The following is a 922,746-nucleotide window of genomic DNA, read 5'->3' on the forward strand; positions in this document are numbered from 1 at the left end:
CGTTCCTGCTCCACTGTACTCCACTGCTCTGGATGCATGTTTCCCTTAGAATCAGCAAGATTTACCGCCATTTGCCCCATTTGTTTCAGCAGGTTCATATATTGAACAAATTCTTCTTCACTGAAATGCGCCTTGGCCGTCTGTAATTTCGCTTCCAACCTCATATAATTCTCAGCTGTTCCGCCCATAGCAGCGATATTTTCCTGTGAACCATATAATTCGTCTGCGAGATAGGTGTACCCTGCATAGGCTCCGGTGGGAATAATGAGTACAACAGCCAATAGCCCAGTGACCAGCCATCTTTTTCGATATCTTCTAATGTGAGAATCACTTCGAATACCATCCAACATTTTATGTTTAATTCTCGCAGGAACGGACCACTCTTTAGTCTCTTCCTGGTAGGCTGTTCGCAACTCTTCATCGATTCTCATGCAGATTCTCCACCTTTCCCCGTAACCTTGGATTCATCTTCTCTTTTTGTCTCAACTTCGCCAGCGCCGCATGTATGCGCGATTTCACGGTTCCAAGCGGAATCTCCAATATGCCAGCAATCTCCTCTTGCGTGTATTCATTTAAATAATGAAGTGTGATCACCTGCTGCAGCTTGTACGGCAAACGACGTACCTGTTCCAGCAGAGGACGATTTGCCAGTTTGTTGACCAGATCAGTGGAAAAATCATATTCCAATCCCACGTCAGATTTTTCGATTCGCTTGCCAAACCGAAACTGCATCAACCTTTTGCGTCGATAACTCTGGACATGTCGCATCGTCACACCCATTAACCAGGGACGAAACGCACGCTCCGCATCATATCGCGCCAATGATCGATACGCCTGAATGTAGATCTCTTGGACCACATCCTCCGCGTCAGACTCGTCCTTGATGAGAAATCGTACAGTCCGATATACACCCGTCACTGTTTTCTCATATAATTCTCCGTATGCTTCTTCATGCCCCGCACGTATTAACGTTACAAGTTGTATGTACTCATCTTGCTCACTCATTATCCATCCCCTTCCTCCTTACACTATATATTGGCATGCCCGCATCATATCGTTCGATTTATTTTATGGAATGAGTAGACAAGGTTATGGTTGAGGTTGATACAAAAAGTCCTCTGGTGTTCATCATGATATAATATACCTAATATTGATATAACTGGAGTTTTTGCATCTGAATTTTACAATCACCTTTAGGATTTTGGTTATCTTTGTTTTCCTTCTTTTTCTTTTCGAAAGCGAACATAGGAGTAAATTAGCAGGGGTGGTCACAACTGTAATGAAATTTTTTAGCAAATTGTACTCAGAATATCTACTGATTCCACGATCTCTACGTTTATTGTTTCTGTGAGCATGGATTGTTTTGTTTTTTGTTGCTGGTGCCAAATTCAGATAGTTTTACTTCCTACAATAATCTGCCGAACAGTCTGTTCTCATCGGAAATAAAAAAAGAGCTGAGTCGTCATCATGACGTCTCGGCTCTTCTGATATTCAGAATTTCTTTAGAAAATCCCTCACAAGTTCTTCAGAGTTTATCTCTACTATGGTTGCATTGATAAATCCGTATAGGAGTTGAGCATTTGAAGCTTTCCAGTCCTTCATCTACCAAATCAGCTTGGATTTCCCTACTTTGGCTTGCAGCCGTCCCGGTCTTAAATATTTTCTACGGTGTACTAAATCGCCCCGGGGCTCATGTCTATAGTCTTGCAACGCCCCTCGATTCCATGATCCCTTTTGTCCCGATATTTATCATCCCTTATGTATTATGGTACCCGTTCATTACTGGTGCATTAATAGCACTTGCTTTTAAGGAAAAGCGCACCTATTTTCAAACGCTCATTGCACTTTGCAGCGGTCTGGTGATCTCATACCTCTTCTTTGCTCTGTTCCAGACAGCGATTGAGCGCCCGAATATCCGGGGTGAGAAAGGAATTCTTTTCACGATGGTTGATTATATCTACCGTAACGATCAACCCTACAACTGTTTTCCAAGTATTCACGTACTCACGAGTTACCTGATCCTTAGAGGAACGGGTGTATTTGGACGAGCGATATGGGCGATGACTTCCACCTTCTCGATTCTTATCATCGTGTCTACCGTACTGGTAAAACAACATGTCATCGTAGATATTGCAGGTGGCATCCTGGTTGGAGAACTTTGTTTCCGATTGGTTGGATCAACCCTCCATTCTTCCTCATCCCATGTTAAATCGACTCGATTGGAGTGAATTGGAGTGAGATGAATATTGACAGCTGGCTCTTATCTTTCGTCAAAAAATTGAAATGCACTCCACAACCTATTATTTCGTGTGCTCAAACACTCCATCCAGATGAACACAGCACACCTATGGATCAAGTCTTGCCAATTAAGTTGGCAAGGCTTTTTTCTCTTGCACGTCATTGTTTGACTTTACTTATGTATTCTTTAGATTTTCTTCAGATTTATACTCATTAATTCCTTAGTTTTTTTCATTATGCTTGCAATATCAACAAGAGAGGAGGCAAAACAATGATCAGTAATACGATCTTAGAGCTGCTTCATCAGTATGGATATCTGATTTTTTATTTTGCCTTCTCATTAGGGCCTTTCGGTATTCCCATTCCGAATGAGATCACGATTATCAGCGGTGCCATTTTAGGCCACACTGGAGTTATCAATTCATGGATCACATACTTGTGTATTTTATCAGGACTACTAACGGCCATTACCTTTGCTTATTTTGCAGGGAGATTATTTGGAACCAAGATAAAACCCAAATTTCAACATCATAAACACTTCGTCAAAGCCGAACTGATTCTGAATAAGAGTGGCCAATGGGCGATGTGCATCGGTTTGTTCATTCCAATTGTGCGATATGTTCTCCCTTTACTTATTGGAATGAGCGGCGTTCAGTATCGGAAATTCGCTCTCATCTCATATTCCAGCGCTCTGTTATGGACCATAACGTATTTTACAGCGGGAATCTACTTTGGCGGTCCTATTTTATCCACACTTCAATTATTACATTTCTAACTGGTTTTGCTAAAAACACACCATCACATATACGGAGGAACCACACACATGAATTCCAATCAACCACTATTATTTCTGAAAAGCTTTCTTCAAAGCCCCAAACATGTTGGCAGCATCATTCCCAGTTCCCGGTTTCTCGCCAACAAAATGGTGAATCAAGCCTCTTGGCTGGAGGCAAAAGCAGTTGCCGAACTCGGATCGGGTACAGGGCCTATCACTCGTTATATTCAACAACAGGTGCAGGATTCCACCAAAGTCCTATTGTTTGAGATGAACGATACAATGAGGAATAATCTTCAGACAGCATACCCGGAGTTCTCCTGTTATCCAGACGCCACTCGATTGGTAGAATCCATAATTCAAGAGGGCGTTCAGCAATTGGATTACATTTTTAGCGGGTTGCCCTTCTTCAACTTTGAGCCTGAATTAAGAAATACGTTGGTAGAGCAGATCCATAAGGCACTCAAACCCGGAGGATTATTCATCGCCTTTCAATATTCACTTCAAATGAAAAAATTATTATCCGAACTCTTTATCATCGAAAAAATAGAATTAGTGCCTTTGAATATCCCACCTGCGTTCGTTTATGTCTGTCGCAAAAAGGAAACAATTTAAACATTCCTGACTATCGTTTACACTGATGTTATCCTATTTATAAGAATTATATATAATTTAAAACAGGTCATAAAAGGAGTGTCGAATCATGAGTACGATTCTTGTTGTTGATGATGAACCCGATATCCGTGATGTCATTCATGTCTATTTACGTAACGAAGGATATAAGGTCATTGAAGCAGCCAATGGTGAAGAAGCACTAAATATTATCAATACAACATCGGTCCAACTCGTCATATTGGACGTCATGATGCCCATTATGGACGGAATCAAAGCCTGCTTCAAAATAAGAGAAGTATCAACCACTCCGATTATTATGTTATCTGCCAAGGAAGAAGACATTGATAAAATTACAGGCCTGACTACCGGGGCCGACGATTACATGGTCAAACCGTTTAACCCGTTAGAATTACTGGCTCGCGTTAAAGCTCAGTTACGACGTCAAACATTGATCGGGAAACCGGAATCGAGTTCACTGATCCTCATTAAGGACCTTGTCATTGATACAAGCAAACATTCAGTAAAGTTAAAAGAGAATGACATTTCACTAACCCCTCTGGAGTTCTCCATTCTGGTGTTACTTGCGAGTCATCCCGGACAAGTATTTAGCTCTGAGAAGATTTACGAGACGGTATGGAAAGAACCTTATGGTTATTCCGATAATACGGTGATGGTTCATATTCGTAATCTGCGAGAAAAGCTGGAATTGACTCCACGAGAACCTCAGTATATTAAAACGGTATGGGGGGTAGGTTATAAAATTGATTAAACGATTACAGCAATCCAAGCAAACGAAAAAGATACAGATCCATATCCTCAATCGAATGGTGATCAGTTTTGTAATTTCTATTGTCGGATCAGTGATTATCAATAATATCCTTATTACAATTGTGGCAAAAATCAGTGAAGGTTTGGAATGGAACTGGATTCTCAACTACTTCCCTTATATTCTGACACCTATATTTATCTTAATCTTTACGTTTACTTTTTTGGGTTCCACACGAAAAATTGTAAGAGACATCATTTCACTGGAGCAAGGGCTTCAAATCATATCTGAAGGTAATTTAAACTACAGGGTACCCGTAGTTCGACAAGATGAACTGGGCCGGGTTGCTTCCAACATTAATCATATGACTGAACAGTTGCAGATACAGATGAGCAAGGAACGCGAGTTGGAAAAATCCAAGATGGACATGATCACGGGCATCTCACATGACCTGCGTACTCCGCTTACCAGCATAATTGGATATATTGAACTTCTCAAATCAGAATCATTTCAAGACAAAGCTGAGTATGACCGCTTCATCCAGAATACCTACAACAAAGCAACGCATTTGAAGAAGTTACTTGATGATTTATTTGAATACACACGTCTTAACGCAGTGAACACCCAATTGGATTTGAAAAAGGTTGACCTATGTCAGCTATTGGATCAATTGTTGTTTGAATTCGAGCCTTTAGCTCAGGAGAATGGGGTTCATATTGAGAAAAAACTCGGTGATGCTCCAATCATGGTTTCCTTGGATAGTGATAAAATTGCACGAGCCATCGACAATCTTCTCATGAATGCACTGAAGTATTCCTTTAAACCGGGTACGATTCATGTTCGAATGAGTGTACGGCATAATCACGTTACCATTGAAGTAGAGAATAAAGGCATGCCACTAACAATAGAACAAAAAAACAGACTGTTTGATCGCTTTTATAAGGTGGATTATTCGAGGAATAGCGAGGGCATTCAATCAGGATCTGGTCTGGGTCTTTCTATTGCAAGGAACATTGCTGAGTTACACCAGGGGACTTTAACACTACAACATACACTTAACGTATTTATCTTCCAACTAAACTTGCCTTCCAACATCAAGTGAACCATCAATGCATTTAACCATGGAGGATACCAAGATGAAAACACCCGAACCATTTCTTTTCCTGCAAGGATTTCTGAGGAATCCCAAACGAGTAGGCAGTGTCCTGCCCAGTTCCAAATTTCTAGCTCGTAAAATCGTGCAATCTGTACGATGGGATGAGGTTAGAAGCATTGCTGAGCTGGGGCCAGGAACAGGCGCTGTTACACGTCTCATGAGAGCACATTTACCGCAATCTGCAACTGTGTTTTTATTTGAAAGAGACCCCAAAATGAGAAGTAATCTAAAGAGAACATATCCTGAATTCATGTTTCATTCGAATGCATCCTATCTATTGAAAAGAATTCATCAAGAACATGTGCAACAGCTGGATAGTATCATTTGCGGACTGCCCTTCTTTAATTTTTCCAGAGAAATGAGACAAAATATCCTGTCACAGATCCATACAGCGCTTCGACCTGGAGGCACATTAGTTTTGTACCAGTACTCACTTCATATGAAGAAACGTTTAGCTGAGTTATTTGAGATCGAGAAAATTCAATTTGAACCCCTCAGCTTCCCGCCTGCTTTTGTGTATGTTTGTCGTAAAAGACAAGATGAAAGAGCCAGTAAAACAAGCGAATTGGAGGAAAGCTGATTTATCCTCGCTATAGTAACTAGTAACCGTATTAAATTATGCAAATGATGTTTTGCTATCTTCTCATTTTACGGTTGCCAGCCAATGATATGCCTCATCTATGTCATGAAACTCTTGAGATGGATTGGATATGTCCATTCCTGAGAGCATTCGGTTTGCACTCGATTTAGCTATCGCTTTATGGGGAACAAGTAGTGCTGAATACTTTAGTCCTGCTTCGAGTGATCTCAGATACCACTCTTGTGCAACCCACTCTTGGTCATCTGGCGAAATAACAGCCAAGTGGCGGCTATCGTATAACGCCTTATTCGAGTGTTTTTGCACCGCTAACTCCAACAATTGATTTAGCGGTGTACGATAATGTTCACCTTGTGCAAAGCTCTTCCATTGCAAAACAGCTACCTTATTTTCCTCATTCCATGAAACGGTTGCTTGGGGGGAATCATAAAAGATCAAATCGACCAGCTCCTTTTTAAATATTTAATGTCCTGTCTTATCCTGTGAGAATCTAATCATGCGAGTCATCATCTTACGCGGCAACAACCGCGGCATAAACGCGATGAATCGGTTCCGAGCACCAGGCATAATTAACGTCTTGCCACGCAAGAAACCTTGGTACCCTTCTTCAGCCACCTGCCCCGCTTCCATGATAGGGCCCTGCAGCATCTTCGAGACACCCATACCCGAACGATCAACAAAGCCGGTGGATGTCAGGCCTGGACACAGTGCCGTTACCATAACACCCGTTCCGCTTACTTCATTCTCCAAAGCTTCGGTGAACGATAACACGTATGCCTTTGTTGCATAATATACCGACATCATCGGTCCAGGGAAAAAGCCTACCAACGAAGCCACATTCATCACGCCACCTTGCCCACGTTGGATCATATCCGGTAAGAACAGCTTGGTCATGATGGTTAAAGCCTTGATATTCACGTCAATCATATTGACTTCCTGTTCCAGTTCCGTTTCCATAAACGTCCCGAACAGACCGAAGCCTGCATTATTGACAAGATAGTCAACAACAATGCCCTTTTCCTTCAGCTCATGATAAATCTCCTGTGGTACCCCAGGTGCCGCTACATCTTTGGCAATAACCGTCGTCTGAATGCCATACTTTTTCTGATACTCCTGAGCTAGATCCTGTATCTTACCCTCGCTTCGTGCTACCAGCACAATATGATGTCCACCTTTGGCAAATCGATCAGCTAACTCTTTACCGATCCCACCTGAGACCCCTGTGATGAGAACTGTCTTTCTCATGTCGTTACCTGCCTCTCTTTTCTTTTCTTTTCTATAACATATGTTCATCTGAAACACCCATATTAGAACGAACATTCTTTAAAAGGTAAAAAAAAGACTACCTTAGTATGAGATTCATAGATAGCGTCCCTATACGAAGAAGTTTTTCCTCGGTTATTGAAGTCTTGGCCATCACCCTTAGCCCAACGCCTACATTATGCAAATATTCCGCCAATAGCTCGGCGTTGTACTCCATTGTGAATTCACCTTCTTGCTGTCCCCACACAATCATGTCCTTGATGAGTTTCTCCGTATTTGCAAACATCTCCATCGATCGGTTGTTCATGTCGTCATCGCGTGCCGCTAATTCTACCGTCGAATTGACAATCAAGCAGCCTGATGAAGGATGCTCCTCTTCATGAATTAAAGAGGAAAATATAAACTGAAGTGCTTCCGTTGCCGTTGTAGAACGCTTTACACCTGCCGCAAGAGCTGAGCTGATTTTGTGATCATACAGATCTACTGCCTTCAGAAACAAGGTATGTTTATCACCAAATGTGTCATACAAGCTTTTACGATGAATTCCCATATGATGGACCAGATCCGTCATAGACGTCTTCTCATAACCTTGTTCCCAAAAAAGTCTCATTGCTTTATCCAAAACAACAGACTCTTCGAACTCTTTGCTTCTCGCCATTGGCTTCCCTCCTGTTCAGAAGACGAGCATTGAATAGCATGAGCATCATCTTACGATCCTTTAAAAGGTAACAATGACTTTGCCCTGAGAGTGACCCGTGGATACTTTAATCAATGCCTTTTCAATATCATCAAACGAATAAGCGGAATCGATCGAAGGCTTAATGTCTTCTTTTTCTACAAGAGCTGTAATCTCTTGCAATTGAACCCCGCTGGAGTGCACGAATAAAAACCGATATTCATTTTGGTTCTTACGTGCTAACGAATCCAGGCGTGCACCTACCAGACCAAATAGTGCTCTCTTCCACAATGGGAATTGACTGTCCACTGCAAAGCGATAATTGGGTCCAGCCTTCAAAGAAACTAACTTGCCCTGTGGTTTCAAAATGCTAAGTTCGGCTTTGATCTCATCCGCACCCAAGGTGTCGATCACATAATCGATGTCGGACAGAATGTCAGCATAATGTTGAGTTTTATAATCAATGAATTGATCTGCTCCAATAGATAGTGCACGTGCTCTGCCTCTTTCGCTTCCACTTGTAATCACTGTTAGCCCCATGGACTTGGCAATCGGGATAGCCATCGCACCGAAACCACCAGTTCCTCCGGGTATAAACAGCTTTTTATTCGGTTCAGCTCGGAGTACATCATGCAATGCTTGATAAGCCGTCAAGGCTGTAAGAGGTACCGCAGCAGCTTCAATAAAAGACAGATTTTCAGGCATAACGGATAAAGCATCCTCATGTACAGCTGCATATTCAGCAAAAGCACCAATTTTGTTCAGAGGTAACCTTGTGTAGACCGAATCGCCCACTTTAAAATTCAAAACATCATCACCAACAGCTTCAATGACACCTGATAATTCATTACCTAAAGTTAAAGGTAAGTTATAGTCGGCAATCATCCGAATACTGCCATTCATGTTCAAGATATCCAGCGGATTTACACCCGCAGCTTTTACTTTGACAAGGACCTCATGTCTCTGAATCTGAGGTATCTCGATATTATTGATTTTCACTTGGATTTTTTTGGAGTACTTCTGAATCTGAGCTGCTCTCATCAGTTATCCTCTTCCTTTGCTTATAGACTATAGAAGTTGAACTAAAGATTATTTACACTGACACTACGATGACAGAACAACCCTCCAATCGCTGTTATCCCCAGATTTTTTTGATTCCCTTTCTATAGGGAAAATCCGGTGATAAAGGCGAGGTGTATGCTTCCGAAGAGCTTTCTTTCAGAAAGCTTGTAGCTTCGCTTTTTCAGGTTCTTTCTGTCCTCTACGTTATCGTGTAAATGATTCGTTCAACTGATGTAGGAACATGGCGAACAAGGTTCAGTTGTACGCCATGCTCCATGGTTGGTGCTAGTGTTGCCCCTCTTGTGACTTCAATTCATCCAACGTAGGATAATCCGTGTACCCTTTACTTCCTGAACCAAAGAAGGTTGCAGGATCTGCTTCATTCAGTGGTGCACCTTGTTGAAGACGTTCCACCAAATCCGGATTGGCCAAAGACCATACACCAACCGGTACCAGATCAGCCAGACCTCGATCTAGATCTGCACTGAGATCTTCTAACGTTCTTCCGGCCCGGTTGACCAACAATGGATTTTGCCAAATTGAACGAATGTCCTGGAGCAGTTCTTCATTTCCAAGATGCATAACATGAAGGTACACCAAGTCCAATTGGGCTAATTCTTTGGCAAGATAACGATAAAGTTCAGGACCTTGTTCCCCATCCTGAATTCCGCCAAGAGGTGTTCCTGGAGAGATTCGGAAGGCGGTACGTTCTGCTCCAATTTCTTCGACAACAGCTTTCGCTACTTCAATTGCAAACCGAGCACGATTTTCTATAGATCCCCCATACTCATCTGTCCGTATATTCGAATTTTCACCAAGGAACTGATTGATCAAATATCCATTGGCTCCATGAATTTCAACGCCATCCGCCCCTGCTTTAATTGCAGCAGCAGCTGCTTTTCGGAAATCGGCGATGGTCGTTTGAATATCCTCCCGACTCAATTCCCGGGGTACAGGGATATCCTGCATCCCTGTAGCCGTGAACATTTCTACTCCCGGTGCGATGGCTGATGGAGCAACCGGTTGACGATGGTGCGGGGTATTGTCCGGATGTGACATGCGACCCGCATGCATTAATTGGATGTATACATACCCGCCAGCTTCATGCACCGCATCCGTTATCTTTTTCCATCCATCAATATGCTTGTCGGTATAGATACCAGGTGACCACAAGTACCCCTGTCCATCATCAGATGGTTGTGTACCTTCCGTAATCAGGAGTCCCATGGTCGCACGCTGAGCATAATAAAGTGCAGCCAACTCTCCAGGTGTACCATCTTCTTGCGCCCGACTGCGTGTCATGGGTGCCATCGCTAGTCTATGAGGCAATTCCATGTTGCCAATCTTTGTTTTACTCCATATCTTTTCCAATGGGATGTACTCCTCTTCTTATTTGAGATTTGGTAAAAAGATGTATGCGTGGATGCTTCTGAATTAACTTAGTTCTGAGATCACTGGGTACATCGGAGCCGTCAGTTGGAAATCATAGTTCTGGTCTACAATCCCCACAACCACATCGTTGCGATCATACAGATCTAGCATGAAGCCCGCCATTTCTTTAGCTGTATGGTATTTGGACATATTGGCTTTGTAATCAAATCCTTCAGCATCGATTGATTTTTGTACAAACTCTGTTTCCGTGATCGCTGGTGCAAGCACCTTCGCTTTCAGTTTTGCACCTTTCAGTTCCAGTTCTTTGGCAAGACCTTCGGTGAAGGCACTAACGTAGTATTTCGATGCAGAGTAAGCAACACTGCCTACAGCAATGGCATATCCAAGTGCGGATGAGACGTTAATCAATTGAGTACCTTCGACATTCGCATAATCTCGTACATACAGTGTAGATAGGATGGTCAACGATTCGATGTTAACACGCAGCATGGTTTCTACTTTATCCAGATTCTGTTCAGCAACGAACGAACCTTCTCCAAGCCCAGCATTATTAATCCAAGTCTCGATTTCATATTCCTTCAAATCGTTATACAGTGCGTAAGCCTCTGCCGTAACAGACAGGTCACTTGTGTGAACAATAACACTCACTTTAGGATTGATACTCTGAATGGTGGATTTAAGCTCTTCCAACTTATCCAATCTTCTAGCTACCAAAATCAAGTTTTTCCCTCGTGCTGCAAATGCCAATGCCGTCTCATATCCAATCCCTGAACTTGCTCCTGTAATTACAGTGTATTTCATCTTATTTCTCTCCCTCATATTCTTTAGTTTAGTGCGATTTCAATTTCGAGAACGATCGTTCTTAAATGTGTAAAAAAAATGATTTCAACTCTGGATTCTTCGCTTGTTTGCTTGTAGCCAATCCGGTGTCCAGCCTTTTTCCAGAGCATCCAGGGTTACACCTGGCGGAACGATCGCATCGATCGCATCCAAGATATCGGCGCTCAAACGGATGTCGCTGCCTTTTAGAGTTTCACGCAATTGCTCAATGGTTCTTGCCCCAACTATCGCGGAAGTAATTGCTGAGTGAGCTTGTGTAAATGCCATCGCAAGATGCGGCAACGTTAATCCTGATTCATTTGCAAGGGCTTGGAGCTTATCCACCGCTTCAAACTTGGTACGGTTTTCCTCTCGATTTGGGTCCACAACAGTAGAAAGTTTCCCAAGTGATGCCGCTGCTCTGGAACCTTTGGCAGCCACTTCGCCGGAGCGGTATTTTCCTGTTAGCAAGCCGCCAGAAAGTGGGCTCCATACCAATACACCCATTCCATATTTTGAGGTTGCAGCGAGCAAATCAAATTCAATACTCCGATTCACAATGGAATAAGGTGCTTGTTCGGATACAAAACGTGCTGTTTTGTTACGTTCGCTATTCCATTGTGCTTCGGTTACTTGCCAAGCTTGAAAATTAGATGTACCAATATAACGAATTTTTCCTTCTCGAACCAAATCTGTCAGTGCATCAAGACTTTCCTCAATATCGGTTTGAAGATCTGGCTGATGTAGTTGATACAGGTCAATATAGTCCGTTTTTAACCTCCTCAAGCTATCCTCTACTGCACGTTTAATCCAAAATTTTGAGTTACCGGATTGATTAAGTCCACTGCCCATAGCCATTCCGCCTTTTGTGGCGAGAACAATATTTTGTCTACGTTCTTTCAAAAGGTTGCCGAGAATCTCTTCAGATTGACCAAGGGAATATACATCCGCCGTATCGATGAAATTAATACCGCCTGCCAACGCTTCATCTAAAAGAACAGCTGCTTCACTTTCCGTGACTTTCCCCATAAAGCCCCACGTACCTGTACCTAATGCAAAACTGCTTACTTTGAGACCCGTATTTCCTAATACACGATACTCCATGTTTCATTCACCCTTTCTTCATTTGATAAATCAAGAACGACCGTTCTAAAATAATTTCAAAAAAAGTAGCTAGATTTCATATCACGTCCCATAACTTTCTGCTACCTCAACAATATAACATATATAGAACGATCGGTAAAGAATATTAAAAAAATTTATTTTAATAAGAAAGACACCTCAAACACCCTTATTGATGTTTGTGATGTCTTTTTGCATGGTTACAATTCTATTTACTACCTACACCATCCGCTGCCTCATCGCCTCAAACAACAAAATCGTTGCCGCCATTGCCGCGTTAAGCGACTCTGCCTGCCCCTGCATCGGAATCGTAATCGCATCATCCACCAAGCGTGCCGTAGCATCCGAGATGCCTTTGCCTTCGTTGCCAATCACAAGCCATACCGATTGCGTAAAATCATAACTGTAGCATGAATGCTCTGCCTGCAAAGAAGTACTTACCAGCTTCACACCCGCAGCCTTCGCTTCGGGAAGCAAGGACTCCAACTGGCCCTCCACAATAGGCAAATGAAACAATGATCCCATCGTCGAACGAATCGTCTTCGGGTTATATACATCCGCACAGCCCGCACCAAGTATGACTCCCGCCGCTCCAGCTGCATCCGCACTACGGATGATCGTCCCCACATTTCCTGGGTCCTGCACCCCATCCAACACCACAACAAGCCCGCGCGCTCCATCAATGAGGCTTTCCAGTGGCTCACTGCCTTTACGCACAATGGCGAATACAGGCTGTGGTGTCATCGTATCCGTACATTTGGCGATAACCGCAGGAGATACACTAACCCATTCTACACGCTGTAGCGGGTTCTCAAGCCCGGCCAGTTCGCTAGGTACGCCTTGCTCTCCGTCGTACACAATACACTCCAGATCTGCTCCGGCGCGCAACGCTTCCTGTACCAGATGAATGCCTTCAATGATATATTTATGTTGACGGGTACGATGCTTTTTCTCCAGCAGCTGTGCCCATTCTTTTACACGTGTATTTTGCGGTGATACAATATCCATCTTTCCATCCTTCCCATCTGCATCCATCACTTCGGATATGCAAGTTCCATTTTCGTCAAATGATCCTTGTGACCCACAATGACCAGCACATCTCCAGCTTCGATCCGGTCCTCCGCGTACGGAGAGATGTTCATCGAGTTCCCACTACGAATCGCCATGACGTTGCATCCAAAACGTGCACGGATGTTTAATTCCATCAGGTTTTTGCCGATCATTTGCTCGGAAGCTCTCATCTCCAGAATGCTGTAATCCTCAGATAACTCAATGTAATCCAGTATGTTAGGCGAGGTCAGATGATGGGCCACACGTAATCCCATATCCCGCTCAGGATAGATGACTTTGTCTGCTCCAATCTTCTGCAGCACCTTACCATGAAGCTCATTTTGAGCTTTTACGATCAGGACCGGTACACCCATATCTTTCAATATCAGGGTTGTCAGAATACTCGCCTGAATATCTTCACCAATTGCCACAACGACAACGTCGAAATTCCGTATGCCCAGCGCACGCAGCGCTTCTTCATCTGTTGAATCTGCCGATACCGCATGGGTCACCACATTGGACATCTCCTGTGTCCGCTGCTCGTCCGCATCAATTGCCAGCACGTCGAATCCCATACCACTCAGTGCATTGGCAACACTTGATCCGAACCGTCCCATGCCAATTACGGCATACTGTTTCTTGGCCATTAGGGTCTTAACCTCCCGCTGCACTTCAGCATGACGCATCATTACGGATACCCATGCTAACGTAAATAATCCTTCGTAGTATACCACAAAGCCCGATAAACTTGAATGCGCTCGCGCTTCCCAGGGAACAGTATTAGAGCAGCCGAATATACGAGGAGGGAATTGCGATGCCCATTACATTAAGCCTGCGTGAAGCGATTGTTCATAAAGTTCATGACAAGAGTGATGATCAGCTCCGGGAGATGATTGAAGGTTCAGTAGATGGACCGGAAGCTGCATTACCTGGACTTGGCGCCATTTTCGAGATGATCTGGAAGAACACAGAACCTGCCAAGCAGGAAGAACTCATTCAAATCGCGCAGGAGCATCTGCACACCATTCCCGTTCAACCGCTTCGCTAATCGAAGCATTGAAGGGCAAGGTAACCATCAAACCGTTTGTTCAGTCTGCAAAAGAAAGCTTTCCCTTATTCGGCTGGATCATACCCGCCTCGAAGTAAGGTGTATAGCAATAGATCCCTCCGCCAATCGGCGGAGGGATCTTATTTTGTACGAGCGTTACCTCATGATGGCAGCTTGTTATTCCAACCAACCCTTCAATGATTAGCCGGATTACGTCTGTCTGCTTGCACTTAAGGTGCAGTCTCCAAGAACTTGGCTGTAGGATTTTTATCCATAGCCGTTCTCATGGCGTACTCATTTTCGAAGAGCACGACATAATTTCCTTTTTTATCTTTTACAAGCGCAGAGTTAATCCGGAATTTGCTTGCGTCCAGATTCTCGTCCACGATCCAGCGAGCGAACTGATAAGGCATGCGCTGCAATTGCACGTCTACCCCATACTCGCCTTTCATCCGGTATTCAAATACCTCGAACTGCAGTTGACCAATTACGCCGAGAATCGTCTCGTCGAAACTTGCCGTCTGGAACACCTGAATGGTTCCTTCCTCCGTCAACTGGTCAATCCCTTTTTGGTACTGTTTATGTTTCAATGCATTTTTCACAGTAACTTTGGCGAAAATCTCCGGTGAGAAAGTTGGCAACTCCTCAAAAACAACTTCGCTACCTTGGCTCAATGAATCGCCAATCCGGAAGATACCCGGATCGAACAAACCGATAATATCACCGGCATATGCCTCTTCAACAATATCCCGATCCTGTGCCAGGAATTGCTGTGGCTGTGACAGCTTGATCTCTTTTCCTACACGAGTATGCTTCACACTCATTCCACGTTGGAACTTGCCTGATACAATACGCAGGAACGCAATACGATCCCGATGTGCCGGGTTCATGTTCGCTTGAATCTTGAATACATACCCGCTGAATTTCTCATTCGTTGGCTGGATTTCTCCTGCCGTACTGCGACGTGGTTCAGGCTTCGGTGCCAGTTCCAGGAAGTTCTCCAGGAAGGTCTGCACACCGAAATTATTGATCGCACTACCGAAGAAAATAGGTGTCAATTCGCCGCGTTGAACTTTCTCCATATCAAACGGATCTCCCGCAACATCCAAAAGCTCCAGATCCTGAATTAATTGATCATGCAGATATTCCCCTGCCATCTCACGGATAATTGGATCTGTATAACCGTTTACTTTCTGAACTTTAATCGTCGAGTGATCGTCCCCTTGAAACAACTCCACCTGATTTTTCATCCGGTCATATACACCGCATAGTTCGCGACCTGTACCAATTGGCCAGTTCATTGGAACGGAACGAATACCCAGTACATTTTCAAGTTCTTCCATCAAATCAAATGGGCTTTTACCCTCACGGTCGAGTTTGTTGATAAACGTAAAGATTGGAATGCCACGCTTTGCACACACCTGAAACAACTTGATTGTTTGTGCCTCGACACCCTTCGCTACGTCAATCAACATGACCGCACTGTCAGCAGCCGTCAGTGTACGATACGTATCTTCACTGAAATCCTGGTGACCCGGTGTATCCAGAATGTTAACGCGATGGTTCAGGTAATCAAATTGCATTACGGAAGAAGTAACCGAGATCCCCCGTTGTTTCTCAATTTCCATCCAGTCACTTGTTGCGTGTTTGCTGGCTTTCCGAGCTTTTACCGTTCCCGCAAGGCGAATCGCGCCCCCGAACAGCAACAGTTTCTCGGTTAATGTCGTTTTACCCGCATCCGGGTGAGAGATAATGGCAAACGTCCGGCGTTTGTCCACTTCCTGTTGAAGAATATCATTTGCAGCTTTGCTCATAGGTTTAATCCCTTTCGTCCGTTCATTCACGTTAATCCGGCATGGCCGGTCGATCATTCAATCTTTATGCAATCCGGCGAGGCCGGTTGATTGTACACTGGTCATTTTGCATATGAGGTATTCATACACTAGATTAATTTTACACATTTACAATGGAGTTCATCCTCCTCAAAATCTGTGCTTTCATCGTTACCGTGAACTGCTTCTTAACCCAACTCTCCTATTGTACCATAATCTGTACCGAAAATAACCGATTACTACCGCAGATTCTTCTCTTTTCAATTGCAAAAAAAAGCACCCTTCAGCCATAATCATGGCATCCAGGCACTCCTCATTTATTTCATGTTATTGTGTTTTAGAAAATTAATGCATCCAGCGCGTATTGTCCGCCACCTGTCAGGGCCAGCGCTACACCAATCACCAGAATTGCGAGATTATATTCGAATCCGTTCTGCGTAGACCAGTAACCGTTCGCACCATGGACTTTCACAATCGCAATGACCATCGTCAATGCAATCAGAATGCCGCCTACCGGTGTAAGCAGACCCAGAGCCAGCAGCAAACCGCCACCGAATTCCGCGAGTCCAGCCAGTAAAGCCACCAATGCACCTGGCTTCATGCCCATCGACTCAAACCAGCCGCCTGTACCCTTGATTCCGTAACCTCCGAACCAACCAAACAGCTTTTGAGCCCCGTGCGCCATGAACGACAATCCAATCACCAAACGAATCAACAACAACCCTACATCCAACATCATTTTCTTTTTCCTCCATTCGATATATACAAAATAGTATTCTCAGATTAAAGATATTATGCACATTTTTTTCATGATTCTCTGTGACGCAAACCCCTTCAACTGGTTTACATTTTATCTCATGAATGATCACTTATCCGAAACGTTGGCCCGGATGAAGTTTGTCATTGGCGTAACTCTTTAACTCATGTGTTGAGTATAAGTTACATACTTACTTTTTGTCAACAACTTAATTTATATTACTTATTTCCTTTTGATGGATGCCTTCCTTTTCCCCGCTAAAAAGCCTGAGTACACCGCAAAATTTGCGATGTCCCAGGCTCAGTCATGTTCTGTATGTTCTTATTACCAGTGTTAATGCCCTTACCCTAACCGTTCACTTGCCAGATTACGCTGTCCTCGTCCTGACCATTCACCGGCCACCAGTGGAATCCGTCCTGCTCCAGCAGCTTGTCTGTCGCTTCTGGCCCCCATGTTCCAGCAGGGTACGTATGAAGTTCTCCCTGATTCTTGCCCCAGGCTGCAGCGATCCGATCTACGAAAGACCAGGCTGTCGCCACTTCATCCCAGCGGGTAAAGTACGTAGAATCCCCCTCCGCTGCATCGTGCAGCAGACGTTCATACGCTTCAGGCGAGTTGATTCCAATCATGCAGCTCTGACAGAAATCCATCGCGAGCGGCTGAATCTCGGAATCCGAGCCTGGTTTCTTGGCATTGATCTTGATATATATGCCTTCCATTGGATTCACCCGAATGACCAGCAGATTCGGTTCCAATTTATATTTTTTCCCAAGGTACACATTGTTCGGCATCGACTTGAACTCCACTACGATCTCGGTCGTTTTCACCGGTAGACGCTTGCCTGTCCGAATGTAAAATGGAACACCCGCCCAGCGGAAATTATCCACGAATACACGTGCTGCAAAATAAGTCTCCGTATTCGACTGCGGATCAACCTTGTCTTCCTGACGATACCCCGGAAGCTGCTTGCCACGGTACTCACCTTCGGCATACTGTGCTCGCACAACATTGTTGCTGACTTCCTCATCCGAAGTAAAGGCACGCAATGAGCGCAATACCTTCACCTTCTCATCCCGAATGTCTTCCGGGAATAGGCGACTCGGCGGTTCCATCGCAATCATCGTCAACATCTGAAGCATATGATTCTGTCCCATATCACGCAGTGCGCCAGAGTGATCATAATAACCGCCACGTTCTTCCACGCCTACTGTCTCACCGAGCGTAATCTGAACGTTGGCAATATGTTTGTTATTCCAGAGCGGTTCAAAAAAAGCATTTCCGAACCGAATGACTTCGATATTTTGCACCATTTCCTTGCCCAGATAATGATCAATCCGGTAGATTTCCTCTTCACGGAATACCTCACGAATCTGCTCATTCAGATGTTCAGCCGATTGCAGATCATAACCAAATGGTTTTTCGATCACCAAACGGTTCCACCCCCGACTTTCCAGCATACCGCCGTCCCGCAAACTGTACGAGACACTGCCAAACAGCTCAGGTGCCAGTGCCAGATAGAACAGCCGGTTCCCCGGCGTGTTAAACTTCGATTCCAGATGCTCCGTTTGCGCACGCAGCTCTTTGAATCCGTCCACATTATTGATATCCAGTGCTTTGTATTCAAAATGATCGACAAAAGCGTTCCACTCATCAGGTTCCCCCGCCGGATATCGGCAGAACTCTTTAATGGATTCATAGATGTCTTCCCGGAATTCTTCTGGGGACCTCGGACGACGTGCTACGCCAATAACCGCAAAGTCATCGGCAAGCTTGCCTTCACGGTAAAGACTGTAGATAGCCGGAAACAGCTTCCGGCGGGCCAAATCACCCGTTGCTCCAAAAATGAAAAATACTGCACCTGGTGTCTGTACTTCATCTTGCGATTGTTTTTCAACCATAGGCTCCTCTTTCTTCCGGGAAGATAACCTATATGCTCTCCCCGAGCTATGTAATGGTGTTATATATGCACGACATACAACCGTCAATTACCAGCAAGTTCCTTCTTGGATGTGATGCCATTTTAGCATATCAACTGAACGGATGCACTATTTCCAACTGATTTTTCTAGTAAAGATTCTCACTTCACTGTCTGAATAACCGGAAAATTCCAGCCTCAATACTCAATCGTAATCACCGGAAACCCCACTGTAATTCGATTGTGCATCTCATCACCAATCTGGTGAACTGCGAGCTGCATATTCAACATATGCAATCCACTCCTAATTGACAATGGCAGATCAGCCGCCTCATAAGAGACACTTGCGCTGGCTACATCCGTATAACGTTCAACGGAAACGAGATCCACATTTTTGGACAGGTCTTTCTCGATCAGTGCCAACTGTTGATTCGCATCTCGTTGAATAACAGTAGCTGCCGTACCTTGTACAGAAATATTCCAGCTTGCCTTCATCCCTGAGTCTACAAGCAGCTGACCGATCTGTTCATGTGCTGTCATGAATGTGTTCCGATCCGTGTGCGCATCCCCTGACAGTTGTACGATGGCGTAATAACCGTTGTCTCCTGACTCAACGACATTGACCAGTACACCTGCTTCTCCAGTAGCTTCATTGACAACCCCCTCACTGCGATACACACTATGGCCCGTCTGGCGAACCCGTACTGGTTGTTCCAGCCCCAAGTGATTAGCCAATAATACAGCCTGCGCTTGTGCATCTCCCCGGCCTTCTCCTTGCCATTTAATAACCAGACGATCCACATTATCAATCACGCTGTCAGCAGTATAGATTAACTGTTCCAGTTGGGCTGCTTGGGATTCGTTCTTCTCTGCATATACCTGTGTCACACTGATAAGAATAATGATAGCCATTGCCAATATACCTGCTGTCATCCAACGATTTAACATTTGAATCCCCCGTTCCTTCTTGCATTCTATGAATCTATCAACAGCATGCCCCTTTCCCACATCAGCTATACTTCGTTCAAAGACATCAAAAAAAAGCCCCACCCACCACTTACATGGCAGATCAGAGCTTTCCATTCAAACTTTTCTATCTAAATTGAACTCATCAATATTTACACTAGCCACTCCGATGACAGAACACCCTTCCAATCGCTGTTATCCCCAGATTTTTTGATTTCATTTATAAATATTAAATCCGGGGATAAAGGCAAGTGTATGCTTTCGAAGTAGCTTTCTTTCAGAAAGCTTTTGCTTCGCTTCTTCAGGTTCTTTCTGTCCTCTTATCTATTACTTCCGTACATTAATGCACGGTTCTTTGGCTTAATTATGTGATTGCATATATTCTTGTTATTACTCTGCAAGTCCGTTTTTATAAGCATAGATCGCTGCCTGTGTACGGTCGTCTACGCCCAATTTGGCCAGTAAATTCGTGACGTGAAACTTGACTGTCTTAATGCCGATGATCAGGTCATCAGCGATGTCCTGATTCGACTTGCCTTTGGCCAGCAACCGGAGCACATCCATCTCACGGTCCGTCAATTCATCATGCAAAGGAGCTGCTGCCTGTGGCTGTCGGAATCGATTCATCATTTTGGAAGCCACCTGTGACTCCAGAACGGATTGCCCGCGTGCTGCTGCGCGAATCGCATCTGCCACTTCATTGGCTCTTGATGTTTTTAACAGATAACTGAATGCGCCTGCTTCAATGACAGGATACATTTTTTCATCATCCAGGTAACTCGTCAAGACGATGACTTTGCACTCCGGATACATTTTAAGTACCTGACGTGTAGCCTCGATGCCATCCATACCTTCCATCACCAGGTCCATCAGAACAACATCAGGCTTATATTCCTGCGCAAGCCGAATACCTTCTTCTCCACTGCCTGCTTCACCAACAACTTCAATTCCATCTTCGGTATCCAGTACCGCTGCCAGACCAATACGTACCATCTCATGATCATCCACGAGCAATACTTTGATCGACGTTTCCGTCTCCGTTTCGACTTCCGGTTCCATTGACATGTTCTTCCTCGCTTTCATCGTTCATCAAAGGTATCGTAATTTCAATCCGCGTTCCCTTACCAGGCGCTGTTACAAATTGTATGGCTCCACCAATCTCCGTAACACGTTCACGCATGTTAGCCAGACCGTAGGAGGCTTGTTTATTCTCATCCAGATCAAAGCCTTGCCCATCATCACGAATCAGTACCCGAATCGCATCTGTGCGGCGCTGGAGCCGTATCTCCATTTTTTCCGCTTTTGCATGCCGTAACGTATTGGACATAGCCTCTTGAACGATCCGAAACAGATGATTCTCGATGCCTTTGATGAGATCGATGTCTTCATCTATTTCGAGCACAATATCCATGGGGACTTTCGTTTTCAGTTCCATCACCAGATCACGCAGACCTTGTTCGAGTTGTTTGCCCTCCAGATAGACTGGCCGCAGATGTAACAATAACGCACGCATCTCGGATTGTGCTACCGAAGCCATCTCTTCAATCAAAGCCACCTGGCGCTGAGCACGTTCAAAATCCTTCTCCATCTTCCGTCCAACGGCCGTTGCTGTCATAGATATCGCGAACAATTGCTGCGATACCGCATCATGCAGTTCCCGTGCCAGTCGCTGCCGCTCTTCCACAATAGCCGTAATTCTGGCTTGTTCAGCAAGCTGTGCATTATGAGTAGACAATCGCTGGAGCGAAGATACCTGATCTTCCCACTTTTTTCCGATTCGTCCGAGTTGCTCACTTAAACGGCCCACATCATCATCGCCCAGATCAGGTACAGTGCGTGATAGAGAGCCCTTCTCCCACAGTAGAAGAGTTTCCCGCAGTAGTTCTAGCCGGCGTTTAACCCGATAACTCTGATAGAACCCAAAGACCGCTCCAATCCCAATCAGAAGCAGCAATAAGGCAAGACCCGATTGAATCAGATGACTCCAGCCTTTAAACGGAGCAAGATAACCATATGTATACAATACATACAAAATAACAGCAAGGACAATGAAAACCAGGAGGATCCCTTCACCCATACTTCGGGTTACCATGTCGGTATGTCGTTTTGTCTTCATCGGGGTCTCCTCCTTCTCTTCATCTATTTTACTACGGATTACTTATGCTTAGGTCGCCAACAATATAAGAAATGACAAATTTTGCTTTATGTTCACTGGATTCATAACCAGGAGTTCTCCATACTAATTTGTTCATCATGCCGCTATCTTGTTCACCATGAAGATTAATTCGGCCGAAAAGAACCGATGCTTCAATCTCCACACCATAATCTTCTGGCAGCGTAAGGCGAACATTCCCCATAACGCCTTGCAGCAGCACAATTGTTTGTTTCTCCTCCGGAATCGAAAGAGACAGATCGGCGTTAACTTCACCCATGGCATGCCACAGACTCATACTCCGTAACGTCCAGGATGATTGATCCCAGTAGTACCGGGCCATGAAATTCTGTTTTTTCATAACTGCTTCGTCCAGATGAATCTTTTTGTTTTTTGAATAAAAATAAGCTAAAGAAGCCAGTACAATCAAGAATACAATCATTAAATTATCCAGCAATAACAGTGCCGCACCAATGCCAAGATACCGATAACCTTTCCGAGTATCTCCTTTGCGGACCTGAAGCATTCCAACCGTTAACAGAATTAGTGCGGCAGCGGTCAGCAAGTTAATATTCTGATTCAATAACATCATTGTGCCAATAATAATAATGACAACTGCTAGCCATTTACTCTTCTTATTCATCCCCGCCGCACCTCCTCTGTAAGTTTATCTTTCTTTATTCAACGGAAAAGCCATACCAGGCAATGAAGTCCTGTATGGCTTAACTTTTGTTCTACCAACCGTACATTATACACGATTTATAGAATATCATATTGTCCACGGGGCGAACAGTTATTCTTTTGAAGTTCCGTTCGCTTCATTCTTGGAACCACTGCCCATTTTGTTTTTGAGGGCTTGTAATTGCTGATCCACTTTGAACTGTTTTTCCACATCTACAGGGTTCGTGTACGTGGATGATGTGTTGCGATATGGTGCACGAGCTACGTCCGCTTCAGCTTCCAGCTGCATGATTTTCTCTTCCATGCGGTGGAATCCTAGTGATGCGCCACCACTTTCAATGGAATGCAGGCTGTTAATGGAAGACATTTGTTTTTTGGCTTTTGCCATTTGTGCACGGGATACAAGTTCATTACGTTTGTTACGCATTTTGTAGAACTCATCTTTCATATCATGCAACTGTTGCAACAGGTCTTTTGCTTGTGCTTCGGACTGTGCATGCAGTTCATTATACTCCGTAATTTTTTGATCAAAGTAGATTTTCTCTTCCAGCAATTTGCGTGCCACTTCTTCCTGACCGTTGGCCAGAGCAGCTTCTGCTTGGGACTCACGTTGTACCGAAGTACGCTCCGCTTCGTCCAGACGTTGTTTCATGCGACGCTCATTCGCCATTTGTTTGGCAACTGTTACCTCTGCCTCATGAATCTCAGCCTCCATATCACGCAAGTACTGGTTCAACATTACAATCGGGTCCTCTACCTTATCCAACATATCATTTACCGATGCTTTCGTCATATCCTTAATCCGTTTAAATACTCCCATTTTACTTTTCTCCCTTCTCGTAACGAGATAATTTTTGGCGAAGCTCTTCAACTTCTTTTTTCAGTGCTTTTTTCTCGATATCTTTCATCATGGAATCAAGTTCACTTTCTTGTGGTGCACCTGCTCCGTAGGCATTGTTGTCATAAGAACGCGGACCGGATTGAGGTCTGCTGTTGTATCCAGGGCCGGGACCGAAGTTACCAGGACCTTGTTGATTGTGATTATTTTGAAAAGGACCTCTTGGCGGCTGATGATCATAGTTGTTGTATCCTCTGCCAGGACCAGGGCCCGGGCCGTAACCATACGGATCATAAGGCGGATACGGTTCCTTTGGCACCACCAGTGCTGCAATAAAGTATATTAACAACGACGTGCCGCCAGTTACGAAGATACTGATGACGAAGATGATACGCAGCAGGGTGGAATCCATTCCAATACTTTCGGAAATTCCGCCGCACAAGCCGGTTAACATCCGGTCACGCGTTGAGCGGTATAATTTGCTCATTTTCTTGCTCCTTTCGTTTACTTGTATCCTCTTACGTTGGGATCATAAGCATATGGATCAACGTGGTTGGATTCCTTTGGTACCACCAATGCAGCGATGAAGTAGATCAACAATGAAGTACCTCCCGTAGCAAAAATACTGATGAAGAAAATGATACGCAGCAGCGTGGTGCTCAATCCGAGATTTTCAGAAATGCCGCCGATCAAACCTGTTAGCATTCGATTACGCGCCGAGCGGTATAATTTATTCATGTGACTACTCCTTTCTGTCATTGTTCAATTTCTGTCTTAGGCGCTCCAGTTCCTTATCCAGTGTGGAGGATGACATGCTGCCAGTTACTCCTGAACCATCTTGGCCCATTCGCCGGATATCCCGGAGACTTTGTGCTTCATATTCGAGATCAGAGACTTGGTCATCCAGTCGGTTAAACATACGGGGTACACTCTGACCGTTGTGATTGCCTCTCTGGTTCATACGTTGTTGTAACTGAATCGTCTGCATACGAGCGTAGTAATATTGGCGTTTGCTGTATACATTCTGATATTCAACTTTGAGCTGGTCGATCTGTTCATCTAGCTCCTGTAATGCCGCATAACTTTGTGCATACAATTCATTGTACTGTTCCATTTTTTCCTCGTGGAGAATTTTCTCCTGCAAGGCCAGCTTAGCGAGATGCTCTTCTCCTGCTTTTAGAGCCATGGACGCTTGTTCTTCCCGTTTGTTCACCATACCTGCTGCCTGATCGGCTTGTTGTTTCATTTGTCTGGTATGACTTGCATATTGATGACGAAGTTTCTCGGCTTCACCGATGTCTTGGCGGGTCGAGACCAGGAACTGATCAATCAGTTTGACTGGATCCTGACTTTGCTCCAAATGTTCGTTTAGATTGGCTACGGTAATATCCCGCATTCGACGAAATACACTCATTATGTTCTGTCCCTCCTTTTCATAATCGTGAAAGCTTAGTACCGGCGATGACGACCGCGGTTATTGCTTAGCATTGAGATACCAAAGATGATTAACCCGATCGCGATGATCGGTCCGATCAACCATGCCAGTTTTCCCATCAGTGAGATGATACCGATGATAAGAACGATCCATCCGAGCATCACATTTCCTCGCTTGACTCCGTAGTACCCCAGTGCAATCATCAGGACCGGAATCAGATAACCCATTAAGTGTCCAAGAAGTGGAGTTAACTTTCCGAAGAGGAGTAGTGCACCCAATGCAATCAATACAATCGCCCAGCCATTTCCCTTATTCAATCTCATAATTGTTGTTCACCGCCCTTTCCATTCATTCATTTTAATGTGTTAAGTCATTTGTTCGTTTGTTTCTTGTTTTTTTGTTTCCGTGTTTCTTGTTTAACCTTATGTCCTTATTCTAGGGGAATTTGAGACTTTTCAAAACAGACCGTGGACGGTTTTTCATCCTAGACTCAGGTCGGGGATCTAGTTGGACCTTTGACTGTCCCTATATAAGACCAACGTTCCGCCCATGCTGAACAGCACTCAGGATACCTTCTATATCTCCGTATTCAGGCTACCTTTTACCCGAAATGAACCTGTAGAGAGAATGATGTCCATGTTTCTATTTACGTTCTCACTGCTATTACGTTTCTTATGATTCCGTTTAGAAGAGTCGGACCAAGCCGTTACTATAGTCTTTTCTGCAAGATCATCCGTCAGCAATCCCTTAACTCTGTTTCTATGCCCCTTTAAAAAATTACTTTTTTATCCAAATAAACAAATTTTAGATTGTTCTATATGTAAGCGTTTACTAAAATAGAAAGTGTTACTATTACTTATGTCAGGAGTGGAACTGGAACTGTGCGACCAATCAGCTATCTCCACAAAATGATTATCTTCGGAATCCTGTTAAGCACCCTGCCCATTTTATTAACGGGAATTGCTGCATTTATCTATTCATCGAACCAATCTGAACTGCATCGTACGCAGGCCAACAGACAGTTGCTGGAACAAATGCAAGCCAACGTAGAGCACAAACTCGCTACAGTCAGTTATATGCTTGATCAGGCCGTCCGCTCTCCAGTAACTCTCAGGTCCCTGTCTGCTTCTTCTTCACTACAAGGGAAAGGACCTTTACTTGCCGACAAGCTGCAGAGCGAGTTTCAACATATGAGGTCATGGGAACCTCTGCTGGATATTAGCCTGGTGAACCAATCTCAGAATTGGCTTATTGATCACGCCGGATTATATCGTAATACGGGTTTTCCACTCGCTCTTCCCATGAAGGAATTGATATCGGATACGCTCACCTCTGGGTGGCAGCTCTCCCCGTCATCGGTGTTCAGTAATGACGAGCGTTCACCCGGTACAGGCTGTATTTATCATATTGCCCTTGCGAGAACTATTCCGAATCTGAATACGTCTTCCGATGCTGCCCTCATAGCGGGAATTCCTGCATGCTCTTTGCAAAATACATTTGGAGAAGTCTCCTTAGGCAATACTGCCTCAGGACTGATCATTTTGAATCGGGAACAACGTATCTTGGTCCATCCCGATCCTGTATACATTGGACAACCGTTGTCTGCCATTGGATTACAGGATCGAGATACCGAAGCCAACATAGCCAAACTATCACCCATTCCATTTTCAACAGGCTTTGAAAAACGTGAAGTTAAGATCGCGGGTACACCTTATTCCCTGACGTATAGCCCTACTACCTTAAAAGGATGGACTTATGTCCTAATCTCACCTACGAACGTGCTGACACAAGAATATATCGATATTGGATTACACACTTTGTATATCAGTCTCTTCCTGCTTTTACTTTCATTATTGCTTGCCTGGCTCGGTTCCAAACGAATGCTTGTACCGATTCGGAAGCTCTTAACCCAACTTGGTGACAACAGGCTGTCCAAAGACGGAGGCACCTTCACTCAGCAACCAACTGAGCTGTCTGATGAGTTCGAACAGATTAGAGCAGGTGTGTCACAATTATCTGCATCTCGCTCCCAACTGGAGAACACACTCAATAAGCATCTTTTACAGATTCGCACTCATCTTATGATGAATCTGTTCCAGGGTAAAATCTCTGTTCATACTCTTCATGACACCCTGCATGAATATGGCTTCACGCGTCAGCTTCGGGAATGGCAACAAATTGCTGTTATCACACTACAGGCCGATCTCGTTAATCATACAAAATATAGTGCGAATGATCGTGACCTCCTGTTATTCGCTATTCAAAATATATTAGAGGAAACGGTGGTGCATGACCAACAATTGCTTCCCATTGTTATGGAACAAACGGTAGTCACGGTGATTGGCACTGTTGAAGAGGATCAATTTGTTTTTTCACAGCAGCTATATGTATTAACAGACCAGTTACAACAACAAATTAATAAAATTCTAGCTCTTCAAGTTAGCATAGGCTTCAGCCAGCCGCATAACTCCTTATACCACATTCCTCAGGCTTATTTAGAGGCAATGGAGGCACTGAAGCATCGGATGAAGCTGGGCCCAGGTATTATCTTTCAGTATGAGAACATTGATCATTATGCTCCCACTTGCTCCATGACCTACCCAGAATCATTGGAATATTCGTTGATCCAAGCTATTCAAAGTGCGGATGAAGTCCAGGCACCTACTCTTCTGCAACAACTTCTTGAAGTGATCTTTGGTATGGAGTGTTCCCCAGAAGAATATCAGGTGGCTCTTACGAGGCTGCTCACACATATTTTGCAGATGACTCAGGATTCCGGCATACGTCTCGGGCAGATCTCACAAGGCCGTGGATCGATGTTTCATGAACTTCATCGTTTGCAGTACGCTGCTGAAGTTGAGGAATGGTTTAACCATCAAGTCATCTTGCCCGTCATTCAGATTTTTAAAGCGAGACAGGTTGCCCAATATCAGCATATATCAGAGAAAATGATTGCCATGATTCATCAAGATTATGATAAGGATCTGACGCTTGAGCAGTGTGCCTTGAAGCTTCACTACAATGCCAACTACTTAAGTAGTGTTTTTCGTAAAGAGACAGGCTGTTCATTTAGTGAATATTTAACCAAGTACCGATTTAACATCGCTAAAAAATGGCTGGACGAAAGTGATCTAACCGTTAAAGATATCGCAGCACGACTTAGGTACAACAATCCGCAAAATTTCATTCGGTCATTTCGTAAATATGAAGGAATTACCCCCGGTCAGTATCGTGAGCGTAAGCAGAATGCAGAAGTATGCAGCAGGAAGTAAACTACGTGTTTCGTTTCGTGTCTCGTGTCGAGTTTCAGGCTTAGTTTTTACCGTGGTCTCGATATTGGATTTAAGTATTCCTTTAGCCCATATGTAGTTCATTGATTAAGCTTTATAGGCTCAAGGAATCGAGGACTTGGATCAATGCACTTTAATTTTTAATTAAAAAAAAGAGGGAGCAACGATCCTGCTCTCTCTTGTAATAACTTATAACTTACCTTCAAACTTCATCTGTTTCACATATACATCTTCTTGTGTGCCAGCGTGAGGCTTCCTAGCGTCATCTCAGACGTTAGACCACGTTGTTTCTCCCGATTGCTGGTTCTCCTTGAACACATAACAAGCCTATACGATTTATCGCTTATCCTTAATATGAACTGTTTTCATGTTTGGCTGTTCAAGTTGGATCAGAATCTTCCCGAACCTTGCTCCACGTGAGAAGGTCACCGTACGATCCTTGTATGTATCTTGGATGTATTTCTCAGCCAGACTAAGAGAATCTTCATCCGATGGTAACTCATACGTATTAAGCAATTCTGGCAGCTTGTCGATAATCTCTTCCACTGGTACTTCAAATGAGTTAACTTCTCTCGTAATGATCATAGTGTATGAATAACCCTTTAAATACAGTAACTGTTGAATATATCCCATATCACCGGCCTTGTATGTAGAAGTTACCCCCAGTACATCCTTAAGTTCATCCATTAATGTGTGTTCCTTCTGTCCAGCCATAGTGCTTATATACACATACTTCCGGGCACAGTTGATCGCCTGCTCGATCGTTTCCCAATCTGACATTGCCGGACACATGGATGCAAATGCAAAGTCATATTTCTTCTCCCAGCCCTTATCTTCAATGGCGATTTCCTCATACCGTTCTTTAACGATTTCGATATTAGATTCAAGAGCTGTAGGTATCGTCTCTTTCATCAGGGAGACAAGCAACTCAGATGGTTCAACTGCAGTCACAATTGCTCCCTTCTCTGCAAAAGGAATGGTGAATATGCCCGAAGCAGCTCCAATGTCCAAAATGGATAATCCCTCGAACTCCACACCTTGGTTCTCAATCCAATTCATAATACGCTCGGAACGTTGCTTCCCTTCTTCAGAGAACGACTGTACATGATAATCCCTAGCCCATCGTTCAAATGCTTCTTCTGTATTAAATGGGGCGCTTTTCTTTTTATATTTTGGACTTCTCGGACGATTTTTCCATGCCTCTTCCCATACAGAAAGATTAAATAACAGATCGGTATCCGATACATTTTTTTCATTATTCACTTTGCTTCACTCCCTCTAAATTAAAGACTTTACTTATCTACAATATACTGAATATAATCATACGTCAATGTTTATTAAAGTCCAATATTCTTTACTGTACAAAAATCTGTATAAAATAAAATAGCCCTACACATTGCATAAGCAACATGTAGGGCTATTCAATATACCGGCGAGAGGACTCGAACCTCCACGGTTTCCCACTCGATTTTGAGTCGAGCGCGTCTGCCATTCCGCCACGCCGGCACATACTGGAGGCGCCACCCAGATTCGAACTGGGGATAAAGCTTTTGCAGAGCTGTGCCTTACCACTTGGCTATGGCGCCATATTTTGGAGCGGACGACGGGAATCGAACCCGCGACCCTCGCCTTGGCAAGGCGATGCTCTACCGCTGAGCCACGTCCGCATAATGGCTGGGGATATAGGATTTGAACCTATGCATGACGGAGTCAAAGTCCGTTGCCTTACCGCTTGGCTAATCCCCAATAAAAAATGAAAAAACAAAGGGGCGATCGAGGGGAATTGAACCCCCGAATGCCGGATCCACAAACCGGTGCGTTAACCACTTCGCCACGATCGCCACAAAAGGTTAAATTTCTTAAAAGTTAATTGGCAGGGGCAGCAGGAATTGAACCCACACCAACGGTTTTGGAGACCGTTGTTCTACCTTTAAACTATGCCCCTAAAAACTGGTGGAGGATGATGGATTCGAACCACCGAACCCGTACGGGAGCAGATTTACAGTCTGATGCGTTTGGCCACTTCGCTAATCCTCCAGGATTACATGGTGCCGGCGAGAGGACTTGAACCCCCAACCTACTGATTACAAGTCAGTTGCTCTACCAGTTGAGCTACACCGGCATATTAAATTGTTTTAAAAATGGTGGCTCGGGACGGAATCGAACCGCCGACACGAGGATTTTCAGTCCTCTGCTCTACCGACTGAGCTACCGAGCCATAATAAAGTCTAATCTTAATTCCTTACACTTTATATAGGGCATCAGTGCCATACAGCAGATGTAGTGAACAGTTTGCCTCATGTAAAGATTAAATGGCGGAACCGACGGGATTCGAACCCGCGATCTCCTGCGTGACAGGCAGGCATGTTAGGCCAACTACACCACGGTTCCATAGTACTTTCACAAGGAAAGTTAATTGCGGGGGCAGGATTTGAACCTGCGGCCTTCGGGTTATGAGCCCGACGAGCTACCGGGCTGCTCCACCCCGCGTCGTTAAAAAAAATATTATGGTGGAGGCTGAGGGGATCGAACCCCCGACCCTCTGCTTGTAAGGCAGATGCTCTCCCAGCTGAGCTAAGCCTCCGAACAACACATTTATGATCATATCATAATCTTGTTGTAAAAATCAACTTCTTTTTTTGAAGTTAATATGACCCGTAGGGGATTCGAACCCCTGTTACCTCCGTGAAAGGGAGGTGTCTTAACCCCTTGACCAACGGGCCTTGTTATTATGGCGGAGAGAGAGGGATTCGAACCCTCGAGACGCTTGTGACGCCTACACGATTTCCAATCGTGCTCCTTCGGCCAGCTCGGACACCTCTCCATATGGCTCCCCGAACAGGGCTCGAACCTGTGACAACTCGATTAACAGTCGAGTGCTCTACCAACTGAGCTATCAGGGAATATGCTTCAGAGTTGGTTCTCTGAAAACTAGATTCGAAACGAAACATGCGAACTATCACTTGCTATTGGATAAGCCCTCGACCGATTAGTACTGGTCAGCTCCATGCATTGCTGCACTTCCACCCCCAGCCTATCTACCTCGTCGTCTTCAAGGGGTCTTACATACTGGGAAATCTCATCTTGAGGGGGGCTTCACGCTTAGATGCTTTCAGCGTTTATCCCGTCCGTACATAGCTACCCAGCGGTGCTCCTGGCGGAACAACTGGTACACCAGCGGTACGTCCATCCCGGTCCTCTCGTACTAAGGACAGCTCCTCTCAAATTTCCTACGCCCACGACAGATAGGGACCGAACTGTCTCACGACGTTCTGAACCCAGCTCGCGTACCGCTTTAATGGGCGAACAGCCCAACCCTTGGGACCTACTTCAGCCCCAGGATGCGATGAGCCGACATCGAGGTGCCAAACCTCCCCGTCGATGTGGACTCTTGGGGGAGATAAGCCTGTTATCCCCAGGGTAGCTTTTATCCGTTGAGCGATGGCCCTTCCATGCGGTACCACCGGATCACTAAGCCCGACTTTCGTCCCTGCTCGACTTGTAGGTCTCGCAGTCAAGCTCCCTTATGCCTTTGCACTCTTCGAATGATTTCCAACCATTCTGAGGGAACCTTTGGGCGCCTCCGTTACTCTTTAGGAGGCGACCGCCCCAGTCAAACTGCCCACCTGACACTGTCCCCGCACCGGATTACGGTACCAGGTTAGAACCTAGATACGATCAGGGTGGTATCCCAACGTTGCCTCCATGGAAGCTTGCGCTCCCACTTCAAAGGCTCCCACCTATCCTGTACAGATCGTACCCAAATTCAATATCAAGCTGCAGTAAAGCTCCATGGGGTCTTTCCGTCTTGTCGCGGGTAACCTGCATCTTCACAGGTATTAAAATTTCACCGGATCTCTCGTTGAGACAGCGCCCAAGTCGTTACGCCATTCGTGCGGGTCAGAATTTACCTGACAAGGAATTTCGCTACCTTAGGACCGTTATAGTTACGGCCGCCGTTTACTGGGGCTTCGGTTCACAGCTTCGGATTGCTCCTAACCACTCCCCTTAACCTTCCAGCACCGGGCAGGCGTCAGCCCGTATACTTCGCCTTACGGCTTCGCACAGACCTGTGTTTTTGCTAAACAGTCGCTTGGGCCTTTTCACTGCGGCCCCCTCGTGCTATTCACACTACCGGGGCACCCCTTCTCCCGAAGTTACGGGGTCATTTTGCCGAGTTCCTTAACGAGAGTTCTTCCGCGCGCCTTAGAATACTCTTCTCGCCTACCTGTGTCGGTTTGCGGTACGGGCACCTTCACCTGGCTAGAGGCTTTTCTTGGCAGTGTGAGATCATGACCTTCGCTACTACAATTTTCGCTCCCCATCACAGCTCAGCCTTACAATGTGCGGATTTGCCTACACATCAGCCTCACTGCTTAGACGGACATCCATCAGTCCGCGTCACTACCCTACTGCGTCCCCCCATTGCTCATAACGGCTTACGGTGGTACAGGAATTTCGACCTGTTGTCCTTCGACTACGCCTTTCGGCCTCGCCTTAGGTCCCGACTTACCCTGAGCGGACGAGCCTTCCTCAGGAACCCTTAGGCTTTCGGCGGATCAGATTCTCACTGATCTTTTCGTTACTCATACCGGCATTCTCACTTGTATAATGTCCAGCGCTCCTTACGGTACACCTTCAACCCTTATACAACGCTCCCCTACCCCTGATGCAAGCATCAAGCCATAGCTTCGGTGGTGTGTTTAGCCCCGTTACATTTTCGGCGCAGAGTCACTCGACCAGTGAGCTATTACGCACTCTTTCAATGGTGGCTGCTTCTAAGCCAACATCCTGGTTGTCTGTGCAACTCCACATCCTTTCCCACTTAACACACACTTGGGGACCTTAGCTGATGGTCTGGGCTGTTTCCCTTTTGACAATGGATCTTAGCACTCACTGTCTGACTCCCGGAAGTAAGTCTATGGCATTCGGAGTTTGACTGAGCTTGGTAACCCTTGCGGGCCCCGCACCCAATCAGTGCTCTACCTCCACGACTCTGTTTTCCGAGGCTAGCCCTAAAGCTATTTCGGGGAGAACCAGCTATCTCCGAGTTCGATTGGAATTTCTCCGCTACCCCCACCTCATCCCCGCACTTTTCAACGTGCGTGGGTTCGGGCCTCCAGTGCGTGTTACCGCACCTTCACCCTGGACAGGGGTAGATCACCCGGTTTCGGGTCTACGTCCACGTACTATGTCGCCCTATTCAGACTCGCTTTCGCTGCGGCTCCGGCTCTTCACCTTAACCTTGCACGGGAACGTAACTCGCCGGTTCATTCTACAAAAGGCACGCCATCACCCCTAAAACGGGCTCTGACTTTTTGTAAGCACACGGTTTCAGGTTCTATTTCACTCCCCTTCCGGGGTGCTTTTCACCTTTCCCTCACGGTACTGCTTCACTATCGGTCGCTAGGAAGTATTTAGCCTTGGCAGATGGTCCTGCCGGATTCATACGGGGTTTCACGTGCCCCGCACTACTCGGGATCCGTCTCGGAGGGAACAGACTTTCAACTACAGGGCTTTTACCTTCTTTGGCGGGCCTTTCCAGACCTCTTCGCTTAACCGGTTCCTTTGTAACTCCATGTGAGACGTCCCACAACCCCAAAGAGCAAGCTCTTTGGTTTGGGCTTCTCCGCGTTCGCTCGCCGCTACTGACGGAATCACTATTGTTTTCTCTTCCTCAGGGTACTTAGATGTTTCAGTTCCCCTGGTATGCCTCTACACAACCTATGTATTCAGTTGTGAGTAACTGGAAATTACCCCAGCTGGGTTTCCCCATTCGGACACCCCCGGATCAAAGCTTGCTTACAGCTCCCCGAGGCAGTTTCGTTGTTCGCCACGTCCTTCATCGGCTCCTAGCGCCTAGGCATCCTCCGTGTGCTCTTAGTAGCTTAACCATATCGCTCGTGTTCGAGCTGTCACTCCGCTTGTTTTGGACTGCGTCCAAAGCCAAAAGTCGTTCCATTTCGATCACTCGCTCATGCAATCTACCGTTTTTATTGAAACTTGTTTACACAAGTTCAGCTAAAAAGGAATGTTCTAATTCGCATTTACTTTCGTTTCGATATCTAGTTTTCAAAGAACAAGCTCCATGCAAAAGCAAGCTGTTTGAGAGTTTGAGCTCTCAAAACTGAGCAACGAGTGAGTAACTAGCCGACCTGGCTAGTTTGTGCAGATCTAGTCTGCTATTTGAATGTTTCCGTTACAGGAAACGATTCTCCATAGAAAGGAGGTGATCCAGCCGCACCTTCCGATACGGCTACCTTGTTACGACTTCACCCCAATCATCTATCCCACCTTCGGCGGCTGGCTCCTTGCGGTTACCCCACCGACTTCGGGTGTTATAAACTCTCGTGGTGTGACGGGCGGTGTGTACAAGACCCGGGAACGTATTCACCGCGGCATGCTGATCCGCGATTACTAGCAATTCCGACTTCATGCAGGCGAGTTGCAGCCTGCAATCCGAACTGAGACCGGCTTTTTAGGATTCGTTCCACCTCGCGGCTTCACAGCCCGTTGTACCGGCCATTGTAGTACGTGTGTAGCCCAGGTCATAAGGGGCATGATGATTTGACGTCATCCCCACCTTCCTCCGGTTTGTCACCGGCAGTCACCTTAGAGTGCCCACCCGAAGTGCTGGCAACTAAGATCAAGGGTTGCGCTCGTTGCGGGACTTAACCCAACATCTCACGACACGAGCTGACGACAACCATGCACCACCTGTCTCCTCTGTCCCGAAGGAAAGATACATCTCTGCATCGATCAGAGGGATGTCAAGACCTGGTAAGGTTCTTCGCGTTGCTTCGAATTAAACCACATACTCCACTGCTTGTGCGGGTCCCCGTCAATTCCTTTGAGTTTCAGTCTTGCGACCGTACTCCCCAGGCGGAGTGCTTAATGTGTTAACTTCGGCACCAAGGGTATCGAAACCCCTAACACCTAGCACTCATCGTTTACGGCGTGGACTACCAGGGTATCTAATCCTGTTTGCTCCCCACGCTTTCGCGCCTCAGCGTCAGTTACAGCCCAGAGAGTCGCCTTCGCCACTGGTGTTCCTCCACATATCTACGCATTTCACCGCTACACGTGGAATTCCACTCTCCTCTTCTGCACTCAAGTCACCCAGTTTCCAGTGCGATCCGGGGTTGAGCCCCGGGATTAAACACCAGACTTAAATGACCGCCTGCGCGCGCTTTACGCCCAATAATTCCGGACAACGCTTGCCCCCTACGTATTACCGCGGCTGCTGGCACGTAGTTAGCCGGGGCTTTCTTCTCAGGTACCGTCACCTTGAGAGCAGTTACTCTCCCAAGCGTTCTTCCCTGGCAACAGAGCTTTACGATCCGAAAACCTTCATCACTCACGCGGCATTGCTCCGTCAGGCTTTCGCCCATTGCGGAAGATTCCCTACTGCTGCCTCCCGTAGGAGTCTGGGCCGTGTCTCAGTCCCAGTGTGGCCGATCACCCTCTCAGGTCGGCTACGCATCGTCGCCTTGGTGAGCCGTTACCCCACCAACTAGCTAATGCGCCGCAGGCCCATCCCCAAGTGACAGATTGCTCCGTCTTTCCAGTTTCCTTCAGGCGAAGAAAACAATTATTCGGTATTAGCTACCGTTTCCGGTAGTTGTCCCAAACTTGAGGGCAGGTTGCCTACGTGTTACTCACCCGTCCGCCGCTAAGTCTCAAAGAAGCAAGCTTCTTATCAACTCCGCTCGACTTGCATGTATTAGGCATGCCGCCAGCGTTCGTCCTGAGCCAGGATCAAACTCTCCAATAAAGTATTGAAAAGAGCGATAAGCTCATTTTGAATCTGACGAGATTAAAATCTCAATTGTGCTCCAGTCGATCCAAGCCAAGGCTCGTCTCCAACTTTCGCGTTCACTCTGCAAGCAGAATATTTACTCACTCGTTGTTCAGTTTTCAAAGATCAAACACGATTTGTTTCACTTCTTTTTCGTCTCAACCAAGTTTCGGCGGCGACTTAAATAATGTATCACATTTCGTTTGTTTTCGTCAAGAACTTTTTTTAATTTCTTTTTTTGATGCGTTAGTTCTTCACTTTTCCTCTGAAGAATTTATCGTTTGTTGGCGATAATCTCGTTTGAGGAACGAAATATAATGTATCATATATCGTGAATCAGAGTCAACATTTTTTTATAAATTATTAAACAAACAAAAAAGGAAGGTTTCCCCTCCCTTATGCGATCAATTATTGCCAGACTTTTGAAGAAGATTATGTTTCTATCCAATACCGAATTTCCCGACCCTCTCCTTCGATCGATGGCCACCCTGGCGATTCTTTTACTATAGAACGAAAGACCAACTTGCGTATAACCAGAGGTAGATCTTCTCGAACGAATCTTAACTGCGGATGATGAACAAGTTCATTGATGCTCCAAGGCTCCTTGCGACTCCTTAACACACGTAGCAGCAGCTCTGAGCATTCACTCATTTTGGACATTACCGAAAACTCACAGGCAAGCAGTACAAGCTCTACTCTCTGCTCCAGTGTCTCCGAGCTTACCGTAAGCTCTTGGTATAGTTTCCACAAAGCACGATCCAGATTCTGCACATGTGTCCAGACGGCATGATCTGGGTATATCCCCTGTTCAATCAATACAATTCTTGCCCAGTTGCCCAGAGCTTCTAATACATTGTAGTAGGCATCTACAACATGACCTTCCTGGATATGACGTTTCGCCTCCACATACATCCTCAAGAAACTGGTGAATTCATGCAGGAGCTTCTGCTCACGTAATTCTGTACCAAAGGCAGACAGTTCTTGTCGCAAATCGCTTAAGGCACTGTCCTCTTCCCATATAATCTCACCTTCAATCAGACACTCGGTGAGATTATTGTGATTCCCGGTAACTATACTACTCTTTAATTCATGACGGCTTGCATAGATCATTTGATAACGAAGATCACCATATCTGTAATGTCCCACCGCCGATTTTAATTGATCATCATTATGAACAACAAGTACCAATAATTCGAAATCTTGAATTAGGGAGCCGTGGAATCGCTCTCCCGGGTGGGAATAAGCGATAGCCCCAACTGCCCCTGTCTCTTCCGACTGTTCGGACAAAAAAGCAAGGTTCTTTAATTCCACGATTCCCTCCATACATTTCATGGCAGATAAGCGCCAAGTCAGTTATAATGTAATTCTACATCCAGACTAAAGTTTCCTTCTTTTCCAGGTCCGATACTACTCATACGATAGGAGCATTTTTCATGATTTTTAAATCAGCAAAAATTAATGCTTTTCGCACTTGGGGATTACTACTGACCATGCTAGGGATGGGCCTAATGATACTGGGAACAGCAGGAATTGTTTTCTGGGGACATGCTGGCAAGGTATTCGCAGCTGTAGGACTTGTCATCGGATTAATCGCCATGATGGCCAGTCTAGCCATTTATTTCTGGGCGGGTATGCTCTCCACCAGCGCAGTACAAGTCGACTGTCCGGAATGCGGGAAGTTAACCAAAATGCTGGGCAAAACGGATCGATGTATGTTCTGTCATACCATCCTCACCCTGGATCCTAATAAGGCCAATATGACCAGTCAACAACTGAAAGCGCCTTCCACAACAGTTCCCCCCACTGATGGTTAGCACGAAATGATCTCCAACCGCTAAATGTCTTTGCCCTAATTTCATTGAAGAACAAAAAAGGCCCGGTATGTCTACCGGACCTTTTTGGACTTGGCTTATCAGTAAGTCCTTGTTGCTGTTTAATAGTCGAGATATGAAATTAAGTTATGATTCCTATAGCTAATAAAATGATAGATTACATATAAGGTGGTATCGAGCGGGAGCGCCTTCTGGCTTGGCAGAGAAGAACAGAGAAGCCATTCGTCGAACACCGAGCATGAGCCTATTATTTCTGGTAACCGGCCTGCTTCAATACCTCCCATGCAGAGGCGTTAGCAAAACTCCGATTCCATGCCGCTACTCCGCCCAGCTTCAAGGAAGCGATCAAATCCACGCGCGCCTGAAGGGACACGGCATCTTCGATCCATATTTTCTTGGTAGCTCCTTCTTCCTCATATTCCACATAGTTTTGTCCACTTGCCTGATCCAGTTCGGGTTTGAGTTTCTTTTCTTGGATCAGTTCCACGATGGTATTCATGCCTACCGCTTTGGAAGACACTTTAACCTCCCCTTGATCATTCTTCTCTTCCGTCCAGATTCTTGTATAGAGCGGAACCGCCATGATCAATTTGTTAGAAGGTACTTCATCCTCCTCAAGTATGCGTCTCATGGAAGCCTCAGTCCATGGGAGAGACGCTACCGACCCAGCCTTGGGACTGGCCGCCCAATGTTCATCATAAGCCATCACAATGACATAGTCTGCAAAAGAACCTAATGCACGGCGATCCAGAAAGGCGGACCACATTTCACTGTTCGATTTTGGTGTTACATCGATCGATAACATCAATCCATGTATGCGTGCCATCGCCTTGATCTCGCGCACAAACTGCGTAATATTCTGCCCGTCATCGGTATACACGTTCTCAAAGTCGATATTGATCCCATCCAATTGATACGTCTGTGCATACTCCAACATCTGCTCAATAATATGAGTACGTGTCTCGTAAGAAGCGACAGCTTCTTTGGTAACGTCCGGGTCAAAGCTGTTATCCATAAGTCCCCATACTTCCATACCCGAACGGTGAGCCCAGTTCACATAAGCTTGGTTTCCCTTGCTTTTCACCGTGCCCTGTCCATCCGTAATGTGAAACCATGTGGGGCTGACCACATTCACACCAGGCATTTTACCGATAGAGCCCACATCAGGCTGACGGTTGTACACGGCTTCCCAAACCAGATTTACCGGTTTATTCTGCCACTTCTTCTCTGCTGCAGTCAGCGTATACTTGGGCGTGTCCACCCTCTTTTTCTCCGTGAGTGCAATATGATCATTATCTACATATCCGGCATATCCATTATCGAGTTGGACAAAACTCTGTTCATCACCCGTCTGCCATACACGTACCCGTGCATCCTTTTCCATATCGGCAATGATTGGTGAGGATTCTCCCCCACGTTTATATAACGGCACCGTCTTATCTGCTTTGGATGACAGCGTATCAATCTCTGCATATTGTATCGTGTCTCCTCCGCGCATCAGCAGTACAGCACCTGTTACCGAATCTTCCTGTATGGCGATGCCGTACACTTCCTTCAATGGTTTGAGCGGAATGTATGCTTCTCCATCCTTCACCTCAGGTTTTACCGTCATAGGATAATCTTTGTGATTAAGTTCTGCTTGTGTGCTGTCCTCTTTCATATGAAGAACTCGCTGAGGGGAGGCAATAATGATATCGCCTGACTCTGGTTCGTAACGTATGCCCGCATCAACTGCTTCTTGCAGCACCTTTACAGGCAACTTGAGTTGATCTCCTGTACCCAAGGCGTCTCCATCCATCAGTTGCCCATCTACAAAAATAGGCTGGCTTCTCCCTACCCAATCGGGGTCTTCATGGATCTGGTTCAACCATACATTTGTTATAAGCCAGTAAGCCCCTCCAGCGATCAGACAAGCCCCGAGAAAACCGGGCCAAAATGAACGTCGCTTCTGACGTGTATATCTGCTTTTTCTACCCAAACGTCTACCTCCGTTAATTATGCTGAATCATAAGGATGTGCGCATAAGTTGTTTTAAAAATGAATGTTTTGCATAAATGCTAAAAAAAAACGTGAAGAATCCATACTGAATTCTGCACGTTAATATTGTAATTCAACTCTCTTAATCCCTGCAACTTTTGCAAACGCCATACACTTCCAATCGGTGGCCGTGTACTTCAAATCCTGTACTAGACTCCGCCTGAAGCTCTACACTTTTCAGTGAAGGATAGCTAAAGTCTTCAATCTTGCCGCATTGATCACAGATAACATGATAATGATCCGTCACATTGGCATCGAAGCGGCTTGAATTATCTCCGTATGTCAATTCCCGGACCATGCCAGCTTCCAGAAACATCTTCAAATTGTTATATACCGTTGCCACGCTCATACTGGGAAATTGGGGTTCAAGGGCTCGGTAAATTTCATCGGCTGTCGGATGCCCCATGGATTCCATCAGATAGTTCAATATGGCATGACGCTGGGGTGTAATACGGACACCGGTCGTTTTCAGATGCTCCAACGCATGTTGGACACGTGTTGCCATAAAACCCACCGCCTTACCTTTCATTCTCTGGTGAAGAGTGATTAACTGTCTCCTCGCACAGAGTTGATTCCCGGCCATGAAGAACGACAATCCATCTTTCATGCCGTGTAATCTTGCCAGTGTATATTTATTGTACGGCGATTACAAGTTTATTGTCAACGCGGCAGTCAAGGAACCTCTGTAGAATCATCCTGGGAATTTGGTCCGTCCTCGGTAGTCTGTTCCAGATTTTCAGCCGTATCTTCAGAATCAGGTAGGACTGTTTCAGGCGTAGATACAGCCGGGTTCCGCTGAATGGTAAGATCGCTATTTCCTTCGATTTTCACCCTATACTCACCTTCGCCCAGCTGGCCTTCTATGGTTTTGTTCTGTACTTTGAAAGGCAGATCGGTACTTAGATCCCCATAACTGCTGGAACCCGCAAGACTGTAGTCTCCGCGATCAGGAAGTAATACGTTAATGGCTCCCACAGCACTGTACACATCCCAGTCTCCCCCGACTTTGGAAGATACAATGTTAATACTGCCATTAAGCGATTGAGCTTTAATACCCAGATTGGCTCCATCCAGCGTAATATTACCGTTACGTGTCTCTGCGGTGAATTCGCCTACGGAGTCTGCAATACTGATACTTCCCACTTGTGTGGTTAGATCGACATCACCGGATACCCCTCGAGCCTTCATGTCTCCACGGTTACTGTCCAGATCTACATTACCAATGGCGTTGGCTACAATGACATCTCCGTTCAAGGTTTTCCCTGAGATATCTCCAACAGCATTGGTAATCCGGATACGTCCGTTACCCGTTTCGGCCAGTATAGTACTAATCGCTTCCGGACGGTTTAATAATATGGCTCCATTGGAAGTTCGAATATCCAGATTAAAACGACGATCATCTGGGATTGTGATAGTAAGATTCATACGCGGCTGCGTTTTTTCATTATCTCCATACGTCTTGCCTGTAGCCTTGATATGAATGACTTTTGTACCATCGGTCTCTACAAAAGAGGCTGCTGCAACCGCCTTTGCCTGTACTTCCGTCGTCTGATCTACCCAGACAACCGTTCGTACCTCAATCTCCTCCGTATCACCCCGTTGCACCGAGATATCTCCGTTGACACCTTCGACTACAAGATCTGACGTATCCATGCGAACAGGTACACGAATCGTGCCCTTATCCTCCATATATCCTGCCGCTTGACTGTAGTCCATGGATGCCGCTCCGAGATTTAGACTTACTCTATTCCATAAGTGCATGTAGTGATCCTGCTCGGTGACGATAAATACGGAAGCCGCCAAAATCAGTGAGGCTAGAATGCCTTTGGCATCGGGTCTGAAACGTACTTTGACTTGTTCATCAGGATTGCTCGGCTTATCCGATTGCACTTTTTTCCTTCTGCGCGTCCAGAGGAACAGCACAATATATTCAACACCTAGAACAACGAGCAAAAATGGCCACCAGTCCACCATCTCATATACATAGTCAGTTCCCCACCGTTTATCCATAATCAACAGCACACCGACCGCTACGATTAAGGCGGCAGCCGTATAGCGGCCAACCCGGACTTTACGGTTCATCACGTTCCCTCCTTGTATCGCTTCGACTACAATTTTTTCTTGTTCAACATGACCCAGAACTCACGCCCAAACAGAAGCAAACCTCCTGCGATCATGAGAACCGCAAACGAATATCCGCCGTACATGGCAAGGATCTCTTGGAACCAGCGCGGTTTGCGGAAAAACAGCACCATCAATGATCCTCCCACAATTAAAAGTAATCCAAACGATATTCCTCTCTCCCAGACCATCATTGCATCTCGTATAGAACGTTCGTTGGATAATGGCTTGTCCGCGGTTGCCTGGGTTACGGCTCTACGTCTGCGCATCATGACCCAATCCGCAGATTGCAGTACATCATATACATTGTAAAAGTAAATAACCGGGATACACAAAGCCAGCAGGATAAGCAGTGGCACATTGATCTGTATACCAATGGATGAGAAGTAAAGCACTGCTGACAAGTCAAGCAAAACAAGCAGCATAAAGGTCAAACCTCTCATGTACAATCTCAGATAAATATGACCCAAGCCAGGTATAATGGCACTCAGTAATCCCGCAATAAACTTGTGAGTCCGATTCCTGATCGGTTTGCTCTGACCCGTGCTGTTATTTCTGTTTGATTGACGTCTCCGTTTCATAACATACTCCTCTCTTCTGAACTGACCTTCCGCTCTTCATGCATTTGGTTAGATAGTACCCTAAAGAGCAAGGAGAGTAACTGGAAGAAATATGGATATGACCAAAAACCCTCCGGCACTACTGGCCTGGGGAGGGTTGTAATTCATTTATTCGACCGATACCTTGGTAACGTGTTCCCACTGTCTTAACTTGGATACCAAGCCTACCGTTTTGAAATCATGTGGTACCTGAACATGTAACACAATCTCGATTTTACGTTCAACTGACAACATCTCGGCATATGCCAGGTCTTGTTCATTCACGGTAATTTTACGAATTTTGATCTTCTCCTGTTCCATGCATGAGGACAGTTGCTCTAGAAAACCGGGTTCTGACAAAGTATGAAGTGTAACCACATGCAGTTTGTTCCCTCGTAAATACCTCAACTCTAACTTATTGAAGACCCATAGATTAAGCAATACCAGGACCGTTGATACGATGGAGGCAAAAAAGAATCCCGCACCTGCTGCAAGCCCAATGGCTGCAACAACCCAGATTGAAGCAGCTGTCGTCAGTCCGGTAATGGATTTACCAGTGAAGAGAATTGTTCCTGCTCCCAGGAATCCAACACCCGTAATTACAGCAGTGGCCAGACGTGCTGGATCGATCCTTACATTTAATTCATTAGCAAAATCTTTAAAACCATAAACAGACAACATCATAATTAATGCAGAACCAAGACATACCAGAATATGGGTACGCAAACCGGCCGCATGATTGGACCGTTCCCGCTCCAGGCCTACGAGCCCTCCAAGCAGCATAGCCAGCAATAATCGTAATAAAATGTGCCACTCATCAATGAACCAGGGATCGCCCAAAGTCGGTATTCCTCCTCAAGTTGTTCATATTATTAAAGTTTATTCTTGTGAAAAGTCGTTAATTCCACTCCAGGTGCAATCTGTGTGACTTCCACGGGATGAAAACCAAATCTGGTGTACAGATTGACAGCGGGTTGATTCAGCGTTCCTGTGGAGACGATATAACGCGGTAGATCCGCATGCTGTTCCAACACGTACGTCATCAAAGATGCTGCGATTCCCTTGCGAAAGTGATCCGGGTGCACCATCATACGTGTAATGGTCAGTGTATTCTCCTCTTCTTCCGCTACAGCGACAGCCCCGATAAGCTCTCCGTCATCATGGATACAGCCGTAAAAGCTCTCTCCACAATCCCGAAGTGTCTCCATCGTATCCATCAAAGGAGGAATCTCTTGAAATCCGATGATTTCGGCTTCCAATCGATAGGCCACATGTTGTAGTCTCCATAACTGCCCCAACATCTCCACATCACTCAATGACAATGGTTGAATGTTCATATCCGATCCCCCGTCCGAAATACATTTGTATCTATTAATACCAAAAAGAGGCTGTCACAGGGACGAGCCTCTTTCTGTCCGGCCTCACCGGAAGGATTAGCGGTTCAGTACATCTGCAAGCAGTTGGTTGGCTAAAGCAGGATTCGCCTTGCCTTTACTTTCTTTCATAACCTGACCAACAAGGAAGCCAATGGCTTTTTGTTTACCGGCTTTATAGTCTTCTACGGATTGAGGGTTATTCGCTACAACCTGCTCAACGATGGCAAGAATGGCGCCTTCATCACTAATCTGCACAAGACCTTTCTCTTCAACGATCTGCTGTGGAAGCTTACCGCTCTCCAGCATTTCCTTGAATACGGTTTTGGCGATTTTGCTGTTAATGGTGCCCTTCTCCAGCAGTCCGATCATCTCGCCCAAACCTTGACCTGTCAGTGGAACCTGAGTCACCTCAAGATTGCTCGTATTCAGGTAACCCAGCAAGTCACCCATAATCCAGTTGGATACGGATTTGGCATCCTGAGTGAATTTCAAACTATCTTCGAAAAGATCAGCGATAGCCTTGGAAGAAGTAATCACCTCTGCATCATAGCTAGGCAATCCGTAATCAGCTGTGTAACGAGCTTTACGTTCGTCTGGAAGCTCAGGTATGGTAGCCTTGATGCGCTCTTTCCAGGCTGCATCAATATGCAGCTTCACGAGATCCGGGTCCGGGAAATAACGGTAGTCATGCGCCTGTTCCTTACCACGCATCGACAGTGTTTTTCCTTGAGCTTCGTCCCAACGACGCGTCTCCTGAACCACTTCACCGCCATCGTCCAGAATTTCAGCCTGACGATATTGTTCATATTCGAGACCACGTTGAACACCACGGAAGGAGTTCATGTTTTTCAGCTCGGCTCTTGTTCCCAGCTTCTCCTGTCCATGTGGGCGCAAACTGATGTTGGCGTCACAACGCAGTGAACCTTCTTCCATCTTCACGTCCGATACATCACAGTACTGCATGATTGCGCGCAATTTTTCAAGATATGCACGTGCTTCTTCCGGAGAAGAAATCTCAGGTTCGGATACAATCTCCACCAGTGGAGTACCAACACGGTTGAAGTCTACCAATGACGCGTATCCGCCATCGACATGTGTAAGCTTCCCTGCATCTTCCTCCAAGTGAAGACGCGTGATGCCGATTCGTTTCGTCTCGCCGTTCACTTCGATATCAATCCAGCCGTTCTCACCGATCGGCTGATCAAATTGAGAGATTTGATAGGCTTTTGGTGAGTCAGGGTAAAAGTAGTTTTTACGGTCAAACTTGCTGACATCAGCAATCGTACAATTAAGAGCCATCGCTGCCTTCATGGCGTAGTCTACCGCCTGACGATTCAGTACAGGCAGTACGCCTGGATGTCCGAGACAGACCGGGCAGGTATGGGTGTTCGGCGGAGCTCCAAATGCTGTGGAGCAGCCACAGAAAATTTTGGAGTTCGTATGCAACTCCACGTGGACTTCAAGTCCAACGACCGTTTCATATTTAGATGCGGACATTTCTATATTCCTCCGTTCCGGGCAGTCTACAGCTGCGGACGCTGCTTGTGGAATTCTGTATTTTGTTCAAACGCATGCGCTACACGCAATACGGTTGTTTCATCAAAGGCTTTACCGATAATTTGCAGGCCGACAGGCAATCCATCCGAGAATCCACATGGAATACTAACGGCAGGTACACCAGCCAAGTTGACCGGAATCGTCAAAATATCGTTCAGATACATCGTAAGCGGATCATCCACCTGTGAACCGAGTTTGAACGCCGGAGTTGGCGCAGTTGGTCCGATAATCACATCATATTTGGCAAATACATTGTCGAAATCCTGTTTGATCAATGTACGTACTTTCTGTGCTTTCAGATAATAGGCATCATAGTAACCCGAGCTGAGTGCATACGTTCCAAGCATAATACGTCGTTTCACTTCGGGACCAAAGCCTTGACTGCGGGACTGATGATACAGATCCAGCAGGTTATCCGGATTGTCTGCACGCACGCCATAACGCACGCCATCAAATCGAGCCAGGTTCGAAGAAGCCTCCGAAGATGCGAGCAGGTAATACGTAGCGACCGCATATTCGGTATGCGGAAGGGATACTTCTTCCCATGTTGCCCCAAGTCCTTCGAGAACTTTCAATGCAGACAGAACGGTCTCTTTCACTTGTGGATCGACGCCTTCACCGATGTATTCCTTCGGAACAGCAATACGAAGTCCTTTAACATCACCTGTCAGTCCGCTCAAATAATCCGGAATCTCTACTTTTGCAGATGTCGAATCTTTCGCGTCATAACCGGCAATGGCTTGCAATACATAAGCAGAATCTTCAACATTTTTCGTCAAAGGTCCAATCTGATCCAAGGATGAGGCAAATGCAACTAAACCAAAGCGGGAAACAAGTCCGTATGTCGGCTTCAATCCAACAACACCACAATACGAAGCAGGCTGTCTGATGGAGCCGCCTGTGTCTGATCCGAGCGTGAAGTATGCTTCTCCCGCAGCCACAGCTGCTGCAGAACCACCGCTGGAGCCTCCTGGAACACGATCAAGTGCCCATGGATTACGTACAGGGGAGAAACTTGAGTTCTCATTGGAGCCACCCATGGCGAATTCATCCATGTTGAGTTTACCAATAGTCACGGTGTCCGCAGCTTTCAATTTTTCGACAACTGTTGCATCATACACCGGGTCGAAATTACGTAGAAATTGGCTGCCGCACGTCGTACGCAGTCCGTTCGTCACGATGTTATCCTTAATTCCTACAGGCAGGCCGAAAAGCAACCCCTTCTCCTCACCGCTAACCAGACGGTCATCCAGTTGACGTGCACGAGTGCGTGCTTGTTCTTCATCCAGTGCCAAATACGCCTTAACCTTATCGTCATGCGCACCAATATTCTGATATGCCTGATCCACCAGATCGCTGACCGACAGCTCTTTGGCATGCAGCTTGTTATGTAACTCAGGCAACGATTGTTCAAATAAACTCACAGTGTTTGTCCTCCTTCCGGTTGTCCGTTATTCCATTACAGCAGGCACTTTAAACTGCCCGTCTTCTTCTTCCGGTGCATTGCGCATCACCTGTTCAATCGACAGGCTTTCTTTGGTCTCATCTTCACGCATGACATTGCTTACGTGCAGAACGTGAGTGGTGGGCTCGATGTCTTCCGTATCCAGCTCATTCAGCTTTTCTGCATATTTTAAAATCGCGTTCAGCTGACCTGTCAGGGTCTGTTCTTCTTCAGCAGTCAAGTTGAGTCGGGCCAGCTTGGCCACATGCTGAACGTCATTATTCGAAATACTCATTAGCGGATGCCTCCTTCATTCGTTCTGATTCCCGAAACGACCTGAAACGAATCGCTCGTTTAACGGGCTAAAGTCTCAAGATAACTTTTTTCATTATAGGTGAGATAGTTCGACAATTCAATGCAAATGACCTGTCCTCCATACTATCCAATATTCGTTCTTGTTCATGACTGCCAAAAAGGCAGCGCTAAACGCACTGCCCTTGGTTACCAAACTGATTAGAATTAATACTAGTGCGTGTTCAAAAAAAGGGTGGACTTTTGGAATTACTTTATTAAATTAGACCTGATAACTGCAATAGCCGTCGAACAAGCACAGCCGTCTCTGCCCGAGTAATCATAAATTTCGGAGATATGTTCTCGTTACTTCGACCAGATACAACTCCAGCTTGCAGACTGATGTTCACCGCTTCTTTGGCCCAATCGGATACTTGATTCATATCGGTAAACCGTGAAAGATCTTGGCTCGCATTTATATCCAGCTTACGATCCAAGCCAGTGATTTTCATCGTCCGATGAATTATCATCATCGCTTCCTCACGAGTAATATCCTGTGCAGGATGGAACGCACCGTCTGTATAACCATCGATGAGACCATAATCAGTCGCAGCGCTAACTACACCTGCATACCAATCATTTGGACTCACATCGCTAAACTGGTTATTAGCTGTATTGCTTTGCAGCCCCAACGCTCTTACCATAACAGCCGTGAATTCAGCACGTGTAATACGCTCATCTGGGTTAAATATTGTATCTGTTACTCCACGAACAACCATACGTGAGCCCATATCGTTTACTTCTGCTTCTGCCCAGTGCCCCGAAACATCCGTGAAAGTTCGTGGATTCCAGACCAGGCCATATACACTATTGGTCAAACTATTGATCTTCGCATAGTTCACACCGTTAATATTCGAAATCTTGGTCGGTACATGACGCATGCTGCCATCCTTCTCAACAACTACTCCTGTCGTCACCTTCATGGAATCACTCTCATTAGGCAGTATTATTGCTCGTTCCACATACTCGTTAAATCGGTCTACACTCACAGATTTACCCTCATATGTGGCTGTGATATTGAATTCTAACAGCGAACCAATCAAGCTAAAGCCGTTTACACGGCCTGCTTCCTCCACTTCGGATACGCGATCTGCAGAAGCAGGAGAAATTTGCAAATGAAGAATCATATCTTCAAGGTGGTTATTCGCGCCAAGTTGTTGGGCTAGCATACTAACATCCACCAAGCGGGAAGGCAAGGAATACGTAGCCGCATCTGTCTGCAGCACAAGTACAGCTTCTTGATCTGCCATGAACTTCACTAATCTTCCGGTCAATTCACCATTAACCCGGGCCTTATCGCCGCTTTGCACAGGAAGGGTCACTACGGCACTCTTGCCTTCAACCTGCAATTTTTGCATGACAGCCTGCTCGTCGACGGTCAAAGTCAACACATTCTGCCCATTCAATTGAGTTTTACTCAAGGTTCCAACTGTTTCTGGCTTTCCATTCACCAAGATCGTGACACCCGAGTTGGTTGTTCCTCCGCCTGATGGTGATGCACCTGTCGCTCCACCTCCCGAACTTCCAGAACCTCCAGATCCACCTGAACCCCCAGATCCATCAGAACCTCCGGAACCTCCTGACCCATCAGATCCACCATGATTTGAAGCAGTCCACTTCGCATACAAGGTTACATTAGATTTTCCTACGAGCAGAACATCCCCTGCACCATAGCTATGTCCACTACCATCCGCAGCCGTATTCCATCCTGCAAAAGCATATCCTGTCTTCACTAGATCACCTGTGTTACCGAGAATGGTAACCTGCGATTGTGACTTATACATCTGGTCATCTAAAGGTACATTTCCTGATGAAGCCCCGTTACTGTCATATCGAATTTGATAACTCTTAGATGGAACATAGGACATCACTGTAGATTTGGGTGCACTAATTCCATCTCTAAAAGAAAGGTAAAGGGCCCCATCTTTGTTAATCGCCAGTCTGGTATCCATTGCAATTCCTTCTGATACTCCAGCTCCCCCTAATGGTTCCCAGCCATTCACCTCGTCATATTTCATAACGGTTGCTTTATTACCAGTGGCAAAGTCCATATACGCCACATACGGACTTCCTTCTTGGTCAACCACCATGGAAAGAAAAGTGGCTTGGTTTTCAGAGAAATGGGGCTCTCCAACCGCTGTCCATGCTCCCGAGCCCGTGTATTTTACTACGGTTGGCTTAAGTCCATCGTAGCCACCTGTATATGTAGCATACACCGTTTCGTTCTGATCCACAGCGAGTGCAATTTCAGCCACATTTTGTTCAGTAAACGCACGATCGCCAACCAATGACCAAGAATCATCCGCTTCGTTATATCGAGTAACAGATAATTTGAAGCCTGCATTAGTGTCACTGTATGCAGCATACAGAATACCGTTTGGACTCATTGCCAGTACGCCGCCCGCCGCGCCTGCCAGATTGTAACCCGTGTTACCGATGTAGTCCCATTGATCTGACTCGCCATTATACTTCATCACCTTAAGTTCATAACCCGTATTAGGTGCAACATAAGGCTCACCGTTAAGATCGAGTTTCAAATCAAGACTCCTTAAACTATTTTGAGTGAAACCTGGCGAGCCTACAATATTCCAGCCCTCCTGCTCCGTGTACTTCATAACGGTGGCACTGCCAATATGATTTCCATCACTAAAGGCAACATATATTGTTCCATTCTGGTCAATTGCTATTTTATTTTTGGATGCAGGACTCTGGGTAAAGCCAGGTTGTCCTACAGGCACCCATCCACTATCTTTGCTATATTTCATTACAGTCGCTCTAAAGCTATTAGCACTATCCGTAAATACAACATATGGCGTCCCATTCGCATCTACTGTAATATCCTGATCAAAAGCCATTTCCTCCGAGAAGCCTGCTTGACCAAGAATATTCCATTTGTCTTCATCTAGTTCCGGGTCTGTACCTCCAGAAGAAGAAGGTGTCCAAACCGCATATAGTGTTACGTTAGAAGAACCCATTATTAACGTATCGCCAGCACCATAGCTCGTTCCGCTTCCATCACTTGCTGTGTTCCAACCAGCAAATAGATAACCCGCTTTTCCCAAAGCCCCTAAGTTATCTTGAACGGTTACGTCTGCTTGTTTATTGTATTGCTGATTATCAATTGGTGCACTACCTGCCTGAGCTCCATTCCCATCGTACGTGACTGTGTACGCAGGTTTCGATCCAAATTTCATTACGGTCGCTTTGGATTGGTTAGATGCATCCTGATAAACCACATAGGTTTTTCCATATTGAGGATCTAGTGCCAGGGCAGGCGTAGATACTACTCCCGCTGAGAAACCCGCTTGTCCCACATACTGCCAACCTTCTTGCAAACTATAACTCATAACGGTTGCTTTATAACCGTTTGCATTATCCTTAAAGGCAACATAAATTACACCCATTTGATCCACAACAATTGACGGTGAAGAAATCAAATCTGGAGAGAACCCCCGGTCACCAACGGTTTCCCAGCTTTCTGTCTCACTCTTGAATGTCATTACAGTCAATTTAGATGTTTCGTCACTAAATGCGATAAACGGCCTGCCTGAGGGGCTTAGTGCGAGCACGGGAGAGGATGTAGATCCGGGCGATATCCCTGCTTGTCCTAGCACTTCCCACGTATCAGAGCTATATCTCATCACTGTCGTATTGGATGAACTGTCCTGAAAAGCTACATATGGTATACCTGCTTGATCAAGAACTAACGATACCGCGTTTTCAACTTCCGGGGAATCATCGTTAATTCCTACCAAACCCCATCCTGTTGATTCGTTGTATGCCATTACTGTTGCCTTACCACTGGCTCCGTCCTTAAAAGCAACATACGGATTGCCTGCCTGGTCTAACGCTAGTGAAGGGTAGTTTGCCCTGTCTGAGGTGAATCCTGCTTGTCCAACCAATTCCCAACCATTTGTTGCACCATATTTCATGACTGTCGCTTTACCATCAGCACCGTTGTCCTGATAACCGATATATGGAGTACCCTGTTGGTCCAGCACGAGTGTAATTCCACTTGCTGATCCGATCGATAAACCTCTCTCACCAACAAGCTGCCAGCCATCGGAGACACTATACTTCATCACCGTCGCTTTGTAATCTGCACCTATATCCGTATAAGCAATATATGTATTACCTGATTGATCAACCGCCAACTTGGGAGCAGAGGCTTCTCCTTCAGAAAAACCAGCATTTCCAAGCGCTGCCCATTCTTCATCAACAGAAGCATAGGCCTGATCTGCAACCCATGTCGGAAAGATTGGAACCCCTCCCAACATGACTAAACAGGCTAACAACATCACAATAAATTTTTTCCCATTTTGATGAATCCTTTTCATTTTAATATCTACCTTCCTCTCCTAAGTATGATTGATAGGGATTCCCCCTCTGCAATACAAGATATTCTAGCAATTGTCTCTGAACCGATTCTGAACATCATGTAAACGGCCTTAATAATATTGATTTTTCTCTGTTATCGTATTATGTAAGTAAAGAACCTTAGTGATTTACCTATTATTGTAGAAATAAAAAAGAGCCGGCATCAGCCGACTCCTCAAAATTCTAAATCCATGCACGCAGATTAACCTGCTTTATAAAATCCGCCTGAGACATAACATCGTTCGCGGTTTCCTCTTCCTCTTCCACAGCTTGAAAATCTCCGTTCATCAAATGATGAAACAGCTTCTCATTGTGTGTCGCAAGGGCGTAATCTATCAACGCTTCTCGCTCGACCCGCTCAGCTTCCTGCTTCAGCAGAACCTCTTCCAGATCGACGTCGCCGGATGGAACAAAAAAGTTCCGATTCACCTGCGGCACTCGAAGCACGTAATCGAACGCATTGTCCGGATTCCGGTCATAAGCGATGATGAAACCATATTCCCCCACAGGAAGATTCTGCTCAAACGCATCCGCGACGATGACAACCTTCTCTCCTAATCGCAGCATCGTCTAACCTCCTGGTAGTCTATCTTAATATTTATTTGTATAGTCTACTAGAAAAGAATAACGATGTCTAGGAATACTAGAATTAAACAACATATTTGTGCAAAATCTTTTTCCTCTCTATTAATACGTGTTCAAAAAGAACAGTACACAGTACCGAAAAGATGGATAAAGCTAGAAATGGAGTAGCGATTTTTTCTAAATAACCTCTATTAAAACAATCATGTTTTCTTTGTGGATCCACCTGGCTTGCGTTGTGATCGAATCACGACAAACCAATATATGATGAGCGGTGTGGGAAATCCAGTGATCCCCCATAATCCCCATAACCAAGGGAAACGTCCACGTCTACGTGCGTCCTGAAAGATCCATGTGCCTTGAACCAAGAGAAAAATGCCAAGCAGTATAAGCCACAATGGAGAAATTTCATCCAATGAATAATGCATTTTATTCATGACGAACCTCCTTCCGGCGCCGTCCTGCCCAGATCACAACTAAAATCACGGCAACAACTGTACCAAAAGCTTGAATACCCAAATATAGAGCTGGAGCAGATACGAGGAATAATGCCCCGAACGTAATGGCTAGCAATCCCACCAACCAGAAACAGATCATCTCGATCCAATGGGCTCGGCGTCTGATCTGTCTTCGTTCTCTGACTTGGGCTTCAAGTGAACCTAATGAAGGTATGTTTGCCGGCTCAAACGCATCATCAAGTACTCTCATGTGTTGCTGCAATCGCTCTACAACCTCTTGTTCCTGTTCATCATCTGATCTGCTCATCCTTATTCCAGCTCCTTTCTTAACTGACGGAGACCGTAGGCTGTTCGTGACTTCACCGTTCCGGAGGGAATACCCAACATTTCGCCAATTTCGTCATATCCGTATCCATAATAATGCTTCAACAGTACTGCCACACGATGTTCAGGTGTCAGCCTTGTCATCGCATCCATGACATCTGTCCATTCTTCATTCCGACTCTCGAGCTGCCAGCGGAATCGACGTACAGCCTGATCACGGATAAGACTAAGCCAGCTCTGCTCTCTCTTCCTGCGTCTTGTCTTGTCGATATAGATTCGGGTCGCAATGGTAATCATCCATGATGAAAAGGCAGACGTGCCATCATATCGATGGATATTCTCCATACAACGAACCATCGTATCCTGCACAGTCTCTTCCGCAAGATTCGCGTCCATTGTAACTTTGACAAGATACTTATACACAAACGTGTAGTTACTTTGTAACAAAGCTGCGAGTGCACTATCATCTCCCGATACCGCTCTGCGTACTTCTTCAAGTTCTGCTGCCTTGATCATGGTCATCACCTGCTTCCCGTTCAATCTGGAGTTAATACGACAGGCTCTGTGGAAACGTTCAATGAAATTAAAAAAAATCAAACCCGACAATTTCCCGGGCAATCAGACTTGATTCCGGTAATCTTGCAGCTTGTCGAACCACGGTTGCTTGTGGGCTCCATTTCTTAACACACGGCTTGTCCATATATTCTGCTCAGACTTCATCACTTCACCGGTCACGCTAGGGTTATGTATTAAAGTTCGCTTGGTACTAGTTTCTCTTTTCACACTTTCCAATATGCGACGGTTTTCATCCATAATCGAATGCTCGACACGCTGTCCCAACGAGATAACTCTTATTTTCTCCACTTTGATATTCCCCACTCTCTCATGATCTATATAAGTTGAACTAAAGATTATTTACACTGACACTACGATGACAGAATTACCTTCCAATCGCTGTTATCCCCAGATTTTTTCTGTCCTCTCCGTTATCTTGTAAATGATTAGTTCAACTTATATACTGTTTTTTTAATTTGTATTTCTAAATCAATCTGTACTTGCTATTGGTCTCAAACTGGCTTGATGAAGCGCATCTTACATCTCTGTGTAGCGTAAAAAAGGCTAATTCTGTGATAAAAAAGGTCTGAAAACAAAAAAAGAACGCAAACCGGGTATAGACCACAGTCTGCGTGCTTCGCGAGGTTGGGTGTTTCTTGGTAATGCTTCAGTTAGATGATGCCTTAACGCTTGTAACAACTAATTGCTATTCTAATGAAAAAGTTGTCACTTGTCCAGACTTTCTTCACATATCATGTCGGATTATCTTGCGGACACGTAAGGATTGTTCTGTTTCTCATAACCAATGGTCGTTTTGGGGCCATGGCCTGGATACACTTTAACCTCATCAGCAAAGGTATACAGCTTGTTCTGAATCGAATCAATCAGATCCCGTTCACGTCCTCCTGTGAGGTCCGTTCTGCCTACACCCATGCGGAACAGTACATCACCGGCAAAGAGATCGTTATCACAAAGCAAACTTACACTGCCTGGTGAATGTCCAGGTGTATGGAACACTTTAAACGTATGTCCAATCAGATTCAGCTTCTGCCCTTCATCCATGGCATATTCAGCAAGATCTGTCGAAAGTGGTGGTGTCGCCTGTGGCCAATTCAAAGATCCATTTAATTTGGGGGTCGTGAGCCACTCACTCTCCAGGTCATGAAGATAAACGGGACAGCCCTTCAATTTACGGATCTCATCTACCCCGCCCATATGATCAAAGTGAGCATGTGTCAAGAGAATAGCTTCGATCTCCAAATCTTGAATCGCCTTAAGTAGCGGCCCTGGATTCATGCCCGGATCGATAATGACGGCTTTGCCCGGATCATCTCCTTGTAAGAGATACGCATTGGTCTGAAGCGGGCCGAGTGTAAACGTGCGAATGTTAAGCATATCGGCTTAGTAACCCGAAATCAGTTCACGCAGCTCACGGATAATGGCCGCATGTGACTCCGTTCCTTCCCCATAACGTTTACCAATCTCTTGACGCGCTACAGCCAAATTCTCTTGATAATCTGCTGCTTCACGATCTGGATTAAGGCGTTTGAATTCAACCATGACTTCCTGTACATGCTGCGGACGAGGTCCCCACTGACCAAGCACATGACCACCTGTATCTGCAAAAATAACGACTGGCACGGAACGGCCACCCATCGTCAGGAACTCATCCATCACTTCAGGATGGTGCTCCATAATCAGAACTTCAGTTGGGATTCCTGAGATTTCAAGCGCCTGGAATACAACCGGAATATTACGCACAACATCCCCGCACCAGTCAGCAGCCAGAATTAACACACGCAGGTCGTCGCGGTGGTTCAGGCTTTCAAAGAACTCACGATCCTCTTCGTTCGACCAAGTAAAGCTATCATAGTTGGCCTGGAATTCACTTTGGTTCTTGGTCATACTCTCGATAAATTCCTTCGGTGGCAGACCTTTACCGAATTTGTGAGACAAGTTGGGTTTACCCATAACTAGACACTTCCTTTCTTTTTGCGAGCATTCATCCATTTAATAAGTACATAAACGATCATAAGGGCGAGAGCGACAAGCAAAATAGGCATAACATATGGCGCCGCTTTCTCATCAATATGCTTCCATTGATCTCCAAGGATCATCCCTAAATATATAAACAATGCAGTCCAAGGTATAACAGCGAGTGTAGTAAGCAAAATGAATTTACCTACGTGCATTTTTGTGATGCCAGCCGGGATGGAGATGGCATGCCTTACCACCGGAACAAAACGCGCCGTGAAAATGACACCTGCACCATACTTGCGAAACCACTCCTCGGAATGGTCGATGTGTTTTTTCTGGATGAGTATGTATTTACCGAAGCGTTCCAGTACAGGTCTGCCGCCATAACGGCCAATCCAGTAAATAAATAACTGGGCAACCACACCGCCCACCGTACCAAAAATCATAGCACCGAAGAAGTTGATATTACCTTGTGAAACGAGAAACCCTCCATACGCCAGCACAATTTCGCTCGGAATAACTTCTAACATTAATCCAAGCATGATTCCAAAGTACCCGAGACTTTGAATCCAATCGAACAATTGGCCGACAAGGTTATGAATAAAGTCCATCTCAACCCTCTTTCTCCATCCTGATTGGCGGTGCCCCTCCGCACCATGGATGTTCGTCCCTATTTTATCACAGGCCTGTATACGTTGCTACTTCAAGAGGTTGGGATAGTGTCCCGTTCGCAGCACTCCGCATATGGTATGGGGAGAGGAGCGTGAGAAGATGTCACACAAGTCAATACCCGGTACTCCGCCGGTCAAACATACGCAATCGGGTCAAAATCTTCCTTCCGCCAGGGGAATTCGCAGGGCATGCAGCAAGGAATTGTACCGGACAGCCAAAAGGCTAAAGGTATATGTCTCTCCCGAACGGATGAAGCAGGCGGAAGAATATTATTACGGCAAGGTGATTGCGAATCTGATCTGGATTGGGGAAAATCGCGACAACCGCAAGAAATTATGTGAGTGGTGGAACTCGGATGTCAGTGCAGAAATTGCCGCGCTGTGGGAAGTAGAGGTCGAACCATTAAAAGATGCGTTTCAGCATGCATTTGGCGGATATCGCCTGTAGAAATGCAGGAATAAAAAACTTCTCTTATAAGTGGAGTCAGGAGATGTCTACTGGTTTAGGGGTACGGTTACGGTTGGAACGGAGCATGGAGCCAATGAACAGCACAGGGAGTGTGAACAACGCTTGGAGTATGAGCCTTAACAGGGAGTGCAACAAAGCTGAGAATATGAGCCTAATAGAGAGTGCGAACATAAATAGTGGGTTTGAACAACGCTGGGAGTTTGAACAACGCTTAGTGCATGAACAGGAACAGCGAGTGTGAACATAAACGATACTGTGAAAAAAGCTGGCAGTATCTTTACATGTTCATGCTCATGCTTATGCTCAAGCCCACGAGCGATAACGAAGCTGAGGCGACTTATTCAAGGATTTGAAACACTCTCAGAAATTTAAGGAATCTGAAACATGTTATATCGGAATTTTCGGCCTATTATAGGGTATCTGTCAGGAGATTTGTGGAAATAGCGTGTCTGAAGTTCCTTACAAATTAAAAGGAGCAGCTAAAGGCCAAATAAGACATCCTGTGTTCCTTAGAAAAACGTATACCATCCCCGCGAGGCAGCCAGTTTAGATTTCAAAATTTACTGATTTTAGAGACTTTAGAGACGCTGACATCCATTGTTATATCGCTCGGGTCAGCGTCACTATTCACCAGTGAGTCAAGGGCTACGCTTGGTCAACTCTGGAGAAAATGGAGGAGAAGAAGCCCCCGCAAGCCTGCGCAGGTTCTCTCCATAGCCTGGAGCATGTTCTTCCAGTACAAAATGGCGATCATTGCGATCCCCCCCTGCTTTCACTTCCTCAGCCAGCAGTTGATACCGTTCATACATCTGTACACCAGCGGCGGCAGTCTCTCGGGCTCGTTCTCTATATCCTGCCTTCCATTCCCGCCACGCTGCCTGTTCCATCCAATACAAAGCGACGGATTGACCATTGCCATCATACCGGTTCAATGCGATCGCTTGTTCAAAATATGTTCCAGCCTGCTGCCCTTTGCCGAATTGGGCAGCCAATCGTCCCAATTCGATGTAACTCTGAGGCTGCATCGGGGAAAGGGACAAGCTGTTCAGAAGTAGTGATGTTGCTTCTTGCCCCGGGAGAGATCGTGCAAGCGTTATTATGATGTCGGTTCGATTCGGATTTGATTGAAAAGCAGCCATAAGATGCATCTTGTGTGCTGAAGTTCCCTCCGGTTCAGTCATCGCCTGACGGTACTGCAATTCTGCTACGGAGAAGCGGGAGGTCAGCCACATTGTTCCACCAAGCCAGAAAAGGATGATCATCACTGCGGATGCCCTTATTAACCGAGCAGTCACTCGCTGAAGTATATGAAAGAAGGTACGCATCGGGATAGTTGATGTGCTGAATTGAGTTGATAAATATCGGATAAGACGAGCTCTGGCTCTGGCTCTGAATTTGAATTTGGATCTGGATCTGGATTCGGATATGGATTCAGATCTGAAAGGTGTGTATTCCGCAGTTCCACCCAATTGCTTGCCTTCCACTGCTTCGGTCTTCAATGCGGATGCCCATGAACCAAGCCAAATAAAGAGCATCCAGAATAAGGTGAAGCTCCAGTCGAAGTCCATCGCCCCATGCAGGCCAAAAACAAGCACGGCTGGCATAAGCTGCGGTGCAAAATAAAAGGTGCTTCGCAGGGTGAGGAGAAACCACCCTGCGACAAGCAGGATGCCGATCATGCCCGTGTCCAGGGCGAGATCAAGCAAGCCGTTGTGGACCTCGCCTCCGACATAAGGCGAGGATTGAATGGCGCGGAACATGTTGCGCCATGTGTCCCCCCCGTGGCCAAGCCATGCGGCCTCGGTCCACAACTGAAGGGCATCCCGCCACATCTGCAGGCGGGATACCCCCGTGCCGACACCTGCCGCTAGGCGATCGGCGGTGGAGGCCACGGCCATCAGGGCGGCGGTGGCTTCCGCCAGCACGATGGCCGTCAGGGCAGCGGCGCGCGGAGCCTTGGCGGCGCCGCTGTGCCATAGGCGGCACAGCAGCAGCGTGCCGAGCAGCGCAGCTGCCCATGCCCCGGCCAGTGCCAGCAGGCCGGGCACGGGTGCAGGCGCCAGCTGGGCAGCAGCCAGCTGGCGGTACAGCCAGGCCGCGCACGCTAGTGGCGCGGCCATGGCCAGCAGCAGCGGCAGGCGGGCACCGCGCCGCTGCACAGCAAAGGCGGCGACCGCGGCGCAGCCGGTCGCCAGCCAAGCGCCGCGCGACTCGCTCAGCAGGAGCGCGGCTTGCGCGGGCATGAGCGGCAGCACTGCCGCGATGAGTCGCCCGGCCGGCACAGGCCGGGCCAAGACTCGCGCGGCGGCCGACAGCCGCTCCAATGCGTACATGCCAACAAGGGCACCGTACGCATTAGGGTACTGCAATAATCCGCCGAGCCGTGCTCCGGCGGAGCTGATCTCGGGGTCAGCAGTCCGCATTACCCCGAAGGGCAGCGGCAATACTCCGCACACGGCAAGAATGCCGCTTAGCACAAGCAAGCCGCCGGCCATCTGCCAACCGCAAGCCAACCAACGCGCACCATCCGTGCGCGCAGCCAGTATTGCGGTGAGCAGCGTGAACAGCGCAAGCAGGCTCCAACGCAGCATTTCATCCATACTGCCCTGTCTACTCACCGAGCCTGTCCATGCGTGTAGCCCAAAACATGTCATCATCGCTAGCGGCAACAATACCCGCCAAATCTCCGGCAATCGAAATATTTTCTCAACCATTGGTTCCATGTTCCCCTGCCGCTGTACCAATGACATGGGTATCCGTTCACTCGCCTTCTGCGGACGAAAGACTGTAAGAAATAGCACTATCACAATCATAATCAAAGTGCTTCCTGCTGCGATCAGATTAACAGGGTACAGATCCACTGAATAATACAGTCCCCGACTCAGACATCCTGCGAGCAGCAAGACAATGGAGAGTATGCCCACTGACCAAGTCCATCCCGACCCTGAATAATGTTCACATCTCAAACTTCGAGAAGAACTGCCTGACCCCTCCGTTTGCATAACTCTATTTGTATGATATGTAGCATCTTTTTTATACATATCATCTTCGTTGTATGTATCTTCCCTATTATATGTACTGTCTCTACAGATCCTACTGCCTCTACCGTCCCTACTGCCCCCATTATCTATATCCCTGTTATCTACATATTCTTTATCATTTGCGTGGTGAATCCCCTCAAACGCCCGTTCCATAAGTTCCTCTCTCGCCGCATACCCTCGTTTATACCTTACAATTCCCTTATCTATCGCCCTATTCTTCATCCTTATCCACCCTCCTTCCTTCCAGCGCTCGATACGCATAACAAAAAGACAGAAGATCCCGATAAGGGGTCCTTCTGTCTGATACATAACTGACAGTTATGGTGTTGCCTGCTACAACGTATGTGCATAATATTGAAATTTACATTCAAGGACCCTAATTGCAGTATGTCCCTGGATTGGCATCGGCACACTTAGCAAATGTCACAATTCGTGGAATCCTGGACGGTTTCTTTGTTCGATTTTGATTTCCCAATAACCTGCTTGCCATCATCAGGGAGCAAATCCGAACAAGCCCGCTCCAAATATGGATCGGCATGAATGAAATCACGGAAAGCCGTATATTCGTTCCACATCTCTGACACTTCACCCGCCTGACCGCGAACAGCACGTATCAATATGTTTTTAGGTGTATTCTCCATATCGATGAATTCAAGTAATTGTGTCTTGTATCCCATTAGATCAAGCAATTTGGCACGAATTCCATCCGTAGCCAGTGCGGAGAAACGTTCCTTGAGGATGCCATGGGACAACAATGGATTCATCACGGAAGCCTCTACTTGGTCGAACAGTTCATGCTGACAGCAAGGAACAGACAGAATAACAGAAGCCCCCCATCGAACCGCTTTCTCCAAAGCAGCATCGGTAGCTGTATCACAGGCATGCAGTGTTACAACCATATCCACTTCATTCAATTCATCGTAGTCCGCGATGTCTCCAACCAGAAACTTCAGATCACCATAGTGCAATCGATTAGCTAGATCATTACAGTGTTCAATGACATCTGCCTTCAAGTCCAACCCAATAATTTGTAGTGAACGCCGTTGTTGTACAGACAGATAGTGATATAACGCAAAAGTCAGATAAGACTTGCCACAACCAAAATCAACAATGGTAAGTGGACGTCCCTCCGGCAGATGTGGAATGACATCCTGCACCATTTCGAGGAAACGGTTAATCTGTCTGAACTTGTCATACTTGCGGGCCAACACACGACCTTCTTCGTTCATAATGCCAAGTTCAACAAGGAACGATACGGGTACTCCCTCTTCCAATACATATTGCTTCTTGCGATTATGCGACAGATCCACCGCAGTTTTGGAAGCCGATTTAGTCAGAATCGATACTTTATATTTTTTGCTGATCAAAATTTGATAGTCTGCCTCAGTCGTACAGAGCAGGCCTTGACGAAACGTCTCTTCGCATAGCAAAGTCATACGCTCTGCCGCTTCAGCCGGAGTCAAATTCTCGTGCAGCACTTTGTTGTTATAATGAAATGCAAATTGATAATGCAGCTGATTCTTCAGTGTCACCGGCTTGACTTGCACTTTGGTATACGAGACATTGTCCCGTCTGCGCAGCTGGCTCCAGGTCGCTGTAATCAGCGAATTCTGTTCAAAGATGTCTTGTATAAGCTTTCGCAATGAATCCACGGGGTACATCTCACTTTCGGTTTGGTTTGGTCAACCGTTACCATACCACACTTCCGTTCCCTCTCCAAGTGAAGGCAGGTAACAAGCCTTGATGCACAATTCATATTTATGAGTTCATCTCTTGACGATTTAGTTCGGCTAACCCCTCTTCAACTTCGTTGCGCGGCAAACCGCCTTGCTCCAATTGTTCATCCGTGAGTTGGCTCAACCTTTTATAGAACGACTGTGCATCATCTTGGTAGCTTACAGGGAATTCCGGACCAAGCTGGAGCAACCTGTACCAACTGTTCTCTGCCTGGTCGTAATGTCCCTGTTGCTCACGATACAGGGCAAGCTGTCTTTCGGTCCGGGCAGGGAGCTCATATTCTTTGGTAAGTCCCAATACACCCTCCACCCGTTGCGGTGCATCTAATAACTGGGGATTAGCGCCATGATTCAATGCATACAGGTAAAAATGAAGTGATCTCATCAATCGGATGACAGCCTCATCCTCTGCGTCCATTCTCTCCTGATCCTCTATCCCTTCCACTTTGGCCTTCTCTTGATATATATAGGCTTCTTCTTCAATCAGCCTGGCGGCGTGCTGCAGATTGTCCACTTCAATCATCCCGCGAAAACGGAACATTTCAATAACATCCTCAGCTGGTAACGAGTTCAGCAAAGACAAGTTTAGCCCAAACTGCCTGCGCATCAGCTCATCCAGTTCAGACAATGCCTCGGTGTGCTTACGTTGCTGTTTGAGCGTGAACACTTTACCTATTGCTTCAGTCATTTCCTCCATCATGCGGAGCAGATAATCTTTTCTGAACATGCTGTATGCCCCCTCATCATTCGACCTTATCCATTCAATCGCTCTCCTAACGTCCTATTGTAGTTATTTTAATTCATGCCATGACAAAAAGCCAAAAACAAGACGCATGTCTTTACTCTGGCCATGGAAGTGACAAAAACCCCTGCTTATCCCAAAAAGGACGTTGCAGGGGTTCAAATGATATGGGAACCGATAATTCTCCAAAAGGAATCAACACTATTCAGGAACCCAACTATATTTTAATGAAATCAACATAAATCACTTCATTGATTACTTCGATAATCCAGACATAAATTGCTTAATGACCTGAATTAATTCTTCAGGAGCTTCATACATGCTCATATGACCCGCACCCGGGATAACAGCTTGCACGATATACGGCTTGTCACTTGTAAATGTACGTTCTGGCGGAATAACAGCATCCTTCTCTCCTGCTACCAGCAATACAGGTAAAGGAGTGGCGGATAGTACATCGCGGCGATCCGGGCGTTCACGCATAGCAAGAGCAGCACCAACAGCACCTTGAGGCGCGGTCTGGTAACCAATTTCCTTCACGCGTGTTACGTGCGTGGATAACGACTCAACATGTTCCGGTGCAAATAAGCCAGGAACCAGTCCATCTACAAAATTCACGATACCTTCCGTTTGGATGGTGGAGACGGCACGAAGGCGTTTCTCTTTGGCTTCTTCACTGTCCGGGTAGGCTGTGGAATGAATCAGGCCAAATGCATTCAAACGCTCAGGGTGACGTTGTGCGATCGAGAGCGCAATATATCCCCCCATCGAGTGTCCCAGAAGGACAGCCTTTTCCACGTTCAACTCGTCCATCAACTGTAATACATCGTTGCCCATCTGTTCGATGGTATAACTTCCTACAGGTGCATCTGTTTTCCCGTGTCCACGCAGATCAGGTACGATACAGCGATAGCTGCGTGCCAGTTCAGGTACGACCTCATCCCAATACGATGAACTGCCACAGTATCCGTGGAGCAAAATGAGTGCTTCTCCCTTACCTTGTTCGGCATAACAAATCGTCGTTCCATCACACATCACTTTTTCCATATGAATCCCTCTCTCTGCGCGAATTAAATAATTCAGGTTGTATATTATTAAGCCTACATCTCATGAATGAAACGTTTGTCTCCATTTCCATGCTTCAATTGCGGCGTCTGCAATCGTTCGGGACATCTCCATGACCGAGTGAAGCGAGGTCATCTGCAATATGGAATAAGGCCTTGGTCCATTGGCATTAACCACAGCTGCCAGACTGTATTGTCCGACAGGAGGGAGCTTCCCTCCAACCGATTGAGCTGGAATGAGTGGGTTGTTCGAGAGATAATATGTACCTACGGCATGCTTGGGACCCAGACACGCATCGATCGCTATGATGGCATGGTGTGCAGGAATGAGTGCTAATTTCCTCTCCAGCGTGTCTGCATCACAAGGGGAAGACAGCGTGCCTATCACGTTACCTATTCCATTCTCTTGCAGGATACTCCCTGTCAGCGGGCCCAGGGCATCCCCGGTGGAACGATCGGTTCCGATGCAGACAAACGTGATTTCATCTAGAGCGTGAAGTTTGAGGATATTTTCGAAAAATAAAATCAGATTCTCTGCAGGCACGCCTTTGCGGACTTCCCTTCCTTGATGGCGAACCACTTCTCGCTTATACGCTGCCAAGCTGTATTCCCTCCAGTACACTCTGTTTTCCATGAAAACCGGTTGTTGTATCCATCATTGTAACCGATGCTTGGTTTCCCCGCAAAAGCATTGGCCTGAGCACTTCCAATCATGATACAATAACAAGAGTTTCCGATACGGAAGGGATGAATTTAACGATGGATTTAACACAAGCAACAGCAGCCAATATGGAATATATGATTGAAGCGATCAAAACCAAACTGCGTATGGCAAGCGGTGCTGCCATGCAAGCTTCGTCATTCCCACTTGAGAAATATGAAGATCTGTTTGACCTGTATGAAATGATTTTGGGCAAGGAACATCTCAGTATCTCCGAAGTGGAAGCTGTCGCTTCTGAACTGGGTAAGCTTCGTAAATCCTAGTCCAAGCAAGCAAAAAAAAGGACCTGTCTTCCACATCAACGTGGCAACAGGTCCTTTTCGCCTATTTTTGTTTCAAGACTATCGTTATTAGGAAGTACATCTGATCCTTAAGGCAGATCGACCAGAACAAATTCGGCAGGTTCACTGTCTGTACTCGTAATTTGCAGATCGCAGCTTTTACGAATTCGTGCAGCATCCCCCGGCTTCAGGCTAAAGTTACCGTCCGAGCAAAGAATCTCCACATGTCCACTGATCAGGAAAAGATGTGTCCGTCGCTCTTCATGTTGCGGGTACATCAACTTCTTCCCAGACTCCAAATGGGACAGGTAACAGGTTACATCCTGGGAAATAGGCAATGCGCCTTCGGTTCCCTCGCCCCCTTGCCCGGATACAATCGGACATAAACGATTCAAAGGCTCCTGTGGCTCTATTTTCCGATTCGTATAGGATGGTTTCAGCATACGCTCCGATGGCAAAAACCACATCTGAAGAAATCGTACCGGTTCATCCGCTAACGGATTGGTCTCGGAATGTTCCACTCCTGTACCTGCACTCATCACCTGGACTGTACCCGGTTCAAGCAATTGTTCTGTTCCCATACTATCCGTATGTTTGAGTGTACCTGATATGACATAACTGACAAGCTCAAGATCATGATGTGGATGTTTCTTAAAGCCTTCTTGCGGCATCAGCGTGTTTTCATTATGAGCCAGCAGACAGCCAAAATGGGCGTTGCTCGGATCATCATAATCCGCAAAGGAAAAGCTGAATTCACTGTGTATCCAACCTCGATCCGACGTGTGCCTTTCTTCCGATGTCACCACTTTAATCATGTTCATCCACCTCCAAGGGTTTAGAGCTGCCACATTACTGCGGCAGTCCATGCGTGTATATGAATTGTTTAGATAAATACCAGTTGGTATGTCATCTTTACCCGGGGTCCGGCAACTCTAATCACGCCCCTTCTTAAGGTTATACGCTATCTTCAAGTGAGTGGAGAATGAACTCGCTATCTGCATGACCTACAAGGGTACCCTCATCATTACGGATGTCGGAAGGGAACACTTCAGCCAATCGTGCAAGGGTTCTCTCATTGGAATAACCGATCTGTTTCAGGATGGATTGGGTAATGAAGGCCCACTCTTCCTCGGAACCATCAAGTACCTTGAAGGTGATTCCCAATCGTTCTTTTTTCAGACCAAAACCGAATACCCCTTTGAATCCACCTTTTGCGACAATGTTATCGTCTTCCAGCAGTACTGAATCTACACGCTCTGTGCCCCCTACCATTAACGGATGTTCATTCATGGCTGATGTAATCGTCTCTACAGCTGTTCTTGTAGAAGGATCGGCGATAAGATCCGGACAAGCGAGCTTCAGATAGGCGTTTGACAATGCTGATAACGGCAAAGAAAATACCGGAAAGCCGCAGCCATCCGTCCCAAGCTTAATCTCTTTTTCCTCAATACCTGCCAGATCGGCAAACGTTTCGAGAATTTCACGTTGTACGGGGTGATCCGGTTCAGCGTAACTGCCCAAATCAACCTGCTTCATCTGACTGTACCCCAGAATTCCCAGATGTTTTCCGGAGCAGTTATGCAAGATGCGGCGTTTCTCTCCTTGTCCACGTATCCATTGATTACGGCTTTCTTCATTAAGCGGGTAGCTTGGTGCACAGATCAGGCACTCTTCACCCAATCCGATTTTACCGGATAACTGCTCCAGCACCCGAATGTGTTCCGGCTCCGAACGATGCGAAGAGGACATAATGGCAATCTCCTGTGCAGATAGGCCATAGTGACTGACGATCCCTGCCCGGATTCCTGGAATAGCTTGAAAAGGTTTGGCAGATGAGCGAGTGAACGCTCTAAAATGAGGGTCGCCAGCCGAGTATACGATTCGGCCATTCTCATCCGTAATACTTATGTGTCCGTAATGGGCGCATTCCATGACGCCTGCACGGTATTCTTTAATTAACAAGGCACTCTCCATGCGAGTTCTCTCCTTTGTGCTCCCAATTTCATCTCTGCTTTGCGTCACGACGCCGCATGGGATATCTTAAATAGTATAGTACAAAAGCGACGTTTTTACAGTTTTTTCGACATGCATTTCGGGTATAGCTTTATCATCTATGTTCATGACTACCATAATGAAGGAGAAACTCACTATGCCACGCAAAATGTCTACACCATTCTCATCAGGTTCGACCTCTGGCATGTCGTTACGCCCCCTCTTCAACTGGAGTTTGGCTGGTATGGCTATCAGTGCTTCGGTCGTATTCATCATGGCAGGTCTGGGTGCCTGGTTGGGCGATGATTCTATTATTCGTCTGGATGCTGAAATTCAGCAATTATTTTATCTGAATTCGGATTCACGTCTGTATCTATTTCCTTACACTGCATTTATAACCGCGCTGGGCTCATTCAAAATCTCTGCTGTAGCCGCAGGAGGTTTCGCCCTTCTTTTCTTCATACAACGCAGCCCAAGGTTTGTTATATATGGATATGCGATCACGGGAAGTTTTGCCATGATGTGGATCCTGAACACGTTATTGAAAGAATTTTTCAGACGAAGCAGACCTGAACTGGATCATCTGCTGGTCGTTCACGGGTACAGCTTTCCCAGCGGACATGCCATGATCTCCATGGGCTTCTACGGCATGCTCTTTGTAATCTGGGCCATTGAGCAACAGCGACACAACTCTTCTAGTATGTGGCTTCCTGTTCTATGCGGCATCATTTTTATTTTCTTGATTGGCCTGAGCCGCATCATGCTCGGCGTACATTATCCTACGGATGTATTTACGGGATTTGGCGCTGGATTGGCATGGATCCTCTGTATGATTAAAGGTATTAAACAAAGTCACTAAAGAAGGAATTCCTCTGATTTCCAGTTCATTCATCCTCATCTTTATTGTTTCACAGGGTTGCACGGCGTTTATATACGAAGTAAGCAAACGCGAACAGACAACATCCTACATCAAGTTTAAAGGAGGCGGTTGTTATGTGGGGCATCATTATCAGCATTGTGATGGCTGTCATCATCGGTTTGATCGGAGATGCACTTGCCGGTCACAACATGCCTGGAGGCATAATCGGTGCAATGATTGCCGGATTTGCCGGAGCCTGGCTGGGAGCACTTTTGCTTGGTAACTGGGGACCCGTTATCGGTAACTTTGCCATCATCCCTGCCATCATTGGTACAGCGCTCTTTGTTTTCTTGCTGGGGCTTGTGTCCAGACTGCTAAGACAGGCTGCCTGATTCGGGCAACAAGGTGTTCGTTGTTTCGTATTTGTTTCTTAATTTGAAGAAGGAGTGATTAGACATGAATAAAGCAGAAGAGCAATATCCTGTACAGACGGGTTCGACTTTCGCCAAAGGGATTTTCATCGGAGGTTTGCTGGGAGCGGCTGCGGCCCTACTCTTTGCGCCTAAACCAGGACGAGAATTGCGTGGTGACCTTTCCGAGAAAGTAGGCATGGTTACTGACCGCACGAAAGAAGTTGCAACGGTTGTAGGTGATAGAGCATCCGAACTGGCTAAAACGGTCTCATCCAAAACTTCCGACATTGCAAAAACAGTAAACCAAGGACGCAATGATGTCATGGAATCTGTGAGAAAAGCATCCGCGGATGTGGCTAACGAAGCATCCCGTGCATCTGAAGAAGTGGCTGCCGCTTCCGTAGAAGCGAAGGAAGATGCACGTAAAGAACTTAACTCGACTAGCCTGTAAGGTGATATAGATCGAGTGACCAATAGCCAGCTGCACTCCAGCTGGCTATTTTTTATCCAATGCGAGTTGAGGGGGAATAATTATGAGTAAAGTTACAATTAACGGTAATACTCCAATTACGGGGGGAACACCGGCACAGCAGTACGATACAAGCGATCATCCTTTTGAATTGCGACACGAGGTAAAGCGATTGAACACACGTCTGGACCAGATTGCGGACAGTCTGGAGAGAGCACAGATCAAAGATATTATTGAGAATTACAGTAGTCCCAAAAAGCGGATTATTACCAACTTCACAGCAGGTATGGCACGAGGGCTCGGTCTGACCGTAGGTACCTTTGTTGTTCTGGGTCTGCTCGCATTCATTCTCAGCCAATTCGTCAATATGCCGATTGTCGGTCAATATATTGCTGACTTACTTGGCTATATTGAAGATTACAAGAAATAAGGAGACTAACCGACCGCAAGCTATCCCTTACGTTTTTCCGTTTCTCCTTTTTTCTCAATCTCTTCAGCTGAAGGCTGTGAGGATTTCACTTTGAGCAGATCCCCTGTCCATCCTTTCATCATCAGCCATACGTACATGCCAATCATGCTTAGGATAATGGCAACAAGGACCAGAACAACTCCCCATGATTTATCGATAAAGGGCAGGTTCTCAAAGTTCATTCCCCATATCGCGCCGGCAGCCGTGGCGGGTATGAACACAGCGGTGACAATGGTCAGTGTTTTCATGATCTCATTCCCACGCACACCGGAGATCGCATTATCAATAGAGATTAATGTATCGATCTCTTTCTCGTAGTGTCTAAACAATCGTTCCATTCGCTCTACGCGATGTTGGAGCTGTTGGAAGTATCGATTTTCATTGATTTCATCAAGGTAAGCCTCATGTGAAGCGGCCATCAGTTCCGAGTAAGGGATGAACAGATTACTCCAATACAATAATTCAAATCGAGCGGCGAGAATCTGGTCCATCAAGGTGCGAGCATTGCGGGATTCCATCTTCCGTTCCAGATCACGCAGGTTCATCTCAAAATGATCCATTCCCACATGGTAGTAATGCAGTATAGCTCGAAAAAGTACAAACATCCCATCCCTGGCCTCGCTACATTGCTGTAACATATGAGCACGTTCATCCGTCTTCATAATCCCTCGTGTATTGTCATCCATATTCAAAGTAACCAGATGATTGCGATCGACGTAGAAAAACATCTGATTATCTTGACGTTGGTCATCTCTCTCATTCTTGATCGCATATAACAAGGAACCAAATATGACTGGCTCTGTACCGTTCACAAAACGGACGGACAAATAATTCGATTCCACTTCCGGAATTTTGTGAAGCCAATACTGCATGTCCGGAAATGCCTCTGTCAGTTCCTCCAATGCATCGTTCATGCTGTTGTTGTCGGGTGCAACCCAATCCCACCATTGCCAATGGTCCGAACAAGATAACTTGTCACGGCGACGTTCCAACTTGATTTGGTTCACAATCACTTTATCCACTCCTGCACTTATGTTCGTTCATTGCATACTTATCTTTTTTGATCCCAAAAAGGACACGTATGCATTCCAGTGCAATGACGTGTCCTTATTTATGCCGTACTCAACAACATTAGGGTTCCATTTTTCATAACATTGAAGCATTAGACATGATCTGTTTCAATTTCTCTGTAGCTCGCTTCTGAATACGAGATACGCTCATCTGTGAAACACCAAGCTTCTGGGCAATTGCCCGCTGAGATTGGCCATCCTGAAAGGCTAGAATAAGTACCTGCTGCTCTTGTTCCTTCAATTGTCCCAATGCCTGTTGCAAGTCCATCCGTTTTTCGACCGAATCATAGTCATTAACATCCGCACTGATCAGTTCACCTAATGTTGCTGCACTGTCATCCTGAGATAGAGGAGAATCCAGTGACACATAGTGATAACATTCCCGACCAGCCAGAACTTCAATCGTCTCTTCTGCAGTCAAATCAAGGTATTCAGCAATTTCGTTCACACCGGGTGAGCGCTCCAGCTTCACGGTTAACTCATCAATGGCATGTTGCACAAGTGCTCCCTTTTCCTTAATTCTCCGGGGCACCTGAATATACCATGATTTGTCTCGCAAATAGTTCTTCATATGACCAATCATGCTTTTCATGGCATATGGTTCAAACGGAATACCCAGGTTGATATCGTATTGCTTAAGCAAACGAATCAAGGCCATCTGCCCGGTCTGATACAGATCTTCGTATAGATCGGGGCGATTCCGAGCAATTTTACCTGCTGCCATCTTAACCATCGGTTCATATTTACGGATGAGAACTGTTGCAATTTCATTATCTTGAGTCTGCTGGTATTCCCAGATCAAACCAATAGCTTCAGACATGGACTCTGGGGGAGTCACTTTTTCATTCATACTTTCTCCTCACTTCTTGCAAGACGTTTTACGAGTACTACTTTCGTACCTTTGCCCGTCTCACTTTCCACACTGACATCGTCCATCAAGGCTTGCATCAGGTAGAACCCGAGTCCGCCAATCTGTGCTTCTGTCAATTCTTTGTCGTGAAGACCAGCACGTGACACAGCAGGGTTCATGTTCTCGAAGCTTGCACCTTCGTCCTTGACAGTAATGGACAATGTATCGCCATCCACTTCGAATACAACTTCAACCATGCCGCCTTCGTGTGAGTAGGCATACAGTACAGAGTTGTTACAGGCCTCGGATACAGCAACTTTCATATCCTCAATGTCTTCATAAGAAAATCCCATTTTTGATGCTACTCCATAGAGATTGAGTCTAACAATATCAACGTAATCAGCTGTCGCCGGTAAATTAAGGGTGACTCTTTGAACTTCTGCATTCATTCCTTTTTCGATCCTTTCCTATTGGGAATTCTTCTGAGTGACAAAGAATTTGGCGATGCCCGTCATGTCAAAAAGTTTCTGAATTTGCGCAGGAACTTCCTGTACTTCGAAGCGAGCTTCCATTCCATGTCTTGCCTTCAAAACAGATAACAGGATACCAATCCCTGTACTATCGATATACTTCAGTTCTTTCATGTTGATCACGAGATCCTGTTCCTTGTTATCCACCAGCGGCTCCATTACCAAGCGGAAGTCAGGAGCAACCGACAAATCCAGTTCGCCAGTCAGATACACCGTGCACACGCCGTCCTGTGTTTCAGTTCTTGCATTGAATTTTTCATTTTTGTTTGTATTCATTAGACATCTCTCTCCTGATCAATGGTTTCCTTACCTAATAACCCAACTTCAGCACGAGTGAAACAAAAAGGAGTTTGGAAATTGTTTCAATTGGCCTGATTCATAGCAGAAGGGCCTGAATTTAGCCTTTTTCGTTGTTTCTGAAACTGGGCTATTTTCTGTTTTACATTGCCCATTTTGACTGGTTTACTAATATAATCATCCATACCTGCAGCCATACAGCGTTGCTGAATACCTTCCATCACGTTCGCAGTCATAGCTATAATGACCGGCTGATCGGACGGGGACAGACTTTCTCGAATCCGCCGTGTACATTCCAAACCGTCCATAACAGGCATCTGCAGATCCATGAACACATAGTCATAGGGAGACGGGCTACCCTTCACCATATCGAGTGCGCTCTGCCCATCTTCAGCAATGTCTGAGAGCAACCCAAGTTTACCGAGCATAATCGACATCAACTTCTGGTTAATCGGATGATCATCCACAATTAATACCGTTGGGTGTTTGTTCTCATTTTTCACATCCGTCAGCTTCTCTTCCCCATTCATCTGGACCAGTTCAGTTTCGACATAGCGTTTTGCCTGAATGGTAAATACAAACGTCGCTCCCCGTTGCTCTGTTGTATCCAGATAGATCTGTCCACCCATCATTTCAACCAGAGTCTTGCAGATTGCCAATCCCAAGCCAGTTCCACCGTATTTACGTGTCATTGATGTATCCAGCTGGGAAAACGGCTGAAACAGGCGGTCAACTTTGTCTGAAGCGATACCTATCCCGGTGTCTTTAACAGCAAACTCCAATGCCAGGTGTCCATCCTTTTCTTCCTTAACAGACACGATCAGATACACTCCACCGTGATCAGTAAATTTAATCGCATTGGCAATAAGATTCAACAGAACCTGACGCAACCTCGCCATGTCTCCGTAAATTAATTCAGGAACAGAATCTTCCAGGAAATAATCCAGTTCCAGATTCTTTTTGCCTGTTTCAGCAGCGAATAATCCCAGCACTTCACGGATACAGGAGACGATTTCAAAAGGATGCTCTTCCAGTTCCATTTTGCCGGATTCCATTTTGGTGAAGTCGAGAATGTCGTTGATGACCGTGACGAGTGCATCCGCACTGCGACGAACGATGTCTGCGTATTCTTTCTGATCGTCCTTCAGTTCCGTCTCCATCAGCAGATCCACCATACCGATGACACCGTTCATCGGGGTACGAATCTCATGGCTCATCATCGCCAGGAATTCGGTCTTCGCATTCGCTGCAATCTCCGCTTCTTCCTTGGCCTGAATGAGTTGTTGATTCATCTTCTCCAATTCCTGTGTCTTCTGGTGAAGCAGCATCGTCTGAGTCTTCAGTCGTTTATTGGTGATAAACATCTCCACAAATCCCTCGATTTTGGATTTCAAAATCTGAGGAATAAATGGTTTAACCATGTAATCAATGGCCCCGGCTGAATATCCGGCAAACAAATGCTCCGCTTCTCTGCTATTCGCAGAGATGAATATAATCGGCACATCCTTGGACTTGTCCCGTGCCTTAATTAATTTTGCTGTCTCAATTCCGTCCATTCCAGGCATCTGCACATCGAGAACGATAACCGCAAATTCGTCTTTTAGCAGACAGCGGAGTGCCTCTTCTCCAGAAGTTGCCTTAACGAGTTTATATTGTTCCGATTCCAGAACTGCTTCAAGAGCAAGCAAGTTCTCAGGGCGGTCATCTACCAATAATATGTGGATTGGTTCATTGAGCCCCATGGCTAACCCTAACCCCCTATTTGATCTTCCGGTATATTTTTTCGGTCCGGTCTAACGGCTCATAGGTATCACTGAACTCTGTAAAATGTATCGATTCTTTCGACCCCAGAACCAGAATACCAAAGTGGCTCAAGCTCTCATGAAACAGCCCATGCACATGGTTCCGCAGTTCATCATTAAAATAAATCATAACATTTCGGCAAAAGATAACATTAAACTCGTTAAATGACCGGTCTGTTGCCAGATTATGCTCGGCGAAAATGATGTTCTTCCTTAAAAAAGGATGAAATATCACCGAATTGTATTTCGCTGTATAGTACTCGGAGAAGGCTCTGGTACCCCCTGCCTCCAAATAATTTGTAGTAAATAGTTTCATCTTCTCAATACCGTATACGCCTTCTTTGGCCTGTTGCAGAGAGCGATCATTCATATCCGTTGCGTAGATTCTCGCCTTGTCATACAGTCCTTCCTCATGCAACATGATGGCCATGGAATAGACTTCCTCTCCGGTAGAGCAACCCGCATGCCATATTCGGATATACGGGTAGGTTCTCAGGATAGGAATAATCTTTTCCCGAAACATTCGGAAAAGCGAAGGATCTCGAAACATTTCCGTTACAGGGATGGATAAGTTCTGTACAAAACGGTCAAACGCGGAACGGTCATGAAGAACGCGCTCCTGCAAGCCGGATATGCTCTTAACACCTTCAGCATGTGCATGATGCCAGATTCTTCGTTTCAGGGACGGCAGTGCATAGTTTCTAAAATCATATCCATATAAACGGTGCATGCCTTCCAACAGCAACTCAATCTCGATCAGCTCGCGCTCTTCATCTTGCGGCATACGGACCAAATCTGCCCCCGTCTCGGTAGGTTCCCACGGTGTCATAAATTCTCTCCACTTCTTCATTTGTTACTTGCGTATTCGTCGTATTGTCTTTCATTACCCAAACAATGAACATACGAATAATGAACTTACGAATACAGCCATACGCGCATTAAGGATAACAATTGATCTGTCTGGATCGGTTTTTTCACATAATCAGATGCTCCGGCCTCAATACATTTGCCGCGATCCTCTTTCATGGCTTTCGCCGTGAGCGCAATAATAGGCAACTTTTCAAACTGCGGGATCTGTCTGATTCGTGTCATCGCTTCATAACCGTCCATTTCTGGCATCATCATATCCATCAGTACCAGATCAAATTCCGGATTTTTCTCTAAAATCTCCAGAGCCTCACGGCCATTTTCTGCAAATGTTACATCCATTCGATAGCCTTCAAGGACACTTGAAAGAGCAAATACATTACGGATATCGTCATCTACAAGCAATATCTTTTTGCCTTCAAACAACGTTTCCTTGTTGTGTAACTTCTGCAAGATGCGACGCTTGTCTTCCGGCAGATTGGCTTCTACCCGGTGCAGGAACAATGTGGTTTCGTCCAGCAGACGTTCCGGTGACTTCACATCCTTGATAATGATGGATTCCGCATATTTGCGCAGCTTCATTTCTTCCTTGGAATCCAGTTCTTTGCCTGTATAAATTATAATCGGCAGATCGTTCAGATATTCATCATCCCGAATCTGGTCGAGCAACTCAAAACCGGTCATATCCGTTAACATCAGATCCAGTACCATGCAGTCATAACGCTGGCTGTGTAATTCATTCAATGCCTCGCTACCTGTGGATACTGCTGTAATTGCAACATCGTCATGACCAATCAATTCAATAATGGCTTTACGCTGAATTTCATCATCTTCCACAATCAACAGTCGTTTCAACTGATTCTCGGTATAGGATTTGATATGCGAGAAAGCCTTATCCAGTGAATCCTTGCTTGAAGGTTTTTTCAGATACGCAATGGCGCCCATCATCAAACCTTGCTTCATATCATCAATGACTGAGATGACATGTACCGGGATGTGACGTGTTGCCGAACTGCTCTTCAGTTCACCCAAAATGGTCCAACCGTCCATAACAGGCAGTTGAATATCAAGGATGATGGCATCCGGCAGATACTGACGGGCCATGTCCAGACCTTTATCCCCTTGAAGGGCAACAAGTGCTTTGAATCCTCTTCCTCTCGCCATATCCATCAAAATATGTGCAAAGTTCACATCATCCTCAATGATAAGAAGGATTTTGTCACCTTCCATGAGATTCTCCCGATCATCTTCGATCTGCGTGACATCCGGAGTATGGCTAGGAGACAGATCTGTACCCACGCTTCGCTCCGGATCAGGAGATAGGATGGACTGATGACTTGAGAGCATGGTCCGTGTTTCGAAGGATTGTTCATAAAGCTCCTCTGAGGATACAGCTGCTTCTTTTGAAGCCCCTTCCTCCGCCAGTGCTTCCTCTTCATGATTATCCGGCAGGTACAAGGTAAAGCAGCTACCCTCGCCTTCGGAAGATTCCACCTGTATTGCGCCACCAAGCAAACGTGCCAGCTCCCTGCTAATGGACAATCCCAGGCCAGTTCCACCGTATTTGCGACTTGTGGTCCCATCTACCTGCTGGAATGCTTCAAAGATCAGATCCGTCTTGTCCGAAGGAATGCCAATGCCCGTATCTTTCACACTGAATCCGAGATATTCCTGATTGGTGTTCATATATCCCGGGAGTTCTTCCGGTTTCATCCGTCGTCCAATCAGACTAACCGAACCACGATTGGTAAACTTAAATGCGTTCGATAACAAGTTCCGCAAAATCTGTTTGACACGATGACTGTCTGTGTACACCCATTCCGGTAAGTCGCTGTCGAATTCGATGTTCAAGTTCAGCTCTTTTTTATTTGCCATCGGTCCAAAGTTTTGCTGAACAAAGCTGGTCAGCTCTTCCATTCGAACCGTCTCATAATTGATATCCATCTTACCAGCATCCACTTTGGACAGGTCCAGAATCTCATCAATCATCTTCAGCAGATCCGCACCCGACATGTAGATGGTTTGGGCATATTCCTGCTGTTTATCAGTCAGGTTTCCACCCTTGTTCTCCGACAATAGCTGAGACAAAATGAGCAGACTATTCAGTGGTGTACGAAGTTCATGTGACATATTCGCCAAAAATTCGGACTTATACTTGCTTGTCATCGACAGTTGCGTAGCTTGTTGTTCCAACTGTGTCTTCGTTTTCTCAATTTCGTCATTTTTCTCTTCAACTTCACGTACCTGCTCTTCAAGTGCCCGCGTTTTGGCAATAAGCTCCGTGTTGTAATGCTCCAGTTCTTCTTGCTGACGCTGCAACAATTCCTCCGAGCGTTTAAGTGCTTCTGTCTGCTCCTCCAGATTCTCATTGGAGCGACGCAGTTCTTCCTGTTGTGTCTGCAGTTCTTCCGATTGAACTTGTAGTTCCTCTGTAAGTGCCTGGGATTCACGAAGCAGTTCCTCAACACGCAAACGACGACGAACGTTGTTCAAAATAACACCCAAGTTCATGATCAGTTGGGCAAACAATTGTCTATGCTGTTCATTGAACCCTTCAAAGGAAGCCAGTTCAACAACACCAATCAGTTCATCTTCAAACACGACAGGATAGATCATGATACCTGCAGCACGTGTTGAACCTGAAGCTGATCCAATATGCACATAATCCTCTGGCGTATTCTCCAGAATAATAGGCGTCATATCCAGTGCGGCCTGACCAATCAGGCCTTCACCGATTCGGTACATTTCCTTTCCAACGTCTTCGTTCTCTTCGAATGCATATGCACCGTAACGTCTCAATTCGTCGGGATGTTTCTCCTCATCAATCAGATAGACGACCCCCAATTGAGCACCAAGGACCGGTGTGAACTCGCTGATAAACATTTGTGAGATTTGACGAATGGAGCCAATTCCACGAAGTAGCTCAGGAACTCTTGCGATGTTGGAGTTCATCCAGTTTTGATCCTGCTGAGCCTGTACGTAAGCCTTCTCGACTTCCAGTTTTTCTTCTAGATCACTGGACACATCTTTGAAAACACTGGCGATCTGACCAATTTCATCAGTGGATTTGACCTGAATACGCCGAATGGTACGGTAACGACCTTTACCGAAACTGGTAATCATCATGGATACCGTATTCAACCCTCGGGTGATGCTTGGCAGCACCCACATGATCACTCCCAGAGCAAGCAACAATCCCGCAATCATGATGCTTATCGTAATCTGCACTGCTCTTGTATACGCTGCGTTAGCGTTCTTGATCTCGGCATCAATCTCTTGATCCTGATATCGGGAGAGGGCATTCAAACTATCTACGGCTTCTTTCTGCACCGCGAGCCCTGTTGAATTGCGGTAGTTATTTGCATCTTCCGCCCTTCCTTGAGACATCAGGCTAATCTGTTTCGTGGCATAGTCTGTATACGCGCCCCATGCAGTATTCACACGATCCACCAACTGATGTTCAGGTGCACTGTCCGCACGGTTTCTTACCTCTGCGAGGTAACCATCTCCCCGATCTTTCATGTCTTTCAGGTCACCGTCCGCAGCAGCAGTCGAATTATTGGGATTCAACAACAAGTTAGCCAGCACTTTAGCAATGTCATTAACCTCTCCGCGCGCTGCTGAAGTGAACCGTACTTTGAGATAACGTTCCTGATACATCTGATCAATCTGTTGATTACTGCTGTTTAGCCGTTCATAACTCACAAACGTGAGCACGATCAAAATAGCCATCAGAGCGGTAAATCCAACCAGCAGTTTATTTCTGATCTTCATTCAGTATCCGCTCCTTTTTCCAGCGTAATCCAGACCAGACACTTGTCATCATCACGTTCCTGTGATATCTCGTCGTCAAAAAACAGTGCCTGCATGGCATCTTCATTCCATTGATGTGAACCGCTCAGTTTTTCGACCAGGAATTCATGTTGTTCCTCCTGCCCACCCTGAACAGTTTCCAATAAGCCATCTGTATAAAGCGCAATATGTCCATCGCCCTCGTAATGGATCGTTTGTGGCTCAATATCCATTTTGTCAAATAAACCAACAGGACAGCAGACGCTGTCAAAAGTAGTGACACTGCCGTCATCTCGGAAGAATAATGCAGGCGGATGCCCTGCGTTGACATAATCAATACGCTTCATCCGTGTATCCACAACCAGGTAAATTGCGGTGAAATAGTACTGTACCAATTGTTTCCCTAAATGGAGCTGATTGAAGCGACGGTTCAACTCCTGAATAACCTTCTCTGGATCGACGTAGGTGGTCACTGTATCTTTCAAGACAGAAGCGATAAACATCGTAAACAGGGATGAAGATATTCCATGTCCCATCATGTCGAGCAACAATACACCATAACGCCCTTCCCCGAGCGGATACCATGAATACAGGTCACCTGCAAGCTCAAAAGAAGGTTTATAGATGGCATGCACTTGGAACAACGGGTCCCTAATTGCCGGACTTAATACAGCATTTTGAACCATTGCTGCCAACTTGAGTTCATCCTGAATACGTTGATCTCGCTCTTTATGCCAATCCTTCTCCTGTTTCAAACGAAGTGCGAGTCGAATTCTGGCCATCAGTTCGACTTTATTAATCGGTTTGGTCACATAGTCAGATGCACCTGCATCCAATGCTTCGGCAAGTTTCTTGGAGTCCCCGATGGCAGTCACCATAATAATCGGTATATCCTTCAAATTTTCAAATTTTTGCACAATACTGCAGGCTTCGATACCGTCCATCTCGGGCATCATCATATCTAGCAAAATCAGGTCAATATCCGACGGTCTTGGACGAAGTTCGTTGCTTTCCTCCCCAATTCCCAACACTTCAAACATTTCCATGGCGGAACTCGCCGTTACAATGTCACGATAGTTCTCTTTTTTCAGAATTTCTCGAATGATAATGACATTCGTCGGATTGTCGTCAACAATAAGTATTCTCATTGATATCTCCTTATCTGTGGCGTCCGGGTTTGTCGATTCTTATTAGGTAAAAACGAACGTTAATTATACAAATTTTTCATACAAAACGGCAGTAGACATAATAATTCCTAGTATAACTATAATCGTAAAAACAAAAAAACTCTATCAGTAAATGGCACCATCACGGGTAATCTTCACCGCTTTTCGCCCTGTTTTTGCAGCGTCCTGATCCCGCTTCCAAACTTGCAAAAACATAGATAAGGAATGGGGAAAGCCCCATTCCTTATCTATGTTTTTGATTAAGCATTTTACCTAAGTGATTCAGAAGTTTGTCCATGTTCAGCAAACTTCAACTTGTACCGCTATATGGATCAATCTTTCTTTTTAGCAATGACGAGTACTTTACCTTTATCCAACTCACTCTCGTAAAAGTCAGCTTCGGCTTCAGTAAAGCCCATCGAAACAATTTTGGCCCGGAGTTCATCACCGCGTGAGCGGAACAGATTCGCCATGGAATCAAATACGCCTTCTTCCTTTATGCCAATTTCTTTGGCATCTGCTGTATCGGCAATTCGATCTGTACGATCCTTCTCATGGGCGAGAACAAAGATATGATCAGCAAGGTATCCGGTAATCTGCAATTCTTTCACCGCTTCTACCGCTTGGACTCCGTTTTCTACCACTTTAGCATAAGCTTGCTCATTGGTTGAATTCATCGTTTACACTCTCCTCTGATTTAATCTTCTGTATCGAGCTACTTAGTATATAACCATACAATTTGGGATTGAAACGATTTGGTATGAACCAATATCAGGATACGGTATCATCAAAAAGATCAATGCCATCAATCTGGCTAGAGCCTGACTTCATATATACCTTTAGCGCCTGATCTCCACGGAGAAATACTTCTCCGTCCTCGGCCACATAGTATGGTTTCCCAAGAGCATGATGGATCGCTTCAATCTTCATCTCGATCCTCTCTCCGTTTAACATGATGTGATCTTCAGATGCATCGATATGCACATATTGAATGACATCTGTATCTTCACACAAGCCAACTTTCACATCACGAAAGTGATATTCAGGACATCCCAGATAAGGATCTTCCTGTTTATACACCGCCTGGCCCTTCTTGGCCGACAAGTCATCTATGGTGTCATCCAAAGAAATGCCATTCAGAGTCCGAAAATGCTGGAAAGTCTCGGATCGATCAACAGCCAGAGTTACCTCTGACGCCTTCTCCTCCATTGCCGTCCATTGCATATCGTGAGCAGCGGGTACCGCTGCCGGTTGAACGGAAAAGGGAGAAATTACGCTAAACATCACAAGCAGTAGTTTCATCATGATTCTCACCCTTTCATCAGGTTCATCACCGCTCTGAAGGTTTCTTCATGGATTACAAAGCGATCATGTTATTTACGCATTCGTTGCCATACATTCGCGGCAACATCGACATACTTCATCCAGTTCTTCCCGCCCTTAGCATCACCATTATATGTAGCTTCATAGGATTGCAAGGTACGATCCGTTGATGTAGCAGGTGGTGCCGTTACATGAGACGGTTCAGCGTGCGTTTTATCTTCGGCATGGTTTCGTTTCGTCTGAAATCTGGCCATCAGCGTCGTGGAGACTTGTTTGGCTGCCGCCGTCACTTCATTCAACACTTCACCAAGATTCTCAACAGATTCCATCACAGGATCAATTTTTTTCATTTTGTGCTGGACATCCACCGTAATATCATTGGCGTGTCTTACCGTTTGCTTCACTTCATAACTAAGTTCATCAATGGTCTTCTGTACCTCCTGCAATGTCTGTGAGACATTGTCCAAGGAACCCTGAGCGGATTTCAAGGTACGAATTAAAAAGAAAACAAGGACTGCAAATGCCACTGCAATCAGGGCCACGCTAATTTGATAGATCATAGAAGAACCTCACTTTCCATATGTGCATCAGTTTGTTATTGCTATAGTTACCCGGCGTTTTCCCGGACGAAACAAAATTTCATGTTACTTCAAATATGCTCACGCTTGGAAAAAAAACCAATGTTTCAACTGGATAGCCCTCGGTTAAAGTTAGACTACACAGGGCGGTGAGGTGAACACAACTCACTCCACAATCAAGTAACGAAAGGATGAAACCTTATGTTGAAATGGTCTGTATTATTTCTAATTATTGCACTGGTCGCAGGTATTTTTGGATTCTTCGGTATTGTTGAAGCAGCTGCTTCAATCGCGAAAGTACTCTTCTTCATCTTTGTTGTACTGTTCGTCATCTCCCTCATTACGGGACGCAGCCGAATGCGATAAACTCAGCTCTAATTGGACTGAGTCATATTAACGAATACATACAAAAGCCGATCGTGCTACCAAGCCGATTGGCTTTTGTGCGTTTTTTAGACATAGGTCAACTTTTCTATATTATGTATTGCACTCCCTCCTGCTTTATTCCGAACTGCACTCCCATGAATTCCATAAAATTAGGACTTATTTGAGATAGCCAACCCGGTTTTATCCCACCGAAGTATGATATTTACAGGCTTGCTATATACCCACATATGCGCCAGTTGACACTGGAGAATGCAAGAAAATATTGTTATAATTTGTGATTCATAAGGTAGCTCGCTTGGTTACTTTTAACACAGGACAACAAATTACATACCTAACCGAGGAGGAAAAACAAATGAAAAAAATCGTAAGTTTTGCCGCTGCTTTAACGTTGATGGGTTCGATGGCTGCCGCTGCTGGTGCTGAGGAAGCGGTTACCGGAACGGTGACTCCCGAAAATGGAACAGAAGCTACAACAACGACAACAACTCCGGCTGTTGAAGTGAACAAACCTGCTGTAGACACCGTAGAAGGTACTGCTGAGACAGTAACCGGTACAACAACAGACACTACAGGTGCAACAGGTACTTCGACAACAACTGAAACTCCAGCTACAACTACAGATGATAAAATGTTTGAAGAGCCACTTGTAAAACCAGGCGATGAAGTTCTGGCACCTACAATGTTGCTGAACCTTCTGGAGCGCACTTGGTTCTATGATGCACCTAACGGTAAACCAATCGGTGCATTGAGCTCCCAAGTCATCGATACAACAGGTGAAGTGGTTGACGGATTCGACGGTGGCGAGTGGGTGCAAGTGTACACTTGGAAAGGCAAAGCGTGGATTCACGTTGCCATCCAGTAACATCGTATAATCGTTCTAACGATAAGTAAAGAGGACAGCCCGCACAATCGCGGCTGTCCTCTTTTGATTTTCCAGGATGTTCACTCCCTGTTCAAGGGTTCCCTGTGACTTCTTCAGTCTTTGGTTCAACATGTACATGTACATGCATGATGTTATGCGATCGCTTCAGACGCTCTTCCACTCTGTCACAGATTTGATGGCCTTCAATCAAGGTTAGGCCTCCATCCACTTCGATAACCACATCCACAAGTACATGACTTCCATGCACACGTGCCTTGACATCCTTGATTTTCTCAACACCGGGAACACGAGCTACGGAGGATCTGAGATCCGTCAGCTCTTTTTGATCAAATCCATCGGTAAGACGATGGGTAGAATCCCGAAAAATCTCCCAAGCCGTCTTGCAGATTAACAGACCTACAGCAATGGCAGCTACTTTATCCAACCACGGGAGTCCGAACTGCGCACCTATAATTCCCACGGCAGCGCCTATGCTGACCCAGGCATCCGAACGATTATCTTTTGCCGCGGCCATCAGGGCCTGACTATTAATCTGTTTAGCCAGACGGTGATTGTAACGATACACGCCTAACATCACCACAGCACAGACTACAGCCACAGCTGCCGCCCAGAGGTTTGGAGCAACAAAGGCTCCCTCATACCAGGAGCGAACCGCTTCAACCAATACTTGCAGCCCAACCATAGCCATAATAAATGAAGCCACCAAAGCAGCAACAGTCTCCGCTCTAAAATGACCATAGGCATGATCCGAATCAGGTGGTTTCTGGGAGATCCGAAGCCCGATCAATACAGCAACAGATGCCACAATATCCGTAAGGTTATTAAAACCATCGGCCAACAAGGCGCTGGAAGCAAATACATATCCACAGATCAGCTTAAAGGCGGACAAGACGAGATAGGCTACAATACTAACCCAAGCCCCTCGCTCCCCTTTTCGAATTTCTTCATAAGCGTTCAACCGGGCGACACTCCTTTAACATTTCGTATTACGGTTTTTTCATGTTACCAAATGCGGAGCGTGTGGGTCTACAGAAACAGTGTTGCCAGGCTGCATTGCTGTAGGCAAGCCGAAACAAAGTTGCCAGACGGCAGGGCTGTAGTTAATGAGAAAGAATGTTGGCCTGGGTAAAACCAAAGGTTTTGAGCATTTTATCAGGTTGCCCTTGTGGGGCTTTTATAAAACGTATAAAATAGGTACATCCCGTCCAATCTGGACGGCTTACTGTAAGACCGGGAGGGAAATAACGATGAGCGAAAATAACGAACCGAAAAAGGTCAGTTTGCAGGATGCTATACGCCAAAAGCTGGCGCAAAAGAAAGAACAAGCAAATTCCGGTAACCAATCCAGCGCCTACTTTGAAGGCGGACCCAAAGCGATGAAGAGTCAAAACAACAAGAAGCCTAACAACCAACGTCGCCGTACTGGTGGATCTTAGGTCTTAAGGCCGCAGAGAAACCCATTAGCTTACAAAAAGAACCGCAAGCCCTCTTCACAGAGGCTTGCGGTTCTTTCGTGTTCCTATGAAAATGCGCCGTAGTTGATGCTTCGTTTAAGCTTCTACCGGATACATTTTATTGCGCAGTTCTTTGATTTCATCACTTTCCAGATACTCGTCATAGCTCATTTGGCGATCAATGATGCCATTCGGCGTAATTTCGATAATCCGGTTAGCAATGGTTTGAATGAACTGATGGTCATGGGATGTGAACAGCATAGTGCCGTCAAAATCAATCATACCATTGTTCAGCGCTGTGATGGATTCGAGATCCAAGTGGTTCGTAGGCTCATCCAGAATCAATGCGTTAGCACCCGTCTGCATCATTTTCGCCAGCATACAGCGAACTTTCTCTCCCCCGGAGAGTACACTTGCCTTTTTCAGGGATTCCTCACCAGAGAACAGCATACGTCCCAAGAATCCACGCAGATACGTTTCATCCTGATCTTTGGAATATTGACGGAGCCAATCCACGAGCGTCATGTCTACACCATCAAAATATTTGGAGTTGTCTTTCGGGAAATAAGCTTGAGTTGTGGTTACACCCCAAGTGTATTCGCCGCTATCCAATTCCGTTTCACCCATCAGAATGTCAAACAGTAGTGACTTGGCATTCCCGTTTGGTCCAACAAATGCAATTTTATCCCCTTTGTTCACGACAAAGCTGATATCATTCAGCATTTTTACACCATCAATGGATTTGCTGATGCGATCTACGGTCAACAATTGTTTACCGGCTTCACGCTCAGGCTTGAAGTTGATAAACGGATATTTACGGTTCGAAGGACGAAGGTCATCCAGCGTGATTTTGTCGAGTTGTTTCTTCCGGGAAGTTGCCTGTTTCGATTTCGAAGCATTCGCGGAGAAACGTTGAATAAAGGCTTGAAGCTCTTTAATCTTCTCTTCTTTTTTCTTGTTGGCATCACGTTGCAACGCAAGTGCCAATTGGCTGGACTCGTACCAGAAGTCATAGTTACCTACGTACAGCTGGATTTTACCAAAGTCGATATCCGCAATGTGCGTACATACTTTGTTCAGGAAGTGACGGTCATGGGATACCACAATAACAGTACCTTCATAGTCCATCAAGAAGTTCTCAAGCCATTGAATGGATTCGAGATCCAAGTGGTTGGTAGGCTCATCGAGCAACAGGTTGTTTGGACGACCAAACAATGCTTGTGCAAGCAGGACACGAACTTTTTCGTTACCACTTAGTTCATTCATTTTCTTATCGTGCATGTCACGGTCGATACCCAGACCGATCAGGAGTGCCGCTGCATCCGGCTCAGCATCCCAGCCATTAAGCTCTGCAAATTCACCTTCAAGCTCACCTGCACGCAGTCCGTCTTCTTCTGTGAAGTCTGCTTTGGCATACAGTGTATCTTTTTCTTTCATAATGGCATAGAGGCGACTATGGCCCATAATTACCGTTTCGAGAACCGGATACTCATCATATTCAAAGTGGTTTTGCTTCAAAACGGCCATACGTTCGCCCGGGGTGATGTGCACCTCTCCCGAGTTTGACTCAATTTCACCGGACAAAATTTTCAAAAATGTTGATTTGCCGGCTCCATTGGCGCCGATGAGGCCGTAACAGTTTCCTGGTGTGAATTTGATATTTACATCTTCAAAAAGTGCACGTTTTCCGTAGCGGAGCGTGATGCCGCTTGTACTGATCATTAAGCATACCATCCTTTATTGGTTAATCTGCATACTGCATGAATAGCAAGTTGCGTAAATCCTGGATTCAATATCCCGATGCCTATTCTGGCACCATATTATAACACAAAAAAGCGGCAAATTCGAAAATTGGCCGCTTTTTACTGATTAAAGACTTGGTAAAAATACTGTTCATGCGGGTATACCCCTACATTAACATATTTGGCTCCCTTTTGTTAGTCCTGTTTACCTTCTTCATGCCGAATGCGAAGCGTTTCGCCATGACCAAGCACCCGAATCCGCTCTTTACCAATGCCTAGCCGTTCACGTTCAACTTCCAGACGATCCAGTGCTTCCTTAGGCGTATCATCTGCCAGCTTGAATGTGCCGTAGTGCATGGGCACCATAAGCTGAGAGCCGGTTTCAACGAACCCCTGTAGTGCTTCTTCAGGTGTCACATGCTGAGAAGTCATGAACCATTCTGGATCGTAAGCACCGATGGGCATCAGGGTAATACCAATGTCAAAGCGCTCTCCAATCGTCTTAAACCCCTGGAAGTAACCTGTATCCCCTACAAAATACAACACAGGCGGGCCACCCGAATCTTTGGGTGATTTGTTCTTCCCTGATTCCGCCGTGGATGAATGATCCTGATCGCTCTTTGTTGCAGCACTTTCCGCTGCAGAGGTCGTCGCTAGATGATGCTGTTCCAACACATAACCGCCCCAGTGGGACGTATTGGTATCGAACAGCGTCCGGCGCGTCCAGTGCTGTGCAGGGACAAAGGTTATTTTGACTCCGCCGAGTGTAATATGTTCCCACCACTTCATCTCATGGCACCGATGGAAACCTTTGCGAATCATCTTGCGCTTCAGACCATCAGGTACGATCAGCAATGTCTTGGCGGTAATCAGCTTCCGTAGGGAAGCCAGATGCAGATGATCATAGTGGGAATGGGATATCAGAATGACATCCAATGGTGGAATATCCTGAATCGGAATCCCCGGGGCACCGAGTCTTCGTTGAAATCCCATTTTTTCGGCCCACACCGGGTCAGTCACGATGTTCAATCCATAATATTGAATGAAAAACGTGGAGTGACCAATCCAGGTAATACTCGTGTCCTCCCGATTGGCATGCAGATAATCCAGTTCAGGCGGGTGTTTGGGCACGGTGTAGGAGTAGTCCTTCACTTTATTGCGCCGCTGCTCCCTCCATTGCTTGAATTCCTTCAGCGTTTTGTCCGTACTTACATTATCAATGTTGTTATAACGGATTTTAGGCATGAAAGGGTCATCCTCCCTTCCTGATTTCTTAACAACAGATTACCCCAAACGGGAATGCACGTACCAGTTAATCAATCCTTCGGATTTTTGCATACGGCTAGATATATGAACAGAAAGACAATCGCAGCCATAATGATAAGTGGCGGGGCATACATAATCGTGAATGTCTCAAAAAAACTCAACCCGGTTATACCGGGTATCCCCGTGACACCCTCAGAAGATAGTGGATACAGCAAGGGAGTCATAAGTAGGAACATGTTCAGCAGCATGAACAGACTCATCCTTTCTTTTTACCAGAATTACCACGTACATAATTGGCATCGAACAGGAACAGCTTCATAATCAGCACAAGCGACGGAATCAGCACGAGCAGCCCCAGGCTGAACGCCGTAATCAGTGCAATCCCCATCGTACGATTAGTAAAGCTGTCATAGATATTAATGTAGGGATACAGGATATACGGAAGGTGGGATCGCCCGTAACCATACCAGGCAAAGGCAAACTGAAGCATGACAGCGATAAAACACCAGCCCAGATATTTGCGTTTCCACACCAGCGACACCGCAATGACAAAGCAGATAAACGAAGCAATGAACATCCATGAGATATTCACCATCTGCTCAAAATGTGCGGGATTCTGTTTGTTAATCTGCAGAAATGCCAGAAAACTCGCAAAAATGGTGGGCAAGCTCCACAGCAATGCATACTCTCGAAGCACCTCAAATGCCGGCTCATCCCCTGCCCGTTTTGCATAATAGGAAAGAAACATCGCCGAGATGTACAGCACACTGACCAGTGCAAGCAAAACAACCGACCAGGTATAGGGATTCGTCAAAAATTCACGCCAGCGAAAAAACACCTCTTCGCCCACCTGCTCAATGATTCCACCCTCGGATATCGCCAAAATGGTGGAGAATACCGCCGGAATAAGCAAGCCCGTCGCTCCGTACAATGCCATGTAGATCCGGCTGTTCTGCCCATGGTTGCCATAAGTATTGTAGGCGTAATACACCCCCCGGATGGCAAGCAGTACAATGGCCAAAGAACCCGGCACCAGCAAGGCAGTCCCATAGTAGAAGGCGCTGTCCGGATAAAACCCGACCAATCCGACCACAAAAAAGATCAGAAACACATTCGTCACTTCCCACACGGGAGACAGGTAGCGCTGAATGATGTTATGAATTTTGTTCTCGTGCCCGGTCAAAATGCTGTAAAAGCTGAAGAACCCAGCACCAAAATCAATTGAAGCGACAATCAGGTAACCGAACAAAAACGTCCACAATATCGCAATGCCTGCAATTTCGAAACTCAATGCACGATCCCTCCTTCAAGCCCCAGAGACTCCAGTTCCTTCTCTGCTTCCTTGTTGCGGAACAGCTTGCTGAGCACTCGAATGCACGAGAAACATAGAATCAGATACAGTAAAATAAACAACACCAGCATCCATCCTACCGAAGTCGACGTCGTGGCTGCTTCCGACACCTTCATATACCCGCGTAAAATCCAAGGCTGTCTGCCAACTTCAGCGAACATCCACCCTAGCTCGATAGCAATCATGGCCAGAGGACCCAGCAAGACAATGCCGAGCAACAGCCATTTCGGATATGGCTTGCGCCCTGGCAACCACCGACGCAGTACATATAACACAGGAATCATCAGGATGATCACTCCGGTTGTGACCTTCAGGTCGAACATATAATGAATGGACAGTGGTGGCCTCAGATCCGCTGGATATTCTTCGAGACCTTTCACTTCCGTATCAGGACGATTCCCCGCCAAAATGCTAAGTGCATAAGGAATCTCAATGGCGTATTTTACTTCATTGTTCTCATCCAAAATGCCCCCATAGACAAGCGGTGCCTCTTTCATCGTCTTGAAATGCCATTCTGCGGCAGCCAGCTTCTCCGGCTGATATTTCGCCAGGAATTTACCGGAAGAGTCCCCGATCATGACGGTGCTGATGGCAAAGACAAGCGCAGATACCGTCGTGAGTTTTAGTGCTTTTTTGTAATACACATGATCCCGTCCCCGAAGCAAACTGAAGGCGGCTATCCCCGCCAGGATACCTGCACTCAGAGTGTAAGATGAGGCGAGTACATGGGACACCTTGGTTGGTGTTGCCGGATTCAACATGGCAGCAATCGGATGAATGTCCTTCATGATGCCATTAATCAGGGTGAACCCCTGAGGCTGATTCATGAAGGAGTTCACCGTCGTAATGAAAATCGCAGAGGCAGATGAACCAAGAGCTACCGGAATCAACAACAGCATATGCGTGTATTTTTTTTTGAAACGATCCCATGTATAGAGGTAAATTCCCAGAAAGATCGCCTCGATAAAAAAGGCAAACGTCTCCATAAACAGTGGCAGGGCAATGGCCTGACCCGCTACCCGCATAAACATCGGCCACAGCAGACTAAGCTGTAATCCGATCGAGGTGCCTGTAACGACACCAACGGCAACGGTGATGACAAAACCTCGTGCCCACCGACGTGCCAGCAAGGTGTAATGCATATCATTGGTTCGTAGTCCTCGCCACTCGGCCAAAGCAATCATAAGGGGAACGCCTACACCGATAGAGGCAAAAATAATGTGTACGAACAGGGTCAGGCCGGTTAGTATCCGGCTGAGCAAAACAGGGTCCAGGGATGACATGGTTACACTCCTCTTTCACATAATCGTTATGTACGACAGCAGTTACTCTGCTTGAACGTGTATCTCAATAACTCATGATTCGGATGATGCTTTTCACAACGGCATACAGCACAACCACAGCGGCAACCAGACAGACGATGATGAGTGTTTTCTCTTGTTTACGGAACATATTCCTGCCGTCCTCCTTTTGCATGGGATGCAAATTATGGCTCTATAGACAGTTTGCAAAAGAAGTTGTTTTTTTATCCGGGAAAATTGAAAAACAAAAAAAGCCTTTCCCTTTATCACGCTTGCGCGCTCAAGGGCAAAGGCTCTATTCCTAGGAATCATACTTAAATATGGATCATTAAGAAGTGAGACACATCTCTTCATCCATCATTGCATTCAAACCAATACATCCTGCTTGGGCAGTCGTACCTTGAACGTACTTCCCTTGCCCGGTGCAGATATAAAGGTCAGTGTTCCTTTGTGATCCTCTACAATTTTACGGGAAATGTACAACCCGATTCCTGTTCCACCAATCTGCCGATGATCCGAATTATCCACTCGATAAAATTTGTTGAATAACATGTCCTTCTCTTGCTCCGCAATCCCTATTCCATAATCACGGACATCAAGACATAGCCACTCCTCTTCTTCCCATAACGTAACATCGATGCGATCGGCTCCTGGAGAATACTTGACTGCGTTGCCCACCAGATTATGCAGAACCTGAACCATCCTGTTCTGGTCCGCGTAAGCAAAAAAGTCTCCATTAAACGTATGCACGTAGATTCGTTGGGCAGACTTCATATTCCACTGTTCAGCAACCCCTTCTACCAACTCAACCAGCGGTACATACGTCATATGGTAAGTCATGCCCTCATTATCGAGGCGCTGAATATCGAGTACATCATCGAGCAGACTGCTGAGCCGCTTGCCCTCGGAAGCGATCGTCTGCATGAATTCCTGCTGCTGAGCTGCTGGAAGGTCGTACATCATCATGAGTTCCACATACCCCATAATGGTGGCTACAGGCGTTCGAAGCTCATGAGATACCACGCTGATCAGTTCATTCTTCATCCGATCCAGCCGTTCTTCTCCCGTCCGGTCCCGGAAGACCAGCAGAAAGCCATGGTTTTTCCCCGGTACATCCATCTGCTTCATATATAACGAGAATACACTTTTCTCCGCATTGTTAAATATAAATTCAGTCTCAATAAATGCTGTTTCACCATCCAGAAATGCTTTGGTCTGTTCTAGCAGATTGAAATTATCCGTTAATACCATCGTATCAATCGCCTGCGCCAAATCTTCAATAGATCTGCCCAGAAAATCACCCAAACCAAACATCTCTTCGATCCTGCGGTTGACGATGGTTATGGTCCCTGATCGATCTGACATCACGAGCCCTTCCCGTACGGATTCAATAAATTGCTCACTGATATCTCGCTGTTCCTGAATGGCAATCTTTTCATTGAACAACTCCAGGTTCAGCTTCTCCAGCGCAAGAGCATGACGCACACGATCTTCTTCTGCTCTGGTCCGCTCCGTAATATCCTTGATAAACAAATTATATAACGTCTCATTCTTGCCAAGCTGAATTTCTACAATTTTATACTCAATCGGAAAGACCGAACCATCCCGGCGAATCCCTGAAATTTCATCTACGATCGTATATCTCTTACCTTCAACATAATCGAATCGCTCCAACAATTTCTTGATCTCGATGCAGCTTGCCCCCTGGAAAAGAGACGGTGCTTCCTTCTGTTGGATCACTTCTTCCCGACGTAACCCAAACATTCTTTCAGCCTCTGGATTAAACTCAACGATCTGTCCATTGGAGTCCACAGCGATAATGGCATCAATAGAGGATTCAATGATTGCACGTTTGACCTCTTCACTATTCTTGAGTTCCTTGGTGCGTTCTACGACCCTGTCCTCCAGCGTTAACTTGTCATGACGAATCTGTTCGAATTGTTCCAGCAGCACATCGGCCATTTTACGCAAATTACCAATCAGGATCTGTACTTCGGTTACATGGCTGGTAGGCCACTCCAGCTTCCCGTTTCGAAACAATATTCTGGGCAGAGAACCCGTCATTCTGGTCAGTCTTAACAGTGGGCTAACGACTTTTCTACTGAGAGGAGCCGCTACAATCATAGAAGCCACAATGATGATGAACAGGGATTGCAGCGTAGTCAGATATATCGATTCAATTCGGGGGTAATACTTGGACGAGTCAGTCACAATAAATACCCGATAAGGTGTTATATTTTTCATTTTTGCTTCGTAGATAAAGATGGCTTGTCTCCAATGATTCAATACATCGCTGTAATGGATATTAGCAGAACTTTTCAGCATGAGGTTATCCTTCGACTTCAGAATATTGAACCTGTCCATGTCCAGGTACCCACCAGGCTGAAGTGTATCTAAACCAGAAGCGATGACTGTATCATTCCGATCAAGCAGTATCACATTCACACCCAATAGATGATGATAACGCGCCATATTTTGTTCCATATTCTCGGATGTAACATACTCTTCATCAAGATCCTGTACAACCGCACTCGATGCGTATTTCATCTCACGTAATATGGCATCATTCATTTGACTCAACTGTCTTTGGCTATCGGCGGATAACAATACGAGAGAAACAAATACCACGAAGGCGACTACGTATTTAAACGCAATCCTTGTGAGTGGAATGGTTCCCGTGCGTTTTAATCTTTGCTCACCCATAGTGATCCAGAAATCCACCACAATACCTGCAATTAGAGCATTTACCATGCCAATCACGGCAATATACATATACTCATACTTCAAATCTTCTATACCCAAGCCCAACACATAATGTCCGCAATAGATAACCGGAAGTAACATCACTACCCAGAAGACAGCATTCGCCTTGATTAGGCTTCCGTTCTTCCAACGAATCTGCCAACCTAGCATCCAGAGCAATTCAATGAAATGCGCCATCATTACGGTTAAATTCCGTGGCTCGAAGCCGGCAATGATGTTATTCAACAGATGGATGACTGTAAAGGTGACCAATCCATAGATAGCCCCATGCAAACGAAGAGCAATGAGTACTGCTGCGCTGCCCACCATAATTTGCACACCATAGAATAACGTCAGTGGAAAAATAGTGCTTAGTGAGCCTAGCATAATTAGTATGTAGGTCCCAATCCAGGGAATCTGCAGCTTCGAGATCACCCAATCCAGCATCTGTATCTTCTTTATATGATCCATTAGCAGTTAACCTCATGAATCATTTTTTCTTCTGTTTTCAACAACAACGTTGGTTCCCCCTATAAACTTAAGCGGATACAATCTACATTTTTTCCCCTTAACTCGTTCTGATCTATTATACTGTAATTAGTAGTTGGTGTAGATTTGGGAAATTCTGAGTCATCGGCAACCTAATTGCATTCATGCTAAGATATTGAAGCTCAATAAAGAAAGTTTATTCCTTCTCTACATATACATCCTATATTTTGGAATACAAACATTAAAAAATTTGCGGCATTTATTCGCAATTCACCTTGTTTTTTTAGTAGTTTCTTAACATATTATTTTCACCAGGAGTGTGACCCTATGACGATCAAAGTACTTCTTATAGAGGATGAGAAAAATCTGGCCGACATGATTGCTTTCTTTCTGGAGGAGGAAGGATACATCACTGAACGGGTTCAACATGCCCGCGAGGCTCTTCAACTGTTTCCACAATTCCAGCCGGATATTGTTGTAACGGATCTCATGCTTCCTGAAATGGATGGAAATGATCTCGTAGAAGCCTTTCGCCAGCACTCCACTGTGCCTATTCTGATGATCTCGGCAAGCACCATGCTGAACGATCGACTGCGCGCATTACATAATGGTGCGGATGACTTTCTGTGCAAACCATTTAGTTTGAAAGAGTTGGATGCACGGATTAAAGCACTGCTGCGAAGATCAATCATTTCCTATCAGGATAAACCGGCAAAGGAAGACAAGCAGGCAGAGGTTACTGGGCATGTGAATGTGAATGAGTACAGAAGAACCCTGTTCGTGGATGGTGTTGAAATCGAGGTCACTCATATTGAGTTTGAGATTATGAAGGAATTGTACCGAAATCCGGGTAAAGTGTTCACCCGCAATGAACTGATGGATCGAATCAAAGGCTCCGAACGCGCCTATCTGGATCGTACCATCGATGTTCATATCTCAAGTCTGCGTAAAAAAATTGAGCCTGACCCCAAGAACCCACGTTATATTAAGACGGTTTGGGGAACAGGCTATAAATATGTGATCTAATCACGATCGTAACAATTGAAGTTAAAAACTATAGCCACATCCCTCTTTTATCTCATGGATAAGATGGGCGGTATGGCTATTTCTGATTTGTGGACAGACGATGAATGAAACCAATTCTCCATTTCCTTGATGAGATGATCCGGGTCTTGCTCGTTCCAGAGAAACATCTTCATCTCACCCGTGCCTGTAATCTGTTGCAGGTGTCGCTTCCGAATGAGGGATTTGAAATCAGTAATGACCAGTAACGGAAGTTGTGGCATAAAAGCTCGAATGGCATTTGCTGCTGACACCGCTTCTTCGGCAATCTGATAATCAACAATACAATACCGGGCATTTTCCCAACTTCCCCGATGTGTTTCTATCGCAGAACCAGATGTTGAGTCCTCCATCCAGTTCCTGAACAATTGAATAATATTCTCATATGCAATACGACGTTTACCATCCGAGAGCACGGTAATGGGTTCCATAAGTATAACCTCCAGTTGTTTCTTCCTATTATTGTGCCAATTTTCGTTTAAAAATGTTTGTGAGTGAACATGAAAGAAGTGTTAACAAATTTCGCACTTCTTCACACTAAGTGTCAGATATGTCCATATCGCTTCTGGTTAATTTCGCAGATTCCACACATTGATGTAAAATAGAGAAATACCCGTGTGATTTAATTAACGGGAGGTTAAGGATGAATTTGGTATTATAGGAGGTTACACTGATGAATATTGTTTCCATTGAACCAACACCGAGTCCAAATACGATGATGCTGCATCTCGATGAACGTCTGGAGGACGGAATTCGCAGAACATATACACTGGACAACGAACGATCCGCCCCGGCGTTCATTCGCCAGATGCTTCATATTCCCGGCGTGAAGAGTGTATTTCACACGACCGACTTCGTGGCGCTTGATCGCAAAGGAAACGCAGACTGGTCTGTGATTCTGGGCGAAGTCCAGAATCGTCTCGGACAGGAAGGCATCAACCTGGACTGGATTGAGTCTGAGGACGGATCTGGCGAACACTTCGGAGAAGCACAGGTATTCGTTCAGTTCTTTAGAGGGGTACCCATGCAAATCAGGGTTAAGGCCGGAGCCAAAGAAGAACGAATCTCGCTGTCAGATCGTTTTGTCAAAGCCGTTACCGAAGTTGCCAGTGCAACCATGATCAAAGAACGTAAACTGAGTGATTACGGCGTTCGTTACGGCGAATTGCCGGACATCGCACGCGAAGTTGAGCAAGAGCTGGAAGCGGCCTATCCGCCAGAACGACTGGAGCAGGTCATCCAACAGGCGATTGAACATGGTACCAACTCCGAAGAATTTATTGAGCGTCGTCGCGAACTGGATGGTGCCGAACTCGAAGAGGCCTTGCGTAACAGTGACTGGAATGTTCGCTATGCTGCCTTGGACGGCATGGAGCCTACAGCAGAAAGATTGCCGCTTGTAGCTCAAGCTCTGCATGATGACAAAATGCAGATCCGGCGTTTGGCCGTGGTATACCTGGGTGACATTCGTACACCGGAAGCAATGGAACTGCTGTATGAAGCGCTCCAGGACAGTTCACCTGCGGTACGCCGTACGGCCGGGGATACCTTGTCTGATATCGGCGATCCTGCCGCCACACCAGCCATGACAGCAACATTATCGGATAAAAGTAAACTTGTCCGCTGGCGTGCTGCACGTTTTCTATATGAGGTCGGTACAGAAGAAGCAGAGCAAGCGTTGCGAGTTGCAGCCGATGATCCCGAATTCGAAGTCAGCCTGCAAGCCAAGATGGCTCTGGAACGAATCGAATCCGGCGAACAAGCTGCCGGAACGGTATGGCAACAGATGGCCGGCCGCAACAAAAAAGAGGAATAGTCGTCCCTCAAACCTCACATCCAACAATTGTTATTGCACTGGAAAAGCACGCGCGTTATACTGGTTGTCTGTTTACTAAACTGAACACACCGTGTTAAGTTGTGTTGTTCATAATTTCATAGACAATAGATACACCTCATCCATGAATGGTGAGGTAGAGGTCGCGGGTGCGATCAGTACGCTGAAGGAGGCGCTAAGGAGCCGCTTATGAGATCAGCCGAAAGGTGCACCCGCCGAAGCTTACTGGACGTTCCTTATACGGTCCGGTGGGCTGGGGCTGCTGTCGAAAGGCGCAGAACTGTCACGGAAGTACATTTCCTTTGTATAAAGGTATGAATTCTTCTGTGTTGAGCTATCTTAATCATCTGGGACATGGTGCGGACATTGAAATATTAAAGACCGCAGGCTGATGCCTGTGGTCTTTTTGTTTAGGAAGCAATTATCTCAAACATCAGTATATCGAATGAAGGAGTGTTTCCATGCAAGACCGCAGTAACCCAACAACAACTAGACCTTCCCTGAAAAAAGGATTACGCGCACGCCATATGACGATGATCGCTCTCGGTGGCTCAATTGGGACCGGGCTGTTTCTCGCAAGTGGTACCGCCATCTCAACCGCAGGCCCTGGCGGGGCATTAATTGCCTACGCGGCCGTTGGCATCATGGTCTATTTCCTCATGACCAGCCTTGGTGAGCTTGCTACCTTTATGCCGGACTCCGGTTCATTTAATACGTATGCCGCACGTTTTGTCGATCCCGCCCTCGGGTTCGCCATGGGCTGGAACTTCTGGTATAACTGGGCGGTAACCATCGCAGCAGAGCTTGCTGCCGCAACAGTGCTCATTAAATACTGGTTCCCCGACAGTTCGTCCATGTTATGGAGCTTACTGTTCCTCGTGCTGATCTTTGCCTTGAATGTCCTGTCCGTCAAAGGATACGGGGAGTCCGAGTACTGGTTCGCCATTATCAAGGTAGCTACCGTTATCATCTTCCTGGCCGTTGGTGTGCTTATGATCTTTGGTATTATGGGCGGAGAAGCCGTTGGTTTCAGTAACTTCACCATCGGTGATGCGCCCATTCATGGCGGATTCTTCGCCGTGTTAGGCGTATTCATGGCTGCGGGATTCTCATTCCAGGGTACCGAGCTTATCGGAGTAGCCGCCGGGGAAAGTGAGAATCCGCGCGAAAATGTACCTCGTGCCATTCGGCAGGTATTCTGGCGCATTCTGATTTTTTACATTTTGGCGATTACCGTGATCAGTCTGATCATCCCGTATACTCATCCGAATCTGCTCAAAGGAGATCTGGAAAATATCGGGGTCAGCCCGTTCACACTGGTGTTTGAAAAAGCAGGACTCGCCATTGCGGCTTCCGTCATGAATGCCGTTATTCTAACTTCCGTACTCTCTGCCGGAAACTCAGGCATGTATGCTTCAAGCCGGGTTCTCTATGCCCTTGCCCGAGACGGTAAAGCGCCTCGGTTCCTCGGTAAGCTGAACAAAAAAGGCATTCCCATGAATGCCTTGCTGCTTACCACAGCCGTTGGCATGTTGGCATTTCTTGCCTCCCTGTTCGGCGATGGCATAGTGTATACCTGGTTGCTGAATGCATCCGGTATGTGTGGTTTTATTACTTGGCTAGGTATCGCTATCAGTCATTATCGCTTCCGTCGTGCATACGTTGCACAAGGCAGGGACCTAAGCGATCTGCCTTACCGGGCACGTTGGTTCCCGTTTGGGCCGATCTTTGCCTTTGTCCTGTGTATTATCGTGATTATTGGACAGAACTATCAGGCATTTACGGGTGACGAGATCGACTGGAGTGGAGCCATCGTTGCCTATCTGAGTGTCCCCCTGTTCCTCGTGTTGTGGCTTGGTTACAAATGGATCAAAAAAACTAAAGTGGTGCCGCTGAAGGAATGTGATTTCACACCTACCGATGCACCAAGTAACAAATAGTAGCTCCAACTTACTATCATCTACAGATAAAATTGACTTTATATCATAAAACCTCCCCGTGGCGTTGCAGTTTTCATTCTGTAGCGATACGGGGAGGTTTTTTGGTGACGGCCCCTTCGAACATTCCTGTACCTCTTCGTCCTTTCGTCTCCTGTCCATATTTTGTATAGGTCTGTAAGTAAAAATAGATAAAGGTATACTATTTTTCTTGAACAACGGGAGTTGATGCATAATGAAAAAATTCTCTATCCTGCTCATTCTGCTGGGCATGCTGATCATCAGCTTTCCTTTCCTACGGGACACGTATTATGACTGGCAGCAAACCCGTGTGATGAACGATCTGGAGCAACTGCAAGACGGCTTGTCCAAGCTGAATCACGCCTTCGAACAAGGCATACAGGATGCAGCTTCCGCCGAGCCGACTACTGAAAATACAGATCCAGTGCAAGAGACATCGTCGAATACGTTGGGTGTACTATCGATTGACAAGATTGATGTCCACTTACCGATTCTGGAAGGTGCCACGGAAGCAAACATGAAGGTAGCTGCAACCCACCTTGTCGAAACCAATAGAATCGGTAACAAAGGTAATGCCGCCATTGCCGCTCATCGCGCCCACAAAAAAGGACGACTGTTCAATCGCTTGGGAGAACTCCAGATTGGCGATTCAATGGAAGTCACCCTGGCAGATCGAACGATCATCCATTATAAGATAGATCGGATATCCGTTGTGAAGCCTAATGACTTGTCCGTGCTGGAAGACCCCGGACTTGGACAGGTCCTTACCTTGATTACCTGTGATCCACTCGTCAATCCAACACATCGGTTAATTGTAAGAGCCATTAAAGTAAATCCTGACGTTGCTGGATTTGATCTTCCTTAAGGTTCAACCGAAATAAAATATAACACCCTCTAGTATATTCACACCGTGACTCTGGGTCACTTGTGAAGCTAGAGGGTGTTTTTATCTGTTTTATCTGAAAATGATCTATTCCTGCATTACGTGCTGCGTGCGATCTAACGCTGAAGCAGTTGTCTACGTCGGAAGTAAACGTATCCCACACTACCCAATGCCATCAGCATCATGCCTGCCACAGTGAAAGCCCATGTGCTCTCTTCGCCTGTCTTCGGCAGCATTCCCTGTGATGCAGAGTTTCCGGTCTGCTGTGATGCAGAATTCCCAGTCCCCTGCGATCCATCTGTATCCGTTCCCGCAGAAGGTGCCAATGCGCTATCCCCATCCGCTGTATCTGTATCCCCCACTGGAGGTGCAGTGTCGTCACCGTTGGAGACGCCAGGTGAAGGAGGAGTTACTCCGTTATCTTCATCTGTTGGAAGCTCGGTTCCGTCTCCAGGTTCAGTAGGTCCAGTAACCACTGTACCTGGGACAGACGTTCCTGGTTTTTCTGGTCCCGGTGTTACTGGTTTCTCCGGATCTGGTGTTACACCCGTAGTAGGTGTCCCCGGATTATAAGGTCCACTCGATCCACCGCCCGATACCGGGATAGCCTGATTTGTTTTTTCTACAACTATGGCTTCGGTTTGTATGTTCGTAATTTCAAATGGTACAGGTGTTGTGTCCAAGATATATCCGTTAGGTGCTTTTATTTCGACCAACTGATATTTATTGACATCCAGGTCTTTAAGTACAATTTCACCTTGCTGATTGGTTGTCAGTGTGGCTTCATCCAGACCTGTTACCTTGTGGAACTCCCAATTCCCATTTGCATCCATCAATGCAGTTTGAGCCCGTAATTCAAACACTGCACCTTGTAGATGCTGAGTTCGACCCGCATTGGTTTTAATCAATTTCACGGAACGATTATTTTCTTTATTTTCAATAGTCAATTGCGTTTCCGGTTTGATAATAGATACAAGCGTCTCCGGCTGTTCAATGACAAAACCTTCTGCCTTGGTCTCTACCAATGTATATGAACCATAGGTTAATCCATCGAATTCAATGACCCCGTTCAGATCCGTTACTTTCGTATCGATGATCGCATTGGAGTGATCACGCAATTCGAATTCAATTCCACTTAATACGGACTGATCCTTCGCATTGACTTTGGTAACGACAAGTTTGCCACCTGCCCCTATGGCATTCGACTTCGTCAGTGTAATAATCTGAGTCTGATTCTCTACGATGGTGAAGGGAATCGGGGTAGCATCCAACTGATAAAACTCGGGTGCCACAACCTCTACCAATTCATAATCCCCAGGTAAGAGATCACCTTTGGCGATTTTCCCATCTTCCCCTGTCGTCAACTCGTCTATTTTCTCTCGGGTTGCGCCATTGTTCAAGTACAATTCAAAGGTTGCACCCTGGAGCTTCTTGGATGATTCAATGGCATCTACCTTAGTTAATTCGAAGCCTTGTCGAATCTTTTTATTTTCAATGTCAAAGGCAATATCCGCATCCTTGAATTCAATCGTTTTACCTGAGGCAGAGCCATACTCTGGATCAACCATGTATCCTGCCGGTGCAGATAATTCTTTTAACTTATAAGGTATACCGTTGGTTAGATTGTTTAATCGATAGTTTCTGGAGCTTTCAACCACACCATTCTCGTCCGTTGGTTTCAATGTTTCCAGGAGCGTAGTTCCAGACGCATTATAGATTGCGAATATGGCTCCTTCCAGTGGAAGCCCAGTATCACTGACTTTGTGGATTCTAATCTTGCCCAGACCAGTAGAGGCTCCTCCACCCGCTCCAGCCAATGAAACTTTGATACCCACCTGATTGCCTTCTCCCACCACTGAGGAGGACTGACCTGCAAATTCAACTTTATTCTCAATTCGGGCGCCATGATCGGCATTAATATAGGACTGATATTCTAGAATGAATGCCGTATGGATATCTTTATTGAAGGTGAGGGTAAATGTATTACCTTCAACGGTCAATTCATAATCTGCCGGATCAACCAGTCCAGCTTTGTTGGATACATTGCCTGAATTGTTGGCAGGCAGGTTCGTTGCATATAATTTTAAGGAGTCCGCCAATAAAATTTGATTCTCCGACAAGGTATCTGTTAATGGCGTACCCGCTGGAACATAAGATTGACTTGGATTGATATTTACCGTCCATGATGCTTTATCCGTTGTACCGATCTGTTGACCTGTTTTTTGAACATACACACCCCCATGAACTGGCGTGATGCTCGCTGATCTGTTAAAGCGCTCTTCACCGCCCTCACCATCGGTTAGTACGGCCTGGTTGGCATACGTACCTTCCACGGAATAAGGTCCATCCAGGCTCGTTTGATACTGAATGCGATAAGCTGCTTTGCCGATGTTCCCCAGGTCCAATGTAAAACCTTTACCGTCCGGGTTCAGCTGGAATTGACCAGGTGTGAGCGCAACCTCGCTACCTACAGCAGTAACATTATTGGCTCCCTGTAACTCTAACTCATGAACTTTTAATGAACCGTCTACAAAAGATTGGTTACCCGTGTAGGCATCCTTAAGGATAGCCTCCTGAATATCAAACAAGTTGTAGTTTACATCAATTGTCCACGTGATCGTTTTGTCTTTGGCGCTGTATTCGCCCTTTTTGTTACCATTTTGAATGGTGTACTCTTGCGGTTTGACCATAGCCGACTTGGTAATCGCAGTCTGTGCTACATTGGACTCTTTCCAATCGACCTTGGCCGAGTTGCGATATTCATTATCCGTTGGCATACCTGCCGTCGGATCAAAGCTTGTCGTATAGGTAATGACATGTTCCGTGTTAATGGTAACGCCGTCCTTTAGGCGAACGGAGAATCCTTTTTCATACGTAGGATCAGCCGGGTCTGGAGTCAATTCAAAGTCGTCTTTGTTAACCCCAGTCACTTGAAGACTACCCGGAATTAGCTTCATGTGTCTGCCTTCATAATTGTCGGTAATGACGATATCCGTCATGTCCTGCAAATCACGGTTCAACACCATCTGCCATTCAATTTCTTTGGTGTTGAAGTTTTCACTTTTTACGCTTTTGGCAAAAATGACTTCCCGAATGTCTTTCCGGCCTGTTTTGGAAGTACCATCATACATGTTCACTGTGTTCGTAATAGTATCGTTTGTATAGACACGATGAATGGATTGTGTATCATATTCGATCTCATAGGCCTTGGTAATGTCGTTCTTAAAATGTAATCTGAAGCCGTCATCAAAACCTGTATTTATCGTTTCAAGTGTGTATTCATTCGGATTCACCAGCGTTCTGTTCGAAGCCGCTCCGCTCGCATTAATATCAACTTGGTATACGTTGACGGAATTGTTGATCAGTTGCTGTTTGGCCGTATCAAAACGGTCTTCAATCCATGCATTCGCTTGCATGATTTCTTGCTGATTGTAGTTATATTGCACTTTCCATGTGATTGTCTGTGTCACCGGATCATACGCACTATCTTGGCCGGACTTGTTCAAAGGCTCGTTAAAACTCACACGAACTCGGCCAATATCCGTTTCGTTATGCTCGCTCTGATCCGTTGTAAGCGCAACCTGGTTTTGAAACTCCACATTGGTGAACGGAGCAGTGGTTGGTGCTTTAACACTTGTCGTATAGGTTACACGATAGGCCTTATCCGTGTCTCCCAATACAATTGGAAACTGTGGTTCCGTTTGAACTATTGGACCTTCTTTTACAGATCCATTCAATTGCACTTCCAATTCACGAATTTCGATATTGCCCTTGAGTTCAAGGTTTGTTGGCAATGTATCTGTAAGAAACGCATTTTTCAAAGCCTTCTCGCCTTGGTTAAAATCTACAGTCCATTTAATTTCATCCGAGTTGAAATTGTCTTTGTTTGCGCTTCCCGATTTCTTCAATTTATCTATGGCTGTGTTGGCAAAATGCACATTAATGCTGCCTTGCCCTACAGAGCTAAAGTCTATCTGTTGTTTCAATCCATCTTCCATCTTGCTCTCATCAAACTTAATCCACACGTAGAAGTTGCCTTCCAACTGCGCATGCTCGATCAGTTCGTTAAAGGTAAAGATGATTGTGCCATCTGGATTCACCACATACTCCCCAACACCGCCATCCAGATCGCCCTTAAGCTGTGATCCAATGATGAATTTATCCGGCAAGTTGAAGGTAAACGTGGAACCATCGCTGTAGTTGTGGGTGTCATTTGCAAGCCCCCATGTAAAGACGACAGCCACCTCATCCTGAATGGATGGACGAATATCCTCAATCTTATCGCCTTTGATATCAATCGTTCCATTTCCATTATCTTGCGGTGCCTGATTGTACATCTGCACACTCGTAATTAATTGCTCTGTAATTACCGGACCTGCAGCTGCACCAAGCAGATGCATCGTATTATCCTCCTGATCTTCCGGAGTACTGACATCCTTATCTTCTTCCGGAATGGCAGGATCTTCTTTCACTTCTCCCGAACCTGCCGAACCGTCTTCTACCGCTGTATCACTGATTGCACTGGCTGGCAAATTAGTTAATTCATCCTGAGCATGCATCGTTGGTGTTAATATCCAACCCTGCATCATTTGTGTGACCAGCAACAGAGCAATGATCACTATGCTCACTTTTTTCCTCATTTTTTGCATATCCTCCTCGTACGTAATGTTGGCATGCGCCGAAGAATAGAATAGCAAAGCGACATATACAAAAAATAGACAACACTAAAACCCTCGTCGTTGAACACAAATTGAACGCAAAAAAGGACACTCCTCAAGCGGAGCATCCTGTTCAAAACAATTATAACGTCCAGTTAATTTTGACGCGCAGATCCGTAGTACCTTCCATTTTGGACACATAATAAGATATCGATTTCATGCCAAGCTGGTACAAATCCTGTAAATCTTCGATCAGTCCAGCCTCCGTACCCTTGTACCTGAACGTGAGCGAGGTTCCGCCTTCCTTCAGTGTACCTTGAACCTTGGTCTTCAGCGCAGCATGACCTTTAACGGCATCCTGTTCATCATACAGGGAATAGTCCAGAGCATGGTACAGCTTCTGATAAGCGGCCTTTTTGCTATCTCCGGCCTTCACGAGCTTTAATAAAGCTTCTCGATATGGGGCTGGCGCAGCGGGGTACTTGCTTTTGCCTGTCCAGATATGGTCACGTGCCATCTCATCATCACTCAGCAAATAATAGCTGTGGCTTACCTTACCTTTCCGGTCAGGAGTAGGATCATCCCAGGTGGTGTCCATGTGATACCACTTGCCGTCCAGGTTCACGATATTCCAGGCATGAAGCTGCCCGCCTGCTGTACCTTCCACAATCCGGTTATCGATGCCTACTCGCTCCAGCATTCGATAAGCCAGCAATGAGTATCCCTGACAGACGGTACTGCCTGTAACAAGCCCGTCGTAGGCCGTATATTTCTTGAGCGAAGTATCGTAGGACAGGTTAAGTACAATCCAGTCATGGATGACCTTGACCTTCTCATGATCCGTCATGCCTGGTTTGATGATTTCTTTCAACACATTCGTAACTTTACGATTCACATAATCGGTCTGTTCCTTGGTCTCCCGGTAGGAAAGCGTCACATGTACTTCGGCCGATACATTGGAGCCTTTATAATTAAATGCGTAACTTTTAACGGTATATTGGATATAGGGGTCACTCTTCATTGCCTCATCGATGGAGGTTTGTAATTGTTTTTTGAGGCCTTTCACATTGCCTTTGTATGTAAAAACAAGTTCCTCCGTCCGCTGTGACATTGCGGTAAGCAAGGTCTGGCGCAAATCCGTTGCCGTGGATATATCCGATGTTCCTGATGCAGCGTACAGTTGATCCAGATCAACCGTACGTGGTAACGCTACAGCAATCAGACAGCCTGCCAGCAGTACGGTGATAATTCGTTTCCCGTTCTTACCCATGAAAGGAACCCACCCTTCTTTGCAAAGTTCTCACGCCTTATTGTATCACAAAAGGCTCTGGCGTCATTCTAGTTTTGTAAAAGCAAATCAAAAGAGACCTTCTATGGAAGGTCCCTTTGATCTTCAATTCGTTGAATCACGAGTACCCGTTATCTTCATCCTATGATTCGGACGGGCGTAATATGTGTGATTCCTCGTCTAATACAGACGATTGCCACTCATAAACGTATCGGTCTTGCCTTGAAGTTTGGCAAGTCGTTCCAGTACCTGTGAAGCTTCAGCTACCGTCACTTTGCGTGCAGGCATGAAACGTCCCTCAATTGAAGGAAGTAATCCCAGCTTCAAACTCAGGGAAACCGCCCCTTTACTCGAAATGGCACTGGCATCTGCGATATTGGGAAGATCCGATGGCAATGTGTAGAATCCGGCCAGCTTCTCATAGCGCAGTATGCGTACAAGCAGCACCGCCAATTCTTCACGGGTCATCTCTTCTTGCGGGTTCAGATTCTGTTCTGGGTCCGCTCCGGCAAGCCAGCGTTGATCGATTAACACCTTGATTGCCTTATAATAAGGGCTGTCAGGGGTTACATCAGCGTATAGCTTGTCATCTCCGTCCCCACTATAATACAGATCCATATTCGGGTTAATCGCTCTTGCCAAATAGTTAAACCAGTCTCCTCGGGTGATCACCCGATCCGGGAATACACGTCCCTGCTCATCCGCTAGCAACACGCCATGCTGTGTCATATTGCGAAGCGCATCTTCGGCCACATGGCCTGAGATATCCGTAGGTTCTGTCTTGCTTGCAGCACCTGTCTCCCCGTATTGAAGCTTCCACTCTCCCGTGTTAGCATCCAGTACTTCATAAGTGCCATAGATGGAATTCTCATCACGGGTTGGCATATAAGCAAGGTTAACTCCCACCGGAATAACTTGACCATTATTCAGACCATACCCGCCATAACGGGAATATGCGAGGATCAGCTTGAACTCCTCCAGATAGAGCGCCTTGGCCTCTTCATAACTGATGGCTGGCTTATCATCTGCTGGCAATTGTTCAGGCGTTGCTGCAATGCGTGTATAGAACTCGTTCACGGTTCCATCGTTCAACACCTGCACTTGTGCTGTATCATCTTTCACCGGAATTCCATTCAGATAGCGTTGGAACATAAACGTACGAGCATCGTCTACCTCAATAACGTTAGCCAATCTAAATTGCTCCGTTGCATCTGGAACTAACGCAATCACCGTGTTCATCGCCAGTTTCTCAGCTTGCTTTCGGGTAATTAATTTGCCTGTTTTCTCTTCAGTCTGCTTTTCCTGCTCTGGTCCAATGCGTTGCATCATCGTATAGCTGTAGATCTGCCCAGTCACTGCATCCACCTGTGCTGAAATATCCCGCATGAACATATAGGACGTATTGGCACTTCGATCACTCCAGCTCAGACTCCATACCTGATTGTTCGGACTTGCAAAAAAACCTTTGCTTAACTGGCTATGCTCCAGCTTGTAACCTTTGGGAATATCAAAGTTCGTTACCACCCGATTGGCGGCCTGCTGTACATTTAATCTTGTACCATTGCTTGGAACAAAAGGCGTCACGTCCCCTTGCAACTTCGTATCCTGCTGTAAAGAATCCTCGTCCACTGCTTTGCCTGTTAATGTATTAATCCGTTCCAACGTATTGGCTTCAATCGGAACAATACTGATATTCTTCGGTGTATATCCAAGGTAATACTGCTGACCCTGTTTGGAAGACGAGCGATCTTTGGAGATATAAGCCAGCTCTACATCAAACTGTTCTTCAAACTGCTGTCTGGCCTTCTCTTCCGAAGCTGTCGGTTTCGATGAAGGATATTTAGCAGATGTAGTACCTCGTGAGTAACCTGTCACCAAACCACTTTCATCCACATTGATGTGGACTGTCTCTGCGTCAGATAACAATCCGTCATGTTTTAACTGGTAAGCATATCGGTATTCTGTTCTGCCAAACAAAGACTCTTGTTCGATGGAAGAATACAGATCTCCTAGCGGAGCATACTCCGTATCCTTCAAGCCTGGAATCGCTTGATACAACAGTGCCACGGCCTTCTCTTCAGCTTCAGCTTTCGTTAGCTTAACATCCGATCCCGAGACATGTTTATCCAGAATATCCGATGGTAGATGTACACTTAACACTTCCCCTGTGCCTGCATGTACAGTCCCACTGAATCCCGATGTATGATTGCCTTGTGTAATCTGGAATCCAATCTCCCATGCCTTGTAGTCTGGCGGTGGATAGGAATTAGGTGAATCGAATCGTGCAGATGAGATCGTTGCTTTTTTTAACAATGGAAATAATCTAAGTATATTTTCACTGGCTTGCCTGGATGAGATTTTCGCTCCCTCTGGCACGTCATTGCTGGTTGCGTCTAGTTGTTCATTTTCCCCCGTTGTTGCTTCGTTCACCTGCTCTGCTTGCGCGGCTGATGCGCTGCCTGCAAAACCTGGTGTTTGCGAAGCAAGCAGCAGTGTTGCCATCGCTGCAGTTGTTGCTTTGGTTGCGAACATTTTGATACGTACATTGAACTTCCAATTCAAACTCAAATCTGGACCTCTCCCTTCAATTTCATACAAAGAAGCATAACAAATAACCTCGCATGAATATTGCCAGTCTACTCTATGATACCATAAGCTTCCTTTTTAATCGTCTTTTCCCGTCAATTTTACAATTGTGAATTTCTGCATATTGCTCATAAAAGCAAAAAAAACGCCAACCACGTTGGCGTTTTCTCTGTTAGCCTGCACGCTTATGTAGGCTGTTCTATCCTGTTAACTACTCGCTATAGACGAATCATTCAACTTCGCCTGACCATGAACATGGGTTTTCAGAAATGGAATAACGGTATCCCAGAAGGCAGGATCTTCCTCGGAACAACTGTGACCTCCGCTATTAACCCATAGATGTTCCACAGGCGGATCGGCTTTGGACATAAAATATTCAAGCTCACTCGGAGGAATAAAATTATCTCCCTTGGAGTGCACCATGAGCAACGGGAGTTGCATCCCCCTGCGCCGTTCATTCAGCATCATCACCGGATCGCGCTGACGATAGGATTTCAGAGATTCACCCAGTCGCCAGAACCAGATTCTCGGAATTAACTGGGCCAGGGGAAACAGAGGCAGACGTCGGCGTCTCAGCTCCGAACTGACAATAACCTCAAATTGCGATGGCATGGAATCCGTAATTACTGCTGATACCGGAATGCCTTCAGTCACTGCAAGAATCGTACCCAGTCCACCCAGTGAATGTCCAAGCACTCCGATAGCAGATGAATCAATCTCTGGCCGTGCAGACGTATACTGCAATGCCGCCAGCAGATCATCCCGGAACAGATAGGCAGATGCAGCACGAACTGGATCACTGGCCCCATGACTGCGGACATCATACATAAACAGGGCATATCCTGCTTCCCAGATCGGCCTCGCATAACGTAGAACACGAGAGCGATTGGAGCCCCAGCCATGTGCAATAATCACGAGCGGCCATGGTTTCGGAATATCAGCTCTGGCCGGGATGAACCACCCATGCACCCGACCTCCCCCACTGTCAAAGGTCACATCCTCAAATGGCATTGGAGGTGTCAGTGTGATCGGAATCTTCTTGGGTGTCTGGCTCTTTACCGCCGCCTTCCATAATCCACCTGCCGTTACTGCAGCAACGGCCAGCATGCCGCCAATCATTGTTTTAGCTTTCACAGGGCATCTCTCCTCTCCGAATTCTGGCATACATCCATCATACGACACTAGAATGAACGGCACGTTAAACGACATCGGTTCTTATGATAACGAATAATCCAGCAATTGATCTAAAGCTACCTTAATATATACCCAAATGGACATATCCCTCATCTTTCGCTGAAGTCTAAACTTCAGCTGCTTCCACAAATCTCCGTGCACATGCTGCAATCTGCTCATGATCTCCTGCTACAAGGGCTTCACGTGGTAAAAGTGCACTTCCCAGACCTACGGCAGCAGCACCTGCTGCATAATAGTCAGCAATATTCTCCAGTGTAGCGCCGCCTGTTGCCAACAGTGGGATATGGTTCAGCGGAGCTTTAATCTCCCGCAGATACGGTATGCCCAGGCTCGCCATCGGAAACAGCTTCACAACACGTGCTCCCGCCTCATGGGCTGCGACAATCTCCGTTGGTGTCATGGCTCCAGGCCAGATCTCGACACCATGTTCTACAGCATATTCAATGACAGACAGATCGACATTGGGGGACACCAGAAACTGTGCTCCTGCAGCGACCGCTTCCTTCGCCATCTGCACATTCAGTACCGTACCAGCTCCGACATAAGCCTTTCCTTCATGCCGCTCACGCCAGTCTGCAATAATATCATGTGCTCCAGGTGTGTTCAGCGTGACTTCCATCAGTCGAATTCCACCACTCGTCATGCCTTGTCCAGCTGTTACTGCCGCTTCACGGCTAATACCGCGCACAATCGCGACCAGCCTCGACTCCAATAGTACTTCCGTCAGATTCATATCCAGTTCCCCTTATTTCATCAATTCGGCAGCCGAAGACAGGTAATCATGTTCACTGCTTTTCCGTTATTCATTATTGTAAAGCATATCCTCCCCTGGATGAAATACATTAATCCATTTCCAAACTGAATCCGTCTTTTGATCAGTACTAAGAAGTCATTGCATTGCAACGTAAAAAAACCTCTCCATGGACATGGGGATGATTCACCCATTCAATTCCACGAAAGAGGCATCATTGAGACCTTCATGCTAAGCCTTTTCCAATACGTTATCCTTCTCCAGATCTTTAAAGTAACGATCGTTATATAACATGCTCGGATGTGTTGGATGATAGGCGAGTGCGATATCATTATGTTCCCGGGCCTTGGCACGGTTACCCATCCGGTCATAACAGACACATAGTTGCAGATGCGGCATCCAGGTCCAGGCTGCTTCATTTAGCACCACCATAGGATCATCAGGACGTACAGCACGAGTCGCTTGTTCATACCAGAACAGGGCTTTGCGATAATCTTCACGGTCGGCAAAATAACCACCCAATCGACAGCAAATCTCGGCTCTTGGCAGATCATAGGCGAATGATCGGAACAATGCTGTTACTTCCTGTTCTGATCGTTTAAGTGCAGCTTCACAATCCGCAATTTTCTGGCAAGCCGCAATCTGGTCTTCCACCCAACCCAGCCCGGTGTCCAGAAACTTTTCATAGTACTTCACCGCATCCTCATGCTGTCCATGGTCCTTCAGTTCATTGCCAAAATAGTATAAGTCACGCGGTGAGAATTCCTCTCCGGTCTGTTCCCTCTTGCGATAGATCCGCAGATTCCGATCGGTATACTCCTTATCTTTCTTGTGGGTAACCGCTATGTCACTATGCAGCAGATTGCCTGCTACAGCCAGATATTCATGCACCGCGCCAATCCAGCGAAATTGCCGATCTCGACGCACCAGGCGATTCCGGCGCAGACTGTAGGATACTTTGCCTTCTGCCGTAAATGACAGATTGTAATCCATTGTGACACTATCAACAGCCGGGTCCAGCGAACGTTTCAAGGCAATAAGCTTCGCCCGATCTTCCGCTTCAAATACATCGTCGGCATCCAGCCACAGAATATATTCGCTCTTCGCCTGATCGAAGGCAAAGTTGCGTGCTGCTGCAAAGTCATCCACCCATTCAAAATCAACGATACGATCCGTATATCTGGAAGCGATCTGACGGGTACGATCCGTTGAACCGGTATCAACGATCACAATCTCATCGGTAATGCCGTTGACCGAGTCCAGACATCTGGCGAGGGATGCTTCTTCATTTTTCACAATCATACAGAGCGTAATGCTGATCGTCTCTTCCCCACGTCTGGCTCTGCGGTTAAAGGCAGCTACCCCCGGCAGTTCGGACAAACGGTAGATGTGGTACGCAGGGAGATGCGTATCAACGAAAAGGCGAAAACCAAGTGCCTGCGCACGGATACAGAAATGACGATCTTCTCCCCAGAAGGATACATTCGGAATCTGGTCATAGGAAACCCCGGCGGCCAGAACATTTTTGCGAATGAGCGTACATGCCCCCAACCCTCCAACTTCGTAACAACCTGGTATCCGCAGTTGATTCAGAAAAGCAGTCGTTTGCGCGCCCTCGTCTTCCGCTTCATTTCCGGCTGAAGATTTGCCGCCTCGACGATACAAAGCATACTCATCTTGCAGCCATACCTGAGGCATTTCCCTGGCCCCCGGCTGCCACCGGGTCCAAAAGATATTGGACACGATGTCTTTGCCACTCGATACGAGTTGTTCCAATGTCCGCGGATGCAGCACCAGATCAGAGTCTATCAAGAAAACAGCATCGTACTCGTTGTCGCGTGCATAATTCAAAATGCGGTTTTTTAGACCAGCTACACGCCAAATCTGTTCATCCTGCCAATAGTGGCCTCCCTCATCCTTGGTGTACAACCCTTTGTTGTCAGGACTATCGCTGCTATGTTCATCTGCCTGAATAACCGTCCCTTCATGCTGGAGCACAAATTCACGTAATATATTCGACGCAGCTTCTTCCTCGTTATCGTCAACAAACAGATAATCCGTCTTCACTGTTGTTCGTTCTAGTGCATGCAGAGAATCCAAAAATTCACGCAGCACCGGAGTTGTCTGACGAACCGGGCTGGCAATCAGTATTCTTTCCTGGACAAGCGTTTCAAGATTCTCCGGTTGGCGGGTTTCCTTCGATATAACAGAACGCCTGGACGGTCGATGATTACTCTGGCTCTTTACTTGGCTCTCTACATGGCTTTCATGTTGGTTTTGATGTTGCTTCTCTTTCTGTTCCCCATTTATTTGGGAATTCGGCTCTATTGGAGGTTGGGATTCCTCTTGCGATTGCGATTGGTGTAACGGGTCTTTCTTGCTCAACGTGCTCACTCCCCCTCTCCTTATTCGACCCATGCCAACAGTCGTGGCTCTTGATCCAATATCGATTCGTACTGTTCCTTCCAACCGTATCTTGCTTCAGGGTCCAATGCTTGATAGCGCTCATATTTGCGGATGCGGTCTTCTTCCCGCGCCCATCCATAATGCTTCACCCGGGGAGCATGACATCCATAACTCCAATGCTGGATCGTTAACGGAAAACGCCCACAATGCTGGGGTGTTTCCTTCCATTCATAGCTCATCCCCGGATGATAACGAATCAGAAACGGCCGATAGTAGGCATGGGCTTGCCAGAACTCATCTTCCCGGTAATGCGTATCACTCCACATATCAAACAATCTGAAATAAATCGCATCCTCGTTGCCACGAAGCAGCAGATCGCGTACAGCCCCAAAGTCACTGGTTAGAATCTCATCCGCATCCAGATTCAAAATCCATTCCGGATCGGTCGCCACTGTTTCTTCCCATTGTTGTTTCCTCAAGCTTACTTCGTCTGCAAAACGTGAAGAAGCGTTCTCCACCAATACAAGTGGAATACCGTCCAGAAGTTCCCGGCACATCGCCACCGTTCCATCCGTGCTTCCATCATCAATGATTACTGCACGATCAATCCAGGCACGATGTGTCTCCAAAGCCTGCTTGAGATAACGATTCTCCTCATTACGAACGATCATCGACAAGGTAATATGTGGTCTTCCATGTACCTCATGTTCATCCAAAGCTTCACCCCCATGCTCAAGCTTCTTCCTATTAAAATCGCCGGACACCCGATGTCTGGACAGATCACAATCCTCTATTCTCAATCTATGCAGAGCCGGAATGCGGATATGCAGGACAAGGAAACCTTTCACGGGGTTAATCTTGTTGAACGACAAAAAAAAGCACCCGCCTGTGCGGATGCTTCTGCATGTATGATATACATGTTTCATGTGATGAATTAACGGTATTCAGCCAAACGATCATTGAGACTACGTGTCTGTCCATAGACTTCCTGGTACAGTGCGAACAATCCATCATAGACAGCAACCGTTTCCGGGTTCGGCTCATAGGACTTCGCCGGACGAATAAACGCCGTTGCACATTCCTGCAAAGACGAGAACCAGCCACATCCATAGGCAGCCAGCATTGCTGCCCCCATAGCCGGACCCTGTTCGCTCTCCAACTTCACAATTGTGGCGTTGAAGACATCTGCCTGCATTTGCAACCAGGCTTCATTTTTGGCACCACCCCCAATAGAGATGACTTCATTAACGGTTTTACCTGCGCCGCGCAAAATATCAATGGATTCACGCAGCGAGAAGGTGATGCCCTCCATCACCGCACGTCCAAAGTGCTCCAGCTTGTGCCCGGCATCCATACCGATGAAGCTGCCCCGGATATTCGCATCTGGATGAGGTGTACGCTCCCCAACGATATAAGGTGTGAACAATAATCCGTTGCTGCCGGCCGGAATCTGATCAATGCCCTGTAAGAGCACATCAAAGGATTTGTCCGCTGCAAACGTATCCTTGAACCAGGACAAGCTATATCCTGCGGCAAGTGTTACCCCCATAATATAGAAGGCATCTTTCTCCCCATGATTGAAAAAGTGTACTTTGCCTTCGAAATCGAGATCTTTACGCTCTTCGTAGGAAAGCACCACCCCGGACGTTCCGATGCTGCACATCGTCTGACCTTCACTCAGAATGCCTGCGCCAATGGCACCGCATGCATTGTCCGCGCCACCTGCGTATACTTTCGTCGCAGCTGCCAGACCTGTTTGATCCGCAATCTCCGGCAACAGGGTACCCACTTCCTCAAACGATTCCACTAGACGTGGACATAGGGAGATCGGCAGCTTGAATGCTTCTGCAATCTCATTGCTCCACTGCTTGCCCGCAACGTCCAGCAGCAAGGTACCTGCTGCATCGGAATAATCCATGGCATAATCCCCTGTCAGGCGATAACGCACATAGTCTTTGGGTAACAGGAATAAGGATGCTTGCTGTAACAATTCAGGCTCGTTCTCCTGAACCCACAGAATTTTTGGCAAGGTAAAACCTTCAAGGGCGCGGTTCCGGGCAATGCTTAACAGCTTGCCATCCAGCACTTTTTCAATCCGGCGGCACTGAGCCGTTGTGCGTGTATCATTCCACAAGATTGCATTCCGCAGTGGTTTACCTTCGGCATCCACCAAAACCAGTCCATGCATCTGTCCGGAGAAGCTCAAACCTTCAATTTCCGAAGGCTGCACGCCAGATACTTCGAGCAATTTGCGCAGGGAAACAATCGTCTGCTCTACCCAATCTTCGGGATTTTGTTCACTGTATCCAGCCTTGGGCTGGTACAACGGGTATGCCTCCGATGCTTCAAATGCCACTTTTCCTTCACGATTGACCAACACGGTTTTAACCGCACTGGTTCCCAGATCGACACCAATTACGTAACTCATAGGTTAACTCCTCTCGTTTGTAACAGGATTGTATAAATGAAACCCTTGATGCTCATGTGATCACTTCGTGATCAGAAAACCCTTGGATCGCCGTTACCCCCGGATTTCCTTTATCCCCTTTAGCAAGGGAGAAATCCGGGGATAAATGCGACCGCTTCGCTTCCTCGGGTCCTTTCTGCTCACTCCGTTCTGCATGTAGCATCTTAGAAGAACATTTATATCAAAACAGTAAAAACATACTCGTTTTGGTAGCGAAAAGATGATCCAATGACCTTGATTCGTCATTGGTTATAAATGAAACCCTGATGCTCATCTGGCCACTCCGTGATCAGAAAACCCTCGGATCGCCGTTACCCCCGGATTTCCTTTAACCCCTTTAGCAAGGGTGAAATCCGGGGATAAATGCGAACGCTTTGCTTCCTCGGGTCCTTTCTGCTCACTCCGTTCTGCATGCATGATCCTGGATACACATGGATATCAAACGAGTAAAACGTACTCGTTTCTGTAGCAGAAAGATTCATCCAATGACCTTGATTCGTCATTTGTTATAAATGAAACCCTTGATGCTCATGTGATCACTTCGTGATCAGAAAACCCTCGGATCGCCGTTACCCCCGGATTTCCTTTAACCCCTTTATCAAGGGAGAAATCCGGGGATAAATGCGAACGCTTTGCTTCCTCGGGTACTTTCTGCTCACTCCGTTCTGCATGTACCATTTTAGAAGAACATTTATATCAAAACAGTAAAAACATACTCGTTTTTGTAGCGAAAAGATGATCCAATGACCTTGATTCGTCATTGGTTATAAATGAAACCCTTGATGCTCATGTGGCCACTCCGTGATCAGAAAACCCTCGGATCGCCGTTACCCCCGGATTTCCTTTATCCCCTTTAGCAAGGGAGAAATCCGGGGATAAATGCGACCGCTTTGCTTCCTCGGGTACTTTCTGCTCACTCCGTTTTGCATGTACCAATTTTAGAAGAACATTTATATCGGCAATTTAAAAACCACGTTGTATGTTTCATCAAAAAACCGCCCCCGTCTTCCCAAGGGAAAGTCGGGGACGGTCCGAATGTCATGCTTGTTCAGGCGTTCCATGGTACAAGCTAATCTTGTGCATAGGCTAGTTTGGACACTGATGTCCAACACATATGAGTTGAATAACCATCGGTGGTCGACGTGACCAACCCTGCCTAATCCACTATTAATCAGCCAGAATGTACTGGTTCAGTTGTGCTCTCAGCAATTCCTGACGTCCGGATTGGTTTTTGCGTGGGCTTTCATTGTTGAGTGCATACTCAGCAAGGGAAGCAAGTGTTGCTTTACCTGCAACCACATCTGCACCAATGCCTTCGCTGAAGCTGCTGTAACGTTTTTCGATGAAGTCATCGAATACACGATCTTCGATCAGTTTTGCAGCTACTTTCAGACCTTTGGCATACGTATCCATACCTGCGATGTGTGCCAGGAACAGATCGTCTGCTTCGAAGGAACCACGACGTACTTTCGCGTCAAAGTTCACACCGCCGCGGCCAATACCACCGTTTTTCAATACTTCATACATTGTCAGTGTCGCATCGTACATATCAACTGGGAACTCATCTGTATCCCAACCGATCAGCATATCACCTTGGTTCGCATCAAGAGAACCGAGCATACCGTTGGTACGAGCAACGCGGATTTCGTGATCAAATGTGTGACCAGCCAGCGTAGCATGGTTCGCTTCCAGGTTGAGTTTGAAGTGTTTGTCCAAACCGTATTTTTGCAAGAAAGCAATGGAAGTTGCTGCATCATAGTCATATTGGTGTTTCGTTGGCTCTTTCGGTTTAGGCTCGATCAGGAATTGTGCGTCAAAACCAATTTCCTTCGCGTAGTCTACAGCCATGTGGAACATGCGAGCAATGTTGTCTTGCTCCAGTTGCATGTCTGTGTTCAGCAATGTGTCGTAACCTTCACGTCCGCCCCAGAATACATAGTTTTCAGCGCCCAGACGTTTACCCACTTCCAGACCTTTCTTGATCTGTGCCGCAGCATGAGCATACACGTCTGCGTTACAAGTCGAAGCTGCACCAAACATGAAGCGTGGGTTCGAGAACATGTTCGCCGTGTTCCAGAGCAGTTTTTTGCCGCTGGATTTCATATGATCTTCAATCAGATCAACGATTGTATCAATGTTGCTGTAGAACTCGCGCAGGTTGTTGCCTTCTGGTGCAATGTCCACATCGTGGAAACAGAAGAACGGGAGATTCATTTTTTCCAAAAATTCAAATGCCGCTTCCACGCGTACTTTAGCGAGGTCCAGACCCGAGTATTTATCCCACGAACGAACAGCTGTCTCTGCACCAAACGGGTCACTTCCGCCTGCAGTTAATGTATGCCAATAAGCCATACCGAAACGGAAATGTTCTTCCATCAATTTGCCGGCTACCACTTCTTCTGGATTATAATGTTTAAAAGCAAAAGGATTCTTGGAATCTTTACCTTCGAATGAAATTTTATTAACGGATTCAAAATAGGCCATGTGTAAAATGCCTCCTCAATAGTTTTAAGAAATCGTTTACACCGTTATCCTAACACATCGAATTTACTTTGTCTATTGGTTAAACAAAGTAAAATAAAATTGTTTTTTACACGCTTGTTTACGCTATAATAGTCGAATAACTTGTTTCGGATGTGGGTCAGAACCCTTTGATCAGAAGAATAGGAGTGCCTTAACGATATGAAAATAACCGGAGACCAGATGCTGGTCAAAAAAATAAACAAATCGATCGTTCTGGATACGATCCGGCGCCATGCCCCTCTTTCTCGCGCGCGAGTGTCCGAGGTTACGGGGCTGAACAAAGCAACGGTATCCAACCTCGTTGCTGATCTGATTAGTGATGATCTGGTGCAGGAGATTGGCCCTGGGGAATCCAGTGGCGGACGCAAACCACTTATGTTGCTGTTTCGGGGGACATCCGGCTATGCAGTCGGCCTGGAACTCAGTGTGACCCATTTAAAAGGCGTGCTCACAGATCTGGAAGGACACATCATTACAGAATACGCAGTGACATTGGAACATCATGACGTGTCCTCTGTATTGGAGCAATTGAAATTGGCAGCAAAACAGCTCATTGAAGCAGCTCCTGCTTCTCCTCACGGTGTCATAGGCATCGGTATCGGAGTGCCCGGCATGGTCGATGAGGCAGGAACAGTCCTGTTTGCACCCAACTTGGGGTGGGAGAAGGTAGCGCTGCGCTCCATGCTTGAAGAAGAATTTGAACTGCCTGTCACCATCGACAATGAAGCCAATGCTGGCGCTCATGGAGAGTTGAATTTTGGTGCAGGCATCGGTGTCCGTCACATGATCTATATCAGTGCAGGCATGGGGATTGGTTCAGGCATCATGGTAGATGGTGAATTATACAAAGGCGCGTGGGGTTACGCAGGGGAAACAGGCCACATGTCCATTGAAGCGGAAGGTCTGCCTTGTTCCTGTGGAAATCGTGGTTGTTGGGAGTTATACGCTTCGGAAAAAGCCTATGAACACCCGGATCATCAGCTGAAATTACCTGCTCATACCACACGTGAGCTGATCCATTATGCGGAGCAAGGCCACAAAACTGTTCAGAAATTATACGACACGATTGGACGCAAATTGGGGATTGGCATTACCAATATTGTCAACAGTTTCAACCCGGAACGTATTATCATTGGTGGTCCGCTCTCTGAAGCAGGTCCCTGGATAGAAACCGCGTTAAAACAGGTTGTGGAGGAACGTACATTACCTTATCACCGTCGCAGTTTGCAGATTGAATGGGCAGCTCTGGGCAGCCGTTCCACCCGTGTTGGTGCCGCTTACTCTGCAATATCCCAATTTTTAGGTAAAATAAGAGTTTCAGTCTAATAACAGATGAAAATTGACATCATTTCGCCCCATTTCCTCCCTTTTTGTTAAAGAAATCCAGATGTATAATGGGGTTATGTGATTTTTGTCATGGCTGTGTCGATATAGCTGTGTTAATTCCGATAACGAAACGGAGTGAAAAGAAGCGTGACCTACGTGGATACTTCAGATATCTCGGCGCCAGTATTTGTCACCGTCCTCCTGTTCCTGATTGTGCTTGCGCCCCTGTTCAGCCTTGGCATACTCCGATTGTTCCAGAGCAAAAGGAAGGCTGGTTTCATGTACATGCTGTCAGGAGTGCTGGTATATGTTGTGTTTCAGACTTTCATGAGTATTTTTTTCTAGAGTAATCATTTGATTTTATGCAAAATTCCTTTCGCAGTAATTCAATCGTACACGTGATCATGTACTCTGAATTACGGGCGCAAGGTTTTTTTTGCTTCTATTTTCCCATTCTTAACATAGATGCTGGATTATGACAAATCGAGAAATCTTTCTTCCATCATATAAAGGAATATCCTGGATTTTCCCATTACGAAAAGAGGATTTCCTAAGTTAAGGATACATAAATGATATATAAAACAACCATATGTTCAAAACATATGGTTGCCAATGCTCAAAGCATATCAAATTGTTTTTCCTTAATAGTAGGTATCATGAATTGTACAGTCTAAACAATCATTCATTGAATTCTCTTACTCTTTAGTCATAGTTATCGGTACAAAAGTAGTCAAACCAGTATCTTTAACTTTAACTGAAGCACTAACTTGATAATAAGCCATATTAGCTAGATAAGAATCAGTATCAAGATATTTATTGTAGTTAGCATTATTTAAAGTATTTGTATAAGTTCTATCTAATGTTAGACCTATACCATCGCTTCCTACTACTCCATAAGCAGCAATTTTAACTTCGTTAGTAAACGTACTATGATAGATTTTATTTACATCGTTAGAAGTCATACTAAAGTTCATATTTCCACTTACTAAACCTAACTGAACTTCAATAAATCCAACAGTCTTTACATAACTGTTTTGGCCTACTTTACCATAACCAGCTAGAGTGAACTTAGTATTACCATCCCAAAAACTATTTATAGATACTTCAGATTGTGAAGATTGTGAAGGCTGAGCTGGTATAGCGTACTTTTTAACAAACTCCGCATCTTCCTCACTGAATTTCTCATTAAGTTCATATTTTGAATTTATTTCATCAAACCTTTCAGCGATTGCCTGACTATCTAATTCCTGAGCGTTAGATTCGGCACTCACAGATAATACAGGTAATATTGTTAATACTAATGTTAATAATAATATAATAGCTTTTTTCATTAATTTGATCCTCCAAATTTATAATTTTTACGTCGACGTCCTAATATTATACAATAAAAAACCATATAGTGGAAGCTTATTTGATTTTTTTTACCTTTTTACTATAAAATGATTGTTAGTTGGAAATTAATATTGTATTTACCACTAGATAAGAGAGGAGCTTTAATATGCTTAAAAAGACATTTGGTTTCCTGTTTGATTTTATACTTTGTTCTATTCTTTATTTTGTTGGTATAACCTTACTATGGGGTATAGAACTGCAAGTTTATCCTAGGATGGGTGTTAATCCAAAAGACTATATTTTGATATTCTTTGTAATTAATTGTTTGATAACTTTTCTTATTCATTCTAGATTTTATAATTTTGGAGAATGGTATACTTCGCGAAAATTAATGATCAAATCCCGAACAAAAAAAATAGTAATATCGGTTATAATAATACTGGCCTTAATTCCAGTTGTTTTAACTAGTATGTGAGCGTGGATATCTCTAACTCGACTGTTACCAGAATCGAAAATGCTGCTCTTAATCTTATAATCATGCTGCTTGTTCACCTCAATTATGCTCTGCGTCTTAGAAAAATGATTTCGTACTTCTGTATATTGGACAATTCTGAATGATGTTTACGACCATCCGATCCATTCAAAGAAAACGCACAAAAAACCGTACCCTTCGGGGTACGGTTCTTTCTATATCCTAACGGCTCGCGAAAACCGGAATTTCATATGAATTGAAACGTTCTTCAACACATCATGTTCCAGATGATCAGCGTAATTTAAGCGTCCAATACTTTGGCAAATTGCGTTTTGTTCATACCCAGAATGCGGTGTTCACCAATGACAGTCAATGGCACGGCACGTACACCCATGTCCCACACTTGTTGTGCAAATTCATCGCTAGTTTCGATGTTGCGCTCTTCATAAGAGATCCCTTTGTCAGCCAGGAATGTTTTTACGGATTTGCAGTTCGGGCAGTTCGTTGATGTATATACAATTACGTTTTCCATGTTTAATTCACCTCATATGGTTTATATTATTCTATCGTTTGGTTGAAATCAGTGGAATCAGCTCATTCTATTACAGAACAACTGCGCTGTGCTCCAAGCTTTCAATGTATTTCTCGGTGTCCATAGCAGCCATACATCCGCTACCTGCAGCTGTGATTGCTTGTTTGTAACGTGTATCCTGCACGTCACCACATGCGAATACGCCTGGGATGTTTGTCTCGGATGTACCTGGTGTAGTCAGGATATATCCATGTTCGTCCGTAGTGATCTGTCCGCCAAGGAAACCAGTGTTTGGTGTGTGACCGATAGCTACGAATACGCCGCTTGCCGGAATCACTTCTTCTACACCTGTTTCGTTGTTCAATACTTTCAGACCTGTTACGCCGTTGTCACCAGCAAGGACTTCAAGTGGTGTACGATTCAAAGCCATTTCTACTTTTTCGTTGCTGCGTGCACGATCCTGCATGATTTTGGAGCCACGCAGTTCTTCACGACGGTGTACCAGCGTTACTTTGGAACCGAAACGGGACAGGAAGCTTGCTTCCTCAAGAGCAGAGTCACCACCGCCGATAACGATGATCTCTTTGTTACGGAAGAAGAATCCATCACATGTTGCACATGTGCTGACACCGCGGCCCACATTCGTTTCTTCACCAGGGATACCCAGGTATTTAGCAGATGCGCCTGTAGACAGGATCAATGTTTCGGATACGAGTTCCCCCATACCTTCAACTTGAATCTTGAATGGACGCTCGCTCATGTCGATGTTGTTCACCCAGCCTGTGCGGAATTCTGCACCGAAACGCTCAGCTTGTTTACGCATGTTGTCCATCAGTTCAGGACCCATGATGCCATCAGGGAAACCTGGGAAGTTCTCCACTTCCGTCGTTGTTGTCAGTTGGCCACCAGGTTGTGGACCTTCAATAACGAGCGGGTTCAAGTTGGCACGTGCCAGATAGATTGCTGCTGTCAGCCCTGCAGGGCCTGTTCCAATAATAATTGATTTATACATGTATAGTTCCTCCCCCGGGTTCTGCAAAAAGGTTAGTCCCTCCGGCATCAAAAGCTGTTGCTTTTGCATACACTAGAACGAAAAGCCTAGATCATGTCCACAAGACCTGCCTGCGTAATGACAATAATCCTATGCAGAAACGGAATTCTAATTTATAATCATTCTAATCTGTTGTTCATTATGATCTCTTTTATGTACGGTGTCAATGCTCGGCAGCGATTATGAAGAAGTCTTCATCAGGAGGGAAAATGGAAGCATGAACGATGCACTCATTGGCAGTATTATATCAGCCATGTCTACCGGCCTAGGGGCCGTACCGATTCTATTTATGCGCAAAATATCGCACCGTCTGCGTGATATCTTGCTGGCATACGCTGCAGGTATTATGACCTCAGCCTCGGTTTATAATCTCATTCCGGAAGCGCTCGGCCAATCGAATCTCTTTGTACTCGCATTTGGTATTATGCTTGGTAGCCTGGTGCTACTGGTGCTCGAGATGAAGATTCCACACGTCGATCTGGAGAATCCCGAGAAAATGCCTTTCAAAATTGAAGCCAAAGCTTTTATGATTATTGCGGCTATTACCATGCATAACCTGCCAGAGGGGTTATCAGTTGGTGTCAGCTACGCAAGCTCGGATGAGAACCTGGGCAATCTTATTGCCTTCTCCATCGGATTGCAGAATGCGCCGGAGGGATTCCTGGTCGCCCTCTTTCTAGTGAACCAGAATATTGGCCGCTTCAAAGCACTGGGCATTGCCACCCTCACCGGAGCAGTAGAGATTATTACAGCGATGATTGGTTATACATTAAGCAGTCTCGTATCCGGCCTTGTCCCTTATGGTCTGGCATTTGCAGCCGGTGCGATGATGTTCATTGTGTATAAAGAGCTCATTCCCGAAAGTCACGGCGACGGCAATGCACGAGTGGCAACTATCTCGTTTTTACTCGGACTCATCACGATGATCGGTCTGACCGAACTGTTTTAATTGAAGAATGTATACTTACTATGCACGTTAAACCTTGTTTAAGACTCTTACAGTACAGAAAAAAGAACCCGAGCGAACAGCGCCTAAAGCTGTCGACCGGGTTCTTTTTTTTAGCCACAAATGAAGATTCCATGAAATTAATGGGATAGGTTGTAAGGAGCATGATGCCCTCTTCTGATCAGGATTGAATGAAACGAATCAATTCCGAATTGAATTTTTCCAATTCATCATAGAAAGCACCATGACCACTCTCTTCAAAAGCAATCAATTGAGACGAAGCGATGCCTTTATGCATCTGCTCTGCGAATTCGAACGGACAGATCTCATCCTTTTTCCCGTGCAAAATGGCCGTCGGCACCTGAATTGAACTCAGGTCACCTCGTAGATCCTCATCCCGCAGGGCAATTGCACTGCGAATGGTACCATAAGATGAAGCCTCCATACCAAGCGCGTGGAACCAATCCATGAATGGCTGGCTGTGTTCTTTCGCGAAGAACATGCCGCCAAATGTCTCCAGCAACTTCGGACGATCTGCAAAAATCGGCTCAATGATCTGCTCGTTCAGCTGCTCTGGAGTCAATCCATACGGATAACCTTCGCGCTGTGTGAACACAGGAGCTGCCGCAGATAACAAGGCCAGCTTGGAGACACCATGTCCCTTATGTCTGGCCATGTAATGTACTGCAATCGCTCCACCCATGGAGAACCCTGCGAGTACCGCGTCTTTCAGCTCCAAATCATCGATAACAGCACGAACATCGTCTGCCATCCGATCATAATCATATCCGGTGGAAGGCTTATCTGATAAGCCGTATCCTCTAAAATCTATCGCAATGGCACGAATGCCATGGTTCGGAAGTACGTTCAATTGATATTCAAACATTTTATAATTAACAGGCCAGCCGTGCAAAAAGACAACCGGAGTGCCTTCACCGATATCTTCAACATATACTTTTACATTCGGTTCCACTTGTACATAACGTCCCATATTTCACAGCTCCCTTTGTCCTCGAATGATTGCAACTTTCTCTTCGAATCATTACCCGTTGACCCAAGGTTCAAACGTGAGCCGTTCAACCAGTCGTATACAACCAGCAAAACCAATGAATCATTTTCATCTCCAAATCCGATTAACGTAGCAGCCTAAGTCCATTCAGGATAACCAGAATTGTACTGCCTTCATGACCTACCACACCGAGAGGCAATGCGACGTCTTGGAGGAAGTTACCTGCAATTAAGGCCAGAATAACGGTGATGGCAAAAAACATATTCTGCTTTACCGTACGCTGTGCTCGGCGCGCCTGCCCAATCACCCAAGCGATCTCTTCGATATTGTCGTTCATCAGCACCGCATCAGCAACCTCCAATGCAGTTCCACTGCCGGACAATCCCATTCCCATACCCACAGTCGCTGCTGCAAGTGCCGGAGCATCATTGACACCATCTCCCACCATTAGCACTGGACCATACTGTTTGCGGAGCATTTGGACCTGCTTCACTTTATCTTCTGGCAGTAAGTCTGCATAGACCATGCTTACCCCCGTTTCACGTGCAATTACAGAGGCTGATTTGGCTCGATCGCCTGTTAACATCGCAACTTTAACCCCCATCGCTTCAAGCCTTCTCACTGCAGCTGCTGCCTGAGGGCGTACCGTATCCCGCATGGCGATCAGCCCAGCCATTTCACCATCAGCCATAACAACGGATACCGTTTTTCCCTCCCCCTCAAGACGGGAGCGTACTTCGTTCCACGCTGTAGATACCTTCACACGGTTAACACCTTGTTTATCTGAACCATCAACGTTATCATCCTTCATCTTCTCTGACTGCATCGATTCCATTACATTTGTTTTGCCAATACGCCAGAGCACATCGTTTACCGTTCCTTCGATACCCCAACCCGTTAGGGACTGTACATGCTCCGCTTCCTGAAGTGTAAGGTTCTCCTTGTTCGCCTGATCTACGATCGCACGAGCCAGGGGGTGCATGGAGATGTTCTCAATCGCTGCTACCGCAGCTAACAGCTGGGCGCGATCTATCTTTTCAGCAGTAATAATATCTGTAACTTGCGGGGTGCCCATGGTCAATGTACCTGTTTTGTCAAAAGCAACGACCTGCGTGCGTGCCATATTCTCCATATGGGCACCACCCTTGAAGAGAATGCCACGGCGCGCACTGCTGGACATCGCGGACAACATGACAGGCATGATCGAAGACACCAATGCACAAGGTGATGCAACAACCAGAAATACCATCGCTTTATAAAATGCCTCGTTCCATGTCCAGCCAAGCAGCAGTGGAGTTCCTGCAATCACAAGTAAAGTCACCCCTACAACAATGCGTGCGTATATCCCTTCAAACCGCTCCATAAAACGCTGGGAATCCGGCACTTCTGCCTGCGCTTCTTCCACCATTTTAATGATTTTTCCGAACAGTGACCCTTCAGCCGATTTGGTGACCTCTACGTATAAGGCGCCCTCCCCGTTTACCGTACCTGCATAGACCTCATCCCCCGCAACTTTGTCCACAGGTAGGGATTCTCCGGTGATGGACGATTGATTGATAAAAGAACTCCCCCGGTACACGACCCCATCTGCTGGTATGAGTTCTCCCGGTTTCACCAACAGCAGATCACCTGGCTGGAGATCATCAATAGCCACAAGGTTCATCTGTCCATCCTCAATACGCAGTGCTGTCTCCGGCTTCAGCGCGAGCAACGATGAGATATCCTTATGACTGCGCTCTGTCGCATAACTTTCCAACGCACCACTGAGTGCAAAAATAAAGATCAGCATCGCGCCTTCATTCCAGTAACCAATAGCTGCTGCCCCAAGAGATGCGGCAATCATCAGCAGATTTACATCTAGATCACGGTCCTTGACCAGTGTCTCGATGCCTTCCTTCGCCTTGGTCCACCCCCCCACGGCATACGCCACAATGTAGAGCATGATGGATAAGGTACCAAAATACGGTGCAGTTCCCCAGGCAATCAGCATTAAAAGCCCGCTGCCCAATGCAGATTGCATCTCTTTATTCTGTACCATGGCTCGAAAATCAGGCTTTTTGCCGCGATTGGGGCCAGGTGTTTGGGACGAGCGTTGTTCTGTTGGTTTCTGTCTGTGTAGAGGTTGATGTATCGCTTGCATATAAATCACAATCCTTTCGAATGTTAGATTTGCGGATGACGAGTCTGCCTATTCCGCTCCCAGAAATGAAGTTGTATTGAGAATGAGAGCCATTGTTAATGCCCTAAAAATGACACATGCTGCTGCGGGAATCCCGCAGCAGCATGGTTTTGTGAATGGTTTTGCAATCATCTCGAATGAGAATGATAATCATTTTTGTACATATGCAATTATTTTTACCCAATACAACTTTTAATCAGTATATGCCTGTAATCCTCATTTGTAAATGGGTATTTTTCGGACGGTTACTTTTACTCCTACATGCATATTCAAAAAGACAAAAAACCGCTCTCCATAAAGACAGCGGCTTAAAGCATCTATTGATAGGCGTTTGACCAATTTTATAGTATATCGCTTTAAGTGAATGTTTCACATCCACCCCATACCATTTATGCGCCTACACCTGCTCCCTGACTTGCTTTGATCGCTTGCTCCAGATCATGAATAATGTCTTGAATGTTCTCTGTGCCAATAGACAGACGAATCAACTCCGGATTAACCCCTGCGGCAGTTTGTTCATCTTCAGTCAACTGCGCGTGAGTCGTACTTGCCGGGTGAATGATCAGTGACTTGGAATCGCCCACGTTTGCAAGGTGAGAGAACAGTTTAACATTTTCAATCAATTTACGACCCGCTTCCGCACCACCTTTGATTCCAAAGGTCAGAATGGCGCCCTGCCCTCTTGGCAGATACTTCTGGGCAAGCTCGTAAGAATCGTGGCTTGGCAGACCCGCATAACTTACCCAGGACACATCCTCATGTTTCTCGAGGAATTCCGCAACCGCAAGGGCGTTGCTACTATGGCGCTCTACGCGCAGATGTAATGTCTCCAGTCCCTGCAGCAACAACCAGGAGTTAAATGGAGAGATCGTTGCACCCAAGTCACGGAGAAGTTGTACACGAGCTTTAATAATATAAGCAATCGGTCCAACTGCTTCCGTATATACAACACCGTTATAACTGGCGTCCGGCTCCGTCAAACCAGGGAACTTGCCGCTTGCTTTCCAGTCATATTTTCCGCTATCCACGATAACGCCACCAATGGATGTACCATGACCGCCAATGAATTTCGTTGCAGAGTGAACGACAATATCTGCTCCATGTTCGATTGGACGAAGAAGGTACGGGCTCGGGAACGTATTATCCACGATCAATGGAATGCCATGTTCATGAGCGATCGCTGCCACCGCTTCAATATCCAGTACATTCCCCTTTGGATTACCGATCGTTTCGGCATACAGTGCTTTCGTTTTCTCCGTAATCGCTGCCCGGAAATTCTCAGGATCACTGGAATCCACAAATTTCACGTCCAGACCCAGTTTCGGCAAAGTTGTCGAGAACAGATTGTATGTACCTCCATACAAACTCGCCGAAGACACGATCTCATCGCCTGCACCGGCAATATTCAGAAGCGAAAACGTAATGGCTGCTTGACCAGAAGCAGTAGCCAGCGCCCCAGCTCCGCCTTCCAACGCAGCAATCCGTTGCTCAAATACGTCAGTGGTTGGATTCATCAGACGGGTATAGATGTTGCCAAACTCTTTCAAACCAAACAGATTAGCTGCATGCTCAGTGTCCTTGAAGCCATAGGATGTTGTCTGATACAAGGGAACTGCTCGTGCGTTGGTAGTTGGATCAATCTCCTGACCTGCATGAATTGCCAATGTTTCAAATGAAAGCTCACGTTCGTTTGACATAAATCTGAATCCTCCCTTGATATATACGTTCTATAAGTTCATGATGTCTTGACATGGTGGTGTATGTTTTCCATATTCTCTCACAAGATGTCGCATTTGAAAAGACTTATTTCCGATTTTTCCGATGAGAAATATTAAATATGTATATTATCATTTCTATACCAAAAAAACCTTTGCCCTCGCAAAGGTTTTTCGGCTGCTGATGAAGATGCGCTGCATCACTTTTCAAACCGACTGTCTTTTAGACTCGAACTGCATCCCATACTTCACGCAAATGTTTGGCCGCAGGCACAGCTTGCTCCGCAGTTACACCTTCAAGTGAAATATCGATATGCGGCTTATACGTTTTTAGCAATTCAAAAAATAACGGGTAATCCAGTATGCCTGCCCCAGGTACCGGATTAAACTTCTCTCCCTGTGCATCGAAGGCGACATCCTTGGCATGGATCACAATCATGCGCTGATATAGCGATTCCATCACCTCGCGCAAGAAAGCTCCTTGATCTGCTGCATGTGGTTGTTTGATCAGATTACACGGGTCGAACAGCATTCCCAGATTGGATGAAGGAATCTCTTCAAACAAACGTGTCATATGTTCATGAGTATGAAGGGTATGTGTGGACACAGGCTCAATCGCTGCATGCACGCCCCATTTCTCCGCTTCCTCGGCCAACTCCTCAACCGTTTCTTTCAGCACACTCCACGCCTTCTCTTCATATCCATCCGGATGCGTATCCTGATAGGTGTCCAAGCTTCCGGTCTCCGTTGCGACCATGCTGCAACCGAAATCCCGGGCATAACGCAGATGTTCCTTGAATCGATCAATATCCGCACGGCGGCTTACCGGATCAGGGTCAATCGGATTAATATAACAGCCCAGTACCGCAATCTTCACTCCGCGCTGTGCAAATTGATCTCCAATCTCATTCGCCAGACCGGGGCTCAGCTTGCCATTCGATGAGTCCACATCGGATAATGCTTTGGCAAGTGCCAGCTGTACAGAGTTGAATCCGTTATCTGCAATGGTCTGCGCGAGCTGTGCTGTAGGCTGTTTACCAAATGTATGTGCCAGAATACCAAGTTTCATCTCACTGCCTCCTTATGCTAATCCGATGATCAAGCGATTAACGTGCCATCCAGCCACCATCGACATTCAGCACATGACCATTCAGATAATCCGAAGCGGCAGATGCCAGAAAGACAACCGGGCCTTTTAGATCTTCCGGTGTTCCCCAACGCCCCGCAGGAATACGGGCTGTAATATCCCGGTAACGATTCTCGTCCGCACGGATCTGAGTAGTATTATCGGTTTCCATATAACCAGGTGCGATACCGTTAATCTGGATTCCCTTCCCTGCCCATTCGTTGGCGAGTGCTTTGGTTAAACCGGCAACACCATGTTTGCTGGCTGTGTACCCTGGCACGTTAATCCCACCTTGATAGGACAACATGGATGCAATATTAATGATTTTGCCGCTTCCGCGTTCAATCATATGTCTGCCAGCCAATTGGCTTAGGAAAAATACCGTGTTCAGGTTCAGACCAATGACATCATGCCAGTCCTTCCCTGCATGATCAGCCGCAGGTGTGCGGCGAATGATTCCCGCATTGTTGACGAGAATATCAATTCTGCCTTGGAACGCAAGCGCCTGTTCGAACACAGCCGCCAACTCATCTTCACGACTTAAATCCGCTTCAATCACATAAGCTTTGCGTCCGAGTGCTTCAATGGCACTTGCCGTTTCGGCAGGTTTGGAATAAGAGACCAGCACCACATCAGCGCCTGCTTCCGCCAAACCAATGGCCATCCCTTGTCCAAGTCCTCCCGAAGTACCTGTTACCATTGCAACTTGTCCGCTTAAATCAAATGGGTTCATGAATGATTCCTCCGCATGGTTTTGATATGCAATCCATAGATCCTTCGTTCTTTAATCCCATGAATCATGAATGAGGTTAACTTTGATAATCCACTGTGACACCGCTCTGCTCGTATAAGGCAACTGTCTCTTCATCCAAACGATGATCACTGATAATATATTCCAGTTCCGAACACTGGGCGAAAGTTCGCAGTGCAAATTGTCCGAATTTATAATGATCCACAACACCATATACCTGCTGGGAGGCAGATATCATTGCTTTTTTCAAGGGAACCAGATCTCCCGTGTATATGGATAAACCAAATTCCGGATGAAGTGCTGTCGTGGATATAAAGGCTTTATGAATGTTAAGACCGGAGATAAATGCAGCCGTGTCATCCCCCACGAGCATATTCCGTACACGAGCCCCGCCAGGCACAACCAGTCGTACTTGCTCCTTCTTGGTAAGCTCCGCAATAATGAACAAGTCGTTGGTCACCACCGTCAGCGGCTGATTGTCGAGACGTTTAGCCATCTCCAACGTGGTGCTTCCGCCATCGAGAGCAACGATATCGCCAGGTCGAATGTAAGCAAGGGCCCGTTCAGCAATCTCCGTTTTCTCCGATTGATGTTTCTCGGTAACTCCCCGGCTGTTCAAGATGCCATACTGGTCATTCTGAGCCAGCATAGCACCTCCATGAACACGTACGAGCAGACCCATACTTTCCAACTTGTCGAGATCCTCTCGCACTGTTTTCCCAGTCACCTGCAACAGCTCACTCAGATCACTGACGGTTACTTCCTGGCGCTCCAGCAGAGCCTCCATAATTTTTTCATGTCTTTTCAATGGATTCATCCTGATCAACTTCCTATACCACCTGAGTCAAATGGCAGTTTCACACTTACACTTCGGGTACAGAAAACCTTCCGATCACTCTTATCCCCATATTTCCTTTGATCCCTTATTTAAAGGGAGAAATCTGGTGATAAAGGCGCACGCTTCGCTTCTTCTGGTCCTTTCTGTCCCCTCCGTTATAGTGTCTACCCTGTCAATTTAACTCAGACATCTGTAATTTATTATTTCAGGTCTTTCATCGCTACGCCGTCCATATCTTCGAACGTCTGGTTCTCACCAGCCATCGCCCAACAGAAGGTGTAATTGCTCGTACCCACACCACTGTGAATGGACCAGCTTGGGGAGATGATCGCCTGACGGTCGCGTACAACCAGATGCCGCGTTTCGTTTGGCTCACCCATCATGTGGAATACAACGCCATCCTCAGGCAGATTCCAGTACAAGTATACTTCGGAACGGCGGTTATGGGTATGTGCAGGCATGGTATTCCACATGTTACCCTTGTCGAGTTCAGTAATACCCATTACCAGCTGACAACTCTGAATTCCACCTTCTCCTTGGTGAATGTAACGATAGATCGTACGCTCATTGGAAGTTTCGATGCTGCCCAGATGATTCGGCTGAGCCTGCTCTTGTGTTGCTTTTACTGTTGGATAGGTATGGTGAGCCGGTGTGGATACAAAATAGAATTGTGCAGGTTGAGCCTTGTCACTGCTCGTGAACACAACTTCTTTCACACCTCTACCGATATAGAGACATTCCTTTGCTCCAATCTCATAACCTTGGCCATCCGCTGTTACTGTTCCATGACCACCTACATTAATGATACCGATTTCACGACGCTCCAGGAAAAAGTTCGTTCCGATATCCTTCAGGTTCACTTCAAGGGTAATGTCTTTGCTCTCAGGTACAGCCGTTCCCACAATATAACGATCCACATGAGAATATACTGTTACCAATTCATCGGTTGCAAACAGTTGCTCCATCAAAAATTCCTCACGCAGGCGAGATGTATCATACGTTTTCACTTCATTGGGATGTGCAGCATAACGATTTTCCATTATTAATCCATTCCTTTCGTCATTTAAATTAGTTGGAATTGAGTTTGAACATGTTCATATAAGTTCATTTTAGTTCATTATGTATCTTTTGTGTACCTTTATTTTTAAAATGATTTATTTCATTAATAATTAACGATGTTTATTTCTTAATAAGAACAAAAAAAGATCTCCCCAGTCTGTATCACAGACCGGGAGATCTTCTTTGATTCACATATTAATGTGCAACAGCGTTGTTAAGCATGATCCAGATCGAACCAATTACGATGGTCATCATAATCAGCAATCCGAATATAAGTGCCATTACATTCCAGCGTGGTTTTTCTGTTTCACGAATATGCATGAAGAAGAAGAGTTGAACCACAAACTGAAGTGCTGCTGTACCCAGAATCACAATAAGTGTTCCTGTTTTGCCCATCATGTCGTTCAGAACCACCACAAGTGGAATGATTGTCAGTACGACGGACAGAATGAAGCCGATGACATAAGACTTCAGTGAGCCATGTTGTTCATGGCCGTGGGAATCATGTGAGTTGTGCTCTGCCATCTACATCACCCCCATGAGATAGACGATCGACAGGAGGAAGATCCATACGACGTCCAAGAAGTGCCAGTACAAGCTGATAACGTTGATCTTACCACGAGTAACGTCGGTAATCCCACGTTTTTTCAGTTGGAACATGAGTCCGATCATCCAGATCAGACCAAGCGATACGTGAAGTCCGTGAGTACCCACGAGGGTGAAGAATGCACCCGAAGCTGCACTCGTCGTGTAGCTGAATCCTTCGTGAACCATCTCAATAAACTCATAAACCTCCAGGGCGATAAAGCTTGCACCCAGAACAGCTGTAACAATCAGCCAGTTAATCAATTGTTTCACTTTACCCTGGTTCATTGCCAGAACGGCAAGTCCGCTCGTAAATGAACTCGTGAGCAAGATAAATGTCTCGGCGATAACGCCAGGCATTTTGATCAGTTCGGACAAAATCGGTCCGCCCGCCGAATTGTCACGCAACACAATGAAGGTTGCGAACAATACGGAGAACAAGATAACGTCGGAAATCAGGAAGAACCAGAAACCGAGAATTTTCATTTCCTGTGGATCATGGTGGCCATGGTCATGACCATGCGCATGATTCTCACCGTGCTTAGCGGCTGCTTGAGCCATCTATACCGACCCCCTTAACGACGCTTCGGTACGCTTAATTTCGTCGACCGGAATGTAATAATCCGTATCGTAAGAGAATGAACGGGCGATCATACAGATGCCTACGCCAGCAAGTCCGAGAATCGCCATCCACAGCCATCCGAATACGAAGCCAAAGCCGGCTACAAACCAGAAGACAGACATAATGAACGGAATCGAAGAATTCTTCGGCATATGAATTGGTTCATATACAGGCTCAGGCGGATGAATGCCTTTCGCACGACGTTCTTTCTCTTCCCACCACTCATCAATATCATCTCCGCGCGGTGTAACAGCGAAGTTGTACTCTGGAGCTGGTGAAGGAATCGACCACTCGAGCGTACGACCATCCCATGGATCGCCGGAAGCTTTAAGTGTTTTGTATTTGCGAATACCGTCTGCAATTTGTGCAACTTGGAACAAGAATCCGACACCCATCAGGAATGCCCCGATTGTGGATACGAAGTTCAATTCCCACCAGCCAGTGTCCCAGCCGTATGTGCTCAGACGACGTGTCATACCCATCAGACCGACAGCGTACTGCGGCATGAAGCAGACATAGAAACCAATATTCCAAGTCCAGAATGCCCATTTGCCCAGTTTCTCTTCGAGTTGGAAACCGAACATTTTAGGCCACCAGTAATACAGACCAGCGAAGTATCCGAAGACAACGCCACCGATCAATACTTGGTGGAAGTGGGCAATCAGGAAGTAACTGTTATGGAACTGGAAGTCAGCAGGAGCAACGGATAACAGAACGCCTGTCATACCCCCGACAATAAAGCACGGGATAAAGGCAAGTGTCCACATCATCGGAGTCGCCATGCGAATCCTTCCTCGATACATGGTAAACAGCCAGTTAAATATCTTAACCCCTGTTGGAATAGCAATCAACATCGTAGTTACGGCGAAGAATGCATTCACGTCCGCTCCTGAACCCATCGTGAAGAAGTGATGCGCCCATGTGAAGAAGGACAGGAAGCTGATGATTAACATTGCAAATACCATTGACTTGTAACCAAACAGTTTTTTCCGCGAGAAGGTACTTACAATCTCGGAGAACACACCGAATGCCGGCAAGACGACAATGTATACCTCAGGGTGACCCCACATCCAGATCAAGTTGATATACATCATTGGGTTACCGCCCAGATCAAGTGTGAAGAAATGCGCCCCGGCAAACCTGTCGAGGAATAGCAATGCAAGTGTCACAGTCAAGATCGGGAAAGCAAACAAGATAATGATACATGTGGAGAATACCGACCATGTGAACATCGGCATTTTCATCCATCTCATACCTGGCGCACGCATTTTAATGATGGTAACCAGGAAGTTGATACCGGTAGCCAGGGAACCGATACCCGATATCTGTATACCCCATATATAGAAGTTCTGTCCGACCCCCGGACTGTGTGACAGCTCCGATAGAGGTGGATAACTCAGCCATCCTGCATCCGGTGAACCACCGATAACGAAGGACAGGTTAAACAGCATTGCTCCCAGGAAGAATAACCAGAAGCTTAATGCATTCAGAAACGGGAAGGCAACGTCCCTTGCTCCGATCTGTAATGGCACGATAACGTTAAATAAACCAAACATGAATGGCATCGCCATGAACAGGATCATGATCGTGCCGTGAGTTGTAAAGACCTGATTATAATGTTCAGGATGTAAGAAATCCATGTTAGGCATAGCCAGCTGCAGACGCATCATCAATGCATCCACACCACCACGGAACAACATGATAATGGAAGCAATGATATACATAATACCGATCTTTTTATGATCGACGGTAGTTAACCAGTTACGCCAGAGCCAGCCCCATTTTTTGAAATAAGTCAGCACCGTTACGATAGTTATCATCGTAATACCGATGGCCACGTCTGCTCCATAGATCAGCGGGTCGCCAGTTACGAAAAACTCCGATGCGAACTCTTTAAGTCTCTCTAACATTGGGGGCCTCCTTTCGAATCTTTAGTTAGCACTCTTGTCCTCATCTTGATTGGACACATCTGTTTGACTTTGAATGGCTCCAGAAGCTTCACTTGAACTTCCATGCTTACTGTGAGCACTTTGACCATCGACAACATACTTGGTCACAATATTTTGGAACAATCCTTCTGGGAAGGCAGAATAATAAGCTACATTGCTTGTTCCTGGTTCAGCCAGTGCAGCGTAACCCTCTGTAGTCAATTCCTGAGAATTCTGTTTCACTTCAGCGACCCACTTGTCAAAATCTTCGTCCGATGTAGCATTCACATCAAAACGCATTTCTCCAAAATGCTCACCTGTGAAGTTAGCGCCTGAACCCCAGTACTTGCCTTCATGATCTGCTTGCAGATACAAGGTCATCGCCATACCCGACATCGTATAAATCTGTCCTCCAAGTTGCGGAATCCAGAATGAGTTCATCGGTGAATCCGCAGTGAGTTCAAATTTCACGGGCCGGTCTGCCGGAATATTCAGCGTGTTGACCGTTGCAATCCCTTGCTCAGGATACATAAACAACCATTTCCAATCCAGTGAAGACACTTGGATGGTAATTGGTGCTTTCTCGTGAGCCAACGGCTTCGAAGGCTCCAGATCATACGTGTAACGAATAGTAACAATGGCAAGCAGTCCAATAATAATAATTGGAACCGTCCACCAGATTGCCTCCGCCTTCGTACTATGAGACCAGTTAGGCTCATAAGCAGCTTTGTTATCCGGCTTGTCGCGGTAACGCCATACGATTACGGCAGACAAAATGAGTACTGGCACAATGATGACAGCACACAAAATTGTCGAGATGACAATCAAATCTCTCTGCGAAGCGCCAATTGGCCCCTTCGGATCCAGAACAACGTATTGTCCGCCTGCCAGCATTGGCCAGACAATCAATGCAATTGTAACCAACGTCAGGACAACCGGAATGATAATCCGGATTAGCGACCTAGGTTTCTTGTTCATTTTGATCCCCTCTCCTTAAATTCGCTCATACTGAAAAATCAGTATACTACTCTCTTCCTACTAAAGATATCAGAAATGAACAACTTTTTTGTTCTTGTTAACAAATTTGTCGATTTTACACCTTAAATGTGTGAATTTTTTCTCACAAATCGCTTGCACGGTTGATATTTGTACATTGTAATCTTTACACATCAAGTCACAAAATAAAACCCTTTGCAGTCCCGTTGATCAGTGTCAACGAATCCGCAAAGGGCTTTATTGACTGGATTCCGGGTACTTATCCAGTCTTATTATGAACGAATTAACGCAGGATTATAATCAATCGGCGCCTTCGTCTTCCCGGCGTGTATGAACAAGGCCAATTGCTTTGGCAATTACGTAAATAAACACACTACCTACAAGGAATCCAATACCGACCATCAAGCCAAGATTACGATCATTAAAATCATTCAAATTGATCAGACACATGACCACTCCCGTAATGAGTGCGACCCATGCCAGAACTGTCATCGTCAAGACGGCGCGCCGCATATTTTTGTCTTTGCGCTCCAATTGGCTGACCATTGCTGTCTTCGATGCCATAGTAAACACTTCCTTTTCCCTTTTTGTAAGTGCTTTCCTTATACCAATATACCACATCAGTATGAATTTTAGTCAACAAATGTTCAAATTTTATTCGCAATTTGGACACTTTATTTTATTTTCAACTGTTGACAAAACATTATTCAATTTACTCATACTTCTTATAACCCAAAAATCGTCTTTTCATAACAGGAACTCTACTTGACCTTATGAAACCTTTATGAACTACTCTTTGATAACTGTAAAAATACAAAAAAGACGGTGCATTGGAATACTCCAATGTTACCGTCTTTTTCTTCATTAATAAGGTATCCATGTATAATGCGAACCTGATTTCCCCTTAAAAATACTTTTACATTTATTGGGGACCCCCTTAGTTCCTTGTCTCCAGCCAATTATTCTTAATGACATTCTGATACCAGTAATAACTCTCCTTCGGTGTTCTTACAAGTGAACGATAATCGACATGAACGAGACCGAAGCGCATCCGGTAGCCTTCTGCCCATTCGAAATTGTCCATTAATGACCATGCCATGTACCCTTTCAGGTTAATACCGTCATTAATGATGCGGTGGATTTGGGCCAAATGCTGCTCATAATATGAAATCCGGCGATCATCGTTAATTTTGCCATTCTCCAAATCATCATTAATACAAGCACCATTCTCCGTGATATATACATCCACATTGCCGTACTTTTGCAAGTAATGCATGAATTCATACAAACCGCGTGATTCCACCGGCCAGCCGATATCTGTCTTGGTCAAGCCCATATCAACTTCTTCCGATTGAAGAACACCCGCTTCCGGATTGAAGCGATTAATTCCCATCGTGTAATAGTTAATGCCGAGCAGATCGATTGGTTGCGAGATAATCTCCATATCGCCTTCCTGGATTGGCACCGTAGCTCCTGCTTCTGCGAACCAGTCCACCATAAATTGCGGATACGTGCCTTTGTAGATCGGGTCTAGGAACCAATCGGTATTAAGCGCAATGGATCGATCACACGCTGCCTGGTCTTCAGGAGATTTGCTGTACGGCTCAGCCCAGCACACGTTCGGAGCGATACCAATCTGACCGGTTGTTCCCAGGCGACGGAACGATTGAACGGCTTTACCATGAGCAACCAGCAATCCATGTGCTACATTAATTGATGTTTGCAGGTCTTTGTTTCCTGGCGCATGAATCCCAAGAAGGTTCGACAGGAATGCGATACACCAGGGTTCATTAAACGTTAGCCAAAAGTTGATCTTGCCCGAGAATTCCTTGAAAATCACCTCGGCATATTTCACAAAAGCGTCTACAGTTCTGCGGTTGCCCCAGCCACCGTCATCCTCCAGCGTTTGTGGAAGGTCCCAGTGATACAGGGTGAGGAACGGTTCAATACCCGCCTCTATCAATGCATCCACGAAGCGATGGTAGAAGTCCAGTCCTTCCCGATTGATCTCTCCATCTCCGTCAGGAATAATGCGCGGCCATGCAATGGAGAACCGGTACGTATTAATCCCGAGTTTCTTCATCAGTTCGATGTCTTCCTCATACCGGTGGTAACTGTCACATGCGACATCCCCATTGTCTCCGTTAAATACTTTGCCAGGTGTGCGAGCAAATGTATCCCAGATGGATACCCCGCGTCCACCTTCCTGTGCAGCTCCTTCTATTTGATAGGAAGCTGTTGCTGTCCCCCATCGAAAATCTTGTGGAAATTGAAAAATGGTCATGGTTAGCTCCTCCGTCTCATGATGACACGCGGATCGTCTGTCCTGCGGTCATTGTTAAAATAGTTACATAATCGCCCTGGGGCGTAAGCTCTGCCTTCGCTTGTTCATTTCCTTCCACACGTAGCGGATAAGTACTGCGAAGGGTTAGTGAATCACTTCGATCTGCTTTGATAACCGCTGACGCAAGCTTGTTGTCCGTCCACGTAATTGCTACCGTATAACCACCTCTAGCACGAAGCCCTTCAACACGACCTTGAGTCCAGAGTTCAGGCAGTGCCGGTAGCAAATGTAACTCGTTCAAGTGGCTCTGTAATAACATCTCGGCGATTCCAGCCGTACCTCCAAAGTTACCATCGATCTGGAATGGTGGATGGTCATCGAACAGATTCGGATGTGTGGATCGGGCCAGTAACGTGCGCACAAACTGATGTGCATGGCTGCTATCCAGCAGTCGTGCATACAGATTGATCAACCATGCACAGCTCCATCCTGTATGCCCACCACCTTGTGAGATACGACGTTCCAGCGATATTCGTGCTGCTTCCACCAGTTCTGGTGAATGCACTCGATTGATCTGCTCCCCGGGATACAGTCCATACAGGTGAGAGACGTGACGATGCCCTGGCTCGGATTCGGCAAAATCCTTAAACCACTCCAGCAATTGTCCTTCACTTCCGATACGGAATGGATAGAGTTTGTCCAGCGCCTCACTCCACTCGCTTGCCAACGATTCATCTATATTTAGCTGCTTCGAGGCTTCAATACAACGGCTAAACAATTCACGAATCAAAGTCATATCCATCGTTGAAGCCATGGATATACTGCGTGCCTCTCCAGCTTCTGTCAGAAACTTGTTCTCTGGTGAAGTGGATGGAATTGTAACCAGATATCCCTCAGGTCCTTCCACCAGCCAGTCGAGACAGAACAACGCCGCTTCCTTCATGATGGGGTAGGCACGTTCCTCAAGAAAACGTTGATTACCGGTAAATTGATAGTGCTCCCATAGATGCGAGGTAAGCCACACACCGCCCATCGGCCAAAAAGCCCAGCTTGCATCTCCACCTGTCGGCGTAGAGGTTCTCCAGATATCTACATTATGATGAGCAGCCCATCCACGGGCTCCATACAGAATACGCGCCGTTCTGCGTCCTGTATCACTGAGATCGGTCAACATATCAAACAGCGGCTCATGACATTCACTCAGATTGCAGGCTTCTGCCGGCCAGTAATTCATCTCCGTGTTGATGTTGATGGTATAGTCACTATGCCACGGCGGTTCTACCTGATGGTTCCAGATTCCCTGCAGATTGGCAGGCTGGCTGCCCGGCCGCGAACTAGCCATTAACAGATATCTTCCATATTGGAAATAAAGTGCTTCTAACCCGGGGTCTTGTTCCCCTGCCTGATAGGCCTGTAGCCGCTCATCCGTAGGCAATTCTGCGTTAACCGATGCACCTAAATCAATAGAGACTCTGTTAAACAATGCGCGATGATCTTGTACATGTCTTTCCCGAAGCACTTCCGCACCATGTGTGATCGCTTTGGAGATCATATCCACGCATTCCTTTTCGAGCAACCGGTTATCCTTCACAGGCAACACATCGTAACTTTCAAAGGACGTAGCCGCTGCCAGATAGAAAACAACCTGATCAGCACCCTGAATGTGCAACTTGCCTTCCAGGTTGGAGACCTTTGCGTGCTCCCCTGTTGCCGTAACTGCTACACGTACTGCATATGCGGTTCCCCGATCTTCTTCATACAGGACGGATTCCGGGTGATCTCTAAAATAATTGGATTCCACGTGACTCGGGCAACGGCTAAACATCGTGAGTGCATCTCCTGAGGTCTCAACGCAATAAGGGTGGGGACTGTCTAGCGTAACGCTGGCATTCAAAGCAGCCTTTCGATCCGTAGTCCATGTGCAAACCATCAGATTATCCGAAGCACTGGAATACACTTCACGTACATAACGAATTCCTTCCCGTGAATACGTCGTGGTAGCAATACCCGACTCCAGATCAAGTTCACGCTCAAATGCTTCATACGAAAGATCGTCCAGACCCTCATGGTGTAACAGAAAATGCCCCATTGGCTGGTAAGCCTCCACGTCACGGCCGAGCATCTCTCGGTTCAACAAATCCTCAGCTTCACCATACTGTCCAGACATGATTAACTCACGCGTCTGCTTCAAATACCGCTGACTGCTGTATTGAATCGTATCCCGCGGAAATCCTGACCATAATGTATCTTCATTGAGCTGAATTCGTTCATCCGCTGCGCCGCCATACACCATGCCTCCAAGACGGCCATTTCCGATGGGTAGTGCTTCTTCCCAGCGTTTTGCCGGTTGTCGATACCATAAACGGTTGATTTTAGTTAGGTTATTGTGTAGGGACATCATTAACTCCTTTTCCTCAATTAGCTATCGAAGTATTTATGTCATAAAACGTTTTCGGTAAGTGCTTACATTAAGGAGATTATATGTGATTTCCAAATTTGCGTCAATGTAAATCATCACACCTCATCCACATAAAAAAAGGCCCTTTTAAAGGGGCCTTTTTTTGTTTCAGCATGGGTTGAGGACAATGCATGTTATTTTATATCTTTTCCTGTCCAAAGGGAGACACGGTCTTTCACCCAAACGGTATATTGTTTCTCCATCTCCACTGCACCTGCTTTGTCCAATTCATCCAGGAAAGCATCATAGGTTGCGTCAAAGTTTGCTGGTGAAGTCAGAACAGCCTCCGGAATACGTTTACGAACGATATCCTGTGTTTTTCGGAACGTTACTTCATAATCTGTACCTGAAGGTACAGACATGTTGTATGCTGCTCCCCATTCCTTGAGCTTCAGATCATCTTCGGAAGGATAGAAATCTTTCCATGTTGTAATACCGTAGGCTTTCAACGTTTCCTTCTCGGCTGCAGTATAACCCGCTTGAATCTGCTCAGGGAAGTTCGTTGTATAATAGTTATCCGTAGAATCTTTCACACCATCGCCGTATCTTGCACTAAAGGCACTATACATCCCGATACCTGTTTCTTTGCTGAAATTCGAGTTGTCATTGGTTTTGCGATCCTGAATCTCGTCAGGAATCACACGTTTGCCATTTTCGACGTTATAGTGTTGACCTTCAATACCCCAGTTTCTCAACACTTGTCCTTCATCAGAAGCAAGCCAATCCAAGAATTTGATGATACGTACCGGATCTTTGGCCGAAGTTGTGATCCCGATGCCGTAACCGTCAAATCCGGTTGGTTGGAACGTATGATCTACAATATCCTTGTTCAAAGACACGGAGAAGTGAGCATATGTGGCATCGTCCTTGCCTGCTGATTTGAGTGCATTTTCAGCTTCTTGATAGTTCCACTCTTGATCGATCAGACCGAGTACACGGCCACTGGCAATTTTGGACTTATATTGATCATCCTTTTGAACAAATGTATCCTTGTCCAACAGTCCTTCATTATACATTTTGTTCAACCAACGGAAGTACTCTTTCTCTTCTGGACGCTTGTAGTGAAGCATCGCTTCATACGTTTCAGGGTTAATGTAGTATTCACCATCATCAGGGGCACCTGTTGCCTGGAAGGCCGGGTTCGTTACCGTGATCATGATCTTCCAGTCATCTGCATTCAATGTCAACGGAATGGTTGGTTGACCATCAATGGTTGGATGTTTTTCATAATAAGCTTTTAGTACATTCTCATAATCCTCAAGTGTCTTCACTTCAGGGTATCCAAGCTCTTTCAATACTCTTTGTTGAATTTCGAATCCGCCACCTGCATCAAATACAACATTATCTACACCCATGTTTGTTGGGATCGTATATATCGACTGATCTTCCGTGTTATATTTCAGACGGTTCATCTGGTCGCCATAGATTTTTTTCAGGTTCGGAGCATGCTCTTCAATCAGATCGGTCAAATCCAGCATTGCACCTGCATCCACAAGCTTAGACAAGTTACCTTTAGGGAAGATGAGGTCAGGGTAATCACCGCTGGCCGCCATAAGTGCAATCTTCTGATCGCCACCGTTGTTCACATCATACTCAGCTTCAATCGTAACGCCTGTTTGTTTAGTAATCTCTTTACCGACTGCATCTTGCATCTTGTTCCAGGTCGGGCTTGGATCTGCACCGAAGAACGTCACTGTAATTGGTTCAGTTCCACTGGACTCCGTAGTTTCTTTTGTTCCCGAATTCCCGCATCCAGCTGTGACCAGCATTGCACTTGCGAGCATCAACATTGCAAACGTCTTGGGTGTATTACCTTTCATCTTGCCTCTCATTGTCTAGTTCCCCCTATTATTTATGAAGGTTTTATCTGTATAACAGGCTTTATGCCTGAGGATACCACTTTTTTTGAATGCGCTTACGACTTATGCTGTAAAAGCCTGATTTTCAAAGATAATTGTCAGCAGCAACTATTTTACAACAATGTTCTTATAACACACATAAAACGTTTTCGAAACATACTGTAAAACGCTTACTGAAAGTGCTTACATGATAGATTATAGGCTATCCATCCGCTTACGTCAACAATAAAAAAAGCCCTTTCTCAAGGGCTTTTTTCGCTATGAAAATCCTTCACTTTAATGCTTGGTTTTCAACCTTATTTCACGTCTTTACCAGTCCAGAGGGATACCCGATTTTTAATCCATACCGTATATTGTTTTTCCATCTCCACTGCACCTGCTTTATCCAGTTCAGCCAAGAGACCATCGTATACGCTGTCGAAGTTTTCAGGTTTGGCAAGGATCGCCTCTGGAATACGTTTGCGTACGATATCCTGTGTTTTTTGGAACGTTACGTTGTAATCTGTGTCAGAAGGTACAGGCATGTTATATGCTGCGCCCCAATCTTTCAATTTCAGATCATCTTCGGAAGGGTAGAAATCTTTCCAAGTTGTAATACCATAAGCTTTCAATGTCTCTTTCTCTGCTGCAGTGTATCCAGCCTGAATCTGCTCAGGGAAGTTGGTTGTGTAATAGTTATCCGTAGCATCTTTCACGCCATCTCCGTATCTCGCACTGAATATATTGTACATACCCACGCCAGACTCTTTCGTGAAGGCAGAGTTATCATTGGTTTTGCGATCTTGTACTTCTGCCGGGATAACGCGTTTGCCATTCTCTACTTGGTAGTGCTTGCCTTCAACGCCCCAGTTTCTCAGGACTTGACCTTCATCAGATGCAAGCCAATCCATGAATTTGATAATGCGCACCGGATCTTTGGCTGAAGTTGTAATTCCAATGCCGTAACCGTCAAAACCTGTCGGCTGGAATGTATGGTCCACAATGTCCTTGTTCAGGGACACGGAGAAGTGAGCATATGTTTTATCGCCACCGTTGGACGATTTCAAAGCATTTTCCGCCTCACCATAGTTCCATTCCTGGTCGATCAGACCAAGTACGCGGCCACTGGCAATTTTGGATTTATATTGGTCATCTTTTTGAACAAATGTGTCTTTGTCCAGCAGACCTTCATTGTACATTTTGTTCAACCAACGGAAATATTCCTTTTCCTCAGGACGTTTGTAGTGGAGAACGGCTTCATAGGTCTCAGGATTGATATAATACTCACCATCATCCGGTCCACCCGTAGCTTGGAATGCAGGGTTCGTTACCGTGATCATGATCTTCCAGTCATCTGCGTTTAATGTCAACGGAATAGTCGGTTGACCATCAATCGTTGGATGTTTTTCATAATACGTTCTCAGTACGTTTTCATAATCCTCAAGCGTTTTCACTTCAGGGTAGCCAAGCTCTTTTAATACTCTTTGTTGAATCTCGAATCCGCCCGTAGCGTCAAATGCAACGTTATCTACACCCATATTGGTCGGAATCGTATAGATCGCTTGATCCTCCAAGCTATATTTCAGACGGTTCATCTGATCACCATAGATTTTTTTCAAATTGGGAGCATGCTCCTCAATCAGATCGGTCAGGTCCAGCATCGCGCCTGCATCCACAAGCTTCGACAAGTTGCCTTTAGGATAGATAATATCAGGGTAATCACCACTCGCAGCCATCAAAGGAATCTTTTGATCTCCACCATTATTCACATCATACTCAGCCTCAATTGTAACTCCCGTTGCCTTGGTAATCTCTTGACCGACAGCATCCTTCATGTTGTTCCAGTTCGGACTTGCATCTGCACCAAAGAATGTAAAGGTTACTGGACTGGTTGTGTCTCCGGAATCAACCGGCTTTTCTGAAGCGTTACTTCCTCCTCCATTGCTGCTGCATCCTGCTGTAATTGCAAGAGCACTGGCTAACAGAAGCATTGCGAATGTTTTTGGTGTTTTGCCCTTCATGTGTAATCCCCCTTATGGATATAATGAAGCTGTATATTTGTATAACAGGCTGACCTGCACATACCGTGACCAGATGAAACGAATGTAATTTTCTTGTTCTTATAACATTAGAAGCGTTTTCTGAAAAATGAAAAACTGCCCTACACTACCTTACTTCCTTCCCCTTAGGGAATTTTCACCCTGCAATCAGGCTACATATCACATGATGCACAAGCAAATGTAAGTGCTTTCATAATTGAATAATAATGCCTCTTAAAGTCCTTGTCAATAGTGAATTTATAAAATTGAAAACGTTTTTTAGAAAACGTTTTAGATAAAAAAAGAACCCATATAATACGGGTTCTTTCTCTTTTTAAATCTGTCTTGCTTATTGTTTATTTAGCCTCTTCACCGCTCCACAACTGAACACGGTTTTGAACGAGTTCTGTATATTGTTTTTCCATGTCCTCTGCTCCTGCTTGGTTCACTTCTGTAATCATGCCATCATAGATGGCATCGAACTGCTCAGGAGTACTCAAAATGGCTTCCGGAATACGTTTCCGGATGATATCCTGGGTTTTCTTAAAGATGACGTTGTAGTTGGAGTCCCCTGGTGTTGGCAGATTGTATGCTGCTCCCCATGGTTTGATTGGGAACTCGTCTTCACTAGGGAACATATCTTTCCAAGTTGTAGCTCCGTAAGCTTTAAGTGTTTCTTTCTCAGCATCGGAATATGCCGCCACGATCTGTTCAGGGAAATTCGTAGTGTAGTAATTGTCCGTTGAATCCTTCACACCATCTCCATAGTGCCCAGAGATATTGGTGTACAGTCCTATACCCGTCTCTTTCTGGAACACAGCTGCATTATTCGTTTTTTGGTCCTGAATGTCGGCAGGAATGACACGTTTGCCGTCCTTCACTTCATACTGTTTACCTTCAATTCCCCAGTTCATCAATACTTGCCCTTCTTCAGAAGCCAGATAATCGAAGAATTTGATCGTACGAACCGGATCCGGATTGGTCGTTGTAATCCCTACACCCCAACCGGATACAAAACCAGGGTCTTGGAAGGTTTGATCCTTGATATCCTCGGAGAGGGTAACCGGGAAGTGTGAATACGTCGCTTCAGACTTGCCCGCGGATTTCAAAGCATTCTCTGCATCGGAATATCCCCAATCCTGGTCAATAACACCAAGAACACGCCCACTTGCAATTTTGGATTTGTATTGGTCTGTTTTCTGGATGAAGCTGTCCTGATCCAGCAATCCAGTGTTATACATATGGTTCAACCAGCGGAAGTACTCTTTTTCCTCAGGACGTTTGTAATGCAGCATTGCTTCGTACGTTTCTGGATCGATGTAATATTCACCATCATCCGGTGCACCCGTTGCCTGGAATGCCGGGTTCGTTACGGTAATCATGATTCTCCAATCATCCGCATCCAGTGTTAACGGGATGGTTGGCTGACCATCAATCGTAGGGTGTTTCTCTTTGTACGCCTTCAAAACATTCTCGTAATCCTGAAGTGTACGCACTTCCGGATATCCGAGTTCTTTCAGTACACGGTGCTGAATTCCAAATCCACCACCTGCATCAAAGTATTTCTGGTCTACCGCATAATACGTCGGCAGCACATAAATAGCCTGATCCTCATTACTGTATTTCAACCGGTCCATGTAATTACCATACAGCTTCTTGAGATTGGGAGCATATTGGTCGATCAGATCTGTCAGATCAAGCATTGCTCCGGCATCCACCAGTTTGCTAAGTTCTCCTTTGGGTGACACGATATCCGGATAGTCTCCGCTCGCTGCCATTAAGGAGATCTTATCCTGACCACCACTAACGGCAAATTCACCGTTAAGCGTTACCCCTGTTTTTTCTGTAAGGACTTTACCCACTTCATCCTTCATGCCATTCCAGTTCGGACTGGGATCAACACTGAAGAAATCGAAAGTAAGTGGAGTTGTCTCTGCGCTGGTATCCTTGAACGACGTATCACCGCCGCTTCCTCCACCACAACCTGCGAGTAAAGACATTGCAAGCACTGGTGCCAGTGCAATCTTCATTTTGGAACTTGCCATAATGGTAATCCTCCCTGTTTCATATGTCTGTTTTGTCCGGGACTTTTTTGTCCCTGTCTATAGCTTCATGAATACCACACCGCAGCCCTATACGGTGAAGCGCAGACCAAATGGCTGCGCTTCGGGTATCCTGATGCTTCATTTGTAGATGTACGGCCACTCTATGTGGCAGCCTATACAAGCTTGCTTATGCTTTTACTGCGCCCAATGTCATACCGCCAACAAAGTACTTCTGTAGGAACGGATATACAATCAGGATTGGAACCGTTACAACGATCGTAATCGCCATCTTGATTGATTCAGGTGAAATCTGTGTCATCTGTTGTGCCATGTCATTGGCATTCCGTCCAGCACCTGAGCCTTGCTGCGTACTTTGCAGTACTTTCATCAGCTCATATTGGAGCGTGGTCAGATGTGCCTTCGAACCATTATACAGGTACGTATCGAACCATGCATTCCATTGACCTACAGCCAGGAACAATGCGATGGTTGCAAGTACCGGTTTACACAGTGGAAGGATGATTCTGTAATAGATCGTAAAGTCATTCGCACCGTCCAGCTTCGCGGATTCCTGCAATGCATACGGCAGACCATCAATGAATGAACGGATAATGAAGACGTTAAATGCACTGATCATGCCTGGCAATACATATACCCAGAATGTACCGATCAGGTTCAGGTCACGCATCAGGATGTATACCGGAATTAGACCACCGGAGAAATACATCGTGAGTGCAAGTGTTGTAGAAACAAACTTACGAAGTCCAAAGTCAGGTCTGCTCAGTGTAAAAGCGATCATGGAGGAACTGATCAATCCGAGCACAGTACCTACAAGTGTACGCAGGATGGAGATCTGCAAACCTTGTAACAATCCATCATATTGGAAGATCGTTTTGTAGTTCTGTAATGTGAATTCGCGAGGCCACAAGTAAATCCCGCCACGTACTGTATCTGTCGAGTTATTGAGTGAGATGGCTAGTACGTTAAGGAATGGATATAGTGTTACGATCAGCACCATGGTCATCGCGAGGATGTTGAATATATCGAACAGTTTATCGCCCCGAGTAGCATTGAATGCTTTGTTCGCCATAATGTCGTCCCCTCCCTACATGATGCTTTCTTTGGTGAATTTTTTGAACAAGCCGTTCGCAGTAAACAGAAGGATGATACTGACAACGGAGTTGAATATACCTATGGCTGTACCATATGAGAATCGTCCCATATTCAAACCATAATTGAGCGCGTATAGATCAAGGACTTCCGAGTAGTCTGTGACCAGACTGTTGCCGAGCAAGAACTGCTTCTCGAAACCGATACTGATAAGATGTCCAATCGACATGATGAAAAGTACGGAAATCGTGGTCCGAATGCCAGGCAGCGTGATGTGCCACATTTGTCTCCAGCGGTTCGCTCCATCTACACGGGAAGCTTCATACAACTCTTGGTCAATACCGGTAATTGCCGCAAGATAGATGATGGCATTCCAACCGGTTTCTTTCCACATATCTGAAGCGGTTACAATGTACCAGAACAAGTTCCCCTTGGCCATGAATTGGATCGGCTGGTCAATAATGTTCAGGCCTACCAAAATGTCATTGATAATCCCTCCATCGGTGGAGAGCATTTTGGTAATGATCCCGGCTACAACGACCCAGGATACAAAGTGAGGCAGATAGGATACTGTCTGCACGGCACGTTTGAAGAACATACCTCTCATTTCATTCAGGAGAATAGCGAAGAAGATCGGTACGATAAAACCGACAACTAGTCCCATCAAGCTCATTGCAAGCGTATTCCGAAGTACCAGATAGAAACGTTCATCACTGAACAGCTCTACAAAGTGTTTAAAACCAACCCACTCTTGATCACCAAACGATCTGGCAGGTTTATAATTTTGGAAAGCCATCGTCCATCCCCATAGTGGCAGATAGTTAAATACGAAAACCCAAGCTACGAATGGCAATGACATGAGATAGAGATATTTCTGCTGTTTCATTCTGTCCCAAATTCCGTTCCGCCGATTCTTTAAAGGCGGTTTGGGGTCACTGCTTCTGTTCGCGGAAGCGGATTTTTTTGTTAGCGTTTCCATCTCCGTTCCCCCTCCTCTGTTTTATAGAATAATCATACTCGATAGAGCGTTTTCAAAATACCATCTGGATTTTAGAGAAAATCATATAAAAATTAGATATAGGCATATATAATCAGACATTATTTCGTTAAAATCAGTGATAAATTCTACTTTCAAATGCATTAAAAGCAATATAAAGGTAAAATTAAGTTTTATATGTAATATTCGAAAACGTTTTATAGTAATCGTTTACTTCAACATTAAGGCACGCAAAAGGGACCCTTGAAGGTCCCCGTGTCTACAATGTAAATTGAATGGTCTGCAGTTTGGCGATCCCGAGCAATTGTGCAACCGATATGGAGCTTTCCGGCTGAAAGTGATCTCCATGCAGATACGCAAGTATTTCCTGAAATAAATAGGAGGCTTCCGGACGCTTCATTAACGACAGGTTAGTAAAAGGAAGTGAGGACACCAGAATCTTGCCCTTCCCTATAGTTGCCTCAAATGCATAAGCAAGTCGTTTGGCCCGATGGAAGTGGTCCACCACCTCGATCAGCGGCTCCACTCCTGGCAAAGTATCCAAACATATCGCTGGTGTACCATTTACAAGATGATACCAATGCCAGTCGGAAGCTCCATCATGAGGGAAAGAGCCCAGCAGTGGTACCTGATCTCTCAAATACATGCCCATCGTTGCACCAGGCTGTGTAGCGAACATAAGGTAATTCCAGAATACAGGCAAATATTTGGTCTCCACTGAATCATATAGCCCTTCTGCGATTGGCTGTAGCCAAACAGTTCCACCGTTGACTACATAATCAACAACATTGGGTGTTAAGGACTGAGCGATAACCAAGTCGATCTTTCCATGTTTCAACAACCGGAATCCATCGATGTGATCTACGCGATCATTATGCGCTTCACCTAGGAATGGCTGCAACTCTACAACTGTATTCCAGATCCGATTCGAACCCGGATGGGACTGATACAAAGGAAACGACCAGCCATGCCATACATTGGTTGCATGAATGTCCGAATCACCTGACCGCAGCTCTGCTTCAATCCGAAACGCTGCCGCCCCCTCACGAGGCGCAGTAGCAACAATGCTTCCCATTGAAATGACGGACCCACATTGAATATCTCCGGTTCTCCATTCCCCTTCGGTATGTACCACTTCATCGCTAATCAACTTCCAATGTATGGATACATTTTCAAGTGGAACTTTACCATAGTGAGATATGCGAACATCCACATCAATGGATTCTCCAGCGTAAAATGTACGCTCCTTGCAGCTTAGCAACACGACCACATCGGAGTTGAATTGCATGAATTCTTCAGGTGTTGTAATGCCTTTGTCGTCCCAGAATACATCCAGAATACCCGTCGTAGCATGTCCCTGACCCGGAAAATCACGGATATCCAGCAATTGCACGCCCGCAGCATCCGGTGTTCGTCTGATCCGCTCCATGGCTTCTTTTAAGGATCGTACCAGATGTGTACCGCTGGCTTGTTGAAAATGTTCCAGATCTGCCATCATTCCTTTGCGAGTAAGCGATTCCTCAATGGGTAGCAACCAGGAGGGACGCAGAACGCCCGTATATTTGGCTCTTTCCTGAGGCCGCACATACATGGTGTACTGTGCATGTTCATGTCCAATTACGGGATGCTCTGCAAGTCTGGTAACGGCATGATAGTCCAGTGTTGTATCCGGTACAGCAGAATACGCAGACTCCAGCGGGGGATGCCAGTTCAACGACTGAATATAATAATCCCCTTCCCGCCCTTGCGCTGGAAGCTGTCCAAAACCTGTATTGTCCGTATATAAACGGGTTGGGTCCATCTCTTTTGCCCTGGAGACCCATGCATTAAGTTCCGGATGGCCATTCGCACCGATAAGTTCATTCCCCATGGAGAACATGACAAATGAAGGATGTCTGTGCAATGACAGGAGCAACCCATCCAGTTCCTGTGTCAGATAGGTCAACACTTCAGCCGGCGCTGACTGATCTGACTTTTCAAAGAATCGAGACCAATGGGGCAGCTCTGCCTGCACCAGCATGCCCTCTTCATCAGCCGCATCCCAGAAAGGCTCCGGCGCGCTCCACCCATGCAGCCGGACATGATTGAAGCCATACGATCTGGCGACTCGAAACTGGCGAATGTAATGTGCCTTGTCCCAGACGGGATAACCTGTGAGTGGAAAGATGCAGCAATCCACATAGCCGCGTAAATAGACAGGCGTTCCATTCAATTTGAGCTGCTTACCATCTGCAACCAGAGAACGTACACCAAATGTTTGCTCTACCTGATCCAGTTCCCGTTCACCATCAAACAGACGGACCACGGCTCTATACATTTTGGGAGATTCATCCGACCATCTGGCGACAGACTTCTCTGCCCCAAGTTCCAATCGCCAATGATCAATTACAGCTTGGCACTCAGTTGAACCTACTGAGCTTGGATCAGTTGGCGGTCGAGCTTCCAGCTTCACATGAGAACTATATCGATCAAGCCACGTGCCATCAGGATGCTGGATATCCACATGTAATTGAACAGCTCTATCCGCTTTACTTGCGGGAGCGCTTACAGTACAGCCCACCAGAATGGTCCCATGTTCAGCATCGGGTTGAATGCGTAACGTCTCTAGTCGACATGGAGGCAGACAGTCCAGATAAACCCCACCGGTAATTCCACCCCAGGCTGTAGCTGTATGCAATGAATGTATATGGCTTCCGGCCAGCGGAAGTTTCATCGTATTATCCACGCGCATCTCCACCCGATTCACTTCTCCCTGCTTCACCAGAGAGGTGACATTCCACTTTTGTTGATTCACCAGACTATCCTGCTGCCCGGCATAATGCCCATTCATCCAGAGATTCGTTGTCCAGCGAACCCCTTCCAGTCGAAATACATACTGGCAGCCAGGGTCATCTGAAGGAATATGAACATCTTGAGCATACCAGGCCGAGCCTTCATACTCACGTATTTTGGTCCAGGTATCGAGCCTTTCGTATTCAGGCTCTTCTCCGTATCCTTGCTCTTCCCATGAACCGGGAATCTGAATGGTCTCCCATGATGTATTTTCACACTGTGAAGGCAGTAGTATCTTTTGTGCAATATGCTCATCGGGCTCCAGATCCAATCGAAACTGCCATGTTCCATTGAAGTTCAATGTATGACGTGCCTTAGCTATATCAGACAAATTCATATCGTATAACCATCCCTTCACCTGAGTTCTTGTAAACTCAGTCTATGATGTAGTGCCCTCCGTGACCATTGCTTATCATGGGAAGTGCATGGACAATATGATGAAGCTGGAACATGTCAGTGATGTCGAAAACGTTTTATTTTATAAGCAGGGGCAAGGCCCATTACTTCGTACTCATTCCTCGTTTAGGTCAGCCATTGATGCTTTGGACGAAGATTGGGTTCTCGCCTGTTTGTAAGCAGAAGGAGATTCCCCAACATATTTCTTGAATTTACTGTGGAAGTAGTCCACATTCGCATACCCGACTCTCGCCGCGACCTGATGGACCTTCAATCCTTCATCCAGCAATTCCTTGGCCTTTTCCATACGAACCTTGTCCAGGAATGCATTGAAATACTCTCCAGTATGATTCTTGAACAACTTCCCCAAGTAACTGCTGTTATAGTTAAACACTTCAGCAAGGACCTCCAGCTTGAGATTTTCGCCAGGGTTACGTTGGATAAATTCAATCATCTGTTTCAATACAGTATCCTTGCTCCCCCCACCCATACGTTGAATAAGGCGATTAAAATGTTCCAATGCCATGACTTTGAGATCCGACATCGTAAATTGATGATAGACTTCATTAATCAGAACCGAATGTTCCTGCATAATGGAGTGCATATGTTGATTCGTAGCTGCAAGCTTGTTGAACGCTAGGGAGAACACTTGTGAGAAGGCCGTTTTGATCGCTTGCTCTGTTCGGTGATACGGGACCAAGCGCTCTTCCATCTCAGCCAGTACCCGCATAACGGACTCACTGCTACGGATGTCTAACGCATAATACAGCTTGTCACCGAGTTCGTCCTCAACGGGCTCATGTGTTCCATCCACAGCTTCAGCTCCTGGCTTAGCAACGCCTTTGCCTTCGCTACCTTCAGTCCACAGCATGATGCGCTTCTCTGTGAACAAGAAGCGTTCACCGAGTGTACGATTCGCCTGCGTGAATGAACGCGCAATTTCAGAAGTGAAATGTACGGGTTCACCCGCAGCACCATACATGTGGACCTCCCATTCTCCCAGAAGTCCTTCCAGCTCATCATAAAGAATTCCTGCAGATGACTCGGATGTGATTGTTTCCTTGCTTAACAACCCCAGACCGGAATGGAACGAGAATACGATGCCCCGGTCTTTCTGGTCAAATGCTTCAATCAGTTTGCGTTTCATAACACTTCCTCGTTGCAGATCGGGGGCCGCATGCATCTCAAGCAGAATAATCTGATAATGAGGCCAGTGCAGCCCCAGGCTATCTTCTTCCATGCTGCCCGCACCTTCCAAACTGTCAAAGAGCAACGCCTCAATCTGGTGCTCCAGATAGACAGTATCTTCACCAGCTTGACGTGCCATTGTCTCCCGTTCACGGGTCAGGATCGTAGCAATCCGCTCCAGTTCACTGATGATCTCATCTTCATCCACCGGTTTGAGCAGATAGCCATCCACACCAAAACTGATGGCTTTCTTGGCATAATCAAAATCGGCATAACCGCTCAATATCAAAAAGTGCGAATCCGGATGATTCCGGCGCACTTCTTCAATCACATCCAGCCCGGTCATACCGGGCATGCGAATATCAATAATCGTCAGATCAGGCTCCAATTCCTCAAACCGGGAGATAGCCTCACGCCCGCTGGCAGCTGTCGCGATGACCTGGAATCCGTATTTTTCCCAATCGATAATGGTTGTCAGTCCCTCACGTATGCTCGGTTCGTCATCCACCAAAAACACTTTATACATGTTGGTCCCCTCCTGCTGGCAAGGTGAAAGAAACCTCTGTTCCTTCCCCATATACACTCTTCATCTGCAATCCATATGGCTCCCCGTACGTCAATGTTAAGCGTTGATGTACATTACGCATGCCGATCCGACTCTTCTCCTGTTCCTCCGGTCCACAGATAAACTGCATCACCTCAGCCAGTCGTTCTGGCGTTATGCCTGCACCATTGTCATCCACACGGATCTGCACAATGTTCTCTACTAAACGAATACTTATATGAACACGGACTGTGCCCTCTTTGTTCTCCAGACCATGGACAATCGCATTCTCAACCAAAGGTTGAATAATGAGAGGCGGAATGTACATCTTCTCCACCTCGGGATCAATATCGATCTGGAATGCAAGACGGTCGCCGTAACGGAATTTCTGAATTTCCAAATAGGAACGTACCATTTCAAGTTCAGCCCGGAAGGTTGTTTTTCCACTGCCAATCTCCAGACTCTTGCGCATCAGCTTGCCCAGCAGTCTGACGATGTTGGCAATCTCCGCTTCTCCCTTAATATGCGCTTTCATCCGAATGGACTCCAGTGCATTAAACAAGAAATGTGGATTGATCTGGCTCGCCATCATTTTCAGTTTAATCTCTTTTTGGGCGATTTCCAATTGATTGTTCTGTTCCGTCGCTTCTACCACCTGTGTCATGAGTTCATTGATACTTTTCACCATATAGTTGAACTGTCGTGACAATTGTCCAATCTCATCGTTTCCATCAATCCGCGAAGTCACGTTCAGATCACCTAATGCCAGCTTGTTGAGGTGTTTACTCAGCCGGAGCAATCGGTTGGAAGTGAGGAACGAGATGATATATACGAACAATAGGGCGATAACGAGCACAAGTATAATGAAAATCATGCCAATCATGCTGACGGTGTTCGCGTCTTTGACGATATTTTTGGTGGCAAAAACCGAAATAACCTTCAGGCTGTTCATACTCGATCCAGGGCCCAACTCATCAATAACAATGTTGGAGGGCTCCCCCCGAAAATCAGCTTCAATGGTTCCCTTTGCCTGATTCTGCAAATCAACGCCAAAATCAAGCTCGTCCAGCGTTTTCCCTACCAGTTCGGTATTCTTGGCTGCAACCACATACCCCTGCTCGTCCGTAATCATCGTCTCAAACTGTTCCTGACGGAGCAATCCATTCAGTTCATCCTGATTGATGACAATCATCAATACGCCCTCGGTCCGATATTCGGCAAAAGGTACTTTGCGTACCAAGCTGAGCTTGTGTACAGGATTATCTTCCTTGTCTGGAATGTAGAACCACCCGATGCTGGTTGTTTTCAATGCCTGTTGGTACCAGTAGCTCTCTTCCGTCTGCTTGTCTACCGGGATGAATTCGAGGTTGTTGATCAATGTTGGGTTAGTTGAGTAAAAACGAATGCCGGCGATCTCACGGTACAAACGCCTGTACTCCTGAAAGTCTTTGTACGCAAGATAAGCCGAGGTTAGCTCCACAACGCTCTTGTACCGTTTATTCACGATCTCCTTGAGATCCGCATTAAACATTAAAAGATTGGATATATCCGTTGGTACACGCAGCATCGTCGCCGTCTGGCTCTTGATCTTGTCCACATTGATGATTGTCTGCCCTATCGCATTGTCCAGGGCCTGCTGGCGAAAATAACTTGTCACAGCAAGGCCAACAATCAATACCGGAATCATGACAACCAGTACATAGGAAATGAGCAATTTATGCTTTAATTTGAGATTATTGGTGGTTCGTATTAGCCTTTTAAACATGTCTGCACCTTCCGTCATCTGTATAAGCGCTTACATATAAAGAGCAGGATCAGGATGTTCTGTCCTCTAAATTAATCATACCACATAACCGCCAGAATTCGGATTGTCATCACAATGGATATATCTGTTGTCGGGTAACAAGCCAGCATAGTCTCTAAAAATAGTCTTTAAAAAAAGAAGCCGCCATTAACATGGCGGCCGAATTTACCGAATTATTTCTGCTGCCAGAAGTTTAGTGACTCCTAGATGGGCGAAATCCATATCTTTTCGCACGCCATGCAACAACCAAAGCCACCAATGTTAAAGCCAAGATGGCCCAGTTAAATGACGAAGCTCCCCATTGATTCAGAAGAACACCTCCCGCCATTCCCCCAAGGGCAATAGCCAGATTCCAAACGGTTGTATTAATCGGCATGACGAGATCCACACCTTGTTCGCCCGTAGCTTGAGCAAGTCCGGTCTGCAACAGGGTAGCCGCACCTCCAAATGTCAGACCCCACAGTGCAATAGAACCGAAGATGACGACCACATGCTCACTCCAAAGACCTAATACAAGGGAAATCAAAGCAAAACCCGCAAGGCTCAGAAGAACCAGCATACGCAACCACCGATCAATGAAAATACCTGTAATCCAGATGCCCACCAATGCCATCAGACCAAATACAAGTAAAATGAGTCCAACCTTGGATTCCAAACCGACATCGGTAAGAAAAGGAGCAATATACGTGTATAAAATATTATGAGCCAACATCCAGGCTAAAACGACAGTTAAAATGGGAATTACACCGGGGGTAAACAGAACTTGCATGACAGAGATACGCTTATCCTCTGACTGTCCCGGATAGTCGGGTACTTTCCAAAGCACCCAGAAAATCAGTATAAACGCCAGCAATGACATCAGCCAGAACACCGAGCGCCAACCCATTAATGAACCCAGCAGCGTACCTGCCGGAACACCAAATGATAAGGCAATCGGCGTGCCAATCATAGCCACAGCCATCCCCCTTCCCTTGAGATGCTCAGGTACCATCCGTAATGCATAACCACCAATCAGGCCCCAGGAGACACCGGCTGCAACACCGGCCAAGGAACGAGCGAATAGTGTCAGCACATAGTTTGACGAAAGGGCAGTAATGGTGTTGAAGACAAGAAAACCGATAAAAAAGCGGACGACGACGCCAGCCCTTTGTCAGCACCGCCACAGGTATGGCAGCAACCAGCGACCCAACAGCATAAAAGGTGACAAGCTGCCCCGCCCCTGCCTCAGAGATCTGCAGCCCTTCTTTAATTTGCGGCAGCAAACCCGCAGGAAGTGTTTCGGTCATAATGGCTATGAAACCCGCCATAGCCAGGGCCAACAGCCCCAACCATGGAAAACGATGAGAAGATATATCCGACATTTGTGCAGCTCCTTTTAAGGTAGTATGGAACAAATAATTGAATTGTGGATCGATCATTCCTTATATTATTCACACTGTCTCACCTTGTCAATGACTTTTGGATCGATTAGTATATAATTAAGAAAAAGGGGGAATATTTTATGGCGAGAACGGGACGTCCACGCATTTTCGATCGGGATGAAGCCCTATTACAGGCGATGATGCTCTTTTGGGAGCAAGGATTCGAGGCCACTTCCTTACTTCAGCTTCGAGCAGCCATGGGGGATATTTCAGCAGCCAGCTTTTATGCAGCCTTTGATTCCAAAGAAGCGCTGTATAAAGAAGCAGTAGAACGATATATGGTTACGTTTGGACGTGTGACGGAAAGCTTCTCGGATCTCACACTCTCACCAAGAGAAGCGATTGAAACAACACTAAGAAGTACCGCAAAAATGCAAACAGACAGCGCGCATCCATCTGGCTGTTTAATTGTGCTGTCAGCTAGCACATGTTCTTCCAAAAACAATCATATTCGTGACATTGCCGCTGAGAAAAGAAAGCTGACTCGTAACCGCCTGCAGGATTGCATCCAGCGTGCTGTGGATGTCGGTGAAATTCCTGCTTCCACGAATGTAGCCATGCTAACCACCGTATTTGATACCTTTATGCAAGGCATATCTACACAAGCCCGCGATGGCGTTCCTTTTGCAACGATCGATGAGGCTATCACGGAATTCATGGGCATCTGGAACCTTGTTCAACATTCAGCCTGACTTTATCTACGAACTATGGATCGGTTAAAAAAGCCAAAAAAGGCACTCCCACAATTGGAAGTGCCTGCTAAGTATAAATTTTATGCGCGTGCTGTTAAGGACGAGGTGTGCTTACGCCGTTCAGGATCAGCTTCGGATGAATGTCGGCGTTCAGTGAAGCGGAAACTGCACAATATTTTTCCTCAGCCATTTGGATGGCTTTCCAGATACGGTAATCTGGGATATCCCCATCGACTTTGAAGATCAGATCAATGGATGTGAAGCCTTTCGGCATCTCTTCGCTGCGTGTCCCCTGCGCTTCAATCTCAATCGACTCAATTTTGTCCAGGAATGCGTCCAGAATCATCGTAATATCGATTCCCATACAGCCGCCGAGACCCGCTAGTAACAATTCCATCGGGGTTGCACCCTTGCTGTCACCACCATAAGCAGCAGTGGCATCCATGCCAACCGCGTAGCCAGACGGTCCTTCGGAAGTAAATGCGCGTTTGCCTTTCCATACGGTTGTTACATTCATGATGTTATCCTTCTTTCTTAAAATAGGTTAAGTTCAAGCGAAAAAGGTTTGCACTTTCCACTCCGATGACAGAATAACCTTCCGATCGCTGTTATCCCCAGATTTTTTTGATTCCCTTCTTCAAGGAGAAAATCAGGGGATAAAGGCGCACGCTCCGCTTCTCCAGGTTTCTTCTGTCCTCTCCGTTCTTGTGCAAAAAGTTTAGTTGAACTGATATCGTTCACGACCTTAAATACCCGCTTAGGATACGTTCGTTCTTCCGATCGCTGTTATCTTCATCAAAATTCAGTAATTTGCTGCAAGAAACGGCGGGTGCGCTCTTGCTTCGGATGTTCAAAGAATGCTTGTGGACTTGCTTCTTCCACGATCGATCCATCCGCCATAAAGACGATTTTGTTCGCCACATTACGGGCAAACTTCAATTCATGCGTCACGACCAGCATCGTCATGCCTTCCTCTGCCAGCTCCTTCATAACGGAAAGTACCTCTCCGACAAGTTCGGGATCAAGGGCAGAAGTTGGCTCATCAAACAGCATCACTTCAGGCTCCATCGCAAGTGCACGTGCGATGGCGACCCGCTGCTGTTGTCCACCGGACAATCGGGATGGATATGCATCCTGCTTGTCCGACAGGCCCACGCGATCCAGAAGAATCCGGCCACGTTCGGCCGCTTCGTCACGCTTGATTTTTTTCACCGTCACAAGACCTTCCATGACATTGCCCAGCACCGTCTTGTGCGGATACAAATTGAACTGCTGGAATACCATGCCGGTCTGGCGGCGAATCTCCAATACCCGGGCACGCTGTACACGCAGCGAATCAGCACTGTTGACCACAACACCGTTCACTTCAATCTGTCCTCCAGACAGTTCTTCCAGTCCGTTCAGGCAGCGCAGCAAGGTACTTTTGCCTGAACCACTCGGACCGAGCAATACAACAATATCTTTGGCATCGACATGAAGATCGATGTTCGTGAGCACTTCATTTTGTCCAAAACGTTTGGTAAGTCCGGTTGTTGTAATCATCGGTTCTCTCCTCCCATCAGTAAGCGCGGGCTAACCGGCGCTCCACTTGTTCCAGAATGGCCGAGAAGCCGATACTCATAATCCAGTAGATCACACCGATCGCCAGATAAAACGGCATATTCACCGCATATTGTGATACCAGCAGTTGTGCCGAGCGCAGCAACTCAGTAACACCAATCGCAGCCACAAGTGATGTTTCCTTCAACATGCCAATAAACGTGTTCCCCATCGGCGGGATGGCGATGCGCACAGCTTGCGGGAAGATAATGCGTCTCATTGCTTGAGCCGGGGTCATTCCGGTTGCGTATGCAGCTTCCATCTGTCCTTTCGGTACAGCCTGAATCGCTCCACGGAACGTCTCCGACAGAAACGCCCCTGCATTCAGACTTAGTCCCAGACAGGCAGCTGTAAGGGACCCCAGGGTCACTCCATAATCGACCAATCCGTAATAAATGACGAATAATTGCACCAGCAGCGGGGTTCCCCGCATGATGGATACATAAAACCTTGCGATCAGCCTAAGCCACATCGGTCCCTTTAGACGAGCAATAGCAACAAGTAATCCGATGATGAATGCAAAAAACATCGAGATCACCGTTACGTATAACGTATAGTAAGCCCCCTTCAGAAAGAAGGGGATATTCTCAAATACCAGTTCCATGGGTTAAATCTCCCCTTCGCCTTGCCAGTTCATTATTGCGCAGGCTCTTCACCAAACCATTTTTTGAAGATGGTGTTATATGTGCCATCATCTTTCATTCCTTTGAGCGCGTCATTCAATGCTGCAACGAGTTCCGGATTGTCTTTGCGAACAGCGATACCTGCTTGGTCACTCTTGATTGCTTCGCCTACAGCTTTGATCTTTAATCCGTTGGCATCAACAATCGGTTTCAGTGCGTACATGTTGTTGATTGTGGCGTCAATCCGTCCAGCATTCAGGTCTTTCAGTGAAGAGATGACATCGTCATAGGTTTTAATCGTGAAGTCTCCCACTTTAGGCAACACTTCATTACGCAGATACGTCTCATCATTTGTACCCAGACCTACGCCAATTGTTTTTCCTTTGAAATCTTCCAGCTTGGTAATATCATTATTGTCTTCTTTTACAATGATTTTCACTTGGTTCGTAATATACGGATCACTGAAATCGAGAACTTTCTTACGATCATCGGTAATGGTCATCTGGCTGATAATGGCATCCAGCTTCTTCGCTTGCAGACTTGGTGTCAGACCAGAGAACTCCTGGGATACAAATTCAACCTTAACCCCAAGACGCTTCGCAACCTCACGTGCGATATCTGCATCATAACCGTCCATTTCTTTCTTATCGTTCAGGAAGTTGTATGGTGCGTATGTGCCCATCATGCCCACTTTAATCACGCCAGCAGACTTGATCTGCTCCAGTTCATTGCTTGCCTGTGCACCATTCGTGCCCCCATTGTCTGTTGCCTTACTTCCACAAGCACTAAGTACCAGCACAGTCATCAGCAGAATCGCTGTCAAAGACCAGCCTTTACGCGTTTTCGATCCATATGTTTTGTTCATTACGTTAACTTCCTCTCATTCGTGTATTGATCTGGGTGTACATTTGGTTACGCTATTGTGATCAAACAGCAGTTGTACCCATTATTCCCTGCTAGTTGTGTAATCATGTGAATCTCTGGTCTCTCGTTGAAAAATAAAGCTGCGGACTTTGCACATGTTTATGTACCCAATAGTCCGTAAAATTCAAAGCTTGCTGCCTCAGCTGCCAACGAAGAAGCTGTCATGGCGGAGAACTTGCTGTGCAAATCAGCCGAACCGAACAACCAGCGCGATATCATACCTTCGATCATGCTTACCAACAGCGCTGCTCGAAGCGGTACATCCATGCCTTGGGGCAACATGCCAAGTTCGATGGCACGTTCCATATTGTGGCGGAACGCAGTCTCGACGGCATTACGTGTCTCCTCGACCAGACGTTGTACGGATTCTTCGGTCACGATGCCTTTAAGCAACAGTTCCATAAAATATCGATTCTGTGCGGCGAAGATGAACAGGTCAGTGAATAGCCTCTCCGATGCTTTCACCATATCTTCTACCGATCCGGCATCCTTGCGGTACCCTTGTCCAATCGCCTCAAGCAATTCCTCCTTGCCCGTTAATATAATTTCTGAAGCAATGGCTTCTTTGCTTTTGAAATGCCAGTAAAACGTCCCTTGCGCCACACCAGCCTCACGGACGATATCGGAAATTTTCGTCTGATGGTAACCTTGGGTTGCAAAACGCTCCATTGCTATGCGTATTATTTGGTCCCGCCGTTCTTCACCGGGTTCCAAACCGTTGATTTTGGTCATTGCTGTAACCCTCCCGATTGATGAGTCAGTCAGTTAATGTATATCCTATGGGATAACTAGGTTTTTGTCAATATAGTTTTAAACAAATGATTACGAGCATAAGTTGAAGTTGAGTGCATTTGTGATCATAATAGGTGATAGCCTTGTTCAAATGAACAGGCATGGTCAAGCAGGACAGCCTGTGCTGTCACCTGCATTTCAAGGAGGAAGAGAATTGGACATTATATCATCCATTATTATGGGCATCATCGAAGGTTTGACTGAGTTTTTGCCCGTGTCCTCGACTGGACACATGATTCTGACTGCCCACTTGCTGGGTTTATCGGAGGACAACGAGTCAGTCAAAACGTTTGAGGTGGTTGTTCAACTCGGAGCTGTACTTGCTGTTGTTGTACTGTATTGGAACAAATTCATTGATATGTTCCGCTTCACCGGAGGCAGCAGACCTTACTCCCGCCGCCTCAATCTGGGACATATCTTCCTGGCGATGGTTCCTGCCGTAGTCATTGGACTTGTATTCCGCGACTGGATCAAGGCACATTTGTTTGGTCCGGAGACAGTGCTGTACAGCCTCGTTATAGGTGGTATATTGATGATCGTGGCCGAACGCTGGAGCCGTAAGAGTGAACGAATTACTACCCATGATGTCGATGATATTTCTTACAAACAGGCATTCGCAGTGGGTATATTTCAGATCTTGGCATTGTGGCCAGGCTTCTCCCGTTCCGGATCAACGATCTCAGGCGGTCTCTTTGCAGGGGTAAGCCGCGTAGCCGCTGCGGAGTTCACATTCCTCGTGTCTGTGCCAATTATGATTGGTGCTACGGGATATGACCTGTACAAAAGTATTGATCACCTGAACGGCAGTGATTTCCCGATCTTTGCGATAGGATTCATCGCTGCTTTCATCGTCGCCATGCTTGCGATCAAGACGTTCCTGTCCATTTTGAAAAAATTGAGCCTGACCGTCTTTGCTGTGTATCGCTTCGTCTTGGCAGCCGTGTTCTTTATTATTTTAATGTAACCTTACATTGCAATGAATTAAGACAGGCAAAATCAATGGCGGCCTCACATTCCATTTGGAACGAGGCCGCCATATTTATGCTCAATGTTATGCTTCTGTTCATTCACGATTCCGTTGATCTATGATTTTTGGGCTGCTTAGAAACAGGAATAGCTGTACTTAGATGAAGTCTTGCTCTTCGTGACTTCCTTTTTGGTTGGGTGGGACCATTGGTGATGCCGACTAGGTTCACTATGTATCGTGGACATTCAGATTCATGTTCACTTCTCCAAAAACAGTCTGGTTTAGGACCACTCTTTCACTTGAATGCTCCGGTGTTTCTTCCAATATTTTAATCTTTCACGCAGATTATATCTATTCTCCTTTTGTTGCTGCAGCAATTGCTTGACTCCGATCATCAACAATCGGTATCTTCGGTCATCATTGTGGCTTAATTGGTGCATTTCCTCAAAAATTTCATTTTTCATACGGATCTTGTTCACTCCAAATATTCAGTTTGTTCTCACAGTATACATGGGAGCACTGAACAAATTCTAAACAAGCGCTAGTCCTCAACTTCACTTATTCGAATAAACATTTTGCGTGCTGGAATGAAGCAGAAAAACCCCTTCCTGTCGTCGGACAAGAAGAGGTCTCCGTAGTTAAGTTAATTAACAAGCTGCTTTTGCCTTCATACGCTTAAACTTTGGATTCAAGCGTCTCCAGATACTCGGAGATTTGAGCAGGTGTTTTAGCCCATTTGCTATGCAGATGTGCGATTTTCTTGCCGTTTTGGAAGACAAGCAGGCTTGGAATACCGCGTACACCATTTTCTTCAGCAAACGGCTGGAACTTTTCTGCATCTAGGGCATAGAAGGTTTTGTCCGTATGTTGGTCGATAACATCCCCGATAAAACGATCCAGGTTTTTGCAGTCTGGACACCAGGTTGTATCAAATTTAATGACGGTAAAACCATCAGAGTTGATTGTATCCAAATATTGCTGTTCACTTTGAATTCTTTCCATATGTCTTCTCTCCCTTATATGTTGCTTTTAATGGCTGATCTTCATTGTACCTTGTATAGTTACAATTGAAAATAGGCTTAATGGCGTTAGCGATGCTGCTTGTATAGATTAGCGGGACTAAGCTCACGTATTTGCTGAATTTCTACGGTGGTAAGTGCAGGCGAATTCGAAGCGGCAATATTGTGCAGCAACTGGTCTCTCGAGCTAGCACCAGGGACAACGGCTGCAACCGCAGGATGGGATAACGCATACCGAATAGCCGTCTGAGCCATGCTGCGTTGGTCCGTAACAAGACGACTTAACCCTTGCCGAATGGTATATAGTTGCTCTGGCGTATAGTCCAGATAACCTTTGTCTGCCTTGGCAGATCCGGAATCGGCGAGCACACCGCTAGCTACGGGCCCACGGGCAATTACACTGATTCCCTTTTGTTCCAATAAAGGCAGCACCTCTTCTTCCGCTCTGCGGTCAGCAACACTGTACTGGTTCATCACACTGACGATTGATGCCCTCTTTACATACTCCCGAATCACATTAGGACGAATGGAGGAAATTCCGTAATATCGGATAAGTCCTTCCTTCTTCAGTTCCTCAAACGCTTCGATTGTCTCTTCGATGGGATCGTCCAATGTGCCGCCATGCAGCTGGTACAAATCAATGTAATCGGTCTGCAACCGCTTCAAGCTTTCATGTACAGCCTGCTTAATGTAGGCTTTGGATGGGTCCCAAGACCAACCCTCTTTGCCGGGCAGACGACGATTTCCTACTTTGGTCGCCACAACGACTTGGTCCCGGCGCCCCTTAATAGCTTGTCCTACAATCTCTTCATTACGTCCTGCGTCGTAAAGATCGGCTGTATCCAACAGGTTGACCCCATGATCCAAAGCCTCATGAATCAGGCCCATTGCGGGTTCCATTTCGGTTCCAAGTGACATACATCCCAGCCCAATCTCCGACACCATCAGTTCGGATGTACCCAGACGATTTTTCTTCATACGTGCATCTCCCTCCATACGTTCTGCAAGTATCCATTGTATCATTCTTGCTGGTAAAAATCGCATTATAGATGAAAGCAAGGGGTTGCTCTCAGATTGCACAAAAAAACCTGGAAGGACTTCATCTCCAGGTTTCTCATGATCATCATGTTCATTCAAACGAAAAACGAACGATCAAAATCTATTTCACTTCCACGCGTGGTCTGGATTGACTTGTTCCATTGGACGAATTGGAGCTTTTCATCATACCCGAGACCGTGCTGAACAGCTTATCTCTTGCTTGTTTGTTCCTCATCAGATAAGTCACACCTGCGCCGATCGCCGTCATAAGTATTCCTCTTCTTTTAGACATGTGCTTCTCCTCCTTCAGGATAAATGTACATCGTGTCTTGTTTGACAATTACCCTTTGGGAGCAAAACGAAACGAAGTACAGGCTTGATCACACAAAAAAAGATGACCTCCGAATCGTTCAGAGGTCATCTTTCAAGCCACATTTGCCGTCCGCTTAATCGGACGGTGTTGCCATATGGGTCATTTCTTCATGTTTGTAGGTTGAACCATCCGCGGTCAGATAAAAGTGTCCGAGGGGATGCAGGTTTTCGTCCAACTCATAGACAAGCGGGATGCCTGTCGGGATATTGAGCGCCACCACGTCTGCCTCGGACAATTGGTCCAGATGCATGACGAGTGAACGAAGCGTGTTACCATGCGCAGAGATCAGCACTCTTTTGCCCGCAGATACCATCGGTTTAATCTCCGCATTCCAGTACTCCAGCACACGCTTGGATGTATCCATCAGGTTCTCTGTAACGGGGATGGTGCACCCGAGCCGCTTGTACTTGTCCAGATCCTGTACATATCGTTCATCGGTCTCATCCAATGCAGGGGGAGATACGTTAACGGAGCGTCTCCATTCCTTCACTTGGTCTTCCCCATACTTCAGCGCAGTCTGCTGTTTATTCAGTCCTTGCAGCGCACCATAATGACGTTCATTCAGCTTCCAGGTCTTCGTAATGGGAATCCACATGAGGTCCATCTCATCGAGCGCAATATCCAGTGTACGGATGGAACGTTTCAAGACGGAGGCATAGGCATAATCAAAATCAAACCCTTGCTCCTTCATGATCTTCCCAGCTTTACGAGCTTCTCCGTAACCATCTGTTGTGAGATCGACATCCGTCCAACCCGTAAAACGATTCTCTACATTCCACATGCTCTGTCCATGACGAATCAAAACAACTCTGTACATAACCGTGAACCCTCCTTCCATGGAAACATTACCCTCAAGATGAGCAAGATATGCTTAATTACATTAATAATACGGTGCCATCATCAAGTATACGACGACACCTGTGGAACTGACATACAGCCAGATTGGCATCGTCCAACGTGCAATTTTGCGGTGTTTCTTCAATTGATTCGTCCAGCCCCACACAAGTGTGAACAACGCCAACGGAACGATCAGGGCTGCCAGTATACTATGGGTAATCAGAATGAAGAAATAGATGGAACGAATGATGCCCTCGCCGCCATATTTGGACGTCTCTGGTGAGAGGTAGTGAAACGTCAGATAGGTCACGAGGAATAAAAGTGTTGTTGAGAATGCAGCAAGAATAAATCGTTTGTGCAACTTCACATTCCGCTTGATAATAGCAATAAGCGCTGCGAGCAGGAAGATGAAGGTAAAGCTGTTAAACACGGCATTAAACCGTGGCAACACCGTAATATCAAAGGTCACATCACCTTTGTATCCAATGGACGGTGCGAAGAACAATAATAAAATAATGACATTAGCGAGAATGGAAATCGTAATAATGATGCCTGCGAAATTTTTATTGCTCGTCGGGGATGGAATGTTCGGCTCCCCTTTGTTATTTTTGCCCAATGCAAAATCCTCCTCATATCCTAACTTCTATGTTCTATATCATTATATCTCGGCAATTCCGGGCTGTTAAGTGACAACACTCTGAACAAAAACCGTTGCACTCCCCTATAAAATGCCCCTTTGCGGCTGTTTTCAATCAAATCCACCGCAGCTCCCATTTACCCAAGTCTTTATTTGTGGTATAATTAATGCAATTAATCACATACGCGTTGAAACCGGAGGAGCCTGTCACCAAGGGCCCCTCTTTGTCTTTTTCAGGCACAGAACGGCACTTTTCTTAATGCCTTTCTGTGTCTTTTTGTTTTTTGAAGCTGAGAATGGATAGCCCTTGGGCTGGTAATCCTATAAAACGCAACTGCTGGAGAGGAGCACACTTATGGAATTTGTTTTGGTTCTTGCACTTATTTTGATCTTCACCAAACTTGCGGGTGATTTGTCCGTTAGACTCGGTCAACCTTCTGTTTTAGGGAAACTGATCGTCGGTGTCATCCTCGGACCTGCGCTGCTTGGTTGGGTTCAACAGAGTGATTTCGTCCATTATATGGCCGAGATCGGGGTACTTCTTCTGATGTTTATTGCCGGACTTGAAACTGATCTGGAACAATTGAAGAAAAACTGGAAAGCAGCGTTTGCTGTTGCTGTAGGTGGTATCATTTTACCCTTCATTGGAGGTTATGGTTCCGCCATTGCTTTCGGAATGTCGCAAACGCATGCTCTGTTCTTTGGACTGTTGTTCTGTGCAACGTCTGTAAGCATTTCGGTTCAGACACTAAAAGACATGGATCAACTCAGCTCACGTGAGGGGACAACAATCCTTGGTGCAGCTGTCGTCGATGATGTCCTGGTCGTTGTCATTCTCGCTGTTATGATGAGCTTGCTAGGTACAGGCGGTGGAGATACTTCGATCTCTCTACTCATTGGTAAGAAGTTATTATTCTTTGTTATCATTATCGCTGCCAGCTGGTTCCTTGTTCCACGCATCATGAAGTGGATGGCACCATTGAAGGTAACAGAAACCGTTATTACTGCGGGACTGATCATTTGTTTCGGATTTTCCTACTTTGCGGAGTGGATGGGTGTTGCAGGAATTATTGGTGCTTTTGCAGCAGGTATTGCGATCTCTCAAACCAACTTCAAACATGAAGTTGAAACCAAACTTGAACCAATCGCCTACGGAATTTTTGTTCCGGTGTTCTTTGTCAGTATCGGCTTAAATGTGACCTTTGACGGGGTGGGTTCACAGATTTGGTTTATTGTTGTCATCAGTATAATTGCCATATTAACCAAACTTCTTGGTGGAGGAGCCGGTGCACGTCTTACCGGATTTGATCGTACGTCATCCTTGGCTATTGGATCAGGAATGATCTCTAGAGGAGAGGTTGCACTCATTATCGCGTCAACGGGCCTTGCTTCCGGATTGCTTGATTCGGAGTACTTTACCAGCGTCGTGATCATGGTTATCGTGACCACATTGGTCACGCCTCCTCTGCTCAAAATTACCTTTGCACGCAAAAAGGGTGAAAAGCGAGTCGAAAAAGGAATTGAAGAATCATATTTGAATGGGTAAGGGGACGTCGCAGGCCAAAACTTAACCTTAAAAATTTAAAGTTCGCTCGTACATTAAGACACGTTCTTACACGTTCAAAGTGTAGCACTTATCAGATCCGAATACGCCAGTCTCGATTTGGCTTTCAGACTAAGGGCTGAGATACGGTCTAGTTGAAAGGTATTGAAATCATTCCGTATTTGAAGCTATACTTGATTTAGAAAAGCAATATATCGGTCGTGAAGCACACGCCGCTTTGATCTATTCTTCCCCTTCGACATGAAGGTTGGAGAGGGTCAGAGCGGCTTTTTGTATTTTCACATAACGACTTGAAGCACTATTCACGTTCGTTTTAATTTATTTTATTTTTAGAGGAGATGAAAGACGATGAGCATTGATTTTGACGAGGCTTATGAAGTTTGGATGCACTCCCTTTTGGAGAAGGAGACGAACCCCCGAGTGCTTTCCAGAATAGAAAATGGACTGGAACATAGCACATTGGAATTTTTGCGTTCCGTTTGGTTTCCAGTGATGAAAAACTTTAACCATCTGCAACCCGAATGGGAGGTTCGTGATTTTCATAACGGCTATCGGTATCTGGATCTTGCTTACCTGCCAGGAAACGGTATCAAAGGGGGGATTGAGATTCAAGGTTACGGGCCACATGCTCGTGATCTGGATGTACGGCGTTTCAAAGATTTATGCTGGCGACATTGTCTGCTGACGTTGGATGATTGGATTTTTCTGCCGATCGCGTATCTCTCCATTAAGGATGAACCGAAACGGTGCCAGCAGCTAGTGCTGTCTTTTATGGGAAAATTCATGGCCACAGATGTGCCACCGTCCCTTAATTGGCTGGAAGCCGAGACTGTTCGTTATGCCAGACGCATTATCCGTCCCTTTGCCCCGTCGGAACTTGCTACGCATCTGCGAATCACAGATCAGCACGCTCGAAGAGTTCTTCACAGTCTAATTGTTCAAGAGGTATTACATGTCGCAAGTGGCACACAACGATATCGAACCTACATCTTACGAACATGAGACACGCTATTTCACCCGTACGGCACATGTTCATTTTTTAACGAACTCAGGACACCTTATTATGATGATATGGAGTAAATCAGGGCAATTGGAGGGGCATTTTCGTGAAATAAGGTTTACCGGATTCGTTAGAATTCCAACATGCCTCATATCTCGATAATAAGCTCACCTGAGTTCGTCAGCATTTTTGGATATGCCCTTTGAAACGTTTTGAAACGCTCAGAGTTACTAGACTACTCTTAAAGCTCAAAAGCTCAATGCGAACCACTGGAGTTACTGGGGTTTCAGATCCATGAGTCACTAACGAGTTACATGGGGAGTTAAACGGAAATTTACACGAAGAGTTACATGGAGAGTTACATAATAGAGTTACTTGGAGTGTTATATGGAGAGTTACTTGGATTGTTATATGAATTGTTATACGAAGAATTAATCAGAGAAATAGCTGGATTAGCTCTGAACTTGAACTGCCTGCAATAGCTTATGGGATAGTCTACAGTTCCGAGAAGTAAGTTACTTGAAGTTGATTAAATTACTTAGAAGAGGCCTCCCATCCTACAGAAAAAACAAAAAAAGACCACCTTACACTCAAGAGGTCTTCCATCTATGCCCGTTCTGACAGCAGGCTGTCCCATTTTAAGTTAACACGCCAACATAAAAACCAATTGAAATAAAGACAGCACACCATACAAATGCGCCGATGCTGGATACCACTACATATCTGCCAATCGCCATACGGCTAATCCCGGAGAAACAGCACATCAGATGACGAATGCCTGGAATGAAATAACCCAGGATGATGGACCAATACCCATATTTGAGAAACCATGACTCCACCCTGCCAAATCGTTTGGCATTCACGCCGACCCACTTGCCGTATTTTTCAATCAGTGGTCGGCCGGCCTTCTTACCAATCGTATAGCTGAGCAGCCCTCCGGTAAATGCGCCACCGAAACTGACGGCGATGGATACGGAGTAATTCAATACCGAGATGGAGGCGAGATAACCGACAAACGTCATCATCACCTCATCCGGAATCGGCATCCCGATAACGCCAAGAGCCAGTAGTCCGTATATTGCGAAATAACCATATTGACCAATAAATTCTTTTGCAAATTCCATACTGACTCGCTCCTTATTTCGGTTCCACAATATCCTTCTCATGTGAGGCTAGCACTTGTTTTAGAGACGGGAATCGGATTTGGCTCACCATGAGACCGGATAATACAATAATGACAAGATAGGCTACACCGTGTGTAAAATAAGGACTCCAGAGGGCGAAAAAGGACATCAGACCTCCGGCAAATGTAATCGGCATCCCGACAAAACCGCTGCTTGCTGTCTTCTGACAGTTATAACGGGCCAGGCGCAATGCACCGCAAACCGGAAACAATGCGGTCAGTGCCATTCCCAGCACACTCACTTCATTCATGGAGTTCAGGTACAGAATCAGCACAGGGGCTGTTCCGAATGAAACTACATCCGCAAGCGAGTCCAGGGCTTTCCCGAACTCACCCTCACAGTGCAATTTGCGGGCTGCATAGCCGTCAAACAGATCAAAAAACATCGCTACCCATATCATCATCACAGCCAGGGCAAATTCACCATGAATAGCCATAATGACTGCCAACATGCCTGAACTCAGATTCCCCAAGGTTAAAATCGATGGTAAAGACTTCATAAGAGTTGACTCCCTTTCGTACTAGGCTTTAGGAAAAATAATATAAAAACGGACTCCATCCGGTGTATTCTCCACTCCATAATTGCACCCATGCAGATCGAGAATCTGCTTCGCAATGGCCAGACCGAGCCCGGTTCCCCCCATTTTGCGATTACGTGAGCGCTCGACCCGATAGAACCTCTCCCATATATACTGCCGCTCAGCTTCAGCAATGTGCTCGCCCTTGTTCTCAATGGAAATATGGACAAAACCTTCACGCCTGCTGATCTCAATAGTTATATCGGTATGTGGTATTGCATGACGTATAGCATTCATCATGATATTGAAAATAACTTGCTCCAGCTTGCTGCGGTCACCTTCAACCGTCTGTTCTGTTGTGGATACAAGCACCACATCCAACCCTTTGTCCTTCAGTTGCGGACCCAGACGGCCGGCGATATCTTCAATCATGTCAGCTAGTGCAACAGCATCCGTATTCAATTGAACCGCTGAGGATTCCAGTCGCACCAGATCCAGCATCTCCTCAACCATCGTTTCCATCTTGATCGCCTCATCGGCAATGATCTCAATGTAGCGCTCCCGCTTGCTCTCACTCACGCCGTCCTTCAGCCCTTCGGAATATCCCTTAATAATGCTGATTGGTGTCTTGAGTTCATGGGATGCATCGGCAAAAAACTTTCGCTGTCGCTGTTCAATCTGCTGCTTCATTTCCATATCTGTACGCATCTGTGTGTTGGCCTGCCTCAGCTCTTCGAGTGTCTGACCCAATGTCCCCGATAAAGCATTAAGGCTGTTAGACAGACTGCCGATTTCATCATTACGCCGGATGGGTGATTTCACCGTGAAATCCAGCGTAGACATTTTCTTGGCAACATGGTTCAAGGCCAAGAGCGGCTTCGTTACAATTCGGGACAGGAGCAACGCCAGCAACAGAATCAATATAAATGCCCCAATGCCAAAATATGCATAGAACAAACGTGTTGCCTCATTTGCTTCCCTCATCTCCTGTAGAGAGGTGAGTGAGAAAATCAGTTGCTGCTCAGGTCCGGAACGATGCACTGGAGCAATAGTGATCACATTGCGAACACCACTCCAGCTATCCATCCATTCTTCGTTGAGCATTTTGCCGTTGGCCAACGCAAGTTGGTCTTCTGTGGACAAAGGGAACCGACTATCCAGTGCCTGCACCAGCAATCCCTGCCTCTGGCTCCACGTTGCCAGATTGGGAAGAACTACCTCGGTCAGTACGCCTGACCATTCCTTTACCGGTTCAATGGATTCCTGAAAGCTTTCTGTTCCCCATGCAGCAGAAGTAGCATCCTGGATTTTGTATGGATAGACCATGGACCCGCTGGCCGGGCCTTTCACCGTGAGTTCCTGCCCATATTTCAGATGAGATGTAATCCAGCCAGCATTCTCACTATTGATAAACAAGGACAAGGACACCTTCACGTGACTCCCATCCTGCTGTAACAACGTAATATGGAACGGGTCATTAACCAGTCTTCCGGTATTGGTCAGAATCACCAGATGTGACTGATTCTGACGCATGAACTTACCGGTTTCCTTGGCTAGCTGCAGATCACTCCAATGGCCATTAGAGTATTGCTGTTCGAACTTGGACAGCTTTTTCTTCATACTGCTGACCTTCTGATGCTGATAGAAGTCCGGGAACCAGACCAACTGGGCAAATACCGTTGTTCCATATAGAAGAACCAGACATCCTGCCATGACCAGGAAAAGCTTCATCGTTACGCCATTTCTTCTCATGCTTCTGCCTCGAAACGATATCCGGTGCCAATCACCGTCCGAATACACTTGGCTTCATCACCTAATTTGCCGCGCAGCTTCTTGATATGAGTATCCACAACACGTGAGTCTCCTTCAAAATCAAATCCCCAGATCCGATTCAAAATGGCATCTCGGGACAACACAATTCCTGCATTTCGCACCAAATAAAGCAACAGCTCATATTCTTTTGGCGCAAGCTCGACTTCAATTCCGTCCTTCTCCAGCCGCCGAGCCCATGGATCAAGCGTTACCTGTCCGAAGCGAATGACACCTTGCTCTCGTCCAACTGCGCCTTCAACACGCTTCATTAATGTCTCTGCACGTGCAACCAGCACACGTGGGCTAAACGGCTTGGTGACGTAATCGTCTACGCCCAGCTGAAATCCATGAATTTTATCGTCATCCTCGGACCGTGCAGTCAGCATGATAATAGGTACGGTGGATTGGGATCGAATATGCTCACATAACGTCCATCCATCCATTTCCGGCATCAAAACATCCAAAATGACCAGATCCACCTCATGCAGAGCCAACAGTTCCAATGCGTGTACTCCATGTTCTGCTTCTATAACGTTCCATTGTTCTTTTATGAAATAATCGGCCACAATCTCACGAATGCGGCTTTCATCTTCCACCAGAAGCACTGTTCTGATCATGGCCGACTCTCCTTTTTAGATTTCTGATGATAACATACCTATTCCATGTGTCGTTCATGTGTCCAGACATGTTTTGGAATGAACTCCATGATATATACGATTAATATAAGCCAAAAGTTACTAATTTTTATCAAAATTCGCACAAAAAAGAAGCCGTCAACGAGCAAGCTCTTGCTCATTGACAGCTACTTGGATGAAATCGACGTGTGTTATCCAGAATTGAAGCGCTACTGCGCGCTCACAGGTAACACTTAGCGTTGTTGCTCCAGACGGTGTGCCACATGCAGTGTAGGACCAACAAAACGATTCAACGGGAATCCGCCGGCAATCGCTTTAGTCACGAAGGCTTTACCTTCACGAACAGCCTCTTTCACTGAAAGACCACGAGCCAAGCCTGCGGTAATCGCCGCAGACGTAGTGCAGCCCGCACCATGCGTATATCCAGAGCCGACAACATCGGCTTCAAACCATTCGTAGTTGGTTCCATCATAGAGTAGATCCATTGCTTTACCCGGGCTAATTACACCTCTGTCCTTGATCAGAACATGTTTCGAACCATGGGCATGAATGGTTGCTGCTGCTGCTTCCATCTGTTCCTTGGAACGAATCGGTCCACTTTTCGCCAGTTGAGATGCTTCGAACAGATTAGGTGTAACCAGATCCGCACCTGGCAACAGGAATTCGATCATCGCTTCCGTATTTTCAGGTTGCAGCACTTCATCTGTACCTTTGCAGACCATCACGGGATCAATAACGATCTGTGGCAGGCCACTGCGGCGAATATGTTTTGCCACCAATTCAATAATATCTACAGAACCGAGCATGCCTGTCTTCATGGCATCAAAACCGATGCCGTCCAGAACCGTGCGAAGCTGGGCTTCAACCACATTTAATTCCACAGGAAAGACCTGGTGATCCCATGTATCGGGCTCCATCGCCACAACTGTAGTCAGTACGGTCATACCATACACACCCAGCTCCTGGAAAGTTTTCAAATCAGCTTGAATCCCTGCACCGCCGCTCGTGTCCGAACCAGCTATTGTTAATGTTTTTGGAATCGTCATGATCGTTGCATTCTCCTTCGTGTCTCAGTTGACATTATCCTATCCCTTGTACGAGCGGATGTCAATGGCATCTGAAGCCATACGGAGCATGGTTTTCAGGATGATTCAGTTCACATCTTTGGTCTCCAGACGAAACATGGACAACGAAGCAATCCATATCCCTACAGCTCCAAGGGTCAGAGGGATAATAATCAGTGAATGAATGGAATACTCCGACCCGTTAAATCCGGAGCAGACAATCAACACTAGCAGAAGAGAAGAGGTCATTGTAGTTGTAACTGAATGCTTACGCATACCAAAGAATAAGGGAATGAGTGCCATGCTTGCTGCCGATAAGGAACTAATACCATACTTCAACAGAAATCCCAACATATCCTGATATGTCAACGAGCCAGGAATGAAAGGGTAGAATTGATTAGCAATCAACAGCAGTGAGCCCATCAACAGGTCGGTAACCATAATCATCACAAAGGTGAAAAGAAACACGATAATCAATTTGGCTGCAATGATTTTATGACGCTGGATTGGATAGGTGAACATCACGTTCATCGTTTTATTTCGATACTCACTGATCACCAGCTTGGATAATAAAGCTCCTGCGAACACGATAAAGGTTGCCCTCACAAACGTATCAATAATCATAAAGGCCATCTGATAATCGGCATAGGCATAATCGTCTGCTCCAATATCCACAAATCCTATCATAATCAGAAAAAGAAGAATGCCCACATTGGCAATACCTGCAGCTGCAAAATTCCGCGAAAAGCGGTGCTTCCGCATCTCAAGCCTGATCAGTTTAAGCAACGTCATCATCCCCTTTCACAAGCTTCATGAAGTGTTCCTCAAGGGAATGAGCCCGTTTGGATAAGGATTCGATCTCAATATCATACTGGATCAGCTTGGTGTTTAGTTCCGAAGGAATGATTCCCGGATCATAAATGCGTACCGTGTGGTCATCGACCAATTTATAATTACTCAAACCAAGTTGATGTTCAATGACATAGGTCGCTTTGCGGATATCTACCGCCTGTAGCTCAATGTACTCATTTTGACTTCCCCGAATGCTCTCCATCGATACTTCTTCGACCAAGCGACCACCGCGAATGACACCAACCGTGTCGGCAATCTGCTCTATCTCGCCAAGGATGTGACTTGAGACCAACAGGGTGATGCGATACTCGTTGCTAAGGCGCTTGAACAAATCTCGCATTTCCCGGATCCCTACAGGGTCCAATCCGTTGATCGGTTCATCCAGAATGAGCAGTTCAGGTGTGGTTATGAGTGCACGAGCCAGTCCGAGCCTCTGCTTCATGCCCAGGGAGAAGTCCTTGACCGATTTCTTGCCCGTATCCTTTAACCCTACCATCTCCATCGTGTTGTCGATGATCTTTTTGTTGTAGAATCCCATGTATTCACAGTGAAGCTCCAGATTCTCGCGAGCAGACAGTCTATCATAGAAAAAAGGATATTCAATAATGCTGCCCATTCGCTTCAGCACTTCATAGGAGGTCGGCGTAAGCTTCTCCCCAAACAATTCAATCTCCCCTGAGGTGGGTTTGACGAGATTGGTCAGCATCTTCATGATGGTTGTTTTACCTGCACCGTTCGGACCAAGAAACCCATAGATCTCACCTTGCTTAATACTCATATTGACGTTGGATACAACCTCTGCCCCTTCATATACTTTGGTCACATCTATCGTTCGTGCGATATAATTCATCGTCTTGTTCTCCTTTACGTCCCCTGTCCGGGTTCCTATATCTGTATTGTAAAGAGAAAAGTCTGCTTTTTTATTAATCAAATCTTACAAAAACCTTAAGCTTGCCCGATAACACCAAAACAGCTCTACCAAGCCTTGAAGGTCACTGAAAATACCGTCCGTTGATGTGGCACACTATGTAAATGAATGCTTCCACCCATCCGCTCAACTAACCGCTTCGTGATCGTTAGACCAAGACCGCTGCCCTGATAGAGTCGATTACGGGAATCCTCCAGCGTATACATGCGTTCGAACACACGATTATGCTCACTTTCCGGAATCCCCTTGCCTTGATCCCAGATCTGCAGCGTAACATGTCCATCTGTCGATCGTTCAATTGATAGACCCAACACCTTACCCTCTGCTCCATATTTCATCCCATTGGTAATCAGATTATCCAACACTCGGTCCAGAGCTTCTTCATTCGCTTGTACGAAGATATCCCCCTCAGGTATCTCCAACTGAACGTGCAACCCGAGCTTCGTCAACATTTCATAAAAGGAGAGCATCTTCACGCGGCTTAATTCGCTTATATTCACCCGACTAAGCACCAGCTCCGTGTCTCCGGATTCCAGCTTCGCCAAGTCAAAAAAGGAATGGATCAAACGCAAAACTTCCTGCGCCTTATCCTGGATTTTCTCCGTCATAATCTTCCGTTCCTGATCGGTCAGTGATGAACTGTGCAGCAAGGTCTCACTGTAACCCAGCACAACTGTGAGCGGCGTTTTCAGGTCATGTGAAATGTTGGAAAGCATATTGCGCATTTCCTTCTCCTGATTCGTATAACCGGCCTTAGCGCGATGCGCATGGTCCAACAGCTGGTTCATGTCTTTCAGAAGCTGGCTAACCTGCTCATCACTGTTGAATACAAGCAAACGCTCAAAGGTGCCTTGATCCAGAATTGCGGATATTTTCTGATGAATATAGGACAGGTGTTGGCTGCGTTTCCGCAATCTCATCCACAATCCAATGACCAGAATGGCTAGAATACCTGTTGTAATAGCAAAAATCAGTGTCATGTCTGCTCCGCCTCCAGCTTATATCCGATGCCCCAGAGTGTCTTGATATACTGGGGATCTGAAGGATCAGCCTCCAGTTTCTCACGCAGACGACGCATATGTACGTTAATGATATTTTCGTCCCCATAGTAATGATCATCCCAGACCGAGGCGTAGATCTGGGCCTTGGTGAACACTTTGCCCGGATGGGTGACCAATAGCTTCAGAATGCCAAACTCCTTGGAGGTTAGCTTGACGGGTGTACCTTCACGCTCCACCTCGTACGTCTCCATGTCGACAACAAGTCCTCCAATGTGAATACGCTGATCTTTAGCCACTTCTGCCGCAGGCTGAGCGGTATAATTGGCGCGACGAATGGCAGCTTTAATGCGGGCGGTCAGTTCGATTAACGAGAAAGGTTTGCTCAAGTAATCATCTGCGCCGAAGCCCAGACCGAGCGCTTTATCCACCTCCCCATCCTTCGCAGACAGAATGAGCACAGGCACCAAACTCACTGCCCGAATGGTTTGCAGTACATCCATCCCACTCTTGCGAGGGAGCATCAGGTCCAGAATAACCAGATCATATCCCGGTTGTGACTGGCTGAACTGGCGTTCTGCTTCTAAGCCGTCATATGCATACGTGACGTCGTAGCCCTCTTTTTCCAGATAAGGTCCGACCATTTCACTAATTGAACGATCATCTTCAACAAACAACAAGCGGTGACTTGACACGTGTTTCCCTCCAACATGAACATTTTTCCTATATTACCTCACAGTTTGGTTGAATTGGCAATGACATACGAAAAAACCTGACAGGAAGTACACTTGGGTATAAAGTGTGTTTTCCTGCCAGGTCTATGAGCGTTTATAGATGATTGCTTGTTCGTTTAATCTCAATATCCGTTCTGGCTGTGTATCCAGCATAGTCCAATGGTTCCTGCACCTGCATGGATACTCACCACAGGGATGAACGGCATGATTTCGGTCTTTAGTTTGGGGAGCAGATTGGCAATCTGCTTCTTGATCGTGACGGCTTCTTCCTGATTGTTCGCATGCATAATGCATACATGCTTTACTTTCTCCATATCCAGCTTAAGCATATCCAACATGCGATCTTTCGTTCTCTTGAATGTGCGAATCTTCTCATTCACAACCACTTTGCCCTCTTCAAATCGGAGCAGCAGATGGATCTTGAGCAGTTGACTGATGATCAGCTGTGTGCCGGACACCCGGCCACTGCGATGAAGATGCTGAAGGCTCGCTGGTATGAGGTAAAAGGACATGTTATCAATCATTTGTTCAATATTTACTTTGATCTCGGAAGCCGAACATCCCTGCTTCTGCCATTCCAATCCTTGCATAACCATCTCACGAAGAGGATAGGCACCTGCCTTTGAATCAATTGCGGTCACCGTCACTCCTGCAATCTCTGCAGCCTGCATGGACGTATGCAGCGTTCCGCTAAGCGCTGTAGAGCAATGAATCGTAATAATCTCATCGTACTTGTCTTTGAGCGATTCATACAGTTCAATGAACTCGCCAATAGGTGGCTGCGAACTGCTCGCACGTGAAGCCTCCGCAAGTTTCTCATAGAACATTTCAGATGTAATGTCATCGGTTTCCCGGTAACATTCCTCTCCAAATACGATGCGCAGCGGTACGATGTAGATATGATTTTGCTCCGCAAAAACGGGATCCAGTGTACTGGTACTATCGGTGACCCATGCAATTTTCTTCATGACATCCTTCTCTCTTGCCGGATTGTTCGTTCTGTATCCTCAATCGTCAGGCACAAGCCCGGCGGTTTATTTAAAATTTGAATATTTTACATTGTAAACGTTTGCGATACTGCCCCTCAATTATAAATGACTGGACAGACCGTTGTCTTGTGGCGCAATCATGAACGCCCCTATTAATCCCATTATTAGCTAAAAAAATGTCTTGCCTGTGAAGGAATAAATTGGTATGCTGTTGTCCTTCTCTCTTTTTCGCCTTGACTGAAGTGAACGGAAACGCCGTTCAATCCACTTATCGGAGGTGTCACATGCTTTATTTCACTCTGGCTTCCAAAGCCTACTCCCGGAATCTGCAATACCGCGGGGCACACATGGTACATAACTTGGCAAGCGCCATGTTTGGTTACATGTATGCCTGCCTCTGGATCGGCATCGGGGCCGACCATACGCTCGGGGAATACGGGACACAGGGGATGATCAGTTACATTGCATTCACGCAATCCTCTCTCTGGATCTCGGGTTTTCTCACGAATGGATTGGGGATTCCCCTATCCGTCAGGACAGGGCAGATTGCACTGGATCTGATGAGGCCTGTTCATCTGTTCACCCACCTGATGGCACGCGAATGGGGGCAGATTGCCTACCAGTTCGTGTACAAAAGTATTCCAATCTACCTGCTCTTCTCCATTGTCTTTTCCCTGCATTGGCCCTCAGACGTTTCAACACTTGGTTATGCTGCACTTGGTCTTGCCGGCGCCGCATACTTGTCCATCTGTATGAACTACATCATTGGTGTCACGTCGATGTGGACCACAGAGTCCTCCTGGCTTCACTGGGGCAATCACGCGATGATGAATCTGCTGGCTGGTTTTTTCATTCCGCTGGAATGGCTGCCGAACTGGCTTGAACAACTTGCCTGGATATCCCCCTACCCATTCCTTCTCTATGTACCTACCCGAATCTATCTTGGTTTCGAAGATGGCTCCTTGTTATGGGGAACCTTGCTTTGGTGCGTCTTTATGACGTTGATTTGTCTTGTGATCACCCAAGTGTTACGTCGTAAAGTGGAGGTGCAGGGCGGATGAAGCGAACTTCCTGGTTCCATTTATATAAAATGCTCATTCGAACAAGCATCCGCAGCCGGATGCAATACAAGTTCAATTTCATCATGGCGTCCGTACTGGCCGCTTTAATTCAGATCTCCGAGTTCCTGATGGTTGCTCTTGTACTGCACCGATTCGGAGCAATTAAGGGCTGGTCCCTCCATGAGATCGGTTATCTCTTTGCGATCATGACGTTATCCAAAACACTGTATCGGACATTCGGCAATGAGGTGCATCATCTGGAAAAATATCTGGTTAATGGTGAGCTTGATCAACTGTTAACACGTCCCATGCCCATATTGCTGGCACTGCTGCCGCAAAACTTCCGCATCATGGCTGGAGAAGTCCTACAAGGCGGATTCATTCTCTGCTGGTCTTTGACAGGCATGATGCACAGCGGACAGATCGGCTGGATCGCCATTCCCTTCTCCCTGCTCATTATTCTGACGGGAGCAGTCATTCTCTTTTCTATCGGACTCGCGACTGCCACACTCGGATTCTGGACCACACGCATCGAGGAATTACAGACGATTACTGAAGATGCAGCACGAACGGCTGCCCAATATCCGCTAACGTTATATCCCAAATGGATGTCTGGCATTCTGCTAACGGTGATTCCCGTAGGGTTCGTCAACTATATCCCATCACTCTATCTACTGCGGGGTGAAGGAGGAGCGTGGATTCTTATTGTTGTTGCGGCGGTTGCCGTACTGAGCTTGGCTGCAAGTCTGCGTTTCTGGCAATTCGGCTTGACCAAATATCAAAGTACAGGTAGCTAAGGAGGCGAAAAGAATTATGAACATGATCACAGCACGACATCTGCAAAAGGAATTCAAAACTCCTGTTATTCGCGAAGGACGTTTCTCCGGATTACGTACATTATTTTCACGTGAGTATGTGTCCAAGGAAGCGGTACGCGATATCAGTTTTGATATCGGCCCAGGTGAGTTTGTAGGCTACATCGGTCCAAACGGGGCCGGCAAATCTACAACGATCAAAATGCTGACAGGTATCCTGCACCCCACCTCGGGCGAGGTACGGCTTGACGGTATGAACCCGCATCTGGACAGGCGCAGAACCGTTGGTCGACTCGGCGTCGTGTTTGGACAGCGCAGCCAGCTCTGGTGGGATCTGCCCGTGAAAGATTCATATGATATTCTGGCCGAGATGTACGGCGTCCGGACCGAGGACAAAAAGAAACGGCTGTCCCAGTTCGCCGAGCTGCTGGACCTTGAATCGTTCTGGGCCACGCCTGTCCGCAAGCTCTCGCTTGGACAACGCATGCGTGCGGATCTCGCAGCTTCCATGCTGCATGATCCCGAACTGCTTTTTCTCGATGAACCCACGATTGGACTGGATGTGAACGCCAAACGGAACATACGCCAATTTCTACGTACATTAAATGAGGAGTTTGGCAAAACGATTTTGTTGACCACCCATGACATGGACGACATCGAACAGTTATGCAGCCGGGTCATGGTGATCAACCATGGTCAGCTTACATATGACGGCTCGATCCCTTCTCTGCGTGACACTATCGGTCTGCCGACACTTATCCGAGTTACGTATCGGGGTTCATTTCTTATGCCTGATATCATACCGTCCCCCATTCAGATCACAGCAGTGGAAGGGCAGATTGTCACTGTGGAAGTTAACCGGAAGGAATGGAGAACGATGGACATTCTGAAGCAACTTGAACAATGGGGTGAGATTGAAGATGTGGAGATGAAGGAACCCGACTTCGAAGATATCATCCACCGGGTGTATTAGTTTGCCCATTTTGTGAGGAAATAGGATGAAGACCTGTTCTTACGCCGTTACATGAGAGAGGGACATGGCGTACTGTACTAATGGAGGTGAAGCGTCATGCTTGTGACCAAACATGTCCTTGCAGCATCCAGTGTACACGCCACTCCCTATTTCATCGTACGTGGCATGATGCCGGGACCGGTAATGTTTATTACATCCGGGGTTCACGGGAACGAAACGGCGAGCATGGCTGCTGCGCAAAAACTCGCAGATGATTGTGCGACTGGTCGCCACAGCATTCGGCGAGGGCTGTTAATTATCGTGCCACGTGTGAACCAGCAAGCCTACGCCAAGAAAATCAGAGGCAAGCCAGATCTGAATCGTACGTTTCCACGCCGTATGTCAGGCAAGGCCAAGCATCCGCTCGCTGCGGCAGTTTTTCGGTTGGCGCGTGAACATCGGGCCGATTGGTGGCTTGATCTGCATGAAGCCAATGGCCTGTCTCAACTGAGTTCCCGAGTGCTTGGACAGACGTTGATCACCAATCCCGGCAGTCGCACCATTCCAGCTTGCAGGAAAGTTATTGAACGGATGAATCGGTCGATTGCCATTCGTGATCGTCATTTTAACCTGAAGCAGCATGAATTGCCGGGATCTGCCCGTACAGCGGCTTCAAGAGTACTACAAGCCCGTTCTGTTACCGTGGAGACCTGCTGGAGTCTGAAGCGCGCGACCCGTATCAAGTATCAAACGGAGATTGTGCACCATTTTCTGCGTGAAGCGGGCATGTCATGATTAAGACCATTAAGATAGAGATAAAATAAACCTCGAACAGAGCGTGCCCGAAGTACATCTTAAGGCGCTCTTTGTCCGAGGTTTTACAGTTTATAACTCTTTCTTTTGCACCCTGAACGATTGAATATAATTGTCGATATCGTCCTCTGGTGTATGCAACAGTCTAGCCAGATGAATCTGCATCTCTTCCAGATGCTCAATATGCTTCTGAATATCAGCGATTCGGTCACGGACGAGTGTTTTTAACGTATCCTTTTCCATGTCTTCCTGGCTAAGCAGTTGCAGGGTCTCTTGTATCTCCTTTAAGGAGTAACCCAGCAACTGGGCATCCTTAATGAACTTAATTTTGACCAGATAATCCTCGGTATACACCCGGTATCCGTTGGAGGAACGACGGGGAGCAGGCAGAATACCACTATCCTCGTAGTAACGGAGGGTTGCCATACTCACACCGGTACGCTTGGCCAACATTCCTCTTGTCATGGTTTCCATGCCTACCCCTCCACCCTTCTGCAGACTTATTGTGCTTGTTCGTTACGTATCTTGGTATATTTGGCATCGTAAGTGACCTCAGGAAATTGAGATGCAGGGCCTTGCAATAACGGCTGCTCCTCCCCTTTGAGATACCGGTCAAAGAATGCGAGCGCATAGGATCTTGTTATATCCACATTATGTTCTGGCGTCATGCCTCTGGCAAACATTTTCGGTGAAATCAATGAAATATCCGTAAAGCTTTGATGAAAGAAATTCTCCACCGTCAGATAATAGGTATCATTCAGACTGCTTGTCATCACATGGTCCAAATCTGGCTCAAACTCAGGGTAGAACACGTTATCTTTGGATGTAGCATTCGGATCGAAGCTTTTAGCCGTTTCGCCAGACATGATGTACATAAAGGGTTGTTTTAATGCCGTCTTGGAGACGCTGCCCCAGAAGCCGCCTTCCAAACTGAGTCCTGCACGTAAACGTTCATCCTGTGCGAGTGCTTCGGCTGTTGTAGCCCCGCCATAAGAGTGCCCCATAATGCCTGTATGATTCAGGTCAAGCTTGCCTTCCAACACCTGATTGGGATCATTCAGATTCCACTGTTCAAGCGTGTCGAGTACAAATCGTGCATCCGCTGCACGAATGCCTACTCCCTCCACATTATATTGATACAGTTCTTCTGACGTTGCAAATTCAGGTCCGGCTTCATAAGACACTTTACGCCCATCGGGGAAGGTAACGCGAGCTGAGGTATACGGATGATCCATACCAACAACAATATAGCCATGGCTGACCAGTTCCTCGACAGCAGTCATGCTCTGGAAACGGGCAGAACGGACACCGGGAGAGAACAGCACCACCGGATAAGAAGGGCTTGCGTCTGATATGGCTGCGCCTTTAACCACATGTGTCGGAATGGTATCAAGGTAGCTGAACACCTTGGGCGGGATCCCAAATACCAGACTGATGGCTTCTCCAAGTTCAGACGGGTAAGATTCAGGAGTTATTCCCTTTGCATCCTCCGGGTTCACTGGATACCACACGTTAATCATCAGTTCCCGTTTGTCCCCACTTTCGGGTGTAAACGTCTCTTCACGGGTTTCATCCACCAATTGTTGCGAAAAAGTACCGATCGCAAACTTCCCCGTAGGATCAGGTATCTTAAATGCTGGAAAATACCAAGTGAGCAGTCCTGAGCCAGCGCCGGAGACCAGCGCCAGCATCGCAACCAGCGTGAGTTGAAGCCAAGAACGCCATCTCGGTTTCTGCTTCTCTGCAAAATATCCAGTGACTCTGTTACGATACTCTCTCACTACCTTAATGATTAATACGATGAAGATTATGCCTGCAACAAGATACGTTGGCAGCAGCATCACGCGAAACGAATCTAATATACCGTGAAGCAGCAATGCTAATATCAAGGCAGCCGACATTCCTGCCGCAAGTTTCCGACGCTTTGAGTACATAGGTATACACAACGCTGCGCCAATCGTTACAAGTACCAGTATCCATTCCATTAGTTTCATCATTCATCCTCCAAACATTGTTGATGAAACCAGAATAAACCTTGAAGTATACTTCAAGGTCAAGGCTGAATTTTAGAAACAATTTATCGAGGAATTCGTATATCCCATTTGCGAAGTTCGGTCAATGTACACGTTCCGGACGCGAAAGCCTTAATACCTGTTGAGTTCGGCCCAGGATATATCCGCCCTGTCATTACCTGCTCTCCCTGCTGAATGAACACCTCAATGGAGCTGACATCCATAAAAATATGAAGCTCCAGTTTCCCGTCAAGCAGTTCCACGGTCGCAGCACGTTCTCCCCCCGGCCCTTGTCCGGCTCGCTCGCGATTTAAGCATAGACGACGCTGCTGCACATCATAGGAAATCACGGTTTCTTCATCCTCACCCGTGCGCAGCTTCAATCCGAATTGTCGTGCCTGTTCCGCTTCGAATACAGCATACATTTCGTAACGGTCTCCGCTGATTCCAAGATCAAGATCATGTTCATCACCATTTAGATGTATACCGTACTGTTCGTTGCCATCCAACCTGTACTGTATAAGTTCGGGAAGCGGCTGGAATATCAGTCGGTCTCCTCTACGAATTAGCTGTCTCGGCAGAGTCATCGCTCCAGCCCAGGCATGAGACTTTTGTGTCGGAATTTCCGTTTCCCACGTATCCATCCAAGCCACCATGATTCGTCGTCCCTGTGCATCCTCCATCGTCTGAGGTGCGTAAAAGTCGAAGCCACGGTCCAGCGGAACGTACTCCTCGTATTTCAGTACACCTTGGTCTTCATCCAGCGTTCCCATCATATAAACGGTTGAATGCAAGTTGCGATAGTTATCTCCCTGAGCAGGCATACGCTGCGGAGACATGATCAGCACATCTCGGCCATCCAGTGTGAACAGATCGGGACATTCCCAATTGTCGCCAAGCGTCCCGTCACTCTGGGCCATAATGTTAACATAACTCCAATCCAGCAAGTCCACTGAACGGTATAACAGAATGACACCTTTGCCCGCAGCATCATTCGATCCAAGGACGCAATAGTACACACCGTTTCGTTCAAACACTTTCGGATCACGGAAGTCCTTCGGACTGGTATGCTCTGGGATTTGATCCAGCCGAATGACCGGGTTCATTGCGCTTTTGACAAAATCAATTCCATTCTCCGAGACAGCGATATTCTGTGTCTGCAAGTAATCGTTATCCTTGTCGGGTCCAGTCACCACATGCCCCGTGTACATCAGCACCAACTTGCCATCCTGCACGATTGCACTTCCAGAGAAACAGCCTCCACTGTCGTAGCTCTGATCGGGTGCCAGTGCAACAGGTAGATAAGACCACGTAACCAAATCACGGCTCACCGCATGGCCCCAGTGCATCGGCCCCCATACCGGTTCGTAGGGATAATGCTGATAGAACATATGATACATCCCACCGAAGTATATGAAGCCGTTGGGATCATTCATCCAGCCCACTTCTGGCATCAAATGATAGGCCATTCGATAGGTTGGATCAACCTGGTGCCGATGTTCCTTGATATATGCGTTGGCCCGGGCGAGTGTATAACTCTCCTTCGTGTGAGCCGAAGCACTCGTCAGTCCAAGGTCTGTCTCTTGCCTTGTGTCTATTTCCTGTTTCTCGTGTCGTTCCTGGTTCATATGTCCTTCACTCCTGTCTCTCTCTATATCACCCAACTGAACTTATTTGATAGCCCCTTGCATGACCCCCTGAATAATGTACTTCTGCGCAAACAGATACACGATCAGTACTGGCAGCAGGGTCAAGACCAGACCAGCCATCAATGGACCGTAATCAACTGTGTATGTCCCATAAAAATAAAACGTGGACAGCGGCAGCGTACGCTGCTCGGATGAAGTCAGCACCAGGGAAGGCAGCAGAAAATCATTCCATATCCACAATACATTCAGCACGCTAATCGTTACGGTTGTTGGCAGTAACACCGGCAGTACAATGCGAAAAAAGGTTTGCACCCTGCCGCAGCCATCCATTAGAGCCGCCTCTTCAAGCTCCAGGGGAATACTTTTGATAAAGCCATGATAGATAAATACGGCGAGCGGACTGCCAAAGCCAATATACATGTAGATCAGCGACCACTTGTTATCCAGCAGGCTGAGCGAGCCGTATATTTTAACCAACGGAATCATAATAGCCTGAAACGGAATAATCATCGCAGCTACCATCAGGAAAAAGAGATACTGGTTCACCTTGCTATTGTGACGAACAAAGTAATGAGCTGTCATCGCCGCAAAAAGAGCAATCAGTAATACACCTGCAATGGTTATGAGCAACGAATTGCTGAAGGCGGATACATATCCCATTTTGTCAAACGCATTGACATAATTATCGAATTGAAAGGAGCTTGGTAACCCTAGCGGATCGGAAGTAATTGCCTGGTTAGCCTTGAACGAATTGACGATGAGAAGTACAAACGGAAATACAAACAAAATCATTACAACGATTAATGCACTAAACTTGATCCAGTTAAGAATGCGCGATTGTCCAGCCATCATGCCTCGACCTCCAGTTTTTTGCTGAAATAAACCTGGAGCAGTGTAATGGCGGCTACAAGGATAAACAGCACAAAGGCTTCTGCCTGCCCCAATCCGTAGTCACGAGCAAGAAAGGCCTGCTCATAGACATGCATGGATACCATCTCGGTGCTCTTGAAGGGCCCGCCACTGGTCAGGGAGACGTTCAGATCATACACCATGAAACCCCGTTGCAGTGACAAAAAGATGCAGACAATAAACGAAGGAACCATCAGCGGCAATACAATGCGCGCCAACATTTTGCGATTACTTGCCCCATCTATGCTGGCTGCTTCCATAACATCCTTCGGCACATTCATCAGTCCTGCAATGTAGATAACCATCATATAGCCGGCATACTGCCAAACAGTCACCACAATGAGTGCCCAGAAAGCTTTGTCCGGGTCAGCCAGCCAGGAGGTGGAAAACAGAGTGAGGTTCATTTTTTGTCCTGCAAAGACGAGTACCTGATTAAAAATAAACTGCCAGATGAAACCAAGCACGATTCCACCCACCAGATTCGGCAGGAAAAATCCGGCCCGAAACCAGCCCTGCGCCTTCATTCCCCGGGTTACCGCGTAAGCGAGCAGGAAAGCAACCGCATTGGTGAGCACAACGGTAATAAATACGTACTCCAGCGTCATCCCGAATGATTTCCAGAACACGGTGTCCTTGAACACACCAATATAATTATCCCAGCCAACAAAGTTTTGATCGATGGCAATGCCATCCCAGTTCGTAAACGTCAAATAAATACCATACAGAAATGGAATAATCATCACTGTAGCAAACGCAAATAATGTCGGGCCAGTAAAGATCAGGCGGGTTCGCAGACGTGTCCATAATCCTTTTTCGGTCAGCATTGTCAACCTCCACTCTATCCAAATAATTAGCCTAACGGTTATACCGGAAACAACGAACAGACCTCGTGTGCAAGTTGTACATTCATCATCTCCGGCTTACCGCAAGTCTCTCTCTATGTGCTGCTCAGGGCTAAAATTAATTCCTTTATCCTTTATTTCACGTTGCTCCAGTATGCCTGAATTTCGTTGGCAAGTCCGGCACGGTCAATGACGTCAGCCAAGTATTTCTGCATGGACGCACCCAGTTTGGACCAGTGATCCGCAGGGAGTGTACTCATTGATTCCTCGATTTTGCCTGCCTTGATGTATTCACTAATGGACTTGCCAAGCGGATCGGTCGGCTCCAGTGTAATGTTGCTGAATGCCGGAATAATACTGGCTTGATTCACCAGGAAATCCTGACCCTTTTCGTTATAAACAATCCACTCCAAAAATTTCTTCGCAGCTTCCTGTTGTGCTGGTGTGCTCTTTTCCTTATCCAACAATATTCGTTTGGATACGGCAGCAGAGATTTGCGTATTACCGAAATCATCTGCATTATTGCTCACAGGTACTGGCAGGAAGCCGTATTTTCCATCTGCTGTATCAAAGCTTGAAATTTGCGGCCATGCCCAGTTGCCCTGGAACCAGATGCCAACCTCACCCTTGCCAAGCACCTCAGGTCCACGTTCATAAGTTCCGGACAGGGGAGAAGCCTTGTCAATATTGTAGGTTTTCATCAGATCAAATGTATCTAACAAGCCATTAAACACGGCGTTGGAAGCAAGGTCCACTTGACCTGCCTTCAGATCAGTTATGAATTGATCCACCTTCGCACGGTCCGGCGACTGCCCACCATATGCAAGCCCCAGATAATGCGCACCAAGCGACCAATCCATCGGAGATACAATCAAAGGTGATTTTCCAGTAGCAGCGATCTTTTGGAACAGCTCATCAAGCTGTGCAGTGGTCTGTACAGACTTTGGATCAAATGTTCCACCTACCGCCTGATCCAAAACATTCTGGTTGTAGATGAATCCATATCCTTCAATAGAGAACGGGAAGGCATAATTTTTGCCATCAAACGTCGTAGCCGCTGTGCTATTCTCCACAGCGTCCTTCATCCAAGACTCGGATGTGAGATCCAGAACACGATCCTTGAATTTCTCGACATCCCCTGTATCCAGCATCATCATCGTTGTAGGACTGCCGGAAGCATACAAAGCAGACGCTTTTTCAAACGGAGACTGTCCACTGCCTACAGGTACAATTTCTAGTGTGACATTTGGATTTTCGGCATGGAAGTCTTTAGCCGCTTGCTCCAGCTGACTGTTAATTTCCGACTTGGAATTGAGCAAGGTGATTTTGACACTCTCACTGCTGCTCCCCTCTGAGGAGGTGTTGGACTCCGTCGCTGCTTTACTTCCACATGCTGACAATACAAGCATCATAATCAAAGACAATACCGATAATTTCATCATCCATCTCTGTTCTCTTTTCATCTTGTTATGGCCCCCGATCAGTAGTTTAAAAGGAAACGCTTACAAATCGAATTATAATGTCAAAGGTTTGACATGTCAATCCTTTGACATACCATTTAAAAAAAATATTGCGCCTTGATTTTTTCGAGGCAAAAGGACAAACAGGAAAAAACGACCTGTATCAGGTCGTCTCTCTCTCCACTAAGGTAACTGGCAAAATATGCTCCATTCCGATCTTCTCTTCCGCGATCTGACGCCGAATCAGATCAATCGCCAGCTTAGCCATAGCCTCCACCGGCTGCCTAATCGTTGTTATGCCAGGCACCGTATACCCTGCCGCACGACTGTCATCATAACCTACAATAGCGATCTCATCAGGTACCTTGCGCCCACCTAACACGATCTGCTTCAGCGCATGCACCGCCATCAGATCACTCGTTACAAACAGCCCATCCACCTCCGGGTGTTGTGCAAGCAGCTTATCCACCAATTCCGTATACTGATGCTGATCAAACACATTCAGATCGGTTTCATGAATCATGACCGGCTTGACTCCATGAGCCTGCAATGTATCAACGAAACCTGTCGTCCTGCGATTGGAGAGCATTTGCAATTCCAAATTACCGCAAATATGTGCCAAATGCCGTCTGTTCTTCGAGAGTAGCAATTCAGCAGCCATAACCCCTCCCTGATAATTATCAGATGAGATAAAAGGGATGTCTTCACCGATCTTACGATCAAAGGTCACAATTGGGGAATGCAGGTTCATATACTCATCGACTTCCAATGTATGACTTCCCATAATAATGCCATCCACGCGATTCCCCTTGAGCATTTCCACATATTCACGCTCTTTGGAAGGGTCCATGTGGGAGTTGCATAACATAATTTTAAATCCATTCTGGTATGCATGGTACTCAACATAGTTAGCCAGTTCTCCAAAAAACGGATGAGATACATCGGGAATAATCAAGCCTATCACATTGGATTGCTTACGCAGAAGAGAACGAGCAATTTCGTTGGGTCGATAGTTCAGTTCGTCCATGGTTTGATACACTTTGTCCCGAGTCTTCTGACTGATATATCCCCGGTTGTTTAATACACGCGAGACGGTAGTTACAGAAACTCCTGCCCTGAGTGCAACATCATGAATAGTTGCCATAACAGCCTCTTTTCCTACAACATTCTTCATACCTTTAACATTATAAACCTATTGCTAAACTTGAACCAAACCCTTGATACCCGCCTGCTGCTTCATTCCGCTACAATTCTCGCTCTCGGCATGCTATGCATTGCTCCGTGCGTAACATGGACCTGTACCACATACGTACCTGGTTCTTCAAAGGTATGCTGGATTTCATACAGCCCTTCCTCTGTCTCATTGGCAGTAATAGCCCCCTGATTCTCCAGTTCTTCAGCTGTCATCATACCTTGCTCCGGAGATACAGAAGGCGAATCATCAAGCTCATTCCAGATCTGGAATTGCACATTGTCGGCATGACTTAACGGTGCATCTCCCTGTGTAAGCTTCACCTGCAACCGTGTTGGTTTATGAAGAGTAGCCTTCTCCGGAACGTCGAGTTTCACCCGGACCATCTCTGGCATCTCCCCGGAAGCAGCCTGTTCCTCATAGGAGCAGCCAGCGACCAAAAACATTAGCACCAAAAAGGGCATGAACCAACTAGCTTGTCCGCTCATCACCATCTATCCTTTCTTATCAAGAAGATTTGGGTGTTTTGCCGATACCCCACAGCATCACAATGATGATAATAAAGGCGATCAGTGCCAGTAGTGGAATGGTGATGAAACCAAACCAGTTCAGATAGTCGGTATAACATGGAACCTTGCCACACGCTACGGCATTACCTGTAGCCGAAAAAATACGCTGGATCGTTACATGATATAACGAAATGCCGCCACCGACGAAACTAAGTGGGAGTACGTATTTCGTGATGCCCACGTCATCCTTAAAGTAGGCAATGCCCAGCAAGATGGTTAGTGGATACATGAATATACGCTGATACCAACACAGATCACATGGAAGATAGCCCTTGATCTCACTAAAATAGAGACTCCCCCCTGTTGCAATAACCGATACCGCCCAAGCAACAAATAACCGGGTATCCACATTTTTCGCTGGACGCTCCGATTTTGATGATGTACTCATTCCTCTGTCCCCCTCTTCATTTTGCTTATGCCAAATTATCATACCTCATTCTGGACTTCATCGGCTATTCCAGCTGTTATGTATTTCATTCTCGATGATTATACCAAATATTTGAACTTATGGGTGAAACCAAAAAAGCTGCCGTATGGGGCAGCTCTTTTTGGTTGATTCTGTTATAAAAAACGTTGTATTACATGGATTTAGTCAGTGTAATAGAACCATCTTTTTGTGCCCATTTTACATCCCAGTTCAGAAGTTCAGCAATGAAACGCAGAGGTACTTGCGTACGTCCATCTTTGTTTACGAATACCGTTGCACCCACGTTTTTCTTCACGCCGTTCACTTCCATAACGTTGTTGTTCACCCAGAATTCAAGGGTATCATCGCCAGCCATTACCGTTACTTGTTGTGCTTTTTTGTCCCATTTCACTGTTGCGCCAATACCTTCACTCAAGAAACGCAATGGAATGTAGGTTGTGTTTTTCCAAAGCACTGGTGTGGTATCCATGTTGGTTGTTTTGTCGTTAATTTTCAGCATTTTGCTGTTCAGTTGCATCCACACCGTTGTCATTTCTGGTGCTGGTGCAGGTGTTGCTGGCTCTTGGAATTTGTCGTTAAATTGAGTCACAATTGCGTTACCCAAGGCTTGACCTACACCAAACATCACTTTGAAGCCTTCACGATTGGTTGTATAAGAAGCATCATAATTGCCTGCTGCATATTGATTCAATACGTTTTGCACTTGATTTTCATGTGTTGTCAGCGCTTGTTGTCCTGCTGCTTTTGGCAGATTACCAGCTGTTGCGGAATCCAAGAATGCTGCGAATTCTGTTGTAAATCCGTCAATACGTTTCTCTACTGCTGCACGAGCCGCAGCATCGTTGTTTTTCACAGCTTTTACATAATCGCTTTGCGCATTAACGTGATTGGTTACCCAAATTTTCTCGAAAGCATTGGCACCATCGTTACCGTAAACGGAAGCAATCGCTGCTTTGAAGTCAGCTGTGTTTCCAGCTTCAGCTGTAATCAGTGCGTTGGAAGCGGCTGTACGTCCATCATATTCCTCTTGCATTTGCAGAGCCGAAAGCGCAAAGTGCTCGGAAGCCAAATGGTTGAGTGCAGATCTCAGATCAGCTGCTTTTGTATCTGCTTTGCTATTTTCGAATTTCTCAGGCATTTGTGTAGTAATTGCTGTGGAAAGTGCCTTACTTACGTCAAACATTTCTTTGAACCCTTCACGGTAAGCCTTGTATGCATCAGCGTAATCTCCAGCTACATACTCATCAAATACTTTTTGCACGAGATCTTCATGTACTTGCAGAGCTTGTTTGGCTGCTGCTTTTGGCAATTTACCTTCGGTAGCTGTGCTCAGGAACGTGGAGAACTCATCCACGAAACCGTTGATGTTTGCCTGTGCTTGTTTGATCCCAGCCTGGTTGCCCATTTTGGTTGCTTTCACCAAATCATCGGTGTATTTGTTATGAGCACGGAAGATACGTTCGAATTCTTTGGCACCTGCCTCACCATATAGGGAAGCGATTGCTGGCTGCATATCCAGTGCATTCTGGTCGAGTGCTTTGTAGGCTGCATCTGCATCTTTTGCTCCGTCATATGCTTTGGCCATTGCCGTTACTGCGAGTGCAAAGTGCTCGGACAGCAGGTGGTCCAGGTTTGCTCTCAAGTCAGCCGCAGGTGTATTCACGGAAGCTTTCATCATTGTCATTGGTGTCTGTGGAGCGGATGCTGCTCCAGCGATCCCCGGCATCAACAGTGTCAAGCTAAGTACAGGTGCGATAAACTTCTTCATCTTCATTTTCATTACGTGTTCACTCCTCGATTATGTTTTGTGTATAATTTCTTTCCTCGTCGTCGTCTTCATAGGGTGTAACGCAGGGTTTTCTATTCTGGATCACTCTGTGGGCAAAAAAAATTACAGCCTTCAGTGAAGAAAGCTGTAGATGCCTGATGTATCAAGGTTTTTTTGAATTAAAAAAAACTAAAATTATAGTGATCTTTCCGTTCCAAGACTACCTACATACTGTAAGACAGATACTTTATTTCCCTATATTTCTCAATTAAAGCTTACATCAAAGGTTATCCTGAAGTACAATGAAGACATATCAACTTATTCGCGAAGGAGGTCCATTCATGACCTGGTTGCCTTATGTTTTAATTGTCGGTATCGCCTTGTTTGGGGGTATTGCTACCCTGATTATCGGTAATTCCAAAGCCAATCAGACCAGCAACCCCGAATATGATCGACGCACAAAGCAAAACCTCAGTAAACTTTCCTATGTATACGTTGGTGCGATTGTACTTGGTTTTGGCGGACTAGTCCTCTATCTCTTCAACTAGAATGTTTCAATTCAGCAAAGAATACGTTCAAACATGCCTAGCAGCTTCCGTTTTCGTTCTACATCCTCCGTCTCTACACACATGTTTACAAGTTGGAGATAATTCAGAATTATTCTGGATATGTTCGGGGTTTAATATAAAGCCATAAGGGACAGCGAGCCCATTAAATTAAACCAAACCCCAACTTGAAGGAGAGATATATGATGAAAAAAAACATGAAGAAATCCGTAGCAACGATGATGGTACTGGGCATGACATTAACAGGAGCAACGGGCGTATTTGCCGGAACGCAGCTGGAGAAGATCTCGGCATACCTTAACCATGGAATCAGCTTCAATGTAGATGGCGCGGCTTACTCACCAACCGATGGCAATGGCAAAAAACTGGCTCCAATTACCTATAACAACTCTACTTATCTGCCTGTACGTGCGCTTGCCGATGCGCTGCATGTGCCTGTATCCTATGACGGCAAAAAAGGTCAGGTCATTATCGGCCAAGCCACGAGCAATCCTTCGGCCTTGACGAATGTAACGTATAGCGCAGCACAAAAAGAGGCAATTCAAAAGGCTTTTGCACAATTCGATGGGTTCGAGACAGCTTATGCTCCTCAGCAGATGATTGCAGGTGACACGTTTAAAAGTGTAGGGGCAGGTGGCGACGGCGTCAGCTTTGTTTTCAACCATATGAAAGTGGATGTATCTCCAAGAGATTATTCGGACGGTTATACGAGCAAAGACGTGAAACTGTCCAATGGCGTTATCGCCAAATGGTACACACCAGACCAAACGGGCATGCTCACGTTCCAACTGGATGATCGCTACGTTACCCTTAGCTCGCCGGATCATAAGTTGAGTCAAGCTCAGTTGCAACAAGTCGCTGTCTCTGTTCAAAAATCTAACAGCAACAATGATCAAGGGATCACTGCATTCGCAGATGTGAACTACAGCAAGCAACAATTGGATAACATTCGCAAAGCATTTGCGAAGTTTGACGGGTTTACAACAGCTTATGCCCCACAACATATGGTTGCCGGAGACACGTTCAAAAGCGTAGGTGCAGGCGGCGATGGTGTAAACTTTGTTTTTAATCGCATGAATGTCACGGTATCTCCTAAAGACTACTCGTTCAGCTATGATGGCAAAACGGTTAAACTGCCTAATGGCATATCCGCCAAATGGTATACACCAGACCAAACGGATATGCTCACGTTCAAGCTGGATGATCGTTATGTAACCCTCAGCTCACCGAATAACCAATTGACTCACACTCAACTGGAGCAAATGGCGGTATCCGTACAAAAAGTGAAATAATTGATGCGCGATCCTTAGATCGAAATAGGGAATATAAACACACATCATTTTGGTCCCACTCTATGAGCTGGGGCTGATTTGATGTGTATTTTATCCTTGCCCTTTATGTGTCGCAATGTATGTGAGGAAATATCTTTTAAACATCGTGCTCTCCTTTCTCCAAATGCTTTCTCCCTAGTCTCCAATTCATGAACATATTGATATCTTCGATGGCGTCTAGGATAGTTCCCCTAAATGCACTATTCTCCCTAAGTTCCTTCAGCACAACAGGCTTTACTAGCCGTTTTTCTAATTTTCCTTTGGTACGTGCCGTATGAGCCAAACCCATGACTGCACTGGCTCTGACATTGGCATTCGGATGATCTGCCACCCGAAGACATATATTCTGTGCGACCCTCCAGTCCTGATGAAACATGCCAACGGATAAGGGCAGATATAATAACTCTTCCAACAACTGCCGCTCCATGATGATCTGAATTTCCTCATCCGTATATGGAGCAACAGCTTGATAGATACGTTTCATCATAATTAAAGTACCAACTCCGTTAAACGAACAACCCTGCGATACACCATCGCATCCATGAGATCCTCCCAGTCGAGTTCACTGGCATTAACGTCTCGATAATAGACCGCAGCAGCAGGCAAGAAACCAACCAGAGGCCCTGTACCACCACATATCAGACTCCCGCCGTCTCCGCCTTTGGGCATCACATCCCCAGCCGAATCGAGCGTAAGCTCATATTTGTAGGGATCACCAGCAAACTTTATGCCAAAGAAATTCGGCAGTTCCAGATCATAAGCACGATCATCCTTTTCTTCAACTCGTGAAGAGGCCGTCTCTGCCGATCCATCCACAGTTTCATCCATGCCTTCCACACTTCCAAAATGCCTCAATCTCATCGTATAGTCGAAGCTGTCTCCCCAAGGGAATAACGTGCGACAACCGCCACCATAGATATACTCCCATTCGTCTTCAGTCAGCAGACCAAAGCCCGCCGCTGCTTCCTCTCTCACGACGTCTTCCAGTTCTATTCCCTCGTTGAACCACAGGATTCGCACTTCATCTTCACTTTGGCGAATCAGACGGAATTGTTGATGCAATTCATATTCACGGATCTCCGACTGTTTAAACTGCTCCAGTGCTGCCGGAAAATCAGAATCTTCCTGCGCGAAGGCTTCCTCCTCGGACACTTCAATCCAGCCCAGCGAAATGTTCTCACATTCCACGAGCATGGGCGCAATGTTAACCGTTCTGACAGGTGACATCTGACTCGCCAGAAACGAATCCACGTCCTCCACACCATACTCACTGACCGTTTCATGCAGGTCGGCTGAGGTCTCTTCGTTCATTCCATATTGCCAACGATCCCAGCCGAGGGTTATGCGGTTCCCAGGCACAAATACAAACCTCTCCTCTTCATGCGTAAACACACCTGTCTGGATTCGCTGACCGAAACGTTCAAATGTCTCGAGACCCTCATATACCATACCTTCCGGTAACTGATGAATCAGCTTACGCATCCAAGCCTCTTTGTCCTGTGCATTCAACTCCTGCCACATGTCTCGACTCAAAGCTTCCACAACTTCCCCCGCCTCTCCTAATGCACTTTCAATTCGCTAAAATGCTCCACTGTCTGGCCCAGTACAATCTTCCTTGCCCTGTTTACATTTTTATTTGCCTGCGGCCTGCAACAGTTTCAGCAATAATTCCTTCCGTCTTCCTTCCGCTTTGCGAGCGAGCGTTGTGAGCTTCTCCACCTTGCCGAAGATTGGGTAAAGTACACGTTCCACTTCGTAATGCTCAAGTCCTTGAATCTGCCTAACCAACCGTTCGAGTATTTCATCATTCTCCAGCTCAGGCTGAATCTTCAGCTTCAGACTATCCGTTGAACGACGCAAGCTGGCGACTAACGCAGGTATGGACTGAGCCGTTACACCCTGTTGTTCCACAAATGCCGCAATGAACTTATCCTGAATTAACTGATGCTCATCATCCACTTCGCCCATGTAATATTCAATCAGCGGGAAATACCGCTCATCCACAAGACCAAGTCCAAAGGTTGCATAACTGCCTGGCATACCATTTTTCTCTCCCTCGGTATCCTCGTAAAACTCAAACTCCTGGATAGCCTCACGCGCATACTCTTCCAGGAGTGGATATAGCCCCGGGTACTTCAATGCATTGGCAAAGAATCGGTGCGTATCCGACTTGGCGAGTCCTTTGATCGGCAAATATTGTTTTACACTGGACTTGAGCTTGATCTTATAACTTTTTGGAAAGCCCTGCTTCAACAAATGAGTGATAAAGGTAAGTGCCTGCTGATAGGCACCAGGCTCTTCCTTCCGAATGTGAATGGTCATCAGAGCGAATACATCATTTGCTTTGCATTCCACTTCTTCCGTTTTCACATGAATATCCTCTTTCGCATACGTCCCGCTGCCTTCCGTCATCATCAGTGCCGCACGTCTGCTGCCGAGTTGCTTCGCGAGTTCCAGGTAAGTCTGACCTTCGGCTTTGCTATAATTCGGCTCAAATCGTAGAATCATCACCGCCGCGTATAACAGTAGATCTATCGGTTGAGTCCCGGCTACTTGCGCCTTCTGCTTCTTATCCGACGATTGGTCTGCCTGTGATTCAACATCCCATTCCAACGTCGCTCCTGGCTTAAGCGAATATTCATTGGTACGATATGCAGAAGACTGCACATCATAATACTGTGGCAAGAACTGACTCTCCGCCCATGCCTTCAACGCACGAGTAATATCACCCCGATGTTCGACAAGCGCCTCCGGGCGACCCTGATTCAACTCTTGAATCCGGTCATACTGCCTGAGAATCCATGCCACATCCAGTTCAGGAAACAGTTTAGGGTCAAGCAGATGACGCGTCAAAAAAAAGGATTCTAACGGCTTTGTTGGATATGCACCATTCTCCAGCTTCTGATCAATGTATGTATGAATACGCTCAAGCAACTGCTGCTTTTTCTCTTCATTGATATATTCCAGCAAAGTCAGTTGCAGCTTTCCTTCTGTTGTAGGGAATTTACCACGGAAGGTAAATCGATAGTCAATCAACGGGGAATCGGCCAGCTTGTCCAGTCTTCCCTGAACAACCTCTACTAGCCTAGGTCCAATCTCGTTACGAACCTGTTCCTCGGTAAAGGCTCCTGCCTGCTTCGATTTCAGACCATCATCCAAACCCAGATCTACACTGTCTACTGTAGTCCGTCCAGGTCTATAATCCAGCAAAATATCATTGAAAATGCCCATTTGCAGCGTAGTTCGCTTCACAACACTTTCCAAGTCATCCCGCTGTTCCTGTTCATCAAACCATTCATGAATTGTCGTCATCATCTCTTCCATTGCCTGGTCATAAAGTGTACTCATCGAATCTCCTGCCTTCCCATGCATCTAATGATGTTCATCAACCAAACTTGAACCTCTATGAATCCCGGACCAATCCGGGGCATCTCTGTTATAAATACGTATTGATGTTCGTATACTACCTATTATTTTACTCTCTCAAGTACATGGGGAACAATAAGGCAGCAGGGGGAGAAAAGGTGGTGAAAGATAACCATAAGTGGTATTTAAGACATGCCCTAGTCAAAGAGATCTACGGATGCCTTTCACATCTATGTAGGCTCTCGGTATGCCCTCGCTATCATCATGCCCACGTTGTATAATCATGATATTCCTTTTCAGGAGGTCAGACGAAATGAGCTACAGCAAATACTTCCCTTTGGAAAACTATTTGAATCAGGTTGCAATCACCCTTACATATGCAGAGCTTGAGGAAATTCTCGGATTTAAGTTACCCCCGACAGCCTATAATCGCGAGCAATGGTGGGTGAATAATGCCATGAATCATACACAGGCGCTATCCTGGTTAAATGCCGGATGGAAGGTGGATAATGTGATTTTAGGCAAAAACGTTACCTTTGTCCGCTGCGAGTCATAATATATCTGAGACATACCAAAAAGCAGGTTAGACTGATGAATTCATCAGTTCTAACCTGCTTTGAATATTAATTAACTGTCTTATACCACTCATTCACTTCGGCGGTAATATCATCGCCGCCCATGGATTTCCACTTCGTCACAAACGCATCAAATTCCTCAATGCCCACCTGGCCATAGATGATCTTGCTGAACGTATCCTTCTCCAGCTTGTCGATTGCGTCCTTCTTCATTTTCATCGTCTCGGTTGGAGCTCCCGTGAATTTGTTCTTGATCGCATTATCTTTATTCGCAACGACCACTTCAGCGGCCGCAAATACTTCAGGTTTGTTGGCAATCTTCGTATTTTTCTCAAAAGGAGTCTCTGGCTCTTTGCCCTTCGCAAGTTCCGCCAGCGTATCCATCATCAGATTCGGAATTCGGGCACCATCATACGTAATCGTATATTTGAGTGGTGATACGCCATCCTTCACTTCAGCTTCACCAACGACTTTGCCATCCACGATGTCATAGTCATATCCTTGCGCGAAGCCATGCTCGAACTCGCTGCCTACTTCCGGGTTGGCAAAATTGTCGAACAGATAATTCTGATATGTGAAGAAAATCTCCGGGTTCGCCATGTCTTTGTTAATCAACACAACGCCATTGCTTGCACCAGATCCATGTTGGTGGCTCTCACCTGTTGGCCCAGTAGGTAATGCAATGGCTTTGTACGTGGCACCATCCACATTTTTCCTCACATCATCAATCGGCCAGTTTGGCATCCAGTGTGGTCCAACGATAATGCCTGCTTTACCTGCGGTAAACAGTTCTGCTGCCTTGATCTCGTCATACACGCCAGCTTCTTTGGGTAGGTAACCTTTGGACAACCAATCCTTCATTGTCGCGAGGCCTTCCTTCACGCCTGGCTGAATGGAGCCATATTGCAGTGTTCCGTCTCCAGCATCATTCCACTGTCCGGGCATCGTGTTGTACATGCCGAAGATCCAGCCGGATTCCGTCATCCAGGTATTCAGCGCATTTTTCATGCCCACCGTCAGACCATACGTATCTTTCTTGCCGTTCCCATCCGGGTCCTGATTCGTAAAAGCATCCATGACCGTAACCAGCTCATCGATCGTTTTCGGTTCTTCCAGTCCCAGCTTCTTCAGCCAGTCTTCCCGGATAAACATGACCGAATCACCATTGTAGGCATAATCGAAGATTGGAATACCGTAACGCTCGCCCTCATACATGTACGGATACCATTCTTCCGGTGCCGATTCGGATGCCTGTTTCCATGTGTCCGAAGCATACTTGTCAAACAACTCGCCTGCATTCGCAAATTTGCCGGACTCAATTAATTCCCGCACCAGATTGTAGTCTCCCCGAATGGATACAATATCCGGCAGTTCTTCGTTAGCCGACAGGGACAGGCGCAATTTCGTGTAAAATGCATCATTCGTTACCGATACAGCCCACGGTGTGGTCAGATCGATGCCGAGTCGTTCCTTGGCCCATTTCGTATGCACATTGTTCTGTGCGGTTTCCCCATTCTTGAATTTCGTATCATCATTCCAGGCTCGTAGATAACTCATCTGTACCGCAGGTTCATACTTCCCGTCTTGCAGAGCAAGTGGTGCAGCAGCTTCCTTGGCCGGTTCTTCCTTGGCCCCCGAACTACATGCCGTTACAGCAACCATCGTTATTGCGAGTAATGCCGTCATCATTTTTCTATACATGAACTAACCCCTCCTCAGGTAACTTGGATACCCTTATGTGCCAAATGCACCTTACATGAAAAGGATAGTGCAGCCGGGGAGGCAAACATATATCACAATTTCAATGTTCATATCGATTTGTTAACCGTTCCGAAAATCCTGCGGGGTCAGTCCATAATGTTTGCGGAACACCTGAATGAAATAAGGCGTGTTGTTGTACCCCACTTCCTGACCGACTTCATAGATCTTCATCGCCGTATGCTTAAGCAAATGAACCGCACGTTCCATTCTGGAACGGATAATGTAATCACTAATGCCTTCGCCTGTGGATTGTTTGTACATTTTGGACAGATATACCGGGTGCAGATGCACCTCTCCGGCAATGACCTGCAACGACAGATCCTCGCCCAGATGATGATCAATCCATTGCTGCACCTGCCGAATCAGCGTTGATCCGGCATCCTGACCCGCATCGCTAGTGCTCTCAGCCCACTGCTGCATCACAGACCGAGTCCACGTTTCCAGACTACGCAGTGAGATGCCATAACCATCCTTGAGCAACTGCTGGTACTGCTCGCCAAGCACTTCGGCTAACTGCCTTCCTTCCCGATGAGCCATATAGGAGAAAGCCGCCGCCAGATAATGAAAAGCCACATACACATGTTCCGGGAACACACTGTTCGACAGTTCAGCAAAGATCTGATCGATCTTGCGGTGTGCATCCTCCATGCGCCCCGCTTCCAGCAGCGCCGTCAGACCTGGCGGTTCATACAGCGCCGCAAGTGACTTCAACGTGGCTCCATTGGTTCCCGTTGCCGGATTCAGATGTAATCCTTTGCCCACATCGGCTTGCTTGCGAAGTGCACTGACGGCTTGATGATATAGCTGAGGCACCTGATCTGGAAAACGTCCCATACGACTAACGGACAGAGAAATGGTCGCATTCAGATACTGCCTCACACTGTGAAGCAACCGTTCTCCAAGTCGGCCCATTAGCATTTCCGGTTCGGCTTGGATTTGTTTGGGACTGGCCATAAAGACCAGATCATCATAGGCGTCATCCGTATGGCAGAGATGATAGGTACTGCCGTAGATCTCTTCCACCACATTGGAGATGGCGTACTTCATCAGTCGAAATGCTCTATGTGTGGGTTGATGGTCATCATACCGGATGAGCAGCAGTTGCATTTTATCCTGTGGCCGGAACCCGATCTCCAATTGCCTCAGCTTGCCTTCGAGTTCAGCATCCGCAAATTTATGCCCTAACAGTACATCCTTCATCAGCTCCGCCCGCTTCTCGGGCAGATGCTCCCTTACCGAATACATGGCCCGCTGATGCAGCATTTGTTTCTCACCTTCCAGGCGAATCTGCACTGCGGCCTGCTGCACGGATTCGATCAGTTCCTCATCACGGACCGGTTTGAGCAAGTAACTGACTGTCCCATGTTTGAGCGCCTGCTTCGCATAATCGAAGGAAGCATGCCCCGATAAAATAATACATTTGGTCTGTTCCCACTTTTGCCGAATGTGACTGACCAGATCCAGACCGGACATACCCGGCATGCGGATATCCGTGATAATAATATGGACCTGATGTGTTGCCATATGTTCCAGTGCCTCTTTGACTGAATAAGCTTTGAATACCTGGCCAATCCCGTGTTCTCTCCACGGTATGGAGACAGCGATCGACTCTACTGCGGAATGTTCATCATCCACGACCATCAGATTCATCATGCGGTTGTTCCTCCTCAAACCATCGAATTTCTACACTAAGTCCACCGTAGGGAATCGCTCCAAAATGAAGACCAGACGACAGCCCATAACGCGTAACGAGACGCTGGTGCACATTCCACGTGCCTGTTCCAATCTCCTCGCCCATCGGTTCATTGATCTCCCGTTCCAATTCCGCAATCTCTTCCGCTGTCAGCGTGACACCGTCATTGTCTACAAACAGGCTATATCTTGTATATTTCCGCCCCTCAATATGTTCGGGTACCGCCATCCCCGTTACGACGACATGCCCACTGCCCTCCATCGGCTCAATGCCGTGGATCACCGCATTTTCTACGATGGGTTGAATGAGCAGCCGCGGAATATGGAGCTGCATCAAGTGCTGTGGTACGGCAATCTCGTAGGTCAGCCGGTTGGTCCGCATCTGCTGGATGGACAGATAATGGTCTAATAGCCGGATCTCTTCCTCCACTGTCGTCATGTCATTCTCGCCCCGCGTAATGTAGCGATAGTAATCTCCCAGACTTAGCGACATGGCAATCACCGCTTCCCGGTTGCCAAGCTGGGTCATATTTTTGATATAAAACAGGCAGTTGTACAGGAAATGGGGATTGATCTGTGATTGCAGATGTTTCAGTGTGGCTTCCCGTGACCGGATACGTTCCTCATATACTTTCTCGATCAATTCCTGAATCTGCTCCGCCATATGGTTGAAGCTCTGGGTCAGGTACGCGAATTCATCACGGGAGTGATCGACTGGAATCCGCGTGGACAACTGGCCTTTGCGAATCTGTTGCAGCCCTCTCATCAAGCGATGGATGGGCACCTGAACTTTTCGATACAAAAGTAATGCAGCCCCGATACTCAGCACGAGCAATAACAGAATGGAGGTAATAAACATATTTCGGCTCTTATCCATCGGGTTCAGCAGATCATCCAATACCACCGGGTTCACGTACACTGCTTGCAGTTGTTTGGAGTGCACGTAACTGACCAGATACTGTTTGTCGCCCACCTCCAGCTGATGATTACCTTCCCTCTCCGGTCCGTTAAAGGGGATATCTCGCATGATCGCTTCGACCAGTTCGGGGTCTGCCGTACGGTTCAGCAACGGATCGTTACCTGGTACGAGCAAGAAAGGATCTCCGCCCTGCGTTTCTTTAAAATCATCCAACATGGCAACGATGTTCATCGGGTCAAAATCAATCTCCATCACCGTTCGCACGCCTGCGTTCACCGGTTTTTCATTCCACTCGTAGTTATCCGTGAAAAAGTAGGTGAAACTCCCCTTCTCCAGCTGCCATTGGCCAGGTTGCGGGAACGTCAACATCTTCTCATCGTAAACCGTCCGGCTGGACATGGTGGACAACACAAGTTCCGCTTGCGGCAGCACAATGGTAATATCGTTCTTCCAGCGGCTGGTGGACTGGTACAACGATAATTTGTCGAGAATATCCAGATAGATGCTGTTTTTCTCATATTGGCTGGTTGAGTCCGTCATGTAGCGGTAATGCAGAATACTCGGATCTCGCAGCAACGTCAGGCCATACAGCGAAAGCTGCTCGATATTTTTATCTACCTGAGAACTGAAATAATTGAACTGGTTCAGACTCGATTGCTGTTTCTCTTCGACGACCATATCCACATTTGCCTGGTTCGCGTACGTATAGAGCAGCAGAATGGGTACGAGCAGGCAGATTAAGAGAATGACCGTCTTCGCAAATACTGTGAATTTCATCGTTTCACCCTGTCCCTGAATTTAAAGTCCTTCTATACCGAAGTCCTATTTTATATTGAAAACCCTTACATTTCTAGTTGATTTTATATTCGCACGCTTTCCTGCAACTTGTAATCCCCTGTTTCCATTAACAAGTTAATATTTCAACATCCGCATTGAAATGTTGTTCTATAGTCCGCCCTTTTCCGTTGCTATAATTCAGTTGCTCCACTCTGTGCAGAGGCTTGCTCGCCTAATGTTTTCAGGGTTGGACGAGATAAAGGAGGGACCCTGATGGCTATCGAACAACCGTTAACAACCCATACGCCGGGACGAAAAATGACACCTCATCCACGCAAACGTACCCGCTGGAATTTCAAACGCACGTGGCCGCTGCATCTGATGCTGCTGCCTGCTGTACTGCTCACATTGCTGTTCGCCTATGTGCCCATGGGCGGCATTATTATTGCTTTTCAGGATTTTAAACCCTGGCTGGGGTTCACTGGCTCCAAATGGGTGGGCTGGGACAACTTCCGGTTCATGTTCGAATATCCCGACAGCGTTCAGGTCATCTGGAACACGGTACTGATCGCTTCAATGAAAATTGTGGCCGGACTTATCGCCCCTGTTGTATTTGCCATTTTACTGAATGAGGTTCGGAACTCCACGTTCAAACGTTTCTCACAGACCTTGGTGTATCTGCCCCATTTCCTATCCTGGGTAGTCCTGGGCGGCATTCTGCTCGATATGTTATCACCGGAAGGTGGACTGGTAAACCAGGTGCTGGCGGCGGCTGGTGTTGAACCAATTTTCTTTCTGGGGGATGGCGACTGGTTCCGTGTAACGGTGGTGGTCAGTGATGTATGGAAGGAATTTGGATTCGGCACGATTGTATTTCTGGCAGCACTTGCAGGCATTAATCCCGCATTGTATGAGGCTTCTGAGGTAGATGGAGCAACGCGGCTCAGACAGACATTACATATTACCCTGCCTGCACTTGTGCCGATGATTATCGTGGTAGGTACGTTATCACTGGGCAATATCCTGAATGCAGGTTTTGACCAGATCTTTAACCTGTACAATCCGCTGGTGTATGAGAAAGGCGATATTATTGATACCTTTGTCTACCGGATGGGGATTCTGAATGGCAAAATGAGCTTTGCGACCGCTGTTGGACTATTCAAATCATTTGTCGCGATGTTCCTGGTCATCTCCGCGTACCGAATGGCGTACAAAATCGCCAATTATCGTATTTTCTAAAAGGGTTAGCATAATGCATTAAGGGGGAATCAAGGTGTATCACAAAACAACCGGGTACCGTATATTCAATGGTTTTAACCTGATATTCATCGCGGCCGTCTCGATCCTGTGCATCCTGCCGCTGGTCCATATTCTGGCCGTTTCCTTCAGTGGTAAGGCGGCAGCATCCGCCAATCTGGTAACACTTTGGCCGATTGATTTTACGGTGGACGCGTACACCAAAACATTTGGTAACAGTAACTTTCTCAGTGCACTCTGGATCTCAGTCCAGCGTACGGTTCTGGGCACACTGCTCAGTATGACACTTGTCTTCCTGACGGCTTATCCATTATCCAAGGAGAGTCTGCACTTCAAGGGGCGCTCGTTATATGCATGGTTTTTCATCTTCACGATGCTGTTCAGCGGGGGATTAATTCCGTCCTATATTTTGATTCAGAAGCTTGGACTGATTAATACGATGTGGGCTCTCATTTTGCCGGGAGCGGTCGCTGTTTGGAACCTGATTCTGATGATGAACTTTTTCCGCAACGTACCGAAAGAACTGGAAGAAGCTGCATTCATCGATGGGGCCAATCATATCACGACCCTGTTCAAAATCTATCTGCCAGTCTCCATGCCCGCGATTGCGACGATCTCTTTATTCACCATGGTAGGTCAGTGGAATTCCTGGTTCGACGGGCTGATCTATATGAATGATGCTTCCAAATATCCACTCGCCACGTTAATGCAGACCATAATCGTACAGCAGGATTTCTCCAACATGAACGTGGATGCAACACAGCTTCAGAACATGTCTCAGCGTACGGTGAATGCGGCTCAGATCTTTATTGGCGCTCTGCCGATTCTGCTCGTGTATCCGTTCTTGCAGCGTTTCTTCGTTAAGGGAATTGTGCTCGGGGCGGTAAAAGAGTAAGGCAAACACATGGAATCCCGTCATGGGATTCTTCTTCGTTGTATAAGTGCACTCCATAAGCTCATTATTTCAGTTGTTTTGGGATTTTTCTGCCGCGAATAGCGTTGTTATATTCATTAATTAATTCATCCAGCACCATGGATTGGCGAATAACCTCCGGATGCCACAGTTCCGCATATTGCTCAGCAATCTGGTAGAGCCTTTGCCGTGCATGTTCGATACATTCCTGAATGGTTTCCGGATTATGTACCATACTCCCGCCCCCTGTTATCCTTGAATATCATCATCCAAAAAAGACCATCTAATATAATATTCGGAACAATAGGGGGTTTGGATTACCCCAAAATTAAAATTTTGGTTATTTTTTCTTGTGAAATTGATTATTGCGGGGTTCACATGAACTGATGTTACACATCTGTTCAAATCAAATAAACCGGATCGGCTGTCGCCTCTCCGGTTTTATTCAGCTGAGCTTTTCAATATGTTAGCTATCATGCTTCATTCATCTTAAACCTACGTCATCAAAGCGATTGTGTATCGTCTCTGGAAAGGCACGTTTAATGGCATCAATGGCACGTTGTTCGGTCACTCCTGCCTCTCGGATAAGCTCAATCACGTTTTGCACACATTTCGGTTCCTTCGTATTCCATGAGATTGAATCATTAACTACATCAACAATTTCCGAATACAGTTCTGCGAGCAATGCATACTCATGCATGACATGAACCATCCGATCTGATAGGTACGCCAGCCCTGCAACATAAGAGGCAATGTCCAGTCTTGATCTGGCATAATAGCGCAGTACAGTCGCCGCTTGTTCTGTATCATATGCTCCAGCCTGCAAAGTAGCAGCCATAACCGTATACGCAGCCGCTCCACAGGCATAATCCTGGGAGGGCAGCATGTAGTCATGGGTTTCCCATTTGTATACGGCCTGAATTAATGATTCCTTGCAAACTTCCCATAGATCCACAGATTCATGAGATTCCAGCACCTGATAGTACCAGTATGGCGTAATGTTCCTGCCAAATGAATCATAAGAAAGACGAATGATTTCATTGCCTTTACTTTCACAGATGAATAGCACCTGCTCCGCATCATCATATCCGGCTGCAATGACAAATTGATCATGCCAGAGAATCGCACCTACGCCCCGGTCAATGGACGCCTTGATGTCCAGCACGGCCTGCTTCTGATAGAGCGGAAAAGTCGGTTCAAATGAAAATCCACCATGCTGTCCCGTAGTTACGCCAAGAAAATCAGCCGCCACAAAGTTCTCTGCCATCCAGTTGTATGCCGAGATTGATTCTGCGGTCAGACGCCGATCCACCACTAATCGGAATGCACTTGCCGTCATACCTGCAATCATGTGGTGAGGGAAATCCATCCACTGTGTGTGCAATAAAATACGGTACATCGCATCTGTATACGAACCCACACCATTCCATGATAGGTGTGCATCAGCAGAGGTTGGGGCTTGCGGGAAGCGAATCCAGTCCTGCAATACTACTTTTGTCGCCATCATCCTTCACTCCCTTCCTCTCTCATCCTATCGTGCTGAATGTGCTCCCCACCGTGGTATAGTAGACCTTTTACGGTCAGGATACTTCCTGGATATCAATCGAAAATAATCAATAGCCTGCTCTTCCAGTGCTTTCGCCTTCACTAGTAACTGTGCTAGATCTTCTGTGATATCTGGTCTCAAGACACGTCTATTCTCCTGCTGAACCATATATCCTTTCATTTGGTCAATTAACGTCCCAAGCTGTTCATAACATGTATAAGCCTGATCCAGTTCGTTCCATATCCCTCGAACATCCTGCAGATACATTCTTATTTCGGTTCGCGAATGGCAGAAAGATTCCAAAATATAACCCGCACCCGACTCATCAAAATCCCCACTCCGTAAAGCCAGCACCCACTCATCATATGCCTTTCTACCTGAAGCAATATTCTGATCAGGTAACAGACGATAGGGAATATCCCAATCCTCTATCGCCAGTCGCAGGGATTCCAGCAGCATCTGTTGTTCAGAAATGCGGACCTGACCACCAAATACCTGACAATACCAAAATCCGGTAAAGTTTAAACCGAAATTGTCATACAACAAAATCTGCGGTTCCTTGCTCCATCCGTCTTGCACATAAAAGATGCGGTCACGGTCATCATATCCAGAAATAACACCGAACTCAGGAATCCAGTAGATCACACCAGTACCTTCATCAATACTGCGTCTCACCCAATTCACTGCATCCTGCTGGTAATAACCAAACGTGGAATGACGTGTACGTCCCCCATCCCAGATCGTGAATATCCCCAGGTTATCAACTCCGGGACGATGTGCTTCCCCCCATTGTCCATACGCTGTAACCGACATGGGAAGTAGTCGGCGATGCACCGCCAGCTTGAAAGCCATGCCTGTATATCCGGCAAGTACATATTTGGAACCTTGAAACTGGCCCGTATGGGTTAGTATCGCATGCAGACTATCCACGTATGATTTGGACTCCCGCTTCATGATGAGGTTATTTAACACGACTTCAGCCAAAGAAAAAGCTCCTCTCCATGGTGGTTTGCCTGATGTATTTACGAGAAACAGCAGCTTGCTCTGCATCTGCTCGTTTGTTGCCTGTTTACAGACTCACTCTATGTTCCAAGCCTGTGGATCAACACTTCTGCGCTTTGCTGAAGCTTGCGTCTAAGCCACCCAGGAGACAAAAGCTCTTCCCATTCGCTAATAAACAAATGCTGCAAGAAAGCGTCCGTGTCATAAAATTCAACCGAATAAATCCGATCGTGGCTTGCCCGAATACGATACCCCTGCCACATCTCCATTTGCTGCACTTCCTTCAAACGAATCTCAGCTACAAACGGTTTTCGCACAGGCAATGATTCTTCCCATCCACCTAGCAAGGCGTCTGATCTATACTCAAATCTCTCATCCGATATTGATACATGGACAACACCCTCCAATCGAATGGCCACTTGCTGCACGGGGTCTGCTTCATAACCCACCACGTAATCGGCGTTAAACTGGGATATCATCTTTAATGGGCACAAGGAAAACTGCCGTTCTCCATCATGATCCCTGTAATGAATATGTACTCTGCGCAAGTCAGTTATGGCATGGGACAATAATTCAAAGAATTGCAGTTGCTTCGGTTGCGCCGAAAACACCGGAAGCTCGCTACTTCCCATCTGTTGTTCCTCCAACGTAAAACGCTCCAGCAAATGTGCTACACGTTTCACCGCGTCTGCTTGATCATAATCGTAATGTCGATATCGATGCGCCAGATATTTCAACACACGTTGCTCTTCTTCTGTCATATACAAATGGGGCAATCGAAAAGTCTGATCCTCATAACAATAGCCCCGATATTTTGCCATATACACCAAAGGGGCTCGCAAGGAACTTGCCATATATTCAATATCACGCTGAGCCTGACGACGGGAGATTTCAAATTCACGGGCAAGCCAGCTGCTATTCGGAAAACGTCCACCCCGAATCTGTTCGTCAAACCAGTGAATCCGATGCATATTACTCATCTTCCCGCCCCCGATCTTTTCCGATCCTATTTCACTTATTATATCAAAAGACATGGCCTGTTCCGAAGAACAGGCCTGATATGTCAGACGTGTGCCTTATCCACTCTGGATTGCACTGCTTTGGAGCATTTCTTGCATACTTTCAGACTTGTACCGTCTGTTTTTGTTTGCGTATACAACAATTTTATTCGGGTACTGCTACATACCGGGCATGTTCCCCGGCCCCTGGAAGGAAGACTCCACAAGACGCGTCCTCTTTTGGTTTTTGCCAATGGTTGTGAACCTCTTTTCAATATGGTTTGTGTGTTCACCGTTATTATATAGGGCATGGTACGACACAGAATGTCGCAGCAGTATTAGAGGTGTTTCAGAAAATAAAAATGTCCTCTCTTCGACCTGAAGAAAGGACAACATTTAGGAAAGATCTGTGCTCGACTGAGCTGCGGCCTGCAATAATGGTTGCAGGAGTCCTGGAAAGCGCAGTTCCAAATCATCGGACCGCAGGGTGAGAAAATGCTGGGTGCCTTGCACTCTGACTCGAATAACTCCTGCTTCCCGCAGAGTTCGAATGTGGTGTGACATCGTTGACTTCACAACAGGTGCATGAAAATGGCTACACGGCTGCTCCCCGCTTCTGGCTGCTTCCGCAACAATCCCAAGGCGAGTCGGGTCACTCAGCGCATACAGTACGGAGGAAAGCTCAATATCCGACACCTGTGGATGATGTAAAATTTTCATACGGTAGTCTCCTTTTTTCAGACTATGCATTGTATTCTAACACAGATCCATGATATATTTCTAATGTTCGACACCAATCGAACTTTAATGATTTCGTTATGTAACCCCTGCTGTTAGGCACGGGATTGACATCATACTACATTTTGCAAATGTTACACACCGTTTCTGAAATGTTGCGAAATACACATCACTTTAGGAGGTTTTTATGAACAACACCGCAACCGCATCATCAGGGGAACGGACCGGAATACAGGAAAGATTAATTGTAGGCTTGCTTGGCTTCACCGTTGTACTCGTTGTTATGAATACAATGATGTTTAATCTGGCGCTACCCAAAATTGCAGCCGAATTCATGCTTACTTCCGTCGCTTCCTCATGGATTGTTACAGGGTATTCCATTGTATTTGCCATCTCCTCGATTACGTTCTCACGTCTATCGGATTTCATACCCATTCGTACATTATTCACAACCGGGCTTACGTTACTTGGTGCAGCATCCGTTCTCGGGTTCTTCAGTAATCATTTCATCATTTTGCTTATTGCACGTCTGATTCAGGCTGCGGGTGCTGCTTCTGTTCCGGGTCTCGCCATTGTACTGATTACACGATACATTCCCAATGATCGCCGGGGTAAATCGATGGCTGTCATCATGTCCGCCAGTTCACTGGGTCTTGGACTCGGTCCCGTCATTGGAGGAAGCATTACTCAATTTCTGGGATGGCATGATCTGTTTATCGTTACGGGACTAACATTATTCTTGATTCCTGTATTTTTTAAACTGCTTCCTCGGGAAACCCCGCAAAAAGGTTCATTCGACCTGCTGGGTGCCGTGCTTCTTGCGATCGGTACTACCGGTGTATTGTTATTCCTGACTTCACGTCAGTGGTTCACGCTTGTTATCGGTGTAGCGGCACTGCTTCTGTTCTGGCTCCGAATTCGGCGCGCGGCAGATCCATTTGTTCAGCCTGCTTTGTTCAAAAACAAAAAATATATGATGCTCAGCTCGCTGGGGATTGTATCGTATATCAATAACTTCTCAACGCTGTTCCTGCTGCCGCAAATTTTGGCGCATCTATATGGACTGACCCCTGCTCAATCCGGACTTGTCATCTTCCCGGGCGCAGTCGTGTCCATGCTGTTGTCCAATCGAATCGGTCGAATGATTGACCGCCACGGCAATACATTATTACTGAAGTTTGCACCATGGTTGCTCCTGGCCGCTGCCAGCTTGTTCGCCTTATTTGCAGACAATAACATCTACGCCATTATGGCTGTGTATGTCCTGCTCAGCGTTGGTTTCTCATCCCTGACCACCAGCGTGTCCAATGAATTGTCTGGTAACCTGACCATGGATCAGGTGGGCGCAGGTATGGGACTGTTCCAACTCAGTCAGTTCTTCAGCGGTGCTTTCAGCGTTGCAGTTACTGGTGTAGCATTAACAGCTATGCAGAACTTGCCACTCTCCTCGGCTTACACCAATATTTTCTGGGGTATGACCGTAGTAGCACTGGCATCCGTTATTTTCTCTCAGGTGTATCTTAGAATGCAGTCACGGAAAGTCACAGAATCAACTAGTCGGATCTAAAGTCAGCTACTCTACTCCAATAACCAAAAAAACAGCCCCAAGGGCGCATTCATTGCGCTACTCGGGGCTGTTTTTGGGTTGATCGACTTCTCTATTCTTCTACACTGATTATCCTATTCAAACAGGTCCAGACGAAGACGTTTCAGACTTGTATGTTTGATGTACCACTGACCGTCGATTTTGACAAAAGTTTCGTGGTAGTGCCCAAATCCGTGGAAGGATTTGTTCTCATTGCCCTCCGGGAACGTCACCCAATCTTCCATTGGGGAGATAACCTTCGCTTCATTCTCGGATACAAATTCAACTTCCGCGCTATGAACATGATGTACGGTTACGGCAACATCCACCAGATCACGGAATACTTGTACGATGGTGTCGCGACCTGTTAATACCGGAATTGGATTGCCTTCTGTGCTGAAATCGGCCACTGCATCGGGGGCAAACACATCACCCAAGATGTCCCATTGTTTCGTATCAATATAGCGGCAATAACGCGCCTTGGTGTTCCGAATGTTTTCCAGCGCAAGCAATTGTTCCAGTCCTGTGATCGTTGATTGGCTCATGTGTTGTCCCTCCAGAGATGTAAAATGTGATATAAGATCGGATCAATTATGTATGCACCTATACCTTCCTTATTGTACCATTCGACTTCTATTAGGCACAACGATACAAAAAAATCTTCCCTTACCTCTTGTGAGGTTGAGGAAAGATCTGGATATACCTATGGTAGACGAGTTAATCCCATCAATTCAAGCCTCACTTCCAGCCCCAAGCTACTGCTGTGCACTCCAACTTTTCATCTGGGAAGCGAGTTCTGACATTTTCTTATTGTTCAGGAAACTCTCCATCTCTTCTTCCGCCTGAACCATTACCTGCTGGATCAAACAGCCTGCGTTATGATTCTGGGAACATTCGAACAGGGATGCCTGACCTTCAATCGCATGAATGATCTCCAGGAAAGAAGGATCAGGATTTTTACGACTAAGCCGATAACCACCATTGGCACCGGATGTGGATTCGATCATACCCGCCTTAACCAATTTGGTCAAAATTTTAGACAGGTAGGTTGGTGATACCTTCTGCAATTCTGCAAGTTGGTGAACACTAACCAGTTGCTCAGGGGCAGTGCTTACAAGATGAAGCATGGTATGCAAAGCATAATTTGTTGCTTTTGAATATTTCATGAGGGCACCTCATTATACACGGATTTAATTTATCCATAATAGACTTGATTGGGCTCTCTGTCAAACTACTACACTTCAAGCGCTGACAACATCGAAAGGGTAAGAGTTAATTGTGATACAATCCGCGATAATCCGTAGGTGTCATCCCCTCATGAGCCATAAACTGGCGGTTAAAATAACTGGCATTGGGATATCCCGCTTCCTCTGCAATCTGTCCAATGTTGGCCGAAGGTCGTTCCAGTAACCATTGCTTCGCCATCTGTAGTCGTGAACGAGTGATAAACTCCATAGGCGTCATCTCTACAGCACTCTTGAACATCTTGCAAAAGTAATACGAACTCACACCTGCAAGATCTGCCCAGTCCTGTAACAGGAAAGGTTGACAGGCCTCTTGCTGCATCTGTGGAAGAAGCGCAAGTACCCGACTCTCCGCCTTACTTGTGGTACGTGTGTTCTTTAAAGGTACCGCATGCTGCACGAATTCGGCGAGTACGGAATAGGTCAATGTGGATAGCTGAGCCGGACGCAGCATGGTATTCTGTTCCGCTTCAGTCAGCAAGGCCAGATGAGCCTCTTCCCAAGAGCTGCGCTGCCGCAATGTCCATAACAGATTACGATGTAACCCCCGTTCAATCATATAATCATGCAGACGTTCACCGTAAAAATGAACCCATCGTACATCCCATGGATCATCTTCACTACTATAATAATGTTGTCGCTGCTGCGGGAAATAAAGTACGGCCTGACCTGCACGAAGTTCATGCTCTACCCCGTCCACTTCCACATATCCCTTGCCCGAAGCAACATAGTGAATATTAAAATTGTTTAGCACACCTGCCTCCCGTAATACGGAATGCTGGGGATGATCCATATAGTGTCCAACGGATTCGGGATAACAAAAATATGGAATATCCTGCAGGGTAAGCAATACGGTTTGTCTCATCATAGCCGGTTCTCCTTGATCAACAATATTGTGTTAACTAAATTCAATATATTATCATTTTAATTCATTGGTCTATTCATTATAATCACAATATACATTTATACACAGGAGGATACAACACATGAATTCAGTTCAAAAATTGCGTTGGGGCATTCTTGGTAGCGCTAGCATTGCTGTGGAATCCGTCATTCCTGGATTGCAGCAATCCGAGTTGAATGAAGTAACCGCGATTGCCAGTCGAGACGAACATAAAGCCAAACAAACGGCCGAACAACTTGGGATCGACAAGGCTTATGGCAGTTATGAAGCTTTGCTCGCTGACGATTCCATTGATGCCGTATATATCCCACTGCCGAATCATCTGCATCGGGAATGGACGATCCGGGCTGCAGAAGCAGGCAAACATATTTTGTGCGAAAAACCACTGGCTCTGACAGAGCAGGAAGCTCAGGAGATGGTTCAAGCTTGTGCAGATGCAGGTGTGCATCTCGCGGAAGCATTCATGTACCGTCATCATCCACGTTATGAGCAGATCAGGGATATCATCGCCAGCGGTGAGATCGGTGAGATCCGTGGTATTCACAGCACATTTTCATTTAATAACTCCAATGCATCCGGCAATGTCCGCTTTCGGAAAGAGTGGGGCGGAGGTGCACTGTATGATATCGGATGTTATTCCATCAGCGTAGCACGTCTACTACTTGGTCAGGAACCAAACGCAGTTACCGTTATTGGCATGTTCTCCCCACAGCATGATCAGGTCGATATGATGGCTTCCGGATTGCTGGAATTCGATAATCACGTTGGTGTGACGTTTGACAGCAGCATGTGGGCAGCCTTCCGCAACACGCTCGAAGTTCTAGGCTCTGATGGCATCATTGAGGTACCATCGGCCTTTATCGGTCGTCAGGATCGCAGTTCCAACTTCTATGTAACGGCTGGCGGTGAACGCAAAGAGATTGAAGTTCCGCAAGTGAACCACTACTCTCTGCAGGGAGATGATATGGCACGTGCCGTACTTCAAGGCAAGGATCTGCGCTTCGCCCCTTCCGATGCAGTAGCTAATATGAAAGTGCTGGAAGCTTGCCTTCGTTCAGCGGAAGAACGTACACGAATTACACTATAATTGAGAGGATGAACTGACTTATGGAATATATCGAAATTGCTGGTGCAGGTAAACGCGTCTCCAGATTGATTAAAGGAACCGATTATTTCGTGCATAGTGCTTACGATAAAGCAGCTACGAACATGGATGCTTTTCTGTCGATTGGCGGTAACACTGTCGATACAGCGCATATCTATTGTGGTGGACAGAGTGAAGAAGTCCTTGGTCGTTATATGAAGGAACGCGGTAACCGTGACCAGATCGTCATTCTTACCAAAGGCGCACATCATGACCAGAATGGACCACGCGTGAACGCTGATGCCATCCGCAGTGACTTGATGGAAAGTCTGGAGCGTCTTCAGACAGATCATGTAGAGATGTATGCGTTGCACCGGGATGATCCAAACACTCCTGTCAGTGTTATTCTTGAAGCATTAAACGAACATATTGATTCCGGCAAAATCGGCGCAATTGGCGCCTCCAACTGGACCTGGCAACGTCTCGAGGAAGCCAATGCGTACGCTGCGGCAAATGGCTTGAAGGGCTTCACATTCAGCAGTCCGAACCTCAGTCTCGCCAAAGCAAACGAACCTTTCTGGGCAGGCTGTGTGTCGGCAGATGCAGAGACACTAGCATGGCATGAGCAAACCAAGCTGCCATTGCTATCCTGGTCCTCCCAAGCGCGTGGTTTCTTCACGGGAAGATTCACACCTGAAGTTCGCGATAACGAAGATCTGGTGCGTGTATTCTACAGTGATGGCAACTGGGAACGGTTACGCCGGGCTGAACAATTGGCTAATTCGAAGCAAACATCACCCATTCAGATTGCACTCGCTTATGTATTGAATCAGGCGTTCCCAACCTGTGCCCTGATCGGTGCTCAGAATCAGGCGGAACTGCTCTCCTGTGACGAAGGGTCCCGCATCACGCTGACTCCTGCTGAAATCGCATGGCTGGATCTGGGAAGTGATGTACCTGCTGGCATCTAAAGAGAGCTAGACATTCTATCATTTTTAAAATAATGACTCTAAGAGGCTCATTATCCGCGATAGCGCGGATAATCAGCCTTTTCTGTTGTGTAAAAAAAACGATCCAATATTGTAAACCCTATTGCACAATTACTGTATACTGTTCTCTTTCACTCTCTCGGTTGGAGACAAATATAGAAGGACTTACCTCAGAACAGATCTCTGAAGGTAAGTCCCTTATATCATGGATTAAGACATATAGAATGTTAGAAATTGCACTGTCATTCGTATGGATTAAAGTTTAACGATCTGACCTGTTTTCTCGGATTCAAATGCTGCCAGGATCACTTGCAGGGAACGTAAGCCCTCTTCCCCGGAAATCGCTGGAGGTGTTTTCGTTACAATGGACTCTACAAATGCGTCAATTACACCACTCGGCACTTGTTTCTCGTTGGTAGCCATGGCACCAACTTTGTACGTCTCAACTGTACCATTGGTCAGCTCAACGATAACTTCATCGCCTTCCACTGTTCCGATCTTCATAACGCCATTCTCGCACCACAGCACTGTACTGTTATCTCCAGCTCTGTATTGTGTCCAGCTTGCTACAAGTGTTCCGATCGCTCCGCTCTTCATACGAAGCAAACAAGTTGCGTTATCGTCAACTTGAGTACCTTCCTTGTGCAGTGTGCTGATGAAACCAGCCACTTCAGATACTTCATCATTCAGCAAGTAACGGATGAAGTCTGATTTGTGCACGCCCAGGTCACCCATCGCGCCCATGATAGCTTCTTCTTTACGGAAGAACCAGCTATCCGCTCCGTCCACACTCCATCCTTCCGGACCCGGGTGACCAAATGATGTACGGAAATTCAGGACTTTACCAAGTTTGCCGGAGTCGAGAATTTCTTTTGCTTTGACATGAGGAGGCATCAGACGCTGGTTGTGTCCAACCATCAGATACACGCCATTTTTCTTGGCAGCTTCAATCATTTGCTCGCCTTCTTCAGTGGATACTGCCATTGGTTTCTCAACCAATACATGCTTGCCTGCATTGGCAGCAGCAATCGCCATTGGCGCATGCAGATAGTTCGGCGTACACACACTGACTGCATCCACCGTTTCATTAGCAAGCAATTCTTCGTAACTGGAGTAAGCTTTACCTCCGTAAGTTTCGGCCATTTCTTCCGCACGCTCCACGATCGGATCGGCAAAAGCGACAAGTTCTACGTTCTCATTGGCAGCGTACTCCGGAATATGTCTACGCTGGGCAATGGCTCCACAGCCGAATACAGCAACTTTAATTTTACTCATGTATATAAGTCTCCTTTGACAAATAAGATTCAGCATTTTTCATAATTCGATTCAATTCGCTCTTGGATTAAGCATAAATCTTAGATTAAAATTGGTTCAGATAGTTCTGTTTCAGCCAGTTGTAGCTATTGGATACGCTCTCAAGCGGCGGATTCTGACATACGTCTTGTTCCACGATCAGCCATTCCACGCCTGCATTCGTAGCGCCTTCAATAACAGCTGGCAGGTCAACCGAACCTTGTCCCAGTTCCAGCGTTTTCATCTGGCCCTGTTCATCTTTGCTGAAGTCCTTCAGATGCAGCAGCGGCAAGCGACCCGCATATTTATTAATATACTCGATCGGATTTTGTCCCGCAAATTGTACCCAACATACGTCCATTTCCACTTTTACCGCTTCCGGTGATGTTTGAGCGAACATGGCGTCAAAGGCATTGGCATCGCCAACCTGACCATGGAATTCAAAATCATGGTTATGGTATCCGAAGATCAATCCTTGCTTCGCTGCTTCAGCTCCATATTGTTGCAATTCGGCGAACAGCTTGGTCCAGCCTTCTGCATTCTCAGGACGATCCTCTGGCATCAGGTAAGGACAAATGATATATTGTGCACCAATTGTTTTCAGGTAATCGATTTGTTTTTGCAAGTCTTCGCGCATCGCATGTAGTGAAACGTGACTGCTGAAGCCTTTCAGCCCAAGTTCATCTAGTAGCGCTTTCATTTCCTCAGCTGGAATATCACCATATCCGGCAAACTCCACACCTTCATATCCAAGGGCCGCTACCTTACGCAACGTACCACGAAAATCTGCTGCAGTTTCATCACGGAGTGTAAACAATTGCAAACCAATATTAAGTTTTTTCATGTAGGATACACCTCTGTTCTCAAATTTGCTTTCATTGCTCTATCTGGTATCATCCTAACGCAAAACAGGCTAGAATGAACATATACAATATAGTCAGAACATGAACTATCTGGTCAAATTTTATTTCCATCATTTTGCATCTATTTTAATGTACCCATTTGAATGCATGCAGGATGTACATATTGGGGGATTTTATCTTTGGATACGTTAGCGACATCTGTGCTGATCTGTGACTACTCATACCACTATAAAGCGTTCACTCATAATATGAAGGGCGAGCTGCAAACCTATCTGTTCCGTCTGCAGACCGAAGGTTCGTGTAAAGTTTATGTACAGGATGAAGAATTCAGGATGACCAGCGGGGATCTGCTGCTGCTCAAACCTGGCGACGACTATCATCTCGTGGTGGATGAACCACATAAGGAAGGACGCTTGTCCAGCGGAGATTATTATCTGTTCTGCGAGGGCAGTTGGATCGAGAACTGGTGGAAAAGGCAGCAACGTTCTACTGTGAGCCGGATTGGACTTGATGATAAGCTCATCAGCCTGTGGAGAAATATGTTGCTTGAGAAACGTCGCGGACCTCTTGAGGAAAATGCGGAGCTAAAGGATGCGTTACTGCGCGGATTATGTCTATATATTGACCGGGCAATCAAAGAGAATATTCAGACCGATCGGGCAGTTTCCTCTGCGCTGAAGTTAAAACGTTATATTGAGGAGCATGCCACGGTTACGTTCAAGCTTGAGGAAGCGGCACGTTATGCCGGACTCAGCCTGTCCCGTGCAGTCCGTTTATTCAAGGAACATTACAATCAGACCATGATTCAATACGCGATTGAGATCCGTCTGAATGCGGCGCTGGAACGCATGAAATACAGTGAAATGACCCTGGAGCATATTGCCGAATCCTGCGGATTTGCGAGCTACTCCTATTTCCACCGGGTATTCCGGGCACACTTCGGTGTGTCTCCGGCCGAGTATCGGGACAAAGAGCATATCATTGTTCAGGATGAGGCATTACAACAGCGAACGTGACCTTGGAATCATATATGAACGTTTTATATGATATATTATAGTAGAATATACCTAATTAAAAGGAGTTGTTTATTCTTTGAGAATGAAAATTTTAAATTGCTTGCTGATCGCAAGTATGATTAGTTCAATGTTGGCACTGAGTAGTTTCGCCAATTTTAAAAGTCTGCCTGCACCACAATGGACAAGCACGATTCCCGATCGCGGATGGAGCACGGGTCAGTACACATCGCCAACAATTACAACAGATGCAGAAGGAAATCAGCATATCATTGGCTTAAAGGAAAAAGGAAATCAAGGTTTTCTAGAAAATATGGATGGAAAAACAGGTGAAATAAAGTGGTCCATACCACTGAATGGAACTTACAATGTATCCAATGATGGTTATCTATTTATGTTTGAGAATAATCAGATCACCGTAATGAATCTGGCAACAGGTTACACGATTTGGACTAGAGAACTGCCGCCTGAATTTAAAGATTATAACTATTATGGCGAGAAATATCCAAGCAAGAATGGCACGTTATATGCAACTATTGCATCACGCGATGGGAAAAGTAGTACAATCTATCATTATAATTCAGAAGGTCGAAAAACTAAAAAGTACACCCTGCCATACTCGGAAATTCAGATTGATGGAGATTATCTCTTCGCTAAAACTTATAGTGATGATCCCAATACCTACGTAATAAACTTGGATACTGGCAAAAAAATAAGAACTTTCCCGAATGGAAAAAATTTTGTCCCTGTTTCTGTTATGGGAGATGGTACACTTCTCTATCAGAATATCGTCAAAAACACGCTGCACGTCAAAGCTTATAGCCCTAAGGGAACATTGAAATGGAATAAAAAATTTTCGTATGAACATTCCAAAACTGACCTTGTAATTATTCAAAGCAACTTCTTGTTATTTGACAGAAAGAAAAACAAACTCACTCTTTATAATTCCAAAGGTGCTCTATTAGCAAGTAAACCATTTGATTATAAGTATGATTACATAAGAGATTTTATAGAAGTCTTTAAAATTGCCAGCGATCAGAAGAGTTTTATGTACACTGTTAAGAAAGGAAATAATTATGAACACCAACTAATTGATTCTAGTAATTTAAAGATTATATCCCGAATTCCTTTTAATATGAATGATAGAGACCACATGGGAGACAGATACTCCTTCATTTTAAATAACAGAACTCAAATTTACTTATTAGATAACATTGAAAAGAATATTTCCAAGTATAATTTGAAATAATGTTGTCTTTCCCTTAACTTATGATTAGACAGAAACCCGCTCTTTTGAAGAGGCGGGTTTTTATGAATTCAAAGAATCACATTTTATTTTTCATATTTCCCTCATGACGCATCCCAATCTAACCTGTATAGTTAAAACCAAAGGCTTCTTACAGTTTCAAACAATCACACAATTATAATAGATTACCCTAGTACTGGAGCGATACATATGCTAACCCACCCGCGCAAAGTCCTCATCATCGAGGATGAACCGGATATCTCACGTATTTTGCGAGATTATTTGACCAAAAATCAATATGAAGCTGTTGTTGCAGCCACTGGACAAGATGGGCTTCAGATTATGGAGCTTATTCAACCAGATTACATCATTCTGGACATTATGCTTCCGGACATGGACGGGATCGAGGTGTGCCGCGAGATTCGACGGCGCAATAATATCCCCATCCTCATTCTAAGTGCCCGAGGCAGTGATACGGATAAGGTACTTGGTCTTGGATTTGGCGCAGATGACTATATGACTAAGCCCTTCTCGCTGAGTGAACTTTTAGCACGGATTAATGCCCACTTTAGACGTTACGACAGCATGACCTCAGACATGGACAGAACTGATCTACTGCGCCTTGGAAATCTTGTGATCGATAAAAAAGCCTACAAAGTTACATTGAACGGATTGGAAGTGTCTCTGTCTGCCAAGGAATTCGAGTTACTTCATTATCTGGCAAGCCATAAAAATCAGGTATTCTCCAAAGCCCAGTTGCTTGACGCCATCTGGGGATATGCAACCTATGGTGATGAAAACACCGTAACCGTGTACATTCGCAGACTGCGGGAAAAAATCGAGGAAGACCCCTCACATCCAATTGTTCTAAAGACAGTGTGGGGTGTCGGTTACAAATTCATTTATGAATAATCGAGATTGGAGACATCCACATGTCATTAAACACCTGGTTCAGACGCTGGCTGTTAACAACACTTAGCCTTCTGATTATTATAAGTATCCTCGCACTGGCGTTAATACTATTCCAAAACCGAAATTCGGAACAATCCAATCCGTCCATAAATCAGGTTCGGCTCAAGATTAATCCAACTCTGTTCGCTCTGGAGCAAAATCATCAACACCTGGACAAACAAACTACCCGAGAAGACATACGTTCCATTGCCAGAGAAAGCGGGATTCTACTTACCTATGTGAACCTGGATGGAACCGTAGCTCTGTCCTCCGATCCCACCTCTGAAGGAACCCAGGTTAATCTGCGTTCTTCCCTTCATTATGATCTGCCTCATGCCGCGCAGACTGTGGACGATAGTGAATCACTTGATATTGCGTTTCCCGTGATGGACGGTCCCGTGGGAAGTCAGATCGGCAATGCTATCTTTTCCATCCCCCAAGCTATGGTTACTGTTCAGAAACCGATGACTTTTACGGTTATATGGATTAGCGTACTACTACTCCTGTCAATGATCCTGGGCTTATTTTTATTTTGGATGAAAAGAATTCTGGACAAGCTGCTCCTCTCTCCCATTCATCATTTGAAGCTCCATGCGGAATCCATCATCAAAGGGAATTATGATGATCAGATCCAGTACAACAGGACAGACGAAATGGGCGGCCTTTACGCCATGTTGGATTTGATGCGCACAGAAATCAAACATATGAACGAGTTGCGCATCCAGCAGGAACAAGCACAAAAGGAACTCATCACTAATATATCTCATGATATTAAAACACCGATTACCACGATAAAAGCATACATAGAAGCTATTGAGGAAGGGCTGTGTAACGATCAGGAAACGCTGATGGAATATATGAGAGTGATGCGGACACATACGGATAAAACGGCCCGACTTGTGGAAGACCTACTGGTTCATGCACTTCAGGAACTAGGGCAGATCTCTGTGGAACCTCGTGAAATGTACATTGGTCCTGTCCTTGAAGCTATGTTGAAGCCTATTAAACATGTTGTTGTTACGAAAGGTCTGATCTACGACGGACCTCATTCCAACCATATCCCCAATGTGTTGGTCGCAATCGACCCTATCCGAATTGAACAGGTGATCTCCAATCTTGTCGCCAATGCTCTCAAGCATACAGCTCCCGGAGACACGATACGTATAGCCACGGAACTGGAATCCGGGTACTTGAAAGTGACCATCGCCGATTCGGGTCAGGGCATACGTGTGCAGGATATGCCGTTTGTTTTCCAGCGTTATTTCAGAGGACAAGCGAGTCATGCAGACCAACGTGTGCAGGAAGGTACGGGACTGGGACTTTCCATCTGCCAAAGCATTATTGATGCACACGGAGGCCATATTTCCTTCACTAGCAAAGAAGGAGAAGGTACGACCTTCCGATTCTATCTGCCGATCTGCTGAGCCACACTGGCGTGGCTATTTTACCAAATGCCTTTAATTTCAGCTTCAACTTGGAAGTCAGTAATACTTTATTCATAATTTGATAAGGCTTCCTCAATATCCCTCCGCTAGAATGAATCCTATACTGCACTCGGGAGTGATTCGACTTGCCTAAGAAAGCGATTATCCGTGCACAGAATCTGTGCAAGACGTACAACAGCGGAAGTGAGCAACATCATGCCATCCGTAATGTCGATCTCGATATCTATGAAGGGGAATTCACGGTCATCATGGGTAACTCTGGCTCTGGCAAATCAACCCTCTTATATCTGCTTAGCGGACTGGATCAGATTACAGCTGGTGAGGTTTATTTTCGTGACCAGCGGATCGACGCTTATGGTGAACGAGAAATGTCAGACTTCCGCACGCGCCGAATCGGTTATATTTATCAAAGTATAAACTTGATCCCGGACCTTTCCATCAAAGAGAACATTGCTTTACCGGGATATATCGCTGGAAACAAAAAGAAAGACATCCAATCCAGGGCTACTGAGCTGATGAATGTCATGGATATTGATGGACAGCGTAACCGCCTCCCCTCCCAGACGTCTGGAGGACAGCAGCAACGAGCAGCCATTGCACGAGCTTTGATCAATTCGCCGGATATCATCTTTGCGGATGAACCGACCGGAAGTTTGAACCTGGAACACGGCACCGCCGTTCTGGATATCCTTACGGATATTCATCGAAAAGGACAGTCCGTAGTTATGGTTACGCATGATATTAAGGCAGCCTGCCGGGCAGATCGTCTGATCTATATTCAGGACGGCAAGATAGGCGGAATCCTTGAGTTTGACACCTATGACGAACATCAAATTCAGGATCGTGAAGCGATCATCTTCGCTTTGGTTACGGGGAAGGAGTAACCTATGGCAGTCATGTTTAAACTTAGTTTGTCGTATCTGAGTAAAAATAAAATACAAAATACGTTAATTGCGCTGCTCCTGCTACTCTCGACACTTCTTGTATCTACAGCTATTGTCATACTGGCGAATACGGGCAATCAGTTTCAGGAAATGCATACCCGTACCCATGGATCTCATCAGATCCTGACGTTTGAGAAAGGACTGAATGACCCAGAAATTGTGCACGCCTGGTGGGCTTCCCAAGATGGGGTTGAGGTATCCCCATTGCTAACGTATCGCACATTATCAGGCATCGTTTTTAATGAAACGGACATTCCCAACCTGTATCTATATATGTTTAATACGCCTTTACCGCCATGGGATGTGGATGAGCTTATGTTCTCAAGTGGGATGCCTACTACACTTCCCGAGCAAGGCTCCGTCTGGATACCAACGTCCATGGCGAATGCCTACCAAATCTCGGTAGGCGATACCATTGGTTTCAAAACCGGCTCAAGTACACTGAATCTGAAGGTGTCCGGAATTGTAATCGATGTACCATACGGAGCCCCTTTCTCCAATACAGCACGGGTCTGGATGAATCCTACCGACTATCAACATGATTTCGCGACACTCGCAGGCAACGAACATCACATGATCGGCATCCATTTTAACGATTACAGCATGAATTCGGAGTATTGGGAACGATACAATCGTGAGACAGGAACTCCGTTTCTGGAATCCAAAATGGAGTTCGAAGCGATCTCCTCTTTCTATCTGATTATTAACCAGGTTATTGGCTTCATTATGATCTTCATGGGCGTTGTCATGCTCTCCATCGCTTTGATGACTATCGGGTTCACAATTTCGGATGCCATACTGGCCAATTACAGAACGATAGGTATTCTCAAATCACTCGGGCTAACTGCCCGGAGAACGATAGGCACCTATGTTATTCAATATGCGATGCTATCTATCGCAGCCATTATCCCAGGACTTGCACTCAGCGTATGGATCTCCAAGTGGATCATTAATATATCCGCGTCCTCTCTTCGAGTGAACAATCAGAACATTCCAGTCCAAGGGTTGGACGCGGCCATACTGGCTGGTGTGCTTCTATTTGCTTTAGTGATTTTGTTTACTGTGTTATACGCCAAAAAAGCACGCAGCATCCAACCCGTTCAGGCGATTCGTTATGGTATGTCGGAAACAGATCACAGCCGGATGGCCAGTAGAATGAATTCGCCATGGGCACAACACTGGGTCGGGTTCACACGAATGCCTGTGACCGCGGTCCTCGGACTTCGACATGTTTTCAAAAACACCAAAAGTTCTGTTCTTACACTTTTACTGACCACCATGGCTTCCTCTGTACTGGTCTTAGGATATGTGCTGCTGACCAGTATAATCGGAATTGAACAGACAGCAGCTAAATGGGGGTATGACAATGCCAACATCGCAGCAGTAGTGGTAAACAGAAGTACATTCCCGAAGGCTGAGCTGAAGCAAGCGTTAGAAGAGGATTCAAGGATAAGCAATGTAGGCTGGCAAGGGAACATCACTGGTGTAATTAGCCCGGAGTCTTCGGCAACAGTAAAGGGTCAATCCATTAGTCTTAACTTGAGTGTACTAGACGGGAGTTATCAGGAGCTTGGATTCGAAACGTTGAGAGGGAATAACCCACAGCACGTGAACGAAATTGCCATTGGAGTAAGTATCGCCAAAACATCGAACAAAGATATAGGTGATCTCATCGACATCTATATTGAAGGAGAAAAGCGGACATTCCTCATTACAGGCATCTATCAGGCCATCGCCAACATGTCTGTTTCAGGTCGAATCACCATTGATGCCATGAGAAGTGTGAACCCGGGTTATGGTGAATTTGATGCTATCTTCATTAATGTTAATAATATGGCACAAGCGGATAAGGTTGTCGGGGAGTTGAATGAGCAATTTAAGGACTTCGCTTCGGTAATCACCCAGAAGACATTGCTTGATTCGGTTTACGCGGAAGCTGCAAACATCCTGATCTATCCGATGAGCCTGATTGGATTGATGTTTATCCTTGTGACGTTCATCATTATTTTCAGTACCTGCCGGATCAATATCCGCAAAGAGAGCAGAACGTACGGGATATACAAATCGCTAGGAATGACATCCCGTCAAATTCGGTTATCAGTCACCATGGGGATGGTCCTGCTATCCGCTATGGGAGCCATACTAGGCATGTTTCTTGGCGTATATGTACTGCCTCTTCTGCTCGAAATGGTCCTTTCCGGTTATGGTATCGTGCAACTTCCACTGATCCTGCATTGGGGTGGAATGATACTGTTCGCCTGCCTAAGCATCGTTGCAGCAGGTCTTGGCTCATGGTTCTCTTCCCAGATCATTCGGGAAACATCGCCACGTATGCTGGTTATCGAATAATCTAATAAGGATTCTCTAACATTATAAAAAAGCCCTTCCACACCTCTATAGGATGTGAAAGGGCTTCTCATAATGATATGATTTATTTTCGCCACTTCTTCGCAAGCTCGTCAATCTGATGCGGTGTTGTACGGCAGCAGCCGCCAATAATCCGTGCACCCGCAGCAACCCACTGTTCCGAAGCATCACTCATACTGCCACAGGAACCCTGCCCACTCCACGTCTTCGTTGCTGCATCGTATACTTCCCCCGAGTTCGGATACACAATAACAGGTTTATCGCTGGCACGGCTCAAAATACTCACGGCTTCCGTCACCACTTCCATAGGAGCACAGTTCAGGCCAATCGCAGTGATCTGCGGCTCGGAGCCAAACGTCTGTGCACATGTCTTAAGCGGCGTACCTTCGCTGATGCTTGTCCCATCTTTTAATGAAAAGGATAGCCAGGCATAGGCATGAGGAAACTCCTTCAGCAAATCAACCAGCACCTGTGCTTCCTGCAAGGATGGTATGGTCTCAAAAGCCAGAATATCAGCACCCGCTTCAAGCAACGCGGCCATCCGCGGACGATGGAATGCAGCCAGCGTTTCATCTGATACACCGTAGTGACCGATGTACTCCGATCCATCAGCTAGATAAGCGCCGTAGGGTCCAACGGATGCAGCAACCAACGGTCGTGGCCGAGCCAAGAATCCTGTCACCGAGATATCAGAGGTTTGCACTTCTGCCCATACGTCATCTCTCGCCTGTGCAGCCAGTTCCACCGTCTTGCGAATCAGGTCCAACGCTGCTTGCTCGCCGATGCCTCTCTTGCGGAAGCCATCCACTGTCGCCTGATAACTGGATGTAATCGCACAGTCGGCTCCTGCTCGAAAATAATCCGTATGGACCTGAACAATAACATCCGGATTCTCAAGCAACACACGAGCAGACCATAATGGATCATCCAGATCACATCCATGCTGTTCAAGTTCTGTTGCCAGCGCTCCATCCAGAATCATGACCGGATGTTCACGAAGGATCTGTTCTATGGGGTTAGTCGGTTGTGTTTGTGTCATGTACTTGTCCTCTTTTCTTATTCACACGTTCTGTCAAATAATAAGCTGCGTAACATACTGCGATAAATGGAATCCCACAATACAGCGCAATTCGCTGTGTCGGGTCGAAAGCAATACCTATACATGAAGCCAGGCATAATATAAATGAAACAATCGGTACCACCGGATACAGTGGTGTACGGTAGACCAGATCTTTGACCGCATGTCCTTCCCGGATATACTGTCTGCGGAACATGTACTGGGAAGCGCTGATGCTCATCCATACGGCAACGACAGCCAGACCTGATATGGAGACCAGCGTAATATACACCGTACCTGGCGCAATAATGCTGGACAGCAGAGCCAGTGCACCACCCACCATACTGATCAGAAGTGCATTCAGCGGTACCCCGCGCTTGGTCAATTTGGCAAACCACGGAGAGATCGTTCTTTTGTCAGCCAGAGACCAGAGCATCCGTGAAGATGCATAGAGGCCCGAATTGGCAGCAGAGAGAATCGCCGTCAGAATAACAAAGTTCATAATATCTGCAGCGTAGGGTACACCCACCCGCTCCATTACCGCTACAAAAGGACTTTCCAATACACTGGCGTCCGACATGGGCAGCAAGGCCGACAAGATAACAATCGTTCCGATGAAGAAAATAACCAAACGCCACAGTGTGGTATAAATAGCTTTGGGAATCGTCTTTTCTGGATTCTCCGTCTCCCCGGCGGCAATACCGATTAACTCAGTGCCTGAGAATGCAAAGTTAACAGCAAGCATAGTCATCAATATCGCTGTAGCCCCATGAGGGAACCACCCGGATGCGGTAATATTTGATAGAAATGGAGCCGGTTCAGCATCCGCCATGGGAATGAACCCAAACATGGCTGCACCACCGATAATAATGAAGATTACGATGGTAACTACTTTGACAGATGAGAACCAGAACTCGGATTCCGCAAAAAGTTTTACCGTTAAAGCATTGAACAAAAAGATCATCAGTGCAAAAAGTGCGCTCCATATCCATACATTTACCGATGGGAACCAACGCTGCATCAGCAGACCGGCGGCTGTGAATTCAGAGCCAAGCGCAACAGTCCAGGTTAACCAGTACAACCAAGCTACCGTATAGCCTGTTGCTGGTCCAATATATCTTGCCGCATAACTATGAAATGCTCCCGTCTCTGGCATATGAACAGTCAGTTCACCAAGACAGAGCATCACCAGATATACTACGATCGCTCCAATCAAGTAGGAAAGAATAGTTCCCAGTGGTCCCGCCTGCTGAATCGTATAACCCGAGCTCAGGAATAATCCCGTTCCAATGACGCCACCCAGAGAGAGCATGACCACATGCCGTGCCTGCATTTTCCGCTGAAAATGCCCTTTGTCGTTGTTGTTCTCCATACCTGCTGCTCCCTACTTCTTCATCCAGAAAAAACAAAAAAGACCCACTCTTCCTAAAGAGTGCGCCGTTACTGACAAATAAAAACAAACGCTCCTATCTATCAGGCTGTTCACCCGCTGGAATTAGCACAGTATCCTTCAGATCTGCTGCTGAGGTTTCTAAGGGCCAGTCCCTCCACCTCTCTGGATAAGAAAATGATTTTTTATAAATATAGCGATTGTTCATGAGTGTGTCAACATTTAAATAATACGTGGATACTTCGCTATTCTGTGGAAGACCCCGGATTGGTGATGGATATCTTGACATCATACGTAATTGGCACGGTGCTGAAGATTTGGTCCCAATCGTTCTTGACCTTCTTCCATGTTTTTGGATGTTTAATACGCAAGCTATCCCGAAAGTCCGCAACATCGACTTTATAGGTATGCTGAAGTTTGTACAATACCTGACGAATCTGTTGTTCGGCCAGTTCAGCAAAATCCTTTTCCAATTCTCTGAGATATTCACCCTTTTCCTCTTCCTCGGGAGCGCGCCAATCCTCCATCAGCCAGCCTTCGGATTCAGTCTTCACATGGAATGAAATATCATTGCCAACTACCTTCGGCGTAATTTTAACCTTTTTCTTCTTCATTTCGAACAACACGGTGAATCCTTCTTTATTGTGAGTCTTCAAGACGCCTCCCTTTTTTTTGGAATTGAGCCATGACAACCCTTCCAGATCTGTTTGACTAAGTTCTCCGATGAACTTGGTCGTTTTCCCATCAAAGATGCTCCCTCCGGAGAACTTATCTTCTCCATCGGAGTTTAATACATTCTGGAGCAGGAAGCTCGATCCGGATTGCATTTGTGCGTCTAACTTGGACAGCAGAACCGGATCAAGTATTTTATTGGATATATAAGAGTTGTTCGTAATGCCTGTGAGATAGAATGCTGGTATTCGAGACGGATCTTGTGAAGTCAACACATCTAATGCAGAATGATGACTGATCAGCACCAGGCAGTTCGGTCGAATATCATTATCCCGTAGTACAAAATCAAGTAATTGGTCCAAACCATATTTTTTGGCGATATCCTTGGAGACAACGATAACTTTCAGATGATGTCCAATAAGTGGCCGATCCCGCCTTAACGCAAACTGACGGAAGATTTGCAACATGGAATCTCCACTGAGCTGTTCATTGGAATAGGATGTTTTGCCGGAAGAAGGAGAACCGGATTGCTGGCTCGATTGACTGTTGGAGAAGCCCGGAGCGATCTGCACCGTGGCAGTTACATAGTTCTTCTTAGGATATGAGCCTCCTTGAGCAGCAATGTCTCTCTCGAATTCCGTCTCTTTGCCTACATCGATTCCAAGACCAACATAGAGACTTAGATCCTCTATTTCTCGACTGCTCCAGCATCCGGACAGCGTCAACAGAATACAAAAGGCAGAAGCTAAACGTAAGAGCATACGAAATGGCATCATGCATGTTTGCCTCCTTTTTTGCGAATCAGACTTATCAACAGTAACACCATAGGAAGAATGCCAAATAAAAACACAGATGCATTACCCAGCATATCTCCAAGTGCAAAAGTATCATCAACCGTTTTGGGCATCATGGCTGTCACATAAATGAATGGAAGCAGACCATACATAATCCCCTTCATTTTTTTGGAACGGAACAAATCACGAATACCCACCGAAGCACAGTAATGTGTGATCGCGGTAGTCGAAAAAATCTGCATAATCCAGATGACCAGCAATAAGGATTCAAATCGTTCGAATATTAATCCCTGTATCTCGAAGCTTCTCACCAAATCCAGCGTTGGCCAGGTTCGAGTTTTGATTCCATCCAGGGACAGGCTACCTACAACCATGACAACCGTAATCAAATATATAATGGTGGATATAAGTATGCCCCAGCTCATCGCCTTATTGCTTTTCTTCGGATTTTTCATATAAGCAGTCATAATTAGCATCACCTCATACCCCGTATATGATAATAGAGAAGGCTTAAGTCCTTTGAAAACAGGCATAAGACCTTCGCCGAGCACTGGTCTAAGATTTCCAATCTCAAATAGCTGATTACTCAGCAGAATTTCAATGACAAATATAATGATTGTAATCGGTAGAATAATCTCGAACACCCGTATTATGACACCAAGTCCGCCTGAGATCATATATATACCGATCCACATGAAGACCATAACAATCGCCCATGTGGGCGTACGTTCAAGCAGATACATCCCTGTTACTTCAGCCATGACTCTAATTTCGAATGCGGCAATCACCATAAAATACATAATCATGGCAAATCCCAATATGTAAGCAATCCAGCTCCCCGTAATTTCACGGGTGAACTGGAATACCGTTTTCCCCGGAAATCTGCGACACAAGGTAACCAGAACAATGCCGACACCTGCAATAATCAGTCCCGACAGAATAATGGATATCCAGACATCCGGTGTTCCGACGGCCTTACTGGTCGTTCGAGGTAACGTCAGGATCCCGGCACCAAGCATGTAATTCACAATAATTATAACGGCCTGTGTCGTGGTTATCTTTTGTGGAGAGCCATTCACTTTAGTTCACCTCCAGAGCTTCTGTAGATGGAAAATTTGATTACTTTTTACGATCCTCATCGATCGGATTTGTCATTTTGGGACGCATTCTCATCATGTTCAACGGAGCACGAATAACGAAATCCTTCCATTCATTGATGTGATAAGGGACGGCCGGAGCTACGTAAGGTACGCCAAAGCTTGAGAGCCGTGCCAGATGCGTGCACACAAGCAGGAAGAACATAACCACGCCATACAAACCAAGAACTGCGGCACTAAACATTGCGGCAAATCTCAGAATTCGCAGAGTTAGCCCTGCACTATAGACAGGAATGGTAAAGGAAGAGATCGCCGTAACCGCAACGACAATAACCAGGAATTGGCTTATGATTCCTGCTTGTACTGCTGCTTGTCCAATAATCAGACCTCCCACGATACCCATCGCTGGCGCAATCGGTTTAGGCAGCCGTATCCCTGCCTCTCTCAGAATTTCAATGGAAATTTCCATGATCAGTACTTCAATGATCGAAGGAAACGGTACCCCTGTCCGCGTTTCAATAATCGTCAGAACCAGCTTGGTCGGGATAAGACCAGGGTGGAACGAAATAAACGATATATAGAGTGCAGGAGCGAGCAATGCCAGCATCGCAGCTACAAAACGCAGCATACGTAAAAAGGTTCCTGGAATCCAACGTTCATAATAATCTTCGGGAGATTGAAGCAGCATGCTAAAGGTCACGGGTACAACGAGTACAAATGGCGTTCCATCCAACAAAATAGCCACCCTACCTTCCAGCAAAGCACCCATTACCCGGTCAGGCCTCTCCGTATTTAGTACCTGTTGAAAAGGACTCAGGGTACTGTCTTCGATGAGTTGCTCCACATAACCTGATTCCAGCATCGAATCCATATCCATCTCTTCGATTCGCTTACAGACTTCAGTAACGAGATTGGGATCGGCAATATCCTGAATATAGGCTATCGCCAATTCTTTTTTGATCCGTGAACCCACTTCAAACTTTTGAATAAAGAGACTCTGATCACTTCCGTAACGACGTAAAATGCCTGTGTTATCGCTTAATTGCTCTGTAAAACCAATCCGGGGCCCACGAATCAATCCCTCTGACAGAGGCTCATTCACACCTCGACTTTTGATCTTGTGGCCTCCAATTAATAAAGCACCTGGCAACCCATCAACCAACAGTGCATTTTTTCCGAAAAGCACGCCAATTGAGAGCTCTTGGAGAGACGAAGTCTCCTCAACCAGGCTGACAGGAAGTAATTGATCCTTCAGGTATGCCGACAACAGATGTGCATTGTCTGGATGAAGAAACCCCTCCTGCTTAAGTAGGGGAACGCCCTCTAACATTAACGGGGAAATCAAGTGATCATCTACCAAGTCCTGATCTACCAGACCTTCGGTATAGATGACTGCAGCCCGTGTATTCGTTCCCCTAATCGTAAATTCCCGAATATGAACATCTGCATTTTGTCCGAAGCTTTCTTTCACGCTAATCAGATTGGTACTATACTTCTCCGTTAACTTAATATTGGCATAATGGCCTGTCTCGGTTCCTTGACCCTGTCCTTTGGCTGCTGGAGAGATATCCTTCGAGGATATCGAGGGTTTCTTAGAACGAGAGAAGCTTCCGCGCTTAATGGCGGCATTGATCCAGCGCGTAGTCATGGTAATGCCAATTGGAATAATGAAAACCAGGAATGCCTGAATCCATATGGGCCCTTCTGGCACGTAGGATAGAATTGTTGACCACATGTTCCCACCCCAACATTTCTCTGCATGCGAAGCTGCAGGTATTCCCAAGTATTGTGTCCCTGTTTGATCACAATAATTCCCGTTTTTTTGCGGACCATCTAACCTAAAATGCGTCAAAGACAAACCCGTAATCTCATTGTGTGTGTAGTAATCTACCCAAAGACAAAAAACGGTTCCTCTGTGAGGAACCGCTAACAATTAATAATATTATATTCTTATACGATTCTGGTTACATGCTCTGCCTTGGCATCTAACAAGTGAGCCGATGCAGCGATTGCCATGAAGTCATTCAAAGCAATTTCAATCTGCTGCTGGCTCCGCTCGACGTATTCCTCTACTTTTTTGGTGCCACCTGTAATATTACCAATTTCCTTGGTTATTCCAGTCACACTATCACGGATCTCATTGATCGAACTCTCCACCATTGCGGATAGTTTCTTGACTTCCTTTGCCACAATATCGAATCCTCGTCCGTATTCCCCGGCATGTGCAGCCTCAATGGCGGCATTTAATGCAAGCAACTGTGTCTGTGATGAAATCTCGCGTATGGTTCGCACCACGCCCTGAATCGATCCCGCTTGTTCCTGAAGATGAGTCAGGGTCGCACGGTTAGTGGCCGACACCTCTGAGATATAGGAGATACTGGACATTAATTCCTGGCTCCGTTCAATGCCTACATCTGCCTGCCCATTCAGCTCATGTGACATCGTTTTCAGCTCATTCACTACGACTGAGATGTTTTTCTGACGGTTGGTGATGTTGGTAGCGATTTTGGAGACACCCAGTATCTTCTGATTCGTCTCATCGTACACCGGCATATACGTCGCCTCAAGCCATACGGGATTCCCCTTTGCATCTTTGCGTTTCACCTTATCTTGAAAGCTTACTCCACTATATATGCTCTTCCAGAAAGCCTCATATTCCAAACTTTTCGCTAACTCCCCGAAGCAAAAATGTTCATGTTTCATTCCGTACATTTCATCTACCGTATATCCCATGGTCTGGGCAAAAACTTCATTCACATAAGTTACCCGTCTATCCAGATCGAATCGAATAATAGCCAGACTTTTCTCCATCGCCTTGATGACCAGTGCATCGGTTACAACATCTTTCTTTTCCATAGCTAATATAGGCACTTGATAACCCCCACAGTTCATTCCATAATAGATAGCCTTTAACTAGCAAAACAACAATCACAACAACATATGTATCCATCAGGTTCTAATGACTCTACTATTGATACCCAATTTGCAGCATTTTGGATCACCTGTTGTCATTTATTTTTTTATAAGAGAAACTGCTGCACTATATCCGCTGACAACCACTTATTCCATCCGTAAAATGTCTCTGTATCTACTTTTACGTATCGTAACATAAAGCAAAGCAGCATACACTTCTGTATTTCTAACATTTTTTCTGTTTTTTAGTAACCGCTATTACCCTTAGATACTGTATGTCCGCAGGGTAGGAGATCAGTTCGATCAGCATGCCCCTCGGCGCCATTCCATACACAAACTAACTGCCATCACTCATTCCCCTCCCATGTGCCATCAAGGGAACATTACATCTCGGGGTTCAAGTCTCCAGATCAACACGTTCCACCTTTTCATTCTTCTTATATTGGGTGGGTGACTCGCCCATCGTCTTCGTGAACAAAATAGTGAAATAATTAGCATTCTGGTAACCCAAAATATGTGCAATTTCACTTACCTTCATGTCCGATGAGGTTAGCAGCCGCTTCGCTTCTCCCATTCTTCGATAGACAATATAACGAATTGGAGAATCATTATATTTGTCCTTGAACACATGAGATAAGTAATAAGGATTCATATGAAAGTACGCAGCGATGTCCTGAAGCTTCAGGTGCTGAAGATAGTTATCATCGAGAAATTCCTTGATCCGTACGGCGAGATGATCCGAATCTTGTTTTTGTGAGGCATTGGGTTGAGCTAACCGCTGAACTATGGCAAGCATTACGCCAAGCAGTCCTTCACAGATTTTGTCATAGCCCGTCTTTTGATTGGAGGATTCCTCATACATGAACTCGAACAGATCGCCAATCCTTCTAGCGTATTCCTTCGTTTCGATATACGGAGACGCGTGTTCAGGAATGATATGCTCTGTTTGCGTTCCATCCGAATAGATATTCGCTATTCCACAATAATAAAGACTGAGTGGACATTTGGGAGAGGTGCATTGTTCATGAATTACACCTTGGTTGTAGATTAACAGATCGCCTTTTTTGACCGTATATGGATATCCGTTAATTTTAATAACACCTTCTCCATCGGACACATACACCATTTCACTGATATCCTCATGCATGTGACTTGGAAAATTCCAATTGGGATTGCCCTGCACTTTTCCTATATATAACAATCTGGAGGATTCTTCTTTGCTTGTATCGATCATTCCTGTCTCCTCCTGCATTCGTGTCTGAATTATTTTCTAGATGTATTAATATACCCCTTTTACCACAGCAAGATCTATAATTTCTCAGAAAAATAAAGCAAGATCTTTTATTGTCTTCCCTTCCCCATTTTCTTATGATGAGTCATGCACCTTTTTATCCATACCATGTCAAGGAGTCGAGGTAGATTGAAAAAACTGATTTTTTATATCATCGCTATTGCAACAGGAGCTCTTCTAAGCTTTGAAGGGGCACTGTATGGCAAACTTGGAGAACAAGTCGGCACACTCGAAGCTGATTTCTATAACTTCTTCATGGGGGCAATTATTTCACTGATTCTGCTGATTTTCTTCGGTAGAGGAAACCTCGCTGCCATCACCAAATTTCCAAAGTGGAACCTGCTTGGTGGTTTGCTTGGGGTCACCTATCTGCTTACATTAGTCATTGGTGTTCCCATTGTGGGTGTAGGGATCTCCATGATTGCCATTGTTGTCGGGCAGATGGTGACCAGTATTCTGATCGATCATTACGGATGGCTGGGGAGCAATCGCAAAGCAGTAGGAAGCAAACGAATTGCCGCCTTGGTACTTATGCTGGGTGCGCTAGCTCTTACTTTATTCTAGAGGAGGATTACGATGGGTATTGGTTTATTGATTGTTGTTGTCACCTTGGTGGGTGGAGCTGTACTTAGTGCGCAGTCCTCGATCAATGGTACGATTAGCCGAAATATCGGTCTGCTGGAGACGGTTTTCTTCACGTTTGCGTCAGGTACACTGATTCTGGCTGTACTCATTAATTTTTTTGGCAGTGGACATGTACTCGACTTACTTCATGCGCCCAAATTACAGCTTTCTGCGGTTTTCCTTGGTTTCGGATATTTATTCCTGTCCACATTGGCTGTAAATAAACTGGGCGTGACCCCTGCTAATCTTACGGCGATTGTAGGTCAGATTGTTGCCGGTTTTATCATCGACGCCCTGGGGCTTTTCGGTGGTGAATTCATTGCATTCTCTTGGCAGCGAGCTGTCTCACTTATCCTGATGCTCGCTGCATTAGCTCTGATTTTCAGTGAAAAGAATGACCAAGCTCAAGCGGTAACGCTTAGCAAATAAATGATCGGTAATTCTCGATATTTGATATCCAGTGACATTTGGATTTCCCAAACTTTTGGTTGCTCAAACGACATTGTATAGATATAGAAGAAAGAAGAGCATATGATGTCATGGCTCTTCTTTCTTGATGTTTTTTAAGTTAAAAATCATGTACCGTCACACATAGCTGAATCGCAATGCCAAACGGGTCCCGTACAATGCCATAACCTGGGCTAAATTCATTTTGCTCATAAGGTACCAGTACCTTCACGCCCTCATGTTGCATCAGAGAATGATACAGTTGATCAATCGTATGTTTATCCTTGGATTGGATACATAATGAAGTGTTGTTCCCTAGCTGCCATGCTCTCTCCGTGTCCATTGCTTCTTCCGCAATCATGACTTTGTTAACCCCAATCTCAAGTACCGAGTGTGTAATATACTCATCTTGACCGGCAGGGTACTCGAAGCCCGGGTTCATCTCCTTCATCTCTTGATAACTTTTTTTGAATATGACTTTAGCGCCCAGAAACTCCTCATAAAAAGCAATGGCTGCCGCCGCATCCCCGTTCATCGACAAAAATGGTACCACTTCAAAGTTCATGTTATTGCCTCCTTGTTCCTATTGAATTACACTTATCACTATAACAACGAAAGGTGCCATACCATGGCACCATTAAGAGGGTTAGATATGAAAAAATCAGAACGCATGAACCAGATGCTGCGCTATATTAATCAAAAACAACAGTTCACCCTGCAAGATCTTATGCAGGAGTTTCAGATTTCCAAACGAACCGCGATTAGAGATATCGCTTCATTGGAAGAGTTGGGTGCGCCCATCTATGTCGAATATGGACGCTACGGCGGATATCGACTGCTGCAACAGATGCAGCTGCCTCCCATTTCGTTCAATACGGGTGAGCTTCATGCCCTTTATTTTGCGATGCAGGCTCTCCGAAGCTTCTCCAGCTTACCCTTTGAGGTCTCTTTCCGTACCATTCATGAGAAATTTATGAGTGCGTTATCCGACAAGCAACGACAAAATATTGAGAATATCCAACACCGGGTTTCCTTCCGACATACGGAGCAGATCCGAGATAGTGCACATTTGGAGTTTCTGTTGATGGCTGCTGTGCAGAATATAGTGATCCAGGTTACTTACGCTAATCAGCGGATATCCCCTGATCATAGGCCATCCCCTGCGAATCTTGCAGAGTCTGAACAATCAGATCCATCATCCCGCACGTCCAACACCAGTATTCGCACCATCCAACCCATAGCACTCTATGCGAGGAAAGGCTACTGGTATTGCCAGGCTTATGATCTGCAAAAAGAAGCGTACCGGGTGTTCCGTTGTGACCGGATCATATCAGCCGAAGTGTCCGACATTGAACCTTTGGCTCACGTGATTGAGCTTCATGCACAGGATACCCATTTGTTATGGGAACCATCACCAGATGCTATTCCATTTCAATGTCGGATTGACGAAGCCGGGGTTGAACTTTTCCGGCAAGAACATTTTCCCTCCATGCAGATCATACACGTCAACGAATCGGGCAGTGAACAGGCACACATGCTTCTTGCAGGTTCGTATGAGCCTCATGAACTTAATTTCATATTGAGATACCTCGCAGGATTCGGTAAATCCATTCGAATTATGGAACCCGACACGTTAAAAGAATCATTGCGACAGTATTATATGGACTTGTTAGATCATGTATAAAGACTATATTTCTATACCCATTTTACTTCACATGACTTTTAGCTCCGCTTCTGGCCAACAACTCCCGTGCTCTTCTTATTGCCAATAGCTATTTGCACGATGATCTGTAGCACAATGATGATAGCCAAACCATAGAATGCTTGCACAAATCTGCCTGTCAGGTCGTGAAGCCAACCAATTGCCAGCGGCCCAAGTGCGCCAAGAATATAACCACCAGATTGCGTCATGGCAGACCAGCTGCTGGCTTCCTGAGCATTGCTTGTCTCATCAATCGGCAGCATCAGTGCAATCGGGAATAACCCACCTGCACCAATCCCAAGCGGAATCGCCGCGAGCCACGGACTGACAGAGAGATTCAGCATCAGGACCCCTATCAATTCCAACAACGCACATCCAACAAGCCAGAACACACGTCTTTGGTACCGGTGTACAAGCATGGGAATGAATAACGTTGAGGGCAGTGATATTAACGTAAATAACGTTTGGACGTTGCCAGCAGTCTCTTGGCTATATCCCAGACCCTGAATCGCTGGTGCAAGCCAAGCGGTTAATGAATAGAAGATCGCTGCCATCAGTCCGAAGAATAAGGTCAGCACCCATGCACGCCTGTTCTTCACTGGTAGTGGCGCATGAATGACAGACGAAGTTTGTCCGGATTGTCGATCTGTACGCGCAGACCAGGCTAACTTTAACCAGATCGGCAATGCAATGACTGCAAGTAATGTCCATGTGGCCAAAGACCCTCTCCAAGATCCACCCAGCATATGCTGAAGCGGAACGGATAATCCTACACTAATGCTGGCCCCCATCACCATCGCAGTAGAGTAGATGCCGACCATGGCTGCTACTCGGTTAGGAAAATATTGCTTAATGAAGCTGGACAACAGCGGCCCTGCCAATGCAATCCCTACACCGGACAAAAAAGAAGTAAACATCATCAACGGAGTTGCACCCACGAACAATCGTAATCCTGTACCTATCCCAATAAAAATTAAAGCCAGTACAATAGCACCCTCGTTCCCCCACCTTCGACTTAATCTTACGGAGAACGGAGCGAATATGCCCATACATAATACCGGTAGTGTTGTTAACAGACTGGCCGTCATGCCACTCAAACCCAGATCATTCTGTATGGTACTCATCAGAGGAGATATCGAGGTAATGGATGGTCTTAAGTTTAGTGAAGCCAGAATCAGTGCCAATACAATATAAAGTAGTTTCATTATGAATCACCTCATGGTAGTAATATCCTTACCCTCATCCAAAATCCAATTCATTAATGACATGATCTTCGAGTGGTATAAGATTAAGTATAGAATCATTAGAATGATTGAACAATACTATTATTTCTATTAAAATGATTACTAAAACCAATGATACGAGGTGATTCCCCATCGAAATTCGTCAGATGGAAAACTTTATTACCGTGTGCGAGGAGCTTCATTTTACTCGGGCGGCTGAGAAACTTGGCATATCTCAACCTACGTTGAGTCAACAAATACGTGGGTTGGAGGATGAACTTGGTGTTCCTTTGTTTGACCGTGTCGGCAAAAAAATTGTGATGACCCAGGCAGGTACCCTATTTCTGGAGCACTGTGTACAGATGATTCGGCATTTACAGAATACCCAGGATGCGCTAGCAGAATTCCGCAATGATCAGCGGGGACGATTGGTTATCGGTGTTCTTCCATCCGATTTGGATTACCGTATCACTCCATTGCTCGTTGATTTTCATGCCCGGTTCCCCAAGGTGCAATTGAAGGTTATTTCTTCGATCTATGTCGTGAATCAAGTGTTGGAGAATGAAGTCGACATCGGTATAGAGATCACATCTGCCCCTGATGATCGGCTTGTACGCATTCCTTTGTGCAGTGAAGAATATGTACTTGTCGTTTCCGAGAATCACGATTGGGCTGACCGCAGCACGATTAAAATTCAGGAGTTACGTGATATTCAAACGGTGATGTTCCCCGAAGGATTTACCGGCAGGGAATTAGTCGATGACTATTGTCGTAAATATGGTTTTAGCCTTAATACCATCATGGAGACCAGTTCGGCAACCTCCATCATTAGTCTGGTCAAAGCCAACGTTGGAGGAACACTGCTGCCTTATCCTCTGATCCAAGCCATGAATGAACCCACGCTAAGATGCATTCGAATTACAGATGATCCACCATACCGACACTTTGAGATCATCCATCGGTCCGACCGTTACCTGACGCAATCGGCTAAGGCATTTATTGAGAAAACGATCGAGTATTTCAATCAATGATGAGTTTAGAAGGAGAGGTATTGAATTGAAAATAAGAGAAGTTAGTTTGTTGACACATCAGATCGAGGCCATGAGAGAGTTTTACGGTAGACTACTTGAGTTGGAGCTTGTGGAGGATGATACAACATTCGTTTCATTCCGTGCAGGAGACTCGGTCCTTGCATTCAAGAAGGCACCGGAGGAAGAGAATCCATACTATCATATAGCGTTTACGATTCCAACGAATACACTCGCTGATGCAAAAAAGTGGGCCCAAAACCGTAACATTCCGTTGCTTTCCAAGAATGGACAAGATCAATTTTATTTCCCCTACTGGGATGCAACAGCCTTCTATTTCTATGACCCAAACGGCAACTTGATGGAATTCATCGCTCACCACTCACTCGATAATGCAGTCGATGAAGCTTTCGAAGCGAAGCATCTGATATGTATTAGTGAAATCGGTCTGCCTGTGGATGATGTTCCTGAGACGATGAGCACATTGAATGAGCATTATCACCTTAATCCCTTTGCGGGAGATGGGAAGAAATTCTCCCCCACGGGTGATGCAGAAGGTATGTTTATTGTGATTGATAAAAAGATGCCCTGGTTCCCAGACGGGCGGATGCCCGGTGTATTTGCCACTGAGGTGAAGGTGGAAGCTGGCAAGCCCGGTAATCTACATTTACAAAAGGGTCGGTACTCTATTGTTTCAATATGATGTAAAAATATACTGACTGAGAAGCTCAAGAGGTACGTCCCGCTCAGTACTTACCAAATCCATCCTCACACGTGATATCCGATTTAAGAAGCTCGTACAGAGTATGTTTGGAATTCTCTAATTTTTTTTGCACCTCTTCAATTTCTGATATTCTCGCTTGGATGATGCTTGCCTGATCTTTACTTGAAAACCCATTTTTAGAGATCATCGATTGGATCTCATGAATCGTAAAGCCTACAGCCACACATTGTTTCACCACATCCAGATGCTGAATAATGCTCTGCGCATATTTCCGATAGTTATTTTGATCTCTAAGCACATGTTCATCCGTGATAATACCTATTTTCTCATAGTACCGAATCGTGGAAATCGGAAGGTTTACACTGTTCGCTACTTCACTAATCTTCATCTAAATCGCCCCGTTTCTTCTTCTTGCTATAAAGTATACTTCATAGTTTACAATCCTCATAGTGAGACGGATGCAGATATAACCACCGATATCCTAATCTCACCAATATAGATATGAGGAGAGATCGATATGAATACAATTACCGGCCAATTCAACAAAACCAATGATTTTGATACCATCGTCTTGGAGCGCCATTCCGTTAAAGCTTACGACCCTGAAGTGAAAATCAGCCGCGAGGAGATGACCGAAATATTGGCGAAAGCTTCACGTGCCCCCTCGGCGATTAACATGCAACCGTGGCGTTTTCTTGTCATCGACAGTGCTGAAGGCAAAGAAAAACTTGCACCACTGGCCTCTTTTAACCAGACACAGGCACTAACGTCTTCCGCTGTCATTGCCGTATTTTACGACGCTAACAATGTGGAGTACATGGAGGAGATTTTCAGCAAATCGGTGGAACTTGGATATATGCCACAAGACATCATGGATATGCAGATGCAGCAGGTACAACCTTATTATGCAAACATAACTCCAGCCGAACTGCGTGATATGAACCTCATTGACTCAGGCCTCATATCCATGCAACTCATGCTCGTTGCCCGTGCTCATGGCTATGATACGAATCCTATGGCCGGTTATGATAAAGCCCAGATTGCTGAGGCCTTCGGCCTGGATAAAGAGCGTTTCCAGCCCGTGATGTTGATTTCCATAGGTAAAGCAGCCAAAGATGGCTATCCTTCCTATCGTCTCCCGGTTGAAACGACTACGAGTTGGGCGTAACCCATAGCTTTACACATTCCTTCTTATCTAGACCACTGTTAATATAGAAAACGCGTACTTGTATTTAAATAAAAAAGAGGTCCTATGACCATATTCAATGTCATTAGGACCTCTTCTATATGCCTTCAATTTTATGTTAGTGATACAGAGATTTGGTCTTATTTAGAGATTTTATGTGGCGAGTTTTGTACGATCCGTTGTTCTACGATCCACCATCTATCCATTTCAAGAATCTATGGTTCCATATGTTTTCATAAAAAGAAATGGTTTCTTTTCCAGACATCCATGGATTATCCAAAGTGGAAGTGCCATTCTGTATCATATAGTTGTCGTATCCCAATCCATGAGCATATTTTATTGTAGCATCCATACAGTATTCTGTTTGGGCGCCACAGAACTCAATACGACTTACAGCTAATTGGTCCAATAGACTTTTCAAATTTGTTTCATAGAACGAATTCGCATGCATTTTCTGCACAAAAAAATCTTGCTCTTGAACATCAAGATCGGCATGTATCGCCCATGGTTCTTCTCCTGGCACTAATGTTTCATCACAGTGTTGAACGAATATAATCGGTTTATGTATTTCTCTATACAAAGCAATTCTTCTATTCACTCTATTCAGTAAGTTATTCAAATCATCCAAATGATTTCCATCATAACAAACGCCATTTTGTAGATCGACAACAATCAACACATCCGCATATATCTCCATCATTTTAACCTCTCTTCGTTTGCAATATGTTCATTCAACTTAGATCTATTGATGATGAAAATTCCTATGATCAGTATACTGGATAACAAAAAAAGATGATATGACCAAGTCATATCATCTTTTTGAATATCTATTTACTTGTTAAAAAATAATCCAGAATCAACCTTACTCAACCGTTACGCTTTTCGCCAGGTTACGTGGTTTATCCACATCGTGACCCAGTGCGAGTGAAGCATAGTATGCCAGCAATTGCAGCGCAACTACAGACAGAGCCGGGCTCAAGAGTGGTAGCGTCTTAGGAATGGCAAACGCTTGGTCTACGGATTTCAGCAATGGTGCTACGTGCTCTTCGTACGTAATTGCCAATACATCTGCGCCACGTGCTTTTACTTCCTTAATGTTGCTCACTGTTTTCTCAAGTACGTTCTCCTGCGTTGCCAGGGCAATAACAGGAATACCGTCTTCAATCAGTGCAAGCGTACCGTGTTTCAACTCACCCGCAGCATAAGCTTCGGAGTGAATATAAGAGATCTCTTTCAACTTCAAAGACCCTTCTTGAGCTACTGCATAGTCAAGACCACGGCCGATGAAGAAGAGATGTTCATGTTTGGAGATTTGCTCTGCATATCCTTTGATTGCATCGGCTTGCTCCAACATGGACTCTACTTGCTCAGGCAATGCTTGCATCGCTGCCAGCGTGTGTGCAATCTCTTCAGCAGTTTGAGTACCACGAACTTGGGCAAGGTACAGACCAAGCAAGTTGAACGCGATCAACTGTGAAGTATACGCTTTGGTAGAAGCTACAGCAATTTCAGGACCTGCCAATGTTGCGATAACGTCATCTGCATCACGTGCAATCGAGCTGCCCACGACGTTTGTGATTGCAAGTACATGTGCACCATTCGATTGTGCTTCACGCAATGCAGCAAGCGTATCGGCAGTTTCACCAGATTGGCTAACTACGATGACGAGAGTATCTTTGTGCACGATTGGAGAACGGTAACGGTACTCGGAAGCCACATCTGTTTCAACCGGAATACGCACCAATTGCTCAATCACTGTACGTCCAACCAGACCTGCATGGTACGCTGTACCACATGCAATGATTTGAACGTTACGGATATTTTTAATTTGTTCTTCAGTCATTTTCAACTCAGGAAGTTGAACTTTTTTGCCTTCATTATCGATGCGACCCAGCATAGTATCACGATATGCTTTTGGTTGCTCATGAATTTCTTTCAGCATGAAGTGCTCGAATCCGCCTTTTTCTGCGGTTACAGCATCCCAATCGACACGAATCATTTCCCGAGAAATAAAGTTGCCTTCAATCGTCATCAATTCGACAGCATCATGTGTCAATACAGCCATTTCACCATCATTAAGAATGTACACGTTACGTGTATGTTCCAGAATTGCCGGGATGTCGGAACCAATGAAGTTCTCGCCTTCACCAATACCGATAATCAATGGACTTGCTTGACGCACAGCTACGAGTTTCTCAGGCTCATGCTCAGTCAACACACCCAGTGCAAATGCGCCACGCAACAACGTGATCACTTTTTGTACTGTTTTAACGATATCACCATTGTATTCACGTGCGATCAGGTGAGAGATAACCTCAGTATCTGTCTCGGAAGTGAACGTATGACCTTGAGCCATCAATTCGTCCTTCAGATCCAGGTAGTTCTCAATAATACCGTTATGCACAACAGAGAACTTCTGACTTCCATCTGTGTGTGGATGAGAGTTCTCATCCGATGGTTTACCATGAGTAGCCCAACGTGTGTGTCCGATTCCGGCATTACCTACCAGTGGTGCACCATCCAGCTTGGCTTCAAGGTTCGCAAGGCGACCCAGAGCTTTCGTGATTTGCAGACCTTCTGGTGTGAATACCGCAATACCTGCAGAATCATAACCACGATACTCGAGTTTCTTCAATCCTTCGACCAATACCGATTGAGTGTTCTTATTACCAATATATCCAACAATACCGCACATAGTTTATTTCCTCCGTTTGTATATGAATACTGTGTCACGAAGAGAAACAGGCAGAGGCGGCATATCGGAAAAATGAGTGATTGCCTAGCGTTTCATGAATACTTGGTACTTATTCAATTATCAATGATCAGAGCGACCTCGTGTCGCCCCGCTGTCATCATAAGCTGTTATGAATGCAATCATGAATGTACATCATTTTCCCGTCCGCGTACTGTTTACGCTCTTCACGCACATTCATTTGAATTTTAGTATGACTCTTGCACCTGCACCGGCGCGTTGTGTGGACAGTCACCTATCCATTTTCCGCAATCCGGTTTACGGCTCTGGTGCTTCACCGGGAGGTCCCCGCCGAACAATCCGAACACCTCCACCTCGTCAGCTTGATTGCCGTTGATGTTAATCAGCCGTTCTTCAACCTAGAAGAAATCCTGATCAACATCATCCCGCGCAACTCCAAGCTCTGGCGCTTGTGTAACTGTAACCTTACGTTCCTCACTTTCTGTGTCTGAATGACGACTCCACTCATTATATGCACGTCAGGTCCATTTTGCAATGGAGCAAAGTACCTGTGACAATTTCAGCATATTTACCCACAATCCCGACCGGATAATCGGACCTATGGTCTCATCAGGCCGGGACGCAGGAATATTCATGAATAGAGGAAATTCAAAAAGTCCGCTTTTGATTACGAATCATGCCTAATGGCATTATCAGCATCGAATATGAAATTCAGCCGAAATAAGCGGGAGCTTACGAAGTATGTTTCCTATTGAAACATTGTAGTTGCTCACGTAGTTTGCCTACGCTCCGCTACTCCATTTCTATCTTCATTCCATCTTCTCGGTACTGAAAACCAGACTTTTTGAACACGTACCAATCCCCAATCCTATACCAATTCTTTTTGAACTACATCTGCGATTTGAGACACAAATTGTTCAAGTTCGTCTTTGTCTGGTCCTTCCGCCATAACACGGATCAGAGATTCTGTCCCAGAAGCACGAACGAGCACACGTCCATTATCGCCAAGTTGTTGTTCTACTGTAGCAATAGCTTGCTCAATTGCAGAATTGCCCTCATATTTGCTCTTATCTTCAACACGCACATTCACCAATACTTGTGGGTACTGGGTCATTAGCGCTTTGAGCTCACTCAGTTTTTTACCGGAAGCCTTGAGCGTATCCACGAGTTGAATCGCAGTCAGCATACCATCTCCCGTTGTATTGTAATCCAGGAAAATAACATGGCCAGATTGCTCTCCGCCTAGGTTGTAACCGCCGCGACGCATTTCCTCCATCACATAACGGTCACCTACTGCAGTTTTAGCTGTTTTCAGTGCAAGTTTCTCTGTTGCTTTGTAGAATCCGATGTTACTCATAACCGTTGATACAACGGTGCTGTCCTTCAACTTGCCTGCACGATTCATGGCATCACCACAGATACACAGAATGAAGTCTCCATCCACCTCAGCGCCAGTCTCATCAATAGCAATCAGACGATCTGCATCCCCGTCAAAAGCAAGACCCAGATCCGCTTTATGTTTGAGCACTTCCTGTTTCAGGTTCTCTGGATGCGTTGAGCCACATTGCTCATTAATATTCAGGCCGTTTGGCTCAGCGCCAATGGCAATGACTTCTGCACCAAGTTCACTGAATAATTTCGGTGCCAGCTCATAAGCTGCTCCGTTCGCACAGTCCAAAACAATTTTAAGACCAGAGAACGACTCATTAACCGTCGTTTTCAGGAAGTCGAGGTAACGATAACGGGATTCCTCATCCATCGTTACTGTACCTAGACCGCCACCCACTGGTCGTGGCAATTGATCTGTCTCCGCATCCATCAGCTCTTCAATCCGGTTCTCTGTCTCATCGGACAGCTTGAAGCCATCTCCCCCAAAGAACTTGATACCGTTATCCTCTACAGGATTGTGGGAAGCCGAGATCATCACACCTGCGTCAGCTTTCAGCAAACGTGCAATATATGCTACTCCCGGAGTGGATACAACGCCCAGACGAATTACATCAGCGCCAATGGACAACAGACCTGCAACCAGTGCGGATTCCAACATCAATCCCGAGATACGAGTATCCATGCCAATAACCACTTTTGGTCTTTCCACACCACCTGCAAGCACGTAACCACCACAACGTCCAATGCTGTAAGCAAGCTCTGCCGTTAACTCTTTATTGGCAACTCCTCTTACACCGTCTGTACCAAAATATTTCCCCATGATTTAACTCCTTCTATTCGCATCATATACGAGCACTAATATTATTTTTTGAGAATTTTAAAATTAGAACGTTTACGGATTCGTGCCACTTTTACTGCCAGTACCGCTGTTATTATTATTTAAATTACCTCGACTGTTTGTGTTCCCCTGTTGGCCCTGATCCTGAGTATCCGTATTCGATTCCGTTTCTTCTTCATCAGGAACAGGCTCAGTTCCCCCATTTTCGACCTCGGCTGGTGAAGGGTCAGGTGCTACCGTTCCCTCGTCAGTCGGCTCTTCGCTAGGAGTAGTCGTTGTGTCTTCAGCCTTTTCGCTAATTTTGACCGTTGCACTCAGAGCATTGGATGATTCATCCAGTTTGGCAAAACGGGGCAGGTCGGCTTCAAGCTCGATCTCATGCGTTCCAACCGCAAGTCCAGCAAGATCACCTGTCAACTTGATATCCTCACTACTCAGACCCTCGAGCATGCTTGGTGAGCCTGTGAGTGTAAGGTTCAGACCGCCGCTTCGAGGCGTAACCAGCGTCCCTTCCAGTCCATTTCCCGCACCGGTAAGTGTGATGGGGACGTTCGGAAAGACTTTCGTTGTCTCCTCTGCCTCGTCAAATGGTGATATGGTTACCTTGAGCTGAATCGAACTAGGCTCGATTTTCTCAAAACCGGAAGGCGGCGTCAAGTCCACGTTAACTGTCGATGTACCCGACTGATCAAACTGGGTAAGATCAAGGGTTACTTGGTCGTAGGACTGTATACCCGCAAGCGCATCCTCAGATCCATAAACCGAGACTTCTTTCACGCTAGGCTCTACTGTGGAGAGAACCAGGCCTTCTGGTAGCTGTCCCGAGTATTTGATTCTTAAGGGTATAGATGTATAGGGCTGACTGACCGGAACTCGGACTTCAACCGTTTGAGGCGTTATAATCGCGTTTTCAAGGACCTTACCTTCAGCATCATATGCTTGAAGTTTCACTTTTTTCTGTATGACATCTTCCTTGGCATCTTTTACGCTCAGACTGCCCTGGACCTTCGCTACTGCCTCGAGTTGCCCTTCGGGCAGAGTTACCTTGACCGGCGTCGAAGGTTCAATCACGGGCGTCCCAGCGCTGTATCCGGCGGATGGTTCCCCTTCGGGTACAATATTCACATTGAAGGATTTGGTGCCCAATTTTTCTACATTCACGGTAACCATGGAAGGCTCCATACTGACTACTTCCACCCCGGAAGGCAAATCAGGTACAAGCGGCAGTGTATTCGACCCATCTTTCACTTGGCTCAGATCCACCAGTACCTTGTAATCGTCATTGGTAAAGATCGATGTGAGCATCGAGCGCTGTCCTTTAATCTCCAACCGGACCTCATCCGTACTTAATGAAGTAAGCACATAGCTGTTGCTGTCTAATCCATAAGGTTGAACAGGCACCGTACGTTCCACAACCTTGTTGGTTGTGCCTGTTGTAATCGTAGGGGTGGTTGGTACTTCATCCAGATGAATCATGAACCAGAGCAGCAGACTCACCGCAAGCGCAAGTATTTTGGCAAAGTTATTATTGTTAAACCACTTATCCATTGTTACGTCCTCCCTTCCGTTTCCAGAAGGTTGTCCAACCATTCTTTTTCAGATTGGATGTAGGGCGCAACTCCTCATACAGTTTGGCAATCAGCGATTCTTCCTTAATATCACGAACGACCTGTCCGTTCATCGCCAGTGATACTTGTCCGGTCTCCTCGGAGACAACCAAACAGATCGCATCTGCAACTTCGGTGATCCCGATGGCTGCACGATGGCGTGTCCCCAATTCTTTACTGATAAACGGATTCTCTGATAATGGCAAATAACAAGCTGCCGCCGAAATCTGTTTCCCTTGTATAATGACGGCTCCATCATGGAGCGGTGTATTTGGAATAAAGATGTTAATCATCAGCTCCGAGCTGACCAGAGAGTGCATCTTAATACCCGATTCTGTGTAATCGTTCAGACCCGTTTCACGTTCAAATACGACCAATGCGCCGATTTTACGCCGTGACAGATAATTAACAGACTTAATAATCTCACCAATTAACACCGTTAACTCTTCATCACTCGCTGCCGCTGAACGACCAAATAGCTTACCGCGTCCCAATTGCTCCAGACCACGACGCAGTTCCGGCTGAAAGATAATGAACACCGCAACGACACCAAACGTAAACATTTGGTTCATTAACCATTTGAGCGTATACAGGTTTAGCCACGTACTTAATGCCCAGATCAGCACAAGGAACAGAATTCCTTTCAGGAGCTGAACAGCACGTGTACCCCGCACAAGCAAAATCAGTTTGTACATAATATAGGTAACGATCAATATATCGATAACGTCCTTAATGGACTCTGTCCACGTTAAGTCAGCAAAATAATTCATAAGCCAGCCCCCGCTATCCCCATTGATGAGTAAACCCTGATCTCATATTAACCCATTAGGATTTTATATAATCCTTTGTCTACGCATTTTTGCATCATTCGATATATACAAAATGCTTATCTATATGTAGTAGTATGTTCTCTTTAGTATCTAGGTTATAACGTTAACGTTCAGGTTGCAAGTTACGGCAGTCTCAAACTGCACATAAACATCACATTTACCATGAATTACAAAGTTTACGTATAAAAAAAGAGTACCCCATGCAATCTGGAGGTACCCTGCTTGGTATATACCATTGAAGATTTTACCCTGTTCTAGCGATAAGCCACTTCATTTACCATATTGGTTATTTTGTACCAGACCCAGTCCAGCGCTTGATCAATACTTTTCACCTGACCCGAAATATGCGCCGTTGAAGCCTGAAACAGTTGTCCGTCGATAACCGTCAGATTGCCGTTCACATCACCATATACTTGTGCGGTTCCATTTTCTATCGTAAGATCGCCAGCAATTGACTTACCTTCAGGAACAATAACCGTGTTACCCTGAATCACGATCTGGTCCAGATTATTTCCCTTAACAACCATTTCGTTATTCTGATTCCAGAAATTCAAGGCGCTAAAGAGCATCACGACCAAAAAGAAGGCTGCCGCCGTCAGCGCGGGATGTCCTTTGACCCATTTGAGCCATATTTGCTGTCTCTTGGGCTGGGGCAGAGCATTCATAATTCGATTGGTCAGCTCATCAGAGGCAGACGGTGAATAGTGTTTCATGGCAAAGAGTAGCATTTCCGTCTGTTCCAACTCTTTAAAGCGCATGCGACAATCCGGACAGATCACCAGGTGACTTTTTAATTCAACCTTCTGGGCCGGGGACAACGACTCATCCAAACATTCATGCATTAAAGAGACGGCCGAGTTGCAATCCATATGAGAGCCAATCCTTTCTTAAATCACTTAGTCCATGAGCCATTAAAAAGCACGCATAAGACTTGCATACATTACATACGCATCCGTTTCGGATATGTTTCAAATAATTTTGCCCATATTTCAAGGCGTATAACATTTATAACTTGTATTCCAATTTTTTACGTAGAAAATCACGGCCCCGATGAACGCGTGTCTTGATCGTTGTTACGGGCATACCTGTCACGTCACTGATTTCCTGTAACGACAAGTCCTGTAAATACCTTAGAATCATAACGGACTTATACTTGGCTGGCAAACTGTCAATGGCTTCACGAATGAGCGTTTGCGTCTCTGACAGCAGTGCCTCACTCTCTGGTGTACGATCATCACTCGGAAGCATCGCATAACCATCCGATCCTTCCTGATCATTCAGTTCAGCATCCAAAGAGTATGAAGGTTTCTTTCTGCGCAGTCGGTCAATACACAGATTGGTCGCGATCCGGTAGATCCAGGTTGAGAACTTCTGGTTCGGATCATACTTCTCCATATTGCGAAACACACGCAAAAACGTCTCCTGCACAACGTCCTCAGCTTCATGACGATTGTTCAGCATCCGATATGCCAAATGAAACAGCTTGTCCTTATATAGTTCAACGATTTCTGCGAAGGCTCTCTGGTCGCCTTTAAGCACCAGTCTCACAAGCCTATTCTCCAAATTGTCCACCCTTATTCCCCCAGACATGCTGATGGGTCTTCCGTCTTCTGATACCCGTCCACACTTGTAATTCACCAATCAAATCGTAAATCAACTTTGGTCAAAAATCAAGACTGTATGACAAATATCCGCCAAAAACAGTAAAAACGGGAACTCCCTCAGGAGTCCCGTTTCATCTCTCACTCCGTAGAGTAGAGAATGGAGCTATTATTCAACAACATAATGGGTACTTTGTTACATATAATTTTTCAGATGCAGCAGTTAAATCCTCAACCTGTATTACGCAGCCCTGCAGCGATGCCATTGATTGTCAGCAACACTTCTCTGAGCAGTTCCGTATCGTCCTCACCACGTTCACGCATATCTCTGAGCTCACTCAGAAGCTGGACCTGCATGTAGGACAACGGATCAACATAAGGGTTACGAAGACGAATGGATTCTTGAATAACTGGTACATCATCCAGAATTTCAGCTTCTCCGGTAATTTTCAGAATAAGCTCTTTTGTAAGCTTGAATTCAGATTCGATTTGTCCATATATGCGATCCCGTGCTTCCTTGTTGGAAGTCATAGCTGAGTACTCTTTGGCAATTACCAGATCTGCCTTCGCTACAGCCATCTGAACCGTATCAATCAGCGTGCGGAAGAATGGGAAGCTTGCATACATTTCTTTTAGGACAACCAGATTTTCCTCTTTATCCTGATAGAAACTTTGTAGCCCTGTTCCTGCCGCATACCATGCTGGAAGCAGATAACGACTTTGCGTCCAAGCAAATACCCAAGGAATTGCTCTCAGATCTTCGAACTTGTCGCTACCTTTCCGTTTGGACGGACGCGAACCAATATTCAGTTCACCCACCTCTGGAAGCGGTGTGGATTCCTTGAAGAAGGTAAAGAAGTCCGGATCACGGAAAATCAAATCCTGATATTTCGTCAAAGATACTTGTGAAATCTCTTTGATGATGCTGTCCCAATGACGCTCGGATTCTGATTCTTGCGGCTCAAGACCATTCAGTGCTGCTGTAATCAGTGCAGAAGTTGCCTGCTCCAGACTACGGTATGCAATTCCCTGAAGGGAGTAACGAGAAGAAATAACCTCTCCCTGCTCTGTAATCTTGATGCCTCCACCAATGGTATGTGGTGGTTGAGCAAGAATACTGCGATTGAGTGGCATGCCGCCACGTCCAAGAGCTCCGCCACGTCCATGGAAGAACTTCAACTTAACGCCGTGTTCATTACCTACAGCCGTGATCGCATTCATTGCTACACGCAGTTCCCAGTTGGCTGTAACCACTCCACCATCCTTGTTACTGTCGGAATAACCTAGCATGATTTCATGTAGTTCATTCCGTCCTTTTACGCTTGCACGGTATACAGGAAGGTTAAATAGCTTCTGCATAATGTCCGAAGCCGCATGAAGGTCATCAATCGTTTCAAACAGCGGTACCGCTTGAAGTGTAGATACAACCTCACCATTGTTTCCTTTGGTGAATAAGCCTACTTCCTTGGCAAATACCATAACCTCCAGCAAGTCACTTGCGCCCTGTGTCATACTGATCAGGTAACTTGTGATACAGCCGGTCCCAAATTCGTTCTGGGCACGCTTAATGGTACGGAAAACATCCAGACACTCTTTGGTTCCCTCCGTGTATTGGTGATAAGGAGAAGTAAGCGGACGCGGATCATCAAGCAAACGAGCAAGCAGATCGATTTTACCGTCCTCAGTCAGACGCGCATAATCTTCTACAATGTTCATTTTCGCCAAAATCTCCGACATCGCATTTTCATGTTCCTGACTGTGCTGACGCACATCCAATGCTGCGGTATGGAAACCAAACAACTCAACTTGACGAATCATTTTGCGAATAGTTGTATCCGCTACGTAATCGGCAAAATGATGGCGCAGACTTCGATCAATAATCATCAGATCATCAATCAAATCCTGAGCGCTATGATAACGGTCAGCCTGACCTAATTTGTTCTCATCCAATACATTGTTCAACTTGGCAATCATATAGGCCAATTTGATGCGGTATGGCTCTTTTTCATTCCGCCACATATCCACTTTTTTCAACGTTACACAACTACGGTCCTGCTCAATCGACTGCACCAGCTCATCCGATACGTGGATGATGTTCGTGCTGAAGCTGAGATGGCCCATAAGTTCAATCATAATCCGTTGGTATTCACGCAAAGCGAGCTTGCGCTGCATCAACAACGTCTGCCATGTTACATCTGAAGTTACCGAAGGATTTCCATCCCGGTCTCCACCGATCCAGGAACCGAACCGCAAATACGTCGGCACATGCCAGTCATGGTCAGGGTAAAATTTGTTCAGGCAGCGTTCCAGCTCCTGATATACATCCGGAAGTACGTGGAACAACGTTTCATGAAAGTAGTACATCCCGTTCCGCACTTCATCGAGTACAGTCGGTTTGCGGTCGCGAAGTTCATCTGTCTGCCAGAGAGTAATAACCTCATTCAGCAGTTTCTCACGCAACTGTTCACGTTCACGCAACGTCAGCGTAGGATTATCAAGTAGCATGACATCTTCGGATATCCGTTTGTGGATGTCCAGAATAACCCGGCGCATGGCTTCGGTTGGGTGAGCTGTCATAACGAGTTCCAGCGACAAATCGTCGAGAATCTCTTCCACCTCTGTATGAGACAATCCACGTTCCTTAAGATCCTGTACTGCTTTCTCAATCGATCCTGGCTGCACAGCGTCCCCTGCAGAACGTTCATAATCCCGTTTACGCCGGATCCGATGGTTTTGTTCAGCAATATTAACTAATTGAAAATAAATAGCGAATGCCCGAATAACCTGATGACGATTGTCCGAGTCTAATTCCTGGATCATCGTTTTGAACTCTGCATAGAGTTCTGGCAGAAATTCTGCACGCAACGATTTGCTCGTTTCCCGAATCTTCTCAACGATATCTAGAAGCTCCGTGCCGCCTTGATGGACAAGAACTTCTCCGAGTATATTGCCCAGGAACCGCACGTCTCGCCGAAGCAGGTTGTTGGATTGGCTTTTGCTGGCGGTTACCATAGTTTCAGTCATGCTTATCCTCCCATCTGATCGTTCCATTCGTACACGCAAATTTGACACCTTCATAACATCATACAATAAAATGGTACGAAAATCTTCATTTTTCTACTAGAAAAAATGGGGATTATCCCCGATTTACAGCACAAAAACACGCTTTTTTATTCATTTTCTTGTTCTGCTTCAATTAATGGTCATATGCTGTCGCATGATACCTTTTTCACATACTTTAGATAAACCTAAAGTCTCATACCTATACCTAAAAACTCATAAATATACAATTAATTTAGATATGAGTAACCGTACATGTTTATAAGGTAAAACTGCATAATTTCATTATTTGTAACCAGGTTCATACAAAGAAACATGACCGGCAAAGCAAGCTTTTGTATACTTTACCACAGTGACGCAATAAATTAAAGATGTAAATATAATTTTCTTCATAGTACAGTCTGCTTTTTAGAAAAGTTTCTTATGTATTTCGCCCTAACATACTGTAATTAAGGGATAACTTTACAGATCATTCCTACATAGTTTTCTTGTCCTCTTGGGCAGATTAATCTGTAGCTCTAAAAAAAAGGAGGACTCAACTTAATGAAAAAAGCTACAACGATTATTGCTTCTGTGCTTCTCGTCGCCTCTTTAGCTGGTCCTGCTGCTGCTGATAATCATATGACCAAAGGAATGGACACCAACGGTTCACGTGTCCAGTCTTATCAGGACAGCAACTACATGAATCGCACAAATACCAACATGAACATGAACATGGATGGGAACTACCGCAACAATGGTGACTATCGTACGAACAGTGTTCGTGCTAACGCCGCAACAACCAATCGGGATAATGGCATGGATTGGGGCTGGCTCGGTCTGCTGGGACTCCTCGGTTTAGCAGGCATGCGTAGAAGAGTAACCGATCACAACGAGCGCTAATTGGCCCAGTTCCCAGTACTATAACTGATGCTCTAAAAGCATCTTCTTCCCAAATAGTAAACAAAAGAGCCAAGCGACCCTATTTTGCATACCGAGGTCGTTTTGGCTCTTTATAATAAACCTGTAAAGCTAAATAATATAACTGCTTCTTCGCGCATAAAAAAATAAAAAACCCTCCACATATGCGGAGAGTTTTTTATAAATAATGTAAGCGGGTGATGGGAATCGAACCCACGCTATTAGCTTGGAAGGCTAAAGTTCTACCATTGAACTACACCCGCATAATAACAATCGGGATGACACGATTTGAACATGCGACCCCCTGGTCCCAAACCAGGTGCTCTACCAAGCTGAGCTACATCCCGATATTAATGAAAATAATGGCGCGCCCTGAGAGATTCGAACTCCCGGCCTTTTGATTCGTAGTCAAACGCTCTATCCAGCTGAGCTAAGGGCGCAAATATTGGAGCGGAAGACGGGAATCGAACCCGCGACCCTCGCCTTGGCAAGGCGATGCTCTACCGCTGAGCCACTTCCGCAAATAAAGGATGCGCGTGGAGGGACTTGAACCCCCACGTCAAAGACGCTAGATCCTAAGTCTAGTGCGTCTGCCAATTCCGCCACACGCGCATATAATGGTGAGTCATGAAGGGCTCGAACCTTCGACACCCTGATTAAAAGTCAGGTGCTCTACCAACTGAGCTAATGACTCATAAAATGGCTGGGGATATAGGATTTGAACCTATGCATGACGGAGTCAAAGTCCGTTGCCTTACCGCTTGGCTAATCCCCAATAATTAGATGGTGGAGGCTGAGGGGATCGAACCCCCGACCCTCTGCTTGTAAGGCAGATGCTCTCCCAGCTGAGCTAAGCCTCCATCTATATGACCCGTAGGGGATTCGAACCCCTGTTACCTCCGTGAAAGGGAGGTGTCTTAACCCCTTGACCAACGGGCCCCATTTCCAAAGCTCTCAACCGGGATCGAACCGGTGACCTCATCCTTACCATGGATGCACTCTACCTACTGAGCTATGAGAGCAAATGGCTCCCCGAACAGGGCTCGAACCTGTGACAACTCGATTAACAGTCGAGTGCTCTACCAACTGAGCTATCAGGGAATAATATGCATTTGCAGGGCAAATGCAATTCATCGTACAACGTCCACATGCAGAGCCTGTTTTCTATGTATGATGAAAGAGTTCGCTTGGCGGCGTCCTACTCTCCCAGGACCCTGCGGTCCAAGTACCATCGGCGCTAGAGGGCTTAACGGTCGTGTTCGGGATGGGTACGTGTGGAACCCCTCCGCCATCGCCACCAAACGCATAGCTTACATTTCAGAGATCGTTCTCTGAAAACTAGATTCGAAACGAAACATGCGAATTACAACTTGCATATTTGGATAAGCCCTCGACCGATTAGTACTGGTCAGCTCCATGCATTGCTGCACTTCCACCCCCAGCCTATCTACCTCGTCGTCTTCAAGGGGTCTTACATACTGGGAAATCTCATCTTGAGGGGGGCTTCACGCTTAGATGCTTTCAGCGTTTATCCCGTCCGTACATAGCTACCCAGCGGTGCTCCTGGCGGAACAACTGGTACACCAGCGGTACGTCCATCCCGGTCCTCTCGTACTAAGGACAGCTCCTCTCAAATTTCCTACGCCCACGACAGATAGGGACCGAACTGTCTCACGACGTTCTGAACCCAGCTCGCGTACCGCTTTAATGGGCGAACAGCCCAACCCTTGGGACCTACTTCAGCCCCAGGATGCGATGAGCCGACATCGAGGTGCCAAACCTCCCCGTCGATGTGGACTCTTGGGGGAGATAAGCCTGTTATCCCCAGGGTAGCTTTTATCCGTTGAGCGATGGCCCTTCCATGCGGTACCACCGGATCACTAAGCCCGACTTTCGTCCCTGCTCGACTTGTAGGTCTCGCAGTCAAGCTCCCTTATGCCTTTGCACTCTTCGAATGATTTCCAACCATTCTGAGGGAACCTTTGGGCGCCTCCGTTACTCTTTAGGAGGCGACCGCCCCAGTCAAACTGCCCACCTGACACTGTCCCCGCACCGGATTACGGTACCAGGTTAGAACCTAGATACGATCAGGGTGGTATCCCAACGTTGCCTCCATGGAAGCTTGCGCTCCCACTTCAAAGGCTCCCACCTATCCTGTACAGATCGTACCCAAATTCAATATCAAGCTGCAGTAAAGCTCCATGGGGTCTTTCCGTCTTGTCGCGGGTAACCTGCATCTTCACAGGTATTAAAATTTCACCGGATCTCTCGTTGAGACAGCGCCCAAGTCGTTACGCCATTCGTGCGGGTCAGAATTTACCTGACAAGGAATTTCGCTACCTTAGGACCGTTATAGTTACGGCCGCCGTTTACTGGGGCTTCGGTTCACAGCTTCGGATTGCTCCTAACCACTCCCCTTAACCTTCCAGCACCGGGCAGGCGTCAGCCCGTATACTTCGCCTTACGGCTTCGCACAGACCTGTGTTTTTGCTAAACAGTCGCTTGGGCCTTTTCACTGCGGCCCCCTCGTGCTATTCACACTACCGGGGCACCCCTTCTCCCGAAGTTACGGGGTCATTTTGCCGAGTTCCTTAACGAGAGTTCTTCCGCGCGCCTTAGAATACTCTTCTCGCCTACCTGTGTCGGTTTGCGGTACGGGCACCTTCACCTGGCTAGAGGCTTTTCTTGGCAGTGTGAGATCATGACCTTCGCTACTACAATTTTCGCTCCCCATCACAGCTCAGCCTTATGATGTGCGGATTTGCCTACACATCAGCCTCACTGCTTAGACGGACATCCATCAGTCCGCGTCACTACCCTACTGCGTCCCCCCATTGCTCATAACGGCTTACGGTGGTACAGGAATTTCGACCTGTTGTCCTTCGACTACGCCTTTCGGCCTCGCCTTAGGTCCCGACTTACCCTGAGCGGACGAGCCTTCCTCAGGAACCCTTAGGCTTTCGGCGGATCAGATTCTCACTGATCTTTTCGTTACTCATACCGGCATTCTCACTTGTATAATGTCCAGCGCTCCTTACGGTACACCTTCAACCCTTATACAACGCTCCCCTACCCCTGATGCAAGCATCAAGCCATAGCTTCGGTGGTGTGTTTAGCCCCGTTACATTTTCGGCGCAGAGTCACTCGACCAGTGAGCTATTACGCACTCTTTCAATGGTGGCTGCTTCTAAGCCAACATCCTGGTTGTCTGTGCAACTCCACATCCTTTCCCACTTAACACACACTTGGGGACCTTAGCTGATGGTCTGGGCTGTTTCCCTTTTGACAATGGATCTTAGCACTCACTGTCTGACTCCCGGAAGTAAGTCTATGGCATTCGGAGTTTGACTGAGCTTGGTAACCCTTGCGGGCCCCGCACCCAATCAGTGCTCTACCTCCACGACTCTGTTTTCCGAGGCTAGCCCTAAAGCTATTTCGGGGAGAACCAGCTATCTCCGAGTTCGATTGGAATTTCTCCGCTACCCCCACCTCATCCCCGCACTTTTCAACGTGCGTGGGTTCGGGCCTCCAGTGCGTGTTACCGCACCTTCACCCTGGACAGGGGTAGATCACCCGGTTTCGGGTCTACGTCCACGTACTACATCGCCCTATTCAGACTCGCTTTCGCTGCGGCTCCGGCTCTTCACCTTAACCTTGCACGGGAACGTAACTCGCCGGTTCATTCTACAAAAGGCACGCCATCACCCCTAAAACGGGCTCTGACTTTTTGTAAGCACACGGTTTCAGGTTCTATTTCACTCCCCTTCCGGGGTGCTTTTCACCTTTCCCTCACGGTACTGCTTCACTATCGGTCGCTAGGAAGTATTTAGCCTTGGCAGATGGTCCTGCCGGATTCATACGGGGTTTCACGTGCCCCGCACTACTCGGGATCCGTCTCGGAGGGAACAGACTTTCAATTACAGGGCTTTTACCTTCTTTGGCGGGCCTTTCCAGACCTCTTCGCTTAACCGGTTCCTTTGTAACTCCATGTGAGACGTCCCACAACCCCAAAGAGCAAGCTCTCTGGTTTGGGCTTCTCCGCGTTCGCTCGCCGCTACTGACGGAATCACTATTGTTTTCTCTTCCTCAGGGTACTTAGATGTTTCAGTTCCCCTGGTATGCCTCTACATAACCTATGTATTCAGTTATGAGTAACTGGAAATTACCCCAGCTGGGTTTCCCCATTCGGACACCCCCGGATCAAAGCTTGCTTACAGCTCCCCGAGGCAGTTTCGTTGTTCGCCACGTCCTTCATCGGCTCCTAGCGCCTAGGCATCCTCCGTGTGCTCTTAGTAGCTTAACCAAATTGCTCCGGTTTCGATCGCTCGCTTCCCTTGTTTTGGACTGCGTCCAAAGCCAAAAGTCGCTCCCACTCGATACCATCGCAACAGCAATTAACTACCGTTTTTATTGAAACTTGTTATACACAAGTTCAGCTAAAAAGGAATGTTCTAATTCGCATTTACTTTCGTTTCGATATCTAGTTTTCAAAGAACAAACTTGTAAAACATTTTTGGTGGAGCCAAGCGGGATCGAACCGCTGACCTCCTGCTTGCAAGGCAGGCGCTCTCCCAGCTGAGCTATGGCCCCATATAAAGTTTTAAAGGTATAGATGGTGGGCCCTGGTGGACTCGAACCACCGGCCTCACCCTTATCAGAGGTGCGCTCTAACCAACTGAGCTAAGGGCCCACATTATATATACTTTTTTTGAACCCAGAATGGGTTACGCTTGGCGGCGTTCTACTCTCCCAGGACCCTGCGGTCCAAGTACCATTGACGCTGAAGGGCTTAACGGTCGTGTTCGGGATGGGAACGTGTGGAACCCCTTCGCTATCGCCACCAAACGTTTGAGAGTTTGAGCTCTCAAAACTGAGCAACGAGTGAGTGTTTTGCAGCTAAGCTGCATATTTGAATGTTTCCACGCGGGAAACGATTCTCCATAGAAAGGAGGTGATCCAGCCGCACCTTCCGATACGGCTACCTTGTTACGACTTCACCCCAATCATCTATCCCACCTTCGGCGGCTGGCTCCTTGCGGTTACCCCACCGACTTCGGGTGTTATAAACTCTCGTGGTGTGACGGGCGGTGTGTACAAGACCCGGGAACGTATTCACCGCGGCATGCTGATCCGCGATTACTAGCAATTCCGACTTCATGCAGGCGAGTTGCAGCCTGCAATCCGAACTGAGACCGGCTTTTTAGGATTCGTTCCACCTCGCGGCTTCACAGCCCGTTGTACCGGCCATTGTAGTACGTGTGTAGCCCAGGTCATAAGGGGCATGATGATTTGACGTCATCCCCACCTTCCTCCGGTTTGTCACCGGCAGTCACCTTAGAGTGCCCATCCGAAATGCTGGCAACTAAGATCAAGGGTTGCGCTCGTTGCGGGACTTAACCCAACATCTCACGACACGAGCTGACGACAACCATGCACCACCTGTCTAGCATGTCCCGAAGGAAAGGACTATCTCTAGCCCGGTCATGCTGATGTCAAGACCTGGTAAGGTTCTTCGCGTTGCTTCGAATTAAACCACATACTCCACTGCTTGTGCGGGTCCCCGTCAATTCCTTTGAGTTTCAGTCTTGCGACCGTACTCCCCAGGCGGAGTGCTTAATGTGTTAACTTCGGCACCAAGGGTATCGAAACCCCTAACACCTAGCACTCATCGTTTACGGCGTGGACTACCAGGGTATCTAATCCTGTTTGCTCCCCACGCTTTCGCGCCTCAGCGTCAGTTACAGCCCAGAGAGTCGCCTTCGCCACTGGTGTTCCTCCACATATCTACGCATTTCACCGCTACACGTGGAATTCCACTCTCCTCTTCTGCACTCAAGTCACCCAGTTTCCAGTGCGATCCGGGGTTGAGCCCCGGGATTAAACACCAGACTTAAATGACCGCCTGCGCGCGCTTTACGCCCAATAATTCCGGACAACGCTTGCCCCCTACGTATTACCGCGGCTGCTGGCACGTAGTTAGCCGGGGCTTTCTTCTCAGGTACCGTCACCTTGAGAGCAGTTACTCTCCCAAGCGTTCTTCCCTGGCAACAGAGCTTTACGATCCGAAAACCTTCATCACTCACGCGGCATTGCTCCGTCAGGCTTTCGCCCATTGCGGAAGATTCCCTACTGCTGCCTCCCGTAGGAGTCTGGGCCGTGTCTCAGTCCCAGTGTGGCCGATCACCCTCTCAGGTCGGCTACGCATCGTCGCCTTGGTGAGCCGTTACCCCACCAACTAGCTAATGCGCCGCAGGCCCATCCCCAAGTGACAGATTGCTCCGTCTTTCCAGTTTCCTTCAGGCGAAGAAAACAATTATTCGGTATTAGCTACCGTTTCCGGTAGTTGTCCCAAACTTGAGGGCAGGTTGCCTACGTGTTACTCACCCGTCCGCCGCTAAGTCTCAAAGAAGCAAGCTTCTTATCAACTCCGCTCGACTTGCATGTATTAGGCATGCCGCCAGCGTTCGTCCTGAGCCAGGATCAAACTCTCCAATAAAGTATTGAAAAGAGCGATAAGCTCATTTTGAATCTGACGAGATTAAACATCTCATTTGTGCTCCAGTCGATCCAAGCCAAGGCTTGTTTCAAACTTTCGCATTCATTCTGCAAGCAGAATGTTTACTCACTCGTTGTTCAGTTTTCAAAGATCAAACATCCAATTCAGTGCTGTTTTTCATGTTGTCGTCGTTTCAGCGGCGACTTTTATAATATATCATGTTCAAGTTCTCTTTGCAAGCATTATTTTTCGATTATTTTCAATCGTTTCATTTTCATGCTTGTTTTGGCGAACCGCTCCTAAAAAAGGAACGAAAATTAATTTACCATATGAATTTAGAAAGGTCAACCCTTTTTCGACAAAAAGTATGATCCCCTCAACAATTTCACACTTTCACGGTTCAGAGGTACAGCCCCCGCTATCAAGAGCCGCACCTCACTTCAACTACTGTGAATCGAATATATGACTAGCTGCAGCATTAAGGCTTCGACTTTTTCAGCTTCCCACCTCTTGCATACTTGGACAACTCTTTTGGCGGGGCAAATCGCGCATACATGCGGAACACAGTCTTATATCGGCTCGCAATGGCGTATTTAATCTCTTGGTCAAGACGATTATCACTCAGATCAAAAAGCATCTCATCTAATTCTTTACGCAGCACATAGTCTAGTTCCTTGCATTCCTTCTCGTTAAACAGCATACCCAGCATTAGAGTTCTCCTTTTTGTGCATAGCCTCTTTATCACACACCTTCACAAGTTCCATGCAGCACCCCGTGCATTCGCTTTTGTGAGTGCTGCTGGAACCCGTTTTATTGTTATGGTCAACTTTCTGAAAATTTATGAATGCCAACCATCACAAAATTTTAACCCCTCACCAGAGTATAGGTAAGTGTGCTTTCAATGATTGCTGCAACAAGAAGCAAGATAACAACCCAGAAGGATGCCGTTAACGTCCTATTCATGAATGCTCTCCACCGGGTACCCAACGTATTTCGTTTGTCACTTCCAAGTTCTACAAGACTTTTAATAACCAGACCACCAAACTTCAGTCCGAATGCGCAAGCAATAATAATGACGGGAATCTCAATAATGCCATGCGGAAGCAGGCCTTTAACCACAATATCATAGAAAGTTGCTCCATAATTCATGGTGGTGTGCACTACAAATCCAAGGACCATCCCATTGATTAGCAGGAAGATGACCGGCAGAATACCGAAAAATATACCAGCGTAGATGACGAGCACACTTTTGATTGCATTATTAAAAAAGATAAACAGGAAGAAGTTCCACTGCACATTCCCCCCCTGCTCCAGCCGCTCACTAACTTCACGTAATCCTCCGATTTGATTCAACAACAGTTCTTCCAGTGGCCCTGTGCTCACCCATCCTGTTCCTATTCCAACAGCAAACAATACCACGGACCAGATTAATGCACTGCGGATGGAACCAAGATCTCTAAGAAATGTACTGAATTTTAACATAATAACCTCCTGTAGAATCTAAAATGTTGGACAAACAAGGTGCCGTTACGAATAACTGGGGAGTACGAGCATACATTGGAGAGTAAACAAGCATTTCTTATGGGAGAGGGGCGCTTATTGAAATGAACTCGTTCTATGTATTTAGCGGCAAAAAGATTAAACGGTACCTGATTGTCCTCGTTGCTGCCATCTTTGCGATCGGTATTATTTATCTGGAGAGAGGCAATGTCTCCGTATTCTCGGAGGAAGCACCATCAGCCGTCTACAGCGTTCCAACCGAGAAGAAGGTAATTGCACTTACCTTTGACATTAGCTGGGGAGATAAACGGACAGAGCCGATTCTGAAAGTTCTTCAGGAGAATAAAGTGCAGAAGGCAACCTTTTTCCTTTCCTCCCCCTGGAGCAAGACACACCCCGAAATTGTTACTGCCATCAAAGAGGCAGGATATGAAATTGGCAGCCATGGTCACAGACATGAGAACTACAGCAGCCTGACCGAGGACGAAATTCGCAAAGAAATTTCGACAGCTCATAGCATTTTAACCGATTTAACGGGAAAAGAACCGAAATTACTGCGTCTGCCCAACGGGGACTTTGACAAGCGGGTGCTTCAGGTAGCCAATAGTCTGAATTATCAGGTTGTTCAGTGGGATACCGACTCTTTGGATTGGAAAAACCCCGGCGTACAGACCATTGTTGATCGCGTAGTAAGCAAAGCACATCCAGGGGACATCGTACTGCTGCATGCAAGCGATTCTTCTAAACAGACTCATGAGGCACTTCCTGTCATTATCGACAAATTAAAAAATCAGGGCTATGAATTCGTAACTGTATCTGAATTGCTTAACCATTCCAGTGTGGAAGGTAAGGAAGTTCGTGATCAAGCCAGTGGTCAGTAATTGGCAGATTGCCGGATCTACAGACTCTAAACGAGTTTAAAAGTTGAAAAGAGCTAACCAGGTTAGCTCTTTTTGGTATGTTTTATACTAAACGAAATTTATGCTCGACTTTCATTCAACTGTTCTGCCTTTCCACTTACGCTGGGCTTCGCTGCTACATCCACAAGCCTATGCAATATCAGCATTTGGTATGCATTACATAAGAGCAAGGGTACCACAATAAATATGGTTGCCGCATTCACATCAATACGCAATACGCCAATCGTCTCCACTATGGTGACCGCAATCATGAAGAACAGTGTAGGTACAAGCGCGGAGAGATGAGTCAGCTTCACTTTAACGTAAGCGGTAACAATTGCAGCCGCCAAAATAATGATACCCAACACAATATCCGACATGCGCTCCCGGTCTCCGCCAACAAACAGGCGTAAAAACATTACGTCAAGCAGCGCTAGAACCGTTAGTACAATCTGCACGATCTGCCAACTACGCTTAGGAAATACACCTTTACCCATGTAATTCAATATCAGATATGCAAAGAAACCCATTTGTGAATACACGCTGATCATAACCCCTGATCCAAATAGGATCAAAAGATACAGAAGAAAATCATTTAATCCATTTGTTTTCTCCCCGTTCACCAGCATCATAATCAATCCTGTACCTAATGCTCCCGCTGCCCCAATAAGCAAGGCTGTCCAAAACAGGAAAAACCATTTACGTAAATTCAAATGTTTTCCACCCCCGAGTGTTTATTTTACCAACCTTCTCAGCAAAAAACCATCATAGCTCAACATATTTCGCCCTTTCCCATCACATACTACATCCAGTATCTAATCAAGGAGGGATTGTACACATGAAACGGCCTTTGTGGCAGCTATGCTGTGTCGTACTGGGGCTATCCGTCATGCTTGCCGGCTGCGGTTCAGATCAGAGTTCTTCGCCTCCTCAGGGCAGTTATAAAGAGATGAAAACAATGGTTGTAGATATTTTGAAAAGTGACGAAGGCAAGAAAGCAGTGGAGGAAGCTCTTACAGGTCAGAGCTCATCCAGCGGAAACAGCAGTTCGGAAGAAGGTGGCGGTTCGGGTGGTGCTTCGGGATCCATTGGTATGAAAATGTTAATGCCTGTGCAATCTTCGGAACAAATACGTATTGCAGTAAAAGATACCATCACAGCTCCCGAATATAAGAAGGAATTCGAAAAGATTATGACTGATCCGCAGTTTGCGGGGGAATTTGCCAAGGTGATCAACGCACAAAGTAAACAACTTCATATGCAATTGATTAAAGATCCCACATATCAAAAGTCTGTTGAAGACATCATGAAGTCACCTGAGGTATCCAAAATGTTCATGGATATGACAAAGACTCCAGATTACCGTAAACAGACGATGACTGTCATGCAGGAAGTGATGCAAAACCCATTGTTCCGCATGGAAGTACTCACTTTGCTCAAGAAAGTTGTACAGGAAGAGTTGCAACCGAAAGTGGAAAGTGGCGGAAAACAGGGGGAAGAGCAAGGCGGACAGCAAGACGGTCAGGGCCAAGGTGGTAGTGATGGCGGAGATGGTGGAAGCAGTGGAGATTCGGGCAGCGGAGGTTCTTAAACAGTAGGTGTTTAATTGCGCACCACAGATACTGAAAAGCCTGCATCCAAGTGGACGCAGGCTTTACTTGTATTTATAACACCCAGCCCTTAAAACTGGGATTCAATGGACCGGGCCACTTCATCGTAGATAACCCCTATACGAGAATCTGCTTTGTAAACGGAAGGTGAGAAATCAGGCTCAGAAGGATGATTATCCGGCGTGCCTAGTGGAATCTGGGCAAGCAAGCTTGTGTGCAGACTTTCCGCAAGTCTTCCCCCGCCTCCACGTCCAAAGACATAATCCTTCTCGCCGCAACGGCCACATTCATAATAAGCCATGTTCTCAACCACACCAAGCAACTCATGATCGGTCTGAATGGCCATTGCACCCGCACGTGCAGCGACAAAAGCTGCTGTTGCATGTGGCGTGGTCACAATAATTTCCTTGCTCTGTGGCAACAACTGATGCACATCCAAAGCAACATCTCCCGTACCTGGTGGCAAATCCAGTAACATATAATCCAACTCGCCCCACTGGACATCAGTAAAGAATTGACGCAACATCCGGCCGAGCATGGGTCCTCGCCAGATCACTGGATTGTTCTCCCGAATAAAGAAGCCCATGGACATCACTTTGACTCCGAAACGTTCAACCGGTTGGATAACGCCATCTTCAACGACCGGATATTCTTCAATCCCCATCATGTCAGGTACACTGAAGCCGTAGATATCCGCATCAATCAAGCCTACTTTCTTGCCTTGACGTGCCAAGGCTGCAGCGAGATTAACGGTCACCGTTGATTTACCAACGCCACCTTTACCACTGGCCACTGCAATAAAACGAACCCCTGATTCAGGACTTAACAACTCATGTCCATCCAGACCCGCTGCGTGACCTTTTACGAGCACTTCGTCCCGATCCGGCTCTTTATCAGGTTGTCCCATATTCAGGCTCTCACGATCATGCTCAGAAGCTGCACGTACGCGAATATGTACATCCCTCAGTCCGTGCTGGGACAACAAATTACGTGCTGCATCACTCAAGGCTGTTGAATCCTCAGGTCGATTTTCCAGTGTCACTATGGTCAGAGCCACATGATTTTCTTTCACCATAATATCTCGAACCCATTCCAGTTCGGTCAGACTTACTCCCAATTGTGGTTCTTGTAATGGCTGTAATAGTTCAAGTATCTGTTCTTTTGATAACATCAGACAGCACCTCAGCTTTATCTATTGGCATGTAATTAGGTATGCTGATCCAATTATATCATTACCTTTCTTATTCTGACTAACTTTTAGGCCGTTCTCCTGAGGAATATCTGAGAATCCCATTATAGATCGATGCAGCTACCTTGCGTTGATAAGCTTCATCAGCAAGCATACGTGCCTCTTCCGGATGAGAAAGGAAGCCCACTTCTACCAGTGCTGAAGGAATCTTCAGAGCCTGTAACAGGTAAATCGTGTTTACCGTTTTGGCGATTCGATCTGTATTCTCCAGATTACGAACCATCTCTTGTTGAAGCAGATTAGCCAAACCTTCGTTATCCGGATGGTTAGGTGTATAGAAAACCTGCGCTCCACTCCATCGGTTGGATGGGACACTGTTCATGTGAATGCTAATAAAGAGATCTGCTTGCTTATCCTCTATGCGCCGTACTCTTTGTTTCAGATCTTCCGTCTTGCGTTTGGAGTACCCCTTGGTGTCCGCTTCTGCCAAATCCGTGTCTATCTCTCGTGTCATAACCACCAAGGCCCCTGCCTGCTGCAAATAATCTCTCACATACAAGGCGATAGACAGGTTAATATCTTTTTCAATAACCCCCTGCTTACTTACCGCTCCTCCATCTGGACCTCCGTGCCCTGCATCAATAGCAATGACTTTTCCTGCCATCGGTAAACTCCAGTAGCCTGACGTCTTGGCAGAAGGCAGCTCATAAGACATCACCGCCACTAACATGGCCAGCAGACAGAGGCTCAGCATGGCCCTTTTGATTGTTTTTAACCTAATCCAGACTACAAAGTGTTTCCCCATATTTTTACGCATAAAAAACCACCTCGTCCCTATAAATGACTCTAATCATCTATATGGGACAAGATGGACAATTATACCGCTAGGACGGGACTTGCTCCGCCATTCCTTCAATCAGCACCTCAGCTACCTCAGGACGTGTAAATTCAGGAGGAGGGCACTGACCGTCTCGGAGCAACCCACGTACTTCGGTGCCGGAAAGCGCCATATGGTGTTTCTTATCATGTGGACAAGTTTTGCTGGATGCCTAGTGCGTCTACAATCTCCATAGCGCTCTTTTGAATGTACTCATGAGTCCCGCTGGACCGGATTACGTGTCTGAAAGCCGACTACTGTCTTCCAACAATTGCTCCCGTTCTTTTCCTTGTACGACACGCTGAACCAGCGTACCTCCATGTGACAGAATTGATGTCATCTCGTCAGTTCCTTGTGTATCTATTATTTATGAAGGCCACATTCCGTTTTATCATTACCAGACCAACGTCCAGCACGAGGGTCCTCACCAGGCATAACCTGACGTGTGCAATGCTCACAGCCAATACTCGGGTAGTTCTGATCATGAAGAGGATTATACACAACGTTATTATCACGAATATATTGCCATACATCCTCTGTGGTCCAATGCGCAATCGGATTAAACTTCATCAGGCCAAATTTAGTATCATATTCAACCTTCTTGGAGTTTGCACGAGTTGGTGCTTGATCTCTACGAATACCTGTAATCCATGCATCATACTGAGAAAGAATTCGTGTTAACGGTTCGACTTTGCGAATGTTACAGCACGCATTTGGATCAGACTTCCACAATTCTTCACCGTGTTGAGCTGCCTGTTCTTCCGGAGTAATCTTAGGAGACACGCGTACAAATTCAAGGTTGTAGTTCTCTTGCATCTTATCCCGTGTTTCGTATGTTTCTTTGAAGTGGAAATCAGTATCCAAATAAAAAATATCTGTCGATGGGCTGATCTTCTGCAACATATCTACAAGTACAACATCTTCCGCACCAAAGCTACATGCAAAAGTGATATTAGGAAATGTTTCAATAGCATACCGAATAATATCCTCTGGACTCGCAAGCTCCAGTTCCTCTGCCTTCGTGCGCGCCAATTCTTCTTTCTCCAATAAGTTCATCTGCGTATTTTCCCCCATTCTGCATTTCAATACACGTTAAAGCCGACTAATCTAATATGAATTATGTTTAGTATAAATCTTTCATTGCGGATGTCAATGCCTGCCATATGGTAAAATAGATCATTTTTTTCTCTTTTTGATCGTTGCTATCGCAAATAATTTGGTTCAATTTATCCTTTTCTCTGTTCATGAGATAAAAAATGAACTTGGCCCAAGTCATTGGGCTGGGTAGAATACATTTCATAGCCTAGAAATGCTTTGCTGGTGCTGAGTTTGAACAGTTTATATCGCCAGGAAAAGCATCAGATTATCAATCATCGATTAACATGAAATAAAGAGAAGAAGAAGTTATAAGGAGTTCAGCGTGACAACATATATCATATGATATGTGAGAGACTTTTATGGTTTCCATAAGAAAAACTGATGAAATTTAAAGTGAAGAATAAATTTTGAAGAGCAAACCGAATACATTCAATAAAGCAGGCTTGAGCCCTAATAGATGATTTTATAAAGAGCTGTTTTAGAACGTGTGGGAAACGATGGGAATGAGCATAGCGTATCATCATAAACGATTTATGAGGTGTAGTGAGGTTTAATAAGAAGTATTAACTCAGATATGAAAAAACTGTATTAAGGAACATTAATGAAGATATTTAACACATATGATGCGACAATGAACAGTCATGCGGACACATATGAGTGTTATGGCATAAGCGGATATATATATTATATGCAAAATCTTCATGAAGATATAAAAAAGCCTTTGGCCGAGGCCAAAGGCTTTTAATATTAACGTTTGGAGAACTGAGGTGCGCGACGAGCCGCTTTAAGACCGTATTTTTTACGCTCTTTCATACGTGGGTCACGAGTCAGGAATCCTGCTTTTTTCAGGGATGCACGGTATTCCGGATCTGCTTTGAGCAGAGCGCGGGAGATACCATGACGGATTGCGCCGGCTTGACCGGAGATTCCGCCACCATGAGCAATAACAAGAACGTCATAGTTGTTGAGCGTTTCTGTCAAGTTCAGTGGTTGTTTTACGATCAGTTTGAGTGTTTCCAAACCGAAGTATTCATTAATATCACGTTTATTGATGACAATGCGTCCTTCACCCGGTACAAGGCGAACACGTGCTACCGAATGTTTACGACGACCTGTCCCATAGTATTGTACTTGTGCCATGAAACTGTCCTCCTTTTAATTAACCGCGAAGTTCGTAAACTTCTGGTTTTTGTGCTGCATGTGGATGCTCAGTGCCTCTGTACGCTTTAAGTCTCAACTTCATTTTCTCGCCCATGCGAGTTTTAGGAAGCATACCGCGAACAGCCAATTCCAACATACGCTCAGGTTTGTTTTTAACCATCTCTTCAGCAGTAGTTACTTTCAAACCACCTGGGTGCATCGAGTGACGGTAGTATTTTTTACCTTGCATTTTCTTACCAGTCAATACGATTTTCTCAGCATTGATGATAACAACGAAATCGCCAGTGTCCACATGTGGAGTGAATTGTGGCTTGTGTTTGCCGCGAATCAAAGCAGCTGCTTCGCTCGCCAAACGTCCGAGGGTTTTGCCTTCAGCATCAATGATGTGCCATTGGCGCTCAACTTCGTTAGGCTTCGCCATGTACGTAGTACGCATGAAAAGTTCCTCCTTAAAATGTTCAAAATCATCATTTTCATTTATCTTCGTTCGTTAAGTTATTACTTTAGGTGTTGATGGATTGTAAATTTGATGTGAACCTCTTAATTGGGGCTGTGGGAAAGCCATTAAGAAAACACAACTTTTATATTACATGATAGGCGATTAAATCGCAAGTGTTAATTAAGCTTTTCACTCACCAATTTTAATCCTTTGTATATTCAAGATCCCAGAGCATTAAACCGCAGCTAACTGCAGTAGGTCCTGCAGCAGATCGATTACATGCAGCAATCATATTCGGTACATCAGAGGCTTTCCGTTTGCCCTCTCCGATTTCCAGCAGTGTGCCTACAATGATTCGAACCATATGCTGCAAAAAACCGTTACCACTCACATAAATGTGAATGACACCCTGATCACGCGGATGGTCTCTGCACATTGATCGGTCCACTTCAATCCATGCTTCGTATACCGAACGGACATGATTCTCTTTCTGAGACTTGCGTGAAGCAAAAGAGGTATAATCATAGGTCCCTATGAAATGTCGTAAGGCCTCCTGCATTGCCGTAATATCAAGCTTCGCATGATGATGATACTGCAGTCTTCTGTTGAATACATCCGGAAACTGATTCGCATTGACTGTGTAACGATATGTTTTCTTTTTCGCTGCATAGCGAGAATGAAAATCAGCCGAAACTTCAATCGCATCAATAACGACAATATCGGAGGGTAATCTGGAGTTGAGTGCAATACACCAACGTTCAATCGGGATCTGGGATTCCGTAGGAAAATTGAAGATCTGTCTGCGAGCGTGAACGCCTGCATCTGTTCGGCCTGAACCTGTAATTTTAACCTTCTCACCGGTTAAAGCACGAATCGCATCTTCAAGATGATCCTGAATGGTATTCCCACCCGGCTGTACTTGGAAGCCGTAATAGGCAGTGCCATCATAAGTTAACGTCATACATAAGTTCCGCATTAATACCACACCTTTGTTCCATACTATACATATCCCTATCCCGAACAGCAAAAGAAGCCCCTTACGGAGCTTCTATTACAGCACGAATTCCGAAATGAAGAGAAAAAAAGGGTTAATCCAGAATCGTTGATTCTGTCCCCTTTCCTCATCTCATCTGTTTTACGCGCGGTCTACCAGTTCCAAGTAAACCATTGGCGCTGCGTCACCACGACGAGGTCCCAGTTTCAAGATACGAGTGTATCCACCTGGACGCTCAGCGTAACGACCGGACAATTCGCTAAACAGTTTTTGGATTGCATCTTGCTCACCATCGATAGTTTCGCGGCGAACATAAGCTGCCACTTGGCGACGGGCATGAAGATCTCCCTTTTTCGCTTTAGTGATCAGTTTTTCAGCAATAGAGCGAACCTCTTTTGCTTTCGCTTCAGTTGTCTGAATGCGTTCGTATAAGAACAGGTCGGTTACCAGGTCACGGAACAAAGCTTTACGTGCGCTGGAATTACGGCCCAACTTTTGGTATGCCATTGTTTTCCCTCCTTCACTTCAAGCACTCGGCTGTCTATTCTTCTGTACGGAGTCCCAAACCAAGTTCCTCAAGCTTCTCTTGAACTTCTTCCAAAGACTTGCGTCCGAGGTTACGGACTTTCATCATGTCTTCTTCCGTTTTCGTAGTCAGCTCTTGCACGGTATTAATACCGGCACGTTTGAGGCAGTTGTAGGAACGAACAGAGAGATCCAGCTCTTCGATCGTCATTTCGAGTACTTTTTCTTTTTTGTCTTCTTCTTTTTCGACCATGATCTCTGCATCTTTCGCCTCGTCTGTAAGACCCACGAAGAGCATCAAATGCTCAGTCAAAATTTTAGCGCCAAGGCTTACAGCCTCTTCAGGACGAATACTTCCATCAGTCCAAACTTCCAACGTGAGCTTGTCATAGTTGGTCACTTGACCGACACGCGTATTTTCCACAGCGTAGTTAACGCGACTGATCGGGGTGAAGATGGAATCGACTGGGATGACGCCGATCGGCTGGTCATCGCGTTTATTCCGATCTGCCTGGACGTAGCCGCGACCGCGATTGGCAAAAATACGCATGTGAAGTCTCGAACCTGGTCCGAGCGTAGCGATGTGCAGATCCGGGTTAAGGATTTCCACATCGGAGTCAGCACGGATATCTCCAGCCGTAATTGCTCCTTCGCCTTCAGCATCAATCTCGAGCACTTTCTCCTCATCCGAATGAATCTTAAGCGACAAAGCTTTCAGGTTAAGAATAACCTCCGTAACATCTTCCATTACGCCAGGAACTGTAGCAAATTCATGCAGAACGCCATCGATTTGAACCGAAGACACTGCCGCACCCGGCAGTGACGAGAGCAAGATTCGGCGAAGCGAGTTTCCAAGCGTCGTACCGTATCCGCGCTCAAGCGGTTCTACTACGAATTTCCCATAGGTGCCATCATCGTTGACGTCTACCGTCTCAATTTTCGGCTTTTCGATTTCAATCACTGCAATACCCCTCCTTCAAAACGTCGGTCCTCTATGAAACATTTACCTTCTCTTGCGAAAACATGTAGTAGTATGCCTAAACAACCATTATTAGCAGATTGTGCCGGAAATATACCACACGCAGGGGCAAATCTCATTAGACACGACGACGTTTTGGAGGACGGCATCCGTTATGCGGGACTGGAGTTACGTCTTTGATCAGGTTAACTTCAAGACCAGCAGCTTGCAAAGAGCGGATCGCTGCTTCACGGCCTGCGCCTGGTCCTTTAACCATAACCTCAACGGCTTTCATCCCATGTTCCATTGCAGCTTTGGCAGCAGTCTCAGCAGCCATTTGTGCAGCAAACGGAGTCGATTTACGGGAACCTCTGAATCCGAGACCGCCGGAGCTTGCCCACGAAATTGCATTTCCGTGAGGATCCGTAATAGTAACGATAGTGTTATTGAAAGTGGAACGGATATGTGCCACGCCAGATTCAATATTCTTACGGTCACGACGTTTAGTACGTACGACTTTTTTCGGTTTAGCCATTTTCTCTTATCCCCCCTTATTATTTCTTCTTGTTCGCTACTGTACGACGAGGACCTTTACGAGTACGAGCATTCGTTTTCGTACGTTGTCCACGAACAGGCAGACCACGACGATGACGAACTCCACGGTAACAACCGATCTCCGTCAAACGTTTAATATTCAAAGAGATTTCTCGACGCAGGTCACCTTCTACTTTGACCTCTTTATCGATACTTTCACGCAATTTGCTGACTTCATCTTCCGTCAAATCACGAACACGAGTGTCCGGATTGATGCCTGTTGTGCTCAGAATTTTCTGGGAAGTCGTTTTACCGATTCCGAAAATATAAGTCAAGGCGATCTCAACGCGCTTATCACGTGGCAAATCCACACCAGCTATACGTGCCATTTTACGCTACACCCCCTTCTTTAACCTTGTTTTTGTTTGTGTTTCGGATTTTCACAGATAACCATAACATTCCCTTTGCGGCGAATGACTTTGCATTTTTCGCAAATCGGCTTGACCGAAGGTCTTACCTTCATGTGAATTACCTCCTCAAAGTTTTGCTAAGCAAAACCCTCTTCGTAAGCATTGACCTTGTTCTACTATTGTAAAACCGGCTTCGAAGCTTTCGCAAGTTTTGCCGGGCAAAACCCGCTTCATAAGCTTCACAGTTCATTGCAACTGTCTACTACTATTTACGGTAAGTTATACGACCTTTTGTTAAATCATAAGGCGACAACTGAACAACTACTTTGTCTCCAGTCAGGATACGAATAAAGTGCATCCGTAGTTTTCCGGAAACGTGAGCGAGAATTTGATGACCGTTCTCAAGCTCAACCTTGAATGTTGCATTCGGTAGCGGTTCAAGAACCGTACCTTCCACTTCAATGACATCTTCCTTGGCCATTAGTCAGTCTCCTTTCTCTTCAGCTTGAATGTTGGTGGATTCCAGAAATGAATGGACCGCATAGCGGAGCTTTCCATTTGTCACCCGACCACTCTCGTTTAAACTGTTCACAACCTCGCTGCTAATCATGGGCTGGAGTTCAAGATGAAGAAGATTCTTCTTCTTGGGTTGATCAAACTTACGTTTGTCTCCATCCGCGATATATACGAACTTACTGTCCGCTATAGCAACAATTACTGCGGCTTGGTCCGCATTGCGGCCTTTACGGATCTTCACAAGTTGACCGAGCTGCGGATTAGACTGACTGTTCATGCCTCATCACCTACGCATTCAGTTTCGTGAAAATTTCCATACCATCTGGTGTAACTGCTACGGTGTGTTCAAAGTGGGCACATAACTTTCCATCAACCGTGACGACAGTCCAGTTATCTTCCAACGTTTTCACATACCGTCTTCCTACGTTAACCATCGGCTCTATGGCCAGCACCATGCCCGCTTTGAGCCGTGGTCCCCGATCGGGAAGACCATAGTTCGGAATCTGTGGTTCTTCGTGCAGATCTGCGCCTATGCCGTGACCGACATATTCACGAACAACTGAGAACCCTTCATCTTCAATATATTTCTGAATCGCATGAGATATTGTAAACAAGCGAACGTCCGGTTTTACCAGCGCCAGACCTGCGTATAACGAAGCCTCGGTAACGTCCAGAAGACGACGGGCTTCTTCGGAAATACGGCCGACCGGATAAGTCCAGGCGGAATCTCCATGATACCCCTGGTACTGCGCGCCAATGTCAAACGTAACGATATCGCCCTCGTTCAACTTGCGTTTGCCGGGAAATCCATGTACCAACTCTTCATTTACTGAAGCGCACACACTGGCAGGGAAACCGTTATAACCTTTGAAAGACGGCACAGCTCCTTGACTGCGGATATATTGATCAGCCATATGGTCAAGTTCACCAGTCGTAATACCGGGAGCGATATGCTCTGCCAAGAGACGATGCGTTTCCGCAACAATTCTCCCTGCTTCCCTCATCAAGCCCAGTTCCGTTTCGGACTTACCAATGATCATCAATTAACCTCTCAGTAAGGACACGATTTCTTGAGAAACTTGATCGATATCCTGTTCTCCGTTCACTTGACGAAGAAGACCTTTAGTCTCATAGAACGTGAGGAGTGGTGCTGTTTTGTTGATATACTCGTCCAGTCGTGTACCTACACTCTCTTCATTATCATCAGAGCGTTGATACAACTCACCAGCGCATTTATCACAAATACCTTCCTGCTTAGGCGGATTGAATACCACATGATAAGTGGAACCACAGTTTTTACAAATCCGACGACCCGTTAAACGAGCGAGTAATTTGTTGCGATCCACTTTCAGGTTGATTACATGATCGAGACCTGAGTTCAATCGGTCCAGAATGCCATCGAGCGCTTCTGCTTGTGACAGGGTTCTTGGAAATCCGTCCAAGAGGAAACCTTCTCTGCAGTCAGGCTGCTGCAAACGTTCTTCAACGATGCCAATGGTTACATCATCTGGTACAAGCAATCCTTGATCCATATATTCCTTGGCTTTCAGGCCAATGGGAGTTCCCTGTTTGATCGCTAGACGAAATGCATCGCCTGTTGAAATATGGGGAATACCGAACTCTTTCACGATGACGTCTGCTTGTGTTCCTTTTCCTGCCCCAGGAGGGCCCATGAATAGGATGTTCACGTTATGTCACTCCCTCCAAGACTACCCTACATCAACAAACAGCACAATAGGTGCCGGCAAGTAAATCTTCACTCGACCGGTACCTATTGCCTATTTATTGATAAAACCTTTGTAGTGGCGTTTGATCAATTGGCTTTCGATTTGCTTCATCGTATCCAGCGCAACACCGATAACGATCAGGAGGGATGTTCCTCCAATTTGCGCAGATTGAGGCAAACCAGAAAGTGCCCCTAAGAATACAGGCAGAACGGAAATGACTGCCAAGAAGATGGCTCCGGCCATTGTCAAACGAGTCATGACACGGGTCAGATATTTCTCGGTTGCTTTACCCGGGCGAATGCCTGGGATGTAACCGCCGTTCTTTTTCATATTATCAGCCATCTGCTGTGGATTCATCTGTACAAAAGTATAGAAGAATGTGAAACCGAAGATCATCACAACATACAGTAACATACCCAGAGGTTTGTGTGTAGTCAGATTCTGTCCGATCCACTGTGCCCAGATGCGATCTGCCCAGAAGTTGGCGATGATCGTTGGGAACATCAACAGCGATGAAGCAAAGATGACAGGGATAACACCTGCTGCATTAATTTTCAGCGGGATATGTGTATTCTGTCCACCGTACATTTTGTTACCTACGACACGTTTAGCGTACTGTACAGGAATTTTCCGAATCGCCTGCTGAATGTAAATGACCCCTATGATGATCAGCACAATAACAATTGCGATGATTACACCTTTAAGAATATTCATAAACAGTTGGTCAGGTTGGATGAAGTCAGATTCGATCGTTTGTTTGATAATATTAGGCACCGTAGATAGGATACCTGCAAAGATCAAGATCGAAATTCCGTTTCCTATGCCCTTCTCGGTGATTTGCTCACCAAGCCACATCAGGAATGAAGTACCGGCCGTAAGTACAATCGCGATCAAGATATAATCTGCAAATGTAGCGTTAGGCACCATCTCTGTATTGTACAAGCGGTTGAATCCGATCGACGTACCAAACGCTTGAATCAATGCCAGCCCGATGGTTAAATAACGGGTCAACTGTGCAGATTTCTTCTTACCTTGTTCACCTTGCTTTGCCCACTCCGCTAATTTAGGAATAACGTCCATGGAAAGCAACTGTACTATGATAGACGCAGTGATGTAAGGCACGATCCCGAGCGCAAATATCGAGAACTGGAAGAGCGCTCCACCCGAGAACGTATTGAGAAGTCCAAAAACTTCTTTACCCGCAGAATTTGTCGCTTCGAACACATCTTTGTTAACTCCCGGCACGGGGACAAAGGAGCCGATGCGGTAAATGATCAGTACAAAAAGGGTAAATAATACCCTTTTGCGCAGATCTTCAACCCGCCAGATATTCTTTAGGGTCTTGAACATTAAATCACCTCAGTTGTACCGCCAGCAGCTTCAATTTTCTCAATAGCAGATTGAGAAAACTTGTTAGCTTTAACAGTCAGCTTCACAGTGACATCACCGTTACCCAGAATTTTGATTCCGGATTTAGCGTTTTTAACTACGCCATTCGTCATCAAGAATTCTGGAGTTACTTCAGTACCCGCTGCAAAACTGTTCAGGTCTTCAGTATTCACAACTGCATATTCTTTGCGAGTTGGGTTTACAAAACCACGTTTTGGCAAGCGACGATACAATGGATTTTGTCCACCTTCGAAGCCTGGACGAACTCCACCGCCAGAACGAGAATTTTGTCCTTTGTGACCGCGACCTGATGTTTTACCTGTACCACTACTTGGACCGCGACCAACACGTTTACGTTCTTTGCGGGATCCAGGAGATGGTGAAAGCTCATGTAACTTCATCGTTCGTTGCACCTCCTTAAAGATTTGTGGGATTAACCCGTTTTTAAGCTTCTACTTCTTTAACAGCAACCAAGTGGCTTACTTTGTTAATCATACCACGGATGGCAGGATTATCGTTTTGAACCACTTTGCTATTGATTTTGCGCAAACCCAATGTTTTCACAGTTGTTCTTTGCGTCTCCGGACGTCCGATCAAACTGCGGACGAGGGTAATTTCTAATTTAGCCATGAGAATTCCCTCCTTAACCCAGAAGCTCTTCGACGGATTTTCCGCGCAGTTTAGCCACGTCTTCAGCACGCTTCAAACGGGACAAACCTTCCAAAGTCGCATTGACCATGTTCATGGAATTCGAAGAACCCAGAGATTTTGTCAAAATGTCACCTACACCAGCAAGTTCGAGAACCGCACGTACAGGACCACCAGCGATAACACCAGTACCTTCAGATGCTGGTTTCAACAGCACGCGTCCTGCGCCGAACTTACCTGTTACCAAGTGAGGAATCGATGTTCCTACGAGTGGAACGTGTACAAGGTTTTTCTTAGCGTCTTCAATACCTTTGCGAATTGCATCAGGTACTTCGCCCGCTTTACCGATACCAGCTCCAACCCAGCCGTTGCCGTCGCCGACTACAACCAGTGCGCTAAAGCTGAAACGGCGTCCGCCTTTTACTACTTTAGCTACGCGATTAATATTTACAACTCTTTCAGTCAGTTCCAAAGTATTCGGATCTACACGCAAGTCGTTAACCTCCTTTTGAAAAATATCTTAAAACTCAAGTCCTGCTTCACGAGCCGCTTCAGCCAAAGCTGCGATACGACCATGGTACAGATATCCGCTACGGTCAAATACGATGTTGGAAACACCTTTGTCTTTCGCACGTTTAGCAACGAGTTCGCCAACTTTACGAGCTGATTCAACAGATGCACCATTTTTGATGTCAGTGCTCAATTCTTTGTCTACGGTAGACGCGGAAGCGATTGTTACACCAGCAACATCATCGATGATTTGAGCATACATATGTTTACCAGAACGGAATACGTTCAAACGAGGACGTGCTGCCGTTCCTTGGATTTTCTTACGAACACGAAGGTGTCTTTTCAGACGAGCCTTATTTTTATCTGGTTTCGTAATCATCTCAAAGATTCACTCCTTTCAGGTTACCTCGCTGGCTTCAAAGCAGAAGCCACGGGGTATATTAGAAACACACGAAGCAAGCAAGCCGAAAGCCGCGCAAAGGCGGTAAGAGAAATCTTATTTCTTCTTACCGGCTTTACCTTCCTTACGGATGATACGCTCGCCTTCATATTTAATACCTTTACCTTTGTATGGCTCAGGTTCACGTACGGAACGGATTTTAGCAGCGTAAGCACCTACACGCTCTTTGTCGATTCCGCGAACGATGATTTTTGTATTCGAAGGTACTTCGAATTCAATTCCCGCTTCCGGTGTAATTTCAACCGGGTGAGAGTAACCAACGTTCAGAACGATTTTATCTCCGGATTTGCTTGCACGATATCCGACCCCAACCAATTCCAGAGATTTCGCGAATCCTTCAGTAACGCCGCTCACCATATTGTTTACAACGCTGCGCGTTGTGCCGTGCAAAGAACGGTGAGTTTTGTTATCGGAAGGACGCACAACTGTGATTTCGTTATTTTCAACTGTAACCTTCATGTCTTTATGAAGCTCACGAGTCAAAGTTCCTTTTGGTCCTTTTACCGTAATAACGGTGTTGTCCAGGGTGATGTCTACACCACTTGGTACTGTGATTGGTTTGCGACCAATACGAGACATATGTTGCACCTCCTATCTTGTGACGTTATATTACCAAACGTAGCAAACGACTTCTCCGCCGGATTTCGATTGACGAGCTTCTTTGTCCGTCATGATACCTTTGGATGTCGAGATGATCGCGATTCCCAGGCCACCAAGTACACGAGGTACTTCATTGCTTTTCGTGTAAACACGAAGACCAGGTTTACTGATTCTTTTCAGACCAGTGATAACGCGCTCGTTATTTTGACCGTATTTCAGGAAAACACGGATAATCCCTTGTTTGTTATCATCGATAACTTCAGCGTCACGGATGAAACCTTCACGCTTCAGGATATCGGCGATTTGTTTTTTCATTGTCGAAGCAGGCATTTCTACCGTTTCGTGACGAACAGTGTTCGCGTTACGAATACGAGTAAGCATATCTGCAATTGGATCAGACATAGTCATTGTGAGTTAACCTCCTTCCCGTTCAGGACTTTTTACCAGCTTGCTTTTTTCACGCCAGGGATCTGGCCTTTATAAGCTAATTCACGGAAGCAAATTCTGCAAATTTTGAACTTTTGCAGGACCGAATGTGGACGTCCGCAACGCTCACAGCGTGTATATGCACGTACTTTAAACTTTGGTGTACGTTGTTGTTTAACTTTCATCGAAGTTTTTGCCACTTAGCCTGACACCTCCTAAATAATTTCGGAGAAAAGGGAGTCTTTCCAGACACCCGGAAACGTTATGCCAACATTACTTAACGAAAGGCATTCCCATTTGCGTGAGCAATTCGCGGGACTCTTCGTCTGTTTTCGCCGTTGTTACGATGACTATATCCATACCGCGGACTTTATCAACTTTATCATACTCGATCTCTGGGAAGATCAATTGCTCTTTCAGACCCAGTGTGTAGTTACCACGTCCGTCGAAAGCTTTGCTCGATACACCGCGGAAGTCGCGGACACGAGGAAGCGTAACGTTGAACAGTTTATCGAGGAAGAAGTACATACGCTCGCCGCGCAATGTTACTTTCACACCGATAGGCATATTCTCACGCAGTTTGAATCCTGCGATTGATTTTTTTGCACGAGTGATTACAGGTTTTTGACCTGCGATCAGTTGCAAATCGTTTACTGCGGAATCCAACACTTTGGAGTTTTGGACAGCGTCGCCCACACCCATGTTGATAACGATTTTCTCGATTTTCGGCACTTGCATTACCGTTGTATAGTTAAACTTCTGCATCAAAGCAGGAGCGATTTCTTGCAGGTAACGTTCTTTCATTCTTGATGCCATGAATCATAGCCCTCCTTTCTCATTCGGTTCAATTAGTCGATAATTTCTCCGGAACGTTTAGCAACGCGCACTTTCTTTCCGTTATCCAAAACTTTGTAACCTACACGGGTTACTTTTCCGCTCTTCGGATCGATGTGCATTACGTTGGAAACGTGAATCGGAGCTTCCTTCTCGATAATGCCGCCTTGCGGGTTTTGCTGGTTAGGCTTCTGGTGTTTTTTCACCATGTTAACACCTTCCACAAGGACGCGGTTCTCACGAGGATAAGCAGCGATGACACGGCCTTTTTTACCTTTGTCTTTACCGCTGATCACCATAACCGTATCTTCCTTTTTAACGTGAAGTTTGTTGTTATGGGATTCCAGAACTTTTTTCACTCTTGGCATTTCGTACACCTCCTGTTTCTAACATCACGAGATTAAAGCTTTAGATTACTTCTGGAGCCAAGGAAACGATTTTCATGAAGTCTTTATCGCGAAGTTCGCGAGCAACTGGTCCGAAAATACGTGTTCCACGTGGGCTTCTGTCGTCTTTTACAACAACCGCTGCATTTTCATCAAAACCGATGTAGGAACCGTCTTTACGACGTACAGAACGTTTCGTACGAACGACAACCGCTCTAACTACATCACCTTTTTTGACAACGCCGCCTGGTGTTGCTTGTTTAACAGAACAAACGATCAGATCACCGATTTGAGCTGTACGACGTCCCGTACCGCCGAGTACGCGGATACACATCAGTTCCTTCGCACCGGAGTTGTCAGCCACAGTCAAACGTGTAAATGGTTGAATCATTTAGTATTCCTCCTTTCAGCAGTGCTGCTGAGCATTAGATGATAACCGCTTTTTCTACGATTTCAGTAAGTCTCCAGCGTTTATCTTTCGAAAGCGGACGAGTCTCCATGATTTTCACCGTGTCACCGATTTTCGCAGTGTTTTCTTCGTCATGTGCTTTGAATTTTTTAGTAACCTTAATGCGCTTATGGTACAAGTTGTGTTTTTTGTAAGTTTCTACAGCAACAACAATTGTTTTGTCCATTTTATCGCTGACCACTTTACCAGTTTGCACTTTACGTGCGTTACGTTCTTCGCTCATTGTTGGCCTCCTTCCTGATTACGGACGGATTGTCCATCCTATCCCTAATTAACCGATTCCCAATTCTCTCTCACGGATAATGGTTTTAGCACGAGCTATTTCTTTCCGCACATCACGGATGCGAGTCGGGTTATCCAGCTGACCGGTAGCTAATTGAAAGCGGAGGTTAAAGAGTTCTTCTTTAAATCCGGCAATCTTTTGCTCGATTTCAGCAGAGGTTAGGTTGCGAAATTCACTAGCTTTCATTTGCTTCACCACCCAATTCTTCACGTTTCACGAACTTCGTTTTGATTGGCAGTTTGTGAGCGGCAAGACGCATTGCTTCGCGTGCAATTTCCTCCGGTACACCAGCAAGTTCAAACATGATCTTACCTGGTTTCACTACTGCAACCCATTTTTCTACGTTACCTTTACCGCTACCCATCCGAACCTCGAGAGGCTTTTGAGTGATTGGTTTGTCTGGGAAGATTTTGATCCAAACTTTACCACCACGTTTGATGTAACGAGTCATTGCAATACGAGCAGCTTCGATCTGACGGTTCGTAATCCAAGCCGGTTCCGTAGCTTGCAGACCGTATTCGCCAAAGTTCAGAGTTGTTCCGCCTTTAGCTTGGCCTTTCATATGTCCACGTTGTTGCTTACGGTGTTTTACGCGTTTTGGTACCAACATGATTAGTTGCCTCCTTCCTTAGCAGCTTGTTTCTTAGCCGTAGGAAGAACCTCTCCACGATAGATCCATACTTTTACGCCAATACGTCCGTAAGTAGTATGAGCCTCTGCTGTACCATAGTCAATGTCAGCACGCAGTGTGTGCAGTGGAACAGTTCCTTCGCTGTAGCCTTCAGAACGTGCGATCTCAGCACCGCCAAGACGTCCGCCTACTTGAGTTTTGATACCTTTAGCACCGGAGCGCATAGTTCTTTGAATCGCTTGTTTCAGAGCACGACGGAAAGAAACGCGACGTTCCAATTGTTGTGCAATGCTTTCAGCTACAAGAATAGCGTCCAAGTCTTGGTTTTTAATTTCAGAAATGTTGATGTGTACTTTTTTACCGCCAGCAATTTTCGTAATTTGATTACGAAGATTTTCAACTTCCGAACCACCTTTACCAATTACCATACCTGGTTTAGCAGTGTGAATCGTTACGTTTACGCGGTTAGCCGCTCTCTCAATTTCTACACGAGATAAAGCGGAGTCTTTCAATTTATTTTTCAGGAATTCACGAATTTTCACGTCTTCCATCAAAAGATCACCGAAGTCTTTGCCTGCATACCACTTAGATTCCCAGTCACGGATAATTCCGACACGGAGTCCGACTGGATTTACCTTTTGGCCCACACATTTCCCCTCCTTCTACTTCTCAGATACCACCAAAGTAATGTGGCTAGTACGTTTGTTAATACGACTTGCACGTCCCATTGCACGAGGGCGGAAACGTTTCATTGTCGGTCCTTGGTTCACGTAAGCTTGCGAGATAACCAAGTTGTTAACATCCAAAGAATAGTTATGTTCCGCATTCGCAATAGCGGAGTTAAGCAACTTCTCAACGATTGGAGAAGCGGATTTCGGAGTGTGACGGAGAATGGCAACCGCCTCACCTACTTGCTTGCCGCGAATCAAGTCAACAACGAGTTGAACTTTACGAGGAGCAATCCGGATAAACTTAGCATGTGCTTTTGCTTCCATTGTGTAACCTCCTCTCAAACATTAAAGATGTTCATTTATCTTCTTGTTTTCTTATCATCATCAGTATGGCCTTTGTACGTACGGGTTGGAGCGAACTCACCCAGTTTGTGTCCAACCATGTCCTCAGTTACATACACTGGCACGTGTTTACGACCGTCGTAAACGCCAAATGTGTGTCCGATGAATTGTGGGAAAATTGTAGAACGACGGGACCAGGTTTTGATAACGTTCTTCTTACCTGAAGCTTCCATCTCTTCTACCTTTTTGAGCATGTAGCCATCAATGAATGGCCCTTTTTTCAAACTGCGACCCATGTGGAGATCCTCCCTTCAAACGTAGCTATTATGCATCCGCAGATGCCTCACGAAGTTATGCACAGTGTGTATTACTTCGTGCGGCGGCGAATGATGTATTTATCAGAAGCTTTATTTTTCTTACGCGTTTTGTAACCAAGAGTAGGTTTACCCCATGGTGACATTGGCGATTTACGTCCGATTGGAGCACGACCTTCACCACCACCGTGTGGGTGATCGTTAGGGTTCATTACTACACCACGAACCTCAGGACGTTTACCCAACCAACGGCTACGACCGGCTTTACCGATTTTGATGAGCTCGTGGTCTTGGTTACCAACAGATCCGATTGTCGCGCGGCAAACTTTCAAAATACGACGAACTTCTCCGGAAGAGAGACGAACGGATACGTATTTTTCTTCTTTACCAAGCAATTGAGCTTCTGTACCAGCAGCACGAACCAATTGTCCGCCTTTACCTGGTTTCAACTCGATGTTGTGGATAACGGTACCTACTGGAATGTTTTCGAGTGGCAGTGCGTTACCAATTTTAATGTCTGATTCAGGTCCGGAGAATACTTGATCTCCAACTTTCAAACCTTTAGGAGCGATGATATAACGCTTTTCACCATCAGCATAATGAATCAGAGCGATGTTAGATGTACGGTTCGGGTCATACTCAATCGTAGCAACGCGGCCCGGTATTCCATCTTTAGTACGTTTGAAGTCAATGATACGGTATTTACGTTTGTGTCCACCACCATGGTGACGAACTGTAATTTTACCTTGGTTGTTGCGGCCTGCTTGTTTGCTCAACGGGGCCAACAACGATTTCTCCGGCTGATTTGTGGTGATTTCCTCAAATGTAGAAACGGACATGTTCCGTCTTGCCGGGGATGTTGGTTTATACTTTTTGATTGGCACTGGGTTTCCCTCCTTACTTCAAAAATTCAATTATACAGTTTCAAAGAACTCAAGCGTTTTGCTGTCTTTTGTCAGCGTTACAAACGCTTTTTTCCATTCGCTTGTATATCCGGAATAACGTCCGTACCGTTTTGGCTTAGCTGGAACACGAAGCGTGTTCACGTTTTTCACTTTTACGTTGAAAATAGCTTCTACTGCCTTTTTGATCTCGGTTTTGTTTGCACGGATATCGACTTCAAATACATATTTCAAGTCATTCATCATGTCAGCAGTACGTTCCGTAATAATCGGACGTTTTACAATATCACGAGGATCCTTCATTACGCGAGCACCTCCTCTACCTTCTGAACTGCTTCTTTCGTAATGATCAATTTGTCGTGCGAAAGCACGTCAAGAACATTAATGCCGTCAGCAGCTACGAATTTCACGCCTGGAATATTCCGTGCGGAAAGAGCTACATTATCATCATAGCTAGGAGCTACGATCAAAGCCTTACGTCCCACTTTGAGGTTACTCAAGATGGCTGCAAATTCTTTAGTTTTAGGCGTGCTCAACGCGAGAGCGTCCAAAACGATAATGTCATTGTCAAGCACTTTGGATGAAAGGGCTGATTTGATCGCCAAACGACGAACTTTCTTAGGCAGTTTATACGCATAGCTCCGTGGTGTTGGACCAAATACGATACCGCCGCCTTTCCATTGTGGTGAACGAATTGAACCTTGACGAGCGCGACCTGTACCTTTTTGTTTCCAAGGCTTACGTCCGCCGCCACGTACTTCAGAACGTCCTTTTACTTTGTGGGTACCTTGACGAAGGGAAGCGCGTTGCATAAGAACTGCATCGTACAGAACGTGTTGGTTCGGTTCAATTCCGAAAACCGCATCATTCAATTCTACTTCGCCTACTTGGCTACCATCTACATTGTAAACTGATACTTTTGGCATTTTGTGTTCCTCCTTTCTTCAGTGGTTATTTTTTCACCGTTTCTTTAACTTTGATGAGACTGTTTTTCGGTCCAGGAATGGAACCTTTCACGAGCAACACGTTACGCTCAGCGTCTACTTTAACTACTTCAAGACGTTGAATTGTAACTGTATCATGTCCCATGTGTCCTGGCAGGCGTTTGCCTTTAGGAACGCGGTTAGCTTGGATCGAACCCATCGAACCCGGGCCACGGTGATAACGAGAACCGTGAGACATAGGTCCAGTGCTTTGTCCCCAACGCTTGATTACGCCGGCAAAACCTTTACCTTTAGAAACACCCGTTACGTCAACGAATTCGCCTTCAGCGAAAATGTCAGCTTTCAGTTCTTGGCCAACTTCATATTCAGCGATGTTGATACCGCGAACTTCACGAACGTAGCGCTTAGGGGCAGTGTTCGCTTTTTTAGCGTGACCTGCTTCTGGCTTGTTAGCATTTTTCTCTTTCTTATCGGAGTAACCGATTTGAATTGCTTCGTAGCCATCGTTCTCAATGTCTTTCTTTTGCAAAACAACACAAGGGCCTGCTTCGATAACCGTTACTGGAACAACGTTACCTTCAGGAGTAAATACTTGAGTCATTCCGAGTTTTTTTCCTAAGATTGCTTTCATGTTGACACCTCTTTTCCTCTATACATGGTCTTTGTTGTAGCTTGTATTACAATTTAATTTCGATATCTACACCGGACGGCAGATCCAAGCGCATCAAGGCATCCACAGTTTGTGGAGTCGGGTTAACGATGTCGATCAAACGCTTATGTGTGCGTTGTTCGAATTGTTCCCGAGAATCCTTGTACTTGTGCACCGCACGAAGAATAGTAATGATTTGTTTTTCAGTAGGAAGCGGAATCGGACCGGATACACCTGCACCCGAACGTTTTGCTGTTTCAACAATTTTCTCCGCGGATTGATCAAGAATTCTGTGGTCGTAAGCTTTCAAACGAATACGAATTTTTTGCTTTGCCATTTTAGTCCCTCCTTCTATCGCCCAATTTTTTATCGGACATACTCCGTGAAAATTTTCTAGCCACTGTCCCATGGCAAAGGGGCCGGGTGTGCCAGTAACCTCTCACATCATCGCAACGTCACAGAACAACATTCATTATTATATAGAAAAGATAGGCGTATTGCAAGCATATTTAAGAAAAACATTTAAACTTATCTTTTCTGATGAAATGACTTCGTTTATTGTAGTGTTTATCTTCAATATCCAGGCTGCCTTGCCAATCCTTCTAAACTCGTAAATGATGTTCATTTTATATGACGCAGGTTCCGAAACTTTACACATAATAAAAGAGTTCTTTATCCGATGTCGGATAAAGAACTCTTCCGAAGCTTCGTTACAATACAATGTTACTCGTTCCAGTACACTGTTGCATATGCTTTATTCAGCGTTAAGCCGAATTATTTTTGGATCGATGCTACGGAACCGGCACCTACTGTACGTCCACCTTCACGAATGGAGAACTTAGTTCCTTCTTCAATCGCAATTGGGGAGATCAGGGAAACAGTAACTGTGATGTTATCACCAGGCATTACCATTTCAGTACCTTCAGGCAAGTTGATGATGCCTGTTACGTCAGTTGTACGGAAGTAGAACTGTGGACGGTAACCAGTGAAGAATGGTTTGTGACGTCCGCCCTCTTCTTTAGTCAAAACGTAGATTTGAGCTGTGAATTCTGTGTGAGGCTTAACAGAACCCGGTTTAGCCAAAACTTGGCCACGCTCGATGTTGTTACGGTCAACACCACGAAGAAGTGCTCCGATGTTGTCACCTGCTTGAGCGGAATCCAGCAATTTGCGGAACATCTCAACGCCAGTTACAACAGATTTTTTAGTTTCTTCAGTGATACCAACGATTTCGATCTCTTCGCCGACTTTAACAGTACCACGCTCTACACGGCCAGTAGCAACAGTACCACGACCAGTGATAGAGAATACGTCCTCGACAGGCATCAAGAAAGGCTTGTCAGTTTGACGCTCAGGCAGTGGGATGTAAGTGTCGATTTCTTTGAACATCTCAACGATTTTTTGAGCCCATTCGCCATCTGGGTTAGCCAGTGCTTCACGAGCAGATCCACGAGTGATTGGAGTATCGTCACCTGGGAACTCATATTCGTTAAGAAGGTCGCGAACTTCCATCTCAACCAATTCCAACAACTCTTCGTCTTCGACCATGTCACATTTGTTCAAGAATACAACAATGTAAGGTACGCCTACTTGACGGGAGAGCAAGATGTGCTCACGAGTTTGTGGCATTGGGCCGTCAGCTGCGGATACTACCAAGATAGCTCCGTCCATTTGTGCCGCGCCAGTGATCATGTTTTTAACATAGTCGGCGTGACCTGGGCAGTCTACGTGAGCGTAGTGACGAGTGTCAGTTTCGTACTCAACGTGTGCTGTGGAGATAGTGATACCGCGCTCGCGCTCTTCTGGAGCTTTGTCGATTTGGTCGAATGCTACAGCAGCACCACCGTAAGTTTTGGACAATACAGTTGTGATTGCAGCAGTCAGAGTTGTTTTACCGTGATCGACGTGACCGATAGTACCGATGTTAACGTGGGGTTTATTACGTTCGTATTTAGCCTTTGCCATTTGAACGTGGCCTCCTTAAAATTATAATTTTATGTTTTCACTGAATGAAGTGCTCCGAAATGAATTCTTATGCACTTACATCCAGTGTGAGAAAACTACTCGGTGCCTTTTGTTTTGGCAACGATTTCTTCAGCGATGCTCTTAGGAACTTCTTCATAGTGAGAGAGTTCCATGGAGAACACGCCGCGTCCTTGAGTACCGGAACGAAGAGTTGTAGAGTAACCAAACATTTCAGACAAAGGTACCTTAGCACGGATGATTTGAGCTCCACTACGGGAATCCATACCTTCGATGCGGCCACGACGGGAGTTCAACATACCCATTACGTCACCCATGTACTCTTCTGGAACTGTTACTTCTACTTTCATGATAGGCTCAAGCAGAACTGGTTTACACTTGTCTTTAGCCGCTTTAAGCGCCATTGATCCGGCAATTTTAAATGCCATCTCATTGGAATCGACATCATGGTAAGATCCGTCTACGATTGTAGCCTTAACGTCAACAAGCGGGAAGCCTGCGATAACGCCGTTTTTCATTTGCTCTTCAATCCCTGACAGTGCAGGTTGAATGTATTCTCTAGGAACGGAACCACCGACAACCTTACTTTCGAACTGGCTGCCTGTACCCGGCTCGAGAGGTTCGAATTCAACCCATACGTGACCGTATTGACCACGACCACCGGATTGACGTACGAATTTACCTTCAACGCGCGCTGGAGCACGGAATGTTTCACGGTAAGCTACTTGTGGTTTACCCACAGTAGTTTCAACCTTGAACTCACGACGCATACGGTCGATGATGATATCAAGGTGAAGCTCACCCATACCTGCCAAGATAGTTTGACCTGTTTCTTCATCAGTATGAGCACGAAGAGTTGGATCCTCTTCAGTCAACTTACCGAGAGCAACACCCATTTTGTCTTGGTCAGCTTTGGTTTTAGGTTCAACGGCGATTTCGATAACCGGATCAGGGAAGTTCATTGACTCCAAGATAACCGGATTTTTCTCATCACATAGTGTATCACCTGTACCGGTATCTTTCAAACCTACGGCAGCTGCAATATCACCGGAGTAAACTTCAGTGATCTCTTGACGGCTGTTCGCATGCATTTGAAGGATACGACCGATACGCTCACGTTTGTTTTTAGTTGCATTCAATACATATGAACCGGATTGAAGAATACCGGAATACACGCGGAAGAATGTCAATTTACCAACGTAAGGGTCAGTCATGATTTTGAATGCCAATGCGGAGAATGGCTCTTCATCAGAGGACTTACGAACTGCTTCAGTTCCATCTTCAAGATGACCAGTGATTGAAGGTACATCTGTTGGAGCTGGCAAGTAGTCGATAACAGCATCCAACATCAGTTGAACACCTTTGTTACGATATGAGGATCCACAGATAACAGGGAAGATCTTAACATCTACAACACCTTTACGGAGAGCGCCTTTGATCTCTTCAATAGAGATTTCTTCGCCTTCCAGGTACTTCATTGTCAATTCTTCATCCAGTTCTGCAACACGCTCAATCAATTCATTACGGAGTTCTTCAACTTGCTCTTTGAATTCCGCAGGAATTTCTGTTTCTTCGATATTTTGACCAAGGTCATCTTTGTACATATGAGCCTTTTGTTCAACAATATCGATAATACCGATGAAATCATTTTCAGCGCCAATTGGAAGCTGAATCGCAACAGCGTTCGCTTGAAGGCGATCACGCATGTCGGATACAACGTTCAAGAAGTCAGCACCGATGATATCCATTTTGTTTACATATGCGATACGAGGTACGCCGTACTTGTCAGCCTGTCTCCATACAGTTTCAGACTGAGGCTCAACGCCTTCTTTCGCACTGAATACACCAACTGCTCCGTCCAATACACGAAGGGAACGTTCAACTTCAACAGTGAAGTCAACGTGTCCCGGGGTATCAATAATATTAACGCGGTGGCCTTTCCAAGCAGCGGTAGTCGCAGCGGAAGTAATCGTAATTCCGCGCTCCTGTTCCTGTTCCATCCAGTCCATTGTCGCAGCGCCTTCGTGTACTTCACCGATTTTGTGCGTACGTCCTGTGTAGAACAAGATCCGCTCAGTTGTCGTGGTTTTACCCGCATCAATATGAGCCATGATCCCGATATTACGTGTATTTTTTAAGGAGAACTCTCTAGCCATGAAATGGGTCTCCCTTCAAAATAGAAGTTTTTTATTGTGAACTGAATCCTACCAACGGTAGTGAGCAAACGCTTTGTTCGCTTCAGCCATTTTGTGCGTATCTTCACGTTTTTTAACGGAAGCGCCTGTGTTGTTGGAAGCGTCGATGATCTCAGCCGCCAAACGCTCTTCCATTGTTTTCTCACCGCGGTTGCGGGAGTAGTTCACGAGCCAACGTAGTCCCAGAGCAGTACGTCTCTCTGGTTTTACCTCGATTGGTACTTGGTAGTTGGCACCGCCGACACGGCGAGCTTTAACTTCCAGGACTGGCATGATATTCTTGATTGCTGCTTCAAATACTTCCATCGGGTCATTACCCGTACGTTCTTGAATCAACTTGAACGCATTATACAGAATGCTTTGAGCAACACCGCGTTTTCCGTCGAGCATGATGCGATTGATCAAACGAGTAACCAACTTGGAGTTGTATACCGGATCTGGCAACACGTCTCTTTTCGTAACTGGACCTTTGCGTGGCATGGATATCCCCCTTTCTTTCTTGTTCAGCAGACCCTGTACCTTCCAGACCTAAGCCAGAAGGCTTTCAGGTTCTCTGCTTATAATGGTTTAGGCTTTTTTAGCTTTTGGACGTTTTGCACCGTATTTCGAACGAGCTTGCATACGGTTGTTTACGCCTGCAGTATCGAGAGCTCCACGAACGATGTGATAACGAACCCCTGCAAGGTCTTTAACTTTACCTCCGCGGATCAATACCACACTGTGCTCTTGAAGGTTATGTCCGATTCCCGGGATATAAGCAGTTACCTCGAGACGGTTCGTCAAACGAACACGGGCATACTTACGAAGTGCAGAGTTTGGTTTACGTGGAGTCATTGTACCTACACGAGTGCAGACACCACGTTTTTGTGGGGCACTGATGTTAGTAGATTCACGTTTCAAAGCGTTGAATCCTTTTTGCAAAGCTGGAGATTTTGACTTCTCAACTTTTGCTTGACGTCCTTTACGAACCAGTTGGTTAATAGTTGGCATGTGATTGCCACCCCCTTCCTCAAATATTCATGTTTCTTTATAAACCTCTTTTCGCTAAGTCCACAGACCCAGGCGGTTCATAAAAAGACAAATGAAAAGTTTTTGCCTTGGAGAATCCCTAAAAGTTCTCGGACAAAAACGTTCCTTACACTATCATTTTACGACAGCAGCCATAGCTGCTCCCACTCCAATCCCGCAAGCTTTGCCGAGATTTTTCATTGTATCCACTTTCGTGTACTTTACATTGTGTTGTTCACACAAGGCAATGATTTTGGAAGTGAGCTGCGGATCACTATCTTCTGCGACATAGACTTCAGAAGCCATACCTGTCTGCACCATCCGCATGGTCTGTTTGGTACCTATTTTGACATGAGCATCTTGCAAGGCTTTTTCATTAGACATTGTGCATTCCTCCGAATAGAACCATGTACAATCAGCTGCCCACGCACCTTTGATATATTAGCATCTAGCGCAAGCATTGTCAATGCTAATCCTAAAAGATTTTATAAAAGTTTACGTACATCAGGATTCGTCCGCCTGCACTATACAAGCGTCCACCTCCTGACGTACAAAACTTTCATCCTCTCTAAATGAGAAGAAATCTATTTAATCAACCGAAACTGGCTCGAGTTCTTCTACTGAAGATTGGCCATCTTCTGGCTCAGCAAACTTGATGCTGCGGTAACGGTGCATACCTGTACCTGCAGGGATCAATTTACCGATGATTACATTTTCCTTCAGACCGAGCAACTGATCGACTTTACCTTTGATCGCTGCATCTGTCAGTACACGTGTAGTTTCTTGGAACGAAGCCGCTGAGAGGAACGAGTCTGTTTCCAGGGATGCTTTCGTAATACCGAGCAGGATTGGTTTAGCAACCGCTGGCTCTTTATCACTAAGAATCGCAATTTTGTTAGCTCTTTCGTACTCATGCGTATCTACGAACGACCCTGGCAACAGCGTTGTATCCCCTGCATCTACGATGCGGATTTTACGCAGCATTTGACGGATCATAACTTCAACGTGTTTGTCATTGATTTCTACGCCTTGGTTACGGTATACGCGCTGTACTTCCTGCAAAATGTAGTTTTGTACGCCACGTACGCCTTTAATGCGCAGCATTTCTTTTGGATCGATGGAACCGTCTGTCAACTCATCACCAGCTTCAATTTCCATGCCTTCGCTTACGCGCACACGGGAACCGTAGGTAACAGAGTATACTTTGGACTCCGCTTCACCTTGAATTTCGATTTCACGACGATCTTTCGCTTCGCGAATCTCTTTAACTACACCATCAATTTCACTGATCGTTGCTTGACCTTTAGGATTACGAGCTTCAAACAACTCCTGGATACGCGGCAAACCTTGCGTAATATCGTCTCCGGCTACACCGCCGGTGTGGAACGTACGCATTGTCAACTGTGTTCCTGGTTCACCAATGGATTGTGCTGCAATAATACCAACTGCTTCACCGATCTCCACATGTTTACCTGTCGCAAGGTTACGACCGTAACACTTCTTGCAGACACCATGACTTGCACGGCAGCTGAGTACGGAACGGATTTGCAATTTGGTTACGCCCGCTTTGATGATTGCCTCTGCTTTGTCGGAGTCAATCAATTCATTACGACCTGCAATGATTTCTTTCGTTTCCGGATGACGAACTGTCTCGAAGCAGTATCTGCCTTCAATACGGTCATAGAGATCTTCAATAACCTCTTTACCATCCTGAATACGACTTACCGTAAAGCCTTTATCTGTACCACAATCATCATCACGCACGATTACGTCTTGGGCTACGTCTACGAGACGACGAGTCAGGTAACCTGAATCGGCTGTACGTAGGGCTGTATCCGCCAAACCTTTACGCGCTCCGTGAGTGGAGATAAAGTACTCGAGTACTGTCAGACCTTCACGGAAGTTCGATTTGATTGGGAGTTCGATGATTCGACCAGACGGGTTGGCCATCAGACCACGCATACCGCCCAATTGGGTGATTTGCGATTTGTTACCCCGTGCTTTGGAGTCTACCATCATCATGATCGAGTTGTAACGGTCCATGGACTTCATCAGAATCTCAGTGATGTCATCTTTGGATTTTGACCAGATATCAATGATACGGTCATAGCGCTCTTCATTCGTAATCAGACCACGACGGTACTGATTCGTAACGATTTGTGCTTTATCCTCAGACTGTCTAAGAATTTCAAACTTCTCAGGCGGAACGATAACATCAGATACCGCAACCGTGATACCGGCACGGGTAGAGTATGTGAATCCAAGTTGTTTGATTTTATCCAAAATAACGGCTGTTTCCGTTGTGTGATAAATTTCGAAACAACGTGCAATGATGGAACCGAGATATTCTTTGCCGACACCGCCAGCCAGAGGAGCATTCATAATAGCCTCTCTGAGGTCAGCACCTTTTTCATATACAAATGAGTGATCTGCAGTACCTTGGTACAGGTTCGCACGAGTCGCATCATTGATATACGGGAAGCTTGCCGGGAAAATTTCATTGAAGATAATTTTACCGATAGTAGTCAGCAACATTCCTTCTTGTTGCTCTTCCGTGAAGCTTGTTTTACCAAGCGCCTTAACCGGAATAGCTACACGAGCGTGCAGACCAGCAGTACCACGTTGGTATGCCGATACAGCTTCGTTCACTGTACGCAGGATCATACCTGTGCCCTTTTCTTCCTTGTTGTCCATAGTGAGGTAATAAGAACCAAGCACCATATCCTGGGAAGGAGTAACAACCGGTTTACCGTCTTTCGGGTTCAAAATGTTTCCTGATGCAAGCATCAGAATACGTGCTTCCGCTTGAGCTTCAGCGGACAACGGAACGTGCACGGCCATTTGGTCACCGTCAAAGTCGGCATTGTATGCCGTACATACGAGTGGGTGAAGACGAATTGCTTTCCCTTCAACGAGAATCGGTTCAAACGCTTGAATACCGAGTCTGTGAAGCGTAGGGGCACGGTTCAACAGAACCGGATGCTCCTTGATTACTTCTTCAAGAACATCCCATACTTCAGGACTTACACGCTCAACTTTACGTTTCGCGCTCTTGATGTTGTGGGCAAGCCCTTTATTTACAAGCTCTTTCATAACGAAAGGCTTGAACAATTCAAGTGCCATATCTTTTGGCAGACCACACTGATACATTTTCAGATAAGGTCCGACAACGATAACGGAACGACCAGAATAGTCAACCCGTTTACCGAGCAAGTTCTGACGGAAACGTCCTTGTTTACCTTTCAGCATGTGGCTGAGGGATTTCAATGGACGGTTACCAGGACCCGTTACCGGGCGACCGCGACGACCATTATCGATCAATGCGTCAACAGCTTCCTGCAACATCCGTTTTTCATTTTGCACGATAATATCTGGCGCGCCCAGATCAAGCAGACGTTTCAGACGGTTATTCCGGTTAATTACACGCCGATACAAGTCATTCAGGTCAGACGTTGCAAAACGTCCACCGTCCAACTGTACCATTGGACGAAGTTCCGGCGGGATAACAGGAAGTACATCCATGATCATCCACTCTGGCTTGTTGCCAGAATTACGGAAAGCTTCGATAACTTCCAGACGTTTGATTGCACGATTACGACGTTGTCCTTGCGCAGTCCGGAGCTCTTCTTTCAGGAACTCGAGCTCTTTGTCTATGTCAAGATCTTGAAGCAGTTTTTTAACCGCTTCTGCACCCATGCCAGCCTGGAAACCATAACCGTATTTTTCACGGTAGCTGCGGTATTCTTTCTCGGACAACAGTTGTTTTTTCTCCAGTGGAGTTTCTCCTGGATCCGTTACAACATATGATGCAAAGTAGATAATCTCTTCAAGAGATCTTGGAGACATATCCAGAGCAAGACCCATACGGCTCGGAATACCTTTGAAGTACCAGATATGCGATACCGGAGCAGCGAGCTCAATATGGCCCATCCGTTCGCGACGTACTTTCGCACGTGTTACTTCAACGCCACAACGATCACAGACAACGCCTTTATAACGAACGCGTTTGTATTTACCGCAATGACATTCCCAGTCTTTTGTAGGGCCAAAAATCTTTTCGCAGAACAGCCCTTCTTTTTCCGGTTTCAACGTACGATAGTTGATCGTTTCCGGTTTTTTCACTTCTCCGCGGGACCAAGAACGAATTTTCTCTGGGGAAGCAAGCCCGATCTTCATGTATTCGAAATTGTTGACGTCCAACAAGGAGCAACCCTCCTTAACCAATTCCTGTAATCTAGGTTACGCCCTCTCCGGCCGAAGCCGGAGCAAGACGCGAACCTGATGAAAAACGCCGGTCATCATGCGCTCGAAGCGAATTATTCCGCTCCGACCTCTGTACCCTCAAGGTTGAGGCTGAGCTTATCGCTCGCAGCGTCATCTTCATCGTCCATTTCTCTCATTTCAATCTCTTGCTCATCTTCACTCAAAATCTTAACGTCCATACCCAAGCTTTGCAGCTCTTTGATCAATACTTTGAATGATTCAGGAACACCTGGTTCAGGAACATTCTCGCCTTTGACAATGGATTCATATGTTTTAACCCGACCAACAACATCATCGGATTTAACAGTCAAGATTTCTTGCAGTGTATAAGCAGCACCGTACGCCTCAAGCGCCCATACTTCCATCTCCCCGAAACGCTGTCCACCAAATTGGGCTTTACCACCCAATGGCTGTTGCGTAACAAGTGAGTAAGGACCCGTGGAACGGGCATGGATTTTATCATCAACCATGTGTGCCAATTTGATCATGTGCATGACACCAACGGTAACTTCACGTTCAAACTCTTCACCTGTACGACCATCATACAGGACGGTTTTACCATTACGTTGCATTCCTGCTTCTTCCATCGTATCGAAGACATCATACTCCTTCGCTCCGTCGAATACAGGAGTTGCTACGTGAATACCCAGTTGCATTGCGGCCATACCCAAGTGAACCTCAAGTACTTGACCGATATTCATCCGGGACGGTACGCCCAGTGGGTTAAGAACGATCTGAACCGGTGTACCGTCTGGCAGGAAAGGCATATCTTCTTCCGGCAAGATGCGGGCCACGACCCCTTTGTTACCATGACGTCCGGCCATTTTATCACCCTCGGAAATTTTCCGTTTTTGAGCGATATATACACGAACGAGTTGGTTAACACCTGGAGGCAGTTCATCACCGTTTTCACGGGTAAATACTTTCACGTCTACTACGATACCGTCGGTACCATGTGGTACACGCAAGGAAGTATCACGTACTTCACGTGCTTTCTCACCAAAGATCGCATGCAGGAGACGTTCTTCTGCTGTCAGCTCTGTTACACCTTTAGGTGTTACTTTACCAACCAGAATGTCGCCAGCACTGATCTCAGCACCGATGCGGATAATACCGCGCTCATCCAAGTTACGCAACGCTTCTTCCCCAACGTTAGGGATGTCACGTGTGATCTCTTCAGGTCCGAGCTTGGTATCACGTGCTTCAGACTCATACTCCTCGATATGGATGGATGTGTATACATCTTCCTTAACGAGTTTTTCACTGAGCAAGATCGCATCCTCGTAGTTGTAACCTTCCCAAGTCATGAAGGCAACAACAACGTTACGTCCCAGAGCCAATTCACCCATTTCCGTTGAAGGACCGTCAGCGAGGATATCGCCAGCTTTGACAGCAGCACCTCTTTTGACAATCGGACGCTGGTTAATGCATGTTCCTTGGTTCGAACGCATAAATTTGTGTAATTTATATTTAACGATATCGCCTTTAACTTCCTGACCGTCCACTTCTTCAACACGACGGAGCCAAATCTCGTTCGCAGAAGAACGTTCAATAATTCCGTCATAATCGGAGACAATACATACACCAGAGTCTTTTGCAGCTTTGTGCTCCATACCTGTTCCTACAAGTGGTGCTTTAGGAATCAAGAGTGGAACCGCCTGCCGCTGCATGTTAGATCCCATGAGTGCACGGTTGGAGTCATCGTTCTCAAGGAACGGGATAAGCGCTGTAGCGACGGATACAACCTGTTTAGGAGATACGTCCATGTAGTCAACTCGCTCACTCGGCATCGTAAGGATGTTATCCGACTGTTTGTTGTAACGTACAATGATCGCTTCTTCTTCAAATGTACCGTCTTCGTTCAACTTCGCATTCGCTTGCGCGATGACATAGTTGTCCTCTTCATCCGCTGTCAGGTAATCAATTTGCTCGGTCACAATACCTGTCTTCGGATCAACCCAACGATATGGAGCTTCAATGAAGCCATATTCATTCACACGGGCGAACGTTGACAAGGAGTTGATCAAACCGATGTTCGGTCCCTCTGGAGTCTCGATAGGACACATACGGCCATAGTGGGATGGATGGACGTCACGCACTTCCATACCTGCGCGCTCACGCGTCAAACCACCGGGTCCGAGTGCGGACAAACGACGTTTATGTGTCAACTCACCCAGCGGGTTCGTTTGATCCATAAACTGTGACAATTGAGAGCTACCAAAGAACTCTTTAATGGATGCAATAACAGGACGTATGTTGATCAATGCCTGTGGTGTAATGACGTTGGCATCCTGAATGGACATTCTCTCACGAACCACACGCTCCATACGGGACAAACCGATACGGAACTGGTTCTGCAGGAGTTCACCCACTGAACGCAAACGACGGTTACCCAGATGATCGATATCATCCGTGCTACCAATTCCCTGCAGAAGGTTAAGGAAATAACTGATGGACGAAATAATATCCGCCGGAGTCACGTTTTTAACGGACTTGTCAATGTTTGCATTGGCAATCAGTTTAACAACTTTGCCATCTTCAGTTGGTGAGAATACATCAATCGTTTGCATAGGGATATCATTGGCATCCAAAACGCCGTTACCCACGTGATACGTGCGGAATCCAACGCTTTTCTCCAGATACGGCATGATTTCATCCAACAAACGACGATCAACCATTTGGCCTGCTTCAGCAATGATTTCACCTGTTTCAGCGTCAACAAGTGATTCAGCCAAGCGTTGGTTAAACAAACGGTTTTTGATGTGAAGTTTTTTATTCATTTTGTAACGACCTACATTAGCAAGGTCATAACGTTTTGGATCAAAGAAACGTGCTACGAGCAAGCTTTTCGCATTATCCAATGTTGGCGGCTCGCCCGGACGAAGACGCTCGTAGATCTCAATGAGTGCTTTCTCCGTGGAATCCGTGTTGTCTTTGTCCAGTGTGTTGCGGATATATTCGTCATTACCGAGCAGATCCAGAATCTCAGCATCTGTGCCAAAACCAAGTGAACGCAGGAGAACCGTAACCGGTATTTTACGTGTACGGTCGATCCGGACGTAAACAACATCCTTCGCGTCCATCTCCAGTTCGAGCCAAGCGCCGCGGTTAGGAATAACTGTAGCGGTATACGTTTTTTTGGCGTTTTTATCTACTTTGGTACTGAAGTAAACGCTAGGAGAGCGAACCAACTGGCTGACAATAACCCGTTCCGCACCATTAATAATAAATGTGCCCGTGTTGGTCATCAGCGGGAAATCTCCCATGAATACTTCCTGCTCTTTGACTTCGCCGGTTTCCTTATTAATGAGCCGGACTTTGACCCGAAGCGGTGCTGCATAAGTAACGTCACGCTCTTTCGCGTCATCTACTGTATACTTCGGTTCACCGAGACTGTAATCGATAAATTCCAAAATCAAGTTGCCTGTGAAATCCTGGATCGGCGAGATATCCTGGAACATTTCGCGCAACCCTTCCTCCAAAAACCAATCATATGATTTTTGTTGAATTTCAATCAGGTTAGGAACTTCGAGTATCTCGTTAATTCGTGCATAACTGCGCCGAGTGCGTCGACCATATTGAACAAGATGTCCTGCCAACTTAAACTCACCCCTCAATGTCTACTCACTTTAAAAATTTCGTTGCGAACCTCTGTTTGTAACCTTATAATGGTACACATACAGAGCAAAGCAATGCATCCACAAATAAAGAAAAGCCCTTACTCGAAATGTCGTTCGAAAAAAGAGCAACTTTGATCGGCGGATGTCTTTCCAAAACATTCTTATCCCCAGTTTGCCCAAAATGTACATATTATACGCCAAACGTAGGCATAATAAGCCCGTTCGGCGTAAAAAAAGGTTGACATTTTTAGTTAGCTAAAGCCAAGTAGGGCATCTTAATACTGACATTTTACAATAATACCACGACCTGAATTTCAAGTCAATAGTCCTATTGCAAAAAAAATGATCCCCTGCTTACTTTACAAACTCGGATTCAGCTTTTAGTAGAATCCTCTTCCGATTTCATCGCTTTGAAAATCCGGTAGCCTTTATCCTTCGTCACTTCTTCCACTCTTCCAAACAAAGATTCCAACTTTGCTTTTGCTGATGGAGCCCCTTGTTTCTTCTGAATGACAATCCACAACGAACCACCTACCTTCAGATGACGATGTGCCTGTTCGAAAATAGTATGAACCGTCTCTTTCCCAGCCCGTATAGGCGGATTGGTTAAGATAACGTCAAAATCTTGCTTTTTTACTTCAGCCAGTAGATTACTTTGCAATACGGTAACATTGTTAATCCCGTTCGCTTTTGCATTTTCCCTGGAAAGTTCAACGGCTCTCTCGTTGATATCGATCATGGTGACATGTCCGTCCGGTACAAGTTTGGCTGCTGTAAGACCCATCGGTCCATATCCACAACCCACATCGAGAACATGAGCCCCTGATGGCAACTCTATCGCATCAATCAATACTCTGCTGCCATAATCGATTCCGTTTTTGGAAAACACACCGGCGTCCGTCACGAATCGCAGACTGAATCCGCGAAGAATCGCTTCAGTTGCTCTGCGATCATGCGCTACTTGCGGTTTGTCCGAATAATAATGATTGGACATGTCCTCACTCACTTTCCATTTACAATTACAGCAACAAACCCCTTGATATAAGTCAAGGGGTTTGTTGTTTTGTTCATCTAGCTTATAAAAGCTAAATTATTTAACTTCGATTGTAGCGCCAGCTTCTTCAAGCTTAGCTTTAACCGCTTCTGCTTCTTCTTTAGCAACTTTTTCTTTCAATGCTTTTGGAGCGTTGTCAACCAGTTCTTTTGCTTCTTTCAGGCCAAGACCTGTGATTTCGCGAACTGCTTTGATAACGTTGATTTTGGAAGCACCAGCGTTAGTCAAGATTACGTCGAACTCGGATTGCTCAGCTTCAGCAGAAGCAGCGCCTGCACCTGCAGCAGCTACTGGAGCTGCAGCAGTTACGCCGAATTCTTCTTCGATTGCTTTAACAAGATCGTTCAATTCCAGTACAGTCATGCCTTTGATTGCTTCCAAGATTTGCTCTTTACTCATGAGTGAACCTCCATATATAATATTATTTTTTTTAATTCATTTGCCGCCTAAGCAGCGTTCAGATCAAGTTGCTTACGCGCCTTGCTCTTCTTTTTCTGCAACTGCTTTAACCGCAAGCGCGAAGTTGCGCACTGGCGCTTGAAGCACGCTGAGGAGCATGGAAAGGAGTCCATCGCGGGATGGCAATTCTGCCAACGCCTTAACTTCTTGTACTCCGATTACGCGACCTTCTACGATAGCACCTTTCAATTCCAGTGCATCGTTCTTTTTCGCGAAGTCGTTCAGAATTTTAGCGGGAGCCACAACGTCGTCTGCGCTGAATGCAATTGCAGTAGGACCTGTAAGAACACTATCGAGTTCTGTCAGTTCTGCTGCTGCAGCTGCACGGCGAAGCAACGAGTTTTTCAGCACTTGGAATTCGATCCCTGCTTCACGAAGTTGCTTACGCAACTCAGTTACTTGGGCAACGTTCAATCCGCGATAGTCAACAACAACAGTTGTAACGCTCTCGCGCAATTTTGCTGTTACTGCATCAACGGACTCTTGTTTTGCTTGAATCACTTTTGCGTTTGCCAATCTGTACACCTCCTGGTCAAATTTATCCCATTAAGAAAAGCCTCCGTAGAATCACGAAGGCTTGATATATACTCATCATCGATTTGCATCGTTCTAAGTTCTATAATCACACCTCGGCAGGAAATTAAGCCTAATGGCACCTACTGTCTACGGCAAGCATATTCAAATGTCAACGGTCAGTCACTCGGACTCACAACTTTTATATCTTATCAAAAACAGGACAAGCCTGTCAAGAGATATTATCTAAAAGCTGCTGCGTTCACGCGTGCTCCAGGGCCCATCGTGGAAGAAAGACTAACATTCTTCAGATAAACACCTTTTGCTGCCGCTGGTTTAGCACGATTCAGAGCTTCCATGAGAGCTTTGAAGTTCTCATTAAGTTGCTCAGAAGAGAAAGAAGCTTTACCAATCGGTGCATGAATTTGACCTGCACGATCCAGACGATATTCGATTTTACCGGCTTTAATTTCTTGAACAGCCTTAGTTACATCGAAAGTTACCGTTCCGGCTTTAGGGTTAGGCATCAGACCTTTACCGCCGAGCAGTCGGCCCAATTTACCTACTTCACTCATCATATCTGGTGTCGCTACGCAGACGTCGAATTCGAACCAGCCTTGTTGGATTTTGTTGATCATGTCTGCATCACCAACATAGTCCGCGCCAGCCGCTTCCGCTTCTTTCGCTTTGTCACCTTTTGCAAATACCAATACGCGTTGTGTTTTACCTGTGCCGTGTGGCAAGACAACAACACCACGTACAGCCTGGTCTTGCTTACGAGGGTCTACACCCAAACGAACTGCCGCTTCGATTGTTTCATCGAATTTTGCAGTAGCTGCCTTTTTCACAAGCTCTACAGCTTCTGAAGGCTCGTAAGTTGCTTCGCTGTCAATCAGCTTAGCAGCTTCCAGGTATTTTTTACCGTGTTTAGCCATGTTTTATTCCTCCTTTGTGGTGTTAGCGGATATACCTCCCACATCAACCGGTCGCGAATCGACCGGTTTTACGAAGCCATGTTTCTTATGAAAATTAGTCTTCGATGGTGATACCCATGCTGCGGGCAGTACCTTCGACCATACGCATAGCGGACTCAACGTCTGCTGCATTCAGGTCAGGCATTTTTGTTTCTGCGATTTGACGAACCGCATCACGTTTAACAGTAGCAACTTTTTTCTTGTTCGGTTCTCCGGATCCTTTTTCAACTTTAGCTGCCACTTTCAACAGAACTGCTGCTGGTGGAGTTTTAGTGATGAAAGTAAAGGAACGGTCTTCGAATACAGAAATTTCAACTGGAATAATCAATCCTGCTTGATCAGCTGTACGAGCGTTGAATTCTTTACAGAATGCCATGATGTTGACACCTGCTTGACCCAAAGCTGGACCTACTGGTGGCGCTGGATTTGCTTTACCTGCTGGAATCTGCAGTTTTACCATTTTGATTACCTTTTTTGCCATGATTGACACCTCCTTGCAAAATAGTGGTTAACGGGCCTTGCAGCCCTCCCACAAGAAACTTGAAGAAACTATATCTTCTCCACTTGCGTATATTCCAACTCAAGCGGTGTTTCCCGTCCAAACATGTTCACGTGCACTTTCAACTTGCTTTTGTCTACCAAAATTTCTTCCACGGAGCCTACGAAATTCGCAAAAGGACCGACTTTAATACGCACGGATTCCTTAATATCGAACTCAATTTTCGGCTTAGGTTCAACCATGCCCATGTGCTTCAGAATTTGTTCCACTTCTTCAGGCAACAAAGCAGTTGGTTTGGACCCAGAACCTGTCGAACCGACAAATCCTGTAACACCTGGTGTGTTGCGAACAACATACCAAGAATCATCCGTCTGTACCATTTCCACCAAGACATAACCCGGGTAAACTTTACGCATAACGGTTTTTTTCTTACCGTCCTTGTTTACCACTTCTTCTTCCATAGGAACAAGAACGCGGAATATCTTGTCTTCCATGCCCATAGACTCGACGCGTTTTTCCAAATTGGCCTTGACCTTGTTCTCATACCCTGAATAGGTATGAACGACGTACCATCTTTTTTCCATATCAAGCCACCGGAACCCTTCTTAAATAATCGCTTCGATCACAAAGGAGATGCCAATGTCAATGACCCAAAAAAACAGCGTCATAACCACAACAGTACCAAGTACGATCAATGTGTAGTTGGTCAGCTCTTTACGATTAGGCCAGCGAACTTTTTTAAGTTCAGCCCAGCTTTCTGAGAAAAAGGAAATCAGAGATTTGAAACTTCGTTTCACGCCGACACCTCCAAAAACTATCTGGTTTCGCGATGAGAAGTCTGCTCGTTACAAAACTTGCAAAATTTCTTCATCTCCATGCGGTCGGGGTGATTACGCTTGTTTTTTGTCGTAGTGTAATTTCTTTGTTTGCAGTTAGTACAAGCCAAAGTAATAATTACCCGCATGATGTACACCTCCCGAAGACTTCCACATTCAAGCAGAGTCTCTAAATTGATCCTGAAAAAAAGCCATAAATTTAGGCCTACCTAAAACACTTTATCACAAGGGTATAACCATGTCAATGAAAGAATAGCCTTTCATTCATTGGGTATTACTTCCGTACAACGTACATTCGTTTCGCATCTCTGTTTTTCTCTTCTCCTATACGGACCGAGCGATTACTAGTATAAACATTCTTTGATTTTATAAACTTGAGACAGTAAAAAAAGACTCAAACACCGAGCCTTTTCCATCAACGACAACATGTGTTCAATTATCTCGAACTTCCAGGTACTTTTCAAGTTTGCGCTTGACGCGCTGAAGTGCATTATCAATGGACTTCACATGTCTGTCCAAATCTACTGCAATCTCTTGATAAGATCTCCCGTCCAGATACAACATCAATACTTTACGTTCCAGATCACTTAGAATCTCGGACATTTTATCTTCCAGGCCCACAAACTCTTCCTGATTGATGATTAATTCTTCCGGATCACTGACCTGGGTTCCACAAATCACATCGAGTAACGTACGATCAGACTCTTCGTCATAAATGGGCTTGTCCAGAGATACATAAGAATTAAGCGGAATATGCTTCTGACGTGTTGCTGTCTTAATCGCCGTGATAATCTGTCTTGTAATACACAGTTCAGCAAAAGCCTTGAATGAAGCCAGCTTGTCCCCTTTAAAATCTCGAATGGATTTATAGAGGCCAATCATTCCTTCTTGAATAATATCTTCCCGGTCTGCCCCAATCAGAAAATAAGATCTAGCCTTGGCGCGTACAAAGTTACGATACTTGTTAATCAAAAACTCTAACGCTTCGCTTTCGCCTTCACGGAAAGCTTCGACAATGTCTTCGTCACTTTGGTAATCATACTTAGATAACATGATATCTTTGAGGTCGACACTCACAGACAATCCCTCCGGCTGCAACGCAAGGTACCCCGTTACTCTACTCTATGAAATATAGGATCAGTATATATGATGGTACCTCACACCGTCAACCACGCTCTGCCTAAAAAAGAACATCAATAACATAAATGTCAAGAGTTTCAATATTCTAATTTTTGTAAAAACGAACTGTTATTCCCGGCGCCACCGTTCAAACTCTTTCAATACATCCGGACTCAACTTGCCCCCGAGTGTGTTACGCGTGGTCTTCGCCTGATCTTCTTCCAGTCGTTTTTTTAATTCTTTTTCGTTCTGCTCAACCTCAATGAGCAGTTCCCTTGCAGATACGCGTAGCGCTCCCTGTCCGAAAATGACATGTTGCTCTACCATATCGCTCGTAGCCACATAGATTTGGCGTCTTCGCATGCTTAGTTCCCGAACGAGTCTCTCAATGCATTCGTCTGCCGTCTCTTTTTCCTTTGTAAAATATATCTGCACTTTGCTCTGTGTAAAGGATTTACCGAGTCCAGGCACGAGGTAGGCGTCAAACACAACAATGACTCGCCGGCCGGAGAAAGCCTGATAGTCGGCAAGACGAAAGAGAAGCCTGTTGCGCGCCTCTTCTAGCCCACTTTCTGCCAGTTTGGTTAACTCCGGCCAGTCGCCAATCATGTTGTACCCGTCTACAAGAAGCACATCACGGGAATCAGCCATACCTTCTATTCCTGCGCTTGACGCGAGCGGAGCACTTCATACATGACAATACCCGCTGCCACGGAAGCATTCAAGGAGTTAATCTGACCTTGCATCGGTAATTTGATCAGTACGTCGCATTTCTCACGAATAAGTCGTCCCATTCCCTTGTTTTCATTCCCGATTACCAGTGCAACAGGGCCAGTAAAGACTCCATTACCAAAGACACCTTCATGAGCCGTGACATCTGTCCCTACAACCCATACACCTTCCTCTTTGAGGCGATCAATGGTCTGACCAAGATTACTTACACGAGCCACTGGCACGTACTCCACAGCGCCTGCTGACGTTTTGGATACCGTTGCTGTTACTGCTGCCGAGCGACGTTTGGGTACAATAACGCCATGTGCACCCGTGCAGTCCGCTGTCCGCAAAATCGACCCCAGGTTATGAGGATCTTCGATCTCATCCAGCAGAATCAGGAAAGGATGCTCATTCTTCGCTTTCGCTGCGGCAAGAATGTCTTCTACCTCCACATAAGCGTATGGTGCAGCTTGTGCAACTACCCCCTGATGCTGAATGCCTGGTACCGTTTGATCCAGCTTACGCTTGTCCACATGTTGAATGACAATACCTAGTTTTTTGGCTTCCGAGATAATAGGTTGAGTCAGATGTTTCTGTGCTGTATCGGCAATCCATATTTTATTAATGGTCCGGCCTGAACGCAGCGCCTCCGTCACGGAGTGTTTACCCGCGATCCATTCTTCTTCCATCGTTGTTCGTTCCTCTCTGTAATGCGTTGTTTTGTTGAAATTTCTATTTTTTTGTCGGCGAAGACGATTGTTGTTCCGCGTGTTCAATGCCAAGCCTAATCAGTTCAATCATGCGATCATGATGACCACTGCTGTAGAGATAACCAATGAGACATTCAAAAGCCGTGGCATGTCTATACTCCAACACATCTGCATTTTTGGGTACACTACCCGACTTGGCATTCCGCCCTTGCCGGACAATATCGCGTTCTTCCTCTGTCAGTTCAGCCTCAATCATTGCAAGAATGCGGCTCTGTGCCTTCGCTGATACCAATCCGGTTGCACTACGGTGCAGATGATTGGGACGCATGTTGGCTTTCGACAATAGATATTGACGAACAGCTACCTCATATACCGCGTCACCAATATAGGCCAGTGCAATAGGTGGAATCAACTTCGCAGGTCTGGACGGAGAATACGGGAACCATCCTCCCTCCGTGACCTGCTCCTGTTGTTTTGGTGTATTTGGATGTCCTTCGCTCATTTGCGCCGCCATCTCATACCCTGCGCCGTATCCTCAAGCAGAATGCCCCGTGCAGACAACTCATCACGAATTTCATCCGCTCTTGCCCAGTTTTTGGACTTGCGCGCTTCTACACGTTCTTCAATCAGCTGTTCTACTTCCTCATCTAGAAGTTCTGCCTCTCCATCTGTATAGATGCGAAGCACAGCATTCAATTCACTGAACAATTCAAGGAGCGCACGTATGTCTGCCGCATTGACAACTTCCTGCTGTAACAGTTGATTGGCTTCCCCTGCCCACTCAAACATAGCAGTGATCGCATCAGGAGTATTGAAATCATCCTGCATCTTCTCATGATATTGCTGACGGATTTGGTCGAGTCTTGCCGCAAACTCTGCTGTGATATCCTGATCTACGGTTACCGCGCTCAGACGATGGTTCAGGTTACCTACAGCATTCGCAATCCGGTCCACACTATTCTGTGCCTGCTCCATCGTATCATCCGTGAAATTCAACGGGTTACGATAGTGGGTAGACAACATAAAGTAACGAATCGCTTCGCGTTTATATTGATTCCGCAAATCTTTAACAAGAACACCGTTACCGAGTGATTTCGACATCTTCTCGTTATCAATCCGGATGAAACCATTATGCATCCAGTAGTTCGCAAGTGGTTTACCTGTTAACACCTCGGATTGGGCGCATTCGCACTCATGGTGCGGGAACTGCAGATCCTGTCCACCCCCGTGAATGTCCAGTGTGTCCCCAAGGTACTCCCTAGCCATGGCGGAGCACTCAATATGCCAACCTGGTCGACCATCGCCCCAAGGACTGGACCAATAGATCTCACCTGGTTTTGCAGCCTTCCAGAGCACGAAATCTTCGGGATGCTCTTTGCGCTCGTCCACACCTACACGGATTCCAAATTGCAGCTCCTGTAAATTTTGCTTCGATAGCTTACCATACTCGCTGAATTTGCCTGTACGGTAATAGACGTCACCGCCATTTTCGTATGCGAAACCTTTTTCAACCAACTCACGGATAAAATCAATAATGAGCGGCATGTTTTCCGTTACTCTCGGGTTGCTACTTGCCTTGGGAATACCCAATCCCTCAAGGTCTTCATAGTAGGCTGCAATAAACTTCTCCGCGACGTGAGGAACGTCTGTTCCAAGTTGTTCGGCTTTGCGAATCAGCTTATCGTCCACATCCGTGAAGTTCACCACATAGTTTACATCATGTCCTGTCTGTTCCAGGTATCCACGAACCGTGTCGAAAAAGATAACCGGGCGTGCATTTCCAATATGAATATAGTCATATACCGTTGGTCCGCAGACATACATTTTTACTTTCCCTGGCTCTTGGGGAACAAATTCTTCTTTTGTACGACTCATCGTATTATAAATCTGAAGCGTCATGGTCACTTATCCTTTCATCCTATACTGCCTTTATTTATTGTATCACGTATCATGCACAGTCTCATTTGCACGGGCATTCTGCAGTGTACGTACTTCTTCCTGCAATCGTTCGAGTTCTTTTTGCATACCACGCAAGGAGTCAACGACCGGATCGGGCAATTGTTGACTGAGGCGGTCTACCCGTCGGCCATCCTGTTTAACAATTCTGCCCGGTATACCTACCACGGTACTATTGGAAGGGACCTCCTTAAGCACAACAGAGTTCGCCCCAATGTTGCTTTGATCCCCCACGCTAAATGAACCCAGCACCTTTGCTCCAGATGAGATAACCACATTATTACCAATGGTCGGATGTCTCTTTCCTTTTTCTTTCCCTGTTCCGCCAAGCGTAACCCCCTGATAGATAACAACATCATCGCCAATCTCACATGTTTCTCCAATAACGACGCCCATTCCATGGTCAATAAACAACCGATTCCCGATCGTAGCTCCAGGATGTATCTCAATCCCTGTCATAAAACGGCTAACCTGCGAAATGAACCTGGCAACCGAGAACCATCTTCGCTTGTATAAAAAATGAGCCATCCGGTGTGCCCATATCGCATGCAGCCCTGAGTAGGTTAGTACCACTTCAAACCAACCTCGGGCCGCCGGATCGTTTTCAAACACCGCCTGGATATCTGATCTGATCTTCTTGAACATGCTCGTTCCCCTCTTGTTCAGGTTCCCGTCCTCCGGCTTACCGGACGGCGCGTTCCTTTGGTAGTGTACTGCACACTCGCCTAAACAAAAAACGCCCCTGCAGCATTTAGCTGCAGAGGCGTTTATCGCGGTCCCACTCTGCTCGGTCCATTCTTAAATAGAATGAGCCCTCAAGCGGTTTGGTAACGGAAACCAATCGTCACAACCTATCCTAACGTTTTCCCATGTCATGATCGACAAAGGCGGGGCTGGATTCGGCTGTGCAGCTCACGGGCGCATTTCGACTGATGGACAGTGGATGGTTCACAGCCACCGCAATCAAAGAAATCTTTCTTTGCTGCGGGACCATCCTCTCTGAATCTGCCCGGGTCAGTCTACTCCTCCCGATCTTTGCTGTTCTATTAGATAAATCATATCAATTATTCGTTGTGTTGTTATTATAGCGAAAAGGCCTCAGACTGACAACAGTCTCCTACGTAATCCATACCTGAACAGACTGTGCAGATTCCGATTAAACGGAATGCCCCTCGGATAATCTTATTTTACTTGTGCGAGCAATCGTTCGATCACTGTATCACGACCCAGAAGCACGATCGTTTGATTCAGATCCCGTCCATGCGTCTGTCCGGTCAAGGCTACACGAATTGGCATAAAGAGCTGTTTGCCCTTAAAGCCGGTTTCTTTCTGTACTTCCTTGATCAATGCAGCCATTTTGCTTGGCGTGAACTCTTCACTTGCCTGCACTTTATCGGCAAATGCCTTCAGCACAGTCGGCACCTGCTCTTCAGCGAGAACTGCGGCACCTTCAATTTCCAGCTCAATCTCTAAACGGAAGAACACTTCCGACAATTCTACGATATCGGATGCGGCATTCATCTGTTCCTGATAGAGATGTACGAGGGTATGCGCCCACTCTTTTTGCTCAGCGGATAGATCCCCAGGAAGACGTCCTGCTTTTTGCAGATGAGGAATGGCCATTTCGGCAATCCGTTCCGGGTCAGCATGTTTGATATAGTGGTTGTTCAAGTGAGCCAGCTTGTGTGTATCAAATACGGCCGGGCTCTTGGACAGGCGTTTCGTATCAAAAATGGAGATCAGTTGTTCTTGCGAGAAAATCTCTTCCTCCCCTTCCGGCGACCAGCCGAGCAGGGAAATGAAGTTAAACATCGCTTCAGGCAAATAGCCGAGTTGATCATACTGCTCAATAAACTGAATCACGGACTCATCCCGTTTACTCAGCTTCTTGTGATTTTCATTCACGATCAGCGTCATATGACCGAATTGCGGTGGCTCCCAGCCCAGCGCTTCATAGATCATCAGTTGACGCGGCGTGTTTGAGATGTGATCTTCCCCACGCAGGACGTGGGAGATCTTCATCAAGTGATCATCCACAGCAACAGCATAGTTGTACGTGGGAATGCCGTCTTTTTTCACAATGACAAAGTCGCCGGATTCCTTGCTGTTGAATGAAATTGTACCTTTAACCATGTCATCAAACGTATATACGCGCTCTTCGGGCACACGGAAACGAATACTCGCTACGCGGCCTTCCGCTTTAAATGCACTAATCTGCTCTGGAGTCAGATCACGGTGTTTGCCTGAATAACGCGGTGTTTCTCCACGTGCTGACTGCTCCTCACGCTCTTGCTCCAATTCCTCTTCCGTGCAGAAGCAAGGGTAAGCCAGACCTTTATCCAGCAATTCCTGTGTATATTTACGATAGAGGTCCAGACGTTCCGTTTGACGGTATGGTCCGTATTCTCCGCCCACATCAATACTTTCATCCCACTCGATTCCGAGCCATTTCAGGTATTTCAGCTGGCTTTCTTCACCACCGGCAATATTCCGTTTTACGTCCGTATCTTCAATACGAATAATGAATTTACCGTTATTATGTTTGGCATATAGATAGTTAAACAGCGCCGTACGGGCATTTCCGATATGCAGATGTCCTGTTGGGCTCGGCGCGTAACGCACACGAATTTCCGTGCTCATATGATCCCCTCCGTCATGAATTAATTGATGATATCACACACGAACCAGGCAAACAACGGATTGAGCAGCAATGCCCTCTCCCCGTCCCGGGAATCCCAGTTGCTCTGTCGTTGTTGCTTTCACGTTCACCAGTGTTACATCCGCTTCCAATGCCTTGGCAATAACCTCAGCCATCTGCGGGATGTAAGGAGCCATCTTCGGCTTCTGGGCAATAATCGTTGAATCGATATTGCCTAACCGATATCCGCGATCCTTCACAAGCTGCCATACATGCTCCAGCAATTTCAGGCTGTCGGCATCCTTGAATTCCGGATCGGTATCCGGGAAGTGCTTGCCGATATCCCCAAGTGCCAGCGCACCCAAAATGGCATCACTTATCGCGTGCAACAGCACGTCTGCGTCCGAGTGACCCAGCAGTCCTTTTTCATAAGGAATCATTACTCCGCCAATAATACACGGGCGTCCCTCTACCAGCTGATGTACATCAAATCCCTGTCCTACACGTATCATCGCTTCTTCTCTCCCCCCAGCAAAAACGCAGCGTATTGCAAATCTTCCGGCGTTGTTAATTTGATATTTGTATAATTGCCTTCCACAACCTTGACCGACATACCCTGACGTTCAGCCAGCATGGCGTCATCTGTTCCCAGAAATCCGTCCTGCTCGGCTGATTCGTAGGCGGAGAGCAGGGAAGAAAGACGAAAAGCCTGCGGGGTTTGAATGCTCCACAGACTGCTGCGATCTGGTGTCGCCGTAACGACTCCCTCCGCATTCACTTGTTTGATCGTATCCTTCACGGGAACCGCCAGTACAGCTGCTCCACCACCGGCTATGGCAGCCGCCATACATCCCTTGATCTGCTCATGGTTCACAAAAGGACGTACCCCGTCGTGAACGAGAACCCAATCCGTCCCAAGTGCCTCAAGGCCTTTATGGACAGAATGTTGTCTCTCTTTCCCTCCGGGGATAACATGGACACGTGAATCCAGTTGGTATTTTTTTACCCAATCCTGGCAGCGTTCAACATCTGCAGCTCCTGTGACCAGCACCATCTCGCGGATCTCGTCCAGCGCAGCAAATACCTCAAGCGTATGTATGAAAACGGGCTTGTCCTGCAGCAACAGAAACTGTTTGCTCTCGGTCGTCCCCATCCGGGTTCCGCGACCTGCTGCCACAATGACAACGCCCCACCCTTTATCCATGCCGCAATCCCTGCCTTGTCTGTCAGTTTATCGTTCAAAGATACACAATATCATTCAACGATACACTACCCATCATACCGCTTTATTGGGCTTTTTCCAACAGTTTCGGCTTGGCAAAAATCATTCGTCCCGCTGAAGTCTGCAACACACTGGTCACGAGCACTTCCATCATCATGCCAATATACTCGCGTCCGCCCTCCACAACGATCATTGTACCATCATCCAGATAGGCTACACCTTGACCATGCTCCTTGCCATCCTTGATGATCTGCACCATGATCTCCTCACCTGGCAGAACAACCGGCTTCACCGCATTGGCAAGATCATTAATGTTCAACACAGATACACCTTGGAGTTCGCACACTTTGTTCAGGTTAAAGTCATTGGTGACCACTTTGCCCTGAAGCACTTTAGCCAGTTTGACCAGTTTGCTGTCCACCTCGGAGATTTCCTCGAAATCCCCTTCGTAGATCAGGACTTTTACATCAAGTTCCTTCTGGATTTTGTTCAAAATGTCCAGTCCTCGCCGTCCTCTGTTCCGCTTGAGCAGATCCGATGAATCGGCAATATGCTGCAGCTCCTCCAGAACGAATTCCGGAATGACGATCGTGCCTTCAATAAATCCGGTTTTGCATATATCCGCGATACGCCCATCAATAATAACACTGGTATCCAGAATTTTATGTTCTTCCATTCGTCTATCCTCATCCACCTCGGGATGACCCCATCGCCCAGACATCCAGAATGCCCCCAGATCGTCTTTCTTCGCCATGGCAAGGGTGTAGCCGGAATAAGCACCAATCACCGTCAGTGCCACTTGTAGCACTTCTCCTGCCGTTCCCATCCATCCCACAACAGGGTATAACAACAAAGCCACCAGCAAGCCAGCAACGGTACCTGCGGCACCTGCCGCCAGTTCATTCATAGGTACTTTTGCCAATGATTCGATTCCACTATGCAGTCTGTCTGCCATCAATGTTCCACCAATATTACATACAGCCATAAACATTACAGCTCCCAGCAGCGTCGATATACCAGCTCCCAGTAATCCTGCGGACTGAATCCATTCCGCCATCCATGGGACTGATTTTCCTGCCAGATGATATGCCGTGTAGCCGAACCATGCACCGCACAATCCTGTAAAAGTTAAAATGCCTTTTTTCCACATTAGTCCCTGCACCTCCTTCAATGTATCTTGATCTTGATATCCAGTATGATCCAATTCCTAATTTGCTAATCCCTTCCGGAAGAACTTTTTGGAAATGTTGCAATCGTCAGTTGAAAGTAGGTAAATTATTGGCATATAATGAATTCAATTCATATCCCGAGGTGATTGGCAAAAATGAGTACGCTAAGTTTACAGGCTTTCCAGGATCAAGTTTCTGAACTGTTGTTGCGTCATCGCAGCCTGATTGATGTACTGTCCAAAACGGGACAAGCCGGAGCGTCTGTTAACCGTGCCGTGTCCAAAGCCATTACCGAATGCGGCTGCATCGAGCTGCACGCCACCAAGCAGAAATATGCCCCGGAGAGCGATATCGCTCAAACCAAGGGCCTGCTGGAAACGCATGTGGAAGGTGAATTGTGTGAGAATTGCCGAGAGGTCATCAGCTCTGAACTAGGGCGGAATCTGTTCTACATGTCGGCTCTCTGCAATCTACTGGACATTAACATGGAAGAGGTCGTAAATCACGAATCACAGAAGTGTTCAACGCTAGGGATGTTTAATCTGTCGTAAGAAGATATGTAGGTCGTTCGCAAGGGTTTCTTTTACCGTAAATAGATTGAATAAACAAAAAGCACGCATTCTCCAATGCAGGAGAGTACGTGCTTTCTTTGTCTAGTGTCTGTTACCAAGGTTACTTAACGATCGGAAGGACGGGATGATTTCTCATCCTTGCGCTTTTTCGCCCGACTACGCGAGGCCGCTGTTCGCAGGTTATGCTTCATTCCATACAAGGCGTATAACACCAACGGAATAAAGATCAATTTGGATAGCTGCTCCGGGAAAATCACGGCTACGGCTATGGCAAATAACACAACCCATGGGGCAATCCAGATTGCCTTGCGTGGCAACCCGACCTTTTTGAAATTGGGATATTTAAGCGAACTGACCATCAGATACGATAACAGCAAAGTAGCAATCATCATGCTGATGGGACCGATATCCTTGTTAAACAAGGACAATGTGGCTAGCACTCCGCCAGCTGCCGGAATCGGCAAACCTGTGAAGTACCCGGGGATCCCCGGACGAACATTAAACCGGGCAAGACGAATCGCCCCACAGATCGGAAAAGCCGCTGTTGCAATCCAGGCGAGGATCGGCATCGAATCTTGAAACGACACCATAAATATGATCAGGGCTGGTGCTGCACCAAAGGAAACCATGTCAGACAAGGAATCAAGTTCCTTGCCGAATTCGCTCTGGGCATTGAGTGCACGTGCCACTCGGCCATCCAGACCATCTAGCAGCATCGCTACAATGACCATAATGGCAGCCAAACTGTAATTTCCATCAATCGCAAGCAAAATTGCCATCATTCCAAGAAACAGATTACCCAGGGTAAAGAGATTCGGAATGAATCTGGTTAGCATCGTTGTTTCACCTCATCCATTTCAAGCCTTTATATAGGCAAAACCTTACATCTGTCTGTCGATAAACATCTGCTCCTGCAAACGTTTGAGGCCTTCCTTAATGGTCCGGGCTCGAACTTCACCAATACCGTCCACTTCGTCCAGTTCTTCAATTGTAGCCATAATAACATGAGGTAGTTGTTCAAATTGATCCACCAGGTTATGGATAATGACATTGGGCAGACGGGGGATCTTATTTAATACCCGGAATCCGCGAGGTGCAACCGAATCCTCTGACGTGGCCGCTGATGAAGGATAACCGAGCAGACGGACAATATGGTGTGCATCCAGTAATTCATCGTCCGACAATCTTTTCAGTCCTACTATAATTTCACGGATTTTGTCATCACTGTCGTCACGAGCATAGTCTTTATACAACAACCAGGCTTCTTCTTCCGTTGTACCCACAAGCTCTTCCATTTGCATGGAGATGAGTCGTCCCTCATTCCCGAGTTCATGAATGTATCGTTTGATCTCCGTTTTGATCCGCATCACCATCTCGGTACGCTGAATCACATTGACCACTTCAGGAATCGTCACCAATTCCTCAAATTCAGAGGCACTCAGATTCGTAAGGGACTGTGTTAATACCGCTTTGTATTTCTCCAGGGTTTGAATCGCTTGATTCGCTTTGGTCAAAATAACCCCGATTTCCTTGAGGGAATAACGAAGTGTTCCCTGATACAAGGTAATGATATTCCGGCGCTGTGATATGGATACGACCAATTTACCCGTTTGCTTCGCTACACGCTCCGCCGTCCGGTGACGAATGCCCGTCTCTGATGAAGAGATTGAGGAATCGGGAATTAACTGGGTATTGGCGTAAAGAATACGCTTCAAATCTTCGCTAAGAATAATGGCTCCATCCATCTTAGCGAGTTCGTACAGATAGTTGGGGGAGAAGTCACAGTTAATTGAGAATCCCCCATCCACCACTTCCATGACTTCAGGGCTGTATCCTACAACAAGCAGTGCGCCCGTCTTGGCGCGTAGCACATTTTCCAGACCTTCGCGGAAAGGTGTACCTGGTGCGATCAGCCTTAATAATTCATTCATATTATCCAATTGGCTCGAATCTTTCATCTTGTTATGCCCCCTAATCTAAAGCAACCGCTAGTGCATCTGCCACGGTATTCACACCGATCAGTTGTATCCCGCGAGGATGTTTCCAGCCCTTTAAGCTTTTTTCTGGTAAAATAACACGCTTGAAGCCCAGCTTCGCGGCTTCCTTCACTCGTTGTTCTGCTCGTGATACGGCTCGAACTTCACCTGTGAGACCAATCTCGCCAAAGATGACGTCATCCGGCTTGGTCGGTACATCTCTCAAACTGGAGGCAATGCTGACCGCAACCGCCAAATCTACCGCGGGCTCATCCAGCCTTACTCCACCAGCCACGTTAAGATATGCATCCTGGGTTTGTAAAAACATGCCCATCCGTTTCTCCAGCACGGCAATGATCAGATTTAATCGATGCAAGTCTACTCCTGTTGCCATACGGCGGGGAGAAGGGAAATGGGTGGTCGAGATCAAAGCCTGCAATTCCACGAGCAAAGGACGTGTGCCCTCCATGCTGGCAACTACCGTAGAACCCGCTACACCCAGTGGCCGTTCCGACAAAAAGAGTTCTGACGGGTTGCCCACCTCACGAAGTCCATCCTCGCCCATCTCAAAAATGCCAATCTCATTGGTTGAACCAAAACGGTTCTTCACCGCACGCAACAGTCGATACGTATGATGCCGTTCTCCTTCAAAATAAAGCACGCAATCCACCATATGTTCTAACATACGTGGACCGGCAATGGCACCTTCTTTGGTAACATGCCCCACAAGAACCGTTGCAATGCCTCTGCCTTTGGCAATCCGCATGAACCTAGACGTACATTCCCTTACCTGGGCTACACTACCCGGCGCACTGGTAACTTCGGGAAGATACACCGTCTGAATGGAGTCGATGACAAGAAAATGCGGCTGGATCTGATCCACCGCTTCCTCTACACGTTCCATATTGGTTTCACACAGCACATACAACTCGGCAGAGAGTGCCCCGAGACGATCCGCCCGCAATTTGGTTTGCTTGACTGATTCCTCACCAGAAACATATAACACACGTAGACCCGAATGCGTCAAAGCATGAGACGTCTGCAACATCAACGTTGATTTACCGATACCTGGGTCTCCACCCACCAGAACGAGTGAACCTGGAACGATTCCGCCACCCAATACCCGGTTCAACTCGCCGATTCCAGTCTGTACACGCGGTTCCTGACCGCTATCTATATCTATGATAGGAAGCGGTTTATCTTTACTGTCAAACAGAGGAGAATTTCTCCCTTGTGTTTTGACCACCGTCTCTGTTTCTTCCACCATTGAATTCCATGACTGACAACCCGGACACTTCCCGTACCACTTGGGGGCTTCATAGCCGCATTCCGTACATTGAAACTTGGTTTTAACTTTGGCCACTTCAGCACTCCTATAATTTAGTTTTATAACAGCATTTTGCATTATTCGACGAATTTTGCCCAAACTCCCTGACGTGCAGGGTCACTAAAAGTTTACCATTGTTTGAGATTTTTCGTAAAGGATTATCGCAAACTTTACACATGTTCCTAACATAATCATGTCCGTCTTCTGTCCAAAATGCAAAAAATCCTCCCCGGCCGAAGCCGAGAAGGATTAACAATCAATACAAGCTTGAGTTCATTCTCCATAGCTTGTTACATATTATTTGGTTTCGATTTCCTCGTTAGAAGGAACAATCACGTCTTTTTTCGTTACTGACAGTGCACCGTTCTCTTCGTCAATGAGTAGTGAATCCCCTTTGGTTACGTTGCCTGTAAGCAACTCTTCAGACAATTTGTCCTCGATATGCTTCTGGATTGCCCGACGAAGCGGACGCGCACCGTAGGCTGGATCGAAGCCTGCTTTGGCAAGGAATTCCTTGGCATTGTCGGTAAGTTCGAAGTCAACCTCATATTCACGCAGCCGTTTGCGAAGCTCCTCACTCATGAGCGTAACAATCTCTGCAATGTGTTTCTGTTCCAGAGAGTGGAATACGATAATTTCATCAATCCGGTTAAGGAACTCTGGACGGAAGGATTTCTTCAGCTCATCCATGACTTTACCCTTCATGTTATCATAATCCGCACCTGCATCCACAACTGCTGTGAAACCAAGTGTCGAGTTACGTTTGATCGCTTCAGCACCCACGTTGGATGTCAGGATAATCAGCGTATTCCGGAAGTCAACAACGCGACCTTTGGAATCGGTCAGACGACCATCCTCAAGCACTTGCAGCAAGATATTGAATACTTCCGGATGTGCTTTCTCGATTTCATCGAGCAGGACAACGGAATATGGTTTGCGACGAACTTTCTCTGTCAGCTGGCCACCTTCTTCATATCCAACATATCCTGGAGGCGCACCGACGAGTCGGGAAGTCGAATGCTTCTCACCATACTCGGACATATCAATACGGATTACTGCATTTTCATCACCAAACATCGCTTCAGCCAGAGCACGAGCAAGTTCTGTTTTACCTACCCCTGTAGGACCGAGGAAGATAAATGAACCCATCGGACGTTTTGGATCTTTAAGTCCTGCACGCGCACGACGAACCGCACGACTGACCGACTTCACAGCCTCATCCTGGCCGATGACACGTTCATGCAGAATGGATTCCAGATTCATCAGGCGCTGTGTCTCTTCTTCTTTCAGCTTGTTCACCGGAATTCCTGTCCAGTTGGCTACCACTTGTGCGATATCCTCAGGTGTTACTTCGGAATCCGTGCGACCTTGTTTTTCTTTCCATTGGTTCTTCGTTACATCCAGCTCTTCACGGATTTTTTGTTCCGTATCACGCAGAGCGGCTGCTTTTTCGAACTCCTGGCTTTGAACTGCAGCGTCTTTTTCCTTGCGGATATCTTCCAGACGGCTCTCCAGCTGTTTCAGGTTTGGTGGGATCGTGTAAGAGTTCAATCTTACTTTGGAACCCGCCTCGTCAATCAGGTCAATCGCTTTGTCTGGCAGGAAACGGTCTGTGATGTAACGGTCAGACAGCTTAACCGCCTGCACAATCGCTTCGTCCGTAATTTTCACGCGGTGATGCGCCTCATAACGGTCACGCAAGCCGTGCAAGATCTGAATCGCTTCTTCCGGAGAAGGCTGATCTACAGTAATCGGTTGGAAACGACGCTCAAGCGCTGCATCCTTCTCGATGTATTTGCGATATTCATCCAGTGTTGTTGCACCGATACATTGCAATTCTCCACGGGCCAGAGCCGGTTTCAAAATATTAGAAGCATCGATGGCACCTTCAGCTCCGCCTGCGCCAATCAAGGTATGCAATTCGTCGATAAACAGGACAATGTTACCTGCTTGGCGAATCTCATCCATGATTTTTTTCAGACGATCTTCGAACTCACCACGATATTTGGTTCCAGCAACTACTGAACCCATATCCAGGGTCATTACACGTTTGTCGCGCAATGTTTCGGGAATCTCATTGGCAATGATTTTTTGTGCAAGGCCTTCAGCAATCGCTGTTTTACCTACACCTGGCTCACCGATCAATACCGGGTTGTTCTTCGTACGACGGCTGAGTACCTGGATGACACGTTCAATTTCTTTGCTACGTCCAATAACCGGGTCAAGGTTATTCTCTCTGGCGTATGCCGTGAGGTCACGTGCCAGACTGTCCAGCGTTGGTGTGCTGACATTGGCAGGTGTTCCATTATGGCTGGATACAGCTTCACTGCTGCCAAGCAACTGTAACACTTGTTGACGTGCTTTGTTCAGGCTGATACCCAGGTTATTGAGCACACGTGCTGCAACACCCTCGCCTTCACGAATCAATCCGAGCAGGATATGCTCTGTGCCTACATAGGTATGGCCCAATTTACGAGCTTCATCCATAGACAACTCAATTACTTTTTTCGCACGTGGCGTATATGCAATGTTGGTAGGCTGCTCTTGGCCACGGCCAATCAGCGTTTCTACTTCATCCTGAATTTTTTCCAATCCGAGTCCCAGGCCGATCAGTGCTTTGGCTGCGATGCCTTCGCCTTCACGAATGAGGCCGAGCAAAATATGCTCAGTACCGATGTTATTATGACCGAGACGGACAGCTTCTTCCTGCGCGAGTGCGAGCACCTTTTGGGCCCGTTCCGTAAATCTTCCAAACATCATATCTCCTGCACCTCCATGGTTTTGGATAAAACGAGGGGTTTCAAAACATCCCCATCGTATTCTTCATATCATTTTTGTTTGCAGCCGTGCTGCGAATAAAGTCATTCGGCATCGTACATGCCTTATTATATAAAAGCCGCAATGCGGCATGAAACCATAATTCAATACAATATCAGAGTAAGCTAGGACTGCTTCGCTGCATTGATCGTATCACGAATCAACTGAGCTCGATAGATGTCACGCTCATCTGTGCGCATATCTTCCCCGAATGTTTTCTGCAAAAATCCCGGCTGTGTCATCACATTCAACTCATTCATGACCGTGATCGACAGTCCATCCAACAAGCCGAGATCCACGCCAAGGCGTACATCCGATAAGCGCTGTGCTGCTTCCTTGGAATCAACAATAGCTGCATGAGACAATATGCCGTAAGAACGCATGACACGATCCGTAATTCGAAGTCTGGAGTCGGTAATTAACCGTTCTCTGGCTGTACGTTCATGACCAATCATCTGTAACACAACACCATGCAGGTTCTCGATGACTTCCTGTTCGGTCTGTCCCAGTGTAATCTGATTCGAGATCTGGAACAGGTTACCCATAGCTTCGCTGCCTTCACCGTATATGCCTCTTACAGTCAATCCCACTTGGGAAACTGCGGTTAATATACGGCCAATCTGCTGCGTCATCACCAGGGCAGGCAGGTGCATCATGACAGATGCTCTGACACCTGTACCTACATTCGTAGGACAACTGGTTAAGTATCCTCTGCGATCATCAAAAGCATAATCCACGTGCGCTTCAAAAGCATCATCTATTGCGGAAGCTTTCTCCCAGGCTTCTTTCACCTGGAACCCCGGATAGAGGCACTGGATACGAAGATGATCCTCTTCATTAATCATAATACTGACAGACTCATCCTCACTGAGAATAACCGCACCATGTCTGGATTCATTCGCAAGACTTGGACTGATGAGATGTTTCTCCACCAGCACCCGTTTGTCGAGTTCGTCAATATCGATTAGATCCAAAGTATGAAAATCCCCAAAGGCATGAACGTCATCGTATTGAAGTACTTCGCTCAGCTTATTCAGCACCTCTTCCGATTGCTCATTGGAAGCCAGCATCGGAAACGGAACATGCTGAAGGTTGCGCGCAATCCGGACACGGCTGCTTATGACGATTTCGGAATCAGCCGCATCACTGCGCATCCAGTCGCTGAGCGCCTTCTCTGTAAAGCGCAGATTAGGCATTACGCATCCCTCCTACTCATGACAAACTTTACTCCTGAGCTATTCCTTTTTCAAGTTCTCGAATCTGGTCACGGATCTGAGCCGCCTCTTCAAATTCCTCTTGGGCGATGCTCTCTTGGAGCTCACGCTTCAAATCAGCAATTTGACGTTTCACCTTGATGCGACCACCAGCTCGTGCAGGTACTTTACCTACATGGGACGTACTACCATGAACCCGCTTGAACAAAGGGTCCAGACGGCTGTCAAAATATTTATAACATGAACTGCAGCCAAATCGGCCTATCTTGCTGAATTGTGCGTACGTCATACCGCACTCTTCACACTGAAGTGCTTTTGCAGGTGGTGTTCCTGCCGATCCACTTTTGCCGGCTGGATCAAAATCAAGTAACCCGGACAACAAGTTGTGAATGGAAAATCCACCTGCTGTTCCAGGAATCATTTCCCCTTTTTCACGGGCACATGACTCACAAATATGGAATTCCGTCTTCTCTCCATTTACGATCTTCGTAAAATGCAGTGTCGCCGGACGTTTATTGCATTCTTGGCACAGCATAATGATGTACCTCCTTTGACCCCGATAGTTTTCATTTACCGAGCAAAGATATTAGCATCGCCTTTAACATTCTGGCACGAATTTGATCCCGGTAAGGAAGTTTGACCAATATAACCTCTCTAGATACAGCAGCTCGCATCAACCCAGCTTCACGCTTGCTCAAGAAACGTGCTTCTTCCAATTGATAAATCAAACCTTCGGCAGCTGTCTGCCCGATCTCATCACCAATACTATGGTGCAAATGGTTATGCAGAGCTGATTGGGCTGGTAATTCAATGCGCTGTATGCGAACATAACCACCACCGCCGCGTTTACTCTCTACCAGGTATCCCTTCTCGAGTGTAAAACGTGTGCTGATGACATAATTGATCTGGGAAGGTACACATGAGAATTGATCTGCCAGATCATTACGCTGAATTTCAACCATTCCTTCGGGACTTTCATGCAAAATACTCTTCAGATATCGTTCGATAATATCAGAGATATTACGCATCCAATCATCCTCCACTGTCTGAAACGTTAAGTCAATAAGGACCCACACGCCCCCACAGAGTACACCTTCTCTACCCATTTAACCAATCAGGGAAACAGCGAATCTTGCTTCCACAGGAGTCAACAGGAGAGCGAAGGAAGCACGAAGGTCCTTTAATATTCCCTTGATCCTCCGATGAGATGAATCACGTATAGTGGCGATCATGCATCAGATTGTAGAAAGAAAGCTACTTAAGTATTAAACCTTTAGTTGACTTTGACTTTCTTTGACTTTATATACATTATAGCATATTTTGTGGGTTTGCCAAGTGGGGTCACTATTCATTTTTTACGATTTTACACGAAATATTCCCCAGACACAAAAAAACCTCTCCAAAATTGCTGGAGAAGTCCTTTTGTCTTTCAATTACGCCTTATTTCTACATAAGCTAATCCAGTTAAATCGAGTAGTGGAAGTAGTCATCAGAAGAAATCGAGTAAATAGGTTTCTCGTTCAGGAATCGCTTGTTCCAAAGCCTTGATAGCTGTGTTCGGTCCGTGAATTCTTCCCATTCGTGCCATTTCTGTTGGTCTGCGATATCCCATCAGCACCGCAGTAAGGGATTGAATATCTACCTTAATAGTCTGATCATCAGTAACTGGCTCCGAAGTTTTCCATATGGATGCTGTTCCATTCATTGCTACGTTCAATTGCCATACTCCTTCATTCCACGGAGCGTGGGAATCCTCTACCTGTAGAACAATCTGAACTGGTGAGTCCTGACTTGCAAATGGATATTGAGATATAAACTGTTCCACACTAACGATACGCGCCATAAAATAAGGTACGATCTCCTGCTGAATCCGTGGGTTATCCAATTGGAAGGCAAGCGTATCACTGGCAGGTGCCTGTAACGTAACTTCCTGGATCATGGAATCATGGTTAGCAATAAAGGTCCATAGTCCTTGCCTAGCCTCTTCATTTAGATAGATAATCTCTTTAATGGTAAACTTATTTTCCTTAACCTCATATAAAAGATAACCTTGTGCTGCATTAGCTTCATCGTAATATACAGCCTTCTGGCTGCTTCCATTAACCAGAACTGAATTCTCCCACCTTGCATCGTCCCGAACCAGCGTTCCGTTATAGCGTTCAGCATAAGCACTGTATACTTCCTTTAATACACTGAGGCCCGGATCCCCACGCCGAATTGTTCCAGGTGTCGCTTTTTTCAGAGGCAAATGAGCTGTAGGTACTTTATACCGTTTAAATTCAACATACGTCTCCCATCCATACTTTCGATAGAAACCAAAAGAGAATGGATGCAAGAACGATATACTTTGTTTGTTTCGATTCATTTCTTCCAACGCATGCTTGAGCAGACCCGCTACCCAGCCTTTGCGTCTATACTCTGGCCAGGTGGCTACACCCGCAATACCGCCCATCTCGAACGATCTACCATGAATATAGGTTTGAAAAGGAATAATGTGAAGTTTGGCTCCTAACTGCCCGTCCTCATATACACCCCATATATCCTGTGACGAAAATTGACTCCGCCGTTTTTCTTTTTGTTCTTCACTCATTACTACTTGAAAAGCGTATTCGGAGAGTGCCATCGCCGGTTCAAAATCATCTACCGTCAATTTTTGAATTTCCATGTCTTCCTACACCTCATTCACTAGAGTTGTTATCAATCCATGATGGCCTGATATCTGATATATGTACCCCTTTGAGTGTGTCAGAGGATTCCTATAAAGTCAAATAAGAGATGCTTGCGCATCCCTTAAAATAAACAAATAAAAACCACCACCGAATAACATCGGCAGTGGTTCTTCGCTTGGCGGCGTCCTACTCTCCCAGGACCCTGCGGTCCAAGTACCATCGGCGCTAGAGGGCTTAACGGTCGTGTTCGGGATGGGTACGTGTGGAACCCCTCCGCCATCGCCACCAAACGCATAGCTTACATTTCAGAGATCGTTCTCTGAAAACTAGATTCGAAACGAAAGATGCGAATTATCACTTGCATATTTGGATAAGCCCTCGACCGATTAGTACTGGTCAGCTCCATGCATTGCTGCACTTCCACCCCCAGCCTATCTACCTCGTCGTCTTCAAGGGGTCTTACATACTGGGAAATCTCATCTTGAGGGGGGCTTCACGCTTAGATGCTTTCAGCGTTTATCCCGTCCGTACATAGCTACCCAGCGGTGCTCCTGGCGGAACAACTGGTACACCAGCGGTACGTCCATCCCGGTCCTCTCGTACTAAGGACAGCTCCTCTCAAATTTCCTACGCCCACGACAGATAGGGACCGAACTGTCTCACGACGTTCTGAACCCAGCTCGCGTACCGCTTTAATGGGCGAACAGCCCAACCCTTGGGACCTACTTCAGCCCCAGGATGCGATGAGCCGACATCGAGGTGCCAAACCTCCCCGTCGATGTGGACTCTTGGGGGAGATAAGCCTGTTATCCCCAGGGTAGCTTTTATCCGTTGAGCGATGGCCCTTCCATGCGGTACCACCGGATCACTAAGCCCGACTTTCGTCCCTGCTCGACTTGTAGGTCTCGCAGTCAAGCTCCCTTATGCCTTTGCACTCTTCGAATGATTTCCAACCATTCTGAGGGAACCTTTGGGCGCCTCCGTTACTCTTTAGGAGGCGACCGCCCCAGTCAAACTGCCCACCTGACACTGTCCCCGCACCGGATTACGGTACCAGGTTAGAACCTAGATACGATCAGGGTGGTATCCCAACGTTGCCTCCACGCAAGCTGGCGCTCACGCTTCAAAGGCTCCCACCTATCCTGTACAGATCGTACCCAAATTCAATATCAAGCTGCAGTAAAGCTCCATGGGGTCTTTCCGTCTTGTCGCGGGTAACCTGCATCTTCACAGGTATTAAAATTTCACCGGATCTCTCGTTGAGACAGCGCCCAAGTCGTTACGCCATTCGTGCGGGTCAGAATTTACCTGACAAGGAATTTCGCTACCTTAGGACCGTTATAGTTACGGCCGCCGTTTACTGGGGCTTCGGTTCACAGCTTCGGATTGCTCCTAACCACTCCCCTTAACCTTCCAGCACCGGGCAGGCGTCAGCCCGTATACTTCGCCTTACGGCTTCGCACAGACCTGTGTTTTTGCTAAACAGTCGCTTGGGCCTTTTCACTGCGGCCCCCTCGTGCTATTCACACTACCGGGGCACCCCTTCTCCCGAAGTTACGGGGTCATTTTGCCGAGTTCCTTAACGAGAGTTCTTCCGCGCGCCTTAGAATACTCTTCTCGCCTACCTGTGTCGGTTTGCGGTACGGGCACCTTCACCTGGCTAGAGGCTTTTCTTGGCAGTGTGAGATCATGACCTTCGCTACTACAATTTTCGCTCCCCATCACAGCTCAGCCTTATGATGTGCGGATTTGCCTACACATCAGCCTCACTGCTTAGACGGACATCCATCAGTCCGCGTCACTACCCTACTGCGTCCCCCCATTGCTCATAACGGCTTACGGTGGTACAGGAATTTCGACCTGTTGTCCTTCGACTACGCCTTTCGGCCTCGCCTTAGGTCCCGACTTACCCTGAGCGGACGAGCCTTCCTCAGGAACCCTTAGGCTTTCGGCGGATCAGATTCTCACTGATCTTTTCGTTACTCATACCGGCATTCTCACTTGTATAATGTCCAGCGCTCCTTACGGTACACCTTCAACCCTTATACAACGCTCCCCTACCCCTGATGCAAGCATCAAGCCATAGCTTCGGTGGTGTGTTTAGCCCCGTTACATTTTCGGCGCAGAGTCACTCGACCAGTGAGCTATTACGCACTCTTTCAATGGTGGCTGCTTCTAAGCCAACATCCTGGTTGTCTGTGCAACTCCACATCCTTTCCCACTTAACACACACTTGGGGACCTTAGCTGATGGTCTGGGCTGTTTCCCTTTTGACAATGGATCTTAGCACTCACTGTCTGACTCCCGGAAGTAAGTCTATGGCATTCGGAGTTTGACTGAGCTTGGTAACCCTTGCGGGCCCCGCACCCAATCAGTGCTCTACCTCCACGACTCTGTTTTCCGAGGCTAGCCCTAAAGCTATTTCGGGGAGAACCAGCTATCTCCGAGTTCGATTGGAATTTCTCCGCTACCCCCACCTCATCCCCGCACTTTTCAACGTGCGTGGGTTCGGGCCTCCAGTGCGTGTTACCGCACCTTCACCCTGGACAGGGGTAGATCACCCGGTTTCGGGTCTACGTCCACGTACTATGTCGCCCTATTCAGACTCGCTTTCGCTGCGGCTCCGGCTCTTCACCTTAACCTTGCACGGGAACGTAACTCGCCGGTTCATTCTACAAAAGGCACGCCATCACCCCTAAAACGGGCTCTGACTTTTTGTAAGCACACGGTTTCAGGTTCTATTTCACTCCCCTTCCGGGGTGCTTTTCACCTTTCCCTCACGGTACTGCTTCACTATCGGTCGCTAGGAAGTATTTAGCCTTGGCAGATGGTCCTGCCGGATTCATACGGGGTTTCACGTGCCCCGCACTACTCGGGATCCGTCTCGGAGGGAACAGACTTTCAACTACAGGGCTTTTACCTTCTTTGGCGGGCCTTTCCAGACCTCTTCGCTTAACCGGTTCCTTTGTAACTCCATGTGAGACGTCCCACAACCCCAAAGAGCAAGCTCTCTGGTTTGGGCTTCTCCGCGTTCGCTCGCCGCTACTGACGGAATCACTATTGTTTTCTCTTCCTCAGGGTACTTAGATGTTTCAGTTCCCCTGGTATGCCTCTACATAACCTATGTATTCAGTTATGAGTAACTGGAAATTACCCCAGCTGGGTTTCCCCATTCGGACACCCCCGGATCAAAGCTTGCTTACAGCTCCCCGAGGCAGTTTCGTTGTTCGCCACGTCCTTCATCGGCTCCTAGCGCCTAGGCATCCTCCGTGTGCTCTTAGTAGCTTAACCAAATTGCTCCGGTTTCGATCGCTCGCTTCCCTTGTTTTGGACTGCGTCCAAAGCCAAAAGTCGCTCCCACTCGATACCATCGCAACAGCAATTAACTACCGTTTTTATTGAAACTTGTTATACACAAGTTCAGCTAAAAAAGGAATGTTCTAATTCGCATTTACTTTCGTTTCGATATCTAGTTTTCAAAGAACAAGCCAAATAGATGAAATTGTTTGGTGGAGCCAAGCGGGATCGAACCGCTGACCTCCTGCTTGCAAGGCAGGCGCTCTCCCAGCTGAGCTATGGCCCCTCAAATTCCATCAAAACTGAACAAATGGATAAGTAACTATGTTGCTGTTGCAGGTTCTAAGAACCTGCATATTTGAATGTTTCCGCTCGGGAAACGATTCTCCATAGAAAGGAGGTGATCCAGCCGCACCTTCCGATACGGCTACCTTGTTACGACTTCACCCCAATCATCTATCCCACCTTCGGCGGCTGGCTCCTTGCGGTTACCCCACCGACTTCGGGTGTTATAAACTCTCGTGGTGTGACGGGCGGTGTGTACAAGACCCGGGAACGTATTCACCGCGGCATGCTGATCCGCGATTACTAGCAATTCCGACTTCATGCAGGCGAGTTGCAGCCTGCAATCCGAACTGAGACCGGCTTTTTAGGATTCGTTCCACCTCGCGGCTTCACAGCCCGTTGTACCGGCCATTGTAGTACGTGTGTAGCCCAGGTCATAAGGGGCATGATGATTTGACGTCATCCCCACCTTCCTCCGGTTTGTCACCGGCAGTCACCTTAGAGTGCCCACCCGAAGTGCTGGCAACTAAGATCAAGGGTTGCGCTCGTTGCGGGACTTAACCCAACATCTCACGACACGAGCTGACGACAACCATGCACCACCTGTCTCCTCTGTCCCGAAGGAAAGATACATCTCTGCATCGATCAGAGGGATGTCAAGACCTGGTAAGGTTCTTCGCGTTGCTTCGAATTAAACCACATACTCCACTGCTTGTGCGGGTCCCCGTCAATTCCTTTGAGTTTCAGTCTTGCGACCGTACTCCCCAGGCGGAGTGCTTAATGTGTTAACTTCGGCACCAAGGGTATCGAAACCCCTAACACCTAGCACTCATCGTTTACGGCGTGGACTACCAGGGTATCTAATCCTGTTTGCTCCCCACGCTTTCGCGCCTCAGCGTCAGTTACAGCCCAGAGAGTCGCCTTCGCCACTGGTGTTCCTCCACATATCTACGCATTTCACCGCTACACGTGGAATTCCACTCTCCTCTTCTGCACTCAAGTCACCCAGTTTCCAGTGCGATCCGGGGTTGAGCCCCGGGATTAAACACCAGACTTAAATGACCGCCTGCGCGCGCTTTACGCCCAATAATTCCGGACAACGCTTGCCCCCTACGTATTACCGCGGCTGCTGGCACGTAGTTAGCCGGGGCTTTCTTCTCAGGTACCGTCACCTTGAGAGCAGTTACTCTCCCAAGCGTTCTTCCCTGGCAACAGAGCTTTACGATCCGAAAACCTTCATCACTCACGCGGCATTGCTCCGTCAGGCTTTCGCCCATTGCGGAAGATTCCCTACTGCTGCCTCCCGTAGGAGTCTGGGCCGTGTCTCAGTCCCAGTGTGGCCGATCACCCTCTCAGGTCGGCTACGCATCGTCGCCTTGGTGAGCCGTTACCCCACCAACTAGCTAATGCGCCGCAGGCCCATCCCCAAGTGACAGATTGCTCCGTCTTTCCAGTTTCCTTCAGGCGAAGAAAACAATTATTCGGTATTAGCTACCGTTTCCGGTAGTTGTCCCAAACTTGAGGGCAGGTTGCCTACGTGTTACTCACCCGTCCGCCGCTAAGTCTCAAAGAAGCAAGCTTCTTATCAACTCCGCTCGACTTGCATGTATTAGGCATGCCGCCAGCGTTCGTCCTGAGCCAGGATCAAACTCTCCAATAAAGTATTGAAAAGAGCGATAAGCTCATTTTGAATCTGACGATTCATTGTGAATCAAAAGTTACTATCCATTTGTTCAGTTTTCAAGGAACTTGTATGTCCGTTTTTGTTGATGTTTGTCAACCGGACAGGAATCTTATCATATCATGTTAACTAACTTACTGTCAACACTTTGTTTTTGTCACCTTTCAAGTGATTATGACAATCATTCGTTTGAAGCGACAAGAAATAATATATCATGTCATGATTTATTTAGCAAGCATTATTTAGCAAGCATTTTTTATCAACCATCTATTATCATAAAATCTTCTTAAACGGCACCGTGCTTCCAACCTATATGCGACACATTAACACAATATCTGAAACAAAGATGGAGATTTTAGAAAGGCTGCTCTATATCTAAGGAAACGATCATTTCTATATACATTGTATACTTCTATAACCACGAATAATAAGGATCTAAATAAAGATTAGCTAGAGCCCCGATCGGTATAACACCCTTGCCCTCCTGTTGGTTTGAAGAAAGTGATCCAAAAACTCTATAATAAGGTATATAGATATAGGGATAGGATAGGTAAGCAATTAAATATAACTCTTCATGTGGTGTGGTTAATTCCTAAACATACGTTAACTGTCTCATACGAACTTTTAACTCAGATATCGCACTCCATTCACAACCGGCTATTACATAACCAATTTCTGAATAAACGCATTACTAAATCTATATGGGGTGATCACACTTGAAACAATGGCTGAAGAATAGACGCAAAGGTTACGGCAAAAAGTTGGTTTCCATTCATGCTTGGAATGCCTGGATTGTTGTAATCCTTGCTATATCAGGTCTTATGTTAGTTGGAGGCTTTTGGCGTGAGATCCTTGGAATCGGGCGTGTATGGTTAAAATGGCTGCATATCATCGTTGGGCTGGCTATGCTGGCACCCGTCGTATATTACTTGATTTTGGCCGGAAAGCACTGGAAACAGCTTCGTAATAGACCTTGGCAAAGGGTGAACACCCTCTTTGTTCTTGCGCTGCTGTTAGGATGGCTACTCTCAGGTATAGTATTATGGCAGTTCAAGCTGGCTGGACCCCGATGGTCGAATGCTGCACTCTTGATCCATGACCTGCTGACTTGGGTGGGCTTACCTTATATTATCTATCACTCAATAACTCGGACCAAATGGTTAAAGGACCCTGCACGTCGTGCGGTTAAAACCACTACAACTTCAACACGAGCTCAAAATGCAGCTGATCCAGCCGATTCAATATTAGATGAAAAAGAAACTCCAGCTGTTATATCTTCTTCCCAGTTTGATCGTAATCCCGAAAGAGGTCCTCTCAAACCAGAGCAGCGACCTCAACCTGTGTATACACGCCGAGCTTTCATCCGTTCTGCCGTGGGGGTTGGTCTTGCCGTCACACTCGGACCTACTTTTATATCCTGGGTAGGACGCAATCTCAAAATTGATAACAGTATCGACAGTATGCTGGAGAACGATCCTAACCGTATGGTTCCTTTGCCACAACCGCTGTCTGCATCTTCACCTCCCATTGGAGGCGGAGCTGAAGGTCATTTCCGCGTATATACGGTTACGCCCATACCGTCCTTCTCCAATGCTAACTGGTCTTTCCGTATTGATGGATTGGTTGAACGGGCACAGGTCTGGAACTGGGAACAGTTCGTGAAGCTCGCGCGTACCGTACAGGTTAGTGATTTCCACTGTGTAACAGGATGGTCTGTGTATAAAAATACCTGGGAAGGGATTTCACTTGCACAGCTTTTGAAGCAAGCCGGGGTCAAACCCGAGGCTCATAGTGTGAAGTTTTATTCCGGTGATGGTGTGTATACAGATGCGATTACAATGGATCAAGCACAAATGGAGGATATTATGGTGGCTGTCATGCATGATGGCAAACCCATCCCAGCTGATCTTGGCGGTCCGGTACGGCTCGTCATCCCTCAAATGTATGCATACAAATCAGTAAAATGGTTGAATCGCATTGAACTCATCGACAGTGAACATATTGGTTACTGGGAAGAGCGAGGATATGACAAGGATGCATGGCTTACAGGCGCATCTCAGCGCATCCCTAATAATATAACTGGATCATGATCGGTTCAGTTAAAATTGATTGATTGTTCATTCGTTGTATTAATCATTTCAATAACAGCAAAAGCCCCCGACCACGTATCCGTGTCTTCGGGGGCTTTCTTATAGAAACTCTTTTGTTCGTTTATCCTCTAACCCTGTGGGTTCAAAAGGCGTACAAGTTCGTCCTCATCCTCTATCGTTGGAATACCGAGATCATGGGCTTTGGTTAGTTTACTACCTGCCTTCTCTCCGGCAATAACCAAATCTGTCTTTTTCGATACACTGCCAGTCACCTTCGCTCCGAGCGCTTCCAGTCTCTGCGTCGCCTCTTCCCGCGTCAATTGGTGCAGCGTTCCGGTCAGGACGACCGTTTTACCACTGAAGAAGGAATCTTCCACAACAACAACTTCTGACACCTCAGGTGCCTGGGCTTTCACACCCAAGTTGAGCATCTTCTCAATCGCAGCCTGTGTAAACGGATCTGCAAAGAAAGTTACGATACTCTCCGCCACAATACCACCAACGTCAGGTAGTTCAACCAATTCTTCTACAGTTGCATTCATAATGGCGTGCAGATCTCGGTAATGATCCGCAAGCATACGTGTGGTAGATTTACCTGTGTTCGGAATACCCAGTGAGTATAGGAACGAAGCCAGATCACGATCCTTACTGAGCTCTAGCGCAGCGAGAAGGTTGTTCGCTTTCTTTTCGCCAAACCGTTCCAGCTTCACCAGATCATCAAACTGTAACGTATACAGGTCAGCAGGCTCACGCACGTTCAATTCATCGTACAGCTGAATCGCTGTTTTCTCACTGAATGTCTCAATGTCCATGGCATCACGGGAAGCAAAATGGGAAATACGCGCCACCGTCTGTGGTTTACATGCCAGTCTGTTGTTACAGAACAGGTGCGCTCCACGTTGCTCGAGCGGGAATCCACATGCTGGGCACTGCTCAGGGAAGACGATCTCCTCGCCATCACTTTCCTCAGTCACTTTACCCAAAATTTCTGGAATGACATCATTGGAGCGGCGAATAAAGACCCGAGTGCCCAGAGCGAACTTCAGATTTTTGCGCTCAATATCGCCAACATTGTTCAGGGTACAGTTCTGTACCGTTACCCCGGCAAGTTCAACCGGTTCTACGCGTGCCAGCGGAGTTACTTTGCCAGTACGTCCCACATTCCATACCACAGCATTAAGAACTGTCGTGGTCTCTTCTGCCTCGAATTTATATGCCACTGCCCAGCGAGGGAATTTATCGGTATAACCCAATACCTCGCGGGTACGCATGTCTGTAATTTTGATAACAGCTCCATCGATCAGATAGTCTAACTGACCCCGGTTCTCCTGAATCGCAGCCAATTGTTCCATCACATCATCAAACTCATGGAAATAAGTAATCGATGGATTCACCTTGAAACGGTTCTCACGCAAAAAATCCATCATCTGCTGATGATTGGCGAACTGAATGTCATCCGAATAACCTACGTTATAGAAATAAGCATTCAGTCTACGCTCAGCCGTCGCCTTTGGATTCAGGTTACGCAGTGCTCCCGCTGCTGCATTCCGCGCATTCTTGAGCGGTTCTGCCGCTGTCTCGTTGTATCGCTCCAGGACAGACAGGTTCATGATACCTTCACCCTGTACTTCAATTGTGCCGCTTGTGTAAGGGATTTTGAGCGGAACCGATCTGATCGTTCTTACTTGAGCCAAAATACCTTCGCCTACTGTACCGTTCCCTCGTGTAGAGGCTTGCACCAACTCACCGTTGGTGTACGTCAGGTTCAGCGTCAATCCGTCAAACTTCAACTCAATGACATAACCTGGTTCCGGTAAAGGCGTATCGGGATTTTTACTGTTATAATCATTAATCAGTTTCAGTACACGGGTATTCCAGCTGCGCAGCTGCTCAATATTTTGCGCTTTGTCCAGACTCCATAATGGGGATAAATGGCGATGTGGGGTAAATCCCTTGAGCAGTTCACCACCCACACGCTGTGTTGGAGAATCAGGCAGAACCATGCCGCTTTCCTGTTCCAGCGTAACCAGTTCGTCGTACAGAAGATCATACTCCTTATCGCTGATCTGTGGCTGATCCATCGTGTAGTACTGATAATTATGCTGGTTCAGCTCGGTAACGAGTTGCTCCATCCGGTGCATCGGGTCCATACAGGGCCATCCCTCCGTTAATTTGATCTATATATGTAGAACGAACACTCCTATTGCACTTGAACAACGATAACAGAATAACTTTTCAATCACTGGTGTCACTATATAATTTCAATTCATGATTACCCACACTGACACTCCGATAACAGAACAACTTTCCGATCGCTGTTATCCCCAGATTTCTTTTAATTCATGTTAAAAGGTAGAAATCAGGGGATAAAGGCGAACGCGTAGCTTCTACAAGTTATTTCTGTTCTCTCCGTTACCGTGCCGATGTTACATTGAATTTATACAGATTTCTAATCATATCAGTCAAGTCAAGCTTAGAAATGACATGACAAAAACGATGAAGATGCTTAAGAAGCAGTTTTCCTTAGAAAAGTTATTTCTGTTCTCTCCGTTTTCGTGCAAAAGGAGGTTTCGTTCTTATTCTACTTTGGTAATCGGGGCAAAACCGGCAAGCAAACGTTTCACGCCAACCGGAGCCGGGAATGCAATCTGCAGTTCGGTGTCATTCCCTGTCCCTTTGACTGCAACAATCGTGCCTGTCCCCCATTTGCCATGCTGCACTTTGTCTCCTGCCTTAAACCCAGCTTCACCATTCGAAGCTGCCGGCTTGGAAGCAGATGATGGCGTAGAGTATGTCGGGCGGGAAGTACTTGTAGTCACACGCGAAGTTGGCGTGGATGAGGTAGCAGATGAACCACTCTTGCTTTGGTGATCAAAGAGCTTGGTACCACCACCGAAGTTACTTCCTCCACTAGAACCTAGTCCACGTCCACCATATGAGCCGCCTCCGCTACTGCCACGACGGTAACGATCACGAGCCATGGAGGTGTCTTCCTTCAGCTCATCCGGAATTTCGTCCAGGAAGCGGGAAGGTGGATTTGCGGTGGTGCGTCCAAACAAGGTACGCATCTGGGCACACGACAGGAAAAGTTGCTCTTCCGCACGGGTGATCCCTACATATGCAAGTCGGCGTTCTTCTTCCAGCTCTTCATTATCCATAAAAGCACGGCTGTGCGGGAAGACTCCTTCCTCCATACCCACGATAAAGACAACCGGGAACTCCAGACCTTTGGCACTGTGCATGGTCATCAGGGTAACCGCATCGCTCTGATCCTCTTCATCATCGTTCATGCTGTCGATGTCCGCAATCAATGCAAGATCGGTGAGGAACGATACGAGCGTTTTGTCTTCATTATTTTTCTCAAATTCCATGGTTACCGACAGGAACTCATCAATGTTCTCGAGCCGTGCACGAGATTCGAGTGTATTTTCATTTTGCATCTCAAGACGATATTGACTCATCTCAAGGATCTTCTCGGTTAATTCAGTTACAGACAGATATTCTACCATCTGATGCAACGCAGCAATCATGTCATAGAACTCCACCAACGCATTACGCGTACGTCCAGCAAAACCAAGATCATCCACAACCTGTAGCACGCGGAAAATGGAAATTCCACGCTCTCCTGCCGCAGCCGCCAGCTTCGCAACTGTTGTATCCCCGATGCTACGCTTCGGTACATTAATGATCCGGGTAAGGCTGATATCATCGTCGGGGTTGGATAACAGGCGCAGATACGCCAGAATGTCCTTGATCTCTTTACGATCATAGAACTTGATGCCGCCGACAATCTGATACGGAATATCAGACTTGATCAGAATTTCCTCTATAACCCGGGACTGGGCATTGGTACGGTATAAAATCGCATGGTTCTGATAGGATTTGCCGTTCTTCACATTTTTACTAATCTCGGAGGTTACAAAGTACCCCTCATCATGTTCGGAATCCGCACGGTACACCTTGATCTTCGAACCGCCCTCTTTGTCCGTCCACAGTTTCTTCGGTTTACGCCCTGTATTCAGGCCGATCACTTCATTCGCTGCATTCAGGATATTGGACGTAGAACGATAGTTCTGTTCCAGCAAAATCGTATTTGCTTCTGGATAGTCTTTCTCAAAGTTCAGGATATTGCTGATATCGGCCCCGCGCCAGCGATAGATCGACTGGTCACTATCCCCTACAACACAGATGCGGTGGTGACTGTCAGCAAGCATGCGGCACAGCATGTACTGTGCACGGTTCGTATCCTGATACTCGTCCACGTGAATATACTGGAATTTCTTTTGATAAAAGTCGAGGACTTCCGGTACTTCCTTGAACAGTTGAATCGTCTGCATAATAAGATCATCGAAATCGAGTGAGTTGTTGGCTCTTAACCGTTTCTGATACATCTTATATATTTTGGCTACAATACCCTCGAAATAGTCTCCTGCCTGCTTCTCATATTGCTCCGGACTGATCAGTTCATTCTTGGCCGTACTCATCATCGATTGAACTGCTTTGGGTTCAAATTTCTTGGTATCAATATTCTGGTCTTTCATACAGCTGCGAATAACAGATAATTGGTCCGATGAGTCCAGAATACTGAAGTTGGAGGTGAAGCCAATACGTTCAATATCTCGGCGCAAAATACGCACGCACATGGAGTGGAACGTGGATACCCAAATGTCGCGGCCCTGGGAGCCACCTACGAGTTGGGAAACCCGATCCTGCATCTCACGAGCGGCTTTGTTCGTAAAGGTAATCGCTAAAATGCCCCACGGAGGTGCTTTCCGTGTTGCAATGAGATAGGCAATCCGGTGTGTCAGCACCCGGGTCTTGCCGGAGCCCGCTCCGGCCATAATCAGCAGCGGGCCATCCGTCGCCTCGACGGCTTGCCGTTGAGGGGTGTTAAGCCGTGCAACGGCATCATGTATATTTACAGGTTGCATGCATGCATGCTCCTTTCGTTGGTTGGTCTATAAAGCAAAATTAATAGGTTACACTCGTCACTCCGATGACAGAATAATCTTCCGATCGCTGTTATTCCCGGATTTTTCGATCTACTTTTTCAAAGGTGAAAATCCGGTAATAAAGGCGAACGCTCCGCTTCTCCAGCTTATTTCTGTCCTCTTCGTTCTCGTGTAAAAATTAGTTTAGCTTATATTTAAGGGTAGTAAAAAAAAAGAGAAAACTTCGTTTTTGTGTAAACATAGTTCCTTTATACGAATTTCCTACTCGTGTAAACGACATTACGCTCATATAACTTCTTAAACTTAGTAAGGGCAAAGTTCTATTTTAACAGATCATAAGGGGAAAATGGGGGAATGGTAAACTAAACCGATTAAATGGTTCCTTTTACAGCCAGCACCGTCTCAAGTGCCTTATTCAAATCGCTGTACACAATGTTGCCTACCACGATGGTATCTGCAACCTGAGCAGCTTGCGCGGCTTTCTCCGGATCATCAATTCCGCCGCCGTAGATGAGATGTGCCCGCTCCAATTGTCCGTGTGTCTCACCAACAAGCTCCATATCTCCGAACGTTCCGCTGTACTCCATGTATACAATAGGAAGATGGAGCAGACGTTCCGCAGCCTGGGCATATGCCACCGCAGCTCCTGTCGTCAAATCCGTATCCGCACCCGTCAACCGCGCTACCGTGGAGTTTGCATTAAGCACAATATAACCCTCGGCAATCAACAGATCCCATGGGATCAGATAACCGTAACGCTCTATAGCCTTCTGGTGGTGCCCAATCATCCATTTGCTGTCCGTTGCATTCAGCACCATCGGGATCAGATATCCGTCAAACCCGGGAACAACAGCCTCCAGATCGGATACTTCAAGCACACAGGGCAGCTCATAGCGACGCACACGGGACATCAGGTCTACCGTGTTATCATAAGTAATTCCTGAAGATCCACCGACGATAATTGCATCGGTCCCCGACATGCAGACCTGATCAAGTTCTTCGTCCGTAATCTCCCGGTCCGGGTCAAGCTTAAATACATGTCTCCACTGCTTAATCATGTCTATCAACGAACATTCCTCCAGAGGTTCTTCTGCATCCTAGAAAGCTTGTAAACTAAGTCTAAGTCAGCAGACAGTGAGTGTCAATGTTCGTATAAAAAGGGGAACAGAAAATCACAGACATTTCCCTGTTCTGGTATGGAAAAGCCTGTGATTTGGATTTTGTAATGATTGTAATTACGACATTTTACGGTTTCCAGGCAAACCGTGTATTCATCTCATCCAGTTCCTGCTCCGTCAGCACGTCCGAGTAAACCCCATACACACCCCACTTCTCATAGTTAGCCACCTGTTCAGTGTCATTGATGGTGTGCACGTAAGTAACTGAGCCTGCACTATTAAGCTTGGCGACAAAATTCTGGTTTACTTTATATTCCGGCATGGTCACGGCATCAATATCATTTTTTTGCACAAAATCAACAACCTGATCTTCTGTATCCTGTGTGGCGTATAACGTATAGATAATGGAAGGGAATGCATAGACTTCTTTCACCGTTTCAAGCATGGGTTCGTTGTAGATCTGTACAACCACGCGATCAAGCACGGAGGGATCATGTTCTTTGGCAGCATCCACGAGGGATCTTAACACCTGCTGTATATCTTCATCCTTCTGTTCTTTGGTATCGGTTACGATATACATATCCGGGTATTTAGCCAGTACATCTATAATGCCGTCGGCATCCATGGGTTGGTACATACCCAGAATAGGCGTATTCATGAACTCATCATGTGTCAGCGCCCCGGCTTGTTTTTCCTCGGGAAGCTCTTGGTCCTGTCCTAGCATTTTGCTCATATTAGCGGTCCACTCATGTCTGGCTACGGCTTTGCGATCCGAGGTCAGCATAAAGTCGATCTCAAAAACACGTGTGCCTTTCTCGTAATTGGCAATCATCGCTTCATAGGCGTTGGTATATGGTTGATCCCGAATGCTGCCCATCGCATGGGCAATTAATCTATAAGCGGTAAATCCGTCCCGTTGTTCCTCACTCTCGCTTTCATAGGCGAAAAAGAGTGTTCCTACGGTAACGATCAGTAGTATTAACACGGCGGCAATGCGTTTCATATCACATTCACATCCTCAGTACCTTTTTGTTAGCTAACTACCCGAATTGAGGAGATGTAAAACAAAATAGCCGCTTGAAGGCGGCTGTTAAATAGAGGATATATTTTAGATAAATAGCGGACCATCAACATGCTCAGTCCTTTTGCTGTACACTCAACTCATTCAAAAATGCAATCAGCGCCTCACGCCAGTGTCTCAGAGGTTGCAGACCGTTCGTTCGAATCGCCAAATGATCCATGACCGAGTATGCAGGACGAGGGGCAGGACGCGGAAACTGTTCAGTTGCGCATGGTGTAAGTTCGGCTGTAGGCTCGAATACACTCTGCTTACTGGCTTCTTCTCTTATTACCTTTGCAAACTCGTACCATGTGCAAGTTCCTGAATTGGAAGCATGATAGATGCCATACTTTTCACTTACGGAAAGGAGATGGATGAATCGGGCAAGATCCACCGTATAGGTAGGTGAACCTTGTTGGTCATGAACCACTTGAAGTTGTGGACGCTTCACCATAAGTTCCAGCATGGTTTTGACAAAATTACTGCCATGCACGCCAAACACCCATGATGTTCGAATGATAAACCATTGCGTACACAAACTTTGAACCAGCCGTTCCCCGGCAAGCTTCGACTTGCCATAAACACTCTGTGGATTCGTTACATCGTACTCCTGGTATGGTGTGCTCCCGCTCCCATCGAATACATAATCGGTACTGATATATACCAGCTTTGCTTTCACACTCTCGGCGGCAACTGCAATATTTCTAGTACCTGATGCATTGATTGCGAATGCTGTATCCTCATCTGCCTCAGCCTGATCGACAGCCGTAAAAGCAGCGCAATGAATAATGATGTGCGGTCGGAACGTTGTAATTATATCTGTGCACTGCTGTTGATCGGTAATATCCATCTGCTTCTTGTCACAGGCCAATACCTGATGACCCTCTGCTTCGAAGGTCTTCACCACATCATAACCCAGCTGTCCGGCTGCGCCAGTCACCATAACTCTATAATTCATTTGGATGAATCACCCATCCGTTTACCGTACTGAAGCTGAACATAGTCCTGATATGTGCCTGATTGAATTCTCGTCCACCAGTCTTGATGCTTCAGATACCATTGGATCGTCTCCTTGATCCCTGTCTCAAAATTGTGGGCGGGTTGCCAGCCAAGCTCTGTACGTATCTTGGTAGGATCTATACCGTAACGTCGGTCATGTCCCAACCGATCTTGTACATATTGTATCAAACTCGCTGGCTTACCCAGTTGCTCCAATACGCTCTCCACAATGTATATATTAGTACGTTCATTATTACCACCAATGTTGTACACTTCTCCAGATTGTCCATTATGAATTACCAGATCAATCGCGCTACAGTGATCCTCGACATAAAGCCAGTCACGAATATTGAGCCCGTCACCATATACCGGAATGGCTTCATCATTCAATGCCCGGGATATAATCAGCGGAATCAGTTTCTCCGGGAATTGAAAAGGCCCATAGTTATTGGAGCAACGTGTAATATTTACGGGAAGTCCAAATGTTTCATGATAGGCTCTTACAAGCAGGTCCCCGCCAGCTTTACTTGCAGAGTAAGGACTGTTTGGCATCAAAGGTGTATTTTCAGTAAATAAACCCGTTGGACCTAGTGATCCATATACCTCATCCGTCGATACCTGAACAAATTTGGTGACTTGATACTTCTTGGCCGCATCCAGCAGAACCTGAGTACCCATCACATTGGTACGTACAAAGATATCCGGGGACAGAATACTTCGATCCACATGAGACTCGGCAGCGAAATTCACAACCACATCGATGCCTTGGGAAAAAACAGTTTCCATCTGCTGTACATCTGCAATATCTGCTTGGATGAAGGTATATCGGGGATTGGACTCTACCGTATGCAAGTTCTCCAAGTTCCCCGCATACGTTAATGCATCCACATTGATAATCTCATAACTCGGATGTTCACGAAGCATATATAGCACAAAGTTGCTGCCGATAAATCCGGCCCCACCCGTAACCAGTAGTTTCATGCTGTCACTCTCCCTCTGCCTCCAGATACAGAAGTATCTGAATAGTCTGATTAATTAGTCGAAATTCAGTTCAGCATCTTTCAGTAAAGGATGCTTCTGATCCTTCTCCGATAATATAGGTTGCGTCACAGGCCAATCAATGGCGAGTGCCGGATCGTTCCACAGAATTCCACGGTCATGTTCAGGAGAATAATAGGCGTCTACCTTATAAGTTACCTGGGAATGAGGCACCAAGGTACAGAATCCATGAGCAAAGCCTTGAGGAACAAGCAGCTGCCGCTGGTTGTACTCACTTAAAATGACACTTTTCCATTGGCCAAAAGTGGGGGATGAAGTGCGGACATCCACGATCACATCATATATAGCCCCAGATATAACCCTCACCAATTTAGTTTGCGCTTTGGGCTGAAGCTGGTAATGAAGCCCACGTAAAACACCTGCTTCAGCCGACAAGGATTGATTGTCCTGAATAAAGACGTGCTGTATCCCCTGTTCATGCAGAACCTGCTCATTATAACTCTCCATAAAATATCCACGGTGATCACCATAAATCTTGGGTTCCAAGATGGCAGCGCCATCCATAAACAGCGGAAGTACCTTCATGACATCCCTCCGTTTTGCTGTTGACATCATTTCTTCATATTGACTATGTATATGTAAAGTGTAAGGTAAGTGTTTGTTCATTGGCCTGTATAATCCTCATATTTCCCCTTCCATAAAATAAATTAAAGCCCAGCCGCGATATCATTCTTCGGCTGGACTTCAAGGACATGCAGTAACCAATTATTGACCCTTTACAACCTGTTCCAAATACTTCAAAAGATCTTTCCGCAGATCCGGGCGCTGCAATGCGTAGTGAATCGACGTTTCGATAAAACCCAACTTCTCACCAACATCATGACGCAGTCCATCAAAATGATACGCGATAATCTGCCGCTGTTCATTCAATCGGGACAAGGCATCCGTGAGCTGAATTTCGCCCCCAACGCCAGCAGATTGTTGACCTAGTATTTCAAAAATATCCGGTGTAAGAATGTAACGTCCCATAATAGCCAGGTTGGATGGAGAATCTTCAGTTTTTGGTTTCTCAATTAGGCGGCGAGCACGAAAGACACGATCATCGGTAGGGGTCAACAACTCTCCGTCCACAATCCCGTAGCGAGATACCTCATTCCAATCAACTGGCTGTACACCAACAATCGGAGATTGCAATTCATCGTAGACCTCGATCATCTGCTTCAGACAGGGATGGTCCGATTCCACGATGTCGTCCCCTAGCAGGACGGCAAAAGGCTCGTTGCCGATAAACTTGCGGGCGCACCAGATGGCGTGACCAAGTCCCTTCGGTTCCTTTTGACGGATATAATGGATATCTGCCATCTCGGAGGGTTTACGTACTTCGTTAAGCAAGTCCCACTTCTGTTTGTCCGCCAGGTTCTGCTCCAGCTCAAACGAATAGTCGAAGTGATCTTCGATGGCCCGCTTTCCTTTACCTGTCACAATAATGATATCTTCAATACCTGAAGCAACGGCTTCTTCAATAATGTACTGGATCGTTGGCTTGTCCACGATGGGCAGCATTTCCTTAGGCATCGCCTTGGTGGCAGGCAGAAACCGGGTACCCAGCCCTGCGGCTGGAATAATCGCTTTGCGAATACGCACACGAACCCACTCCTTTTGCTAAACAAGTTGAACTAAAAGTTATTTACACTGACACTACGATAACAGAACAACCTTCCGATCGCTGTTATCCCCCGATTTTTTAATTCACTTTTACAAAGGTTAAAATCTGGTGATAACATATGCTTCCGATGCAGCTTTCTTTCAGAAAGCTTTTAGGCGAAGTCTACGCTTTCGAAGTAGCTTTCTTGCAGAAAGCTTGTAGCTCCGCTTCTCCAGTTTTTTCTGTCCTCTACGTTTCTCGTGTAAATCATTAGTCCATCTTGTATAGTTTCATATATTTAATGATTCTTATTGCTACGATGCTTGGACTTCATTATACCATCAACAATTCGCGAATATCCTGTTCGGATAAGGTTGTTGATCCGCCGTCTCCCGGCTCAATCACTTCGGCAATCAAGTCCTTCTTCCGTTGCTGGAGTTCCAGAATCTTCTCTTCGATTGTACCTTCGGTAACCAAGCGGATGACTTGCACCACCTGTTTTTGTCCCATACGATGGGCACGACCAATCGCCTGCTCTTCCACCGCGGGATTCCACCACAGATCATATAATATAACGGTATCTGCACCTGTTAAGTTTAATCCGGTACCGCCAGCTTTCAGGGAGATTAAGAACAGTTCAGCTTCACCCTCATTAAATCTGTGACACATCTCGACACGGCTCTGCGCAGGGGTCTGACCATCGAGGTAAAACAGGTTTTTTCCCTGTGCCGCGAGTGTCTGACGAATCAGGTTCAACATGCTCGCGAATTGGGAGAAAATAAGAATACGTTTGCCTGCGGCCAAACAATCCTCGACCGTTTCAAGCAACTGCTCCATTTTCCCAGAATCGCCTTGATAGCCTTCGACAAAGAGGGCCGGATGGCAGCACAACTGACGCAAACGGGTGATGCCTGCTAGAATTTTGATACGATTCTTCTGGAATCCATTATCCTCCATGTCCTTCGATGCTTCATCCTGAAGCTGGGAAAGGTATGCAGCGTACAGTTTCTTCTGTTCAACCGTAAGCTCCGACCGCTGTACCGTTTCAATCCGATCAGGCAATTCTTCCAGCACATCCTTTTTCAGACGGCGCAAAATAAACGGACGTACCATCCGCGAGATCCGTTCCGGTGGAAGGTCGCGGAATCTTCTGTAGCTTGGAAACAGTCCAGGGAATACCGCTTCGAAAATGGACCACAATTCATCCAGCGAGTTCTCCACAGGTGTGCCTGTGAGTGCAAAACGGCGCGGTGCCTGAATTTGTTTCACTGCCTGTGCAGTCTGGGAAGAAGCATTTTTAATCGCCTGAGCTTCATCCAGAATGAGTGTATGAAATGTTCGGCCAAGGTAGGTGTCCAGATCCCGACGTAACAAAGGATACGATGTAACAATCACATCTACCTCATCCATGCCTGAAAGCATATTGGCTCGTTCTTCTTTCTGCCCGGCTGCGATCAAGACGTTCAGATGCGGGGCAAACCTCGCAAACTCATTCGCCCAGTTATAGGTCAGCGAAGCAGGGGCCACGACAAGTACCGGAGGATGAATAACCTTCGTTCGGACCGTCAATCCATCCTGCTGCATCGTGGACCATGAGCCATCCGTATTCTCTGAAGTCATCTTATCCAAAGGGAGCCCAGTTTCGGGATCAATGCCGGCAGTCGCCAACGTTTCACCGCCCCATAATGAGCCACTCTCCCGGTATTTATCAACGTCCGCATTGTCCGTATTGTACTCGGGCTTCTCTTGAAGTACCGCTGTGATATAGGCGATACTTTGCAACGTTTTGCCAAGTCCCATATCATCCGCGAGAATGCCGCCAAACCGATAATAAGCGAGGGTACGCAGCCACTGGTATCCGCTGTTCTGATAATCCCGTAGGATGGGGGTCAATGCTTTTGGTAATGCAAAATCCATCCGCTCGGGATCTCGGAGATCATCGAGGAAACGTTTCAGGGAGCCTCCCCACTTCACATGACCAGAAACCTCATCCCTGCCTGGCAATTGCAACGCCCGAACAGCTGGCAGCCGGATATGGCTGCTCTTGATGTCATCTGCTCCAAGTCCAAGCGAATCAGCCATGTGAGCGAAGCTGTCTGCACCTTCATTTTCAAGCGAGAGAAAGACACCGCTCTTGAGACGGAAATATGGTTTCTTTTCCACAATGCGGCGCATGAGTTCCTGAAGTTCCTCTTCGTCCACACCTTCCATCTCGAATGAAATCTCCAGCCAGTCCAATCCTCTTCCCAAATCTGCTCGTACTTTCGGCGGTGTTGGATAGGATTGCACCATCGCCTTCACGGCATTTGGCATATAGATCTCGACCTGTTTCTCAAGCTCAGGCAACAGATGATACATGACATCATAGATCGCATCTTCGCGTTCGCTCGCCCAGACACTACCCTCCCTTTCGAGAAAGGATCGATCAAGCCGTTCAATCAAGTTTCGCTCTTTGTATCGATCACGCACCAAAATAACCTTTTTCTCTTCTTCATCTATCAAGTACTCTGCCAGCGGATTAATAACCATGACCTCATAGTCGAATTCCAGACGCGCTGTAATACGTTCACGGTAGAAGTCGATGTATAACTTCGGTCTAAGTTCCGGTTCCGCGATCTGTTCACGCACCTGCGAATCAATGGACAGATGTCCAAGCGTACGCAGTTCAGGCACAACATGCTGCACAAATTCATCCACCTGTTGGGTCGAAATATCAATGCTCTCCTTAATCCCATATGAAGTGAGTGCCGCACTCAAGTCCTCCAGACTTCGCATCTGCATCGGCTCCAACATGTGCAACTGTCCTTCCACCACAGCAGCATCATAAGCAGGGAGAAGAATCAGCTCACGCAGTCCGGAAATCTCAAGCTGATACCCTTCATTCGTTCCCTGGGCAATCCGGTAAAATAAAGGCAATACACCCTCACCGAGTGTGAGTGGTCCATTGGCAAATCCTGTACCCTCCATCCGACTGTCGGCCTGTAGTAGCAATTCCAGCAATGGCTTCCATACGAGCGGAGCAATCAGTATATCCCGTCCGTCCGACGCTCCCAAATAACCGGAAATGGATTGGCGATATGCTTCTTCACTCTGCCTCATTCGAATGAGCATTGAGAGAATGGCCTGATCCTGCGGAGTGAACACATGCATCAATGGATCATAGTGGAACAGCTTGGTAAATGCCATCGGCTCGCCCTTTTCGATGCAATTCAGGAACTGCTTTACTTTCTGCACCACATACAGACGTTTGTTACCCACTTTCAATTCAAGAGCAAGTTTCCCACCACCCTTGTGAACCTGTGTCAGCTTGCATATAAACTGGACCTGCAATTCTTCCCGCAGGGAGGAACGGCTGACAGGAGCCGTGTACTTACGATCATTTCCATGCAGTGGTCTCCGATCCTTGGCAAACATGGACAGAATCTGATCTGCCGTACGGTACGAAGGTTTATCTGCCGAGCGGCCCCACCCCGAAGCTGAACTTGGACGACCTGCTTGGGCAAAGTGAACGGGCGGATGCTCTGAAGGATCATCCAGTTGCTCTCGTTGTGAATAAGACTGGGGGCGCTCCCACTTGCTCTCTTCGACCAGCGTCCCAACCCTGGACTTGGAACCTATGCTAGAACCGGTATTGACGCCTTGACCTGTAGCAGATTGAGCAGGCTTCCCAGATTCAATTGTGATATTACGCTCCTGTTGCTCACCCCATTCGTGAATAGCCAACAGGACAGCAGCCACATGTTTACAATAGTCATAATGCCTGCCGTCACCCGGACAACTGCAGCCTGCCACAACCTCTCCCGTTTCATCTATATCCACCGTCACCTGATAGCGCTCCGATCCACGTACCTGTGCTTCATAATGAAGCTGATCCTTACTGACCACCAGATTGGTCACCCTGCCAGATTGGTTATAATCTTCTCCGCGCTTGAATGCCGTGACCCCGCACAGCAATTTGATATCCATAATTGTGAATGGCGCCACGCTTCTTCGCCTCCTGTGTCATGATGTAAAAAAACCCCAAGAGCTCCTTGAAGCAGAGATTGGGGTTCCTTCATGCTGTAACTGTTGTTGTACCATACAATCTAATTATTTCACCAATTGACCACGTGTAACGCCCAGTTGGTTCGTTGCTTTGAGTGTTTTCCACACTTGTGTACCACTGATCTCACCGCGCAATGCACGGTTGTACAGATCAATGACTTCGCGCACCTGATCCGGTGTCTCTTCCAGGAACTCCACACGGTAACGCGATACACCCAGATCCATAAAGTTAGTCAGGTACTCTGCACCTGACTGCTCCACTGCATTGTATACCGTATTGCGGCAACCTTCATCCACACGTACCGGGTGGGACATACCAATTCGGTCTTGCAGAGATGCACGTTGTTCCTCACAAGGACGACCACAGTTCGTATAGTCCGTTCCTTCACTCATAAACGTACAATACACACAGTGCTCGGTATGGAACATCGGTAGATGCTGATGGATAACCACTTCGGTCTGACTTGTACGGGAGTGACCCAGCAAATCAACCATTTGTTGAATGTTCAGGTCATAGGATGGCGTAATCCAGTCACATCCGGCTTCCAGGAACAATTCAACGGCTTTGTGATTGGCGATGTTCAATGAGAAGTCGCCGATCAGTTCCGGGTGCGTTGCGTCCGGGTTTTCCATACGGTGGCGCAGGTAGAAGTACAGTGCACCTGTATTACGTACCAATACCGCATCCGGCTTCAGACGCAAGATATTGTTGTGATAGCCGTTCTCCCCAGGCATGTGAATACGCGGTGTTGCCAGCGCGATCTTGCGACCAGCGGCATGCACAGCTTCCACAGCTGCCGGGAACTGCTTGATAAACTCGAAGTCGGCATAGATCATGCTGATTCCGGCTTCAATCGCTGCCTCCACTTGTGGCAGGCTGCGACAGAGCGCGGTCAACTCGGCTTGACCGCGAGCGACTGGCGATGCCGGTTTAACCGAATCGCCGTACACATCGACCGCCCGTTTCACGTAGACAGGTGGTTTAGGACGTTCACCCGCAAGTTGTTCTACAGCCTGACGGCGAATGTTATTCAACTCGCGCATCGGGATGATGACATCACCGTGCAAGTTGACGTCCATTCCCTCCAACTGGAACACGGTGCCTCCCAGACGTCCGAACTGCTCTTCGAGCAATTCATGTGTCATTGGACGCTTCTGTGCAATGTCCAGTTCCATCTCGGAATCAATCCGGACAGTCGTACCTTTCTGCACGTCTGTCCACCACGTGCTAAGCGGCTGGCCTGGGCTGCCGATGACCTTCACCTTCACGGGGAATACACGGAACGGTTTCTCGGTCTCAAAGCTTTGACGCAGACGTTTGTCCAGCGCCGGGTCATTCGTTTTCCACACTTTGTCGCCAACTTTCACGCGCCGCAGATCCACGTCACTGCGGCCTGGCACAACGTCAACGATCCAGCCCTCTTCGGCTTCGCCTTCGAGTTTTACACCTTTGCGACGCACATCGTATACCCGTCCGCCTTCTTCCTTCTTCGTTGGGTCTCCAGCGTCAAATACGATCCCGTCTCCACGTTTCACGGGTGCATCCAGCTTCAGGACCACACCATCGCGCAACACTTGATCTACACGACCAAGGTAGACGCCACGGCTTTTCGGGAATGTTCCATCCACCAGTTCTTTGTTATTCGTACCGCTCAGGAAACCATGCGTGAATCCACGGGAGAAGCTTTGCTGCAATTCGCGAACTTCTTCCTTGCTTGGCGGTGTGTTATCTCCATCAAAATAACGGTCAATCGCTTTACGATATTTGCTTACCACGTTCGCTACGTATTCCGGCGTTTTGAGACGTCCTTCAATTTTGAAAGAAGTCACTCCTGCTTCGATCAGTTCCGGCATCAGGTCAATCGCTGCCAGATCCTTCGGAGACAACAGATAGGCTACATCACCCATCGGCTTGTGCACTCCATCCACCATTAGATCGTATGGAAGACGACAAGCTTGTGCGCACTCCCCGCGGTTCGCCGAACGTCCTCCCCACATTTCGGAAGTCAGACATTGCCCCGAGTATGAGACACACAGCGCACCGTGAACAAATACTTCCATGGGAAGCTTCGCCTGTTCGCCGATTTTCTGAATCTGCTTCAGATTGTTCTCCCGTCCCAGAACGACACGTTCCATATCAAACGGCTTCGTAAACTCGACCGCTTCCGGTGACGTAATCGTCATCTGTGTTGAACCGTGAATCGGGAAATCCGGCGAGATCTCGCGGATCATCTTCACCAGACCCAAATCCTGAACAATTACAGCGTCTACACCTGCATCGACACATGCATCAATCAGTTCTTTGGCATCCGTCAATTCATTTTCAAAAATCAATATATTAAAGGTCAAGAAACCTTTTACGCCATAACTGTGCAAAAACGCCATAATCTCCGGCAGCTCGTCCATGCGGAAATTGTTCGCCCGTGCCCGTGCATTAAACTTTTCGACTCCGAAGAAAATTGCATCTGCGCCATTGGCTACCGCCGAACGCATACAATCCCAGTCACCAGCAGGTGCCAGAAGTTCAACGTCTTCTCTTCGTATTGTTGCTGTTTTCATGTAGATCCTCCCCATAGCCGGCTATCCGCCGGATTTCATCCCTATATCCTTAAGCGCCTGAACATACTAATCTTGAGACTGCACCTTATCGGGTACACCTGCATTGTCAAAGTATTACCATATCTATCTATTATGTCTGTATTGCCTGAACTCCAAGCTTACAGTCATTCATATTTACCAGATCAGCAGTCATAACTCCTGAACTAGTATAGTGTACCACTTCTGCACCGACTCTTCTACGTTTTCCTGAAAAAACCGTTTACCATTTTCATTTCCAGCACGACGAAAAACCGAAAGGTCATTAGACCCTCCGGCTTCACTACAATTTTATTTAATAAAAGTAAATGAGTTCACTGCTTTTTCCAAGGCTGCCGCCTGAACTTCTGTCTTGTTGGCATCATTCAGACCACTTGTGATCGTATAGGTCGTTCCGTCCTTTTCAAACACGATCTGGCGACCCGCATATGGCACGCCTTTGTCTAGCTCATGATACGTGAAGGAAAATGCAGGCACACCTGCAAACGTCAGTTCCTCACTACGAAGCAGCTGAAAGTTTTTCCGCGTTTTGGTGGCTTCAGCGTAAGCTTCTCTCAGTTGACTGACCGTCATCTCGATCGACTTGTCCTCGCTCGCCGCAATGGAGAATTCTCCGCCCGTGAAGGTGTATACCACAGGTGAATACTCGAATCGATCACTGTAAGGCGTCCAGTAACGGGGGATATCCACACTGTATTTATAACGTTTGGACGTACGTGTAAGTGTCTTCGTTTTGTCTGTCAAATACGGATCTTCATCCAGCTGACCGAAATTATCGGCAACCGTATCAAAATCAATCTCGACACTCTTCATAATCCGTTCAAACCATGCCCGATCAGCATTTTGCTCTTCCGGGAATGTATACTCTGCATAATATCGATACCCATTCTTCTGCAAAAGAACATCGAACTCGGTCTGCCAGCCGCCGCCAAAGTTATAACGGAATTCATTCACCTCGGCAGTCTCTCCCGAGATATCCATCGTATATGAGCCAATTGGCTCATAACTCTCTGGTGTAAATGTCTCGCGCATCCACTTATCCAGTTGGCCGCTCCAGTCTTTGACCGTTGTACCTGCCTTCGCCGAAGTGACACGCCATTGCAGATATGCACCATCTTTGGCTTCATAGGTCATCTGATTGTTGTCCATCGACCAGCCGGCAGGAATCTTCAATTCAATACCATAGTCATCATTCCATGCGGAGCGCATGCCGTTATCTACAGTGGAGAGATCCTTGATCGTTCGATCCGATTCCGCATAGGTTGGCTGGAATGAATTGAGCAGCCCTGCACGTTTGCCCAGATCCTTATAATTCAGGGCTTCGTAATCTGCGAGGTACACATCATATTGACGGCCCTCGTTCAGATACTGACGCATCTCCCACAACATGCCATCTACATCTTTCACAATGATGCGTGCATAAGGCGTTTTACCTTTCGACACCGCTTCACGATCCAGCACCGTATCTCCCGATTGTTTGGCCTCCTGGACAAGTTGCTGCAACAAATCATCCGCATCCAGAGCCACGTCCTGATCGCTGACGTACACCTCAAGATAATAACTGTTGTCCGCAGCGCCAAAAGTCATCATGCGCTCCTGCTCACCGGTCTGGAAAACCATAAGGTCTGCCGGATAGTTAATGGACCAGCCGTAAAAGCTGTTGCCAATTCTGGTTTTGCCTTCATCAGGATGAAGGCCGTCCTCATCGTCTACCGAATCATCGGTTTGCAACAGACGAATCACCATTTCTCCGGAACTGTTCGGAGCTAGCGTTGCTCCAATCCCGGCGGCAACCGGACGAAGTGGAACCATAAGTACGCCATTCACCATCTTCGGAGCGGCACCCATCTCATGCTTTACACCATCTACCCAGGCAATTGAACTGCCAATCGTTAGGGTAACCGTGTGCGGACCTTCCTTGATTTTGACAATATCATTTTTCTCCAGCCGGATTTCACTGCCAAATGCTTTTTTGAATACACCGACAGGTACCATCGTCACACCCTTGATCTTGTAAGGTTTGGCTATGGCCTGCTTATCACCGTTAATATAAGCGCTCGTGCTGCCCGCTTTGACCCGTAATTCACTTGTCGTCAGATCAGATGCCCATACAGGTAATGCCGCTCCAATGGTCAGCATCCCGGTTAATACACCTGTGCTTAGCACACGTATCCATGACTTTTTCATTCCGTTCTTTCGTCCTCTCTCCATCCGGGCTGATCGCCGGGCTTTATTGTTCTTCATCTGCAAGGAACGCTTCATCTTCCTCGTCTACGATGTCTGCGCGATCAGCAAGTACCAACGTGCGGGTGACGATATCGCCATCCGATTGCATCAATAGCTTTACCTTTTGCCCAGGCAGATACGTTTTGAGCAGCTCATTGATATCTACTACAGAGGAGACACGCGTACCTGCCACACTATAGATGAAGTCTCCCTCTTTGATTTTGGCTTTCTTCGCTTCAGGAGACAGTACACCCGTGATCGTTAAAGGATCCTCTGTAGGAAGGCCCACAATCGCAGACCAGCTTTCTTCCAGCTGTAATCCCAGACTTGCACGTTTTATTTTGCCATATTTAAAAAACTGATCGATGATGTATTGAACGGTATCCACCGGAATCGAAAATCCCAAACTCTCTACGCCGACCGCAGAAAATTTCATGGAATTGATACCGACGACTTCACCCTTCAGGTTGACCAACGGTCCTCCGCTATTTCCTGGGTTAATGGCCGTGTCGGTCTGAATTAACCGATAGGTCGCCTCAACACCACGATTCAAGCCGCTAATGACCCCTACCGTTGCCGAGTTGCGCAAAGAAAAGGAAATCGGCGTACCTAAGGCAATCACCGTTTCACCAACAGAGGTTTGTGAAGCTTTGGCGAAACTTGCCGGTTTGAGTGATTTGGCATTGATTTTGATTAGTGCCAGATCACTGAGTGCATCACTGTATGTTTTCGTAATTTTGTATGTATTGCCATCCGTCGTTACGACCACAGGGTTTGTTAATCCATCCACCACATGGGCATTCGTTACGATCCATCCGTTGGACCGGATAATAACACCTGTGCCATGTGCAAGATTATATCGGTTGTCTGATGATGCACCTTCCTGCACTTCGGTAGATTTCCCAATAATGCCTACAACCGAAGGGGATACCTTTTCGATCACTTTGGGAATGGCTTCACTTCCCTTGTACGTGTACGTTCCGGATTTGGCATCATATTGTCCACTTCCACCAACTGCCTTGAGCAGATCCTTGGTGTTCACGTAGACTTGACCGTCCACCACTTTCGCTTGCATTGCCGCTTTGGATTCAGCCGCACCGGCCGTTGCCGCTACACTAATCGAGAGTACAGCAGCCATCAGTATGGCTATTCCCTTTTTACCCAACACGCTCATATTCTCACCTGACCCTCTCTATACATCCTTCTTGCGCGACTCGACATCGGATTCATCGCTGAATCTATTTTCTCTTTCTCTCATCTGCAATTCCGGTATCCTTCAATGTATCATACAAAATCTGGATATACAATTGTTTTAAGTCCTATTTTAGTAGAGAAGATAGAATCTTGATTAACAGCTCAGTATAAACGAAAAAAAACACCCTCCATGTCTCCCGTGGAAAGTGTTTCTTCATACCTCTTTTAGAGGTTGTTCAATAAGTTCGCTTTTGATTACGAAGGATGCCTAGTGGCATCATCAGCATCGAAGTTGAAATTCAGCCGAAATGTCCGTTGCTCACGTAGTTTGCCTACGCTCCGCTACTCCATTTCTAGCTTCATTCCATCTTCTCGGCACTGAAAACCGATCTTTTTGAACATGCACTAATCGCTTATATATCCTTCACTTCAGTGGCCTTTCTACTGAGCAAACCAACCGGTTATCATTGCATAATCCGTCATCAAAAATACAAGCAGACTGACTACTGCAAATCCGATCGCAAACAGATTCTTCTTCGGTGCCCGAAGAAGCCGAACGACTCCGATGAAAATCAGGATCGTAAATAAGATGACAAAAATATCAAATGCATTAAAATTCGATGTACTCGCCGTGGCAGCTTCTGCAAACAGCATGGATAGACAGACCTCCTTACCATAGTTGAACAGCTAACGCATACCCTAATATCTTCCTCTATGTTATCTGTACCCTGCTTGTAATGCAAGCCCTATCATCCATAAAAATGAAAAAAATCCAAATTGGCCGAATATTCCTGTAACGCTCGTCATAATGCATATGTAAACACTTTCACGCGATAACCTCAGACCGATCAAAACTGTGCATCATTCAAACTTAAAAAAGCCCTTCTTCCCGGAAGCAGAGCACGTTAGATCGTAATCCAACGTCTCAACCATTTCGAAAAGAAGGGCCAATACTGTCATTCATATGGTTCTAACTACTGGTTAGAGAATCTTAGTCCACCAATTGCAGTGCTTTGCTCCGCTCGGTATCCCGTTCCAGAACTGGCTTCAAGTACTTGCCCGTATACGAAGCCTCCACTTTGATGATGTCCTCAGGGGTTCCCGTTGCAACAATGGTTCCTCCACCGCTACCGCCTTCCGGACCCAGATCAACAACATAGTCTGCTGTTTTGATTACATCTAGGTTATGCTCAATCACCAAGACTGATTCACCTGAATCAACGAGACGGTGCAATACGTTGAGCAAACGGTCGATATCATCGACATGCAAACCGGTCGTCGGTTCATCGAGGATGTAGATGGTTTTCCCTGTACTGCGGCGATACAGCTCGGAAGCGAGCTTCACCCGCTGGGCTTCACCACCAGACAAGGTCGTTGCAGGTTGTCCCAGGTTGATATAACCGAGGCCCACATCCATCAGAGTCTGCATTTTACGATGGATCTTCGGAATGTTCTCGAAGAATTGGGTTGCATCTTCCACCGTCATTTCCAGCACATCGGAAATATTTCTGTTTTTGTATTTCACTTCAAGCGTTTCCCGATTGTATCGTTTGCCCTTGCAGACTTCACAAGGCACATAAACGTCCGGCAAGAAGTGCATCTCGATTTTGATAATACCGTCTCCACGGCAGGCTTCACAACGTCCACCTTTGATATTAAAGCTGAATCGGCCTTTCTTGTATCCACGTACCTTGGCTTCGTTCGTCTGGGCAAACAGATCCCGGATATCATCAAAGACGCCTGTATACGTAGCTGGGTTGGAACGTGGTGTCCGCCCGATTGGCGACTGGTCAATATCGATAACTTTATCAATATGTTCGAGACCACGAATTTCTTTATGCTGACCCGGACGTACCCGGGCACGGTTCAGATCACGTGCCAACGTTTTGTACAAAATCTCATTAATCAATGTGGATTTACCTGAGCCAGACACACCTGTTACCGCCGTAAATACACCTACCGGAATCTTCACGTTCAGATTCTTGAGGTTATTCTCTTTGGCTCCGCGCACTTCCAACCAACGGTCTCCTACACTACGGCGCTCTGTACGTACAGGAATGAACTTGCGACCACTCAGATATTGACCGGTTAAGGAGTTCTCATCGTTCATGATCTCCTCCGGTGTACCCTGTGACATAATGGTGCCTCCGTGGATACCTGCACCCGGCCCAATATCAATAATATAGTCCGCAGCCATCATCGTATCCTCATCATGTTCAACCACGATCAACGTGTTACCAATATCACGCATATGCGCAAGCGTTGAGATCAGACGGTCATTATCCCGTTGATGCAGACCAATACTCGGCTCATCCAGAATATACAGTACACCCATCAGGCTGGAACCGATCTGTGTAGCCAGTCTGATCCGCTGGGCTTCTCCACCAGACAAGGTTCCGGCAGCACGACTCAGTGTAAGGTAATCCAGACCAACATTCACCAGGAAGCCGAGACGGCTGTTGATTTCTTTTAAAATAAGCTTGGCAATCGTCCGCTCCTTCTCCGTCAAATCCAATGTTTCGAAGAATCGGCCGGCTTCACCAATGGACAAACTAGTCACATAGGCCATGTTGTGATCATTGATTGTAACTGCAAGGCTCTCGCGTTTCAGACGCTGACCTTTACACGTACCACAAGGCTTTGCACTCATGTAACCCTCAATGAATTCACGGATACCTTCCGATGCTGTATCACGGTAACGACGCTCCAGATTGTTCACGATACCTTCAAAGGTAACCAGTGCTTCCTTGCGTTGTCCAAAATCGTTCTCATATCGGAAACGGATTTTCTCCGAACCCGTACCCTGCAGCAACTTGTTCATCTGCTCAGCGGGTAGATCTTCGACAGGTACATTTTGCGGAATGTTAAAGTGCTCACATACCGACTTCAAAAACTGCGGATAATAAGTAGATGTGCCACCTGTCCAGGCATCAAAAGCACCGTCTTCAATCGTCTTGCTGCGATCCGGTACGAGCAGATCAGGGTCAACGATCATTTTGACACCTAACCCATCACAATCCGGGCAAGCGCCGAAGGGACTGTTAAATGAGAACATCCGTGGTGCAAGCTCTTCAATACTGAATCCACACACCGGGCAGGCAAAGTTGGAACTGAAGCGCAACTCTTCTTCACCCATAATGTCCACCAGGAGTTGTCCACCGGACAAATTAAGTGCTGTTTCAATAGAGTCGGCCAGACGCGCCTGTACATCATCCTTAACAACGATCCGGTCAACAACGACTTCAATCGTATGCTTTTTATTTTTCTCCAATTGGATATCTTCTGACAGGTCACGAAGTTCCCCGTTCACCCGTACACGGACAAAGCCCTGCTTGGACACATCGGCAAATACACTTTTGTGCTCACCCTTACGTCCCGAGATAATGGGTGCCAGTATTTGTAGCCGGGTACGCTCCGGGTATTGCATGATACGGTCAACCATTTGTTCTACGGTCTGGGAGCTGATTTCCACGCCATGGTCCGGACAGTGTGGATGGCCCACACGTGCAAATAACAGACGCAGGTAATCATAAATTTCCGTCACGGTTCCTACCGTGGAACGCGGGTTACGACTTGTTGTTTTTTGATCTATTGAAATCGCAGGAGACAATCCTTCGATGGAATCCACATCCGGTTTCTCCATCTGTCCCAGAAACTGCCGTGCGTAAGCTGACAATGATTCGACATACCGTCGCTGTCCTTCTGCGTATATGGTGTCAAAAGCCAGCGAGGACTTGCCTGAGCCACTCAGGCCGGTCAATACAACAAAGCGGTCACGCGGGATGGTAATGTCGATATTTTTCAGGTTATGCGCTCGTGCGCCTTTAATGACAATGTTATCGCTCGCCAATAGTATTCATCCTCTCAAATTTACTATCCAAACCTTTTAAAAGGCTTTTCGATCCCTCCCAAACCCTCCCTTCCAAGGGAGGGCCCCAGAGGGCGCAGCCCTCTGGACACCCGAAACAAGCGGTGCAGCGGTGAGAGGTCGGGTCTTGCTATGTGAAGGGTTGCCGTGTGCCCGCGGTTTCTGATAAGGTTCCGGCCTATTGCCGGAACCTTATCAGACCGCTCTACTGCGAGGGGACGCTCTCGGCTTCGCCTTGGTCGCGACAAGTCGCCATTGCCTTTGGCTCGGCTCCAAGGTCAAGAGCGGGACGCTCTCGGCTCCGCCTTGGTCGCGACAGGTCGCCATTGCCTTTGGCTCGGCTCCAAGGTCAAGAGCGGGACGCTCTCGGCTTCGCCACGTTCGCGACGGGTCGCCATTGCCTCTGGCTCGGCTCCAAGGTCAAGAGCGGGACGCTCTCGGCTTCGCCACGTTCGCTACAGGTCGCCATTGCCTTTGGCTCGGCTCCAAGGTCAACACCGGGGCGCTCTCAGCTTCGCCACGTTCGCGACAAGGTCGCCATTGCCTCTGGCTCGGCTCCAAGGTCAAGAGCGGGACGCTCTCGGCTCCGCCTTGGTCGCGACAGGTCGCCATTGCCTTTGGCTCGGCTCCGAGGTCAAGAGCGGGGCGCTCTCGACTTTCAGGGGGGACACAACTCCCAATTGCTTTCCTATAAACCTTTTAACCAATTTCAACATTTCTATCAGTATAGACCCGAATTCAAGATTTCAACATCTCTTATTATCGGTACATATCAACGATTTCCTTACTCAACAAGAGAACGGCCAATTGGCCGTTCTCTTGTTACAGATCCATCTTTACTGGAGCATATGAATGAGCTATGTCTTATTCAGCGCGAAGTTCCAGCAACGCATCACGAAGCTCGGCAGCACGCTCAAACTGCAGGTTTTTGGCTGCATCTTTCATCTCTACCTCTAGGCGCTGAATAAGCGCCTGACGGTCTTTCTTCGACATCTTCTCGGCAGCGCCGGTGAGATAGTCTTTCTTGGATTCGGCAACTTTGGTTGCCTCAATCACATCACGCACTTTTTTGCGAATCGTCTGTGGTGTGATTCCATGCTTCTCGTTGTACTCGATTTGGATTGCACGACGACGTTCGGTCTCCTTTATCGCCTTATCCATCGAATCGGTCACTTTGTCACCGTATAGAATAACGCGACCGTCGCTGTTCCGTGCCGCCCGCCCAATCGTTTGGATCAGTGAGCGTTCGGAACGCAAGAATCCTTCCTTATCCGCATCCAAGATGGCTACCAGGGATACTTCGGGCAGATCGAGACCTTCCCGTAACAAGTTGATCCCGATCAGGACATGGAAAACACCCAACCTTAAATCACGTAAAATGGCCATCCGTTCCAACGTCTTAATCTCGGAGTGCAAGTAACGTACCTTAATTCCAATTTCCTTCAGATAATCCGTCAGGTCCTCAGACATCTTCTTCGTTAATGTTGTAATCAACACACGCTCGTCTTTGGCAATCCGGTCATTAATCTCACCAATCAAATCATCAATCTGTCCCTTTGTTGGACGCAGTTCAATAATTGGATCAAGCAATCCGGTTGGACGGATAATCTGTTGAACCATCGTATCGGTATGCTCAATCTCATACGGGCCCGGTGTTGCTGATACATAGATAATCTGATCCATTTTGCCTTCAAACTCTTCGAATTTGAGCGGACGATTATCCAGCGCTGACGGCAGGCGGAAACCATGTTCAACCAATACCGTCTTCCGCGCTTGGTCACCATTATACATTGCACGGATCTGTGGCAGAGTCACGTGAGACTCATCGACCACGATCAACATGTCATCCGGGAAATAGTCCATCAATGTATATGGAGTATCGCCGCGTTCACGGAAAGTCAATGGACCGGAATAGTTCTCAATCCCCGAGCAGAATCCGACTTCCTTCATCATCTCGATATCATACCTTGTGCGCTGCTCCAGTCGCTGAGCCTCCAGCAGTTTCCCCTGTTCACGCAACACTTCAAGACGTTCCTCCAGTTCACGCTCAATGTTCACCAGCGCAACCTTCATCGTCTCTTCTTGCGTTACGAAGTGAGACGCCGGGAAGATGGCAATATGTTCACGTTCGCCAATCAGCTCTCCGGTCAACACATCAATCTCCGTAATTTTCTCGATCTCATCACCAAACAATTCAACACGAATTGCATGTTCACCCTTGGAAGCAGGGAAAATCTCAACAACATCCCCGCGAACACGGAACGTACCCCGCACAAAGTTAATATCGTTCCGCTGATACTGAATCTCTACCAGACGGGACAAAATCTGATTGCGAGGTTTCTCCATGCCTACCCGAAGTGACAGCAACATGCTTGAATACGAGTGCGGTGAACCCAAACCATAGATGCAAGAAACACTCGCTACAATGATGACGTCCCTACGCTCAAACAACGAACTTGTCGCTGCATGCCGCAGTTTGTCGATCTCTTCATTAATACTTGAATCCTTCTCGATATACGTATCGGAGGACGGAATATATGCTTCTGGCTGAAAATAATCGTAATAACTGACGAAATACTCAACCATGTTATTAGGAAAAAAGTCTTTGAACTCACTTGCAAGCTGCGCTGCCAACGTCTTGTTGTGTGCAATAATCAGCGTAGGACGTTGCAGTTGGGCTATCGTCTGGGCGATCGTAAACGTCTTACCCGTACCGGTTGCACCCAGCAGTGTCTGGTATCTCTTCCCCTCCTGAACACCCTTCACCAATTCTTTAATGGCAGCAGGTTGATCACCTTGGGGAGAAAACTCTGACTCGATTTCGAACGTTTTGTCGCTCATTATAATATCGCTCATTGCCGTATCTCACCCTATCGTCTAAAATAATAGTCACTATATATTGTCGAAGTTCCCCGAATTTTCATATGGGAAAACTTATAGTAATAGGAATATTTGTTCCCTTTTAATTATACCTCGTTCGTTTTAGTGATGCAAACGTGAAATGAAGATAGGAGTGGGTTAATTTATGGATATTGCGACACTTATCGGTATTATTGCCGGAATTGCCGCAGTCATTAGCGGTTTTTTGTGGGAAGGTGGCCAGTTGTCCGGTCTTCTGCAAAAAACGGCTGCTTTAATTGTATTCGGTGGAACGATTGCTGCTGTGGTTGCCAGTTTCCCAGCGCATCGTCTTCGTACGATTCCAGCTGCCCTGCGTATGGCTTTTGGACGTCACAATAATGATTCAGGCTTGTGGGTTGAAGAATTGGTCGAGATGTCTTCGATCGCACGCCGCTCAGGTGTGCTTGCATTGGAACGCAAGGTTATGGATCATCCGCATCCATTTTTGCAAGACGGTATTCAGATGGTTGTCGATGGTACGGATCAGGATGTGGTTCGCCAGATCCTTGAGATGGAGATTGACTCTATTGAACAAAAACATGAGGGCTACGCCAAAATTTTCGAATCTGCTGGCGGTTATGCCCCAACCATGGGAATCATCGGAACCGTGATGGGACTTATTCAGGTCCTTGGCAGTTTGACCGATCCCACCGGACTCGGACCTGCTATTGCTGTTGCCTTTACCGCAACCCTGTATGGGGTCGCCAGTGCCAATCTTATCTTTTTGCCCATTGCCTCCAAAATCAAATCCAGAGGTGCTGACGAAGTGCAGACCATGGAAATGCTCCTTGAGGGTGTACTTGCCATTCAGAACGGTGAGAATCCCCAGCTTGTACGCAAAAGACTGGAGTCTTTCACCCTTACGCATCGTCAGCCTATACGCCCCCTAGCAAAGGAGGGATTGGATGAGTCGGCGCAGTAAACGGCGCGGAAAACGTGAAACAGTTGATCATCGGGATCGCTGGATGATTACTTATGCCGATCTCATAACGCTGCTTCTGATCTTTTTTGTCATCATGTACGCCATGAGCAATCTGGATTCCGGTAAATATGACGTCGTTACGCAATCGTTACAAAATACATTCAATGCGTCTGACTCTGTCCTTGAGCTTGGTGAGGGACTCGGTGAGAAACCCGGACAGACAATTACAGAGACTCCACCATCCGGAATTCAAGGGGAAGATTCTTCAAAAGGTGAAGGAAACCCTTCCGACTCCGGGACTGTAACGCCAGATGATGATGACAAGCCCCTCACAGAACGGGAAGAACAATTCAGATCACAGGAGCAGGAACTGCAAAATCTGTTCAATGTGATTACCCAATATATCGAGGATAATAAACTGGAAAATCAGATTTTTGTTGCGGACAAGCCACAGGGCCTATCCATTACACTTAGTGACCGCTTCCTGTTTGATCAGGGACAAGCCGCTCTGAAGGACGGTGCAGCACCAACGCTCAGTAAGCTTGCCAGCCTGTTCCGGGATCTAAATACCGTTGTCAGCATTGAAGGTCATACCGATAACGTTCCTGTCGGAGCAAACTCCGCTTATACCGATAACTGGCAGCTTTCCGGGGAACGCGCACTGTCTGTATTACGCTTTTTTCTGGATACAGAGAAACTTAACCCGGACGGATTCCAGTATGCCGGATATGCGGATACTCGCCCAACGGGTGACAACACCACAGCGGCCGGAAGACAAAAGAACCGTCGGGTCGAAATCACTGTCTTGCGTCAACTCCAACCTTAATCATCTATATCTCGTTTAATGCATCATTAACATTCTTCAATCTTCATTCTTATTTAAAACAAAAAACAAAAAGCACGTTCTGCTGAATCAAGTTCAGGCAGAACGTGCTTTTTGTTTGATATCTTTTTCGGTTGACATTAGCTCTCCAAAACTCGTCTTGATCTTGATCTACACCTTATGCCTATGCCTCTACTCCTGGCTGGCTAGGACGCAGAATAGCCGAGCCTACAGTCAGCAAAATGGCAGCCATGCCAAACAAAATCAATAGTGGCAGTGTAATATCCGACAGTGTACCACCAGCAGAGATCGTCTCCACCGCCTGAATCGCCCATTTCTGCGGAACAAAGTTGGCGAGCTTTTGCATATAGTCAGGCATGAACGAGATGGGCCAGAAACAACCGCCTATCATACAGGTAGGCATAATGACAAGTGAATTCAGCATATTCGCATTTTTGGGATTACGGATTAATCCTGCCACGGTACTTGCGAGCCCCATGGAGACCAACATGAATGCTGCCAAGATCAGGAAATGAATGCCAAAAGGAATACCGGCATCATAATGAATCAGCCACCTGCTGACTCCCAAAACGATTACAATCTGAATCATACCAATGACAAAGCTACCCAGGAAATTGCCAAGCGCAATCTCATATGCACGAACGGGTGCCGTATATACTCTCGCCATCGTACGTTTCCTGCGATCTTCCATGATCACAGCCACTGCACTGGTCAGCAGCCCCATCATAAACATGATTGTAAATCCAGTCACATTGTTCAGGCCTGGCTTGGGATAGATCTGCAGAGCGGTAACTTCACCAGCAACCTGATGCTTTCCTATCTCCTGTAAAAGCTGTTCAAATCGCTTCTGTATACTCGATAGTTTATCAGTCTCACTTGAGACAGGACCTGCGGCCAACGTAATAGCTGAAGCAGATTGTTGCAATCCACTCGCCAAACCTTCAACAGCTGCTCGCAGTGTGTAGGAAGCTTCGCTTATCCGCAGCTCCACCAGTTGAATTTCAGTTGCCTTGCCTTGTAAGAGATCTTCCGTATATCGCTTTGGAATAATGATGCCAGAACTTCCTTTTTGCTGAGCCATGGCTTCCTTCACTTCTGCTTCGTTAGTCATCGGCTTGAGCAGGTACTCCTCTTTGCCAGCAAGTTCTTGAATCATCCACGCTCCTGCTGCCCCTCCATCCTCATTGACATAGGGGATAACAGTACGTGCACTCTGCTCGTTTCCAAAAAGAGCAACCGCCCCTGTAACCACCAGGCAAGGCAGAAGTAGAAACGTAATGAAGCCCATTTTACGACCTAGTGTACGTCTAATCATCAACCAGGCGATGTGCAGACTATTCATATCGGTATCCTGCCTTTCTATAGATTAATCCTGAGATCAACAGTAATACAGCGCATACCACGCCTAACATCAGAATGCTATATACAATCTCGCCTACTGGTGCATCCAGCATCATTCTCAGAAAACTCTGGAGCGCCCAGTGGTTAACCGTGAATTCGCTAAGCCGTTGTACAAAATCAATCGGAATGGGTCTAAACCCGCCACTAATGAATGTCATAGCTATGATGATACCTTGGATGGTTGCGCTGGCCGATGCCGTGGTTTTGCATATTAATGCCACGATCACGCCAAGGGTCATGGATGCCAATGTGATTCCTACACAAGTCAGCACAATATACCAGGGATGGGTTCCCCAATCTACACCGTAGAACCAAGACGTCATAAGGATAATCGTCGTTGCCTGCAAGAAAGCGAGCAGACTATTGCCTGCAATTTTGCCAGCGAAAATAACTCCGTTACCAATCGGCGCAGCCTGAAGGCGAATCAACGTTCGGTTATCCCGCTCTCCAAAAAGGCTGGTACTTGTCGTCATACCCGAGTACAGCATGAACATGGCCAGCATGGATGCGGCATAGTATTGAGAAGCGCTGTAGGCTGTGCCTGTTTTTCCGGGATTGACGACAGTTATGGACGTGGAACTCTCCGCACCAGACTTCGAAGAAGAGGACATGGCAGCAATCACTTCCGGACCAAGCACTCTGGTCATCGCCATCTGTCGGTTCCATTCATCCGTAAATCGCGTGAACAAAGTTTCACCCAATGTGTTAAGCGTGTTGTCCTTTCCTCGTATCCACTGTAACCTGGCCTCTTTCCCCCTCATCACGTTTTCCTCAAAATCCGAAGGAATCATTACAGCAAAGTCCAGCTTGCCGGTACGCAGCGAATGGACAGCCTCTTCTTCTGTCTTGAAGTCCTGCACTTTGACCATCTCAGCTACCGCTGGGGAATGAACGAATGTATCCAACGCTTGATTAAGCGAATCTGATCCTCCACCAGATTCAGTACTCAAATGGATAATTCCCACACGTACACTATCTGGAATAACATCATCCGCGGTACCCATCGTACTGGAAAGAGCCGTGCCCAATATAAAAATCAGTAACAACGGCAGGATGAACAGGTTCAATACCACAGATCGAATCTTAAGAATACGTCTTAACTCAAAGATGCAAATATGCCATATATTCATCTCTTGCTCCCCCTAGTCCCGCAGCGTACGCCCGGTCAGATTGAGGAACAATGTTTCCAGATCCGGCTCTTCGACCTTGAGTGACTGAATGGATATTTCATGTTTGCTGCAAATGAAGAGCAGATCCTGGAGATCCTGCTGTGCCGAAGGCAGCGTAATGGTCAGTGTATTCTCTGAAACGTCTACCGATCGCACGCGAGGGTGGAGTTTCAATTCTTCCACGACGCCCGGACCGATACCGGAAGTGGAGAGCACTACTTTTTCCTCCGATGCCACCCGTTCTCTCAGCTCTGCTTCCGTGCCACAGGCAATGATTCGCCCTTGATCCATAATCGCAACCCGGTGACTAATCGCCGCCACTTCCTCCATGTAATGACTTGTATATATAATCGTTGAACCCATCTTGTTGAGTGTGCGCACCGATTCAAGGATATGATTCCGAGATTGTGGATCAATGCCAACGGTCGGCTCATCCATAATAATGAGATCCGGGCGATGTGTAATCGCACATGCGATGTTTAACCTGCGTTTCATCCCGCCGGAGAAGGTCGAGGGAGCATCCTTTGCTTTATCCTGTAACCCTACAAATTCAAGGGACTCCTGCACTCTTTCCTTGAGCAATTTGCCACGTAATCCATACAGGCGGGCGAAAAAGGTTACATTCTCGGCAGCCGTCATCGTTTCGTACAAAGCCAGATCCTGCGGAACCAGTCCAATTTTGCGCTTTACCTCAAGTGGCTGCTCCTTAACCGATATACCATCTAATCTGATCTCCCCCTGATCCATGTTCAGGAGCCCGGCTATCATGCTGATGGTGGTACTTTTTCCTGCTCCATTGGGACCGAGTAATCCAAAAATTTCGCCTTTGCCAACACTAAGGTTCAAATGATCCACGGACAACCTGCTGCCGTATCGTTTCACAACATGATGTACTTCAAGTATACCCATCCCTTTTACGCCCCTCTTCCGTTTCGGCCTCTGCCGCTGGATTTCATATTTGTATTGTAACGGATCGCACTCTTTAGCGAAGGTACGAAAAGTCATGAATCGAAGGTGACTTAAGTCATCTCCTGCTTCGAATGCTGCTTATGGTATAATCAAGGGCGCATTACCGAGAGATTTTCTACTCCACTTTTTATATAAAGGATGTCACAACCCTATGCCGATGCGGTTTCTGCAATACGGATTAATTATCATTCCAGCCGTACTATACATGTTGATGCTGCCCTTGGAAAACGAAGCTGTCTACACCCTATATATCATCATCGCGCTCGGACTCTCCGTGTGGAAAGATTTCAACCGTTCAAGTACACAGCAGTGGCTGTTGCTTTTGGCCGAAATACTCTGGAGCTGTTGGCTGATTGCTTCGTATGGACCCATCCTGCTATTCCTCTCTCTATCCGTGCTCTACGTGTATATATACAGACTCGAGGGAAACCGGAGATGGTTGATGTTTGCCATTCAGCTTGCCGCAAGCAATGTTGCTTTGGGATGGTATTATTCTGTGCCACGGGTAACGCAGCCAGGGTTAACCACACTAAATACAATCACCACCACATTATTCTCCGCAGAGGCAACAACGATGGTCCTTGGCAACCTGCTTCTGCTCATCACAGCGGCTCTCTCCTGGCAGGGATCAAGAACAGCGAGCAGCCGCGGACAACTGGAACAAGTCTATGACGAGCTCCGCAGTAAACATTACGAGCTTCAAGAAGCACGTGCACAGCTGCTGTTATTTACAAAGCAACTTGAAGGAGTAGCTCAGGCAGAGGAACGCACACGTATCTCCAGACAGCTTCATGATGATATCGGACATCGACTGATTCGCACCAAAATGATGTCGGAAGCCGCTCTGATGACTCTCCCCCGAGATCGGGAAAAAGGAACGGAAATGGTGAGACAGATTCGTGATCAATTGGCCACCAGTATGGATGATATGCGAAGTACACTTCACAAACTGCGACCGGATTCCTATGGTTCCAATGCCTATGCACTGGATCGTCTTCTGGAGGAAGTGGGCAGAGATACCGGGGTGAAGACACATTTTGAAGTTCAAGGCGCATCCCATGTGCTGTACCCCAGCATACAAATCGTTTTATACAAAAATGCCAAAGAAGCCGTAACGAATGCACTACGACATGGAAATGCCTCTTCTATCACATTGGAGTTGGTATTCAGGGATCAGGAAATCTGTATGAGCGTAAGTAATGATGGCAAAATTAATCCGCATTCGTCTAAAACAAGTGGCATAGGACAGGAAAGCATGTGTCTACGTACACAAATGGTGGGAGGAACCTTGGAGATTCAATCAGCTTATCCGTATACCGTGATTACACGCATTCCAATAACGAACCAGATGGATCTACTCTGAAAAAAGGAAGTGAATGTGCTCATGTCCGAACGGAATGATGTGAACAACAAAAAGGATTCAGCCCAGCACCCACTTATTCGGCTGCTTCTCGCCGATGATGACTACTTCATCCGTGAGAGCCTGAAAGTGTTGCTTGGACTCGACTCTGGCATTTGCGTTACAGGTACGGCCTCAAATGGACAGGAAGCGTTGGAATTACTTGAAGCAGGCACACCTGCGGATGTGGTGTTGATGGATATTCGGATGCCGGAATGTGACGGAGTTGAAGGTACTGGGCTGATCAAGGCACGCTTTCCTGAAATTCAGGTGCTCATGCTGACTACGTTTGACGACGATGAGTATATCATTCAGGCATTACAGAATGGAGCAAGCGGTTATTTGCTTAAAAATGTGCCGCCTGAACGGATTATTCAAGGCATCAAAACCGTACATAACGGCGATATGTTAATCCATCCGGATATTGCCCGCAAGCTAACAGGCCTTCTTCGTCCTTCTCCAACTTCCCAGACACATCACCCAATCGAAGCCTATGGACTGACCCGTATGGAGCTGGCGGTTGCCGAGGCCATATCGGAGGGGTTGTCCAACAAGGAAATTGCCGCCAAACTGTTCCTCAGTGAAGGCACGGTCAAGAACTACGTCACCGATATTCTGGGCAAGCTGAACTTGCGTGATCGGACCCAAATCGCTATCTTCATGTTAAAAAAATAACAAAAAGGTATTTCCCTTGCCTGCGACGGCGCTCGGAAATACCTTTTTCATTGCTTGATGTATGCAACATACTTCATCACGTATGTTAGTTACATCTCAACGGACCCTTTATCACTGGCCACAGGAGCTGGCGGTAATGCCAAGGGAGCTTCGTCCCTGTGTGGTTTTTTCAGACGGGCAAGCAACTTGAGGTTGATGATATGGAACAGCGTCAGTGGACGCAACCGAATCGCCCAGACCTCGTGATTGTCAGGTGCCATAATGACCCCAAGCTGATGATGTTCCCCTTCATAGATTGCTCGCTGCATGAATTTGCTTTCTCCCTGGTGATTTCGTACCTCGAGCTTGCAAAAAGCCGGGTTCATCCGCAGGGCACGATGCAACTCTTCCGGTGAATGAACCAACTTGCCATTCACCTTGTACAATGTCTCTCCTGCTTCAATCCCCAAATCTGCAGCAGGACTCTCCGGTATAACAGCCAATACCTTCAACCCATGCTGCGGATGGACAAATACCGGACTGCGGTTTTGCTCTTCAAATGCACTGTACCATATCAGAAATTCATGTCCAATAAATGCAATCAGCGCCGCAACCACCATGAGTGGAGACCACCATGCAGCAAGTAAACTGAACACGAGCAAAGTTGCCCCATACATCATCAATCGCTTGGATGAGATCTGCACCTTTTGTCCCGGAAGCATACTCTGCGTTATCTCACCAAATCCGAGCATGATGGGCAACGTAAACAGCATATAGCTCTGGCCGGCATTCATGAGTGGATTCCAAGCCAGTTCCGCGCCATTACCTGTGACTGGTACAAGAATCAGTAGGGGAATAGCCCAGAACTGTTGCAGTTGATATCCACCAACCAGTTTCCCGCGTTTTCCCTCGAAGAGAAGCGGTGATGCCATGGATACTCCCTGCATGCGTACCAACAGGGCTTCACCCATATGTAGAAGGGCCGCCAGGACAAGCAGTGCAGGCATATCCAAGGTACGTAACGTTTCCGTTATACTCCCTATCCAACCTGAAGGTTGCCAGCCTGAAGCCAGATTCAAACCAAATTGCAGCACACCCAGTAACCCGGCCGCGTAGGCAAAACACAGATACCGGATACGAAACAAGGATAGAATTAACGTTGCAGCCCATATGCATATCAGGCTTCCCAGTGTAAGATGTGCACCGAGGAATAGGGATACAATCGAGACGATGGTACCAATGAGTATGCCTCCCAGTACGGCACGAATCGTCTGTGTAATTGAGCTTTGCAAACGAACATGAAACAATTTACGCTCCTGCAGTAATTGACGATGATAGATGAGCGCAATCAGGATCACCGCAATATAATAAAACGGCTGAATAAACAACTGCAACACTGCTTCGCCTAATGTAGTTAACCACGGCCATACCCATTCCATCGTGGTTCTTCACCCCTCTCTTTCAGCCGGTTCAGAAAAAAAGAAGGCTGAAAATCAGCCTTCTTTATGGCTTCGACACAGCGGACGAAATATCCTTTGAGACATTTTCGATCGCGCGTTTCAGCTGTGCATCATATTGAGGATTGGCAATACGTTCAATCAGAGCCGCTTCCAGTGATTCAGCGGTTTTCTCGTCAATCTGGCCTGTGGCCTGAATGCCTTTTTGCTTCTGGAATGCCTTGACCGCTTCTTCCGTCTTCTGGTCGTAGTATCCATCCACACGATCCGGTTTGAAATCGAGTCCTCTCAGCATCGTCTGCGCACTTTTCACATCCGTGCTATTGCTGTCATATTTCAGTGGTAACTTCTCTTTATTAATCGGTGCCACCGAGAAATAATCCGGCTGGTCTACCGCAATATCCGGTTTGATTCCTTTTTCATGAATCCAGTCCCCGTTCGGCGTGAGCCATTTGGCAATGGTAATCTTCAGCAAGCTGCCGTCACCCATTTGCTTGTCATAACTCGTCTGCACGGTTCCTTTACCAAAGGAATTTTCACCAATCAACTTCGCACCTGCTGACTGTTGTAATGCACCGGCCAAAATCTCCGACGCACTGGCACTGCCTTTGTTCATCAGGACTGTGACTGGATAAGCTTTGGCTGATCCATTGGATTTGCTTTGTTCCTTTTTGCCGTTCTTGTCTTCGACTTGCACAATAACCTTGCCTTTAGGAACAAACTGTTCAGCAATATCAATCACGACTTGCAATACACCGCCTGGGTCATTCCGTACGTCGATGACCAGACCTTTCATGTTCTGCTTCTCAAGCTTCGCCAACTCTTCCTTGAAGCGATCGCCTGTATTCAAAGAGAATTGAGTAATGGCAATGACGCCAATTCCGCCATCCTCCATGTGAGCATATACGGTCTCCAGATCAATGTCATCCCGCACAATAACAAACTCAATCAGTTCGGTAGATCCGGCACGTTTGACCTGTACCTTCGCTTCACTACCCTTAGGACCTCTGATTTTATTGACAGCCTTGTTCAGTTCCAACCCTTGCAGAGATTCGCCGTTGACTGACATAATCATGTCTTTCGCACGAATACCCGCTTTTTCGGCAGGTGATCCTTTGATTGGGGAAACAACAACGACATTTCCATCCTGTGAGGATACCTCTGCGCCAATACCGGTAAATGAACCTTCGATCGACTCTTCAAACTGAGCAGCCGTTTCCTGCCCCATATAGTTGGAGTACGGATCACCAAGGGATTCCATCATGCCGTTGATCGCACCGTCAATCAATTTGGTCTGATCCACGTCTTTATAATAGTTGCTTGAGATCAAATCCATCGCGGTTTCAATCTTCTTCAAATCGTTCTTCTGCTGCGTACTGCCGGTTACACTGGCTAGCAAACCCTCGCCAGCTGTGGTCTGGTTCGCTATTCCCGGGTAAGTCATAAGTACCAGGGTTAGCAAACTACCACCCAGAAGACCCAAAATGACAAGCAGTAGCGCCGATCTTTTTTTCATCATCCGTTTGTCACCGCCTTTCGTTTTAAAGCGTGTCCGATTCCATTGTTGCTTGGACCCATTCCCTGAACATGCCAGCTTAGTATATGTCTAGCTTGTACGGAATATGTTTTTTCCATTCGGTCAATGGAGCAATAATTACAAATAGTTCATCGGATTTACCGCGGTACCGTTATCTCTTACTTCAAAGTGCAAGTGAGGTCCCGTGGAGTTTCCTGTATTACCTGACTCAGCAATGGTATCACCTTTGCTTACAGTGTCTCCCTTGCTGACTTTAAATCCACCTTCGCGCAAGTGACCATATAACGTCCAAAGACCACCGCCATGGTCCACAATAACGGTATAACCATAACCGCTATACCATTCAGCCATGATCACGATTCCGCCAGAGGCCGCGTGAACTGAAGTTCCCTGAGGAACAGCAAAATCGACACCGGCATGCATTTTACCCACTACACCCGTAATTGGATGGGTACGGGGACCGAATCCAGAAGAAATACGTCCTCCAGATACCGGTTTTGAGAAGATACCATTACCGGATGAATAGGTAACCTCACTGCTGCTATCCGCGCTGACTCTGGTTGGTGCCTTGGCAGCAGCTTTCGCCCGGGCAGCAGCTGCTGCTTTGGCTTTGGCCGCTGCGGCTGCTTGCTGTTCACGCAATTTATTTTTCTCTTGAAGAAGGGCCGAACGTTTGCTGGCAATCTGCATCAATACGTCTTCCTGCTCTTGTGTCAACTCTTCTGACTCTTCGATTTTAGCATCATATGAAGCGAGAAGCACTTGCTTTTCCGCTTCTTTTTCATTCAATTGGGACTTACGCTGTTTCTTCTGTGCATACAGGCTCTTGGCTTCCGCATATTGCACATCCAATTCTGCCTTTTTGTCCACGACAAGTTGCTTGTCCGCTTTGTGCTCATCCAGCAGATGCTGATCCTGATCCACGATCGTTTTGAGTGAATCCGCACGGGTCAGAAAGTCAGTGAAGCTGGTGGAGGACAACAATACATCCAGATAGGATACAGCACCGTCTGTATACATCAGGCGTACACGTGACTCCAACAATTTCTCCCTTGCAACAATGCGTTCTTCTGCCGCTTGCAGATCTTTCTTCGTTGTACGGAGATCTTCCTCCGTGTTCTCGATTTGCAAGGATACACTAGCCAGTTCATCACTAACGACATTAATCTGTTCCATGACAACCTTCAGATAAGCGTTGGTTTTGTTTTTGTAATGCTGCGCTTCCTTTTTGTTGGAAGCCGCTTTTTTTTGCTCCTGCTTGGCAGAAGCTGCCTTGCTCTCCAGTTGCTGAATCTGTTGGTCAATATCGCTGATGCTGCTCTTGGCATATCCGTCAGAAGGTTGAAGCGTCAAACTGGCCAATAACGTAAAGGCCAGCAGCGAAGCAGTTTTTTTCAAAATGATGATCCCCCATCCTATGATTTCACAAGAAAGCAACCTGCACAGGTGGTGAACAGCATGTTCTTTGCTTTCTTCCATCTTAAAGACTCCGTCTTTCCTACATATCGTCAAACAGCGCCCATTAATGAACCTGCTTTACCATTCTTTTCGACATATTCTGCAATTTGATCGTTTCAAAACAAAATTTAAACGTTAAGTGATTTTCGAATGGACAGTGTACTTCCCAAAATACCTACCAGCACACCGAGTCCGATCAACAGGGTTCCAAACAGCAGCCAGATATCGCTGAGCGGAATCAAGTTAAGCATCTGCATGAAGACATCCTGACCAATCGTGGACATCAACTGGCTGTATCCGACGAACAGTACCGCAACCGTAATCACAGAGCCAATAAATCCAATGAGTGCACCTTCAATAAAGAAAGGCCAACGTATAAAGGTGTTGGTTGCACCAACTAGCTTCATAATACCAATCTCCCGGCGACGGGCCAGAATCGTTACGCGAATCGTATTCGAGATCAGGAACATGGACATGAGACCCAGTCCCCCAACAAAAATAAATCCAATGTTACGAACAAGCTTCGTAAATTTGAACAACACTTCCACCGTTTCCTTGCCGTAATTCACTTTCATGATTGGCTTCTCCGGGTGTTTTTCGTTCAAAGCTTCGATTTTTTGCGCCACAAAAGTGACGGTTTCCGGTTCAATGACCTCAACTTCAATGGTCTCCGGCAGTGGGTTGTTGTCCACATCGAAACCGCTAAGCACATTATCTGCACTCTCTCCAAGACGATCACGGAATTCCTTGAGTCCTTCTTCCTTGGAAACAAAACGAATCTCACTTACTTCCGGCATCGCGCTGATTTCTTGTTCCAATGTGTTACGCAGGTTCTCGTCCACATTCAGTTCGAGAAACGTGCTGATCTCCACCTGACTATCCACTTGATTCGCCATGGAGTTCACATTAAGCACCAGCAGCATAAACACACCAAGAATCAATAGCGACACAATGATGGACATGATGGAGGCCACAGACATCCAGCCGTTGCGGAATACGTTTTTGAATCCCTCCCGCAGATGGCGCAAGAGAGTACTAAAATTCATAACCGTATTCCCCTCTCATCTGATCCCGTACAATCTGTCCACGTTCAATGGCGATAACCCGTTTACGCATCGTATTCACGATATCTTTGTTGTGGGTTGCCATAACAATGGTTGTTCCCCGGAAATTAATCTCATCCAGCAGCTGCATAATGCCCCACGACGTCTCCGGATCGAGGTTACCTGTAGGCTCATCCGCGATAATAACCGATGGGTTATTGACGATAGCCCGCGCAATGGCAATACGTTGCTGTTCCCCGCCTGAGAGCTGAGAAGGTTCACGATTCGCTTTGCTGCGCAATCCCACCAAGTCGAGTACTTCCATGACCCGTTTCTTGATGTGCCGCTTGGGCGCCTCAATGACTTCCATGGCAAATGCCACATTCTCAAAAGCCGTCATTCTCGGCAATAGACGGAAGTCTTGGAACACAACGCCGATGTTACGGCGCACATAAGGAATCTTTCTTGGCTTCAACTTACCAATATTAAATCCGTTAATGGATATTTGTCCTTTTGTCGGAACTTCTTCTCTGTACATCAATTTCATAAATGTCGATTTGCCTGCGCCGGACGGACCGACGATATAGACAAATTCATTGCGGTCGATCTTCACCGACACCCCTTGTAATGCGTGGGTCCCATTGGCGTAGGTCTTCCACACGTCCTGCATTTCTATCACATCATCACTTCCTGCTCGCATAGTTAGCCATTATCATTTCGACACAATCCCGGCATTTCCTTTAAAAAGACCTGAATTTCATCAGGAAAAAATCCACTTCGTTCCTGTTTCGATGGTGAAGCATGGATTCATATGAAGTTTATTGTAACAAATTTGTTACCTATTGAGTACCCGAAAGTTTTCCTGCATTGGATCATATATATAGAAAGTGTTACAAAATCGGGAACAACAGAAGTATAAAGGAGCGTACGGTTATGAAAAAAATACATTTAACGGTCATTGTTCTATTCTCCATCCTCTTGATCGGCTCCGCGTCATATGGATTGCTGTATATGTATGTGAACCAGCCTGCGCTGCCCAAGAATGTGCATGTTGGCGGCATGCTGGTGGAAGGCAATCGTAAGAACGTATTGCATGAATTGAACGAACAGATTCAAAAGCTGGAGGACTGGCCTGTCACCTTTGAAGTGGTTGAACCCGATCCCCAGATGATGACGTATACCGCAAATCAGGTGGGGGTGAGCTACAACGTTAAAAGCGTGGAATCCGCCATACAGCAGCTGGAGGAAGGTAACCTGTGGGAACGCGCATATGCACGTTATCATTTTCCGAAAGAGTTCTCCCTTCATATGAGTTACAACTTAGAACCACTTAAAGAACATCTAAGCCCTGCTTGGGAAAAAGAAACCTTCGGCACTCCCTCGAACGCTGTTCGGCGCATTACCACAAGTGACAAAGTGCAGTATATCCCGGAAAAGGGTGTCCGCCGAATTGATTGGGAAACACTCGCAAGTCTTATTCAGGCGAAGCTTCACAGGGATTTCAGTGTACTGAGCCCGGATGAGAAACCCACCCCATTGCTGATCCAGGTACCACTGTATACGCTGAAGCCGGAAGTAACCCTTGATTCGCTACGTCATGAAGGCATTGACCGAAAGATCATCCAGTTCTCCACAGGTCTGGGCAATAGTAGTGAAGGCCGGATACATAATGTCAGCGCAGCGGCGGAAGCGATTAACGGCATGATTCTGCCACCGAATGCCACATTCGATTATGAGAAGGTCATCCGAAAAGCGGAGAAGGATTATGGGTTTCGTGAGGCCCCGGTCATTGTCAATGGAAAACTGACCCCCGGGATTGGCGGGGGAATCTGCCAGGTATCAAGTACGGTGTATAACGCAGCGCTATTGACGGGTCTTGATATTATTGAGCGTCGCAACCACTCCCTGCCGGTCAAATATTTGCCGAAAGGACTGGATGCCACCTTTGCCTCCGGAGCCATTAACTTTCGCTTCAAGAACAATACTGGAAAATCCTTACTCATTCATGCAGAAGTGAAGAACCACCAATTGATAGTGAAATTTTTCGGCACATTCCCGGAGAATGTCAGCTATGCACTTGAATCTCGCACCATTGAAACATTAAGTGTTCCGGTGAAATATGTGTCCAGTGCGGTACTGCCTGATGGCGTTCAACAGGTGCTGCAAGACGGACAGCCTGGTTATATTGTCGAGACGGTAAGAACCAAGAGGCTGGACGGCAAAGTGGTCGAATCCAAAACGATTACACGAGATACGTACAAAGCTCAGAATCGTCTGATTGCCCGCTCAGGTCATAGCAGCCTGCCTGATCCACAAGAACCTTCTGTGGTTGAGGACGGGATCAGCGATACGAAGCGACCATAAAAGGATGTGTTCGAAACAAACCCAAACGAAAAGACACACTTCCCGTCCCTTTTTAGGATACGCCAGAAGTGTGTCTTTTCATTTGTTTAGGATATTGGAATCTTAATAAACTAGGCTTACCTCTGTAATCAGAGGTTTACTGCATTACGGTTTAGTGACCGCCTGTGTATTCGCCTTGCTCTTCGCCTACGACCATTTTCTCTTTTCCCATGAAGAAAGAAGCAACCAACGCGAGTGCAGCTGGAATCACGGCCCAAGCAAACAACTGCACGATGGAAGAAGATAGAGCATGTGTGATGCTATCCAGCACCTGAGGCGGAATCGCCTGTCTGAGTTCTGGTGAGAGCAACGCATGTGGATCGGTCAGATCCATTCCCTGAGGCATACCACCCGCGGAAGCACCACCTGTCTCCGCAGCTGCTCCTGCGAGAGCATCATTCATTTTACGCGTAAATACCTGGCTCTGCACGATACCAAAGATCGTAATACCCATCGTCATGCCGAGGGACCGCAAAAAGTTAAGCGTGGAGCTTGCTGCTCCGCGTCTTCGCGGTTCAAATGCGTTCATGGCTGCATTGCTGAGTACCGAGAACGAAGCCCCGACACCCAGACCAACCATCACCATGTAAGTACGTATCGTCCACAGGGAAGAACTCTCATCCAACGTAGTCAGCAATCCCAGTCCAATGACAAGTAAGGCCAACGTAGGAATCATGATATTGCGATATTTGATTTTGGTCATGAGCACCCCGCCCAGGGATGCCGTCACAACGGACCCCAGCATCATCGGTAAAAGTACGAGACCGGAGTTGGTCGCTTTACCACCGAGTACGCCCTGTATGAAGATCGGAATGTACACGGATGCTGTAATGAACGCCGCACCACTGAACATCCCAATAACGTTACTGGACCAGTAGACCCGGTTGCGGAACATGCCGAAAGAGATGATAGGTTCCTTCGCTCTTGTTTCTGCAAACAGGAACAGCAGCGCTAGTGCTACGAATCCGGCAAACAAGCCAAGAATCTGCCATGAACCCCAGGCAAACGTCTTGCCGCCCAGTTCCAGACCAAAGATCAGGCACACAACAGCACCGATCAGTGTTACAGCACCCAGCCAGTCGATCTGTTGGGATTGATGCTGATGAGACTCCTTGTAGAAGAAGGCAATAAACACAAATGCAATCAAGCCGAGCGGCAGGTTGATATAGAATACCCATTCCCATGTCGCATACTGAGTAATGTAAGCACCCAGCAGTGGTCCAAAGACGCTGGACAGACCGAAGACCGCTCCAAACAATCCACCCAATTTACCACGAGATTCTGGTGCTACGACATCAAACATGATCGTAAAGGCAATCGGTACCAAAGCACCTGCACCAATACCTTGAATTGCTCTGTACATCGTCAATTCCACAATAGACGTTGCCGTTCCGCACAGTGCTGAGCCAAGCATAAATACAATAATACCAAAGACAAAAAACTTCTTCCGTCCATACATATCGGATAACTTACCGAAGATTGGCATCCCCGCCATCTCAGCCACCATGTACGCGGAGGTAACCCAGACGAACTTGTCGAGCCCACCCAGCTTCCCGACAATATCCCCCATAGCTGTTGCCACGATGGTATTATCCATCGAAGCCATTAGTATGCTGAGCAGTAACCCTGCCAGCACCAATCCAATACTGTTTTTACGTGCAACCATTGTACTCAATCTCTCCATTCACGCTCTATTCATATGACTGCATTAGTATATCCGAAAAGAAGTTTTCGTTAATCAGTCCAAGGACCGATTGCTTTGCAGTAAAACTTCCGATTGCGGATGAATTTGCAGAGATGAACGGTATTCCACTTTACCGATCCGGCAGCCAGGACCGATTTTTATTTTATCGCCACGCACAATCTCGGCCTCGGTATTTTCTAATTCAATATCGTCACCTTCGATAATCTGTGCCTTGAGAATTGACTTATTCCCCGTGAACAAGTCATTCAACCGGCCACTCTTCACCGAGATGATGGAACCGCCCATTTCCTTGACCTCGGATGGACCCATGATCTTGAGTGTCATGTGTTCAGCGCTGAGCATCCCCGCTATCGTCAACCGTCCGTTCAGCTTGATATTTTCTGCCTGACAATCCCCTGACAAATGAAGCTCACCAACCACTTTGATATGCTCAGCTTTGGCATGCAGGCCAGATGCCTGAATTCCATCCTCACCATCGTTGCTGACAGCTCGATCTGTCAAAGTAAGGGTTCCCGTAATTTTAATCTCTGTGGCTTCAAGCGATCCGTATATGACCGATGTACCCGTACATTTGAAACGATCACAAGATAGATTGTCGTTAAAGGACGCATCCCCTATGACCTTAACCTTGCCATACACGCCCCCAGCAGAACTGCCATCACCAACGATGCTGATATCCATTTTGTTGTCCAATGAACGCCCAGGATTGTTATTCATGTCGATCTCATCCCTTTCTCTCCATATCCAAAATTTAAATTCGCTGACTGCTGCCCACCTTGGCATCCTGATCTACCTCAAGTTCACCTGAATATTCGACCAGCCTGATGTTACAGCCGCGACCGATGAAAATGTTACTCCCCCGAACAATATCAGCTTCGGTATCTTCCAGCACAATCTCATCGCCCTCAATCAAGGATGTCTTAAATGATGGAGTTCCGCCCAGGCCAATACTTTTCCAGAACCCGTTTTGTTGTTCCTTGCGACGAATATCAATACGCTCTCCGCCAATCTCTTTAGCCGAAGAAGAGGTGTGAAGTCTGATCTCCACTGTTCCCGCATTCAGGAAGCCGCTGATCTTGATATTTCCCTGTACGTTCAGGGACTCACATTGCACATCACCTTCAATATCAATCACACCGCCAATATCAATTCGTTCCGCATCCACTCGTCCCCGTACGGTGCATTTCCCGTTCACTTCAAGCTCAGGGCTATGAAGATCTCCGTTAATTGTTGTCATGCCATCCACACGAACACGCGAACTGGTCAAAGGGCCGTTCAACGTACACATGCCGTTAATCGTCGCACTCTCGGAGCTTAAAGCGCCGTGCATCTTCAATGTTCCATTCACTTCCATAGAGGTACAGTCCAGATTACCATTCACCTTAGCCATGCCATCAATCGATACACGGTGAAACTCCCCACCTGCCGTTTGACTCATACCCGATACATTCAGATCATTCCGCTTATTTCGTTCTTCCATAGATGATCCTCTCCTTATCCCAATTCGAGTTTTAATTCTTCCATAAATGTTCCCATCGGCTGCCTAACAACCACCTTCACACCATTGTCAAAATAAAACTCCGTTCCTGCTGTTACCAGCATGAATGAAGGAACACCCATCTTACGAATAAGCACCAGTTCGCTGGGTTTGCCTGTAAAACGATAATAATGTTCGGACATCACATCGATTAGCAACACACCCTCTTGCCGAGTAATATCTCCGCTCATTAACAGCTTATCAAGGACGTAGAGCATCATGATCTGCTCTAAAGCATATAACGATTGTTCCCGACCTGCTTCTTTCATCAAATCCAACGAGATTTGCGAAACAATGTTTCGCTCTAACAGTTGTTGGGCAGACATCTCCACGTCACCCAACGTAGGTGAGAACACGTCCGCCAGCTCATCCAGCGATAATCCGTCTTTCATATTGAGAATCTTGTCAATGCGCAGTAAAATCTGTTGTTTGGGAAAAAAGGTCTCTTGTCCGGTGTAGGACGACTTCCGAATAAACCATTCTTCCGGAATGAGATTTTTCCGCTTCCAGCGGTATAACTGGCCGTAGGAGATTCCTGTCAGGTCCAGCAGTTCTTTTTTGGAGATCAAATCATCCGTCATATATGGTCCCCCTTTATCGTGAAATCAGTGTAACATAACATTGTTACGTTGTAAATAACGTCGTAACAATGTTGATCTTCCCTCCACGCCACTCATCTGGCTTAGCCTGTTGAAACCTTACAATTTAGAGATACTTCTGCATAATTTTTTAATGTGCATCTTTGTTATTGCATTGCACCAGCAATGCGTATAACCTGTTAAATATGGATACTTAAAAGCTAATAGGGAGCAATCCCGGCTCATCCTCTCAAGTCAAAAACACGTGGTTAACGAACTTATGAAAGGGGTTTCTTATACTCATGGCACTTATTAAATGTGATTTTTACTCCGATACACTTGGGCTGAGTACCAGTATGCATGTCATTCTGCCGCAACAAACCCACAATCAGATCGGTATGGAGAACGTGACTGGCAAAGGACTTCATCCAACCCTGTACCTGTTACACGGTCTATCGGATGATGATTCCATCTGGCTGCGCCGCACATCGATTGAACGTTATGTAGCCAACCTAGGAATCGCCGTTGTTATGCCGCAAGTACATCGCAGTTTCTATACAGATATGGTCGAAGGCGGAAAATACTGGACGTTTATCAGCGAAGAACTGCCTAAACTTGCTCGTTCTTTCTTCCCTCTGTCACCAAAGCGTGAGGATAACTTCGTTGCTGGATTATCCATGGGTGGTTATGGAGCGTTCAAGCTGGCCCTTCGTAAACCAGAGCAGTATGCGGCTGCTGCCAGTTTGTCTGGAGCTCTCGATATGTCTGCACATATGGATAGAAACGCATCCTCGGCCTTACAACAAACGGAGTTACAGCGGATTTTCGGACCCGATGTGACAGGTACAGAGAACGATCTAATCCATCTGTTAAAAGAAAATCAATCTGGCGAAAGCCCACGACCTTTGCTCTACCAATGTTGCGGAACGGAAGATTTCCTGTATGAGGATAATCAAACTTTCCGTCAAGCCTGCGAACAAACAAACTTCGAATTGACGTACGAGGAAGGGCCTGGTGAACATGAATGGGGCTACTGGGATGCCAAGATCCAGGATGTATTGAAATGGTTGCCTTTGCCCAAGCGAGATTAGTAGAGCATTAATAACCGCTGCAGACAATGAAGACTGGCATTCAGATGGCAACAACCTTCTGTTGCTATGGAGCTGGAATGATCCACATCAAATCGCTGTAAAACACAAAAAAGCAGGCCGTTGAGAACAAAGTTCTCTGGCCTGCTTCTTTATTGTCCTGTCGTATCTGTACAAATCCCTATAATGACCGTGGTATTAACCGCGGTTCGTAATCCATTGCTCGGTAATTTCCAATACCTTCTCACTGCGTGCGATGGCTTCGGCAACTTGACCCGAAGCTGTTCCTCCGTAAACGTTACGAGCGTTCACTACCGCTTCCGGTTGAAGTACATCATATATCCGGTCATCGAACAGTGGTGAGAACTGCTTGAATTCATCGATCGTCAGATCCAGCAAATACTTGCTGTTCTGGATGCAGTAAAGCACCGTTTTGCCAATCACTTCATGCGCCTGACGGAAAGGCAAGCCTTCCCCTACGAGGAAATCGGCAATATCCGTAGCGTTCGAGAAATCCTGGTTGACCGCTTGACGCATCCGATCCTTGTTCACAGTCATTGTTGCGATCATTGGAGCAAACAGTTGAAGTGCACCTTCCAGCGTTGCTACAGTATCGAACATGCCTTCTTTGTCTTCCTGCATATCTTTGTTGTATGCCAGTGGAAGAGATTTCAGTACAGTCAGCAAACCAATCAGGTTGCCATACACACGTCCTGTTTTACCACGAACGAGTTCAGGAACGTCCGGGTTTTTCTTCTGAGGCATAATGCTGCTGCCTGTGCAGAACGCATCGTCCAATTCAACAAATCCAAACTCTGTACTGCTCCACAATACCAGCTCTTCACTCAGACGGGACAAGTGAGTCATAATCAGCGAAGCTGCCGCCAGGAACTCAACGATAAAGTCACGGTCGCTTACTGCGTCCAGACTGTTCTCGTACACGCCATCGAAGCCCAGTTGTTCCGCCACAAAATGACGGTCAATCGGGAATGTTGTGCCCGCGAGCGCACCTGCACCCAGTGGCAGGATGTTAATTCGTTTGTAGCTGTCCATTAAACGCTCCGCATCACGTTGGAACATGGATACATACGCCATCAGGTGATGGGCGAACAAGATTGGCTGTGCCCGCTGAAGATGCGTATAACCCGGTACGATGGTATCGAGGTTATCTTTTGCTTGTCCAATCAATGCTTCCTGCAAGGAATGCAGCATGCCTACAAAACCAACCACGCGCTCACGCAGATACAAGTGCATATCCGTTGCAACCTGGTCGTTCCGGCTACGGCCTGTATGTAATTTACCGCCTACAGGGCCAATCGTATCGATCAAGTTTTTCTCAATATTCATGTGGATATCTTCGTCCGATACGGAGAATTCCACTTCGCCCGCACGGATTTTGTGCAGAACAGTGATCAGACCTTCTTTGATCGTTTCCACATCTTCCGCAGGCAGAATACCGCATTTGCCCAGCATCGTTACATGGGCCAGACTACCCTGAATGTCTTCCTCAGCCAAAGCTTTGTCAAAATTGATTGATGCCGTATATTCCTCAACCAAATGATTGGTTTGTTTCGTAAAACGTCCTCCCCACAGCTTGCTCACAGTGAGTACTCCCCTTTCGCTCATGGACAAAGCCGCTCCTGCCAGATGTGCAAGAACGGCCTGCCTTGTCAATTATATTAATGTAGCTCTAGTATGCAGGTTGAACTTAGTTTTTGTTTTGCTCAACGCCGGAGTTTACTTTCAAACGCAGTGCATTCAGGCGAATAAAGCCTGTTGCATCCCCTTGATCGTAAGCTTGCGTTGGATCAGCTTCCATCGTTGCGATGTCCGGGTTGTAGAGGCTGACAGGACTTTTCACACCTGCGCCGATGATGTTGCCTTTGTACAGTTTCACACGTACCGTACCTGTTACGTTCTTCTGGCTCTCAGTTACCAGCGCTTGCAATGCAAGACGTTCCGGTGCGAACCAGAAACCGTTGTACACCAATGTACTGTAACGTGTGATCAGGCTATCACGCAGGTTCATCACTTCACGGTCCATCGTGATGGATTCCATTTTGCGATGTGCTGTGAACAAGATTGTTCCACCCGGTGTTTCATATACGCCACGGCTCTTCATACCAACAAAACGGTTCTCAACCATATCTACACGGCCAATACCATGTTTGCCACCCAGCTCGTTCAGTTGCTCCATCACTTGCAATGGGCTCAAACGCTCACCGTTCAGTGCAACACAGTCGCCTTTTTCGAATTCAAGCTCGACATATTCCGCTTGATCCGGTGCATCTTCAGGCGCACTGCTCAGCAGGAACATGTCTTTGTTCTCGTCCGCACTTGGATCGAACCAAGGATCTTCGAGCACACCGCTCTCATAGCTGATATGAAGCAGGTTGCGGTCTGTGGAGTATGGTTTAGCCGCAGATGCGGTTACCGGAATACCATGTTTCTCAGCGTAAGCAATCATCTCGGCACGTCCCGGGAATTGGTTGCGGAATTCTTCCAGACGCCAAGGTGCAATGACGTTAATGTCTGGTGTCAGCGCAGCCGCGTTCAACTCAAAGCGAACTTGGTCATTCCCTTTACCCGTAGCGCCGTGAGCGATGGCTGTAGCGCCTTCTGCACGAGCAATATCCACCATGCGTTTAGCGATCAGTGGACGAGCGATACTTGTGCCAAGCAGGTATTGTCCTTCATAAAGGGCACCTGCCTGGAACATTGGATAGATGAAATCTTTCGCGAATTCATCGCGCAGATCGTCGATGTATACTTTGGAAGCGCCAGTAGCGAGTGCTTTTTCCTCCAAGCCATCCAGTTCGTCCTTTTGTCCGATATCCGCTGTGAAGGCGATAATCTCAGCATCATATGTTTCTTTCAACCATTTCAAAATTACAGATGTGTCCAACCCGCCTGAATACGCGAGTACAATTTTTTCCTTAGCCATGTTCAGTGGTCCTCCCCAAGATCAGTTAAGTTAAAACAGAGCCTTCATACACTGAATCCTACGAGCTTCTTGTTTAATTAACTTTTTAAAGTACATTATAGATGAATCTATCATCGCGAAATCTGCGCCTAAAATCAACCCATAAAGGCAAACAGCATCTATTCGCTCATTAACGCAGCCATTAATGCTTTCTGTGCATGCAAGCGATTCTCCGCCTGATCAAAGATCAGGGAGTTCGGTCCGTCAATTACACCGGCACTCACTTCTTCGCCGCGGTGTGCTGGCAGACAGTGCAAGAACATGTAGTCCGGCTTCGCACCTTTCATCAGTTCCTCGTCCACTTGGTATGCCGCAAACGCTTGCTCACGAATCTTCTGCTCTTCTTCAAAGCCCATGCTTGCCCACACATCCGTGTACACGATATCTGCATCTTTCGCGGCTTCTTGTGCACTGTACGTTACAGTCACTTCAGAGCCGCTCTCCTGTGCGATAATACGCGCCTGCTCCACTACTGCACTATCCGGCTCATAACCTTCTGGCGTTGCTACAGCGACGTGCATCCCCATCTTCGCTGCACCGAGCATCAGGGAGTGTGCCATGTTGTTGCCATCTCCGATGTAAGCCATTTTCAGACCTGCGAGCTTGCCTTTGTGCTCCAGCACCGTTTGGAAGTCGGCCAGTACCTGACAAGGATGCGCTGCATCGCTCAGGCCGTTAATGACTGGAACATCAGCATGCTCTGCCAGTTCAGTTACATTATGGTGTCCAAAGGTACGGATCATGATGCCGTCCAGGTAGCGGGACAAAACTTTGGCTGTATCATGTGTGGTTTCCCCGCGACCCAGCTGGATATCATTTTTGCTCAGGAAGAGCGCGTGTCCACCCAATTGGAACATGCCTACTTCAAAGGATACACGCGTACGTGTAGATGATTTTTCAAAAATAAGTCCGATCGTTTTGCCTTTCAACGGTTGAAACGGTACACCGCTTTTTTGCTTGCCTTTAATCTCGATCGCGAGATCAAGCAGATAACGAATCTCCTCTGCTGTGTAGTCCGTGAATTCGATAAAATCCCGGCCTCTCAGATCAATCTTCTGAATCTTTTCCGTCTGTTGTGCTGTCATCTATAATGTCCTCCTTATTTCCGGTTCCCTGCACCCGCATGGGCAGAAGAGAGAGCAACGTTGACAAGTTGTCTGAGTGCTCTAAAGTTGTGTAATCATTGCCGCCTTCCGCAAGTTCACCACGCGGCTACAGGGATTCATCATCTCATTCTGCTTCGAGGCCGGTAATGGCCCCGAGACAGAAAGGTTCTCATTTTTATATTAGGCTTTCGCCGCTACGTATTCTTCGATCAATGTGCCTACCAGCGATACGGCCTCGTCGATCTCTTCTTTGCTCACATACAGGTTCGGAAGCAAACGAATCACATTCGGTCCTGCAGAGACAAACAAAATACCGCGTTTTTGCCCAGCAAGCACAATATCACCTACCGGCTCAGCACATTCAATACCAACGAGCAATCCCATGCCACGTACTTCCTTCACAAAGGAATTGCCTGCCAAACGATTCCGCAGGGAGCTCATCAGGTATTCACCCATCTCCGCTGCACGCTCTGGCAAACGATCTTCCAACATCGTTTCGATGGTCGCAATCACAACGGATGAAGCAAGTGGTGTTCCACCAAAGGTGGTCGCATGACTACCTGGCGTGAACGCATCCCGCAGGAAGCCTTTACCCAGCATCGCGCCTACAGGGAAACCACTGCCGATACCTTTGGCAACGGTGAACACGTCTGGCTCAATGCCATAATGTTCGTGTGCAAACAATTTACCAGTACGTCCCATTCCAGTCTGCACTTCATCCACAATGAGTAACAATCCGTGCTCGTCACACAGTTTCCGTACATGCTTGACGAATTCCGGCTCAACTGGATATACACCGCCCTCGGCCTGAACCATTTCCAGCATAATTGCTGCCGTCTTAGGTCCAATTGCCGCTTCAAGTGCAGGAATATCATGCAAAGGTACAGTTACAAATCCGGCTGGCAATGGCAAAAATCCTTCTTTCACCTTATCCTGTCCAGTTGCCGTCAATGTTGCAAGTGTCCGTCCGTGGAAGGACTGGGCAAAGGTGATCACTTCATAGCGATCTGTTCCTTTCACTTTCTGGTGATAACGACGTGCTACTTTGATTGCCGCTTCGTTCGCTTCGGCACCACTGTTACAGAAGAACACGGCATCAGCACATGTATTGGCTGTCAGCAGTGCTGCTGCTTTCTCCTGGCCCGGAATCTGGAACAGGTTGGACACATGCCACAGCTCATCAATCTGAGCTTTCAGCTTGGCACCGACTTTCTCTGGTGCATGGCCCAGGCTGGTTACAGCGAGTCCGCACATGAAATCTAGATAACGGTTGCCTTGGTCATCCCACAACCAACTTCCTTTACCTTTGACCAGACTGATTGGATAACGCGCATATGTTTGAAAAAGCGAGCTTTCCGTCTGTGCCGCTGCACCTGTTGCTGCTGCGCCCGCTACCGCTGTGCCAGAACCTGGCTGTTCGTTGCCTTTTGCCATCACCATATCACTCCTATTGGTTGGTGCAACGGCACTAATTATGAGAACACCTTAACTTTACACTTTTCACTTCGATGCCAGAACAACCTTCCGATCGCTGTTATCCCCGGATTTTTTGATTACCCCTTAAAGGGGAAAATCCGGGGATAAAGGCGCACGCTTCGCTTCTTCAGGTTATTTCTGTCCTCTACGTTATTGTGTGATGTTCAATCTTCACATAAAAATGCCGTGCACATATTTTTTATTTAATATAAGACCATGAAGACCCTAGCGCACTGAGAATAATTATTGCATACGGATAATTTTTGTTCCGATAATTTCTCCGCCGAGCACTCGGCTCAGGATCTGGGGTTCGCTTCCGTCTACGATGATAACCTCACGTACTTGACCATGAATACATGCGATAGCTGCACGCACTTTGGGAATCATGCCACCATAGATTTCTCCGGTTTGGATCATATCCTCGATCTCCTGTACAGAGACGGATGGCAGTACTTTTTTCTCGCCGCCTACGTTCTTCATGATGCCAGGAACGTCGGTTACGACAATCATCCGGCTTACGCCAAGATGAGACGCCACAGCACCCGCAGCTGTATCTGCGTTGATGTTGTAGCGTTGTCCAGTGGCATCCACACCAACTGGCGCGATAACCGGCATGTAACCCATGTTCACGATGCCTTGGATAATCTCTGCATTCACACCCGTGACATCGCCTACCCAGCCGATCTCTGCGTGATTTGTAACAGGTTTAGCCTGGATCAAACCACCGTCCACGCCGGATAAACCTAGTGCACGACCGCCCACACGTTGGATCAGGCGCACGATCTGTTTGTTGATACTGCCCGCAAGCACCATCTCCACTACGTCCAGCACAGGTTCAGTTGTTTTGCGCAGGCCATTAACGAATTCGGTTTCGATACCAAGCTTCGCCAGGTTATCCGAAATTGCAGGGCCTCCACCATGCACGATTACCGGCTGTGTGCCCTGAGACTGCAAATCACGCAGATCCGCAAAGAAGGACTCTGGCAATGCCGCCAGTGTGCTGCCTCCACATTTCATGACAAACATCTGTTTCTCTGTGCTCGCTTCCGTTGCGGTACTTTTGTTTGGCATTGTTGAATTCATGAGGGCAAGCTCCTTTCGTTCAAATATTCTTAAAGGCTTAACAAGATGCGATATTCGTTGGCTGACCGTTCCGAATCCGGATCGTTCTTTTGATCGCTGTTGTCTCCAGGTTTTTTGATTCACTTTATAAAGAGGAAACCCGGAGACAAAGGCGAACGCTTCGCTTCTACAGAATCGATTCCGTCTTCTCCACTGCCTTCGCCAGTTATCTCAAAGACCAAATAAAGTTCAATCCTTAAAGATTTTCTATATATTTACGAAACAGCTTCTCATAGGGAAGCTGTTAGCTTCAATAGAATAAATGCTAAGGCTTATTACGTGCGGTATGCTGCGTTAATTCGGACGTAGTCATACGTCAGGTCACAGCCCCAGGCTGTTGCCGTTCCTTCGCCGTGGTGCAGATCCACCACAATGCGTACTGTATCGGTCTGCAAATAGGCCAATGCTGCTTCTTCGTCGAAAACGACGGGACGAGACTGTTCAAGTACCGAGATCTCTCCCAACCGAATATTTACCGTATCCGGGTTCACTGGTTGCCCTGCACGCCCTACGGCTGCGATAATCCGTCCCCAGTTGGCGTCAGCGCCGAACATGGCGGATTTCACCAGACTGGACCCGATAACCGTTTTGGCAATCGCTTGCGCAGATTCATCACTTACCGCACCCGTAACTTCTACCTCAACCAGTTTGGTTGCTCCTTCACCATCGCGAGCAATGGCTTTGGCCAGCACTTGGCATACATAGGTGAAGCCGGCTGCAAAAGCGTCCCAATCCGGGTGCTCTGTTGTCAGCTCTTCATTGCCTGCATATCCACTGGACATGGCTACCAGCATGTCGTTCGTACTTGTATCCCCATCTACAGTAATCATGTTGAATGTGTGATTGGTTGCCTGGCGCAGCAGGCGCTGCAATGCTTCTGCACCAATGACCGCGTCAGAGGTCATGAAAGCGAGCATCGTCGCCATATTTGGATGAATCATTCCCGAGCCTTTGGCGGCTCCCGCAATCGTAACCGTCTTGCCGTTAACCAGAACGGAGACGCAGGCTTCCTTTTTCACCAAATCCGTTGTCAGAATCGCTTGTGAAAATTGTTCCGCCTCATTCGGCTCCTTGCCCATATGCGCTGGAAGTCCGGTAATGCCTGAATGCACAGCATCCATTTTGAGCAATTCCCCAATGACACCTGTGGAAGCCACCGCCACGTCCTCTTCTGCCACACCCAACTCTCGCGCAGCAGCCGAGCGCATCGCATATGCATCTTCTTCCCCTTGTTGCCCTGTGCATGCATTAGCGTTACCGCTGTTAACGATAACAGCCTGGAGTCGTCCGTTGTTCAAGCTTTCGCGCGTTACTTTGAGTGGCGCGGCCTGAAACACATTCGTTGTATACACAGCAGCAGCTGTAGCCGGTACATCACATCGGATCGCTCCGATGTCATTACGAGAAGTTTTTTTCAATCCGCAGTGAAGTCCACCAGCAGTGAATCCCCCAGGGGTTACAATTGTTCCGTTCTCAATCACGGTAAAACTCTGTTGCTCCACATTCGTTCCCATATCATATCCCCCGTATGCGTTCAGCTATATGCCGATGATCCGCCTGCTTAACCTGATCCGATCTCCCTAAGTTCACTCCAAGAATGCACTCTTACTTTAACTTTGAATATTCCAGTGCCTTCTGAATTCCAATCCTTATGGATATACAGGTGTCATGTTCAGCCCGAGGTTCTCCTCCCATCCCATCATCAGGTTCATATTTTGAATCGCTTGCCCGGATGCACCCTTCACCAGGTTGTCGATGACCGAAATAATCGTCAAACGCCCTGTGCGAGGATCTATCGCAAATCCGATATCACAATAGTTGGATCCGTACACTTCTTTGGTAGAAGGCCAGATGCCCGGTTCACGTACACGTACGAAAGGTCTGTTCTCATAATATTTGCGATATAAATCCACGATCTCCCGGTCGCTGTGTTCCCCAATGAGTTTTGCATACATCGTACTCATGATTCCACGTGTCATTGGCACCAGATGTGTGGTGAAGGTAACCGTAACGGGCGTTCCCGTTATGTTGCCAAGCACTTGCTCGATCTCGGGAATATGTTGGTGTTTGTTCAGTTTATAGGCTTTGAAATTCTCATTCATCTCTGCATAATGGTTCGTCAGACTTGTTCCGCGTCCTGCTCCGGATACACCTGATTTGGCATCTATAATAATAGTAGAAGGATCAATCCAGCCTGCCTCTACTGCAGGAATCAGTCCAAGAAGTGTAGCCGTTGGATAACAGCCTGGGTTAGATATGAAATTCTGTCCCTTCACCTTATCACCGTACACCTCAGCCATGCCGTACACCGCTTGTTCCAGCAAATCAGATGAAGGCGCCGGATGTTTGTACCACTCTTCATACACCGTTCCATCCTTGAGTCTGAAATCGCCAGACAGATCAATGACCTTAAGCCCTGCTGCCAGCAAACTTGGTACGAGCTTCGCACTTACGCCGGACGGGGTCGCTGTGAATACCAGATCCGCACGACTCGCAATCTCAGCCGGATCTACGCCGTCAAGTGGCCTGTGAATCACGTCCGTCAAATGCGGAAACCCATCTGCGATGGATTCACCACTGCTCGATGATGAGATCACCGATGTGATTTCAACCTGCGGATGGTTCTGGAAAAAACGAATCAGCTCCACCCCGCCGTAGCCGGTGGAACCGACGATTGCTACTTTTAATTTGTTATTCACTCTCGCTCCCCCAATCTCGATGTATGCGCTACTTGTGCTATGTTCTTGCATGAATCAGGCTCGAACACAGCAATTCCGTCGCTTATATGCATATTTGTGTATTATTATACGACTCTGGTTATATAAATACAACACTCTATCATCAATTTCACATGGATTTCCACCCAATCCGAACATATCTTTTTTAACATCCGGGACGAACAGGTATACTTCTGTTAAAATACGTATTAGTAGGAAACATTACAATCAGGGTCTTATTCATAACTAACCTGCTAATCAAGGACATATGAATAGATTCATGATGGTCATTATGAGACGTGGGGGACTATAGTGCATATCGAATCCATTTTACTTATTGTACTCCTGGGCCTGAATATTATTTTTGCGGCAGCCGTTGTTTTCTTCGAACGGAAGGATGCTAGTGCTTCCTGGGCTTGGCTGCTTGTCTTGAACTTTATTCCGGTGTTTGGGTTTGTACTTTATCTTTTAACCGGTCAGAATCTGACCCGATACCGGCTTTTCCAATGGAAGGAACGCAAAAAACTCGGGCTGGAGGAACGTATTGAAGCTCAGCTCGCACAGTTGCATGATAACCGTACCCCTTTCCGCAACCAGGCAACCGAGAGTAGCCAAGACATGATCTATATGAACCTGAAGCAGAACGGTGCCCTGCTGACCGAGGATAATGCGGTTGAGATCATTACGGACGGAACTGACAAATTCCAGCGGCTCTTGGATGACATCGAAGCGGCCAAGGATCACGTGCACGTGCAATACTACATTTATAGAGGCGACCGACTGGGCAAAAGAATTCGGGATGCACTCATCCGCAAAGCGCGGGAAGGCATCAAAGTTCGTTTGCTGTATGATGCGCTCGGCTCGCGGCGGGTATCCAAACGCTTTTTCAAAGAATTGCGCGAAGCAGGCGGATTGGTTGAAGTCTTTTTCCCATCCAAATTCAGTCTGATCAACTTGCGTATGAACTATCGTAATCACCGTAAGATTGTCATCATTGATGGTAACCTGGGGTACACGGGCGGATTTAATGTTGGAGATGAGTATCTTGGCTTGAACTCAAAATTCGGTTACTGGCGTGACACACATCTGCGTATTCAGGGGAATGCCGTTCATGCATTGCAGACCCGTTTCCTCCTGGATTGGAATGAAGCGTCCAAACAACACGACACACCATATGTTCCGGCACATTTCCCTCATATTGAGGGTACGGGCAATACGGCCATGCAGATTGTCTCCAGTGGACCGGATGCAGAGACTGAGCATATCAAGAACAGTTATCTCAAGATGATTAATGGTGCCAAACATTCGATTCTGATCCAAACGCCTTATTTTATCCCGGATGCCAGCGTATTCGAAGCGATTCGTCTCGCGTGTCTGTCCGGTATCGATGTTCGCATTATGATCCCGAATAAACCAGACCATGCTTTCGTCTATTGGGCAACGTTATCTTATATTGGCGAGTTGTTGAAGGTTGGCGCCAAGGTATTTATATATGACAATGGCTTCATTCATGCCAAAACACTTATCATTGACAGTTTGGTTGCATCCGTGGGAACCGCCAATATTGACTACCGCAGTTTCCGGTTGAACTTTGAGGTGAATGCCTTTATGTACGATGAAACGATTGCAACAGCACTTGTACAAACCTTTGAGCACGACCTGCATGTATCGCGCGAGATGACACTCGAGGAGTACCAAAAACGCAGTCTGATTATTCGTTTCAAAGAAGCCATTTCCCGTCTGCTGTCTCCGATTCTGTAGGCGGTAGGCACTCCGATGACAGGGGAAAATCCGGGGATAGCATATGCTTCCGAAGTAGCTTTCTTTTAGAAAGCTTTCAGGCGAACATTCCACTTCTTCAGGACATTTCTGTCCTCTCCGTTATGTGAAATGTTAAGTTGAACTTTTAATAGTAGAAAAGCAGGTACTCCCTCTCTGCCATTGCAGAGAAGGATGTACCTGCTTTTTTTGAATTTTTATCCCCAAACGTATGAGCACTACAACGGCTCACTCACCTAATTCTCACACCGTTCACACATGCTCTCCCCGTTTAAAACCTTCGCCGAGCACTTCGTGCGCGTTACTAATAATGACAAAAGCCCCCGGGTCTACGGACCGGATCAACGTTTTGAGCCTCGGCACCTCATTTTGCCCAACCACCACCATCAGGACGGTTCGCTGATCATCGGTGTAACCACCTTTAGCTTCAAGCTTCGTCAAACCGCGATCCAGATCATCCAAAATCACTTTGCTAATCGCTTCAGTCTGGTTGGAGATAATATAAGCCACCTTGGAGAAACCCAGCCCCATCTCAACGGCATCGATCACTTTCCCCGTAACATACAATCCAATCAGTGCATAGAGAGATTGCTCTAATGACAATACAAATGCAGCCATAATAATAACGGTAGCATCCATAATCACCACACAGATTGAGTAACTCAGCCCACTATATTTCTGCACGATTCTGGCCAGAATGCTCATGCCCCCTGTTGATCCTCGACCGCGGTATACAATGCCGATCCCCAGACCAACGCCAATACCGCCATACAGTGAACCAAGCAACGGGTTTGTTGTTGGAATGGCCCAATCCTTCGTCAGATAGACTAATAATGGCAGGACAATACTGCCGAGGACTGAGCGAATTCCATACTGCTTACCAATGAGCAAAAATCCTGCAATCAGAAGTGGAATGTTAATCGCCCACTGGGTATATGCCGGTTCCCAATTAAGCCATTCCTTGCCCAGGATCGATAAACCAGACACCCCGCCTGAAGCGATCTGATTCGGTAATAAAAACAAATTAAAGGCTACTGCAATTAAAAACGAACCTACAATAATGGATAACGTATCCACGACGTTTCTCCATGGTCCGTTTAGGGGGATGAGGCTGGATAACCTCTTTTTGCGATTATTATGAAATTGTGATCGTTGTTGCATGTTCTCGTGCTCTCCTTTGTTGTGACTGATCAGTTGTTCGTTCATGTTCTATATATCTTATAAAAAGATCCAAAAAAAAGCTCCTGTATATACCAGCATACGCCTACGCGCATGGGTCCATACAGGAACTTCTATTAATCGGTTTCTACTTTAATCTGGCTACGCAAATAACCATCGATGAATGCATCGAGGTCGCCGTCCATTACTGCTCCTGTGTTTCCTGTCTCTACACTTGTACGGTGATCCTTTACCATACTATAGGGATGGAACACATAGGAGCGAATCTGGCTCCCCCATGAAATATCCGACTGATCTCCTCGGATTTCATCCAGCTGTTGTTTTTGCTCTTCAATTTTACGCTCATACAATTTCGAACGAAGCATCGTCATCGCTCGCTCACGGTTCTTGATCTGTGAACGTTCATTCTGACACGTTACAACTACACCTGTTGGAAGGTGAGTAATCCGTACGGCAGAGTCGGTGGTATTGATATGCTGTCCACCCGCGCCACTTGCCCGGTACGTATCGATCTTGAGATCCTCTGTACGGATATCGACTTCAATCGTGTCATCAATCTCCGGTACCACATCACAGGATACGAAGGATGTATGTCTACGGCCAGATGAGTCAAAAGGAGAGATCCGCACCAGTCGGTGTACACCTTTCTCGGCTTTTAGATAACCATAAGCGTTATGTCCTTTGATCGACAACGTAACACTCTTGATCCCAGCCTCATCACCTGGCAGATAATCCAGTACCTCCACCTTGAAACCTCGCTTCTCAGACCAGCGTGTGTACATGCGAAGAAGCATCTGGCCCCAATCCTGAGACTCGGTACCACCCGCACCCGGGTGAAGCTCCAGAATCGCATTCATCTTGTCATATGGCTGGTTCAGGAGAAGCTGAAGCTCGAACTCTGCAACCTTATTCACGATCGCTGTAATACTGTTACCAATCTCGGTAGCGAGATCTTCGTCGCCTTCTTCATCCGCCAGCTCTATCATCATCACTGCATCATCATAATCCTGCTGAAGTTTGGTGTATTGATCTACAGATCCCTTTACCGCATTCAGCTCAGCGATTACAGATTGCGCCTTGTCACTGTCGTCCCAAAAATCCGGGGCAGACATCTTCACTTCGAAGTTGCCAATCATCTCTTGCTTCAGATCTAAGTCAAAGAGACCCCCTAAGGTTTGTTAGTTTCTTGCCTATTTCACGCAGGTCATGCTTCACATTTGGATCGATCATGTGCAATTCCTCTTTTCATTAAGATAAGCTCCCCGCATCCAGGGCATTCCTTCAGATCAGGTATCAGATGCACCACCCTGGTGTTGAGACTACTGTTGTATCAGTATATCTCTCCTCCGTGATCATGGTCATATTATTATAACTATGCACCATTCATCGGTTTTGCATCCTTCACTTCATCCTCTGGAATACCCGGCTGCGAGGAGCCGTTCATGTCATCGTGTATATAAAAATCGTTGTACTACTCTTGACCGTGGCAGTGTTTGAACTTCTTGCCACTACCGCATGGGCATGGATCGTTACGTCCGATTTGGTCAGAAACCTTCACTGGACGTTTCTCAGCAGGTTCACCGCTTGTCGAGATCTGACTTTCCTCAACAACCGCTTGACGCTCCTGATTGCTCTCGATCTGTGCTCTCATCACATAAGTCGCTACTTCTTCCTGAATTGAAGCGATCATCTGATGGAACATCTCGAAGCCTTCGAACTGGTACTCACGCAGTGGATCTGTACCGCCGTAAGCGCGAAGGTGGATACCTTGACGTAATTGATCCATTGCATCAATATGATCCATCCACTTGCTGTCTACTGCACGCAGCACAACCACTTTCTCGAACTCACGAACCATCTCTTCGCCAATTCGCTCTTCACGTGCATTGTACTTGTTCTGAACTTTCGTGAACAGGTACTCGATGATCTCTTCTGCTTCCTTACCCCATAGATCATCTTTCGTTACCGAACCATCATCCAGCAATTTGCTGTTCATGTAATCGGCAACTTCCTGCAACTCCCAGTTTTCCGGAATATCGTCACTACAATGTGCTTCAACGATACGTTCAATGGAAGGTTTGATCATATCCATAACGATCTGTTTGATATTTTCGGACTCCAGTACCTCGCGGCGCTGTTTATAGATAATTTCACGTTGTTGGTTCATGACATCATCGTATTGGAGAACGACTTTACGCACGTCAAAGTTATTACCTTCAACACGCTTTTGCGCCGATTCTACTGCACGGGTAATCATCCGGCTCTCAATCGGTTGGTCTTCTTCAAAACCAAGACGCTCCATCATGTTCAATACATTGTCTGCACCAAAACGTCTCATCAATTCATCACCCAGTGAAAGGTAGAATTGTGTTGAACCCGGGTCACCTTGACGTCCTGCACGACCACGCAGCTGATTATCAATCCGGCGTGACTCGTGACGCTCTGTACCGATGATATGAAGGCCGCCTACTTCAGCTACACCTTCACCCAAGATAATATCTGTACCCCGTCCTGCCATGTTGGTAGCAATCGTTACTGCACCCGCTTGGCCAGCCCCTGAGATAATCTCTGCTTCTTCCGCGTGGTACTTGGCGTTCAGTACCTGGTGTTTTACACCACGGCGCTTAAGCATATCAGACAAGCGTTCAGAGTTCTCGATGGATACTGTACCTACCAGAACCGGTTGATTCTTGCTGTGGCGCTCCACAATTTCTTCTACAACCGCCTTGAACTTGCCATCGATGCTCTTGTACACGACATCTGCCATGTCATCCCGTTTGTTCGGACGGTTGGTTGGAATCTGCAGTACTTCGAGGCCGTAGATTTTTTTAAACTCTTCTTCCTCGGTTTTCGCTGTACCCGTCATACCCGCAAGTTTACGGTACATCCGGAAATAGTTCTGGAAGGTAATCGTAGCAAGCGTCATACTCTCGTTTTGTACTTCAATTCCTTCTTTGGCTTCAATCGCCTGGTGCAATCCATCACTGTAACGACGTCCAGACATCAGACGACCTGTGAATTCATCAACGATCATAACTTCTTCGTCACTGACTACATAATCCACGTCACGACGCATGATTACGTTCGCTTTCAAGCCCTGTACGATGTGATGGTTGAGCGTAACGTTGGCATGATCATACAAGTTCTCGATCCCAAATGCTTTCTCTGCTTTGGCCACACCCGCCTCAGTCAACGCTACGGATTTCACCTTAATGTCTACCGTAAAGTCTTCCTCTGGTACCAAACGCTTCACAAAACGGTCAGCCGCATAATACAGATCTGTCGATTTCTGAGCTTGTCCAGAGATAATGAGTGGCGTACGCGCCTCATCGACCAGGATGGAGTCCACCTCATCAATGATACAGAAGAACAATGGACGTTGTACCATTTGCTCTTTGTATAGCACCATGTTGTCACGCAGATAGTCAAAACCAAACTCATTGTTCGTTCCGTACGTAATATCACATGCATATGCATGCTGTTTCAAAGCATGGTCCATACCGCTCAGGTTAACCCCTACCGTCATGCCCATGAATTCGTAGATTTGTCCCATTTCCTGGCTATCCCGCTGTGCCAAATAGTCATTGACCGTAACCACGTGAACACCTTTGGACATCAACGCGTTCAGGTATACCGGAAGTGTTCCTACCAGCGTTTTACCTTCACCCGTTTTCATCTCGGAAATACGGCCTTCATGCAGCGCGATACCGCCTAGCATCTGTACATCGTAGTGGCGCTTGCCCAGTACACGGCGTGATGCCTCACGTACAGTTGCAAATGCCTCTGGAAGAAGCTCATCTGTTGTTTCTCCCTTTTCGATACGAGCCCGGTATTCCTCCGTTTTACCTTTCAGTTGTTCATCAGACAACGCCTGAAATTGTGGTTCCAGTTTATTGATCACATCGACCGTCTTCATCAGACGTTTAACATCACGTTCATTCATGTCGCCGAAGATCTTTTTGACAAGTCCTAGCATGGTATACCCCTTTCGTGCAAAACAGAATAGACCCCCTGTTGCCGCCACGCGACACCATCGGATGGATGTTGCTCCACTTGCCCGGGGGTGACAAACAATATAATTTGAGCTTATGAAGGTTACACTTCATCAACTCAGTTGCCAGAATGTCCTTTTGATCGCTGTTATCCCCTGATTTCTTTTAAACTCTCTTCTCAGAGGGGGAATTCCGGGGATAAGCGTATGCTTCCGATGTAGCTTTCTTTCAGAAAGCTTTCAGGCGAACGCTTCGCTTCTACAGGTCATTTCTGCCCTCTTCGTCATCCGTGTAAAAATCAAATTCAAATCATATGCTAATAAGTAATATGATGAATCAACTCCAGGCTTGCCAAGGGTTCCTCATGAAGCTGATTCGGTGTTCAGACGGATTCGGTTATTAGAAACTAGCCGAAGCCCGCGCCTTGCGAATCATGTTCATGGTGCTGTGCCTGTCATTGATTATGATTAGCGATCATTCGTTGACAATTCCTCATCAGGACAATGATTCTCTTTGCATAAATTGTAACAGTTTGTAAGGGTCGCCGCAACACGCCACGGCACACTTCTTTGAACTTCTGAGACATATCAAATGGAGTTTAAGTGCAAAAAATCATAGTCGTTAGCGGAAGCGTTCGATTGTCTTGTTTCATTTTACAAGGCAGACTGCCCTGTCAACGAATTTTGATGGTAAATTTGGATGATAATCTCAAAATTAAGTTCTCGATATTAGGTGTACGAATATTTTCGTAACCATCGGAATCTGGTGGTTAAATTGTACCGATTATTGATTCTTCATACTATCTATTAGACGCAACAGCATAGGGAATAGTTTCACCATTTTATTTCCAAAGGTCATTTCCCCGTCCCTCTACGCACAAAAGAGCCCCATCCCCTAAGGGATGGAAGCTCTTGTTAACTCTAATCCAGGAAACTACAGTTCCTGAGTTCATTATTAAAATTTAGATATTCTTATTCAGTTCCGATGATCCTGTACGTTAAAATTAACCTTGTTCGATCAAACCGTACTTACCATCGTTCCGTTTATAAACCACGCTAACTTCTTCACTGTCAATGTTGGAGAATACGAAGAAATTGTGACCAACCATGTTCATTTGGAGGATGGCCTCTTCAACGTCCATTGGTTTCAGCATAAAGCGTTTCGTCCGTACAACTTCCAAATCATCTTCATCCGTGTCCGCATCCAGTTCAGCTGTAGCTACAGTACCTGTTGGATCTTCAACGAAGAGTGTTTTCAGGCTGCCTTCCTGGCGGAACTTACGGTTAATTTTAGTTTTGTGTTTGCGGATCTGACGTTCCAGCTTGTCCACCACGGAGTCAATGGATGCGTACATATCGTCGCTCTCATCCTCAGCGCGGAGCACAATGCCTTTCAAAGGGATCGTCACCTCTACCGTATGCAAACCTCTCGTCGTGCTCAATGTAACAGCACCGTCAGAGTTAAGGGGTGCATCGAAATACTTCTCGAGTCTACTCAACTTTTTGTCGACATAATCCTTCAAAGCATCAGTAACCTCGATTTGTTGACCTCGAATACTTAAATTCATAGGGCACTCCTCCTTTTTCCTTTGCCACTTCATTATAACACGAATGTAAGCGCCATGTAAAAACTCCCGGTGACCGAATAATGACATCTGTTGAAGCCACATCTGCCAACATAGGCATAACGCCATATTTCGCGATATTTCATCATATTCAGCCATAATCGAATATTTAGTTGGTATGAATTATTAGGCGCTTGATGATGTAATTAACCGTTTTTGAGCCACCTCAATCTAATATGTAAAATGAACTTCACTCGACCTCTTGGATCTACTGCTATAATCTATTAAACTCACAAAAATACTGTTCCCGGAATGATCTTAATCTCGAATCTATTGAAACAAAAAAAGACCCCGGAACATACCGGAGTCTGATGCTAGCGATAATTCAATTTGGTAACCATCTAACCATATATGTAGGTCGGATTGTCCGGATGATTATAATTTGATTACGTTAGCTGCTTGCGGTCCACGCGCGCCTTCGACGATGTCGAATTCTACGGATTGACCTTCTTCCAAAGTTTTGAATCCTTCGGATTGAATTGCGGAGAAATGTACGAATACGTCGCCGCCATCTTCAGTCTCAATGAAACCGTAACCTTTTTCTGCGTTGAACCATTTTACTTTACCTTGCATGCACTAACATTCCCTTCGTCATCAAATGAAGTGAAGCTTTCGGCCTTAACCTCTGCCCACAATTCAGATAATACCATCCAAAGTTATCCATTGTCAATTGGTAAAGTAAATGTTTTCTTGGAATTTTTTGTAGATTAATTGGGGGTTGTGTTGAATGGTGGGATATTGTCCCTAACTTACTTTTTTCAAAAGTTATTGATTATAACGCTCCTTTCTTGTATGTATCCTTTCATGGACCATTTCGACTCTATCAAGACATTTTAAAGCCAATTATAAGAGATTGTAGTCCTACAAAAGTAGGAGGCCTCAAGAATTTCCACCTTACTTATGTTACGGTTCACCGTAACATAAGTAAGGCAAAATCTACAAATGATATCATAGTCCCGGCGTACGGACGCGGTTCCGGAATTCCGCTCATTGCGATATTTGGCAGGTTCTAATAAAAATCCCGCGTGAGAAACAGGAATGGCTATCCCTGAATTTCACACGGCGTATGGTATGACTCTTTAGTCCTGTCATCCGAGAACCTTTCTTAGTATAGTTTATTTTCCCGCTGAGTCTCCCTGCCCAGTACACATACTTTTTTTTCTTGAATGTCACTATGAAAATGCCATAATTATCTCTTCCGCAATGTCATATGCCGCACTTCCTTCATCCATATGCTCTGGACGTTTTATTGCGATGGTAGGTTGAGAAGCCCCCTCGGTTACGCAGTCACTAAAACAAATGACATAATGGGATATCTCTATATTGTCGACGATTTGATCTTTATATAGGACAGCCTTATCTATTGCTTGTGCAAGCAAATGGTTATCACTCTCTGTATAAAAACTGCATTCGGTTATTGGATAAAGTTGGGGGAAAAGATTTAACACATATTCCTTTAACTTGCATAGTTGTTCAAGCACTTTCTCTTGCTTTCTATTCCCGAATCTACGATAGGCAAACCGTAGCTGTGCCATACACATTTTTTTATAGCTATCTGTAAAATCATCATATAACTTAGATGTGCGAAGGAAACTGCCCAATAAATCTAATGCCCTAATTAGTTCATTAATATTATAAGCGTTCTCAGAGAGGCTACCATTACGGTTTCTGAAATAATTGATAAGCGGCAAGGGGATATAGACGATTTGATTGGCAATTGCAGCCATAAAAGGCACAATAGATAGATCCTCAAAAAATTTCAAATCAGGAAATCTTATCTTGTTAAACAGCTCTCTTTTGTATATTTTCCCCCAAATAAACGTCCTTACGGTATTAAAAATACTTTTCGTCTTTCTCGCGCTTGCTGTCTTTCCATAAAATCTAATTCTTGAAACTTCCTTTTCGAAAGTTTCATTGTCCACATAGTTTATATCACAAATCCCTATATCCGAACCAGTCCTAAGCATCTCCGTCAGTACCTGTTTAACGAACCCAGGTTCCATACTATCGTCTGAATCTAGAAAGGTTACGTATTCACTTGTCGCACAATCTATTCCAGCATTGCGGGCAATAGCTACGCCTTGATTCATCTGATATATATACTGAAACCGGCAATCCTGACGTACATATTCCTCACAAATTAATTTACTTCTATCTGTCGACCCATCATCAATAAGCAATACTTCCAGGCAGGCATGCGTTTGATTCATTACAGAATCAAGACAGCGGCGAAGATACTGTTCAGCATTATGGATAGGAATAATAATCGAAACTTGCTTACGCTGTCGCAAATCTTCCATATCAAATCTTACACTCCTCTTCGGTACCAACTGATTTCCCGTAAATTAAATGGAACAACACGCTCACATTCTGCCATTGTACTTCGGCTGATTGCAAACGTGCTATCCCAATAGTTTCTTATTTTTTCTCGCAAAGATACAATACACGCGTTGGCTCGGAATTCTTTACACTAAGTATGGAGAATGACTTTAACAGCTCCGTTTCGAAATTCTCCTTCGTATACCATTCAAAATCCCCGTTTTTCAGTGCAGGGGCAACCACACTATCTTCCCGCTCGATAAATTCAATGATCAGCCATCTACTCGTATATAGCGCAAATTGTCCTATAATCTCAGCATATGACAGTTGCTGCGCAAATGCGAGGTGGTGCATTACCGCAAGAGCAAGTACCATTTCGCTATTGAAGCGTTCAATCGCACTCTTGCGCCACGGGGCAATTGCCGTATCCCCGATATGCAAATCTCTGTAATAAGCCGGTGTTGGTGCAATTAGATTCAAATATACCGGATACACATTTTGAACGTTTTGGTCGGTAACCATCTGGTAGACAAAATCGACACAGTTATAATCTAAATCGGCCGTAATACAACGTTCCATCTCGTCATGTAAAGTAAAACCGTACCAACCCATATTCCCAGCCAAGTCCAGCATCGTTCTTGGTTTAACGGAGCGGACCATTTCTACAACCGTTCTTTGCTTATCTGACCATTTGACCTCATTAGTCTTTTCATACAGCTCGTTTTGGTAACCGTTCCAACCGCTCTGAAGTATTTGCTTGAATTGTACATTCAAGACATAATCCTTTAGAATTTCGCAGCATTTTTGTATATTGCCTTCTAGCGCAGATTCATAGCATTCCTTAAACATATCCTTATACTCGCTTAAGGTATCTGCCGATAAATACCCTGCAATATCATTTATTGAGAGCTTCTGCCCAGGATTATTCAAATACAGATAAGCTTTGTCCATCAAATTTTCAGACATCATCAACAAAATCACCAGATGAGCATTAATAAATTCCTGTATATAAAAATGTGGCGTATTGCCTGTCCTGATTGCGTCAAAATCGAAAAACTCAAACTTACCGTTATGGAAAGTCGCGTTAAACGCATGCCCGTCTAACCAACCCAAGCCAATCTTGTCGATTTCAGCGAGGAAATCAATCATGAACAACGTATAATCATAAAACATCCTTGGCGACCACTCAACTGCGTAGGTAAACAATGGAATATATTCATGTTTGAAACTGCACGAATACCCCTGCGCAATTTTCACATCCGACATTTCTGTCTTCGTTACAAACTTATCGAAGATACCATAATCCTTACATTTGTTATAAATCTCGATAAATTGTCCAGCAATATTGTCATTGATTAAACGATACACACATCGATCATTCAAATTAACGACTAATTTATTATTTGCACCTGTTTTTATCAGTTCAAATTCAGAATTCATATCCAAAACGCCTGATGCAGACCCGAATCCGCTATAGCCTTGCAAAAAGACTTTATGGAATTCAAAAAAGTCGGCATCTTCAGTTAATCCCATGGAACTTAATTGTTCTTTTACCGCACCTAAAAATTCATAACCAACCGTAATGATGACAGTATATTTGTCTTTATCCAATAAGACATTCGGCGAAGAAATTTCAACTCCGCACAAGCAGTTTCCCCATAACTTGCTATTATTGTCGACGATTAAGTCAATCTTCATTCCTGAACGTTCAGCATAGTACAAACCTAACCGCCCTGTGGCACCCGCTCCAAAAAAAACAACCTTTTTAGCCTTCTCTGAAATAGATATGTGTTTGACCCCCATCCATTTTATAAACAAATCGTCTCGCTCATCATGTCCCTTATTTTTAAGAGCATACGAATTAACATCATTACATTTCTCCTGCAGTAGTGACTCCAAAACAGCTCTATCCGGCCAACGCTCCCATGGTGGCGTTGAAAACCTTCCCCAACCCGACATTTGCTTATCAATGATTATTACTTTGCCTCCTGGCTTGCATACTCTCACCAGCTCGTTTACAGCAGCTTTCAGATTAGGCGAATGTTCAATGCATTCCACAGCATATACCACGTCAAACGAATTATCACCGTAAGGCAAAAACTCAATCTCGCCGACCGTAGTTTTCACATATTCCGGCACAGCTGAAAGCATAACAGGGGAGATGTCTATGCCATACAATCTACAGTCCGGTAATTTTTCGTGGATACGTTTTAAAATTCTCCCTTTGCCGCAGCCTACTTCCAAAACACTGTTGCCATTTATAATTTCGCTAATTACTTGTGTAACTTCAGCATCGTCCTCATCAATCTCAGAAGGAGCGATTGGAGCAAATTCATCATTAAAATGCGCTTTAATCATCAGTTTATATGCGTCCAGATAGAACTTTGTCGCCCATGCGATCTCACGATCTGCAAAATAGTCAGCACCATTGCCTACACTGCCTAAGAAACCGCCGTCGGATTCCATATTATTCTCAACCCACGCCATCAACTTATCTGCCGGTTCGCGTCTACCAAGCTTGTACAGACATATCGCGATTTGCGAGCAGCCTGTGATACATACCCAGTCAACACCGTCATAAGCAGGAATGGAGCCATCGTTTCTTTGCGAAGCAAGCAGTTTCTCAATAATGTCCTTTACTTCGTTTTCATACCCAAGATCGATAAGACTATCAGTTTGATACGCCAAAAAATGCGTAAGCGTTTTATGAGAAAGAACATTCGGGTCAGCTAGATATCGTTTAACCGAAGCATGAACAAGCTGTATTTTTTCATGATCATTGATAAGTTGAGCATATTCCAGCATTGGCGGCAGCCCAAAGAGCAAGATCGGTTCAGGAACAATCGGATCGTCTTCATAGCTTTTTGGAAAAATCCCATCGTTGTCCTTCAAAGCAGAAAACAAATGTTCCGCCGCTTTGATTTGTATGTCGTAATATTTGTTTGTAATCTTCTGTATTGCGTTAAGACCGCGAAGAGCTTGCGCCGTATCAAAGAGATAGGCCCGGTCTGAACCGGCCGCATTAAATGAGCCGTTATCGTTTATGACAGAGTCCAGATAGTGTGCCATAGCCAAAGCTTCTTGCTTCAAACCATATGAAAGCATTGTCGGAATAATATAGCCGGTAACTTCAGGGTACTCGTAAACAGAACCCCCAAAAACAGAAACACCGCCATTTTCCTGTTGATTTTGAATCATCCAGTTTAAAGCCCGCTGTACCGAGCTGGCTTCTGGATATTCGCCCTGCACAAAGTTATATCGGCCTTTAAACATGAAGTACGAGATATAGTTGTTCAAACCGTATCCACTCAGTTGTAATGCCATTTCATTATAGAAATTTGCGGACATTATAATCAAAAATGGCTTGTGCAATTCTATCGTGTCCGGCGATACAATCTCAATCCCACTTATGCATTGACCCCATAATTCAGCATTATTGTCTGCAATGCAGGTGATGTGTATTCCTTTATCTAGGCAGTACTTGACGGCCTCGCTCCCGATTTGACCCGCTCCAAATAAAATGATGGGTTTATTTTCAGGAGAAGCTTTAAAATCATCGACTAACTGATATATCTGTTCCTTTGTCAACGAATCCATTATTTCCCCTCCAACCAATTTACTAGTTCCAAATTTAGATATTTGATAGCGTCAGACCTGATTGACTGAGCCAGGTCTAAACATTCATGGGCTTTAGCCCTATAGTTAACGATTTGACAGCGGCGAATATTCTTCAAATAAGCTCGCATCACTATTATATCGGAATACTTAGATCGGTTCGTAACAAGATTTCGTAAGGATAGCTCAATGGCTTTAGCAACGATCAATTGTTGTTTAGTTGCCGTCAGAGACGTTGTACTATGTCGATATAAGTAATTGCATTCCTCTGTCTTCACGAATTTGTATCCCGCATTATATGCTTTCAGCCAAAACTGCCAGTCTTCAACTAAGAACCATTCAGATTCATAACCGCCAACATCAAAATAAACCTGTTTCTTAAACATAAAGTAACCACCGATACAGGACAGTATGGGAATTACTTCGGGTGTATCCATATCGTAGCCTGGAATGGCATTACCTGCTTCGTCTATTGTAGCCTCATTGCCATAGACAACATCCGCTTCGATGTCCGAGGATAACATTGTAACCAAGCATGCAATCGCATTGGGTTTGTAGATATTATCGTCACTTGTCCAAGTAAAATAATCGCCAAGAGCTGCTTGAAAGCCTGTATTTAAGGCTTGGGGCAAATATTGATTGTGAGAATGTCGTATTGTGCGTATGCGGATATCTTTATTTACATACTCCGCAATAATTTCAGGACTTTCATCTGTACTGCAGTCATCGACTATAATCAGTTCAAAGTTTCCATGAGTTTGCGAAATGACGCTGTCGATCGATTGTCGAAGAAAGCGCGCGCCGTTATAAACTGGAAGTATTATCGATACTAAATTGTTTCTCATAAGATTTCCTCTTTTATGCGGTAATTTCTTTAATTTATGTTTAAAAGGGATACATGGAAAAGGCTGTCCGATAGGACAATCACATTATCACACGCGTAAATACCGTTAGCAAGACGAACCTGTGCGGCAACTAATGGGTCGTAACTCGCCGCTGGAAAGGTAACCTCAAAGATATTAGATGCCAGCTTCGGCCTAATATTTTCGCCCGCATGCTTAACCTTCCTCCAGCCATTCTACTATCTCAGGTTTCAACCATGAGAGGGCATCCTTATTTATTTCTTGTGCCAAGTCTAAACACGCTACTCCAGCTTTTTTATCATTCAACCGATAAGCAAAGCCCACACATTTCAAATAAGCTCGCATCGCGATTTCATTGGTATATTTACTCTTATGCTTCCTCAGATTTTCTAAGGATAATTCCAGACACCGCTCTTGCACTTCACGAGCTTTTGTCATGGATAACGAAGTCGTATTATCGCGATAAAGATAGTGGTTATCCTCGGTTCTTACAAACTTCTTCCCAGCGTTATACGATTTTAACCAAAAATGCCAATCTTCTACCAGGAACCACTTGGATTCATAGCCTCCTACGTCGAAATAGACCTGACTTCTAAATAGAAAATATCCGCCTAAACAAGAAAGGATAGGAATTTCCTCCGGGCTGCCGATCGACGCAATGGCATTGCTTTTCTCGATTACGTGTCCAGCATCATCTATAATGCTTTCGTTTCCATATACAAGGTCTACATCGTGTCGTTGTACCAATACATCAACCAAATGTTTGATGGCATTCGGCTTATAGATGTTGTCATCGCTTGTCCATGTAAAAAAGACACCTTTTGCTGCATCAAATCCTGTATTTAAGGCTTGAGGTAAATATTGATTTTGGGAATGGCGTATTGTTCGAACACGTCTATCCTTCCTGGCATACTCCTCTATAATTCCGGGCGTCTCATCTGTACTGCAATCATCAACTATTATCAATTCGAAATTTGTGTACGTTTGCGAAAGTATGCTGTCCACTGATTGGCAAAGAAAACGCGCACCGTTATAGACCGGAAGCACGATTGACACTAAGTGTTGGTTCATAAACCCTCCATTTCTTTGCCTCAAAAATAGTACGGCAGTGCATATTAGAAATATTTATACCCCCAATATTTGACGATTTTCCATAGCTTCATGTAAAGCTCTGAAAATATAATAGTCCTGCGGTGCAGTAATCTTGATATTATTAGGTGTGCTTCTTACTATGTGCTGTTTCACCCCATATAAGCTGCATAAATGTGCTGAATCAAGAGGAGTATGCCCGTCATTCTCCGCCTGTTGATACATGTCCCATATATCCCCGTACCTAAACGTCTGAGGCGCTTTGGCAACAAACATCTCGCTCCTTTTAGGTATGTTATCAATCTCATTGCCATTACTGCTTTGTATAATGCTTTCAAATGTAGCTTCACAGGTTATCGCGTTGCCGCAGCGCTTTGCGGTTGCAATGTTTTCAGAAATTAGATTCTCGTTTATCAAAGGACGGACACCGTCGTGAATTAACACAATATCCTCGCAAGCATGCGTGCCTCTCATAGCTTTAAGCCCATTATAAATGGACTGGTCACCACTGATCCCGCCGGCTATAATTGTAGAAACCTTGCGGATATCGTATAATTTCAAAAAGCGTTTCAACTCTTTAATCCAACTCTCTAGGCAAACAACTATGATATTATCAATCTCGGGGTGCCACTCAAAATGTTCAATGGTATATATAATGATAGGCTTACCATGTAGTTCTAGAAACTGTTTAGGCTTCGAGGCAGAATTCATACGCTGCCCCGTACCGCCAGCAAAAATCAATGCAGTTATCATAATCTCACTCTTCCAATCTGATAGTGGTATTTGAATTATAATCTTGAGGCTTATGATACACAGATGGCTAGTTGTTTTTCGCGTTTGATTGAAATTGGCAGCACCTTGTAAAACGCCGATTCCCGTATTCTCTCCACATCCATCTTAAGGTAAATCTCGCATTCCCCTCAATATATCGTCAAGCTTACCCACTTTCTACTATCTTGCGTGTAAATCTCGAAGTAAACAACTCTTGCTTACTTTATCGGTTATTAAGCCATCAGTTTTAATATCAATATCAAACATCTGAACAATAATAGTACAAGGGAATAACTGGATGAGCGAATTCCTAACTAATACCGGACTTCAATGCGTACAATGAATCATTTCATAGCGTGCGCGTGCTGGAAGGTTTGTTTAGCAATTACGAGCCTGCCTCCCTAGATGAAGCTCCTCTCCTATTTCCACAAAAAACCGAAAGAAGCATGGGGGCTTGAGTCGCAAGCCTCCATGCTTCTTTCTGAACGAGTCAAGGTAGTTAAGGATATCTCTAGGATTTAGGGTCCGGACCGTTATAACTTTAATTCTTCTCTCACGTAGTGGATAATCTTATCCCCGCTTCTTTCGTTTGCCGAAACCCCGAATCTTTTATAGGCCGTTTTCAGAAGAGAATTCCATTCAACGGTATTCTCGTAATCCTCTATATGGGTAATGTACTGCAAGAAACTCCATAAATCATACTGGGTTGCGTCATCAAAGAAAAAACCATATAACGGCATATCCCTATATACTGGACTTCCGGACAGATACATGTTCAAACATTTCGTGAAATGAAGCAACTTCTCGTTGAAGTCACCTTCGCCCTCTGCCACAGAAACATTATCGCAGGTGTGCAAAGCCATCATTGGTTTCAGCGTTGCTCCGTATAAAAGGGCTACCGATGAGCCTCCCCACCCATAATAGGCATCGCTCCATGCGATGGCTCTGTACAAGTCTGTCGTGTCATCATAAATGCCCGAAGCCTCGCGCCTATACTCCTTTATAATCTCCCTGTATTCATCCGCCATTCCCAAACGCATGCTGTCAAATGTCGCTATAGAAAGCGGGTGCGGCCTCCACCACAAAACTAAATCATCGCGATGTTTGAAAACATCCAAGACCGAACGTAATTTTTTTAGAAACTGTTCTCCGAATTGTAAAATTTCCGCTAAGCTCGTGTTATAAAAGACAACCTTTTTGCGAGTACCGTTCGCGTCTTCAATTAAATCTCGCCATTCATCCGTCAATCCATAGTCTTCACGTTTCATTTGTGTTACTTTATCAAACTTCGGCGATCCGAGCGCCACGAACTTTTTCTTGCTATCTCCGATTTTACCCGATAAATTGTGTCCTACTTCATTTTTCTCAAAAAAATTAATAAACCTTTTCTGTTCCAGATCATTTGGCACAATTGTTTTATGAGCATATATCGTTCCACTATTAAAACAAAAGTGTTCTTGTACTTTTTCGGTCACAAAATACGGAATATAAACCAACAGCTCAGTCAGTTTACACAACTTCTCGCTATAATAATCGGGGTGAACAGACGTAACAATGTTAGTCCCGTCATAAGGATTGTGTATAAAGATCACATCCGGCCTACGGCTTGCAACATCATAGTCACGCCAATTTGTAACTTCAACATAGTCAGGATACAAACCGCCGTCGTAATGCACTTCTTTCACTGAACCATCGGGATTCCTTGAAAAATAAGGAATAGGCACGCAATATACGTCACATTGCGGATCTTCCTTCGCGGCCAAATATACACTTTCTAACGCATCGAACATACTGAGCTGGTAAGGGAAGAATACGACTTCAATCTTGTTCGGCTTCAGCTCAATTTCAACCGAATTCTTAATCTTCACAAGCTGTTGTTTGAGCTCCTGTACTATTTCCCCATTATTGTTGTCTATGCTCGCCCGGTACAACAACTCGCAGTATTCTTCGAGTAAGGCGACAGTCTGAGTTCCTTCGCCCTCAATGTCCTCGATGTATTGTCCAATCTGCACAGCAAATCCCTGACATTCAGCAAGCAAATTCCCCACTATCTCCAGTGCGGTTTGCTGGCTTAGCACGTCGTGCGCTTCATTTAGAGTCTCCAACAACTCAAATATTGTTTTCTGATGTAATTTCCGCATTTATTTCTCCTGCCAATCCAGAATCATTCGTCTATACATATCAGCCAACCCGTATTGTGGCCGCCAGCCTAATGACTTCAGCTTATCTGCATTTAGCCTAAAACCGACTTCAGGCGCGTAACCGCGTTTTTCAATGTCGCTGGGTATCTCGACAACTGTTTTAATTCTGCCTTGACAAATTTCGCTTGCAACCATTTCCGCCATTTCCCGGATGGTTGTGCTTGCCTCTTGGTTTGCAATATTGTAGGCTTGTCCATTAAGACCCCTCAATAAGAGCGAAAGCAACCCGCGTACAGCGTCAGCTAAGTAGCAGTAATTCCCTCTAGTTTTCCCCTCAGTATGCAAAATTATATTTTCTCCTGCCATCGCACTACGTGCAAATTGAGCGAACACACGCGTATCGGCTTTCGGGGTCCCAGCGCCAAAAACTTGCGCCAATCGTGCTACTTTAACCGGAAGTCCGTACTGCACGGCATAAGCAGTACACAAGCTCTCACATAGTCGTTTACTTTCAGAATAGCTGCTGCGCGGGTTATATAAATCCAAATACCCCAAGTCTGCCTCCTGCACCTGTCCATGTAAATTCTGTCCATAGACCTCCATTGATGACAGGTAGACGACACTTTTAGAGTCTCGCTCTTTGGCAAGCTCCAATATGTTTCTTGTGCCATCGACCGCTGTGGTTATTACATCAACCGGTTTCGCCACCATATCTGCCGATCTGGTAATTGCTGCGCAGTGGAAGATATAGTCCAGTTTGCCGGGGAGGGCTTCCTTCGTTAAAGGGCGACGAATATCACCACTAATAAACGCATCTAGTCCGCAGTCTTTCCTCAAACTTTCTCCCTTAACACTGTCTCTTCCATTCCCGATTAGACTAAGATTAAGCTGATATTTTTGACTGGCTGCGCTTAGCGCAAAAGCCAGTGCTGTACCAATTAACCCGGTCGCACCGGTAATAAGTACTGATTTATTCGACATTTCGTACCACGGCAGATACGGGTCGGAAATGATTTGTTCTATATCTTCACAAAATACACGATTAGGCAAGCACATTTACTCCTTTTCATCCAGACATACCGTACTTTTCGAATCTTGTAAAGGGTACCCCCCCACAATTGATCTTCGCTTCATCTCTATCAAGTCCACCAAAACAACCACCAAGCTGACAGCCCATATTTTATTGTATAAAGTCATTTATCCAATAAAATTATAACATAGATAATGGGCTAGAATGTTCCCAGAATGAATCGTCATTAAGAGAGACTTTCCTCGATGTCCATTCGATTCCAAATCAGCTGACGAAGCAGCGGAAAAGCTAGAGAAAACATTAGGCAGAAAGCGGGATCACACGAGACATGCTCTTCGTAAATCCGTATTTTAATTAGAGCCTTGCATACTCATGAGAGGTGTATTGAAAACCTCGATCACTTTGCAACATAGGAGACAAACCTGGATTATGGGCATGAGCTTTTTTCAGCGTGTCAATGAGAAGTTTGTTGTTGTTGGAATGGCTTAGTATCCATGAAACAATGGAATTATCATACACATCAATAATAGCGCCTAAATAGGCCTTACGCCCAGTCTCATACCTTAATTCGATCACATCAGTTGACCATTTGACATTTGGAGCAGGAGCATTGCAATGGCAGTTTTTCTTATTTTTGGCGACATGGATCGCTGTGGTTTTCACATACCGTGGTGGTTTCTTACGAATAACTGCCTGAAGCCTTAGAGCACGCATGATTCGGAAATAACGCTTTTTGTTGTACTGCTTGTTGAGTTTGCGATTGAGTTGGGTACGCATCTGACGATACCCGAGGATGCCATTTCGCTTGTCATAACGACGTCTCACTTCTTTAGCCAGCATATAAATTTCACATTCCTGGGCAGAAAGTGTCCACTTCAACCATTTATAATAGGCAGATCGAGCCACGCTAGCTAACACACACAACGCTCGAATAGCATACCCTTTTTCTTGATGTAGCTCGTATATCGCTTGATACAAAACGACATGCCTGACGAGGGTTAGTGTTTCTTTCGTTGCCTGATCTCTGCCAATTTTTTTGCGAAGGCGTTCTCATTTTCAAGGTATTCATTTCGTGCTTCCAGTTCTTTAATTCGTAGCTTGAGTCGTTCATGCTCGTCCAGTTCTTCAACAGGCTTTCTACGGCCCCGATCATCCTGAAGAGCTTCTGCATGACCCGCTTGATATTTCCGAACCCATGCGTACACTTGTTGATAAGATACACCATATTGCCCCACCGCTTTCTGGTAGTTTAAGTCATGGGCTATGGTGTATTGTACAATTTCGATCCGTTCTTCAACGGTGGTTTTACGTCCTTTTTTTCAAATGAGATATTCCTTTACCTTTAAGGGTTGTTTTCAGTTCTATCTCATGAGTATGTTTGGAAATCCACTTTGCCAAAACACTTCTACTTGAAATATGATGCTTTCTATCGCCTCTACTACGGGAAATTGTCTAAACAACCCATCATGTTACAGCCTGATTACACTCGCCACTCCAATGACAGAATAACCTTTCGATCGCTGTTATCCCGATTTTTTTGATTCTCCAAATGGAAAATCCAGAGATAAAGGTGAACGCTCCGTTTCTCCATGTTATCTCTGTCCTCTCCGTTCTCGTGTAAAAATTTAGTTCTACCTATATATTTTTCATTTCCGCTTGTCCATCAGATAACTATTTGCCGCATATTTAGCTTCGTAAACGCTGCGTTGATTTCGAGCAGCATTACGCTGCAATAACCACTGTTGGGCCTCATTCTTCAAGGACCACATTTGTCCCTGAATTGACTCATCATAGCTTAAGATGTCTCGCAGCTTGTTTTGTTGCTCAGTGTTCATCTTATATGACCCCGCCGCCATATCAATCAGGCGGTCCACTACAACTTGACGTTCTTCCACAAATGCTCCTATCTGATCTGAGGATTTGTCAACTAGCCCATTGACCAACAATTCAGTCAAAGTAGCTAGTTCGTCCAAAGCCTCATCTATATCAACATTATGCCCCATCAAACGGTCCCAGCCGTTTGTTTATTGGCCAAAACCCAGGTCTCTCTTAATTCTTGCAAATAACCAAGAACTTCTTCTCCATGTTTCTTCTCTTTTTTTATGTTTGTTTGAATCAGCAAATGATTCATATATTCATATAGAACAAACAGATTTTCAGCAACCGGATAGGATTGATTCAAAGTCGACATCAATTCGCTTACAATAGTCTGAGCTTTGCCTAAGTTAATGTTTGCTTTTGAATAATCTTTGCTCTCAATACCATCGAGTCCAGCCTTTACAAAACGAATGGCACCATCATATAGCATGATAACCAGCTGTCCAGGTGTAGAGGTTTGCACTGATGAGTTTTTATATTTTTCATAAGGAGATGTAATCAACTTAGATCATCCTTTCTTTACTATTGTAAATAACTTGTTAAACTTGACGACTGGGATTGATACTTACTCATTGCAGTTTCCATAGCTGTAAATTGTTTATAATAGCGTGTTTCAGCATCTTTCATTTTACGTTCAAACTCCGTAATTCGACTGTTGTAATTTTTCAATTGTTTGCCCATTATACTGTCAGCATTCAGTGTAAAGCTTCCATCTGTATCTACTTTCGATGTACCTACTTTTTTCACAAACATTTCTAGAGGAGCGTTTAGTTCACTTCTTAATTGACTGAACAGAGATTTAGCTTTATCAACTGACGAGCTCCCTTGAAATATATTAACAACTTTTTCTGGATCTGTTGTTAACGCAGCTTTTAATTTAGTCTCATCAATCTTCAACTTTCCATTTTCGTAATATTGTCCGGTTGTTATACCGATCGAGCTCAAATCCCCTAATTTACTGGAAATAACCATCCGCATGGACGAGACAGCAGAACTTAAAATGGAGTCGTTCTTTAATAGCCCACTCTTTGCCTTTTCTTCCCACTGCTTAATCTCATCTTCCTTCATATCTTTTCTTTGATCCGCTGTTAACGGAGCGAAATCACGATACTTTTGTTCACTCATCTTGGTATTCATTAAACCCAACAATTCGTTGTAAGTATCAACAAAAGACTTAATCGTTTCCATAGCTTTTGCAGGATCTGATTGTGTTGTAATTTTTGCTGGGTCTGTAGTTCCTGTAGTTTCAAGGAAGGTAAGTTTCACACCATTGACTACAAGAGAATTTCCATCCGGGTTGTAGGTTCTTGTGCTATTGTCAGTTGTATTAGTAACGGTAACCTCGCCTGCTTCGGCAACTTTTACATTAGCACTGGTAATTCCGAATAACTCCATTAGCGTACTATCTTTAGATTGATTATTAGAGTCAGTCAATGTGATATTATTGTTCGTCCCGTAATCTTTAGCTGTGATAGAGAACTTACCACTAATTTCATCAAAGGTCGCAGTTACGTTAGCTCCCTCAGAATTTATTCGTCCAATCACTGCTTGGATAGAATCTGTTTTAAGAAAAGTTATGGTCTTATTATTAATGTTCAGCTCATACTTATCCGATGCTGCACTTCCTGCGATTTGTTCTAATGTAGTACTAGTAGTCGCATTAGGCGTAGTACTTCCAAAAGTACGCAGGCCATTAGTTGTTTGCATCCCAGACTTAGTTGCTAATTTACTAACAACTACAGACATCGGCGTACTGCTGGCATTAGCATTAGCATCAGCTTTAACAGCTGTTGTATTCCCTGTAACTGTAGACTGCTGCGTATTCATTGCATCCGAGAAGTTCATTTTTTGCAATTTATCACTTAATTGTACAATTTTACTGTTTAACTCTCGGTAACTATCTCGTGTCCACTCTAGAATTTGTTTTTGTTGAGTTAGTTTATTTAATGGTAACTTCTTAGCAGTCATTAATGACGTGACCATACTATCTATATCCATTCCAGAAAAACCATTTATACGCATTACAATCCCCCCTTAAACTTTTTCATCTATAATTATTCCAGCAATTTCCATCATATTAGCTACAAGATCAAGCGTTTTTTCAGGTGGAATCTCACGAATTAATTCGCCAGTTTCTTTATTTAAAACTTTCACTAGAATTTGATGTGTTTTTTCATGAACGCTCATTTCTAATGTTGTAGTTGGGCCTTGTAATGCTTTTACAGCTTTATCAATAGCTTTTATAAGTTGTTCATCTCCAAATGGAATGTTAACTCCTTGGCGTTCGAGTTTTGATAATTCCATTCCATTTTTAACAGCCTGTATGAGCTTACTATCATGACTAGCTGAAATATCACTAGATTGATTTACAGAACCTGACGTGCCATTCACCATACTAGTTGAAAGTGAGAACTGTAGATTCATCGTTCATCCCCCGATGGAATTATTTATTATATTTATCGGTTAGTATTGTAATAGATTGAAGAGTTAGGTGAAATTTTGAGGAAAAGAAAGGAGAGCCATTTAAGTTTATACTTTCTTAGGATCTAATTGAGATCATTACCTGAATAGATAAAATATAGGAAAATAAAAATCTATTAAAAAGGTTATCCCTAATTATAATAAAATGCGAACTAATTTTAATTTAACTTCTTTACACTGATCTTAATCTCAATCGATAACACGATGCAGTCGGGCAGGAGAACCAGCGATATATATCCAGTTCAAATGCCAAATGTTTCAAGTGAACGAACGTCTCAACTGCGGGATTTTCATTTAAAGTGGATCTCACACTTCATAGAACAATTAGTCTTATATAATTAACTTCGATTGACCCAGGAACACAGAGGGTATCTATCAGAAATTTTCTTTTCAATAACATTCATTAAAATCCGAACATTTAGTCTCTCATATACTTCATAGATTCTCTCAAATACGCTGTAGTCATCTACGGAATCCAGCAACTTCTTGTAAAAAATATTAGCATCATCTAATAGACCTAAATTGACGCAAGTATCACCCAACATTTTCAACAAGCGATTATTTTCAGGATATTTTTCATATAATTTTGTTAACAGATCAATAGCTATATCATTAAAACTGTAGGCAATAAGATCATCACAGACTTTTAACTTCGTATCAATACTACCTTGCCATGAATAATTTAGAATTTGCTCGAAAATTTCAAACTCTTGTAAGTGAATCAATTGAACTAACATTCGTTCTAAAATTTTTTCGATATTTGTCGTAAACTTTATATCATTTAAAGATTTTTTCTCTTTTATCTTCTTTAAAACTTCCCATTCTCTTTTACTAAGACTCAAGAGAGTTTTCGAAAGATCAAACAATGATCTATCATTCATAAGAATAGATAATAAAAGAATATCTTCTCCATTTTGATGCGTTAAATTATCTAAATCGTTCCATAATGAACTTGCAATTTCATATTTTTTAGCATATTGATATGCTACTGCCCTAACTTCAGGTTGAACAGTAAGATTATATTCATTTAGATATCTTTCTAACAGTGGGTGCCTTAGCTGATACAACACTTCTAATAATCGCTGAAGTTTATCACTACTAGATATTTTATATATTTGTTTAAAGCTATTGTATACATCATCTATAGGTATATTAACTTTGGACATAATTTGAAAAAATTTGGCTAAGCTAGCTACCAATTCATCATTTTCTTTTACTGATGCAATGATATGTTCATAACTTTTGGCAAATTGATACCTAGCCTCATACCATTCAGCTAGTCTATAGTGTGCTAAGTACCCTCCATTTCCTTCTGTAACAGACACCCCTATGTCACCAAGTTCAAGGCATCTATTCATTGTAGTTATGGCATCTTTAAAATAACCACACTCCATATAATATTGAGCTTGGAGATGCAGTATATCAATCTCATGAGGGTATACCGCTACTGCCCCTTTTAAAATCGAAAGCGCTTCTTGATACTTTCCTAATTCTCCTAAGTTCCGGCATAACAGCATTACTAATTCTGGGGCAAATAACTGATTTTTACTTAGGGAATATGCTTTTTGAAGAAAATCAATTGCTTTCTTATGCTCACCAACTAATGTGTACGTTTTCCCCATGTTAAACAGGTTATATCCATTAGGATTATCTCTAACCTCTGCTAGCATGAGTGAAAGGTTTCTCTTTGCTTTTCCTCTTTTCTCCATTATTTCTTCCGTATATCCTGAATGAATTATCTTTATATCAGTTAACGATGACTTATAACTCTGTCCTTCTCCTATTACATTTAGATGTTCATGTAGACGATTACGAAAGAATAGACCTCTGTGATTTGCAAAAAGTCGAATTGCTTGATGTTCAGTGGCTCTTCCTAAAGCCATAATATTGTGAATTTTCGTTACGTAATAGTCTGCTTCAATATTGATTTCTTTTTGTATATCAACCGACTTCTCTAAATATTCATCCGCATCCAGAACAAGTATATAATCTGTCGTAGCATACTTAATTGACTCATTTCTAGCAGCGGAAAAATCATCTGTCCAATCCATATGATATACATCATTTGTATATTCTTTAGCTATGTTAATAGTATCATCTTCGGATCCTGTATCCACAATTACGATTTGATTCACAACATCCTTTACACTGTTAAGGCACCTTCTAAGATACTCCTGTTCATTTTTTACAATCATGCACAATGCAATTGTTTTCATGATTATCTCCTATCTTTTCATATTTACGAAAGTCATACTAATACTAGTTATATCGGTAGAATCCTAAGTAGAAGTTAGATCTCTTTATAAAGAAGATCATACAAAAAAAGGGTTACTGAGAGAATTCTCAGTAACCCTTTCCTAACTAAATTAACGAAGCAATTGAAGAACTGCTTGTGGTTGTTGGTTAGCTTGTGCCAACATTGCTTGAGAAGCTTGTGCAAGAATATTATTTTTCGTTTGGTTCATCATTTCTTTCGCCATATCTACGTCACGAACACGGGATTCAGCAGCAGAAAGGTTCTCGGAAGTAGTACCCAAGTTGTTGATTGTATGCTCCAAACGGTTTTGGTTTGCACCTAATTTAGCACGCTCTGAGGATACTGATTTAATAGCTGCATCCAAAGTCGTAATAGCTGTATTAGCACCAGTTTGAGTGGAAATGTCCACTCCACTAATTCCTAGTGCAGAAGAACCCATGTCACCAATAGACAGTTCAATTTTTTGACCAGCATTGGCACCAATGTGGAAGACAGCGCCTTGAATACCACTTGCAGCACCAGTCAACAATTTTTTAGTATTGAACTCAGTATCAGTAGAGATACGTGTAACTTCGTTCAACAATTCAGTTACTTCTTTTTGCAATTCAGCGCGATCGTCATCAGTATTTGTATCGTTTGAAGATTGAACTGACAATTCACGAACACGTTGCAGGATACTATGTGTTTCGTTCAATGCACCCTCAGCAGTTTGAATCAAAGAGATACCATCTTGAGCATTTTTCGAAGCCATATCCAAACCGCGGATTTGTCCGCGCATTTTTTCGGAAATTGCCAAACCTGCTGCATCGTCACCTGCACGGTTGATACGAAGACCGGAAGACAATTTTTCGATAGCTTTGTTTGTGTTAGCTGTGTTTGTGTTCAATTGGCGATGAGTGTTCATCGCAGCGATATTGTGGTTGATAATCATTAGAAATTTCCTCCCTGAAAATAAGTTAGTTCCACATCCTTGTGGTAAACGCCGCGACATTAAGGTCGGCCGCCCTGCCGAAGCAGCGTCTAAATTATATATCGACAGATTGTAAGGAACTGTTTATAGCAAATTAGATTTTTTTATTTTTTATTTTTATTTTCCGTCTCACGGAGTAGTTCCATAAACGCCTCTACGTTAGGTACATGTGGGGTCGCAGACTCTCGGTTCGCCTGCTGAATAGACGCATAAACCTCCGAACGGAAAATATCAATATGCTTAGGAGCGGATATACCAATTCTAACCGTATCCCCTTCTACCGCCAGTACAGTCACCTCAATATGATCCTGGATGATTATGGACTCTCCTTTTTTGCGTGACAATACCAGCATCTTACACTCCACCCTTCCCTGAATTTGTATCTTTTGCTGGCCAGATCTGATGACGTGTCCCGTAGGAAGACTGGTGAAGTACCACTTGTTTTCCTATTTTCTTACTTGGGTTAAGGACTACAGGTGCAAGTAAATTCATTGTTGATGTACTCACTTCAGATTGTATGGTGACGATAGAGTAAACTGAAACCTCCTCATCAATTTCGAGTTCAGCTCTATCTGCTTCTGGTAACTCAAAAGTATAATCTGGGGCGAAAACAAATGGACTTACTAACAAAAAAGACAAGTCGGGTTCTTTTATAGACTGCAAATAGATAAACGGAGTGTCCTCCCATGGAATTAAAACAAACCGATTCTCTTCATCGAATCCGGGCAAGCCTTTTGAAAAATGATACACCTCTTCTTCTCCAACTTCGAGTTCTCCCCACATGCTTGTCTGAATATTAATGATAAACGCCTCCCTGGCGAAGATTTTATACAGAAAGAGCTATAGAAGTCTAAAGTCAAGACCATCTATAGCTCTATTATAACTTTTACATCCCTATATCTATAGCAGGCGGAGTATATTGTATTGAAGCATACTGCTTCACATAAATATCCAGTTTCCCCCGATGATACTCAATCTCTGGTTTATTCACGGTGACGTTTAATTCTGAGACAGCTGATTCGAAACGAATACTCGGTGCATGCGTCTCAAATCGTATATCAACGTTATCCATGGAAGCAGGTGTTCTTATTTCGGGAAAAGGTTTTGCTTTCCAATTAGTACCCACGATGTTAGCAATCGTATTACCAGCTTTGTGAATGGCAGCCAATTCATTCCCATGCTCAACACGTTCAGCCATGTTTTCAAGGAAATTTTTCTCAATTCCCGAATATATGCGTGCATTCATATCAATCACGTTTCCACCCGTATAGGCCGAGAATGCTCTGCTCTGATCAACCTCAAATCGGATCGGATGACTTTCTACAGTAAGCCTCGATGGGCGTGTTGTCATTTGGACATCTGCCTTGGGTTGGCGAATAGAATACTGACCCGGATCTGCGTCAATATGCAGCATAGAAGTAATTGCAAGAATCTGTACAATAGGAAGAACTTTCATAAGATCAACCTTCCTAGTTATCTAAGGAAATCAACCAAGGATTGAGAAATAATTTTCGCACCTGCTGATAACGATGCATTATAGATATTTTCCTGAATCTTTGATTGGATTGACATTTCTGCAAAATCAGCGTCCTCCACCTTAGATTGCAGGTCAGTCAAATTGACTTCAAGATCACTCAATCTTCCTTGCATAAGATCAACTCTATTTGTTTTAGCCCCAACCTCAGCACGAAGAGCCAATATTTTATCTGTACGACTGTCTATCGTATCAAGCTGATTAGACAACTCATTTAGGTTTCCATCAGTAAGCGCCTGACTAATCGTATTAAAGATAACAAATAAATTGTCTGTTTCTATAGAGTTTCCGAAAAACTCATTTCCGGTCACATTAATCGGCATTTGAATACTCTCGCCAACAATGAAGTTTATCTTACCATGGTCGGTTATTACCGCAGCAGCATTAGTTGTATCAAATGATCCATCTGCGCTTGCTGGAAAATCATAAGGTTTTTGATCATAAGTTTCACCATTGAAAATGTATTTCCCATTTAGCTTACTATTTGCAATATCAACAAGTTGCGCCTTAAGTTGCTTAACCTCTTCGTTAATGCTATTCAGTGCCTCTTGGGGGTTAGTTCCGGTAGCTGCCTGTACTGTTAGCTCCCTTAGACGTCCAATTACACTCCCAGTCTGGTCCATCACCGTATCATTAAACTCTAGCCATGAAATTGTGCTATCTACGTTCTTTTGATACTGTTCATTAGAAGATAGCTCAGCACGATAACGAAGGGAGTACGTAATGCCTACCGGATCGTCAGATGGTTTGTTGATCTTCCGTCCTGTTGCCAGTTGAGTTTGTGTATTGTTCATCTGTTGGGCATTCCGATTCAAGTTAAGAATCAATTGCGAGCTCAACATATTATTCGTAATTCTCATCGTCTGTTATGTCACTCCTTTCTTAATTATCTGCCAACCATACCGGTAGAATTAATCAGTTTATCAAGTAATTGGTCATATGTGGTCATAAAACGTGCAGAAGCACTGTAAGCATGCTGGAATTTGATCATGTTGGCCATCTCTTCATCCAACGACACACCACTAACAGACTGACGTCTAGTGTCTACTTGCTCAACCAAAAATTCCGAGTTTGATGTCTGACGGGCAGCTTCCTGAGATTGAACACCCAGCTGTCCAACGATCGCACTAAATTGAGCACCAATCGTTGCATTCCGTAAACCATCAACGGATTTCATTGGAGTATCCTTCAAATTAGCAAGCAAATTAGCCAGAGTATTGTTACCTTTGATCACCGTTTCTGCTCCTGACGAATCCGTAGTGGTTCGGAGTGAGGTTGCAATTTTATTCGGGTCAGCCAAGATATCGGCATTCAATGAAATATTGCCGGCTGTAATTGCTGTTCCGCCACCCGCTGCTGTAAAGAAAGGTACTCCTGGCGAATTGGTTCCATCCATACTGTATCCAAGTTGGTGCAGACCGTTCAGACCTTTGACTGTAACCTTCAGATCTGTTGCCAGCGTCCGCGCTGCACCTGTGTATGTAACTCCATCAAGTACAGTATTATCCGGTAAGACAGAACCCGCAGGGAGGGTGATCTCAATATCACCGTTGGCAAGCGTATTCGCTAAGTCATCCATTTGTTTCTGATAATCCGTCACCAAAGTGTCTCTGGACTTGATCATTCCGTGAACTTCGCCGTTGTTGAGCGTGCCAGCTGTATATGCAGCATTCAGAAAAGCAGGATCTACCGCTACTTGTACCGCCCCGCCAGTGACGAGTGCCTGTCCATTCATCTGAACCTGGTATCCTTGCGGAGAATCCGTAACGGTAATGTTCATGATCTTGGACAACTTGTCTGTCATCAGATCACGTTGGTCACGCAAATCGTTGGCATTGTCGCCAAGGGACTCGACTTTTACAATGGCGCTATTAAGGTTTGCAATATTACCAAGGTAACCCTGAATTTCATTACTTTTCACAGCGATGTTACTATCCAAATCCTGACTAAGTGCATCCAGTTGGCGGCTGATCTGATTCATCGCATCGGTCAGAGCTAACGTCGTTTCTTTCACGATCCGCCGTGCTGTAACATCTTCAGGATTCTTACTCAGGTCTGACCATGATTTGTAGAAGTTATCCATAACAGTTCGAAAACCAGTGTCCGATGGTTCGTTTACAATAGCCTCAAGTTTCTCAAGTGTATCTCGTTGAATGGACCAACTCCCGAAGTTGGTATTTTCATTGCGATACTGATCATCCAGAAATTTCTCACGCACACGTGTAATGGAATCGAATTCCACCCCTGTACCGAGTTGTCCTGGTGTTGTGCTATGCAGAAATGCGAACGGCTCCATTGGAATAGATGCCTGCATGTTTACCTTTTGGCGTGAGTAACCTTCCGTGTTGGCATTCGCTATGTTATGGCCTGTTGTGCTAAGAGCTGTCGTCTGTGTGAACAAACTGCGTTTAGCCGTTTCGATTGAATGAAATGTAGATGTCACCTGGTTTCCCCCTAATTAATCAGGCACGCGTGTCAAACAGACCGATTCGCCCTGGATTACCGTTCTTATCAGCAGGATGCTGATATGTGGCATCCTGCTCTGGTCGAGAAGCGAAGATGTCCATTGAGAGATCAATAAACATCAAGGATTGCTCGATTAGCATTTGATTCAGTTGATTAATTTCTTTTAACTCCTGCAGTGTTCCCGCCAGCTTCTTCTGGACTTCGAGCAATCGCAGTTTGTCAGCCGGATCAAAAATCAGTTTCGAGATTTCGGTGATATTCAGGTTCAACATGGACTTGATGCCTCGCTCCTGTAGCAGTTCGTGAACTGCGCTCTGCCGCTCGATCTCCAATGGCTCCTGTTGTTTCATGAAACGAGATTCTTTGTTGAGGAGGGCAATGAGTTCATCCACATCGTTTTTGACAATGATCTGTCTCTTGACCTCGCTGAGTGCCAGCATATCGCGGTGACTTTGTTCCATTTGCTGCAAAACTGCAATTAATCTGTCCAGTGCTGCCATTACGTGATCACCTATTCCTTATCAAAAGACTTAAAATACGGCAGCAGCTTGTCAGCAAGCTTGCTACTGTCTACCTGATACGTTCCCGAACTCACCTGTTCTTTGAGTTCCTGTATCCGTTGTATGCGTCCTGCATCCTGTGTACGACTTTGTTCCTCAAGCATCTTCATCGCCTCCGGAGAAATGGATACTTCGTCCTTACGGCGGCTCTTCTTGGCATCAGCCTGCTGATTGGATTCAACGTTCCTTTGATATGAATTGATGGCGCCAATTCTACTCGGTTCATTGATTTTCATTTAAAATACACTTCCTTCCATATTAGGGTTCTACGACGATATACGTTTTTCTTACTTTATCTTTATGCTCTAAAAATAATTAGGATAATTAAAAAAACCGATAATCTTTAATAAGTTTATCGGTACGTTTCAAAACATTTGTTATAGCAAAACATGTATTTGAGCCCTCGCTCCTATTAATCGCGTAGTTTGTCGACAGCATTGTAGGTTCGTCCGCCTACATTGTTGTTATCCTTCTGACCTACTTCACGAGCTGCTCCTGCCAAGTCTTTCGTTAAACGATTACGGCAAGAGTCACACATGTGACCTTCACGAATCAATGTTCCACATACTTCACAAGGATACATCATATTCGGGGCGTTCTCGATGGAAATTCGTCCCTCACGGATGAACTTGGTAATGTTTTTAATTGAAACTTCTGTTGCATCAGATAGTTCCTGTATGTTGGTGCCTTTGTTTTCGCGCAAATAATCTACACAGATCTGATATTCCTTCTCTATTTCCTTAATACAGTTTGAACATACATCTCGAAAATTCAACGCATATAATTTACCACAGCGAGGACAATTACCTAGATTCATCGCTAAAACGCCCCTCTCAAACTTCCATTTCCGAATAGATAATAACTATACATTACCTTATTTTCTCGGATGAAGCCATAGTCTATTTACAAAACAAAAGTGGGAACAGGATGCATATATACGAAAGCCAACTCATGGCCATTTTTAAAAAAAAATAGCTCCAATCTCTTCCCACAGAGCATGCTATTCGCACACTAAAAACAATTTTATTCCATAAATACATTAAAAGCCTATGTATTAATCAGGATCTTGCCAGTGTTAATGTGTAAATCTCAACCGGAATTTCCATGGAGAAGCCAGCATTCGAGATGGCCTGTCCACAAGCGTCCAAGGTACTGCCTGTTGTGTATATATCATCGATCAGCAGGATCTGTATGGGTTCATCATGTGACATGCCCTTTTTTGCTGTCAGATGAGATCCCCTGTATAGTTTTTCAATTAAATGAATGCCTTCGGGGTTGATGGAAAAAGCGTTCTTCATCGTTTCGATACGTTCACCGCGTGATTTGAAGCTTTGTTTGGTGGTGTTGATCTGGCGCTGCAACAGATCAACGATAGGCAGGCGGCAGGCGGTGGCAAGCCCAGCAGCCAGCCGCTCCGCCTGATTGAAGCCGCGCTCGGCCAGGCGCTCGCTGCTCACCGGAACATAAGTGACCGCGTCAGGCCGCCATTGCGGCTTCGTTGGTTGAGCAGGCGTGGCGAGATGAGCCACGGGGGCTGGGGGTTCTTTTGCCAAAGTAGAGCTGTGTTCCTCGCTCATCGCTTGAAAGGCTTGAATCAACAGCGTGGTTAAGAGCGGCGCGTATCGTTCATGACCTCTGAATTTGTACATGCCTATCCATTCTTTCATAAGAGGGGTGTACTGTACGGCGCTGCGGTTGAGGATAAAAGAACGGTTTTGCATATGTGGACGAGCACAATCCGGGCATCCGACACCGCGACCACAATGCAGACAGCGGATGGAACGAATCCATGGAATCTGCTTTACACATCGTGGGCATATACCCGGATAGAGCGAGGAAAGAATCGCCCGAGTGCCGCATGTCAGACAAGTCGCTCCCGGTGGGGCGAGCAGATGATGGAGGCGTTGGGTAAGGTGCTGAGCATGATCGGTGATGTTGTTGAGCCAGTTAAACATAATGGTGTAAACCTCCAATCTGGTCTGGAGAATCTAATGGTATGTACGGAAATATACACTGTGTGTAATTTGAAATATGGATGCTAATACATATATTTAGGCAGAAAACAATTATTTCTGGGATGGCGGATGCAGGTAGCCTTTGCGACGAGCGATGGTGTTCATTTTCCGTATCTGGGCAACGGCCTTTACCTGGGAACGTGTCCGACGAGACGATGCGAAAACCACTCTACCCGCCGGGTCGTCCATGGAACGCCCTGCTCTGCCCGCCATTTGAACCAGTGAAGCTTCATCAAAGAGTCCATTGTCTGCATCCAATATAAAGACATCGCTCCGCGGAATGGTCACGCCACGCTCCAGAATTGTGGTGGTTACAAGCAGACGAATTGTGCGTTCACGAAAGGATATAACTTTGCTGGCGCGATCGGGGTCCTGAGATGACGTTCCTTCAATATGTATCCCGGGATAGGCGCGGCGCATCAGATTCACAAACGCCTCAATCTGGGCAATGCGTGTCACAAACACAAATACCTGGGCGTCACGCTGCAATGAAATTTGGATGTTAGATTTCAAAGAAGACGGAAGATTTCGTTTCCTAATACATTCAGCAACGGTAACCATCTTAATCAATCTTGGCACGGGCAAAGGATGTCGGTGGAAACGTACTGGAACTTTGGCATGAGTGAGTTTTCCCTGCGCTGCTTCCCTCTGTAGCCGAGTTGGTGGTGTAGCAGACAGATAGACGAAATTGCCCTCCGGTTTACAGGAAGATGCCGCCGCGTGGGCGAGCATGGGATCGTTATGGTACGGGTAGGCATCCAGTTCATCGATGATCACGAGATCAAATCCCTGATAAAAACGCATCAGTTGGTGTGTGGTCGCAAGCGTGAGTTGAGCATCTTTCCAGCGTTCGTCACTGCCTCCGTAAAGGGTAGCGAGGGAGGTGTCCGGAAAGGCTTTGGCCAGACGCGGAGCCAGTTCCAGTACCACATCCCTGCGCGGCGTAGCGACCAGCGCTCGTCCACCACGATCCAATGTATGTTGGAGCAGCGGGAATATCATTTCCGTCTTGCCGGCCCCGGTCACGGCCCACAGCAAGAACTGCCCCGGCCCATCCCCTGCGGGTGGGCGGGCCAAAAACGCAAGCGCCGCGGCTGCTGCCGCGCTCTGCGCTGCGCTAAGCCCCCACCGGGCGAGCCCGCCGCCGGTGGGGGCCATGGCCGTGCCACGCGGTGCTTCACCGCGTACTGGCACGGCCCCTTGCGCTGCACTGCGTAGCAGCAGCGCACAAGCACGGCTGCGCCCCAGCGCGAGGCAGGCCTCGCAGTAGGCGCACGCCGCCAGGCCGCAGGCAGCGCAGGGCACGCGCTGCCTGGCTTCGCTGCCACAGCGGTGGCAGCGGGGCGCGCTCCGCGCGCGTCCAAGCCACGCGTGCCGACGGCGCGTGGCAGGCCCTTGGAGGGCGGCTGTGATACTCAGCCGCCCGTGCAAGCGCGCGCGCTGCGCAGCCGCGCGCCACTCCCTTGGCGGCTGGGCGGTATCCGCCAGCAACGCCTCCGCCTCGGCCGCCAGTAATTGGCGGCCGCTGATCCGCTCAGCCAGCAGGGCCGCGTCCCGCTCCAGCTGAGCCCACTGCCCGGCGGGATACGATGGCGGCATCCCGCCTACCTGAATGCGACGCGCAGCGACACTCCCTGCTTTGCCCGCTACACCTTTTCTCGCCTCAACTTCCCCCGAGGCCAGTTCATATACATCCAGCTTCCGCGCAAGATAACTCTGCCATTCGCGCTGGCCCCACTGATCCATGCTTCGCTCCATCTCAAAATGTTCAACCAACCAGGATGCCTGACTTAACGGCATCGTCGTGTCTAACAGCAACCAGCGCAGCATATGTTGCCCACTTCCTCCCTCCAGCCACCAAGCCACATCCACTCGAATGTCGAGTGATAACATCATGCTCCACCCTTCCCCTATACGGCACACATATAAAGCAACCTTCATTTACTCTCCTCCCCCATCGTAATTTTTCCGAACGCAAAAAAGCACATGCCAACCCGGCTATTCGCCGGCGCATGTGCTTCATGTCCATATCCAATCTTCTTATGATCAATCTACTTATGACTATACCAATTGAATCTTCACAGCACAAGGTTATTCACGCATCATACAATTCTTCTAATAACCAGAATCTTTCTATAAAATTGCGAAACTTTTTCCAATCTCTATCGTCTATACTTTTAAATTAAGAGTTCTGACTTCGAAAATCTTATTTCCATGATCAGGAACTCCTCAAACCCAGGCAATAACCATAGATTGCATAAAAACCCATTTTTAATTTAAAAGCAGACTTGGCTACAATTACAAAAAAAGACTACAGCTTCTGCTGTAATCTTTTCACTGTAGATCTACGAAATGTTAATCCCATTTCCCGTTCAGATGATGATTTATTGCTCAGACTCACGCAAATCGATCAGTCGAAAAGTGTGATCGGTCTGTGCTATCCGTTCAATATCATCAGGGACAGCAGGCAGATAAGATGTCTCCATTCCTTGCCTTTGCATCAACTTTTCAATAATCGTAATCGTTTCCGCTTCTGTACGATCAGCAACAACGGTTAATCTGAAGCTCTTTCCACGGTATAACAATTCCCGGCAAAGTGCTCTTACAATGCCTTCGATCCGCCCTGCCTGATTGGAAGGGATGAGCAAGATCTGCTCGAATCCTTCAGATTCCGGACGAGAAAGATGGCGCTGGTGCATGGCATGAACGGCCATTGCCGCCAGGAAGTATATGAGCAGAATCATAGTCAGATGAGCAACCATGGCAACTGCACCTCCTCGGAAGGTCATGCTCACCCATGGCGAACATCCCTGTATACAACAAGTATATGCTGTACTTCCTGAAGGGTTACACTTGCATTTCCCATCACTCATATTCCACGCTGATCGACACCGGACGAAGAAAGACAGGCCAGGTCATTCATTCACGCCTAAGCTTGAACACATGTTCCGCACAACCTTACGCTTTGCTCTTTTGCAGTGATAAAGTCCATTAACCCGCAGACCAATCCAGCATTCTGGAAAGGGCGCGAGTGAACACCAATCTATACTTCGTCAAGGTTGAATCAACCAATGGACTGACTTACCATAAGAATACTGCTTCTACGATAAACATAAGGTATTAGAGCGTAACCCAACCATATTTGATCGAATTGATAACAGCTTGTGTACGGTCGTCCACTTCCATCTTCTGCAGAATACTGCTGACATGGTTTTTTACTGTTTTTTCACTGATGAACAGGAATTCACCAATCATTTTGTTGCTCTTACCTTCTGCCATTAAGCGAAGCACTTCAGCCTCACGACGTGTGAGCGGGTTATTGTCACCAGCGACAAATTTAACGCCCGCTTCCTTCGAAGCTCCTTCACTCATCGCCCCTGTTTCATTAAGATACGTCATACGACGCAGCTGCATGATCAGTTTGCCTGTTACTTTTGGATGGATGAACGCATGTCCTTCATGCACGGAACGAATCGCATTGATCAGAGACTCGGCCTCCATATCCTTCAGCAAGTACCCGTTAGCCCCTTTGCGAAGCGTCTCAAACACATAACTTTCATCATCATGAATGGACAAGATAATGACTTTGACATCAGGGAACAGCTCACGCAATTTCTCCGTTGCTTCAACCCCATTTTCAATCGGCATGTTGATATCCATCAATACGATATCCGGTTTATCCTGATTGCAGAATTCGAGCACTTGAATTCCATCGCCGCATTCGCCGATGACCTCAATGTCGTCCTCCATATTTAAAATGCGTTTCAGTCCCTCACGGAACAGCTGATGATCATCAGCCAAAAGAACTTTAATCGATGCTTTACCAGTATCACGGTTTTCCATCATCCTGCTACTCCTTTCCCTTATCCACGTTTGTCGGGATATGAATCACTATTTTGGTTCCTTGATTTTCTCCGGACTCAATCTCTATTCTTCCTTCTAACAGTTCAACCCGTTCTCTCATCCCAATCAGACCGAAGTGGGTATGATCCTTGCTTTTCTTTGCAAGAAGCTCCGGTTTGAACCCAAGCCCATTGTCCTGAACGACAATTTTGACGAGCTGAGCCTGGTATGTAATTTCCACTACAACATAAGTGGGATAAGCATGCTTTGCAGCATTCGACAGACCTTCCTGCACAAGGCGGTAGATCGCTGCCTCCATCGCGGAAGATAAACGGTGTTCCTTACCTCTTGTTTCAAAAAGCGACCGGATTTTTGTTTTTACCTCAAAATCCTGCACATACTTCCGAAGCGTTGGAATCAGTCCCAGATCATCCAGTGCCATAGGACGCAGATTGAAAATAACTTTTCTCATTTCTTCAAGACTGGAACGAACCTGGCCTTTCAAATCTACTATTTCGGCCTGGACCATCTTAAAATCCTGCTTAATGAGCATTCTTTCTACAATTTCCGTCCTAAGCACTAGATTTGCGAGCATCTGTGCAGGCCCGTCATGAATCTCACGAGCAATACGTTTCCGCTCTTCTTCCTGGGCCAAAATTATTTTCAAACCAATCATTTGTCGATTCTTGGCAGATTCGATGATCCGGGTCACTTGACCCAGTTCACCTGACAGGTATTCGAGTACAACACCCATCTGCGAACCGATGGTCTCGGCACGCTCGACAGAAGCTTCCACATTTTTGGCACGCTTCTGCAGATCATCCCGACGGGCTTTCAGATACATTTCCTTCTCACGATAAATCATCAGATCCAGCTGCAGCTGTGTTGCTTTCTCGTACGCCTGCTTGATATCATGCTCGGAATAACGGACAAAGTCGCGGCTAACCTCAGTCAGCCGGATCCGGGAACGGCGGTAGTTCAACTCCAATTGATCTACTTTCTCGATCGTTTCCGCCGTTTCCTTCAGTACCGACTTCAACTCCTCGTTGAGTGTCTTCAGCTCATCTCGAGTTGCGTCCATAATTTCGAACATTTGATATTTGCTGTTTTCCATGACTTGTATGGCGTTTTTAATGACGCGGTCTATGGCATCGGCTTGTAAATCCACGTTTGTTCGACTCCATTTCTATCGTTTCCGGTATATATCATACCATATCACGATGAGATGGTAACGGTCTTCGTTTTCTGTTCCCATTTTACAGTGAGTCCAAGCTGCTCGGAAACGAGTCTGAGCGGGACTAAAGTCCTACCACCCGTTACGTATGGTGCAACAGTTGCGCTCTGTCTTTTACCATTTAGAATGAATTCTTTCTGCCCTACAACCAGATCAATCAGCTTGCTACCACGTAATACTGTGATCCGCTGATTTTTGCTATCCCAGCTTGCCTGACCACCAAAAGCGTCCAAAACATGTTTGATTGGCACATACGTCGTACCATTTTTCAGGACTGGTGCTGCATCAATTGCTTTTTTTGTTCCATTCACCGTCATCGATTTCTGTCCAAGCACAAGCGAAGCTGTTCCCGTAGGCAATCCAACTTCACTGGACTTGGAGGGCATCGTGAATGCGATATTGTCAAAAGCAACCGTACCTGTCTTCGCGCGCTCATCCTGACCCTCTTCCACATTCACCACATAAACTCGCTTCAGCTTTGCCGGATAGGCGATATTCAGTCCGTTCAGGTCCACGCTCAGCTTCTTCCATCCGCTCCAGTCAATCGCTTTAGCAAGATCGGCATATACCGTTTTGCCATTGGCATCCGTGAATTCAGCGCGCAACCAGTTCAGGCTCTTATCTCCCATAACATCCATCGACATTGATGTCGCTGCAGCAGATACCTCTCTGCCGGTAGAGCCGTTCAGTTGTGCATAAGCGTACATTTTGCCTGTTCCAGCAGTCATGTCATAACCAAGTTGCAATACATTGGAGCCGGCTTTTTCACCCGTTCCTGCTGTAACAGTTGCCGATCCGGTCACACCCGCTGCGTTTGTCGTGAAGTTGATCGGATAGCTCACATTTTCGAAGTTCTCCCAGATCGTTTCGCTTGCAGAAGCCGAGAGTACAACGACTGTGCTGTAACCATCATAACGTCCAATCGCATATCCTACTTGTGCACCAGAATTGACGGAAGATACCGTTAATTGGTCAGCCGTAACTTTACCTTTGAACCCGATAAATTCCCATGTCAGCGAGTCTGCCGGAACCGTTACACTTTGTCCGTTCTTCGTCGTTGCCGTCACCGGAATCGATATCGTTGTGCCCGCTTTGAGCGAACCAAGACCCGATCCTGCTGTCAGAGAAGCCAATTCACTTCCACCCAGTACCGATACTTTAATGGACGATGAAGCTCCATTGCTCGTAGCTGTCAGGGTGGCTGTACCCGGCTTCACGCCTTTGATCGTTCCGTTGCTGACACTCACGATACTGTTGTTGCTGGACTTCCAGGACATGCTGATATCGCCTGTTGCGATCGGGTTGTAGTAGGTGTCGTATCCTTTGGCTGTGTACTTGCCCTCTTGTCCCACCAGCAACGTTTGGCTGCCACTCACGGCAAAGCCCTTCAGTTTACCTACAGGAGCCGTAGAGAACACACCTAGCGTGTTTACAACCTGACGTTGCTCAGTGCCGTACTCTGTGTTGAACGTCAGACCAGCGGTTTGCTCCCCCAACGGACGTGTTACCATTGTTGTGGAGCCGCCTCCGTCCAGGTTCATGCCTTTCCAGACACCCACACTGGTCATAAAGGATTGCAGTTCTGTCAGCGACATCCCGCTGCTGTTACTGTTTTTCTCCGCTGCAATGATGTAGACATACCGACCATCCTGAGAGTAGCCTACTGCCGTTCTTGCACGAATACCGCCAATGCCGGACGCAGCGATATCCCGGGAGAAGGAAGCTGCCTTTCCACCGTTCACCAAAATGGTATGACCGCCAATCATCATCTCCAGATTACTTGGATCAACCGATTGCCCGGTTGTTTTGGCTTTCAGCTTGTAATCCGCATCCAAGGTTTGCCCAACAGAGAGATGGCTCATGATCCATGTCGCTGCTGTTCCATGCGCACGCAAAATGTACCCATCCTGCGGCACCGTCATGTTTAACGCTTTTTTATCCGAGATTTGGGTGATTACTCCGTTCTGCACGAGAACCTCTGTCGGCGTTGTGGAAGGATCATTCGGACGTTTGGTGGATGTCCAGGCAGGTGTATAAATATACATCGAGTTGGCATGACTATATTTCACCGCGCCCGACTCTACCGTATAATCCTCTTTATTTATCCCACGCAAAGCAAAAGTTGAACCATCCTGCGCTTTCACTGTTCCATCAAAAGAATACTCGTCGATCATCGGCTTGCCATCCTTAGTCACTGTGAGAGCATACATGCCCGACAGTTCGGATGGTGTGGAGACCAGTACGCCATCAGAGACCTGTCCGCCAATCGGCGCGAGTTCACCGGATACATTGAAGTAATCGCCATTCACAGCAGCCACTGCACCATTTTCCTTAGCCATGGCACCTGTGCTCTGTTTGCTGTTCAGATTACCGCCCTTGCCTGTCATCACATCCAGCTTCACATACGGATTCTGTAGATCCACCTGGACCACATCCGCCAGTACGTTGACCTTGGAACCGGAACGTGTTGTTGTATATCTGTATTTCATGAGCTTCGCACCCGAAGTCAGAATTTCTTCACTCAACTTGCTTGTATTCGTAGATGCCGCTGCGGCCACCGATTGCCATGAAGTGCCTGACCACATCTGCCCGCCTGCACTCATCACCGGTGCAATCCAGATTACACCCGCCAGCGTCACTATTGCCCATTTCTTCACCTTACTGCCCTTAACGTCTTCCAGCTGTTTCCCATGTTTCCCCAGCATGTCTGAAACGTCTCTCCCATCTTGTATATCAATCTTAGACATCACGAACACTGCCAAGTAGGCAGCCGATAGCGAGATCCCTAGTATACTCTTCTATTAATAGACTGCTTTTTGTGGAAAAAGTTACGCCACTAGCTAACTTTGAGGATATTCTTGGCAAAAAAAGAACCCAGGCGCAGCATTATCTGCACACCTGGCTTCTACCTGAACAATGATTTATGTTGAATCCTATTCTAATTCTGGAAAAAACATTTCGGGAAGCTCTCTATTGGTTTCCTCATAGTTAGCATCAATGTTAAATTCATCACTATAATTCCAGTGCCCATTGGCATAATCAAGATAGAGGAGTGCATTATACTCAGAACTATGCTGCTCTCCATTCTCTGAAATGCTACTCCATTGCAACGTAGCATGGACAACGGCTTGCTTCTCACCAAGAAACACGACACGTTCGTTGGACATACGGTGCGTAGCATCTTCATATTCAAAAGAAGCCTTTTTGCTTTTCTCCCAAGTCATCCAGTCAGCAAGAGCATCTGCATTTCTTTGCTGAATCTTATATGGCGAAGTATATTTATATGTTAATTCATAATCTTCCTGATTCAAGGCTTCATAATATGTCCTCAGATCTGACAATATGCTTTGTTGCTTTTCTTTAAAATTCTCCTTTATATTATCAGCAGATGTATCAATATCTTCTGGGAGACTGGTATAACTGGACAGATATTCCGACTGAAGAATTTTCCACAAATTATTTTCCTTCTTAATTCGGAACACGATCTCATGTTGGTCGTCCATTACCTGATTATTATGGATATATGTAACATACAATAATGCCTGGTTCGCAGATTCATATGTAATGCTTGTTATATCGATACTGTAAATTCGATCCGGAATTTCACTCTCTGGGAGTGTAATCTTACTATCCGTCAGATAGGATCTCTGCATATGATCTGAAGCAAGTAGTTTTACAGTGAAAGCTCTATCATATGTTGTTATCAAATCAAGTATCTCTTTCTCTTGACCATACCCATACTGCACCATCCACGCCGTATTCGACTTTTGATCATACTTAACCGAGTGCTTGGTTAACCAGGCGGCATAACGGATAGGTAAAAAGAATTTTCCATCAATCTGAATACCTGGCCTTTGTAATTCGTAGTAATCTCCCGATCCACTAATATAACCATCGTCCGGTAGAAAGATAAATTTTGATTTCCCGATCTTAACTGAGATCTCTTGATCTACCACGGAGTAATTCGCTTGGTACCCCATTAGTTGAATAAACTCTCGAAATGGAACATACACCGTCCCTGATTTTGTCATCAGTTTAATGTAAGTAGGTTTTTCATTAACGTACAGTTGTATGGATTCTTTATTATTTTGAGCATAAGCCAGTGATGGTAGGGATATTAACCCCAGAACAAGGAAAATTACTAGCATTTTTTTAAACAAATTCACACCCTCTATCCATGAAATTTATATTTTATAATATAAAAAAGCGAAACCAACCAGTTGAACATATTCCCCTGATCGATTTCGCTTCAATAAGATAAAAGAACTACTTACTACTATAGATATCCTAACTTGTCCAAAACTCGTTTTAACATGACTGCTGCCTGTGCACGAGTTGCATTTCCCTGAGGTTCGAATGTTCTGGCTGTCATGCCTTGAATGATTCCCTCCTGAACCGCTTTGGCAACAGAATCCTTGGACTGGATTTTGTTACTGTCCTTGAACTTTGATAGAGTGGAAGCAGCCGAAGATTGCAGCGAAACGGTCTTGCCTCCGTAATTCATAGCCCGCACCATCATAAGTGCCATCTGCTCACGCGTGATGGGGCGATCCGGCTTAAACGTACCATCGGTATTTCCAGTAATGATGCCCGCTTCAGCTGCAGCACCGATATAGGCACTTGTCACACTACCGCTACGTACATCCTGGAAACGACTTGCTGCGGTCGGTTCTCCATTCAGTCCAAGACCTCTAGCGACCAATTCAGCAAATTCTGCACGTGTAATGTTCTCATTCGGTCGGTAGAAGCTACCCGTAGGTGTGTTAATAATCCATTTGGCAGAGAGCTCCTTAATGACCTCACTAGCCCAGTGTGACGCTGTATCCGGATAACTAACGATGTTGTTAACAGGGACTACCGACTGATTGCCATTCAGTTGTCCTCGGACAACTACACCACCTGTCGTATTTTTAAAGGAACTAGGTACATTCGATAACCTAAATGTAACTGGATCGATATACGTAAATCCGGATGTTACACTTGGGGTATTGGCAGCCAATTGCATGGCCAGTTGGCTTTTGATATTCTGATCTACACGTTGATCGCTTGTTCCATTACCGGCATACAAATATACGTCCGTATAATTGCCAAGCTTCTGCGCTCCTGCACCTGCAATCAAGCCTTCCATCGTCCCCGATGAAGATACTGGTACCGTCTCTAACTGAACGTATAAGGATGGAACTGCTGCTCCTGTCGTTGTACTTGTGTTTGACGTTCCTACACTCCGACTCATAGCCGCCATATCTAGATTAGACAGTGGCACCGTCCAGAGGAGATCGCCATATTTCACACCTATAGTGCCTGTGCGATAACTTGCAGCAATCTGAGTCAGTGCATTTAATGGGAACCCAACATACGCAGCCGATTCACTATCCGGAATCTCGAATACCACCGGCTGAGTCAATTTCCCGTTTGCTCCAGCGTATTCAAAGGACTGAATCAACTTGGTTGCATCCACGTTGAATTGACGAGTCGGGCGGTTATAGTGGGACATCGCAGATACAGCAGAACCCGTAGTATTATTCATTACAAGTAAAGACTGACCATAGCTCGATGCATCCAATTCCGACAACCAGGAAGGACGATTTCCCGACTGATTATTGTTGTTGGAACTATTATTCGTCTGTTGTAACGTAAGTGGACCAAATGCTGTTATCGTGACATTCGACGCATCTCGTAACGGCACAGCCCCGGGTACATAACTCACCGTTCCCGTCGAAGTAGCTGTCGATGCTACTGTTGAAGTATCCACTTTCAACGTCACCACAGAGCCAGAAGCTGAAGCAGACAATACGGTTGTCGTTGAATTACCAATCACTACATTGAACTGAGATGCTGTTAGTGCAGCCTGGGACTGGATTGAATCACGGAAATTAATTTGAACCGTGTCTCCCTGAAGCGTAGCCGACAGGATTTTGCCATTTCCATATGTGTACGTTACTGGAGTCAGATTGAGATATCCTGCTGGATTATTGTTCAGATCCGTTAATCTCAACGCTCCAGGTACATATGATAACGATATATTTTGTGTATCCTTCACCGCTGAAGCCAGCGTTAACGTGACCAGATCATTTTCGATCTCGGAATCATTAACGAAGACTGGCTTACCATCGACCAGAACAGAATATTGGCTGTTGAGCGGTTTATTCGTCGTATTCAGTGGTTCATTGTAACGCATCCATAACTTGTTACCACTCACCTCAGCACTCTTAAACTCAGGTGGTTTGGTATCAATTGAATTGCGGACATAGAAGCCGCTGAAGCCAGCAAGAGCCTGTCCACGTGTATCTTTTACAGGCCATGAACCTGGCGTGTATGCAACCTGAACGACTTCACCATCCGTAATGGATCGACTGAGGTTCAATGTCACGACAGAGCTGCTATTGATCGATATGCTATTGATGCCTACAGCATACTGATCCGCAGTTACACTGAATTGTCTTGCTGCATCACTTGAAGTGATATATACCGTCTCAGGGTAGTACAACGTAATTGTACTGTAATACACGTTACCTTCTCGCGGCTTGGACATGACAGAATCTAAACCGTTCTCCACATCTCTTGCGCCAAAAGCAGCCGCAGCATTGGAAGATTGATCTGTAAGACGATTACCTGTAGTACCGGGTGCATATGCGATCCGCACAACCTGTCCTACCGCTACACCCGTATCCAAGACAACATATACACTGTCACCTGAAATATAAGTGGAGCTGACATTCCTCTTTTCACCATTTACAGTGACAGCATACGTACTACTCAGCGAATTAGTGCTGTACAGCCACTCATCATATGTTAGGCGAATGGTGTTATTGCTATGCATCTTAGCATTCTTCAACACAGGTGCAGTTGTATCTGCACTTAATGTTTTAAAGGCCCATGATGTAGACCCATTAAGACCTGTAAATGTATTTCCTGCTTTATCACGAAACGCATTGGCTGGGATGTCTACCACGTAATTTGTGTTGCTATCCAATGCGTTGGTAGGTGTAATCAGCAATTGTCTATTGTTTGAACTATTTATGACTGTCTTAGATGAAACAGTTGCTCCATTTGATTTTTTGAGCGTTACATTCTGAATGTAATTCGGATCAAGTTCCTTGTTGAATGTAACTGTTAAATTTCCCGTTAATGGTGCATTGGTAGTACCGTTTGCGGGAGATACAGTAGATACCATAAGAGACGTCGGATCGGATATGACATTGAATCCCCAAACATTCCCATTAATTGCACTGATATCATTCTCATTGCTATCTCGCAAATAACCTTCTGGCATTACGATGTAATATGTAGTGTTGTTGTTCCAGTTATTCGTGGGAACGATCGTAATCGTATTGGTTCCAAAACCTGTAATTCGAGGTGCTCCTGCGTTTACTGGAATCTGCTCGAATACTGTACCACCAACTCTTCCCTGATAAATAATGAGATTGCCTCTACCTGCGGTTACCGGCTTATCGAACGTCATTACTACCTTAGTTGAAAGGGATACCATTGCTGCGTTATCAGGAACTCTACTCACAAGGGAAGTTGAGCCTAGCCCCAGCGTACTGAAGGTCCACTCTTTGTTAGTCAGTCCCGGAAATGCAGTATTGTCTGCGTAAACAAATGATTTATTATCTATCTCTACATAGTATGTTGCTCCCGGTAGAGTCTTTCCCAGTGTAATCGTCACTCGTAGGCCAGTAGCTGGTACAGGTGTGTTGTCTCCCGCATCGGGTGTCGTAGGGTCTGTAATCGGTGGTGTGGGATCAATCACAACTTGGTCACTGGATACCAGCACCGAACCCATCGTTGTATTGTCATCCAAACGTTTAATCACGATTGAACTTTGTGTACCAGTTGCCTTCTGAACAGGTTTATCAAAATCAATAACGAATGGAACTGAACTATCCACATTCGTTGCTTTCACAGCAGGAACAGTATTCGTTATTCCATTTGCACTTAATGCGTGTGCCGCATATGCTTCCCGCTCAACTCCACTCCAACCCGTAAGCCAGCCTTGAGCAGTTAGCATGACGATCAAGAGTCCAAGTATGCCTTTTCTTGCGATTCTCTTCGATTTCACTGATCTTCCCCCTTATCTAAATTTCTTCTCTTGTCTAATGTACAGACCTCATTATGTATTTCGGTTAGAGAAGGGATTTCATTTAGTTATTTGGGTATATATTCCATAATTTTTCCTTTGTCCATGCAAGCAGTAAAATCGATGGAAGCACAAAAAAGCCCTTAATTCCTGAACGGAATCAAGGGCCTCATTGAATGATCCACATAATGTTAGCTAATTACAGACCTGCTTGAGTTTTCAAAAGGTCTGCTTTGTCCACTTGCTCCCAAGGTACATCCAGGTCTGTACGACCGAAGTGACCGTAAGCAGCAGTTTGTTTGTAGATTGGGCGACGCAGATCCAGCATACGAATAATGCCAGCCGGACGAAGATCAAAGTTGTTGCGCACAAGCTCAACCAATTTCTCTTCGCTGACTTTGCCAGTTCCGTATGTATCCACGTTGATCGATACTGGGTTGGCTACACCAATCGCATACGCGAGCTGGATTTCCACCTTTTCTGCAAGACCTGCAGCTACAAGGTTTTTCGCTACGTAACGAGCCGCATAGGCTGCGGAACGATCTACTTTTGTCGGATCTTTACCAGAGAACGCACCACCGCCGTGACGTGCATAACCGCCGTAAGTATCTACGATGATTTTACGTCCAGTAAGGCCTGCATCTCCCTGAGGTCCGCCAATAACGAAACGTCCTGTTGGGTTGATAAAATATTTAGTCTGCTCATCCAGCAATTCCGCTGGAACGACAGGCAAGATTACGTGTTCTTTGATGTCTTTTTGGATCTGCTCCAGTGTAGTCTCTTCAGCGTGCTGAGTAGACACAACGATGGTATTCACACGTACCGGCTTGTCACCGTCGTATTCAATGGTTACTTGCGTTTTACCGTCCGGACGAAGATATTCCAACGTACCGTTCTTACGCACTTCCGCCAGACGGCGTGCGATACGGTGGGACAATGCGATTGGCAAAGGCATAAGTTCTGGTGTTTCGTTCGTTGCAAAACCGAACATCAGACCTTGGTCACCTGCACCAATATTCTCTGTTTCACGAGCAACTTGTTCCGGGTCACGGTTCTCAAGCGCTGCGTTAACGCCTTGGGCAATATCAGCAGACTGCTCATTCAGAGAAGTCAGAACTGCACAAGTGTTATAATCAAAACCGAACTTGGCACGTGTGTAGCCAATATCCTTAATGGTATTACGAACGATGGACGGAATGTCCACGTATTCAGAAGCTGAACTGATTTCACCGATGACAAGCACTAAGCCTGTGGCTACGGAAACTTCGCAAGCTACACGAGCATTGGGGTCGTTTGCAAGAAACGCGTCCAATACGGCGTCTGAGATCTGATCGCAGATTTTATCCGGATGTCCTTCAGTTACAGACTCCGATGTAAATAGATGCCGGCCTTTAACAGACATGAAGTTTCAACCTCCCATAACTAGTAGTATGGCGATTGCCCGAACAAAACATGACAGCGATTCGTTCACTGTACCCTCGAAGCTTTCCAACATGGAATAAGGACCCTGGGTCCGCAGTTACGAAGATAAGGATTTTTCAGGTAATTGCCTCAAACGAAAATCAACCTTTCCCTAGTGGAAAAGGTTGCATACCTCAAATGCCATCTTAACGTATTTGTCAAGACGTGTCAAACGAATTGGGATAATGAAAATGCCCTATAAGTGCTGCTCTGCCTGACGAATTAGCCTTTTGGTGATCTCTCCACCAACCGATCCATTCTCGCGGGAAGTCAGATGTCCCCACCCTTTGTATTGCCCATAAGAGTGATCACTCACTTCACCCAATTCAGATCCAAATTCTGTATCCGCACCAGCCAACCCTCTGCCACCATACCCCACATTGAAACCGAATTCTGCAGCAATCTCATACTTCATCTGATCCAGCATTTGACGACTTTCGGGTACCACTTTGCGATTGCTTCTAGCCATAGTTCCTGCACCTCCGTTAATTGGTTGTCAACAGTTATAGAGTGAGCAGGAACAAGGCTGGCTAGCCGTATTAATGTTTGTTAGAACTGGGTAATCTGAGCAAATGAAATGTATGAATAATGAATAATTCCTTTAACAGTAGCAAAACCTATTTCAAAGTATATCCACCACGAACCATTACGGTTAGGCTATATTTGTTTCCTTCCAATACCGTGATCCCCCGTCCGTCCCTTGGAAAAGAGAGCAGGTGATTGGTCGGCGCTGCCTGTCCATTCGTCAGGTCAATCCCGTCCGTCAGATCCGCTACACCATTCGTACCTTCACTGACGATCACAGCTTTACCGCTTCGTACAATGAACTCCGCGCCAGACTTGCCGATCAGCTGTTGACCCGGCTTCACGGTTACGATCTCAACGGCATCAGATGCGCCTGAGACCAGTGGAGGAAGCGAAGTATCTCCACCTGTGCTACCGGAGTTCCCAGTTCCTGTAGAGCCTGTATTGTTACCATTTCCTGCATTGCTATCTGTTTCCGTATTGGTACTACCTCCTCCAGTCGGGATCTTACCGCCCAAAGCCTGTTGAATCTGCTGATCTACATAACTCTTCGTTACGACTGGATCATCCGCTGTTCCTGGTTGGCTGGTACCTGCTCCAATGGCTGTATTGCTGTATACCGACCCAACCCACACGCCAACACCAATGGCGAGCGCAGCGAGGGATACTTTCATATAAGGTTTCATGTGAATCATTTTCCTCCTCTGGTAATCTATTAACTTTAACTATAGAGAATAAATAGACATGCGACAAGCAAAACCTCACTTCCGCAGATGTGGAAGCGAGGTCTTAGCTTTAAAATATCTTAAATTTTCGTACAAATTACCGATTATTATTGGGATTATTAGAACCCTCTTCCGGGAACTCCGGGATGATCGGTTCTTCTTTAGGCAGTTTGGATACATCGTAGCTATAACCTTGTTCTGCAAGGCGTATGCGTTGACCCTCGAACACATCATACAAAGCTACGCGATATGAACCACCACGTATTTTATCAAATACCGTATCATCAATACTCCAGTTGAGCGTCTGGTTAATGCCTGTCTTCAGATCGGTTCCTGGTGTGATCTCTTTATCAAACACTTTACCTGACCCATCAGTTAGAGATAAAACAAGCTTGTGTCCATACTCTCCACTATCCACAGCTTCCTCCTGTGTTAAGGAGTAGATCATCTCAATCTGTACTGCCGTTCCACCTGTAAGGTAAGCTTTGATATTGCTGCCCGAGAATTTGAACGGATACAAGTCTATGTCATTCAGAGATGATAGAACAGATAATGATTTCGGTTGCACCTCGAATGACATGGCGTTAACATAAGCCGTCGCCTCGCCTTCACCCGTGACAAACTTGTTGTCAGCAACGCCTTCACCTACAATCAGACGCATATCAGATAATGTTTTTACACTTTTCGGTACTTTAGCCCAGAACGTCACAATACTCTTCTGACCTGGTCCCGGTACACGGTTTGCCTGCTTGGCTGTTGCTTTGTAATATTGACCATCTGCTGTTTTGTAGTATCCTACCAACTTCGCAAGGCCACTCTGACGCAGAGACTTATTCGTCATCTCGAATTCGGTGTATACAATATCGGACGAAGATCCCGGATACACATAGGTTCTGCGTATGCCCAGCTCTGTTTCTTTATCTGCAGTTCCTTGAGTATAAGTCTTCCCTTCGCCTACATAAGATAGAGGCTGAATTAAACCGGACGTACTAAGGGTAATCCAATCATTCTTTTCTTCCTCACTTACTTTCTCCAGCAACGTCAATTCCAGACGGCTCATGTTGAGTTCAGATGGAATCTTCGTCAGGAGATAAGCCTCCATGACCATCCCCGAACCGAGCAACTTGGCGCCTTGCGCGCTAATCAGCTTCGTATCTCCGTCAATTCTAGCGGAATCAATCGTGAACATCGCTTCCAGCTCAGGCAATTGGACCGTTTTGGCTGATGCATTACGGATGGTGACCTTGGCAGCAATAATATCACTGTCTGTCCAAGGGAGACGTTGTAATGAGCCTACAGATACACCGAATGTACCTTTACTATTCTTAATTACCGTTTCTGTCGTAAGTCCATCTCCAGTTGTTACGGATTCAGGAATAGCATAGATGCCAACCGGATAGGAAAACTCAAATCCACTCGTGCCTCCACCAGATGTTTCACCTTCCTTACTACTGTCATCCTTTGTCGTCGGTGTCATGGCATATAATTTGATCTTACTAGTATCCCCATCTCCTTGAATCGTAGTGATCAGCTTGATCGTTTTAGTTGCACCTGGCTTCAACTTCAGATCATCCAGCGCTTTCGTCTCGATCGGATAGGAAGTACCATCTTCTGTACGGATCTCTAATGCATATTTGGGAACCTTAACTTCTTTTTTCCCTTGGTTCTTAATGACCCACTGCATCGTTAGATCGAACTCTTCATCCTCACCACGGACACGAGCAGATTCCAAAAGAGTCGATACAGGTTGTCCATCAATTGAGATAATATTCGGTTGGTTCGCTGCTACATTTACATTGGTTTGACTGGCTTGAGGAAGCTGTAGTGATGCAACTGGCAGAGCAGTCTTCTCTTCACCTTGTTCTTCCACTAGCAGTAATTCTGACTTCTCCAGTTTCAACGCTGTAGGCAATGAAGCCATTAAATTCAACGTTTTGTTGGCCTGTGCCTGAATACTCACACCTGTACTATCCTTATCCGGGGTCAACGGATAATTCGTACCTCCCGGTGTACGTAGAATCCACTTGATATTTGGATTGTCCAATAGCTTATAACTGATATTATTCAGGTTCACGCCAACTTTGACGTATTGTTTCTTATTTTCACCTGGATACACTTTAATACCCGAGACTTTAACCTTGACGGCTGAATCACTCAGACGAACCGTCTTTGTTTTACCTACAGGTGTAGTGATGCTATATGATGCGGGAACATTGAATTTCCCCAGCGTGCTTTCATAATTCGGTTTGCTGAAATCCCATTTCACAATCAGGAAGTTCAGATCACTTAATTTCACTTCACGTCCAACCTTCATAACATATGTGAGATCCACCGTGGAACCCGGTGATACCGCCTTCTTCTCCTGATCCTTAGCGATCAGCTTTGGAGAAAAGCTTGTTCCACCTTTTGTCTTCACTTTGCTCCAATAATCGAGCATCATCATCGGTGTGCTGTCATTATTTTTATACGTCAGTGTATACGTCACCGTATTCCCGTCGTCTTGGGACAAGATATTAACGTCGGTTAGCTTCACGGTACTCCGCGCAGTTACTTTGACCGCAGGTACCTTAGCCAGTGTATGTACGACTTTGTTCGTGGTTGTTGTCTGTTGCTTCTTAGTTGTTGTGCTGTTATTGGTAGCAGGTTTACCTGAGTTAGCTGGTGTACTTGCGGCAGCTACTAAGCTTCCACTTGAACTGATGAATAACATACTAGTTATCAAAGTCGTTATGACCTTCTTATGATCCACTTCCAAACCTCCCATAAGTTGCTTGTTGCTATATAGTATAAACGTTTGGGCGGGCGAGAAAGTTACGATGTTGTTGGTTTTTGAAACAGAAAAGACCGGAGAGATTAATCTCTCCGGTCTTTCTTACTTTAATAAAGTATTAGTTAGAAGAAATAGTAGTTGCAACTGCAACTTGCTTAGTTCCATCCAATACCGTAGCTTTGAATTGCTCACCTACTACATCTTTGCTGTTCAAAGTTACTTGAATAGCATCGTTTGTAGCATTCAAAGTAGCATCATAAGTGTCATTACCAATAGTTACTTTAGAGTTGTTAGCCAAGCCAGTTACAACTTTGGACAATTTAACTGTCAATACTCCAGCTTTAGCTGTTACTCCACCAGTAAAAGTGGCAGTATCAGATGCAACCATAATGCTGTCATCTGCTACAGTTGCAACTGCTGTGAAGTCAGCAAATTGATTAGCATTGACATAAGCTACGAAAGTTTTAACTGATACATCATCTGCTACAACATAAGTTTTAGTAGCAGCGTTATAAGTGATAGTTCCAGTCAAAACTGTTGCGCTAACTGGTTCCACATCTACTACAACATCTTCAGCATTAATTGCATCAGTAGCTTCAGTTGCAGTCAAAGTAATTTGATCACCTACAGCTGTAGCTTTTTTACCAACAACTTCTGCAGAGATCGTAGTACCATTTACAGTTGGATTCGTTACACTTGCAGATGGAGCTGTAACAGTGTAAACGCTGGAATCAGTAGCCTTAGTAGTTGTGCCATTAGCCACAAGATACTTAGCATCTTTAACTTGAACAGAGATTGGTTTGTCAAGTGAAGATGTTTTTGTCAACAACACTGTTACTGTGTTACCAGTAACATCTGTAACTTTATAATCAGCAACTGGAGTCAATGCTGGAGTATTTGTTACAGACAAATCTTTAACAATGATATCATTTGCAATAGCATCTAGTGAAGTGCCAGTTATAAATCCTACGCTATTTGTAAATGTAATTGTAAACTCTTGACCTCCAGCAACTGCTTCTCTAGTAGAAACTTCAGTTACACGAGGAGATACAGCATTGTTAACTGTCATTGAAGCATTAGAAGACAAGTTAAGTTTGTTGTTCGAGTATGTCTCAACAGAGTTATTAGCAAACAGAGTTACAAGAGTTTGACCCGCTACTTCATCAACAGTTTTCAGTGTAACTTTGTTCTCATCAATGCTAACGGAAGCTGGGTACTTACCAGCGATTTGGAAATCGCTAACGTTTGCAGATGCAACTACTTGGTTGAATGTCAACTCGAAAGTTTTAGCATCTTTTTGTACAGCGTTAGTCCATTTCAATTGGTTAGCAGCAGCATCTTTCAAGCTAGAAGCATCCAGGGATACTACTTGACCTGTTTTGGATTTCAATCCAGTTGCTACTACACCTTTAACGGATCCGTTCGGTCCGAATGTAACTTTAGTTCCATCGATGAACTCAGGGAACTGAAGTACTACGGATTTACCACCGTTAACTGCGTTTACGCTAACTTCAGTTGGAAGAGCGATGTTTTGAGCATTAGCACCGTTTTTCTCGAAGTTAATGTAGTAGTTACCTTTAGTATTAACAGTTGCCAAGTCCATTTCGCGACCGAAGTTCAATGTTACTTTGCGAGCAGACTCATTGTAATCTGTAGAAGAGATGGAAGGGTTCGCAGTATCGTTAGCTACGAATGTACCATTGAATTCTACCAATGTGTTTCTCAACGCTGTAGTGTCTTGAACATCAGCAACTTTCAAGTTATAAGTGCCAGTTGCAAGTGTGTTAAAGAAAGTAACGTAGAAGATTTTGTTGGAAGAATCAGCTGCTACTACACTGTTTACTGGGATGACATCGTCACCTTTTTTAATAGTGAAGTATTTTTTATCAGCTGCACTTACAGCTTTGTCAAAACGAACTGTCAATGTGTTAGTACGATCTCCAAATGTAGTTTCAACTACTTGTGGACGAACCAAGTCAACAGTTGCATTGATTTTGTGTTCTTTCACAGCATTAACGTTACCGGAGTAGTCTTTAACTTCTACAAACAAAGTGGACTCATATCCTGGCAGACGGTTAGCTTGTGTGAATTGAACTTCATATACGTTAGAAGCAACTTGAGTTACCGTACCAGTTTTCTTAGTATCGCCAGACTTCCAGTAGAAGCTGTCGTTAGTTACAGAAGCTGGATCGATCTCTTCATCGAAAGTAACAGTTACTTTTTCAAGAGTAGCGGAGATTTCAGTCACTTTAGGACCTTCAGTATCAACAGCTACTGTGAAGTCAGTTGTTGCAGCCAAAGATTTCAAACCAGCGAAGTCTTCAACCAAAGAAGTTGTCAACTTGTGAGCACCTTCAGAGATTGAACCAGTGTAATCACGAAGGATTACTTCACGTTGGTTAGCACCTTGAGTTACAGAGCCAACAAAAGCTTTGTCATCCAATTGGAAGTTGCTGCTTGTTGGAGCTACAACTGGCTCAGAGAAAGTTACTTTGATAACTTTAGTTCCAAGAGCTTTAACTTCTGCTACTGTAGGCAGAACATTGTCAGCAGATGTGAAGGAAACTTCACCTTGTGGCAATACTGTACCAGTAGAAGATTTCACGTTTTTAGCAACAACTTTGTAAGTTGTTCCTTGTACGAATTTGCTGGATTCATTCAGCAAGAGACGAGCTGTTTTACCGTCTTCCAACAAAGTGATCGATTTGATCCCTTTAGAGTTGGAATCGATGCTGTAGTTGTTTTTGTCAGTTGCAGTAGCTTTGTCTACTTTACCGTCAAAAGCAACGTCAACTTCTTTCAAGTTAACAGAAGAAGCGGATTGTACTTTAGTTGCAGCTTCTACAACATAAGTAACTTTTTCAGTGAAAGATTTTTCTTTGTAAGTAAATTTCACTTCAGTTTCTTTGTTAGCTTCAAGAGCTTTATCCAAAGTAACTTTTACAGTTTCGCCGTCGCTGATTTTGAATTCAACAACTTTTCCACCTTCAGTTACTGTGTAAGAAGTTACTTTCAAGCTTTGTGCTTCGTCAATTGCGTAAGCAGCGCCTACAAGCAATTCACGGGAAGCGTTAGCTGTGAAGTTAGTGTTCGCATCAACCAAACCAGCGTTGATTGCTGCTTGAACATAACCTTTAGCCCAAGCTGGAGCAGTGTTGTTTGTTTCAGCTGGGATTTCAAGATCCAATGCACGAGTCAGGATTGTAGCCATCTCGGACACAGTCACTTTACCGTTGAAGTCGAAGATTTTCTTCTCAACGTTTTTACCTTCCATGATACCAGCAGCAGTTACTGCTTCGATGTAAGGTACAGCCCAGTTTTTAGCTGTGTAGTTTTTGTCAGTGTAAGAAAGAGTTCCAGTGATCTCTTTCAGACCCAGCAATTTAGTGATAACTTTTGCAAACTCAGCGCGAGTCATGTCTTTGTCAAGACCTGCTGTACCATCCGGATAACCGTTGAAGATACCTTTTGCTTTCAATGCATCAAACTGTTGTTGCGGGGAAACTGCTGTGTCACCGAATGCTACAGATGCAAACATTGAGAATGCCATTGCTGTAGACAATGCTACGGATAAAATTTTCTTCATAACCTTTTTTTCTCCTCCTTGGGCGTTCATAACATTTGAATTTTCTTTAATAGGGTCGCTCGTATTCCTCATATATTGTTGCACCCCCTTTCCAGAGTTGTGAGCAAGTTAATATAAATGATGTCTGTGAGCATATCACAGAAACTTGTAAACTAAGTTAGTAAAGCAGAATCACACGTAAATAGAGTAGTTTCCTAATCCTACCTTACGTATTATACAATGGGTCTCTCGTGCCGTAAAGCAATTTTTTCTAAAAAATAGACAAGATTCTTCACGAGGTCATTCTTGGTAACAGGCCCAATGTTTTCGACTCTACACTTTAAACGCAGTAGATTTCAAAAAGTTGCGGATTGCACAAAAAAAGTTTTGATTTTTTTTATGTATAGGTACAGTGCGCGTATTGAAGCCATTCAAAACCTTTTCAAACCGTTGATACAGCAGTGAATCTGGAATTGTGATCTCTGGTTTGTCTGTGCTACCAACGTTTATTTATACCCGCAACTTCAGCCCATGAAGCGACAAAATTCACAAAAAATAAAATAAAAAAGCACCCCTACTGGGATGCTCTTGGTGCAGTTCTGGAAGTATAAGTTATTTAATCTTCATCGCGAGTTCGATAATTTGAGCACGCATATTGGGATCACTGTTCAATCTCAGATACATATCGTCAATTGGTTGTCTGTTCTCACGGTACGTTTTCTCATGCTTCATCGTCGTGTGAGACCATTCAATCAATTCATTCTCAGCCAGAACCAGATTGTTATACGCATCATGGAAGCCAGTGGACTGTACAAGCCCTTCCATAACTTCCTGAGAGATCTCCTGAGTCTTGCGTGTATCTTCCAACTTTTTCTCCAGAATGACTGCCTGCTTCTCAAACTGTGTCTTTGCCTTCATGTAGCCCAGCTGGGCTTTCGAATAAATCGGTTTCATTAGCTAACTTCACCCTCTAGATCATTGTGTATTTACCGTTATTGTATCTTAAACTCTAGCAAATTACAAAAATAGTTATTGGTAATAATTCTGTTTCTTCTATTATAAAAGTAATCTATGTCCATTCATTGACAGCCATGAAAAGGACCTGCCCCTTTAGTGTAAGGGACAGGTCCTTCCTAAATAGATCCGATATCAGATAGAAATTAGCTCAATGTTTTAGGGAAAACCTTGGTGCTCTTCTTCAGTAATTCAACAGCAATTTTGCCTGCTTCAGCACGGGTCAGATTCCCTTTCGGATTGAATGCATATTGCGGCTTCTTCTGTCCAGCCACTGTAACCGGAGAGCCCTCCATGATCTTAGCTTTCGTCACAGCTTGTACCGCTGGTCCAGCATAATTTTCCATGCTGCCGGAATCGATGAACGCCTTAGCAAGTGCACTTTGAAGCTTGCTATCATTAGCAACCATTTTCAGTTCTAGTGCCCGAGCAATCATCACTGCAGCCTGTTCACGTGTCAGCGGACGATCCGGTCCGAACACACCATCTGTCAGGCCAGTAATGATACCCGCTCTTGCTGCGGTCTCGATACTGTCATAATCCCATGTGAATGAACTTGTACCTGGTGCAACATCCGTGAATGTTCTTCTGCTATCGGACGTAATTGGTAAATTCAAACCTTTCACAAGAAGAGTTGCAAACTCTCCACGCGATGTACGGTCATCTGTACCAAACTGTTCAAAGCGCAAGGGAGCCATGAATCCTTTAGCATAGAGTGCATTTAGAATATTTCTTGCCCACCCATGGTTCGTAATATCGTTATAACTTCTTCTCAGCTTCATTACTTTATAATAACCAAATTCATCAAAAGGAACAGTCACTGTATGCTTCTTCGAATCTACTTCGCCGCCAATCCGTTTCCACTCTCTGCTTGGAGAATAGTAAAATACAGAAATGGTTGAACCAGCATCATCTACTACATTCGGATCATAAGCAAGAGTTAATGTCCCCCGTTGTGACGGCTTGATTTTCCGCTCCGCAGGCGTCAAAGGATTACCATATAACGAATCTACAGTATAAGGCCCAATTCCATTCGTTGGCTCTTTGTAATTATTATCTCCTCTTGTACCTGACTCCCCAAGGCCACCACTTACCCAGTAAATTTCGGATATTGGACTAAAGTTTACAGAATCCCCTACAATTGCGGAGAATCTTCTATAATAGTCATCGGGAACGCTTAATGGGTTCGGATCCTCTGCTTCGGTTCTGAAACCAACGATGCTGCCATAGTCGTTCTTCCGCTCCACAATTCCTGTGCTCGGATCAGCAATACCAAACAACAGCTTGTTGTTCGGATAGAATTTAGCTATCCCGCTGAGGTCTGTGCTTTGCATTACTGTGCCTTTCGGGAAACTCAGTTCCAGCTGTTTATTGAATGCTGAATATTTGTTGGCTACCTTAGGCGCCATATACTGAGAGTCAACACCCGTATTGCTTGTATAGTACACTTCAACTGTATCATTTGTTTTGACACCATTACGATCAATCGTCAACTTGATTTTATTCACTTTGTCAGCCTTGAGCCCGACATAATCCAAAGCAAAACGATCTGTTTCTGTACCTTGAAGCTTCTTAGCCGTTTCCTTATCAATTACAACGGAAGTAGCTCCTTCAGCCTCAATATCAAAATGAACAAAGTTTTTGCTGACAACAATTTGACTGCCTGAAGTAGGACGTGGAGCCAAGATGCGATAACCCGCTGCTTCTCTGACTACTTCTACCTTCTGGCTCGTTTTTGCACCTGTTTTGTTATATAAATCCAGTGTATAGATGTATGTTCCTGGTGTCTCCGCTTTTAAGTCTCTTAACCGCACCACAAAGTCCTTCTGACTTCCGGAACGATCCACAATAACATTACCATTGTTCAGTGCGTACTCAGAAGCGATTGTTGGATCTTCCCAAGTTGTATTCGTTGCCGATCCTTCTGGTATGTTCAAGTCAAAAATCGTTTGAGTACCCATACTTAGACTCATTCGAGTCGCTCCTGCGCCACGGATAGCCAAGTCAAAGTTTTTCAGGCTGGTCGTATACTTCTTGTCCGCAAATGTGAAATCCGTGGACAGGTTAAACAGGTTTTTTACCCATTGGTCATCCGGATTATATGGATCAAGGAATGTCGAGCGATTTTTACTTGGTGCAGGCTGAAAATTATTGATTGTAGATACATTGTTATCATTGATGTAAATACGCAATTCTTTAGTTACTTCATTCAGTTGGCCTTTATCTCCAGTTCCTGTTCCCGTTAATACAATACGGTTTTCCCCAAAGAATAATGGTCCTGTGTCCCCATCAATATCAATCTCAACATCCTCAAAACTTCCATCAGCACCCAAATTCAATTTTTTTTGCTTTGTGTCTGCTGCAGGATGTGTGGAATACACTTTAACTCCGTTCGCAAAAATCTCTGCTACAAAGTAGTTGCTATCCAATGTGGCAAAATCAACGTACTTACCTTCAAGCAACAATTTATCTGTTTTCTTGGAGTTCATATCATATGTTTGGCCATCCGTCAGATTGCTCACAAAAATATAGTTTTTGGAAGCAAACGAGATCGTTGCGTTTTTACTTGATTTTGATCCAGTAAATTTAAACTGAACCGTTTGATTTCCGTTTTTGAAGCCTTTAATTTGATAAATATATTTCGTCGGTGATACCTGTATAGGCGTTGGTGAAAGTTCAATTGGGCTTGTGCTCCTTGGAAGATATTCCGCTGTCAACAAGCTTCCATTAGGATTTCTGCTAGTCTCTACAAGGATATAGAAATCTGCAGAAGTGACGCTAGAACCCGAAAGCGGCACCCCTTCTGGTGCAACGCCAGAACCGCTGTAGTCTTTAAGGTATCTTAAATCCGTAATTACCGTTTCGTTCTCAAGATATTGAAAATTCATGTTTGCACTTGCTGTGTTTTTTCCATATTTGACAGTCAACGAATGATTCTGTAAAGAATCAATCGAGGTGACTGGAGGGGTACCAATTGTTGATTCTGTAAACTTCAACGATGGAATTTCGAATGAAAACAGAGAATATGAAGGTGTATTGATCCCCACACTAGGTATGGGTTCAATCTTGGGAACAATGCTAGTCAACGTACCATCCACAGAGATTTCAGGAATAGCAGTGGTTTTATCATCCGGCAAAAGCAATTCAACCATTACACGGGCTTGTGCAGGATCCCCCCCATACGTAGGCCGATCAGTTAACATGCTCTGAGACAGCCCATCCGAGCCCTCTTTCAGATCGAGCTGAGAGAAAGGATTTTCTTCATCATAGTAGAGCAGAGAATACGTGAATTTATTTTTGTCTACTCCGCTTTCAATCGTTACAACCAGATCATTCTTACCTGATTTTAATCGAAGCATTGGTGAGAAGAAGGTACCATCTTGTGTAGATAAAGATGTTGGTAAAGCCTCACCATTATTCAGTGTTACTGTTACTTTGGAGGAGTTGTGAGCTACACCTTGAATCGTCACATCACCCGTATCCACAACAACCTGTGATCCTTCATTCAGATCGAGATTATCCGCTCCACCCAAAACCTGCAGTTTCTCAATGTAGGGTACAGAGTCATACAAAATATAAAAGCTTTCGGAACGCTCACTTGGACCTTGGGAGCCGGTAAACGTCACTTTGTTCATTCCGGGGAACAAGGTAAGTGTTGCGTTAAAGCGATTATCCGGGCGATTAGGATCAACTGTGACAACAGCTGGTGCTAATCTTGAACTATCTGGAACCCATGTTCCATCTTTTAAATTCAATAGCTGTACGTTGGCACCCAACGTAGAGCCAGTAACATTCGTAAACGTACCTGTTACAGCTTGCTCTGCGCTAGTTACCACAAAAGCAGTCGAACGAGAAAGAACATCAGAGCCTGTTCCAGTCATTTTGAGTCCTACTGTACTTTTCAATGGAACGTTGGCTGTATTATCAGGAGTAAAGTAACTTGTCTGTCCTGCCGCCGATGCGACTGGTGCAAGGCCAGCTGGTATTAGAGATACAACCAGTGCCACCATCATCAGCCAGATTAACGGCTTCTTCGTACGTTGCATTCAATCATCTCTCCTCTTTTTAAGTCAGTTACCTTTATATATCGGCAAAAGGTTCCAATTATTTAGTAAAAATCTCAAAATAAACAAAAAACCTTATCCACGAGGGATAAGGTTGGGTCTGGAATAATATTCAAGAATAGCTATAAGCATTACATTTATCTATTTATGATTTCGAACGAGTCTCTGGGCTCATCTTAACGCGCATGCGCATCAGGAAGTTGATAACCGGTCTTCTCGTCTTGCTAACAAGTCCGATGACTTCTGCTCCTACCTGGAGGAAGAACATCATGATGCAGATGACCACAAATGTTACCCAGTTGGCTTCAAACATGGCAGCGGAAGATTGGATAATCGCCAAAACTCCGAAGAATGCGGCAATTCCATAAATGATCAGTACCGTCTGACGGTGACTGAATCCAAGTTCACGCAAGCAGTGATGCAGGTGACCTTTATCCGGTGAGAAAATCGGTTTACGTTGTACCGCACGACGAATGATCGCGAAGAAGGTATCCGAGAGCGGCACACCGATGATGATCAACGGTGTAATGAAGGACACGACAGCAATTTGTTTGAATCCGAGCATGGACAGCATCGCCAGAGAGAAACCAAGGAATAGTGACCCAGTATCCCCCATGAAGATCTTGGCTGGGTGGAAGTTGAAGAACAGGAATCCGATAATACTACCCAGCAATACAAGACACATCAAGGCGATCATCATGTTACCCATCAGGAAGGACATCACGGCAATAGTACCAATCGCAATACCGGATACACCGGCAGCCAGACCATCCAGACCATCAATCAGGTTAATCGCATTCGTTACACCAACGATCCATAAGATCGTCAGCGGAATGGATACCCAAGCTTCGAGTGAAGAATAGGAATCCTGAAAAGGAATGTTAACGAAATCTACGCGGATGTTAAATCCGAATACAACGACAGAAGCAGCAACGATCTGACCAAGCAGCTTCACTTTGGCTGACAGTTCAAACCGATCATCAAGTGCTCCAATCAATACGATAATTGTTCCACCAATCAGAAACGCACTGACAAAACTCATATCCCGAGTCGTGAACCATGCCGATACAAACGGAAGCAATGCAGCAACTGTAATGATAAAGGCCAGGAATATCCCCAGACCGCCAAGACGCGGCATGATCCGTGTGTGTACTTTACGTGCATTCGGCGTATCCATTGCGCCAATGCGGACTGCGAACTTTTTGACAAGCGGTGTCAGGGCAAGAGCCAGTCCCATTGACACGATAAATCCAATGATAAAGATCGCTACCATTTGAACATTCGACCCCCAATTATAATACCTGTACGAAATTATAAATCCCCTGATCTCTTTTTATATATAAAATTATTGTTAGTCACTTTTGATGAAAAATGCCATTTGCACCAGAACGGAGAGGGCAGAAATAACCTGTAGAAGCGAAGCGTTCGCCTACAAGCTTTCTGAAAGAAAGCTAAATCGTAAGCATATGCTATCGCGGGATTTCAACCTTGTAAAGGTGGATAAAAGAAATCCAGAGATAACAGCGATCAAAAGGTTATTCTGACATCGAAGTGGCAACGTGCAACTAAAAGTTTCATTTGAGTGGCACACATGTAATCCGGAATGAATTATACGCCGATCCCACCCGAAAAGCTATCCTCAATTTCTAGCATAAACAAGCATTTATCTCTTAATTACCTGTTTTTAACGGGCTTTTGTCACGTTTTCTTTGTCACGCATCACCTTAACAGCGAATTTCGGAAGCGCAAGCATCCGGCCAGCCCGGCTTGGTTCACGCAACAAGCGATAGAACCACTCCAGTCTTAACTTTTGGAACAGCATAGGCGCACGTTTGGTTTTGCCCGAAATCACATCAAAGCTGCCGCCAACGCCCATGGTTACGGGAACCTGCAGTGCATCTTTGTACTTGTGAATCCATGGTTCCTGTGTATCGGCCCCACGTGCTACAAACAACAGATCAGGTGAAGCTTCCCGAATAGAAGCAATAACCTGTTCATCCTCAGCCGGACCAAAATAACCGTCGCGATAACCCACAATACGAATCGCCGGATATTGCTGTTGTAACCGAACTGCCGTTTCTTGAATCACCTCAGGGGTGGAACCGAGTAAATATACACCCCATCGATAGTTTTCTCCAACACGCAGCAATTCATGTAAAAGCTCAAATCCCGGCACTCGCTCAGCTACTGGATCTCCACAATAGTTCGCCGCCCATACGACACCTGTTCCATCAGGAACAATTAATTCCGCAGATTGCATGACTTCCATGATTGCGGGATTTTCCAGTGCAGCCATAACCATAATCGGGTTGGCTGTAATGACTTGATGTGGTTGCTTGGACAGCACAGCTTCCTGGAGAACCTTTACCGTTTCTTTCATCGTCAGTTTGGAAAAAGGAATGCCGTAGATCGAAACGGTAGGTATGGATCCGGTCTGACTCATCTTTATCTCATCCTTTGCGGCCTAAATAGTTAATAATCTGCTGTGCAGGCACTCTGGCTTCCTGCTTCAATTCGGTGATGCCTTCTTCATGTTCTTTTAGCCACTGTGATCGTTGATCCAGCAATCCGACGACAGTCTTGGCGAGTTTGTCGCCATCGAGTGAGCTCGTATCCCCTGCTGGTTCACTATCCAGTCGAAGCAAGAATTGATCGATTTTCGGATCATACGAGATACCCACCGGTGGCACATATTGCGAAGCTGCATAGATCAGACTGTGCAGACGCATACCGATGACAAGATCACACTTGCTGACTTCCTCCAGCATAAGCTGAGGGTCGGTCAGATCCTGTGCGATGCTGATCTCACTGCCTTTACTGGTCACATCACCGAGCATTTCCATAAGGAATCGTGATGCCTGTTCATCTACTGGCAAATGGAATGGCAGAAAACGCAAGTGCACGGCTCTTTTGGAACACAGCTTTTTTAACCCAGCGGCAATAGCCGTTAGCTCTTTACGATCCGACTCCCAGAACCGTACCGATATGCCGATCACAGGAAGCTTGGTGTGTGCTCCAGATGCAGTTTCCACTCGATTCGCTTGAGGAGTATCATTTGCTGAAACTGCACCTGCCCCACTCTTAACTTTTGTCTCAGGTAGTGGCAAACCCATTACGGGGTCGGGTACAACATGGATCTGATTCCACTGTAGCCCGAGTCCACGCAGATAATCTGCAGATTGTTCATCCCGAACGGATACATAGGTGCAGCTCTTAAAGACTGATTTGATCATCGGATTGAAAATTTTACGATTCACCGGGCCAATCCCCTGCGCATAGATAAACGTTGGTTTTTTCAGCATCTGAGCCAGCTTGATTACGCCCAGATAATAAGGAATGGATTTCAGTCCAGTTGCATCCTGCAATAGACTTCCTCCGCCACTGATTAATCCGTCGCTCTCCTTGAGTGCTTCACGGACTTCCTTCAATTTCATACGATTCACGGAGCGCACACCGTACATGGAGGTTGTCCACTCGGGGTCACCCGAGAGAACAATCGGTTCAATAGTGATATTCGACCTTTGGCTTTCCTCTTCCAGTGCTGTCAAAATTGACTTTAGCACCGCTTCGTCTCCGCTATTGCGGAATCCGTAATACCCAGAGATGACTAACTTTTGAGAAGTGGTGACCATTTTTTCCAACATCCTTCCGCTACTTGCCACACACCCACAGCAATGATACCGAAGATTAAGCCAAGTCCCAATCCCATCACTCCACGAATGAGTGACAATACAGCCGGCGTATGGATATGCGCGAACGTATCCACCATGGACAATTGTCCAATCGCTGCAATAATGAGCACAAAGATGACTTTACGATATTTTAAAGCGGCGAACACGCCAACGATAAACAGCGGGTGTCCCAGCATAAATTCTTTGAATCTCGGACGTACACCGAACGTATCTTCCAGCGTAGTACGCAGGAACATCTCGAATGGTGTTACTGATCCCGAGTTGCCTGTACGGCTCAAGTAATAGTATCCAACAACGGCAGCAACGAGTGACAATACAACCATTAACACATTAATTGGCATACGAAGCATTTCTTTAATTTTCTTAATAGAGAACGATCCAGAACCACGATAAAACACAATGTAGATCGCTACCAGTGCCATAGGTGCAAAGTGCAACAGACTTACGCCGCGGAACTGGTTAATGACCAGACTGTACGTAATGCTGTTAAGCAACGCAATGACAAATGGTACGGCCAGGAACGAAATAATTGACGTTCTTACATATAAAACTACAGTCTGTTTCAAACGACGACCCGCAGATGCGTCGGGTTGACGCTGTTGCTGATAGTTCACGGTACGAACGGCCAGCACCATCGCTATGGTCGGCGCCGCTATGGCCACAAGCAAGGCTATTCCTTGCTCCAGTAGCGTTGGTTTCAAGAGGAACAATCCTGCACTGCCCACCAAAGCAACCACAAACGCGATCAAGGTCAGTAGTGGGATAAAATAAGAAACCATAAGTGCTATCATGGCAATTGCACCAACAAGAGCAACCAGCTTGGCATAACGTTGAATCGACGAATCCTTCACTGTGAATGCTTCAGCTTGTCCAAGTTCGAAGCCATGTTTCGCCATACGTTCTATCGCATGACCCGGCTCACCCAGGCTGTTGATCAGATTCTCAATTGGATCTGTAATCATGGCCTTGGCTGTATTCCGACTTGGCGATGCATTCATATAAAGCATACGAATGTTGCGGTCTTTGGTTGCCAGTACAAAACGGTCAGCGATCGTGTCTACGTCCAGATTGGCATCGCCATCACTAAGCGAGTACAGACGCGTAACGTTGTAATCCGTTTTATAAGCAAGGGTCTGGAATCCAGACTGCGGTTTCTTCAAGTTCTCAATGGCTGCAAGACCAATATTGTGCTTGTTCAGCAACTGTGCGAATTGATCGAGACTTCTCATCTCTGCATTATCATTGTACCCTTTCACAGCATCACCATCAAACAAGATGCGCTTTACGCCATTCTCTTCGAAGAAGGTAAGCAAGCGCTCCATCGATTCCTGGCTGTATGGCACACTGTCTGAGATCCGCGGCAAAATGTAAAAACCTTTATCACGCAGCATCTTCACGGCAACCGGATCGGGCTGCAAAGGCTGCATGTTGGCATTCTCTGGAGGAGTCTGCAATATTAAGCCGCTACGACCTTCATATTCCCATGGTTGCACCGGAATCTGCCGATCAGCGAACGTTTGTTCAATAATAGGGGTATACGTCCGTGCGTTTTCCTCTGATGTAAATAACACATACGTGTAATTTGCGTTAGAAGGGATCACATCTTTGGTCAGGTTCGCGAGATCCTGGCCGTTGTATACCATCAGTCGGCGTGTCTTTCTCAGCTCGTCCAATGTACTTTCAAACACTGCCATCGTTGTAACGCCTGCGTCTTTTAGACGAGTCAATTGTTCATTCATGAAATCTTGCGGATGTGCCTGATACGCGGAGATATCCAGCAGACCCCGATAGTTGAAAACAAGTTCTACCTTTTTGGCAGAAGATTCTGTCTGCACCCGATCACTGATTACAGGGATGGACGCAACCAGACCGATAATAACGACGAGCCACAACCACTTCCGAGAAGCGTTATTCCAATAAAGCCATTTTTGACGCACTACATGTACCTCCTCAAGTGTTGGAACCAAATGCACGTTCAGCTCAAGTAATTCGTTCATTTAACATTCATACAATAGGTTACAAACAGCTTGTGTCAACAAGCCCTGATATATGCCAGTCTATCTACACTTTTATTTCAAAGAAAAACCCCTCCGCCAACCAACCTTACGGTGCGGAGAGGCCTTCTCATGTCCTAACGCTTTGTTGCATTCGTATTATTGCGCGTCTACACGCGACATTACGTTGGTCACCAGACGCTCGATCCGGCTTTCCGCATCTTCCAAACTCTCTCCACGAACGGCGAAGTATACTTTGATCTTCGGTTCTGTTCCTGAAGGACGCAAGCAGAACCATGAACCGTCTGCCAAAATGAACTTCAGTACGTTTTCCTTCGGAAGACCGTCCAGACCAAGGGAGTAGTCCAATACATCTTGTACAGCAATTCCCGCTACTTCTTGTGGCGGATTGGAACGCCAGTCCGTCATTTTGGCCTGAATCTGAGCTACGCCGTCTTTGCCTTTCAGCGTACGGGATTCCAGCTTCTCCAAGAAGTATCCGAATTGGTTGTACAGCTCTTGCAAGACATCATAGAGTGTCTTGCCTTGACTCTTATAATAAGCAGCAGCTTCAGCAATCAGCATCGAGGCAAGAACAGCATCCTTGTCGCGGGCATAGTTGCCTGAAAGGTAGCCATAACTCTCTTCATATCCGAACAAGAAGGTATGGCTGCCTGTTGCTTCGAACTGGTTCATTTTTTCACCAATATATTTGAAGCCTGTCAGTGTGTTCATCACTTCTGCACCGTAATGTTCAGCAATAACAGCACCCATCTCACTAGTTACGATCGTTTTGACGACCGCACCGTTGCTTGGCAGTGTTCCTGTCTCTTGCAGGCGACTCAGCAGATAATGTACCATAATGGCACCAGACTGGTTACCAGACAAGACGAAATATTTGCCATCGTTGTCTTTCACGACAGCACCCATACGGTCTGCATCCGGATCTGTTCCGATCAAAATGTCAGCGCCCACGGATTCTCCCAGCTTCATTGCAAGCGTAAACGCTTCGCGTTCTTCCGGGTTAGGGGATTTCACAGTAGAGAACTCAGCATCCGGCTGTTCCTGTTCAGCTACAATGTGCACTTGCTCGAATCCGATCTGCTCCAACACGCGACGTACAGGGATGTTGCCTGTGCCGTGCAACGGTGTGTATACGATTTTGAAATCACGACCAATGCCCGATTGGATCAGTTCGCGGCTCAGACTGCGGCTTGCTACGGTATCCACGAACGCTTGGTCTTGGTCTTCACCCAACCAGATCAGGAGACCTTGAGCTTCTGCTTCTTCTTGCGTCAGCTTCTTCACGTCAGCAAGGGAAGGCACTTCCTGGATGTACTGAATGACTTTTTCCGCTTCAGCTGGTACCAATTGACCACCCTCATGATTGTAGACCTTGTATCCGTTGTATTCCGGTGGGTTATGGCTCGCTGTTACAACGATTCCGCCAGTAGCCTTCTGATTACGCACTGCAAATGACAACTCTGGAGTTGAACGCAGGGATGGGAACAGCTTGGCTACAATGCCGTTTCCAGCCAGTACAAGCGCAGCATCCAGTGTGAATTCAGGTGAGAAATGACGGGAATCATGAGCAATGACCACAGAAGGTTTGCCTTCTTGGTCACCATGCTGCTCAAGCAAATAACGCGCAAATCCTTGCGTCGCCCGACCTACGGTGTAACGGTTCATCCGGTTGCTTCCTGCACCAATGACCCCGCGCAATCCCCCTGTACCAAACTCTAGGTTTCTGTAAAAACGTTCCTCCAGCTCTTTCGGCTGATCCTGCAAGTCACGAAGCTCCTGTTTCGTTGCTTCATCAATCGAAGCATCCTCCAACCATTGCTGCAACGTCTCTGATGCTGCTGTGCTTAACTGTTCCATTTCTGATAAACCCCTTCCGTCTATATAAATTCAGGTGTGCTGAGTTACTTCAGCATCGTGCATCATTCGGCCCGTCTATGTTCCGAAATGATGTCAACGCTCACGTATGTAATCAGCTTGGGTCAGACAGTGCAAACATAATCTCGCCTTCAGCGACTACTTTATCGTCCACTCGGGCAGTTGCCTTACCTTTACCAATGGAACCCTTCAAACGTGTAATCTCCACTTCCAGGATCAACGTATCTCCGGGCACGACTTGTCCACGGAATCGGAAGTTGTCCAGTCCCGCCAAAAAGCCGATTTTGCCTTTATTGCCTTCCATATTCAGAATGGCTACTGCACCAACTTGAGCCAGCGCTTCAGTAATCAGTACACCCGGCATTACCGGATACTCTGGAAAATGACCAATAAAGAATGGTTCGTTAATGGTTACGTTCTTCAGACCAACGGCACGTTTGCCATCCTCAATCTCTAGAATCTTGTCCACCAGCAAAAACGGGGGACGGTGCGGGATGATTTCTTGAATCTGTTTGATATCGAGCACAGTGTAATCTCCTCTCGGGATGTTTATATGAGCGTTCTTCATCATGGATTGACTCTTAGGGCTAAGGTGGTCGTTACGGTTACGGATCGTCCCTCTGATCGCTGTTGTCTCCGAATTTTTTGATCAACCTCCGAGAGGTCAAGATTCGGTGACAAAGGCGAGCGCTTCGCTTCTTCTGAACGATTCCGTTCCCTCCACTTACTTCGGTGCTGCAAGGTCAACCCCCACATGACAAAGGCGAAGCTCATATAAAATGTTTTAATTTAAATTTTGTATGGAAAGCATATTTTCGGTTAACACTAATTATATCCTTCATGACTGCAGTAGTGAAGGTTAAGATAAGGGGTCTCTCTTCGCGATGACGAATGTCTTTCGCAGGGGAGGCCTCTTTTGACGTCAAACGTCATCCATCATTATACTGTTTTCAACGTCAAAAAGAAAACTCCTGCCTGCGCAGGAGTTTTCGCTTAACTCGTTACATTATGGAGCGAACACTAGATTATATACATGTTCCCATGTACTCCATTGCCATACGGAACCGATATCCTGTTTGCCCAGTACCACATATCCAGCTACCATTCCGCCAGCGAGGGCAAGAACAAGCAGGGCCGGGACCAGGAACCATCTAACGATGCGCCATCCACTCTTCTTCTTCTTGACTTCCTTTTTCTCTGGCTTACTGTTCTGCTGCTGTGTTTCTGTCATCACATTCACCTTTTACGCTCTCATATTGTTGGCGAGACCCAACATGGAATCACTTGAAGTTAGCGCCTTGGCCGCCAGTTGATATGTCCGCTGTCCTTGCATAAGCAGAGTCATCTCCTGTGTCATATCCACATTGGATTGCTCCAGAAATCCTGGACGGATTAAGGCAGCTGCTTGACGTGTAGCTGCATTCGCGCCAAATACATCATCCTCGGTTAATCCCGCATCCAGGCCGAACAGGTTATCCGCATATTGTACCAGACCTTCAGGGCGTTCAATGTCTACCACTTGGAGTTGTGCCCCAATGATTGCGTTCGCCTCATTACCGCGTCGGATTAACAGGTTGCCATTTTCATCAAAAGCAACTTTGCTATTATTCGGTGCCGTAATGCGATTACCTTGACGATCCAGAGCAAAGTGACCTTCACCATTGACCATCACCATCATATCTGGTGCATTTGGATTAGCTTTTGGTCTTGTATCCGGTACAAAATGAAATGCACCCTGACGTGTCCACATTTTCTCCCCGTTCGCTTCAACTGCAAACATGGCATTTCCTTCAATGGCCAGATCAGTCGGAAGACCGGTCTCGTTCAAGGGGCCTTGAGACATATCCTTCGTCACATCCGCCAAACGAGCACCAAAACCGAGGTTATATCCCATCGGTGTGGAGCGTCCATCCAGTTTGTACTTGTCCGGTTGTTGTTGCACCCGGGTCAGCACATCCTCGAAGGCCGCTTGCTTGCTCTTATAGCCTGCCGTATTCACGTTGGCAATATTATCGGCAATGACATCCAATCGTTGCTGTATGGCAGTCATGGAAACCTTGGCACTAATCATCGAATTATTCATCGGTGGTTTACCCTCCCCTTGTGTCCTGTCCACCCTCCCAAACCCTCCCTAGTAGGGAGGGCCCCAGATGGCGCTGCCCTCTGGACTCCCGAAACAGGCGGATTAGGTAAGTGGGGTACGATCTTGCTAAGTGACGGTGGTGTGTGTTCGCCGCGACTGCCGGGTTATGATCCTCGCCATAGTTTAACATGGCTGAATCATAACCCGGCACGCTCTTTATGCGGCGTGGTAGCTCCGCGTGGTCTCTTCCCTGCTTTGCTTCGCAAAGGGCTGTCGAGACCGTCGCTTCGCTCAAGTACTGCCACGCATTCCTCGCATAAGCTCGGCTGCGCCCAGGCTCTTGCGCTACGCGTGGTCTCTCCCTGCTTTGCTCCGCAAAGGGCTGTCGAGACCCTCGCTTCGCTCAAGTACTGCCACGCATTCCTCGCATAAGCTCGGTTGCGTCCAGGCTCTTGCGCTACGCGTGGTCTCTCCCTGCTTTGCTTCGCAAAGGGCTGTCGAGACCCTCGCTGCGCTCAGGTACTTCTACGCATTCCTCGCATAAGCTCGGCTGCGTCTTGGCTCTTGCGCTACGCGTGAACCTCTCTGCTTTGCTCCGCAAAGGGCGTTTGGCTCTCCGCTGCGCGGTTATATTTAAACGTCGGCGTTATACACGCCCGACTTCATTGACGGCTTTATCCAAACTGCGGTCGTAGAATTGTACGACCTTCTGATTCGCTTCATACGCCCGGTATGCGGCGTTCATATCGACCGTTGCCTGTGAAGCATCAACATTGGAGCCTTCCAGATAACCCTGACGGATCTGCACATTATCACCAGCAGCCATCATCCGGGCCGTTGCCCCATTTTCATCACTCAGACTGAAATTGCCATCGCCTTGACGAACCAGTTGATTCGGCTGGTCAATGACACTAATGCCGAGAGTAACCCCTGTCGGTGCACCGGTTGCTGCATCCACCAAACGGCCTTGCTCATCCACTTTAAATTGCTCTACGGAACCTGTCAACACTATAGGTTGTCCATTATTATCCAACACTTGTGAACCTGTTGAGCTCAGCAATTGTCCCGTTCCTGTAATCTCGAAGTGGCCATCGCGTGTATATCCGGTGTTACCTTCTGCATCCTGAACTGTAAAATACGCCTGAGGCTGATAAGTTACCGTGCCATCAGCCCGTACAAATTTGCCAGATGCGTCAAAAGGGACAGGTTGTCCAGTCTGCGGATCATTGACCGTCATATTGGATGAAATGGAAAAATCATTTTTCTGCCCCGTCTCCATAATGGTCCCCTGCAAATTCATGGACAAACTCTCTTCCGCGAACACCCCGGTGTTCAGCTTGCCCAGCCGCTTTGTCGGAAGATTCGCATCTCCGCCTACCAAGGTAATGAGCATTTCCGGGAAGGAACGGCTTACGCTGTTGACCTGTTTGTATCCCGTGGTGTTCATATTTACGATATTCTGTGTTGCTGTGTCATGGCGGCGTTGTTGCGTAATCATTCCCGCAGTAGCGGTGTACAGACCTCTTAACATGTATTAACCCCTCTCCTCAAGCGCGTGCACTGCATCGCAGGTTAGCTGCTTGTCCGTTCTGCTTTCCGAGCATGGCGAACCTTTGCTTTTTATATCGGCAGATTAGAACTTTTTCTTAACCACCTGATCCAAATTATTCAGCATTATGCCTGTCCCCTTCACGACACAGTGCATTGGATCTTCCGCAACCCATACAGGTACATGCAATTCATTGGACAAAAGCTCGTCCAGTCCGTTCAGCAATGCACCTCCACCTGTCAATACAACACCACGATCGATAATGTCCGCTGACAATTCAGGCGGTGTACGTTCCAATACCGACTTTGCTGCTACGATGATGGATTGCACAGAATCCCAGAGTGCTTCCTGTACTTCATTTCCCGATACCGTTACGGTAACAGGCAGACCGGATACCATATCGCGTCCGCGAATATCCATCTCGGTTTGACGTCCACCCGGATGTACGGAACCAATCGCAATTTTGATATCTTCCGCGGTCCGTTCACCGATCATAAGCTTGTACTTGGCTTTGATAAACTTGATAATAGCTTCGTCGAACTTGTCCCCTGCGACTTTAATAGAAGAGGCGGTGACCACGTCGCCCATAGACAGGACTGCAACGTCAGTCGTACCGCCGCCGATATCCACGACCATATTGCCGCTCGGCTGAAAAATATCCATTCCCGCACCGATCGCTGCCGCTTTCGGCTCTTCTTCCAGAAACACTTCTTTGGCACCGCTGCGTTCTGCCGCTTCGCGGATGGCCTTCTGTTCCACGGAAGTAATGTTCGTTGGTGCACAGATCAAAATCCGAGGGTGGCTGTACCAGCTTCTTGCACCCACACGATTAATGAAATGTCTGAGCATCGCTTCCGTAATCTCGAAGTCCGCAATAACGCCGTCACGCAGCGGTCTAATGGCAACAATGTTACCTGGAGTACGCCCCACCATACGACGCGCTTCTTCCCCAACAGCAAGGACACGCTTCGTATCTCTTTCAATGGTCACGACGGAAGGTTCATCGAGGACAACCCCACTTCCTTTCACGTGAATAAGCACGTTTGCCGTGCCAAGATCAATACCGATATCCTTGCTAAACATAAAAGAGCCCCCAAAGTGATATTATTTGGTCAGCGTATCCTGTGAAAAAGAGTCCCTTATCACGTCACCGCTCGTTCGACAAAGTGCAACATATATATGTAAAAATCGGGCTGATAAGATGTCATAATTCGATCCTGTACCAGCTTTTAACATATCATACTTCAGGGGAGGGATTCAATGCATGTGTGAGCTTTTTGACCTACGTCTTTGTGCAGATGCTTACGATTTGGCGGAAGCCAACACCTCACGTTTCTTGCCACTCGTTTTTTTGTATTTAATTTTGGTCGCTTCACCGCCCCGCAAATGGCGGATTGATTTGTGATACTCCAAAATGTGTTTCACCTGGTCAGCAAGATCAGGGTTGATTTCCGGCAGACGCTCCGTCAGATCCTTATGCACAGTACTCTTTGACACGCCGAATTCTTTGGCTATGGTACGGACCGTATTCCTCGTCTCAACAATGCAGCGACCAATTTTGATGGTCCGTTCCTTGATGTAATCGTGCACGCTCCCGCCTCCCTACTGTGTGGATAGTTTGGTACATTATATGAGGAGCATGCCTATATATTCGCGGTTTAGAGGTGTGACAAGCTTCGAAGGTCCCATTATTTTCTGAAAAGCACAAAAAGAGCAGAGGTTGAACCCTCTGCCCATCATGTTGCTGCGGTAAAAATCATTTATTTTTCCGGAAGATATCCTTGCGGGTTAACCGGCTGTCCATCTTCGTACACTTCAAAGTGAAGGTGGTTGCCAAGCGTTTTACCCAATTCATTGACACCAGCAGATGCAATCGCATCTCCCTGTTTCACTTCGTCGTCCTGTTTCACTTTGACGTCTGCCAAGCTTTGGTATACCGTTTTCAGGTTATCACTGTGTGTGATTTCCACAACTTGACCTGTGAGCGGATTTTGCTCAACCCGGGTAACTTTACCGGCAAGCGCTGCTTTGACTTCAAACGTTTTGTTATCCCCACGTGCCAGATCCACACCCGTGTTCGGGATGAATGTATCATTGTACTGCACCATTGCCGCTTCATGTTCCTCGGTTGAAGCTTCGCTATCATAGAAAGGTTTTACTACCGAAATTTCAGACGGTACCGCTACCGGCCATACAAAATTCTCCGACTTGGCAACAACTTCCACACTTTCTTCTTCTCCGCCTGCTGCTGTTCCTTCTGTACCCGCCGATGCACCTGTTTCTACTACCCCGCTAGCAGAGTCCGGGTTCATAGCTTTGTCGCCTGTTCCCTGATAGACCCACACTAAGGTTAGTATAATGCCTGCTGCTGCGATGTAGGCTGCCGGGAAGACCCAGCGTTTGGACATTGCTCTTTTCCATGAAGAGGGCTGGCTAGCCGGTACTCCTTGAGTTGTTTTAGGAGTTTCTTCTTGGACTGTTTTTTTGTTTTGTTCATTCATCTTGATCACCTCAGTAACAAGTGTTACCGGGTGCAACTCTTTTATACACGCGCGACTCTAATTATTTTCACGGAGGTTTCAAAGAGTGCTATATATGTGTGTGGGGGGAGTGATTAGTGCGTGCGCCGCTTCGGGGCCAGAAAACCTTTCGACCGCTGGTTACTACCGGATTTCTTCTATCACCTTCCTTCAAAGGTGAAATCCAGTAGTAAAGGCGGACACTTCGTTTCTTCAGGTCTTTTCTGTCCCCTGCGCTCTGCATACGCTAGCACTCTCCGCATATATAGCCGAATCTCGAAAGCTGCGGAATGGGTGGTTGGTAGAGACGATTAGATAATAAAACATTTCTAACGAACTCAGGCGACCTTATTGGCGGGGAAAACTCAGCTTAGGAATTCTAACGAACCGTAGGCATGTTAATTACTCTTTTTGGCCCTATTATCGCTCCAATACCGTAGTATGTCGTGATATAACGCGTCTGAGATTCGTTAGAATTTCGATTCGTCCTGATATCATCTAATAAGACCTCTCAGATTCGTTAGCGCCCTAATGATATATAGGAAGCCTAGAACAGTTCCAATCAAACAAACTTAAACTGCTCTCATCCCATCCTTTTGCACACATTCGCACATATCCCTACCCATTCGAGTCCATTCATATCTATCCATCCTTGTTCATCTCTCCTACTTCGATGCAAGCATCTTGGATGCCTGTCCGAATGAGATGCCAGTATAGTAGTGCTTGAGAATCTGGGTGGCCGTGTGTCCCTCCTGCGCCATGCCGTTTGCTCCCCATTGGCTCATGCCAACACCATGCCCGTATCCATACGTTGTAATCTGGACCTCATCACCTGTGGTCTTCCAACTGAACTGGCTAGATCTTAATCCAAGTAGCTTGCGCACCTCTGGACCACTGAAGGTTTCACCTGCAATCTGCATTTCCTTAATCCGATGTCCTTTGGTTGTAGACAATACCTCCATCCACGACCCACTCTTCTGGGTGGTAACCGGAATGGCATCCAGGTTCAGCTTCTGCAAAATCTCGTTACGTTTCATGGTAACGGTCTGTTTGTAGCCTGGGGCAAGGGTTTTGTCCCATGGACTGTCCACACTTTGCAGATACGGTACAGCGTTACCCCACACATCCTCCGCATTCTCGGTATACCCATTACTTGTGGAAAAAAAGGATGCGGTGATCGCCTTGCCCTGATATGTCATCACCGTATCTCGACTTTCGCGCACAGCCTGTTGCAGCTTCTCCCATTCCTTCGCCTTCCCTAGGCGAGTCCAATCTGCTTTTACCTGATCTGGCGGAATAAACACCTGATGGCTGACCGTATCCGTCACATCCGCCGCACCTGATGGAACACCGCTTGTATCACTAGCAGCAAGCCTTCGCACGATAAACGTGCGAGCCGCTATCGCCTGCGCCTTTAACGCCTCCAGCCTGAATTCCGCCGGCATCTCAGCAGCCACAACCCCCGTAACATAGTCTTCCAGCGGCAGATTCATTGTTGTGCCCGTTGCAGAAAGGTATACGCGTACCTGGGGTTCTGGATAGGTAACAGGAACTGCTGGCACAGGAGCTGGAGTTTTTGTACTGCTGGCATCTGTTGGAGCAGGGATCGGCTTGGGTGATTCGGTTGTCCGTGGCCATACCAGAATGACCGGAATCAGCAAAGCCATTGCCAATAAGGCAGATACAGCGGCAGCAGGTTGCCATCGTGTAGCGTTGCGTCCCCATCGGGGTTTTCGCCCGAATGTCCGCATTCGGCGACGCTTCACACGGCGGAATTGATCCAGCTCAATTACAGGTATATGAATATGCTCGGTTGCCTGCTGGTCCAGCTCATCTGTCGACACCCGTCCTGGATTTGATAATCTTGCAGGCTGTGATGGAACAGTCCTCAGATTTAATGGGGCAGGCTTGTCTCTTTCCACTCCAGAAACGATATTCTCCTCCGGCTCTTGCATACCTGGACGAGGGATCAGGGGTACCTTTACCTGTACACGAGCTTCTTTCATTCGACTATAACCCTCCGTTGTCTATGGCCGGTCATGTGCCGGTCGTGTTGTTCAAATCCATAGTTTAGGTTATGACCTAGCTCGATCTGATAGAACCTGATTTAAGAGAAACGAGGCCCTTTTCCTTCCATTCACTCACCTGCTTTTTTTTGCCGTGTATCTCTTACAAATGCTGATTTGTCGCCATAAATAGGTGTTTATCCGTAAACCAAATTCTTAAAAAAGGCGCTCTTTCATTTTGTTCAGACTTGGTACAGAATACGATGTTATGTTATATAAATTAGGACCAGCTATTAATAGAATCAGGTATCAAATTTCTCATCATCTTGTTAAAAGTAAACACAAAAAAAGCCAAGCCAGATGGCTTAGCTTTATCATTTTTTTTACAATATACGTTCCAACGCATTCATAAACCACACAAGCGTGTCGTTCATCATAGAGGGACCATATTTTCACTATACAACCCAGTGTTAAGCCAAAGTTGGTTGCACCTTAAACATCGGTACTTCTTTCTCCACTTTTTCACTAGGAGCTTTGGTTGCTTCCAGCTTAGGCTCATCAACCGAGATCCGATAGATGTCAGCGCCAAGTCCGTTAAGCTTCTCAGCCAGATGTACATAACCACGGTCGATGTGATGAACACCGCCCACTTCCGTTGTACCTTCAGCAACAAGACCTGCAATAATGAGTGCGGCACCCGCACGCAAATCGGTAGCCGTTACTTTGGCACCCTTCAGTTTGGCATTACCTGTGATGATGGACGAACGTCCTTCAACTTTGATCTCCGCATTCATCAATTGGAACTCATCCACATGCATGAATCGGTTTTCAAAAACAGTCTCTGTCACAACACTTGTTCCTTCAGATGCGAGCAAGAGTGCCATCATCTGGGATTGCATATCTGTCGGGAATCCTGGGTATGGTAATGTTTTCACATCCACAGCCTTAAGAGGACGATCTGCGATTACACGCACGCCATTCTCATCCGGTTGGATGGTTACACCCATCTCTTCAAGCTTCGCAATAACGGAGCCTAAATGATCAGAGATCGCACCTTCAATGTACACGTCACCACCAGAAATTGCAGCAGCAGCCATATACGTACCCGCTTCTACCCGATCCGGAATGACTGTGTGTGTAACACCTGTGAGTTTCTCCACACCTTCAATGCGGATGACTCCAGTACCAGCACCACGTACGATGGCACCCATTCCGTTCAGGAAATTGGCAAGATCCACAATCTCAGGTTCTTTGGCAGCATTCTCCAGAACAGTTACGCCTTCGGCCAATGTTGCAGCCATCATAATATTTTGAGTGGCACCTACGGAAGCCACATCCAGATAAATTTTCGCGCCACGTAACCGTCCTTGGCTACGAGCTTCGATATAACCTTGGCCCAAGCTGATCTCTGCGCCCATGGCTTCAAAACCTTTCAAATGCTGATCAATAGGCCGTGTACCGATGGCACATCCACCAGGAAGTGAGATTCTTGTATGACCCATTCGAGTCAACAGAGGCCCCATGACCAGGAAAGACGCCCGCATTTTACTTACCCATTCGTACGGGGCTTCACAGGAAGTAAGCTTCTCCGCATTTACGGTAATCACTTCGTCCCGGTATGTAACTCCCGCTCCCAGCGATTCCAACACCTTGTTAATCGTCATCACATCGTCTAGAGGAGGCGCGTCAATAATAACGCTTTGTCCTTCTTCCCCTAAGAGAGAGGCAGCGATGATCGGAAGAACAGAATTTTTAGCGCCGCTAACTTTGACACTTCCGGTCAACCTTTTGCCACCGCGGACGATAAATTTGCTCATCATGGTTCCCTCCGCGCTTTTATTCCCTTTTCTTCATTCCGGAATACGTAAGCCCCACTGTGTGTAGAAAGGACTGTTGCTGTGTGTGGAATTTCGACATATTCTGGCATATTGCCACAGATGTCTGTTCAGAAAAGAATTGGTTTTTATAATCCATATCAATGATACCATGTGCCGTGCTTCTTGCTATTCAGCATGTAAAATTAGTGTCTTACAAGCCAGCAGAGCATCAGAACAGACAGAGTGGGATGGTTATTAGCCGGCATGAACCGGATATCCCGTTTATAACTACAAAATAAGTGAACAATTGTGAATTCCCTAACTTCCATCATAACATTGTTGAATTGTACGATACAAGCATTTTTACATAAAACATCTCAAATTCATCCAATTTTACGTCACATTTTTTTCTTAATTTCTTTACCGACCACTCATACTCTAATTGTTAACACAATTAATCGATGTTATTCGACAATGAGCTCCTTCAAGGGCCTAACAGATGATTAACCAACCATCTCAACATTAAAACAAATTACGCAACATTTGAGTCCATGACAAGTAGTCAATGACAAAGCCAGCAACGGCATGCCCCAGAATGATGGCGAGCAACAAATGTAACAGTCTTCCCTGAGCACCTCGTGGTTGTCTGATGATTAAATCCAGTTTGAGATTCTGCAAAGCCCACCAAGACAACGCAATACATAAAAGGGAGACGATTATTGAGACCAAGCCATTGGTGCTTAACGCCTGGTTCACCTGATTCGTCAGATCAGTATCCATATATTCTTTACCTCCAGATTTGTTGCAGCGATCAGCATATCATATGCCCGGCACCCATAACTTGTTAGTATACTGGAATGTCTTGAGCACAACATACTGAGCGCACTGTCAGATTTACTCCTGCCAGGCAGGAATCTCCTGATACCCAAAGAACGAGCAGCAACAATCCGGCTGTGCAAGACTATGGAATCTACTACGCAGCTTCCTGCTTCTGCTGACTCTATGGAATATAGGCTCTTTCATCATACATTGTCAATTACATTGATTTCCACTTCTCAAATATTTTAATTTTAAATTGCCGGGATTTTGTGACTAAAACGACATAAAAGAGCGCTATTTCGATATCGATTCTGTCATTTCCTCGGAAATAATTTTAATTTTCTCATGAAAAAAATGGTTCTCTTTGTGGTAAATACGCCCACTACTTTAGTCCTATATTCTATGCAATTCCTCATCATCGGTGAATATTTTGCTTAAAATACTTCTGTTTACTGAAGGGATATGATGAGATTTTGTGGTCAGCCATTTTGATATATTCGATAAAACAATTCTATCAGACAAACTCAAAAAAGCCCGGCAGACTAAGCCGCCGGGCTTCCAAGAATCGTTTATTTGCCAAAAACGTTAATCCGGTTAACCGCTTTTTGCAGCGCAATCTCTGCACGACGGTGATCAAAGTGGTCCTGATTGCTTTGGCTTGCAAGCCGACGTTCTGCCCGCTCTTTCGCCGCACGCGCACGGTCCACATCAATGTTTTCCGGGAATTCAGCACTCTCTGCGAGTACAACAACCTTATCTTTACGTACTTCGATAAACCCGCCACCGATAGCAACTTGTTTATTTTCTTTTCCGTTACGAATATAGATTGGTGCAATCTGCAAAGGTGTAACCATAGGAATATGACCAGGCAGAATGCCCAGTTCCCCTTCAATACCACGAGCCGTGATGCTATCCACTTGTTCTGAATACACCAGACGCTCAGGTGTTACAATCTCCAACAAAAAGGTGCTCAATTCCATCCCTCCTGAAACTATCCGAAGGATAGCCCACATAAGGACAATCCTGGATTCAGACTAAACCAGTGTTTTGGCTTTCTCCACTGCCTCTTCAATTGTACCAACAAAGAGGAAAGCTGCTTCCGGAAGATCATCATACTTACCTTCGAGAATCTCTTTAAAGCTGCGCACCGTTTCTTTAACCGGAACGTATTTACCCGGAATACCGTTAAATGCTTCAGCAACGTGGAAAGGCTGGGACAAGAAACGTTGGATTTTACGAGCACGGTATACAAGCGCTCTGTCTTCCTCACTCAACTCGTCCATACCCAAGATCGCAATGATATCTTGCAATTCATTGTAACGCGCCAAGATACGTTTAACGCCTTGAGCTACGCTGTAGTGTTCTTCACCTACAACTTCAGGGGACAAGATCCGGGAGCTGGAAGCCAGTGGATCTACCGCAGGGTAGATACCCATCTCGGAAATTTTACGCTCCAGGTTCGTCGTTGCATCCAAGTGAGCAAACGTCGTTGCAGGAGCCGGGTCAGTGTAGTCATCCGCAGGCACGTAGATGGCCTGGATGGATGTTACAGAACCTTTTTTCGTTGATGTGATACGTTCTTGCAGTTGACCCATTTCTGTTGCCAGCGTAGGTTGGTAACCTACTGCGGAAGGCATACGTCCAAGCAAGGCAGATACTTCTGAACCCGCTTGGGTGAAACGGAAGATATTATCGATAAAGAGCAACACGTCACGGCCTTCTTCATCACGGAAGTATTCCGCCATGGTCAGACCTGTGAGGGCTACACGAAGACGTGCGCCTGGAGGCTCGTTCATTTGTCCGAAGACCATTGCTGTTTTGTTGATAACGCCGGAATCACTCATCTCGTGATACAAGTCATTACCTTCACGTGTACGCTCACCAACACCCGCGAATACGGAGATACCACCGTGTTCTTGTGCGATGTTGTTGATCAATTCCTGAATGGTTACCGTCTTACCTACACCGGCACCGCCGAAGAGACCGATCTTACCACCTTTAGCGTAAGGAGCAAGCAAGTCGATAACTTTGATTCCTGTCTCCAGCATCTCTGCTTGGGTAGTCAGTTCATCAAATGCAGGTGCTGAACGGTGAATCGGGTTCTTGTGCTCAGCAGCTACGGCACCGCCAGTATCAATTGCTTCGCCGAGTACGTTAAATACACGACCCAGTGTTGCTTCACCGACAGGTACAGAGATTGGTGCTCCTGTATCTAAAGCTTCCATACCACGAACAAGTCCATCCGTGGAGGACATCGCAATACAACGTACTCGGTTGTCACCCAGATGTTTCGAAGCTTCGAGTGTAAGGTTTACACTAACGCCGCTCTCACTTACTGTAGTGATCGTAATGGCATTGAGGATTTCCGGCAGACCGCCGCGATCAAACTCGACGTCAACAACCGGACCCATGATGCTCACAACGCGTCCTTTGTTCATCTTAACGTTCCCCTCCTACAAGCCTGCTACTTTTGCAAAAATAATGTACCGTTCGTTTATCTTTGCTCTGCAAGCCTTCATTAATAAAAAAACGGTTAGCCTTGTGCTGCGTTGGCACCTGCCACAATTTCCGTAATCTCCTGCGTAATCGCCGCTTGGCGGGCACGGTTGTATGTCAATGACAAGTCATTAATGAGTTTAGATGCATTTTTGGTTGCATTACCCATTGCCGTCATTTTCGCACCCAGCTCACTCGCCTTACCGTTCAGAAGTGCACCATAGATCAGCGTTTCCGCATAACGCGGAAGCAAAACTTCAAGTACAGCTTCAGCAGACGGCTCGTATTCGTAGCTTGCCGTTGGTCCTTCCGCAGCAGTTACCTCAGGTGTTTCCATTGGAAGAAGTTTTTCTACCGTAGGAATCTGGGTCAACGCATTCACAAAGCGGTTATAACAAATGTACAATTCATCAAATTCAGCCAGTTCAAACCCATGAACAGCTTCGTGTGCGATGGATTTGATATCTGCAAATGAAGGCGAATCCGACAGATCCGTTGTTGTGGATGCCATCGCCATTTCACGACGTCTGAAGTAGTCGCGTCCCTTACGTCCAATGACGAACAATTCGTAGTCATCCTGGGAGTTGTGGCGCTCTTTGAGCGTCTGATTAACCTGACGCAAAACGTTCGCATTGTATCCACCCGCAAGACCACGGTCCGATGTAATGATCAGGTAAGCTGTCTTTTTGACGGGACGGCTCTCCAGCATCGGATGCTGTATGCCTTGCGTGCTAGATGCAATACTCGCTACAACTTCTTTCAGTTTCTCCGAATAAGGACGGGCTGCTTCCGCTTTTTCCTGCGCTTTACGCAGTTTTGCAGCAGCTACCATCTCCATTGCTTTGGTGATCTGCTTGGTGCTTTGTACGCTTTTAATTTGCCGCTTAATTTCGCGCATGCCTTTTGCCATGATTTCACCACCTTAAAGTTTTGACAAAGTCAAAACTACATCGTAAGCACAACCCTGTTTTGACAGAGTCAACGTATTACATGCAGACATGCGGAATCGGTTAGACAACTCCGCACCTGCAATCATTTATTTAGACAGAGACAGCAAAGCTTTTTCTGAACTTCTCGATTGCACCTTTCAGTGCATTTTCGTTGTCTGCAGTCAATTCTTTAGTATCACGGATGGATGCAAGAATCTCCGGATGGCTGCTCTCCATGAACGCAAGGAACTCACGCTCGAAACGAGTAACATCACCTGTTGGAATCTCATCCAGGAATCCTTTAACCGCAGTGTACAAGCTGACAACCTGTTGTTCTACAGGCAGAGGCTGGTTAACACCTTGCTTCAGGATTTCCATCATACGCGCACCACGATTCAGGCGGGCCTGAGTCGCTTTATCCAGATCGGAACCGAACTGGGAGAACGCTTGAAGCTCACGATATTGAGCGAGGTCGAGACGCAGGGAACCTGCAACCTTTTTCATCGCTTTGATCTGAGCAGAACCACCGACACGGGATACGGAAATACCTACGTTGATCGCCGGGCGTTGTCCAGCATTGAACAAGTCAGCTTCCAGGAAGATTTGTCCGTCCGTGATGGAGATTACGTTCGTTGGGATGTATGCAGATACGTCGGAAGCTTGTGTTTCAATGAACGGCAGTGCGGTTAAAGAACCACCACCAAGTTCATCATTCAGCTTCGCAGCACGCTCCAGCAAACGGGAGTGCAGGTAGAAGACGTCACCCGGATAAGCCTCACGGCCCGGTGGACGACGAAGCAACAAGGAAAGCTCACGGTATGCAGAGGCTTGTTTGGTCAAGTCATCATAGATGACCAGAACGTGCTCGCCTTTGTACATGAAGTACTCACCCATCGAACAACCGGAATACGGTGCGATGTACAACAGTGGTGATGGATCGGAAGCTGCTGCAGTTACAACAATCGTGTACTCCATTGCGCCTTTACGACGAAGGGTTTCCACAACTTGAGCAACCGTAGACTGTTTCTGACCAATAGCCACATAGATACACTTCATGCCGCTACCTTTTTGGTTCAGGATCGCATCAATTGCGATAGATGTTTTACCTGTTTGACGGTCACCGATGATCAACTCACGTTGTCCACGGCCGATTGGAACCATCGCATCAATGGCTTTGATCCCTGTTTGCATCGGCTCATGAACCGATTTACGATCCATTACGCCTGGTGCTTTACCTTCAACCGGACGGAATTCCGTTGTAGCGATTGGCCCTTTGCCATCCACTGGAATACCGAGCGGGTTCACAACGCGTCCAATCAATGCTTCGCCTACAGGCACTTGCATGATTTGGCCCGTACGTTTCACTTGGTCACCTTCACGAATATCGTAGTAAGGTCCCAGGATAACGACACCGACATTGCTTTCTTCCACGTTCATGGCGAGTCCCATAACACCGCTTGGGAATTCAACCAACTCGTTGGACATGACGTTCTCAAGTCCGTAAACACGAGCGATACCATCACCAACCTCGATTACCGTTCCGACTTCGACTACATCGATATCGGTCTTGTATTGTTCGATTTGGCTCTTAATTAATGTACTGATTTCTTCTGGTTTGATACTCAAGTGTCCTCACCCCAATCTACTGTACTCGTCTGTTAAAAGACTGCTCAAGACGTTCGAGCTTGCCAGCCAAGCTGCCGTCATAGATCGTATCGCCAATGGCGACTTTCAATCCGCCCAGCAGAGTCGGATCAACAATATTCTCGATACGAATCTTTTTATTCACACGGCCACCGAATTCACGGGCTACCGCTTCTTTTTCTTCATCATTCAACGCATAAGTCGAGTAGACACGTGCATCAGCGATGCCCAGCGACTCACCTTGGATCTTCCGATAATCATTCAGTAAGTCTCCCAGCAATTCAACGCGTCCGCGTTCAATCAACAACAAGACTGTACGAAGGACTGAATCGGATACCTTGCCATCAAGACTTGAGTGAATCACGTTCTGCTTGGCTTCATCAGAGATATTAGGGGATACGATAAATTTCTCGATATCTGCATCTCCGGTCAATGCACTGACTACTGCAACCAGTTCCTGTTCAACCTCAAGCACCTGCTGTTGCTGAAGAGCAACTTCGAACAATGCTTTCGCATAACGCTTGGCAACAATCGTATCGCGGCTCATTGTCGGCCTCCTACCTCATTGAGGTATTGGTTCACAAGCTCTTCTTGTGCAGGACCGTTCTCAACTTCTTTTTTGATCAACTTGGATGCAATCTGAACGGAAGCTGTACCCAGTTCGCTGCGAAGTGCTGCGACTGCTTTGTTCTTCTCGCTCTCGATTTCGCGTACTGCATCGTCTTTCAGACGATTAGCTTCAGCTTTCGCATCAGCCAAAATCGATTCAGCTTGTTTGCCACCCGTTTGTTTGGACTGTTCAATGATGTCGTAAGCATCTTTACGTGCTTGCTCAAGAGCTTGTTTTTGTTCCTCCACATAGGCAATGGCCTGTTCCCGAGTCTGTGCAGCCTCATTCATCTGCGTCATCACGAGTTCACGACGTTTTTCCATAATGGAGAACAAAGGCCCGAAGGCATAACGGCTAAGCAGCCAGTATAAAATTGCAAATGCAACAATCGCAAGAAGCGTATTTTCCCATATGAAACTCAATCTGTTCACTCCTTCCTGGAGGTATCCTTAAAACGTCATCCGTTAGAACGGACATTACCTAAAAAGAAGGCGCGGATGGCTATGGCCTTCCCCGCCAAACCTTTAAAATTTAATTAAGCCATACCGTAGAACATGAACGCGAGTACCACACCGATGATCGGCAATACCTCGATCAAACCTACACCGATAAACATTGTTGTTTGAAGAGTGGATTTTGCTTCCGGTTGACGGGCAATACCTTCCACCGTTTTGCTGATTACCATACCGTTACCAATACCTGCGCCAAACGCGCCCAGTCCTGCAACAATTGCTGCTGCGATTAATGCCATTGCTCCCATTTGTATATCCTCCTTAAAATGATAAATCGAATTTTTTATTGTTCAGCCTGGTGAAGAATTCTTCGTAGGGCTTGAAACTTAATGCTCGTCGTGCGTCTCGATGCTCTGTGAAATGTACACCATCATCAAGATAACAAACACAAATGCCTGGATCGCGCCGATAAAGATACTAAAGCCTTGCCACACCATTAATAACGGAATTGCTGCGATAGCACCAAACACTTTGAATGTGGTCAGTTTCAGGATCGTTGCGATCAGTACCTCACCCGCGAAGATATTCGCGAATAGACGCATACCGTGTGTCAACAGCTTGGATGCCGTCTCAATCAAGTTGATTGGCAAGAACAAGGCGAATGGCTTAAGGTAATGCTGGAGATATCCTTTGGTGTTGCGGAACAATCCCAGTCCATGAGATACAAGGAACGCTACGAGAGCGAGTCCCATCGTTACAGACAAGTCGGCTGTCGGTGATTTCCACCAAGCCAGTTCAACGTGTGGGTGTGCTTCAGGGTCCTTGGCATGCGCTTCTTCAAACGCTTCCACCGCTGTAACAATCGGTTTACCGAACACTTGCGCATGTTCTGCGCTGTCCACTGCAGTTACCGCTTGGAACGGAAGTCCGAGCATGTTTCCTACAAAAATGAACATAATCATGGAAAGAGCGAGAGAGATAAAATGTTTACCTTTCTTCATATCCATTGTACTGGAAATCAGATTGCGGACGAATTCTACTGCCCACTCCATAAAATTTTGCAGCTTGCCGGGGTTTTCAACGGATAGTCTTCGTGTGGCCAGTACAGCAAAAATAAAAACAAGGGCACCTGTAACTACCAGCATCAACACAACCGATAGATCCAGTCGAAATCCGCCAAGCATAATAATTGGAGCTTCATGCATATTTTTCTCACCCCTTTCTCGACTTGAAAGCTGCAGCCCTTAACTTCATTCTGCTCTGCGGGAATGGACAATCCCTATAATCAGTAAGGAAAATTGTGCAATGACGAGACCGCCTGCAACCGCATATGTATTGAAGTACTGCGGAAAGCGCATCGATATGAATATACCGAGCACAGCGAGTGCCGCTCTTGTCAAAAATCCCAGGTTCACACGCTTCAAGTTACCTTCTGCCGCATCATCAGACATTTTCCTTACTTTGTAGCCCAAGTAAAATGCATTGATCCAGCTAATTCCTGTACCCAGGGCTAGTCCCAAAGCAATTGTCTCCACACGTGGCATAAAGGCCGCTGCGAGAAAACAAATCATAAGAAAGTACATGATGAAAACAGTCATCGATCTGCGGTATCTGGTTAGTTCACTCATCACTTTCCCCCATGAATTTTTTCGCGATAAAGTAGATGCTTACACCGCCAGCCGCAAGAAAAAAGAGAACGCTTACGGCGATCCATATTCCGTTACCTCCGATGGTCTTGTCCAACCAGGAGCCAGCGTAATATCCGGCAACAGCGAGAATGGCAATCTCGATCCCAAAAGCTGTCACGAGCCCCATCGCTTTCCATACATTATCGTCATGGTTACGGGATGAATTTGGTTTGTTCGAATCGGCCATTTTCCACGCCACCCTTGCAATCCCAGTTAATTTTACTGAATGATGAGAGCCTTTGTCAATTGAATGATTTTAGCGTTTTAAAGGGGAAAACGACGGGAATACAGACCCTCAAAGCCCATAAACCCGCGTAAACCGTACAGTTTAACTGTATGCTATGCCCTTTATAAATCCGTCAGAAAAATTGTATTATTTTTTGAATTTTCTGTGAAATGATTCCGGACGCTCACTATTTACACCAAAATGGTGCAGAATCGCATTGACAATTCTTTCCGAAGCATGTCCATCACCGTATGGATTGGCAGCCTGGCTCATGCTTTCATACAGGGTTTTGTCTGTAAGCAGAGCTTTGGTCCGTTCATACACACGTTCCTCTTCGGTACCTACCAGTTCCAGCGTTCCAGCTTCAATACCTTCCGGGCGCTCTGTCGTATCGCGCAATACGAGCACAGGCACACCAAACGAAGGTGCTTCTTCCTGCAAACCGCCTGAATCGGTCAAAATCAAGTGAGTATGCGGGTAAAAGTTATGCAAATCCACCACGTCTAGTGGATCAATTAATTGAATACGGGGATGATTCCCCAAAATCGCGTGAGCCGGCTCCTTCACAGCAGGACTTGGATGCACCGGGTACACGATGGCAATATCTTCAAATTCGTCGGCAATCCGTTTGACGGCCTGGAAAATGTTGCGGTGAGGCTCGCCTTGAGATTCACGGCGATGAGCTGTCATCAGCACAAGGCGTTTGCCTTGGGCCCAATCAAGTACCGGGTGTGTGTAGTCCTCCCGTACTGTATATTGAAACACATCTGTTACCGTGTTGCCTGTGACGTACGTACTAGACTCTGATTTATTTTCTTTGGCAAGATTGGAAGAAGACCAATCCGTAGGCGCAAAGTGTAGATCTGCCAGTACGCCCGTCAGCTGACGGTTCATCTCTTCCGGATATGGAGAAAGCTTGTTCCACGTCCGAAGTCCTGCTTCCACATGTCCTACCTGGATCTGCTGCAAGAATGCTGCATAGCTTGCTACAAAGGTAGTTAATGTATCCCCGTGAACCAGCACAATATCCGGCTTCGCTTCAGCCAATACCGGCTCCAGACCGCCTAATACACGAATCGTAATTTCATTCAATGTCTGACGGTCTTTCATCACATCCAGATCATAATCGGGATGAATGTCGAAAACTTCAAGAACCTGATCCAACATCTGACGATGCTGCGCAGTTACGCAAACAATAGATTCAATAGACTCGGGGTGTTTTTGCAATTCCAAAATAAGCGGAGCCATCTTGATGGCTTCCGGACGCACCCCGAAGATCGTCATGACTTTAATTTTCTTGGACATTCGAGCAAAGCCCCTTTTCTATAAGTTCCGATTACAAGCATGAGATATGCTTATTTAGTGCCGTATAGACGGTCTCCTGCATCGCCAAGTCCTGGAACGATATACCCATGATCATCCAGACGGTCGTCCAGTGCTGCGACATAGATATCCACATCAGGATGTGCATCCTGTACAGCTTTAACGCCTTCCGGTGCTGCTACCAGGTTCATCATCTTGATTTGGGTACAGCCACGTTTTTTGAGCACGTCAATAGCTGCAATCGCCGAACCGCCAGTTGCAAGCATCGGATCAATTACGATCAATTGACGCTCTGTCACGTCTGTAGGCAGTTTGGTGTAGTATTCTACCGGTTGCAGTGTTTCCGGATCACGGAACAGACCAACATGTCCAACTTTTGCGGCTGGCAACAATTTTACAACGCCATCCAGCATTCCGAGTCCTGCACGCAGAATCGGCACCAGTCCGAGCATGCGTCCAGAGATGACTTTACCTTGTGTTGCAGCTACAGGTGTCTGTACATCAATCGTTTCCAGTTCAACATCTCTTGTAATCTCATAAGCCATCAACGTTGCCACTTCATCCACCAATTCACGAAAATCTTTCGTATTCGTACGCATGTCGCGTATAAACGTCAGTTTGTGTTGAATCAAAGGGTGATCACATATTACTAATTTTCCCATCTAATTTGTCCCTCCGGTAAGTTCTTCATGTTCAGCATTTCCAAATATACCTAGCCACCATTCATGGGCTCGATAAATCCTGTATATTATATCATCACCAACAACGAATTACACCATCAAAGGGCACCCAATCATTACAGAATACCGAATCCTATAAAAAACAGGACCGGAAAATGATCCATCCGGTCCTGTTTTGCTCATGCTGTTATGTCATTGAGTGGGGAAAATATGAATACAAGTGATGCTCCGCAAACAGATTGCACCTTCGATCGCTGTTATCCCCTGATTTCTTTGATCTCCTATAAAAGGAGAAAATCAGGGGATAAAGGCGAGCGCTTCGCTTCTCCGGTTGCATTCTGCCAGCTTCGTCTTTTGTATTCCAATTTAAACAAACTCAAAAGAAAGCAGCATGAGCAAAGTTTTTTAGTATTTAAGGTCGGTATAGAGCGGGAATTGATCTGTCAGTGCAGTCACTTCTGCACGCGCTTCATCCAGCTTCGCCGTATCTTTTGGATTTTTCAACGTTTTGGCAATGATCTTACCAATGGCAACCATCGCTTCTTCGTTCATACCACGGGAAGTTGCAGCAGGTGTACCAATTCGAATACCACTCGTTACAAACGGGCTTGTAGGGTCGAATGGAATTGCATTTTTGTTCACGGTAATACCGATGGAATCAAGTACATGCTCAGCTTCTTTACCTGTGATGTTCACACTGCGTGTGTCGATCAGCATCAAGTGGTTATCTGTACCACCGGATACGATGTTCAAGCCTTCAGCGATCAGTGTTTCAGCCAGAACCTGTGCGTTTTTCACAACGTTCTGTGCATATGTTTTGAACTCTGGTTGCAAAGCTTCTCCGAATGCTACCGCTTTGGAAGCAATTACGTGCATCAAAGGACCACCTTGGGAACCCGGGAATACCGCTTTATCAATCGCTGCTGCCCATGCTTTACGGCACAGAATCATACCACCACGAGGTCCACGCAACGTTTTGTGTGTTGTTGTTGTTACGAAATGCGCATGTGGAACCGGGTTTGGATGCAAACCAGCAGCAACCAATCCTGCAATATGAGCCATATCCACCATGAACAAAGCACCTACATCATTGGCGATGGAAGCCAGCTTTTCAAAATCAATGGTACGCGGATATGCACTTGCACCTGCAACGATCAGACGAGGGCGGTGTTTGAAAGCCGCTTTGCGCACTTCATCATAATCAATCAGGAATGTATCTTCCTGCACGCCGTATGCCACAAAGTTGTACAGTAAACCGGAAGCGTTAACCGGGCTACCGTGCGTGAGGTGTCCACCATGGGCAAGGTTCATACCAAGTACAGTATCACCAGGTTTCAACGCTGCAAGATATACTGCCATGTTCGCTTGTGCGCCGGAGTGAGGTTGAACATTCACGTGTTCTGCTCCGAACAATTCTTTGGCACGATCACGCGCAATGTCTTCAACAACGTCCACATGCTCACAACCGCCATAGTAACGTTTACCTGGATAGCCTTCAGCGTACTTGTTGGTCAGTACAGATCCCAATGCTTCGATTACTGCTTCACTCACGATGTTCTCGGATGCAATCAGTTCGATGTTGTTCTGTTGACGTTTCAGTTCAAGATTCATCGCTTCCAGTACTGCCGGGTCATTCTTGCGCAATTGTTCCATGATTAAATTCCTCCCAGTTATAAGTGAAGTTATAAAGCGAAACTACAGTGGTTACACTCCTCACTTCGATTGCATCACCATCTTCCGATCGCTGTTATCCCCTGATTTTTCTGAACTCCCTTATAATAAAGGGAAAATCCGGTGATAAAGGCGAACGCTTTGCTTCTTCAGATTGGTGTTGCACTCTCCGTTTTTGTGTAAAGTCTAATTTAGCTTTATATTGGTTGAAGATATCAGTCACAAAATGTTGAATCTGGTTGTTCTTCCATACGATACACCGCGCGTTCGCCGCCAATTAACTTCGGACGAGTCAACGCTGTGGTCACACGCGCATCTCCAACATAGCGGAGCGCTGTACGAAAAGGTACGGCTACATGCCGGAGATGCATGCCAATCATCGTCTCCCCAATGTCCAGTCCCGCATGGGCCTGCACATGTTCAGCCAGGCATGGATCGGTCAGCGAACGATATGCTGCGGATGCCATTGAACCTCCGGCTTTGGGCACGGGTACTGCACCAACCTCAGTCAATCCAAGACGAGTAAGCACAGAACGTTCCATGACCAGCGCACGGTTCAGATGCTCACAACACTGGAATACGGTATCAAAACCGAATTCCTCCTGCACTTCGCGTATACCCGCAAGAAGCTGTTGCGCCACTTCAATAGCACCACTCGTACCAATCCGTGCCCCTGCAACTTCACTTGTGCTTGTACCGATCACAACGATCTGTCCAGGCCCAAGCTGTCCGGCAAGCGCCAGTTCATGCAGAATGGATGCGGTCTGTTCCTGCAATCCGGGTTGTTCTGAATCTAACTCTATAGTCATCCTATCATCGCCTCCCGATAAAATCATGCCCGCTGTCTCTTGGCTGTCCTTCGTATTCTTGCACGGCATCTCAGGATCTATTATAGCGAATAATCAGATGAAAGACGAAAAAAAGAGCAGTCTGCGGGTAACGCAGAATTGCTCTTTTGCCCAGGCGACCGGCCGTTTGTTCCGGTGCTCCATCGTGGTTATGCCCACTTCGTCGCCAGTTACACCGGATCCCTGTTTTCCCCTTCATCATAAAACAACCCGCGTTTAAAATCAACGGTTAATTTACATCACGTGTCCTGTTTCTCTAACCTGCCCCGCAGGATCAGAATTATCCCAGCTTATCCAAAAGCCGGTCCAATGCCGTCCGAATCTCGGCCGCAGCGATATTATAATCATCACGACTCCCACCAAATGGATCGGAGATGTCGAAACTAGGAATGCGTTGTCTGATCTCAATGGCTCGCTCACGCTCCGATGCCAGGATCTCTTGCCCAAGGGCACGTTTCATCTCCAGCGTTGCAAACAGGCTGTCCAACTCCTGAACATCTCTTAATACCTGCTCGTCGTCCTCCACATACTCTTTCAATGTATAGGTTTTGTGGACAGAGTCTGGAAATACCTGCATAACATGCTGCTTATGACTCCGTGTTAATGTAAGAACCAGGTCCGCCCAACCTACCAAGTTGGCGCTTAGTTGTGTGGAATGAGGTGGACCTTCAACGTTATGATCTCTCAGAACCGCTTCCGCATGACGGGAAATCGGCATACCCGACGTAGCTGCCACACCTGCGGAACGAACCTCTACCTGAATGCCGCGCTCCGATGCCAACTTTCGCAAAAGCCCCTCTGCCATGGGGCTGCGGCACGTATTGCCAGTACATACGAATAAAATATGTTTCATTGTGTTAGCCTCCCCATTTTACATATGATGCGAATGATAGGATATCTCAAGTTTTATTCTAAAATATAAACAAAAGTCCAAACGCAAGCAAGATTGCGCCACCAATGGCCTCACCATAATCCCCGAGATTCTGACTCACCCGACGGCCTAATAGCAGACCCATCACCGACATCACCCCGCCACAAAAGCCAAAAGCCAGTACGGTTAAGATCAGATCACTGCTAAACATCCCTAAGGAAACGCCAACGGAGAATGAATCCACACTTACGCTGAGGGAGAATAGTATAACGCCGAGCAGGGAACGGTGGTCCACCAGCTTGGTATCGCCTTCACGGAATGCATTCAGAATCATATGACCACCCAGCAGAACAAGTAATCCACCTGCTGCATACGTCGTAATGTCACCGAGCAGCGAGCTGACGTATTTGCCCATATACATACCGATGAGCGGCATGATGATATGAAATAGCGCCGTTACTGTACTGATTCGCAATACATCCCTCAGCCGAATGCCCTTCATGCCAATTCCGATCCCAAGTGAAAACGCATCGAGGCCAAGTGCAACTGCCATGATCAAAATGGTTACCAACTGCCCTACATGGGCAGACACATCCCACATCCCCATACCCCCAAGTCACGTAAAGGTTCTTGTACACGATATGCGGACAAGGACCTAAACATGACCGATGAAAGGTAAACGACGACGGATCTACTCCATCTCCATGATGCATAAGGCTAGATTGTAGGCAGGTGGATGCGATGTTTTAATTGATTTGTTTTGGAAAAGAGTGCGTAGCTCTCCTGACTGTATGATCAGGAGAGGTTAGGAGGGCTGTGGGTCGCCAACTTGGATGAGTTGGTTACCCGCCGCCTTGAGCAGCCGATTCATGACGGCTGCTCCCAGCCCTTCGCGTGAGCAGGCTTCAGCCACAATATATGTGGCGCCTTGCTCATCGCAGCTGCGTAGCGCGGCGTATAGCCTGCGCGCTGCTTCCTCCAGCTCGCTGGCGTCACCCAGCGAGAACACGGCATCGGCGCGATACTGCTCCGCGTGCTCGGCGAACGCCAGCACGGCGGTGCGCTCTCCACGCTGCGCCGCCTCTGCGAGGGCGGCGCAGGTCCAGGCCGCCACCGCTGCGGGCGGCCCCTCCACCACGCACAGCGCCCCTGCGGGTGCGTAGTGCGTGTACTTCATGCCCGGCGAGCGCGGCGCCGGGCTTCCCACGCCAACGGCCCCCTCCGCGAGTAGCGCGGGGTCCGTGGCGACACGGGCGGCAACGGCGGACAACTGTTCCGCCGTAATGCCGCCAGGGCGCAGGATGGTGACGGTACCGTCGTCACCGACCTGCACCACCGTGGACTCGACGCCCACCCCGGTGGGGCCGCCGTCCACGATGCCGCCGATGCGGCCATCCAGATCCTCGCGCACATGAGACGCGAGTGTCGGACTTGGCCGCCCGGAGCGGTTGGCGCTTGGCGCAGCCACAGGGCATGCCGCCGCCGCGATCAACTGCAAAGCCACCGGGTGGTCCGGCATGCGCACGGCCACCGTATCCAGACCGGCGGTGACACGCGGGGACACCGCCCCCGGCCTAACCGGCAGCACCAGCGTCAGCGGTCCCGGCCAGAAGGCCGCCATCAGCGCTTCCGCTGTCTCGTTCACTTCCGTGACCAGAGTGTCCAACTGGTCACGGTGCGCGATATGCACAATCAGTGGATTGTCGGAAGGTCTGCCTTTGGCGACAAATACAGCCTCCACGGCTGCCGTGCTACGCGCATCCGCACCCAGGCCGTAGACCGTTTCGGTCGGAAAGGCCACCGTCTGACCTTGACGAAAACAGGCTGCGGCAGCCTGCAAGTCGGCGAGCGCCCTTTGATGGGCGCTCCCCTTTTTCACATCCGCTAATTCAATATTACCCAATCCATGATCATTCTCATTGCTTAATAAAACGCGCACATCCCAATTGACTGTGACCATCTCTGCTGGAGTTCCCTTGTCATGAACCTCCATGTCATTTCCCATTTCAGAGGTGGATTGCACTTGCTCATTCTCTCTATTCATATATCCATCATTCCTAAACATCATAATAGGTTACTTGTGCACGTGAGAAATACACTTTAAACTCCATACACATCCTTGTTCACTTCGCTTCATACTCCATGTTCAATATAAGTAATTATAACATACCTGTCCCGCCTCGGATGCCCTTCATACTTCGCTCCACGCATGAGTCTCACTGTAGCTTCAACCCCAATTCATATCAAAAGGGCAGCTCCCTGAATTGAAGCCACCCACATCTATAGTATAAATCCGTTGTTATGCGAATAACCCAGTGACCCAACTCCATAGTTTCACAGCCATATCCCACAGAAAGAATCTCGCCTCCGGTGTCTCTCCCTGCACAGACGCCTCTGCATCTCCAGGTTCAGCCGCTGCGGCCGATACGTTTGAAGGTTTCGCCAGTGCATCCCCGGTCCCTGCATCAATGAAACACAGCGGCGGGAACAACACACACCACCAGTTCTGACCTTTGCCTTCGCCTAATGTAATCCGAACCGCTTCATAATCTCCAGCAGGATACACGGTGCCTCCATATAGCTTGGTTGGGAACGGAACCGAACCCAATTCCACCTGATACTCATACTTCAAACCGCGACTGGCCAACTCTTCTCCTACTCTATTTTCAATCTCGGACAAATGCTCACGAATGACATGGCGTGCTTCATCCAGACTTTGCGGATTCTCCAGTTCGGCTACCCACTCACCCATCTGAGCAACGACAGCATCCCGAATCTCGCGTTTCACCAATTGATCTCCCGGTGCATCCGAGTTTGCTAGAATACGCAAGCGAATCGATTGTTCAGGAATCGCTGTGGCCGCCACAGCTGCATCCGTTTTCTGACCTTCCCACATCATGATCATCATCATAAGACATACAATAATAAGTCCAATTTGCTTAACAATTCGTCTGTTCATTCCGTTCTCCCCCTCAGCTCTCTGATCACGCGACCTGCAACTCTCTCATGTCTATCAGTATGCCCGGGAGAGACGGAAGTAAACCTAGCATATACAATAAATCTACTAAATCGATTCTATGATATACATACGCTCACCAGTCATGTTAAAAAGGCTGATCCGCACCTGGTTACAGGACAAATCAACCTCGTTATCCTTATGAATCATGAACAATCACGTTAGTCGCTCCACCACTGTGCTTTTCATTAAACTATTTCAGCAGTTACACAGCACTTTTCTCTTTCTTGAGCATATTCCATAAACGTTCCGACAACCGCGGTTGCTGCTCCCCCATGAGAAGTTCATCCTCCTCTTCCTGTCCATATAACTTAATGCTCATGACCACCCCAATACAAGCCATGTTAATGAGCAGGGAGGTGCCCCCGTAACTGATGAATGGCAACGTAATCCCTGTGAGCGGCATCAGGCCGAGGAACGCCCCCACATTCTCAAACACCTGATACAACAACATTCCGATAATACCTACAATGATGACGGGTCCCGCGCGATCTCTGCAACTCAGAGCAATCCACACCATACGTTGAATCAGAATAAAGTACAACAGAATCAGTACGGATGCACCGACAAAGCCAAACTCCTCTGCGATCACGACAAAAATGGAATCCGAATACGTGTAAGGGACTCGACCGCTCTGAACGGATGTTCCTTGCAAATAACCTTTGCCGATGATGCCCCCTGAACCAATGGCTAATCCTGCATTTTTCGTATGCCAGGACGCTTTGGAGGTAGCCTTTTCCGGCACAAGCCAGGGATCAATTCGCTCCGCCCAATGCTCCCTTTTTATCTTTTCAAGAAAGGTGAATACTTCATCATGGTAGAACGTATAGGCTTTAACAAAACCAAAGAAGGTCACTCCCACAATCGTCAGTACAATTAATACGTGCTTCAGTCTCATATTTCCGATCCAGAATACCGCAGCCAGAATCACCACATACCCCAATGCATTGCCTAGATCATTCTGAGCCATAACCAGAGCAAATGGAATAAACGCCCAGCAGCCAATCGGCACAATATCTCTCCAAAATTGCAGCGTGCCTCGTTGTCTCTTCACAATTAAATGAGCAAGGAACAGAATCAGAATCATCTTGAACAGCTCTGCCGGTTGAAAAGAAAATTCCCCAAGCTTCAGCCAACCGTTGGCATTATTGATCGAACTGCCCAGGACATTAGCGAGGATCAGCAGTATAATTCCAAACCCATACAAATAAAACGCATATTTCACGTATATCTTGTAATTCACAAGCCCGATGACAAGCACCGCAATGAATCCAGCCACATAGAAATAAATCGTTTTGACATGGTGACTCGCCAGGTGAGCATCTGTTTGCGTTCCGCTGTAAATTGCAAATACACTAATAATCATGAGCAACAGCATGATGAAGAGAATCACACCATCCATCTTTTTCAACATTCTCAACATGACTCCGTCCATCCCCCTGAATCTAGCATTCTATGATTTCCAATTAAACTCAATATTTCCATTGTATATAATTGGATGATAAAATGGAAATCAGATTGCTTCAGGATGAATATCAAACAACTCAGTCGCCTGTCCCCCACTGTAAAAAATAAAAACCCGGAAACATTCATCCCTAAGTGAATAGGGCTGATCTGTTCCAGGGTTCTGTAGTTATATAAGTTAAACTAAGGATTATTTCCACTGACACTACGATAACAGAATAAACTTCCAATCGCTGTTATCCCAGATTTTTCAATTCCGAGAACGTTATTGTTCCTGCTGGGATGGCTTGCGTCTCAGCAATTTCATCACCAGATCGGTAATACTCGGTTGTTCCGCCGAGCCGAGAATATCCTCGTTTTCTTCCGTGTGAACCTTGATACTCATCACAATCCCCATACTGATCATGTTGAGCATAATGGAGGTACCGCCCGAACTGATAAATGGCAGCGTAATCCCTGTCAGTGGCATCAGACCAATGAATGGACCAATATTAACAAAGATCTGGTAGAGCAGCATCGCTATAATACCTACAATAAGATAAGGTCCGGCGCGATCCTTACACTCCAGTGCAATCAGCACCAGCCTGTGAATCAGGATAAAGTATAGGAGAAGCAATACCGAGGCACCGATGAAGCCAAACTCCTCCCCGATCTGTACAAAGATCGAGTCTGCATAGGCCAGCGGCACCCGATTCGACTGAATCGTTGTGCCCTCCAGATATCCTTTGCCCGTAATACCGCCAGAACCAATCGCAAGCTTCGCATTATACGTCTGCCAGAGTACATCCCTTGAGGTCAGTTCTGGTACAAGCCAGGGGTCAAAACGATCCGCCCAGTGCGAACGTCCAATGTCATTCAGAAATTTAACGATCTCATCATGATAATGAATATATGCTTGTGTACCGCCGATAAAAGTCGCCACAGCAATAATAAAACCAATGAGGGCATGCGTAAATTTAATGTTGCCGATCCACAATAGGCCCACAAGAATGACAACATAACTTAACGCATTTCCCAAGTCATTTTGAAGCAATACCAGTAGTAACGGCGGCAGAACACAGAGTGAGATCGGAATAACATCACGTCCGAAATAGAGCGGACGATTCTTCTTTCGGGCCAAAAAGGCTGATAAAAACACAATTAGACATAACTTGAACAACTCAGCAGGTTGCAAACTGACCCCGAAGATGGACAGCCAACCTTTTGCACCGTAATACTCTTTACCAAAAAACATTACGAAAATGAGCAGCAGCATACCCACGCCATAGATATATAAATAATTTTTGATTATAAATTTATAATTGATCATCGACATTCCAAAAAAGACGATGAATCCAAAAATATAAAAAATCACTGCACTTTTCGGGAGTCCCTCCAGCTTCGGACGACCAAACGTTGTACTGTAAATCGACAAAATACTGATAACCATCAGAATAACCAGTATAAACACGATAGAATAATCTATCTTTTTAAATTTGTGCAGCATGTAATTATGTTCCCCCAAGCATTCAGAAATCTTCGGTATATCTCATTGTAGAGGATTTCACGGCAAAAAGAAAACCCGCGGAACCTTACATTTTCGTCACCTGTTCCGAAGTACGAACACCCAGGACATGCCGCTCGATTCCGGCAAGGTCCGGTACAATGATAATTTCCGGCCAATGTCCCGCCGTTTCAAGTAGAGCCGCGATGTCGCGAGCCTGCCCCTGGCCCAGCTCAAAACCAATGATCTGCGGCGGTGCAGGCAGCAGCGCCAGCTGCTCCAGCATGATCCGGTACGGTGCAAGCCCGTCCGGACCGCCGTCCAGTGCCATGCGCGGCTCATGATCGCGCACCTCTTGCTGTAACCCGGCGATATCTGCCGCCGGGATGTATGGCGGGTTGGACACCAGGATGTCCACCTGTGCCCCGGCGAACGGGGCCAGCAGATCGCCTTCACGGAAGTCGATCTGTACCCCGTTCGCGGCCGCGTTCCGCGCGGCCACTTGCAGGGCAGCCGCCGAGAGATCCCCGGCGCCGACCTGCCAGCGCGGGCGCAGTGAAGCCATCGTCACCGCGATGGCACCACTGCCCGTGCCAATATCGACGGCGAGCGGAGCGCCGTCAGGAAACACGCGGTCGGCTTCGCGCAGCACAGCCTCGACCAACAGCTCGGTCTCCGGCCGCGGAATCAGCACGGCTGGCGTGACCTCGAACGGCAGCCCATAGAATTCCTGGCTGCCGATAATGTATTGCGCCGGCTCACCCGCAGCCTTGCGCGTGACGGCGTCCTCCCAGCGGCTGCGATGCTCGCTGGGAAAAGGCTCCGGCTGCATCATGTAGTACGCGGCGCCATAGACGCCGAGTACATGTTCCAGCAGCAGCAGGGCATTGTTTTGCGGCTCGTACACGCCGCACTTCTCCAAAAAAGAGGAAGCCTCCACGAAGGCTTCCCGACAGCTCTGTTCCGGCGTCATGACAAACTGCGCTCGGGTCACAGATTATTCTCCTCTATCCATCATTTCAGTCTGCTGAGCAATGGTCAGTGCAGACAGAATATCTTCAATCTCTCCGTTCATCACCTGATCCAGCTTGTGCATGGTCAGGCCGATCCGGTGATCCGTCACACGGCTTTGCGGGAAGTTGTACGTACGAATCCGCTCACTGCGGTCACCCGTTCCCACTTTGCTCTTCCGCTCAACAGAGATCTTTGCTTCCTCTTCCATACGTTTCATATCGAAGATACGTGTACGCAGAACCTGCAACGCTTTTTCCTTGTTGGAGTTCTGTGATTTTCCATCCTGACATGTCGCTACAATTCCCGTTGGAACGTGCGTTACCCGTACTGCGGATTTCGTGGTATTAACCGATTGTCCACCGGCACCACTGGAACAGAACGTATCCACACGGATGTCTTTATCATGAATTTCGATATCAAAATCTTCGGCTTCTGGCATAACCGCAACCGTTGAAGTTGACGTATGAATACGTCCGCCCGATTCAGTTGTAGGGATACGCTGCACACGGTGTGCGCCGCTTTCGTATTTCATTTTGCTGTAAGCACCACGTCCGTTGATCAGGAAAACAACCTCTTTGAATCCACCGAGATCATTCGTGTTAACGTCCATCAGCTCTACACGCCAGCCTTGTGTATCTGCATAACGTGTGTACATCCGATACAGATCTGCTGCAAACAACGCTGCTTCATCTCCACCAGCTGCCCCGCGAATCTCAACAATAACGTTCTTGTCGTCATTCGGATCTTTTGGCAGCATGAGTACACGAATCAATTCGTCCAGTTCCTTCTGGCGAGTACTCAGTTCTTCAATTTCCATTTTGACCATTTCACGCATCTCATCATCCAGTTTCTCACCCTGCATTTCCTTTGCAGCTTCGAGATCCTGACTTACCTGTTTGTATTCCGTGTACGCTTCATAAGTCGGTTGCAGATCGGATTGTTCTTTCGAGTATTCCCGCAGCTTTTTGTTGTCACTTGCCACATCCGGGTCACACAAAAGCTCGCTCAATTTATCATAACGGTCGGCTAACGCCTGTAATTTATCCAACATGTATAGTCACCTCACGCATTATTTTGTCCAAGCACAACACATTTTCGATACATATTTCAATTCAACGTTCATTACATCTATAATCTATATTCCACAACGCACAGGATTCTCAATGAATCCCCTGACCGCAGCATGTATTCATATTCATGTATGATCGACGTATAACATCGCTACAACGTCATCAAATCCTTTACTTTTAAAGTGATATCAAGAAATCGTGTACCCTGTATGAAACTCGCTTCGACTCATCGGTTACAGTGCGAATTTTAACGTGGTATACGACTCTTAATTATAGCATATTCTTATGGTTCTGAATAGTAACTGTTCCGCAAGCGGATGAACTATTTTTTGGTGCTGCAAGATACAAAATGAAATTGTTGTTCGATGTGGTTCCGAAATGATCCTACTGTGGTATAATACAAGTATAGCAAGTGTAAAATAAACAAAAGCCACGATGCGCTAACATCGTGACTTCTCCAACAAAGGCCGGTGGGCGACCACGGCGAATTTCAATCAAACGAATGAAAAACCACCGGATTGCAAGGCGACCAACCTAATCCCGGTGGTTTTTCTTGTTCCGCGCTGCTTTCCACGCACTGCATACGGCTATTAACCCCACTGCAATACTAATTAGCTTGTCGCTAATTTCTAGGAAATGCTGCACTACTGCAAGAAATGACACGGCGTCACCCCCTTTCGGGTAAGCATCACCGTATCGATTATCCACCGGTTACTTTGTCTCCTCTATTATACCATAATATTCCTATTCACATCTCTATCTCAGCAGTTGATTTTGATTATGAAAACAAAGAACCCGTTTCTCTTGGAAGACTACTCTCCGTTGCATCCTCATCTTCAGAGCTCTAAGTTAAAGACCCCACGAACTTCACGAAGAAGGTCGTAGGGTCATAATTTTAAGTCTACATATAAATGTGTAACAACTTAAACGTTGAAACGGAAGTGCATAACGTCGCCGTCATTTACAACGTACTCTTTACCTTCAAGACGAAGTTGTCCACGCTCTTTGGCACCGTTCATGGAACCTGCTGCCACCAGATCGTCATAAGAAACAACCTCTGCCCGGATGAATCCGCGCTCGAAGTCCGTGTGAATAACACCTGCTGCGCCTGGTGCTTTGGTACCCTTACGGATTGTCCAAGCACGAACTTCCTGCACACCTGCTGTGAAGTATGTGTACAGACCGAGCAATTTGTAAGCCGCTTTGATCAACAGGTTCAGACCGGAATCCTCGATACCGAGTTCTTCCAGGAACATTTGTTTATCTTCGCCTTCCAGCTCGGAGATCTCTTCTTCAACCTTCGCACTGATTGGCACTACTTCTGCGTTTTCAGCAGCTGCGAATTCTCTTACTTTTTGCACGTAAGCATTGTTCGCCACGTCGCCGATTTCATCCTCAGCTACATTGGCTGCGTACAGAACAGGCTTCAGGGTAAGCAAGTGCAGATCTCGTATAATCAAAAGCTCGTCATCTGTAAGTTCCATGCTGCGTGCTGGCTTGTCATCGTATAGAACAGCCTTCACTCTCTCCAACACTTCTACTTCTTGAGAGGCAGTCTTGTTGCCGCCCTTCATGTTTTTCTTGGAGCGATCGATTTTCTTCTCAACACTCTCGATATCGGCCAGGATCAGCTCCAGATTGATGGTCTGGATGTCGCTTACCGGGTCAATTTTGCCATCGACGTGTGTAATGTTCTCATCTACAAAGCAACGTACCACGTGTACAATCGCGTCTACTTCACGGATGTGGGCAAGGAACTTGTTACCAAGACCTTCGCCTTTGCTCGCACCGCGAACCAGACCCGCGATATCTACAAACTCAAACGCCGTTGGTACTGTTTTCTTAGGGACAACGAGTTCTGTCAGTTTGTCCAAACGCTCATCGGGTACTTCAACGATCCCCACGTTAGGGTCAATTGTACAGAACGGATAGTTTGCCGATTCGGCACCTGCTTGTGTAATTGCATTAAACAATGTAGATTTACCAACGTTAGGCAAACCCACGATTCCAGCTTTCAAAGCCATGTATATGACAACTCCTCATTGATTACTTGTTCGGTATGGATAATCCTATACATTATATATGACAAACCTCAAGGCATCAAGGAACTTCGCCAATTCGACCAGCGTCCCATCCGCTATTGGTTTACCCTTTGATTTCCTTGTACATCGTTAGATCCGTTACTTCATATCCCATCTTGCGATAAAGGCTACTCGCTCGCACATTATGTCCAAACACATGCAGGCCAATGCGATCCACGCCAAGACTCAAGGCCGTCTGTTCAAGCGCCTCCATCGTCTCTGTTCCATACCCTTTACCGCGGTGTGCTTCTTCAACCACAATGTCTAGCAAAAATGCATCTTTGCCACGACGATTATCCGTGATGTTAAACCAGATATACCCGACATTTCCGTCCACAGGATGCACTAGATTGTAGAGATATGCTCCGGGTGTATTCAAACCTTCTGGCAGATAACGTTGATAAGATTCCTCGGCCAGTTGCTGCGCCTCTTCCTCCGCCCAAGTGCCTGCTTCTACTTTTTCCTGTGCAAAATCCTTAATCGATCGAATGCAAAAACTCGCATAATCTTCCTGATTCATTGGAGAAAGTTCCATTTATTCCCCTCCTTATTTTGAGTGATCTTCATTATGTAGGATCCCTGTGCAGTCCTTATTGCACTGCTAGTATCTTATTGTATCCTGTTCTCCCGCTTGGCGCATGAAGTAATTCTGACGATTTGAATTCCAATTTCATATGTATCCATTTTATCTATAACTTTTGATCTTCTCCCATCGTTTATACCTCATAGGAAAGGAGTGCATTATCTTGTACACACATCGCCGATTCTCCAAAAAGAAAATCATTATCTTGTCCGCCATCGTACTCGTCATAGGTATCGTCGCCTTTAAGAGCTTGCTGAATGCAGTCGATCCCTATCGCCACTTGAGAATCACAATCCACAATCAGTCTGACTATAACCTCACCAATATTCAGACTAACTTAGCCCAAGGCGACTCGTATAATACCAACGAGAGTGGCTCCACCTACGTATTCAAAAAGGATATTCCCAGCGGAGCAAAAGTGAAATTCGCCCCACAGCTGAAACTTTCCGGAGAGGGCACTGTCTCTTTAGAGTTTACAGACAGCCGCGGTAAAACCTATAACAAAATGGTTTGCGGTTATACGGAATACTTGTCTGGTAACTCCTACGTTACTGTAACCAATGAGAATGTCACTGTGAAAGAGGAATGTATGTAAAGGGTATATCAGTCATTCATCAAAAAAACATGCAATCTCCCTCTTGAGAAGATTGCATGTTAGGGTATTATTTTATTTCAACATCGTTTACCACAGTTATAAGTTTGTAAAAAAAACTTTAACGGGCATTTACTTCTTGCTATGCAATAGGTTATAGATTATCATTGCAGCCTCCTGTCGGGTTAGCTGCTTTTTAGGCATAAACTTCCGATCGGGATATCCTTTCATAACAGATTCTTGAGATACAAGACCGATACTATTTCTAGCCCAATTGGAGATCATGTGATTATCATCGTAAAGTGTGAATGATGATAATACATAACCTTGTTTCTTCATTACGTTCTCAATCATACTTGATGCTTCTTCTCTTGTAACATGCACATTCGGTCTAAGCGTACCATCATTGAATCCTTTAAGTATACCTTGTTGTAATGCGGGAGTTATCTCCGAATAGTACCACGAGTTAGATTGAACATCGTTAAATTCGTTAATATAAGGAACTACAGAATTATATCCAAGGGTACGTTGTAAGAAGATTGCAAATTCCGCTCTCGTCACTTTTTGATGTCCACCAAACGAACCATCGGAATAGCCTTTGACAATTCCTTTCTGCGCCAAGTATATAATAGCTTCCTTCGCATAACTCTTTTCTATATCTTTAAAAGTAACATTGGTTGGATTTTTCACTTCTCCCTTGGAACCCACAACTTGAGTATCAATCGTAATGCTGCCATTCCCGACCCCCGTATTTATACCAGAATCCGGGATATTATTTACATTTTGATAGCCAGGATTAGGATAATTATATCCATATACCGTCGCACCACTTCCATCTGCGGGAGTTGTTACAGCAACCGTTTGCCTGCCAATGACTTCTTCTGATCCATCAGGTCTGACACGAACAGCGATGATATTATACTCATAATATTTACTCCGTTCAACGCCCGTTTCGCTAAATTGTAACTTACCATTCACAGCAGTCACGATACCCTCATCACGCATTTCTCCAGTAGCCGTATTAACATACGTCTTACGGTAAACACCGTTTCCTAGAGGTTCGTACTTCGTTTGTGGATTACGTTCAACGTAATGAACCGCTCCTTCAATAGGTTGATATTCAAAGGCAATCGTTGCGTTCGAGGCATTCATTGGAGACACATTCATCGATTGAGGTATGCCCGCCGTCTGCACTTCGATTATACTAGATTCAACCTTCCCGTATTTGTTACTCGCTACAACCCGGTAGGTATATGTTCTTCCCGGCTGGAGGGTGTACGCAATCATCGTATTCGAACGACCTGACCAGACTTTATTAACTTGATCCTGGTAGATCTCATACTGGGTTGCGCCCTCCACCAGATTCCATTGCAGGTCCACTCTATTATCGTACACTCGATTGACTCTTATGTTAATTTGGCCTTTCGGTGCCTCGTTCTCAGTCACGTTAGGAATTTTCACACTTTTAACTGCAGCTGAACCTTCGTTGTCTCCATCCCTGCCAAACACTTTATAGATGTATGTGGTGTCAGGTGTTACATTTACATCCTCGTATAAAGTTGACTTGGTTACCGCCAAAAGCTGATCATTACGGGTGATCACATACTCTACTGCATAGTCTACCTTACTCCACGTAAGTCTAACCTTGGTGGAATCCAGTGCTTCAGCTCGGAAATCTGGTGGATATGATATAAAATTTCTAATTCCGATTGTAAATTTCGCTTCTTCACTGTAAACATCGCCTTTGCGAGCTACTAATGTATACTTAGTGATCGAATTAAAATTCACACCTTCATGCACATATTCTAAAAGCGGACCCTCATATAGAACTTCAGAACCACGCTTGAGAATATATTGTTCTGCACCTTCCACTGCATGCCACTGCAATCGAATCGCATTATTACCCACAGCACTCGACTGTGAGTATCTAGGACTATCTAGTTTCGTGATCACAGGTTCCCCATCAGCTAGAGTCGGAATAACGTAAGGATCTTCAGGGGTTCCCTGTCCTTTAAATTCACCATTATATTTTAAGAAGGCTTTGTATTTGAAATTCTGTACCGAGCTGCCTGCTGGAACAAAGTTTATATGATTATTTGGGAATGCATCAGATCCAGTAGCTATCTCCGTAAATACAGGCCCCTTATTTCCAGATTTCGCATTTTCATAAGTATAAGGGTTAACCAAAGCCAGACTGGATATCATCTGGTTCGGACGTTTAAGATCACTTAGAACAATCCCTCTATATTTCTCTAGATCCTCCTTGGTAACGATCCCTACAGGAGATGAATAACCATTAACGTACTCCCCGTTATCAAATGTATTGACATACCACCATTGCGATTGGAAAGGAGATTGCTTGTCTTCTTTTATTTTGTTTAATTCATAGCCCACACTATCTGCGAACTTGGAGGACATGTCTACTCTCCATCTAGCACTATCACCTTGTGTATCAATATATTTCGAAACGGTATTTTGAGAGATTATGGTTTGATTGTCCACAAGATACCACTTACCGTATTGCTTAAGATCAACGACGGCGCCAAATCCTGCCTTGGAATCTCCTAAAGTATAAGCATCCTGTACAGGAGGCGTGATTATAAACTCTAATGAACGTTGAGTGGAGTCTATCGGATTCGTCCAAGCTAACCTAATTACATTTTTCTCACCTTGCGTCAAACCATTAATGAGAGCACTTGAACTGGATTGGCTCTTCAGATCAGTATTTTTCACATCATTGACGTACACCTCTGCCTGTATGACTGCATCTAGCTTGTAAAACAGACTGATCGCATTGCCATTCACAAGCCCCCAGTTCACATAAGCAAAGCCACCATTAACAATCTCTAATTCACCTGAAATTTTCCCCGTAAAATCAAGTCTACCCGCATCATCGTAGATTGGCGCAGGTCCCTTCAATCTAACGAAGAGTAACTCTTGTTCTCCATATTTTTCCCCGTCATATGCGAGAACTCCGATCCTGTATGTTTCATCTGGTGAAACTCTTGTTATTGTGTACGTTCTTATATTTTTATCCATAGCAACTTCTCGATTGACAGTAACAGCATATTTAGTTGCTCCGGGAACTTCATCCCAAGACACCGTTATGGAGTTTTCCGTTGTGGTTACCGTTACGTTAGGTTTCGGCAAATATGACGTAGTATTGGTATCACTTATTGTTTCAATTGATGCAGACATACTAGTAGTCTTGGAATTATACGAGTCTATGAAGTTATCATTCGACTTGGAAGACTCCTTAGTTATTCTATCTATACGAGGCTCATAATTCGCATGAGCTACGTCTGTCCCTCCTCCTGAAATTAGTAGATTAACTAACAATAAGTTAATAACTAGCATGAAAATTAATAGGCTTTTGAACTTCATGTTATGTATCACCTCTTAGAATTTGTCGTAAATCAATCCATCCTTCCCTTAATTACAAGTGAGTCTTTTTACCTAAAAAAGTCATTAAAAACCATTCCTTAAGACTCATCAATCATAATGTGTAATGTATTAACAAACAATAAAAAATTTTACTCTGAATTAAATCTTCATCTTGTTATGCATGACAAAAAAGCATGCCGTTAATTATCGTCGACATGCTCAAAGTAATACACCAATATTAATTAATTGACTTACCGCAGTTAAAAGCTGAAGGGCCCAATCCGATCCATAAACCGTTCCACGTTTCCCTCACAGTCTAACGAACCTGAGAGACACTATTCAGCCCTTTTCATACGTTTTGAGAATCTAACGAACCATAGACTCGTTATTTACTCTTTCATTGGCGTCATCTGCTGTAAATCGCTGTTTTCTATCCCATTAACGTGTGTAGGATTCGTTAGATTCCCAACTAACGCCTGAATCGCCAAATAAGGTGTTACAGGTTCGTTAGCGAACGTTGCTCCATCAGACCCAGCGAATACGCCGCTTACAAGTCAGACTGTTCAGCAAGACGCCATGTCTAGTTTTATTCTACCGCCGCTTCACCAGCCGCTCCGTCTGTTTCAAATCTTCAATCCGACCTGCGCCAATGCCGAACATCACGGTACGCAACTCGAATTCGACCTGTTCCAACCGCTCATTCAGCGCATCATCCGAAGCGACCGCGGATTCGAGTAGAGATCGGCCAAAACCAGCCAAGTCCGCACCGAGCGCGAGGGCTTTGGCCGCATCTACCCCCGTGTAAAGTCCGCCACTGCCAATCAGAGCACCCGCCGGATTCAGCGCTCGCACTTCCTGAATACACTCCGCTGTCGGAATGCCCCAGTCGGCAAAAGCTTCCGCAGCCGCCCGGCGTACCGGGTTGTTGTTACGGTATTTCTCTACCTGCACCCAGCTTGTACCACCAGCACCAGCTACATCGATAAACGCCACACCTGCTTCATATAAGCGTTGAGCCGTCACGCCATCGATGCCAAAACCGACTTCTTTTACGCCAACAGGCACGTCTAACTCACGACACAAGTTCTCAATCCGGTGAAATAATCCGCTGAAGTTCGTATTACCTTCCGGCTGGAAAACTTCCTGCAACGTGTTCAGATGAAGCACGAGCATGTCCGCACCCGCAATATCTACGGCACGCTGGAAGTCAGCCGTGGTGAAGCCATAGTTCAGCTGCACCGCGCCCAGGTTGGCTATGACCGGGATGTCCGGTGCCCAGCGCCGCACATCGAAGGTACTTGCCAGTTCCGGCTGTTCCACGGCAGCCCGGATCGAACCTACGCCGAGCGCCCAGCCTCTGGCGTTCGCTACTCGGGCGAGGCGCTCATTGATGGCGCCCGTTGTTTTGCTTCCACCCGTCATCGAACTGATGAGCAAGGGTGTACGTACTTTTTTGCCAAGAAACGAAGTCTCCAGATGCACCTCTGCAAAATCCAGCTCCGGCAGTGGGTGATGACGAAACGCATACCGCTCCATACCGCTGGTTACCCCTTCTCCTGCCACATTCTCCTCAAGACAGAGGCGCACGTGTTCCAGCTTCCGTTCTCCCGTAGCCACTTCGGGAAGCAGCCGTTCGCCGGCTCGCTCTTGTTCATTCATGATGAGACCTCCTATGTGAGAATCGTGCGGATCGACAGGATAACCTGCCCGTTCCTTGCTTCTATGTATAGATGTCTTATGCAAAAGACAAAAACATTTATCTAAATAAGCATTGCAGCATAACTCTATCCAGTATAACGTTCCAATCCAGCTATGGAAAGGATGCTCCGAAACCAAATGTCTCACATAAATCTCGGAGCACCACTATCTTTTATGCCTTCTTATCTCAAGATTTCCGATGCCAACTGCTCACCAACAAGCTGCCCGGATAAGGTCACAATCGGGGTTCCGCCGCCTGGATGTGTTGTACCGCCGACGTACCAGAGTCCTTGGACATCTTTGCTTCGGTTACCTGGTCGCATGAAGGTCTGCTTCACCGAGTTGGACGAAATGCCATAGATCGAGCCTCGATGCGCCAACGTATCCCGTTCGATATCTCGCGGCGTGTATCGGATCAACACATCGGATTGGTTCAACCCGGTAATTCCCCGCGCTGCCAATTGTTCCAGTACAAACGCTCCGTAACGTTCCGTCTGCTGCTCCCAATTCCACGAATCCGACAAGTAGGAGGCATTAACCAGAATGAACAGATTACTGGCTCCCGCTGGGGCCATGCCCGCTTCGGAATAACCGGAATAACAGATATAGATCGTGGGATCTTCGGGCATTTTACGGTCACGGAAAATATGGTCGAACTCCGGTTCATACCGCTCTGGGAAAAAGACCGTATGGTGCAGCAGTGCATCATATTGCTTTTGCACACCTGCCAGCGTCACAAATCCCGAGATGGATGGCTCATACTTCCGTATGCGGGCATCACTCATCTCTTTTCGGTGTTCCGGTGCCAGCAGTAGTCGATTCACGCTAAGCACATCTCCATTGGCAACCACCTGATCGGCTTCACGGAAGCCTTGATTCGTATCCACGCCTGCCACTGCGCCATTCCGAACAACAATCTGCCGCACCTCTATGCCCGTAATGATCTGTACACCTTTTTCCTGTGCCAGCCGAGTCATGCCCTCGATCAGTTGATAGGTTCCTCCTTTGACCCCGTAGATGCCCACCTCTGCTTCCACATGACCCATCATGGCAAAGATCGAAGGAGACTGATACGGCGATGATCCCACATAGGTTGCGTACCGCCCGAACATAGCGAGTGTATGCGGATGCCGGAAATACGAACGCAACAACTTATCCAGCTTCACCGTTGGCCTCACGCGGAGCAGGCTGCGCAGCATCTGAAGATTGTATTTGTCAGAAGGAGACAGCAACAACTTACCCAGAAAATGACGATTGGCTTCCGCATACAGTGCGGCAGACTCATCCATAAACGCATCATAACGAGCCGCATCCTCCGGACTGTACGCCGCGATCTGCTCCTTCATCCACCCGCGATTACCTGACAAATCGACCACTGTGCCATCTGCAAATATATTACGCGTACGCGGCTCCAACTCATATAGCTGTACGTAATCTTCCATTGTTACACCTGCATGATCGAAGACGGAACGAAAGGTGGATGGCATCGTGATCGTGCTCGGTCCCCGATCAAAATGATAACCGTCTCGCTCAATCTGCTGCAGCTTACCACCTACATGATCCTGCCGTTCCAGAATGGTCACCTGCACACCTTGTGAAGCAAGTCGGATCGCACACGATAGACCTCCGAATCCTGCACCGATAATGATGACGTTACCTCTCAACTGTACCGCCTACCTTTCCATACATACCCCTTGCCGGAGCGACCCGCCTGCCAGGAAGCAAATCCAATGGCAATGACACATGCCATGCTAACTGGTTGCAAAAGTGCAAGCCAGCAAGGTTGTCCGCCAGCATGATCCGCTACTCTTTTCACAGCCATACCCAGTAATGTTCCTATCAATCCATACAGAATGGACATCGAACTACCTGTCATGAGTCCAAAAATTAATCCCAGCGGAGGCACAATATACATCAGCGTATACATCAACATCGTGCCAAGCAGCAGTACGTCTTTGCGACCCATACCTTCGTACATGTTTTTCTTGTATCCATTCCATACTTCTGCACCGTTCTGATACATGCGGGTATTCGTTACGTCATGCACGTCTGTCAGCATCACCGGATGACCTGCACGCTTGACCGCTTTGGCTAGACTCATGTCATCTACCAGATGGGCCTGAATGGCAGCATGACCACCGGATGCTTCGTAACTGGAGCGATGAATCAGCAAAAAAGCCCCCGTAGCGGCCACAAACATCGGACTGGATGATCTGCGGATCATGAAAATGGGCAGATGACTGATGATGGTGAAGACCATCATCGGTACAACAAGCTTTTCCATCCAAGTCTTCGTTACCTGATAAGGAAAACCGGTTACCAGACCACCGCTCTGCTCACACCCTGCCGCAAGAGTCTGCCGAATGGCACTTGGCTCCAGACGCACATCCGCATCCACGAACATATACCACTCTCCCTCGGCCTCCTGAACCAACCTGTGACACGCATGGGATTTCCCCATCCAGCCCTCGGGTAGATCGACACCATGCAGCAGACGCACACGCGCATCACGATCGGCAATCGCCTGAACCATGGCCGCTGTCTCATCTTCGGAGCGATCATCCAGCACCAGCACTTCCATCCGGAATCCCGATGTGTCACTCGCGAGTACACTTTCCAGACATCCTTCGATATGTAGTCTTTCATTTCTGGCCGGAATCAGCACCGAGACCAGCAGGTCCGGTGGTTGTATCTTATCTGCTCGGAATGAACGTACTTTGGGCAGACAGGAGACGTTCCATAGAGCGAACAACAGTTGTATTCCCAATATGCTTGTCAGCACAATCCAGAAGGTTTCAGATGCACTCATTCTAACGGTTCACCCGCTTTCGCGCAGCGTCGTATTTTTCACTGGTCGAACGTACATGACGAATCAGCGGAAGCGCATCTGGCAAGCTCCCCTGTCCCATTCGTACAAGCGCTGATCTGTGATCGTCTAACTGCTGTTCCAACACAAGACCGAGTCTGGAGGCAATCTCTTCACTCTTGAGCGTCTTCCAGTCTTCCATCACAGGAGGGCCCGCCTGCATCGATATCTCCGGTAAATCGTGCTGGACCATCCCGTGGCACAAGGTTACCGGTACTGCGATGGCATTCGGAGAGCGACGAAGCAGCAATCCGATGCCTGGACGAAACTGAATCGGTCTGGCCTCCTGATGCAGAATTTCTCCTTGGGGGAAAATCCATACCCTTTTGCCCGAATCCAATAGTTCACTGGTGTACTGTAGAGAGGTCCGAATACCGGACGCACTCTCTTTATTGATTGAATATGCACCCAGTTTACGAAAAAAGGCATATTGCTGAAGTTGCTGTTCCTCCATCATCACATAATGATCTCCCCGTGATGTCTGCCTGGCCGCATGATAGAGCAGCAGACCATCCCACCAGGAGCTGTGGTTCATGAAGTAGATCACCGGGCGATTGGAATCAATCCGGGAGTCGTCCCTGGTATCCACCTGCGGGTCCAGTGACCCCGATAGCGTAAATGAACGGAAGCGCCGACGCAGCAGATAATAATGATTATATAAGGCAAAAATCCGATTAAACGGTTTTGATTTTACGGCGCGAATCATACAGCCAGCTCCCTTCGGCAAGAAGCATTCCTGCAATGGCGATGATAAAGCTGCCTGTAATTCCTTCCTTCAAGGCGAGTAAGCCGAATAGAAGAATAAAGAGCTGATACAGCCATTTTGCACGCAGCAATGAGCTACGGTCACCGGGCATGGCCGGAAGGAAGAGGGACAGGAATGCGCCCATGATATACCAGCTTATGTAATTGGTCCACGGGACCCCGTAGAATCCACCTGGAGCCTGCCACTCCCAGAATCCTCTTGCATGCGCGACAGGATCGAGTACCAGATCAAGAACCACCGCCCAAAACCCGGTCTTCACGGCTCGAAGCAGCTTGCCAGCCCAGGTTGAGCCACCGCCACTTAACAGCGCCGAGTTACCCACCACTGCGATCCAAGCAAAACCCAGCGTAACAGGCACACTGAACAGATGAATCCCGAAGAAGTCAGAGTAAGCATACTCACCAAAGGGCCAATGCGTATGCACCCCTACCCACTCCACGCCCATACCACCCAACCAGATGATCACGGAAGCGATCCACAGCCCGGGTTTCAACCAGATGACTGACTGGTCGGACAGACCTGTCCGATTGCGCCCCTGGTAGATCAGATCCAGCACATACAACGCATAGAAGATTAAGAATAAACCATTGGAAAAGGACAACACGTCCGGCACGCCGATCGTCAACATCAAGGTTGCTCCAATAACATACCAAGCCCAGTAAAGCCACTGAATCATCAGGATACCGCCGTTCGGGAGGCTTGATAGGCCAGCATCGGGTAACGTTTCACAATCGCACCCAGCATCTCCAGTTTCAATTCATCACTAACATATGCCCGTTTGGTATATACGTCATAGTCGTTACGCTCAACCGCATGTAGAATGGTGGAGTAAAAGGCTGCTGCCAGTTCAATCGAAAACGCACTTTCCGTCGGATAAGTATCCAATCGATCCATGCCAATACGGAACCAGTTCAATGCTGCCGCTTTTAACTCATGAATAATGGCAATAAAGCGTTCGTCCACGATCCCGTCTTCGAAGTCCTGCTCCGAGTAACCATGCTTCTCCATGATCTCCAGTGGAACATACCGGCGCACTCTGGCCCGATCTTCACCCACATCACGAATAATGTTAACGATCTGCATTCCTTTACCCAAAGCAATCCCGTTCATGGCTACTTCCGCGCCATTATCATCCCGCAATACAGGCAACAACATCTCGCCTACGGTTCCGGCTACCAGATAACAATAATGCTCCAGTTCCTGCATCGTTGCATAATGCGTTACTTTAAGATCGGTGAGTTGCCCTTCCATCTGACGGAAGAATGGCCCCTTATCCAGATGAGGGAAACTGCTAAACAACCATCTCAGTGCTGGCCAGATAAAGTGTCCTTCCGCTTCGTCCAGTCGATCAAATAAATCATGGATCTCATGAATCGTATAGGCCGATTGTTCCGGTTCATCCACACTGTCATCTATCATGCGGCAGAAGGCATAAATGACATATACCGCTTCCCGACGCGGACTTGGCAGCCCTCTAAAGGCCTGATAAAAAGAGGAAGAACCCTTTTGCATCAACTCTTCACACCTGCTCAAAATCGCTTCATTCATGTTCCCATCTCCTTCGTGAGTTGATTGACGGCCATACGTGCACTTTGCATCACAATCGGCACTCCGCCTCCAGGATGTACAGATGCTCCTGCGGCATATAATCCCTTGATATTCGGGAATGGTTTGGGTTGCGGACGGTATACACCGGACTGGAACAACACTGGCGCAATACCGAAGCTTCCGCCCCCATAGAGCCCGTCTCGCTCTGCGTCAGCGGGTGTGCGCACCTTTTTCCACTTGATCGCTGCCCGAAGTCCCGGGAATCCACGTTGCTCCGCTTCTTCCAGTACACGTTCTGCCAACGCCTCGCTCTCCTGCTCCCAGTCGACACCTTCGGCATCGGGTACGGGAATGAGGAAATACAATACACTCTGTCCTGAAGGCGCTGCCGTCTCATCCAATGCGACCGGATTAAATACGTAAAATGAGGACTTTGCCGGAATGCGTCGCTGATTGAACACTTCCTGTAAACTGCCTTCAAGACTTGGTGGCAGGAAGAACTGGTGCGTCGTTGCATCTTCCCAGGTTTTGTCCACGCCCACATAGAGCAATACACATCCGGAAGAGGGACGATACGGCTTTCTTTTACGCGCTACCTCTGATGATTGACCAAGCAAACCCGAAAGATGGGGGAAATCGCCATTGTAGATAACTGCATCCACATTTTCTGCGCCTGCTGCCGTTTCTATACCTTCACATACACCATTTTTAATCGTGAGCCCTGTAACTTCCGCATTCAGTACAACACGTCCACCACGTGAGATCAGTTCCTGTTCCAGAATAGCCGGTAATGCAGCATACCCGCCCTTCACCATCCAGATCCCATATTCATGTTCTGCATAGGGAAGCAGGGAGTAGATGCCTGGCGTCCCGAACGGCGATCCACCGATATATAGACTTTGTAGCGAGTAAGCATCTAGCAATTCCTCATGCTGAAAATAATCGCCCACCGCTTTCCGGACACTTTTGTGTGCACGCAATCTGCCCATAAGTGTCATGAGAGATGGTGTGAAGAAATCCCTTTTGCGCGGAAAAGCCCGTTCCAGAAACGCTGCCCGGCCTGCCGGAAACAACGTGTCCATGTCTTTCATGAACCGCGTGAACCCTCGACTCTCTCCCGGGAACAAACGCTCAATCTCCGCCGTCTGCTCCTCACGTGACGTCATCTTGGTCATGACACGACCACTGTGATAATGCACTCTATATAGGGGATCACAGCGAAGCAGTTCAATCTTCGAACGATCTACGCCGGCTTCTTCCAAGATGCCAAGTAACATTTCGGGAAGAAGCACGATGGTCGGCCCCTGATCGATCCGGTACTCTCCTTCCTGCTCGTAACCAATGCGTCCGCCGACGCGCGACCCCCGTTCATACACGGTGACATCCCATCCCTGACGGTTCAACAACAGTGCCGAAGTAAGTCCGCCAATCCCTGCCCCTACAATGGCGGCCCGCTTCATGAATGCCCTCCGGCTTCTGCCGTCTTCACATAAGAGGATGGCTTGGAGCGCGTGCGCGCGTCCTCTTCCTGGATCAGCCTCACGCTGATTCGAGCCGATTCAAAGATCGTTGGCAAACCGCTGCCCGGATGTGTTCCTCCTCCAACCAGCCATACGCTTTTCAACTCTTCAAACTGGTTATGGGGACGCAGGTACATCATCTGACCCAGATTATGCGCCATGTTGAATGTTGCTCCGCGGTACACATCCAGTTCAGTCTCCCAGTCGAGTGGAGTGAACAGCATACATTCTTCAATCCTGCTGCGAATGTCTGCCAGCTCAGGAATGCCTTCCATGCGCTTCATCATGGCCTCCTGCACATTCTCACGTTCTGCTTCCCAATCGATGTCTGCGGTAAGGTTAGGCGTAGGCATCAGAACATATAAAGCAGATTTTCCTTCCGGTGCCAGTGTCGAATCGAGTCTGGAAGGGTTATGAATATATAGAGATGGATCGGCTGACAACATTTTGTGCTTCGTAATCTCATCAACGTTCAACCGGTAGTCCTCTGGAAAATAGATCGAGTGATGCGGCAGGTCCACTTCACCATCCACCCCCAGATACAGCATCGCTGTAGAGCAGGAGTACTTTTTGCGTTTCATTTTCTCCGGGGTATATTTCTTAAGTACGCCCGGTTCGAACAAATGGTTCACCGCATGTGCAAAGTCGGCGTTCACGACCACATGGTCCGCTTCAATGCGTTCACCGTTCTCAAGCAACACACCTTCGGCACGACCCTTGCGAACGATGACCTGTTTCACCGGGGTGGAAGTATGTATCCTTCCTCCGTATTCTTCCACGACATCAGCCATGGCCTGGAAGATCCGATTCACACCGCCAATGGGGTGGAACAATCCGTAGTGATGCTCGATGAACGATAGTATGGTAAACGTACCCGGACAATCCCAGGCAGACATGCCAAGGTATTTGGATTGGAATGTGAATGCCCAGCGTAGACGCTCGTCTGTAAAATAGCGGGACAAGATTCCATAGACCGTGTTGTGGACATCAAGCTTAGGTAGAGCTGTTACCGCGTCTTTGCGTAGATAGTCCGTCAGCTTGCCAAAAGGACGGCGGAGCAAAGGCATGACTTTGCCAAACTTCACTTCTTCTTCTTGCATGAACCGAAGGTAATGGTCTTCATTGCCCGGGAACAATTCCTTAATCTGCGCGGCTGTATCTTCCCGATTACGAGAAGGTGTGAACACCTTGTCACCAAAGTTCAGTGCGTACAGTGGGGTTAACTCTTTCATATGCACATAATCGGATAACTTGCGACCCACCACGTCGAACATCTCTTCAATCAGCTGAGGCATCATCAAAAATGTAGCGCCCCGGTCGAATCGATATTCACCCAGTTCCAATCTGGCAGAACGCCCCCCGATGACTGGCTGTTTCTCATATACATCTACTTCGTACCCCTGACCGGACAATAGCATCGCTGCTGCGAGTCCACCCGGACCCGCGCCAATCACAGCTGCACGTTTGCGTTGTTGATTCGGTATCATGCCACTCACCTCTCTATGTAGGGAATTCCTATAGTTCTCTAGCCCCTAGCCTATTATTAAACCGCCCAAGAACACTTTAAGCGGTAACCAGCAAAAACATTATACAAATATAATACAAATATTATACGACCTTGTAAACCAAAAAATGACCCATCGGTCAAATTACGAGAATACTCCAATCAAAAAAGCAAAAAACACCCCTTGATCACTTTCGTCAAAGGATGTCCTGTATACACTAGCTTATTCATTGTCATTTGAGATCATACTTAATTATTTGCCTGTCCAAACCTCGCACCAGGTGGTTGCTCTGTGAGATACTCACGTTCTATCCATGACTGCCAATCTGCTGAATCCTCAGGCATGATCCATTGCGGGTAACGAGCATGTTCTGCACGCTCATAGCCTTTCCCACCAAGTACGAAGCGAATATGTGGAAATTCATTTTTAATCCGCTCTATAAGTTGATCGCACCGTTCAAGCAGCCCCGGACTTGTGATCGAAAGGCAGACCAACTTGATCTTTTGCTCCCGGATAATCGGGAAAATGCCTTCTTCCGGCGTGTTCGCTCCGAGATACAGTACTTCTGCTCCATTTTTACGCATAAAGAGAGAGAACAGCAGCAACCCAACCTGATGATGCTCCCCTTCCGGACACAACGCCAGAACTTTGGGCAGATGCGGATAGATCGGGAACAGATGGAAAAACTGATAAAACCGCTGTGAAATCAGCTGAGTCATGAAGTGTTCCTGAGCGACCGAAGCCCTGCCTTGCTCCCATGCATCTCCAACCCGAACCAGTATGGGAACCAGCACATGATAGAACATCGAATCGTACCCGTACATGGTGAAACCAAAATCAATCAAACCATTGGCACGTTCACCCTGAAAGTTGTAGAGCGAGTCATAGATCTGATCTGCCATCCGTTCGTATGCTTCTTCCATTGAAGGCACCGGAGCCATGATCGGAATAGGCGCAGCTGCCTCGGGTGGGTTTAATTTGTTTACTTTCAACATCCGTACCGCTTCCGAGATATTAGTCTGATGCAGCTCTACCTGTTCTTTCAACCAGCGCAGATCCTCAACATTCTCTTCGGTATACATTCGATAACCCGATTCCGTCCGCTCAGGGGTGACCGCATTATACCGATTCTCCCAAGCCCGGATTGTTACCGCCCTGATATCGAGCATGGCTGCGACTTGTTTGATGGAATACACCTTATTACCCACTTTCTTTCCTAATTGTCCAGATTTCACAGGTTATATCCTTGGTTCCCCGTCCTTGTCAGGCATATGAAAACCCTAACATTCTACAAAAATAATACACTCATTATACACAACGCTCAGACACCTGTCGATTGCATCCTGCCAATTTGCTATATGTACTATACGGCTACATTCGTTATTCTACCGGGTTATCCTGCGTCAACGTTATCATTCGTGTGGTAATAGAAGTCAGCACGTACAGAAGGGGGAGTCCACCGTTGGTCTCATTGCGCCGCCATACATCAGACCGCAAGTCTTCACGCGGCAAATTTCCATACATACGAACAGGGATCGCCCTATTGGTCCTATGGCTCATCGCCGTCATGCTCTATCAGACCTATAAACCATTGCCACCGGGCATTTCCTACGAAAGTCCGGAGTATCGTGTGGATCAAGTCGAATTCCTGCATGACCTGACCTATCCTTCCTCCGACGGACAGATGCAGCATGAACAGCAGATCTTTCAGCGCATGATGCAGATTGTGGAGGAAGCAGAGCAGTTTGTCCTGGTCGATATGTTCCTGTTCAATAATTATCAACACAAGGGACAGAACTTTCCTCCCGTAAGTACTGAATTTACCGAAGCTCTGGTCGCCAAAAAAAATCAGCATCCTGATATGGACATTTGGTTTATTACAGATGAAGTAAATACCAACTATAACTCAGCACCGAATCCGTTGCTGGAACAAATGAAACAAGCAGGCATTCATGTAGTCATTACGGATGTGGACCCTTTGCGTGATTCAACTCCGGTATACTCTGCGGTCTGGCGAACCTTCTTCCAGTGGTTTGGCCAATCCGGGGATGGCTGGATCAAGAACCTGATGGCCACAGATGGTCCAGATGTCACTGTGCGTTCCTATCTCAAGCTGCTCAATGTGAAGGCGAATCACCGCAAAGTTGTTGTTAGTGAAAAGACGGCGATTGTCTCTTCCGGCAATATCCATGATGCGAGTGCTTACCACTCGAACATTGCATTTGAAGTAACAGGTCCAGTCATAGGGGATATTCTGCAATCAGAGCAAGCTGTACTTGATATCTCGGGCGGAGGCCAGGTTCCTGCCTACACAGCTCCTTCGAAGAATTCAAACACGGGAGATTTGCGAATACGCTATTTAACTGAAGGCAAAGTGAATGACGCTGTTCTCCATGAAATCAATCAGGCTGGCAAAGGTGATACCATATGGATGGGCATGTTCTATGTGGCCTCTCCAAAAGTATTGGAAGCCCTGTTGGAAGCCGAAAAACGAGGAACCGACATCCGGCTTGTACTTGATCCTAATGAGAATGCCTTTGGTCAGGAAAAAATCGGCATTCCGAATCGCCCTGTCGCCGCCGAATTGCATGATAAATCCAACGGTAAAATACAGATCCGCTGGTATAACACCACCAAGGAGCAGTACCACACCAAGATGATTTATATTGCCAAGGCAAGCGGAGATCATATCGTGCTCGGCGGTTCAACCAACTTCACACCCCGAAACATGAATGACTACAATCTGGAGAATGATCTATGGGTTGCTGCACCTCCAGACAATAAGTTCACGCGCGATATCGCGAATTATTTTGAGCGTATTTGGAATAATGATGATGCCGAGTTCACGTTGGACCTGGATGAGTTTCAGGAGAAGACCACGTTCTTGAAAGGTATCCTTTATAAGTTGCAGCTGATTTTGGGTCTTACGACCTTTTAGACAAGCACCACATTCATACCTGTATCCGCCTGTACTCTCGTGTGCAGGCGGATATTTTCATCTTGACAGGTGATGTGAAGTGTGAAAATATAATTACCTAACGACCGTTAGGAAGGTGATCTGATGACTGCACAATCCATTCGGGATGCAGCCCTGTTCCATTTTGCCAGAGATGGCTATGAGGGGGCTTCACTACGAGCTATAGCTGATGAAGTCGGGATTAAAAAACCGTCCATATATGCACATTTCAGCTGCAAGGATGACTTGTTTTTGCACACCCTGGCGTTTGCTTTTCACGAAGTAACACGGCACACACTCGAATATTTCCGTGATCATGAGGATCTGCCATTGGAGCAGAGGCTGAAGGGTTTGCTGATCTGGTTCGAACAAGAATACAATGCACACGCCTCTGCTCGCTTGATGCTGCGCAATTGTTTCTACCCACCACTTTCCCTGTATAGCGAAGTGATGGATCTGGTGTATCCGTTTATCGATGGTATGGAACGTGCGCTAACTCGTTTGCTGCAACGGGCAATACGTCATGGGGATATTTCACCCATTCCCGCGGAGCAGGCCGCCATTGCATTCATGACGTTTCTCGACGGGATTACCGTTGAGATCATCTATGGAAGTTCCCGTCGGTACAAGAGACGGTTGGAAGCATCCTGGCCTGTCTTCTGGCATGGCATTCATCATCTGAACGAAGAGGCACGAAGTGTTGTGCCGGAAGGAGATTCAACATCATGAACCGCAACTGGTTATATGTATTTGTCGGTGGCATTATTGAGATTGTCTGGGTAAGCGGGCTGAAACATGCCTCGAATGCCTGGGAGTGGACTTTGACGGGGATTGCCATCGTGATCAGCTTTGGACTGATTATTGCTGCTTCCAAAAGACTGCCTGTCGGTACGGTGTATGCCGTCTTTACGGGAATTGGTACGGCAGGTACCGTCCTTACGGAAATGGTCTTATTCGGCGAACCGTTCCGCTTGGCCAAAGTATTGCTCATTGGATTGTTGCTCTGCGGCGTAATCGGACTGAAACTGGTTACGGATCAGCAAGAAGCCAAAGGAGGTGCAGTATAATGGCTTGGATGGCAATTGTGGGTGCAGGGATATGTGAAATTTTCGGCGTGATCGGTATTAATGGTGCTTCTACTCGCAAAGGCTGGCCTTATATCGTACTGATGCTGGTATCGTTTGTGTTTAGCTTCTCGCTGTTATCTTACGCCATGACGTCCATTCCCATGGGCACAGCGTATGCGGTATGGACCGGAATCGGGACGGTAGGCAGCACGTTAACAGGCATGTTCCTGTTCGGTGAACGGAAAGAAGCGAAGCGTATCCTGTTTATCGCGATGATTTTGGTTGCAGCGGTTGGTTTGAAACTGATCACGTAACGGAACAACTGAATTACACTTTATAACTCCGATTGCAGTACCACTTTCCGATCGCTGTTATCCCCAGATTTCTTTGATTTCCTTTGAAGAGTGATAAATCCGGTGATAGCATATGCTTCCGAAGAAGCTTTCTTACAGAAAGCTTTAAGGCGAACACTCCGTTTGTTGGTTCTGCAATCTCCGTTATCGTGTACTTCTTAGCTTCCATTAGGATATCTATTAAATTCTGTAAAATAAAAAAGACGACTTCGATCAGGAAGTCGTCTTTTTTCGGATATGATAGAAATAGGGAACCTCCCTATACACTGCTACGTAAGAAAGGAGGGTTAATGTTGAAAAAATTATTGGCACGCTTTGGCTCTTATACTGGGTATGCCCTGCTGATCGGCATGGCTATCTTCTATCTCATCGCGCTAGTCGCCATTATTATACTCGCCTTGTACTCCTTCACTGGAGGAGCCTAAATTAAACGTTCTTGATAGCAACACCCCATCGTACATACAGGCTACACCTTGTTACATGTTGTTCTTTTTCCCTTTGATCATCCTCTTTCCTCCATATTATTTTTCCAATTTACTCCCATTTGAATTCCTTTAACGAGATCGTTTATACTTGGTTTGACCTTAAAGTCAATTCAAGAACTCACAAGTTCCCTGATGAGGTGAATGTATCGTTAATGAACCCTATACATGAGATGAATGAGAAGAAAAAACTCATCATTACTACAGCACTCAAGCTATTCTCATCCAAAGGCAGTGCTGCAACATCCATGCAAGAGATTGCTGAACTATGCGGGATGTCCAAAGGCAGCCTTTATATCATGTTCAAATCCAAAGAGGAACTGGAAGCCAGTACGCTGGAGTACTGCATGTACACGCTGATGGACGAGATGACGCAGATTGAGCATGAAACCAGCCTCTCCCCGCGAGAACGCCTGCACAAGCAGATTGAAACTCTGCTCATTCATGTAGCCGAATTCAAGGAATTTTTGCGGGTACAATTGCGAAGCATGATGATGGATGATGAACAGCAACGCAAGGAACAATGCCATCCACAGCAAAGAGATCTGGAGATCCGTACCTTACATTGGTTCAAGGATAAGCTGGAAGAGCAGTATGGACCGGAGATTGAACCATATACGATTGATCTTATTTTGTTGACACACGGACTGTTCCTCTCCTACGTCAAAATCTGGTTTACAGAGATGCCTTCTCTCACCGTTACCAAAATGGCAACAAACTTGCTGCAAATGATGGATTATGCCGCACATGGATTCCTTAACCAACGACCTGAGCCTTTGATTCCGTTGGAGGAATGGCCTGCCTGGATTACCGAGGCCCATCCAGATTCCACGGTGATGCGACATCCTATCCATATCATCAAACAAATGCAGGATGTCGCCGCCTCCGATTTGCCCGCAGGGCAACCGAAGAATGATGTACTTGAAACCATTGCCATTCTCAGACAGGAGATGATGGAATTCACGCCGCGGCGTGCCATTATTCTGGGCATGATGCACAATCTGGAGAACGTAACTGCCATTCAACCCTTGCATTCCGAGCTTCAGCATATTTTGGATGCCATGTATAGCCGGTTCATCCCTGCTGACTCGTCACACACATAAACAGGAGAAACAGAGAGGAGAAGAAACCATCGTATGAAAGGTATTATTAATTTTTCACTGAACAACAAGTTTGCGATCTGGATTCTGACAATCATCATCTCATTCGCAGGTTTGTACAGCGGATTGACGATGAAGCAAGAGACCATTCCGAACATCAACGTACCGTTTCTGAATGTCACTGCCATTGATCCGGGGGCTGCACCGGAGGGAATTGTTGAAGATGTCACGAAGCCGCTGGAAGTAAAGCTGCGGAATGTTGATGGCGTTAAGACGGTTACCTCCACGTCCATGGAGAATGCAGCATCCATCACACTCGAATTCGATTATGGAACAGATCTGACCAATGCAACGGCAACCGTTCGTGAGGCACTGAATGAAGTACAACTGCCTGACAGCGTACAGAAGCCGACCATTTCCAAGTTCAGCATTAACTCGTTCCCGGTTGTATCCCTAAGCCTGTCCGACAAGGACGGTGGTGACCTGGAACAATTGACACGACTGGTTGAATCGGATATTCAGCCTGCACTCGAAGACATTGAAGGTGTAGCTCAGGTTCAGGTGTCAGGTCAATATGTAAAAGAAGTTCAATTGAAGTTCGATCAAGCCAAAATGGCCGAGCTGGGCCTAACGGAAGACACGGTAAACGGCATCGTTCAAGGTTCATCCATTCGTGTGCCCCTGGGACTGTTCGAACTGGATAAATCCCAGAAAGCCGTTGTCGTAGATGGCAACATCGTCGACATCGATGATCTGAAAAACCTTGCCATTCCAGTCGTACCCGGCGGTGCCGGCGCTTCTGCAGGCAATGGCTCAAGCGCAGCTCCACAAGGCTCTGGAGCACCAACAGGTGAAGGCTCCGCGGCTGGTGATGCAGCTCAAGGTACAGCTCCTGGCTCTGCACAAGGAACAGACCCTGCCGCAGGCCAAGCTGCTGGCGGTAACGCCAGTGTAGGTAGTCCTTCTGGTGCTGCCAATGCGCCGGGCATTCCAACTGTAAAGCTAAGTGAAATTGCCAAGATCGAAGTCATCGGTCAAGCGGAATCCATTTCCCGGACAGACGGTAAGGAATCCATCGGTATTTCCGTTGTAAAATCCAACGATGCCAACACGGTTGATGTCGTGAATGCAGTTAAAGACAAAGCGGAAGAATTGCAGAAGCAGTTCAAAAATGCAGACCTGACTGTACTTCTCGACCAAGGTAAACCGATCCAGGACTCGGTGAACACGATGCTGGGCAAAGCTGTTTTCGGTGCTTTGTTTGCCATCCTGATCATCTTGCTGTTCCTGCGTAATATTCGTTCAACCATTATCTCCATTATCTCGATCCCGCTCTCCTTGCTCATGGCATTGACTGCGCTCAATATCATGGATATTACCTTGAACATGATGACACTGGGTGCCATGACGGTTGCCATCGGACGGGTTGTCGATGACTCCATCGTTGTTATCGAGAACATCTACCGCAGATTAACACTCAAAGGAGAGAGACTGAAAGGCCGTGAACTGGTCCGCGAAGCAACGCGCGAGATGTTCATTCCCATTCTTTCTTCCACGATCGTAACGATTGCGGTATTCCTGCCACTGGCATTGGTAAGCGGTATGGTTGGTGAGCTATTCCTGCCATTTGCATTGACCATGGTATTCGCCTTGCTGGCATCCCTGATCGTTGCCATTACCATCGTGCCCATGCTTGCGCATTCCCTGTTCCGTAAAGGACTCAAGAACAAGCAGAATCACGAAGAAAAACCAGGCAAGATGGCGGAAGGTTACAAACGCCTGCTAAACTGGACCCTGTCACACAAACTCATTACGGTCAGTATTGCAGTGATCCTGCTGGTCGGCAGTTTGTTCCTGTACCCATTCATCGGTGCAAGCTTCTTGCCGGAACAACAGGATAAATATGTGACAATTACGTACAACCCGCAAACCGGAGCTTTGCGTGAAGATGTAGAAAAAGAAGCACTTGTTGCCGAGAAGTGGTTGCTGAAACAACCGGGTCTGGAGAAAATGCAATATTCCATCGGTGGAAGCAATCCACTGAGCAGCATGGGTGGCGGCAGCTCCAACTCGGCTCTCTTCTATATTGAATATAACAAAGATACAAAAGACTTCACCAAAGTGAAGGAACAGCTTGTCGAAGGATTGAAGAAAGAAGTTACCGTAGGAACCTGGAATGAGCTCGACATGTCCGGCGGTCTGGGTGGCAGTGGCCTGAGCCTATCCATCTATGGCGATAATGTAGAGCAGCTCAAACCTGTATCGGACGAAATTCTGAAACTGGTTGAAGCGGATACGGATAATTTTGAAAAAGCAGACACCACACTCGCTGACACTTACGGGCAATATACGCTCGTGGCAGATCAGGAGAAACTAAGTTCCTTGGGTCTGACTGCTGGCCAACTGGCCATGGCATTGAGCCCGGTACGGGAACGCCCTGTGCTCACGGAAGTTGATATTGATAACAAAACGTATAAAGTATATGTAGAGACAGACGATAAAACATTTAGCAGCATTCAAGAGATTGAGGATGAAACCGTCACTTCACCGCTTGGCATCCAAGTACCAATCAAAGATGTTGCCAAAGTGGAAGAAGGCACCTCCCCGAACTCCATCATGCAAATTGATGGTAAGGTGGTTGTACAAGTGACAGCCAACATCCTGGCTTCGGATGTAACGAAGGCTTCAAGTAGCTTACAGGCTGAGATCGACAAGTTGGATCTGCCTGACGGCGTTGAAGTGAAGTTCGGCGGTACAACCGAACAGATTAATGATACCTTTACTCAGCTTGGTCTCGCCATGCTGGCAGCCATCGCCATTGTATACTTCGTGCTTGTTGTAACGTTCGGCGGCGGTTTGGCACCATTCGCCATCCTGTTCTCCCTGCCATTTACGGTGATTGGTATTATGGTAGGTCTGTTCATCGCTGGGGGTACACTTGACGTCTCCGCCATGATGGGTGGACTGATGCTTATCGGGATCGTGGTCACCAACGCCATCGTGTTGATCGACCGTGTTATTCACAAGGAAAAAGAGGGTATGCCTACCCGTGAAGCCTTGCTGGAAGCCGGTGCAACACGTCTGCGTCCAATTCTGATGACCGCTCTCGCAACCATCGGCGCCCTGTTGCCATTGGTTACAGGTCTCGAAGAAAGTGCGGGGATCATCTCGAAAGGATTGGGAATTACCGTAATCGGCGGTCTGATCAGCTCCACGCTGCTTACACTGGTTATCGTACCGATTGTGTATGAGTTCCTGATGAAATTCAAAAAGAAAAGAATTGAAGATTAAGAAGTAGAGAGTTGTTCTCATATAACGGTTCGAGTACAACTTAGATACAGACTATACGTTCTAACCTCTTGCTCCTTAGCGCATATTGGAATGATTGAATTCCGATGTAATGCTAAGGGGCTTTTTTATGTAAATTCAAACGAGATATTGACGACAGAAATAGTCTAAGGAAGCGGAGCTAAAAGCTTTATATAAGAGAAAATTACTTCAGGAACATAGGCCTCGCTCTCATTGGAGTAGAGAATGCGTCACATTGAATGACATAGAAACACATCTTTTTAATCAAAATGACAAAAAGAAGATACCTATTTGTCATTTAAAACAAATGAACGTGAGATTTCAGCCCATCTCCTGTAAATCGACTTATAATATGGATTAATTATGCAAGTTAACGGATTCCAGCTCCAGATAGATCACATGTATTGGGGAAGGACGGTGGTTGTGTGGGGGAGACAACGCTTCATATTCAAGTCAGAGACATGTTAAAACGTCCCGTGTTTCGCAAGGCAGAGGTTCTGGCCAGTGATCGTGCGCTGGAGCGGTATGTTCGCTGGGTTCATATTATGGAAGTACCTGAGGTTGGGGATTTGCTCAATGGCGGGGAATTGGTGCTGACAACAGGCATTGGCTGGCAGGAAGGTGAGCAGCAAGGTCTGTCTTTCCTGCGTCAGCTAATTGCACGTGGGGCTGCCGGACTCTGCATGGAACTGGGGGATCACACCAAGTCACAGCTCGGTGCCATGAAAGAAATTGCAGTCGCAGCGGATTTCCCATTGATCTGGTTCCACGAACAAGTCCGTTATATTGATATTACACAAGACCTGCATTTCACCCTGATTCGCAGTCATCAGCGGATGATCGCCGAACTCGATCATCTCACCACCTCGTTTAACCAACTTCTTCTGAATGGAGATGGCGTACAACCCTTACTTCGATTGCTATCACGAACAACCGGATGTGCCGTGGCGTTATACCCACTTGAAGGGGAAGCAAGTAGCGTTCCCTATTGCTCGCCAGAGCAGCTGGAGACTCGGCGGCAGGATTGGTTTTTGCAGCGAGGACGATCGGATCAAGTAGATATTTCGAAGGAAGCCCCACTAACCAGGAACGCTTGCCATCTATACTATCTGCCTGTTCAGGCGTTGGACTACACCTTTGCCGACCTTGTGCTGATGCACCAAAAACTGCCGGAGCATGATTCAAATATACCTATCAATCCTTCGGATGAATTCGTCATTCAGGCACTGGAACGTTGCGCGGCAGCGATCGCCCAGGACTGGATGCGAACCAAATACATGGAAGAGAAACGTCGCTACAAAGAAGATATGTGGGTCATTGACTGGCTTAACGGACATCACTCCACGAAGGAAATCCATGAATATGTCTCCACGGTCAATCCCCTTCTTGCAACGAGCAAAGCGAACATCATCCTATTCGACAGCAACCCCGCATACACAGATAGTCTCAGACTCCAGAAGATATTAATCCAACGCAACATCGTCGCCCGTTCCGTGTTCGCCCGGGAGAACTTCACCCTCTACAGCACCGTTCTGAACCACCAGATCATTCTTATCATTCTCGACCCACTACCTGGATCTCAGCGCAAAAGCAGTCTCTGGCGCTGCATTGAACAATTGCAGCAGCACGAGCAGGAACAGACCCATCGTCTCTTCTCTGGTCTGTTCGCTATCGGTCATAGCTGCGCGAATCTCTCCCGTCTAAAGGAAAGCCTGGAATCCGCAAAAGAGACACTGCGGATTCAGAAGGACATCGGCGAGATGCAGCAGCCCTTTTACAGTAATCTTCATTGTTATCGCATCATTGCCAACATGAAGCAGAGCGGTAATCTGGAAGATTTTATCGAAGAATATCTGGGTCCTCTTATCCGTTACGATATGGAGAAAGGAGGCCAATTACTGCGCACACTCAAGCAATATTTCGTATTGTGCTGTTCCAAGCAAGAGACGGCTACCGCTCTTTATATTGTCAGACAGACACTCTATCACCGTTTGGACAAAATCGAAGCGCTTCTGGGAGAAGATTATATCCTCCCCGAAAAGCGAGTTGCGATTGAGCTCGCGATCTATGCGTATGAGTATGTTCATGGCCCCTTAGGTTGATCTGTTCTAAGCAATTCCAGCTCCCCGCTGCTCCTGAAGCTGGCGAATCAGGATATGACTGAACCACTTCCGTCCAGATGCTGTACCCACGTATTGCTCTTGTTTCTCCTCGGGAAGATCCGGGTGCTCCCATATGACATGAGCACCCTCCAGATGTTCCCGTACCTCATAGATTCGATACCCCTGCGCAACCATTCGCTCGATGGCGATCCTCTCGGCCTCAAACACATCATGATCCGACATCAGCTTATCCCTCCATTCACTGCCGCCACAGGCTGTTTCAATGGCATGGGTACACCTGCATCATATTTGTTGCGCTTCACATATTGCCCTGCTCCCGCTGTCCCGGCATACTGCCGATCTCGAATGACATACTCCCCACGGCACAACACCGTCACCGGACAACCCTGTACCTGCATGCCTTCAAATGCACTGTAATCAACATTCATATGATGCGTATCTGCCGAGATCACCCTGTTTACAGAGGGGTCAAAAATAACGATATCCGCATCTGTCCCTACAGCCAGAGTCCCTTTCTGCGGAAACAATCCAAATAACTTACTTGCTCTTGTCGAACATAGATCAACCCATTGATTGAGCGTAATCCGCCCTTTGACTACACCTTCCGAATACAGAATACTGAGGCGATCTTCAATGACAGGCCCTCCGTTCGGAATTTTGCTGAAATCATCCTTGCCCAGATCCTTCTGCCCTTTGAAATTAAACGAGCAATGATCAGAGCCAATCGTCTGCAACTGACCGCTTTTCAATGCATTCCATAGTACTTCCTGATGCGCTGCTTCCCGCAGCGGCGGTGACCAGACATACTTTGCACCCTCGAAGTCTGGCTGATCCATGATCGACTGATCCAACGTCAAATACTGAGGACAGGTCTCCCCCCAGATTCGGTAACCCATTTCACGCATACGCGCGATCTGCTCCACAGCCTCCGCACAGGTCACATGCACCACATACAACTGTGAATCCGCAAGTGCAGCCAGTCGTGCTGCTCGGCCTGTCGCTTCTCCCTCCAGCATGGATGGACGAGTCAGTGCATGATGAATTGGCTCCGTGCGCCCTTCGGCGAGTGCTTGTCGAACCAGCAGGTCAATAACATCCCCGTTCTCGGCATGCACCATGACGAGTGCGCCATACTCTTTTGCCTTTTGCAACGTCTGGAAGAGAATCCCGTCATCGGCTTGAAACTGGTTTTTATACGCCATGAACACCTTAAAGGATGACACACCCTCTTCTTCAATGATCTGCGGTAACTCCCCCAACACCTGATCATTCATCTCCCCGATCATCAGATGGAAACCATAGTCGATAACGGCTTTACCCTCGGCTTTGGCATGCCATTCCTGGAGAGATTCGATTAATGGACGGCCTTTTTGTGTCAGGCAGAAATCAATAATCGTCGTTGTACCGCCAAAGGCTGCCGCTGTCGTTCCCGTTGCAAAATCGTCCGCTGTTACTGTTCCACCGAATGGCATATCCAGATGTGTATGCGGGTCGATACCGCCCGGAATAACGTAACAGCCTGAAGCGTCCACAACTTCCATATGTTCATCCGGGGTAAGCCCGATGCCAATCTGTGTGATTTTACCCTTTTCAATCAAAATATCTGCTTCAAAGGTATCTGACGCTGTCACCAACACACCGTTACGAATCAATTTGCGGGTACTCATGATATCGCCTCCTTGGTTGATTGATCTCCGACCGATTGCAGCATGGCAATCGCAGACTGACGTTCATTCCAGGTTACAGGCTCCTGCTCAGGCACAAGCTCCACCATCTCAATCGCCCCATCCACCGGGCACACGATCGAACACAGATTGCAGCCAACACAATCCTCCTCCACCACTTCCAGATAGGCACCGGACGGGTCGGTCAACATATCAATACACTGGTGCGAAGTGTCCTCACACGCAATATGGCATTTGTTGCAATTAATGCAGACATCGCGGTTGATGCGAGCGACCACTTTGTAATTCAGATCTAAATTGCCCCAATCCGAGTATCGCGGAACCGTCTGGCCTACCAACTCTGCTACGCTGCTCAGACCCTTCTCATCCAGATAGTCATTCAGCCCATCAATCATGTCCTCTACAATGCGGAATCCATGATGCATCGCTGCGGTACATACCTGAACCCCTGTAGCACCCATAAGCAAAAACTCTGCCGTATCCCGCCAGTCGGATATGCCACCAATACCCGAGATTGGCACACCCACCTCCGGATTACGTGCGCACTCGGCAACCATGTTCAGTGCAATTGGCTTCACAGCTGGGCCACAATACCCGCCATGCGCTCCTTTGCCGCCTACATGTGGCACGGTATTCCACGAATCCAGATCCACACCTGCCAGGGAGTTAATCGTATTGATCAGGGAGATCGCATCTGCGCCGCCGCGGACAGCTGCCCGGGCGGTTGCCGTAATATCCGTGATATTCGGCGTGAGCTTCACAATCACTGGTGTGGTCGCCACTTCCTTCACCCACATCGTCTGTAGTTCGACCAGGTCAGGTTGCTGACCAGAGGCGGCTCCCATACCACGTTCAGCCATGCCATGCGGGCAGCCAAAGTTCAGTTCCAGACCGTCGACGCCGACGGCTTCCACCTTTTTCACAATCTCATGCCACTTCTCCCGCGTAGGTTCCACCATCAGTGAAGCGACAACCGCGCGATCTGGGAAGCGTTTCTTGGTCTCGGCAATCTCCCGCAGATTCACTTCCAGCGGACGATCGGATATCAATTCAATATTGTTAAACCCCGCCACCCGCTGTCCGCCGAAATGAACCGCCGCAAAACGCGAGGATGTATTAATAATCGGCTCACCCAGTGTCTTCCACACCGCGCCGCCCCAGCCCGCTTCGAACGCACGCTGAACCTGATACCCCGTATTGGTCGGTGGTGCAGAAGCCAACCAAAATGGGTTGGGTGATCGAATACCTGCCAGATTAATGGATAAGTCAGCCATAACGATCCCTCCTTGGTGTTTGACCTTATTAGTTACACTGAACAATCCGATGACAGAACAACCTTCCGATCGCTGTTATTCCCAGATTTTTTTGATTCCTTTTCTAAAGGGAAAATCCGGGAATAAAGGCGAGCACTTCGTTTCTTCAGGTCCTTTCTGTCCTCTCCGTTTCGTGTAAATGTTTAGTACAATGTATACCGTTGTATTGGATATTTGGTCGTGCTCAGGATCTCTGCGTAGTATCGGTGTTGCTGGATAGCACCTGTAATCTAACGAACCGTACACCTCTTATTCGACTCATTTGCGGCACTTTCAAAATCTAACGAATCGTAGAAAGCTTATTGGGCTGTAATCGCTCATTTAGGCTTTATTTCAACAGGTGTCTGTCAAAATAAGACGTGTGAGATTCGTTAGATTTTTCAAGCCTCCATAATTGCCACTATAAGGTGTGCAGGGTTCGTTAGCGCGTCAGGGATGCGAGAATGCGAGGTTCGATGCATACCAGACATCTTGCTCAGATCTACACCTCATCTCTCTAGCCATCCCTAGCGTCCTCCCACCCGTACTCTTTCCTCTCACCCTTTCATTGACACTTTCCGTGCTCTTTATTTCCCTTTTCTTCCTCACCACTTACGCCGTCTCTTCCACCTGCCCAGGCAATGCCTTCATGACTGCGGCGGCGGCCAACTTACCCTGCTGGGCAGCCGAGACAACCATCGCCTCACCCTGGCCCTGACCAAAAATAACATCTCCTGCCGCATAGATCTGAGGATGCGAGGTACGGTACGTGTGCGGCTCAATCTCGACAACGCCCCAGTGATGACGCAGTCCAAACGCTTCGATTAATGGTAATAAACGATGCTGTCCAATCGCCCGAATGACCGTATCACATTCAATCATGAACTCCGATCTCTCCACGGGCACAGGCAATGCACGCCCACCTCCAGGCGGAGTAATCAGTTCCATTTTCACACATTCTACAGCCTGAACCCGACCGTTCTCGTCTCCGATAATACGCTGCGGCATCGTAAACCAGCGGAACTCCACACCCTCCTGCTTGGCAAACGTATATTCAAACGCATACGCCGTCATCTGGCTTTCCCCGCGCCGATATAACATCTGCACCCGCTCGGCACCCAGACGCACCGAACAGGTCGCTGCATCTACCGCCGTATTGCCCGCGCCAATCACGGCGACCTTCAGACCATTCAGTGCCGGCGGAACACCCTGCTTCGTAGACTCCACCAGTTCAATCGCATCATAGACACCTTCCAGTGTCTCTCCTTCAATGCCCAGCATGGGCACCGATCCCATGCCGCAAGCCAGAATGACCGCTTCATGCTGCTCCAGCAACTGCGTAGCAGGAATATCTACACCAATGCGCACCCCGTAACGGATTTGCACACCCAGCGCTTCCACCTGCTCCACTTCCCATAACGCAACCGATTCGGGCAGACGGAAGGATACGATGCCGTACGTGTTTAGCCCACCGCCTTTGGGTTTGGCTTCATAGATCGTCACCTCATACCCTGCACGCCCCAGTTCACGTGCCGCAGATAATCCTGCAGGCCCGGCTCCTACAACAGCAACATTTCTCCCATTGGGAGGTGCTGCCTGGAATAACGGCTCATTCTTCGCCCGTGCCCAGTCGGTGGCGTAACGCTGCAAGTCACCAATACGAATCGGCTTCGACGATTCGTTCAGCACACATGCGCCTTCACACAACTCTTCTGTGGGGCACACGCGTGCGCAGCTAGCTCCCACCGGATTCGCATCCATGATGGTGCGGGCCGATCCTTTCAGGTGCCCTGTTGATATTTTGCTAATAAAAGAAGGGATATTAATGTCGGTTGGACAGGCCTTGATACAAGGTGCATCGTAACAGTACAGACAGCGGTTCGATTCCTCCATCGCTTCCTTACCTGTCATGGCGGGTTTCATCTCGGCAAAACGACTCTCCCACCCATAATCGGATAACGTTGTTCCTGAGCTGTTCATCAATGTCGTGCACCTCCTGGAGAATGATCTACGCTATCTCAAACTCAAACAAACTTGCGTGCATTATACGTTCCACCCCGCTGACAGAATCACTTACCGATCACGTGTTGCCGCTTCCTACAGACTAACCAGATGTTCGTACGTTTCCGGCCTGCGATCACGGTAGAACTGCCATACATTACGTACCTCACGAATCATCTCCGTATCCATCTCGCCAATGACGACCTCATCCTGATCCCTGCTGCCGATGGCAACCACTCTGCCTCGTGGATCGACCAAGTACGACTGCCCATAAAATTCACCCATATTCCACGGCGCTTCCACGCCGACCCGGTTGATGGCTGCCACATAATAACCATTAGCTACCGCGTGAGCGGGTTGTTCCAGTTTCCACAGATATTCCGATGTACCTGCAACCGTAGCAGATGGATTAAACACAATCTCTGCACCTGCCAGCCCGAGCAATCGTGCCCCTTCCGGAAAATGACGATCATAACAGATGTACACACCCACTCTGGCGTAGGCCGTATCAAATACCGGAAACCCGAGGTTGCCTGGTTTGAAATAATACTTTTCCCAGAACCCATTCGTACCCTCACCTGCTTCCACATGCGGGATATGATGTTTGCGGTATTTGCCCAGATACGTACCATCTGCATCAATAACGGCTGCCGTATTGTAATACGAAGCAATGCCCTCCACCTCGTACACCGGCAAAATAATCACCACCGCAAGCTCCTTCGCCAACTCCTGAAACAGCTTGGTCGTGGGCCCTTCCGGCACGGGTTCAGCGGATGCATACCATTTTGGATTCTGCTCTGTACAAAAGTACGGTCCATAAAATACTTCCTGCAATCCAATGATCTTGGCCCCTCTTGCAGCAGCTTCACGGACCAACGTGATGTGCTTCTGAACCGCAGCCTCTTTGTGAACTTCAATGGGAGCCGAACCTTCAATCTCATGTGATGCCTGGATTAATCCGATGCTGATTTTTCCCATATCGTCACAACGCCTCCTCAGGTAAAATGGTTGGTTGGTTCACTCCACCGCACATCCTTCGAATGGTTCGATACAGCACTTCCGTGCCGAGTCCAATATCCTCCGGAGAGGAATATTCGCTGGGATGATGACTGATGCCGTCCTTGCTACGGACAAAGATCATGCCATAATCACACACACGCGAAAGGGCCAACGCATCATGGAACGGACCACTCATCAGTTCTGGCAAAGTAACCCCGACCTCTTCCGCAGATGAACGAATCACCGATTGGATTGACTCTGCACAATACCTTGGCTCACTGTTCGTATCCTCGGTCAGCGAATACGTTAGACCATATCGGGAACTCACGTCATCCAAAATGTTCATCAATCGGGCTTCCAGCCGGTTCCTGCGTTCCATCTCCATGTCTCGTAAATCAACAGTGAAGCTGACTTCCTCCGGGATGATATTACGCGAATCCGGAAACACTCTCAGACTTCCTACCGTACCTACAGTTGGAGCTTCTGGGTCTTCTCTCACCATATCGTCAAAAGCGGAAATAACTCTGGCGCTGCCTGCCAGAGCATCATGCCGCATGCCCATCGGAACGGAGCCGGCATGACCCGCCATACCTTTCATCGTAACCGTAAGCCACAGCGGACCCGAGATGCCGGTCACCAGACCTATCGGAGCATTCAGCGATTCCAGCACTGGCCCCTGCTCAATGTGCAGCTCCAGATAACTGCCTATGGAATCTGGCGGATAGATCGCTTCTTCAAAATCCGAAGGAGAACAGCCGAAGGCTTCCAGCGCCTCCTGGCGGGTCACACCGTTTTTATCCTGCCGCTCCAGTTCGCCTTCTTCCAACTGACCGGTTATACCACGCGAGCCGAACAGGCCTTTGTTAAAACGGGAACCTTCTTCATCGCAAAAGGCAATCACCTCAATCGGCATACGGGGCTGAATGCCATTTTCGATCAGGCATTGCACGGCTTCGAGTGCACCGAGCACACCAATCGCTCCATCATATCGACCGCCGTATGGCTGAGAGTCGATGTGGGAACCAATCATGAGGATCGGCAGCGCCTGATCCGCACCTTCCAGACGACCAATCAGATTGCCGAAAGGGTCAAGTCGCGTCGTCAAACCCGCCTTTTCCATCCATAGGCGAACCTGTATGATGCCGTCCATATCCTCCGGGGTCAGGGCAAGTCGACAGACGCCCGTCTCTGCGATTCGGCCAATCTGTGACAACTGCTCAATTCGCTCATTCAGCCGAAGCTGATTGATGAGTTTGCCTGTTGTGGTCTGCATCGTCCCTCACCTCCTTGTGCATTGTTATCACATCATGTGTTGAAACACTTTATTTTGCTTGCCAACACTTCTGTCGTACTTGTCTTACATGTGTGTTCTCATCCATATCCAGTTACTAACTCGCATCCAGACTTCGCAACGCAGCGAGCAAACTTCCTGCGATTAGGTCCAGTTCTTCCTCCGTGGTGACAAACGGCGGGGAGATCGTCAAAATATTCGCAAACCCTGGCACGGTATCTCCGTTCTTGCCGATCAGAATGCCATCCCGCTTACAACTGGCGAGCACCTTCATTACTTTATCCGCTTCCGCAGGAGACCCGTCTGCTTCAATCAATTCCACCCCACAGGCGAATCCGAATGAACGGATATCCCCCACAATGGACAGCTCCAGCAATGGTTCCAGCTTCTCACGAAGCAGGTATCCCAGTTCCTCCGCACGGCTGACCAGATTCTCTCGTTCCAGAATTTCCAGATTCGCCAACGCTACCCGACAGGACACCGGATTCCCACCAAATGTATTCACATGACGAAAATGCGCATCTGTTCCGGGTTCCCGGAACGTGTCATACAGATCGGCTCGCACCGCCGTTGCGGATAGCGGTGAATAGGCACTGGTCATGCCTTTTGCCATCGTCACCATATCTGGCTGAATACCATAGTTCTGATGACCAAACTTCTGCCCCGAGCGGCCAAAACCACAGATGACCTCATCGACAATGAGCAGCACGCCGTAGCGCTGACAGATCTCTTGCACGGTGCGCATATAATCCGGCGGAGGAACAATCATGCCACCCCCAGTGATCACCGGCTCCATAATCACTGCGGCAACCGTTTCAGGACCTTCCCAACGAATCACCTCTTCATAGATGGTTGCACACTCGAGTCCGCATCCATCCTTGTTTCGCCCAAACGGGCAGCGGTAACAATACGGTGGTGGAACATGAGAGAAACCTACGCCGAGCGGTTCATATTTGATCTTGCGGGCGGCTTGCCCGGTGGCGCCCAGTGCCCCCATGGAGTTACCGTGATAGGCACGGTGACGGGAGATGAATTTGTGCCGAGTAGGCTCACCATTCTGATGGTGATACTGACGGGCTATTTTGAAAGCCACCTCATTCGCATCTGAACCCGAGTTGGAGAAGAAGATTCGATACTCCCCCTCCAACCAATCATTCAGCTTCTCTGCCAGCAAAATCGCCGGTTCGTGACTCTGCGTCATCGGTACATAAGCGAGGGATTTCATCTGTTCGTAGGCACTTCTCGCAATTTCCTCACGGCCATGCCCTACATTCACACACCATAGTCCAGACATCGCATCCAGATAACGTGTACCATCCTGATCGGTGATCCAGCTGCCCTCCCCACTTACCGCAATCATCGGATGATCGTTATGAGGTGAGATGTGATGCCATACGTATTTACGATCCTTCTCCAGCCATTCTTCCTTCGTACCGCCAAGCGGCTGAGGTTGCTGATCCACAGAACTCATTCGTCATCCTCCTCCACACGTTTATTTCACCGCTTCTTCATAGATGCTTTTCTCCAGCGCTTCATCCAGGTTGGCGGCTTTTTTGATCAGGCCATAATTCAGCGCAATATCCGCAGTTCGGGTAAATGATTCGTCTACAAAACTGCCGACTTGCTGCTCCGTAAATCCTTCCGGCCGAATCAGCTTTGCAATCTCTTCCAGCATCGTGACCTGATGCTCACGAGTGGTACTGCCCTCCGTCACATTACTCATCACAATATCCACTGTCTCATTCTGATTGTCGATGGCGTAATTCCAGCCCTTCAGAATGGCACGGGTCACTTTGACCGCAAGCTCACGGTTGCTGTCTACCCAATCTTTCTTGGCAATCAGCGTATCCTCCAGCATGCCAACACCGGCATCTTCAATGTTGAACACATCCAGATCGGATTCTTTTGTTCCACTTTCCAACACCACGTGGTATTCGTTATAGATCGTTGCTGTCGCCACATCTACCTGGTCATTAAAAAACTGATCCATCGTGAAGCCCTGCTTCACCAGTTCAATGTCTTTCTTCGGGTCCAGGCCATTCTTCTCCATGAATGCGAGCACCTGAAACTGCTGACTGCCGAACCAGGTACTGACCTTCTTGCCTTTCATCTGAGCGGGATCGGTAATACCTAGCGACTTCTTGGCGATCAAGCGATAACTGCTCTTCTGTGAGATCTGGGCGAGTGAGACGAGTGGTAGACCGTTATCCCGGCTGACCAGCAGACTGTCCACTCCGGTGATCCCTACATCGGCGGCGCCATTGACCACCTGCTGCTCAATCACGATATCCGGGCCACCCGGAATAATCTCGGCATCAATGCCTTCATCTGCAAAAAAACCTTTTTCCTTCGCTGCATAGATCCCGGCAAATTGCGCCTGAGGCACCCATTTCAGTTGAATTTTCACTTTGGTTAAGGGTTGATCTGCTTCGCCCGCCCCTCCTAAACTTGCAGCAACAGGTTCAGCGGCCGGCTCGGACTTCGTAGAACATGCACTCAGCATCGTAACAACCAACAGGACCAATACCAGCAAACCCGGCTTCAACGTTTTGTACATGGACAGAACAACCCCCTGTTTATATACGATTTATCAATCATCAGTCCGTGTTCAAAAAAGTCTGGTTTTCAGTACCGTGGACTTATTGAACAACCTCAATCACGTATTACGATCTATGGTTGATACCCTGATGTACGTTAGTGATCTGTGCGTGCACGATTCCACGGAATGAGTCGCTTTTCTGCCAGGACAACCGCTTCATACAACACAATACCGAGCGCGGCGGCGATGACAATGCAGGACCAGGCCAAGGGCATGTTCGCCAATCGAATCTGATCGGAGAGTAAGTACCCCAGCCCCTGGGAGGCGATGAAAAACTCACCCACAATGGCCCCGATAATACTGGTCGACATGTTGATCTTCAGACCTGCAAAGAGGGAAGGTATAGCATGAGGCAGTCTCAGCTTCCAAAAAAACTGCATCCTGCTTGCGGCGAGGCCACTCAGCAGATCACTGTACTGCGGCTGAATGGAGGTCAGCCCCTTAAACAAGCTGACCGCCATAGCCGCCATCGTAATGACGGTGATGACTGCAATACGCGACCAGATCCCGTCACCGAACCAATTGTTCATAATCGGGGCAAGAGCCACGATCGGAACAGCGTTCAGTGCCGACAGAACCGTAACCGCCGCCCTGCCGCTTGTGGGAAAGAACGATGCACCCGCTGCTGACAGAGCGCCCAACAGGGAACCGAGCAGGAATCCCCCCAGCATTTCGGTTCCGCTGTACATCGCATATCGAAAGAGCATATTGGCATTCTCCTGTATCGATGCCGCAATCGCGGAAGGCACAGGCAATTGGTAACTTTCCAGCGAGAATATCCAATGAAACAACCTGAGCTGCCAGAGGGAGAGAAACAATACACCCGCACCCCAAGGAAGCATGCTCAGTGCAATCGATCGCCTGCGAACGCCGGTGCCCAATCTGGCCTTTTCGGCTTGTCCCGGTTGTCCATGGATTTCCGATCCGGGAGCAGATGTCATCTGTGAACCAGGGAGGGGCGTAGCAGTTCCCGTTACAGCAGCAATTGCCACACCTTCATCACGTTTCCGCTGCATTACCCTACCTTCACTCATGTGGCATCGCCTCCTTTGGCCCTGAATTCAGGCTGCCAGGGGGTTAGCCAACGTTCGGCCAGACTGATGACCAGATACGAGATTAACCCAATGCCAATGCTAAGCATGATGGTGGCCCAGAACATGCCCACTTGGGCATGGCCGTAATATAACGAACTAACCATCAGGACACCGAGTCCGTCAGGGGCACCCATCAATTCCACAACGATAGAGGAGGTCACCGCTAGCGGAGCAGCTATTTTCATACCTGAAAATAATCCCGGCAGTGCTGAGGGCAACAGACATTTGATATATCGTGCAGTCAATGAAGCTCCACAGGAACGCATCAGTTCCAGATGCTCTGGCGCTGCACTTTTTAATCCTTTCAACGTATGGATGATGATCGGGAAGAAAGTTACGTACGCCGCCATAACCATTCGGGCCCATTCCGCGTTGTGAATGATGCCGTACACAATTGGTGCGAGACCAATAACCGGAACCATCTGTGAGGAGACTATATATGGCGATAACGTGCGCTCCAGCCATACAGCTCCGCTCATGAGCAGAGCCAGACCCAGGCCCAGCAGCGTTCCCCCTGCAAAACCAATGGCCGCATTGCCAAACGTGACCGCCCCCTGCTCTGCTAGCGTACCCGAGTAACGAAACAAGGCTGCAAGCACATCATGCAGATAAGGAAGGCGAGACGCCGCCTGCTGGGGTGACAGGAATAGTTGGAGCATCCAGGCGATTCCCTCCCACAGCACCAATACGGCCATAATCCAGATGACGACCCAGGATCGATATCCCGGTTTAAAGAACCGCAGGGACATGAGATTCATCACGCTCCTCGTAGAAGCAATTGCGAATGGTTGTGATCATGTGGTAGAAAGCATCCGTTTCTCTCAGTTCACTATGGCGTTCAGAAGGCAGGTCGACGGAATGAATGGAATGTACTTGCCCCGGATGCGCCGAGAGTACGATGATCCGGTCGGACAGAAATACCGCTTCGGGGATACTGTGTGTGACAAAGAGGAAGGTCTTGCCCGTTGAGCGCTTGATCTCAAGCAGCTCCAATTGAAGCTTTTCTTTGGTGAATTCGTCCAATGCGGAGAAGGGTTCATCCATGAGCAGCAGTGGCGGATCAAGCGCAAGGGCACGTGCAATGGATACACGTTGCTGCATGCCTCCACTGAGCTGCCACGGATAATGGTCGGCGAAGCGGGTTAGTCCTACCATTTCAAGCAGTTCACTGCTAATGCGGCGGCACTCCTTCCGGCGGGTACCGAGCAGCTCCAGTGGCAATTCCACATTGTGACGAACGGTGCGCCAATCGAACAAGGCGGGTGTCTGGAAGACAATACCGAACTGTCGCTGTAGTCGAGCCCGCTCTGGCTCCTGACCGGCAATTCGAACGGTGCCTGAGGTGGGCTGAAGCAGATCACCCACTAACCGGAGCAAGGTCGACTTGCCACAGCCGGAAGGGCCCAGCAGAGAGACAAACTCATTGGACTCGATCTGGAATGTAACATCCGACAAAGCAGTGACTTGTTGTGTACCTGTGCCAAAGACAACGGACACATGATCTACATCAATATGGCAGGCTTCAGGGACTGTAGCTGAGGGTGCGGAGGACATGGGCATTCTCCTTTGTGGAAGTTATTTTCATGGCACACAAGGCTGAATGGGAGGTTTATATACACGAACGTAACAGGTTTTCTTGTTAGATAATACTATATCGCTTTGGGCGGGGATTACATTATACAGAGTGTTTTGAGTATGGGCCTGTTCATGTTACACAATGTAAAATGAGATGTATTCTCAGATATATCCATGTGAGTTTTCCTCGTATTTAGCTAACATACATTTCACTTAACAACAAACGCACGATCATTTGTATTTATTGAATAAATATTCGGAAAATATGACATATGCCCTCGTATTCTTGTCCATTTTCTTGTATAAAGATTGAATAGACGTACAAGGGCTGCACCTCCACGTGTCACGGCTCCTGAATGATGAAGGCGGTATCACTATTCCGGATCAATCACCACGCAGGCTGGCTTCCTTTGTCATATATCACTTTGAAAACCACATATGTAGGTCTATCCAAAGATCAGTAGAACGAAGCTTTCAAATCCAGAAATCGGGGTGGTCATGATGTTTGATTGGCTGGGATGGAGAAAAGGATTGCCGCTGTGGCGATCGTATCGGTTGAACGCACATATGAAGGAAGATGTGGAACAGATTTTTGAGGGAATTGCCGAAACGAGACGGCAGATTATGATGGACTGGGCAGATGAACAGTGGAACCACATGGACCGTTTGCTTCAACAGATACAGTCGCTTCAATTACAGGATGTATTACAAGGTACACCGCAAGGAAGCAAACTAGATGCATGGTTTCAAGCCAGTTATATTCGAGCTGTTGATAGTACGGAGCTATTCATGCTGAACGAACAGAATCAGGTGGTATTCTCTACATATAAGAAACATATTGGACAGATCTATGAGGATCACGAAGCTTTGATAGGACCAGGATTGAAGTACTCCAGAGCAGGTCAGCAGGAAAAAAAATGCTTGTTTGGTCCTTACTCTGATCCCCTGACGCTGGATATTGGTCCACGCTCGTCCGCTTTTCACGATGATGTCACCTTGCTGTTTATCTCCCCAATTCTGCAGGAAGGTCGCTATGTCGGTTCGTTATGCAGCCGTGTCCCCGGGGATGTACTGGGTGACCTGATTCAACGAGAGTCCGGTCATATCTATCCTGATTCCGGTGACAATTACCTCTTTATGGCCGAGTCGATATTACGGCCTCATCTGCAACCCGGCACTGCCTTATCCCGAAGCCGCTTCGAAGACCGTACCTTTACGCATGGGGAAAACCTCAAAGATGGCGTCACCACCGAATGGGGCATCGTTTCCGTTAAAGAGCATACCGAGCTGGAACTGATGTTCACCGATCCATCGACCGGAGAACTGCACCCCGGAGTAGCAAACACCATTCAGAATGGTTCCAATCTGTTCGTAGCCTTTCCCGGCTACTCGGATTACCGACATATTTCTGTAATCGGCAAAGGCATCACCTTCCAGCTGCCACACTGTCCTGATCGCTGGGGCATGATGTGTGAAGGGGATTTAGAGGAAGTGTATCGGATACGAAATATCGGCTGGCGCCAGTTCAAGCAGCATAGTCTCTTCACGCTTTTGTCAGGCGTTGCAGGAGCTGCCCTTGTCTATGCCTTCACCGGAAGTGGATGGAGCGCTGCAGCAATAGCAGCATTTAACGTGTTATTCGGATTCTTCACTGCATTGCAGCTGCATCGTAGCCAATATCGGCGGGTTCATGAAGACTTGCGGCGCATCAGCCGTTTTATTCGAATTAATGCAGAAGGCAGGGGGGATCTGACCCAGCGTCTGGACACGTCTTCTTTTGCCCAAGACGAATCGGGTGAACTGGCGAAATGGATCAACAACATGATTGACTCTCTGGAAGGCATTATGCTGAAGGTACAACTTGCCACCGTAGACGTTATGGACAATCAGGTTCAGATGCGAACTTCAACAGAGACAACCCAGGGCACGACTGAACGAGTGAACCACAAGCTTGGTTCGATGATTCAGGCCATTCGCACCCAACTGGAAGATCTGGATCAGGCCAGAATTGCTGCCGATCACATGCGCATAACGCTGCAACAACTGGAGACCTCTGCAACCGAACAGATCGGCGTGGCCCAGCAGGAAGTGGAACGAATCGGCGATAAAATGACCCAAATCTCGGGAGCGGTATCCGATACCAACCGTACGATCCTGTCCTTTATGGATACGATGAAAGAGATTTACCGCGCACTGGCTGTCATTGACGAAATTTCAGCTCAGACCAATCTGCTGGCTCTGAATGCTACCATTGAAGCTGCACGCGTGGGCGAACATGGCCAGGGCTTCTCGGTCGTGGCAGGGGAAATTCGTAAGCTGGCTGATTTATCCCGTTCTTCTACTGAAAATATTCATCAGATTCTGGACCGAATCTCAACAGCAGCAGGAGCTGCTTCCCAATTAATCACAGAGGGTGATCAGGTACTTGCTGAAGGAACGACACTGGTTCAGGCCGCTTCGCAACTTCTGAAAAATGCTACCGCTGAAGAACCTGAGCGCACACAAGTCGTAGATCAAGTGGTCATGCTGATGGAAAATATCGCTGCAATCAGCCATCAAAATCGGGCGACTTCCGCTGAGGTAGAAGCCGAGATGATGGAGCTGATTCGTGATATGTTACAGGTTCAGCATTCTTCGCATAATGTGGAAGCCATTACAGTCTTTCTGCAACAACTCGTGGGACAATTCCACCTGAACCACCCCGCCAAAAATGCTGTCATCTGACGTTATCGTTGACGCGGATTGGAGAAATAGCTAAAATTTGATGCAACTGTTCCTTTTGAAATTGTCGTATCATTTATAATAGAAGATTTCCAATCTGAACCGATGAAAGGGTGGTCTGCATGGAATTGCTTCAGGATTCATTTGGCCGAATACATGACTACATCCGTATTTCTGTTACGGACCGCTGTAATTTACGCTGTGTGTATTGCATGCCTGCAGAGGGCATGGAGTTTGCTCCACATGATGAGATTATGAGCTACGAAGAGATCGCACAGGTACTGAAGGTGCTCGCTCCGATGGGCATGCGTAAAGTTCGGCTCACCGGGGGCGAACCATTGGTGCGCAAGGATCTGCATAAGCTCGTCGGCATGATCTCAGCGATTGAAGGTATTGACGATATTGCACTAACGACCAACGCTCTCCTACTGGATAAGCAAGCTCAAGCATTGAAGGACGCTGGATTGAACCGGATTAACATCAGTCTGGATTCCCTACGCGCTGATCGTTTCTCCATGATTACCCGGGGCGGGGATGTGAACAAGGTACTGAAAGGCATTGAAGCTGCAACAGCCGCTGGCCTTGCTCCGATTAAGCTGAATGTCGTGCTCATGAAGGGTATCAACGATGATGAGATCAAGGATTTCATTGCAATGACGATGGATCAACCTCTTCATGTGCGTTTTATTGAATATATGCCGATTGGACACGCTTCGGATTCATGGCGCAAATCTTATTTGCCGCTGGAAGCCGTGACAGATGTATGCGCTGAAGCAGGCTGGACGGTAGAAAATACAACAGGCCCTGCGGGCAATGGCCCATCACGCAATATGAAAATTGTGGGCTCCGAAGGCACATTCGGATTGATTCATCCCGTGAGCGATCACTTCTGTGATAATTGCAACCGACTTCGGTTGACCGCTGACGGACATATCAAAGCCTGTCTGTACTGGTCGGATGAGTATAATGTTCGCCGTTTCGTGGATGATCCGGATGCCATGGCGGCACTCTTCCTCAAAGCGCTGGGTACGAAACCGAAGAATCATGAAATGGCTCTGGCTTTGGAACAAAAAATGCAATCTCATACGCCGACTGTACGGCGCATGTCCCAGATTGGCGGATAATAAAGCAGACGAGAACTTGATTGTTCTCGCCTGCTTTTTTGTCATGTTTTCATAAATTTCTGAAAATAATCCATTCTCCTGTTTCATTTATTAAAATTTTAATTAATATATGTTATTGCCCTTGTTGGGTCTTCAAGATTCCGCTAATTCTGACGATGTATATACAATACATCTAGATGATATGCACACATACACTATAGGAGCTGAACCTTATTGAACATTGTTGAAGCACTCGTTGCAGCGAGTCCGTATTTTAAAATTATGCTCAAAGAACACGATATCATGATTGCAGTAACCGATACGGAGAAGTTCTGGTATTATGTTCCCAGCAACGAGCTCGATCTGGGGATCAAGGCCGGAGATCCCGTTTCCCTCGATGACCCTACACTCCGCCGGGCACTTATACACGGAGAGACTTCAGCAAACCGAATTGATGCAAAATTCTATGGCACATCAATCAATTCGGCGGCCACCCCACTTCGGGATGAGCAAGGAAATATTGTGGGCACACTTGCCATTGGTTTCTCTCTTCAGAATGAGGAGAAACTGGAGTATTTCACTGAATTAATCGGCGGGATCAGCGGCAGATTGACGGATATGGTACAGACGGTAGCCGCTCAATCCGAACAATTGACAGCCTCATCTACACAGATTTTGGACAATACGCGTATGGCAGTGCAGAACTCAGGCGAGGTTAACAAAGTCGCCGCATTCATCCGTGAAATCTCAGAACAGACCAATCTACTCGGTCTGAACGCGGCTATCGAAGCAGCCCGGGCTGGCGAAGCCGGTGCCGGATTCAGCGTCGTTGCATCTGAAGTGCGCAAACTTTCTACAGGTACCAAAGAAGCCACGGTAAATATCGAACGTTCCTTGAAGGATGTCCAGCATTCCATCCAGCAGATGGAACAGGAGATCACTTCCATCTCACAGTCTAGCAACCAACAGGCTGTGATGGTAACCGAGTTCAGCGAGGTCATTGATCAGTTGAATAGCGTAAGCCGTGACCTGAAAGTGTTTATTGAATCCATGCTGCTGAAGGCAGAATAAATTCGAAACGATGACCCTTACTTAAATGATTAACCATATATAAAAGACGCAACACCGAAGCGTTATCAAGCACTACATGTTTCATATCAATAACCAGGTCAGCAGGCATCTATTGATAACCAAATTCAGCACCTACATAAAACTCCCCATGTGATTAACGTCACGGGGAGTTTTCTAATTCCAAACAAAATAAGCCACATCACGTCCTTCTATGCATAGATGAGTTTCCACAGCATCATAACGGCCAGCCCGACCATGACCACAGCGGACAATCGATTAAACACTAGACTGATGCGTCCAGTTCGATCCGTTCTCCCAATCACCCTACCCGCACCTGCAAGTCCCAGAAACCATATCCAAGATACAACTGCGGCTGTCAGGGCAAAATACATACGCTCCACGCCCACATACTGAAGTGAACTGGTGCCAATCACGGCAACCGTATCCAGTAGCGCATGGGGATTGAGTAGAGATACGGATGTAGCGAACGCAATCTGTCGTCCCGCTGACATTACCGTCTGCGAACCTTGCTCAGATTCGGACGACCTCCAGATACTCCATGCCATATACAGCAAAAACAAACTTCCTGCTGCATATAACACATTCGCCAGCACTGGCCATTGCAGCAGAATAAGCGATACTCCTCCAACGGCTGCCCCGATCAACAACGTATCACTGACACCTGCGGTTATTACAGCAGGCAGCGCATGTATATAACGTCTCTGGCTCATGCCCTGGTTAAAAATAAATACATTCTGCACACCCAGTGGCAAAATCAGCCCAAACGCCAGAATCACTGCGTGAATAACAACCTCCATCGTTCTTCCCCCTTATCTCTGTATTCCATCGTAGGACAGATAATGGCTGACGTAACCAACCACTTGGATGGCATCAGACCCAACCAAATGTTATAGTGTTCGTTACACAGACAAACGGAGGTGATTCTGCCTGTCATGGAACGTTTTGATTCCCGACTACACATGAGGTGGAAGCCAAATCCTTCTCTCGACCTGCCTTTATATCGCCAGATTGAAGCCTATATCCGCCACAAAATCACAACAGGTGAATGGTCGGCAGGCTACCGTCTTCCCTCACAGCGACTATGGGCTGAGTCCATGGGGGTAAACCGCAGTACATTGGTCACTGCCCTTGATAATCTGGCTGCCGCGGGTCTGCTTGAAGGCAGACATGGCGGGGGAACCTATATCTCCGGCTCCGGTTGGCATGGCATGGCTCACAGAGCGATGCCCAACTGGAATGAAGCCATTGAGGAGGGTTGGTACTATCCCAACCTGCCTGAGATCCAACAGATTAATCAGGCTGAATTTCGGCCTGGCATCATACGTCTTGGTACAGGGGAGCTTGCCCCGGAGCTGATGCCTCAGGATGCTTTTAACGACATTCTGTATGCCCTGTCCCAACGTTCTCGCACACTGAACTACCTGGAACCTCAGGGAAGCCTGGAGCTTCGTCAGGCCATATCCGTCCATTTGCAGACAACGGGCATTCAGGCCTCTCCGGATTCCATACTGATTGTATCCGGGTCTCTTCAGGCACTGCACTTGATCTCGGTTGGACTGCTCCCTCGCGGATCAGCGGTTCTGCTGGAAAAACCGTCGTACCTTTATTCCATTCACGCCTTTCAATCGGCAGGATTGAAAATGAGCGGAATTCCGATGGATGACGATGGATTGCACATTGCACGTCTGGAGGACGCAGCGCAGCATGTAAAAGATCAAGACCACATCTCGCTTCTCTATACGATTCCGAGCTTTCACAATCCCACGGGCTCTGTGATGAGTGATCCCCGCCGGGATAAACTGATGGCCACCGCTCGAACGCTAGGCATCTCCATTCTGGAGGATGCGGCCTACAGCGATCTGTGGCTGGACACCCCACCTCCGCCATCGCTGAAGGCACGTGACCAGGAAGGACGGGTGCTACATATGGGAACCTTGTCGAAGGCAGTCAGTCCCGGCTTACGCCTCGGATGGCTGGTAGGGCCAGAGCCGGTCATACGCCGGCTCGCAGACATCAAGATGCAGACCGATTATGGTACCAGCTCACTCGCGCAAGAAGCCGCTGCCTTGTGGTTCGCAGAAGGACATCATGCAGAACATATGGAACGCCTTCGCCCTGAGTTACGCAGACGCAGAGACTTCATGCTGGATCTGTTGCAACGTCACTTTCATGGAATTGCGGAATGGAACATACCCGCTGGCGGCTTTTATATCTGGCTGCAATTCACTGTGTCCCCTCTCTCTATCCGCCAATTGTTCCATACCTGTCTGGAGCAGGATGTGCTTATCCACCCGGGCTACCTATATGACCGACTGGATGCGAGTCACATTCGGCTGTCTTACGCCTATGCTTCTTCTGAGGAGATGGAGCGTGGACTACAATGCCTTGCAGAAGCTGTACACAGGCTCATGGATTCTGGCTCATGACTTCCATTGCTGGGTCCTGATTTCACAACAAAATAACCTTGACCGAAAAGGACAATGTCCTTCAGATCAAGGCTATTTGTGTGTTTTAACCTTTTACAGCACCCTCTGCAATCCCCTCCATGATGAACTTCTGGAAGAACGCATAGATCAGGATAACCGGGATCGCAGTCAGAACCAAGGATGACAGAATCAAAGGCCATTCCTTGTTATATTCGCCAAACAACATGTTCGTGGACAGAATCAGCGTATATCGATTCACATCGGTCAACATGAGCAGTGGCAACAAGAAGTCATTCCAGATCCACAGGAAGTCCAGAATCGCGATGGTGACTGTGATTGGAAGCAAGAGCGGGAAGATAATCTGGAAGAACGTCTGGAACTCGTTACATCCATCAATCTGAGCCGATTCCTCCAATTCACGCGGAATGGACTTGACAAACCCGTGATAGAGGAAGATGGCCATGTTCACACCAAGCCCGATATAGATTAAGGCCAATCCGTACGTGCTTCCCTGTACACCCATGCCTTTGGCTACCCGTGTCAGCGGAATCATGATCGAATGGAACGGCACCAGCATCGATGCCACAAACAGGAAGAAGATCAGATTGCTCAGTCGACCAGAGGTACGTGACAGCTTGTATCCAGCCAATGAGGCACAGAAGACGATTCCTCCGATCCCCAGAAAGGATACAATCGCCGAGTTCATCGAACTGCCCAACAGATTGATTTTGTTAAATGCGTCCGAATAATTCTCCCAGTGAAGCGTCGTCGGCAGCGCGATAAAGGACTGGAACATCTCTCCTTGTGTTTTGAAAGAGTTCACCACCGCCATGTAGATCGGCAGCATGGCCACGAGAGAACCCAGAATCAGCAGTAGTCGAATCAGATAACTGTTCAGTCGTTGCATCCTCATGCTTCCACCTCTTTCTTCTTCATGACGGTGATCTGGATGAGTGTGAAGATGAGAACGATGATGAACAGCACAACCGATTTTGCACTCGCATAGCCGTACCTGAAGTTATTGGAGAACGCTTCTTCATAGATATTCATCGTGATAACCTGTGTAGCACGGCCCGGTCCACCACCAGTCAGTCCATACACCACTTCAAACACTTTAAATGCTCCATTCAGCGTCAGGAAGAAACAGATGGTCACAGCATGAGTAATCATTGGAAGCACCACATTGCGCAGCACTTGGAACGCGTTGGCGCCATCAATGACAGCCGCTTCCTTGAGACTTTTTGGCACACCTTGGAGAGCGGCCAGATAGATGATCATCATATACCCCACACCGTTCCAGAGCGATACGATCAGAATGGAGTAAAATGAAAACTTCGGATCTCCCAGCCATTGCTGGTCCAAGAATGAAATGGCCAGTTTCTGTGCGAGCTGTGGCAGCACCTGAGAGAAGATGAATGTCCACATGAAGGCACTAATGATTGTACTGATCATGTTAGGCATGAAGAACAAGGTCCGGAATAGCCCTTTGCTGCGCGTCCGTGATTCGATCAACACGGCGAGCAGCAAGGCAATTCCATTTTGCAGAATGAGCATAAATATTACATATTTCATCGTGAACCACAGGGAGTTCAGAAAGTCCGGATCTTCTTTGAACAATTCCACGAAGTTGCCCAGACCGATAAAGCTGTAATCCCGATTAAGTCCGTTCCAATCCGTCAGACTATAGAACATGCCACTAAACGTAGGGTACAGCAGGAAAATCGCATAGATGACAAAGGCAGGCGCAGTGAACGCGAGCAATGACAGATACTTCTTGAACACATTCGTAGCCATAGGTTCTCCCCCTTTTCACTCGAAGCGGATAATCGATTGTAAACGGGGGAACGAAGAACGTTCTGCCAGCCGTTTCATCTGCTTGGGCCTCGCAGCTCCTTACTTGTTGACTTTGTTGTAGGATTTCCACGCTTTGTCGAGCGCATCGATAACCTGCTGTTGATTTAATTGCCCGGAGTAGTAGCCTTGTAACGCTTTGCCTGATTCATCTTTAACTGCTTGAGGGATAGAAGGGTCCTGATAGGCTTTGCCTTCGTTCACATATTTCAGGGCATCGTCTACCCATGGGAAGCTCTTGAAGTCATGGATCTTGGCAACCGGATTGAATTTGAGTGCTTCATAGAAGGCACTTGAATCCTTGTCATCGAGAATGTAGTTCACGAAATCGAGTGCCACTTCTTTATTCTTGCTGGATGACGATACTGCCAGTGAAGTGGACGTACTCAGATTGATTTTAGTATCATCCGGGTTATCATTGATCGGCATCGGTGCCACACCAAAGTTCAGGTCCGGGTTGGATTTCAGAATCGTCTCGGCAAACCATGGTCCCTGAATCCACATCGCTGCGCTTCCTGAAGCGAAGGCTGCTGAACCATCATCTCCGCCGACTTCCAGCGCTTTCTCTGTACCATTCGCATTGACCAGATCGAAGACATCGAACAACGCTTTCATATCCGAGAAGGAGCCTTGATCCTGATTCATCTTGTCGATGAAGTCTTTGTGCTCCGACTGTGTTAAAGCCCCCACAGTGAGCGGCAGGAATAATTGCGGAATCCAGGATTCTTTGTAGGACAGTTCAAACGGTGTGATGTTGGCTGCTTTCAGTTTCTCCACGACCGCCTTCATTTCTGTTAACGTTGTTGGTACTTCCAGCCCTTGCTCTTCGAAGATATCCTTGTTGTACAGATAGCCCCATGATAACGTTTCCAATGGAACAGCTACGACTTTGCCCTCCGCATTGGTTACGGAAGGTTTCACCGAATCCAGTAATTTATCGACAAAAGGTTGATCCGACAGATCTTCCAGATAACCCGCTTTGCTGAACGGTGGAATCTCATTGACTGCATGCAGGGCGAACACATCCGGTGCATCATTGGAGGCGAGACGTGTCTTCAGAATCTGAGGTGCATTGTCTGCTGGCGGCATCTCCAGTTGCACGTTCACCTCAATGTTTTTCTCTGCTTTCTCCTTGGCTTTGAACTGTTCTATATATTTATCGTAGTGTTCTTTCAGCCGAGGTTGTGCAACGAATACTTTGAGGGACACCGTGCTGCCTGATGCCGATTCTTCCTGCCCATTGTCCGTTCCTGCATTGGAACCGCAACCTGCGAGCAGAACACTGACCAGTACCGCACTTGCTACGCTTTTCCATACTTTCATCTCTTATGACCTCCCGGTGTGTGACTGGTTTGTCTTTCATAGGCTCATTATATATCAGAAAATGAAAGCGCTTCATTGGACAAAATTAGACTTGTGTATTGGATTATTTTAAACCTTAATCCAGCCCAAAGGGCTTTCTTGAACGGCTCATTGCGTGCCACTGCTTGAATTGCCTGGCATACGCGATAGTCCCTTGCGCATCTCCCCCGGTGAAACTCCGAAATGTTTCTTGAATACCCGATAGAAGTAGGACACATCCTCATACCCCGCCATCTCGGCAATATGTTTGAATGGAATCTGATCATCCATCACCCATTCCTTCGCTCGTGTCATGCGTAACTGGACGACATAATCGGTCACATTCACCTCATACTCTTTCTTGAATACCTTGCTGAGATATTCCTTGCTGACAAAAAAGATCTGGGCGAGCTGCTCCAGCGTAATCATCTCCATACAGTGCTGCTCCATGTATTGCTTCACTTCCTCCAGGTTCAGCTTGTTCTTGAATTTGCGCTGCGCAATGAGTTGCTCGAGAGCCTGGTAATATGGGGCGGATATCCAGGCAATTGTGGATTCTATGGAAGCCAGCGCTGTTGAAGGGGGTAACACCGTTGCTTCGCCCCGCTCGTACAATCCATTGGAGACACAGAGTTCATCCAGCAAAGCCTGTAGTTCATAGGCCACTCGTCCAAGCTGCCGGGGTCTGTTAATCTCGCTGCGTTCCAGCTTCTGCTGCAGTTGCTGGAACCATTCCCGCAGACTTTGAATGTTCAGGTCATTAAACCGCAAACGAGCCTGCTGTTGAAACAAAGAAAAATCACCAGCAAAGGAAGGCGGATACGCTTCCCATGATTCCGGCGCAGATTGAACCTTTTCCAATTCTTTGGCACATTTGGCTAGTACACCATTCAGTTCATCCGGATTCACCGGTTTGAGCAGATAATCCGCAGCCCGATGGCGGATCGCATGTTTGGCATAATTGAAGTCATCATACCCGCTCACCACGATCACCTTGATCTGTGGGTACTGTCCGCTCAGCGTCTGTAGCAGCTCCACACCGTCTGTGCCGGGCATGCGCATGTCCGTAATGATAATGTGAGGCTGATGCTGCTTGACCAGTTGTATGGCCTGCTCACCATCCTCTGCTTCACCTGCAACCGTCATTCCGAGTTCACTCCAATTCCCCAGGTTGCGCAAAATATCCCGGTTCCACGGTTCATCATCCACCAGCAGTACTCTGTACAGTTCCTTGTTCACAAGGCTTCGCCTCCTGTATTGCAGGGAATTCGTACTGTAACACTCGTCCCCTGTCCGTATTCACTTTCCATGCTCATCCCGTATTCAGGTCCAAAATGCATTACCATTCGTGAGGCTGCATTAACCAGTCCAATACTCGTCCCTGAACTCCATACCCGATCAGCCTCCCAGGTAAGTCGCTCCAGCCTGGACTGCATCTCCGCTAGTTTCTCAGCATCCATACCCACACCGTTATCACGAATTCGAATCGTTACCTCTTTAGGTTCACAGACGACCTCAATGCCCAGCTTCCACTCCCCCGGTTTCTTCTCCAGACCATGCAAAAATGCATTCTCCACAATGGGTTGCAAAGACAACTTGGGAATATAACACGCCCGAAGTTCTCCGGTAATCTCCAGTGTGTATTCAAGCTTGCCGCCAAAACGCTGCTTCTGAATGAGCATATAATGTTCCAACTGATCGAGTTCAGACTGTAAAGGGACAAGTCCATCCGGCGCTCGCACAATATAACGAAACATTTCGCTCAAGGCTCGAATGACTTTATAACTGTCTGCCGGTTTTTGCGAGTAGACCATGCCGCCAATCATCTGCAACGTATTTTGCAGGAAATGCGGATGGATCTGGGATTGCAGAGCTTTGAGCTCCGCCGTCTGCTTCTCCAGATTCATCAGGTAGTTGTCCCGAATGTGTTCCCGTATACGGCTTGACATGCCATGCAGATTTTTCTCCAACAGACCAATTTCATCCACCCGGCCGCTTCGTACCACTTCTCTGTCCTTAATCAACTGAATACCCTTCATGGAATTGGCCAGTCTGACAATGGGCTTCGAGGTACGCCAGGCCACGAGCGCAGCTATTCCCACAGAAATGACGGTTGCCAGGCCACCTACAACCAGTCCGTATTTCATCGTTTCCAAGGCACTCTCGTTAATCACATGGGCAGGTACAATCTTGATCACACGCAGTCCTGACGGGTCAATGGAATGATAGAATACGTATTCCTTGGCTGTACGGATGAAACCGGAACTTTCTTTGGCGCCTGCCAATTGTGCCAATGCTTCAGCGGACGGCTGGATGTTTTGATTCGGCTGATAGACCGGGTTGCCCGCACTGTCGGCGATGTATACTGCATAAGCCCCCCTGCTATTCAGCAGCTCGAGGGTCTGATTGAACTCAGCCCACTTGACCTCCAGACTGATGGCGCCGATCTGTGCCTGATCCTCGAAGCGATTCATGCTGCGAGTCATGTGAAACTTTTGCGGATCGTCCGGATCATTGATAATTGTAAAATCTTTATGTTGTGCAAAAAGCTCATGATACCCTTCTGGGATTTCCGATACCGTTTTGATGCGAGAATCCATGGAGTTGAAGGTGAACAAGGTGTCCAGTTCCTTCAGATACAGCTCAACGCCAAATACATAATTGCCGGCAGAATAGTATACACTGTTCAGCATATTGAACATGGCCTTCTGTTCGTCGAATCGGCTGGCTGCCGGTGCTTCCTGGTTCAGCGCCAGATATTGATGCAGTTCGTCACTGATCTGAATGGAATAGATAATATTGTTCATGCGAGCGAACTGTTCACCCAGATAGATGGAGGCCCAGTTCATATTGGCACGGTTGGTCTCCATAATCTCCTCTTCCATGGAAGAGCGGGTATTCTCAGCTGCCATAGCGGTCATGGCAATGACGGGTAGAACAGCCAGCAGCGTCATGGTAAGAATCAATTTATTACGAATGCTGCGTTTGAAAGGATCTGTCAGCTTCCGATAACATTCAGTAAACACAGCACATCCACTCCTGAGCTAAAATAGACAAACGCCCCAGCATGGAAGCCGAGGGCGCTTTGGTCTTGATATTCATTTTGGTAATTATTATTTCCTATTATTGTTCGATAATCCGTACGCCCCATGGTTTCAGTTCGATCTTCTCTCCCGCAGCAATCGGAATTCCTTCCAGAAGTTCGGTCCCTTCCCCATAGGCATTCACGAAGGATGTTGCCTCATCCGCATAATTGAAATAGTAGCGAATCGTACTTCCCTGATCGTTCACACCTGTCTTCACAATGATTGGAAAAGCCAGTTCCTGCTCAGCTCTCCATACACCCGCTTCCTTCATGACACGCTCCAGTACCTTACGGATCACCGCAGAACTGGTGTAACAGCCGACATAGGTTGCTTTGCCTTTTCCATAGACATTCTGGGTAATTGCCGCATATTCACCCCAATGTGGATGATCATACCAAGCGAGTACTTCAGCCGTTGTCGGTGTAATTAATTCCATCCAGGTGTGGATCTGATTCTGCTCTTCACCAACCCCAAATGGATCATCCCGCAGCGAAACATGTTTTGGCTCTACAAAAAGGTTATAGCTGATTCCGCATGCCTCACTGATCAGGCCAGGCTGGCGGCTAGAGCGTACCTTGATATGCTCATTTGCAAAGCCGCTCTTGAACGAGTAGACGATATGTCCGCCATCCTGTACGAATTGATTCAATTTTTCCAGCAACGCATCCGATGCAGCATACAGAGCAGGTACAACGAGCACGTCATACGCCGCATAATTCTCAACAGACGGGTCGATCAGGTCACAGCCAATATTCATTTTATATAATTCATCGTACATCCAGCGAACCACATCATTATAATTCTTGTCACTGGTGAAGTTAAACCCAAACCACTTGATTGATGTCAGCGCCTCATTGCTGAACAGCACAGCCACCCGATTCTTTTTCTTCAGATTAACGAGCTTTGGACTCAGACGGGCAAAATCCCTGCCAATGGTCTTCGCTTCGTTGTACACCGGATTCGGTTCAAAGTCATGACTGAGCAATCCTTTCCAATACGTCTCGAACGAATTATGCAACGAATGCCAGTGCCAGTAGGCGACCATGTTCGCTCCGGATGCCAGATGACTGAATGCCTGCAACCGAAGTTGTCCCGGATAGGGAACCCAATGCCAGAATGCCTGCGCTTCGGTCTCCAGTACCAGATAATTGGATTGTTTGGTGGAACGAGCCACATCCCCGCCGAATGAAATCTCAATGCCTGTCAGATCATCCTGGGAAGGATGGTAGATATCCACACTGGTGATGTCAAAAGGTTTCGATGCGGCAAAATGATCCACATCCCCTTGAATGCCGTAGGAATATCCACGCCAATCGAAATCAAAGTTCTGGGTAACAAACTGTCCTTCCTGTTTGTATTCATTCACGATCCCCACTTGCCAAGCCAAAAAGTTGGTTACCAGCTGCCGCTGGAACTTGGCAAACTCAGCACCCAGACTACCGTTAATCGTTCCTACAACAGACGGGAAGTCTTCCCAGCTATTGATCCGATTACTCCAGTAATCGAGGCCAAATTCCTTGTTAAGCTCATCCAGAGAGCTGAACTTGTTCCGCATATATTTGACGAATTGCAATTGTACATTATCTCCGGCCGTATTGTAATGTTTCGTCTCGTTATCCGTCTGATAACCGATGACCGCTGGATGTGTGCTTACCCGAGAGATCAGCTTGCGGATGATCCGCTCGGCATAGAATAGATAGGTTGGATGTGTAATATCCATGATCTGTCTTGCACCATATTTACCAGGTCCCTGTGAGGTAGTAGCCAGCACGTCCGGATGTTCCTTAACCATCCACGTTGGAACAGCATACGTTGGTGTTCCTACGATGACCTGAATCCCCGCTTCATGCATGGCGTCCAGCACACGGTCTACCGAAGAGAAGTCAAATACGCCATTCTGCGGTTCATGAGTACTCCAGGTTGATTCTGCAATGCGGACCACGTTGATCCCGGCATCCTTCATCATCTGAATGTCCTTGTCCAATCTTTCATAAGGCATATATTCATCATAGTAGGCCACACCATATAATAATTTGTCCATGATTTAATCTCCTTTTTAAGTGGAAAATATAATGATCTTGACGTGTGCAAGAGTTGACATATTCCAAGCCTTAATGGTAGCGTTTACATTATTATCGGTTGAAGAACTTGGATTGTTCAGTAACCTCTTCAAACGCTGATATGTTCCACGGATTATCCATGCTCGCGTTAAACTGATTATAATGAAGTATACTAAGGGTGCCGATTGTATAAGGCGAGTTGTTTTTACCCTTTTCCGAGGTGAATGTTATGGATATCCGATCACAGCTCCGAGAAATGCCTCACCATACGCTGGCCCACTGGCTGCCTATTATCGACTCCAACATCAAATTCTATGGTGCGCACAGCCAACAAGTACCCCATGGATGGGCGATGCCGGAGGAATCACATCCGGGTTTTGAGATTATGTTGATTATCCAAGGTACTCAGGAGAGTGTGATTCACGGTTATACCTATACCGTGGAGGAAGGTTCCATTCTTCTCATTCCTCCCGGGTTCAAACATACGAATCAATGTGTATCGACGGAAGGCATGACTTATTTTAGCGCTCACTTTAATGTGGATGATCCGGTCTTTACCCTGAAGCTAATGTCACAGCATAGCCAAATCTACGCAGCAGGTACGGCCGTTAATCGGAAGATGCGCGTTGTGCTGGAGAGTTGGATGAGCATGATTAATGTATCCGAAGCCTACACATCCACGGACAAAATGATCATGCAGGCACGCATGTTTGAACTGTTCGCCCTGTTGTCCCAGGCCGCTGACAATGAACCGGAATCCACAACTTCCGTTGCTGCTTCACATGCACCAGCTCCAACAGCCATGCATTATGCGGGAGCTATAGCGGAGGCAATCAAGCAGGCATTCCATGCCCAGCTTCGAACCAAGGAAAGCAGTGTATCCACGGTCAAAGTAGAGCAGATTATATCCTCGTTTGGCATCAGCCCGGGATATGGTCTACAGGTCTTTCGCAAGGTGTACGGGCGATCACCCAGGGCTTACCTGTCCAGCTTGAAATTGCAGGAGGCCAAGGTACTGATCGAACAGCCTGAGCTGTCGCTCGGGGAAATTGCGTGGAAGCTCGGCTACACCCATCTGTCCCATTTCAGCAGACAATTCAAACGTTGGACAGGCCAGAGCCCGCTGCAATACCGCAACCATCATGCAGATGAATCAGGTGATCCTGTATCCTATAGATCTGAAGCAAGTCCGGAATCTTGATTGCGTATACGCTCATACTCTTCCGGCGTGTTCATATTACTCATTTGCATCGCTACTTGATGGACACCTGCGCTCTCAAGCTCTTCCACTTCCACATAGCGGCAACCGATCTCTTCAAGCCATCGCATGACTCGAAGATGATCCTGGTTCAGACGCTGCTCCAGATCAGGGAGCACTCGCTTGTGGTAGGCCCCTGCAAGAGGGTGGACATGCCCATCCACGCGTGGAACGATAGCAGAATATGAGTTATGCGATTCGACCAGCTTTTTTATTCCATCGAAAAAAGACGTTTGCAGGAGCGGCATGTCGCAAGCGCATACCAGATTCCAGTCTGTATCGGAAGCTTCCAGCGCCGCGTGAAGACCGGCGAGTGGCCCCTTCCCCGGATAGTGATCCTGAACGCAGTCGTAGTCCATTGCACTGTAGGTTGTCACATGGGGTCCGGCAGCCACGATGATACGCGATACTGCGGGTCTCATGGCCTTTGTGACATGTTGCAGTACAGCAGAACCGTTCAGTTGCAGCATGGCCTTGTTGGTTCCCATGCGGCTGGATAAACCTCCTGCCAATATGATGCCTGTCCATTCCCTTGAGTTCATGATGGCTTGTTCCCTCCTGGTAACGATATGAGCTTGTTATATCAATGGATCAACATTTTCTATAGATTGAATCCCCTTTCAACAAATGATACATTGAACAATATGCATTTGAAAGGAATGGCTTAATTGGACAGACCTATACCTTCAAAAGGTAATCCCTCATTGGGATCTCTGAAACTATATAACTTTTTCATATATGGCGCCATCTCTATCTTTGCCGGATTCCTGCAGTTATATCTGCAAGAGATTGGCATGACCAAACTGGAGATTGGCAGTCTGATGGCGATTGGACCTTTTGTCTCCTTGTTCGCCAACCCGTTCTGGGGTTTCTGGAGCGATAAATCCCGCAATATTCGCATCATTCTGATGATTATGATGGGAGGCACTTTTGTGCTCGCCCAAGGTGTATTCTATGCGCCCAGTTATACATGGATCTATGTAGCCATGATCTTTTTTTATTTTTTTCAAAGCCCATTATTCGCTCAAACCAATAGCCTGATTCTCGGATATATCGATGGCACAACCCAGAAGTTTGGATCATTCCGGCTCTGGGGTTCACTGGGTTGGGCACTGACTGCCGTTGCAGCCGGACCGCTCATCGACCGTTTTGGTATCGGCAGTGTATCCATTATCTTTGCGTGCATGATTACTGTCGCCTTCGTGTTATCCGTGTTCCTGCCCAGACAGCCTATTGCTTCCGATACACCCGTGGTGACTTTTCGGCGGTTTGGCAAAGTCATGTTCAATCCGTATTTTATGACATTTATCGGTCTTGGTGTACTGGTCTCGGTACCCAATGCCATGAACAGTACATTTATGTCCTTATATATTGTAGAGATGGGTGGCGACAAACAGATGGTCGGCTGGGCCATCTTCACCTCATCCATTCTCGAAGTCGGTGTATTCCTGCTGCTCGACCGCTTGCTCAAACGCAAAATGAGCATGCTTCTGGCCTCTCTCATCCTGATCAGTCTGCTGTTTGCACTGCGCTGGCAGCTTATGGCACTAGCCAGCAACCCGATGGAGATTGTATTCATTCAGCTGATGCATTCCATCACGTTCGGCGGGTACTTCTATGTAGGCACACAACTGACCATGCTGTTTATTCCAAGACCCTATCGTTCCTCCGGTCAAGCGGTCTATACGATGGCCTGGGGCGGTCTCTCAGGGGTTATTGCGGGTCTGTTCGGCGGCTGGCTGTTCCAGAACTTCGGGGCGGAAGTCATGTACAGTATTGGCGTATTCTTCTCGCTCATCGGTGCTGTTGGATTCAGCATCATGTGGTTGTCAAACCGCCGTAACGGCTATCAGCCGGTTGTGTTGACGGAGATGGGCAATATGGATGAGGAGAGATAATCTTTTGTTAGAAAAATTGAAAGATTGATTTACACAAGAGCACTACGATGACAGAAGAATCTTTCGATCGCTGTTATCCCCGGATTTTTTTGATCCCCTTTTCAAAGGGTAAAATCCAGGGATAAAGGCGAACACTCCGCTTCTCCAGCTTTCTTCTGTCCTCTCCGTTATCGTGCAAATTAACGTTCAAACATTCAAACAAAAGATTATGGATAGTAGTAGTAAAGAAGAACAGAGAAAGGGGCGCTCTCGACTTAATGCCCTTCACCTTGTACAGTTCCAGACTGAACTGTACCCATTACAACTTAATAGTGGCAAGATACATTAGTAGTTCCTAGTTTGTACTCTGATCCAGTCCTCCCTGTATCTCAAACTAACTTTACAACAGGCAATATAACTTATCCCGAGCTTTATCCCGGTTCTCATAACTCCCCCTCATCCAGTGCTTCATTTATACTCTCAACACAGCCCTGCTTCTAATGTTAACGAACCTTAGACTCCTTATTTGTAGTAATTTCACCTAATGCTAAAGCTAAGGAATCTCAGTCACGTTATATCGCATAAAAGACACTAAAAATCTCGAAAAGACAGGATAAATGAGGAAATAAGGTGTCTACGATTCGTTACGTTGCTGGAATGCCGAAATACACTTAAATAGCATGTCCTCGGTTCGTTAGATTCTTGCCTCACACGCACATCCACCACTTCAGCACATGTTCATGTTCATGCCATATTATATACTCGGTCTAAAACTAACCTAACTATATGTTGAAAAACAAAAGGGCATCCTTCGCCATGATCATGACAAAGGATGCCCTTGCTTTAACATATCATTTGTCTGCTTGCCAGCACTCCGATGAACAGAGCTTAAGCTGATTCATCGAGCTTATGCCTTCGGCAGTTGGAATGAGCTTTTCAGGGATACAACCCGGTTAAATACCGGACGACCTGGCTCGGAATGTTTCGGATCTACGCTGAAATAACCGTGACGGAAGAATTGGAACTTGTCCTGAGCGTTCGCTTCCTTCATCTCTTGTTCCACATACCCGTGAACAACCTCAAGAGAGTTCGGGTTCAGTTGATCCAGGAACGTTTTCTCCGGTTGCTCTTCCACAACCTCCGTTTCAGCCCCAGCTACAGCCACTTCAACCTCAGCTTCTGGTGCTTCATCCAGAATCAATGGCTCATACAGACGGAATTCAGCAGGTACCGCTTGAGTCGCTTCTACCCAGTGGATTGTACCTTTAACTTTACGGCCAGTGAAGCCACTACCGCTCTTCGTCTCCACATCATAGGTACAATGAATCTCAGTCACATTGCCTTCTGCATCCTTGATTACATCGTTACATTTGATAAAGTATGCATGTTTCAGACGAACTTCGTTGCCAGGGAACAAACGGAAGTATTTGTTCGGTGGATTTTCCATGAAATCGTCTTGTTCAATATAAATCTCACGAGAGAACGGAATTTGGCGATTACCCATCTCCGGGTTCTCCACATTGTTCTCTGCTTCAAGCCATTCCACTTGCCCTTCCGGGTAGTTGGTAATAACCACTTTGAGCGGGTGCAGGACAGCCATTGTGCGTGGAGCTTTCAGTTTCAGATCTTCACGTACAAAGTGCTCCAGCGTTTGCAGATCGATAACCCCTTGGCTCTTCGAAATGCCTGTCTCAAATACGAAATCACGAATGGCTTCCGGTGTATATCCCCGACGGCGCAGACCCGAAATCGTTGGCATACGCGGATCATCCCATCCATCCACATGGCCTTCGTCCACTAGCAGTTTCAGCTTCCGCTTGCTGGTCACCATCTGGGACAGGTTCAGGCGGCCAAATTCGTATTGACGCGGCGTGCTCTCCATCTCACATTCCGCAATAACCCAATCGTAGAATGGGCGTTGATCCTCGAACTCCAGGGAACAGAGGGAGTGCGTTACACCTTCAATGGCATCTTCGAGCGGGTGAGCGAAAGCGTACATCGGATAGATGCACCATTTGTCGCCCGTGTTATGATGATGTGCATGTGAAATTCGGTAAATCACCGGATCACGCAGGTTGATATTCGGTGCAGACATATCGATCTTGGCACGCAGCACTTTCTCTCCGTTCTTGAATTCGCCTGCACGCATACGTGTGAACAGGTCGAGATTCTCTTCCACCGAACGATCACGGTACGGGCTGTTCTTGCCCGGCTTTGTCAGCGTTCCGCGCATTTGACGAATTTCGTCGGCGCTTTGGTCGTCGATATAGGCTTTACCTTTTTTAATTAACAAGACCGCACGGTTGTACATCTCATCAAAATAATCCGAGGCAAAACGTTTCTCGTTCCACTCGTATCCGAGCCATTTCACATCTTCCTGAATCGATTGAACGTACTCTACATCTTCCTTGACCGGGTTCGTGTCATCAAAGCGCAAGTTCGTTTTGCCGCCAAATTCGCCGCCCAGCGTAAAGTTAATCCAGATCGCCTTGGCATGGCCGATATGCAGATAACCGTTCGGTTCCGGAGGAAAACGGGTAATAACTTCCTGGACTTTCCCTGACCGGAGATCTTCGGTAATAATATTTTTGATAAAGTTAGGTGGGGTTGTACGATTGTCCACAGGTATCAAACCTTTCATGAATTGATTGGAACTTTCAGTAATTGCAACGCGTTTCATTTAAATATACCTTTAACGGGGGAGGAGTTCAATAAAGAAGGCACCAAAGTCAGGTACAGCCGTGCATAAATAGGCCCAAAACCATTTTGACGGGTTCGCTCGAATCATGTAGCATGATAGTAAAATAAAATTAAAGGGAGGGTTTCCCATCACATCAAATTCGCTTAAACTGACCAAAGAACAGCAGGATGAAGCCATTCGTACCATCCAGTCGTATTTCGAAGAGGAACGTGGCGAAGAACTGGGTGATCTGGCCGCTTGGGGTGTCCTCGACCTGTTCATGACACAGCTCGCTCCCTACATATATAATCAGGCACTCCGTGACGCGCGCACAACGGTCAATCAACGCATGGCATCGATGGAAGAAGACCTGTTTGCACTGGAACAAAAGTTACCCAAGACTTCCCGTTAATTCACTACAAACACGTGTTCAAAAAAATCTGGTTTTCAGTACCGAGAAGATGGAATGAAGCTAGAAATGGAGTAGCGGAGCGTAGATAGAGCTACGTGAGCAACGGACATTTCGGCTGAATTTCATATTCGATGCTGATAATGCCGCTAGGCATAATTCGTAATCAAAAGTGGATTTTTTTGAACAACACTATATAAAGAAAGAAGGTTGCATTCATGTTTACCTATTCATTGGATGAATATACCGAACTCCGGCCGCTGGCCATGGAACACACCAAACCGCTGTTCGAACTCACGGATCGTTCACGGGATCAACTGAGACATTGGTTACCGTGGGTTGATCATGTGACAGAAGTGGAACACACCTCGAACTTCATTACTAATGCATTAAAACAAGGTGCTGAAAATGGCGGCTTCACCGCCGGTGTGTGGTTAAAAGGTGATCTTGCCGGCATCATCGGATTCCACGAGATTAACTGGACCAACCGCTCGGTGAGCATCGGATATTGGCTTGGGAAAGGTTTTGAGGGTCAGGGCTTGATGACAAGCGCTTGTCGCGTTCTGGTTGATTACGCACTGGTCACACTGGATCTGAATCGCGTCGAGATTCGCTCGGCAACGAACAACAAACGCAGCCGCGCCATCCCGGAAAGACTCGGATTCGTTCTCGAAGGTGTCATTCGTCAGGCAGAGAAGCTGCCTAAAGGTTACGTGAACCATGCGGTATACGGCATGCTTCAGCATGAATGGGAACTTTTACGCTAATTTGTTTACATAATTGAGTTAAAATCTAACTAAGACCAACCATATGCCCCTTTCCTGTGTACATTTTAAACACGGGTGAGGGGCATTCTTGGTTATTGATCCATTTTTTACTGACAATTAAGGTTCCTCTCAGCCTCCCTTCATTCTTGCTCTCTAATATAACGTTGTGGGTGAACACCCATACCAACCTACAGAAGAAAGAAGGATGATCCAGGATGAAGAGAGCCAAAACATCAAGAACAGTAGTGGTTACCAGCGCAATGGCTATGACGATTGCACTCGGTGGAGGCATGTTTGCACATTCAGTAGCTAATGCAGATCCGGCAGCAAACCCTTCAGGCCAGACGGACAACGCTCCTACAATAAATTCACATCAAATAAAACCAGAAGACGGGGTTAGAGGTTTGGGGCCCGGGCTGGAGCGCTATTCGGACGAACTTACCTCCGTGCTTGGCGTGTCTGCCGATGAGCTGAAAGAAGCGCGCAGGTCAGGCAGCACCATTGCCCAGATTGCAGCAACCCAAAATGTAGATGTACAGACCGTCATTGATCAACTGGTCGCAGCGGAGAAAACAGAACTCCAGCAGCAGTTGACCGATGGCAAAATCACACAAACCCAATACGATGAGCGTGCAGCTACAATTACACAACGTGTGACTGACCTGGTAAATGGTAATAAGAAGGACGTTGGAGCAGGTGGGCGTGGTCGGGGTGGATTTGGTGGACCAGGAGCAGAACGTTATACCAAGGAACTGACCTCCATCCTCGGGGTTACAACGGAAGAACTGAAGGAAGCCCGTGAAGCAGGCAGCACTATTGCCGAGATTGCCGTCACCAAGAATATGGACGTGCAGACGGTTATTGATACACTCGTTACTGCCCAGAAAGCAGAACTGCAACAACAGTTAACCGACGGCAAGATCACACAAAGCCAATTCGATGAGCGCGAGGCAGACATTACTCAACGAGTTACTGACCTCGTCAATGGTAAACAGCCAGAAGGTCCAGCAGGTCACATCCATGATCATGGAGCAAAACCAGACGGCGAGGCCAAGACAGTGCCGATTCCGGATTCCAGCAAAGTCGACAAGTCAACTAACGACAGCAGCAAAGACTTATCTTAACAAAGGATTAGGCCCAGAACGCTAGGCAAGCACAGGCTTGTTTATACACCCGGTTTAATGCATGAATCAAGATAAAGCCCCTCCTACTCCACAACAAGTGGACATCAAGGAAGGGCTTTGTTTGGATATCGCAATCCGTTTCCATATCACTTTAAATCTGTTGATCAAACTTCTCCCTTAGAGGGCTCGGACCATACCACCATCCACGATCAATGAGGTTCCGGTGATGTACGTATTGGCCCCGGATAACAGGAATACCACCGCTTTGGCAAACTCCTCTGGTTGACCATAACGGCCGAGTGGAATCTCCTTGCGGAACTGTTCCGATACTTCATCCTCACTGACTCCGTTCTGCTCTGCCCGTGCAGCGTCCAGCTCACGAATGCGGTCTGTGGCAATACGCCCTGGCGCCACCGTGTTGATTAAAATTCCGTATGGAGCCAGCTCTTGGGATAACGTCTTTGCCAATCCAAAAACGCCGGTACGGAACGTGTTGGACAGCACCAGACCCGGAATGGGTTGCTTCACGGAAGTTGAAGCGATATTCACAATGTGTCCTCCGCTTTCTTTCATATAAGGAAGAGCACCGCGAATCAGCCTTACATAACTGAGTACATTTAATTCAAATGCACGCTCCCAATCTTCATCCGTCAGTGACTCAAATGAACCCGAGGGTGGCCCACCCGAATTGTTCACCAGAATATCAATCTGCCCGAACAGCTCTGCTGTCTTGTGAATCAGCGCCTCAATATCTTCCTTACGTGTCACATCGGTTGCATGATATTCCACACGTCCACCACCACCAAGCGCCAGAAGCTCCTGCTTCACGGCTGCGAGCTTTTCTTCGCTCCGGCTGGCGAGCATGACGTCAGCACCTTCTGCTGCCAATTGAGCGGCTACCGCTTTGCCCAGCCCGCGGCTGGAAGCCAGCACCAGTGCTTTTTTACCTTGAAGTCCCATGTCCATCGTTGTTCCTCCTCCTCAGCTACGTTTCTATTTGGTTTGGATAAAATAACCCATAAGAATGTCGTCCACATCCTTGCCGCCGATATAAAACTCGGACACCAACCTGCCTTCCGTCACAAATCCACACTGGGTATAAAACGTAATCGCTCCCGGATTGCTGGAGAGTACACGCAGCCTGAGCTTACGAACGCCTTGTTGGGCCGCATGCTGCTTGATAGCATCCATCAAAGCAGTAGCGATACCACAACGCCGATCATGAGGATGAACTGCAATATGAATCTCGTAAACGTGACGGTTGACGGGCATACCTGTCGCTGGCTGAAAGCCCACATAACCACATACCCGCTCTCCCTGCACCGCAATCAATTGGCTGCCTGGCGGACAATACTGCAGGTATTGCTGTCTGGAGCGCCATTGCATCGGTGCAGGAGAGGTGTATTTGTCCCATACCAGGGTGTCCAACTCCATGAGCTGTGCTGCATCTTTAATCTCGGATGGACGAATCGTAAATGTATGGCTGGTAAGCATAATGATTCAACCTTTCGTGCTATAGTCGACAACGCTGTACGTTACAACGCCGGAAGTTAAGCGAGTGATGAGTTAGAAGTTAGGAAACCATGATTCGTTAGCGACACTGTCTAACTGGCTTTGTTCTATATATTGTAGCATAGCCTCAACGTTGACTAAAATTCCAACCGGGTTTGAACCTTTTCGCATAATGAAATGAAATAAACGTTTAACCTTGCCGTAACGTCATGGTTTATACTGGTTCGATAAGGAGGGGACGCATGATGAATATCAAAGAGGCAGCAAGCAGGCTCGGGATATCGGCGAGAGCCATTCGTTTTTATGAGGAAAAAGGATTAATTCTACCCGCCAAACAGACCACTAACGGGTATCGCACCTACACAGAAAATGATATTTGGCGGCTTCAAACCATTGCTGCGCTGCGTGAGATTGGCATGTCCCTGCAGGATATTACACACGCGCTCGGAGAGATCGATCAGGGGAATCAGCAGCGGCTGGAAGAATATCTGGAGCTGCAACAGGCCGTCATGTATGCCCAATGGATTGAACTGAAACGTATGATGGATACAACCCAGCGTATGATTGATCTGAATCGCCAGGACGGACCGCTGGATGTCAGCCATCTGCACGATCTTGCGGACAGTGCGCGGCGTCTGCGTGAAGCACGGCAGAACTGGCATGATCGGTGGAATTATGACACACAAGCAGCCGTCCATGATCAGCGAGTGCAGGGTGGACACAGGGACAGTGCGAGGCAATCCTTTTCAGAGGACAGGCATCGTTCAGACAACGTCTCGCCTATAAACGATCAGCATGAGATTTCACATCCATATCATAATACAGATGAGTCCACATCGAGTGATTCAAATGATACGGTGCAGTCTTCCTTTTACCTGTATCACAACTATGATGAGGGACTGGAACAGACAGCTCAATGGATCTCGCCCGCCCCAGGCGAGAAAGGACTCGATATCGGTACAGGCACGGGTAATCTCGCAGGAAAACTACTACGTTGCGGCGCAGACATGACTGCAATCGACCAGTCCCGGGAGATGCTGCGCAGATGCCGTACCAAATATCCTGACATGCATGTGAAGCTTGGTAATTTCCTGGCGCTGCCTTTTACCGATCATTCCTTCGACTTTGTCGTATCCAGCTTCGCCTTCCATCATCTGAGTCCAGATCAGCAACTACTGGCCTTACAGGAGATGCAGCGAGTTCTAACCTCGCGCGGACGTATCGGTCTAACGGATCTGATGTTTGTCGATGCTGCTCACCGCGAGGCGTATGTCCGTGAAGCTGAATTATCCGGACACGAAGAACAGTTGCGCGCCTTGCGTGACCGTCACTTCCCTCTGCTGGGTGAGCTATGCGGATGGCTGGAGCAACAGGGGTACGTCACCAAGCATGTGCAGCATAATGAGCTGTTGCACACGTTGCTGGCAGTGCCTTTGCGGTGAACATCGAAACACCAAGAGCGTACAAATGAAATAAATAGATTTACATTAGGACAATGTGTTCTCTCTCACAAAACGCTTCAAAGTACGTCTCCTTCTTATGTATAAAAAAAGACTCCACCATGATGAAAATAGTGGAGTTTTTTTGAGTTTTCCCGCGGTGTCTTCCGTGATTTTTATGCTGAAATAAATATCGTGGAAACCTTTCTATGAATACATAGTGTGTTTCTAAAGCATTGTAATCCTGTAATCACGTAATACTTACCTTTTAATAGATATTCATTGGTTTAAGCAGAATTTGAATGTAAAACCCGAGTAAAAGATCCATGTATTAACATCAAATAATCATAATACCATTTTTAAAAATCGTAAGATATATACAATCACATAGAAGTTTTTCTGAACGCGAATGTATAATAATGGAAATAATAGCGAATTTGTAAAACCTACGTAAATTCGTAAATATTTATTCCTAAATTTATAAGTAAAGGTGGTGCGCTCCTTTAATGACCGAAAATCATCGGAGAATTAAGTTTGAGAAACAGCTGTTATTGAATTTTATAAGAGATGTTAAAAAACAATTTCCTAAAAAAGCATATGGCTACTTTTTATCAACAGAGCCAGATGGTGGACCTTCTGAGTACATAATTATGCAAGAAGATGTACGAGGTTCTTTCTTAGACTATTTCTCATCCTATGGAAATTACTACAAAGACCATGATGATGCCGGATTTTTAACTTCTCCAGAAGAAACTATTAAGATTGAAAAGTATATTCGACAGAATAAGTTGTTCAAAGTGGGGGTATTCCACAGTCATCAACGACACCCCGCTATATTAGCAAGGGTAGATGTCGATCTACATCCCTCATCGAGTGTTTGGCATCTTCTAATCTCTTTACGGACATTAGAATATCCCCAAATTAGAGTTTTTGAAGTAAGCCCTGATAAACAAGTAAAAGAAATTAAAATTGAGTTGGCAGAACTGGAGGATCAAAATGAAGCAAGCTATACATTTTACTGAGATGAGTAAATCTTATAATGAAGATGAGCTTGTCCAATTCCTTAAAACAATCTTCTCTGTTAATCGATTTGGAAAACCAGTAGTAACAAATAATCATGTTCTTTATGAAGCTTACCAATTGCTTAGTGACATACCTTTACACATTAAAGAAGAAATTCTATATACAAGATTTTATAAGGATAATGAAAAACGCTATAAAGAGTTGATAGCTAGATGGATGATTGAATTACCTGGGGGCACATTTAATATGGGGAATCACAAAGAGGCTAAATACTTATATTGTGGAGAAGAGCCTTTACATGAGGTATACCTCTCACCCTATAAAATAATGTCAATTCCAGTTTCAACTAGTTTGTATAAAGAGTTTGATCCTGATTATCAAAGCGCCCCACAAAATTATCCTGCAACTAGTATAACTTGGTACGACAGTTTTATGTTTGCAATTTGGTGTAATACTGATCTACCAACCGAAGCAGAGTGGGAGTATGCAGCAAAAGGAGGGAAAAATCATCACTATCCAATTGACGAACATTCTCTAATTGATTACGCATGGTTTAGTGATAATTCTGGAGGTAAATTGCACGTAATCGGACAAAAGAAGCAGAACAATTATGGCTTATATGATATTAACGGTAATGTATGGGAATGGTGTTTGGACACTTATAACTCTAATTATTATTCAAAAACTGCCTCTCATAACCCCGTAAATATAAATGATGGAGAAAACAGAGTCTGCCGAGGAGGAAGTTTTCATTCGTTCATAGATATGTGCAGAAATAATTTCAGGCATCATGAACCTGCATCATTTCATGCTTATGATCTTGGTTTTAGGTTAGTTAAACATGAAGGAGGACAAATTCAATGATTACAGTAATCTTGCCCCAATTCTTAACATCTTTAGCTAGAAATCAACAAGAAATACAAGTAGAAGTAACTGATTTGGCAGAACTCAAAAATTATTTGGCATCTAGCTTTCCAGCATTAAAGGAAAAGTTATGGGAATCAAATGGCACTACTAAAAGAAATGTATTGTTTGTTTTAAACGATAATTTAATTAAATTTGAAGATTACAAAGTAATTCAGTTTAAGCAAGATGATGAATTAAATATCATTTTACAGTTTGCTGGTGGTTAATATGAGCAATTCAAAAATATTAAATTCGAGAGTTCTTCCTCAAGAATATGTTGAAGAAGCTCTAGGGTATGTATGTTATGAGCGAACGTATCACTATCTATTTACACAAGTATATCAATTAGAGAGCTACCCACTTCTTTATTTGGATAGGTTTGTAGGGTGGACTTTTAATACTTCAGGCGAGCCGTTTTTGCCTTTGGTTAATGGGCTAGAGGAGTTTCTAAACAAGTATATTAGACAAGTACATTTAGTAGAAGTAACGGAAGTAATAGAACTTCTCTATAAACTATTCGCTCAGAATAACTTTGTATCATTGACTATGGAAATGAAACATCTGGATAATTCCACTTACTATACCACCGTATTCATCGAAGATATTCATGATGAACAAATTGTTTATACTCATATCAACGAAGCTAATCAAACTGCTAGGAAATGTATGAATTTAGAAACTTTCAAAACAAAGCTTTATATTGATAACAACCTAGTAGAACTATCAGCATATGAGTATTCTGAAGTACTGAATAGATTGAAAAATAATAATATAATTGAGAATATAAAGTTTATCTTTCTCAATCTTTATGGGTTGAAGATTAATGAGGAGGGTATAGAAAAAAACTCAATAAGGATTCCATGCTCGCAATCTGGACTACATGATCTAAAAAAATTCATTGAAGAACACACTTCTCGGTTTCTAACTGCATCTATCACAAAAATTGACCAACAAATTTTGAGTAAGCAGATAAAAAGTAAAATTCATCCTCTTTTACAACTAGTCAAGCATATAATACACTCAAAAATTCATATAACAACAGAAATAAGTAGTGTTTTTGAATTTCAAGTTTACAATATCAATGATTGTCTTAATAAACTTCAATTTTTTTCAAGTGTAGTTGTACAAAAGCCCGGCCAAAAATCGCTTGATTTGTACCTTAAGTCCCTAGATAAATTAATTTTGAATATTAGTCATTTACAAGAATCGTTATTAGTGGTCTTAAGAGCATTGATAGAGGGAGATAATTATGAAAAATAATGTGATGAACCTTCTTCACGGGCTTATTCCAGAGGATGTACTGAAAGAAGTTGAGAATAATTTCGAACAGTATATATGTACTCCTCTAAATCAGTTGGGGTTTGATTCTATGTCCACAATATCACTTGTAATGAAACTTGAGGAGCAACTACAAATTGAGTTTGATTACGAGCAATTCGACCCTGCTTCAATTAGTAGTATAGAAGGTCTTTTAAAATTACTAAGAGAGAATGAAAGTAATTTTGTTGGATTTTATGAAATATAATAAACGCCGAAGGGGCCTAGATTTAAATGACAACAATTAACTCACTAACAGAAAAAGAGAAACTGCGTTATAGAAGACAATTAATATTGCCGGAAATTGGAGAAGAAGGCCAAAAAATTCTTAAACAATCAAAAGTATTAGTCATTGGAGCAGGAGGTATTGGTTCTCCCTTACTCCTGTACTTGGCAGCCGCAGGTATTGGTCACATTAAAGTTTATGATAATGACAATGTTGAACTAACTAATTTGAATAGACAAGTCCTTCATGGGTACACAAATATCAATCAAAACAAGGCGGAATCAGCTAAACAAACGTTGAGCGAACTTAACCCAAATATTTCAATCGATATCTCAAGAGATAGACTTGTAAGAGAAAATGCTCTCCATATTGTCTCAGAATTCGATATTGTCGTTAACGCTGTAGATAATTTAGAAACTAGATATATGTTAAATGATATATGCGTAGAGCTTGGGACACCATTAATTGAAGGAAGTATCTTTCATTTCGAAGGACAGATCATGCTCATTGAACCTGGAAAAGGACCTTGTTATCGATGCCTATATCCTGAATTGCCCGTTGACGTAAAAAAACAAGAGTTTGGTGTTATTGGCATGACTCCAGGTTTGGTCGGAGTTCTTCAAGCCACAGAAACAATTAAGTATCTACTGAAAATTGGTGAACCTCTTACTAACAAATTGATCTATTTCGATCTATTGTCTACAACAATAAGAAAAATTGATATTAAAAAGAATCCCGATTGTCCTATATGTTCTCATAAATAATACATCAAAGAAAGGAAACTATATGTGAAAGAAATTCATACCCCAGCTGCTTCCAATGTTAATCTTTTGTTTCAGGAAATATCAAAAAATAATTCAAGTAAATTGGCAATTAAAGATGAAAATAATTTCTTAACTTATAATGATCTTGATAGAACTGTGAATAACCTGGCACATTGGCTAAAAACAAAACATCATTTTGAAAAGAATGAAGTGATCGCCATTATTCATGAGCGCTCTGTAGAAACTGTTACTGCAATGCTGGCTATTCTCAGAATTGGTGGGGTCTTTTTACCGATCGACCCTTCTCTTCCAATTGCAAGAATCGAATATATGCTTAAAGACAGTGAAGCAGTGCATATTTTAACATCCCGAAAATTAGAGGTTAATTATAAGAATAGAACAAATAGTTTGATTGTTATTGATGATATATTAAAACTCCCCCAATATAGTGATTTATCTTTAGTGGATATCGAAAAATCTGATCCCGCTTATATTATCTATACTTCTGGTTCAACAGGAAAACCTAAGGGGGTAGTAACAAAACATGAAGGTTTAAGTAATTTAACATCTGTATTTACAAATGATTTAGATATAAAGCAGCATGATAGAGTACTGCAATTTGCGAGTATATCTTTTGATGCTTCAATCTGGGAGATATTTATGGCTTTTTTTACAGGAGCTAGTCTGCACATTGTCCCACAAAATATTATTATGAATCCTAGACATTTTGAAAATTATCTGAATATCAACAAAATATCCATATTAACCCTTGGACCAGCTTATCTCGCATACCTTAATCCTTCTAACATAGAACATATAAAAACGGTAATTACGGCTGGTTCGCAAATTTCTTCAGACCTAGTAAAAAAATGGTCTAAATTTGAGTACGTGAATGCTTATGGACCTACAGAAACCACGATATGTGCTACTTTATGGAAGAGAACTAATATGGAAGAAATCGAATCCATACCTATCGGCAAGGCTATACAAAACTGTGAAGCTTATGTCATGGATGCCAACCTGAACGAGTTACCAGCTGGGCAGACTGGTGAATTATGTATTGCTGGAATTAACTTAGCAATCGGATACTTAAATAACGACGAAATGACCAATAAAAAGTTTATATTCTGCGAAGCTTTAGGTAAACGTTTGTATAGAACAGGCGATCAGGCCAAGCTAACTAACAACAATGATTTAATCTATTTAGGTAGAATTGATGATCAGATAAAAATTAGAGGTTATCGTATTGAAATAGGTGAAATTGAATATTATCTAAAAACATATCCTGAAATATTAGATGCGTGTGTAAAAGTAGTTAAGGACTCTCAAAATCAAGATCATCTATGCGCTTATTACTTGTCTGATGAAGCCATTAATAATATTCATGTAAAGGAATTTCTAAGCTCATACCTGCCCGGTTATATGGTTCCCAATCATCTAATCAGACTTTATAAATTCCCATTAAATTTCAGTGGGAAAGTTGATAAATCCAAATTACACTCACCCTTTTAAAAGGAATCCTTCTGCCTAAACAACCACACTATAGTTCCCTACAAATGCGAACACATTAACATAAAAAGTTTACTAAAAAGGTGGAACGACTTGATGAATTCTATTAAGAAAAGCTTGCTTGATTTAAGAGGATTCCACCCTATGATCTATATACTCTTGATTGGTACAGCACTTGCTAGAGCAGCTAATGCTATGAGTATCCCATTTTTAGCTATTTATCTAAGTAAAGAAACCGATTTAAACCCAATTTTGATTGGTCTCATTGTTGGTGCAGGAGCATTATCAAGTGCTTTTGGTGGCTTTTTTGGTGGTGTATTGTCTGATCAGTTTGGACGTAAAAGGATCATGTTACTGGCTCTTTATATATGGGGACTTGTCTTTATTGGTTTTTTCTACACGCATGCTACTTTAATTTTCTTAATCCTAAATATTCTTAATGGACTATGTCGCACTTTTTTTGAGCCGGTGGCTCAAGCGTTGATGTCTGATCTTGCGCCCAGTGAAAAAAGAATTCGTATTTTTTCTATGAGGTATCTCGCTATAAATGTAGGGGTAACAATTGGACCATTATTGGGAGCTTACATCGCTCTTGAGGAAAGTTCAGTAGCGTTCTTATTTACTGGATTGTTTTATATTCTGTATGCCGTTTCATTATCTCTCCTATTACGCTTATTTAATATAAGTGAGATCAATAAGACGAAGAAAGAAATTGTTACGATTGTATCAGCTGCGAAAGTTATAATGAGAGATTCGTATTTTCGCAGATTGTTGATCGGTGGTATTATTGTGACTATTGCTTACTCTCAATTAGATTCAACTCTTCCACAATACTTAAATCAAAGTTTCGTGAATGGTATTGAGTTTTATGCAATCATGCTGAGCCTTAATGCACTATTAGTAGTAATTTTCCAAATACCTTTAACTTCATGGATTGAAAGTAAAGGTTCTCTGTTTGCGATTATTTTAGGTAATATATTCATATCAATCGGATATATTGGCTTTTGCTTTTCCCCTAATTTAGTATTTCTTCTTATATCTATATTTGTATTCACAGTAGGAGAAATTCTATATTTCCCTGCTGCCAGTGCTATGGTAGACAGAATAGCACCAGATCATCTAAGAGGTACATACTACGGTGCTCAATCATTCTTGTATTTCGGAAAATTCATAGGACCAATTCTAGGTGGTTTTTTATTGAATCAGCTTGGTGGATCGGGGCTTTTCGTTACCATGGTTTTTTTAACTTTGATCGGTACTGTATTTTATCGTATTAAATTCGAAAGAAATACAACCAAAATCGAGCACAATAATTCTTTTTGATTACTTTAAAAGGATGGCACTGTATTATAATGCCATCCTTTTAGCTATTATTTTTCAAGTGATAGCCACATCTTAAATTATTTCTTGAGAGTACTAATATATCTTAAGCTAATCCACGTGCTACTCTGATGTGTATAAAAAAGTTGCTCTTTGAGATGGCCAGTCTCCAAAATGGTAAAGTGTTTGAAGTGCTCCATTAAATCATCCTCCGTAAAAAAATGAGCATACTTCCCTTTTTTATATTCATATGTACACGGTTCAATCTGATTTCCTTTTCCATTGTTGCTATCCTCGTCTGAAAATACAGAAAAAAAGCTTACTCCATTGTCATTAAGAAGTTCAATACATTTGTTTATGATTAAATCTCGTTCGTTCTGCTTGAATAAATGAAGAAGATTGTAACAGAATATAGCGTCATATCTCTCTTCTAATTCAATATCAAATATGGAAGCATGAATAAAGTTAGATTTAGTATCAAATTCCCGTGCAAGTTTGATGGCAGTTGACGAAATTTCAATTCCATCTACATCAAAAAAGTTAGATAGTTCCTTGGTATTCCGCCCATATCCCGCTCCTAAAACGAGTACTTTTTTTATATTAAACTGCTTATAAAGTAATATTGCCTTAAATGCCATTTCACTAGGTAAATCTCCCCAAATTCTTCCTTCCATTTCAAATCTATCTTCCCAATAAGACCCCATTAACGATCCCCCCTTGTGATGGAATTTTACAACCATGAACTAAACTGCAATAGATTAATACTAAAATATAATTCTACAAAAAAGAATTGTTTACCTTTGTTATCTAATACAAAAAATATAAAAAGCACCCCCAGTATCTCATTGGATAAAGAAGAATCCAATGAGCATTCTAAAGGATGCATTTTAAGATAGATCGTATAGGGATAGATCACCTTTACAACTTACATAGTATTACATATAAATATCAACGATTGTGCGCTCAGTCGCACTGCGTGCCTGTCTGAACTCATCAAGCGAGATGCAAACCCCGCCCTGACGGTAACGGTTCGCTGTACGCTCGGTACGAATGTCCTTGCCATTCACCGCTACACGACTCACAGCACCTTCGTTCAAGTGATAGATAAACGTCACTGGCTCACCTGCATACTCGAATTCGAATTGCATGCCGTTCAGCTCAGCTGGCAATACCGGGTCAATGACCAGATCGCCGCCCTCTTGACGAATGCCAAGCGCATTGGAGATCAGCTGGTTCATGTAGATTCCAGGGCCGCTGGAGTAGATTCTCCATCCGCCTTTCACTTGTACAGTCCCTTTACGAAGCTGGTCGAAATGCTCCTGTGCCTCGTAACGCGTATTGAACTTGCCGTCGGAACTACTGAAGTACGAGTTCGCTTGACGAATCTCCGCGTTAGGCACAACCTCTCCGATGCCAACCGGGTTGATCATCGCAAGACCATTCCACACCTGATCTGTCTTGCCAAGCTTCGCCATCGCTTCCACGTAACGGATATGGGCGTGTACATATTGCAAACCAATCTCACGTCCGAAGTTGGATGCTTGCTCTGCACGTTTGAAGTGTGTGCTTACACCGCCAGCATATTGAGCCGGACGATTCATCAGACGCACGCCATCCGGGCACAGGAACTGTTCACGGATCAATGCGTAATGCGATTCTGCTTGCTCCGCATTCAGCAATTCACCGATCATGCTGCGCGTCATTGGCAACAGGCGATATTGAATGCCTGTCTCTGTGTCCGTTGGATGAAGCATCAGCTTCGCTTGGTCGGCTTCTTCCATGTACACAAAGCCCGGAATCACATCTGTGCCCAGCATGTAACGGTTAAAGTCCTCACGAATGCCTTGTGCGAGTACGTCAAGCTCCTTCGCAAAGTCTGCATCCTTGAATTTCAGCGCTTGCGAGAGCACATTCACGGACTGATACGTCAATGCCACAGTCCAACTGCTCACCATGTATTGCTTCAGCTGTGCATTGGCTGGTTGGAGCGTATCATCCCAGTCTCCATCTCCGTAGGAAGACAGGAACGTATCGTGCAGGAAGTGCGAACGGATATATTCGATCTCTTTTTTCGCGTGATCCAGTACCGTTGCCGTCTCTTCCGTGAAGCCGAAGCTATGTTTAACGGTATATGGTACTTTCTCATCCAGGATTGCATAATCGCGAGTTGCTGTCAGATAATCCGCCAGCACTTTCAGCGGCCATACGATGATATCGCCATGGCTTTCTTCCTGTTGAATTGCAAAGTATTTATCAAACATGAACCATTGCGGCCAGTTGCCATCATCTTCGTATTGGTGAGTATAGACCATTTTAATGATATCGCGAACTTGCTCATATTTTTGCGTTGCCATAAAGTACTCCACCGGACCTTGGCATACATCACGTGTACCCCAAGCCGCGCCGCCATACTGCTCCAAACCGTGAGGCACGGAGTAGTGAACCAGCATGTTGTGGGTGTACCACCAAGCCAGCGCATTTACTTTGAACAGATCCTCTGCACTCTGACCTTCTCCACGGGACAAACGGAACCCGTTCATCACACCTGCGAAGAACTCGCGATATGCCTGCACTTCCTCTTCAAAAGTCAGACTTGAGCTTGCTGCCGCGCCGCTATCCGCTTGACCTTCCAACACCCCTTGTACCTTCAGCGTCCATTCAGTACTCGCTTCCAGACTAAGTGTAACCAGCGATGCGGAACCACTGCGGATACCACTTGCCAGCAACGTCTCGTCACCTACATTGACAGCTGCGCCATCCACCGACATACGGTATTGCAGATCCGGATACGTTTCGGCACTAATCGCTTGTGGGTCAGCTTTGAAGATCAAAGTATCGCCATCCTGCGTCATATGCAGCGGATACTCGTATTCATTCACATTCATCGTAATCTGGTTCGTTACCAGGTAACGGTATGCCTTACCACTTGTGGAGCGTACGTTCATGCTTACTTCCGTCGAATGTGCACCTGTGTAATTGGTCACGATGATCGTGTCGGATTCGGTTTTGTAGATCCAGCGTGCATAGTTGAAGCCAATCTCGAACAGGGATGGCATTGTCAGCAGGCGATATTGTCCGTCCATTTCCACATAGATGCGTTGTCCTGCCGTCTTCGGCACGTTCAAGGCATTACGGGCATTACTGATCATTTTATTAAAATTGGTGTTCCCAATAACGAGCTGTGAGTTGAAAATACCGTACATATACGATGTCGTTGTAATAACCTGTGCCCCAAGTTGCACGTTGCCACCACTCATCAGAATGTGACCGTGCGGACGCTCCACAAGTAATTCTTTTGCTTTCAGTACGATATGCTCATAGCTGCCTGTGAAGAAGGATAACAATTCCTCACCGTTGTGCTCTTCCTGATGACGATCAGGGAACAGATCATGAATCTCATCTTGCGTCAGATCAAGCGTTACCAGAGGTTCACCCAGGAAGGAGGACAGTTTCACCTGTTCCAACACGTCGCCATTTTCCACAGTGAGAGCCTGTACTTCATTCCAAGCTGCTGTAACTTCATCCCCGAATTCCAGTGCAGAGATTCCTTCGGCATGATTAGGCTTCGCCAGTCCATAGAAGACCACCTGAGCCTCTCCGTTTAGATTCAGCAGTTCCGATTGCAATGCGGTATAGGCAAATTCATACTGATACGTCTCATTCGCAAGTGTTGGGCGATTCAAGCTCTCTGGTTGATTCGTTTCCTTGTACGACAGACCGAAGAATTGGAATCCATCTGTGGAATAACCGATTGCTTTCGTCAGGGAACCTTGTTGCATATACGGAAATGCACCGCCCTGAGGCTGGTTTTGACGGGAACATACCACATACCCTTTCGCTTCATCTTGGAACACCGTATGGTCAATGTATTGTGACAGATAAGCTTCATTGCTGCGTACCGCCCCTGGGTCAGCAAGACCCACATCCTGTCCATATACCACGTCTACGTTCTGTTGTTGTCCTGTGAGCTTCACATCCCAGAACCAAACACCTTGTGGTGTAGCCGTAAATACGACCTGATAGCCGATACCCTGTTCACTGCCTTTCGGCTGGACTGTGCCCTCCCAGATCAACTGGTTGTTGGACTGTGCTTTGCTTGTAATTACTTTGCTATTCGAACGTACACCGAGCAACGGGAACGAGCTGATGTTCTCTCCCTCGTGTACACGCAGGTACAGGTTGTTCAGAGATCCATCAATCTGGTTGCTGAGCAACTGGTTCAACATTGTTGTACCAGATGTAGCCTGGTATAGGTCGCCACTGTTCAAAAAGGTAAAGGATAACTCCCCGGCATTCAACCGGATCGGTTCATTAATCATCGTTGTCATAGGGTTCACTCCTTGAATTAGTATATAATCGAAACGTTTCGATAAATCTGAAAAAGAATAGGGGCCTCTTCAAACCGGCCTTTTACAGCCCGTCCGGACGATAACCCCATCATTGAACTTTCACTTCAGCATGCAGGCATTTCCTTGGTTGTCAGACTCGGCCTAAACCGAACGTACAGAGCTGCGCTCGATCAGATTAATCGTTAACGTATATGAAGGGTCAACCGCTTCGCCATTGAGCATCTGGAATAACAGATGTCCGGCGAGCGACCCGGCTTCATGCTTCGGCTGGCGTATCGTTGTCAGCGGTGGACGAACATATTCCGACAACTGAATATCATCAAAACCGATCACGGAAATGTCATCTGGCACCGATATACCACGCTCTTCCAAGGCTTTCAGGCCGCCAATGGCCATCTCATCGTTACCGTAAAATACCGCTGAGGGAAGATCGCCCTGCATCATCATCATCTTGGTTGCACTGTATCCACCCTCACGCACAAAGTTGCCATTCAGACGCCATTTGGACTTTTCTTCAAGTCCCGCTTCCCGCATCGCTCGCAGATACCCTTGGTAACGGAGTGCGTTGTCATACGAGTTGGATGGGCCACTGATATAAGCAATCTTCTGATGTCCAGACTGGATCAGATGGTGCGTGGCAAGATAACCGCCTTGCTCTCCATCCACCAGTACGTTGACCAAATGGTCACTCGACAGTTGACGATCCATCACAATGATCGGAAAGCGCTGTCCGGCAGATTCCACCAGAATATCATCATGGATGTTATGCGCCAGGATGATGGCTCCGTCTACTCTTTTTTCACGCAAAAATCTCACTGCGGTTGAATCCCGTCCACCCATGGAGCTGCACGCAATCAGGTCATACCCGTTCGTGAGGGCTACATCCTGTACACTACGGATCAACTCCGAGTAATACGGGCCCGACAGATCGGTCAGGATCAAAGCGATCGTGTTCGTCCGGCTCCGCTTCAGGTCCATGGCAAAGCCGTTCTTGCGGTAATTCAGTTCTCGTGCTGCCTCAAGCACCTTAGCCTTGGTCTTGGCACTAACCTTGCTATCCCCGCTCAGCGCATAGGAAGCAGTCGAGAGTGCTACACCTGCCAGCTTTGCCACATCCTTAATCGTTGCCATTCCACGTTCGCTCCTTCTAAACTAGAACAAATTCTAAGGTTATCTACATTTTATACGATACATGGTTGGAACAACCACTTCATCCTGTATTATCGTTTATTAATCTTTATACATATCATAGCTATGGATGTCAATCGAAACGTTTCGAGGTGTTCTCAAAAAAAATCCTTGTCTCCATCCTTACGGCACCATGGTTGAATGTGTCCCGTTCCAGTCCGTACCATTGTCCACACCATTCGTGATGGTTATGACACGTCTTTCAATCTGACGCGCTCTGGACAGTTTATGCCTAACGCAATGAAACTGGCAGTAAACGCCAGATTGAAACGTTTCGACATTTTCATTATAGTCGGTGTTGATAGCGATTTCAACCACTTTGTCCATTTTTCAGAGAAAAAGTTGAATTGTCCAATCTGTCCATCCACGTCACTTCATTTATAGTATATACTGCATAATAGTCGAGATCCGAGAATTACGCCAGTATACAAAGGGCATGAATCGAATTATGCCCCTGCTGATATATGTAAGGAGACAGTTATCTAATGAATAATTCCAAGCCCACGTATCATCAAAAATCGCTGTCCCGCTCCATTGACTTGCAGAAGATTCAGTCTGTACCGGTTGCCCTGTTCAAGCTGTGTCATCTGGTGCGGCTTCACGACCGCGAGGCATTCTCCCGTATAGATGAAATGTGGAACACACTTCATGTACTATACGTTGTTACCGCTGGTCAGGCCAGGATAATTAGTGCAGAGGGAAAACTCACATTAAATGCAGGCTCCGCAGTCGTTCGGCAAGCCGGAAACCTGCTTCAGCACGAGAACAAGCGCGGCTCTCTGTCGCCCATACAGGGCATTGCGATTGCATTTGATTCCACTGAAAATGATCATCTGTCCTGGCCTTTCGGGTTACCAGCCCCCATTGTGAGCCGCAATCTCGCTGACAAGGCAGTAGAACTGGTCCAAGCCTGTTCGAAAGGTCAGGATTCCAGTCCTTTCAGGCCACATATGTTGTTCTATGAGTTACTGGACATCTTGCAAGATCATGTGACCCACTCTGCTCCTGAAGATCACTCCTGGCTCGATAACGTGCTCAGACATATCCATCAGATGTATACACATTCGCTGACCCGCGAACAATTGGCACGAGATGCCAATGTGAGTCCCGAGCATTTCTCGAGGGAGTTCAAGAAACATACTGGTCTTACTTTTGTTGAATATGTGACTCGTCTCAGAATCAGGATGGCCCAAGAGCATCTGTTGATCGCGAATCCTACGCTACAGGAAATTGCACAATTGACAGGCTACAGGGACACGTTCTATCTAAGCCGAAAATTCAAACAGATGGTTGGCTCAGCACCAACTCACTATCGGAAAATGCCCAAGAAGATTGTATCGTTGACTTACAACTATACAGCCTCACTTCTGGCACTGGGCCACACTCCTCACATGGGAGCGGTAGCAAGCTGGATGGAAGATAAATGTGGTGAACCTGGTCATGAGGGTCATGAAACATTTGAGCAGCATTCCGAATATGAGCTGGTTAAACATCCAGAGCTGATTGTAAATGCTCATCCTGATGTCATTATCGGATATGCACCACATCCCGGTTCAGATGAACTACGTGTAATCGCCCCAACCATTCTGATGCCCTTTGAGGAACTCGATTGGCAGGAGCAGCTTCTTCATCTGGGACGAGTTACCGGGCTTGAATCCAATGCACGGGGGTTATTAGATCGTTATCATCAACTTGAGCAAGAAGCCAATCATACGTTGGATCAATGGATGGAAGGAACACGCGGGTCCGCCGTTTGCATATTTATGATCGGAGAGGACGGCGCTTATATCTATGGTCATGGCTGGGGCAGAGCTTCCCATGTGCTGTATCAATCCCTTGGTTTCACCCCACCCTCACAGATGGTGCAGGATGGGCAGTTACTGACAGGGTACGTTCATGTTCCGTTATCCGAGATTCACTTGTATGCAGCAGATCACATGTTTGTTGCCTACCCTGAGGAACCCTCCGAGCGAGAAAAGCTGGATAACCTGCTGAGTCAGGAATTCTGGGGTACCCTCTCCGCCGTTCGGGAAGGACGTGTATACGAGATCGATGCCGACACGTTCTACGGATTTGATCCTTTGTCCGTTATGAAGCAATTGCAGCATATCATGCATCACCTAACATCATAATTGTCCATGCGATAGTGATCATAGTTGTCCATGTACAAAACTCACGTCTTCCTCTATGTTATTAATGAGAATAATAATCATTATTGATTATACATAGGGGGAACAAGGTTATGTTTGCTGCAAAAAAACGATTTTCCGGCTTGCTGCTTATGCTCGCCATCATTATGATTCTGGCTGCTTGTAGCAGCGGAACAGGTTCGACTGCCACTGAACAGACATCGGCAGCAGGAACCGAAACGCCAACCGCCTCTTCCGAGACGAACACAGAGACGTCGTCCGGTGCGGATAATTCAAATGCTACGCGAATCTACAAGTCATTAAGTGGGGATGTTGAAATTCCGGCTGAACCGAAACGAATCGTGACCGATATGTACGTAAGTGATTTGCTTGCACTGGGTGTGAAACCTGTTGGTGCTGTTCAATATTATTTGGAAAACCCGTTCTATGCAGATCAGGTAGAGGGCATTGAAAGCATCGGTGATCGGGCAGCGGTATCGATGGAGAAGGTCATTGCCATGAACCCGGATCTGATCATTACCTACTCTGACCAAGCCAGTGAGATTGAGAGCTATCAAAAGATCGCACCTACCATAGTAATTCCTTATGGTACATTCACCAATGTACATGACGAAATTCGGGGATTCGGAGAGCTGATGAACAAATCCGAAGCAGCCGAAGCTTGGCTGAAAACGTACGATGAACGGATTGAAGCCGCTCGTGCCAAGGTGAAAACTGTCATCAAACCGGAGGAAACCTTCTCCATCCTTGAAGTATCCGACAAGAGTTATTATGGATATGGAGACAATTTTGGTCGAGGAGGACAAGCGGTCTACAGTGCTTTGCAACTTGCCCCACTCGAGATCACCAAAAAAGAACTGATGGGTGATACCCAGTGGAAAGAGATTTCGCGTGAAGTTGTTGGTGATTATGCAGGGGATCATATCTTCTTGACCGTTGGGGAGTACAATAAAAATTATCAAGGTGACTCCATCTGGCAATCCCTGCCGGCTGTGAAAAACAATCAGGTGTACGAATTGCTGGAAGACCGTTATTGGTACTTCGACCCGATTGCAATTCAAGGTCAGGCTGAAGAATTCGCCGATATGATCGTAGAACGTGCCGAGCAAAATCGTAAATAACATAAGCATGAATACAGGTGTCCGGACAGGCTGATCAGCCTGCTCGGGCATTTGTGTCATATCAAGGAGGACTTACATATGCTTCGCCGTTTCATGTCTTATTATCGTCCTTACAAAAGGCTCTTTATATTAGACTTCTCCTGTGCCATCGCCGCCGCGCTGCTCGAGCTGGCCTTTCCACTTGCCGTTAACCGGGTAGTCGATCAACTGCTTCCGGCTGGCAATTGGTCCATGATCTTGTCGGCATGTGCCTTTTTGCTCGGCATCTACCTGCTCAGTTCCTTTTTCCATTATGCCGTCACCTATTGGGGCCATAAGCTCGGTATTAACATCGAATCCGATATGCGTAGAGAACTGTTCACACGTGTACAGAAGCAGTCCTTCCGCTTCTTCGACAACAATAAGACCGGGCATCTGGTCTCCCGTATGACCAACGATCTGATGGATATTGGTGAGATCGCGCATCACGGACCTGAGGACTTATTCATTGCCTTCATGACACTCGCCGGGGCTTTCGGTATTATGCTGGGGATCAACTGGCAGCTCGCTGTGATGACGTTTATCATTGTGCCGCTGATGATCTACCTGTCACTGTATTTCAGTCGCAAAATGTCCAAAGCATTCAAACGCATGTTTGCAGATATCGCCGATTATAATGCACGGGTAGAGAACAATGTGAGCGGCATCCGTGTGGTTCAGGCTTTTGCCAATGAAAAGCATGAAGTAGGCCGTTTCGTTGAGAACAACGAACGTTTCAGACTGACAAAACTAATCACCTACCGCATTATGGCCTGGAACTCTTCACTTAGCTTCATTCTGATGAAATTTGTATCCCTGTTTGTACTGGTATGTGGAACCTGGTTTGTCATCCAAGGAAGTATGACTTACGGGGAGTTCATCGCTTTTGTAATGTTATCCAATGTATTCCTTGGACCAATCGAGAAGATTAACTCCGTCATTGAGACGTATCCCAAAGGCATCGCCGGTTTCAGACGTTATCTGGAGCTGCTTGAAGCTGTACCGGATGTAGAAGATACACCTCAGGCAAAACCAATTTCGGATGTGAAAGGCGATATTGCCTTCTATAACGTCACCTTTTCTTATGGAGAACATAAACCCACGTTGTCTGAGGTCAACCTTAATGTTCAGGCAGGCCAGACGGTTGCTCTGGTTGGACCCTCAGGAGGAGGCAAAACGACGCTATGCAGTCTGATCCCACGTTTCTACGATGTGGATGCTGGACATATCTCCATTGATGGCATTCCCGTGAAGGACATGACGCTGGAATCACTGCGCTCCCATATCGGGATTGTGCAGCAGGATATTTTCCTGTTTGACGGAACGATTCGTGAAAATATTGCATACGGCAAGCTGAATGCTTCCGATGACGAAATCTGGCAAGCCATTCGTCGGGCCCAACTGGAAGAACTGGTACAATCCCAGCCAGACGGACTAGACACCATGATTGGTGAACGTGGCGTAAAACTCTCCGGCGGACAGAAGCAACGTCTATCCATCGCAAGAATGATCCTGAAGAACCCGCCTATCCTCATTCTGGATGAAGCCACCTCCGCACTCGACACCGAGACGGAAGCCGCCATTCAACTGGCCTTGTCCGAGCTGGCTCAGGGACGTACAACTTTGGTGATTGCCCATCGACTAGCGACTATTAGACACGCGGATCGCATCGTGGTAGTGGAGAACGGCAGCGTTGCTGAACAAGGAAGTCATGAAGAGCTGCTCGCACGTAAAGGCTCGTACAGCCGACTGCATCAAGCCCAGTTTGGTTAAGTAGCATGCCCTAACAATAGCAACCATCGAAAAAACCAAATAAAGAGTAAAACAACCTTCCCTCTGCAAACGAGGTGAAGGTTGTTTTATTCATTTCAGATATCCTTTTGATTTCCAGAATCGCTTCGCAAATGATTCAGCAGCGTACGGTGGCTCCCCATTCAGTAGATCCTCATTCGCTTGAATGAGCACTTTGCGTCCACGTTCCAGCAATTGAACGGCATGCAGTAACTGAGAGCCGCCAATATAATGAATTTCAAGCAACAACGGTTCTTCTTCCTCATCCTCGTTATTCTGAGCCGAGTATTCGATCAACACACTTTCCGAGCCGTCCGCATGTTGGTGCAGGGTATAATAGTATTTCTCCACCTGCGTCTCCCCTTGAGCATCCACATACTCTCTTCCAATACGTAGCAAGGCTGGCTGGGGAACACCATTAGACATCTGACCTGCTTGTCGAAATGCAAAATATAACTCTCCAATCCACAGTCCGTGCCGATCATCATCATAATAATCGTCATATGGCTCCACGACAGGCAGTGCTAATAAATCATGGATCAGTTGGTGCGAAATTAAGGAACGGGCATACTGAACATTCGATACAGACTGCAACAAGGTATTCCATCCTTGCTCGTTTAACTGCTGAATATCAGCAGGTGAGTTCTCCGAGAATACATTCCATTCCGAATTCTCATTGTGCAGATAACGATATGCCCCTGAGATCATCCAGACAGGTTTACCCTGCTGTACGATATGTTTATCAGGAGAGTTGGAACCTTGATCTGATGGCTCCATCTTAAGCAACAATGCACAATTGTGGTCATCCTGAAAATACAGACTGCGGAAATACCCCTCCGTATGCTCATCTCCATAGACCGATACTCGGCAAAATTGCTCGTCCAACCAAAATTCATAGCTGTTCAGTAACTCATCCTCCTCTCTTACAGGCAACAAAGATGGATGAGTAAGACGCTCTATGTTCTCAGCGGTAACCCGATGATCTTCGAACCAATCCGGCACATCTGGCTCTGATTGTTCAGCATGAATGTACTTTCGGTTGATTACAGGTTGTCCTTGCTGCAGCCTCCTTAACATTTCTTCTCGCCAAGGAAACGGCTCTGTATCTTCATCAATCACACATTCAGGAACCAATAACGTCAACATGTCAGAGCCCCGCCATGGTCCGAGATCCTCCCATTCTTCTAGCTGACGCTTCACATTACGCTGTCCTTGAACCTGAATCTTATATTGCTCGGTACTTACCAGCAATCCACCTTCTACATTCCCTCTCACTGTCAATTCTCCATGATTATAATCCCCCCAGAACATATCCTCCACATAGAGATTACCTGTAATATATATTTCCTGCCCACCCACGATCATATAGGGTGTTATGAGATTCCCAAGTACAACCAGATTGGAACTGGCCGCGTCGGAACTTGTATTTCCAATATAACGATCCACTGTCAGATTTCCGTCAACCAAGATCAAGAAAGGTCCTTCATCCAACAACAGTTCACTGATATGAAGATCACCAGAATGTAACCATACTTCCTCGGCTTCAAATTCACCGTTGTGCGCTTCATTATGAGTGTACATCCAACTTCCCTGAGGCAACTTCGTTTGTATATCTGCAAAAGACACCTTGTGACCTATCTGATGTATGGACATGTCCTGACACTCCTCATCCATTAATATATGGATAGAATCTATCTAATCTACAGATAGGACCACTACCCATTTTTATTATACTAGAGGAAATATACACCATTCCATAACAAAAACCCTCACCCGAGTAGAATGAAGGTTGAGCTTGTGAACAACAACAGCTCCAAGCCTATTAAATACATATATAATCTAGTCCATTCTTATCACTTTCCACCCAGAATTGCGTTTGCCCGCTCACGGAAAATTTTCGCCGCCTGCTCAGGTGTAATTTTGCCAAACAACAGCAGATCATACAACTCCCGCAGCACCGCAGTGACCTCGGGTGCACCTACAGGATCAGGCGGGTCCATCTGACTGCTGTGATCGGCAACCCAATCAATATAATCAAACACCTGCGCCAGCTCTGGTTCAACCACCAGCTTCATCCGCTCTTTAACACGGGATGAGACAGGCACACCCCGCTCTCCTTTCAGCAACAGATTGGCATCCAAATCATTTACGAAGAAGCTGATGAACTTGGCCGCCTCCTCCTTATGTCTGGAATTGCCCGCGATGGAGAAAAACATGCCTGGCTTCAAAAACAACCCATCCTGGCTGTTTGGCCCAGGCATCGGGGATATCGTTAAGGGTTTGCCATAACGCTGAGTGGTGCTGATAAATTGGTTGGAATACCCCCAGCTAAACAAAGCCTCTCCCAGATAAAACGGGTCGTTGTCGGGTTGGCCAATGTCGGATGTCCAGATATCCGGTGCAAAAATAAGTTTCTTCTCCGCGAGCTGCTGCATCCTGCCAAAGTAATCAATAAACAATCCATCATCCTCATAACCCAACCTCTTGCCATCCTCGGCGTATAGCTTGGAACCATACTGTCTCAAGTAATACGCAAAAAACTGTTCCGGCGTGAAATAAGTTCCCAGATAAATGCCTTTCCCCAGCAATTGCTCGCCCATACGGTCAAAATCCGCCCATGTCCACGTATCCGTCGGCAATTCAATATCATTGGCCTTCAACACTTCCGGATCATAGATACTGAGCATGGCGTTAACCCCCAAACTGAGACCATAGGTTTTGCCATTCAGGCTACCACTCTCCAGCTGTTCCTTCTCAATATCTGTCGTGTCAATCAGTCCGTTCTGCATGTACGGCGTTATATCCTCCAACAGTTGCAACGAGCTGTACTGGGACAGATAGGAGATGTCCATCTGGATAATGTCGGGCAACGCATTGCCTGCTGCATGTGGGGCAAGTTTTCTCCAGTACTCGTTGAAGCTGCTATATTCGTATTCAATGTTTACATGTGGGTTCAACTTCTCATACAGATCGATAACGGCGATTGTTGCATTGTTGCGAAACTCCCCACCCCACCAAGCGATTCGCAGCGTTATCGGCTCTTCGTCAACGATCATGCCTGGCCTTTGATCCAGTTGGCTCACGCAGCCAGGAAGATTCAGCAGAAGACAGATCATGCCTATGGATCGCAATAATCTTCTCATGGCCTATCCTCCTTACCTGGTGATGGGGGTGGCAGCAGCACCGTTACTCTCGTTCCAAGCCCTGGCCTGCTCTCCAGCAGAACATCATATTCTTCGCCAAAAGCCAGACGTACCCGCTCCCTGATATTCAGCAAACCAATACCTGTTCCTCTGGTCTTCACTTCACCACGCAGCACTTGTTCCACATATTCGGGTTCCATACCGGGACCGTGATCCTCCACGATCAGGGCCAGCTTGCCACCTGAAATCTCGGCACACACTCGAATCAGACATGATCCAACCTGTGGTTCCAATCCGTATTGAATGGCATTCTCCAGTAATGGCTGTAGGGTTAACTTGGGAATGGCACATTCCAGATAAGGAGCGGGCACATCCAAGCGAAAATCCAGCCGCTGCCGGAAACGGTAGGTCTGAATGGTGATATAATGGCTGACGATCTCCAGCTCTTCGGCAAGGGTGATGATATTTTGCCTGAAGCTGATGGAGGAGCGTAGTAAATACCCGAGTGACAGCACCATACTGGAGATTTGCTCCTGCCTGTTCTTTTTGGCGAGCCAATGGATTGAATCCAGCGCATTATACAGAAAGTGTGGATTGATCTGCGCCTGAAGCGCCTTAAACTCCGTTTCTTTAATGACCAGCTGGCTTGCATAATTTTCTTTGATCAATGTATTGATATGTGTAATCATCATTCGATACGTACGCTGTAATAACCCCAATTCATCCATGTGCTGGTGTGTTGGAATGGACAGATTGGCATCCATATTCTCCAGATCCCCATACTGAACCTCCTTCATCTGACTGATGAGCTGCCTGATCGGCCTTGTCAGACTGCGTGCGAACACCATACCAAGCGCGAGGACAACCAGAATGGCGATAAGATATACGACAATCAGACTATTTTTCAACCATATGATACGTTCAAAAATCTCATCATAAGAGGCCATATTATAATAAACCCAGCCGGTATAGGCGGATTTTTTCTGGGAAAGGAATATCTCCCTCCCATCCAGATTTTTGACCTCATATCCTCCACTGCCTGGAAGAGGATTCAGTCCTGCGGAAACCGCATCTGGAAGCTGGCGATAAGGATAGACCACCTCAGTGCCTGCTTTTAAAATAATGTCACTGTCCCGGCTGTCCATGCCCGCATACTCTTCAACGAGTCGCTCAATATTAATACGCAGAAACAGTATGCCTACCGGTTCCAGGGTCATCGGTTCGTAGGCTCGCACCTGACGCACCATAACCAGCATCGGGTCATCGTCATCCGGGTACAGCCAGCGTACTGCACCATTAGCCTGCTCCGCCGCCTCAATCATCCGATCATATTTTTCAGGGGATACGGTTAGTGTTTCGCCATATTTATTCACTCTTCCTCTGGAATCAATCAGATGAACGGACTGCACATATCGTGCAGCCCCACTAATATGCTCCCATAGCCGATCTGTGATCTTCTTCCGTTCAATAAAGCTTGAATATGCGCTATCATCATCCAGCAAAGACTTCAAGGCCCTTTGAATCTGTGTATCAGAGATCATGTTCAGTGATAACGCTTCCAACTTTTGAAGTTCAACATCCACTGTAGACGAGGAAAGGTTCAGAAGACGAGACGACTTATCAAACAGCTGTTTGTCATACACCGAATACGTATAGTACAAGGAACCAAACGCCAGGATGATGATAAACGCCATCATGACCATGATCATCAGAAACATTTTCATTTTGATGCTGAGTTTGCGGTAGGCTGTCATGACCAAAGCGCTCCTTTGAACCACGTGATACTACTAGGTATATCACATACAGGAAGGTTTTCCCAAAGTTTTAGCGCTCGATGTCTCACGGTTTATTTGGACTGATATCGGTCATAAGCCGCCTGATGAACCTCAATCGCCCGCTCAATGTCCATGCTCTTGATGGTGTCGGTCATCTTGTCAAATTCAGTGATTGGTTTCTGTCCGCTAATGATGGCTGTCATCGTCTCATTCAAATACGTATTCACCTGGCTCATGATGGACGTACTTGTGGTTACCTCTTCTGTGGACAAGCGAATTGGTGGGAGTGTTAAGGCCGAGCTTGCTTTCATCCATTCCGCATTCGCTGCACGCTGTCCGTCGTCAAATAATAAGGCATCCAGGTAACGGCTATCCTGATTGATTGGACCGTCCATAATGGACAAAGCATAGGAAGCCAATGCCTGATCATACGTCAGACCGTTTGCATTATCAATGATGGTATCTGTGAATTTCACACCGTCTCCGTCCCGAACATAACTGTCATTCTCGATACCAAAGTTGAATAGATCACTACCCTCTTCGCTATAGTTGTAGTCCATCCACTGCACAATATATTTCAATTTATCTTCGTCTGCAGAAGCCGTAATAGCCTCACCATAACTTAGGACCTTATTCTCCAGATTAAAGGTAGCATACGAAGTTCCATCCGCAGATACGGGCCACGGTACACCGGTTAGGTTAAAGTTCGGATCGGTATCTCTCATCAGATTAAAGTATTTCCCCATACCACTGAATACACCGCCCTGATATGCGCCTGCCAGATTGCTGGTGACCTTATAGTCGAACGCTTTGCCGTCATTGGTCATGATCTCGGGATCAATCAGCCCTTCCTTGTACCACTTGGCCATGGTCTCCAGGAAATCACGGTAGCCCGGCTGAATTGGTCCGAACTCCACCTTGTCTCCATTCAACTGGAAGCCACCAATGACACCAAAAGCCGCCGCAAAATCATGGAGCTTGGTCAGGTTGCCCGGTCCCCAGTTTCCGGTGAATGGCAGTTCATCTGGCTTGCCATTGCCGTTAGGGTCCTGTTCCTTGAATGCCTTGAGTACCGTATACCACTCATCGATGTTGGTAGGTACCTTGAGATTCAGTTTATCGAGCCAGTCCTGGCGCATAATCAAACCGGAAGTGGCATTCAGTTTCAACGCATCCAGCTTCAGCAGTGGGAACATATAGATCGTTCCATCGTCGAGTGCAATCTGCTTCTTCACATCCGGATCGGATTCAATGATCCGCTTCAAGTTCGGTGCATAACTGTCGATCAATTCATTCAATCGGATGATCCGGCCGTCCTTGATCATTTTTTCCGGTCCGCCAACCGCATCGGCCCAATTATAATATATAACGTCCGGCAGCTCTTTTGTGGAGATCAACAGATTGAATTGGTCACGCTGTTGTCCAAGCGGAGGATGTGTGAACTTCACTTGGATGCCCGTCAACTTCTCTTTTTCCTTGTAAGCGGCCATATCGCCAAAGTTGTTCAAGGAAGCCGTTAGTTTGGCGTCATTGGCGCGCCAGTAGTCAATGGTAAATGGCTCACTTGTAATCGGCAGCGGTATCTCGGTCAACGCCTGAACCGCAGGTTCTGTTCCTTCTGCTGGCTCTGCGTTACCTGGTTCATTATCCCCCGTACAGCCCGCCAGCAAAGACATGGTAAGTAATGATGACAACAGGATGGACCCCATTCTTTTTTTCACGTAATTCGCCTCCATAGGATACATTTTTTATTGTTTCACAGCACCGATTAAAGCGCCCTGAACAAAATAACGTTGGATGAACGGATATACCAGCATAATCGGCAGTGTGGAGATAATAATGGTCGCATATTTGATGTTCTCCCCAATGGCGAAGCCGGTATCGGCGCCAGCACCCATGGCCTCCGTACTGCTGCTGATCAGAATATCACGCATAATAATCTGAATCGGATATAACTCCTGACTGCGTAGATAGAGCATTGGCCCGACGTAATCATTCCAATGGTCAACTGCATAATACAGCATCATGACCGCCAGGATTGGTTTTGACAAAGGCAGTACGATTCGGAACAAAATCAGAAAGTCATTGGCACCATCAAGCTTCGCCGATTCGATCAGACTGATCGGAATGCCCTCAAAGTTTGTTTTCATAATAAGGAAATAGAATGTGCTGATGGCACCCGGAATAATAAGCGCAAAACGGGTATCCACCATGCCCAGATTCTGAATCAGCAGAAAAGTTGGAATCATACCCCCGCCAAAAAACATCGTGAACGTAATTAATTTCATCAACGTTTTTCTGCCCATCAGATCACTGCGTGATAACCCGTAGGCTGCCAGCGAAGTCATGAGCAGATTGATGGCTGTACCCACCACAACATAGAACAAGGTGTTCATATATCCCGTATAGATGCGAGTATCCTGAAATACCGACTTGTACGCTCCCAGCTGGAAACCTTCAGGAATGAGCATCAATGACCGGGAACGCAGCATCTGATCCGGATCACTGATGGAAGAATTGAACACGTACAGCATCGGGTAAAAGCATAAAATCATGATGACCAAGAGCAGCAGTGTATTGAATACATCAAAAACTCGTTCCCCTATAGACTGTTTCATCGCTTCACCTTCCAATTACCAGAGACTGGTTGAGTTAAGCTTTCTGCTGATCGCATTTGCGATGATGAGCAGCGCGAAATTAATGACACCGTTGAATAGCCCGATGGCGGTTGAATACGTATAGTTCCCCTCCAAAATTCCGGATCGATAAACAAAGGTGGAGATGACATCGGATGTCTCATAGGTCGGTGCCGTTTGCATCAGCAATATTTTCTGAAAATCAGCATTCATGACCGCCCCCATGCGCAGAATTAACATGATCACAATCGTTGGCATGATGCCCGGCAGTGTAATATGTAACAGCTGTCTCCAGCGGCCTGCACCGTCAATTTTGGAAGCCTCATACAACTGTGGATCAATGCCACTAAGTGCTGCCAAAAAGATAATTGAGGCCCATCCTGCCCCCTGCCATATGTTGGACAGAATGTACATCGGACGGAACATATCCTTCTCCGCCAGGAACATGATTGGCTGCAGATCGAAAAAGTCACGAATGACATTAAACAATCCGCCATCCAACGATGAGAACGTTTTCAACATTCCAACCACGACCACAACCGAGATGAAATGTGGCATGTAACTGATCGTCTGTACCGTGCTTCTGAACCACTTTTTCCGTACTTCATTCAGTAACAGGGCCAGGATGATTGGAGCCGGAAAACCAAACACAATGCTGTAAAAACTCAGAATCAGTGTGTTCTTAATCAGTCGCCAGAAATAATAACTTTCGAAAAACATGGTGAAATTGTCAAAACCGACCCATTCGCCTGCCAAAATTCCTTTGATCGGGCTGTAGGATTCCTGAAATGCCATCAGCAGTCCGTACATCGGCCCATAACTGAAAATCAGATAATAGGCTACAACTGGAACGAGCATCAGATATACGTATCTGTTGCGTACAAGCTCCTTTTTCACCGAACTCCATTTGCCAGCTGGCTTCAAACGCCCAGGTTCAATCCCCCGGCTTCGATTCAGCTCCATCCACTCAACCTCCACTCTCGATGTTCATACATTCACTTGACACTTCTAATGATAGAATCGAGCGGCTTTTCTTCCCATGCTCATTTCCGTTAAATGCATGTTCAAAACCGAGTTCCGTCCGACAAAAAAAGACCCTGCTGCCGTTGACTGGCACACAGGGCGTGATCATAAATCAGATGTGAGTCGCATGTGGATTAGGATATACAGGACACTATGTAGAAGCGACAGCACCGCTGTCTAGGGTACTTTTTTATACTCGGAGGGGGAGAAGCCCGTGTATTTCTTGAACATTTTGCTAAAATAAGGCCAGTTGGCACCAAAGCCCGTCTGTTCGGCAAGCGAGGATACCGTGCAGGTCCCGTCCTGCTCCAGAAGCTCCAACGCTTTGCGAATGCGGTAGCCTAACACATAGTTCGTAAATTTCTCACCGGTTTCTTTTTTGAACATTTTGCCAATGTAGTCTGGATTCATGTATATTTCCCCGGCGATGGATTGGAGCGTCAGAGTTTCGTCCCTGTAACGCTTCTCCACGATCTGCTTCACACTGCCCACCATCTGTGATTGTCTGGAGCGGTGCTGTTCGTAGCGGCGCAGCGTGATTTCCTTGGCAACGGCAAGCAGAAACTGTTGAAAAGAGTGCAGGGTGCTGGATTCAATCATGCCCGGCAGCTGATCCATATACCTTTTCATCTCGGCAGAGCCGCTGAGTCGAATCATTTCCATAAATATTTGAATAAGATAGGACTTCGTTTGAGAAATATCGTATCGCAAGCTGGCAAGCATCTGAAACATCCGGTTCAGCTCTGTTCCGACTTCCTGCCAGTGTCCAGCCTTCATCGCAGTAGCCATCCGCTCTGGATCATATTCGAATTCGGGAAGAGTACGCTCCCCGGGGGAGTAGACATCCCGCTCCATAATAAGACTGCCCTCACCAAGGTAGAAACGGTAATTGAGGTAAACCAGCGTCTGCATGTACAATTGCCGCGCCTGTGGAAGATCTCCTGGTTCGCTCAGGGCAATCGTAAGATCATCATGATAATATCGGGTAAATGTGGTGCGAATCTCATCGATATTACGGAACAACTGTGTTTCAGACAACTTGTCCTCCATCATCAATAACACATGACCTCCAACCGTGGTACTTAAGATCGGATTGTGAAAAATATCCTCGGCAATGTTCTTGACCGCGAACAAGTGCAAGTACTCATGATCCCCCTCAATCTCTACCAGCAGCAACCGCACACGCTGATCCTGAAACTGTACATCGAATAATTCCTCGAAATACTTCCATTCCTTGACCCCATAGGTTCTGTTGGTCACCAGTTCTTTCAGAAAATATTCCTTGGCATGCGGCAGTACACGCTCCAGATTATATTGGATCGATTGTACAAAACGCTCCTGATCAGTTAACTCCCGCTTCTCACTGACCAATTCACTGATAGCCTCGACGAGGTGTTCTTCACTACAGGGCTTGAGCAAATAATGCTTCACCCCATACTGCATGGCGGTCTTCGCATATTCAAACTCCGTAAACCCCGTGAGCATGATAAATGAAATATGCTGATACTTCTCTGCCACAGCTTCAACCAGCTGTAACCCATCCATTCCCGGCATGCGAATGTCCGAGATGATGATATCCGGGCGCTGTCGATCGATTATAGCAAGCGCTTCCAATCCATCTTGAGCAATGCCGATCAGCTCTGTTCCTAATCGCGACCAGTTCACAACACTAGCGATCCCGTCCGAGATCATAAATTCATCATCGACCAACAAAACCTTGTACATCGTATGCAGCCTCCTGCCTTTAACCAGATCCATTCTATTATATGAGCATTATGCACAAATAGAGGGGAGCACATGGAATGACATGGAATTGAACGATAACAAGTCTGATTTCTGAACAGTCCTTTCTCATCTCATCGTGAAAATCATTCACTAGCCGGCAATTGAAGCTGGTCTCTCTAAAGACAAAACAACCCTCACCCCGCTATAGGGTGAAGGTTAGCATCTACTATGCAAATACGGGCTATATTGGTGACCATACTTGCCGGATCGATTTATTTTTTTACTGCGTGAATGAAATGTATCGTTTCAAATGCACTTAGATGATCAATTCGATCTTGGAAAAACTGTTCCTGAATCGCCTCCGGAGTGAGATGCTCATAAATAAGCAGCCCTGCTTCTTCAAGCATGGCCTCCATCTCCACATATGCGTAGCCGGATTGCATGGGCTCACCGCCCATTGCAGCCAATTTAACCATATTTTCAACCCGATTAAATCTCCCTTTTTCCTCAAAAAGGTGTTCATCTGCATAATCCAGAACTATAGAGCTTCCAGATGGCAGGTTCGCAAACACATGACGAATCACGTTAAATAGATCATTTTTGGGCAAATAATACGAAACCCCCAAGAGACTGGCCAACGTCTTACGTTTCTCCAAACCTTCAAGAGTCAAGCTGTCATTTGAAAGCTCTCGCGTAAAATCCATGGGTACAAAGTGAAGATTATCCGGAACAGTCAGCCTCGCCTGCTTCAGCCGCTCCTTCTTGAATTGCTGTGTAGCCGGATAGTCCACTTCAATGATATCCAGCGTGTCCTCCAATTCCGGATGCCTCCAAGCAAACGTATCCATTCCGGCGCCAAGAATGACTACCTGCTTCAATCCCAACGTCACTTCATGCAAAAGTACATGCTCACAGTAAGCGGCTCGAGCCAGAGTTATTGGAGATAATTGTATCTGGGTTATCCATTTTAGAACCTTTTCCGGGTCGTCCTTGAGCTGGTGGGCCATATCCGGGTTGAAAAAATGAATGCCTTTAACCATGTTATTGCTGATATCTGAAAACTCTTGAGGAGTGATAAGGGCACTAGCGATAAAATCATTGAAAATAAGAGGTGTATCATGTTGGCAATGATAGGCTCGGCCAAAGGTCGAAATCAATGATGTGATACTGGATTCATTTTGCTTCATACTTATTCCTCCCGTACAAACAAAAATAAGATTCTCCCTGGCCAGGAGAATCTTATTATATACGGAATAATTTTATATGTAAATTATAGCATAAAAACATTTTTTTGTCAACCATAGTTTACGGATGAGGAGACAGATTAAAGTGGATTTACCGTCCACTTCAACCCGTTCTTCCACATCCTGTTCAACCCGATTGGATCTGTTACGTATCCATCCCATACTCCTTCACTTCACGATTACGGTTCAACACCGCATGCAGCACAAAACCCATTACCGCAATTGCCGCTGTGCCCGTTGCCAGCCACGCGACAGGTATAAGTCCTTGCTTGTCATACATGACCCCCATCGCATATGGGCCGATAACCCGTCCAACCGCACCGATTCCACCCGATATCCCGATGTAAAAAGGGGCCGCCCTGCCCGCGTGCTCCGAGATAAATGCAGGGGTTGCAGGGGAAATCAGCATCTCTCCAAATGTGGCAAGTACCATGGCGAGCACCATGCCCGGATAGCTGTACATGGTAATCATGACAATGTAGGCCATGCCATAGAACACCGCACTTGCGGTCATCTGGGCCGTTGAGGTACGGGCCATGGTCCGTTTCACCCAACTGGTGAAAGGTTGGCCTACAAAGATCAGCACCCCGTTCAGGGTCCAGAGCAGACCGTACATTCTTTTTTCCATCCCCTCAGAGATGATGTACGGTGACACACCTGTGTTCCAGATGGAATTGCCGAATAACAGGAACAGCACGCCCAAGCTCATAAACAGATATAATCGGGTATTGCCCAGCAATGCCCAGACGCCCGGCCCATCGGGGACGGTTTTGCGTTTCGTCAGATGTACTTCCCCCTGATCCGGTTCAACCCGCGACAGATAATACCAGAAGAACAGCGCAAATCCGGCTGAAGTCACTCCGTTCAGTACAAAGCTGAGGTGATAGGAAAAGTCAGCGAGAAAACCACTCAGTGCCGTACCAATCGCCACCCCGATATTGTTCGCTACATAGATAATATTGAATAATTCACCGCGTCGCTCCGCAAACCGGAAGCCGATAAAAGCCTGAATCGCTGGCAGCGACAATGAACTGAACAGACCGATCCAGCCCATGGCACATATAAATATAACCCAGTACGCGCTAATCCAGGGCAACGCAAACAAACCTAACGCATTCAGCGCCAGTGAGCCAATAATCAGCTTCTTAACGCCCACCCGATGGTACAGTGACCCTCCAAGCAATTGTCCGAAGATGCCACCTAGGGATTGAATAAGGATTACAAAACCCGCGTTAGCCATCGTTCGTCCTAGCTCATCAAACACATACATGGTGGTCAGCGGCCACATTAAGGCACTACCGGTTGCGTTAACCAGACTTGCCAGCAAAAAAACTTTCACTTCTTTTGGATAGTTATCCAGCCATCTCATCATCTCTAGTTCATTCTCCTTAATACGCTACAAACGTGTTCCCATACCAAAAAAACCTTTGCCCTGACGGCATAACCAGCCAGAGCGAAGGCCTTTGGAAGTGTTACCTGTATTGCTCTTTATATCCAGCTACATTCTGTTCTTTGTTCATCTTACCTCAAAAAAATCGCGCTGCAAGCACACTCATTGACGCTTCACTTCGACAGTGGCCGAGAAGAAGGTAGCCCCGTTACCCATGTCCGACAACCGATTGGACGTCAGCGAATTCGCCCGTTGCTTCTTGCCTTCACCATCCCACCATAAGCCTTGGCTGATGACGGTTCCCGGCAACATGGCTTCACTTACTTTGGCGGTAAGTTCGATACGCCCACGATCATTCCATACGATCACTGCATCTCCATCCTCCACGTTTCTGCGGTTAGCGTCCTCAGGGTGCATTTGCAAAAGAGGCATCTTTTCCAAACGCTGGTGTTTGGCTGAATTGCCAAAGGTGGAGTTCAGAAAATTATGGTTCGGCGGCGAGAGGAACATCAGCGGATACGTATCGGCAGGTCCAGCCGGATTCTCCCCATCATATCCTTCAATCAGAGCGCTATAGGTAGGGAGCGGCGGAAGCCCTCGCTGTTCCATTGTCTCCGAATACAACTCGATTTTGCCTGAAGGCGTAGGCAGCTGATCCAGAAATGCAGCATGTGGTGTCATATCCAGCTTCATGAATCGGTGTTCCTTCAGTCCTTCTAACGTAACTCCATTCATGTAAGGATTGCCTGTATCCTGGAGTGCATCCTTAATCATCTGCTCCGGTGTTTCTCCGAAGATTGCAGTATCGTACCCCATGGCCTGCCCAAGCAGAGAAAACAGTTCCACATTGCTCTTGCTCTCTCCAATCGGTGCAATCACCGGCTCTTGCAGATGAACATACTGATGCCAATAGGAGGCATACAGGTCCGTCGCTTCAAATGAAGAGGTGGCCGGCAACAAGATATCTGCATATTTTGCCGTATCCGTCATGAACAGATCATGCACAACCGTGAACAGATCTTCCCTTGCAAAACCTCGCTCCACTCGTTCGGTATCCGGTGCCACCACCAGTGGGTTGCTGCAGTAGACCATCATGGCCCGGATCGGCTGCTCCGCTTCCAGCATCGCTTCACCAATCCGGTTCATGTTCACCACTCGCGGCTCCGGATTCTGCCGCAGTTCCGGACGTTCCAGCGCATCGCTATTCGTGCTCGCGTAGCTGTTGGTACGCACGGCACCGCCGCCTTGCTTCAGCCATTGCCCTGTAATGGCAGGCAGACAAGCTACGCTACGCACATTCATGCCCCCATTATCATGGTGCTGGAGGCCATTGCCGATGTGAATATGGGCTGCCTGTGCGTTACCATACATTTCGGCCAGCTTCACAATGGTCTCCTCCGGCACACCAGTAATGCGCGCAACGCGTTCAGGGGTGTAACTGCGGACATGATCACGTAGTGCCTCGTGTCCTACCGTATACTCTTGCATAAATGCTTCATCCGTCAGTCCCCGTTCAAACAGCACATGCATCAATCCGAGCGCCAGTGCGCTGTCTGTGCCCGGGTACAGCGGAATAAACCAGTCTCCCCATTGAGCGGTACGATTGCGATGAACGTCGATTACGACGATCTGGGCGCCCTTCTTGCGTGCTTTCTCCGCCAAAACGACCTGGTGCATATTCGTACTGACGATATTGCCGCCCCATACCAGAATAAGATCTGCATGCTCCGTATCTTCTGGCACCGTTCCATGGTTGGCGCCCATCGTATATTTCCAGCCCGTATTTCCGGCGGCATTACAGATCGTCTGCTCCAGCACACTTGCACCTAGTGCATTGAAGAACCGTCGATCCATGCCGTCTACGCCGAGAATGCCCATGTTACCGTAGAAGCTGTAGGGCAGGATGCTCTCCGATCCGTAGGTCTCGGACAATGCAGTGAACTTGGTCGTAATCTCCCTGATTGCTTCATCCCAACTGATTCGTTCGAACTTGCCTTCACCCTTGGCTCCGACACGTCTCATCGGATATTGCAGACGCTCGGGGTGATATACCCGCTCCGTCATATTTCTAACTTTATTACAAATGGCACCCTTGGTTATCGGATGGTCCGGATTGCCTGCCACCTTCACAATTTTGCCGTTCTCTTTATGTAGTAACAGACCACAAGTGTCTGGACAATCGAGCGGGCATACCGCTGCAAATACCCCATTCTCCTGATCGATCATCGTATGGCTCCCCCTCTTCAAAAGCTATCCCTATATCATATCTTCTTCGAGGTTATCACGTAAAGAGAGCAGTATTTTTTTGCTTCATATTCACCGCTATAGCGGCTTCAAAATATTTTTAAAAAAATGTTATGCCAATTGATTCAACTTCAGAATTCAGGGGTAAATTAAAAACAAGGCATTAGGCTAGTGTTTCCCCACTTCCTCCTCATGCCATATCATGGACCACTCCCGAAATTCGCCATGAACAGGTTTCGTTCCCCCGAACCTTTTCATGGCGAATTTATTTTGCGTTAAAATCGAACAAAGACACCACAAAAAAGACTCCGACCTGCTCCTTCACAGCATCTTCGCCATGAAACGGAGCAAGATCAGAATCCTCTTCACTTCTAAGTGATATGAAGCACAAGTTTCGGGTCGTGCATTGTAATGTTATTCCGCTACGCCTGCTTGCTCAACATCACTCTAGCCTCCGTCTCCACAGGCTCAATTGACGTCGCTACCTCTGGTTTCACTTTAGGCTCAGCTTGGCGCAGGTACACCACCCAATAGGCTGCAGCTACAAACAGAGCACCTCCAGTCAGATTCCCAAGCCATACCGGAATGAAATTCATTACATATTGGCCCCACGAATAATGCCCTTCGAAGATTGCCGCCGGGATAAGGAACATATTAGCCACAACGTGCTGGAATCCAATGGCCACAAACGCCATCGTTGGAAACCAAATGCCCAGTACCTTGCCACTCATCGTATCCGATGCATAAGATAGCCACACAGCCAACGCGACCAGCCAGTTACAGCCAATGCCGGAGATAAAAGCCTGCAGGAATCCGTCATGCAACTTGTGACCAGCCATATCCACCACTTTAGCCAGATATACACCCTCTCCAGTCAGACCAAGCACATGTCCAAACGCGTACGCGACAAACAAAGCTCCAACAAAGTTACCAATCGTCACTAATGTTAGATTTTTCAACATGCTACCTACGGATAACTTTCGAGCAATCGTCGCGAGCGGAACAGCCATCATGTTACCTGTCAGCAGCTCTCCACCACCTATGAGTACTAGCATCAATCCAACCGGGAACACCGCCGCACCGATCAGATTAACCAAGCTTCCCCACTCTGCCGGCGCAGATGCAATCACCCGAATATCCAGTAGAAAACCCAGCGCAATAAAAGCACCTGCCAGAAAACTAAGCACCAGTACAGAAGACACCGGATTTTGAGCCTTCTTCATGCCTGTTTGCGCCGTATATTGTGCAACCTCAAGAGGTGTTTTTGCTGCCATATCATTCATCCTCTCCTTCATTGTTCTTCGTGGAATAAAACACCTAAACTTCTTTGTTGATACGTTGAATGCCATATCTCAATTGTATATGGGTCTAGCACGAAACTTTGTGTAAATTATCACAATGTAATTTAAAAATATGCTTTAAAAGGCGTTGTTTCGTTTCAATGCGGTGGGTATAGAAACTTACATTTATATGAAGGAAATTGTTCAGAAATTGTTCAGAAATTGTTCAGAATCAATTTGTATAATAAACACACATATTTAATTAAATTTTTTGGGGAAGGGCTGGGGTCGGAATCAGTTCCATATTATACACATCATCAAATGATTTTCTGTAGATCATTTCATAGAAAATCAACTGATACTAGGAGGGTTAAACATGTTCAAACAATCTTTACGCTGGAGAACAGTTTTGATGTATGCTTTGATATTCACTCTGGTTCTCCCTAATGTCCTTCTTCCTCAAGCTCATGCCTCCACTAACGGAAATGTGAACATACTATCCGCGGTTAATAACAACGTTGATCGTAATCTGGGAAACGTCGTTTATGCTAACGGGAAATACACTGCAGTGGGTGAAAAGGGACGTATTGTTCAATCCATAGATGGATTAAATTGGGCTGTAGTGAATACAGGAGTTTCTAACGAAAAAACATCATGGAGAAGCATTGTGTATGCAAACAATGTATATGTTGCAGTAGGGGTGGAATCTACTCCTAATAAAGCAAGATTGATCGTTTCGTCTGATGGTGAGACTTGGATTGACAAATCATCGGGAATTAATGGTGACATTTTGCAAAAAGTCGTTTATATTAACGGCAATTTTTATGCTGTTGGTGGAAAATGGCATGCCAGCGACCGAGCGCAAGATGTCGGCATTATTTATTCATCTTCGGATGGAGCAACATGGACGTTATGGAGTACCATGCCAAAAATTTGGCCTTCAAACGGTACTTCTAGCTCAAACTTTTATTTAATGGATATGGCCTATATATCAGGGAAATTTGTTGTCGGTGGTAATGTATTTTCCGGTTATGCATATTCAAGTAACGGAAGTAGTTGGACGAATGGTTTTTTGAATGGTACTTCCTCGTTGGAACGATTCTCGATCTATAATGGAAAGCTATATCTTATTAAAAATTCAACGATTGGTTACTCCAGCACTGATGGAATATCGTTTGTAACTGATCCCTCTTATGACAATACAATGGGTACTGTCAAAGTCGGAGCAACACTTTATCGTTTCGGTCAGGCAGGTAAACTGGACTCATCCACGGATAACGGCGTAAATTGGACTTCGGAGCCCACAGTAACCAATATGATCATCCAATCTGCAGCTTCGAATGGAACGGGTATGGTCCTGGTGACCTCCGCTCCGAATAGCCTCGTTGTTACTGCAGACAAGTCCGAATGGAAAAAAATCACGGGAAATCTTCAGAGCATCGCTTATAACGGTAGCAAATGGGTGGTTGTCGGTGATTCACTTTATGGAAATGATACAACGGATGGAATTATACTGCATTCCACGAGCGACTGGGAGCATTTAAGTACAACCAGCCAGACACTTCCTAAGGAAGGGTTTTCCAAAGTTACTTACGGGAATAACACTTTTGTTGCCATGGGTAAAAGAATCGGGGTATCCACTGATGGTGAACATTGGATACTCAGTGATCTTCCCGCAAGTGTAACGGGTAGAGTGGTAGCGCTGACCTATGGTGCAAGTGGAGGTTTTGTTGCAGTAACGGATAAGGGCGATAGCCTGTCTTCTATTGACGGCACCTTGTGGACGAAAGGTGATAACCTGGGGAGCACCTATGGTATTAATGTGAAGTTTGTAAATGGAGATTATATTGCTTTCGGGGAAAGCGGAGTCTGGCAGGCGGACGCAAGCGGATTACATTGGGAGCCTATAGTCTCACTTAGCAATTATGATGCTCCAAAATATTACCTGTTTAGTGATGTTACCTACGCTAATGGGAAATATGTAGTCACTGGCTCCGATGAACTTGGCAACCCATTTGTCTTGGAGTCAAGCGGAGTTTTGAATAATAGTTCAACGTGGATCAGACATAGCATCGATAATGTCAACGCAGTCGATTTAAAAGCAATCGCTTACGGTGATGGCGTCTATGTAACAGCGGGGATCCTATATGGAAGTACAGATGAATACATTATGTATTCTTCCTCTGATCTGGTGAATTGGACACCTTATGATGAGAATACATTCGGTATAAGTGGTCAGGGACTCAACTCCGTTATTTATCATGATGGAAAGTTCTATATTGTAGGTAATGACAACGCACGGATTGTACTCGGAGATGCTGCACCGAGCAGCAACAACGCGGGTCTAACCAATGTACTTGGACAGACTGACAGTGCTCCAAGGGGCGGAGATGGAACAACATCTGGGACAGCGGTTAGCTGGACAGTTAACGTATCTGACACGACCTCAACACTGGGACTAGCCGATCTTGTACTGGCAGACAATCAAGCCAAGATTGAGTTATTCAGCAACAGTGACTATACCACAGGTGCAGTTACAGGCAACTCAACAATCCCGCTCACCGCAGGTGGAGGTACCACTGCATACATTAAGGTGACGGCAGCCGATAACACAACCGTGAAATATTATGCAGTAACCATAAACCGTACAGCTACAGCTGAAACAACTCCAGTCGCTGTAATTAGCTATATAGATGAGCAATTGACAGGATTTATTCCTAATGCTGCATACTCAATCAATGGAGTTGGTGCTTCCGCGGACGGCTCAGGGCATATCGCTATCGACAATAGTTGGATGGGAACTACGCTGTCCATTGTAAAAACGGGCAATGGCATCTCAACTACAGATAGTTCAGCTCAAACATTGGTCATCCCATCTCGTCCTGCAACTCCAATTGGCATTGGCAAGACCGATGAAACATCAATCGGCGCTCAGGATGGTACAATTACGAATGTCACAGATCAGATGGAATACAAAAAAGATATCAACGGCTCATGGACAGCTATCGCCAACACAACTGTTACAGGACTGGAGCCGAGTATGTACTATGTTCGTACAAAAGCAACCTCCTCTGCATTTACATCACTGGAAACGCCAGTAACCATTGACTCGGCAGCTACTACACCAGAAGCAACACCAGCCGCTGTAATCAACTATGTGGACGAGCAATTGACTGGACTTGTGCCTAATGCAGCATACTCTATCAACGGAGCGGACGTTATTACAGATGGTTCAGGATATATCATCATAGACAACAATTGGATCGGAATCACGTTGTCCATTGTGAAAAGAGGTAATGACACCACCACAACAGACAGTTCCGCTCAAACATTGATCATTCCATCGCGTCCTGCGACTCCAACCGGAATCGACAAGACCGATGAAACCTTTGATGGAGCGAGTGATGGAACAATCACGAATATCACAGATCAAATGGAGTACAAAAAAGACGTCAACGGCGCATGGACAGCTATTGATAACACTACAATTACTAATCTCTCACCAGATCGATATTATGTGCGTACCAAAGCAACCTCTGCTGCGTTTGCATCACTGGAAACACCAGTGACCATTGGCTCGGCGTCTGCTACACCAGAAGCAACACCAGCCGCTGTTATCATCTATGCAGATGAGCAACTGACAGGACTCGTGCCTAACGCTCCATATTCCATCAACGGCGCAAGTGCCGTTGCAGATGGTTCAGGTCAGATCGCGATAAACAACAGCTGGATCGGTACCACGTTGTCTATCGTACAAACAGGTAACGGCACAACAACTACAGATAGCTCAGCTCAAACATTGGTGATTCCATCGCGTCCTGCGGCTCCAACAGATATCGGCAAGACCGATCAAACATTGAGCGGTGCTCATGATGGAACCCTTACGAGTGTAACCGATCAAATGGAATACAAAAAAGACATCAACGGCGCATGGACAGCTATCGCTAACACAACTGTTACAGGATTGGAGCCAAGTACGTATTATGTTCGTACCAAAGCAACCTCTTCTACGTTTGCATCATCAGAAACACCAGTAACTGTAGGTTCCAGTGCATCAATCCCTGCTGCACCGAATGTCACTGCGGATGACCAGAACAACACCATTATCGGGTTGGACACTTCCATGGAATATCAAGTTGATAATGGAGCCTATATCTTGTTTAACGGAAGTAATGCCCCTGACCTCAGCGGTGAACATACAGTTAAGGTGCGAGTAGCTGCAAACCGATCTGTTCCAGCCGGAACGGAAACATCACTTGAGTTCACTGCGAATCTTGCGACCGACCTGATCGTGGTCGCTGTTGATCCTAGCGGGTTAACAAATAACGGCAAAACACTCATTACAGTAACTCCTGCAATTCAGGTTAATGGACACCGCTTTGTTTACAAAAATTTTGGTAGCGGAAATATCAACGTTCCATCTATTGGTGATGTAGCTACAGGCTACGAAAACTGGCCGAACAATGGTTTAATCAACGCAGCAAACGGAGATAAAATCGCTATAGCTGAGGTAGATATCGAAGGCAAGATTGTAAGATTCGGATGGACTTCATCTGCAGTAACGAATGAGCCTGCTCCAGGGACCAGTAATCCTGATGTTCCCGTCGTCTCCCCACCTTCTGGGGGAAGCAACACCACGAATCCGAACACGAATAACGGCAACAATAGTACTAACAATGCAAGCAACGAAGATGTCATCATTATCGTCAACGGCAAAACTGAAAATGCAGGTAAGATAAAAACAACGGAAGCGAATGGTGTTAAAACCACGGTACTTGTCGTGGATCCGGCGAGGTTGCAAGCAAAGCTGGATGCAGAGGGCCCTCGGGCGATCGTCACTATTCCGGTCAAATCATACTCTAATGTCATTGTTGGCGAGTTAAACGGTCAATCAGTGAAAAGTATGGAACGTCTGTCGGCAACCCTGGTTCTCCAGACGGATCAGGCAAGTTACACGCTGCCTGCATCAGAGATTAACATTGATGCAATTGCCAAAAACCTCGGCAGTGGTCTGAAACTGGAAGATATCGTGGTTCGTATTACGATAGCCAATTCTTCGGATACCATGAATCAGATTGCATTAAATGCAGCAGCTCAAGGTGATTTTACACTCATTGCTCCACCTGTTGACTTCACCGTATCTGGAGAATACAACGGCCGAATGACTGAAATCACGAAGTTCAATGCATACGTTGAACGCAGAATTGCATTGTCCGCCGAGATTGATCCGAATAAGATTACAACCGGGATTGTTGTGGAGCCTGACGGTACAGTACGACATGTACCAACCAAGGTTGTTTTGGATCAAGGAACATTTTATGCTGAGATTAACAGTTTGACGAACAGCACGTACGGAATTGTATGGAACCCTCTGACGTTTGCAGATGTGGAGAATCACTGGGCGAAAGATGCGGTAAACGATATGGGTTCTCGTATGGTCATCCAAGGTGTCAACAATACTACATTCAATCCAGACATAGCGATTACACGGGCTGAGTTTGCAGCCATCGTCGTACGTGGATTGGGTCTCAAGCTGGGTGAAGGTCCACAACCATTCCGGGATGTCACTACGAAGGATTGGTATTCCAGTGCGGTTCAGACTGCAGCTTCCTACGAATTAATTAACGGTTTCGAGGATGGCACGTTCCGCCCGAATGACACGATTACGCGGGAACAAGCCATGACGTTAATCGCGAGAGCGATGAAGTTGACAGGTCTTGCAGACCAATACGCTGATCTGAATGCTAACGAAGTTCTCTCCGCGTTTAAGGATAGCGCTGATGCCAGCAGCTGGGCGAAGGGTAACATTGCATTGACAGCCAAGGCAGGCCTCATCAGCGGACGTAATGATGGTCAGCTTGCAGCAAAAGCTAATGTTACGCGTGCAGAAGTAGCAACTCTGATTCAGCGCCTGTTAAACAAATCCGACCTAATCTAAAGATTATGAGTTAGCTCGAAGACCGGCCTACTTTATAAGAGTGGGTCGGTTTATTTATTTTATCAGCTTACGTAATATAGACATTAATATAAATCAAGAAACTGTAGCCGCAATACAAAAGGTAACGATTTTCATGAAAAAAAAGACTGACGATATACTCGCCAGTCTTCCTTTTCCTTTATGATCGTCTGCCTTGTTTCGTAAGCTCGGCAGTTATTGTACATGTCGCATTTTCGGACAACATGACTTATCCTCGTATGTCGTCTGTCATGCTCACTGCTTAGCATGGATTCTGCTTCCTTACACCATTGCTGGTGCTTTTACTTCTACCGGTGGCAGTGCTTGCAGACCCGCCGTGTTCAGGAAGTTCCACGGTTTGTTGTAGTGTGGCTGGAAGAAGAAGTCGATGAAGGCCAGCTCATCTACGGTCATATTGTTTTGGATGCAGACCGAAATCGTATTAATCGATTGGGTCAGATCAACCTGAGACATCACCTGTGCTCCAACGATCCGACGAGTAGCCTGCTCATAGACCACTTTGAGCAACAGTTTCTCCGCCGTTGGCATGAACTCCGGACGATAGCTGTCTTCCAATACTACCGACTCCACAATCAGACCTTCGTCAGCAGCAGACGTTTCCGTCATCCCCGTACCCGCGATATTTTGCTCATAAATTTTGATACCCGATGTTCCTTGTGTACCCATATACGGTGTCGTAGGACGAACCAGGTTACGGGCTACAAGTGTACCCATCCGCACGGCGTTGGTTGCCAGTGGAATGTAAGATGCTTTGCCTGTCGGGTTGTAATGAATGGCACAGCTGTCACCCGCAGCGAAGACGTCTTTTTGACTGGTTTGCATATATTTATCCACGATGATTGCGCCGTTTGGCAGCATATCCACTTGGCCTTTGAGCAGCTCGGTATTTGGGCGGAAACCAATGCAGAGAATAACCAGATCGGTTTCGAACTCTCCTTTGGACGTGATCACCTTGGTCACTTTGCCATTCTCTCCAGTAAACTTCTGTACCGTTTGACCAAGAGCGAGCTTGATGCCACGCCCAGTCAGCGTATCTTCAATTGCATCTGTGAACTCAGGATCCAGGTATTTGTTCAAAATCCGGTCCACACTGTCGATCAGGGTAACTTCCTTGCCGTTCATCTGGAAAGCTTCCACCAATTCAACGCCGATATATCCGGCACCTACAACGGTAACACGTTTGGCATCTTTGGCTTTTTCAATAATTGTGTTGGAATGATTGTAGTTTTTGCAAAGTAAAATGTTGTCCATCTCAATGCCTTCAAGCTTCGGAACGACAGGCCATGAACCAGTGGTCACGATCAGTTTGTCAAACGTATCTTCAAATTCTTCCCCGGTTTGCAGGTTTTTAGCCTGAAGGGTATGGCCTTTGGCATCAACTGCTGTAACTTCATGAAGCATCTTGGTCTCAACACCAAGCTCTGCCAACTGATTAGGCGAAGAATAGAACAAGCCGTCAGGATCTTTCACAACCCCACCTACGTAGAGCGCAATGCCACAAGATAGGAAGGAGATGTTGTCATTGCGCTCATACACGGTGATGGTAGCATCCGGGTACAATTTAGCGGTATTTACGATGGCTGCGGTCCCTGCATGTGTACATCCGATAACTGCGATTTTCATTAAAAGTTCCTCCTCGAAATATATAAATGAGTTTGAATATAACGTTATTATAGTTGTGAAATATTTCACTTCCTGTTCGAGACTGTGTATGTGATTTATTTCACTTTATACACTTATTATAATGTGATCTTTTTCACATTGCAATAGGTTGAGCAAAAAAAAATTGTCGAAGGAGGTCACTCGCTTTATTTTAAGCCTTTCTTCCCTTCATTGTATTGATTTCATTGTCCCCGAATTTAGGTCTATTTATGCTATGCGAATGGCTTCCGCAACTCCTTGTCGTTCAATGTTTGTCGTACTCTGCGTGGTTCCTGTCTCGCTTGACGTCCCCCTGATGAGAGCTGCAGGAAATATCCCCTATGCTGCTCTGCTGCTCCTGCCCATTCTCCACACCCGATATGATTAAAACGGATGTTCTCCCTCAACAAGCCACGTATATAAAATAATCAAAGAAGCCTGTCCTTGCACATGCAAGGACAGGCTTCTCAAACAATCATGGTTTAACCGAGCAATTTCTCAATATCTGCGATCATTGTCTCCGGAGATTCTTTCGGTTCAACACGACCGACCACTTCACCTTCACGGTTAACAAGGAACTTGGTAAAGTTCCATTGGATGTCGCTCGTTTCACCTGCGCCAGGTTGTTGCTCCTTGAGGTATTGGAACAGGGGATGTGTATCCTCACCATTCACATCTACCTTGGCAAACACCGGGAAATTCACACCATAGTTAATTTGGCAAAATGACTCGGCTTCCTCGCTTGTACCTGGCTCCTGCCCTCCAAACTGGTTACAAGGGAAACCCAGTACAACGAGACCCTGATCGCGATAACGATCATAAAGTTTTTGCAATTCACCGTATTGCGGAGTAAGTCCACACTTGCTAGCTGTATTGGCAATGACCAATACCTTACCTTGATACAGATCCAGTGAGACTTCCTGGTTCGCGGTGGTTACCGCTTGATATGAATATACGGACATGACTGATTCCTCCCATGACAAGTGTTGGTTTGGGCTGCTCCGAGCACGCAAATATAACCAATGAACATACAGCCTGTCTTATCATTATAAACCTGATCCGATGTGATTACCAAATTCCGGGTCTGCACGTTCCCCTTCGCTCCCATGCGTTGCAAATTCCCCATAAACGCAAAAGAGCCGCCTGCGATAGCGCACAGCGGCTTCATTCTATAATGTAAGGACCACATAGGGCCCATTTGTTAACTTCCTAACGCTTGAACGCGCTGTTCTGTCCGTCCTCCAGCATGAACCATTGCACTGTTCATAACCATCTGCTCCGGTTGTTTCGGTTGCTGGCGTTCGCCTGCAAGTGCGTAGGGCAAGCAGAGTGGTACACCGGAACGCGGATCAATCACGATATCTGCTTCAATGTTGAATACTTCACGAAGCACATCCGAGTTCATGACTTCCACAGGTGAACCCTGAGCAATGGCTTTACCTTTTTTGATACCAATCATGTGATGTGCATAACGGGAAGCATGATTCAAGTCATGTACAACCATAACAATGGTACGGTTAGCTGTGGCATTCAGCTGCTCAAGCAGTTGCAGTACTTCAAGCTGGTGAGCCATATCCAGGAACGTTGTTGGCTCGTCCAGGAACAGGATATCCGTCTCTTGAGCAAGTGCCATGGCAATCCAGGCACGCTGGCGCTGTCCACCGGACAGTTGATCAATCGGACGATCGTGGAATTCTGTCATACCTGTCACTTCAATCGCCCATTCAATCATGCGTTTGTCTTCCGCCCGCATGGAGCCAAACCCTTTTTGATAAGGAAATCGACCATACGATACCAGTTCAGTAACGGTAAGTCCTTCAGGAGCGGTTGGATTCTGTGGCAAAATCGCAAGTTGCTTGGCAACTTCACGCGTGGATTGTTTATGGATGGACTTCCCGTCGAGTAATACATTACCTGCTTTTGGTGACATAATACGTGCCATCGTTTTCAGGATGGTTGACTTCCCTGATCCATTGGCTCCAACAAGTGCTGTAATTTTTCCTTGGGGAATCTGAATATTCAGATCCTCTACAATTAGTCTTTCCTCATAAGCGATATCCAGCTTGGTCGTCTCCAGACGAAACATGCGATCATCCCTCTCTCATTTATCCCGATTATGTAATCCGGCTATGACAACGAAAACGAAATTATAATTCTGTGTATTTCCGACGCAAATATCTTCTACACTAAAGATACTGATAATCATTATCATTTGTCAACATGAAAATGCAAATCTTCTGCTTGTTCCAAGCTTAATTTGGACCTTTTTAAGCAAATTGGAGTGGTTCTTTACGTTTACATATGAGAGCTTTTCTCATTCAGCACGCGCATTTCATCACTTCCGCTTATCTCCCAGGCACTTGAATCATTGATTTTGTGTCCGAATTGTGAATGTATCAATTTTTTGTCGTGCGATTGCTACATCTGGGGTGTGGATCAAAAAAAGATGACCTTGAAATCTAAAGTTCAAGGTCATCCCACATACACGTTTAATAAGATATGAAGTCAGCATATTTCAATATTTGATCAAAAGGTACTCAATGAATCTATGCAACAGGGCCAAATAAAATAACTTACAGCTTCGGCTGCGGCATCAATTGGATGACGGTCATCCCGCCCAGCGTACTCTGCACATTGGCAATACTCTCAGCATCAAGATCTGCTGGAAGATCAATCTGCAATCCATACGGATAGAGACGATCTGCATCTCCAATAGACATCTGTGCAGGATTGGTCGCATTCTCTTCATTGGATACGGATGTGTCAGGCGATGTCGAACCTGTATTAACTTGATCTGCATCGGTGCCTTGATCCGTGCCTCCACTCGCAGCATTAGACGATGCATTCGTCCCTGTATCCGTTGTTGTATCATTAGCAGGATCTGAAGTGTTATCACCCGATGTTGATGGGTCCGCCTGCTGATCGCCATCCTCCGCCTGCTCGTTGTTCCCCGCGGTTCCCGCTGACGACCCATCCGTGCTTCCTTCGGAAGTACTTCCTGAACTACCATCAGAAGGCTCTTGGTTATCCGGCTCTTCATTCCGATTAAAGCTCTCCCACTTGCCTGTGGTATCCAGCTCCTGGGTACTGCCATCTTTCATTGTCAATTGGAGTTTGCCTTGCTCAAACTCAGTGCTTCCCGTATCGTTTCTGAAACGGATCACCAGTTGAGCAGGTGATTGGGTACCCTCCTGTTCACTGGGAGGAATTATATAAGCAATCTGCTCCGCGAGCTGTACCTCGGGTTCAGACGGTATAGCAGGCTCCTGGTTAGATGGAGGAGATGCCGCTGGCGGCTCTACAGAATCTTTCATCCATGCATATGTACCGCCAGCAATACCCAGAACCAGGATCAAGAGGAGCAATCCGAACAGATTCTTCCTTTTGCCTGTTAGCATCCTCATCAATGTGGATGACAATTCTGTCTTGGCACGGTCATAGACCGGCTTCATTGCCTTGTTCGCTCTCGTATAATACGGTTTGAAAGCCGACTTCGACTTGAAAGCTTCACGGTCATGGGCCTTGAAATAGGCCACAAGGGCATCCGCATATCCTTTATGCGTATTGGAACCCCGAACAAACATACGTTGATCTCCTGACCATTCGAAAAATGGATACAGCCCTTCAACACGACTTGCATTGGTGCGGACGAACTCAATCAGGCCAGGATAATCCAGTCGGTTGCTACCGCTTCCTCCCCGATAAAAAGCCATCGGCAACGCTTCATAGGCCGCGATCCCCGGATGAGCCTGGAGCTCCACAGCAAGCCAGCGACGTGTCCAGCGTTGAAGATCATTGCGTTCCGGAAGGGAAAGTGCCTCCAATGCCTCATCTTCATTTCCCTCGCCACTAAGCCACGCTCTCGCAGCCAGCATCATGTTCGTTCGAGCAGATACATCAGCGCCCTGACGTGCTGCCCAATCCCGAACCTCATTGCCATGTTGCAATATATCAATGCTGAGTAGCTGCTCACGGTTAACCCGTTCCAGATCCAGATCCTGAATCATAAACAGATTAATGACATAAGCAAGCTTGTCTGCCAGTCGGGTTAACTCCTCCTGATATGCCGGATCTTGACTGACAGACAGAGGTGCTCCTTTTCGATTAGGGCGGGCTGTAGATTCAGACTGACCAATTCGTACCGTAATACCTTTATCATACATACCTTCAGCTGGTACCTGATCCAGTATGCTAACGCGCTGGAGTGCTTCATTCGCGGATTGCACCGGACTCGGTGCAGAACATAACCGTTCACGCAGCTCACTGGTTGTCCGCTCCAGCAAGTAGCTGTAATGAATCGCAGATGGATGAGCTGTAACCCATCTTCGGATCACTTCCACGACATTCCCTGCCGATTCGGTGCGTTTCAACTGATTGTCCAGATAAGGATCGAACAATAACTTGGTGAGCGATTCATTGGCAAGCACTTTATCGAAGAAAGCCCGATTCAGCTGGGTATCCCGATCCAACACAGCATACAATTCCTGCACCGCACGCATACGCTTCTGGGCTCGGGCATTATTGACACCGTATATGAAATAGTCCACTATCCAGGATTGCACCACAGGCGCGGCAACACGGAAGTATTCTCCAATGCGAGCAGCAACCGCTTCTTCGGGTACGTTCTCACGCTTCACGCTGTCCAGTTCCCGGCTGAGCAAGGTCAGGAACAGCTCGTTCAGACGGGAACGCTGCCGTGTTCCACCTTCCGGCTTCAGATAGGTCAACAAACCACTCAGAACATGACTTTTGTTATCCAAGTACAGATCTTCCCTGCCTTGTTCAAGACCATAGAACACCGCGAGTTCGCCATAGGCTTCGATGGAAAGCTCCCGTCCAGGTTCCATGCCAGACAACATCTCGTCTGCAAATGTATAGAACGCATCCGCAGCACCCGGTTCCTGCAATAAGGCCCAGGCGAATTCCGCATAAGGTAACTTCGCCACAGATGCATCCGCATGCGTCACTCTGCCGGATACCATATCAAAGGTGAAGTCCTTCTCCGTATTTCGGTCTTTCGGACGTAACGTCCCCCGCTCTACAAATTGGATATGGATGCCCTTCTTGGCCTGCGGCTCCTTGGCAAACGTCATGAATCCCAACTGCCGCCGGAATGCGTATGGTAACGCTGTGTACAGCAAACGCAGCAATCCTTTGGCCCCTGCGGTCACTTCTTCTGCGGGAAGGTCCAGTGCAATGTATACTTTTCTGCGTGTCGCTACAGACTGCATTACCGCGTAAAGCAGTCGCTTGAACAGCACTTCGTTCATCTTCAAGGCGTTCAGCATCTGGTTTGGCGATGAATCTGCACTCAGACTGGCACCAGGCTGAGCCCGTCCTTCTTGTCCAGCAGCTGCATCTCTTGCCGCGCCCTGTCCACTTCCAAGTGATGTAGGCAATTCAGCAAGCGTAGGCAGTACTGTACCTTGTTCGATGTCATAGGACGTGGCGAACATGACATCCAGCCAGCCGCCTTGCTTCATCTGCTCTTCCGAGCGCTCGGGAGACAAGACGTAGTTATGAGCAAAAAAGGCACTGCGCAGCCCCGTGAAATCCGCAGACTGGTACACATTTTGCCCAAGGATCGTCTCTCCACTCTCCAGATGAAGCAGGTGAATGGAAGCCGGAAACTTTGTCTCGTCCTTCTCGCTACGGCCAGTTAGCTCCGCCGGAGCGTCATAGACACAGTAGGGGTGAAGCACTTTTTTGATAAAAGAAGGGTCCAGTCCCGGCGATGCCGCAACCGTATCAAACCCCTCTGTTGTGCGGAACACCCCGCGCCGCTCTCGGGTATACAACTGTTGTTCAATGGGCGGGGTTACGGAAGAACGCATCATCCCACTCTCCCCTCAATGTACTTCAGCTTGTACAACAGCCACAGGAAGGGTTCATCCACGCGGATCGGGCTAACCACACCCTGCAATTTCATATCCACCGGATTGCTGCCCAGCGCAGATACGGCGAAATAGGCTGTATCCTTGAAGTACACATCCATCGTGCCCTTGAACGGACGATCCACCTTCTCGATAAAACGGCGGATCTCTCCGTCGATATTCTCGAACTCAGTTAAGTCGAAATAATCGCGGTGCACCATGTTGCGAAAGACGTTACTGTTAGATTTGATATAATCCCCCTCTTCATCCTTGAGGGAATGCAGCATGTCGCTTTTCGTGAGCACCACGGCTGTTGGAATATTCGTCTTGGCTTTGTCCTGATACGCGATAAAATCTCCAAACATCGTGAGCACCACGTCGCGCGGCTCATCGTATCGCGGTGTCCACTCGCCCGGCTCGTTGCCGAGGTTAATACGGATTTTGTCCCGAATCGAACGAATCTGAAGCGGGTCCACCATGAACAGGATACCTGCCGAGTTCTTGATGTGCTGCCCGTGAAGTCCGAGATAATCCTGCTCCACCATACCTTCACCCGCAACGTCAAAGAACACCAGTGTTAGCGGCGCTTTATCTTCGTCCTTGAACACAAACTGGAAGATAAACGGCTCCTGCAGCTTTTCCTTCTGTGTGGAATCCAGCAGATCGCCCCGTTCGAACAACGGTTCTTCATAATCCGCACGGAACCGGCGGCTGATCTCCGCATTCAGAGGCATGCAAGCCGCGTCAAAATGATCCGCTGTATAATGCTGCAATGTATGAATTAATGAAGTCATGTAGACGGATTTCCCCACTTGAGATGCACCGATAATGGAAATGATATTGCTGGGTGCTTTACCTGCCGTAACAGGTAGCTCGTTATGACATTGCGGGCACAAACGGCGACGTGTAACGACACCGTACCGATCGTTCAGACCCATCACGATATTATCGGAATAAATCCGATGTTCCTCCGGTACATCATGCGGAGCCAATACGGCCTCCATATCAAATACCGTGTCGAGTCCGAATCGTTCGCGATACCGATTCAACTTTGCATCTTCCCCGAGTGCGTAGTCCTCATCATCATCGCGGTGATGGGCGGCGCGGAACACCACCTCTTCCGGTGAAAACTTGCTGAAACAATAAGGACAGACAATATCGTAAAACAGCGGGCGTTCCTCCGGCTGTTGTCTCTTCAAAAACCGACTAAAAAAGCTCATAGCCACTCCCCTCCCCTAATCAGTCAGACTAAGATGATTTACAATCGCACTACGATGACAGATTAATCTTCCAATCGCTAGTCCAACGATCTAGTCTGATATAAGCCGATAGGCGGCTCCATATTTCGGTCCGTCCGTGAAGAATAATCGCACATAATCATCCTTGGCGACTTCAACGGGCGGCATCTCATTTCTTCCGGGAGCAAAATCACTCACAAAAGGATACACCGTACCATCTTCCTTATTCAGCGGCACCCCGCCCTGCTTGCGAACATAACAGAGGGCTTCCTTCGGAACAGGCACCTCCGCTGTGACGGTGATCAATACACTTTTTCGCTTCTGAAAAAAACCGCTCTTGTAGCGAATGGAGAAGCGGATGTCCGCCTTCCCAGCGCTTGCAATCACCATATTGTCTTCATCTCGTTGACGGATCAGCACAGGCCCGTCTTCCTGCATCTGACACACATACACCGTGTACTTAATGGCACCAAAACCCGTGATCCGATCTGTGTAACCGTTGCTCGCCTTATATTCCTCTCTTGTGTACAGCTTCAGCTTGCCCTGTGCAGACTCTTCCCCGGTACGATCATCGCTCATCATATCCAGCTCCAGCCGTTCCACATACACAGCTTCAACCCGTTCCGGCCAGAGCCAGCGAAGTGTACAACGCCCTTCGTCCACCGCAAGTGTCAGTTTTCGAATCAAGGGTGTCGAAGGGTCAGCATCCGTAAATCGCATTTCCATTGACCTCCCGACGTTAGAATCCTTTGCTGCGTGAATCTCTTGCTCTCTGACCGAATCCTTCAGCTGAAGAAGTTCCTCCGCCAGCTTCACGGCGTCCCCTGCTCTTCCGCGGCGTGTTCTCCTTGATCGGAACAATCCAGGAGAAGAGGGTCAATACGCCAGATAAGATGAGCATCGCACCAAGTCGTACGAAGGTATCCCCCACGTTCGAACCGTCGAGGCTCCATTCCAGCAGAAGCCCTGCCAGTAGACCCGACACCGCACCACCAATACCAAAGCTGAGCGCGAGATGACGGTTATCGAATACGAGTCCAAGGGATACACCCAATGCTACTCCAATCAGTAACACTGCTGCTACACGGAAAATCGCCAGATAAACGCTATGCTCCATCATACCAGTGCGCTCCGTCACCAGCGTCCGTTCATCAATCGTATCGTAGATCTGCTGGAATGCCAGATTCAGACCGCCGGAATCCGGTACATCATAGTACATGCCACCCGTTTGCTGGGCAATATTACGCAGCAGATCCGTACCCGATGGGTCCACCAGGCTTAGGCCGACTGTATTAATAGAAATCTGTTCATTGGTGTACTGGGACAAAATATCGGCCGTATCCGCTTCACTGAAGCCATCGGATAACAAGATGACAACCGTACCGCGTTTCGGGTCCTGTTTGCCCTGAATCTGTTCCATGCCTTCCCGCAGCACGGCATCAAAATTGGTGCCGCCTGAAGTCGTGACAATGCCATCAATTTTGCCATAAACCTCGTTCTTGGCCGCTTCACTATCCAGCGCAATAAACGGCTGTAACAACTGTGGCTGGTCATCAAACGTAATGACAGCTACCTGTTTGTCACTCTCCATTTGACTAATCAGTGTCTTGGCTGCTTCAAAGCGTCCGTTATCCGGATCTGTCTCGCTCATGCTGCCCGAGTTATCGATCATCAGTACGATGTCCTTCACTTGCTTCACACCGCCCGGATTGATCTGGTACAGCAATTGCAGCGCGAGTCCAACAACAAACAAGAGAGCGAGTGTTGCCGGAACAAGCAATTTCCACGACAGTCCCAGATATCGGAGCTTCCATGAAGCACCATTCAGCTTGGGTGAGATCATCTCTGCGATCAAACAGAACAATCCAACGCTCAGCGCCAGTACGCCAAAGTATAAGCCCATCAGCAACAGACGTGGCATCTCCCCAAGCCATTGACGCAGCATGATTTCTCCTGCCGCAAAGCCCACTGCTCCGCCAATCAGGCTGAACAGGACCAGGAGAAGATTGATTTTTCGCTGCATGTCCACATGCATCCTTTCCATACCAGCCTTAAGCAGGCTGAGTTAATACAAGATTGTAGCAGGGTGTCATGACACAGCCAGACGCCTTAACGAATGGGTGACAACTTTTCCAACAGACCTGCGGGGTGAAGTTCATAGCCATTCTCCGTGTACGAGTCATAATATACCTTGCCGTTCCGATACACCATGAGATCCTCCAGATGGAAACCTCCCATCAGATTCAGCTTCTCCACTCCACTGCTGCGTTCTTCGTACACCACACCCAGCTTGTAGATGCGTGATGTCTCTTCGGCATGTGCCGCGTAGTCCATGAAAGCACTATGATGGTCACCAAAGAAATACTTCTCTTCATACCGATGTTCCTGCGTATAATCAAATACCCGTACCCGAACGACCGCCTGATCCTCCAGCGTGTGGTATAACCTGCGGAACAGATCATCCCGGGTCAATACGTCTTTGTCTCCGTAGGCAATCGTCACATTGGCCCGCTGCAACAGCTCTTCTTCAAATGGCAATTGCAACGGCTCGGCCGCAAGCAGCAACGAGTGACATACCTCCATCAGACGTTTGAGCAGACGGTCATCGCCTTCTGTCGCAAGCCGGTTCATGTCTCCCATGTAACGATCCTCGAACCATACATCCCGTCCGCGCTTGGCTTCCAGGTCGATGATTAGCTCTTCTGTCACTTTGCCGTAGTACTCCATCACGTTCTGACCGATGTATTCATCCGCAGCAGCGATACTTTGGGCAGCTGTCTCTCGCAGTGTGCGTTCCAGCGCTTCAAGTGCCGCAGTGACGTGGCGACTGAATTGGTGAAGCTCTTCCATCTCCGTATCGTAGATGCGCAGTAGATGTAATTCATTTTCCAGTCGCAGCAATTCTACCTTCGGTACGTACACTCGTTCCAGCATACAGTCAATCAGATTGCGTACATTCTGTTTATCACGGAACAACGCTCGTTTGAACGACTGATCTTCCACCCGCTCTTGCTGACGTTGCTCTAACAGTGCACGTGCCGATTCAAGCTGCATCGATTTATCACGAATCAGTCCGAGCAGCGCTTCACGAACACTGCCAGGCTCATTATCACTCCAGGCTGCCCATTGGAAGTATCCAACCTCTGGATGCTCCGCGCGGGATTGTTCGGCCTGACGGCGAAGAGAGCCGCCAGAACTGCGCTCGCGCACACGCTCTTCAACAAGCCGGACGACGTTATCACGGAAGTACGCTTCAGCGCCTTGTCCGAACAGCGCTCTCTCCGCTTCACGAAGCGAGAGCAGCTTCAGATCGGAGAAACTGACGTTATGCGTCATGATGCCACTCATGCCACTAACCAGATCTTCACCCGGCAACAGACCTTCAACTTTGCGTTCCACCGAGGCCGCGTCCAGTCCGAAGAAAGCAAGCTTGTCCTTGATGCTCCAATCCGGCTCCTGCCGCATGCGTGCGAGCAGGTACCGATACATGTGATATAAAACCGCCAGTGCTATCGGCTTGTTTGGCCGCCTGATCTCGGCAAAACCCGCACTTGCATAACCATGCTGATCAGAGGTGGTGCGAATATTGTTTTTGAAGGATGTATTGTTGTACGTGTTCGCTCCCGTGCTCGAAACGGTACCCGAGTGATTCGCATCCTGCTTCCTGTTCTTCAACAGGCAGATCCGGCAGATGATCTCGGCATTTTCAATCCAGCCACCGGGAACGCCGGTTCCACGCTCATTTTTGTCAGACAACAGATATACCAGATCATACAACGGTGACGCGTGATGTGTAACCGGAATGGAGATCCCATCCTCCGTCACCAGCAGATTACCGCTGAACGTGTAGTCCAAAGACTGCATATAATCCAGTTCACGCAGAAAAGCAAGACCTGCTGCGCTGGCATACCCGAAGGAATCCACCTGTTCCATCTCGCTGACCAATACATGCAGGTCTGTCTGCACCGACTTGAAGGCTTGGGACAAAATGATCTCCGTCAGCTTGGTGAGCTCTGGCAACAATACATTCAATGGATCATCGGCTCTGGTTACCACCGTAACGTAAATCCGATCAAATGACGAGTACAGACGTCCATATTCGGCAATGCGGTTACTGACCCGCCGAAGCGTACGATTCAGGTCATAGAGCGCCTGATCCGATTCGTGGAAACTGTGATGTACATCCTTACGCCGCGTTTTGGACGGCCGCTCCGTCTGCCCCGCGGACAGAGGCAAACGGTGACGAGTCACCTGGCCATCATCGGACGAGCCACTATTGCTCGTTTCACCCGGAGCCGTTTCCTGATCGTCTGTCCCGATCTGAATGTAGACCACACCGTCTCCGTTATCCCATTTCAGCCGATTGATCTCCTGCACAGCAGACACGGCAGGTGCAACCAGATCACCCACGAAAAGGAACAAAGCCGGGTAATGGATACTGCTGCGTCCATCCCCCAGGCTGCCTTGACGCTCCTGCTCCATTGCATACTGCGCTGCATACTTCTCCAAATCACGCTTCAGGGTATTGTTCGAATTGAACTCCATCCCGGTCACCATCTTACTTCAGCCTTCTGCGAATGTCGTTCAGCTTGGACGACATCGTTCTGTAGAACTGATAGATGTCTTCGCCGTTAGCCAGTTCTACCCGCTCATATTCGAGACGATCACGTGATTCCATGAACAGCGCAGCCAGATCATCCAGCTTTGTCAGCAATGGAGTGATATCTTCTGAAGCCGTCAGATCATTATCGCGGCGGGTGGCTTTGCGCAACAATGTACTGCGATCCTTCTCCGCCAGACCGCGGAAGTTGCCAAACACTTCATACTCGGCAAAGTTACGGCTCTTCATCAGGTTCGCAAACGGTTCCCAAGCGTCTTCTTCCGGGTCACGGTCATAGACGTAGAGCGCACCTTTTTTGACGATGGTGTCTGTATAGAGTGCTTCGATAAAGCGGTCGTACCACTGCTCTTCGTCCTGGTACTGGGCAAGAATGCCTTCGAGTTCGGCAACTTTGGCAGAGATGGCATTCATCTTCGCCAGTTCCTCACGAACGCGTGCGATCAGCTGCGGAGAGCGTACCAGGTTTTCTTTGGCCATATCTTCGTTAATACTGCCGAAAATATCCTTAACTCCTACACGTGGTAACCCTTCGGATTGCAGACGTTTCAGCTCAATCACCGCCCGCTTCACTTCGCCGAGGTTCGGCGTGGTGGACGTCAGACGCATGTCGTAGGCTGCCAGTTTGGCGGACAAGTCAAACGCTTCTGTTGTCACAATCGCATACCGGTTACTTGTATTCTCATCAATGGATTTGGCTGTCACGATGTTGTATCCGAGCGCCTGCTCGAATTCGTTACGCACACGGGCATTATACTGTTTCACACGGGTGTTCTCGTACACATCTCCCCATGATTTCTCTGGAATCGGAGATGGCAGATAGGTCCAGTTGTTTTTCTCCGTTTGTACCAAATGACGACCAATGCCTTCTTTGTCCAAAATGGTACGTTCATAACTTTCCTCATATACTTTGAGCGGTGTATACACAAAGAGTGGTACCCCGTTGCGGGTATTCAGCCAGAAGATCCGGTTACGCACTTCACTTTCCTTCACGGTAAAATGAGATTTGCCTACCGCATTGTTCTGATAATTGCGAATCCCTTTCAGAATACCTGGCGCCTGTGCCGGTACGGATACAAATCCCCATGAAGGGAAATGCAGACTGCCTGTACTGTTGCTCAGATTGAACACCGGAACGGCCTCATCATCCAGCTTGCCGGCAATAAAACGTTCCACGAATTTCTCGACCGACTCATCCTGACCGTATTTGATCACAAGGAAATCTTCCATGGAACGGGTAATCAGATCACCGAATTTCTCACTCAGGAAGTCGGAGATGGAGCTGACGATATCAATCTCGTTCTCTTTCACCCACTGGCTGGAGTTTTCCAGCAATTCACGAGAGAAGTCGCGGATCAGATCATCTGTATCACGCTTATCCAACAGCCCGTCCACCACACTGACGATATCCGGTACACTTACGACGTTCCAGTAGTATGTCTTGTTGCCTTTGTGATCGGATTGTTCCTCGCCGCGTGTCAGCAGGTCGCCATTCTTCGCGAATATCGAGCTAAGGGCGTTCAGCGTCTCGGTAAATACGTTATAAATGCGGCTGTTTTCCTGATTCAGCAACTCATACAGATCTTCATAGAACTCGATCATCTGATCGTTGCGTTCCACGTCGGCGTGCAGCCAGTACTCATGAATTTTTGCTTCAATATAAGCATTCTTTTTCTTCTCTTTGGAGACAAAAGCACTCTTCGCATCGCCCAGCTTCTCTTCGGACTGCTCCTGAGCTGCTTCAATATCACGCGGAATGCGGAAGGCATTCTCACGCAGGGTTTCAATGTACGACTGAATCATCTTCAGTACACAGAACCCTTTTTCCGTATAAATGAGACGAGATACATAGAACGGACCTTGTTCGGGATGCAAAAACATTCGACGGATCTGTTCGGTAAACTGACCGGCAATCTCACCCGGCAGTTGTTTCTTCGCCTTGATATATTCTTCACGGGCACGTGCCAGGAAGTTCTGCTCCAGTTCGGTGTCCATATTCACAACCTGGGATTTCACCACATTGCCATAGGATAGGCGCTCGCTGTTCTGATATCCAGGCAGCGGTTCTGGCACGCGCGCTTCGAAGGACTTGACCACACTTTCGAGATCAATGCCGAGCTTGCGGGCAAACTTCTCGGTATCCTCCTGGTTCGGCGCTTTGGAGAACATGGTATTCATTTTGTCGAACATGCGATACGCCAGATACGTGGTCATCTCTTCAATCGGCAGTACAGCCGAAGAGGCACCAATGATGTTGTAATCATAGTTGGCCGGGTACACCTTGTTCATCTGTGCAATGTTCGTGCGAATGTTGCTGATATAGTCATGGATCGCGAACTCCTCACCTGACTGCTTCTCCTCACTTGCCATGAAGTTGGTAATGTTCTCGGCCGTGACGTTCATGCAGTAATCGTAGGCGTTCTCCAGCAGCTTGCCTTCGGTATTCGTCGCAGAGATCAGATGACACAGGTTAAATGGAGGCAGTGGTGAGTTGACGGTTAAAATATTGCCGTACTTCTGTGTAAACCGCTCACCACGGCTATCCACGTTCATCCAATAATCCAGCTCTTTGAGTGCCGCATATCCGTTCTTGCGAATGTATTCGCGTGTGTGTTCGCTCAAGCTTTTGTTGGACAGGTTCACGTCTGGCGTGAACAGGTAGCCCAGCGTATTCACGCGGTCAATCCCCGCAGAGCCGTGATCCCGTTCGATAATGCCGCGCACGATATAGGAAATATCGAGAAAACAGCCGCTGCCTGTACCGCCGGACAGACCTGTCAGCAGGAACACCATCAGTTTTTTGTTGGTGCCTACGGATAAGGTTTTGATCTTTTTGTCGATGGCCTGAACAACCTGATTAATCTTGGTGAACAAGAGTAGACGTCCAGCCTGACGCACACCTGCAGCGCCATTCATGCCGTCCGTGATGCTCAGTTCGGGAGACAGCCAGTCCGTAATATACGGTTCCAGCACGCTGCGGTTCTGTAGCAGTCCGCCAATCTCGGCATTGGACAGCAAGACGAATTCATTGATCGGATCAAGTCCTATTCCTTTATACTTTTTGGCGCGATCCTGTTCGTTTGTCTCAAAAGCCAAAAATTCCACATTGTCCGGCTTGTCCATTTTTTTCTTGGATACCGGGTCCTGCGGCAGCTTGAAACGACGGTTGATCTGATATTTCAGTCGCAGCAGTGCATCAATTCCCGTTCCTCCCAGACCAATAATCAGAATGGGGTTATCAATGGTATCAACTCTGATCTTCTCACTGACAATGCCTCCGCCAAGTGATACATCCAGTTGCTGAATATGTTCTCTAACAATCGGTTTCATTCCATGTCCTCCCTTTAGTTAGACCAGTTGGGCACAAACTCATTACACTTGCCACTCCGATGACAGAATAACCTTCCGATCGCTGTTATCCCCAGATTTTTTCAATTCACTTTTACAAAGTGAAAATCCGGGGATAAAGGCGAACGCTTCCGCTTCTTCACGTTATTTCCGTCCTCTGCGTTCTCGTGTAAACAGTTGGTCCCAAATTTTATTGGCATTCCTTTTAAACCAAACAATCAATTTAAATCAAATAATCCTTCACACCAGGTACTCGATCAAAATCGTTTTGTCTGCCTGTTGCAGCGGGATGCTCAGTCGGTCACCGTTCTTCAGTTCAACGCCTGAGCTTGCATCGACTGCACGACCGGATTTCTCCAACGTACCGCCTGCGGTGTTACGAATGATAATTCGATCGCCATTGCTGGGCGTAAATACATATTTTTCGGTTTCCTTCAGCTCAGGGTCCAGTTGCAACAATTGATGCAGATGGAATCGGCCCCGGAAGGATACCAGCTTTTTATATTGTGGATATGACTTGTCGCCCGTGTTCTCATCACGAATCTCAACGATCATCTGACCGACAAAGCCCCGGTTTTTGCGTTTCAGCCAACCCATCAGGAACCAGACACCCACACCGACCACAATCAGGGCTACTACACCCAGAATGACAGGTAACCAAGGGAACGACTTGTCCTGTTCACCGCCTGGCGAGGTCGGTTGAGCACCGCTTCCGGTTGCTCCGCCTGCGTTAATCGTGATTGGCGCACTTTCACGGTAGAAGCTGTCTTCTTCCGCACGGATGACCAATTCGTAGTTATGATTGTCCGGTACTTCAAATGTTCCGGCAAAACCAGAACCTGTATTGTCCAGCGATTGTTCTTCACTTTTGCCTGTATCGACATCTTTCACAACCAGCGTGGCCTTCATATCTGCATACAGATCATTATCCTGAAGTGCCTGACCGCCATTCTCCAGTTTGGCAGCAAGATCAACCTTGTCCCCTTTGGTATAGGACTTGGTCTTAATCGGGTCCACAACGAGCTGAAGATCATAGTTGAACAGCAGGTTGATATCGATGCTGTCTTTCGGAGCCCCTTTTACCCGAAGTTTCCAGTCTCCCTGTTGGGGTTTCAACAGCTTCACGAGCGAATAACTCTTCGATGTCGAGAGCTTGGCTGCATCCGAGTTCAGGTCCACGGCTTGTCCGGAAGGGTCCATCAATTGCACTTCCACCGGCTTCGAGGACATAATCGAGATGTTTGCTTCCAGTACACTGTCATTTGGCACGTTCACGGTAACTTCCTGATAACTGCCGTTTCCTGTCACAGAGGGCAGCTTCACCACATTGAGTTTGGCATGATCGGCGAAGATCTCACTCAGAATCTGTGGCAGATCATCCGGCGTATCGGTAATGAATGACTTGCCTCCGGTCTGCTTCGCGAGGTCTGCGAGTGCATCCTTGTTCAACTTGCCATCTGCGTTCAGTCCTATTGTATACACCGGGATACCTTGATCCTGTGCTTCCTTCACGGATTTCGCCAGATCAGCGTCGGATTGTGCCTGTGTACGGCCTTTGGTTTTGTTAAAGTCATTGTTGCCATCCGCCAGCAGCACGATCATTGGCGAGTGAGATGGGTCTGCACCATGATTCAGTATGTTCATGGCTTCGGCGACACCAACTGAGACATCGGTGTATGGCCCCCGGCCGAGCTGATCAATAAAGTCCTTCAGGCTGCTCTTGTCCGCATCGGACTGAATCGTAAGCATTGCCTTTTCCCGCTCCACCTGATCGGTATAAGCGACAATCCCTACCTTGTCCCCTTGGACGGGCAGCATATCAATAAACATTTTCATGGCTTCATTACTGATCTTGTCACGGTCACTTGTATTCATTGAATTACTTACATCGGCTACAAGTACCGCATCGATTCCGCTCGTCTGTGCCTGAGCCGCTGCAGCGTGTGGCAGCAACGCCTGAGGTAGCAGTAGCGTTAGAATGGCCAGCAGAACCATCGTTCCGCTCAGCCAGCGTATTTTGCGTGTCCGCAGCATTGGGTGTACTCCTTCACGTTTGAGATTAAAATGGGAATAGTTTATTATAGGCGTCAAGCCTTAAGGAAATCTTAACAGTCTACTAATAAATTCTGAAAAGCACCCCTATCTTGAGTTACAGTTTTGTAATGACTGACAAAAATCGACGATTTCATGCCTTGAACTGGCACAAAAGTACCAACTATGGAAATATGATATAGTTATTGCCAGCAAACTGCAATATAACAGCGCTTGTTCACCAAGCCATAGAAGGGAACGGATTATGGTTACATACGGATGCCTCGCCATATTGTTTCTTTTTGTCATCATAAAGGTAATTTCACTCCAGCTTCATCGGCGGAAGCCGGTTTCCCGCGAAGACACGGATCGTACCCTCTACACTATTCTGAATGGTGAGCGTGATTGAGCATGAGTACTAAACTAGTCGTATCCATAAGACCATTTCATCGAACGACCTATGCCTATGAAAAGTTGCAAGTCTGCACACGTTGCGGACAGTATACCTGCCTGTGGGAAGATGAGTGCACAGCCTGTGGCAGGGGTACCCTGATTTCCGTTCAGGCGAAAGCGACTTCCCGTGTGAAACGTCGAATTGCACGCGACCTGTTCATTACCTTATTGTTCGGTGCAGCGGCCACCTATTTTGGTGAAACCATAGATCAGACCATGGCGGCAGCCAGCGTTTCCCTGTTGCTTCTGGCATTGCTGATCTTCATGCAGAATCGTTCGTTCGAAGTAGAGCAGCAGCGCGAGTTGAAGCGCATGTTGCAACAGGATGAGGAGCTCATCCGTCAGGGCATCAACCGCAACTGGGCTCTGGTCGCCGAAGCCCGCAAGCAGGATGAAGCACTGGCCTATGAGATGCTTCGCGAGATCGGCTCACTCGTCTTCAATGACCGGATTCGACTGCAACAGGTTGCGCTATTACAATCCTTTGTCCTGCGCAGTGATATGGACTTGCAGCTCAAACCCTTGCTGCTACGTAGCTTCGAGCGGCTGCTGGCTGAATATATCGGTGAGATTGCACGGCTTAAGCCGGAATTGATCCGGGAAGACGCGATTCGTTATATCGCAACCTATGAAGTGAACATTTTACAGCTCCACAATGGAATTCAGATTCTTACAGCCGTAGCTGCTGCTGCCGTGCGCAAGAGTAAATATATTGAGTTATTCCCTAGTCTTATTACCCGCTACGCTCGCTTTATGCCCAAAGATCGATTCATGAGACTTTATCACACGATTGAACGCTATCCGAGCAAAGCACGCGGAGGACTGGCGGAGTCGGTGGGCCGAGTGTATAACGAGAAATATCGGGATCAGTACGCAGATATTCACATGTAGGGATGACATACTGGAACTGAAAAAACGTAGTTTAGTGCAAACTCACTCCGTGTATATAGACGATTGCAATTTCATCCATCCCTGCATGCCCATCAACACCACGAATCAAAGGTTATGCTTCTAATGATATAAGAATTCAGCCAAAAACACCCCATCCTTAGGTCTAGGATGAGGTGTTTTGAATTTTATGGAAGTTTGCCGAGTGTTGTCCGCAGTACACGGTCAAAAGAAAAACTAGGTGGCCAATATCTAAATGGCATTTTCCATGGATCAAGCAGGCTTGCCAACAGGCACTCGCAGATGACAAAAAGAATAAGCGGAAAGAATCATCTGTCCTGTTGAAAAAGGGCCGCGACGTGGTTCCGCCCGCGACCCTTGATCTGAGGGGTTCGGTACATCTGTACCCGAACCCTCTCATATATGCCATGCCAAACGCTGTGGCATGGCATAGTGCCTGCGCAACTGCGGCTATATCGCCGCTTGCGCCAAGGCTTTACCGTCCGCGACGAGAATCGCGACGGTCGCCCTTCGCCGGTCCGCGTCCTGCGGATTCCGGACGGCGAGTGCCTTCGCTGCTGCGCCCGGAGGTGCGCTTGTCAGCACTACGGCCAGCCCAGCCGCTGCTGCGCTCATCGCCACTGCGACCTGCACTGCGTCCGCCTTGGCTCGCACCGCGGCTACTGCTGCGGCCACCTTGGCTTACTGCGCCTCGACTGCTGTCGCTGCTACGCGCAGAGCCACGGCCTGCACTGCGCTCGTCCCCACTGCGGCCACCGCTACGACCACCACTGCGTCCACCTTCGCCACCGCGGGAACCACGCCCCCCACGTCCGCCATCTCTGCGATCGTTACGGCCTGCACCGCGACGTGCGCTGCCTGTTCCGGAAGAGCGCCCGCCTCGTTCGTCATCCCCCTGACTGTTGATGGAACGTCTAGCTGCTCCTGTTGATGCAATTGGACCTTCGCTCGTCCACTGAATACGGGACAGCTTCTGGTCGATCCCTTGTTCAATACGTGCAAGTTCAGGTCTGTCGTGCTCTGTTGCAAACGTTACAGCAAGACCTGTACCGCCTGCACGGCCCGTACGACCAATCCGGTGGATATAACTTTCCGCATCATGCGGCATATCGTAGTTAAAGACATGCGTTACACCTTCAACATCAAGTCCACGTGCAGCTACGTCTGTAGCAACCAGCACTTGCAGTTTGGCATCGCGGAATGCTTTCATGACGTTCTCACGCTTGGATTGGGACAGATCTCCATGAAGTTCATCACTTGCATAACCTGCTTCACGCAGATCTTGGTTCAGCTTGGATGCACGACGCTTGGTCCGGCAGAAAATAATCGCCAAGTATGGGCGATACGTATCAATCATGCCGCGAAGTGCTTCAAGCTTGCCGCGATCCGTACATTCCAGCACCTGCTGGCGAATTTGTTTGATCGGGATTACCGATTGCGAGGATACTTTTACATCTTCCGGATCTTTCATATAGGTCTTCGCAAGGTGGCGAATACCCTTCGGCATCGTTGCGGAGAACAGCATCGTTTGGCGTTTGTGTGGCAGCTCGCTAAGAATCGTCTCCACATCGTCCAGGAAGCCCATGTGCAGCATTTGGTCGGCTTCATCCAGCACCAGTTTTTTGACATTATTCAGCTTCAACGTGCCCCGGCGCAAGTGATCCAGGAGACGACCCGGTGTACCGATAACGATCTGGGTGCCGTTCTGCAATTTACGCAGTTGCTTGTCCACATCCTGCCCGCCGTATACGGCAAGCACGTGCAGTTTATCGTCGTTTGCCGTGAGCTTCTTCGCTTCTTCCGTAATTTGCAGCGCAAGCTCACGCGTAGGCGCGATAATCAACGCTTGCGGCGAACGGTCAGATACATTAATTTTCTGAATAATCGGCAGCAAAAAAGCCAGCGTTTTCCCTGTACCTGTCTGTGCCTCGGCGATAATATCGCGTCCACCCAGCAGTACCGGAATCGAACGCTCCTGTACCGGAGTCGGCACGGCGATGCCCTGATGTTTCAGGATCTCGCACCATTCCGGGCGAATGCCCAGTTGTTCAAAGTTTGCCAATCGTTACACCTCTGTATATTCATTTAGATAAGTCCATTTCATAATGACTTCAGTATCAGTATCTGCCATTAAGACTAGTTTTCCTTCGTTCAATCATGATTATGAAATGAATTTTTTAAAAAGCAATCCACTCGTTGCTCTTCTTCTCCATACCCTGTAGTTTACACGTTAGTCAAGCAAAACAAAAGGGGATACAGCGTTACACCCCCAAGTTGTAGCACAAAACCCCAAGATCAGCTTAACTTGTATCGACCAAGTGAGTTTGAGTCGGGTAGTAAGAGACTCTAAGTCTGCCTTCAGGTTGCTGATCTGTGGATATAACCGACCTAGCATGCCTCAGGCTCAAAAAAAAACAGCGATGCCCTCTCCCCGATTTCCGGAAAAAGTGCGCCGCTGATTATAAATCATCTTTTTGTGTTATCTATTCGCTGTTTACTTCGTTCCAACCAAGTTACGAACCGTGTCCGCTAGCTGTGGCAAATCCACTCCGTTCAAGAATACGGGAGCTTTCCTCGTTTAACCCACGCAGGTGCACGGTTTTGCCCAGCTTCGCGTATTTAAACTTCACTTTGCCAATGGCCACAACCGCGGTATTATCCCAGATATGTGACCCTCCGAAATCAATCGTGATCTCCTTCGGATCAGCTTCTGCATCGAATTCATCCACGAAGCGGGACGAAGATCCAAAGAAGAACGGTCCGTGAACCCGGTACACCTTCTGCCCTAGCTCCTGGCTCGCCTGTACGCGAATCTTGGTCTGTTTCCAGCCAAAATGCAGCACACTTAGCACAACGCCGACCATGACCCCAATCGACAGATCGTGGGTATAGACCACAATCGCCACGGTCACGATCATGACAAAGGCTTCCGCGCGTGGCACGCGAGCAATATTTTTGATGGAACTCCAGTCGAATGTTCCGATACACACCATAAACATTACACCGACGAGCGCACCCATCGGTACCTGCTTCACCACACCGCTGAACAGCAGCAACAGGATTGCGAGAAATGCACCCGCAGTAAACGTGGATAATCTCCCACGTCCACCAGACTTCACATTAATGACCGACTGCCCAATCATCGCACAGCCGCCCATGCCGCCGAACAAACCGTTCACAAAGTTCGCAATACCCTGACCACGCACCTCACGGTTCTTGCTGCTCTTGGTCTCGGTCATCTCATCCACGATGGTTGCGGTCAGCAGGGATTCCAGCAGCCCAACCAGTGCCATGGTAAATGAATAAGGCAGCAGAATCATCAGCGTATCCCAAGTCCATGCAATATTCGGCAAGTGGAACATCGGCAGGGTACTTGTGAGATTTCCCATGTCCCCTACTTTACTTACATCCAGATGAAATACCACCGTAATAATCGTCATCACGATGATTGCAATCAATGGAGATGGAGCAGCTTTGAAAAAACGTGGCAAAATATAAATGATCGCCAGCGTGCCCGCCACCATCGCATACATAATCCAGTTCGCTCCCGTGAAGTGAGTTAACTGCGCCATAAAGATCAGGATCGCCAGTGCGTTCACGAATCCGGTCAGTACCGAATGAGGGACAAACGTAATAAATCGCCCAACCTTAAATATGCCTAGTAGAAACTGGATAACACCCGTCAGTATCGTAGCTGCAAAAAGATATTCCACACCATAATCCTTGACGAGTCCAACCATCAGTACCGCCATTGCACCCGTTGCAGCCGAGATCATACCGGGTCTTCCACCTGCAATCGAGATCACAATCGCAATGGTAATCGAAGCGTACAGCCCGACCATGGGATCGACTCCTGCAATGATGGAGAAAGCAATGGCTTCCGGAATGAGCGCCAGCGCTACCGTAATGCCTGCCAGCACATCTCCGCGAATGTTGCCAAACCATTGTTGTTTTAAAGTATTCATATGTTCTCTACCGTTCCTCCTACATGTCATTACTCAAATTGGAAGATGACCCTGAAGCTTAACGGAAGCATTCATCACTAATCAATACACTCAGCAATTAATAACAGTGTGTGAGACAGCACAAAATAGCGGAATCTTCTCCGCACAATTGCCTATGCATCTAAGTTACATGCTCATTCACCACCCCTATCGTATGGATAGTTGGATGAATCATCATGTCTGTTTTCCGTTCCAGTGTTTTGCTTCTGTTCCGTTACAACGATCAGTTATCTTCCTTGTGTGACATCCTGGTCTGCTCCAGATGCCCATGGGTTTCCCTCTCTCAGAGAAACCGGGTCCGTTATTCTACTGACCTATTATTATAGTCACTGGAATCAATATGTACTAATACAGTTAAGCCCTAAAAATAAAACCTTATCTCCTATTATCTTAATATTTCTGTGATATACTCATCCATCCTCTATTCACGAAAAATAACCCGCAAAGATCCTTTGAAGAAGGTCTCTTTACGGGTATTCTCGCGATACTATGTTAGAATCTTCCTGATTTGAATATCGAATAGAGCAGGAAAGCCACCATCAGAATCGCCACCAGGAAACCAATCTCAATGACCGGAATATCCCATAGCATCGTGGACTGATGACTGATCGACGAACCGATAATCAAGCCTACCATGATGATACAGAAGGCGAGCAGCACGATACTAAAGGATAGCCGATTACTAATCTGGTCCATTCTGCGCATGAGTGCATCGAGTTCAGGGACACTGATCTCCAGCCTCAGCTTACCTTTGCTAATAATGGATGATAACTGTCTTAACTGCCCTGGCAGACCAATGACACTCTCGGCCATATCAGCCGCACTGCGGAACAACCGATTCTTGATTCTTCCCGCGCTAAAACGTTCCTTAATTAGCTTACGGCCAAAAGGTTCGGCCATATCCACAATACTCAGGGAAGGGTCAAGATGTTCAATAACACCCTCCATCGTCAGCAATGATTTACCAAGCAGGAGAATATCGGCAGGCATGACCACCCGGTGCCTCTGGGCTACGCCGAACAGATCATTCAACGCCTGACCCACACTAATCTTGGAAAAGGGAATATCGTAATATTTGGTACGCAACTTGTCCAAATCCACATGAAGACCGCGCAGATCCATGTCATCTGGCATCATGCCAAGCTTCTCAATGGCCCGGATCATGCTGTCCGTATCTTTGCGCATTAACCCAATAATAAGGGAAGCAAGCTGCTGTTTCATCTCATCGCTCAGGCTACCAACCATACCGAAGTCTATAAAGGCAAGACGTCCATCCTTCAATACCATCAGGTTGCCCGGATGTGGGTCAGCGTGGAAGAATCCATGAATAAAGATCTGATTTAATAATGAGTCCACTAACCGCTCAGCAATATTGTTCAGATCATGGCCGCGTCTGACCAATTCATCACGATCATTGAGCTTGATCCCTTCAATATACTCCATAGTCAGCACACGCGAAGACGTCTGATCCCAGTAAATTGTCGGAATTTTCACCTTGTTGTCCTGTTGGTATTGCTGTGCAATCTTTTCCGTATTTCGGCCTTCAACCGTATAATCCAGTTCAGCCATCAATGCCTGAGCATACTCTTCTACCATCTGCGGAATCTGATATTGCTTCACCCAATCCCAGCGCTTCTCGGCCATGGCTGTCAGCTCACGCAAAATATCCAGGTCACGCTGCACAATACGCGATATACCGGGTCGCTGAATCTTGATGGCTACCGATTCACCGCTTCGAAGTTTGCCCAGATGCACCTGGCCAATGCTGGCCGCAGCTACAGGGGTATCCTCGAACCGGGAAAAGATCTCCTCCAGCGGTGTATCCAATTCCTGTTCCAAAATACCCCGTGCCGTCTCGGAAGAGAACGGCGGGACCTGATCCTGCAACTTCACCAGCTCGCGAATGACAGACTCAGGCAATAGATCTGCCCTTGTGCTTGCGAGTTGCCCCAGCTTGACGAAAGCCGGCCCCAGCTCCTGCAGCACAAGCCTGATGCGTTCACTCAGCGTTTTGGTGGTATGTGCTTCACGCGACATCCACCGTCTGGGCAGAGCGAGCAACTGGAACAGCCCCAGCTCCTCGACCATATAACCGAAGCCATGACGCACCAGCGCCATGGCAATTTCACGGTATCTGCCGACATGTTTGATTCGCACGGCCATCTACTCGATCTGGTTTCCTTTGAGAGGAGGAGGAACTTCAAGTGGAGCCGGGGATTCATCAGGTTGAAGCTGTGGTGAGTGGCCCAGTTCGGCAAGTTTTTTCTCCAGAACGGCAACACGCTGTTCCAGACTGGTTACATCGCTTTCGGATGCCACACCTGCTTCCTGAAGCACGCGTTTGACCTGTTCCTGAATCACTCTCTTGAACTGGCCTTGCTCTTCATCGCCCCGTTCCATCAGGCGTTCAACCAAAGCTTTGGATTCACCGGGTGCAAGTTCCCCGCGTTTGACCAAATCATCCACGGTTTTCTCAATTTTTTCTTTGCTTACGACAGTAAGTCCAAGCCCTAACGAGATCGCCTTTTTGAACAAATCGCTCATTTTTGTCATCCTCCTCTTCGTTGATCTCTATATTATACCCCTTCTACTCCGCATGCAAAAATGTCCGTCCGATCAGACATAACGCGCAGCCCATTTGCCTGCTTGCAGAAGTAACTTGCGGTACGTTTCGTGCGCAAAAGACGGTACATGGTGACCCGGCATAAGATAAACAATACGTCCAACACCATATCGATGAGCCCAAACCGCAGGCTTCGGTCCATCTTCGGATTGATATTCCAGCAATATTTTCGTTTCGGCAAAAGAACCAAACTCGAACTGATACGGTTCTTCTTCCATTGTGAAATTCGAGATACCCTCCGTCACGGGATGGCTTTCTCCCGTTACAGTGAATTCAAGTGGTGCATAAGCCGGATGATGCAGGAACTTGGCACCGATCATCTGTTTGAGTTCATAACGATTTTGGAGCGAAATGCCGTTATGTATAATGACCAGTCCCCCCCCATTACTCACATAGGACAACAAACCTGCTGTCTGCTGTGGAGAGACTTTCCCCTTCCAATCGTCCATGTAGGAGATACACACATCAAATCCGGTTATATTTTCTTGCAGCAGCATATTTCGATTCTCACTGCATTGTACAGTCATCGTATCATGGAAAATCCGGCTGATCTCCGCATCCACACCCTGAAGCGGGTGCCAGTCCGGATGTGTATAATCGCCTAGTAGCAATGCTTTTTTACGTTGATCCATTCAATCAATCTCCTTTCTTGTTCACCTCACTGTATAAAAACCAACTACCAGGGGAGTTTCTCTCCCTTGTAGTCCACATATGCGGGCTGATCTCCTTTAAATTGTTCATGGCGGTCGATAAGTACAGCGATATGCTGTGCAGATTGCTCGGGCGTGAGATCCGCAGAAGCATCCAGTTCACCCCGCATATAACTCTGTACCCAACCAGGATGTACAAGCATCACTTGTCCGCCTTCATGCTTCAGACCATTGTGCACAAGACGGGCCTGCATGTTCAAAGCAGCTTTGGACATGCAATAGGCAAACCACCCATCCCGACTGCATTGCTCTATGCTTCCAGCCTCGGAAGAGATATCAACAATCAGTTTGACCTGTCCTTGAAGAAGGAGGGGTAACAGGGAATGAGTCACGCGCAGTGTACCTAAGGTATTCACATTAAATACTTCAGCCATCTCCGCCATATTCATCGGCCCGTGGATATGATCCGTAATACTTCCTAGTATAGCCGCATTGTTGATCAGCATATCCAAATGATTCGTATCCAGCTTCAATGTCTCCGTGAACAGAGCCACCGACAGGTCGTCCGCAATATCTAATTCGATGGCGCGCAGATGGTCAGGATATCCTTCTGCAAGCATGCGAATTCCCTCGGAATCTTCCACGTCCAGACCGGCCGCATACACGAGATATCCTCTCTTCAGCATCTGTGCCGTCAAAGCGAGCCCCAATCCCCGAGCAGCTCCGGTTACACATACAGTTCTCATCCTGATGTCCCTCCCTCGCATAATGATTCTGTCTTTAACTCATTCCACATATTCATCTGAAAACCTTTAATTCGAAAATGGGATCGCCAACTTCACGACCAAAGACTCATGAGATAAAAATCAGATTAGAGCCATTTTGCTTATTGAATTCAGCCATCGTTTTGAACTGTCTAACCGTTGCTTTCACTCCTGAATATATCGCTCCTTCCGATAAGCCTGACAATGCTCCACCCATCTTCGTGCGGCTGCCGGGTAAGAGCCTAGATGAACGTGCGTATACCCCGCCACGATGTTGCCTGCCGCATATCCTTCTTGCTTCAAGCCACGTAACCCTTTGGTCTCATACGCATAAGGGATCGTCTCTTCGTCACGATAGCTCATCGTGGAATAATGAAATTCATGACCCCGAAGTACCTCACCCTTTTTCAGCAAAAAGGAATCCTGAACGCTGCTCACTTCACGGTATCCAAGCGCAGCTCGCTTCTTCTGCATCTGCACCTGTGCGGGGATAATGCCCGCCATCTCGAAGGTAAAACCATCACGGTCGGTCAACGTTTCTCCGAGCACCATGTAGCCCCCACACTCAGCAAATAATGGCATGTTGGATTGTGCTGCCTGACGAAGCCCTTCCAAAAACCCTTGGTTACCCGCAATGTCTGCTGCGAATTCCTCAGGAAATCCACCACCCAAATAGATGCCGTCCACATCCGTTGGAATACCTTCACCAGCGAGTGGACTGAAATATTGTAATCGAACCCCGGCTGCTTCGAGCAATTCCAGATTGTCGGGATAATAGAAATTAAATGCCGCATCACGCGCAACGGCAATAACAGGCTGTAATGCATATGATACTTGTCGATTATTAACGTTAGTCATTGAATCGGAATGTGAATCGTAATTTGAGATTGATTCAGCATGATCTGAATCCGTGTGGACAGCGGTTGAAGGGCTCATGTCTTCTGCATTGAGCGGTGGAGCACTTGCCGCCAGTTCAAGCAGAAGATCCAGATCAGTGCCTTCCATCAGCACATCGGCAGCCCTCTGGAATAATGGCTCCAGTTCACCGCGTTCAATGGCAGGCACAAGTCCCAGATGTCTCTCCGGGATGGACATGCCCTCGTCCCGCTTCAGCCAGCCAACCACCGGAATGCCGCACATCTGCTCAATGGCTTTTTTCACAATGGTATAATGCCCCACACTTCCACACCGGTTGACGATCACTCCGGCAATGTTTAATTCAGGCTCCAACTGTTGAAAACCCAGTACAATCGCGGCTGCACTGCGAGCCATGCTGCGTACGTCCACAACCAGGATCACAGGGGTCTGCGTGACCAGAGCAATCTCTGCAGTTGAACCTGTATTACTGAGCGGATCTTTGCCATCGTAGAGGCCCATAACGCCCTCGATAATGGAAATATCATGTCCGGCTGATGCCTGCTGGAACGTATCTCTCACATACTCAGGTGATGTCATCCATGCATCCAGATTACGTGACGGTCTGCCCGTAACGGCAGTATGATAGGTCGGATCAATATAGTCCGGGCCGCATTTGAACCCTTGTACACTCAAACCACGCCGGGCGAGTGCTCTCATCAGCCCCAAGGTTACTGTCGTTTTTCCTGCACCACTTCCGGTGCCTGCAATGATCAGTCGGGGTCTGGCGTTACGATCTGCAATGGTCATTGTCATTTCCACCTTTTCTTGCGATATCGAATATCGAATCCTTCAGCTCCGCTGAGAACGTATAAATTCTATAATCCAAACAAAACCGCATCACATAGCGATGCGGTCAAGATTATTGCACTCTCTTTATTCATAAAATGAATGTTACACAATAATGGAGAGGACAGAAATAACCTGAAGAAGCGACGTTAGAAGTTTTCTGAAAGAAAGCTGCTTCGTAACATACAACTGACCTTTATCACCAGATTTTATCCTTTAAAAAGGGAATCAAAAATCCATGGATAACAGCGATTGAAATAGTATTCTGTCATCGCAGTGCTATTGTGTAAAGTAGATTCATTTCATGCATATCTCTACTAAAATAAAACGCGTGCAACGGAGATCGTCAGATTGCCGCTCTTTTTCTTCTCCAACAGCCAATGATCCGCTCCGGAGGAAAGCAACGCCGCAGGTTCACTTACGCCATATGCTCCCGTATATTTGAATACCGTCTCGGATGGATTCGCAAGCTTCACTGTATTCAGTTCCTCAGGGGTGTAGGTTACGAGTTCCCAGCCATATTTGGCGCAGAGGGCCAACAGGCCTTCTTCATCTTTTTTCAGATCAATCGTGGCAATGTTGCGCACACTCTTCACGGAAAGGGATAACTCTTCCAAGGTAGCAAGGACTTCCTGCTCCAATTCCTCGACAGATGTGCCGCGATTACAGCCCATGCCGAGCACGAGGCTTTTCGGACGATATAATACACCATTGGTAAGAAAACGTTGCTCTTCTTCTGCCGAAAGCAGACGGTCACTAACGACCAGCGCAGCATTGAACGGGAAGGATTCCGTTTCCTCCAGACTGCTGAAGACACGGATATGATCCGGCACGGGTTTGTTATATCTCCACCAGTTCCGCTCCCCCGTCTCCTGAATGAGAGCCACAGGTTCTTCATTCACAACAGCCGCACTGACAGGGGTTGCCTTGTCGAAGCTGTCTACGATCCAGCCCAACTCCCGCCCAAACATGTCCACCGGAATGGTGCCTTGCACGTCTGAAGCTGTCGTGATAACAGCACGTGCGCCGAGTACCTCCGCAACCTGACGAGTTAACTCATTTGCACCGCCAAGGTGACCAGACAGCACGCTGATGACATTTTCGCCGCGGTCATCAATGACCAGGACGGCAGGATCGACTTTTTTGTCCACCAGAATTGGAGCGATCATACGCACAACTGCCCCCAGGGAGATAAACAGAATGATGCCATTATATCGTTTGAACAAATCAGGCAAAATCAGCTTCACCGAGCCTTCGAACAACTCAAAACCCAACTGTTCCTCATCGCCACGAGCAAACTTGCTCATATAATACACGTCTGTACCCTGGAACTGCCCTGCCAGATTACGCACCATCTCCACACCATGCTTCGTGATGGCAACAGCTGCAAACGGATTACTCACCGGACTTCACTCCCTTACGGTAGCCATGGGTGAAGGATTTATCATACAGCTTGGAACGGTGGGCATCGCGGTTCACGAGATCCGGGTCAAGCGCCCAGCCTGCCAAGATCATCGCATGCATTGTAATGCCGGCGGCACGCAGATCCGCTGCCAGATTGGCAAGCGTGGTCCGTACAATCTTCTGATCAGGCCATGTTGCCCGCTGCACAACTGCCACAGGAGTATCTTCACTCCAGCCTGCGGCGAGGAATTCAACCACGACTTTTTTCGCCAAAGTCGCACTCAGGAAGAGCGCCACCGTACAGTGATGGGATGCCAGATCACGCAGCTTCTCCCGTTCAGGCACAGGGGTACGACCTTCTGCACGTGTCAGAATAACGGTCTGCGTCAGTTCTGGTACGGTCAATTCCGCCCCTAGTGCAGCTGCTGAAGCAAAGACCGAACTCACACCCGGAATGATCTCATATTCCACGCCCTGCTGTTTCAGCAGTACCATTTGTTCCAGAATTGCGCCGTACATCGCCGGATCACCCGTATGCACACGAGCTACACTGCGACCCGCACGAGTGGCTTCACACATCAGCTCAACCTGACGCTCCAGATCCATGCCAGAGCTTTGCAGCACTTCTGCTTCGGGCTTCGCAGTTGCAATCAGTTCATCGTTCACGAGGGAATCCGTATACAGCACCAGATCTGCACTTCTCAAAATGTTAGAACCTTTCACCGTGATCAAATCCGGATCGCCCGGGCCCGCGCCTACGATATAGACTTTCGCTTCCAATGTCTTCATTTGCTCACCACCATCAGGCTTAGATATTCCAGCTCCTGCCCTTTCAATTCACGGGCATCGCGCCAGACCAGTTCATATGGAGAAGTGACCTTGGTGACAACCGACGCTTTGCCGCCGAGTCCCATCTCGTCCAGCAATTCCAGCATCGGGTCAAGCACCTTCGCCACTTTGATAAATACAATCGTATCGTGATGCTCAATTGCCTGCCGCATGGCTTCTTTATCTGCCGTAGCCGGAATAATGCCCACCTGTTCGTCTCCGTCTGCCAGATGAATATCCAGCGCTGCCGCTGCACCCAACACGGATGAGATACCCGGGATCGAACTAATCGGTACTTCAGGATGCAACTCTCGCATCAGCCGGGCCAGATGAATAAATGTGCTGTAGAGGTTCGGGTCACCCTCAGTTACAAAAGCCACATCCTTGCCTTCCTTGAGCGCGCCCCAGCATGCTTCAACGGTCTTGCCCCACTCGCGTTCAAGCACAACCGGGTCCTTGGTCATCGGGAAGATCAGGCCAAGCATCTCTTTTTCTTCCGGGTTCACATACAGTTCCACAATCTCGTGGGCGTATGATTTACCGCCTTTACGTTTCTTTGGATATGCAACCACCGGGCATTCGCGAATCATCCGGTACGCTTTCACGGTAATCAGCTCCGGGTCTCCCGGCCCAACACCCACGCCATACAATGTACCGATGGCTTGGTGATCTGACGATTCATTTTCCAGTGGTTCTGCGGAAGTGCTTCCCCACGCTGTATTTCCTGTTGTGCTTGCAGTTGTTGTGCTAATGCTGCTCTCCCCCTTGTTCATTCATTAAAAAATCACTCTGCTCCGTCTGCGGATTCCGTTTCTTCGGTTACTGTGTGTTGTCCTGTGATCACGTAAATCGGATTCAATCCGTCAAAACGGGTCATATTCAGGATCGGCTTGCTGCGCGCCGTCTGAAGTAACGTCACGGAGGCGTCCATCCCTGCTTCGCGCATCGCCTTCATGCTGTCATGCAGCGTCTCGATTGTCGCTGCATTCACTACGAGGCGTCCCTCCGGGCGCAGCCGGGACGCACACAGGGCGATCAGCTGGCCGAGTTCGCCGCCGCTGCCGCCAATGAACACCGCATCCGGATTCGGTAGTTCGTCCAGCCCTGCTGGTGCTTTGGCATGAAGGACGGTGAAATCTGTCCGGAATTTGATCCGGTTGGCCTCGATGTTCACGAGGTCACCTTCGTTCTTCTCGATGGCGAAGACCTGCCCCCGCGGCGCCAGCCGCGTGCACTCCACCGCCACCGAGCCTGAACCTGCGCCGATATCCCACACGATGCTGTCCTCGCCCAGTTTCAGCTCGGACAAGCTGAATGCGCGGACTTCACGCTTGGTGATGAGGCCTTTTTCGGGTTTGCGCTGATGGAATTCCTCATCTGCAAACCCGAAGCCTTTGCGCGGCGCTGGTGCACCCTTGCGGCGCAACAAAATCACGACGTTCAGCGGGCTGCATTCTGCTGCCGCCAGCTCGTCGAGGGTGTAATGGCGGGCACGTTCGTCTGCGCCGCCCAGGTTCTCGGCAACGTAGGCATCATACTCGGTCATGCCGAACTGTTGCAGATAAGCCCCGATCGCAGCGGGGCTGTTGTGCTCATCCGTGAGCAGCGCAATTTTGGCTTTGCCATCGATGCGCTGGGCGAGGCCTTTGAGCGGGCGACCGTGCACGCTTTCGAGCACGGCATCGTGCCAGCTCTCGCCAAGCTGGGCAAATGCCAGCTGCAGCGAACTGAGATTAGGCCGGATCTCCAGTTGATCCGGGCCGATTTGGCGCGCTAAATACCCGGCGATGCCGTAGAACAGCGGGTCACCCGAGGCAAGCACAACGACGTTGTGTGTGGCCTGCAACGCTTTTATTTTCACAACGAGATCGCTTAAACCGCTCTTAATCGCTAACCGCTCACCTGCAAATGCAGGGAAATACTCTAACTGGCGCTCTCCGCCAACGAGTACATCTGCCTCCTGAATGAGATTCAGGCTATCCGTTGTTAATCCTGCCGCGCCTTCTTCACCCACACCGATAATGCGGATTTTACGATTCTTTGCTCCAGTTGCTGTCTTCGAGTTCACTAATTTCCGCCCTCCCCAGTTCCATTCCTTTCATTGTTACCAATACTACTTCCACCGTTACGCCGCCCCCGGCATGTTCCAGACAGTGCCGACAGGCGTATGTACATAACTTTTCAAAATAGGGCAAGTACCCGGCTTCGGTCATCATATCTGCCACCTGAGTCGCCGTGTTGGCTTCCTCAATCGCTTGCGCCAGTTCATCCCCGGCTCCGGTCTCGCGGGCCACGGACGCAAGAAATCCAAAATCCACCGGCGCACTCTTGGAGTGCACCATCATGACGCCTTGGGCCACTTTGGCAAATTTGCCTGGCATCCCAACCAGAGTGATGCGTTTCATGCCCAACCGTTTACCGTGTTTGATCGCAAAGCCAACAAAGTCGCCCATCTGGATAAAAGCTTCCTCCGGCAGTTCGGGCATCATCTTCATGGCGTATTTCTCGCTACTGCCGCCCGTTGTCAGCACAATATGTTCACATTCAGATGCCTGAGCAACGGAAATCGCTTGTACCACACTCGCTCTGTAGGCAGAAGTCGAGAATGGAACAACCACGCCGCGTGTACCTAAAATGGAGATGCCGCCCAAAATGCCCAGACGGGAATTCAGTGTCTTCTTCGCCATCTCTTCGCCGTCCGGCACGCTGATCACAACCCGCACGCCTCTGGCTGTGCCGTGTTCGGCGAGCACTTGGGTGACGGCTTCGGTAATCATACGGCGCGGAACGGGATTGATTGCCGCTTCGCCTACAGGCACGGGCAGTCCAGGCTTCGTGACTCGGCCTACGCCGATGCCCCCATCCAGCTCCATGCCCGGCTCGTCCCGCCAGGACACATGTGCGATAATCTTCGCCCGATGTGTGGCATCGGGGTCATCCCCGGCGTCCTTGATGGTGGCACAGGTTGCTACGCCATCGGACAGTTCCTGCTCGATCAGTTCGAACGAGTGGTCAAAGCCCGCGGGCAATGAAACCACGGCCTGTGCAGGGACATGGCCCGTTAACAGGAGCTGCGTCGCTCCTTTGGCAACGGCTGTGGCACACGCACCTGTGGTGAAGCCGGAACGCATGGGTTTGTCGGGATCTGGTGTATTGCCGCCTTTCATGGGTTTTGAACCTCCCGTCCTTTAATTAGCTAGTTTAAATGAGGTGAAAATTATGCTGTGTGCGTGGGTGGTGGCTTTTGGCGCTTGGTGACCGCTACGGGTACGGATCGTTCTTATGATCGCTGTTGTCTCCAGATTTCTTTGATTCCCTTTTGTAAAGGGAGAAATCCGGAGACAAAGGCGAGTGTATGCTTCCGAAGTAGCTTTCTTGCAGAAAGCTTTGAGCTCCGCTTCTTCAGAATCGATTCCGTCCCCTCGCTCCTACCTACTCCTGCATCCACCTTTCACAGAGCGTAGTGCCACCTCTTGGGCTAAACAATGCCCTGAGGTTTTTTTGGGTAACTAATCATCCCATGCCCGTAGGACTTGGCATGGAATGTAGTTACTTGGTTTGTGTTTGAGCGTGTGCTGTTCTTTTTGCTAGTTGGTGATACTTGAGGATTGATCACCTTATGACGGTGAACAACATACCCGTGCAATCCCTTTCAGTCATGCGAGTATGAGTGGATAACTTTTTATGACATCTACATTTCTAACGAATCGAGAAGACGTTATTTGGGCCAAATTCCACAAACAAAAATTGTAACGAATCGTAGTGACGTTATTTCATTAAACAGACGTTGTTTTCACCACTTTTTGGCGTGTTTCACCGGAATAGCGTTACTCAGATTCGTTAGAATATGAAACGGATGATAATCCGCAATATAAGGCCTGTGAGGTTCGTTAGAGCTTATTAAGTTTGCTAGAATTCCTTAAAGTCCTTTAAGGTTCGTGGTACGTTAAAGCTCGCTAAGGATCATTAAAGCTCATTACGTTCGCTAGAATTCGTTAAAGTTTGTAACGCTCGTTTGTTTGCGTCGCGATTGCCTCTATTCACCTGTGGTCGTTACTTAAAATTACTTAAAATGACTACGCCTTCACGGCCATCAGGGAGATGGCGTTCAGGGCGGCCACGACGATGGTACTTCCGCCTTTGCGACCGATGTTGGTGATAAATGGGATGTCGAGTTTGCGCAGCTCGTCTTTGGATTCTGCTGCGGATACGAATCCAACCGGCATGCCGATGATCAGGCCCGGTTTGGCTTCGCCTTCTTTGACCAGACGGATCAGTTCCAGCAATGCTGTTGGGGCGTTACCAATGGCGTAGATTCCGCCTTCGTATAATTGATTCGCTTTACGTGTCGAGATGATGGCCCGAGTGGTGTTCAAGCGTTTGGCTTCCTCCATCACATCGGGATCGGAAATATGTACATGCACATCTCCGCCAAAACCGCGAATGCGATCCTTGCTTACGCCAGCCTGAATCATCTGTACGTCAGCGATGACGGATTGGCCGGCACGAAGCGCTGCAATCCCTGCTTGAATGGCATCCGGGTGGAACACCATGCTGCGGCCCAGTTCGAAGTCAGCCGAGGCGTGAATGACACGCTGTACCACTGGATATTGCTCAGCCGTGAAAGGGTGCTCACCCAGTTCCTCCGTGATCATCTCAAAGCTTTTCCCCTCAATCTCCTGTGGCTGTACGGTCAACGGTTTAAATTCCGTTTTGAAATCCATGTGCATTCCACTCCTTCTACTCGTTGTGTCATTCAAAAATTCATTATTCAAATTAAAACTATTGGGGTGCTCTACTGCACCAATACACGCTCCAACTCATCCAGTACACCTTCAAAATGATCAAACACCGTTCCGAATTCAGCTTCAGGGCGTGAAATCAACACGACATGAATGCCCAGCTCCAGTGCAGATTGGATTTTCTCATCCACCGCTCCGGTCTTGCCGCTCTCCTTGGTAACCATTACCGTCGTCGCATAGTGCTTGTACAAAGCTTCATTCATTTCACGGGAAAAAGGTCCCTGCATCGCAATAATATTGCGCTGTTCAACGCCAAGCTCACCGCATTTCTCCATATTATCGAGACGTGGAAGCATGCGGGCAACGAGACGAATGTCCGGATCACCGAGCAGGTGCTTGGTGAAAATCTGTAACGTTTTGCTACCTGTCGTCAGCATGACCGAGCCCTTCAATTCTTTGGCCTTGAGTGCCGCTTCATCGTAGGAAGACACGACATGCAGCAACGCATGATCATCGTACGCGAGACCCGTGCGCTCGTAACGAATGTATGGAATGCCCGCCTGTTTGGCTGCTTCCATCGCATTGGCATGTGCTTCTTCGGCAAATGGATGACTTGCATCCACGATGGCACGGCTACCTTTTTCACGCACAAGTTCCACCATCGCTTCCACGGTCAAACGGCCTGTCCGAACAGGTAATCCGGCCTCTGTCAGGCTATGGGCAGCACTGTCGGTTACGACAGAAGTCAGCACGTCTGTACCTTGCTGCTGGATCTGTAGAGCGAGTTCCCTGGCATCACTCGTACCACACAACATGAAGATCATGGACGATTCACCTGCTCCGAAGTTACTGCAACCTGTGACTGATCGGGAGAAGCCGCTTCTTGTACGATTCCTTCTGCGTCACCCTGGTTGTTCCGATTACCTTCGTGCTCGTGATGCGTATGATGCAACTCTTCATCGTGATCATGATGATAATCGAGTGAAGTTTGACGATCGCCAGCAGTATTCGCGTGATCATGACTGTGGTCATGTTTATGTGTATGGTCATCGTGTGCATGTACATGCTGGTGGTCATGCTCATCATGAAGATGAGAGTGATCATGGTCCGAATGATCGTGGTTGTGCGCATGATTGTGCTCATGATGGTGGTCGTGACTGTGCTCATGTCCATGATCGTGATGATGGTCGTGGTCGTGATCATGGTGGTGATCGTGGTCGTGGTCGTGATCATGCCCATGGTCGTGATCATGATGATGGTGGTGGTGTTTGGCTGCTTCAAGTCTGAATTGACAGTTATCACAGTTGGCTGTTACCCGTCCGTATAACCCCTCATGGGCCCGCTCCAGTACCAGTTCAACCAGCTTCGGGTGGAAGCCAAAATATCCGCCAACCTCAACCTGAATGCCTGGATGCGCCGCTGCAAATTCTGCGGTCATTTCATCAATACGCTTGATCAGTACACCTGTGAACAGGAAATAAGGCATGATGATGATTTTCTTCGCGCCCAGCAAGAGACAGCGTTCCAATCCATCCGGGAAAGAGGGTTGAGTCACGCCGATGAAGCTGCTTTCCGTCCACTTGTAGGGCAGTTTCTCCCATAACATCCGAGTCATTTTGAAAAAGTCACTGTTGGCATCCGGGTCACTGCTTCCCCGTCCAAGCACCAGTACGGCAGTCTCTTCATCCGTCACCGGAGCAGGTGGAGCCGCTACCGCTGTGCCGCCTTGGGATGCGACAAGTACAGGTTGTGCTTCTTGCAGACGGGTCTGCATGATTTGGACAACTTTCTCGTGAACACCGATTGGACGACCATATACGAACTCCACCTGCGGATAACGTGCCTTGGCGCGGTCAATGGCGTTAGGAATATCAATCTTGGCATGACCGGCAGCAAACAGAATGATCGGCACCAACACGACACGTGTGGCCCCTCGGTCCACACAAGCGGTAACACCATCAGCAATACTTGGTCTCGTTAATTCCAGAAAACAGGTCTCCACCAACGTATTTTCAGGTGCCTTCGCTGCTACCTCATGTGCAAACTCCTTCAGTTCCCGGTTCCCCTCGGGATCACGGCTCCCGTGTCCCACCAACAATATTGCATCCATCTTTGTTATTCCTCCCCCGTCTGACCCGCAGATCAGACTTTTCATATTCATTCAGCACTCCAGTTCATCCGGCTAAAACTGCGCCAAACCAGTCATTCCATCCATTCACTGCATTACTCGTAAAAATCAATCCATCTATGTCAGCTGAAATCCAGCGAATATTGCAAAATATTAGATAGGTCCTGACAAGCTGTACCCTCATGTCTCCACGAAAGAAGTCGTTCAGGCAGGGACTTAATTAATGATTACTCAAGACTTATTTATAAAAAATTTAGTAAGGAATTAAGTATGGAATTAGTCACCACATATCGGGTTTACTTCCACAGTGACCGGTGCATCGACATGGCGGAAGCCCTGAATTACACCAACTCGTTTGAAGAACTTGTGGAATCGCTCATTCGGATGGCCCTTTTCCTTGTAATCCGCCACAATACGTTCCACAATGCCACCGATCTGATCACCCGGAATTCCCTCCGCTACGGGCTGGGCAGGGTGAGCATTGCGGCCAAATTTCTTGCCGCCGAGGAACAGGTCATATGCACCTTTGCGATACACGATGCCGATATCCTCCAATACTGCCCCGTAACATGCCATACCGCAGCCATTCAGCGCCACACTCGTTTCTTTGGGTGCACCCAGTCCGCCAATCACGGCCTGCAAATGGTTAGCCATCGGGACAGCATCGTCCTTCTCCATATTGCAGAAGTCACATGCCTTCACCTTGATGACATCACCAATCGGTACAACGATAAAATTCGCTGCACGCAGCTCTTCAACCAGCGAGTCCGGTTCAAATGTCGGCACTCTCAGAATAATCTGGTGCTCCGGCGTGTACTCCAGTTCGCCGTCTTCACTTGCACACTGCGCCAGCAGCGCCATCTGGGCTGCGGTGAATTTTTTGTTGCCCACGCCGGGCGACACGCCGACTTCGAACAGCGGCGCCTTACGCCCAGGCTCAGGCGCGGTGCGTACCGCCGTTGCGGTCGCAGCCTGGGGTGAACTTGCTTCTCGGCTCGGCGCTGCTGCATTCAGCCAGCGGCTCGCCGATTCGCCCGCGAGCGCGCCGCCTGCCGCGAGCCGTGTCAGCGCCTCGGCGGCCAGCGCAGCTGCGCTGACGCGTGGCGCTTCTGCGACTCGGCCCGGAGCGGCCTCTGCCGCAACGGGCGCAGGTCGCTCGCCGGCAAGCACGGCGGTGCCAGCGCCGCTCGCCGAGCTTGCCGCAGGCATAATGGCAGCTGCCCCAGTGGGCGGCTGCCCTTGCGGAGCCGTGCCCGCTCCGGCGCTTGCGCCGCGCAGGGCTGGCTCCGCCTGTGGCTGCGCGGCCGATGCAGCGCTGGCCGCGCTCTCGCCCGCTGCCTCGCCGGAGGCGGCAGCGCGGGCTTCCCTTGCGCCGAGCGACCATGGCTCGGCTTCCGTGCGTAGTCGCTCATGAGGTCTGAGCGACTGTTCCGCGGTGTTCAGCGTATATTTCCGCTGATACCCGCGGGGGGTGACCATGAGTCCTTCGTACATCATGGTCGAAGAGTTGCCGATAATCACGGTCGTCAGCATGCCGATATCATGATTCAGCATATCCTCCAGTGTGGTCATGACAACGTCCTGACGCTCACGGTATGCACTTTTCACCAGACCTACGGGGGTCTGTGGGTCACGATAACGCAGGATCATTTCCTGTGTCTCCACGATCTGGCGTGTGCGCCGTCCACTGCGTGGATTGTACAGGGCAATGACAAAATCAGCAGAAGCTGCGGCTTCAACCCGGCGAATAATGGTCTCCCACGGCGTAAGGTGATCACTAAGGCTGATCGTACATGCATCATGCATGACAGGGGCACCCAGCAGTGATGCACAGGACTGAATGGCCGATACGCCCGGAATAACCTCGACGGCAACACCCGTATCCGGCTTCCAACCTTGCTCCATCAGCACCTCGTACACCAGTCCAGCCATACCATACACACCTGCGTCACCGCTGGAAATTACGGCAACAATTTTGCCCATCTCCGCCTGTCGAACCGCTTCTTGTGCACGGCTTACTTCCTCCGTCATGCCTGTACGTACAATCGCTTGCCCGTTCAACAGAGGGCGAATAAGATCCACATACGTGTTGTATCCGATAATTACCTCACTCTCCTGAAGTGCTTCGAGTGCCCGCTTGGTGATATGTTCCATTGCTCCCGGGCCGAACCCGATAATCAGCAGCTTGCCTTGATCTTGCATGATTTCTCCTCCTTCATCACACTTGTCGTACTGATCTAAACAGTGAAGAAGGGCGGCTATGCCGACCTTCTCCCCCGCTGTACTGCATGTTCAACTCGTCAGCTCTGTTTACTCAGACTATCGAACAAGGCTCTTACATCAACCGTTATGATCCAACTAATCTATTCCTCTACCTGCAATTTCCCGACACAGGGTAGGTATCGCAAGGATGTGCATTTATCTAAAAAAACAAAAAAATCCCATCCTTGTAACGGATGGGATACGCATGTACGTACACTCAAGAACACAGCCCCAGACTCCCGAAGGGTAGTCCTGTGACTATGTGGCCTGGAGGGGCCAGCCGGGCGAACCGATTGTTCGCCCAATTCCTGATTCTTCGTACACCACTCCTTTCCGCGAAGGGTTTGGTGACACATGCAAGGTAGGTCTCCTGGCTTTGGATCATCAGCTTCCTTTTCTGTCTTCCCCGGCTTTCCGAGTGACTTGGATCAAAAAGGGCTTCACCATTACAGTGGCGGGACCGCTCGGGACTTTCACCCGATTCCCTGTTACCTCTTGCTGCACGCAAGAGCACCTTGCTTGTTTTCATTCAATATTGTTTTCATAATAACACCGTGCAGGAAATAATGTCCATGCTTATGATACTTATCCATTCTTCTATTTTCAGACAAAACAGAAAAAAGTCCTGATCCAAAAATCGGATCAGAACCCGGAATAACCTATGCATATCCCATTCGTTATAACCATCCAACAACCCTTGCATTGAGTTCGTTTCTGTTAACGACTCAACCTTTATTGCTGACCGCCAACCTTGTCTGCACGCCCTGCGGAAAAGTAACGTCCAAGTTCAACGATGAGTGCACCCATCTTCTCTTCCTCCGGAATGACCAGCGCCTCAATGCCTTCTTCACGCATGGAGTTTGCTGTAACTTTACCTACGGATGCAGGAATTACGCCTTGTCTGAAAGCGGCAAGCAACGGCTCAAGCTTGTCCTTGGAGGCCGCATATTGCGTCAGAAATCTGACCTGGGGTCCACTTGTGAACGCAACAGCATCTACCTCGAACTTTAGAATTTCATTCAACAGCTGTTCCAGCTCTGCATCTTCCGGCGGTACATGGCGGTAAGGTAGCACTTGTCTGACGATTGCACCTTGTTCTTCCAACCATGCAACGAGTTTGGGAGCTGTCTCCCCATGAAGCTGTAATATGACCTTTTTCCCTGCGAGATCATGCGGGGTGAATTCTCGAATGAGCCCGTCCGTGCTACCGTCATCATCCCGTACCAGGGGCGTTAATCTGCGCTTTTTGAGCGCATTCACCGTCTTGTATCCCCTCGCTGCAATGGAGGATTCCGATAATACATCCAAAAACTGTCCCGCAATTTCCATATCCTCAGCCATTTCAAACAATGCATCCAATCCCATACCCGTCGTTAACACCGCCCAGTCTGGCGGGTCTGAGATCCAGGATACCAGCCCATCCCTGATATTCCGATCATCCAGGAATACCGTCCCCTGTGCCGGTCGCACAAGCGGAATTCCCCCCATTTTTTCAACCAGTATGGACATTTCTTTCGATTTTCGTGGTCCTGTCAATGCTACACGCACACCTGCCAAATGTTGAGCCATTCATGTTCCCCCCGTTAGTCCAGCCGAATGTTCATCAGTCTGACTACAGTATACAGGGTACTTCTGTGAAGCGAAACTGTGCTTACCCTATTTTTGCCCGTTCATCTATAAGGATTTTTGATGGAATGTATCAGGAAGGTTGGAGTTCTCCCCCATGACGATCCTGCCTTCTTTTCTCCCCGTTCTTCTCCGAATCAGTGGATTCTTGTCCCTGTTCAAGCTTCTCTTTCTTGGACTGCTCTCCCGATTTCTGGTGGGCAGATTCTTTTTTATCCTTTTTGCGAGGACGAAGGAAAAGAAACAGCACAAGCGGGAACAGTACTTCAAAAACAATTGCAATCCATGTCCATTCCCGGGTAAAACGATACAACTGAATGGCGTTTCTGAAAAACCAGAATGCACAAACAAAGCCTAACAGTGCCACTGGACCAGTCATGACCTTTCCGGAAACTTTCGGAATCATTCGCTTCAGTCCCCAACAGACAAAGTACAGATCAAATGCAATTTTGGTGATCATGGTAGGCAGGGTCGCCGCTGCCAGCGCCAGATCAAACCGATCCAGGAAATCACTTATTTGCAACTGCCTTGCCAGCTCATAAGAAGGGTATACCAGCCTGGACGCAATAGGTACACCTATCGACGTGATGGTTTCCACTAGAATCAGCATCATCAGCAATCCCGAGATGATAATGCCCCATAGCACAGGTTTGAAGCGAAAGTCACTGCCTTTGACGACAAAAGGTAAGGCGATCATCTCGCCATAAAAAGAAAATATGTACCAACTCCCTTTGCCTACACCTGCCGTATCGACATGAAAATAGGGCATCAGATTGTCCATATTGATCTGCTGGATAAGCATGAAAGGCACAATGATAGAGTTCAACAGGAACAGGGTAACATAGAGTTCCGACATTCCGATCAACGAACCAAGCCCACCTCGGACGATAAATACCGCCATAATCATAAGTGACAATACAACGATGGAAATCGGTGTCGTCTCTAATAAAGTTATACTTACATAATCGCCAATTAATCGGATATCTCTTGCGAATATGAAGAAAAAAAACAAAACGTACATTACACCTGCGAGCCTTCCCATAAAGGGGAACCTGTCAGCAAGGGCCTCAAATAGATCCTGATTCGGAAACCTTCGCTGGATTCGGCTTACCATCCACATGGATATAACCATCACGAGAACAACTGGCACATACGAGAGATAAGCGTGCTGTTCCGCATAATAAATAGCCTGCGCATGGGGTTGAATCAACGTGCCCGTAATACTGAGAAGCAGCACAAGTAGTACAATCTGTCGAGAAGTTACACTTTGATTCATACCATACCTCCTTTCCATCATTCAATCTGTACTTCGCACCACCCCAGTCCCCATCTACGGTAACGGTAAAAAGCGCTGGATGATATGGCTAATCCATACCGCCACAAAAAAGGTTTTGCTTAAATGGGTTACATAGAGCCAAAGGCCAGTTCCTATTACAATCAGACCGTAGGATAACCAGCGATTAATGGCTGCGGCCTGCTTCAGGTGTCTGAAGTCCATGACAATGACAATGATGACCATCCCCAGATAGGTGAACAATAGTGGTTTAATCATGTACAATATCCTCCTCCATGACACCAATCGGCTTGTTAACTATCCCCACATTTTCAATGATGACATGAGGGATAACGTTTACCTCAACATCAGGATAGATATCATCCCATCGATCCTTCATTTTGTCCCACTCTTTAGGCATGTGTTGATGGATCGACCGACCAATCCCGAGAATATCGGCATGATATTTTTGCTGTATTAACCGAACTCCTTCAACGATATCCTCTTTTATTTTTTGGTGGATCGCATCATTTAATTTCAAAATCTCTTTTTCACGCAGATCACCGTAATTTGATTCGTTATCTACTACCACGCCTTTGGCGTACAATTGAACGGTTACACTAACCTTGCCATCCTTGACACTGGGGTGCAGTGAAGAATTGTTCTCGTTCAGCTTGATGAATATATCTCCTTCTCCGCGCGGAGCCTTGACCATAATTTCAGGCGCATTGGCTTCTCCCATAGCGAGAATCAAGGCATCGGCGGGAGCTTTGTCAATCATGCCTACCAACTTGTCTTTTTTAAAAATGGCCAATCCATCCAGCTTGATATTTGTTTTGGCATCCTTCCAATTCTTCGGAACATTGTCGACTTTTGAAGCAACTGGCAGGAATGGATCTACTCCGTCACTGAGGATCGCATCAGTGAATGTTTTAAGGGAACGTGGGTTTCGCATATTTAGAAAGCACAACTCTCTCACCATCTCAGATGGAAACTTCTCTATGGGTGCATCCGTATCCATGACTTTATATGCCGCGCCTTTCGTCACAACTGGTAATGCAGAGAATCGGTTGAGCGGGTAGCGCGTAAACAAATCAAGCATTGGAGCTACGCCATCCCTTGCAAGATCCTCTCCAATAAGCATGGTACGGCGGTGTGCATAATAAATCGTTCGTGAGAGTGATTTTTGGCCTTCAAGTGTAGTCCCCCTCAGTGTCTTCGCGGTATTGGACAACATGAACCACGATTTATCCCCGCTTGTCCCCCCGCCACCTCCAGAACTCCCGGTAGAACCGGATTGTCCAGGCAGAGCAATCTGGAGACTGGATCTGTAATTGTCCTGCTCCTTATCAACAGCTATGCCAATCACAAAGGCAATATCATTAATTTCCTTACGATCCCAACAGCCTGCTATGAAAATGGTACATAGCAGTAACATCAACACAGTGCGGAATTTACGAATAAGAAACATGTGTTCACCATCCTTCCTCAGCTTCAGGCGAACCATTGATCTTCTCTTTCATCCGTTTCTGATCCCGATGAACCGTAGAAGGACGATTGATCATTTTCCACCATGGCACACGAATAAGAATATCTTTGGTATCTGTTTTACTATACGGGCTAAGACCTGACAGATAAGGTACACCAAACGAAGTCATCTGTGTCAGATGCACCGAGATCAGAACCAAGCCAATGACGATGCCATACAATCCGAGCATACCCGCCAGCAACATGATCGGAAATCGCAATAGGCGCACGGTGATCGCGAAGTTAAACCGCGGAATCGTAAAGGAAGCTATACCTGTCATGGATACGATAATAACCATCGGTGCGGACACTATCCCGGCCTGTACTGCGGCCTGTCCGATCACAAGTGCGCCGAGAATACTGACGGCTTGCCCTACTGTTTTGGGTAACCTGACCCCGGCTTCCCGAAGAGCTTCAAATGACAGCTCCATGATGAGGGCTTCAACCAAAGCCGGAAAAGGAATGGCTTCCCGGGCACCTGCGATACTCAGAATCAGCGTGGTTGGCAGCATATCCTGATGAAATGTTGTAATAGAGATATACAAGGCTGGCAGGAACAGAGCGATGGCTACGAACAAGAAGCGAATCCACCGCACCAGATTACTGATGAAGAATCGCTCGTAATAATCCTCACTGGCTTGCAGCATCTGCCACATCGTGACTGGAGCAATCAGCGCGAATGGGGTTCCATCTACCAGAATGGCAAAGCGTCCTTCCAACAGATTACCTGCAACGGTATCCGGCCGCTCCGAGTAGTGCATCTGCGGGAAAGGCGAATACGGATGATCTTCAATCAATTCCTCGATATAACCCGTTTCCAGGATGCCATCAATATTGATTTTTTCCAGACGTTTCTTGACATCTTGAATCGTTTTTGGATCAGCAATACCTTCCAGATAGGTCAGCACAATATCGGTCTTGGTTTCTGTGCCAAGAGTCATGCTTACCATCTTGAGAGAAGGTGTTTTCAGCTTGAAGCGCAGCAAAGCCGTATTCACGCGCAGTGTTTCGGTAAACCCCTCCCGCGGTCCCCGAATCACGGATTCTGTCTGCGGTTCCTCCACACCACGTCTGACGCCACCTTTGACATTGAACATCCAGGCTTCGCGACTTCCACCGACCACCAGAAGGGCAGAGGATGCCAGCACACCTTCTGCCGCAGCAGCCCAAGTTTCGACCCGTTTCACCTGCGTCAGCTCAACGGTTGTATCATCCAGTGGAACATCGGGCTCATCTGTGCGCTGCTGCACCAGCCCTCGAATAATTGGACGCAGCATATGCTCCTGGATATCAGCCGAGTTAACAATGCCTTCAATATAGACCAGAAGCCCTTTCACTTCCGGTGTAATCATGACATTGCGAAAAACCACATCCGAGCAATCGGAGAAGATCTCCTTTACCGCTTGAATCTGAGTTTCATGTACTGCACTAATCGGCTGCCGTAGAAAAGGCGGGGATGGCAGTCCCAAAGGGATATGTTTTTTCTCTTCTGAAGCTCGTCCCGGTTGTCGGGACTTGTCTTTCCCAGATGTTTTGTCCGCCATATGCCGCCCCTCCGTTCTTGTTTTTTTATACAAGGTAGCTTGTGCCAGACAGTCGTGAATTATGTGGTCTTTTTTGCAAAATTACGAAGAATTTTCTCTATCCGGACAGCAAAAAGGCCTCTGTATTTAACAGAGACCTTCTTATCTATTCCAGATCCTAATCAAGCTATTTTAAAGTTAATCCGCAAAATAATCTTCAGGCACATAACGAATCTCCGACTTCGCATAGATGCTTAGTGTGTGGCTCTCCCTGTCGTACACAACTCGCTCACCTTCTACGTAGTACCAGTGCTTCAAAAGGGGTTGCTCCTTGCGCTGCACGAAACGAAATACGTTCAGTTCCTGTCTAAGCTCCATAATCTGTTCCACAATCTGCTCGTCCAGACCCGTCACGGTAAATAAGAAGCCTGTACCCTCCTGTTGGAATCGATAGGACAGTGAATCTGTTTTGCTATTCGCCAGTCCTCGCCCGGTTACCGCATGTTTGACCATAAACCATTCCTGTTGCGCCATACGTATATATCCTCCTTCATCTTGGAGTTCATTTCATCAGCCATCTACGGCAAATCAATAATCATATAGAACGTATCTTCGTTTCCTTGCAATTCTATTGAATTTCGCTGTTCCACACGAGCTGTATCGCCTTCGTTCAACAGGTACTCTCCATCCAATCCCAGCTTGCCTTCGATGGAGAAAAGGTACATCCGACGGCCCGAATCCTGGTTGAAGGTTAACGTCTCGTCTTTGGCCAATCGGCCAAGATAGATCGTCATATCCTGATGAATAGTCGCGACTCTTGGTCCTCCATCCGGGGATACAATCGGCACGAGTGCTCCTGCCAGTGCCGCTGGATCAAAAGATGTGGTCTCATATGAAGGTTGCAACCCTTTCGTATGCGGCATGAACCAGAGCTGAAGCAGACGTACTTCTTCGGTATCGGATGCATTATGCTCGGTATGAATCATGCCACTGCCTGCTGACATTCGCTGAATACCGCCAAAACCTGTAACGGCGACATTGCCCAGATTATCTTCATGTCGTAGCTTGCCTCTGAGTACAATGGACACAATCTCCATATCACTATGTGGGTGAGCTCCAAAGCCGCGACCAGGTGCAATTACATCATCGTTCGCTACCCGCATCGGTCCAAATGCCATATTTTCCGGGTCTTGATATTCTCCGAAAGAAAAGCTGTGACTGCCACGGAGCCAGCCTCGATCAAAGCTGGAGCGGGCATCGGATGGAATGACGTTAATCATAAAATGCATCCTCCTTATTTTTTATTAGTAGCATACTTATTCTCATTGTAACAAACCACAGGCATGTCGTCCAAACTAAAAAAGTTCTCTACCGATCAGCCCGGTTCGCAAATACAATTTCCGAACCGGCCTGGCCAATAAAGAACCTCGTTACAGGACTAATCCTGCACTTCATTATTTATTTAACAATCGTTAGCCGCTCAAGCACTCACATTCTGACGAGCGTTACCCTGTCTGGAGAAAAGATAATCCACAGCCAGGAAGCGGCTTCCTGTGAAGAGCAGTGTCAGGGAACCCGCCAACAACAGGTAATCGAACTCGGTACCACTCATGAATGGCTGACCCACTTTGGCTGTAAGCAGAACGCCACCCATAACGATAACAAATAGGGCAGCAAACACACGTGTTCCAAGACCCAGAATCATCGCTGCACCACCTACCAACTCAATGATTGCTACAACGGAGGCAAGAAATCCGGGAATACCAATACTTTCGAAAAATCCTACCGTACCGCTAATTCCACCTTCGAATTTACTCCAACCGTGCAATACAAAGATCAACCCGATCATAATCCTGGAGAAAAGCAGTCCAATCTCTACACTTTTATTATTCATGTTCATCTTCCTTCCTCGTTATATTCGAAATATTTGACCTCACATTTAGCCAAATTAATCTATCCGATGGACCAGACAAACAAGACAGACAGCAATAGGAAAACAGTAACCGACATCAGAACAGCATAACGTGGCAATCTCAGTGTCACATCCTGTTCCGGGTTAAGCAGACGTGAAATTCGGACATTCACCGACGTATCCGCAAATGAGGATTGAACGGTCAGTTCTTTGGCCCCCCAAGGTTCAGGACAAGCACGGAGCAGCTTGAGCAGTGCACTGCCAATGCCTGCCACATTTCCTGTACGCTCAATGGCCTCATTGTCTGCGAGAATTTCTCTAACGATATGGTATTGCTTTGAAGTGTGCTTTAAAACAGGAATATACGGCATCATGATTGCAAATACCGACAGTAACGTCGTCTTCAGAGGATCACGGTGCCACAGATGGTGTACTTCATGATAGACAACCGCTACTTCCTCTTCCGCATCAAGCATGTCCAGTAGCCCAGTGGAAAGTACAATATAGGGTCTCCATAAACCAATGGTAAATGCGACGGGTGAACGCTTGTCCACCACAATGAAACTTGGCTGTCCTAGGTCATGATATGTGGACTCCAACTCACGGGATAACGCCCGAATCTCCATGGAGCGGAGCTTGTGGATTGCTGCCCGTGTTTTCATCATACGTACCGTTAGCAACCAGCTTGTTCCTGCAAAGGTCAGCAAGACCAGTGCCAGCAGGAAATGTCCAACGGATAACCAACCCAGTCGACTCATCCAATGATTGCAGAGCCAGAGCAGATTAAACGGGATATCCCAGCCAAAGATTTTGTACATCGCGTACATGAACATCTGCATGAACACGAGTAGCGGAATGCCAAACCCGACGGTAAACAAAAGTTTCGAGCGGGTCTTCCACATCTTAATCGCTATCCTTTTTCCATTGCTTGATCTTCTGTTCCAGGCGTTCAATCAGACCTTCATCTGCTTCGTCCAGTGCATCCAGCATATGATTCAATGCCAATGCTCCGAATTCATCCACCAACTCATGCGACAGTTCCTTGGATTGGTCGTTCATAAACTCCTCCTTGCTCTGTACCGGTTGGTACAAAGATGTTCTGCCCTTTTGTGACTTTCCGAGAAGTCCCTTGTCCACGAGCCGGTTCATCACTGTCATGACTGTATTAAAATTGACGTCTTTGTCTTGTACAAGTGCGGTCTGCACTTCACGGATGCTGCTGCCTGGACGAGCCCATAAAATGTCCATGATCTTGGCCTCCAGCGGACCGAAAAATCGGTTGAGCCCACGCTCACCCACTTTAAAATTGTGTATTCTCATGTTCTGACACCCCTCACACTACCCATTGTAGTGCCATCAAATGAGAAGTCAACCTCTATGTCAGCTATTTTATGTAAATGATTTGTAAATTTGTTTTCCATTTCAGTAAAAAAGGCCAAAGACCGGGAAATTCCGCACGTTTCGCGGTTTTCCCGGTCTTCACCGAATATCAGTCCATATGATGTTGTGAGAATATGATTTTACTGCGCTTTATTTTCCATTCTGTGACGGCATATGTGCAGATATATCCACACCAAGTCCATGAGCCAGACGTCCGCCTAGCTGTCCATCCGCACGGAAGAAGTGGCATAACGCACGCATTTGAATATCGACTGACACTCCCTTAAGATCATTGATCAGATTATCCAACAAGTGCTGCTGCTCTACTGGAGTAAATGAACGGAAAAGCTCTCCTGCTTGCGTGTAATCATCCGTTTTCTCAATTTTCTCGCGTGTAACATGCCCTTGTAATGGAACCTGACTGTCCCGGTATGCCGGATCTTCCTGCGGGCTGTTTCCGGAACTGTTCGGTTCATAGTTCACCGGAGATGGGTCCTGATTCACATTCATGAGTCCATCACGCTGATGATTACGAACGGGTGCGTACGGGCAATTCACCGGAATTTGCAAATAGTTCGTTCCAAGCCGGTGCCGCTGTGTATCCGGATAGGAGAATAGGCGCCCTTGCAGCAATTTATCTTCGGAAGGTTCAATTCCAGGGACAAGCGAACTAGGAGAAAAGGCCGCCTGTTCCACTTCAGCGAAGAAGTTTTGCGGATTCCGATTCAGTGTCATGGTCCCTACCGTATGAAATGGCAGTACATCTTCAGGCCATGTTTTGGTTGGGTCGAGTGGATCAAAAGCAAAATCATCCATTTGCTCCGGCTTTAAGAGCTGAACCTGTAGCTTCCACTGCGGGTATTGCCCGTTCTTGATATGTTCATGCAGGTCACGGGTAGCATGATTAAAGTCCTGTCCTTGTACCTCGGCAGCTTCCTGACGAGAGAATCCCCGAACCCCTTGTGCAGACTCCCATTTGTATTTCACATAATGGACCTGCCCCTGTGCATTAATCCATTTGAAAGCATGTACGCCGAAACCATCCATCTCCCGATAACTGGCCGGTGTGCCTAGATCTGAGAACAACCAGGTCATCATATGCGTTGATTCAGGTGAGAGGGTCATAAAGTCCCAATATCGGGCGGGGTCCTGAATGTTCGTATCCGGAGCCGGCTTCAGAGAGTGAACCATATCGGGAAACTTCATCGCATCACGAATGAAGAACACAGGCAAGTGGTTACCGACGATATCATAGTTGCCTTCCCGGGTGTAGAATTTGACGGCAAATCCACGTGGATCTCGTGCAGTCTCTGGTGATCCCGTACCGTGAATAACGGTCGAAAAACGAACCAACACATCCGTCTCCGTACCCGGATCTTGCAGGAAATCCGCTGTTGTATAAGCCTTCATACTCTGCTCCAGCTTGAATACACCATGAGCCCCGGCACCTCTTGCATGTACGACTCTTTCAGGAATACGTTCACGGTCAAAGTGGGCAATTTTCTCAATGAGATGATAGTCTTCAAGCAATGTCGGCCCTCTTCTGCCTGCTGTGCGGGAATTCTGGTTATCACCTACAGGTGCTCCCTGATTCGTTGTCATTCGTTCTGTCATCCTGTCGTCCTCCTCTAATGGATCTCACGGCTGCTATATATCTACTACTAAAATCATATTCGGCTTCGATATAAATATACATTTAGACTTGATCTAACTGTTAAATTGATTCTAACATGTCCTACGCTGCTCTTGCATGAGGTTCACATGAGATTAAGATGAGGTTCCTCAACACTTCATGAATGAACCATGAACATGTTTTCAAAGAACGTGATGAAGTTATAAGGTCTGTAGTAGGTTGTACCCGAAAAAGCTTGATATGAACGATAATCATGGCAATAAAAAAAAGCGGACTAATCCGCCAGGCGGTAGCCCACTCCTCTTACCGTTACGATATATTGCGGCGAAGACGCGTTATCGCCCAATTTTTTGCGCAAGCTTTTGATATGAACATCAACCACATTACTTCCACCTGTAAAGTCTGTTTCCCAGATATCGCTGAGCATCTCCTCACGGGAAATGACTGCACCTTTGGCATCAATCAGCTTGAGTAACAGATCATATTCGGTCTTGGTTAGATGGATCCGGTTATTATCACGCTGCACACTCATCCGTTCACGATCAAGCCACAGATCTTTGAAGCCGACACGCTGCCCTTCCTCAGGCAAAAAGCCACGTTTGGGCAGAGCGGGACTGTTGCCAATCATACGCTGCACCCGGTAGAGAGCTTCCTGCGGGCGTGCAGGCCACACCAGCAATTCCTCCTGAAGCATCGGTCCACTCGCGCTGCCGATCATCTTCTCACCGACCAGATAGAGACAAGGGGTTGTATGCTCAGCCTCACGATTCAATCGACTGCTAATGCCGGCAAATGCATCGATCGTTCCGGCAACAGACAGATCATAGATCAACAGATCGAAGACAAGACGCTCATGCAGATCCGGTTCCCATCGATGAAAGACCAATACATCGAAACAGCTATCCGTTAAGGCCTTTACCAGTTCATGAACTTGCCCTGGCATCGGGCTTATCAGAATAACCCGTCGTGTAACAGGACAATTGTCCACAAGAGGTGCTGCATCGGACAAAGCAGGTTTAACCCTAAGTGGTAAGCGGCGGCCAGGAACTTTTATTTTTACTTGATCCGTTTGTTTCTGCATTCCCCGCAGACACCTCCAAAGACCACATGAGCATGATCGATTGCATATCCGGTTTCTTCAGCTACCTGTTTCATCCATTGTGGAGGAACCTCTGTCATCACCTCGTCCACTTTGCCGCACACTTCACACATGATGTGCTGATGATCGTCCATCCGGGCATCGTAACGGCTTGCTGTCTCTCCGAGTTTAAGCTCTCGTATCAATTCTTTATCCGTCAGATAACGTAGAGAATTATACACCGTACCATAGGCCAGATTATAACCTTGTTCCACTAGTCGATTCATAACATCAGCAGCTGTCGGGTGATCCTCCGAATGGCGCACCACATCATATACCGCTTGCCGTTGTATCGTCAGATTTAAAGTTCTCACAACCATTTCTCCTTTATATTGATGCATTTTATATGAAATCAGACACTGATCTTCTACTTAGGATGGTTTTCCCAAAAAACTAAGATTACATTTTGATTTAGATTAAGTATAAATCTTATTGTATATCGAAGTCAATATGCACGCCAACATCCTGGCAATGCAAATAAAACACCTTTCCCAGCAATCCCCTCATATATTTGGGATAATATGGTTCGCTACGACACCGCTTTTCAGATAAAATGTAGGGATGTGCGTAAAAAGGGGGAATGTCGGTTGTTTAGCACTTTTTTCATTAATATTTGTGTCATGATTACGTTTATGTATGTATCCGGGATCATTGCAAAGTTCTATAGTATCCGATTGCCTTTTCCCTCGTTACGTGTTCAGTTGATCGGCGGCTTATTATTCGGCATATATGGCACAGTACTCATGAACTATTCCTTCCCTCTGAACGAGAGTACGATTGTAGATCTACGGCATCTGGCGATCGTTACCGCAGCGGTATATCTGGGAGGACTGGCTTCGGTCGTTACGGGACTTGTGCTCTCGATCCTTCGTATTCTGATGTTTGGCTTGTCATCCTCTGCCATAGATGCAGGATTTGTCATGACTCTAATCGGGTTGTCCGGTGTATACTTCGCTTATGCTTCCTGGTCCAGACTGACCAAAATTATTACGATGAATCTGCTCGGCATAACGTTAATCTTTATCATCCTCATGTTGAATACAGACAGCATGAATTCATTAATGAAGGTATATCCGTTACAAATGACCATTTCCTTCATCGGTGGAATATTCATCTATTTCATCGCAGAATTCATCAATAAATCCAATGAAATGTTATTTCTATTGGAGAGGAGAGCATCTACCGATCATCTTACCAACCTTAGCAATCGACGACAGTTCGAAAAGTCACTTCTATCGGAACTTCAACATGCGCGGGATTACCAACAAAAGCTGTCCTTGCTTGCCATGGATATTGACCGATTCAAAAAGGTAAACGATACCTTTGGTCATTCCGCTGGCGATGCCGTTCTGAAGCAACTCGGACAACTTCTTGTTGAACACGCACGTTCTGCGGATATCGTGTCTAGAAACGGTGGTGAAGAATTCGCTATACTCTTGCTCGACTGTGGACAACGGCAGGCCATGGCTACCGCCGAATCTATCCGGCAGGCAGTAGAGAAATATCATTTTGCCCTGCCTGACGGGCACACCACACGTCTAACCATCTCCATTGGCGTAGCCGTGTATCCGGATCATTGTGTGGAGCAAGACGATGACGACTTCTTCGAACAGGCAGACCGTGCACTATACGAAGCCAAGAATACAGGACGTAACCGTGTATGTGTCTTACCTTTAAGGTCCTTGCCTCTTACACTGGAAAGCTGACGGCTCCAATTGAAAAAGGGATGTCCCGCACGCCAATCACAGGCGTACAGGACATCCCTTGCTTTATATCTCACTCCATATCATCCCAGCCCAATATCTGACTGGAATCAGGAAAGTATACCTTCAATTTCCTCAATAATGGTAGCATCCAGCTTCACGCCAGATGCAGCCGCATTTTCTTTTACCTGGTCGGGACGACTCGCCCCTACAAGTGCACTGGATACATTGTTCTGGCGCAGAATCCAGGCCAAGGCCAGTTGCCCAACCTTCAGGTCCAGCTTGTCCGCCACTTCAATCAATTGGCGAACTTTCCCGATGCGATCTGCATTGATCTTGCCTTCGTCCCATCCTAGCTTAGCCGCACGACTGTTCTCGGGGATATCTGATACGGAAGTATATTTCCCGGTCAATAGACCTTGAGCAAGCGGGGAGTATACGACTTGTCCGATACCCTTACGCTCACCTAGCGGAATAATTTCATTTTCAATATAACGATCAAACATATTGTACACGGGCTGGTTCACCACGATATGATCCAAGAGCAAGCGATCTGCTGTACCCAAGGCAGCTTCCATCTGAGCCGCAGTCCACTGACTGACACCAACATACAGCACCTTGCCCTGACGTACCAGATCATCAAGTGCGCGGAGTGTTTCTTCAATTGGTGTCTCGGTATGATAGCGATGGCAGTAATAGATATCCACATATTCAACGCCTAGGCGCTTCAAGCTGGCCTCACATTGTTCCTTAATATGTTTACGAGACAGCCCCTGGTCATTCGGACCATCCCCCATTTTGCCAAATACTTTTGTTGCAAGCACGTAGGAGTCACGAGAATACGCTTTGAGCGTCTGTCCCAGCAGTTCTTCTGCTGCACCCCGTTCGTATACATTGGCTGTATCAAAAAAGTTAATGCCTTCATCGAATGCAGTTTCAATTGATTTCACCGCATTTTCACGTTCCACATACCCTCCGTACGTCAGCCAGCTTCCAAGGCTGATCTCGCTTACTTTCAGTCCGCTTCCACCCAATCTGCGATAATCCATTGATTGCATATCCTCCTCTATTGGTTATAAAGATGAAGTACACATTCTATTGTAACGTAACCAGCTCGGATGAAAAGGGCTTTGGCGCAGAAATTGGATAAATGCAAAGGGAAAAACAAAGAAGCGCACCTGTAGCAGGTGCGCCAACTGAGATAACTTTCCATTCGGCTGCCCGTTTAGGGCAGCGTAATACTCAATGCATTCAACAAATCAGCTTGTCTGACCGGTTTCGTCAGAACAGCATCAAAGGTTTCCGCTTCGTGCGGGTCAATGTGCATACCATATGGAACCAGAACAATGACGGGCAGATTCTCCAGCCGCTGTTTCATTTCATGTACGAAATCAACTGCGCCGCCCTCTTGAAGTCCCATATCCACAACGGCTACATCCGGCTTGAAGCCCTCCTTGATCCACTCATGTGCTACACTCGAACCCGAGGTCATATGCACATCCATCTCCCATCTGCGCATCAGGGAAGAAACGCCTTGCAATATATCCGGGTCCTTGGCGAGCAGCACCTTTTTCCCTTTTAACCGCTGCTGAATACTTGCAAGTTGAGGTAACTCCCAGTATCTGCGTAAGGGAAGGGCAATATGGAATTCCGTCTCATTCTCTCCCGCACTACTCACCTGAATACGCCCATGCATGAGAATGGCAAGATTTTGGCTTACTGCCAAACCCAGATTGCTTCCGATCAGTTTTTGGATATCCAAATTTTCATCTTGGCCGTTCAAATTACGCAACTTCTTATCGGATACCATCTGACCCGTGTACTTCACCTTGAGCGCAAGTGTACCCATATCCTCTGTCTCTTCGCCGTTCACCATGGCCGTGATCAGAACTGAGCCTTCACGCGTTGAATCGAGAGCATATTGAATGACATGTGCAAGCAGCTGTCCAATCTTGATCTCATCACCAACAAATACTTGCGATACATTCAAATCAAGATTCAATCCCAGATCAATATTCTTGCCCGATGCCATTCCGGCATAGAGATAGACGGTATTTTCAATGGTGCCGACCAGATCAAACGGATCATCATGAATAACCGTTTTGCCTGCCTCATTAATATTGAAGCTCATCATATTATTCAGGAGCGAGAGTAGTATGTTGCCACTCGTCTCGATCATATTCACATATTCTGATTGCTCTTCAGACATATCCGGAGTACGCATTAGATCCGTCAACCCCAGAATGCCGTTCAACGGATTGCGAATCTCGTGACTCATCAGTTTGAGCATCTGTGCTTTGGTCATGGCCTCCGATTCGGCTCGTTCTTTCTCTGCCTGGAGCTGCTCTTGCAATCGTTCCGAATCACTCAACTTTCGCTCCTGAACATGCAGCGTGCTCTCCAGATCCACAACATATCCCAGAAAGACAGCCATCGCGTTCAGCGTCTTCATGTCCGTTTCACTGATCACATAACCAGCATTGTCCATTAGACATATCGTTCCAAATGTTTCGCCAGATCTTCGTATGATAGGTACACCCACGAAGAAACGGCTCCCAAGCCCATTCGTAACATCCATGGAACTTGTCATTGGGTGTTCACATGTATTCTGAATGGTAAGAACGCTACCTTTGTCTCTTAACACCAGACTGCAATATGATTCGTTAAATGAAAGCTCACTGCCTTTAACAATCAACTCTTCCGTACGATTAAAGGCCTCCAAAATGACATTCGTCACCCCATCATTCGTGGCAACGAAGATGGTATTGACCTTCAATATCCCGCTTAATACGTCCACGATATGGGCCGCAGCTTCCTTTATATCTTCATAGAAGCCTCTCGTAATGCCTTCTGCCGTCCCCATGATTCACCCCTCTTGTCTTAGCTGCACTTTCAAATCTGTACATCAGAATGTTTAATCATGTACAAGGGTTCATCAAGAATCCGAATATCTGTCACAATCTATACTTATATGATTAACACCGTAGAAGTAAAAGAGAATCATACTCCCTGCCAATCGCCCCTTTTAGGACAAAAGCAGGTCATGAACTGATAACGTAACAAGCGTAAATATACTGCAAATTGCCTTTTCAAATGGCTCAAAGTTCATCTTGTCCAACTTCGGATATTTTACATGCAGAATAACTAGAAATTATACGCTTCTACTCAGACTTTGGGAACCTTTATCCGCAGTAATTAAAGGAAAGTCCATTTTGTCCATTAAGTTGTGTGACCATTATCACACCCAAAAAACCACATATAGTTTATAAATGGATAATACAAATCTACATATAGTATTTAACGCAATTTAAATGATCAATACATCATTTTAGGAGGAACCTTACATGAACTTGCTTGAGTATGCCACTCCACCGGCATCCGATCTATTATCCGACCTGGGAAGACGAATTATTGGCGCTGAAGATGCCGATACGCTGAGGGAAAATGCGAATCTGAACGGGGACTCCTTCAGCGGCAAGATGAGCAGGCTCGGTTCGGAGACCGCCAAGTGGCATGCTCTGCGTCATGTGTTGCCGGAAGAGCTTGCTCAAGCTGTGGAGAACGGGGATCTGTATGTACACGATCTGGATCAGTATGCACTTGGCACAACCAACTGCATCTTTATCCCGTTTGACCGCCTTCTTGCTGCGGGTTTCAATACAGGCAACGGATCGGTTCGCACACCTCAGACGATCATGTCTGCAATGGCTCTGGTTGCAATCATCTTCCAATCCCAGCAGAACAGTCAGTATGGCGGCGTATCAGCCAATAAGATTGATTGGGATCTGGCTCCCTATGTGCAGCGATCGTTTCGCAAACATTATCGCAAAGGACAACGACTTTTTGGTGAGAATGCCCTGATTGAAGATGAACAACTTCATCTGGACAGTATGGAAGCGAAGATTCAGTGCCCACGCGCATATGACTTCGCCTATGAAGAGACTGAACTGGAGACGGGACAAGCTGCCGAATCGCTGATCCATAACCTGAATACGATGAGCAGTCGGGCTGGTGGACAGATTCCATTCACATCACTGAATTATGGATTATGTACTTCTGCGGAAGGACGGTTGGTATCACGTTCATTGCTCGAAGCAACGATTCGCGGCCTGGGCAACGGGGAAACTCCCGTGTTCCCTCAGCATATTTTCCAATGTAAACAAGGGGTCAATCAGGCTCATGGCGAGCCAAACTATGATCTGTTCCGCCTTGCGGTCACCTGTTCATCCCGGCGGATGTATCCTAACTTTGTCAATGTGGATGCCTCGTTCAATCTGCCTTTCTATCATCCGGAAGATCCGGATACGATCATTGCAACCATGGGATGCCGCACACGTACTCTGGCTGACCGATTTGGTCGTAATCGTCAAAGTGGTAAAGGTAATCTGTCGTTTAATACCATCAACCTGGTCAAGCTCGGCATCCGGTTTGGCATCTGCCAGGGCAACAGAGCGGTTGCTGATCGGGCGGAATTCTACACTGCACTGGAATCCGTGATGCAAAATGCTGCGCATGGTCTGTTGCATCGGTACCGTATCCAGACTGTTCAACCTGCTAAGGCGTCAGATTTCATGATGCGGGAGGGTGTATGGGAAGGCGGGGAGCAACTTGCTCCGAATGAACCCGTTGGGGATTTGCTCAAACATGGTACGTTATCCCTGGGTTTTATTGGCCTGGCAGAATGTATGACAGCTCTCTATGGACGCCATCATGGACAGGACCCTCATGTGCATCGTGAAGCGCTGAACATTATTCGCACCATGAGAGAGTTCTGTGATCAGATGAGCGAGCAGCATAACTTGAATATCACCCTGTTTGCTACACCTGCTGAAGGGCTGTCCGGCAAATTCACGAAGATCGACAGAGCGCGGTATGGGCTTATTCCTGGGGTTAATGATCGGGAGTATTATACGAATTCATTCCATATCCCCGTATACCACACTCTTCCAGCTTATCGGAAGATTGAACTGGAGGCCCCATTCCATACGTTGTGTAATGCGGGGGCAATCTCCTATGTGGAGCTGGACGGGAACGTTCGAGCCAACACCGCAGCTTTCCTTCGAATCGTGCAATATGCACTGGCGCAGGATATCGGGTATTTTTCCATTAATCATCCGATTGATCGCTGCCCTGCATGCGGTTATGAAGGTGTTATCGGGGATGTATGCCCAGGCTGCGAAGCCCATGAGAACCATGTACACTTCCAGCGGTTACGCCGTGTAACCGGCTATCTGACCGGAGATTACAAAGTGCGCTTCAATGCTGCGAAGCAGGCCGAAGTACGGGATCGGGTGAAACACCGATGAATCTATATGGATACATCCCGGAATCGGTGAATGAGGGGATCGGCCTGCGTGCGGTGTTGTTCATCAGCGGTTGCCGCCACGCCTGTCCGGGCTGCTTCAGTCCGGATTCGTGGAGCTTTCGGGCGGGTGAGCCTTTTACAGAGGAGCGGCAGCAGCAGATTCTGCATGAAGTGACGAACCATCCGTTGCTCGATGGCGTGACGTTGTGTGGTGGTGATCCCTTTTTCTCGGCAGCAGAATGTGCGAACTGGATTCAGCAGCTCCGCACTGCACGTCCTGATATGACAGTATGGGCCTATACCGGATTCGCATATGAAGAGCTTGTTACTGACCCTGCGAGAGCGCAGCTTGCCCGACTATGCGACGTTATTATCGATGGGCGATATATTCAAGCTGAGCGTGACGTCTCTCTACCCTTTCGCGGCAGTCGGAATCAACGCTTGATTGATGTTAGTGCAACACTAGCCACTCAGACTATCGTTACGATGCAGCTCAGTATGCCATAAACATTGATTGTACTCCCCCTCCCCAATTATCAAGACATGAGTCCCCCAGCGGACTTGTGTCTTTTTGGCGTATAGAGATCTGCCTTAAAGAAATAGGATTTATCCATTCTCTCTATTTTCTTCTCTATTGCATGACGATATATTATATAGGTAGTTATTAATTTAGCATTTAAAATTTAACCGTTTACATAAGGTAATCAGGGAGGAATCATCTTTTATATGGATATTGTTCAAGCTTTAATTACATGTATGCCTTTCTTTCGAGATACGATTCGTCAGGATGTAACCCTCTCCGTTATTGATCATGAAAAATTCTTATATTTCTCAGCAGGAGAATCATTAAAGCAACTGAATTATCAACCCGGCGACCCTCTATTAGATGTAAATCGAAATTTTGCTGATCTCAACGGCGGTACAGTCAAACGATTCGATCACTATCCTAAAGATTTGTTTGGTGTTCCTTTTGATGTAGCTTTTATTCCTATTAAAAATGAACAAGGTGAAGTCATCGCCCTATTTAATCTGCTCTACAGTATGGATGACCAGGACCAGCTGCAACAACTCATGGATGTTACCGAAAATCTGACCAACCAGTTAATTGACAGTGTACAGCATGTAGCTGCACACTCCGAGGAACTCAGTGCCACAACCGAAGAGATCCGGAACAACTCCAAACAAGCCGTACAGAAATCAGGAAATGTAACTCAGGTCGCCAGTTTCATTCGTGAAATCTCCGAACAGACGAATCTGCTCGGCTTAAATGCGGCCATTGAAGCGGCTCGTGTAGGTGAAGCAGGTGCAGGTTTTGGCGTTGTTGCCAAAGAAATTCGCAAACTGTCTGTGGACACCAAGGAAGCGACGGCCCGTATTGAAGATTCTCTTCTATCCGTTCGACAATCCATTCAGGGCATGGAGAATGAACTGGGTGAGATCACGGCAAGCTCTCAAGAGCAGGCTGAACTCGTAAACAATTTCATGAGCACAATTGAGCAGCTGAACGAAACCAACAAACAATTGAAGCAATTTGTGCAAAAAATGATTACGTTTGACGGAAAATAAAAAGGCGTACAGACGAACAAAAGCCTCCGAATGCATTCGGAGGCTTTTCCATGTGCTATTGACTTAACGAATCTGGAAATGGCTGATACGTACACCTGCCGACAGCACAATGTATACATCCTGCGCGCCTGATGCACCTGTGAGTTCTGCCTTCACGGTAGACCACTGTTGGGCTGCGCCTTGTACCAGTTCCACACGTCCTGCGAGTGTACCATCCGGTGAGCCGAGTCGCACTTCCAACACAGCGCCAGCTTGTTCTGCGGAGACACGTGCTTCCATTGCTGCTGCCCCACTACCCAGATCGGCATCTTTGAAGGCAATCCATCCTTGCTCTCCAACTACACGGACAGCACTGCCACCCTCTTTGCTCTCATCCAGATCAACACCCAGGTAAGCATCATAATTCTCGGCACGGGTAGCCACGCCTAGATTACGAGCTGGGATCGTCTCTCCTTCTACCGTGAGGTCTGCAGCCAGTTGAACATCGGAAGATGACTTGGCCACCATAATAGAGTAAGTTCCACTTTCCACGACATATCGATCACGTGTTACATCCCAGATTGCCAGTTCCTGAACAGGCAAGGTAAAGCTGACTTTAGCTGTAGCTCCCGCTTCGATAGGAAGACGACGGAATCCTTTTAACGTTTTGAGTGGACGTTTCACCCGGGATTTGCCTGCACGAACGTACAACTGTACAACCTCGTCACTGGCGATTGAACTGGTATTGGTCACATCGACGGTTACCGTTACGTTGCCCGCTGTATCAACTTGAGCTGGGTTAAGTTCCAAATTGCTGTATTTAAACGTTGCATACGTCAGACCATGTCCAAACGGATATAGTACATTGCCTTCAAAATATTGATACGTCCGACCGGATTGAATGATATCGTAATCCTTGATGTCGGTCAATTGATCTGCGGATTGTACCCATGTCATGTTCAGACGGCCTGCTGGCGCATAGTCGCCATACAAAACGTCAGCTACTGCGTTACCCAGTTCCTGTCCTGCGTGTGAAGTATACAATACCGCAGGGATGTTCTCCTGAACCCAATTGGACGTGAACGGATAACTACCTACAATGACGACAACCGTGTTCGGGTTCGCGGCATAGACCGCCTCAACCAGACGTTGCTGGGATTCGGCGAGATCAAGACTTGGACGGTCAATCTCTTCTTTCCCGTTTACAAGCGGATTATTACCAACAAAGACAATCGCCGTTTCCGCAGCCTTGGCAGCTGCTACCGCTTCCTCAATTCCGTTCACAACCACATCCTGCTTGAATGTTTCTGTGGCACCGAAAGTCTTCAGTTCTTCTGACACTGCGAATGCATCGTTTCCACCATTAGGTGCAGTCAACGTTTTGCCATTCCATGTAGTCAGACCTATACTACCATCCTGTTGTGGCAACAGGTGGAATACTTCCTTCACGAACCAGCCATACACTTCATCAGCGGAAGCTGTTACGGTCTCTTCATCAGTCGTTAGATATTTGCCGTTGCTTTCGGCCTGCAAAGTATAACTTCCGAAGCCCCAGTCGGACACCATGAACGTCTCCGCTTCTCCCGATGCAATAACAGGTGATTTCTCACCATCCGCCAGTCCAATCTTCTTCCCATTGGCTACGGAAGTTAACGTAATGCGATCATTTCCATCCTTGAACGCCACATTATCGCTGCCTACTTTGCCACGGATTGCTTCAAGCGGGGTTACATTATACGGCATGGTACCTGCATACCAGTCACGATAGACGGTTCCGCCCAATTGACCAATCACAGCCACTTTACCTGCCTTCGTTTTGTCCAGCGGCAGTGTGCCTTTGTCGTTTTTGAGCAATACCACTTGTTCTCTCGCAGCTCGAAGCGACAGTTCTTTTGCTTTCTCCGTCATCATGGACTCTTCACCAATAGTCGCGTATGGATTACCTTCTTCTGGATCGAACTCGCCCAGACGGAAACGCACACGGAACGTATTAAACAACGCCTTGTCGATGTCATCCATCGTGAGTGTGCCTTGTTCCAACCCTTCACGCAGTGCCTGTTTGGACAGCTCAGCATCATCGGTGATGCTATCAATTCCTGCCTTTACGGACTCTACCGTACCCGGTGTGTGGGAATCATAGTACTGATGATCGTTCTTGATGCCCATTACGTCGCCTGCATCACTGACAATGAAACCATCCATACCCCATTCGCCTTTGACAATCTCGTTTACAAAAGGATGCAACAATGCTGGCGTACCATTAATGGAGTTGTACGCAGTCATCATGGACTGTGCGCCGCCTTCTTTGAACGGCTTCTCAAATGCTTTCAGATAATATTCACGCATGTTGCGCGGATCGATGCTGGATGAACCACTTCCACGATCCACTTCGTTATTATTCGCAAGAAAATGCTTCAACGTAGCTACCGCTTTGTAATACTTGGGATGGTCGCCCTGAATTCCTTTGACCAATGCTGTCGTCAGCTCCGCTGTCAGTTCCGGATCTTCCCCATACGCCTCTTCATTCCGTCCCCAGCGCGGGTCACGTTCCATATCCACTGTAGGTGCCCACAGCGTAAGACCGTTCACTGCCGGATTGCGTTTATAAAATACACGTGCCTCATCTCCGAGAACGGAGCCAATCTCCTTCATCAGATCCGTATCCCATGTGCATGCCAGCCCCACCGGTTGTGGGAAGGATGTTGCTTCGCCAAGCCAGGCCAAGCCATGTGCCGCTTCTGTTCCGTGTTTGTAAGCAGGCACACCCAAGCGATCTACTGCTGGCTGATATTGCAGCATGGATTCAATTTTTTCATCTTCAGTCAAGCGGGATACAAGATCTTTCACGCGGGAATCCAAGTCTAGTGCTGTATCTTGAAACGGATATTTCGTTTGGTTGGTGGTCATAGTGAATCTCCTTTGGTTATCGGTAGTTAGGACGTTTCTCAAAACTCGCTAAATTCAAAATGATAGCGAATACATACATGAATAAAAAACGAGGGTAAATTTGGATAAATTTGTTCTTCCAATGGATAGAATAACCCTTTTATAATCAACGTTTCCGGGTATATAATTCTATCTCCTCCTAAAACCTAAAACGGTTTCGGTAATCCTATCATATAGCATGTTTAACAAAAAAAACAGAGGTCCTGCGCAGGAAATTGTGAACATCTCCTATGCAAAATCTGAACCGCACCGTTTTTTCCTGGCATAGTCTGGCAATCATGATTAAGAGTACAACGATGTGCACTGAACGATATGCGAATCAACCGAATGAAGATAAATAAGGAGGAAGACTAATGAGCGACAATCAGCATCCCAAGACGGGTCTGCCGCCCGTCCCCGAATCACTGTGGCGTGCTTCGCATAAATTCAATACCTATCCGAAACTGACCGAAGATATCACCGCCGATGTAGCGATTATCGGTGCCGGTATTGCAGGGATTACTACCGCTTATCTGTTGGCCCAGACGGGTATGCGTGTGGTCGTACTGGAGGCTGGAAAAGTGTTGGATGGCACGACCGGTCATACCACTGCCAAGGTATCTGCACAGCACGGCGTCATATTTGATGAGATTATGCATCACTTCGGACAAGAACAGGCCCGGATGTATTACGAAGGCAATGCCGAAGCCGCCAAATGGATGCGCAATCTGGTGAAGGAAAAACAAATTGATTGCCAATGGGCAGAGGAAGATGCCTACGTCTATATTCAATCAGAGGAAAACATCAAAAAACTGGAGATCGAGCTGACCGCCTATGGCAAACTCAATATCCCTGGTGAGTGGGTAGACCCGCTCCCTATTCCAGTTCCCGCCAGGGCAGGTATTCGCATGCCGGGTCAGGCACGCTTTGATCCGTTGGCCTATCTGCACTATTTGCTCGATTCCGCTGTGAAACAAGGGGTACAGATCTACGAGCATACGACGGTTACGGATGTAGAGGAAGATGCTTTACTGCATGTCAGAACTTATGGAGATGGCCCATCTGTTACGGCTGAACATGTCGTCGTAGCTTCCCATTTCCCCGTCTATGATCCCGGATTTTATTTCACACGATTACACGCAGAGCGATCCTATGCTGTCTTAGTCGAACCGGAGAAACCCTATGCTGGTGGCATGTACATCTCGGACGATACACCGTACCGATCTCTGCGTACTGTCCTTCATGATGGAAAAGAACTCATTCTCTTCGGGGGAGAAAATCACAAAACCGGACAAGGCATCTGTACCTTCGGTCATTATGAACGCCTCGAGCAGTTCGCGGCGGAGACATTTGGCATCCGCAACATTCCATATCGCTGGTCAGCCCAGGATCTGATCTCCATTGACAAGGTGCCTTACATCGGACCGATTACGGGAAGACATGAACGTGTCTACGTGGCGACCGGTTTTGCCAAATGGGGAATGACGACGGGTACAATGGCCGGGCACCTTCTCGCAGATCGCATCACCGGAAGTGACAATCCTCATGCCGCTGTATTCGATCCGGCAAGATTCAAAGCTGACCCTGGCATGAAGCACTTTATTGTGGAAAATATGAATGTCGCCAAGGAATTGATCTCTGGCAAAGTGGGTATTGTGCACAAAAGCGTTAGCGATATTGGCGAAGATGAAGGAGCTGTCGTTCGTCATAATGGTAAACGGGCTGGCGCCTACAAGGACACCAGTGGCAAGCTGTTCCTGGTGGATACCACCTGCACTCACTTGGGGTGCGAAGTCGAATGGAACAAAGGCGAGCTTTCATGGGATTGCCCATGCCATGGTTCCCGCTTCAATTATGCAGGTCATGTAATTGAGGGCCCTGCTGTGGAAGATCTTAAAGTTCTGGACGCACAGGATTAACGTGTAGAGATTAATCGATAAGTCACAGATACAAAAGTTCATCTCTCAGACCGGATCGGAATCCGCCTTCAGGCGGAAGCAACCGATCCGGTTTTTGCTTATGCTGAATGATAGCTAAACAAACAGCTTCGGCTTGAGTATCAACATCATACGAACAAATCAACGATATTTCAGGATACGGAACTATTTTAAAATCACTACCTTGCATTAAACAGTACTGAATGCTATGATGAATTCACCACTACTGAATAATAAACACTAGCGATAAATAAGGCTATTAAGGAGGAACCTGTGTGAATGTGAACATCCAGTTCAAAAAGGGAGTATTAGAGCTGTGCGTCCTGGTATTAATCAACCGCCAGGATCGGTATGGCTACGAACTGGCTCAGGCGGTCTCCAAACATATCGAAGTTGCTGAAGGTGCGCTGTATCCTTTGCTTCGCCGGCTTGTGAGTGACGGTTACTGCACCACCTACCTGCAAGAATCAAGTGAAGGTCCGCCGCGCAAGTATTACCGACTGTCCGATACAGGTCGTGACTACATGACTGCACTGACGACGGAGTGGAATGAATTTGTGCGCAATGTCGCAAATCTGATTGAGGAAGGAACTCACAATGAATAGACAACAATTTATGCAAGCCATGGAGATTCATCTACGGCCAATGGAACCGCAGGAACGAGCCGAATTGCTCGCAGATTATGATCAACATTTCGAGCTTGGACTCAGAGAAGGCAGACTGGAAGAAGAGATCGCTCGGGAACTGGGGCAGCCGGAAGAAATCGCCAAGGAAGCACTCGGTGATCGTTATGACATTCATACACCAGGTTCAGATGCATTCTATGCACCGACATATCAGGAAATGCGGTCTCCTAGAAACAGCACCAAAGCTACTCGCAACTTCTTCACCGCCGTTGGCCTGTTATTCCTGAATCTGATGCTAGGTATTCCACTTGGTCTTACTCTATGGTCAGTATGGCTTACGGTTGCCAGCCTATCCTTGCTGGTATTGGCTCCAGTGGCAGCAGTTGTGGACTTCGTATTCCTTGGCCAACTCGATAAAGCAGAGATTTTCGTTGCGATTGGCGCATTCGGTGTCGGCATTTGTTTTGCCATAGCATCGAAGTACGTTTTTAGAGCCTTCAAAAATATCACACTACAATACATTCAATGGAATAAAAACACGATGAAAGGAGATGTTGCCGCATGAGCACCAAAAAATGGCTTGCGCTCGCCGTGATCTGTATCGGAATAGGTTTGCTTGGAACATCCATCTATGGCGTTCAATTCGGGGATAAACGAGAACAGTATTCCAAACGATGGGATTTCAAAGCAGATGAATTGCAGAACATGATCATGAATGCTAATTTCAGTGCAGATATTGAATTTGTCGTAAGCCCGGATTCGAACGGATATATTGAAGTGGATGGCAAATGGGACCCTGCCGTAGTCAGAAGCTTCGAACAGGCCACTTTATCCAACGGCACATTCCAACTGTCTCAGACAGAACGTGAACGATTGCAATTTTTCACCCTGTATTGGAATGATCAAGACTCCACAATAACGGTTGCCTTGCCTGAAGGACACCAATTAAATGAGGTTAAGCTGGACTCCTCTTCAAGTGACTGGGATCTGACCGGTCTAAATGCCAATCAGCTTGAGCTGAATAATACCTCAGGTTCCATACGTCTGGAAAATATCCATGCGTCCAAGATTGAACTTTCTCTAACTTCGGGTAACATTAACGCTTCCATGATTGATGGAGACATGACTGTAAAACAGACATCCGGAAGCTTCAAGGCAGATCAGATTGTGGGTCATGTAGACAGCAAGATTAAATCAGGAGATATTAAAATCACCGAATTAAACGGTGCAGCCGATGTTCAATTCACTTCAGGTAGCATTCATATTGAACAATCCCATTCCGCACCGATTAGTGCATCTGGAACATCAGGCGATATTTTCATTCAGGCTGCACCTGATTTTGAAGGAATCTATGATGCTAAGGCTACTTCCGGAGATGTAGATGTACCTGAATCGCCAATGGTGAGCCGGGAAGTGATTAAAGCCCGTACCTCTTCTGGCAGCATTGAGATTACCAAATAGTGATGAAGCAAATTTCCGAACTGTGGGTAATATAGTATAATCAAATGCCAGTCCAATTCTAAGGAGGAATTATCCACATGGAACTTAAAAATAAAACAGCTATCATCACAGGTGCCGGTAAAGGCATCGGTCGTGCCATCGCTGAAGCACTTGCCAAAGAAGGAGTGCACCTCGGCCTTATCGCTCGCACCGCTTCGGATCTTCAGGCTCTGCAGCAGTCTCTTAGTCAAGAATACGGTGTGAAAGTAACCAGTGCTGTGGCAGATATCTCGGATCGCACACAGGCGGAAGCCGCTGTAGCAGCCATCGAGATGGAACTCGGAGCGGTGGACATCCTGATTAATAATGCAGGCATCGGAAGCTTCGGTACATTGCTGGAAATGGACCCCGAAGAGTGGGAACGCATTCTGCATGTGAACGTTATGGGTACATATTACGTCACTCGCTCCGTGCTTCCAAGCATGATCAAGGAATGTAGCGGCAGTATCATCAATATTGCTTCCACTGCAGGTGAGCGTGGGTTCGCTACAGGTTCGGCATACTGTGCATCCAAGTTTGCTCTACTCGGCATGACCGAATCTCTGATGCAGGAAGTGCGCAAGTCCAACATTCGTGTAACCGCATTGACACCAAGCACAGTTAATACGGAGCTTGCGTCCAATGCCGGACTGAAAATTGGCGACGAAGACCGCATGATGCAAGCGGAAGATGTAGCTGAACTTGCACTCGCAACGCTCAAGCTGTCCGATCGTGTCTTCGTTAAAGCCGCAGGCATCTGGACAACGAATCCACAATAGATAGCGTGCTTCTGACCTTCCCAGTTCGTTAGAAATATAAAAAGGACGTCTCCATTGTACATGTATGCATGTCACATGTTCATGACTAGGGAGTCGTCCTTTTTGCATTCTACAAATGATCCAAACCTAATTCCTTGGACACCGCAATGAGCACCACGGCGGGCTCCTCACCGATATTGGTTACTTCATGGGGCACGATCGCATTCCAGGTGAACGAATCACCCACTTCAAGAACTTCCACATCTTCGCATTGCTCCGCCCGAATCTTGCCCTGCAACACCAGATGGCTTTCTTCCCCCGCATGTTTGCTAACCCCTGTCGATGCGCCTGGCGGCAATTCTACAATGGACATGCGCATGGCGCCTTTGGCGGTAAGGTGCTGCACTTTGATCTGTCCACTACCGGCCGTCGTTTCCTTGCGTTCGTTTTTGCGTACCACGTTCATCCGTTGCTCCGGTGTCAACAGCAAGTAGGGAAGTGGCACTTCCAGATAATCCGCAATACTTTCAAGCGTAGCAATGGAAGGTGACGTTTTGTTATTTTCCACGTTGCTGATAAAACCTTTGGACAACCCCGTGCCCTCGCACATCTGCATGATCGTAATCTGTTTCTGCTTACGGATTGTTCGAATAGCCAAGCCAATATCCATCATGCGTCCCTCCCCTTCTAATGATCTTCTTCAGGTTATTTATTCGGCGTGTGACTCAACAAATATAATTCGGTTGCCACACGGATCAGTCACGGTCATTTCTCTTGAATTCCAAGGTGTCTCCTCAATACCGGGTCTGGAATATGTGTACTCTTGCAAAATAAGTTTATCCCGTAATGCATCCACATTGTCTGTCTCCACGCGCAAGGCAGCACCAGGTGTGCAATCTCCATGATGTTCGGACAGATGAATCACGATGGAATCGAGCGAAACCTGCATGTACAAGGGCATATTCGGTTCGAATCGATGTTCCCAATCCAATTGGAAACCCAGGTATTCAAGGTAGAATTCTTTGGCCTTTTTTTCATCAAACATCCTTAGAATAGGCACGATACTCTTCAACATCCGGATCACGTCCTCGGGAATAAATTATGACCATACGCAGCGACACTTCTTTTAGAGCTATTCAAGGTTTCTTATAAACAACATATATTCATCATACAAAAAAAGTATTGACCCTACAATCAAACCATGATAGATTTTGTTCATAAATAAGAATATTTATTTCATATTGGTGAACTTCATCATGCAGCATCAGAATAATATATGTAACTCAATCCTCATCAGGTGGTGTTTTCAATGAATTCTCCTTATATACATGAAGTCCGATTACCGTCTCATTACAATCCAGATCAACGTTATCCTGTCATCTTCGCCTTACATGGTATGGGATCAGATGAGCAAGATATGCTTCGTTTGATGGAGCCTATGCAGTCTGATTTTATTATCGTCGCCATCCGTGGGCCAATCGTTCAGGGTAGTGGTTATGCTTATTTTCAGATCAAAAGCATCGGCAATCCCATCCGCGAATTATATGATGCCTCCGTGCTGGGACTGCAACAGTTGATTGTTGATCTGTCCGGCAAATATGCGATTGATCCCAAGCGGCGTTATATCGCCGGATTCAGTCAGGGTGCCATTATGGCAATGACCCTATCACTGATCATGGGAGATGCCATTAAAGGCATTGTAGCCATGAGTGGGTACATCCCGCAATTTGTGAAAGACGAGTACAAGCTGCAACCCGATTCGGAACTGTCTGTGTTTATCTCGCATGGGGATCAGGATCATCTATTCCCGCTGCAACTGGGCGAAGACAACGCCAATTTCTTCCGTCAACATACCCATCACGTCACGTATGTACCTTACAACGGTGGGCATCAAGTGACACCCGATCTATATCAACAATTCCAACAATGGCTCCGGATAGATGCAAATGTGACTACCGAAGACCCGAAAGGACTGAATTCATAATGATGCCATCCCTGTTTATTGCTCACGGTGCCCCATCACTGGCACTGGAGGAGAATGCGTACACCGAATTTTTACAGAAACTCGGACAGGAACTGCCAAAACCTAAAGCAATCGTATTGTTCTCTGCTCACTGGGAATCCACAACTCAGCTTGTATCCTCAGTAGCCAATTACGAAACCATCTATGATTTTGGAGGTTTCCAGCCCGAGCTGTACCAGATCAAATATCCGGCTCAAGGAAAGGCAGAAACCACTGCCGAAGTAGAGCAGTTATTGCAAGAAGCCGGGATTCCAGTACAGACGGATGATGTCCGTGGCCTGGATCATGGCGCTTGGGTCGTTCTGCGCCTGCTCTACCCGGATGCGGATATTCCCGTAATTGCCTTGTCTGTGAATCGCTATCTGACAGGTGAGCAGCAATATCAGGTCGGACAGGCGCTCGCTTCCTTGCGTGAGCAAGACATTCTTGTCATTGGCAGCGGCGGAACCGTTCATAACCTGCGTCGATTGAACTGGGAAAGTAACGGCGTTGACCCGTGGGCATCCGAATTCGACAACTGGCTGCATGACAAGCTGGTGAGTTGGGATACGGAGTCTCTCTTCTCCTATGATAAATTGGCACCTTCAGCTCAAGCGGCCGTACCTACGCCGGAGCATTTTGTACCACTACTGCTCGCCATGGGTGCAGGTCATCAAAATAAGCAGGCATCGCTCCTGTTCAAAGCCTATCAGTATGGCAACCTGAGCTTGTCCTGTTGGAAATTTGATTAAAGAGGACGATGTGAAAAGCTAGTTTCATTTATATAGTTGATAAAAGTAAGCGTGGTTTACAGGGGATTGCCCCTGTAAACCATGCTTATTTGTTGTTAGGAGCGACTTTCGTGAAAGCTGTACACCATTGATTGGGATGGAGCCAGGTGTGCTAATTACGCAACAACCGCCTTAGAATAATGAGACCATTGTAGTATGTAAAGCAAGGACTCCGGTTTCTTGTGTGCTTTTGCGGCTTATAACTATAATATGAGGTGAAATCAGGCAGAGTTTGCTCGCATAACACTCGCCATATTATTTGAATAGCTCATACGGAGGGGAAATGCATGCCAGAACAGCGTATATATGAATTGATGGATGAACTGGATATGTTGCTGGAGGAGAAGGTACAAGATGAGGAAAACCGGGAGCTCTTGGAGGCATATCGCCAGTTTGAAGGTGTGACGGATGAGCAGCTCGACGCATTCGAGAGGGAACATGGCATTCGTTTACCTGCTGATTTTCGTGCGTTTTATAAACGTAAAAATGGAAGCGGTTATGGCTTTCACGTCTTGTATCCAAGCCTTGAGGAAGGACGGGAAACTGAGCCATTTTATCTGTTGTCCTTGGAAAGGATTCAAAAGGAGCAATCCACGCTGGTGGAGAACCGCATGGATGATTATTTTACCGAAGAAGAGATCGGAGAACTTGATCCCCGAATCAAACCCTACCTTTTTCAGAAAAAATGGGTTACGTTTGGCATGCTCGGAGGTGGATCACTGTATCTGATGTTCGACTTTGATCCGACAGAAGAAGGTTCGTACGGGCAGATTATTATGTACATACATGATCCGGATTTTGTATATTACGTGGCTGGGACATTTACGGAATTGTTGGAACAGTCCAATCGGAATCTACGTGCCTTGGAGGCCATTGAGTACTAAGGAAGTGTAAGTTACTTCAGCTGTAATCTCTTCACTTCCTATGGATTGCATTAATCCATGATGATATGACCTTTTTTGCATAATGCTGGGATATGTCAAAGCGGTTATAATAACATTTAGTGGAAATGCACAACCTATGTAGATGAGGACTACCTTTTCTACACATTACATTGATCTGGGAGGAACATACGAAGTGGCTGAACAACCAAAGTCTGAGAGCTTTATGTCTCTCGTCAAAAAGGGGAACACCTCCTCCGCCGTTGCGATGGCAGGTAATGCTGTACTTGCTGTGTGCAAAGGGGGAGCTTTCCTATTCAGTGGCAGTGGCGCCATGTTCGCTTCGGCGATGCATTCACTCGCTGATGCCATTAACCAAGGGTTTGTCTTTGTCGGAAGTGTGTTATCCGAGAAAAAACCTACACGCCGCTTCCCAACCGGATTTGGACGGGTCATTAACATTTTCTGTATGATCGCTGTTATTGTTGTGACGATTATGGCCTATGAGACCATTCATGAGGGGATTCACTTGCTCCAGCATCCTGCCGGTCATTCCGGGGGACTCTGGATTAATATCGGTGTGCTCGTCTTGAACATTCTGATTGATGGGGCCATTCTGATCAAAGCCATGAAGGAAATCTTAAAAGAAGCACGGGCACCCAAAGCCGCCGGATTGGCCCTGGTCCCTGCTGCCATCAAAAATGTTGGCCGTGCTGCGCCACCAACCCGTCTCGTATTCTACGAAGATGTTGTCGCTGTACTGGGTGCCACGCTAGCGTTAATCTCTGTCGTGGTCATTGCCTTAACCAATTTTGCATTGCTTGATGGCATTGTAACCACGATTATTGGATGCTTGATGATCGCTGTAGCCTTCCGTGTCGGTTACGATAATATGATCGGATTAATTGGTGTTGCGGCTCCGCAGGATATTGAGGACAAAGTATCCCAGACCATTCTGGCAGATACGCATGTTGCCGATATTCAGATGATGCGTATCATTCAGGAAGGCCGTTATTATCATGTGGAAGGTCTGATTGAGTTAACCAAAGGACTCAGCCTGGCGGATGCGGATGACATCAAGTTCCGGATTCAGGAGAAACTGATGACGAACCCTGACATCGCAGATGCAGCCATCTCCATCATTGAGGATGACGGCGTGAACAGCTGGGGCAAGAAAAATTCAGATGTGGTGAAATAACAAGCTACGTTTTGGATAAAAAAAATGACAGAACCCACTCTTCAATAGAGTGGGTTCTTAGCATGTTCAACTACACACTCATCTAGGGAGTATAGTTCCCCAAATTTACGTACCTAGACTTTGGTCTAGGTTCACTTTAACTCCAAAGACGGAGGATAGACTTTTCCAGTTCATGGTATGCTGTGAGTAACGAAAGTAATTGCTCTACATACACCGTTCGGAAATTTGATCTTTGTATTGAGAAGGAGAGATATTATGGCTAAACGTACGATCCTTGCGCCTGTTCTCATTTTGCTGGGCGTGTACCTGATTCTGAACCAGGGAGGTTCACTCGGTCCGGGTACGATCTTTGCGACCTTCTGGCCCACGTTATTCGTGATTCCACTAGGACTGTTCTTCCACTGGCTCTACTTCTCCATGATTGGCAGAGGGGTTGGACTGCTGGTTCCCGGTGGATTGCTGCTCACTGTGGGTATTGTCTGTCAGATCGCCATGCTGTTTAACAACTGGGGTACGATGTGGCCGGGCTTCATTCTGGCTGTAGCTGTGGGTTTGTTTGAACTCTACTGGTTCGGTGGTCGGAACAAATGGTTGCTGATCCCCATCAACATTCTGACGGTTATCTCGCTGCTGTTCTTCGCTGTGATGTCGATTGGCACGATGCTGAGCAGTTTGAGCTTTATCCAGCCTTTTGTAGCGATTGTACTGATTATGGGTGGGGCTTGGATCATGGTGGGTCGCAAAAAGCGCATGTAACCCTTTATTCGTTTCCACTTGATCACTGCGGTGACAGAACAACTTCGGATCGCTGTTATCCCCGGATTTTTTTGATTCCCCTTTACAATGGGAAAATCCGGTGATAAAGGCGAACGCTCCGCTTCCTTCGTTTGTTCTGTCCCCTCCGTTAACGTGTGCACGAAAAAACATAACCTACGCTTTTGCTCTGAAGTAGGTAATATAAAAAGGGTAGCTGCTCGTCATTCAAGTGAAATGACGAGCAGCTACCCTTTTTGTCTTTTTTTGAGGATCTAACGAACTGTGTACACGCTATTGGCGGTTATTTACTATGCATTTTAAACTCCAGGAACAGGTCGTTATAATGCGAGAGCATTTTTTTACCCAGATTATCGTAGACCTCCAGCTTGCCTGTCAGTGTCTCGTCTGGATAGAAGCGCTCATCCTCGGAGATGTCCTCTGGCAGTAACTTCAGCGCCTCAGCGTTTGGCGTAGAGTACCCGACATACTCGGCATTGCGAGCGGCATGGTCGGGGTCCAACATGAAGTTGATAAACTGGTGTGCCCCTTCAATATTCGTCGCCGTCTTCGGAATAACCATGTTATCAAACCAGAGGTTCGAGCCTTCTTCCGGCACCATGTAATCCAGTTTGTCATTCTCATCCATAATCTCCGACGCATCCCCGGACCATACAAGTCCAACTGCCGCTTCCTCGTTCGCAAGCAGCATCTTGATCTCGTCTCCGACAATTGCTCTGACGTTCGGCGTCAATGTAGACAGCTTCTTCAGTGCTTCTTGCAGATGGTCTTCGTTGGTATCGTTCAGGGAATACCCGAGACTGTTCAATCCCATGCCAATGACTTCGCGTGCGCCATCAAGGAGCAGGATTTGATTTTTCAGACGTGGGTCCCACAAGTCATTCCAGCTATCAAACGTCAACCCGTCCACCAGCTCAGGATTGTATACAATCCCCACCGTGCCCCAGAAATAAGGAATGGAGTACTTGTTGCCTTCATCAAAGGACAAGTCCATGAATCGCGGATCAATGTTGTCCAGGTTGGTTAATTTGCTATGATCGAGTGGTACGAGCAGGTCTTCTTCTTTCATTTTGCTAATCGCATATTCAGAAGGAATCGCCACATCAAACGTAGTACCGCCCTGCTCAATCTTGGTCAGCATCGCTTCATTGGAGTCAAACGTCTGATAGATGACTTTAATGCCTGTCTCGTCCTCAAACTCCTTGAGCAGATCAGGATCGATATAATCGCCCCAGTTATAGATGGTCAGTGTGTTGCCGCCAGAATATCCCTGACTCTTGTTCAGATACGAAGCCAGGATCATAAGAGCAAAGGCGGCCACAAAAACAAGCGCAAATGTCCGTACCAGTTGCTTCATGGTCGCAGCCCCTTTCCTCCAGGTGGTATCCGTGTTGCACGGCGGTTAATGAAGTAATATCCAACCACCAGCAGCACCGTGAGCAGGAATAACAGGGTAGACAACGCATTGATGGACAACGAAACACCCTGCCTTGCTCTGGAGTATATCTCTACCGAGAGCGTGGAGTATCCATTACCCGTGACAAAGAATGTGACTGCAAAATCATCGAGCGAGTACGTCAAGGCCATGAAAAATCCGGCAAAAATACCGGGTTTCACGTATGGCAGCACCACACGCGTCAGAATCTGCCATGATCCAGCGCCCAGATCGCGTGCCGCATCCATCAGTGTTGGGCTCATCTCCTGCAGCTTCGGCAGTACCATGATGACGACAATCGGCACACTGAATGCGATATGAGACAGTAGGACCGAAGTGAAGCCCAGTTTGATGCCAATCATGGTGAACAGAATCAGGAATGAAGCACCAATGATGACATCCGGACTAACGATGAGCACGTTATTGAGTGACAGCAACGTATTCTTCGTTCGTTTGCGACGCACATGGTAGATCGCCAGTGCTCCTGCTACACCAAGGATCGTTGAGATCGCTGATGACAGCAGTGCAATGATAAATGTATTCAGCACAATGATGAGCAGCCGTGTATCGGCGAACACCTCTCTGTACCATTCAAGCGTGAATCCTTCGAAGCTGCGCATATGACCGCCGCTGTTGAAGGAATAGAAGATCAGATACGCAATCGGTGCGTACAGAATGGCGAATACAACGGCCAGATAGACGTTAGACAGCTTTCCGTTTCTTCCCATTACGCACCTCCTTCTTGCCTGATCCGGTCAGGAACATAATAATCGCCATCGCAATAATCAAAAAGACGGCAATCGTTGACCCCATCCCCCAGTCCTGGGTGACGAGAAAATGCTGTTCAATCGCTGTTCCCAGCGTAATTACACGGTTTCCCGCAATAAGGCGGGTAATCATGAACAGGGACAGCGCAGGAATAAATACAGCCTGACAGCCTGATTTCACACCGCTAATCGTCAGCGGAAAGATCACCCGGCGGAATGTCAGCCACGATGAAGCCCCCAGATCACGCGCCGCGTAGATCAACGATGGATTCATCTCTTCCAGCGCATTGAAGATCGGCAGAATCATGAATGGAATGAAGATGTACACCGAGACAAAGATAAAACTGAAATCGGTGAACAAAATCTGCTGTGTGCCAATACCCACAACTTCAAGCAGGGAGTTGGTCAGACCATACGTTCCAAACAAGCCGATGAAGGCGTACGCTTTTAACAAGAGGTTGATCCAGCTTGGCAGAATAATCAGCAGCAACCACAGCTGCTTGTGCTTCGTCCGGGTCAGCATATACGCCGTCGGATACGAGATCAGCAGCGAGAATGCCGTAATCAGAAATGCATACCAGAACGAACTGAGCGTCATCTGCAAGTACACCGGCGTGAAGAACCGGGCGTAGTTGCCAAACGTGAAGTTACCCTCCACATCGAAGAATGAATAATAGATGACCAGCAGAACCGGCGCCACAACGAACAACACCATCCATAATACATATGGAATCAGATACGCATTGCGTGTGCTGGCCTTAGTCTGCATGAGCGGCCTCTTGATAAGCTTCAAGTCGTTTGTCGAACTCTTCCTCAGTCTCGTTAAAGCGCATGACGTGCACAGCTTCCGGGTCAAAATAGAGTCCGATCCGCGCGCCAACAACGGCTTTCTTCGTTGAATGAACAAGCCACTCATTGCCCGCATCGTCGTACGTGGATATCTCGTAATGCACCCCGCGGAATAATTGGGAGTCCACATTGACCTTGAGCTTGCCCTGTTCTTCGGTTGTAATCTCCAGATCCTCTGGGCGAATGACAATCTCTACCGGCTCGTCCGGCTGGAGACCCTGATCGACACACTCGTGCTGTGCACCAGCGAATTCCACCACAAAGTCCTGCTTCATTCTGCCCGATACAATGTTCGATTCCCCAATAAAGTCCGCTACAAAACGGTTAATCGGCTCATCATAGATATCGTTCGGTGTACCGCTCTGTTGAATCACGCCGCCATTCAGGACAAAGATCTCATCCGACATCGCCAAGGCCTCTTCCTGATCATGCGTAACAAAGATAAACGTAATACCCAGTCGCTGTTGCAGCTCCCGCAATTCATACTGCATCTCGGTCCGCAGCTTCAGATCGAGTGCAGACAAAGGCTCGTCCAATAACAGGATTTCAGGCTCGTTCACAATTGCGCGTGCGATCGCAACACGTTGCCGTTGTCCACCGGACATTTCACCAATTTCACGATTCTCATAACCCGACAGATTGACGAACTTGAGGGCTTCCAACACTTTGCTGCGAATTTCAGCCGTTTTCATCTTTTTGATTCGCAAACCAAAAGCTACGTTCTCAAATACATTCAGATGTGGAAATAACGCGTAATCCTGAAATACGGTGTTCACCTGCCGCTGGTGGGCAGGCACCCGGTTAATGAGCGCACCATTAAAATAAATACTGCCCTGAGTCGGCTCCGCAAAACCGGCAATCAGCCGCAATATCGTTGTTTTTCCGCAGCCCGATGGGCCAAGAAGCGTATAAAATTTACCCCGCTCAATCTCAAAGCTGACTGCCTTCAATACGGCTTCATCCTGATCGTATTGCTGAGTCACCGCTTCGAAGCGGATAATCGGTTGTTGTTCTGACATGCTTCACATCGCCCCCTTATACTTGAGGTACCTCTTTAATTCTGTACACTTTCGTTCATGCATCCTTATAGATAACCCATCTATTATATATGATTCAGGTATAACCGCAATGGTTTTGATGTAAACGCCGCGTGTCATTTTCTTCTTATTCTCAAAAATCCTGCATACATTACGGGTATATGTCGATATCTACGCATTCCTTTGGAATATGAAGCACGTTTGGGATTCCATTTTATATGTGAAAGGAGTCTTGGCTCTTGGATATTCGTCGTAATCTGCCTTTGCTGATAACGATTTGTTTCCTTAGTCAGATGGGCGGGTTCATGATCCTGCCCCTGTTTCCTTTGTTTATTGAGGAATTTGGCCTGTCTGCCTGGATGATGGGGGTTATTTTTGCGCTTTTCTATGTGGGGAAAGTGATTGGTGGCATTCCTGCTGCGGCAATTTATAAGAAACTCGGGGGTAAACGTGCTCTCATCCTCATGCTGTTACTGCTCGCTGTCTGCATGGGTGGCTTTGCGGTGTCTACTGCTGCGGTGTTGTTCGGCCTGCTCCGACTGCTGCAAGGGCTGGCTTCCACCGGGCTTACCGTGGTCGTGCGTTCCATCATCGGAGATGGGGGCAATGCAGACAACCGCGGACTGTATAATGGATATATCAGCAGCAGTGAGGGTGGCGGAATGGTGCTCGGTCCGGTTATTAGTGGCTGGCTCGCGCTGCACTGGCCTCTGTCAGTTCCTTTCCTGCTTGTTACGTTATGTTGTCTGATGGCTGTGGTCGCTGCGATGGGAATGAAGATGACGGCACCTCCTTTACCTTCAACAACATCTGGTGCACTGCATAGGCAAGGTACAGGTATCTCCCAATCCAATCAAGCTTCCGGCTCAATAACGATTAGCCCAACTACAGAGCTTACCCAGCGTCAGCAGCTTCTCGGCTATGGTACAGTACATTTTCTGGAGATGAGCGCCTATGCGGTGTTTCTCACCTACTTCGCATTGTATGCAGCTCACATCATGCATTGGGACCCCTTTGCAACCAGTCTCGCCTTCACTGTATCCGGGATTTCTACGCTTGCCTCTGCACCCTTTGTTGGTTATCTCTCTGACCGGATGGGGGATCGTCTGTTGCTATGTATGCTCGGCATGTTCCTGATTGGCATCGAAGTTGCTGTATTTCTAAGCACGTCATCCCATCTATGGGTCTACGTTGGCATGCTGATTGGCGGGGTTGGCGGGGCATGTTACATGGACTCGTTCTTTGCCCATGTCGGTGATCATATCCCCGATGAGAGTCGAAGCTCTGTCATAGGCAAAATTGTCTCTGCGGCTGAGATTGGCTCCATCGTATCCCCACTGGTTGCAGCGCTGCTGATGGAGGTTGGTTCACTGTACTCCGTGTTTGTGTTCAATCTGGTACTGATTGCGGTAGCCATTGCCGTTCAGGGTGTGATGCGCAGTCGGTACCGATTGAAAGAGGGGTAACCCTGCCTTTGAAAAAAGGATCACAAAAAATAACCCGTCTGCACAATTAATGTGCAAACGGGCATTTCATTGGCGCATCCCCGGCCAGTGGCTGGGGATGCTCTACCTGTGCATTCTGCTGCTCACTGCTTCGCAGTTCTGCGGCAGATGCCACGCCATCTTTCAGCGTATACGCCTGATTCTGATGGAAAAAGTTCGGCTTCACAATCTCATTGCGATACGAGCTGTGGAAAATATGCGTCGTCGCAGGGGAGACTGGCGGGATCAGCCACACCCAATCCCCGGTCAGCTCACGCCCAGCCTTCTCTTCACGCTGTTCAAACATCGCAAATTGCGCTGCCGCCGTGTGGTGATCCACAATGCTCACGCCTGCTTTTTTGAACGAATGCAGCACAGCGACATTCAACTCCACCAACGCCCGGTCCTTCCACAAAGTTGTTTCACTTGACGTATTCAACCCAAACGCTCCCGCCACCGCAGGCAGCTTGTTATACCGGAACGTGTCCGCCAGATTACGGGCGCCAATCTCCGTACCCATATACCAACCATTGAACGGCGCTGCCGGGTAGGATATACCGCCAATCTCCAGACGCATATCGGCGATCATCGGCACACCATACCAACGCATACCCAGCTCAGCAATTTCCTTCTGCTCCGGGTGCTCAATCATCACTTCCACAATCTCTTCTTCGGGTATAACATACCACTCTGGCGCTTGTCCTTGTGCCTGAATGATGAGCGGTAACACATCATAAGAGCCACCTGTTCCTTGCCAGCCAAGTGACATGGCTACCTTGGTCAGCTCCACGGAAGCAGGATCGCCAATAATGCCTTGCTCTGTCTCATATCCTGCATAACGAATGAGCTGATGATTCCAGACACGTACCGGGGCTCCATTCGGACCATCCGGAGGAAGAATCGTAATCATCGGAATGACCTTGCCTCCGTTGGATGCCACATGAATATGATTCAACACAGCATCCGCTGCCGTTCCTGCCGTATCGGCATGACGGGCATCCACAATCCGCAATTTATCCCAGAACAGCCGCCCGATGCATCGGTTGCTGTTCCGCCAGGCCATTTTGCAACCCTGTTCCAATTCTTCTGTGGTATGCACATAGGTACCCGTTACTTCGATCTCCTCCATAACAGCAACAAGCCGGGCCTGCGCATCTTCACGCGAATAGCCCAGCTCTTCATAACATGTATATATAAACCGTTCAGCTTCTTCCTGCAATTGTTCCAGGTCTGACCGCATCATTCATTCCACCATTCTGTACATCTTGGATGCCATCATTATACGGCAAGCGCACTGGATTTGTAAGCGAACGGGCACTTTGTTCACGGACTCTACATATCGTTGTCAGGATGAAGGGTAACCTTGCTTATTTGCCCAGAAATGCGTTTAACATCCAGACCTCTTTATCCAGCGCAGCGGTGAATCCAATTAACATATCTTCCGTTGCGTTATCTTCTGCTTCTCCCGCTTCGTGAATGCCTTGATGAATCACTTCTACCATGGTACGCAGATCAGCAACCACCGACTCTACCATACGCTCAGCAGACAATTGGCCTTGTACCTCTTCAATTGGAGACAGACGCAGCTGTTCAGCCATTGTAGCCACCGGACGTCCACCAATAGCCAGCAAACGCTCTGCAACTTCGTCCATATTCGCCGTAGCCAAGTTGTACAACTCTTCGAATTTGGCATGTAGTGTGAAGAAATGAGGTCCTTGGACATACCAGTGGAAGTTATGCAGTTTCGTGTACAATACGGACCAACCTGCGATCTGACGGTTCAGGACATCTTGAAGTGCTGTGGCATTGTTAGCAAAAGTGTTGTTTCTAGTTTGGATTGTGCTCATGGAATTTATCCCCTCTCGAATATAAAAATAGAATGTAAATGATTGTTATGGCGTTACTTTGATTCATCGTTTTAATTTAGACTTAATCTAAATCTTGTTTTAATTATAACACTGCATTTATAGTTTGGGAAGGCTTTTGCACTGTCTTGTGAATGAAGATTCCATGAAGTACAACTTCATAGAATCAACGGCACAGGCGTTAACGAAATGAGATTTGTAAACAAACTATTCCTCAACGATTGGAGCTATGATAGACTCATCTGATTGGGTTTCCATATTATTTTGGATTAGGATGATACCATCATAAGGAACGTTGCCCTTGTAGGAAGTTAACTTAGTCACGATTGCGGAGGTAAACATGAGGATATTTCAATTTAAAGAAGAGTCAGGGAAAAAGATTACCCAATTTGATTCTAATTTCGTCATGTCACGTATTACGCAGACCGACAAAACAGCTCATATCGGATGTATGCACTTGCCACAGGGTGGAGTAGTCGGTTATCACCAAGCTGTGGTTCCTCAACTGCTTTTGATCGTAAGTGGAGAAGGTTGGGTTAGAGGCGAAGCAAATGAATACATTAAAGTGCATTGTGGGGAAGCCGTACTCTGGGATACACATGAATGGCACGAAACCAAAACAGAAGCTGGACTCATGGCCATTGTAATTGAAAGCGAAGAGTTAGACATCTCATTATTAATGCCTTTATAGAAGGTATAACCTAAAAATGGAGTCCTTCTTTAAGCACTAAAAAGCAGACCTGCACCATGAATGGTCACAGGACTGCTCTCCTTTAAACATATGTCTCCTTAAACTCGGACAACTTCAAAAGTCAAAATACGACTGATCTCTTCATAGCTCGATGCTACAAAATGAGGCTGATGATCGGATTCCGGCAGCGCCTCCCGATGATTGAACCAGATAACCTTCCAGCCTGCATCCACTGCACCTACCACATCATTACGCCACGAGTCTCCGATGTAATAGCTGGAACGGGCATCTGTCCCGGACTGCTTACTCACATATTCAAACAATCTGTGATCTGGCTTCGCATAACCAGTCGTACCAGAGATGAAGATCAGATGCTCGTCCACGAGACTGAGCACATCCAATGCTTCAAGCTTGCGCCGCTGATGCTCTCCTTCTCCATTGGTGATTAGTCCAACGGTATGGCCCTCTGCCTGAAGCCTTCTAATTAGCTCATAGGCTCCTTCAAAAGGCACAATCTCAAACTGTCTGCTCAGATACTGAGCTTGCAGTTCTTCAGCCTGACCCGGTTGTAGGGGGAGTCCGAATTCTTCCATCGTCAGCTCAAACCTCCGACGGCGCATTCGCTCCACCGCATCCGGCTCCGGTACAGCAGACAGATCTTCTTGTGCAGATAGCCAGTCACTGTAATAACGAAAACGGTGATATGCCTCAGCATAAGGGAAATCATCCGGCAAGCCGAGAACGTCCTGCAACGCGCCACGAAGCGGCTGTAAATGATCATATAAGGTATCATCCACGTCAAAAAATATGGTTTTAGCATGATTTATTTCATTCATAGTCGTTTTCTATCCTCCTGCTATGAGTCCAAACATTCTCTTCTTACTATATATGTAATCCTATGCCTCGTCCAAAAGGGATTTGGTAAACGTGGACAATCAATAATTGCTACATCCCAGTTACTGGAATATAATTTATTAAGGATCACATCCAAAATGATTAAAAGGTGGAATGAACATATGAGTACTACAATAGAGAAATGCACCGATTGTGGAAGCACATCTTTCGTACAGGCATCCGACTTCATTAATCTTCGTCCATTGGATAAGAAATTGTCGATTGGTTCAGAAAGAGTATATACCGTTTGTTTGGATTGCGGAGAAGTGGTCTCCATTAAGGTGAAAAATCCAGAGAAATTAATATAAACAGGGTTTGTATTAACTATAATTACAAGAACATAATAATACGTATATGAATTTGCCAAAAAGAAGCCCCGGTTCACTTGAATGAACCGGGGCTTCTTTTTCTTATAGAACACACCAACGATATAACAACGAATAATCTAATCAATCATCGGAAGAAGACCACCAGATGTGTCTATCCCACTTAAACAATCAACGATACAACCTTACCTGCATTCACATCAATCAGGCCATGGTCCGTGATCTTCAGCGCCGGACTTACCGCGAGAGAATGAGTGCTGATCGACATGATCGGGTTGTAATGCACGTAACCAAGAGACAACATGGCTGCACGCAGTTCCTTCACTTGATGGGATACCACTGCGAGTGGTTCTTCCGTCAGAATGCCACCTACGGGAAGTTCCAGATGGGACAGCACCTTGCCGTCTTCCACCACGCAGAAGCCACCTTGGCTCGAAATTACGTTGTTAGCTGCCAATATCATATCTTCACGATTACGTCCTACAACCAGCAGGTTATGATTGTCATGTGAATATGTCGTTGCAATGGCGCCGCGTTTGATGGTGTCTCCACCGATCAGGCCATGTGCTCGATTGCCGTTCACACCATAACGTTCAAAGGTCGCGATCTGCGCATATCCGCTTTCTTCCCATAACAATTCGCCATTCGAAGACTGAACCGGTGCAATATGTTCTTCCACAAAAGTAGAACCATCCTTCACCATCATGACACGGCATTGGTACTCACCTTCACCAGCGAGATCAACACCTGATCCACTGACTTTCGGGTCGGACAACTGAATAGCAAAATCTGCTGCCCCCAGTTTCTCTAACTGCACACTCTTATAGAAGTGAGGTGGGAATTGCCCGATGATCCGTTCCTGCTTATACGGTTCGTAATCGTCATAAGCTTTGCGGCCATTTTTGTACACCTGATCAATGGAGAGATCATGCAAGTTGGACACCAACACATAATCGGCCACTTTGCCAGGGGCAATGCTGCCGCGATCGGTCATTTTCATACGGGAAGCAGGGGTAGACGTTGCTGCGTAGATCGCATCTTCCGGACGCATCCCCATCTGAATTGCCTTGCGTACGATATGATCCAGATGACCACGCTCCACCAGTGAATCCGGCATCACATCATCTGTGACGAAGCAGAAGTGCTGTGCCACATCATGTTGAATCAGATACTCCATGACTTCAGGCGTCATCGATTTCTCCTGGATTTCAATAAACATACCTGCTGCAATCCGTGCCTGTAATCCCTCAATGCTCTGATGGGTATGATCGGAATCAATACCTGCGTAGATCAGTCGATGCAGATCGAGTCCAAGCAGTTTCGGTGTATGACCTTCGATCACGAGATCAGGATAGTTTTTGCGGATATGCTGTAAAATCTGGTTCGTCTTGCACTCCGGATCACGGATGACATCGACATAGTTCATGATCTCACCCAGACAGATAATCTCGCCAGTGGCGAGCAGCACGTCCATATCTTCGATTTCAATCGAACCACCTGTCGTCTCCATCGGGGTTGCCGGAACGGAGCTTGGGATCGCATAGAACATGTCCACCGTCGTCTCCCGACTTGCAGCCATCATCTCCTGAACTCCTTCAAGCCCAAACACATTCGCCATTTCATGCGGTTCTGCAACAATGGACGTTACCCCGCAGCCAATCAAGCCATGGGAAAAGGTTTCCGGTGTCACCATCGTACTTTCAATATGCAGATGGATATCGATCAAACCAGGAATCATGTATCTTCCTCGTGCATCAATGACTTCGTCTGCCTGAATCATCTCCGGTCCACCGGGTCCAACATATAGGAATCTGCCGTCCAACACAGCAGCGACGTTGTTCATTTCAAATCGTTTATAATAACTGTTATACACATGTACATTCACAATCAGTTGATCTGCACGCATGGGGCATAATCTCCTTCTTCACAAGCATTTCACTGCGATCCGAACCGGACAATGAACCTGCACTTTAATCTGCTGTGCTGCACATGACTGCGCACCACCGCCATCATCCGGAATCATCGCATGAGTTGCCTTCTTTGCTGCTCTTATTTCTTCAAGCTATTCCATATATTCATCGCTACTCTACCAGTACAAGCTTGTCCTGTGGGAAGATCAGGCTAACACGCTGCCCGCTAAGGTACGGTGTCTCCATCTCCTGATTGGCTGTAAAGTCACCCAGTTCCGTCTCAACTACATACTGATAGCTGCGTCCCAGATACGTGCTGACTTTGATAATGCCCGGCAAAGCGTTCACCACATCCGCAGAGGTATCACCACTTACGATCAGATCATCCGGGCGAATCGCGCCTTTACGTGCACCGGGACGTGCTGTTCCGGGATGTGCTGTTGCTGTAAATGTGCGTCCACCCGCATGTAATGTGATGACTTCACCTGCATCGCTGCGATCCGCGAATTCAATAAAGTTATGGAATCCGATGAATCGTGCGACAAACTCCGTTGCCGGATATTTGAAAATCGTTTCCGGGCGGTCGAGCTGCTCGACCACACCTTTGTTCATGATGGCTACCTGATCAGAGATCGAGAAGCACTCTTCCTGGTCATGAGAGACATACAACGTTGTAATGCCCAGCTCTTGCTGAATCCGGCGAATCTCCACCCGCATGTTCAGGCGCAGGTTCGCATCCAGGTTACTGAGTGGTTCGTCGAACAAGAGCAGGTCAGGCTCAATAACCAATGCGCGAGCAATGGCCACACGCTGACGCTGTCCACCAGACAGTTCTTGTGGAAAACGTTTCTCAAATCCGTTCAGGTTAACAACTTCCAGGATTCGCATTACACGGGAAGAGATATCCTTGTCTTTCACCTTGCGCATCCGCAGGCCAAAGGCCACGTTGTCATAGACAGACAAATGCGGGAATAATGCATAACTCTGAAATACAAATCCGAAGTTGCGCTTGTTCGCCGGAACTTTCGTATAATCCTTGCCGCCGAACATAAACTTGCCCTGTGATGCTTCCAGAAATCCGGCGATGAGGCGCAGCGTAGTTGTTTTGCCGCAACCGCTCGGTCCGAGCAGGGAGAGCAGTTTACCTTTTTCCAGCTCCAACTGAAAATCCTTCAGGATTGTCTGCTTATCGTATGCCACGGATACGTGGTCTAATGTCAGCAATGCCATAGCGTTCTGCGCCTCCAATTAACGTTTAGTAAAGTATGAAAATCCGCCCATGATCCGTTCGATCACGAACATTAAAAGTCCGGTCAGTACCATCAATAGCATGGAAATCGCTGCAATCGTTGGGTCAAAGTAATTCTCCACATACGTCAGCATCTGAATTGGCAATGTACTAACTCCTGGTCCGGTCATGAATACCGAGATGTCCACGTTGTTGAACGATTCCAGGAAGGCAATCAACACTGCAGCGATAATGCCTGAGCGGATGTTGGGAAGCACTATTGTGAAGAACGTTCTCACCCGTCCCGCCCCAAGACTCAGCGCAGCTTCTTCCACGGCGAAGTCAAAGCTCGACAGACTCGACGCGATAACCCGAATGATGAATGGAAGCATGATAATCGTATGACCAATCAATAGTCCAAGGTACATCGGCAGATGGTAGATTACGATCAGATATTTCATCAATGTAAAACCAAGCACGATTCCCGGGATCAGTACCGGGGACAGGAACAGTGCATTCAGCACGGACTTGCCTTTGAAATCGTAACGACTAAGTGCATACGCAGCCGGAACTCCAAGCACCAGTGCCAACAGGTTCCCCAGCAAGGAAATGATGATGGACGTCTGGAACGTGCGGAGGAAACCGCCTGTGTTGAAAATATTCTCATACCAGCGGAAGGAGAACCCTTCCGGCGGAAATTTGAGTACCGTTCCCGGTTCAAACGAAGTGATCGATATGATCAGAAGCGGGCCCAGCAGAAAGATAAAGACCAGCAGACTGAACAGGCCCAGCCCGATATGTTTCTCCCGCATATGTCTACCCCTTCGGATTTAAAGTTTTGGCCATTTTGTTCATGACACCGACCACGACAAATGTAATCACAATCATAATCGCGGCAACAACCGAGGCCAGATACCAGTCGTTGAGAGTCATGGCGTTCTGATACAGGAACGTAGCAATCACGCGCTGCTTGCCTCCAAGGAGGGCAGGTGTGGTATACGCCGTCAGGCTTCCGACAAAGACAAGCACGGCTCCGATCACAAGTCCTGGCACAGCCAGTGGGAATACAACCCGGCGGAATGCCGTAATGCGCGATGCGCCGAGACTTTGCGCTGCCTTGAGCAAATCACCGTCAATGTTCTCCAGCACGCCCACCAGAGAGATAATCATCAATGGCAGGAACAGATGCGTCAGACCGATCATCATCGCTGCTGGCGTGTACAGAATATCCAATGGTTTGTCCACGATCCCCAGACCAACAAGGGTGTTGTTGATCAGCCCTTTGCGTCCAAGGATGATCATCCAGCTAAACGAACGCACGACCGGGCTGGTCAGCAGCGGGAAGATCGCCAGTGCCAGCAAAATGCCTTTGCGGCGCGGCGCTTTCTGCGAAATATAATAAGCTGTCGGGAATCCGAGCACCACACAGACGATGGTGGTGACCACGCTGACTTGCAGCGTCGTAAGCAGTATTTTCAAAAAGTATGGGTCTCTGAAAAAATGCATGTATCCTTCAAACGTGAAGGAGTTTTCTTGGAAAAACGTCGATCCGATCGTCAGGACAATCGGAATGATCATAAATGCCGCCAAAAACACGAACCCCGGCAGCAATAGCCAGTAGATTACTGATTTTTTCATCGCCATACTCCTGACTTGTAAATTTAATTCGAGATTGATACTTGAGTACTCCGATTGCAGTACCGTCCTTCGATCCCTGTTATCCCCCGATTTAATGATTTATTTTCATAGGTAAAAATCGGGGGATAAAGGGGAACGCTTCGCTTCTCCAGATCGGTTCTGCACTCTCCGCAATCATATAAATATCTAATTGGGGCAGAGCAACTACGCGTTTAACGCGTTGATAAACAGTTCAAGGAAGCTTTCTGCGTCTACGGTTTCGCAGACGAGGGTGTTGGGCTGCTCACCCAAACGGTTTTGGAAGTCGCATACCATCTGGCCATCGCACAAGCGGCTGGCGGTTTCGACATCGACGTAATACGATTTGCGTCCAACGAGTTCGGGGGCAAGGGCTACGCCCACGGCCAGTGGATCATGCAACGCGCAAGCGCGAACACCGTTCATTTGTTCATACCGGTTGATGTAGATCTCCGTGCTCTGAGCCACGTACGCGCGCAGTGCAGGATTGGTGAGACGCTCAATCGTTGCTTCATTCAACAGCGTTTGACGCGTCACATCCAGCCCGACTTGTGTAAGCTTCTCGATGCCTGCGTGCAATACGATGCGTGCCGCCTCTGGATCAGCGTATGTGTTGTACTCGGCTGTCGGCGTAATGTTGCCATGTCCGCGAACCACGCCACCCATGAAGATAACTTCCTTCAATAAAGAAGGCAATTCAGGACACTTCATCAGGGCGAGTGCCAGATTGGTTAAGGGAGCAGTCATGATCAATGTCAGTTCGTCTGGATACAACTTGGCTTGCTCCACGATAAAGTCCGGCGCAAAACCTTCCTCGGCTTGTTTGGACACCGCCGGATCAGGCAGCGCACCGCCCAATCCATCCTGTCCATGTACCCGGTGTTCATAATGCGACTTGCGAGTAAGGGGTCCTGCCGCTCCGGCAATCACCGGAATTTCAGGTGCACCCGCAAGTTCAAGGATTTTGCACGTATTCTCTGTTGCCTGCTGGAGTGATACGTTCCCACAGACTGTGGTGATACCGAGAATATCCAGCTTCCGGCTTTTGACCGCCAGCAAAATCGCCAGTGCATCGTCAATCCCCGTGTCCACATCCAAAATGATGCGTTTCAGCGCTTCACTCATCCGTTCTCAACTCCTATACGGTGCTATGGTTGCTTGCTGCAAATGATATAAGTTCAATATATCGATCAAAGGTAACTTTTAAGAAATTTGATACATGTCTTATTGTGCAATCTCACGGTTCCAACGATCTGTCCAGCCTTTAACCTGTTGGTTCACGAATTCCATATCCAGCTTGTTGAGCTTCTCAACAACGTCAGCGCCATAGGTTACACCTTCTGCTTCTTCAGCAGTCAGTTCAACCTTGGTGTTTACCGGGGAATCGACTTTGGCTTTAGCGGATTTCGCTTGTACATCCTGGCTAAGCTGCCAGTTGATGAACTCTTCAGCCAGCTCTTTGTTTTTGCTGCCTTTCACGACATTGATCGTGTTCATCACGGCATATGCACCTTCGCTCGGTGTAACAAACTTCGCATTAGGTACGGCTGCTTTCAGGTCTTTGAAATACATTTCCATGATCGGTCCGCCTGCAATCTCTTCCTGGGAGAACATGTTCACGAACTCGGACGTTTGGCTATAGAATTTCACCACATTGCCGCTCAGTTTTTTCAGTTCAGCAAATGCCGCATCTTCATTAAACGTATCATTACCAGCTACACGAGAAGCTGCATCCACAACCATCGGGCCTGCTGTCGCCGTAATATTCGGGATAGTCAGATTACCCTCAAACGCCGGGTCCCACAGGTCACTCCATGAAGTCACTTCTTTGGAAACGAGGTCCGGGTTATAAGCAATTCCAAGCTGTCCAACCGTGTAAGCCGGGCCATAATCTTCACCAAGCGGGGCTTTGGCAATATCATAAATGTCATTTACATTTGGAATTTTGGAGCGGTCGATTTTTTCAAACAAACCTTCATCAATACCTTGTTGTGCATAGTAGTCAGATAGGTAGATAACATCGACATTGGATGTACCCTGACGAATTTTGTTCAGACGTTCAGCGTTATTGCCGACTTCCAGTACGATGTCTACATTATGTTCTTTTTCAAAAGGACCAAATACCGATTCATTGAAGAAATCTTCGGAGAAGCCCCAAGTGGAGATAACCAATTTGGTAGCTGCTGTTCCCCCACTGCCTGATCCACCTGCTGCATCCTCTGTGCTGCTGCCACAACCTGCAAGTAATACCGATGTCATTGCCACTGCTGCCAAACCGCTAATCCACTTTTTCATCATGATCCTGATTCCCCCTGATATATGTGATGTGTAAAAAAACAAAAAGAAAAGCATTCTTGTATAAACAAGAACACTTTTCTTCGTAAACAAAGGAAAGCGACACCCGCTGCCGGTACATCATCGGTTTCTGCTTCAGAATCAATCCAAAGACAGACGCCATCATATGAAATTGTACGGAACCTGATCATGGATCCGGGCCATAACCTTCGTAAGCTTCAACAAGAATCTATCCTGCCGATCCATCCTAGGCCTGTTCCAGAATCACATTCGTGATCGCCCACTGGGTGGACGCATCATAATCCCGCAATATAGCTTCAATTGGCAAACCCATGTGTTGCTCGAGCTTCTCCCGGAATTTCTTCTTATATAAGACAGACATGCGGAAGTCCACTTCCAGCTTTAAGCCGGGGGCCTCCCCTTCCAGGGCGTCAGAGCGCGGTGAACGTCGGTGCTTCGCGTAGAAGGTCACAATGTTCTGGTCAATGGTCACTCTCAGGAGAGTGGTGCCAAATCCGAACAGTTCCTTCGAGATTTCGTTATAATACTGGCACATCTTCTTCTTGCTCTCATTGCTGTCCAGTAGTTCCATGAACTCACCCACATCTCTTACTACCGTACATTCGACGTGTTAACACGATTGATTATACATAAATCTTCTGAAATGAGCAACCCAAAAGATATACTTAACATGTAAATCACACACAGAAGCGAACGATAAGATATTTGCCTCCAAAAAAAATTCGTCTTAAACCGCAGTAAATTTACATTAATATGCCTGCATGTAAGTCCTATACTATTGTTACTTCTAAACTACGTTTTAATACACCGTGTTCAAGTCTTCGTTTCAGCTTTCCTTAAAAGGGTATTAATTCCTGCGAAACATAGACAAACTTCGTCAACAACCGTTAAAATGAGACACAATGTTAACATGCTTTTATTTTCTAGAAATTGGAGGCTTATACCATGCAATGTCCAGTATGTAACCACGAAAATGGAGATGCCCAGTTTTGCGAGAGGTGCGGATCTAATCTAACGCAAACTAACTCTTCACCCTCTCTTGTAAAGAACCCGGAATCTGCTGCTGCTTCAGAACCTGAATATACTCGCTGGTCCAGTACGCAGAACACATCTTCCGAGACACCCGTTCGACCGAACACAACATCCGTCTCTACTCAGAAACAACAGACAACAGAATCAACAGGCACCAATGATCATGATTCTGAAGGAGACAACAGCTCCAATCAGTGGAATAATATCGTGCAGAATGAGAAAGTTCAGCAAGCCAAAGAAGTAAGCAAACAGTATCTATCCTATTTCCTCAGTGTATTAGCTCGTCCTTATCAGACGATGAAAACCGTTGGCGACCAGCATTCACTAAACGGATGGCTAACGATGGCGCTGATTGCAGTCCTATCTTCTACATACTTCTTAATTACCTTTAGTCGCATAGGCATGGACGGCTTGTTCATTGGTGGATTTGTAAGGCCGCTATTGTTCACCGTCATTATCCTGATTGCCTCAATTGCACTGATGTACGCTATTCTGAAAATTGAAAAAATAACCTTCCGTCCCAAAACATTGGTTGCCCAGTTCGGTACTTTGCTTGTTCCTGCTGTCGTATCCCTTGTTCTGGCGAATCTGTTTATTATCATCTCGTATTCCATCGCGATCGCCTTGCTTGTGATCTCGTACATCATCATATTTGTTGCTCTGAACTCGGTGCTATTCCACTATCCACTGAATCGTACCAAAGCAGCCATCGACAGTATGTACAGCGTACTCATCGCCAATGTGGTCGTATTCTTTATTCTGTATCGATTGTTGGGTGAGGTTATTATGGGACTGATCGGATTGATGCTGTCGCCGTTTGGTCGTCTGTAAACATTATCGCCGTTATCCGTAAAATTGTATTGAGGCGCTCCCTGCTCACGTGGGGAGCGCCTTTTTTTGTTTTCCAAGACAGCATTGCACTGTGCATGTATCATACACTATAATGTGTAGTGCAACAGGTATGTTCTTATTGACGTAATAAACCAATCCAGCAACTCCCCGTTACGTAATGAAAGGATTCATCGTTGTTATGAACACTACATTGTGTAGTGTTATATTCACTCATTTTACAAAGAAAGCAGAGGGACTCTCTATGGACATGACCAATATGAATCATATGCAAATGGAGCATGAGGCAGGTACATCCTACCTGTGGCTCATCGTTGGTGTAATTGTGTTACTGTTCTCCATCGCCGCCTATATCTGGGCATCACGTACACAGGGCAAAATTCTGGGCCACATGAAAAAGAAAGAACGGGCGGACATTCAGAAAAAAAGTCGATCCCTTCGGCTGGCTGCACATGTAATGATGGCTGTGTCGATTATTACGTTTGGCCTGTTCTTCATGCAAGGAGCAGGTAAAACATATAATGTAGCCGATCTGGAATCCAACGCGACAATCGACGTGACAGACGATAAATATTATGGGGCTGACCATACGGAGGACCCTATCCAGTATGAGATGACAATTCCAACATCCGGGCCGCATAATCCGCATGATATCAAGTTTGGATTTTACACCGACTTCCCGGGCTATAATTACCTGGTACACAATCTGGAACACGGGGATATCATCATCTACTATCGTGAGAACGCAAGCGAGGATTTGAAGGAACATCTGAAATACCTCGCTAAATTCCGCGAAGCCGGAGCAGGTATTCTGGCTGTACCCAACAAGGATATTCCCGAAGGCAGTGAAGTCGTGGTGACCGCATGGACCAAAACGATGAAACTCGACCAATTCGACGATGCCAAGGTAGGTACTTTTATCAATAAATATATTAATCAGGGACCTGAAAAGATTCCTGCCTCTGTTCGCCAGGGCGGCGGAACAATGTAATGGCGTAATCACTTAGTCATGTGAAGGCATCAAGTCGTAACCATGAAGCTTGTACCAAAATAATGTACATGGTCAATATAATATTAAAACGTAATTAGCTCCCGGATCAAAATTGACTTGGGGGCTAATTCTTTATCGCCCGGATGCCGATATTTCAAGTAGAAAAATGTATATTTGATATACAATACATACGAACCAAAGAAGCGACAAACACCATCTAAAGAGACAAAGAGACGATTCATCCAACAGATCAAGGGGGAACACTTTTACCAATGAACAGTTTGTTTATGAGGATCTTTTTATTTTTTTCCTGTCTGATGCTGGCCGCGGGTGCGGTTCTTGGCATTACCATGTACCGTTCATCGGCGCAACTGGTCGAACAATCCATGGGGATGCAGGCACAGGCTGTGGCTGAACGGGCAGCTGCATTAATTGATACTTCTCTGTATGCACCACTCAGTACCGGACAGAACAAGACAGCGTATTATGGCACATTGCGTGAGCAACTCAGTCAACTGCGCGAGGCCAATGGGCTCAAGTATCTGTATACACTGGGTACACGCGAAGAAAATGGAACTAATACATATTTCTATGTTGTGGATGGGGCCGCTGCCGATGTGGCAGAGGACGACTTCTCCCCTTACGGTTCCGCAGAAGAGACCCCTTACGCGGGTATGTTACAGGCTTTTGAGCAGAATGAACCTATTCGAGGCGAACTCACCCAGGATGACTATGGAGCTACCATTACAGCGTATGTGCCCATCCATGGGGCTGACGGAAAAGTGTTGGGGTTAGTCGGTGCGGATCTGGATTCCACTGCGGTCTATGAACTGATGTCTCGCAACCGTATGACCATGATCTGGACAGCGCTCGTTATTGTGCTGCTCAGTGTCTTGTTGGTGTATGGATTCGCACACTACTTGACCCGCCCGTTGGTGAAACTGAAGAAGTTGATTACCGAAGTGGGAAAAGGCGACCTGACCGTCAACGTCGAACTTGGACGAAAGGACGAAGTCGGACAGCTGGCTTCCGAATTCAAACATCTGGTCACAGGTACCCGTGATGTTATGACGGGCATCCGTCAAAGTTCCGATTCTCTGCTGCAAGCCGCAGAAGGTGTATCGAAACACTCGCAGGCAACTGCCGAAGCGAGTCAGCGTATTGCCGAGCATACCCATCATACAGCCAGTGGAGCTGCCGAACAGGTGGCACGAGCAGGCGAAGTCACCGTTGCCATGGAAGAGATCACGCGCAGCATGCAGCATATTGCGAACTCTTCTTCTATGGTCGCGGATGTCTCACAGGAAACGACCAATAATGCAGTGCAAGGTCAAGCCAACATCAATACGGCAATAGACAGCATGGACAAAATTCATCAAGCGAATGTGCAGATGGTGGCCTCCACCTCTCAGCTAGAGCAGTACTCTGATAAAATTGAGTCGGTTGCACATCTAATGAAGGGTATCGCTTCACAGACCAATCTGCTCGCCCTTAATGCGAGTATTGAAGCGGCTCGTGCAGGAGAGTATGGCAGCGGGTTTGCAGTGGTTGCCTCAGAGGTTCGCAAGCTTGCGGGGGAATCAGAGCAATCGTCCCAGCATGTCACCGAACTGATCGCCGAGATGACACGTCAGACTTCCCTGTTGTCAGAACATATGTCAGCAAGCACATCTGCCGTACAGTCCGGTCTCGCTGTTGTACAGGAAGCAGGTCGTTCGTTCACATCCATTCATACCGGAATTGAGACGATGAATGAACGTCTGCACGAAGTATCCGCAGCATCCGAGCAGCTGTCTGCCAGCGCAGAGGAAGTGTCCGCTTCCGTGGAGGATATGGAGCATATCTCGCGCGAATCCTCTTCCAGTATCCAACAGGTGTCACACGCTACCGGAAGCCAGCTGCAATCCATGGATGAGATGAGTGCATCCGCTGAATCCCTCCGGGTACTTTCCAGTGAACTGAGCGGGCTAATTAGTCGATTTAAAATATAGCGGGCAGCTTAGATTGTTAGATATAGCCTATAGCCCACAACAAAAAAGCCGCACGGCAGGGACGGGATTATGGGGTCAACCCCATTTCCAGACACTGCCTGCGGCTTTATTTTTGTTGTACCTTTAAGGATGGCGAGCCCTAAGGCTGACTGAATTAGTAGCGCTGCGGAGCAGCTTTTTTACCCAAATCCGTCATGTACGTAAAGAACGCTTCCGGATCGGTATCATACACCAGTTGTACTGGGCGTCCGTCTGCTTGCTCCACTGTGCGGCCTTGGCTAGGACCATCCGGGATGACAATACAGTTGACCGTTTTCTTCTTCACGATGTCCTCGCGTCCAACGGAAGCCGTTGTCAGCACATCCCACAGATAATATGTGGAATTTGTCTCACTGTACACCAGTGGCGGACAACCTGCGTAACAGTTCCCCAGGAAATCTACACCTTCGAAGCGACGCTCTGCTGCCCAACGGTTACGAACGGCTGGAGTCAGAGGTACTTTGTTGGTGCTTTCGAGTGCAACCAGATCGATCTGGATGCCGCTCTGCCATACACGGTAAGCCGCTTCCGGGTCCCAGAATACGTTCCATTCCGCTGTGCCGTCATGCTCGGGCTCTTCTACGTTACCACGCTCGAATGTGCCACCCATCCATACCAGCTTGTCGATTTTCTCTTCAATGTCTGGTGCTTCGTCCAGTGCACGCGCAAGGTCTGTCAGTGGTCCTGTGAACAGGAGCAATGTTTTGCCTTCGGTGTTACGCACTTTCTCGATCAGATGCTGGTGTGCCGGAATAGCAGAGAGTGGTGCTTCCATTTTGCCGGACTCGTTCAGTACAGGAAGTGCATCTACATAGAAGGAATGCAGTCTCCACGCCGCAGGAAATGGATTTTTTCCTCTGGAGTTGGATTTGGATACCTCTACGGAATATGTACCGAAACGATCGATAATTTTACGGCTGGCATCTGTTGCTGGCTCCAGATATCCGTCTGCCGGAATAACCGATACACCGGTTACATGTACATTGTCCATTTGCAGAAGCATGAACAGCGATACGAGGTCATCCACGCCGCCGTCATGGTTAAAATACACATTAAGTTGGTTCGTCATGCTTGCTTTCATCCTTCCCCTGGTTGTCCCATTGATGTTGATTCATCCGTCTGCCCTAAGCCGACGCTTCCTCTATTATGTCCCATAACCCTTGTCTACGTAAACCTTCCCTACGCAAAGAAAACAAGGATCACGCCTCATCCTGCGGATATTTTACAGTTCCACCATTCCATCTCAGGAGCAGACCCGTTCAACTAATTCCATGCCATTGTTATGCAAAAAGAAATGGACAGCCGGCTCGAAGCCCCGCTGCCCATACTACCCATCCATGCATTACACGGACTGGTTCTGTTTCTCTTCATTCTTCTCGGCAATCGGTACATACTTGCCTGGCCAGAAGGCCCATTTGCCCAGCAATGTGGTGATTGCCGGAACCATGAACGGACGTACTAGGAATGTATCCAACAACACACCAACAGCCGTTATAATACCAAACTGTACCAACACCTGAATTGGCAATGTAGCAAGTACCGCAAAAGTTCCTGCCAAAATCAGGCCGGCAGAGGTAATAACGGAGCTCGTCTCACCGACGCCTTCCTTAATGGCTTGACGAAGCGGCATCGTTTTGCGTTTCTGCCAGATGCTGGAGATCATGAAGATGTTGTAGTCTTCACCCAATGCCACCAGGAATACGAAGGAATACAGCGGAATCGCGCCTTGGATAGCATCTGCGCCAAGGCCATAGTGAATGATGATCCAACCCAGACCCAGTGCAGAGAAATACGACAGAACAACCGTTGCAATCAGATACGCCGTAGCTACAACAGAACGCAAGTATAATAGCAGCAATAGTGTAATCATGCCGATGACCACCGGAATAATGATCTTGGCATCCCGTTCTCCAGCCACTTCAATGTCATACTGCTCTGCTGTCTGACCATCAATCCAGACCTGACTGTCCGCATTGGTTACACCGGCATCTTGAAGCGCCTGTTCCGCAGTAGCCCTCAGATCCGGAATATGCTGCATCGCCTCCATGGAGTATGGATTCAGATCGAATTCCACATCAAAGGCGGTAATGTTGGCGTTCTCGGCACCCTGTTGGGCATCGCCTACTTTGCTAATGTAGTCCAGTGATTCGAGACGCTGCTTCAGATCGGTTTCTTTGCCACCTGAATCTACAATCACTTTTACCGGAGCCAGCTCGCCTTGGGAGAACTGTTCACCAATGACCGTGAAACCTTCGCGGGAAGGTACATCCTCCGGGAACGAAGACAACAGATCATATGTGAATTTAACCTGAGTTGAGAATGCTGCCAGTCCTCCCAGCAGTACCACGGTAATTGCAAGCACAGCCCAAGGTTTAGTGACCACCGTACGGCCAATCCAGCTTTCCTTCACTTTGCGTGGAGCAGGAGCCGGCTTGCCTTTTTTCTTGGCACGTTCCACTTCCATCTCATGAGTACGCGGTACGAACGGGTAGAATGAACCCCGGCCGAAGATCGCGAGAAGTGCCGGAACCAGTGTCAGACTTGCTATAAACATAATAAAGATGGACAGACTGAATGGTACGGCAAAACGATGATATGCCCCATATTCAGCCAGCAATAGCACCAGCAGTGCTGCAACGACCGTGAATCCACTCATGGCAATAGCGCCGGAAGATCCGGTAATGGCCTGGAAAATGGCTTTCTTTTTGTCCGGCTCATGATAGAGAATCTGGCGGTATCTGGAGATCATAAACAGGCAGTAATCCGTTCCTGCTCCAAATAACAATACAGTCATGATCGAGATGGACTGTGCGTCCACCGTAATCCAGCCTTGATCCGCCATGAATCCGAGTATCGGACTGGTCACCATATACGCGAATCCAACCGCAATAATTGGGATAATCGCGAGTACCGGTGAGCGATAGATCAATAGCAGCAACACCAATACCAGTACAACCGTAGCGATCAACAAGGATACATCGGCGGAGGAAAACAGTCCGCTCGCATCAATGGATATCCCTACGGGCCCGGTCACACGGGCAATCAGTGTATTGGTATCATCTATAGCCACATCGAACGGGTTTGCCCCGAAGATGTCTTGTGTTTTTTGCTCAAGTGCTTCAATGCCTTGCTCTAATTGTTCTGCATCGGCACCTTCATTGAAGAAAAGCGGCATAACCAGGGTGCTTCCGTCTTCCGAAAGCTGGCCTTTCAACGCCTGTGGCGGCAATTGATAGAGTGGCACAACGGACTGCTGCTGTTCTACCGGATCTTGATCCAGTCGTTCCGTTAATGCCTGAATGTTCTCAATCTGCTCATCCGTCAAACCGCCGGCTTGACGCCATACGATCAGCGCGGGCAATCCTTCACCACCAGGGAATTCCTTCTCGGCAAGTGCAGCTGCCTGAACCGATGGTTTGGACTCACTCAGATCCTGCGCGTTATTAGTTTCACGATCACCTACAGCAGGCCATACCATGCCAAGCACAACGGCGATAATGATCCATACCAACAGTGTAATCCATTTGCTTCGTTTGCCAGCAACCCAGCGACCATAACCCGAACCTTCCTGCATTGTCTCTTCATCTCCCTATTCTGTTTCTATGAAGCCCTATTTATGTGATGATGTAGTAATGAACCACGGGTCATAGTATAATCGACTTAATTATATATACCGGAAGGTTAATTTTGCAATGCCTAATTTGTGAACTTGCTAAACTAGCAATTAAATACGTAAAGAGGTCAGTGATTATGAGCAAAAAAACAAACATTCCCCGGTCTCCGGGCAGACCCAAAACGGGTGCCGATCAAGCATCTGTACAAACCAACATATTGATGACAGCTTCACGTCTGTTTATGGAATATGGGTATGAACCCGTCTCTCTTCAACAGATTGCTTCATTATGTAATGTAACCAAAGCATCGATCTATTATCACTTCACCAGCAAAGCCGATCTGTTCACCGTTGCCATTACACGCATGATGGCAATGAGTATGCAGCAGACTTCACTCCGCTTGGATGAACCTGGCACACTACAAGAGCGGCTGATCAAGGTTGCAGAAGCGAAGATGCAACACTCCCATATTGAAACCGAGACCATGATGCGAGAAGCCGAGAAGCATCTGAATACGGAGCAACTCAGCCAGATTCGAGAAGCCGAGGTTCGTATCTTTGAAGTGCTTGCGACCCACTTCCAGCAGGAGATGGATAACGGTTATTTGCGGGTCGCCAATCCCATGCTGCTTGCCCATGCATTTACGTCACTGCTCATGCTCGCGAACCGCGAAGATGTGCGCAACATGAATGGCGGCAGCATCAAGGAACTCGCACGGGAACTTGTTGCCCTGTTTCTGGATGGAGCGGTTAAACGGAACTAAAGATCGCCCCAGATTTGGGCCAATGCGGCAATACCCGGGTCAATGCGCTCCGGTTCTATTCCGGCAAAACCGATAATGAACTCTCTTTTGCCGTCTGTTGGTACGCTCCCGTTCGCCCACAAATATTCCGTTGAACTGATCTGTATCCCTGCATTAATCGCTGCGGTCACCAATTCTTTGGCTGACGATGTGGTTGCCATTCGCAGAACCAGATGAAATCCGGAATCTTGGCCCCTTATATCAACCCGATCTCCGAAATGTAATTGAATGGCCTGAATAATCAGGTCATGTTTTCGTTTGTAGACATTACGCATCTTACGAATATGCTTGCCCAGCTCCCCCTCACGCATGAACATCTCCAATGTTCTCTGATGAAGCCGGGAAGCCGACTGTTCGAATAGGATCGCCTTATACATTTCTTGAAAATCATCTAGCAATTCTCTGGGAAGTACCATGTAATGTACACAAAAAGCAGGTGCGAGTACTTGCGAGAAACCACCCATATAGATCACGCGACTTCCCTCACGCAGACCCTGCATGGAAGGAATTGGCCGTCCATAATACCGGAACTCCCCATCGTAATCATCCTCGATAATGTATGCCTTTGTTCGTTCTGCCCAATCCAGCAATGCTAATCTGCGTGTAATCGGCATGGTCATACCTAGCGGAAATTGGTGAGAGGGTGACACACCTACCAATTTAACTCCGGCCTTTTCCAGCTCCGTCAAGTTTATACCCTCATGGTCTAGTGAGATCGGAACAACCTGATAACCATAATTTTGGAATGTACCAGGTAACAGCCGGTATCCAGGATTCTCTACACCGATGGATTGGGTTGATTCTCCCTTGTGAAGCAAGGTCTGTGCCAATAGAGACATTAGCAGATGCTGTTCAGCACCTACAACAATCTGCTCGGGAGAACAGCTGACTCCCCTGAACTGCGCAAGATAGACAGCAATTTCACATCGTAACCCCCATTCTCCCTGTGGTTCTCCATAGAACAATAGCTCTTTTGCTTCTTCCCGCCAGATTCGATTAACATATTGGTGCCATTTCGCAATTGGAAACAGGCTGAAATCATTACGTGACATATGAAAATCATATTGAACGGCTCGGGCAGGGCGTATGCCCTGCTGATCTGACCCTACCGTTTGAGTTGCGGGAGCCTGCTCGGTTAACTGTGTATCTGTTTTCCCGATCTGCATGCCATGGTAGCTGTTCACCATGGCACGAACGCGATAGCCACGACGTGGCTGACTGTATATATATCCTTCGGCGATCAATTGTTGATAAGCCCATTCCACCGGTGTGGTACTTAACCCAAGCATCTCGGCAAGCTTTCGCACCGACGGCAATCGGCTATGTTCAGCCCATTCCCCGTGAATGATCTCTCTTTTGATATGATCTGAAAGTTGTACATAGATTGGCGCACTATCGTTCTCATCCAGCTTTGGTAATTGAATCATCCTGCTGCACCTCATTTGTCCTGTGAAATTTAATCAAACTGTATATTTGGAAGTATACAGTATTGGGATATACTCTTGTCATTATCAATATGTAATACCAATTTTAAGAGGCAGGGCATTCTTACTCTTTTCGAAAGCCTTGAACTATAGGAGGAACAACTTATGTCACATTCAAAACCATCCCCACGCATCCCCCGTCTGCTGGAAACAAAGCGCATATACCTGCGTCCTTTCGAGATTACAGATGTGGATGCTTACTTCCCCGGTCTGTTTGACACTGAGATGCGCAGGCTGACAGGAACACAGAATAGTTTCACACGCGCTCAGGTTGAACGTTATGTTGAAAACGCAGCACAGGATGATTCCAGACTCATGCTACTTATTGCTTTACAGGAAAATGACCAGATCATCGGAGATGTCGTCCTGATGGACATGCATGCCAAGAATCGCAGTGCACATATTCGTGTGGCCATCGATCAGGCGGAGCATCAAGGAAAAGGCTACGGCAGCGAGGCGTTACTGCTTATGCTGGACTATGGCTTCGGTATCTGTAACCTGCATCGAATCGAGCTTGAAGTGTACGCCTTCAACGAGAGAGCTATCCGCACGTATGAGAAACTCGGATTCCAGCGCGAGGGTGTGAAGCGGGATGTCTTGTTCTACAATCACCAATATCATGATGCCATTCAGATGAGCATGCTGGAGGATGAGTTCAGGCAACGTCATATGAAAGGACAGGCAGGGAATAATTAAGTTTCCGTTCAGCCAAAATGAGACAAATAAACCGGGGATTTAGTACACCTCCCCGGTTAGAAACTTCAGATGACCCGTCAGCACCGATAGCTCGGCGGGTGTCTTCATATACAATTCGCCATCCGTGTCAGCTGACATTGGGGCATCTGTGTTCACTTTTAGCGTAGATGCCTTGAAGTATGAAATGCTCTCACTCTGGGGTTGCCAATCTCCCTCGGGCTTATGTGACAAGATCTCTCGCAGCAGCGGGATGCCTGTCTCATGAATAATGAGTACGTCTAGCTCCCCATCCTGCAATGCATCCGGTGCAAAAGGCAGGGCATTCGTTCCCAGAAAACGGCCGTTGGCTGCGTAGATCATTACCGCTTCGCCTTCCATCTCTTTCCCATCCGCCTCCAATTGATAACGAAACGGCTCCGTATGACTAATCGTCTGCAACGTGCTGATGAAATAACTGAGCTTACCCAGCGTGCCTTTCAGATTCTCGTTAATATTCTGCGATGCATCACTGATCAAGCCAATACCAAAAAAGTTCGTGAACACCCGATCATTGGCTCGTCCAACATCAATAGATACTACCCGACCTGCGAGCATTTCTTGTGCAGCAGTCTCTGCATCGGGTGAAATGCCGAGCGAACGCGCAAAGTCATTACAGGTGCCTCCAGGCAATATGCCAATTAACGGAGGATGCTGCAGATCAGCCAGTCCATTCACGCATTCATGCACCGTGCCATCCCCACCCAGAATAAACACCACATCGAATTGTTCACCGCGTTCACGACACAACTTCTCTCCTTCGCCGGGTTCATCGGTACGCACAATGACGAGTTCATGGACAGCGGGGGCCAGTACACCAACCACGAGACCCACTGTATTCTCACGATTGGCCTTGCCTGAATGATGATGATGAATTAACAATGCTTTGTTAAACTCCATCCTTCTCTTCCTCCATTCCAATGCTTGTTAACCTTTACCCAAGAAGGTTGAATCCATAAACAATCCCTGCGCTAAGCACTCATCATTCCAAATAGGTTCCCCAATCAGATATGCATCCTAATCCTCATTCATTCGTAATAGCTATATAAATTCAACTATTTAGATAACTCGTTGATCTTACAAACCATTTCCTTGGTTAACCAGATGTATGCATGAGAAAAAGGGTTTCTCCGCACCTTAATGTCATAAGGCCGCAAATTTTGCTGGTGAGAACCCATTCAAAACGATTCAAAACGGTTATATCTATACCATATACGAATGGAGGGATTCCCTATGATTCCGGCAACGTTGGAACAATTGGAGCAAGTTCGCAAGGAATGCCGTACCATGGTTCGCAAAAGAGCTACCGCATCTGCCGGTACAACACTCGTTCCGCTGCCCGGTACAGACGTACTGGCTGATGTGGGGATGCTGATGCAGCTGTTGCCTGCCATTAACAATAAATTCGGATTATCCCAAAAACAGTTGGACGGCATGGACCCCGAGACCAAATCCATGATCTATGGATTCGTCATGTCCATCGGAAGCAAAGTCATCGGACGTATGGTGACGAAAGAACTGGTTGTCCAGGTTTTAAAAAGAGTTGGCGTACGCGTAGCTACTAAGTCCGTTGCCAAATTTGTCCCATTTGCTGGACAGGGACTGGCTGCTGCACTCAGCTTCACAGCTATGCGATATGTGGGTAACAAACATGTCGATGACTGTTATGAAGTCGTCAAACGCATGATTGAGCAGCGCGAATTGATCCCGGGTGAACCCGCTCCGTCTGCACTGGAGGAAGCTAACAGGGACAACATGAAGATAGAAGCGAGGTCGATCTCTAGCAACGGCGCAGATGAACCTGCTAAGGAGTCTAAGGATCAGTAACTAAAACGATCCATATCCTAATGTCACTCCTCTGGATATACGACAAATAGCCGGGAACCCCTACTAGGGGGCTCCCGGCTATTCTTGTTATTTACATTGTAATCAAATCGCCTGCGGTTGCTGCTCCGCAAACTGACTATTGTACAGATCCGCGTAGAAACCTTGACTCGCCATTAATTCCTCATGATTGCCCTGCTCAATCACGTTACCATGATCCATAACCAGGATCAGATCGGCGCCGCGAATGGTGGACAAACGGTGTGCAATGACAAAGCTCGTGCGATCCTTCATCAGATCATTCATGGCTTTCTGAATGAATACTTCAGTCCGTGTATCCACGCTACTCGTCGCTTCATCCAGAATGAGAATAGCCGGGTTCGCCAGAATCGCTCTTGCAATGGTCAGCAACTGTTTCTGCCCTTGAGAGATGTTCGACGCCTCTTCATTCAGCACCGTGTCATATCCATCAGGCAATGTACGAATAAAGTGATCCGCATGTGCCGCAACGGCTGCCTTGATGACATCCTCTTCCGTTGAACCTTCTCGACCATAGGCGATGTTGTCCCGAATCGTTCCGTTGAACAACCAGGTATCCTGAAGCACCATACCGAACAGACTGCGCAGCTTGCCACGCTCCATGTCCTTAATGTCGGCACCGTCAATCGTAATCCGACCATCCTGAATTTCGTAGAAACGCATTAACAGGTTGATCAGGGTCGTTTTACCGGCTCCCGTTGGTCCAACAATGGCTACGGTCTGTCCCGGTTTTACATCAATGTTCATGTTATGAATGAGCAGTTCATTTTCTTTATATCCAAAATTAACACCTTGGAATGTAACCGCGCCTCTAGGCTGCTGTAATTGCACGGGTTGTTTGGACTCCGGAACTTCTTCCTCTTCATCCAGCAACTCAAATACCCGTTCTGCCGATGCAATCGTCGATTGAATGATATTAGAGATATTAGCAATCTGGTTAATCGGTTGTGTGAATTGACGGGAGTACTGTGTAAAGGCCAGAATATCCCCGATGGAGATAGATCCGCGTGTAACGAAAATTCCACCAACCACACAGATCAGTACATAACCCAGGTTACCGACAAAACTCATGAGCGGCATAATAATACCGGAGATAAACTGGGCTTTCCAACCGGATTCATACAACTCTTCATTGACCTTCTCGAATTGCTGTACCGATTGTTCTTCACGTCCAAATGCTTTGACAACCTTGTGTCCCGTGTACATCTCTTCGACATGACCATTCAGTTCCCCAAGGGATTTCTGTTGACCCGCAAAGTGTTTTTGCGAACGGGAAGCGACTAGCATGACAACAACGACACTGAGTGGCAGTGTCAAAATCGTGATCAAGGTCATCCATGGACTAATCGTCAGCATCATGATAATTACGCCGACAATCGTGACGATGGACGTAATGAACTGTGCCAAACTTTGCTGAAGGGTATTACTGATATTGTCCACGTCATTCGTGGCACGGCTCAGTGTCTCCCCAGTCGTGCGGGAGTCGAAATATTTCAAAGGAAGGCGTCCAACCTTCGCACTGATCTGCTCACGCATGTCATAGACAACACGTTGGGCTACACCAGCCATCAGGTATTGCTGAATATACATGAATGCAGCACTGAACAGATAGAGCCCGCCAAGCAGGTATAATACTTTCATCAATGCAGGAAAATCAATCCCGGCTCCCTGCACACCCTGAAGGATGGCAATGGCGCCTTCACTAAGTATATCCGTACCTTGGGCCATGATCTTAGGACTGATGATACTGAATACGGTACTCAGAATGGCAGCAACCAGCACCCCAAGTAGACGAGAACTGTGGGGCTGTAGATAACGAATCAAACGCCGCAGTGTGCCTTTGAAATCTTTTGCTTTCTCAGCGGGAGGTCGCATGCCCATACCCGGACCGGGTCCCGGTCCGCGAGAGGCACGGGGTGCTTTATGTTTTTCTGTATGATCACTCATGCGATCTCCTCCTCAGTCAGCTGGGAGGATACAATTTCGCGATATACTTCATTGTGCTCCAGCAGCTCTTTATGTGTTCCTGAACCGACAATTCGTCCCTCATCCATAACCAGAATGCGATCGGCATCCATTACTGTACTTACACGCTGGGCAACAATCAGCACAGCCGCTTCTGTCGTTTCGGACTTCAGCCCAGCACGAAGTTTAGCATCCGTTTTGAAATCGAGGGCAGAGAAACTGTCATCAAAGATATAGACTTCCGGACGGCGAACAAGTGCGCGAGCGATGGACAAACGTTGTTTTTGTCCACCAGACACGTTGTTACCCCCTTGTGCAATTAGGCTGTCATATCCATCTTTCATCTCGGTAATGAAGTTCTCTGCCTGAGCCGTACGAGCCGCATGAACAACTTCATCCATTGTGGCATCGTCTTTCCCGTGACGGATATTCTCCGTAATTGTACCCGTGAAGAGGACTGCCTTTTGTGGCACAAAGCCAATTTTGGCCCGCAAATCTTCCTGCCGAAGTTCCCGCACATCCGTACCATTGACCCGAACGCTGCCTTCAGTCACATCATAGAATCGTGGAATAAGACTGAGCAATGTCGATTTCCCGGAACCCGTACCCCCAATAATGGCTGTTGTCTCACCTGAACGAGCTGTGAAGGATATATCGGACAACGCTGGATTCTCTGCGCCCGGATAACGGAAAGTTACATGGTCAAACTCAATCATCCCCTGCATGGATTTCATGCCACGAGGCTGCTCGGGGTTGCTAAGATCCGGCTGCATATCAAGTACTTCGTTAATCCGTTCTGCCGATGCTGAAGCTCTTGGAATCATGACAAAGATCATGGAAACCATAATCAGTGAGAACATGATTTGCATGGCATATTGAATGAAGGCAATCAATGCACCGATGTTCATATTGCCGCTGTCAATCCGCATTCCACCAAAATAAAGAATGGCAATCATCGAAAAGTTCATAACCAGCATCATAACAGGCATGATGGTCGCCATGAGCACATTAACTTTAATAGAAGAATCTCTCAGTTCCGTGTTGGCCCCGTTAAAGCGCACGCGCTCATGCTCACCACGGTTAAAGGAACGCACGACACGAATCCCTGTTAACTGCTCACGCAGCACCAGGTTGAGGCGGTCCAGCTTTTTCTGAATGGTTTTGAACAAAGGTAAACCCTTGGAACCAATCAGCGCAATGGCTCCGCCCAGTACAGGCAGCACGACCAGGAAGATCGTAGATAATTTGGCGTCCTGCGAGACCGCCATGAAGATACCACCGATACACATCAATGGAGCCATAATCATCATGCGCAGCATCATCGTAAGTACGTTCTGTACCTGCGTGATATCATTCGTCGTACGCGTAATCAGGGAAGCCGTACCCATCTTATCGAACTCCTGGAGCGAGAAGTTCTCCACATGGCGGAATACTCTACTGCGAAGTTGTTTGGCAAATCCACCCGCAGTGCGGGAGGAGAGGTAACTGGCGATCACCGAACACGCTGTTCCGCCAATCGCAATGACCAACATCCATCCACCAATCTGCCAAATATAAGGGACATCTCCCTTAATGATGCCAAAATTCACGATATCCGCCATTAACGTAGGCAGGTACAATTCGGCAAGCGACTGAAACAGCACCAATACCAGAATGAAGATAATCGGTATTCGATAAGGCTTCAGCATGCGAAACAGTTTCATCATGGCGTATCATCTCCTTGTGTGGACGTCTCCGTCTGTTGGAAAACCACTGTATCAAAAAAGGTATAAACCTTGGTCAACAACTCCGTCAATTGAATGCTTTCTTCCTCACCCAAATGCTCGACGAGCTGGTTGAACGTTTGCATGCGCTCCTCATGTGCCGCCCTAATAATGTTCCGCCCTGCCTCTGTAATGGTGATACGCACAGCACGGCGATCCGTCGGGTCCATGGTCCGTTCGACAAGCCCTTCATCCTCAAGCCCACGAATAACCGGGGTTATTGTTGGTGATTTCACCCGCAGTAACGCACTGATTTCCGATACTTTAAGTCCTGGGCGACTCTCATTCAGTTCTCTCTCAAAATCTGGCGGATTATCCCGCCAGTCCAGACGTTCTCCTGGATGCGTACCATGCAGCAAACAAGCCAGCACCATAATTTCATTATGATTGCGCCCATGAGGTTTATTTTGCCTCCACTTGCCTTTATTAAACTGCATGATGGAGTATAAAAGCTTCTGAGCGACCGGATCTATACCAGTCATATTGGGTTCCTCCTTCTTTCTTTATCAATGCATAGATATCCAATATCATAGGACACCTATTAAATAGCATCACAATTAAATAGATATGCAATTAATTAGGTTTACTAAGTATATTATCGCAGGAAGCGAAAGTCAAACAACTAAAAATAACCAAGAGTAACCCATACTAAACGCTTATAACCGCTTCGTTATTGGCTTTGTCATTTTGCCGTCAATGAAGCTGGCTATAGTTATTGTGCGCAATATCAGGAAGGAAACTCAAAAAAAGCTCCCATCCAATACTCCGGTAGATGAATACCCGGTGTACTTAATGGGAGCATTGTTATACATATGGAATGAAAGAAACAAGGTAGCCTCTCTTATTGCAAAATTAGATGAACTTGTTGAGCATCACACATCACCTATCATGACTTTGAAGCAGAGACCGTTTTAAGCACTGAGGCAAATGGGAAATACTCTTTTGCATTGTTGTAGGCGATGCCCTGTACGATCTGACCAAGCAGCTCCATATCCTGCGGTGCCTCCCCTTGTTCGGCCCATTCACCGATAAGGTTGCAGACCAATCGACGGAAATACTCATGCCGGGTGTACGACAGGAAGCTGCGTGAATCGGTCAGCATACCGACAAATCGGCTCAGCAGACCCACATTCGCCAGTGCTTTCATCTGGGCGAGCATGCCGTCCTTCGTATCATTGAACCACCAAGCTGCACCAAGCTGGATTTTGCCTGGAATACCACCGCCCTGGAAACTGCCGATGATCGCTGCAAGAACTTCATTATCCCTTGGATTTAAGGAATACAGAATCGTTTTGGGTAACGCCTGCTGCTGTTCTAACGCATCGAGCAATCCAATCATTGCTGATGACAGTGGTGTATCATTCACGGCGTCATAACCGGTATCCGGCCCAAGCTTGGCAAACATCCGTGTATTGTTGTTACGGGCTGCATTAATGTGGAACTGCATCACCCAACCGCGCTCTGCATACAGTTTGCCGAGGAACGTCAATGTGACCGTCTTATACTTGTCCTCTTCCTCACGAGTTACCTTCTGACCTGCAAGCGCCTTCGCAAAGATCGTAGCCGCCTCTTCGCGAGTAGCCACGCCGTAAGGAACATAATCGAGTGCATGGTCCGAGACTCGACCGCCAACAGAATGGAAGAATTCCACCCGGGACTCCAATGCAGCAAGGAAGGATTCATAATCGGAAATCGCTGTGCCGGAGGCTTGTGACAACTTGCCAACCCATTCGGTGAATGTATCCCGGTTCAATTCCAGTCCTTTATCTGGGCGGAAAGAAGGCAATACCGCCGTATCAAAGCCTTCAATCTCCTGAATCTTTAGATGATACTCCAGCGAATCGGTAGGATCATCGGTTGTGCACACAACAGTGACATTGGATTTGGTAATCAGATCACGTGCACCGAATCCGTCGCTGTTCAGTTTGGCATTTACTTTATCCCATATAGCTGGTGCGCTAGTCTCGTTCAATACTTCGTAAACGCCGAAATATCGCTGTAATTCCAAGTGAGACCAGGCATACAGCGGATTACCAATCATCATGGGTACTGTTTTGGCGTAAGCCAGGAAACGATCGTAATCGGTCACGCCTTCGCCGCCAGTTACATATTGCTCTTCAATTCCGTTAGCGCGCATGAGCCGCCACTTATAGTGATCACCGTATAACCAGGCCTCCGTAAGATTGCCAAAGGTTTTGTTCTCGTAGATCTCCTGAGGACTGAGGTGGCAATGATAGTCAATAATCGGCATGTCTTTGGCATAATCCTCATATAACTTGACCGCCGTTTCATTATGCAGCAAAAATTGTTCATCCAGAAAAGATTTCATTCGCCTCGCACGCTCCCTTTAGGTGAGTTTACGTTCATATGGGTTCACTTCCCATCTTTACGCTACACTGTTTGCCATCAAAGTTCAATATAAAATGATAGCGTTATCAAAAAAGGTTGATTTAGGCATATATTCGGGAACAAGGTATACTGGATTTAACGCAAGGATGCTGATCTGAAGATTACACAAGGAGATGAATTTGAATGAAAATTACTTTTCTCGGCACAGGAGATATGTTCAGCGTGGAACAGCACCACAATAGTATGTTGGCTGAATTCGAAGACACGCATCTAGTCATTGATTTTCCGGAATCAAATGCCAAAGCACTCAAGGAATATGGATTCCCCATGACCGATATCCACAATGTTTTCATTTCACATCTACACGAAGATCATATTAATGGTGTACAGATGCTGGGGTATTACGCACAGATCGTGGGCGATCGCAAACCCCGTCTGTTCATCCATGAACAATTGGTAGATCCGCTCTGGAACATACTATCCCCCGGCATGCGCTACACAACGGATGGTGAACGTACCATGAGTGATTACTACGATGTTGTTCCCCTGCCAGATGGAGGCACATTCGAACTGGGCGGTGTGACGTTTGAGACATTTCGGACGCAGCATGTTCCCGGTATGGTCAGCAATGGGTTAATCGCCAAGCCTTACTTCTATTACAGTGCAGACAGTACACTCAACCAGGAACGGGTGGAGCAAGTTGCCGCTGATGTGCAGCTGATTTTCCATGAATGTCATATGCATGATCTGGTGATCAAATCTCATACCTCATTGAAGGAACTGGAGCAACTGCCAGCCGAAGTGAGACAGAAAACCGTGTTGATGCATTATCATGACGAGTACGCGGATGCGGACAAACGGGAACAATTCAACCGCGATCATGATCTGCGAATGGTTGGCACGCTGGAATCCTTTGAGTTGGAGTGGTAAATCATAAACCTGAGAAGCCTGGAGCTTTTTCAATGGAACGAAGTGAGTTCAATCAAATGTGGGATACGATGAACCAGTATTTCGAAAAGTAATAACCTAATCATGCCGTTTGATGAACAGGCAGTACCTACTTAAAGTTCCTAATAGGGCACTGTCGGGTGCTGCCTTGTTCTATTCTTCTTTCTCCCATGACTTCATATATTCAATCGTCCTCGGAGACGGCTCGGCCTGGATATAAAAATAATCTTCGGTTCGCTGATTATTCGGCCCATAGGAAATTTTGATATACATATCTGCATAACCCTGGATGATATTGCTGTCGATCTCCGCTTTTGGCTTCAAAGTATAACTTCTGCCCAAACCCAATCCAAGCGGTTCCTTATCCGGCTCCAGACTTACCTCGTATGTATTGCTCACATTGGAATGAAATAACTCTCCGACATCCATTCGATTCATCATCTCGGGATCGAGGGTGAAGGATTGAATAACATTTACCATAGGCACCCGAACTTCATTTACCAATATTTCATAAAAAATCCGGTCAACTCCGGATACATGACTCACATCGACTGTTGCCGTCAGATTATACTTATCTGGTGAATGCCCCTGAAACGATTCTGGTCGCTTCATAACCCTCTCATTCAGATCTCTACGCTCCGAGTTATATGTATATTTATCGGTTCGTATCGGTTCGCCCCCTGGTCCCTGATTTGTCCCCAAACTGCAAGCTCCTAGACAGAGGGCTATTACTAATAGATACATGACCAACGGGAAGAAACGGTTCAACTCTCTTTTCGGGCTCATGCCATCCCCTCCTTCTCTAATCCTTTGTATGAATATCACTTATCCAACGTCTCATTTGGTTTTTTACATTTGTTTTTCTCATTTGATATTCTAACGCTCCATATTTGGATTATTGTACCATGTAGTAAGATATGAAACCGAACGTTTCCTTTTGACTTCAAGTTTTCATTTCATCTTTTTACTTCACGTTCATATTTGCAGCAGTGATTCGTTTGGCTATGATGAGCGTTTACCCACGTTTAGCTAACGAATCTTAGAAGCCTTAATTATTCAAAATCTGAGGTTATCAGTATTCTAACGAATCTCAAACGCGTTAATCTGATGATGTTGCTCCAATTGGCGCTATTAAAATCACTTTTGGCAGTAATAAGGTTACTGAGATTCGTTAGGAGTTCAATAAGGCTAATTTGGTGTAAATAAGGCGGGCTGAGTTTGTTAGGCGTTCTGTTGAGTTGGAGTTTTGGCCATCCATAGAAAAATGCAAAAACCACCTGAACATAGGAGTGCCTGCTCCCCTGTTCAGGTGGATTATCGATCGATTTATACACCATTATTCATATCATCCATCGGTGCATCTTTTCTTTTCTTATATATTGCCTGATATACGCCGTTACTCAGCGTCAGCGCAGTCCTCATTCTGCTCAGGCAGGGCCCATACGGAGACGCCTCCACCGCACACATGGAAGGTGGCCCAGCCGTCTTCCTCGATGGTAATCTGATCCTCACAACTGTTCGTCAGATCCACCCAGACTTCACCAGCACGATGCTCTCCGATGAACATTCTTTTCTCACCGTCATCCCCGTTGGAGATAACGACTGCACAACCGGAACCTTCGATTTCCTCTACGCCACGACGCACCCAGCCAATCGTATTGGCGTGATCGAAGTAGTCTTCCTGCTCCCCATATGCCTTGTTGCAGCGCGCAGACAGCAGAATGTCCAGAATTTCTTTTTTGCCATCCACAGGTTCAGGACCACCAATACCATAATAATCCCCGTAAAATACAACCGGATATCCATCACGTCGTAATAGTGTCAACGCATAGGCACTCGGCTTAAACCAGTCTCCAATCCAGGATTCCAATGCTTCATGGGGTTGGGAGTCATGGTTATCTACAAAGGTTACCGCATGGGTAGGATGGGTCTGGACCAAGGTGTCATCAAAAATTTTGGAGAGATCAAAGTCTCTGCCTGCAAGCGAAGCCTCATGCAATTTGTAGTGAAGTGACACATCGAACAGGTCGATCTGGTAGTCAACCGTATCAAGGAATTCACGACATGCATCCAGATTAGAGTTCCAGAACTCACCTACGATGTAGAAATCCTGACCGCGCTTACGGATCATCTCTGCTGCGAACTCCTTGATGAATTCGTGGTTGATATGCTTAATGGCATCCAGCCGGAACCCACCGCACTGGAGGGTGTCAATCAGCCATTTCCCCCAATCGATCATCTCGCGTCGCACATCCGGATGGTTATAATCTATGTTGGCGAACATCAGATAATCGTAGTTGCCAAACTCATCATCGACATTCTGATTCCAGTTCTTGTTCTCACCTGCGATGCGGAATACACCGCTCCGTTCTCCCTTAGCATCATAGTCCGTACCGTTGAAATGTTCGGAGCTCCACTTAAAGGAGGAGTATTGATCGCCGCGACCCGGAAATGTGAATTTGGTCCAGCCTTCAATTTCGAACGGCTCAGAAATTTCCTTCGTCCGATCATTGGGATCAACCTCAATCACTTTAAAGACTTCCGTCTCATCTGCTCCGGCCTTGTGATTCATGACCAGATCCACATAGACGGCAATTCCGTTCTTCTGACACTCGGCAATGGCCTCCACCAGTTCCTGCTTGGTGCCATATTTGGTCCGCACGGCACCCTTTTGATCAAATTCGCCCAGATCGTACAGATCATATACACCATAACCTGTATCTTCTGCTGACACTGCCTTGGTTACGGGTGGTACCCATACCGAGTCAATACCTTTGGCTTTCAGTTCCGGGGCCATTTCAGCCAGTCGCTTCCAATGATCTCCGTCTGCAGCCAGGTGCCACTCAAAAAACTGCATCATGGTATGATTTCTCTTCATTATAACCGACCTCCTTGATTGCTTTCGAAGCGGACCGCGGAACGGATAGGGTAATCGCCGTTGTTCGTTCGTTGCTAACCAAGTTATAACCCTTTCACCCTACCCTTCAATCATGTAAGGGAAGAAATTTGAAAAAAAATGTTAAACTCCTTGGTTCCGCATTTGCCTGATTCCATTGGAACTGCTCTGAAGGTGCAATATCAGATTCGTTTATAGTCCCGCCACTCCTCGGGCAGCAGGGAACGGTACGGTTCTTGGATAAAACGATCGTCGACCAGCACCAACACGCCCTTGTCTTCTTCCGTTCGAATCAGCCGTCCACCCGCCTGCAGCACCTTGTTCATTCCCGGGAAAATATAAGCGTAATTAAATCCGTTGCGTCCTGTCCGATCATAATAATCACGTAATACGTTGTTCTCCAGACCAATCTGCGGCAGCCCCGCACCTACCACCACAACGCCATTCAAGCGGTCTCCCGGCAGATCGACACCCTCCGAGAATACACCACCCATAACGGCAAACACCAGTCGTGTTCGTTCAGGATTCGGCTGGAATCCATCCAGAAACTGCTCCCGTTCCAGTTCGTTCATGCCCTGCTTCTGTATGACCGTATCCGCTTCACTTGGAAGCTGTGCATAGGTGTCATAGATCTCGCGCATATAAGGATACGACGGGAAGAACACCATCAGATTGCTGCGCGGCCATTCGCTTACCAGCTGTTGCAGCATCTCCGCAATGGGGCGCCGGGATTGTTCCCGGTCTTTATAACGAACAGATAAGGGCATGAGTCTCACATCCAACTGTTCACGCTGAAAGGGTGAGGGAATCTGCAACGTATAATCTTCTTCCTCTGCACCCAGCATATCCCGATAATAGCGAAGGGGTGACAATGTTGCCGAGAAATGAATGAGGGAGCGGAAGCCTTTGGCTGTCTGACGAAGCAGTACCGAAGGATCGAGACAGAACAACTTTACTCGCACTTCACTTCGAACGCACTCAGCATATGTGATAAAACGTTCATCGTACAGCTTGGCAATACGCAGAAAATTCTGTGCCGTAAAGTAAGCATCCAGCAGCAGCTGATCCGTCTCGGCATTACCCGAACCACCTTCAACAAGACATTGCTCCGCAACCATGACAAAAGGCTCCAACCGTTCAATCAGTTCCTCCGGGGCCTCCTGTTGAATGATTTTCCCCTCATCTCCACCATTTTGGCGAAGGGTAATCAGATACTTATCAATGGCCCCGGTGTAGTCAACAATAGCTTTGGCAGCAGGCACACTGCTGTCCAGCGACTGGAACTCCCTTTTCACATCCAGGAACACTGCCTTCTCCAGCTCCGCGGAAAACATCGTTCGACCACGATCGACCAGATTATGTGCCTCGTCCACCAGTAACACCGTCTTGCGTTTCTGCTCTTCCAACATTCTTTTCAGAGAAATACGCGGATCAAAAATATAGTTATAATCGCAGATCACCGCATCAGCTGCATACGCCGCATCCAGTGAAAACTCAAACGGACACACCCGATGTTTGCGCGCATACTGCTCAATAACCGGGCGTGTCATTAACGTCTCATGTTCCAGCATGTCCAGCACGGCTCCATTAATACGGTCATAATATCCTTCACACATGCCGCACTGCCCCGTATCACAAGCTTCCTCTTCCTTAAAACATATCTTGTCTTTCGCGGTCAGACTGATCACATGCATCTTCAATCCTTCCGATTGCATCCGGGCAAAAGCTTCTTCTGCCGCCACCCGTGTCGTCGTCCTCGCGGTCAGATAGAACAATCGGTTCGCTTCGCCTTCGCCAATCGCTTTGACCGTGGGGAACAGCACGGACATGGTTTTACCAATCCCTGTTGGTGCTTTGGCCATCAATCCCTGACCCTCGCGGATCGTCTTGTATACGGCTCCCGCCAACTTCCGCTGCCCCTCCCGGTATTTGCGAAAAGGAAACGGCAACTCTCGCACACTGATATCCCGCTCTTCTTCATATGCAGCAATCATCTCCGCATATGGCGCATAACCGGCAATCACTTCTGCCGCAAACTGCTCCAGTTCCTCTCGTTCTGCCATTCGGCGAAACCGTCTCTCTTCATGGGTCACCGAATGCACATACGTTAACTGCACTTGCATACGTGGTTCATCATGCTGGACAGCGTACATGTAGGCATACATCATGGCCTGCGCCCAGTGTACCGGAAGACCCTCTCCCAGATCATCCAGATTGCCCGCAGTTGATTTGATCTCATCCACCGTCAATTGACCCTCCAACCGAATCAGGCCATCACAGCGCCCTTCCACCACATAGGTCAGATCCCCGTGTTGGATCTCAGTTTCGAGCACAATCTCTTTCAGATCCTCCTCGGTATACTCCTTCTGTACCCGTTGGTGGATTCGAGTCCCCTCCTGCATCGAGGCATTGGTCCGGAACCCCGGACGTATGCTGCCACTGCGGTACACATACTCCACCAAAGGTCTTACCGATATCCGAATTGTTGTTGTCATACGATCACCCGTTCTGTTTGTAGTGATTATACTTTATCATGAAAAGACGTGCTCAAACCAGTTGATCCACCGATTGGACTCGCACAATCTCATATGCTATCTTGAGATAGAATGTACTTAATGAGGAGGCAGCTTCTATGTATATCTATTTGGTTCCTTCACCGATTCCGGATGCACTTGCTGCGTACCCGCATCTCACTTTGCGAAGCGAAGAGCATGTGCGTCTGGCGATTGAATCCGCAGAACGCCTGATGAATATTGAGTCTGATGATAAAGTAGCCGCATATGAAGCTTTCGATGCCGCAGGCTCCTGGACTGGCGGTGGTTTCGCTGTTCTGAACAATATCCCTGTGACAGAGGATGGTCGTGACGATTTTGAAGAACGATTCAAGAACCGTGCCCGCAAGGTAGAAGATGAGCCTGGTTTTGTCGGTATTCGTGTGCTTCGTCCTCTCAAGGATGATACGTATGTCGTACTTACACTTTGGCAATCCGAAGAACATTTCAAAGACTGGCAGGAATCTCAAGCCTATAGCCACGCTCACCGAAACCGCAGTACAAGCGAAGGCCTGACTGCACAGAAGCCCACCATGTTCCCCAGACCTTCTTACGTCACAACGTACACGATCGAATAACGGAATGGGTCGTATCTGGTTTTTATCGCGGTAACCCACGTTTTTTCACACCTCTTCCTGCGTGGAAGAGGTTTTTTGCCGTCCATTGTTGAAGGCTTTCATTTTTGACACAGCCATGCTGAGATAGGATAATACTTGTTAAATGAAACTTCGGAAGGGAAGGCGGTACCTTGTCACGCAGTTCACTCACCCGATTTCTAAGCGGACCTTTTATATTCTTTACCTTCATCATGATGATCAAAAGCTCACTGGCCTGGATCGTTATCTTCGATGACATCCCCGTCTGGAAACCTCTGCTGACCGAATTGCCGCTCATCTGGATCGGCTTCTGTCTAATTGAGTGGTTTGCTGCCAAGCGGCGGATGTGGATGTACCTTGCCATGAATTTGCTGCTCTCAGGCATTTTCTTTGCAGCCATCATGTACTACAAATATTACGGTGTAATCGTTAACTATCACGCGCTGGCACAGGTGAATCAGGTGACTTCGGTCAAGAGCAGCATGTTCTCGTTGCTTGACCCCTATTATTTGTTTATTTTTGCAGACGTTCTGATCATTGGGGGGATACTCGTTCGTCGTCGGATCAAGCTCGGGAGTACAGAACGCCCGAATCGCATTCCGCTTGAACGACGTGCCAGAAGACGGGTTGCTTCGGTCATTCTGATCCTGTCCATGATCCTGTGCATGCTCAACATCTACCCCAATCGGGCCAGTATGAGTGAGCTTACACAAGCAGAACAGATGGGCATCCTCGGTTACGAGGCGTATACCATCCTGGATCGACCTGATGAACTTGTGCCCGTTGCTCACATTGATCAGGCTGCCATCGACCAACTGAAGCAAACGACTCCACTTCCTGCGATTGTGAAGCAGGGTGCAGCGAGCGGACGCAACGTGATCATGCTCCAGATGGAATCGTTTCAGAACTTTCTGATTGGATTAGAGGTGGATGGACAGGAGATCACGCCCAACCTGAATGAATTGGCTAGACAGAGCCTGTATTTTCCGAACTTTTATCAGCAAGTGGGACAGGGAAATACATCCGATGCCGAATTCGTTGTGAATACTTCGTTCTACACCCCACCGAACGGGGCAGCAACGACTGTATACGCAGATAAGGCTCTGCCGAGTCTACCCAAGCTAATGGCGGCGAACGGATATCAGACAGCCACATTCCATACAAATGATGTCCGATTCTGGAATCGGGATCAGTTATACAAGGCACTTGGATTCGACCAGTATTATGATATTGATTATTTCGGCACACAGGATTCTATCGCCTTCTCGGCCTCGGATGAAGTGCTATATTCCAAAACACTGGATCAGCTGGAGTCCATGCAGTCTTCCGGTGATCCCTTCTATGCCCATATCATCTCCATGTCAGCCCACCACCCGTACACTTTGCCCGAAAACAAGGTGAAGCTGACGCTGCCTGAGCGTTACAAGGATACGTTGCCCGGCGATTATCTGATATCGCAGCACTATGCCGATCAGGCGATTGGACAGTTGATTGCTGGACTGAAGGAACGGGGATTATGGGAAAACAGCCTGCTCGTCCTGTATGGGGATCATCTGGGTCTCCCCATCTATTCACTGGATAAGCAAGACAGAGTCATCATGAAAGAGTTGTATGGTCGGGAGTACACATCAGCAGATATGATTAATATTCCGCTCATGATCTCGGCCCCTGGCGTAACCGCGGGTGTGCAGCTGGAACAGATCGGAGGTCAGGTGGACATTCTGCCAACGATTGCGGGACTCACCGGCGTATCATTGGAGGACCAATTACACTTCGGACAGGATTTGCTGCGTGAAGGCGGGAATCTTCTACCCGAACGATATTACCTTCCTTCCGGGTCGGTTCTAAACGATGCTTCTCTCTTCATTCCGGCGAAAGGATACGGGGATGGAACGCATTATTCCCTGGCTGATGCGGGCAGACAGGATGCCGGGCAACAGCAGATGGATGTTCCTTTGGAAGAGACGCCGCAGATTTCAGCGGGCAAGGTACCTCCAGCAATAGTTACATCCAGTAACAGTGAGGTTTCGTCTTCACGGTTTATAACCAAGGAACAGTATGATCGAGCATTGGATCTTGCACACTTGTCCAACAGTTATTTGAGCCAGCTTCCGGATCGACAGACTACACAATAGTTGAATCTTTTCACTCGAACTTATCCATACAGCGACCTTCCTCTGAATCATGTAGAGAACGGTCGCTATTTATATTACGGAACCAGACTAGGTAGCCTATCCATTCGTGAGCAGCCCATCAAAGAGCCAGTTGCCTTCCTCAGAACGAATGAAATAGAGATCCAATGCACCGTTTCCATCAGACCATACAGTAGCCATATGTAAAATGACCCGATCTGAATCCAGCGGATTAAATCCGCGATACTCCAGATTATTCAGGCTAACGTTTTGCAGAAAAGGTACTTCGTAATCTACCTGATCCCGTTTCGAAATAATGATATTGCTCTGCTGCGATATTTCTATGTTCGGAGAAGACACCGATTCAAGATATGCATAATCTTTAGATTGCATCGCTGCCATCAGTTTAAACGTAATATTCAGCGTTTCTCTTAAACTTTCTACTTCTTCCTGCTCTTTTGCTTTTTTTTCATCTTTTTCCTTCTGGTTGTTCCACACCTGCTCCTTCAGCAGTTCGTTTTCCTTCTGAACTTGTTCGATATCTATGGCATCCTTGCGTTCCCTCTGCTGTACATCTGGTAGTGAAGCATCGTCACTTGGAGTGCAGGCTGTTAAAAACAAAGCGAACATCGATATGAACAAAATTCTGCTTTTTCTCATCTAATCCCCTCCTTAAATAAAAATGAAAATAAACATATATCTTCCATATTAATGGTAACATATCCCACACAAATAAAAAGAGGATCTCGTTCGTTCTGAAAAATAAACCAAAAAGACCCGAACCCTGTTAGTCCAGGCTCGGGTCTTTCAACTCATTACAACGGCAGTAATGCAACCGACTTACGAACAGTCAATTGCTCTACCATGGCAAGCCACTCCTGTGGTTTGTTCGGTAGCACCGCATAATATCGATTCAGGAAATCAGCCACCAGACTGGCTGGCAATTCACTGAGTGACTCATCGCCTGGCATGAAGCACAGATCCAATCCGCCAACCGCTTCCCCATCCCCTTGCCAGGATGGATGAACGTACGGGAAATCCAGACGCTGGTATCCCAGATGCGACAATACTTCGCGGCGTACATACGGGTCCATCGGCTTGATCCCGCCAAATTCGTGATCCTGACTCAGATATGGGTTATAGATTTCGGCAAACATGCCGAACAATTCCTTCCCGTTGGCTGCCGCGAGCTTCTGCAGATCACGCTTGCGGTGATTGGCCAGGAAACTGCCGATGCCCAGACCTTCACGCCCAATAATCGTAAAGTCCGTCATGGCCACATTCCAATCCTCGTAATAACGGTACTCTGTCGCGCCAACGACCTGTCCCTCATGCACAGCCACGAATACCCGAATACCCGGATCTTCCAATGGTTCTGCCCAGAGCGGGAAGTCCAACACTTCTTCCCTTGGGAAGATCTCCTGCATCAGCTTGTGCATTTGGGCAAACAATGGATCGTTAATGGATGTAATACGCGTGAATTCCATGGATAAATGCCTCCTTGATAAGAATGTATAGTTTAATCATTGGTATATATAACTCGTTCAAAATTGGGTTTGATCTGTAATGGTGAGCAAATCTTATCGAAATGGATTTCGCCACTCCATCAGGGCAGCATAATTGCAGGACTCCTCGTCATCCAGATAGTCTGCTGTCACGCCAACTGGCATGCGGCCACAACGCAACAGGAACGATATCACCGGGTCACGCTTCTCACCCGCAGCCACCTGATCCAGATATTCCTGTGCAGACAGTTGATCTGCAACCAGATGATAACCTGGCATTCTCCCCGCACCCAGTAACCGATCTATACCCTGTGCAATCACCAGGTGGTACATCGCCTGCATCATCAACTGAGCCAGTCCCCACTTGCGGTACTTCGGACGAACACAGAGATCAACAATATACAGCGTGTTGCCATCCGGTTGGTGGTTACGAATATAGCCGTCATCCGTTACTTCGGCCCAGGTATGACTCGCTGGATGTGCAGGGTCCCACTGCATCCGCAGCGAGGTCATCGATCCGGCCAATTCTCCATCCACTTCAATGCAGATGACCCCTTCCGGGTAATGCTGCACATGACTGTTGAGCTGCTCGTGACTCCAGAGCTGCTCTTCCGGATAAGGAGGAGGGAAACTTTCCGCCTGAATGCGAACAAGTTCCTCAAAGTCGGCTGCAACGTAATTGCGGACGACCGCTTTTACCCTTTTACCCTTCCGCTCCGGGTCGGTGATCAGCATTTCTTTCCTATACATGTTGCCGGATCGCCCCTTTCCACTGACAAATATTCTGATAAATGTTCCGATGTCTTGTTCATTAATAAATGGAATTGTCTATTCCCAATCGGTATACAGATCAGTACGGCGGTCACGCCAGGTCGTTACCGATCCACGTTCCCGCACTTCATATAACAAGTCCAGATCCAGATCAGCGGTCACAATCATATCGTTGTTAAGCTCACCCTCCGCCAGAATGCCACGTGGCGGGAACGGAATATCATTGGGCGTAATTATTGCGGCTTGTCCATAGTTGGCACGCATGAAGTCAACCGTCGGCAAGTTACCCACCGTTCCGGTTAACACCACATATACCTGATTCTCCACCGCGCGGGCATGACTCGTATAACGCACACGGTAGAATCCATGACGATCGTCCGTACAGGAAGGACAGAAAATCACGTCAGCACCTTTGGCTTTGGCCATGCGCACAATTTCCGGGAACTCAATATCGTAACAGGTCAGCATGGCAATACGGCCTTTATCGGTGTCGAACACCTCAAGTCCATCTCCGGGGGCCATATTCCACTCCTGTACTTCGGTTGGCGTTATATGAATCTTGTCCTGGCGCGCGATGCGACCATCCGGGTAGAACAGGTGAGCTGTATTATACAGCTTCCCTTCACGGCGAATGACGTGGGTTCCCCCGATGACATGCATACCATACTTGGCTGCAAGTGACGTGAACAGTTTTTCATATTGCTCCGTATAGTTCGGCAGATCCTCAATCGTCAGCGCATTGCCTTGTTCGTCCCCAATGGACATTAATTGTGTTGTAAAAAATTCCGGGAACAGGACAAATTCGGTTCCATATTCGCTCGCTGTCCGTATGTAATGCTCCGCCTGAGCGGCGAACTGCTCAAACGAGCTGATTGTGTGCAATTGATATTGTACAGCGGATACCCGCAGTTTCATGTTCGTACACCTCCACCATCATTATGCTTCCATTGTAACAACGATCCTGATTCAACAAAAGAGTATTTACACTGGGCACTACAACGACAGAATACCTTCCGATCGCTTCCCTTACTGACCCAGCATCGACTGTGTGAATCCGATCCATTCTCTCGTGGCAAAAGACAGATAACGGTCCTTCCGCCAGATCATGCCGAGCTGCCATGGAATCACCGGTTCCACCACGGGTATAATGCGCACGCGCATGTGGTCTACCTCACGACAGATCGTTTCCGGCAGTAAAGCTACACCCAGATTGGCGGCAACCATTGCGCTGAGCAGATCCCACTGAGAGCTCTCATACACCACCCTCGGCTGGAACCCCGCATGCTGGCAGGCTACAATAATCCGATCATGCAACGCAAAATCCTCCCGAAACAACACAAAGGCGTCGTTTTCGAGTTCATGCAGCGCAACCGAATCTTTATCCGCAAGTGGATGTGAAGGGTGCACAAGCAGATTCAATTTCTCTTTCACAAAAACAAAATGATCCAACAGTTCGTCCACGGTTGGCAGAACGGCAACGCCAATATCCAGTGCACCGCTAATCACATCGGCCTCCACTTTTTTGGCACCATCCTCAAATAGCTGAATGGTCACCTGCGGGTAGGCTTTGTGGAATTCACCAATGATCATGGGGAAAAAGCTGGACCCCACCATCGGCGGCAGGCCAATCCGCAGGTGACCTTTCTTCAGATTCATCAAGTCGTCCAGTTCGGATGACAGATTGCGGAATGATTTTTCAATCTCAAGCGCCTGTCGGAAAAACACATGGCCTGCATCGGTTAATTCCACCTTTTTGCCATAACGGTCCAGTAGCGTGATCCCCAATTCCTCTTCAAGACTCTTGACCGTCTTGCTGATGGTAGGCTGGGTGATATACAGCACTTCAGCGGCTTTGGTGAAGCTTTGTTGTCGGGCAACTTCCAGAAAATATTGCAAATGGCGGATATCCATCCGTTGATCTCCACCTTTCATAGACAAATGGAATAGTAAACATTCTTAATATGCATTTTACTCATGAAAGAATGCCATGTAAAATTTATGATATCAAATGAAACATTTTCAAAAAAAATTAAACGATTACGTTGATGATACAAGGAGGGATTGAAGTGAAAAAATGGGGCCTTGGTATTGCACAGGTTGCGCTCTTAATGGTTTTTTCACTGCTTATGGACCTGCTGGCCCGTACTCTCCATCTTCCTGTACCGGGTTCGATTCTCGGTATGGCCGTGCTATTCATTCTGCTTCAGACCCGTGTCGTAAAGCTGCGCTGGATTGAAGTTGGAGCTGCATGGCTGCTCGGAGAACTACTATTATTTTTCATCCCGTCAGCCGTTGGCATCATGAACTATATGCCCATGTTGGAGCATGACGGATTGCAGATTTTATTCATCGTACTACTTAGCACTTTCCTGGTCATGTCCTGCACAGGACTCGTTGCTACACGAATTGCGAAACGAAAGGAGCGTCACACTGGATGATTGGATTCCTCTGCCTGTTGTTAACCGTCGGGATCTATGCGGTAGCCAAACGAATGTATCGCAACCTGCCAAAAGTGTATCTGTCTCCGTTGCTCATTACGCCGCTTCTTGTCGTTGGCGTATTGCTCGCAACCGGAACGGATTATACCACGTATAGCAGTGGTGGCAAATGGCTGAGTCTGTTGCTTCAACCGGCCACCGTGGCTTTTGCTGTACCACTGTATACTTTTTTCCATGTACTCAAAAAACATATCTCCGAGATTGTCTTCAGTGTCATGACCGGATCGGTGGTTGCCGTGCTGTCTTCTGCCCTGCTTGCCAAATGGCTGCAACTGGATTCAGGACTGATCCATAGCTTGATCCCACGTTCTATCACCACCCCAATTGCCATGAACGTCTCCGCTACAATCGGCGGCATTCCTGCGGTGACAGCTGTTTTCGTTATTATGACCGGCCTGCTCGGGGTGATTATGGGACCTTCTATCGTCAAGATGCTGCGCATCGATGGGGAAATTGCACGAGGCACACTGTTTGGAACCGGTGCCCATGGCACAGGAACATCCAAAGCGTTTGAACTGAGTTCCCTGACAGGTACCATCTCCAGCATCTCCATGGTGCTCGCCGCATTATTCACTTTAGCCGTTGCACCGATCCTTTCCAAACTTATTTTCCCATAATAGATGGAATTATCCCACTTTTTTGAAATATTATTGTTGTATTAAAGCCCTTTCTTCCTTACAATAAGGACAGGTTTTAATTGTGAATATTGCGGGGGAGATGCGATGAAAAGAACCGGAATGAAGAGATCTCTGGACCGTCTTGGACGAATTGTCCTTCCCAAAGAAATGCGGGATACGATGGAAATCCATATCGGCGATCCGCTTGAGTTTTTCATTGAAGGGAAAGAGTTGATTTTAAGAAAGTACAAATCAACATTATGTATTTTTTGCGGTGATGTAGATACGGAAATGTATTTCAAAGAACAATTCATCTGCCGGACTTGTGCAATTCAATTAAAACACCCGGATGACTCTCCCGACTGGTTCGTACCTCAGAACAAACAGGCTCCTGCACCCGTGGAGCGTCCTGCTTCCAAATCCGCCCCTGTCTCATCTCCCGCTAGGGAAGAAGGGACCACAGCTGACAACCAAGAATATCCGGATTTGCGGCCGAAAACGGCACGCATGCTGCAACAAATGAAAGAAATTGTTGAACAGAATCCAGGTTTGGCTCAACAGCAAATTGCGGAAAAGCTTGGCATCAGCCAAGGACGCGTCTCTCAATTAAAAAAGTTACTATAATTAAAATGGCATTCGATCATTTATAGTCAGAAGACCTTCCGATGCCGGAAGTCCCGCTGCAAGAGAACCCGTTGTTTTTCGTGGGTTCTTCTTTTTTTATTTTCATAATGTTATGGGAAGGAATGCTATGGATAAAATTCTGTATTTATCACAATTCGACCTGCTGTCCTCCTTGTCCGAGGCCGACCTGATTGAAATGGATGGGATGACTTCTATCACAACCTTACCTAAAGACAGTCAGATCCAGACACCGGCTACATTTACGGAAGGTTTCTATTTTATAAAACGGGGAAAGGTTCGTTTATATACATTGAGCCCGGAGGGCAAGCAGTTCACGCTTGATATGTTGACGGAAGGTAACGTGTTTGGAGAGATGAATGGAATCTCACTCGGAACACGTGCCGTTTATATCGAAACGATGGAGGAATGTGATATTTGCCTGATGAACAAACCGCGTTTTGAACAGTTTCTGATTGAGCATCCGGAATTTATGATGAGACTGATGAACATACTAAGTGAACGGATCAAGCGAATGAGCGAGTTGACACAGACGCTTGCACTCGGTAACCTGCACGAAAAGGTGATACATAATCTCTTCCGGCTGGCTGAACAGATGGGATGCATCGAAGAAGAGGAGTTCTGCAAGATTCAACTGGCACTTACCCATCAGGAGATTGCCTGGATGGCGGGAGTCACACGGGAATCGGTCACCGTCGCCATGCAAGAGTTAGCTAGAGCAGGCCGTATTCGTACCGGATTCAAATCAGTCTCCCTTCATCGTGACGAAATCGCTACCCTTCGAAAAATCACTGCACAATTGTAAGATGCCTTACATCCCTGTTCTCCGGTAAGTTGTATTGTATAACGCATGAGTCTATACAACCAAGGAGGCGTATACCGTTGGATGCTAAGTCAGATCTGTTTATCCCTGAGGACGTTCTTCTTCGCAAAGGCGCCCGTAAAGCTGCGGAAATCCCGGAGCATATCCGCAATGGGCTACAAGCAGGACACATTGAGTCGGTCAATCTGACCGAATGGCTGGCAGTAGATCATATTTCTCTTTTTGAGAGGGTTACCCATGAATGGGGAATGGATGCCGAAACCGCGGCAATTACTGCACAGTTAAGACACATGAATGAGCAGCGAATTATGAAAATCATCCCGGCCATAGCTATGCAATGGCTTAATCTGTTGAATCGTCTAACCATGAATGAACATACCAATCTCTTTCGTTCCATTGCAGAACATCGTTCAGACAGTATTCGCTGCTGGGCGGCTTATATCATTGGGTTGGATTCCCGGCTCAACCTGACTGAAAAGTTGGAGCGTATTCGCCCCTTTGCAGCAGATCATCACTTTGGTGTAAGGGAAATTGCCTGGATGGCGGTACGGGAGCCCATCTCTGCCGAATTATCCTCCGCTTTGCACGATTTGATCCCATGGAGCGTTGACCCTGATCCACTGATCCGTCGGTTTGCCATAGAATGCATCAGACCTCGTGGTGTATGGGCCAAACATATTCCAGAGTTAAAAGAAAACCCGGCTATGGCCCTTCCCTTGCTTGACGCGGTGAAATCGGATGCTCATAAGTATGTACAGGATTCGGTAAGCAACTGGCTGAACGATGCCGGCAAAACAAATCCCGAGTGGGTCCGGCAGGTCTGTGACACTTGGATTCAGCAGTCCGATACCAAACATACACTGCGAATTATCACACGTGCCAAACGAAGTCTTACATAAAAAGATGACCACCGCTTATTGGCAGTGGTCATCTTCTTGCTGTCTCTCAATTATGCCTGAATCGCATCCATCTGGCCTTCTTCTTCCGCTTCCAATCTGCGCATGCCCACAATCAGGACAATAATGTTAGCTACCAACAACACAGCCGGGAATGGGACCGCAGCATATTGTGCATAGATCAGATGGCTTCCCACGGCTCCAATCAGAATGAATGTCAGTATGCCTGAAGCCAGGATACGAGTCCGTGGAATCAGCAGTCCGACTGCACTAAGCAACTCGGCAGCGCCAAGCAGATACATGGTCCATGTTGGATAAGAGAAACTCTCGAATGTCTGAACCATCATGTCTGCTCCAGTAATTTTATTAAACCCCGTCATGACGAACACACCCGCAAGCACAACCAGAAAAATATAACCCAAAATTTTGTTCATATGTAGATCCTCCTGTGACAAATTATATGTTCCTACTATGTAATGAATATTTTTGCTGTACATTGTAAAAAAAAACTATGTAAAAGTTCCCAAAGGGTCACTCTGTTTTCAAGCGTTTAGCCCAGTTCCATTTTCAAAATAGTACGCGTTCATATTATACGTATTATTTATCACCAACTTACTTTTATGAAGTTAGTATATAATAATAATATAATTTCTTCAAGTAATTTCTCACCATATGATGTATAATACATACAAAAGGTATGTTACAGTATATTTTGTAGTAACCCTCATTTACTTGAATGTTCTACCATTCCAAAAGTGGCAGAAACCATGTCCTTTCATATACAACTGTGAAGAAAATGATCATGAAGCGAGGTGAATACGTTGAAACTGAGAAAAGTAAAAGCACCAAGTCCCTGTATGATTACTCAGGCGATAGACATTATAGGCAAGAAATGGGTTCTGTTGATCATGTACCAACTGTTGTCCGGACCCAAACGGTTCACGGAGCTTGAAGCAGAGATGGCGATCAGTGGACGACTTTTATCGGAGAGATTGAAGGAAATGGAGACGGAAGGCATTGTAACCCGGCACATGTTTCCGGAGATTCCTCCTCGTGTAGAGTATGAATTAACACCCAAAGGCAGAGCGATTGAACCTGTCATTGATCAGATCTACAGCTGGTCTTCCGACTGGTTGAAACAGCAGAAATCCGAGTAATTTGAATGCCGATCCATTCATGTCCGCTCGACACAAATACGCCTGAATCAGGCTGATCTACCGATCAGTTTCTGATTCAGGCGTATTTATATTACGTTCAACCTTGATTAATGAGAGAGATGCTTTGAGGGCTGAAGCTTGACAGGCAGACCGGAATCAGCCGATGCCAACGCCGCCGTCGTAATCTCCTGTGTACGGCAGGCATCCGCATAATCGGACAGGATTCGTGAACGGTCCCCGGTACGCAGGGCATGAATGAACGCTTCATTCTCACGCTCGTATGGATTAGGTCCTGCCGAAATCTCCAGTCCTGCCATCGCATGTGTTGCGGCACTTGGCAGAAGCAAACGTTCCGGTGTCCAGTCCCACACACCTGCATCCGTGTAGAATTGGAGTCCTGCGCCGCCCTCTCCGTCTGGCAACAGACAGGTATTGGCGATGCTTGCAATCGCTCCACTTTCCAGCTTGAGCGTCACATTCGCCACATCGGCAACGCTGACATGTTCATGTTTCTCATGCATGCTTCGCTGAGCTGCTACAGCATATACCTCTGTAACTTCTCCTGCACAATACCGAAGCAAGTCTACAATATGTGTAGTCTGCTCTACGAATTGTCCTCCAGAACCCTCCTGACGCCGCCACCAGGCAACCCCTGGCATTCCGCCCATCCAGCGGCCAAGAGCCATGCCAACAGTCTGTTCTTTCATCGCTTGTTGCATTACTTGAGCAGCCTCCTGATAACGGAAATGGTATCCGACAGAGGTTAACAATCCGCTCTTCTGCACCTGATCCAACACCTGACGTGGCACGTCCATTCCGGTGCTCAATGGTTTCTCCACCAGGAATGGAATACCGCGGCGGATTAATTCGGACTCTATCGATCCGTGAGACATCGGAGGCACACAGATATATACCGCATCCAACTTCTCACCATCCAGCATATGTTCAAGTTCCCCGTAACCAACAGCATCATAGACGGAGGCCATGGCCTCTGCCTTTTCCAACGTTGTTCCACAGACACTCGCGACACGAACACCTTCCATTCGTGCGAGAATATCCGCGTGCACCTTACTGAACCAGCCTGTTCCAATGATTCCGATCTGTAATGTCATGGATGTAATCCCCTCTCTATGTTACACGCTTACATGTTCCATTCGACTCTCGGCCTTGAAATCCTGCCTTAGATTTTTCCGGATGCTTCCAGCAACAGCTGATTCAGTTCCTGTGTGTGCTTGACCGTTTGTTCTTCCGACCAGTTCAAACAATCGGCCATATACGAGATAACCGCTGTTTTATAGCGACGTACTTCATCAATGCAGAAGAATAAATGACCTGTTCTTCGTACCAAAAAGTCAGACGGGGTTACAGCCATCTCTTCATCAATCGCGTAACGCAGCATCAACAGTAGCTCCTGTGGCATGCCATGGAGCTCAGCCTTGGTGCGGGGATCAGGCATTCGCTCATACAGTGCTTTTACATTGGAACCATACGTGCGAACCAGCCGCTCTGCGGCAGGCCGAGTAAGCCCCAAAGCGACACCATCCTTGATCTTGCGCTCCGCATACGATACAAATCCAGCCGAACCGCCTACGTCACCGCCGGAGATGGGCATCTTCTTCGTTACGCATGGGCCTATGTTATGTCCACTCTCCTGCTCCATCTGGCGTGCGACCAGATCAACGACCATCTCGGCCATTTTACGGTATCCGGTCAATTTGCCCCCGGCAATCGTAATCAGATTGGAATCAGAGACCCAGACTTCATCTTTACGTGAGATTTCGGAGGGATTCTTGCCTTCCTCATGAATAAGTGGACGCACACCCGCCCATCCGGATTCCACGTCTTCGATACCAATGTGTACATCTGGAAACATGCCATTGATTGCATCAATTACATAATCTCGATCCGATTCGGAGATTTGCGGGTGTGCAGGATCGTCCTGATATACGGTGTCGGTTGTTCCGACATAGGTTTTGCCATCACGTGGGACAGCAAACACCATTCGACCATCTGGTGTATCAAAATAGACTGCCTGCCTCAATGGGAATCGTTCACCATCAAAGACCAGATGAATGCCTTTGGTCATCTGCAGCGTTTTCCCCTGGCGCGAGCCATCCAATTCCCGCAGACCGTCCACCCATGGACCGGAAGCGTTGATCACCTTGCTTGCTTTCAGCGTATAATTCTGCCCATTGATCTGATCGATGGCCTGAATACCTGTAATTTGGCCATCCTCCTTCAGAAAACCCGTCGCCTTGACATAGTTCACTGCCTGTGCCCCGCGTTTAACAGCTTCTTTCAACACTTCAATGGTGAGGCGGGCATCGTCAGTCCGGTACTCCACATAGAGTCCACCACCCAATAACCCCTGTTTGCGCAATAAAGGTTCACAATCTGACACCGCTCCAGCATTCAACATTTGGCGTCGTTCACTGCGCTTCACCCCGGCGAGCCGATCATACACCATCAGTCCAATGGATGTGCTGAATCGGCCGAACGTACCTGCCGTGTAGATCGGTAACAACATCGGTTCCGGTGTTGTCACATGTGGCCCATTTTCATAAACGATAGCCCGCTCCCTTCCTACCTCGGCAACCATCTTCACTTCATATTGTTTCAAATATCGCAATCCGCCATGGACCAGTTTGGTCGAACGACTGGATGTACCCGCTGCAAAATCCTGCATTTCTACAAGTGCTGTCTTCAATCCGCGTGAAACTGCATCCAATGCAATCCCTGCGCCTGTAATCCCACCGCCAATAATTAATATGTCAAAATGTGCATTCGCCATGCCTCGCAAATATTCAGTCCGGTGTGCTGAAGAGAACGTTTCTGTCATTCCTGAACCTCCCATTGATTTCCTTAATGTTTCCGTAAAAAAACAAAAAAAGGACCACGTCATTCGCTCAGCAATTGCTGAGCGGCACGTGGTCCCTCCCGATCTCCAGACATCATTTTTTAACTTGTGCCTTTATCCTATCACAGATTTTTCACGGCGTGAAGTCCTGAAATGACACATTATTCAAAAAATATTCAAAAACCTGTTCTACCAAAGGATGGAATTTCAAATGAATCCACTAACCTTGATTTTTTCCTTATAGTGGGTTTACGTTTCGGCATCTCCAGGAAGAATAACCCTGTAAATCATGCATCATTTTCCACCAGTAAATATCATTTATAACATATGTTTAGTTAAAAAGTACAAATACCCACAATGAGATATATTTTATTTCTTTTTATTTAAAAGCCATCGCCGCTTTCACTGCTCGCTTCCAGCCTGCATACAGTTCTGTCCGCTGATACTCCGCCATAACAGGCTGGAAGACACGCTCCGTATTTTCATGATCGGTCAATTCATCCGCACTCGTCCAATACCCAACCGCCAATCCTGCCAGATAAGCCGCACCCAATGCCGTCGTTTCATTCACCGTTGGGCGTTCGACAGGAATGCCCAGAATATCACTTTGGAATTGCATGAGAAAATCATTCGCTGCCGCTCCCCCATCCACACGCAAAGCATGTACGGAGATACCCGAGTCGGATTCCATGGCCTCCAGTACATCTTTGGTCTGATACGCCAACGCTTCAAGCGTAGCACGGATGAAGTGTTCCTTCGTCGTGCCTCGGGTCAGGCCAAACACCGCACCCTTAACCTCGCTATCCCAATACGGACTGCCCAGCCCCACAAAAGCAGGTACCATATATACGCCGTCCGTTGAAGGCACGCGCGAGGCGTAGTCCTCACTGTCTTTGGATGATCGAAGCATCCTTAATCCGTCACGCAGCCACTGAACCGCTGAACCAGCAACAAAAATACTGCCTTCAAGCGCATATTCAACCTTGCCATTCATCCCCCAGGCAATGGTTGTAATCAGTCCGTGATCGGATTGTACCGGGTTCTCTCCCGTATTCATGAGCATGAAACATCCGGTACCATATGTATTTTTCATACTGCCCTTGGTGTAACATCCCTGACCAAACATCGCTGCCTGCTGATCTCCTGCCGCTCCAGCAATCGGAACCCGATGACCGAAGAAATGATAGTCTGTCGTGTGTGCATATACCTCGGATGAACCTCGCACTTCTGGCAGCATGGCCTTAGGAATGTCGAGGATCTCCAACAATTCGTCATCCCATTGCAGATCATAGATGTTGTACATCAGGGTACGTGAGGCATTGGATATATCCGTGACATGTGTCCCCCCGCTTAGTTTCCAGATCAGCCAGCTATCAATCGTGCCAAACAGTAATTCCCCCTTCTCTGCCCGCTCCCGGGCGCCAGGGACATGATCCAGGATCCATTTGACCTTCGTTCCCGAGAAATAGGGATCGATCAGTAATCCTGTTTTGCTGCGGAAAAGGTCCCCCAGACCTTGCATCTTCAATTCTTCACAGATATCTGCAGTCTGTCTGGACTGCCATACCACTGCATTATAGATCGGTCTGCCTGTTACTTTGTCCCATACCACCACAGTCTCCCGCTGATTGGTAATTCCAATTCCCGCAATCTGGATCGGTTTGATGCCGCTCTCTGCCAGACATGAAGCCATCACGGCAAGAATGGAACTCCAGATTTCGTTGGCATTCTGCTCCACCCAGCCCGGCTTGGGGAAATACTGGGGGAATTCCTGCTGTGCAATGTGCACGATCTCTCCTCCACGGTTAAACAGAATAGCTCGGGAGCTTGTCGTTCCCTGATCCAGAGCCAATATATACTTTTCCATACAGATAACCTCCTGTTGTGGGTTCTTTTTAGGGTGTAAGCGATTTCTCAAAGTGTCGGATCAAATCTGCATTGGATGTGGTCACTGCCGTAGCCCCAACACCAAGCGCAAGTTCAACCTCTTCCGGTGATCGAATCAATCCCCCTGCAATAATAGGGATACCGGTACGCACAGACACTTCCGCAATAATATGCGGAATGACACCAGGTAATACTTCAATATAATCCGGTTGAGTTTTGGCCAGTAACAGATAACTTTTCTCCAGGGCGTGGGTGTCCAGAAGAAAAATACGCTGAATAGCTGTAATCCCTTTCTGCTTCGCTTTCTGAATGACACTTGCACGTGTAGAGATCAGTCCTGCCGGACGAATGTGCTGACACAGATACTCTGCCGCATACTCATCATTCTTCAATCCCTGTACCAGATCTGCATGCAAAAGTATTTTCTTGTCATACCGCTTCGCCTCGTCCATCACACTCTGAAGCTGTGCAATATGGGTTTCCAGCATCACCCCATAGGTATAAGGGCCTTCAATCATCGCTTCAAACTGCTTCATGCTCTTCGCAGCTGGCAATATACGTTGTCCCTCAAATGGCACCTTCGTTCCTCCCGCATTCATCAGATGCCTATATTGTATAATCCGTCCAGTGAGAACGGCAAGCCATTCCGTAAATCAGGAAATGTGGTTGCTTGCCGGCTATCAAGATCGCACCAAAAAGCCGTTGCTGTATTTCTCCTTAATGGAGAGTACAACAACGGCTCCCAGTTAATCGTGCCCTTTAATGAATTATCATTAAGCCTGTGCATGCGGAAGCAGCGTATCTGCCCCAGCCCAGCCATCATTTTCTGCCAAGTGACCAGAACGGTTCACTTTGGTCTGCAGATATTTCTCGTTGAACGCAGAGCGATCGCCCCACAGTGGGACACGTCCGCCAACATTCAATCCCGCTTCCTGCAAGGCAGCCAGCTTCCGTGGATTGTTGGTGATCAATGTAACGGGTGCGGAACGAAGCGCACGTAACACAGCAATCGCATCGTCATAATTACGAGCGTCGTCCGTGAATCCAAGCTGCAAGTTCGCATCTACCGTATCCAGACCCTCTTCTTGCAAAATGTACGCCATCGCTTTGCTGAACAGACCGATACCACGGCCTTCATGGTTCGCAAGATAGAACAGGGCACCTGCTCCGTGAGCGGCGATCATCTTCATGGATTGCTCCAACTGAAAACCGCAATCACAGCGTTTGCTGCCAAAGATATCGCCTGTATGACAGATGCTGTGCATCCGAATTAATGCTTCTTGCGCTTCGGCAAAATCACCATACACCAGAACACTGGATTGTTGGCGCTCTGCCAGTTCAGCAGCAGCGAGAGATTCAATTAACTCGCCGCTCTCCATCGCTTTGTCCGATTTCATCCAGCTATACCACTGAAATGTCTTGGTCTCCCCATCCAGGTTAACCGGAAGCTTGATCGGTCCCACCAGGTATATAAACTCTTTTCCACTCGGAAAAGTCTGAATTTTGGGGGCAAGCAGTTGAATAATATGTGAATTGATCATTGTCGTTCCTCCTGTTTAGGCCACTGTCTGTTGATTGATTCGCATCCAGAGCGAAAATGGATCACTCAGATGTTATATAGTACGTATCTATATTATTCTCATCATCATTAGTTACTTTATGTAAGTTAGTTTAGAATAAAAATTATATTGTGTCAAGTAACTTTTATTTTTAAAGTAACTACCCAATTTATGTTACGCAATGGACACAAATATGTGTTTCATTTTAGGAATATTGGGTATGACTTAATAAACTGCTCATACACTAATGTTGTAGTACAAAGCACTTCATGCCTCGAACTTAACGATGAGGGGGTAATACACATGATCCGCCGGAAAAGAACATGCTGGACAGCCATACTGATGGTCTGCGTCCTGCTCATAAGCGGATGCTCCATCTGGCCCGGACAGGACGATTCAGCGAACAACAAAAAGGTAACGCTTACATTATGGTACTGGAACCGTTCCATTGATGATAAGTTGATTGCCAGGGCTAAAGAAAAGTTCCCCAATATCGAACTGACAGCTCAGAAAATCGGCGGTGATTTCAAAGCAAAGCTCAAAACAACACTCGCTGCACGCTCAGGTGAGCCAGACATTGTTGCACTGAACGACTGGATCATGGAGCTATTCCCCAGTGAGGACCGTTTCTATAATCTGTATGATCTTGGTGCAGGAGATATTGAAGACCAATATCTGCCGTGGAAATGGAAGCAAGGCGTGACGCCAAATGGACAAATGATCGGTTTCCCCATGGATACGGGACCGACAGCCCTCTTCTACCGAGAAGATCTGTTTAAGGAGGCCGGCTTGCCATCTGATCCTGAAGACGTGACACGTCAGATAAACAGCTGGGAGGCCTATGCTGCTGCCGGAGAACAGATCAAGGAAAAATTCGGCGGAAAGGTATTTCTGACCGACAATATTGCAACCGTTTACAATCAGGTCTTATCACAGGCTGCCGAACGTTATTTCCGCCCGGATGGGTCCTTTATCGGTATGGATTCCCCTACTGTGCGCAAGAGCTGGGATACGGCCGTTGCCTTTAAAGAGAAAGGCCTGCTTGCCAATGCAGATGGCTGGACTCCGGGCTGGAACGCAGCGATGAATAACGGTGAAGTGGCCTCGTTCGTGGGTGCTGTCTGGATGAAGCAAGTGCTTCAGGAAGCTGCACCGGATACATCCGGAAAGTGGCGGGTAGCTCGGGCTCCGGGAGGGGATGGCAACAACGGAGGATCATTCCTGTCTATCCTGAAGTCGAGTGAACATCCTCAGGAAGCCTTTGAACTGGTTCGCTGGCTGCAAAGTCCCGAGAATCAGTTGGAGCAATATCAGACACTGAACCTGTTCCCTTCTGCACCAGGTGTATTTGACGACCCTGCCATGAAAGAGAAGGAACCCTTCTTCGGCGGGCAGGCGACCGGTCCTGTATTTGCCGAATCGGCACAGCAAGTGCCGGATGCTTTCTTTGGTGAAAGATACCCCTCTGTACACAACATTATTACGCGAAGGCTGAATGATATCGCGAAGCAAAATGCCAATCCACAGCAGGTTTGGACGGATACGGTACACCGCGTTGAGCGGGAATTGCAGCGGTGAGTATAAAATACAGCGTTATCCTGATTACTGGTCCTGGTTTTATGTGGTCTTGTTATCCGCAAAGGAGGAATTCATATGGCTGTAACTGAACCTCGTCTTACGCCCGATCCTGGCAATACCAGACCTGATCTGGATCGGCAGAAGTCACTCTGGTCCAGAATGTGGGAGCATCGTGCACTTTATGTTGCGATATCGCCTTTTTATATTCTGTTTGCCGTATTTGGCCTATTCCCGATCGGGTTCTCCCTCTATCTGGCTTTTCATAAATGGGATGGCATCGGGATCATGACGTACAACGGGTTTAACAATTTTAAATACATGCTGACCGATGCCGAATTCTGGCAAGCCGTGGGCAACACCTTCATGATCTGGATCTATTCGACGATTCCGATGCTCTTCTTCGCATTGATTATTGCCTTTCTGCTACATGCACCATTTGTGAAGTTCCGTACATTATTTCGGGTCGGTTATTTCCTGCCAAACGTCACGTCCATTGTGGCAGTAGCCATTATCTTCGGTGCCTTATTTGCCAACAATTATGGTTTTCTCAATTATCTGCTGCAATCGGTCGGGCTACCGGTTGTGGAGTGGCTGAATGCACCATGGGGCATCAAAGTTGCGATCTCCTCCATGGTCGTCTGGCGCTGGACCGGATATAACGCCGTTATCTATCTGGCCGGGCTACAGAGTATCCCGCAGACGTTATACGAAGCAGCCAAGATTGACGGGGCATCCGCGATACAGTCCTTCTTCCGCATCACAATCCCGATGCTGCGTCCGGTCATCCTGTTCACGGTCATTACATCAACCATCGGCGGTATGCAGCTGTTCACTGAGCCTCAAGTATTGGTAGGCAATGATGGCGGCGCGGGTGCAGCAGGCATGACGATTGTACTGTACCTCTACCGTGAATCCTTCATTAACAATTACTTCGGATACGGCGCTGCTGTTGGCTGGGGTATGTTCCTCATTATCGCCCTGTTCTCGATTGTGAACTGGAAGCTTGTTCAAGGCAAATCATCCTGATGTGATAAGGGGGAGCGCACATGGCGACCAAACACCTCAAATCGCTGGTGTTGTATACCGGTCTTATCGGGGGCATGCTCATATCCATGTTCCCGTTCTATTGGCTGATTGTAATGTCCACCCGGACAACGTCCGATATCTACAAGTTTCCACCGCAGCTCTGGTTCGGGGGCGAATTGTGGAATAATATTACGCGAGTGTTACAGCAGATTGATTTTTGGGGCGCCTTTCTGAATACGTTGTTTGTGTCGGGCCTCGTGACCATTCTGGTACTGTTTTTTGACTCACTGGCGGGGTTTGCGTTTGCGAAGTTTGAATTTCCCGGCAAAAAGTGGCTTTTCATCTTGCTGCTCGCGACCATGATGGTACCTTCCCAGCTGTCACTGGTGCCCTCCTTCGTGCTGATGGCCACGTTCGGCTGGGTCGGTTCCTTCAAAGCCCTTATTATTCCAGGCATGGTCAATGCCTTCGGGATCTTCTGGATTCGCCAATATGCTACGGAGTCGATTCCGAATGATCTGCTCGATGCAGGACGCATCGACGGCTGTAATTTCTTCCTGCTCTATTGGAACGTGGCGCTGCCGATTCTGCGACCTGCCTTTGCTTTCCTCGGTGCGTTTACCTTTATCGGCGTATGGAACGATTATCTGTGGCCTTTGATCGTCCTGACGGATGAGCGTAAATACACGTTGCAGATTGCGTTGTCTCAATTAAACGGGCTGTATAACACCGACTACGCGATGGTGATCGCAGGTACGTTGCTTGCCGTCATTCCGCTGATTGTCATGTTCCTGTTCATCAGCCGCCAGTTTATTTCGGATATTGCCGCAGGGGCGGTGAAGGACTGAAGATGTGTAAAAGCGATAGCGTGGTCTGATCTATTTTGATCCATCCCTCAAGTCTGATATTCTTATCTATAGTTGAAATAACAGATGCCATATAAGTTGGATGAATAGCGCCACGTGCGCGAAGGGGACAGAAAGAGCCTGAAGAAATGGAATTAAAAGCTTTCTGAAGGAAAGCTACTTCGAAAGCATATACTTCGCATTTACGCGATCGGAAGGCTTTCTGTACCCGAAGTGTTAACGTGTAACAGCATTCTTTCACTTATATATTTAAGAAAGAGGGATGACAAAATGGCTTCTTCACCCTATATGATCGGCGTAGATATCGGCACAACCTCCACCAAGGCCGTCTTGTTCGAGCAGAACGGCACCATTGTGGCTCAAGGCAGTGCCGATTATCCGCTGCACACCCCCACACCTGCGATTGCGGAGCAAGATGCGGAAGATATTTTCAAAGCAGTCATTACATCGGTTAAACAGGCTACCTCTAAAGCGGGAGTTAAGCCTGAAGACATTCTGTTTGTATCGTTTAGTTCGGCCATGCACAGTATTCTGCCTGTCGATCAACACGGCACACCACTGATGCGAGCCATGACATGGGCAGATAATCGCAGTGCCGAGTGGACCGAAGTACTCAAATCGGAGATGAATGGTCACGAAATCTATCTGAGAACTGGCACACCGATTCACCCGATGTCCCCACTCACCAAGATCATGTGGCTCACCCGGGATCAACCGGAACTGTTTAGACAGACGCACAAATTCATATCCATGAAAGAATATGTTTTCTATAAATTATTTTCTGAATACGTCATCGACCACTCCATGGCCTCCGCCACCGGACTCATGAATCTGGAGAAACTCGACTGGGATGCAGAAGCACTCCATGTGGCGGGCATCACGCCGGAACACCTATCCCGATTGGTACCGACCACCCATGTGCTCAAACATGGATTGCATCCGGAGTACGCCAAGGAGATGGGCATTGCGTTCACCACACCGTTTGTCATCGGGGCCAGTGATGGCGTGCTCTCCAATCTGGGCGTTAACGCCATCGATCCAGGCGTTGTAGCCGTGACCATTGGTACCAGTGGAGCGATTCGTACCGTCGTGGATAAACCGGTGACCGATCCGAAAGGACGCTTCTTCTGTTATGCACTCACAGAGGATGCATGGGTGATTGGCGGACCCGTGAACAACGGCGGTGTTATTTTCCGCTGGATACGGGACGAGTTTGCGGCTTCCGAGGTAGAGACCGCGAAACGACTTGGCATTGATCCGTATGAAGTGCTCACGCGTGTTGCGGAAAATGTACCTCCGGGTTCGGAAGGGCTCTTGTTCCATCCGTACATGACGGGTGAGCGGGCTCCACTCTGGAATCCCAATGCACGCGGTTCGTTCTTTGGCCTGACGCTGCATCATAAGAAAGAACATATGATTCGCGCTGCGCTCGAAGGTGTATTGTTCAACCTGTACACGGTTATGTTAGCAATTGAAGAAAAGATCGGTCGTCCGAAAAAGATTCAGGCGACAGGCGGCTTCGCCCGCTCCGAGTTGTGGCGCCAGATGATGGCGGATATTTTCGATCAGGATGTCATCATCCCCGAAAGTATTGAAAGCTCCTGTCTCGGCGCAGCCGTACTGGGCTTGTACGCCCTTGGCCGCATTGATTCCCTGAGCGCCGTCTCCGGCATGATCGGATCAACGCACAGACACCAGCCGGACCCGGACAGTGTCCGTGTCTACCGGGAACTGCTGCCGATCTTCATCCGCATCTCCCGCAAATTCGAAGAAGAGTATGCGGATATCGCTGCTTTTCAGAACAAGACGATGCAGGGATAGGCAATGCGGGAAGATGACCGGAGAACTGGTCAGTTTAAGTTTCGAGGGTTGGGGTTTGGTTGTTGGGTTTGGTTATTGGGTTTGGTTATTGGGTTAGGTCTGGGGGTTGGGATTGGAGATTTGGAGCGTTTGAGGCTTAGAGCGGGGTTAAAAGGCTCAATGTTACACGTTGGAGAGTCAAAACGTTGAACATGGAGCAGCTAACGAATCGTAGACGTCTTATTTGCAGCTTTTAGCGTGTTTTAAAAATCTAACGAATCTGAGACGCCTTATATCAGCTTACATGGGCGCAAAACTACGCTAGAACCTAATATGTTGATCATTAACGTGTCTGTGATTCGTTAGGATTTTGATTTTGCGAAATATCCTCCAATAGCTCGTCTCAGGTTCGTTACATTGAAAGAACATCGTTTCCATGTTGCGCGTCTCAGGTTCGTAAGAATTGCCGGCCCCTCGCCACCACGCAGCGAATCACCATCTCCTTCGCTACATCCGGCTCAAATTAACATTCGACTATTACATTTGACTCTAACGAGTACGTTTATGCACATTCATGAGGGCCGTCTCGCCATGCTTACGACATGCGGGACGGTCTTTTTCATGCACAGTTTTTCAGGTACGTAATTTCATTACAGTGTTTTGGTGCATCCATTTCCCTGTAGGAACTGTGCGATCAGAGTGATGAAGCTCTCGTTCTCAGTGCCTTCTAATTAACTAAAAGCGCTACAGAAAAAAGCCCACAGCATGAAAAACTGTGGACCTTAAGTGTGGCTATCTTTTTAGTAATTCAAATTTCTGGATTTTCATTCATCAAACTGAAATCGCTAGATTTTATTTACTGATTATACTTGCTGAATGCATTCTGATCGGCCTGTACATTCTCCAGATACACAATCTGCCCCGCATCATTCACACGCGCGATATCAATGCCTGCTTTGGCATATACCGTTCCGTCTGCCGCTTGTCCGCATACCGCCCAGTTGGTTTGGTAACTGCCGTCAGGCTGCTGCACCCACGCGTCCCACATATGTTTTACGTCCTTATTGTACTCGTAGAAAGCTTTCATAAAACCATCGAACCCTGTGCGACTGGTACCATTAAGTACAATTTCTGCGTCCGGTGTAAACAGGGACAACAGATCTTCCATGGCGCGCTCGTCTGTACGTGAAGCATCAAATAAACGGAAGTAGTTGTTCAACATTGTAGTGGTATTTGTAGTACTCATATATATTCCTCCTAGAATAAAAAGCCGATTTCCAATCCTTCAGTTCGAATAATTTCGAACTAACTGAAAAGAAATGTAACACACTTCCTATACTGCCCGCAAGAGATAGTTCGAAATTTTTCAAACATTGAAAGAAAAAGCCGAATATGCTAACGTCATAGATATGAGAACTCCAACGATACCTATGGCTTCGGAACTGAAGCTGACTACGGTCTGCAATGCACTCGGTGATCCGATCCGTATGAAAATTGCACACTGTCTGGCCAGTTCTGGCGAGAAAAACTGTTCCGCCTTCGAAGTAGACCATATTTCCAAATCCACATTGTCCCATCACATCAAAATTTTACGTGAAGCTGGCGTGATCCAGCCACGCATTGAAGGTAAACAGCACTTTTATTCCCTGCGAAAGGAAGAACTAAACTCACGTTTTCCAGGTCTCGTCGAGATGATTCTGAATACAACCGAGGAATATGCACATTAAAGTAAGCAAGTCTGGGATCGATTGAAGAACCACATTTATCATGATGGTATATCCATAAAGGAGGCTAACTATATGGACAAAAAAGCGGCAAAGATACTGCTGAGCACATTCTGGGGAGGTGGCGGCTGGAAAACAGCTTCTATCCCGTTCTCCGGGGATGAATTTGAGTATGCCAAAAGCAAAGGCGTTATGTTCGACCCACTCACGATTACGCATGACGAGATTGTTCAGCGTCTATACGACATACATCAGGATGACTCGTTCAAGGAGCGGGTAATATCGGCCTTTCTACATAGTCTGTCCACCAAAAAAGTTTACCTGCGCAGCGCATTATCCAGCTGGGCTTTAACATCGAACATGCCTCTGCATACCTATGCGGAACGCCCTGCCCTTCACCCTAACACCAGTGCCTGCGGGGATTGTAATTACCTGCGTTTGCAGTCAGACAAGGAATATTCCAACGTCGATTTAAACGTCTTGAACTTTGAACGGATCAAGTGGGGCGGCGTGCGTCATGGCTGGCTTCTCTATTGCCTTATGGATTTGGAATTACTGCGCAAGGACAACGATACAAGCTATGAAGTAACCCCTGAAGACCAAGCTATCCTGGTAAAGCTGCTTGAAGCAGCTCAGACGGAAGACCCCAAGGACAGTGCACGCTCACTGGAGAAAAAGTGGAAAGATATCTTGCCTTCCAACAAACAGGAGCGGGATGCCCTGCTGGAAATCTGGGCGGCAGCTGGAATATTGGTTCCTGGAGATAACCCGCGAAAAGGCAAGGGTGGTTCCGGTGATTTCATCTTTGCAGCAACCTGGCAAGGTGATGATGGATATCATGCAGAAACCGTAAAACAATATTTCGGCTCCTATCTTCCTCAAATGCGATAAAATCTGAACTTTGGCTCACCTTTTTTCGTACGTCTGGTTACAATAATGACATCGACAGATTTCCTGTTTAACTCGTATAATAAGGAGAATTTGGTAGATGGGAGTGAAACAAGCGAGTTTATGGTATACATACTGGCTTTTATAGTGTCTTTTGCTGTCGTGGTTCTGCTTATTCCGCCGCTTGGTCGACTGGCTCACCGGCTCGATTTTGTGGACAAGCCTCGGGAGGATGTGGAGCGTAAGCTGCACAGGCAACCGATCCCGCTCACGGCGAGTTACGCGATATTTACTGGATTTTTCCTGACATACATTGCTCTGACCAAAGAAATCACATGGGAAACGGCGGCTCTGGTCGCTGGTGGTATGCTTCTGCTAACGATTGGTACCGTCGACGACTGGTACAAAACTAAAGGCAAAGATTTTCCTGCCCTGCCCAAGATGCTCGTACAAGTCTCTGCGGCAGTGCTCGTATTCGCTTCAGGCATTGCGTTCACCGGATTCGTGAATCCCTTCAACGCGGAATATGTTATGCTCCCGATCTGGCTGCAATTCATTCTCACGATCCTGTGGATCTTTGGGGTGACAACCGTCATCAACTTCTCGGACGGCATGGACGGACTGGCCGGCGGATTATCGGCCATTTCGGCGATTACCTTGTTCATCGTGGCCCTGGCCAAAGGACAAAGTGACTCCGCACTCATGTCGATCACTCTGGTTGGTGTGACAATAGGTTATCTGAAGTACAACAAAGCTCCTGCCAAAGTGTTTATGGGTGATGCAGGTGCTACGTTCCTCGGCTTCATTCTGGCAGTTATCGCTCTGGATGGTGCATTCAAACAAGCGACCATGTTGTCCATCTTCATTCCAATTTTGGCGCTCGGTGTACCAATCTTCGATAACATCTTTGTCGTGATCAAACGCTTCATTCAAGGTAAAGCAATCTACCAGGCCGATGCGAGTCAAGCCCATTATCGACTGCTGCGTGCCGGATTGAATCACAAACAGGTGGTTGCTGTGCTCTATCTCGTCAGCACTTGTCTGTGCCTTTCCTCCATCATATTGATGTTGGTAGAGATGTAAGTATCCGCAACAACGCGGTCATATCATTGAAAAAGAGACGAGTCCAAGATTTCTTGGCTCGTCTCTTTGTTATGTTTATCTGATTCGCGCTCACTGGCTCACACTTATCTCGAAGCCGCCGGCGGCAACGGTTGTTCATGTTGCTGCCGCCCTGTCCATCCCGGCCGATCAAGTTCAATGAGACGGCGGTATCGCTCTTCCCCAGCCAGCAGTTGTTCGTGAGAACCCTGCATGGCAATCTGTCCATTTTCCATAAAAATAAGTTCGTCCATCTGTTCCGCACCAATCAGGTGATGGGTGACCCAGATCATCGTTTTGCCTTGCAAGCTGTCCAGAATGGTGCGCATCAGTTCACGTTCCGTCACGGGATCAAGCCCCACGGTTGGTTCATCGAATATCACAACAGGTGTCTCCCGGAGCAGTACCCGGGCAAGTGCAATTCGTTGTCTTTCCCCACCTGAGAAACGCAGACCCGTCTCCAGCATCGGTGTATCATATCCCTGCGGCAAGGATTCAATCAGACCGGATAAACCGACTTGGGCAGCCACCTGACGAATCTCCTCATCCGTTGCATGTGGACGACCAATCCGTAAATTATTGGCTACCGTGGTATCGAACAGGTGTGGGCTCTGATTCAGCACTGCGATGACATCAGGCACACTCTCATCCAGCGTCTGCACGGGTGCATTATTGATCAGAATGTTCCCCGCAGACGGAAGCAAGGCACCCTGAATGAGCTTCAACAATGTCGACTTGCCGCCACCGCTTCGCCCAAGGATAGCTAATCGTTTGCCTTGCGGCAAATGAAGGGAGATATCCTGCACAGCGTAAGGATCATCCGGTGCATAGCGATAACTAACGCGATTGATCTCGATGTCTGTTCTTAGTTTGGGCGGAATGCGCAGACGAATTCGTCTGTGTTGAGTATCATCTGTAGCGGGTAAGAATTCTGATGGCTGTCTAGCCGCAAGTTTGCTGTTTTTTACTGCAGAGATCGACTCGCCTTTTCCGCCAACATCACCCACTCCCGTCTGCCCCGGAAGGTCCGGATTCCCTTCCAGCTGTTTCAAGCGGTCCAGTGATTCCTGGTACTGTGGAAGATGCTCCACAGCATCCCCTACTGGCAGAAGTGATTCCGTGAGCGGAAATAACACCAACACAAAAGCAGCAATCATCACGACAGGTAATTGTCCGACAGAAGCGGCATTTCCGGCCCATACTGTAACTGATACGACCATCAAGCCAATGACACACTGGGCCATCAGATCACGCCAACGTGTCCAGCGCCGCAACTTGCGACGAACCATGTCGACCTGTTCTTCCGCCTCTTCCTGCTGCTGGACAAATTCGGTTGCTCGTCCACTTGCAAGCCAATCTCCCAGTCCAAGCACACCGTCAGTCAGACGGGTATACAACCTGCTGTTTTCCTTTTTCAGCCGCACACGCCATTTCCACGTCACTTTCAGGGAAATCGCAGGTAGCGCGGCAACAAGGAATAACATATACAAGCCCATCCACACCGCAAATCCCAGATCCACATTGCCAAAAGCAATCACAGCCCCGCCGTACATTACAAGCGCAGTTACAGCGGGAAAGACGGTACGTAGATAAATATCCTGCAACCGCTCCACATCATCGGCGAGTGCTCCAAGTACATCTCCGGTCTGCATGCGAGAACGCAAGAACAGGGCCTGTGGCTCCAGAATGCGATATAACTTCACCCGTTGATCGGCCAATACCCGCAGTACGGCATCATGTCCTGCCAAGCGCTCGATATATCGAAACACCGCGCGGAATATTCCAAATGCACGTACACCTACGATGGGGACATATACCATCAGAATATTTTCAGGACGCAGTGCAGACTTGGAGATCAGAAATCCGGAGGTAAACAGCAGTAGTACCGCACACAGTGCAGCACAAGTGCCTAACGCAATGACTGCGATGAATCTCCAGCGGTACTGTGCCACATACGGAGCAATCCAGCTATTTTTTTCTTTGCCGTTAAGGACGGTCTCCATATGTTCATATCCGAACTTCATGTTATATCGCCTCCATCTGGGCCTGAATCATCTGATAATATACACCTTGCCTTGCCAGCAGTTCCTGATGTGTTCCTGTCTCTGCCACCGTGCCGCCATCCATAACAATAATCCGATCCATATGCGGCATCCAGTGCAGACGATGGGTAGCCAAAAATACAAGTTTGCCTTGAAACAGCGGCAGCATCGTCTGTTTCAGTTCATACTCTGTTTCCACATCCAGATGTGCTGTCGGTTCATCGAGCAGCAGAATGTTTCGTTTGCTCAGCAGGGCTCTTGCCAATGCCACCCGTTGCTCCTGCCCACCACTGAGCTGTCTGCCGCCAGCCCCAATAAGCTCATGCAGCCCACCGGATAATGAGGACAGTAACTTGGTTAATCCGGCAGCGCTAACTGCTTTGGCCACCTCCGCATCCGAAGCCTCCGGCATGTAGAAACGAACGTTATCGGCCAGGCTTCCACTAAAGATATACGGATGCTGCGGGATCGCTGCCGTCTGTCTTCGCCAGGATTCGAGCATATCCGATGTAACCGGCTGTCCGTTAGCCAGTACTTGACCCGAAGTAGGTAACTGGAAACCAGCCAATACATCAATTAATGTGGACTTGCCTGCTCCGCTGGCGCCAATAATACCGATTTTGCCGAGACCTGTGATCTGAAATGTGACATCCTTTAGCGAATATGGACCTTCATCCTCATGCCGTACCTGTACATCCGTAAGTGCGAGTCTACTATTCTCATTCCAAGAGGATCTGGAGGAAAAGGAAGAATCCAACTCAGGAATAGCATCGGGATCAAGATCAGGGTGCACCGCAGCCATGTTGTCACTCAACACGACACGTATGGTCGAGATGCCGACTTTCCTTTTACCCGAAGTTAATGATGGTGTAGATCCTGCTTCGTCCTCTGCCGTAAATGCATGTGCAACAACATGGGTATAGGCTTCTTTCTGTTTCTGTTCAGCGGCTTTCCCGCGTTCAATCACCTGATTGATGGCCGCTCCGGCTTCCTTGCCATCCAAAGTGGCATGATAATCAGCGCCGAGCATACGTACAGGCAGAAAATATTCGGGTGCCAGAATAAGTACTGTCAGCGCAGGACCGAGCAGCATATGACCTTCTGTCAGACGTAATCCCAGACCAACCGCCACGGAAGCAACGGACAGCATGGTGAAGAAGTCGAGTGCAAATGAAGAAAGAAAAGCCATGCGCAGGGTAGACATCGTTGCTTTCCGATACCGCTGACTGACCCGCACAATGGAGCCTTCATGTGTTTTGCTCTGTCCCAATGTTTTTAGCGTCTCCAGCCCACGCAGGGTATCGACAAAATGGTTAGCGAGCGCTTTGTAGGATCTGAATTGTCCGTCTATCTTACGCTGAGCTGCGAGGCCAATCAGAATCATGAACACGATTAGGATCGGGAGTGTCAGCATCAAAATAACCCCGGACATCATATCCAGCTTGAACACATACAGCAAAATGACGATGGGTGTGAATCCTATGCCCAGCATACGAGGAATGAACAGTTCGAGATACGTCTTGTATTGAGCGGTGCCCTCACGTGCCAGTGTAACCAGATGGCCTGTGCCCTCGGTCTTGGCATAACGCGGCCCAAGTCTGAACCACTGCTCCACCATCTGTCTGCGCAGATCAGTCCCTGTCCTCTCCGCATATCGTGATGTCACGAGTTGTAACCAGAAGGATAGAGCGTATCGGGCGGCAAAAGCAGCCAGGAACAGCAGCAGTACCGGATACTGCTCCGTTACGGATGAACCTTCAAACAATGCCGTGATGGCTTGTGCCAACCATTTGGCTTGCATAATGATCGTCATCGCCTGTAGCAGTACCAGCGCTGATGCCAGCGCGAGTACTGGCCGGATGCCCGGCAGCTTCAGCAGCCCCCGTCCCATATCAGTACTCCAGGTGGTGCTGCTCGTTCAGGCGTTTGCGGAAGATATAATAACTCCAGATCTGATACCCAAGAACAAATGGCAGCAGTGTACAAGCTACAATGGTCATGACTTTCAAGGAATACGCACCAGATGCTGCATTGTATACGGTCAGGTCATATGCCGCTCCAAAGGAACTCACCATCACTCTTGGGAACAGTCCGATAAATACCGAAGCAAAAGCAATTGCAATCACAGCACCTGTCATACCAAAAGCCCAGCCTTCACGCTTCTGACGAACGAAGTATGCCGCAAGCGCAAGTAAAACTGCACCAAGTACAACCATGATCCACAGTGCCCAGCCGCGAACGGCGAACACATCGGTCATAAAATACGTCAATATCGCATACACGGCAAGCAGTACAGCCAGCGGCAGCATCAATTTTTGCGCTGTATTCAAGGCACGCTCTCTGAGTTCCCCGACTGTTCGTAGGGAGGCAAACAGCAATCCATGAACCAGACACAGCAGGGTTACGCTCAAACCACCAATTACAGTGTACGGATTAACGATATCCAAGAATCCTGCGCGCAACTGCATCTCCCCATCAATGGGCAGACCCTTCATGAACGTGGCAAAGACTACGCCGAACAGGAAAGGCAGGAGCGCGCTGGATACCACAATGATGATATCCCATGTTTTGCGCCAACGCTGCTGTTTCATTTTACTGCGGAATTCGAAGGCAACCCCGCGACCAATCAAGGCGAGTAATACGACCACAAGCGGCAGGTAGAAACCACTGAACATCGTGGCATACCAGTGCGGGAAGGCAGCAAACATGGCACCCCCTGCTGTAATCAGCCATACTTCGTTACCATCCCAGAAGGGACCAATCGAGTTGATCAGGGTCCGGCGTTCACGGTCCGTTTTGGCAATAATGCCTGTAGACATCCCCACTCCAAAATCAAAACCTTCCAAAAAGAAGAAACCGACAAACAATACGGCAATCAGCAAAAACCACAACTCACTTAGTGACAACGGAATAACCTCCATCCACGCCGAACGGATCGGCCGACTCATCGTGATCTTCCGGCTTCTCGACCGCAAATGGCCCTGCCTTGATCTCACGTACGAACAGGTATACCATCACGATTACAAGAACCGTATACGCGGCGGTAAAAGCAATTGTAGAGAACAGGATCATTCCTGCGGATACGTTCGGTGAGACACCGGCTTCGGTCGTCATATAGCCAAACACTGTCCACGGCTGCCTGCCAACCTCGGTCATGATCCAACCAGATGTATTAGCGATAAATGGCAGAGAAATAGCAATTACCATCAGACGCATGAACCACTTTCCTGCAACCTCCAGCTTCTTGCGCATGGCCAGAAACGTACCATACAGGGATAACAAAATCATTAAGCCACCTGCTGCGATCATAATGCGGAAACTCCAGAACGTTGTTCGTACCGGCGGGATGTAATTCCCCGGTCCATACGTCTGCTCATACTCGGCTTGAAGCTCCTTCATGCCTGTGACACTGCCGGAGAACTTGCTGTAGGACAGGTAACTGAGCAATCCAGGGATTTTGATCTCACCGGTATTCTCCTGTTTGTCTGGATCGATAAAAGCAACTACCGTCCATGGTGCCGGATCTTCTGTCGTCGTCCATGTGCCTTCACTGGCTGCCATCTTCATCGGCTGTGTCTCCACCAGATATTGCGCCTGGAAATGCCCGGAGAAAGCTACACCCAATGAAGAAACGAGTCCAATGATGATCGCAATATTAAACGATTTGCGGAAGATCTCCACATCCTGCTTCTTCATCAATTTGTAAGCACTGATCCCGGTGACAACGAAGGCACCTGTCATCAATGCCCCAAAAATCGTATGCGGGAACTCAACGAGAAGCTGACCATTGGTGATCAGTGCCAGGAAATCATTCATCTCGGCTCGGCCGTTGTTGATCTCAAACCCGACGGGATGCTGCATAAATGAATTGGCTGCCAGAATCCACAGCGCGGACAGGAATGTGCCGACAAACACCAGCCAGATGCAGGCCAGATGCACTTTTTTGGACAAACGATCCCATCCGAATATCCACAGCCCAATAAATGTAGACTCCATGAAAAACGCGAGTAACGCTTCAACAGCCAGTGGCGCACCAAACACGTCCCCCACGAACCGGGAGTACTCGGACCAGTTCATGCCGAACTGGAATTCTTGCAGAATACCTGTGACAACCCCGACGGCAAAGTTAATCAGGAACAGCTTGCCCCAGAACTTGGCCATCGTTTTGTAGATTTCCTTCCCCTTAACAACGTACAACGTCTCCATGATCGCAACCAACAGTACAAGACCGATGGATAGCGGGACAAAAAAGAAATGGAAAATCGTTGTAAGCGCATATTGGATACGCGATAACATAATCGGATCCATACTGTTACCCCTTCTTTCTGTTCACTTCGCAGTATGCGTATTTGGCATTGAAGCTGCACCTTCGCTGTCTGTCCGCCAAATACGTTGATGAACGTATTGTGCCAGATTCCCTATTTTATACATGTGAGAATTATCACAATCTCCGCGTTTAGAGCAAAAAAAAAGTGATCCTGGTCACACAAAAGATAAAAATCAGCCTTTTGTATTGCCAATTCAAATATCTTTTTTACAGTATCGAGAAGGTGTAGTGAAGCCGAAATTAGAGGATTGGAGCTTAAGGAAGCTCTATAATGGCTTGCCTACTTCATCTATTCATGGAAGATACTCATGTTTGGGACGGAATGCCCATATGTTAGTCTCAGGCATATCATGCGAAGTGCCGTGAGGGCTTTACATATGAAGTGGAAGCATGGAGCACATGCATAGTGAAGGACGCTCCTTATTACAGTCAAGGTGAGGTGAACGATTCATGGAAAAACCTGCGCCGTTACCAAGTGAAGACTCCGAAGCCAGTCCGGATAAGGCCCGTGCAGCTGTCGCAGAACAGCCCCCTGTCCGTTATGTTCTCTTCCCTCGCAAAGGAGGCTGGTCATCCTTTCCCTATCCCGATATTGCTGCACTGCTGTCGATTGAGGGCGAGGTCTACTATGTCAGCAGTCTGACGCAAACAGAGGATGTACCTGCGGTGATCACTGTAATCTCCTTACCTGAAGCCGAGCAGCTATTGATGGAGCCACGTACTGTGGCAGTGGTTACTCATCCCTACTGGCTCATGGCTGCAGCTTCGCTGGAACCAGAGCTATGTATTGTCCTGCTCCCTGAGCCTGTCGGAGACGAAGCCTCTTCTCCCCTGTGGGAAAGCAGTATTTCCAAACTGGTGGGTATCGCTGATCTGGTAGGTACATCCTCCGAAACACGATATATGAAGCTATTATTCCAAGGCGTACGCGCCATCTGGCTGGGAGGCGAAGATCCTTCACAAGCGGGTACGGTGCAAAAGGATAATCTCGAAGTCCCTCTCCGGGACTACGAACTGTTCTTCCTGCATGCGCTGCGGCAGATCCTGTCAGGCACTCCGGATAGCGTTACCCTGCTTCAATGCAGTGTACGTGCTGATTTCTATCGCCAGCTTCGAGCCAAAGCAGGGGCGCATGAGACCATATCCTTTTTGCTCGCAGCCTATGAGTACTTGCTTGAAGATTCTCGGGCCATCCAATCATTACAAGAGGCATTCACCCAAGCGGTCCTGAATGGTCGAAGTGATTGTGTGATCTCCCACTATCGCTTCCTGTCTGCCATCCATGCCCGGGCCGGACAGTTGGAGGACGCCTTGCTGGTGTACGGAATTAGTGCAGCCGACGAACAGGAACGACATCATTATGAACAGTTATGTCGCTGGTTGGAGGCAGGAGAAGATCAACTTGTACGAGCGGAATTACTACGTATGAACGATGATTATGGAACCGCGCTGCGCACCCTGGACGAACTTGGCGGAGAAACCGCGAGACATTGGAAATTCCGCATTTATCAGGAGACAGGTCGCGTGGAAGAGGCACTAGCGCTGGTGCATGCAGTCGATATTCAGGATGATGCCAGTCGCCGGGATTATCAGCAATTATCCGGAAGTGTGCTGGCCCTGCGAGGCGACAGACACGGGGCAGTCAGACATTTTCTCGAAACGGCACTGGAGGATGAAGATGCGCTCGCCCGGATCGTCGAGCTGGAGTTGTTGGATCATGCCGTACAGCAATTGCTTGGGGAGGTGCCATGATGCTGGACCCGAAGAAACGCAGGCAACAGTTGAATGGGCCGATGGTGCACAGGAATATCCGAACCGAAACCACTTACACGCCAACGGTAACAGTGGATCTGACACATACAGACGCATCGGGAGAAGGCGATCAACCGCCGAATCATGCACAGCCAGCGCAGAACATCCGAAGCCAGGTGCATCACTGGGGCGGTCAGGGTGAACAGGATGCTGCTGTATCACAAGAGGAAACGAGTACATTCAAAGAGCCCTTCTCCATCCGTCGAGTTCGCAAAAGCAAAGGCAACAAGCTGACCGCCATGCTCCAGGTTCGCAATGAACGCGGCCGATACCTTGAAGAAGTATTGCATGATCTGAGTGAGTTCGTGGATGAGATCGTGATTGTAGACGATGCCAGCACAGACGGAACCCCGGAGCTATGCAAAGCCTATCCGAAGGTGGTCCGCCTGGAGGTATTGGAGAAACCGCTGTTCGCCGAGGAATGGCGACTTCGCAACACCTTATGGCAAGCGGCAGCGGGAACACGTCCCGACTGGTTGCTATCGGTTGATGCGGATGAGCTGTACAGCACAGAGGCCAAGAAAGCCATACGCACGCTGATTAATCAGGAATATGCAGACTGGTTTGCCTTCCGTTTCTATGATATGTGGGGTGGCCGAACCCATTATCGGGAAGATGATCTCTGGTGTCTGCACAAGCGGCATACCGCTTCACTTGTACGTTATATGCCTGGATATCCTTATTTTTATCCACAACAGAATCATCATGTTCCCCGTCTTCCCTTGTCCTGCACCGTATTGCCCGGAGTCAGCACGGAACTGAAGGTTCAACATCTCGGCTGGGCAGGCAGTCTGGAGGACCGGGTGCGTAAATATTTGCGTTACAAGCGCATTGATCCCAGCGGTGAGTGGGGCAATCTTGCACATTACGAGTCGATTCTCGATCCGGAACCTCGGCTGATTCCCTGGAAGGAGGGACCGTGAGATGGGCGTGGTGAGTATTCTGACGCATAGCTTCACCGATGGGTATAACCGGGAATTTGGTCGGGTATTCGGTGGTGGGCTCGAGCGTTATATCCTGGATCTGTGCAGTGTCATCCGCGGACTCGGACATATTCCCGAGGTCCATCAACTGTCCTATTTTGAAGCATTCCAGACTCGGACGGAGCAGATTGACGTATTCGGTTATTCGTACGACATGGATAATGTACCGGAAGCCTTTGATCGAATGGCAGCCGCGGCACGCGGCCCAGTGATCTATGCAAGCTGTCTGTGGCAGCCCATCACCTACAAACCGGGCAGTCTTGGCATCTGTCACGGCATTAACTGGGATCGTCCCGGACTGCCACTGGAGACCAAACAACAAGTGGCAGAACATATTCAACTCGCTCTAGATGGACTCGTGCGCATTGTATCCGTGGATTCCCATTTCCAGACCTTCTGCCGGGCTGCGTGCACCTATACCGATCCAAGGCAGGTCGTCCTGATTCCCAATGCAGTGGATACGTCCTATTTCACACCTGCCCCGCCAACACGAACCTTCGAGCAGGAACAGGAAGACGAATGGCTTGCCGCATGGAAGACCGATCTGGCGAGTCATGAGGAGAATGCCGGTGCAGTTATATCAGGGATGAAAGCTGTGGAAAGCAAGGGTGGACCGAGTGGTGATGGAGCGTACAGTAGGAAGGCTAATGGAGATGGAGGCGGGGATACAGATAGCGATCAAGAACGAGAGGAGAAGGGAGCGCTAGGTCACCATTTGGAGTTATCAAAGCTGGAAAAAGCCGAGGTAGTCGGCGGATCGTCTAAGGTTGCTCGTCACCACCTGCATTCAACGGATTGGGCTACGGATAGTGTAATATCAGCAGATGCTGATTATCAGGTTAATGGTCTGACTCAGGAACAGGTTGAACAGAAAACTATGGATGTCCGCTTGACCTCTCCCCGCCCAATTCGCATTATATATCCGCGTCGCATCAGCATGGAACGGGGCATTATTCCCATGATGCTGGCAGCAGATAAGCTGCTGGGGGCTTTTCCGGATCTGGAGATTGAATTTGCCGGGGAACTGGTTGAAGGCAGTACGGTCGGGAGAGCCTTTCGTTATTGGCATCGTAATCATCCACATGCGGAGCGGATTACCCAGCGTACGTATGATTTCCGGGACATTCGGGAGGCCTACCATCAGGCAGATATCGCCGTAATTCCAACCGTGTTCTCGGAAGGTACCTCCTATGCCTGTCTGGAAGCGATGAGCTGTGGACTTCCGGTGATTGCCTCCAATGTCGGCGGATTGAATGATCTGATTCAGGATGGTTTTAACGGGCTTTTGGTACCTCCCGGCGAGCAGGAACTAACCGCCGCCCTGGTTCGTCTCGTACAGGATCGGGCCGAGCGGGAACGACTGGGAATCTATGCGCGCGAGACTGCACTGTCCTATGATCTTGCCAAGTGGCGGAGCCGGTGGAGCACGGTGTTGGAATCTTTTTTGGCAGAGACAGGATTAAAGGAGGGAATTCGGGGATGATGGATACGCCCAAGGCAACGGAATTCATGGAATCAAGATACATTAGGCAAAGTGACCCTAAAACGGACACATTGGTCTTCCCCCTGCATCCGGCATGGTGGAGCCGTCCCTACGAATATGAATGGGCCCGGCGGTTTGCACGTCCAGACGATGTGGTCCTTGATGCAGCCTGCGGCATCTCCCATCCGTTCAAATTCTGGCTTGCCGAACACTGCCGCGAGGTTCACGCCTGTGATTGGGATGAACGCATTTTGTCTGAAGATGCGATACGACTGGATATCGCTTCTGATTTTGGCGAGCTGGCCGCTCAGGATCTGCCGGAATCCACGCTCGTCCGATTGCACCGTGCAAAGGCCAATCTGGCCCAGCTTCCGTACGAGTCGGGTAAATTTGATCGGGTGTTCTGTATCTCTGTCCTGGAGCATCTGGATACGGGCACAATGCTGCGAGCGTTTCGTGAGTTCGCCCGCGTGCTGAAGCCAAACGGACAGCTGATCGCTACCTTCGATGTACCCGAGATGCGCCCTGATCTGCTGGAGACAATCATGGCCGTTACCGGACTAAACATTAAGGATAAGCTGAATGTGGAAGAGCCGGACGATGCGATCTGGTCTGACATGTACGGCGCGCCGATTCGCTGTTTTCGAGCGGTGATATGCAAAGGTTAAGGCACCGACCTATTGGCAACGGAACCATGCACGGTTCGGGGAATGCTCCGATGACCGGTAGCTCCGTTGCTTTTGCACTTTCAAGCGGAGATGGATTGGGAAAAGATCGGGGTTACAGGGATTTGGGGTTGGGACTGGGATTTAGGGACTATGGATTAGAAAATAAAATTAGAAGTTAGATGCTTAGATGTTAGATAACAGATAAGAGATAACGATAAAGATAAGAGATAAGTGATAAGTGATAAGATGAATTATAGGTGTACCAGTAACATGTTGCACTGGTTGGTATACGCATCGGCAGAGGCTGCGCCGGGTGCTGTCAGGCGCAGCAGGATGTGCAGGCCCGGCGAAATGGTCATCGCCGGGCGACCTGTGGCGGCAGATTGCCGCGCAGTGAGTTGGGCCGATTCGGCCCATTCACGTGCCAGGTTCTGCCGCCCGGCGAGCAGCGCGAGCGTGCCCGCAAGGAGTGCGTGAGCGACGCGCTCCGGGGTGGGCACCGCGTCCGCGCGGGGCTGCTGCGCGCCGTCAGGCGTGCCGCATAGCGCAAGCAGCCCTTCGCGGACGCCCGCGGGTGCGCGCAGCAACCCGCAGCGTGCCGCAGGCGGAAGCGCTGCGAGCAACGCCAGCGCGCCGCGGGGCGGCAGGGCTTGCAGCAGGCGCAGCCATGCGGCCCAGGCGCCCACGCCGGCGAGCGCTTGCGCCGCTGCGAGCACGCAAGCCGCAGGCGCGGCAGAGCCGCCGGGCGTTGCATCGCCGGGCGGGCTAGACGCCGAGGCGATGCTCCGAGCCCTGGCCTCGCGCTGCAGCAGCGCCTCGGCGGCGTGGGCCGCTGCGGGCAGCGCAGCCCGCTGGCGATCCGCCGCTCGGGCGTTGCGCCTGCCGGGCTGCTTGTGGCCTAGCGCCCACAGCGCCAGGGCCGCCTCTGGCCCGTGCTGCGCATGCACCGCCCAGGGCTGCAAAGCCGCCCGAGCGGTAGCGTCCTCGCCCAGCTGGGCGAGCGCAAGCCCGGCGGCCAGCGGCTGTGCCCGCAGCGGGCCCGCAAGCGCCGCCGCATGGCCCAGCAGCCACTCCGGCCGATGCGCAGCCAGCGCGGCCGCGATCAGTGCTTGCCATGCCGCAGGCGGCAAGCTTACCCGGGCGGCTACGCCTGCGATTGCGTGTGGCCGCCCAGTGGCAGCGGCCAGCAACAACAGCCGCTGCCATGCAGGCAAGCTGCCGGGTTGCACGTCCAGCGCCGCCGTGTATGCCGCTTCTGCCTCTGCCCAGCGGCCAGCCCGCTCATGTGCCATTCCTTCCAGCGTCAGGCTGCGGTAGGTTCCAGCACCAGAGACTGATGTATATCTGCTGGCTGTGGAAGCAGCCATTTTAGCCTGTTTTAACCAATCCAGGGCCAAGTCCTCTCTCCCTTGATCCAGTTCAAGTACAGCACCAAGCTCCAACAAATCCGGAAAATCCTCATACACCGGCGCCCACGCTTCCACCACAGCAAGCGCCCGTTCCGGGCTGCCAATCTCTCGCCAGGCGTAAGCCGTTTTCAGCACCAGATCCGAGTGATATCCACAATCCGGCATAAGCTGCGCCAATAAGGGCTGTAACAGCCGGAGTGCTTCATCATACTTCGCTTGCTGAAACCATTCGGCAGCCAGAGCATATAACAGCTCCGGGTGATTTCCCTCCTGATTCAACGCGGAACGGATCAACTGCATGTTGCGTGCACCTTTATTTTTGGCATTAATCACCTGCTCCAGATATCCGTAATGCATGACCTCAAGTCCAGAATGAAGTACGCCTTGCGGAGCGAGTGCTATGATCGAAGAAGCAATCTCTTCGTGAATTCTGCCCTGAAAAGCAATTCGGGAATCATTACGGAACAATCGACATACCGCATCCGTCACGCGCTCTTCACCGGACACACCCAGCAGACTCGTGACCTGTATCCAATATCCCCATACATCGTCTCTGCTTGCTGCTAACAACTGCACGAGTTCTGCCTTCATCTGCGGGGTCTGTACCCATACCTCATCTGCATCAAGCACCAGAATCCACGGTTTCGTAGCTGCGGCCAGCGACAGATTACGGGCTTTACTGAAGTCACCCTTCCATTCCGCGTGGATGACAACGGCACCATGGAGACGTGCAATTTCAGGTGTATCGTCTACCGAGCCTGTGTCCACAACGATGATCTCATCCACAACATCCCTGACTGCATTCAAGCACCGCTGGAGTGACCTCGCTTCATCCTTCACGATCATGCACAAGCTAATCTCTGACTCCACATTCGCCACCATCCCTCACCTACCTGATCCCTCTCAGCTCTCAAACCCGTCCGCTCCCGGTAACTCCAGCCGGATATGCTGAACGACAGGCCAACAACGATGCCGCTGTCCATCTGCAGGCTGTGCGAATACCTCCAGATGATGATCCGCAGCGCTGACCAATCCTTTCACCAGCCAACTGGTTCCCATCAGCGTATCCAAAGATCCAGGGAATGGCCCCTTTTCTTCCCCTTTCCCTCTACCCATATCCTTCTCGCTCCTCTTCCCTTCCTCTTTCTCCTTCTCTCCTACACGAGCGCTCTCTTCTGACGATACCCCTTCTCCGGACAATTGCTGTTGGCACATCTGAATCAGGCTATGCAGCTCTTTCCATCGTCCTGACTGTACACACCCTTCCATCATCAGTCCAAGGGCCTGCCAGCCATCATACTCTGCTCCTGCAACTGTCCCGTCCATGCTGGAGTCCATGTCCTTCTTCGTTGTCGCTCTCAGACCCAACGTTTGCCCTGTCTGTACAGCAATTTCTTCATGGTTAGTTACTGCTTCACCCACCTGCGAACTACGCTTCAACCATAAAGTTAATGAATCATCTCCGCTAACTTCCTTCCCCTCGATCCACTCCAAACGTTCGAGCCATCGGGCAGATGAGGCGGCGAGCAACCCTTTTTTGCGCCTCACAGGTTCCAGTTTCAGACGCGCCTTGTTCCATCTGCCTTGCTGGATTTGGAGCATCGCCTCCGATACGGATAAACGCTCCCTCATTTCTCCGTTGGGGTGTGACGACACACCAGGTAATAATTGCAAAGCCGCATCATAACAACGGGATTGCTCCAGAATGCCCAATATTTTGTGTATAGCCTCTTCCGAACTGAGTGCAAAACGCTCCCTCACCAGCTCTGGAATCTGATGTTCCTGACCAGAAACTCGCATAATACGGAATATCCGATAGAGTGGCGGCAGCAGACTGGATTTGGCGCGCACCGCTTCCACGTAAGCATCCACTGCACCCTCAAGATCGGCCCTTCCTTCCAGTAATCGCCCTAACGTATACCACGTCTGATAGGTTCCGATGCCTTCTTCCGTATGGTATATGGGGGGAGGCGGACCCATGCGAATAGCTTCACGTAGTGAATACTCTGCCCGATCTGTATCCCCCAATGCGTCTGCGCATACCCCCCGATGATGCATCAGATCCGTGTACTCTGGGAAGAGTTCAAGCGCAGCATCAATGCGATCCAAGGCCTCCTGCCAGCGATTCAGATGCTGGAGACAACGAACTTCATATTTGAACAGTAGATGCGCGTAACTGGTCACCGCAGGATCAATCCCCATCCGAGCTACACCAAACGTCTCCAATGCCCGCTCCGCTTCCCCTACACGCAGATACTCGACCCCCAGATTATAGTGATGGAACGGCTGATCCGGTTCTTCCTCCACTGCCTGTTCCAGCAGGCGAACATTGCGGTTCACCTTATCTTTGCGCTCCACAATTGCCGTCTGATACCCATAATGATGGATGATCATGTCCGTTACATGAAATGCAGCTTCTGGGTTAACCCGACAGATCGCCGCCGCAATCTGCTCATGAATTCGACCTTCAAACCGATGACCCGGAGCATTGCGGAAGAGACGCAGCACCGGATTCACAGTAGCCCCCTGCTGACCTGTACCTGTATAGTTATGAATGTTTAAAAACAATCCGTCACATCCGCTGATCGCCGTCCAGCTTCTGATCTGCTCCCGCGCAGCCCTATCGAGCACCTCGTCCGCATCAAGAAAAAGAATCCAGTCGCCGGAAGCCTGCTCCAGGCCAGCATTCCGTGCTGCGGCAAAATCATCGCACCACTCAAAGGGCACCACTACCGCGCCATGCTGACGCGCAATCTCTGCGCTACGATCCGACGAACCGGTGTCCACTACGATCACTTCATCCACCGCTCCCTGTACACTGGCAAGACAATGAGGCAGTAACTCTTCCTCATCCTTCACGATCATGCATAAGGAAATTCGTTCCGCTCGCAAGCTGATTCCTCCTTTCCTTTGCATGGAAAATCGTACGCCAGGGAATGCCCTCGGCCGTACGTAATCTTTGTTCCAACGCAGTATGCTGTGCAATGAGCATCTCGGCAGACGGGGAACGAACCAACTCCTGCCCAATCGCCTTCAAGGCCAATCGCATGTAACATACAGCTGCTCCAGCCCGGGCTTGTCGGTGAGCAGGTTCCCGCTCCAGTGCCTGTTCGAACAGAGATAACGCCTGTTCATCGTATCCTTTGGCATACAGCGTTTCACCCAGCCAGAATAATCCTTCGGCATCGAGTTCATTCTCGGTCATACACTGAATCAGGATGTTCGCGGCTGCTATGGTATACCCCTGACGATATAACAGACTTGCAAACTCCCTCCGTAAAGTTACAGCAGTTCCCCAATGCTCCCTCACCATCATTGCCCGCAGCTTATGCAGTTGCTCGGCAAGCGTAAGCTGTCCCGTATATAACGCCTGCTCTACAACCTTCTCTGCGATTATCTCTGCCTGCGAACCCCATTGCATAAGCTTCTGTTCTTGTGGCACTGGTACAACGCTTCGCGGCTCTTTGGACAGCTGAGTTAATACTCGATCCATGACCTTCCAAATGTTTTTTTCCTGTGGAGGCGAGGTTGCGAGGAATGTATCGCTTAATCGTAATCCATTAGCCCAACAAGCCAGTGCCCAATCCATTCTGTGCTCAGCCGGCATGTTGAATTCACTCACACATTCCGTGCCCCAGTGCTCTTCCGCCAATTGCAGTGCTTCGGATATCTTATTCGCACACAACATCCAATGTATACGTTCCGCTATATGGATACGAGCAGTACGTGCATCTGTATCCAGCATTTTCAATGCCTGCTCATATGCTCCGCAGCCTGCCAGAACATAAATCACTTGCACCAGATGATCCTCATGCATCACTGCATATGAATGAGGCATTTCACCACCAATCGATTTGCCTTGACTCGGCTCCTCAATTCCCATGCATCTGGCGAGTAATGTTTCTGTTATGCTCTCATCTGTTTCTCCGGATTGCTGCAATACATCTGCCAACCCAGCCCACGCCGGGGCATACGCAAACATGCTGTCCAATGCCAATTCATACAGATGTGCAGACTCCTTTAGAAATCCTCGTTTCTGTGCAAGTCTTGCCATTGCGGAATAAGCTCTGTAGCTGTCGGAACCTGCTTCCGTTACATATGGCGAGTCTAATGCGCCGCCTCCATTACTCTGTTCATTACCTTGCAGTCCCTCCCGACATTCGGTTGCTCGGACGTAGGATTGGTATGCACGTTCCTCCAAACCTTGGTGCTCCAACGTCTCCCCATACAACAGGTGCAGATCGGCATAGGCTGGATAACGCTGTCTTTCCACAGCCAGAATTGCATGTGCCTCGTCATAACGTTCCGTTCCTACAAGGGTCTTAGCATAATCTTTAACCAGTGTAGGGCGATATGGCTCAAGTAGCTCTGTGAGACGTAATGATTCACGGAACGCTTCAATTGCCTGTTCGATCTGACCAAGCTGGCAATACGTTACTCCCAGATTGTACAGGTGAAAAGGCTGTGCAGGCTCATCTGCGAGTTCCCGTTCAATCAGCTTTAAATTACGTCTTGGTTTATGTTCCTTCGCAATTGTGGAGGCCAGATATCCATCATGAATCAGACATAACGGCGCAAGTGGTTCCGACTCCATCAATAAATGTTCTTCATCCTGTGTATCGATCTTGCTGTCATTCATATCAGCGGCCCCATCCTGGCCAAATCTGCATGAGCTACTGAGCACCAACTGCTCATGGACGCGTCCCACATATTGATATCCCTGATGAGCACGGAATAGTCTCACTGGTTGGCAGATTACCCGCTCTTCCGCCCCATCACCGTATCGATTCTCTATGGTAATTCGTAATCTTGAAATGCTTCTATGGACTTTGGGCAAATATTTCAGCAGTTCTTCCAATCCCTGGCTGACGTACTCATCGGCATCCAGACACAGGACCCATTCTGTACCTGCCAGAGGCAGACTGATATTTCGTGCTTGGGCAAAGTCATCTTGCCAGTCGGCGTGCAACACCGTTGCTCCGTACGTTTTGCCGATCTCGGGTGTGCGGTCAGAGGAACCCGTATCCGTGATAAAACATTCCATGCCGAAAGGCTTCAAACTGTCGAGACAGCGGGGCAGGTGATGTTCTTCATTTTGAACAATCATATGGATTCCAAGCAAACGGTTCTTCAAATGCGACCACCTCCAATACAAAAAAAGTACATGAAGTCCACCAAAGGAACTCCATGTACCTATATGAAATATAAATGGGTTATGTGCCTTGTCCATTGAAGAACACATCAATCGTGCTTGGTGCACCAATGAGGCTGGAGCGGTAGGAAAGACGTGTGTATTTGAGAAAACGCTGTGGTACGAGTACATCTACTGATCCGGACAAAATGCCAGTCACAGTGGTCACATCCGTGTACCAGTTCGTTCCGTTGGCACTGATCTCAACCAGAGCATCCACCCGGTTTACACCCGGCCCCCGGTTATATACAAAGAAAGAATACGTGCCAAATACACTGGTCGTAACCGCTGGAAGCGCGGTGAAGGTGTTTGCTGTAGGTGTGCTTATGATCTGTGACTCCTGAAAACTCTTTTGTGAAATGGACGTCACACTGCTGAGCGTCCCTGCCGTAATCGTAGCACCGAGCACGCTCGTAATCGTACCATTTAGCAAGTTCGTCAACGTACCTGCTGTTACGGTTGCACCAAGGACACTTGTAATGGTTCCATTCAATAAGTTCGTAAGCGTTCCTGCGGTGATCGTTGCTCCCAGCACACTCGTAATCGTACCATTCAACAAGTTCGTTAATGTTCCCGCTGTTACCGTTGCTCCGAGTACACTCGTGATCGTTCCGTTCAATAAGTTCGTTAGTGTTCCTGCGGTGATCGTTGCTCCCAGTATACCTGTAATGGTCCCCGCCGTAATCGTCGCTCCAAGCACGCTCGTGATTGTTCCAGCCGTGATCGTTGCTCCCAGTACACTTGTGATTGTACCATTCAGCAAGTTGGTGAGTGTCCCTGCTGTTACGGTTGCCCCAAGCACGCTGGTAATGGTTCCGGCCGTAATCGTTGCTCCTAGTACACTTGTGATTGTACCATTTAGCAGGTTCGTCAATGTTCCGGCGGTTACAGTCGCTCCGAGCACACTCGTGATTGTCCCGGCCGTAATCGTCGCTCCCAGTACACTTGTGATTGTACCATTCAGCAAGTTTGTCAGCGTTCCCGCTGTCACCGTGGCTCCGAGCACACTGGTAAGTGTACCATCAAGCAAGTTGGTGAGTGTCCCTGCAGTTACAGTCGCTCCGAGCACACTCGTAATCGTTCCTGCCGTGATCGTCGCTCCCAGTACACTTGTGATTGTACCATTTAGCAGGTTCGTCAATGTTCCCGCAGTTACAGTCGCTCCAAGCACACTCGTAATCGTTCCTGCCGTGATCGTCGCTCCCAACACACTTGTGATTGTACCATTGAGCAGGTTCGTTAATGTACCTGCGGTTACGGTGGCTCCCAGCACACTGTTAATCGTACCTGCCGTGATGGTCGCTCCAAGTACACTCGTAATGGTTCCGTTCAGAATGTTGGTAATGGTTCCTGCGTTAATTGTAACGGTAGTCAGACCTGAGATGTTACTAATGGTCCCGTCCAAAATAATGCCAACCACATTCCCGCTTGTATCAGTTCTGACAGGCTGGGCTGTGCCTGTACTATCCTGGCCAAAAATCAACGTCCTCAGATTATCCGGATTCGTATTAAACGTCGTAAAGTTAGGCATGTGCCTCGTCCTCCTCCCTGGTCAAATCTGTGTAATCCTACTCCCTTACGGCATACGCTGCGCCTGAAAGTAAACATCAAGCCGGGTCGGTTGATCCGGTTCAACGGATCGAATTGCAAGCCGGGTATAATGCAAAAATCGCAAAGGTACCAGCGCTTTGGTCTGTCCTCCCGCGACCACCTCCTGGCTGTCCACAGCATAGTCCAAGGCATTGGGGCTGATCTGGATCTGTACCAGAGCCGGATGTTTCCCACGATTCACAACGCCATAGGTGTACATGCTGAGTGATGAGGTGTCTTGTGCCGGGAGGGAATTCATGCTGCTGCTGGTTTCGGCTCCGACATACGTATGCTCTGTAAAACAATGAATAGCACCAGGGAGTTTCGTACGTGAGGAAGTACCCTGCTTGAACCGGGGACGAGTGATCCGGGAACAAGGGGGTTTCAGCAATTTAGCGCGGCAGGAATGACGTGAGCGGCGACGGTTTGCATATTTGGTTGGTTGCTTCGTTCTCTTCTTGCTTCGCTTCGCTGTTCGACTCATCTCGATTTCCCCTTAAAAAATGTGCTTACGCATCGTATGCCCGGATTGGATATACGGGCACGGCATCTGCCGTTATTTTGGAATTAGCAGTCCGTTCCCAAACGCTTTCTCTTGTTGTTACATACAATGCAAGTAATGAGGACATGCGAAACAAATCGTATCGCGAGACCAGTTTCATCTATTCAGAGGGGGGACAAGATGACAAACTCTAATGTATTCAACCAGTCTAATGGGCCCCTGTTCACTCAACTGACCAACACTTATGCAGCCCCGGGTATTGAGGCTTCAGCAGATGCCGGTGCGGCTGCGGCAGGCAGTTTTTTTGCCCTGACGACCAATAATACATCGATCCCTTCCAGCCAAAACCTCCTTCTTCAAATCCTGAATGCAAGTGGGAGTGGCAGAACAGTACGAATTGCCAGCCTTTCGGGAGGGACAACGGCGGCAGCTACACTGGCCGTATATTCCGGAGGCACGGTGACGGCAGGAAGTACACCTACACCCGTCAATACGTTGCTTGGCAATGCCAACACCAGCATCGTTACTACAAGGCAAAATACCGGCACGCTTGGGGGGACTTTCACAAGTTTGCTCAGCATACCTCTCACTGCGGGAATGTATTTTTTGGATTTAAACGGTTCCATTCTTGTTCCACCGGGACAATCACTATCCATTAGTTTAGGAACTGGCAGTCAGACTGCAGCCATTAATCTCTTCTGGTGGGAATTCTAAGCATGATGCTTATAAAAGGAGGTGCACACTGTGCCGAACAATAATGTATTTAATCCATTAAATCTGCCTGTCTATACGTCCAATACGAACACGTATATCTCTCCCGGCATTGTTGCTCCTCCGGAGAATAGTGCTGGCAGTACCGGCAATCTATACAATGCAGGTTCCACCAACTCCACAACACTGGGGTTACTGGGAGGAACGGTGATCGCCACCGTTCAATTAGCCAATCCGGCAGGGAGTGGGAGAACCCTGTATGTATCACGGCTCTCTGGTGGAATCACAGTGGCACTGAATCTGTTGTCATCCTTCAGCGGTTCCATGAGTCTGACCGCGAACGGAACGCTAAGCTCTCCCAGTACACTCACGGCGGTCAACAGCAATCTTTCCAGCAGCAATACCAGTGCAGCCATCGTACGATTCTCTTCTTCTGCGCCTTCAGGAGCCACCACATTGATGGCGATGCCCCTTCAAGCGGGGCCTTTCCAATCCAATGAATTTGGCCGTTATGTGGTTCCTCCAGGTCAAGCCATTAACCTCTCTGTCAGCGGATCACTTTCGGTTGGTGGACTGCTGGCCTCTACTGCTTATTTCACTTGGTGGGAAGTCTGATTGGTTCAACGATGCACAACAAGTACAACGTGCAAACAACCGCCTTCGGAAGAATACGGAAGCGGCTGTTCGTTTTATTGTAGATACAATGAATGTTTAACATGTTGACCCGAGAAAGCAGTCAGACCGATTCCTGCGGAATGGTCTCTTTCGCTTCCGATAGGAGCGGCGGCTTCGCCTCCCATAGGATGCGCTGTAGCAGTATTCCGGCAAGGCCAATCACCAGCGTAGCCAGACCGATATATTGAAAGGTGGGACTCGGTCCTGCAACTCGAATGAGCGCTCCACCTGCAAGTGGGGCTACAACAAGTACAACACTGAATAGTGAATTTTGAATGCCGAAGACGCGTCCTACATAGGCAGGAGGGGTTTCCTTTTGCAACAAATAATTCAGTGTTACCATAAAGAGCCCATTGCCTACCCCAATGCATAACCCCCACATTAAGACCCAAATTTCAGGTGTTTGTGGGCCAATCCACCCTAATGCAGCAATTCCAGCCCCGATGAACAGATATCCTCCACCTAGCCCCCACCCATACCCAATTCTCGGCAAACGATTTAACAGCAAAATGATGACTATGGCTCCGGCACCTCCCGATGAACCCAACCAACCTAACAGCGATTCATTCCCCGGCTTGATCTCCCGAAACAGAGTCGTAAATTGATAATCGATCATCAGGATAGCCATGAGTCCAAAACAGCCGAACAGCATCGTGCTCAGTACGGGGCGACTGCTCTGTATAAAACGCCAGCCTTGCTGCCACTGGGTAAACAACGATTCGGGGATATCCCTTGCATCAGCCGTACTTCCGTCTGGTTCAACAGGCTCCGGCTTCTCCATCAACCGTCGCAAGGGCCATAACACTGCGCCCGACAACAGGCGGGTACAAGCATTGATTAATATACAGATCTGTGGTGAAAAGAAGGCCAAAATGACTGCACCCAGCAGCGGTCCCGCCACTTTCGAGCACTGGTTCACAAAACCATTTAGGGACGATGCCTGAAACAGATGCTCCTCTGCCACCACCTGGCGGGTTAGCGCCTGCTGGGCGGGAACATGGAACACTCCCATCATGGCCCGCAGGGCAAGCAGTGGAAGCAACCACAGCGGACTTGGTGCAAATAAAATTGCAATGGTTAATCCCACCGTGATTACATCACACAGGAGCATGATTTTCACTTTGTGCAGCCGATCTGCCAGTGCACCAGCAACGGAGCCCAGCAGTATGCCCGGTACGGCCATACATACAGGAATAAGGGCAATAATCAGCGGATCGGCACCCCATCGGTAGGCCACCATGACCTGAATGGCGAGTGCATCAAACCAGTCTCCAAACGTAGCCAGCGAATAGGCAATAAACATGCGGACAAACCGGAGATTGGTCCATAAACTTCTGGAGGGTTCGGTGGATTCAGTGGATGTGGGTTCATTTGAAATGACGGTCATACGTGTACTTCCTCCCTTGATTACAGCCGTGTGTGGTCTGTGTGTTACTTGACTGTAATCATAAGAGAGTTATATCAGAGGAAGATCAGAGGATGGGGAGATAGGGGATAAAAATTTACGTATTTCATCTACAATTCGTTGTTTATAGGTGGGAACACCATAATTTTTACAAATATCTGCGTAAAATTGATGATATTTCCTGCACAGTCTGCCTTCAATTCGATGTTGTTCCATGAACAGGAGGATCTGATATGCAGCATTCAGATATAGCGGCACATTCAGCGACATTTTCAACACGTCCAGTCCGTCATCCATCCTAAGTTCCGCTTCACGCACTCGCCCTTGCCGAAGCAACCATAAACCTTCCATCACCTGAAAACGTCCGATCTCCCGCAGATAGGGGGCATCCTTCAATCCTGCTCGCAGCACTGCCATTTGAGCCTCAACAGCTTCACCGCTACCACCCCACAGTTCCACGTATAACGCTGCAAGGGTTACCGGCAGTCTGAAATTCTTGAGCTCGTCCGTCTCTATCAGACGATACGTCTCCTCCAGTTGCATCCGAGCACGCTCGTATTGACCTACCTCTGCATAGAGTTCAATGATGTTCAAAATGCGGAGTTCTCGAAGCAATTCCGCAGATAATGCCGATGAATTCAATGCTTGCTCATATAAGGGTAAGCTTTCTGATGGTTCAATTAGCGAATGAACAAAAATAAGTAACCAGTATAAACGCTCTTCAAAAGAAATTTCCTTTGTTGTAATTAGCCATTCCAGATCGCCCTGTATAAAATGGATATACAACTGATAGTACGGCTCAATCTGAATGCCTAGCGCTTCCTGCTGTTGAACCAGGGTCTGTATGGCATTTCCCTGCCCAAACAAGTGATATTTACGAAGTAATCCGTGAATGACTTCCTGCATTTCCGGGTCCTGAGCAGAAGGACTAGCGGGCAGAACGGACTTGTTCTCTTGCACCGTAAGCCGATATCCGTATCCCCGTACCGTATCCAGACTAATCTCATCCCAACGTTTTAATTTCTTGCGCAGGCGGTAGATATGATCATCCACCGTGCGTTCAACCGGATACTCCAGCGGCCATACCCGGTCCAACAGTTGGCTGCGCGTGAAGACTTTATCCTTGTTCTCATATAAAAAATGAAAAAGCGCAAATTCCTTCGCCAGCAGGCGAATGGAATCCATACGCCGGGTTACGGTGTATGTTCCTTCATCCAATTGTAAAGACATGCCTGGTTCCTCCTATGTATTCTTCTCATCATATTTTCAACATACCACAAAAACCCTTTGCGAGAACGCAAAAGGTTTCTGTAATAAAGAGCTTGTTATAGTACGAAATAGTTATTTGGGGACAAGTTATTTCCTTGTTTTAACCGAGTACGACCCGGTCATCCGCCATTTTTTTGCCGCTAATCCGCTCGAATTCACCAAGCAACTCTGGCACGGTCAACGTACGCTTGCGCTCTTCGCTGACATCCAGAATAATGCGGCCTTTATCCATCATGATTAAACGATTGCCCAGACGGATGGCCTGTTCCATATTGTGCGTCACCATCAGTGTGGTAAGTCTCATCTCACGCACAAGTGTCTCCGTCAGTTCCGTGATCAGTTCGGCACGCGAGGGGTCAAGGGCTGCCGTATGCTCATCAAGTAGCAGAATCTGCGGCTGGGTAAACGTAGCCATCAACAGGCTGAGTGCCTGCCGCTCCCCGCCTGACAAGAGACCTACCTTCGCGTTAGGCCGCTTCTCCAGTCCGATTCCCAGCTTCTCCAGTTGCGTGTTAAAAATCTCACGTCTGGCACGGGTAACGCCGAAGCCCAATCCACGTCCTTTGCCACGCTTGTATGCCATCGCCATATTTTCTTCAATGGACATATGCGGTGCTGTTCCTGCCATCGGGTCCTGAAACACCCGGCCAATCCAGCTGCTGCGTTTATGCTCCGGCAGGTTTTTGATGGAACGATCATTGATTAGCACATCACCCATATCCGGCTTCATCACACCCGAAATGATGTTCATCAACGTCGATTTACCTGCTCCGTTACTGCCAATGACCGTCACAAAATCTCCCGGATTCATCGTCAGATTCACACCAACAAGCGCAGTCTTCTCGTCCGTTGTGCCTGGGTTGAACAGCTTGGTTACTTGCGTAATCTCCAGCATGCTCACATACCTCCCTTCGCCTGTTGACCCCCGGATCGCATCAACTCTTCTGTTCGTTTGCGAGCCAGACTCCGCTGCTTCATGGAACGCTGCATCGTTGGGAATACAAGGGCAATGATGACGATCACTGCGGTAATCAACTTCAGATCAGATGTATCAAACCATTCGACCTGTAGGGCAAGTGCAACCACAATCCGGTAAATTACTGAACCAACGATTGCTGCAAGTGTAGCCCAAAACACCGTTCTTGCACCAAGGATGGCTTCACCAATGATGACGGAAGCCAGTCCAATGACGATCATACCGATACCCATTGTGATGTCCGCAAAACCGGATTGCTGGGCAATAAATGCCCCAGACAGAGCTACCAATCCATTGGATAAGCTGACACCTACAATCGTCGTTACATCCGTATTTGCACCAAAGCTGCGAATCATGCGTTTGTTATCCCCTGTGGCACGGAGCGCCAGGCCAACATCTGTTTTCATGAACAGATCGAGCATGATTTTAAACACGAGTACCACGATAATAATAAGCACCATGACATGCTCACCTGAGAATGGATTATCCATACCCATAATGGATTTATTCGGTGCGCCAAGAATACGCATATTAATGGAGTAGAGCGCGATCATCATCAAGATCCCGGATAACAACCCGTTAATCTTGCCTTTGGTATGAAGCAGACCTGTACAAGCCCCGGCCACCATGCCGCCAGCCATTGCCGCCAAACAGGCAAGCCAAGGAGAGAAGTCATTGGAGATCATCACCGCCGCGATTGCGCCTCCTGTTGTAAAACTTCCGTCTACGGTAAGGTCAGGAAAATCGAGTATGCGGAACGTAATATACACACCAAGAGCCATCAGTGCATATAAAAGTCCCAGCTCGATTGCTCCTTCAATTGAATTCCAGCTTATACTCACGTTACTTCCTCCCTGTCTATCGAAAAGAATGAGGCGAACCCGTTGCACGTTCGCCTCGCATCCATACTGCCGGATGATGATCCGGTCAGATTATTGAATCAATCTCATAACTCATTAAATTATTGTTTCTGTAACTAGATATAGACAAATTGAATCGTTTTGATCTATATCTACCCTTGATTGAAGTAGCTAAAGGTATTATGAATTGATTCTATTGAATAATGTTGTTTTCTTGGTCTTTTACTTCCGCCTTCATCTCATCCGTAACCGTGATGCCTTGGGCTTCCGCTGCTTTCAGGTTCAGGATCAGATCCAGCTTGTCTGGAACGGTGACTTTCATATCACCAGGATTCGTACCATTCTTCAGAATGTCCGCAGCCATCTCACCCACCTGATATCCATGGTCATAATATTTGAAGCCTACCGTTGCGAAAGCTCCTTTTTCAACCGTATCCCGGTCACTGGAGAAGAACGGAATTTTATTGCTGTTCGCCGTTTGGATGATCGTATCCACCGCACTTACGACAGAGTTATCAAGCGTAATGTAGAAGGCATCTACTTTGCCAACCAGAGAATCCGTTGCCTGTTTAACTTCAGATGTATTCGTAACTGGTGCTTTCACCAGCTTGATATTATGTGTTGCGAGCGCTTTTTCTGCGTTATCTGCCATAACCACTGCATTCGGTTCACCTTCGTTAATGACCAAGCCTACCGTTTTTACATCCGGCAGATTTTTGGCGATAAAGTCAGCCAATTGTACGATAGCCTCCGGGTTCGTGTCGGATGCACCTGTAACATTGCCGCCCGGCTTATCCATATCAGTTACCAATTTGGCGCCCAGTGGGTCTGTTACCGCCGCGAACAGCAATGGCTTGTCCTTCACTTGCTGAGCCAGAGCCAACGCCGATGGTGTTGCGATTCCGAGTACGAGATCATTTTTGGAATCACCCGAGATTTTCTGTGCAATGGACAGGTTGTTCGTCGAATCACCTTGCGCGTTATTGTAATCGATTTTGAGGTTCTTGTTCTCTTCAATACCCGCATCCTTCAGGGCTGCGATGAAACCTTCGCGTGTAGCATCCAGAGATGGATGTTCAACAATCTGGGAGATGGCAATCTGGTATGATTTTTCCTCGCTGCCTCCACCTGTTGTACTCCCCGATCCTTCGGATTCCGAGCCTGTACCGCTGTTATTTCCGCAACCTGCCGCAACGATCATTGAAGCAACCATCATCAGTGACATCCAAAATTTCTTTTTCATGTGTGAGAACCCCTCTCCATCTTATAAAATGTGGTTACCCTTATCGAGATTCCATTGACACGATAGGGTGGGACAAAACAAACGCTTCAACGCATTGTTGCTTTGATCGACAAAAGCAGACAAATATAGACTTTTGTCATGCGACTGAAGTCCATGAACCGTGTTAGTGTTTTATTGTTCCCCTAATATTAAGGGGCGTCCCGATATACGTCAATGGTTGAACCGCTTCCAATTTACTCTCATCGGTTGATTGTGATAGGAAATATTACATAAGATCAAAAAAGGCAACCCACATGTTATGCGAGCAGCCTCATATAGATAGCTTATTTTTCTTCTTGAATTGCTTTTAGCTCAGCAGAGGTTAGTCCCGTCGCTTTGACAATGGTCTCTTGATCAAGACCCAAGGTGAGCATATTCAATGCAATTTTCCGCTTGCTCTCAGCTTCACTTTCTTCGATTCCTTTTTGAATTCCTTCCTCCATGCCTTACTTGAGACCCTCTTCTCGTGCGCCCTCAATCATGGATATCTGATCCCGTAAAAACTTTTGACGTGCTTCATACTGTTCGCGGAACTCTTCATCCTCGCTCAGTTCCTTCAATAGATTCATGGCCTTTTTCAAAGCCGGTTCGGGTTCATGCATCATTAACGCCTCCCATCTAACATAGAGTTATGTATAAGAATCTGGTGTTATCTCAGATTATATTACGTATCTCACTACAAAAATAACGTTTTTACGTCATTTTTATCCAAAAAAAGAGACTATTTCGACGAGTCGAAACAATCTCTTGTGTATAAACCGTTAATTCCCCGACGCTTCGCGAATCTCATACTTGCACCTTTTGCCGCCATCGGCGTAACACTCGGTACGCTCCACCTCCGCTTGAAGCAGCGAGCGGAACAATTCCAGTTCACAGCGACAAGCCTGCTTGTATACACTCGCAACTTGTACAATCGGGCAGTTCATTTCCGTAATGACGTAGGTTCCATCTTCTTCTCTGGACGCATCCGCCATATATCCGTTGGCATTCTGAATTCGCGCGAGTTCCTCCACCCGTCCGGCCAGTTCCTGGCCCTCCATCTGTGGCAATCCGCTGCGGAGCAGCTTGTCCCGGCGACTCTCGAACAATGCATCCACCACACCGCTCCCGGCTGATTCAGACAATTCTTCAAGCAGTTCCAGCGTAAGGGACGAATATGATTTTGGGAAAAAGCTGTCCCCGCGTACCGTCAATTGGTACACCGAGGATGGACGTCCAGCCGTAGCCCGGGCCTCCCGAACCTCGATCCAGCCGTCCTGCTCCAGTGCTGTCAGATGACGACGAATGGCCATGCCGGTCAGACCCAGATCAGCTGTCATTTCCCTCGCGGTCAATGTACCTTGCTGCTTCAGCATGAACAAAATCCGTTCACGCGTCGTTCGTTCCTCTTCGCGCTTCACGATCAGCACCTGCTCTCCTGCTTATGCGTGTACCGGTGCTGCCTCCCGGCAGGCATCCGAACAAAAGCGGTTATGCGTCTCTTCGCAATCCTCGCAGCTTACGTGCTGCAGGTTGCAGGTTGGACAATTAATATATCGGTCATGTGTGGTTCCACAGTGATAACAGCTGGCAATGACAATATCCTCTTCTGTCCGATTAATCGGTACAGAGATTCGCTCGTCAAACACGTAACATTTACCATCGAATAGATGGCCTTGAACTTCTGGATCTTTACCATACGTGACAATACCGCCGTCTAATTGAGCCACGTCCTGGAATCCTTCATTAATCATGAATCCAGTCAGCTTCTCGCAGCGAATACCACCCGTGCAGTAGGTAATAATCGTTTTATCTTTCATGTCACCCAGGTTCTCGCGAATCCACTCCGGGAACTCACGGAACGACTCAACATCTGGACGGATGGCGCCGCGGAAATGGCCGATTTCGTATTCGTAATCATTGCGACCATCGATAACGATGACATCATCCCGTTGCAGATGCTCATGGAACTCTTTCGGTGAGAGGCGTTTGCCACTAATCACATTTGGATCCAGATCTTCGTCTACGCGGAACGTAACCAGCTCTGCTTTGTGACGAACAAAGATTTTTTTGAATGCATGTTCTTCCACATCATCAATCTTGAACACCATATCGCTGAACAGCGGGTTCGCATGCATGTCTTTCATATACTGTTCCGTCTGTTCCGGCGTACCGGATACCGTGCCGTTAATGCCTTCGGATGCGATCAGGATACGTCCTTTCACACCGAGGTCCTTGCAGTATTGCAAATGCTCTTGTGTAAACGTCTCGGGGTCTTCAATCTTCACGAACTTATAATATAAAAGCACGCGATACGCGCTGTTACACATGTATATCACCTGTTCCTATTCCATGTTGTTATGAGCCGGATCATCCGGCAAGACGACTACGTTGCACCCTTACTTGTAAAAAGAAAAGAAACAGCCGCCCGAAACTTCGTCTCGAACTGCTGTCTGACATTCGACTTATATTCCTGCATTCTAGTTTATCGGAAGCGGAATAGCTTAGTCAATATAAATGTATAGAAAGGGATGAAAGATATGGAACATTTCAACCATAAATGATTTGTCTCTGGAAAATCCAAAAAATATATTTCGAATTTGAACTATAATCGTATTCATTTTTGCTCTCATATCCATTAAACTATGCTCATCATTATATGGCTTACCACTATGAATTAGGAAAGTACAGTGGACAGGAATAACCATAACGTAACATATTTAAATGGAAAATGGGGAATGAGTCATGCGTATAACACTATTAAAAAAAGTAAGCTTCCTATGGTTAGTATTCCTGATTGGACTAAGCGGTCTATGGAATAATCCTAACATTATACAGCGAGTCCATGCCGCGGCTGCAGATCCCTATCTTGGTGAGATCAGATTATTCCCTTACAGTGCGGTCCCTACAGGATGGATGCCCGCCAGAGGACAGACGCTCTCTTTAACCCAAAATACAGCCCTCTACTCGTTGCTTGGCAATAATTATGGCGGCGACGGAAAAACAACATTTGCCTTACCTAACCTTACTAATGCTGCACCAGAAGGGTTGGGCTATTACATAGCTATGAATGGTATATTCCCTTCCCGAGACCCCGATGTTTTATACACCCGAAATGCTGAGTTAGGCGAGGTTCGCCTATTTCCATATTCCTTCTCTCCCACGGGTTGGCTAACTGCTGAAGGGCAGAACGTTAATGCCTCCGTATATTCGGATCTATATGAAATGATTGGTACAACCTACGGATCAGACACACCGAATGAATTCAAGTTGCCTAACTTCCCAGAGATTAATGGTGTACATTACGCTATATTTACAAACCAAGCTAACCATGCCGAGAATGGTACAGGTAGCGAGTACATTGGTGAGATCATTCCCATGTTAGTCAGTCTTTCGACAAAAAACTGGTTATTGGCGAATGGTTCCACTCTTGGCACTAACGATAACCAGCCCCTGTTTAGTCTGTTGAGCACCAGGTTTGGGGGCGATGGTCAGGTGAATTTTAAAGTACCTAATTTAAACAGCAGCCAATCCAACTTGGTTTATTATATTGCTAACGCAGGAACGTTCCCCAACTTGGACGGTGGACGGCTTCCGGAAGCAATCGAAGACACCTATACCACGAACCAAAACTCCACTTTGGCTGAGTCTGCACCAGGCGTACTTTCCAATGATAGCGACGGTTCTACCGCTATTCTGAAAAGCGGGCCGATGAACGGAACATTGGTAATGAATGCCAACGGGGCATTTACTTATACTCCGAACGCCAATTATGTTGGAAGTGACAGCTTTACCTATAGTGCCGGCAATCCATATGGTACAAGTATTCCAGTGTCAGTGACCATAACAATTGAGCAAACCACTCCTCCTATAGTCAACGGCATATCTGACGGTGGAATATATAATCAAACGGTAACACCTGCATTTAATAGTGGTACCGCATTTTTGAATGGTAATGCATTCGCAAATGGTACTACAGTTACGGCTGACGGGGTTTATACATTGGTGGTAACCAACAATATTGGCAGTACAACGTTGAATTTTTCCATTGATACAGCAGCTCCTGTTGTATTGGGTGTCACTGATAATGGAAAATACAACGAAAGCCCAACAATTACTTTTAATGAAGGAACAGCCACTCTGAACGGTTCACCCTTCAACAACGGAGAAACGGTTCAATCTGAAGGAGAATATGCACTGATTGTTACCGATAGTGCGGGCAATACCACAACCCTGCATTTCAGCTTTTATACGCCTCGAACGATCAACTTTAACAGTAACGGCGGTTCTGAAGTAAACGAACAAACAGTATCCTACGGTGACAAGGTTATTGTTCCAGCAGTTCCAACTAAAGCAGGATACACCTTTGCTGGATGGTATACCGATTCAGGTCTGAGTCAGGCTTTTGATTTCGGCAATACCACCGTTACCGCTAATATCACGCTGTATGCGAAATGGACGGTCAACTCCTATACCGTTCACTTCGAAACTAATGGTGGGTCAGTCGTTCCTGATCAGACGGTCCCATATGGTGAGTTGGTGACAGCTCCTGACATTCCAATCCAAGCAGGACACACTTTCGCTGGCTGGTATACTGAGCCTGAATGGAGTACGCCATTTGACCTGAATACTAGATCGATTGTCCAGGAGACCACATTGTATGCAAAATGGGCACCAAACACATATAAGGTAACGTTCAATACACTCGGAGGATCAGCAGTATCCGATGCAGCTGTTGAATACGAAAAGAAACTTTCAGCACCTGCTTCGCCAACCCGTTCCGGCTATATGTTTGCAGGCTGGTACGCAGACCCCGAGTTGAAGACTCCATTCAACTTTGCTCAAACAGAGATTACAGCCGATCTGATCTTATATGCCAAATGGAGTGTTAATTCCACGCCACCAGCAGGTGGTAATGATGGTAACAGCGGCGGAGGCTCTGGTAACCAGAATAACAACGGGTCGAGCATTACCCCTTCGCCGCCTAATACCATAACCCATTCGACCACGAATGGACGTTTAACACTTGCTGCAGGGCAGGCTGGGCAAGTGAGTTTGGGTGATGGCATCACTGTAACCATCCCGGCTGGAGCAACTAATCAAGAAATGAAGATCACGATTGACCAGATTACAGATTCTTCGGAATTGCTAACTAATCAGACTAAATTAATCAGCCCGGTATATGAGTTACTTAAGAATGTTCAACAGAACTTCAATAAATACGTAACCTTGAATCTGACTTTTGATACATCAAGCTTGCCAACCAATCACCAGGCTGGACTATTCTACTTTGATGAACAAAACAAGTTGTGGATCTCTGCGGGAGAAGCTTCAATTCATGACAATCAAGTCAACGTAGACGTAGACCATTTCACCAAATTTGCTGTTTTTGCGGTTGAACAACCCAAGGCGCCAGCAGAGATTGGATTTAGCGATGTCAACGGGCACTGGGCGGAAGATTTCATTCAGGAAGCCGTCCGTGAAGGTATCGTAAGTGGATTCTCCGATGGGTCATTCAAGCCTAATGCATCCGTTACGCGTGCTGAATTTACGGTGATGCTAATGAATGCACTGCAAACAGAATACACAGAAACCGCAATATCTTTTACCGATCATGCAAAAATAGGAGCTTGGGCACAGTCTGCTGTAGCTCGTGCAGTGAAAGCAGGATTTATTCAGGGGGACACTGAGGGGGCTTTCCGCCCCAATGACGCTGTAACCCGTGCCGAGATGGCTGTCATGGTAGCCGGTGCGTTTCAATTAAAAGCGATAACTGGCACCAGCTCAACCTTTGCAGATGATGCACAGATTCCACTTTGGGCCAAAGCAGCTGTCGCTGGCATGCAAAAAGCCGGGATGTTGAACGGTAAAGGGCTGAATACCTTTGCTCCAAGTGATAAAACTACGCGTGCAGAAGCGGTCAAATTACTGTTGAAAACAAAGAATTAGTGCATATCTAAAAGCCTGTTCCTTCCCGGGAACAGGCTTTTCTGAACTGTTTTATTCCGAGATCGTAATGACCGAGGTCACAAAGTGATACGACTCATTCTCCAATACCGCCTGCGATAACAGGATCTTATTGCCTTCCGGACTCCAGGCAAGCGGGTCAGAGGCGTTGTCCATATCCGCCGAGATCTGGAACTGTTCTGCCGACTCCGTGTTGGAGACGAACAGCCCTTTCTCATTATCATTCTCGGAATTGATCGTATACGCAATCTTGGAATCATCACCCGACCAGCTGGTGCCGAAGATCTGCGTGCCTCTGGCGAGTGTGGCCTTCTCGTTACCTTCCAGATCGGTGAGCACCAGCGCCCGTTTGGTATCCGCCGTTCTTTTCACAATCGCAAGCCTTGTTCCATCATTGGAAGGAATGACCCATTCCACACTTTTCAGCACCTGTTTCACGTCACCCGTCTTCACGTCGTATGCATTCAACTGGCCGTCTTCGCCCGTAATATAATAGAGCATATTGCCTGACACTTTGATACTCCGTACATTGAAATTGCCTGTCTCCACCAGCACCTTCGTTGTTCCATCCACACTTGCCGAGATCAGATCACCCTTCATATTGGGAAAAACGACATGTTCATTATCCAGCCATGCACCCTCTTGGATAAAGCCATCCTCCTTACCGGCAGGGGTTGTCTCCCCGTTATGCAGATTCAGAATGTAACCTTTACCCGTACTTTCCTCCGGCTCCCGATAGAACAGGTACTGAGCATCCGGTGACACCAGCGGTGCACCCAGGCTAACTTTACTTTCCTTGAGCGGCGTGTCTGTACCTTTGGTTAGATCATACATATATAAGTTATGCGGGTATCTTTCCTCACCTTCAACAGTAACGGGTTTCAAGGACTTATTCTCCTTGTCGGATACAATCCAGTCGTCACTTAGCCATGCAATTCCGCGCATATTGGACAATTTATCAATTTTCTCCAACTTGAAGCTCTGGTACACAGACGTGTTGGTATTATCTTTCACCGTAATATCGGTGCCTGTTTTTCCGCCTTGTGCATTGCTACCAGGCTCTGTTGTTCCCCCGCATGCTGCTGTCGTTAACAGGGCAATGGCCCCGAACGTACCCAATGCTGCTTGTTTCCAATTCATGATGGTCCCCCCTGGTTTCTCTTGCTATAGACCAAGCATACACATCGCATACTTCCAAAGTTATTCAGACTTGTTTCGAACTTGTAAACTTGCATCAGCCAAAGGAAATACGAGTTGGAATGTCACGCCTTCCCCATTCTGAGAATCGCTCGTACTGCTTGGAAGTAAGGTGATTGTACCTCCTTGCTTTTCAACAAATTGCTTCACGAGAGATAATCCGAGCCCGGTTCCGCCGGTTTTTCTGGCCCTGTCTTTGTTCACCGTGTAAAAGGGTTCAAAAATCTTCTCCCGCGCCTCTGCCGGAATCGGCGTACCCGAGTTATAGATGCGAATGACCGCTTGACGCTCCTGCATCTGTAATTCGCTCTTCACCCGGATCACACCATCCGGAATGTTATATTTGATGGCGTTATCCAGCATGTTGATGAAGATATGCATAAGACTCTCCCGATCACTGCGGATCACCGCCGGTTCAAGATCCAGTTCCATGTTCAGCGCAAACTTCTCCGCTTTCCCACGCATCCGGCCACAGGCATCCTCCAGCAGAGCACTGACCTCTACATCTTCGGCCTGGTTCTCGAAATCATACTTCTCCAGAGCAGATAAATGCAGTACTTTCTCCACCATCTCGTACAGCCGCTCCGTTTCTTTGCCAATGTTACTCGTCGCATCATCAAGCAGTTGCGGGTCATCCTTATACATGTCGAGCAGCTCCACATAAGCTTTGATCGAGGTCAGCGGAGTCTTAAACTCATGACTGATGTTACCGATATATTGTTTCTGCTGCTGTTCCAGCGCCTGAAGCTTCTCTATCGCCAGTTGCAGCTTCTGCTGCTCCGCATGCATGGCTGTGATATTTTGCTGAATGGATGTACTCATATAATAGATGCCTTGCCCCAGCTCTCCCAATTCATCCTTACGCCTTACAGGAGACTCCGTAATGTAGTTCCCTTCCCGAATGGAATCTGCGGACCTCTTCAGCCGGGTAATCGCAACGGCAAACCGATTGTAGAACAGATAACCTAATATGAAGCTCAGCGCAACCACGGTAATTCCTGCCCATATGAACAGTTGAAGGATGCGAGTATAGAACTCATGGTAACTCTGGACAGGATATTGTATCCATACAGCGCCCATCTGTCCATCCGGGCCATCCAGTGGTGCGGCATAGAGCAGGGTCTCGCCCTGCTCATGATAAGCTATTTTATTTTGCAGTGCATAGTCCAACGTTTCCTGTACGAGTTCACTCTCGCCGGAGGCGAAGGATGCTCCCACCTGCTGGCCTGTCATGTTATAGAGTGCAATTGGCAATCCGGTAGAGTTGGCCAGTTCCTGTGCCAGCCTACGGCCATTTCGCTGTAAAAAAACGTCCTGATCGAGATGAACCGACTCGGTGTAGTAGGACTGTCGTACATTCAGGTTCACCAGCCGTGTCTGCTGCGATAGAATACCTTCAATCTGTGACTGCTGATTGCGTTCAATACCACGCAGGACCAGTGAACTAAGCACAACCACGGTCAGGATTAGCAAGGCTGCCAGAAAAACACTGAACTTCAGCTTGATGCTGACTCTCATATGGCCCCGCCTGGTTCAGGTGCAGATGCTTTGTAGCCAATCCCGTATACGGTCTGCAATTTTTGCTGATCCGTATCTCCGATTTTTTTGCGCAAACGCTGGATATGAATGTCCACGGTCCGTGTCCCACCTGCATATTCCATGCCCCATACCCGATCCAGCAGATCGTCTCGTGTGTACACCCGTTCAGGATTGGACATGAGAATGGTCAGCAGATCAAACTCTTTCGGTGTCAGATCCAGCTTCTCCTCATTCACAGTCACCGTGCGGTGAGCAACATGAATACGCAGTGTGCCATTCACGATGGCCTGATTCTTCGAATCGTCAGGTGGTGGACTGCTTTTCTCGACACGACGCATGAGCGCTTTCACCCTTGCAAGCAATTCTCGGATCTCGAATGGTTTGGTCATGTAATCATCCGCACCCATTTCCAGACCAACGATCTTGTCCACGATATCATTTTTGACGGTCAGCAAAATAATGCCTATATCCTCCCGGTCCTCCAGCCTGCGGCATACGCCGTATCCATCGAGCCTGGGCATCATGACGTCCAGAATCATGACTTGCGGGTGAAACGATGCGACCTTAACCAAGGCCTCTTCGCCGTCACTCGCAGTCTCTACTTCATATCCTTCGCGCCGCAGCGCGTAAGCAATGGCACTGACGATGCTTGATTCGTCATCTACCACGAGCACTTTTTTATTCATGAGATTCATCCTCTTTATCTATGTCATGGGTTAGTTTATGGGTCTATGTTAGCAAGGTCTATGTTAATTGGCTATGGATGAGTTGCAATTTGTATGACAGGTGCATATCCTCTCAGCTTAGTCTTGGCTTTACTTTCTTTATACCCCAAAGGCAACAAAAAGAGCCAACCCGCGATTGGATCAGCCCTTGATCTATAGATTCCGATTCATGTTACGGTTTAGGCAACAACTTGTTAATTTCGTCTTCCGAGAGTCCAGATGCTTTAACTATAGCAGAGAGATCTACGCCAAGCATGAGTAACTGACGAGCCATTTCTCTCTTGCCTTCAGCCGCTCCTTCAGCTCGTGCGCCTTCAATCATTGATTTTTCGTCACTCAATGCTTTCATCCGAGCATCATAGGCCATTCTGGTGGACGCATCTTGACTTAAAAATTCCAGCGTATCCATCGCCTTTTTCAACATCGGTTCATTCATGGCCAGCACCTCCCAGTTTGATGTATCTATTCCTTTCAGGAATAATAACCAGTTCACGAGTCCGCCTTTTTCCATCGGAACAGAATACTGATCCAATTTGGTTAGTTCCATCACATGTATTTCGATATCATCCGTCAAACCAATACCTGTATGATCTTCCCGTAAATGAAAAACATTGTGATACCGCTCATTATCCAGACAGGAGTAATTGAGAATATTAATAGTCACGCATTTTTTTAGTAGACTGTAGTTTTCACCCTTTTTTATCTGATGAAAGTACATCTCACTCCAATAAAACAACGTCCTTTTCTCCATGTTATACGGGTTAAACAGCTGCATTTCAATGTTAATCAGTTTGCCTTCTACCGTCTTTGCTTTAATATCCAGAATGGATTGTTTATCCTCTGGACTATCCTTATCTGTATACGTGTTAACCACAGTGATCTCCGTAAGAGGAGATTCGCCGGTCTCTATAAACGTGCTGTTCAGAAAAGCTAACAAAACATCTTTGTTTTGCTCACTTCCAAAAATGCGCTTGAACACAAAATCTACTCGTGGATCGAGTAATTCCGTCACTTAGCATCAGCTCCATTCTCACCAGCATTATATCATAATTCCCATATAACCTCAGCTTGATAATGGATCTACACATATATTGCATTTACTCCTCAAATGACAGATTGAGCGGCTCGTCCGACATCTCATACTCTGTCTCCATATGTGTCAGCGGCGTGTTCAGATCAACCTCTTCGAAGCGGAAACTGTCGACCCACACTTTTCCTTTACCGTTCAAAATCACCCCGAACGAAATGACCGCGCTGCCCTCCGGCACATCAAGCACAATACTGTACTGGTTCCATGGCTGCGTACCCGTAATTGGCCGATCATGCATGTTATCAAATTGGAGCACATCATGAACGTTATTATCCACACGCATCCATAATCCGCAGAACGCCTCCACACGCTCGGTCCTCACGAATCCCGATAATTTCATCCGCTTGCCTACATACTTGTCCGCTCTGAACTGCTGCATCATCGTTGCGAATTCATTAGGCTCCATCGGTGTAACTGCCTTCAAATAACCTGAAGCTTTCCCCTGATGCACTTCGGCAGGATCAATGCCCATTTCATAATTTTGCGGATGACTTCCGGTTAACATCCAGCCTGTAATCGTTGACGTCTGACTCATCTGTACTTCTCCTCCTCTGGTTCTTCCTTCGAATAATTTCAGATCGAACAATTTGCGGAAACGTCCTGGTGGCATGCCATAACATTTGCGAAATGCGCGAGTGAAGGCTTCCTGACTTTCAAATCCACATGCCAGGGAAATATCCAGAATGCCTGCATCCGTGGATCGCAGGGCTGTGGACGCCAGACTCATCCGGCGATTACGAATATAGTCCACCACAGTCATACTCACCTCATTACGGAAAATCCGGTGGTAGTGATACGGCGACAACAACGCCTCGGATGCCACTTCTTCCAGCCCGATCTCTTCATGCAGATGGGTTTCAATATAGAACAAACTTTGCTGAATCATTGCACGGTAACGGCTCAACTGTGGTAAATCCCCCTTCCATATCCTTACTATACGTGAATGATGTATGTATCGTTTTGACCATTTTTGCTAACTTCACTTCGGTTGCCCTCTGCCGAAAATGCAAAAAAGAGCCAATCACGGATTGGATCTTTTCCGTCATTGACTCTCCTTTTATTTATCCACATATCATATTCGTTGTCAGACAGCCGGTACTGGCTGTGCACCAACCTCTTCGTCATCATGCTCCACCAGTTCATGTTTCTCCCAGGCTCTGCTCTTCCAGCGGAAGTACATAATAACTGCCCGGGTCCACTCATCCGCCGCAATCGCAAGCCACACGCCCGCAAGCCCCAGATGAAGCTGGAATATAAGCAGATACCCCAGTGGCAGACTCATGCAGACCATGGAGATCAGCCCCATGTATACCGGGAATTTTGCATCCCCTGCCGCACGCAGGGAACCTATGATCACAATATTGCAGGTACGCCCGGTTTCGAGCAAAAGACTGAGCAAAATCACCTGAGCCCCCAGCTTAATAATTTCCGGATTATCCGTAAAGATGCTCATCAGCGGTACACGGAAAAAAATGATGATGACATCAATGATAACCGTGGCCAGGAGGGCCCATTTTACACTGTCAAAAACACGTTTGTACGCATCGTCTTTGCGCCTCGCACCCACAAGCCGGCCTACAATGATTGATGTCCCCATACCAATCGCCATGCTGAACAAGTAGATATAGCTGGAGATATTGCCCGCATACTGCTTGGTTGCCATGGCTTCTGCGCCCAGATAGGTCACATACAGCGTGAACACGAGCTGGCAGGAGTGATATACCATCGATTCCATCGCAGACGGAATGCCAATCCGCAGAATTTTGCCAATAAAATGTTTGGACAATTTAATGTAGTATTCGAAATCCACCCGTACCTCGCTCACACGATACAACAACCAGAAGAAGATCAGCAGGCAGATAAACCGACTTCCTACCGTGGAGATGGCTGCACCTTCTACCCCTAGCTTCGGCAGGCCGAAGTGACCGAAGATCAATGCATAGTTACCAACCACGTGAATGACATTCATGAATACAGCAACATACATCGTTTCTTTGGTATAACCATGTGTACGAATCGTCGCAGCCAGCGCATTAATGAGTGCCTGGAGGAAGATTCCGCCACCGACGATATTTATATACGAACGGGCAAAATCATAAATTTCGCCTTGAATATTCAGAAGGGTTAGCAATTGTCCGCCGAACAGAAGGAAAATTCCGCTGAGGACCAGCCCCACAATAAGGTTCAGTGTAATGGCATTACCTGTAACCTGTGCTGCTTCACTTAGCTTTTTCGATCCAATATATTGTGCCACTACAATGGCAGCACCATGTCCAATGACTTCCAGTACAAGGATAGCGATAGAGATAATCTGATTGGCTGCTCCAACGCCGGAGACCGCGTTATCGGATACCGAGCTGAGCATGAGCGTATCCACGCTCCCCATCAACATAAATAAGAAGAGTTCCAGGAAAATAGGCCATGTTAGTCGAATCAGATTCAGATCCTTGGCATCAGAACGAAGGGACTCTTTGGTTGAGGATATTGCTGTCATTTTCTCACCTTTCCCATGTGGGCTTTAATTCTTAGGGTATGTTAGCACAGGTAGTTTGAAAATGCAGTAGTTTTGCGAAAATAGTTGAAATTTTTTTGTAATTCCATAAATAGGTATTTTCAGCGTTTTCATCTAGTCCTTTTTCCGTACGATTATCCATGGTTTTAGAAGACAAAAAAGGCCCCTCCCCACTCGCTTTTAAGCAAGTGATGAAAGGACCTTCGACGTTCAGCCTTTTAACCTTTAACTGAACCCGCAGCAATTCCCTCTACAATTCGATTACTCAGGATGAGAAAAGCAATCAGGATCGGCATAATGCTAATCATCAGCGTGGCACCAATGGCTCCCCAATCCGTTGTATATTGACCGATAAAGTTCTGTACCCCCACGGTCAAGGTCTTGTATGAATCCGTACTGATGAACGTATTAACAAAGATGAACTCATTCCAGTTATAGATCATGTTGATGATTGCCGTTGTGGAGATAACCGAAGCTGTCATCGGCAAGATAATCCGAAAGAAAATCCGATGCACGGAGCAACCATCCATCACTGCGGCCTCTTCCACTTCCCGAGGAAGTGCGTAGTAGAATCCGAGCAGAATCATAATGGTGATTGGCATATTAAAGGCAATGTAAGACAAGATAACTGACATTGGATGATCTGTGAGATGCAGCTTCAGGAACAAGCTAAACAGCGGAATCAACGTGGAGTGCACAGGGATCATGAGACCCACCATGAATAACCCCAATACCAGCGAACGACCCTTCCAGCGCATACGTGTAATGGCAAAGGTAACCAGACTGGCAAACAGCACGGTGAACACCACTGAGACTACCGTAATCCATACACTGTTGAAGAAGTATAAGCTGATATTTCCCTCTGTCCATACCTTGACATAGTTTTCCCAACGTGGGGTAGCAGGAAGAGAAAAAGGCGCCATGTCGAAAACTTCCTGATTATTTTTAAGCGAGAATAACATTAGCCAGACCAAGGGCAAAATTTGCAGCAAAGCGACCAGGGACAAGAGGAAATATAGTAGAACATAGCCGAATCTTCTCAACCATGCCGAACCTCGGTCTGTCCCCGGGTAAGTTGGCAATCTAACGGCCGTTTCCGTCTTCACCGGGATGGACCTCCTTTCATTTGACATGCGTCAGGAATACTGGATCGTATCTTTGGATGCCGTCGCTTTGCGAAGCAGCCAGGTAACGAGCAGACAGATCAAGAGCAGGAAGAAACCTACAGCACTGCCGTAACCAAAGTCGAAGCTACGGAACGCCTGACGATACATATAGGAGGCCATCACTTCGCTGGAGCCATTCGGTCCGCCATCAGTCATCACGTAGATAAGATCGAAATACTTGAGTGAGCCTACCACAGCCAGTACTACGGTCACCTTGATGACTTCAGTAATAAGCGGCAGCTTGATTCGAAAAGCGATCTGCCAAGGACTTGCCCCATCAATCCGGGCTGCTTCCACCAGAGATTCCGGAATGTTTTTGAGGGCCGCATAATAGATCAAAATATAGAAGCCTGCATACTGCCACAGAATCGGTACGAACAGTGCATACAGCACCAGGGATGGCTCCGCCAGCCAGGCTGGCGGATTGCTGAAGCCGATCGCTTCCAGAAAGGTGTTAAGCACACCGTTGCTGGGATGATAGATCTTCAGCCATAACTGGGCGATCGCGACCGAAGACAGCAGCATCGGGATCAAATATATTTTGCGGAACAGGTTGGCACCCTTAATCTTGCCTGACAGCACCAAAGCAATCATCAGATAACCGATCAGACTCAGCGCGGAGAACAAAGCAAGCAAAAAAGTATGATTCGCACTCTGCCAGAATGTTCCGTCCTGAAGCAGTCTGGCGTAATTATCCAATCCGATAAAGGTCATTGCACCGATCCCGTCCCATTGCATCAACCCATAATACCCGGTGAGCACAATCGGAATATAAACCAAGATCAGCAGCAGAAGCAGTGCAGGAAGCACGTACAACGCAGCAACGAGACGGTTGGACATGACTTTGTCCATCACATTATCCTCCCTTCAAGCGTTCAAGCATGTGTACGTCAATTGCCTTTATCAATCGCAGCCTGATGATTCTTCACAAAGTCCTCCGGTGTCACCGCTTTGCCAAACAACGCCTGAATCATGTCCAGATGTGCCTGAGCGGCTGCCGGTTTCATCTGCACGTCTGCAAAGAGTGTGAGACTGCTGGCCTGATTCAATTCGTTCAGCAGGTCGATGTAGAGCTGTGGCAGCTGTACTGTCGCCGTATCCACTTTGGTTGCCGGGATAACACCTGCTTCAGTCACCGAACTCTCACCCCATTTTTCCACAAAGTATTGCACGAACTTCTGTGCTTCTTCCTTCACTTTGGAGTTCTGGGCCACGAACAATCCTACGCCTGGGCCACCTACCCAGCTGTTAATATCGCTCTTGCCATCTTCCATCGTTGGGAATTTGAAAAATCCGATCTTGTCCTTGAACTCCTGTGGAATATCCGGGTTGGTCGTGAAGTTCGGAAGCTCCCAGGTGCCCATCAGATACATGGCAGCCTTTTCGTTCATGAATTCGGATTTGCCCTCATCGTTGGACAACCCGTTGAAGCCTTTGTTGAAGGCATTCATATCCACCAGCTTTTGTACCTCGGCAGCAGCTTGAGTGAGAGCAGGATCGTCAAACTTGCCGGAGCCATTGATCGCCTTTTCCAGTGCATCTCCACCTAACCGATTCGCCAGATACATATACCAGAGTGATCCGGTCCAGCGGTCCTTATTGCCTAGTGCGATCGGAACCTCACCGTTCTCGGTCAGTGTCTTCAGCACACTCAGGAATTCATCGTACGTTGCTGGCGGCTGCAAGTTATATTTCGCAAAAATGGCTTTGTTATAATAAATGGGGGAGATATTTAACTCGATAGGCAGGGCATATGTTTTGCCGTCAATCGCATAGGCTTCTGTTGTTCCGGCTATGAACTTGTCGCTAAGTGAGCCGCTAAGCACATCATCCAACGGCGCAAACAGATTGCCCTTTACATAAGGCTCCAGAAATCCGGCAGCCCAAGTTACACCCACATCGGGAAGTTCATTGGATGCAGACAGAATTTTTAATTTATTCTTGTATTGTTCATTCTCCAGCACTTCCTGCTTGATGGTCACATTCGGATGATCCGTCTGATACTGCTTGATGATATCGTTGACCAATTTATTTTGCTGTGCAGAACTGCCTGCCGGCCAGAGGTGCATGAATTTGAGGGTTACTTTCCCATCTGTGCCGCTGCTGCCCGTTTCACCCTCTTGATCCGAACTTGAACTGTTACATCCGGATAAAATTACGGCGAGAACCAGCGTCCATGACAGAAGTATGGCCATCGTCTTTTTGCTCATTATCCCAACCCCCTTGGTTTTTTCGGTTAATGTAACCGCTTTAACCAAATTGTAGCATGGGTCTATCGCCCCCATAAGACCAGAGTAATTTGGAAAAACTCCACTTTTTTGAGGTTATTTGTTATTTTATTCAGATAGGGAATGCCGATATTTGCTTGGACTAAGCCCCTCCAGACTTTTAAATACCGTGATAAAATACTTATCCGTCTGATACCCCACCTGTTCGGCAATTTCCGAGATCGGCAGGGTCGTCTGCACAAGTAGCTCCTTTGCCCGCTGAATGCGTTTCCGGGTGAGGTATTCACTAAAATTGATGCCGATCTGTTCCTTAAACAATACGCTGAAGTAACTGGAGTTGAGATGGAGTAAATCAGCAATTTCACGCATGGTCACATGTTCCCCCAGATGCGTATCCACATAGGCCAACGCTTCACTGATCTGGCTATTGAGTCTCTGTTCCCCACGCTCCTTAACATCCAGCAGCTTGGGGTCCACCAGTTCCTGCATCGTTTGAATACGTCGCTGTTGTTCGCTAAACTTCAAGGCCTTTTCGACGGTCTTCAGCAGCTGTTCCTTATCAATCGGTTTTAACATGTACTCCACGACACCCAGCTTAATGGCCTGCTGAGCGTATTGAAAATCGGCATGTCCCGACATAATCAGGACGACAGGTTTGTTTGCAAAATGCTGAATGGCTTCAATGAGGGACAAGCCGGAGAATTCTGGCATGCGAATGTCCGTGATTAATAGATCTGCTGGCTGTTTCCTGAGACACTCCACGGCCTGGGTGCCACTCTCCGCGGTCAGGATGTGATTTCGTCCTGCCGACCATCCTTCCAGTGTCTTGCGAATACCCTCTCTTGTACGCGGTTCATCATCGACGATAAGAATCGTTTTGTCATGAATCATATTCACCCTCCGTCCCCTTGGGAATCTCAAAGCAAATGACAGTCCCTTCCCCAACCTGACTAGTTATGGAGAGCTTGCAACGTTCACCAAGTTGGCCGCCAAAGTAAAGCTTCAGTCGTTGATGTACGTTGATTAGCCCTACACCTGTCCCTTTCTTGGATACAGCGGGGCCACCATCTAAAGCATGAATGACAGATTGAAGACGTGATTCATCCATTCCCGGGCCATCATCCCTAACCTCAATACGAACCAGGTCTCTCTCGGTCGAAGCATCCACATGGATGCTTATCTTTCCCGGTCCCAGTTTACTTTCAATGCCATGGAGAATCGCATTTTCCACCAAGGGCTGTATAAGCAGTTTGGGAATGGGGACCTTACGCACCGCATCGCTCAGCTCAATCTCCCATTGCATTCGATCTCCCAACCGCATCTGCATAATTCGAAGATACCGCTCTGCGTGTTCCAGCTCGTCGGCAATCGTAACCCATTCATCCTGCTGCGAACTGGAGATCGTGTAGCGGAATAATCGGGACATCGCCACAACCATACGTGCCATCTCCTCATCTCCCTTTTCCTCAAGAGACCAATAGAACGCCTCCAGTGTGTTGAATAGAAAATGGGGATTAATCTGAGACTGCAACGCCTTCAGCTCAGCCCGGGACTGCATGACTTCCTTCTCATGAACCACACGGGTCAATTCGTTCTGCCTGTAAACCATCTGGTTATATACGTTGTTGAGTTCGTTGATCTCCATCGTAGCGCTGACCATTAGATTAGGCCTCATGGCTCCCGGTTGTGCACTGCGCATGGCCCGCATCAGGCGTATGAGCGGACGTGTAATCATCGTGGACAGAAAGAAGGACATGATCAGGAACAGAACAACACCAATGATTCCCGAAACAAGAAGCGCCGTCCTCAGGATAGATACCCCTTCCGTTGTCTCCCGCAGCGGAGTTAGCACAGCAAGTGTCCATCCCGTTAATTCAGACTTTTGCCGGACGACGATATAGGATTCCTCCCCGTTCTGCACGACGGATTCGCTGTCCAATATGGCTTTTGGATCGAGATTAATCTCCAGATCCGAAGTCACCACTTCGCCTGCCCCATCCAAGAGCATGATCGAGTCCTGCGAACCATCTGCCCCATTGGAATCATTGAGTTGAAAAAAACTGCGTTGCATCCGCACCACAATATAGCCTCCATGTTCGAAAGAATGATCCAGCAGATTAATGCGTCGAATAGCCAGCAGCACTCCCGGGTCTTCAGGATCATCACCTGCCCATACCAGTCTGCCTTTTCCTTCATCCGCCTTGGTTATCCAGCTGCGTTCTACTCTAAGATCGAGGGATCGGTCATCCATAGGGAAGATGCGATGGTAACCGGTTGTGTATATCTCCATACTTTGCGCACCATTGATGAAAGACTGATAACTGCCTGCAATCTGCAAGAGAGCTTGACGCTGATTGAAGGTGGCCGGGTTGCCTTGCTTCTCATCGCTGAGCAGACGCTGCACATAAGAATCATCCGCCACCTGGGCGGTCAGCGAGTTCACTTGTGCAATGAGTGCATCCAATCTGCCACTGGCTTGGACGGCAGTTTGATGAATATGTTTCTCCGCATTGCTTGTCAGCAGAGCAGCTACCCGATCATAAGCCGATATGCCTGCGAGTAGCAGAACAACAAGCATCACCAGAACGAAACCGATGAAGATCTGATTGCGGAGGGAGTTAAAATGTCCTTTTTTCCTATGCAACTTCCCCATTCTCCTCTCTTTTCTGCATGTAAAAGAACCCACCACTTTACGCCCGTGCTCCTGAAGACTGGGTACTAACGATGCCGGATTTATCTACGTATTCAGTTCTTCTATATAAAATGAACGAAAGAATATTTACACTAGCCACTACGATGACAGAATAACCTTCCAATCGCTGTTATCCCCAGATTTTTTGATTCCCTTTTTAAAGGGGAAAATCCGGTGATAAAGGCGAACGCTCCGCTTTTTCAGGTTATTTCTGCCCTCTCCGTTCTCGTGCAAATGTTTAGTTCAATTTATATAGTTAAAGCGCTTGCAAAAAAAATAAACCTGAATTCCCTCTTCTCTCCGTCTTTGTTTATCGATTAAACTAACGACTAAAAAATAGCATAGATTTACAGGTTAATCAATCCTCCCGAGCGTTCCCAAACGTCAAATGACAAAGATCAAAAAAAGAGAGGGGACTCTTACAGTCCACCTCTCTTGGTTCATATCCCATTCACACCTATTCTTTTCTTTAACACATCTTCGGTTATTTCACAGACCCCTGTGTAACCCCGTTGATGATCCACTTCTGTGCAAACAGATAGATGATAATCATTGGCAGCAACGCGAGCAGGTAGGATGCAAACGCAAGGTTAAACTCGGTATTAAACTGTCCTTGGAATACATACTGTACAAGCGGCAACGTGTACTGTCCCGGATCACTGATAATAATGAGTGGCAGCAGGAAGTCGTTGTACGTTGACAGGCAGGTCAGAATACCAACCGTGGCACTGATCGGTGCCATGAGCGGGAAAATAATTTTCCAGAACGTGCCCCAGGTTGTCGCCCCATCCACAAAAGCTGCTTCCTCCAATGCCACCGGAATGGACCGGATATATCCAACGTACACAAATACGTTGAATGCCAGACCATAGACCGTGTGCAGCAGGATCAGACCTACCAGATTCGTCATCTCCAGCGATGCGGTCAGCTTCACAATCGGCAGCATGATGATCGGGAACGGAATGAACATCGCACTGACAAAGTAATAATAGAGTCCTTTGAAAAACTTGCGTTTCTCCATATTCCGTGCAATGGCATAGGCCACCATGGAGTTACTGAGCAATGTCAAAAGCACGGTTGAGGCGGTAACGATCGCACTGTTACGGAACGATTGGAAGAAGTTCGTCATGTCGATAGCTCTTGCGAAATTCTCCCAGTGAAGTGTTGTCGGAATGGCAAAGACCGATTGGGCCATCTGCTCCGGATTTTTCAAAGCAATCGTAACGGTCATATACAAGGGGAACAGGATAAACAGGGTACCCAGCACCACGAGCAGCATAACGGGCCAATTGATTCTTGTACGGCTTCTCATCACAGATCCATCTCCCTTCTTTGCAGGAACCGGATTTGCAGAATTGAAATCACCGCAATAACGATGAAGTAAATAACCGAGTTCGCAGATTGATATGCATATTCGCCGCCTTCAAATCCTCCGGTGTAGATGAGATGGGAGATGGACTGCGTCGCCCGTCCGGGACCACCGTTGGTCAAGGCTACGATTTGGTCGAAGACCATCAGCGAGTTTTTCATCGCCAGCACCATATTAATGGTGAAGAATGGGGCAATGAGCGGGAAGGTAATGCTCCAGAATTCACGCCATTTGCCTGCACCGTCGAGGTTGGATGCCTCGTATAGTGTTGTTGGTATTGTTTGCAGACCAGCCAAATACAGGATCGTATTCAGAGCCACGGATTGCCATACGGCAACAATAACGATACCGATCCAAGCCAGACTCTCGCTACCGAGTATGTTCGTGGAGAGCGCGTTGATGCCCAGATTTTGTCCCCAAATCGGGAATACGTTGGAGAACAGGTAGTTAAATATGTAACCTACGATCAGTACACTCAGAATATTGGGCAGGAAGTAGATGCCGCGGAAAAAGTTACGGAACTTGATCTTGGCATTCAGCCCGAGTGCAATGAGCAGGCTCAGGATATTGGTCAGGATCGTCACCACGATCGCGAATTTGAACGTAAACCAGTAGGCGTTACCTACATTGTCGTCCTGGAACAGGTTGAAATAGTTTTTGAAGCCAACAAAATCATACTCTTTCCCGAATCCGTTATAATTCGTAAATGAATAATAGATACCCTGGAGGGCCGGCAGTGTCATAAATACAAAGAACAATACTACCGCCGGAACCGTCATCCAGTAATAAGGTGCGATACGCTTGTTCATACTCCATCCTCCTTCAGACAAGGCTTAGCGCCGATTGGCAACCTTGTCCCATTCTTTGTCGAGTGTATCTAGATAGTTATCGATGTTTTGGTTCTGCAAAAAGGACTGTACGATGGAATTCAGCTGCACCGCAGCCGGAATATAGTGATCGGGGAAGTCAATAACCTTGCCCTGCTCGATATAAGGCATCAGTTCCTGCACGGCAGGATCATCCTGCTTCACATCTTCGACCGCAGAGAACAACGTCTGTTCGTCAATGTATCTTCCGATATTTTCAGGCTTTAACAGAAACGCAATAAACCTCTCTGCCTGCTCCCGATTAGGCGTATCCGCCGCAATGGTAAATAGGGAGTCGATCCCGTTCACCAACTTAATCTTGCTTGCATCGTTGCCTGTTGGGAATGGGAAGAAACCGATGTCTACATTCGGGTTCGCTTTGCGAATCTCCGAGATGGCCCAGGTTCCCTGGATGTACATGAAGGCTTCACCATTTGCGAAGGCACGGTTACCATCTGAATAGGCCTTACCAAAGTTATCGCCGTGACCGTACTTCATAAGCTCCAGCTGTTTCTCAGCAACCTCTCGGTATTTCTCTTTGAACGTTACCTTGTTATCCCGACGCTCCTGATAGAAATCAATGCCGACCAGGTTGGAGGCAAGTGCATTGAACGGCAAGCTTGTCTGCCAGTCATCCTTATATGTGAAGTAAAATGGAATTTTGCCCGCATCCTTAATCTTTTGGGCAGTCGCGATAAGTTCATCCCACGTTTTGGGTACGTCCAATCCCATTTCCTTAAAAAGCGTCTTGTTGTACATGATGCCGTTTGCATTCGTCGCGTAAGGAATACCCGTCACTTCGTCCATACCTGTGAGATCCTTCAGCATTTGTATGTAGTTTGGATCAATCGTCTGGAGTAATGAGCTGTCCGTCAGATCGGTGAAAATATCACTCTGTGCCAGAATGGAATAGGTGTCGGTTGCCCCCATGGCCATAATGTCCGGGATATCATTTTTGACAACACGTGTCTTCAATACGGTCTCCGCATCTGGCGGATTCACCTGTGTCACCTGAATATCGTCATGCTCGGCATTAAACGTTTTAATCAATTCGTCAAAGGTTGTTTTGGCTTCAGGCTTGTTCTGGAAAAATTCAATCTGCACTTTGCCATTCGCACTATCCCCACTGGTACAGGAAGATAGAAGTACAGCCATCATTCCGCATAGCAACATTGTCCCGAGAGCCTTGGTAAGCGTTGTTCTCATGTTGTACCTCCCTCAGCTTTATATACGTAAAGATTTACCCATTCAGGTGGTGAAATAACCAATTGGTTAATCCTTCCACCCACTCATACTATGAGCGTTGGCTATACAAGTCTTTATTATTCCTAAAACGGTTTCGATAAAAATGAATCAAGGCATTTCTTCCCACGACCCGAATTGGGCATAAGAAAAGGGACACTGGATGATATCCAATGTCCCTTATTTATTAAGCTATATTCACCCACTATAAAGCTTTTATCCGTGTGTCACGAACGCTCAGCTTTTGGCAAAGCATTGCGTAAACGCTTGGCTCGATAACTCTGATATGCACGAATCAACATGCCTATGATGATCATGACCACACCGATGTTAATTGCGACATCAGCCAGATTTAAAATGCCGCGTCCTGACGGAAACACGAGGAAATCCGTTACCCGCGCATAGATAAATCGATCGATTGCATTTCCTAAAGCCCCGCCAACCATAAAACCCGCGCCAGCTTGCATCCAGAAACCACGAATCTCACCTTTACTCCGGTAATACAGCATGCCCGCTATGAACAGAACAGCAATCACACCAAACAGACGTGCATTTCCCTGAAACATGCTGCCTGCCATTCCACTGTTCTCATAATGCTGTAACTGCATGCCCGAGTCACCCAGTCTCATGACATCGCCAACTTCCATATACATCCTCACTGCAATCTTGGTTCCCTGATCCACCAAAGTCACCAGCAGTGCTACCAAATAAAACAGCATCGTGCTTCTCCTCCTGCCTACTGAGCGCTAACTTATTTTAACTTTAAGAGTTTTGTATATTAGGTTACCTTCACTTTAACACAGCTGATGTACGGTCTCCAAATGAGCCAGCTCCAGCCACACATATAGCGTCCAGTAACATGGTCCAGTCGCACTTGGAAGGTACTGTCCCCATTCATGTCGAATGTAGACATCAACCATATATGTAAAGGGGATGCCTGTAATTTGAACCTCACCATGATCGAAAAATTAAAGGAAATGGCACAGGAAGAAATAGAATTGGTATTCGGCACATTTGGTTCTGAAACGGCGCTTAACCTTGGCCTGCATCTGGTTGAAGAAGCGAAGCGTCGTTCCCAGGCCGTGACCATCGACATTACCCTGAAGGGACATCGTCTCTTTTTGCATGCGATGGAAGGTACTCATCCCGACAACGAGGACTGGATTCGACGTAAAAACAACGTGGTGAATCATTTTTCATCCAGTTCTTGGCATACCGCCCTGCGTTTGAGAAACGAGAACCAGACCCTTGAGCACAACTTCAATCTGCCTTCATCGGACTATGTACTGGCTGGTGGCGCTTTCCCGCTGATTCTGGAAAATGAGGGACAGGTCGGCACCATTACAGTATCGGGTCTGCCTGATGAGGAAGACCATGATCTGGTCACGACAGGAATTCGCTCGTTTTTGTTGCAGCAAGGGTAGATTAAACGTGTAAAAAGCCCACCTGATCTATATAGTAGATCAGGTGGGCTTTACTATCCAAAGCAACATGCTCAGGACGGATTTTTGCTTTTCATAATATGGTACACATTGCTAAAGCTGCCGGAGAGAATACCGGTAATCGGAAATATGGCCCAATTGATATCCCACCGTTGATATACAAAACCTGTGAACAAGAAGATGGCTGTCGCCAGCGGCCATACAATCGCTTCCACGGCTCTCACAACCTTGACTTCCTGCTTCTTCTCTACCGTCAACTGGTGCTTCTCCAGCAAGTTTGTGTAAGCCCCCTGAATATTACCGTAATATACAAACAGGAATACTCCTACCCCAGCCATGACCATAAAGGCAGATACACCATAAGAGGCGTAGTTATCATTGATAGAAGAGGCTCCGAAAATAAACACAGGAGACAGAATGCACAGGCAGACACCCGTAATGATGGCTATACGATAAGTCAGAGCGAAGCTTTCCCGACTATGCTGAATACTCATTTTGAGTGTATAAGGAAGCTGGAAGCCCTTCTCCATATAATTGAAGCGTTCCAGCTTCATACCGCTGTATATGAACATGCTTACCGCAATGGCAATCAATACGAACATGCCGATCAGGCCTAGTACAGCGCCCGTTTCCACCGAACGGTTTGCAGCTGAAATGGCATAGTTCTCAAATAAGGCATCCATGAAAATCAGAAATGCCACACCTGACGCGCACAATAAAACACCCAGGCCAATCCAAAATCCAGCATTTCTCTTCGCAGTGGTATATGCGTAAATCTCTTCTTCCGTTAACACAGGTACTGTCTCTTCCGGGCTCACTGGCTGAATACCGAGTTCGGCTGTTAACTCCTCGATGTTACCAAATTCCGAGATCACAATGCCGATGGCTTCATTCTCCGACTTGCCTTCTCCCTTCAATTCCAAGTACTTATCTTCCATCCCCGAAAGGAGCTCCTGCTTCAGATGTTCCACCTCGGATGTCTTCGGCAGACCAACAAACATGTTCTCCAGATACACCATAATTGTCTCCATGTTCCGTCACAACTCCCTGATAAATAGATTAACAACCTCCTGCGTAACCTTCCATTCCTCACACTTTTCTCTGTAATAGTCGAGGCCGGACGGCGTAATCCGGTAATAGGTACGACGCTTCCCCATACTATTCTCATCCAGGTAAAACGATTGAATATAACCGTTCTTCTCCAATCGGGTGAAGGCCGAGTATAATGTCGTTTCCTTCATGACGTACTTTTCCTCTGTCAGCTGTCTGATGTTCTTGGAAATCTCGTAGCCGTACGACTCCCCTTCGAGCAGCATGTAGAGGATCAGCGTATCATTGTAGCCACGTATAACGTCACTGCTGATCACAAAAGATACTCCTCCTCGTTACTTCATCTGTCGTAGTAGTTGAAGTATAGCACAACTTACTACGACAGTTGAAGTAGTTATTCCAAAAATGGGCAATAAAAAAACCGTACCTGGGAAAGGTACGGATTTTTTTGTTTTTCCTGCAGATTAATTCCTGCGTTTATTGGATCGTTGAGAGCACATCGAGCAACATGGATTTGAATTTCGGCCGATCAATGGCTTCACAGACACGTACATTCGGCTCTTTGCCAAAACGTCCGTTAATATCAACCACACTGTATCCGCGTGTCAGCTCTCCTGCCGCTTCGACATCCACATAATACTGACCCGACTTGGTCATGACGGATTCATCTGCTGCAACAGCCATCAGCAACGTATCGGGATGAGTAGTACCATTCAGCTTATGTACCGACTTGTTGAACTGCATAACCACTTTGTTAATTGCGGTGAAGAAATCGGCACCCGATGTACCGAGAGCCGCAATCTCTGCATGATCGTCATCGTCCATCACTGAATATTGCGTACACATCTCCCAACCAACCATTGTGATCGGAATGCCCGCATGCAGTACAATTTTCGCGGCTTCCGGGTCTACGTAGAAGTTATACTCCGCCGCCGGTGTGATATTGCCCAGTGCATTATTCGTTCCACCCATGATGTACAGGTGAGCAATCTCCGGAATAATCGTTGGGTCTTTCTGAATCGCCATAGCAATATTGGTCAGCGGGGCAATTGCCAGCAGTTCAATTTCACCTGGATGTGCATGCACCTTCTCAATGATAAAATCAACCGCATGCCCGCTCTCAGGACGCTGCTCCGCCTTCGGGAAATGCGCGCCGCCCATGCCGTCATCGCCATGCACGTCTTCCACTGTACGGTGCTGAGCTTTACCGTAAGCCATTAGCGGTCGCTCGCATCCTTTATACACAGGCACCTTGCCGCCATGTCCAGCAACCTGTACCGTGTACAGGGCATTTTCAACCTCTTGGTCGAATTGTACGTTACCGCCCGTAATGGTGATGCCTTCCACCTGAAAGTGATGCAATGCCGTCAGGATCGCAATCGTATCGTCTCCTGCTGTATCTGTATCGATGATGACTCTTCTCATGATGCCGCGCCCCTTCTTCCGTTTATATAGTACATTCTATAAAACACTATGTCTTATTTTACATCAAAAATGTACCGATGACGATGGAAACGCCGATGATAATCGAACGCAGCAGCTGCGCTACCGCCATATTTCCTCGTGCGATTTCATCGCAAACTCGCATTTTGGGCGTGAGGAAGTCAAATATAATATAGACCAGGCACAGCAGAATAATTCCAAACGCCGACCACAGCAGCATATCCAACCACGAATGTGTCGAGAAAGATACCATGCCCACAATAATACACAGTCCCAGCAATTTGCTTCCCATGTACATGCCTGCCGCTTCGTTTCCTTTCGCGATCTCCTCACTATCGTTATACCGGGTCAATTTGCTAAAAGCGAAATATCCACATACCAATACCACCAGCAAAATGCCTATACCCACCACAACATTCAGCAAGTTCAATCCTAAGTTCTCCATTCCTTCTCCTCCTCATCATTCATCCGTTCACGAACCGCAGCCGCGCAATAATAGGCCATATCACCGGTTACTTTCTCCCCGACCCTGGGTAACAACCCAGCCAAACGCCCACCGATCACAAATACCCCTGTAAGCAGATAACCGCTGTACGCGCCATCTTCTGTCTCGATCACGACCTGCTCCATCGGGACCAGTTTCTGATAGATTTTGGGCTGGTTATTGTAGTAGGCCGCAATTTCTTCATCCTCGTCTTCTTGGAGTGAATCTGCCGCTCTCACAGTTAGAGGAGAAGCCGACTTTTCCTCCAGCTCCGTAAGCCTCTGATGATCCAACTTCTGCTGTACTGCATTCCCATCCAGCAAAAGAGTTCCTCTGCCTTCGCGCCCCCAATAGCTTTTGGCTACATATGGCATGGCGTTCAGCTCGAAGGGTTCAGCCGAAAAATAGGTTGGCAGCAGATATCGGGAAATGACGTCCATCTCTGTATCATCAAAGAGGGTAAACCCGCAATATTCCGGGGTTTGCTCATTACGCTCGTAGAGCGACCAGACCGCCGCCATGAAACCTTTGCTCTGCATCAGCACATGCTGAACGGGGTTCATCAGGCCCAATTGTCCCTCTCGTACCAGATCAAGAAGCGCAGCCCCAATGTCCACCCCTGTTGTCTCATCCCGATCATCAACTAGATATTCCAGTGGATAGAGACGGTAGAGCAGATTAATCTCCCGACCTTTATGGTAAAGCGCCTCTCCCGGAACAATCTCCAGTTCCTCCAGCGGGGCATAACAGGCTTCGTATCCCGCTTCCCGGCAACGCTTCATCAGGTACTCGGTATTCGTTCGATCTTCAACATGTTCCCCAAAAGAAGTGAACGTCACGGGTCCCTGTAACCCCTGCGCTGCATAGAACTCCAGCCATATCCTGAAACATTCTCGAATACGTTCATCCATCTCGGCAGATGGCGCTGCTAGCGTGGTATCCTCGGCAAGACCCACAAGAATATTTTCCAAAGCAGCTGCCTCCGGTATACCCGTCGGGGTGTCCGTATTATTTTCAATACACTTTGGCCCCGCTTCTCCAATAATCCAGTCCTGGCGGGTAATGCCTCCAGTCACCATCTCCATACGTGCCGCCGGAATAAGCCCAGGATGAATACCTAACTGATGCTCCAAGAAAGAATCCGGCATATATTGTTGGATAAATCGCATCACTTTACAGTAAATGCCGTCTACCGCCTCTGCTGCAGTACGCAGCTCTTCTACCTCCGAGGGAGAATAGACCGTCAATGCAGGCACACAATATTGCTTTCCATACATTCGATGATATGGAACCTGTTGTGCCGTTTCTCCCTGAAATACCTCTTCGTGACTTAATGGCAGTTGGATCACGTGCCTCATCCGGTTATCCTCCCGAACTGCGGAAGAAACTGCCGAAGCCGCTTGATTTGGACTTGGATTTGCTATAGGAGCTGTTGCTGTCCTTATTGCTTCGATACGACGACCCGCCATAGTAATAGTGCCCGCTGCTGGAATCATATTCACATCCGGTATCATACTCCGGGTCACATTCATCATTGTTGCTGCCGCAACCGGATAACACGGCAGGAACTGCCAGCATCAAGGAGAAAGCAACCAGCTTCGCTTTTGATCCGGGTTTCGATGCTTGCTCCCGCTCTTGCTCACTCATCACAGATCCACCTCTTTCATATAAAACAACACTTTCTTGCGATCCGCATCCAGCACGGAATACAGGAACTCATACGTCTTGCCATCCCGAACCATATAATGGTCAAGCAGCTGCTCGGCAAGCTCCATCGTATAGGTGGATGAAGCTGTGAGTTCCAACTCTTGAAATGAACTTCCATTCCACAACATATACTCTGCGCTGTACATGGAAGACATTTTGCACATCGCCAGCGCAGCATCCGCAATGGCTGCACCGTACTCTTCCGGCATCTGTTGCTCATACGCCGTCACGTATACCGCATGTTCCCGCCCATCCTGGCATTCATTGGACAGATGCGCCCAGAGTTTATTTTTCACCAAGGTGGCATCCACCAGTTTGCGCATGAACAGTTCATCTCGTGTGACTGAAGTCTGTTCCAGCACCCCCGTCTCCGCCTGTCGATCATCCGACCAACTCCGATACGTTAATGAATAATAGATACCGATAACCTCCCTTTCTGTAAGCTCTTAGGTGAGCCGTTTCAATTCATACAAACGTATTTAACGCGCGAGAAGGTAAAAAGTTACACTACTCACCATGACATGTAAAAATAAGAACAGGTTGTCGCCACGTTCTTGGATCAATAAAGCTTGAGAAAACTAGCAGATTCCGCGTTTGGTATGTTTTAACCCCGCTCCAAAAAGGCCGGAGAAGAATTCTCCGGCCTCGTTGGTTCCATCTTATGCGCATGTGTTTCGGACTTATAACTCAGCCCACTGAGCCAATACATCATTATATTTAGCGGACAATTGCTCGCGATCATGCCATATTTGTTCCAGTTCAAGCGGATTGTTCTGCACCGTTTCCAGATGTTGATCCAACACCTGAATCAGTGCCTCAAGACGAGCCAAAGTCTGTTCCAGCTTCTCCGCAGACGGTTGGTTGCCATTGCCACTTCTATCGTTCGATGCAGTTGCTACCGAGGTAGCTTCTGGCTTCTTCCCTGATCGGACAGTCCCGCTCGACGCTGTCGCCATACCTGACTTCATCTCTGAATTGCCTTTTCCGCCGGATGGTACCGCGGCTCCCCCCGCTGTACCCTGACCTGTCGCCGCCGCACGAGCTTGCAATTCAAGCTTCTTCTCGCGATACGCCTCATAGTCTCCCAGATAAGCGGTCATCTGTCCGTCCTCCAGTTCCCAGACACGGGACGCCAGGCGATTGACGAAGTACCGGTCATGCGAGATGGCAAGTACGGTACCTTCAAAATCAACCAACGACTCTTCCAGCGCTTCCCTGGATGCGATATCCAGATGGTTGGTCGGCTCATCAAGAAGCAGTACATTGGGTTTACGCTGCACCAGCAGAGCCAGCCGCAGGCGTGTCCATTCCCCGCCGGATAATTGCCCCACTGCGCGGAATACATCCGCGCCATAGAATAGATATCGTGCCAGAATTCCGCGTGCTTCCCCTTCCTCCACACCTGCTTCAAGTCTGAAGTATTCGAGTACATTCAGCTTCGGATTCGTAGGTTCCTCCTGTTGAGCCAGATACCCTACATCCACACGCGCCCCCCACTCCAGCTTGCCAGCATTGGGTTGCTCTTCACCAAGCAACAGCTTGAACAGGGTCGTCTTACCGGAGCCGTTCCGACCAATAAGAGCAATCTTGTCGCCATATTCCAGCAGACCCGAGATCCCGCGTAGAATTGCACGCGAGCCATAACTCTTCTCCACTTGTTCCAGGACCACGACCCGTTTACCTGTTCGATCCGTAGGACGCACATCGAAGTCGGCATTGCGCCGCTCCAATATGGGACGCTTCACCTGTTCCATCCGTTCCAGTGCTTTGCGCATGGAAGCGGCCCGCCGGAAGAATTTTTCATTGCCACCAACTCGGCCCCACTCCTCCAGCTGGCGGATCGTTTCCTTCATTTTTTTGATTACCTTCTGCTGCTCCTTGAACTCCTCGAATTGCTGCAACAGCCGCTGTTCCTTCACGGCCATATATTCTGTATAGCCCCCCGCTGCCGTTAACGCCTCACCATCTTCCAGCTCCAGCGTTCGATTCACTACCCGATCCAAAAAGTAGCGATCATGCGAGATCAGGACAATGGTACCGGAGTATTCTCGTAAAAATCCTTCCAGCCACTCCACCCGCTCCAGATCAAGATGGTTCGTCGGCTCATCGAGCAATAACAGATCGGGTTTTACGATCAGCTGCGAGGCCAGCACCACCCGGGTCTGTTCCCCACCGGACAGTGAACCGAAGCGCCATTCATAATGCGTCTTGGCAATATCCAGACCGTCCGCAACCTGATCGATTCGGGCATCCATTTCGTATCCACCCTCACGCTCAAACTGTTCTTGCAGTACCGCGTATCGTTTGAGCAGACGCTCCAATTGATTAGGGTCTGCTGCACATGCCGGATCGGACATCTGCTGCTCCATTTCCTTCATTTGCGTGCGACATATCATAAGCTCCTTGAATCCAAGGCTCAGCACATCCAGTACGGTATGGTCATCCAGCCCTTCTGGAACTTGTGCCACGTAACCGGTCCGTGTATCTTTTTTGATCATCAATTGCCCTTCATCCGGCTTGTTCATTCTTGCCATCAGGCGCATAAGTGTGGTCTTGCCGCTTCCGTTGCGGCCGATTAAGGCAACCTTGTCACCTTCCATAATTTCAAATGTAATGCCGTCCAGCACCAGATGTGCTCCGTGGTATTGAGTCAGTTGTTGCGCGCTAATCATCATCATAATAAGGTTCCTCCTATAGTTGGAAGATCCTGACCGCAACACAAAAAGAGCCGCAGGAGGTTAGCTCCGCGGCCCTTCAGAATTCAAGCAATATCGCTTATCGTCCGAATGAGGTCAAGGCAGGCATCTTCTCGCACATGTTAACTTCCGTATATTCAAAATTGGACAGACTTCTCCCGTTGGTCAGAAAAGTATGAACAATGCCAGCCATAGCAATCGGCAGCTGGCTAATACGGTTGTTAAGCATCTCGTGATTCACCTGTCTTCACCTCCCTTGTCATAATTAATGTCAATATATCACAGACGAATGCATTCCTGCAACCATCCCATCGCGCAATTCATCCTAACTGCACAGCAGCTTTACTGCTGAATCTAGTTCCCGCCCCGTCGCCGAAGCATCACATCCCTGATCGCCACCGTAATAAGTGTTAACATTCCGGCAGTGCCGAGTGATACACCGAGCAACGCATATCCGATGCCATTCCAGCCGCCCATATCGATACTGATCATGATTACAACGGCACCACCGAGCAAGGCCACACATGGCAATATATATTGTACCCACGTCATTCGGCGTCCTTGTAACCGATAGATCAGCCATTCAATCAGCAGCTGCACCGCCCACATTCCCAATGTCCATAAGATCAGTACTTCCATAAGGTTCCCCTCCTGTTGCTGGATGGATCAAGCGCTTTATTACAGACATTACGTTACTTCAACCAATCGGAGAAAAAGTTCCTGTATCCTTCTTTCATCTTCGTGCGCGAAAAAGCACCAAAAGCATACTCCCGATTGTTTTCCGACACACTGCGCGGCGCTGCCGCAGCCATGTTCACCAGTTCAAACCAGTTGTCCTCGTTGCCTGCAAAGGCATGCGTGGATCGAATGTGACCGTAGCAAGCGTGTTCCGGCTTCACAACCATTTTGCCCATCGCCATCGCTTCGGTCAGCGGCATTGCAAACGTATCAAAGGCGGAACAATTCCAATACACCTTGGCAGAGTTCATCAAGATAAATATCTCATCCTGTGTGAGCGCGAACTTCAGCTTCACGTTGGCAGGAATGTCGTACTTCTTCATGGTTTCCTTATAGCGAACACCGCCGAACACCATGTACACTTCCTTATCCGGGTTCTGCCGCGCATATTCCAGCACCAGATCCGGTCGACGATTCGCTTCATCCCTACCGATCCAGAGCACCCGATTATGCACGACCTGGCTCGGGTCATAGTGCCGGTTCGCCAGCTCTTCACTAAAGCCAATCGGGATGACGTTCACGTCATGTACGCCGAAGTTGCGGCCCAGTTCTGTTTTCAAAAACTCGGTCTGCACAATTGCTTTGTCCACCATCGTGTAAAATGGCTTCATCATCTCATATCCCGTCAGCGCGGGATCGGGGAAACTGTGCGGGAACAATACACTCTCCGGTAAGAACATCTTCAAAAATGTAAACCCGGATACCGTGTAGATGACATGCTCTATATTTTGGCTATAAATCTGGTCCAGCACGATATCGTAGTTCACCAGGTCACCTTTCTCATGCTCATACCCCGGCAACCAGTCGTATCCGCTGACATGACGCTCCGGCGAGATGAACACAATCTCCACGCCCAGCTCCAGGCCGATCTGCTTCAGTCGATCCGCAAATACACGCGGCCCCTGTGCTTCTGTGAATTGAATTTTACGCATAATAAGTCCGACTTTACGCAAGCTTCTCACCCCTCATTTCTATTCCTCACGCATCTGCTTCATGCACTGTTCCAGCGTCGCTGTCGTCTCAAGCCACTGGTTATTCAGCTGTTCCTTCGGCCATACACATTCTTCACTTCTCAGGTCACCATCAATCAAACGCAGCATCCAAAGTGAGAATACAATAGCATAGGCGTTGTACCATGCTGCCAAAGAATCCCGTTCAATCTGTACGCCCAGGCTCTCTAGTTTGTCCAAATAAATGTCTATGACCCGCTCTCGCAAAGCAGGCGTAACCGTTCTGGGAAACAGCGGATGCGAGAGATCAACCAGATGGTACATGTCCCACAGCGGCGTATTCAGATGGGCATGCTCCCAGTCCAAGACGACCAGCCTACCGTCAACTTCCGCCAGGTTCCCGGGATGCAGGTCTCCGTGACACAGAACGGTAGGAAGTTCTTCCTCTGCTGTGAGAATCAACGCGGCAATCATGTTCCAATCCGATGAAGACAACCGCATATCCAGCGTAGACAACAGGTCATCCACAGATTGTATGTGCATCTGCAACTCATCCAACATGGTGCGAATAGACGGTTTCTGGCCCACGCGAGGCAACTCGCTCCATTCCGTAACAGGCAACGCATGCCACATTGCCATATGCACCGCTGTGTTCAGCATTGTCACTTCTTGCGAATCATGTACCAGCTGCCCCAGATCCTCATAGATCATCCAGCTCTGTGCCGGCGCAGTGGTAGGGTCCGAGGTTGCAACAAGCTGCGGATAGATCGGGGGTAGACCAGACATCACACGCTCGTACATCCATCGTTCTCGTCCGTGCTGTGCAGGATTCGTCAGCGGTTTAAAAATATAACTTCCACCGGTAGGAACAGTAAATCGCTCCACATATCGTCCGTTCATTCCTTTATACAACTGTTCGCGGCTTGTTATATAGTGATCATTCAGCATTCCTTCGGGTGTCACCCAGCTATATGCATCCATCTCATCTTTCACGCAATCCACCATCCGTTTCGTTCTTCCTGCTGCTCCGATGTTGATTTCTATTCATCATACGTTGCCTCTCTCAAGCCTGCAAGCTTTGTTCGTAAGCGCTTATTCCGTGTCTCCATTTAGAGTTTCAAAATTGCTTGTTGCATTTTAGTTAGTAATCACTTACTATACGATTATGAAGAACAAACCTCATGTGGATAGTAAAAAGAAAGATATTTTACAAGCGGCGATGCGCTTGTTTGCAACCAAAGGCGTTGACGGCATATCCGTCAAAGAGATCGGTGACGCCGCCGGAGTAACCGATGCGGCGATCTACAAACATTTTAAAAACAAAGATGCCGTTGCCCTGGAAGCCTTCACTCAATACTGCGCGGACTATACTTCACTGATTGACGGGTATGTTCGACAGGAAGGTCCCATGTTGGAGCGCTTCAAGCAACTGGTGACTGAGGTTCTCCATCTGCATGATGAAGATCCCTATGGACTGCTGTTGATTTCACAGAATCATGAAATATTCATTGAAGCCGGCAGCAGTGAGGACTACCGTCAGCCATTGGATGCGTTAATGGATCTGATCGATCAGGGAATGATGCGGGGCGAACTGCCTCAGCAGGATTCACGGCTCACGGCTGTTCTGGTGATCGGTGCGATTACACGTATGGCCGTCTCGAGTATGCAAGGTGAATTGCCAGAGTTGTTGGTACCCTACACCGGAGAAACCGTTCACCGACTCTCATTGATGTTGGGGCAAGTAACTCAGGAGTAGAATTGGAGAGGGGCAACCATTCTGACCTCGCCGAACACCAAAAAAGGTTCAGAGCTGCACGATATAAAAATAGAGTCTGTCTTCAACATACCATCAGGATATACCGATGGATTACCGGGTCATACGTGACCTTTTCTTTTTGCACATGAGGTTAGTGTTCATTAACTAAAATAGTCAGGACGTGTCGTCATCATGAAGAAAATATTAATCATCCAAGGCAATCCCGTTTCCCCAAGTTACAATGGCGCAATCGCCGAAGCTTACCGTAAAGGTGCGGTGCAGGCTGGTGCCGAGGTTCGCATGATCACCCTGAACGAACTGGAATTCAACATGAATTTAGAGGGAGGTTATCGTAATAAACTGCCGCTTGAACCGGACTTGTTAGAAGCACAAGAGGCGATTAAATGGGCCGAGCATCTCGTATGGGTATTCCCGATTTGGTGGGGAGGACCGCCTGCCCTGCTGAAAGGTTTCGTCGACCGGATCTTTATGCCAGGTTATGCCTTTAAGTATCAAAAAGGAAAACCTTTCCCGGATCAACTGCTCAAAGGCCGTACGGCTCGCATGATCACCACAATGGATGGCCCGTACTGGTACTTCAAATGGTTCCAGGGTGAGCCCGCACATAAAATGATGAAAATCTCCACATTTGCACTCACTGGCATCAAGCCTGTACGCATAACACCTGTAGATGTGGTGGGAAAACAGTCCGAGGAACAGAGAAAGAAATGGTTGGATAAGATTGAGCTACTTGGGCGGAAGATGGGGTAAAAGATTTTTGCAAGGAATCCTCATCGGAAGTATAGGTTTCTTTCCAGATGTTCACCTTGTAAGTTAAATCAAAAATCTGGGGATACGTGTAATTCAAAGGTAGTCCTGTACTCCGAGTGGCGGAAGTGTAATTGTAGTTTAACTTGTATCAGAAAGCAGGAAATGTGCCTATTCCCAGGTATAAAAAAGGGTTGTCCCCTACGTCTTGTTCAAGGCGTAGGGGACAACCCTTTTAGCATTCATTTTCATTATGGTCTAACGAATCGTAGAAGCGTTATACTCCCCATCTGTATGTGCTTTCGCAGGTTTTGGCAGGTTTGCATCGAAATAACTTCACTGAGTTTCGTTACGTTTTGCATTCCGCGCTAAATCGCCATTTAACGCTCACTCGGTTCGTTAGCGACTTCGTATCCGTCATGCAGTGGAACAACCAAGGTAAGCAACTCCAATCAACAGCCATCTACAACAAATACACGCAACCTTTACCCAAACGAAATACGACCCGATGGATGCTCAGGCAAAATGGACGATACCAACTGCTGCACAGCCGGATGATCCGACTGCATGACCGAATTCCCGGCATCACCGCTATAGACAATCCTACCCTGATCCATCACGGCAATGCGGTCACAGATGGTCATGGCGGCCCGGATATCATGCGTGATAAAGAGATACGACAACCCATAAGATGCTCTGAGCTCTGCCAGCAAAGATAGGATTTGTGTCTGGTGCACCATATCCAGACTGCTGATCGATTCGTCCAGTACGATTAACTTTGGCTTGAGCGCGATGGCTCGTGCGATGTTGACCCGCTGTAATTGGCCACCGCTGAACTGGTGCGGAAGCTTGCTCCCATCCTCTGGTGTAAGTCCGACCTGCTCAAGCAGTTGTCCAACCACACGAAGTTGTTCTTTTGCCGACAAACGCTCGTAATTATCCAGCGGCTCACCGATGATCTGCGCGGCAGTCATAAGCGGATTCACAGCCGAATAACAGTCCTGGAACACGACTTGCAGATCACGTCGTAATCCCTTAAGCACGGGTTTGCTGGATCGATAGATATCCTGACCTTGAAATAAAACCTGACCCTGTCTGGGCTTCTCCAGACCAAGAATGATTTTGCCCAAGGTGCTTTTACCTGCCCCGCTCGTACCCAACAGTCCCAGACAAACACCCTTTTCAATCGTAAGTGAGATGTCTGCCAGCACAGGAGGACGTGCTCCCGAACGATCTAGCCAATTGCGTTTGCCATAGCTATGGCTCACTTCACGTACCTGAAGCATCAGGTCATCCTCCTCTCTTGTACTTGGCAGAAGCAATCTCCGAAGAAGACGAAATTACACATCACCATGTCCATTCCACCCCTACACTACCCACTCAAAATACAGTTCATACCCGCTCGCTCCACACATACACTCACTGAACGATTCAACTCACCTGCACCTGTAATCACTATTGTCCCAAAGACATACTGGGTCTGGCATTTAACAACATCCGTGTATACTCATGCTGTGGGTGATCGAATAGTTGGTATACATCGGCCTGCTCTACAATTCGTCCCTTCTGCATGACTGCGACCTCATCTGCCATTTGCGAGATCACGCCCAGATCGTGGGAGATGAGCATGATGGATGTGCCGTATTCGGTACGTAGTCGATCCAATTCCTGAAGCACCTTCAACTGATTCACAACATCCAGTGCCGTCGTTGGTTCGTCAGCAATAACCAGGGCGGGGCGCAGGCACATCGATATGGCGATCATCACCCGCTGCAACATGCCGCCACTCAGTTGGAAGGGATATCGCTTCATCAGCTTGGCCGGCTCGGGCAGGTTCATATCTGCCAAGGCAGCAATGGCCCGCTCTCGGGCCGCGGCTTTGGACATTCCCGTATGCGTACGCAAAGTTTCAATGAATTGAGATTCAATCGTATATACGGGTGTAAAAGCATTCATCGGATTCTGCATAATAAATCCGATGTCCTTGCCACGGATGCGCCGCATCTCCTCGCCAGACAACGAGCCCAGCTCCCGTCCATTCAGATGGATGCTGCCCAATACCTCCATCCTGCGCGGATTAAGCAGGTGGAGCAATGCGTTACATGTAACCGTCTTGCCGCTGCCACTCTCGCCGACCAGACCGAAGACACGACCTTTTTTTAATTCGAAATCAATAGGCGCAAGTAACGGGACGGAACCCTCGGCTGTTCTAAGATTCACTTGCAGACCTCGAACTTCGAGTACTTTCGTTGCATCATCCACCGTTACGTTCACCTCCGTGTGAGTTTGGTTCCGAATCAACTACCGTTTTGCAATGCCATAACGCTCGGATAATGCTTCACCCAAGATGTTGAACGTAATGACGACCAGCAGAATCAATGCACCCGGGTAGATCATTAACTCCGGATGACTGCGAATATAACCCGTTCCTTCATGAATCATGGCGCCCCACTCTGCATTGGGTGGTTGAATGCCAAGCCCCAGGAAGGACAGTGCGGATATATCCATAATCGCCCAGCCCATCTCCAACGTACCCATGACAACAATGGGACGCTGCACGTTGGGGATGATATGTTTGCGAATAATCGTCCACGAGGAAGAGCCGCTAATCCGCGCCGCTGCGATGAAGTTCCTTTCCTTCAGACTCACGACCATATTCCGGCAGATGCGTGCATAATACACCCACTGTACCATCATGAGGGCTAGAAGCACCTGCATCAGACCTGGACCAAAGATCCCCACAATACCAAGCACCAGCACCAGATTCGGAAACGCCATAATGCCTTCACACAAGCGCATTAGCAGACTGTCCACCCAGCCACCAAGGTAACCGGAGATTGAACCTACAATGACACCTATAAGCAAAGAAGACAGAAAGATCAGGGTAGCAAAACCAAGCGACACCCGCGCGCCATATATCAGCCTGGTGAGATTGTCGCGTCCCAGATGATCCGTTCCGAGCCAATGCTCAAGCGATGGACTCGACAGCTTCTGCAACAGGTTCACCTTCACCGGGTCATGAGGAGCAATCCATGGGGCTAGTAACGCGATCACGAAGAAAAGCAATATAATCACCGAGCAGATCTGGATGGCTCTCTGTCCTTTAAATACCGCACGCCATTTGTTTATCAATGTTCTGCCCGTCCTTTCGCCGAAATCCGTGGGTCCATATAGAGCTGCACCAGATCAACGAGCAGATTGCATACGATGAACAGGCATGCCGCCAGGAAGACATAACATTGAATCACGGGAATATCCCGGTTAAATATCGCATCGACAAAATATCTTCCGAACCCAGGCCAGGAGAACACCTGCTCTACAATAATCGTGCCTGTGAGCAGCTTGCCCATACTCATCCCCATCCCCGTAATGAGGGGGGATATAGCGATCTTCAGGACATGCTTGAGCATAATGACTCGTTCGCGAATTCCACGTGTTCTCGCGTACTGTACATACGTCTCCTGCAATTGCTCCAGTACACTGGAACGCAACAATCGCGTGTAGACCGCAATAAGAATCAAGGAGAGTGTAATCGTAGGCAGAACCAGATTCTCCCACGATCCACGCCCCTCCACAGGCAGCCAGTCCAGCTTCACCGAGAAAAAGAAAATCAGCAGATAACCGAGCCAGAACTGCGGAATAGATGCTCCAATATAGGAAATGGCCCGGCTGAGCATATCAATCCAGCTATTCTTATACACCGCTGCTAGGACTCCCAAAGGAATACTCACCAAGGCCGATAACAATATACTCCAAAAGGCCAGTTCAGCCGTAGCCGGAAGCCTTAATTTCACTTCATCCCATACGGGTTTATTGGTGAGGTACGAAGTGCCGAAGTCGAGCTTGGCAATCTTCTGAATCGTATGCGCATATTGGGTTAACAAGGGCTGATCCAGACCGAATTCATGTCGCTTTTGCGCAAGCAGCTCCGGTGTTGGATAGATATGAGCTGCTGTCAGATAAGCCTCGGCCGGATCAACTGGTGAGATATGAATAAGTGCAAAGGTAACAAGTGTAGCGATAAAAACGATAGGAATGATCGCGATCATTCGTTTACCAATATAGCCGATCACCAAACGTTCCTCCCTTTCATCAAGCTACATGGCCTTACCAAGGACCATCCACTTCCCTAATTAAAGTATTTACTATTTATTGATTGCCCAGTTCAATGCCGACAAACGGATTCTCATCACGGTTCGCCGGGAAAATAAAGTTGGAGATTTTCTTCTGATATACAGCCGTTTTCTTAATGTAAGAGATCGGTACGATCGCCGATTGCTCCTGAAGAGTTTTCAGGATGGAGCCATATAACTCCTGGCGTTTCGTCTCGTCTGTAGATGACAGTGCTGCATGCACCTGATCGTCCAGTTCCTTTTTCATCGGCAACGCACTCAAGGTCTCGGAAATCCCGAATCCAGGGCTCGCTACAACGTTAATGAAAGAATGGGGATCATACGGCGCGCCATAGTTATACCAGAAATACAGGTCGAAGTCATTGGCTTTCAGACGTTTGATCTGAACCGTCAGTTCCAGTCCAGTGAGGTTTACTTTAACCCCCAGCTCGCTCCACTCAGCCTGAATGGTCTCCGCCATCGCTTTCTGAATCGGGTCCGTTTTGTCAAAAATCATCTCGAAATCAAGCTGCTGCCCGTCTTTCTCACGAACCGTCCCACCAGCCGGCAGCTTCCAGCCCGCTTCATCCAGTAATGCTTTGGATTTCTCCACGTCATACGTGATTGGTTCCAGGTCTACATTGGTGTACGGATAGTTTTTGGACAATACGGTGTCGGCTGGTTCTTCCAAACCGGAAGTGACCCCCTCAACCATCGCCTGTTTGTTAAACCCTTGCTGGAGCGCCATCCGCACTCTGACATCGGACAGCTTGGAATTGGAAGAGTTCAGCAGCAGACTGCGTGTGCCCACCGGATCAGACAATTGCGTCACATATTCATCGTTGTCACGAAGCTGTTGGAATGCATCCAGACTGATCACTCCTTCTCCGTAGATCAGGTCGAGATCGCCTTTTTCAAATGCAAGGACACGGGTTTCACCGTCAGGAATGATTTTGACCGTAATCTGATCTACCTTCGGTGCTGTTCCCCAATAATTCGGATTGCGTTTGAAAACAGCATATTCGTCCTGCTTGTAATCAGCCAGCATCCACGGGCCCGTTCCAACTGGCTCTTTGATGCCTTGGGAAGTATCTCCGTTATCCGGGAATCCAGCTTCACCCAGGAAGCGGAAAGGACGAACCACCGACAAATCCTGAAGAACAGGATAATATGGCTCTGTGAGTGTCAGTTGGAAAGTCTGGTCGTCCACAACCTCCGTCTTGTCGAGCACACCTACAATGCCCAGCCAGCTATGTGTATCTTTATTTTTCATTACAGCATCAAAGTTCTTTTTCACAATCTCAGCATTAAATGGCGTACCATCTGAGAATTTCACACCTTGGCGAAGCTTGAATGTATATACTTTGCCGTCATCGGAGATGGTCCATGATTCTGCCAGCGCAGGTTCGAGTTTCCCGTCCTTCTGATAACTGATCAGTGGCTCATAGAGCATGGATTGGGCAAATAATTGCGAAGGATTGTACGTATGCGGATTCATTGTACCGATATCACGTGGCCATGACATCGTAATCGACTTCGTAGATGTTTGATCCGAAGCAGCAGATGAGGATTCATCTCCACTTCCTGTATTGCTGCAGCCCACGATAACCAAGAGCAATAAGAGCATCATTGCCAGCGTGAGAGCCGAAGATTTGCGATGTTGTACAGACATGGATGTTGAACCCCTTTTCTCTATTTTATGATAATGATTATCATATTCATCCATTAAGAATAGGCAGGAGCCTTCCTTTTGTCAACAAAATTCGACATGATATATGTTGTTACTAAAATAGCCAAAAAACCTTTCCTGTGGGAGGAAAGGTTTTTTGGCCTGAATGTGAATTAAAACTGGAAAAATAAGTCCACCATAATCTGTTATTCCTTACTCACAGCCTGGAAATCACGAAAGTACATATGTAGATATATCACTAAAGATTCTTCTTCACATACGTCTTCTTGTTTCTGGTTAAACTTCTACCGTGATGCCCTCATAGAACCGACGAATGACCTTCTCCGCTGGCTTACCGTAAACTCCATATCCATCATCGGTGAGCGCATCCTTCTCGTCATGCAGATGTGCGCTCCAATCCCAAAGACCGAATCCACGTACCCAGTCACGCTGACTGACATGCCGGAACATGGCTTCATAGAATCGCTCCTGTTCCTCCGCGCTGACCTCACCTGCAAGTCCCCAATCGTTCGGTACATGAGCTGATCCGCTGCGGCTAGGACAACCAGCTTCCGCAAAAAAAAGGGTTTGCCATAGGGAGCAACCGCCTCCTCAATACGATCCAGCTGTGCCTCCCAATCTCCGATCGGATAATAACCACTGGAAGAGATCACGTCCACAGCATCCCACCACTTCACATGATCTTCCTGATATTTGTCCGTGTTGTATGACACCAGTCCAGTGTACACTTCACGCACACCAGCGATCACCTCGCGCCACTCCTGATCCCGACGCTCGGATTGGACCATCTCACAGCCCACGATGAACATCTCACACTTTTCCTGCTCTGCAATGGCTGCATAATGCTTCTGAAATGCCGTGTAGCTGCGGAACCAATCCTTCCACTTCGGTTCACAAGGCACATCGATATCAAAAAAGTTAATATGTGCACGCCATGTGCCATCGGTGCAGTTGACGGTTGGTTTCAGAATGACACGCAGCCCGAGTTCACGGGCATACCGCATCATATCGATCAGTTCATCATCATCTACCAGATGGACACCCCGATATTTGACCTCTACCGCCTGCGGATGATCCTGATGTGCCGCCAGTGCAAAAATAACATGTGAACTGCCTGTGCGCTCAGCCATCAGACGCAAGGATTCTTTGGCCTCCGGCTTGCGGAAGGCACCCTTGCCACTCATCCAGCCAAATGTAAATCCTTTGATATATTCCATGTGCAATACTCCCCTGTGTCCCATTCACTTCATTTAAAAAACAGTCGAATATATACACTTCCACTACGATTGCAGTACCATCTTCCGATCGCCGTTATCCCCAGATTTCTATCAAATCCCTTTTATGTAAGGGAGAAATCCGGGGATAAATGCGACCCCTTCGCTTCTTCAGATTGGTTCTGCACTCTCCGTTATTGTGTAAATTTCAGCTTTAAAAAATTGTCTCACTTCAATTACAACTTGCCTTCCTCGTGGTCTCCGACAATGACTTCATCCGTCTCGATCACATAGTTCACGATTTCTTCGATGGTCGTATAAGCCACACCGACATAGGTGTCGGCAGCACCGTAATAGATGGCGATACGTCCAGTCTCGGCATCATGCAGTGTTGCACACGGGAAGATGACATTATCGACGAATCCTTGCTCCTCGTACCATTTCTCCGGGGTCAGCACAAAGTCGGAGGAACGATACTTCACTTTGGAAGGCTCATCTAGATCCAGAATGACCGCCCCCATGCTGTAGACGAAACCGTTGCACGTTCCCGTTACGCCATGGTAGAACATCAGCCAGCCCTCGGACGTTTCGATCGGAGCGGGCCCGCCGCCAATTTTAACCGATTGCCACCAGCCTTGACCGCCTTTGCTCATGACATGACGATGTTTGCCCCAGTACACGAGATCCGGGCTTTCACTCAGGAAGATGTCCCCGAACGGGGTATGTCCACTGTCGCTTGGTCGGGACAGCATGACATAGTTATCGTTGATTTTGCGTGGGAACAGCACGCCATTCCGGTTGAACGGCAGCATCGGATTTTCAAGACGGACAAACGTTTTGAAGTCATCCGTTTTGGCTAGACCGAGTGCAGCTCCGTAAAAATCGGTACACCAGATGATGTAATACGTATCCTCCACTTTGACCAGACGTGGGTCGTAAGCATAGTTCGGCATAAATGGATCGCCATTTTCATCGACAAAGGCAATGCGTTCCTCTTCAATCTTCCACTCCAGACCGTCCTCACTCGCTCCCATGTGGAGGTGCGGACGTCCATTCACAGTTTCAGCACGGAATACCCCGATGAATTTCCCTTCATACGGAACAACGGCGCTGTTGAAAATACGGGCAACGCCCTTCACCGGGTTACGCGGTACGACCGGATTCGCGGAGTGTCTCCATACCGGGCCTTCTGTCCCCTCCGGTTTGGCCTCCCACGGCATATTCGGCAAAGCATCCCCCACAATGTGTACGTTTTTCGTTTCAGCAACTGACATTTTCATTTCTCCCTTCGAATTTTATTTAACGGAGCCTTGTGCGAAGCCGTTATAGATGTATTTCTGTAACAACAGGAAGATGATCATCGTTGGTATAATGGCGATCATGATGCCGGCGCTGATGACTTCCCACTGCGATCCGAAAGGTCCCTTGAATTTGAACAAGGCAGTGGATATGACCTGTAGATCGGTCTTCGGCATGTACAGAAACGGTGTGTAGAAGTCGTTATAGATGTTAACGCCCTTCACAATAATGACCGTTACAATGGCCGGTTTCAGTAGTGGCAAAATGATTTTCCAGTAAATCGTGAAGTACGAGGCACCGTCCAGCATGGCCGATTCGTCCAATGCACTTGAGATGGAGCCCAGGAATTGCAGGAAGATATACACCGCGATGATATCTGTACCCAAGTACATCACGATGGCTGCCCAGCGTGTGTTGAACAGGTCGAGCGCGTTGATGATCTGGAATGTGGCAACCTGCGTTGTCACACTGGGGATCAGGGTAGCGAGCAGGAATGCGGCGACCATGATCTTTTTGCCTTTGAATTTGAACCGATCTAACACATACGCAATCATGGAACCCGTTAAGGTTGCACCGATAATGGAAATGACCAGGATAATAATTGTATTTTTGAAACCGACCAGCATGTTTCCATCCACAAATGCCTTCGCATAGTTCGCAAAGTTCAGCCAGTTGGCTGGTGGGGCAAGTGGACTGCTGGTGGCGTATTCCGCATTGGTTTTGAGGGAGGCAAACAGGATCACCACGATGGGTAACAGTGCGATAAACGCCGCAATAATCAGGGAAGCATATTTAACTACGCTCGCAAGGGTGTATTTGAATTGTGTCACGTTCATTCCTCCCCTTTCATGGTGACGCGCTGCACGAGCGTAACGAGAATAACGATTAAGAGCAGTACGACTGCCATGGCAGATGCCAGTCCCAGCTTGCCATATTTAAACGCCAAGTGAACCGTTTGGATGACAAATGTCATACTGCCGTTGGAACCATCGGTCATGATATATGGAATATCGAACGCACTAATTGCGCCGCTAATGGCCAAGATCAGGTTAAGCTGCAGGATGCGCGTAATACTCGGCAGAATGATATGGCGGAATTGCTGCCAGCGATTGGCGCCGTCAATATCCGAAGCTTCATATACATCCTTCGGGATGGAGGAGATTGCACCCAGGAAGATAATAAAGTTGAAGCCCATGTATCTCCATACCGATGCGCCTGCAAGGGACACATTGATAATATTCGGGTTACCGAGCCAAAGCTGCGTGTATTGTCCCAGCCCTACAGCATGCATGAGCATATCGAGTGTACCGTCCGGTTTGAAGAAAAAGAGGAAGATAAAACCGATAGCTACCCCATTCAGCAAATAAGGAAAGAACAGTATGCCTTTAAAGAAGTTTTTGCCTCGGACTTTGAAACTCAGAATCGTGGCAAAGTAGAGCGCCAGGCCCATCTGCACGAACGTGGCCGCGAAGTAGTACAAACTGACAATAAATACTTTGAAGTATTCCGGATCACTGAAGATGCGTGTATAGTTCTCAAACCCAACATAATCGAATCTTTTGCTGTATCCATTCCAATCGGTGAAACTGTATTTGAACATGTTGATGACCGGTAAGTATGCAAACGTGAACAGCAACGCCAGCGGAATAATTGAGAAGGCACAGATGATAAATATGCGTTGCGCTGAGTAACCCCAATTCGAAACCTTTAAGTACTTCATGCTCTCCACACCTCCAAGCGGTTGACCCGCCTATATATCGAAAGACTCCCGTCCAGGAAAATTGGGCCGAACAACTGCCGGGGAAGGCATCCGGCACCATAACTTCAGACACCATTTGCCCCCAAGCAACATGGATTTTATCCCATGCTCCCGTAGTCTGTTCACCACCTGACCACTTACGTTAATCCCATTATTTCGTGAGTTCTGCTCGTGCTTTTACCCACTTATCGTTCAGATCTTTCATGATGTCGTCATACGATTCCTTGCGGTTACCAATACCTGCTTCGATAATGCGTTTCTTAAAGTCAGGCTGCCAGAGACCGATTTCGCCTTCGTTATCAATCTTGTCAACGAGACCTTCCTGACCTTCTTTGGCAGGGGTGAGCGTGGAGAATTTCACATCTTTATATTGATCCAGAATCGGTGGCAATTCCGCGCTTTTGTCTGCATCCATACCGCCGCCCTGTTCAACCGCGTAGTTCGATTTCGCCAGGAACCAGTCAATCCAGGCTTTGGCCGCAGGTTTGTTCTCGCTGTTCACGTTCATACCAATGTTATAGTCAGCGGAGAGCGGAACCACAACATCACTTGCATTGGTTGGGAAAGGAAGAAATCCGATGTTATCCGGCGTATCTGTCATCCCTTGAATCTGTGTGATGGCCCAAGAGCCAAGTGCCATTGTGGCAATTTTGCCTTTGGCAAGATCCGCTTTGGAGCTTTCCCAGTCGGTTGTCGTTGGATCTTTCTCAATCAGACCATTCTTGGCTGCATCATAGAGCACTTTGTACAGTTCATAGTGCGGCTGACCAGGCACAAAGTTATCATCTGTGTTCGGTTGGTCCACGTTCACATAATCTACGCTACCCGCAACGGTTGGCAGATCCGCTTCCCATTGAGTAAGCGCCCAGCCGGATGCATAGTTGGTGTACAAAGGAATTGCATCGGTATTGTCTTTCACCAATTGAAGCGCTGCCTGGAATTGCTCAGGCGTCTTAGGCACTTCATTGATACCGGCATCCTTGAATACCTGTTTGTTATAGATAATTCCCGAGAACGTGATGACCGTAGGGATACCATATACCTGACCATCCACCATACGTTCTTCAATCGCGGTGTATTTATCTTTCAGTTCATCGTACGTGCCGAGCGGCTCGAAAAAGTCCGGGATATCCGCGATCGGAACACTGGTCGGGATCATCAGTACGTCACCGTAATCTTTGGTGCTCATACGGATCTTTACTTGCCCTTCATAATCGGCCAGTGCCTGGAAGTTCACTTTAACATCCGGGTATTCCTTATTGAACTCCGCTGCGTAGTCTTTGAACATGGTATCCACAATATCTGTCCGTTGTGTAAGGACGGTAATTTCACCCTTAATATCTGCCGGATCTGTACTGATCTCCTCCCCTGCCTGCGAAGATCCACCTCCGGATGAACATGCAGCAAGTAGTGAAGTGATGAGCAGCATCGTCAGCAACATCATCCAACCTTTGTTTTTTCTCAATTGATTCGACCCCTCTCTTAATTTAATTAAGTTATCGTTAAGGTTACAAAGTGAATTCTATTATGGTAACGCTTACCTGTCAATTCATTTATTTAGAACCTAACAAGAAAAATTGAGATGCAATTCGTTGACATCTGTTTTTTAGAGCACTAATATTGTTTTATAAAGTTACCGTTAACTTAAATATATAAACTAATCAAACATTTACACGAAACGGAGAGGACAGAAAGAACCTGAAGAAGCGGAGCGTTCGCCTACAAGCTTTCTGCAAGAAAGCTACATCGGAAGCATATGCTATCCCCGGATTTTCTCCTTATGACAAGGAATTTAAAAATCTGGGGATAACAGCGATCGGAAGGTTATTCTGTCATCGGAGTGGCCAATGTAAATATTCTTTAGTCCGTTTATAATTTAAGATTTATGTAACACGTTGAAGGAGCGCTCACTTATGAATACAAAAACATCTCAACTCCAATCTGAGATTAAGGCGCATTGGGAGAAGCAGATTTTACCCTTCTGGTCCAACCTAAAAGATACAACTCACGGTGGGTTCTACGGTTGGGTGGGCAATGATCTTCAGGTGAACCAACAGGCCCCCAAAGGCGGGATCGCCACGGCACGTCAACTATGGTCTTTTGCAGCGGCGTATCGGGTTACCGGAAACGAGAGATGGCGCGAGCACGCGGAACACGCATACCGTTTTCTCGCCGATCATGTGATGGATACCGAATATGGCGGTATGTACTGGATGGTAGATTACACAGGGGAAGCACTGGACACGAGCAAACATGTATATACGCAATCATTCGGCGTGTATTCACTCAGTGAGTACTATCGCGCTACTGGGGATGCTTCTGCGTTGGAACTTGCGAAAACGCTTTTTGCTCTGATTGAGGATAAAGGTCTGGATGCCGAGCTACCTGCATACAAGGAACAATTTGATCGCACATGGAAGGAACAGCCCAATGAAATGCTGAGCGAAAACGGGGTGATTGCGGATTACACCATGAATACGCATATCCATGTGTTAGAGGCCTACACCACACTCTATCGCGTGTGGCCAGATCAACAAGTGAAGGCGGCGCTGGAACGCCTGCTCGGCATTCTATATGAACGGGTGTATGACCAAGACACCACGTTTCTCGGGGTATTTTTCAACAAACAGTGGGAGTCCATCATTGATTTGCGCTCGTTCGGACATGACATTGAAGCCAGCTGGCTGATTGACGAAGCACTGAAAGTTCTGGGGATGGAGCAACATCCGGAGTATGCGGCGATGGTAACGGATATTGCCTATAACATCTCCAATGTGGCCGTGAATGCCGATGGTTCCCTGCTCAATGAACAAGAAGGTGAACATATCGATGAGAAGCGAATCTGGTGGGTTCAGGCGGAGGCCATGGTCGGCTTCTATAACGCGTATCAGCGCACAGGTGATCCACTGTTTCTGGAGAGAGTGGAACGGCTGTGGACCTACACGAAGGAAAATATTATTGATCAGCGCGCTGGCGGAGAATGGTACTGGTCAGTTGACGGGAACGGAACAACGGATCAGAGCGAGATTGCCGGACCGTGGAAATGCCCGTATCACAACAGCAGATTCTGCATTGAACTAATCGAGAGGATGGGATCAGAATGATACACCCGAAATACAAGGAGTTACTGGAGAAACAGGAGCAGTTGCTTACCCGCCCCAATGAGATCAATTCTTCCTTCTACAATGGCATATATGATCGGTACCAATATCCGGTTATCACTCGCCATCATGTGCCGCTGCATTGGAGATTCGATCTGGATGAGACGACCAACCCGCATTTCATGGAACGTCTGGGCATTAATGCAACGTTGAATCCAGGAGCCATCTATTTCAATGGCAAATACATCATGGTCATTCGTACGGAAGGATTGGATCGTAAATCGATCTTTGCGCTTGCGGAGAGTGACAATGGAATTGACGGGTTCCGTTTCACGGGTAAACCACTGGTCTGGGATGATATCGATGCCGATGAAACGAATCAGTATGATATGCGCCTCGTTCAACATGAAGATGGCTGGATCTATGGCATCTATTGCTCGGAACGCAAAGACCCGGAGGCTCCTGCATTTGATACATCCAGCGCAGTGGCACAGGCAGGACTGGTTCGGACACGAGATCTCACAAGCTGGGAACGGTTGCCCAACATCACAACGAATTCCCCTCAACAGCGAAATGTCGTATTGCACCCGGAATTCGTGGATGGAAAATATGCCTTCTACACCCGTCCACAGGACGGATTCATCTCGACTGGTAGCGGCGGCGGTATCGCCTTTGGTCTATGTGAGGATATCTTAAACCCGGTCATTCATGAAGAGACGGTTATCGACGAACGGCAATATCATACGGTTTACGAAGTCAAAAACGGCCAAGGCCCTGCTCCGCTCAAGACGGATCGTGGCTGGATTCACATTGCTCACGGGGTTCGGAACACCGCAGCAGGACTGCGTTATGTGTTGTACACTTTCGCAACGGATCTGAATGATCCGACGCGTATGATTGCCAAGCCGGGCGGCCACTTCATTGCCCCTTATGACGACGAGCGTGTAGGCGATGTGTCCAATGTTATTTTCTGCAACGGTGCCGTAGTCAATGAGAAGCAAGAAGTCTTTATCTATTACGCATCCAGTGATACCCGCTGTCATGTGGCAACTACCACTCTGGAGAAACTGGTTGATTATACGTTCAACACACCGGCCGATCCATATCGTTCCCTGGACTGTGCCAGCCAGCGGGGTCAGCTGATTGAACAGAATGAGAAGCTTTTACAGAAACAATTAACGTAACATCGGTAGAGCGTCCTCTCAGGGAAACCTGCAATGTGCTGAAAATTAGCGAAGCAACAGCCAGAATGGCTTTATTCCAAGTGGGTAACGATGTATACTGATATGGATTGTTATTATGTTGGAGGAAAGCACTCATCATAGTGACAGCACATTGTGCCTATACCGGCTTGAAGGAGGCGACCATACTGAAGAACAATATCACCATGCGGGATATCGCCGACAGGCTCGGGGTCAGCAGTGTGACCGTCTCGAAAGCGTTGAATGATAAAGATGGCGTGAGTGGCGAATTAAAAGAAAAAATTAAAGTGCTTGCTGTTGAAATGGGCTATCGGTATAATGCCGCTGCCCGTTCGATGAAGGAAGGCTTAACCCATAATATTGGCGTAATTATCCCGGAGCGTTTTACCGGACCTACGCAGTCGTTCTATGTACGCGTGTTCCAGCGCATCACCAAACATCTGGAGGAACAGGGCTACTACGGCATTCTGCACATTCTGAATGTGGAGGATGAGGAAGAATTAACATTGCCCAAGCTGTACAGCGACAACAAAGTCGATGGTTTTATCGTGCTCGGGCAGATCAGCAAAGAGTATATTGAACTGGTGCGATCAATGGAAGTTCCCAAAATGTTTCTCGACTTCTATGATGAACATTCGGACATTGATTCCGTCGTTACCGATAACTTCTACGCTGCCTATGAGCTGACGAACTATTTGGTTCAGCAGGGCCACCGTAACATTGCTTATGTAGGGAACCTGTATTCCACGAGCAGCATCCAGGACCGATTCCTCGGGTATTACAAATCCTTGCTGGAACATCGGTTGCCGATGAATCCAAATCTAATTCTGAATGATCGGGATGAACGGGGTACGTTTATTGAGATCGATCTGCCTGAGCAGTTGCCAACGGCCTTTGTATGCAACTGTGATCAGGTCGCCCATCTGCTGGTTCAAAAACTGAATTCGATGGATATTCAGGTGCCTGGCCAATGCTCTGTTGTTGGTTTTGATAATGATATCTATGCCATGCTCTCCGATCCCAAGCTGACAACTGTCGAAGTGGATGTGGAACAGATGGCGCGCACGGCAGTCCAGTCGATGCTCAAAAAGGTCGACAACCCGAACCGCAGTTTCGGCCGTGTTCATGTGAAAGGTAATATCATCTATCGTGACTCAGTGAGTGCTGCGTCTGCCTCATCAGATACAAATGGATAGCCGAATAATAGAATTTAAAAAACGAACACAGATGACTGGCCTCTATCTTATTGGCCAGTCTTTTCTGATGCTCCGGGGCTTAATAACGACGACGATCTGTTGAATCCATCAAAAATGTAGTCGTTCTCCAAATCGAGAGAATGAGAATCAGCTCATACACATTGGTTAAAGCCCCACTCTTCACGGGCAGGGAGATTAGCTGCCCTGCAAACAATAACGCAGTCCCAATAAACAGCCATACCCATTTATGTTTGAAAAGCACAATCAAGCTAACGAACAAGAGTACAATGCCCACGATGATAACCATCATCGGCGGACCTCCATGATCTTCTGCCACATATCGCAATACTCCATACTCTTCTATAGCAGTGAGATTTTTAACCTCGGATAAAGTAAAGCCTACAATCTGGTAGATAACCAGACCCAGCGTTATCAGCCATGCTGCCACATTCGTTATACTTCTATTTGCAAACTTGGCACCTGAGCTACGCAAGATATGGTAGCCAACAAGAATAAGGGTAGGCGTAGCGAAGGCATGTAGCCAAAATCGAAGGCTACTAAGAACGGTTAACAACTCCCCTTCTCCTATCAGGTTACCTACAGCAATAATTCCATTATCATATGCCAAGCTAAACGCTACGAATAGCTGAAAACTGGAATATGTGAGCCATTGCTTTCTCTGGGTTAAAACGACGGCCATCCGAATAACAAGTATCAAATAAACAAGAGTCAGTGCGGAGTATAGCCATACATCCAAGCTGTTTCACCATCCTTATATCCAAACTCATATTCACTTGCTCATTTTTGTTTATAATTAACTAGTTATCATTTCCATTCATTTATTATATTTACCAGTAAGTATAATTACAAGACGAACTTGTATTAATAACTGTTTATAGAGTTAATTTATACAATAAAGAGTACTCCCGGCTATCGCAGCTGCAGGAGTACTCTTTTCTTGTTTGAAGAATGAACCAGCAACAGGATACCCTGATACCCCTTGCTTTGTTCTCAGAATTACATCACATCATCGCCTAATAACTCGTCTTCAACCAATTGTCCTTGGACCAAGTCAGTTTACCCGAACCCGCCCCATTGGATGCTGTGAGGCGTGCATTCAGCGTAGATGGATCATCCGTCGTATAGCTGTAAGGAAGTGTCGAGAAGCCATTCCAGGAGAATGATTTTACCACGGCCGGGACTGGTGCCAGTGGACTGCCAGATGTATCACTGCTGCCTCGGAAGGAGCTTCCATCCAAAGAATACATCGTATCGGTCACTCTGATTTTGCCGGTATAGGTCGGATCTGCCGGATCGGTCTGATTGTTACGAACAGGATACAGCACGTCCTTGATGACTGATTTCTCCACCAATACAGCTCCGCTTTCCGTAGAGATAGCCCCATTGCCAATAATATCGAACTTATAACCTTTGGACGCAATCGCTGTTGCCATTGCCGTTGTAATTTTGGCTTTAGCGGCACGTGCCCCTGTTGCATCCATCACGATGTTATACGCATGTGCGTTGCCTCCACGCAGGCGTGGCATCCGGTCCTGAATGTCTTTGTAGAGATTATGGTGCAGCGTCATGGACAGATTGGCATTAGCCGACTCCAGGCTGGTGGAACCGACCAGATGTCCTTTCTTTTGCGGTCCAGAGATGGCAATAATATCGGCTTTGCTGAGACCTACAGCACTGCTGCGCAGGTAGTTGTACATCGGATAGGAAGCCTTATTCGCTTCCAACTCGTTAATCTGCTGGGTAACCCAGCTGCTTGCGCTGCCGTCATCCCCTTTGAAGAGGGACCAGGAGATGGTCACGCCGCTGGTTCCTTTTTTCGAATCGATGAGTCCGTCATAAGCTTTATTGAATGTACAGTGATCAATCCATACGTTGCTGTTCTCTTCCAGGGTGATATAATCCCAATCGTTCTTGTCGTAATCGCCTTTGGTCGATTCATCCCATTCCCATAACTCATCGAATTCCAGGTTGCGGATGATCACGTTGGAGCTTCGCTTCACGCTGATCGCAGCGTGTTTGATTTTGGAACCATTGGCGGAGAAAATGGTGAGTCCATTGAAACCGTCCACTGTAATTTTACTTACACCTGTCTGTTTCAATACAGGATGCGTCAACGCATCATTATGCTTGGCAAACGGCGAAGTCTGCGCTGCACTCGGAATCTCATTCCATCCCAGATTCAGATCGTTCATGATCTCAACGACTTTGACACCGGAGTTCTTTTTCAGAGCCAGTGCCAGATCAGTCGCATTATACACTTTCTTATACGTAGCTGTGTTGGATTCGCTGACGATGCCGCCGCCCGCGTTGCCTTGGGAGAAACCTGTAAGATTGTAGTCCGCATTGCCCGCTGCCTGCACACTTGCCGGTCCGGACAATAATGTTAGCCCCAAGGTTAGAGCCAAGGCTGCGCTGCACCAGCTTCGAATTGTAGTTTTCATAGAATTCATTCCTCCCGAAATATGATGATTACATTCGTCCATCGCTGCCAAGCCATGTTACGAAGGACATGCCCTCAATGTAAGTGTTGAGAGCGATTACAACAATAATCCCTGTCTCACATGTAGGAGGAACTGCCGATGTGGCAAGGATCTGTACTGTAAGCAACCTTGAATCGTACAGAGTTAACTTGAGGAGTAAGATTTCCGGGATACTTTGAGACAGCAAGGCGGTGTCGGATAAAATGAAAACAAAAAAGCAGGACTGCATCTGCTGCAGACCTGCTCGATTTTACTTTTTGATGGAACGTGTCCAGAAGCCGCCATGGAACTGTTTGGGCTCTACGGTAATGACAAATGCTTTGGGGTCCAGATCGAGAATCGTCTGATAGAGCAGTTTCTGGTTTTTGCGTTTCGCCAGAATCTCCATCACAAGCCGATCCCCGTCACGTCCGCTACCCACCCATGCAGTAACGCCGTACCCTTTATCTCGAAGTGCATTCGCGACGTTGCCCCCCATCTGGTTACAGATGACTTTAACGGTAACGTAACCGAGTGCAATCTTTTCTTCAATCCAGGCTCCGAGCAACACACCAAGTCCGTATCCCACCGCATACACGATTAAGGCAGAAGGTTGGGTCAGATATTTAAGCACCAGATTCAGGCCGAGCACATAGATCACAATCTCACCCATGCTGATCAGTGCGGCGATATATTTCTGTCCTTTGAGCGTCAGAATCATCCGGAGTGTATAAGCCGATACGTACACAATCTGGATCAAAAAGATAAATACCAATATTTTAAACAATCGTAATCCCTCTTTCCTGGCCTTCACAAGTGAATCGGCCCTTTGCTGCATCTACTCGACGATTTCGTTTTATCCATACTTCCTGTACGTTCGCTCTATCTCCATCATTGGACGTTATACACTCATTCTAAACGGTTGAATGTCAATTCGGAGGCATTTTCTGCTCTTCGTCATGCCGGAACTGCCATTATAGAACCGTTTATACCGATTATCAACCCGGGCGAAGGTCCCAGGGGCGAAAACTGGTGACTGTGAATATGCTGTATCATCATAAAATCGAGCATAATTGCACAGGATACCGGGTCAGAATCAGGATGGATGAGGCAAAACAAAAAGGAGGTACCGGCATGCAGCTATGGCAGGAGATGGAACGGGAAGGCATGGAGGAACTCATTTTTTGCCATGATGCAGTTAGTGGGTTGAGGGCAGTCATTGCGATTCATAGTACAGCCCTTGGTCCTGCACTGGGTGGATGCCGCTACTGGACGTATGCATCCGAGGAAGAGGCTGTTCGGGACGCCGTGAAGCTTGCCAAAGGCATGACGTACAAAAATGCAATCTCTGGACTGCCCTATGGCGGCGGGAAGGTGGTCATATGGGATGGTCCTTTTGCAAGGAATGCAAAACCGGATGAGGTTAGTTGTGAATCTCAGAGCGTTGAGCATGTCGCTGGAGATCTGAAGATAGAGCAACAAGAGAGCCTTGCCTCTGAAGGGGAAATCGTTGCTGAGGAAGTGTCGCATCATATCGATGGGAGCCCGGATACAGACGTATCCAGGCGGGCGCAGCGCTTTCGCGCACTGGGTCGTTGTCTGGAGCGGCTGAACGGGCGCTACGTGACCGGCCTTGATCTGGGTACCACGGCGACAGACATGGACCAGATCCGAATGGAGACCGCACATGTGACGGACACCACCGGTTCACTTGGGGCGCAGGATGACTTCACTGCCGAGATGACCGCCTACGGCGTACACATCGGCATTGTGACCTCGCTGCGCCAGCAAGGCATTGCATCTTTGCAGGGCATTCCCGTTGCCGTCCAGGGACTGGGCAAGGTCGGGCATGCCCTGTGCCGTTACCTGCATGCAGCCGGGGCACGGCTCATTGTGGCAGACGTTGTACCAGAGCGTGTACAACGTGCCCTTGTGCAGTTCAGCGGCGCCATTTCGGCCGATCCGGCCCATATCCACGCCGCTGACTGCAAGGTCTTCGCCCCCTGTGCTCTGGGGGGCGTACTGACCCCGGCAACGGTGGAGGAGCTGCGCTGCTCCATCGTTGCCGGGGCGGCCAACAACCAGCTGAGTGAACGACAGCTGGTTGTTGGCCGCATGCAGGCGCGCGGCATCCTGTACGCGCCTGATTACGTGCTCAACGCAGGCGGAATCATCTCCACCGCCTACGAGCTGGAAGGCGCCGGGCCTGACCTGATCCGCCAAAAGGTGGCGGGGATTGCAGGCACGCTAAGCAAGGTATACGCAGAAGCTGCGCAATCTGCGATCTCTACAGCCGATGCAGCCGATCGGCTGGCGGAATCTATCCTCCGATCAGGCCATACAAGATAGGGTGCCCCCTCCTGGAGAACCTCCACTGCTTTACTTCATTCTAACGAACCTGATACACGCTATTTGCCCCTTTTAGCGTGTATCTAATATCTAACGAATCACAGAGTCGCTATTGTGCCTGTTCGGTCCCTTCTTCAAGCTAAATAACTACTTTTCAGCAGGATAGCGTTCCTGAGATTCGTTAGAATTTATTTTTCCGATTATTCCCCCCAATAGGTTGTCTCAGGTTCGTTAGCGCTCGGACGAGGGTTTCTTTGAGGGAGCATGCATATCAAAAAGAGCTAACCTCGACATCCGTGTCAAGACTAGCTCTTTTAGCTCTTATCACTTCAACCTTCTCATCTCTAATCCCTTGGTTCTTCGTTCTTGGTTCTTCGTTCTTGCTTCCTCGTTCTTCATTCTTGGCTTTTGGCTCTTTATTCCTCGTTGTGTAATCCATGCTTCTCTGGTGCACCGTACTCTAATCTCTTACTTCTCTAGAACGTTGATCCTTAGGTTCACCTGATCCAAGCGCTCTCTGCACGGATAGCATGGCGTTTTCTTGGAACAGTCCCTCTTATCCCATTCGCCCTCTTGTTCGTTCCATCTTTTATTCTTTTATTCTTCTGCTTCCTGTTCTTCTGTTCTCTCTACTACTCTATTCTTAAACGGCAACCGGCCTCTTATCCGCTGTCTTCTTCTCCCGAAACAGCAGCGTCCACAGCAACACATTCGCCACGATCAGTAGTACTCCATAGATCCAGATGCCCCCCGACATGGATCGGAAAAAGACATGGACTCCCCATAACATGGCAAGCACAGGGAGGGCGGCAAATACATACCAGCCATCACTTTGTTGCGCCATACTGAAGGATTGGGAGAACGGCGGCTTCCGCAGCAACAACTTGCCTGCCAGCGGAACAAGCGCGGTCGCCGTTAACAAGATGATCGCAATATCCGGCAGTATCCGTAATCCAAATGTCCAGGTGAACAGAATAGCATTTGCCAGAAATATAGGCAGGAACATGTTGCACAGGAATGCCTTCAGAGCGCCTTTATACAATGCACTATCATTCGCCATCGGTGCAGCGCGAAAGGTCCAGAACGCCTTGTATTGTCCCGAAAATTTCAGCATGACTACCACCGTTACAACCAGAATCAACACGATGTAAAAGGTGTATACGAACGAGCTTTGCCTGAACTCCGTCCAGGTGGAGGATTGCAATTGGGTATACCAAAATATATAAGGCAAAACAAAGGATAAGCCAAGCGATGGATACACCTTCAGCTTGAATTCCCGTTCATTACGCATCATGCTGGCGGACAGACGGAAGCAAGCCTGCTCCTCTCTGGAACGACTGACCACCTTGGAGATCAACCGATCCCAGGTTCCGCGTCTGCGCCCGGAAGACTCACCCGAGTGTGCCATTTTCTCCAAATACAACTCAAACGAAGGCATTAGCTTCACATATACGATCAGACTCACCAAAGGAACCAAGACTGCGAGTGCTGTGAAGGTATACATCCATACATTCCCGCCCCCTGCAAATAACCATTCATAGGCAGCCGCATACCATAACGGAGGCAACAACAATTGCCACCAAGCGGGGGTAAATACTATACCAAAATCAAACATGTCGAACGAGCGGATGACCAGCTGATAACCAATTGCAATTCCCACGGACAGCAGAATCTGCACCATATTGATCATATCCTTCAGCTTCTCGCCATCCAGAAACTTCATCATGAGAAGATAAACCAAGGACGTGGTCACCAGAATCAGCATGTTGATCAGAATTAACTCCACAAGGAAGATCAGAAAGAATCCGATGCCATGTGTAATCAACGCGGCAATTAGCGGTACGCCAGTTAACGAACCCGTCAGCAGGAACAGATAGACACCTGCATGAATGGCTCGGGCCATACCTACCGTTCGCCCATTAACAGGCTTCGTCATGATAATATTTCGGTCCCGGATATCCAGCAGTACGGAGGAGAAATCCGAGATCATGGACGTCATGATCATAAACATTAAGATGCCGAACACCAGACCCATCTGAAGCATGAAATGCCCTGTATCCCACACGATAAAGGGAACCATCATCAGTCCCATTAATCCATACATCCACAGGGATCGATGAAACTGATTACCTTCCTTGCGCTCTTTTTTCCCTGAATTGTTGGACAAAATGGTAGGAACTCTGCGTTGATCCATCTGGAATTTCACCCGCAATATCAGGCGCAGTGCATCATAATCTGCCCCTGTTCTGGCGATGATTGGCCGAAAGCGATCCAGAATTTTCAGCGTGCGGAAGTCGGAGGTTTCCTCCATATCAGTACACCTCCTGCACAATCGATACGAATCGCTCAGCAATGGCTTTGTGCTCATTGAAACCCGTCAATTGATTGAATACTTCCTCGAGCGTGCCTTCCATGGATTGCTGTTGGAGTTGCTTAAACGTACCGTCTGCCACGACGCGTCCTTCAGCGATCAGTACAATCCGACTGCTGATCTTCTCCACCACATCCATGATGTGAGACGAATAGAAGATGGTTGTACCTTTGGCTGACAACTGCGATAAAATTTCTTTCACCACCATCACACTATTGGCATCCAATCCGCTGAGAGGTTCATCCAGGAACAACAGATCCGGGTCATGCAGCAGCGCAGAGATTAACAGCACTTTCTGCCGCATGCCTTTGGAAAAGGAGGCAATGCGGGAATGATATGATTTTTCGAGTCCAAAACAATCCATCAATAACTTGGCTTTATAATCCGCATCTTCATAGGACATGCCGTACAACTCTCCCGTAAACGTCAGGTACTCCGCAGGCGTTAATTGTTCGTATAATTCCGCGACCTCGGGAACATAGCCTATTTTGCGTTTATACTCCACATCCCCATCCGCAATATCTTTACCAAAGATTCGCACCGTGCCCACATATCCTTCAACCAGCCCGAGTAAAATCTTAACCGTCGTACTCTTGCCGGCTCCGTTGGGACCAATATATCCAATCATCTCACCGCGATTCACTTCCAGATCGATGCCATTCAACACATAACGCCCGTTGTATCTCATACGCAAGCCTTCAATGGATAGCACATGTTGTTCACTCACTTCGTTATCCACTCCTGTCTCTACTTTTTCTACAATTCTACTAGTTTACCACAGTTTGGTATGATGTTGATCGGAATTAAATCATGATATGACCCAACATCTGCATATTCCATGGAGTAAGAGCATCACATAACAAGCGTGAACACATCACAAAGCCCCTGTCTCACCTTAAGGGAAGAGACAAGGGCTTTATCTGTAGCTTTATCTGTAGCTTTATCTATAATTGGAACCTTATTTCTAATATCTAACCGTCTTACTGCACTTTAACAATCTGAAAATGCTGATTCGTACCGCCATTATCCGTCCACTGGATGGCCGCAGCACCATCTGCCAACGATTGACCGGAGATGTCCAAAACCTTGCCTGTACTGCGGTTCTTCAGTTTATAATAACCACCACCTACATGGACGAGCTGCCATTGCTGACTGGCCCAACCCCCGTCATTCCACTGTTCAATGACAGCCCCATCGGCCGTGGAACCATTCTCCACACCGATCAGCTTGCCGCTGGAACGGTTGATGATTTTGACATAACCGCCACCTGCATCGGTAATCTGCCACTGTTGACTCGTTGTTCCCCCATCTGCTCGCTGCTCCACATCCGCACCGTTGGCGGAAGAACCTCCAATGACATTTAGCAACTTGTTACTTTTACGACTAATCAGCTGATATGAAGCATTCGGGTCCCAGACATCCGGTGTATTCACTCCGGTCACGGTACCTGTTGCTGTATCAATCGTGATACTGCTGGCCCAGTTCATCGCCAGACTGGTTGCGCTTGGGAACGAGAGTGGCAGCCAGACATACTTGGAATCCTGCACAGGCCCGCTCCACGCTCCAGCCCAGCGATCGCCCATGTAGAGATAGGATGTGGTCTGAGAACCTTCTACCGGAACGACATAGGTGGATTGGGAACCATACGTTGTGCTGTCTCCGAAGTTGCTAAGGCCGCTCCATGTGCCTGTAATACTGGAAGCTGTTGCATATTTAGCCTGATTCGGATTCCAGCCAGTTGCACCCGAGGTGATCAGGAAGTAGACGCCATCTTTTTTGAATAAAGCAGGTGCTTCACGATATTGTCCGGGCCACAGTGTTGTGACAAGGGATTCCACACCCAGGAAATCCGGGGTCAGCTTATATATATTCAGATCTGCATTCACTCGGGTCGCGGAGATCAGATAAGCGGTTCCGTTATCGTTATATACCGTCATATCTCTGGAATCATACCCAAGTGGACGATAGCTGCCCACATACGAGTAGTTCCCATCAACCGTACTAGAAGTAGCTACAGCCACTCTGGCTTCGCCATAATCCAGACCATTCTCCTTGTGCATCCAAAGCACGTATTTGCCCGTGGCACTGTTGTAGATGACCTTCGGGCGTTCAATGTTGGAGATATTTAACTCGGCTGCCGAGCTGCTGGTGAGCACATCATTGCGATACTCCCAGTTCTTCAGATCCGATGAACGATACACCGATACCGCCTTGAATGTTCCATTTGGGTTGCGATTCTCCCCAAACCAATAATAATACCCATTTGCCTTGATCATCCCGCCCCCATGGGCATGAACGACATTGCCATTGGTATCCTTGAACTGTATCCCGTTCGTAACACTAAGCGGAGCAGCTGAAGCATCCGGTCCGGGTGCAAGCAGCATACCTATTGATTGCAGCACTAGCACCAAAATAAGCAGATAACTCAAGCGCTGAGTAAAGCGAAAACGGCGTGAGTGTGTATTCTTTTTCAACCATCCATCGTTCATAGCCATATCGTAATGCACCTCCACGTTTTTTATGAAGCGCTTACATAAAATAAAATCGATATGTCTCATCTGCCTCCGATCGATGATGCATTTTAACATTAGAATTCCTGACAAGATTGATTGGCTCAGCTTCACCTCCTTGTTTCCGATTGTAGCCGCCATGTTCCTGCTCGAATAGTGAACAATCCGGCGGAACATGTACAATTCCATACTCCCCGCTCTCCATAAAAAGCAAAAAGACGCTTCCTCCGAAGCGTCCTCTGCTATACCTGCCCTGCCCCTTCATGATGTAACAATCTCTAGCTGTGTCGGCTGTTCATAGGCAGGTTTTTAATATGATGTTTTATCAGCGTATACTCGCCCTTATTGCTTAGTCTTGGTCGTCAAAATCCTGGTCGAACGATAACACTTTACCCGTGTTGGCATCGATATCTACATCTGCTTCACCTTGAGCGGTTCTTAGTTCGATCTCATACACATAACGACCATCATCATGATCCAGCTCGACCTTGGTTACTTTACCACCGGTAACTTGTTTCAAAGCAATGTTTGAAGCTTGGGATGCTGTCAATTTGACCTGCTTAGTGGCGGAGTTATTAGACGTATTGCCTGTAGCAGAGCCTTGATAGTCATCGTCATCATCGTAGTCTTCATCGTCCACGACCGCCAGGATTTTTCCGGTATAAGCATCCAAACGAACGACAACATCATTTTTGCCTTTTCTGTCGATCTCAACTTCATAGAACGTTTGGCCGTTTCTGCGCTCCAGATCCACGTCATCCACTTTACCATCGGCTGCTTTTAGCGCCAACGCTTTTGCTTGGGATGCATTCAGCATTTTGCCTGTGCTGTTCTGATTCTGTGTTACGGATTGTGTTGTTGACGCTGGTGTCGTTTGCACCGATTGTCCATTCACATTCCCACTAGCTGCTACTGCCGATCCTCCGAGCAACACCGCCGCTGACAAGCTGCCAATCCAAAGTTTATGTTTGTTCATCATCATCATTCATCTCCTCGTATGTTGTTTCGTTCTCGTCTACATTCATAGAATAACCTGCCGGAATGAGAGATCAGCGAGAGTTAGATTAGAATTTGATGAGAAAATGAGGAGATTGCTCATTTAAGGGGGATTCATTGTCCATGTAATTGAAAAAAGATGATCCCCTAAAATGAAGGAATCATCTCTTTGAAGCGATTTTACCCTGTATTCAAAGGGTTTTCTTCTGAACTTTAAATTTTAATCCTCGTCCTCATCCCATGTCACCGAACGAATGGCTCCCGAGATCGCGTTCACTTGCACAATGGCCTCCCGGCCATCCTCAAGATCAATTTCCACCAGATAATACGGATTCCCGCTGTTGGTTCCACGCAATTCGATGTCGTCCACTTCCCCCGGGACCTCCGTAAGTGCCTTCTGTTTGGCTTGTTTCTCGCTCAGAAACTGGGGCTTGGGATCATCCTTTGTTGGTTCAGTTGTTGGGGCTGCTATTGTTTTGGAAGATATCGTCTCTCCCGTATATGGATCAATCGTGAGTTCTTCACGGCTGTTATCCTTCGCCTTCACTATCGCAGTGTATACCGGACTGCCTTGTTGCTCCACAAGTTCAAGCGAGACCAATTGCTTATCCGTTTGTTGTTTTAACAACGCCGTCTTGATCTGCTCGCGGCTCCATAACGTCTTTTCTTCCGCTTGCGGGTTGGACTCCAGTCGCTTGATGGAATTCACGGTAGCCGTAACGGCATCCACCTGAACGTCATATAATCCGGTCTCCGAACGGAGCTGCATGATATACGTCCCGTCCTTCAACGTGGAATTCACAATCTCGCCCGGATATTGATCCAGTACGGATTGGGCTGCCGCATCTGCCGTAAGTACCGCTCCAGTCGATTGCCAAGGCTTCCACCAAGCAAATGCTGCCACAATCAGCACAATGAGAAGCCCTGAACCCCACCAGAGTGATCTGCGCGATTTCGCCCATCCACTGTTGCCCTGTTCATGCCGCTTCATTTCTGGTGGCCGCTGCTCATGCTCTGTCATCGTGTTTCCCCCTTATAGCTCTCCTATCTTCTCCAGTTGATCTGGTGCCTATCAGTATATAAGAGAAGAATGAGAATTTCATGAGAGCGGGCCGTTCTGAACCGATAAAGGCAAAATAATTGAAGCCTCGGTACCTTCACCCTCGGTACTGCTCAATTCAATCCGGGCTCCCACTGCACCTGCCAGTTCTTTGGCAAGCGACAATCCCAGACCTGAACCACTTGCGCCCAAGCTGCGTGTTCTGGCCGGGTCGACCCGGTAGAATCGGTCAAATACCTTCTCCAGCTCGTCCTCCCGCATACCAATCCCGGTATCCACGATTCGAATTCGGCACTCCTGCCCCTTGGCTTCAATCCTGACTTCAATGGCATCTTCACTATACTTCCGGGCATTATCCAGCAAAATAAACAACAGTTGCTTCAGCTTGCTCTCATCGCTGATTGCCCAGATTGGACCTGGATCGACACACCGAACTTCCCGGTGGTAGGCTTCGCGAAACGCACGTGTGGAATCCATCGCAAGTCTCGTGATATCCACTCGCTCCAACTGTACATTCCACTGCTCCGGCTGCTTCGCAAGCAGTAACAGTTGCTCGGTCATCTCCCGCATGCGAACCGATTCGGACAGAATCGCTTCCACTGCTTCATCAAATACCTCGGGACGTTCTTTCCCTCGCCGCTGAAGCAGACTGGCATAGCTCTCAATAATGGTCAGCGGCGTTTTGAGTTCATGAGATGCATCCGATACGAATCGCTCCTGCCGCTCAAAGTTGGATTCGAGCAGGTCCATCATCCGGTTGAACGTCTGTCCCATCGTTTTCAATTCATCCTTCGATCCTTCCTCCAGAGGAAGACGTTTGAATTGTCCGCTGGACTGAATGTCACTCATCGTACGTGTCATCTGCTGAATCGGTCTGGTCATCCGGTTCGCGAGAATTCGGCTGGAGATAATGGCCGGAATCAGGGCAATAATCGTCACTGCCACCAGCACGGTACGCAGTACCGACAGACGATTCTCCGTCTCTGCAATGCTCTCGGTGACCTGTACATTCACCACCTCACCATCAGGCCAGATGACCGGGACGGAAACCCACACATAGCCAACCTGTTCCACTTGGGTATACTCTGATTTCTTCTCACTTTCATACTTATATGGCAGCTTGCTCAGCTGCTCGGAGGCTGACGTTGTCGTCACCGGAGAACTGGTGCCGTCTTCATTGACGATCCGAAGCATGCCGTTCACAGGCGCGTAGGCCCGCAGCAAGTCATCCGGCGGAATGGAGCCGGCAGACTGACGCACTCCTTTGACAATGGACTCCGCTTCCGCTTCCACCCGATTAACCTCGTTATCAATCGACATTCGTTCAAACACGATATAGACGGACAGGTTCACCGCGATTAACAGCACAGCAAATAATACAGACGAATATCCGTAGATTCTACTGCGCAGGCTCATGACTGTTCCTTCAGGACGTAACCTACGCCCCGTACGGTATGTATTAAGGGCGGTGTGAATCCGTTATCCACCTTTTTGCGCACATAACGGATGTACACATCCACCACATTGGTATCTCCATAATAATCGTATCCCCACACGGCCTGCACAATCTGGTCACGACTGAGCACCTGACGTTGATTCTGCAGCAGATACACGAGCAAGTCGAACTCACGTGGCGTAAGCTCAATGGCCACACCATCTCGGGATACCTCTCGCGTTCCTTCATTCAGTTTCAACCCGGCAGCCGTCAACCAGCCTGCATCAGCTTCAAGCTTATGTCCAGGCGAGTCATTGCCTGTATCAGCAGGTGTAGACGAAGAAGCGGAAGAAACAACCGATGCCACTGCCCCAAGACGCAATGCGGCCCGAACTCTGGCAAGCAGCTCTTCAATCTGGAACGGCTTGGTGATGTAGTCATTGGCTCCGAGATCCAGGCCAGATACCTTATCTTCCACGGAATCTTTGGCGGTGAGCATAATAATCGGAACTGTAGCATCTTTGGCCCGAATTCTGCGCAACACTTCAATTCCACTCAGGCCAGGCAGCATCACATCAAGCAGAATCAGATCCCACTGACCTTCCCCATACTTCTCCAGTCCTTCTGTTCCACTCCCCGCCTTGCCTACCTGATATCCCTCATACTGTAATTCCAGTTCAAGCAGACGTGCTATTTTGGGCTCATCTTCTATGACCAGCACGGCTTCGTTCATGCAGCGCTCCCCCTCATTCCCATCATTTCATTCTCCCGTTATCTTACAATACCTTTTACAGTTTGCCCAAGGCATCATCAATCTGATGCTCCCCAGCAATTAGATCAAAGGCCATCCTGTATGTCTTCTCTTCCTGCAAAGAAGCCACGATGACGCGGGCCACATCTTCACGCGGAATACTCCCGGGTTCCAGATCAGTCCCTACCGCAATCTTGCCTGTGCCTGGTTCATTCTTCAGACCACCCGGGCGGATAATGGTGTAATTCAGATCACTTGCAAACAAAGCACGATCCGCATAGTGTTTCGCCACGTAATAAGGCTTGATGGACTCTGACCATTTCTCCCGTTGATCCGCACCATATGCACTGACCAGAATATATCTGGAGATGCCTTGCTGCTCTGCCGCTTCCATCGTTTTCACTGCTCCATCGAGATCTATCAACAGAGTTTTGTCCTGACCCGTAGATCCGCCAGAGCCTGCTGTAAACACTATGGCATTATGGTCCTTCATGGCTTCAGTCAAGTCCTCCACACTGCCCTCCAGATCCCCGATCACCACATCGGCACCGAGTTCCTTCAATGCATTCGCCTGCTCTGGTTTGCGGATCATGGCCGTTACCTTATGTTTGCCTTCCTGTGCCAGCTGCTCTACCACAAACTTACCGATTTGCCCATTTGCTCCTATAACTAAAACGTTCATACGTCATTTCTCCTCTCGGTTGAACGGACCACTTGTTGCAACTATCCGTTCGTTATAAATATATAGATACTCATCTATAATTTAAACGAAAGCCGGCGCTTCTAAGCGCCGGCTTCCAGGTTCATATTCGTTAAGTACATCTCTGAAATGTGAATTTTTCCGTTGTCCCATTAATATGCCATATCCCATATGTGGTTTATACACGATCTCACATTGACCATCCACTGACAACCAAAAAGGACGCCCAAAAGGGCGCCCTTGAATAGCATTTAAGATTAGTAAGCCAGTGCGAACAAACCGTGAATATGAGCCAGGTAACGGATGTTACTTGCTTCTTTCATCATGGTTGCAGGCAGACCTTTCAGACGAGTCTGGTTGCCACCGATCATGCCGACAGCATCTTTACGACCCAGACTTCCCAGCGTACCGGAGAATACTGGTGTGAAGGATTCCATTGCGCCACCTTTGAACATTACGCCCAGGTTGTGACCGATGGTTTCACCCATTTGCCAAGCCAATTGTGCTGTTGGAGGGTAAGGGCGAGCGCCTTCGCTTGGGAAGACCACTGCGCTGTCACCAGCAACAAACACGTCTTTGTGAGAAGTGGATTGCAGAACTTCCGTAACTTTCGCACGGCCACGATCCACTTCAATTCCGCTGTTAGCAACAACAGCGTTGCCTTGTACGCCACCTGTCCATACGAGTGTATTCGTAGGGATGGAGCTGCCGTCTTTCAGCAGAACTTCATTTTCTTTCATCTCGGTAATCGCTACGCCAACGATGAAGTTAACGCCACGTTTCTCAAGACTTGATTTCGCACGCTCAACCAGCTCTGGCGGGAAACCTGCCAGAATGGAAGGACCTGCTTCAACCGTGTACAGGGATACTTCTTTGAAATCGATCCCTTTTTCTTGACATACTGCAGGGAGCAGGTCAGCGAATTCGCCAACAAGCTCAATACCTGTCAAGCCGCCGCCACCAATAACAAACGTAGCGTCTGCTTTGTTGCCGGACTGTTTGTAAGCATCAAGACGAGCTTCAACGTGTGCACGAATACGGTTTGCATCGCTAACCGATTTGAGCGTGAAGCTGTACTCTTGCAATCCCGGAATTCCGAAGAATGCCGTTTCGCTGCCCAGAGCAACGACAAGTGCATCGTAAGAGTATGTGGAGCCGCTAGTCATCAGAACTTTCTTCTCGTCCGGCTTGATTGTATCCACCGTATCGATTTTCAAGTTCACGTTTTTGCCACGCAGCAATTTTTCAAGTGGAAGAGCAACAGCTTGTTCAGCAATGCTTCCTGCTGCAAGACGGTGCAGTTCCGTGATAATTTGGTGTGTAGGGTAACGGTTAACGACAGTAATTGTCGCTTCTTCCGGAGACAAGTATTGACGTGCAGTCAATGCAGTCAACAGACCGCCGTATCCTCCACCCAAGATCAAAATTTGCTTCGACATATCCATCCTCCGTTCTTCTAAGTCTTAACGTTTCGGTTGTTGACGCTCGTTCAGGATGCTCAGGAAAGATTGAGCAAAACGAAGCGATTGTTGTACGTTTGGATCTTTGAGCATTTTCAGCATAGCGAACAAGCCAACTGAAGTTTGCTCTGTTTGCGCACGGTCATTGGCTTCGATGGCAGCAGAAGCTACACCTTTAGCTTTGTCTACAACAGGCTTAGCGAACTCGCCCATTGCGCTCATTGTGTCGCTGATCAGAACTTTGTCTGTTGCTACACTTTGTGCAAAGTCATAAGCTTTCGTCATAGCAGTAACCATTTCAGCCAATTTAGGCAGGTTCTCCACCAGAACGGTTAAAGACTCCTGTACCTCAGGCTTCATCAGTTGATCCAGAACGTCCAAGGACTGGCGCTCGGAAACGTTGGCACCTTCTGTAACTGGCACCTCTTGTTGAGTAGGCGATTGTGACATAAGAGAAAGTCCTCCTTTACTTTGGGATAGAAGTCCGCGACTTTCATGATGCCTGTCAAGCAGAGCCGAACCACAAAATACATCGAATACATCTAAATGTACCAAATTTCACACAATAGGATGAGCGTAGCTCATGGCTACTTCCACATCATGCATTGTATCTTGGATCTATTGCGGACAACATGTGTTGACGCACAAAACGACAAGCAGGCCGAAACCGAACTCTATACCCTTATATTACACCTCTTACACATGAACATGAAAAAGAAATTTTTTACACTTGTGAAGATATTGTGAACATTGTAACAAAATCGATTTTTTTGTCAACCCGTTCAGGCAAGCCAAGGCCGCCAATCCTCCTGTCCAAGATCCGCTTTCCTACCACATGTGGTATTAAGACAAGATCACATATGACCAGATGTGCGATATGTACACAAGGAAGGATTGGTTTGCTGAATATTTACAGGAATTTTTTCCAAATCCAATCATTTCGCGCAACGAAATTGGTCACTGTCGTTATTATGCAGCGTTGAGCTCAGCCTTATTCCATCGTGGAGATATCTTTTCTAGCTCAAGTATGAACCTCTTCGACTGCGAATGCAAAACTTGGGTTAAACCTTTGGCGTTTAGAATGCTGGCATCCCGGTTAATAAGGACTACACCAGACAACGAAGGAGATGTTCGATATGAGTAATTCAACTGGCGATAAAATCAAAGCAGGCGTAAACAAGGCCAAAGGCGAAGTGAAGGATCAGATCGGTAATGCAACCAATAACAGATCCCTTCAGGCTGAGGGTAAGAAAGACAAAGCCAAAGGTGCTGTACAGGATAAAATTGCCGACATTAAAAAAGATCACTAGATCCTTTTGATGTGAGGTCAAGAAGCACGAAGACTTCGTGCAATAGATCGAAGTAAAATAGCCTAACCGTCCCTTTTCGGAGAAAACGGAAGATGAGACGGAGGCGCAAAAAAGCCAAGGAAGGTGTTACTCAATACACCCTTCCCTGGCTTTTTTTGTGCATTTTATACGGCTGGAACTGTGTATCTTGCCATATCAATAATGAAACTGCGCGTTTCCCTTGTTGTATGATATTCACGGCTGAATTGTCTGACCCATTCAGGATGTTCCTGATACCAGCGGAAGGTTTTTTCCAGTCCCTTTTCCAATGTGGTTTGAGGTAACCATCCCAATTCCGCCCGTAATCTACCTGAATGTACGACCAGACTGGACCCTCTGGACTGGGTTGGCTCTTGCTCCCGAATCTCTACAGCAGCTACGGATCGATCCATCGGTTTCAATATATCCCCGATCTCCTGCATGGTTGTTCCAAGCCCTGTCGATATATTATATACCTGTCCGTCTTTGCCTTTTAGCATGATCTGTTCAATGGCCCGGAGGGCATCATCTACATACAAGAAATCACGCACTGCCGATCCCTGAATATCCAGAGGAAGTCCGTCCAGCATCCGACCGAAGTTGCGAGGAATAATACGGTCTGGCAATTGCCACGGACCATAGAGGTTGGTCAAACGAAAGAGTTTGACTGGAAGCTGGTAACATTGTGCGTAGGAATGAGCAAGCATTTCACAGGCGACTTTGGACGCAGAATAAGGAGAGACCGGCGCATACGGATCTGATTCATGATAGACCCTGCCCCAATCTCCGCCATACACTTCAACAGATGATGCCAGCAAGACAGGGATGTGATGTTCGGTAGCATACTGTAAAATAGCCTGGGTGCTGAGCGTATTATTGCGGAAGACTTCCCCGGGTTGATGATACGAATAATCCACGTGAGGCATGGCTGCCAGATGAATAATGTAATCTGTTCCAGAAGGCAGATGAATCCGGTCCGATGCAAGGTCACAACAGATGAACGGCATCTCGTGCAGAGGAGAGACGTGAACGAGCCTCTGACAATAATCATCCCGATCCAGAAGGGTAATTCGATGTCCCTTTTGCGCCAAATACTGTGACAGATTGAATCCTACAAATCCAGAAGCCCCTGTAATCACAATGTTCACACACGATTCCCCCTTGCGATTTATACAACGAGTGCATTGAAGAGAGTCTATGTACTGAGTATAACCTTAAAATGATACATTTTGTATCATTTTACAATTGTTTTTTGTTCGTCCTTGCGGATATCGGGTAATTTATCATGAGGTGATATGAGATGAGTGATTGGAAAAAGAATATAGAGACGTTATATTTTCAGGATAACGGTGTGATTCCCAATCATCCGACCCTGCCTGTGCTTTTGTATAAAAACGTATGGGCTGAAGAGGCTCTTCATGCAGAATCGTTGCTGAACCGTCATGGATGGGGAAATAGCTGGTTGAATGGTGTGTTCAATTATCATCATTATCATAGTAATGCTCATGAAGCTCTTGCGGTGGTGAGTGGATTCGTGAAACTGATTCTAGGCGGAGAACATGGGCAGAAAGTTTATCTTCAAACAGGTGACGTTGTTGTGCTTCCTGCCGGGACAGGACATAAACGACTGGAGGCCAGCGCCGATTTTCGTATTGCGGGTGCCTACCCAGGCGGTATGAGTTACAACACACGTACAGGTGAAGAAAACGATCGCGCCAAGGCTCTTCAGGAAATCCAAGAGGTTCCGATTCCGGATACCGATCCGGTCTATGGGCAGGATGGTCCTCTAATGGAAATTTGGAGTGGGAAGAAGCCATAATACGAATGAAGATCATAAAAATGAATGGTATTGGAAAGGTATTGGACAATGTTCAGACGATGCTGGTTCAGCACTTCACGAAAAACAAATAGACTGTTCCCCGGACATGTAGGAGTTGCTCACCGGAGAACAGTCTATTTAAGTGGGAATTCTAAAAAGCTGGAATTCGAGATACTTTGTGATTATCTTCTTGTATGAGGAAGGAAACGCTCAGGTCTTCGTCTTATTTCAACCTTTTCGATCACGTAGCTTGTTTTCTATCTGTCAGTTTCAGCCTTAGGCCCTTTCAGCGTTCGGCAAGCCGAACACTGTAATACCTCATTGCAAGTGGCTTTCCATCCATCTCAAGCTGGCCTTGCAGCACCAGTTGTCGTAGACGGTACTCCACGAACGCATCACCTATATGCTGGCTGCTCGTCCCAATCACTTCGCCCACAATACGAGCTGCTCGGATATACTTGCCTGGCTCCCAGTTCGGTGTCAGTTCCCTTACCTTCTGCATAATGTACTCGTCCAACGCATCTTCAGGCAGACTTTGAATCTCGCCATTCTCCATCATACGCAATAGTCCGGGCTGTACCGAGAGTTCCAACCAATCCTGCTCCAGTTGCAGGCGTTCTTGCTTGGACAGCGGCTCTTGCTCAGAGCAGACGTGCCACATCGCCAGAAGCTTCTCAGGAAGAATCTCGCCTGTGTGGAGCACATCATATTGAATGTCAGGTGTATTAAATAATTGCTGATATAAGCCGCTCGTTTCGATCAGATATATAGGACTCTTACTGTCGCGTAATAAATGCATCGCATAGAGTAGTCCCGTCTTCTCACGTGCATTATTCGAATACCAGATGATGATTGACGTCTTGGAATCGAGAGACTGCATTGTGGAGTTAAGCTCAATTAATGATTCAAGTTCATGCATGGCATAAGCCTCGCGGTCACTGAGACACATTCGTTCGGTCAGCCAGAGATGCCTGCGCTGCAGTTCTGCACGATGAGTCAGATCACCTAACGGGCCCACAGCATAATCATCATCCATAGAGAAAAAGCTCCGCTTTTCCTGATTAGGTAAAGTGCTCATTCCCATTTTCAGACTACTCAGAGGTGATTCTCCAAACGTAATATGCATTTCATTTGTCTTGTCGGTCTCAGCCAGAGCTTGTTGTTCCAGCAATTCCAGATCAAAAGGGGGTTCCATATTCCGAAACAGAGACTGTACCACATCGGCAAAATCCACCTTTTCACCTTGCTCCTCCTGCCGCTTGACCACCTGTGCTGATTTCATATAAAGCACACGCAGAGCTGAACGAAGGTCATTCTCATTCATGCGATTCAACACTCGACTGAAAGCAAAGATATCATCAATCATGCTGATCCTCCTTCAAGCTAACGTCAATATTGACAGAGATTAAATATCTGAACACTGATATTCCTTTTGTTTATGAGGAGATTGATTTTCCAGTTGGTTGATTCAGATCACTCAACTCTTCACCATCTGACGATGACCGGGTAAAGTGTCGCTCCAGTTTGCGGCTTGCCCACAAGGAAACCGCAATGAACAACAATACGCCCACCCAGCGTGCAGGGTGCTCCAGAAATTGTTCCACATTGGAACCGATATACGTCACAGAGAAGATCATGATCGCTTTACCACAGCCCACCGCAAGCAGGAAGGATAATAACCGCATTCGCGCGATCCCTGCCGCCACATTAATAATGACGAACGGACCCACCGGGAAGATACTGAGCAGAAAGACATACCCGAACGCGTTCCTCCGAATCCACACCATGCTGCGTTGCACACGAGGTTTGCGTGCCCACCGTTCCACAAAGGCAGATTTCCCGATCTCCCGTACGATCAGAAATGTCACGGTGCAACCGAGAATCATGCCAATCCATGAATATAAGAACCCTGCCCACAGACCGTATACCGCACCGTTCACGCCCACAATCAACAACGTTGGAAGTGGCGGCACAAATGATTTCATAAACGTAAGCAATATTCCCGGTAACGGGCCGAAAGAGCGAAACTTCTCCAGCCAGAAACGAATATTTTCTTCCGTAATATATGACATAATATCCAATGCTGCCGGGGTCATTAGCATCCATCCAATCTATACAATCTACATTCTTAGGTTTGATGCTCACTATACCTTTCATCATTCAAGTGAATGATGAAGCTTCTTTCACAACTCACTCCAAGTATAACGTACATCTTCCATGAACAACGTTGTCAATTTGAAGAAATTATCGCACAGTGAACTGACGTCCCACCGAAATCAAAATGAAATCCAAAAAGCACACCTCGACCCTCTAGTGGTCTTGGTGTGCTCTTCATATTAAAACCCGATGTTATCTTCGGGAGTATATCATCCTTCTTCCAGCTGTGCTTCCTGCATTGCGAGTTCAATCAACTCTGCCTGATGGGCAGCATTCCATTCAGGAATCCCGGAACGCATGAACTCTTCAGCATCCATTGCCGCTTTGGACTGGTTGCAGAGATTGCAAGCGCAGACACAGTTAAGCGGGGTGGTATGTCCACCTTTGGCACGCGGCAGCAGATGGTCGATTGTATCCCCGTACGATCCACAGAAGTAACAGGTATAGTGATCCCGCGTCAGAATATACCGCTTGAAATCCTTGTTGCTGAACAATCGGCGAATCGTGTACCGATTGACCACCACAGCAGCTTTTTCCTTGACCAGGGTGACCGCAAGTTCCATGTCCACTTCTTGATGCCAGCGACGTCCCTTGTCCGTTTTGCCGCGCATCCGTACCATGCCTTGTCGGTTGGTCCGGAGCGAAGCCGGATCTTCCGGATCGATGGCTGCCGGAGCCGCCGGCGTCTGGCGGCGAGGACGGCCATCCGTGCCAGCCCCGTGACTACGGCTGGCATGCGCGGGCCGCTGCCCGGATGCACCGCGGGCAGCGTCTTCGCCGTTCGCCTTAGGCGCACGCTCCTTGCGCGCCTGGCGCGGCTTGGACCCTGGCGAGCCAGGCTGGCGCACGGGCGCAGGAGGCCCTGCCTCCGCAGCAGCCCCCGGCGCTTGCCCAGGCTCACGCCCGGTGGCGGCAGGCTGTGCCTCCGCCGCCGTCGGTGCAGCGACCGTGGTTGCATCGCCACGGTCGCTCAGTGCCGGCGCATGGGCCTCAGCAGCGATGCTGCGGGCCTGCCCTGCGCCGGGCGCGAGCGCGCCAGCACGCTTGCGGCGGCGCTTGCGCTTGCGTTTGGCTGCGGTCGGTTGATCCGCAGCCATGGGCTCTGCTGCCGGGCCTTGCGGCTCAGCAGGCAGCAGAGCTTGGTGGGCCGCCGCAGTCTGTTCGGCGGCCTGCACTGCAGCGGCTGCTCGCGCGCCAGCCCGCTGTGCAGTGCCCTTTGCATTCGCAGCAGCAGGGTCCTGCGACTGCATTTCCCCACGCCAGCGATCGCCTGGCTGTGGCTTAGCCAGATCGGTTGCTGCCTCACCCGCCAAACCATCATGCTCCAGACTAGCCTCTTTCTGCGTATTACCTTGCATTCCGTCTGGCTTGCTCTTCCTCCGTCTTCTCCGCTTCTTCCGAATTCCTGAAGAAGGGGGGGAGGAAATCACCAAGTCAGCGTGTTCATCGTCATCCGAAGATGTCGAGTCCAATGTGGGCTCAGGCACTCGACTTCGATCCGGCTCAGTTGACATAATAGATCCCCGCTCCATACCATGAGCGATCTGACCTGCTTCATTTTTCGCAGAGACAGATGATCTGTCCGTAACCGCAGCACGGGCGACCATTCCATCCCGTTGACGCTCTATCTGTTCACCTGTATGCCCGATTGAACGAGTACCACGTTCAGCCTGTCCACCGAGCTGACGACAGCTTCGGCAGGCTCCCCGCCTGGCTCCGGGACCTGCCCGCTTTCCGGTTCTGCGCCGGAATTCGGACATCGCCCGCTGTTGTCCGCAATACATACACGTTTTGCTCAGTCGCGCTTCTTGTTCCGTCTTTCCTTGCCGGAAAGGGGCTGGACCCGTCTCCATGTTGTCACCTCGGTTCCGTATGAATCCGGTTTCTTTCTATTGTATCACATCTGCTCGTGAACACCCTCATGGCCATAGGCCTGATAATCTTTCGAGTTGTACTCCTGTGCCTGTTCATTACATTCGTGAAGAATGTGTTCCACATATTCCAATATATCCTGCATCGGTCTCCCGCATTTTTCGCATGTTGTCATGTTATTCACCTTAACCCTGTTATCTATAATGTATTAACGTTCCGCCATATGATTACCCCTCAACCATGAAAAAGAAACACTCGTTCCCCATAATCCAGATTATCGTATAGATAAAAAAAACCGCTCCTTGTTCTCCCCTAAGGTCGACCAAGAAACGGTTTATTATTCCTGTGTTGGAAATACATCTTAACGAACGTCCAGTTGGCCCGAGTTCTGTTGAGGTACCAGTCGCGGTTTCGGTTTCGGCAGATTGCCAAAGATGACCCACGCATAGGGAACGAACCTTGCCGTCAATCCAACGACAATCCACGAAGCGATCAGCGCTACCCCGAATCCTCCGGCATACCACAGATGCACTAACCAGGAGACTCCTGTTTGCGGTGGAAATTCACGATACACCAGCAGGAAGAATGGATGAATCAGATAGATCCCAAACGACAGAGCTCCAAGCCGGTTTAGCGGCTTCACGATCAGTGATGGCCCTTTGCGATAGAGCAGATAAGCGACCTGGATCAGGACCAGGGCACAGGCGAAAGTATGAACATTCCAGAAGAATTCATACCATAGCGTGTTATACGTTGCGATCTTCAGACGCAGCAGATAATAGATATACACATGGCCAAGTCCGGCAATGATCCACACCGCCCAGAGCAGAATCCATGAAGCTACGCGCCCTTTGGTTGCATTGGCCCGACTGATGACGAACCATTGCTTGATTTTAGGGAAATACACCCCGATAAAAGCACCCAGCATGAAATAGGAAAAATACGAGAACGCCCAGCTTCCCTTGTTGGGTACCTGGAATCCATATTTATTACTTACGATGAATGCCCATTGAATCAATAGACCAATTGGTACAGACCATTTCACCACAGAAGGATACTTCTTGAGCAGCCATAACACCAATGGGAATAACAGATAAAATTGCATGTTAATGAATACAAAGTACAGATGCGTATATGCTTTCCCCGTAAACAATTTCGTTATGAAGCTTACAGCCGTTTCGCCGAACGGTCGACCCTGATAGTGCGTGAAGTGCAGAATAACAAAATACATCAATGAGAACAGGAAATACGGAAGCAATATATACACGAATCTTTTCTTGTAAAAATTACTTACGAGTTTCTTGTCCAGCGGACGGGAATAATAGTTGTAGAACAGTACGAAACTGCTCATAAAAATAAAGGTTGGCGTACCATATTTCATAAAAATATTAATAAAGTTGTACAGCCAGTAGTAGCCTGAGCCCGTCATGTCCACCGTCGCATAAGATGTGGAGTGCACGCATAGTACGCCGATAATTGCCATGGCACGTACCAGATTCAGCTCTGGAATTCGCTCTCTTTTCAGTGTTTCACTCATGTTCACGTTTCTCCTTCATATGTTCGTCAATATGTCAGATATGACTTAATACATTAAAGCTCTCTATCTATTAAAAGCCATATTGCTTAAGATGGGTAGTCCAATTTCTTAATAATTCCTAAATTTTCAACACATTTCACACTATTTTCATGTCTATATATGTAAAAAAGACCGCGAGTACGCGGTCTTTCGAACATCCTGCTTTCAACCAAATTATTGTTGGTTCGTCCGGATGAGAATGGTAAATCTGGTTAGACACTAAACTCGCCCTGCCCGAGTCTACTTCCCACGACTCGCCAAAATCTGTTTGTACACCTCAATTGCTGACTGTCTCGATGCCTTGAGATCCACAATGGCATCCTTGCGCGGCTGATGGATGTCTTTGCTGTGCAAGTCTTTCAATTCAGGCAACCACTTACGAATATAATCGCCTTGCGGATCATATTTCTCGGATTGCGTTACCGGGTTGTTCACCCGAAAATACGGAGCCGCATTCTCCCCAAGCGAGGCACACCATAGCCAGTTACCCCGGTTCTGAATGTTGTCATAATCACTCAGCTTGCGCCTGAAATAGGCTTCACCCAAGGTAAACGGACATTGCAGGTTTTTGGTGAGAAACATCGCCGTGAGAATCCGCAACCGATTTGGCATATGCCCGGTTTTATTCAGTTCCGTCATGGCTGCATCAATAATTGGAATGCCCGTCTCTGCCCTGCACCACCGTTCAAAATGATTATCATGGAGTGACGAGAGATCATACACCTTTTCATATGTAAAATAGTGACTCTCATAGACCGCCCGATACAGATAAAAGTCGCGGAAGCACAGCTGTCTGATCCACTCTCCAGCTTCCGCCGTGCGATTCGCGGCATCGTACATTTTGCGGATCGACACGGCTCCAACCGCTACATACGAACTGAGATGACTCGGCTCGTAAGCCTCATATTCATCCCGATGATCCCCATATTCAGCAATTCGATCCGATAAGAATTGATCCAGCAGGAGATGCGGGTCCTCGTCATTCGAACCACTGCCCTCCAGCAACTCTGAAGGAACCATCATCGCATCCGGCCATTCAATCGGACGATCGCTCACCTTCAACTCGGCAACCGTTGTTGCCGAAGGAGGATTGGGATGTTCATTCATGAATTCCACCCACCGCCGATGAAAAGCCGCAAATACCTTATAAGGCTCCGACTTGCCCGTGAAATTCGCGAATCCATTCAGATCCATCAGCAGATGATCCGTCAGTTGCGTAAAGGGAACCTCGTATGCCTCACTGACTTTGCGTATGGCCCTATCCCGCTCAATTGCATATGGCGTCATGTCCCGATGGACCACAACCTCATTCATCTCGCCTTTGAATTCGTTCAGGATAAAATCAACCACTTCAGCCGGTTTGCCATAAGCAACATGCAGTTTTCGTTTGGCTTCAAGATACTGCCTGCCTAATGCCGCTGCATGCTGTCTAAAATTCACACCGCTGTGTTCCTTCTCTCGGCCTTGCCGCAGGAGAAATGGATCATAGATGAGAACATGCACACTCTCTTCTTCGTGTTCCCGCAAATAATCAAATGCCGCCAGATCATCCGTACGCAGATCTTTGCGGTGTATGAATAGCTTCATGCCTCACCCTCCTGTCTGAACTTCGTTTATTTATCCGTCAGATTCTGATATAACCGGCTTGTCTCCGGCTCCGGCTGATGCCCCAGATCCTCACTTAATGTCAATGTAAATGAATGATATAAACGAAGTATGCCTTGCTGATCATCCATAGATGCATACACTTCCATCATGAGTCGGCAGACTTCTTCCAAATAAGGCTCCCGTTCCTGCAATAACGTTAATTGCTCAATTGCTTCCTTGCCACGACCATGCTCCATATCCCATCTCGCGATGTCCATAACCAGCCCTGTATACTTGCGTCTGAGTTCCCTTGCTTTGGCCTGTGCCCAACGATAATCATGCTCTTCCAGATAATCGGCACGATAGAGTGGAATCATATGTCTCAGATCATCGATATTGTCTGATGTGATGGCGTTGTAGACCATGGCTTTCTCAAATTGATCCACATCACTTACCAGGTTGCCTGATAACAGACGATAGCGGTTCATATTGTACTCCAGCTTGCCTGTCATATTCCATTCCTTAAAAAGCTTTCGAATCTGGTACACGGAGGTATGTAGATGTGTTAGACCTTTTTCCTGGGAAACATCACCCCATAGCTGATCAAGCAGAATCTCCTTGCTTACCCACTCTTCCCTGTGATGAAACAAAAAAGCAAATAGTTCCTGCGCTTTGGTTGTACGCCACTTATGTTTCTCGGCACCCTGTTCTAGGCTTTTATAGATGTCCAGATGTTTGAACGTTAGCAGCCCCGGAACCTCGGTATCCAGCTCCACAGAGACAGGTTCCGATGCCTGTACCTCGGCGCTAGCTGCAACCTGGGAATGATACGACATTATGCCCGCGATCCGATCAATGGTTTTGGCCAATCGTGCGGAGCTTACCGGCTTAAGCACATAATCCAGTGCATGCAGCTCAAATGCCTCAACCGCATGATCCGCATAAGCCGTCACAAAGATGATACGAATACTCTGATCCAATTGCTGTATATATTCAGCCGCTTCCAGGCCATTCATTTCCGGCATTCCAATGTCCAAAAACACAACATCTACACGTTCCTTTGCCAGAAAATGAAGACCATCACGAGCTGTTGAAAAACATTGCACGGATGTAATCCGTCCGTCTGTCCGTAGTAAGCGCTCCAGATGGAGCTGCGCTGGCTTCTCATCATCGATCACAATGGCTCTCACCGTTCTTTCAGCCTCCTGCCATGAAAGATTCAATTAGAATGCCGATTCTATCGGCATCCGCTTATTAGGTCGTGTCTCAAAACTCGCTGAAGTGCATCTTTTACCGCCTTTTCGCCCCCTGCTGCGTCACTTTCCCTTGACGTGCCCCGACACGCCTGCGTAAAATTTCCTGGCTTGGAACGAAAATTCGGCAAAATCTGCTTCCTTCGGAGTTTTCAGCCCCTCCCTAGTCTGTTAACCATAAATGCTTAACTCGGCACACTATTTGGTATAATCCACCTTTTGCACAGGGATGCGGAACCGGATCTGTGTGCCTTTACCCACATGGCTATGAATCTCCAGTCCCTGACCATAGAGAGACATCAGGCGGCGGTTTATATTTTGCAGCCCGACACCTCCAGGACCTTCGGTTTTCCCAGACTTGACCTGAGCCATACGCTCGGGAGGGATACCCACACCATCATCCTGGACCTGCACGACCACATGCTCACTCTCTTTGAAAATCCTAAGATGAACTGTCCCGCCGGCTGCCCGCTCCATCACGCCGTGTCGAATGGCATTCTCCACAAGTGGCTGGATGCTGAGAGGTGGCAAATAGAGCTGCACATCCGGCTCCACCTCATATTCAACCACCAGTCTTTCCTCGAATCTGGCCTGTTCCAGATGCACATACGATTCCACCAATTCCAGCTCTTTGGTCAAAGGAACAAGCTGCTCCCTGTTCTGGAAGTCAAAGCTTCCACGCAGGTAATGACTGAGTTCAATCAGCAGATCGGTTGCTTTGTCCGGATTCACTGCACAGGTCGCGATAATGACATTGAGTGCATTATATAGAAAGTGAGGCTTGATCTGGGCCTGCAAAAAGGCCATTTCGGTCCGGATAGCTTCCTGCACCGAACTCCGCATTTCAATTAACGTCCGAACTCTGGCTCGCAATTCACCGGCATCCACCGGTTTGCTCAGAAAGTCATTGGCTCCCGCCTGAAATCCGTGTTTGATATCTTCAGGCAACCCTCGGGCGGTCAGCATCAGAATCGGCAACTCAGACAAGGAACTGTGCTCGCGCAGCTTGCGACATAACTCAAGCCCGGACATTTTGGGCATCATCCAGTCCGTAATAACCAGATCAATGGACGGGAATTCATCACGGAGTTTCAATGCAGTGGACCCGCTGTCCGCTGCAATCACACGATACCGCTCCGTTGATAACAGGTTAAGCAAGACCTGTCGATTGACGGGATCATCGTCTACAATCAGAATGGTATGCTCTCCTTCCACAAGATCTTCCGGCTCATCTGACTCTCTCGTCACAATCTCCTTCGCCCCCGCCCCTTGTGCAGCAACATATCGTGCGGCAGCGGGTTTCGTATGAGATTGCAGCAGCGGCAATTTCATAACAGGCAGGGTGAAATGAAAGGTCGAACCTTGTCCCGGCTCCGATTCAACCCAGATCTCACCTCCGCCAAGCTCGACAAGTTTCCGTGTAATACTCAGACCGAGTCCGGTTCCATTATTCACCCGTTCCACGGTTCCGTTACTCTGCTCATACGCCCGGAAAATATCTTCTTGTTTGTCCAGGGCGATGCCTACCCCCGTATCGGCAACGGATACCTTCACCCAATCCCTTTCAACACTGGCATACAACCGAATCTCACCCTGCTCAGTATATTTATAGGCGTTGCCCAGCAGGTTATACAAAACCTGCCGGAGACGGTCTTCGTCTGCCTCAACAAGCGGCAACGACTGGGGCCATTGCTGAATCAACAAAACCGGCTTATCCTCAAACGTGAACCCCGACACTTCAACCACAGTACGAGCAACGGATTCCAGATCGACAGCTACCCGTTTCAACTCAATCTCACTATTTTTTAATTTGGAAAAATCCAAAATGTCGTTAACCAACAGTGACAGGCGCTTGCCGGTTGAAGTAATCATGGACAGATTTTTGGCTTGCTTGGGTGTGACCGCTCCGGCTGCACCTTCCAGCATCGATTGCGCAATATTAATGATGCCATGCAGGGGAGTTCGCAGCTCATGAGACGTATTTGCCATGAACTCGTCCTTGAGGCTGTCGATGGCGAGCAACCGCTCCGACAGGGCTTCCACGTCGCGGAATGATTGGGCGAAGCGGATTGCGGTCACAATCATCTGGGCAAATACAAATAATAAAAGTTCAATCAGCGCTAGGAACGCTGTGTCTAGGGTAGTGAACGCACCAATTGTATGCAACACAACAACCATGAGTATGCTCATCATGCTCACCAGTGCAAAGTGACTATCATTCGGCCGTCCTTTTAACCAATAGAACATGGCTCGCAGCGTGTAGAGCATGACAACAAGCGAGATCAGCAACATGGGAAGCTCAAGCATCGAGAATAGAGCTGGTGGGAGCGTAAGACCGACAATGGTCTGCGTAACGAGTAGCACGACAGCCAGACGTACAAACCACTGATGAACTGCTCCTGGAACCCGAGCATCCATATACCGAAGCAAAAAGTAATAGGCAAAGGCTGAACTAAGGAGTTGAATTCGAAGCATCTCATTGTTGGTCAGAAACGGTACAAACGTCCCAAGTAACTTCTCCCCATGGGTCAGAGCGTATACCGCACCGGAAAGGCTGAATAATCCGAGGAAACGAAGCTCCTTCTCCGTACGCCGCAATCTGAACAGAAGTAGAAAAAAGGCGGCTGGCAAGATAAAACCGAATAAGGTCATCAGATCCTTGAGCCAATCCTGCTGCTGGCTTTTCAGAATACTATGTTCGTCTCCAAACAAGATGGGCGCTACAATGCCCCCGGAAGAATAACTATAGTTTGATACCTGAATGATAATGTCAGCCGTGTTGCCTTCAATGGAGGTGAACCCTGTAAAGGGCAGGTTTAATTGTACATCTGTCGCCGGGGTCTTTCCTGGCAGTCCATTCCCGCCAATCTCTTTGCCATCAATAAATACCCGGTGAGCCATACGTATATTCTTCGTGCGTATGCCATAATCGTTTTTGGTCGTTCGGGGTGTAAGCTGTACTTGCACATGATAGGTTCCATACCCATGTGCTTGCCCGAGAGATTTGTTCCATCGGGCCGGAACCTGAGTGCCAGACGAAGCCGGCAATGGCTTGCGTCCAGATACACTCGCTTCAATATCTGCCGGGTTCAGTAACTGCCCAGGGTAGAAATCCCAAACTCCCTTTAAAGGCGCTGCACCCTCGCGATCAAAGTCCCATTGGGTCAGATCAATTTTCCCATCCATAGCCTGGGGGTTACCCCGCTCGCTAATTATCGTCTGGGCAATCCAGCCCAGCGGAAAAATGACAATGCATATGAAGCTTAGGGTCAGCATAATCCAGTGTTTTCTCATCTATATATTCCTTCCATCCACAAGGGCGAGAGACGTCTAATTTTGTCGTTTTATTCCTATTCATCATTTTAAACGTTTCTAGTGCTCACTGAAATAGTTTCCGTATCATAATCGGTAACTTCCTTATAATTTGAAGGTCTCCTGTCTCTTTCCGCCGAATCTTGGTTTGGTACAGCAACGAACCCCAGGCCGCTGTTCACCCGAATGAACGAGCGAGAGGTCCTGGGGTTGATGGAATGAATTAACTTAGATGATGATCTTTTATAAATCTGAATCGAATCTCACTGATTATTTAACCACTTGGGCAAGCTTCTGAACGATTCCGGCCCATCCCTGTTCCATACGTTCCCGCACCATTGCATGTGCCTGTCCAAACTCAGTTAGTTTATCCGCATCCCAACCGCTGTGAATCAGTGTGAAATCCGTACCTTCCGGTTGTTCATTCAGTTGGAACGTCAACGTCCAGTCCTTACCCCAGCGAAAAGACAGCTTGTGCAGCGGCAGAACCTCCGTTACCTGACATGGTGACTGACCGAAAGGACCTGCTTCCAATATAAATTCGTGCCCTTCCACAGGTTCCAGATTGCCCGGCATGAACCAAGCCTCCAGTCCTTGCGCGGTTGAGACCATCTCCCACACCTTCTCTACAGGTGCATGAAGCACAAGCTCCTGCCGGATATCCGGTAATGCACTTGATGATGATTCCACTCGTATCGCCTCCTTGGATATATTAATTCATTGTTTGAGATTTTAAGATTCATGTCAAATGGATTCATATAACGGCCAAGAAAAGTATTGACCTCTATTCTGCTCTCACCCCATAATTGGAATATACTACATATAAGGTGCGTGATTCCTATGATAGTCTGCTCTGAAAAATCCAATTCCAACCGTTGCCGGAAGGGATAATTCCATTCTATCCCTTCTACAGTCTCGATATTATATATTGAAATGTGGGGGATACCTATACCATGTCATTCAGTTATTACGGTCCATTATGTACCACCGTTTATGATCTAACCAAGCCAGTGGGACACTCCTTGGGAGGAGATATTGAATTTTATCGCCACTATCTTCAAGGCTGCAAAGGACGAATTCTTGAAGCCATGTCTGGTTCAGGCCGGATGCTCATTCCTTTGCTTGAAGCAGGCTTGAAGGTGGATGGACTTGATTATTCAACCGATATGATTGACTCTTGTCGTTCTCGTTGCACCGAGCGTGCACTACCTATGCCCGAGCTGTTTGTTGCCGATCTGGAGAAGCTTGACCTTCCCTATCGATACGAAACCATTATCATTCCTGGAGGTTCCCTGCTCCTCATTCAAGACAGAGAGGCTTCGATTAACGCATTGCATAGTCTATTTCAACATTTGGAACCTGGCGGGAGGCTTGTGTTTGATCTGTTTCTACCCGATGTGACACAGCCCTCTTCAATTGAAACTTCAACCGTTCCATTACCCGATGGGGATACGATTACAGTTGAAGTCACAACCATTGAAGTGAACCTTCTACACCAATATAAACGAAGTCTGATCCGCTACGAACAATGGCATCAGGGTCAACTTGTCGCTACAGAGATGCAACAACTCACTCTGCGTTGGTACGGCGTAGAAGAGTTACGCCTGATTCTTGAACATATTGGTTTCTCTGATATTAAAGTATACGCCGACTTCAACCCGGATCAGCCACCCACACAGTCGAATCAAAAATTCGTCTATGAAGCAACTCGAAGGGCCTAGTCACCAACAATCAGGCTATATGCTTCTCATCATACAGATAAGGCCACAGCATAAGGTTTAGCCCCTGCTGTGGCCTTCTTTTTTTACTATATAGGATTTGCAATGATCATTTACACGAGAACGCAGAGGGCAGAAATAGCCTGAAGAAGCAACGCGTTCGCCTTTATCCTCAGATTTTCACCTTTGGAAAAGTGAATCAAAAAATCTGAGGATAACAGCGATCGGAAGGTTATTCTGTCATCGGAGTGGCAAGTGTAAGTGTAACTGTTAGTGCAAATTAGTATCCACGAGAATATTGCTCGGCAATGGCAGCTTGATCCTTGCTGACACCCAGTTCCAGAGCGGCATGGTTCGCCCAATACGGATCACGAAGCATGCCTCTTCCTACAGCAATCAGGTCCGCATCGCCGTTTCCAATCACTGCCTGAGCCAATGCTGCATCCTCCAGCATACCCACTGCGATGACAGGAACGTTAAGTTCTTCACGGAAGCGACGGGCAAAGGGTACCTGATACCCCGGATAGTTCCCCGGTTTCCGCTGTCCCGAGGGTCCTTCGCCACCTGAACTGATATGGAACATGTCCACGCCTGCATCCTGGTAGGCACGGGCGATGTTGATCGTATGGTCGATGTCGTATCCACCATCCGCGTATTCTACAGCCGAAATCCGCATAATCAGCGGCATGTCTGCTGGCATTTCTTTTTTCACTGCCCGAATGACCTCAACGCCAAAACGGGACAGATCCTGACCATATACATCCTCACGATGATTCATCAGCGGGGAATGGAACTGGTGAATCAGGTATCCGTGTGCACCGTGCAGCTCAATGGCATCCACTCCAGCCTGTACTGCGCGGCGAACACCATCTGCGAACTTCTGCACCATGGCTTCTACCTCTTCCGTACTTAACGCACGCGGCTTCTTGTACTTTTCTCCTGGGAATGTAACTACCGATGGGGCAACCGGCTGCGGTGCATCCTCTGCTTTTCGTCCCGCATGTGCGATCTGAATGGCAACTTTGGAGCCGTAGGCATGGATTCCCTCCACCAGTTTGGTGAAGGCAGGTACATGCTCATCTGACCATATCCCCAAGTCATTATCGGTAATACGTCCATCCGGATCGACATCGGTCATCTCAATCACGATGAGTCCAGTACCGCCAACCGCACGGCTTACATAGTGGACCTGGTGCCAATCGTTTGGAATGCCATCCTTCGCAGTGACAGAATATTGGCACATCGGTGCCATAACGACACGGTTGTTCAATTGCAAGCTTTTGAATTGATAAGGCGAAAATAGTTGCTCAGTCATTGTTGCTGCATCTCCTGTTCCTTGATCATGATATATATGAAGCCTTACGTATTGTCCAAATCCGAAAACAGTTTACCATTCTTGCCGTAATTGTCCTTCTCCAAATCCTCAATGAAGATAAAGACTTTGCTCGGATCAACATCCAGTGTCTCACAAGCCACCTGAGTCATACGTTCAATCAACTGACGTTTCTGCTCAACGGACTTGCCTTCCAGTACCTTAACCGTGATAAATGGCATGTCTAGAACCCATCCTTTCTTCATCATTTATTATGAACCTCAGTTATAGAAATACAAGTACGTACATTTTTGTGACCTAGTACCCTTTTTGATACCTAGTTATCCTCATATATCGCTCTGTCCCATTCTGGAAATGCCTGCAAAACGTGATATGATAACCTTAGAGAGCCACAATAATTAATATACCCAATTTACATAAGTTGCGACGAACGGATACACGATAACACAGAGGACGGAAATAACCCGTAGAAGCTACAAGCTTTCTGCAAGAAAGCTCTTCGTGATAATGGATTTATAGAATCTGGAGATAACAGCGATCACAAGGTTATTCTGGACTCGTAGTGGATCAGTGTAAAACAAAGTAGCTCAACTTATACACTACTCAAGCTAGGGAGAGAAAATAGATGAAAGATATATTAATTCAAAGACTGAGTACTTATGTTCAGATGGATACCCAATCCGATGAAAATAGTGAGACATGCCCTTCCACACCCGGCCAACTGGCCTTGGGCAAACTGCTCGTTGAAGAGTGCACCTCCATTGGTCTGCAAGATGTAACGATGGATGAGAACGGTTATGTCATGGCTACCCTGCCATCCAATACCGACAAGAATGTTCCCGTCATTGGTTTTCTGGCTCACCTCGACACAGCGACCGACTTTACTGGCAAAAATGTCAAACCACAGGTTATCGATAACTATGACGGTGCTGATATTGTGCTGAACTCGGAACTGGATGTCGTGCTGTCCAACAAGGATTTCCCGGAACTGCACGAATATAAAGGCCACACCCTGATCACAACCGACGGTACAACGTTACTTGGTGCAGACAATAAGGCAGGCATTGCCGAGATTATGACCGCGATGGCCTATCTGATTGAGCACCCGGAAGTAAAACACGGTAAGATTCGGGTTGCTTTTACCCCGGATGAAGAGATTGGCCGTGGACCGCACAAATTCGATGTAGCTGCTTTTGGAGCCAAATATGCGTACACGGTTGATGGCGGACCACTTGGCGAGCTCGAATACGAGAGCTTTAATGCAGCAGCCGCCAAAATTACCGTACGAGGCACCAATGTACATCCCGGAACAGCGAAGGATAAGATGGTGAATTCTTTGAAAATTGCGATGGAATTGAATCGACGCCTGCCTGTGGAGGAAGCTCCTGAATTCACGGACGGTTATGATGGTTTCTACCATCTGTTGTCTCTGGAGGGTGACGTTGAACTGACTAAGATGAGTTACATCATCCGTGATTTCAACCGGGAGAAGTTTGAAGAGCGCAAAACAAATCTGCTCCAGATCGCGAACGAACTGAAGACCAAGTATGGAGAGAAAAGCATTACGGTTGAGTTGAGTGACCAGTACTATAACATGCGCGAGAAAATTGAACCCGTACGCCAGATCGTCGACATTGCTCATGAAGCCATGACCCGACTGGATATCGAACCTGTTATTCGTCCCATCCGGGGAGGGACAGATGGTTCCCAGCTATCCTATATGGGCATGCCAACACCAAATATCTTCACTGGCGGCGAGAACTACCATGGCAAATTCGAATATGTATCGGTAGACAATATGGTGAAGGCAACCCATGTTATTGTAGAGATCGCTCAATTGTTCGAGCAGCGCGGAGATATCTAATCCACTTGACGTGCAGTGCACAAAGAGCACAAAGAGTACCCCTTCGTATATTCGGGAGGGTGCTCTTTGTTATGCCATATTGTATTTTGTTGTACCGCTTCATGTCGTACATATATGCTGGCTTGATCTTTATTTTAGATGCCATCACTCATATATATTGCCCCCCGCGATGGCACGCAACTGTTCCAGATCACAGATCAGAAGCTTACGCTGCACCTTGCGAATTATATTTCGATTACACAGATCTTGAACGACTCTATTAAGATGTCTATAGCTGGTACCCAGCATATCGGCGAGTTCGGTGAGCTTGGAGGTCTGGATTTCTTCCGAAGAGGAATCGTCCTGGCCCATTGTGGACAACAGATAACTGGCAAAGCGACTCTCGACCGGGTATAACATATTCAGACTCGACAGGTTAGAAAAGGTATACAATTTGTGTGTAACTTGACTCAGCATGAAGTGGAGAAATTTGGGGTTCTCTGCATACGTATTCTGGAGAGAACGATAGCTGATACCCAGCAACAGGCTTTTGCTCACAGACTCTACCGTATTCATAGCCTCCTTGCCATTCACCAGTTCCAAATCTCCCACGAGCGCAAGTGGTGTACTGAAACGAAGCAACAGAGACTTACCGTTAGGCAGGGTAGTATAGATCTTGAGCTTGCCCTGCACGAGAAAATACAATCGCTCGGGTCGCTCACCTTTGGCACAGATCATCTCGCCCTTTGCAGCCTCAAGTAGTCGCAACTCAGCGAGTGCAGACTCGTCCAGCACCTGATCCAACCCATTCTCACGGGCGAGTTGTCGCACAAGTCCAAAGTCCATGATTTCTTTCATTCCGACGTCCCCTCCGTTGTCGTAAATAACGTACACAAAGGGACATATGTCCCATAATTGATATACACTCGTACAAATATCTTGATATAAAAATAGTTACAACTAACACTTATATCCATTAAATCATTTCAAATGGTAAATATTTAAAAATTTAATCATAAAATGTTCATTCATTCGTGCAAAATGCCGTTCACGAAACGCACTTTCTGTCCGATGAAAGATAGAGCATTCCATAGATCGTTAAATATATTACATTCAAATATTGAAAGGATGGTCCTCTTCCATGAACGTTGTAGATGCCCTGCTTAAAGTAATGCCTTATATCAGCAAGATCCTTAGAGAACCAGCCAGTTTAACTGTATATGATCACGAAAAGGTATTGGAGGTTATAACCACCGACAAGTTTGACCTTGGTTTTGAAAAAGGAATGGCGCTCTTGGACTCATTCCAGAACTTCGCCGTCTTGAAAAACGGAAGAGAAGCCAGTCTTTCCACGATTCCCAAGGAGGTTTTTGGTATTGAACTTGATACCCTGAATATTCCGATCTTTGATGATAACCAAAATGTTGTTGCTGTTTTCTGTGTATCTTACGACCAATCCAATCAGAACCAGCTTGAAGACATTATACAAGAAAATCAAACCATCAATGGAAACCTCGTTGATATGGTGCAGCATGTCGCCGCCCATGCCGAAGAATTGCAAGCAACCAGTGAACAGATCTTGCAGAACACAAGACTTGCTGTTCAGAACTCTTCCCAAATCAACAAGGTAGCCGGATTCATTCGTGAAATCTCTGAACAAACCAATTTACTTGGTCTGAATGCCGCTATTGAAGCTGCTCGTGTTGGTGAAGCTGGTGCCGGCTTCGGCGTGGTGGCTTCGGAAGTACGCAAACTCTCTGTGGATGCCAAACAGGCTACAAGTGATATCGATACCAGCCTGAGAGATGTACAACAGGTTATCAAACAGATGGAAGTTGAAGTCTCCCAGATTGCTGCCTCTTCACAGGAACAAGCAACGCTTGTATCATCCTTCACGGATGTGATTGAGCAGCTTAATGAAACAGGTGCACGAATGAAAGCTCTGTCCGAGCAACTGATCAGCTATTCGGTTAATAAATAAATTATATGTATATCCAGATGAACTTCAACTCGTGTGAAGATACATCTTATATGCAACAAACAGGACTCGGGTTGCCCATGATGGATAATCCAAGTCCTGTTTTTTGTTATGTCCATTTGTATATGACCAACGATATTCAGATGAAATCTTAATTGGCTACATGTATTGATTTATCTCCAATAACTTCTTCTTCCGACTGCCAGCACTCCACTTCACCCGGAATATGAATCCGGTCACGCGTAAAGACGGGGTCACGTCCTTCAGCCTTCTGCTTCTTGTAGTCCTTCAATGCTTCAAAGGTGACCTTGGACAGCATCAGGATGGCAATCAGGTTCACCACCACCATCAGCCCCATGAACAGGTCAGCCAAATCCCACACTAGCTGAACTTTGGCAACTGCGCCAAACACCACCATCGCGATGACGCAAATGCGGTATACCCACAGCCAAACTTTGTTGGATTTGATAAACTCAATGTTGGTTTCCCCGTAGTAATAATTTCCGATGAGTGTACTGAAGGCAAACAGGAACACCATAACCGCCAGGAATCCCGATGCCCATGAACCAATATGAACACTTAATGCAGCCTGAGTTAACTCAATGCCACCCAGACTGGAGCCCTTGTACACTCCTGATAGCAAAATAATCATGGCGGTACTTGTACATATTACCAACGTATCTGTCAGTACGCCAAACGCCTGAATGAGTCCCTGTTTCACCGGATGTGTTGTATCCGCTGTTGCAGCCGCATTCGGGGCACTACCCATGCCCGCCTCATTGGAGAACAATCCGCGTTTCACACCGTTCATCAGTGCAGCGCCCAACGTTCCGCCAGCCACCTGTTCGATGCCGAAGGCACTTTTCACAATTAATGCAATCATGGCCGGAAGCTGGGTAATGTTCGCCAGCACCACAAAAGCCGCTACCCCAATGTACAAAACAGCAAGCACAACGACGATGTATTCCGAGGCCTTTGCAATCCGTTTGACACCGCCCATAATAATCCCAGCAAATATCACAGCCATAATGATCCCTACCGTTAACCGATCCGTACCAAATGAGTTTTGGAATGCTACGGTAATGGTGTTGGACTGCACCGCATTAAAGACCAAACCGAATGAAAGCGTAATGAGAATGGCGAATAAAATCCCCATCCAGCGTTTGCCCAGCCCACGCTCCATATAATACGCCGGACCCCCACGGAATCCACCCTTATCCTTCACTTTATAGATCTGAGCGAGCGTACTCTCCACAAAACTGGAGGCTGATCCGATAATTGCAATGATCCACATCCAGAATATAGCACCAGGACCCCCCAATGCGATAGCCAATGCTATACCGGTAATATTCCCTGTACCTACACGGGCCGCCATACTGATACAGAACGCCTGAAAAGGGGAAATTTTGCCAGGCTCCTTGCTTTTCCGCTCTAGAAGCACCTTCACCATATCTCCAAGCATGCGGAATTGCATGAATCGGGTCTTGGTGGTGAAGTATATACCACATACTACCAATAATATAATTAACACTTTGGACCATAGAAAATCATTGAAAATGCCGACAATATCTTGTATTGTTTGCTCCATCGGTATGCCCCTTTTATGGTGTATTTCAATTACAGAGATGGTTCACGCGAAAAGTTTGTACCATTCTGCACAATACTTGCCCCGGAGTTGGGGATGTTACTTATACTACAAGGGCATCTACGAAAATCGACAAATACCTACATGCAATTTCAATATTTAAATTTAAAAATGTTCTTTGATCGCCCAATCATTGTCATTTAACCTAACATGTCAGGTTCTATACAAGAGGGAACGGAACGATTACACTGGAACGAGAGTTCATGGCGGAGTTAACCGCCTTTACCATAGATTTATCAATCACACCATTCGCAGAGAAAGGGAATGACTGACATGCGTTATTTTATCGTGGATGATGATCCTGGCGTTCGTTCCATGCTGATGGATATTATTGAGGATGAAGGCCTTGGCGATATTGCCGGGGAAGCTGAGGACGGAGCACATATTCACGCGGAACTGATGGAACTGCATAAGGTGGATGTCCTGCTGATTGATCTGCTGATGCCACAACGAGACGGGATTCAGACCGTGCGGGCGCTCGAAGGAAGGTTCGAGGGCAAGATCGTCATGATCTCCCAGATCGAATCGAAAAATATGATCGGCGAAGCCTATTCGCTAGGCATTGAATATTATATTACAAAGCCCATTAACCGATTGGAGATCCTATCTGTTCTGCGGTTGGTCAGCGAAAGAGTTCGAATGCAGCAATCCATCGCAGATATTCAGCGGACGTTGCAGGGATTGTCCGGTTTGCATCTGAATGAGCGTACTACGGCTCCGGTTCCGGACAAAACAATCACGACAGCAGGACACTTCCTGCTGTCCGAGATGGGCATGATCGGCGAAGCGGGCAGCAGGGATCTGCTGGACATGCTGGAATATCTGGAGCAGGTAGAGACCGATGAGCATAAGCTGTCCCCCTATATGTTCCCGTCTCTCAAAGACATCTTTCATAACGTAGCGATCCGCAAGTTGGGAGAGAACGCCTCACTCGCAGAGATTAACAAGGAGATTAAGGCATCGGAACAACGGGTTCGCAGAGCCATCTTCCAGACACTGAGCCATGTGGTGTCTCTTGGATTAACCGATTATACACATCCCAAGTTTGAGAACTATGCATCCAAATTTTTTGATTTCACCGAAATTCGCAAGAAAATGCTGGAGCTGCAAAACAATGTGGAACCTTCCCTGTCCCAGACACGGATCAATACGAAAAAATTCGTACAGGTTCTATATTTGGAAGCCAAACGAATGCTGCATTAGACAGATAGATATTGTGCTGTGGCAACAAAAACAAACGGGCATGAATATGACGCCGGTAGGGTACCGCCTCTTCAACTGAGGAAGTCCATTCCGGCATTATTCATGCCCGTCTGTACGATCAAGTGTTACTTATCTATGTGATTCGTTCTGTATATAAAATTAAAATCCCTTCGGGTTCAGGCCCGTGAATGGTTTCGGCTAATTCGGTTATACTCATTAATCAATTCGTCCAATGCCATAGACTGCCGAATCACATCGGGATGTCCAAGACCACCCTTGTTATGCTCTACCAGCATATAAAGGTTATGTCTGGCCTTTTCTATTTTATTTTTCAAATCCAAACTCATAACCATAACCCCTGATACCTCCTTATTCTGTGAACCATTTTAGTTTTTCCTGTCAATCTATAGTGGGATTAACATATGGCATAGGAGACAAGGATGTTTTGTATTCTTCTCCATTTTTTGATAAAGAATATTTTATCATACAAGTGCTTATCCGAAAATGGCTGATATGACGCAATTTTAGCGTAATCACGAGGGCTTTATTCTTATATCCGACCTCATCATTCACGGCCAGAATGGATTGTGTCGTAAATGTGTATATTAGAAAAACAAAAAGTCTATTGGTTCAAAAGGTAATAAAATCCCTTTCCATAATGGGGTCATTCAGGTACAATAGGGCGATGTGTGTGTCCGGACCCGGCGGATACAAATGATGTAATTTAGAGGACGGCCAACGACGGCCATTAATCCTGATTTGATATTATTGGAGGCTTATCATCAACATGCAGACCGATTCACAGACTAAAGTCAAAATTGTTAACGCCGATCCCAGCGCAATGGGATTATTTGGGTTGGCTATCGTAACCCTGGTCGCTTCTTCCCAAAAGCTTGGCATCACAGATGGACTTAGCTACGCTATTCCTTGGGCAATCTTCCTGGGCGCCTTTGCCCAGTTATTTGCATGCATTCAAGATTCCAAACGCAACAATACCTTTGGCACAACCGCTTTTGGTGCGTACGCATTCTTCTGGTTCGCCATGGCGGCCAATTGGATGATCAAAATGGGCGTATTTGGCTCCACGCTTGCGGAACAGGCTGATGGCAAGCAGCTCGGATTTGCTTTTGCCGGATACCTTGTATTCACCCTGTTCATGACCATCGGTGCGATTGAAGCGAATAAAGTATTGCTGATCATCTTCATTCTGATTGACTTCCTGTTCCTTGGCTTGACCTTTGACGCTTTCGGCGTAGCTCCTCACATTTTCCACACCATTGCAGCATACGCTGAAATGGCGATCGGAATTGTGTCCCTGTATGGTACAGGTGCTTCGGTACTGAACGCTCACTTCGGCTATGCGTTCTTGCCAATCGGCAAACCGTCCGGCATTTTCAAGCCCAAGGCTTAATATACAGCAGTAAACCGCCAGCGCGCCGGTCCGCGCCTGGCGGTTTTTTTGTAGTCCAACTTCATTTGAATATGGTTCTGACCGACACCTATACTAGGGATAACAGATCAAAAAGACCCTGCAACACCTCAAATGAAATGTCACAGCAGCCATACTGTAAGGAGGAACAAGCATGAGAGAAATACCGAAACCTACGGAGATGGATCAGGTGGAGAAAAAGTATGTACGCGAAACGCGTTGTTTTAAGACGGCACGGGTGTTCCCAACCGATGTCAACAATCACAACACCCTGTTCGGCGGGAAGCTGATGTCCTACATCGATGATATCGCATCCATTGCCGCTTCCAAGCTATGCCGGGTCAATACCGTTACCGCATCAACCGACTCGGTAGACTTCCTGTACCCGATTAACCCAACAGATTCCGTTACGCTGGAATCGTTCGCGTCGTGGACCGGGCGCAGTTCCATGGAGATTTTTGTGAAGGTGGTTCGTGAGGATCTGAAGACCGGAGAGAAAAAAATCGCGGCGACTGCATTTCTGACCTTTGTGGCCCTGGACGAAAATAATCGCAAACTGATCGTACCCCGCATTATCCCAGAGACGGAAGAAGAGAAGAAACTATACGAGACCGCTCCGGATCGGGCGGCCATGCGGAAAAGGCGGCGGGAAGAGAGCAAGAAATTCGCTGACTTCCTGACCGTTACTTATCCTTGGGAATAAGAATACGCTAAACAAGCACAAGCTTGAACCAAGGGTTACCTGGACGATGCCGGATAAATGGATACCGCCCTGTTATCCGGCAGTTCGCCACCCATGGAGACACACCACTGTTGATAGATACGATATGCCGCACCACTCTCCAGCAATCCCTGACAAGTGTATATGCCCTCTTCGATGGAATTGACACGCCCCGCTGCGTACAAGCGGAATCCTCCATTTAACAGAACCTGATTCACAAAGGCAATATGACCGTCACCGCTTAATACACTTTCCGCCACTTCCAGCTGCTTCGCAGCCGTCCAGACCAGTTCCGGTACGGGCATATCCAATTCATAGGCTGCAGGATCAACCAATTCCAGCTTCATATCACCATCTTCCACGGCGTATACGCGGGTTGGCCGATCAATATACAGATCCTCAGAACCTTCCATTCCCTGCACCACATAAGCACGACGATAATTAAACCGGGTAAGCAGCTTCGCAATCCGATCCAGAAAGGTATTATGAAACACACCAAACACCAGATACGGTGAATGGTTATAATCAATGAGTTTCTCTGCTGTGTTAAACACCGTGCGGAATCCCAGCTCTTCCCGTAACGGACGAAGCTTGCGAAGAGGCTCACACCACTCCTCGGAGGATACATACATGACACCTGAATGGAGCGCAGCGCCTTGGGCATCTGCCCGATCCATCTTACCCGTATCTATTCCTGCTTCCTTCAACAGTACCGACAGCGTAACGCCCCACTTGGGCGGTAAAGGATCACTCCCGTGCAAAGTCACAGGCAACCCGGCTGCCGCGAGTACAAATGCAACCGGAAACGTGGCCATGAACGACTTCGTCCGCCCGTCATAGGGACCAGCACAGTCCAATCCGTCCTGAAAAACGGAGAAACGTTCCGCACTGTTACGACATGCATGAACAAAGGCTTCCAGTTCCTCGACGTTTTCCATTTTCATTCGTTCAGCCATGAGAAAGGCAGCCGTCTGGGCAGGGGAAACCTTCTGTTTCAGGATTTTCTCTGCAACGGTCAGTGCCTCTGTATAATTCAGATCACGCGAGCCTCGTTTCCCACGTCCGACCTCTCGGAGTATCTGAGACATATCCATGGAGAATCCTCCTTCCAATTAAGACTGGAGCAGTTGATGCGCCTTCACAATGGCTGTGGCTACATCGACCATCCGTTTGCGTTCATCCATCGCTTTCTTGCGTAACAGGTCATAGGCTTCAGCCTCGGAAATCTGCTTCAGATCACTAAGGATGGCCTTCGCCATATCAATCCACTTCCGATCTTCCAGCCTGGATTGCAACTGCTTCCTTTCCTGTTCCCACTGCTTGCGTTCCATGTAGCGCCGGGCTGCAAAGTGAAGCGTCCAATGGATCTCCGACCCGGTCATGGAAGGGGTAAGTATTCCATCAAATGAAGTTTCGATCTCGCAGGAGTCTGCGGAGGAAGAGGCTGTGTCTGGCGCGCACCACCAGAGCAGCGGGGAATCCGACTTTCCCTTTCCCAGGCAGTTCACCCAGTACTCCACGTCAGCCAGCGACAGATGCAAGATGGATGCTTCCGCCGCACGAGCCAGCTTCACCGCTTCCGCCTCACTGCCTGCCACCTGTACATGGTACCCGTTCGCTCCCAGCAGCCTCTCCGGTGTCAGAGGGATTGCATCGGACGAATCAGCTATCGTTGATTGTATACGGATGACCAATAAAGATCGCATGATGGAGCAATCCCTCCCTGATTACGTATAATTAGAATCGTATTATTTAAGACATTAACACATGAAAGCGCTATATATGTTATATTACCTGACAAAAGCGCAAATCAATCTGATTTTATAAATGATTCCGAAGTAATAAATACAACAATCATGACGGATCGTCCTAGTGACCCAAAAGAATGAAACACTAATCATGACACGTTTTCTATGCTTTTTGTAGTTACTGCCACACTATTTGCCACTAAAACATTCATTTTCATGAATATATACCCTTAAAACCTCTTCGATCATTCGTGTTCCAATAAACTCATGTAAACATAATTAACTTTAAATTTCAAATACTTTTTTGTGTCAACTATATTGACATGGTTAGATCGATCTTTTATAGTTAAGCCATAACAACTCCATATTTGAATCAATCACAGTTACAACGGCGTAGCTGGTTGAAACGGCAATGAAGCCTGTTTTGCAATCTCGGAGCAAGGGATGCGTATGTATATGCGCAGTCCTCCGAGGCATAACAGGCTTTTTCGATTTTAGAGACAAGATTTTGAGGCAATTTGCACAATGGACCTAAGGGGGCTAATCATAATGAGTACAACGAAAAAGCTGGTATTGGTCGGTAATGGCATGGCGGGAATTCGTACAATCGAACATATCCTTAAGCTCGCTCCGCACGCTTATGAAATTACAGTCTTCGGCGCAGAGCCGCATCCCAACTACAACCGCATCATGCTCTCCTCTGTATTGGCTGGCGGAACATCCATCGAAGATATCGTCATCAACGAGTGGGGCTGGTACGAAGATAACGGCATTCAGGTATACTCGGGAGACCCGGTTGTTCAGATCGATACCGAGCGCAAGGAAGTTGTATCTCAGAACGGTGTACGCGCAGCCTATGATGAGCTGATTATGGCAACCGGATCACAAGCGTTCATCCTGCCACTTCCCGGTGCCAACAAGGAAGGCGTGATCGGTTTCCGCGATATTAAAGATTGCGAGACCATGATGGCAGCCTCACAAAAATATCGCAAAGCTGCCGTCATTGGAGGCGGATTGCTAGGACTTGAAGCAGCGCGTGGGCTGCTCAATCTGGGCATGGACGTCACGGTCATCCACATTAACGGTCATCTGATGGACCGGAATCTGGATCTGCCAGCAGGGCTGATGCTCCAGCGGGAGCTTGAAGAGCAGGGCATGAAGTTCCTTTTGAATAAACATACCGAAGAAATCACTGGCAAGCATCGAGTGAAAGCCATTCGTTTCACGGATCAGACCGTACTTGAAGCTGACCTGGTTGTCATGGCTGTCGGGATTCGTCCTCAGATCGAACTGGCTCGAAATACCGGCCTGGATGTCAATCGTGGTGTCATCGTAGATGATTATATGCATACCAGCATTCCTGGGATCTCTGCCGTCGGCGAATGTGCAGAACACCGCGGTATTGCCTACGGACTGGTTGCTCCATTATATGAACAAGGTATGGTGCTCGCGAAACGCTTGGCTGGAGCGGCCACCGAAGGATATGCAGGCTCAGTAACTTCCACCAAACTGAAAGTATCCGGAGTCGACGTATTCTCTGCAGGACAATTCAAAGACGCTGCAGATACGCGCAGCATTCGCATTCAGGATGATGTCGACGGTGTGTACAAAAAGATGGTGATCAAGGATGGGCAGCTGATTGGGGCCGTACTGTTCGGGGATACCACAGATGGCGCATCGCTGTTTTCCCTCATTAAAAGTGGCGAGAACATTAGCGGCCGTGAGAAAGAAATTTTGCTCGGCGTGCCTTCCGGCGCTTCAGGCTCTGGTCCATCTGTCGCAGAACGTATGGCCAGTATGCCAGATGACGAGATCGTCTGTGGTTGTAACGGTGTTACCAAATCTTCCATCGGAGATGCCGTTCTGAATAAAGGCTGTAATACGCTCGGTGCCATCAAGTCCTGCACCAAAGCTTCCGCTTCTTGTGGTGGATGCAAACCGATTATCGAAAACCTGCTCACGTATTATGCCGGTGATAATGTAGGCGAACAGACCAAAGAAGGCATCTGTGGCTGCACCTCCTATGATCGGGATGAAATTGTTGCACAAATCAAGGAAATGGGACTCAAAAGCGTGAAGGAAGTGATGAACGTTCTCGGTTGGAATGAACCGGAAGGTTGCTCCAAGTGTCGTCCGTCCCTGAATTATTATCTCGGTATGATCTGGCCGGCTGAATACAGGGATGAGCGTGTATCCAAATTCACCAATGAACGTTATCACGCCAACATTCAGAAGGACGGTACCTATTCCGTTATTCCACGGATCTATGGTGGTGTTACTTCCCCGGCTGAATTGATCAAGATTGCAACTGTCGCAGAGAAATACGATGTTCCGATGGTGAAGTTCACGGGTGGACAACGGCTCGATCTGCTCGGAGTACAGAAAGAGAACCTGCCGAAGATCTGGGAAGAGCTCGATATGCCTTCCGGTTTCGGTTATGGTAAAGCACTGCGTACGGTGAAGACGTGTGTAGGCAACACATTCTGTCGATTCGGTACACAGGACTCCATCGAAATGGGCATTCGTCTGGAGAAAAAACTCGACAAAATGGTTGCTCCAGCAAAAGTGAAACTTGCTGTATCTGGATGTCCGCGGAACTGTGCGGAAGCGACCATCAAGGATCTGGGTGTTGTCGCCATCGATGGTGCATGGGAGATTCATGTTGGTGGTAACGCCGGAGTTAAAGTTCGCACAGCCGAGCTGCTCTGCACAGTGAAGACCGATGCGGAAGTGGAGGAGTGGACTTACTCCTACCTGCAGTATTATAGAGAGAACGCAAAATGGAATGAGAGAACAGCGGCTTGGATTGAACGGGTAGGTCTGGAACATGTGAAGGAAGCATTGGCGGATCGGGATGTACGTCTCGCTCTGGTCGAACGTCTGGAAGTTACGCTGGGTCACACGGTTGATCCTTGGAAAGAAATCATTGAAGACGAGAAGTTGCGTAAGAACTTCACCCCATTGTCCGGTGCCGAGCCGGTAACTCACTAGAAGAGGAGGAACAGCGATGAACAAATTCCGGATTGGACACCTTGCGGATATTGATGAAAAGGGTGCACGGACTTTCCTGATACAGGATACCGAAATTGCAGTCTTCAAACTAAGCGACGGGAGTCTGCACGCCGTCGAGAATCGCTGCCCTCACAAGGGCGGCAAGCTGTCGGAAGGCATGGTATGCGGGACAGCGGTTCATTGTCCTTTGCATGATTGGAAGATTGATCTGCGTAACGGTAAGGTACATGAGCCGGATGAGGGCTGTCTGAACACCTACAAAACAGAAGTAGACGGCAACAGTGGAGAAATCTATATCACAATTGCGGGTTAAATGCTAAAGATACTCTGACATCAAGGAGGCGTGCGCTATGGATTTTGTTAAACCTGCAGAAGTGCTGCAATCGATGCTCGAAGCTGGTGAGAGTAAAGCCAGAATGAATCGGGTACAGATGCTAATCCGCGGTTTTCTGGCAGGGGCTATCCTTGCTTTTGCAACCACATTGGCATATACCGCTGTATCTCAAACTTCCGTTGGTTTGGCAGGTGCACTGATATTCCCCGCGGGATTCGTCATTATTGTTCTGCTGGGCCTTGAATTGGTGACAGGAAACTTTGCGATGCTCCCACTCGCACTGATGAAACGCAGAATTACATGGATGGATATGCTACGAAATTATTTTTGGGTGATCACAGGTCATCTGCTTGGATGTGCATTCTATGCTCTGTTATACGGCCTGACCCTTACGAAGATGGGTACGGATATGAGCAATCCACTCATTCAAACGCTGATCCAGACCAGTGAAGCCAAGACATTGGGATATAAGCATTTGGGCGGAGCAGGCATTGTTCTGGTGATCATCAAGGCCATTCTATGTAACTGGATGGTCACACTCGGGGCCGTGATGGCGATGACATCCACATCAACTCTAGGCAAAATCGTAGCGATGTGGCTGCCTATTACGATATTTTTCGCCCAAGGTTTTGAACATGCTGTAGTGAACATGTTTGTCATTCCGGCAGGCATGATGCTCGGTGCACAGGTCAGTGTCGCGGACTGGTGGCTGTGGAATCAGATCCCGGTATTGGTGGGTAACCTCATTGGCGGAGCTGTATTTACAGGCCTCGGCCTATATGCTGCCCATCACTGGGGGAAACCGGTGAAGCTATCAACCAAACTGGCAACCATTCAGGGTGGTCGTTCCGGATTGGCAAGTTCCGATGCGGCACCGAAATTGGGGACACGATCATGAGCCGGGGCTTGGTTAGTATCGTTGGCGCTGGCCCTGGAGATCCGGATCTGATTACGGTAAAAGCCCTGAAACGTATTCAGTCCGCAGATGTCATTATGTATGATCGGCTTGTGAATGATCAATTGCTCGCTGAGGCTCGCGTCGGAGCACTCCGCATCTACTGCGGCAAGGCTCCAGGACTTCACTCCATGAGTCAGGAGATGATTGGACGGATGCTTGCTGCACATGCAGCGGAAGGCAAACAAGTCGTACGACTCAAGGGTGGCGATCCGTTCATCTTTGGCCGTGGTGGTGAAGAAGCGCTTGTGCTGGCAGAAGCAGGGATTGCATTCGAGATCATTCCCGGCATCACTTCAGCTGTAGGTACATCCGCTTCCTCCCTTATTCCGTTAACCCATCGCGGGATTGCTTCATCGTTTGCATGTGTCACGGGAACCGGCAGTGACGGAAGTGTATCTTCCGTTCGCTGGGACCTGCTCGCCCATAGCGTGGATACACTGGTCATCTATATGGGCATTAGCCAACTCCCCCAGATCCAACATGAATTGCTTCTCCATGGGAAAAGTGGACACACCCCTGCGGCTCTAATCGAACGGGGAACCACTTCGGAGGAACGGATTATTACCGGCACACTTGCCGAACTTCATTCCCTAGCCCTGTCACATCAAGTGAATAATCCGGCATTGATCATGATCGGAGAGTCGGTCCTGATTCGCGAACAGCTGCTTCAGATGCAACAGGCTGCGAATGCCTCCATGACAGGGTAATCGAATTGGATTCCTTCATCTATATCAATTGAACTAAACATTTACACAAAACGGAGAGGACAGAAAGGACCTGAAGAAGCGGAGCATTCGCCTACAAGCTTTCTGTAAGAAAGCTACATCGGAAGCATACGCTATCCCCGGATTTACCCTTTATAAAAGAAATCAAAAAAATCTGGGGATAACAGCGATCGGAAGGTTGTTCTGTCATCGAAGTGTGCAGTGTAAATATTCTTTAGTTCAATTTATATAGAACAAAACTTCTATTCGACCCTTAATCCAACAGCATACGCTCATGAATCGTCCGACCCTTCTGCCCTGGTTCAATCAGCAGACGGGTTGGTTTGATGTTGATCAGTGCCGTAAGCTGCTCTCCCATATAATGCGCAGAATATTTGAATCCAATCTCCGCCCAGTGCATAATCACGCCCACCGTAGCAGATACCAGATAACTTAACATGATGTCGTAATTAATCGTGTGCTCGCTATCTTCGGTCACCAGTACAAAATCCTCGGTTAAATACGTTCTAAACATATTGCACAGACGGGAACCCATATCGGAATGCATCGTCATTAATGCGCGGAAAATATCCTGATGCGCTTCAATATATTCAAATACCGGCATCGTGGATGGCAGCAATGCAGTCATATCCACTTCTTTGAGCTGTGCATATGGTGCTGCATAAGCCTGTCCTACCCCCTGCATGAAATCATCCAGAATGAACTGCAACAACTCCGGTTTGCCGGGAAAATGTAAATAGAAGGTTCCGCGGTTGTAATCCGCCCGCTCCGTAATATCCCGGATGGTGAGGGCATCCGCTCCCTTCTCCAATATCAAAGAAACCGCCGCAGCGATGATGGCATCCTGCGTTCTTCGTGCTCTCCGGTCCTGAGGATGTTCAATAATCAACATTTTCGCCTCCTTTGTTCATTATTGTAAACTAAATGAACACCGCTTACATCTCTGTCCGATAGCTGACATATGCGCTGTCAATGATTATTGTCACATGGCTATGTATATCTTAACATTGAGACAGGAAAGATAGACGACAGGTTGAAACTTTTTTTAAAAAAATACCTGTCAATAATGAATAAGGAGCGAATCATTCATGAGTACATCGTATACACATACAGCCGTTATTACAGGAGCAGCCGGAGGCATTGGTAAAGAATTGGCACGCCGTCTCGCAGAGCGCAAAATTAATCTGGTTCTGGTTGACCTGAATGAAGAAGCCATCCAGCAGACGATCACTGATCTGAACCTCGACAAGGAACACGTCATCGCTGTAAAAGCGAACGTATCCCAGGAAGCAGACGTGAAAAACTATGTGCAAAAAGCACTGGATGCGTTTGGACGAATCGATTATTTTGCCAATAATGCCGGCATTGAAGGCCCAACAGGACTGATCGAAGACCTGAGTGTTGAAGCACTCGACACCGTGTATAACGTCAACATTCGTGGCGTATTCCTGGGTCTGCAAAATGTCATTCCCGTTATGAAAAAACAAAAATCCGGTGCGATTCTAAATACCTCTTCCCTTGCGGGTCTGATGGGCGCACCTGCCGTATCTCCATATATTATGTCCAAACATGCCGTAGTTGGCCTCACACGTACCGCTGCCAATGAACTGGCACCTTACAATATCCGCGTTAACGCTGTATTGCCAGGCACAATCAATACCCGCATGATGCGCCAGATCGAAGCTAATTCCGGCAACGTGGAAGATTATCAATCTGCTACGGTATCTGCCATTCCAATGGGCCGTTACGGTGAACCGGAAGAAGTCGCTGCGGTAATGAACTTCCTATTGTCCGAAGAAGCATCCTATGTAACAGCTTCCCTCTACACCGTAGATGGCGGTATGATGGGTCAATAAGATATATCGAATAATATGTGATTCTCGATAACTATAAACTTTGTACTTCAATCAGTCCTACTTTGTTTAAACATTTAGATACTGTAAGAACTAAAAACACTCTTAAAGAGGGCGTTACCCTCTTTTCTAAGAGTGTTTTTTTAGTATAATTGATAGGGAAATCATACTTCGGTCTGGAGAACATATTTTTCATATTTAAAGAGTGTTAGTCTATCTGAAACCTTAACCTCTTTAATTTTAGAAAATCCCATTTTTTCATAAAAATAATGATTTCTATAGCTTAAATGAGGAGTATATAAAGTCCATAATTTTGCATCGGTATATTTTTTTTGAACAAAATCCATTGCTTTTGTGCCCATACCAGAATTTTGACATTCTGTTTTGATGAATATTTTATTTATATGCATCCTTTCATCATTCCCTCTAATGTCAATGGCCCCAAGAATATTATCATTTCTATCGAAAATTGTGAAATGGTGTGCAACCTCTATGCTTTTTATCATTTTTTCCCACGTTTCACATGCAGGATTGGTATCATAATCTTGATACTTCTGTAAATCTTCTTCAAATACCTCCTTCTGAATCTCGAGCAACTTTGGGATATCTCCCTTATTAGATGGACGATATATCATTAGAATGCCTCCCGCGTCTTCTATGGATTTGTAATCCACCATATATAGTCACTTAAAAATGATAGCATAATTATACCTACACTGTAGGATGCTTTATAACTTAGTTTCTTCACTAGAATCGCCTCCTATAAAAGAGTATACTAGGGAAATATTACAATATTTTTTTTGTAATAAATATTATACATCTAAGGAGAGTCACATGAAGATTGGCCAACTTATCCAATATGTTCGTAAGAGTAAAAACCTTACACAAACTGAGTTAGCAGAGGGTATCATGATATCAAGACCATATTTGGCCAAAATTGAGAATGACCGACATCAAATTTCTTCTGAAAAACTATCAATGATTCTTGAATTTTGCAATGTCAATTATGACGAATTCCTATTCATGCTTAATGACTATAAGTTAAGTCCTAAAATGGCTGCATATAAAGATGTTTTTGATACATATCAATTGGATAATAAAAATGAACTTGCTGTCTTAAAAACACATATACATCAATCCTATGAAGAATGTAAGGATATTTTTTATAAACATCTATACATTCTATGTGAGTGTATCGAATTAAGCTTTAACAAAGAAAAAATTCCACTCAATCATTGTAAAGAAATTGCGGATTATTTAATTAACGTTGAAAATTGGTGTTATTACGAATTAGTACTTTTCAATAACTTTTTATTTGTTTTTCCTGAATCCACTGCTATGCTTTTATCTAAGAACTTGATCAAACGTTCTTTAATGTACAAAGATTTAAAGTCTGATAATAGAATCCTGAGTTCTTTATTATTTAACTTGATTCAGTTAAGCATTAATATTGAAGACTTTAATCATACCGATGCTTTACTCGATACAGCAAAGAATGTATTCAATGATAGAACTAATTTTTTTGAACAAACCATGATTAACTTTTATTTAGGAATTAGAATGATTACATCATACAATTTCATTGAGGGTGAACAACATTGCAGAGATAGCTTAAAGGTATTTGAAGCTTTAAAACAAGATGAAATGCACAACAGATATAGCGCTCAACTAATTAACACTCTATTCAGATACAGCAACCAAGCTAAGTCAATCTAAGCAACAGGTTTATACTACAAGTTAATACTCATATGTACTTATAGATTGAACAAAAGAATCATTTGTTCAACTCTTAAAGCAGATTCCACAATCTAACACAAAAAATTTTTCATGGAACCGTCACCTTTTCGAGTTTTGCAGTAATGCAAACTCCAAAAGGTGACAATTTTTTTCTACTCTAATCGATTTTTCCTCACAAGTGTTAATGATACTAGTATTAACCCAATAACTCCTATTATAAATATTAGAATGCTTATAATTGATATATTTAAGTGACCTGATAATAATAGATAACCACTTGCCATTAATAGAGCCAACACATTTGATAATGCTGATAATGCAGAAAAAGACCCCCTTTTATCCCTTGGAATAAACTCTATTTGTGCTGCCTGCCAATTCGGAGAAAAAATAAGCTCTCCAATGGTTGCAATGATTACACAGAGGATAAGTATATAAAAATTCAGGTTATATGAAATTAGGCTGTAACCACATATATATAGAAATACACCGATTAAAAGAGCATTTTTTGTGGACCATTTCTCAACTACTCTACCAATTTGAAACGTGAAAAAAATAACTAAAATAGTGTTAATCAATTGTAAAACAGAAAACATCCTAATGCCTGAAATATCAATTCCTAATATACTGAATTGAGAGAAATCTCTTGCAAGCCTTATATTAGAGTAGTAAATCAATGAGAACTCAACAGAAAAAATAAATGCGCTACCCAATAAAAAAATTATCCAATCCTTATTTTTAAGCGCCTCCTTATAATTGTGAAAAAGATTAACGAAAAAGTTATTTTGTCTAACTTCTTTTCGAAATATTTGGTTATCATTTTCTATAATAATGAAAAAGCCAATTGTTACTAGAATTAAAATAAATATTGAAGTTACGTACAAAGATATTAAATGATTACTCGAGAACCATCCTCCTAGACTTGTACCTACAGCAAGCGACAAGTTAGTAGTCCAATAATTAAATCTATAGATATCTCTTCGATTATCTTTATTTGTCGAGTCCATAATTAAAGCATTGTATGCAGGTTTATAAGTCCCACCTATCACACCTTGTAGTACATAAGAAATAACTATGCAATAGAGAAGAACTCCTTCTTGAGGGTTTTTTTCAAGAAAATAGAGTTCAAAAGTCAATATAGAAAGTAGTACTATTTGAACAGTTTGGAAGGTAGTTATAAACCGCTTCCTGTTAAAAATATCTGACAGGTAACCCCCGATAATACTCGATATAAAATTTAAAGAAATACTGAGTAAAAGAAGAAGACCTAAGAAAACATCGTTCAAATAATTAGTTAAATATAAAATTAAAAAAGGAGAAGTTGCCGTTCCGATAGTTTTAGAGAAAAAAGAGCTAAGTATACGAAATTTGATATTTAATGGGAATTGCATAAATGAACTCATATTTAATCTACCTCATTAACATACTTCAATAATTTTGCAAGAGCGTAAGCAATTCCAGCTGTTCCCCCATAAAATGAACTATCAACATTCAAAAGAAGGCTATTAGGATAATAAACATAACCATTGTAACTTAAGGCAAACGACTCCATAACATTGAAAATTCGCTCAAAACTAGCTAAGTCAATGTATTTTCGCTTTTCTTGGACTACCCTTAAAAGAACCAAAAGTTCTCCAGCCAGACCACTCCCAAAGGAAGGATCAGCATATATAGACTTTTCAGTACTGTTCACTAAGTCTAATAATTTTTTTTCGTATAATGAGTTGCTCTCTATTCCCAAATAGACCGAGATAGCTAATATAAGTCCAGCATTCCCTAAAAAGCTAGCATTAAAGGCATTCCCATCCTCATCACTCATAAGTACATACTCTTTATTAGGTCCAATTAAGGAATTCTCAATCATATAGTCAAGCATTTTTTTTGCACATCTTGCAAAAATTTCATTACTAGTTCGTTTACTTAATTCGCATAAATAGTAAATTATCCCTGATAACCCGTTGAAAAATCCATATTCTGTATATGGACCCTCACACAACTTTTCCCATTGGTTATTGTTGATTACAGATACAATACTGTCTCCTATAAATACAGAATACTTTCTAAAATTATCAGACTCTTCTTTTTCTAAAGAAAGAAGAATAAGTCCCAATCCAGCAATACCCCGATGTATAGTATAAGTCTCGAGCGATTGGAGCAAATTCTGTATTTTATCTTCTGTGAGCTCTTCCTCATCTAATTCCAATTGATTTAATAAATAAACATATCCTAAATACCCATTAAAAAAATCTGGTTCTTTGTAATTTATAGTTCTTATAAACTTGCTAATAACCTCTCCAGGTAAAAAAGTATCAACTTGAATTACATTTTCAATCTCTCTTATACTAATTAACAAGCCAAGCTTTCCATCCATTAACCCATTAAGCTTATCACTCATTAAGAATGGCTGTTTATCTGAGGAAGATATAAATTCATTAATTAATGTCTGATGAAGCATCCTCAAATGATCCTTTAACCGATTTTCAAAAGGTACTATTTTTTTGAAATCTATAAAAGAATGCCGTGAATTTATATTGTCCAATCTGCTTATGATTTTTGCTAGATCGACTTCCTTTGATCGAAAAATAAGCTCTTGAACTATACCCACTAACTCCTCAGGCATTAAAGATTGTGAATTCAACAAACGAAGGAATTTTTTTATTTTTTTCTTATCAATATCAAATAGCGCACCTGTTGGAAAAAAGTAACTAATTATTATAAGCCCGATTGCTTCATAATCAATCTGATATCTGTGATTTAAATCGCTGTACTTCCGGTAACGAAAACCGGACGTACCCATTAGTAGAGTAGCATCGTTTCTATGTTTATCACTGCAACCAAGCTCAAAGTCAATAAAACGTATTTGATCTCGGTGATCAATCATAATATTCCTCAGTGAAATATCACCAATTGACACACCTATACGATGTAAGTCACTCAGTGCAGATAGGATACGCTTAAATAATTTAATTCCTTTTTCAATATAATCATTGGTTCTGCTAGTTTTATGTTCATATTCCCATGGTGAACTTAGTTTCTCTTGTAAGTTTTTACCTTTTATTTCTTCAACACTAATAAAGTAATGTTCCCATTCAAAAAAATCATCATATATTGAAGGAGCACTCGTCACACCCGATTGCAACAATTCTTGCAAAATTTCTTTTTCTTGATGCCTCAAAGAAATAGCATCCATCCCATTATCTAAGACAACCGTACCCGGTCTAGCCTCCTTTAAGATTACATTTTTATTTAAGTACTTATCAAACGCTCTATATACACCACCGCTGTTAGAGATTGAAATAATATCTAATACACTGTATCTTCCATTCTTAAGTCCTTGATTCTCTTCTAAGAAATCATCTTTTTGAGTTACTGGATTTTCTATCCATTCTGGTTGCTGGTAATAAGGTTGGGGTTCATCTATAAATTGCTCTTTGTTGGGACCTACTATAATATAATCACCGTTTTGATTTTTTAAAGTTTGGTCTGTAGCCGCCATGCTACCATAACGATAGTATAGTACCTTACAATCTTTATATCTTTTATCCGATAATACAAAAGGGCCAGTATATTTTTTAAGCAACTGATATAAATCATCAATTATTAACAAAAACTGTTTCGTGTCTTTTGGATAAATAGTAATAAACTTACCGGAAGAGCTTCTACTCCAAACTTTAGAAAGGCTTCGCTTTAATATTTCTGCATCTTTCATGAACTTAAATGGCACCTTATTTTTGCCGCAGTATTCATTTACAATCGTCAATATATCCTCTGCATTTAATGGTGTTGCTGATATGTGAATTTTCCATCCAAACTCCGGCAAATAAACGTCAGAAAAATAAACTTGTAAGTAATAGGACCCATTCTTCACTTCACACTTTTGGGATCTTTGAATAATATCTTTATAACTCTGATCTTCTTTATATCTGTAAATATCATAATACATGTTCAGGACATTGATTTTCTTATCACTTAGCAACTTTAAATCCCTCCGTAAAAATTAACTATTTAATATAAAAAAAGACTTTCCTTAGAGATTCCTCTAATAGGAAAGTCTTTTCTCATGTGATTGAGAAAATTTTAAGTGCTCAACAGCCAGCTAGTACCTGGATAGGCTTGAGCAATCAACGTTTTACCCTTTGTTTCTTTAGCCATTTTTTGCAGGTTCAGAATGTTCAACATATTAATCCCCCCTTTCTGTTTGTACTCCCAATAATTAACTGGTATATATACATTTAACTACAAATATATACATTTTTATTTTTTTGTAATAAATATTGCACATTCATATCTCTGTTCCCAAAAATTAAATTTTTCTTTTTGATATCATTTATCTACCCTCAACAAATAAATCGACCTCATAAACTGAAGGTCGATTTATAATAAACTATGTCATTGAAAAACAGGTTTAATCGACGTACCCCGCGTGACCCTTGTCCATCAAGTAGTCCATCTCAGCATCCAAAATGCTTTCTACGGTCAACTCATCCAGCTTCACATCTTTGCGACTAAGGATGTAGTCAGCCAGATCATCGCCGTCAATATCTACATCGTTACCTTTGGCATTTTCATGCGCCTTGTTGATGTACGCTTGCTCATGCTTCAGTACAAGGGCGATATTTGCCTGGCTTGCCTTCGTTTTATCTGCAATATACTGCATCATTTCTTGTTCATTAATTGCGTTTGCTTCTGCCACGTTCAGTTCATCTCCTTGATTCATACATACTGTTGCCATTGTAGCATAGGTTAACCCATTACAGGCAGAACTTATGCCTAACGAATGATTATAGAGCGGCAGCGAGGATTAGTGTGGGAAACCGCAACGCAGGTAAAATACTCTATTCTCATCTAGGTGAAAATAAGACGTTGATGCATCGTAGTGAGTTGAGAGTTCAACTCTACGCCAGCGCCTCACTCCATCCACTACGACAACCGTACGTAAAATGTAGCGCCCTCTCCGACCACACTTCGGGCGTAAATCTCTCCTTTGTGCTGATCAACAATGGACCGAGCAATCGCCAGTCCCAGACCGTGTCCACCATGTGTGCGGGCTCTGGACGAATCCGTACGATAGAATCGATCGAAGATCCGATCCAGATGTTCGGGTGCAATGCCTTCACCTGTATTGGACACAGCCAGCATGACATCATTATTCTGTTTCTGTAGCGTAACGTTTACAGACCCTCTGGGCCCAGAATACTTCACCGCATTATCGAGCAGGATCAGAATGACCTGTTTGATCTGCTCAATGTTCCCATGAACCGTAAGATTCGGCTCAATGTTGTAATCAAGGGAGATGTTTTTCTCAAAAATAACGGCTTCCATTGGCAAAATAATACTCTCTACCGCATCACTCATATTAAACTTCGCATGAATCATCGTCGAGCGCGAGTCGTCCATCTGTGTCAGATAGAGCAGATCATTCGTAAGTCCGGTCATGCGCTCGGTTTCCGACTTGATATAGTGAAGCCACTTCGCCTGGTTCGCTATGGTATCCTCCTGATTTGCAAGCAGCACGTCAGCATTGGTATTAATGATCGCCAGAGGGGTCTTCAACTCATGTGAAGCATCGCCGATGAATTGTTTTTGTTTCTCAAATGCTTCTCTAACCGGCGCAATGGAGCGATTCGCAAAATAACGGCTCAGGAAGTATATTCCAATCAACATAATTAATCCAACAACAGCAAATGTATAGATCAGATTGGTCAGAATGCCCTGTTGTGCCGTCACATCAATGAATACGATCATATGGCCATCACCGCTCGGATCAACTACATAGGCCCAGTTCGTTCCATCCAGTGCAAATTGTCCCGTCTGCCGTTCCGAATTACCAACTTTATTCTGGTCAACCTTTTGCAAAGCCTCGGTGTAGAACGTATCTTCCATATCAAATCGGGATTGCGTATCCGTAATCTTCCACTGGTCATCCGTTTTGATCATGAATGAAATGGAACGCGCCGGAGGTGCATTGGGGTCTCCACCGGGTCCTTCATTGTTACCACTCATGGCATTGGAAGGTAGCGAATCTGAACCTGAACCGGAAGCACCTGTACTAGCGCCTGATCCAGACCCCGTCCCCATCCCCCCACCTTCCCCGCGCGGCATCTTGGATGAATTATAAGGACTATGATAGAAATCAGACACCTTGTACAACTCCATATTCGTCTCCCGTTGCACATTCTGATACGTAATCGTATAGATCGTCGCAAATGCCACCAGCATCATAATCGATATGGACACCAGATTCACGATCAGGAATCGATTCCGGAGTTTCTTGAACATCAGGACGTCACCTCAAGCACATACCCCACACCCCGAATCGTGTTAATACGGACAGCCGAGTTCAGGAACGTTAATTTTTTGCGTAAAAACGAGATGTACACCTCCACATTGTTATACTCCACTTCCGAATCGAATCCCCACAGCTTCTCAATAATCTGCTCTTTGGAGGTAATCGCCTGTTTGCGCGTAATCAACAGCTCCAGCAGTTCATTCTCCTTCAGATTCAGCTTGATCTCCTTCCCCTGAACGCTCAGCTTCAACTGAGTTGTGTTCAGCTCCATGTCGCCGAATTTCAGTCCGTCCTCCGGAACCACTTCGCCCTTCCGTCTTAAGGCTGCACGAATTCGGGCCAGCAATTCCTCTGTGGCGAAGGGCTTGGCGATATAATCATCGGCACCATAATCGAGGCCTGTGACCTTGTCCGATAATTCACCTTTGGCCGTAAGCAGAATGACAGGCGTATGATTGCCTTCACTGCGAAGTTTCTTCAGGACGGTGATTCCGTCCATCTCTGGCATCATGATGTCGAGCAGTAACAGGTCGTAGATGCCGCTCTGCGCATAATCAAATCCTGATCTGCCGTCGTGGACCATGTCCACGGAGTAGTTGTTTTTTTTCAAAATCTGAGATACTGCCTCTGCCAAATGAACCTCATCTTCCGCAATTAATATTCTCATCATCTATTCATTCCTCTGCTTGAATTATTCGTCTTCATGTACGCTGTATGGTATCTCCCATTCTATCAATTAAACCTTGAATCAATCTTAATTCATTTTGCGGATGCGAACTATTATAGGAAGGTAAAAAAATGTTAACGCAATGTAAAACCATTTAAGATTCATTCAAGGTTGGCCCTCTAAGATACAGACATGGAAGCAATACACGATGGAACAAAACATACAACCCACCAACGAAAGGACTGAACCCCACATGGCAATTGAAGTATTCAACCGATATGAGAGCAAATACCTTCTGACGGATGAACAGTACGCCCATTTCTACAACGACCTGCTGAAATACATGGAGCTGGATGCCTACAACAAGAAACATGAATACTACTCCATCAGTAACCTGTACTTCGACACTCCACAGGATTCCCTAATTCGCGCCAGTCTCTCCAAACCAAAATACAAGGAGAAGCTGAGACTGCGGGCATATGGAATACCTGAAGAGAATGCCAAAGTGTATCTGGAGATCAAAAAGAAAGTCTTTGGCCTGGTGAACAAGCGCAGAACCGCCTTGAAGCTGGATGAAGCGTACGAATTCGTTCGTTCAGGACAGGCACCGGAGCTGGCAGACTATATGAACAAACAGGTTGTGGAAGAGATCAAATACTTCCTTCGCCTCTACGATCTTGAACCGAAAGTGTATCTGGCGTATGAACGCAAAGCACTCTTTGACAAGAACAGCCGGGATCTCCGCATTACCTTTGACACCAACATTCGCAGCCGCAGATACGATCTGAAGCTGGAACAGGGAGATTACGGTGAACCGCTCGTGAAGGACGGAAGGTGGCTGATGGAAGTGAAAGCCGAGAAAACCGTTCCGCTGTGGCTGTCGCAACTGCTCTGTGAGCATGGTCTCTACCGCACTGGATTCTCCAAATACGGCAACGAGTTCAGACATCTGGTGAGAACAACCAACCTGAATTACCAGTCGGAGCGCATTCTTGTACCAGGCACCGATTTTAACCCATCCATAGAACAAGAACAAGATAAAACGATTATAGAAAGAGAGCGTGTCCTATATGCTTGATTCACTATTCAGTTCCGCCCTTACCGATACCAACCTGACGTTTAACAACGCAGTCATCACCATTGGTCTTGCCATCATTCTGGGATTAATCATCAGCCTCACGTACATGAAGACCAACCAAGCCACATACTCCCAGAGCTTCACCCTAACGATGGTGGTCCTGCCCGTCATTGTCGCCATCATCATCCTGCTCATCGGCAGCAACATTGCTCGAGCATTCAGCTTGGCAGGTGCCTTCTCGATCATTCGTTTCCGCAGTGCACCTGGTGATCCAAAGGATATTGCTTATGTCTTGTTCACGATGGCTTCCGGTCTTGCCTGCGGTGTAGGTGCTTTTGGATACGCAGTGCTGTTCACGATTATCCTGTGTGTGCTGATGTTTGTCCTGAGTCGCTTCAACTTCGGCGGCAAGAAGAGTCAGCTGAAAACGCTGAAAGTCACCATTCCCGAGAACTTGAGCTATGAAGAAGCACTTAATGAAGTGTTCCATACATTCAACGTACCTTTTGACCTGAAAAAGATCAGAACGACCGAGCTCGGCAGTCTGTATGAGCTGGTCTACAGTGTAACCATTCACGAAAGTGTTAGCCAAAAGGAATTCCTTGATGCCATCCGCACACGGAACGGCAACCTGGATATCTCGTTAACCATGAGTCCAACAACGGAATATTAATTCTTAATTCGAAGGGAACGATCTATATGAAGAAAAACGTGATAACAGGCAGCAAACTTTGGTCCATCGCCATGATTACCAGCCTACTCGCCGCATGCAGTTCACCTGCAACCACAAGCACAACCGCCAATGCCGCAACGTCAACGACAGGAACAACCAAAACGGTATCGGTCAGCGAGCAAACCTCTGTGAAATATGCAGATCTGGTCTCTCTGGATGCTGACGATACCAACATTAGCTGGAGCGAGGCAGATTCCACAGCGATTAAGTTGAACGGCACAACGGCAACGGTAACCGGTTCGGGCGCCAAAGCAGCCAATGGCTCAGTAACAATTACGGAAGCAGGTACTTATGTACTTAGCGGTGAGCTAACCGACGGTCAGATCGTGGTCAACGTTGCCGATAAGGGCACCGTACATCTCGTATTAAACGGAGCTACGATCCATGATAATGACAGTGCAGCGATCTATATTCAGAAGGCCGGTAAAGCGGTGATTACACTCGAAAAAGGAACCAAGAATACCGTATCGGATGGTAAAACGTATGTGTACGCTGACGCTACAACAGACGAGCCGGATGCTGCAATCTTCAGCAAAGCGGATCTTACGTTCAACGGTGCAGGTCAATTGACCGTCACAGGTAACTATAATGAAGGGATTACGAGCAAGGATGATCTGAAGATCATTAGCGGTAACATCAGCGTCAAAGCAGCCGATGACGGCATCAAAGGTAAAGACATGGTCGCCATTCAAGCGGGTACGATTACCATTGAAGCCGAAGGCGACGGTATTAAATCCACCAATGACACGGATACCACCAAAGGTTTCGTTGCCATCGCAGGAGGTACCTTCGATATTCAAAGTGGTAACGACGGTATTCAAGCCGAAACCGCACTTGTTACGGATGGCGGCAAATACAACATTGTGACTGCTGGCGGTAGCGCCAATGCTCCAGCCAAAGTCGAAGAAGGTCCATTTGGCGGCGGTGGCGGCGGATGGGGTGGCGGAACACCTCCAACCGATATGGGCACACCACCGGTTGGCGAACCTCCTGCAGATATGCCGGAGATGCCTAATAACAGCGGCAATGCAGGTACTAATACAAACGGTGCAGCAGCATCCAGCTCTGCCAACACAACAGCAACAACCGATAGCGATGCCGATGCGGACACTGCAACAACAGCAACCGAGTCCACAAGTGCCAAAGCACTGAAAGCAGGTACAGACCTTACGGTGAATGGCGGTACGTATACCATTGATTCCATGGATGATTCCCTGCACAGCAACAATAACGTGACAGTCAACGACGGAACATTCAACATTGAATCCGGTGATGATGGCATTCATGCCGATCAGGAACTGACGATTAACGGTGGCACCATCACCATTGCGAAGAGCTATGAAGGACTTGAAGGAGCAATCATCACCCTGAACGATGGGGATGTGGATGTAACGGCATCCGATGATGGCGTCAATGCTGCAGGTGGCGAGACGGAAACAGCTGCAAATACAGCGGCAAGTACAGATAGCGCTACTACAGCAACCGATGCAACAACGACATCGAACATTTCTGTAACCGAAACGACAGGCACAACATCGACTACCGATCAGACACCCCAAGGTACAGATGCTACTCAGCAAGGACGTGGACCGGGCGGAATGGGAGCAGCGAGTAATAACGAGTTCCACATTAACGGCGGTACACTTACCGTGAACGCAGGTGGTGACGGACTGGATTCCAATGGTTCCATTAATATGACTGGTGGTACGGTTATTGTGAACGGACCAACGGATAACGGTAACGGAGCATTGGATTATGACGGTACATTTGTAATCAGCGGTGGATACCTCGTAGCTGCCGGAAGCTCTGGTATGGCACAAGGAACATCCGATGCGTCCACGCAAAATACCATTGTAATGACGTTCCCTGCAACACAAAAAGCTGGAACACTTGTACATGTACAAGATAGCGAAGGCAATAACATCCTGACCTTTGCTCCGGCAAAAGATTATCAAACTGTGGTTGTCAGCTCACCGGATCTTGCAAAAGATGGTTCATACGTGATTTACTCCGGTGGTACGTCTACAGGTAAAGCGGTGGATGGACTCTACACAGACGGTACTTACAGTGGCGGAACCAAGGTAGTTGCATTCCAATCGACCAGTAATGTGACTTGGGTGAATGAATCTGGTGTGACCACAGCCAATACAGGTATGGGTGGTCCAGGAGGAGGTCGTGGTCAAGGCGGCTTCGGAGGCGGCAGAAACAGATCCCAATCCGGTACAACATCCGACAGCACAAGCTCTACCGATTCTGCAAAATAACTGAAATGAATAAACTGAGTGTTCATGTCATGCCTTGCCCTGAATACCCAGCTTATCAAGTAACCAGTACTTAAATGACTTTGGAAGTCATTTAAGTACTGGTTTTTTTACTAATTAGAAACCCCATGTTCGGAACAAACTACAAAGATTAGAAAATATTAAAGGGTTTCTATTGTTTTTAGTTAAGTAACGAGATAATATAAAATAATTATGTCTTTTTTACTACATTGTAGTAAATTTTAAGGAAATTAGAACCAAGACATATGAACTATATTGTTAGAGTTTTAGAAGAACCCTTAGATTTATCACATTAATTCATTGACGAAGGAGTACATGTAATGAGGAAAACATTTTCAAAAAAAATGGTTAGCACAGGTCTGGCTATTGCTATGCTTTTGACAAGCGCAGTACCTGCTTTTGGTGCTACAAACAGTAATTTGCCTGGAGAAACAACAAGCACATTGAAAGACATTTCAGGGCACTGGGGTCAACAGGCTATTGTAGAGTGGAACGATTATGGCATTATCAAAGGGTACAACGGTAATTTCAGACCCAACGCGCCAGTGTCAAGAGCCGAGTTCTCCAAGATGATCGACAGTATTATGAAATACATAGAACAAGGTAGCAATAATTTTTCAGATTTAAATGCAGAGCAATGGTATTACGACGCCATGGTTAAGCTGAATAAAGCAGGAGTGTTGAATGGGATTGATGGAAAGGCATTGCCTAACCAAACGATTACACGCCAAGAAGCAGCGGTACTCATGGTTGCTGCTTTCCAAACCAAAGATAGTCAAAACCCTGTGACGTTTAACGATAGTGATAAGATCGCTGAATGGGCAAAAGATTCAGTACAAAAATTAGTATCCGTATCTGTCATTAGCGGAAGACCTGACGGTTCATTCAATCCACAAGAGAGTCTTACTCGTGCGGAAGCTGTTACTTTGTTTGATCGCCTGATCCAAACCCTTATTACTGCGAAGGGAACATATTCAAATGATGTGCAAGGTAACGTTGTGGTTAATACGCCAGATGTAACTCTGAAAGATATGACGATCTCGGGCGACTTATATGTGACCCAAGGTGTCGGGGAAGGCGAAGTCACTTTGGATAACGTGATAATTAAAGGAAACGTCCATGTCCAAGGTGGTGGCGAACATTCCATTATCTTTAATAATGTAGACGTACAAGGAGCTCTTGTTGTTAATAAATACAATGGACGAGTACGTATATTGGCAACAGGCAACACATCCGTTTCTTTAACTTTCCTGGAGAGTGGTGCATTAGTTGTTACGAAGGACCTTACTGGCGGAGGTTTCGAAACCATCGAAATCCCTGCTGATCTTTTGGCAGGCCAAGAAATTAAACTGGATGGTAATTTTAACAAAGTAGTAAATCATGCCCCAAATGTTCAAATTACAGCAACTGGTTCAATCAAAGAATTTACTGCTGAAGCAGACACAAGGATCACGGGTAATGTCAACATTAATAAAACCTCCGGTCAATCCAGTGTATTAGTTAATGGTACAGCACCTATATCACCTGGCGGTACAACGACACCAAGCACAAGTACAAGTTCAGGATCAACAGGAAGTGGAACTGGCGGTAATTCAGATAACTCAGGGAATTCAGGTGGATCCACACCCGGCAGTGGCAACCATACTATTGCTGTGACAGGTGTCAATGTTTCCCCAGCTTCTATTTCTCTGGTAACTGGTCAAACTCAGCAGCTTTCTGCAGCAGTAACACCACAGAATGCTACCAACTCCAAAGTTATTTGGAAAATAGCTGAAGATCGTTCTGATGTTGTCAATGTATCCGATGCTGGTTTAGTTACCGCTCTGCGCGCGGGAGAAGCAACCATTATCGCGACGACGGTTGACGGAGGATTCACTTCCGCTACTACCGTCACCGTAACAAAGCCTACTCTGGGCATCCAACTGTCTAAATACGATCAAATAACGGCTAATGATGACACTGAAATTGATAATGAAACAAAGGAGAATAGCGAAAACATCTCCATTGTTAATGCAGGCAGTTCGATGATTAAATCTCATCATTATGACGTCGCCGTTACTGCTTTGCAACCTTTACAAGGAACTGTCACCTCATCCGTTTATACTGTAGTTTCATTAGTTGATGCAAGTGGCCACCCACTAACTAATGTTTCTGATGTAGAAGTGACACTGGATGGTCGGATGTACAATCCTGAGTTTGGGGTTGGGCTTAAACAAGAGAATGAAAGCAGTTTTCTGTTGAAGCTGAACGTGAATCAACCTGAACGTATTGAAAAACATAATTTAATTATCTCGCAAGAGGGCTATTCGGATACGTCAATGACAGTGACATATCGACCTAACGGGACAGTAACCATGGATTCTATTGGGAACATAACAGGAGATTTGACTATTGGATCTGAGCTGACTACAGGAACAGTTCAATATCTAGGGTCACCTGTTAATGAAGAAATCTCTTATCAATGGTATCAGTCTGATTATGAAAACGGGCCGTACAATGCAATCAACGAAGCAACATTGTCCACCTATACTATAACGGAAGCTAACAGCGGTAAATATATTCGGGTGTACGTTTCAGCGGATGAAATTCAAGTGAGCGGCTCTGCTCTCAGTGCAGCTTTCGGACCTGTTCAGAAACTAGTAAGCGCAGAAGAAGTCTTTGCCGAACTGGAAAAGATCTTCCTAGGATCGAATTCTAACAAGAACAATATTGTAGGGAACTTGTCATTACCTTCTGCTCTTGATGCCTATTCTGGCGTTTCCATTAACTGGTCATCAAATGATGAAACAACAATTACTAACAGTGGCGAAGTTAAAAGAAACGAAAATGAAGATAAATTTGTAAAATTGAAGGCAGTACTTAGCGGTAGCGCTATAGGCACACATGAATACGATTTAACAGTCAGAGCAATCGGAACAGATCAGGTGAGCATTGACGGATTCGTTGATCCATATTTTGTAGAGGGCTATCCTCAAGCGTATGTTAAAAACGGAACAATTCATGTTAAATATGCTCTGAATTCATCTGCGGAAGTTTATATGGTTGTCAATGTTATCAATGGATCATTTAAATCTAATGTAAAATCAGTTATCGGGGGACATTCTGGCGAAGATATCATTATTTATGTGAATTCATGGCCATACTTCCAATTAGGTGCGGATCAAGTGAATGAAGTTCAGGATTTTGATACAGGAGTTAACATTACCAATACCAACAAATCAGAGGCAAAAGTAGAATTTGCAATTGTGGATTCGACTAAAAATTATACCTCTAGTGCTGTAACCAGAATTCAATTTGATAAAGCGGTTCTGGACAGTTTGGATACTCAACCACCTGTAGTTTCTAGCAAGTACATTAATGATGCACTGGATTCTATCTATATCTATTACAATGAGAAACTCGACCCTGACAGTGTTCCTACTGCACAAGATTTTTCATTAAGTAAAGGTCAGGTGCAGTCCGTAAGCATAGTTAACTCTACTAAAGCATCAGGAATGCAGCCAGCTTACGTGAAGCTGAGTGTCAGTGGTATTACCGAAGGTGACTTAGCTAATCTAAAGGTAAGTTATAACGGCTCAACCATAAAGGATATCAGCGATGCCAGAAATGAAGCGTTAAGTTACACGAATAACTCTATCGTATCACTTAGTCCAAAATTCACTTCGGCTACATTAAGTTCAGATCGTCGCACACTATTGGCTAAACTTGAACCGGGCTGGGATCCCTACGAGAATCCTAGTATTAATTTCGATACGTTAAAGTCTCGTTTTACAGTTCAGATTGCAAATAAGAATTATTACCCAGATATGGTTAGATATAGCTACGGTTCAACCGAGATGACGTATACCCTTAAATTCAACACTCCACTCGCCGAGGGAGATGGTGAGATTAAGTTTAATACGAATGGAATAACAGATTGGGCCAAGGATGCCTATCCAGCAGAGCTAGTATATGGATCTATTGCTCAACTTCCTGATTCGGGAACTCCAACAGCAAATTATTCTCAATCGAGCGGTAAACTCCTTGTATCCTTTGCGAATGGTTTCCAATTGGACAACTCATCCGCTGTAGCTGCTGGTTTGACATTAAATGTGGACGGGGAAGAGTTTAAACTTCGTGGTTATATCCTAACGAATTCAAAGAATCAAATTAATATTAACCTCAAAGATCAGTACTCTTGGAAATTCAAACAAGCTGTAGATCAGGGGAATAATATCCAGATAAAATATGTAAAATTGAATCAAGAAGACCAAGCGCAAATAACGGATAAAGCTGGTGCGTTGATACCAGATTTTGATTACATTCCAGTAACGAAGCAACCTTAAGAAGCAAAAGAAAAGAAGCGACGAGTTCATCACTCGTTGCTTCTTTTTTGCAAAATAAAATGGTTCATTAACCAAGATTGTAAAACCAAAGTAACCTTGATCACAAGTATTATTATTCACACTTTCTTTTCCTCAAAATGCATACACATACACCTTGGTTCGTAAAGCATCCCGGCATGTAATGGTACGTAGCGGTTCCTTGCCCGGGAGGGCAAAACAGACACTAATCACGTTGGCGCCCGGCGGAAGCTCTCGACTGAACTTGTCCAGAAGTCGGGTCATCGCTCCCGGGAACAGATAACAGATCACACAATCCGCATGTTCATAGGAACTGGTGTAGATATCCCCGTGCATGAACCTCAGTCTACCCTTGAGAGAGTGCTTCTTTCCCTTGGCTCGACGTAAGCGAACACTGAGATACGCAATTAATTGGGAAGACCATAAGGGAATTCTCGAATTCTCAATCCCAGTCAGCCTCTTACCAGGGCAATGCCTTACAACATCCAGTCCCAGTGTGCCCCATCCGGAACCTGCTTCAAGCACATCCCCGTACCCGGGAATCCGGTTCACCTCTTGAATGACCACCTGCCTGACGCGGCCGGATGTGGGCATCGGGGAAATCCCGTTTTTCCAACTAACAAGTACGATGGATATGACACCTATCAATGTCACCACGGCAATCAGCCATGGAATCAGGTAAATGATGAACATGAACTCATCCCTTTGTTATCACTCATTCATTCCGGCACATGAGACTTCATATATACACCCTTTTTATACACGGACTTGATGGTAAAATGTACACCCAGCTTGCGATTCGTCCGATAGATGAGCGAGTTAATCTCGTCGATCCCTACCGCTTCACTCTCCAGCATGCTCCGCTCCGGCCACACCTGAGCCACAATCTGTTCCCTTGTTACAAAGTGGTCAAGTTCGCTGTACAACAGCTTGAACAGCTGATATTCCTTCTTGGACAGCGGAATCTCCACTTCACCGATCTGCACGGTCTGCAAGTGGTCCTGCAAACGTACACCCTCACCCAACAGATCCGACACCCGATACTCCCTTGTCTCTCCAAGATCCCCTTCAGCGCGAAGCTGAATCAAGCCGTTGACGAGCGTTAGGCTGTCACCTTCGTCAAACGGATATTTCTCATAGGGAACGAGGCGCTGCCCGTTCAGTTCAGTTCCATTTTTGCTATCCAGATCCTCAATCCATAGCTGCTGCTGTACATCATAATGAATACGGCAATGCCGCTTCGATATCATCTGATTATAGACAGACAAGTCCAATTCACTACCGCCTGTGTAACGTCCCACCGTAATGGAGCGACCCTGGCTTACATAAGCGAACGAGCCGTCACTTTCCTGCCCTGGCGTACGAATGACGATTTTTGCCGTCTCCCGCATATTATTCTCCCACCTTCAACGATCACTCGATCTCTATAAGAGGTTGTTCAATAAACCGCTTTTGATTACAACGGATGCCTAACGGCAGCATCAACATCGAATATGGAATTCAGCCGAAATGTCCGTTGCTCACGTAGGTTTGCCTACGCTCCGCTACTCCATTTCTAGCTTCATCCCATCTTCTCGGTACTGAAAACCGGTCTTTTTGAACACGTACTATAAACATATCTTGAAGCAATAATGATAAATTCATCAGATTTGTTCCATTGTTTGTACCGCCATACATCAATATAGTGGTATACAGGAACGATTTTATATTTGGTTCTGCTCACTCTACTATACCAGACGTTGTGCTTTTTTTCTCATGACGGCCGGATATCTACTATAGCCCATTCAACAAGAGAGGTACCTTCCTATGAACAAAAAAAACATTTTCATAACCGTGCTGCTCGCCTTCGCCTTGTCCATGACATTAACCGTGCTCTCCCGTATGAACGATGATGGCGGAGAATCATTGAAAGGCACCTCGGCTGCCGAAACCTCATGGTTACAGATGAAGCTCCAACCCTAAGTCTACTCTATTATAACGTGATCTCTGCGCAAAACGTTTCACGAATGTCATATTAGGCTATGGCACAGACGATCGTTGTGCCCGACTTCATCAGCATAAAATTAAAAAGCTCACGCTTGCTGATTTACAGCAGCAGATGGGTAATAGGATAGACTGACTTTACAGAAAATCTGTAAAGTCAGTCTTTATGAGGAGGAGCTATATAGATGTTAATTAAAGCATTTAAGGAATGGTCGGACCAAAATGAAGGTCTCATTGAAATCCTTGCTTCTACTGGGAAAACGACTGCTATAAATAAATTCAAACCAGGTGCCTCCGAAGATAAAATTAAAGAGCTTTCGGAGTATTTTTCTACTCCATTACCTCCAGATTACATAAGCTTTTTACGATTATGTAACGGAGCCTCCTTGTTCGAAGACCCCAAATATGGTGGGGAGTGCTTCTTATACTCAGCCCAAGATGTTATACATTACAATGAAGCATCAGATAATAAGATTGTAGTCGCCCATATTCTTGATGATCGAATCCTAATTGATTTAGAGCGTTGGAGTTCAGGTGATGAACAATATCTGTTGCTTTGTGAGAGTTTATATTCTGTTGAGCATACAGGTTCTTTTTACAGTAACTTTGAAACATGGTTAGAACGTTTTATAATCTCTCAGGGCGAGAAATTCTGGTACTGGAAGACAGAACGTAGTTTTGAAGAATAAAAAGAAAGGACTCGGAGACAGTTGCAGTAACTATAACCCCTGACGGGATAGACTACTATGAGCAAGGATATCTTCATGGAAAAAAGCAAACGGCTTTCAAGTCTTCGAAGAGATTAAGAACACGAAGTAAAGAATTGTGGAAGGCCTCTGGATATGAAACACTCCCAGAGGCCTTCCATTTAGTTCAATTGAAAACATACACCAGCAATAACGCAGTCCAAAATTCCCCAACACATCATGGGCTGGAAGTAGAATCATTATATCAATCTTGTTCATCCTCCGGCATAGTCGGTTCGTCGTTAGGCTTCGCTGTCTCCCTCGACTGTATTTCCTCCATCCGGCTGGACACCTTTTGGTACAGGTAAGAGATCCCAAGCAATAGTACGCCGAAGCTGAAATAGGCAAAGATTTTGCTGCCCGAGGTGAGCATACCCACATCGTAGAACACCATTTTACCGGTGGCGAACAACGTTAGGCCAAGACCCAGACGCCGAATCATCACATATTTTCTACGGAATCCATAGGCAATATAGAGAATCGCGAGCAGCAGATAGATCAGGCTGAACATCAGCCCCACATCACCCCACTGGAACTGGATCGTCAGGAATACGGTGATGACCCCTAGCAGATATACCCCTGCGATAACCGGGTACCATTCAATGCTCTTGAACTGCCTGCGGATGCCTGCAATCAGCAGATCCCTTCCTGCAAAGAACACCCCTACGTTAAAGATGATTAGCACCAGCAAACCCACAATCTCTGCCGCTGTATGCTGCTGAACTTCCGGCTGAAGCGCTGGCATGGTTAAGGTGACAGCCAGTGCAATACAGCAACCAATGGCATGCAGGAAAGTCGTATACATCTGTACGTATGGATCACGCAACAACTTCACTTTGCTCAATCCATAGGCCAATGCAATGGTCAGCGCTGCAAACATGAGCAGCTTGTAGAACATGTATAACAGGAACGTCCCATCCACAGCTCTGGTATACAATTCATTCGATTCATACAGCACGTATAACCACAGATTGGCGAGTGTCACATACTTGAATCCGTTCAGGAAGCCCAGCTCCAGCGGGCTGTAGTTGAATCTCTCCCTGGCAGATGAGCTGCTGTGAACTGCCCAGGCATAATACAGTGTAATCAGCAGGGTTCCCAGCGTGATGCTGGAGTATTTTAACATGAAGTAAGAACGTTCCCCGATAAAGAACAGCGTGAGCAGGTCATAGTACACGAAAGTGATTAGACATAGCAGAACAATACCCCATCCGGCACGTTCCACCGATTTGAACCGCTTCAGATGTCCAAGCGTAACCAGCAGAACCCCTTCAATTAACCAGCCCATCGATAACCACTTGGCCCCGAACTGGAATGGAATAATCAGAATGGCAAAGGTCAGGGAAGTGATATAGAAGAGCAGAATGGTCTGTTTCTCCTGAGCCATATTGCGCTGAACGAATCGTGCGAGACCCAGATATACCAGGCAGAAGATTAATGCCAACAAGCCTTGAGCATCATTCCAATCCGCCACATCAAATAGCACGTATAACATCAGGCAACTAATGGTCGTATTCATAGCGAGCAGAGCGAAGTCCCACCAGGTTAACTTCATCCGATGTTTAAACGGATATGCCAGTGTAATGCCCAGATATAATGCAAACGTCACAATGGAATACAACATGCCAATCTTCTCACTTGGCGACAGCCACAAGAGGATAAGCATGGATGGTGTGTTGAACAGGAAACTGATATAGTGCACTACCGGCCATCGTTTGCCGAATGATATGAACACAATAATGCCGTTTAAGAGCAGCAGATAGATCATAGCTACATAGACAGCAGTACCCTCAAGCCCGAACGAGAACATATAGGAGAATAGCGGGAGATATCCGCCTACCAGACCGAGTGAACAGATGGTCTTCGACTGATACCTTAGGGACAACAATACAGAGATTGCCGATACCAATACAGACAGGGCAAGTCCCGTATATAACCCGATAATATGTAGTAAAAAATAGCTATAGAAGATGGACCCGAATAACACGGAGATCCCGCCCCCTAGCAGCCCCATTGCAAACGTCTGCTTTTTGCGGCGGAACAGCCACTCTCCTCCAGCGAGCATTAGAGCACCCAACAGGAAAAAGGCTCCGCTCTTCATCTCGTCATTAAACCAGGTCGAGTACGAGTATCGAAACGCTGCTCCAACCCCCAGAATGAGGAGCAGGATGGCTACTTTGTTGATCCAGCTAAGTCCAATCTTCATCTCCATGCGATTCTGCTTGATCCGGCGCTGAATGGTCTCTTCGCTCAATCCCTCCTCCGCCATCTGCTCATATCCATGTTCCATATGCCCACGTAGAGCCTCTTCTCGTTCCCATACGGCTCGCTTGTGTGATTCAATGCGCTCCTTCACCTCTGCCGCCAGGTAAGCAATCCTCTCCTTCATTTGTTGGGAATCCTCTTGTAACTCCTGTGCTGCCTGGTTGTACAGCGCGTTCAGGTTGGACTTGGTTCGATGTTCATGGAAGGCAACTCGATCATTATGTACCGCCGTTTTTCCTTGAAAATACGTTTCCATCTTCTCCCGCGATACCCGGATCAGATTAAGCTTCTCATCCAACATCTGTTCAGATAACGCCATGCGAAGACGTGCATTCTCTTCTTCCATCTTGCGCGAGCGAAGTTCAAGCTGGTGCAGCTTGAGCTTCTGGGCTTCGTACTGTTCTTGTAACTGTTCATTCTTAACGATCAGATCATCGGACTGGTATTCCTGGAGCAAGGCGTGATACTCCTTCGCCAGCTGTTTCTGCTGCTCCTGAACCTGTTCAAGCCGATCCTTAAAATCCTTCATGTACTTCCTCCATTGGTTGGTGTTTAATCTTTTCCCTGTATTTTACTATATGTATGCCATAAAAAGAGCTTTTATTTTCCAGTTACTAATCATTCGCTACAGCTAGGCAACAAAAATAAAAACATCAGCATTCCCGGTTTTTGCAATCAAAAACTCAAGGATTTACTGATGTTTTCTAGAATAGAAGTTATCTTTTCATTTAAGGAAATTAGTGAATTGCTTTCGGAATTGGTTTCTTCAGGAATACACCGTAAGAGACAGCGCCCATGAGAAGCAGACCTGCTCCCAGCAAGAATACATTGTTGAAGCTGCCCGTCGTATCCAGAATGTATCCGGTTACAATTGGAGCAAGCGCTGCGCCGAGAAATCCGCCAAAGTTCTGGATGGCCCCAAGTGAGGCTACCTGTTCACCCGGTGCAATATCTGCTGCCAGAGTCCAGATAACACCTGATGGCAGTTGGGATGCGAAGTAACCTACAGACAGAAGCACAATGCTCACAACAGTACTGTCAATAAACGGAATGGGTGCTACCGAAGCAGCTGCCAGAACAGCCCCACCTACGATGGGAACTTTCCGCGAAGTGACCACATTGACTCCTTTTCGAATGAAAAAGTCTGAGATAAATCCGCCTAACAGTACACCGATAATACCGGCTACGAACGGAATAGAGGCAATCCAGCCTGTCTCTTTCAACGTAAAGCCCTGCTCCTTCTCCAGATAACTCGGCAGCCAAGTGAGGTATACCCAGATCGTAAACATGATGCCGAAATTGCCGATAATCATAAACCAAGTGCTTTTGTGCTTGAACAGCGATCCCCAGTTTGCTTTGGGTGCGTCTGCTGCCGCACTTGCATTCGCGTTCTCGCTCTGATCGGCAACCGCATCCGGGCCTTTGATCAATTGCTTCTCCGCAAAAGTCGGATCTCGGTACACCTTGATCCAGATGAGCATGATGATCAGACCAATGACACCGACAAAAATGAACATGCCTCTCCACGTCATTGTTAACATCAGAACGGTCAATAGCGGCGGTGCAATCGCGTTGGCAATCTGTGAGCCGGTATTGATAATCGAGGTTGGTAATCCGCGCTCACTTTTGGCAAACCAGCGCTCTGTCACCTTCAAGCCGGAGGTGAAGAACGGCGACTCGGATACACCAAGCAGCATCCGCATGGCGTATAACAGTGAGTAAGAATTGGTAAATGCACTGAGTATGGTAGCAATGGACCACAGTCCTGAAGCCCATCCAAACATCTTTTTGGGGCCAAACTTGTCAACCAGCCATCCGGCTGGCAAATTCGCTAACGCGTAAGGCCATAGGAAGGCAGACAACAGCAATCCCATCTGTGTGGAGGACAGCCCAAATTCGGCTGCAATGGTTGTATTCGCGATACTCAGATTGGATCGGTCCAAATAGTTAACCACTGCACCCAGCAATAGTAACAGGATAATTCCCCACCTTAATCCCACTTTTGGAGCTTGAGGTACTGAAGCAGGGGACGGTGATGTCTTTAAGGTTGCCATGTAAACTCACTCTCCTCAACACATATAAATATACTAAAATTAAATATTATAGATAAATATGGTAATTAAAGGGCGTAGATAAGAAGCACTGCCTTGTAATCTCAGACAGAAGCTTTTCAAGTATGCGTTTTCATAAGGCAGTATCCGATCCCTTATTTTTAAGGACGTAACCGATCTGCACCATGGGCTCACAACGATAGCTAGTATATCTTCCCTCTATCGCTGTGAACTTCATTTGCACAGCCAACTAACTTAATCTGATTAAGATAAATTAACGTGCCACGGCTACTGCCTGCAAAAATTCCTCAGCGGCCTTGGTTACTAACCCATAATCGCCAGTCTCTTTGGCTGCTTTGGTGATGTAACTGCCGACGCCAACGCCTACACAACCGGCATCCAGCCATTCATGTACGTTTTGGGGCGTCACTCCGCCAGTAGGAGCAATGGCTGCCTGTGGCAGAGGGGCAGAGATCGCTTTGACATATTGCGGACCTACAGATTCCGCCGGGAACAGTTTCACAATATCTGCTCCCGCTTCAAGACTCTCCACAATTTCCTTAGCTGTGAACGCACCACTGACAGTAACCGCCTGATAGCGATTAGCTACCTTAATCATATCTGGGTTGAGCTGAGGACTAACCAACATCTCGGCCCCCGCCAATATCGCTGCACGTGCCGTCTCACCATCCAATATTGTGCCCGCCCCAATCAGAATGCCTTGGGATGCATATTTGCGAGACAACACCTTGATTACATCCAAAGCTCCCGGAACACTCATCGTAATTTCAAGCGCCCGAATACCTCCTGCAATCGCCGCTTCTGCAACGGATAATGCTTCTTCTTCACTGTCCGAACGGATAATCAATACGATTCCGGTTTCAGCGATGATTTTCATGTTTTCCAGCTTTCTCCACATCCAAATAACCTCCTGATTCCCGTTGTGCCTATTAATGGGGTTAAATTCAATTCAATTTACTCTTCTGTCTTGGGATACAGTCGATCACCGCTATAACCCAGTTGGCCCGAAAGCTTCCAAGCAGCTTCCTTGACCAGTCGTACAATGTTCTCCTCACGTTCAGGAGTCATATTGGAATACATGCTGGCAACGCTGATTGCGGCGACAGGCTCATTCCACTGATCATAGACAGCAGAGCCGATGCAATACATCTCCAGATGGTCCTCCCGGTCATCAATTGAGTAGCCACGCTCCCGAATCTCCTGCATATCTTGCAAAATATCAGGAATGGTTACTTTGGAGAAGGATGTACGCGAAGGGAGTTCACCGCTACCTACAATCTCCAGCACCTTGCCGATGGGGAGCGCTGCCAGCAAAGCTTTGCCTAGCCCAGTTGTATGCATATATCTGCGGGAACCGAGTTTCGCTGTTGGTCGCATAACTGAATAGCTCTCGGCCTTGTCGAGATATACAATCCGCCCCTTATCCTCAATCCCGAGAAATGCAGTGCTTCCCGTTTGGCGATTTAGTTCTTGAAGCAAAGGTCTTGCCATATGAGGAATACCCATATTGGACAAGTACGCCATACCTGTCTCAAACACGGCAATGCCCAGCCGGTAGGTTTTGAGACGAGCATCATCCATTTCGATAAACCCCTTATGCAGCAAGGTCTGTACCAGTTCAAACCCGCTGCTCTTAGGCATGCTCATTTGTTTGCAGATCTCATTCAGTGTTAATGGAGCACCACTTTTGGCAAATAGAACGAGTAGATCCGCGACTCGTTCAGCAGATTTATTCATGCGAATATTGTCCATATTGTCTCCTTAAAAATCTTCGACGTCGAAGTTCGCATATGTGAACTTAATTCACATCACCGAACGATGCCCTCATTATAGATCAGCCGTACAGAAAATATCAACCGCTTTCTTAAAACTTTTTTTGTCCACTATTTCATCAAAAAGGATTGTATTTCTGTAGAAAACGGTATACTCTAATAGAAATTGTTCACTGATGTGAATATAGTTCACATATACGAACCGATAACGTAAGCATTTATTGCAATTCCATATCATCTGGATCTACTTTAGAGGGGGTACATCTAATCTATGAAACCTGTCCTTATTTTTTTGATCGGCCCCGCCGGATCGGGCAAGTCTACCATAGGCAAAAAACTGGCTGCTGGGCATCCATTTTGTTATCTGGATAAAGATGTTGTATGTAACACTTTTACGGGGAAGCTTTTGGAGGCACAGGGCTATTCGCCTCATGAACGTGATGGTAACACCTATTACCGCGATACCGTTATGGACCTCGAATATGAGACATTGTTAAACGTGGCGAATGACAATCTGCAATTAGGTAGGTCTGTCATCTTGGATGCACCATTTGTCGGTTACTTTAGCGAAAGCGATTACATTAATCTTTTGACTGCCAAATATGAGTGGGAATCTGTCATACCTGTGGTGTTGAGGGTTGAGGTAGATGTGAATGTTCTTCAACAACGGCTTCAGAGCCGTGGTCTGGAACGGGACCGGTGGAAGCTGGATCACTGGGATACCTTTGTCCAGGGAATGCAAGCTAACACATGTATGTGGGAGAATATCGAAGTCATTTCTGTAGACAACAGCTCAGATGAATTTGATCTTAGCGATCTGACTGCTCTATTACCTAAGTCAGCCGCCATGTCGTCTTGAAGTCCATAGAACGGTAATGACTGAGGAGACTGAAGTCAAAGCTCGTCAACGTAGCACCGTTATGCCATAAAAAAAGCACACGGGAGAGCATACTCTCTTCCGTGTACTTTGCTATATCTTATTGGCACAAAAACCAATCTATTTTTTTCTACTCTAACCGCCACTACTGTACTACTACTACTACTACTATTACTACGGGGTATCGCTATTCCTGCAAAAAATTCTTCTGCTGCTTCTGTACTAGGTTTTATCCGCCGCACCGTTCTCGTCGGTTGTCTCCGGTTCAATAATCTCGGTCGCATCCGGGTCCAGCCAACTGGCGATCATGCCACGCACATATTGCAGATCGTCCTCTGACAGGTCATAGTACCATGTACCACTGCGCATCGCGCCATCACCCTTCAGCATATAGTTGCTGATCGTGGGTGCATTGTCTTTCATATATAAGGACTCGGCAAACTTCACGATGAAGTCCGAAGTCATGTTGGTTGTAAAATTCGATCCGGCAATCTGGATGACGTCCGGGATCTTGGTCAGATTTTTGACCTCCAGCGCACGATTCATGAAGGCACTTAGGAAAATCCGGTGACGCATCGTCCGATTGAAATCGGAATCTTCCCGGTAACGCACATAACCAAGCGCTTCTTCGCCGCTATAGATCGGTTTGTTGGCTTCAACGAAAAGTTTCTCATGCGCTTTTGATTTGTTCTCGATGTTTTTCTTGATCGGCAGTTCAACACCACCCACCGCATCAACAATATCCTTGAGCCCATTAAAATTAATCGCGGCATAGAAATCCACTTTGTTCCCGAGCAAATTCTCCACCGTATCCATCGCCATCTTGGCTTCACCGTGGGCGTACGCTGAGTTAATCTTCGACTTCACATCCCGCCCGACAATCTCGGTATAGGAATCACGTGGGATGGACAGCAGCAGCACTTTATTGTCTTCTGGACGCACGACGGAATAGATGATCGTATCCGAACGGCTTGGTTCGTTATCGCGTTGATCAATACCGAGCAACAACAGCGAGAATGGGTCCGTATGTTCCACGACAGGGGCATCCTTATCGCCAGCTGGTTTAAAGGAGTCATCCAAGGCTTCCTTCACCGTACCGGAGGCGAACATATTAAAGGCAAACACGACGAGTTGCTTTTGATAAATAAATCCGAGTCCTCCGAGCACAAGCAGCACACTTAGGGTGATGATTAATGGCTTCTTCCATTTCTTCTTCGGTTTCTTCGGCTTCCGTCTTGTTAAATGTGCAGCACTGTTTTCCATCATATCTCCTTTAATAACGGGTTCTTAGAATCATTTAACTATATTAATAACACGTTGACAATAGATTACGTTATAATCTGCATTACATAAATGTACATAAAGGGAGCGATGAATGATGGAATATCGACGTTTGGGCAATAGTGGTTTACGGGTATCGGCACTGGGGCTCGGCACCAATGCATTTGGCAAACGCGCGGATGAAGCAGCTTCTACCCGCATTATTCATGCAGCGATGGATCAGGGCATCAACTTTATCGATACCGCCAATATCTACGCAGGTACCGAATCAGAACGCATCATTGGACAGGCCCTCACAGGTCGTCGGGAAAACGCGGTGCTTGCGACCAAAGCCGGACTTCCCCGGCATGACGGTCCCCATGGGCGCGGTTCCTCCCGCTACCATCTGCAACAAGAGCTGGAACATAGCCTGCGGCGTCTGCAAACGGATTATGTGGATCTGTATCAGATCCATACCTTTGATCCGCATACACCGCTGGATGAGACACTCCGCACGCTGGACGATATGGTCACTTCCGGCAAAGTTCGGTACATCGGCGCCTCCAATTACGCAGCCTGGGAGCTGATGAAAGCTCTCGGGATCAGTGAACAGAAAGGTTATGTGCGCTACATCTCTACCCAAACCAGCTACTCCCTGGCAGACCGTACGCCTGAACTGGAATTGGTACCGATGTGTCTGGATCAGGGTGTAGGCATTATCCCGTATTTCCCGCTCGCAGGCGGTATTCTGACGGGTAAATATAACGGACAGGCCAGCGTGCCTTCCGGCTCTAGAGCCGACACCGACCCGACCTTCAATCGTTTTCTGCTGGAGCATAATCTTCAACTGAGTGAACAAGTGAGTGCCAAAGCTGCTTCATACGGGTGTTCCCCGAGTGTGCTGTCTCTCGCATGGCTACTGACACGTCCGGCTGTATCCACAGTCATTGTTGGCGCTACAGGCACCGAACAGCTGGAGCATAATCTGGCTAGTCTGGATATGTCACTGCCCGATGAGCTGTTGACCGATCTGGATCAGATCAGTGACTCTTTCCGTCGCCGCGAGCCATTTGCGTCCTACCGAATCGATTAAAGTAAATGAAATGAACCTCCCGACAGATAAAGTCAGGAGGTTCATTTTGATTTTTGTATAGACATTATAATCATAAGCATTCAGAAAATTCCCAATTCCACTACAATCTGTAGTTTAATAAATTAAAAAAAATCTTATTATGGATTAGCCCTCTGTTTTTTGGCGAAGAAACTCCTGCATGATCTGCATATACTCTTCCTTACGATCATCCAAAGTTTCGAAAAAAGCCTTGTCCGACTCCTCAACCAAGTGGATTCCTTCAATGGCCAATCGGGTTCCTTCTTCCGTTGTGGTAATTATATTGGCACGTGTATCCGTCTGATGACGAGCACGCGTAATCAAGCCTCTCTTTTCAAGAGCACGCAGAACCTGAGAAGTCACATTAACATCTACTTTGGCAAATTGTGCAATCTGAACCTGAGTGACTCCCTTGCCTTCCTCATCACGTTCATTGAGCCACAGACAGGCATGCAACAATACAAATTGGGGCTGTGTCAGTTCGAGTGGCTCCAGCACCCTGCGTACTTCCTTTTGCCACATCGCTGTAACCTGCCATAACAGATATCCCGGGCTTTCTTGTGCGTTTTTATACCGTGAGCTTTTCATCTCATACCTCCATGATGTGCGACCTTATGCAACAGATTATGTACCCACCAGTCAATGAAGTAAATCCATTATTCATATAACGATGATGGAGATACATCCGTTGCAACCCTGTATGTTCTTTTGAATAAAATTAGCGCGTTGGGATGAACTGCTTCACCCATTGTCCGAATCCTTGCGGATTACGGCTCTGTATAAGAATGGTCCCTTCTCCACGGAACCGGCATACCAATCCTTCTCCACTTGTAACACTGGATAACCAGCCCTGTGAAGCCTTCTCTATACGGTAATCTACATAATGAGGCCATGCCACCAGATGAGCGTTATCCACGATCATTTCTTCACCTGCTGCCAGATTAATCGCATGGATTGCTCCGTAGGAAGACAGAAATACAGTTCCACGTCCACTGATCTCAATAATGAAGAAACCTTCTCCCGAAAAGAGACCTTTCTTCAGGTTTTGCATTTTGGTATTCACCTGTATGCCCTCGGTCCCCGCTAGAAATCCGTCTTTCTGCACATAGAGTGAATAGGAACCGTCCAATTCGACAGCTTCTACATCGCCCATGCTTGAAGGTGAGAGCAGAATCTCTGCCGGCCCGCCCGCAGCCGTTAGTTCCTGAAAGAAGAACTTCTCTCCGCTCAGCATTCGACCGAACCCGGCTAACATTCCACCTTCTGCTGAACCCTTCAGTTCAACCGTTGGCGTCATGGATACCATCGCACCGCTTTCGGCCTTGAAACGCTCTCCCCGCTGCAAATGTACCTTAAGCATCGCAAAAGCACCATCATATAGAATCTCATAGTTCACGGCTGCACCAGCTCCCTATTGTCAGAGTTAAAATCATTGAGCCCATTGTCTTCCAGAACTGCTGATTTGTCTCCGTATTCCTTCACAATATGTTGATCTCCCCAATTACAGAGCGCATTGAGAATCGGTTCAAGACTCCGCCCGTAATCACTTAATTCGTATTCTACTTTGGGAGGGACCTGATTGTATACGATTCGGTTAACGATCCCGTCGTTTTCAAGCTCTCTCAGTTGTTGTGTTAACATTTTCTGTGTAATTGCGGGCATAATACGCTTGAGATCACTGGTTCGTCTTTTCCCATGTGTCAGATGACAGAGAATGACGCATTTCCACTTGCCACCGATCACCTCCAGAGTAGCTTCAACCGAGATGTTATATTTCTTTCGGACCATAACTTGTTACCTCCCTGATGAATTGGATTACATCCGTCGCATGCTGTATAGGCACCAAAAAGTACGTAGGGTACTAAAAAGTACGTACTATTCAATCTATACTGAATAACTCATAATAGCATTTGCCGGTACGTAAATCTACATTCGGGGGAGTTGAGCAAGAAATGTTACAAGATTCAAAACGCAGCACATGGGCGCTGCTGGCACTGGCCATTAGTGCGTTCGCCATCGGTACCACAGAATTTATCAGCGTTGGGCTCCTGCCCCTCATTGCAGATGACCTGGGCATTTCCGTAACTACAGCGGGACTGACCGTTACTTTATATGCATTGGGCGTTACCTTTGGGGCTCCTGTTCTGACCTCACTGACGTCTACCATATCACGCAAAACGCTATTGCTTGCCATCATGATTGTATTCATCGTAGGTAACACGATGGCTGCGCTATCGACAGGCATTACCATGTTACTCATAGCACGAGTGATATCCGCGCTGGCACATGGCGTATTCATGTCCATCGGCTCCACCATCGCAGCGGATCTGGTACCTGCCAACCGCAGAGCGAGTGCCATTGCCATCATGTTCTCCGGTCTAACCATTGCCACAGTAACCGGTGTACCTCTCGGTACACTTATCGGTCAACATATGGGATGGCGCGCAGCATTTATCCTGATTGTTGGGGTTGGCATCATTGCGATGATTGGAAACCTCATACTCGTGCCATCCACGTTGAAGCGAGGAACACGAACGGCATTTCGGGATCAGCTGAAGCTGGTTACAGGTGGGCGCTTGCTGCTTGCTTTTGCCATTACTGCTGTCGGGTACGGAGGAACATTTGTTGTCTTCACGTATCTGTCCCCATTGTTGCATGATATCAGTGGATATTCCGAGAAAACAGTCGCGTTCATTCTGTTGTTGTACGGAATTGCCATTGCTGTCGGCAACATCATCGGTGGCAGAGCAGCCAATCGTAACCCGCTCAAGGCGCTCTTCTACATGTTCATCATTCAGACCATCATTCTAGGTGTGATGTACTTCACCGTTCCGTTTAAGCTGGCAGCACTGCTCACCATTATGGGGATGGGGCTACTTGCCTTCATGAATGTACCTGGTCTTCAGATGTACGTTGTAACTTTGGCTGAACGATATGCACCACAAGCCAAGGATGTAGCCTCTGCCTTTAACATCGCCGCATTTAATGCAGGCATCGCCATAGGTGCCTATTTGGGCGGAGTAATCAATGACTCCATGGGTTTGATTCACACGACATGGGTCGGAGCCTTGATGGTTCTCGTAGCTGTGATCCTGACCGCATGGGCTAAAATGCTGGAAAGCAAGGATCAACATGGGTCCGTCAACATGGAGAAAGCTTCATTCTAATTTCCATTCCGATTTTGGGTCTCACTCTGATATATTTCCATGCCAGTCTTCAAGGGGAACCGGTTTCATATCGTATTTTATTATACTATATACGTTGAACCCAATTTGATCTACTATGATTTAATTTTGTATGATAAAAAATGATAATTCAGCTTGAAATCACTGATTTTTACACACTTTAAGGAGGAAATCTCATGACAACAGCTCAAACCGCACAACATTTACAATCCACAGTAAGTCTGCATAACGGTGTTTCTATGCCTTGGTTCGGATTAGGTGTATTTAAGGTAGAAGAAGGAACTGAATTGGTTGATGCTGTGAAAAATGCAATTAAACATGGCTACCGCAGTATCGATACTGCTGCAATATACGGTAATGAATCCGGTGTTGGACAAGCGATTGCAGAAGCTTTGCAAGAAAACAATTTGAAACGCGAAGAACTGTTTGTTACATCTAAAGTATGGAATGCAGACCTCGGATATGAAGAGACACTTGCTGCTTTTGATACCACATTGAACAAACTAGGATTGGAATACCTGGATCTGTATCTGATTCACTGGCCTAAGGCAGGCAAATACAAAGCAGCCTGGAAAGCCATGGAGGAGCTGTACGCAGCCGGCCGCATTAAGGCCATCGGTGTGAGTAACTTCCAGATTCATCACCTCGAAGACCTGATGCAGGATGCCGAAGTGAAACCGATGATTAATCAGGTGGAATACCACCCTCGCCTGACTCAGGTAGAACTCAAGGCTTTCTGCGAAAAGCATGGTATCCAGCTCGAAGCATGGTCCCCTCTGATGCAAGGCCAGCTGTTGGACAATCCAGTACTCACGGCTATTGCTTCAGCCAAAGGCAAATCCGTTGCACAAGTCATCCTGCGTTGGGATCTGCAAAATGGAGTCATTACCATTCCGAAGTCCACCAAGGAACACCGGATTATTGAAAATTCCTCCATCTTCGACTTTGAACTTTCCAATGAAGAGATGGATCAGATCAGTGCTCTGAACGAAGATGTACGCGTTGGACCTGATCCGGACAACTTCGATTTTTAATGAATAACCTTTTGCGAGCCTGCGTTGTTTGATATAACATAACGAAAAACCACCGGACCAGGAGCCGGTGGTTTTTCGTTATACTCTCTTCCCTATAGCCAAACCTCGCTAACACTGCATAATTCAATTCAAAATGAGGTATTGCATATTTTAACTATTGAACCTGCCACAATGCAGGGACATTGGAAGGTTCCCACCCAGGCAAGGAAGTGTGGGACTGCAAACATTTATACGTCTTGCCGCTATACGTGACCAGTTGTCCTACAGTATAGGCTGTATTCGCCTGCCAGGCGGAAACGCCCGGGTTCGTCGTCCCTGCTGCCGTTTTCACAGTCAACGCATTGCTCGCAACAGAACTATTCCCCGCCGCATCCTTTGCTTTTACCGTAAATGTATACGAGGTATCCGCAGCGAGCCCACTGATCGTTGCTGTCGTTCCGGTGACAGATGTCGCCAAAGCCGTTCCATTGTACACATCATAACCCGTTACACCCACGTTATCCGTAGATGCCGCCCAGCTCAGCGTTATGCTGGATGCCGTTTGCGCTGTCGATGCCAGGTTCATCGGTGCAGTTGGCGCTTGCGTATCACCTCCAGGCTGAGTCGTGGTGCTTACAGTTACAGCATTACTGGCTGCAGACAGATTACCTGCCGCATCCTTTGCTTTGATCGTAAAGGTATAGGAAGTACCCGCGGACAGACCGCTGATTGTTGCGGTCGTTCCGTTGACGGAGACAGCAAGATTGGCACCATTGTAGACGTTATACCCGGTAACCCCGACATTATCCGTTGAAGCATTCCAAGCGAGCGTCACCGAGTTGACCGTCACACCTGTCGAGCGGGCATTTCCCGGTACGCTTGGCGCCGTCGTATCTGCTGGAGGTACTGTACCTCCGGTAGGCAGATCAGCTTTCAGTTTATTTTGGAGTGTTTTGTTGCGGTCACCGCTAAGCTCCCAGAACATCGCACCGCCGAGCCCCTTGCTCTTGATATAAGCGGTTTTATATCCAATCGACTCCGCATCATCATAGCTAATAAAACGCTTGTTGGATGCATTATAGAGATATGGCACTTTGGCCGTATCATTCCAGTAACGCGTGTACCCGTTTTTGTTAATGTAGTTGGTCTCCAGATCATAGAAGTCAAAGGAACCTGCTTCCCATGTTCCAACGGAGGAACCTCCCGTACAGGTCTGATACTGGCCATTGCTCGCCTGTGCGCATCCATCCCAGCCGCGGCCATAGAATGGAACACCAAGCACAAGTTTGGCGGCTGGTACTCCGGCATTCAGATGCCCTTGTGCTCCGGCAGCCACATTAAATGTATTGGCATCCGGCACCCCGGCAGCCGAAGCCGCAGGGTCATAGTTCAACGGCGCGTTATGCGCGCTGACTTTTTGCCAAGCCCCGTTAAAATCGTATGTCATAATGTTAATCCAATCGACGATGGAAGCTATGTTGGCAAGCTCAGTATTTGCAGCATAGGTCGTCGACGCTCCGCTTGCAATCGTAAGCAGATACTTCTTGCCGTCCACAGCTCCGGCAGCATCCAGCTTCTCACGGATTTTGCTCAGAAGCAGCGTGTAATTTTGCTTATCCTCCGGACGTTTGCTATTACCATCCAGCCCGCCTGATACCGGGTACTCCCAGTCCAAATCTACCCCGTCAAAATTGTATTTGCGCAGGAATTCGACGGCAGAGTTCGCAAATACCTCCCGTGTTGCAGCAGTCGCAGCCACATCAGAGAAGCGGTTGGACCATGTCCATCCTCCGACGGAGATGATCGTCTTCAGATTAGGATTGATCTGTTTCAGCTTGTTCAGCTGATTGATATTGCCTGCAATGGGCTGATCCCACGTATCCCCTGCAAATGTCTTGCCGGTATCAATCCATGGATCGCCAAGTACGATTGTTCCATTCGGTACATTGATTGTCTGGCTCTTTTCATTCTGGCATGTCCAGGTCACCGGATTAGGGCCCGAAGGGTCCGGATTCCCATGAACACCGTTCCAGCAGATATCGGCAAAAGCATAGTTGATATGCGTAACCTTGGTTGGGTCGATATCCGTTACGTTATAGTTTCTCCCGTACGCAGCCCAAGACGGGTAGTAACCGACAATTTTATAAGAATCGGCTGCTGACGCCGTAGCGGGTTGGAGCACAAAAGAAGGAACAATGATGGATAAGAGCAGGGATAGACCCAGTAAAAACGTTGCAGTCTTCTTGAAAGCAGTGTGTTTATTGAAAGGTATCATCTAATACACAACCTCCTTTGTCGTTTGCGTACTCAGCCCATTCAGGAACGGACGATGTGCGCTCGAAAACTGGTTATTCGTATATGCATCCCAATTGATTGACCAGGTCATAATCCCTTTTATCCCCGCATAACCCGCAGGCTGGCGCAAAGTATAGGAACCGCCGTACGACACACCTTTGATTAGGTAATTCAGCGCCTTCTGCAGTTCGGCTGGCGTGGTATACCCGCCCCCGGCAGCCTGTTGGGAGGCCGGTACGCCGATCGCAATCTGGTCAGGTCGCAAGGCACTAAAGAACGGGCCTGAGCTGTCGCCTACATGGAAGCCTTGAAGCAGCATCTCCGCCATGGCCACATGGAAATCAGCTGTTCCTTGCGCGTAAGAGCGTCCATCCAACCCCACCATGGAGCCCGTGTTATAGTGCTGCACATGAAGCAGGGTCAGGTCATTACGCAAGGCATGGATGACTGGCAAGTAAGCTCCCCAAGGGCCGCCGTAGCTCAGATATCCACCCTGTACATAGGCCGTCTCCGGCGCAGCCGTCAGGATGAAATTGGCGCCGAAGTGTGACTTAACCGCTTTCACGCCTTGGATGAGGTTAATAATTTTCGGTGTAGTTGGACTACGGAAATCGGTATCCCCTGCATTCAGAGAGAGGGAACTTCCTTCCAGATCGATATCAAGACCATTGAAACCATACGTAGAAATGATTGATTTTAACGAATCTTCGAATTGTTGTCTCTTGGTCGCGTCGGTAAGCTCAATGGTACCGTTGGCTCCCCCCATGGAAAGCAGTACTTTTTTCCCCTGGCTTTGCAGGTAGGCAATATCAGATTTGAATTCGGCTACCGTTGCATTGTATGGAGTAAAAGCAAGCGTTCCGCTGCCATGTGAAATCGGTTCGGCAAAGGAGACATTAATGACGTCATATGCTGTTGATACGTTACGAAGTCTGATATTCGTTGAACCATTATCGAAGTTGTGCCAGTAGCCGATCAGCCATTTGCTGCCGGTTGGTCCAGGATTGGAAGACCCGTTGGAAGTCGTTACACTGAGGGAGGTGCTCGCAGCGGATATATTGCCTGCGGCATCTTTGGCTTTTACCGTAAAAGCATAGGTCGTGCTAGCTGTCAGTCCCGTGACTACAGCTGTTGTAGTTGAAGTACTTGTCACAAGAACGCCGTTCCGGTACACCTCATATGCCACTACACCCACATTATCCGTGGATGCATTCCAGGCAAGGCTAACGGAGGTGTTCGTTATGGCGGATGAAGTCAGACCCGCAGGAACAGAAGGCGGTGCCGTATCTGGCGTTGGCGTTTCCCCTCCCGAACCTTCCCCGACGTATTTCCACAACGCGGGTACAACAGAGGGCTCCCATCCGGTCAATGCCGTGTGGGCCTGAATACACTCATAATCTTTATTTTGATAAGTGACGAGGTCTCCTTTCTTGTATGCGGTGCCTGCCTGCCACTGGGCGGCGGCATCGGCTCTCGGTGCAAACCACAAAAGAAGTAGAAGAAATGCCAAAGCAAATGTAATAACCGGGCGGAATCGAACAGCTTGATTCAAGCAAAATCCCTCCTGTACTAAGGATACGTTCACCTTGCAAACAAAGATATCCATCGTCCACCTGCATCTGATCTATGATCGATTAGAGCCAGCCTCATTCAGCCATCTGATGTTGCGTGTCGCTTCACTCCCTTCCCTTATCAAAATGGACCTTCCCTCTCGTTTTCTCTTTCAGCAGACATCACCAAATTTTACAGGGAATTTACAGATCCTCACCCTGTATTTAATCAGTAAAATGCCTGGGAGATAAGGGATAAAATAGTTCTATTGGGGGCGAAAAATGTAATATGGAACGCCGAAAAGGCTTTCCGCCAAGTCCTCAGGAGACTTGAAAGAAAGCCTGTGTTATATATTGTGTAGAGAATAGGGCGAATCTTACCGCTGCTCCCCTTCCCCTTCAAAAGGCTGCCAACCATCCACGCCGGATAGAATCAGAGGTATAGCGTACTCCGCCGCTTCCTGTTCGGTCAGCATTTTGGCCCAGGGCACACGATCAGCAGCACGTCCGGCACCAGGCCCGGCACTGTTATATTCCGCATACTGAACGGTCTGCTCCGCATCTGTCTTGTTCCAGTTATGCCATCCCTCCCGCTTCACATGAGCGCCGATCCAGCAGTTCAGAAAACAGACTTTGGCATGATGACGCCACGGCCTGCCCAGATACACCGACTGCGGCGGAGCATTGCTGGTCAGATCACAGTCCAGAAACACATAGCCGTATCGTACATCCTCCGGCGTAGACGCTGCGGTAATCCAGCCGTTCACTTGTCCATCCGCAGCCTCCGCTTCGGTCAGGCGATTCTTCGTAAAAATCTCGCAGCCCTTAAATACCACCGTAGCCGAGCCAAAAATAAAATCGATATCGCCTTCAATGTAACAGTCTTCGAAATACTGCCGCAGTTTGCGCCGCTCGGCACCATCACGTGGCCCGCCAAAGTAACTTCGATCCATGGGTTGCTCCGGCAATGGGCCGGTGAAGATCGTATCCTGGTGGCCGATCAGACGACAGAGGCGAAAGACCGCCCGGTCTCCATCTACGTAAACGGCCAGCGCCTGACCAACCTCCTTGCCCGGCCCGGCAGCATTTACGAAGGAAATGCCCTCTGCCGTAAAATCATCGGCACCGATGAAAGCGGTATAGGAATGAAACGTATGATATGGCGACCCGTCCGGGAACTTCTTAAGTGCATAATCATCATACGTAATGATCGTCTGCTCCGCCCCGTCACCAATCAGATGGATGCCCGGCTTCTCCATATGCAGCTTCTCATAATAGACGCCAGCTTTTACTCGAATCGGAACGTTTCCGATGCCATTCTCCGGCAGCGCATCAACTGCAGCCTGAATCGTCACATAATCCCCCGTCCCATCTGAAGCAACAGTCAGACAGGGAGTCGATGGTTCCAATGCTGTATTCGGCAATTTCTGCTGTGTCATGGCAATCGCTCCATTTCCAGCGCTGCCAGCAGGAGTGGAGCCACCCCCATAAAGGAATCGCTTACAACCGCTTCGCTCACATAGTAGCTGTACGAGCCATCCCGGTCCAGACTTAGTCCTGCGCCATGACAGATCCCGTTTAACCGAACGCCATCAGCCGTCTCCTCCACCAATCTGGAGTAAAGCCCCTGCCATCCTTTCTCCGCCGCAGCTCTGAAATGCGGCTCCAGATACTTCAGCCGCACACCCTTGGCAAGTGCATATACAAACATGCTTGACCCGGATGCTTCCAGATAGTTGCCTTTGCGGAAGCCCTGATCCAGCACCTGAAACCATAACCCGCTCTCCTGCTCCTGCACGCGCACCAAAGCATGGCACATCCGTTCGAAGATACCGATGATGGTGCCGCGTTTTGCATGATTCACGGGGAAATGCTCCACGCTGTCCACAATCGCCATAGCATACCAGCCCATCGCCCGGCTCCAGAAGTGTGGCGAGCACCCTGTCGATGAATCGGCCCAGACCTGTTCCTTCGATTCATCCCAGCCATGATAGAGCAGTCCGGTCAGGGGATCACGGGTCTGGCGTTCGATCAGCAGAATCTGGTGCGCTACTTCATCCCATAACTCGGGGTGATCAAATGTCTTCGCATACTCGGATAGAAAGGGAGAGGACATATACAGGCCGTCCAGCCACATCTGGAATGGATAGATTTTTTTGTGCCAGAAGCCGCCCTCCGACGTTCGAGGTTGCCCTGCGAGCTGTGCGGCCAAGAGATGTGCCGCTTCTGCGTAACGCTGATCTTCAGCACCCTCCAGTAATGCAAACAGGTTTTTCCCCTGATTAATCTGATCCAGATTATATTCTTCCAAAGTATACGTGCCAATAGAACCATCTGGCTGGATATACAAGTCCATATGTTTTTTCATAAAATCAACATACTCTTGCTTGCCATAATATCGCCCAGTTCGAGCCATCGCCATCAATGTCATGCCTTCCACGTATGCCCATCGTCCCGAAGGGAACGCATGATAACCGTCCCCGTCACATTGCTGGATGATCGTTGCTGCAATTCGCTCAGACCAGGATAACTGCGTCTGTACCTGCATAAGCAATTCCTCCTTGAATGTTGTACTTACCTAATACATGTATGACTAACGGATAACCGCTTCACTCTTGCTTATTGTCTGCACATTGCCGTTGAATTGCGAAGGTTCAGCTTGGGCTGAACGACTACCGGAACATCGACCTGTTCATCACGAATCAACGATACAATCAGCTCCGCTGCCTGCACGGCCAGTTCATCCAGAGACGGGCCAATTGTCGTCAAGGCCACTTCGGCATACTGCATATCCGGCAGATCATCATACCCGATTAACGAGATATCGCGCGGAACGCTGTAACCTGCCTCAAGCAAAGCCCGAAGTGCACCTCGGGTGACCAGGTTGTTCAACCCAATAAAAGCTGTCGGCGACTCCGGCCCAAACGCATGATTACGTATGGCAAAATACCCGTCTTCCCAGGAGGAATACGCTGGCAGCACATGGTCTTCATTAAAAGCCAGACCCGTACGCTGCAACGCTTCCCGGTATCCCTCCAGTTTAATGTTCTGCGAGTTGCCGATGAACCCGATTCGGCTGTGCCCCAGCGATTTCAGATGCTCCACTGCTTTGAACAATCCTTCTTTGCGATCAATCTTAATGTAAGGAGAGTTCGGCGCTTCATCTGTACCCAGCACAAAACATGGCATGTTGAGTGTCGCAAACTTTTTCCAGAACATCTCCCGATTGTCCAGTGCATAGTCCCACAGAATACATCCGTCCACACGCAGCTGGCTGAAGACATCCACACCATCATCCGCTACAACCAGGATCATCTGATACCCCCGCTTCTTCAGCTCGGTGTGCAGACGGCCGGAGATGTTCGAGAATAACGGATTGCTCAGTTCATCCAGCACAAAGCCGATGATATTGCTTCTGCCGGTGGAAAGTTGCCGGGCCAGCATATTTTTCCGATATTGATGTTTCTCCGCGACCGCAAGCACCTTCTGCTTCGTAGCCGGTTTGATTCGGGGATCATCATTCAGCGCCTTGGATACCGTGCTATAGCTCACCCCCGCCAGTTTGGCAATGTCTTTAATGGTTATCAAAATCAATCAACACCTCTCATACGCCTGAAACCCTATTTCCTATTTCTGTGCAGCCTTATAACGATCATATTGTGCCTGTCTGCCCGCAATAACCTGCTCTATATTCATCTTCTTCAACGTCTCAATATAACTGTCAAACTGATCCAGACTGGCATCACCGCTAATAAACTTGAAGTTCATCTCTTCCACATATGTGGTAATGTCAGGCATCGCCATGCTCTCCACGCTCGCTTCATCCGGCAGGGCATAGACAAACGGGAACGGTTCACGGACATACGGCTCCAGTTCCTTATCCATCTTCGCATGCCAAGGAGCCACAACGGAATCGGCAGAATCGGTCGATTGAATGTTCGGCAGATTCACCGGTCCGATGCCGAGTTTCTGAATGTATTCATTGTCCTTGCCTTTGTCCGTAAATGTCTTCACGCCATTCTCTTCCGTATACGTGTCATCCTTGATGCCCCACGTATAATATGTCTGTGCCTCTTCACTTACCGCATAATCCAGGAAGCGGAAAGCCAGCTCCGGATTTTTGCTATCCCGCGTGATACCGAAGATGCCGCTAACCGGGGTACGTCCTACGTAAAACTGATCGCCATGCGGTCCTTTCAGTGGCAGAATGCCTTTGATGATTGGCTCTTCCGGATTGTAATCCTTGAACAGCGGGCTGTAGACCATCGACATGTACCAGCTGAAATTAAACGTTGCGCCGGTCACATCCTGAGAGATCCGCGATGTGACCTGATCACTCGTGGTACTCGCATAATCTACCCCAAGCAGACCTTCCTTGTACAGTCCATTCAGATAGGTCAGGTACTCCTTGTATGCCGGCTCAAAATAGCTGAAATGCACCTTGCCCTGATCGTCTGCATAAAACTGATTGGACAGATCAAGTCCAAATGCAGGGCCAAAGGCCATGGACACAAATTTCGCTTCCATGGACAGCGGAATCTCATCGGCTTTTCCGTTGCCGTTCGGGTCGTCTGTCTTGAACTTGCGCAGCATTGCCGTAAACTCATCCAACGTGGTCGGCTCGCTTAATCCAAGCTTATCAAGCCAGCGCACATTGACCATAAATACCGGCATGTAGTTGCGGGTTAGCGTCTGCTGCGGGACATAATACATTTTACCATCTGGCGTCGTTAAACTGGCTTTGACCGAAGGCGACTTTTCATATATTTTTTTCAGATTCACGCCGTATTTCTCCACCAGATCATTAATCGGAATGAATAGACCGCTGTTGATGTACTTCATCAGTTGATCCTGATCCGGCAGGTACACGATATCGGGCAAGCCGGTACCGGCAGCCAGCCTCGGATTTACGGCATCCGCATAGTTCTGCGGTGGTATGAGATCCCAATCGACCGTAACACCGGCGTTACTCTCAATTTTCTTAACGATAGCTGCGGTGGAGAGATCCACGTTGGTCGTCCAGGCGTTAGTGCCGAGAATGGACAGCTTGGCATCCGTTTGATCCGTTACTGGCCCTGCCCCGGTATAATTGAAGGCCGGCTCCGAACTGGACGGAGTGCTCCCCGCATCGGTTCCTGCCCCTGTTCCACCACTACATCCCGCCAGGCTGATTGCCAGTATCGCTGCCATTACACTTTTTCTTCCTGCCCCTTTAAATCTCATCCATCATTCCTCCTTAGGTATGAACCATTTTGAACTCCCTTGAATGACATGACACTTAATAATAAAAGCTATCCTTTCACGGCTCCGAGGGTGATGCCCTTAACGAAGTACCGTTGGATAAACGGGTAGATCGTAACAATAGGTAGAATGCTAACTACAATGGATACATAACGTACTTGCAGGGTCGATACCGCCAGCGCCCCGGATGTCATCGTGCCGCCCATCTTCTGCATCACTTCCGGCGATGCCATGATCAGCACCCTTCGCAGGAACATCTGTAAGGGCTGCATATCCTGTTTGCCCAGATATAATAGGGCCGAGAAAAAGTTGTTCCAATGGAATACGGCATAGTACAGCGTGAGCACAGCCAGTGTTGGCTTGATGATGGGAACCGCCAGACGATACAGCATTGTCATCTCATTGGCCCCGTCTATACTGGCACTTTCAAAAATCTCATTCGGAATGCCTTCAAAGGCCGAACGGCAGATCATGACGTTAAACGTAATCACCAGCACAGGCAGCACCATGACCCAGCGGGTATTGTACAGCCCAAGCGAGGTAATCAGCATGTAGACCGGAATGAGCCCACCCGAGAAATACATGGTAAAGGCGATGAAAAAGTTCAGCTTGCGACGCAAGAAAAACTGCTGTCTGGATAACGGAAAAGCGGCAAGACATGTTGCCACAATATTCAACAGTGTGCCTACCACGGTGTACCAGAGGGTGTTGTAGAACGACACCCATAACTCCTTGTATTGTAGTACCATTTGGTAACCTGACAGGGTAAACCCAACGGGCCAAAATACGACTTTTTGTTTGTCGATGGCATCCACCGAGCTGAATGAAATGCTGATGACGTACAGAAAGGGATACAATGTGACAACAACCGCCAGTATGGTCAGCAGGTAGACACATCCGTAGAACAAACGGTCACTTCTTGATTTTTGCATACAGGTCTCCTTTGGTCCGGGTTATAGTCTTACCAGAGTGACATCTTGGTCAGGCGGCGGGTCATGGAATTGGCAGCAAACACAAGCACAAAAGTGATAATGGAGTTAAACAGGCCGACTGCTGTGGCGAATCCGTAATTCTGGCCCTCAATCCCCATCCGGTATACATAGGTGGACAGGACATCCGCCGTTTCGTAGGTGGCTCCGTTGTAGAGCAGATATACTTTCTCGAAGCCTACGCTCATAATGCCGCCAAGCGACAGAAGCAGAAGAATGACAATGGTTGGTTTGATACTGGGAAGGGTCAGGTGCCATAGCTCCTGGAATTTGTTGACGCCGTCGATTTTGCCGGAATCATACATCTCGGGGTCGATCCCCATAATGGCTGCAATGTAGATGATGGAGCTGAAGCCAAAGCTCTGCCAGATGTCGGAACTTGTGAAGATGGTACGGAACCAGCTGGCATCCATCATGAAGTTCACTTTTTCCATGCCCAGACTCGCGATGAGGGTATTCACAATACCGTCTGTTGGTGACAGGAAGTTAATGATCATGCCGGCTACAACGACAGTGGAGATGAAATGAGGAAGGTAGGTAACCGTCTGGGCAAATCGTTTGAATGTTCGGTTCTTGATCTCCACAATGCAGACCGCGAACAGAATGGGGATCGAGAAGCCAAACAGGAGTGGCAGAAATGCAAGCAAGAACGTGTTGCGCAGCAGTCGCCAGAAGTAAATGGAATTCACGAACTGTTCGAACCAGCGCAGTCCCACCCATTCCCCGCTGAGCATGCCCTGACCCGGCAGGAAATTACGAAATGCCAACAACACGCCAGGCATCGGAAGGTACATGAAGATGAGGTAATACAGGAAGATAGGTGAAAACATCAGCAGTAAATACTTATCTCGTCTGATCAGGCTGAACAGCGTAGACATGCGTTTTTTCAACGTGAAACACTCCCCTTCGCCACATAATTACAACGTTTGAATTTTTGAATAAAAGTGAACTGCCATTTCACTGACGTATTTGTTATCATCCCATCCACTTTTGGTAACAACCTATAATATTCTGCGTAAAAAGAGATTCTTGATCGAAATAGTCCTCCTTACATTGTAGTTCTTTCTTTTGAATCAATTGTTAAAACCATAATTACAACGTTGTAATTTTAAATTAAATGTATACGCTTACATAAACTTTTTCCCATCTTAGCAAAGTCTCCATTGTTTGGCAACAACAAAAATCAGTGACATGCTGCAACGCACTAAATACAGCCTCGCATACGCGAGACTGTATTGATAATCTACACTTGATTCCGATACTCCATCGGTGTCATAACATATACTCGCTGAAACGCTCTGTAAAACTGACTGACGCTGGAAAATCCCAGTTCATAACTGATGGTGGTTACCGAATCCGTCGTAAGGCGGAGCCTTCTGGACGCTTCTTCTACACGCAAATTTAATAAATATTGATACGGTGTCTTTCCCGTAAGAGTCTTGAAAGAGCGCATGAAATGATATCGGCTCTGATGCGCGACCATCGCCATCGAATCAATATCCATTGGACCCGTATAGGCACTGTGAATGTAATCCAGCACGCGGCGGAGATGAGGGTCCATACATGGACCATTATCTGCAACCGTTTTTCCATTTTCCTGCCCCATCAACATGCGCCTTAGATACATCTCGACCGCCATTTCTGTTTCCTGTACTTGGAGCGAATCCGGCATGTCATCTAACAAAATGGAGTTCCAGCCTCGGAACAGACTGCTGATCTCCGTTGGATCAAAAGTATGGGTGGGTCGAAACTCAGCTTGTCCGCTACTAATCTCCGCACCTTCTAAACTACCTAAAGGCGGCTTACGGAACTTGATCACGATGACAGCCGAATCCGACCCTATCTCAAAATAATGCTCAGTCTGAGGATGAGCAATAATCCCCTTGCCTGCGTTCAGAGGGTATGCGTGCCGTTCCTGTACCAGATGACATTGGCCTCTGACCGGCAACGTTAGCTGATACCAGTCATCATGCACATGAGGTTCATTCGCGAACCCTCCGGTAGCTTTCCATAATTCCAACCCATTTAACGTCATGTTTAATTCCATCGTTTCCTCACCTGCTGACATTATAGCAAATCGTGCTCACTTTCCAAGCACTTTTCACAAAGACAATGCCTGACCGTATCTTTTATCATAGAAAAAAATAATTCGAGGTGATCTCCCATGGCTCAGGCCACTTTAAGCAAAATGCAAATCAACTCTTCCGCCAATTGGGCACTCGCCGGAGTCAGCTTCGCCCATTTGCTGAATGATGCGATGCAGACCGTGGTTCCATCTGCTTTTCCGCTGTTTCAGCAAACCATGCAGCTCAGTTTCGCCCAGATGGGTTGGATTGCCTTCACCCTGAATATTACTGCATCCGTCCTTCAGCCCCTGGTCGGTTATATGTCAGATCGCAAACCCATGCCGATTCTGCTTCCCGGAGGCATGTTATTCTCACTGATCGGTGTGCTCGGCTTAGCCTTGTCTTCCGAGTTATGGATGCTGCTTGTTTCTGCAGCATTGATTGGCATAGGCTCATCCATCCTCCACCCTGAGTCCTCACGTGTGGCTCATATGGCGGCCAGCCGTGGACGCGGAATGGCGCAGTCAATCTTCCAGGTGGGAGGCAACACGGGACAGGCTATTGCTCCATTACTGGTCGCTTTCATCCTGCTGCCACATGGGCAGCGTAGTTTTCTGTGGCTGATGGGCTTTGCCCTGATCGGTATCTTGATTCAGTCTGTTGTCAGTCGCTGGTACAGAGACAAGCTTGCCGAGACTCGCATTCGTCAGCAACAGCCTCTAAAATCAAGCGGCGCAGAGCCAGTAGCTCGACCTGTAAGCCGCGGATTCATCGCTTTTACAATGGGCATTCTTATCCTGCTGCTGTTTTCCAAATTCGTATATATTGCTGGCATGACCGGGTACTACTCCTTCTATTATGCTGATGCGTATCACTTGCCTCTCTCACAGGCACAGATCTGTCTGTTTATTCTGCAATTTGCAGGCATGGTCGGGACCTTGCTCGGTGGCCCGCTCGCTGACCGTTATGGGCGTAAACCGATGATCTGGTTCTCCATTGCAGGCACTGCACCGTTTTCACTGTTGCTGCCTTATGCAGGACCCGCCTTGTCCATGGTGTTGTGCGGAATGATTGGACTAATTCTGATGTCCGGCTTCAGTGTCATCATTGTCTATGCGCAGGAGCTGCTTCCTCGTCATATTGGAACGGTATCGGGTTTATTTTTTGGCCTGTCATTCGGCATGGCTGGACTTGGCTCGGTTGTGTTAGGTTCCTTGATTGATGTGACCAGCGTTGCATTTGTTATCAAGTTATGTTCGTTTTTGCCACTGCTTGGTGTGTGTGCCGTATTTCTACGCAAGGACCAACCAAGAACAGCGGGATAACCGTTGAAACCTCACTGATGTTGTGACTACAATACACCTAGGACAATCGAGGATAACAGAAGGAGGGAATAACGCATGATTATTGATGTACAGCATGTCACTTGGAAAAGGGGACCTCTTACCCTGCTGAACGATGTAAGCTGGCAGGTTAATGACGGTGAACACTGGGCGTTGCTTGGCCTGAATGGCTCCGGCAAAACAACACTCCTGAACATGATCACCGGGTATCTCTGGCCGACGGAAGGCAAGATATCCGTGCTGGGCCATGAATATGGCGATGTCGATCTGAGACAGCTCCGCAAATCCATCGGCTGGGTCAGTTCATCTCTGCAAGAGAAATTGTACGGCACGGATCGCACACAATATGTCGTAATCAGCGGCAAACATGCCACCATTGGCTTGTATGACAAGCTATCGGATGATGATCTGGAACAGGCACAGGAATTGATGCGAACGCTGGGCTGTCAGCACCTGTGGGATCGTGAATATCGTACCTGTTCTCAAGGTGAGAAACAGAAACTCCTTATTGCCCGAGCACTCATGGCCAATCCGCGCGTACTCATTCTGGACGAGCCTTGCAATGGACTGGATCTGTTCTCAAGAGAGCGACTGCTGGATAGCATCCGTGAATTATCACAGCGTCCAGACACCCCTTCACTCATCTATGTCACCCATCATACCGAGGAAATATTGCCCGTGTTCGGTCACAGTCTCCTGCTTCGTAGGGGTGAAATCGTGAATAGCGGACTAACGAGCGATCTGATGAACACCGAAGTGCTGAGCAACTTCTTCGAGGCCCCTGTGGAAGTTGATCGGCACGGGGAACGTGTCTATGTCAGAGCTGCGGCGGATTCATAATTACGTGGTTATACACAGCACACGCAGCATAGGTACAGAAACTTAACAGTAAAAGCCCAATATCTTATCCACATGTGGATAGATTTTGGGCTTTTCAATGCTATATCTAGTGTTATCCACTGTTTTCTGTGTAGAACTTTCTACTTTTTGAGTATAACTCAGCTATTCCATCTGTTTCTTCTCCGCGATCTATTTCCGGGCAGCCAGGAACAGAAACAATGGAATACGCTGCCTGCGCAGATAGGTTTCCTCGTTTATAAAATGGGCACGTTGTGGTGTTGACTCGCGCAATTGTTCTACACGGAACCCCGCTCGCTGCAATGCCATAAAGTAGGATTCAATGGACCGATGCATCTTTTTCACAGAACCGCCCAGCCACTGCTGCTCACGGAATCCTTCCACAAAATACTGATCAACCACCCAATCCGATCGTGTCCCGGAGGGTTGCAGTGTCGACGTGATCACAGGATGTTCTACCGAGAATACAAATGTCCCGTTCTCTTTCAAAGTATTGTATATGTTGCGGAACAGGCTCTCCACATCCTCAATATAGTGGACAGCCAGTCTCGATATCACCAGATCATACGCCCCGACCGGGTAGGTCCAATCCTCCATGAACGCTTGCTCAATCCGGGCATTCAATCCTTTTACAGATTCATTAGCTGCCTGAATCATATTCACCGAACCCTCAATCCCTGTATACGTCGTACCTTCACGCTCCCTGCCCAGCAATTCTGCGGCGAACCTTGCATCCCCGCAACCAAGGTCCAGTATATTCTTGCCGGTTACATCTCCGATCAACTCCAGCATCACCGGCTTTTCCAATGTATCATTGGCGTTCTCCTGCCATTTGCGACGTTCCATATACTTCTCGAAATTCGCCTCATCATCGTAAAAGTCTGATCCTCTGTTCTTCATTCCCTCACCCTCCATTTCGGATAAGCATGATCCTCTTTACAGCCTGTATGAGTATACAGAATGCCAACCAATCTTTCCATAGTAAAAAAGACTGCCTTCTGAACGAATCCAGAAAACAGCCCTTCATTTATAAGTTGATGTTTCTCAGCCAAAACGCTGCGTTTTGTACCATTTGGTTTCTCTCCGGAATAGCTTATCTCCAATAAGCGAGATAAATGCTTTGACGGATATGACCAGAAATAACTGGGCATATGTGAAATAGGAGATGCAGGCCACAATAAAATTCTGCGTATTGCTTTGCCCAATATCTGCTGAGAGTGCGAGATTAATTTGTAGTACATAAATGTAGTACATTAATGCCCATGCTATTACGAGATACACGTAAACATCCCCTGAGAACTGGAAGGGAGAAATGACATTCGGATTAAATAATGCAATAACCTGATACACTAGATTCGAGACAAAAATAATATCCGATACAATAATAGCGATCATAAACCAGAAATAACTTGCAGCATAGTACAGAACATGCAGTTTAATTCTCCAGCTAGTACGGTCAAATAAATGCTTCACATTGTCGATAACAACCTGGTAATTTCCCTTGGACCAGCGCTCGCGCTGTTTCATATATACCGATAATTGCTCAGGTTCCTGCTGGTAAGCCTCTGCTTGTGGCGCTAATGCAATAAGCTGACCCCGAGTAAGAATATCAAACGACACGGCCGTATCTTCCGTGATCGCATCAGGGTCCCATCCACCAATCTCACGGATCAGTGCTGCCTTGATAATATAGTTCGTACCAGGAATCGTGCCCAGTTTGAATAACTCCCATAGCCCCGTATGGTGAACACGTTGGACCGTTACAAGTTCCAGATTAATGCAACGGGAGAGAAAATTTTGACCCCGATTACGAGCTTTGTTTCGACCAAATACAGCACCATACTTCTCCGGGTTTTCCAATGCTTTTTGTGTCAAAAACATCAATGCATTCCGCTCAGGCGCCGCATCTGCGTCATAGATACATATCCATTCTCCCCACGCCAGTTCAAGGCCATCATTCAAAGCTCCCGACTTCCCACCTGTACCGGTACGCTCCAGAATGGTAAAGTCACGATCTGCATAACTCGTCTTGGCCTTGAGTTCCTTCAGGTGCTCTGCTGTACTATCTGTACAATTATCTGCAATAACAATAACTTGAACTTTGTGCTCAGGGTAGTTCAGACGCAATATATGCTCAACGGTAGACACGATAACTACCCCTTCATTATGCGCAGGCACCATGACAGTCACAGTGGGGTAATCATCCATATTTTCAGGAATTTGAATTCCCTTTTTTTCTTGTTTGTTAATGAAACGAATAGCTCCAGCCATAATGACAATCGACTCGGTGACGGATATCCAAATACTGAGGATGGACATCAACAGCAGGAAATCAGCCATTCAATTTCCTCCGATCATATTTCCTGTTAATTTTCCCTCGAAAACGAAGAGTCGCAAAGGTTAAGATAAGAATCGTAATGGCAAAGAAACTGCTAACTACAATACATAATGGAACAAACCATGTTAAATAATTCACAGAAATACTCCTCCCCCATAGCATCTAGATGTATTCACCAATGAGATCTGTCTCTGTGTTCCGTTCCAGTGCCGCAATAACAGCATCGATATCCTCATACTTACTGAATTGTTCCTTCTGAAATACCAGTGCACCCGATCGAATAACCGTCTGCAACTCATTTCCCTTTTTATCGATGATTTGCAGATCCATCATGGCTTTTTTGATCCGTTGTGTCAGGATGGGCAAGTACTCCACATTGGTCATTGGACAGATAATCACAAAACGTCCTCGATCCACAAAAAATTTATAATCCTCAAACCGAATCTGCTTCTGTATGGTAGTGGATAGTTCAAGAAGGAACTGTGCATAACGTACGGAACCGAGTGATTCCAGTACCAACGGCAAAAACTCGATCTTGAACATCGCCATGCTGAATCCGTATTGCTCCGAATAACGTCTGGCTAGATTACTTTGCTTAACAAGCGTATCCGCAAGTGCATCCTTATTGCCCAGGGAGGTATCCAGATCAATCTCCGGATTACGCTCCTGAAGCTCCTGCAGACGCTCCATGACACGCGCATTGCGTACAAGACTTGCCTTGATAAAAGCAGCCACAGCCACATTGGCTGGAATGAGCAGCCACCAAGAGAACGTAAGTACACTTACATCCGCGTAGGTAACAAGCCACACAAAATAAGAGACCAAATAGATAAATCCGGCGACGACAGATACCCCGACAGGTATCACAAAACCCAGGATCAGCGCTCCAAGCGACACAATGCTAAACACCACATCCAGTGTAGTATAACTCTGATTCATATAAATCTTAAGATAGACAATGAGCTGCTGGATTACGGCTAATCCAATCAAACTCGCATATCCCCATGCAATACGAAGGATGGGTGCTTTATTCCTCATAGGTTTCTTCTCTCCAGTAGATTGGTTAGTGATATTTCGAGTAAACAATATATGACATGAATAGACAAACATTATGTTAACACATTGTTGAATATATTAAACGACATTTTTATTACTTTTTAAGTAACTTCTGTAATTCAGTTTCCCCAAGCAAAGGAAACAGGTTATCAAACATATGTGTGTTTCCACTAAATACATATCCGCCTGGATAACTGGCGTCCAGACTACGCATGCTGATCATATGCTTATACAGCTGTTTCGCCCATTTTGGATCACCTGACTGAACCGCAAGCAACATCGCGAGTCCATATACGGATGGAGATTGGTAAGATACCGCAGGTGTGCGAGTACTACGCTTATATTGTCCCGGCAGCTGATGACGGGTATTGAATTCTTTTTTTAAAAAAGCAATGAGCTTGTCCGGTTTACGGCTGGTCGCAGTTAGATGGTTCGCTACGATCAACTGATCAATCAGATTCACTGT

777 protein-coding genes, 29 tRNA genes, 9 rRNA genes, 4 pseudogenes, 4 riboswitches and 1 other annotated feature (2 of these 824 cut by a window edge) are annotated in these 922,746 nt (G+C 46.9%); of the genes and pseudogenes, 177 read left to right on the plus strand and 642 right to left on the minus strand.

What is annotated here, in order from left to right; all coding sequences use genetic code 11:
* Positions 1-431, minus strand: partial view of a DUF3600 domain-containing protein gene (locus tag MKY85_RS24930; protein WP_342571031.1) — the 5' portion only. 319 nt of this gene lie to the left of the window's left edge; 431 of the gene's 750 nt are visible here — the first part of the coding sequence; it begins with the start codon at positions 429-431; its stop codon lies off the left edge, out of view.
* Positions 418-1,005, minus strand: a complete 588-nt coding sequence (locus tag MKY85_RS24935) for a sigma-70 family RNA polymerase sigma factor (protein ID WP_342571032.1) — start codon at positions 1,003-1,005, stop codon at positions 418-420. Before MKY85_RS24935 ends, MKY85_RS24930 begins: the two co-directional genes overlap by 14 nt.
* A 575-nt stretch (positions 1,006-1,580) precedes the next feature.
* Between MKY85_RS24935 and MKY85_RS24940 the strand changes: the two genes are divergently transcribed.
* The 6 genes from MKY85_RS24940 (at position 1,581) to MKY85_RS24965 (ending at position 6,130) form a co-directional block, all read left to right on the plus strand.
* Positions 1,581-2,228 (plus strand): phosphatase PAP2 family protein, encoded by a 648-nt coding sequence (locus MKY85_RS24940; RefSeq protein ID WP_342571033.1) that lies wholly within the window; start codon positions 1,581-1,583, stop codon positions 2,226-2,228.
* Positions 2,229-2,509: 281 nt separating this feature from the next.
* Positions 2,510-3,013 (plus strand): DedA family protein, encoded by a 504-nt coding sequence (locus MKY85_RS24945; RefSeq protein ID WP_342571034.1) that lies wholly within the window; start codon positions 2,510-2,512, stop codon positions 3,011-3,013.
* A 48-nt stretch (positions 3,014-3,061) separates the two neighbouring features.
* Complete coding sequence (locus MKY85_RS24950) at positions 3,062-3,628, plus strand: methyltransferase domain-containing protein (RefSeq protein WP_342571035.1); 567 nt, start codon at positions 3,062-3,064, stop codon at positions 3,626-3,628.
* An 88-nt stretch (positions 3,629-3,716) separates the two neighbouring features.
* Positions 3,717-4,397: a response regulator transcription factor gene (locus MKY85_RS24955; protein ID WP_342571036.1), complete on the plus strand. Its 681-nt coding sequence runs from the start codon at positions 3,717-3,719 to the stop codon at positions 4,395-4,397.
* A complete protein-coding gene (locus MKY85_RS24960) occupies positions 4,390-5,496 on the plus strand; it encodes a HAMP domain-containing sensor histidine kinase (protein ID WP_342571037.1) in 1,107 nt (368 codons plus the stop codon). Before MKY85_RS24955 ends, MKY85_RS24960 begins: the two co-directional genes overlap by 8 nt.
* A gap of 34 nt (positions 5,497-5,530) precedes the next feature.
* Positions 5,531-6,130 (plus strand): methyltransferase domain-containing protein, encoded by a 600-nt coding sequence (locus tag MKY85_RS24965; RefSeq protein ID WP_342571038.1) that lies wholly within the window; start codon positions 5,531-5,533, stop codon positions 6,128-6,130.
* 63 nt (positions 6,131-6,193) lie between these two features.
* On the opposite strand, the gene MKY85_RS24970 is transcribed toward MKY85_RS24965, so the two are convergent.
* From MKY85_RS24970 to MKY85_RS25010, 9 genes are all read right to left on the minus strand, one after another.
* Positions 6,194-6,586 carry a hypothetical protein gene (locus tag MKY85_RS24970; RefSeq protein ID WP_342571039.1) on the minus strand — a complete coding sequence of 131 codons (393 nt, stop codon included), beginning with the start codon at positions 6,584-6,586 and terminating at the stop codon, positions 6,194-6,196.
* 24 nt (positions 6,587-6,610) lie between these two features.
* The gene (locus MKY85_RS24975; RefSeq protein WP_342571040.1) at positions 6,611-7,393 is read right to left on the minus strand and encodes an SDR family oxidoreductase; all 783 of its coding nucleotides are present in this window, start codon (positions 7,391-7,393) and stop codon (positions 6,611-6,613) included.
* Positions 7,394-7,490: 97 nt separating this feature from the next.
* Positions 7,491-8,069: a TetR/AcrR family transcriptional regulator gene (locus MKY85_RS24980; RefSeq protein WP_342571041.1), complete on the minus strand. Its 579-nt coding sequence runs from the start codon at positions 8,067-8,069 to the stop codon at positions 7,491-7,493.
* A gap of 60 nt (positions 8,070-8,129) precedes the next feature.
* On the minus strand, positions 8,130-9,128 hold the full coding sequence (locus MKY85_RS24985; RefSeq protein WP_342571042.1) for an NADP-dependent oxidoreductase: 999 nt from the start codon (positions 9,126-9,128) through the stop codon (positions 8,130-8,132).
* Positions 9,129-9,434: 306 nt separating this feature from the next.
* Positions 9,435-10,520: an alkene reductase gene (locus tag MKY85_RS24990; protein WP_342571043.1), complete on the minus strand. Its 1,086-nt coding sequence runs from the start codon at positions 10,518-10,520 to the stop codon at positions 9,435-9,437.
* A 63-nt stretch (positions 10,521-10,583) separates the two neighbouring features.
* Entirely contained in the window at positions 10,584-11,342 is a 759-nt protein-coding gene (locus MKY85_RS24995) for an SDR family NAD(P)-dependent oxidoreductase (protein WP_339257363.1), read from the minus strand.
* Positions 11,343-11,426: 84 nt separating this feature from the next.
* Positions 11,427-12,464 carry an aldo/keto reductase gene (locus MKY85_RS25000; protein ID WP_342571044.1) on the minus strand — a complete coding sequence of 346 codons (1,038 nt, stop codon included), beginning with the start codon at positions 12,462-12,464 and terminating at the stop codon, positions 11,427-11,429.
* A gap of 237 nt (positions 12,465-12,701) precedes the next feature.
* Entirely contained in the window at positions 12,702-13,490 is a 789-nt protein-coding gene (locus tag MKY85_RS25005) for an RNA methyltransferase (RefSeq protein ID WP_342571045.1), read from the minus strand.
* A gap of 26 nt (positions 13,491-13,516) precedes the next feature.
* Positions 13,517-14,218, minus strand: coding sequence for a TrkA family potassium uptake protein (locus MKY85_RS25010; protein ID WP_278299144.1), 702 nt, complete (start codon positions 14,216-14,218; stop codon positions 13,517-13,519).
* A gap of 128 nt (positions 14,219-14,346) precedes the next feature.
* Here MKY85_RS25010 and sspI point away from each other — a divergent pair, with 128 nt between their 5' ends.
* Entirely contained in the window at positions 14,347-14,580 is a 234-nt protein-coding gene (gene sspI, locus MKY85_RS25015) for a small acid-soluble spore protein SspI (RefSeq protein WP_036673259.1), read from the plus strand.
* A 230-nt stretch (positions 14,581-14,810) separates the two neighbouring features.
* Here sspI and MKY85_RS25020 read toward each other — a convergent pair whose 3' ends face one another.
* The 12 genes from MKY85_RS25020 to MKY85_RS25075 all read right to left on the minus strand — a co-directional run bounded on the left by MKY85_RS25020 (position 14,811) and on the right by MKY85_RS25075 (position 25,479).
* Positions 14,811-16,394: a peptide chain release factor 3 gene (locus MKY85_RS25020; RefSeq protein ID WP_342571046.1), complete on the minus strand. Its 1,584-nt coding sequence runs from the start codon at positions 16,392-16,394 to the stop codon at positions 14,811-14,813.
* A gap of 355 nt (positions 16,395-16,749) precedes the next feature.
* Positions 16,750-17,148 (minus strand): DoxX family protein, encoded by a 399-nt coding sequence (locus MKY85_RS25025; protein WP_024634146.1) that lies wholly within the window; start codon positions 17,146-17,148, stop codon positions 16,750-16,752.
* Between the two features lie 368 nt (positions 17,149-17,516).
* Positions 17,517-19,067, minus strand: a complete 1,551-nt coding sequence (zwf, locus tag MKY85_RS25030) for a glucose-6-phosphate dehydrogenase (protein ID WP_342571047.1) — start codon at positions 19,065-19,067, stop codon at positions 17,517-17,519.
* Between the two features lie 215 nt (positions 19,068-19,282).
* A complete protein-coding gene (locus tag MKY85_RS25035; protein ID WP_342571048.1) occupies positions 19,283-20,032 on the minus strand; it encodes a YwmB family TATA-box binding protein in 750 nt (249 codons plus the stop codon).
* 408 nt (positions 20,033-20,440) lie between these two features.
* Positions 20,441-21,109: a response regulator transcription factor gene (locus MKY85_RS25040; RefSeq protein WP_091020933.1), complete on the minus strand. Its 669-nt coding sequence runs from the start codon at positions 21,107-21,109 to the stop codon at positions 20,441-20,443.
* Positions 21,051-22,166 carry a sensor histidine kinase gene (locus tag MKY85_RS25045; protein WP_339237647.1) on the minus strand — a complete coding sequence of 372 codons (1,116 nt, stop codon included), beginning with the start codon at positions 22,164-22,166 and terminating at the stop codon, positions 21,051-21,053. The genes MKY85_RS25040 and MKY85_RS25045 overlap by 59 nt, the downstream gene beginning before the upstream one ends.
* A gap of 31 nt (positions 22,167-22,197) precedes the next feature.
* On the minus strand, positions 22,198-22,845 hold the full coding sequence (gene liaF, locus MKY85_RS25050; protein WP_339237649.1) for a cell wall-active antibiotics response protein LiaF: 648 nt from the start codon (positions 22,843-22,845) through the stop codon (positions 22,198-22,200).
* A 150-nt stretch (positions 22,846-22,995) separates the two neighbouring features.
* Positions 22,996-23,703, minus strand: a complete 708-nt coding sequence (locus MKY85_RS25055) for a PspA/IM30 family protein (protein WP_339237651.1) — start codon at positions 23,701-23,703, stop codon at positions 22,996-22,998.
* A gap of 1 nt (position 23,704) precedes the next feature.
* Positions 23,705-24,208 (minus strand): PspC domain-containing protein, encoded by a 504-nt coding sequence (locus MKY85_RS25060; protein ID WP_278298326.1) that lies wholly within the window; start codon positions 24,206-24,208, stop codon positions 23,705-23,707.
* 17 nt (positions 24,209-24,225) lie between these two features.
* Positions 24,226-24,459: a PspC domain-containing protein gene (locus tag MKY85_RS25065; protein ID WP_091020938.1), complete on the minus strand. Its 234-nt coding sequence runs from the start codon at positions 24,457-24,459 to the stop codon at positions 24,226-24,228.
* 4 nt (positions 24,460-24,463) lie between these two features.
* Entirely contained in the window at positions 24,464-25,135 is a 672-nt protein-coding gene (locus MKY85_RS25070) for a PspA/IM30 family protein (RefSeq protein WP_342571049.1), read from the minus strand.
* A 35-nt stretch (positions 25,136-25,170) separates the two neighbouring features.
* Positions 25,171-25,479 (minus strand): hypothetical protein, encoded by a 309-nt coding sequence (locus tag MKY85_RS25075; protein WP_339237657.1) that lies wholly within the window; start codon positions 25,477-25,479, stop codon positions 25,171-25,173.
* 558 nt (positions 25,480-26,037) lie between these two features.
* Here MKY85_RS25075 and MKY85_RS25080 point away from each other — a divergent pair.
* Entirely contained in the window at positions 26,038-28,428 is a 2,391-nt protein-coding gene (locus tag MKY85_RS25080; protein WP_342571050.1) for a helix-turn-helix domain-containing protein, read from the plus strand.
* Positions 28,429-28,782: 354 nt separating this feature from the next.
* Here MKY85_RS25080 and MKY85_RS25085 read toward each other — a convergent pair whose 3' ends face one another.
* The 19 genes from MKY85_RS25085 to MKY85_RS25175 form a co-directional block, all read right to left on the minus strand.
* Positions 28,783-29,709 carry a methyltransferase domain-containing protein gene (locus MKY85_RS25085; protein ID WP_339237661.1) on the minus strand — a complete coding sequence of 309 codons (927 nt, stop codon included), beginning with the start codon at positions 29,707-29,709 and terminating at the stop codon, positions 28,783-28,785.
* A gap of 164 nt (positions 29,710-29,873) precedes the next feature.
* A tRNA-Leu gene (locus MKY85_RS25090) sits at positions 29,874-29,952 on the minus strand.
* A 6-nt stretch (positions 29,953-29,958) separates the two neighbouring features.
* Positions 29,959-30,032: transfer RNA gene (locus MKY85_RS25095), tRNA-Cys, on the minus strand.
* A gap of 6 nt (positions 30,033-30,038) precedes the next feature.
* Positions 30,039-30,113: transfer RNA gene (locus tag MKY85_RS25100), tRNA-Gly, on the minus strand.
* A 4-nt stretch (positions 30,114-30,117) separates the two neighbouring features.
* Positions 30,118-30,192: transfer RNA gene (locus MKY85_RS25105), tRNA-Gln, on the minus strand.
* A 22-nt stretch (positions 30,193-30,214) separates the two neighbouring features.
* Positions 30,215-30,287, minus strand: a tRNA-His gene (locus MKY85_RS25110).
* 30 nt (positions 30,288-30,317) lie between these two features.
* Positions 30,318-30,391, minus strand: a tRNA-Trp gene (locus MKY85_RS25115).
* Between the two features lie 6 nt (positions 30,392-30,397).
* Positions 30,398-30,483 (minus strand) — tRNA-Tyr (locus MKY85_RS25120).
* 9 nt (positions 30,484-30,492) lie between these two features.
* Positions 30,493-30,568 (minus strand) — tRNA-Thr (locus MKY85_RS25125).
* A 20-nt stretch (positions 30,569-30,588) separates the two neighbouring features.
* Positions 30,589-30,664 (minus strand) — tRNA-Phe (locus tag MKY85_RS25130).
* Between the two features lie 95 nt (positions 30,665-30,759).
* Positions 30,760-30,837 (minus strand) — tRNA-Asp (locus MKY85_RS25135).
* Between the two features lie 25 nt (positions 30,838-30,862).
* Positions 30,863-30,936: transfer RNA gene (locus tag MKY85_RS25140), tRNA-Met, on the minus strand.
* A gap of 18 nt (positions 30,937-30,954) precedes the next feature.
* Positions 30,955-31,030, minus strand: a tRNA-Val gene (locus MKY85_RS25145).
* Positions 31,031-31,097: 67 nt separating this feature from the next.
* Positions 31,098-31,169, minus strand: a tRNA-Glu gene (locus MKY85_RS25150).
* Between the two features lie 9 nt (positions 31,170-31,178).
* A tRNA-Ser gene (locus tag MKY85_RS25155) sits at positions 31,179-31,270 on the minus strand.
* Positions 31,271-31,273: 3 nt separating this feature from the next.
* Positions 31,274-31,349: transfer RNA gene (locus MKY85_RS25160), tRNA-Asn, on the minus strand.
* Positions 31,350-31,415: 66 nt separating this feature from the next.
* Positions 31,416-34,340: ribosomal RNA gene (locus MKY85_RS25165) — 23S ribosomal RNA — on the minus strand.
* A gap of 328 nt (positions 34,341-34,668) precedes the next feature.
* Positions 34,669-36,220 (minus strand): 16S ribosomal RNA (locus tag MKY85_RS25170).
* The 16S and 23S rRNA genes sit together here with 15 tRNA genes alongside, the layout of an rRNA operon.
* 456 nt (positions 36,221-36,676) lie before the next feature.
* Positions 36,677-37,555 carry a nucleotidyltransferase-like protein gene (locus tag MKY85_RS25175; protein WP_339237663.1) on the minus strand — a complete coding sequence of 293 codons (879 nt, stop codon included), beginning with the start codon at positions 37,553-37,555 and terminating at the stop codon, positions 36,677-36,679.
* A gap of 122 nt (positions 37,556-37,677) precedes the next feature.
* Here MKY85_RS25175 and MKY85_RS25180 point away from each other — a divergent pair, with 122 nt between their 5' ends.
* Positions 37,678-38,058, plus strand: a complete 381-nt coding sequence (locus MKY85_RS25180; RefSeq protein WP_076319627.1) for a DUF2614 family zinc ribbon-containing protein — start codon at positions 37,678-37,680, stop codon at positions 38,056-38,058.
* A gap of 265 nt (positions 38,059-38,323) precedes the next feature.
* On the opposite strand, the gene MKY85_RS25185 is transcribed toward MKY85_RS25180, so the two are convergent.
* From MKY85_RS25185 to MKY85_RS25270, 18 genes are all read right to left on the minus strand, one after another.
* A complete protein-coding gene (locus MKY85_RS25185; protein ID WP_342571051.1) occupies positions 38,324-40,054 on the minus strand; it encodes a glycosyl hydrolase family 18 protein in 1,731 nt (576 codons plus the stop codon).
* A gap of 141 nt (positions 40,055-40,195) precedes the next feature.
* Positions 40,196-40,618: a peroxide-responsive transcriptional repressor PerR gene (perR, locus tag MKY85_RS25190; RefSeq protein ID WP_026081471.1), complete on the minus strand. Its 423-nt coding sequence runs from the start codon at positions 40,616-40,618 to the stop codon at positions 40,196-40,198.
* 167 nt (positions 40,619-40,785) lie between these two features.
* Positions 40,786-42,195, minus strand: coding sequence for a DUF4097 family beta strand repeat-containing protein (locus tag MKY85_RS25195; RefSeq protein WP_342571052.1), 1,410 nt, complete (start codon positions 42,193-42,195; stop codon positions 40,786-40,788).
* Between the two features lie 26 nt (positions 42,196-42,221).
* The gene (locus tag MKY85_RS25200; protein WP_342571053.1) at positions 42,222-42,815 is read right to left on the minus strand and encodes a hypothetical protein; all 594 of its coding nucleotides are present in this window, start codon (positions 42,813-42,815) and stop codon (positions 42,222-42,224) included.
* Between the two features lie 147 nt (positions 42,816-42,962).
* Positions 42,963-43,673: an MgtC/SapB family protein gene (locus MKY85_RS25205; protein WP_342571054.1), complete on the minus strand. Its 711-nt coding sequence runs from the start codon at positions 43,671-43,673 to the stop codon at positions 42,963-42,965.
* Between the two features lie 32 nt (positions 43,674-43,705).
* A complete protein-coding gene (locus MKY85_RS25210; protein WP_342571055.1) occupies positions 43,706-44,170 on the minus strand; it encodes a GNAT family N-acetyltransferase in 465 nt (154 codons plus the stop codon).
* 96 nt (positions 44,171-44,266) lie between these two features.
* Positions 44,267-45,706 (minus strand): Asp-tRNA(Asn)/Glu-tRNA(Gln) amidotransferase subunit GatB, encoded by a 1,440-nt coding sequence (gene gatB, locus MKY85_RS25215; RefSeq protein ID WP_342571056.1) that lies wholly within the window; start codon positions 45,704-45,706, stop codon positions 44,267-44,269.
* 26 nt (positions 45,707-45,732) lie between these two features.
* Positions 45,733-47,190 carry an Asp-tRNA(Asn)/Glu-tRNA(Gln) amidotransferase subunit GatA gene (gene gatA / locus MKY85_RS25220; RefSeq protein WP_342571057.1) on the minus strand — a complete coding sequence of 486 codons (1,458 nt, stop codon included), beginning with the start codon at positions 47,188-47,190 and terminating at the stop codon, positions 45,733-45,735.
* Between the two features lie 27 nt (positions 47,191-47,217).
* Positions 47,218-47,505, minus strand: a complete 288-nt coding sequence (gene gatC, locus MKY85_RS25225) for an Asp-tRNA(Asn)/Glu-tRNA(Gln) amidotransferase subunit GatC (RefSeq protein ID WP_036607033.1) — start codon at positions 47,503-47,505, stop codon at positions 47,218-47,220.
* A gap of 274 nt (positions 47,506-47,779) precedes the next feature.
* Positions 47,780-51,898 (minus strand): S-layer homology domain-containing protein, encoded by a 4,119-nt coding sequence (locus MKY85_RS25230; RefSeq protein ID WP_342571058.1) that lies wholly within the window; start codon positions 51,896-51,898, stop codon positions 47,780-47,782.
* Between the two features lie 223 nt (positions 51,899-52,121).
* A complete protein-coding gene (locus tag MKY85_RS25235) occupies positions 52,122-52,505 on the minus strand; it encodes a hypothetical protein (protein WP_024631336.1) in 384 nt (127 codons plus the stop codon).
* A 218-nt stretch (positions 52,506-52,723) separates the two neighbouring features.
* Complete coding sequence (locus MKY85_RS25240) at positions 52,724-52,957, minus strand: sigmaY antisigma factor component (RefSeq protein ID WP_339237677.1); 234 nt, start codon at positions 52,955-52,957, stop codon at positions 52,724-52,726.
* Positions 52,950-53,285, minus strand: coding sequence for a YxlC family protein (locus tag MKY85_RS25245; RefSeq protein WP_339237679.1), 336 nt, complete (start codon positions 53,283-53,285; stop codon positions 52,950-52,952). The genes MKY85_RS25240 and MKY85_RS25245 overlap by 8 nt, the downstream gene beginning before the upstream one ends.
* Before the next feature lie 2 nt (positions 53,286-53,287).
* Positions 53,288-53,824 carry an RNA polymerase sigma factor SigY gene (gene sigY / locus MKY85_RS25250; RefSeq protein ID WP_342571059.1) on the minus strand — a complete coding sequence of 179 codons (537 nt, stop codon included), beginning with the start codon at positions 53,822-53,824 and terminating at the stop codon, positions 53,288-53,290.
* A 96-nt stretch (positions 53,825-53,920) separates the two neighbouring features.
* A complete protein-coding gene (locus MKY85_RS25255) occupies positions 53,921-54,166 on the minus strand; it encodes a hypothetical protein (protein WP_342571060.1) in 246 nt (81 codons plus the stop codon).
* Between the two features lie 453 nt (positions 54,167-54,619).
* Positions 54,620-55,252, minus strand: a complete 633-nt coding sequence (locus MKY85_RS25260) for an MBL fold metallo-hydrolase (RefSeq protein WP_342571061.1) — start codon at positions 55,250-55,252, stop codon at positions 54,620-54,622.
* Between the two features lie 6 nt (positions 55,253-55,258).
* A complete protein-coding gene (locus MKY85_RS25265) occupies positions 55,259-55,828 on the minus strand; it encodes a thioredoxin family protein (RefSeq protein ID WP_339237689.1) in 570 nt (189 codons plus the stop codon).
* Positions 55,829-55,830: 2 nt separating this feature from the next.
* On the minus strand, positions 55,831-56,445 hold the full coding sequence (locus MKY85_RS25270; RefSeq protein WP_339237691.1) for a DedA family protein: 615 nt from the start codon (positions 56,443-56,445) through the stop codon (positions 55,831-55,833).
* Between the two features lie 160 nt (positions 56,446-56,605).
* Between MKY85_RS25270 and MKY85_RS25275 the strand changes: the two genes are divergently transcribed.
* Positions 56,606-56,953 (plus strand): dehydrogenase, encoded by a 348-nt coding sequence (locus MKY85_RS25275; RefSeq protein ID WP_342571062.1) that lies wholly within the window; start codon positions 56,606-56,608, stop codon positions 56,951-56,953.
* A gap of 659 nt (positions 56,954-57,612) precedes the next feature.
* On the opposite strand, the gene MKY85_RS25280 is transcribed toward MKY85_RS25275, so the two are convergent.
* From MKY85_RS25280 to yyaC, 5 genes are all read right to left on the minus strand, one after another.
* Positions 57,613-60,237 (minus strand): O-antigen ligase family protein, encoded by a 2,625-nt coding sequence (locus MKY85_RS25280; RefSeq protein WP_342571063.1) that lies wholly within the window; start codon positions 60,235-60,237, stop codon positions 57,613-57,615.
* Positions 60,238-60,428: 191 nt separating this feature from the next.
* The gene (locus MKY85_RS25285; RefSeq protein ID WP_339257398.1) at positions 60,429-61,676 is read right to left on the minus strand and encodes an SAM-dependent methyltransferase; all 1,248 of its coding nucleotides are present in this window, start codon (positions 61,674-61,676) and stop codon (positions 60,429-60,431) included.
* Positions 61,677-61,773: 97 nt separating this feature from the next.
* Positions 61,774-62,478: a DUF6483 family protein gene (locus MKY85_RS25290; RefSeq protein ID WP_339237701.1), complete on the minus strand. Its 705-nt coding sequence runs from the start codon at positions 62,476-62,478 to the stop codon at positions 61,774-61,776.
* Between the two features lie 270 nt (positions 62,479-62,748).
* The gene (locus MKY85_RS25295; RefSeq protein ID WP_339257400.1) at positions 62,749-63,540 is read right to left on the minus strand and encodes an alpha/beta hydrolase; all 792 of its coding nucleotides are present in this window, start codon (positions 63,538-63,540) and stop codon (positions 62,749-62,751) included.
* 60 nt (positions 63,541-63,600) lie between these two features.
* Positions 63,601-64,158, minus strand: coding sequence for a spore protease YyaC (gene yyaC, locus MKY85_RS25300; protein WP_342571064.1), 558 nt, complete (start codon positions 64,156-64,158; stop codon positions 63,601-63,603).
* A gap of 158 nt (positions 64,159-64,316) precedes the next feature.
* Here yyaC and MKY85_RS25305 point away from each other — a divergent pair, with 158 nt between their 5' ends.
* On the plus strand, positions 64,317-64,541 hold the full coding sequence (locus MKY85_RS25305; protein ID WP_253440906.1) for a DUF1128 domain-containing protein: 225 nt from the start codon (positions 64,317-64,319) through the stop codon (positions 64,539-64,541).
* Between the two features lie 107 nt (positions 64,542-64,648).
* Here the strand turns inward: MKY85_RS25305 and MKY85_RS25310 are convergent, their stop codons facing one another.
* Together MKY85_RS25310 and MKY85_RS25315 are read right to left on the minus strand one after the other, a co-directional pair.
* Positions 64,649-65,374: a pirin family protein gene (locus MKY85_RS25310; RefSeq protein WP_342571065.1), complete on the minus strand. Its 726-nt coding sequence runs from the start codon at positions 65,372-65,374 to the stop codon at positions 64,649-64,651.
* A 139-nt stretch (positions 65,375-65,513) separates the two neighbouring features.
* Positions 65,514-66,533, minus strand: a complete 1,020-nt coding sequence (locus MKY85_RS25315) for an asparaginase (RefSeq protein ID WP_339237714.1) — start codon at positions 66,531-66,533, stop codon at positions 65,514-65,516.
* 175 nt (positions 66,534-66,708) lie between these two features.
* Here MKY85_RS25315 and MKY85_RS25320 point away from each other — a divergent pair, with 175 nt between their 5' ends.
* From MKY85_RS25320 to MKY85_RS25335, 4 genes are all read left to right on the plus strand, one after another.
* Positions 66,709-67,410 carry a phosphatase PAP2 family protein gene (locus MKY85_RS25320; RefSeq protein ID WP_342571066.1) on the plus strand — a complete coding sequence of 234 codons (702 nt, stop codon included), beginning with the start codon at positions 66,709-66,711 and terminating at the stop codon, positions 67,408-67,410.
* 134 nt (positions 67,411-67,544) lie between these two features.
* Positions 67,545-67,802 (plus strand): GlsB/YeaQ/YmgE family stress response membrane protein, encoded by a 258-nt coding sequence (locus tag MKY85_RS25325; RefSeq protein WP_017692278.1) that lies wholly within the window; start codon positions 67,545-67,547, stop codon positions 67,800-67,802.
* A gap of 64 nt (positions 67,803-67,866) precedes the next feature.
* Entirely contained in the window at positions 67,867-68,274 is a 408-nt protein-coding gene (locus tag MKY85_RS25330; protein ID WP_074096444.1) for a YtxH domain-containing protein, read from the plus strand.
* Positions 68,275-68,356: 82 nt separating this feature from the next.
* Positions 68,357-68,722 (plus strand): DUF5665 domain-containing protein, encoded by a 366-nt coding sequence (locus MKY85_RS25335; RefSeq protein ID WP_339257403.1) that lies wholly within the window; start codon positions 68,357-68,359, stop codon positions 68,720-68,722.
* A gap of 20 nt (positions 68,723-68,742) precedes the next feature.
* On the opposite strand, the gene MKY85_RS25340 is transcribed toward MKY85_RS25335, so the two are convergent.
* From MKY85_RS25340 to MKY85_RS25390, 11 genes are all read right to left on the minus strand, one after another.
* Complete coding sequence (locus MKY85_RS25340; protein ID WP_339237719.1) at positions 68,743-69,774, minus strand: magnesium transporter CorA family protein; 1,032 nt, start codon at positions 69,772-69,774, stop codon at positions 68,743-68,745.
* Between the two features lie 133 nt (positions 69,775-69,907).
* Positions 69,908-70,681: a sigma-70 family RNA polymerase sigma factor gene (locus tag MKY85_RS25345; protein WP_047841571.1), complete on the minus strand. Its 774-nt coding sequence runs from the start codon at positions 70,679-70,681 to the stop codon at positions 69,908-69,910.
* Positions 70,678-71,130: an anti-sigma B factor RsbW gene (gene rsbW / locus MKY85_RS25350; protein ID WP_339237721.1), complete on the minus strand. Its 453-nt coding sequence runs from the start codon at positions 71,128-71,130 to the stop codon at positions 70,678-70,680. Before rsbW ends, MKY85_RS25345 begins: the two co-directional genes overlap by 4 nt.
* An 18-nt stretch (positions 71,131-71,148) precedes the next feature.
* Positions 71,149-71,487, minus strand: a complete 339-nt coding sequence (locus MKY85_RS25355; protein WP_036606989.1) for an STAS domain-containing protein — start codon at positions 71,485-71,487, stop codon at positions 71,149-71,151.
* An 86-nt stretch (positions 71,488-71,573) separates the two neighbouring features.
* Positions 71,574-73,250, minus strand: coding sequence for a response regulator (locus tag MKY85_RS25360; RefSeq protein ID WP_342571067.1), 1,677 nt, complete (start codon positions 73,248-73,250; stop codon positions 71,574-71,576).
* A 16-nt stretch (positions 73,251-73,266) separates the two neighbouring features.
* A complete protein-coding gene (locus tag MKY85_RS25365) occupies positions 73,267-74,139 on the minus strand; it encodes a protein-glutamate O-methyltransferase CheR (RefSeq protein WP_017692270.1) in 873 nt (290 codons plus the stop codon).
* Positions 74,140-74,225: 86 nt separating this feature from the next.
* Positions 74,226-77,951 (minus strand): response regulator, encoded by a 3,726-nt coding sequence (locus tag MKY85_RS25370; protein WP_342571068.1) that lies wholly within the window; start codon positions 77,949-77,951, stop codon positions 74,226-74,228.
* Positions 77,948-79,117 carry a fused response regulator/phosphatase gene (locus MKY85_RS25375; RefSeq protein WP_342571069.1) on the minus strand — a complete coding sequence of 390 codons (1,170 nt, stop codon included), beginning with the start codon at positions 79,115-79,117 and terminating at the stop codon, positions 77,948-77,950. The genes MKY85_RS25370 and MKY85_RS25375 overlap by 4 nt, the downstream gene beginning before the upstream one ends.
* Before the next feature lie 350 nt (positions 79,118-79,467).
* Entirely contained in the window at positions 79,468-79,812 is a 345-nt protein-coding gene (locus tag MKY85_RS25380) for a general stress protein (RefSeq protein WP_124118114.1), read from the minus strand.
* A gap of 94 nt (positions 79,813-79,906) precedes the next feature.
* A complete protein-coding gene (locus MKY85_RS25385) occupies positions 79,907-80,440 on the minus strand; it encodes a hypothetical protein (protein ID WP_339237732.1) in 534 nt (177 codons plus the stop codon).
* Between the two features lie 68 nt (positions 80,441-80,508).
* Entirely contained in the window at positions 80,509-81,018 is a 510-nt protein-coding gene (locus MKY85_RS25390; RefSeq protein ID WP_339257411.1) for a DUF948 domain-containing protein, read from the minus strand.
* Between the two features lie 219 nt (positions 81,019-81,237).
* Here MKY85_RS25390 and MKY85_RS25395 point away from each other — a divergent pair, with 219 nt between their 5' ends.
* The gene (locus tag MKY85_RS25395; protein ID WP_017692264.1) at positions 81,238-81,402 is read left to right on the plus strand and encodes a DUF1328 domain-containing protein; all 165 of its coding nucleotides are present in this window, start codon (positions 81,238-81,240) and stop codon (positions 81,400-81,402) included.
* Between the two features lie 373 nt (positions 81,403-81,775).
* On the plus strand, positions 81,776-82,285 hold the full coding sequence (locus MKY85_RS25400) for a hypothetical protein (RefSeq protein WP_339237736.1): 510 nt from the start codon (positions 81,776-81,778) through the stop codon (positions 82,283-82,285).
* Between the two features lie 91 nt (positions 82,286-82,376).
* Here the strand turns inward: MKY85_RS25400 and MKY85_RS25405 are convergent, their stop codons facing one another.
* The gene (locus MKY85_RS25405; RefSeq protein ID WP_339237738.1) at positions 82,377-83,264 is read right to left on the minus strand and encodes a cation diffusion facilitator family transporter; all 888 of its coding nucleotides are present in this window, start codon (positions 83,262-83,264) and stop codon (positions 82,377-82,379) included.
* A gap of 289 nt (positions 83,265-83,553) precedes the next feature.
* On the opposite strand from MKY85_RS25405, the gene MKY85_RS25410 reads away from it, so the two are divergent.
* Positions 83,554-83,742, plus strand: coding sequence for a hypothetical protein (locus MKY85_RS25410; protein WP_017692261.1), 189 nt, complete (start codon positions 83,554-83,556; stop codon positions 83,740-83,742).
* A gap of 114 nt (positions 83,743-83,856) precedes the next feature.
* Here MKY85_RS25410 and MKY85_RS25415 read toward each other — a convergent pair whose 3' ends face one another.
* The 5 genes from MKY85_RS25415 to MKY85_RS25435 form a co-directional block, all read right to left on the minus strand.
* Positions 83,857-85,482, minus strand: a complete 1,626-nt coding sequence (locus MKY85_RS25415; RefSeq protein ID WP_091038559.1) for an ATP-binding cassette domain-containing protein — start codon at positions 85,480-85,482, stop codon at positions 83,857-83,859.
* A 215-nt stretch (positions 85,483-85,697) separates the two neighbouring features.
* Complete coding sequence (locus MKY85_RS25420) at positions 85,698-86,747, minus strand: MBL fold metallo-hydrolase (RefSeq protein ID WP_339257413.1); 1,050 nt, start codon at positions 86,745-86,747, stop codon at positions 85,698-85,700.
* 277 nt (positions 86,748-87,024) lie between these two features.
* The gene (locus tag MKY85_RS25425) at positions 87,025-88,059 is read right to left on the minus strand and encodes a cytochrome d ubiquinol oxidase subunit II (protein WP_339257415.1); all 1,035 of its coding nucleotides are present in this window, start codon (positions 88,057-88,059) and stop codon (positions 87,025-87,027) included.
* On the minus strand, positions 88,056-89,402 hold the full coding sequence (locus tag MKY85_RS25430) for a cytochrome ubiquinol oxidase subunit I (RefSeq protein ID WP_342571070.1): 1,347 nt from the start codon (positions 89,400-89,402) through the stop codon (positions 88,056-88,058). Before MKY85_RS25430 ends, MKY85_RS25425 begins: the two co-directional genes overlap by 4 nt.
* A 384-nt stretch (positions 89,403-89,786) precedes the next feature.
* Positions 89,787-92,633, minus strand: a complete 2,847-nt coding sequence (locus MKY85_RS25435) for an ATP-binding protein (protein WP_342571071.1) — start codon at positions 92,631-92,633, stop codon at positions 89,787-89,789.
* Between the two features lie 345 nt (positions 92,634-92,978).
* Here MKY85_RS25435 and MKY85_RS25440 point away from each other — a divergent pair, with 345 nt between their 5' ends.
* A complete protein-coding gene (locus tag MKY85_RS25440; RefSeq protein ID WP_339237750.1) occupies positions 92,979-93,677 on the plus strand; it encodes a response regulator transcription factor in 699 nt (232 codons plus the stop codon).
* A 47-nt stretch (positions 93,678-93,724) separates the two neighbouring features.
* Here the strand turns inward: MKY85_RS25440 and MKY85_RS25445 are convergent, their stop codons facing one another.
* Positions 93,725-94,144 carry a hypothetical protein gene (locus tag MKY85_RS25445; RefSeq protein WP_339237752.1) on the minus strand — a complete coding sequence of 140 codons (420 nt, stop codon included), beginning with the start codon at positions 94,142-94,144 and terminating at the stop codon, positions 93,725-93,727.
* A gap of 242 nt (positions 94,145-94,386) precedes the next feature.
* Between MKY85_RS25445 and MKY85_RS25450 the strand changes: the two genes are divergently transcribed.
* From MKY85_RS25450 to MKY85_RS25460, 3 genes are all read left to right on the plus strand, one after another.
* A complete protein-coding gene (locus tag MKY85_RS25450) occupies positions 94,387-95,529 on the plus strand; it encodes a virulence factor (protein WP_339237754.1) in 1,143 nt (380 codons plus the stop codon).
* A gap of 147 nt (positions 95,530-95,676) precedes the next feature.
* Positions 95,677-95,892: riboswitch (Lysine riboswitch) on the plus strand.
* A gap of 116 nt (positions 95,893-96,008) precedes the next feature.
* A complete protein-coding gene (locus MKY85_RS25455) occupies positions 96,009-97,487 on the plus strand; it encodes an amino acid permease (RefSeq protein ID WP_339237756.1) in 1,479 nt (492 codons plus the stop codon).
* A gap of 232 nt (positions 97,488-97,719) precedes the next feature.
* Positions 97,720-98,370 carry a class D sortase gene (locus MKY85_RS25460; RefSeq protein WP_342571072.1) on the plus strand — a complete coding sequence of 217 codons (651 nt, stop codon included), beginning with the start codon at positions 97,720-97,722 and terminating at the stop codon, positions 98,368-98,370.
* 134 nt (positions 98,371-98,504) lie between these two features.
* On the opposite strand, the gene MKY85_RS25465 is transcribed toward MKY85_RS25460, so the two are convergent.
* The 9 genes from MKY85_RS25465 to xylA all read right to left on the minus strand — a co-directional run bounded on the left by MKY85_RS25465 (position 98,505) and on the right by xylA (position 116,222).
* A complete protein-coding gene (locus tag MKY85_RS25465) occupies positions 98,505-103,028 on the minus strand; it encodes a collagen binding domain-containing protein (protein WP_342571073.1) in 4,524 nt (1,507 codons plus the stop codon).
* 160 nt (positions 103,029-103,188) lie between these two features.
* A complete protein-coding gene (locus MKY85_RS25470) occupies positions 103,189-104,316 on the minus strand; it encodes a transglutaminase domain-containing protein (protein ID WP_339237762.1) in 1,128 nt (375 codons plus the stop codon).
* Positions 104,317-104,514: 198 nt separating this feature from the next.
* The gene (locus tag MKY85_RS25475; RefSeq protein ID WP_339237764.1) at positions 104,515-106,902 is read right to left on the minus strand and encodes an S-layer homology domain-containing protein; all 2,388 of its coding nucleotides are present in this window, start codon (positions 106,900-106,902) and stop codon (positions 104,515-104,517) included.
* 225 nt (positions 106,903-107,127) lie between these two features.
* Complete coding sequence (locus MKY85_RS25480) at positions 107,128-108,054, minus strand: alpha/beta fold hydrolase (RefSeq protein ID WP_339237766.1); 927 nt, start codon at positions 108,052-108,054, stop codon at positions 107,128-107,130.
* 166 nt (positions 108,055-108,220) lie between these two features.
* Positions 108,221-108,847: a bifunctional 4-hydroxy-2-oxoglutarate aldolase/2-dehydro-3-deoxy-phosphogluconate aldolase gene (locus MKY85_RS25485; protein WP_339237768.1), complete on the minus strand. Its 627-nt coding sequence runs from the start codon at positions 108,845-108,847 to the stop codon at positions 108,221-108,223.
* Positions 108,848-109,096: 249 nt separating this feature from the next.
* Entirely contained in the window at positions 109,097-111,259 is a 2,163-nt protein-coding gene (locus tag MKY85_RS25490; protein ID WP_339237770.1) for a glycosyltransferase, read from the minus strand.
* An 11-nt stretch (positions 111,260-111,270) separates the two neighbouring features.
* Positions 111,271-112,143 carry a glycosyltransferase family 2 protein gene (locus tag MKY85_RS25495; protein ID WP_339237772.1) on the minus strand — a complete coding sequence of 291 codons (873 nt, stop codon included), beginning with the start codon at positions 112,141-112,143 and terminating at the stop codon, positions 111,271-111,273.
* 62 nt (positions 112,144-112,205) lie between these two features.
* Complete coding sequence (xylB, locus tag MKY85_RS25500; RefSeq protein WP_339237774.1) at positions 112,206-113,699, minus strand: xylulokinase; 1,494 nt, start codon at positions 113,697-113,699, stop codon at positions 112,206-112,208.
* 1,206 nt (positions 113,700-114,905) lie between these two features.
* Positions 114,906-116,222, minus strand: coding sequence for a xylose isomerase (gene xylA / locus MKY85_RS25505; protein ID WP_342571074.1), 1,317 nt, complete (start codon positions 116,220-116,222; stop codon positions 114,906-114,908).
* A 198-nt stretch (positions 116,223-116,420) separates the two neighbouring features.
* Here xylA and MKY85_RS25510 point away from each other — a divergent pair, with 198 nt between their 5' ends.
* Positions 116,421-117,587: an ROK family protein gene (locus MKY85_RS25510; RefSeq protein ID WP_339237778.1), complete on the plus strand. Its 1,167-nt coding sequence runs from the start codon at positions 116,421-116,423 to the stop codon at positions 117,585-117,587.
* Positions 117,588-117,734: 147 nt separating this feature from the next.
* Positions 117,735-117,932 (plus strand): hypothetical protein, encoded by a 198-nt coding sequence (locus MKY85_RS25515; RefSeq protein WP_342571075.1) that lies wholly within the window; start codon positions 117,735-117,737, stop codon positions 117,930-117,932.
* Positions 117,933-118,282: 350 nt separating this feature from the next.
* On the opposite strand, the gene MKY85_RS25520 is transcribed toward MKY85_RS25515, so the two are convergent.
* The 3 genes from MKY85_RS25520 to trxB all read right to left on the minus strand — a co-directional run bounded on the left by MKY85_RS25520 (position 118,283) and on the right by trxB (position 120,935).
* A complete protein-coding gene (locus MKY85_RS25520; RefSeq protein WP_342571076.1) occupies positions 118,283-118,918 on the minus strand; it encodes a hypothetical protein in 636 nt (211 codons plus the stop codon).
* A 774-nt stretch (positions 118,919-119,692) separates the two neighbouring features.
* Positions 119,693-119,923 carry a glutaredoxin family protein gene (locus MKY85_RS25525; RefSeq protein WP_339237784.1) on the minus strand — a complete coding sequence of 77 codons (231 nt, stop codon included), beginning with the start codon at positions 119,921-119,923 and terminating at the stop codon, positions 119,693-119,695.
* Positions 119,924-119,993: 70 nt separating this feature from the next.
* On the minus strand, positions 119,994-120,935 hold the full coding sequence (gene trxB / locus MKY85_RS25530; protein WP_105601888.1) for a thioredoxin-disulfide reductase: 942 nt from the start codon (positions 120,933-120,935) through the stop codon (positions 119,994-119,996).
* A 256-nt stretch (positions 120,936-121,191) separates the two neighbouring features.
* On the opposite strand from trxB, the gene MKY85_RS25535 reads away from it, so the two are divergent.
* The gene (locus MKY85_RS25535; RefSeq protein WP_253440965.1) at positions 121,192-121,923 is read left to right on the plus strand and encodes a ZIP family metal transporter; all 732 of its coding nucleotides are present in this window, start codon (positions 121,192-121,194) and stop codon (positions 121,921-121,923) included.
* A gap of 178 nt (positions 121,924-122,101) precedes the next feature.
* Here MKY85_RS25535 and MKY85_RS25540 read toward each other — a convergent pair whose 3' ends face one another.
* The 24 genes from MKY85_RS25540 to MKY85_RS25655 all read right to left on the minus strand — a co-directional run bounded on the left by MKY85_RS25540 (position 122,102) and on the right by MKY85_RS25655 (position 155,624).
* Entirely contained in the window at positions 122,102-122,911 is an 810-nt protein-coding gene (locus MKY85_RS25540) for an alpha/beta hydrolase (protein WP_342571077.1), read from the minus strand.
* A gap of 142 nt (positions 122,912-123,053) precedes the next feature.
* The gene (locus MKY85_RS25545) at positions 123,054-125,069 is read right to left on the minus strand and encodes a heavy metal translocating P-type ATPase (RefSeq protein ID WP_342571078.1); all 2,016 of its coding nucleotides are present in this window, start codon (positions 125,067-125,069) and stop codon (positions 123,054-123,056) included.
* A gap of 428 nt (positions 125,070-125,497) precedes the next feature.
* Positions 125,498-126,805 carry a homocysteine synthase gene (locus MKY85_RS25550; RefSeq protein WP_342571079.1) on the minus strand — a complete coding sequence of 436 codons (1,308 nt, stop codon included), beginning with the start codon at positions 126,803-126,805 and terminating at the stop codon, positions 125,498-125,500.
* Between the two features lie 241 nt (positions 126,806-127,046).
* Positions 127,047-127,892 carry a sugar phosphate isomerase/epimerase gene (locus MKY85_RS25555; RefSeq protein ID WP_339237793.1) on the minus strand — a complete coding sequence of 282 codons (846 nt, stop codon included), beginning with the start codon at positions 127,890-127,892 and terminating at the stop codon, positions 127,047-127,049.
* 37 nt (positions 127,893-127,929) lie between these two features.
* Positions 127,930-128,682, minus strand: coding sequence for a 2-dehydro-3-deoxy-D-gluconate 5-dehydrogenase KduD (gene kduD, locus MKY85_RS25560; protein ID WP_339237795.1), 753 nt, complete (start codon positions 128,680-128,682; stop codon positions 127,930-127,932).
* A 76-nt stretch (positions 128,683-128,758) separates the two neighbouring features.
* The gene (locus tag MKY85_RS25565) at positions 128,759-129,517 is read right to left on the minus strand and encodes a DeoR/GlpR family DNA-binding transcription regulator (RefSeq protein ID WP_342571080.1); all 759 of its coding nucleotides are present in this window, start codon (positions 129,515-129,517) and stop codon (positions 128,759-128,761) included.
* Positions 129,518-129,738: 221 nt separating this feature from the next.
* Positions 129,739-130,578 carry a 5-dehydro-4-deoxy-D-glucuronate isomerase gene (gene kduI, locus MKY85_RS25570; protein ID WP_036606918.1) on the minus strand — a complete coding sequence of 280 codons (840 nt, stop codon included), beginning with the start codon at positions 130,576-130,578 and terminating at the stop codon, positions 129,739-129,741.
* 214 nt (positions 130,579-130,792) lie between these two features.
* Positions 130,793-131,122 (minus strand): cytochrome o ubiquinol oxidase subunit IV, encoded by a 330-nt coding sequence (gene cyoD / locus MKY85_RS25575; RefSeq protein ID WP_091019256.1) that lies wholly within the window; start codon positions 131,120-131,122, stop codon positions 130,793-130,795.
* Positions 131,123-131,743: a cytochrome o ubiquinol oxidase subunit III gene (cyoC, locus tag MKY85_RS25580; protein WP_253440979.1), complete on the minus strand. Its 621-nt coding sequence runs from the start codon at positions 131,741-131,743 to the stop codon at positions 131,123-131,125. It lies immediately after the preceding gene.
* On the minus strand, positions 131,744-133,714 hold the full coding sequence (locus MKY85_RS25585) for a cbb3-type cytochrome c oxidase subunit I (RefSeq protein WP_124118137.1): 1,971 nt from the start codon (positions 133,712-133,714) through the stop codon (positions 131,744-131,746). It lies immediately after the preceding gene.
* Positions 133,715-133,735: 21 nt separating this feature from the next.
* A complete protein-coding gene (gene cyoA, locus MKY85_RS25590) occupies positions 133,736-134,710 on the minus strand; it encodes a ubiquinol oxidase subunit II (protein WP_339237801.1) in 975 nt (324 codons plus the stop codon).
* Positions 134,711-135,028: 318 nt separating this feature from the next.
* Positions 135,029-135,292 carry a hypothetical protein gene (locus MKY85_RS25595; RefSeq protein WP_091038518.1) on the minus strand — a complete coding sequence of 88 codons (264 nt, stop codon included), beginning with the start codon at positions 135,290-135,292 and terminating at the stop codon, positions 135,029-135,031.
* A 373-nt stretch (positions 135,293-135,665) separates the two neighbouring features.
* Positions 135,666-137,012, minus strand: a complete 1,347-nt coding sequence (locus MKY85_RS25600) for a GH1 family beta-glucosidase (protein WP_339257447.1) — start codon at positions 137,010-137,012, stop codon at positions 135,666-135,668.
* 16 nt (positions 137,013-137,028) lie between these two features.
* On the minus strand, positions 137,029-139,413 hold the full coding sequence (locus MKY85_RS25605) for a glycoside hydrolase family 95 protein (protein ID WP_342571081.1): 2,385 nt from the start codon (positions 139,411-139,413) through the stop codon (positions 137,029-137,031).
* A 191-nt stretch (positions 139,414-139,604) separates the two neighbouring features.
* Complete coding sequence (locus MKY85_RS25610; RefSeq protein WP_339243209.1) at positions 139,605-141,290, minus strand: ABC transporter substrate-binding protein; 1,686 nt, start codon at positions 141,288-141,290, stop codon at positions 139,605-139,607.
* 335 nt (positions 141,291-141,625) lie between these two features.
* On the minus strand, positions 141,626-143,329 hold the full coding sequence (locus MKY85_RS25615; RefSeq protein ID WP_339237807.1) for an ABC transporter substrate-binding protein: 1,704 nt from the start codon (positions 143,327-143,329) through the stop codon (positions 141,626-141,628).
* A gap of 374 nt (positions 143,330-143,703) precedes the next feature.
* The gene (locus MKY85_RS25620) at positions 143,704-145,392 is read right to left on the minus strand and encodes an ABC transporter substrate-binding protein (protein ID WP_339237809.1); all 1,689 of its coding nucleotides are present in this window, start codon (positions 145,390-145,392) and stop codon (positions 143,704-143,706) included.
* Positions 145,393-145,579: 187 nt separating this feature from the next.
* Complete coding sequence (locus MKY85_RS25625; RefSeq protein WP_278298248.1) at positions 145,580-146,482, minus strand: carbohydrate ABC transporter permease; 903 nt, start codon at positions 146,480-146,482, stop codon at positions 145,580-145,582.
* A gap of 15 nt (positions 146,483-146,497) precedes the next feature.
* Positions 146,498-147,481 (minus strand): sugar ABC transporter permease, encoded by a 984-nt coding sequence (locus MKY85_RS25630; RefSeq protein ID WP_339257451.1) that lies wholly within the window; start codon positions 147,479-147,481, stop codon positions 146,498-146,500.
* 277 nt (positions 147,482-147,758) lie between these two features.
* The gene (locus MKY85_RS25635) at positions 147,759-150,668 is read right to left on the minus strand and encodes a sugar-binding domain-containing protein (RefSeq protein ID WP_342571082.1); all 2,910 of its coding nucleotides are present in this window, start codon (positions 150,666-150,668) and stop codon (positions 147,759-147,761) included.
* Between the two features lie 174 nt (positions 150,669-150,842).
* On the minus strand, positions 150,843-152,441 hold the full coding sequence (locus tag MKY85_RS25640; RefSeq protein WP_342571083.1) for a response regulator transcription factor: 1,599 nt from the start codon (positions 152,439-152,441) through the stop codon (positions 150,843-150,845).
* A complete protein-coding gene (locus MKY85_RS25645) occupies positions 152,434-154,224 on the minus strand; it encodes a histidine kinase (protein WP_339257457.1) in 1,791 nt (596 codons plus the stop codon). Before MKY85_RS25645 ends, MKY85_RS25640 begins: the two co-directional genes overlap by 8 nt.
* Before the next feature lie 232 nt (positions 154,225-154,456).
* Entirely contained in the window at positions 154,457-155,359 is a 903-nt protein-coding gene (locus MKY85_RS25650) for an MFS transporter (RefSeq protein ID WP_342573480.1), read from the minus strand.
* On the minus strand, positions 155,244-155,624 hold the full coding sequence (locus MKY85_RS25655) for a hypothetical protein (RefSeq protein WP_342571084.1): 381 nt from the start codon (positions 155,622-155,624) through the stop codon (positions 155,244-155,246). Before MKY85_RS25655 ends, MKY85_RS25650 begins: the two co-directional genes overlap by 116 nt.
* Before the next feature lie 140 nt (positions 155,625-155,764).
* On the opposite strand from MKY85_RS25655, the gene MKY85_RS25660 reads away from it, so the two are divergent.
* Positions 155,765-156,376: a TetR/AcrR family transcriptional regulator gene (locus MKY85_RS25660; RefSeq protein ID WP_339257460.1), complete on the plus strand. Its 612-nt coding sequence runs from the start codon at positions 155,765-155,767 to the stop codon at positions 156,374-156,376.
* Positions 156,377-156,470: 94 nt separating this feature from the next.
* On the opposite strand, the gene MKY85_RS25665 is transcribed toward MKY85_RS25660, so the two are convergent.
* The 5 genes from MKY85_RS25665 to MKY85_RS25685 all read right to left on the minus strand — a co-directional run bounded on the left by MKY85_RS25665 (position 156,471) and on the right by MKY85_RS25685 (position 160,254).
* Positions 156,471-156,893, minus strand: coding sequence for an OsmC family protein (locus MKY85_RS25665; protein ID WP_017692209.1), 423 nt, complete (start codon positions 156,891-156,893; stop codon positions 156,471-156,473).
* A gap of 278 nt (positions 156,894-157,171) precedes the next feature.
* Entirely contained in the window at positions 157,172-157,918 is a 747-nt protein-coding gene (locus MKY85_RS25670) for an amino acid ABC transporter ATP-binding protein (RefSeq protein WP_342571085.1), read from the minus strand.
* A 16-nt stretch (positions 157,919-157,934) separates the two neighbouring features.
* Positions 157,935-158,579: an amino acid ABC transporter permease gene (locus MKY85_RS25675; RefSeq protein ID WP_253441002.1), complete on the minus strand. Its 645-nt coding sequence runs from the start codon at positions 158,577-158,579 to the stop codon at positions 157,935-157,937.
* Positions 158,580-158,611: 32 nt separating this feature from the next.
* Positions 158,612-159,463: a transporter substrate-binding domain-containing protein gene (locus MKY85_RS25680; RefSeq protein WP_339257464.1), complete on the minus strand. Its 852-nt coding sequence runs from the start codon at positions 159,461-159,463 to the stop codon at positions 158,612-158,614.
* A 158-nt stretch (positions 159,464-159,621) separates the two neighbouring features.
* Complete coding sequence (locus MKY85_RS25685; protein WP_342571086.1) at positions 159,622-160,254, minus strand: TetR/AcrR family transcriptional regulator; 633 nt, start codon at positions 160,252-160,254, stop codon at positions 159,622-159,624.
* 238 nt (positions 160,255-160,492) lie between these two features.
* Here MKY85_RS25685 and MKY85_RS25690 point away from each other — a divergent pair, with 238 nt between their 5' ends.
* A complete protein-coding gene (locus MKY85_RS25690) occupies positions 160,493-161,278 on the plus strand; it encodes an undecaprenyl-diphosphate phosphatase (protein ID WP_253442834.1) in 786 nt (261 codons plus the stop codon).
* 284 nt (positions 161,279-161,562) lie between these two features.
* Here the strand turns inward: MKY85_RS25690 and MKY85_RS25695 are convergent, their stop codons facing one another.
* The 6 genes from MKY85_RS25695 to MKY85_RS25720 all read right to left on the minus strand — a co-directional run bounded on the left by MKY85_RS25695 (position 161,563) and on the right by MKY85_RS25720 (position 165,164).
* A complete protein-coding gene (locus MKY85_RS25695) occupies positions 161,563-161,745 on the minus strand; it encodes a hypothetical protein (protein ID WP_339237829.1) in 183 nt (60 codons plus the stop codon).
* A gap of 211 nt (positions 161,746-161,956) precedes the next feature.
* Positions 161,957-162,283 carry a thioredoxin family protein gene (locus MKY85_RS25700; protein ID WP_017692202.1) on the minus strand — a complete coding sequence of 109 codons (327 nt, stop codon included), beginning with the start codon at positions 162,281-162,283 and terminating at the stop codon, positions 161,957-161,959.
* A gap of 86 nt (positions 162,284-162,369) precedes the next feature.
* Positions 162,370-163,278, minus strand: coding sequence for an aldo/keto reductase (locus tag MKY85_RS25705; protein ID WP_342571087.1), 909 nt, complete (start codon positions 163,276-163,278; stop codon positions 162,370-162,372).
* A gap of 181 nt (positions 163,279-163,459) precedes the next feature.
* The gene (locus tag MKY85_RS25710; RefSeq protein WP_339237833.1) at positions 163,460-163,630 is read right to left on the minus strand and encodes a hypothetical protein; all 171 of its coding nucleotides are present in this window, start codon (positions 163,628-163,630) and stop codon (positions 163,460-163,462) included.
* A 154-nt stretch (positions 163,631-163,784) separates the two neighbouring features.
* Positions 163,785-164,528, minus strand: coding sequence for a 2,3-diphosphoglycerate-dependent phosphoglycerate mutase (gene gpmA, locus MKY85_RS25715; protein WP_339237835.1), 744 nt, complete (start codon positions 164,526-164,528; stop codon positions 163,785-163,787).
* A gap of 63 nt (positions 164,529-164,591) precedes the next feature.
* Positions 164,592-165,164, minus strand: coding sequence for a DUF420 domain-containing protein (locus tag MKY85_RS25720; protein ID WP_017692198.1), 573 nt, complete (start codon positions 165,162-165,164; stop codon positions 164,592-164,594).
* A 376-nt stretch (positions 165,165-165,540) separates the two neighbouring features.
* Here MKY85_RS25720 and MKY85_RS25725 point away from each other — a divergent pair, with 376 nt between their 5' ends.
* Together MKY85_RS25725 and MKY85_RS25730 are read left to right on the plus strand one after the other, a co-directional pair.
* Positions 165,541-166,731: a cation:proton antiporter gene (locus MKY85_RS25725; RefSeq protein ID WP_339305591.1), complete on the plus strand. Its 1,191-nt coding sequence runs from the start codon at positions 165,541-165,543 to the stop codon at positions 166,729-166,731.
* A gap of 366 nt (positions 166,732-167,097) precedes the next feature.
* Positions 167,098-167,751, plus strand: a complete 654-nt coding sequence (locus MKY85_RS25730) for a transcriptional regulator (RefSeq protein WP_342571088.1) — start codon at positions 167,098-167,100, stop codon at positions 167,749-167,751.
* Between the two features lie 636 nt (positions 167,752-168,387).
* Here the strand turns inward: MKY85_RS25730 and MKY85_RS25735 are convergent.
* The 10 genes from MKY85_RS25735 to MKY85_RS25780 all read right to left on the minus strand — a co-directional run bounded on the left by MKY85_RS25735 (position 168,388) and on the right by MKY85_RS25780 (position 177,441).
* Positions 168,388-168,873 (minus strand): DedA family protein, encoded by a 486-nt coding sequence (locus MKY85_RS25735; RefSeq protein WP_339237841.1) that lies wholly within the window; start codon positions 168,871-168,873, stop codon positions 168,388-168,390.
* 13 nt (positions 168,874-168,886) lie between these two features.
* Positions 168,887-169,432: a CDP-diacylglycerol--serine O-phosphatidyltransferase gene (pssA, locus tag MKY85_RS25740; protein WP_253441014.1), complete on the minus strand. Its 546-nt coding sequence runs from the start codon at positions 169,430-169,432 to the stop codon at positions 168,887-168,889.
* A gap of 21 nt (positions 169,433-169,453) precedes the next feature.
* Positions 169,454-171,202: a HAMP domain-containing sensor histidine kinase gene (locus MKY85_RS25745; protein ID WP_339237846.1), complete on the minus strand. Its 1,749-nt coding sequence runs from the start codon at positions 171,200-171,202 to the stop codon at positions 169,454-169,456.
* Positions 171,199-171,879, minus strand: coding sequence for a response regulator transcription factor (locus MKY85_RS25750; RefSeq protein WP_342571089.1), 681 nt, complete (start codon positions 171,877-171,879; stop codon positions 171,199-171,201). The genes MKY85_RS25745 and MKY85_RS25750 overlap by 4 nt, the downstream gene beginning before the upstream one ends.
* A gap of 251 nt (positions 171,880-172,130) precedes the next feature.
* Positions 172,131-172,943 (minus strand): bifunctional hydroxymethylpyrimidine kinase/phosphomethylpyrimidine kinase, encoded by an 813-nt coding sequence (gene thiD, locus MKY85_RS25755; RefSeq protein WP_278298228.1) that lies wholly within the window; start codon positions 172,941-172,943, stop codon positions 172,131-172,133.
* 105 nt (positions 172,944-173,048) lie between these two features.
* Complete coding sequence (locus tag MKY85_RS25760; protein WP_342571090.1) at positions 173,049-173,747, minus strand: ABC transporter permease; 699 nt, start codon at positions 173,745-173,747, stop codon at positions 173,049-173,051.
* Positions 173,740-174,663, minus strand: coding sequence for an ABC transporter ATP-binding protein (locus MKY85_RS25765; RefSeq protein ID WP_339237853.1), 924 nt, complete (start codon positions 174,661-174,663; stop codon positions 173,740-173,742). Before MKY85_RS25765 ends, MKY85_RS25760 begins: the two co-directional genes overlap by 8 nt.
* A gap of 125 nt (positions 174,664-174,788) precedes the next feature.
* On the minus strand, positions 174,789-175,721 hold the full coding sequence (locus tag MKY85_RS25770) for a sensor histidine kinase (protein ID WP_342571091.1): 933 nt from the start codon (positions 175,719-175,721) through the stop codon (positions 174,789-174,791).
* Positions 175,718-176,434: a response regulator transcription factor gene (locus MKY85_RS25775; RefSeq protein ID WP_342571092.1), complete on the minus strand. Its 717-nt coding sequence runs from the start codon at positions 176,432-176,434 to the stop codon at positions 175,718-175,720. The genes MKY85_RS25770 and MKY85_RS25775 overlap by 4 nt, the downstream gene beginning before the upstream one ends.
* Positions 176,435-176,595: 161 nt before the next feature.
* A complete protein-coding gene (locus MKY85_RS25780; RefSeq protein WP_342571093.1) occupies positions 176,596-177,441 on the minus strand; it encodes a DegV family protein in 846 nt (281 codons plus the stop codon).
* Positions 177,442-177,746: 305 nt separating this feature from the next.
* Here MKY85_RS25780 and MKY85_RS25785 point away from each other — a divergent pair, with 305 nt between their 5' ends.
* From MKY85_RS25785 to MKY85_RS25800, 4 genes are all read left to right on the plus strand, one after another.
* Positions 177,747-178,523 (plus strand): ABC-2 family transporter protein, encoded by a 777-nt coding sequence (locus MKY85_RS25785; protein WP_339237861.1) that lies wholly within the window; start codon positions 177,747-177,749, stop codon positions 178,521-178,523.
* Positions 178,520-179,320 (plus strand): ABC-2 family transporter protein, encoded by an 801-nt coding sequence (locus tag MKY85_RS25790; RefSeq protein WP_339237863.1) that lies wholly within the window; start codon positions 178,520-178,522, stop codon positions 179,318-179,320. Before MKY85_RS25785 ends, MKY85_RS25790 begins: the two co-directional genes overlap by 4 nt.
* Positions 179,321-179,342: 22 nt before the next feature.
* Entirely contained in the window at positions 179,343-180,311 is a 969-nt protein-coding gene (locus MKY85_RS25795; RefSeq protein ID WP_342573481.1) for an ATP-binding cassette domain-containing protein, read from the plus strand.
* Between the two features lie 96 nt (positions 180,312-180,407).
* Positions 180,408-181,085: a succinylglutamate desuccinylase/aspartoacylase family protein gene (locus tag MKY85_RS25800; protein ID WP_339257480.1), complete on the plus strand. Its 678-nt coding sequence runs from the start codon at positions 180,408-180,410 to the stop codon at positions 181,083-181,085.
* Between the two features lie 90 nt (positions 181,086-181,175).
* On the opposite strand, the gene MKY85_RS25805 is transcribed toward MKY85_RS25800, so the two are convergent.
* From MKY85_RS25805 to MKY85_RS25850, 10 genes are all read right to left on the minus strand, one after another.
* A complete protein-coding gene (locus MKY85_RS25805; RefSeq protein WP_339237867.1) occupies positions 181,176-181,577 on the minus strand; it encodes a MerR family transcriptional regulator in 402 nt (133 codons plus the stop codon).
* A gap of 26 nt (positions 181,578-181,603) precedes the next feature.
* The gene (locus MKY85_RS25810; protein WP_342571094.1) at positions 181,604-183,100 is read right to left on the minus strand and encodes a lipase; all 1,497 of its coding nucleotides are present in this window, start codon (positions 183,098-183,100) and stop codon (positions 181,604-181,606) included.
* Between the two features lie 80 nt (positions 183,101-183,180).
* Positions 183,181-184,743, minus strand: coding sequence for a glycoside hydrolase family 32 protein (locus MKY85_RS25815; protein WP_342571095.1), 1,563 nt, complete (start codon positions 184,741-184,743; stop codon positions 183,181-183,183).
* Between the two features lie 42 nt (positions 184,744-184,785).
* Complete coding sequence (locus tag MKY85_RS25820) at positions 184,786-185,613, minus strand: carbohydrate ABC transporter permease (RefSeq protein WP_310341819.1); 828 nt, start codon at positions 185,611-185,613, stop codon at positions 184,786-184,788.
* Positions 185,613-186,497 (minus strand): sugar ABC transporter permease, encoded by an 885-nt coding sequence (locus tag MKY85_RS25825; protein WP_091019202.1) that lies wholly within the window; start codon positions 186,495-186,497, stop codon positions 185,613-185,615. Before MKY85_RS25825 ends, MKY85_RS25820 begins: the two co-directional genes overlap by 1 nt.
* 152 nt (positions 186,498-186,649) lie before the next feature.
* Positions 186,650-187,978, minus strand: coding sequence for an ABC transporter substrate-binding protein (locus MKY85_RS25830; protein WP_342571096.1), 1,329 nt, complete (start codon positions 187,976-187,978; stop codon positions 186,650-186,652).
* A gap of 160 nt (positions 187,979-188,138) precedes the next feature.
* Positions 188,139-189,119, minus strand: coding sequence for a LacI family DNA-binding transcriptional regulator (locus tag MKY85_RS25835; protein ID WP_339237876.1), 981 nt, complete (start codon positions 189,117-189,119; stop codon positions 188,139-188,141).
* 92 nt (positions 189,120-189,211) lie between these two features.
* A complete protein-coding gene (locus tag MKY85_RS25840; RefSeq protein WP_342571097.1) occupies positions 189,212-189,655 on the minus strand; it encodes a FixH family protein in 444 nt (147 codons plus the stop codon).
* 19 nt (positions 189,656-189,674) lie between these two features.
* Positions 189,675-190,124: a disulfide oxidoreductase gene (locus MKY85_RS25845; protein ID WP_339237880.1), complete on the minus strand. Its 450-nt coding sequence runs from the start codon at positions 190,122-190,124 to the stop codon at positions 189,675-189,677.
* Between the two features lie 190 nt (positions 190,125-190,314).
* Complete coding sequence (locus MKY85_RS25850; protein ID WP_339237882.1) at positions 190,315-191,943, minus strand: copper amine oxidase N-terminal domain-containing protein; 1,629 nt, start codon at positions 191,941-191,943, stop codon at positions 190,315-190,317.
* Positions 191,944-192,272: 329 nt separating this feature from the next.
* Between MKY85_RS25850 and MKY85_RS25855 the strand changes: the two genes are divergently transcribed.
* The gene (locus MKY85_RS25855) at positions 192,273-192,479 is read left to right on the plus strand and encodes a hypothetical protein (RefSeq protein ID WP_091019193.1); all 207 of its coding nucleotides are present in this window, start codon (positions 192,273-192,275) and stop codon (positions 192,477-192,479) included.
* Positions 192,480-192,679: 200 nt separating this feature from the next.
* Entirely contained in the window at positions 192,680-193,789 is a 1,110-nt protein-coding gene (locus MKY85_RS25860) for a hypothetical protein (RefSeq protein ID WP_342571098.1), read from the plus strand.
* Between the two features lie 136 nt (positions 193,790-193,925).
* Here MKY85_RS25860 and MKY85_RS25865 read toward each other — a convergent pair whose 3' ends face one another.
* The 3 genes from MKY85_RS25865 to MKY85_RS25875 form a co-directional block, all read right to left on the minus strand.
* Positions 193,926-194,315, minus strand: coding sequence for a hypothetical protein (locus MKY85_RS25865; protein ID WP_339257492.1), 390 nt, complete (start codon positions 194,313-194,315; stop codon positions 193,926-193,928).
* A 2-nt stretch (positions 194,316-194,317) separates the two neighbouring features.
* Entirely contained in the window at positions 194,318-195,370 is a 1,053-nt protein-coding gene (locus tag MKY85_RS25870; RefSeq protein WP_342571099.1) for a hypothetical protein, read from the minus strand.
* Positions 195,371-195,460: 90 nt separating this feature from the next.
* Positions 195,461-197,176: a DUF6138 family protein gene (locus MKY85_RS25875; protein ID WP_342571100.1), complete on the minus strand. Its 1,716-nt coding sequence runs from the start codon at positions 197,174-197,176 to the stop codon at positions 195,461-195,463.
* A gap of 331 nt (positions 197,177-197,507) precedes the next feature.
* Here MKY85_RS25875 and MKY85_RS25880 point away from each other — a divergent pair, with 331 nt between their 5' ends.
* Entirely contained in the window at positions 197,508-197,750 is a 243-nt protein-coding gene (locus MKY85_RS25880) for a hypothetical protein (RefSeq protein WP_339237895.1), read from the plus strand.
* Between the two features lie 67 nt (positions 197,751-197,817).
* On the opposite strand, the gene MKY85_RS25885 is transcribed toward MKY85_RS25880, so the two are convergent.
* From MKY85_RS25885 to MKY85_RS25895, 3 genes are all read right to left on the minus strand, one after another.
* Positions 197,818-199,470, minus strand: coding sequence for an extracellular solute-binding protein (locus tag MKY85_RS25885; RefSeq protein ID WP_342571101.1), 1,653 nt, complete (start codon positions 199,468-199,470; stop codon positions 197,818-197,820).
* Positions 199,471-199,590: 120 nt separating this feature from the next.
* Positions 199,591-201,183, minus strand: a complete 1,593-nt coding sequence (locus MKY85_RS25890) for a response regulator (RefSeq protein ID WP_342571102.1) — start codon at positions 201,181-201,183, stop codon at positions 199,591-199,593.
* Positions 201,158-202,918, minus strand: a complete 1,761-nt coding sequence (locus tag MKY85_RS25895; protein ID WP_339237901.1) for a histidine kinase — start codon at positions 202,916-202,918, stop codon at positions 201,158-201,160. The genes MKY85_RS25890 and MKY85_RS25895 overlap by 26 nt, the downstream gene beginning before the upstream one ends.
* Positions 202,919-203,236: 318 nt before the next feature.
* On the opposite strand from MKY85_RS25895, the gene MKY85_RS25900 reads away from it, so the two are divergent.
* Complete coding sequence (locus MKY85_RS25900; RefSeq protein WP_124118238.1) at positions 203,237-204,157, plus strand: ABC transporter permease subunit; 921 nt, start codon at positions 203,237-203,239, stop codon at positions 204,155-204,157.
* A 34-nt stretch (positions 204,158-204,191) separates the two neighbouring features.
* Positions 204,192-205,070 (plus strand): carbohydrate ABC transporter permease, encoded by an 879-nt coding sequence (locus MKY85_RS25905; protein ID WP_017692164.1) that lies wholly within the window; start codon positions 204,192-204,194, stop codon positions 205,068-205,070.
* A gap of 64 nt (positions 205,071-205,134) precedes the next feature.
* On the opposite strand, the gene MKY85_RS25910 is transcribed toward MKY85_RS25905, so the two are convergent.
* The 6 genes from MKY85_RS25910 to MKY85_RS25935 all read right to left on the minus strand — a co-directional run bounded on the left by MKY85_RS25910 (position 205,135) and on the right by MKY85_RS25935 (position 209,354).
* Positions 205,135-205,323 (minus strand): aspartyl-phosphate phosphatase Spo0E family protein, encoded by a 189-nt coding sequence (locus tag MKY85_RS25910; protein WP_342571103.1) that lies wholly within the window; start codon positions 205,321-205,323, stop codon positions 205,135-205,137.
* A gap of 249 nt (positions 205,324-205,572) precedes the next feature.
* A complete protein-coding gene (locus MKY85_RS25915) occupies positions 205,573-206,595 on the minus strand; it encodes a hypothetical protein (RefSeq protein WP_342571104.1) in 1,023 nt (340 codons plus the stop codon).
* Positions 206,596-206,619: 24 nt separating this feature from the next.
* Positions 206,620-207,618, minus strand: a complete 999-nt coding sequence (locus MKY85_RS25920) for a C39 family peptidase (protein WP_253441057.1) — start codon at positions 207,616-207,618, stop codon at positions 206,620-206,622.
* 98 nt (positions 207,619-207,716) lie between these two features.
* Positions 207,717-208,616, minus strand: coding sequence for a WYL domain-containing protein (locus MKY85_RS25925; RefSeq protein WP_339257509.1), 900 nt, complete (start codon positions 208,614-208,616; stop codon positions 207,717-207,719).
* Positions 208,617-208,699: 83 nt separating this feature from the next.
* Positions 208,700-208,888 carry a hypothetical protein gene (locus MKY85_RS25930; RefSeq protein WP_076253532.1) on the minus strand — a complete coding sequence of 63 codons (189 nt, stop codon included), beginning with the start codon at positions 208,886-208,888 and terminating at the stop codon, positions 208,700-208,702.
* Between the two features lie 142 nt (positions 208,889-209,030).
* Positions 209,031-209,354, minus strand: a complete 324-nt coding sequence (locus MKY85_RS25935; RefSeq protein WP_342571105.1) for a helix-turn-helix transcriptional regulator — start codon at positions 209,352-209,354, stop codon at positions 209,031-209,033.
* A 205-nt stretch (positions 209,355-209,559) separates the two neighbouring features.
* On the opposite strand from MKY85_RS25935, the gene MKY85_RS25940 reads away from it, so the two are divergent.
* Entirely contained in the window at positions 209,560-210,939 is a 1,380-nt protein-coding gene (locus MKY85_RS25940) for an MFS transporter (RefSeq protein ID WP_342571107.1), read from the plus strand.
* Positions 210,940-211,052: 113 nt separating this feature from the next.
* Here the strand turns inward: MKY85_RS25940 and MKY85_RS25945 are convergent, their stop codons facing one another.
* The 3 genes from MKY85_RS25945 to MKY85_RS25955 all read right to left on the minus strand — a co-directional run bounded on the left by MKY85_RS25945 (position 211,053) and on the right by MKY85_RS25955 (position 213,069).
* Positions 211,053-211,502, minus strand: a complete 450-nt coding sequence (locus tag MKY85_RS25945; RefSeq protein WP_339237911.1) for a nuclear transport factor 2 family protein — start codon at positions 211,500-211,502, stop codon at positions 211,053-211,055.
* Positions 211,503-211,712: 210 nt separating this feature from the next.
* Positions 211,713-212,123: an Rrf2 family transcriptional regulator gene (locus tag MKY85_RS25950; RefSeq protein ID WP_091019160.1), complete on the minus strand. Its 411-nt coding sequence runs from the start codon at positions 212,121-212,123 to the stop codon at positions 211,713-211,715.
* Positions 212,124-212,229: 106 nt separating this feature from the next.
* A complete protein-coding gene (locus tag MKY85_RS25955; RefSeq protein ID WP_253441065.1) occupies positions 212,230-213,069 on the minus strand; it encodes a helix-turn-helix domain-containing protein in 840 nt (279 codons plus the stop codon).
* A 118-nt stretch (positions 213,070-213,187) separates the two neighbouring features.
* Here MKY85_RS25955 and MKY85_RS25960 point away from each other — a divergent pair, with 118 nt between their 5' ends.
* The gene (locus MKY85_RS25960) at positions 213,188-214,192 is read left to right on the plus strand and encodes a Gfo/Idh/MocA family oxidoreductase (protein ID WP_253441067.1); all 1,005 of its coding nucleotides are present in this window, start codon (positions 213,188-213,190) and stop codon (positions 214,190-214,192) included.
* A 20-nt stretch (positions 214,193-214,212) separates the two neighbouring features.
* Entirely contained in the window at positions 214,213-215,160 is a 948-nt protein-coding gene (locus MKY85_RS25965; protein ID WP_342571110.1) for an aldo/keto reductase, read from the plus strand.
* A 273-nt stretch (positions 215,161-215,433) separates the two neighbouring features.
* Here the strand turns inward: MKY85_RS25965 and MKY85_RS25970 are convergent, their stop codons facing one another.
* Positions 215,434-216,453: a Gfo/Idh/MocA family oxidoreductase gene (locus MKY85_RS25970; RefSeq protein WP_342571112.1), complete on the minus strand. Its 1,020-nt coding sequence runs from the start codon at positions 216,451-216,453 to the stop codon at positions 215,434-215,436.
* A gap of 85 nt (positions 216,454-216,538) precedes the next feature.
* Entirely contained in the window at positions 216,539-217,315 is a 777-nt protein-coding gene (locus MKY85_RS25975) for a sugar phosphate isomerase/epimerase (protein ID WP_210110083.1), read from the minus strand.
* A gap of 198 nt (positions 217,316-217,513) precedes the next feature.
* On the opposite strand from MKY85_RS25975, the gene MKY85_RS25980 reads away from it, so the two are divergent.
* The 6 genes from MKY85_RS25980 to MKY85_RS26005 all read left to right on the plus strand — a co-directional run bounded on the left by MKY85_RS25980 (position 217,514) and on the right by MKY85_RS26005 (position 225,282).
* Positions 217,514-218,350 carry an AraC family transcriptional regulator gene (locus MKY85_RS25980; RefSeq protein ID WP_342571113.1) on the plus strand — a complete coding sequence of 279 codons (837 nt, stop codon included), beginning with the start codon at positions 217,514-217,516 and terminating at the stop codon, positions 218,348-218,350.
* A gap of 76 nt (positions 218,351-218,426) precedes the next feature.
* Positions 218,427-219,596 (plus strand): hypothetical protein, encoded by a 1,170-nt coding sequence (locus MKY85_RS25985; RefSeq protein ID WP_339237921.1) that lies wholly within the window; start codon positions 218,427-218,429, stop codon positions 219,594-219,596.
* A gap of 207 nt (positions 219,597-219,803) precedes the next feature.
* Positions 219,804-220,505 (plus strand): response regulator transcription factor, encoded by a 702-nt coding sequence (locus MKY85_RS25990; protein ID WP_339237923.1) that lies wholly within the window; start codon positions 219,804-219,806, stop codon positions 220,503-220,505.
* A gap of 20 nt (positions 220,506-220,525) precedes the next feature.
* A complete protein-coding gene (locus MKY85_RS25995; protein WP_339237925.1) occupies positions 220,526-221,968 on the plus strand; it encodes a HAMP domain-containing sensor histidine kinase in 1,443 nt (480 codons plus the stop codon).
* A 146-nt stretch (positions 221,969-222,114) separates the two neighbouring features.
* A complete protein-coding gene (locus MKY85_RS26000) occupies positions 222,115-222,873 on the plus strand; it encodes an ABC transporter ATP-binding protein (RefSeq protein WP_339237927.1) in 759 nt (252 codons plus the stop codon).
* Positions 222,874-222,876: 3 nt separating this feature from the next.
* Complete coding sequence (locus MKY85_RS26005; protein ID WP_339237929.1) at positions 222,877-225,282, plus strand: FtsX-like permease family protein; 2,406 nt, start codon at positions 222,877-222,879, stop codon at positions 225,280-225,282.
* 82 nt (positions 225,283-225,364) lie between these two features.
* Here the strand turns inward: MKY85_RS26005 and mmuM are convergent, their stop codons facing one another.
* The 7 genes from mmuM to MKY85_RS26040 all read right to left on the minus strand — a co-directional run bounded on the left by mmuM (position 225,365) and on the right by MKY85_RS26040 (position 234,457).
* A complete protein-coding gene (gene mmuM / locus MKY85_RS26010; RefSeq protein ID WP_342571114.1) occupies positions 225,365-226,339 on the minus strand; it encodes a homocysteine S-methyltransferase in 975 nt (324 codons plus the stop codon).
* Positions 226,317-227,729: an S-methylmethionine permease gene (mmuP, locus tag MKY85_RS26015; protein ID WP_342571115.1), complete on the minus strand. Its 1,413-nt coding sequence runs from the start codon at positions 227,727-227,729 to the stop codon at positions 226,317-226,319. The genes mmuM and mmuP overlap by 23 nt, the downstream gene beginning before the upstream one ends.
* A 91-nt stretch (positions 227,730-227,820) precedes the next feature.
* A riboswitch (SAM riboswitch) is annotated at positions 227,821-227,923 on the minus strand.
* Between the two features lie 69 nt (positions 227,924-227,992).
* The gene (locus MKY85_RS26020) at positions 227,993-229,195 is read right to left on the minus strand and encodes a Ger(x)C family spore germination protein (protein ID WP_342571116.1); all 1,203 of its coding nucleotides are present in this window, start codon (positions 229,193-229,195) and stop codon (positions 227,993-227,995) included.
* Complete coding sequence (locus MKY85_RS26025) at positions 229,192-230,292, minus strand: GerAB/ArcD/ProY family transporter (RefSeq protein ID WP_342571117.1); 1,101 nt, start codon at positions 230,290-230,292, stop codon at positions 229,192-229,194. The genes MKY85_RS26020 and MKY85_RS26025 overlap by 4 nt, the downstream gene beginning before the upstream one ends.
* Positions 230,293-230,332: 40 nt before the next feature.
* A complete protein-coding gene (locus MKY85_RS26030; RefSeq protein ID WP_342571118.1) occupies positions 230,333-232,045 on the minus strand; it encodes a spore germination protein in 1,713 nt (570 codons plus the stop codon).
* Positions 232,046-232,260: 215 nt separating this feature from the next.
* The gene (locus MKY85_RS26035) at positions 232,261-233,181 is read right to left on the minus strand and encodes a PAS domain-containing methyl-accepting chemotaxis protein (protein WP_339237941.1); all 921 of its coding nucleotides are present in this window, start codon (positions 233,179-233,181) and stop codon (positions 232,261-232,263) included.
* A 439-nt stretch (positions 233,182-233,620) separates the two neighbouring features.
* The gene (locus tag MKY85_RS26040) at positions 233,621-234,457 is read right to left on the minus strand and encodes an AraC family transcriptional regulator (RefSeq protein WP_339237943.1); all 837 of its coding nucleotides are present in this window, start codon (positions 234,455-234,457) and stop codon (positions 233,621-233,623) included.
* A gap of 186 nt (positions 234,458-234,643) precedes the next feature.
* On the opposite strand from MKY85_RS26040, the gene MKY85_RS26045 reads away from it, so the two are divergent.
* Together MKY85_RS26045 and MKY85_RS26050 are read left to right on the plus strand one after the other, a co-directional pair.
* Positions 234,644-235,078 carry a DMT family transporter gene (locus tag MKY85_RS26045; RefSeq protein ID WP_339237944.1) on the plus strand — a complete coding sequence of 145 codons (435 nt, stop codon included), beginning with the start codon at positions 234,644-234,646 and terminating at the stop codon, positions 235,076-235,078.
* Positions 235,079-235,090: 12 nt separating this feature from the next.
* Positions 235,091-235,567: a DMT family transporter gene (locus MKY85_RS26050; RefSeq protein WP_339237946.1), complete on the plus strand. Its 477-nt coding sequence runs from the start codon at positions 235,091-235,093 to the stop codon at positions 235,565-235,567.
* Positions 235,568-235,706: 139 nt separating this feature from the next.
* Here the strand turns inward: MKY85_RS26050 and MKY85_RS26055 are convergent, their stop codons facing one another.
* Positions 235,707-236,150 carry a VOC family protein gene (locus tag MKY85_RS26055; RefSeq protein ID WP_339237948.1) on the minus strand — a complete coding sequence of 148 codons (444 nt, stop codon included), beginning with the start codon at positions 236,148-236,150 and terminating at the stop codon, positions 235,707-235,709.
* Positions 236,151-236,237: 87 nt separating this feature from the next.
* Here MKY85_RS26055 and MKY85_RS26060 point away from each other — a divergent pair, with 87 nt between their 5' ends.
* Entirely contained in the window at positions 236,238-237,269 is a 1,032-nt protein-coding gene (locus MKY85_RS26060; RefSeq protein ID WP_342571119.1) for a YafY family protein, read from the plus strand.
* Positions 237,270-237,307: 38 nt separating this feature from the next.
* On the opposite strand, the gene MKY85_RS26065 is transcribed toward MKY85_RS26060, so the two are convergent.
* The gene (locus MKY85_RS26065; RefSeq protein WP_342571120.1) at positions 237,308-238,492 is read right to left on the minus strand and encodes an MFS transporter; all 1,185 of its coding nucleotides are present in this window, start codon (positions 238,490-238,492) and stop codon (positions 237,308-237,310) included.
* 185 nt (positions 238,493-238,677) lie between these two features.
* Between MKY85_RS26065 and MKY85_RS26070 the strand changes: the two genes are divergently transcribed.
* Both MKY85_RS26070 and MKY85_RS26075 read left to right on the plus strand, forming a co-directional pair.
* Positions 238,678-239,541, plus strand: coding sequence for a LysR family transcriptional regulator (locus MKY85_RS26070; protein WP_339257548.1), 864 nt, complete (start codon positions 238,678-238,680; stop codon positions 239,539-239,541).
* A gap of 25 nt (positions 239,542-239,566) precedes the next feature.
* Positions 239,567-240,241, plus strand: a complete 675-nt coding sequence (locus tag MKY85_RS26075) for a VOC family protein (RefSeq protein WP_342571121.1) — start codon at positions 239,567-239,569, stop codon at positions 240,239-240,241.
* Between the two features lie 43 nt (positions 240,242-240,284).
* Here MKY85_RS26075 and MKY85_RS26080 read toward each other — a convergent pair whose 3' ends face one another.
* On the minus strand, positions 240,285-240,650 hold the full coding sequence (locus tag MKY85_RS26080; RefSeq protein WP_342571123.1) for a MerR family transcriptional regulator: 366 nt from the start codon (positions 240,648-240,650) through the stop codon (positions 240,285-240,287).
* Positions 240,651-240,779: 129 nt separating this feature from the next.
* Here MKY85_RS26080 and MKY85_RS26085 point away from each other — a divergent pair, with 129 nt between their 5' ends.
* Positions 240,780-241,430 carry a nitroreductase family protein gene (locus MKY85_RS26085; RefSeq protein ID WP_342571124.1) on the plus strand — a complete coding sequence of 217 codons (651 nt, stop codon included), beginning with the start codon at positions 240,780-240,782 and terminating at the stop codon, positions 241,428-241,430.
* A 202-nt stretch (positions 241,431-241,632) separates the two neighbouring features.
* On the opposite strand, the gene MKY85_RS26090 is transcribed toward MKY85_RS26085, so the two are convergent.
* The 8 genes from MKY85_RS26090 to ppc all read right to left on the minus strand — a co-directional run bounded on the left by MKY85_RS26090 (position 241,633) and on the right by ppc (position 253,450).
* Positions 241,633-242,145 carry a cysteine hydrolase family protein gene (locus tag MKY85_RS26090; RefSeq protein WP_342573484.1) on the minus strand — a complete coding sequence of 171 codons (513 nt, stop codon included), beginning with the start codon at positions 242,143-242,145 and terminating at the stop codon, positions 241,633-241,635.
* Between the two features lie 165 nt (positions 242,146-242,310).
* Positions 242,311-244,143: a glutamine--fructose-6-phosphate transaminase (isomerizing) gene (gene glmS / locus MKY85_RS26095; RefSeq protein WP_342571125.1), complete on the minus strand. Its 1,833-nt coding sequence runs from the start codon at positions 244,141-244,143 to the stop codon at positions 242,311-242,313.
* Positions 244,144-245,029: 886 nt separating this feature from the next.
* The gene (gene glmM, locus MKY85_RS26100) at positions 245,030-246,370 is read right to left on the minus strand and encodes a phosphoglucosamine mutase (RefSeq protein WP_339237964.1); all 1,341 of its coding nucleotides are present in this window, start codon (positions 246,368-246,370) and stop codon (positions 245,030-245,032) included.
* A 72-nt stretch (positions 246,371-246,442) separates the two neighbouring features.
* Positions 246,443-247,936 carry a CdaR family protein gene (locus MKY85_RS26105; RefSeq protein ID WP_342571126.1) on the minus strand — a complete coding sequence of 498 codons (1,494 nt, stop codon included), beginning with the start codon at positions 247,934-247,936 and terminating at the stop codon, positions 246,443-246,445.
* The gene (cdaA, locus tag MKY85_RS26110) at positions 247,929-248,765 is read right to left on the minus strand and encodes a diadenylate cyclase CdaA (protein WP_017692119.1); all 837 of its coding nucleotides are present in this window, start codon (positions 248,763-248,765) and stop codon (positions 247,929-247,931) included. Before cdaA ends, MKY85_RS26105 begins: the two co-directional genes overlap by 8 nt.
* Positions 248,766-249,079: 314 nt before the next feature.
* The gene (locus MKY85_RS26115; RefSeq protein WP_339237968.1) at positions 249,080-249,694 is read right to left on the minus strand and encodes a zf-HC2 domain-containing protein; all 615 of its coding nucleotides are present in this window, start codon (positions 249,692-249,694) and stop codon (positions 249,080-249,082) included.
* 136 nt (positions 249,695-249,830) lie between these two features.
* Positions 249,831-250,397 (minus strand): RNA polymerase sigma factor SigW, encoded by a 567-nt coding sequence (sigW, locus tag MKY85_RS26120; protein WP_264933311.1) that lies wholly within the window; start codon positions 250,395-250,397, stop codon positions 249,831-249,833.
* A gap of 260 nt (positions 250,398-250,657) precedes the next feature.
* A complete protein-coding gene (gene ppc, locus MKY85_RS26125; RefSeq protein WP_339237973.1) occupies positions 250,658-253,450 on the minus strand; it encodes a phosphoenolpyruvate carboxylase in 2,793 nt (930 codons plus the stop codon).
* A gap of 579 nt (positions 253,451-254,029) precedes the next feature.
* On the opposite strand from ppc, the gene MKY85_RS26130 reads away from it, so the two are divergent.
* Positions 254,030-254,368 carry a WGxxGxxG family protein gene (locus MKY85_RS26130; RefSeq protein WP_339237975.1) on the plus strand — a complete coding sequence of 113 codons (339 nt, stop codon included), beginning with the start codon at positions 254,030-254,032 and terminating at the stop codon, positions 254,366-254,368.
* Between the two features lie 210 nt (positions 254,369-254,578).
* Here MKY85_RS26130 and MKY85_RS26135 read toward each other — a convergent pair.
* The 19 genes from MKY85_RS26135 to MKY85_RS26225 all read right to left on the minus strand — a co-directional run bounded on the left by MKY85_RS26135 (position 254,579) and on the right by MKY85_RS26225 (position 262,364).
* Positions 254,579-254,649, minus strand: a tRNA-Gly gene (locus MKY85_RS26135).
* Positions 254,650-254,659: 10 nt separating this feature from the next.
* Positions 254,660-254,733: transfer RNA gene (locus tag MKY85_RS26140), tRNA-Pro, on the minus strand.
* Between the two features lie 16 nt (positions 254,734-254,749).
* Positions 254,750-254,826, minus strand: a tRNA-Arg gene (locus tag MKY85_RS26145).
* Between the two features lie 6 nt (positions 254,827-254,832).
* Positions 254,833-254,907 (minus strand) — tRNA-Gly (locus MKY85_RS26150).
* 10 nt (positions 254,908-254,917) lie between these two features.
* Positions 254,918-254,998 (minus strand) — tRNA-Leu (locus MKY85_RS26155).
* 6 nt (positions 254,999-255,004) lie between these two features.
* Positions 255,005-255,080: transfer RNA gene (locus MKY85_RS26160), tRNA-Lys, on the minus strand.
* 6 nt (positions 255,081-255,086) lie between these two features.
* Positions 255,087-255,161 (minus strand) — tRNA-Gln (locus MKY85_RS26165).
* A gap of 9 nt (positions 255,162-255,170) precedes the next feature.
* Positions 255,171-255,246 (minus strand) — tRNA-Val (locus MKY85_RS26170).
* Positions 255,247-255,253: 7 nt separating this feature from the next.
* A tRNA-Glu gene (locus tag MKY85_RS26175) sits at positions 255,254-255,325 on the minus strand.
* 10 nt (positions 255,326-255,335) lie between these two features.
* Positions 255,336-255,408, minus strand: a tRNA-Thr gene (locus MKY85_RS26180).
* Positions 255,409-255,411: 3 nt separating this feature from the next.
* A tRNA-Asn gene (locus tag MKY85_RS26185) sits at positions 255,412-255,487 on the minus strand.
* Positions 255,488-255,571: 84 nt separating this feature from the next.
* Positions 255,572-255,688, minus strand: a 5S ribosomal RNA gene (gene rrf / locus MKY85_RS26190).
* A 76-nt stretch (positions 255,689-255,764) separates the two neighbouring features.
* Positions 255,765-258,689: ribosomal RNA gene (locus MKY85_RS26195) — 23S ribosomal RNA — on the minus strand.
* 211 nt (positions 258,690-258,900) lie between these two features.
* Positions 258,901-258,976: transfer RNA gene (locus MKY85_RS26200), tRNA-Ala, on the minus strand.
* A 23-nt stretch (positions 258,977-258,999) separates the two neighbouring features.
* Positions 259,000-259,076: transfer RNA gene (locus MKY85_RS26205), tRNA-Ile, on the minus strand.
* Positions 259,077-259,114: 38 nt separating this feature from the next.
* Positions 259,115-259,231, minus strand: a 5S ribosomal RNA gene (gene rrf / locus MKY85_RS26210).
* Positions 259,232-259,330: 99 nt separating this feature from the next.
* Positions 259,331-260,882: ribosomal RNA gene (locus tag MKY85_RS26215) — 16S ribosomal RNA — on the minus strand.
* Between the two features lie 478 nt (positions 260,883-261,360).
* Complete coding sequence (locus tag MKY85_RS26220) at positions 261,361-261,591, minus strand: hypothetical protein (RefSeq protein WP_017692114.1); 231 nt, start codon at positions 261,589-261,591, stop codon at positions 261,361-261,363.
* A 155-nt stretch (positions 261,592-261,746) separates the two neighbouring features.
* The gene (locus MKY85_RS26225; RefSeq protein WP_339257556.1) at positions 261,747-262,364 is read right to left on the minus strand and encodes a stage II sporulation protein M; all 618 of its coding nucleotides are present in this window, start codon (positions 262,362-262,364) and stop codon (positions 261,747-261,749) included.
* A gap of 122 nt (positions 262,365-262,486) precedes the next feature.
* Between MKY85_RS26225 and pdaB the strand changes: the two genes are divergently transcribed.
* On the plus strand, positions 262,487-263,263 hold the full coding sequence (gene pdaB, locus MKY85_RS26230; RefSeq protein ID WP_342571129.1) for a polysaccharide deacetylase family sporulation protein PdaB: 777 nt from the start codon (positions 262,487-262,489) through the stop codon (positions 263,261-263,263).
* Between the two features lie 98 nt (positions 263,264-263,361).
* Here pdaB and MKY85_RS26235 read toward each other — a convergent pair whose 3' ends face one another.
* Positions 263,362-263,994, minus strand: coding sequence for a KinB-signaling pathway activation protein (locus tag MKY85_RS26235; protein WP_342571130.1), 633 nt, complete (start codon positions 263,992-263,994; stop codon positions 263,362-263,364).
* A 125-nt stretch (positions 263,995-264,119) separates the two neighbouring features.
* On the opposite strand from MKY85_RS26235, the gene gerD reads away from it, so the two are divergent.
* Positions 264,120-264,872, plus strand: a complete 753-nt coding sequence (gerD, locus tag MKY85_RS26240) for a spore germination lipoprotein GerD (protein WP_339237981.1) — start codon at positions 264,120-264,122, stop codon at positions 264,870-264,872.
* An 89-nt stretch (positions 264,873-264,961) separates the two neighbouring features.
* On the opposite strand, the gene MKY85_RS26245 is transcribed toward gerD, so the two are convergent.
* The 63 genes and pseudogenes from MKY85_RS26245 to MKY85_RS26555 form a co-directional block, all read right to left on the minus strand.
* Positions 264,962-266,062, minus strand: a complete 1,101-nt coding sequence (locus MKY85_RS26245) for an Mrp/NBP35 family ATP-binding protein (RefSeq protein ID WP_339237983.1) — start codon at positions 266,060-266,062, stop codon at positions 264,962-264,964.
* Positions 266,063-266,141: 79 nt separating this feature from the next.
* Positions 266,142-266,897 carry an N-acetylmuramoyl-L-alanine amidase CwlD gene (gene cwlD, locus MKY85_RS26250; RefSeq protein WP_342571131.1) on the minus strand — a complete coding sequence of 252 codons (756 nt, stop codon included), beginning with the start codon at positions 266,895-266,897 and terminating at the stop codon, positions 266,142-266,144.
* A 67-nt stretch (positions 266,898-266,964) separates the two neighbouring features.
* Positions 266,965-267,129: pseudogene (gene sat / locus MKY85_RS26255) on the minus strand (sulfate adenylyltransferase); the annotation flags it as partial.
* Positions 267,130-267,320: 191 nt separating this feature from the next.
* The gene (locus MKY85_RS26260; protein ID WP_339237987.1) at positions 267,321-268,013 is read right to left on the minus strand and encodes a phosphoadenylyl-sulfate reductase; all 693 of its coding nucleotides are present in this window, start codon (positions 268,011-268,013) and stop codon (positions 267,321-267,323) included.
* Between the two features lie 789 nt (positions 268,014-268,802).
* Positions 268,803-269,195 (minus strand): 30S ribosomal protein S9, encoded by a 393-nt coding sequence (gene rpsI, locus MKY85_RS26265; protein ID WP_017692105.1) that lies wholly within the window; start codon positions 269,193-269,195, stop codon positions 268,803-268,805.
* Positions 269,196-269,214: 19 nt separating this feature from the next.
* Positions 269,215-269,652: a 50S ribosomal protein L13 gene (gene rplM, locus MKY85_RS26270; RefSeq protein ID WP_024633564.1), complete on the minus strand. Its 438-nt coding sequence runs from the start codon at positions 269,650-269,652 to the stop codon at positions 269,215-269,217.
* A gap of 205 nt (positions 269,653-269,857) precedes the next feature.
* Positions 269,858-270,631 carry a tRNA pseudouridine(38-40) synthase TruA gene (gene truA / locus MKY85_RS26275; RefSeq protein ID WP_339237989.1) on the minus strand — a complete coding sequence of 258 codons (774 nt, stop codon included), beginning with the start codon at positions 270,629-270,631 and terminating at the stop codon, positions 269,858-269,860.
* Between the two features lie 159 nt (positions 270,632-270,790).
* Positions 270,791-271,156 (minus strand): 50S ribosomal protein L17, encoded by a 366-nt coding sequence (gene rplQ, locus MKY85_RS26280; protein ID WP_017692102.1) that lies wholly within the window; start codon positions 271,154-271,156, stop codon positions 270,791-270,793.
* A 34-nt stretch (positions 271,157-271,190) separates the two neighbouring features.
* The gene (locus MKY85_RS26285) at positions 271,191-272,135 is read right to left on the minus strand and encodes a DNA-directed RNA polymerase subunit alpha (protein ID WP_017692101.1); all 945 of its coding nucleotides are present in this window, start codon (positions 272,133-272,135) and stop codon (positions 271,191-271,193) included.
* Positions 272,136-272,271: 136 nt separating this feature from the next.
* Positions 272,272-272,667: a 30S ribosomal protein S11 gene (rpsK, locus tag MKY85_RS26290; protein ID WP_017692100.1), complete on the minus strand. Its 396-nt coding sequence runs from the start codon at positions 272,665-272,667 to the stop codon at positions 272,272-272,274.
* A 19-nt stretch (positions 272,668-272,686) separates the two neighbouring features.
* Entirely contained in the window at positions 272,687-273,055 is a 369-nt protein-coding gene (gene rpsM / locus MKY85_RS26295; RefSeq protein ID WP_062329455.1) for a 30S ribosomal protein S13, read from the minus strand.
* A gap of 20 nt (positions 273,056-273,075) precedes the next feature.
* A complete protein-coding gene (gene rpmJ, locus MKY85_RS26300) occupies positions 273,076-273,189 on the minus strand; it encodes a 50S ribosomal protein L36 (protein ID WP_003333770.1) in 114 nt (37 codons plus the stop codon).
* Positions 273,190-273,341: 152 nt separating this feature from the next.
* The gene (gene infA, locus MKY85_RS26305) at positions 273,342-273,557 is read right to left on the minus strand and encodes a translation initiation factor IF-1 (protein WP_017692098.1); all 216 of its coding nucleotides are present in this window, start codon (positions 273,555-273,557) and stop codon (positions 273,342-273,344) included.
* Positions 273,558-273,560: 3 nt separating this feature from the next.
* A complete protein-coding gene (locus MKY85_RS26310) occupies positions 273,561-273,869 on the minus strand; it encodes a KOW domain-containing RNA-binding protein (RefSeq protein ID WP_091039171.1) in 309 nt (102 codons plus the stop codon).
* Between the two features lie 10 nt (positions 273,870-273,879).
* Positions 273,880-274,632 (minus strand): type I methionyl aminopeptidase, encoded by a 753-nt coding sequence (gene map, locus MKY85_RS26315; RefSeq protein WP_036607191.1) that lies wholly within the window; start codon positions 274,630-274,632, stop codon positions 273,880-273,882.
* Between the two features lie 3 nt (positions 274,633-274,635).
* Positions 274,636-275,280: an adenylate kinase gene (locus MKY85_RS26320; RefSeq protein ID WP_339237992.1), complete on the minus strand. Its 645-nt coding sequence runs from the start codon at positions 275,278-275,280 to the stop codon at positions 274,636-274,638.
* Between the two features lie 90 nt (positions 275,281-275,370).
* Entirely contained in the window at positions 275,371-276,669 is a 1,299-nt protein-coding gene (secY, locus tag MKY85_RS26325) for a preprotein translocase subunit SecY (RefSeq protein ID WP_339257564.1), read from the minus strand.
* Positions 276,669-277,109: a 50S ribosomal protein L15 gene (rplO, locus tag MKY85_RS26330; RefSeq protein ID WP_091020538.1), complete on the minus strand. Its 441-nt coding sequence runs from the start codon at positions 277,107-277,109 to the stop codon at positions 276,669-276,671. Before rplO ends, secY begins: the two co-directional genes overlap by 1 nt.
* 43 nt (positions 277,110-277,152) lie before the next feature.
* Positions 277,153-277,338, minus strand: a complete 186-nt coding sequence (gene rpmD / locus MKY85_RS26335) for a 50S ribosomal protein L30 (protein ID WP_017692092.1) — start codon at positions 277,336-277,338, stop codon at positions 277,153-277,155.
* Between the two features lie 13 nt (positions 277,339-277,351).
* The gene (gene rpsE / locus MKY85_RS26340) at positions 277,352-277,849 is read right to left on the minus strand and encodes a 30S ribosomal protein S5 (RefSeq protein WP_017692091.1); all 498 of its coding nucleotides are present in this window, start codon (positions 277,847-277,849) and stop codon (positions 277,352-277,354) included.
* Between the two features lie 27 nt (positions 277,850-277,876).
* On the minus strand, positions 277,877-278,245 hold the full coding sequence (gene rplR, locus MKY85_RS26345) for a 50S ribosomal protein L18 (RefSeq protein WP_017692090.1): 369 nt from the start codon (positions 278,243-278,245) through the stop codon (positions 277,877-277,879).
* Between the two features lie 117 nt (positions 278,246-278,362).
* The gene (gene rplF / locus MKY85_RS26350) at positions 278,363-278,905 is read right to left on the minus strand and encodes a 50S ribosomal protein L6 (RefSeq protein ID WP_017692089.1); all 543 of its coding nucleotides are present in this window, start codon (positions 278,903-278,905) and stop codon (positions 278,363-278,365) included.
* A gap of 30 nt (positions 278,906-278,935) precedes the next feature.
* Positions 278,936-279,334, minus strand: coding sequence for a 30S ribosomal protein S8 (gene rpsH / locus MKY85_RS26355; protein WP_017692088.1), 399 nt, complete (start codon positions 279,332-279,334; stop codon positions 278,936-278,938).
* A 32-nt stretch (positions 279,335-279,366) separates the two neighbouring features.
* Positions 279,367-279,552, minus strand: a complete 186-nt coding sequence (locus MKY85_RS26360) for a type Z 30S ribosomal protein S14 (protein WP_013312154.1) — start codon at positions 279,550-279,552, stop codon at positions 279,367-279,369.
* A gap of 73 nt (positions 279,553-279,625) precedes the next feature.
* Positions 279,626-280,168, minus strand: coding sequence for a 50S ribosomal protein L5 (gene rplE / locus MKY85_RS26365; RefSeq protein WP_253441169.1), 543 nt, complete (start codon positions 280,166-280,168; stop codon positions 279,626-279,628).
* Between the two features lie 32 nt (positions 280,169-280,200).
* Positions 280,201-280,554, minus strand: a complete 354-nt coding sequence (gene rplX / locus MKY85_RS26370) for a 50S ribosomal protein L24 (RefSeq protein WP_017692086.1) — start codon at positions 280,552-280,554, stop codon at positions 280,201-280,203.
* Between the two features lie 40 nt (positions 280,555-280,594).
* Positions 280,595-280,963 (minus strand): 50S ribosomal protein L14, encoded by a 369-nt coding sequence (rplN, locus tag MKY85_RS26375; RefSeq protein WP_017692085.1) that lies wholly within the window; start codon positions 280,961-280,963, stop codon positions 280,595-280,597.
* Between the two features lie 34 nt (positions 280,964-280,997).
* Positions 280,998-281,264, minus strand: a complete 267-nt coding sequence (gene rpsQ / locus MKY85_RS26380; protein WP_017692084.1) for a 30S ribosomal protein S17 — start codon at positions 281,262-281,264, stop codon at positions 280,998-281,000.
* A 48-nt stretch (positions 281,265-281,312) separates the two neighbouring features.
* Positions 281,313-281,510: a 50S ribosomal protein L29 gene (rpmC, locus tag MKY85_RS26385; RefSeq protein ID WP_017692083.1), complete on the minus strand. Its 198-nt coding sequence runs from the start codon at positions 281,508-281,510 to the stop codon at positions 281,313-281,315.
* A complete protein-coding gene (gene rplP / locus MKY85_RS26390; RefSeq protein WP_017692082.1) occupies positions 281,500-281,934 on the minus strand; it encodes a 50S ribosomal protein L16 in 435 nt (144 codons plus the stop codon). The genes rpmC and rplP overlap by 11 nt, the downstream gene beginning before the upstream one ends.
* Positions 281,935-281,936: 2 nt before the next feature.
* Positions 281,937-282,602, minus strand: a complete 666-nt coding sequence (gene rpsC / locus MKY85_RS26395) for a 30S ribosomal protein S3 (protein ID WP_339237997.1) — start codon at positions 282,600-282,602, stop codon at positions 281,937-281,939.
* A gap of 15 nt (positions 282,603-282,617) precedes the next feature.
* The gene (gene rplV, locus MKY85_RS26400; RefSeq protein WP_024633583.1) at positions 282,618-282,950 is read right to left on the minus strand and encodes a 50S ribosomal protein L22; all 333 of its coding nucleotides are present in this window, start codon (positions 282,948-282,950) and stop codon (positions 282,618-282,620) included.
* A gap of 35 nt (positions 282,951-282,985) precedes the next feature.
* Positions 282,986-283,264 carry a 30S ribosomal protein S19 gene (gene rpsS, locus MKY85_RS26405; RefSeq protein ID WP_062836183.1) on the minus strand — a complete coding sequence of 93 codons (279 nt, stop codon included), beginning with the start codon at positions 283,262-283,264 and terminating at the stop codon, positions 282,986-282,988.
* Between the two features lie 71 nt (positions 283,265-283,335).
* The gene (rplB, locus tag MKY85_RS26410; RefSeq protein WP_017692078.1) at positions 283,336-284,166 is read right to left on the minus strand and encodes a 50S ribosomal protein L2; all 831 of its coding nucleotides are present in this window, start codon (positions 284,164-284,166) and stop codon (positions 283,336-283,338) included.
* 30 nt (positions 284,167-284,196) lie between these two features.
* A complete protein-coding gene (rplW, locus tag MKY85_RS26415; RefSeq protein WP_017692077.1) occupies positions 284,197-284,487 on the minus strand; it encodes a 50S ribosomal protein L23 in 291 nt (96 codons plus the stop codon).
* Positions 284,487-285,110 (minus strand): 50S ribosomal protein L4, encoded by a 624-nt coding sequence (rplD, locus tag MKY85_RS26420; RefSeq protein ID WP_339237999.1) that lies wholly within the window; start codon positions 285,108-285,110, stop codon positions 284,487-284,489. Before rplD ends, rplW begins: the two co-directional genes overlap by 1 nt.
* Before the next feature lie 25 nt (positions 285,111-285,135).
* Positions 285,136-285,759, minus strand: coding sequence for a 50S ribosomal protein L3 (gene rplC, locus MKY85_RS26425; RefSeq protein WP_053779208.1), 624 nt, complete (start codon positions 285,757-285,759; stop codon positions 285,136-285,138).
* A 46-nt stretch (positions 285,760-285,805) separates the two neighbouring features.
* Entirely contained in the window at positions 285,806-286,114 is a 309-nt protein-coding gene (gene rpsJ / locus MKY85_RS26430) for a 30S ribosomal protein S10 (protein WP_017692074.1), read from the minus strand.
* Positions 286,115-286,551: 437 nt separating this feature from the next.
* A complete protein-coding gene (gene tuf / locus MKY85_RS26435; protein ID WP_062836181.1) occupies positions 286,552-287,742 on the minus strand; it encodes an elongation factor Tu in 1,191 nt (396 codons plus the stop codon).
* A 95-nt stretch (positions 287,743-287,837) separates the two neighbouring features.
* A complete protein-coding gene (gene fusA, locus MKY85_RS26440; protein WP_339238003.1) occupies positions 287,838-289,916 on the minus strand; it encodes an elongation factor G in 2,079 nt (692 codons plus the stop codon).
* A 48-nt stretch (positions 289,917-289,964) separates the two neighbouring features.
* Positions 289,965-290,435 (minus strand): 30S ribosomal protein S7, encoded by a 471-nt coding sequence (gene rpsG / locus MKY85_RS26445; protein WP_018753997.1) that lies wholly within the window; start codon positions 290,433-290,435, stop codon positions 289,965-289,967.
* A gap of 87 nt (positions 290,436-290,522) precedes the next feature.
* Positions 290,523-290,945 (minus strand): 30S ribosomal protein S12, encoded by a 423-nt coding sequence (gene rpsL / locus MKY85_RS26450; protein WP_017692070.1) that lies wholly within the window; start codon positions 290,943-290,945, stop codon positions 290,523-290,525.
* A 153-nt stretch (positions 290,946-291,098) separates the two neighbouring features.
* Positions 291,099-291,347 carry a ribosomal L7Ae/L30e/S12e/Gadd45 family protein gene (locus MKY85_RS26455; protein ID WP_047841123.1) on the minus strand — a complete coding sequence of 83 codons (249 nt, stop codon included), beginning with the start codon at positions 291,345-291,347 and terminating at the stop codon, positions 291,099-291,101.
* 204 nt (positions 291,348-291,551) lie between these two features.
* Positions 291,552-295,166, minus strand: a complete 3,615-nt coding sequence (rpoC, locus tag MKY85_RS26460) for a DNA-directed RNA polymerase subunit beta' (protein ID WP_339238005.1) — start codon at positions 295,164-295,166, stop codon at positions 291,552-291,554.
* Positions 295,167-295,279: 113 nt separating this feature from the next.
* Positions 295,280-298,825: a DNA-directed RNA polymerase subunit beta gene (gene rpoB / locus MKY85_RS26465; protein WP_091039164.1), complete on the minus strand. Its 3,546-nt coding sequence runs from the start codon at positions 298,823-298,825 to the stop codon at positions 295,280-295,282.
* Between the two features lie 394 nt (positions 298,826-299,219).
* A complete protein-coding gene (locus MKY85_RS26470; protein ID WP_339238009.1) occupies positions 299,220-299,840 on the minus strand; it encodes a class I SAM-dependent methyltransferase in 621 nt (206 codons plus the stop codon).
* A gap of 96 nt (positions 299,841-299,936) precedes the next feature.
* Positions 299,937-300,299 carry a 50S ribosomal protein L7/L12 gene (rplL, locus tag MKY85_RS26475; protein ID WP_278298116.1) on the minus strand — a complete coding sequence of 121 codons (363 nt, stop codon included), beginning with the start codon at positions 300,297-300,299 and terminating at the stop codon, positions 299,937-299,939.
* Positions 300,300-300,371: 72 nt separating this feature from the next.
* Positions 300,372-300,875, minus strand: coding sequence for a 50S ribosomal protein L10 (gene rplJ, locus MKY85_RS26480; protein WP_278298115.1), 504 nt, complete (start codon positions 300,873-300,875; stop codon positions 300,372-300,374).
* A gap of 23 nt (positions 300,876-300,898) precedes the next feature.
* Positions 300,899-301,046, minus strand: a sequence feature (ribosomal protein L10 leader region).
* 68 nt (positions 301,047-301,114) lie between these two features.
* Positions 301,115-301,807 carry a 50S ribosomal protein L1 gene (gene rplA, locus MKY85_RS26485; protein ID WP_017692063.1) on the minus strand — a complete coding sequence of 231 codons (693 nt, stop codon included), beginning with the start codon at positions 301,805-301,807 and terminating at the stop codon, positions 301,115-301,117.
* A gap of 94 nt (positions 301,808-301,901) precedes the next feature.
* Entirely contained in the window at positions 301,902-302,327 is a 426-nt protein-coding gene (gene rplK, locus MKY85_RS26490; RefSeq protein WP_017692062.1) for a 50S ribosomal protein L11, read from the minus strand.
* Between the two features lie 68 nt (positions 302,328-302,395).
* Positions 302,396-302,929 (minus strand): transcription termination/antitermination protein NusG, encoded by a 534-nt coding sequence (nusG, locus tag MKY85_RS26495; RefSeq protein ID WP_024633599.1) that lies wholly within the window; start codon positions 302,927-302,929, stop codon positions 302,396-302,398.
* 21 nt (positions 302,930-302,950) lie between these two features.
* Positions 302,951-303,142, minus strand: a complete 192-nt coding sequence (gene secE / locus MKY85_RS26500) for a preprotein translocase subunit SecE (RefSeq protein ID WP_017692060.1) — start codon at positions 303,140-303,142, stop codon at positions 302,951-302,953.
* A gap of 17 nt (positions 303,143-303,159) precedes the next feature.
* Positions 303,160-303,309: a 50S ribosomal protein L33 gene (rpmG, locus tag MKY85_RS26505; protein ID WP_072735843.1), complete on the minus strand. Its 150-nt coding sequence runs from the start codon at positions 303,307-303,309 to the stop codon at positions 303,160-303,162.
* 304 nt (positions 303,310-303,613) lie between these two features.
* Positions 303,614-304,258, minus strand: coding sequence for an RNA polymerase sporulation sigma factor SigH (gene sigH / locus MKY85_RS26510; protein ID WP_017692059.1), 645 nt, complete (start codon positions 304,256-304,258; stop codon positions 303,614-303,616).
* A 171-nt stretch (positions 304,259-304,429) separates the two neighbouring features.
* A complete protein-coding gene (locus MKY85_RS26515) occupies positions 304,430-304,951 on the minus strand; it encodes an NYN domain-containing protein (RefSeq protein WP_036607162.1) in 522 nt (173 codons plus the stop codon).
* Between the two features lie 5 nt (positions 304,952-304,956).
* Positions 304,957-305,703, minus strand: coding sequence for a 23S rRNA (guanosine(2251)-2'-O)-methyltransferase RlmB (gene rlmB, locus MKY85_RS26520; RefSeq protein WP_342571138.1), 747 nt, complete (start codon positions 305,701-305,703; stop codon positions 304,957-304,959).
* A gap of 43 nt (positions 305,704-305,746) precedes the next feature.
* Complete coding sequence (locus MKY85_RS26525) at positions 305,747-306,226, minus strand: ribonuclease III domain-containing protein (RefSeq protein ID WP_339238015.1); 480 nt, start codon at positions 306,224-306,226, stop codon at positions 305,747-305,749.
* Positions 306,223-307,623, minus strand: coding sequence for a cysteine--tRNA ligase (gene cysS / locus MKY85_RS26530; RefSeq protein WP_339238017.1), 1,401 nt, complete (start codon positions 307,621-307,623; stop codon positions 306,223-306,225). The genes MKY85_RS26525 and cysS overlap by 4 nt, the downstream gene beginning before the upstream one ends.
* 42 nt (positions 307,624-307,665) lie before the next feature.
* The gene (gene cysE / locus MKY85_RS26535; protein ID WP_339238019.1) at positions 307,666-308,325 is read right to left on the minus strand and encodes a serine O-acetyltransferase; all 660 of its coding nucleotides are present in this window, start codon (positions 308,323-308,325) and stop codon (positions 307,666-307,668) included.
* A 537-nt stretch (positions 308,326-308,862) separates the two neighbouring features.
* Complete coding sequence (gene gltX, locus MKY85_RS26540; RefSeq protein WP_342571139.1) at positions 308,863-310,320, minus strand: glutamate--tRNA ligase; 1,458 nt, start codon at positions 310,318-310,320, stop codon at positions 308,863-308,865.
* Positions 310,321-310,353: 33 nt separating this feature from the next.
* The gene (gene ispF / locus MKY85_RS26545; RefSeq protein ID WP_342571140.1) at positions 310,354-310,830 is read right to left on the minus strand and encodes a 2-C-methyl-D-erythritol 2,4-cyclodiphosphate synthase; all 477 of its coding nucleotides are present in this window, start codon (positions 310,828-310,830) and stop codon (positions 310,354-310,356) included.
* On the minus strand, positions 310,827-311,522 hold the full coding sequence (ispD, locus tag MKY85_RS26550) for a 2-C-methyl-D-erythritol 4-phosphate cytidylyltransferase (RefSeq protein WP_339238025.1): 696 nt from the start codon (positions 311,520-311,522) through the stop codon (positions 310,827-310,829). Before ispD ends, ispF begins: the two co-directional genes overlap by 4 nt.
* Before the next feature lie 82 nt (positions 311,523-311,604).
* Entirely contained in the window at positions 311,605-312,690 is a 1,086-nt protein-coding gene (locus tag MKY85_RS26555) for a PIN/TRAM domain-containing protein (protein WP_339238027.1), read from the minus strand.
* Between the two features lie 174 nt (positions 312,691-312,864).
* Here MKY85_RS26555 and MKY85_RS26560 point away from each other — a divergent pair, with 174 nt between their 5' ends.
* On the plus strand, positions 312,865-313,260 hold the full coding sequence (locus tag MKY85_RS26560) for a hypothetical protein (RefSeq protein ID WP_017692049.1): 396 nt from the start codon (positions 312,865-312,867) through the stop codon (positions 313,258-313,260).
* Between the two features lie 125 nt (positions 313,261-313,385).
* On the opposite strand, the gene pssA (MKY85_RS26565) is transcribed toward MKY85_RS26560, so the two are convergent.
* The 12 genes from pssA (MKY85_RS26565) to MKY85_RS26620 all read right to left on the minus strand — a co-directional run bounded on the left by pssA (MKY85_RS26565) (position 313,386) and on the right by MKY85_RS26620 (position 328,526).
* A complete protein-coding gene (gene pssA, locus MKY85_RS26565; protein WP_339238030.1) occupies positions 313,386-314,117 on the minus strand; it encodes a CDP-diacylglycerol--serine O-phosphatidyltransferase in 732 nt (243 codons plus the stop codon).
* 45 nt (positions 314,118-314,162) lie between these two features.
* Positions 314,163-315,239 (minus strand): DNA integrity scanning diadenylate cyclase DisA, encoded by a 1,077-nt coding sequence (gene disA, locus MKY85_RS26570; protein ID WP_062836168.1) that lies wholly within the window; start codon positions 315,237-315,239, stop codon positions 314,163-314,165.
* A gap of 13 nt (positions 315,240-315,252) precedes the next feature.
* Complete coding sequence (gene radA, locus MKY85_RS26575) at positions 315,253-316,620, minus strand: DNA repair protein RadA (protein WP_036671578.1); 1,368 nt, start codon at positions 316,618-316,620, stop codon at positions 315,253-315,255.
* A 261-nt stretch (positions 316,621-316,881) separates the two neighbouring features.
* Positions 316,882-319,344: an ATP-dependent Clp protease ATP-binding subunit gene (locus tag MKY85_RS26580; RefSeq protein WP_339238032.1), complete on the minus strand. Its 2,463-nt coding sequence runs from the start codon at positions 319,342-319,344 to the stop codon at positions 316,882-316,884.
* 182 nt (positions 319,345-319,526) lie between these two features.
* The gene (locus tag MKY85_RS26585) at positions 319,527-320,597 is read right to left on the minus strand and encodes a protein arginine kinase (protein ID WP_339238034.1); all 1,071 of its coding nucleotides are present in this window, start codon (positions 320,595-320,597) and stop codon (positions 319,527-319,529) included.
* Between the two features lie 28 nt (positions 320,598-320,625).
* Positions 320,626-321,150 carry a UvrB/UvrC motif-containing protein gene (locus MKY85_RS26590; RefSeq protein WP_339238036.1) on the minus strand — a complete coding sequence of 175 codons (525 nt, stop codon included), beginning with the start codon at positions 321,148-321,150 and terminating at the stop codon, positions 320,626-320,628.
* A gap of 31 nt (positions 321,151-321,181) precedes the next feature.
* The gene (locus MKY85_RS26595) at positions 321,182-321,643 is read right to left on the minus strand and encodes a CtsR family transcriptional regulator (protein ID WP_062836165.1); all 462 of its coding nucleotides are present in this window, start codon (positions 321,641-321,643) and stop codon (positions 321,182-321,184) included.
* A gap of 461 nt (positions 321,644-322,104) precedes the next feature.
* Positions 322,105-323,280 carry a GNAT family N-acetyltransferase gene (locus MKY85_RS26600; RefSeq protein ID WP_342571142.1) on the minus strand — a complete coding sequence of 392 codons (1,176 nt, stop codon included), beginning with the start codon at positions 323,278-323,280 and terminating at the stop codon, positions 322,105-322,107.
* Positions 323,281-323,457: 177 nt separating this feature from the next.
* Positions 323,458-323,574: ribosomal RNA gene (rrf, locus tag MKY85_RS26605) — 5S ribosomal RNA — on the minus strand.
* A 76-nt stretch (positions 323,575-323,650) separates the two neighbouring features.
* Positions 323,651-326,575, minus strand: a 23S ribosomal RNA gene (locus MKY85_RS26610).
* A gap of 216 nt (positions 326,576-326,791) precedes the next feature.
* A tRNA-Ala gene (locus tag MKY85_RS26615) sits at positions 326,792-326,867 on the minus strand.
* 107 nt (positions 326,868-326,974) lie between these two features.
* Positions 326,975-328,526: ribosomal RNA gene (locus MKY85_RS26620) — 16S ribosomal RNA — on the minus strand.
* 737 nt (positions 328,527-329,263) lie between these two features.
* On the opposite strand from MKY85_RS26620, the gene MKY85_RS26625 reads away from it, so the two are divergent.
* A complete protein-coding gene (locus MKY85_RS26625; protein ID WP_342571143.1) occupies positions 329,264-330,637 on the plus strand; it encodes a molybdopterin-dependent oxidoreductase in 1,374 nt (457 codons plus the stop codon).
* Between the two features lie 128 nt (positions 330,638-330,765).
* Here MKY85_RS26625 and ligA read toward each other — a convergent pair whose 3' ends face one another.
* The 15 genes from ligA to uvrB form a co-directional block, all read right to left on the minus strand.
* The gene (gene ligA / locus MKY85_RS26630) at positions 330,766-332,787 is read right to left on the minus strand and encodes an NAD-dependent DNA ligase LigA (RefSeq protein ID WP_342571144.1); all 2,022 of its coding nucleotides are present in this window, start codon (positions 332,785-332,787) and stop codon (positions 330,766-330,768) included.
* A 426-nt stretch (positions 332,788-333,213) separates the two neighbouring features.
* Positions 333,214-335,568: a DNA helicase PcrA gene (pcrA, locus tag MKY85_RS26635; protein ID WP_339238044.1), complete on the minus strand. Its 2,355-nt coding sequence runs from the start codon at positions 335,566-335,568 to the stop codon at positions 333,214-333,216.
* Positions 335,569-335,960: 392 nt separating this feature from the next.
* Complete coding sequence (locus MKY85_RS26640) at positions 335,961-336,656, minus strand: heptaprenylglyceryl phosphate synthase (protein ID WP_342571146.1); 696 nt, start codon at positions 336,654-336,656, stop codon at positions 335,961-335,963.
* A 178-nt stretch (positions 336,657-336,834) separates the two neighbouring features.
* On the minus strand, positions 336,835-337,710 hold the full coding sequence (locus MKY85_RS26645; RefSeq protein ID WP_339238048.1) for a phosphatidylinositol-specific phospholipase C/glycerophosphodiester phosphodiesterase family protein: 876 nt from the start codon (positions 337,708-337,710) through the stop codon (positions 336,835-336,837).
* A 133-nt stretch (positions 337,711-337,843) separates the two neighbouring features.
* Complete coding sequence (gene rfbD / locus MKY85_RS26650) at positions 337,844-338,725, minus strand: dTDP-4-dehydrorhamnose reductase (protein ID WP_342571147.1); 882 nt, start codon at positions 338,723-338,725, stop codon at positions 337,844-337,846.
* The gene (rfbB, locus tag MKY85_RS26655) at positions 338,722-339,747 is read right to left on the minus strand and encodes a dTDP-glucose 4,6-dehydratase (RefSeq protein ID WP_339238052.1); all 1,026 of its coding nucleotides are present in this window, start codon (positions 339,745-339,747) and stop codon (positions 338,722-338,724) included. The genes rfbD and rfbB overlap by 4 nt, the downstream gene beginning before the upstream one ends.
* Before the next feature lie 54 nt (positions 339,748-339,801).
* The gene (rfbC, locus tag MKY85_RS26660; RefSeq protein WP_339257591.1) at positions 339,802-340,350 is read right to left on the minus strand and encodes a dTDP-4-dehydrorhamnose 3,5-epimerase; all 549 of its coding nucleotides are present in this window, start codon (positions 340,348-340,350) and stop codon (positions 339,802-339,804) included.
* Positions 340,351-340,530: 180 nt separating this feature from the next.
* Positions 340,531-341,409 (minus strand): UTP--glucose-1-phosphate uridylyltransferase GalU, encoded by an 879-nt coding sequence (gene galU / locus MKY85_RS26665; RefSeq protein WP_339257593.1) that lies wholly within the window; start codon positions 341,407-341,409, stop codon positions 340,531-340,533.
* Positions 341,410-341,743: 334 nt separating this feature from the next.
* Positions 341,744-345,394 carry a DEAD/DEAH box helicase gene (locus tag MKY85_RS26670; protein WP_342571148.1) on the minus strand — a complete coding sequence of 1,217 codons (3,651 nt, stop codon included), beginning with the start codon at positions 345,392-345,394 and terminating at the stop codon, positions 341,744-341,746.
* 105 nt (positions 345,395-345,499) lie between these two features.
* Positions 345,500-348,013 carry a DUF3656 domain-containing protein gene (locus tag MKY85_RS26675; protein WP_342571150.1) on the minus strand — a complete coding sequence of 838 codons (2,514 nt, stop codon included), beginning with the start codon at positions 348,011-348,013 and terminating at the stop codon, positions 345,500-345,502.
* 327 nt (positions 348,014-348,340) lie between these two features.
* Positions 348,341-350,236, minus strand: coding sequence for a stalk domain-containing protein (locus MKY85_RS26680; protein WP_342571151.1), 1,896 nt, complete (start codon positions 350,234-350,236; stop codon positions 348,341-348,343).
* Between the two features lie 43 nt (positions 350,237-350,279).
* Entirely contained in the window at positions 350,280-351,449 is a 1,170-nt protein-coding gene (locus MKY85_RS26685) for a trypsin-like peptidase domain-containing protein (protein ID WP_342571152.1), read from the minus strand.
* A gap of 461 nt (positions 351,450-351,910) precedes the next feature.
* Positions 351,911-352,123: a hypothetical protein gene (locus MKY85_RS26690; protein WP_017692026.1), complete on the minus strand. Its 213-nt coding sequence runs from the start codon at positions 352,121-352,123 to the stop codon at positions 351,911-351,913.
* A gap of 337 nt (positions 352,124-352,460) precedes the next feature.
* Positions 352,461-355,319, minus strand: a complete 2,859-nt coding sequence (gene uvrA, locus MKY85_RS26695; protein ID WP_339257602.1) for an excinuclease ABC subunit UvrA — start codon at positions 355,317-355,319, stop codon at positions 352,461-352,463.
* 882 nt (positions 355,320-356,201) lie between these two features.
* Complete coding sequence (gene uvrB, locus MKY85_RS26700) at positions 356,202-358,193, minus strand: excinuclease ABC subunit UvrB (RefSeq protein ID WP_342571153.1); 1,992 nt, start codon at positions 358,191-358,193, stop codon at positions 356,202-356,204.
* Positions 358,194-358,362: 169 nt separating this feature from the next.
* Here uvrB and MKY85_RS26705 point away from each other — a divergent pair, with 169 nt between their 5' ends.
* Both MKY85_RS26705 and MKY85_RS26710 read left to right on the plus strand, forming a co-directional pair.
* On the plus strand, positions 358,363-359,160 hold the full coding sequence (locus tag MKY85_RS26705; protein ID WP_339238065.1) for a flagellar motor protein: 798 nt from the start codon (positions 358,363-358,365) through the stop codon (positions 359,158-359,160).
* Entirely contained in the window at positions 359,144-359,986 is an 843-nt protein-coding gene (locus MKY85_RS26710) for a flagellar motor protein MotB (RefSeq protein ID WP_342571155.1), read from the plus strand. The genes MKY85_RS26705 and MKY85_RS26710 overlap by 17 nt, the downstream gene beginning before the upstream one ends.
* A 181-nt stretch (positions 359,987-360,167) precedes the next feature.
* Here MKY85_RS26710 and MKY85_RS26715 read toward each other — a convergent pair whose 3' ends face one another.
* Genes MKY85_RS26715 through MKY85_RS26725 form a run of 3 tightly spaced genes read right to left on the minus strand, consistent with a single transcriptional unit; the run spans position 360,168 to position 363,483 of the window.
* Entirely contained in the window at positions 360,168-361,346 is a 1,179-nt protein-coding gene (locus MKY85_RS26715; protein ID WP_339257608.1) for an ABC transporter permease, read from the minus strand.
* The gene (locus MKY85_RS26720; RefSeq protein ID WP_342571156.1) at positions 361,339-362,535 is read right to left on the minus strand and encodes an ABC transporter permease; all 1,197 of its coding nucleotides are present in this window, start codon (positions 362,533-362,535) and stop codon (positions 361,339-361,341) included. The genes MKY85_RS26715 and MKY85_RS26720 overlap by 8 nt, the downstream gene beginning before the upstream one ends.
* Before the next feature lie 12 nt (positions 362,536-362,547).
* Complete coding sequence (locus MKY85_RS26725; RefSeq protein ID WP_342571157.1) at positions 362,548-363,483, minus strand: ABC transporter ATP-binding protein; 936 nt, start codon at positions 363,481-363,483, stop codon at positions 362,548-362,550.
* A gap of 211 nt (positions 363,484-363,694) precedes the next feature.
* On the opposite strand from MKY85_RS26725, the gene MKY85_RS26730 reads away from it, so the two are divergent.
* Both MKY85_RS26730 and MKY85_RS26735 read left to right on the plus strand, forming a co-directional pair.
* Positions 363,695-364,906 (plus strand): sensor histidine kinase, encoded by a 1,212-nt coding sequence (locus MKY85_RS26730; RefSeq protein ID WP_342571158.1) that lies wholly within the window; start codon positions 363,695-363,697, stop codon positions 364,904-364,906.
* Positions 364,907-364,927: 21 nt separating this feature from the next.
* A complete protein-coding gene (locus MKY85_RS26735) occupies positions 364,928-365,617 on the plus strand; it encodes a response regulator transcription factor (protein WP_342571159.1) in 690 nt (229 codons plus the stop codon).
* 89 nt (positions 365,618-365,706) lie between these two features.
* On the opposite strand, the gene MKY85_RS26740 is transcribed toward MKY85_RS26735, so the two are convergent.
* The 5 genes from MKY85_RS26740 to ftsE form a co-directional block, all read right to left on the minus strand.
* Positions 365,707-367,035: a PDZ domain-containing protein gene (locus tag MKY85_RS26740; RefSeq protein WP_342571160.1), complete on the minus strand. Its 1,329-nt coding sequence runs from the start codon at positions 367,033-367,035 to the stop codon at positions 365,707-365,709.
* A gap of 64 nt (positions 367,036-367,099) precedes the next feature.
* Positions 367,100-368,572 (minus strand): S41 family peptidase, encoded by a 1,473-nt coding sequence (locus MKY85_RS26745; RefSeq protein ID WP_339238080.1) that lies wholly within the window; start codon positions 368,570-368,572, stop codon positions 367,100-367,102.
* Between the two features lie 135 nt (positions 368,573-368,707).
* The gene (locus MKY85_RS26750; RefSeq protein WP_339238082.1) at positions 368,708-369,988 is read right to left on the minus strand and encodes a peptidoglycan DD-metalloendopeptidase family protein; all 1,281 of its coding nucleotides are present in this window, start codon (positions 369,986-369,988) and stop codon (positions 368,708-368,710) included.
* A gap of 188 nt (positions 369,989-370,176) precedes the next feature.
* Positions 370,177-371,094 carry a permease-like cell division protein FtsX gene (ftsX, locus tag MKY85_RS26755; protein WP_339238084.1) on the minus strand — a complete coding sequence of 306 codons (918 nt, stop codon included), beginning with the start codon at positions 371,092-371,094 and terminating at the stop codon, positions 370,177-370,179.
* Entirely contained in the window at positions 371,084-371,770 is a 687-nt protein-coding gene (gene ftsE / locus MKY85_RS26760; protein ID WP_024631580.1) for a cell division ATP-binding protein FtsE, read from the minus strand. Before ftsE ends, ftsX begins: the two co-directional genes overlap by 11 nt.
* A 254-nt stretch (positions 371,771-372,024) precedes the next feature.
* On the opposite strand from ftsE, the gene MKY85_RS26765 reads away from it, so the two are divergent.
* Positions 372,025-373,455: a VanW family protein gene (locus MKY85_RS26765; protein ID WP_342571161.1), complete on the plus strand. Its 1,431-nt coding sequence runs from the start codon at positions 372,025-372,027 to the stop codon at positions 373,453-373,455.
* Between the two features lie 151 nt (positions 373,456-373,606).
* Here MKY85_RS26765 and MKY85_RS26770 read toward each other — a convergent pair whose 3' ends face one another.
* The 4 genes from MKY85_RS26770 to MKY85_RS26785 form a co-directional block, all read right to left on the minus strand.
* On the minus strand, positions 373,607-375,160 hold the full coding sequence (locus MKY85_RS26770) for an MDR family MFS transporter (protein WP_342571162.1): 1,554 nt from the start codon (positions 375,158-375,160) through the stop codon (positions 373,607-373,609).
* 72 nt (positions 375,161-375,232) lie between these two features.
* Positions 375,233-375,916, minus strand: coding sequence for a hypothetical protein (locus MKY85_RS26775; RefSeq protein WP_342571163.1), 684 nt, complete (start codon positions 375,914-375,916; stop codon positions 375,233-375,235).
* A 34-nt stretch (positions 375,917-375,950) separates the two neighbouring features.
* A complete protein-coding gene (locus MKY85_RS26780) occupies positions 375,951-376,679 on the minus strand; it encodes a polymer-forming cytoskeletal protein (protein WP_339257622.1) in 729 nt (242 codons plus the stop codon).
* Between the two features lie 14 nt (positions 376,680-376,693).
* Positions 376,694-377,317 carry a YhbD family protein gene (locus MKY85_RS26785; RefSeq protein ID WP_342571164.1) on the minus strand — a complete coding sequence of 208 codons (624 nt, stop codon included), beginning with the start codon at positions 377,315-377,317 and terminating at the stop codon, positions 376,694-376,696.
* Positions 377,318-377,616: 299 nt separating this feature from the next.
* On the opposite strand from MKY85_RS26785, the gene MKY85_RS26790 reads away from it, so the two are divergent.
* On the plus strand, positions 377,617-378,405 hold the full coding sequence (locus MKY85_RS26790; RefSeq protein ID WP_339238098.1) for an alpha/beta hydrolase family protein: 789 nt from the start codon (positions 377,617-377,619) through the stop codon (positions 378,403-378,405).
* Positions 378,406-378,600: 195 nt separating this feature from the next.
* On the opposite strand, the gene argH is transcribed toward MKY85_RS26790, so the two are convergent.
* The 7 genes from argH to argC form a co-directional block, all read right to left on the minus strand.
* On the minus strand, positions 378,601-380,004 hold the full coding sequence (gene argH / locus MKY85_RS26795; RefSeq protein ID WP_339261529.1) for an argininosuccinate lyase: 1,404 nt from the start codon (positions 380,002-380,004) through the stop codon (positions 378,601-378,603).
* A 106-nt stretch (positions 380,005-380,110) separates the two neighbouring features.
* Entirely contained in the window at positions 380,111-381,346 is a 1,236-nt protein-coding gene (locus MKY85_RS26800) for an argininosuccinate synthase (RefSeq protein WP_145324334.1), read from the minus strand.
* 158 nt (positions 381,347-381,504) lie between these two features.
* The gene (gene argF, locus MKY85_RS26805) at positions 381,505-382,470 is read right to left on the minus strand and encodes an ornithine carbamoyltransferase (protein ID WP_047840650.1); all 966 of its coding nucleotides are present in this window, start codon (positions 382,468-382,470) and stop codon (positions 381,505-381,507) included.
* 201 nt (positions 382,471-382,671) lie between these two features.
* Positions 382,672-383,925, minus strand: coding sequence for an aspartate aminotransferase family protein (locus MKY85_RS26810; RefSeq protein ID WP_342571165.1), 1,254 nt, complete (start codon positions 383,923-383,925; stop codon positions 382,672-382,674).
* Between the two features lie 285 nt (positions 383,926-384,210).
* A complete protein-coding gene (gene argB, locus MKY85_RS26815; RefSeq protein ID WP_091013051.1) occupies positions 384,211-385,050 on the minus strand; it encodes an acetylglutamate kinase in 840 nt (279 codons plus the stop codon).
* Positions 385,051-385,364: 314 nt separating this feature from the next.
* The gene (argJ, locus tag MKY85_RS26820) at positions 385,365-386,603 is read right to left on the minus strand and encodes a bifunctional glutamate N-acetyltransferase/amino-acid acetyltransferase ArgJ (RefSeq protein WP_342571166.1); all 1,239 of its coding nucleotides are present in this window, start codon (positions 386,601-386,603) and stop codon (positions 385,365-385,367) included.
* Positions 386,604-386,738: 135 nt separating this feature from the next.
* Complete coding sequence (argC, locus tag MKY85_RS26825; RefSeq protein WP_342571167.1) at positions 386,739-387,788, minus strand: N-acetyl-gamma-glutamyl-phosphate reductase; 1,050 nt, start codon at positions 387,786-387,788, stop codon at positions 386,739-386,741.
* A 330-nt stretch (positions 387,789-388,118) separates the two neighbouring features.
* Here argC and cls point away from each other — a divergent pair, with 330 nt between their 5' ends.
* Positions 388,119-389,567 carry a cardiolipin synthase gene (gene cls / locus MKY85_RS26830; RefSeq protein ID WP_339238109.1) on the plus strand — a complete coding sequence of 483 codons (1,449 nt, stop codon included), beginning with the start codon at positions 388,119-388,121 and terminating at the stop codon, positions 389,565-389,567.
* A gap of 270 nt (positions 389,568-389,837) precedes the next feature.
* Here cls and MKY85_RS26835 read toward each other — a convergent pair whose 3' ends face one another.
* From MKY85_RS26835 to MKY85_RS26975, 29 genes and pseudogenes are all read right to left on the minus strand, one after another.
* Entirely contained in the window at positions 389,838-390,746 is a 909-nt protein-coding gene (locus MKY85_RS26835; protein ID WP_342571168.1) for a YitT family protein, read from the minus strand.
* Positions 390,747-390,880: 134 nt separating this feature from the next.
* A protein-coding gene (prfB, locus tag MKY85_RS26840) for a peptide chain release factor 2 (RefSeq protein ID WP_339238113.1) occupies positions 390,881-391,994 on the minus strand; the annotation gives its coding sequence in 2 pieces (ribosomal slippage) (positions 390,881-391,921 and positions 391,923-391,994; 1,113 coding nt in all).
* A 241-nt stretch (positions 391,995-392,235) separates the two neighbouring features.
* The gene (gene secA / locus MKY85_RS26845) at positions 392,236-394,740 is read right to left on the minus strand and encodes a preprotein translocase subunit SecA (RefSeq protein WP_339238115.1); all 2,505 of its coding nucleotides are present in this window, start codon (positions 394,738-394,740) and stop codon (positions 392,236-392,238) included.
* Positions 394,741-395,759: 1,019 nt separating this feature from the next.
* Positions 395,760-396,323, minus strand: coding sequence for a ribosome-associated translation inhibitor RaiA (gene raiA / locus MKY85_RS26850; RefSeq protein WP_124116500.1), 564 nt, complete (start codon positions 396,321-396,323; stop codon positions 395,760-395,762).
* A gap of 432 nt (positions 396,324-396,755) precedes the next feature.
* The gene (locus tag MKY85_RS26855) at positions 396,756-396,953 is read right to left on the minus strand and encodes a cold shock domain-containing protein (protein WP_024631599.1); all 198 of its coding nucleotides are present in this window, start codon (positions 396,951-396,953) and stop codon (positions 396,756-396,758) included.
* Positions 396,954-397,552: 599 nt separating this feature from the next.
* Complete coding sequence (locus MKY85_RS26860) at positions 397,553-398,680, minus strand: glycosyltransferase (protein ID WP_342571169.1); 1,128 nt, start codon at positions 398,678-398,680, stop codon at positions 397,553-397,555.
* A gap of 118 nt (positions 398,681-398,798) precedes the next feature.
* A complete protein-coding gene (locus MKY85_RS26865; protein WP_342571170.1) occupies positions 398,799-402,296 on the minus strand; it encodes a methyltransferase domain-containing protein in 3,498 nt (1,165 codons plus the stop codon).
* Complete coding sequence (locus MKY85_RS26870) at positions 402,296-403,159, minus strand: glycosyltransferase family A protein (RefSeq protein WP_342571171.1); 864 nt, start codon at positions 403,157-403,159, stop codon at positions 402,296-402,298. The genes MKY85_RS26865 and MKY85_RS26870 overlap by 1 nt, the downstream gene beginning before the upstream one ends.
* Before the next feature lie 213 nt (positions 403,160-403,372).
* Positions 403,373-404,248 carry a glycosyltransferase family A protein gene (locus MKY85_RS26875; protein ID WP_342571173.1) on the minus strand — a complete coding sequence of 292 codons (876 nt, stop codon included), beginning with the start codon at positions 404,246-404,248 and terminating at the stop codon, positions 403,373-403,375.
* Positions 404,249-404,302: 54 nt separating this feature from the next.
* Positions 404,303-405,019: an IspD/TarI family cytidylyltransferase gene (locus tag MKY85_RS26880; protein WP_342571175.1), complete on the minus strand. Its 717-nt coding sequence runs from the start codon at positions 405,017-405,019 to the stop codon at positions 404,303-404,305.
* 551 nt (positions 405,020-405,570) lie between these two features.
* Positions 405,571-407,178 (minus strand): hypothetical protein, encoded by a 1,608-nt coding sequence (locus MKY85_RS26885; RefSeq protein WP_342571176.1) that lies wholly within the window; start codon positions 407,176-407,178, stop codon positions 405,571-405,573.
* Positions 407,179-408,228 carry an NAD(P)-dependent oxidoreductase gene (locus MKY85_RS26890; protein WP_342571177.1) on the minus strand — a complete coding sequence of 350 codons (1,050 nt, stop codon included), beginning with the start codon at positions 408,226-408,228 and terminating at the stop codon, positions 407,179-407,181.
* A gap of 334 nt (positions 408,229-408,562) precedes the next feature.
* On the minus strand, positions 408,563-409,048 hold the full coding sequence (locus MKY85_RS26895; RefSeq protein WP_342571178.1) for a DDE-type integrase/transposase/recombinase: 486 nt from the start codon (positions 409,046-409,048) through the stop codon (positions 408,563-408,565).
* A 158-nt stretch (positions 409,049-409,206) separates the two neighbouring features.
* Positions 409,207-409,506, minus strand: a pseudogene (locus MKY85_RS26900) (helix-turn-helix domain-containing protein); the annotation flags it as partial.
* Between the two features lie 348 nt (positions 409,507-409,854).
* Positions 409,855-410,211, minus strand: a complete 357-nt coding sequence (locus tag MKY85_RS26905; RefSeq protein WP_342571179.1) for a hypothetical protein — start codon at positions 410,209-410,211, stop codon at positions 409,855-409,857.
* Positions 410,211-410,588 (minus strand): flagellar export chaperone FliS, encoded by a 378-nt coding sequence (fliS, locus tag MKY85_RS26910; protein ID WP_342571180.1) that lies wholly within the window; start codon positions 410,586-410,588, stop codon positions 410,211-410,213. The genes MKY85_RS26905 and fliS overlap by 1 nt, the downstream gene beginning before the upstream one ends.
* Positions 410,589-410,608: 20 nt before the next feature.
* Positions 410,609-412,108 (minus strand): flagellar filament capping protein FliD, encoded by a 1,500-nt coding sequence (fliD, locus tag MKY85_RS26915; protein WP_342571181.1) that lies wholly within the window; start codon positions 412,106-412,108, stop codon positions 410,609-410,611.
* A gap of 12 nt (positions 412,109-412,120) precedes the next feature.
* Entirely contained in the window at positions 412,121-412,510 is a 390-nt protein-coding gene (locus tag MKY85_RS26920; protein WP_342571182.1) for a flagellar protein FlaG, read from the minus strand.
* Positions 412,511-412,905: 395 nt separating this feature from the next.
* On the minus strand, positions 412,906-414,783 hold the full coding sequence (locus MKY85_RS26925; protein WP_342571183.1) for a glycosyltransferase: 1,878 nt from the start codon (positions 414,781-414,783) through the stop codon (positions 412,906-412,908).
* 150 nt (positions 414,784-414,933) lie between these two features.
* Positions 414,934-415,755: a flagellin gene (locus tag MKY85_RS26930; protein WP_342571184.1), complete on the minus strand. Its 822-nt coding sequence runs from the start codon at positions 415,753-415,755 to the stop codon at positions 414,934-414,936.
* A 143-nt stretch (positions 415,756-415,898) separates the two neighbouring features.
* Entirely contained in the window at positions 415,899-416,147 is a 249-nt protein-coding gene (csrA, locus tag MKY85_RS26935; protein ID WP_342571185.1) for a carbon storage regulator CsrA, read from the minus strand.
* A 1-nt stretch (position 416,148) separates the two neighbouring features.
* Entirely contained in the window at positions 416,149-416,577 is a 429-nt protein-coding gene (gene fliW / locus MKY85_RS26940; RefSeq protein WP_342571186.1) for a flagellar assembly protein FliW, read from the minus strand.
* 103 nt (positions 416,578-416,680) lie between these two features.
* Positions 416,681-417,250 carry a DUF6470 family protein gene (locus tag MKY85_RS26945; protein WP_342571187.1) on the minus strand — a complete coding sequence of 190 codons (570 nt, stop codon included), beginning with the start codon at positions 417,248-417,250 and terminating at the stop codon, positions 416,681-416,683.
* A gap of 17 nt (positions 417,251-417,267) precedes the next feature.
* The gene (flgL, locus tag MKY85_RS26950; protein ID WP_342571188.1) at positions 417,268-418,188 is read right to left on the minus strand and encodes a flagellar hook-associated protein FlgL; all 921 of its coding nucleotides are present in this window, start codon (positions 418,186-418,188) and stop codon (positions 417,268-417,270) included.
* Positions 418,189-418,214: 26 nt separating this feature from the next.
* Complete coding sequence (gene flgK, locus MKY85_RS26955) at positions 418,215-419,771, minus strand: flagellar hook-associated protein FlgK (RefSeq protein ID WP_342571189.1); 1,557 nt, start codon at positions 419,769-419,771, stop codon at positions 418,215-418,217.
* 19 nt (positions 419,772-419,790) lie between these two features.
* The gene (locus tag MKY85_RS26960) at positions 419,791-420,294 is read right to left on the minus strand and encodes a flagellar protein FlgN (protein WP_342571190.1); all 504 of its coding nucleotides are present in this window, start codon (positions 420,292-420,294) and stop codon (positions 419,791-419,793) included.
* Between the two features lie 11 nt (positions 420,295-420,305).
* Complete coding sequence (flgM, locus tag MKY85_RS26965) at positions 420,306-420,590, minus strand: flagellar biosynthesis anti-sigma factor FlgM (protein ID WP_047840678.1); 285 nt, start codon at positions 420,588-420,590, stop codon at positions 420,306-420,308.
* 176 nt (positions 420,591-420,766) lie between these two features.
* Positions 420,767-421,171 carry a TIGR03826 family flagellar region protein gene (locus MKY85_RS26970; RefSeq protein WP_310340768.1) on the minus strand — a complete coding sequence of 135 codons (405 nt, stop codon included), beginning with the start codon at positions 421,169-421,171 and terminating at the stop codon, positions 420,767-420,769.
* A gap of 241 nt (positions 421,172-421,412) precedes the next feature.
* Complete coding sequence (locus tag MKY85_RS26975) at positions 421,413-422,003, minus strand: ComF family protein (protein WP_342571191.1); 591 nt, start codon at positions 422,001-422,003, stop codon at positions 421,413-421,415.
* 72 nt (positions 422,004-422,075) lie between these two features.
* On the opposite strand from MKY85_RS26975, the gene MKY85_RS26980 reads away from it, so the two are divergent.
* Entirely contained in the window at positions 422,076-422,396 is a 321-nt protein-coding gene (locus tag MKY85_RS26980) for a hypothetical protein (RefSeq protein ID WP_342571192.1), read from the plus strand.
* 24 nt (positions 422,397-422,420) lie between these two features.
* Here the strand turns inward: MKY85_RS26980 and MKY85_RS26985 are convergent, their stop codons facing one another.
* The 54 genes from MKY85_RS26985 to MKY85_RS27250 form a co-directional block, all read right to left on the minus strand.
* Entirely contained in the window at positions 422,421-423,563 is a 1,143-nt protein-coding gene (locus MKY85_RS26985; protein WP_342571193.1) for a helicase-related protein, read from the minus strand.
* A 1,190-nt stretch (positions 423,564-424,753) separates the two neighbouring features.
* On the minus strand, positions 424,754-425,164 hold the full coding sequence (locus MKY85_RS26990) for a hypothetical protein (RefSeq protein ID WP_342571194.1): 411 nt from the start codon (positions 425,162-425,164) through the stop codon (positions 424,754-424,756).
* Positions 425,165-425,489: 325 nt separating this feature from the next.
* Entirely contained in the window at positions 425,490-426,212 is a 723-nt protein-coding gene (locus tag MKY85_RS26995; RefSeq protein WP_026081439.1) for a response regulator transcription factor, read from the minus strand.
* Positions 426,213-426,219: 7 nt separating this feature from the next.
* Positions 426,220-427,380 carry a sensor histidine kinase gene (locus MKY85_RS27000; RefSeq protein WP_074092506.1) on the minus strand — a complete coding sequence of 387 codons (1,161 nt, stop codon included), beginning with the start codon at positions 427,378-427,380 and terminating at the stop codon, positions 426,220-426,222.
* A 47-nt stretch (positions 427,381-427,427) separates the two neighbouring features.
* The gene (locus tag MKY85_RS27005; RefSeq protein ID WP_342571195.1) at positions 427,428-430,151 is read right to left on the minus strand and encodes a stalk domain-containing protein; all 2,724 of its coding nucleotides are present in this window, start codon (positions 430,149-430,151) and stop codon (positions 427,428-427,430) included.
* A gap of 228 nt (positions 430,152-430,379) precedes the next feature.
* Positions 430,380-431,606, minus strand: a complete 1,227-nt coding sequence (locus MKY85_RS27010) for a stalk domain-containing protein (protein ID WP_342571196.1) — start codon at positions 431,604-431,606, stop codon at positions 430,380-430,382.
* A 116-nt stretch (positions 431,607-431,722) separates the two neighbouring features.
* Positions 431,723-435,508, minus strand: a complete 3,786-nt coding sequence (locus MKY85_RS27015) for an S-layer homology domain-containing protein (RefSeq protein WP_342571197.1) — start codon at positions 435,506-435,508, stop codon at positions 431,723-431,725.
* Positions 435,509-435,725: 217 nt separating this feature from the next.
* Positions 435,726-436,928 (minus strand): methionine adenosyltransferase, encoded by a 1,203-nt coding sequence (metK, locus tag MKY85_RS27020; protein ID WP_342571198.1) that lies wholly within the window; start codon positions 436,926-436,928, stop codon positions 435,726-435,728.
* Positions 436,929-437,183: 255 nt separating this feature from the next.
* A complete protein-coding gene (locus tag MKY85_RS27025; RefSeq protein ID WP_342571199.1) occupies positions 437,184-437,456 on the minus strand; it encodes an alpha/beta-type small acid-soluble spore protein in 273 nt (90 codons plus the stop codon).
* Positions 437,457-437,604: 148 nt separating this feature from the next.
* Positions 437,605-438,198 (minus strand): hypothetical protein, encoded by a 594-nt coding sequence (locus tag MKY85_RS27030; RefSeq protein ID WP_342571200.1) that lies wholly within the window; start codon positions 438,196-438,198, stop codon positions 437,605-437,607.
* Positions 438,199-438,334: 136 nt separating this feature from the next.
* Complete coding sequence (locus MKY85_RS27035; RefSeq protein ID WP_342571201.1) at positions 438,335-440,986, minus strand: hypothetical protein; 2,652 nt, start codon at positions 440,984-440,986, stop codon at positions 438,335-438,337.
* 139 nt (positions 440,987-441,125) lie between these two features.
* Positions 441,126-444,665 carry an S-layer homology domain-containing protein gene (locus MKY85_RS27040; protein ID WP_342571202.1) on the minus strand — a complete coding sequence of 1,180 codons (3,540 nt, stop codon included), beginning with the start codon at positions 444,663-444,665 and terminating at the stop codon, positions 441,126-441,128.
* Between the two features lie 519 nt (positions 444,666-445,184).
* On the minus strand, positions 445,185-445,526 hold the full coding sequence (locus MKY85_RS27045; RefSeq protein ID WP_036612519.1) for a hypothetical protein: 342 nt from the start codon (positions 445,524-445,526) through the stop codon (positions 445,185-445,187).
* A 206-nt stretch (positions 445,527-445,732) separates the two neighbouring features.
* Complete coding sequence (locus MKY85_RS27050; protein WP_342571203.1) at positions 445,733-449,632, minus strand: S-layer homology domain-containing protein; 3,900 nt, start codon at positions 449,630-449,632, stop codon at positions 445,733-445,735.
* A 163-nt stretch (positions 449,633-449,795) separates the two neighbouring features.
* Positions 449,796-450,923: an MraY family glycosyltransferase gene (locus tag MKY85_RS27055; RefSeq protein WP_339238171.1), complete on the minus strand. Its 1,128-nt coding sequence runs from the start codon at positions 450,921-450,923 to the stop codon at positions 449,796-449,798.
* A 411-nt stretch (positions 450,924-451,334) separates the two neighbouring features.
* Positions 451,335-452,093 carry a WecB/TagA/CpsF family glycosyltransferase gene (locus MKY85_RS27060; RefSeq protein ID WP_342571204.1) on the minus strand — a complete coding sequence of 253 codons (759 nt, stop codon included), beginning with the start codon at positions 452,091-452,093 and terminating at the stop codon, positions 451,335-451,337.
* A gap of 7 nt (positions 452,094-452,100) precedes the next feature.
* Entirely contained in the window at positions 452,101-453,282 is a 1,182-nt protein-coding gene (gene csaB / locus MKY85_RS27065; RefSeq protein ID WP_342571205.1) for a polysaccharide pyruvyl transferase CsaB, read from the minus strand.
* Entirely contained in the window at positions 453,258-455,279 is a 2,022-nt protein-coding gene (locus tag MKY85_RS27070; protein WP_342571206.1) for a DUF5693 family protein, read from the minus strand. Before MKY85_RS27070 ends, csaB begins: the two co-directional genes overlap by 25 nt.
* 216 nt (positions 455,280-455,495) lie before the next feature.
* On the minus strand, positions 455,496-457,217 hold the full coding sequence (locus MKY85_RS27075) for a phospho-sugar mutase (RefSeq protein WP_342571207.1): 1,722 nt from the start codon (positions 457,215-457,217) through the stop codon (positions 455,496-455,498).
* A 112-nt stretch (positions 457,218-457,329) separates the two neighbouring features.
* The gene (fabZ, locus tag MKY85_RS27080; RefSeq protein WP_145324406.1) at positions 457,330-457,761 is read right to left on the minus strand and encodes a 3-hydroxyacyl-ACP dehydratase FabZ; all 432 of its coding nucleotides are present in this window, start codon (positions 457,759-457,761) and stop codon (positions 457,330-457,332) included.
* Between the two features lie 480 nt (positions 457,762-458,241).
* The gene (locus tag MKY85_RS27085) at positions 458,242-458,466 is read right to left on the minus strand and encodes a DNA-directed RNA polymerase subunit beta (protein WP_342571208.1); all 225 of its coding nucleotides are present in this window, start codon (positions 458,464-458,466) and stop codon (positions 458,242-458,244) included.
* A 12-nt stretch (positions 458,467-458,478) separates the two neighbouring features.
* Positions 458,479-459,318: a flagellar hook-basal body protein gene (locus MKY85_RS27090; RefSeq protein WP_339238184.1), complete on the minus strand. Its 840-nt coding sequence runs from the start codon at positions 459,316-459,318 to the stop codon at positions 458,479-458,481.
* A gap of 646 nt (positions 459,319-459,964) precedes the next feature.
* Complete coding sequence (locus MKY85_RS27095) at positions 459,965-460,849, minus strand: flagellar hook-basal body protein (protein ID WP_342571209.1); 885 nt, start codon at positions 460,847-460,849, stop codon at positions 459,965-459,967.
* A gap of 102 nt (positions 460,850-460,951) precedes the next feature.
* A complete protein-coding gene (locus tag MKY85_RS27100) occupies positions 460,952-461,950 on the minus strand; it encodes a rod shape-determining protein (RefSeq protein WP_253441322.1) in 999 nt (332 codons plus the stop codon).
* Between the two features lie 219 nt (positions 461,951-462,169).
* Entirely contained in the window at positions 462,170-462,457 is a 288-nt protein-coding gene (gene spoIIID, locus MKY85_RS27105; RefSeq protein ID WP_024632710.1) for a sporulation transcriptional regulator SpoIIID, read from the minus strand.
* A gap of 170 nt (positions 462,458-462,627) precedes the next feature.
* Positions 462,628-463,368, minus strand: coding sequence for a M23 family metallopeptidase (locus MKY85_RS27110; RefSeq protein ID WP_253441323.1), 741 nt, complete (start codon positions 463,366-463,368; stop codon positions 462,628-462,630).
* Between the two features lie 683 nt (positions 463,369-464,051).
* Complete coding sequence (gene spoIID, locus MKY85_RS27115) at positions 464,052-465,392, minus strand: stage II sporulation protein D (RefSeq protein WP_342571210.1); 1,341 nt, start codon at positions 465,390-465,392, stop codon at positions 464,052-464,054.
* A gap of 470 nt (positions 465,393-465,862) precedes the next feature.
* Positions 465,863-467,209 (minus strand): UDP-N-acetylglucosamine 1-carboxyvinyltransferase, encoded by a 1,347-nt coding sequence (murA, locus tag MKY85_RS27120; RefSeq protein WP_082762960.1) that lies wholly within the window; start codon positions 467,207-467,209, stop codon positions 465,863-465,865.
* Positions 467,210-467,731: 522 nt separating this feature from the next.
* Positions 467,732-467,989 carry a DUF1146 family protein gene (locus tag MKY85_RS27125; RefSeq protein ID WP_124116534.1) on the minus strand — a complete coding sequence of 86 codons (258 nt, stop codon included), beginning with the start codon at positions 467,987-467,989 and terminating at the stop codon, positions 467,732-467,734.
* Between the two features lie 608 nt (positions 467,990-468,597).
* A complete protein-coding gene (locus tag MKY85_RS27130) occupies positions 468,598-469,002 on the minus strand; it encodes a F0F1 ATP synthase subunit epsilon (RefSeq protein WP_062836965.1) in 405 nt (134 codons plus the stop codon).
* A gap of 60 nt (positions 469,003-469,062) precedes the next feature.
* Positions 469,063-470,466: a F0F1 ATP synthase subunit beta gene (atpD, locus tag MKY85_RS27135; protein ID WP_047840699.1), complete on the minus strand. Its 1,404-nt coding sequence runs from the start codon at positions 470,464-470,466 to the stop codon at positions 469,063-469,065.
* Between the two features lie 95 nt (positions 470,467-470,561).
* The gene (atpG, locus tag MKY85_RS27140) at positions 470,562-471,434 is read right to left on the minus strand and encodes an ATP synthase F1 subunit gamma (RefSeq protein WP_076209796.1); all 873 of its coding nucleotides are present in this window, start codon (positions 471,432-471,434) and stop codon (positions 470,562-470,564) included.
* 130 nt (positions 471,435-471,564) lie between these two features.
* On the minus strand, positions 471,565-473,079 hold the full coding sequence (gene atpA, locus MKY85_RS27145) for a F0F1 ATP synthase subunit alpha (protein WP_047840700.1): 1,515 nt from the start codon (positions 473,077-473,079) through the stop codon (positions 471,565-471,567).
* A gap of 16 nt (positions 473,080-473,095) precedes the next feature.
* Positions 473,096-473,644 carry a F0F1 ATP synthase subunit delta gene (locus MKY85_RS27150; protein WP_036612565.1) on the minus strand — a complete coding sequence of 183 codons (549 nt, stop codon included), beginning with the start codon at positions 473,642-473,644 and terminating at the stop codon, positions 473,096-473,098.
* Positions 473,641-474,129 (minus strand): F0F1 ATP synthase subunit B, encoded by a 489-nt coding sequence (atpF, locus tag MKY85_RS27155; protein ID WP_339238194.1) that lies wholly within the window; start codon positions 474,127-474,129, stop codon positions 473,641-473,643. Before atpF ends, MKY85_RS27150 begins: the two co-directional genes overlap by 4 nt.
* Positions 474,130-474,242: 113 nt before the next feature.
* Complete coding sequence (gene atpE / locus MKY85_RS27160; protein ID WP_017691934.1) at positions 474,243-474,467, minus strand: F0F1 ATP synthase subunit C; 225 nt, start codon at positions 474,465-474,467, stop codon at positions 474,243-474,245.
* 78 nt (positions 474,468-474,545) lie between these two features.
* The gene (gene atpB, locus MKY85_RS27165; protein WP_339238196.1) at positions 474,546-475,364 is read right to left on the minus strand and encodes a F0F1 ATP synthase subunit A; all 819 of its coding nucleotides are present in this window, start codon (positions 475,362-475,364) and stop codon (positions 474,546-474,548) included.
* A 45-nt stretch (positions 475,365-475,409) separates the two neighbouring features.
* Positions 475,410-475,787, minus strand: a complete 378-nt coding sequence (locus tag MKY85_RS27170) for an ATP synthase subunit I (RefSeq protein ID WP_062836961.1) — start codon at positions 475,785-475,787, stop codon at positions 475,410-475,412.
* Positions 475,780-476,034 (minus strand): AtpZ/AtpI family protein, encoded by a 255-nt coding sequence (locus MKY85_RS27175; RefSeq protein WP_024632723.1) that lies wholly within the window; start codon positions 476,032-476,034, stop codon positions 475,780-475,782. The genes MKY85_RS27170 and MKY85_RS27175 overlap by 8 nt, the downstream gene beginning before the upstream one ends.
* 186 nt (positions 476,035-476,220) lie before the next feature.
* Positions 476,221-477,378 (minus strand): UDP-N-acetylglucosamine 2-epimerase (non-hydrolyzing), encoded by a 1,158-nt coding sequence (wecB, locus tag MKY85_RS27180; RefSeq protein ID WP_339238198.1) that lies wholly within the window; start codon positions 477,376-477,378, stop codon positions 476,221-476,223.
* A gap of 50 nt (positions 477,379-477,428) precedes the next feature.
* Positions 477,429-478,058 carry a uracil phosphoribosyltransferase gene (upp, locus tag MKY85_RS27185; protein WP_017691929.1) on the minus strand — a complete coding sequence of 210 codons (630 nt, stop codon included), beginning with the start codon at positions 478,056-478,058 and terminating at the stop codon, positions 477,429-477,431.
* 423 nt (positions 478,059-478,481) lie between these two features.
* The gene (glyA, locus tag MKY85_RS27190; RefSeq protein WP_253441329.1) at positions 478,482-479,729 is read right to left on the minus strand and encodes a serine hydroxymethyltransferase; all 1,248 of its coding nucleotides are present in this window, start codon (positions 479,727-479,729) and stop codon (positions 478,482-478,484) included.
* Positions 479,730-479,962: 233 nt separating this feature from the next.
* The gene (locus tag MKY85_RS27195; RefSeq protein ID WP_169479777.1) at positions 479,963-480,556 is read right to left on the minus strand and encodes a TIGR01440 family protein; all 594 of its coding nucleotides are present in this window, start codon (positions 480,554-480,556) and stop codon (positions 479,963-479,965) included.
* 141 nt (positions 480,557-480,697) lie between these two features.
* Positions 480,698-480,779: riboswitch (ZMP/ZTP riboswitch) on the minus strand.
* A gap of 96 nt (positions 480,780-480,875) precedes the next feature.
* Positions 480,876-481,448, minus strand: a complete 573-nt coding sequence (locus MKY85_RS27200; protein WP_339238201.1) for a low molecular weight protein arginine phosphatase — start codon at positions 481,446-481,448, stop codon at positions 480,876-480,878.
* A 58-nt stretch (positions 481,449-481,506) separates the two neighbouring features.
* A complete protein-coding gene (locus MKY85_RS27205; RefSeq protein ID WP_339238203.1) occupies positions 481,507-482,067 on the minus strand; it encodes a manganese efflux pump MntP family protein in 561 nt (186 codons plus the stop codon).
* A gap of 204 nt (positions 482,068-482,271) precedes the next feature.
* A complete protein-coding gene (locus MKY85_RS27210) occupies positions 482,272-483,510 on the minus strand; it encodes an L-threonylcarbamoyladenylate synthase (RefSeq protein WP_342571211.1) in 1,239 nt (412 codons plus the stop codon).
* A 255-nt stretch (positions 483,511-483,765) separates the two neighbouring features.
* The gene (gene spoIIR, locus MKY85_RS27215; protein ID WP_339238207.1) at positions 483,766-484,425 is read right to left on the minus strand and encodes a stage II sporulation protein R; all 660 of its coding nucleotides are present in this window, start codon (positions 484,423-484,425) and stop codon (positions 483,766-483,768) included.
* Positions 484,426-484,687: 262 nt separating this feature from the next.
* Entirely contained in the window at positions 484,688-485,905 is a 1,218-nt protein-coding gene (locus tag MKY85_RS27220; RefSeq protein WP_339238209.1) for an FtsW/RodA/SpoVE family cell cycle protein, read from the minus strand.
* 306 nt (positions 485,906-486,211) lie between these two features.
* On the minus strand, positions 486,212-487,432 hold the full coding sequence (locus tag MKY85_RS27225; protein ID WP_339238211.1) for an FtsW/RodA/SpoVE family cell cycle protein: 1,221 nt from the start codon (positions 487,430-487,432) through the stop codon (positions 486,212-486,214).
* A gap of 85 nt (positions 487,433-487,517) precedes the next feature.
* Positions 487,518-488,402: a peptide chain release factor N(5)-glutamine methyltransferase gene (gene prmC / locus MKY85_RS27230; RefSeq protein WP_342573488.1), complete on the minus strand. Its 885-nt coding sequence runs from the start codon at positions 488,400-488,402 to the stop codon at positions 487,518-487,520.
* A 24-nt stretch (positions 488,403-488,426) separates the two neighbouring features.
* Entirely contained in the window at positions 488,427-489,494 is a 1,068-nt protein-coding gene (prfA, locus tag MKY85_RS27235; protein ID WP_342571212.1) for a peptide chain release factor 1, read from the minus strand.
* 553 nt (positions 489,495-490,047) lie between these two features.
* Positions 490,048-490,176, minus strand: a complete 129-nt coding sequence (locus tag MKY85_RS27240) for a hypothetical protein (RefSeq protein WP_301290198.1) — start codon at positions 490,174-490,176, stop codon at positions 490,048-490,050.
* Between the two features lie 260 nt (positions 490,177-490,436).
* Positions 490,437-491,537 (minus strand): redox-regulated ATPase YchF, encoded by a 1,101-nt coding sequence (gene ychF, locus MKY85_RS27245; RefSeq protein ID WP_062836948.1) that lies wholly within the window; start codon positions 491,535-491,537, stop codon positions 490,437-490,439.
* 121 nt (positions 491,538-491,658) lie between these two features.
* The gene (locus tag MKY85_RS27250) at positions 491,659-492,129 is read right to left on the minus strand and encodes a GNAT family N-acetyltransferase (protein ID WP_342571213.1); all 471 of its coding nucleotides are present in this window, start codon (positions 492,127-492,129) and stop codon (positions 491,659-491,661) included.
* Between the two features lie 211 nt (positions 492,130-492,340).
* Between MKY85_RS27250 and MKY85_RS27255 the strand changes: the two genes are divergently transcribed.
* A complete protein-coding gene (locus MKY85_RS27255) occupies positions 492,341-492,772 on the plus strand; it encodes a hypothetical protein (RefSeq protein WP_342571214.1) in 432 nt (143 codons plus the stop codon).
* A gap of 129 nt (positions 492,773-492,901) precedes the next feature.
* On the opposite strand, the gene MKY85_RS27260 is transcribed toward MKY85_RS27255, so the two are convergent.
* The 10 genes from MKY85_RS27260 to MKY85_RS27305 all read right to left on the minus strand — a co-directional run bounded on the left by MKY85_RS27260 (position 492,902) and on the right by MKY85_RS27305 (position 507,291).
* Positions 492,902-496,153, minus strand: a complete 3,252-nt coding sequence (locus tag MKY85_RS27260) for an S-layer homology domain-containing protein (RefSeq protein WP_342571215.1) — start codon at positions 496,151-496,153, stop codon at positions 492,902-492,904.
* A 591-nt stretch (positions 496,154-496,744) separates the two neighbouring features.
* Positions 496,745-497,812 carry a type 2 isopentenyl-diphosphate Delta-isomerase gene (gene fni / locus MKY85_RS27265; protein ID WP_342571216.1) on the minus strand — a complete coding sequence of 356 codons (1,068 nt, stop codon included), beginning with the start codon at positions 497,810-497,812 and terminating at the stop codon, positions 496,745-496,747.
* Positions 497,813-498,033: 221 nt separating this feature from the next.
* On the minus strand, positions 498,034-499,515 hold the full coding sequence (gene crtI / locus MKY85_RS27270) for a phytoene desaturase family protein (protein ID WP_342571217.1): 1,482 nt from the start codon (positions 499,513-499,515) through the stop codon (positions 498,034-498,036).
* Positions 499,512-500,660, minus strand: a complete 1,149-nt coding sequence (locus MKY85_RS27275; protein ID WP_342571218.1) for a glycosyltransferase family 2 protein — start codon at positions 500,658-500,660, stop codon at positions 499,512-499,514. Before MKY85_RS27275 ends, crtI (MKY85_RS27270) begins: the two co-directional genes overlap by 4 nt.
* A gap of 1 nt (position 500,661) precedes the next feature.
* Positions 500,662-501,423, minus strand: a complete 762-nt coding sequence (locus tag MKY85_RS27280) for a lysophospholipid acyltransferase family protein (RefSeq protein WP_342571219.1) — start codon at positions 501,421-501,423, stop codon at positions 500,662-500,664.
* A complete protein-coding gene (locus tag MKY85_RS27285; protein WP_342571220.1) occupies positions 501,392-502,159 on the minus strand; it encodes a carotenoid biosynthesis protein in 768 nt (255 codons plus the stop codon). The genes MKY85_RS27280 and MKY85_RS27285 overlap by 32 nt, the downstream gene beginning before the upstream one ends.
* Complete coding sequence (locus tag MKY85_RS27290) at positions 502,159-503,031, minus strand: phytoene/squalene synthase family protein (RefSeq protein WP_342571221.1); 873 nt, start codon at positions 503,029-503,031, stop codon at positions 502,159-502,161. The genes MKY85_RS27285 and MKY85_RS27290 overlap by 1 nt, the downstream gene beginning before the upstream one ends.
* The gene (gene crtI / locus MKY85_RS27295) at positions 503,028-504,491 is read right to left on the minus strand and encodes a phytoene desaturase family protein (protein WP_342571222.1); all 1,464 of its coding nucleotides are present in this window, start codon (positions 504,489-504,491) and stop codon (positions 503,028-503,030) included. Before crtI (MKY85_RS27295) ends, MKY85_RS27290 begins: the two co-directional genes overlap by 4 nt.
* Entirely contained in the window at positions 504,488-506,038 is a 1,551-nt protein-coding gene (gene crtI / locus MKY85_RS27300) for a phytoene desaturase family protein (protein ID WP_342571223.1), read from the minus strand. The genes crtI (MKY85_RS27295) and crtI (MKY85_RS27300) overlap by 4 nt, the downstream gene beginning before the upstream one ends.
* A gap of 266 nt (positions 506,039-506,304) precedes the next feature.
* Positions 506,305-507,291 (minus strand): MerR family transcriptional regulator, encoded by a 987-nt coding sequence (locus MKY85_RS27305; RefSeq protein WP_339257711.1) that lies wholly within the window; start codon positions 507,289-507,291, stop codon positions 506,305-506,307.
* A gap of 227 nt (positions 507,292-507,518) precedes the next feature.
* Between MKY85_RS27305 and MKY85_RS27310 the strand changes: the two genes are divergently transcribed.
* The 8 genes from MKY85_RS27310 (at position 507,519) to MKY85_RS27345 (ending at position 517,425) form a co-directional block, all read left to right on the plus strand.
* Complete coding sequence (locus MKY85_RS27310; RefSeq protein WP_342571224.1) at positions 507,519-508,994, plus strand: phospholipase D family protein; 1,476 nt, start codon at positions 507,519-507,521, stop codon at positions 508,992-508,994.
* A gap of 123 nt (positions 508,995-509,117) precedes the next feature.
* The gene (locus tag MKY85_RS27315) at positions 509,118-509,741 is read left to right on the plus strand and encodes a TetR/AcrR family transcriptional regulator (RefSeq protein ID WP_339238242.1); all 624 of its coding nucleotides are present in this window, start codon (positions 509,118-509,120) and stop codon (positions 509,739-509,741) included.
* Entirely contained in the window at positions 509,738-510,079 is a 342-nt protein-coding gene (locus tag MKY85_RS27320; RefSeq protein WP_339238244.1) for a multidrug efflux SMR transporter, read from the plus strand. The genes MKY85_RS27315 and MKY85_RS27320 overlap by 4 nt, the downstream gene beginning before the upstream one ends.
* Positions 510,079-510,393, plus strand: coding sequence for a multidrug efflux SMR transporter (locus tag MKY85_RS27325; protein WP_062836933.1), 315 nt, complete (start codon positions 510,079-510,081; stop codon positions 510,391-510,393). Before MKY85_RS27320 ends, MKY85_RS27325 begins: the two co-directional genes overlap by 1 nt.
* Positions 510,394-510,722: 329 nt before the next feature.
* The gene (locus MKY85_RS27330) at positions 510,723-510,857 is read left to right on the plus strand and encodes a hypothetical protein (protein ID WP_342571225.1); all 135 of its coding nucleotides are present in this window, start codon (positions 510,723-510,725) and stop codon (positions 510,855-510,857) included.
* A 212-nt stretch (positions 510,858-511,069) separates the two neighbouring features.
* Positions 511,070-512,017: a TetR/AcrR family transcriptional regulator gene (locus MKY85_RS27335; RefSeq protein WP_339257713.1), complete on the plus strand. Its 948-nt coding sequence runs from the start codon at positions 511,070-511,072 to the stop codon at positions 512,015-512,017.
* A 33-nt stretch (positions 512,018-512,050) separates the two neighbouring features.
* Positions 512,051-515,305 (plus strand): efflux RND transporter permease subunit, encoded by a 3,255-nt coding sequence (locus MKY85_RS27340; protein WP_342571226.1) that lies wholly within the window; start codon positions 512,051-512,053, stop codon positions 515,303-515,305.
* Between the two features lie 443 nt (positions 515,306-515,748).
* Positions 515,749-517,425, plus strand: coding sequence for a PucR family transcriptional regulator ligand-binding domain-containing protein (locus tag MKY85_RS27345; RefSeq protein ID WP_339257715.1), 1,677 nt, complete (start codon positions 515,749-515,751; stop codon positions 517,423-517,425).
* A 6-nt stretch (positions 517,426-517,431) separates the two neighbouring features.
* Here MKY85_RS27345 and MKY85_RS27350 read toward each other — a convergent pair whose 3' ends face one another.
* From MKY85_RS27350 to MKY85_RS27400, 11 genes are all read right to left on the minus strand, one after another.
* Positions 517,432-517,668 (minus strand): hypothetical protein, encoded by a 237-nt coding sequence (locus MKY85_RS27350; protein ID WP_342571227.1) that lies wholly within the window; start codon positions 517,666-517,668, stop codon positions 517,432-517,434.
* The gene (gene hydA / locus MKY85_RS27355; RefSeq protein ID WP_342571228.1) at positions 517,668-519,113 is read right to left on the minus strand and encodes a dihydropyrimidinase; all 1,446 of its coding nucleotides are present in this window, start codon (positions 519,111-519,113) and stop codon (positions 517,668-517,670) included. The genes MKY85_RS27350 and hydA overlap by 1 nt, the downstream gene beginning before the upstream one ends.
* The gene (gene preA, locus MKY85_RS27360; RefSeq protein WP_342571229.1) at positions 519,110-520,405 is read right to left on the minus strand and encodes an NAD-dependent dihydropyrimidine dehydrogenase subunit PreA; all 1,296 of its coding nucleotides are present in this window, start codon (positions 520,403-520,405) and stop codon (positions 519,110-519,112) included. The genes hydA and preA overlap by 4 nt, the downstream gene beginning before the upstream one ends.
* A gap of 630 nt (positions 520,406-521,035) precedes the next feature.
* Positions 521,036-522,403, minus strand: a complete 1,368-nt coding sequence (locus tag MKY85_RS27365) for an NAD(P)-dependent oxidoreductase (RefSeq protein WP_342573489.1) — start codon at positions 522,401-522,403, stop codon at positions 521,036-521,038.
* Positions 522,404-522,520: 117 nt separating this feature from the next.
* A complete protein-coding gene (locus MKY85_RS27370) occupies positions 522,521-523,402 on the minus strand; it encodes a nitrilase-related carbon-nitrogen hydrolase (RefSeq protein ID WP_342571230.1) in 882 nt (293 codons plus the stop codon).
* A 4-nt stretch (positions 523,403-523,406) separates the two neighbouring features.
* Entirely contained in the window at positions 523,407-524,696 is a 1,290-nt protein-coding gene (locus tag MKY85_RS27375) for a M20 family metallo-hydrolase (protein ID WP_342571231.1), read from the minus strand.
* A 115-nt stretch (positions 524,697-524,811) separates the two neighbouring features.
* The gene (locus MKY85_RS27380) at positions 524,812-526,185 is read right to left on the minus strand and encodes an aspartate aminotransferase family protein (protein WP_342571232.1); all 1,374 of its coding nucleotides are present in this window, start codon (positions 526,183-526,185) and stop codon (positions 524,812-524,814) included.
* Between the two features lie 21 nt (positions 526,186-526,206).
* Complete coding sequence (locus MKY85_RS27385; protein ID WP_342571233.1) at positions 526,207-527,271, minus strand: ABC transporter substrate-binding protein; 1,065 nt, start codon at positions 527,269-527,271, stop codon at positions 526,207-526,209.
* 137 nt (positions 527,272-527,408) lie between these two features.
* A complete protein-coding gene (locus tag MKY85_RS27390; protein WP_342571234.1) occupies positions 527,409-528,347 on the minus strand; it encodes an ABC transporter permease in 939 nt (312 codons plus the stop codon).
* Positions 528,344-529,156 (minus strand): ABC transporter permease subunit, encoded by an 813-nt coding sequence (locus MKY85_RS27395; protein WP_342571235.1) that lies wholly within the window; start codon positions 529,154-529,156, stop codon positions 528,344-528,346. The genes MKY85_RS27390 and MKY85_RS27395 overlap by 4 nt, the downstream gene beginning before the upstream one ends.
* Entirely contained in the window at positions 529,137-529,961 is an 825-nt protein-coding gene (locus MKY85_RS27400; RefSeq protein WP_339238269.1) for an ABC transporter ATP-binding protein, read from the minus strand. Before MKY85_RS27400 ends, MKY85_RS27395 begins: the two co-directional genes overlap by 20 nt.
* Positions 529,962-530,480: 519 nt before the next feature.
* Here MKY85_RS27400 and MKY85_RS27405 point away from each other — a divergent pair.
* The 3 genes from MKY85_RS27405 to MKY85_RS27415 all read left to right on the plus strand — a co-directional run bounded on the left by MKY85_RS27405 (position 530,481) and on the right by MKY85_RS27415 (position 534,877).
* A complete protein-coding gene (locus MKY85_RS27405; protein WP_342571236.1) occupies positions 530,481-532,706 on the plus strand; it encodes a methyl-accepting chemotaxis protein in 2,226 nt (741 codons plus the stop codon).
* A 119-nt stretch (positions 532,707-532,825) separates the two neighbouring features.
* Entirely contained in the window at positions 532,826-533,827 is a 1,002-nt protein-coding gene (gene moaA, locus MKY85_RS27410) for a GTP 3',8-cyclase MoaA (protein WP_339238273.1), read from the plus strand.
* A gap of 213 nt (positions 533,828-534,040) precedes the next feature.
* Positions 534,041-534,877, plus strand: a complete 837-nt coding sequence (locus MKY85_RS27415; protein WP_301290204.1) for a methyl-accepting chemotaxis protein — start codon at positions 534,041-534,043, stop codon at positions 534,875-534,877.
* Positions 534,878-535,086: 209 nt separating this feature from the next.
* On the opposite strand, the gene MKY85_RS27420 is transcribed toward MKY85_RS27415, so the two are convergent.
* Positions 535,087-535,695, minus strand: a complete 609-nt coding sequence (locus tag MKY85_RS27420) for a LysE/ArgO family amino acid transporter (RefSeq protein ID WP_339238278.1) — start codon at positions 535,693-535,695, stop codon at positions 535,087-535,089.
* Between the two features lie 135 nt (positions 535,696-535,830).
* Here MKY85_RS27420 and MKY85_RS27425 point away from each other — a divergent pair, with 135 nt between their 5' ends.
* A complete protein-coding gene (locus MKY85_RS27425; protein WP_342571237.1) occupies positions 535,831-537,324 on the plus strand; it encodes a PLP-dependent aminotransferase family protein in 1,494 nt (497 codons plus the stop codon).
* Between the two features lie 85 nt (positions 537,325-537,409).
* Here MKY85_RS27425 and MKY85_RS27430 read toward each other — a convergent pair whose 3' ends face one another.
* From MKY85_RS27430 to MKY85_RS27455, 6 genes are all read right to left on the minus strand, one after another.
* Positions 537,410-538,237, minus strand: coding sequence for a carbohydrate ABC transporter permease (locus MKY85_RS27430; protein WP_062836914.1), 828 nt, complete (start codon positions 538,235-538,237; stop codon positions 537,410-537,412).
* Complete coding sequence (locus MKY85_RS27435) at positions 538,234-539,118, minus strand: sugar ABC transporter permease (protein ID WP_124116573.1); 885 nt, start codon at positions 539,116-539,118, stop codon at positions 538,234-538,236. Before MKY85_RS27435 ends, MKY85_RS27430 begins: the two co-directional genes overlap by 4 nt.
* Before the next feature lie 99 nt (positions 539,119-539,217).
* Positions 539,218-540,498 carry an extracellular solute-binding protein gene (locus MKY85_RS27440; protein ID WP_339238285.1) on the minus strand — a complete coding sequence of 427 codons (1,281 nt, stop codon included), beginning with the start codon at positions 540,496-540,498 and terminating at the stop codon, positions 539,218-539,220.
* A gap of 147 nt (positions 540,499-540,645) precedes the next feature.
* The gene (locus MKY85_RS27445; RefSeq protein WP_339257728.1) at positions 540,646-541,755 is read right to left on the minus strand and encodes a response regulator; all 1,110 of its coding nucleotides are present in this window, start codon (positions 541,753-541,755) and stop codon (positions 540,646-540,648) included.
* Positions 541,752-543,542: a sensor histidine kinase gene (locus MKY85_RS27450; protein WP_342571238.1), complete on the minus strand. Its 1,791-nt coding sequence runs from the start codon at positions 543,540-543,542 to the stop codon at positions 541,752-541,754. Before MKY85_RS27450 ends, MKY85_RS27445 begins: the two co-directional genes overlap by 4 nt.
* 97 nt (positions 543,543-543,639) lie before the next feature.
* Complete coding sequence (locus MKY85_RS27455; protein WP_342571239.1) at positions 543,640-545,643, minus strand: beta-galactosidase; 2,004 nt, start codon at positions 545,641-545,643, stop codon at positions 543,640-543,642.
* A 248-nt stretch (positions 545,644-545,891) separates the two neighbouring features.
* Between MKY85_RS27455 and MKY85_RS27460 the strand changes: the two genes are divergently transcribed.
* A complete protein-coding gene (locus MKY85_RS27460) occupies positions 545,892-546,863 on the plus strand; it encodes an AraC family transcriptional regulator (RefSeq protein WP_339257730.1) in 972 nt (323 codons plus the stop codon).
* Here the strand turns inward: MKY85_RS27460 and MKY85_RS27465 are convergent.
* Positions 546,833-547,462: a molybdenum cofactor guanylyltransferase gene (locus MKY85_RS27465; RefSeq protein WP_342571240.1), complete on the minus strand. Its 630-nt coding sequence runs from the start codon at positions 547,460-547,462 to the stop codon at positions 546,833-546,835. The two genes, MKY85_RS27460 and MKY85_RS27465, sit on opposite strands and share 31 nt — an antisense overlap.
* A 162-nt stretch (positions 547,463-547,624) precedes the next feature.
* On the opposite strand from MKY85_RS27465, the gene MKY85_RS27470 reads away from it, so the two are divergent.
* A complete protein-coding gene (locus MKY85_RS27470) occupies positions 547,625-548,818 on the plus strand; it encodes an MFS transporter (RefSeq protein ID WP_342571241.1) in 1,194 nt (397 codons plus the stop codon).
* Positions 548,819-549,704: 886 nt separating this feature from the next.
* Here MKY85_RS27470 and MKY85_RS27475 read toward each other — a convergent pair.
* A complete protein-coding gene (locus tag MKY85_RS27475) occupies positions 549,705-551,438 on the minus strand; it encodes a glutamine--tRNA ligase/YqeY domain fusion protein (RefSeq protein ID WP_342573490.1) in 1,734 nt (577 codons plus the stop codon).
* Between the two features lie 208 nt (positions 551,439-551,646).
* Between MKY85_RS27475 and MKY85_RS27480 the strand changes: the two genes are divergently transcribed.
* The 3 genes from MKY85_RS27480 to MKY85_RS27490 all read left to right on the plus strand — a co-directional run bounded on the left by MKY85_RS27480 (position 551,647) and on the right by MKY85_RS27490 (position 553,777).
* A complete protein-coding gene (locus MKY85_RS27480; protein ID WP_244988428.1) occupies positions 551,647-551,889 on the plus strand; it encodes a DUF2164 domain-containing protein in 243 nt (80 codons plus the stop codon).
* Positions 551,890-552,104: 215 nt separating this feature from the next.
* Entirely contained in the window at positions 552,105-552,653 is a 549-nt protein-coding gene (locus tag MKY85_RS27485) for a GNAT family protein (protein WP_253441402.1), read from the plus strand.
* A gap of 215 nt (positions 552,654-552,868) precedes the next feature.
* Positions 552,869-553,777 (plus strand): hypothetical protein, encoded by a 909-nt coding sequence (locus MKY85_RS27490; RefSeq protein WP_342571242.1) that lies wholly within the window; start codon positions 552,869-552,871, stop codon positions 553,775-553,777.
* Between the two features lie 177 nt (positions 553,778-553,954).
* On the opposite strand, the gene MKY85_RS27495 is transcribed toward MKY85_RS27490, so the two are convergent.
* The gene (locus MKY85_RS27495) at positions 553,955-554,743 is read right to left on the minus strand and encodes an SDR family oxidoreductase (protein WP_342571243.1); all 789 of its coding nucleotides are present in this window, start codon (positions 554,741-554,743) and stop codon (positions 553,955-553,957) included.
* 27 nt (positions 554,744-554,770) lie between these two features.
* Positions 554,771-555,271 (minus strand): GNAT family N-acetyltransferase, encoded by a 501-nt coding sequence (locus tag MKY85_RS27500; protein ID WP_342571244.1) that lies wholly within the window; start codon positions 555,269-555,271, stop codon positions 554,771-554,773.
* A 260-nt stretch (positions 555,272-555,531) separates the two neighbouring features.
* Here MKY85_RS27500 and MKY85_RS27505 point away from each other — a divergent pair, with 260 nt between their 5' ends.
* From MKY85_RS27505 to MKY85_RS27545, 9 genes are all read left to right on the plus strand, one after another.
* Positions 555,532-556,731 carry a methyltransferase domain-containing protein gene (locus MKY85_RS27505; protein WP_342571245.1) on the plus strand — a complete coding sequence of 400 codons (1,200 nt, stop codon included), beginning with the start codon at positions 555,532-555,534 and terminating at the stop codon, positions 556,729-556,731.
* Positions 556,732-557,234: 503 nt separating this feature from the next.
* Entirely contained in the window at positions 557,235-557,750 is a 516-nt protein-coding gene (locus MKY85_RS27510) for a hypothetical protein (protein WP_342571246.1), read from the plus strand.
* On the plus strand, positions 557,725-558,615 hold the full coding sequence (locus tag MKY85_RS27515) for a formylglycine-generating enzyme family protein (RefSeq protein WP_278297871.1): 891 nt from the start codon (positions 557,725-557,727) through the stop codon (positions 558,613-558,615). The genes MKY85_RS27510 and MKY85_RS27515 overlap by 26 nt, the downstream gene beginning before the upstream one ends.
* Complete coding sequence (locus MKY85_RS27520; protein WP_278297870.1) at positions 558,612-558,884, plus strand: MoaD/ThiS family protein; 273 nt, start codon at positions 558,612-558,614, stop codon at positions 558,882-558,884. Before MKY85_RS27515 ends, MKY85_RS27520 begins: the two co-directional genes overlap by 4 nt.
* A 1-nt stretch (position 558,885) precedes the next feature.
* A complete protein-coding gene (locus MKY85_RS27525; RefSeq protein WP_342571247.1) occupies positions 558,886-559,917 on the plus strand; it encodes a hypothetical protein in 1,032 nt (343 codons plus the stop codon).
* Positions 559,907-560,182, plus strand: coding sequence for an acyl carrier protein (locus tag MKY85_RS27530; protein ID WP_076332498.1), 276 nt, complete (start codon positions 559,907-559,909; stop codon positions 560,180-560,182). Before MKY85_RS27525 ends, MKY85_RS27530 begins: the two co-directional genes overlap by 11 nt.
* 26 nt (positions 560,183-560,208) lie before the next feature.
* Entirely contained in the window at positions 560,209-560,964 is a 756-nt protein-coding gene (locus MKY85_RS27535; RefSeq protein WP_342571248.1) for a HesA/MoeB/ThiF family protein, read from the plus strand.
* A gap of 24 nt (positions 560,965-560,988) precedes the next feature.
* Complete coding sequence (locus MKY85_RS27540) at positions 560,989-562,476, plus strand: amino acid adenylation domain-containing protein (protein ID WP_342571249.1); 1,488 nt, start codon at positions 560,989-560,991, stop codon at positions 562,474-562,476.
* 93 nt (positions 562,477-562,569) lie between these two features.
* The gene (locus MKY85_RS27545; protein ID WP_342571250.1) at positions 562,570-563,796 is read left to right on the plus strand and encodes an MFS transporter; all 1,227 of its coding nucleotides are present in this window, start codon (positions 562,570-562,572) and stop codon (positions 563,794-563,796) included.
* Between the two features lie 77 nt (positions 563,797-563,873).
* Here the strand turns inward: MKY85_RS27545 and MKY85_RS27550 are convergent, their stop codons facing one another.
* The 3 genes from MKY85_RS27550 to MKY85_RS27560 all read right to left on the minus strand — a co-directional run bounded on the left by MKY85_RS27550 (position 563,874) and on the right by MKY85_RS27560 (position 569,273).
* The gene (locus tag MKY85_RS27550) at positions 563,874-564,497 is read right to left on the minus strand and encodes a class I SAM-dependent methyltransferase (RefSeq protein WP_342571251.1); all 624 of its coding nucleotides are present in this window, start codon (positions 564,495-564,497) and stop codon (positions 563,874-563,876) included.
* Between the two features lie 231 nt (positions 564,498-564,728).
* On the minus strand, positions 564,729-568,121 hold the full coding sequence (locus tag MKY85_RS27555) for a cellobiose phosphorylase (protein WP_342571252.1): 3,393 nt from the start codon (positions 568,119-568,121) through the stop codon (positions 564,729-564,731).
* A 162-nt stretch (positions 568,122-568,283) separates the two neighbouring features.
* The gene (locus MKY85_RS27560) at positions 568,284-569,273 is read right to left on the minus strand and encodes a LacI family DNA-binding transcriptional regulator (RefSeq protein WP_342571253.1); all 990 of its coding nucleotides are present in this window, start codon (positions 569,271-569,273) and stop codon (positions 568,284-568,286) included.
* A 542-nt stretch (positions 569,274-569,815) separates the two neighbouring features.
* On the opposite strand from MKY85_RS27560, the gene MKY85_RS27565 reads away from it, so the two are divergent.
* From MKY85_RS27565 to MKY85_RS27575, 3 genes are all read left to right on the plus strand, one after another.
* Positions 569,816-571,462: an ABC transporter substrate-binding protein gene (locus tag MKY85_RS27565; protein ID WP_342571254.1), complete on the plus strand. Its 1,647-nt coding sequence runs from the start codon at positions 569,816-569,818 to the stop codon at positions 571,460-571,462.
* 110 nt (positions 571,463-571,572) lie between these two features.
* Positions 571,573-572,601 carry an ABC transporter substrate-binding protein gene (locus MKY85_RS27570; RefSeq protein ID WP_342571255.1) on the plus strand — a complete coding sequence of 343 codons (1,029 nt, stop codon included), beginning with the start codon at positions 571,573-571,575 and terminating at the stop codon, positions 572,599-572,601.
* 78 nt (positions 572,602-572,679) lie between these two features.
* Complete coding sequence (locus MKY85_RS27575; RefSeq protein ID WP_342571256.1) at positions 572,680-574,392, plus strand: ABC transporter ATP-binding protein; 1,713 nt, start codon at positions 572,680-572,682, stop codon at positions 574,390-574,392.
* 90 nt (positions 574,393-574,482) lie between these two features.
* On the opposite strand, the gene MKY85_RS27580 is transcribed toward MKY85_RS27575, so the two are convergent.
* From MKY85_RS27580 to MKY85_RS27630, 11 genes are all read right to left on the minus strand, one after another.
* Positions 574,483-576,063 carry a hypothetical protein gene (locus MKY85_RS27580; RefSeq protein WP_342571257.1) on the minus strand — a complete coding sequence of 527 codons (1,581 nt, stop codon included), beginning with the start codon at positions 576,061-576,063 and terminating at the stop codon, positions 574,483-574,485.
* Between the two features lie 200 nt (positions 576,064-576,263).
* Entirely contained in the window at positions 576,264-577,553 is a 1,290-nt protein-coding gene (locus MKY85_RS27585) for an extracellular solute-binding protein (protein ID WP_339257742.1), read from the minus strand.
* Positions 577,550-579,307, minus strand: coding sequence for a sensor histidine kinase (locus MKY85_RS27590; protein ID WP_339257743.1), 1,758 nt, complete (start codon positions 579,305-579,307; stop codon positions 577,550-577,552). The genes MKY85_RS27585 and MKY85_RS27590 overlap by 4 nt, the downstream gene beginning before the upstream one ends.
* A gap of 92 nt (positions 579,308-579,399) precedes the next feature.
* Positions 579,400-581,049 (minus strand): ABC transporter substrate-binding protein, encoded by a 1,650-nt coding sequence (locus tag MKY85_RS27595; protein WP_339257744.1) that lies wholly within the window; start codon positions 581,047-581,049, stop codon positions 579,400-579,402.
* Between the two features lie 27 nt (positions 581,050-581,076).
* A complete protein-coding gene (locus MKY85_RS27600) occupies positions 581,077-581,946 on the minus strand; it encodes a carbohydrate ABC transporter permease (protein WP_105600198.1) in 870 nt (289 codons plus the stop codon).
* 15 nt (positions 581,947-581,961) lie between these two features.
* Positions 581,962-582,927 (minus strand): ABC transporter permease subunit, encoded by a 966-nt coding sequence (locus MKY85_RS27605; RefSeq protein WP_339238325.1) that lies wholly within the window; start codon positions 582,925-582,927, stop codon positions 581,962-581,964.
* 237 nt (positions 582,928-583,164) lie between these two features.
* On the minus strand, positions 583,165-584,712 hold the full coding sequence (locus MKY85_RS27610) for a response regulator (protein WP_339238327.1): 1,548 nt from the start codon (positions 584,710-584,712) through the stop codon (positions 583,165-583,167).
* Between the two features lie 272 nt (positions 584,713-584,984).
* Positions 584,985-585,899, minus strand: a complete 915-nt coding sequence (locus tag MKY85_RS27615; RefSeq protein WP_339257745.1) for a class I SAM-dependent methyltransferase — start codon at positions 585,897-585,899, stop codon at positions 584,985-584,987.
* Between the two features lie 202 nt (positions 585,900-586,101).
* Positions 586,102-587,325 carry an MFS transporter gene (locus MKY85_RS27620; protein ID WP_339261535.1) on the minus strand — a complete coding sequence of 408 codons (1,224 nt, stop codon included), beginning with the start codon at positions 587,323-587,325 and terminating at the stop codon, positions 586,102-586,104.
* Positions 587,326-587,508: 183 nt separating this feature from the next.
* Positions 587,509-589,572 carry a molybdopterin oxidoreductase family protein gene (locus tag MKY85_RS27625; RefSeq protein ID WP_342571258.1) on the minus strand — a complete coding sequence of 688 codons (2,064 nt, stop codon included), beginning with the start codon at positions 589,570-589,572 and terminating at the stop codon, positions 587,509-587,511.
* A gap of 440 nt (positions 589,573-590,012) precedes the next feature.
* Positions 590,013-590,864, minus strand: a complete 852-nt coding sequence (locus MKY85_RS27630; protein ID WP_339238333.1) for a formate/nitrite transporter family protein — start codon at positions 590,862-590,864, stop codon at positions 590,013-590,015.
* A 382-nt stretch (positions 590,865-591,246) separates the two neighbouring features.
* On the opposite strand from MKY85_RS27630, the gene MKY85_RS27635 reads away from it, so the two are divergent.
* A complete protein-coding gene (locus MKY85_RS27635; RefSeq protein ID WP_342571259.1) occupies positions 591,247-596,808 on the plus strand; it encodes an S-layer homology domain-containing protein in 5,562 nt (1,853 codons plus the stop codon).
* Between the two features lie 300 nt (positions 596,809-597,108).
* Here the strand turns inward: MKY85_RS27635 and MKY85_RS27640 are convergent, their stop codons facing one another.
* The 10 genes from MKY85_RS27640 to MKY85_RS27685 all read right to left on the minus strand — a co-directional run bounded on the left by MKY85_RS27640 (position 597,109) and on the right by MKY85_RS27685 (position 615,599).
* Positions 597,109-598,470, minus strand: a complete 1,362-nt coding sequence (locus MKY85_RS27640) for an FAD-dependent oxidoreductase (RefSeq protein ID WP_339257747.1) — start codon at positions 598,468-598,470, stop codon at positions 597,109-597,111.
* 500 nt (positions 598,471-598,970) lie between these two features.
* Positions 598,971-599,450, minus strand: a complete 480-nt coding sequence (locus MKY85_RS27645; RefSeq protein ID WP_339305213.1) for a glutathione peroxidase — start codon at positions 599,448-599,450, stop codon at positions 598,971-598,973.
* 239 nt (positions 599,451-599,689) lie between these two features.
* Positions 599,690-600,574 carry an ABC transporter ATP-binding protein gene (locus MKY85_RS27650; RefSeq protein WP_339238337.1) on the minus strand — a complete coding sequence of 295 codons (885 nt, stop codon included), beginning with the start codon at positions 600,572-600,574 and terminating at the stop codon, positions 599,690-599,692.
* A gap of 487 nt (positions 600,575-601,061) precedes the next feature.
* Positions 601,062-604,325 carry a hypothetical protein gene (locus MKY85_RS27655; RefSeq protein ID WP_342571260.1) on the minus strand — a complete coding sequence of 1,088 codons (3,264 nt, stop codon included), beginning with the start codon at positions 604,323-604,325 and terminating at the stop codon, positions 601,062-601,064.
* Positions 604,322-605,581, minus strand: a complete 1,260-nt coding sequence (locus MKY85_RS27660) for a hypothetical protein (RefSeq protein WP_339238341.1) — start codon at positions 605,579-605,581, stop codon at positions 604,322-604,324. The genes MKY85_RS27655 and MKY85_RS27660 overlap by 4 nt, the downstream gene beginning before the upstream one ends.
* 90 nt (positions 605,582-605,671) lie before the next feature.
* Positions 605,672-606,319 carry a beta-mannanase gene (locus MKY85_RS27665; protein WP_339238343.1) on the minus strand — a complete coding sequence of 216 codons (648 nt, stop codon included), beginning with the start codon at positions 606,317-606,319 and terminating at the stop codon, positions 605,672-605,674.
* A 19-nt stretch (positions 606,320-606,338) separates the two neighbouring features.
* On the minus strand, positions 606,339-607,622 hold the full coding sequence (locus MKY85_RS27670; RefSeq protein WP_342571261.1) for a vWA domain-containing protein: 1,284 nt from the start codon (positions 607,620-607,622) through the stop codon (positions 606,339-606,341).
* Between the two features lie 86 nt (positions 607,623-607,708).
* Entirely contained in the window at positions 607,709-610,156 is a 2,448-nt protein-coding gene (locus MKY85_RS27675; protein WP_342571262.1) for a transcription initiation factor TFIID, read from the minus strand.
* Between the two features lies 1 nt (position 610,157).
* Positions 610,158-613,547: a tubulin-like doman-containing protein gene (locus tag MKY85_RS27680; protein WP_342571263.1), complete on the minus strand. Its 3,390-nt coding sequence runs from the start codon at positions 613,545-613,547 to the stop codon at positions 610,158-610,160.
* A 258-nt stretch (positions 613,548-613,805) separates the two neighbouring features.
* On the minus strand, positions 613,806-615,599 hold the full coding sequence (locus MKY85_RS27685) for a vWA domain-containing protein (RefSeq protein WP_342571264.1): 1,794 nt from the start codon (positions 615,597-615,599) through the stop codon (positions 613,806-613,808).
* A 408-nt stretch (positions 615,600-616,007) separates the two neighbouring features.
* On the opposite strand from MKY85_RS27685, the gene MKY85_RS27690 reads away from it, so the two are divergent.
* Positions 616,008-616,940 carry a hypothetical protein gene (locus MKY85_RS27690; RefSeq protein WP_339238355.1) on the plus strand — a complete coding sequence of 311 codons (933 nt, stop codon included), beginning with the start codon at positions 616,008-616,010 and terminating at the stop codon, positions 616,938-616,940.
* A 493-nt stretch (positions 616,941-617,433) separates the two neighbouring features.
* Here MKY85_RS27690 and MKY85_RS27695 read toward each other — a convergent pair whose 3' ends face one another.
* The 29 genes from MKY85_RS27695 to MKY85_RS27835 all read right to left on the minus strand — a co-directional run bounded on the left by MKY85_RS27695 (position 617,434) and on the right by MKY85_RS27835 (position 650,393).
* The gene (locus MKY85_RS27695; protein ID WP_342571265.1) at positions 617,434-619,020 is read right to left on the minus strand and encodes a DEAD/DEAH box helicase; all 1,587 of its coding nucleotides are present in this window, start codon (positions 619,018-619,020) and stop codon (positions 617,434-617,436) included.
* Positions 619,021-619,471: 451 nt separating this feature from the next.
* Positions 619,472-620,923, minus strand: a complete 1,452-nt coding sequence (locus tag MKY85_RS27700; protein ID WP_342571266.1) for a SulP family inorganic anion transporter — start codon at positions 620,921-620,923, stop codon at positions 619,472-619,474.
* Between the two features lie 531 nt (positions 620,924-621,454).
* Positions 621,455-623,125, minus strand: coding sequence for an AarF/ABC1/UbiB kinase family protein (locus tag MKY85_RS27705; RefSeq protein WP_339238360.1), 1,671 nt, complete (start codon positions 623,123-623,125; stop codon positions 621,455-621,457).
* On the minus strand, positions 623,126-623,506 hold the full coding sequence (locus tag MKY85_RS27710) for a polyhydroxyalkanoate synthesis regulator (protein ID WP_342571267.1): 381 nt from the start codon (positions 623,504-623,506) through the stop codon (positions 623,126-623,128).
* Between the two features lie 72 nt (positions 623,507-623,578).
* Entirely contained in the window at positions 623,579-624,217 is a 639-nt protein-coding gene (locus tag MKY85_RS27715; protein ID WP_339238365.1) for a ThuA domain-containing protein, read from the minus strand.
* A gap of 44 nt (positions 624,218-624,261) precedes the next feature.
* Positions 624,262-624,981 (minus strand): SDR family oxidoreductase, encoded by a 720-nt coding sequence (locus MKY85_RS27720; RefSeq protein ID WP_342571268.1) that lies wholly within the window; start codon positions 624,979-624,981, stop codon positions 624,262-624,264.
* A gap of 183 nt (positions 624,982-625,164) precedes the next feature.
* Positions 625,165-626,664 (minus strand): cobyrinate a,c-diamide synthase, encoded by a 1,500-nt coding sequence (locus MKY85_RS27725; protein ID WP_342571269.1) that lies wholly within the window; start codon positions 626,662-626,664, stop codon positions 625,165-625,167.
* 356 nt (positions 626,665-627,020) lie between these two features.
* Positions 627,021-628,106: a cobalamin biosynthesis protein gene (locus MKY85_RS27730; protein WP_339238370.1), complete on the minus strand. Its 1,086-nt coding sequence runs from the start codon at positions 628,104-628,106 to the stop codon at positions 627,021-627,023.
* Positions 628,099-628,896 (minus strand): precorrin-4 C(11)-methyltransferase, encoded by a 798-nt coding sequence (cobM, locus tag MKY85_RS27735; protein ID WP_339238371.1) that lies wholly within the window; start codon positions 628,894-628,896, stop codon positions 628,099-628,101. The genes MKY85_RS27730 and cobM overlap by 8 nt, the downstream gene beginning before the upstream one ends.
* Complete coding sequence (gene cobI, locus MKY85_RS27740; RefSeq protein ID WP_342571270.1) at positions 628,893-629,708, minus strand: precorrin-2 C(20)-methyltransferase; 816 nt, start codon at positions 629,706-629,708, stop codon at positions 628,893-628,895. The genes cobM and cobI overlap by 4 nt, the downstream gene beginning before the upstream one ends.
* Positions 629,709-629,719: 11 nt before the next feature.
* Positions 629,720-631,003, minus strand: a complete 1,284-nt coding sequence (cbiE, locus tag MKY85_RS27745) for a precorrin-6y C5,15-methyltransferase (decarboxylating) subunit CbiE (RefSeq protein WP_342571271.1) — start codon at positions 631,001-631,003, stop codon at positions 629,720-629,722.
* Positions 630,966-632,102: a cobalt-precorrin-5B (C(1))-methyltransferase gene (locus MKY85_RS27750; RefSeq protein ID WP_342571272.1), complete on the minus strand. Its 1,137-nt coding sequence runs from the start codon at positions 632,100-632,102 to the stop codon at positions 630,966-630,968. The genes cbiE and MKY85_RS27750 overlap by 38 nt, the downstream gene beginning before the upstream one ends.
* A 909-nt stretch (positions 632,103-633,011) precedes the next feature.
* On the minus strand, positions 633,012-633,659 hold the full coding sequence (locus MKY85_RS27755; RefSeq protein WP_278297837.1) for a precorrin-8X methylmutase: 648 nt from the start codon (positions 633,657-633,659) through the stop codon (positions 633,012-633,014).
* A 71-nt stretch (positions 633,660-633,730) separates the two neighbouring features.
* Positions 633,731-634,501 carry a precorrin-6A reductase gene (cobK, locus tag MKY85_RS27760; protein ID WP_339238380.1) on the minus strand — a complete coding sequence of 257 codons (771 nt, stop codon included), beginning with the start codon at positions 634,499-634,501 and terminating at the stop codon, positions 633,731-633,733.
* Positions 634,498-635,787: a sirohydrochlorin chelatase gene (locus MKY85_RS27765; RefSeq protein WP_342571273.1), complete on the minus strand. Its 1,290-nt coding sequence runs from the start codon at positions 635,785-635,787 to the stop codon at positions 634,498-634,500. Before MKY85_RS27765 ends, cobK begins: the two co-directional genes overlap by 4 nt.
* Before the next feature lie 294 nt (positions 635,788-636,081).
* On the minus strand, positions 636,082-638,007 hold the full coding sequence (cobJ, locus tag MKY85_RS27770) for a precorrin-3B C(17)-methyltransferase (protein ID WP_339257766.1): 1,926 nt from the start codon (positions 638,005-638,007) through the stop codon (positions 636,082-636,084).
* Between the two features lie 402 nt (positions 638,008-638,409).
* Positions 638,410-638,600: riboswitch (cobalamin riboswitch) on the minus strand.
* A 199-nt stretch (positions 638,601-638,799) separates the two neighbouring features.
* Entirely contained in the window at positions 638,800-639,636 is an 837-nt protein-coding gene (locus MKY85_RS27775) for a uroporphyrinogen-III synthase (RefSeq protein WP_342571274.1), read from the minus strand.
* 130 nt (positions 639,637-639,766) lie between these two features.
* Positions 639,767-640,969 (minus strand): endospore germination permease, encoded by a 1,203-nt coding sequence (locus tag MKY85_RS27780; RefSeq protein ID WP_339257768.1) that lies wholly within the window; start codon positions 640,967-640,969, stop codon positions 639,767-639,769.
* 54 nt (positions 640,970-641,023) lie between these two features.
* Entirely contained in the window at positions 641,024-641,245 is a 222-nt protein-coding gene (locus tag MKY85_RS27785; protein ID WP_339257769.1) for a hypothetical protein, read from the minus strand.
* The gene (locus MKY85_RS27790) at positions 641,238-642,437 is read right to left on the minus strand and encodes a Ger(x)C family spore germination protein (RefSeq protein ID WP_339257770.1); all 1,200 of its coding nucleotides are present in this window, start codon (positions 642,435-642,437) and stop codon (positions 641,238-641,240) included. The genes MKY85_RS27785 and MKY85_RS27790 overlap by 8 nt, the downstream gene beginning before the upstream one ends.
* 4 nt (positions 642,438-642,441) lie before the next feature.
* A complete protein-coding gene (locus MKY85_RS27795; RefSeq protein WP_339238393.1) occupies positions 642,442-644,037 on the minus strand; it encodes a spore germination protein in 1,596 nt (531 codons plus the stop codon).
* A 177-nt stretch (positions 644,038-644,214) separates the two neighbouring features.
* Entirely contained in the window at positions 644,215-644,550 is a 336-nt protein-coding gene (locus MKY85_RS27800; protein WP_339238395.1) for a hypothetical protein, read from the minus strand.
* Positions 644,551-644,594: 44 nt separating this feature from the next.
* Positions 644,595-645,296 carry a pirin family protein gene (locus tag MKY85_RS27805; protein WP_339238397.1) on the minus strand — a complete coding sequence of 234 codons (702 nt, stop codon included), beginning with the start codon at positions 645,294-645,296 and terminating at the stop codon, positions 644,595-644,597.
* A 200-nt stretch (positions 645,297-645,496) separates the two neighbouring features.
* Positions 645,497-645,910 (minus strand): DoxX family protein, encoded by a 414-nt coding sequence (locus MKY85_RS27810; RefSeq protein WP_253441511.1) that lies wholly within the window; start codon positions 645,908-645,910, stop codon positions 645,497-645,499.
* A gap of 59 nt (positions 645,911-645,969) precedes the next feature.
* Positions 645,970-646,830: a M56 family metallopeptidase gene (locus tag MKY85_RS27815; RefSeq protein WP_339257771.1), complete on the minus strand. Its 861-nt coding sequence runs from the start codon at positions 646,828-646,830 to the stop codon at positions 645,970-645,972.
* 1 nt (position 646,831) lies between these two features.
* Complete coding sequence (locus tag MKY85_RS27820) at positions 646,832-647,248, minus strand: BlaI/MecI/CopY family transcriptional regulator (RefSeq protein ID WP_339257772.1); 417 nt, start codon at positions 647,246-647,248, stop codon at positions 646,832-646,834.
* Between the two features lie 210 nt (positions 647,249-647,458).
* Positions 647,459-648,922 (minus strand): catalase, encoded by a 1,464-nt coding sequence (locus tag MKY85_RS27825; protein WP_342571275.1) that lies wholly within the window; start codon positions 648,920-648,922, stop codon positions 647,459-647,461.
* 293 nt (positions 648,923-649,215) lie between these two features.
* The gene (locus MKY85_RS27830) at positions 649,216-650,022 is read right to left on the minus strand and encodes a winged-helix domain-containing protein (RefSeq protein WP_253441518.1); all 807 of its coding nucleotides are present in this window, start codon (positions 650,020-650,022) and stop codon (positions 649,216-649,218) included.
* Positions 649,998-650,393: a transcriptional repressor gene (locus tag MKY85_RS27835; protein ID WP_036612807.1), complete on the minus strand. Its 396-nt coding sequence runs from the start codon at positions 650,391-650,393 to the stop codon at positions 649,998-650,000. Before MKY85_RS27835 ends, MKY85_RS27830 begins: the two co-directional genes overlap by 25 nt.
* 273 nt (positions 650,394-650,666) lie before the next feature.
* Between MKY85_RS27835 and MKY85_RS27840 the strand changes: the two genes are divergently transcribed.
* Entirely contained in the window at positions 650,667-651,785 is a 1,119-nt protein-coding gene (locus MKY85_RS27840; protein WP_342571276.1) for a diguanylate cyclase, read from the plus strand.
* A gap of 107 nt (positions 651,786-651,892) precedes the next feature.
* Here MKY85_RS27840 and MKY85_RS27845 read toward each other — a convergent pair whose 3' ends face one another.
* Together MKY85_RS27845 and MKY85_RS27850 are read right to left on the minus strand one after the other, a co-directional pair.
* Positions 651,893-652,831, minus strand: coding sequence for an aldo/keto reductase family protein (locus MKY85_RS27845; protein ID WP_342571277.1), 939 nt, complete (start codon positions 652,829-652,831; stop codon positions 651,893-651,895).
* Between the two features lie 176 nt (positions 652,832-653,007).
* Positions 653,008-654,645 carry a histidine kinase dimerization/phospho-acceptor domain-containing protein gene (locus MKY85_RS27850; protein WP_342571278.1) on the minus strand — a complete coding sequence of 546 codons (1,638 nt, stop codon included), beginning with the start codon at positions 654,643-654,645 and terminating at the stop codon, positions 653,008-653,010.
* 481 nt (positions 654,646-655,126) lie between these two features.
* Between MKY85_RS27850 and MKY85_RS27855 the strand changes: the two genes are divergently transcribed.
* The 3 genes from MKY85_RS27855 to MKY85_RS27865 all read left to right on the plus strand — a co-directional run bounded on the left by MKY85_RS27855 (position 655,127) and on the right by MKY85_RS27865 (position 658,653).
* Entirely contained in the window at positions 655,127-657,088 is a 1,962-nt protein-coding gene (locus tag MKY85_RS27855) for an anaerobic ribonucleoside triphosphate reductase (protein ID WP_342571279.1), read from the plus strand.
* Complete coding sequence (nrdG, locus tag MKY85_RS27860; protein WP_342571280.1) at positions 657,085-657,594, plus strand: anaerobic ribonucleoside-triphosphate reductase activating protein; 510 nt, start codon at positions 657,085-657,087, stop codon at positions 657,592-657,594. Before MKY85_RS27855 ends, nrdG begins: the two co-directional genes overlap by 4 nt.
* 219 nt (positions 657,595-657,813) lie before the next feature.
* On the plus strand, positions 657,814-658,653 hold the full coding sequence (locus tag MKY85_RS27865) for a methyl-accepting chemotaxis protein (protein WP_339238416.1): 840 nt from the start codon (positions 657,814-657,816) through the stop codon (positions 658,651-658,653).
* Between the two features lie 63 nt (positions 658,654-658,716).
* Here the strand turns inward: MKY85_RS27865 and MKY85_RS27870 are convergent, their stop codons facing one another.
* Positions 658,717-661,539, minus strand: coding sequence for a glycoside hydrolase family 3 C-terminal domain-containing protein (locus MKY85_RS27870; protein ID WP_342571281.1), 2,823 nt, complete (start codon positions 661,537-661,539; stop codon positions 658,717-658,719).
* Between the two features lie 392 nt (positions 661,540-661,931).
* On the opposite strand from MKY85_RS27870, the gene MKY85_RS27875 reads away from it, so the two are divergent.
* The 5 genes from MKY85_RS27875 (at position 661,932) to MKY85_RS27895 (ending at position 666,378) form a co-directional block, all read left to right on the plus strand.
* A complete protein-coding gene (locus MKY85_RS27875; RefSeq protein WP_342571282.1) occupies positions 661,932-663,476 on the plus strand; it encodes an FAD-dependent oxidoreductase in 1,545 nt (514 codons plus the stop codon).
* Positions 663,477-663,769: 293 nt separating this feature from the next.
* On the plus strand, positions 663,770-664,099 hold the full coding sequence (locus MKY85_RS27880) for a PadR family transcriptional regulator (RefSeq protein WP_339257782.1): 330 nt from the start codon (positions 663,770-663,772) through the stop codon (positions 664,097-664,099).
* Positions 664,092-664,685, plus strand: coding sequence for a DUF1700 domain-containing protein (locus MKY85_RS27885; RefSeq protein ID WP_342571283.1), 594 nt, complete (start codon positions 664,092-664,094; stop codon positions 664,683-664,685). Before MKY85_RS27880 ends, MKY85_RS27885 begins: the two co-directional genes overlap by 8 nt.
* Positions 664,682-665,581, plus strand: a complete 900-nt coding sequence (locus tag MKY85_RS27890; protein WP_342571284.1) for a DUF4097 family beta strand repeat-containing protein — start codon at positions 664,682-664,684, stop codon at positions 665,579-665,581. Before MKY85_RS27885 ends, MKY85_RS27890 begins: the two co-directional genes overlap by 4 nt.
* A 77-nt stretch (positions 665,582-665,658) precedes the next feature.
* Complete coding sequence (locus tag MKY85_RS27895) at positions 665,659-666,378, plus strand: 3-ketoacyl-ACP reductase (RefSeq protein WP_342571285.1); 720 nt, start codon at positions 665,659-665,661, stop codon at positions 666,376-666,378.
* Positions 666,379-666,487: 109 nt separating this feature from the next.
* Here MKY85_RS27895 and MKY85_RS27900 read toward each other — a convergent pair whose 3' ends face one another.
* Positions 666,488-667,027, minus strand: a complete 540-nt coding sequence (locus MKY85_RS27900) for an XRE family transcriptional regulator (protein ID WP_339243225.1) — start codon at positions 667,025-667,027, stop codon at positions 666,488-666,490.
* A 39-nt stretch (positions 667,028-667,066) separates the two neighbouring features.
* Positions 667,067-667,432: a glyoxalase superfamily protein gene (locus MKY85_RS27905; protein WP_339257785.1), complete on the minus strand. Its 366-nt coding sequence runs from the start codon at positions 667,430-667,432 to the stop codon at positions 667,067-667,069.
* 234 nt (positions 667,433-667,666) lie between these two features.
* Here MKY85_RS27905 and MKY85_RS27910 point away from each other — a divergent pair, with 234 nt between their 5' ends.
* The 5 genes from MKY85_RS27910 (at position 667,667) to MKY85_RS27930 (ending at position 671,985) form a co-directional block, all read left to right on the plus strand.
* Positions 667,667-668,341, plus strand: a complete 675-nt coding sequence (locus MKY85_RS27910; protein ID WP_342571286.1) for an alpha/beta hydrolase-fold protein — start codon at positions 667,667-667,669, stop codon at positions 668,339-668,341.
* Positions 668,341-669,111, plus strand: coding sequence for a class III extradiol ring-cleavage dioxygenase (locus tag MKY85_RS27915; protein ID WP_342571287.1), 771 nt, complete (start codon positions 668,341-668,343; stop codon positions 669,109-669,111). Before MKY85_RS27910 ends, MKY85_RS27915 begins: the two co-directional genes overlap by 1 nt.
* Before the next feature lie 326 nt (positions 669,112-669,437).
* Complete coding sequence (locus MKY85_RS27920; protein ID WP_342571288.1) at positions 669,438-670,034, plus strand: SMI1/KNR4 family protein; 597 nt, start codon at positions 669,438-669,440, stop codon at positions 670,032-670,034.
* Between the two features lie 193 nt (positions 670,035-670,227).
* The gene (locus tag MKY85_RS27925) at positions 670,228-671,229 is read left to right on the plus strand and encodes a cation diffusion facilitator family transporter (protein ID WP_342571289.1); all 1,002 of its coding nucleotides are present in this window, start codon (positions 670,228-670,230) and stop codon (positions 671,227-671,229) included.
* Between the two features lie 255 nt (positions 671,230-671,484).
* Entirely contained in the window at positions 671,485-671,985 is a 501-nt protein-coding gene (locus MKY85_RS27930) for a hypothetical protein (RefSeq protein ID WP_017691802.1), read from the plus strand.
* A 301-nt stretch (positions 671,986-672,286) separates the two neighbouring features.
* Here MKY85_RS27930 and MKY85_RS27935 read toward each other — a convergent pair whose 3' ends face one another.
* Genes MKY85_RS27935 through MKY85_RS27950 form a run of 4 tightly spaced genes read right to left on the minus strand, consistent with a single transcriptional unit; the run spans position 672,287 to position 676,073 of the window.
* Positions 672,287-673,360: an ABC transporter substrate-binding protein gene (locus MKY85_RS27935; protein WP_339238439.1), complete on the minus strand. Its 1,074-nt coding sequence runs from the start codon at positions 673,358-673,360 to the stop codon at positions 672,287-672,289.
* The gene (locus MKY85_RS27940) at positions 673,357-674,166 is read right to left on the minus strand and encodes an ABC transporter permease (protein WP_062836831.1); all 810 of its coding nucleotides are present in this window, start codon (positions 674,164-674,166) and stop codon (positions 673,357-673,359) included. The genes MKY85_RS27935 and MKY85_RS27940 overlap by 4 nt, the downstream gene beginning before the upstream one ends.
* The gene (locus tag MKY85_RS27945; RefSeq protein WP_017691799.1) at positions 674,141-674,974 is read right to left on the minus strand and encodes an ABC transporter permease; all 834 of its coding nucleotides are present in this window, start codon (positions 674,972-674,974) and stop codon (positions 674,141-674,143) included. Before MKY85_RS27945 ends, MKY85_RS27940 begins: the two co-directional genes overlap by 26 nt.
* Positions 674,964-676,073 (minus strand): ABC transporter ATP-binding protein, encoded by a 1,110-nt coding sequence (locus MKY85_RS27950; protein WP_124116634.1) that lies wholly within the window; start codon positions 676,071-676,073, stop codon positions 674,964-674,966. Before MKY85_RS27950 ends, MKY85_RS27945 begins: the two co-directional genes overlap by 11 nt.
* A gap of 257 nt (positions 676,074-676,330) precedes the next feature.
* Between MKY85_RS27950 and MKY85_RS27955 the strand changes: the two genes are divergently transcribed.
* Complete coding sequence (locus MKY85_RS27955) at positions 676,331-677,557, plus strand: MFS transporter (RefSeq protein WP_342571290.1); 1,227 nt, start codon at positions 676,331-676,333, stop codon at positions 677,555-677,557.
* A gap of 46 nt (positions 677,558-677,603) precedes the next feature.
* Here the strand turns inward: MKY85_RS27955 and MKY85_RS27960 are convergent, their stop codons facing one another.
* Positions 677,604-678,815, minus strand: coding sequence for a nitric oxide synthase oxygenase (locus tag MKY85_RS27960; protein WP_342573492.1), 1,212 nt, complete (start codon positions 678,813-678,815; stop codon positions 677,604-677,606).
* Positions 678,816-678,942: 127 nt separating this feature from the next.
* Positions 678,943-679,422: a DNA starvation/stationary phase protection protein gene (locus tag MKY85_RS27965; RefSeq protein ID WP_339238446.1), complete on the minus strand. Its 480-nt coding sequence runs from the start codon at positions 679,420-679,422 to the stop codon at positions 678,943-678,945.
* A gap of 358 nt (positions 679,423-679,780) precedes the next feature.
* On the opposite strand from MKY85_RS27965, the gene MKY85_RS27970 reads away from it, so the two are divergent.
* Positions 679,781-680,131 carry a cupin gene (locus MKY85_RS27970; RefSeq protein ID WP_342571291.1) on the plus strand — a complete coding sequence of 117 codons (351 nt, stop codon included), beginning with the start codon at positions 679,781-679,783 and terminating at the stop codon, positions 680,129-680,131.
* Positions 680,132-680,229: 98 nt separating this feature from the next.
* On the opposite strand, the gene MKY85_RS27975 is transcribed toward MKY85_RS27970, so the two are convergent.
* Positions 680,230-680,967, minus strand: coding sequence for an HAD family hydrolase (locus MKY85_RS27975; protein WP_342571292.1), 738 nt, complete (start codon positions 680,965-680,967; stop codon positions 680,230-680,232).
* Between the two features lie 180 nt (positions 680,968-681,147).
* Between MKY85_RS27975 and MKY85_RS27980 the strand changes: the two genes are divergently transcribed.
* Positions 681,148-681,333 (plus strand): hypothetical protein, encoded by a 186-nt coding sequence (locus MKY85_RS27980; protein WP_342571293.1) that lies wholly within the window; start codon positions 681,148-681,150, stop codon positions 681,331-681,333.
* Between the two features lie 181 nt (positions 681,334-681,514).
* Here MKY85_RS27980 and MKY85_RS27985 read toward each other — a convergent pair whose 3' ends face one another.
* The 7 genes from MKY85_RS27985 to MKY85_RS28015 all read right to left on the minus strand — a co-directional run bounded on the left by MKY85_RS27985 (position 681,515) and on the right by MKY85_RS28015 (position 689,032).
* Entirely contained in the window at positions 681,515-683,257 is a 1,743-nt protein-coding gene (locus tag MKY85_RS27985) for an adenine deaminase C-terminal domain-containing protein (protein WP_342571294.1), read from the minus strand.
* 175 nt (positions 683,258-683,432) lie between these two features.
* Complete coding sequence (locus tag MKY85_RS27990) at positions 683,433-684,491, minus strand: ABC transporter ATP-binding protein (RefSeq protein WP_339238458.1); 1,059 nt, start codon at positions 684,489-684,491, stop codon at positions 683,433-683,435.
* Positions 684,492-684,509: 18 nt separating this feature from the next.
* Positions 684,510-685,301, minus strand: a complete 792-nt coding sequence (locus tag MKY85_RS27995; RefSeq protein ID WP_124116640.1) for an ABC transporter permease — start codon at positions 685,299-685,301, stop codon at positions 684,510-684,512.
* A 4-nt stretch (positions 685,302-685,305) separates the two neighbouring features.
* Positions 685,306-686,127, minus strand: a complete 822-nt coding sequence (locus MKY85_RS28000; protein ID WP_036612869.1) for an ABC transporter permease — start codon at positions 686,125-686,127, stop codon at positions 685,306-685,308.
* Positions 686,128-686,331: 204 nt separating this feature from the next.
* Positions 686,332-687,258, minus strand: a complete 927-nt coding sequence (locus MKY85_RS28005) for a nucleoside hydrolase (protein ID WP_342573493.1) — start codon at positions 687,256-687,258, stop codon at positions 686,332-686,334.
* A 111-nt stretch (positions 687,259-687,369) separates the two neighbouring features.
* Positions 687,370-688,440 (minus strand): ABC transporter substrate-binding protein, encoded by a 1,071-nt coding sequence (locus MKY85_RS28010; protein WP_339243229.1) that lies wholly within the window; start codon positions 688,438-688,440, stop codon positions 687,370-687,372.
* A 247-nt stretch (positions 688,441-688,687) separates the two neighbouring features.
* Positions 688,688-689,032 (minus strand): Na-translocating system protein MpsC family protein, encoded by a 345-nt coding sequence (locus MKY85_RS28015; protein WP_017691786.1) that lies wholly within the window; start codon positions 689,030-689,032, stop codon positions 688,688-688,690.
* Between the two features lie 374 nt (positions 689,033-689,406).
* Between MKY85_RS28015 and MKY85_RS28020 the strand changes: the two genes are divergently transcribed.
* From MKY85_RS28020 to MKY85_RS28030, 3 genes are all read left to right on the plus strand, one after another.
* The gene (locus MKY85_RS28020) at positions 689,407-690,324 is read left to right on the plus strand and encodes a hypothetical protein (RefSeq protein WP_342571295.1); all 918 of its coding nucleotides are present in this window, start codon (positions 689,407-689,409) and stop codon (positions 690,322-690,324) included.
* A 262-nt stretch (positions 690,325-690,586) separates the two neighbouring features.
* The gene (locus tag MKY85_RS28025; protein WP_342571296.1) at positions 690,587-691,333 is read left to right on the plus strand and encodes a DUF3105 domain-containing protein; all 747 of its coding nucleotides are present in this window, start codon (positions 690,587-690,589) and stop codon (positions 691,331-691,333) included.
* A gap of 272 nt (positions 691,334-691,605) precedes the next feature.
* Positions 691,606-693,324: a methyl-accepting chemotaxis protein gene (locus tag MKY85_RS28030; protein ID WP_342571297.1), complete on the plus strand. Its 1,719-nt coding sequence runs from the start codon at positions 691,606-691,608 to the stop codon at positions 693,322-693,324.
* A gap of 154 nt (positions 693,325-693,478) precedes the next feature.
* On the opposite strand, the gene MKY85_RS28035 is transcribed toward MKY85_RS28030, so the two are convergent.
* Both MKY85_RS28035 and MKY85_RS28040 read right to left on the minus strand, forming a co-directional pair.
* Positions 693,479-694,432 (minus strand): nucleoside hydrolase, encoded by a 954-nt coding sequence (locus tag MKY85_RS28035; protein ID WP_127548851.1) that lies wholly within the window; start codon positions 694,430-694,432, stop codon positions 693,479-693,481.
* Between the two features lie 273 nt (positions 694,433-694,705).
* Positions 694,706-696,937: an MMPL family transporter gene (locus MKY85_RS28040; RefSeq protein ID WP_339257799.1), complete on the minus strand. Its 2,232-nt coding sequence runs from the start codon at positions 696,935-696,937 to the stop codon at positions 694,706-694,708.
* Between the two features lie 176 nt (positions 696,938-697,113).
* On the opposite strand from MKY85_RS28040, the gene MKY85_RS28045 reads away from it, so the two are divergent.
* On the plus strand, positions 697,114-697,740 hold the full coding sequence (locus MKY85_RS28045; RefSeq protein ID WP_342571298.1) for a TetR/AcrR family transcriptional regulator: 627 nt from the start codon (positions 697,114-697,116) through the stop codon (positions 697,738-697,740).
* On the opposite strand, the gene MKY85_RS28050 is transcribed toward MKY85_RS28045, so the two are convergent.
* Positions 697,737-699,206, minus strand: coding sequence for a PLP-dependent aminotransferase family protein (locus MKY85_RS28050; RefSeq protein ID WP_342571299.1), 1,470 nt, complete (start codon positions 699,204-699,206; stop codon positions 697,737-697,739). The genes MKY85_RS28045 and MKY85_RS28050 overlap by 4 nt on opposite strands.
* A gap of 162 nt (positions 699,207-699,368) precedes the next feature.
* Between MKY85_RS28050 and MKY85_RS28055 the strand changes: the two genes are divergently transcribed.
* Entirely contained in the window at positions 699,369-699,959 is a 591-nt protein-coding gene (locus MKY85_RS28055; RefSeq protein ID WP_342571300.1) for a GNAT family protein, read from the plus strand.
* 39 nt (positions 699,960-699,998) lie between these two features.
* Here the strand turns inward: MKY85_RS28055 and MKY85_RS28060 are convergent, their stop codons facing one another.
* Complete coding sequence (locus tag MKY85_RS28060; protein WP_342571301.1) at positions 699,999-700,895, minus strand: diacylglycerol kinase family protein; 897 nt, start codon at positions 700,893-700,895, stop codon at positions 699,999-700,001.
* A 333-nt stretch (positions 700,896-701,228) separates the two neighbouring features.
* Here MKY85_RS28060 and MKY85_RS28065 point away from each other — a divergent pair, with 333 nt between their 5' ends.
* Positions 701,229-701,822, plus strand: coding sequence for a hypothetical protein (locus tag MKY85_RS28065; protein WP_342571302.1), 594 nt, complete (start codon positions 701,229-701,231; stop codon positions 701,820-701,822).
* A 102-nt stretch (positions 701,823-701,924) separates the two neighbouring features.
* Here the strand turns inward: MKY85_RS28065 and MKY85_RS28070 are convergent, their stop codons facing one another.
* The 4 genes from MKY85_RS28070 to uxaC form a co-directional block, all read right to left on the minus strand.
* Complete coding sequence (locus MKY85_RS28070) at positions 701,925-703,805, minus strand: ABC transporter ATP-binding protein (protein WP_342571303.1); 1,881 nt, start codon at positions 703,803-703,805, stop codon at positions 701,925-701,927.
* The gene (locus MKY85_RS28075) at positions 703,802-705,529 is read right to left on the minus strand and encodes an ABC transporter ATP-binding protein (protein WP_342571304.1); all 1,728 of its coding nucleotides are present in this window, start codon (positions 705,527-705,529) and stop codon (positions 703,802-703,804) included. The genes MKY85_RS28070 and MKY85_RS28075 overlap by 4 nt, the downstream gene beginning before the upstream one ends.
* Positions 705,526-706,068, minus strand: a complete 543-nt coding sequence (locus MKY85_RS28080) for a MarR family transcriptional regulator (RefSeq protein WP_339238482.1) — start codon at positions 706,066-706,068, stop codon at positions 705,526-705,528. Before MKY85_RS28080 ends, MKY85_RS28075 begins: the two co-directional genes overlap by 4 nt.
* Positions 706,069-706,472: 404 nt before the next feature.
* The gene (gene uxaC / locus MKY85_RS28085; RefSeq protein ID WP_342571305.1) at positions 706,473-707,915 is read right to left on the minus strand and encodes a glucuronate isomerase; all 1,443 of its coding nucleotides are present in this window, start codon (positions 707,913-707,915) and stop codon (positions 706,473-706,475) included.
* Positions 707,916-708,118: 203 nt separating this feature from the next.
* On the opposite strand from uxaC, the gene MKY85_RS28090 reads away from it, so the two are divergent.
* Positions 708,119-708,865 carry an MBL fold metallo-hydrolase gene (locus MKY85_RS28090; protein ID WP_342571306.1) on the plus strand — a complete coding sequence of 249 codons (747 nt, stop codon included), beginning with the start codon at positions 708,119-708,121 and terminating at the stop codon, positions 708,863-708,865.
* 171 nt (positions 708,866-709,036) lie between these two features.
* Here MKY85_RS28090 and MKY85_RS28095 read toward each other — a convergent pair whose 3' ends face one another.
* The 3 genes from MKY85_RS28095 to MKY85_RS28105 form a co-directional block, all read right to left on the minus strand.
* Positions 709,037-709,669 carry a hypothetical protein gene (locus MKY85_RS28095; RefSeq protein ID WP_342571307.1) on the minus strand — a complete coding sequence of 211 codons (633 nt, stop codon included), beginning with the start codon at positions 709,667-709,669 and terminating at the stop codon, positions 709,037-709,039.
* Between the two features lie 610 nt (positions 709,670-710,279).
* Positions 710,280-711,761 (minus strand): alpha-amylase, encoded by a 1,482-nt coding sequence (locus MKY85_RS28100; RefSeq protein WP_342571308.1) that lies wholly within the window; start codon positions 711,759-711,761, stop codon positions 710,280-710,282.
* 200 nt (positions 711,762-711,961) lie between these two features.
* On the minus strand, positions 711,962-714,274 hold the full coding sequence (locus MKY85_RS28105) for a helicase C-terminal domain-containing protein (protein WP_342571309.1): 2,313 nt from the start codon (positions 714,272-714,274) through the stop codon (positions 711,962-711,964).
* Between the two features lie 137 nt (positions 714,275-714,411).
* Between MKY85_RS28105 and MKY85_RS28110 the strand changes: the two genes are divergently transcribed.
* Positions 714,412-714,909: an antibiotic biosynthesis monooxygenase gene (locus MKY85_RS28110; protein WP_342571310.1), complete on the plus strand. Its 498-nt coding sequence runs from the start codon at positions 714,412-714,414 to the stop codon at positions 714,907-714,909.
* 170 nt (positions 714,910-715,079) lie between these two features.
* Complete coding sequence (locus MKY85_RS28115; protein ID WP_342571311.1) at positions 715,080-717,062, plus strand: LTA synthase family protein; 1,983 nt, start codon at positions 715,080-715,082, stop codon at positions 717,060-717,062.
* Between the two features lie 96 nt (positions 717,063-717,158).
* Here MKY85_RS28115 and MKY85_RS28120 read toward each other — a convergent pair whose 3' ends face one another.
* The 5 genes from MKY85_RS28120 to MKY85_RS28140 all read right to left on the minus strand — a co-directional run bounded on the left by MKY85_RS28120 (position 717,159) and on the right by MKY85_RS28140 (position 721,246).
* Entirely contained in the window at positions 717,159-717,719 is a 561-nt protein-coding gene (locus tag MKY85_RS28120; protein ID WP_342571312.1) for a hypothetical protein, read from the minus strand.
* 155 nt (positions 717,720-717,874) lie between these two features.
* Positions 717,875-718,546 carry a GNAT family N-acetyltransferase gene (locus MKY85_RS28125; protein WP_342571313.1) on the minus strand — a complete coding sequence of 224 codons (672 nt, stop codon included), beginning with the start codon at positions 718,544-718,546 and terminating at the stop codon, positions 717,875-717,877.
* A 93-nt stretch (positions 718,547-718,639) separates the two neighbouring features.
* Positions 718,640-719,314: a GNAT family N-acetyltransferase gene (locus tag MKY85_RS28130; protein ID WP_342571314.1), complete on the minus strand. Its 675-nt coding sequence runs from the start codon at positions 719,312-719,314 to the stop codon at positions 718,640-718,642.
* A gap of 78 nt (positions 719,315-719,392) precedes the next feature.
* Positions 719,393-720,250 (minus strand): carbon-nitrogen hydrolase family protein, encoded by an 858-nt coding sequence (locus MKY85_RS28135; RefSeq protein WP_342571315.1) that lies wholly within the window; start codon positions 720,248-720,250, stop codon positions 719,393-719,395.
* 111 nt (positions 720,251-720,361) lie between these two features.
* Positions 720,362-721,246, minus strand: coding sequence for a LysR family transcriptional regulator (locus MKY85_RS28140; RefSeq protein WP_342571316.1), 885 nt, complete (start codon positions 721,244-721,246; stop codon positions 720,362-720,364).
* A 155-nt stretch (positions 721,247-721,401) separates the two neighbouring features.
* Between MKY85_RS28140 and MKY85_RS28145 the strand changes: the two genes are divergently transcribed.
* From MKY85_RS28145 to MKY85_RS28165, 5 genes are all read left to right on the plus strand, one after another.
* Positions 721,402-721,773: a CidA/LrgA family holin-like protein gene (locus MKY85_RS28145; protein WP_342571317.1), complete on the plus strand. Its 372-nt coding sequence runs from the start codon at positions 721,402-721,404 to the stop codon at positions 721,771-721,773.
* Positions 721,770-722,450 carry an LrgB family protein gene (locus MKY85_RS28150; RefSeq protein ID WP_339238508.1) on the plus strand — a complete coding sequence of 227 codons (681 nt, stop codon included), beginning with the start codon at positions 721,770-721,772 and terminating at the stop codon, positions 722,448-722,450. Before MKY85_RS28145 ends, MKY85_RS28150 begins: the two co-directional genes overlap by 4 nt.
* 105 nt (positions 722,451-722,555) lie before the next feature.
* A complete protein-coding gene (locus MKY85_RS28155) occupies positions 722,556-723,074 on the plus strand; it encodes an AbrB/MazE/SpoVT family DNA-binding domain-containing protein (RefSeq protein WP_047840820.1) in 519 nt (172 codons plus the stop codon).
* 127 nt (positions 723,075-723,201) lie between these two features.
* The gene (locus MKY85_RS28160; RefSeq protein WP_342571318.1) at positions 723,202-723,897 is read left to right on the plus strand and encodes a Crp/Fnr family transcriptional regulator; all 696 of its coding nucleotides are present in this window, start codon (positions 723,202-723,204) and stop codon (positions 723,895-723,897) included.
* 77 nt (positions 723,898-723,974) lie between these two features.
* Positions 723,975-724,814 (plus strand): DNA alkylation repair protein, encoded by an 840-nt coding sequence (locus MKY85_RS28165; RefSeq protein WP_342571319.1) that lies wholly within the window; start codon positions 723,975-723,977, stop codon positions 724,812-724,814.
* 50 nt (positions 724,815-724,864) lie between these two features.
* Here MKY85_RS28165 and MKY85_RS28170 read toward each other — a convergent pair whose 3' ends face one another.
* The gene (locus MKY85_RS28170; RefSeq protein WP_339238516.1) at positions 724,865-725,245 is read right to left on the minus strand and encodes a DoxX family protein; all 381 of its coding nucleotides are present in this window, start codon (positions 725,243-725,245) and stop codon (positions 724,865-724,867) included.
* Between the two features lie 423 nt (positions 725,246-725,668).
* Between MKY85_RS28170 and MKY85_RS28175 the strand changes: the two genes are divergently transcribed.
* On the plus strand, positions 725,669-725,968 hold the full coding sequence (locus MKY85_RS28175) for a helix-turn-helix domain-containing protein (protein WP_026081419.1): 300 nt from the start codon (positions 725,669-725,671) through the stop codon (positions 725,966-725,968).
* 107 nt (positions 725,969-726,075) lie between these two features.
* Here the strand turns inward: MKY85_RS28175 and MKY85_RS28180 are convergent, their stop codons facing one another.
* From MKY85_RS28180 to MKY85_RS28200, 5 genes are all read right to left on the minus strand, one after another.
* Positions 726,076-727,080: a Gfo/Idh/MocA family oxidoreductase gene (locus MKY85_RS28180; RefSeq protein WP_342571320.1), complete on the minus strand. Its 1,005-nt coding sequence runs from the start codon at positions 727,078-727,080 to the stop codon at positions 726,076-726,078.
* Between the two features lie 68 nt (positions 727,081-727,148).
* Positions 727,149-728,759 (minus strand): FAD-dependent oxidoreductase, encoded by a 1,611-nt coding sequence (locus tag MKY85_RS28185; RefSeq protein ID WP_339261543.1) that lies wholly within the window; start codon positions 728,757-728,759, stop codon positions 727,149-727,151.
* A gap of 445 nt (positions 728,760-729,204) precedes the next feature.
* Positions 729,205-730,692 (minus strand): glycerol kinase GlpK, encoded by a 1,488-nt coding sequence (gene glpK / locus MKY85_RS28190; protein WP_342571321.1) that lies wholly within the window; start codon positions 730,690-730,692, stop codon positions 729,205-729,207.
* A gap of 28 nt (positions 730,693-730,720) precedes the next feature.
* Entirely contained in the window at positions 730,721-731,290 is a 570-nt protein-coding gene (locus MKY85_RS28195) for a glycerol-3-phosphate responsive antiterminator (RefSeq protein WP_339257819.1), read from the minus strand.
* A 195-nt stretch (positions 731,291-731,485) separates the two neighbouring features.
* Positions 731,486-732,253: a GTP cyclohydrolase II gene (locus MKY85_RS28200; RefSeq protein WP_339257820.1), complete on the minus strand. Its 768-nt coding sequence runs from the start codon at positions 732,251-732,253 to the stop codon at positions 731,486-731,488.
* A gap of 360 nt (positions 732,254-732,613) precedes the next feature.
* Here MKY85_RS28200 and MKY85_RS28205 point away from each other — a divergent pair, with 360 nt between their 5' ends.
* The 4 genes from MKY85_RS28205 (at position 732,614) to gntK (ending at position 737,562) form a co-directional block, all read left to right on the plus strand.
* Positions 732,614-733,849: an extracellular solute-binding protein gene (locus tag MKY85_RS28205; RefSeq protein ID WP_342573495.1), complete on the plus strand. Its 1,236-nt coding sequence runs from the start codon at positions 732,614-732,616 to the stop codon at positions 733,847-733,849.
* A 159-nt stretch (positions 733,850-734,008) separates the two neighbouring features.
* Entirely contained in the window at positions 734,009-734,875 is an 867-nt protein-coding gene (locus MKY85_RS28210; RefSeq protein WP_339243235.1) for a sugar ABC transporter permease, read from the plus strand.
* Between the two features lie 20 nt (positions 734,876-734,895).
* Complete coding sequence (locus tag MKY85_RS28215; protein ID WP_342571322.1) at positions 734,896-735,723, plus strand: carbohydrate ABC transporter permease; 828 nt, start codon at positions 734,896-734,898, stop codon at positions 735,721-735,723.
* 288 nt (positions 735,724-736,011) lie between these two features.
* The gene (gene gntK / locus MKY85_RS28220) at positions 736,012-737,562 is read left to right on the plus strand and encodes a gluconokinase (protein WP_342571323.1); all 1,551 of its coding nucleotides are present in this window, start codon (positions 736,012-736,014) and stop codon (positions 737,560-737,562) included.
* An 835-nt stretch (positions 737,563-738,397) separates the two neighbouring features.
* Here gntK and MKY85_RS28225 read toward each other — a convergent pair.
* Complete coding sequence (locus tag MKY85_RS28225; protein WP_237177210.1) at positions 738,398-738,787, minus strand: nuclear transport factor 2 family protein; 390 nt, start codon at positions 738,785-738,787, stop codon at positions 738,398-738,400.
* Positions 738,788-738,971: 184 nt separating this feature from the next.
* Between MKY85_RS28225 and MKY85_RS28230 the strand changes: the two genes are divergently transcribed.
* The 3 genes from MKY85_RS28230 (at position 738,972) to MKY85_RS28240 (ending at position 741,236) form a co-directional block, all read left to right on the plus strand.
* Complete coding sequence (locus MKY85_RS28230; protein ID WP_339238528.1) at positions 738,972-739,268, plus strand: metalloregulator ArsR/SmtB family transcription factor; 297 nt, start codon at positions 738,972-738,974, stop codon at positions 739,266-739,268.
* A 72-nt stretch (positions 739,269-739,340) separates the two neighbouring features.
* Complete coding sequence (locus MKY85_RS28235; RefSeq protein ID WP_342571324.1) at positions 739,341-740,156, plus strand: hypothetical protein; 816 nt, start codon at positions 739,341-739,343, stop codon at positions 740,154-740,156.
* A 120-nt stretch (positions 740,157-740,276) separates the two neighbouring features.
* Positions 740,277-741,236 carry an MraY family glycosyltransferase gene (locus MKY85_RS28240; protein ID WP_339308800.1) on the plus strand — a complete coding sequence of 320 codons (960 nt, stop codon included), beginning with the start codon at positions 740,277-740,279 and terminating at the stop codon, positions 741,234-741,236.
* Positions 741,237-741,340: 104 nt separating this feature from the next.
* Here the strand turns inward: MKY85_RS28240 and cydC are convergent, their stop codons facing one another.
* From cydC to MKY85_RS28260, 4 genes are read right to left on the minus strand one after another with little or no spacing between them, the layout of a single operon-like run.
* Complete coding sequence (gene cydC, locus MKY85_RS28245; protein WP_342571325.1) at positions 741,341-743,278, minus strand: thiol reductant ABC exporter subunit CydC; 1,938 nt, start codon at positions 743,276-743,278, stop codon at positions 741,341-741,343.
* 1 nt (position 743,279) lies between these two features.
* Positions 743,280-745,187 (minus strand): thiol reductant ABC exporter subunit CydD, encoded by a 1,908-nt coding sequence (cydD, locus tag MKY85_RS28250; RefSeq protein ID WP_342571326.1) that lies wholly within the window; start codon positions 745,185-745,187, stop codon positions 743,280-743,282.
* A 1-nt stretch (position 745,188) separates the two neighbouring features.
* Positions 745,189-746,244: a cytochrome d ubiquinol oxidase subunit II gene (gene cydB, locus MKY85_RS28255; protein ID WP_342571327.1), complete on the minus strand. Its 1,056-nt coding sequence runs from the start codon at positions 746,242-746,244 to the stop codon at positions 745,189-745,191.
* Complete coding sequence (locus MKY85_RS28260; protein ID WP_342571328.1) at positions 746,189-747,604, minus strand: cytochrome ubiquinol oxidase subunit I; 1,416 nt, start codon at positions 747,602-747,604, stop codon at positions 746,189-746,191. Before MKY85_RS28260 ends, cydB begins: the two co-directional genes overlap by 56 nt.
* A 469-nt stretch (positions 747,605-748,073) precedes the next feature.
* Between MKY85_RS28260 and MKY85_RS28265 the strand changes: the two genes are divergently transcribed.
* From MKY85_RS28265 to MKY85_RS28280, 4 genes are read left to right on the plus strand one after another with little or no spacing between them, the layout of a single operon-like run.
* Positions 748,074-749,375 carry a hypothetical protein gene (locus tag MKY85_RS28265; RefSeq protein ID WP_342571329.1) on the plus strand — a complete coding sequence of 434 codons (1,302 nt, stop codon included), beginning with the start codon at positions 748,074-748,076 and terminating at the stop codon, positions 749,373-749,375.
* Positions 749,372-750,358 carry a glycosyltransferase family 2 protein gene (locus tag MKY85_RS28270; protein ID WP_342571330.1) on the plus strand — a complete coding sequence of 329 codons (987 nt, stop codon included), beginning with the start codon at positions 749,372-749,374 and terminating at the stop codon, positions 750,356-750,358. The genes MKY85_RS28265 and MKY85_RS28270 overlap by 4 nt, the downstream gene beginning before the upstream one ends.
* Position 750,359: 1 nt before the next feature.
* The gene (locus MKY85_RS28275) at positions 750,360-751,901 is read left to right on the plus strand and encodes a glycosyltransferase (RefSeq protein ID WP_342571331.1); all 1,542 of its coding nucleotides are present in this window, start codon (positions 750,360-750,362) and stop codon (positions 751,899-751,901) included.
* Entirely contained in the window at positions 751,898-752,569 is a 672-nt protein-coding gene (locus MKY85_RS28280) for a class I SAM-dependent methyltransferase (RefSeq protein ID WP_342571332.1), read from the plus strand. Before MKY85_RS28275 ends, MKY85_RS28280 begins: the two co-directional genes overlap by 4 nt.
* 251 nt (positions 752,570-752,820) lie before the next feature.
* Here MKY85_RS28280 and MKY85_RS28285 read toward each other — a convergent pair whose 3' ends face one another.
* From MKY85_RS28285 to MKY85_RS28305, 5 genes are all read right to left on the minus strand, one after another.
* On the minus strand, positions 752,821-754,860 hold the full coding sequence (locus MKY85_RS28285; protein ID WP_342571333.1) for a glycosyltransferase family 2 protein: 2,040 nt from the start codon (positions 754,858-754,860) through the stop codon (positions 752,821-752,823).
* Positions 754,861-754,881: 21 nt separating this feature from the next.
* Positions 754,882-756,870, minus strand: coding sequence for a glycosyltransferase (locus MKY85_RS28290; RefSeq protein WP_342571334.1), 1,989 nt, complete (start codon positions 756,868-756,870; stop codon positions 754,882-754,884).
* Positions 756,827-759,112 (minus strand): glycosyltransferase, encoded by a 2,286-nt coding sequence (locus tag MKY85_RS28295; protein WP_342571335.1) that lies wholly within the window; start codon positions 759,110-759,112, stop codon positions 756,827-756,829. Before MKY85_RS28295 ends, MKY85_RS28290 begins: the two co-directional genes overlap by 44 nt.
* 79 nt (positions 759,113-759,191) lie before the next feature.
* Positions 759,192-760,700 (minus strand): DUF6385 domain-containing protein, encoded by a 1,509-nt coding sequence (locus MKY85_RS28300; protein ID WP_342571336.1) that lies wholly within the window; start codon positions 760,698-760,700, stop codon positions 759,192-759,194.
* A 45-nt stretch (positions 760,701-760,745) separates the two neighbouring features.
* Positions 760,746-761,243, minus strand: a complete 498-nt coding sequence (locus MKY85_RS28305; RefSeq protein WP_342571337.1) for a DUF6385 domain-containing protein — start codon at positions 761,241-761,243, stop codon at positions 760,746-760,748.
* 198 nt (positions 761,244-761,441) lie between these two features.
* Between MKY85_RS28305 and MKY85_RS28310 the strand changes: the two genes are divergently transcribed.
* Together MKY85_RS28310 and MKY85_RS28315 are read left to right on the plus strand one after the other, a co-directional pair.
* Positions 761,442-761,975, plus strand: a complete 534-nt coding sequence (locus MKY85_RS28310) for a hypothetical protein (RefSeq protein ID WP_339305052.1) — start codon at positions 761,442-761,444, stop codon at positions 761,973-761,975.
* 30 nt (positions 761,976-762,005) lie between these two features.
* Positions 762,006-762,587 carry a hypothetical protein gene (locus MKY85_RS28315; RefSeq protein WP_342571338.1) on the plus strand — a complete coding sequence of 194 codons (582 nt, stop codon included), beginning with the start codon at positions 762,006-762,008 and terminating at the stop codon, positions 762,585-762,587.
* A 121-nt stretch (positions 762,588-762,708) separates the two neighbouring features.
* Here the strand turns inward: MKY85_RS28315 and MKY85_RS28320 are convergent, their stop codons facing one another.
* From MKY85_RS28320 to MKY85_RS28360, 9 genes are all read right to left on the minus strand, one after another.
* Positions 762,709-764,034, minus strand: a complete 1,326-nt coding sequence (locus tag MKY85_RS28320) for an MFS transporter (protein WP_342571339.1) — start codon at positions 764,032-764,034, stop codon at positions 762,709-762,711.
* Between the two features lie 69 nt (positions 764,035-764,103).
* A complete protein-coding gene (locus MKY85_RS28325) occupies positions 764,104-765,282 on the minus strand; it encodes a winged helix-turn-helix domain-containing protein (RefSeq protein ID WP_339238564.1) in 1,179 nt (392 codons plus the stop codon).
* 139 nt (positions 765,283-765,421) lie between these two features.
* Positions 765,422-766,216: an ATP-binding cassette domain-containing protein gene (locus tag MKY85_RS28330; RefSeq protein ID WP_036606660.1), complete on the minus strand. Its 795-nt coding sequence runs from the start codon at positions 766,214-766,216 to the stop codon at positions 765,422-765,424.
* A 2-nt stretch (positions 766,217-766,218) separates the two neighbouring features.
* Entirely contained in the window at positions 766,219-767,139 is a 921-nt protein-coding gene (locus MKY85_RS28335) for an ABC transporter permease (protein ID WP_339238566.1), read from the minus strand.
* Positions 767,140-767,350: 211 nt separating this feature from the next.
* A complete protein-coding gene (locus tag MKY85_RS28340; protein WP_315938603.1) occupies positions 767,351-768,400 on the minus strand; it encodes an ABC transporter substrate-binding protein in 1,050 nt (349 codons plus the stop codon).
* Positions 768,401-768,723: 323 nt separating this feature from the next.
* Entirely contained in the window at positions 768,724-768,882 is a 159-nt protein-coding gene (locus tag MKY85_RS28345; RefSeq protein WP_339238569.1) for a hypothetical protein, read from the minus strand.
* A gap of 3 nt (positions 768,883-768,885) precedes the next feature.
* On the minus strand, positions 768,886-769,044 hold the full coding sequence (locus MKY85_RS28350; RefSeq protein ID WP_339238570.1) for a hypothetical protein: 159 nt from the start codon (positions 769,042-769,044) through the stop codon (positions 768,886-768,888).
* Positions 769,045-769,200: 156 nt separating this feature from the next.
* Positions 769,201-769,848, minus strand: coding sequence for a winged helix-turn-helix transcriptional regulator (locus tag MKY85_RS28355; protein ID WP_342571340.1), 648 nt, complete (start codon positions 769,846-769,848; stop codon positions 769,201-769,203).
* 12 nt (positions 769,849-769,860) lie between these two features.
* Entirely contained in the window at positions 769,861-770,748 is an 888-nt protein-coding gene (locus MKY85_RS28360; RefSeq protein ID WP_124116691.1) for a rhodanese-related sulfurtransferase, read from the minus strand.
* A 415-nt stretch (positions 770,749-771,163) separates the two neighbouring features.
* On the opposite strand from MKY85_RS28360, the gene MKY85_RS28365 reads away from it, so the two are divergent.
* On the plus strand, positions 771,164-774,367 hold the full coding sequence (locus tag MKY85_RS28365; protein ID WP_342571341.1) for an InlB B-repeat-containing protein: 3,204 nt from the start codon (positions 771,164-771,166) through the stop codon (positions 774,365-774,367).
* Positions 774,368-774,418: 51 nt separating this feature from the next.
* Here MKY85_RS28365 and MKY85_RS28370 read toward each other — a convergent pair whose 3' ends face one another.
* The 15 genes from MKY85_RS28370 to lspA form a co-directional block, all read right to left on the minus strand.
* A complete protein-coding gene (locus tag MKY85_RS28370; protein WP_342571342.1) occupies positions 774,419-775,525 on the minus strand; it encodes a hypothetical protein in 1,107 nt (368 codons plus the stop codon).
* 60 nt (positions 775,526-775,585) lie between these two features.
* Positions 775,586-777,100, minus strand: a complete 1,515-nt coding sequence (locus MKY85_RS28375; protein ID WP_339257842.1) for a HAMP domain-containing sensor histidine kinase — start codon at positions 777,098-777,100, stop codon at positions 775,586-775,588.
* Positions 777,097-777,807 (minus strand): response regulator transcription factor, encoded by a 711-nt coding sequence (locus MKY85_RS28380; protein WP_339238580.1) that lies wholly within the window; start codon positions 777,805-777,807, stop codon positions 777,097-777,099. The genes MKY85_RS28375 and MKY85_RS28380 overlap by 4 nt, the downstream gene beginning before the upstream one ends.
* A gap of 211 nt (positions 777,808-778,018) precedes the next feature.
* Entirely contained in the window at positions 778,019-778,858 is an 840-nt protein-coding gene (locus tag MKY85_RS28385; RefSeq protein WP_339238582.1) for an Rpn family recombination-promoting nuclease/putative transposase, read from the minus strand.
* An 85-nt stretch (positions 778,859-778,943) separates the two neighbouring features.
* Complete coding sequence (locus MKY85_RS28390; protein WP_342571343.1) at positions 778,944-779,840, minus strand: AraC family transcriptional regulator; 897 nt, start codon at positions 779,838-779,840, stop codon at positions 778,944-778,946.
* A 180-nt stretch (positions 779,841-780,020) separates the two neighbouring features.
* A complete protein-coding gene (locus MKY85_RS28395; RefSeq protein ID WP_249913758.1) occupies positions 780,021-781,430 on the minus strand; it encodes an MATE family efflux transporter in 1,410 nt (469 codons plus the stop codon).
* A 236-nt stretch (positions 781,431-781,666) separates the two neighbouring features.
* A complete protein-coding gene (locus MKY85_RS28400; RefSeq protein ID WP_342573498.1) occupies positions 781,667-782,530 on the minus strand; it encodes a carbohydrate ABC transporter permease in 864 nt (287 codons plus the stop codon).
* Between the two features lie 54 nt (positions 782,531-782,584).
* The gene (locus MKY85_RS28405) at positions 782,585-783,466 is read right to left on the minus strand and encodes a sugar ABC transporter permease (RefSeq protein WP_124116702.1); all 882 of its coding nucleotides are present in this window, start codon (positions 783,464-783,466) and stop codon (positions 782,585-782,587) included.
* Between the two features lie 38 nt (positions 783,467-783,504).
* Positions 783,505-784,824, minus strand: a complete 1,320-nt coding sequence (locus MKY85_RS28410) for an extracellular solute-binding protein (protein ID WP_339238589.1) — start codon at positions 784,822-784,824, stop codon at positions 783,505-783,507.
* 126 nt (positions 784,825-784,950) lie between these two features.
* A complete protein-coding gene (locus MKY85_RS28415; protein ID WP_342571344.1) occupies positions 784,951-785,733 on the minus strand; it encodes a response regulator in 783 nt (260 codons plus the stop codon).
* Positions 785,723-787,495, minus strand: coding sequence for a sensor histidine kinase (locus MKY85_RS28420; protein ID WP_342571345.1), 1,773 nt, complete (start codon positions 787,493-787,495; stop codon positions 785,723-785,725). The genes MKY85_RS28415 and MKY85_RS28420 overlap by 11 nt, the downstream gene beginning before the upstream one ends.
* A 523-nt stretch (positions 787,496-788,018) precedes the next feature.
* Positions 788,019-788,846, minus strand: coding sequence for a carbohydrate ABC transporter permease (locus MKY85_RS28425; RefSeq protein WP_076251848.1), 828 nt, complete (start codon positions 788,844-788,846; stop codon positions 788,019-788,021).
* Complete coding sequence (locus MKY85_RS28430; RefSeq protein ID WP_036606633.1) at positions 788,846-789,712, minus strand: sugar ABC transporter permease; 867 nt, start codon at positions 789,710-789,712, stop codon at positions 788,846-788,848. Before MKY85_RS28430 ends, MKY85_RS28425 begins: the two co-directional genes overlap by 1 nt.
* A 24-nt stretch (positions 789,713-789,736) precedes the next feature.
* Positions 789,737-790,975, minus strand: coding sequence for an extracellular solute-binding protein (locus MKY85_RS28435; protein ID WP_342571346.1), 1,239 nt, complete (start codon positions 790,973-790,975; stop codon positions 789,737-789,739).
* A 263-nt stretch (positions 790,976-791,238) separates the two neighbouring features.
* Positions 791,239-791,730, minus strand: coding sequence for a signal peptidase II (gene lspA / locus MKY85_RS28440; protein ID WP_339238599.1), 492 nt, complete (start codon positions 791,728-791,730; stop codon positions 791,239-791,241).
* Between the two features lie 225 nt (positions 791,731-791,955).
* On the opposite strand from lspA, the gene MKY85_RS28445 reads away from it, so the two are divergent.
* A complete protein-coding gene (locus MKY85_RS28445; RefSeq protein ID WP_339257852.1) occupies positions 791,956-792,435 on the plus strand; it encodes a heme-degrading domain-containing protein in 480 nt (159 codons plus the stop codon).
* A 71-nt stretch (positions 792,436-792,506) separates the two neighbouring features.
* Here MKY85_RS28445 and MKY85_RS28450 read toward each other — a convergent pair whose 3' ends face one another.
* The 12 genes from MKY85_RS28450 to MKY85_RS28505 form a co-directional block, all read right to left on the minus strand.
* Entirely contained in the window at positions 792,507-793,484 is a 978-nt protein-coding gene (locus tag MKY85_RS28450; RefSeq protein ID WP_342571347.1) for a permease prefix domain 1-containing protein, read from the minus strand.
* A 6-nt stretch (positions 793,485-793,490) separates the two neighbouring features.
* Positions 793,491-793,820, minus strand: coding sequence for a PadR family transcriptional regulator (locus tag MKY85_RS28455; protein WP_342571348.1), 330 nt, complete (start codon positions 793,818-793,820; stop codon positions 793,491-793,493).
* Between the two features lie 160 nt (positions 793,821-793,980).
* Positions 793,981-794,928, minus strand: coding sequence for a nucleoside hydrolase (locus MKY85_RS28460; protein ID WP_339238607.1), 948 nt, complete (start codon positions 794,926-794,928; stop codon positions 793,981-793,983).
* Positions 794,929-794,986: 58 nt separating this feature from the next.
* On the minus strand, positions 794,987-795,391 hold the full coding sequence (locus MKY85_RS28465; RefSeq protein WP_091012588.1) for a DUF350 domain-containing protein: 405 nt from the start codon (positions 795,389-795,391) through the stop codon (positions 794,987-794,989).
* Positions 795,379-796,788 carry a glutathionylspermidine synthase family protein gene (locus MKY85_RS28470; protein WP_342571349.1) on the minus strand — a complete coding sequence of 470 codons (1,410 nt, stop codon included), beginning with the start codon at positions 796,786-796,788 and terminating at the stop codon, positions 795,379-795,381. Before MKY85_RS28470 ends, MKY85_RS28465 begins: the two co-directional genes overlap by 13 nt.
* A gap of 4 nt (positions 796,789-796,792) precedes the next feature.
* The gene (locus MKY85_RS28475) at positions 796,793-797,077 is read right to left on the minus strand and encodes a hypothetical protein (RefSeq protein WP_342571350.1); all 285 of its coding nucleotides are present in this window, start codon (positions 797,075-797,077) and stop codon (positions 796,793-796,795) included.
* The gene (locus tag MKY85_RS28480) at positions 797,077-797,499 is read right to left on the minus strand and encodes a hypothetical protein (protein ID WP_342571351.1); all 423 of its coding nucleotides are present in this window, start codon (positions 797,497-797,499) and stop codon (positions 797,077-797,079) included. Before MKY85_RS28480 ends, MKY85_RS28475 begins: the two co-directional genes overlap by 1 nt.
* Positions 797,500-797,817: 318 nt before the next feature.
* Positions 797,818-799,815 (minus strand): ABC-F type ribosomal protection protein, encoded by a 1,998-nt coding sequence (gene abc-f / locus MKY85_RS28485; protein ID WP_342571352.1) that lies wholly within the window; start codon positions 799,813-799,815, stop codon positions 797,818-797,820.
* A gap of 97 nt (positions 799,816-799,912) precedes the next feature.
* Positions 799,913-800,074 (minus strand): hypothetical protein, encoded by a 162-nt coding sequence (locus MKY85_RS28490; RefSeq protein ID WP_181150888.1) that lies wholly within the window; start codon positions 800,072-800,074, stop codon positions 799,913-799,915.
* A gap of 113 nt (positions 800,075-800,187) precedes the next feature.
* Complete coding sequence (locus tag MKY85_RS28495; RefSeq protein WP_339257858.1) at positions 800,188-800,472, minus strand: hypothetical protein; 285 nt, start codon at positions 800,470-800,472, stop codon at positions 800,188-800,190.
* 53 nt (positions 800,473-800,525) lie between these two features.
* Positions 800,526-801,524: a glycosyltransferase gene (locus MKY85_RS28500; RefSeq protein ID WP_342571353.1), complete on the minus strand. Its 999-nt coding sequence runs from the start codon at positions 801,522-801,524 to the stop codon at positions 800,526-800,528.
* Positions 801,525-801,542: 18 nt separating this feature from the next.
* Positions 801,543-802,526 (minus strand): aminoglycoside phosphotransferase family protein, encoded by a 984-nt coding sequence (locus tag MKY85_RS28505; protein ID WP_342571354.1) that lies wholly within the window; start codon positions 802,524-802,526, stop codon positions 801,543-801,545.
* Positions 802,527-802,686: 160 nt separating this feature from the next.
* Here MKY85_RS28505 and MKY85_RS28510 point away from each other — a divergent pair, with 160 nt between their 5' ends.
* On the plus strand, positions 802,687-803,277 hold the full coding sequence (locus MKY85_RS28510; protein WP_342571355.1) for a TetR/AcrR family transcriptional regulator: 591 nt from the start codon (positions 802,687-802,689) through the stop codon (positions 803,275-803,277).
* A 189-nt stretch (positions 803,278-803,466) separates the two neighbouring features.
* Positions 803,467-804,048 carry an NAD(P)H-dependent oxidoreductase gene (locus tag MKY85_RS28515; RefSeq protein ID WP_342573500.1) on the plus strand — a complete coding sequence of 194 codons (582 nt, stop codon included), beginning with the start codon at positions 803,467-803,469 and terminating at the stop codon, positions 804,046-804,048.
* A 482-nt stretch (positions 804,049-804,530) separates the two neighbouring features.
* Here the strand turns inward: MKY85_RS28515 and nikE are convergent, their stop codons facing one another.
* The 10 genes and pseudogenes from nikE to MKY85_RS28565 form a co-directional block, all read right to left on the minus strand.
* Positions 804,531-805,331: a nickel import ATP-binding protein NikE gene (gene nikE, locus MKY85_RS28520; protein ID WP_342571356.1), complete on the minus strand. Its 801-nt coding sequence runs from the start codon at positions 805,329-805,331 to the stop codon at positions 804,531-804,533.
* A 169-nt stretch (positions 805,332-805,500) separates the two neighbouring features.
* Complete coding sequence (locus MKY85_RS28525) at positions 805,501-806,307, minus strand: ABC transporter ATP-binding protein (protein ID WP_342571357.1); 807 nt, start codon at positions 806,305-806,307, stop codon at positions 805,501-805,503.
* Between the two features lie 39 nt (positions 806,308-806,346).
* Positions 806,347-807,177 (minus strand): nickel ABC transporter permease subunit NikC, encoded by an 831-nt coding sequence (gene nikC / locus MKY85_RS28530; RefSeq protein WP_342571358.1) that lies wholly within the window; start codon positions 807,175-807,177, stop codon positions 806,347-806,349.
* Positions 807,174-808,118 (minus strand): nickel ABC transporter permease subunit NikB, encoded by a 945-nt coding sequence (nikB, locus tag MKY85_RS28535; protein WP_339257875.1) that lies wholly within the window; start codon positions 808,116-808,118, stop codon positions 807,174-807,176. The genes nikC and nikB overlap by 4 nt, the downstream gene beginning before the upstream one ends.
* Before the next feature lie 76 nt (positions 808,119-808,194).
* Positions 808,195-809,829 (minus strand): nickel ABC transporter substrate-binding protein, encoded by a 1,635-nt coding sequence (gene nikA, locus MKY85_RS28540; protein ID WP_342571359.1) that lies wholly within the window; start codon positions 809,827-809,829, stop codon positions 808,195-808,197.
* Between the two features lie 294 nt (positions 809,830-810,123).
* Positions 810,124-811,064 (minus strand): annotated as a pseudogene (locus MKY85_RS28545) (1,4-beta-xylanase).
* Positions 811,065-811,297: 233 nt separating this feature from the next.
* A complete protein-coding gene (locus MKY85_RS28550; RefSeq protein WP_342571360.1) occupies positions 811,298-812,335 on the minus strand; it encodes a glycoside hydrolase family 130 protein in 1,038 nt (345 codons plus the stop codon).
* 21 nt (positions 812,336-812,356) lie between these two features.
* Positions 812,357-813,196 (minus strand): carbohydrate ABC transporter permease, encoded by an 840-nt coding sequence (locus tag MKY85_RS28555; RefSeq protein ID WP_339238628.1) that lies wholly within the window; start codon positions 813,194-813,196, stop codon positions 812,357-812,359.
* On the minus strand, positions 813,193-814,080 hold the full coding sequence (locus MKY85_RS28560; protein ID WP_339238629.1) for a sugar ABC transporter permease: 888 nt from the start codon (positions 814,078-814,080) through the stop codon (positions 813,193-813,195). The genes MKY85_RS28555 and MKY85_RS28560 overlap by 4 nt, the downstream gene beginning before the upstream one ends.
* A 190-nt stretch (positions 814,081-814,270) precedes the next feature.
* A complete protein-coding gene (locus tag MKY85_RS28565) occupies positions 814,271-815,584 on the minus strand; it encodes an extracellular solute-binding protein (protein WP_342571361.1) in 1,314 nt (437 codons plus the stop codon).
* 448 nt (positions 815,585-816,032) lie between these two features.
* Between MKY85_RS28565 and MKY85_RS28570 the strand changes: the two genes are divergently transcribed.
* From MKY85_RS28570 to MKY85_RS28580, 3 genes are all read left to right on the plus strand, one after another.
* Complete coding sequence (locus MKY85_RS28570; RefSeq protein ID WP_342571362.1) at positions 816,033-817,223, plus strand: AGE family epimerase/isomerase; 1,191 nt, start codon at positions 816,033-816,035, stop codon at positions 817,221-817,223.
* Positions 817,220-818,404, plus strand: coding sequence for a glycosidase (locus tag MKY85_RS28575; protein ID WP_342571363.1), 1,185 nt, complete (start codon positions 817,220-817,222; stop codon positions 818,402-818,404). Before MKY85_RS28570 ends, MKY85_RS28575 begins: the two co-directional genes overlap by 4 nt.
* A 140-nt stretch (positions 818,405-818,544) precedes the next feature.
* Positions 818,545-819,618 carry a substrate-binding domain-containing protein gene (locus MKY85_RS28580; RefSeq protein ID WP_342571364.1) on the plus strand — a complete coding sequence of 358 codons (1,074 nt, stop codon included), beginning with the start codon at positions 818,545-818,547 and terminating at the stop codon, positions 819,616-819,618.
* A 79-nt stretch (positions 819,619-819,697) separates the two neighbouring features.
* On the opposite strand, the gene MKY85_RS28585 is transcribed toward MKY85_RS28580, so the two are convergent.
* From MKY85_RS28585 to MKY85_RS28595, 3 genes are all read right to left on the minus strand, one after another.
* Positions 819,698-820,375 (minus strand): hypothetical protein, encoded by a 678-nt coding sequence (locus tag MKY85_RS28585; RefSeq protein WP_342571365.1) that lies wholly within the window; start codon positions 820,373-820,375, stop codon positions 819,698-819,700.
* A 277-nt stretch (positions 820,376-820,652) separates the two neighbouring features.
* Complete coding sequence (locus tag MKY85_RS28590; protein WP_342571366.1) at positions 820,653-822,080, minus strand: hypothetical protein; 1,428 nt, start codon at positions 822,078-822,080, stop codon at positions 820,653-820,655.
* 289 nt (positions 822,081-822,369) lie between these two features.
* The gene (locus MKY85_RS28595) at positions 822,370-822,885 is read right to left on the minus strand and encodes a DUF2179 domain-containing protein (RefSeq protein ID WP_062836740.1); all 516 of its coding nucleotides are present in this window, start codon (positions 822,883-822,885) and stop codon (positions 822,370-822,372) included.
* Between the two features lie 347 nt (positions 822,886-823,232).
* Here MKY85_RS28595 and MKY85_RS28600 point away from each other — a divergent pair, with 347 nt between their 5' ends.
* Positions 823,233-824,447, plus strand: a complete 1,215-nt coding sequence (locus MKY85_RS28600) for a Glu/Leu/Phe/Val dehydrogenase dimerization domain-containing protein (RefSeq protein WP_342571367.1) — start codon at positions 823,233-823,235, stop codon at positions 824,445-824,447.
* A gap of 643 nt (positions 824,448-825,090) precedes the next feature.
* On the opposite strand, the gene MKY85_RS28605 is transcribed toward MKY85_RS28600, so the two are convergent.
* The 10 genes from MKY85_RS28605 to MKY85_RS28650 form a co-directional block, all read right to left on the minus strand.
* Positions 825,091-826,758, minus strand: coding sequence for a hypothetical protein (locus MKY85_RS28605; protein ID WP_342571368.1), 1,668 nt, complete (start codon positions 826,756-826,758; stop codon positions 825,091-825,093).
* A gap of 1 nt (position 826,759) precedes the next feature.
* The gene (locus MKY85_RS28610; protein WP_339238638.1) at positions 826,760-827,545 is read right to left on the minus strand and encodes an ABC transporter ATP-binding protein; all 786 of its coding nucleotides are present in this window, start codon (positions 827,543-827,545) and stop codon (positions 826,760-826,762) included.
* Between the two features lie 253 nt (positions 827,546-827,798).
* Positions 827,799-829,313 (minus strand): RICIN domain-containing protein, encoded by a 1,515-nt coding sequence (locus MKY85_RS28615; protein WP_342571369.1) that lies wholly within the window; start codon positions 829,311-829,313, stop codon positions 827,799-827,801.
* 364 nt (positions 829,314-829,677) lie between these two features.
* On the minus strand, positions 829,678-830,313 hold the full coding sequence (locus tag MKY85_RS28620) for a PepSY domain-containing protein (RefSeq protein ID WP_342571370.1): 636 nt from the start codon (positions 830,311-830,313) through the stop codon (positions 829,678-829,680).
* Positions 830,314-830,544: 231 nt separating this feature from the next.
* Entirely contained in the window at positions 830,545-831,345 is an 801-nt protein-coding gene (locus tag MKY85_RS28625) for a PepSY domain-containing protein (protein ID WP_342571371.1), read from the minus strand.
* Positions 831,346-831,423: 78 nt separating this feature from the next.
* Entirely contained in the window at positions 831,424-832,800 is a 1,377-nt protein-coding gene (locus tag MKY85_RS28630) for an ATP-binding protein (protein WP_342571372.1), read from the minus strand.
* Complete coding sequence (locus tag MKY85_RS28635; RefSeq protein ID WP_339238643.1) at positions 832,797-833,552, minus strand: response regulator transcription factor; 756 nt, start codon at positions 833,550-833,552, stop codon at positions 832,797-832,799. The genes MKY85_RS28630 and MKY85_RS28635 overlap by 4 nt, the downstream gene beginning before the upstream one ends.
* Positions 833,553-833,607: 55 nt before the next feature.
* A complete protein-coding gene (locus tag MKY85_RS28640; RefSeq protein WP_339238644.1) occupies positions 833,608-834,252 on the minus strand; it encodes an SDR family oxidoreductase in 645 nt (214 codons plus the stop codon).
* A gap of 275 nt (positions 834,253-834,527) precedes the next feature.
* Positions 834,528-835,709 (minus strand): NAD(P)/FAD-dependent oxidoreductase, encoded by a 1,182-nt coding sequence (locus MKY85_RS28645; protein ID WP_036606574.1) that lies wholly within the window; start codon positions 835,707-835,709, stop codon positions 834,528-834,530.
* Positions 835,710-835,733: 24 nt separating this feature from the next.
* Entirely contained in the window at positions 835,734-836,180 is a 447-nt protein-coding gene (locus MKY85_RS28650) for a DUF1641 domain-containing protein (protein WP_017691658.1), read from the minus strand.
* Positions 836,181-836,866: 686 nt separating this feature from the next.
* Between MKY85_RS28650 and MKY85_RS28655 the strand changes: the two genes are divergently transcribed.
* Positions 836,867-837,040: a CsbD family protein gene (locus MKY85_RS28655; RefSeq protein WP_091012520.1), complete on the plus strand. Its 174-nt coding sequence runs from the start codon at positions 836,867-836,869 to the stop codon at positions 837,038-837,040.
* Positions 837,041-837,204: 164 nt separating this feature from the next.
* Here MKY85_RS28655 and MKY85_RS28660 read toward each other — a convergent pair whose 3' ends face one another.
* A complete protein-coding gene (locus MKY85_RS28660) occupies positions 837,205-838,206 on the minus strand; it encodes an NAD-dependent epimerase/dehydratase family protein (RefSeq protein WP_339238645.1) in 1,002 nt (333 codons plus the stop codon).
* A 152-nt stretch (positions 838,207-838,358) separates the two neighbouring features.
* Between MKY85_RS28660 and MKY85_RS28665 the strand changes: the two genes are divergently transcribed.
* Positions 838,359-838,877 carry a cupin domain-containing protein gene (locus tag MKY85_RS28665; protein ID WP_342571373.1) on the plus strand — a complete coding sequence of 173 codons (519 nt, stop codon included), beginning with the start codon at positions 838,359-838,361 and terminating at the stop codon, positions 838,875-838,877.
* A gap of 286 nt (positions 838,878-839,163) precedes the next feature.
* Here MKY85_RS28665 and MKY85_RS28670 read toward each other — a convergent pair whose 3' ends face one another.
* The 9 genes and pseudogenes from MKY85_RS28670 to MKY85_RS28710 all read right to left on the minus strand — a co-directional run bounded on the left by MKY85_RS28670 (position 839,164) and on the right by MKY85_RS28710 (position 851,330).
* Positions 839,164-840,243: a DUF1835 domain-containing protein gene (locus tag MKY85_RS28670; RefSeq protein ID WP_342571374.1), complete on the minus strand. Its 1,080-nt coding sequence runs from the start codon at positions 840,241-840,243 to the stop codon at positions 839,164-839,166.
* A 70-nt stretch (positions 840,244-840,313) separates the two neighbouring features.
* Positions 840,314-840,973, minus strand: a complete 660-nt coding sequence (locus MKY85_RS28675; RefSeq protein ID WP_339257894.1) for a TVP38/TMEM64 family protein — start codon at positions 840,971-840,973, stop codon at positions 840,314-840,316.
* 270 nt (positions 840,974-841,243) lie between these two features.
* A pseudogene (locus tag MKY85_RS28680) lies at positions 841,244-841,678 on the minus strand (HNH endonuclease); the annotation flags it as partial.
* 1,253 nt (positions 841,679-842,931) lie between these two features.
* A complete protein-coding gene (locus MKY85_RS28685) occupies positions 842,932-843,081 on the minus strand; it encodes a hypothetical protein (RefSeq protein ID WP_210109379.1) in 150 nt (49 codons plus the stop codon).
* Positions 843,082-843,267: 186 nt separating this feature from the next.
* A complete protein-coding gene (locus MKY85_RS28690) occupies positions 843,268-844,443 on the minus strand; it encodes an acyltransferase (protein WP_339238651.1) in 1,176 nt (391 codons plus the stop codon).
* A 279-nt stretch (positions 844,444-844,722) separates the two neighbouring features.
* Positions 844,723-846,069, minus strand: a complete 1,347-nt coding sequence (locus MKY85_RS28695) for a deoxyribodipyrimidine photo-lyase (RefSeq protein ID WP_339257895.1) — start codon at positions 846,067-846,069, stop codon at positions 844,723-844,725.
* 26 nt (positions 846,070-846,095) lie between these two features.
* A complete protein-coding gene (locus MKY85_RS28700; protein ID WP_339257896.1) occupies positions 846,096-847,259 on the minus strand; it encodes a response regulator in 1,164 nt (387 codons plus the stop codon).
* 261 nt (positions 847,260-847,520) lie between these two features.
* The gene (locus MKY85_RS28705; RefSeq protein ID WP_342571375.1) at positions 847,521-850,616 is read right to left on the minus strand and encodes an ATP-binding protein; all 3,096 of its coding nucleotides are present in this window, start codon (positions 850,614-850,616) and stop codon (positions 847,521-847,523) included.
* Positions 850,617-850,904: 288 nt separating this feature from the next.
* Positions 850,905-851,330: an SRPBCC domain-containing protein gene (locus tag MKY85_RS28710; RefSeq protein ID WP_342573501.1), complete on the minus strand. Its 426-nt coding sequence runs from the start codon at positions 851,328-851,330 to the stop codon at positions 850,905-850,907.
* A 257-nt stretch (positions 851,331-851,587) separates the two neighbouring features.
* Here MKY85_RS28710 and MKY85_RS28715 point away from each other — a divergent pair, with 257 nt between their 5' ends.
* Positions 851,588-852,355: a class I SAM-dependent methyltransferase gene (locus MKY85_RS28715; RefSeq protein WP_342571376.1), complete on the plus strand. Its 768-nt coding sequence runs from the start codon at positions 851,588-851,590 to the stop codon at positions 852,353-852,355.
* Between the two features lie 277 nt (positions 852,356-852,632).
* On the opposite strand, the gene MKY85_RS28720 is transcribed toward MKY85_RS28715, so the two are convergent.
* Both MKY85_RS28720 and MKY85_RS28725 read right to left on the minus strand, forming a co-directional pair.
* Entirely contained in the window at positions 852,633-853,667 is a 1,035-nt protein-coding gene (locus MKY85_RS28720; protein WP_342571377.1) for an NADH:flavin oxidoreductase/NADH oxidase, read from the minus strand.
* A 44-nt stretch (positions 853,668-853,711) separates the two neighbouring features.
* Positions 853,712-853,906, minus strand: coding sequence for a 2-hydroxymuconate tautomerase family protein (locus MKY85_RS28725; RefSeq protein ID WP_342571378.1), 195 nt, complete (start codon positions 853,904-853,906; stop codon positions 853,712-853,714).
* Positions 853,907-854,310: 404 nt separating this feature from the next.
* On the opposite strand from MKY85_RS28725, the gene pepT reads away from it, so the two are divergent.
* Positions 854,311-855,549: a peptidase T gene (gene pepT / locus MKY85_RS28730; protein WP_342571379.1), complete on the plus strand. Its 1,239-nt coding sequence runs from the start codon at positions 854,311-854,313 to the stop codon at positions 855,547-855,549.
* A gap of 144 nt (positions 855,550-855,693) precedes the next feature.
* Here the strand turns inward: pepT and MKY85_RS28735 are convergent, their stop codons facing one another.
* Positions 855,694-856,386: a cyclic nucleotide-binding domain-containing protein gene (locus tag MKY85_RS28735; protein WP_342571380.1), complete on the minus strand. Its 693-nt coding sequence runs from the start codon at positions 856,384-856,386 to the stop codon at positions 855,694-855,696.
* A gap of 283 nt (positions 856,387-856,669) precedes the next feature.
* On the opposite strand from MKY85_RS28735, the gene MKY85_RS28740 reads away from it, so the two are divergent.
* Positions 856,670-857,509 carry a methyl-accepting chemotaxis protein gene (locus MKY85_RS28740; RefSeq protein WP_339238660.1) on the plus strand — a complete coding sequence of 280 codons (840 nt, stop codon included), beginning with the start codon at positions 856,670-856,672 and terminating at the stop codon, positions 857,507-857,509.
* A 148-nt stretch (positions 857,510-857,657) separates the two neighbouring features.
* On the opposite strand, the gene MKY85_RS28745 is transcribed toward MKY85_RS28740, so the two are convergent.
* Entirely contained in the window at positions 857,658-859,094 is a 1,437-nt protein-coding gene (locus tag MKY85_RS28745; protein WP_339238661.1) for an alanine/glycine:cation symporter family protein, read from the minus strand.
* Between the two features lie 330 nt (positions 859,095-859,424).
* On the opposite strand from MKY85_RS28745, the gene MKY85_RS28750 reads away from it, so the two are divergent.
* Positions 859,425-860,354, plus strand: a complete 930-nt coding sequence (locus MKY85_RS28750; protein ID WP_342571381.1) for a response regulator — start codon at positions 859,425-859,427, stop codon at positions 860,352-860,354.
* 176 nt (positions 860,355-860,530) lie between these two features.
* On the opposite strand, the gene MKY85_RS28755 is transcribed toward MKY85_RS28750, so the two are convergent.
* A complete protein-coding gene (locus tag MKY85_RS28755; protein ID WP_339238663.1) occupies positions 860,531-860,707 on the minus strand; it encodes an aspartyl-phosphate phosphatase Spo0E family protein in 177 nt (58 codons plus the stop codon).
* A 434-nt stretch (positions 860,708-861,141) separates the two neighbouring features.
* Here MKY85_RS28755 and MKY85_RS28760 point away from each other — a divergent pair, with 434 nt between their 5' ends.
* Positions 861,142-861,765, plus strand: coding sequence for a GPR1/FUN34/YaaH family transporter (locus MKY85_RS28760; protein ID WP_091012490.1), 624 nt, complete (start codon positions 861,142-861,144; stop codon positions 861,763-861,765).
* Between the two features lie 208 nt (positions 861,766-861,973).
* Complete coding sequence (locus MKY85_RS28765; protein WP_339261552.1) at positions 861,974-862,486, plus strand: acyl-CoA thioesterase; 513 nt, start codon at positions 861,974-861,976, stop codon at positions 862,484-862,486.
* Positions 862,487-862,521: 35 nt separating this feature from the next.
* Here MKY85_RS28765 and MKY85_RS28770 read toward each other — a convergent pair whose 3' ends face one another.
* On the minus strand, positions 862,522-863,598 hold the full coding sequence (locus tag MKY85_RS28770; RefSeq protein WP_342571382.1) for an anthranilate phosphoribosyltransferase: 1,077 nt from the start codon (positions 863,596-863,598) through the stop codon (positions 862,522-862,524).
* Positions 863,599-863,616: 18 nt separating this feature from the next.
* Positions 863,617-864,210, minus strand: a complete 594-nt coding sequence (locus MKY85_RS28775) for an ANTAR domain-containing protein (protein ID WP_339238665.1) — start codon at positions 864,208-864,210, stop codon at positions 863,617-863,619.
* A 591-nt stretch (positions 864,211-864,801) separates the two neighbouring features.
* Here MKY85_RS28775 and nirB point away from each other — a divergent pair.
* The 4 genes from nirB to cobA are packed head-to-tail and all read left to right on the plus strand — an operon-like array spanning position 864,802 to position 869,263.
* On the plus strand, positions 864,802-867,243 hold the full coding sequence (nirB, locus tag MKY85_RS28780; RefSeq protein ID WP_342571383.1) for a nitrite reductase large subunit NirB: 2,442 nt from the start codon (positions 864,802-864,804) through the stop codon (positions 867,241-867,243).
* Between the two features lie 16 nt (positions 867,244-867,259).
* The gene (gene nirD, locus MKY85_RS28785; protein WP_074092734.1) at positions 867,260-867,577 is read left to right on the plus strand and encodes a nitrite reductase small subunit NirD; all 318 of its coding nucleotides are present in this window, start codon (positions 867,260-867,262) and stop codon (positions 867,575-867,577) included.
* Between the two features lie 37 nt (positions 867,578-867,614).
* Positions 867,615-868,496 carry a formate/nitrite transporter family protein gene (locus tag MKY85_RS28790; RefSeq protein ID WP_342571384.1) on the plus strand — a complete coding sequence of 294 codons (882 nt, stop codon included), beginning with the start codon at positions 867,615-867,617 and terminating at the stop codon, positions 868,494-868,496.
* A complete protein-coding gene (gene cobA, locus MKY85_RS28795; protein ID WP_342571385.1) occupies positions 868,493-869,263 on the plus strand; it encodes a uroporphyrinogen-III C-methyltransferase in 771 nt (256 codons plus the stop codon). The genes MKY85_RS28790 and cobA overlap by 4 nt, the downstream gene beginning before the upstream one ends.
* A gap of 271 nt (positions 869,264-869,534) precedes the next feature.
* Here the strand turns inward: cobA and MKY85_RS28800 are convergent, their stop codons facing one another.
* Positions 869,535-870,173, minus strand: a complete 639-nt coding sequence (locus tag MKY85_RS28800; RefSeq protein WP_339238669.1) for a TetR/AcrR family transcriptional regulator — start codon at positions 870,171-870,173, stop codon at positions 869,535-869,537.
* Between the two features lie 196 nt (positions 870,174-870,369).
* Here MKY85_RS28800 and MKY85_RS28805 point away from each other — a divergent pair, with 196 nt between their 5' ends.
* Complete coding sequence (locus MKY85_RS28805; RefSeq protein ID WP_076332059.1) at positions 870,370-871,137, plus strand: SDR family oxidoreductase; 768 nt, start codon at positions 870,370-870,372, stop codon at positions 871,135-871,137.
* Positions 871,138-871,298: 161 nt separating this feature from the next.
* Here MKY85_RS28805 and MKY85_RS28810 read toward each other — a convergent pair whose 3' ends face one another.
* Entirely contained in the window at positions 871,299-871,769 is a 471-nt protein-coding gene (locus MKY85_RS28810) for a GNAT family N-acetyltransferase (RefSeq protein ID WP_342571386.1), read from the minus strand.
* A 199-nt stretch (positions 871,770-871,968) separates the two neighbouring features.
* Between MKY85_RS28810 and MKY85_RS28815 the strand changes: the two genes are divergently transcribed.
* The gene (locus MKY85_RS28815) at positions 871,969-872,850 is read left to right on the plus strand and encodes a helix-turn-helix domain-containing protein (protein WP_342571387.1); all 882 of its coding nucleotides are present in this window, start codon (positions 871,969-871,971) and stop codon (positions 872,848-872,850) included.
* A gap of 173 nt (positions 872,851-873,023) precedes the next feature.
* Here MKY85_RS28815 and MKY85_RS28820 read toward each other — a convergent pair whose 3' ends face one another.
* From MKY85_RS28820 to MKY85_RS28845, 6 genes are all read right to left on the minus strand, one after another.
* Positions 873,024-874,271, minus strand: a complete 1,248-nt coding sequence (locus MKY85_RS28820) for an MFS transporter (RefSeq protein WP_342571388.1) — start codon at positions 874,269-874,271, stop codon at positions 873,024-873,026.
* 2 nt (positions 874,272-874,273) lie between these two features.
* On the minus strand, positions 874,274-876,844 hold the full coding sequence (locus MKY85_RS28825; protein ID WP_342571389.1) for a lanthionine synthetase LanC family protein: 2,571 nt from the start codon (positions 876,842-876,844) through the stop codon (positions 874,274-874,276).
* A gap of 101 nt (positions 876,845-876,945) precedes the next feature.
* Complete coding sequence (locus MKY85_RS28830) at positions 876,946-877,047, minus strand: class III lanthipeptide (RefSeq protein ID WP_206105800.1); 102 nt, start codon at positions 877,045-877,047, stop codon at positions 876,946-876,948.
* 226 nt (positions 877,048-877,273) lie between these two features.
* The gene (locus MKY85_RS28835; RefSeq protein ID WP_124116914.1) at positions 877,274-877,528 is read right to left on the minus strand and encodes a hypothetical protein; all 255 of its coding nucleotides are present in this window, start codon (positions 877,526-877,528) and stop codon (positions 877,274-877,276) included.
* A gap of 260 nt (positions 877,529-877,788) precedes the next feature.
* Complete coding sequence (locus MKY85_RS28840; protein WP_342571390.1) at positions 877,789-879,147, minus strand: HAMP domain-containing sensor histidine kinase; 1,359 nt, start codon at positions 879,145-879,147, stop codon at positions 877,789-877,791.
* Positions 879,147-879,824 (minus strand): response regulator transcription factor, encoded by a 678-nt coding sequence (locus tag MKY85_RS28845; RefSeq protein ID WP_339243244.1) that lies wholly within the window; start codon positions 879,822-879,824, stop codon positions 879,147-879,149. Before MKY85_RS28845 ends, MKY85_RS28840 begins: the two co-directional genes overlap by 1 nt.
* Before the next feature lie 253 nt (positions 879,825-880,077).
* Here MKY85_RS28845 and MKY85_RS28850 point away from each other — a divergent pair, with 253 nt between their 5' ends.
* The 4 genes from MKY85_RS28850 (at position 880,078) to MKY85_RS28865 (ending at position 888,242) form a co-directional block, all read left to right on the plus strand.
* Positions 880,078-880,902 carry a polyphosphate polymerase domain-containing protein gene (locus MKY85_RS28850; protein WP_091013215.1) on the plus strand — a complete coding sequence of 275 codons (825 nt, stop codon included), beginning with the start codon at positions 880,078-880,080 and terminating at the stop codon, positions 880,900-880,902.
* On the plus strand, positions 880,895-881,575 hold the full coding sequence (locus tag MKY85_RS28855; RefSeq protein ID WP_091012463.1) for a DUF4956 domain-containing protein: 681 nt from the start codon (positions 880,895-880,897) through the stop codon (positions 881,573-881,575). Before MKY85_RS28850 ends, MKY85_RS28855 begins: the two co-directional genes overlap by 8 nt.
* 26 nt (positions 881,576-881,601) lie before the next feature.
* Positions 881,602-883,899: a carbohydrate-binding domain-containing protein gene (locus tag MKY85_RS28860; protein WP_342571391.1), complete on the plus strand. Its 2,298-nt coding sequence runs from the start codon at positions 881,602-881,604 to the stop codon at positions 883,897-883,899.
* Positions 883,900-884,237: 338 nt separating this feature from the next.
* Positions 884,238-888,242, plus strand: coding sequence for an S-layer homology domain-containing protein (locus MKY85_RS28865; protein ID WP_342571392.1), 4,005 nt, complete (start codon positions 884,238-884,240; stop codon positions 888,240-888,242).
* Between the two features lie 132 nt (positions 888,243-888,374).
* Here the strand turns inward: MKY85_RS28865 and MKY85_RS28870 are convergent, their stop codons facing one another.
* Both MKY85_RS28870 and MKY85_RS28875 read right to left on the minus strand, forming a co-directional pair.
* On the minus strand, positions 888,375-888,953 hold the full coding sequence (locus MKY85_RS28870) for a class I SAM-dependent methyltransferase (protein WP_342571393.1): 579 nt from the start codon (positions 888,951-888,953) through the stop codon (positions 888,375-888,377).
* Between the two features lie 26 nt (positions 888,954-888,979).
* A complete protein-coding gene (locus MKY85_RS28875; protein ID WP_342571394.1) occupies positions 888,980-889,651 on the minus strand; it encodes an FHA domain-containing protein in 672 nt (223 codons plus the stop codon).
* Positions 889,652-890,066: 415 nt separating this feature from the next.
* Here MKY85_RS28875 and MKY85_RS28880 point away from each other — a divergent pair, with 415 nt between their 5' ends.
* Both MKY85_RS28880 and MKY85_RS28885 read left to right on the plus strand, forming a co-directional pair.
* Complete coding sequence (locus tag MKY85_RS28880) at positions 890,067-890,222, plus strand: hypothetical protein (RefSeq protein ID WP_342571395.1); 156 nt, start codon at positions 890,067-890,069, stop codon at positions 890,220-890,222.
* Positions 890,223-890,428: 206 nt separating this feature from the next.
* On the plus strand, positions 890,429-890,932 hold the full coding sequence (locus MKY85_RS28885; RefSeq protein WP_342571396.1) for an SMI1/KNR4 family protein: 504 nt from the start codon (positions 890,429-890,431) through the stop codon (positions 890,930-890,932).
* 262 nt (positions 890,933-891,194) lie between these two features.
* On the opposite strand, the gene MKY85_RS28890 is transcribed toward MKY85_RS28885, so the two are convergent.
* The 4 genes from MKY85_RS28890 to MKY85_RS28905 form a co-directional block, all read right to left on the minus strand.
* Complete coding sequence (locus tag MKY85_RS28890; RefSeq protein ID WP_342571397.1) at positions 891,195-893,783, minus strand: DUF2339 domain-containing protein; 2,589 nt, start codon at positions 893,781-893,783, stop codon at positions 891,195-891,197.
* A gap of 208 nt (positions 893,784-893,991) precedes the next feature.
* Positions 893,992-895,308: an MFS transporter gene (locus MKY85_RS28895; protein ID WP_342571398.1), complete on the minus strand. Its 1,317-nt coding sequence runs from the start codon at positions 895,306-895,308 to the stop codon at positions 893,992-893,994.
* Positions 895,309-895,579: 271 nt separating this feature from the next.
* The gene (locus tag MKY85_RS28900; RefSeq protein WP_342571399.1) at positions 895,580-896,224 is read right to left on the minus strand and encodes a bifunctional 2-keto-4-hydroxyglutarate aldolase/2-keto-3-deoxy-6-phosphogluconate aldolase; all 645 of its coding nucleotides are present in this window, start codon (positions 896,222-896,224) and stop codon (positions 895,580-895,582) included.
* A 56-nt stretch (positions 896,225-896,280) separates the two neighbouring features.
* On the minus strand, positions 896,281-897,078 hold the full coding sequence (locus MKY85_RS28905) for an IclR family transcriptional regulator (RefSeq protein WP_342571400.1): 798 nt from the start codon (positions 897,076-897,078) through the stop codon (positions 896,281-896,283).
* Positions 897,079-897,369: 291 nt separating this feature from the next.
* Between MKY85_RS28905 and MKY85_RS28910 the strand changes: the two genes are divergently transcribed.
* The gene (locus MKY85_RS28910; RefSeq protein ID WP_342571401.1) at positions 897,370-897,957 is read left to right on the plus strand and encodes an ATP-binding protein; all 588 of its coding nucleotides are present in this window, start codon (positions 897,370-897,372) and stop codon (positions 897,955-897,957) included.
* 240 nt (positions 897,958-898,197) lie between these two features.
* Here MKY85_RS28910 and MKY85_RS28915 read toward each other — a convergent pair whose 3' ends face one another.
* Positions 898,198-899,241, minus strand: a complete 1,044-nt coding sequence (locus tag MKY85_RS28915; protein WP_342571402.1) for an LCP family protein — start codon at positions 899,239-899,241, stop codon at positions 898,198-898,200.
* A gap of 112 nt (positions 899,242-899,353) precedes the next feature.
* On the opposite strand from MKY85_RS28915, the gene MKY85_RS28920 reads away from it, so the two are divergent.
* Entirely contained in the window at positions 899,354-900,328 is a 975-nt protein-coding gene (locus MKY85_RS28920; protein ID WP_342573505.1) for an aldo/keto reductase, read from the plus strand.
* A 144-nt stretch (positions 900,329-900,472) separates the two neighbouring features.
* Here the strand turns inward: MKY85_RS28920 and MKY85_RS28925 are convergent, their stop codons facing one another.
* The 3 genes from MKY85_RS28925 to MKY85_RS28935 form a co-directional block, all read right to left on the minus strand.
* Entirely contained in the window at positions 900,473-900,934 is a 462-nt protein-coding gene (locus tag MKY85_RS28925) for a MarR family transcriptional regulator (protein ID WP_339238681.1), read from the minus strand.
* A 130-nt stretch (positions 900,935-901,064) separates the two neighbouring features.
* Positions 901,065-901,742 carry a TIGR00266 family protein gene (locus MKY85_RS28930; protein ID WP_342571403.1) on the minus strand — a complete coding sequence of 226 codons (678 nt, stop codon included), beginning with the start codon at positions 901,740-901,742 and terminating at the stop codon, positions 901,065-901,067.
* Positions 901,739-902,134 (minus strand): winged helix-turn-helix transcriptional regulator, encoded by a 396-nt coding sequence (locus tag MKY85_RS28935; RefSeq protein WP_017691613.1) that lies wholly within the window; start codon positions 902,132-902,134, stop codon positions 901,739-901,741. Before MKY85_RS28935 ends, MKY85_RS28930 begins: the two co-directional genes overlap by 4 nt.
* Positions 902,135-902,298: 164 nt before the next feature.
* Here MKY85_RS28935 and MKY85_RS28940 point away from each other — a divergent pair, with 164 nt between their 5' ends.
* Both MKY85_RS28940 and MKY85_RS28945 read left to right on the plus strand, forming a co-directional pair.
* Positions 902,299-903,513 (plus strand): MFS transporter, encoded by a 1,215-nt coding sequence (locus tag MKY85_RS28940; protein ID WP_342571404.1) that lies wholly within the window; start codon positions 902,299-902,301, stop codon positions 903,511-903,513.
* A gap of 194 nt (positions 903,514-903,707) precedes the next feature.
* Positions 903,708-904,565 carry an aldo/keto reductase gene (locus tag MKY85_RS28945; RefSeq protein ID WP_339238684.1) on the plus strand — a complete coding sequence of 286 codons (858 nt, stop codon included), beginning with the start codon at positions 903,708-903,710 and terminating at the stop codon, positions 904,563-904,565.
* A 154-nt stretch (positions 904,566-904,719) separates the two neighbouring features.
* Here the strand turns inward: MKY85_RS28945 and MKY85_RS28950 are convergent, their stop codons facing one another.
* The 9 genes from MKY85_RS28950 to MKY85_RS28990 form a co-directional block, all read right to left on the minus strand.
* A complete protein-coding gene (locus MKY85_RS28950; RefSeq protein WP_342571405.1) occupies positions 904,720-906,819 on the minus strand; it encodes a glycosyl hydrolase family 18 protein in 2,100 nt (699 codons plus the stop codon).
* On the minus strand, positions 906,820-908,391 hold the full coding sequence (locus MKY85_RS28955; protein ID WP_342571406.1) for a glycosyl hydrolase family 18 protein: 1,572 nt from the start codon (positions 908,389-908,391) through the stop codon (positions 906,820-906,822).
* A 375-nt stretch (positions 908,392-908,766) separates the two neighbouring features.
* On the minus strand, positions 908,767-909,828 hold the full coding sequence (locus tag MKY85_RS28960) for a pectinesterase family protein (RefSeq protein WP_342571407.1): 1,062 nt from the start codon (positions 909,826-909,828) through the stop codon (positions 908,767-908,769).
* Positions 909,825-910,937, minus strand: a complete 1,113-nt coding sequence (locus MKY85_RS28965; RefSeq protein ID WP_342571408.1) for a glycoside hydrolase family 88 protein — start codon at positions 910,935-910,937, stop codon at positions 909,825-909,827. The genes MKY85_RS28960 and MKY85_RS28965 overlap by 4 nt, the downstream gene beginning before the upstream one ends.
* Positions 910,938-911,008: 71 nt before the next feature.
* Positions 911,009-911,977, minus strand: a complete 969-nt coding sequence (locus tag MKY85_RS28970) for a LacI family DNA-binding transcriptional regulator (protein WP_339257920.1) — start codon at positions 911,975-911,977, stop codon at positions 911,009-911,011.
* Between the two features lie 39 nt (positions 911,978-912,016).
* Positions 912,017-913,612: an extracellular solute-binding protein gene (locus MKY85_RS28975; protein ID WP_342571409.1), complete on the minus strand. Its 1,596-nt coding sequence runs from the start codon at positions 913,610-913,612 to the stop codon at positions 912,017-912,019.
* Positions 913,613-913,680: 68 nt separating this feature from the next.
* Positions 913,681-914,562 carry a carbohydrate ABC transporter permease gene (locus tag MKY85_RS28980; RefSeq protein ID WP_342571410.1) on the minus strand — a complete coding sequence of 294 codons (882 nt, stop codon included), beginning with the start codon at positions 914,560-914,562 and terminating at the stop codon, positions 913,681-913,683.
* Positions 914,563-914,591: 29 nt separating this feature from the next.
* Positions 914,592-915,509 (minus strand): ABC transporter permease subunit, encoded by a 918-nt coding sequence (locus MKY85_RS28985; protein WP_036612224.1) that lies wholly within the window; start codon positions 915,507-915,509, stop codon positions 914,592-914,594.
* Positions 915,510-915,862: 353 nt separating this feature from the next.
* Positions 915,863-916,666, minus strand: a complete 804-nt coding sequence (locus tag MKY85_RS28990) for a helix-turn-helix domain-containing protein (RefSeq protein ID WP_339238695.1) — start codon at positions 916,664-916,666, stop codon at positions 915,863-915,865.
* Positions 916,667-916,783: 117 nt separating this feature from the next.
* Here MKY85_RS28990 and MKY85_RS28995 point away from each other — a divergent pair, with 117 nt between their 5' ends.
* Both MKY85_RS28995 and MKY85_RS29000 read left to right on the plus strand, forming a co-directional pair.
* Complete coding sequence (locus tag MKY85_RS28995) at positions 916,784-918,010, plus strand: MFS transporter (RefSeq protein WP_342571411.1); 1,227 nt, start codon at positions 916,784-916,786, stop codon at positions 918,008-918,010.
* A gap of 75 nt (positions 918,011-918,085) precedes the next feature.
* A complete protein-coding gene (locus MKY85_RS29000; protein WP_342571412.1) occupies positions 918,086-918,868 on the plus strand; it encodes an ABC transporter ATP-binding protein in 783 nt (260 codons plus the stop codon).
* Between the two features lie 189 nt (positions 918,869-919,057).
* On the opposite strand, the gene MKY85_RS29005 is transcribed toward MKY85_RS29000, so the two are convergent.
* The 4 genes from MKY85_RS29005 to MKY85_RS29020 form a co-directional block, all read right to left on the minus strand.
* Positions 919,058-919,786: a methyltransferase domain-containing protein gene (locus MKY85_RS29005; protein ID WP_342571413.1), complete on the minus strand. Its 729-nt coding sequence runs from the start codon at positions 919,784-919,786 to the stop codon at positions 919,058-919,060.
* A 144-nt stretch (positions 919,787-919,930) separates the two neighbouring features.
* Positions 919,931-921,226 (minus strand): glycosyltransferase, encoded by a 1,296-nt coding sequence (locus tag MKY85_RS29010; RefSeq protein ID WP_339238699.1) that lies wholly within the window; start codon positions 921,224-921,226, stop codon positions 919,931-919,933.
* Positions 921,227-921,386: 160 nt separating this feature from the next.
* Entirely contained in the window at positions 921,387-922,262 is an 876-nt protein-coding gene (locus tag MKY85_RS29015; protein WP_339238700.1) for a diguanylate cyclase, read from the minus strand.
* Between the two features lie 112 nt (positions 922,263-922,374).
* Positions 922,375-922,746, minus strand: the 3' end of a protein-coding gene (locus MKY85_RS29020; RefSeq protein WP_339238701.1) for a glycosyl hydrolase family 8. Its footprint extends 738 nt past the window's final position; 372 of the gene's 1,110 nt are visible here — the last part of the coding sequence; its start codon lies beyond the right edge, outside the window; it ends in the stop codon at positions 922,375-922,377.

The sequence above is a fragment of the Paenibacillus sp. FSL R5-0749 genome, assembly GCF_038595085.1.
Classification (GTDB): Bacteria; Bacillota; Bacilli; order Paenibacillales; family Paenibacillaceae; genus Paenibacillus.

Coding starts and splice junctions, on each gene's coding strand:
- MKY85_RS28365 (WP_342571341.1), top strand. CDS start 771,164: ATGCGTATAACACTATTAAAAAAAGTAAGCTTCCTATGGTTAGTATTC.
- MKY85_RS28055 (WP_342571300.1), top strand. CDS start 699,369: ATGTCACATTCAAAACCATCCCCACGCATCCCCCGTCTGCTGGAAACA.
- MKY85_RS25545 (WP_342571078.1), bottom strand. CDS start 125,069: ATGCAAGCGATACATCAACCTCTACACAGACAGAAACCAACAGAACAA.
- MKY85_RS27060 (WP_342571204.1), bottom strand. CDS start 452,093: ATGAGTCAGACCGGATCCATACCTACCGTTTCGATCTACGGCATTCCT.
- MKY85_RS27605 (WP_339238325.1), bottom strand. CDS start 582,927: ATGGAGCTGAATCGAAGCCGGGGGATTGAACCTGGGCGTTTGAAGCCA.
- MKY85_RS29000 (WP_342571412.1), top strand. CDS start 918,086: ATGATTATTGATGTACAGCATGTCACTTGGAAAAGGGGACCTCTTACC.
- MKY85_RS26855 (WP_024631599.1), bottom strand. CDS start 396,953: ATGCAAGGTAAAGTAAAATGGTTCAACGCAGAAAAAGGTTACGGTTTC.
- pssA (WP_253441014.1), bottom strand. CDS start 169,432: ATGAAGTCTTTACCATCGATTTTAACCTTGGGGAATCTGAGTTCAGGC.
- MKY85_RS27335 (WP_339257713.1), top strand. CDS start 511,070: ATGAACCCTATACATGAGATGAATGAGAAGAAAAAACTCATCATTACT.
- MKY85_RS27495 (WP_342571243.1), bottom strand. CDS start 554,743: ATGGACATGGGACTTCAAGGTAAAAAAGCACTGGTGCTGGCTTCCAGC.
- MKY85_RS27790 (WP_339257770.1), bottom strand. CDS start 642,437: ATGTTTCTTATTCGTAAATTCCGCACTGTGTTGATGTTACTGCTATGT.
- MKY85_RS27895 (WP_342571285.1), top strand. CDS start 665,659: ATGGAACTTAAAAATAAAACAGCTATCATCACAGGTGCCGGTAAAGGC.
- rpsL (WP_017692070.1), bottom strand. CDS start 290,945: ATGCCAACTATTAACCAACTGGTTCGTAAAGGACGTCAAGCAAAAGTT.
- MKY85_RS25735 (WP_339237841.1), bottom strand. CDS start 168,873: ATGGAATTTGCAAAAGAATTTATTGGTCAATATGGTTATTTCGCAATA.
- MKY85_RS26730 (WP_342571158.1), top strand. CDS start 363,695: ATGCCGATGCGGTTTCTGCAATACGGATTAATTATCATTCCAGCCGTA.
- MKY85_RS25610 (WP_339243209.1), bottom strand. CDS start 141,290: ATGAAAGGTAATACACCCAAGACGTTTGCAATGTTGATGCTCGCAAGT.
- MKY85_RS27220 (WP_339238209.1), bottom strand. CDS start 485,905: ATGTTGAGAATGTTGAAAAAGATGGATGGTGTGATTCTCTTCATCATG.
- MKY85_RS28410 (WP_339238589.1), bottom strand. CDS start 784,824: ATGAGCAAAAAGACGATGGCCATACTTCTGTCATGGACGCTGGTTCTC.
- MKY85_RS26070 (WP_339257548.1), top strand. CDS start 238,678: ATGGAAAACTTTATTACCGTGTGCGAGGAGCTTCATTTTACTCGGGCG.
- spoIIR (WP_339238207.1), bottom strand. CDS start 484,425: ATGAACAGACGAATTGTTAAGCAAATTGGACTTATTATTGTATGTCTT.
- MKY85_RS25725 (WP_339305591.1), top strand. CDS start 165,541: ATGGAATTTGTTTTGGTTCTTGCACTTATTTTGATCTTCACCAAACTT.
- MKY85_RS28265 (WP_342571329.1), top strand. CDS start 748,074: ATGGAAAAACCTGCGCCGTTACCAAGTGAAGACTCCGAAGCCAGTCCG.
- MKY85_RS28960 (WP_342571407.1), bottom strand. CDS start 909,828: ATGACACAGCAGAAATTGCCGAATACAGCATTGGAACCATCGACTCCC.
- rsbW (WP_339237721.1), bottom strand. CDS start 71,130: ATGAATGCAGAAGTTCAAAGAGTCACCCTTAATTTACCGGCGACAGCT.
- MKY85_RS27420 (WP_339238278.1), bottom strand. CDS start 535,695: ATGGAGGTTGTTATTCACGCAGTGATTCTGGCGTTTGGGCTGATTTTG.
- MKY85_RS27675 (WP_342571262.1), bottom strand. CDS start 610,156: ATGGTGACCGGGATGGAGTTCAATTCGAACAATACCCTGAAGCGTGAT.
- MKY85_RS26080 (WP_342571123.1), bottom strand. CDS start 240,650: ATGAAGATTAGTGAAGTAGCGAACAGTGTAAACCTTCCGATTTCCACG.
- MKY85_RS25865 (WP_339257492.1), bottom strand. CDS start 194,315: ATGATGAAACGTATCTATCAAGCTGTTGCTCCATATACGGATGAGGAA.
- MKY85_RS28995 (WP_342571411.1), top strand. CDS start 916,784: ATGGCTCAGGCCACTTTAAGCAAAATGCAAATCAACTCTTCCGCCAAT.
- MKY85_RS28110 (WP_342571310.1), top strand. CDS start 714,412: ATGTATATCTATTTGGTTCCTTCACCGATTCCGGATGCACTTGCTGCG.
- MKY85_RS27205 (WP_339238203.1), bottom strand. CDS start 482,067: ATGTGGGATGTGTCTGCCCATGTAGGGCAGTTGGTAACCATTTTGATC.
- MKY85_RS25640 (WP_342571083.1), bottom strand. CDS start 152,441: ATGTATAAAGTGTTTTTGGTGGATGACGAACCGAGCATACGTGAGGGA.
- MKY85_RS28745 (WP_339238661.1), bottom strand. CDS start 859,094: ATGGAGCAAACAATACAAGATATTGTCGGCATTTTCAATGATTTTCTA.
- MKY85_RS27620 (WP_339261535.1), bottom strand. CDS start 587,325: ATGAGATGGCTGGATAACTATCCAAAAGAAGTGAAAGTTTTTTTGCTG.
- MKY85_RS25430 (WP_342571070.1), bottom strand. CDS start 89,402: ATGTCATCCCTGGACCCTGTTTTGCTCAGCCGGATACTAACCGGCCTG.
- MKY85_RS25900 (WP_124118238.1), top strand. CDS start 203,237: ATGACACCTCATCCACGCAAACGTACCCGCTGGAATTTCAAACGCACG.
- MKY85_RS27535 (WP_342571248.1), top strand. CDS start 560,209: ATGACAACAATTAACTCACTAACAGAAAAAGAGAAACTGCGTTATAGA.
- MKY85_RS27920 (WP_342571288.1), top strand. CDS start 669,438: ATGCCAGAACAGCGTATATATGAATTGATGGATGAACTGGATATGTTG.
- pepT (WP_342571379.1), top strand. CDS start 854,311: ATGAAAGATATATTAATTCAAAGACTGAGTACTTATGTTCAGATGGAT.
- MKY85_RS27285 (WP_342571220.1), bottom strand. CDS start 502,159: ATGATTCAGTGGCTTTACTGGGCTTGGTATGTTATTGGAGCAACCTTG.
- ispF (WP_342571140.1), bottom strand. CDS start 310,830: ATGATACGTGTAGGACAGGGATTTGATGTACATCAGCTGGTAGAGGGA.
- MKY85_RS26705 (WP_339238065.1), top strand. CDS start 358,363: ATGGATATTGCGACACTTATCGGTATTATTGCCGGAATTGCCGCAGTC.
- nikA (WP_342571359.1), bottom strand. CDS start 809,829: ATGTCTGTACAACATCGCAAATCTTCGGCTCTCACGCTGGCAATGATG.
- MKY85_RS27210 (WP_342571211.1), bottom strand. CDS start 483,510: ATGAATAGAGAGAATGAGCAAGTGCAATCCACCTCTGAAATGGGAAAT.
- MKY85_RS25910 (WP_342571103.1), bottom strand. CDS start 205,323: ATGGTACATAATCCGGAAACCATTCAGGAATGTATCGAACATGCACGG.
- MKY85_RS25360 (WP_342571067.1), bottom strand. CDS start 73,250: ATGGGGCTCAATGAACCAATCCACATATTATTGGTAGATGACCGCCCT.
- MKY85_RS25000 (WP_342571044.1), bottom strand. CDS start 12,464: ATGGAGTATCGTGTATTAGGAAATACGGGTCTCAAAGTAAGCAGTTTT.
- MKY85_RS26875 (WP_342571173.1), bottom strand. CDS start 404,248: ATGAACCAACACTTAGTGTCAATCGTGCTTCCGGTCTATAACGGTGCG.
- liaF (WP_339237649.1), bottom strand. CDS start 22,845: ATGAATAAGAAGAGTAAATGGCTAGCAGTTGTCATTATTATTATTGGC.
- MKY85_RS26920 (WP_342571182.1), bottom strand. CDS start 412,510: ATGAATCTACAGTTCTCACTTTCAACTAGTATGGTGAATGGCACGTCA.
- MKY85_RS27440 (WP_339238285.1), bottom strand. CDS start 540,498: ATGAAAGTATGGAAAAGCGTAGCAAGTGCGGTACTGGTCAGTGTTCTG.
- MKY85_RS28905 (WP_342571400.1), bottom strand. CDS start 897,078: ATGGACAATATTCGCATGAATAAATCTGCTGAACGAGTCGCGGATCTA.
- MKY85_RS28925 (WP_339238681.1), bottom strand. CDS start 900,934: ATGAAAAGCTCACGGTATAAAAACGCACAAGAAAGCCCGGGATATCTG.
- MKY85_RS26595 (WP_062836165.1), bottom strand. CDS start 321,643: ATGCGTAATATCTCTGATATTATCGAACGATATCTGAAGAGTATTTTG.
- preA (WP_342571229.1), bottom strand. CDS start 520,405: ATGGCTGACTTATCCATTAATCTGGCAGGTATTCGATCACCCAACCCA.
- MKY85_RS28120 (WP_342571312.1), bottom strand. CDS start 717,719: ATGAGAAAAAGCAGAATTTTGTTCATATCGATGTTCGCTTTGTTTTTA.
- MKY85_RS25955 (WP_253441065.1), bottom strand. CDS start 213,069: ATGATGAGACAAACCGTATTGCTTACCCTGCAGGATATTCCATATTTT.
- MKY85_RS28770 (WP_342571382.1), bottom strand. CDS start 863,598: ATGGATATGTCTCAGATACTCCGAGAGGTCGGACGTGGGAAACGAGGC.
- MKY85_RS28835 (WP_124116914.1), bottom strand. CDS start 877,528: ATGATGCAGTATATTGCAGATAAAACGAAGGCAAGCCAGGCAAATATC.
- nrdG (WP_342571280.1), top strand. CDS start 657,085: ATGAATCTATATGGATACATCCCGGAATCGGTGAATGAGGGGATCGGC.
- MKY85_RS26555 (WP_339238027.1), bottom strand. CDS start 312,690: ATGTGGAAAAAAGGCATTTTAACTTTTACAGGATTGTGCGGTGCATGG.
- rplQ (WP_017692102.1), bottom strand. CDS start 271,156: ATGGCATACCAAAAGTTGGGCCGTAATTCCAGCGCACGTAAAGCTTTG.
- rpsK (WP_017692100.1), bottom strand. CDS start 272,667: ATGGCTAAACCGAAAAAAGTCGTACGTACTAAACGTCGTGACCGTAAG.
- fusA (WP_339238003.1), bottom strand. CDS start 289,916: ATGGCTAGAGAGTTCTCCTTAAAAAATACACGTAATATCGGGATCATG.
- MKY85_RS25995 (WP_339237925.1), top strand. CDS start 220,526: ATGTCATTAAACACCTGGTTCAGACGCTGGCTGTTAACAACACTTAGC.
- MKY85_RS27125 (WP_124116534.1), bottom strand. CDS start 467,989: ATGGATACTGATCTGACGAATCAGGTGAACCAGGCGTTAAGCACCAAT.
- MKY85_RS26560 (WP_017692049.1), top strand. CDS start 312,865: ATGAGTACGCTAAGTTTACAGGCTTTCCAGGATCAAGTTTCTGAACTG.
- MKY85_RS25485 (WP_339237768.1), bottom strand. CDS start 108,847: ATGAATCTGACGGAAGTACTATTGGAGTCGAGGCTGGTCGCGATTGTG.
- MKY85_RS28655 (WP_091012520.1), top strand. CDS start 836,867: ATGAGTAATTCAACTGGCGATAAAATCAAAGCAGGCGTAAACAAGGCC.
- MKY85_RS27705 (WP_339238360.1), bottom strand. CDS start 623,125: ATGGCCGTGCGAATCAAACATGTCGGCAGATACCGTGAAATTGCCATG.
- MKY85_RS28570 (WP_342571362.1), top strand. CDS start 816,033: ATGAATACAAAAACATCTCAACTCCAATCTGAGATTAAGGCGCATTGG.
- kduD (WP_339237795.1), bottom strand. CDS start 128,682: ATGAACCCATTTGATTTAAGCGGACAAGTTGCAATGGTAACAGGTACT.
- MKY85_RS25320 (WP_342571066.1), top strand. CDS start 66,709: ATGCCACGCAAAATGTCTACACCATTCTCATCAGGTTCGACCTCTGGC.
- MKY85_RS25625 (WP_278298248.1), bottom strand. CDS start 146,482: ATGGCGAACAAAGCATTCAATGCTACTCGGGGCGATAAACTGTTCGAT.
- MKY85_RS26975 (WP_342571191.1), bottom strand. CDS start 422,003: ATGTACAAATTCAGAGGTCATGAACGATACGCGCCGCTCTTAACCACG.
- MKY85_RS25525 (WP_339237784.1), bottom strand. CDS start 119,923: ATGGAAAACGTAATTGTATATACATCAACGAACTGCCCGAACTGCAAA.
- MKY85_RS28900 (WP_342571399.1), bottom strand. CDS start 896,224: ATGTGGAGAAAGCTGGAAAACATGAAAATCATCGCTGAAACCGGAATC.
- MKY85_RS27960 (WP_342573492.1), bottom strand. CDS start 678,815: ATGCGGTCAGACCTGGAACAATTGCAGGAAGAAGCTGAACGGTTTATA.
- MKY85_RS28965 (WP_342571408.1), bottom strand. CDS start 910,937: ATGCAGGTACAGACGCAGTTATCCTGGTCTGAGCGAATTGCAGCAACG.
- MKY85_RS25520 (WP_342571076.1), bottom strand. CDS start 118,918: ATGAAAAAAGCTATTATATTATTATTAACATTAGTATTAACAATATTA.
- MKY85_RS28300 (WP_342571336.1), bottom strand. CDS start 760,700: ATGCCTAACTTTACGACGTTTAATACGAATCCGGATAATCTGAGGACG.
- MKY85_RS28555 (WP_339238628.1), bottom strand. CDS start 813,196: ATGAACGTGACACAATTCAAATACACCCTTGCGAGCGTAGTTAAATAT.
- MKY85_RS27610 (WP_339238327.1), bottom strand. CDS start 584,712: ATGTACAAGGTTTTGTTGGTCGATGATGAATTTATGATCTCGGACGGG.
- MKY85_RS25850 (WP_339237882.1), bottom strand. CDS start 191,943: ATGAAAATGAAGATGAAGAAGTTTATCGCACCTGTACTTAGCTTGACA.
- MKY85_RS27560 (WP_342571253.1), bottom strand. CDS start 569,273: ATGGCAACGATTAAGGATGTGGCAAAGCTGGCAGGTGTAGCACTCTCG.
- MKY85_RS28840 (WP_342571390.1), bottom strand. CDS start 879,147: ATGTTCAAGAAACTCCGGAATCGATTCCTGATCGTGAATCTGGTGTCC.
- MKY85_RS28635 (WP_339238643.1), bottom strand. CDS start 833,552: ATGAACGAAGCCGTGCTGGTCATAGAAGATGAGCCCAAAATAGCACGT.
- MKY85_RS26105 (WP_342571126.1), bottom strand. CDS start 247,936: ATGGATAAGTGGTTTAACAATAATAACTTTGCCAAAATACTTGCGCTT.
- xylB (WP_339237774.1), bottom strand. CDS start 113,699: ATGAGTTACGTAATTGGTGTCGATCTGGGAACCAGTGCGGTTAAAACC.
- MKY85_RS25290 (WP_339237701.1), bottom strand. CDS start 62,478: ATGTTCAGAAAAGATTATCTGCTCCGCATGATGGAGGAAATGACTGAA.
- MKY85_RS25040 (WP_091020933.1), bottom strand. CDS start 21,109: ATGGAACCGGAAGTCGAAACGGAGACGGAAACGTCGATCAAAGTATTG.
- MKY85_RS27775 (WP_342571274.1), bottom strand. CDS start 639,636: ATGGCTCAACATTTGGCAGGTGTGCGTGTAGCATTGACAGGACCACGA.
- MKY85_RS27005 (WP_342571195.1), bottom strand. CDS start 430,151: ATGCTGGGGAAACATGGGAAACAGCTGGAAGACGTTAAGGGCAGTAAG.
- MKY85_RS25965 (WP_342571110.1), top strand. CDS start 214,213: ATGGAATATATCGAAATTGCTGGTGCAGGTAAACGCGTCTCCAGATTG.
- MKY85_RS26865 (WP_342571170.1), bottom strand. CDS start 402,296: ATGGATTCGTTGACAAAGGAACAGATATATCAGTTAGTCGATGATTTT.
- MKY85_RS25990 (WP_339237923.1), top strand. CDS start 219,804: ATGCTAACCCACCCGCGCAAAGTCCTCATCATCGAGGATGAACCGGAT.
- MKY85_RS26995 (WP_026081439.1), bottom strand. CDS start 426,212: ATGGAAAACCGTGATACTGGTAAAGCATCGATTAAAGTTCTTTTGGCT.
- MKY85_RS28815 (WP_342571387.1), top strand. CDS start 871,969: ATGAAGATTGGCCAACTTATCCAATATGTTCGTAAGAGTAAAAACCTT.
- rfbB (WP_339238052.1), bottom strand. CDS start 339,747: ATGAAACTACTGGTTACGGGTGGGGCCGGATTTATCGGCAGCAACTTT.
- rplK (WP_017692062.1), bottom strand. CDS start 302,327: ATGGCAAAAAAGGTAATCAAAATGGTAAAACTGCAGATTCCAGCAGGT.
- MKY85_RS26775 (WP_342571163.1), bottom strand. CDS start 375,916: ATGAATAACAATCCTGGGCGTTCATTGGACAACAAAATGGATATCAGC.
- raiA (WP_124116500.1), bottom strand. CDS start 396,323: ATGAATTTAAGTATTCGAGGTCAACAAATCGAGGTTACTGATGCTTTG.
- MKY85_RS25200 (WP_342571053.1), bottom strand. CDS start 42,815: ATGAAACGGAGACGTCAATCAAACAGAAATAACAGCACGGGTCAGAGC.
- MKY85_RS27570 (WP_342571255.1), top strand. CDS start 571,573: ATGTTTGCTGCAAAAAAACGATTTTCCGGCTTGCTGCTTATGCTCGCC.
- MKY85_RS28430 (WP_036606633.1), bottom strand. CDS start 789,712: ATGAACAAGCGTATCGCACCTTATTACTGGATGACGGTTCCGGCGGTA.
- MKY85_RS25600 (WP_339257447.1), bottom strand. CDS start 137,012: ATGACCATTTTTCAATTTCCACAAGATTTTCGATGGGGGACAGCAACA.
- MKY85_RS27820 (WP_339257772.1), bottom strand. CDS start 647,248: ATGAGAATACACAATTTTAAAGTGGGTGAGCGTGGGCTCAACCGATTT.
- MKY85_RS27690 (WP_339238355.1), top strand. CDS start 616,008: ATGAGTACTAAACTAGTCGTATCCATAAGACCATTTCATCGAACGACC.
- ftsX (WP_339238084.1), bottom strand. CDS start 371,094: ATGAATTTTAGTACTCTCTTGCGCCATCTGCGGGAGGGATTCAAAAAC.
- MKY85_RS28715 (WP_342571376.1), top strand. CDS start 851,588: ATGTCATTCAGTTATTACGGTCCATTATGTACCACCGTTTATGATCTA.
- MKY85_RS26690 (WP_017692026.1), bottom strand. CDS start 352,123: ATGCTGTTTGCAGAAGCTGCCACGGCGAGTACATCGAATTTTAATGCA.
- MKY85_RS25370 (WP_342571068.1), bottom strand. CDS start 77,951: ATGAAGATCAGAAATAAACTGCTGGTTGGATTTACCGCTCTGATGGCT.
- MKY85_RS28230 (WP_339238528.1), top strand. CDS start 738,972: ATGGCTTCGGAACTGAAGCTGACTACGGTCTGCAATGCACTCGGTGAT.
- MKY85_RS27400 (WP_339238269.1), bottom strand. CDS start 529,961: ATGTCCTCCGCACCCTCAGCTACAGTCCCTGAAGCCTGCCATATTGAT.
- MKY85_RS25935 (WP_342571105.1), bottom strand. CDS start 209,354: ATGAAAATTTTACATCATCCACAGGTGTCGGATATTGAGCTTTCCTCC.
- MKY85_RS28820 (WP_342571388.1), bottom strand. CDS start 874,271: ATGAGTTCATTTATGCAATTCCCATTAAATATCAAATTTCGTATACTT.
- MKY85_RS26800 (WP_145324334.1), bottom strand. CDS start 381,346: ATGGCTAAGGAAAAAATTGTACTCGCGTATTCAGGCGGGTTGGACACA.
- MKY85_RS27865 (WP_339238416.1), top strand. CDS start 657,814: ATGGATATTGTTCAAGCTTTAATTACATGTATGCCTTTCTTTCGAGAT.
- MKY85_RS28975 (WP_342571409.1), bottom strand. CDS start 913,612: ATGAGATTTAAAGGGGCAGGAAGAAAAAGTGTAATGGCAGCGATACTG.
- MKY85_RS26745 (WP_339238080.1), bottom strand. CDS start 368,572: ATGATGAAAAAAAGATCGGCGCTACTGCTTGTCATTTTGGGTCTTCTG.
- MKY85_RS26060 (WP_342571119.1), top strand. CDS start 236,238: ATGAAAAAATCAGAACGCATGAACCAGATGCTGCGCTATATTAATCAA.
- MKY85_RS27750 (WP_342571272.1), bottom strand. CDS start 632,102: ATGAAAGGCGGCAATACACCAGATCCCGACAAACCCATGCGTTCCGGC.
- prmC (WP_342573488.1), bottom strand. CDS start 488,402: ATGACGCCGGAACAGAGCTGTCGGGAAGCCTTCGTGGAGGCTTCCTCT.
- MKY85_RS28920 (WP_342573505.1), top strand. CDS start 899,354: ATGGAATATCGACGTTTGGGCAATAGTGGTTTACGGGTATCGGCACTG.
- MKY85_RS27095 (WP_342571209.1), bottom strand. CDS start 460,849: ATGTTAAGAGGTCTGTACACCGCTACTGCGGGAATGATTACGCAACAA.
- MKY85_RS28675 (WP_339257894.1), bottom strand. CDS start 840,973: ATGACCCCGGCAGCATTGGATATTATGTCATATATTACGGAAGAAAAT.
- MKY85_RS24985 (WP_342571042.1), bottom strand. CDS start 9,128: ATGAGAGCAGCTCAGATTCAGAAGTACTCCAAAAAAATCCAAGTGAAA.
- atpE (WP_017691934.1), bottom strand. CDS start 474,467: ATGGGAGCAATGGCATTAATCGCAGCAGCAATTGTTGCAGGACTGGGC.
- MKY85_RS26725 (WP_342571157.1), bottom strand. CDS start 363,483: ATGGGTATACTTGAAGTACATCATGTTGTGAAACGATACGGCAGCAGG.
- MKY85_RS24975 (WP_342571040.1), bottom strand. CDS start 7,393: ATGAGAAAGACAGTTCTCATCACAGGGGTCTCAGGTGGGATCGGTAAA.
- MKY85_RS25670 (WP_342571085.1), bottom strand. CDS start 157,918: ATGATTACAACAACCGGACTTACCAAACGTTTTGGACAAAATGAAGTG.
- MKY85_RS27600 (WP_105600198.1), bottom strand. CDS start 581,946: ATGAAACAGTCTATAGGGGAACGAGTTTTTGATGTATTCAATACACTG.
- MKY85_RS28645 (WP_036606574.1), bottom strand. CDS start 835,709: ATGTCGAAGCAAATTTTGATCTTGGGTGGAGGATACGGCGGTCTGTTG.
- MKY85_RS26715 (WP_339257608.1), bottom strand. CDS start 361,346: ATGAATAGTCTGCACATCGCCTGGTTGATGATTAGACGTACACTAGGT.
- MKY85_RS28845 (WP_339243244.1), bottom strand. CDS start 879,824: ATGAGAATATTAATTGCGGAAGATGAGGTTCATTTGGCAGAGGCAGTA.
- MKY85_RS25295 (WP_339257400.1), bottom strand. CDS start 63,540: ATGGAAAAAGTGATGTGTGATGGAACGACGATTTGTTATGCCGAACAA.
- MKY85_RS26895 (WP_342571178.1), bottom strand. CDS start 409,048: ATGCTGGCTAAAGAAGTGAGACGTCGTTATGACAAGCGAAATGGCATC.
- MKY85_RS28980 (WP_342571410.1), bottom strand. CDS start 914,562: ATGCAAAAATCAAGAAGTGACCGTTTGTTCTACGGATGTGTCTACCTG.
- MKY85_RS27385 (WP_342571233.1), bottom strand. CDS start 527,271: ATGTACAAAACGTTGAAGCCGGGTTTGCTGGTATTGGTCCTGTTGGTT.
- rplF (WP_017692089.1), bottom strand. CDS start 278,905: ATGTCTCGTATTGGTCGCAAACCAATCACAGTACCAAGTGGTGTAGAC.
- MKY85_RS27765 (WP_342571273.1), bottom strand. CDS start 635,787: ATGGATGCAATATTGTTGGTGGGACACGGGAGCCGTGATCCCGAGGGG.
- rplL (WP_278298116.1), bottom strand. CDS start 300,299: ATGAGTAAAGAGCAAATCTTGGAAGCAATCAAAGGCATGACTGTACTG.
- truA (WP_339237989.1), bottom strand. CDS start 270,631: ATGCGGAACTTATGTATGACGTTAACTTATGATGGCACTGCCTATTAC.
- MKY85_RS25510 (WP_339237778.1), top strand. CDS start 116,421: ATGAAAATAACCGGAGACCAGATGCTGGTCAAAAAAATAAACAAATCG.
- MKY85_RS28870 (WP_342571393.1), bottom strand. CDS start 888,953: ATGTTCATCATTTACCTGATTCCATGGCTGATTGCCGTGGTGACATTG.
- MKY85_RS27315 (WP_339238242.1), top strand. CDS start 509,118: ATGACTGCACAATCCATTCGGGATGCAGCCCTGTTCCATTTTGCCAGA.
- MKY85_RS25265 (WP_339237689.1), bottom strand. CDS start 55,828: ATGGGTAAACCCAACTTGTCTCACAAATTCGGTAAAGGTCTGCCACCG.
- MKY85_RS25645 (WP_339257457.1), bottom strand. CDS start 154,224: ATGTTTAAAAGGCTAATACGAACCACCAATAATCTCAAATTAAAGCAT.
- MKY85_RS27615 (WP_339257745.1), bottom strand. CDS start 585,899: ATGAAGCAAAATGAATCCAGTATCACATCATTGATTTCGACCTTTGGC.
- MKY85_RS27550 (WP_342571251.1), bottom strand. CDS start 564,497: ATGGGGTCTTATTGGGAAGATAGATTTGAAATGGAAGGAAGAATTTGG.
- MKY85_RS28150 (WP_339238508.1), top strand. CDS start 721,770: ATGATTGGATTCCTCTGCCTGTTGTTAACCGTCGGGATCTATGCGGTA.
- MKY85_RS25005 (WP_342571045.1), bottom strand. CDS start 13,490: ATGGATATTGTATCACCGCAAAATACACGTGTAAAAGAATGGGCACAG.
- MKY85_RS27405 (WP_342571236.1), top strand. CDS start 530,481: ATGATGTTTGATTGGCTGGGATGGAGAAAAGGATTGCCGCTGTGGCGA.
- MKY85_RS28800 (WP_339238669.1), bottom strand. CDS start 870,173: ATGTTGATTATTGAACATCCTCAGGACCGGAGAGCACGAAGAACGCAG.
- MKY85_RS27460 (WP_339257730.1), top strand. CDS start 545,892: ATGGATATCCGATCACAGCTCCGAGAAATGCCTCACCATACGCTGGCC.
- rplE (WP_253441169.1), bottom strand. CDS start 280,168: ATGGCATCAAGAATGAAAGAACGTTACCTGCAAGAAATCGCTCCTGCT.
- MKY85_RS26585 (WP_339238034.1), bottom strand. CDS start 320,597: ATGCCTAATCTGCGCTTTACAGAGAAGGCGCTCAGCGACTGGATGCGC.
- abc-f (WP_342571352.1), bottom strand. CDS start 799,815: ATGATGATGATTAGCGCGCAACAACTGACTCAATACCACGGAGCACAT.
- map (WP_036607191.1), bottom strand. CDS start 274,632: ATGATCATTGGTAAGTCCGAAACGGAACTGGGCTTGATGAGGGAAGCA.
- MKY85_RS27785 (WP_339257769.1), bottom strand. CDS start 641,245: ATGATTAAACCACTATTGTTCACCTATCTGGGGATGGTCATCATTGTC.
- glpK (WP_342571321.1), bottom strand. CDS start 730,692: ATGGAAAAGTATATATTGGCTCTGGATCAGGGAACGACAAGCTCCCGA.
- nusG (WP_024633599.1), bottom strand. CDS start 302,929: ATGGAAAAAAGATGGTACGTCGTTCATACCTATTCAGGGTATGAGAAC.
- MKY85_RS28415 (WP_342571344.1), bottom strand. CDS start 785,733: ATGATTCATGACAAAACGATTCTTATCGTCGATGATGAACCGCGTACA.
- atpB (WP_339238196.1), bottom strand. CDS start 475,364: ATGCATGAAGCTCCAATTATTATGCTTGGCGGATTTCGACTGGATCTA.
- MKY85_RS25925 (WP_339257509.1), bottom strand. CDS start 208,616: ATGAGTAATATGCATCGGATTCACTGGTTTGACGAACAGATTCGGGGT.
- MKY85_RS25380 (WP_124118114.1), bottom strand. CDS start 79,812: ATGAATTCAACCAATGAGCAAGCTTATGCTAAAGTGGTAGAAAACGGA.
- MKY85_RS28000 (WP_036612869.1), bottom strand. CDS start 686,127: ATGAAAAAATCAGTAATCTACTGGCTATTGCTGCCGGGGTTCGTGTTT.
- MKY85_RS28325 (WP_339238564.1), bottom strand. CDS start 765,282: ATGTCTTTACAATTGGATGAAGGAACATACACCGTAACCCGGCGTATG.
- MKY85_RS27170 (WP_062836961.1), bottom strand. CDS start 475,787: ATGAGTGAACTAACCAGATACCGCAGATCGATGACTGTTTTCATCATG.
- MKY85_RS25025 (WP_024634146.1), bottom strand. CDS start 17,148: ATGTTGGATGTAGGGTTGTTGTTGATTCGTTTGGTGATTGGATTGTCG.
- MKY85_RS28620 (WP_342571370.1), bottom strand. CDS start 830,313: ATGATGATGATGAACAAACATAAACTTTGGATTGGCAGCTTGTCAGCG.
- MKY85_RS25655 (WP_342571084.1), bottom strand. CDS start 155,624: ATGTCGGATATATCTTCTCATCGTTTTCCATGGTTGGGGCTGTTGGCC.
- MKY85_RS29005 (WP_342571413.1), bottom strand. CDS start 919,786: ATGAAGAACAGAGGATCAGACTTTTACGATGATGAGGCGAATTTCGAG.
- MKY85_RS25695 (WP_339237829.1), bottom strand. CDS start 161,745: ATGAAAAATGAAATTTTTGAGGAAATGCACCAATTAAGCCACAATGAT.
- secY (WP_339257564.1), bottom strand. CDS start 276,669: ATGTTCAAGACCCTAAAGAATATCTGGCGGGTTGAAGATCTGCGCAAA.
- crtI (WP_342571222.1), bottom strand. CDS start 504,491: ATGAAGCGGGCCGCCATTGTAGGGGCAGGGATTGGCGGACTTACTTCG.
- MKY85_RS25705 (WP_342571087.1), bottom strand. CDS start 163,278: ATGAAGAAAAATCGTCTGGGTACATCCGAACTGATGGTGTCGGAGATT.
- MKY85_RS25420 (WP_339257413.1), bottom strand. CDS start 86,747: ATGCCTAAAATCCGTTATAACAACATTGATAATGTAAGTACGGACAAA.
- rpsH (WP_017692088.1), bottom strand. CDS start 279,334: ATGACTATGTCTGATCCAATTGCAGATATGCTTACTCGTATTCGTAAC.
- MKY85_RS25915 (WP_342571104.1), bottom strand. CDS start 206,595: ATGATGGCGACAAAAGTAGTATTGCAGGACTGGATTCGCTTCCCGCAA.
- cyoA (WP_339237801.1), bottom strand. CDS start 134,710: ATGAACAAGAAACCTAGGTCGCTAATCCGGATTATCATTCCGGTTGTC.
- MKY85_RS27435 (WP_124116573.1), bottom strand. CDS start 539,118: ATGGCTACGAATGTGTTCAAGAAGTATCTGTCATTGCTCGCGTTCACT.
- MKY85_RS25385 (WP_339237732.1), bottom strand. CDS start 80,440: ATGATGAAACTACTGCTTGTGATGTTTAGCGTAATTTCTCCCTTTTCC.
- ispD (WP_339238025.1), bottom strand. CDS start 311,522: ATGGATAAAGGGTGGGGCGTTGTCATTGTGGCAGCAGGTCGCGGAACC.
- cobI (WP_342571270.1), bottom strand. CDS start 629,708: ATGAACAAGGGGGAGAGCAGCATTAGCACAACAACTGCAAGCACAACA.
- MKY85_RS27330 (WP_342571225.1), top strand. CDS start 510,723: ATGTTGAAAAAATTATTGGCACGCTTTGGCTCTTATACTGGGTATGCC.
- MKY85_RS28860 (WP_342571391.1), top strand. CDS start 881,602: ATGAAGAAAAACGTGATAACAGGCAGCAAACTTTGGTCCATCGCCATG.
- MKY85_RS26680 (WP_342571151.1), bottom strand. CDS start 350,236: ATGAAAAAGTCATGGATACGTGTGCTAAGCACAGGTGTATTAACCGGG.
- MKY85_RS27630 (WP_339238333.1), bottom strand. CDS start 590,864: ATGGCAGCAAAAACACCTCTTGAGGTTGCACAATATACGGCGCAAACA.
- MKY85_RS28310 (WP_339305052.1), top strand. CDS start 761,442: ATGACAAACTCTAATGTATTCAACCAGTCTAATGGGCCCCTGTTCACT.
- MKY85_RS28350 (WP_339238570.1), bottom strand. CDS start 769,044: ATGATGCATGAACCCGAACCGGCTTTGAAAAAGGCCATGAATCTATTG.
- xylA (WP_342571074.1), bottom strand. CDS start 116,222: ATGGCCTATTTTGAATCCGTTAATAAAATTTCATTCGAAGGTAAAGAT.
- gerD (WP_339237981.1), top strand. CDS start 264,120: ATGAAACGGCCTTTGTGGCAGCTATGCTGTGTCGTACTGGGGCTATCC.
- MKY85_RS27800 (WP_339238395.1), bottom strand. CDS start 644,550: ATGGCGCAACAGGAATGGTTTATGGTCAAACATGCGGTAACCGGGCGA.
- MKY85_RS27970 (WP_342571291.1), top strand. CDS start 679,781: ATGAGGATATTTCAATTTAAAGAAGAGTCAGGGAAAAAGATTACCCAA.
- MKY85_RS28630 (WP_342571372.1), bottom strand. CDS start 832,800: ATGAGCCTGCGCAGTAGAATCTACGGATATTCGTCTGTATTATTTGCT.
- ychF (WP_062836948.1), bottom strand. CDS start 491,537: ATGGCTTTGAAAGCTGGAATCGTGGGTTTGCCTAACGTTGGTAAATCT.
- MKY85_RS28450 (WP_342571347.1), bottom strand. CDS start 793,484: ATGGAGACAATTATGGTGTATCTGGAGAACATGTTTGTTGGTCTGCCG.
- MKY85_RS26020 (WP_342571116.1), bottom strand. CDS start 229,195: ATGATGCCATTTCGTATGCTCTTACGTTTAGCTTCTGCCTTTTGTATT.
- wecB (WP_339238198.1), bottom strand. CDS start 477,378: ATGTCCAAGAAAATTAAAGTCATGACGATCTTCGGGGTGCGTCCGGAA.
- sigY (WP_342571059.1), bottom strand. CDS start 53,824: ATGACCATGATCAAGGCAGCAGAACTTGAAGAAGTACGCAGAGCGGTA.
- fliW (WP_342571186.1), bottom strand. CDS start 416,577: ATGTGGGGAGAACTCGAAGTTGGAGAAGAAGAGGTGTATCATTTTTCA.
- MKY85_RS27320 (WP_339238244.1), top strand. CDS start 509,738: ATGAACCGCAACTGGTTATATGTATTTGTCGGTGGCATTATTGAGATT.
- MKY85_RS28280 (WP_342571332.1), top strand. CDS start 751,898: ATGATGGATACGCCCAAGGCAACGGAATTCATGGAATCAAGATACATT.
- MKY85_RS25585 (WP_124118137.1), bottom strand. CDS start 133,714: ATGTTAGAGAGACTTAAAGAGTTCGCATCGGAGTTTTTCGTAACTGGC.
- MKY85_RS27655 (WP_342571260.1), bottom strand. CDS start 604,325: ATGATGCGTTCTTCCGTAACCCCGCCCATTGAACAACAGTTGTATACC.
- MKY85_RS28095 (WP_342571307.1), bottom strand. CDS start 709,669: ATGAGCCCGAAAAGAGAGTTGAACCGTTTCTTCCCGTTGGTCATGTAT.
- MKY85_RS28170 (WP_339238516.1), bottom strand. CDS start 725,245: ATGAACAAAATTTTGGGTTATATTTTTCTGGTTGTGCTTGCGGGTGTG.
- csrA (WP_342571185.1), bottom strand. CDS start 416,147: ATGCTGGTATTGTCACGCAAAAAAGGAGAGTCCATAATCATCCAGGAT.
- rpsG (WP_018753997.1), bottom strand. CDS start 290,435: ATGCCACGCAAAGGTCCAGTTACGAAAAGAGACGTGTTGCCAGATCCG.
- MKY85_RS28640 (WP_339238644.1), bottom strand. CDS start 834,252: ATGAACGTTTTAGTTATAGGAGCAAATGGGCAAATCGGTAAGTTTGTG.
- MKY85_RS25675 (WP_253441002.1), bottom strand. CDS start 158,579: ATGGAACTGGTATTTGAGAATATCCCCTTCTTTCTGAAGGGGGCTTAC.
- MKY85_RS28590 (WP_342571366.1), bottom strand. CDS start 822,080: ATGAAAACTACAATTCGAAGCTGGTGCAGCGCAGCCTTGGCTCTAACC.
- MKY85_RS28205 (WP_342573495.1), top strand. CDS start 732,614: ATGGTCTGCGTCCTGCTCATAAGCGGATGCTCCATCTGGCCCGGACAG.
- MKY85_RS27660 (WP_339238341.1), bottom strand. CDS start 605,581: ATGAGCTTTTTTAGTCGGTTTTTGAAGAGACAACAGCCGGAGGAACGC.
- flgL (WP_342571188.1), bottom strand. CDS start 418,188: ATGAGAATTACGAATAATATGTTGAGCTCGCAATTGATTCTTAACTTG.
- MKY85_RS27520 (WP_278297870.1), top strand. CDS start 558,612: ATGATTACAGTAATCTTGCCCCAATTCTTAACATCTTTAGCTAGAAAT.
- MKY85_RS27530 (WP_076332498.1), top strand. CDS start 559,907: ATGAAAAATAATGTGATGAACCTTCTTCACGGGCTTATTCCAGAGGAT.
- MKY85_RS27640 (WP_339257747.1), bottom strand. CDS start 598,470: ATGAAAATCGCAGTTATCGGATGTACACATGCAGGGACCGCAGCCATC.
- MKY85_RS25210 (WP_342571055.1), bottom strand. CDS start 44,170: ATGAACATTCAACCATTGTCATTGAGTGATGTGGAGATGTTGGGGCAG.
- MKY85_RS27685 (WP_342571264.1), bottom strand. CDS start 615,599: ATGCTGCGGACACGCAAAATACGCTGGCTGAGCGGAACGATGGTTCTG.
- cwlD (WP_342571131.1), bottom strand. CDS start 266,897: ATGCGTAAAAATATGGGGAAACACTTTGTAGTCTGGATTAGGTTAAAA.
- MKY85_RS28465 (WP_091012588.1), bottom strand. CDS start 795,391: ATGGAGAACTTAGGATTGAACTTGCTGAATGTTGTGGTGGGTATAGGC.
- MKY85_RS26835 (WP_342571168.1), bottom strand. CDS start 390,746: ATGCAACAACGATCACAATTTCATAATAATCGCAAAAAGAGGTTATCC.
- MKY85_RS27900 (WP_339243225.1), bottom strand. CDS start 667,027: ATGGATATTGGCTTGGCTATTCGAACAATCCGTAAGCAGAAACAGATT.
- MKY85_RS27075 (WP_342571207.1), bottom strand. CDS start 457,217: ATGGAACAGTTAAGCACAGCAGCATCAGAGACGTTGCAGCAATGGTTG.
- MKY85_RS25020 (WP_342571046.1), bottom strand. CDS start 16,394: ATGAGCAAAGCTGCAAATGATATTCTTCAACAGGAAGTGGACAAACGC.
- MKY85_RS28670 (WP_342571374.1), bottom strand. CDS start 840,243: ATGATTGATGATATCTTTGCTTTCAGTCGAGTGTTGAATCGCATGAAT.
- MKY85_RS28405 (WP_124116702.1), bottom strand. CDS start 783,466: ATGGACAAAGTCATGTCCAACCGTCTCGTTGCTGCGTTGTACGTGCTT.
- pssA (WP_339238030.1), bottom strand. CDS start 314,117: ATGCTAACCAGATTCATTCCGAATCTCTTTACCCTGGGTAATCTGTTT.
- MKY85_RS28275 (WP_342571331.1), top strand. CDS start 750,360: ATGGGCGTGGTGAGTATTCTGACGCATAGCTTCACCGATGGGTATAAC.
- MKY85_RS27250 (WP_342571213.1), bottom strand. CDS start 492,129: ATGGAACTTTCTCCAATGAATCAGGAAGATTATGCGAGTTTTTGCATT.
- MKY85_RS25460 (WP_342571072.1), top strand. CDS start 97,720: ATGAAAAAATTCTCTATCCTGCTCATTCTGCTGGGCATGCTGATCATC.
- MKY85_RS28695 (WP_339257895.1), bottom strand. CDS start 846,069: ATGAAGCTATTCATACACCGCAAAGATCTGCGTACGGATGATCTGGCG.
- glmM (WP_339237964.1), bottom strand. CDS start 246,370: ATGGGGAAATATTTTGGTACAGACGGTGTAAGAGGAGTTGCCAATAAA.
- ligA (WP_342571144.1), bottom strand. CDS start 332,787: ATGGACCCGATGCACCGGATGGAGCAACTCGTTACCGAGCTGAACCAG.
- rlmB (WP_342571138.1), bottom strand. CDS start 305,703: ATGGAAGAAGAATGGATCGCGGGTAAACACTCCGTGACGGAGGCGCTG.
- MKY85_RS28810 (WP_342571386.1), bottom strand. CDS start 871,769: ATGATATATCGTCCATCTAATAAGGGAGATATCCCAAAGTTGCTCGAG.
- rplR (WP_017692090.1), bottom strand. CDS start 278,245: ATGATTACGAAACCAGATAAAAATAAGGCTCGTCTGAAAAGACACCTT.
- atpG (WP_076209796.1), bottom strand. CDS start 471,434: ATGGCAAAAGGCATGCGCGAAATTAAGCGGCAAATTAAAAGCGTACAA.
- MKY85_RS27965 (WP_339238446.1), bottom strand. CDS start 679,422: ATGAGCACAATCCAAACTAGAAACAACACTTTTGCTAACAATGCCACA.
- rpsQ (WP_017692084.1), bottom strand. CDS start 281,264: ATGAGCGAAGAACGTAACGCACGTAAAGTGCAAACTGGTAAAGTGGTC.
- MKY85_RS28235 (WP_342571324.1), top strand. CDS start 739,341: ATGGACAAAAAAGCGGCAAAGATACTGCTGAGCACATTCTGGGGAGGT.
- MKY85_RS27645 (WP_339305213.1), bottom strand. CDS start 599,450: ATGTCCGTATATTCATATCAAGCGGTAACCACCGCGAACCAGGAAGTC.
- MKY85_RS26720 (WP_342571156.1), bottom strand. CDS start 362,535: ATGAATATATGGCATATTTGCATCTTTGAGTTAAGACGTATTCTTAAG.
- MKY85_RS27040 (WP_342571202.1), bottom strand. CDS start 444,665: ATGAGGAATACGAGCGACCCTATTAAAGAAAATTCAAATGTTATGAAC.
- pdaB (WP_342571129.1), top strand. CDS start 262,487: ATGAACTCGTTCTATGTATTTAGCGGCAAAAAGATTAAACGGTACCTG.
- thiD (WP_278298228.1), bottom strand. CDS start 172,943: ATGACGATTCCAAAAACATTAACAATAGCTGGTTCGGACACGAGCGGC.
- MKY85_RS28875 (WP_342571394.1), bottom strand. CDS start 889,651: ATGCGGGAGACGGCAAAAATCGTCATTCGTACGCCAGGGCAGGAAAGT.
- MKY85_RS28160 (WP_342571318.1), top strand. CDS start 723,202: ATGGATAAAATTCTGTATTTATCACAATTCGACCTGCTGTCCTCCTTG.
- MKY85_RS27485 (WP_253441402.1), top strand. CDS start 552,105: ATGTTTACCTATTCATTGGATGAATATACCGAACTCCGGCCGCTGGCC.
- MKY85_RS26090 (WP_342573484.1), bottom strand. CDS start 242,145: ATGGAGATATATGCGGATGTGTTGATTGTTGTCGATCTACAAAATGGC.
- MKY85_RS25810 (WP_342571094.1), bottom strand. CDS start 183,100: ATGATGAAACTAATGGAATGGATACTGGTACTTGTAACGATTGGCGCA.
- MKY85_RS25010 (WP_278299144.1), bottom strand. CDS start 14,218: ATGCGTCATGCTGAAGTGCAGCGGGAGGTTAAGACCCTAATGGCCAAG.
- MKY85_RS25565 (WP_342571080.1), bottom strand. CDS start 129,517: ATGAATCCATTGAAAAGACATGAAAAAATTATGGAGGCTCTGCTGGAG.
- MKY85_RS28070 (WP_342571303.1), bottom strand. CDS start 703,805: ATGAGTGATCATACAGAAAAACATAAAGCACCCCGTGCCTCTCGCGGA.
- MKY85_RS28790 (WP_342571384.1), top strand. CDS start 867,615: ATGGATTTTGTTAAACCTGCAGAAGTGCTGCAATCGATGCTCGAAGCT.
- MKY85_RS28065 (WP_342571302.1), top strand. CDS start 701,229: ATGATTCCGGCAACGTTGGAACAATTGGAGCAAGTTCGCAAGGAATGC.
- MKY85_RS26860 (WP_342571169.1), bottom strand. CDS start 398,680: ATGGAAGATTTGCGACAGCGTAAGCAAGTTTCGATTATTATTCCTATC.
- MKY85_RS26960 (WP_342571190.1), bottom strand. CDS start 420,294: ATGGCAGCACTGGACAGATTAATTGCAGTTTTGCAGCAAATGGAACAA.
- MKY85_RS25660 (WP_339257460.1), top strand. CDS start 155,765: ATGGCGAGAACGGGACGTCCACGCATTTTCGATCGGGATGAAGCCCTA.
- MKY85_RS27090 (WP_339238184.1), bottom strand. CDS start 459,318: ATGAATAATTCGATGATTAGTGCCAAGGTTTCCATGACTGCCATACAG.
- MKY85_RS28025 (WP_342571296.1), top strand. CDS start 690,587: ATGGACATGACCAATATGAATCATATGCAAATGGAGCATGAGGCAGGT.
- nirB (WP_342571383.1), top strand. CDS start 864,802: ATGAGTACAACGAAAAAGCTGGTATTGGTCGGTAATGGCATGGCGGGA.
- MKY85_RS27085 (WP_342571208.1), bottom strand. CDS start 458,466: ATGACAGAAACACAGCAGCAGAACAGTAAGCCAGAGAAAAAGGAAGTC.
- spoIID (WP_342571210.1), bottom strand. CDS start 465,392: ATGAAAGAAGCTCGTGTACAGGTAAAGGTACCCCTGATCCCTCGTCCA.
- MKY85_RS27815 (WP_339257771.1), bottom strand. CDS start 646,830: ATGTGGAAGACCCGCTCGAAACTTTTGTTTACCGTCGGGTTTGGCATT.
- MKY85_RS25395 (WP_017692264.1), top strand. CDS start 81,238: ATGTTGAAATGGTCTGTATTATTTCTAATTATTGCACTGGTCGCAGGT.
- MKY85_RS27905 (WP_339257785.1), bottom strand. CDS start 667,432: ATGTTGAAGAGTATCGTGCCTATTCTAAGGATGTTTGATGAAAAAAAG.
- MKY85_RS28395 (WP_249913758.1), bottom strand. CDS start 781,430: ATGACAGCAATATCCTCAACCAAAGAGTCCCTTCGTTCTGATGCCAAG.
- MKY85_RS28020 (WP_342571295.1), top strand. CDS start 689,407: ATGCAATGTCCAGTATGTAACCACGAAAATGGAGATGCCCAGTTTTGC.
- MKY85_RS24950 (WP_342571035.1), top strand. CDS start 3,062: ATGAATTCCAATCAACCACTATTATTTCTGAAAAGCTTTCTTCAAAGC.
- MKY85_RS28375 (WP_339257842.1), bottom strand. CDS start 777,100: ATGAGAGTCAGCATCAAGCTGAAGTTCAGTGTTTTTCTGGCAGCCTTG.
- MKY85_RS26905 (WP_342571179.1), bottom strand. CDS start 410,211: ATGGGGCATAATGTTGATATAGATGAGGCTTTGGACGAACTAGCTACT.
- MKY85_RS25180 (WP_076319627.1), top strand. CDS start 37,678: ATGATTTTTAAATCAGCAAAAATTAATGCTTTTCGCACTTGGGGATTA.
- MKY85_RS27225 (WP_339238211.1), bottom strand. CDS start 487,432: ATGCTGCACAAATTTAAAAAGATAGATTATTCTATCGTGTTTATACTG.
- MKY85_RS28615 (WP_342571369.1), bottom strand. CDS start 829,313: ATGGCTATGAACGATGGATGGTTGAAAAAGAATACACACTCACGCCGT.
- rplO (WP_091020538.1), bottom strand. CDS start 277,109: ATGAAGTTACATGAGCTTTCACCATCTCCTGGATCCCGCAAAGAACGT.
- MKY85_RS25315 (WP_339237714.1), bottom strand. CDS start 66,533: ATGGAGAGTGCCTTGTTAATTAAAGAATACCGTGCAGGCGTCATGGAA.
- MKY85_RS27650 (WP_339238337.1), bottom strand. CDS start 600,574: ATGTTTCGTCTGGAGACGACCAAGCTGGATATCGCTTATGAGGAAAGA.
- MKY85_RS28090 (WP_342571306.1), top strand. CDS start 708,119: ATGAAAATTACTTTTCTCGGCACAGGAGATATGTTCAGCGTGGAACAG.
- MKY85_RS25070 (WP_342571049.1), bottom strand. CDS start 25,135: ATGAGTGTATTTCGTCGAATGCGGGATATTACCGTAGCCAATCTAAAC.
- MKY85_RS25825 (WP_091019202.1), bottom strand. CDS start 186,497: ATGCTGACCGAAAAAGGATTATGGACACGTCTGCGAACCCGCCTGATC.
- MKY85_RS27045 (WP_036612519.1), bottom strand. CDS start 445,526: ATGAAACCGATTTATTCGAAAGCCCAGCTGGGCTACATGAAGGCAAAG.
- MKY85_RS25805 (WP_339237867.1), bottom strand. CDS start 181,577: ATGGAAACCATGACAAGAGGAATGTTGGCCAAGCGTACCGGTGTGAGT.
- glmS (WP_342571125.1), bottom strand. CDS start 244,143: ATGTGCGGTATTGTTGGATATATTGGTAATAAGAACACTCAATCGGTA.
- MKY85_RS28225 (WP_237177210.1), bottom strand. CDS start 738,787: ATGAGTACTACAAATACCACTACAATGTTGAACAACTACTTCCGTTTA.
- MKY85_RS28140 (WP_342571316.1), bottom strand. CDS start 721,246: ATGGATATCCGCCATTTGCAATATTTTCTGGAAGTTGCCCGACAACAA.
- MKY85_RS25195 (WP_342571052.1), bottom strand. CDS start 42,195: ATGAACCGTAAAGTCCGGGTTGGCCGCTATACGGCTGCCGCCTTAATC.
- argB (WP_091013051.1), bottom strand. CDS start 385,050: ATGAATTCAACAATGCCAAACAAAAGTACCGCAACGGAAGCGAGCACA.
- MKY85_RS25835 (WP_339237876.1), bottom strand. CDS start 189,119: ATGGCAACTATTCATGATGTTGCACTCAGGGCAGGAGTTTCTGTAACT.
- MKY85_RS28550 (WP_342571360.1), bottom strand. CDS start 812,335: ATGTCAGTTGCTGAAACGAAAAACGTACACATTGTGGGGGATGCTTTG.
- MKY85_RS27940 (WP_062836831.1), bottom strand. CDS start 674,166: ATGGGAAGAAACGGAAAGCTGTCTAACGTCTATCTGGCCGTTGTATTC.
- MKY85_RS25330 (WP_074096444.1), top strand. CDS start 67,867: ATGAATAAAGCAGAAGAGCAATATCCTGTACAGACGGGTTCGACTTTC.
- MKY85_RS25465 (WP_342571073.1), bottom strand. CDS start 103,028: ATGAGGAAAAAAGTGAGCATAGTGATCATTGCTCTGTTGCTGGTCACA.
- MKY85_RS28180 (WP_342571320.1), bottom strand. CDS start 727,080: ATGACATTACAGATCGGAATCATTGGAACAGGCTGGTTCAGTAAGGTG.
- murA (WP_082762960.1), bottom strand. CDS start 467,209: ATGAGCAAATTTATCGTCCGCGGTGGCAAAAGGTTGACCGGAAGTGTC.
- MKY85_RS26735 (WP_342571159.1), top strand. CDS start 364,928: ATGTCCGAACGGAATGATGTGAACAACAAAAAGGATTCAGCCCAGCAC.
- rplV (WP_024633583.1), bottom strand. CDS start 282,950: ATGGAAGCAAAAGCACATGCTAAGTTTATCCGGATTGCTCCTCGTAAA.
- MKY85_RS28855 (WP_091012463.1), top strand. CDS start 880,895: ATGCTTGATTCACTATTCAGTTCCGCCCTTACCGATACCAACCTGACG.
- MKY85_RS25445 (WP_339237752.1), bottom strand. CDS start 94,144: ATGGAACCCATTACCGTGCTCTCGGATGGTAAACGTCGTATTGCATAT.
- MKY85_RS28910 (WP_342571401.1), top strand. CDS start 897,370: ATGAAACCTGTCCTTATTTTTTTGATCGGCCCCGCCGGATCGGGCAAG.
- MKY85_RS27260 (WP_342571215.1), bottom strand. CDS start 496,153: ATGAAGTTCAAAAGCCTATTAATTTTCATGCTAGTTATTAACTTATTG.
- MKY85_RS28285 (WP_342571333.1), bottom strand. CDS start 754,860: ATGGTGGCGAATGTGGAGTCAGAGATTAGCTTGTGCATGATCGTGAAG.
- rplD (WP_339237999.1), bottom strand. CDS start 285,110: ATGCCAAAAGTATCAGTTTACAATGTAGATGGTAGCCAAGTAGGCGAA.
- MKY85_RS28690 (WP_339238651.1), bottom strand. CDS start 844,443: ATGAGTGAAACACTGAAAAGAGAGCGAATTCCAGAGCTGAATCTGGTA.
- MKY85_RS28185 (WP_339261543.1), bottom strand. CDS start 728,759: ATGGCGAATGCACATTTTGACATATTAATTATTGGCGGTGGGATTACA.
- MKY85_RS26785 (WP_342571164.1), bottom strand. CDS start 377,317: ATGACGGATGATTTGATCTCCAAAAAAGAACTGCTGGACCTGACAGGA.
- MKY85_RS25940 (WP_342571107.1), top strand. CDS start 209,560: ATGAACAACACCGCAACCGCATCATCAGGGGAACGGACCGGAATACAG.
- MKY85_RS27780 (WP_339257768.1), bottom strand. CDS start 640,969: ATGAATCAAAGTGTAACTTCTCGACAGATTGTACTACTTGTGCTGCTT.
- MKY85_RS28380 (WP_339238580.1), bottom strand. CDS start 777,807: ATGAATAAAAAAGTGCTCGTGGTAGATGACGAATCAAGCATCGTCAGT.
- MKY85_RS27505 (WP_342571245.1), top strand. CDS start 555,532: ATGATGAATATCAAAGAGGCAGCAAGCAGGCTCGGGATATCGGCGAGA.
- MKY85_RS27710 (WP_342571267.1), bottom strand. CDS start 623,506: ATGAGCGATTTGTTCAAAAAGGCGATCTCGTTAGGGCTTGGACTTACT.
- MKY85_RS27980 (WP_342571293.1), top strand. CDS start 681,148: ATGAGTACTACAATAGAGAAATGCACCGATTGTGGAAGCACATCTTTC.
- MKY85_RS25780 (WP_342571093.1), bottom strand. CDS start 177,441: ATGAAGAAAATTGCATGGGTCACCGATAGTACCAGTACACTGGATCCC.
- rpsI (WP_017692105.1), bottom strand. CDS start 269,195: ATGGCACAAGTACAATACTATGGGACAGGTCGTCGTAAACATTCGGTA.
- rplX (WP_017692086.1), bottom strand. CDS start 280,554: ATGCCAAGAGTGAAAAAAGTTCTGGAATCCCATAACAACAAACTTCAC.
- MKY85_RS26580 (WP_339238032.1), bottom strand. CDS start 319,344: ATGATGTTTGGAAGATTTACGGAACGGGCCCAAAAGGTGCTCGCACTC.
- rpmD (WP_017692092.1), bottom strand. CDS start 277,338: ATGGCTAAATTAGAAATTACCCTCGTCCGCAGTTTGATCGGACGTCCG.
- MKY85_RS27665 (WP_339238343.1), bottom strand. CDS start 606,319: ATGCGATTTACGGATGCTGACCCTTCGACACCCTTGATTCGAAAACTG.
- MKY85_RS28060 (WP_342571301.1), bottom strand. CDS start 700,895: ATGGAGTTTAACAAAGCATTGTTAATTCATCATCATCATTCAGGCAAG.
- MKY85_RS28950 (WP_342571405.1), bottom strand. CDS start 906,819: ATGATACCTTTCAATAAACACACTGCTTTCAAGAAGACTGCAACGTTT.
- MKY85_RS25620 (WP_339237809.1), bottom strand. CDS start 145,392: ATGGCAAGTTCCAAAATGAAGATTGCACTGGCACCAGTGCTTGCAATG.
- MKY85_RS27975 (WP_342571292.1), bottom strand. CDS start 680,967: ATGAATGAAATAAATCATGCTAAAACCATATTTTTTGACGTGGATGAT.
- MKY85_RS25440 (WP_339237750.1), top strand. CDS start 92,979: ATGACGATCAAAGTACTTCTTATAGAGGATGAGAAAAATCTGGCCGAC.
- metK (WP_342571198.1), bottom strand. CDS start 436,928: ATGTCTGTTAAAGGCCGGCATCTATTTACATCGGAGTCTGTAACTGAA.
- MKY85_RS28135 (WP_342571315.1), bottom strand. CDS start 720,250: ATGAAACTGCGGGTATCCGCTGTACAATATCAATTGCACACAATCAGC.
- MKY85_RS27280 (WP_342571219.1), bottom strand. CDS start 501,423: ATGATTCGCGCCGTAAAATCAAAACCGTTTAATCGGATTTTTGCCTTA.
- MKY85_RS25840 (WP_342571097.1), bottom strand. CDS start 189,655: ATGAGCGGACAAGCTAGTTGGTTCATGCCCTTTTTGGTGCTAATGTTT.
- MKY85_RS28760 (WP_091012490.1), top strand. CDS start 861,142: ATGCAGACCGATTCACAGACTAAAGTCAAAATTGTTAACGCCGATCCC.
- cobM (WP_339238371.1), bottom strand. CDS start 628,896: ATGAAGACATTGGAAGCGAAAGTCTATATCGTAGGCGCGGGCCCGGGC.
- uvrB (WP_342571153.1), bottom strand. CDS start 358,193: ATGAGCGATATTATAATGAGCGACAAAACGTTCGAAATCGAGTCAGAG.
- MKY85_RS27510 (WP_342571246.1), top strand. CDS start 557,235: ATGACCGAAAATCATCGGAGAATTAAGTTTGAGAAACAGCTGTTATTG.
- MKY85_RS28100 (WP_342571308.1), bottom strand. CDS start 711,761: ATGAAGAGAAATCATACCATGATGCAGTTTTTTGAGTGGCACCTGGCT.
- rpmC (WP_017692083.1), bottom strand. CDS start 281,510: ATGAAAGCTAGTGAATTTCGCAACCTAACCTCTGCTGAAATCGAGCAA.
- MKY85_RS26970 (WP_310340768.1), bottom strand. CDS start 421,171: ATGAATCTAGGTAATTGTCCTCGCTGTGGTAAATTATATGCGTTGAAT.
- MKY85_RS25710 (WP_339237833.1), bottom strand. CDS start 163,630: ATGTCTAAAAGAAGAGGAATACTTATGACGGCGATCGGCGCAGGTGTG.
- MKY85_RS25765 (WP_339237853.1), bottom strand. CDS start 174,663: ATGAATTATATCGCACGAACGATAGATGTGACCAAAGTATATGAAGGG.
- MKY85_RS25815 (WP_342571095.1), bottom strand. CDS start 184,743: ATGAACCAGGAACGACACGAGAAACAGGAAATAGACACAAGGCAAGAG.
- rpmJ (WP_003333770.1), bottom strand. CDS start 273,189: ATGAAGGTAAGACCTTCGGTCAAGCCGATTTGCGAAAAATGCAAAGTC.
- MKY85_RS26765 (WP_342571161.1), top strand. CDS start 372,025: ATGAAAAAAATACATTTAACGGTCATTGTTCTATTCTCCATCCTCTTG.
- MKY85_RS27380 (WP_342571232.1), bottom strand. CDS start 526,185: ATGAGTTCTGTGGATCAGCAACCTCAGCCGCTTGGCGGTACGAAGGAA.
- MKY85_RS26710 (WP_342571155.1), top strand. CDS start 359,144: ATGAGTCGGCGCAGTAAACGGCGCGGAAAACGTGAAACAGTTGATCAT.
- MKY85_RS27825 (WP_342571275.1), bottom strand. CDS start 648,922: ATGACAGAACGAATGACAACGAATCAGGGAGCACCTGTAGGTGATAAC.
- MKY85_RS28175 (WP_026081419.1), top strand. CDS start 725,669: ATGATTACTCAGGCGATAGACATTATAGGCAAGAAATGGGTTCTGTTG.
- MKY85_RS25795 (WP_342573481.1), top strand. CDS start 179,343: ATGATCACAGCACGACATCTGCAAAAGGAATTCAAAACTCCTGTTATT.
- MKY85_RS25075 (WP_339237657.1), bottom strand. CDS start 25,479: ATGAGATTGAATAAGGGAAATGGCTGGGCGATTGTATTGATTGCATTG.
- MKY85_RS27025 (WP_342571199.1), bottom strand. CDS start 437,456: ATGGCTAGAAGCAATCGCAAAGTGGTACCCGAAAGTCGTCAAATGCTG.
- MKY85_RS27915 (WP_342571287.1), top strand. CDS start 668,341: ATGATGCCATCCCTGTTTATTGCTCACGGTGCCCCATCACTGGCACTG.
- MKY85_RS27945 (WP_017691799.1), bottom strand. CDS start 674,974: ATGCAGACTAAGGCCAGCACACGCAATGCGTATCTGATTCCATATGTA.
- MKY85_RS26645 (WP_339238048.1), bottom strand. CDS start 337,710: ATGAAACGCATTGCCGCCGTGTTAATACTACTGATCGTTACCGTAGGA.
- MKY85_RS25855 (WP_091019193.1), top strand. CDS start 192,273: ATGACCTGGTTGCCTTATGTTTTAATTGTCGGTATCGCCTTGTTTGGG.
- MKY85_RS26040 (WP_339237943.1), bottom strand. CDS start 234,457: ATGATCGATACAAGCAAAGAAGAATCCTCCAGATTGTTATATATAGGA.
- MKY85_RS28475 (WP_342571350.1), bottom strand. CDS start 797,077: ATGAGTGAGCAAGAGCGGGAGCAAGCATCGAAACCCGGATCAAAAGCG.
- MKY85_RS25950 (WP_091019160.1), bottom strand. CDS start 212,123: ATGAAATATTCAAAAGCAACAAATTATGCTTTGCATACCATGCTTCAT.
- MKY85_RS26930 (WP_342571184.1), bottom strand. CDS start 415,755: ATGATTATCAACCACAATATCGCTGCGATGAACACTCATCGCCAATTG.
- lspA (WP_339238599.1), bottom strand. CDS start 791,730: ATGCTGTTTTATTTGGTAGCACTGCTGGTGACTTTGGTGGATCAGGGA.
- prfA (WP_342571212.1), bottom strand. CDS start 489,494: ATGTTGGATAAATTACAGGCGTTAGCCGACCGTTATGATAAATTGAGC.
- MKY85_RS28935 (WP_017691613.1), bottom strand. CDS start 902,134: ATGGTCCGAAAGAAATATAACATCTCGGTTGAAGCTACTCTGGAGGTG.
- MKY85_RS27275 (WP_342571218.1), bottom strand. CDS start 500,660: ATGAGTGCATCTGAAACCTTCTGGATTGTGCTGACAAGCATATTGGGA.
- MKY85_RS27200 (WP_339238201.1), bottom strand. CDS start 481,448: ATGAAACATATTTTATTCGTATGTACTGGCAATACGTGCCGCAGCCCC.
- MKY85_RS28650 (WP_017691658.1), bottom strand. CDS start 836,180: ATGTCACAATCGCCTACTCAACAAGAGGTGCCAGTTACAGAAGGTGCC.
- cydD (WP_342571326.1), bottom strand. CDS start 745,187: ATGGGACGGGGGCTGCTGAAGCTGCCGGGCATCCGGCCAGTACTCGCG.
- MKY85_RS25890 (WP_342571102.1), bottom strand. CDS start 201,183: ATGATGAATCTGATGGTCGTGGATGATGAACATTCCGCAGTAGAGTCG.
- MKY85_RS27500 (WP_342571244.1), bottom strand. CDS start 555,271: ATGCTTACCAGCCATACATTTACGATTCGTCCATCCGAGATTAAAGAT.
- MKY85_RS28665 (WP_342571373.1), top strand. CDS start 838,359: ATGAGTGATTGGAAAAAGAATATAGAGACGTTATATTTTCAGGATAAC.
- MKY85_RS25885 (WP_342571101.1), bottom strand. CDS start 199,470: ATGTATAGAAAAATGATGACGGCATTACTCGCAATAACGATGGTTGCT.
- MKY85_RS28890 (WP_342571397.1), bottom strand. CDS start 893,783: ATGAAGGATTTTAAGGATCGGCTTGAACAGGTTCAGGAGCAGCAGAAA.
- MKY85_RS28495 (WP_339257858.1), bottom strand. CDS start 800,472: ATGGAAGTACTGATCTTATGGACATTGGGAATGTGGGCGGTGCAGCTG.
- secA (WP_339238115.1), bottom strand. CDS start 394,740: ATGCTAGGACTTGTCAAAAAGATCTTCGGCGACATGAATGAACGTGAT.
- MKY85_RS28420 (WP_342571345.1), bottom strand. CDS start 787,495: ATGGGGAAGTTGCATAGGAAAAAAGGACATTTTAACTCCCTCCGCAAT.
- MKY85_RS28425 (WP_076251848.1), bottom strand. CDS start 788,846: ATGAGAAGCCGTACAAGAATCAATTGGCCCGTTATGCTGCTCGTGGTG.
- MKY85_RS27635 (WP_342571259.1), top strand. CDS start 591,247: ATGTTCAAACAATCTTTACGCTGGAGAACAGTTTTGATGTATGCTTTG.
- MKY85_RS27545 (WP_342571250.1), top strand. CDS start 562,570: ATGAATTCTATTAAGAAAAGCTTGCTTGATTTAAGAGGATTCCACCCT.
- MKY85_RS25450 (WP_339237754.1), top strand. CDS start 94,387: ATGAATATTGTTTCCATTGAACCAACACCGAGTCCAAATACGATGATG.
- MKY85_RS28605 (WP_342571368.1), bottom strand. CDS start 826,758: ATGGAGGAAACCTCCGACTTCCGCACGCTGAAAATTCTGGATCGCTTT.
- MKY85_RS26065 (WP_342571120.1), bottom strand. CDS start 238,492: ATGAAACTACTTTATATTGTATTGGCACTGATTCTGGCTTCACTAAAC.
- MKY85_RS25860 (WP_342571098.1), top strand. CDS start 192,680: ATGATGAAAAAAAACATGAAGAAATCCGTAGCAACGATGATGGTACTG.
- MKY85_RS28260 (WP_342571328.1), bottom strand. CDS start 747,604: ATGGATCCGATTATGTTATCGCGTATCCAATATGCGCTTACAACGATT.
- MKY85_RS27590 (WP_339257743.1), bottom strand. CDS start 579,307: ATGACAGCCTACCGCAAACTCAGCATCAAAATGAAAATGTTTCTGATG.
- MKY85_RS26780 (WP_339257622.1), bottom strand. CDS start 376,679: ATGGAAGAACGAAATAAGCGGAATGATCTGAATGTATCGGGTATGAGT.
- MKY85_RS26600 (WP_342571142.1), bottom strand. CDS start 323,280: ATGGAAATTCAAAAATTGACGGTAGATGATTTTGAACCGGCGATGGCA.
- mmuM (WP_342571114.1), bottom strand. CDS start 226,339: ATGACACAAACACAACCGACTAACCCCATAGAACAGATCCTTCGTGAA.
- MKY85_RS28885 (WP_342571396.1), top strand. CDS start 890,429: ATGTTAATTAAAGCATTTAAGGAATGGTCGGACCAAAATGAAGGTCTC.
- MKY85_RS28270 (WP_342571330.1), top strand. CDS start 749,372: ATGATGCTGGACCCGAAGAAACGCAGGCAACAGTTGAATGGGCCGATG.
- MKY85_RS25700 (WP_017692202.1), bottom strand. CDS start 162,283: ATGGAAAGAATTCAAAGTGAACAGCAATATTTGGATACAATCAACTCT.
- MKY85_RS25230 (WP_342571058.1), bottom strand. CDS start 51,898: ATGAAAAGGATTCATCAAAATGGGAAAAAATTTATTGTGATGTTGTTA.
- MKY85_RS27055 (WP_339238171.1), bottom strand. CDS start 450,923: ATGGTAGCGATCTTTATCATTGGATTTATCGTGTCAATGGGACTGGCT.
- MKY85_RS28305 (WP_342571337.1), bottom strand. CDS start 761,243: ATGAGTCGAACAGCGAAGCGAAGCAAGAAGAGAACGAAGCAACCAACC.
- moaA (WP_339238273.1), top strand. CDS start 532,826: ATGGAATTGCTTCAGGATTCATTTGGCCGAATACATGACTACATCCGT.
- tuf (WP_062836181.1), bottom strand. CDS start 287,742: ATGGCAAAGGCTAAATACGAACGTAATAAACCCCACGTTAACATCGGT.
- gatC (WP_036607033.1), bottom strand. CDS start 47,505: ATGAGTATTTCGAATAATGACGTTCAGCATGTGGCCAAGCTGGCCCGA.
- MKY85_RS25790 (WP_339237863.1), top strand. CDS start 178,520: ATGAAGCGAACTTCCTGGTTCCATTTATATAAAATGCTCATTCGAACA.
- MKY85_RS27555 (WP_342571252.1), bottom strand. CDS start 568,121: ATGACAACGATGATTAATGAACCGATCCGGTTGAATGCCGGGGAGTTA.
- MKY85_RS28945 (WP_339238684.1), top strand. CDS start 903,708: ATGACAACAGCTCAAACCGCACAACATTTACAATCCACAGTAAGTCTG.
- MKY85_RS28880 (WP_342571395.1), top strand. CDS start 890,067: ATGAACAAAAAAAACATTTTCATAACCGTGCTGCTCGCCTTCGCCTTG.
- MKY85_RS25635 (WP_342571082.1), bottom strand. CDS start 150,668: ATGAATTTGTCTGATATAGCTAAGGCACGTCATACATTGAACTTCAAT.
- cyoC (WP_253440979.1), bottom strand. CDS start 131,743: ATGGCTCAAGCAGCCGCTAAGCACGGTGAGAATCATGCGCATGGTCAT.
- MKY85_RS27455 (WP_342571239.1), bottom strand. CDS start 545,643: ATGGACAAATTATTATATGGTGTGGCCTACTATGATGAATATATGCCT.
- MKY85_RS28035 (WP_127548851.1), bottom strand. CDS start 694,432: ATGACGAACCAACTTAATGTGTATTTTAACCATGACGGCGGCGTGGAT.
- MKY85_RS29015 (WP_339238700.1), bottom strand. CDS start 922,262: ATGAGGAATAAAGCACCCATCCTTCGTATTGCATGGGGATATGCGAGT.
- MKY85_RS28340 (WP_315938603.1), bottom strand. CDS start 768,400: ATGAAAAAGAAATTTTGGATGTCACTGATGATGGTTGCTTCAATGATC.
- MKY85_RS28050 (WP_342571299.1), bottom strand. CDS start 699,206: ATGATTCAATTACCAAAGCTGGATGAGAACGATAGTGCGCCAATCTAT.
- MKY85_RS25830 (WP_342571096.1), bottom strand. CDS start 187,978: ATGAAAAGAGAACAGAGATGGATGATGAAATTATCGGTATTGTCTTTG.
- MKY85_RS28685 (WP_210109379.1), bottom strand. CDS start 843,081: ATGACAACATGCGAAAAATGCGGGAGACCGATGCAGGATATATTGGAA.
- MKY85_RS25970 (WP_342571112.1), bottom strand. CDS start 216,453: ATGAGTAAAATTAAAGTTGCTGTATTCGGCTGTGGAGCCATTGCCCAG.
- MKY85_RS25285 (WP_339257398.1), bottom strand. CDS start 61,676: ATGTACCCCGTGGATTCATTGCGAAAGCTTATACAAGACATCTTTGAA.
- MKY85_RS27890 (WP_342571284.1), top strand. CDS start 664,682: ATGAGCACCAAAAAATGGCTTGCGCTCGCCGTGATCTGTATCGGAATA.
- MKY85_RS27030 (WP_342571200.1), bottom strand. CDS start 438,198: ATGAAACCTTATATGAAAGTATCCCTCGCTGCGCTCGCCATTGGTGTT.
- MKY85_RS27720 (WP_342571268.1), bottom strand. CDS start 624,981: ATGAGAACTGTATGTGTAACCGGAGCTGCTCGGGGATTGGGGCTCGCT.
- rplW (WP_017692077.1), bottom strand. CDS start 284,487: ATGAAGGATCCTCGTGATATTGTAAAACGTCCGATTATTACGGAACGT.
- mmuP (WP_342571115.1), bottom strand. CDS start 227,729: ATGGAGAACAACAACGACAAAGGGCATTTTCAGCGGAAAATGCAGGCA.
- MKY85_RS27490 (WP_342571242.1), top strand. CDS start 552,869: ATGAAGAGAGCCAAAACATCAAGAACAGTAGTGGTTACCAGCGCAATG.
- MKY85_RS28460 (WP_339238607.1), bottom strand. CDS start 794,928: ATGAGAAGAGTCATCATCGATACAGATACAGCAGGAGACGATACGATT.
- rplA (WP_017692063.1), bottom strand. CDS start 301,807: ATGGCTAAACACGGTAAAAAATACCTGGAAGCTGCTAAGCTGATTGAC.
- MKY85_RS24995 (WP_339257363.1), bottom strand. CDS start 11,342: ATGAAATACACTGTAATTACAGGAGCAAGTTCAGGGATTGGATATGAG.
- csaB (WP_342571205.1), bottom strand. CDS start 453,282: ATGGTCACCACTTCTCAAAAGTTAGTCATCTCTGGGTATTACGGATTC.
- MKY85_RS28940 (WP_342571404.1), top strand. CDS start 902,299: ATGTTACAAGATTCAAAACGCAGCACATGGGCGCTGCTGGCACTGGCC.
- MKY85_RS28240 (WP_339308800.1), top strand. CDS start 740,277: ATGGTATACATACTGGCTTTTATAGTGTCTTTTGCTGTCGTGGTTCTG.
- infA (WP_017692098.1), bottom strand. CDS start 273,557: ATGGCCAAGGAAGATGTCATTGAAGTGGAAGGTACGGTTCTTGAACCG.
- MKY85_RS28725 (WP_342571378.1), bottom strand. CDS start 853,906: ATGCCATTTATCACGGTTAAGGTACTGGAAGGCAAGTCCGTTGAGCAG.
- MKY85_RS27670 (WP_342571261.1), bottom strand. CDS start 607,622: ATGCAGCGAAAAATCAATCTTCTCCTGGTCCTGTTCAGCCTGATTGGC.
- MKY85_RS27100 (WP_253441322.1), bottom strand. CDS start 461,950: ATGTTTAGCAAGGATATCGGTATTGATCTTGGCACGGCAAACGTGCTT.
- MKY85_RS25880 (WP_339237895.1), top strand. CDS start 197,508: ATGAGCTACAGCAAATACTTCCCTTTGGAAAACTATTTGAATCAGGTT.
- MKY85_RS28915 (WP_342571402.1), bottom strand. CDS start 899,241: ATGATGGAAAACAGTGCTGCACATTTAACAAGACGGAAGCCGAAGAAA.
- MKY85_RS26740 (WP_342571160.1), bottom strand. CDS start 367,035: ATGGAATGGGTATGGCCGTGGTTAACTACATTAGGCGAAGCAGTGTTG.
- MKY85_RS28720 (WP_342571377.1), bottom strand. CDS start 853,667: ATGACTGAGCAACTATTTTCGCCTTATCAATTCAAAAGCTTGCAATTG.
- MKY85_RS27290 (WP_342571221.1), bottom strand. CDS start 503,031: ATGAATGAAGCGATTTTGAGCAGGTGTGAAGAGTTGATGCAAAAGGGT.
- MKY85_RS27985 (WP_342571294.1), bottom strand. CDS start 683,257: ATGCGTGCAGATCAACTGATTGTGAATGTACATGTGTATAACAGTTAT.
- MKY85_RS27885 (WP_342571283.1), top strand. CDS start 664,092: ATGAATAGACAACAATTTATGCAAGCCATGGAGATTCATCTACGGCCA.
- MKY85_RS27625 (WP_342571258.1), bottom strand. CDS start 589,572: ATGATCGATCAGGAGAATGGGGTATTTGCAGCGGTATGCCCGCTCGAT.
- MKY85_RS28210 (WP_339243235.1), top strand. CDS start 734,009: ATGTGGGAGCATCGTGCACTTTATGTTGCGATATCGCCTTTTTATATT.
- MKY85_RS25240 (WP_339237677.1), bottom strand. CDS start 52,957: ATGAATAAAATGCATTATTCATTGGATGAAATTTCTCCATTGTGGCTT.
- MKY85_RS25275 (WP_342571062.1), top strand. CDS start 56,606: ATGTCACACAAGTCAATACCCGGTACTCCGCCGGTCAAACATACGCAA.
- cobK (WP_339238380.1), bottom strand. CDS start 634,501: ATGATCTTCATGTTGTGTGGTACGAGTGATGCCAGGGAACTCGCTCTA.
- MKY85_RS25680 (WP_339257464.1), bottom strand. CDS start 159,463: ATGAACAAAACATATGGATCGAAAACGCGTAAAGGCTGGTCTTTGACA.
- MKY85_RS27935 (WP_339238439.1), bottom strand. CDS start 673,360: ATGAAGCAACTGGTACGGACATTTGCGCTTGTTTTTGTGGCCGCCTTT.
- MKY85_RS28775 (WP_339238665.1), bottom strand. CDS start 864,210: ATGCGATCTTTATTGGTCATCCGTATACAATCAACGATAGCTGATTCG.
- gpmA (WP_339237835.1), bottom strand. CDS start 164,528: ATGTACAGAGTTGTTTTGATTCGTCATGGACAGAGCATGTGGAATGTA.
- MKY85_RS27515 (WP_278297871.1), top strand. CDS start 557,725: ATGAAGCAAGCTATACATTTTACTGAGATGAGTAAATCTTATAATGAA.
- atpD (WP_047840699.1), bottom strand. CDS start 470,466: ATGAACAAAGGACGCGTTGTGAGCATCATGGGTCCGGTTGTTGACGTC.
- MKY85_RS26685 (WP_342571152.1), bottom strand. CDS start 351,449: ATGAGCGTGTTGGGTAAAAAGGGAATAGCCATACTGATGGCTGCTGTA.
- zwf (WP_342571047.1), bottom strand. CDS start 19,067: ATGGTTGAAAAACAATCGCAAGATGAAGTACAGACACCAGGTGCAGTA.
- MKY85_RS26675 (WP_342571150.1), bottom strand. CDS start 348,013: ATGAAAACAGCAACAATACGAAGAGAAGACGTTGAACTTCTGGCACCT.
- MKY85_RS25325 (WP_017692278.1), top strand. CDS start 67,545: ATGTGGGGCATCATTATCAGCATTGTGATGGCTGTCATCATCGGTTTG.
- MKY85_RS25060 (WP_278298326.1), bottom strand. CDS start 24,208: ATGAGCAAATTATACCGCTCAACGCGTGACCGGATGTTAACCGGCTTG.
- MKY85_RS25820 (WP_310341819.1), bottom strand. CDS start 185,613: ATGGCTGGACAATCGCGCATTCTTAACTGGATCAAGTTTAGTGCATTA.
- nikE (WP_342571356.1), bottom strand. CDS start 805,331: ATGCTTCAGGTACGTGAAGTGAGCCATAGCTATGGCAAACGCAATTGG.
- MKY85_RS28575 (WP_342571363.1), top strand. CDS start 817,220: ATGATACACCCGAAATACAAGGAGTTACTGGAGAAACAGGAGCAGTTG.
- MKY85_RS25470 (WP_339237762.1), bottom strand. CDS start 104,316: ATGGGTAAGAACGGGAAACGAATTATCACCGTACTGCTGGCAGGCTGT.
- MKY85_RS28320 (WP_342571339.1), bottom strand. CDS start 764,034: ATGACCGTCATTTCAAATGAACCCACATCCACTGAATCCACCGAACCC.
- MKY85_RS28805 (WP_076332059.1), top strand. CDS start 870,370: ATGAGTACATCGTATACACATACAGCCGTTATTACAGGAGCAGCCGGA.
- MKY85_RS27950 (WP_124116634.1), bottom strand. CDS start 676,073: ATGTCAGAACAACAACCGATTATCCGCTTCGAAGCGGTGACTCAGCAA.
- cydC (WP_342571325.1), bottom strand. CDS start 743,278: ATGAAGTTCGGATATGAACATATGGAGACCGTCCTTAACGGCAAAGAA.
- MKY85_RS28735 (WP_342571380.1), bottom strand. CDS start 856,386: ATGAAAGAAATCATGGACTTTGGACTTGTGCGACAACTCGCCCGTGAG.
- MKY85_RS28130 (WP_342571314.1), bottom strand. CDS start 719,314: ATGTATAGGAAAGAAATGCTGATCACCGACCCGGAGCGGAAGGGTAAA.
- MKY85_RS25800 (WP_339257480.1), top strand. CDS start 180,408: ATGCTTGTGACCAAACATGTCCTTGCAGCATCCAGTGTACACGCCACT.
- MKY85_RS27870 (WP_342571281.1), bottom strand. CDS start 661,539: ATGACCACCAACCAAACGAAATATCCGTTTCAAGATACAGCACTAGAC.
- MKY85_RS25400 (WP_339237736.1), top strand. CDS start 81,776: ATGAAAAAAATCGTAAGTTTTGCCGCTGCTTTAACGTTGATGGGTTCG.
- MKY85_RS25555 (WP_339237793.1), bottom strand. CDS start 127,892: ATGAAACTTGGTATTCTGGCACATACATTTGGTAAACAGCCTACAGCA.
- MKY85_RS25065 (WP_091020938.1), bottom strand. CDS start 24,459: ATGAATAAATTATACCGCTCGGCGCGTAATCGAATGCTAACAGGTTTG.
- nirD (WP_074092734.1), top strand. CDS start 867,260: ATGAACAAATTCCGGATTGGACACCTTGCGGATATTGATGAAAAGGGT.
- MKY85_RS26470 (WP_339238009.1), bottom strand. CDS start 299,840: ATGTCCAATCATTATTATTCGGACAAACCGCAAGTAGCGCATGATCGC.
- MKY85_RS27725 (WP_342571269.1), bottom strand. CDS start 626,664: ATGACCATTGCAGATCGTAACGCCAGACCCCGACTGATCATTGCAGGC.
- MKY85_RS27195 (WP_169479777.1), bottom strand. CDS start 480,556: ATGACTATAGAGTTAGATTCAGAACAACCCGGATTGCAGGAACAGACC.
- MKY85_RS28990 (WP_339238695.1), bottom strand. CDS start 916,666: ATGGAATTAAACATGACGTTAAATGGGTTGGAATTATGGAAAGCTACC.
- cysS (WP_339238017.1), bottom strand. CDS start 307,623: ATGACGCTTCAGATTTATAATACGATGAGTCGTACAAAAGAAGAATTT.
- rplM (WP_024633564.1), bottom strand. CDS start 269,652: ATGCGTACTACGTACATGGCGAAGCCTAACGAAGTTGAGCGCCAATGG.
- MKY85_RS26130 (WP_339237975.1), top strand. CDS start 254,030: ATGAAAAAAGCTACAACGATTATTGCTTCTGTGCTTCTCGTCGCCTCT.
- MKY85_RS26880 (WP_342571175.1), bottom strand. CDS start 405,019: ATGATAACTGCATTGATTTTTGCTGGCGGTACGGGGCAGCGTATGAAT.
- MKY85_RS28505 (WP_342571354.1), bottom strand. CDS start 802,526: ATGGTGGATTGCGTGAAAGATGAGATGGATGCATATAGCTGGGTGACA.
- MKY85_RS27465 (WP_342571240.1), bottom strand. CDS start 547,462: ATGAACTCAAGGGAATGGACAGGCATCATATTGGCAGGAGGTTTATCC.
- MKY85_RS28830 (WP_206105800.1), bottom strand. CDS start 877,047: ATGTTGAACATTCTGAACCTGCAAAAAATGGCTAAAGAAACAAAGGGT.
- MKY85_RS25410 (WP_017692261.1), top strand. CDS start 83,554: ATGAGCGAAAATAACGAACCGAAAAAGGTCAGTTTGCAGGATGCTATA.
- cydB (WP_342571327.1), bottom strand. CDS start 746,244: ATGAGTCGGCCGATCCGTTCGGCGTGGATGGAGGTTATTCCGTTGTCA.
- MKY85_RS25550 (WP_342571079.1), bottom strand. CDS start 126,805: ATGTCAAACGAACGTGAGCTTTCATTTGAAACATTGGCAATTCATGCA.
- MKY85_RS26870 (WP_342571171.1), bottom strand. CDS start 403,159: ATGAGAAACAATTTAGTATCGATAATACTTCCAGTTTATAACGGCGCG.
- MKY85_RS25745 (WP_339237846.1), bottom strand. CDS start 171,202: ATGAGAAGAAATGGCGTAACGATGAAGCTTTTCCTGGTCATGGCAGGA.
- MKY85_RS27110 (WP_253441323.1), bottom strand. CDS start 463,368: ATGAATGAACAAAACAAAAAAACAGTCCAAGAAGAAACTCCTAAAACA.
- MKY85_RS28080 (WP_339238482.1), bottom strand. CDS start 706,068: ATGACTGGTATAGATCCGGTCGCTCAGAAGCTTTTATACTCCATCATG.
- MKY85_RS26115 (WP_339237968.1), bottom strand. CDS start 249,694: ATGGATTGCAACTCGGCCGTCTCTTTAATGCATGAATGTTTGGATGAG.
- MKY85_RS27395 (WP_342571235.1), bottom strand. CDS start 529,156: ATGTCCCTGCGGTTCTTTAAACCGGGATATCGATCCTGGGTCGTCATC.
- MKY85_RS27990 (WP_339238458.1), bottom strand. CDS start 684,491: ATGGCATTGCTGACATTAGACCACGTATCCGTGGCATACGATAAGCAG.
- MKY85_RS27715 (WP_339238365.1), bottom strand. CDS start 624,217: ATGGATCAACGTAAAAAAGCATTGCTACTAGGCGATTATACACATCCG.
- MKY85_RS28705 (WP_342571375.1), bottom strand. CDS start 850,616: ATGAGAAAACACTGGATTATGCTGACCCTAAGCTTCATATGCATTGTC.
- MKY85_RS28125 (WP_342571313.1), bottom strand. CDS start 718,546: ATGGAATTCACGCGTATTACATCCATTAACGATCCATTGTTTGCCCAA.
- MKY85_RS25630 (WP_339257451.1), bottom strand. CDS start 147,481: ATGGAAACGCTAACAAAAAAATCCGCTTCCGCGAACAGAAGCAGTGAC.
- pcrA (WP_339238044.1), bottom strand. CDS start 335,568: ATGCAACCTGTAAATATACATGATGCCGTTGCACGGCTTAACACCCCT.
- MKY85_RS26030 (WP_342571118.1), bottom strand. CDS start 232,045: ATGTGGTCAACAATTCTATCCTACGTGCCAGAAGGGCCCATATGGATT.
- MKY85_RS26245 (WP_339237983.1), bottom strand. CDS start 266,062: ATGTTATCAAAAGAACAGATACTTGAACTATTACAGCCATTACAAGAA.
- MKY85_RS25260 (WP_342571061.1), bottom strand. CDS start 55,252: ATGCTTAACATTCGCACGTTTACACTCGGCCCGCTTCAGACCAATGCG.
- MKY85_RS26225 (WP_339257556.1), bottom strand. CDS start 262,364: ATGTTAAAATTCAGTACATTTCTTAGAGATCTTGGTTCCATCCGCAGT.
- MKY85_RS25690 (WP_253442834.1), top strand. CDS start 160,493: ATGGGCATCATCGAAGGTTTGACTGAGTTTTTGCCCGTGTCCTCGACT.
- MKY85_RS26050 (WP_339237946.1), top strand. CDS start 235,091: ATGGGTATTGGTTTATTGATTGTTGTTGTCACCTTGGTGGGTGGAGCT.
- MKY85_RS27810 (WP_253441511.1), bottom strand. CDS start 645,910: ATGAATAATAAAAGTGTAGAGATTGGACTGCTTTTCTCCAGGATTATG.
- hydA (WP_342571228.1), bottom strand. CDS start 519,113: ATGAGTACCCGCAAATTGATTCGTAACGGTGTGTTGGTGACAGCGTCA.
- MKY85_RS28600 (WP_342571367.1), top strand. CDS start 823,233: ATGCAGCTATGGCAGGAGATGGAACGGGAAGGCATGGAGGAACTCATT.
- MKY85_RS25615 (WP_339237807.1), bottom strand. CDS start 143,329: ATGAAGGGCAAAACACCAAAAACATTCGCAATGCTTCTGTTAGCCAGT.
- MKY85_RS26310 (WP_091039171.1), bottom strand. CDS start 273,869: ATGAACAGTCAGTCTAATCCGCAGCTCGGTCAACTTGTGAAGATCCGT.
- MKY85_RS26515 (WP_036607162.1), bottom strand. CDS start 304,951: ATGGCTGATTCCCGTGATGTGCTTCTTGTAGACGGGTACAACATGATT.
- crtI (WP_342571223.1), bottom strand. CDS start 506,038: ATGATACCGAATCAACAACGCAAACGTGCAGCTGTGATTGGCGCGGGT.
- MKY85_RS25415 (WP_091038559.1), bottom strand. CDS start 85,482: ATGATCAGTACAAGCGGCATCACGCTCCGCTACGGAAAACGTGCACTT.
- sspI (WP_036673259.1), top strand. CDS start 14,347: ATGCCCATTACATTAAGCCTGCGTGAAGCGATTGTTCATAAAGTTCAT.
- MKY85_RS28200 (WP_339257820.1), bottom strand. CDS start 732,253: ATGATCAATTCACATATTATTCAACTGCTTGCCCCCAAAATTCAGACT.
- upp (WP_017691929.1), bottom strand. CDS start 478,058: ATGGGAAAATTAGTAATATGTGATCACCCTTTGATTCAACACAAACTG.
- argF (WP_047840650.1), bottom strand. CDS start 382,470: ATGACAGCACAACAGACGGAAAAGATTCAGAAGATTGATCTGAGAGGC.
- disA (WP_062836168.1), bottom strand. CDS start 315,239: ATGAAAGATTCGAGCCAATTGGATAATATGAATGAATTATTAAGGCTG.
- MKY85_RS28015 (WP_017691786.1), bottom strand. CDS start 689,032: ATGGAACTACTGGACAGCAATGAGAGCAAGAAGAAGATGTGCCAGTAT.
- cysE (WP_339238019.1), bottom strand. CDS start 308,325: ATGTTCAAGAAGATCAGATCAGATATCCAGGCGGTGTTTGAAAACGAT.
- MKY85_RS26085 (WP_342571124.1), top strand. CDS start 240,780: ATGAATACAATTACCGGCCAATTCAACAAAACCAATGATTTTGATACC.
- MKY85_RS27350 (WP_342571227.1), bottom strand. CDS start 517,668: ATGTCGGATCATGATGTGTTTGAGGCCGAGAGGATCGCCATCGAGCGA.
- MKY85_RS26590 (WP_339238036.1), bottom strand. CDS start 321,150: ATGCTGTGCCAAGAATGCAATAAACGTCCGGCGACACTGCATTTTACG.
- MKY85_RS24935 (WP_342571032.1), bottom strand. CDS start 1,005: ATGAGTGAGCAAGATGAGTACATACAACTTGTAACGTTAATACGTGCG.
- MKY85_RS27565 (WP_342571254.1), top strand. CDS start 569,816: ATGAATAATTCCAAGCCCACGTATCATCAAAAATCGCTGTCCCGCTCC.
- MKY85_RS25595 (WP_091038518.1), bottom strand. CDS start 135,292: ATGGCATCGAAGACAGCAATGGTCAGCCAATTGGAGCGCAAAGACAAA.
- MKY85_RS27855 (WP_342571279.1), top strand. CDS start 655,127: ATGAACTTGCTTGAGTATGCCACTCCACCGGCATCCGATCTATTATCC.
- MKY85_RS24955 (WP_342571036.1), top strand. CDS start 3,717: ATGAGTACGATTCTTGTTGTTGATGATGAACCCGATATCCGTGATGTC.
- MKY85_RS26260 (WP_339237987.1), bottom strand. CDS start 268,013: ATGAACTTATTGGAGAAAGAAGAATTGGCGCGCACGAAGGCAGAGGAA.
- MKY85_RS28750 (WP_342571381.1), top strand. CDS start 859,425: ATGCGTTATTTTATCGTGGATGATGATCCTGGCGTTCGTTCCATGCTG.
- MKY85_RS28010 (WP_339243229.1), bottom strand. CDS start 688,440: ATGAAAAAGTGGATTAGCGGTTTGGCAGCAGTGGCAATGACATCGGTA.
- MKY85_RS27995 (WP_124116640.1), bottom strand. CDS start 685,301: ATGCGGGAGAAACATATCGGGCTGGGCCTGTTCAGTCTGCTGGTCTTT.
- MKY85_RS28155 (WP_047840820.1), top strand. CDS start 722,556: ATGAAAAGAACCGGAATGAAGAGATCTCTGGACCGTCTTGGACGAATT.
- MKY85_RS27680 (WP_342571263.1), bottom strand. CDS start 613,547: ATGAAACCGATTGTTAGAGAACATATTCAGCAACTGGATGTATCACTT.
- gntK (WP_342571323.1), top strand. CDS start 736,012: ATGGCTTCTTCACCCTATATGATCGGCGTAGATATCGGCACAACCTCC.
- MKY85_RS28470 (WP_342571349.1), bottom strand. CDS start 796,788: ATGAGGCACGTGATCCAACTGCCATTAAGTCACGAAGAGGTATTTCAG.
- MKY85_RS28895 (WP_342571398.1), bottom strand. CDS start 895,308: ATGGCAACCTTAAAGACATCACCGTCCCCTGCTTCAGTACCTCAAGCT.
- rplC (WP_053779208.1), bottom strand. CDS start 285,759: ATGAAAGCAATCTTAGGAAAAAAACTCGGAATGACTCAAGTATTTACT.
- MKY85_RS25975 (WP_210110083.1), bottom strand. CDS start 217,315: ATGAAAAAACTTAATATTGGTTTGCAATTGTTTACACTCCGTGATGAA.
- MKY85_RS25355 (WP_036606989.1), bottom strand. CDS start 71,487: ATGAATACAAACAAAAATGAAAAATTCAATGCAAGAACTGAAACACAG.
- MKY85_RS25270 (WP_339237691.1), bottom strand. CDS start 56,445: ATGGACTTTATTCATAACCTTGTCGGCCAATTGTTCGATTGGATTCAA.
- MKY85_RS25235 (WP_024631336.1), bottom strand. CDS start 52,505: ATGCTGCGATTAGGAGAGAAGGTTGTCATCGTCGCGGATGCGTTTGAG.
- ppc (WP_339237973.1), bottom strand. CDS start 253,450: ATGACTGAAACTATGGTAACCGCCAGCAAAAGCCAATCCAACAACCTG.
- MKY85_RS28865 (WP_342571392.1), top strand. CDS start 884,238: ATGAGGAAAACATTTTCAAAAAAAATGGTTAGCACAGGTCTGGCTATT.
- MKY85_RS25375 (WP_342571069.1), bottom strand. CDS start 79,117: ATGAGAATACTTATTGTTGACGACAATCCGACGAATGTCATTATCATT.
- uxaC (WP_342571305.1), bottom strand. CDS start 707,915: ATGAAATCTTTTCTGGATGAACAATTTTTGCTGCATAATGAAACGGCG.
- MKY85_RS27580 (WP_342571257.1), bottom strand. CDS start 576,063: ATGTCCATACATCAGATAGGTCACAAGGTGTCTTTTGCAGATATACAA.
- MKY85_RS27755 (WP_278297837.1), bottom strand. CDS start 633,659: ATGGATTTCAAAACGGAATTTAAACCGTTGACCGTACAGCCACAGGAG.
- MKY85_RS27050 (WP_342571203.1), bottom strand. CDS start 449,632: ATGCAACGTACGAAGAAGCCGTTAATCTGGCTGATGATGGTGGCACTG.
- MKY85_RS25365 (WP_017692270.1), bottom strand. CDS start 74,139: ATGACACCGTGGGAACCTACCGAGACGGGGGCAGATTTGGTCCGTATG.
- MKY85_RS25535 (WP_253440965.1), top strand. CDS start 121,192: ATGAACGATGCACTCATTGGCAGTATTATATCAGCCATGTCTACCGGC.
- MKY85_RS26790 (WP_339238098.1), top strand. CDS start 377,617: ATGGCACTTATTAAATGTGATTTTTACTCCGATACACTTGGGCTGAGT.
- MKY85_RS28435 (WP_342571346.1), bottom strand. CDS start 790,975: ATGAGAACAACGCTTACCAAGGCTCTCGGGACAATGTTGCTATGCGGA.
- MKY85_RS27575 (WP_342571256.1), top strand. CDS start 572,680: ATGCTTCGCCGTTTCATGTCTTATTATCGTCCTTACAAAAGGCTCTTT.
- MKY85_RS28215 (WP_342571322.1), top strand. CDS start 734,896: ATGGCGACCAAACACCTCAAATCGCTGGTGTTGTATACCGGTCTTATC.
- MKY85_RS27375 (WP_342571231.1), bottom strand. CDS start 524,696: ATGCAGACCACAACAGGCAAACTCATCAATCAGCTTCGGCTGAATGAG.
- MKY85_RS28030 (WP_342571297.1), top strand. CDS start 691,606: ATGAACAGTTTGTTTATGAGGATCTTTTTATTTTTTTCCTGTCTGATG.
- MKY85_RS28040 (WP_339257799.1), bottom strand. CDS start 696,937: ATGCAGGAAGGTTCGGGTTATGGTCGCTGGGTTGCTGGCAAACGAAGC.
- cobJ (WP_339257766.1), bottom strand. CDS start 638,007: ATGCAAGATCAAGGCAAGCTGCTGATTATCGGGTTCGGCCCGGGAGCA.
- glyA (WP_253441329.1), bottom strand. CDS start 479,729: ATGGAACAATTGCGCAAGAATGACCCGGCAGTACTGGAAGCGATGAAT.
- argJ (WP_342571166.1), bottom strand. CDS start 386,603: ATGGGAACGAATGTGGAGCAACAGAGTTTTACCGTGATTGAGAACGGA.
- MKY85_RS25435 (WP_342571071.1), bottom strand. CDS start 92,633: ATGGATCATATAAAGAAGATACAGATGCTGGATTGGGTGATCTCGAAG.
- MKY85_RS25960 (WP_253441067.1), top strand. CDS start 213,188: ATGAATTCAGTTCAAAAATTGCGTTGGGGCATTCTTGGTAGCGCTAGC.
- rpmG (WP_072735843.1), bottom strand. CDS start 303,309: ATGCGGGTAATTATTACTTTGGCTTGTACTAACTGCAAACAAAGAAAT.
- cdaA (WP_017692119.1), bottom strand. CDS start 248,765: ATGAATTATTTTGCTGACTTAACGTGGACAGAGTCCATTAAGGACGTT.
- MKY85_RS28740 (WP_339238660.1), top strand. CDS start 856,670: ATGAACGTTGTAGATGCCCTGCTTAAAGTAATGCCTTATATCAGCAAG.
- MKY85_RS27175 (WP_024632723.1), bottom strand. CDS start 476,034: ATGGCCGATTCGAACAAACCAAATTCATCCCGTAACCATGACGATAAT.
- MKY85_RS25390 (WP_339257411.1), bottom strand. CDS start 81,018: ATGATCTATCAAATTAGCGTGGCCCTGATTGCAGTGGCATTTGCAGTC.
- MKY85_RS27390 (WP_342571234.1), bottom strand. CDS start 528,347: ATGAGTGAAGGTAGGGTAATGCAGCGGAAACGTGATGAAGGTGTGGCA.
- MKY85_RS28560 (WP_339238629.1), bottom strand. CDS start 814,080: ATGAAGTACTTAAAGGTTTCGAATTGGGGTTACTCAGCGCAACGCATA.
- MKY85_RS25045 (WP_339237647.1), bottom strand. CDS start 22,166: ATGAAGACAAAACGACATACCGACATGGTAACCCGAAGTATGGGTGAA.
- MKY85_RS27370 (WP_342571230.1), bottom strand. CDS start 523,402: ATGGGAAAAATCAGCATCGGATTAATCCAGGCATCACATGAGATTGAA.
- MKY85_RS26925 (WP_342571183.1), bottom strand. CDS start 414,783: ATGAAAACAATTGCATTGTGCATGATTGTAAAAAATGAACAGGAGTAT.
- MKY85_RS25035 (WP_342571048.1), bottom strand. CDS start 20,032: ATGTTAAATCGTTGGATGACAGCAGGTATATTGGCAATGGCTATCATT.
- trxB (WP_105601888.1), bottom strand. CDS start 120,935: ATGTATAAATCAATTATTATTGGAACAGGCCCTGCAGGGCTGACAGCA.
- rpsM (WP_062329455.1), bottom strand. CDS start 273,055: ATGGCACGTATAGCTGGTGTGGATTTGCCACGTGATAAGCGCGTTGAG.
- MKY85_RS25685 (WP_342571086.1), bottom strand. CDS start 160,254: ATGACCAAAATCAACGGTTTGGAACCCGGTGAAGAACGGCGGGACCAA.
- MKY85_RS25750 (WP_342571089.1), bottom strand. CDS start 171,879: ATGATCAGAACAGTGCTTCTGGTGGAAGATGAAAGCCGCATTCGTGAG.
- MKY85_RS27875 (WP_342571282.1), top strand. CDS start 661,932: ATGAGCGACAATCAGCATCCCAAGACGGGTCTGCCGCCCGTCCCCGAA.
- MKY85_RS27795 (WP_339238393.1), bottom strand. CDS start 644,037: ATGGCGGACAAAACATCTGGGAAAGACAAGTCCCGACAACCGGGACGA.
- MKY85_RS25310 (WP_342571065.1), bottom strand. CDS start 65,374: ATGATTAAAGTGGTGACATCGGAAGAAAGGCACACGTCGGATCGAGGT.
- flgM (WP_047840678.1), bottom strand. CDS start 420,590: ATGAAAATCAATGAACCGAGTAGAATTGGCGCCATCAATTCATATCAA.
- MKY85_RS27365 (WP_342573489.1), bottom strand. CDS start 522,403: ATGAACAGCTCAGGAACAACGTTATCCGATTATGGGTGGGAGAGTCGT.
- MKY85_RS27700 (WP_342571266.1), bottom strand. CDS start 620,923: ATGAATACTTTAAAACAACAATGGTTTGGCAACATTCGCGGAGATGTG.
- MKY85_RS25895 (WP_339237901.1), bottom strand. CDS start 202,918: ATGAAATTCACAGTATTTGCGAAGACGGTCATTCTCTTAATCTGCCTG.
- MKY85_RS27845 (WP_342571277.1), bottom strand. CDS start 652,831: ATGGATTATCGCAGATTGGGTGGAAGCGGACTGAAAGTAAGCGAGATC.
- MKY85_RS25245 (WP_339237679.1), bottom strand. CDS start 53,285: ATGAGCAGATCAGATGATGAACAGGAACAAGAGGTTGTAGAGCGATTG.
- MKY85_RS28045 (WP_342571298.1), top strand. CDS start 697,114: ATGAGCAAAAAAACAAACATTCCCCGGTCTCCGGGCAGACCCAAAACG.
- fni (WP_342571216.1), bottom strand. CDS start 497,812: ATGAATGAACAAGAGCGAGCCGGCGAACGGCTGCTTCCCGAAGTGGCT.
- MKY85_RS28330 (WP_036606660.1), bottom strand. CDS start 766,216: ATGCTGGAGATTACGCAAGTAACCAAGCTGTTCAACCCAGGCACAACG.
- MKY85_RS26055 (WP_339237948.1), bottom strand. CDS start 236,150: ATGAACTTTGAAGTGGTACCATTTTTGTCGATGAACGGGGATGCGGCG.
- MKY85_RS27150 (WP_036612565.1), bottom strand. CDS start 473,644: ATGAGCCGCGATACGATTGTTGCCAAGCGTTATGCGAAAGCATTGTTC.
- MKY85_RS24965 (WP_342571038.1), top strand. CDS start 5,531: ATGAAAACACCCGAACCATTTCTTTTCCTGCAAGGATTTCTGAGGAAT.
- MKY85_RS24945 (WP_342571034.1), top strand. CDS start 2,510: ATGATCAGTAATACGATCTTAGAGCTGCTTCATCAGTATGGATATCTG.
- MKY85_RS26455 (WP_047841123.1), bottom strand. CDS start 291,347: ATGTCTAATGAAAAAGCCTTGCAAGATGCTCATGTCAAAATAGGTACC.
- MKY85_RS25665 (WP_017692209.1), bottom strand. CDS start 156,893: ATGAATGTAACAACCGTATGGAAAGGCAAACGCGCATTTACTTCCGAA.
- kduI (WP_036606918.1), bottom strand. CDS start 130,578: ATGGAAAATCGTTATGCTGCACATCCCAATGAAGTGAAAACGTATGAT.
- MKY85_RS28370 (WP_342571342.1), bottom strand. CDS start 775,525: ATGAATTGGAAACAAGCAGCATTGGGTACGTTCGGGGCCATTGCCCTG.
- rfbD (WP_342571147.1), bottom strand. CDS start 338,725: ATGAATTATAGAGTTATGGTGACTGGCGCAGCCGGACAGCTGGGTTAT.
- MKY85_RS27850 (WP_342571278.1), bottom strand. CDS start 654,645: ATGGGGACGGCAGAAGGCATTACGAGAGGCTTCTATGAAGATATAAAG.
- perR (WP_026081471.1), bottom strand. CDS start 40,618: ATGGCAACACGTGTCCAACATGCGTTGGAGCATCTGAAAACGACCGGT.
- MKY85_RS26885 (WP_342571176.1), bottom strand. CDS start 407,178: ATGCGGAAATTACATCAGAAAACAATATTTGAGTTGTTGGAGACTCTA.
- MKY85_RS27525 (WP_342571247.1), top strand. CDS start 558,886: ATGAGCAATTCAAAAATATTAAATTCGAGAGTTCTTCCTCAAGAATAT.
- MKY85_RS27425 (WP_342571237.1), top strand. CDS start 535,831: ATGGAACGTTTTGATTCCCGACTACACATGAGGTGGAAGCCAAATCCT.
- cobA (WP_342571385.1), top strand. CDS start 868,493: ATGAGCCGGGGCTTGGTTAGTATCGTTGGCGCTGGCCCTGGAGATCCG.
- MKY85_RS28105 (WP_342571309.1), bottom strand. CDS start 714,274: ATGACAACAACAATTCGGATATCGGTAAGACCTTTGGTGGAGTATGTG.
- MKY85_RS25345 (WP_047841571.1), bottom strand. CDS start 70,681: ATGAATGAAAAAGTGACTCCCCCAGAGTCCATGTCTGAAGCTATTGGT.
- MKY85_RS25845 (WP_339237880.1), bottom strand. CDS start 190,124: ATGAGTACATCATCAAAATCGGAGCGTCCAGCGAAAAATGTGGATACC.
- MKY85_RS27340 (WP_342571226.1), top strand. CDS start 512,051: ATGAAAGGTATTATTAATTTTTCACTGAACAACAAGTTTGCGATCTGG.
- cyoD (WP_091019256.1), bottom strand. CDS start 131,122: ATGGCAGAGCACAACTCACATGATTCCCACGGCCATGAACAACATGGC.
- MKY85_RS28625 (WP_342571371.1), bottom strand. CDS start 831,345: ATGACAGAGCATGAGCAGCGGCCACCAGAAATGAAGCGGCATGAACAG.
- MKY85_RS29010 (WP_339238699.1), bottom strand. CDS start 921,226: ATGGCTGATTTCCTGCTGTTGATGTCCATCCTCAGTATTTGGATATCC.
- MKY85_RS28850 (WP_091013215.1), top strand. CDS start 880,078: ATGGCAATTGAAGTATTCAACCGATATGAGAGCAAATACCTTCTGACG.
- rplN (WP_017692085.1), bottom strand. CDS start 280,963: ATGATTCAACCATTTACACGTTTGACTGTGGCTGACAACTCCGGTGCG.
- MKY85_RS27475 (WP_342573490.1), bottom strand. CDS start 551,438: ATGAAAGGTTTGATACCTGTGGACAATCGTACAACCCCACCTAACTTT.
- MKY85_RS25055 (WP_339237651.1), bottom strand. CDS start 23,703: ATGGGAGTATTTAAACGGATTAAGGATATGACGAAAGCATCGGTAAAT.
- MKY85_RS25785 (WP_339237861.1), top strand. CDS start 177,747: ATGCTTTATTTCACTCTGGCTTCCAAAGCCTACTCCCGGAATCTGCAA.
- MKY85_RS25455 (WP_339237756.1), top strand. CDS start 96,009: ATGCAAGACCGCAGTAACCCAACAACAACTAGACCTTCCCTGAAAAAA.
- MKY85_RS27430 (WP_062836914.1), bottom strand. CDS start 538,237: ATGAGGATGCAACGACTGAACAGTTATCTGATTCGACTACTGCTGATT.
- MKY85_RS25875 (WP_342571100.1), bottom strand. CDS start 197,176: ATGAGTACACTTTATGACCAGGCAATGGAAGAGATGATGACGACAATT.
- MKY85_RS27910 (WP_342571286.1), top strand. CDS start 667,667: ATGAATTCTCCTTATATACATGAAGTCCGATTACCGTCTCATTACAAT.
- gltX (WP_342571139.1), bottom strand. CDS start 310,320: ATGAGCACGGAAATTCGTGTGCGTTACGCGCCGAGCCCAACAGGACAT.
- MKY85_RS26980 (WP_342571192.1), top strand. CDS start 422,076: ATGTGGACGAGCACAATCCGGGCATCCGACACCGCGACCACAATGCAG.
- MKY85_RS26810 (WP_342571165.1), bottom strand. CDS start 383,925: ATGGCAAAAGGCAACGAACAGCCAGGTTCTGGCACAGCGGTAGCGGGC.
- MKY85_RS25280 (WP_342571063.1), bottom strand. CDS start 60,237: ATGAAGAATAGGGCGATAGATAAGGGAATTGTAAGGTATAAACGAGGG.
- rfbC (WP_339257591.1), bottom strand. CDS start 340,350: ATGAAGGTACTTCCGCTGTTTATGGATGGCGCTGCCATCTTGGAACCC.
- MKY85_RS28075 (WP_342571304.1), bottom strand. CDS start 705,529: ATGATGAAACTGTTTCGCATGCTGAAGCCTTATCGAATACCGATTATC.
- MKY85_RS25305 (WP_253440906.1), top strand. CDS start 64,317: ATGGATTTAACACAAGCAACAGCAGCCAATATGGAATATATGATTGAA.
- MKY85_RS28360 (WP_124116691.1), bottom strand. CDS start 770,748: ATGTGTAACAGCGCGTATCGCGTGCTTTTATATTATAAGTTCGTGAAG.
- fliD (WP_342571181.1), bottom strand. CDS start 412,108: ATGCGTATAAATGGTTTTTCTGGAATGGATATAGATAGTATGGTCACG.
- MKY85_RS25770 (WP_342571091.1), bottom strand. CDS start 175,721: ATGACACTGATTTTTGCTATTACAACAGGTATTCTAGCCATTCTGGTC.
- gatB (WP_342571056.1), bottom strand. CDS start 45,706: ATGTCCGCATCTAAATATGAAACGGTCGTTGGACTTGAAGTCCACGTG.
- MKY85_RS24980 (WP_342571041.1), bottom strand. CDS start 8,069: ATGGCGAGAAGCAAAGAGTTCGAAGAGTCTGTTGTTTTGGATAAAGCA.
- MKY85_RS25335 (WP_339257403.1), top strand. CDS start 68,357: ATGAGTAAAGTTACAATTAACGGTAATACTCCAATTACGGGGGGAACA.
- MKY85_RS25945 (WP_339237911.1), bottom strand. CDS start 211,502: ATGAGCCAATCAACGATCACAGGACTGGAACAATTGCTTGCGCTGGAA.
- MKY85_RS27805 (WP_339238397.1), bottom strand. CDS start 645,296: ATGATTAACGTCATTCCATCCGATGCCCGCTCCAGCTTTGATCGAGGC.
- MKY85_RS27930 (WP_017691802.1), top strand. CDS start 671,485: ATGGCTAAACGTACGATCCTTGCGCCTGTTCTCATTTTGCTGGGCGTG.
- MKY85_RS27830 (WP_253441518.1), bottom strand. CDS start 650,022: ATGCAGAAACAAACGGATCAAGTAAAAATAAAAGTTCCTGGCCGCCGC.
- rpsS (WP_062836183.1), bottom strand. CDS start 283,264: ATGGGTCGCAGTTTGAAAAAAGGGCCATTCATTGATGGCTACATGCTC.
- MKY85_RS27585 (WP_339257742.1), bottom strand. CDS start 577,553: ATGAGAAGATTATTGCGATCCATAGGCATGATCTGTCTTCTGCTGAAT.
- MKY85_RS26525 (WP_339238015.1), bottom strand. CDS start 306,226: ATGAGCGAAGGACATCCAAATACACCAAAACAACAGGAGCAGGTCACG.
- MKY85_RS25730 (WP_342571088.1), top strand. CDS start 167,098: ATGAGCATTGATTTTGACGAGGCTTATGAAGTTTGGATGCACTCCCTT.
- rplP (WP_017692082.1), bottom strand. CDS start 281,934: ATGTTGGTACCAAAACGCGTAAAACACCGTAAGCAACAACGTGGACAT.
- MKY85_RS28510 (WP_342571355.1), top strand. CDS start 802,687: ATGAAGAACAAACCTCATGTGGATAGTAAAAAGAAAGATATTTTACAA.
- MKY85_RS26770 (WP_342571162.1), bottom strand. CDS start 375,160: ATGGTTGCACGTAAAAACAGTATTGGATTGGTGCTGGCAGGGTTACTG.
- MKY85_RS27325 (WP_062836933.1), top strand. CDS start 510,079: ATGGCTTGGATGGCAATTGTGGGTGCAGGGATATGTGAAATTTTCGGC.
- rpsJ (WP_017692074.1), bottom strand. CDS start 286,114: ATGGCAAAGCAAAAAATTCGTATTCGTTTGAAAGCTTACGACCACAGA.
- MKY85_RS26220 (WP_017692114.1), bottom strand. CDS start 261,591: ATGCTGGGTATGCTGTTTAACGAGAAGGAATGCAAGGAACTAGACTAT.
- MKY85_RS26005 (WP_339237929.1), top strand. CDS start 222,877: ATGGCAGTCATGTTTAAACTTAGTTTGTCGTATCTGAGTAAAAATAAA.
- MKY85_RS28755 (WP_339238663.1), bottom strand. CDS start 860,707: ATGGTTATGAGTTTGGATTTGAAAAATAAAATAGAAAAGGCCAGACAT.
- MKY85_RS26945 (WP_342571187.1), bottom strand. CDS start 417,250: ATGAAAGTTCTTCCTATTGTACAGATTCTTGCAATTACTTCTATGCTG.
- MKY85_RS25540 (WP_342571077.1), bottom strand. CDS start 122,911: ATGGGACGTTATGTACAAGTGGAACCGAATGTAAAAGTATATGTTGAA.
- MKY85_RS28345 (WP_339238569.1), bottom strand. CDS start 768,882: ATGGAGGAAGGAATTCAAAAAGGAATCGAAGAAAGTGAAGCTGAGAGC.
- MKY85_RS25605 (WP_342571081.1), bottom strand. CDS start 139,413: ATGATGTCCCTACACAATAACCTAACTAAAATCAACCGTTTATGGTAT.